Annotated in this window: 830 protein-coding genes, 14 tRNA genes, 1 other RNA gene, 3 pseudogenes and 3 riboswitches (2 of these 851 cut by a window edge); of the genes and pseudogenes, 410 read left to right on the forward strand and 438 right to left on the reverse strand. The window is 70.3% G+C overall.

The genetic code is table 11. The features are described from left to right. The 9 genes from LHA26_RS11190 to LHA26_RS11230 all read left to right on the forward strand — a co-directional run. A protein-coding gene (locus tag LHA26_RS11190) for a cysteine desulfurase family protein (RefSeq protein WP_252165698.1) crosses the window boundary here: on the forward strand, positions 1-999 show its 3' portion. Its footprint begins 117 nt before the window's first position; 999 of the gene's 1,116 nt are visible here — the last part of the coding sequence; the start codon falls outside the window, past its left edge; the stop codon is at positions 997-999. Beyond that, a complete protein-coding gene (locus tag LHA26_RS11195; protein WP_252165699.1) occupies positions 996-1,415 on the forward strand; it encodes an NUDIX hydrolase in 420 nt (139 codons plus the stop codon). The genes LHA26_RS11190 and LHA26_RS11195 overlap by 4 nt, the downstream gene beginning before the upstream one ends. After that, the gene (locus tag LHA26_RS11200; RefSeq protein ID WP_437441205.1) at positions 1,412-1,747 is read left to right on the forward strand and encodes a 2Fe-2S iron-sulfur cluster-binding protein; all 336 of its coding nucleotides are present in this window, start codon (positions 1,412-1,414) and stop codon (positions 1,745-1,747) included. Before LHA26_RS11195 ends, LHA26_RS11200 begins: the two co-directional genes overlap by 4 nt. Positions 1,748-1,778: 31 nt before the next feature. Next, positions 1,779-2,015, forward strand: a complete 237-nt coding sequence (locus LHA26_RS11205; RefSeq protein WP_252165700.1) for a ribbon-helix-helix domain-containing protein — start codon at positions 1,779-1,781, stop codon at positions 2,013-2,015. Further along, a complete protein-coding gene (locus tag LHA26_RS11210; RefSeq protein ID WP_252165701.1) occupies positions 2,005-2,295 on the forward strand; it encodes a type II toxin-antitoxin system RelE/ParE family toxin in 291 nt (96 codons plus the stop codon). The genes LHA26_RS11205 and LHA26_RS11210 overlap by 11 nt, the downstream gene beginning before the upstream one ends. Before the next feature lie 36 nt (positions 2,296-2,331). Then, positions 2,332-2,427: signal recognition particle sRNA small type (gene ffs / locus LHA26_RS11215), an RNA gene on the forward strand. Positions 2,428-2,454: 27 nt separating this feature from the next. Continuing rightward, positions 2,455-4,038: a DNA polymerase III subunit gamma/tau gene (locus tag LHA26_RS11220; RefSeq protein WP_252168358.1), complete on the forward strand. Its 1,584-nt coding sequence runs from the start codon at positions 2,455-2,457 to the stop codon at positions 4,036-4,038. After that, entirely contained in the window at positions 4,035-4,355 is a 321-nt protein-coding gene (locus LHA26_RS11225) for a YbaB/EbfC family nucleoid-associated protein (protein ID WP_252165702.1), read from the forward strand. Before LHA26_RS11220 ends, LHA26_RS11225 begins: the two co-directional genes overlap by 4 nt. Positions 4,356-4,422: 67 nt before the next feature. Next, positions 4,423-5,970 (forward strand): peptide chain release factor 3, encoded by a 1,548-nt coding sequence (locus LHA26_RS11230; protein WP_252165703.1) that lies wholly within the window; start codon positions 4,423-4,425, stop codon positions 5,968-5,970. Positions 5,971-5,976: 6 nt separating this feature from the next. Here LHA26_RS11230 and LHA26_RS11235 read toward each other — a convergent pair whose 3' ends face one another. The 5 genes from LHA26_RS11235 to LHA26_RS11255 all read right to left on the reverse strand — a co-directional run bounded on the left by LHA26_RS11235 (position 5,977) and on the right by LHA26_RS11255 (position 9,238). Next, the gene (locus LHA26_RS11235) at positions 5,977-6,558 is read right to left on the reverse strand and encodes a peptidylprolyl isomerase (RefSeq protein WP_252165704.1); all 582 of its coding nucleotides are present in this window, start codon (positions 6,556-6,558) and stop codon (positions 5,977-5,979) included. 40 nt (positions 6,559-6,598) lie between these two features. Further along, positions 6,599-6,769, reverse strand: coding sequence for a hypothetical protein (locus tag LHA26_RS11240; RefSeq protein WP_252165705.1), 171 nt, complete (start codon positions 6,767-6,769; stop codon positions 6,599-6,601). A 233-nt stretch (positions 6,770-7,002) separates the two neighbouring features. Beyond that, on the reverse strand, positions 7,003-7,536 hold the full coding sequence (rpsI, locus tag LHA26_RS11245) for a 30S ribosomal protein S9 (RefSeq protein WP_252165706.1): 534 nt from the start codon (positions 7,534-7,536) through the stop codon (positions 7,003-7,005). After that, a complete protein-coding gene (gene rplM / locus LHA26_RS11250) occupies positions 7,536-8,015 on the reverse strand; it encodes a 50S ribosomal protein L13 (protein WP_252165707.1) in 480 nt (159 codons plus the stop codon). The genes rpsI and rplM overlap by 1 nt, the downstream gene beginning before the upstream one ends. 140 nt (positions 8,016-8,155) lie before the next feature. Beyond that, a complete protein-coding gene (locus LHA26_RS11255; RefSeq protein WP_252165708.1) occupies positions 8,156-9,238 on the reverse strand; it encodes a COX15/CtaA family protein in 1,083 nt (360 codons plus the stop codon). Positions 9,239-9,327: 89 nt separating this feature from the next. Between LHA26_RS11255 and LHA26_RS11260 the strand changes: the two genes are divergently transcribed. The 8 genes from LHA26_RS11260 to proC all read left to right on the forward strand — a co-directional run bounded on the left by LHA26_RS11260 (position 9,328) and on the right by proC (position 15,692). Next, positions 9,328-9,747, forward strand: coding sequence for a MerC domain-containing protein (locus LHA26_RS11260; protein WP_252165709.1), 420 nt, complete (start codon positions 9,328-9,330; stop codon positions 9,745-9,747). Between the two features lie 9 nt (positions 9,748-9,756). Continuing rightward, positions 9,757-10,266 carry a Fur family transcriptional regulator gene (locus LHA26_RS11265; RefSeq protein WP_252165710.1) on the forward strand — a complete coding sequence of 170 codons (510 nt, stop codon included), beginning with the start codon at positions 9,757-9,759 and terminating at the stop codon, positions 10,264-10,266. 82 nt (positions 10,267-10,348) lie between these two features. Beyond that, a complete protein-coding gene (gene dxs / locus LHA26_RS11270) occupies positions 10,349-12,274 on the forward strand; it encodes a 1-deoxy-D-xylulose-5-phosphate synthase (protein ID WP_252165711.1) in 1,926 nt (641 codons plus the stop codon). 351 nt (positions 12,275-12,625) lie between these two features. Then, on the forward strand, positions 12,626-13,390 hold the full coding sequence (locus tag LHA26_RS11275) for a TlyA family RNA methyltransferase (RefSeq protein WP_252165712.1): 765 nt from the start codon (positions 12,626-12,628) through the stop codon (positions 13,388-13,390). Positions 13,391-13,439: 49 nt separating this feature from the next. Next, on the forward strand, positions 13,440-13,994 hold the full coding sequence (locus LHA26_RS11280; RefSeq protein ID WP_252165713.1) for a TspO/MBR family protein: 555 nt from the start codon (positions 13,440-13,442) through the stop codon (positions 13,992-13,994). 18 nt (positions 13,995-14,012) lie between these two features. After that, positions 14,013-14,294, forward strand: a complete 282-nt coding sequence (locus LHA26_RS11285) for an accessory factor UbiK family protein (RefSeq protein ID WP_252165714.1) — start codon at positions 14,013-14,015, stop codon at positions 14,292-14,294. 85 nt (positions 14,295-14,379) lie between these two features. After that, complete coding sequence (locus LHA26_RS11290; protein WP_252165715.1) at positions 14,380-14,880, forward strand: type III secretion system chaperone family protein; 501 nt, start codon at positions 14,380-14,382, stop codon at positions 14,878-14,880. Next, complete coding sequence (proC, locus tag LHA26_RS11295; protein ID WP_252165716.1) at positions 14,877-15,692, forward strand: pyrroline-5-carboxylate reductase; 816 nt, start codon at positions 14,877-14,879, stop codon at positions 15,690-15,692. Before LHA26_RS11290 ends, proC begins: the two co-directional genes overlap by 4 nt. Positions 15,693-15,714: 22 nt before the next feature. Here proC and LHA26_RS11300 read toward each other — a convergent pair whose 3' ends face one another. From LHA26_RS11300 to LHA26_RS11310, 3 genes are all read right to left on the reverse strand, one after another. Beyond that, positions 15,715-16,071 (reverse strand): hypothetical protein, encoded by a 357-nt coding sequence (locus LHA26_RS11300; RefSeq protein ID WP_252165717.1) that lies wholly within the window; start codon positions 16,069-16,071, stop codon positions 15,715-15,717. Beyond that, positions 16,064-17,092, reverse strand: a complete 1,029-nt coding sequence (locus tag LHA26_RS11305) for an endonuclease/exonuclease/phosphatase family protein (protein WP_252165718.1) — start codon at positions 17,090-17,092, stop codon at positions 16,064-16,066. Before LHA26_RS11305 ends, LHA26_RS11300 begins: the two co-directional genes overlap by 8 nt. A 646-nt stretch (positions 17,093-17,738) precedes the next feature. Next, a complete protein-coding gene (locus LHA26_RS11310; protein ID WP_252165719.1) occupies positions 17,739-19,322 on the reverse strand; it encodes a methyl-accepting chemotaxis protein in 1,584 nt (527 codons plus the stop codon). 630 nt (positions 19,323-19,952) lie between these two features. On the opposite strand from LHA26_RS11310, the gene araD1 reads away from it, so the two are divergent. From araD1 to LHA26_RS11325, 3 genes are all read left to right on the forward strand, one after another. Then, on the forward strand, positions 19,953-20,933 hold the full coding sequence (gene araD1 / locus LHA26_RS11315) for an AraD1 family protein (RefSeq protein WP_302897981.1): 981 nt from the start codon (positions 19,953-19,955) through the stop codon (positions 20,931-20,933). Beyond that, entirely contained in the window at positions 20,933-21,853 is a 921-nt protein-coding gene (locus LHA26_RS11320; RefSeq protein WP_437441206.1) for a Gfo/Idh/MocA family protein, read from the forward strand. The genes araD1 and LHA26_RS11320 overlap by 1 nt, the downstream gene beginning before the upstream one ends. Before the next feature lie 88 nt (positions 21,854-21,941). Then, a complete protein-coding gene (locus LHA26_RS11325) occupies positions 21,942-22,688 on the forward strand; it encodes a FadR/GntR family transcriptional regulator (RefSeq protein ID WP_252165720.1) in 747 nt (248 codons plus the stop codon). 39 nt (positions 22,689-22,727) lie between these two features. Here LHA26_RS11325 and LHA26_RS11330 read toward each other — a convergent pair whose 3' ends face one another. Both LHA26_RS11330 and LHA26_RS11335 read right to left on the reverse strand, forming a co-directional pair. Beyond that, positions 22,728-23,867 (reverse strand): aldose epimerase family protein, encoded by a 1,140-nt coding sequence (locus LHA26_RS11330; RefSeq protein WP_437441207.1) that lies wholly within the window; start codon positions 23,865-23,867, stop codon positions 22,728-22,730. A gap of 110 nt (positions 23,868-23,977) precedes the next feature. Continuing rightward, positions 23,978-24,052 (reverse strand) — tRNA-Gln (locus LHA26_RS11335). Between the two features lie 86 nt (positions 24,053-24,138). On the opposite strand from LHA26_RS11335, the gene LHA26_RS11340 reads away from it, so the two are divergent. After that, entirely contained in the window at positions 24,139-24,630 is a 492-nt protein-coding gene (locus tag LHA26_RS11340; protein WP_252165721.1) for a MarR family winged helix-turn-helix transcriptional regulator, read from the forward strand. A 4-nt stretch (positions 24,631-24,634) separates the two neighbouring features. Here the strand turns inward: LHA26_RS11340 and LHA26_RS11345 are convergent, their stop codons facing one another. Further along, complete coding sequence (locus LHA26_RS11345; protein WP_252165722.1) at positions 24,635-27,460, reverse strand: TonB-dependent receptor; 2,826 nt, start codon at positions 27,458-27,460, stop codon at positions 24,635-24,637. Between the two features lie 98 nt (positions 27,461-27,558). Next, positions 27,559-29,052 (reverse strand): chemotaxis protein CheW, encoded by a 1,494-nt coding sequence (locus LHA26_RS11350; RefSeq protein WP_252165723.1) that lies wholly within the window; start codon positions 29,050-29,052, stop codon positions 27,559-27,561. 105 nt (positions 29,053-29,157) lie between these two features. Between LHA26_RS11350 and LHA26_RS11355 the strand changes: the two genes are divergently transcribed. Then, complete coding sequence (locus LHA26_RS11355; RefSeq protein WP_252165724.1) at positions 29,158-29,817, forward strand: HAD family hydrolase; 660 nt, start codon at positions 29,158-29,160, stop codon at positions 29,815-29,817. Between the two features lie 475 nt (positions 29,818-30,292). On the opposite strand, the gene LHA26_RS11360 is transcribed toward LHA26_RS11355, so the two are convergent. Further along, positions 30,293-31,021: a FadR/GntR family transcriptional regulator gene (locus tag LHA26_RS11360; RefSeq protein WP_252165725.1), complete on the reverse strand. Its 729-nt coding sequence runs from the start codon at positions 31,019-31,021 to the stop codon at positions 30,293-30,295. Between the two features lie 526 nt (positions 31,022-31,547). On the opposite strand from LHA26_RS11360, the gene LHA26_RS11365 reads away from it, so the two are divergent. The 3 genes from LHA26_RS11365 to LHA26_RS11375 all read left to right on the forward strand — a co-directional run bounded on the left by LHA26_RS11365 (position 31,548) and on the right by LHA26_RS11375 (position 37,976). Further along, complete coding sequence (locus tag LHA26_RS11365; RefSeq protein ID WP_252165726.1) at positions 31,548-32,759, forward strand: glycoside hydrolase family 27 protein; 1,212 nt, start codon at positions 31,548-31,550, stop codon at positions 32,757-32,759. A gap of 70 nt (positions 32,760-32,829) precedes the next feature. Next, positions 32,830-35,703: a TonB-dependent receptor gene (locus tag LHA26_RS11370; protein ID WP_252165727.1), complete on the forward strand. Its 2,874-nt coding sequence runs from the start codon at positions 32,830-32,832 to the stop codon at positions 35,701-35,703. 56 nt (positions 35,704-35,759) lie between these two features. Further along, positions 35,760-37,976 (forward strand): alpha-galactosidase, encoded by a 2,217-nt coding sequence (locus LHA26_RS11375; protein WP_252165728.1) that lies wholly within the window; start codon positions 35,760-35,762, stop codon positions 37,974-37,976. A 54-nt stretch (positions 37,977-38,030) separates the two neighbouring features. On the opposite strand, the gene LHA26_RS11380 is transcribed toward LHA26_RS11375, so the two are convergent. Beyond that, positions 38,031-41,036, reverse strand: a complete 3,006-nt coding sequence (locus LHA26_RS11380) for a TonB-dependent receptor domain-containing protein (protein ID WP_252165729.1) — start codon at positions 41,034-41,036, stop codon at positions 38,031-38,033. 287 nt (positions 41,037-41,323) lie between these two features. Here LHA26_RS11380 and LHA26_RS11385 point away from each other — a divergent pair, with 287 nt between their 5' ends. Further along, complete coding sequence (locus tag LHA26_RS11385) at positions 41,324-42,631, forward strand: Gfo/Idh/MocA family protein (RefSeq protein WP_252165730.1); 1,308 nt, start codon at positions 41,324-41,326, stop codon at positions 42,629-42,631. 12 nt (positions 42,632-42,643) lie between these two features. Here LHA26_RS11385 and kduD read toward each other — a convergent pair whose 3' ends face one another. Genes kduD through LHA26_RS11405 form a run of 4 tightly spaced genes read right to left on the reverse strand, consistent with a single transcriptional unit; the run spans position 42,644 to position 48,846 of the window. After that, on the reverse strand, positions 42,644-43,399 hold the full coding sequence (gene kduD, locus LHA26_RS11390; RefSeq protein WP_252165731.1) for a 2-dehydro-3-deoxy-D-gluconate 5-dehydrogenase KduD: 756 nt from the start codon (positions 43,397-43,399) through the stop codon (positions 42,644-42,646). 11 nt (positions 43,400-43,410) lie between these two features. Beyond that, entirely contained in the window at positions 43,411-44,691 is a 1,281-nt protein-coding gene (locus tag LHA26_RS11395) for a DUF2264 domain-containing protein (protein ID WP_252165732.1), read from the reverse strand. A gap of 1 nt (position 44,692) precedes the next feature. Continuing rightward, positions 44,693-45,631, reverse strand: coding sequence for a DUF4861 family protein (locus LHA26_RS11400; RefSeq protein ID WP_252165733.1), 939 nt, complete (start codon positions 45,629-45,631; stop codon positions 44,693-44,695). Then, a complete protein-coding gene (locus LHA26_RS11405) occupies positions 45,628-48,846 on the reverse strand; it encodes a glycoside hydrolase family 2 TIM barrel-domain containing protein (RefSeq protein ID WP_252168362.1) in 3,219 nt (1,072 codons plus the stop codon). The genes LHA26_RS11400 and LHA26_RS11405 overlap by 4 nt, the downstream gene beginning before the upstream one ends. A 186-nt stretch (positions 48,847-49,032) precedes the next feature. On the opposite strand from LHA26_RS11405, the gene LHA26_RS11410 reads away from it, so the two are divergent. The 5 genes from LHA26_RS11410 to LHA26_RS11430 all read left to right on the forward strand — a co-directional run bounded on the left by LHA26_RS11410 (position 49,033) and on the right by LHA26_RS11430 (position 55,712). Then, on the forward strand, positions 49,033-49,800 hold the full coding sequence (locus LHA26_RS11410; protein ID WP_252165734.1) for a FadR/GntR family transcriptional regulator: 768 nt from the start codon (positions 49,033-49,035) through the stop codon (positions 49,798-49,800). Between the two features lie 110 nt (positions 49,801-49,910). After that, positions 49,911-51,161 (forward strand): MFS transporter, encoded by a 1,251-nt coding sequence (locus LHA26_RS11415; RefSeq protein WP_252165735.1) that lies wholly within the window; start codon positions 49,911-49,913, stop codon positions 51,159-51,161. Further along, positions 51,158-52,327: a glycoside hydrolase family 88/105 protein gene (locus LHA26_RS11420; RefSeq protein ID WP_252165736.1), complete on the forward strand. Its 1,170-nt coding sequence runs from the start codon at positions 51,158-51,160 to the stop codon at positions 52,325-52,327. Before LHA26_RS11415 ends, LHA26_RS11420 begins: the two co-directional genes overlap by 4 nt. Before the next feature lie 17 nt (positions 52,328-52,344). Then, a complete protein-coding gene (gene kduI / locus LHA26_RS11425; RefSeq protein WP_252165737.1) occupies positions 52,345-53,181 on the forward strand; it encodes a 5-dehydro-4-deoxy-D-glucuronate isomerase in 837 nt (278 codons plus the stop codon). Positions 53,182-53,414: 233 nt separating this feature from the next. After that, entirely contained in the window at positions 53,415-55,712 is a 2,298-nt protein-coding gene (locus tag LHA26_RS11430) for a TonB-dependent receptor (protein WP_252165738.1), read from the forward strand. Positions 55,713-55,763: 51 nt separating this feature from the next. On the opposite strand, the gene mgrA is transcribed toward LHA26_RS11430, so the two are convergent. Beyond that, positions 55,764-56,840, reverse strand: a complete 1,077-nt coding sequence (mgrA, locus tag LHA26_RS11435; protein WP_252165739.1) for an L-glyceraldehyde 3-phosphate reductase — start codon at positions 56,838-56,840, stop codon at positions 55,764-55,766. A 248-nt stretch (positions 56,841-57,088) separates the two neighbouring features. Here mgrA and LHA26_RS11440 point away from each other — a divergent pair, with 248 nt between their 5' ends. Then, positions 57,089-57,940, forward strand: coding sequence for an MBL fold metallo-hydrolase (locus LHA26_RS11440; RefSeq protein WP_252165740.1), 852 nt, complete (start codon positions 57,089-57,091; stop codon positions 57,938-57,940). 21 nt (positions 57,941-57,961) lie between these two features. On the opposite strand, the gene LHA26_RS11445 is transcribed toward LHA26_RS11440, so the two are convergent. From LHA26_RS11445 to LHA26_RS11485, 10 genes are all read right to left on the reverse strand, one after another. Continuing rightward, a complete protein-coding gene (locus LHA26_RS11445) occupies positions 57,962-59,098 on the reverse strand; it encodes an aminotransferase class I/II-fold pyridoxal phosphate-dependent enzyme (RefSeq protein WP_252165741.1) in 1,137 nt (378 codons plus the stop codon). Positions 59,099-59,144: 46 nt separating this feature from the next. Beyond that, positions 59,145-59,396 (reverse strand): hypothetical protein, encoded by a 252-nt coding sequence (locus LHA26_RS11450; RefSeq protein ID WP_252165742.1) that lies wholly within the window; start codon positions 59,394-59,396, stop codon positions 59,145-59,147. 85 nt (positions 59,397-59,481) lie between these two features. Continuing rightward, a complete protein-coding gene (locus LHA26_RS20055; RefSeq protein ID WP_302897984.1) occupies positions 59,482-59,607 on the reverse strand; it encodes a hypothetical protein in 126 nt (41 codons plus the stop codon). Positions 59,608-59,699: 92 nt separating this feature from the next. After that, the gene (locus LHA26_RS11455) at positions 59,700-60,695 is read right to left on the reverse strand and encodes a type II secretion system F family protein (protein ID WP_252165743.1); all 996 of its coding nucleotides are present in this window, start codon (positions 60,693-60,695) and stop codon (positions 59,700-59,702) included. A 13-nt stretch (positions 60,696-60,708) separates the two neighbouring features. Further along, entirely contained in the window at positions 60,709-61,671 is a 963-nt protein-coding gene (locus tag LHA26_RS11460) for a type II secretion system F family protein (protein ID WP_252165744.1), read from the reverse strand. A gap of 5 nt (positions 61,672-61,676) precedes the next feature. Then, complete coding sequence (locus LHA26_RS11465; protein WP_252165745.1) at positions 61,677-62,933, reverse strand: pilus assembly protein CpaE; 1,257 nt, start codon at positions 62,931-62,933, stop codon at positions 61,677-61,679. Continuing rightward, a complete protein-coding gene (locus LHA26_RS11470) occupies positions 62,930-63,595 on the reverse strand; it encodes a CpaD family pilus assembly lipoprotein (RefSeq protein WP_252165746.1) in 666 nt (221 codons plus the stop codon). The genes LHA26_RS11465 and LHA26_RS11470 overlap by 4 nt, the downstream gene beginning before the upstream one ends. A gap of 11 nt (positions 63,596-63,606) precedes the next feature. Further along, complete coding sequence (locus tag LHA26_RS11475; RefSeq protein ID WP_252165747.1) at positions 63,607-65,133, reverse strand: type II and III secretion system protein family protein; 1,527 nt, start codon at positions 65,131-65,133, stop codon at positions 63,607-63,609. Positions 65,134-65,135: 2 nt separating this feature from the next. After that, positions 65,136-66,161, reverse strand: a complete 1,026-nt coding sequence (gene cpaB / locus LHA26_RS11480) for a Flp pilus assembly protein CpaB (protein ID WP_252165748.1) — start codon at positions 66,159-66,161, stop codon at positions 65,136-65,138. 45 nt (positions 66,162-66,206) lie between these two features. Then, a complete protein-coding gene (locus tag LHA26_RS11485) occupies positions 66,207-66,677 on the reverse strand; it encodes an A24 family peptidase (protein ID WP_252165749.1) in 471 nt (156 codons plus the stop codon). 50 nt (positions 66,678-66,727) lie between these two features. Between LHA26_RS11485 and LHA26_RS11490 the strand changes: the two genes are divergently transcribed. Together LHA26_RS11490 and LHA26_RS11495 are read left to right on the forward strand one after the other, a co-directional pair. Continuing rightward, positions 66,728-67,675 (forward strand): alpha/beta fold hydrolase, encoded by a 948-nt coding sequence (locus tag LHA26_RS11490; protein WP_252165750.1) that lies wholly within the window; start codon positions 66,728-66,730, stop codon positions 67,673-67,675. Next, positions 67,672-68,796 carry an NAD(P)/FAD-dependent oxidoreductase gene (locus LHA26_RS11495; RefSeq protein ID WP_252165751.1) on the forward strand — a complete coding sequence of 375 codons (1,125 nt, stop codon included), beginning with the start codon at positions 67,672-67,674 and terminating at the stop codon, positions 68,794-68,796. The genes LHA26_RS11490 and LHA26_RS11495 overlap by 4 nt, the downstream gene beginning before the upstream one ends. 6 nt (positions 68,797-68,802) lie before the next feature. Here LHA26_RS11495 and LHA26_RS11500 read toward each other — a convergent pair whose 3' ends face one another. Further along, the gene (locus tag LHA26_RS11500; RefSeq protein ID WP_252165752.1) at positions 68,803-70,266 is read right to left on the reverse strand and encodes a globin-coupled sensor protein; all 1,464 of its coding nucleotides are present in this window, start codon (positions 70,264-70,266) and stop codon (positions 68,803-68,805) included. A 607-nt stretch (positions 70,267-70,873) separates the two neighbouring features. On the opposite strand from LHA26_RS11500, the gene LHA26_RS11505 reads away from it, so the two are divergent. The 6 genes from LHA26_RS11505 to LHA26_RS11530 all read left to right on the forward strand — a co-directional run bounded on the left by LHA26_RS11505 (position 70,874) and on the right by LHA26_RS11530 (position 79,512). Then, positions 70,874-71,482 carry an NADPH-dependent FMN reductase gene (locus tag LHA26_RS11505; protein WP_252165753.1) on the forward strand — a complete coding sequence of 203 codons (609 nt, stop codon included), beginning with the start codon at positions 70,874-70,876 and terminating at the stop codon, positions 71,480-71,482. Between the two features lie 61 nt (positions 71,483-71,543). Continuing rightward, positions 71,544-72,452 carry a retropepsin-like aspartic protease family protein gene (locus tag LHA26_RS11510; protein WP_252165754.1) on the forward strand — a complete coding sequence of 303 codons (909 nt, stop codon included), beginning with the start codon at positions 71,544-71,546 and terminating at the stop codon, positions 72,450-72,452. 101 nt (positions 72,453-72,553) lie between these two features. Then, positions 72,554-73,315: an SDR family NAD(P)-dependent oxidoreductase gene (locus LHA26_RS11515; RefSeq protein ID WP_252165755.1), complete on the forward strand. Its 762-nt coding sequence runs from the start codon at positions 72,554-72,556 to the stop codon at positions 73,313-73,315. 292 nt (positions 73,316-73,607) lie between these two features. Continuing rightward, positions 73,608-74,870 carry an efflux RND transporter periplasmic adaptor subunit gene (locus LHA26_RS11520; RefSeq protein WP_252165756.1) on the forward strand — a complete coding sequence of 421 codons (1,263 nt, stop codon included), beginning with the start codon at positions 73,608-73,610 and terminating at the stop codon, positions 74,868-74,870. 5 nt (positions 74,871-74,875) lie between these two features. Beyond that, the gene (locus LHA26_RS11525) at positions 74,876-78,076 is read left to right on the forward strand and encodes an efflux RND transporter permease subunit (RefSeq protein ID WP_252165757.1); all 3,201 of its coding nucleotides are present in this window, start codon (positions 74,876-74,878) and stop codon (positions 78,074-78,076) included. Continuing rightward, on the forward strand, positions 78,076-79,512 hold the full coding sequence (locus tag LHA26_RS11530; protein WP_252165758.1) for an efflux transporter outer membrane subunit: 1,437 nt from the start codon (positions 78,076-78,078) through the stop codon (positions 79,510-79,512). Before LHA26_RS11525 ends, LHA26_RS11530 begins: the two co-directional genes overlap by 1 nt. A 180-nt stretch (positions 79,513-79,692) precedes the next feature. Here the strand turns inward: LHA26_RS11530 and LHA26_RS11535 are convergent, their stop codons facing one another. Beyond that, entirely contained in the window at positions 79,693-81,489 is a 1,797-nt protein-coding gene (locus LHA26_RS11535) for an IlvD/Edd family dehydratase (protein ID WP_252165759.1), read from the reverse strand. A 231-nt stretch (positions 81,490-81,720) separates the two neighbouring features. On the opposite strand from LHA26_RS11535, the gene LHA26_RS11540 reads away from it, so the two are divergent. Further along, positions 81,721-83,028 (forward strand): sugar MFS transporter, encoded by a 1,308-nt coding sequence (locus LHA26_RS11540; RefSeq protein WP_437441208.1) that lies wholly within the window; start codon positions 81,721-81,723, stop codon positions 83,026-83,028. A gap of 40 nt (positions 83,029-83,068) precedes the next feature. Here LHA26_RS11540 and LHA26_RS11545 read toward each other — a convergent pair whose 3' ends face one another. Next, positions 83,069-83,815: a FadR/GntR family transcriptional regulator gene (locus LHA26_RS11545; protein WP_252165760.1), complete on the reverse strand. Its 747-nt coding sequence runs from the start codon at positions 83,813-83,815 to the stop codon at positions 83,069-83,071. Between the two features lie 74 nt (positions 83,816-83,889). Between LHA26_RS11545 and LHA26_RS11550 the strand changes: the two genes are divergently transcribed. Next, complete coding sequence (locus LHA26_RS11550; RefSeq protein WP_252165761.1) at positions 83,890-85,440, forward strand: aldehyde dehydrogenase (NADP(+)); 1,551 nt, start codon at positions 83,890-83,892, stop codon at positions 85,438-85,440. 81 nt (positions 85,441-85,521) lie between these two features. Here LHA26_RS11550 and LHA26_RS11555 read toward each other — a convergent pair whose 3' ends face one another. Then, positions 85,522-87,990: a glycoside hydrolase family 3 protein gene (locus LHA26_RS11555; protein ID WP_252165762.1), complete on the reverse strand. Its 2,469-nt coding sequence runs from the start codon at positions 87,988-87,990 to the stop codon at positions 85,522-85,524. 178 nt (positions 87,991-88,168) lie between these two features. On the opposite strand from LHA26_RS11555, the gene LHA26_RS11560 reads away from it, so the two are divergent. After that, positions 88,169-89,248 carry a LacI family DNA-binding transcriptional regulator gene (locus LHA26_RS11560; RefSeq protein ID WP_252165763.1) on the forward strand — a complete coding sequence of 360 codons (1,080 nt, stop codon included), beginning with the start codon at positions 88,169-88,171 and terminating at the stop codon, positions 89,246-89,248. 60 nt (positions 89,249-89,308) lie between these two features. On the opposite strand, the gene LHA26_RS11565 is transcribed toward LHA26_RS11560, so the two are convergent. The 7 genes from LHA26_RS11565 to cysD all read right to left on the reverse strand — a co-directional run bounded on the left by LHA26_RS11565 (position 89,309) and on the right by cysD (position 98,687). After that, positions 89,309-90,727 carry a sugar porter family MFS transporter gene (locus LHA26_RS11565; protein ID WP_252165764.1) on the reverse strand — a complete coding sequence of 473 codons (1,419 nt, stop codon included), beginning with the start codon at positions 90,725-90,727 and terminating at the stop codon, positions 89,309-89,311. A gap of 45 nt (positions 90,728-90,772) precedes the next feature. After that, positions 90,773-91,561, reverse strand: coding sequence for a D-xylose 1-dehydrogenase (xylB, locus tag LHA26_RS11570; protein ID WP_252165765.1), 789 nt, complete (start codon positions 91,559-91,561; stop codon positions 90,773-90,775). 21 nt (positions 91,562-91,582) lie between these two features. Continuing rightward, positions 91,583-92,722 (reverse strand): fumarylacetoacetate hydrolase family protein, encoded by a 1,140-nt coding sequence (locus tag LHA26_RS11575; protein WP_252165766.1) that lies wholly within the window; start codon positions 92,720-92,722, stop codon positions 91,583-91,585. 84 nt (positions 92,723-92,806) lie between these two features. Continuing rightward, positions 92,807-94,078 carry a cation:proton antiporter gene (locus tag LHA26_RS11580; protein ID WP_367890715.1) on the reverse strand — a complete coding sequence of 424 codons (1,272 nt, stop codon included), beginning with the start codon at positions 94,076-94,078 and terminating at the stop codon, positions 92,807-92,809. Positions 94,079-94,256: 178 nt separating this feature from the next. Further along, positions 94,257-95,720, reverse strand: coding sequence for a methyl-accepting chemotaxis protein (locus tag LHA26_RS20060; RefSeq protein ID WP_302897986.1), 1,464 nt, complete (start codon positions 95,718-95,720; stop codon positions 94,257-94,259). 130 nt (positions 95,721-95,850) lie between these two features. Beyond that, complete coding sequence (gene cysN / locus LHA26_RS11590; protein ID WP_252165767.1) at positions 95,851-97,761, reverse strand: sulfate adenylyltransferase subunit CysN; 1,911 nt, start codon at positions 97,759-97,761, stop codon at positions 95,851-95,853. Continuing rightward, positions 97,761-98,687 (reverse strand): sulfate adenylyltransferase subunit CysD, encoded by a 927-nt coding sequence (gene cysD / locus LHA26_RS11595; protein WP_252165768.1) that lies wholly within the window; start codon positions 98,685-98,687, stop codon positions 97,761-97,763. The genes cysN and cysD overlap by 1 nt, the downstream gene beginning before the upstream one ends. Before the next feature lie 181 nt (positions 98,688-98,868). Here cysD and cysQ point away from each other — a divergent pair, with 181 nt between their 5' ends. Further along, complete coding sequence (cysQ, locus tag LHA26_RS11600) at positions 98,869-99,708, forward strand: 3'(2'),5'-bisphosphate nucleotidase CysQ (protein WP_252165769.1); 840 nt, start codon at positions 98,869-98,871, stop codon at positions 99,706-99,708. Here cysQ and LHA26_RS11605 read toward each other — a convergent pair. Next, a complete protein-coding gene (locus tag LHA26_RS11605; protein WP_252165770.1) occupies positions 99,695-100,342 on the reverse strand; it encodes a TerC family protein in 648 nt (215 codons plus the stop codon). The two genes, cysQ and LHA26_RS11605, sit on opposite strands and share 14 nt — an antisense overlap. Before the next feature lie 103 nt (positions 100,343-100,445). After that, on the reverse strand, positions 100,446-100,634 hold the full coding sequence (locus LHA26_RS11610) for a hypothetical protein (protein ID WP_252165771.1): 189 nt from the start codon (positions 100,632-100,634) through the stop codon (positions 100,446-100,448). A gap of 127 nt (positions 100,635-100,761) precedes the next feature. Here LHA26_RS11610 and LHA26_RS11615 point away from each other — a divergent pair, with 127 nt between their 5' ends. After that, the gene (locus tag LHA26_RS11615; protein ID WP_252165772.1) at positions 100,762-102,162 is read left to right on the forward strand and encodes a helix-turn-helix domain-containing protein; all 1,401 of its coding nucleotides are present in this window, start codon (positions 100,762-100,764) and stop codon (positions 102,160-102,162) included. A 27-nt stretch (positions 102,163-102,189) separates the two neighbouring features. Here LHA26_RS11615 and mdoH read toward each other — a convergent pair whose 3' ends face one another. From mdoH to LHA26_RS11640, 5 genes are all read right to left on the reverse strand, one after another. Further along, positions 102,190-104,082, reverse strand: a complete 1,893-nt coding sequence (mdoH, locus tag LHA26_RS11620) for a glucans biosynthesis glucosyltransferase MdoH (protein ID WP_252165773.1) — start codon at positions 104,080-104,082, stop codon at positions 102,190-102,192. Between the two features lie 134 nt (positions 104,083-104,216). Further along, the gene (locus LHA26_RS11625) at positions 104,217-105,743 is read right to left on the reverse strand and encodes an OpgD/OpgG family glucan biosynthesis protein (protein ID WP_252165774.1); all 1,527 of its coding nucleotides are present in this window, start codon (positions 105,741-105,743) and stop codon (positions 104,217-104,219) included. Positions 105,744-105,891: 148 nt separating this feature from the next. After that, positions 105,892-106,479: a murein L,D-transpeptidase catalytic domain family protein gene (locus LHA26_RS11630; RefSeq protein WP_252165775.1), complete on the reverse strand. Its 588-nt coding sequence runs from the start codon at positions 106,477-106,479 to the stop codon at positions 105,892-105,894. A gap of 252 nt (positions 106,480-106,731) precedes the next feature. Further along, complete coding sequence (locus LHA26_RS11635) at positions 106,732-107,997, reverse strand: L,D-transpeptidase family protein (RefSeq protein WP_252165776.1); 1,266 nt, start codon at positions 107,995-107,997, stop codon at positions 106,732-106,734. A 98-nt stretch (positions 107,998-108,095) separates the two neighbouring features. Continuing rightward, a complete protein-coding gene (locus tag LHA26_RS11640) occupies positions 108,096-109,337 on the reverse strand; it encodes a D-alanyl-D-alanine carboxypeptidase family protein (protein WP_252165777.1) in 1,242 nt (413 codons plus the stop codon). A gap of 196 nt (positions 109,338-109,533) precedes the next feature. On the opposite strand from LHA26_RS11640, the gene pstS reads away from it, so the two are divergent. The 4 genes from pstS (at position 109,534) to LHA26_RS11660 (ending at position 113,332) form a co-directional block, all read left to right on the forward strand. After that, a complete protein-coding gene (gene pstS / locus LHA26_RS11645) occupies positions 109,534-110,574 on the forward strand; it encodes a phosphate ABC transporter substrate-binding protein PstS (protein WP_252165778.1) in 1,041 nt (346 codons plus the stop codon). A gap of 69 nt (positions 110,575-110,643) precedes the next feature. After that, positions 110,644-111,603 carry a phosphate ABC transporter permease subunit PstC gene (gene pstC / locus LHA26_RS11650; RefSeq protein ID WP_252165779.1) on the forward strand — a complete coding sequence of 320 codons (960 nt, stop codon included), beginning with the start codon at positions 110,644-110,646 and terminating at the stop codon, positions 111,601-111,603. Positions 111,604-111,611: 8 nt separating this feature from the next. Further along, positions 111,612-112,451 (forward strand): phosphate ABC transporter permease PstA, encoded by an 840-nt coding sequence (gene pstA / locus LHA26_RS11655; RefSeq protein ID WP_252165780.1) that lies wholly within the window; start codon positions 111,612-111,614, stop codon positions 112,449-112,451. A 17-nt stretch (positions 112,452-112,468) separates the two neighbouring features. Beyond that, positions 112,469-113,332 (forward strand): phosphate ABC transporter ATP-binding protein, encoded by an 864-nt coding sequence (locus LHA26_RS11660; RefSeq protein WP_252168366.1) that lies wholly within the window; start codon positions 112,469-112,471, stop codon positions 113,330-113,332. A 51-nt stretch (positions 113,333-113,383) separates the two neighbouring features. Here LHA26_RS11660 and LHA26_RS11665 read toward each other — a convergent pair whose 3' ends face one another. Next, positions 113,384-113,629 carry a helix-turn-helix domain-containing protein gene (locus LHA26_RS11665; protein WP_252168367.1) on the reverse strand — a complete coding sequence of 82 codons (246 nt, stop codon included), beginning with the start codon at positions 113,627-113,629 and terminating at the stop codon, positions 113,384-113,386. 331 nt (positions 113,630-113,960) lie between these two features. On the opposite strand from LHA26_RS11665, the gene LHA26_RS11670 reads away from it, so the two are divergent. Then, the gene (locus tag LHA26_RS11670; protein WP_252165781.1) at positions 113,961-114,635 is read left to right on the forward strand and encodes a FadR/GntR family transcriptional regulator; all 675 of its coding nucleotides are present in this window, start codon (positions 113,961-113,963) and stop codon (positions 114,633-114,635) included. A gap of 107 nt (positions 114,636-114,742) precedes the next feature. Beyond that, complete coding sequence (locus tag LHA26_RS11675; RefSeq protein ID WP_437441258.1) at positions 114,743-117,781, forward strand: glycosyl hydrolase family 28-related protein; 3,039 nt, start codon at positions 114,743-114,745, stop codon at positions 117,779-117,781. A 9-nt stretch (positions 117,782-117,790) separates the two neighbouring features. Here LHA26_RS11675 and LHA26_RS11680 read toward each other — a convergent pair whose 3' ends face one another. After that, the gene (locus LHA26_RS11680; RefSeq protein ID WP_252165782.1) at positions 117,791-118,669 is read right to left on the reverse strand and encodes an alpha/beta hydrolase; all 879 of its coding nucleotides are present in this window, start codon (positions 118,667-118,669) and stop codon (positions 117,791-117,793) included. After that, positions 118,669-119,214: a gluconokinase gene (locus tag LHA26_RS11685; RefSeq protein ID WP_437441209.1), complete on the reverse strand. Its 546-nt coding sequence runs from the start codon at positions 119,212-119,214 to the stop codon at positions 118,669-118,671. The genes LHA26_RS11680 and LHA26_RS11685 overlap by 1 nt, the downstream gene beginning before the upstream one ends. Before the next feature lie 170 nt (positions 119,215-119,384). On the opposite strand from LHA26_RS11685, the gene LHA26_RS11690 reads away from it, so the two are divergent. Then, positions 119,385-122,414 carry a glycosyl hydrolase family 28-related protein gene (locus LHA26_RS11690; protein WP_252165783.1) on the forward strand — a complete coding sequence of 1,010 codons (3,030 nt, stop codon included), beginning with the start codon at positions 119,385-119,387 and terminating at the stop codon, positions 122,412-122,414. Between the two features lie 35 nt (positions 122,415-122,449). Continuing rightward, on the forward strand, positions 122,450-125,509 hold the full coding sequence (locus LHA26_RS11695) for a TonB-dependent receptor plug domain-containing protein (RefSeq protein WP_252165784.1): 3,060 nt from the start codon (positions 122,450-122,452) through the stop codon (positions 125,507-125,509). A gap of 24 nt (positions 125,510-125,533) precedes the next feature. Here LHA26_RS11695 and LHA26_RS11700 read toward each other — a convergent pair whose 3' ends face one another. Next, positions 125,534-126,841, reverse strand: a complete 1,308-nt coding sequence (locus LHA26_RS11700; protein WP_252165785.1) for a L,D-transpeptidase scaffold domain-containing protein — start codon at positions 126,839-126,841, stop codon at positions 125,534-125,536. Positions 126,842-126,846: 5 nt separating this feature from the next. Then, positions 126,847-127,101 carry a hypothetical protein gene (locus LHA26_RS11705; protein ID WP_252165786.1) on the reverse strand — a complete coding sequence of 85 codons (255 nt, stop codon included), beginning with the start codon at positions 127,099-127,101 and terminating at the stop codon, positions 126,847-126,849. 401 nt (positions 127,102-127,502) lie between these two features. Between LHA26_RS11705 and LHA26_RS11710 the strand changes: the two genes are divergently transcribed. Next, complete coding sequence (locus tag LHA26_RS11710) at positions 127,503-128,126, forward strand: response regulator transcription factor (protein WP_252165787.1); 624 nt, start codon at positions 127,503-127,505, stop codon at positions 128,124-128,126. 649 nt (positions 128,127-128,775) lie between these two features. On the opposite strand, the gene flgH is transcribed toward LHA26_RS11710, so the two are convergent. The 4 genes from flgH to LHA26_RS11730 form a co-directional block, all read right to left on the reverse strand. Beyond that, positions 128,776-129,537, reverse strand: a complete 762-nt coding sequence (flgH, locus tag LHA26_RS11715) for a flagellar basal body L-ring protein FlgH (protein WP_252165788.1) — start codon at positions 129,535-129,537, stop codon at positions 128,776-128,778. An 86-nt stretch (positions 129,538-129,623) separates the two neighbouring features. Further along, positions 129,624-130,076 (reverse strand): flagellar basal body P-ring formation chaperone FlgA, encoded by a 453-nt coding sequence (gene flgA / locus LHA26_RS11720; protein ID WP_252165789.1) that lies wholly within the window; start codon positions 130,074-130,076, stop codon positions 129,624-129,626. After that, a complete protein-coding gene (flgG, locus tag LHA26_RS11725; protein ID WP_252165790.1) occupies positions 130,073-130,858 on the reverse strand; it encodes a flagellar basal-body rod protein FlgG in 786 nt (261 codons plus the stop codon). The genes flgA and flgG overlap by 4 nt, the downstream gene beginning before the upstream one ends. Before the next feature lie 54 nt (positions 130,859-130,912). Beyond that, positions 130,913-131,695, reverse strand: coding sequence for a flagellar hook-basal body complex protein (locus LHA26_RS11730; protein WP_252165791.1), 783 nt, complete (start codon positions 131,693-131,695; stop codon positions 130,913-130,915). Positions 131,696-131,890: 195 nt separating this feature from the next. Here LHA26_RS11730 and LHA26_RS11735 point away from each other — a divergent pair, with 195 nt between their 5' ends. From LHA26_RS11735 to LHA26_RS11750, 4 genes are read left to right on the forward strand one after another with little or no spacing between them, the layout of a single operon-like run. Next, on the forward strand, positions 131,891-132,433 hold the full coding sequence (locus LHA26_RS11735; protein ID WP_252165792.1) for a flagellar basal body-associated FliL family protein: 543 nt from the start codon (positions 131,891-131,893) through the stop codon (positions 132,431-132,433). Beyond that, positions 132,430-133,428 carry a flagellar motor switch protein FliM gene (fliM, locus tag LHA26_RS11740; protein WP_252165793.1) on the forward strand — a complete coding sequence of 333 codons (999 nt, stop codon included), beginning with the start codon at positions 132,430-132,432 and terminating at the stop codon, positions 133,426-133,428. Before LHA26_RS11735 ends, fliM begins: the two co-directional genes overlap by 4 nt. Then, positions 133,425-134,069: a hypothetical protein gene (locus tag LHA26_RS11745; protein WP_252165794.1), complete on the forward strand. Its 645-nt coding sequence runs from the start codon at positions 133,425-133,427 to the stop codon at positions 134,067-134,069. Before fliM ends, LHA26_RS11745 begins: the two co-directional genes overlap by 4 nt. Next, on the forward strand, positions 134,066-134,824 hold the full coding sequence (locus tag LHA26_RS11750) for a MotE family protein (RefSeq protein WP_252165795.1): 759 nt from the start codon (positions 134,066-134,068) through the stop codon (positions 134,822-134,824). Before LHA26_RS11745 ends, LHA26_RS11750 begins: the two co-directional genes overlap by 4 nt. A gap of 573 nt (positions 134,825-135,397) precedes the next feature. Here LHA26_RS11750 and LHA26_RS11755 read toward each other — a convergent pair. Then, complete coding sequence (locus tag LHA26_RS11755) at positions 135,398-135,805, reverse strand: hypothetical protein (RefSeq protein WP_252165796.1); 408 nt, start codon at positions 135,803-135,805, stop codon at positions 135,398-135,400. A 105-nt stretch (positions 135,806-135,910) separates the two neighbouring features. Between LHA26_RS11755 and LHA26_RS11760 the strand changes: the two genes are divergently transcribed. The 3 genes from LHA26_RS11760 to LHA26_RS11770 are packed head-to-tail and all read left to right on the forward strand — an operon-like array spanning position 135,911 to position 138,053. After that, positions 135,911-136,102: a hypothetical protein gene (locus tag LHA26_RS11760; protein WP_252165797.1), complete on the forward strand. Its 192-nt coding sequence runs from the start codon at positions 135,911-135,913 to the stop codon at positions 136,100-136,102. A gap of 2 nt (positions 136,103-136,104) precedes the next feature. Then, positions 136,105-137,862 carry a hypothetical protein gene (locus LHA26_RS11765; RefSeq protein ID WP_252165798.1) on the forward strand — a complete coding sequence of 586 codons (1,758 nt, stop codon included), beginning with the start codon at positions 136,105-136,107 and terminating at the stop codon, positions 137,860-137,862. Beyond that, a complete protein-coding gene (locus tag LHA26_RS11770) occupies positions 137,862-138,053 on the forward strand; it encodes a hypothetical protein (RefSeq protein ID WP_252165799.1) in 192 nt (63 codons plus the stop codon). The genes LHA26_RS11765 and LHA26_RS11770 overlap by 1 nt, the downstream gene beginning before the upstream one ends. Here the strand turns inward: LHA26_RS11770 and LHA26_RS11775 are convergent. The 9 genes from LHA26_RS11775 to motA all read right to left on the reverse strand — a co-directional run bounded on the left by LHA26_RS11775 (position 138,050) and on the right by motA (position 148,900). Then, entirely contained in the window at positions 138,050-139,537 is a 1,488-nt protein-coding gene (locus tag LHA26_RS11775; protein WP_367890716.1) for an efflux transporter outer membrane subunit, read from the reverse strand. The two genes, LHA26_RS11770 and LHA26_RS11775, sit on opposite strands and share 4 nt — an antisense overlap. Further along, complete coding sequence (locus tag LHA26_RS11780; protein WP_252165800.1) at positions 139,527-140,696, reverse strand: efflux RND transporter periplasmic adaptor subunit; 1,170 nt, start codon at positions 140,694-140,696, stop codon at positions 139,527-139,529. Before LHA26_RS11780 ends, LHA26_RS11775 begins: the two co-directional genes overlap by 11 nt. Then, positions 140,686-143,907 carry an efflux RND transporter permease subunit gene (locus LHA26_RS11785; RefSeq protein WP_252165801.1) on the reverse strand — a complete coding sequence of 1,074 codons (3,222 nt, stop codon included), beginning with the start codon at positions 143,905-143,907 and terminating at the stop codon, positions 140,686-140,688. The genes LHA26_RS11780 and LHA26_RS11785 overlap by 11 nt, the downstream gene beginning before the upstream one ends. Positions 143,908-144,015: 108 nt before the next feature. Next, positions 144,016-145,389, reverse strand: coding sequence for a sensor histidine kinase (locus tag LHA26_RS11790; RefSeq protein WP_252165802.1), 1,374 nt, complete (start codon positions 145,387-145,389; stop codon positions 144,016-144,018). After that, entirely contained in the window at positions 145,376-146,050 is a 675-nt protein-coding gene (locus LHA26_RS11795; protein WP_252165803.1) for a response regulator transcription factor, read from the reverse strand. The genes LHA26_RS11790 and LHA26_RS11795 overlap by 14 nt, the downstream gene beginning before the upstream one ends. A gap of 161 nt (positions 146,051-146,211) precedes the next feature. Next, the gene (locus tag LHA26_RS11800) at positions 146,212-146,643 is read right to left on the reverse strand and encodes a hypothetical protein (RefSeq protein WP_252165804.1); all 432 of its coding nucleotides are present in this window, start codon (positions 146,641-146,643) and stop codon (positions 146,212-146,214) included. A 12-nt stretch (positions 146,644-146,655) separates the two neighbouring features. Then, the gene (locus LHA26_RS11805; protein ID WP_252165805.1) at positions 146,656-147,528 is read right to left on the reverse strand and encodes a flagellar motor protein MotB; all 873 of its coding nucleotides are present in this window, start codon (positions 147,526-147,528) and stop codon (positions 146,656-146,658) included. Positions 147,529-147,559: 31 nt separating this feature from the next. Further along, entirely contained in the window at positions 147,560-147,949 is a 390-nt protein-coding gene (locus LHA26_RS11810; RefSeq protein ID WP_252165806.1) for a response regulator, read from the reverse strand. 63 nt (positions 147,950-148,012) lie between these two features. Next, complete coding sequence (gene motA / locus LHA26_RS11815) at positions 148,013-148,900, reverse strand: flagellar motor stator protein MotA (RefSeq protein WP_252165807.1); 888 nt, start codon at positions 148,898-148,900, stop codon at positions 148,013-148,015. Positions 148,901-149,073: 173 nt separating this feature from the next. Here motA and flaF point away from each other — a divergent pair, with 173 nt between their 5' ends. Continuing rightward, positions 149,074-149,460: a flagellar biosynthesis regulator FlaF gene (flaF, locus tag LHA26_RS11820; RefSeq protein ID WP_252165808.1), complete on the forward strand. Its 387-nt coding sequence runs from the start codon at positions 149,074-149,076 to the stop codon at positions 149,458-149,460. Between the two features lie 43 nt (positions 149,461-149,503). Here flaF and fliP read toward each other — a convergent pair whose 3' ends face one another. The 3 genes from fliP to LHA26_RS11835 are packed head-to-tail and all read right to left on the reverse strand — an operon-like array spanning position 149,504 to position 150,827. After that, complete coding sequence (fliP, locus tag LHA26_RS11825) at positions 149,504-150,301, reverse strand: flagellar type III secretion system pore protein FliP (RefSeq protein WP_437441210.1); 798 nt, start codon at positions 150,299-150,301, stop codon at positions 149,504-149,506. A gap of 10 nt (positions 150,302-150,311) precedes the next feature. Then, on the reverse strand, positions 150,312-150,590 hold the full coding sequence (locus tag LHA26_RS11830) for a flagellar biosynthetic protein FliO (protein WP_252165809.1): 279 nt from the start codon (positions 150,588-150,590) through the stop codon (positions 150,312-150,314). 3 nt (positions 150,591-150,593) lie between these two features. Then, a complete protein-coding gene (locus tag LHA26_RS11835) occupies positions 150,594-150,827 on the reverse strand; it encodes a FliM/FliN family flagellar motor switch protein (RefSeq protein ID WP_252165810.1) in 234 nt (77 codons plus the stop codon). A gap of 124 nt (positions 150,828-150,951) precedes the next feature. Here LHA26_RS11835 and flgC point away from each other — a divergent pair, with 124 nt between their 5' ends. The 8 genes from flgC (at position 150,952) to LHA26_RS11875 (ending at position 155,704) form a co-directional block, all read left to right on the forward strand. Then, the gene (gene flgC, locus LHA26_RS11840; RefSeq protein WP_252165811.1) at positions 150,952-151,359 is read left to right on the forward strand and encodes a flagellar basal body rod protein FlgC; all 408 of its coding nucleotides are present in this window, start codon (positions 150,952-150,954) and stop codon (positions 151,357-151,359) included. Positions 151,360-151,384: 25 nt separating this feature from the next. Then, positions 151,385-151,711, forward strand: coding sequence for a flagellar hook-basal body complex protein FliE (gene fliE, locus LHA26_RS11845; RefSeq protein ID WP_252165812.1), 327 nt, complete (start codon positions 151,385-151,387; stop codon positions 151,709-151,711). Positions 151,712-151,714: 3 nt separating this feature from the next. Beyond that, on the forward strand, positions 151,715-151,978 hold the full coding sequence (locus tag LHA26_RS11850) for a flagellar biosynthetic protein FliQ (protein ID WP_252165813.1): 264 nt from the start codon (positions 151,715-151,717) through the stop codon (positions 151,976-151,978). A gap of 1 nt (position 151,979) precedes the next feature. After that, on the forward strand, positions 151,980-152,732 hold the full coding sequence (fliR, locus tag LHA26_RS11855) for a flagellar biosynthetic protein FliR (protein ID WP_252165814.1): 753 nt from the start codon (positions 151,980-151,982) through the stop codon (positions 152,730-152,732). A gap of 1 nt (position 152,733) precedes the next feature. Next, the gene (locus tag LHA26_RS11860) at positions 152,734-153,795 is read left to right on the forward strand and encodes an EscU/YscU/HrcU family type III secretion system export apparatus switch protein (protein WP_252165815.1); all 1,062 of its coding nucleotides are present in this window, start codon (positions 152,734-152,736) and stop codon (positions 153,793-153,795) included. A 64-nt stretch (positions 153,796-153,859) separates the two neighbouring features. Beyond that, positions 153,860-154,990 carry a flagellar basal body P-ring protein FlgI gene (locus LHA26_RS11865; RefSeq protein ID WP_252165816.1) on the forward strand — a complete coding sequence of 377 codons (1,131 nt, stop codon included), beginning with the start codon at positions 153,860-153,862 and terminating at the stop codon, positions 154,988-154,990. Beyond that, on the forward strand, positions 154,987-155,292 hold the full coding sequence (locus LHA26_RS11870) for a rod-binding protein (protein ID WP_252165817.1): 306 nt from the start codon (positions 154,987-154,989) through the stop codon (positions 155,290-155,292). Before LHA26_RS11865 ends, LHA26_RS11870 begins: the two co-directional genes overlap by 4 nt. Next, positions 155,282-155,704 carry a flagellar biosynthesis protein FlgN gene (locus LHA26_RS11875; protein WP_252165818.1) on the forward strand — a complete coding sequence of 141 codons (423 nt, stop codon included), beginning with the start codon at positions 155,282-155,284 and terminating at the stop codon, positions 155,702-155,704. Before LHA26_RS11870 ends, LHA26_RS11875 begins: the two co-directional genes overlap by 11 nt. Before the next feature lie 30 nt (positions 155,705-155,734). Here LHA26_RS11875 and LHA26_RS11880 read toward each other — a convergent pair whose 3' ends face one another. From LHA26_RS11880 to LHA26_RS11905, 6 genes are all read right to left on the reverse strand, one after another. After that, entirely contained in the window at positions 155,735-156,835 is a 1,101-nt protein-coding gene (locus LHA26_RS11880; RefSeq protein ID WP_252165819.1) for an XRE family transcriptional regulator, read from the reverse strand. 112 nt (positions 156,836-156,947) lie between these two features. Next, positions 156,948-157,940, reverse strand: a complete 993-nt coding sequence (locus tag LHA26_RS11885) for a sigma factor (protein ID WP_252165820.1) — start codon at positions 157,938-157,940, stop codon at positions 156,948-156,950. Positions 157,941-158,107: 167 nt separating this feature from the next. Then, positions 158,108-159,025: a peptidoglycan-binding protein gene (locus tag LHA26_RS11890; protein ID WP_252165821.1), complete on the reverse strand. Its 918-nt coding sequence runs from the start codon at positions 159,023-159,025 to the stop codon at positions 158,108-158,110. Further along, positions 159,022-159,444, reverse strand: coding sequence for a hypothetical protein (locus LHA26_RS11895; RefSeq protein ID WP_252165822.1), 423 nt, complete (start codon positions 159,442-159,444; stop codon positions 159,022-159,024). The genes LHA26_RS11890 and LHA26_RS11895 overlap by 4 nt, the downstream gene beginning before the upstream one ends. Before the next feature lie 11 nt (positions 159,445-159,455). After that, the gene (fliI, locus tag LHA26_RS11900; RefSeq protein ID WP_252168372.1) at positions 159,456-160,775 is read right to left on the reverse strand and encodes a flagellar protein export ATPase FliI; all 1,320 of its coding nucleotides are present in this window, start codon (positions 160,773-160,775) and stop codon (positions 159,456-159,458) included. An 8-nt stretch (positions 160,776-160,783) separates the two neighbouring features. Continuing rightward, entirely contained in the window at positions 160,784-161,179 is a 396-nt protein-coding gene (locus tag LHA26_RS11905) for a flagellar biosynthesis repressor FlbT (RefSeq protein WP_252165823.1), read from the reverse strand. Between the two features lie 169 nt (positions 161,180-161,348). Here LHA26_RS11905 and LHA26_RS11910 point away from each other — a divergent pair, with 169 nt between their 5' ends. The 5 genes from LHA26_RS11910 to LHA26_RS11930 all read left to right on the forward strand — a co-directional run bounded on the left by LHA26_RS11910 (position 161,349) and on the right by LHA26_RS11930 (position 168,040). After that, the gene (locus tag LHA26_RS11910) at positions 161,349-162,644 is read left to right on the forward strand and encodes a flagellar hook protein FlgE (protein WP_252165824.1); all 1,296 of its coding nucleotides are present in this window, start codon (positions 161,349-161,351) and stop codon (positions 162,642-162,644) included. A gap of 31 nt (positions 162,645-162,675) precedes the next feature. Next, a complete protein-coding gene (locus tag LHA26_RS11915) occupies positions 162,676-164,751 on the forward strand; it encodes a FlgK family flagellar hook-associated protein (RefSeq protein ID WP_252165825.1) in 2,076 nt (691 codons plus the stop codon). Positions 164,752-164,760: 9 nt separating this feature from the next. After that, positions 164,761-165,672: a flagellin gene (locus LHA26_RS11920; RefSeq protein WP_252165826.1), complete on the forward strand. Its 912-nt coding sequence runs from the start codon at positions 164,761-164,763 to the stop codon at positions 165,670-165,672. A gap of 244 nt (positions 165,673-165,916) precedes the next feature. After that, positions 165,917-166,804 carry a flagellin gene (locus tag LHA26_RS11925; RefSeq protein ID WP_252165827.1) on the forward strand — a complete coding sequence of 296 codons (888 nt, stop codon included), beginning with the start codon at positions 165,917-165,919 and terminating at the stop codon, positions 166,802-166,804. An 894-nt stretch (positions 166,805-167,698) separates the two neighbouring features. After that, positions 167,699-168,040, forward strand: coding sequence for a hypothetical protein (locus tag LHA26_RS11930; protein ID WP_252165828.1), 342 nt, complete (start codon positions 167,699-167,701; stop codon positions 168,038-168,040). A 960-nt stretch (positions 168,041-169,000) separates the two neighbouring features. Here the strand turns inward: LHA26_RS11930 and LHA26_RS11935 are convergent. Together LHA26_RS11935 and LHA26_RS11940 are read right to left on the reverse strand one after the other, a co-directional pair. Next, on the reverse strand, positions 169,001-169,402 hold the full coding sequence (locus LHA26_RS11935; RefSeq protein ID WP_252165829.1) for a response regulator: 402 nt from the start codon (positions 169,400-169,402) through the stop codon (positions 169,001-169,003). Between the two features lie 245 nt (positions 169,403-169,647). After that, positions 169,648-169,794, reverse strand: a complete 147-nt coding sequence (locus tag LHA26_RS11940) for a hypothetical protein (RefSeq protein WP_252165830.1) — start codon at positions 169,792-169,794, stop codon at positions 169,648-169,650. A 199-nt stretch (positions 169,795-169,993) separates the two neighbouring features. Here LHA26_RS11940 and LHA26_RS11945 point away from each other — a divergent pair, with 199 nt between their 5' ends. Both LHA26_RS11945 and LHA26_RS11950 read left to right on the forward strand, forming a co-directional pair. Continuing rightward, complete coding sequence (locus tag LHA26_RS11945; RefSeq protein ID WP_252165831.1) at positions 169,994-171,481, forward strand: ATPase domain-containing protein; 1,488 nt, start codon at positions 169,994-169,996, stop codon at positions 171,479-171,481. Continuing rightward, entirely contained in the window at positions 171,478-173,547 is a 2,070-nt protein-coding gene (locus tag LHA26_RS11950) for an ATP-binding protein (RefSeq protein WP_367890717.1), read from the forward strand. The genes LHA26_RS11945 and LHA26_RS11950 overlap by 4 nt, the downstream gene beginning before the upstream one ends. A gap of 121 nt (positions 173,548-173,668) precedes the next feature. Here the strand turns inward: LHA26_RS11950 and LHA26_RS11955 are convergent, their stop codons facing one another. Both LHA26_RS11955 and LHA26_RS11960 read right to left on the reverse strand, forming a co-directional pair. Beyond that, positions 173,669-173,902: a hypothetical protein gene (locus LHA26_RS11955; RefSeq protein ID WP_252165832.1), complete on the reverse strand. Its 234-nt coding sequence runs from the start codon at positions 173,900-173,902 to the stop codon at positions 173,669-173,671. Between the two features lie 123 nt (positions 173,903-174,025). Then, positions 174,026-174,895, reverse strand: a complete 870-nt coding sequence (locus tag LHA26_RS11960) for an MlaA family lipoprotein (RefSeq protein ID WP_252165833.1) — start codon at positions 174,893-174,895, stop codon at positions 174,026-174,028. A gap of 123 nt (positions 174,896-175,018) precedes the next feature. Between LHA26_RS11960 and LHA26_RS11965 the strand changes: the two genes are divergently transcribed. From LHA26_RS11965 to LHA26_RS11995, 7 genes are all read left to right on the forward strand, one after another. After that, complete coding sequence (locus LHA26_RS11965) at positions 175,019-175,978, forward strand: ArsR/SmtB family transcription factor (RefSeq protein ID WP_252165834.1); 960 nt, start codon at positions 175,019-175,021, stop codon at positions 175,976-175,978. 5 nt (positions 175,979-175,983) lie between these two features. After that, positions 175,984-176,922 (forward strand): methylenetetrahydrofolate reductase [NAD(P)H], encoded by a 939-nt coding sequence (metF, locus tag LHA26_RS11970; RefSeq protein WP_252168374.1) that lies wholly within the window; start codon positions 175,984-175,986, stop codon positions 176,920-176,922. Between the two features lie 13 nt (positions 176,923-176,935). Beyond that, on the forward strand, positions 176,936-177,982 hold the full coding sequence (locus tag LHA26_RS11975) for a homocysteine S-methyltransferase family protein (RefSeq protein WP_252165835.1): 1,047 nt from the start codon (positions 176,936-176,938) through the stop codon (positions 177,980-177,982). Positions 177,983-178,038: 56 nt separating this feature from the next. Continuing rightward, a complete protein-coding gene (gene metH, locus LHA26_RS11980) occupies positions 178,039-180,663 on the forward strand; it encodes a methionine synthase (RefSeq protein WP_252165836.1) in 2,625 nt (874 codons plus the stop codon). A 61-nt stretch (positions 180,664-180,724) separates the two neighbouring features. Next, on the forward strand, positions 180,725-181,660 hold the full coding sequence (locus LHA26_RS11985) for a right-handed parallel beta-helix repeat-containing protein (RefSeq protein WP_252165837.1): 936 nt from the start codon (positions 180,725-180,727) through the stop codon (positions 181,658-181,660). Positions 181,661-181,666: 6 nt separating this feature from the next. Beyond that, positions 181,667-183,730, forward strand: a complete 2,064-nt coding sequence (locus LHA26_RS11990; protein WP_252165838.1) for a protein-disulfide reductase DsbD family protein — start codon at positions 181,667-181,669, stop codon at positions 183,728-183,730. Further along, complete coding sequence (locus LHA26_RS11995) at positions 183,730-184,035, forward strand: DUF167 domain-containing protein (protein WP_252165839.1); 306 nt, start codon at positions 183,730-183,732, stop codon at positions 184,033-184,035. The genes LHA26_RS11990 and LHA26_RS11995 overlap by 1 nt, the downstream gene beginning before the upstream one ends. 9 nt (positions 184,036-184,044) lie before the next feature. On the opposite strand, the gene LHA26_RS12000 is transcribed toward LHA26_RS11995, so the two are convergent. Both LHA26_RS12000 and LHA26_RS12005 read right to left on the reverse strand, forming a co-directional pair. Beyond that, a complete protein-coding gene (locus LHA26_RS12000) occupies positions 184,045-185,745 on the reverse strand; it encodes an amidohydrolase (protein ID WP_437441211.1) in 1,701 nt (566 codons plus the stop codon). Further along, positions 185,742-186,623: an NAD(P)-dependent oxidoreductase gene (locus LHA26_RS12005; RefSeq protein ID WP_252165840.1), complete on the reverse strand. Its 882-nt coding sequence runs from the start codon at positions 186,621-186,623 to the stop codon at positions 185,742-185,744. The genes LHA26_RS12000 and LHA26_RS12005 overlap by 4 nt, the downstream gene beginning before the upstream one ends. Positions 186,624-186,678: 55 nt before the next feature. Here LHA26_RS12005 and LHA26_RS12010 point away from each other — a divergent pair, with 55 nt between their 5' ends. The 8 genes from LHA26_RS12010 (at position 186,679) to LHA26_RS12045 (ending at position 194,602) form a co-directional block, all read left to right on the forward strand. Beyond that, positions 186,679-187,956 (forward strand): threonine ammonia-lyase, encoded by a 1,278-nt coding sequence (locus LHA26_RS12010; RefSeq protein ID WP_437441212.1) that lies wholly within the window; start codon positions 186,679-186,681, stop codon positions 187,954-187,956. A gap of 121 nt (positions 187,957-188,077) precedes the next feature. Beyond that, positions 188,078-188,878 (forward strand): arginyltransferase, encoded by an 801-nt coding sequence (locus LHA26_RS12015; protein WP_252165841.1) that lies wholly within the window; start codon positions 188,078-188,080, stop codon positions 188,876-188,878. A gap of 81 nt (positions 188,879-188,959) precedes the next feature. Beyond that, complete coding sequence (locus tag LHA26_RS12020) at positions 188,960-190,435, forward strand: circularly permuted type 2 ATP-grasp protein (protein WP_252165842.1); 1,476 nt, start codon at positions 188,960-188,962, stop codon at positions 190,433-190,435. Then, positions 190,435-191,373 (forward strand): alpha-E domain-containing protein, encoded by a 939-nt coding sequence (locus tag LHA26_RS12025; RefSeq protein ID WP_252165843.1) that lies wholly within the window; start codon positions 190,435-190,437, stop codon positions 191,371-191,373. Before LHA26_RS12020 ends, LHA26_RS12025 begins: the two co-directional genes overlap by 1 nt. Next, positions 191,373-192,197 carry a transglutaminase family protein gene (locus tag LHA26_RS12030; RefSeq protein WP_252165844.1) on the forward strand — a complete coding sequence of 275 codons (825 nt, stop codon included), beginning with the start codon at positions 191,373-191,375 and terminating at the stop codon, positions 192,195-192,197. The genes LHA26_RS12025 and LHA26_RS12030 overlap by 1 nt, the downstream gene beginning before the upstream one ends. Before the next feature lie 7 nt (positions 192,198-192,204). Next, a complete protein-coding gene (locus LHA26_RS12035) occupies positions 192,205-192,969 on the forward strand; it encodes a proteasome-type protease (protein WP_252165845.1) in 765 nt (254 codons plus the stop codon). A gap of 53 nt (positions 192,970-193,022) precedes the next feature. Beyond that, positions 193,023-193,637, forward strand: a complete 615-nt coding sequence (locus tag LHA26_RS12040) for an extensin family protein (protein ID WP_252165846.1) — start codon at positions 193,023-193,025, stop codon at positions 193,635-193,637. A gap of 56 nt (positions 193,638-193,693) precedes the next feature. Then, positions 193,694-194,602, forward strand: a complete 909-nt coding sequence (locus LHA26_RS12045) for an LOG family protein (protein ID WP_252165847.1) — start codon at positions 193,694-193,696, stop codon at positions 194,600-194,602. Positions 194,603-194,647: 45 nt separating this feature from the next. On the opposite strand, the gene LHA26_RS12050 is transcribed toward LHA26_RS12045, so the two are convergent. After that, positions 194,648-195,445 carry a c-type cytochrome gene (locus LHA26_RS12050; protein ID WP_252165848.1) on the reverse strand — a complete coding sequence of 266 codons (798 nt, stop codon included), beginning with the start codon at positions 195,443-195,445 and terminating at the stop codon, positions 194,648-194,650. Positions 195,446-195,586: 141 nt separating this feature from the next. Here LHA26_RS12050 and LHA26_RS12055 point away from each other — a divergent pair, with 141 nt between their 5' ends. Beyond that, the gene (locus LHA26_RS12055; protein ID WP_252165849.1) at positions 195,587-196,480 is read left to right on the forward strand and encodes a prephenate dehydratase; all 894 of its coding nucleotides are present in this window, start codon (positions 195,587-195,589) and stop codon (positions 196,478-196,480) included. 28 nt (positions 196,481-196,508) lie between these two features. Here LHA26_RS12055 and nudC read toward each other — a convergent pair whose 3' ends face one another. Together nudC and LHA26_RS12065 are read right to left on the reverse strand one after the other, a co-directional pair. Then, a complete protein-coding gene (gene nudC, locus LHA26_RS12060; RefSeq protein WP_252165850.1) occupies positions 196,509-197,372 on the reverse strand; it encodes an NAD(+) diphosphatase in 864 nt (287 codons plus the stop codon). After that, on the reverse strand, positions 197,372-198,421 hold the full coding sequence (locus LHA26_RS12065; RefSeq protein WP_252165851.1) for an A/G-specific adenine glycosylase: 1,050 nt from the start codon (positions 198,419-198,421) through the stop codon (positions 197,372-197,374). The genes nudC and LHA26_RS12065 overlap by 1 nt, the downstream gene beginning before the upstream one ends. A 26-nt stretch (positions 198,422-198,447) precedes the next feature. On the opposite strand from LHA26_RS12065, the gene LHA26_RS12070 reads away from it, so the two are divergent. The 6 genes from LHA26_RS12070 to LHA26_RS12095 are packed head-to-tail and all read left to right on the forward strand — an operon-like array spanning position 198,448 to position 205,571. Next, the gene (locus LHA26_RS12070; RefSeq protein ID WP_252165852.1) at positions 198,448-199,011 is read left to right on the forward strand and encodes a DUF721 domain-containing protein; all 564 of its coding nucleotides are present in this window, start codon (positions 198,448-198,450) and stop codon (positions 199,009-199,011) included. Then, entirely contained in the window at positions 199,011-199,727 is a 717-nt protein-coding gene (locus tag LHA26_RS12075) for a thioredoxin domain-containing protein (RefSeq protein WP_252165853.1), read from the forward strand. Before LHA26_RS12070 ends, LHA26_RS12075 begins: the two co-directional genes overlap by 1 nt. Before the next feature lie 21 nt (positions 199,728-199,748). Further along, a complete protein-coding gene (locus tag LHA26_RS12080; protein ID WP_252165854.1) occupies positions 199,749-200,507 on the forward strand; it encodes a DsbA family protein in 759 nt (252 codons plus the stop codon). Continuing rightward, positions 200,504-201,256 carry a thioredoxin domain-containing protein gene (locus LHA26_RS12085; protein WP_252165855.1) on the forward strand — a complete coding sequence of 251 codons (753 nt, stop codon included), beginning with the start codon at positions 200,504-200,506 and terminating at the stop codon, positions 201,254-201,256. Before LHA26_RS12080 ends, LHA26_RS12085 begins: the two co-directional genes overlap by 4 nt. A 9-nt stretch (positions 201,257-201,265) precedes the next feature. Continuing rightward, positions 201,266-204,694 (forward strand): chromosome segregation protein SMC, encoded by a 3,429-nt coding sequence (gene smc / locus LHA26_RS12090; protein WP_252165856.1) that lies wholly within the window; start codon positions 201,266-201,268, stop codon positions 204,692-204,694. Between the two features lie 34 nt (positions 204,695-204,728). Beyond that, a complete protein-coding gene (locus LHA26_RS12095; protein WP_252165857.1) occupies positions 204,729-205,571 on the forward strand; it encodes an aldo/keto reductase in 843 nt (280 codons plus the stop codon). A gap of 29 nt (positions 205,572-205,600) precedes the next feature. Here LHA26_RS12095 and LHA26_RS12100 read toward each other — a convergent pair whose 3' ends face one another. The 12 genes from LHA26_RS12100 to LHA26_RS12155 form a co-directional block, all read right to left on the reverse strand. Beyond that, positions 205,601-207,004 (reverse strand): UdgX family uracil-DNA binding protein, encoded by a 1,404-nt coding sequence (locus LHA26_RS12100; protein WP_252165858.1) that lies wholly within the window; start codon positions 207,002-207,004, stop codon positions 205,601-205,603. Continuing rightward, a complete protein-coding gene (locus LHA26_RS12105; RefSeq protein WP_252165859.1) occupies positions 207,004-208,248 on the reverse strand; it encodes a putative DNA modification/repair radical SAM protein in 1,245 nt (414 codons plus the stop codon). Before LHA26_RS12105 ends, LHA26_RS12100 begins: the two co-directional genes overlap by 1 nt. A gap of 36 nt (positions 208,249-208,284) precedes the next feature. After that, positions 208,285-208,746, reverse strand: a complete 462-nt coding sequence (locus LHA26_RS12110) for a hypothetical protein (protein ID WP_252165860.1) — start codon at positions 208,744-208,746, stop codon at positions 208,285-208,287. An 85-nt stretch (positions 208,747-208,831) separates the two neighbouring features. Beyond that, positions 208,832-209,236, reverse strand: a complete 405-nt coding sequence (locus tag LHA26_RS12115) for a hypothetical protein (RefSeq protein WP_252165861.1) — start codon at positions 209,234-209,236, stop codon at positions 208,832-208,834. Positions 209,237-209,307: 71 nt separating this feature from the next. After that, on the reverse strand, positions 209,308-209,799 hold the full coding sequence (locus LHA26_RS12120) for a demethoxyubiquinone hydroxylase family protein (protein ID WP_252168377.1): 492 nt from the start codon (positions 209,797-209,799) through the stop codon (positions 209,308-209,310). Between the two features lie 20 nt (positions 209,800-209,819). After that, on the reverse strand, positions 209,820-210,296 hold the full coding sequence (locus tag LHA26_RS12125; RefSeq protein WP_252165862.1) for a disulfide bond formation protein B: 477 nt from the start codon (positions 210,294-210,296) through the stop codon (positions 209,820-209,822). Positions 210,297-210,393: 97 nt separating this feature from the next. Continuing rightward, entirely contained in the window at positions 210,394-211,755 is a 1,362-nt protein-coding gene (locus LHA26_RS12130; RefSeq protein ID WP_252165863.1) for a S41 family peptidase, read from the reverse strand. 113 nt (positions 211,756-211,868) lie between these two features. Then, positions 211,869-213,833 carry a transglycosylase domain-containing protein gene (locus tag LHA26_RS12135; RefSeq protein ID WP_252165864.1) on the reverse strand — a complete coding sequence of 655 codons (1,965 nt, stop codon included), beginning with the start codon at positions 213,831-213,833 and terminating at the stop codon, positions 211,869-211,871. A 127-nt stretch (positions 213,834-213,960) separates the two neighbouring features. Beyond that, positions 213,961-214,404, reverse strand: coding sequence for a hypothetical protein (locus tag LHA26_RS12140; protein WP_252165865.1), 444 nt, complete (start codon positions 214,402-214,404; stop codon positions 213,961-213,963). A gap of 740 nt (positions 214,405-215,144) precedes the next feature. Next, positions 215,145-216,062 carry an FkbM family methyltransferase gene (locus LHA26_RS12145; RefSeq protein WP_252165866.1) on the reverse strand — a complete coding sequence of 306 codons (918 nt, stop codon included), beginning with the start codon at positions 216,060-216,062 and terminating at the stop codon, positions 215,145-215,147. 430 nt (positions 216,063-216,492) lie between these two features. Beyond that, the gene (locus tag LHA26_RS12150; RefSeq protein WP_252165867.1) at positions 216,493-217,641 is read right to left on the reverse strand and encodes a glycosyltransferase; all 1,149 of its coding nucleotides are present in this window, start codon (positions 217,639-217,641) and stop codon (positions 216,493-216,495) included. Further along, a complete protein-coding gene (locus LHA26_RS12155) occupies positions 217,638-218,432 on the reverse strand; it encodes a polysaccharide deacetylase family protein (protein WP_252165868.1) in 795 nt (264 codons plus the stop codon). The genes LHA26_RS12150 and LHA26_RS12155 overlap by 4 nt, the downstream gene beginning before the upstream one ends. A 343-nt stretch (positions 218,433-218,775) precedes the next feature. On the opposite strand from LHA26_RS12155, the gene LHA26_RS12160 reads away from it, so the two are divergent. Next, entirely contained in the window at positions 218,776-219,711 is a 936-nt protein-coding gene (locus LHA26_RS12160) for a hypothetical protein (RefSeq protein WP_252165869.1), read from the forward strand. Then, complete coding sequence (locus tag LHA26_RS12165) at positions 219,708-220,202, forward strand: DUF2141 domain-containing protein (RefSeq protein WP_252165870.1); 495 nt, start codon at positions 219,708-219,710, stop codon at positions 220,200-220,202. The genes LHA26_RS12160 and LHA26_RS12165 overlap by 4 nt, the downstream gene beginning before the upstream one ends. Here the strand turns inward: LHA26_RS12165 and LHA26_RS12170 are convergent. Next, positions 220,160-220,795 carry an arylesterase gene (locus LHA26_RS12170; protein WP_252168378.1) on the reverse strand — a complete coding sequence of 212 codons (636 nt, stop codon included), beginning with the start codon at positions 220,793-220,795 and terminating at the stop codon, positions 220,160-220,162. The two genes, LHA26_RS12165 and LHA26_RS12170, sit on opposite strands and share 43 nt — an antisense overlap. A 56-nt stretch (positions 220,796-220,851) precedes the next feature. Between LHA26_RS12170 and LHA26_RS12175 the strand changes: the two genes are divergently transcribed. Both LHA26_RS12175 and LHA26_RS12180 read left to right on the forward strand, forming a co-directional pair. Continuing rightward, the gene (locus LHA26_RS12175; RefSeq protein ID WP_252165871.1) at positions 220,852-221,580 is read left to right on the forward strand and encodes an ABC transporter ATP-binding protein; all 729 of its coding nucleotides are present in this window, start codon (positions 220,852-220,854) and stop codon (positions 221,578-221,580) included. Next, positions 221,577-224,057, forward strand: coding sequence for an ABC transporter permease (locus LHA26_RS12180; RefSeq protein WP_252165872.1), 2,481 nt, complete (start codon positions 221,577-221,579; stop codon positions 224,055-224,057). Before LHA26_RS12175 ends, LHA26_RS12180 begins: the two co-directional genes overlap by 4 nt. A 2-nt stretch (positions 224,058-224,059) precedes the next feature. On the opposite strand, the gene LHA26_RS12185 is transcribed toward LHA26_RS12180, so the two are convergent. The 3 genes from LHA26_RS12185 to LHA26_RS12195 are packed head-to-tail and all read right to left on the reverse strand — an operon-like array spanning position 224,060 to position 226,183. Then, positions 224,060-224,347 (reverse strand): DUF3325 family protein, encoded by a 288-nt coding sequence (locus LHA26_RS12185; protein WP_252165873.1) that lies wholly within the window; start codon positions 224,345-224,347, stop codon positions 224,060-224,062. After that, on the reverse strand, positions 224,337-225,890 hold the full coding sequence (locus LHA26_RS12190; protein WP_252165874.1) for a PepSY-associated TM helix domain-containing protein: 1,554 nt from the start codon (positions 225,888-225,890) through the stop codon (positions 224,337-224,339). The genes LHA26_RS12185 and LHA26_RS12190 overlap by 11 nt, the downstream gene beginning before the upstream one ends. Beyond that, entirely contained in the window at positions 225,887-226,183 is a 297-nt protein-coding gene (locus LHA26_RS12195) for an iron transporter (RefSeq protein ID WP_252165875.1), read from the reverse strand. The genes LHA26_RS12190 and LHA26_RS12195 overlap by 4 nt, the downstream gene beginning before the upstream one ends. Before the next feature lie 171 nt (positions 226,184-226,354). Between LHA26_RS12195 and LHA26_RS12200 the strand changes: the two genes are divergently transcribed. Then, complete coding sequence (locus LHA26_RS12200; RefSeq protein ID WP_252165876.1) at positions 226,355-227,329, forward strand: methyltransferase; 975 nt, start codon at positions 226,355-226,357, stop codon at positions 227,327-227,329. 10 nt (positions 227,330-227,339) lie between these two features. On the opposite strand, the gene LHA26_RS12205 is transcribed toward LHA26_RS12200, so the two are convergent. Continuing rightward, complete coding sequence (locus tag LHA26_RS12205; RefSeq protein WP_252165877.1) at positions 227,340-229,289, reverse strand: hybrid sensor histidine kinase/response regulator; 1,950 nt, start codon at positions 229,287-229,289, stop codon at positions 227,340-227,342. Positions 229,290-229,481: 192 nt separating this feature from the next. On the opposite strand from LHA26_RS12205, the gene LHA26_RS12210 reads away from it, so the two are divergent. Then, positions 229,482-231,086: an inorganic phosphate transporter gene (locus LHA26_RS12210; protein ID WP_252165878.1), complete on the forward strand. Its 1,605-nt coding sequence runs from the start codon at positions 229,482-229,484 to the stop codon at positions 231,084-231,086. Positions 231,087-231,093: 7 nt separating this feature from the next. Next, positions 231,094-232,095, forward strand: coding sequence for a CorA family divalent cation transporter (locus LHA26_RS12215; protein ID WP_252165879.1), 1,002 nt, complete (start codon positions 231,094-231,096; stop codon positions 232,093-232,095). Between the two features lie 63 nt (positions 232,096-232,158). Here the strand turns inward: LHA26_RS12215 and LHA26_RS12220 are convergent, their stop codons facing one another. Further along, the gene (locus LHA26_RS12220) at positions 232,159-233,865 is read right to left on the reverse strand and encodes a hypothetical protein (RefSeq protein ID WP_252165880.1); all 1,707 of its coding nucleotides are present in this window, start codon (positions 233,863-233,865) and stop codon (positions 232,159-232,161) included. Positions 233,866-234,304: 439 nt separating this feature from the next. Between LHA26_RS12220 and guaD the strand changes: the two genes are divergently transcribed. Together guaD and LHA26_RS12230 are read left to right on the forward strand one after the other, a co-directional pair. Then, a complete protein-coding gene (guaD, locus tag LHA26_RS12225) occupies positions 234,305-235,603 on the forward strand; it encodes a guanine deaminase (RefSeq protein WP_252165881.1) in 1,299 nt (432 codons plus the stop codon). Positions 235,604-235,699: 96 nt separating this feature from the next. Beyond that, positions 235,700-236,020 (forward strand): hypothetical protein, encoded by a 321-nt coding sequence (locus LHA26_RS12230; RefSeq protein ID WP_252165882.1) that lies wholly within the window; start codon positions 235,700-235,702, stop codon positions 236,018-236,020. 142 nt (positions 236,021-236,162) lie between these two features. On the opposite strand, the gene LHA26_RS12235 is transcribed toward LHA26_RS12230, so the two are convergent. Further along, positions 236,163-236,255 (reverse strand) — tRNA-Ser (locus LHA26_RS12235). A gap of 168 nt (positions 236,256-236,423) precedes the next feature. Here LHA26_RS12235 and LHA26_RS12240 point away from each other — a divergent pair. Continuing rightward, positions 236,424-237,149 (forward strand): DUF1134 domain-containing protein, encoded by a 726-nt coding sequence (locus LHA26_RS12240; protein WP_437441213.1) that lies wholly within the window; start codon positions 236,424-236,426, stop codon positions 237,147-237,149. 68 nt (positions 237,150-237,217) lie between these two features. Further along, entirely contained in the window at positions 237,218-237,625 is a 408-nt protein-coding gene (locus LHA26_RS12245; protein WP_252165883.1) for a BLUF domain-containing protein, read from the forward strand. Positions 237,626-237,656: 31 nt separating this feature from the next. On the opposite strand, the gene LHA26_RS12250 is transcribed toward LHA26_RS12245, so the two are convergent. The 6 genes from LHA26_RS12250 to miaA form a co-directional block, all read right to left on the reverse strand. Further along, positions 237,657-238,265, reverse strand: a complete 609-nt coding sequence (locus LHA26_RS12250) for a YceI family protein (RefSeq protein WP_252165884.1) — start codon at positions 238,263-238,265, stop codon at positions 237,657-237,659. Positions 238,266-238,366: 101 nt separating this feature from the next. Then, on the reverse strand, positions 238,367-239,386 hold the full coding sequence (gene ilvC, locus LHA26_RS12255; RefSeq protein ID WP_252165885.1) for a ketol-acid reductoisomerase: 1,020 nt from the start codon (positions 239,384-239,386) through the stop codon (positions 238,367-238,369). Between the two features lie 92 nt (positions 239,387-239,478). Then, complete coding sequence (ilvN, locus tag LHA26_RS12260) at positions 239,479-239,994, reverse strand: acetolactate synthase small subunit (protein WP_252165886.1); 516 nt, start codon at positions 239,992-239,994, stop codon at positions 239,479-239,481. A gap of 2 nt (positions 239,995-239,996) precedes the next feature. Continuing rightward, positions 239,997-240,332, reverse strand: a complete 336-nt coding sequence (locus tag LHA26_RS12265; RefSeq protein ID WP_252165887.1) for a hypothetical protein — start codon at positions 240,330-240,332, stop codon at positions 239,997-239,999. Then, positions 240,332-242,089, reverse strand: coding sequence for a biosynthetic-type acetolactate synthase large subunit (gene ilvB, locus LHA26_RS12270; RefSeq protein ID WP_252165888.1), 1,758 nt, complete (start codon positions 242,087-242,089; stop codon positions 240,332-240,334). The genes LHA26_RS12265 and ilvB overlap by 1 nt, the downstream gene beginning before the upstream one ends. 72 nt (positions 242,090-242,161) lie before the next feature. Then, entirely contained in the window at positions 242,162-243,097 is a 936-nt protein-coding gene (gene miaA, locus LHA26_RS12275; RefSeq protein ID WP_252165889.1) for a tRNA (adenosine(37)-N6)-dimethylallyltransferase MiaA, read from the reverse strand. Between miaA and serB the strand changes: the two genes are divergently transcribed. Then, on the forward strand, positions 243,096-243,977 hold the full coding sequence (gene serB / locus LHA26_RS12280) for a phosphoserine phosphatase SerB (RefSeq protein WP_252165890.1): 882 nt from the start codon (positions 243,096-243,098) through the stop codon (positions 243,975-243,977). The two genes, miaA and serB, sit on opposite strands and share 2 nt — an antisense overlap. An 84-nt stretch (positions 243,978-244,061) precedes the next feature. Here the strand turns inward: serB and LHA26_RS12285 are convergent, their stop codons facing one another. The 6 genes from LHA26_RS12285 to LHA26_RS12310 all read right to left on the reverse strand — a co-directional run bounded on the left by LHA26_RS12285 (position 244,062) and on the right by LHA26_RS12310 (position 250,506). Next, complete coding sequence (locus LHA26_RS12285) at positions 244,062-245,234, reverse strand: acetyl-CoA C-acetyltransferase (protein ID WP_252165891.1); 1,173 nt, start codon at positions 245,232-245,234, stop codon at positions 244,062-244,064. Positions 245,235-245,296: 62 nt separating this feature from the next. Then, positions 245,297-247,381: a TonB-dependent receptor gene (locus LHA26_RS12290; RefSeq protein WP_252165892.1), complete on the reverse strand. Its 2,085-nt coding sequence runs from the start codon at positions 247,379-247,381 to the stop codon at positions 245,297-245,299. Between the two features lie 44 nt (positions 247,382-247,425). Beyond that, positions 247,426-248,202, reverse strand: a complete 777-nt coding sequence (locus LHA26_RS12295) for an SDR family NAD(P)-dependent oxidoreductase (RefSeq protein ID WP_252165893.1) — start codon at positions 248,200-248,202, stop codon at positions 247,426-247,428. Positions 248,203-248,211: 9 nt separating this feature from the next. Continuing rightward, positions 248,212-249,393, reverse strand: a complete 1,182-nt coding sequence (locus LHA26_RS12300) for a zinc-dependent alcohol dehydrogenase (protein WP_252165894.1) — start codon at positions 249,391-249,393, stop codon at positions 248,212-248,214. Next, positions 249,393-249,983: an SRPBCC family protein gene (locus LHA26_RS12305; protein ID WP_252165895.1), complete on the reverse strand. Its 591-nt coding sequence runs from the start codon at positions 249,981-249,983 to the stop codon at positions 249,393-249,395. Before LHA26_RS12305 ends, LHA26_RS12300 begins: the two co-directional genes overlap by 1 nt. A 124-nt stretch (positions 249,984-250,107) precedes the next feature. Continuing rightward, on the reverse strand, positions 250,108-250,506 hold the full coding sequence (locus LHA26_RS12310; RefSeq protein WP_252165896.1) for a response regulator: 399 nt from the start codon (positions 250,504-250,506) through the stop codon (positions 250,108-250,110). A 107-nt stretch (positions 250,507-250,613) separates the two neighbouring features. On the opposite strand from LHA26_RS12310, the gene LHA26_RS12315 reads away from it, so the two are divergent. The 3 genes from LHA26_RS12315 to LHA26_RS12325 all read left to right on the forward strand — a co-directional run bounded on the left by LHA26_RS12315 (position 250,614) and on the right by LHA26_RS12325 (position 252,706). After that, positions 250,614-251,378: a Crp/Fnr family transcriptional regulator gene (locus tag LHA26_RS12315; RefSeq protein WP_252165897.1), complete on the forward strand. Its 765-nt coding sequence runs from the start codon at positions 250,614-250,616 to the stop codon at positions 251,376-251,378. Next, positions 251,375-252,058, forward strand: coding sequence for a sensor histidine kinase (locus LHA26_RS12320; protein ID WP_252165898.1), 684 nt, complete (start codon positions 251,375-251,377; stop codon positions 252,056-252,058). Before LHA26_RS12315 ends, LHA26_RS12320 begins: the two co-directional genes overlap by 4 nt. 69 nt (positions 252,059-252,127) lie before the next feature. After that, entirely contained in the window at positions 252,128-252,706 is a 579-nt protein-coding gene (locus LHA26_RS12325; RefSeq protein ID WP_252165899.1) for a cysteine hydrolase family protein, read from the forward strand. Here LHA26_RS12325 and LHA26_RS12330 read toward each other — a convergent pair. After that, positions 252,696-253,055: a Rieske (2Fe-2S) protein gene (locus LHA26_RS12330; protein WP_252165900.1), complete on the reverse strand. Its 360-nt coding sequence runs from the start codon at positions 253,053-253,055 to the stop codon at positions 252,696-252,698. The two genes, LHA26_RS12325 and LHA26_RS12330, sit on opposite strands and share 11 nt — an antisense overlap. A gap of 28 nt (positions 253,056-253,083) precedes the next feature. Continuing rightward, the gene (locus LHA26_RS12335; RefSeq protein WP_252165901.1) at positions 253,084-254,157 is read right to left on the reverse strand and encodes a PA0069 family radical SAM protein; all 1,074 of its coding nucleotides are present in this window, start codon (positions 254,155-254,157) and stop codon (positions 253,084-253,086) included. 123 nt (positions 254,158-254,280) lie between these two features. On the opposite strand from LHA26_RS12335, the gene LHA26_RS12340 reads away from it, so the two are divergent. Together LHA26_RS12340 and LHA26_RS12345 are read left to right on the forward strand one after the other, a co-directional pair. Continuing rightward, complete coding sequence (locus tag LHA26_RS12340; RefSeq protein ID WP_252165902.1) at positions 254,281-254,607, forward strand: VOC family protein; 327 nt, start codon at positions 254,281-254,283, stop codon at positions 254,605-254,607. Then, a complete protein-coding gene (locus LHA26_RS12345; protein ID WP_252165903.1) occupies positions 254,604-255,008 on the forward strand; it encodes a DUF3224 domain-containing protein in 405 nt (134 codons plus the stop codon). The genes LHA26_RS12340 and LHA26_RS12345 overlap by 4 nt, the downstream gene beginning before the upstream one ends. On the opposite strand, the gene LHA26_RS12350 is transcribed toward LHA26_RS12345, so the two are convergent. Together LHA26_RS12350 and pncB are read right to left on the reverse strand one after the other, a co-directional pair. Next, positions 254,990-255,466, reverse strand: a complete 477-nt coding sequence (locus tag LHA26_RS12350) for a GNAT family acetyltransferase (RefSeq protein ID WP_252165904.1) — start codon at positions 255,464-255,466, stop codon at positions 254,990-254,992. The genes LHA26_RS12345 and LHA26_RS12350 overlap by 19 nt on opposite strands. A 1-nt stretch (position 255,467) precedes the next feature. Further along, complete coding sequence (pncB, locus tag LHA26_RS12355; RefSeq protein WP_252165905.1) at positions 255,468-256,772, reverse strand: nicotinate phosphoribosyltransferase; 1,305 nt, start codon at positions 256,770-256,772, stop codon at positions 255,468-255,470. Between the two features lie 49 nt (positions 256,773-256,821). Here pncB and LHA26_RS12360 point away from each other — a divergent pair, with 49 nt between their 5' ends. Continuing rightward, on the forward strand, positions 256,822-257,406 hold the full coding sequence (locus tag LHA26_RS12360; RefSeq protein WP_252165906.1) for a cysteine hydrolase family protein: 585 nt from the start codon (positions 256,822-256,824) through the stop codon (positions 257,404-257,406). Between the two features lie 7 nt (positions 257,407-257,413). On the opposite strand, the gene argC is transcribed toward LHA26_RS12360, so the two are convergent. From argC to serS, 8 genes are all read right to left on the reverse strand, one after another. Further along, positions 257,414-258,361 carry an N-acetyl-gamma-glutamyl-phosphate reductase gene (gene argC, locus LHA26_RS12365; protein WP_252165907.1) on the reverse strand — a complete coding sequence of 316 codons (948 nt, stop codon included), beginning with the start codon at positions 258,359-258,361 and terminating at the stop codon, positions 257,414-257,416. Beyond that, on the reverse strand, positions 258,355-259,158 hold the full coding sequence (locus LHA26_RS12370; RefSeq protein ID WP_252165908.1) for a C40 family peptidase: 804 nt from the start codon (positions 259,156-259,158) through the stop codon (positions 258,355-258,357). The genes argC and LHA26_RS12370 overlap by 7 nt, the downstream gene beginning before the upstream one ends. A 52-nt stretch (positions 259,159-259,210) precedes the next feature. Continuing rightward, positions 259,211-259,540, reverse strand: a complete 330-nt coding sequence (locus LHA26_RS12375; protein WP_252165909.1) for a MarR family transcriptional regulator — start codon at positions 259,538-259,540, stop codon at positions 259,211-259,213. Between the two features lie 190 nt (positions 259,541-259,730). Further along, positions 259,731-261,128, reverse strand: a complete 1,398-nt coding sequence (locus LHA26_RS12380; protein ID WP_252165910.1) for a leucyl aminopeptidase family protein — start codon at positions 261,126-261,128, stop codon at positions 259,731-259,733. 42 nt (positions 261,129-261,170) lie between these two features. Continuing rightward, positions 261,171-262,502, reverse strand: coding sequence for a 30S ribosomal protein S12 methylthiotransferase RimO (gene rimO / locus LHA26_RS12385; protein ID WP_252165911.1), 1,332 nt, complete (start codon positions 262,500-262,502; stop codon positions 261,171-261,173). A 51-nt stretch (positions 262,503-262,553) separates the two neighbouring features. Then, positions 262,554-263,717, reverse strand: coding sequence for a GGDEF domain-containing protein (locus LHA26_RS12390; protein WP_252165912.1), 1,164 nt, complete (start codon positions 263,715-263,717; stop codon positions 262,554-262,556). A gap of 6 nt (positions 263,718-263,723) precedes the next feature. Further along, a complete protein-coding gene (locus LHA26_RS12395; RefSeq protein WP_252165913.1) occupies positions 263,724-264,809 on the reverse strand; it encodes a LysM peptidoglycan-binding domain-containing M23 family metallopeptidase in 1,086 nt (361 codons plus the stop codon). 66 nt (positions 264,810-264,875) lie between these two features. After that, the gene (gene serS / locus LHA26_RS12400) at positions 264,876-266,156 is read right to left on the reverse strand and encodes a serine--tRNA ligase (RefSeq protein ID WP_252165914.1); all 1,281 of its coding nucleotides are present in this window, start codon (positions 266,154-266,156) and stop codon (positions 264,876-264,878) included. Between the two features lie 322 nt (positions 266,157-266,478). Between serS and LHA26_RS12405 the strand changes: the two genes are divergently transcribed. From LHA26_RS12405 to LHA26_RS12420, 4 genes are all read left to right on the forward strand, one after another. Beyond that, positions 266,479-267,096: a preprotein translocase subunit YajC gene (locus tag LHA26_RS12405; RefSeq protein ID WP_252165915.1), complete on the forward strand. Its 618-nt coding sequence runs from the start codon at positions 266,479-266,481 to the stop codon at positions 267,094-267,096. A gap of 88 nt (positions 267,097-267,184) precedes the next feature. Further along, positions 267,185-267,814: a hypothetical protein gene (locus tag LHA26_RS12410; RefSeq protein WP_252165916.1), complete on the forward strand. Its 630-nt coding sequence runs from the start codon at positions 267,185-267,187 to the stop codon at positions 267,812-267,814. Positions 267,815-268,237: 423 nt separating this feature from the next. Next, positions 268,238-268,696, forward strand: coding sequence for an RNA polymerase-binding protein DksA (gene dksA / locus LHA26_RS12415; protein ID WP_252165917.1), 459 nt, complete (start codon positions 268,238-268,240; stop codon positions 268,694-268,696). A gap of 154 nt (positions 268,697-268,850) precedes the next feature. Further along, complete coding sequence (locus LHA26_RS12420) at positions 268,851-269,252, forward strand: PilZ domain-containing protein (RefSeq protein WP_252165918.1); 402 nt, start codon at positions 268,851-268,853, stop codon at positions 269,250-269,252. A 57-nt stretch (positions 269,253-269,309) separates the two neighbouring features. Here the strand turns inward: LHA26_RS12420 and LHA26_RS12425 are convergent, their stop codons facing one another. Beyond that, the gene (locus LHA26_RS12425; RefSeq protein ID WP_252165919.1) at positions 269,310-269,465 is read right to left on the reverse strand and encodes a YdcH family protein; all 156 of its coding nucleotides are present in this window, start codon (positions 269,463-269,465) and stop codon (positions 269,310-269,312) included. Between the two features lie 202 nt (positions 269,466-269,667). Here LHA26_RS12425 and LHA26_RS12430 point away from each other — a divergent pair, with 202 nt between their 5' ends. From LHA26_RS12430 to trxB, 3 genes are all read left to right on the forward strand, one after another. Then, positions 269,668-269,865 carry a YdcH family protein gene (locus LHA26_RS12430; RefSeq protein WP_252165920.1) on the forward strand — a complete coding sequence of 66 codons (198 nt, stop codon included), beginning with the start codon at positions 269,668-269,670 and terminating at the stop codon, positions 269,863-269,865. A gap of 105 nt (positions 269,866-269,970) precedes the next feature. Then, on the forward strand, positions 269,971-272,058 hold the full coding sequence (locus LHA26_RS12435) for a TonB-dependent receptor (RefSeq protein ID WP_252165921.1): 2,088 nt from the start codon (positions 269,971-269,973) through the stop codon (positions 272,056-272,058). 64 nt (positions 272,059-272,122) lie between these two features. After that, positions 272,123-273,100, forward strand: a complete 978-nt coding sequence (gene trxB, locus LHA26_RS12440) for a thioredoxin-disulfide reductase (RefSeq protein WP_252168380.1) — start codon at positions 272,123-272,125, stop codon at positions 273,098-273,100. Here trxB and LHA26_RS12445 read toward each other — a convergent pair. Genes LHA26_RS12445 through LHA26_RS12460 form a run of 4 tightly spaced genes read right to left on the reverse strand, consistent with a single transcriptional unit; the run spans position 273,084 to position 275,750 of the window. Then, positions 273,084-273,851 carry an alpha/beta hydrolase family protein gene (locus LHA26_RS12445; RefSeq protein WP_252165922.1) on the reverse strand — a complete coding sequence of 256 codons (768 nt, stop codon included), beginning with the start codon at positions 273,849-273,851 and terminating at the stop codon, positions 273,084-273,086. The two genes, trxB and LHA26_RS12445, sit on opposite strands and share 17 nt — an antisense overlap. Beyond that, complete coding sequence (locus LHA26_RS12450; protein ID WP_252165923.1) at positions 273,848-274,489, reverse strand: hypothetical protein; 642 nt, start codon at positions 274,487-274,489, stop codon at positions 273,848-273,850. Before LHA26_RS12450 ends, LHA26_RS12445 begins: the two co-directional genes overlap by 4 nt. Then, on the reverse strand, positions 274,486-274,755 hold the full coding sequence (locus LHA26_RS12455) for a phosphopantetheine-binding protein (RefSeq protein WP_252165924.1): 270 nt from the start codon (positions 274,753-274,755) through the stop codon (positions 274,486-274,488). Before LHA26_RS12455 ends, LHA26_RS12450 begins: the two co-directional genes overlap by 4 nt. Positions 274,756-274,775: 20 nt before the next feature. Next, positions 274,776-275,750, reverse strand: coding sequence for a GNAT family N-acetyltransferase (locus LHA26_RS12460; RefSeq protein WP_252165925.1), 975 nt, complete (start codon positions 275,748-275,750; stop codon positions 274,776-274,778). Between the two features lie 15 nt (positions 275,751-275,765). Between LHA26_RS12460 and LHA26_RS12465 the strand changes: the two genes are divergently transcribed. The 12 genes from LHA26_RS12465 to LHA26_RS12520 all read left to right on the forward strand — a co-directional run bounded on the left by LHA26_RS12465 (position 275,766) and on the right by LHA26_RS12520 (position 290,866). After that, positions 275,766-277,310: an AMP-binding protein gene (locus tag LHA26_RS12465; protein ID WP_437441214.1), complete on the forward strand. Its 1,545-nt coding sequence runs from the start codon at positions 275,766-275,768 to the stop codon at positions 277,308-277,310. Further along, on the forward strand, positions 277,307-278,539 hold the full coding sequence (locus LHA26_RS12470; protein ID WP_252165927.1) for a pyridoxal-dependent decarboxylase, exosortase A system-associated: 1,233 nt from the start codon (positions 277,307-277,309) through the stop codon (positions 278,537-278,539). The genes LHA26_RS12465 and LHA26_RS12470 overlap by 4 nt, the downstream gene beginning before the upstream one ends. A gap of 85 nt (positions 278,540-278,624) precedes the next feature. Next, the gene (locus tag LHA26_RS12475) at positions 278,625-279,260 is read left to right on the forward strand and encodes an XrtA/PEP-CTERM system exopolysaccharide export protein (protein WP_252165928.1); all 636 of its coding nucleotides are present in this window, start codon (positions 278,625-278,627) and stop codon (positions 279,258-279,260) included. A gap of 22 nt (positions 279,261-279,282) precedes the next feature. Then, positions 279,283-280,818: an XrtA system polysaccharide chain length determinant gene (locus tag LHA26_RS12480; protein ID WP_252165929.1), complete on the forward strand. Its 1,536-nt coding sequence runs from the start codon at positions 279,283-279,285 to the stop codon at positions 280,816-280,818. Positions 280,819-280,825: 7 nt separating this feature from the next. Further along, positions 280,826-281,737 (forward strand): P-loop NTPase family protein, encoded by a 912-nt coding sequence (locus tag LHA26_RS12485; RefSeq protein ID WP_252165930.1) that lies wholly within the window; start codon positions 280,826-280,828, stop codon positions 281,735-281,737. Continuing rightward, on the forward strand, positions 281,734-283,329 hold the full coding sequence (locus LHA26_RS12490) for a porin family protein (RefSeq protein WP_252165931.1): 1,596 nt from the start codon (positions 281,734-281,736) through the stop codon (positions 283,327-283,329). Before LHA26_RS12485 ends, LHA26_RS12490 begins: the two co-directional genes overlap by 4 nt. Positions 283,330-283,366: 37 nt before the next feature. Further along, positions 283,367-284,413, forward strand: coding sequence for an XrtA/PEP-CTERM system-associated ATPase (locus tag LHA26_RS12495; protein ID WP_252165932.1), 1,047 nt, complete (start codon positions 283,367-283,369; stop codon positions 284,411-284,413). A gap of 1 nt (position 284,414) precedes the next feature. Continuing rightward, positions 284,415-285,251, forward strand: coding sequence for an XrtA system polysaccharide deacetylase (locus tag LHA26_RS12500; RefSeq protein WP_252165933.1), 837 nt, complete (start codon positions 284,415-284,417; stop codon positions 285,249-285,251). Further along, positions 285,248-286,291: a FemAB family XrtA/PEP-CTERM system-associated protein gene (locus LHA26_RS12505; protein WP_252165934.1), complete on the forward strand. Its 1,044-nt coding sequence runs from the start codon at positions 285,248-285,250 to the stop codon at positions 286,289-286,291. The genes LHA26_RS12500 and LHA26_RS12505 overlap by 4 nt, the downstream gene beginning before the upstream one ends. Then, the gene (locus LHA26_RS12510; RefSeq protein ID WP_252165935.1) at positions 286,291-287,463 is read left to right on the forward strand and encodes a TIGR03087 family PEP-CTERM/XrtA system glycosyltransferase; all 1,173 of its coding nucleotides are present in this window, start codon (positions 286,291-286,293) and stop codon (positions 287,461-287,463) included. The genes LHA26_RS12505 and LHA26_RS12510 overlap by 1 nt, the downstream gene beginning before the upstream one ends. Beyond that, on the forward strand, positions 287,460-288,968 hold the full coding sequence (xrtA, locus tag LHA26_RS12515; RefSeq protein ID WP_252165936.1) for an exosortase A: 1,509 nt from the start codon (positions 287,460-287,462) through the stop codon (positions 288,966-288,968). The genes LHA26_RS12510 and xrtA overlap by 4 nt, the downstream gene beginning before the upstream one ends. A gap of 2 nt (positions 288,969-288,970) precedes the next feature. Beyond that, positions 288,971-290,866 carry an XrtA/PEP-CTERM system amidotransferase gene (locus LHA26_RS12520; protein ID WP_252165937.1) on the forward strand — a complete coding sequence of 632 codons (1,896 nt, stop codon included), beginning with the start codon at positions 288,971-288,973 and terminating at the stop codon, positions 290,864-290,866. Here the strand turns inward: LHA26_RS12520 and truA are convergent. Both truA and fmt read right to left on the reverse strand, forming a co-directional pair. Continuing rightward, positions 290,863-291,651, reverse strand: coding sequence for a tRNA pseudouridine(38-40) synthase TruA (gene truA, locus LHA26_RS12525; protein ID WP_252165938.1), 789 nt, complete (start codon positions 291,649-291,651; stop codon positions 290,863-290,865). The genes LHA26_RS12520 and truA overlap by 4 nt on opposite strands. After that, complete coding sequence (gene fmt / locus LHA26_RS12530; protein ID WP_252165939.1) at positions 291,648-292,553, reverse strand: methionyl-tRNA formyltransferase; 906 nt, start codon at positions 292,551-292,553, stop codon at positions 291,648-291,650. Before fmt ends, truA begins: the two co-directional genes overlap by 4 nt. Positions 292,554-292,608: 55 nt before the next feature. Here fmt and recR point away from each other — a divergent pair, with 55 nt between their 5' ends. Then, entirely contained in the window at positions 292,609-293,208 is a 600-nt protein-coding gene (recR, locus tag LHA26_RS12535; protein WP_252168381.1) for a recombination mediator RecR, read from the forward strand. Positions 293,209-293,252: 44 nt separating this feature from the next. Then, a complete protein-coding gene (def, locus tag LHA26_RS12540) occupies positions 293,253-293,774 on the forward strand; it encodes a peptide deformylase (protein WP_252165940.1) in 522 nt (173 codons plus the stop codon). Here the strand turns inward: def and LHA26_RS12545 are convergent. Together LHA26_RS12545 and LHA26_RS12550 are read right to left on the reverse strand one after the other, a co-directional pair. After that, positions 293,771-294,238 (reverse strand): cytidine deaminase, encoded by a 468-nt coding sequence (locus LHA26_RS12545; RefSeq protein ID WP_252168382.1) that lies wholly within the window; start codon positions 294,236-294,238, stop codon positions 293,771-293,773. The genes def and LHA26_RS12545 overlap by 4 nt on opposite strands. Before the next feature lie 2 nt (positions 294,239-294,240). Continuing rightward, complete coding sequence (locus LHA26_RS12550; protein WP_252165941.1) at positions 294,241-294,723, reverse strand: UPF0262 family protein; 483 nt, start codon at positions 294,721-294,723, stop codon at positions 294,241-294,243. Between the two features lie 128 nt (positions 294,724-294,851). Between LHA26_RS12550 and LHA26_RS12555 the strand changes: the two genes are divergently transcribed. Then, on the forward strand, positions 294,852-296,378 hold the full coding sequence (locus LHA26_RS12555; protein ID WP_252165942.1) for a replicative DNA helicase: 1,527 nt from the start codon (positions 294,852-294,854) through the stop codon (positions 296,376-296,378). An 18-nt stretch (positions 296,379-296,396) separates the two neighbouring features. Here the strand turns inward: LHA26_RS12555 and msrB are convergent, their stop codons facing one another. Next, positions 296,397-296,903 (reverse strand): peptide-methionine (R)-S-oxide reductase MsrB, encoded by a 507-nt coding sequence (gene msrB, locus LHA26_RS12560; protein WP_252165943.1) that lies wholly within the window; start codon positions 296,901-296,903, stop codon positions 296,397-296,399. Between the two features lie 70 nt (positions 296,904-296,973). On the opposite strand from msrB, the gene LHA26_RS12565 reads away from it, so the two are divergent. Together LHA26_RS12565 and LHA26_RS12570 are read left to right on the forward strand one after the other, a co-directional pair. Beyond that, positions 296,974-297,819, forward strand: coding sequence for a formate/nitrite transporter family protein (locus LHA26_RS12565; RefSeq protein ID WP_252165944.1), 846 nt, complete (start codon positions 296,974-296,976; stop codon positions 297,817-297,819). Between the two features lie 67 nt (positions 297,820-297,886). Next, a complete protein-coding gene (locus LHA26_RS12570) occupies positions 297,887-299,458 on the forward strand; it encodes an MFS transporter (RefSeq protein WP_252165945.1) in 1,572 nt (523 codons plus the stop codon). A gap of 7 nt (positions 299,459-299,465) precedes the next feature. On the opposite strand, the gene LHA26_RS12575 is transcribed toward LHA26_RS12570, so the two are convergent. Beyond that, positions 299,466-299,939: an Lrp/AsnC family transcriptional regulator gene (locus LHA26_RS12575; RefSeq protein WP_252165946.1), complete on the reverse strand. Its 474-nt coding sequence runs from the start codon at positions 299,937-299,939 to the stop codon at positions 299,466-299,468. Positions 299,940-300,058: 119 nt separating this feature from the next. Here LHA26_RS12575 and putA point away from each other — a divergent pair, with 119 nt between their 5' ends. Continuing rightward, positions 300,059-303,667 (forward strand): trifunctional transcriptional regulator/proline dehydrogenase/L-glutamate gamma-semialdehyde dehydrogenase, encoded by a 3,609-nt coding sequence (gene putA, locus LHA26_RS12580; protein WP_252165947.1) that lies wholly within the window; start codon positions 300,059-300,061, stop codon positions 303,665-303,667. Positions 303,668-303,766: 99 nt separating this feature from the next. Here the strand turns inward: putA and LHA26_RS12585 are convergent, their stop codons facing one another. Continuing rightward, complete coding sequence (locus tag LHA26_RS12585; RefSeq protein WP_252165948.1) at positions 303,767-305,116, reverse strand: UDP-glucose dehydrogenase family protein; 1,350 nt, start codon at positions 305,114-305,116, stop codon at positions 303,767-303,769. Between the two features lie 111 nt (positions 305,117-305,227). After that, positions 305,228-307,096, reverse strand: a complete 1,869-nt coding sequence (locus LHA26_RS12590) for an ATP-binding protein (RefSeq protein ID WP_252168383.1) — start codon at positions 307,094-307,096, stop codon at positions 305,228-305,230. Between the two features lie 170 nt (positions 307,097-307,266). Here LHA26_RS12590 and LHA26_RS12595 point away from each other — a divergent pair, with 170 nt between their 5' ends. After that, on the forward strand, positions 307,267-308,016 hold the full coding sequence (locus LHA26_RS12595; protein ID WP_302897995.1) for a response regulator: 750 nt from the start codon (positions 307,267-307,269) through the stop codon (positions 308,014-308,016). A 21-nt stretch (positions 308,017-308,037) separates the two neighbouring features. Here LHA26_RS12595 and LHA26_RS12600 read toward each other — a convergent pair whose 3' ends face one another. Next, positions 308,038-309,867 carry a DUF885 domain-containing protein gene (locus LHA26_RS12600; protein WP_252165949.1) on the reverse strand — a complete coding sequence of 610 codons (1,830 nt, stop codon included), beginning with the start codon at positions 309,865-309,867 and terminating at the stop codon, positions 308,038-308,040. Positions 309,868-310,010: 143 nt separating this feature from the next. Here LHA26_RS12600 and LHA26_RS12605 point away from each other — a divergent pair, with 143 nt between their 5' ends. Both LHA26_RS12605 and LHA26_RS12610 read left to right on the forward strand, forming a co-directional pair. Continuing rightward, on the forward strand, positions 310,011-311,801 hold the full coding sequence (locus LHA26_RS12605) for a peptide MFS transporter (RefSeq protein ID WP_252165950.1): 1,791 nt from the start codon (positions 310,011-310,013) through the stop codon (positions 311,799-311,801). Next, a complete protein-coding gene (locus tag LHA26_RS12610; protein WP_252165951.1) occupies positions 311,788-312,774 on the forward strand; it encodes a M48 family metalloprotease in 987 nt (328 codons plus the stop codon). Before LHA26_RS12605 ends, LHA26_RS12610 begins: the two co-directional genes overlap by 14 nt. A 9-nt stretch (positions 312,775-312,783) precedes the next feature. On the opposite strand, the gene LHA26_RS12615 is transcribed toward LHA26_RS12610, so the two are convergent. Further along, a complete protein-coding gene (locus tag LHA26_RS12615; protein ID WP_252165952.1) occupies positions 312,784-313,728 on the reverse strand; it encodes an L-threonylcarbamoyladenylate synthase in 945 nt (314 codons plus the stop codon). A gap of 134 nt (positions 313,729-313,862) precedes the next feature. Between LHA26_RS12615 and LHA26_RS12620 the strand changes: the two genes are divergently transcribed. Beyond that, positions 313,863-314,528: a hypothetical protein gene (locus LHA26_RS12620; protein ID WP_252165953.1), complete on the forward strand. Its 666-nt coding sequence runs from the start codon at positions 313,863-313,865 to the stop codon at positions 314,526-314,528. A gap of 16 nt (positions 314,529-314,544) precedes the next feature. Here LHA26_RS12620 and LHA26_RS12625 read toward each other — a convergent pair whose 3' ends face one another. Next, a complete protein-coding gene (locus LHA26_RS12625; protein ID WP_252165954.1) occupies positions 314,545-315,246 on the reverse strand; it encodes a fatty acid desaturase CarF family protein in 702 nt (233 codons plus the stop codon). An 84-nt stretch (positions 315,247-315,330) separates the two neighbouring features. Between LHA26_RS12625 and LHA26_RS12630 the strand changes: the two genes are divergently transcribed. Genes LHA26_RS12630 through LHA26_RS12645 form a run of 4 tightly spaced genes read left to right on the forward strand, consistent with a single transcriptional unit; the run spans position 315,331 to position 319,056 of the window. After that, a complete protein-coding gene (locus LHA26_RS12630; protein WP_252165955.1) occupies positions 315,331-316,494 on the forward strand; it encodes an aminotransferase class I/II-fold pyridoxal phosphate-dependent enzyme in 1,164 nt (387 codons plus the stop codon). Then, positions 316,491-317,222 (forward strand): methyltransferase, encoded by a 732-nt coding sequence (locus tag LHA26_RS12635; RefSeq protein ID WP_252165956.1) that lies wholly within the window; start codon positions 316,491-316,493, stop codon positions 317,220-317,222. The genes LHA26_RS12630 and LHA26_RS12635 overlap by 4 nt, the downstream gene beginning before the upstream one ends. After that, the gene (gene bioD, locus LHA26_RS12640; protein WP_252165957.1) at positions 317,213-317,824 is read left to right on the forward strand and encodes a dethiobiotin synthase; all 612 of its coding nucleotides are present in this window, start codon (positions 317,213-317,215) and stop codon (positions 317,822-317,824) included. The genes LHA26_RS12635 and bioD overlap by 10 nt, the downstream gene beginning before the upstream one ends. Beyond that, positions 317,821-319,056 (forward strand): adenosylmethionine--8-amino-7-oxononanoate transaminase, encoded by a 1,236-nt coding sequence (locus LHA26_RS12645; RefSeq protein ID WP_252165958.1) that lies wholly within the window; start codon positions 317,821-317,823, stop codon positions 319,054-319,056. Before bioD ends, LHA26_RS12645 begins: the two co-directional genes overlap by 4 nt. 12 nt (positions 319,057-319,068) lie before the next feature. Here LHA26_RS12645 and LHA26_RS12650 read toward each other — a convergent pair whose 3' ends face one another. The 5 genes from LHA26_RS12650 to purM form a co-directional block, all read right to left on the reverse strand. Next, positions 319,069-320,610 carry an MFS transporter gene (locus LHA26_RS12650; RefSeq protein WP_252165959.1) on the reverse strand — a complete coding sequence of 514 codons (1,542 nt, stop codon included), beginning with the start codon at positions 320,608-320,610 and terminating at the stop codon, positions 319,069-319,071. A 103-nt stretch (positions 320,611-320,713) separates the two neighbouring features. After that, on the reverse strand, positions 320,714-321,391 hold the full coding sequence (gene mtgA / locus LHA26_RS12655) for a monofunctional biosynthetic peptidoglycan transglycosylase (protein WP_252165960.1): 678 nt from the start codon (positions 321,389-321,391) through the stop codon (positions 320,714-320,716). A gap of 9 nt (positions 321,392-321,400) precedes the next feature. Further along, the gene (locus LHA26_RS12660; RefSeq protein ID WP_252165961.1) at positions 321,401-322,018 is read right to left on the reverse strand and encodes a hypothetical protein; all 618 of its coding nucleotides are present in this window, start codon (positions 322,016-322,018) and stop codon (positions 321,401-321,403) included. Positions 322,019-322,059: 41 nt separating this feature from the next. Next, entirely contained in the window at positions 322,060-322,626 is a 567-nt protein-coding gene (gene purN / locus LHA26_RS12665; RefSeq protein ID WP_252168385.1) for a phosphoribosylglycinamide formyltransferase, read from the reverse strand. 7 nt (positions 322,627-322,633) lie between these two features. Then, positions 322,634-323,728, reverse strand: coding sequence for a phosphoribosylformylglycinamidine cyclo-ligase (gene purM / locus LHA26_RS12670; RefSeq protein WP_252165962.1), 1,095 nt, complete (start codon positions 323,726-323,728; stop codon positions 322,634-322,636). Between the two features lie 59 nt (positions 323,729-323,787). Between purM and LHA26_RS12675 the strand changes: the two genes are divergently transcribed. From LHA26_RS12675 to LHA26_RS12685, 3 genes are read left to right on the forward strand one after another with little or no spacing between them, the layout of a single operon-like run. Next, complete coding sequence (locus LHA26_RS12675; RefSeq protein WP_252165963.1) at positions 323,788-325,059, forward strand: heavy-metal-associated domain-containing protein; 1,272 nt, start codon at positions 323,788-323,790, stop codon at positions 325,057-325,059. After that, the gene (locus tag LHA26_RS12680) at positions 325,056-325,673 is read left to right on the forward strand and encodes an HdaA/DnaA family protein (protein WP_252165964.1); all 618 of its coding nucleotides are present in this window, start codon (positions 325,056-325,058) and stop codon (positions 325,671-325,673) included. Before LHA26_RS12675 ends, LHA26_RS12680 begins: the two co-directional genes overlap by 4 nt. Positions 325,674-325,683: 10 nt before the next feature. Beyond that, positions 325,684-327,960 (forward strand): RNA degradosome polyphosphate kinase, encoded by a 2,277-nt coding sequence (locus LHA26_RS12685; protein WP_252165965.1) that lies wholly within the window; start codon positions 325,684-325,686, stop codon positions 327,958-327,960. Between the two features lie 17 nt (positions 327,961-327,977). Here LHA26_RS12685 and LHA26_RS12690 read toward each other — a convergent pair whose 3' ends face one another. The 7 genes from LHA26_RS12690 to LHA26_RS12720 all read right to left on the reverse strand — a co-directional run bounded on the left by LHA26_RS12690 (position 327,978) and on the right by LHA26_RS12720 (position 334,468). Further along, entirely contained in the window at positions 327,978-328,286 is a 309-nt protein-coding gene (locus tag LHA26_RS12690; RefSeq protein WP_252165966.1) for a PilZ domain-containing protein, read from the reverse strand. Positions 328,287-328,443: 157 nt separating this feature from the next. Further along, positions 328,444-329,697: an N-succinylarginine dihydrolase gene (locus LHA26_RS12695; RefSeq protein WP_252165967.1), complete on the reverse strand. Its 1,254-nt coding sequence runs from the start codon at positions 329,695-329,697 to the stop codon at positions 328,444-328,446. Further along, complete coding sequence (locus LHA26_RS12700) at positions 329,684-330,697, reverse strand: arginine N-succinyltransferase (RefSeq protein ID WP_252165968.1); 1,014 nt, start codon at positions 330,695-330,697, stop codon at positions 329,684-329,686. The genes LHA26_RS12695 and LHA26_RS12700 overlap by 14 nt, the downstream gene beginning before the upstream one ends. Continuing rightward, the gene (locus LHA26_RS12705; RefSeq protein ID WP_252165969.1) at positions 330,694-331,908 is read right to left on the reverse strand and encodes a hydrolase; all 1,215 of its coding nucleotides are present in this window, start codon (positions 331,906-331,908) and stop codon (positions 330,694-330,696) included. Before LHA26_RS12705 ends, LHA26_RS12700 begins: the two co-directional genes overlap by 4 nt. A 54-nt stretch (positions 331,909-331,962) precedes the next feature. Next, entirely contained in the window at positions 331,963-333,036 is a 1,074-nt protein-coding gene (locus LHA26_RS12710) for a DUF481 domain-containing protein (RefSeq protein ID WP_252165970.1), read from the reverse strand. A gap of 8 nt (positions 333,037-333,044) precedes the next feature. After that, positions 333,045-333,524, reverse strand: coding sequence for an RNA pyrophosphohydrolase (locus LHA26_RS12715; RefSeq protein WP_252165971.1), 480 nt, complete (start codon positions 333,522-333,524; stop codon positions 333,045-333,047). Beyond that, positions 333,521-334,468: an alpha/beta hydrolase gene (locus tag LHA26_RS12720; RefSeq protein WP_252165972.1), complete on the reverse strand. Its 948-nt coding sequence runs from the start codon at positions 334,466-334,468 to the stop codon at positions 333,521-333,523. The genes LHA26_RS12715 and LHA26_RS12720 overlap by 4 nt, the downstream gene beginning before the upstream one ends. Positions 334,469-334,567: 99 nt before the next feature. On the opposite strand from LHA26_RS12720, the gene LHA26_RS12725 reads away from it, so the two are divergent. Both LHA26_RS12725 and LHA26_RS12730 read left to right on the forward strand, forming a co-directional pair. Beyond that, positions 334,568-335,494, forward strand: coding sequence for a histone deacetylase family protein (locus LHA26_RS12725; protein ID WP_252165973.1), 927 nt, complete (start codon positions 334,568-334,570; stop codon positions 335,492-335,494). Positions 335,495-335,501: 7 nt separating this feature from the next. Beyond that, complete coding sequence (locus tag LHA26_RS12730) at positions 335,502-336,863, forward strand: cryptochrome/photolyase family protein (protein ID WP_252165974.1); 1,362 nt, start codon at positions 335,502-335,504, stop codon at positions 336,861-336,863. Here LHA26_RS12730 and LHA26_RS12735 read toward each other — a convergent pair. Genes LHA26_RS12735 through purF form a run of 3 tightly spaced genes read right to left on the reverse strand, consistent with a single transcriptional unit; the run spans position 336,853 to position 339,469 of the window. After that, positions 336,853-337,272: a GNAT family N-acetyltransferase gene (locus tag LHA26_RS12735; protein WP_252165975.1), complete on the reverse strand. Its 420-nt coding sequence runs from the start codon at positions 337,270-337,272 to the stop codon at positions 336,853-336,855. The genes LHA26_RS12730 and LHA26_RS12735 overlap by 11 nt on opposite strands. 17 nt (positions 337,273-337,289) lie before the next feature. Further along, entirely contained in the window at positions 337,290-338,003 is a 714-nt protein-coding gene (locus LHA26_RS12740) for an SDR family NAD(P)-dependent oxidoreductase (protein WP_252165976.1), read from the reverse strand. An 8-nt stretch (positions 338,004-338,011) separates the two neighbouring features. Further along, positions 338,012-339,469: an amidophosphoribosyltransferase gene (purF, locus tag LHA26_RS12745; RefSeq protein ID WP_252165977.1), complete on the reverse strand. Its 1,458-nt coding sequence runs from the start codon at positions 339,467-339,469 to the stop codon at positions 338,012-338,014. A gap of 96 nt (positions 339,470-339,565) precedes the next feature. Between purF and hisI the strand changes: the two genes are divergently transcribed. Beyond that, positions 339,566-339,958, forward strand: a complete 393-nt coding sequence (hisI, locus tag LHA26_RS12750) for a phosphoribosyl-AMP cyclohydrolase (RefSeq protein ID WP_252165978.1) — start codon at positions 339,566-339,568, stop codon at positions 339,956-339,958. A gap of 10 nt (positions 339,959-339,968) precedes the next feature. Further along, complete coding sequence (locus LHA26_RS12755) at positions 339,969-340,385, forward strand: MerR family transcriptional regulator (RefSeq protein ID WP_252165979.1); 417 nt, start codon at positions 339,969-339,971, stop codon at positions 340,383-340,385. 30 nt (positions 340,386-340,415) lie between these two features. On the opposite strand, the gene LHA26_RS12760 is transcribed toward LHA26_RS12755, so the two are convergent. From LHA26_RS12760 to LHA26_RS12780, 5 genes are all read right to left on the reverse strand, one after another. Further along, a complete protein-coding gene (locus tag LHA26_RS12760) occupies positions 340,416-340,742 on the reverse strand; it encodes a hypothetical protein (protein WP_252165980.1) in 327 nt (108 codons plus the stop codon). 98 nt (positions 340,743-340,840) lie between these two features. Continuing rightward, the gene (cysK, locus tag LHA26_RS12765) at positions 340,841-341,761 is read right to left on the reverse strand and encodes a cysteine synthase A (protein ID WP_252165981.1); all 921 of its coding nucleotides are present in this window, start codon (positions 341,759-341,761) and stop codon (positions 340,841-340,843) included. Next, positions 341,758-343,035: an MFS transporter gene (locus LHA26_RS12770; RefSeq protein WP_252165982.1), complete on the reverse strand. Its 1,278-nt coding sequence runs from the start codon at positions 343,033-343,035 to the stop codon at positions 341,758-341,760. Before LHA26_RS12770 ends, cysK begins: the two co-directional genes overlap by 4 nt. A 70-nt stretch (positions 343,036-343,105) precedes the next feature. Next, complete coding sequence (locus LHA26_RS12775; RefSeq protein WP_252165983.1) at positions 343,106-343,924, reverse strand: alpha/beta fold hydrolase; 819 nt, start codon at positions 343,922-343,924, stop codon at positions 343,106-343,108. 63 nt (positions 343,925-343,987) lie between these two features. Further along, positions 343,988-346,279: an ATP-dependent helicase gene (locus tag LHA26_RS12780; RefSeq protein WP_252165984.1), complete on the reverse strand. Its 2,292-nt coding sequence runs from the start codon at positions 346,277-346,279 to the stop codon at positions 343,988-343,990. Between the two features lie 141 nt (positions 346,280-346,420). Here LHA26_RS12780 and LHA26_RS12785 point away from each other — a divergent pair, with 141 nt between their 5' ends. Next, on the forward strand, positions 346,421-346,786 hold the full coding sequence (locus LHA26_RS12785) for a UrcA family protein (protein ID WP_252165985.1): 366 nt from the start codon (positions 346,421-346,423) through the stop codon (positions 346,784-346,786). A 6-nt stretch (positions 346,787-346,792) separates the two neighbouring features. On the opposite strand, the gene rsmD is transcribed toward LHA26_RS12785, so the two are convergent. Then, positions 346,793-347,341 (reverse strand): 16S rRNA (guanine(966)-N(2))-methyltransferase RsmD, encoded by a 549-nt coding sequence (gene rsmD / locus LHA26_RS12790; protein ID WP_252165986.1) that lies wholly within the window; start codon positions 347,339-347,341, stop codon positions 346,793-346,795. Further along, the gene (locus tag LHA26_RS12795; protein WP_252165987.1) at positions 347,338-348,858 is read right to left on the reverse strand and encodes a pseudouridine synthase; all 1,521 of its coding nucleotides are present in this window, start codon (positions 348,856-348,858) and stop codon (positions 347,338-347,340) included. Before LHA26_RS12795 ends, rsmD begins: the two co-directional genes overlap by 4 nt. A 109-nt stretch (positions 348,859-348,967) precedes the next feature. Here LHA26_RS12795 and LHA26_RS12800 point away from each other — a divergent pair, with 109 nt between their 5' ends. Both LHA26_RS12800 and LHA26_RS12805 read left to right on the forward strand, forming a co-directional pair. Further along, positions 348,968-349,396 carry a response regulator gene (locus LHA26_RS12800; RefSeq protein WP_252165988.1) on the forward strand — a complete coding sequence of 143 codons (429 nt, stop codon included), beginning with the start codon at positions 348,968-348,970 and terminating at the stop codon, positions 349,394-349,396. 41 nt (positions 349,397-349,437) lie between these two features. Then, a complete protein-coding gene (locus LHA26_RS12805) occupies positions 349,438-350,775 on the forward strand; it encodes an MFS transporter (protein WP_252165989.1) in 1,338 nt (445 codons plus the stop codon). On the opposite strand, the gene LHA26_RS12810 is transcribed toward LHA26_RS12805, so the two are convergent. The 8 genes from LHA26_RS12810 to LHA26_RS12845 form a co-directional block, all read right to left on the reverse strand. Next, positions 350,760-352,088, reverse strand: a complete 1,329-nt coding sequence (locus LHA26_RS12810) for a bifunctional folylpolyglutamate synthase/dihydrofolate synthase (protein WP_252165990.1) — start codon at positions 352,086-352,088, stop codon at positions 350,760-350,762. The genes LHA26_RS12805 and LHA26_RS12810 overlap by 16 nt on opposite strands. Positions 352,089-352,095: 7 nt before the next feature. Then, entirely contained in the window at positions 352,096-352,959 is an 864-nt protein-coding gene (gene accD, locus LHA26_RS12815; protein WP_252165991.1) for an acetyl-CoA carboxylase, carboxyltransferase subunit beta, read from the reverse strand. Continuing rightward, complete coding sequence (gene trpA, locus LHA26_RS12820) at positions 352,956-353,768, reverse strand: tryptophan synthase subunit alpha (RefSeq protein ID WP_252165992.1); 813 nt, start codon at positions 353,766-353,768, stop codon at positions 352,956-352,958. The genes accD and trpA overlap by 4 nt, the downstream gene beginning before the upstream one ends. Beyond that, entirely contained in the window at positions 353,765-354,997 is a 1,233-nt protein-coding gene (trpB, locus tag LHA26_RS12825; protein ID WP_252165993.1) for a tryptophan synthase subunit beta, read from the reverse strand. The genes trpA and trpB overlap by 4 nt, the downstream gene beginning before the upstream one ends. Continuing rightward, positions 354,994-355,629, reverse strand: coding sequence for a phosphoribosylanthranilate isomerase (locus tag LHA26_RS12830; RefSeq protein WP_252165994.1), 636 nt, complete (start codon positions 355,627-355,629; stop codon positions 354,994-354,996). Before LHA26_RS12830 ends, trpB begins: the two co-directional genes overlap by 4 nt. Positions 355,630-355,691: 62 nt before the next feature. Beyond that, on the reverse strand, positions 355,692-356,372 hold the full coding sequence (pyrF, locus tag LHA26_RS12835; protein ID WP_252165995.1) for an orotidine-5'-phosphate decarboxylase: 681 nt from the start codon (positions 356,370-356,372) through the stop codon (positions 355,692-355,694). 18 nt (positions 356,373-356,390) lie between these two features. Then, the gene (locus LHA26_RS12840; protein ID WP_252165996.1) at positions 356,391-356,774 is read right to left on the reverse strand and encodes a hypothetical protein; all 384 of its coding nucleotides are present in this window, start codon (positions 356,772-356,774) and stop codon (positions 356,391-356,393) included. Positions 356,775-356,817: 43 nt separating this feature from the next. Continuing rightward, a complete protein-coding gene (locus LHA26_RS12845; protein ID WP_252165997.1) occupies positions 356,818-359,070 on the reverse strand; it encodes a patatin-like protein in 2,253 nt (750 codons plus the stop codon). 146 nt (positions 359,071-359,216) lie between these two features. Between LHA26_RS12845 and LHA26_RS12850 the strand changes: the two genes are divergently transcribed. The 8 genes and pseudogenes from LHA26_RS12850 (at position 359,217) to LHA26_RS12885 (ending at position 365,139) form a co-directional block, all read left to right on the forward strand. Further along, positions 359,217-359,714, forward strand: coding sequence for a DUF4142 domain-containing protein (locus LHA26_RS12850; RefSeq protein ID WP_252165998.1), 498 nt, complete (start codon positions 359,217-359,219; stop codon positions 359,712-359,714). 81 nt (positions 359,715-359,795) lie between these two features. Next, positions 359,796-361,169 (forward strand): DNA repair protein RadA, encoded by a 1,374-nt coding sequence (radA, locus tag LHA26_RS12855; RefSeq protein WP_252165999.1) that lies wholly within the window; start codon positions 359,796-359,798, stop codon positions 361,167-361,169. Between the two features lie 105 nt (positions 361,170-361,274). Next, the gene (locus LHA26_RS12860) at positions 361,275-361,526 is read left to right on the forward strand and encodes a DUF6894 family protein (RefSeq protein WP_252166000.1); all 252 of its coding nucleotides are present in this window, start codon (positions 361,275-361,277) and stop codon (positions 361,524-361,526) included. 63 nt (positions 361,527-361,589) lie between these two features. Continuing rightward, the gene (locus tag LHA26_RS12865) at positions 361,590-362,141 is read left to right on the forward strand and encodes a CvpA family protein (protein WP_437441215.1); all 552 of its coding nucleotides are present in this window, start codon (positions 361,590-361,592) and stop codon (positions 362,139-362,141) included. Positions 362,142-362,158: 17 nt separating this feature from the next. Further along, positions 362,159-362,602 (forward strand): iron-sulfur cluster assembly scaffold protein, encoded by a 444-nt coding sequence (locus LHA26_RS12870; RefSeq protein ID WP_252166001.1) that lies wholly within the window; start codon positions 362,159-362,161, stop codon positions 362,600-362,602. 44 nt (positions 362,603-362,646) lie between these two features. After that, entirely contained in the window at positions 362,647-364,380 is a 1,734-nt protein-coding gene (locus tag LHA26_RS12875) for a cation:proton antiporter domain-containing protein (protein ID WP_252168387.1), read from the forward strand. Between the two features lies 1 nt (position 364,381). Continuing rightward, positions 364,382-364,708: pseudogene (locus tag LHA26_RS12880) on the forward strand (DUF423 domain-containing protein); the annotation flags it as partial. A gap of 65 nt (positions 364,709-364,773) precedes the next feature. After that, complete coding sequence (locus LHA26_RS12885; protein ID WP_252166002.1) at positions 364,774-365,139, forward strand: lysozyme inhibitor LprI family protein; 366 nt, start codon at positions 364,774-364,776, stop codon at positions 365,137-365,139. A gap of 27 nt (positions 365,140-365,166) precedes the next feature. Here the strand turns inward: LHA26_RS12885 and aroB are convergent, their stop codons facing one another. Both aroB and LHA26_RS12895 read right to left on the reverse strand, forming a co-directional pair. Next, complete coding sequence (aroB, locus tag LHA26_RS12890) at positions 365,167-366,273, reverse strand: 3-dehydroquinate synthase (RefSeq protein WP_252166003.1); 1,107 nt, start codon at positions 366,271-366,273, stop codon at positions 365,167-365,169. Continuing rightward, complete coding sequence (locus LHA26_RS12895) at positions 366,270-366,818, reverse strand: shikimate kinase (RefSeq protein WP_252166004.1); 549 nt, start codon at positions 366,816-366,818, stop codon at positions 366,270-366,272. Before LHA26_RS12895 ends, aroB begins: the two co-directional genes overlap by 4 nt. 82 nt (positions 366,819-366,900) lie before the next feature. Here LHA26_RS12895 and LHA26_RS12900 point away from each other — a divergent pair, with 82 nt between their 5' ends. Genes LHA26_RS12900 through LHA26_RS12915 form a run of 4 tightly spaced genes read left to right on the forward strand, consistent with a single transcriptional unit; the run spans position 366,901 to position 370,760 of the window. Next, on the forward strand, positions 366,901-367,044 hold the full coding sequence (locus tag LHA26_RS12900; RefSeq protein ID WP_252166005.1) for a hypothetical protein: 144 nt from the start codon (positions 366,901-366,903) through the stop codon (positions 367,042-367,044). Beyond that, entirely contained in the window at positions 367,028-368,878 is a 1,851-nt protein-coding gene (locus LHA26_RS12905) for a hypothetical protein (RefSeq protein WP_252166006.1), read from the forward strand. The genes LHA26_RS12900 and LHA26_RS12905 overlap by 17 nt, the downstream gene beginning before the upstream one ends. Beyond that, complete coding sequence (locus LHA26_RS12910; protein WP_252166007.1) at positions 368,875-369,810, forward strand: tyrosine-type recombinase/integrase; 936 nt, start codon at positions 368,875-368,877, stop codon at positions 369,808-369,810. The genes LHA26_RS12905 and LHA26_RS12910 overlap by 4 nt, the downstream gene beginning before the upstream one ends. Before the next feature lie 11 nt (positions 369,811-369,821). Continuing rightward, on the forward strand, positions 369,822-370,760 hold the full coding sequence (locus LHA26_RS12915; RefSeq protein WP_252166008.1) for an acetyl-CoA carboxylase carboxyltransferase subunit alpha: 939 nt from the start codon (positions 369,822-369,824) through the stop codon (positions 370,758-370,760). 91 nt (positions 370,761-370,851) lie between these two features. Here LHA26_RS12915 and LHA26_RS12920 read toward each other — a convergent pair whose 3' ends face one another. Beyond that, positions 370,852-371,004: a Flp family type IVb pilin gene (locus tag LHA26_RS12920; protein ID WP_437441216.1), complete on the reverse strand. Its 153-nt coding sequence runs from the start codon at positions 371,002-371,004 to the stop codon at positions 370,852-370,854. 102 nt (positions 371,005-371,106) lie between these two features. After that, a complete protein-coding gene (locus LHA26_RS12925; RefSeq protein WP_252166009.1) occupies positions 371,107-371,277 on the reverse strand; it encodes a Flp family type IVb pilin in 171 nt (56 codons plus the stop codon). A 98-nt stretch (positions 371,278-371,375) separates the two neighbouring features. Between LHA26_RS12925 and LHA26_RS12930 the strand changes: the two genes are divergently transcribed. Continuing rightward, positions 371,376-371,765: a (deoxy)nucleoside triphosphate pyrophosphohydrolase gene (locus LHA26_RS12930; protein ID WP_252166010.1), complete on the forward strand. Its 390-nt coding sequence runs from the start codon at positions 371,376-371,378 to the stop codon at positions 371,763-371,765. A gap of 46 nt (positions 371,766-371,811) precedes the next feature. Here the strand turns inward: LHA26_RS12930 and LHA26_RS12935 are convergent, their stop codons facing one another. The 3 genes from LHA26_RS12935 to LHA26_RS12945 all read right to left on the reverse strand — a co-directional run bounded on the left by LHA26_RS12935 (position 371,812) and on the right by LHA26_RS12945 (position 374,038). After that, positions 371,812-372,336, reverse strand: coding sequence for an energy transducer TonB (locus LHA26_RS12935; protein WP_252166011.1), 525 nt, complete (start codon positions 372,334-372,336; stop codon positions 371,812-371,814). 311 nt (positions 372,337-372,647) lie between these two features. Continuing rightward, positions 372,648-373,175 (reverse strand): GNAT family N-acetyltransferase, encoded by a 528-nt coding sequence (locus LHA26_RS12940; RefSeq protein ID WP_252166012.1) that lies wholly within the window; start codon positions 373,173-373,175, stop codon positions 372,648-372,650. A gap of 5 nt (positions 373,176-373,180) precedes the next feature. Further along, positions 373,181-374,038, reverse strand: a complete 858-nt coding sequence (locus LHA26_RS12945) for a methyltransferase domain-containing protein (RefSeq protein ID WP_252166013.1) — start codon at positions 374,036-374,038, stop codon at positions 373,181-373,183. Positions 374,039-374,110: 72 nt separating this feature from the next. Here LHA26_RS12945 and LHA26_RS12950 point away from each other — a divergent pair, with 72 nt between their 5' ends. The 4 genes from LHA26_RS12950 to LHA26_RS12965 all read left to right on the forward strand — a co-directional run bounded on the left by LHA26_RS12950 (position 374,111) and on the right by LHA26_RS12965 (position 376,487). Beyond that, positions 374,111-374,845, forward strand: a complete 735-nt coding sequence (locus LHA26_RS12950; protein ID WP_252166014.1) for a ComF family protein — start codon at positions 374,111-374,113, stop codon at positions 374,843-374,845. 102 nt (positions 374,846-374,947) lie between these two features. Beyond that, positions 374,948-375,205, forward strand: coding sequence for a glutaredoxin 3 (gene grxC, locus LHA26_RS12955; protein WP_252166015.1), 258 nt, complete (start codon positions 374,948-374,950; stop codon positions 375,203-375,205). A gap of 8 nt (positions 375,206-375,213) precedes the next feature. Next, positions 375,214-376,047 (forward strand): carbon-nitrogen hydrolase family protein, encoded by an 834-nt coding sequence (locus LHA26_RS12960; RefSeq protein ID WP_252166016.1) that lies wholly within the window; start codon positions 375,214-375,216, stop codon positions 376,045-376,047. Then, the gene (locus tag LHA26_RS12965) at positions 376,044-376,487 is read left to right on the forward strand and encodes a DUF1178 family protein (RefSeq protein ID WP_252166017.1); all 444 of its coding nucleotides are present in this window, start codon (positions 376,044-376,046) and stop codon (positions 376,485-376,487) included. Before LHA26_RS12960 ends, LHA26_RS12965 begins: the two co-directional genes overlap by 4 nt. Before the next feature lie 21 nt (positions 376,488-376,508). On the opposite strand, the gene LHA26_RS20065 is transcribed toward LHA26_RS12965, so the two are convergent. Then, on the reverse strand, positions 376,509-376,634 hold the full coding sequence (locus LHA26_RS20065) for a hypothetical protein (RefSeq protein ID WP_302897999.1): 126 nt from the start codon (positions 376,632-376,634) through the stop codon (positions 376,509-376,511). 170 nt (positions 376,635-376,804) lie between these two features. Between LHA26_RS20065 and LHA26_RS12970 the strand changes: the two genes are divergently transcribed. Further along, positions 376,805-377,140 carry a hypothetical protein gene (locus LHA26_RS12970; RefSeq protein ID WP_252166018.1) on the forward strand — a complete coding sequence of 112 codons (336 nt, stop codon included), beginning with the start codon at positions 376,805-376,807 and terminating at the stop codon, positions 377,138-377,140. Positions 377,141-377,208: 68 nt separating this feature from the next. Continuing rightward, positions 377,209-377,285: transfer RNA gene (locus tag LHA26_RS12975), tRNA-Arg, on the forward strand. A 69-nt stretch (positions 377,286-377,354) separates the two neighbouring features. Here the strand turns inward: LHA26_RS12975 and LHA26_RS12980 are convergent. The 3 genes from LHA26_RS12980 to LHA26_RS12990 are packed head-to-tail and all read right to left on the reverse strand — an operon-like array spanning position 377,355 to position 379,813. After that, the gene (locus tag LHA26_RS12980; RefSeq protein ID WP_252166019.1) at positions 377,355-378,665 is read right to left on the reverse strand and encodes a TadE/TadG family type IV pilus assembly protein; all 1,311 of its coding nucleotides are present in this window, start codon (positions 378,663-378,665) and stop codon (positions 377,355-377,357) included. A gap of 12 nt (positions 378,666-378,677) precedes the next feature. Next, complete coding sequence (locus LHA26_RS12985) at positions 378,678-379,220, reverse strand: TadE/TadG family type IV pilus assembly protein (RefSeq protein ID WP_252166020.1); 543 nt, start codon at positions 379,218-379,220, stop codon at positions 378,678-378,680. Next, on the reverse strand, positions 379,217-379,813 hold the full coding sequence (locus tag LHA26_RS12990; RefSeq protein WP_252166021.1) for a TadE/TadG family type IV pilus assembly protein: 597 nt from the start codon (positions 379,811-379,813) through the stop codon (positions 379,217-379,219). The genes LHA26_RS12985 and LHA26_RS12990 overlap by 4 nt, the downstream gene beginning before the upstream one ends. Before the next feature lie 216 nt (positions 379,814-380,029). Between LHA26_RS12990 and wrbA the strand changes: the two genes are divergently transcribed. The 5 genes from wrbA (at position 380,030) to LHA26_RS13015 (ending at position 383,750) form a co-directional block, all read left to right on the forward strand. Next, a complete protein-coding gene (gene wrbA, locus LHA26_RS12995; protein WP_252166022.1) occupies positions 380,030-380,629 on the forward strand; it encodes an NAD(P)H:quinone oxidoreductase in 600 nt (199 codons plus the stop codon). A 48-nt stretch (positions 380,630-380,677) separates the two neighbouring features. Beyond that, a complete protein-coding gene (folE, locus tag LHA26_RS13000) occupies positions 380,678-381,289 on the forward strand; it encodes a GTP cyclohydrolase I FolE (protein WP_252166023.1) in 612 nt (203 codons plus the stop codon). A 105-nt stretch (positions 381,290-381,394) separates the two neighbouring features. Further along, positions 381,395-382,003 carry a peptidase gene (locus tag LHA26_RS20070; RefSeq protein WP_302898001.1) on the forward strand — a complete coding sequence of 203 codons (609 nt, stop codon included), beginning with the start codon at positions 381,395-381,397 and terminating at the stop codon, positions 382,001-382,003. A gap of 68 nt (positions 382,004-382,071) precedes the next feature. Further along, positions 382,072-382,162 (forward strand) — tRNA-Ser (locus tag LHA26_RS13010). A gap of 274 nt (positions 382,163-382,436) precedes the next feature. After that, positions 382,437-383,750 carry a hypothetical protein gene (locus tag LHA26_RS13015; RefSeq protein WP_252166024.1) on the forward strand — a complete coding sequence of 438 codons (1,314 nt, stop codon included), beginning with the start codon at positions 382,437-382,439 and terminating at the stop codon, positions 383,748-383,750. Here LHA26_RS13015 and LHA26_RS13020 read toward each other — a convergent pair. Continuing rightward, positions 383,660-385,369: an ABC transporter ATP-binding protein gene (locus LHA26_RS13020; protein WP_252166025.1), complete on the reverse strand. Its 1,710-nt coding sequence runs from the start codon at positions 385,367-385,369 to the stop codon at positions 383,660-383,662. The genes LHA26_RS13015 and LHA26_RS13020 overlap by 91 nt on opposite strands. 329 nt (positions 385,370-385,698) lie before the next feature. Between LHA26_RS13020 and LHA26_RS13025 the strand changes: the two genes are divergently transcribed. Further along, positions 385,699-385,893, forward strand: a complete 195-nt coding sequence (locus LHA26_RS13025; RefSeq protein WP_252166026.1) for a hypothetical protein — start codon at positions 385,699-385,701, stop codon at positions 385,891-385,893. A 61-nt stretch (positions 385,894-385,954) separates the two neighbouring features. Here LHA26_RS13025 and LHA26_RS13030 read toward each other — a convergent pair whose 3' ends face one another. The 3 genes from LHA26_RS13030 to LHA26_RS13040 are packed head-to-tail and all read right to left on the reverse strand — an operon-like array spanning position 385,955 to position 390,989. Then, positions 385,955-386,536 (reverse strand): dihydrofolate reductase family protein, encoded by a 582-nt coding sequence (locus LHA26_RS13030; RefSeq protein WP_252166027.1) that lies wholly within the window; start codon positions 386,534-386,536, stop codon positions 385,955-385,957. A gap of 26 nt (positions 386,537-386,562) precedes the next feature. Continuing rightward, positions 386,563-389,400, reverse strand: a complete 2,838-nt coding sequence (locus LHA26_RS13035) for a beta-galactosidase (RefSeq protein ID WP_252166028.1) — start codon at positions 389,398-389,400, stop codon at positions 386,563-386,565. Between the two features lie 38 nt (positions 389,401-389,438). Further along, positions 389,439-390,989, reverse strand: a complete 1,551-nt coding sequence (locus LHA26_RS13040; RefSeq protein WP_252166029.1) for an alpha-N-arabinofuranosidase — start codon at positions 390,987-390,989, stop codon at positions 389,439-389,441. Between the two features lie 260 nt (positions 390,990-391,249). On the opposite strand from LHA26_RS13040, the gene LHA26_RS13045 reads away from it, so the two are divergent. The 5 genes from LHA26_RS13045 (at position 391,250) to LHA26_RS13065 (ending at position 398,004) form a co-directional block, all read left to right on the forward strand. Further along, complete coding sequence (locus LHA26_RS13045; protein ID WP_252166030.1) at positions 391,250-393,337, forward strand: catalase; 2,088 nt, start codon at positions 391,250-391,252, stop codon at positions 393,335-393,337. Positions 393,338-393,459: 122 nt separating this feature from the next. Continuing rightward, positions 393,460-394,503 (forward strand): AI-2E family transporter, encoded by a 1,044-nt coding sequence (locus tag LHA26_RS13050; protein ID WP_252166031.1) that lies wholly within the window; start codon positions 393,460-393,462, stop codon positions 394,501-394,503. Between the two features lie 116 nt (positions 394,504-394,619). Next, positions 394,620-395,543, forward strand: a complete 924-nt coding sequence (locus LHA26_RS13055; RefSeq protein ID WP_252166032.1) for a dihydrodipicolinate synthase family protein — start codon at positions 394,620-394,622, stop codon at positions 395,541-395,543. Between the two features lie 5 nt (positions 395,544-395,548). After that, positions 395,549-396,547 carry a 4-hydroxyproline epimerase gene (locus tag LHA26_RS13060; RefSeq protein ID WP_252166033.1) on the forward strand — a complete coding sequence of 333 codons (999 nt, stop codon included), beginning with the start codon at positions 395,549-395,551 and terminating at the stop codon, positions 396,545-396,547. A 29-nt stretch (positions 396,548-396,576) separates the two neighbouring features. Then, positions 396,577-398,004, forward strand: coding sequence for an amino acid permease (locus LHA26_RS13065; protein WP_252166034.1), 1,428 nt, complete (start codon positions 396,577-396,579; stop codon positions 398,002-398,004). Here the strand turns inward: LHA26_RS13065 and LHA26_RS13070 are convergent. Next, positions 397,950-398,654, reverse strand: coding sequence for a GntR family transcriptional regulator (locus LHA26_RS13070; RefSeq protein ID WP_252166035.1), 705 nt, complete (start codon positions 398,652-398,654; stop codon positions 397,950-397,952). The genes LHA26_RS13065 and LHA26_RS13070 overlap by 55 nt on opposite strands. 156 nt (positions 398,655-398,810) lie before the next feature. Here LHA26_RS13070 and LHA26_RS13075 point away from each other — a divergent pair, with 156 nt between their 5' ends. Both LHA26_RS13075 and LHA26_RS13080 read left to right on the forward strand, forming a co-directional pair. Continuing rightward, on the forward strand, positions 398,811-400,061 hold the full coding sequence (locus tag LHA26_RS13075; RefSeq protein WP_252166036.1) for an NAD(P)/FAD-dependent oxidoreductase: 1,251 nt from the start codon (positions 398,811-398,813) through the stop codon (positions 400,059-400,061). Continuing rightward, positions 400,058-401,251 (forward strand): M24 family metallopeptidase, encoded by a 1,194-nt coding sequence (locus tag LHA26_RS13080; protein WP_252166037.1) that lies wholly within the window; start codon positions 400,058-400,060, stop codon positions 401,249-401,251. Before LHA26_RS13075 ends, LHA26_RS13080 begins: the two co-directional genes overlap by 4 nt. A gap of 22 nt (positions 401,252-401,273) precedes the next feature. Here LHA26_RS13080 and LHA26_RS13085 read toward each other — a convergent pair whose 3' ends face one another. Continuing rightward, a complete protein-coding gene (locus tag LHA26_RS13085) occupies positions 401,274-403,031 on the reverse strand; it encodes a DUF885 domain-containing protein (RefSeq protein WP_252166038.1) in 1,758 nt (585 codons plus the stop codon). Between the two features lie 74 nt (positions 403,032-403,105). On the opposite strand from LHA26_RS13085, the gene LHA26_RS13090 reads away from it, so the two are divergent. Next, positions 403,106-405,511 (forward strand): beta-L-arabinofuranosidase domain-containing protein, encoded by a 2,406-nt coding sequence (locus LHA26_RS13090; RefSeq protein ID WP_367890718.1) that lies wholly within the window; start codon positions 403,106-403,108, stop codon positions 405,509-405,511. A gap of 7 nt (positions 405,512-405,518) precedes the next feature. Here the strand turns inward: LHA26_RS13090 and galA are convergent, their stop codons facing one another. The 4 genes from galA to LHA26_RS13110 all read right to left on the reverse strand — a co-directional run bounded on the left by galA (position 405,519) and on the right by LHA26_RS13110 (position 415,502). Further along, the gene (gene galA / locus LHA26_RS13095; RefSeq protein ID WP_252166039.1) at positions 405,519-407,963 is read right to left on the reverse strand and encodes a beta-galactosidase GalA; all 2,445 of its coding nucleotides are present in this window, start codon (positions 407,961-407,963) and stop codon (positions 405,519-405,521) included. Positions 407,964-407,976: 13 nt separating this feature from the next. Next, positions 407,977-410,895, reverse strand: a complete 2,919-nt coding sequence (locus LHA26_RS13100) for a TonB-dependent receptor (RefSeq protein WP_252166040.1) — start codon at positions 410,893-410,895, stop codon at positions 407,977-407,979. 225 nt (positions 410,896-411,120) lie between these two features. Then, positions 411,121-413,841 (reverse strand): DUF5695 domain-containing protein, encoded by a 2,721-nt coding sequence (locus LHA26_RS13105; RefSeq protein ID WP_252166041.1) that lies wholly within the window; start codon positions 413,839-413,841, stop codon positions 411,121-411,123. A gap of 53 nt (positions 413,842-413,894) precedes the next feature. Then, a complete protein-coding gene (locus tag LHA26_RS13110; RefSeq protein WP_252166042.1) occupies positions 413,895-415,502 on the reverse strand; it encodes a PAS domain-containing hybrid sensor histidine kinase/response regulator family protein in 1,608 nt (535 codons plus the stop codon). Between the two features lie 291 nt (positions 415,503-415,793). On the opposite strand from LHA26_RS13110, the gene LHA26_RS13115 reads away from it, so the two are divergent. Beyond that, positions 415,794-416,099 (forward strand): PspC domain-containing protein, encoded by a 306-nt coding sequence (locus tag LHA26_RS13115; RefSeq protein WP_252166043.1) that lies wholly within the window; start codon positions 415,794-415,796, stop codon positions 416,097-416,099. A gap of 84 nt (positions 416,100-416,183) precedes the next feature. Here the strand turns inward: LHA26_RS13115 and LHA26_RS13120 are convergent. Both LHA26_RS13120 and LHA26_RS13125 read right to left on the reverse strand, forming a co-directional pair. Next, positions 416,184-416,270: transfer RNA gene (locus tag LHA26_RS13120), tRNA-Leu, on the reverse strand. Positions 416,271-416,399: 129 nt separating this feature from the next. Next, complete coding sequence (locus LHA26_RS13125) at positions 416,400-417,188, reverse strand: zinc-ribbon domain-containing protein (protein WP_252166044.1); 789 nt, start codon at positions 417,186-417,188, stop codon at positions 416,400-416,402. Between the two features lie 171 nt (positions 417,189-417,359). Between LHA26_RS13125 and ftsE the strand changes: the two genes are divergently transcribed. From ftsE to LHA26_RS13145, 4 genes are read left to right on the forward strand one after another with little or no spacing between them, the layout of a single operon-like run. After that, positions 417,360-418,085 carry a cell division ATP-binding protein FtsE gene (gene ftsE, locus LHA26_RS13130; RefSeq protein WP_252168390.1) on the forward strand — a complete coding sequence of 242 codons (726 nt, stop codon included), beginning with the start codon at positions 417,360-417,362 and terminating at the stop codon, positions 418,083-418,085. 56 nt (positions 418,086-418,141) lie between these two features. Continuing rightward, complete coding sequence (locus LHA26_RS13135; RefSeq protein ID WP_252168391.1) at positions 418,142-418,963, forward strand: cell division FtsX domain-containing protein; 822 nt, start codon at positions 418,142-418,144, stop codon at positions 418,961-418,963. After that, positions 418,960-419,493: a YdcF family protein gene (locus tag LHA26_RS13140; protein WP_252166045.1), complete on the forward strand. Its 534-nt coding sequence runs from the start codon at positions 418,960-418,962 to the stop codon at positions 419,491-419,493. Before LHA26_RS13135 ends, LHA26_RS13140 begins: the two co-directional genes overlap by 4 nt. Before the next feature lie 15 nt (positions 419,494-419,508). Next, entirely contained in the window at positions 419,509-420,192 is a 684-nt protein-coding gene (locus LHA26_RS13145) for a lysophospholipid acyltransferase family protein (protein WP_252166046.1), read from the forward strand. Positions 420,193-420,205: 13 nt separating this feature from the next. Here LHA26_RS13145 and LHA26_RS13150 read toward each other — a convergent pair whose 3' ends face one another. The 4 genes from LHA26_RS13150 to LHA26_RS13165 form a co-directional block, all read right to left on the reverse strand. After that, positions 420,206-421,111 (reverse strand): prephenate/arogenate dehydrogenase family protein, encoded by a 906-nt coding sequence (locus tag LHA26_RS13150; protein WP_252166047.1) that lies wholly within the window; start codon positions 421,109-421,111, stop codon positions 420,206-420,208. Continuing rightward, positions 421,111-422,211 carry a histidinol-phosphate transaminase gene (gene hisC / locus LHA26_RS13155; protein WP_252166048.1) on the reverse strand — a complete coding sequence of 367 codons (1,101 nt, stop codon included), beginning with the start codon at positions 422,209-422,211 and terminating at the stop codon, positions 421,111-421,113. The genes LHA26_RS13150 and hisC overlap by 1 nt, the downstream gene beginning before the upstream one ends. Positions 422,212-422,266: 55 nt before the next feature. Continuing rightward, positions 422,267-424,246 carry a DNA topoisomerase IV subunit B gene (parE, locus tag LHA26_RS13160; protein ID WP_252166049.1) on the reverse strand — a complete coding sequence of 660 codons (1,980 nt, stop codon included), beginning with the start codon at positions 424,244-424,246 and terminating at the stop codon, positions 422,267-422,269. A 90-nt stretch (positions 424,247-424,336) separates the two neighbouring features. Then, positions 424,337-425,101, reverse strand: a complete 765-nt coding sequence (locus tag LHA26_RS13165) for a GcrA family cell cycle regulator (RefSeq protein WP_252166050.1) — start codon at positions 425,099-425,101, stop codon at positions 424,337-424,339. A 62-nt stretch (positions 425,102-425,163) separates the two neighbouring features. Here LHA26_RS13165 and LHA26_RS13170 point away from each other — a divergent pair, with 62 nt between their 5' ends. From LHA26_RS13170 to queE, 7 genes are all read left to right on the forward strand, one after another. Further along, positions 425,164-426,012, forward strand: coding sequence for an ABC transporter permease (locus tag LHA26_RS13170; RefSeq protein ID WP_252166051.1), 849 nt, complete (start codon positions 425,164-425,166; stop codon positions 426,010-426,012). Positions 426,013-426,048: 36 nt separating this feature from the next. Continuing rightward, on the forward strand, positions 426,049-426,519 hold the full coding sequence (locus tag LHA26_RS13175) for a hypothetical protein (protein ID WP_252166052.1): 471 nt from the start codon (positions 426,049-426,051) through the stop codon (positions 426,517-426,519). Positions 426,520-426,628: 109 nt separating this feature from the next. After that, positions 426,629-427,819, forward strand: coding sequence for an aspartate aminotransferase family protein (locus tag LHA26_RS13180; RefSeq protein WP_252166053.1), 1,191 nt, complete (start codon positions 426,629-426,631; stop codon positions 427,817-427,819). A gap of 55 nt (positions 427,820-427,874) precedes the next feature. Next, on the forward strand, positions 427,875-428,807 hold the full coding sequence (argF, locus tag LHA26_RS13185; protein WP_252166054.1) for an ornithine carbamoyltransferase: 933 nt from the start codon (positions 427,875-427,877) through the stop codon (positions 428,805-428,807). A gap of 132 nt (positions 428,808-428,939) precedes the next feature. Then, positions 428,940-429,845 carry an Hsp33 family molecular chaperone HslO gene (gene hslO / locus LHA26_RS13190; protein WP_437441259.1) on the forward strand — a complete coding sequence of 302 codons (906 nt, stop codon included), beginning with the start codon at positions 428,940-428,942 and terminating at the stop codon, positions 429,843-429,845. Between the two features lie 190 nt (positions 429,846-430,035). After that, a complete protein-coding gene (gene queC / locus LHA26_RS13195; RefSeq protein WP_252166055.1) occupies positions 430,036-430,725 on the forward strand; it encodes a 7-cyano-7-deazaguanine synthase QueC in 690 nt (229 codons plus the stop codon). Continuing rightward, on the forward strand, positions 430,722-431,366 hold the full coding sequence (gene queE / locus LHA26_RS13200; protein ID WP_252166056.1) for a 7-carboxy-7-deazaguanine synthase: 645 nt from the start codon (positions 430,722-430,724) through the stop codon (positions 431,364-431,366). Before queC ends, queE begins: the two co-directional genes overlap by 4 nt. A 40-nt stretch (positions 431,367-431,406) precedes the next feature. On the opposite strand, the gene LHA26_RS13205 is transcribed toward queE, so the two are convergent. The 3 genes from LHA26_RS13205 to lipB form a co-directional block, all read right to left on the reverse strand. Further along, positions 431,407-432,084 (reverse strand): hypothetical protein, encoded by a 678-nt coding sequence (locus LHA26_RS13205; RefSeq protein WP_252166057.1) that lies wholly within the window; start codon positions 432,082-432,084, stop codon positions 431,407-431,409. 172 nt (positions 432,085-432,256) lie between these two features. Next, complete coding sequence (locus LHA26_RS13210; RefSeq protein ID WP_252166058.1) at positions 432,257-432,526, reverse strand: hypothetical protein; 270 nt, start codon at positions 432,524-432,526, stop codon at positions 432,257-432,259. Between the two features lie 54 nt (positions 432,527-432,580). After that, complete coding sequence (lipB, locus tag LHA26_RS13215) at positions 432,581-433,264, reverse strand: lipoyl(octanoyl) transferase LipB (RefSeq protein WP_252166059.1); 684 nt, start codon at positions 433,262-433,264, stop codon at positions 432,581-432,583. A gap of 77 nt (positions 433,265-433,341) precedes the next feature. On the opposite strand from lipB, the gene LHA26_RS13220 reads away from it, so the two are divergent. After that, complete coding sequence (locus LHA26_RS13220) at positions 433,342-434,130, forward strand: hypothetical protein (RefSeq protein WP_252166060.1); 789 nt, start codon at positions 433,342-433,344, stop codon at positions 434,128-434,130. On the opposite strand, the gene LHA26_RS13225 is transcribed toward LHA26_RS13220, so the two are convergent. From LHA26_RS13225 to LHA26_RS13235, 3 genes are read right to left on the reverse strand one after another with little or no spacing between them, the layout of a single operon-like run. Continuing rightward, positions 434,100-434,693 (reverse strand): GNAT family N-acetyltransferase, encoded by a 594-nt coding sequence (locus LHA26_RS13225; protein WP_252166061.1) that lies wholly within the window; start codon positions 434,691-434,693, stop codon positions 434,100-434,102. The genes LHA26_RS13220 and LHA26_RS13225 overlap by 31 nt on opposite strands. Next, the gene (hemF, locus tag LHA26_RS13230) at positions 434,690-435,544 is read right to left on the reverse strand and encodes an oxygen-dependent coproporphyrinogen oxidase (RefSeq protein WP_252166062.1); all 855 of its coding nucleotides are present in this window, start codon (positions 435,542-435,544) and stop codon (positions 434,690-434,692) included. Before hemF ends, LHA26_RS13225 begins: the two co-directional genes overlap by 4 nt. Next, positions 435,541-435,990: a tRNA (cytidine(34)-2'-O)-methyltransferase gene (locus LHA26_RS13235; protein WP_252166063.1), complete on the reverse strand. Its 450-nt coding sequence runs from the start codon at positions 435,988-435,990 to the stop codon at positions 435,541-435,543. Before LHA26_RS13235 ends, hemF begins: the two co-directional genes overlap by 4 nt. Positions 435,991-436,198: 208 nt before the next feature. Here LHA26_RS13235 and petA point away from each other — a divergent pair, with 208 nt between their 5' ends. The 4 genes from petA to LHA26_RS13255 are packed head-to-tail and all read left to right on the forward strand — an operon-like array spanning position 436,199 to position 439,584. Next, complete coding sequence (petA, locus tag LHA26_RS13240; protein ID WP_252166064.1) at positions 436,199-436,792, forward strand: ubiquinol-cytochrome c reductase iron-sulfur subunit; 594 nt, start codon at positions 436,199-436,201, stop codon at positions 436,790-436,792. A 14-nt stretch (positions 436,793-436,806) separates the two neighbouring features. Then, a complete protein-coding gene (locus tag LHA26_RS13245) occupies positions 436,807-438,096 on the forward strand; it encodes a cytochrome b (protein ID WP_252166065.1) in 1,290 nt (429 codons plus the stop codon). 15 nt (positions 438,097-438,111) lie between these two features. Continuing rightward, positions 438,112-438,966, forward strand: a complete 855-nt coding sequence (locus LHA26_RS13250) for a cytochrome c1 (protein WP_252166066.1) — start codon at positions 438,112-438,114, stop codon at positions 438,964-438,966. Between the two features lie 51 nt (positions 438,967-439,017). Then, on the forward strand, positions 439,018-439,584 hold the full coding sequence (locus LHA26_RS13255; protein WP_252166067.1) for an adenine phosphoribosyltransferase: 567 nt from the start codon (positions 439,018-439,020) through the stop codon (positions 439,582-439,584). A 12-nt stretch (positions 439,585-439,596) separates the two neighbouring features. Here the strand turns inward: LHA26_RS13255 and LHA26_RS13260 are convergent, their stop codons facing one another. Then, positions 439,597-440,046, reverse strand: a complete 450-nt coding sequence (locus LHA26_RS13260) for a MaoC family dehydratase (protein WP_252166068.1) — start codon at positions 440,044-440,046, stop codon at positions 439,597-439,599. 114 nt (positions 440,047-440,160) lie between these two features. Here LHA26_RS13260 and LHA26_RS13265 point away from each other — a divergent pair, with 114 nt between their 5' ends. After that, positions 440,161-440,406, forward strand: a complete 246-nt coding sequence (locus tag LHA26_RS13265; protein WP_252166069.1) for a hypothetical protein — start codon at positions 440,161-440,163, stop codon at positions 440,404-440,406. A gap of 66 nt (positions 440,407-440,472) precedes the next feature. Here the strand turns inward: LHA26_RS13265 and ychF are convergent, their stop codons facing one another. The 4 genes from ychF to LHA26_RS13285 all read right to left on the reverse strand — a co-directional run bounded on the left by ychF (position 440,473) and on the right by LHA26_RS13285 (position 443,960). Further along, positions 440,473-441,573 carry a redox-regulated ATPase YchF gene (gene ychF, locus LHA26_RS13270; protein WP_252166070.1) on the reverse strand — a complete coding sequence of 367 codons (1,101 nt, stop codon included), beginning with the start codon at positions 441,571-441,573 and terminating at the stop codon, positions 440,473-440,475. 78 nt (positions 441,574-441,651) lie between these two features. Continuing rightward, positions 441,652-442,221 carry an aminoacyl-tRNA hydrolase gene (gene pth, locus LHA26_RS13275; RefSeq protein WP_252166071.1) on the reverse strand — a complete coding sequence of 190 codons (570 nt, stop codon included), beginning with the start codon at positions 442,219-442,221 and terminating at the stop codon, positions 441,652-441,654. 86 nt (positions 442,222-442,307) lie between these two features. Continuing rightward, on the reverse strand, positions 442,308-442,928 hold the full coding sequence (locus LHA26_RS13280; protein WP_252166072.1) for a 50S ribosomal protein L25/general stress protein Ctc: 621 nt from the start codon (positions 442,926-442,928) through the stop codon (positions 442,308-442,310). Positions 442,929-443,048: 120 nt separating this feature from the next. Next, positions 443,049-443,960 carry a TraB/GumN family protein gene (locus LHA26_RS13285; RefSeq protein WP_252166073.1) on the reverse strand — a complete coding sequence of 304 codons (912 nt, stop codon included), beginning with the start codon at positions 443,958-443,960 and terminating at the stop codon, positions 443,049-443,051. A 95-nt stretch (positions 443,961-444,055) separates the two neighbouring features. Between LHA26_RS13285 and LHA26_RS13290 the strand changes: the two genes are divergently transcribed. Genes LHA26_RS13290 through LHA26_RS13305 form a run of 4 tightly spaced genes read left to right on the forward strand, consistent with a single transcriptional unit; the run spans position 444,056 to position 449,926 of the window. Continuing rightward, entirely contained in the window at positions 444,056-444,952 is an 897-nt protein-coding gene (locus tag LHA26_RS13290) for a glycine--tRNA ligase subunit alpha (RefSeq protein WP_252168393.1), read from the forward strand. Further along, positions 444,949-447,027 carry a glycine--tRNA ligase subunit beta gene (gene glyS / locus LHA26_RS13295; protein ID WP_252166074.1) on the forward strand — a complete coding sequence of 693 codons (2,079 nt, stop codon included), beginning with the start codon at positions 444,949-444,951 and terminating at the stop codon, positions 447,025-447,027. Before LHA26_RS13290 ends, glyS begins: the two co-directional genes overlap by 4 nt. A gap of 2 nt (positions 447,028-447,029) precedes the next feature. Then, the gene (ppdK, locus tag LHA26_RS13300) at positions 447,030-449,726 is read left to right on the forward strand and encodes a pyruvate, phosphate dikinase (protein WP_252166075.1); all 2,697 of its coding nucleotides are present in this window, start codon (positions 447,030-447,032) and stop codon (positions 449,724-449,726) included. Continuing rightward, positions 449,723-449,926, forward strand: a complete 204-nt coding sequence (locus LHA26_RS13305; protein ID WP_252166076.1) for a hypothetical protein — start codon at positions 449,723-449,725, stop codon at positions 449,924-449,926. The genes ppdK and LHA26_RS13305 overlap by 4 nt, the downstream gene beginning before the upstream one ends. 12 nt (positions 449,927-449,938) lie before the next feature. Here LHA26_RS13305 and LHA26_RS13310 read toward each other — a convergent pair whose 3' ends face one another. Next, on the reverse strand, positions 449,939-450,436 hold the full coding sequence (locus tag LHA26_RS13310) for a helix-hairpin-helix domain-containing protein (RefSeq protein WP_252166077.1): 498 nt from the start codon (positions 450,434-450,436) through the stop codon (positions 449,939-449,941). Positions 450,437-450,635: 199 nt separating this feature from the next. Here LHA26_RS13310 and LHA26_RS13315 point away from each other — a divergent pair, with 199 nt between their 5' ends. Beyond that, positions 450,636-451,073, forward strand: coding sequence for a pseudoazurin (locus LHA26_RS13315; protein ID WP_252166078.1), 438 nt, complete (start codon positions 450,636-450,638; stop codon positions 451,071-451,073). Positions 451,074-451,106: 33 nt separating this feature from the next. On the opposite strand, the gene LHA26_RS13320 is transcribed toward LHA26_RS13315, so the two are convergent. Further along, complete coding sequence (locus tag LHA26_RS13320; RefSeq protein ID WP_252166079.1) at positions 451,107-452,102, reverse strand: inorganic phosphate transporter; 996 nt, start codon at positions 452,100-452,102, stop codon at positions 451,107-451,109. Between the two features lie 3 nt (positions 452,103-452,105). Beyond that, on the reverse strand, positions 452,106-453,218 hold the full coding sequence (locus LHA26_RS13325) for a DUF47 family protein (RefSeq protein WP_252168394.1): 1,113 nt from the start codon (positions 453,216-453,218) through the stop codon (positions 452,106-452,108). A 383-nt stretch (positions 453,219-453,601) separates the two neighbouring features. Between LHA26_RS13325 and LHA26_RS13330 the strand changes: the two genes are divergently transcribed. Genes LHA26_RS13330 through LHA26_RS13340 form a run of 3 tightly spaced genes read left to right on the forward strand, consistent with a single transcriptional unit; the run spans position 453,602 to position 455,361 of the window. Next, entirely contained in the window at positions 453,602-454,306 is a 705-nt protein-coding gene (locus LHA26_RS13330) for a M23 family metallopeptidase (RefSeq protein ID WP_252166080.1), read from the forward strand. A gap of 39 nt (positions 454,307-454,345) precedes the next feature. Beyond that, positions 454,346-454,684, forward strand: a complete 339-nt coding sequence (erpA, locus tag LHA26_RS13335) for an iron-sulfur cluster insertion protein ErpA (protein WP_252166081.1) — start codon at positions 454,346-454,348, stop codon at positions 454,682-454,684. Positions 454,685-454,737: 53 nt separating this feature from the next. After that, entirely contained in the window at positions 454,738-455,361 is a 624-nt protein-coding gene (locus tag LHA26_RS13340; protein ID WP_252166082.1) for a flavin reductase family protein, read from the forward strand. Between the two features lie 46 nt (positions 455,362-455,407). On the opposite strand, the gene LHA26_RS13345 is transcribed toward LHA26_RS13340, so the two are convergent. The 8 genes from LHA26_RS13345 to LHA26_RS13380 form a co-directional block, all read right to left on the reverse strand. Continuing rightward, positions 455,408-455,683 carry a GNAT family N-acetyltransferase gene (locus LHA26_RS13345; RefSeq protein WP_252166083.1) on the reverse strand — a complete coding sequence of 92 codons (276 nt, stop codon included), beginning with the start codon at positions 455,681-455,683 and terminating at the stop codon, positions 455,408-455,410. 7 nt (positions 455,684-455,690) lie between these two features. Continuing rightward, positions 455,691-457,655: an ATP-dependent zinc metalloprotease FtsH gene (ftsH, locus tag LHA26_RS13350; protein WP_252166084.1), complete on the reverse strand. Its 1,965-nt coding sequence runs from the start codon at positions 457,653-457,655 to the stop codon at positions 455,691-455,693. A 67-nt stretch (positions 457,656-457,722) separates the two neighbouring features. Further along, complete coding sequence (gene tilS, locus LHA26_RS13355; protein ID WP_252166085.1) at positions 457,723-458,679, reverse strand: tRNA lysidine(34) synthetase TilS; 957 nt, start codon at positions 458,677-458,679, stop codon at positions 457,723-457,725. After that, entirely contained in the window at positions 458,660-459,667 is a 1,008-nt protein-coding gene (locus LHA26_RS13360) for a tetratricopeptide repeat protein (protein ID WP_252166086.1), read from the reverse strand. Before LHA26_RS13360 ends, tilS begins: the two co-directional genes overlap by 20 nt. A 77-nt stretch (positions 459,668-459,744) precedes the next feature. Beyond that, on the reverse strand, positions 459,745-460,701 hold the full coding sequence (locus tag LHA26_RS13365; RefSeq protein WP_252166087.1) for a helix-turn-helix domain-containing protein: 957 nt from the start codon (positions 460,699-460,701) through the stop codon (positions 459,745-459,747). 87 nt (positions 460,702-460,788) lie between these two features. Next, positions 460,789-463,071, reverse strand: coding sequence for a phosphoenolpyruvate--protein phosphotransferase (gene ptsP, locus LHA26_RS13370; protein ID WP_252166088.1), 2,283 nt, complete (start codon positions 463,069-463,071; stop codon positions 460,789-460,791). A gap of 74 nt (positions 463,072-463,145) precedes the next feature. Beyond that, a complete protein-coding gene (locus tag LHA26_RS13375; protein ID WP_252166089.1) occupies positions 463,146-463,574 on the reverse strand; it encodes a CoA-binding protein in 429 nt (142 codons plus the stop codon). Positions 463,575-463,601: 27 nt separating this feature from the next. Then, positions 463,602-464,576 carry an Mrp/NBP35 family ATP-binding protein gene (locus LHA26_RS13380; protein WP_252166090.1) on the reverse strand — a complete coding sequence of 325 codons (975 nt, stop codon included), beginning with the start codon at positions 464,574-464,576 and terminating at the stop codon, positions 463,602-463,604. A gap of 70 nt (positions 464,577-464,646) precedes the next feature. Between LHA26_RS13380 and hflK the strand changes: the two genes are divergently transcribed. The 3 genes from hflK to LHA26_RS13395 all read left to right on the forward strand — a co-directional run bounded on the left by hflK (position 464,647) and on the right by LHA26_RS13395 (position 468,313). After that, positions 464,647-465,768 carry an FtsH protease activity modulator HflK gene (gene hflK, locus LHA26_RS13385; RefSeq protein ID WP_252166091.1) on the forward strand — a complete coding sequence of 374 codons (1,122 nt, stop codon included), beginning with the start codon at positions 464,647-464,649 and terminating at the stop codon, positions 465,766-465,768. 5 nt (positions 465,769-465,773) lie between these two features. Continuing rightward, the gene (gene hflC, locus LHA26_RS13390) at positions 465,774-466,634 is read left to right on the forward strand and encodes a protease modulator HflC (RefSeq protein WP_252168395.1); all 861 of its coding nucleotides are present in this window, start codon (positions 465,774-465,776) and stop codon (positions 466,632-466,634) included. Positions 466,635-466,747: 113 nt separating this feature from the next. Next, complete coding sequence (locus LHA26_RS13395; protein ID WP_252166092.1) at positions 466,748-468,313, forward strand: Do family serine endopeptidase; 1,566 nt, start codon at positions 466,748-466,750, stop codon at positions 468,311-468,313. A 91-nt stretch (positions 468,314-468,404) separates the two neighbouring features. Here LHA26_RS13395 and rnhA read toward each other — a convergent pair whose 3' ends face one another. The 3 genes from rnhA to ispH are packed head-to-tail and all read right to left on the reverse strand — an operon-like array spanning position 468,405 to position 470,774. Continuing rightward, positions 468,405-468,842 (reverse strand): ribonuclease HI, encoded by a 438-nt coding sequence (gene rnhA / locus LHA26_RS13400; RefSeq protein WP_252166093.1) that lies wholly within the window; start codon positions 468,840-468,842, stop codon positions 468,405-468,407. Continuing rightward, positions 468,839-469,795, reverse strand: coding sequence for a homoserine kinase (gene thrB, locus LHA26_RS13405; RefSeq protein WP_252166094.1), 957 nt, complete (start codon positions 469,793-469,795; stop codon positions 468,839-468,841). The genes rnhA and thrB overlap by 4 nt, the downstream gene beginning before the upstream one ends. Before the next feature lie 4 nt (positions 469,796-469,799). After that, on the reverse strand, positions 469,800-470,774 hold the full coding sequence (gene ispH, locus LHA26_RS13410; RefSeq protein WP_252166095.1) for a 4-hydroxy-3-methylbut-2-enyl diphosphate reductase: 975 nt from the start codon (positions 470,772-470,774) through the stop codon (positions 469,800-469,802). A gap of 91 nt (positions 470,775-470,865) precedes the next feature. On the opposite strand from ispH, the gene LHA26_RS13415 reads away from it, so the two are divergent. From LHA26_RS13415 to gcvPB, 6 genes are all read left to right on the forward strand, one after another. After that, entirely contained in the window at positions 470,866-471,528 is a 663-nt protein-coding gene (locus tag LHA26_RS13415) for a hypothetical protein (RefSeq protein ID WP_252166096.1), read from the forward strand. Between the two features lie 71 nt (positions 471,529-471,599). Then, a riboswitch (glycine riboswitch) is annotated at positions 471,600-471,716 on the forward strand. Continuing rightward, a riboswitch (glycine riboswitch) is annotated at positions 471,717-471,831 on the forward strand. Between the two features lie 57 nt (positions 471,832-471,888). Continuing rightward, positions 471,889-473,004, forward strand: coding sequence for a glycine cleavage system aminomethyltransferase GcvT (gcvT, locus tag LHA26_RS13420; RefSeq protein ID WP_252166097.1), 1,116 nt, complete (start codon positions 471,889-471,891; stop codon positions 473,002-473,004). Between the two features lie 5 nt (positions 473,005-473,009). Continuing rightward, the gene (gene gcvH / locus LHA26_RS13425) at positions 473,010-473,384 is read left to right on the forward strand and encodes a glycine cleavage system protein GcvH (RefSeq protein WP_252166098.1); all 375 of its coding nucleotides are present in this window, start codon (positions 473,010-473,012) and stop codon (positions 473,382-473,384) included. Positions 473,385-473,398: 14 nt separating this feature from the next. Beyond that, on the forward strand, positions 473,399-474,163 hold the full coding sequence (locus LHA26_RS13430; RefSeq protein WP_252166099.1) for a class I SAM-dependent methyltransferase: 765 nt from the start codon (positions 473,399-473,401) through the stop codon (positions 474,161-474,163). After that, complete coding sequence (gcvPA, locus tag LHA26_RS13435; protein ID WP_252166100.1) at positions 474,163-475,530, forward strand: aminomethyl-transferring glycine dehydrogenase subunit GcvPA; 1,368 nt, start codon at positions 474,163-474,165, stop codon at positions 475,528-475,530. The genes LHA26_RS13430 and gcvPA overlap by 1 nt, the downstream gene beginning before the upstream one ends. After that, positions 475,527-477,098 (forward strand): aminomethyl-transferring glycine dehydrogenase subunit GcvPB, encoded by a 1,572-nt coding sequence (gcvPB, locus tag LHA26_RS13440; RefSeq protein WP_252166101.1) that lies wholly within the window; start codon positions 475,527-475,529, stop codon positions 477,096-477,098. Before gcvPA ends, gcvPB begins: the two co-directional genes overlap by 4 nt. 96 nt (positions 477,099-477,194) lie before the next feature. Here the strand turns inward: gcvPB and LHA26_RS13445 are convergent, their stop codons facing one another. From LHA26_RS13445 to folK, 4 genes are all read right to left on the reverse strand, one after another. Continuing rightward, positions 477,195-477,587, reverse strand: a complete 393-nt coding sequence (locus LHA26_RS13445) for a hypothetical protein (RefSeq protein WP_252166102.1) — start codon at positions 477,585-477,587, stop codon at positions 477,195-477,197. Positions 477,588-477,725: 138 nt separating this feature from the next. Beyond that, entirely contained in the window at positions 477,726-479,042 is a 1,317-nt protein-coding gene (locus LHA26_RS13450) for an NRAMP family divalent metal transporter (RefSeq protein WP_252166103.1), read from the reverse strand. 94 nt (positions 479,043-479,136) lie between these two features. After that, positions 479,137-479,212 (reverse strand) — tRNA-Lys (locus tag LHA26_RS13455). A gap of 19 nt (positions 479,213-479,231) precedes the next feature. Next, entirely contained in the window at positions 479,232-479,759 is a 528-nt protein-coding gene (gene folK, locus LHA26_RS13460; RefSeq protein ID WP_252166104.1) for a 2-amino-4-hydroxy-6-hydroxymethyldihydropteridine diphosphokinase, read from the reverse strand. A gap of 24 nt (positions 479,760-479,783) precedes the next feature. On the opposite strand from folK, the gene LHA26_RS13465 reads away from it, so the two are divergent. Beyond that, the gene (locus tag LHA26_RS13465; protein ID WP_252166105.1) at positions 479,784-480,434 is read left to right on the forward strand and encodes a uracil-DNA glycosylase; all 651 of its coding nucleotides are present in this window, start codon (positions 479,784-479,786) and stop codon (positions 480,432-480,434) included. Between the two features lie 18 nt (positions 480,435-480,452). Further along, positions 480,453-480,608 carry a hypothetical protein gene (locus LHA26_RS13470; protein ID WP_252166106.1) on the forward strand — a complete coding sequence of 52 codons (156 nt, stop codon included), beginning with the start codon at positions 480,453-480,455 and terminating at the stop codon, positions 480,606-480,608. 6 nt (positions 480,609-480,614) lie between these two features. Here the strand turns inward: LHA26_RS13470 and aguB are convergent, their stop codons facing one another. The 3 genes from aguB to rpsD all read right to left on the reverse strand — a co-directional run bounded on the left by aguB (position 480,615) and on the right by rpsD (position 483,167). After that, a complete protein-coding gene (gene aguB / locus LHA26_RS13475; protein WP_252166107.1) occupies positions 480,615-481,466 on the reverse strand; it encodes an N-carbamoylputrescine amidase in 852 nt (283 codons plus the stop codon). 32 nt (positions 481,467-481,498) lie between these two features. Further along, positions 481,499-482,473 (reverse strand): agmatine deiminase family protein, encoded by a 975-nt coding sequence (locus LHA26_RS13480; protein WP_252166108.1) that lies wholly within the window; start codon positions 482,471-482,473, stop codon positions 481,499-481,501. A gap of 82 nt (positions 482,474-482,555) precedes the next feature. Next, positions 482,556-483,167 (reverse strand): 30S ribosomal protein S4, encoded by a 612-nt coding sequence (gene rpsD, locus LHA26_RS13485; RefSeq protein ID WP_252166109.1) that lies wholly within the window; start codon positions 483,165-483,167, stop codon positions 482,556-482,558. A 175-nt stretch (positions 483,168-483,342) separates the two neighbouring features. On the opposite strand from rpsD, the gene LHA26_RS13490 reads away from it, so the two are divergent. Next, on the forward strand, positions 483,343-483,645 hold the full coding sequence (locus LHA26_RS13490; RefSeq protein ID WP_252166110.1) for a chorismate mutase: 303 nt from the start codon (positions 483,343-483,345) through the stop codon (positions 483,643-483,645). Positions 483,646-483,654: 9 nt separating this feature from the next. On the opposite strand, the gene LHA26_RS13495 is transcribed toward LHA26_RS13490, so the two are convergent. The 4 genes from LHA26_RS13495 to rpiB are packed head-to-tail and all read right to left on the reverse strand — an operon-like array spanning position 483,655 to position 486,670. Continuing rightward, a complete protein-coding gene (locus tag LHA26_RS13495; protein WP_252166111.1) occupies positions 483,655-484,416 on the reverse strand; it encodes an RNA methyltransferase in 762 nt (253 codons plus the stop codon). 31 nt (positions 484,417-484,447) lie between these two features. After that, a complete protein-coding gene (gene nrdR, locus LHA26_RS13500; protein ID WP_252166112.1) occupies positions 484,448-484,909 on the reverse strand; it encodes a transcriptional regulator NrdR in 462 nt (153 codons plus the stop codon). A 1-nt stretch (position 484,910) separates the two neighbouring features. Then, positions 484,911-486,215 (reverse strand): serine hydroxymethyltransferase, encoded by a 1,305-nt coding sequence (gene glyA, locus LHA26_RS13505; RefSeq protein WP_252166113.1) that lies wholly within the window; start codon positions 486,213-486,215, stop codon positions 484,911-484,913. Continuing rightward, positions 486,212-486,670, reverse strand: a complete 459-nt coding sequence (gene rpiB, locus LHA26_RS13510) for a ribose 5-phosphate isomerase B (protein ID WP_252166114.1) — start codon at positions 486,668-486,670, stop codon at positions 486,212-486,214. The genes glyA and rpiB overlap by 4 nt, the downstream gene beginning before the upstream one ends. Before the next feature lie 128 nt (positions 486,671-486,798). On the opposite strand from rpiB, the gene LHA26_RS13515 reads away from it, so the two are divergent. Next, on the forward strand, positions 486,799-488,010 hold the full coding sequence (locus LHA26_RS13515) for a phospholipase A (protein ID WP_252166115.1): 1,212 nt from the start codon (positions 486,799-486,801) through the stop codon (positions 488,008-488,010). Further along, the gene (locus LHA26_RS13520; RefSeq protein WP_252166116.1) at positions 488,007-488,492 is read left to right on the forward strand and encodes a DUF3429 domain-containing protein; all 486 of its coding nucleotides are present in this window, start codon (positions 488,007-488,009) and stop codon (positions 488,490-488,492) included. The genes LHA26_RS13515 and LHA26_RS13520 overlap by 4 nt, the downstream gene beginning before the upstream one ends. A 3-nt stretch (positions 488,493-488,495) precedes the next feature. Here the strand turns inward: LHA26_RS13520 and hemA are convergent, their stop codons facing one another. Further along, positions 488,496-489,731: a 5-aminolevulinate synthase gene (gene hemA, locus LHA26_RS13525; RefSeq protein ID WP_302898007.1), complete on the reverse strand. Its 1,236-nt coding sequence runs from the start codon at positions 489,729-489,731 to the stop codon at positions 488,496-488,498. An 87-nt stretch (positions 489,732-489,818) separates the two neighbouring features. Next, entirely contained in the window at positions 489,819-490,613 is a 795-nt protein-coding gene (gene murI / locus LHA26_RS13530) for a glutamate racemase (protein WP_252166118.1), read from the reverse strand. Positions 490,614-490,755: 142 nt separating this feature from the next. On the opposite strand from murI, the gene plsY reads away from it, so the two are divergent. The 3 genes from plsY to queG are packed head-to-tail and all read left to right on the forward strand — an operon-like array spanning position 490,756 to position 493,494. After that, a complete protein-coding gene (plsY, locus tag LHA26_RS13535) occupies positions 490,756-491,352 on the forward strand; it encodes a glycerol-3-phosphate 1-O-acyltransferase PlsY (protein WP_252166119.1) in 597 nt (198 codons plus the stop codon). A gap of 7 nt (positions 491,353-491,359) precedes the next feature. Continuing rightward, positions 491,360-492,445 carry a DNA-processing protein DprA gene (gene dprA, locus LHA26_RS13540; RefSeq protein WP_252166120.1) on the forward strand — a complete coding sequence of 362 codons (1,086 nt, stop codon included), beginning with the start codon at positions 491,360-491,362 and terminating at the stop codon, positions 492,443-492,445. Beyond that, entirely contained in the window at positions 492,445-493,494 is a 1,050-nt protein-coding gene (queG, locus tag LHA26_RS13545; RefSeq protein WP_252166121.1) for a tRNA epoxyqueuosine(34) reductase QueG, read from the forward strand. The genes dprA and queG overlap by 1 nt, the downstream gene beginning before the upstream one ends. On the opposite strand, the gene LHA26_RS13550 is transcribed toward queG, so the two are convergent. Then, complete coding sequence (locus LHA26_RS13550; protein WP_252166122.1) at positions 493,469-493,840, reverse strand: hypothetical protein; 372 nt, start codon at positions 493,838-493,840, stop codon at positions 493,469-493,471. The two genes, queG and LHA26_RS13550, sit on opposite strands and share 26 nt — an antisense overlap. 88 nt (positions 493,841-493,928) lie before the next feature. Between LHA26_RS13550 and LHA26_RS13555 the strand changes: the two genes are divergently transcribed. Then, positions 493,929-494,924 (forward strand): adenosine kinase, encoded by a 996-nt coding sequence (locus tag LHA26_RS13555; RefSeq protein ID WP_252166123.1) that lies wholly within the window; start codon positions 493,929-493,931, stop codon positions 494,922-494,924. 105 nt (positions 494,925-495,029) lie between these two features. Here the strand turns inward: LHA26_RS13555 and LHA26_RS13560 are convergent, their stop codons facing one another. The 7 genes and pseudogenes from LHA26_RS13560 to hisB all read right to left on the reverse strand — a co-directional run bounded on the left by LHA26_RS13560 (position 495,030) and on the right by hisB (position 500,260). Continuing rightward, positions 495,030-496,553, reverse strand: a complete 1,524-nt coding sequence (locus tag LHA26_RS13560; protein ID WP_252166124.1) for an amino acid permease — start codon at positions 496,551-496,553, stop codon at positions 495,030-495,032. Positions 496,554-496,644: 91 nt separating this feature from the next. Then, complete coding sequence (locus LHA26_RS13565; protein ID WP_252166125.1) at positions 496,645-497,025, reverse strand: HIT domain-containing protein; 381 nt, start codon at positions 497,023-497,025, stop codon at positions 496,645-496,647. 113 nt (positions 497,026-497,138) lie between these two features. Continuing rightward, positions 497,139-497,447: pseudogene (locus LHA26_RS13570) on the reverse strand (phosphoribosyl-ATP diphosphatase); the annotation flags it as partial. A gap of 32 nt (positions 497,448-497,479) precedes the next feature. Continuing rightward, positions 497,480-498,241 carry an imidazole glycerol phosphate synthase subunit HisF gene (gene hisF / locus LHA26_RS13575; RefSeq protein WP_252166126.1) on the reverse strand — a complete coding sequence of 254 codons (762 nt, stop codon included), beginning with the start codon at positions 498,239-498,241 and terminating at the stop codon, positions 497,480-497,482. Then, a complete protein-coding gene (hisA, locus tag LHA26_RS13580) occupies positions 498,238-498,975 on the reverse strand; it encodes a 1-(5-phosphoribosyl)-5-[(5-phosphoribosylamino)methylideneamino]imidazole-4-carboxamide isomerase (RefSeq protein ID WP_252166127.1) in 738 nt (245 codons plus the stop codon). The genes hisF and hisA overlap by 4 nt, the downstream gene beginning before the upstream one ends. After that, a complete protein-coding gene (hisH, locus tag LHA26_RS13585; protein ID WP_252166128.1) occupies positions 498,972-499,583 on the reverse strand; it encodes an imidazole glycerol phosphate synthase subunit HisH in 612 nt (203 codons plus the stop codon). Before hisH ends, hisA begins: the two co-directional genes overlap by 4 nt. A gap of 83 nt (positions 499,584-499,666) precedes the next feature. Further along, entirely contained in the window at positions 499,667-500,260 is a 594-nt protein-coding gene (gene hisB, locus LHA26_RS13590) for an imidazoleglycerol-phosphate dehydratase HisB (protein ID WP_252166129.1), read from the reverse strand. A 94-nt stretch (positions 500,261-500,354) separates the two neighbouring features. Here hisB and LHA26_RS13595 point away from each other — a divergent pair, with 94 nt between their 5' ends. Continuing rightward, the gene (locus LHA26_RS13595) at positions 500,355-500,837 is read left to right on the forward strand and encodes an SspB family protein (protein WP_252166130.1); all 483 of its coding nucleotides are present in this window, start codon (positions 500,355-500,357) and stop codon (positions 500,835-500,837) included. 110 nt (positions 500,838-500,947) lie between these two features. Continuing rightward, positions 500,948-503,536, forward strand: coding sequence for a type I DNA topoisomerase (gene topA, locus LHA26_RS13600; protein WP_252166131.1), 2,589 nt, complete (start codon positions 500,948-500,950; stop codon positions 503,534-503,536). Between the two features lie 31 nt (positions 503,537-503,567). Here topA and LHA26_RS13605 read toward each other — a convergent pair whose 3' ends face one another. Genes LHA26_RS13605 through coaBC form a run of 4 tightly spaced genes read right to left on the reverse strand, consistent with a single transcriptional unit; the run spans position 503,568 to position 506,378 of the window. Further along, complete coding sequence (locus tag LHA26_RS13605) at positions 503,568-503,924, reverse strand: DsrE family protein (RefSeq protein WP_252166132.1); 357 nt, start codon at positions 503,922-503,924, stop codon at positions 503,568-503,570. Continuing rightward, entirely contained in the window at positions 503,912-504,661 is a 750-nt protein-coding gene (locus LHA26_RS13610; RefSeq protein ID WP_252166133.1) for a HesA/MoeB/ThiF family protein, read from the reverse strand. The genes LHA26_RS13605 and LHA26_RS13610 overlap by 13 nt, the downstream gene beginning before the upstream one ends. Then, on the reverse strand, positions 504,658-505,107 hold the full coding sequence (dut, locus tag LHA26_RS13615; protein WP_252166134.1) for a dUTP diphosphatase: 450 nt from the start codon (positions 505,105-505,107) through the stop codon (positions 504,658-504,660). Before dut ends, LHA26_RS13610 begins: the two co-directional genes overlap by 4 nt. Then, entirely contained in the window at positions 505,104-506,378 is a 1,275-nt protein-coding gene (gene coaBC, locus LHA26_RS13620) for a bifunctional phosphopantothenoylcysteine decarboxylase/phosphopantothenate--cysteine ligase CoaBC (protein WP_437441217.1), read from the reverse strand. Before coaBC ends, dut begins: the two co-directional genes overlap by 4 nt. A 34-nt stretch (positions 506,379-506,412) precedes the next feature. Between coaBC and dnaE the strand changes: the two genes are divergently transcribed. Then, complete coding sequence (gene dnaE, locus LHA26_RS13625) at positions 506,413-509,943, forward strand: DNA polymerase III subunit alpha (RefSeq protein WP_252166135.1); 3,531 nt, start codon at positions 506,413-506,415, stop codon at positions 509,941-509,943. Positions 509,944-509,971: 28 nt separating this feature from the next. On the opposite strand, the gene LHA26_RS13630 is transcribed toward dnaE, so the two are convergent. After that, entirely contained in the window at positions 509,972-510,592 is a 621-nt protein-coding gene (locus LHA26_RS13630) for a (d)CMP kinase (RefSeq protein WP_252166136.1), read from the reverse strand. After that, on the reverse strand, positions 510,589-511,941 hold the full coding sequence (aroA, locus tag LHA26_RS13635; RefSeq protein WP_252166137.1) for a 3-phosphoshikimate 1-carboxyvinyltransferase: 1,353 nt from the start codon (positions 511,939-511,941) through the stop codon (positions 510,589-510,591). The genes LHA26_RS13630 and aroA overlap by 4 nt, the downstream gene beginning before the upstream one ends. A gap of 109 nt (positions 511,942-512,050) precedes the next feature. Here aroA and LHA26_RS13640 point away from each other — a divergent pair, with 109 nt between their 5' ends. The 4 genes from LHA26_RS13640 (at position 512,051) to LHA26_RS13655 (ending at position 513,719) form a co-directional block, all read left to right on the forward strand. Next, complete coding sequence (locus tag LHA26_RS13640) at positions 512,051-512,371, forward strand: TIGR02300 family protein (protein WP_252166138.1); 321 nt, start codon at positions 512,051-512,053, stop codon at positions 512,369-512,371. A gap of 123 nt (positions 512,372-512,494) precedes the next feature. Next, positions 512,495-512,570: transfer RNA gene (locus tag LHA26_RS13645), tRNA-Ala, on the forward strand. Between the two features lie 124 nt (positions 512,571-512,694). Then, a complete protein-coding gene (locus LHA26_RS13650; RefSeq protein WP_252166139.1) occupies positions 512,695-513,348 on the forward strand; it encodes a sulfite oxidase-like oxidoreductase in 654 nt (217 codons plus the stop codon). A gap of 59 nt (positions 513,349-513,407) precedes the next feature. Further along, positions 513,408-513,719 carry a DUF6496 domain-containing protein gene (locus tag LHA26_RS13655; RefSeq protein ID WP_252166140.1) on the forward strand — a complete coding sequence of 104 codons (312 nt, stop codon included), beginning with the start codon at positions 513,408-513,410 and terminating at the stop codon, positions 513,717-513,719. Between the two features lie 36 nt (positions 513,720-513,755). On the opposite strand, the gene LHA26_RS13660 is transcribed toward LHA26_RS13655, so the two are convergent. Continuing rightward, positions 513,756-516,761, reverse strand: coding sequence for a TonB-dependent receptor plug domain-containing protein (locus LHA26_RS13660; protein WP_252166141.1), 3,006 nt, complete (start codon positions 516,759-516,761; stop codon positions 513,756-513,758). Between the two features lie 369 nt (positions 516,762-517,130). Between LHA26_RS13660 and LHA26_RS13665 the strand changes: the two genes are divergently transcribed. Beyond that, entirely contained in the window at positions 517,131-517,289 is a 159-nt protein-coding gene (locus LHA26_RS13665) for a hypothetical protein (protein WP_252166142.1), read from the forward strand. Between the two features lie 80 nt (positions 517,290-517,369). Here LHA26_RS13665 and LHA26_RS13670 read toward each other — a convergent pair whose 3' ends face one another. Further along, complete coding sequence (locus LHA26_RS13670; protein ID WP_252166143.1) at positions 517,370-518,227, reverse strand: glucose 1-dehydrogenase; 858 nt, start codon at positions 518,225-518,227, stop codon at positions 517,370-517,372. Positions 518,228-518,469: 242 nt separating this feature from the next. On the opposite strand from LHA26_RS13670, the gene LHA26_RS13675 reads away from it, so the two are divergent. From LHA26_RS13675 to LHA26_RS13705, 7 genes are all read left to right on the forward strand, one after another. Further along, a complete protein-coding gene (locus LHA26_RS13675; protein ID WP_252166144.1) occupies positions 518,470-518,904 on the forward strand; it encodes a cytochrome c family protein in 435 nt (144 codons plus the stop codon). Next, entirely contained in the window at positions 518,901-519,887 is a 987-nt protein-coding gene (locus LHA26_RS13680) for a cytochrome c oxidase subunit II (RefSeq protein WP_252166145.1), read from the forward strand. Before LHA26_RS13675 ends, LHA26_RS13680 begins: the two co-directional genes overlap by 4 nt. Next, positions 519,884-521,758, forward strand: a complete 1,875-nt coding sequence (locus tag LHA26_RS13685; protein ID WP_252166146.1) for a cbb3-type cytochrome c oxidase subunit I — start codon at positions 519,884-519,886, stop codon at positions 521,756-521,758. The genes LHA26_RS13680 and LHA26_RS13685 overlap by 4 nt, the downstream gene beginning before the upstream one ends. Then, complete coding sequence (locus tag LHA26_RS13690; protein ID WP_252166147.1) at positions 521,755-522,372, forward strand: cytochrome c oxidase subunit 3; 618 nt, start codon at positions 521,755-521,757, stop codon at positions 522,370-522,372. Before LHA26_RS13685 ends, LHA26_RS13690 begins: the two co-directional genes overlap by 4 nt. Then, positions 522,369-522,680, forward strand: a complete 312-nt coding sequence (locus LHA26_RS13695) for a hypothetical protein (protein WP_252166148.1) — start codon at positions 522,369-522,371, stop codon at positions 522,678-522,680. The genes LHA26_RS13690 and LHA26_RS13695 overlap by 4 nt, the downstream gene beginning before the upstream one ends. Further along, entirely contained in the window at positions 522,668-523,579 is a 912-nt protein-coding gene (locus tag LHA26_RS13700; RefSeq protein WP_252166149.1) for a cytochrome c oxidase assembly protein, read from the forward strand. Before LHA26_RS13695 ends, LHA26_RS13700 begins: the two co-directional genes overlap by 13 nt. Positions 523,580-523,641: 62 nt before the next feature. Next, complete coding sequence (locus LHA26_RS13705; RefSeq protein ID WP_252166150.1) at positions 523,642-523,980, forward strand: c-type cytochrome; 339 nt, start codon at positions 523,642-523,644, stop codon at positions 523,978-523,980. Between the two features lie 12 nt (positions 523,981-523,992). On the opposite strand, the gene LHA26_RS13710 is transcribed toward LHA26_RS13705, so the two are convergent. Continuing rightward, on the reverse strand, positions 523,993-524,223 hold the full coding sequence (locus LHA26_RS13710) for a hypothetical protein (protein ID WP_252166151.1): 231 nt from the start codon (positions 524,221-524,223) through the stop codon (positions 523,993-523,995). A gap of 227 nt (positions 524,224-524,450) precedes the next feature. Between LHA26_RS13710 and LHA26_RS13715 the strand changes: the two genes are divergently transcribed. Then, positions 524,451-525,344 (forward strand): SMP-30/gluconolactonase/LRE family protein, encoded by an 894-nt coding sequence (locus LHA26_RS13715; RefSeq protein ID WP_437441218.1) that lies wholly within the window; start codon positions 524,451-524,453, stop codon positions 525,342-525,344. Positions 525,345-525,392: 48 nt separating this feature from the next. Here LHA26_RS13715 and epsC read toward each other — a convergent pair whose 3' ends face one another. The 5 genes from epsC to LHA26_RS13740 form a co-directional block, all read right to left on the reverse strand. After that, the gene (gene epsC / locus LHA26_RS13720) at positions 525,393-526,286 is read right to left on the reverse strand and encodes a serine O-acetyltransferase EpsC (protein ID WP_252166153.1); all 894 of its coding nucleotides are present in this window, start codon (positions 526,284-526,286) and stop codon (positions 525,393-525,395) included. Continuing rightward, positions 526,283-526,906 (reverse strand): RBBP9/YdeN family alpha/beta hydrolase, encoded by a 624-nt coding sequence (locus LHA26_RS13725; protein WP_252166154.1) that lies wholly within the window; start codon positions 526,904-526,906, stop codon positions 526,283-526,285. The genes epsC and LHA26_RS13725 overlap by 4 nt, the downstream gene beginning before the upstream one ends. A gap of 92 nt (positions 526,907-526,998) precedes the next feature. Continuing rightward, a complete protein-coding gene (gene rfbB, locus LHA26_RS13730) occupies positions 526,999-528,057 on the reverse strand; it encodes a dTDP-glucose 4,6-dehydratase (protein ID WP_252166155.1) in 1,059 nt (352 codons plus the stop codon). Beyond that, complete coding sequence (gene rfbA / locus LHA26_RS13735; protein ID WP_252166156.1) at positions 528,050-528,973, reverse strand: glucose-1-phosphate thymidylyltransferase RfbA; 924 nt, start codon at positions 528,971-528,973, stop codon at positions 528,050-528,052. Before rfbA ends, rfbB begins: the two co-directional genes overlap by 8 nt. Positions 528,974-528,981: 8 nt before the next feature. Beyond that, positions 528,982-530,307: a nucleotide sugar dehydrogenase gene (locus tag LHA26_RS13740; RefSeq protein ID WP_252166157.1), complete on the reverse strand. Its 1,326-nt coding sequence runs from the start codon at positions 530,305-530,307 to the stop codon at positions 528,982-528,984. A 117-nt stretch (positions 530,308-530,424) separates the two neighbouring features. Between LHA26_RS13740 and msrA the strand changes: the two genes are divergently transcribed. Together msrA and LHA26_RS13750 are read left to right on the forward strand one after the other, a co-directional pair. Continuing rightward, positions 530,425-530,970: a peptide-methionine (S)-S-oxide reductase MsrA gene (msrA, locus tag LHA26_RS13745; protein WP_252166158.1), complete on the forward strand. Its 546-nt coding sequence runs from the start codon at positions 530,425-530,427 to the stop codon at positions 530,968-530,970. Between the two features lie 55 nt (positions 530,971-531,025). Further along, positions 531,026-531,814: an aspartyl/asparaginyl beta-hydroxylase domain-containing protein gene (locus LHA26_RS13750; RefSeq protein ID WP_252166159.1), complete on the forward strand. Its 789-nt coding sequence runs from the start codon at positions 531,026-531,028 to the stop codon at positions 531,812-531,814. Between the two features lie 7 nt (positions 531,815-531,821). On the opposite strand, the gene LHA26_RS13755 is transcribed toward LHA26_RS13750, so the two are convergent. The 13 genes from LHA26_RS13755 to LHA26_RS13815 form a co-directional block, all read right to left on the reverse strand. Then, positions 531,822-532,943 carry a tetratricopeptide repeat protein gene (locus tag LHA26_RS13755; RefSeq protein WP_252166160.1) on the reverse strand — a complete coding sequence of 374 codons (1,122 nt, stop codon included), beginning with the start codon at positions 532,941-532,943 and terminating at the stop codon, positions 531,822-531,824. Positions 532,944-533,066: 123 nt separating this feature from the next. Beyond that, positions 533,067-534,173, reverse strand: coding sequence for a hypothetical protein (locus tag LHA26_RS13760; protein WP_252166161.1), 1,107 nt, complete (start codon positions 534,171-534,173; stop codon positions 533,067-533,069). Continuing rightward, positions 534,173-536,044, reverse strand: coding sequence for a glycosyltransferase (locus LHA26_RS13765; RefSeq protein ID WP_252166162.1), 1,872 nt, complete (start codon positions 536,042-536,044; stop codon positions 534,173-534,175). Before LHA26_RS13765 ends, LHA26_RS13760 begins: the two co-directional genes overlap by 1 nt. Then, the gene (locus LHA26_RS13770) at positions 536,044-537,069 is read right to left on the reverse strand and encodes a glycosyltransferase family 4 protein (protein ID WP_252166163.1); all 1,026 of its coding nucleotides are present in this window, start codon (positions 537,067-537,069) and stop codon (positions 536,044-536,046) included. Before LHA26_RS13770 ends, LHA26_RS13765 begins: the two co-directional genes overlap by 1 nt. A gap of 124 nt (positions 537,070-537,193) precedes the next feature. Next, positions 537,194-538,879 carry a hypothetical protein gene (locus LHA26_RS13775; protein ID WP_252166164.1) on the reverse strand — a complete coding sequence of 562 codons (1,686 nt, stop codon included), beginning with the start codon at positions 538,877-538,879 and terminating at the stop codon, positions 537,194-537,196. A 380-nt stretch (positions 538,880-539,259) separates the two neighbouring features. Then, positions 539,260-539,862 (reverse strand): class I SAM-dependent methyltransferase, encoded by a 603-nt coding sequence (locus LHA26_RS13780; protein WP_252166165.1) that lies wholly within the window; start codon positions 539,860-539,862, stop codon positions 539,260-539,262. Further along, entirely contained in the window at positions 539,859-540,722 is an 864-nt protein-coding gene (locus LHA26_RS13785; protein ID WP_252166166.1) for a WcbI family polysaccharide biosynthesis putative acetyltransferase, read from the reverse strand. Before LHA26_RS13785 ends, LHA26_RS13780 begins: the two co-directional genes overlap by 4 nt. Positions 540,723-540,736: 14 nt before the next feature. Beyond that, positions 540,737-542,266, reverse strand: a complete 1,530-nt coding sequence (locus LHA26_RS13790; RefSeq protein ID WP_252166167.1) for a polysaccharide pyruvyl transferase family protein — start codon at positions 542,264-542,266, stop codon at positions 540,737-540,739. Next, positions 542,263-543,132 carry a glycosyltransferase family protein gene (locus LHA26_RS13795; protein WP_252166168.1) on the reverse strand — a complete coding sequence of 290 codons (870 nt, stop codon included), beginning with the start codon at positions 543,130-543,132 and terminating at the stop codon, positions 542,263-542,265. The genes LHA26_RS13790 and LHA26_RS13795 overlap by 4 nt, the downstream gene beginning before the upstream one ends. 4 nt (positions 543,133-543,136) lie before the next feature. Continuing rightward, on the reverse strand, positions 543,137-546,874 hold the full coding sequence (locus LHA26_RS13800; RefSeq protein WP_252166169.1) for a glycosyltransferase: 3,738 nt from the start codon (positions 546,872-546,874) through the stop codon (positions 543,137-543,139). 8 nt (positions 546,875-546,882) lie between these two features. Next, on the reverse strand, positions 546,883-547,380 hold the full coding sequence (locus LHA26_RS13805) for a tetratricopeptide repeat protein (RefSeq protein ID WP_252166170.1): 498 nt from the start codon (positions 547,378-547,380) through the stop codon (positions 546,883-546,885). 27 nt (positions 547,381-547,407) lie between these two features. Continuing rightward, positions 547,408-548,622, reverse strand: a complete 1,215-nt coding sequence (locus LHA26_RS13810) for a polysaccharide biosynthesis/export family protein (protein ID WP_252166171.1) — start codon at positions 548,620-548,622, stop codon at positions 547,408-547,410. A 21-nt stretch (positions 548,623-548,643) separates the two neighbouring features. Continuing rightward, positions 548,644-549,309 carry an ABC transporter ATP-binding protein gene (locus LHA26_RS13815; RefSeq protein WP_252166172.1) on the reverse strand — a complete coding sequence of 222 codons (666 nt, stop codon included), beginning with the start codon at positions 549,307-549,309 and terminating at the stop codon, positions 548,644-548,646. 209 nt (positions 549,310-549,518) lie between these two features. Between LHA26_RS13815 and LHA26_RS13820 the strand changes: the two genes are divergently transcribed. Then, positions 549,519-550,874, forward strand: coding sequence for a glycosyltransferase family 4 protein (locus LHA26_RS13820; RefSeq protein ID WP_252166173.1), 1,356 nt, complete (start codon positions 549,519-549,521; stop codon positions 550,872-550,874). A gap of 24 nt (positions 550,875-550,898) precedes the next feature. After that, positions 550,899-552,242, forward strand: a complete 1,344-nt coding sequence (locus LHA26_RS13825; RefSeq protein WP_252166174.1) for a class I SAM-dependent methyltransferase — start codon at positions 550,899-550,901, stop codon at positions 552,240-552,242. A gap of 68 nt (positions 552,243-552,310) precedes the next feature. On the opposite strand, the gene LHA26_RS13830 is transcribed toward LHA26_RS13825, so the two are convergent. From LHA26_RS13830 to LHA26_RS13875, 10 genes are all read right to left on the reverse strand, one after another. Continuing rightward, positions 552,311-553,474 (reverse strand): KpsE/RkpR family capsule polysaccharide export protein, encoded by a 1,164-nt coding sequence (locus tag LHA26_RS13830; protein WP_252166175.1) that lies wholly within the window; start codon positions 553,472-553,474, stop codon positions 552,311-552,313. Positions 553,475-553,511: 37 nt separating this feature from the next. After that, the gene (locus LHA26_RS13835) at positions 553,512-554,321 is read right to left on the reverse strand and encodes an ABC transporter permease (RefSeq protein WP_252166176.1); all 810 of its coding nucleotides are present in this window, start codon (positions 554,319-554,321) and stop codon (positions 553,512-553,514) included. Continuing rightward, positions 554,318-555,532: a glycosyltransferase family 4 protein gene (locus LHA26_RS13840; RefSeq protein ID WP_252166177.1), complete on the reverse strand. Its 1,215-nt coding sequence runs from the start codon at positions 555,530-555,532 to the stop codon at positions 554,318-554,320. Before LHA26_RS13840 ends, LHA26_RS13835 begins: the two co-directional genes overlap by 4 nt. Then, entirely contained in the window at positions 555,529-556,785 is a 1,257-nt protein-coding gene (locus LHA26_RS13845; RefSeq protein ID WP_252166178.1) for a capsule polysaccharide biogenesis protein, read from the reverse strand. Before LHA26_RS13845 ends, LHA26_RS13840 begins: the two co-directional genes overlap by 4 nt. A gap of 32 nt (positions 556,786-556,817) precedes the next feature. Beyond that, a complete protein-coding gene (locus tag LHA26_RS13850) occupies positions 556,818-557,402 on the reverse strand; it encodes a hypothetical protein (protein WP_252166179.1) in 585 nt (194 codons plus the stop codon). A gap of 90 nt (positions 557,403-557,492) precedes the next feature. Beyond that, positions 557,493-558,998 (reverse strand): capsular polysaccharide export protein, LipB/KpsS family, encoded by a 1,506-nt coding sequence (locus tag LHA26_RS13855; protein ID WP_252166180.1) that lies wholly within the window; start codon positions 558,996-558,998, stop codon positions 557,493-557,495. A gap of 3 nt (positions 558,999-559,001) precedes the next feature. Beyond that, positions 559,002-560,033 (reverse strand): phytanoyl-CoA dioxygenase family protein, encoded by a 1,032-nt coding sequence (locus tag LHA26_RS13860; RefSeq protein WP_252166181.1) that lies wholly within the window; start codon positions 560,031-560,033, stop codon positions 559,002-559,004. Positions 560,034-560,073: 40 nt separating this feature from the next. Further along, positions 560,074-560,664: a histidine phosphatase family protein gene (locus LHA26_RS13865; RefSeq protein ID WP_252166182.1), complete on the reverse strand. Its 591-nt coding sequence runs from the start codon at positions 560,662-560,664 to the stop codon at positions 560,074-560,076. Then, positions 560,661-561,473 (reverse strand): 3-deoxy-manno-octulosonate cytidylyltransferase, encoded by an 813-nt coding sequence (locus LHA26_RS13870; RefSeq protein ID WP_252166183.1) that lies wholly within the window; start codon positions 561,471-561,473, stop codon positions 560,661-560,663. Before LHA26_RS13870 ends, LHA26_RS13865 begins: the two co-directional genes overlap by 4 nt. A 15-nt stretch (positions 561,474-561,488) precedes the next feature. Further along, a complete protein-coding gene (locus LHA26_RS13875) occupies positions 561,489-562,472 on the reverse strand; it encodes a KpsF/GutQ family sugar-phosphate isomerase (protein ID WP_252166184.1) in 984 nt (327 codons plus the stop codon). 171 nt (positions 562,473-562,643) lie between these two features. Between LHA26_RS13875 and kdsA the strand changes: the two genes are divergently transcribed. From kdsA to LHA26_RS13915, 8 genes are all read left to right on the forward strand, one after another. Next, the gene (gene kdsA, locus LHA26_RS13880) at positions 562,644-563,474 is read left to right on the forward strand and encodes a 3-deoxy-8-phosphooctulonate synthase (protein ID WP_252166185.1); all 831 of its coding nucleotides are present in this window, start codon (positions 562,644-562,646) and stop codon (positions 563,472-563,474) included. Between the two features lie 67 nt (positions 563,475-563,541). Then, positions 563,542-564,879 (forward strand): phosphoglucosamine mutase, encoded by a 1,338-nt coding sequence (gene glmM, locus LHA26_RS13885; RefSeq protein WP_252166186.1) that lies wholly within the window; start codon positions 563,542-563,544, stop codon positions 564,877-564,879. Next, positions 564,876-565,676 (forward strand): bifunctional hydroxymethylpyrimidine kinase/phosphomethylpyrimidine kinase, encoded by an 801-nt coding sequence (thiD, locus tag LHA26_RS13890; RefSeq protein WP_252166187.1) that lies wholly within the window; start codon positions 564,876-564,878, stop codon positions 565,674-565,676. Before glmM ends, thiD begins: the two co-directional genes overlap by 4 nt. 151 nt (positions 565,677-565,827) lie before the next feature. Beyond that, complete coding sequence (locus tag LHA26_RS13895; RefSeq protein WP_252166188.1) at positions 565,828-566,871, forward strand: SAM-dependent methyltransferase; 1,044 nt, start codon at positions 565,828-565,830, stop codon at positions 566,869-566,871. A 741-nt stretch (positions 566,872-567,612) separates the two neighbouring features. After that, positions 567,613-568,209, forward strand: a complete 597-nt coding sequence (gene rnhB / locus LHA26_RS13900) for a ribonuclease HII (protein WP_252166189.1) — start codon at positions 567,613-567,615, stop codon at positions 568,207-568,209. Between the two features lie 150 nt (positions 568,210-568,359). Beyond that, complete coding sequence (locus tag LHA26_RS13905; RefSeq protein WP_437441219.1) at positions 568,360-569,475, forward strand: site-specific DNA-methyltransferase; 1,116 nt, start codon at positions 568,360-568,362, stop codon at positions 569,473-569,475. Beyond that, positions 569,472-570,599 carry a dihydropteroate synthase gene (gene folP / locus LHA26_RS13910; protein ID WP_252166191.1) on the forward strand — a complete coding sequence of 376 codons (1,128 nt, stop codon included), beginning with the start codon at positions 569,472-569,474 and terminating at the stop codon, positions 570,597-570,599. Before LHA26_RS13905 ends, folP begins: the two co-directional genes overlap by 4 nt. Next, a complete protein-coding gene (locus LHA26_RS13915; protein ID WP_252166192.1) occupies positions 570,596-571,720 on the forward strand; it encodes a glycosyltransferase family 4 protein in 1,125 nt (374 codons plus the stop codon). The genes folP and LHA26_RS13915 overlap by 4 nt, the downstream gene beginning before the upstream one ends. 13 nt (positions 571,721-571,733) lie before the next feature. On the opposite strand, the gene LHA26_RS13920 is transcribed toward LHA26_RS13915, so the two are convergent. Beyond that, positions 571,734-573,173 carry a sigma-54-dependent transcriptional regulator gene (locus LHA26_RS13920; protein WP_252166193.1) on the reverse strand — a complete coding sequence of 480 codons (1,440 nt, stop codon included), beginning with the start codon at positions 573,171-573,173 and terminating at the stop codon, positions 571,734-571,736. 151 nt (positions 573,174-573,324) lie between these two features. Between LHA26_RS13920 and LHA26_RS13925 the strand changes: the two genes are divergently transcribed. Together LHA26_RS13925 and LHA26_RS13930 are read left to right on the forward strand one after the other, a co-directional pair. Then, positions 573,325-573,453: an aa3-type cytochrome c oxidase subunit IV gene (locus LHA26_RS13925; RefSeq protein ID WP_252166194.1), complete on the forward strand. Its 129-nt coding sequence runs from the start codon at positions 573,325-573,327 to the stop codon at positions 573,451-573,453. A 205-nt stretch (positions 573,454-573,658) separates the two neighbouring features. Further along, positions 573,659-574,075, forward strand: coding sequence for a hypothetical protein (locus LHA26_RS13930; protein ID WP_252166195.1), 417 nt, complete (start codon positions 573,659-573,661; stop codon positions 574,073-574,075). 33 nt (positions 574,076-574,108) lie between these two features. Here LHA26_RS13930 and LHA26_RS13935 read toward each other — a convergent pair whose 3' ends face one another. Next, positions 574,109-575,548: a protein adenylyltransferase SelO gene (locus LHA26_RS13935; protein WP_252166196.1), complete on the reverse strand. Its 1,440-nt coding sequence runs from the start codon at positions 575,546-575,548 to the stop codon at positions 574,109-574,111. 137 nt (positions 575,549-575,685) lie between these two features. Between LHA26_RS13935 and gmk the strand changes: the two genes are divergently transcribed. Together gmk and LHA26_RS13945 are read left to right on the forward strand one after the other, a co-directional pair. Beyond that, positions 575,686-576,309: a guanylate kinase gene (gene gmk / locus LHA26_RS13940; RefSeq protein ID WP_252168397.1), complete on the forward strand. Its 624-nt coding sequence runs from the start codon at positions 575,686-575,688 to the stop codon at positions 576,307-576,309. Between the two features lie 53 nt (positions 576,310-576,362). Continuing rightward, positions 576,363-576,935 (forward strand): hypothetical protein, encoded by a 573-nt coding sequence (locus LHA26_RS13945; RefSeq protein ID WP_252166197.1) that lies wholly within the window; start codon positions 576,363-576,365, stop codon positions 576,933-576,935. A 21-nt stretch (positions 576,936-576,956) separates the two neighbouring features. On the opposite strand, the gene LHA26_RS13950 is transcribed toward LHA26_RS13945, so the two are convergent. From LHA26_RS13950 to LHA26_RS13980, 7 genes are all read right to left on the reverse strand, one after another. Further along, positions 576,957-577,637 carry an ATP12 family chaperone protein gene (locus tag LHA26_RS13950; RefSeq protein ID WP_252168398.1) on the reverse strand — a complete coding sequence of 227 codons (681 nt, stop codon included), beginning with the start codon at positions 577,635-577,637 and terminating at the stop codon, positions 576,957-576,959. 5 nt (positions 577,638-577,642) lie between these two features. Further along, positions 577,643-578,305: an HAD-IA family hydrolase gene (locus LHA26_RS13955; RefSeq protein WP_252166198.1), complete on the reverse strand. Its 663-nt coding sequence runs from the start codon at positions 578,303-578,305 to the stop codon at positions 577,643-577,645. Positions 578,306-578,345: 40 nt separating this feature from the next. Further along, positions 578,346-579,437 (reverse strand): RluA family pseudouridine synthase, encoded by a 1,092-nt coding sequence (locus tag LHA26_RS13960; RefSeq protein WP_252166199.1) that lies wholly within the window; start codon positions 579,435-579,437, stop codon positions 578,346-578,348. Next, entirely contained in the window at positions 579,434-579,820 is a 387-nt protein-coding gene (locus LHA26_RS13965; protein WP_252166200.1) for a CrcB family protein, read from the reverse strand. Before LHA26_RS13965 ends, LHA26_RS13960 begins: the two co-directional genes overlap by 4 nt. A 57-nt stretch (positions 579,821-579,877) precedes the next feature. Next, entirely contained in the window at positions 579,878-580,447 is a 570-nt protein-coding gene (locus tag LHA26_RS13970; RefSeq protein WP_252166201.1) for a hypothetical protein, read from the reverse strand. After that, entirely contained in the window at positions 580,444-580,980 is a 537-nt protein-coding gene (locus LHA26_RS13975) for a hypothetical protein (protein ID WP_252166202.1), read from the reverse strand. The genes LHA26_RS13970 and LHA26_RS13975 overlap by 4 nt, the downstream gene beginning before the upstream one ends. 324 nt (positions 580,981-581,304) lie before the next feature. Next, positions 581,305-582,354 (reverse strand): ribonucleotide-diphosphate reductase subunit beta, encoded by a 1,050-nt coding sequence (locus LHA26_RS13980; RefSeq protein ID WP_252166203.1) that lies wholly within the window; start codon positions 582,352-582,354, stop codon positions 581,305-581,307. Between the two features lie 87 nt (positions 582,355-582,441). On the opposite strand from LHA26_RS13980, the gene LHA26_RS13985 reads away from it, so the two are divergent. Continuing rightward, on the forward strand, positions 582,442-582,696 hold the full coding sequence (locus LHA26_RS13985) for a DUF2171 domain-containing protein (RefSeq protein WP_252166204.1): 255 nt from the start codon (positions 582,442-582,444) through the stop codon (positions 582,694-582,696). 83 nt (positions 582,697-582,779) lie between these two features. On the opposite strand, the gene LHA26_RS13990 is transcribed toward LHA26_RS13985, so the two are convergent. Then, on the reverse strand, positions 582,780-584,999 hold the full coding sequence (locus LHA26_RS13990; protein WP_252166205.1) for a transferrin receptor-like dimerization domain-containing protein: 2,220 nt from the start codon (positions 584,997-584,999) through the stop codon (positions 582,780-582,782). Positions 585,000-585,084: 85 nt separating this feature from the next. Next, positions 585,085-586,968, reverse strand: coding sequence for a ribonucleoside-diphosphate reductase subunit alpha (locus tag LHA26_RS13995; RefSeq protein WP_252166206.1), 1,884 nt, complete (start codon positions 586,966-586,968; stop codon positions 585,085-585,087). 343 nt (positions 586,969-587,311) lie between these two features. Here LHA26_RS13995 and LHA26_RS14000 point away from each other — a divergent pair, with 343 nt between their 5' ends. Genes LHA26_RS14000 through LHA26_RS20170 form a run of 3 tightly spaced genes read left to right on the forward strand, consistent with a single transcriptional unit; the run spans position 587,312 to position 591,424 of the window. Continuing rightward, positions 587,312-588,832: a fumarate hydratase gene (locus LHA26_RS14000; RefSeq protein ID WP_252166207.1), complete on the forward strand. Its 1,521-nt coding sequence runs from the start codon at positions 587,312-587,314 to the stop codon at positions 588,830-588,832. Positions 588,833-588,845: 13 nt separating this feature from the next. Next, positions 588,846-590,702 carry an ABC-F family ATP-binding cassette domain-containing protein gene (locus LHA26_RS14005; protein WP_252166208.1) on the forward strand — a complete coding sequence of 619 codons (1,857 nt, stop codon included), beginning with the start codon at positions 588,846-588,848 and terminating at the stop codon, positions 590,700-590,702. Beyond that, on the forward strand, positions 590,663-591,424 hold the full coding sequence (locus tag LHA26_RS20170) for a cell wall hydrolase (protein WP_367890719.1): 762 nt from the start codon (positions 590,663-590,665) through the stop codon (positions 591,422-591,424). The genes LHA26_RS14005 and LHA26_RS20170 overlap by 40 nt, the downstream gene beginning before the upstream one ends. On the opposite strand, the gene LHA26_RS14015 is transcribed toward LHA26_RS20170, so the two are convergent. The 6 genes from LHA26_RS14015 to LHA26_RS14040 form a co-directional block, all read right to left on the reverse strand. Then, complete coding sequence (locus tag LHA26_RS14015; RefSeq protein ID WP_252166209.1) at positions 591,406-591,885, reverse strand: NUDIX hydrolase; 480 nt, start codon at positions 591,883-591,885, stop codon at positions 591,406-591,408. The genes LHA26_RS20170 and LHA26_RS14015 overlap by 19 nt on opposite strands. Then, entirely contained in the window at positions 591,885-592,373 is a 489-nt protein-coding gene (locus LHA26_RS14020) for a metallophosphoesterase family protein (RefSeq protein ID WP_252166210.1), read from the reverse strand. Before LHA26_RS14020 ends, LHA26_RS14015 begins: the two co-directional genes overlap by 1 nt. Beyond that, positions 592,370-592,993 carry a YbhB/YbcL family Raf kinase inhibitor-like protein gene (locus LHA26_RS14025; protein ID WP_252166211.1) on the reverse strand — a complete coding sequence of 208 codons (624 nt, stop codon included), beginning with the start codon at positions 592,991-592,993 and terminating at the stop codon, positions 592,370-592,372. The genes LHA26_RS14020 and LHA26_RS14025 overlap by 4 nt, the downstream gene beginning before the upstream one ends. A 57-nt stretch (positions 592,994-593,050) precedes the next feature. Beyond that, positions 593,051-594,235 (reverse strand): BaiN/RdsA family NAD(P)/FAD-dependent oxidoreductase, encoded by a 1,185-nt coding sequence (locus LHA26_RS14030; RefSeq protein WP_252166212.1) that lies wholly within the window; start codon positions 594,233-594,235, stop codon positions 593,051-593,053. Then, entirely contained in the window at positions 594,232-595,899 is a 1,668-nt protein-coding gene (locus LHA26_RS14035) for a DEAD/DEAH box helicase (protein ID WP_252166213.1), read from the reverse strand. The genes LHA26_RS14030 and LHA26_RS14035 overlap by 4 nt, the downstream gene beginning before the upstream one ends. A gap of 105 nt (positions 595,900-596,004) precedes the next feature. Beyond that, complete coding sequence (locus LHA26_RS14040; RefSeq protein ID WP_252166214.1) at positions 596,005-596,478, reverse strand: Hsp20 family protein; 474 nt, start codon at positions 596,476-596,478, stop codon at positions 596,005-596,007. Between the two features lie 206 nt (positions 596,479-596,684). Between LHA26_RS14040 and LHA26_RS14045 the strand changes: the two genes are divergently transcribed. Beyond that, positions 596,685-597,161: a DUF1465 family protein gene (locus tag LHA26_RS14045; RefSeq protein ID WP_252166215.1), complete on the forward strand. Its 477-nt coding sequence runs from the start codon at positions 596,685-596,687 to the stop codon at positions 597,159-597,161. 10 nt (positions 597,162-597,171) lie between these two features. Here the strand turns inward: LHA26_RS14045 and LHA26_RS14050 are convergent, their stop codons facing one another. Continuing rightward, complete coding sequence (locus tag LHA26_RS14050) at positions 597,172-597,537, reverse strand: 4a-hydroxytetrahydrobiopterin dehydratase (protein WP_302898013.1); 366 nt, start codon at positions 597,535-597,537, stop codon at positions 597,172-597,174. A gap of 130 nt (positions 597,538-597,667) precedes the next feature. On the opposite strand from LHA26_RS14050, the gene LHA26_RS14055 reads away from it, so the two are divergent. The 6 genes from LHA26_RS14055 to LHA26_RS14080 all read left to right on the forward strand — a co-directional run bounded on the left by LHA26_RS14055 (position 597,668) and on the right by LHA26_RS14080 (position 607,389). Then, a complete protein-coding gene (locus LHA26_RS14055) occupies positions 597,668-598,867 on the forward strand; it encodes an efflux RND transporter periplasmic adaptor subunit (RefSeq protein ID WP_252166216.1) in 1,200 nt (399 codons plus the stop codon). A 7-nt stretch (positions 598,868-598,874) separates the two neighbouring features. Beyond that, the gene (locus LHA26_RS14060; RefSeq protein ID WP_252166217.1) at positions 598,875-602,063 is read left to right on the forward strand and encodes an efflux RND transporter permease subunit; all 3,189 of its coding nucleotides are present in this window, start codon (positions 598,875-598,877) and stop codon (positions 602,061-602,063) included. Next, a complete protein-coding gene (locus LHA26_RS14065; protein WP_252166218.1) occupies positions 602,060-603,694 on the forward strand; it encodes an efflux transporter outer membrane subunit in 1,635 nt (544 codons plus the stop codon). Before LHA26_RS14060 ends, LHA26_RS14065 begins: the two co-directional genes overlap by 4 nt. A 101-nt stretch (positions 603,695-603,795) precedes the next feature. After that, positions 603,796-605,067, forward strand: coding sequence for a 3-methyl-2-oxobutanoate dehydrogenase (2-methylpropanoyl-transferring) subunit alpha (locus LHA26_RS14070; protein WP_252166219.1), 1,272 nt, complete (start codon positions 603,796-603,798; stop codon positions 605,065-605,067). A 5-nt stretch (positions 605,068-605,072) separates the two neighbouring features. Continuing rightward, on the forward strand, positions 605,073-606,077 hold the full coding sequence (locus LHA26_RS14075) for an alpha-ketoacid dehydrogenase subunit beta (RefSeq protein WP_302898074.1): 1,005 nt from the start codon (positions 605,073-605,075) through the stop codon (positions 606,075-606,077). A gap of 1 nt (position 606,078) precedes the next feature. After that, positions 606,079-607,389: a dihydrolipoamide acetyltransferase family protein gene (locus tag LHA26_RS14080; protein WP_252166221.1), complete on the forward strand. Its 1,311-nt coding sequence runs from the start codon at positions 606,079-606,081 to the stop codon at positions 607,387-607,389. 3 nt (positions 607,390-607,392) lie between these two features. Here LHA26_RS14080 and LHA26_RS14085 read toward each other — a convergent pair whose 3' ends face one another. Together LHA26_RS14085 and glk are read right to left on the reverse strand one after the other, a co-directional pair. Then, positions 607,393-608,652, reverse strand: a complete 1,260-nt coding sequence (locus tag LHA26_RS14085) for a multidrug effflux MFS transporter (protein WP_252166222.1) — start codon at positions 608,650-608,652, stop codon at positions 607,393-607,395. A gap of 50 nt (positions 608,653-608,702) precedes the next feature. Next, positions 608,703-609,680, reverse strand: a complete 978-nt coding sequence (glk, locus tag LHA26_RS14090) for a glucokinase (protein ID WP_252166223.1) — start codon at positions 609,678-609,680, stop codon at positions 608,703-608,705. 79 nt (positions 609,681-609,759) lie between these two features. Here glk and LHA26_RS14095 point away from each other — a divergent pair, with 79 nt between their 5' ends. Further along, a complete protein-coding gene (locus LHA26_RS14095; protein ID WP_252166224.1) occupies positions 609,760-609,981 on the forward strand; it encodes a hypothetical protein in 222 nt (73 codons plus the stop codon). Between the two features lie 3 nt (positions 609,982-609,984). Here the strand turns inward: LHA26_RS14095 and LHA26_RS14100 are convergent, their stop codons facing one another. The 8 genes from LHA26_RS14100 to LHA26_RS14135 form a co-directional block, all read right to left on the reverse strand. Further along, the gene (locus tag LHA26_RS14100; RefSeq protein ID WP_252166225.1) at positions 609,985-610,782 is read right to left on the reverse strand and encodes an HAD family hydrolase; all 798 of its coding nucleotides are present in this window, start codon (positions 610,780-610,782) and stop codon (positions 609,985-609,987) included. Continuing rightward, positions 610,779-612,260, reverse strand: a complete 1,482-nt coding sequence (gene zwf, locus LHA26_RS14105; RefSeq protein WP_252166226.1) for a glucose-6-phosphate dehydrogenase — start codon at positions 612,258-612,260, stop codon at positions 610,779-610,781. Before zwf ends, LHA26_RS14100 begins: the two co-directional genes overlap by 4 nt. Next, the gene (gene gnd / locus LHA26_RS14110; protein WP_252166227.1) at positions 612,260-613,237 is read right to left on the reverse strand and encodes a phosphogluconate dehydrogenase (NAD(+)-dependent, decarboxylating); all 978 of its coding nucleotides are present in this window, start codon (positions 613,235-613,237) and stop codon (positions 612,260-612,262) included. The genes zwf and gnd overlap by 1 nt, the downstream gene beginning before the upstream one ends. Positions 613,238-613,269: 32 nt before the next feature. Then, positions 613,270-616,074, reverse strand: coding sequence for a bifunctional transaldolase/phosoglucose isomerase (locus LHA26_RS14115; RefSeq protein ID WP_252166228.1), 2,805 nt, complete (start codon positions 616,072-616,074; stop codon positions 613,270-613,272). Continuing rightward, complete coding sequence (tkt, locus tag LHA26_RS14120) at positions 616,071-618,161, reverse strand: transketolase (RefSeq protein ID WP_252166229.1); 2,091 nt, start codon at positions 618,159-618,161, stop codon at positions 616,071-616,073. Before tkt ends, LHA26_RS14115 begins: the two co-directional genes overlap by 4 nt. Before the next feature lie 81 nt (positions 618,162-618,242). Continuing rightward, positions 618,243-618,926 carry a ribose-5-phosphate isomerase RpiA gene (gene rpiA, locus LHA26_RS14125; RefSeq protein WP_252166230.1) on the reverse strand — a complete coding sequence of 228 codons (684 nt, stop codon included), beginning with the start codon at positions 618,924-618,926 and terminating at the stop codon, positions 618,243-618,245. Between the two features lie 14 nt (positions 618,927-618,940). Then, entirely contained in the window at positions 618,941-619,459 is a 519-nt protein-coding gene (locus LHA26_RS14130; RefSeq protein ID WP_252166231.1) for a Ros/MucR family transcriptional regulator, read from the reverse strand. Positions 619,460-619,639: 180 nt separating this feature from the next. Continuing rightward, entirely contained in the window at positions 619,640-620,593 is a 954-nt protein-coding gene (locus LHA26_RS14135; protein WP_252166232.1) for a LysR family transcriptional regulator, read from the reverse strand. Between the two features lie 86 nt (positions 620,594-620,679). On the opposite strand from LHA26_RS14135, the gene LHA26_RS14140 reads away from it, so the two are divergent. Further along, positions 620,680-620,994 (forward strand): hypothetical protein, encoded by a 315-nt coding sequence (locus LHA26_RS14140; protein ID WP_252166233.1) that lies wholly within the window; start codon positions 620,680-620,682, stop codon positions 620,992-620,994. Here the strand turns inward: LHA26_RS14140 and LHA26_RS14145 are convergent, their stop codons facing one another. The 3 genes from LHA26_RS14145 to LHA26_RS14155 all read right to left on the reverse strand — a co-directional run bounded on the left by LHA26_RS14145 (position 620,995) and on the right by LHA26_RS14155 (position 628,162). Continuing rightward, a complete protein-coding gene (locus LHA26_RS14145) occupies positions 620,995-623,331 on the reverse strand; it encodes a hybrid sensor histidine kinase/response regulator (protein WP_252166234.1) in 2,337 nt (778 codons plus the stop codon). A 103-nt stretch (positions 623,332-623,434) separates the two neighbouring features. Continuing rightward, positions 623,435-624,952, reverse strand: a complete 1,518-nt coding sequence (locus LHA26_RS14150) for a tryptophan halogenase family protein (RefSeq protein WP_252166235.1) — start codon at positions 624,950-624,952, stop codon at positions 623,435-623,437. 84 nt (positions 624,953-625,036) lie between these two features. Continuing rightward, positions 625,037-628,162: a TonB-dependent receptor gene (locus LHA26_RS14155; protein WP_252166236.1), complete on the reverse strand. Its 3,126-nt coding sequence runs from the start codon at positions 628,160-628,162 to the stop codon at positions 625,037-625,039. Between the two features lie 275 nt (positions 628,163-628,437). Between LHA26_RS14155 and LHA26_RS14160 the strand changes: the two genes are divergently transcribed. Continuing rightward, complete coding sequence (locus tag LHA26_RS14160; protein ID WP_252166237.1) at positions 628,438-629,652, forward strand: ROK family transcriptional regulator; 1,215 nt, start codon at positions 628,438-628,440, stop codon at positions 629,650-629,652. 83 nt (positions 629,653-629,735) lie between these two features. Continuing rightward, positions 629,736-630,689, forward strand: a complete 954-nt coding sequence (locus tag LHA26_RS14165) for an ROK family protein (RefSeq protein ID WP_252166238.1) — start codon at positions 629,736-629,738, stop codon at positions 630,687-630,689. A gap of 43 nt (positions 630,690-630,732) precedes the next feature. On the opposite strand, the gene LHA26_RS14170 is transcribed toward LHA26_RS14165, so the two are convergent. The 3 genes from LHA26_RS14170 to LHA26_RS14180 form a co-directional block, all read right to left on the reverse strand. Further along, positions 630,733-634,125, reverse strand: coding sequence for a glycosyl hydrolase 2 galactose-binding domain-containing protein (locus LHA26_RS14170; RefSeq protein WP_252166239.1), 3,393 nt, complete (start codon positions 634,123-634,125; stop codon positions 630,733-630,735). Positions 634,126-634,215: 90 nt separating this feature from the next. Then, entirely contained in the window at positions 634,216-634,695 is a 480-nt protein-coding gene (locus LHA26_RS14175) for a glutathione peroxidase (RefSeq protein WP_252166240.1), read from the reverse strand. Positions 634,696-634,750: 55 nt separating this feature from the next. Continuing rightward, entirely contained in the window at positions 634,751-637,162 is a 2,412-nt protein-coding gene (locus tag LHA26_RS14180; RefSeq protein WP_252166241.1) for a TonB-dependent receptor, read from the reverse strand. A 299-nt stretch (positions 637,163-637,461) separates the two neighbouring features. Here LHA26_RS14180 and LHA26_RS14185 point away from each other — a divergent pair, with 299 nt between their 5' ends. The 4 genes from LHA26_RS14185 to LHA26_RS14200 are packed head-to-tail and all read left to right on the forward strand — an operon-like array spanning position 637,462 to position 640,860. Next, positions 637,462-637,680, forward strand: a complete 219-nt coding sequence (locus LHA26_RS14185; protein WP_252166242.1) for a hypothetical protein — start codon at positions 637,462-637,464, stop codon at positions 637,678-637,680. Between the two features lie 33 nt (positions 637,681-637,713). Beyond that, positions 637,714-638,604: a bestrophin family protein gene (locus tag LHA26_RS14190; protein WP_252166243.1), complete on the forward strand. Its 891-nt coding sequence runs from the start codon at positions 637,714-637,716 to the stop codon at positions 638,602-638,604. A gap of 58 nt (positions 638,605-638,662) precedes the next feature. Continuing rightward, the gene (locus tag LHA26_RS14195; protein ID WP_252168400.1) at positions 638,663-639,859 is read left to right on the forward strand and encodes an MFS transporter; all 1,197 of its coding nucleotides are present in this window, start codon (positions 638,663-638,665) and stop codon (positions 639,857-639,859) included. Then, positions 639,847-640,860, forward strand: coding sequence for a LacI family DNA-binding transcriptional regulator (locus LHA26_RS14200; protein WP_252166244.1), 1,014 nt, complete (start codon positions 639,847-639,849; stop codon positions 640,858-640,860). The genes LHA26_RS14195 and LHA26_RS14200 overlap by 13 nt, the downstream gene beginning before the upstream one ends. On the opposite strand, the gene LHA26_RS14205 is transcribed toward LHA26_RS14200, so the two are convergent. The 7 genes from LHA26_RS14205 to manD form a co-directional block, all read right to left on the reverse strand. Then, entirely contained in the window at positions 640,857-642,065 is a 1,209-nt protein-coding gene (locus LHA26_RS14205) for an SGNH/GDSL hydrolase family protein (protein ID WP_252166245.1), read from the reverse strand. The genes LHA26_RS14200 and LHA26_RS14205 overlap by 4 nt on opposite strands. A gap of 56 nt (positions 642,066-642,121) precedes the next feature. Beyond that, positions 642,122-645,157 (reverse strand): TonB-dependent receptor, encoded by a 3,036-nt coding sequence (locus LHA26_RS14210; RefSeq protein ID WP_252166246.1) that lies wholly within the window; start codon positions 645,155-645,157, stop codon positions 642,122-642,124. 145 nt (positions 645,158-645,302) lie between these two features. Continuing rightward, positions 645,303-646,946 carry a GH35 family beta-galactosidase gene (locus LHA26_RS14215; RefSeq protein ID WP_252166247.1) on the reverse strand — a complete coding sequence of 548 codons (1,644 nt, stop codon included), beginning with the start codon at positions 646,944-646,946 and terminating at the stop codon, positions 645,303-645,305. Continuing rightward, positions 646,943-648,373, reverse strand: a complete 1,431-nt coding sequence (locus LHA26_RS14220; RefSeq protein WP_252166248.1) for a mannitol dehydrogenase family protein — start codon at positions 648,371-648,373, stop codon at positions 646,943-646,945. Before LHA26_RS14220 ends, LHA26_RS14215 begins: the two co-directional genes overlap by 4 nt. After that, positions 648,370-649,785 (reverse strand): glucuronate isomerase, encoded by a 1,416-nt coding sequence (gene uxaC, locus LHA26_RS14225; RefSeq protein ID WP_252166249.1) that lies wholly within the window; start codon positions 649,783-649,785, stop codon positions 648,370-648,372. The genes LHA26_RS14220 and uxaC overlap by 4 nt, the downstream gene beginning before the upstream one ends. Continuing rightward, entirely contained in the window at positions 649,782-651,065 is a 1,284-nt protein-coding gene (locus LHA26_RS14230) for an MFS transporter (protein ID WP_252168401.1), read from the reverse strand. The genes uxaC and LHA26_RS14230 overlap by 4 nt, the downstream gene beginning before the upstream one ends. Further along, complete coding sequence (gene manD, locus LHA26_RS14235) at positions 651,059-652,270, reverse strand: D-mannonate dehydratase ManD (protein ID WP_252166250.1); 1,212 nt, start codon at positions 652,268-652,270, stop codon at positions 651,059-651,061. The genes LHA26_RS14230 and manD overlap by 7 nt, the downstream gene beginning before the upstream one ends. Positions 652,271-652,488: 218 nt before the next feature. Between manD and LHA26_RS14240 the strand changes: the two genes are divergently transcribed. Both LHA26_RS14240 and LHA26_RS14245 read left to right on the forward strand, forming a co-directional pair. Then, positions 652,489-654,642 carry an alpha-glucuronidase family glycosyl hydrolase gene (locus tag LHA26_RS14240; protein WP_252166251.1) on the forward strand — a complete coding sequence of 718 codons (2,154 nt, stop codon included), beginning with the start codon at positions 652,489-652,491 and terminating at the stop codon, positions 654,640-654,642. Positions 654,643-654,647: 5 nt separating this feature from the next. After that, positions 654,648-655,715: a LacI family DNA-binding transcriptional regulator gene (locus tag LHA26_RS14245; protein WP_252166252.1), complete on the forward strand. Its 1,068-nt coding sequence runs from the start codon at positions 654,648-654,650 to the stop codon at positions 655,713-655,715. Between the two features lie 8 nt (positions 655,716-655,723). On the opposite strand, the gene LHA26_RS14250 is transcribed toward LHA26_RS14245, so the two are convergent. The 3 genes from LHA26_RS14250 to alr are packed head-to-tail and all read right to left on the reverse strand — an operon-like array spanning position 655,724 to position 658,472. Then, entirely contained in the window at positions 655,724-656,071 is a 348-nt protein-coding gene (locus LHA26_RS14250) for a RidA family protein (protein ID WP_252166253.1), read from the reverse strand. Next, entirely contained in the window at positions 656,068-657,333 is a 1,266-nt protein-coding gene (locus tag LHA26_RS14255) for a D-amino acid dehydrogenase (protein ID WP_252166254.1), read from the reverse strand. Before LHA26_RS14255 ends, LHA26_RS14250 begins: the two co-directional genes overlap by 4 nt. Further along, positions 657,330-658,472, reverse strand: coding sequence for an alanine racemase (gene alr / locus LHA26_RS14260; RefSeq protein WP_252166255.1), 1,143 nt, complete (start codon positions 658,470-658,472; stop codon positions 657,330-657,332). The genes LHA26_RS14255 and alr overlap by 4 nt, the downstream gene beginning before the upstream one ends. A gap of 40 nt (positions 658,473-658,512) precedes the next feature. Here alr and LHA26_RS14265 point away from each other — a divergent pair, with 40 nt between their 5' ends. Further along, a complete protein-coding gene (locus LHA26_RS14265; RefSeq protein ID WP_367890720.1) occupies positions 658,513-659,049 on the forward strand; it encodes an Lrp/AsnC family transcriptional regulator in 537 nt (178 codons plus the stop codon). 6 nt (positions 659,050-659,055) lie between these two features. On the opposite strand, the gene LHA26_RS14270 is transcribed toward LHA26_RS14265, so the two are convergent. Beyond that, on the reverse strand, positions 659,056-660,177 hold the full coding sequence (locus LHA26_RS14270) for a glycoside hydrolase family 68 protein (protein ID WP_252166256.1): 1,122 nt from the start codon (positions 660,175-660,177) through the stop codon (positions 659,056-659,058). Between the two features lie 65 nt (positions 660,178-660,242). Next, positions 660,243-662,708 carry a TonB-dependent siderophore receptor gene (locus LHA26_RS14275; RefSeq protein ID WP_252166257.1) on the reverse strand — a complete coding sequence of 822 codons (2,466 nt, stop codon included), beginning with the start codon at positions 662,706-662,708 and terminating at the stop codon, positions 660,243-660,245. A 157-nt stretch (positions 662,709-662,865) separates the two neighbouring features. Between LHA26_RS14275 and LHA26_RS14280 the strand changes: the two genes are divergently transcribed. Next, positions 662,866-664,179, forward strand: a complete 1,314-nt coding sequence (locus tag LHA26_RS14280) for an MFS transporter (RefSeq protein WP_252166258.1) — start codon at positions 662,866-662,868, stop codon at positions 664,177-664,179. 52 nt (positions 664,180-664,231) lie between these two features. Further along, positions 664,232-665,581: an MATE family efflux transporter gene (locus tag LHA26_RS14285; RefSeq protein ID WP_252166259.1), complete on the forward strand. Its 1,350-nt coding sequence runs from the start codon at positions 664,232-664,234 to the stop codon at positions 665,579-665,581. Here the strand turns inward: LHA26_RS14285 and LHA26_RS14290 are convergent. Beyond that, positions 665,566-665,934 (reverse strand): hypothetical protein, encoded by a 369-nt coding sequence (locus LHA26_RS14290; RefSeq protein WP_252166260.1) that lies wholly within the window; start codon positions 665,932-665,934, stop codon positions 665,566-665,568. The genes LHA26_RS14285 and LHA26_RS14290 overlap by 16 nt on opposite strands. 203 nt (positions 665,935-666,137) lie before the next feature. Here LHA26_RS14290 and LHA26_RS14295 point away from each other — a divergent pair, with 203 nt between their 5' ends. Then, the gene (locus LHA26_RS14295) at positions 666,138-666,698 is read left to right on the forward strand and encodes a hypothetical protein (protein WP_252166261.1); all 561 of its coding nucleotides are present in this window, start codon (positions 666,138-666,140) and stop codon (positions 666,696-666,698) included. A 159-nt stretch (positions 666,699-666,857) separates the two neighbouring features. Further along, positions 666,858-668,234: a TolC family outer membrane protein gene (locus LHA26_RS14300; RefSeq protein ID WP_252166262.1), complete on the forward strand. Its 1,377-nt coding sequence runs from the start codon at positions 666,858-666,860 to the stop codon at positions 668,232-668,234. A 60-nt stretch (positions 668,235-668,294) separates the two neighbouring features. Here LHA26_RS14300 and LHA26_RS14305 read toward each other — a convergent pair whose 3' ends face one another. The 4 genes from LHA26_RS14305 to LHA26_RS14320 form a co-directional block, all read right to left on the reverse strand. Beyond that, on the reverse strand, positions 668,295-669,674 hold the full coding sequence (locus LHA26_RS14305; RefSeq protein ID WP_252166263.1) for an HlyD family type I secretion periplasmic adaptor subunit: 1,380 nt from the start codon (positions 669,672-669,674) through the stop codon (positions 668,295-668,297). Further along, positions 669,674-671,392, reverse strand: coding sequence for a type I secretion system permease/ATPase (locus LHA26_RS14310; protein WP_252166264.1), 1,719 nt, complete (start codon positions 671,390-671,392; stop codon positions 669,674-669,676). The genes LHA26_RS14305 and LHA26_RS14310 overlap by 1 nt, the downstream gene beginning before the upstream one ends. A gap of 189 nt (positions 671,393-671,581) precedes the next feature. Further along, the gene (locus LHA26_RS14315) at positions 671,582-675,142 is read right to left on the reverse strand and encodes a heparin lyase I family protein (protein ID WP_252166265.1); all 3,561 of its coding nucleotides are present in this window, start codon (positions 675,140-675,142) and stop codon (positions 671,582-671,584) included. Between the two features lie 192 nt (positions 675,143-675,334). Further along, positions 675,335-676,666: an O-antigen ligase family protein gene (locus LHA26_RS14320; RefSeq protein ID WP_252166266.1), complete on the reverse strand. Its 1,332-nt coding sequence runs from the start codon at positions 676,664-676,666 to the stop codon at positions 675,335-675,337. Between the two features lie 132 nt (positions 676,667-676,798). Between LHA26_RS14320 and LHA26_RS14325 the strand changes: the two genes are divergently transcribed. Next, entirely contained in the window at positions 676,799-677,788 is a 990-nt protein-coding gene (locus LHA26_RS14325) for a glycosyltransferase family protein (RefSeq protein WP_252166267.1), read from the forward strand. A 143-nt stretch (positions 677,789-677,931) separates the two neighbouring features. Beyond that, on the forward strand, positions 677,932-682,353 hold the full coding sequence (locus LHA26_RS14330) for a heparin lyase I family protein (protein ID WP_252166268.1): 4,422 nt from the start codon (positions 677,932-677,934) through the stop codon (positions 682,351-682,353). 148 nt (positions 682,354-682,501) lie between these two features. On the opposite strand, the gene LHA26_RS14335 is transcribed toward LHA26_RS14330, so the two are convergent. The 10 genes from LHA26_RS14335 to LHA26_RS14380 all read right to left on the reverse strand — a co-directional run bounded on the left by LHA26_RS14335 (position 682,502) and on the right by LHA26_RS14380 (position 692,626). After that, the gene (locus LHA26_RS14335; RefSeq protein ID WP_252166269.1) at positions 682,502-683,221 is read right to left on the reverse strand and encodes an SDR family oxidoreductase; all 720 of its coding nucleotides are present in this window, start codon (positions 683,219-683,221) and stop codon (positions 682,502-682,504) included. Between the two features lie 2 nt (positions 683,222-683,223). Then, complete coding sequence (locus LHA26_RS14340; protein ID WP_252166270.1) at positions 683,224-684,531, reverse strand: AMP-binding protein; 1,308 nt, start codon at positions 684,529-684,531, stop codon at positions 683,224-683,226. Beyond that, complete coding sequence (locus tag LHA26_RS14345) at positions 684,515-684,778, reverse strand: acyl carrier protein (protein WP_252166271.1); 264 nt, start codon at positions 684,776-684,778, stop codon at positions 684,515-684,517. Before LHA26_RS14345 ends, LHA26_RS14340 begins: the two co-directional genes overlap by 17 nt. Continuing rightward, positions 684,775-685,269 (reverse strand): acyltransferase, encoded by a 495-nt coding sequence (locus tag LHA26_RS20075; protein ID WP_302898014.1) that lies wholly within the window; start codon positions 685,267-685,269, stop codon positions 684,775-684,777. Before LHA26_RS20075 ends, LHA26_RS14345 begins: the two co-directional genes overlap by 4 nt. Before the next feature lie 146 nt (positions 685,270-685,415). Then, complete coding sequence (locus LHA26_RS14355; protein ID WP_252166272.1) at positions 685,416-686,771, reverse strand: O-antigen ligase family protein; 1,356 nt, start codon at positions 686,769-686,771, stop codon at positions 685,416-685,418. Positions 686,772-686,799: 28 nt separating this feature from the next. Continuing rightward, positions 686,800-688,119 (reverse strand): O-antigen ligase family protein, encoded by a 1,320-nt coding sequence (locus tag LHA26_RS14360; protein ID WP_252166273.1) that lies wholly within the window; start codon positions 688,117-688,119, stop codon positions 686,800-686,802. Positions 688,120-688,168: 49 nt separating this feature from the next. Next, positions 688,169-689,245 carry an acyltransferase family protein gene (locus LHA26_RS14365; RefSeq protein ID WP_252166274.1) on the reverse strand — a complete coding sequence of 359 codons (1,077 nt, stop codon included), beginning with the start codon at positions 689,243-689,245 and terminating at the stop codon, positions 688,169-688,171. Between the two features lie 14 nt (positions 689,246-689,259). Continuing rightward, complete coding sequence (locus LHA26_RS14370) at positions 689,260-690,390, reverse strand: glycosyltransferase (RefSeq protein WP_252166275.1); 1,131 nt, start codon at positions 690,388-690,390, stop codon at positions 689,260-689,262. After that, positions 690,387-691,835, reverse strand: coding sequence for an oligosaccharide flippase family protein (locus tag LHA26_RS14375; protein WP_252166276.1), 1,449 nt, complete (start codon positions 691,833-691,835; stop codon positions 690,387-690,389). Before LHA26_RS14375 ends, LHA26_RS14370 begins: the two co-directional genes overlap by 4 nt. Then, positions 691,832-692,626 carry a polysaccharide deacetylase family protein gene (locus LHA26_RS14380; protein WP_252166277.1) on the reverse strand — a complete coding sequence of 265 codons (795 nt, stop codon included), beginning with the start codon at positions 692,624-692,626 and terminating at the stop codon, positions 691,832-691,834. Before LHA26_RS14380 ends, LHA26_RS14375 begins: the two co-directional genes overlap by 4 nt. A gap of 195 nt (positions 692,627-692,821) precedes the next feature. Between LHA26_RS14380 and LHA26_RS14385 the strand changes: the two genes are divergently transcribed. Genes LHA26_RS14385 through LHA26_RS14395 form a run of 3 tightly spaced genes read left to right on the forward strand, consistent with a single transcriptional unit; the run spans position 692,822 to position 696,817 of the window. Beyond that, the gene (locus LHA26_RS14385) at positions 692,822-693,937 is read left to right on the forward strand and encodes an endo-1,4-beta-xylanase (protein WP_252166278.1); all 1,116 of its coding nucleotides are present in this window, start codon (positions 692,822-692,824) and stop codon (positions 693,935-693,937) included. Next, positions 693,934-695,001: a glycosyltransferase family 4 protein gene (locus LHA26_RS14390; RefSeq protein ID WP_252166279.1), complete on the forward strand. Its 1,068-nt coding sequence runs from the start codon at positions 693,934-693,936 to the stop codon at positions 694,999-695,001. The genes LHA26_RS14385 and LHA26_RS14390 overlap by 4 nt, the downstream gene beginning before the upstream one ends. A 22-nt stretch (positions 695,002-695,023) precedes the next feature. Next, a complete protein-coding gene (locus LHA26_RS14395; RefSeq protein ID WP_252166280.1) occupies positions 695,024-696,817 on the forward strand; it encodes an SGNH/GDSL hydrolase family protein in 1,794 nt (597 codons plus the stop codon). A 49-nt stretch (positions 696,818-696,866) separates the two neighbouring features. Here LHA26_RS14395 and LHA26_RS14400 read toward each other — a convergent pair whose 3' ends face one another. The 6 genes from LHA26_RS14400 to LHA26_RS14425 form a co-directional block, all read right to left on the reverse strand. Beyond that, positions 696,867-697,151: a hypothetical protein gene (locus tag LHA26_RS14400; RefSeq protein WP_252166281.1), complete on the reverse strand. Its 285-nt coding sequence runs from the start codon at positions 697,149-697,151 to the stop codon at positions 696,867-696,869. A gap of 756 nt (positions 697,152-697,907) precedes the next feature. Continuing rightward, a complete protein-coding gene (locus tag LHA26_RS14405) occupies positions 697,908-698,546 on the reverse strand; it encodes a hypothetical protein (RefSeq protein WP_252166282.1) in 639 nt (212 codons plus the stop codon). Positions 698,547-698,574: 28 nt separating this feature from the next. Beyond that, positions 698,575-700,713 (reverse strand): GumC family protein, encoded by a 2,139-nt coding sequence (locus LHA26_RS14410; RefSeq protein ID WP_252166283.1) that lies wholly within the window; start codon positions 700,711-700,713, stop codon positions 698,575-698,577. Positions 700,714-700,762: 49 nt separating this feature from the next. After that, positions 700,763-702,061 (reverse strand): outer membrane beta-barrel protein, encoded by a 1,299-nt coding sequence (locus LHA26_RS14415; protein WP_252166284.1) that lies wholly within the window; start codon positions 702,059-702,061, stop codon positions 700,763-700,765. 47 nt (positions 702,062-702,108) lie between these two features. After that, the gene (locus LHA26_RS14420; protein ID WP_252166285.1) at positions 702,109-702,597 is read right to left on the reverse strand and encodes a hypothetical protein; all 489 of its coding nucleotides are present in this window, start codon (positions 702,595-702,597) and stop codon (positions 702,109-702,111) included. 90 nt (positions 702,598-702,687) lie between these two features. Then, positions 702,688-703,290: a polysaccharide biosynthesis/export family protein gene (locus LHA26_RS14425; protein WP_252166286.1), complete on the reverse strand. Its 603-nt coding sequence runs from the start codon at positions 703,288-703,290 to the stop codon at positions 702,688-702,690. 250 nt (positions 703,291-703,540) lie between these two features. Between LHA26_RS14425 and LHA26_RS14430 the strand changes: the two genes are divergently transcribed. Next, positions 703,541-704,206, forward strand: coding sequence for a transglutaminase-like cysteine peptidase (locus tag LHA26_RS14430; RefSeq protein ID WP_252166287.1), 666 nt, complete (start codon positions 703,541-703,543; stop codon positions 704,204-704,206). Positions 704,207-704,288: 82 nt separating this feature from the next. On the opposite strand, the gene LHA26_RS14435 is transcribed toward LHA26_RS14430, so the two are convergent. Beyond that, positions 704,289-705,566 (reverse strand): glycosyltransferase family 4 protein, encoded by a 1,278-nt coding sequence (locus tag LHA26_RS14435; RefSeq protein WP_252166288.1) that lies wholly within the window; start codon positions 705,564-705,566, stop codon positions 704,289-704,291. A gap of 102 nt (positions 705,567-705,668) precedes the next feature. Continuing rightward, positions 705,669-706,430 (reverse strand): metallophosphoesterase, encoded by a 762-nt coding sequence (locus LHA26_RS14440; protein ID WP_252166289.1) that lies wholly within the window; start codon positions 706,428-706,430, stop codon positions 705,669-705,671. Positions 706,431-706,885: 455 nt separating this feature from the next. Here LHA26_RS14440 and LHA26_RS14445 point away from each other — a divergent pair. From LHA26_RS14445 to LHA26_RS14480, 9 genes are all read left to right on the forward strand, one after another. Then, a tRNA-His gene (locus tag LHA26_RS14445) sits at positions 706,886-706,962 on the forward strand. 92 nt (positions 706,963-707,054) lie between these two features. Then, on the forward strand, positions 707,055-708,101 hold the full coding sequence (locus LHA26_RS14450) for a Glu/Leu/Phe/Val family dehydrogenase (RefSeq protein ID WP_252166290.1): 1,047 nt from the start codon (positions 707,055-707,057) through the stop codon (positions 708,099-708,101). A gap of 86 nt (positions 708,102-708,187) precedes the next feature. Next, on the forward strand, positions 708,188-708,901 hold the full coding sequence (gene ccmC / locus LHA26_RS14455) for a heme ABC transporter permease CcmC (RefSeq protein WP_252166291.1): 714 nt from the start codon (positions 708,188-708,190) through the stop codon (positions 708,899-708,901). Further along, positions 708,898-709,026 (forward strand): hypothetical protein, encoded by a 129-nt coding sequence (locus LHA26_RS20080; protein WP_302898015.1) that lies wholly within the window; start codon positions 708,898-708,900, stop codon positions 709,024-709,026. Before ccmC ends, LHA26_RS20080 begins: the two co-directional genes overlap by 4 nt. Next, complete coding sequence (ccmE, locus tag LHA26_RS14460) at positions 709,023-709,454, forward strand: cytochrome c maturation protein CcmE (protein ID WP_252166292.1); 432 nt, start codon at positions 709,023-709,025, stop codon at positions 709,452-709,454. Before LHA26_RS20080 ends, ccmE begins: the two co-directional genes overlap by 4 nt. After that, positions 709,451-711,385 (forward strand): heme lyase CcmF/NrfE family subunit, encoded by a 1,935-nt coding sequence (locus LHA26_RS14465; RefSeq protein ID WP_252166293.1) that lies wholly within the window; start codon positions 709,451-709,453, stop codon positions 711,383-711,385. The genes ccmE and LHA26_RS14465 overlap by 4 nt, the downstream gene beginning before the upstream one ends. Then, positions 711,376-711,912 (forward strand): redoxin family protein, encoded by a 537-nt coding sequence (locus LHA26_RS14470; protein ID WP_252166294.1) that lies wholly within the window; start codon positions 711,376-711,378, stop codon positions 711,910-711,912. The genes LHA26_RS14465 and LHA26_RS14470 overlap by 10 nt, the downstream gene beginning before the upstream one ends. Continuing rightward, positions 711,909-712,349 (forward strand): cytochrome c-type biogenesis protein, encoded by a 441-nt coding sequence (locus tag LHA26_RS14475; protein ID WP_437441220.1) that lies wholly within the window; start codon positions 711,909-711,911, stop codon positions 712,347-712,349. The genes LHA26_RS14470 and LHA26_RS14475 overlap by 4 nt, the downstream gene beginning before the upstream one ends. Further along, entirely contained in the window at positions 712,349-713,023 is a 675-nt protein-coding gene (locus LHA26_RS14480) for a tetratricopeptide repeat protein (RefSeq protein WP_252166295.1), read from the forward strand. The genes LHA26_RS14475 and LHA26_RS14480 overlap by 1 nt, the downstream gene beginning before the upstream one ends. A gap of 139 nt (positions 713,024-713,162) precedes the next feature. Here LHA26_RS14480 and LHA26_RS14485 read toward each other — a convergent pair whose 3' ends face one another. Both LHA26_RS14485 and LHA26_RS14490 read right to left on the reverse strand, forming a co-directional pair. Further along, positions 713,163-713,819: an SdpI family protein gene (locus tag LHA26_RS14485; protein ID WP_252166296.1), complete on the reverse strand. Its 657-nt coding sequence runs from the start codon at positions 713,817-713,819 to the stop codon at positions 713,163-713,165. Between the two features lie 2 nt (positions 713,820-713,821). Then, positions 713,822-714,094, reverse strand: coding sequence for a metalloregulator ArsR/SmtB family transcription factor (locus LHA26_RS14490; protein ID WP_252166297.1), 273 nt, complete (start codon positions 714,092-714,094; stop codon positions 713,822-713,824). A 409-nt stretch (positions 714,095-714,503) separates the two neighbouring features. On the opposite strand from LHA26_RS14490, the gene LHA26_RS14495 reads away from it, so the two are divergent. From LHA26_RS14495 to alaS, 4 genes are all read left to right on the forward strand, one after another. Next, complete coding sequence (locus LHA26_RS14495; RefSeq protein WP_252166298.1) at positions 714,504-714,680, forward strand: hypothetical protein; 177 nt, start codon at positions 714,504-714,506, stop codon at positions 714,678-714,680. Positions 714,681-714,689: 9 nt separating this feature from the next. Further along, positions 714,690-715,196, forward strand: coding sequence for a TRM11 family methyltransferase (locus LHA26_RS14500; protein ID WP_252166299.1), 507 nt, complete (start codon positions 714,690-714,692; stop codon positions 715,194-715,196). After that, positions 715,189-715,467 (forward strand): hypothetical protein, encoded by a 279-nt coding sequence (locus tag LHA26_RS14505; protein WP_252166300.1) that lies wholly within the window; start codon positions 715,189-715,191, stop codon positions 715,465-715,467. Before LHA26_RS14500 ends, LHA26_RS14505 begins: the two co-directional genes overlap by 8 nt. A gap of 94 nt (positions 715,468-715,561) precedes the next feature. Continuing rightward, positions 715,562-718,228 carry an alanine--tRNA ligase gene (alaS, locus tag LHA26_RS14510; RefSeq protein WP_252166301.1) on the forward strand — a complete coding sequence of 889 codons (2,667 nt, stop codon included), beginning with the start codon at positions 715,562-715,564 and terminating at the stop codon, positions 718,226-718,228. Positions 718,229-718,904: 676 nt separating this feature from the next. Here the strand turns inward: alaS and LHA26_RS14515 are convergent. Together LHA26_RS14515 and LHA26_RS14520 are read right to left on the reverse strand one after the other, a co-directional pair. Further along, entirely contained in the window at positions 718,905-720,665 is a 1,761-nt protein-coding gene (locus tag LHA26_RS14515) for a cation:proton antiporter domain-containing protein (protein WP_252166302.1), read from the reverse strand. Positions 720,666-720,783: 118 nt separating this feature from the next. Continuing rightward, positions 720,784-722,004, reverse strand: coding sequence for an NADP-dependent isocitrate dehydrogenase (locus LHA26_RS14520; protein WP_252166303.1), 1,221 nt, complete (start codon positions 722,002-722,004; stop codon positions 720,784-720,786). Positions 722,005-722,129: 125 nt separating this feature from the next. Between LHA26_RS14520 and LHA26_RS14525 the strand changes: the two genes are divergently transcribed. From LHA26_RS14525 to fabZ, 13 genes are all read left to right on the forward strand, one after another. After that, positions 722,130-722,864 carry a phosphatidylserine decarboxylase gene (locus LHA26_RS14525; RefSeq protein WP_252166304.1) on the forward strand — a complete coding sequence of 245 codons (735 nt, stop codon included), beginning with the start codon at positions 722,130-722,132 and terminating at the stop codon, positions 722,862-722,864. 16 nt (positions 722,865-722,880) lie between these two features. Continuing rightward, the gene (locus tag LHA26_RS14530) at positions 722,881-723,693 is read left to right on the forward strand and encodes a CDP-alcohol phosphatidyltransferase family protein (protein ID WP_302898016.1); all 813 of its coding nucleotides are present in this window, start codon (positions 722,881-722,883) and stop codon (positions 723,691-723,693) included. A 396-nt stretch (positions 723,694-724,089) separates the two neighbouring features. Further along, a complete protein-coding gene (rpsB, locus tag LHA26_RS14535) occupies positions 724,090-724,842 on the forward strand; it encodes a 30S ribosomal protein S2 (RefSeq protein ID WP_252166305.1) in 753 nt (250 codons plus the stop codon). Positions 724,843-724,941: 99 nt separating this feature from the next. Then, the gene (gene tsf, locus LHA26_RS14540) at positions 724,942-725,871 is read left to right on the forward strand and encodes a translation elongation factor Ts (protein ID WP_252166306.1); all 930 of its coding nucleotides are present in this window, start codon (positions 724,942-724,944) and stop codon (positions 725,869-725,871) included. Positions 725,872-725,991: 120 nt separating this feature from the next. Next, positions 725,992-726,714 (forward strand): UMP kinase, encoded by a 723-nt coding sequence (gene pyrH, locus LHA26_RS14545; protein ID WP_252166307.1) that lies wholly within the window; start codon positions 725,992-725,994, stop codon positions 726,712-726,714. Between the two features lies 1 nt (position 726,715). Beyond that, positions 726,716-727,279 carry a ribosome recycling factor gene (frr, locus tag LHA26_RS14550; RefSeq protein WP_252166308.1) on the forward strand — a complete coding sequence of 188 codons (564 nt, stop codon included), beginning with the start codon at positions 726,716-726,718 and terminating at the stop codon, positions 727,277-727,279. Between the two features lie 5 nt (positions 727,280-727,284). Continuing rightward, entirely contained in the window at positions 727,285-728,025 is a 741-nt protein-coding gene (locus LHA26_RS14555) for an isoprenyl transferase (protein ID WP_437441260.1), read from the forward strand. Further along, positions 728,022-728,810 carry a phosphatidate cytidylyltransferase gene (locus tag LHA26_RS14560; RefSeq protein WP_252166309.1) on the forward strand — a complete coding sequence of 263 codons (789 nt, stop codon included), beginning with the start codon at positions 728,022-728,024 and terminating at the stop codon, positions 728,808-728,810. Before LHA26_RS14555 ends, LHA26_RS14560 begins: the two co-directional genes overlap by 4 nt. Continuing rightward, complete coding sequence (locus LHA26_RS14565; protein ID WP_252166310.1) at positions 728,811-729,965, forward strand: 1-deoxy-D-xylulose-5-phosphate reductoisomerase; 1,155 nt, start codon at positions 728,811-728,813, stop codon at positions 729,963-729,965. A gap of 11 nt (positions 729,966-729,976) precedes the next feature. Next, positions 729,977-731,095, forward strand: a complete 1,119-nt coding sequence (gene rseP / locus LHA26_RS14570; protein ID WP_252168406.1) for an RIP metalloprotease RseP — start codon at positions 729,977-729,979, stop codon at positions 731,093-731,095. Positions 731,096-731,166: 71 nt separating this feature from the next. Continuing rightward, complete coding sequence (bamA, locus tag LHA26_RS14575; protein WP_437441261.1) at positions 731,167-733,878, forward strand: outer membrane protein assembly factor BamA; 2,712 nt, start codon at positions 731,167-731,169, stop codon at positions 733,876-733,878. Further along, entirely contained in the window at positions 733,878-734,477 is a 600-nt protein-coding gene (locus LHA26_RS14580; protein ID WP_252166311.1) for an OmpH family outer membrane protein, read from the forward strand. The genes bamA and LHA26_RS14580 overlap by 1 nt, the downstream gene beginning before the upstream one ends. Beyond that, a complete protein-coding gene (fabZ, locus tag LHA26_RS14585; RefSeq protein ID WP_302898018.1) occupies positions 734,474-734,947 on the forward strand; it encodes a 3-hydroxyacyl-ACP dehydratase FabZ in 474 nt (157 codons plus the stop codon). The genes LHA26_RS14580 and fabZ overlap by 4 nt, the downstream gene beginning before the upstream one ends. Before the next feature lie 10 nt (positions 734,948-734,957). Here the strand turns inward: fabZ and LHA26_RS14590 are convergent, their stop codons facing one another. After that, positions 734,958-735,488, reverse strand: coding sequence for an NTP transferase domain-containing protein (locus tag LHA26_RS14590; RefSeq protein WP_252166312.1), 531 nt, complete (start codon positions 735,486-735,488; stop codon positions 734,958-734,960). An 83-nt stretch (positions 735,489-735,571) separates the two neighbouring features. Between LHA26_RS14590 and rpmE the strand changes: the two genes are divergently transcribed. Beyond that, entirely contained in the window at positions 735,572-735,802 is a 231-nt protein-coding gene (gene rpmE / locus LHA26_RS14595; protein ID WP_252166313.1) for a 50S ribosomal protein L31, read from the forward strand. A gap of 86 nt (positions 735,803-735,888) precedes the next feature. On the opposite strand, the gene LHA26_RS14600 is transcribed toward rpmE, so the two are convergent. Continuing rightward, positions 735,889-736,392, reverse strand: coding sequence for a hypothetical protein (locus LHA26_RS14600; protein WP_252166314.1), 504 nt, complete (start codon positions 736,390-736,392; stop codon positions 735,889-735,891). A gap of 82 nt (positions 736,393-736,474) precedes the next feature. Between LHA26_RS14600 and LHA26_RS14605 the strand changes: the two genes are divergently transcribed. Beyond that, positions 736,475-736,551 (forward strand) — tRNA-Arg (locus LHA26_RS14605). Between the two features lies 1 nt (position 736,552). Here the strand turns inward: LHA26_RS14605 and LHA26_RS14610 are convergent. Next, a complete protein-coding gene (locus tag LHA26_RS14610; RefSeq protein WP_252166315.1) occupies positions 736,553-736,840 on the reverse strand; it encodes a hypothetical protein in 288 nt (95 codons plus the stop codon). Between the two features lie 224 nt (positions 736,841-737,064). On the opposite strand from LHA26_RS14610, the gene LHA26_RS14615 reads away from it, so the two are divergent. From LHA26_RS14615 to LHA26_RS14645, 6 genes are all read left to right on the forward strand, one after another. Further along, positions 737,065-738,075 carry a sugar kinase gene (locus tag LHA26_RS14615; protein WP_252166316.1) on the forward strand — a complete coding sequence of 337 codons (1,011 nt, stop codon included), beginning with the start codon at positions 737,065-737,067 and terminating at the stop codon, positions 738,073-738,075. Between the two features lie 81 nt (positions 738,076-738,156). Continuing rightward, the gene (locus LHA26_RS14620) at positions 738,157-738,627 is read left to right on the forward strand and encodes a carboxymuconolactone decarboxylase family protein (protein WP_252166317.1); all 471 of its coding nucleotides are present in this window, start codon (positions 738,157-738,159) and stop codon (positions 738,625-738,627) included. Beyond that, positions 738,624-739,493, forward strand: coding sequence for a sigma-70 family RNA polymerase sigma factor (locus LHA26_RS14625; protein WP_252166318.1), 870 nt, complete (start codon positions 738,624-738,626; stop codon positions 739,491-739,493). The genes LHA26_RS14620 and LHA26_RS14625 overlap by 4 nt, the downstream gene beginning before the upstream one ends. A gap of 62 nt (positions 739,494-739,555) precedes the next feature. Continuing rightward, positions 739,556-740,347, forward strand: coding sequence for an FCD domain-containing protein (locus tag LHA26_RS20085; protein WP_302898019.1), 792 nt, complete (start codon positions 739,556-739,558; stop codon positions 740,345-740,347). After that, a complete protein-coding gene (uxuA, locus tag LHA26_RS14640; RefSeq protein WP_252166319.1) occupies positions 740,347-741,546 on the forward strand; it encodes a mannonate dehydratase in 1,200 nt (399 codons plus the stop codon). The genes LHA26_RS20085 and uxuA overlap by 1 nt, the downstream gene beginning before the upstream one ends. Further along, the gene (locus LHA26_RS14645; protein ID WP_252166320.1) at positions 741,543-742,643 is read left to right on the forward strand and encodes a lactonase family protein; all 1,101 of its coding nucleotides are present in this window, start codon (positions 741,543-741,545) and stop codon (positions 742,641-742,643) included. The genes uxuA and LHA26_RS14645 overlap by 4 nt, the downstream gene beginning before the upstream one ends. On the opposite strand, the gene LHA26_RS14650 is transcribed toward LHA26_RS14645, so the two are convergent. Then, entirely contained in the window at positions 742,640-743,209 is a 570-nt protein-coding gene (locus tag LHA26_RS14650) for an alpha-ketoglutarate-dependent dioxygenase AlkB (RefSeq protein ID WP_252166321.1), read from the reverse strand. The genes LHA26_RS14645 and LHA26_RS14650 overlap by 4 nt on opposite strands. Then, positions 743,206-744,456, reverse strand: coding sequence for a DUF763 domain-containing protein (locus tag LHA26_RS14655; protein ID WP_252166322.1), 1,251 nt, complete (start codon positions 744,454-744,456; stop codon positions 743,206-743,208). Before LHA26_RS14655 ends, LHA26_RS14650 begins: the two co-directional genes overlap by 4 nt. Positions 744,457-744,557: 101 nt before the next feature. On the opposite strand from LHA26_RS14655, the gene LHA26_RS14660 reads away from it, so the two are divergent. The 8 genes and pseudogenes from LHA26_RS14660 to LHA26_RS14695 form a co-directional block, all read left to right on the forward strand. Beyond that, positions 744,558-744,935 (forward strand): DUF4174 domain-containing protein, encoded by a 378-nt coding sequence (locus tag LHA26_RS14660; RefSeq protein WP_252166323.1) that lies wholly within the window; start codon positions 744,558-744,560, stop codon positions 744,933-744,935. Positions 744,936-745,042: 107 nt separating this feature from the next. Next, a complete protein-coding gene (locus tag LHA26_RS14665; RefSeq protein WP_252166324.1) occupies positions 745,043-745,525 on the forward strand; it encodes a MarR family winged helix-turn-helix transcriptional regulator in 483 nt (160 codons plus the stop codon). Further along, positions 745,522-746,952: an efflux transporter outer membrane subunit gene (locus LHA26_RS14670; protein WP_252166325.1), complete on the forward strand. Its 1,431-nt coding sequence runs from the start codon at positions 745,522-745,524 to the stop codon at positions 746,950-746,952. The genes LHA26_RS14665 and LHA26_RS14670 overlap by 4 nt, the downstream gene beginning before the upstream one ends. Further along, positions 746,949-748,196 carry an HlyD family secretion protein gene (locus LHA26_RS14675; protein ID WP_252166326.1) on the forward strand — a complete coding sequence of 416 codons (1,248 nt, stop codon included), beginning with the start codon at positions 746,949-746,951 and terminating at the stop codon, positions 748,194-748,196. The genes LHA26_RS14670 and LHA26_RS14675 overlap by 4 nt, the downstream gene beginning before the upstream one ends. Beyond that, a complete protein-coding gene (locus LHA26_RS14680) occupies positions 748,193-749,737 on the forward strand; it encodes a DHA2 family efflux MFS transporter permease subunit (RefSeq protein WP_252166327.1) in 1,545 nt (514 codons plus the stop codon). The genes LHA26_RS14675 and LHA26_RS14680 overlap by 4 nt, the downstream gene beginning before the upstream one ends. 51 nt (positions 749,738-749,788) lie before the next feature. Then, complete coding sequence (locus LHA26_RS14685) at positions 749,789-750,292, forward strand: hypothetical protein (RefSeq protein WP_252166328.1); 504 nt, start codon at positions 749,789-749,791, stop codon at positions 750,290-750,292. A gap of 385 nt (positions 750,293-750,677) precedes the next feature. Next, positions 750,678-750,875 carry a hypothetical protein gene (locus LHA26_RS20260; protein ID WP_437441221.1) on the forward strand — a complete coding sequence of 66 codons (198 nt, stop codon included), beginning with the start codon at positions 750,678-750,680 and terminating at the stop codon, positions 750,873-750,875. A gap of 106 nt (positions 750,876-750,981) precedes the next feature. Then, positions 750,982-751,218 (forward strand): annotated as a pseudogene (locus LHA26_RS14695) (hypothetical protein); the annotation flags it as partial. Here the strand turns inward: LHA26_RS14695 and LHA26_RS14700 are convergent. The 8 genes from LHA26_RS14700 to LHA26_RS14735 all read right to left on the reverse strand — a co-directional run bounded on the left by LHA26_RS14700 (position 751,215) and on the right by LHA26_RS14735 (position 763,356). Then, a complete protein-coding gene (locus LHA26_RS14700) occupies positions 751,215-753,704 on the reverse strand; it encodes a TonB-dependent receptor (protein WP_252166330.1) in 2,490 nt (829 codons plus the stop codon). The pseudogene LHA26_RS14695 and the gene LHA26_RS14700 overlap by 4 nt on opposite strands. A gap of 240 nt (positions 753,705-753,944) precedes the next feature. After that, entirely contained in the window at positions 753,945-754,934 is a 990-nt protein-coding gene (locus LHA26_RS14705; RefSeq protein WP_252166331.1) for a YncE family protein, read from the reverse strand. Positions 754,935-754,963: 29 nt separating this feature from the next. Then, positions 754,964-757,996 (reverse strand): efflux RND transporter permease subunit, encoded by a 3,033-nt coding sequence (locus LHA26_RS14710; protein ID WP_252166332.1) that lies wholly within the window; start codon positions 757,994-757,996, stop codon positions 754,964-754,966. Between the two features lies 1 nt (position 757,997). Beyond that, on the reverse strand, positions 757,998-759,002 hold the full coding sequence (locus tag LHA26_RS14715; RefSeq protein WP_367890721.1) for an efflux RND transporter periplasmic adaptor subunit: 1,005 nt from the start codon (positions 759,000-759,002) through the stop codon (positions 757,998-758,000). Positions 759,003-759,016: 14 nt separating this feature from the next. Next, a complete protein-coding gene (locus tag LHA26_RS14720) occupies positions 759,017-760,321 on the reverse strand; it encodes a TolC family protein (RefSeq protein ID WP_252166334.1) in 1,305 nt (434 codons plus the stop codon). Then, positions 760,318-761,640: a sensor histidine kinase gene (locus LHA26_RS14725; protein WP_252166335.1), complete on the reverse strand. Its 1,323-nt coding sequence runs from the start codon at positions 761,638-761,640 to the stop codon at positions 760,318-760,320. Before LHA26_RS14725 ends, LHA26_RS14720 begins: the two co-directional genes overlap by 4 nt. Further along, on the reverse strand, positions 761,637-762,320 hold the full coding sequence (locus LHA26_RS14730; protein ID WP_252166336.1) for a response regulator transcription factor: 684 nt from the start codon (positions 762,318-762,320) through the stop codon (positions 761,637-761,639). Before LHA26_RS14730 ends, LHA26_RS14725 begins: the two co-directional genes overlap by 4 nt. Positions 762,321-762,699: 379 nt before the next feature. Beyond that, complete coding sequence (locus LHA26_RS14735; protein WP_252168439.1) at positions 762,700-763,356, reverse strand: hypothetical protein; 657 nt, start codon at positions 763,354-763,356, stop codon at positions 762,700-762,702. Between LHA26_RS14735 and LHA26_RS14740 the strand changes: the two genes are divergently transcribed. Beyond that, positions 763,238-763,642 (forward strand): transposase, encoded by a 405-nt coding sequence (locus LHA26_RS14740; protein WP_252168410.1) that lies wholly within the window; start codon positions 763,238-763,240, stop codon positions 763,640-763,642. The two genes, LHA26_RS14735 and LHA26_RS14740, sit on opposite strands and share 119 nt — an antisense overlap. A 548-nt stretch (positions 763,643-764,190) precedes the next feature. On the opposite strand, the gene LHA26_RS14745 is transcribed toward LHA26_RS14740, so the two are convergent. Continuing rightward, positions 764,191-764,559, reverse strand: a complete 369-nt coding sequence (locus LHA26_RS14745) for a winged helix-turn-helix transcriptional regulator (protein ID WP_252166337.1) — start codon at positions 764,557-764,559, stop codon at positions 764,191-764,193. Between the two features lie 83 nt (positions 764,560-764,642). Between LHA26_RS14745 and LHA26_RS14750 the strand changes: the two genes are divergently transcribed. Then, entirely contained in the window at positions 764,643-765,506 is an 864-nt protein-coding gene (locus tag LHA26_RS14750; RefSeq protein ID WP_252166338.1) for an NAD(P)H-binding protein, read from the forward strand. Next, entirely contained in the window at positions 765,503-765,724 is a 222-nt protein-coding gene (locus tag LHA26_RS20090) for a thioredoxin domain-containing protein (RefSeq protein WP_302898076.1), read from the forward strand. The genes LHA26_RS14750 and LHA26_RS20090 overlap by 4 nt, the downstream gene beginning before the upstream one ends. A gap of 431 nt (positions 765,725-766,155) precedes the next feature. Here LHA26_RS20090 and LHA26_RS14760 read toward each other — a convergent pair whose 3' ends face one another. Both LHA26_RS14760 and LHA26_RS14765 read right to left on the reverse strand, forming a co-directional pair. Next, a complete protein-coding gene (locus LHA26_RS14760; protein ID WP_252166340.1) occupies positions 766,156-766,659 on the reverse strand; it encodes a Fur family transcriptional regulator in 504 nt (167 codons plus the stop codon). 70 nt (positions 766,660-766,729) lie between these two features. Continuing rightward, positions 766,730-768,703 carry a TonB-dependent receptor plug domain-containing protein gene (locus tag LHA26_RS14765; RefSeq protein ID WP_367890722.1) on the reverse strand — a complete coding sequence of 658 codons (1,974 nt, stop codon included), beginning with the start codon at positions 768,701-768,703 and terminating at the stop codon, positions 766,730-766,732. A 639-nt stretch (positions 768,704-769,342) separates the two neighbouring features. On the opposite strand from LHA26_RS14765, the gene LHA26_RS14770 reads away from it, so the two are divergent. Further along, complete coding sequence (locus LHA26_RS14770) at positions 769,343-769,753, forward strand: DUF2946 family protein (RefSeq protein WP_252166342.1); 411 nt, start codon at positions 769,343-769,345, stop codon at positions 769,751-769,753. Between the two features lie 120 nt (positions 769,754-769,873). Next, positions 769,874-771,883 (forward strand): TonB-dependent receptor, encoded by a 2,010-nt coding sequence (locus LHA26_RS14775; protein ID WP_252166343.1) that lies wholly within the window; start codon positions 769,874-769,876, stop codon positions 771,881-771,883. Positions 771,884-772,675: 792 nt separating this feature from the next. Here LHA26_RS14775 and LHA26_RS14780 read toward each other — a convergent pair. After that, a tRNA-Cys gene (locus tag LHA26_RS14780) sits at positions 772,676-772,749 on the reverse strand. A 118-nt stretch (positions 772,750-772,867) separates the two neighbouring features. After that, complete coding sequence (locus LHA26_RS14785) at positions 772,868-773,176, reverse strand: hypothetical protein (protein WP_252166344.1); 309 nt, start codon at positions 773,174-773,176, stop codon at positions 772,868-772,870. Between the two features lie 175 nt (positions 773,177-773,351). Between LHA26_RS14785 and LHA26_RS14790 the strand changes: the two genes are divergently transcribed. Beyond that, entirely contained in the window at positions 773,352-776,549 is a 3,198-nt protein-coding gene (locus LHA26_RS14790; protein WP_367890723.1) for a TRCF domain-containing protein, read from the forward strand. A 3-nt stretch (positions 776,550-776,552) separates the two neighbouring features. On the opposite strand, the gene LHA26_RS14795 is transcribed toward LHA26_RS14790, so the two are convergent. Together LHA26_RS14795 and LHA26_RS14800 are read right to left on the reverse strand one after the other, a co-directional pair. Further along, complete coding sequence (locus tag LHA26_RS14795; protein ID WP_252166345.1) at positions 776,553-777,986, reverse strand: MFS transporter; 1,434 nt, start codon at positions 777,984-777,986, stop codon at positions 776,553-776,555. Next, positions 777,983-778,981: an SDR family oxidoreductase gene (locus LHA26_RS14800; protein WP_252166346.1), complete on the reverse strand. Its 999-nt coding sequence runs from the start codon at positions 778,979-778,981 to the stop codon at positions 777,983-777,985. Before LHA26_RS14800 ends, LHA26_RS14795 begins: the two co-directional genes overlap by 4 nt. A gap of 151 nt (positions 778,982-779,132) precedes the next feature. On the opposite strand from LHA26_RS14800, the gene LHA26_RS14805 reads away from it, so the two are divergent. The 8 genes from LHA26_RS14805 (at position 779,133) to cobJ (ending at position 788,521) form a co-directional block, all read left to right on the forward strand. Then, entirely contained in the window at positions 779,133-779,489 is a 357-nt protein-coding gene (locus LHA26_RS14805) for a CZB domain-containing protein (protein ID WP_252166347.1), read from the forward strand. A 94-nt stretch (positions 779,490-779,583) separates the two neighbouring features. Continuing rightward, positions 779,584-780,558, forward strand: coding sequence for an aldo/keto reductase (locus LHA26_RS14810; RefSeq protein WP_252166348.1), 975 nt, complete (start codon positions 779,584-779,586; stop codon positions 780,556-780,558). 53 nt (positions 780,559-780,611) lie between these two features. Then, positions 780,612-780,842, forward strand: a riboswitch (cobalamin riboswitch). Between the two features lie 167 nt (positions 780,843-781,009). Next, a complete protein-coding gene (cobW, locus tag LHA26_RS14815; protein WP_252166349.1) occupies positions 781,010-782,047 on the forward strand; it encodes a cobalamin biosynthesis protein CobW in 1,038 nt (345 codons plus the stop codon). After that, entirely contained in the window at positions 782,047-785,331 is a 3,285-nt protein-coding gene (cobN, locus tag LHA26_RS14820) for a cobaltochelatase subunit CobN (protein ID WP_252166350.1), read from the forward strand. Before cobW ends, cobN begins: the two co-directional genes overlap by 1 nt. Beyond that, positions 785,328-786,440, forward strand: a complete 1,113-nt coding sequence (locus LHA26_RS14825) for a ferredoxin-like domain-containing protein (protein ID WP_252166351.1) — start codon at positions 785,328-785,330, stop codon at positions 786,438-786,440. Before cobN ends, LHA26_RS14825 begins: the two co-directional genes overlap by 4 nt. Next, on the forward strand, positions 786,424-787,053 hold the full coding sequence (locus LHA26_RS14830; RefSeq protein ID WP_252166352.1) for a precorrin-8X methylmutase: 630 nt from the start codon (positions 786,424-786,426) through the stop codon (positions 787,051-787,053). Before LHA26_RS14825 ends, LHA26_RS14830 begins: the two co-directional genes overlap by 17 nt. Next, positions 787,050-787,775 (forward strand): precorrin-2 C(20)-methyltransferase, encoded by a 726-nt coding sequence (gene cobI / locus LHA26_RS14835; protein WP_252166353.1) that lies wholly within the window; start codon positions 787,050-787,052, stop codon positions 787,773-787,775. Before LHA26_RS14830 ends, cobI begins: the two co-directional genes overlap by 4 nt. Further along, entirely contained in the window at positions 787,772-788,521 is a 750-nt protein-coding gene (gene cobJ / locus LHA26_RS14840) for a precorrin-3B C(17)-methyltransferase (RefSeq protein WP_252166354.1), read from the forward strand. The genes cobI and cobJ overlap by 4 nt, the downstream gene beginning before the upstream one ends. Here cobJ and LHA26_RS14845 read toward each other — a convergent pair. Beyond that, positions 788,497-789,246: a cobalt-precorrin-6A reductase gene (locus LHA26_RS14845; protein ID WP_252166355.1), complete on the reverse strand. Its 750-nt coding sequence runs from the start codon at positions 789,244-789,246 to the stop codon at positions 788,497-788,499. The genes cobJ and LHA26_RS14845 overlap by 25 nt on opposite strands. Here LHA26_RS14845 and cbiE point away from each other — a divergent pair. The 7 genes from cbiE to LHA26_RS14880 are packed head-to-tail and all read left to right on the forward strand — an operon-like array spanning position 789,245 to position 794,749. Beyond that, a complete protein-coding gene (gene cbiE, locus LHA26_RS14850) occupies positions 789,245-790,456 on the forward strand; it encodes a precorrin-6y C5,15-methyltransferase (decarboxylating) subunit CbiE (protein ID WP_252166356.1) in 1,212 nt (403 codons plus the stop codon). The genes LHA26_RS14845 and cbiE overlap by 2 nt on opposite strands. Next, positions 790,453-790,824: a cobalamin biosynthesis protein gene (locus LHA26_RS14855; RefSeq protein ID WP_252166357.1), complete on the forward strand. Its 372-nt coding sequence runs from the start codon at positions 790,453-790,455 to the stop codon at positions 790,822-790,824. The genes cbiE and LHA26_RS14855 overlap by 4 nt, the downstream gene beginning before the upstream one ends. Beyond that, on the forward strand, positions 790,821-791,591 hold the full coding sequence (cobM, locus tag LHA26_RS14860; RefSeq protein WP_252166358.1) for a precorrin-4 C(11)-methyltransferase: 771 nt from the start codon (positions 790,821-790,823) through the stop codon (positions 791,589-791,591). Before LHA26_RS14855 ends, cobM begins: the two co-directional genes overlap by 4 nt. Beyond that, positions 791,588-792,907, forward strand: a complete 1,320-nt coding sequence (locus tag LHA26_RS14865; protein WP_252166359.1) for a cobyrinic acid a,c-diamide synthase CobB — start codon at positions 791,588-791,590, stop codon at positions 792,905-792,907. The genes cobM and LHA26_RS14865 overlap by 4 nt, the downstream gene beginning before the upstream one ends. Next, a complete protein-coding gene (gene cobF / locus LHA26_RS14870; protein ID WP_252166360.1) occupies positions 792,904-793,668 on the forward strand; it encodes a precorrin-6A synthase (deacetylating) in 765 nt (254 codons plus the stop codon). The genes LHA26_RS14865 and cobF overlap by 4 nt, the downstream gene beginning before the upstream one ends. After that, on the forward strand, positions 793,665-794,315 hold the full coding sequence (gene bluB / locus LHA26_RS14875; protein WP_252166361.1) for a 5,6-dimethylbenzimidazole synthase: 651 nt from the start codon (positions 793,665-793,667) through the stop codon (positions 794,313-794,315). The genes cobF and bluB overlap by 4 nt, the downstream gene beginning before the upstream one ends. Positions 794,316-794,338: 23 nt before the next feature. Beyond that, positions 794,339-794,749 (forward strand): DUF1636 domain-containing protein, encoded by a 411-nt coding sequence (locus LHA26_RS14880; RefSeq protein ID WP_252166362.1) that lies wholly within the window; start codon positions 794,339-794,341, stop codon positions 794,747-794,749. On the opposite strand, the gene LHA26_RS14885 is transcribed toward LHA26_RS14880, so the two are convergent. Next, positions 794,740-795,615 (reverse strand): oxidoreductase, encoded by an 876-nt coding sequence (locus LHA26_RS14885; protein WP_252166363.1) that lies wholly within the window; start codon positions 795,613-795,615, stop codon positions 794,740-794,742. The genes LHA26_RS14880 and LHA26_RS14885 overlap by 10 nt on opposite strands. 95 nt (positions 795,616-795,710) lie before the next feature. Between LHA26_RS14885 and LHA26_RS14890 the strand changes: the two genes are divergently transcribed. The 3 genes from LHA26_RS14890 to LHA26_RS14900 all read left to right on the forward strand — a co-directional run bounded on the left by LHA26_RS14890 (position 795,711) and on the right by LHA26_RS14900 (position 797,771). Next, positions 795,711-796,604, forward strand: a complete 894-nt coding sequence (locus LHA26_RS14890) for a LysR substrate-binding domain-containing protein (protein ID WP_252166364.1) — start codon at positions 795,711-795,713, stop codon at positions 796,602-796,604. Positions 796,605-796,619: 15 nt separating this feature from the next. Further along, complete coding sequence (locus LHA26_RS14895; protein WP_252166365.1) at positions 796,620-797,270, forward strand: hypothetical protein; 651 nt, start codon at positions 796,620-796,622, stop codon at positions 797,268-797,270. Positions 797,271-797,348: 78 nt separating this feature from the next. Further along, the gene (locus tag LHA26_RS14900) at positions 797,349-797,771 is read left to right on the forward strand and encodes a YbaN family protein (RefSeq protein WP_252166366.1); all 423 of its coding nucleotides are present in this window, start codon (positions 797,349-797,351) and stop codon (positions 797,769-797,771) included. Between the two features lie 5 nt (positions 797,772-797,776). On the opposite strand, the gene LHA26_RS14905 is transcribed toward LHA26_RS14900, so the two are convergent. Both LHA26_RS14905 and LHA26_RS14910 read right to left on the reverse strand, forming a co-directional pair. Next, a complete protein-coding gene (locus LHA26_RS14905) occupies positions 797,777-800,473 on the reverse strand; it encodes a DUF5695 domain-containing protein (RefSeq protein ID WP_252166367.1) in 2,697 nt (898 codons plus the stop codon). Positions 800,474-800,553: 80 nt separating this feature from the next. Next, positions 800,554-801,615, reverse strand: a complete 1,062-nt coding sequence (locus LHA26_RS14910; RefSeq protein ID WP_252166368.1) for an SDR family oxidoreductase — start codon at positions 801,613-801,615, stop codon at positions 800,554-800,556. Between the two features lie 95 nt (positions 801,616-801,710). Between LHA26_RS14910 and LHA26_RS14915 the strand changes: the two genes are divergently transcribed. Beyond that, positions 801,711-802,091 (forward strand): winged helix-turn-helix transcriptional regulator, encoded by a 381-nt coding sequence (locus LHA26_RS14915; RefSeq protein WP_252166369.1) that lies wholly within the window; start codon positions 801,711-801,713, stop codon positions 802,089-802,091. A gap of 39 nt (positions 802,092-802,130) precedes the next feature. On the opposite strand, the gene galE is transcribed toward LHA26_RS14915, so the two are convergent. The 6 genes from galE to LHA26_RS14945 all read right to left on the reverse strand — a co-directional run bounded on the left by galE (position 802,131) and on the right by LHA26_RS14945 (position 807,999). Continuing rightward, the gene (gene galE / locus LHA26_RS14920; protein ID WP_252166370.1) at positions 802,131-803,126 is read right to left on the reverse strand and encodes a UDP-glucose 4-epimerase GalE; all 996 of its coding nucleotides are present in this window, start codon (positions 803,124-803,126) and stop codon (positions 802,131-802,133) included. A 36-nt stretch (positions 803,127-803,162) separates the two neighbouring features. Continuing rightward, positions 803,163-803,738: a response regulator transcription factor gene (locus tag LHA26_RS14925; protein ID WP_252166371.1), complete on the reverse strand. Its 576-nt coding sequence runs from the start codon at positions 803,736-803,738 to the stop codon at positions 803,163-803,165. Further along, positions 803,735-805,303, reverse strand: coding sequence for an ATP-binding protein (locus LHA26_RS14930; protein ID WP_252166372.1), 1,569 nt, complete (start codon positions 805,301-805,303; stop codon positions 803,735-803,737). The genes LHA26_RS14925 and LHA26_RS14930 overlap by 4 nt, the downstream gene beginning before the upstream one ends. A 163-nt stretch (positions 805,304-805,466) precedes the next feature. Further along, a complete protein-coding gene (locus tag LHA26_RS14935; protein WP_252166373.1) occupies positions 805,467-806,357 on the reverse strand; it encodes a LysR substrate-binding domain-containing protein in 891 nt (296 codons plus the stop codon). Next, a complete protein-coding gene (locus tag LHA26_RS14940; RefSeq protein WP_252166374.1) occupies positions 806,354-806,926 on the reverse strand; it encodes a cytochrome b in 573 nt (190 codons plus the stop codon). The genes LHA26_RS14935 and LHA26_RS14940 overlap by 4 nt, the downstream gene beginning before the upstream one ends. Continuing rightward, complete coding sequence (locus LHA26_RS14945) at positions 806,923-807,999, reverse strand: catalase family peroxidase (RefSeq protein WP_252166375.1); 1,077 nt, start codon at positions 807,997-807,999, stop codon at positions 806,923-806,925. Before LHA26_RS14945 ends, LHA26_RS14940 begins: the two co-directional genes overlap by 4 nt. Before the next feature lie 115 nt (positions 808,000-808,114). On the opposite strand from LHA26_RS14945, the gene LHA26_RS14950 reads away from it, so the two are divergent. Then, complete coding sequence (locus tag LHA26_RS14950; protein WP_252166376.1) at positions 808,115-808,651, forward strand: sigma-70 family RNA polymerase sigma factor; 537 nt, start codon at positions 808,115-808,117, stop codon at positions 808,649-808,651. Continuing rightward, entirely contained in the window at positions 808,648-809,424 is a 777-nt protein-coding gene (locus LHA26_RS14955) for an anti-sigma factor family protein (protein WP_252166377.1), read from the forward strand. Before LHA26_RS14950 ends, LHA26_RS14955 begins: the two co-directional genes overlap by 4 nt. Here the strand turns inward: LHA26_RS14955 and LHA26_RS14960 are convergent, their stop codons facing one another. Genes LHA26_RS14960 through modA form a run of 3 tightly spaced genes read right to left on the reverse strand, consistent with a single transcriptional unit; the run spans position 809,425 to position 811,481 of the window. Beyond that, the gene (locus tag LHA26_RS14960) at positions 809,425-810,048 is read right to left on the reverse strand and encodes an ATP-binding cassette domain-containing protein (RefSeq protein WP_252166378.1); all 624 of its coding nucleotides are present in this window, start codon (positions 810,046-810,048) and stop codon (positions 809,425-809,427) included. It abuts the gene before it with no gap. Further along, on the reverse strand, positions 810,038-810,721 hold the full coding sequence (gene modB / locus LHA26_RS14965) for a molybdate ABC transporter permease subunit (protein WP_252166379.1): 684 nt from the start codon (positions 810,719-810,721) through the stop codon (positions 810,038-810,040). Before modB ends, LHA26_RS14960 begins: the two co-directional genes overlap by 11 nt. A 1-nt stretch (position 810,722) precedes the next feature. Then, positions 810,723-811,481 carry a molybdate ABC transporter substrate-binding protein gene (gene modA, locus LHA26_RS14970; protein ID WP_252166380.1) on the reverse strand — a complete coding sequence of 253 codons (759 nt, stop codon included), beginning with the start codon at positions 811,479-811,481 and terminating at the stop codon, positions 810,723-810,725. 130 nt (positions 811,482-811,611) lie between these two features. Here modA and LHA26_RS14975 point away from each other — a divergent pair, with 130 nt between their 5' ends. Further along, positions 811,612-812,307: an aspartate/glutamate racemase family protein gene (locus tag LHA26_RS14975; RefSeq protein WP_252166381.1), complete on the forward strand. Its 696-nt coding sequence runs from the start codon at positions 811,612-811,614 to the stop codon at positions 812,305-812,307. A gap of 52 nt (positions 812,308-812,359) precedes the next feature. Continuing rightward, a complete protein-coding gene (locus tag LHA26_RS14980; protein ID WP_252166382.1) occupies positions 812,360-813,268 on the forward strand; it encodes a LysR family transcriptional regulator in 909 nt (302 codons plus the stop codon). Positions 813,269-813,381: 113 nt separating this feature from the next. On the opposite strand, the gene LHA26_RS14985 is transcribed toward LHA26_RS14980, so the two are convergent. After that, entirely contained in the window at positions 813,382-813,600 is a 219-nt protein-coding gene (locus LHA26_RS14985; RefSeq protein WP_252166383.1) for a hypothetical protein, read from the reverse strand. Positions 813,601-813,780: 180 nt separating this feature from the next. On the opposite strand from LHA26_RS14985, the gene LHA26_RS14990 reads away from it, so the two are divergent. The 5 genes from LHA26_RS14990 to LHA26_RS15010 all read left to right on the forward strand — a co-directional run bounded on the left by LHA26_RS14990 (position 813,781) and on the right by LHA26_RS15010 (position 817,545). Further along, complete coding sequence (locus tag LHA26_RS14990; protein ID WP_252166384.1) at positions 813,781-813,990, forward strand: hypothetical protein; 210 nt, start codon at positions 813,781-813,783, stop codon at positions 813,988-813,990. A gap of 177 nt (positions 813,991-814,167) precedes the next feature. Next, positions 814,168-814,536: a CsbD family protein gene (locus LHA26_RS14995; RefSeq protein WP_252166385.1), complete on the forward strand. Its 369-nt coding sequence runs from the start codon at positions 814,168-814,170 to the stop codon at positions 814,534-814,536. Further along, the gene (locus LHA26_RS15000) at positions 814,520-816,058 is read left to right on the forward strand and encodes a helix-turn-helix transcriptional regulator (RefSeq protein ID WP_252166386.1); all 1,539 of its coding nucleotides are present in this window, start codon (positions 814,520-814,522) and stop codon (positions 816,056-816,058) included. Before LHA26_RS14995 ends, LHA26_RS15000 begins: the two co-directional genes overlap by 17 nt. Before the next feature lie 130 nt (positions 816,059-816,188). After that, entirely contained in the window at positions 816,189-817,070 is an 882-nt protein-coding gene (locus LHA26_RS15005; protein WP_252166387.1) for a hypothetical protein, read from the forward strand. A 100-nt stretch (positions 817,071-817,170) separates the two neighbouring features. Continuing rightward, the gene (locus LHA26_RS15010) at positions 817,171-817,545 is read left to right on the forward strand and encodes a hypothetical protein (RefSeq protein WP_252166388.1); all 375 of its coding nucleotides are present in this window, start codon (positions 817,171-817,173) and stop codon (positions 817,543-817,545) included. Here the strand turns inward: LHA26_RS15010 and LHA26_RS15015 are convergent, their stop codons facing one another. Continuing rightward, the gene (locus tag LHA26_RS15015) at positions 817,546-820,731 is read right to left on the reverse strand and encodes an efflux RND transporter permease subunit (RefSeq protein WP_252166389.1); all 3,186 of its coding nucleotides are present in this window, start codon (positions 820,729-820,731) and stop codon (positions 817,546-817,548) included. It abuts the gene before it with no gap. Further along, complete coding sequence (locus LHA26_RS15020; RefSeq protein WP_367890749.1) at positions 820,731-822,047, reverse strand: TolC family protein; 1,317 nt, start codon at positions 822,045-822,047, stop codon at positions 820,731-820,733. Before LHA26_RS15020 ends, LHA26_RS15015 begins: the two co-directional genes overlap by 1 nt. A gap of 132 nt (positions 822,048-822,179) precedes the next feature. Here LHA26_RS15020 and LHA26_RS15025 point away from each other — a divergent pair, with 132 nt between their 5' ends. Both LHA26_RS15025 and LHA26_RS15030 read left to right on the forward strand, forming a co-directional pair. Next, a complete protein-coding gene (locus tag LHA26_RS15025; RefSeq protein ID WP_252166390.1) occupies positions 822,180-822,857 on the forward strand; it encodes a response regulator transcription factor in 678 nt (225 codons plus the stop codon). Continuing rightward, a complete protein-coding gene (locus tag LHA26_RS15030) occupies positions 822,835-824,193 on the forward strand; it encodes a sensor histidine kinase (RefSeq protein ID WP_252166391.1) in 1,359 nt (452 codons plus the stop codon). Before LHA26_RS15025 ends, LHA26_RS15030 begins: the two co-directional genes overlap by 23 nt. 254 nt (positions 824,194-824,447) lie before the next feature. On the opposite strand, the gene LHA26_RS15035 is transcribed toward LHA26_RS15030, so the two are convergent. Continuing rightward, complete coding sequence (locus tag LHA26_RS15035) at positions 824,448-825,353, reverse strand: LysR family transcriptional regulator (protein WP_252166392.1); 906 nt, start codon at positions 825,351-825,353, stop codon at positions 824,448-824,450. 86 nt (positions 825,354-825,439) lie between these two features. Between LHA26_RS15035 and LHA26_RS15040 the strand changes: the two genes are divergently transcribed. Next, positions 825,440-826,648 (forward strand): MFS transporter, encoded by a 1,209-nt coding sequence (locus LHA26_RS15040; RefSeq protein WP_252166393.1) that lies wholly within the window; start codon positions 825,440-825,442, stop codon positions 826,646-826,648. Positions 826,649-826,773: 125 nt separating this feature from the next. Here the strand turns inward: LHA26_RS15040 and LHA26_RS15045 are convergent, their stop codons facing one another. Together LHA26_RS15045 and LHA26_RS15050 are read right to left on the reverse strand one after the other, a co-directional pair. Then, a complete protein-coding gene (locus tag LHA26_RS15045) occupies positions 826,774-827,196 on the reverse strand; it encodes a hypothetical protein (protein WP_252166394.1) in 423 nt (140 codons plus the stop codon). A 140-nt stretch (positions 827,197-827,336) separates the two neighbouring features. Continuing rightward, the gene (locus tag LHA26_RS15050) at positions 827,337-828,476 is read right to left on the reverse strand and encodes an acyltransferase family protein (protein ID WP_252166395.1); all 1,140 of its coding nucleotides are present in this window, start codon (positions 828,474-828,476) and stop codon (positions 827,337-827,339) included. A 430-nt stretch (positions 828,477-828,906) separates the two neighbouring features. Between LHA26_RS15050 and phbB the strand changes: the two genes are divergently transcribed. Further along, positions 828,907-829,629, forward strand: a complete 723-nt coding sequence (phbB, locus tag LHA26_RS15055) for an acetoacetyl-CoA reductase (RefSeq protein ID WP_252166396.1) — start codon at positions 828,907-828,909, stop codon at positions 829,627-829,629. Positions 829,630-829,648: 19 nt separating this feature from the next. Here phbB and LHA26_RS15060 read toward each other — a convergent pair whose 3' ends face one another. The 3 genes from LHA26_RS15060 to LHA26_RS15070 all read right to left on the reverse strand — a co-directional run bounded on the left by LHA26_RS15060 (position 829,649) and on the right by LHA26_RS15070 (position 831,636). Further along, the gene (locus LHA26_RS15060) at positions 829,649-830,047 is read right to left on the reverse strand and encodes a hypothetical protein (protein ID WP_252166397.1); all 399 of its coding nucleotides are present in this window, start codon (positions 830,045-830,047) and stop codon (positions 829,649-829,651) included. 86 nt (positions 830,048-830,133) lie between these two features. Further along, complete coding sequence (locus LHA26_RS15065; RefSeq protein ID WP_252166398.1) at positions 830,134-830,328, reverse strand: hypothetical protein; 195 nt, start codon at positions 830,326-830,328, stop codon at positions 830,134-830,136. A 126-nt stretch (positions 830,329-830,454) separates the two neighbouring features. Next, positions 830,455-831,636 (reverse strand): GGDEF domain-containing protein, encoded by a 1,182-nt coding sequence (locus LHA26_RS15070; protein ID WP_252166399.1) that lies wholly within the window; start codon positions 831,634-831,636, stop codon positions 830,455-830,457. 183 nt (positions 831,637-831,819) lie between these two features. Between LHA26_RS15070 and LHA26_RS15075 the strand changes: the two genes are divergently transcribed. After that, positions 831,820-832,359, forward strand: coding sequence for a DUF4142 domain-containing protein (locus tag LHA26_RS15075; protein WP_252166400.1), 540 nt, complete (start codon positions 831,820-831,822; stop codon positions 832,357-832,359). Positions 832,360-832,485: 126 nt separating this feature from the next. Here the strand turns inward: LHA26_RS15075 and LHA26_RS15080 are convergent, their stop codons facing one another. The 10 genes from LHA26_RS15080 to LHA26_RS15125 all read right to left on the reverse strand — a co-directional run bounded on the left by LHA26_RS15080 (position 832,486) and on the right by LHA26_RS15125 (position 844,658). Continuing rightward, positions 832,486-833,400, reverse strand: a complete 915-nt coding sequence (locus LHA26_RS15080) for a flagellin N-terminal helical domain-containing protein (RefSeq protein WP_252166401.1) — start codon at positions 833,398-833,400, stop codon at positions 832,486-832,488. A gap of 442 nt (positions 833,401-833,842) precedes the next feature. Beyond that, on the reverse strand, positions 833,843-835,381 hold the full coding sequence (locus LHA26_RS15085) for a 2-isopropylmalate synthase (protein ID WP_252166402.1): 1,539 nt from the start codon (positions 835,379-835,381) through the stop codon (positions 833,843-833,845). A gap of 210 nt (positions 835,382-835,591) precedes the next feature. Further along, positions 835,592-836,593 (reverse strand): NAD-dependent epimerase/dehydratase family protein, encoded by a 1,002-nt coding sequence (locus tag LHA26_RS15090; protein WP_252166403.1) that lies wholly within the window; start codon positions 836,591-836,593, stop codon positions 835,592-835,594. A gap of 88 nt (positions 836,594-836,681) precedes the next feature. After that, positions 836,682-837,986: a dicarboxylate/amino acid:cation symporter gene (locus LHA26_RS15095; RefSeq protein WP_496560048.1), complete on the reverse strand. Its 1,305-nt coding sequence runs from the start codon at positions 837,984-837,986 to the stop codon at positions 836,682-836,684. Positions 837,987-838,706: 720 nt separating this feature from the next. Then, a tRNA-Lys gene (locus tag LHA26_RS15100) sits at positions 838,707-838,782 on the reverse strand. Between the two features lie 134 nt (positions 838,783-838,916). Then, positions 838,917-840,032: a rod shape-determining protein RodA gene (rodA, locus tag LHA26_RS15105; protein WP_252166405.1), complete on the reverse strand. Its 1,116-nt coding sequence runs from the start codon at positions 840,030-840,032 to the stop codon at positions 838,917-838,919. Beyond that, positions 840,029-842,098: a penicillin-binding protein 2 gene (mrdA, locus tag LHA26_RS15110; protein ID WP_252166406.1), complete on the reverse strand. Its 2,070-nt coding sequence runs from the start codon at positions 842,096-842,098 to the stop codon at positions 840,029-840,031. The genes rodA and mrdA overlap by 4 nt, the downstream gene beginning before the upstream one ends. A 4-nt stretch (positions 842,099-842,102) precedes the next feature. Next, complete coding sequence (locus tag LHA26_RS15115) at positions 842,103-842,636, reverse strand: rod shape-determining protein MreD (RefSeq protein WP_252166407.1); 534 nt, start codon at positions 842,634-842,636, stop codon at positions 842,103-842,105. Further along, positions 842,636-843,517 carry a rod shape-determining protein MreC gene (gene mreC, locus LHA26_RS15120; RefSeq protein WP_252166408.1) on the reverse strand — a complete coding sequence of 294 codons (882 nt, stop codon included), beginning with the start codon at positions 843,515-843,517 and terminating at the stop codon, positions 842,636-842,638. Before mreC ends, LHA26_RS15115 begins: the two co-directional genes overlap by 1 nt. Before the next feature lie 97 nt (positions 843,518-843,614). Beyond that, on the reverse strand, positions 843,615-844,658 hold the full coding sequence (locus LHA26_RS15125; protein WP_252166409.1) for a rod shape-determining protein: 1,044 nt from the start codon (positions 844,656-844,658) through the stop codon (positions 843,615-843,617). Positions 844,659-844,819: 161 nt separating this feature from the next. Here LHA26_RS15125 and mutL point away from each other — a divergent pair, with 161 nt between their 5' ends. After that, a complete protein-coding gene (mutL, locus tag LHA26_RS15130; protein ID WP_252166410.1) occupies positions 844,820-846,595 on the forward strand; it encodes a DNA mismatch repair endonuclease MutL in 1,776 nt (591 codons plus the stop codon). Positions 846,596-846,601: 6 nt separating this feature from the next. Here mutL and LHA26_RS15135 read toward each other — a convergent pair whose 3' ends face one another. From LHA26_RS15135 to LHA26_RS15145, 3 genes are all read right to left on the reverse strand, one after another. Beyond that, positions 846,602-848,089: a M56 family metallopeptidase gene (locus LHA26_RS15135; protein WP_252166411.1), complete on the reverse strand. Its 1,488-nt coding sequence runs from the start codon at positions 848,087-848,089 to the stop codon at positions 846,602-846,604. Then, complete coding sequence (locus LHA26_RS15140; protein ID WP_252166412.1) at positions 848,086-848,454, reverse strand: BlaI/MecI/CopY family transcriptional regulator; 369 nt, start codon at positions 848,452-848,454, stop codon at positions 848,086-848,088. The genes LHA26_RS15135 and LHA26_RS15140 overlap by 4 nt, the downstream gene beginning before the upstream one ends. Positions 848,455-848,581: 127 nt before the next feature. Further along, positions 848,582-848,657 (reverse strand) — tRNA-Ala (locus LHA26_RS15145). 227 nt (positions 848,658-848,884) lie between these two features. Between LHA26_RS15145 and LHA26_RS15150 the strand changes: the two genes are divergently transcribed. After that, entirely contained in the window at positions 848,885-850,006 is a 1,122-nt protein-coding gene (locus tag LHA26_RS15150; RefSeq protein WP_252166413.1) for a DUF2171 domain-containing protein, read from the forward strand. 70 nt (positions 850,007-850,076) lie between these two features. On the opposite strand, the gene miaB is transcribed toward LHA26_RS15150, so the two are convergent. From miaB to LHA26_RS15190, 8 genes are all read right to left on the reverse strand, one after another. Beyond that, complete coding sequence (miaB, locus tag LHA26_RS15155) at positions 850,077-851,423, reverse strand: tRNA (N6-isopentenyl adenosine(37)-C2)-methylthiotransferase MiaB (RefSeq protein ID WP_252166414.1); 1,347 nt, start codon at positions 851,421-851,423, stop codon at positions 850,077-850,079. Positions 851,424-851,432: 9 nt separating this feature from the next. Then, positions 851,433-852,140 (reverse strand): lysophospholipid acyltransferase family protein, encoded by a 708-nt coding sequence (locus tag LHA26_RS15160; RefSeq protein WP_252166415.1) that lies wholly within the window; start codon positions 852,138-852,140, stop codon positions 851,433-851,435. 58 nt (positions 852,141-852,198) lie between these two features. After that, entirely contained in the window at positions 852,199-852,618 is a 420-nt protein-coding gene (locus LHA26_RS15165; protein WP_252166416.1) for a Fur family transcriptional regulator, read from the reverse strand. Positions 852,619-852,668: 50 nt separating this feature from the next. Next, positions 852,669-853,082, reverse strand: a complete 414-nt coding sequence (locus LHA26_RS15170) for a Ros/MucR family transcriptional regulator (RefSeq protein ID WP_252166417.1) — start codon at positions 853,080-853,082, stop codon at positions 852,669-852,671. Positions 853,083-853,159: 77 nt separating this feature from the next. After that, on the reverse strand, positions 853,160-853,666 hold the full coding sequence (locus tag LHA26_RS15175; RefSeq protein WP_252166418.1) for a GNAT family N-acetyltransferase: 507 nt from the start codon (positions 853,664-853,666) through the stop codon (positions 853,160-853,162). Beyond that, positions 853,663-854,283, reverse strand: a complete 621-nt coding sequence (gene tsaB, locus LHA26_RS15180; protein ID WP_252166419.1) for a tRNA (adenosine(37)-N6)-threonylcarbamoyltransferase complex dimerization subunit type 1 TsaB — start codon at positions 854,281-854,283, stop codon at positions 853,663-853,665. Before tsaB ends, LHA26_RS15175 begins: the two co-directional genes overlap by 4 nt. A 3-nt stretch (positions 854,284-854,286) precedes the next feature. Further along, positions 854,287-854,877: a malonic semialdehyde reductase gene (locus LHA26_RS15185; protein ID WP_252166420.1), complete on the reverse strand. Its 591-nt coding sequence runs from the start codon at positions 854,875-854,877 to the stop codon at positions 854,287-854,289. A 20-nt stretch (positions 854,878-854,897) separates the two neighbouring features. Continuing rightward, positions 854,898-855,467, reverse strand: a complete 570-nt coding sequence (locus LHA26_RS15190) for a NifU family protein (protein WP_252166421.1) — start codon at positions 855,465-855,467, stop codon at positions 854,898-854,900. Between the two features lie 276 nt (positions 855,468-855,743). Between LHA26_RS15190 and LHA26_RS15195 the strand changes: the two genes are divergently transcribed. Continuing rightward, complete coding sequence (locus LHA26_RS15195; RefSeq protein ID WP_252166422.1) at positions 855,744-857,207, forward strand: DEAD/DEAH box helicase; 1,464 nt, start codon at positions 855,744-855,746, stop codon at positions 857,205-857,207. A gap of 27 nt (positions 857,208-857,234) precedes the next feature. Here the strand turns inward: LHA26_RS15195 and LHA26_RS15200 are convergent, their stop codons facing one another. After that, the gene (locus LHA26_RS15200) at positions 857,235-857,864 is read right to left on the reverse strand and encodes a DedA family protein (protein ID WP_252166423.1); all 630 of its coding nucleotides are present in this window, start codon (positions 857,862-857,864) and stop codon (positions 857,235-857,237) included. Between the two features lie 128 nt (positions 857,865-857,992). Between LHA26_RS15200 and LHA26_RS15205 the strand changes: the two genes are divergently transcribed. Next, a complete protein-coding gene (locus LHA26_RS15205; RefSeq protein ID WP_252166424.1) occupies positions 857,993-858,487 on the forward strand; it encodes a GNAT family N-acetyltransferase in 495 nt (164 codons plus the stop codon). 7 nt (positions 858,488-858,494) lie between these two features. Here LHA26_RS15205 and LHA26_RS15210 read toward each other — a convergent pair whose 3' ends face one another. From LHA26_RS15210 to LHA26_RS15230, 5 genes are all read right to left on the reverse strand, one after another. After that, positions 858,495-859,382: a DMT family transporter gene (locus LHA26_RS15210; protein WP_252166425.1), complete on the reverse strand. Its 888-nt coding sequence runs from the start codon at positions 859,380-859,382 to the stop codon at positions 858,495-858,497. A 52-nt stretch (positions 859,383-859,434) separates the two neighbouring features. Beyond that, positions 859,435-860,739 carry an ATP-dependent protease ATPase subunit HslU gene (gene hslU, locus LHA26_RS15215; RefSeq protein ID WP_252168413.1) on the reverse strand — a complete coding sequence of 435 codons (1,305 nt, stop codon included), beginning with the start codon at positions 860,737-860,739 and terminating at the stop codon, positions 859,435-859,437. Between the two features lie 46 nt (positions 860,740-860,785). Further along, entirely contained in the window at positions 860,786-861,340 is a 555-nt protein-coding gene (gene hslV / locus LHA26_RS15220) for an ATP-dependent protease subunit HslV (RefSeq protein WP_252166426.1), read from the reverse strand. 108 nt (positions 861,341-861,448) lie between these two features. After that, a complete protein-coding gene (locus LHA26_RS15225; protein WP_252166427.1) occupies positions 861,449-862,123 on the reverse strand; it encodes an RlmE family RNA methyltransferase in 675 nt (224 codons plus the stop codon). Beyond that, a complete protein-coding gene (locus LHA26_RS15230; RefSeq protein WP_252166428.1) occupies positions 862,120-863,187 on the reverse strand; it encodes a Ppx/GppA phosphatase family protein in 1,068 nt (355 codons plus the stop codon). The genes LHA26_RS15225 and LHA26_RS15230 overlap by 4 nt, the downstream gene beginning before the upstream one ends. Before the next feature lie 170 nt (positions 863,188-863,357). On the opposite strand from LHA26_RS15230, the gene LHA26_RS15235 reads away from it, so the two are divergent. The 3 genes from LHA26_RS15235 to LHA26_RS15245 all read left to right on the forward strand — a co-directional run bounded on the left by LHA26_RS15235 (position 863,358) and on the right by LHA26_RS15245 (position 864,298). Then, positions 863,358-863,431: transfer RNA gene (locus LHA26_RS15235), tRNA-Gln, on the forward strand. 166 nt (positions 863,432-863,597) lie between these two features. Next, positions 863,598-864,029 carry a GAF domain-containing protein gene (locus tag LHA26_RS15240; RefSeq protein WP_302898077.1) on the forward strand — a complete coding sequence of 144 codons (432 nt, stop codon included), beginning with the start codon at positions 863,598-863,600 and terminating at the stop codon, positions 864,027-864,029. A 128-nt stretch (positions 864,030-864,157) separates the two neighbouring features. Next, positions 864,158-864,298 carry a hypothetical protein gene (locus LHA26_RS15245; protein ID WP_252166430.1) on the forward strand — a complete coding sequence of 47 codons (141 nt, stop codon included), beginning with the start codon at positions 864,158-864,160 and terminating at the stop codon, positions 864,296-864,298. A gap of 8 nt (positions 864,299-864,306) precedes the next feature. Here the strand turns inward: LHA26_RS15245 and LHA26_RS15250 are convergent, their stop codons facing one another. Both LHA26_RS15250 and LHA26_RS15255 read right to left on the reverse strand, forming a co-directional pair. After that, positions 864,307-864,642, reverse strand: coding sequence for a hypothetical protein (locus LHA26_RS15250; protein WP_252166431.1), 336 nt, complete (start codon positions 864,640-864,642; stop codon positions 864,307-864,309). Positions 864,643-864,772: 130 nt separating this feature from the next. Continuing rightward, positions 864,773-865,105, reverse strand: a complete 333-nt coding sequence (locus LHA26_RS15255) for a PilZ domain-containing protein (protein WP_252166432.1) — start codon at positions 865,103-865,105, stop codon at positions 864,773-864,775. A 331-nt stretch (positions 865,106-865,436) separates the two neighbouring features. Here LHA26_RS15255 and parC point away from each other — a divergent pair, with 331 nt between their 5' ends. The 3 genes from parC to LHA26_RS15270 all read left to right on the forward strand — a co-directional run bounded on the left by parC (position 865,437) and on the right by LHA26_RS15270 (position 870,136). Then, positions 865,437-867,728, forward strand: coding sequence for a DNA topoisomerase IV subunit A (parC, locus tag LHA26_RS15260; RefSeq protein ID WP_252166433.1), 2,292 nt, complete (start codon positions 865,437-865,439; stop codon positions 867,726-867,728). Positions 867,729-867,857: 129 nt separating this feature from the next. Continuing rightward, positions 867,858-869,480 carry a putative bifunctional diguanylate cyclase/phosphodiesterase gene (locus LHA26_RS15265; protein ID WP_252166434.1) on the forward strand — a complete coding sequence of 541 codons (1,623 nt, stop codon included), beginning with the start codon at positions 867,858-867,860 and terminating at the stop codon, positions 869,478-869,480. Positions 869,481-869,596: 116 nt separating this feature from the next. After that, positions 869,597-870,136 carry a GNAT family N-acetyltransferase gene (locus LHA26_RS15270; protein WP_252166435.1) on the forward strand — a complete coding sequence of 180 codons (540 nt, stop codon included), beginning with the start codon at positions 869,597-869,599 and terminating at the stop codon, positions 870,134-870,136. A 12-nt stretch (positions 870,137-870,148) separates the two neighbouring features. Here the strand turns inward: LHA26_RS15270 and LHA26_RS15275 are convergent, their stop codons facing one another. The 4 genes from LHA26_RS15275 to LHA26_RS15290 all read right to left on the reverse strand — a co-directional run bounded on the left by LHA26_RS15275 (position 870,149) and on the right by LHA26_RS15290 (position 873,125). After that, positions 870,149-871,345: a CCA tRNA nucleotidyltransferase gene (locus LHA26_RS15275; RefSeq protein ID WP_252166436.1), complete on the reverse strand. Its 1,197-nt coding sequence runs from the start codon at positions 871,343-871,345 to the stop codon at positions 870,149-870,151. After that, positions 871,338-871,949 carry a CoA pyrophosphatase gene (locus LHA26_RS15280; RefSeq protein WP_252166437.1) on the reverse strand — a complete coding sequence of 204 codons (612 nt, stop codon included), beginning with the start codon at positions 871,947-871,949 and terminating at the stop codon, positions 871,338-871,340. The genes LHA26_RS15275 and LHA26_RS15280 overlap by 8 nt, the downstream gene beginning before the upstream one ends. Beyond that, positions 871,939-872,511, reverse strand: a complete 573-nt coding sequence (locus LHA26_RS15285) for a DUF1285 domain-containing protein (RefSeq protein WP_252166438.1) — start codon at positions 872,509-872,511, stop codon at positions 871,939-871,941. Before LHA26_RS15285 ends, LHA26_RS15280 begins: the two co-directional genes overlap by 11 nt. An 83-nt stretch (positions 872,512-872,594) precedes the next feature. Beyond that, positions 872,595-873,125, reverse strand: coding sequence for a GNAT family N-acetyltransferase (locus tag LHA26_RS15290; protein WP_252168414.1), 531 nt, complete (start codon positions 873,123-873,125; stop codon positions 872,595-872,597). 108 nt (positions 873,126-873,233) lie between these two features. Between LHA26_RS15290 and LHA26_RS15295 the strand changes: the two genes are divergently transcribed. Continuing rightward, a complete protein-coding gene (locus LHA26_RS15295; RefSeq protein WP_252166439.1) occupies positions 873,234-873,611 on the forward strand; it encodes a dihydroneopterin aldolase in 378 nt (125 codons plus the stop codon). Beyond that, positions 873,608-874,402: an SDR family oxidoreductase gene (locus LHA26_RS15300; RefSeq protein ID WP_252166440.1), complete on the forward strand. Its 795-nt coding sequence runs from the start codon at positions 873,608-873,610 to the stop codon at positions 874,400-874,402. Before LHA26_RS15295 ends, LHA26_RS15300 begins: the two co-directional genes overlap by 4 nt. Here the strand turns inward: LHA26_RS15300 and LHA26_RS15305 are convergent. Continuing rightward, entirely contained in the window at positions 874,389-875,162 is a 774-nt protein-coding gene (locus LHA26_RS15305) for a hypothetical protein (RefSeq protein WP_252166441.1), read from the reverse strand. The genes LHA26_RS15300 and LHA26_RS15305 overlap by 14 nt on opposite strands. 306 nt (positions 875,163-875,468) lie before the next feature. Here LHA26_RS15305 and LHA26_RS15310 point away from each other — a divergent pair, with 306 nt between their 5' ends. The 6 genes from LHA26_RS15310 (at position 875,469) to LHA26_RS15335 (ending at position 880,349) form a co-directional block, all read left to right on the forward strand. Further along, positions 875,469-876,146 (forward strand): energy transducer TonB, encoded by a 678-nt coding sequence (locus tag LHA26_RS15310; protein WP_252166442.1) that lies wholly within the window; start codon positions 875,469-875,471, stop codon positions 876,144-876,146. 66 nt (positions 876,147-876,212) lie between these two features. Continuing rightward, positions 876,213-876,974: a MotA/TolQ/ExbB proton channel family protein gene (locus LHA26_RS15315; protein ID WP_252166443.1), complete on the forward strand. Its 762-nt coding sequence runs from the start codon at positions 876,213-876,215 to the stop codon at positions 876,972-876,974. 90 nt (positions 876,975-877,064) lie between these two features. After that, on the forward strand, positions 877,065-877,547 hold the full coding sequence (locus LHA26_RS15320; protein WP_252166444.1) for an ExbD/TolR family protein: 483 nt from the start codon (positions 877,065-877,067) through the stop codon (positions 877,545-877,547). A gap of 22 nt (positions 877,548-877,569) precedes the next feature. Next, positions 877,570-877,998, forward strand: coding sequence for an ExbD/TolR family protein (locus LHA26_RS15325; RefSeq protein ID WP_252166445.1), 429 nt, complete (start codon positions 877,570-877,572; stop codon positions 877,996-877,998). 640 nt (positions 877,999-878,638) lie between these two features. Continuing rightward, positions 878,639-878,950 carry a hypothetical protein gene (locus LHA26_RS15330; protein ID WP_252166446.1) on the forward strand — a complete coding sequence of 104 codons (312 nt, stop codon included), beginning with the start codon at positions 878,639-878,641 and terminating at the stop codon, positions 878,948-878,950. Positions 878,951-879,014: 64 nt separating this feature from the next. Beyond that, positions 879,015-880,349, forward strand: coding sequence for a M28 family peptidase (locus LHA26_RS15335; RefSeq protein WP_252166447.1), 1,335 nt, complete (start codon positions 879,015-879,017; stop codon positions 880,347-880,349). A gap of 448 nt (positions 880,350-880,797) precedes the next feature. Here LHA26_RS15335 and LHA26_RS15340 read toward each other — a convergent pair whose 3' ends face one another. The 4 genes from LHA26_RS15340 to LHA26_RS15350 form a co-directional block, all read right to left on the reverse strand. Beyond that, a complete protein-coding gene (locus tag LHA26_RS15340) occupies positions 880,798-881,127 on the reverse strand; it encodes a helix-turn-helix domain-containing protein (RefSeq protein ID WP_252166448.1) in 330 nt (109 codons plus the stop codon). Between the two features lie 306 nt (positions 881,128-881,433). Next, positions 881,434-881,961 carry a DUF5946 family protein gene (locus LHA26_RS20175; protein WP_367890724.1) on the reverse strand — a complete coding sequence of 176 codons (528 nt, stop codon included), beginning with the start codon at positions 881,959-881,961 and terminating at the stop codon, positions 881,434-881,436. Positions 881,962-882,330: 369 nt separating this feature from the next. Then, positions 882,331-884,199: a methyl-accepting chemotaxis protein gene (locus tag LHA26_RS15345; protein WP_302898020.1), complete on the reverse strand. Its 1,869-nt coding sequence runs from the start codon at positions 884,197-884,199 to the stop codon at positions 882,331-882,333. 178 nt (positions 884,200-884,377) lie between these two features. Further along, positions 884,378-884,467 (reverse strand) — tRNA-Ser (locus LHA26_RS15350). Between the two features lie 187 nt (positions 884,468-884,654). On the opposite strand from LHA26_RS15350, the gene LHA26_RS15355 reads away from it, so the two are divergent. The 10 genes from LHA26_RS15355 to mazG all read left to right on the forward strand — a co-directional run bounded on the left by LHA26_RS15355 (position 884,655) and on the right by mazG (position 893,605). Continuing rightward, entirely contained in the window at positions 884,655-885,707 is a 1,053-nt protein-coding gene (locus LHA26_RS15355; RefSeq protein ID WP_252166450.1) for a lytic murein transglycosylase, read from the forward strand. Then, a complete protein-coding gene (locus LHA26_RS20180; RefSeq protein ID WP_367890725.1) occupies positions 885,691-886,551 on the forward strand; it encodes a septal ring lytic transglycosylase RlpA family protein in 861 nt (286 codons plus the stop codon). Before LHA26_RS15355 ends, LHA26_RS20180 begins: the two co-directional genes overlap by 17 nt. Beyond that, on the forward strand, positions 886,548-887,753 hold the full coding sequence (locus LHA26_RS15370) for a D-alanyl-D-alanine carboxypeptidase family protein (RefSeq protein WP_252166451.1): 1,206 nt from the start codon (positions 886,548-886,550) through the stop codon (positions 887,751-887,753). The genes LHA26_RS20180 and LHA26_RS15370 overlap by 4 nt, the downstream gene beginning before the upstream one ends. Next, on the forward strand, positions 887,750-888,370 hold the full coding sequence (gene tmk, locus LHA26_RS15375; RefSeq protein ID WP_252166452.1) for a dTMP kinase: 621 nt from the start codon (positions 887,750-887,752) through the stop codon (positions 888,368-888,370). Before LHA26_RS15370 ends, tmk begins: the two co-directional genes overlap by 4 nt. A gap of 4 nt (positions 888,371-888,374) precedes the next feature. Further along, on the forward strand, positions 888,375-889,364 hold the full coding sequence (locus LHA26_RS15380; protein ID WP_437441222.1) for a DNA polymerase III subunit delta': 990 nt from the start codon (positions 888,375-888,377) through the stop codon (positions 889,362-889,364). After that, the gene (gene metG / locus LHA26_RS15385) at positions 889,361-890,878 is read left to right on the forward strand and encodes a methionine--tRNA ligase (RefSeq protein ID WP_252166453.1); all 1,518 of its coding nucleotides are present in this window, start codon (positions 889,361-889,363) and stop codon (positions 890,876-890,878) included. The genes LHA26_RS15380 and metG overlap by 4 nt, the downstream gene beginning before the upstream one ends. A gap of 50 nt (positions 890,879-890,928) precedes the next feature. Next, positions 890,929-891,705, forward strand: coding sequence for a TatD family hydrolase (locus LHA26_RS15390; protein ID WP_252168417.1), 777 nt, complete (start codon positions 890,929-890,931; stop codon positions 891,703-891,705). Next, positions 891,702-892,469 (forward strand): MBL fold metallo-hydrolase, encoded by a 768-nt coding sequence (locus LHA26_RS15395; protein ID WP_252166454.1) that lies wholly within the window; start codon positions 891,702-891,704, stop codon positions 892,467-892,469. Before LHA26_RS15390 ends, LHA26_RS15395 begins: the two co-directional genes overlap by 4 nt. Continuing rightward, entirely contained in the window at positions 892,466-892,633 is a 168-nt protein-coding gene (locus LHA26_RS15400) for a hypothetical protein (protein ID WP_252166455.1), read from the forward strand. Before LHA26_RS15395 ends, LHA26_RS15400 begins: the two co-directional genes overlap by 4 nt. A 171-nt stretch (positions 892,634-892,804) precedes the next feature. Continuing rightward, complete coding sequence (gene mazG, locus LHA26_RS15405; protein ID WP_252166456.1) at positions 892,805-893,605, forward strand: nucleoside triphosphate pyrophosphohydrolase; 801 nt, start codon at positions 892,805-892,807, stop codon at positions 893,603-893,605. A gap of 74 nt (positions 893,606-893,679) precedes the next feature. On the opposite strand, the gene LHA26_RS15410 is transcribed toward mazG, so the two are convergent. Both LHA26_RS15410 and hflX read right to left on the reverse strand, forming a co-directional pair. Beyond that, positions 893,680-893,826, reverse strand: a complete 147-nt coding sequence (locus LHA26_RS15410) for a hypothetical protein (RefSeq protein ID WP_252166457.1) — start codon at positions 893,824-893,826, stop codon at positions 893,680-893,682. 85 nt (positions 893,827-893,911) lie between these two features. After that, a protein-coding gene (gene hflX / locus LHA26_RS15415) for a GTPase HflX (protein WP_252166458.1) crosses the window boundary here: on the reverse strand, positions 893,912-894,304 show its final stretch. Its footprint extends 927 nt past the window's final position; only the last 393 of its 1,320 coding nucleotides appear in the window; its start codon lies off the right edge, out of view — the gene reads right to left on this strand; its stop codon occupies positions 893,912-893,914.

Below are 894,304 nucleotides of genomic sequence, written 5' to 3' on the forward strand. Positions count from 1 at the left end.
CGCGCCCGCGCGGTGGTGGAGCAGGCGCGCGACCGGGTGGCGGCGCTGCTCGGCCCAGGCGGCCGGCTCGCCTTCACCAGCGGCGCGACCGAGTCGCTCAACTGGGCGATCAAGGGCGTGGCCCGCGCCCGGCCGGAGCGGCCGCGACTCGTCACGCTCGCCACCGAACATGCCGCGACGCTCGATACGATGCGCTGGCTGGCGGGGCACGGCCATGAGCTGGTGGTGCTCCCCGTGGATCGCGCGGGGCTGGTCGATCTCGACGCCGCCGCCCGCGCCATTGACGGCCAAACAGCGCTGGTCGCGGCGATGCTCGTCAACAACGAGATCGGCGTGATCCAGCCGATCGAGGCGCTCGGCGCGCTCGCCCGCGCCGCCGGCGCGGTGATGCTGTGCGATGCGGTGCAGGGCTATGGCCGCATTCCGGTGCCGGTCGCGGCGTGCGATCTCATCGCGCTCTCCGCGCACAAGATCCACGGACCCAAGGGCATCGGCGCGCTGTGGCTGCGTGAGGGAATCGCGCTTGCGCCGCTGCTGCACGGCGGCGGCCAGGAGGCGGGCGGGCGTTCGGGCACGCTGGCGCCGATGCTGTGCGCGGGCTTCGGCGCGGCGGCGCGGCTGGCGGGCGCGCGCATGGCGGAGGATGCCGCCCATGTCGCGCGGCTCTGGACCCGCGCCCGCGATACGCTGGGGCCGGGCTGGCTGCTGAACGGCGCCGCCGATCCGCGCTGGCACGGCAATCTCAACCTCCGCCTCCCCGGGCTCGACGTGGCGCGGCTGATGGCGGAGACGCGCGACGTCGCCTTTTCCGCCGGCTCGGCCTGCGCCAGCGGTTCGGGCCGGCCGAGCCATGTGCTCCGCGCGCTCGGCCTGTCCGATGCCGAGGCGCGCGCCAGCCTCCGCCTGGGCTTTGGCCGCTATACCGAGGCGGCGGCCTTGGACGAGGCGCTGGCGCTGCTGATGGCGGGCGCGGCGCGCCAGGGGCTGGCGGCGGCATGACCGAAGAGTTTCACGGCGCCAAGCTGGCGCTGCTGCACGGCGACACGCTGCTCGCCTATCAGCGCGACGACCGGCCCGGGCTGCGCCATGCCGGCCGCTGGGATCTGCCCGGCGGCGGCCGTGAAGGCGCCGAGACGCCCGAGCAGACGGTGCTGCGCGAATTGGAGGAGGAATTCGGCCTCCGCCTCGCGCCGGATCGGCTGATCTGGCGGCGGCGCTATCCGAGCATGGACCATCCCGGCGCGTTCGGCTGGTTCTTCGCCGGCGCGATCGAAGCCGGAGAGATCGCCGCGATCCGCTTCGGCGAGGAAGGCCAACGCTGGGCGATGCTGGCCGTGTCCGATTTTCTGCGCCGGGCCGATGCGGTGCCGGCGCTGCAGGCGCGCGTCGCCGATTATCTGGGGGAGAGGCCGTGATCCGCGTGCGATTTCTGGATGCCGGCGGCCGCCCGGCGGGCGAGCGCGAGGCCGCGCCCGGCGCGCGGCTGCTCGATGTGGCGCAGGCCGATGGTCAGCCGCTGGAGGGAACGTGCGAGGGGCAGATGGCCTGCTCCACCTGCCATGTGCTGGTCGCGCCGGAGGATTTCGCCAAGCTTCCGCCCGCCTCGGAGGCCGAGGAGGATCTGCTCGATCTCGCCGCCCATGTCGGCCGCACCTCGCGTCTGGCCTGCCAGATCTGGCTCGATCCCAGCTGGGAGAGCCTGACCGTGCGGCTGCCCGGCGCCGCGCACGACATGACCGGGCGTTGACCGGCCGGCCGCGCCGCGCCATGGCCGCGCCATGGGAGCGATCACCGTCCGCATGAGCGAGGCCATGCAGGCCTATGTCGAGGCACAGGCGGCCGAGCAGGGCTATGCCGATGGCGAGGCCTTTCTCCAGGCGCTGATCATGGATCACCACGCCCGGCACGTGGAGGCGCTGCATGCCGCGCTCGCCGAAGGGCTGGCGAGCGGGCCCGCCAGCGCCAGCGCCGAGGCGATCCTCGCGGCGGCGGCGCGGGGCGGCGATGCGGCTTAGCCGAAGCGCCGAGGCCGATCTCCGCGCGCTCGCCGGGCTGATCGCGGCGCGCCAGGGCGCGGCCCCGCTCGCCCGCTTCGGCGCGGCGCTGCTCGCCCGGCTGGCGGCGCTGGACGCAGGCGAGCAGGCAGGCACGCCGCTGCGGCTCGCCGACGGCGCGGCGCTGCGCGCGGTGCCGCTCGGCGCGCAGATCCTCTATGTGCGGCAGGACGCGGCGGACGGGCCCGAGCTGGTGCGCATCCTCCACCGCCGCATGGCCGCGCCCGATGCGCTTGGCTAAGCTTGCGTCCGCCGCCGGGATCGACCATATGCCCGGCCGGGAGTCGGGCGGACGCTGCCGTCGCCAACTCGGTCAGGTCCGGAAGGAAGCAGCCGTAACGATTTCGCATCGGGTCGTCCCGGCTCCCACCCGCCGCACTTTGCGGCTACCCTCCCCATGATGACCGACTCCGCCACACCCTATCGCGTGCTCGCGCGCAAATACCGGCCGCAGCGCTTTGCCGAGCTGATCGGCCAGGATGCGATGGTGCAGACGCTGGGCAATGCGATTCGGCGCGGGCGGCTGGCCCATGCCTTTCTGCTCACCGGCGTGCGTGGCGTCGGCAAGACCTCGACTGCCCGCCTCATCGCCAAGGCGCTCAACTGCATCGGCCCGGACGGGCAGGGCGGGCCGACGATCGATCCCTGCGGCCAGTGCGAGCCGTGCCGCGCCATCGCCGAGGGCCGCCATATCGACGTGGTCGAGATGGACGCCGCCAGCCATACCGGGGTCGACGATGTACGCGAGATCATCGAGGCGGTGCGCTATGCCGCCGTGTCCGCGCGCTACAAGATCTACATCATCGACGAAGTCCATATGCTCTCCCGCAACGCCTTCAATGCGTTGCTGAAAACCCTGGAAGAGCCGCCCGCGCACGTGAAGTTCCTGTTCGCCACCACCGAGGTGAACAAGGTGCCGGTGACGGTGCTGTCGCGCTGCCAGCGCTTCGATCTGCGGCGCATCCCGGCCGATCTGCTGGCGCGCCACTTCGCCGCCGTCTGCGCCGCCGAGGCGGTGGCGGCCGAGCCCGAGGCGCTGGCGCTGATCGCGCGCGCGGCCGAGGGATCGGCGCGCGATGGCCTCTCCATCCTCGATCAGGCGATCGCCCATGCCGGGATCGAGGAAAGCGGCGTCACCGCCGCGCAGGTGCGGGCGATGCTGGGCCTGTCCGATCGCGGCGCGGTGCGGCGGCTGTTCGCGCATCTGCTCGCGGGCGACGCGCCGGCGGTGCTGGCCGCGCTGGCCGATCAGCATGCGCTCGGCGTCGATCCCGCCGGCTTGATCCGCGGGCTGCTCGAAACGGTGCACGGCGTCACCCGCCTCAAGGCCGGCGGCGCACCCGATCCGGCCTTTGCCGAGGAGGAACGCGCGGCGGTGGAGCAATGGGCGGAGCGGCTCAGCCATGCGCTGCTGCACCGCCTCTGGCAGCTGCTGCTCAAGGGCCTGGCCGAGGTGGAGAGCAGCGCCATCCCCCTGGAAGCGGCGGAAATGGCGCTGCTGCGCGTCGTCCATGCCGGCGAGCTGCCCGATCCCGCCGAGCTGATCCGGCGCCTCACCGCCGGCGAGATCGGCGGCGCGGCCGCGTCGCTGCCGGTCGCCGCCTCCGCCGCGCCCGTCGCGCCGCCGCCGCCGCGCGCGCCCGAAAGCTTCGCGGCGCTGATCGAGGCGCTCGACCGCAGCCACGCGCATCTCGCGCAGCAGCTGCATGATTATGCCAGCCTCGTGCGCTATGCGCCGCCCGAGCTGGTGCTGCACCCGCGGCGTCCGCTCGACGGCAATCTCGCCGCCGCGCTCAAGACGGTGTGCGACATTGGCTGGCAGGTCACCATCGCCGAGGCGGCCGGCGAGCCGACGCTGCGCGAGCGCGAACGCGAACGCGCCGACGAGGCCGCCCGCGCCGAACGCGAAAGCCCCGTCGTCGCGGCGGTGCTGCAAGCCTTTCCCGACGCCCGCATCGTCGCCGATCAAAGGAGTGGGTTATGAACATCGAAGAGCTGATGAAGGCCGCGCAGAATGTGCAGGAGCAGCTGAGCACCGCCCAGGCGTCGCTCGATCAGATCGAGGTGGAAGGCGCCGCCGGCGGCGGGCTCGTCACCGTGCGCGCCACCGCCAAGGGCCGCATCCTCGGCGTCTCGATCGACGACAGCCTGTTGCAGCCCTCGGAGAAGGCGATGCTCGAGGATCTGGTGGCCGCCGCCTTCAACGATGCGCGGACCAAGGCCGATGCCGCCTCCAGCCAGGAGATGGGCAAGCTCACCGCCGGCCTGCCGTTGCCGCCGGGCTTTAAGCTGCCCTTCTGATCGGGAGGGGGCGTTTTCGCGCGGCGCGGGGCTTTATCCGTCCGCCCGATCCGCTACAGCGCGGCGCATGAGTTCCGATCGCCGCACCTTCGCCATCATCTCGCATCCCGACGCCGGCAAGACCACGCTGACCGAGAAGCTGCTGCTTGCCGGCGGCGCCATCCATCTGGCCGGCGAGGTGCGCGCGCGCGGCGCCAATCGGCGCGCGCGCTCGGACTGGATGAAGATCGAGCAGCAGCGCGGCATCTCGGTCACCTCCTCGGTGATGACCTTCGTGCGCGACGGGCTGACCTTCAACCTGCTCGATACGCCCGGCCACGAGGATTTCTCGGAAGACACCTACCGCACGCTCACCGCGGTCGATTCGGCGGTGATGGTGATCGATGCCGCGCGCGGCATCGAGGCGCAGACGCGCAAGCTGTTCGAGGTCTGCCGGCTCCGCTCGGTGCCGATCATCACCTTCATCAACAAGGTGGATCGCGAGGGCCTGTCGCCCTTCGCGCTGCTCGACGAGATCGCCGACAAGCTGGCGCTCGACGTGACGCCGATGAACTGGCCGGTCGGCATGGGCGGCACCTATGAAGGCCTGTTCGATTTCGGCCGCTCGGCGCTGTTCCGCCCCGAACAGCCGCCGGAGCAGGTGGACGGGCTCGGCGATGCCCGGCTGGACGGGCTGGTCGAGGGCGCGCAACTGCTGCGCGACGAGGCCGAGCTGGCGCTGGGCGGCTATGGCGGGTTTGACGAGCAGGCCTATCGCGCCGGCGATCAGACGCCTGTCTTCTTCGGCTCGGCGCTGCGCGAATATGGCGTCGAGGCGCTGATCGATGCGATCGCCGCCTATGCGCCGCCGCCGCGCAGCCAGCCGGCCGCGCCGCGCCCGGTGCTGCCGGAGGATCCCAAGGTATCCGGCTTCATCTTCAAGGTGCAGGCCAATATGAACCCCGCGCACCGCGATCGCATCGCCTTTCTCCGCGTCTGCTCGGGCCGGTTCAAGCGTGGCATGAAGCTGCGCCAGGTCCAGACGGGCAAGACGATCGCGATCAACTCGCCCATCTTCTTCTTCGCGCAGGATCGCGAACTCGCCGAAACGGCGCTGCCGGGCGATATCATCGGCATCCCCAATCATGGCGTGCTGCGCGTCGGCGATACGCTCACCGAGGGCGAGACGCTCACCTTCACCGGCATCCCCAATTTCGCGCCCGAAATCCTGCGCCGCGTCCGCCTGCTCGATCCCACCAAGACCAAGCAGCTCCGCACCGCGCTCACCGACATGGCCGAGGAGGGCGTGACCCAGCTGTTCAAGCCGCTGATCGGCTCGCAATGGATCGTCGGCGTGGTCGGTCAGCTCCAGCTCGAGGTGCTGATCTCGCGGCTCTCGGCGGAATATGGCGTCCCGGCCGAGTTCGAGCCCGCGCCGTTCGATACGGCGCGCTGGATCTCGGCGGAGGATCCGGCGGATCTCAAGGCGTTCATGGCCGGACGCGGCAGCGCGATGGCGGAGGATCGCGATGGCGCCCCCGTCTTCCTCGCGCGCGACCAGTGGGAGGTGAACTATGTCGCCGAGCGCGCGCCCGAAATCCGCTTCTCGGCGACGCGCGAGCGCGCGGCGGCCTGAGCCGCGCTAGCGCACGCGCACCGCGCGCAGGATCTTCACCGGGCGGACCAGCGACTGGCCGATCGTCTGCTGGTCCCAGCCGCCGGGATAGGTTTTGGCGGCCAGCATCGCGCGCACCACGTCCATGCCGCGCACGACATGGCCGAAGGCGGCATAGCCCGGATAATTGGGCGCCTCGTCCAGATAGGCGCCCGGCCCGACGACGATGAAGAAATCGCCCATGGCGGTGCCCGGCGCGTTGCGCGCCATGGACAGCGTGCCGTCGATATGGCGCAGCCCGGTCTTGCCGGTCGGCTCATGCGCGATCGGGGGCAGCGATTTGGGCATGAAATGGTTGATCCCGCCCTGCACCAGCCCGGTCTTGGGATCGCGCTTGCCGCGCGCGGCGCGGTAGAAGCTGGTGCCGTCGAACCGGTGCTCGTCGACATAGCGCAGGAAGTTGCGCCCGGTGATCGGGGCATGGCGCACATCGATGGCGAGGGTGATCGGCCCCGCGCTGGTCTCCAGCCGGACTTCGGGCTCGGCGGCGGGGCGGGCGGCGGCAAGCGGGGCGGACAGGGCGGCGAGCAGCAGGGCGAGGCGAATCATCCGCGCCTTGTGCGGCGCGGCCGCCGCGCCAGGCAAGCCGTCACCGCGCGAGATAGCGCCAGAGATCGATCAGCGCGCCCGCCGAGATCGGCATCAGCATGAGCAACACCGCCAGCACGAAGGCGCTGTAGAGCAGCACCGTCTCGCCGCCGCGCGCCGGCTTTTCCGGGGGCCTGGGCTCGGGGTTCCAGCTTCTGCTGTCGAACGGCATGGGCGCCTCCACTCTCCACGGGGGAAAACGCCGCGGCGGCGGGAACGCTCCCCCCGGGCCCTGCCCGCGCAGGCCCTAAGCCTCTCCTGATCGTCCGCCGGCCTCGCTCTGGCGAGATGGCCTTTGGTCGAAACCCTGATGCCGCCGCCGCTTACGCCAAAACGCCCGCGCGGATCGCTCCACGCGGGCGTTGGCACGCATCGGCGGCGCGGCGGGGCGCCGCGCCGGATCGCTTAGCGCTTCGAGAACTGGAAGCTGCGGCGGGCCTTGGCCTTGCCGTACTTCTTACGCTCGACCGCGCGCGCGTCGCGGGTGAGGAAGCCGGCCTGCTTCACGGGCGTGCGCAGGATCGGCTCGAAGCGGGTCAGCGCCTGGGCGATGCCGTGCTTCACCGCGCCGGCCTGGCCCGAAAGGCCGCCGCCGGTGACGGTGCAGATCACGTCATACTGGCCCTCGCGGCCGGCCACGCCGAACGGCTGGTTGATCACCAGGCGCAGCGTGGGGCGCGCGAAATAGACTTCCTGATCGCGGCCATTGACCGTGATCTTGCCGCTGCCCGGCTTCAGCCACACGCGGGCGACGGCATCCTTGCGGCGGCCGGTCGCATAGGCGCGGCCGAGCGCGTCGACCTGACGCTCGCGCAGCGGCGCGGCGCTGGGGACATCGCCGAACGACGCCGAGGCGGCGGCAGCGGGTGCGCCCGCGTCCGCCGGCGCCTGGCCGGTGAGCGCCGCGAGATCGGAAAGGGACTGGCGATTGTCGGACATCAGGCGCCCACCTTGTTCTTGCGGTTCATGGCCGCGACGTCGAGGACATGCGGGTTCTGCGCGGCATGGTCATGCTCGGCGCCGGCGAAGATGCGCAGGTTGCGCATCTGCTGGCGGCCCAGCGGCCCGCGCGGGATCATGCGCTCCACCGCCTTTTCCAGCACGCGCTCGGGGAAGCGACCCTCGAGCACCTTCTGCGCGGTGATTTCCTTGATGCCGCCGGCATAGCCGGTGTGCTTGTAGTAGATCTTGTTGGCGAGCTTGCGGCCGGTGAAGCGCACCTTGGACGCATTGACGATGATGACGTTGTCGCCACAATCGATATGCGGGGTGAAGCTCGGCTTATGCTTGCCGCGCAGGATGTTGGCGACGATCGAGGCGAGCCGGCCGACAACCAGGCCCTCGGCATCGATCACGTGCCACTTCTTTTCCACCGTGGCCGGCGTCGCCGACTTGGTGGTCTTCATGAGCGCCTTCATGGCCCCAAATCTCCGATTCGCGAGAAACGCAGCGCGCCGCCCCTTGCGGGAGCGGCGCCACGGCCGGCTCAATGACGAAGATGGGCCGGCAAGTCAAGCAAAACGGGGCTTCTCGAAGAAGGTACTATGATACCACGGCGCTAGACGGCGGAAAGCCGCCGATTTCGGCCGGTGCTGTGCACCCCCCAGACCAGCGCGCCGAGCAGCAGCGTCGCCACCGCCTGATGGCCGACCGCGATCGGCAGCGCGACGCCGCTCATCAGCGTGGAAATGCCCAGCAGGATCTGCACCGTCACCAGCGCGATCAGCGCGGTGGCGATGCGCGGATGGCCGGCGCGGCGCGCGGCGGCGGCGATCATCATCATCGCCACCGCCACCACGAATGCCCACCAGCGATGCACGAACTGCACCGCGATCGGATTGTTGACGAGATTGGCGGCGGTGGAGCGCGCGCGATCCCAGCCGCCCTGCGGGAAGAGCCGGTCGCCCATCAGCGGCCAGGAGGCGAAGGCATAGCCGGCGCGCAGCCCGGCGGTGAAGGCGCCCAGCGTGATCTGGAGGAAGAGCAGCAGCAGCGCCACCAGGCCCAGCCCGCTCAGCCGCGCCCGCCCGGCGGCCCGGTCGCGCGCCAGTTCGCGCAGGTCCAGCGCCACCCAGATCAGCACCGCATAGATGAAGAGCGCGTTGACGAGATGCACCGCGAGGCGGACATGGCTCACCTCGGTGCGCGCCTGCAGGCCGGACTTCACCATCCACCAGCCGATCGCGCCCTGCAGCCCGCCCAGCGCGAGGATCGCCACCATGCGCCAGCCGAAGCCGCGCGGAATCGCGCGCCGCCACCAGGCCGTCAGCAGCACCGCCGCCATCACCAGCCCGATCAGCCGGCCGAGCAGGCGATGCACATATTCCCAGAAGAAGATCTGCTGGAACGCCGCCAGGCTCATGCCGCGATTGATCTGCTGATATTGCGGCGTCGCCTTGTAGGCGTCGAAGGCGGCCTCCCAGGCCTGGTGCGTCAGCGGCGGGAGCGTGCCCGACACGGGCTTCCATTCGACGATCGACAGGCCCGATTCGGTGAGCCGCGTGATTCCGCCCACCACCACCATGGCGAAGACGAGGCCGGCGACGAGGAACAGCCAGCGCGCCAGCGCCCGCGGGGCGGGGCGGGGCGCGGCCGGGCGCAGCGGCAGGCGCGAGGCGGAGCGGGGAAGCGCGGAAGCCATGGCGCGGCTATGCGCCGCGGGCCGCGCGCGTTCAAGAAAATGCGCTGAGGAGATATTGTATCATCGCGCCGTGCCGCTATATGCCGGCCATGGGAGTTTCCGCAGAAAGATCCGCCGCATCGGCCCGCGTCGCGGGGGCCAGCCGGCTGGATCGGCTGGCGATCGGCCTGTCGGGCCTGTGCCTGGTCCATTGCGTGGCGACGGTGCTGCTCGCCGCCAGCCTCGCCTCGCTCGGCGCGGCGCTCGCCAATCCCGCCTATCATGAAGTCGGCTTCGCGCTCGCGGTGCTGTTCGGCGCGATCGCGCTCGGCCGGGGCTTCCGCGCGCATCGCGATCGCCGCCCGCTGCTGCTCGGCGGCGCCGGGCTGGTGCTGATGGCGGCGGGGCTGGTGGTGCCGCACGGCCTCGCCGAACTCGCCTGCACCATGGCCGGCGTGACGCTGCTCGCCATCGCCCACCGGCTCAACGCCCGCCCGCGCGGCCTTGTGGAAGCGCGCCCGGCGGCCTAATTTCCCTCAATGACCGCCAGCATCCGCGCCGCCGCTCCGGTTTCCGGCCCGCCGCACGCCCATCGCCTGCCCGAAGGCGCCGCGCTGGCCGAGGCCGCCCGGGCCGCGCTGGAGAGCCGGGGCGAGCAATGGACGCAGCTGCGCGCGGCGGTGTTCGAGAGCCTGGGAGGGTTCGACCGCCCGGCTTCGGCCTATGATATCGCGGAGGATCTGTCGCGCCGTCAGGAACGGCGCGTCGCCGCTAACAGCATCTACCGCATCCTCGATCTGTTCGTGGCGAGCAATGTCGCGCAGCGCATCGAGAGCGCCAACGCCTATGTCGCCAATCCGCATCCGGGCTGCCGTCACGATTGCATCTTCCTCGTCTGTGCCCGTTGCGGCGTGACCCTGCACCTTGACGACGACGCGATCGCGGGGCAGGTGCGCGCCGCCGCGGCCGCGGCTGGTTTTCGCGCGGAGCGGCCGGTCATCGAGGTGCGCGGCTTGTGTCCGGCCTGCACCGCCGGCGGCGGAGATTGATCGCATCGGGCGTGGGCGATCTTTCTCCCTTCGACAGTGTGGGCGCCTTGTCGTAGACAGGGCGGCTTGAGGAGAATGGTTCGTGTCGCAACGCCCCGAAACGCCGCTGCTCGATCAGGTTGCTACGCCTGAGGAATTGCGCCGGCTAAAGCCCAGCCAGCTGCGCCAGCTCGCCGATGAGCTGCGCGCGGAGATGATCGCCGCCGTGGGCGTGACGGGCGGCCATCTCGGGTCCGGGCTCGGCGTGGTCGAGCTGACGGCGGCCATCCATTATGTGTTCGATACGCCGCGCGACACGCTGATCTGGGATGTCGGCCACCAGGCCTATCCGCACAAGATCCTCACCGGTCGCCGCGATCGCATCCGCACGCTGCGCCAGGGGGGCGGCCTGTCCGGCTTCACCCAGCGCGCCGAGAGCGAATATGATCCGTTCGGCGCCGCGCACAGCTCCACCTCCATCTCGGCGGCGCTCGGCTTCGCCATCGCCAACAAGCTGTCGGGCCGCCCCGGCAAGGCCATAGCGGTGATCGGTGACGGCGCGATGTCGGCCGGCATGGCCTATGAGGCGATGAACAACGCCGCCGCGGCGGGCAACCGGCTGGTCGTGATCCTCAACGATAACGATATGTCGATCGCGCCGCCGGTCGGCGGTCTCTCCGCCTATCTGGCGCAAATCGTGTCGAGCCGGCCCTTTCTCAGCCTGCGCGACGTCGCCAAGAAGATCGCGCAGCGGCTGCCGCGCCCGCTCGCCGATGCCGCGCGCAAGACCGATGAATATGCCCGTGGCATGGCGATCGGCGGCACGCTGTTCGAGGAACTCGGCTTCTATTATGTCGGCCCGATCGACGGCCATAATCTCGATCACCTGATCCCGGTGCTCGAGAATGTGCGCGATGCGGCGCAGGGGCCCATCCTGGTGCATGTCGTCACCAAGAAGGGCCATGGCTATGCGCCGGCCGAGAACGCGCCCGACAAATATCACGGCGTCCAGAAGTTCGACGTGCTGACCGGCAAGCAGGACAAGGGCCCCGCCGGGCCGCCCAGCTATACCGGCGTGTTCGCCGAGGCGCTCGTGGCCGAGGCGCGGCGCGATCCTACCATCTGCGCGATCACCGCCGCCATGCCCTCGGGCACCGGCCTGGACTCCTTCCAGAAGGCCTTTCCCGACCGGGTGTTCGACGTGGGCATCGCCGAGCAGCACGCGGTCACCTTCGCGGCCGGGCTCGCGGCGCAGGGGATGCGGCCGTTCGCCGCCATCTACTCCACCTTCCTGCAGCGCGCCTATGATCAGGTCGTGCACGATGTCGCGATTCAGAATCTGCCCGTGCGCTTCGCGATCGATCGCGCCGGTCTGGTCGGCGCCGACGGCGCGACCCATGCCGGCTCGTTCGATGTCACCTATCTCGCCAGCCTGCCGAATATGGTGGTGATGGCCGCCGCCGACGAGGCCGAGCTGGTGCACATGGTCCACACCGCCGCGATGCACGATAGCGGGCCGATCGCGCTGCGCTATCCGCGCGGCAACGGCACCGGTGTCGCGCTGCCGGCGGTGCCCGAGCGGCTCGCCATCGGCAAGGGGCGGCTGGTGCGCGAGGGCAAGAAGGTGGCGATCCTCTCGCTCGGCACGCGGCTGACCGAGGCGCTGAAGGCCGCCGATCGGCTGGACGCGCAGGGCCTGTCGACCAGCGTCGCCGATCTGCGCTTCGCCAAGCCGCTCGACGAGGCGCTCATCCGCCGGCTGATGACGACGCACGATGTGGTCGTCACCATCGAGGAGAATGCGATCGGCGGGCTCGGCGCCCATGTGCTGACCCTCGCCTCCGACGAGGGGCTGCTCGATGCCGGTCTCAAGATCCGCACGCTGCGCCTGCCCGATATGTTCCAGGCGCATGACAAGCCCGAGCGGCAATATGCCGAGGCCGGGCTCGACGCGGAGGGGATCGTCGCCACGGTGTTGACGGCGCTGCGCCGCAATTCGGTCGGCCTCGCCGAGGGCGCGCGCGCCTGATCCTTGGAGGCGCTCGGGCGGGCGGGGCCGGTCGCGGCGGCCGGAACCCGCCCTCCGGCGGAGGGTGAAGGGCGGCGGATACAACAAAGCCGCCGGCAACGGGGTTGCGGCGGCTTGATTGTCGTGGCGGCCATCGCCGCCGGGCAAGGCTTAGTGGATGAACAAGGTCCCCACGGCGAGCGCCTCGAACCCGATGAAGGCGGCGGCCATCGCCACATTCTCGAAAATACGCATACAGTGTCCCTCTGATAGGCAGCCGGCGGGTACGGATACGCATTTCCCGCCGGCGCAATGCCAGATATGCGCGGCGAAACAATATTACAAATGCTGGTAATTGAAGGGCGATTGCACATGGCGCAATCCGATGAGCGGAGGGATTTCGGCGGCAAGCTGCGCGCGGACCAGCTTCTGGCCGATCGCGGCCTTGCCGAAAGCCGCAGCCGCGCCCAGGCGCTGATCCTCGCCGGCCTCGTCTATTCCGGCGATCGCAAGATCGAGAAGGCGGGCCAGCCGCTGGCGCCCGATACGCCGCTCATGGTGAAGGGCCGCGATCATCCCTGGGTGTCGCGCGGCGGCCTCAAGCTCGATCACGCGCTCGCGCATTTCGGCTGGGACGTGGCCGGACAGGTGGCGATCGATGTCGGCGCGTCGACCGGCGGCTTCACCCATGTGCTGCTCAGCCGCGGCGCCGCGCGCGTCTATGCGGTGGATGTCGGCCATGGCCAGCTCGCCTGGTCGCTGCGCGACGATCCGCGCGTGATCGTGCTGGAACGCACCAATGCCCGCCATCTCGATCGCCAGCAGGTGCCCGAGCCCGTCGATCTGGTCGTGTGCGACGCCAGCTTCATCGCGCTCGCCAAGGTGCTGCCGGCGGCGCTGGCGCTGGCGCGGCCCGGCGCGCGTCTGGCGGCGCTGATCAAGCCGCAGTTCGAGGCGGGGCGGAGCGAGGTCGGCAAGGGCGGGGTGGTGCGCGATCCCGAGGTCCATGCGCGGGTGTGCGCCGAAGTGCGCGCCTGGCTGGAGGCGAGCGGCTGGCGCGTGGCCGGCCTCACCACCAGCCCGATCACCGGGCCCGAGGGCAATGTCGAATTCCTGGTCGGTGCCGAGAAAGATTGACGGACCGCGCAAAGCCCTTAGGCCTGAGCCGCCTGAGCAAGGAGTGGGCATGAGCGAGATCGCATCCATCGGCCAGCTGCGCATGTCCTTCCTGCGGGTGGCGCTGTTCGTGGTGCCGGCCGTGCTCTTCCTCGGCATCGCCTCGGGCGTGGTCGCCAATAGCGGCTATGCCAATGGCTGGTTCGCCGCGCTCGCCAAGCCCCGGCTGATGCCGCCGGCCTGGGTCTTCCCCGTCGCCTGGACCAGCCTCTACATTCTGATCGGCCTCGCGCTCGCCATGATCGTCGCCGCGCGCCGCGCGGTCGGCCGCGGCGTGGCGATCGGCCTGTTCTGCGCGCAGTTCGCGCTCAATCTCGCCTGGTCGCCGCTCTTCTTCGCCGCGCACCAGATCGCCGCCGCCTTCTTCGTGATCCTGCTGATGATCGCGCTGACGATCGCGACGCTGCTCGCCTTCGCCCGCATCCGACGTCGCGCGGCCTTGCTGATGCTGCCCTATCTGGGCTGGCTCTGCTTCGCCGCCTGGCTTAATCACGCGATCGATATCCTCAATCCGGACGCGAACGCCATTGCCAGGCCCATGGCCAGCACCCAGATCGCGCTCTGACAGACCAGGAGTGACGCGATGCAGACCGAGAACCGCCTTTTCGACGATTTCGCCAAGCTGATGAACGGCGTCGCCGGCACGCTGGCGGGCGCCGGTCGCGAGGCCGAGGCGCAGATGCGCGAGCGGATGCGCAGCTTCCTGGGCGGCGCCGATTTCGTGAGCCGCGACGAGTTCGAGGCGGTCAAGGCGATGGCCGCCGCCGCGCGCGACGAGGCGGATGCGCTGAAGGCGCGCGTCGCGGCGCTCGAGGCCGGCGCGGCCTCGGCCCCCGTTCCGCCGCGGCCGGCGACCGAACTCTGAAGGGTTCTCCACAGGTTTCCGCAGCCTATGGCTTGCCGCGCCGGTCCGTGCGCGGCACAGCTTCACCATGCGGGGGCGACGAAGCATGAGCCTGGATGATGATGGCACGCGCGACGGCGCGGCGCCGATCGACACGCTCGAAAGCTATTTCGAGGCCCATGGCTGGGCGGTGGAGCGGCTCGGCGAGGACGAGATCATCGCCACCGTCCAGGGCAGCTGGACCCAATATGAGCTGCGCGGCGTCTGGCGCCCCGAGGATCGCGTGCTGCAATTCCTCGCGCTTCCCGACATCCGCGTCGCCACCGACAAGCGCGCCGCCGTCTACGAGACGCTGGGCCTGATCAACGAGCAGCTCTGGCTCGGCCATTTCGAGCTGTGGGCCTCGTCGGGGCTGGTGCTCTACCGCAATGCCGCGCTGGCCGAAGGCGATGGCGGGCTCGGCCTCGACCAGGCCGAGACGCTGGTCGAGACCGCGATCGACGAGTGCGAACGCTTCTATCCCGTGTTCCAGTTCGTGCTGTGGGGCAATAAATCGCCGGGCGACGCCATCGCCGCCGCCATGATCGAGACGCGGGGCGAGGCATGAGCGCGGCCGGCCGCCTGTGGCTCGCCGGCTGCGGCACCATGGCGGGCGCCATGCTGCGCCGCTGGCTCTCGTCCGGGCTCGATCCCGCTGCGGTCACGGTCGTGCGCCCCTCGGGCCGGCCGGTCGCGCCCGGCGTGGCGGTCCATGCCGCGCCGCCCGCCGGCACCCCCGATCTGCTGCTGCTCGGCTTCAAGCCGCAGAAGCTGGCCGAGGCGGCGCCGCGCTTCGCGCCGCATGTCGGGCCGGACACGATCCTCGTCTCGATCCTCGCCGGCGTCGAACTGGCGACGCTGCGCCGCGCCTTTCCCGCCGCCGGCGCGATCGTCCGCGCCATGCCCAACACGCCGGTGGCGATCGGCGAAGGCGTGGTCGGCCTGTTCGGCGAGGGCGGGCCGGAGGCGCCCGCCAATGCCACGGTCGCCGCGCTGATGGCGCCCTTGGGTCTGGTCGAATGGATCGCCGACGAGGCGCTATTCGATGTCGTGACCGCGCTCGCCGGGTCCGGCCCCGCCTTCCTGTTCCGCTTCATCGATGCGCTCGGCGCGGGCGGCGCGGCGCTGGGACTCGCGCCCGATCAGGCGGCGCGCTTTGCGCTGGCGACGGTGCAGGGCGCCGCCCAGCTCGCCGCCCGCGCCGAAGCGCCGCCGGCGGCGCTGGCGGAGCAGGTCGCCAGCCCCGGCGGATCGACCCGCGCCGGGCTCGCCGTGCTGGACGAGGCGGGCGCGCTCGCCCGGCTGGTGGAAGCGACGCTCGCCGCCGCCACCCGCCGCAACGCCGAAATGGCGCAGGCCGCGCGCGACGCCACCGCCTGACCGGCGCGTCGCCGCCGCGCCGCTAGTGGAAGAGGCGGCGGAAGGAGAGGCCGAGCACGGGGCCGCGCCGCTGCGTGCCCATCAGCATCGCGGTCGAAGGGCCGGGCAGGCGCGGATCGGCGCGCGCGACGCGGCTCTTGCTCTTGAGCATCGGCGCCAGCCGCGTGTCGCCCGAAGGCGTCGCCCAGTCCGGCGCCCAGCGCGCGGCGGCCGGCGGCAGCCGATAGGCGATGGCGAGCGCCGGCGTCGCGGCGGCGGGCGCCAGCGGCGGGCCATAGGGGTCCGCCCGCGCGGGCGCGGCGGCGAAAGCGAGGAGCGCGCAGCCGGTCGCAATCGCGGCGGCGGCGGCGCGGCGCGCGCGGGGCAGGCGCTCAGCCACGGGCCAGGAACCGGCGCTCGATGCCGACATGATCGGACAGCATCTGCCCGCCGGCGCCGCCGAAATGGCCGAGCAGCCCGGCCGGCGCGAAATGCGATCCGAGGCCCGCGCGATAGGCGATGAGGCTCTTGGCGCCCGCCAGCGCGCCCGCCGCGTCGGGGCCGGGCAGGGTCGGGCGGCGACAGGTGGCGCCGCATGCCGCTTCCACCGCCGCCGCGCGCAGGCCGAGCGGCGCGAACAGCGCGACGCGCATCACCGCCTCGCGCGCGGGATCGCCGCCGATGTTGAAATCGCCCGCGAGCAGCAGATCGGCATCGCCGGGCACCGCCGCCAGCGCGGCGCGCAGCGCATCGACCTGGCGGCGATAGGCATAGCCGGAGCGGCTGCCGCTCGCGCCGGAGGCGCCACGCGCGTTGAGATGCGTGTCCGCGACGATCAGCGGCCGCGCCTCGCCGGGCCGCTGCAGCGCCACCAGCAGCACGCCCTTATTGGCCAGACAGTCCCAGCCGGCACAGGCATAATCCGGAAAGGCGACCGCGCGCGTCCAGAGAATGGGATAGTCGGAGAAGAGCGCGAGCCCGCTATTCTCGGCCTTGCCGAGCGCCTCGCCGCGCCACACCCGCGCCTGGTTGGCGAAGGCGAGGTCGGCGGCGCTGCGCGGCGCCGCGCCGGGCATCTCCGGGGCGGGGCCGAGCGCGCGATAGGCATAGCCGGCGCGCGCGCCGATCGCCTGGGCTTCGCCGCTAAAGGCTTCCTGGACGGCGACGATATGCGGCTGGCGGCCCTCGGCGCGGAGACCGGCGAGGCTCGCGGCGATGCGGTCGGCGGCGGCGGCGCGGCCGAAGCGCACCGGCCAGGGCAGGCCTTCGACATTATAGGAGAGCAGGGTCGCCCCGCCCTCGGGCGCGAGCGCCACGTCGGGCGCCTGGGGCGCCGCCGGCGCCGTCGCCGCGATGTCGCGCGGGTGCGCCACCGCCACCGCCGCCGCAAGCGCGGCAAGCGTCATCCATCGAGCACGCATCTGCCAGTCCCCCGGGCATGTGATGCTCCGCTTTTAGGAGAAGGTCCTTACCCGCTTGCCGAACGGCCGGATTAAACCGCCGTCATCCGACCAATGTCGGATCGCCCGCCCGCACGGCGCAGGGGCCAGGCCGGGGAGAAGCGCCGCTACCCCCGCCTCCCGCGCCCTGCCCAGAGTCTAGCGCCACCACCTACCGCCTACCGCCTACCGCCCACCGCCCACCACGCCGCGCTCGCCCCGGGCGCCCGGCGCGCCGGCTCGGGCGAGACGGCCCGGCCGCCCGTCAGAGATCGGGATGGCCGCCGTCCGGCTCGGCCAGGAGCGAGGGCGGGCGCTGCGGGTCGGCGGCGGTGCGCGTGTCGGCCGAGGATGGGGGCGCGCGACGGCCGGTCAGGCGCGCGGCGCGGCTCGCGGCGGGCGCGGGGAGCGAGCGCGGGCGTCTTTCTTGGTCCCGCGCGTCACGCGCCGAGTAGCGCGCCGCTACCCCCGCCTCCCGCGCCCCGCCCTGCGTTGAGCGCCACCGCTCCCGCCCACCGCCACCGCCACCGCCATCGCCTGCTGCCTACCGTCCGCCAACCACCACGCCACGCCGCGCTCGCCCCGGGCGCCCGGCGCTCCGGCGGGAGCGAGACCGCCCGGCCGCCCGTCAGAGATCGGGATGGCCGCCGTCCGGCTCGGCCAGGAGCGAGGGCGGGCGCTGCGGGTCGGCGGCGGTGCGCGTGTCGGCCGAGGATGGGGGCGCGCGACGGCCGGTCAGGCGCGCGGCGCGGCTCGCGGCGGGCGCGGGGAGCGAGCGCGGGCGCGGCTCGAAAGGCGCGGCCCGGCGCGCGACGGGCGGCCGCCGGTCCGGCGCCGTGAGGCTGAAGCGCGAGACCTCGGTCGCGAGGCCGTCCGCCTGGCCCGCCAGGCTGCGCGCCGAGGCGGTCGCCTGCTCCGCCATGGCGGCATTTTGCTGCGTGCCCGCGTCCATCGCCGCCACCGCATTGTTGACCTGGGAGACACCCTCCGCCTGAAGCTCCGCCGCCGTCGCGATCTGCGCCACCAGCGCGTTGATCTCGCCGACGCGGCCGACAATCCGGTCCAGCGCCGCCCCGGTCTCGGTGACGAGGCCGACACCCGCGCTCACCTGCTCGCCCGAGGCGGTGATGCGGCCCTTGATGTCCTTGGCGGCCACCGCCGAGCGCTGGGCGAGGGCGCGCACCTCGGAGGCGACCACCGCGAAGCCGCGCCCGGCATCGCCGGCGCGCGCCGCCTCCACCCCGGCGTTGAGCGCGAGCAAATTGGTCTGGAAGGCGATATTGTCGATGACGCCGATCATCTCGGTGATCTCGCGCGCCAGCCGATCGATCCCCACCATCGCCTCCACCGCGCGGCGCACCACCTCGCCCGATTGCTGCGCCTCGTCGCGCGTGGCCTGCACCGCGCCCCGCGCGCGCACCGCGTCGGCGGCCGAATCGCGGATCCGCGCCGTCACCTCGGCGAGCGCGGCGGCCGTGTCGGCCAGCGTCATCGCCTGCTGCTCGGTGCGCCGCGAGAGATCCTCCGAGGCCTGGCGGATCTGGGCGGAGCCGCTGGTGATGGCGATCGCCATCTCGGCAAAGCCGCCCAGGCTCTCGGAGAGCGTCTCCAGCGCCTGGTTGAAGTCCATGCGTAGCGGCGCGAAGCGCTGCGGCAGCCAGGTGGTGATGCGGTAGGAGAGATCGAAATTCGCCAGCGCGGCCAGGCCCTGGCCGATCGTGTCGACGATCAGGCTGGCCTGTTCCTCCTTCTCGCGATCGGCGGCGGCGAGCTGGTCGCGCAGGCCGCGCATCGCCTCGACGAGCGCGCCGGCCTCGTCCGCGCGCGGCGCGAGCGCCACGTCGGCGTCGCGTTCGCCGCGCGCCAGCGCCGCCAGCGCCTCGGTGACGCGCGTCATCGGGCGGGCGATGCCGCGCACCAGCGCGACCAGCATGGTCAGGCACAGGATCGCGACGACGAGGCTGGCGACGGCGAGGAGAATGCGCCCCGACCAGAGGATCCTCTCGCCCTGCGCCAGCGCGGTGGCGATCAGGCGCTGCTGGTCGGCGATGCGCGCGCCGGTCGCGGCGAGCAGCGCGTCGAAGGCGGGGCGGCTGGCGTGGAAGGCGCGCGCGGCCGCCGCCGCGTCCAGATCGCCCCCCGCCCCCCCCGGCCTCGCGCGACAGGTCCAGATAGCGGCTCCAGGCGTCGCGCAGCCGGGTGGCGGCGGCATGATCGGCCGGCGTCGTCAGGCGCAGGTCGAGCGTGTCCAGCGTGCTGTCGAACCGGGCGCGGGCGGTGTCCAGCGCGCGCGCCGCCTCGGCTCGCGCGTCGGGGCCGTCGGCGCCGATCAGCGCGCCCTGGCCGGCGCGATATTGCAGCACCGCCTCGCGCAGCGCCACCGCCGTTCCCAGCTCTTCGACCCGCTCGGCGCCGATCTGCCGCGCCAGCGACCAGACCCCGCGCAGCTTCATATCGGCCATGGCGCCCACGGCCAGGTAGCAGATCAGCAGGCTCCCCAGGCACAGCATCAGCTTGCGAGCGATCGACAGATCGGTGAAACGCATCGGCGACCTTTCCAACGTTCGTGGGCCAGGCGGGCGCTGGAGAAGACAGTGGGTGAGCGGCGCGCGGAGGATCGTGCGGAGGGAGGACGCCTCCGGCACGAGCCCGGTCTCTCTGTACGTTCGCGCGTCCAACAGGACCATTCCGGGTTTGCCGTTGGGCTGGCTACGCAGTTTCCACGGGCGTGCCGCCGCCCCGCTTGCGCCGCGCGGCGGGGATTGCTAGCCATTTGTCCGAGTATTTGACCAGAGCGCGCGCCGCGTGGCGGCTATCGCTCGGATCGGGAGAGGAAAAGGCGATGGTCTTGTCGCTCGTGCAATTCAGGGACGCGACGGGGGCGCGCGGCGTCGCCGCGCTGCGCGATGGCGCGGCGCGGATCGTGCCCGGCGTCGAATCGGTTCGCGCGCTGGCGCTGGACGCGATCGCGCGCGGCATCGGCCTGGCGGACGCGGTCGCCGCGGCGGGCGAGGGCGATGCGATCGATCTCGCCGGCGTCACCCTGCTCGCGCCGATCGATCATCCCGATGCCGCGCATCTGCTGCTCACCGGCACCGGCCTCACCCATCTCGGCTCGGCCGAGGGGCGCGACAAGATGCACCGCGCCGCCGTCGACAATCCCGCGCCCACCGATTCCATGAAGATGTTCCTGATGGGCGTGGAAGGCGGCAAGCCCGCGCCGGGCGAGGCCGGGGTCCAGCCCGAATGGTTCTACAAGGGCGACGGCCAGAGCCTGGTCGGCCCCGAGGCGCCGCTGCGGTCCCCCGCCTTCGCGCTCGATGCCGGCGAGGAGCCGGAGATTGCGGGCATCTATCTGATCGACGATGCCGGCCGGCCGGTGCGGCTGGGCTTCGCGCTCGCCAATGAATTTTCCGATCACGTCACCGAGCGCGGCAATTATCTGTGGCTGGCGCACAGCAAGCTGCGCGTCGCCGCGCTCGGCCCGGAGCTGCTGGTCGGCGCGCTGCCGCAGGACGTGCGCGGCACCAGCCGCATCCTGCGCGATGGCGCGGTGATCTGGGAGGCGCCCTTCCTGTCGGGCGAGGCCAATATGTCGCACAGCATCGCCAATCTCGAACATCATCATTTCAAATATGATCTGTTCCGGCGCCCCGGCGATGTGCACGTCCATTTCTTCGGCACCGCCACTTTGTCCTTCGCGGCGGGCGTGACGACGCGGCCGGGCGACGTGTTCGAGATCAGCGCGGCGCCCTTCCATCTGCCGGTGCGCAACCCGATCGCCGTGGCCGAGCCGGCCCCGGTCAGCGTGGCGGTGCTCTGATGGCGGTGCGGATCGGCCTGGTCGGCCTTGGCAAGATCGCCCGCGATCAGCACGTGCCCGTGCTGAACGCCTCGCCGGATTTCACGCTCACCGCCATCGCCAGCCGCAACGCCGCGCTCGAGGGCACCGCCCATTTCGCGACGCTCGAGGCGATGCTGGAGGGCCAGCCCGATCTCGAGGCGGTGGCGCTGTGCCAGCCCCCCCAGGTCCGCTTCGAGGCGGCCAAGGCGGCGCTGCGCGCGGGCAAGCATGTGTTCCTCGAAAAGCCGCCGGGCGCGACGCTGAGCGAGGTGAAGCTGCTCGCCGATATCGCGCGCGCCGCGGGGGTGACCTTGTTCGCCAGTTGGCACAGCCGCTACGCGCCCGGTGTCGAGCCCGCGCGCGTGTGGCTGGCCGGGCGCCGGCTGCGCGGCGTGACGATCCACTGGAAGGAGGATGTGCGCCACTGGCATCCCGGCCAGGATTGGATCTGGGAGCCCGGCGGCATGGGCGTGTTCGATCCGGGCATCAACGCCTTGTCGATCGCCACCCATATCCTGCCGCCCTTCTTCCTGCGCGATGCGGTGCTCGAGGTGCCGAGCAACCGCGCCGCGCCGATCGCCGCGACGCTGGACGCGGTGACGGAGGAGGGCGTGCCCGTCCGCGCCGAGTTCGACTGGCGCCAGACCGGCCCGCAAAGCTGGACCATCCTGATCGAGACCGAGGACGGCCCCGTGCGGCTCGAGAAGGGCGGCGCCGAACTCTATATCGGCGATGTCGCCCAGCCGCTCCCGCCCGAGGCGGAATATCGCGGCCTCTACGATCGCTTCGCGGCGCTGATCGCGGCCGGCGAGAGCGATGTGGATGTCGCCCCGCTGCGCCAGGTGGCGGATGCCTATCTGTCGGGCCGGCGCGTCAGCGTCGATCCGTTCGAGGCGTGATGCCGGCCCGCGCGACCGGGACCTCGCCCCGGCTCGACAAGCCGCATCGCCGCTCCCATAGTCCGGCGGGTAGCGAGGGGATGCGGGTGTGACACGGGCGGGGGAGGGCGAGACGTTCAACCTGCCCTTCGCCGCCCAGGGCGCGCAGCGCATCCATGGCTCGATCGCGCGCGATCTCGGCGTCGCCATCCTGATCGGCCGCTACGCGCCGGGCGACACGCTGCCGGGCGAGGTGGAGTTCGCCGAGCAGCTCAAGGTCTCGCGCGGCGCCTATCGCGAGGCGGTGCGCATCCTCGCCGCCAAGGGCATGGTGGAGAGCCGGCCCAAGACGGGCACCCGCGTCAGCCCGCGCGCGCGCTGGAATGTGCTGGATCCCGAAGTGCTGGCCTGGACCTTCGAGGCCCAGCCGAGCGAGGCGTTCATCCGCGAGCTGTTCGAGCTGCGCATGATCGTCGAGCCCGCGGCGGCGGAGCTTGCCGCGCGGCGGCGCAGCGGCGAGCAGCTCGCCCGCATGGGCCATGCCTTGCAGGAAATGGCCCAGCATGGCCTGGGCGTGAAGGAGGGCCGCAAGGCCGACCAGCTTTTCCACAACATCATCCTCGAGGCGGCGGCCAACGCGCCGCTGCTCGCGCTGTCGAGTTCGATCGCGGCGGCGGTCAGCTGGACGACCATCTTCAAGCAGCGCAAGCGCCAGCTGCCGCGCGATCCGCTGCCGGATCACCTCGCCCTGTTCGCGGCGATCGCCGACGGGGATAGCGACGCCGCGCGCACGACCATGACCGAGCTGATCCGGCTCGCGCTCGAGGATACGGAATTGTCGCTGCGCGAGTCCTGAGCCGGGGCGCGCGACCCGCCCCGGCCGGCCCGCCGGCGTTCAGCGCAGCGTCGAGAAGCGGTAGACGATGATGTTCCGGTAGACCTGGCCCGGGTTGAGCCGCGCCGAGCCGAAGCCCGGCTGGTTGGGCGTATCGGGGAAAACCTGCGGCTCGAGCGCGAGCGCGTCCGATTGGCGATACGCATGGCCGGACTTGCCCACCGCCGTCGCATCCAGGAAATTGCCGGTGTAGAGCTGCACCCCGGGCTGGTTGGACGAAACCTCCATCACGCGCCCGGTCTGCGGATCCTCGACGCGCGCGACCAGGTGCGGCGTGGGCGTGACCTGCCGGGTGATGACATAATTCTCGTCATAGCCCTGGCCGAACACGATCTGGTCGTCGCGCCCGTCTCTGATGCGATCGCCGATCACGTGCGGCGTCCGGAAATCCAGCGGCGTCCCCGCCACCGGACGGAAGGCGCCGGTGGGGATGAGCGACTGGTCGACCGGCGTGGTCGTTTCGGCCGGGATCATCAGCCGGTGATCCAGGATGCTGCGCTGCGATGCTTCGCCGCCCAGATTCCAGAAGCTGTGATTGGTGATGTTGACGATGGTCGGCTTGTCGGTGCGCGCCTCGTAGGTGAGGGTGAGCGCGCCGGCCTCGTCCAGCGCATAGGTGGCGGTCACGGTGAGCGTGCCGGGATAGCCTTCCTCGCCATCCTGGCTGGTATAGCCGAGCGTCACCGAGGCGGTCGGCCCCTGCTGCACCGAGAGCACGCGCCACATCCGCTTGTCGAAGCCCTTGAGCCCGCCGTGCAGCGCATTGGCGCCATTGTTGGTGGCCAGCGTGTAGCGGGTGCCGTCGATCTCGAAATGGCCGCCCCGGATGCGGTTGGCGTAGCGCCCCACGGTCGCGCCGAAATAATTGGGCGCCTTGAGATAGCCCGCCATGCTCGCATAGCCGAGCGTGATGTCCGCGCTGCGGCCGGCGCGGTCGGGCGTGTCGACGCCCTGGAGGATGGCGCCATAGCTCAGCACCCGCGCCTTGACGCCATGGCTGTTGGCGAGCGTGATCACCTCCACCGCCTCGCCGCCGCCGGCCGTGCCGAACGGGCTCCTCTGCACCGATGTCGCCAAAGCCTGGGTTCCCGCCATAAGGGCAAGCATGGCGGCCGTGCCCAGCATGAAGTTGCGCATCATCCTCTCCGCATCCTGTGGCCCGGCCTTCCCGGCCGGGCGATGCGGGTATAGTCAGACAATTCCGTGAGGGGCAAGCGATGCCGGCGCGCACGCCGCCGCGCGCGGCGGTCTGGCTGGGGCGGCAGGGATCGAACCTGCGAATGGCGGTACCAAAAACCGCTGCCTTACCGCTTGGCTACGCCCCAAGGCCGGCGCGCCCCTTAGCGCGGCTGGCGCGCGCAGGGAAGCCCTGCTTGCGAGCATGGCGCGAGAGGCGTAGCGCATCCCGGCCATGCCCATCGCGTCCGGTTCCGCCTCGCCCCTCTTCCTGCGCGAAGCCGAGGTGCGGCGCGGGCTGGAGCTGCTCTTCTTCGGCTATGGCGGGCTGATGCGCCGGCTCGACGCGCGGCTCGCGGAGGATCGGCTCGGCCGCGCGCACCAGCGCGCGCTCTACTTCATCGCGCGCCAGCCCGATGCGAGCGTGGGCACGCTGCTCGGCCTGCTCGGCGTCACCAAACAGTCGCTCGGGCGCACGCTCGGCGAGCTGGAGACGCGCGGCCTGATCGCGCTGCGGCCCGGGCGCGACGATCGCCGCCAGCGGCTGGTGCGGCTGACGCCCGAAGGCGCGGCGATCGAGGCGGAGCTGTTCGAGCTGCTGCGCGCCGCGCTCGCCGAGGCCTATGTCAATGCCGGGGCGAGCGCGGTGGGCGGCTTCTGGCAGGTGCTGGAAGGCCTGGTGCCGGCGGAAGCGCGCACCCGCGTCGCCACCCTGCTCCGCTCGTGATCGCCTAGAACAGCAGCTTGCGCAGCGTGATCCGCACGGTGCGGCCGAGCGGATCGAGATAGGCGGGCTGGTAGGCGAGCGGCGTGGCGCCGGTCGCGTCGCGCACCCGCAGCCGACTGTTGGCGATATTGGCGACGGCGAGCGTGATGCGCGCCCCCCGCGCCCAGGCGTGGCGCACCAGCCGCGGCTGCTGCCCCAGATCGAAGAAGAGCCGGAAGTTCACCGTGGCGAGGCTGCCGAAGCGCAGCGTATCGCCCGCCGCGCCATCCACCCTGGTCGCGCTCTGCCAGTCGCCGGTCAGCCGCGCGCCGATGCCGTTGTTGCTGTAGCCGAGCTGGAATTCCACCTGATGCTGAGGCTGGCCGCCGCCGCTGCCGGTGGCGCCGCCATGCAGCAGATCGATCAGCGGGCCGCCGGGCCGGACGAGGATGTCGTCGCGGAAATAGACGGTGTGGTAGACGGCGAGCTGGAGCCGGCCGCCGCTGTTGCCGCGCCCGCCAAAGCCGCCGCGCCCGCCAAAGCCGCTGCCTCCGCCGCCGCCGCCACCACCATATCCGCCGCCGCCACCGCCGCCGCCGGGCGCACCGCCACCGCCACCGCCACCGCCACCGCCGCCGGGCGCGCCGCCGCCGGCACCGCCGCCCGCCTGCGGCCGGCCATCGCGGCCGCCGCCGCCGAACGGCGCCCGCCCCTCGGCCTGGCGCTGGCGGAACAGCGCGCGATAGGCATCCACCAGCGCCTGCGAGGATTTGAGCCGTCGGCTATAGTTGAAGCCCCAGCGCAGCTGGCGGCTATCCTCCTCGGCGAAGTTGATCGGGCGCACGTCGATGCTCTCGAGCGTACCGTCCGCGTCGCGCACGAAGCGGTCCGGAAAGGCCTGCTCGATCGCCAGCGTGGGTGTCGGAAAGCTGGCGATGGCGTTGCGGATGCGGCTGCGCACATAATCGGCCGAGAGCGTCAGGTCGGTGTCGTGCAGCGGCTTCAGGGTGAGGCCGAATTTGGTGACGCGGCGGCTGTCGCGGGTGAGCGCCGGATTGCCGCCGCCGGTCTGGGTGACATCAACCGTGGTGCCCGTCACATAGTCGAACACGCGCGCCTGGGGGGTGAGGATGATCGGGCCGGCGAGCTGCTGCACCGTCGGCACGCCCTCGTCATGGGTGGTGGAGGCGATCAGCGTCAGGCCGGTACGCGGCGTCCAATTGGCGCCATAGCCGATCGTGTGGGTGGTGCCGAAATCCGAGTAGCGATCCGCCGCGAGGTTGAGATTGGCGGAAAGGTCGCCGAGCGCGGCGAGAACATGATGGCTCCGGCTGGTGAGCGGCAGGTCTAGGCTCAGCTCGCCGTTGAGATCGCGCCGGGCGAGGCTGGTCTGCTGCAGGGTGCCGAAGCGGGTGGACCGGGTGTCGAAGCCGGCGGTCGTCCAGCCCGCCTTGACGGTGGTGGCGAGCGGCCCGGCCGGCGCCTCCACCAGCGGCCCGTTGGCGACGAGCTGGACATCGCCGCTGTCCGAGATGGCGCGCGCGCGGGCGCGCTGCCAATCGCCGATCAGCGTGGCCGGGAGCGGGCCGAAGGGATTGATGCCCGGCGTCGCGGCGCCGATCGCCGCCTGGAGCGCGCTGGTGTCGCGGCCGTTCAGCGTATCGGTGCGGCTGTCGCCATGATCCCAATTGCCGGTCAGCGAGAGCCGCCACTTGGCGAGATCGGCATTGACGCTGACCCCGACATGGCTGGTGAGCGTATCCACCGACTGGCTGAGCGGATCGGTGCCGATATAGCGATTGATCGCCACGGGCACGCTGAAGGGCGAATAGGGCGAGCCGGGCGGCAGGATCAGGCTGGCGCCGGGCAGGCCGCGCAGGCTGTCGCTGGTGGTGTAATCGAGCGAGCCGTTAAAGGTGGCGCTGATCCGCCGCCCGAGCGGCCGGGCATAGACGGTGTTGAGCGTCACGTCGCGCGTCGCCGGGCTGAGCGAGCGATAGGCGCCGATGTCGCTGATGTTCGCGGGCTGGGCGGCGAAGGCGGCGAGGCTCGCCGGGCCGGTGGCGGCGGCGGCCGGCACGCCCGCCACCGTCAGCGGCTGGCCGGCGGCGGCGCTCAGCAGCGGATCGATCGCGCTCCGCCCGTCGGGCGCGGTGATGTTGCCCACCGGATCATAGGGGCGGCTGGTACGCGCGTTGGAGACGAGGTCGCGATCCGCCTCGCTCAGCGACGCCGCCTGCTTGTACTTCAGATCGATGTTGAGCCGGTTGTCGCCGCGGATGCGGGCGAGATCGAGGCTGCCGGTGCCGTTGGTGCCGCCGCCATCGGTGCTGGTGGCGGCGTCCGCCTGGCCCGTGAGCGCCCGGAATCGCCGGCGCAGCACGATGTTCACCACGCGCTGATCGGCCGAATAGCCGTATTTCAGCGCCACCTCCTCGGGCAGAATGTCCACCCGGAGGATGGCCTCGGTGGGCAGGTCGCGGATCTCGGCGAAGCTGGCGATGCGCCGGCCGTTGAGGAGGATGACCGGGCCGCCGCCACCGCCACGGCCGCGCAGGCTGCGGGTCTGCGGCGCCAGCTCGTCGAGCAGATCGCTGATCGAGTTGACGCCGAAGGCGCGGATATCGGCCGGGCTATATTGCAGCTCGGGCGGTATGTCGCCGACCACGGCGCCGGGCAGGGGCGCCGCCTTGCGACCGGTCACGACGATGTCGTCCGCCTCGCCCTCGCCCTCTTCGGCGGCGGGCGCGGGCGGCGGCGCGGCGCGCGGGGCGGATTGGGCGCGCAGCCCCGCCGCCGGGATCAACGCCAATCCGCATACCGCCGCCACAAGCCCCCGCCGTCCCGCCATTCACTGCCCCTTTCGCGCCATGCGCATCGCCGGCCGCTGTATCGCGCCGCCCGTTGCGCTGCATTGCAGCCTTGACCAAAGCGCGAGATGAACGCGATTTAATCGGCGCCCTCGCGGAGCAGCGCGGGCAGATCGACGACCAGCGCCACGCGATTGCCGCGCACGATCGCGGCCCCCGCCACGCCCGGCAGCCGGTTGAGCCCGCCGGCGATCGGCTTGACCGTGATCTGGCGTTGTTCGTCGATCGCGTCCACCAGCAGCGCGCGCCGCCCCTGTTCGCCTTCCACCACCACCAGCACCGCCGCGCCCGGATCCGCCTCCCAGCGCGGCGCGCCCAGCCGCGCGCCCAGCGCCACCACCGGGATATAGGCCTGGCCGAAGCGCAGCATCAGCCCATCCCGCCCGATCCGGTGCAGCGCGTCGGGCGCCGGGCGCAGTGCCTCGACCATCAGCGCCACGGGCAGGGCGTAGCGATCCTCGCCCAGCCGCACGATCAGCGCATCCACGAGCGACAGCGAGCGCGGCAGGCGCAGCGCGAGCGCCGGCGCCTCGCTCTCGATGCGCCCACCCACCGCCTTGACCGCGCGGGCCAGCGCCTCGTTCACGGCGGGCGCGGGGGCGAGTTCCAGCCGCACCCCGCCATCCTCGAACCGGGCCGAGGCGCTGCCGCCGGGCCGTGCCGCCAGCGCGGGCGCGAGTGCTTCGGCGATGCCCGTCATCACCACCGCCTCCAGCTCCAGCCTCGGCCCGTCCCAGCGCCACCCCGCCGCATCGAGCCCGAGCAGCCGGTCCATCGGCGCCGCGCCCAGCTCGGCGATGGCATGCTGGAGCATGCGCTGGATCCGCTCGGCATCGCCGATCTCGGCCGCGAGCGCGCCGCGATCGGGGCCGAGCGCGTCGATCAGCACCGACTGGGCGATCGCCAGCTCGTCGACCAGCGCGATCAGCCGCGCGAGCTTGGTTTCCGGCGCGTCGCCGCCGCCGGATGGGGCGGCCGGGGCGGGCAGGGCGGACGGCGCGGTCGGCGCAGACAAGGGGCCGGCCGGTGCGTCCGCCGCGGCGGCCGGCGCGGCCCATTGGATGGCGCAATGCGGCTCGAACTCGGCGAACAGATCCGCCAGCGCGGCCGCGTCCGCGTCCTCGGGCACGAGCGCGGTGAAGACGAAGCTGATCGCGTCGATCGGCGCGTCCGCCCGCTCGGGCAGCGGCTCCGCAATCAGGCGCGCGCCGGTGGCGGCGAGCGCGGCCAGACCGTCGAGCGGTTCGCGGCCGAAATTGAGCGCGCCATCGTCGAAGCGGATCGTCATCCGCCGCGCGCCCGCCGGCGGTGGCGGCGGCGATAGGCCGAGCAGCGGCGCGGCCAGCCCGGCGGCGTGCGCGGCTGCGATGCAGGCGGCGGAGGGGCGGAGCAGAAGGGGATCGGGCCGGCGGGCCAGCCATTGCAGCGCGGCGATGCCGATCGTCTCCACCCCGGCCGCGTCCGCCGCCGCCGCGCCCAGCAGCGCCGGCAGCCGGAGCGCCGCCAGCGTGTGGAGATGGGCCGGCAGGGCGATCTCCATGCTCGCCGGCGGTGCCGGATCTATCTCAGCCATTCCGGTACTTTGGCGCGCATCGGCGCGGCGTCAACACGGCAAAGGTGGCACTTTGCCCGGGCCCGTCGCGTTGCCTCCCATCCACTCCCCACCAAAGGCATGATGATGGCGATCCGCGCTCTGCTCTTCGATATCGACGGTACCTTGATCGACAGCAACGAACGGCATGTCGATGCCTGGGGGCTCGCCTTCCGCGAGGCCGGGCGGCCGCAGGAGCTGGACGCGATCCGCGCCCAGATCGGCAAGGGCGGCGATCAGCTCATGCCCGCGCTGCTGCCCGACGAGCCCGCGCTGCACACGCCGATCGCCGAGCGCCAGGGGGCGATCTTCGCCGATCTCTACCTGCCGCATGTCCGCCCCTTTCCCGGCGCCGCCGAGCTGGTGCGCGCGGTGGCGGCGCGGGGGCGGGCGGTGGTGCTCGCCTCCTCGGCCAAGCGCGCCGAGCTCGACGTCTATCTCGATCGATTGGCGCTGCGCGACGTGGTGACGGCGACGACGAGCAGCGACGAGGTCGAGGCCTCCAAACCCGCCCCCGATATCTTCGCGGCGGCGCTGGCGGCGGTGGGCGTCGCGCCCGAGGAGGCGCTGGCGATCGGCGACACGCCCTATGATGTCGAGGCGGCGGCGCGCAGCGGGGTGGCGACGGTGGCGCTGCTCTCCGGACCCTTCGACGAAGAGGCGCTGCGCGCGGCGGGGGCGATCGCCCTCTATGCCGATGCCGCCGCCCTGCTCGCCGGGCTCGAGGAGTCGCCGCTGCTCCGCTGAGCCGCCCCTAGGCACTTTCCCCGCCTCACGCTTCGCATCGCGCAGCTTGACCGGAGACGGCGCGCACGGGAGGCTGGGTCCGTTCCTGAACGGCCGGCCTCCGGCGCGCCGGCGGGGCGGGGGCGCCGGTGCGGCCAGAGGGGAGGCGGCACCGGCCATCCCGGTTCCGACGGGGGCTTGATGGTCGGGCGCCTGGCGGTTGGGCGCCTAATGCGCGGCGGCGCCGCCGAGCCGATCGGTGATTATGCGAAGACCGCGGATAGCGCGGGCGGCCATGTGCGGTGCCTATACATTTGATGATGCCAAGATCTTGAGCCAAGCGCGCAAGCATCGGACTCGCACCGCGCAATCAACAAAGCGCGCGATCAAAGAGCCCAGGGTTTTGCGAGAGTGAAAGCCGCAAGGCCTATCGGCCCACCCGCCTCGGCGCCGCAGCGCCCGTCTCGCCGCGCGCGCGCGGCGGCGGGGCGCGCGCTCATTCCTGGCCGGTGCGCTCCGCATCGGTGATGAGCAGCATGACCTCGCGGATGATGAGCGTCATGGCGGCATGGGCGCCGGCGCTGTCGCGGGCTTCGATCGCATCCTTCACCGCCTTGTGCGCCGGCAGGCTGGCGGTGCGCCCCTTGAAACGGTTGGTGAAGCGGATGGAGGTGCGCAGCGCGGTTTCCACCACATCGCGGAACTGCGCGTAAAAGGGATTGCCCGAGGCTTCGAGCACCGCGACATGGAAGGAGATGTCCGCGTCGAGCGTATCGTCCTCGCCCGCCTCGGCGGCGACCATGCGCGCATAGCCCGTGGCGATCAGCGCGAGCCCGGCCGGGGTGGCGGTGCGCGCGGCGAGCTCGGCGGCGGCGGGTTCGATCGAGACGCGCAATTCGCTGAACTGGCGCAGCAGCGTAATCGAGAATTTGCGTTCGAGCAGCCAGCGCAGAATATCCGCATCGAACAGGTTCCACGATGCCTCGGGCTGGACAATCGTGCCCAGGCGTGGCCGCGCCACCAACAGGCCCTTGGCCGTCAGCATCTTGACCGCTTCCCGCGTGACCGAGCGGCTGACATCGAAATGCCGCGCCAGATCCGCTTCGGTGGGGAAGGCCTTGCCGGCATATTCGCCGGTGACGATGCTGCGGCCAAGCGCATCAAGCATGCCCTGGGTGAGATTGCGCCCCGGCGAGAGACGCGCGGCGAGGGTGGACGTGTCCATACCGGCATCTCGTCGGCCAAGTTTTGTCTTACCGCAAGCCCGCAAGAATCGCCGTCCCGCGTCGGAGCGGCGCCGAGCCCATGTGCGCCGCCCGCGCATTGGGGGCGTGGACGATGCGCGAAAGTGCCGCATTTCAGGCTATTTCATCAGAGCCGGATGGCCCGCGCTCCGCACATAGGCGCCGTGTCCCGAGGGGATCGATCTTCGTCGAATAAATAAGATCAAAGCCGGCGCGATGTTGCGATCGGGCAGTGCCGCGCCCGCGATCAGGCCGGCGTCGGCGCGAATCGGCGGTCGGCTGCAACGGGCGAGAGGGTGGCGCGCAAAGGCGGAACGGCAGCCCGGAGCGAAGGCCCGCCGCGCGGGGGCGAAACGCCGCGGACGCCGGCCTCTCCCCACCCGCGCGACAATGCGCAATATTTATCATATCATTGTTGACGCGCATCGATCGCGGAAATATTGTGAAAAAAACGGCGCTGAGCGGGTCCGAAAAGGATCGCGGGACGCCGGCACAGGGAGAGACGCAGTGACACGATCCGTGTTTCTGAAGCAGATGGCGCGCATCCTGGCCATGGCCGGCCTCGGCATGACGGCGCTGCCCGTCCAGGCGATCGATCCCATGTCCCCGCCCGAAGCGCGCGCCTCCGCGCCGACCCCGCCCATGGGCTGGAACAGCTGGAATAAATTCGCCTGCTCGGTCAGCGAGCAGACCATCCGCGCGGCGGCGGATGCGCTGGTGCGCACCGGCATGCGCGATGCCGGCTATCGCTATGTGGTGATCGACGATTGCTGGCAGGGCCCGCGCGACGAGAATGGTGTGATCACCGCCGATGCCCGGAGCTTTCCTTCGGGGATCAAGGCGCTGGCCGATTATGTCCATGGCCGTGGGCTGAAGTTCGGCATCTATTCTGATGCCGGCGCGCTCACCTGCGCCGGCCGCCCGGGCAGCCAGGGCCATGAGTTTCAGGACGCGCAGACCTATGCCCGCTGGGGCGTGGATTATCTGAAATATGACTGGTGCTCCACCGGCACGCGCAACGGCGAGGAAGCCTATCAGCTGATGGCGCGCGCGCTGCGCGCCTCCGGGCGCCCGATCCTCTTCTCCATGTGCGAATGGGGCACCAACAAGCCCTGGCTCTGGACGCCCTTCGCCGGGCAGATGTGGCGCACGACGGGCGATATCAGCGATGTGTGGGAAGCGCACGACAAGGGCCGGCTCGGCGTCATCAACATCGCCGATCGCAACGAGGGGCTGTGGCGCTATGCCGGCCCCGGCCATTGGAACGATCCGGACATGCTGGAGGTCGGCAATGGCGGGCTCAGCGACGATGAGGCGCGGGCGCACATGGCGCTCTGGGCGATCATGGCCGCGCCGCTCATCGCCGGCAACGATCTCGATGCGATGACGCCGGCGGTCCACGCGATCCTGACCAACAAGGCGGTGATCGCGGTGGACCAGGATGCGCTTGGCGTGCAGGGCCATCGCATCGCGCAGGATGGCGATCTGGAGATCTGGGCCAAGCCGCTCACCGGCGGTCGCCAGGCGGTGCTGCTGCTCAATCGCGGCGCGGCGCCGGCGACGATGACGCTGCATTGGGATGTGCTCGGCTGGGAGCCGGGCCGCCGCGCCGCCGTGCGCGATCTCTGGGCGGATCGCGCGTTGCCCGGGGCGAGCCGGGGCGTCACGCTCAGCGTGCCCGCCCATGGCGCGCAGATGCTGGCGATCAGCCCCGCCTGATCCGCCCGAGCGCCGCCCGCCGCCGCGGCCACACAGCGAAATACAAACGTTTCCAATCATGGAGGGGAAGATGGTTCGATCCGTTACGAGGCTGTTGCTGGCCTCCACCTTGCTCGCCGGCGTGCCGCTCACGGCGGCGCTGGCGCAGGACAATCCCGCCAGCCCGGCGGCGGGGGATCCGGACCAGGCGCAGGGCGCGCCGACCCCGGCCGCCGGCCAGGTGGATCAGGGCGCGGCGACGCAGGCCGCGGGCAATGGCGCCGATGCCATCATCGTCACCGGCATCCGCAACAGCCTCGCCTCGGCGGCCAAGATCAAGCGCGACGCCAATCAGATCGTCGATTCGATCACCGCCACCGACGTCGGCAAATTCCCCGATACCAACATCGCGGAATCGCTCCAGCGCATCACCGGCGTGGCGATCGACCGGTCCGGCGGCGAGGGCCAGTTCATCACGGTGCGCGGGCTCGGGCCGGAGTTCAACACCGTGCTCGTCAATGGCCGGGTCATGGCGACGGACAATCCCGGCCGCGAATTCTCGTTCGACGTGCTCTCCTCGAACATGATCCAGCGCACCGACGTGTATAAATCGCCCGTCCCCGAGCTGCAGGAAGGCGGCATCGGCGCGACGGTGAACATCATCACCGCGCGCCCGCTCGATGGCCAGTCCGGCTTTCATGTCGCCGCCTCGGCGGGCGGCATCTATGACCGGCTGCGCAAGAAGGCGAGCCCGGACATGTCGGCCGTCACCTCCTGGACCAATCAGGACAAGACGATCGGCCTCGTGCTCTCCGGCTCCTATACCGATCGCAAGAGCCAGCTCGATTTCGTGCAGACCGAAGGCTGGATCTACGGCCCCGAGCGCGTGATCAACGGCACGCCCAGTTCGACCGGCCTCACCCCCGCCTCGATCACCACCACCGGCACCATCAACGTGCCGCAAAATCTCCAGGTCGTGCGCGAAATGGATCGGAGGAAGCGGATCAACTTCGCCGGCGCCTTCCAGGCCAAGCCCACCGACCGGCTGCTGGTGACGGTGGACGGCGTCTATTCCAAGTTCAACGTTTACAGCAATCTCAACCGCTTCGCCAACTTCTACTCGGCGCCCTATATTGGGCTGGATGTGGACGGCACCGGCAGCGCCACCGGCTTCAACCGGCCGGGCACCGAGTTCCTGGCCAATAATCCTGGGCTCGCCGGCGTCGCCAGCCTTTCGCAGAACGACAATATCGTCAGCTACAGCAACCGCCTGACGCAGAGCTACCAGATCGGCGCCAACATCAAGTGGAACCCCATCGACGATCTCGAGATCCGCTTCGATGCCTCGCGCACCAAGGCGACGCAGCGTAACCCCAACGCCTTTGTGGTAGTGGGCTCGCTCGCTCAGTCCAGCCCGCGTTTCGATCTCACGCCCGGCCAGGATCTTCCCGTCGCCTCGAATTTCGGCGACATCACCGATCCCTCGCTGATGCGCGCCCATTTCACGCAGCAGGCGGTCGGCCGGGTGCGCGATATCGGCAAGGAATATCATATCGACACCGTCTATACGGTGCATGACAGCATCCTCACCGGCATCCATGCCGGCCTCGAATATTCCGAACGCCACAAGGTGCAGCGGAACTTCGCCAATGATGACGGCAATTGCGCCTATTGCGGCTATGAGGTGCCGATCCCGAGCAATCTCCTCACGCCCTATGCGCTCAATAATTTCCTGAGCGACGCCTCGGGCAGCAGCCAGTTGCCGAAGAATTTCTTCGCCTATGATCCCAACGCGATCATCGCCTACCTCTCGGATCCGGCGACGCTCGCCATACCGCGCCAGGGCCGCACCGTCGCGCAGCAACAGGCCGAGGCGGCCCGGCTGCTCGCGCTGCCGGGCGGCCCCTTCGGCACCCGCGAAAATCTGGGCAGCCGGCTCGACGTGCTGGAGCGCGTGGCGTCGGGCTATTTCTCGGCGCAATTCGGCGGCGAGCGGTGGAGCGGCAATGCCGGCGTGCGGGTGGTGAACACCTCCACCCTGTCGCGCGGCTTCGATCTGCCGGTGGTCAACGTCACCACCACGACGGGCGACGATACGCTGCAATATACCTATGGCACCGCCACGCCGATCGCGGTGCGCAACAGCTACACCAACGTGCTGCCCTCCGCGAACGTCAAGTATAACCTCACGCGCACCGTGATCGCCCGCGCCGCCTTCTCGGTGATGGTCACGCGGCCGACGCTTACCGATCTCGGCGTCAACAACAGCTATGGCGGCCGTGTCGCCGTGCCGCTGTCGAACGGCGGCAATCCCAATCTCAAGCCGTTCAAGTCCAAGAATTACGACATTTCGCTCGAATGGTATCCGTCGCGGGTGAATTATGTGAGCGCGGGCGCCTTCTACAAGGATCTGTCGAGCTTCCTCGAACTGCAGACGCTGCCGGTGGAGCGGTTCGGCCGCATCTATCAGGATACGCGCACGCGCAACGGCCAATCGGGCTATATCCGCGGCGTCGAGGTGGGCGGCCAGTTCGCCTTCGATTTCCTCAAAGGCTGGCTCGGCGGCTTCGGCGTGCAGGGCAACTACACCTATGTCGACAGCAAGGCCAAGCGCGAGATCGGCCTGGCCGATTATCAGTGCGGCTATAACGGGCTCTCGCCGCATTCGGCCAATGGCAGCGTCTTCTACGAGAAGTTCGGCATCGAGGCGCGCGCTTCGTACAATTGGCGCTCGGATTATCTGCGCGCCTGCCGGTCCGATCAGTCGCGGCCGCGCAACCGCTCCGCCTATGGCCAGTTCGACTTCAATCTCGCCTACAACATCAATTCCCACTTCCAGGTCTATGTGCAGGGCGTGAACGTGCTCAACGAGCATGTGAAGGAATGGTCGGCGATCGAGGAGCGCTTCCTCCTGTTCCAGGATTCCGGCTCGCGCTACAATTTCGGCGCGCGGGTGAAGTTCTGAGCGGATAGACGGGCACCGCGCGCGGCGATCGCCGCGCGCGACAGGGAGAGTTGCATATGCGGAACCACAAGGCGGCCCGTCTGGCCGCGATGGCGCTGGCCGGCGCGGCGGCGGCGGCGATCGGCGGCGGCGCCGAGGCGGCGATCACGGTGGATGCCGCGCACACCATGTTCCGCCTCGATGGCGGCGGCGTCACCTATGCCTTTGGCGTGAACGCGGGCGGCATGGTGCAATCGGCCTATTGGGGCCCGCGCGTGCCGGACAGCGACAGCTTCCAGACGCTGATGCCCTATAAGATGGCGGATGTGGATCCGGCGGTATCGCTGGTGGCGCAGGAATATCCGGGCTGGGGGGGAATTTTGTACAGCGAGCCCGCGCTCAAGCTGCGCTATGCGGACGGCGTGCGCGATCTGGTGCTGCGCTATGCCGGCTATCGCCGCGATGGCGATGCGCTGCTGATCGAGCTGAAGGATATCAGCCGCCCGGTGAAGGTGACGCTGCGCTACACGATCGACGAGGCGACCGGCATTGTCGGCCGCTCGGCGCGGATCGTGAATGCGGGCAAAACCCCGATCCGCATCGACCAGGCCGCCGCCGCCGCCTTCACCCTGCCGATCGGCAACGACTATCGCCTCCATTATCTCACCGGCCGCTGGGCGGCCGAATGGACGCAGCAGGTGCGCCCGATCACCACCGGCAGCACCGTGCTGGAGAGCCGGCGCGGATCCACCAGCCACGCGGAGAATCCCTGGTTCGCGATCGATCGCGCGGGCCAGTCGAGCGAGGCGGCGGGGCCGGTCTGGTTCGGTGCGCTCGCCTGGAGCGGATCGTGGCGGATCAGCGTCGACCAGGACGTGCGCGGCGATGTGCGCGTGGTCGGCGGCTTCAACCCCTTTGATTTCGCCTATCCGCTCAAGGGCGGCGAGGCGCTGGACACGCCTGTCTTCTACGCCGGCTATAGCGATGCCGGCATGGGCGGCGCCTCGCGCCTGCTGCACCGCTTCGAAAAAGCGCAAATCCTGCCCGGCGCCCCGGCGATCAAGCCGCGCCCCGTGCTCTATAACAGCTGGGAGGCGACCGAGTTCGCGGTTGACGAAGCGGGCCAGATGGCGCTGGCCGAAAAGGCGGCGCGGATCGGCGTCGAGCGCTTCGTGATGGACGATGGCTGGTTCGGCGCGCGCAACGACGATCATGCCGGGCTCGGCGACTGGACCGTCAATCCCAAGAAATTCCCGAACGGGCTGAAGCCGCTGATCGACAAGGTCCATGGCCTGGGCATGGAGTTCGGGCTCTGGGTCGAGCCCGAGATGGTCAATCCCGACAGCGATCTCTATCGCAAGCATCCGGATTGGGTGATTTCCATGCCCGGCCGCCCGCGCAGCGAGGCGCGCAACCAATTGGTGCTCGATCTCGCCCGGCCGGTGGTGCGAGACTATGTGCTGAAGGTGATCGACGATCTCGTCACCCACAACGACATCCAGTTCCTCAAATGGGACCATAATCGCAGCTGGTCCGAACCCGGGCAGAACGGCGTCAGCGCTGACGAGCAACAGAAAATCTATGTGGATTATGTCCGCAACTTCTATTCCATCCTGGCCGAGTTGCGGCGCCGGCACCCGCGGCTGGAAATCGAAAGCTGCGCCAGCGGCGGCGGCCGCGTCGATCTCGGCGTGATGGCGCTCACCGATCAGGTCTGGACCTCGGACAATACCGATCCCTTCGATCGGCTGCGCATCCAGAGCGGCTTCACCCAGGCCTATACGCCGGCGGTGATGATGGCCTGGGTTACGGACGCCGCCAATTGGGCGAACAAGCGCGTCACCTCGCTCGACTATCGCTTCCTCGTCGCGATGCAGGGCGGCCTGGGCGTGGGCGCCAATCTCAACCATTGGTCCGATGCGGACTTCGCGACGGCGACGCGGATGATCGCGGCCTATAAGACGGTGCGGCAGACGGTCCAGCAGGGCGATCTCTACCGGCTGGAGCCGGTCGACAATCCCGCGGGGCGCACCGCCAGCGTCACCGTTTCCGCGGACAAGCGCCAGGCCGTGCTCTTCGCCTATCTCCATTCGAGCACCGAACTCAACATCCTGCCCGCGCTGCATCTCGCCGGGCTCGATCCGGCACGCCATTATCGGATGCGCACGCTTGCCGGGCCGGAGGGCGAGGCCGGCGAGGTGCATAGCGGCGCCTATTGGATGGGGATGGGCGTAAGCCTGCCGATGTTCGGCGATTTCCAGGCCACCGCCCGGGTCTTCGACGCGGTCGATTGAGCCGGGTTCGCGCGTCGCCGGGCGGGGAGGCCCTCCGGCGACGCGCGATCCTTGTTACAGGCCGAAGCGGACGCCGGCCTTGAAGTAGCGGCCGTAAATGCCCTCGCCACCCTGCACCGGATTATAGCCGTTGGCGCCATAGGTGATGGTGTCGATCGGCGGCAGGCGATCGGCGATGTTCTGCACCGTCGCGTAGAAGGTCGTCTTATCGGTGACCTTCACCTGCACGTTGAGATCGAAGGTGACATAGCTCTTCACCCGGCACGGCAGCGAGCCATCGTCCAGCCCGCAATCCTTGTAGCCCGTGCCCTGATCCATGGCGGACAGGTCATAGCCGTCGAAATAGTTCATCGTGCCGTTGATATCGAGCTTCTGCCAGAGCCGGACGCCGGCGGTGGCGGTGGCCTTCCACTTGGGCGTGCCCGAGCCCGCCGTCAGGTTGAAATTGCCGAGCGTGCCGTCGTACCGCTCCACCGAGCCATCCGGGAAGACCGTCTCCAGCTTCAGGATATAGCTCGCCTGGCCACTGAAATAGACGCCGACATTGGGCGAGAGGGTGCGGTTGGCGTCGAGCTGGAGGTCGATGCCCGAGGTCTTCAGCGTATTCGCGTTGATGAAGCCCGACTGGACGAAGGCGATGCGCGGGGTGGCGTTCGGGTGGTTCACGTCCGGCGCGTCGGCGATGACGGTGTATCCGGCCGGAATGGCTTCGCCGCTATAATAGGCCAGGATCGCCGGTGCGTTGTTGGCGGTGGTGATGACGTTGGTCTTGCGGATATTGTAATAGTCCGCCGAGACGGTGATCCCCCGCATCGGCGAATAGGACACGCCGCCCGTAAAGTTGCGCGACTTTTCCGGCTTGAGATTGGGGTTCGACAGCGAGGTCGCGCCATAGGTGGCGCCGGTCACGTATGTCGGGCAGCTGGTATAGGTCGCCAGCGAGCAGCCATATTGCGACAGGAAGCTGTCGGTGTAGATGTTCTTGGTGGCGCCGACATAGCCGGTGGTCGGGAAGGTGGCGCTGGATTCCCCGAAGGAGGGAATGCGGAAGCCGCGCGAGAACGTGCCCTTCAGCGCCAGATTCTTGATCGGCGTGACGATCACGCCCGCCTTGGGCGAGAAATTGTCGATGCCGTGCGGATATTTGTCGTAGCGGCCCGACAGGTTGGCGGTGAGGAACTTCAGCAGCGGCGCGTTCAGCTCGGCATAGGCCGAGTAGACGGTGCGATGGCCCTTGGTGGCGAAGCCGTTGAGCGTGAAGTAGCGCTGCGTGCCGCCATTGATGTCGGAATTGAGCGAGGGCGAATCCACCGCCTCGTACCGCACCGCGCCGCCGACCGCGAGCTGCAGCGGGCCGCCCGGCAGATCGATGATCTTGCCGGCGATGTTCGCATCGACCTGATCCAGATCCGAGGTCGAGACGGCGATCGCGTCCGGCGCGAGATAGTTGAGGACGGATTGCGGCGTCGCCGAGGGGTTGAGGAAATTGTAGCTGCCGTCCTTGATGACGTCGAGCAGGTGCTGGATGTAGACATAGCCCGTGCTGCGCCGGCGCAGATCCTCGTGCATCGCCGTCGCGTTGACGTTGTACGTCCAGTCGCCGATCAGCGTGCCGTGCGCGCCGATCGCGCCGCGATAGGCGCGGGTGCGCGTGTAATCGCGGTTGGTGACGTTGGGGAGCCGGCCGTCGATCAGAGCGGTCTGACCCTGGGCGGCGAAGGGGTTGTTCGGGTTGAGCGTGCCATTGGCCGCGGTGCAGGCGCCGACCGTGTTCGCCGGGCACACATAGACGGGCAGCTGCAGAACCGTGTTGTTGCCGTAGAAGGGGATGTTGGCGCGCGTGCTGTAGCGCGGGAAGTAGAAGCCCGCCGGCGCGTTGGCGTAGATGGTCGCCGGGTAGCCGGTCACCTCGGTGTTGGTCTGGAGGAAATTGAACTCGGCGAAGACTTCGCCCGTGTCGCCATAGCGGGCGGTGCCGCGCGCGGTGGCGCCATAGCGCCGGATCTTCGGCGCGATCAGCCCATATTCATTGGTATAATCCTGCGGGCAGACGGTGGTAGGCGCGCTCGGATTGGCCGCGAGTTCGTCCGCGGTCAGGCTATAGCCCGGGACGCCCTGGCATCCCGCGAGCTGCTGGTAGCGGGCGCCATCCACACGGGCTCCCGTCGCCGCATCGGCCGGCGCGACGATGAAGGGCGTCGATGGCGTGGTCAGGTTGAAGCCGGTATAGGCGCCGTTCCGGTCAAGGCCGTTGGCCACGCTCGATCCGGGCGTGCCGCAGGTGCCGTTATAGCAGACATTGCTGAAGTTGTTGCTGCTATAGGGGTAGGGGCGATCCTTGTTGTAGAGCGGGTTCTGCTGATAGTAGAAGCCGCTGAAATAGGCATTATAGCCCTTGTCATCGAGATCGCCGATGCCGACGGTGCCGGACAGACGATATTGCGAGGCATCGCCCCGGCTCGACACGCCGCCTTCGGCGCGCCCCGAAAAGCCCTTGAAATTCTTCTTGGTGATGATGTTGACCACGCCGGCGATCGCATCGGCGCCATAGGTGGCGGAGGCGCCGTCCTGCAGCACGTCGATCCGCTCCACCACATCGTCGGGAATGGTGTTGAGATCGACGAAGTTGCGCGTGCCGTCGTCGGCCAGCGGGTAATAGGCGGCGCGCATGCCATCGATCAGTACGAGCGTCGAATTGGTGGTGAGGCCGCGCAGCGACACCGCCGACGCGCCCGACGCGAACGCGCCATTGGCGGTGAAGCTGTTGGTCAGCGCGGGGCCGTTATTGGCGGCGATCCGCTGAATGCCTTCCTGAATCGTGCTGATGCCGCGCGCGTCGAGATTTTCGGCGGTCACCTGCACTACGGGCGAAGGGTTGCTGAGCTGGGGATTACGGAAAAGCGTGCCGGTGACGATGATCGCACCGGAATCGGATGCACCCTGAGGTGTCGGCGCTTCCGCATTCGGAGTGATTGTCGGTTGGTTCTGCGCGAGTGCGGGCGCCGATGCGGCGACGAGAATGGCGGAGGCAAGCAGATGCGATCGCTTTGACAGCGGCATAAAGTCAGTCCCCTGATTATCTCAATTTTTTCGAATGCGCGTCGGCGAACACTCGCTCGGATCCGACGGCCCTCTAGAAGTCGAGGCTATGCGCCTCCGTTGCAGACGCAATCTGGAAACGTTCGGCCTCCTTAATTTGGCACAAACTGTTGCAGAAGGGCGACAGGTTGGAAGATCGGGCCCCCGGCCTCGGTCCGGCCGGGACATACAAGTGGATGGTATTGCTGCCGATTTTAGTCCCCGCGCGTTGTGCGGCGACCTTGAGATTGGCGTGGAGCAAGCCTGTCGTGAGCAACGGACCGGATCCGATCAATCGCCGTGGCCTGTTCCAGGTCGCAGGGATGGGCGCGGCGGGGCTGCTCGTCGCGGGGCGCGCGGCGGTGGCGGGGCCCGGCCGCTATGCGCCGCCCGATCCGGTGGATACGGGCCATGTCGAAAATGGGCGGGTGCGGTTTCCGGCCTGGCGCGCGCCGGCCGACACGCCGTCCGATCCGCCGCCCGCGCCCTTGCCGCCCGAGCAGCGTGTCGGCTTCGCCATCGTCGGTCTGGGCCGGCTGGCGCTGGAGGAGATCCTGCCGGCTTTCGCCGAAAGCCTGAAGGCGAAGCCGGTCGCGCTGGTTTCGGGATCGCCGGAAAAGCTGCGCGCCGTCGCCGCTCAATATGGCATAGCGGCGGATCATTGCCTCGATTATGCGGGCTTCGATCGGATCAGGGACCTGCCCGAGGTCAAGGTCGTCTATATCGTCCTGCCCAACGCCATGCATCGCGAATATTGCGAACGCGCGGCGCGAGCCGGCAAGCATGTCCTCACCGAAAAGCCGATGACGGTCAGCGCCGCCGACGGCGAGGCGATGGTGGCCGCCTGCAAGGCCGCCAATGTCCATCTGATGGTGGCCTATCGCATCCAATATGAGCGCTACAACAACCGCGCCCATGCGCTTGTGCGCGGCGGCACGCTCGGCCGGCTGGTCGGCTTCCACGGCGTCAACACGCAGACGACCGCCGCCGATGGCGCGCACCAGTGGCGCCATAAAAAGGCCATGGCGGGCGGCGGATCGCTGTTCGATATCGGCCTTTACTGCCTCAACACGGCGCGCTTCCTGACCGGCGAGGAGCCGATCGAGATTTTCGCCACCACCTATGCGCCGCCGGGCGATCCGCGCTACGCCGAGGTGGAGGAGACCGTCTCCTTCACGCTGCGCTTCCCCTCCAACACAATCGCGACGGGCTTTTGCAGCTATGGCGCGCGCGACGACAAATATCAGCGTTTGTCGCTGGAGCAGGCCGCGATCGACATGCCCAACGCCTATCAATATCAGGGCCAGCGCCTCACCCTGATCGGCCGCGAGGACGACGCCACCGCCGAGACGGCGCTGCGGCTCACGCCCAAGAACCAGTTCGCCGCCGAGATCGACCATATGGCGGAGTGCGTGCTCACCAATCGCCGGCCCTATACGCCCGGCGAGGAAGGCGTGCAGGATCACCGGCTGATGGAGGCGATCTACGAAAGCGCGCGCACGGGCCGCCCGGTGCATCGGCCGCCGGTGCCCGGCCGCGATGCCTTTCGCGGGCCGCCGCCCGATCCGCAGGGCTGAACGGCCAGCGCTTCAGCGCGCCAGCCAGCCGCCGTCCACCGCCAGTACATGCCCCTGCACATAGGCGGCGGCGGGTGAGGCGAGGAAGACGGCGGCGGCGCCGATATCCTCGGGCGCGCCCCAGCGGCCCGCCGGGATCCGCTCCAGGATCTGGCGATTGCGCGTGGCATCCGCCTGCAATTGGGCGGTGTTGTTGGTGGCGATGTAACCGGGTGCGATGGCGTTCACCGTCAGCCCCTTGCCCGCCCATTCATTGGCCAGCAGCCGGGTGAGGCCGGCGACGCCGGACTTTGCGGCGGTGTAGCTCGGCACCCGGATGCCGCCCTGGAAGGACAGCATCGAGGCGATGTTGATGATCCGGCCGCTGCCCTGCGCGATCATGTGGCGCCCGGCCGCCTGGCAGAGGAAGAAGAGCGACTTCAGATTGGTGTCGATCACCGCGTCCCAATCCGCCTCGGTGAAATCCACCGCGTCGGCGCGCCGGATGATGCCGGCGTTGTTCACCAGAATGTCCAGCCGCCCGAGCGCGGCGAGCGTCTCGGAGACGATGCGGGGCACCGGCTCGATCGATCCGAGATCGGCGGGGATCAGCGCGATCCGGCGGCCCAGCGCGCGCACCTTGTCGGCGGTCGCCTCGGCCGGGGTGCGCCCCACTGCCGCGATATCCGCGCCGGCCTCGGCGAGAGCTACCGCGATGGCCTGGCCGATGCCGGTGTTGGCGCCCGTCACCACCGCCACTTGTCCGCTCAGATCAAATGCATGGCGCACGGCCGGCCTCCTCAATAATCGACATAATAGTCCTTGGCGAAGGGCTGGCCGGCAAAGGCGCGCTTCATCGTCCAGGGCTGCGCGGGGCTCGTCCAGTAGCTGTCGTCCGCCGGCCGGCCGAGCGCGAGAAAGCTGAGCGCCGCCAGATACATGCTGCCTGCGTTGGAATACCAGTCGCCCAGGCTTGGCTGGTGGCCGGCAAAGCCGATGGTGAGGAAGCCGTCCGGCCCGAAATTGCTCGGATGCGAGAAGATGGCGCGCTGCGCCGCGAGCGTCGCGGCGCGCGCCTGGCCTTCGGGCAGGGCGGGCGGCAGCGCCTTGCGCCAGGCGAGCAGCCCGATCGGCTGGAACACCGCCGTGCGATAGGTGAGCGAGCGTCCGATCGGCGGATAGCTGCCCTCGGGCCCGATCAGCCGCTCCAGCGACGTGGCATAACGCTGCATCCGCTTCATCGCCTGGGGCAGCAGCGCCGGCGCATCGAGGCTGTTGAACGCCGCCTTGGTGGCGACGAGCACCTCGAGGATCTCGACCATCATCGGGTGCATCACATAGGCGCCGTAATAGTCGAAATGGAAATGCGGCCCATCGGCATACCAGCCATCGCCCACATACCATTCATTGACCTTGCGGATGGCGAGGTCGATCCGCATCGGATCCCACTCCTCGCCGATCGAGAGCAGGAAGGCCTCGTTCATCGCGGCGAACAGCAGCCAATTCTGATAGGGCGGGGAGATGGCGCGCAGCCCCTTGATCTCCTTCACGATGCGCGCCTTGGTGCGGGTGTCGAGCGGCTCCCACAAGGCCTTGGGCGCGCGGATCAGCGCATTGGTGAAATAGGCGGAATCGACCAGCGCCTGGCCGGCGCCGGTCCAGCGGAGATAGTCCGGGCTCGCCGGGTCGACGGCATGGGCATAGCTGGCGAGCGCCTGTTCGGCGAAGCGCGCCCGCAGCCGGCCCTCGGCGTCGTCGCTCGCCGGCAGCGCCAGCCAGGGCGCCATCCCGGCGATCAGCCGCCCGAAACATTCGAGATAGGCGACATCGACCGGGCGGCCATCCCAGGTCGGGCTTAGCTCGGGCTCGAACCGCGCCTTGAGCTGGCCCTCGGCCATGGCGCCCAGCACCGGGCCGGCCATGCGCGCGAGCAGATCGACCATGTAGCGCCGGTCCGCCCCCGGGGCTGTGGCCGGTGCCGCAGAGCGCGCGGCGGCGGGATCGGCAGCCAGCGCGGCGCCGGCGGCGGCGCCCGCCCCCAGAAAGGCGCGGCGATCGAGCGGCGGGACGGGGGACGCCATGTCAGTTCGCCTCCTTGGGCGGGGTGAAATCCAGCCGGGCGTCGGCGACGTAGCGATCCCAATCGGCGCGGGTGCGGATGCCGCCCTCGCCCAGGCTCCACGCCGATCCCGAATAATAGACAAAGGGCCGGCCGGGCGTGACGCGCAGCAGCACCAGATGATTATCGGCATCGTCGCGGATATCGGCGATCATCGCCGGATCGACCCGCAGCGCGATCGCCATGCGGCCATGATCGCCCGTTTCCGGGCCCCACCAGCTGAGCACGCCGCGCGCGCGATCCACCGTCAGCGCGCCGTCCGTATCGGCGAGCGTGGTGCGCTTGCCGATGCCGATACCGATCAGCAGCGGCCCCGGCGTATCGGCGGTGATGGTGGAGACCATGCGGGTGAAGGCGGTGCCGAGCGGCAGGGTGAAGCGCCGCGTCTCCGATACGGCATGGCCGACACCAACCGGCCAGGGCGCGTAGCGCACCTCGAAATCGGCGACATCGGGTCCGTTCTTGAAGATGCGGAACTGCGCATAGTTGCGCGAGGTCCACAGCTTATTGTCCTGCCACACGCCCAGCCCGCCGGCGCCGCGCGCCGTGCCGACATTGTAGAAATCGAGCCCCTCGCCATGATAGGCGTGCTGGTCGCCGGTGCGGAGCTGGCGATCGGCAAACGCCCAGGGCACATTCTTGCCCCAGCTGTCCACGCCCGAGCCGGAGGGCGGCTCGGCCGCTTCGAGCGCACGGCCATAGATACGGTGCGCGGTGCGATCATTCTCCCAGAGCAGATCGTCGTAGCGATAGGGGGCGAGCACCACCGTCGCGCGCGGGCGGCGATCGGTGGGCGCCGGCAGCGGCTTGGCGATGGGCGGCAGCACCGGCGCGGGAGCCGGCGCGGCCCCCGTCAGCAGCAGCGCGGCAAACGCGGCGGCGCGCGATCCGAACCGGCTCATTGCACGATCACCGAAGCGGTGGCGGTGGCGGGGCGCGCCTTCTCCACCATCGTGCCGGCATCGGCGAAGGGGCGCAGCGTGAAGCCCCAGCTGCGCGGCTGGAGCGGGATGCGATAGCGCGGCAGGGGCCGCCCGGTCTCGTCCCATTGCGTGTCGCCGCCCACGCCGGCCTGTACCGCATCGATCATCAGCGAAACCTCCTGATGGGGAAAAATGTCGGAGCTGCGCCGCGTGCCGGGCGCGCGGCGCGAGAGATCGTCATAGGGAAAGGCCAGCGCGTTGACGGAGAGGGGCGCATCGCCCTCGACGCGCACGCCGCCGGCCGCGCCCTGGCGCGAAAGCTCGAGCCAGCGCACATCCACCTTGTTGCCCGTCTCCTGCGGCCGCATGTAATCATGGTTCTGATCCGCGATGCGGCCGCGCCACAGCGCGATCGGCGCGCCCGTCTTGCGGTCCGCATAGCTTTCATGCGGTCCGCGCCCATACCATTCGAGCGTGTCGAAGCTGTCCGGCGCGGTGAAGGCGAGGCCGATGCGCAGCGGATCGGGCAGATCGGACCGGAGCGGCGTGAACTGCCCCGTCACCGCCACGCTGCCATCGGCCGCCATGGCGTAGCGGCTGACGAAATCGGCCACGCCGTCACCCAGCGTGTAATGGATGGTCACCTGCGCGCCACCGGGGGTGCGCAGCGTGTCGATGCCCGTCACGCGCCGCACGCTGCTCGCCTCGCGCCATGGCTTGTGGCTGCGCTCCACATCGGTGCCGACATCATTGTCGGTGAGCGCGCGGTAGAAATTAGGCGCGCCGCCGCGCAGCAGCAGCCGGCCCCCGGCGGCATAGCGCACCACCAGACCGGTCGTGCGGTCGATCACCAGCTCGGCATCGCCCGCCGCGAGCCGGATCGCGGTGCGATCCGCGCCCAGCGCCACCGTGCCGCCCGGGGCGGATCGGGGGGCGGGGGTGGCCGCCGCGAGCGGGAATTGCTCCCAGCCGATCACCTGGCCGGCCGCCACCGCCGGGATCGTGCCCGCCTTGGCGGTGGCGACAATCGTGACGAAATATTCGGCGCCGGCCCGGCGCGGCACGCCCGCGAGCGGCAGTGTCACCGCCACGCGCCCGCGCGCCGGTGCGACCGCGGGCGGCAGCGCGCCCGAGGCGATCTCCACGCCATTCTCGGCCACCGACCAGCGGAAGGCATAGCCGGAAAGATCGAGGAAATCCTGGCGGTTGAGAATGGTGACCCGGCCGCTTGCGGGATCGAAGCCCTCGAACTGCACCGGCGCATAGACTTTGCGCAGCTCGAACAGCTGCGGATTGGGGGTGCGATCGGACTGGAGCAGGCCGTCGCCGAATTCGAGATCTCCGCCGGGATTGGCGCCATATTCGCCCCCCATGCCCCAATAGCGGCGTCCGTCCTTGGTGGTGCGGTACATGGACTGGTCCACCCAATCCCAAACAAAGCCGCCTTGCAGCTTCTCGGGATGCGCATAGATGACATCCCAATAGTCCTTCAGATCGCCGCCGGAATTGCCCATCATATGGGCGTATTCGCATTCGATCAGCGGCTGCTTGTAATCCCAGTTCTCGGCATAGTCCTTCAGCTTGGCGGCGCTGTCGTACATCGGCGCATAGATGTCCGCGAAGTCGTTGGGGCGATGGACATGCTGATCGGCCCAGGTGCTCCAGCCGAGATAGCTGATGAGCCGGTCGGGATCGCGGCCGCGCGCGGCGTCGGCGGCGGCGCGGAAGTTCGGCCCGATCCCCGCCTCGTTGCCCAGCGACCAGAACAGGATGGACGGATGATTCTTGTCGCGCTCCACCATGTTGCGCACGCGGCTCACATGCGCCTCGCGCCAGGCGGGATCGAAGCCGAGCTGGTAGCGCGCCCGTTCGTCCGGGTGGCGATTGCCCGCCTCGGCATAGGCGTGATCCTCGATATCGGCCTCGTCCATCACATAGAGGCCATAGCGATCGGCCAGTTCGTACAGGCGCGGATCATTGGGATAGTGGGAGGTGCGGATCGCGTTGATGTTGTTCTGCTTCATCAGCTGGATGTCGCGCTCCATCGACTCCAGCGAGAGGACGTGGAAGGTCTCCGGATCATGTTCGTGGCGATTGACGCCGCGGATCGTGATCGGCCGGCCATTGACGGTCACCTGGCCGTTGCGCAGCGCCACCGTGCGGAAGCCGATGCGGCTATAGGTGGATTGCACGATCCGCCCCTTGGCGTCGTACAGTTCCACCAGCAGCATGTAGAGATTAGGCGTCTCGGCCGTCCAGGGGCGGATGTTCGGAATGGTGCCGCGCAGCGTCACCTGGCGCTCGGCCTCGCCGGGCGGGACGGGGGCGGACAGGCTGAGCATCGGGCGGTCCCCATCGAGCAGCACCAGCCTGGCGGTGGTGGCGCGGGACGCGGGCGTGATGGCATATTCCACCGCGAGCGTGCCGTCGCGAAACTGCGGATCGAGCCCGGCATGGACGAAGAAATCGCGGATCCGCGTCTTGGGCGCCGCCATCAGGAAGACTTCGCGCTCGATCCCGGAGACGCGCCAGAAATCCTGATCCTCCAGATAGCTGCCGTCCGACCAGCGATAGACCTGGATGGCGATGACGTTGCGTCCCGGATGGACGAAGCGCGTCACGTCGAATTCGGAGGGGAGCTTGCTATCCTCGGAATAGCCGACCTTCTCGCCATTCACCCACACATAATAGGCCGATCCCGCCGCGCCGATGTGGAGGATCACGTCCGAACCCGTCCAGCCCGCCGGCACGTCGACATCGCGGCGATAGGAGCCCACCGGGTCGGTGGCATGGGGAATGAGCGGGCGATTGGCGGGAAAGGGATAGGTGATGTTGTTGTAGCGGGCCTGGTCATAGCCCTGGGCCTGCCAGTCCGCCGGCACGGGAATGTCCTTCCAACCCGACACGTCATAGTCCGGGCGCTCGAAGCCGGTCGGCAGATGATCCGCGTCCGGCGAAAAGGAAAAGCGCCACGGCCCGTTGAGCAGCAGGAAGCGGTCGCTGTGGGTGCGATGCCCGGCGATTGCCTTGGCCTGGCTCTCGAAAGGGAAGCCGGTGGCGCGGGCCGGCGCCTTGCCGCGCGCGAAGATGGCGGGATTTTCCCAGTCCGGCCGATCGGCCGCGCTTTGCGGCTGGATCGGCGGCACGGGCGCGTTCTGCGCCTGCACGGCGCCTGCGCTTAGGATCAGCGACATCGCGACCAGCTGCTTGACAGACCCCACGGACAAGCCCTCCCTCCTGTCGTATAAATTTTTGGCCATTCTACGCGCGGCCAGTTTCCATCCGCTAGCCCGCACGGCTTTTGATCGACTTGCGGGGGCGCGGCTGGTAGGAAAGGGATAGAGCCAGGGTATTGGTAATACAAGCTCTGTGAGACGACCATGAACAAGGATCGCATCGCGGTGTCGGGAAGCTCGGTTTCGCTGTCGGACACGCTGTTCAGGAAGCTCGAGCAGCGGATCATATCGGGCGATATGCCGCCCGGCTCGCGCTTCCCCACCCAGCGCGAAATCTGCGCCGACGAACAGGTCAGCCGCACCGTGGTGCGCGAGGCGGTGGCGCGGCTGGCGGCGCAGGGGCTCGTCACCTCGCGCCAGGGCTCGGGCGTGTTCGTCGCCGAAACCGCGCGCTACCGTGCCTTCCAGGTGACGCGGGACGAACTCCATGCGCTCGCCGACGTGATAAAGCTGCTCGAGATGCGGCTCGCGATCGAGGCGGAAATGGCCGCGCTCGCGGCGGCGCGCCGCACCACCGCGGATATCGGCGCCATTCGCGAGGCCTTGCGGCGCATGGCGGAAGTGGAGGGCGATCCCGAAGCGGCCGCCCGCGCCGACGCCGCCTTCCACCTCGCGATCGCGCGCGCCACGCAGAATGATTATTATGTCCGCATCGTCGATTTCCTCGGCGTGCGCCTGGTGCCGCCGCGCAATCTCTATCTGCGCGACGGCTCCGGGCCGGATCATGTGGCCTATGTCGCCAAGGTGCGCGCCGAGCATGAGGCGGTGCTCGATGCGATCGTGCGCATGGACCCGCCCCGCGCCCGCGATGCGGCGCGCCACCATATGCAGGAAAGCCTCAGCCGCCATACCCAGTTGAGCGAGACGGTGAGCCTGCTCGGCGACTCCGCCACCGTTGACCGCGCCGCCTGAGTTATAATACAACCTCCTTCAAGCGGGATCACGCCGCGGGGAGGAGAGGCGATGCGAACGGGGATTCGGCCAGGCTGCGCATCCTGTTTGCGGCCGCTTCGGGGCCGGCGATGAGCGCGGACGCGGCCAGGGCCGGGCTCGGGCGCTATCGCTGGACGATCTGCGCGCTGCTCTTCGCCGCGACGGCGATCAACTATATCGACCGCCAGATGATCGGCGTGCTCAAGCCGGTGCTGCAGGTCGAGTTCGGCTGGCGCGAAGGCGATTACGCCGACATCGTCTTCTGGTTTCAGGCGGCCTATGCGCTCGGCTTTCTGGCGGTGGGGCGCTTCATGGACGCGGTGGGCGCGCGCTTCGGCTATGCCATCGCCTTCGGCTTCTGGACGGCGGCGCACATCGCCCATGGCCTGGTGCGCAGCCTGTTCGGCTTCGGCGTCGCGCGGTTCGCGCTCGGCATCGGCGAAAGCGGCAATTTTCCGGCGGGCCTCAAGGCGGTGGCGGAGTGGTTTCCGCAGCGCGAGCGTGCGCTTGCGGTGGGCATCTTCAACGCCGGCGCGAATGTCGGGGCGATCGCCACGCCGCTGCTCGTGCCCGCCATCACCGCCGCCTTTGGCTGGCGCCTGGCCTTCATCCTCACCGGCGTGATCGGGCTGGTCTGGGTGGCGGCGTGGCTGCTCCTCTACCGCTCGCCCGCCGCGCCCATGGGCGGTGCCGAGCCGGCGGCGCCCGCCTTGCCCTGGCTGCGCCTGTTCCGCGTGCGGCAGAGCTGGGCCTATGCCGTGCCCAAATTCATGACCGATCCGATCTGGTGGATGTTCCTCTTCTGGCTGCCGGACTTTCTCTCGAAACGCTATGGGCTCGATCTGCGCGGCTTCGGTCCGCCGCTGGTGGTCATCTATATCCTGTCCGATCTCGGCAGCATCGCGGGCGGCGCCGGCTCGTCCTGGCTGGTGCGGCGCGGCTACAGCGTCAATCGCGCGCGCAAGCTCACCATGTTGGCCTGCGCGGTGGCGGTGATGCCGATCGCGATCGTGCAGCATATCGATTCCCTCTGGGGCGCGGTGCTGCTGATCGGCCTCGCCACCGCCGGCCACCAGGCTTTCTCCGCCAATCTGCTGACCGTGCCGTCCGATCTCTTCCCCCGCCACGCGCTGGGATCGGTGGTGGGCATTGGCGGCACGGCCGGTGCGATCGGTGGCATGCTGATCGCCAAGTTCGTTGGCTATGTGCTTGACATGACAGGCAGTTACACGCCGATCTTCGCGGTGGCGGCGTCGGCCTATCTGCTCGCGCTGGCCGCGTTGCATCTGCTCAGCCCCCGGCTCGCGCCGGCCGATCTTCCTTCCGGCGAGGCCCTATGATGATCCGTTCGCTGCTCCTGTCCTGGCTGGTGGCCACGCCCGCGCTCGCCGCGCCCGCGCCGCCCCCGCCGCCGGCGGCCGCCGCGCCCGCCGAAACGGCGATCGCCACCGCCGTCACGCTCGCGCGCTGGCAGCTCGCGCGCCTTTCCGACCAGGGCCATGTCGCGCGGGTGACGAGCGAGACCCGCAATCCGCGCAGCTGGGAACAGGCGGTGTTCTGGATCGGCATGACGGCGCTCGCCGATGCCGGCGCGCCGCCCGACATCCGCCAGGCCATCCTCGCCATGGGCCGGGCGCAGGGCTTCACCCCGGGCGGCCGGCTCTACCATGCCGATGATCTCGCCATCACCCAGGCCTATCTCTGGGCCGCGCGCCACGGGGCAGGAGCGGCGGCGCTGGCGCCGACCCGCGCGCGTCTGGATGCCATTCTCGCCCGGCCGCCCCGGGTCGGCCTTGCCTTCTACCAGCCGCCCCAGGGCTATGACGCGACCGAATGCCTGACGCGCTGGTGCTGGTGCGACGCGCTGTTCATGGCGCCCCCCGCCTTCCTCGCGCTCAGCCGCGAGACCGGCGATCCGCGCTACGCCGCCTATGCGCTGCGCGAATTCTGGGCGACCACCGATTTTCTCTACGATCCCGCCGAGCATCTCTTCTACCGCGACAGCCGCTTTTTCGAGCGGCGCGACGCGAACGGCCGCAAGCTCTTCTGGAGCCGCGGCAATGGCTGGGTGTTCGCGGGGCTGGCGCGGATCATTACGCTGCTGCCCGCCGGCAGCGCCGATCGCCGGCGCATGGAAGGGCTGTTCGTCGAGATGGCCGCGCGGTTGAAGACGCTGCAGAAGCCGGACGGCTATTGGGCGCCCTCGCTACTGGCGCCGGAGGGCGCGCCGCCCGAGACCAGCGGCACCGCCTTCTTCACCTATGGCCTGGCCTGGGGCGTGCACGCCGGGCTGCTCGACGCGGCCGACTATGCCCCCGTCGCGCGGCGCGGCTGGGCGGCGCTGGTGCGCAGCCTGCGGCCCGACGGCCGGCTCGGCTGGGTGCAGCAGGTCAGCGACCGGCCCGAGCAGGTCGCGCCGGACGATACCCAATATTATGGCGTCGGGGGTTTCCTGCTCGCCGCCACCGCCATCGCCGCGCTCGATCGATCCGCGCCCCGTCCCTGATCCCGGAGACCCGCCCCGTGTACGAGAAAACCTTCTACGCCACCCATCCCGACATGATGGAAGGCGCGTCCAACGCGGATCTGCGCGCGCGCTATCTCGTCGAGGGGCTGTTCCGCCCCGGCGAGATCGTGCTCACCTATTCGCACGGCGAGCGTTTCGTGATCGGCGGCGCGGTGCCCGGCGCCGATCCGCTCGCGCTGCCGCGCCAGCAGGAGCCGGCGAGCGCGGCGGGCCATGCGCTGCTCGAGCGGCGGGAGCTGGGTGTCGTCAATATCGGCGCCGGCACGGGAAGCGTCACCGTCGATGGCGAGGCGATCAGCCTTGCCAAATATGAAGCGCTCTACGTGCCGATGGGCAGCGAGGAGGTGGTGTTCGCGGGCGAGGGGGCGCGCTTCTACCTGCTCAGCGTGCCCGCGCATCGCCGCCATGGGCTGCGCAAGCTCACTCTGGCCGATGCCAATCCGATGGAGCGCGGCAGCCTGGAGACCTCGAACGAGCGGACCATCTACCAGCTGGTGCTGCCGCACACCTGCGCCAGCGCCTCGCTATGCCTCGGCATGACCCTGCTCAAGCCCGGCAGCGTGTGGAACACCATGCCGCCGCACGTCCATGAGCGCCGATCGGAAATCTATCTCTATTTCGATCTGCCCGAGGAGGATCGCGTCTTCCACTATATGGGCCAGCCCGATGGGTTGCGGCACATCGTGATGCGCAACGAGGAGGCGGTGATCTCGCCGCCCTGGTCGGTCCATATGGGCAGCGGCACGCGCGCCTATGCCTTTATCTGGGCGATGGCCGGCGAGAACCTCGATTACAACGACATGGACGTGAAGGATATCTGCCAGCTCTGCTGAGCAGGCCGCCACCTGCCGGCATCGCGGCCGGGCGGCGCCCGCGGGCCGTCCGGCGGGCGTCGTGGGGGGCGCCCTGATATGTCATTCAAATCGACCGCATACGCAATCTGATCTCCACCAGCGTCAATAATTTGATGCAAAACTTGTACTACAAGCTCTTGCGCATCGAACCGACTCCTTCTATGCAGAATGCAAGCCGGCAGCAGTTCGGCTCCTGCATGGGGAGGATTATCATGCGCGTGAAACCCGTCGCCGCGCTGACCAAGGGTCTGGCGCTGAGCAGCCTGTCCGCCATCGCCACCGCCGCGCTGGCCCAGCCCGCCCCCGTCGCCACAGACGCGCCGCCCGCGCCGATGACGACCCCGCAGGCCGCCGAGCAGGGCACGCCGCCCGGCGCCGCCATCGCGGACATCGTCGTCACCGCGCAGAAGCGATCGCAGCGTGTGCAGGATGTGCCGCTCGCGGTGCAGGTGGTGACCGAAAGCACGCTCCAGTCGCAGGGCGTGCGCCAGTTCGCCGATCTCACCAAGGCCACGCCCTCGCTGCTGATCCGGCCTTCGGAGCAGCCGGTCAACAATTCGCTGTCGGTGCGCGGCATCGGCACCTTCGCCTTCTCGCCCGGCGTGGAGCAGAGCGTCGCGGTGCAGATCGACGATGTGCCCGTGCAATTCGTCGCGCGCGCCTTCGCCGATCTCAGCGATATCGAGCGCATCGAGGTGCTGCGCGGGCCGCAAAGCACGCTCTATGGCCGCTCCGCCTCGGCGGGCCTGATCAACATCGTCACCCAGGCGCCGACCAAGACGCTCACCGGCCGGGTGAGCGGCCTCGTCACCGCCGATGACGAGCAGCAGATCATGGGCGCGCTGTCCGGCCCGCTCACCGATAGGCTCGGCTTTCGGGTGAGCGGCAATTATGATCGCTGGTCCGGCAACGTCCACAATCTGGCGACGGACGATACCGTCAACGGCTTCCGCACCCTCTCGCTCAAGGGCAAGCTGGTCTGGGATCCGACTTCGGCGCTCAGCATCACCGCGCAGGGCGGCTATATCGACGGGCGCACGACGATCGGCCGGCCCTTCATCCGGGTGTCGCCCAATGCCCGGCTGCGCGGCGTACCCGCCTATGGCCCCTCCGTCTTCGCGCCCGGCGTGACCTTTTCCGACGACAATCAGGATGTCGTCAACAACATCAACTCCGGCACCAAATATCGCGACTATTCGGCGTCGCTCCGGGCGTCGCTGGATCTCGGCTTCGCCACATTCATGTCGATCACCGGCTATGACCGCTTCCGCCAGTTCGACATTCTCGATCAGGACGAATCCGCCATTGCCGCGCTGGACAATCGCCAGTTCGGCACCTTCCGCACCACGAGCTGGAGCCAGGAGCTGCGGCTCGTCTCGCCGAGCCGGCATCGGCTGCGCTACACGCTCGGTCTTTTCTATGCGAGCCTGGACCTGACCCGACCCTTTGTGCGCGGCCCCTTCTTCTCGCTCGCCAATTGGTACGCCACCACCGGCACCAAGCAATATGCCGCCTTCGGCCAGGTGGAATATGATATCTTGCGCAACACCACGCTGATCGGCGGCGTGCGCGCCGGCCGCAGCGCGATCCGCTACACCTTCCTCGATCATGTCGCCAATGATGCGCGCTTCGCCGGGCACGACGCCGACAATTACGAGACGTACAAGCTCGGATTGCAGCAGAAATTCACCCCCGATCTGATGGCCTTCGCCACCTTCGCCACGGGCTATAAGAGCCTCGCCTACGATATCGGCACGGGCTTCAACCAGCTTCGCCAGGATTCCGGGCCGGTGCGGCCCGAAACCTCCAAGGATTGGCAGGCGGGCATCAAGTCGCAGCTGTTCGATCGCCGCGTCACCCTCAACCTCACGCTGTTCAACACCCGCTTCAAGAATTTCCAGGCGCAGGGCATCGAGACGCTGGCGGACGGCACGAGCAATTTCCGGCTCGCCAATGTCGGCCGGCTGCGCACGCGCGGCGTCGAGCTGGAGGGCAGCGTGCGCGTGGCGGACGATCTGTCGGTGTCGGGCGGCGTCACCTATGCCGATGCGCGCATCCTCTCCTTCCCCTTCGCCCAATGCTATCCCGGGCAGACGGCGGCGCAGGGCTGCACCGGCACGCCGGCGCGGCAGGATCTGGCCGGCTTCCGCCCGGCGCAGGCGCCGCTCTGGAAGCTCGCCGCCAATGCCGAATATACGCCGCACCTCACCAGCCGCCTCGATGGCCTGGTGCAGCTGGCCTATAGCTACCAGAGCGCGATCAATTTCGGGATCAACCAGGATCCGCAGACGCGCCAGCCCGGCTACGGCATCGCCAATATCTCGCTCGGTATCCGGCCGCCCGATCGCCGGTGGGAGCTGGTCGGCTTCGTCAACAACCTGTTCGACAAGCACTATTTCTCGAACATGACCAATTCGTTCGGCAATCAGGGCAACCAGCTGGCGACGCAGAGCTATCTCGCGCGCGATTTCAACCGCTATGGCGGCGTCCGCGCGAGCTTCAAATTCTGAATTCGGCGGCGTGGCCCCGACGGCGCCGCCGCCGCCGGGGCCCGCCTTCCGTCAGCCCGCGCGCGGGCCCTCGGGCAGGCTGGTGATCGACGAGGATTCGTCCCACAGGTCGATCTTGCCGTCGGCGGCATGCTGCTCGATCGCCGCCAATTCCTCCGCCGAGAAATCCAGCCGCTTCACCGCGTCAAGCGAATCGTCGAGCTGCGCCACGGTGCGCGCGCCGATCAGCGCCGAGGTGACGCGCGGATCGCGCAGCACCCAGGCGATCGCCATCTGCGCCAGCGTCTGGCCGCGTTGGTCGGCGATCGCCGCGAGCGCCCGGATGCGGGCGAGATTCTCCTCGTTGAGCATCTCGGCCGACATCGAGCTGTCCGCCCGTCCGACCCGCGCATCCTCCGGCACGGCCTTCAGATATTTGTTGGTCAGCAGCCCCTGGGCGAGCGGCGAGAAGGCGATGCAGCCGGTGCCGAGGCGCTCCAGCGTGTCCAGCAGGCCGCGCTCGATCCAGCGGTTGAGCATCGAATAGCTGGGCTGGTGGATCAGCAGCGGCACCCGCTCCTCGGCGAGCAGCGCGGCGGCGCGGCGCGTGAGTTCGGGGGAATAGGAAGAGATGCCGATATAGAGCGCCTTGCCCTGGCGATGCAGCTGCGCCAGCGCGCCGACCGTCTCCTCCAGCGGTGTGCGGGGATCGACCCGGTGCGAATAGAAGATGTCGACATAGTCGATCCCCATCCGCTTGAGGCTCTGCTCGCAGCTCGCGATCAGATATTTGCGGCTGCCGCCGATGCCCCCATAGGGCCCCGGCCACATATCCCAGCCGGCCTTGCTCGAAATCACCAGCTCGTCGCGGCGGCCGGCGAAGTCGGTGGCGAGCACGCGGCCGAAATTCTCTTCGGCCGAGCCATAGGGCGGCCCGTAATTGTTTGCGAGATCGAAATGGGTCACGCCGCGATCAAAGGCCCGGCGCAGGATCGCGCGGCCCGTCTCGAACACGTCCGCGCCGCCGAAATTCTGCCACAGGCCGAGCGAGATGGCCGGCAGATCAAGGCCGGAGCGGCCGCACCGGCGATAGGGCATGCGGCCGTCATAACGGTTGGGGTCGGCGATATAGGGCTCGGGAAAGGCCATGGACGTCTCTCTCTCCAGACAGGCGCGGGATGTGTGCGGCCGAACACGCGATATCGCAAGCGGTTGCCTGCGCCGCGCGGGCACGCGGCCAAAGGCTCCGCCGGTCGGGCCGGCGGACCGGCCCGTCGCCCCGGCCTGATCCATGTGGCGGCGGGGCCGGCCCGGCCACCCGCATCGCGCGTCCTTGTGCCCGCGCGGTCCGCCGCCGCGCGCCGGACCGGCCCCACGCCTGGAAGCGGAGATTAAGCATGCGCGTGCACCATCTCAATTGCGGCACCGATTGCCCGCTGGGCGGCGCGCTGTTCGATGGCCGCAGCGTCGCGCCGCTCGGCCGGCTGGTGTGCCATTGCCTGCTGATCGAGACACCCCGCGACGGGCTCGTGCTGGTCGATACCGGCTATGGCCTGCGCGATGTCGAGCATCCGCACCGCGGGCCGCATCCGCGCATCACCCGCTTCATGCGCGGCCTGCTCAACATCCGCCTGCGCGCGGAGGAGACGGCGCGCCGCCAGATCGAGGCGCTCGGCTTCGATGCCGGGGATGTCCGCCACATCGTGCTCACCCATCTCGATTTCGACCATGCCGGCGGGCTCGAGGATTTTCCGCAGGCGCGGGTGCATCTGCTCGATGCGGAATGGCAGGCCGCCAGCGGACCCCGGCGCGGCTTCGTGACGCGCAACCGCTACCGGCCCCGCCAGTTCGATTCGGTGCGGCAATGGCGCCGCTATGGCGCGCAGGGCGCATCCTGGTTCGGCTTCGATGCGGTGCGGGATCTCGAGGGCTTGCCGCCCGAGATCCTGATGGTGCCGCTGCCGGGCCATAGCTGGGGCCATGCGGGGGTGGCGATCGAGCGGCCCGAGGGCTGGCTCCTCCACGCCGGCGACGCCTATTTCTACCGGGGCGAGATGCGCGAGGCGGTGCGCCGCTGCACGCCGGGCCTCGCGGCCTATCAGCGCATGATGGAGGTGGATCGCACCGCGCGCCTCGGCAACCAGGCCCGCCTCCGCACCCTGTCGCGCGCGCATGCCGCCGAAGTCCGCCTGGTCTGCGCGCACGACGCCACCGAATTCGAGCACGCCGCCGCCGGCCGCCTGCTCTGACCTTCGGGTCGGGCGGCAGGGCTAGCGGCGCGGCTGGGCGGCGAACCAGGGAATGAGACGCGCCAGCGCCGTCTCGACGCGATCGGTGGAGACGGCGAAGCTGAAGCGCAGGAAGCGATGGCCTTCGACCGGATCGAAATCGATCCCCGGCGCGGTGGCGACGCCGGTATCGTGCAGCAGCCGCTCGCAAAAGTTGAGGCTGTCCGCGGTGAGATGGCCGATATCGGCATAGATGTAGAAGGCGCCGTCCGGCGGCGCGATGCGGGCCAGACCGAGGCGGGGCAGGGCGGCGAGCAGCAGATCGCGGTTGCGCGCATAGGTGGCGACATGGCCGTCCAGCTCGTCGCGGCCCTCGAAGGCGGCGAGGCCGGCATGCTGGCTGAGCGATGGGGGCGTGAGGAAGAAATTGCCGATCCGCGCGCGTGCCGCGTCGAGCAGAGCCGGCGGCACCACCAGCCAGCCGAGCCGCCAGCCCGCCATGCTGAAATATTTGGAGAAGCTGTTGATGACCAGCGCCTCGGGCGCGCTCCGCAGCAGCGAGCGGGTCGGGGCGCCATAGCTCAGCCCATGATAAATCTCGTCCGAGATCAGGCCGATGCCCCGCGCGCGGCACAGCGCCGCGATGGCGGCAAGCTCGGCCTCGGGGATGATCGTGCCGGTCGGGTTGGCGGGGCTGGCCAGGATCAGCCCGTCGGGCGCGGGATCGAGCGCGGCGATGGCGGCGGCGCTGATCTGGAAGCCCTGTTCGGCGCCGCAGGCCAGTTCCACCGGCACCATGTGCAGCGCCTTCAGCGTGTTGCGATACGCCACATAGCCCGGCCGGGCGAGCGCGACGCGCGCGCCGGGGGCAAAGCGCGTGGTGAGCGCCAGCACGAGCGCCGGAGACGCGCCGCAGGTGAGCAGAATCTGCTCGGAATCGATCGAAACCTGCTGGGTTTCGGCATAATGGCGCGCGATTCTGGCCTTGAGCGCGGGGCTTTCCCAATAGCCCATGGCGTCGCTGTCCAGCACACGGTGCGCGGCGGCGATCGCCGCCGCCGGCGCGCCGGTGGAAGGCTGGCCGAACTCCATATGGATCACCGAGCGGCCCTCGCTGGCGAGGCGATGGGCCTGGCGGCTGATCGAGATGGCGTGGAAGGGATCGATGGCGGCGGTCATGCCGGCTCTTTACGCCCCGCGCCGGCCCGCGCAACGCCCCTGCGGCTCAGCTCGGATGCGCCTCGCCCGTGCGCGCGCCCAGGCCCTCGCGCTCGGCGATGGCGCGGATCCCCTCCGCCCCGTAATTTTCCTGAGTGACGGTGATGATGCGCGCATGGGCGAAGCGGGCGCTGTCCCAGCCCATCGCCAGCGTCACCAGCTCGCGCAGCGTGCCGCGCGCGAGATGCACCGCTTCGTCGCCGGGGCGTTCGTCCTGGCTCTCGTAGAGCGCCGCCTGTTCCTCGAGATTGTAGATCATGCCGGGCCTCCTCGCTGCTGCCGTCGACGCGAGGAGCGCGGGAAGGCGGCTGCGGTTCCCGGTCGCGGGGACGCGCGCGAGCGGCTCAGCCCCGCCGCGCCAGCCGCACCGGCGCGCGCGGCCGGCCGAAACCGGGCTCGTCGTCATTGGCGGCGCGGCGCGCCCGCTCGTCCCGCGCGGCCGCGACCGCGTCCCAATCCACCAGATCCATGATCCTGCTCCCGCCAATCCCGTGGGCCGGTTATGCGCCCGCCCGCGCGGCGGAGCACACGAAGAGTCTCGATCGCGTCGATCGATCCCGCCTCAGAAATGCTTCGCCATGGCATCCGAGATGCTGCACGCCGCCGGGCCGAGGATGACGATGAACAGCACGGGCAGGATGAAGCAGATCAGCGGCACGGTCATGATCGCCGGCAGCCGCGCCGCCTTCTCCTCGGCGCGCATCATGCGCTCGTTGCGGAATTCGGCCGACAGCACGCGCAGCGCGGAGGCCAGCGGCGTGCCGTAGCGTTCGGTCTGGATCATGGTGGTGACGACGCCGCGGATCGCATCCAGCTCGGTGCGCGCGGCGAGATTCTCGAACGCCTGGCGGCGCTCGGTGAGGAAGCCCAGCTCGATCGCGGTGAGGATGAACTCGTCGCCAAGCTCGGGATAGGCGCGGCCCAGCTCGCGGCCGACGCGGCCGAAGGCGGCATCCACCGTCAACCCCGCCTCGGCGCAGATCACCAGCAGGTCGAGCGCGTCGGGCAGGCCCTTGCGGATCTCGCCGGTGCGCTTGATGATGGTGTTGCGCAGCCAGATGTCGGGCGCCTTGTAGCTCAGCAGCAGCGTCCCCGCGACGAGCATGTAGCGCTTCACGCCGCCCCAATGGCCGAACCAGCCGAGCGCATAGACGCCGAAGGCGATCGTGCCGCCGAACAGCAGCGGCAGCGCGAGGCGCGCGAAGATCACCATCACCGCCGCATCGCGCGAGCGGATGCCCGCGCGCATCAGCTTCATCTGCGCCTGCTTGACCTGCTCGTCCTGCAGCACCCGCAGGCTCGACAGGGCCGAGCGCATCATGTCGGTCGTCTCGGTCCGCGCGGTCAGCTTGGCGCGCCGCTTGGAGGTCGAGGCGGTGATGCCGAGCTTGAGCTGCTCGCGCCGCTCGTTCAGCGCCTTGACCCGCTTGGCCATGGGATCGCGCACGGTGGTGGCGGCGTAGATGGAGACGAGCACCGACAGCGCGGCGATGCCCGAGCACAGCGTCGCCAGCACCTGGACCGGCACACCGAGCAAAGTCACGGGAACAGGGCTCATCGCGGGCCGATCCTCAAATCTCGAAATTGACCATCTTGGACATGATGAAGGCGCCGAGCCCCATCCACACCAAGCCCACGGTGCCCGCGATCATCAGGCGCGGATCGTGGAAGAAATTCTGGATATATTTGCCGTTCATCCACCACACGAGCATGAAGACGATGAAGGGCAGCGCGCCGACGATATAGGCGGACGCCTTGCTTTCCGACGCCATGGCGCGGATCTTGAGCTTCATCTGCGCGCGTTTGCGCAGCACTTCGGCCAGGTTGGACAGGGTTTCGGCCAGATTGCCGCCGGTTTCGCGCTGGATGGCGAGGGTGATGACGAAGAACTGGAACTCGGCGGTGCCGATGCGTTCGGCGGTTTCCTGCAGGGCCGCTTCCATGGTGCGGCCGATGCGGATGCGATCGCAGATCAGCCGGAACTCGACGCCAACCGGGCCGGGGATCTCGGCGCCGACCACTGCCAGCGTCTCGGAGATCGGCAGGCCCGAGCGCAGGCCGCGCACCAACAGCTCGATTGCTTCGGGGAATTTCGCGGTGAAGGCGTTGACGCGCCGCTTGATCAGGAAGCCGACCGCCTTGTGCGGCAGGCCGAGCCCCGTCGTCACCGCCGAGAGCAGGGCGAGGATCATCGGCGCGCCGCGCAGCAGCGGGAGCATGGCCGCGATCAGCCCGAGGCCGCCGCAGACCATGAGATACTGGCCGAGCGACCAGTCCCGCCCCGTCATCGCCAGCCGCTGCTGGAGCCGCTCCGGATTGGGCAGCAGCCGCGTGGCGACGCTGTCCAGCCGGGTCTCGCGCTGGGTCTGCACGCGGCGCAGCTGCGCCTGGGCGGCGCTGTCGCCGCTCTCGCCGTGACGGGCGCGGATCGCCTCCATCCGCCGGCCGCGGGTCTTGCTCGTCGATGGCGTCATCAGCGCCATGGCGACGAGCAGGAAGGCGCAGCTGGCCCCGAGCGGGAGGAGGAAGATCATCGCGCTCAATCCTTCTTGCGCGGCCGCTTGGGCTTGAGCGCGACCAGCCGGTCGAGCAGCGACTTGCCCGCCTTCTCCAGCTCCTCCTCGCCGTCATGGCTGACGATGGCGCGCGCGAGCGCGATCATCGGCGCGCTGGTGCGGCCGCTCTTGCCGACCTCGGCGACCGGCTTGCCGAGCTTGGCGGCCTGGGCCATCAGCTTGGGATCGAAGGGGATGGCGAAATCGATCTTGCGCTCGATCGATTCCTCGAACTCCTTGCGCGAAATCTCGGTGGCGGCGCTGCCCATCACCCGATTGGCCACCACCAGCACCTGCGCCGCCGGCATATTGGCCTTGAGCCAGGAGAGCAGCCGGATCGTATCACGCGCCGCCGCCAGCGTGAGATCCACCACCACCACCACCGTGTTGCACTCGTGCAGCAGGTGGGGATGGTGGATCAGCATCTGGCGCGGCAGATCCAGCACCGTCACCTCGAAGGCGCCGCGCAGCTCTTCCTGCAGCTGATAGAAGGCCGAGCCGTCGCTGTGCATCGGCGCGTTGAGCGGCGCCTCGGCCGAGAGGAGCGAGAGCTTGGCGCTGGCCTTGACCATCGCGCGCTCGATGAACAGCCCGTCGATCCGGCCCGGATTTTCGATCGCGTCGGTGAGGCCGCGGCCGGGCTCCACGTCATAGGCGAGCGCGGCCGTGCCGAAATGCACGTCGAGATCGAGCAGCGCGGTCGAGCGGCCCTCGGCCTCGCCGAACAGCCAGCCGAGCGAGGAGGCGATCATCGAGGTGCCGATGCCCCCGCGCACGCCGATCACCGCGGACATGATGTGCGGCCGGTTCGCCTGCGGCTCGCTGGCGCGCGGCGCCGACAGGCTGAACTGCGCATGGGCCAGCGCCTCGCGCAGCTGATCGCCGTTGAAGGGCTTCAGCAGATAATCCTGGATGCCCGAGGCGACGAGATCGCGATAGAGGCGGACATCGTTCACCTTGCCGGCCGCGATCACGATCGTGCCGGGCTCGCAGACTTCGGCGAGCGCGTTGATATCGGTGAGCGGATCGCCGGATTCGGAGAGATCGACGAAGAGGATCGTCGGGCTCGCCGACACCGCGAGCGACTGCACCGCATTGCGCAGGCCGCCCCGCGCGACGCGCTCCGGCGCCCAGCCCATCTCGATCGCGATCGGGCGCAGAAGCTCGGCCGTGTCCTCGTCGCAGACATAGGCGGCAAAGGGTTCGCGTGTGCCGGCGCGCGGCTGGAAGGGGGCGTTCACTTGCCGCCTCCCGAGCTGAGCGTGGCGCGGGTGTTGGTTTCCTCAAGGCCCTTCTTGCCGGTCACATCGGCCTCGCGCCAGGCGGCCACCGCCTTGACGCTGAGCGAGGCGTCGCTCGCCGGCCCGGCTTCGCGACCCTGCACCAGATCCTGCGGATCGGCGACCATGGCGGCGAGGTTGGTGGCGGTGGCGCAGCCGAAATTGCTGGTATTGGCGTTGTCATATTCCGCCCAGTTGCCGCGCGCCCAATCCGGACAGCCTTCGACGCGGGCGATCGCGCGGCTCACCACCACGCGTGCGGTGCCCGGCGCGGGATGCCCGGCGGTGACGGGCGCGGGGCTGTGCGCGAGCAGCATGCCGTAGCGCGACAGCACCGCGCCGACCCCGTCCGCCGCGGCGGCATCGCCGCCCACGCCGCTGGCGTCCACGCGCACCGTGTCGCCATAGGAGAGGGCGAGGCTATCGAACCAATCGGCCAGGCGCTGTGGCTCGCCGGGGGCGAGCGCGCCGCCGGCCATGGCGACATCGAACATCAGATCGGTGCGGCTCACGATCGGCGCGTGCATCGAATCGGCGGAGCGATTGTAGCTCGGCCGATCCCGCGCCACGGCGGGCGCGGCGAGACCGAGGGCGAGCAGGGCGAGCAGGCGGAGGCGGGGCATGCGGGCGCTCCTCAATTGAACGAAAAGCCGGGGGCGGGCGTGCCGGCGGGGGCCGGCGGCGCGGGCCGGGGCGCGGCGGCCGGACGCTGCGTCACCGGCGGTTCGGCGCGCGGCGCGACGGGGGTCGCGCGGTTGGATCCGGCCGCCATCTGATCGAGGAAGACCCGGCCGAGCGTGGTCGGCGTGCGATAGCCATCGGTCGGCAGTGCGACGCGGGCATCGGACACCGGGCGGACGAGATAGGGGGTGATCACGATCACCAGCTCGGTCTCGCTCTTCTTGAAGCTGTTCGAGCGGAACAGCGCGCCCAGGATCGGCAGATCGCCGAGGAAGGGCGCCTTGTTGACGCTGTTGTTGCCGGTGTTGTTGAGCAGGCCGCCGATCGCGAAGCTCTGGCCCGAGCCCAGCTCGACCGTCGTCTCGGCGCGCCGCGTGGTGATGCCGGGGATCTTGTAGCCGTTGATGTTGACGGTCGAGTCGGTCAGCTGCGAGACTTCGGGCCGAACGCGCAGCGAGATGCGCCCGTCGCCCAGCACCGTCGGGGTGAAGGCGAGGCTGACGCCATATTGCTTGTATTCGATCGTCGTCACGCCCTGGAACTGGGGCACGGGAATGGGGATCTCGCCGCCCGCCAGGAAGCTGGCCGTCTCGCCCGAAAGCGCGGTGAGGCTGGGCTGGGCGAGCGTGGTGGCGAGCCCGTTGGTCTCGGCGAGATCGATCGCCGAGAGGATGTCGAGCCCGAGGAAATGGCCCGCGAGGCCGAAGCGCGTGCCGGTGCCGGTGAGCTTGTTGAAGGCGTAGGTGGTGAGCGCCTGGCCGGTGCTGGCGTTGGTGGTCGTGGTGATGGTGCCGGGATCGCCCTGATTGCCGAAGCCGAGCGTCGAGCCGCTGCTGCCATGATCCTGGGCGAGGAAGTTGACGCCGATCTGCTGCGAGATGTCGCGGCTGACCTCGGCGATGCGGACGCGCAGCATCACCTGCAGCGGCGTCGCCGTCTTGAGCCGGGGGACGACCATCACCTCCTTGCCGACAAAGGCCTGAACGAGGCGCGTCGCCTCGGCCACGTCGTCGGGCGACTTCACGGTGCCGGTCAGCACGACCATGCCGTTCATGGGCGTCGCGGTAATCTGCGAATCGGCCATGGTCATCTTCAGCATCTGGCCGATGCCCGCCATGTTGGTGCCGACGCGCACCGTCGCCTGGAAGACCACGGCGCCGCTCTTGTCGGTGGCGGACAGGCTGGTCTCGCCCGCGGCCTTGCCGAACACATAGAGCCGCGTCGGCGTGCGCGGCTGGACATCGGCGACCTTGTCGTCGGCGATGAACACGTCGCTCACCGCGCGCGGCAAGGTGATGAGCTGGCCGGTCGAGACCGACAGGGTGATCGTCTGCGCCGGCGCGGCGTCGGCGGCGCTGGGCACCGCGCGCAGCGTGGCGGCGGCGGCCGGGCGCAGCGGCGCGGCGGCGAGGCCGAGCGCGAGCGCGGCGGCGAGGCTCGCGCCCAGCGGCGCGCGGAGATGGACGAAGCGACGCGACATGATCACTTACCCCCTACGGGCATGGCACTGACGGCGTTGCCGCGGGCGACGCGGATCACCGGGCCGGCGGGGGCCGGCGTGGCGGCGGTGGCGGGCTGGGCGGGCGCCCCGCCCGGAGCGGCCGGGGCCGCGGGTGCGGCGGCGGGCATGGTGTTGCGCTGGAACCGCGACACCTCGCCGCCGGTGGTGAAGCTGGCGCGGCTGTCCTGCGGCTGGTTGGCGAGCTGGAGCAGCATGCTCCGCTCGGCCTTGGGGTCGCTGCCGTCGGGCACGGTCACGTCGCCGGCGGCGATCGCGGCCTCAAGCTCGCGGGTATCGTCGCTGAGCGGACGCAGCGACAGCGAGAGCGTGCCGATCTTCTGCGCCACCGCCACTTTCTCGGCGAGCTTGGGCGTCGCCTCCAGCGTCACCATGCTGTAGGCGATGATCTGGGTCTTGCCCTGGGCGTCGGGCTGGTTGTCGGTGCGCTGGTCGGTGGCGAGCACGCGCATGTTGCGGGCGATGGTTTCCGACGCCTTGAGCGACTGGCCGCCATCGCCGCCGGTCACTTCCTGGCTGAGCAGCACGTCGACCCGATCGCCGGGGAAGATGAAGCCCGCCACCGCCGTCGCCGCCGAGACCGAGACGGTCACCGCGCGCATGCCGGGGGTGAGCGCGGCGGCGAGGAAGCCGCGATCGCCGGGCTTCACCAGCGCGCCCTGGGTGAGCGGCTGGCCGGCGGTGATGGCGGTGCGCACCACCATGCCCTGCATCTTGGCGGGATCGGTGCCGGCCGCGCCGCGCACGAAATAGGCGCCGTCCACCATGTCCTTCGGCCAGGGCTGGTAGCGCAGCACGTCCGGCCCGATGATCGTGCCGACGGGCAGCGGCTTGGTGGCGACGAGCACCTGCGGCCCGCTGGGCGCGGGCGAATAGGCGGCGACGACCTGAGGCGCGACGCCCGCATTGGCCATGTGCTTCGCCATCACGGCGGTGATCGCGGCGACGACGAGTGCGCCTACCAGCAAGGCCAGCTTTTTTGCGTCCATGATGTCCGACGGGCTCCCAAGCGCGCAACTTCTTGCGCAAGCTATTCAGCCAAAATGGTAAATATATCGTTCGGCGAATATCGGCAGGGCCGCGGCGACAATCGCCAGCCCATAGGGGATTTCGGGCCGGCCGGGCGCGCGGCGCAGCTGGTGCAGCACCAGCATCGCCACGGTGAGCAGCCCGCCCGCCAGCGCCATCCAGATCAGCATGCGCATGAAATCGAGCGGCGCGAGCCACAGGCCGAGCGCGGCGATCAGCTTCACGTCGCCGCCGCCCATGGCGCCGAGCGCGAAGGCGGCGAGGAACAGCAGCAGCGCGGCGGCGGCGATGCCGATCTGGAAGGCGGCATCGGGCCACAAGGCGAGGCCGCTCGCCCACCACCAGAGCGGCGCGGCGAGCGCGATCGCGGCGGTGAGCGGGTTGGGGATGATGCGCGCGCGCGCATCCGTCCAGCAGGCATAGCCAAGGCCGGCGACGAGCAGCAGGGCGAGCGACGCGGAAGCGACAGAGTGCATGATCAGGCACCCTAGACGGAGCGGCTTGCCAAACCGTAACCGGGCGCACGATGTCCGCGACCGCCACGCTCACCGACTCGCGCCTCGATCGCCGCCGCTATCCCGAGGGCTTTGTCTTCGCGACCTGGCGCGCGCCCGATGGCTGGGCGCATCGCCGCTTCGCTTGGCCCGCGCCGGCGCCGCGCGGCCAGCTGCTGGTGCAGACCGGGCGCGCCGATTTCATCGAGAAATATCTGGAGACCTGCGGCCATTTCCAGGCGCGGGGCTGGTCGATCGAGGGCTTCGACTGGCGCGGCCAGGGCGGATCGGGGCGGATTGCGCCCGGCGCCGGCGCCGATGTGCGGACCAGCCTGGTGCCGCTGATCGACGATCTCGAAGCCTATGTGGCGGCCTGGCGCGCGCGCACGCCGGGCCCGCACGTGCTGTTGGCGCACAGCATGGGCGGCCATGTCGCGCTGCGGCTCGTCGCCGAGCGCGGCGTGCGGCTGGACGGGCTGATCCTGGTGGCGCCGATGCTGGGGCTCAATCTGGGGCGGCTGCCGCTCTGGACGGCGCGGCTGATCGTCGCCGGCGCGCGCGGGGCGGGGCTGGGCGCGCGCGTCGCCCGGCACGATCGCGAGGCGGAGCCGGCGCGCCAGCTGCGCTTCACCGCCGATCGCGCGCGCTACGAGGATTCGGGCTGGTGGAAGCAGCAGCGGCCGGATCTCGCGCTCGGGCCGCCGAGCTGGTCTTGGCTGGGGGCGGCGCTGGCGGGCTGCGCCACGCTGCGGCGGCTGCCGCTGGAGCGGGTGGAGGTGCCGGTGCTGATGCTGGTGCCGGGGCGCGACCGGCTGGTCGATCCGCAGGCGAGCGTGCGGATCGCGGCGCGGCTGCCCGATGCGAGCCTGCATCTCTTCCCCGGCGCGCGCCACGAATTGCTGCGCGAGGCCGATGCCGATCGGCTGGCCGCGCTGATCGCCGCCGAGGCCTTTCTCGATCTGCGCGTGGCGGGGCGATGACGCGCTTCGATGTCGTGATCGTGGGCGCCGGCATGGCGGGGGCCAGCCTCGCCGCCGAGCTGGCGGGACAGGGCCGGGTGCTGCTGCTCGAGGCCGAGCCGCAGCCCGGCTACCACGCCACCGGCCGCTCCGCCGCCTTCTGGACCGAGACCTATGGCGGCCCCGCCGTGCAGCCGCTCACCAGCGCCTCGCACGCGCTGCTCGCCGCGCCGCCGCCGGGCTTCGCCGAGACGGGCTTTCTCCGCCCGCGCGGCGCGCTGCACCTGGCCGGGCCGGCCGAGGCGGCGGCGCTGGCGGACTTCGCCACGCGCTTCGCCGACAGCGGCGTGACGCTGCACGCGCTCGACGAGGCGGCCGTCCGCGCGCGCGTGCCGCGTCTGCGCGCCGGGCCGTGGCAGGCGCTGTGGGAGCCGAGCACCGCCGATATCGACGTGGCGGCGCTGCACGCCGCCTATCTGCGCGCGGCGCGGCGCGGCGGCGTGGTGCTGCGCACCGGCGCCCCGCTGGCCGAGGCGCGTCGCGTGGCGGGGGGCTGGCGGCTGGTGGCGGGCGGCAGCGCGATCGCCGCCGGCCTGCTCGTCAACGCCGCCGGCGCCTGGGCCGATGCGGTGGCGGCGATCGCGGGCGCGGCGCCGCTGGGCATCCGGCCCTATCGCCGCACCATGGCGCAGCTGCGGGTGGAGCCGCCCGCGCCGGCGGCGCTGCCGCTGGTGCTGGACATTGCCGGGCGCTTCTACTTCAAGCCCGAGGCGGGGGGACGGCTGTGGCTGACGCCGCATGACGAGACCGCCTGTCCGCCCGGCGATGCCGCGCCCGAGGAGATCGACATCGCCCGCGCGCTGGATCGGTTCGAGCGCGTGGCGGACTGGCCGGTGGCGGCGGTGGAGCGGCGCTGGGCGGGGCTGCGCAGCTTCGCGCCCGATCGTCTGCCCGTCTATGGCGCGGATCCGGCCTGTCCCGGCTTCTTCTGGTTCGCGGGGCAGGGCGGCTTCGGCATCCAGACCGCGCCGGCGGCGGCGCGGCTGGCGGCGGCGCTCATCCACGGCGCCGCCGCCCATCCGAGTGTCGCCGCGATCGATCCCGTCCGCTACGCGCCCGGCCGCGCTTCGCTGGCGGGCTGAGCGCGCTCAGCCATGGGCGACGCGGCGCGGGCGGGGGCTGGCCGCCGGTGCCCGCCGCGCCGCGGCGGCGGGCGCCGCGCCCGGCTCGTTGAGCGTGAAGGCGGTGAGCAGCCCGTCCAGCCGGCTCGCCTGACCGGCGAGGCTGCGCGCGGCGGCGGTGGTTTCCTCCACCATCGCGGCGCTCTGCTGGGTCATCTGATCCATCTCGCCGATCGCGCTGTTGACGTTGGCGAGGCTGGTCGATTGCACCTCGGTCGCCTCGGAGATGCGGCTGGCGAGGGTGGAGACTTCGGAGACGTGGCTGGCGATGCGATCCAGCGTCTCGCCCGAATTGCGCACCAGCCCCACGCCCTTCATCACCTCGGTCTGGCTGGCGTCGATCAGCGTGCGAATATGTTTGGAGGCATCGGCCGAGCGCTGGGCGAGCGCGCGCACCTCCTCCGCCACCACCGCGAAGCCCTTGCCTGCCTCGCCGGCGCGCGCCGCCTCGACCCCGGCATTAAGCGCGAGCAGGCTGGTCTGGAAGGCGATGCCGTCGATCACGTCGGTGATCTGCGCGATCTCGGCGGCGGAGCGCTTGATCGCGTCCATCGCCGACACGGCATCCCGGATCACCACGCAGCCCGCCTGCGCGTCGCCATGCGCCTGCGACACGGCGCGATCCACATTCTGCGCATCGCCCGCGCTGGTGCGGACCGCGCCGGTGATCTGGCCCATCGCGCCCGCCGTCTCTTCGAGCGCGGCGGCCTGATGCTCGGTGCGGCGCGCCAGATCGTCCGAGGCCTGGCTGATCTCGTCGGCGCCGAGCTTCACGCTCGAGGCCGCGTCGGCCACGTCGAGCAGCGTCTGGCGGATCTTGGCGCGCATCTGCTCGAAATCGCCCGCGAGCGCGGCATAGGCCTCCGGCAGATCATCGAGCGGGCGGCTGAAATCGCCCGAGGCGAGCGCCGCCAAGGCGCTGCTGAGCCGATCGAGCACCGCCACGCGGGCGGCCTCCTCCGCCGCGAAATAGGCCGACAGCGCGACATCCATGTCGAGCAGCGCGACCTTGACCAGCGTCGCGACGGTCCGCGCACGACGGCGCCCGAACAGGCCGCCGAGATGCGACCGGATCAGATGCTCGAGCGTGATGGCGTAGCCGCCGATATACCAGGTGGGCGCGAGCCCGATCCGCGCATGGACATTGCCGATCTGCTCGCCCCGCGCGATCGCGGCGGCATCGATCCGGTTGCCAAACAGATGCTGCCAATGGCTGAACTGCTTGGCCGAGGCGCGATCCATCGCCGACTGATCGGGAAAATAGCGGTTGATGCCGGGCATCGTCGACATATGCTTGTAGAAGGCGACCAGCGCCGACTTAGCCGATTTGGTGACGAGCCGCGCGATGGCGGGGAACTGCTTGTAGTTGTCTTCGGTCAGATGAAAAAGACTGAGCCGGTTGATTGACGGATTGGAAGAATTCGTCTCCATGGCACTACTCCGCATCTCTGCGAACCTTATCGGATCTCACGGTTAATCAACTCTTGTATTCATTTTTTGTCCGACGAAGGTATGACGGGAAAAAGCCCGTAAATGCTGGGCTTTGCCGGAGTCGGCCCGGCTGGAGAATGGCGCCGCCGGCATCGCCGCGCCGCCCCGGGCCGTCGCGTCCAAAGCGCTAAATAGTTGCCGATACTTGTGAAAACTCTCGAGCGCGGCGGCCGGGCGCGGCTGGCTCGAAGGGGCGTGGCGGCGGCAGGCGGTACGGCGATCGTCGGAGCGATGGCCGTCTTGCGGCCGGTCCGCGTCGCAACGCCGAGTTTAAAATCAATCCTGAGGAATATACGGTAGTTATGCCCGTCCCGGTCGAAGAATGCGGCGCGGCGCGGGACAATGGCGAGGCGCCTCAATCGAAGCGCCTCGCTTCGGCCCATCCTGTTCTTTTTGCGACCGAAACGAGACGGGCGCCGAATGCCCGTCGGCGCGGGCGGTGGCGTGCGCGGATCGGCCCGCGGGCGATTGCCTTGGGCTGGGCCGCGTGCCAAGCGCTGCGCTCCAGACGGATGGCGCCGGAATGGCGCCGCAAGGAAGGGACAGCATGGCCAATCCGTACATCGTCGGCATCGGCGGCACGACCGGTTCCGGCTCCACCACCGAATGCGCGCTGGCGGCCGCGCTGGCGGCGGCGGAGGCCGATGGCGCGCGGGTGCGGCTGTTCGGCGGCGGCGATCTCGTGGCGCTGCCGCATTATCGGCCGGGCGCGGTGGCCGAGTCTCCGGTGGCGCAGGCGATGATCGAGGCGGTGCGTGCCGCCGATGGTCTGGTGATCGCCAGCCCCGGCTATCACGGCTCGATCTCGGGCCTGGTGAAGAACGCCATCGACTATCTGGAGGAGACGGCGCGCGACGCCCGCGTCTATCTCGATGGCCTGCCGGTGGGGCTGATCGTCACCGCCTATGGCTGGCAGGCGACGGGCTCGACGCTGGGCACGCTGCGTGCGATCGTCCATGCGCTGCGGGGCTGGCCGACGCCGATGGGCGCCGCGATCAAGGCGCGCAGCGGCCTGTTCGTGGAGGGCGCCTGCACCGATCCGGCGGCGGCGGCGCAGCTCGATCTGGTGGGGCGCCAGGTGGTGGAGTTCGCACGGCTGCGGCTGCGGGCGCCGCTCGTCACCTCGACCGGCCCGCAGACCGACAATCTCGGCTGAAACGGATGCAATTGCCGCGCCCGTTTACCAGCTTTTAAAGCCTTGCCGCCAGGGTGAGGCCATGGCCTCGCCCCGTCGCCTTGCTCCCGCCCTGATCGGCGCCGCGCTGCTGGCGGCGGCCGTCCCCGCGCCGGCGCAGATCCGCGTGCTGGTGGCGGGCGGGATCGAGGATGTGCCCGCCGGCGTGGTGCGCGTCATCACCGAGGATGCGCAGGGCCGCCGCAGCGTGGCCGACGAGCCCTTTGCCGGCGTCGCCACGCCGGGCGCGGCGACCATCACCACCACCGAGGAAAGCGAGGAGGATGGGCGCGGCCGGCTCGTCTCCCGCCGGATCGTGACGCGGATCATGCCGATCGCGCTGGCGGCGGCGGCGATGCCGGTGCGCGAGGCGCGCTTCGCGCCGCCCCGCGATGGCGCCGCCTTCTACACGCCGCCGCCCCGGCTCGCGCTCGACGAGCAGGCGCTGGCCGAGGCACCGGCGGCCGAGGCGGTGCTCGACAGCCAGGGCCAGGACGATCCCGCGCCGGCGCGCCTCGCCGAGGCCGATCGCGCGGGCGCGGGCGGCGTGCTGCGCATCGCGCGCGACAGCGAGACCGGACATTTCATCGCGCCCGTGCGCATCAACGGCGTGATCGTGCGCGCGATCGTGGATACGGGCGCGCAGGAGACGATCCTTTCCGTCGCCGATGCCCAGGCGACGGGCGCCGACCGCGCCACCATCGGCAGCGAGCCGATGGCCGGCATCGGCGGCATGACCCAGCTCGCCGTGGCGCGGCTGCGCTCGCTGGAGGTGGGCGGGCAGCGGCTCGGCGCCTGTCGCGTGGCGATCGGCGCGCCCGGCATTCCCTATACGCTGCTCGGCCAGACCGAGATCGGCCGGCTCGGCCGGATCGTGATCGAAGGCGGGGTGATGACGATCACCGCGCCGGCGCCGGCCGGCCAGACGCCGCTGCGCGTCGCGGCGCGCTGATCCCGCCGCCGCCTCCACCCGACGCGCCCCCCTCTTCCCCGCCGCCGCCACCCCGCTACAGACGGAGCGCACCGCGCCGGCGCGCGGGCGAAGGAGGCGATATGACCAGAACCGTTCTCATCACCGGCGCCACGGCGGGCATTGGCGAGGCCGCGGCCGAGCGCTTCGTGGCGGCGGGCTGGCATGTCGTCGTCACCGGCCGGCGCGAGTCGCGGCTGCGCGCGCTGGTGGAGCGGCTCGGGCCGGACCGCGCGCATGGCGCCGCCTTCGACGTGCGCGACGCCGCCGCGCGGGACGCCGCGCTGGATGCGCTGCCGGCCCCGTTCGCGGCGATCGATCTGCTCGTCAACAATGCCGGCCTCGCGCTCGGTACGCGGCCCGCTCAGGAGAGCGATCTCGGCCAGTGGCAGACGATGGTGGAGACGAACATCGGCGCCGTGATCGCGCTCACCCACAAGCTGCTGCCGGGGCTGATCGCGCGGCGCGGCGGGATCATCAACCTGTCCTCGGTGGCGGCGACCTATCCCTATAGCGGCGGCAACGTCTATGGCGCGACCAAGGCTTTTGTGACGCAATTCTCGCTCGGCCTGCGCGCCGATCTGCACGGCACCGGCGTGCGCGTGACCTCGATCGAGCCGGGCATGGTCGAGACCGAGTTCACGCTCGTCCGCACCGGCGGCGATCAGGCCGCGTCCGACGCGCTGTACCAGGGCGCGGTGCCGATGACCGCCGACGACATCGCCGCCACGCTCCTGTGGGTCGCCGAACTGCCGCCGCACCTCAACATCAACCGGCTGGAGCTGATGCCCGTCAACCAGAGTTTCGCGGGCTTCCAGGTCGCGCGGCCGTCCGCGACGGGCTGAACCGCGCGCCGCGCCGGGTTTCGGCGCCTCCGGCCGGCGCATGTCGGGCATGCGCACCCCGCTGGCGCGGGACGTGACGCATATTTAACCTGCTTCACGCGGAGCGGTCATGATCCCGCGCCTATGGACAGGGGTGCGGGAGGGTTGATGCGTCCAGTCTTGTCAAGCGTATCGCAACGAAGTTGCGGCATAAGGCCCCGCACCATGGCGGCTTTCGCCTAGCATCGTCGCCCGTCCCGTCATGCGCCCGGCGCCGGCTCCGAGCTGGCGATCAGTGTAGAGGTCCGTTTTCATGTCCTATCTCGAAGCCGTCGAGCCGCTGCCCGCCGTGCGTCACTATTCCCGCGCGCGCCAGGGCCGCATTCTGCTGATCGCGGTGGCGGTGGTGATCGTGCTGGCGTTGGCGATCAGCGGCGTGCGCCGCCTCACCCGGCCGGCGCCGCCGGCCGAAGCACCCGCGATCAAGGACGGCTTCCGCCCCACCCCCGATCAGCGCGCGGGGCTCAAGATCGAGACGGTGGGCGAGGGGCAGGATCCCGCCGCGCTGGTGGTGACCGGCACCATCTCGGTCGACGAGGAGCATAGCACGCCGATCGTGCTGCCTTTCTCCGGCCAGGTGGGCGATGTGTACGTGCAGGCGGGCCAGCGCGTGGTGCGCGGCCAGCCGCTGCTGCGCGTCGCCTCCTCGGATTTCGTCGAGGCGCGCGACGCGCTGTTCGCGGCCGATGCGCAGCGCGCCACCGCCGCCGCCCAGCTGCGGACCGCGCAGGAAAATGCGCGCCGGCAGGAAGCGCTGTTCCGCACCGCCGGCGGCGCCGAGAAGGACTATATCCAGGCCAAGAGCGATCTCGTCGCCGCCCAGTCGGCGGCGCGCAGCGCCGATGCCGCGCTCGGCGCGGCGCGCGACAAGCTCGCCCTGTTCGGCAAGACGCCCGACGAGGTGCGCCATCTCGAGGGGGTGAGCGAGGTGGCCGGCATCTATTCCGCCACCAATTTCCGCGCGCCGGTGAGCGGCACCGTCGCCAGCCGCGATGTCGCGCCCGGCCAGTTCGTCAGCAGCGGCGGTGACAAGCCGCTGATGACCATCACCGATCTCTCGCGCGTGTGGCTGATCGCGCAGGTGCCCGAGACCGAGGCGGCGCATGTGCGGCTGGGCGATATCGTGCGCGTGACCACGCCCGCCTTTCCCGGCCGCGTGTTCAACGCGCGGATCGACAATATCGGCGCCGAGCTTGATCCCGCCACCCACCGCCTGCCCGTGCGCGCCACCGTCGCCAATCCCGACGAGGCGCTCAAGCCGCAGATGTTCGCCAGCTTCTCGATCGCGGCGACGCGCGAGCCGACGGCGATCCTGGTGCCCGCCAGCGCGGTGATCCGCGAGGGCGACCAGGCGCGCGTGTGGATCGCGGGCCGCGACGGCATTCTCCGGCCCCGTTCGGTGACGATCGGCGACAGCGGCAACGGCATGGTGCGCATCACCTCCGGCCTGAAGCTCGGCGAGCAGATCGTCACCGCCGGCGCGATCTTCGTCAACGAAGCCGGCCTGGACGGGTAAGCGCCATGGACAAGATGGTCTCCTTCGCGCTGCGCCAGCGCGTGCTCATCGTCGTGCTGCTCGCCGGTCTCATCATCGCCGGGGGCATCGCCTTCTCCAAGCTGAACATCGAGGCCTATCCCGATCCCGTGCCGCCGATGGTGGAGGTGGTGACGCAGAGCGCCGGCACCTCCGCCGAGGAGATCGAGCGCAACGTCACCATTCCGCTCGAGATCGGCATCGCCGGCATTCCGCACATCACCGCGGTGCGCAGCATCTCGCTGTTCGGCCTGTCCGACATCCGCATCCAGTTCAGCTATGACGTCGGCTATATGGAGGCGCAGCAGCAGGTGCTGGCGCGGCTTTCGCAGGTCGGCCTGCCGACCGGCGTGCAGCCCACCATCTCGCCCACCAGCCCGGTCGGCGAAATCTATCGCTACCGCATCTCGGCGCCCGCGGGCTATTCGGTGATGGACCTGAAGACGCTGCAGGACTGGGTGCTGCAGCGCCGCTTCAAGCGGCTGCCCGGCGTGATCGACGTGACCGGCTGGGGCGGCAAGCTGCGCACCTATGAGGTGGTGGTCGATCAGAACAAGCTCGCCGCCCATGGCCTCACCATCGGCGAGGTGATCGGCGCGCTCGGCAAGAGCGACGGCAATGTCGGCGGCCAGACGATCAATTTCGGGCCGCAGGCGGCGATCGTGCGCGGCATCGGCCTGATCCAGTCCACCGAGCAGATCCAGAATGTGCTGGTCGGCACCGATGGCGGCGCGCCCGTGCTGCTGAAGGATGTGGCGACGCTCCGCATCGGCAACGAGCCGCGGCTCGGCATCGCCGGCGAAGGCCATGACAGCGACATCGTGATGGGCATCGTGCTGATGCAGCGCGGCGCCGAATCCGCGCCCACCATCGCGGCGGTGAAGCAGGAGATCGCCACGATCAACGCCGGCGGCATCCTGCCGCCCGGGGTGACGCTGACGCCGATCTACGACCGCTCGACGCTGATCGGCCTCACCACCCACACGGTGCTGCACAATCTGATCGAGGGCGTGCTGCTGATCTTCGTGCTGCAATGGCTGTTTCTGGGCAATCTGCGCAGCGCGATCATCGTCGCCACCACCATTCCCTTCGCGCTCGCCTTCGCGGTGCTGATCCTCACCATCCAGGGCGAATCCGCCAATCTTCTGTCGGTCGGCGCGCTCGATTTCGGGCTGGTGGTGGATGCCAGCGTCATCATGGTGGAGAATATCTTCCGCCACATGGTCGAGCGATCCGAACATATCGGCTCGGGCCATGCCCATCCGACGCTGGCGAGCCGCTTCTCGGCGATCCTCCATGCCTCCAACGAGGTGAGCCGCGGCATCTTCTTCGCCGCCGCGATCATCATCGCCAGCTTCATCCCGCTGTTCACGCTCACCGGCGTGGAAGGCCATATCTTCGGCCCGATGGCCAAGACCTATGCCTATGCCATCGCCGGCGGCCTGATCGCCACCTTCACCGTCTCGCCCGTGCTCGCCGCCTTCCTCCTGCCCGACCGGCTGGAAGAGGTGGAGACGCGGATCGTGCGCGGGCTGCGGCGCGTCTATGAGCCGGCGGCGGCGTTCGCGCTCGGCAACCGGCTGCTCACCATCGGCGCGGCGGTGCTGCTGATGCTCGGCGCGGTGCTGGGGGTGCGCGCGCTCGGCATCGAGTTCCTGCCGCATCTCGAGGAGGGCAATCTCTATATCCGCGCGACGCTGCCGGCCTCGATCTCGCTCGAGGCGGGCCAGCCGACGGTGAACGCCATCCGCAACATCATCGCCGACTATCCCGAGATCGAGCATGTCGCCTCGACCCATGGCCGCCCCGATGACGGCACCGATCCGACCGGCTTCTTCAACGCCGAATTCTACGCCCCGCTCAAGCCGTTCGACGAATGGCCCAAGGGCGTGGACAAGGACAAGCTGACCGCCGAGCTGCAGCACAAGCTCAACGCGCGCTTTCCGGGGGTGGATTTCGAGTTCAGCCAATATCTGGAGGATGGCGTCGAGGAGGCGTCGTCCGGCGTGAAGGGCGCCAATTCGGTCAAGCTGTTCGGGCCGGACATGCAGGTGCTCGCCAAGCTCGCGGACCAGATCCGCGACCAGATGAGCCAGGTGCAGGGCATCGCCGATCTCGGCGTGTCGAGCCCGCTCGGCCAGCCGACCGTGCAGATCGACGTGGATCGCGTCGCCGCCGCGCGCTACGGCCTGACGCCCGACGACATCAACACCACCGTCGCCGCCGCGATCGGCGGCCAGTCGACCGCCGATCTCTACGAGAAGGGCACCGACCGCCATTATCCGATCGTGGTGCGGCTGGATCCGGCGCAGCGCGACAGCCTGGAGGCGCTGCGGCGCATCACCGTCGGCGCCCCCGCGCCGGGTGGCACGGGGCAGATCCAGGTGCCGCTCTCCGAGGTGGCGCATATCCAGCTCACCTCGGGTGCGTCCTTCATCTATCGCGAGCATCAGGAACGCTATGTCCCGATCAAGTTCAGCGTGCGCGACCGCGATCTTGGCGGCGCGATCGGCGAGGCGCAGGCGCGCATCGCCCGCTCGGTGAAGCTGCCCACCGGCTATCATCTGGAATGGGCGGGCGAGCTGGCCAATCTGGCGAGCGCCACCGCGCGGCTCGAAATGGTGGTGCCGATCAGCCTCGCGCTGATCCTGGTGCTGCTCTACGCCAATTTCGGCTCGATGACCGACACGCTGCTCGCCTTCAGCGTCATCCCCATGGCGCTGGTGGGCGGCGTGCTGGCGCTGGCGCTGACGGGCACGGCCTTCTCGATCTCGGCGGCGATCGGCTTCGTGGCCCTGTTCGGCATCGCGGTGATGGACGGCATCCTGATGGTCTCGAGCTTCAACCAAGGCATCGACGAAGGGCTGGACCGCGCCGCCGCGCTCGCCTCCATGGTCCGCAAGGGTCTGCGGCCGGTGGTGATGACCTGCCTCGCCGCCGCCATCGGCCTGCTGCCCGCCGCGCTCTCCAACGGCATCGGCAGCCAGGTGCAGAAGCCGCTGGCGCTGGTGGTGGTGGGCGGCATGACGCTGGCGCCGGTGCTGATCCTGCTGGTGCTGCCGCTGCTGATCGCGCGCTTCTCGCGCCATGTCGGCCCGCATGATCGCGGCGCCCATGGCCGCGATGTCGGGCATCACGCCCCGCCGCCGCCCCCGCACCCTCCGCTGCCCGCCGGGGAGCCCGCCTGATGCGTCGTTTCGCTTCGATCCTCGCGCTGCTCGGCGCCTCGGCCTGCTCGCTCGCGCCCACGCCCAAGCCCGATCTGCCGCCGCTGCCGCCCGCGCCGGCCGCGCAGACGCTGGTGCCGGCGAGCGGCCCCGCCCAGGCGATCGTGCCCGGCGGCGCGCTGGCCGCCGACTGGTGGCGCGCCTTCGCCTCGCCCGCGCTGGATGCGCTGGTGACGCGGGCGCTGGCCGCCAACACCGATCTCGCCCAGGCCGAGGCGACGCTCGGCCAGGCGCGCGAGCAGGCCTTGGGCACGGCCGGCGCCAGCCTGCCGCAGGTGGACGCCAGCCTGACCAGCCAGCGCACGCGCGTCTCGCGGATCTTCTCCAATCCGGTGCAGGATCCCAACCAATATCTCTACTCGCTGCACACCGCGCAGATCTCGGTGAGCTATCCGCTCGATCTGTTCGGCGGCCAGCGCTCGCGCGTGCGCTCGGCCCGGGCGCAGGCCGAGGTCGCGCGGCAGCGGCTCGCGGCGGCGCGGACGACCGTGGTGGCCAATCTGGTGGTGGCGGTCGTCCAGCAGGCGGCGCTCGACCAGCAGATCGCGGCGGCCGAGCAGAATGTGCAGATCAACCAGGGCATCCTGGCGATGATGCGCCGGCGCCAGGCGCTTGGCGATATCGGCGCGGCGGATGTCGCGGCGCAGGAGACGGCGCTGGCGACGGCGCAGAGCGCGCTGCCGCCGCTGATCCGCCAGCGCGATCACCAGCGCGCTCTCATCTCGCAGGCGATCGGCATCGCGCCCGGCGCGCCGCTGCCGGCGCTGCCCACGCTCGACGAACTGACGCTGCCGGGCACGGTGCCGGTGGCGCTGCCGGGCGCGATCGTCGCCAACCGGCCCGATGTCCGCGCCGCCGAGGCGCAGATGGTGGGCGCGGCGGCCGATGTCGGCACGGCGATCGCGGCGCGGCTGCCGGCGATCCAGCTCAGCGCCAATGCCGGCGGCGAGGCGCTCCACTTCGCCGACATGTTCGCCAGCGGCAATCCGTTCTGGGCGCTGATCGGCAGCGTGGCGCAGCCGCTCTTCCATGGCGGCCAGCTGCGTCACCAGCAGCGCGCGGCCGAGGCGGCGCTGCGCGGCGCCGAGGCGCAGTATCGCGGCGCGGTGCTCAACGCCTTTGGCGATGTCGCCGATGCGCTGACCGGCCTCACCACCGATGCGGCGCTGCTCGACGCGGCGGCGCGGGCCAGCGACGCGGCGGCGCGCAACCTGCTCTTCGCGCGCCGCCAGCTCGCGCTCGGCAGCGTCGGCACGCTGGCGCTGCTCAACGCCACCATCGCCGATGCCCAGGCGCGCAGCCAGCTGATCCAGGCGCGCGCGGCGCGGCTTTCGGATACGGTGGCGCTGTACCAGGCGGTGGGCGGCGGCGTGGCGGCGGACGCGCCGCCGCGCTGAGCGCGGCGCGCCCGCCCGGGCTCACGCGCGCCAGAAAAGGGGGGCCTGGCGCCCCCCTTTTGATGTCCGCCGCGTGGGGATCGGCCTGGGTGCGAGCCGCGGCCACAGGCCGCCGGGTCACGACGCCCGGCGCATCCTTCCGCGTGCCGGGCGCCGGCGCTCTCCGACGCCCCGCCACGCTCAGTGATTGTCGCGCGGCAGCCCCTTGGTCTGCGCGATGCGCTGATATTTCTCCGATCCTTCCAGGATCATGCCGGTGCTCATCTGGCCGACCACCGATCGCTGGATCTCCTGCCACGGCGTCTGCGAGGCGGGATAGGGATAGCCGCCCTTGGCCTCCAGCGCGCGCCGGCGCTCGGCCAGCTCGGCCTCGGGGATCAGCACGTCGACGCGGCCGGCGCGAAGATCGATGCGGACGCGATCGCCCGTCTCGAGCAGCGCGAGGCCACCCATCGCCGCCGCCTCGGGGCTGGCATTGAGGATCGAAGGCGATCCCGACGTGCCCGATTGGCGGCCATCGCCGATGCAGGGGAGCGAATGCACGCCCTCGGTGATGAGATAGGCCGGCGGCCGCATATTCACCACCTCGGCCGCGCCGGGATAGCCGACAGGGCCCGCGCCGCGCATGAACAACATGGTTTCGGGCGTGATGCCCGTGGCGGGATCGTCGATCCGGTGATGATAATCCTCCGGCCCGTCGAACACCACGGCCGGGCCCTCGAAGGCATCCGGGCTGTTCGGGTTGGAGAGGTAGCGCGCGCGGAATTCCTCCGAGATCACGCTGGTCTTCATGATCGCGGCATCGAAGAGATTGCCCTTGAGCACGAGGAAGCCCGCCTCTTCCTTGAGCGGCTGCTCGAAGGGGCGGATCACCTTCTCGTCCTCGATCCGCGCGTCGCGGCAATTGTCGCCGATGCTGCGGCCATTGGCGGTGATCGCGTCTTCCGCGATCAGCCCGTGCCGGATCAGCTCGGAGACCACCGCCGGCACGCCCCCGGCGCGGTAATAATCCTCGCCCAGATATTCGCCGGCCGGCTGGAGATTGACGAGCAGCGGCACCTTGTGGCCGAATTCCTGCCACTCCTCGATCGGCAGCTCCACGCCGATATGGCGCGCGATGGCGGCGAGGTGGATCGGCGCGTTGGTCGAGCCGCCGATCGCGGAATTGACCACGATCGCATTCTTGAATGCGTCATGCGTCAGGATGTCCGAGGGCTTGAGATCCTCGTGCACCATTTCGACGATGCGCTTGCCGGTGAGATAGGAAATCTCCTGGCGATCGCGATAGGGCGCGGGGATGGCGGCCGAGCCGGGCAGCTGCATGCCCAGCGCCTCGGCCAGCGAGTTCATCGTCGTCGCCGTGCCCATGGTGTTGCAATAGCCGGTCGACGGGGCGGAGGAGGCGACCAGCCGGATGAACTCGGCATCGTCGATCTCGCCGGCGGCGAGCATCTGGCGCGCCTTCCACACGATCGTGCCCGAGCCGGTGCGCTCGCCCTTGTGCCAGCCATTGAGCATCGGGCCCACCGACAGCGCGATCGCCGGAATGTTGACCGTCGCCGCCGCCATCAGACAGGCCGGCGTCGTCTTGTCGCAGCCGATCGTCAGCACCACGCCATCCAGCGGATAGCCGTACAGCGCCTCGACCAGGCCGAGATAGGCGAGGTTGCGGTCCAGCCCGGCGGTCGGCCGCTTGCCGGTTTCCTGGATCGGGTGGACGGGGAATTCGATGGCGATGCCGCCGGCCTCGCGAATGCCCTCGCGCACGCGCTCGGCGAGCACCAGATGGTGCCGGTTGCACGGCGAGAGATCGCTGCCCGTCTGCGCGATGCCGATGATCGGCTTGCCCGAGCGCAGCTCGTCCAGGCTGAGGCCGTAATTGAGATAGCGCTCCAGATAGAGCGCCGTCATGTCGATATTGGCGGGATTGTCGAACCAGGCGCGGGAGCGGAGCTTGGGGGTCGGGCTGTCGGTCATGCTGCTATCCGATCAACAAGTCGGGAGGGAAGGGCGTGGGACACCGAACGGACGCCGCCGCCGAAGCGCAGCACGGGGCCTTGCGCCGAATCGGCGCCGCCTCCGCACCATTGCCCCCTCCAGCTGTCATTGACGCCTCGTTCGCCGCTATATAGTCAGACAAAAAGAAAGAGGGCAAGCGTCGGGCGGCGCCGCGATGCCGGCCCGACGATGCAAAGGAGAAGGTTCGCCATGGCCATGCCGGTTTCCACTGCGGCCCGCGCGACGGGGGAGCCGGTGGACGCAGCCCGCTATCGCCCCGCGCTGACGCTGCTCGCCAGCCTGTTCTTCATGTGGGGCTTCATCACCGTCATCAACAACACGCTGCTGCCGCACCTGCGCAGCGTGTTCGATCTGAGCTACACCCAGACGACGCTGATCGAGAGCGTGTGGTTCATCGCCTATTTCTTCGCCTCGATCCCGGCCGCCAAGCTGATCGAGCGGATCGGCTATCAGCGCTCGATGGTGACGGGGCTCGTCATCATGGCGGTGGGCGCGCTGCTGATGGTGCCCGCCGCGCGCATCCCTTCCTATGGCGTGACGCTGGTGGCGCTGTTCATCGTCGCCAGCGGCATCACCCTGCTCCAGGTGGCGGCCAACCCCTATGTGGCGGTGGTCGGGCCGCCGGAAACGGCCTCGTCGCGGCTCAACCTGGTGCAGGCGTTCAACTCGCTCGGCACGACGCTGGCGCCGCTGTTCGGCGGCTATCTGATCCTCGGCCGCTCCACCTCGGGCACCGCCGGCGCGCACGCCGCCGCGCTCACCCCGGCGCAGCGCCTGGCCGACGCGCAATCGGTGCAGCTGCCCTATATCATCGTGGCGGTGGTGCTGGTGGTGCTCGCGATCGTTATCGCGCGCTTCAATTTGCCGGCGATGGGATCGGCCACGCAGCGCGCCGCCAAGGCGGATCGGCGCGGCCAGTCGCTCTGGGCGCATCGCAACCTCGTCTTCGGCGTGCCGGCGATCTTCATCTACCTCATCGCCGAGATCGGGGTTTCAAACCTCTTCATCAACTTCGTCTCGCAGCCGCAGATCGGCAACCTCACCCATGAGCAGGCGTCGCACTATCTCTTCCTGCTCTGGGGCGGGATGATGGTGGGCCGCTTCATCGGCAGCTTCGCGATGCGCAACGTCGCCGCCGAGCATGTGCTCGCGGTGGCGGCGGTGGGCGCCTGCGCGGTGATGCTGATCGCCGCCTTCGCGACGGGGCCGGTGGCGATGTGGGCGCTGATCTCGGTGGGCCTGTTCCACTCGATCATGTTCCCCACCATCTTCACCCTCGGCATTCGCGGGCTCGGGCCGCTGACCGAGGAGGGATCGGGCCTGCTCATCATGGCCATCGCCGGCGGATCGCTGGTGGTGGTGCAGGGCTGGCTGGCGGACAGCTATGGCCTGCAGACCAGCTTCCTGCTCACCGCCGCGTGCGAGGTCTATACGCTCTTCTATGCCCTGTGGGGCGCGCGTCCCACCCACGCGCTGCCGGATCGCGCCGCCCGCTAGCGCGGGGCGGCACCGGCCATTGGCACGGCGATGGCGCGGATCAGCGCGCCATCGCCGTTCGCGTATCGGCGAGCGCGAGATCGACGAGCAGCCGCATCGCCTCGGCGGCGGCCTCGGGCCGCCCGGCGGCGATCGCTTCATAGACGCGGGCATGATCGGGCACGGGGTTGCGCGGCAGCGCCAGCGCGCGCTGCTTATACTGGGTCGTCCAATTCACCGCCGCGCCGATGCTGGCGCTGAGCACGACCAGCGCATCATTGTGCGTGGCGCGCAGAATGGCATCGTGGAAATCCCGATCGGCGGCGCGCCCCGCCTCGGTGGTGAGGCTGTGGCGGCGCATCGCCGCCAGCGCATCCTTGATCGCCTTAAGCTCGGTGCGATCGCGCCGCTCCGCCGCCAGCCGCGCGGCGGCGGGCTCGACGATCGCGCGCAGCTCGAACAGGCTGCGGACGAAGCCGGGATCGGGTTCGTCGGCAAAGGCCCAGGCGAGCACGTCGGGATCGAGCAGGTTCCAGCGGGTGCGCGGCAGCACCCGGGTGCCGGCCTTGGGCCGGCTCTCCACCAGCCCCTTGGCGGCAAGCACCTGGACCGCCTCGCGATAGGCGCTGCGCGACACGTCGAGCGCTTCCGAGAAGGCGATCTCGCCCGAAAGCCGCTCGCCCGGCGGATAGGCGCCGCTGACGATCGCCACGCCCAGCTTGTGCGCGATCGCGCCGTGCAGCCGCCGGCCGGTGCCGCGCGCGCGCCGGCCCGGCTCCTCCTCGCACTCGCTGACTGGTCCCACCATAAGCCGATCCCCTGCCGGGCAGGGTTGAAGCCATGCGCCCGGCACCCTAATGTCCGACTATTAGGGAGTAACCCATGACCACCCAAGCCCCAATCACCGCCGCCTCCGACTTTCGCTCCATCGACGCTCAGACGGGCGAGCCCTTTGGCGAGCCCTTCGCGGTGCACGGGCCGGCCGATGTCGCCGCCGCCTGCGCCGCCGCCGAAGCCGCGTTCGATCCCTATCGCAGCCTCCCGCGCGAGCGCCGCGCCGCCTTTCTCGACCGCATCGCGGAGGAGATCCTGGCGCTGGGCGACGCGCTGATCGAGGCGGCGATGCGCGAGAGCGGCCTGCCGCGCGCGCGGCTCGAGGGTGAGCGCGGGCGCACCATGGGCCAGCTCAAGCTGTTCGCCGAGGTGGTGCGGCGCGGCGCCTATCTCGGCGTGCGCGTCGATCCGGCGCTGCCCGAGCGCCAGCCGCTGCCGCGCCAGGATATTCGGCTGCGCCGCATTCCGCTGGGCCCGGTGGCGGTGTTCGGCGCCTCCAACTTCCCGCTCGCCTTCTCCACCGCCGGCGGCGACACCGCCTCGGCGCTGGCGGCGGGGTGCCCGGTGGTGGTGAAGGGTCATCCCGCCCATCCGCTCACCGGCGCGCTGGTGGCTTCGGCGATCGCCAAGGCGGCCGCCGCGACGGACATGCCCGACGGCGTCTTCGCTCATCTCGTCGGCCCCGGCACCGCGCTCGGCACCGCGCTGGTCGAGGATCCGCGCATCGCGGCGGTGGGCTTCACCGGCTCGCGCGGGGGCGGCCTGGCGCTGCTCCGCCTCGCCCAGGCGCGGCCCGAGCCGATCCCGGTCTATGCCGAGATGTCCAGCATCAATCCGGTGGTGCTGCTGCCGGAGGCGCTCAAGGCGCGCGGCACCGCGCTCGGCCAGGCCTTTGTCCAGTCGCTGACGATGGGCGCGGGCCAGTTCTGCACCAATCCCGGCCTGGTGCTGGCGATCGAGGGCGAGGGGCTCGACGCATTCATCGAGGCCGCCAAGGGCGCAATCCTCGAGTCCCGCGCCACCACCATGCTGACGGGCGGCATCCACGCCGCCTATGAGCAGGGCGTCGAGGCGCTGGCGAGCCATGGCGATGTCGAGACGGTGGCCCGCGGCCAGCTGGGCGAGGGCGTCACCTGCGGCGTCGCGGCGCTCTTCGCCACCAGCGTCGAGGCCTTTCTGAAGGACGAGCGGCTCGGCCACGAGGTGTTCGGCGCCTCCTCGCTGCTGGTGCGCTGCCGCGACGAGGAGGATCTGCACCGCGTGCTGCGCGCGGCCGAGGGCCAGCTCACCGCGACGCTGCAGATGGACGCGGGCGATACCGAGATCGCCGCCCGGCTGGTGCCGATCCTGGAGCGCAAGGCCGGCCGCATCCTCGCCAATGGCTGGCCGACGGGCGTCGAGGTGACGCATGCCATGGTGCATGGCGGGCCCTATCCGGCGACCTCGGACGGGCGCACCACCTCGGTGGGCACGCTGGCGATCGACCGCTTCCTGCGGCCGGTCTCCTATCAGAATCTCGCCGAGCCGCTGCTGCCCGAGGAGCTGCGCGACGGCGCCGCAGGCAGTGTGCCGCGGCTTGTGGACGGCCAGCCCGGCTGAGCCGGCCCGCCTTCGGGCGGCAGCAAAAGGCCGCGCGGATCATCCTCCGCGCGGCCTTTTTCGTGCGCCCGGCGCCCGCGCTCAGCGCGGCGCGGGGCAGGCGGCGTTGGTCGGATCGGCGTCGAGCTTGATGCCCACGATCGACACCGTGAAGCCCTTGTCGGCGGCGAGCGCGAAGGGCGTCGTCACCTTGGCCATATCCGCGCCCGCCTTGCGGAAGCAGGCGAGCGGCAGCTTGGCGCTGGTCCATGTGCCGGGCTGGGCCCGGGCGAACAGCGCGGTGGCGTCGATCGCGGGGCCGCCGGTGGAGAGCGTCACCCGGCCGGTGGGCGCGGCATCGACACGATAGTCGATCCGCAGCGTCACCTGCGCATTGGTCTGCCGCGCCAGATCGAGCGAGGGCCCTTCGATCCGCACCTCGCCCGGACCGGTGAAGGCGAGCTGGCGCGCGCCCTCCTGCCGGCCGCCGCCATCGACATTGGTGATGCGCACCGCGCCCTTGCTCACCAGCTTCCACGGCGCCACCGCGCGCCCGGGGATGAAATAGAGCGAGGGATTGGCGAGCGAGGGATCGATGCCCGCCACCTCGGGCAGAGTGGGCACGCTGGTCCGGCTGGCATAGGTGAGGCCATAGCCATAGGCGAACAGCGGATCATAGCCGGGCTGGCCGACATTGTTGGCGAATTGGGCGGCGGTGCGCGGCCAGGAGAAGCTCAGCTTGCCGCGGAAATCGGCCTTGGGCGCGCCGCTGCGCGTGGCCACCAGCACATCGGCGATGCCCGCGCCTTCCGAACCGGGCAGGAAGGCCGCGACAAAGGCGTCGGACTGGTTGAGTTCGGGATTGACCCAGAGCGGACGCCCCGAGAGGAACACGGACACGACGGGGATGCCCTGCGCCTTGAGCGCCTTGAGCTGGGCGAGCGCGACCTTGTCGCCGGGCTGGAACTCGAGCGTGCCGACATCGCCGACCATCTCGGCATAGGGCTGTTCGCCGAACACCACCACCGCCACATCGGGCTTGGCGCCGGCCACCCGGCCATCGGCGCTGAGCGTGGCGGTGCCGCCGGCGGCCTCGATCGCCTGCTTCAGCCCGGCCCAGATGCTGGTGCCTTGCGGGAAATCGGCATTGGTGTTGCCGGTGCCCTGCCAGGACAGCGTCCAGCCGCCTGATTGCAGGCCGATATCATCGGCGTGGCTGCCGGTGACGAGCACCTTCTGGCCCGGCCGGATCGGCAGCAGCCCACCATTATTCTTGAGCAGCACGAGCGATTCCGCCACCGCCTGACGGGCGACCGCGCGGTGATCGGGCAATGCCAGCTCGGCCTTGCGCTCGAACGGGCGGGCGGGATCGAACAGCCCCAGCTTCACCTTCACGCGCAGGATGCGGCGCACCGCATCGTCGACCCGGGCGCGCGGGATGGTGCCATTCTCCACCTCGCGCAGCGTATTGTCGTACAGCGCCTTCCAGTCGGACGGCACCATCGCCATGTCGAGCCCGGCGTTGAAGGTGAGCGGGCAATCGCCCTCGGTGCAGCCCGGCAGCTGGCCATGGGCGTTCCAATCGCCGACGACAAAGCCCTCAAAGCCCATGCGGCCCTTGAGCACATCGGTCAGCAGGCTGCGATTGCCGTGGTTCTTGACCCCGTTCCACGAGGAGAAGCTGGCCATCACCGTCATCGCGCCGGCATCGATGCCCGAGACATAGCCGGCCGAATGCAGGGCGATCAGCTCGCGCTCGGAAATCTGCGCATCGCCCTGGTCGACCCCGTTCTTGGTCGCGCCGTCGCCGAGGAAATGCTTGATCGACGCGGCGACCTTGCCCTGCTGGATGCGGCCGGTGCCGGGCGGCCCCTGGAGCCCGCGCACCATGGCGGCGGCATAGTCGCGCGTGATCTCGGGGCGCTCCGAATAGCCCTCATAGCTGCGGCCCCAGCGATCATCCTGCGGCACGGTGACGGTGGGGCCGAACGCCCAATCGAAGCCGGCGGCGGCGCTCTCGGCGGCGGTCACCGCGCCGATCCGCTCCATCAGCGCCGGATCGCGCATCGCGCCGAGGCCGATATTGTGCGGGAAGATCACCGCGCCCTTGACGTTGGAATTGCCGTGCACCGAATCCATGCCGAAGATCACCGGCACGGGCACATGGCCGGGCCGCGCCTCGATCGAGACGGCGCGGAACCGATCGGCGGTGGCGATCCAGGCCGAGACGGGGGCGCGATCATCCGCGTCGAGCGGCGGCGAATTGCCGCCGCCGAGCACCGAGCCCACCGGATATTGGCGCAGATCCTCGGGCTTGATCGAGGCGATGTCGGCCTGGATCATCTGGCCCACCTTCTCGCGCAGGCTCATCTTGGCCATCAGCGCGGTGACCCGGGCCTCGGTCTGCGCGTCGACCAGCCCGGTGCTGTGCGCGGCCGGCCAGAGATCGGGATGCGCGGTGGCGGCGGCCGGGAGCGCGCTGCCGTCCACGGGCGCGGCGGCGAGCGGCGACACCGCTGTCATCACGAAAATAGCCGCACCGCCCTTCAGCGCGCCCCTGAACCCCTTCATCGTCACTCTCCCGTCGACCCATGATCTTGCGCCTCCCCGCCGGAGAGGTTCGTCCCGAATAGGCGGAAAGGCGCGGCGATGGTAGCGCTTCTATGAAGCGGCGCGGCCGCCTTGGCGCATCCCCGGGGGCTCGCCGGACGGTGAAGGTTGCGCTAACCAGAGGGCGGAGGGGGCGTGCATGGCGAAAAAGGTTACGCGGCGACAGGGCGGGGCGCCCACGATCAGCGATGTCGCGGCGCGCGCGGGCGTGTCCGCGATGACGGTGTCGCGCGTGATCAACGGCGAGGCGCGGGTGCGGAGCGAGACGCGCGAGGCCGTGCACGCGGCGATCGCGGAGCTGCGCTACGCCCCCAATCCCGCCGCCCAGGCGCTCGCGGGCGCCAGCCAGATCCGCATCGGCCTGCTCTACAGCAATCCGAGCGCCGCCTATCTCAGCGCCTTTCTCGTCGGCAGCCTCGATTCCGCCAGCCGCAGCAACATCCAGCTGATCGTCGAGAAGTGCGAGCGCGACGACGATCATGAGGCGGAGATCGCGCGCCGCCTGATCGAGGGTGGCATGGACGGGCTGATCCTGCCGCCGCCGCTGTGCGATTCCCCGGCGATCCTCAGCGTGCTCGCCGAAAATCCGGTGCCGGCGGTGGCGGTGGCGACGGCGCGCGAGGAGGGGCCGGTGTCGAGCGTCGGCATCGATGATTTCCACGCCGCCGAGGCGATGACGCGCCATCTCGTCGACCTCGGCCATCGCCGTATCGGCATCATCCTCGGCTCGCCCGATCTCAGCGCGAGCGCGCGGCGGCTCGAAGGCTATCGCGCCGCACTGGCGGCGGCGGGGCTGGAGACGTCCGACGCGCTGATCGCGCCCGGCCTCTTCACCTATCGGTCCGGCCTGGAGGCGGCCGAGCGGCTGCTCGATCTCGCCGAGCCGCCCACCGCCATCTTCGCCAGCAACGACGATATGGCGGCGGCGGCGGTGGCGGTGGCGCATCGGCGCGGCCTCGACGTGCCGGGCGATCTCACCGTCTGCGGCTTCGACGATACTACCATCGCCACCACCGTCTGGCCCGAGCTTACCACCGTGCACCAGCCGATCGGCGACATGTCGCGCGCGGCGGTGGAGCTGCTGCTCGAGGCGGTGCGCGCCCGCCGCGCGGGCACCGCCTTCCCGGCGCGCCGCCTGCTGCTGGATTATGCGCTGGTCCGCCGCAAGAGCGATGCCGCACCGCGCCGCCCCGGCCGCCGCCGCCGCCCGCGCGCCTAACAAAAACCCCCGCCCTTGCGGGCGGGGGCTTAGGATTTGGTTCGGGTCCGCCGCGCCGGCTCAGCCGGGCATGTCCTCCAGCTCGCGGCCCCGCGTCTCGCGCACCATGCGGCGCACGAAGAAGAAGGAGAAGAGCGCGCTGACGGCGTAGAAGCCATAGGTGCCGCCCAACCCGACCCCGGCGGCGAGCGCGGGGAAGCTGACCGAGATGAAGAAGTTGGCCGCCCATTGCGCGGCCCCCGCCACGGCCAGCGCCGAGCCGCGGATCTGGTTGGGGAACATCTCGCCCAGCATCACCCACATCACCGGGCCCCAGCTGCCGTTGAAGAAGATGACGTAGAGATTGGCCGCGATCAGCGCGACCAGGCCGACAGTGTCGGACATGTGGAGCCCGCCATCGGCGGCGACGTGCGCGGTGGAGAAGCAGGCGGCGACCACCGCCAGCGTCACCGTCATGCCGGCCGAGCCGATCAGCAGCAGCGGCTTGCGGCCGATGCGATCGACGGTGAAGACGGTGATGAAGCAGGCGAGGATCGAGAGCGCGCCCGACAGGATGTTGATCTTGAGCGAGTCCGCCTCGCTGAAGCCAACCGACTGCCAGAGCACCGCGCCATAATAGAAGACGATGTTGATGCCGACGAGCTGCTGCAGGATGGCGATGCCGATACCCGCCCAGACCAGCGTGCGCAGCCGGCCGGTCGCGGGATCGCGCAGATCGGAGAAGCGCGGCCGGTGGTGATCGGAGGCGAGCGAGCCACGGATCTCGGCCACCTTCTGCGCGGCCTCGGTCGGGCCGAGCAGGCGGACGAGCACGCGGCGCGCCTCGTCCTCGCGGCCGCGCGCCACCAGGAAGCGCGGGCTTTCGGGAATGACCATCAGCGCCAGGAAGTAGATGGCGGCCGGGATGGTCTGCATCCAGAACATCCAGCGCCACGCCGCCATGCCCAGCCAGAAGGGCGCGGTGGAGCCCCCGGCGGCGTTGGCGAGCACATAATTGGCCACGAACGCCCCGGTAAGGCCGGAGATGATCATGATCTGCTGGACGCTGGTCAGGCTGCCGCGGATGCGCGCCGGCGTCACCTCGCTGATATAGACGGGGGAGAGCACGCTCGCCGCGCCCACGCCCAGGCCGCCGAGCAGCCGCGCCATGACGAACACGGTGGAGCTGCCGGCCGCGCCGGCGATCAGCGCGCTGACGATGAAGAGCAGGGCCGCGACCATCATCACGCTGCGGCGGCCGAACAGATCGGCGAGCCGCCCGGCGAGGAAGGCGCCGGCGGCGCAGCCGATCAGAATGGCGCCGACATTGAAGCCGGTGCCCAGCCGCGACAGGTCGAAGGCCTTTTCCAGCCCCTCCTGCGTGCCGTTGATCACGCCGCTGTCATAGCCGAACATGAAGCCGCCGATGGTGGCGACGGCGACGATCGCGAGCACGAAGCGGCTATTCGCTTCCCCCGCCACGCTGGCCGTATCCTGCATTCCCCTCACTCTCCTGATTTTGGCAGCTTGATTAGAGATTTGCGCTCAGCGCCAGCCGGCGTCGACAAAATAATGATGGCCGGTGCACATGCGGGCGTCGTCGGACGCGAGAAACAGGGCGAGCGCGGCGACATCGGCCGGCAGCACGCGCTGCTTGAGGCATTGCGTGCCGAGGATCCGCGCCTCCTCCTCGGCATCATGCCACAGCGCATCCTGGCGCGGGGTCTTGATGCCGCCGGGTACGATGGTGTTGACGCGGATATTGTCGGTGCCGAGATCGCGCGCCAGCGCGCGCGTCATGCCCTCAATGCCGGCCTTGGCCGTCTGGTAGAGGACGATATCGGGCAGGGCGAGGTGCCAGCTGATCGAGCCGAGATTGAGGATCACGCCGCCGCCGGCCGCGCGCATCCCCGGCGCCACCGCCTGGGCGGCGAAGAAAAGGTGGCGCAGATTGACGGCGAGCCGATCGTCCCAATAGGCCGGGGTGACGGCGCCGACCTCGTGCCGATCATCATTGGCGGCGTTGTTGACGAGGATCTCCATCGGGCCGCCCAGCGCCGCTTCCAGCTCGGCGATCGCGGCGGTCAGCGCATCGATGTCGCGCAGGTCGCACGGCCGGAAGGCGGGGGCGAAGGCGGCACCGGGGGCGAGCCGCGCGGCCAGCGCCTGCGAGGCGTCCTGCGCGATGTCGATGAAGCCGACGCGCGCGCCCTGCGCCACAAAGCCCTCGACAAAGGCCTCGCCGATGCCGCTGCCGCCGCCGGTGATGAGCACGCGCTTCCCGGCAAGGCTGGGATACACCGCCCGGCCGGGCGCTTCAGAAATGTCCGACATGCAAGTTCCTGGATGAGAGGGTCAGGCCAGCGGGGCGGCGCGCGCGGGCGCCAGCAGGCCCCGCTCGGCGAGATTGCGCATGAGCGCGCCCACGCCGAAGGTCCAGGCGGGCGCCGCCTTGGAGGTGGTGACGCGGTTGACAAGCCGGCCGAGCCGGGCGCTGGCGATGGTGACGCGATCGCCTTCCTTGTGGGTGAAGCCGCGGCCCGGCTCGTCGCGATCGTCGGTGGGCGCGAAGAGCGTGCCGAGGAACAGCACGAAGCCGTCCGGATAATGATGCTCGCTGAGCGCCTGCCGCACCAGCTCGAGCGGATCGCGGCTGATCTGGTTCATCGAGCTGTGGCCGTCGAGCCGGTAGCCGTCCTCGCCCTCGATCAGCATGTCCACCTCGGCCTGGCGGACATCGTCGATGGTGAAGCCCTGGTCGAACAGCCGGACCAGCGGGCCGACGGCGCAGGAGGCGTTATTGTCCTTGGCCTTGCTCAGCAGCAGCGCCGAGCGCCCTTCGAAATCGCGCAGATTGACGTCGTTGCCCAGCGTCGCGCCGACCGCCTCGCCCCGCGAATCGACCAGCAGCACCACTTCCGGCTCGGGATTGTTCCAGCCCGAATCCGAGCGCACGCCGATCGCCGCGCCGCCGCCCACCGTCGCCAGCACCGGCGCCTTGGTGAAGATCTCGGCATCGGGGCCGATCGCGACCTCGAGATATTGCGACCACATGCCATCGTCGATCAGCGCCGCCTTGAGCGCGGCCGCCTCGGCGCTGCCGGGCACCACGCTGCGGATCGAGCCGCCGATCCGCTCCTCCAGCCGCGCGCGGAGCGAGGCGGCAGCGCCGGAATCGCCGCGCGCGCGCTCCTCGATCACACGCTCGAGCGCCGACACGGCGAAGGTGACGCCCGCCGCCTTCACCACCTGGAGATCGATGGGGCTGAGCCAGCGCAGCGTTTCCACCGGGCCGAGCGGCCGGCCCTTCTCGGCCGTGAAGAGCCGCGCCTCGACCAGCGCCGAGACGGTGGGGGCGAGGGCGGCCATGTCATAGGCCTGGCCCTGCTCGATCAGCACGGGGCTCGGGCCTTCCGGAGTCGCGACGCGGCCGAGAAAGCGGCCCTCCCGCCAGTCTTCGGGCAACAGGCTGATATCGATGATCTGGCCGTCCATGGGCGCTCTCCCCCGCTTATTTCTGGCTAGGACGCGCCGCGCGCGTGATAGCGCTATCATATTCGCCGGGGAGCGGGCCCACTGTCAAGGGAGCGCGATCGGTCGCGTGTCCCAATTGCGCCGGATCGCGAGGCGTCGCGACCATTCGAACAGGGGCGAGGCGATGAAGGTGGTCAGCACCGCCATCAGCACCAGAATGGAGAAGAGGCGCGGCCCGATAATGCCGCGATCCAGCCCGATATTGAGGATGATAAGCTCCATCAGGCCGCGCGCGTTCATCAGCGCGCCGATGCCGGCGGCGGTGGCATTGTCCTTGCCGGCGAGTCGCGCCGCCGCCCAGCAGGCGCCGCCCTTGGCGATCACCGACACCGCCAGCACCGCCAGCGCGATCAGCAGCAGCGCGGGATCGGCGAGCAGCGACAGCCGCGTGTTGAGGCCGGAATAGACGAAGAAGAAGGGCAGCAGCAGCACCACGGTGAGCGGCTCCACCTGGGCGCGCACCAGCGCGGTCAAGCGGCCGCGCGGCATCACCGTGCCGAGCAGGAAGCCGCCGAACACGGCGTGCATGCCCACCGCATCCATGGCGAAGGCCGCGAGCAGGAACAGGCCCAGCACCAGCGCCAAAGCGCCGTGATCGACGTCCTCCCCGGCCTCGACGCGGCGGCCGAGCGGGCGCAGCAGGCGCGGCCCCAGGCCCAGCACCAGCGCCGCGAACAGCAGCGCGCCGCCCAGCGTCTTGGCGATCAGCAGCGCGCCGCCGCCAAAGGTGGCCAGCACCACCGCCAGCACCGTCCAGGCGCCGGCATCGTCGACCGCGCCCGCCGCCAGCGCGAGCGTGCCAAGCGGCGTGCCGGACAGGCCGCGCTCATGGATGATCCGCGCGAGCATGGGAAAGGCGGTGATCGCGATGCAGGCGCCGAGGAACAGGGTGGCGCGGCCCGCGCCGAGGCCCGGCGCGAACAGGCCGGGCAGCGGCAGCAGCATGGGCACCAGCAGCGCCGCGCCGACAAAGGGCAGCGCCATGCCCGCCATCGACACCAGCGAGGCCGCGCGCGCATCCTCCGCAAAGCCTTCGCGGCTGAAGCCGAGCCCGACGATGAACATGTAGAGCCCGACGCCGAGCTGCGCGATCACGTAGAGGATCGGCTTGGTTTCGGGCGGGAAGAGCAGGGCCTGCGCGGCGGGCGCGATCAGCCCGAGCAGCGACGGGCCGAGCAGCACGCCCGCGATCATCTCGCCCACCACGCGCGGCTGGCCGAGCCAGCGCTGCGCGACAAAGCCCATGGCGCGCGCGGTCGCGAGAATGGCCGCGCCTTCCAGAAAAAAGGCAACGCTCAGCTGCGCCGGTGCCATCATCCGCCTTCCCCCCCATGCCGCGCCTCCGATGCCGGGGCGCGCTTGTCGGTGTGCGCCGCGGCCAGGCCGCCGCGCAGGCCGGTGTCATAGCAAGTCCGTACTATTCGCCAAGGGGTGGCAAGAAGAGGCCGCCGGCATCGCTGCCGACGGCCCAGCGCGCGGACAAAGCATTAGCGCGTCAGAATTCGGTCCAGTCGTCGCCGCCCCCCGACGGCGCGGCGGCGGCCAGCGCGGACGCGCTGGTGGCGAGCACGGGCCGCCGGAGCGTGGCGGCGGCCGCCGCGGCGACCGGCGGCGCGCGGCGCGCGGCGCGCGCGGTGGTCAGCGAGGTGACGGCACCGCCGGCGGTGGCGGTGCGGACGCTGTCGGTCCGGAAGCGGCTGACGAGCGTGGCAAGCTCATCCGCCTCGGCGGCGAGGCTGCGCGCGGCGGCGGTGCTCTCCTCGACCATGGCGGCGTTCTGCTGCGTCATCTTGTCCATCTCGCCGACCGCGCGGTTCACCTCGCCCAGGTTCGTCGCCTGCGTCTCGGCCGAGTCGGAGATGGAGGCGACGAGGCTGCGCACCGCGCCAACGCGCGACACGATCTTCTGCAACACGGTACCGGTCTGGCCGACCAGCTGCACGCCGGAGCCGACCTGCTCGGCGCTCTTGGTGATGAGATCCTTGATGTCCTTGGCGGCGCTGGTGGAGCGCTGGGCGAGCGCGCGCACCTCGGAGGCGACCACGGCGAACCCTCTGCCGGCATCGCCCGCACGCGCCGCCTCGACCCCGGCGTTGAGCGCGAGCAGGTTGGTCTGGAAGGCGATGCCGTCGATCAGATCGATGATCTGCTTGATCTCCTGCGCCGATTTCTCGATCGCGCCCATCGCCGCGATCGCTTCGGACACGACCGCGCCGCCATCGGTCGCCTCGCGATGCGTCTCGCCGATCGCGGTCCGCACCTCGCTGGCGCTGCGCGCGGTCTCCTGCACCATGGACGTCACCTGGCTGGTGGCGCCGGCGGTGCGCTCCAGCGAGGCGGCCTGTTCCTCGGTGCGCTGCGCGAGATCGTCGGACGCGGCGCGGATCTCGCTCGATCCCGTGTGGATGGCGCTGGCCGAGTGCGAGACCGCCGCGATCGTCGCGGAGAGCGAGCTGAGCGCCTGGTTGAAATCGTGGCGAAGCTGTTCGTGCGACGCCGGGAACGGCTCCTCGATGCGATAGGACAGATCGTTGGCGGAGATATGCTCCAGCCCGCCGCGCAGCGCGGCGACGATGCGATCCTGCGCCGCCGAGCTTTCGGCGATCTTGCGGGCATTCTCGCCAAACACCTGCATCGCCTTGGTCATGCGGCCGACACAATCCCGATATTCGGTATATTGGATAGGGCTGGCCGTATCGCCCGCCGCGAGCGCCTCCATCCGCACCACGGTGTTGACATAGGGCGTGCAGATCAGATGCCCCGACACCAGCACCACCGTAACGACGATCGCCGCGAGGACCAGCGCGGCGACGCTGAGCAGGGTGGCCGATGCCGCGCCGGGCGCCCAGAGCGCGACGAGCGTCACCCCGGCGGCAAGAAGGGCGAGGGCCGTATGCACGATCAGCAATATCTTGAACTTGGTGCGGATCGGCGCCTGTGTCTCGAACCAGTGCAGCATAAACCTATCCTCTCTCCCGCGCCCCGCGCAGGGACGCCCAGATGAGGTGCTCTTACGAGTATCGGACTAATCATCGCCAAAGTGACGACTAAGGGTTTTTGCCGTGGTAGATGCCCGATGCGCGGCCCGGCTAGAGATCCAGCAGATGACGCACAATCGCGTCCGCCGCCGCTTCCGGGGTCATGTTGCTGGTGTCGATGTGCAGCTCGGGTGCCTCGGGTGCCTCATAGGGGCTGTCGATCCCGGTGAAATTCTTAAGCTTGCCGGCACGGGCCTTGGCGTAGAGCCCCTTGACGTCGCGCCGTTCGGCCTCGGCCAGCGGTGTGTCGATGAAGATTTCCACGAACTCTCCCGGCTTCATCATCGCGCGCACCATCGCCCGCTCGGATCGGAAGGGAGAGATGAAGGCGGTGATGACGATCAGCCCGGCATCGGTCATCAGCCGCGCCACCTCGCCGACGCGGCGGATATTCTCGATCCGGTCGGCATCGGTGAAGCCGAGATCGCGGTTGAGGCCGTGGCGCACATTGTCGCCATCGAGCAGGAAGGTGTGGCGGTTCATCCGCGCCAGCTTCTTCTCGACAAGATTGGCGATGGTGGATTTGCCGGCGCCCGACAGGCCGGTGAGCCAGAGCACGGCGGGGCTCTGATTCTTCATAGCGGCATGATGGGTGCGATCGAGATCGGTCGCCTGCCAATGCACATTCTGCGCGCGACGGAGCGCGAAGTGCAGCAGGCCCGCCGCCACCGTGGCATGGCTCATCTTGTCGATCAGGATGAAGCCGCCGAGCGCGGGATCCTCCGCATAGGGGGCGAACACCAGCGGCTGATCGCATAGCAGCGTGACGACGCCGATCGCGTTCAGCTCCAGCGTCTTCGCGGCGAGATGCTCGAAGGTGTTGACGTTGACCTGATATTTGGGCGGCTGCACCGTGACGCTGACGGTGCGAGTGCCGAGCTTGAGCCAATAGGCGCGGCCCGGCAGCAGCGGCTCGTCCGCCATCCAGATCAGCGTCGCCTCGAACTGGTCCGCCACCTCGGGCGGGGCGTCGGCGGCGGCGAGCACATCGCCGCGCGAACAGTCGATCTCGTCAGCGAGCGTCAGCGTCACGGCCTGGCCGGCCACCGCCTCGGCGAGATCGCCATCCTGGATGACGATCCGCGCGATGCGGCTGGTGCGGCCCGAGGGCAGCACCCGCACGCCATCCCCCGGCCGCACCGTGCCGCTGCCGATCAGCCCGGCGAAACCCCGGAAATCCAGATTGGGCCGGTTCACCCACTGCACCGCCATGCGGAAGGGCCGGGCGCGGGCGGCATCCTGATCGAGCGGCACGGTATCGAGATGCTCGATCAGGCTCGGCCCCGCATACCAGGGCATGGCGGCCGAGCGCCGCGTGACATTGTCGCCCTTGAAGCCCGAGATCGGCATGGGCACGAAGCCGGCGATGCCGATCCGCTCGGCGAAGCCGCGATAGGCCTCGACGATCGCATCGTAGCGCGCCTGATCATAGCCGATCAGGTCCATCTTGTTCACCGCCAGCACGATGTGCCGGATGCCGAGCAGATGGGCGAGATAGCTGTGCCGCCGGGTCTGGGTGAGTATGCCCTTGCGCGCATCGACGAGGATCACCGCGAGATCGGCGGTGGATGCGCCCGTCACCATGTTGCGCGTATATTGTTCGTGGCCGGGCGTGTCGGCGACGATATATTTGCGCGCCTCGGTGGCGAAAAAGCGATAGGCGACATCGATCGTGATGCCCTGCTCGCGCTCGGCGGCGAGGCCGTCCACCAGCAGCGCGAAATCGATCTGATCGCCCTGGGTGCCGACGCGGCGGCTGTCCGCCTCCAGCGCCGCCAGCTGATCCTCGAAGATCATCTTGGAGTCGAAGAGCAGCCGGCCGATCAGCGTGGACTTGCCATCATCCACCGAGCCGCAGGTAAGGAAGCGCAGCAGCGTCTTGTGCTGGTGGCGCGTGAGATAGGCGTCGATATCCTCGGCGATCAGCCGCTCGGCGACATAGGCGGGGTCCGCGTCGGACATCAGAAATAGCCCTCCTGCTTCTTCTTCTCCATGCTCGCGGCGCCGCCATCGCGATCGATGGCGCGGCCCTGGCGCTCGCTGGTGGTGGTCAGCAGCATCTCCTGGATCACCGCCGGCAGCGTCGCCGCCTCGCTCTCCACCGCGCCGGTCAGCGGGTAGCAGCCGAGCGTGCGGAAGCGGATCGAGCGGAGCACGGGCGTTTCGCCCGGGCGCAGCGGGAAGCGGTCATCGTCCACCATCAGCAGCAGCCCGTCGCGCTCGACCGTGGGGCGCGGCGCGGCGAAATAGAGCGGCACGATCGGGATCGCCTCGGCCTGGATATATTGCCAGATGTCGAGTTCGGTCCAGTTGGACAGGGGAAAGACGCGGATGCTCTCGCCGCGCGCCTTGCGCGCATTGTAGAGCGACCAGAGTTCCGGCCGCTGGTTCTTCGGATCCCAGCGATGATTGGCCGAGCGGAAGGAGAAGACGCGCTCCTTGGCGCGGCTCTTCTCCTCGTCGCGCCGCGCGCCGCCAAAGGCCGCGTCGAAGCCGTGCAGGTCGAGCGCCTGCTTGAGCCCCTCGGTCTTCCACATATCGGTGTGCAGCGCGCCATGATCGAAGGGGTTGATGCCCTGTGCCTTGGCCTCGGGATTCTGGTGGACCAGCAACTCCATGCCGCTCGCCGCCGCCATGCGATCGCGCATCTCGTACATGGCGCGGAACTTCCATGTCGTGTCCACATGCAGCAGCGGGAAGGGCGGCGGCGCGGGGTAGAAGGCCTTGCGGGCGAGATGCAGCATCACCGCCGAATCCTTGCCCACCGAATAGAGCATCACCGGCCGCTCGCACTCGGCCACCACCTCGCGCAGAATGTGGATCGCCTCCGCCTCGAGGCGCTGGAGATGGGTGAGCGGCAGATCGGCACGGGCGGCTTCAGCGGTCATGATCGGGTCCAAGGCGGCGGGGCGCGGCGGGGCCGGGGCAGGCGCCGGACATGGGCCGCGGCGCGAGACTGCGTCAAGCCGGCCACAGTCACGATGATCTTGGCCACGGCCAAGAACGACTTGGGGCGGACGGCGCGGAAAAGGTGTAATGCAGCGGCGGATACCCATATCGAGCCCTGTCATGCACGCCGGTTCCGCCTTGCCTCCCCTTGATCGCGTCGCCCTTGGCGAGGGGCTGCTCCTGTCGGTGCTTGCCGCCGGCGCGGCGATCCTGGAGATTTACGCGCAGGATTTCGCGGTGGAGTGGAAGGCCGATCATTCGCCCGTCACGGCGGCCGACGCGGCGGGCGAGGCGATCATCCTCGCCGATCTCGCGCGGCTCGCCCCGGGCGTGCCGGTGGTGGCCGAGGAGGAAGCCGCCGCGGGCCGAGTGCCTTTGTGCGGCCGCCGCTTCTTCCTCGTCGATCCGCTCGACGGCACCAAGGAGTTCGTCCAGCGGCGGGGCGATTTCACGGTCAACATCGCGCTGATCGAAGAGGGCGTGCCGACGCTGGGCCTGGTCTATGCGCCGGCGCGCGGCGATGTCTTCTTCGGCGATGGCGCGCGGGGCGAGGCCTGGGCCGCGCGGCTCGGCCCGGACGGCTTGGGCGCGCGCCGGCCGCTCTGCGTGCGCGCCGCCAGCCCCGAGGCGCTGGCCGTGGTCGCCTCCAAGTCGCACTGCAACGCCGCCACCGACGCCTATCTCGCCGCCCTGCCCGTGGGCGAGCGGGTGTCGTGCGGTTCCTCGCTCAAATTCTGCCTGGTCGCGGACGGCGAGGCCGATGTGTATCCGCGCCTCAGCCCGACGATGGAGTGGGACACCGCCGCCGGCGACGCGGTGCTGCGCGCGGCGGGCGGCGGCGTGTTCGGGCCCGACGGGGCGCCGCTGCGCTACAACAAGGCGCGCTTCTTCAATCCGGGCTTCGTCGCCTGTGGCGGGGTCAGCGCCCCGCCGGTGGGGCCCTTCCTCAAAACAGAGTGAGAAGGCCGGTCTGCGGGCTGGTGACGCCCTCGTAGATCATCTTGCCGGCCACCCAGAGGATCACGGCCAGGCCGATATAGACGATCCAGCGATAGCGCTCGATCACCCGGGCCAGCAGATTGGCGGCGAAGCCCATCAGCCCCACCGACAGCAGCAGGCCGATGATGAGCACGCCGGGATGCGCGCGGGCGGCGCCGGCCACCGCCAGCACATTGTCGAGGCTCATGCTGACATCGGCGATCGCCACCGCCCAGGCGGCGCGGGCGAAGCTGCGCGGCGCGGCTTCGGCTTGGTCCGCCCCGGCGGCGGGGGTGGCCTCGCGCAGCTCGCGCCACATCTTCCAGGCCACCCACAGCAGCAGCAGGCCGCCCGCGAAGACGAGCCCGGTCAGCCGCAGCAGCAGCGTGACGCCGAGCGCGAAGACGATGCGCAGCGCCAGCGCCGCCATGATCCCGATCAGGATCACCTTGCGCCGCTGCGTCGCCGGCAGGCCGGAGGCGAGCGCGCCCACGACGATGGCATTGTCCGCCGCCAGCATCACGTCGATCAGCACCACCTGGGCGAAGGCGGCGAGCGCCGCCGGTGATCCCAAATGGGCGAAATCGGCGAGCATGCGCTGCCAAATGTCCATCATCGCGTCGCTCCTCCGGCCAAGCCGCTCGCCCTGCCGCGAAATCGCGGCGCGGGCAATGCGGCTTGGTGCACCAGCAATGTTATGCGACGCAGGGTCCGCGGGATCAGCCGCCGATACGGCCTAGCCGATGGTAGAGATTGCCGAACTTGGGAAGATCGGGGGCATCCTGCACGGCCCAGAGATAATGAGCGACGGCGGTGCGCAGCAGGCTGAAATCCTCGGTGGAGAAGACGGCGCGCGCGCGGGCGGGCTCGGGCGGCAAAGGCGGGGTGGCAAGCGGCTGGGGGGCCATGATCGATACTCCTGCAACATCTGTCTGCCGACCCTGGCGCGCCACGGCGCGGCGGGCGAGGGCGAGGAGCGACACCCGGTCATGATCCGACTTGTTCAAGATGTCATGCCATGACAAACCTACCGTCATGACCGCGCCCGCCGATCGCAAACTCTATCTCGGCCCCAGGCTGCGCGTGCTGCGGCGCGAGCTTGGCCTCAACCAGACGCGCATGGCCGAGGAGCTGGGCGTCTCGCCCTCCTATCTCAACCATCTCGAGCGCAATCAGCGGCCGCTCACCGCGCAGATGCTGCTTCGCCTCGCGCATACCTACGATATCGACGTGCGCGATTTCGTCGCCGGGGCGCAGGAAGCGGCGGCGAGCGATCTCCACCATGTCTTCTCCGACGCGCTGGTCCGCGACATCGGCATTCCCCGGCAGGAGATATTGGAGGTCGCGGAAAACTATCCGAGCGTCGCCGAGGCGGTGAGCCGGCTGTACCGGGCGCTGTGCGATCTGCGCCAGATGCCCGACCGGATCGAGCGGCTGGGCGTCGCCGCCCCCGTCACCGCCTCGCCGCTGGAATGGCTGCGCCAGGCGATGGAGGCGCGGCACGCTTATCTGGCCGAGCTGGATCAGGCGGCCGAGACGCTCGCCGCCGCGCTGGGCGAGACCAGCGAGGCGCTCGCTGCCGGCTTGGTCCGCCGGCTCGGCGAGGCGCATGGCATCGGCGTGCGGGTGGTGGCCGAGGATGTGCTGGCGGGCACGCTGCGCCATTATGATCCGCACCGCCGGCGCTTGCTGCTCTCGGAACGGCTGCCGCTGGCGAGCCGCAATTTCGCCATCGCCTATCAGCTCGCGCAGCAGGCGCTCGCCGCGCCGCTGTCGGCAACGCTGGAGCGGCTCGCCCCGCCCGATGCCGAGGCGGCGCAGCTGGCGCGGGTGGCGCTGGGCAATTATGCGGCGGCGGCGCTGCTCCTGCCCTATGGCCGCTTCCACCGCGCCGCCGAGGCGCTGGGCTATGATCCCGATCGGCTCGCGCGGCGCTTCGGTGCCTCCTACGAGCAGATCGGCCATCGCCTCGCCACGCTCGCGCGGCCCAATGCGCGCGGCCTGCCGATCCTTTTCCTCAAGGTCGATGCGGCCGGCACGATCGTCAAGCGCGTGGCGGGCGAGGCGGGCGGCCTCGCGCGCTTTGGCGGCGGGTGCGCGCGCTGGCACATCCATCGCGCCTTCCGCCTGCCGGGCGAGCCTGTGGCGCAGCGCGTGGAGATGCCCGACGGCCAGACCTATGTCACGCTCGCGCGCGCGGTGCCGCGCGCCGGGGGCGAAGGGCTGGTGGCGATCGTGCTGGCGTGCGAGGCGCGCCATGCCGATCGGCTCGCCTGGGCGGCGGGCCTGTCCGGCGCGCCGACGCCGATCGGGCCCGCCTGCGCGGTGTGCGAGCGCCCGGCCTGTCCCGAGCGGGCGCTGCCGCCGGTGATGCGCGCGCTCGATCTTAGCCCGGTGCAGCGGCCGATCGCGCCCTATCCCTTCCGCGCGACCTGAGCCGGACGCGCCGGCGGGAGCGCGGCGTCAGCTCAGCGCGGCGCGCGGCAGCGCGGGCCAGCCGCCGCCCTGGCCGGCGGGCGGGTCGATCGCCTCGGCCGGGCCGGGGCGCGCCTCGAGGATCAGCGGGTTGGGGCGCCGCTCCTCGGGAATGAGGAAGAGCCGGTGGCGCCGCGCCGCGAGGCCGAGCGACTGGCGCGATGTCCAGGCCGCCATGAAGGGCGCCGCCAGCAGCCCGGCCGAAATGGGCGACATCCAGATCGCCGCCTGCCAGCCGAGCAAGGCGGCCGCCGCCACCAGCCCGCCCAGCGCGATGTGCCAGCGATAATGGCGGATCGCATCGGACACGGCGATGCCGTCGGACACGCGCGTCTGCGCCTCCCAGCCGCTCTTGCGGCCGCGCAGAATATCCACCACGGCGAGGGTTTGTGTCATCATGATCATCGGCGCGGCGAGCACCGAGAGCGGGATCTCGGCGAGCACGCTCAGCACCATCGCCCGGCCGCCGCCAAAGGCGGCGCGGCGCGTGACATCGGGCAGGAACCAGCCCAGCGCCATCGCCTTGGGCCCGAACAGCAGGATCATGGTGGCGCCGAACAGCCACCAGGACGGCGCCATCACCTGGATCTGCCCGCCCGACTGGGCGGCGAGCACGGCGCTGGCGCAGAGCAGCATCAGCCACAGCGGCGAGGTGAGATAGGCCGAGGCGCCCATCAGCAGCTGCAAGCGGTTCACCCAGTGGAAACCAGCCGTGTCGAGCAGCCGCAGATGCTGGAGATTGCCCTGGCACCAGCGCCGGTCGCGCGCGGCATGCTCCACGAAGGTGGGCGGAAATTCCTCGTAGCTGCCGTCCTGCATCGTCACCATGTGGCAGGCCCAGCCGCGGCGGCGGAGCAGCGCCGCCTCGAGCATGTCATGGCTCATCACATGGCCGCCGAACGGCTCGGGCCCGGCCAGCTTGGGCAGGCCGCAGCTTTCGGCGAAGGCGGCGGTGCGGATGATCGCGTTATGGCCCCAGAAGCTCGCCTCCGCGCCCGACCACCAGAGCAGCCCGGCCGAGAAGATCGGCCCGTAGAGCCGCGCGGCGAATTGCTGCCAGCGCGCGAACAGGGTCTCCCCGCCGATCACGGTGGGCACCGTCTGGAGCAGGCCGACGCCGGGATGGCGATCCATGGCGGCGGCGAGGCGTAGGATCGCGGCGCCGCTCATCAGCGAGTCGGCGTCGAGGATCATCATATAGTCGTAGGCGCCGCCATGGCGGCGGATCCAATCGGCGATGTTGCCGGGCTTGCGGCCCTCATTCCTGGCGCGGCGGCGATACCAGATCGGCAGCGGCGCGATGGCGCGCAGCCGCTGGAAGGCGCGCTGCTCGTCGGCCTCGCGATCCGGGCGCGAGTCGCTCAGCACGAAGAATTCGAACAGATTCGCGCCGCCGGCTGTGCTGATCGAACGGGCCATGGCGCGCAGCCGCGCGAATACGGGCTCCACCTCCTCATTGTGGATCGGCATGAGGATGGCGGTGCGGCCGACCGGCGCGGCCAATGGCGAGGCCGCCGGGCTCGGGACGGAGCGGCCCGAAAGCAGCAGCAGAAATCCCGCCAGCGCATTCAGAAAGCCGAAGGCGATCCAGGCGAACAGCGCGAAGAACAGGGCCATGAAGCCAAGATCCAGCCCGGCGATGCCGTCGCTCGCCAGGCTGCGCGTCACCTCGCCCGCGCCGAAGGTGCCGATCACCATGGTGCCGAGGATCAGCAGCAGGCGCCGTTCCTGCATGCCGTCGGGCGAGGTGCGCGGCTCGGGATGCGCGCCCGGATCCTGATCGAACCCCTGGATCGGCATGAGCAACGGGGTCTCGCCCGGCATGTCGCCGCGCGCCGCCGCCGGTGTGGCGCTGGGGATCACCACCTGATCCTCGCTCACTCGTCCGTCCTCGCTTTCACTCGATCGTCGCCAGCCCCCGCGGACCGGCGTCGCGCCCCTTTGCTACGGCAAGGCTGGGCCGGCTGCTCAACCCGGAGGCGACAAGCCGGTTCCGTATCGGGACCGGCGGCGGCTCAACCCGGGATCATCTGGATCAGGCAAACCTCGGTCAGCGGCTTGCCCTGGCGACGCAGCACCACGCGCACGTCTATGGGGTCGCTGCCGCCGGCGGGCGTGATGTCCGCCATGAAGCGCCAGCGGTCGCGCGTGCCGACCACCGGATAGGCGACCGCGCCGGCGGCGCTGGCATGGCCGATCTGGAGATCGGGCGCGACGCCGCTGTCGCGGCCGAGTCCGGCGAGGCTCGCGCCGGCGAAATCCACCACCAGCTTGGTCACGCCCTTGATCTGCGCATGGCCGGGCCGCCCGCCTGCGCCGCGCCAGCTGTCCACCACGCGCGCGAGGCCGCCCGGAATGGGCTCGCCCGCGATCCACCGCAGCCGGTAGCGCAGATCATAGCGCTTGCCCGCGCGCGCGGCTTCGGCCGGCGTCCAGAAGGCGACGATATTGTCGTTGGTCTCGCTGTCGGTCGGCAGCTCGACCAACGTCACCGCGCCGGCGCCCCAATCGCCCACAGGCTCCACCCAGGCGGTCGGGCGCTTCTCGTAGAAGACGCCGTCGTCCTGATAATGATCGAACTGGCGGTCGCGCTGGACCAGGCCGAAGCCCTTCGGCCCCTTATCGGCGAAGCTGTTGGTGATCGGATGCGGCGGATTGTTGAGCGCGCGGAAGATCTGCTCGCCCGCGCCGTTCCACATCAGCAGGCCATCGGAATCGTGGATCTCGGGCCGCCAGTCGCTCGCCTTGGCGCGCTCGGACTGATCGTACCAGAACATGCTGGTGAGCGGCGCGAGGCCGAGCCGCTTGATGTCCTTGCGCACGAACAGCGCCGCCTCGACCTCCTGCACCACGCCGCCGGCGCCGTGCCGGTTGACGAAGCGATAGGCGCCGGTGACGCTCGGCCCTTCCAGCAGCGCATCCACCAGCAGCGCGCCATCCTCGCCGCGGCCGATCCAGAAGCGGGTGAAATCCGGGAATTCCTCCGCCTCCGGGCCGCCGGTGCCGATGGCGATGCCGCGCGCCGAGAGCCCGTATTGGTCGAGCGCGCCGGCCGAGCGGAAATAGGAGGCGCCGGCAAAGGCGAGCCAGTCGCTCTGGCCATTGGGGTTCATCGCGCGGAAGCCGGAAAAGCCGGCGCGATCGCCCAGCTTGGCGAGCGGGCTCGAGGCCGGCATGTCGAATAGCGCGGGGCGATAGTCGAACGGATGGGCGATATTGTTCTCGACCAGGAAGATGGCCACGGGCTTGGGCTGCATCTTGTTGATCGGGAAGAAGCGCACCCCGCCAAAGCCGGCGCCCGCCAGCTGGGTGGCGCCCGCCTTGTAGCTGATGGCGTTGAGCGCGTCGTAATCGACCGCCGCGATCGCGGCGGGCGCATCGGGGCGCGCGGTGAAGGGACGCGCCGCGAGCCGGGCGGCCTCCGCCTTCAGCCAGTCCCAGGAGAAAGGCTGGCCGGGGGCGGTGGCTGCGGCAAGGCGGCCGGCGGGCAGGGCGGCGATCGCGCTCATGGCGGCGATCAGGGCGCGTCTCGTCGTCGTCATCGCCCCAGATACGGGGCGGCTGGCGGATTTTGCAAGGGGCGGCGCCATTTCACCGGGGTGTCGCCGGGCGGCGAAGGATCTCCTTCACCGCCCGGCGGGCACGCCTCCCCCGGGCGACCAGCTTGCGCGCTGGCTTATGCGATCCGCGTCACACCTTGTCGGCGTAGATCATCCGGCCGGTGCCGAGCGCCTGGAGCGTGTAGTCCAGCTCCGCGACGGACACCGCGAAACAGCCTTCGGAACGGCCGAGCTTGCCATGCTGCGCGACCATATCGGGGCTGACATACCAGGCCGAATGGACGACGATGGCGCGCGGCTCGGCATTGTTGTTGGTGCTGTCGAGCCCGATCAGGCGACGCGAGCGACCATGCTGGCCGACATAGATATCGCCGGTGAGGAAGGCGCCCGAAGAGGAGGCTTCCGAGCCCGGCTCGTTCGAGAAACGGTTGAGCCAGCCGCTATGCGCGGGATCGGACCCGCGGCCATGGCTCACCAGCAGGCTGCGGCTCTGCCCCGAGGCGAGATCGACGATGTGAAAGCGCGGCTGCGACGAGGGCAGATCGAAATCGACCAGCGCGATGCGATCGCGCGCGCGCACCTGGTTCTGATGCCGGCCGAGCGCGGCCAGCGCGCGGCGGAAAAGATCGGGCCGGATCGTCATCGGCGTGGCCGGCAGCGCCGGCGAGCTCGCCTTGGCGGCGGCGGCGATGCCGCCATCCAGCGGCCCCGTCGCCAAAGCGGGCCCTGCAACCGCGCCGGCCGCGATGATAGTGCCGGTGCGAAGCAATTCGCGGCGCGACAGGGCGCCAGCCCCCCGGTGTGCAATCACTCGTGAATTCCTCGCTCGTTCTGCCCACATGCTCAAGGCGGACAGATAGCAGGAAAACAGTTAATAGTCCCGCAACCGAGTGGGGTAGTTCCATCGCCGGATCGCAGTTGGGCCCAGCCGGCTCACGCTTCGTCGCTCCGTTGCCGGTTCGGCACCGACTCAAGGCGCAGCAGAAGCGAGGTGCATCGTCTCCGTTTCACTGCCGTCCAGCGCCTCGATCAGCGCCGAGTCCTGCGCATAGGGATCGCCAAAGGTATGAAACTGGCCCTCTGCATCCGTTCCGGCGGTGAAATAGGCGATGTAGACGGGCACGCTCTTCTCCAGCTGGAGCGTCTGCGTCGCCTCATCGTCGAGCGCCATGTCCACCCGTCCATCCTCGGCCAGCGCCTCGGCCAGCTGCGCGATCCCCTTGACCCGGATACAGCCGTGCGAGAGCGCGCGGTCGCTGCGGGCGAAGGCCGCCTTGGCGGGCGTATCGTGGAGGTAGATGGCATAGGGGTTGGGCATGTCGATCTTCACCCGGCCCAGCGCATTGTTGGGGCCGGGCTTCTGGCGGATCATCGCGCGGCCGCCGACGACGCGCGTGACAAAGCCGCGCTCGGGCGAGTAGCGCTTGCCCTCGGCCAGCACGGTGGGCGGCAGCGTCCACCAGGGATTGACGACCACCGCATTGGCATAGCTGGCGATCATCGGCGTCGGCGTCTTGGGTGCGCCGACCACCACGACATGATCCGCCGTCACCGCGCCATCTTCGACCAGGTCGAGCCGATAGGCGGGCACGTTGACGAGGATGTAGCGATCGCCGAGCGTGCGCGGCATCCAGCGCCACCGCTCCATCGACGCGCGGATCGCCCGCACGCGGTCGAGATCGCTGGGATCGGAGTCGCGGAGCGCGTCGCGCAGCGCCTGGTAGCGCGCGTCGCGCGGCAGCAGCGACTGGAAATAGTCCGCCACGCGATCCGCGCGCACCGCCGGATCGAGCCCGGATTCGAGCGCCGCAAGCTCGGCCGGATCGCGCTCGATATGCCAGTTGAAGCGGGCATGGTCGCGGACGCGACCTTCCGCATAATCATGCGCCAGCGCCCGGGCGGCGCGCTCGGCCAGCGCGTCGCGCGCGGGCGACTCGTCGTGACGGGCGATCAGGTCGGCGATCATGTCGCGCTGATAATCCTGCGGGCGCAGCCCTTCGTCGCGCGCCCCCTCGACAGCGGCGAGCAACTGGTGCAGAGCGTCATCACTCCAGCGCGGGGTGGCCGCCGGTGCATCGCCCGGCAGCATCATCGCGGCGCTGGCGTCGGTGCCGGGCGTGCCCATCATGGTGGGGGCGGCCGCAGGAGCCCGGCTCGGCAGAGGTGCCGCCGAGGCGCAGATAGTCATGCCCGCAAGCGCCAGCGCGAGCCGGCGGGCTTTCTCCCGAAAATCCATCGCTCTATCCCTGATGTCTGGGCGTGCGGCCTTAACGAGCGACGCGCCGTTCGGTGCCGCGCCGCGCCGGGGCGATCAGCGATGGGGCCGCAGGCTGCTCAGCGATGGTGCTTGGCGTGGGTCGTGTGGGCGGCTGTGCCCTTGCCCTTGATGCCACCCTTGGCCTTGGCGCCGCTCTTGGCCTTGGTGCCCGTCTTGCCCCGGCTCGCGGGCTTGGCCTTGCCGTGCGCGCCGCTCCTGGCCGAGGCCTTGCCGGCGCCGTGCCGGAGATGCGTGGCCGAGCGCGCGTGGCCGGGGCGGGCGGCGGCGTGGTGGACCGGACCGGCGCGCGTGGCGCGGCGCGGACGCGGCGGGTTCGGCTCGTCCGACGATCCCTGCTCGATCACCGGCTCGATCCGCAGCGCGGGGTGGGAAAGCGTCGGCAGCACCGAGGCGACCGTCACCGACTGGCCGAGCGCGCGCCGATCGAGCACCGAGAAGCCCGCCTCGATCAGCGCGGTCACGTCGCGGTTGCGCGCGGCGAGGCTGGGCTCGCCGAGCACGATGGCGATCAGCCGGCGATCGCCGCGCACCGCCGAGGCGGCCAGCGTGAAGCCCGAATCGACGGTATAGCCCGTCTTGATCCCGTCCATGCCGACCATGTGCCCGAGCAGATGATTGTGGTTGATCAGCATGGCGCGCTGCCACTGGAAATCGCGCTGGCCGAAATAGCGATAGTAGCGGGGATGGCGCTGGATCAGCGCGAGGCCGAGAATGGCGAGATCGCGCGCGGTAGTGATGTTGGTGCTGTCGGTGAGCCCCGAGGGGTTGGCATAATGCGTGTTGCGCATGCCAAGCTCGCGCGCCTTGGCGTTCATCATCGCCACGAAGCGCGGCACCGAGCCGCCGATCCGCTCGGCCAGCGCCACGGCGATGTCGTTGGCGCTCTTCACCGCCACCACCGAAATGGCGTTGTCGACGCTCAAGCTCTGGCCGACGGCGAGGCCGAGGCGCGACGGCTGCTGCGCGGCCGCGAGGCGCGACACCGGCACCGCATCGGTCAACCGCAGCCGCCCCGCCTCGAGCGCGTCGAAGGTGAGGTAGAGCGTCATCATCTTGGTCAGCGAGGCGGGGTGGCGGGGCTCGTCGGCGGCGTTGCTGTACAGCACCTCGCGCGAATTGGCGTCGATCATGAAGGCGGCGTAGCGCGGCGCGGCGCGGGCGGCGCCGGTGCCGAGCAGCAGCGCCGCCAGGGCGAGCAGCGGCATCAGCAGGGCCGCGCGCGCGGCGGAGGAAAAACGATTGCTTCGCGGGAGACCCACCCGCCCCGCATGGCCCACGCCCGTCACCGCCCGCATCATGCCCCGCGCGTGGGGCGCCCTTCGCCCCTTCTGCCCTCGGTATACAGGATCCGGCGAACTGTGCCATGCCGGGATCGACTCGCATGGTCGCAGGCGCTCAACGCCTTGGCGCGAAAGCTCTGTCACATAGCCGTAACAGGAGCTTTCTAGGGCCGAGCGGCCGGGAAGGGGACACCCGGCGTTCGGAGACATGCTCATGTTCAAGACCTTCGTCGCGCTGGCCGGCGTGGCCGCCATGGCTGGCACCACCGCTTTCGCCGCCGACATCTCGGGCGCCGGCGCCACTTTTCCGGCGCCGATCTACGCGAAGTGGGCCGAGGCCTATAAGGCGCAGACCGGCGTGGGCCTGAACTATCAGGCGATCGGATCGGGCGGCGGCATCAAGCAGATCAAGGCGAAGACCGTTGATTTCGGCGCCTCCGACAAGCCGCTGAAGCCGGAGGATCTGTCGGCCTCGGGTCTCTATCAGTTTCCGACCGTGATGGGCGGCGTGGTGCCGGTGGTGAACCTGCCGGGGATCGCGCCGGGCCAGCTGAAGCTCACCGGCCCGCTGCTCGCCGCCATCTTCTATGGCCAGATCAAGAGCTGGAACGACGCCAACATCGCCCGCATCAACCCGGGCCTCAAGCTGCCGGCGCTGCCGATCACCGTGGTCCACCGTTCGGACGGTTCGGGCACCAGCTTCCTTTTCACCTCCTATCTGGCGATGAAGAGCAAGGCGTGGGGCGAGAAGGTCGGCGCGAGCGACACCGTGTCGTGGCCGGTCGGTCTGGGCGGCAAGGGCAATGACGGCGTGTCCGCCTTCGTGAAGCAGACCCAGGGCGCGATCGGCTATGTCGAATACGCCTATGCCAAGCAGAACAAGGCCACCTACGCGCTGGTGCAGAACAAGGTCGGCCGCTTCCCGCAGCCCGACGCGCCGGCCTTCGCGGCGGCGGCGGCGGGCGCCAAATGGGCGGCGGCGCCGGGCAATTATCTGCTGCTGCTCGACCAGCCGGGCGCCAATGCCTGGCCGATCACCGGCGCCACCTTCATCCTGGTCTACAAGGATCAGTCCAACCCGGCGCAGGGCGCGCAGGTGCTGAAATTCTTCGACTGGGCCTATAAGAGCGGCGACCAGGCCGCCGCCTCGCTGGACTATGTGCCGCTGCCGGCGCCGGTGAAGGCGCTGATGCGCAAGCAGTGGCTGACCAACGTCACCGCCGGCGGCAAGCCGGTCTACACGCCGGGCAAGTAAGCGCCCGCGCCGCGTGAACGATGGACGGGGGCGCCGGCGGCGCTCCCGTCTCCTATAAGTGGAAGGGCGATGGCGAGCGTGACCATGGAAGCGGCGGCCGAACGACAGGCGCAGGATCGGCAGCCCGGCGGAGAGGCGCTGTTCCGCGCGCTCTGCTTCAGCGCCGCGACGCTGCTGCTGGCCTCGCTGGCCGGTGTCGTCGCCAGTCTCGCGATCGGCGGCTGGCCGGCCTTCCGCGCCTTCGGGCTGGGCTTCCTCACCTCGACCGAGTGGAACCCCGTCACCGAAGTCTATGGGGCGGCCGGGCCGATCGTCGGCACCGTCGTCACCTCGCTGCTCAGCCTCGCGCTCGCGCTGCCGCTGGCGCTGGGCGTCTCGATCTTCCTCGTCGAATTCTGCCCGCGCACCGTGGCGCGGCCGGTCGCGATCGCGGTCGAGCTGCTCGCCGGCATCCCGTCGATCGTCTACGGCATGTGGGGCCTGTTCGTGCTGGCGCCCTGGTTCGCCACCCATGTCCAGCTGCCGCTGATGATGCATCTCGATCCGGACAGCTGGATCGGCCATCTGCTCTACGGCGTGCCCAACGGCGCCAACATCTTCACCGCCTCGCTGATCCTGGCGATCATGATCCTGCCCTATATGTCGGCGGTGTTCCGGGAGCTTCTGCTCACCATCCCCGCCCAGGTGCGCGAGGCCGCCTATGGCCTCGGCGCGACGCCGTTCGAAGCGGTGACCCAGGTGCTGCTGCCCTATGTGCGGCGCGGCGGCGTCGGCGTCATCATGCTCGGCCTCGGCCGCGCGCTGGGCGAGACCATGGCCGTCACCTTCATCATCGGCAATTCGCACGGCTTTCCGCATTCGCTGTTCGACAGCGGATCGACGATCGCCTCGACCATCGCCAATGAATTCGCCGAGGCCACCAGCGACATGCACACCTCGGCGCTGATCGCGCTCGGGCTGGTGCTGTTCGTGCTCACCTTCGCGGTGCTGGCGATCGCCCGCCTGCTGCTCGCCACCCAGAAGCATTGAGGCCCGGAATGGACCGCGCTCTCCGCCGCCGTATCGCCAATGGCCTCTTCGTCGGCCTGTGCATCGCCGCCACGCTGGTCGCGCTCGGCGCGCTGGTGCTGATCCTCTGGTCGCTGCTTACCCAGGGGGTGGGCGGCATCGATCTCAAGATCTTCACCATGACGCAGCCGGCCCCCGGATCGCCCGGCGGCCTCGCCAACGCGATCGTCGGCTCGCTGATGATGTGCGCGCTCGCCATGGTGCTGGCGGTGGTCGTCGGCGTGCTGGCCGGCACCTGGCTCGCGGAATATGGCGGCCGCACCACCTACGGGCAGATCGTGCGCTTCCTCAACGACGTGCTGCTCTCGGCGCCGTCGATCCTGGTCGGCCTGTTCGTGTACCAGCTGCTGGTGCGGCCCTTTCACGGCTTTTCCGCCTATGCCGGCGCGGTGGCGCTGGCGCTGCTGGCGGCGCCCATCGTCACCCGCACCACCGAGGACATGCTCACCCTCCAGCCCAACACGCTGCGCGAGGCCGGCATGGCGCTCGGCGCGGGGCGCGGGCTGGTGATCCGCTCGATCATCTGGAAGGCGGCGGGTGCCGGTCTGCTCACCGGCGGCCTGCTCGGTTTCGCGCGCATTTCCGGCGAGACCGCGCCCTTGCTCTTCACCTCGCTCGGCAACCAGTTCTTCTCGACGAACATGAGCCAGCCCATGGCCAGCCTGCCGACCACCATCTTCCAATTCGCCCTTTCGGCCTATGACGATTGGCGCCGCCTCGCCTGGGTGGGCGCGCTGCTGATCGCCGTCGCCGTTCTTGCCGTCAACACGATCGGGCGCCTGCTCGCCCGGGAGACCCACCGCCCATGACCGACCTGACCACCGCCATGCCGGCCGCGGCCGGGACCGAGGCGCCGATCATGGCCCGCCCGCCGGAAGACCGGCTGGTGCTGGAGGCCCGGCAGCTCGATTTCTTCTACGGCAAGACGCAGGCGCTGTTCGGCGTCGACCTGCCGATCGAGCGCAACCGCATCACCGCGCTGATCGGGCCTTCGGGCTGCGGCAAGTCGACGCTGCTGCGCGCGCTCAACCGTATCTACGATCTCTATCCGGGCCAGCATGCCACCGGCCGGATCCTGCTCGAGAACAAGGACATCCTCGCCGATCGCGCGAGCCAGGCGCGGCTGCGCGCGCGGGATGGCGAGGTCGCGCTCGAGCCCGCCGGGCTCAACGTCTCGGCGCTGCGCGCGCGCGTCGGCATGGTGTTCCAGAAGCCCACGCCCTTTCCGATGTCGATCTACGACAATGTCGCCTATGGCGTGCGCCTCTACCACCGCAAGTCGCGCGCCGAGATGGACCAGATCGTGGAACGCTCGCTGCGCCGCGCGGCGCTGTGGGACGAGGTGAAGGACAAGCTCACCGCCTCGGGCCTCGGCCTGTCGGGCGGCCAGCAGCAGCGGCTATGCGTCGCGCGCGGAATCGCGGTGGAGCCCGAAGTGCTGCTGCTCGACGAGCCCGCCTCCGCGCTCGATCCCGTCTCCACCGCCAAGCTGGAAGAGACGCTGATGGAGCTGCGTCAGGACTTCTCGATCGTCATCGTCACGCACAATCTGCAGCAGGCGGCCCGCATCTCCGATTGGACGGGCTTCATGTTCCTCGGCAAGATGATCGAGTTCCGGCCGACGGCGGAGCTGTTCGAGCGGCCGCAGAGCCCGCGCACCCGCGATTACGTGACCGGCCGCTTCGGCTGAACCGGGCCGGCCGGGCGCGCGATGGCGGCGCCCCGGCCAGTCCGCGCCGCGTCAGGCGATCAGGCTTTGCGGGGCCAGCATGGTCTGCGCGGCCACCGCCACCTGGGTGCGGTTGCGCACGTTCAGCTTGCGCATCAGCGCCGTCATATGCGCCTTCACCGTCTTTTCCGCGATGCCGAGATCGAAGGCGATCTGCTTGTTGAGCAGGCCCGAGGACACGCCGCGCATCACCTTGATCTGCGTGGGGGTAAGCCTGGCCAGATCGACCGGCTGCGGGGCCATGCCATAGTCCGCCATAGCGGCGGCGGCGCTCAGGTTACGCTGTTCCAAACCGTCTCTCCCTTGGCTGGGCCGCGTGCCCGCTCTGCGGCGGGCTTCACGGCGGTGGCCGGCGGGCCGGCCCGAATCTCGCCGCCGCATCCAGCTTGGAGGCAAAGCGGTTGGACAGGTTTAGGCTATGGCTTTCCGATGTTAGCGTCAACCAGCAATTGAATTGCTGTTTTACGGCGGTAGCTGTCATACAGGTTGACGAACCGCGCGTCGTGCGCGGCGGCGGTGGAACGCCGCGCGCCGGCTCTCGTCAGCGCGCGCGGCGCCGGCTATCTCCGGGACGCGGGGAGGGGAAGAGATGGAAGGGCGGCTGGCGGACCGGGCCTATACCGGCATCGTCGAGATCATCAACGCGGAGCATCTGGAGATAGGCGATCGCCTGCCCTCCGAGGCACGGCTGGCGGACCGCTTCGGCATGTCGCGCACCATCGTGCGCGAGGCGCTGGTGCGGCTCGCCGCCGACGGCATCACCGAGGCGCGGCGCGGCGCGGGCTCCTTCGTCAAGCGCCGGCCGTCCGACCGGCTCGGCTCGCACATGCCGCTGGCCGATCTCTCGGCCACGCTGGGCAGCTACGAGGTGCGCTTCGTGCTCGAGGCCGAGGCGGCCCGTCTGGCGGCGATGCGCCGCTCGGTGGAGCAGATGGAGGCGATCGAGCAGGCCATGGCCGCGCTGCGCTGCGCGTTGGTGGCGAGCGGGCCCGCCCATGTCGAGGACATGGCCCTGCATCGCGAGATCGTGCTGGCCACCGCCAATCCCGTCTTTCTCTCCAGCTTCGATCATATGCATGAGGAAATCGATCGCATCATGCGCGCCGGCGTGGATATTTCACGCTCGCGGCCGCCGGACGCGATCGGGGCGATGCTGGAAGAGCATGAGATGATCGTGGAGGCGATCCGCGTGCGCGATTCCGACGCCGCCGCGCTCGCCATGCGTTGGCACCTCGCCCAGGGGCGCAAGCGGCTCATGCCCTGATCTAGGACCATGGTCGCGCCTGAGAGGGGCGGTCGGCTGGGCTAGGGAGGGCGGACATGCGCCGGGGGCTGCGGGAGGAGAGTGGAGTGAGACGAGCGCGCGCCTTGATGGGAACCTGCCTCGCGGCGCTGCCGGTGCTGGCGATTCCCGCCGCCGCCATGGCCGCGGCCCGCCCGGCGCCCAGCGTCTCCATGCTCGAGAAGGCGCCCGAGGATCCACGCGCCGTCACCGTGCGCGCGCCGGCCGATGGGCGCGGCGATGCGAGCGCGGCGCTCCAGCAGGCGCTGGACCAGGCGGCCGCGCGTCTCGGTGGCGGCATCGTCTTCCTGCCCTCGGGCCGCTACCGCTTGAGCCGCACCATCTTCATCTGGCCGGGCATCCGCCTGTTCGGCACCGGCGCGACGCGGCCGGTGCTGCTGCTGGGTGATGCCACGCCGGGCTTCCAAAAGGGCCTGGCGACGATGGTGATGGTGGTGGGGCGTGGCCCGGAGGCGAAGATGGGGCCGGTGCCGATGCCCCCGCCCGACAGCGTGCCCGCCAATCCCGCCATCGCTGACGCCAATTCGGGCACCTTCTACACGGCGATCGCCAATATCGATCTGGATCTCGGCCAGGGCAATCCGGCGGCGATCGGCGTGCGCTTCCATGCCGCGCAACATGCCTATCTGCGCCATATGCGCTTCGCTGTCGGCTCCGGTCTGGCCGGTGTCTATCAGGTCGGCAATTTCGGTCAGGATCTTGAATTTCTCGGCGGCCGCTACGGCATTCTCACCGAGAAGACCTCGCCCGCCTGGCAGTTCACCCTGCTCGATTCCAGCTTTTCGGGCCAACGGGGCGCCGCGATCCGCGAGCATGAGGCGGGGCTCACGCTGGTCAATGTGCGCATGGCGGACGCCCCGATCGGCATCGAGATCGACAAGGGCTATGGCGACTGGCTGTGGGGCAAGGATGTCCGCTTCGAGCGGATCGCCCAGGCCGGCGTGGTGATCAGCAACGAAGCCAATGCCTATACGCAGATCGGCTTCCAGAATGCGGTGGCGGAGGCGACGCCGGTCTTCGCCCGCTTCCGCGAGAGCGGCAAGACGGTGGCCGGGCCGGGCCGCCGCTATCGCGTCGCCGATTACAGCTATGGGCTCACCGTGCCCGCGCTCGGCGAGATGGGCCGCTATGAAAGCCGGATCAGCGCCGCGCCGCTCGCCCGCCTGCCGGCGCGCCCGGCACCGGCGATCCGCGCGCTGCCGCCGGTGGCGCAATGGGCCAATGCCCGCGCGCTTGGCGCCGCCGGCGATGGCACCACCGACGATACCGCCGCGCTCCAGCGCGCGATCGACACGCACCGGACCGTCTATCTGCCCAGCGGCCATTACCGGGTGACGGACACGCTGCGGCTGCGCCCGGACAGCGTGCTGATCGCGCTCCATCCCGATCTCACCCAGATCGTGCTGCCCGACGATACGCCCGGCTTCCAGGGTGTCGGCACGCCCAAGCCGCTGCTGTTCGCGCCCAAGGGCGGCGATACCATTGTTTCGGGCGTGGGCCTGTTCACCGGCGGCGTGGCGATGCGCGCGACCGGGCTCTTGTGGAAGGCGGGCGCGGGCTCGCTGGTGGAGGATGTGCGCTTCCATGGCGGCCACGGCACCAGCCGTGCCGATGGCAGCCGGCTGGATCCCTATAACGACACGCACAGCGGCGATCCCGATCCGCGCCGCCGCTGGGGCGCGCAATATCCCAGCCTTTGGGTAACCGATGGCGGCGGAGGCACCTTCAATGGCGTGTGGACGCCGGATACCTATGCGCAGACCGGCTTCTATGTGTCGGACACGGATACGCCCGGCCATGTCTACGAAGTTTCGGCCGAGCATCACATGCGCACCGAATTCGGCCTCAACCGCGTCCGGCATTGGGAGTTTCTCGCGCCGCAGACCGAGGAGGAGGCGGGCGAGAGCCAGGATGCGGTGTCGTTCGACATTCGCGACAGCCACGACATCCTGCTCGCCAATCTCCACGCCTATCGCGTCACCCGCTCGGTCAAGCCGGCGGCGACCGCGATCCGTCTCCAGGGCGGCGGCGATATTCATCTGCGCAACGTGCATGTGAATGCCGAGAGCGGCTTCGCCACCTGCGACGCCAATGGCTGCGCCACCTATCTGCGCGCCAGCAAATTCCCGTTCGAGAACGCGCTCACCGACATCACCAGCGGCATCGCGGTGCGCGAGCGCGAATTCGCGCGGCTGGACATCCCCGCCCTGCGCCCCGCCGCCCCCGCGCCGGACGAGCGCGTGTCGCGGCTGGCGACGGGCTTTTTCTCGGCCTCGGGCGGCGCGGTGGACGCGCGCGGCAAGCTCTATTTCGTCGATCACGGACAGCAGCGCATCCATGGCTGGAGCGAGGCCGAGGGGCTCACGACCGAACGCGACGCGCCGCTCGATGCGGTCAATCTGGCGGTGACGCGATCGGGCGCGCTGATGGTGCTCTCCTCCTACGGGCCGGACGCCACCGTCTACAGCTTCATGCCCGGCAGCCCCGAGGACCAGCTGACGCTGATCCCGCCCACGCCTATCGCCACGGCCGCCGGCCTGCCCGTGCTGCTGCCGGTGAATTGGTGGAATAATGGCGAATTCCGCGATCAATATGATCCCGCCACCGACCATTTCACGACGCTCTCCGAGATGTTCGCGCGTGATGCGGCGGCGCCCAAGGCGCGCGCCTATGTCGCGCCCGATGCCAGCCTGGCGCTGCCGGCCTTTCGCGTCTTCCAGCAGGGGCCTGCCGATCATCGCGGCTGGCGCTTCTCGGATACGCTGGACGCGCACGGTCTGGTCGCCGCCGCGCCCGGCGCGCGGGTGCTGATCAGCAACGAGTCGGAGGATCGCAGCTATTCCGCGCTGGTGGGTGCCGGCGGCAGCCTGACCGATCTCAAGCCCGTGGCCGATCGGGGCGGGGAGAGCGTGGTGGCGGGGCCGGACGGCCGCGTCTATGTCGCGAACGGCGAGATCTTCGTCTATGACGCGACCGGGCGGCAGGTGGATCGCATCGACGTGCCGGAACGGCCGCTGCAGCTCCTGTTCGGCGGGGCGGACGGGCGACGGCTCTACATCCTCACCCATCACAGCCTGTACGCGGCGCGGATCGGCGGGGCCGGCTGAGCGCGGGGCTCAGCCCGCCGGCGGCCGCCGTTCGTGGGCGCCGGCGGTCAGCCAGCCGCCATCGCTCAGCCAGTCGATCAGCCGGTCCGGCCAATGCTGGATCGAGATCCGCTCCGAATGCATGGCGACGTTGAAGCCATGGTCGGTATCGGCGAACAGATGCAGCTCGGCCGAGACGCCGGCGGCGCGCAGCTGCTGGTAGAGCGTGATGGTCGGCGTCGCGCAGCATTGATCGAGCGAGCCTGCGGCGAGAAAGGCGGGCGGCGCGCCGGCGGCCGCCCTGGCCGGTATGCCGAGCGGGCCGGGATAGATCAGCACCTGGAAATCGGGCCGCGCGCTGACGCGATCGATCGCATCCGCGCCGGCGGGAAGCGAGGGCGCCGGATTGTCGGCGGCGAGCGAAACCAGCTCGCCGCCCGCCGAAAAGCCCATCAGCCCGATGCGCGCCGGATCCACGCCATAATCGGCCGCATGGGCGCGGACGAAGCGCACCGCCCGCCGCGCATCGGCGGCGGCATCGCCCTCGATGCTGTAGGGCGAGCCCGGTTCGCGCGCGAGCCGGTATTTGAGCACGAAGACGGTGATGCCCGCGCGGTTGAGCGTGCGCGCGGGCCACACGCCCTCGTTCATCCACACCAGCATGCGATGGCCGCCCCCGGGCACGACGATGATGCCCACGCCGTTGGCGTGGCGCGGATCGGCGCGGAACAGCGTCAGCGAGGGGCGGTGCACATTGTGGACATAGCTGTCCACGATGCGCTCGGGCGTCGCCGCGGCGGAATCGCCCGGCGGCGGTCCTGGCCAGAGCGGCAGCACCGGCTCGGCCGGCGGCGCCGGCGCCGCGCCGATACAGGCGAGCGCCGCGAGCCAGGCGAGGCGCCGCCGCATCAGCGCACCGCCGCGCCGGCCAGCCATTCGACCGCGCGGGCGGCGAGCGCCTCGGGCGGCCGCGTGCTGTCCAGCACCAGCGCCGGCTCGTCCGCGTCGGGGCGCTCAAGCGTCGCCAACTGGCTGTCGAGCAGGCTTTTGGGCATATAATGATCGGTGCGCCGCTCCAGCCGCGCGGCGAGTTCGTCGCGCGCCACGTCGAGCAGCAGAAAGGCGACCGGCGCGGCGATCGCCGCCTCCAGCCGCGTGCGATAGGCGCGCTTGAGCGCCGAACAGGCGGCGATCGCCAGCCCCTCGGCGCGCACCGCCTGATCGAGCGCCGCGCCGAGCCGATCGAGCCAGGGCCAGCGATCCTCGTCGGTCAGCGGCTCGCCGCCGCGCATCTTGGCGACGGCTTCGGGCGCGTGGAAGGAATCGCCTTCCAGAAAGGGGCAGGCGAGCCGCGCCGCGAGCGCGGCGCCGAGCGTGGATTTGCCGCTTCCGCTCACGCCCATCAGGACGATCGCGCGGGGCGCGAGCTGCTCGCGATCGATATGGGGTGGCACGGCTCCTCCTTCGCGTCCCGAGCCTGATCGGGCGCCTGGCTAGTATCGATCGGCCCGCTCCGGCGGCCATTAGGACCATGGTCCCGGCTGCCGCCTCCTGGCCGCAGGTCTAATCGCCGCTGAACGAAGACGCAGGCCGTCAGGCGCCGACGCGGAACAGAGGAGGAGAGATGCGGAGCGCCTTGCTCGCCACGACCTTGGCCCTGGGCGCGAGCGCGGCCTGGGCGGCGCCCGAGGCGCGTTCGAGCCTGGCGACCATGCCCGTGGATGCCCGCGCGGTGACGGTGCGGGGCGCCGGCGACGGCCGCGCCGACGATAGCGAGGCGATTCAGTCCGCCATCGCCGCCGCGCGCGGACCGACGGGCGAGGGCATCGTCTTCCTGCCTTCGGGCCGCTACCGCATCACCCGCTCGATCCTGATCCCGCAGGGCGTTCGCCTGTTCGGCACGGGGCGGACGCGCCCGGTGCTGGTGCTGGCGCCGCGCACCCCCGGCTTCGATACCGGGGTCAAGACGATGGTCGTCTTCACCGGCGGCGATCAATATGAGGTCGGCAAGGTGCCGGTGCCGGTGCCGACGCTGGTGCCGGCGAGCGACACGGTGCGCGACGCCAATTCCGCCACCTTCTACTCGGCGATGAGCAATATCGACATCGAGATCGGCGAGGGCAATCCCGCCGCCGCCGGGGTGCGCTTCCGCGTCGCGCAGCATGCCTATCTGTCCCACATGGACTTCCGCCTCGGCTCCGCCTTCGCGGGCATCTACCAGGCGGGCAATGTCGCCCAGGATCTGCATTTCCATGGCGGCCGCTACGGCATCGTCTCGGAAAAGACCTCGCCCGCCTGGCAGTTCACGCTGCTCGATTCGAGCTTCGACGGACAGCGCGACGCCGCGATCCGCGAGCATGAGGTGGATCTCACCCTCGTCAATGTCCGCATGGCGGATGCCCCGGTCGGGATCGAGATCGATCAGGGCTATAGCGACTCCCTGTGGGGCAAGGATGTGCGCTTCGCGCGCATCGCCAAGGCCGGCATCATCATCAGCAACGAGAACAACGCCTTCACGCAGATCGGCTTCGACAATGCCATGGCCGAGGCGACGCCCGTCTTCGCGCGGTTTCGCGAGAGCGGCAAGACGCTCGACGCGCCGGGCCAGGCCTATCGCGTGGCGGACTTCAGCTATGGCCTGACGCTGCCCGGCACGGGCGCGATGGGGCGGTTCGAGACGCGGTTCAGCCCAACCCCGATCGCGCGCATGCCCGCGCCCGCGGCGCCCGCGATCAAGCCGCTGCCGCCGGTGTCGCAATGGGTCGATGTCCGCACGCTGGGCGTCAAGGGCGATGGGCATAGCGACGACACCGCGGCGCTGCAGCGCGCGATCGACGCGCATCGTATCCTCTATTTCCCGGTCGGCTTCTACATGATCAGCGATACGCTGCGGCTGCGGCCGGACAGCGTGCTGATCGGCCTGCACCCCAGCCTCACCCAGATCCAGCTGCCCGATCGCAGCCCGGCCTATGCGGGCTTCGGCGGCCCCAAGCCGATGCTGGAGACGGCCAAGGGCGGCTCCACCATGGTGTCCGGCCTGGGCCTGTTCGGCGGCCGCATCAATCCGCGCGTCACGCCGCTGCTGTGGAAGGCGGGCGCCGCGTCGCAGATCGACGACGTCAAGATCCAGGGCGGCGGCGGCACCTTCATCGCCGATGGCAAGCCGCTGGGCCTCTATGCGCGGCCGGGCGGCGATTTCGTCGCCAACACCTATATGGACGCGCAATATCCGGGCCTGTGGGTGACGGATGGCGGCGGCGGCACCTTCGTCGATATCTGGGCGCCCAACACCCAGGCGCAGAACGGCCTCTATGTCTCCAACACCAAGACGCCGGGGCATGTCTACGAATTCTCGAACGAGCATCATGTCCGCAACGAGATCGTGCTGGACGGGGTGGAGAATTGGGAGTTCCTCGCGCCGCAGACCGAGCAGGAGGTGGGCGAGGGCGGCGATGCCGTGTCGCTCGAGGTGCGCAATTCGCGCAATATCCTGTTCGCCAACTATCACGCCTATCGCGTCACGCGGAACTACAAGCCCGCGCTCACCGCGGCCAAGCTCTACAATGTCTCGGACATCCGCTTCCGCAACGTGCATGTGAACGCCGAGAGCGGCTATGCCACCTGCGACGCCAATGGCTGCGGCACCTATCTGCGCGCCAGCAAATTCCCGTTCGAGAACGCCATTCTCGACGTCACGCACAAGCAGGAGGTGCGCGAGCGCGAATTCGCGCGGCTGGACGTGGCCGCGAGCCCGCCGCCGCCGCTCGCCGGCGCCGCCGCCGATCCGGCCGGCGCCGGGGTGGAGCGGCTGGAGGATGGCTTCTGGTCCATCTCGGGCGCGGCGGTGGACAAGGAGGGCCGGCTCTATTTCGTCGACCATCGCTTCCAGCGCATCTATCGCTGGAGCGAGGCGGGGCGGCTGGAGGTGGTGGCCGATCATCCGATCGATCCCGTCAATCTCGCGGTGGACGGCCAGGGCAATCTCCTGATCCTCTCCTCGCTCGGCGCGGAAGGCAGCGTCTACAGCCTCAAGCCCGGCACCACCGACGGCACGATCACGCCGATCGCGGCGACCCCGGCCCGCCCCCATGCCGGCGCACGCACGCTGCTGCCGGTCAATTGGTGGAACAATGGCGAGTTTCGCGATCAATATGATCCCGCCACGGATCATTTCACAACGCTGGCCGAGATGTTCGCGCGCGATGTCGCGGCGCCCAAGGCGCGCGAATATGTATCGCCCGATGGCAGCCTGGTGCTGCCCGCCTTCCGCGTCTTCCAGCAGGGGCCGGCCGATCATGTCGGCTGGCGCTTCTCGGATACGCTGCAATCCTATGGCTTCACCGCCGCCCGCCCGGGCGACCGCGTGTTCGTCAGCAATGAATCCGAGGATCGCACCTATTCGGCGCGTCTCGGCGCGGGCGGCAGCCTGACGGACCTCAAGGTCTTCGCCAATCGCGGCGGCGAGAGCGTGGCGGTGGGACCGGATGGCAAGGTCTATGTCGCGAACGGCCAGATCTTCGTCTACGCGCCCGACGGCGCCGAAATCGGGCGGATCGACGTGCCCGAGCGGCCCTTGCAGCTGATCTTCGGCGGCGCCGACAAGCACACGCTCTTCATTCTCGCGCATCACGCGCTGTTCGCGACGCGCCGCTGAACCTTCGACAAGATGAAAAAACCGGGGAGAGACTGATGGATCCGATTACCACCCGACTGGCCCGCCGCAGCCGCTATTGCGCCGGCGCGGCGCTCGCAACCCTCGCGCTCGCCATGCCGGCCTTCGGCCAGGCGCCGGTGCAGGGGCCGCCGGCCTCGGCCGCCAGCGCCGCGCCCCAGGGCGGCGCGCAGCAGAGCACGCCCGCCGCCTTGCCCGATCCCGCCGCGACGCTGCCGACGCCGCAGAGCCAGGCCGCCGAGGCGCCGGCGCAGACGCCCGCCGACATCGTCGTGACGGGCACGCGCATCACCACCAGCGGCTTCAGCGCGCCCACCCCCACCCAGGTGCTGAGCGCCGCCGCCATCGCCAAGAATGCGCAGCCCAACGTCTTCACCACCATCGCCCAGCTGCCCTCGCTCCAGGGCAGCAGCGGCGCCACGGTCGGCACCAACTCCACCTCGAGCGGCACGCAGGGGCTAAGCTCGTTCAGCCTGCGCGGCCTCGGCACGATCCGCACGCTGACGCTGCTCGACGGCCAGCGCGTGGTCGGCGCGAACGTGACGGGCGTGCCCGATGTCAGCCTCTTCCCCCAGCTGCTGATCCAGCGCGTGGACGTGGTGACGGGCGGCGCCTCCGCCTCCTACGGCTCGGACGCGGTCGGCGGCGTGGTCAATTTCGTCACCAACAAGCGCTTCGAGGGCTTCAAGGCCAATGCGCTGGGCGGCGTCACCAAATATGGCGACGATGGCAATTACACCTTCCAGGCGGCGGCGGGAAAATCCTTCCTCAACGATCGCCTGCACGTGGTGGTCAGCGGCGAATACAGCCATGAGGACGGCGTGCCCGCCTATGGGTTCGGCGAAGGGCCGGGGCCGAACGGGCGCAGCTGGTACGACACGGAAACGCTCGTCAACCGGGGCGTGCTGAACGATGGAAGCCCGCAATATCTGTATCGCGAGCATGTCCAGGCCAACCAATACACCAAATATGGCCTGATCGCCGCCGGCCCGCTCCAGGGCATCGCCTTCGACAAGAATGGCCGGCCGTTCAACTTCAACTATGGCTCCAACGGCGTGCCGCTGAAGGACGCCAAGGGCAATGTCTCCAACTGCTATAACGGCTTCTGCGTGGGCGGCGATCTGTCGGGCAATGTCGGCAACGGCACCAGCCTCCAGTCCGAGCTGACGCGCTGGGACGGCTATGGCCGGGTCGGCTTCGATCTCGATCCCGACAACGAGATCTACGCCACCGTGAACATCGCCCGCGTGCGCAGCAGCAACACTCCCAATCCGGGTGCCGCCAAGCAGGGCAATCTCACGATTCAATGCTCCAACCCGTTCGTGCCGGCGGAAATCCAGGCGGCGTGCGCGGCCAATGGCATCACCAGCTTCGCCTATGGCGTGAGCAATGCCGTGCTGCCCAATTTCACCAGCGTCCAACCCACCCGCACCCAATATCGCTTCGTCGGCGGCGCGGACGGCAAGTTCAACCTGTTCGGCAGCGACTGGCGCTACGACGCCTATTACGAGCATGGCGAGAACATCACCAACATCCATGTCCGCGACATCACGCTGACCCCGCACTACAACGCCGCCATCCAGGCGGTGCTGGGGCCGAACGGGCAGATCATCTGCGCCAATCCGGCGGCGGTGGCGAGCGGCTGCCAGCCGCTCAACATCATCGGCGGCGATACGCCGAGCGCCGCGACGCTCGCCTATGTCACGCCGATCAACGGGCCGTATCAGCACACGCGCCAGACCCAGGATGCCGCCAGCCTCAGCTTCAACGGCGCGCCCGTCTCGCTCTGGGCGGGGCCGCTTTCGGTGGCGATCGGCGCCGAGTTCCGCCGCGAATATTACCGCGTCAACGCCGATCCCTATGGCAATGGCGTCACCGCGAGCAATCCGTACACCGCCGCCTATCCGGCCGATCCCCTGGTCAACAGCGCGGGCAACAACTGGTATGCCGGCAATTATCACGACGGTCACGGCTCCTACAAAGTCTATGAAGGCTTTCTGGAGCTGAACCTGCCGCTGCTCGACTCGCATTCGCTGGGCAAGGCCAATCTCAACCTCGCCGGCCGCGCGACGCATTACAGCACCTCGGGCACCGTCTATACCTGGAAGATCGGCGGCGGCTGGCAGACCCCGATCGATGGCGTGAAGCTGCGCGCCGTCACCTCGCGCGACGTGCGCGCGCCCAATCTGAGCGAGCTGTTCGCCGCGCCGATCGCCGTGACGGTGCCGAACATCAACGATCCCTTCAACAACCGCTCGATCAGCATCATCCAGAATTCGATCGGCAATACCGCGCTGAAGCCCGAAATCGCGCGCAACACCGAGGCCGGCATCGTGCTGTCGCGCCCCGCCTGGGCGCCGGGGCTGAGCCTGTCCTTCGATTATTACCGCATCAAGCTGAAGGGCGTCATCTCGGCGCTGGGCGCGCAGCAGGAGATCAACCTCTGCTCGCAGGGCGTCACGCAGACGTGCAGCGCCTTCGATCTCAGCGGCAGCGGCCCCTATATCGTCAACGTCCAGTCCTTCAACCTCGCGTCGATCTACACCGACGGCTTCGATATCGAGGCGAGCTACCAGTTCCCGCTCGAGAAGATGGGCCTGCCGGGCAATTTCACCGTCCGCGCGCTGGCCACCAATGTCCGCCACTTCATCACCGACACCGGCATCCCCGGCACGGTGCCGATCGACAGCGCCGGCGCGAACAGCGGCGCCACGCCCAAGTGGAAGCTGCTCGGCGTGGAAAGCTGGGATACGGACAAGTTCAGCATCACCTTCACGCAGCGCTGGTTCAGCGACGGCACCTTCGGCAACCAATATATCGTCTGCCAGACGAACTGCCCCGCCTCGACCGAGAGCCGGCCGACGATCGACTATAACAAGATGCCGGGCGCCTTCTATTTCGACATCGGCGGCTCGTACAACCTGACCAAGAAGCTCACCGCCTATTTCAAGATCGACAATCTGTTCGATCACGATCCTGCGGGCTCGCCGCAGACCAATACCGGCATCGACGTCAACCCGCAGCTCTACGACGTGCTCGGCCGCATGTACCGCGCCGGCATCCGCTATAATTTCTGATCTGCCCCGCGATCCCGGCGGCGCCTAGCCGGCGCCGGGATCGCGCCCATAGGGATCGGCGAGCAGCGCCACGCCATGGGGCGTGGGCGTGGCGGTGGCGTAGGTGAGATAGACCGGCACCGCCGGCGCGAGCGCCACCGGCCGCTCGGCCGCGCCCGGCTTGGCCGGCAAGGCCGTGCCCATCAGCCAGCGGGCGAGCCGCGGCGCATCCTCCAGCCGCACGCAGCCATTGCTCAGATGGCGATCGGCCTTCGCCATCAGCGCCTTTTGCGGCGTATCGTGCAGATAGATGCCCTGATCGTTGGGGAAGATGAATTTCACCCGCCCCATGGCGTTGGCGCCGCCTGGCAGCTGGCGCAGCCGCACCTCGGCCCGCCCCGCCGCCACCGCCCGCCAATCGATGCCGCGCGGATCGAGCCGCGCCGGGCTGGCGCTCCAGTCCGACAGCGCCTCGAAGCGCAGCGCGGCGAGCGAGGCGCCCGCCACCATCTTGGGCGCGATCCGGCGCTGCACCAGATCGGGCGGCACGTTCCAATAGGGATTGAGGATGGCGTAGCGCACCATGCCCGCGAGCATCGGCGTGGGCGTTTCGGGCGTGCCGACCACCACCCGCATCATGCCCTGCTGGCGCCCCTTGTCGTAATAGAAGAGCCGCGCCGAGGCGGCGTCGACGGTGATGTGGCGCACCCAGGGGCCGGGGAGCAGGCGCAGCCGATCCAGCGTGGCGGCGAGCCGGCGGCGGCCGGCGCCATCGAGCGCGCGGGGATCGGCGGTGCGGAGCCGGGTGTAGAGCGGGTCCATCCACTCCATCCGCGCGATATAGGGCAGCAGCGCCGGCGCCAGCGCGGCCTGGCGCAGAATGGCCTCCGGCGCCGGGCGGCCGGGCTTGAGTTCGGCGTCCAGATAGGTGATCCGCGCCTTGGGCGCGCGCCGCATATCGCGGACATAGCGTGCGAACAGGGCGGAGAGGGCCAGTTCGGCCTCGGCGCGCGCGGCGGCATCGCCCGTGCGCGCCGATGCGAGCAGTGCCGCCATTCTGCCGAGCCGGTACTGATCGGGATCCAGCCCGTCGCGATCCGCCTGCGCCACCAGCGCGAGCAGCGCCTCGCCGGCGGGGGCGCGGCCATGGTCCTCGATCCAGAGCGGCCAATAGCCGCGCGCGGCATAGAAGCGGGCGAGCGCGCCGTGCGCGCGCGCCTGGAGCGCGGCCGCGACCGGCCGAAGCGCGGCGCGATCCGCGCCGCCGGTGCGTTCGACCGGCGCCGCCAGCACCGCCGGCGCGGCGAGCGCCCCGGCCAGGGCGAGCGCGGCGCGCCATCGCTCGCCCCGCATGGCGATCAGCCGCGCTCGCCGCGACGGGTGGGAAGCGGCGGCGGCGGCGGCGGGCAGGGGGGCGCGACAAAGGCGTGGTACACGCCATCGGCCGAATACCAGCCATCGGCGATGCCATCGCCGTTGCGATCGGCCGCGACCGTGCCCGCGATCGCGCCCGGCGCGGCGGGCGGCGCGCCCGCCACCGGCGCCTTGCCGCTATGCGCGCAGCCCGCCAGCGCGGCGACGCCGGCGGCTATGGCGAGACGTGAAACCCTCATCCTGTCCTCCCATCCTTCTCGTTAACCAACGCGATCGGTTCGAGGCGGCGCGGCCTGTCTGCACCATGAACGGCCCGGGGGCGGACCCGGGGCGCGGCGGACGAACAGTGGCTGTCGCGCGGCTGGTGGAACAAGCGCCGCCCCGAAGCCTTTCCCCGACAGGCGACGCGCGCGTTCGCGTCGGACGCGCGGCACGGCTCCCGACACGATCGTCCCCGCGCGTCATGCCGCGCCGGCCGACCAGCCCGGAAAGCGCGACGCCGACCGCTTGATCACCCTGGTTTATCCCAAGTTGCTTTTCGGTCCATTATGGACCAATTGCGGCTGGTCCGGATCGATCCGGGGCCCGGGCGCCACGCGCCCAACGGCGATGCCATGGTGGGGAAGGCGGCGAGCGACGGATGGAGCGTGGAACCGAGTGCCTCGTCGAGCCGCTGCGCGTCCATATTCTGGATGATGATCGCCACGACGCCGATCAGGTGGCGGCCCTGGTGGCGCCGCTGGGCGGGATGCCCGTGCTGCATCACGGCATCGACGCCTTTGTCGAGGCGGCGATGCGCGACACCATGGCCTGTCTGATCGTGGAGCAGGTGCTCGCGACCGGAACCGGGCTTGCCGCGCAGCGCGAGCTGGCGCGCCGCGCGTGCCGGCTGCCGCTGATCCTGCTCTCGCGTCGACCGACGCTGGGCTCTGCGCTCGCCGCGATGCGCGCCGGCGCGCTCGACTATCTCGAACGGCCGATCGATCCCGCACTGCTTGCCGCCGCGTTCGCCGCCGCGCGGCTGCACGTGCGCTCGGTGGCCGGCCAGAGCCGCTCGGCGGCGCGTCTGGCGCTGCTCACGCCCCGCGAGCATGACATCTTCCTGCGTCTCGCCATCGGCACATCCACCAAGATGATTGCGCACGAGCTTGGCCTGGCCAGCCGCACCGTCGAACATGGCCGCGCCCGCATCCTGCGCAAGCTCGACGTGACCAGCCTCGCCGCGGCGACGCGGCTGGCGCTCGAAGCGGGCGTGATCGACTAGCCGCGCGCCGCCCGGTGCCGCCGCGCGATGCTTGGGCGCGAGAAGGCGGGGCGGCCGCGCCGTAGCCGGGTTGCGGTGGCGCGGCGCAAGGTGGGCGCGCGACGCGGCGGTGGCAGACCGGCACCAACGGGCTGCGCGCGCCGTCGTCCTTCGGCGCCGGCGTGCTTCTCCGCGAGGTCGGAGACGGCCGCATTCGTGGGAAAGGCGGAGCGCGCTCTCGCCCCGTCGCTCGCCGTTTACGGGCCGCCCATCGCCGCGCCGCGTCTTTAAACCGGCCGCGTCCCGCCGGCCCGGTCAGGGCGAGGCGCGAACCGCCGGCGCTGGCTCCGGGGCCTTCAGATGGACGAGTCGGCGCATGCGGCTGGCATGCGTCGCGTGCGGGCGCGCGATCGCCCGGCCCCGCTGGCGGCGCGTCACCCGATCGATGCAGAGGCCGGCACATCGGGCGCGCGGGCGGCACTTTCCCGCGCCTCCCGACGCGCGCGCAGGGCTGATCGAGGCGGCCCGCGCCCCGGCGGCCCGGTCGCGGCGCGGGGGATCAGGCGCGGGTGCGGAAATCCCAAGGCCGCATCCTGAGACGGGCGGCTAACCTGCGTCCCCCGCGATGGTCCGTGCGCGCCCGAAGCGCCATGCGCACGCCGCGCCGCGATCAGAAGGGCGAGACGGCTTCGTAGAGCTGCTGGCCCCAGCGCGGTTGCTGCATGTCCGTCAGCTGGCCACGGCCGCCATAGCTGATCCGCGCCTCGGCGATCTGGTCGCTGCGGATGCTGTTGTCGCGGGCAATGTCCTGCGGGCGGACGATGCCGGTGATCAGCAGCTCGCGCAGCTCGAAATTGACGCGGATCTCCTGCCGCCCCTCGATCACCAGATTGCCATTGGGCAGCACCGCCTTGACGATCGCCGCCACGCTCGTCTTGATTTCCTCGGTGCGCGAGGTGTTGCCCGTGCCGGTGGAGGTGGAGCTGGTCTTGCCGGCGACCAGCGCGGCCGGATCGGGGCTGCCGGGCAGGATCTGCTGCAGCTTGGTCTGAAGCCCGAAAAAGCCGCTCAGCCCGGCATTCTCGGCGCCCGTGCGGCCGCGCGAGGAGCTGTTGCCGAGCGTGGCGCTGTCGGCGATCTGGATGCGGACGGTGAGGATGTCGCCGCGCGCCGAGGCCCGCTGATCGTGGAAAAAGGCCCCCGCGCCGGTGCGGAACAGCGAGGCGCCGCCCGGCGCGGCGGGATTGCCGCCGGTATAGCGCTCGCCCAGCGGCTGCGCGCCGAGCGAGGGTTCCACCGCCGGCGTCTGCGGCGTGACCGATGGGCTGACGGCGGGGGCGCGGCCGATCGCCTTGACGCGGCCGACCACGCCGCAGCCGGAAAGGCCGAGACCGAGCAGCGCCAGCAGGAGGGGCAGGGCGAACCCCGGCATGCCCCGGCGTCGATCCTCCGCGCACCCCCTGGTGCATGGCGCGGCGTGGCTGGTCTCGGACGCGCGATCCCGCATCGCCACTCTCCTCAGCGGGTGCCGACGCGGACGCGGCCGGGCCCGTCCACCACGGTATCCAGCGTCTGCCGCGTCGCCGCGCTGAGGACGCGCACCGGATCGCCCAGCGCGCCGCCGTTCAGCGCGCGGCCCTGGGCGGTGATGGAGAGCGGACCGGCGCGATAGGCGATGGCGACGGTGTCGCCCCGGCGCACCTGCTGCACCGGACGGATGTCGCCGGCGCGCACCGGCATGCCCTCGGCGAGGCGATAGCTCGCCTCATGGCCGGCGAGCGCGGCGGGGGCGAGGCCGCCGCGCGCGCGGGCGATCTCATCGCCCTCGGCCGGGCGCAGATCGCCCGGCACCAGCGGCGTGCCGGCGTCCACCGCATGGGCGAGCACATGGCCGGCCGAGGCGCCGGCGAGCACATGGCCGGCCGGGGCGCCGGCGAGCAACAGCGCGAGCAGCGGCGCCACCGCGCTCACCGCAGCTGGCTGGTGGTGGCGAGCATCTCGTCCGCCGCCTTCACGGTTCGGCTGTTCATCTCATAGGCGCGCTGCGCGCTGATCAGCGCGGTGATCTCCGCGACGGGATTGACGTTGGAGGTTTCCAGGAAATGCTGGTTGAGCTTGCCGAAGCCGGGCTGGCCGGGATTGGCGACATTGGGCTGGCCCGACGCTTCGGTCTCGAGATAGAGATTGCCGCCCAGCGCCTGGAGCCCGGCCTCGTTGACGAACAGAGCGAGGTCCAGCTGGCCGACATCCTGCATCTGGGTCTGGCCGGCGAGCTTGACCTGGACCAGCCCCGTCTTGGAGATCTGCACGTCCAGCACGTCGCGCGGGATGGTGATGTCGGGCTGGACGCGATAGCCGTCCGTCGTCACCAGCTCGCCCTGATCGGACAGGCGGAAGGAGCCGGCGCGGGTATAGGCGGTCTCGCCATTGGGCATGGCGATGCGGAAATAGCCGGGCCCGTCGATCGCGAGATCGTAGCGGTTGCCGGTGGCGGTGAGGGGGCCCTGCTCCTCGATCCGGTAGATATCCGCCGTGCGGACGCCGCTGCCGATCTGGATCCCGGCTGGCACGCGCGTGCCGTCGGCGCTGCTGGTGGCGCCGGGCCGGGCCTGGGTCTGGTACAGAAGATCCTGGAATTCCGCCCGCTGCCGGCGGAATGCGGTGGTGTTCATATTGGCGATGTTGTTGGCGATGACGTCCACGTTGGTCTGCTGCGCGAGCATTCCGGTCGCGGCGATCGAGAGGGAACGCATGGATCCTGGCCTTTTGCTGCGGGCGTGTGCGCGATGCGTCTCTTTTATAGGAGGCTATTCGGCCTTCCCGAGCCGCCCGATCGCTTGTTTGCGCAAGGCATCGAGATTGGCGGACATTTCCATGCTCGTCTGGTAGGCGCGCAGGATCTCGATCATGTGGGTGGATTCGAGGATCGGCTGGACGTTGGAGGCCTCGGCGCCGCCGGTTCGGAGATGGGTCTCGGCGGGCGCGAGCAGCCTACCGCCGGCGCCCGACAGCAGGCCATCGCCGCGTTCGGACACGCGCAGCTCGTCGAACACGGTCACCCCTAGCCGCGCGATCGGCGCGCCGGCGACGGGGCTGCCCGTGTCCGATCCGGCGCCGCTCGCGGCGGTGATGGTGCCGTCGGCGGCGATCGCCAGCCCCGCCCGGCGTTCGGGCGGGATGGTGATGGGCCGGCCGCCCTCGTCCAGCACCGGCTGGCCGCCCGCCGCCGCGAGCAGGCCATCGGGCCGCACATGCAGCATGCCGTCGCGCGTATAGGCGGTGGCGCCGGCGGCGTCGCGCACGGCCAGATAGCCGGGCCCCTCGATCATCACGTCCAGCGGATTGCCGGTGGCCTGGAAGGCGCCCGCCCGCGCATCGTGCACCGCGCCGAAATCGAGCACGAAGCTGGTGCTGCGCGCATCGGGGATCGGCGCCTCGCGCGTGCGCTCGACAAAGCTGTGGAACAGCGCCTGGCCGCGCTTGTAGCCGGGCGTGTTGACATTGGCCATGTTGCTGGCGGCGATGTCCATCTGGCGGCGCAGCGCCTGGGCATGGCTCAACAGCACATAGGTCGAGACATCGGAGGACATCGCCGCTCCCGCGTGCCGGCATGATCGCGAAATCGGCATCGGCCGACCGGCTGGCCGACGCCCTCTCTATAATAGAGGCGTGATGGCCGTTCGCGGCGGATCGGCGGCATTTCGGCTGGCGAACGTGATGCCGGCGGACGTGATGCGGGCGGAAAGCAGGGCTGGCTGAAGAAGCGGCCGGCGGAGGGAGTGGCTGTGTCGAACGAAGCACGGATCGCGTCGGGCGGGCGGTCCTATGACGATGACGAGATCAGCGCGGCGGCGGCGGTGCCGGCATCGGCGCCGGCGCCGCTCGCGCCCGCGCGCCGCACGCGCGTGCTGCCGATGCTCTTCGGCGGGGCGCTGGCGCTGGCGGCCATGGCGGGGGCCGGCGTCTATCTGCTGCGGCCGGCCGCCCCGCCGACCGAGGTCGCCCCCGCGAGCGGCGCCGCGGCCGATCTCTATGTCGATGCGCCGCCCATCATCGTCAGCGTCCACGGCGCCGATGGCCGCGCGCACTTCATCAAGCTGCGCTTCGTCGTGGTGGCGCGGAGCAAGGGCAAGGCCGAGCTGCTGAAGGAAAGGATGCCGATGCTGCTCGACGCGCTGCAATCCTTCCTGCGCGAACTCCGCGCCGAGGATCTGGACGGATCGGCGGCGGTGTACCGCGTCAAGGAGGAGATGATGCTGCGCATCCGCGCCGCGATCGGCGACGACAGCGTGAGCGACGTCCTCATCCAGGATCTGGTGGAGCAATGAGCGTGGAGGAGGCCGAGCGTCCGCGCGAGCCCGCGATCGATCGCTTCGACCAGGCCGGGATCGACGCGATCTTCGGTTTCGATACGCCGCCGCCGCGCGCCGCCAAAAAGGGCCTGCGCGCGCTGCTCGATGCCGATATCGCCAATCGCGAGCGGCTGCCCATGCTCGAAGTGGTGTGCGAGCGCATGGTGCGCACCTTCGCCACCAGCATGCGCAACCTCACCTCCGATGCGCTCGACGTGCATCTCGAGCGGGTCAGCACCACGCGCTTCGGCGATTTCATGAACCGGCTGCCGCTGCCTGCGATGATCGGCGTCTTCCACGCCGCGCCCTGGGACAATTTCGGCGCGATCACGGTCGATTCCGGCCTGATCTACGCGGTTGTGGACTCGCTGCTGGGCGGCCGGCGCGGCGGCGCCGTGATGCGCATCGAGGGGCGCGCCTTCACCTCGATCGAAACGGTGCTGGTCGGCAAGATGATCCAGCAGACCCTGGCCGATTTCGCCGCCTCCTTCAGCGCGATCGAGCCGGTGCAGATGACGCTGGAACGGGTCGAGACGACCCCCCGCTTCGCCGCGATCGCCGGGCCGAGCAACCTCACCGCCGTCGCCACCTTCCGGGTCGAGATGGAGGAGCGGGGCGGCAGTTTCTCGATTGTGCTGCCCTATGCCACGATCGAGCCGGTGCGCGACAAGCTGGTGCAGCGCTTCGCCGGCGAGAAACTCGGCCATGACGCGGTGTGGGGCGCCCATATCGCGCGCGAACTGCTCGCCACCGAAGTTACGCTCGAGGCGGTGCTGGGCGAGCGCACCATGCGCGTGCAGGACTATATGGCGCTGCGCGTCGGACAGACGATCGGGCTCAACCGCGAGCCCGACGATCCGATCACGATCGCCAGCGGCGGCGTGCCGCTGGGCCAGGCGCAGATCGGCAAGCGCGCGGCCTCGGTGGCGGTGCAGATGCTCAACGACATCGCCGATGGATTCTCCGCATGACCCTCTCGGCCTTGAGCGACGGGCTGGTGGCGATGCTCTGCCTTGCCCTGCTGGTGCAGACCTCGCGGCTGTCGCTGCTCGTCCGGCGCCTCCGCAGGGAGGAACTCGGCGCCATGGTGCGCACCATCGATGCCGCGCTCGCGGCCACCCAGTCGGCCATGGCCGAGTTGCGCGGCGCGCTCGCCACCGAGGCGTCCGCCCAGGCGGAGGCGATCGCCCGCGCCGCGCCGCTGCGCGACGAACTGACGATGCTGCGCGACGAGCTTTCGGTGATGGTGGGCGTCGGCAATGGCATAGCCGAGCGGTTGGTGGCGGCGGCGGAGGCGGCGCGCACGGCGCGGCCCGCCAGCCCCGAGGCGGTGGCTCCGGACGACGACGCCGATGCGCGGCCGCCGGCGCGCACCGCGCGATCGCGCCGGCGTCGATCCAAGCCCGCGGCGGCGGTGCCGGATGCGGGTGCGGCCGAAGGCCGGGCGGCGGTGCCGCGCGTATCCGAGACGCCGCAGCCCTATCGCCCCCCCGTGAAGATCCGGCCCGCGGAGACGATCCGGACGGCGGCGATCGACGCCGCGCCGCCCCACGCGGCCGAGCCCGAACGCCACGACGCCACCATAATTCCCTTTCTGGGTGCTTCGGCATGAGCCGCGCCTCCCGTCCGGCGCGGCGCCGCCCGCCGCGCCTGCCGCCGCTGCTGCTATTGACGGGCGCGGCAGCGGGTTTCGCCGCCATCACCCATGCGGTGGAGGCGGGAACGCAGCCGCCGCCGCCCCGCGTGACGCCGGCGGCCAGCGCGCTGGGCGCCGCCGTGTTCGAAGGCCTGTCCGATCGCGATCGCGCGCTCGCTCGTCAGATGCGCGCGCTCGATCTGCGCGAGCGCAGCGCGCGCGCCGCCGAGCAGCGCTTGCAGCAGGCGCTCGATCCCGGGCAGGGCGGATCGGCGCCCGCCGGCGGCTTCGCGTCGCCGGGGCCCGCACAGCCGGCGCGTCCGGCCGGCTCCGCACCCGCCTCGACCGATGTGCTGGATGATCTGGCGCGCATCTACCAGACGATGAAGCCGGCACGCGCCGCGCCGATCTTCTCGGCGCTGGAGCCCGAGGTGCAGGCGCAGCTCGCCCGGCACATGCGCGATCGCGCCGTGGCCGCGCTGATGGCGGAAATGGATCCGCTCGCCGCCGCCCGGCTCAGCACCATGCTCGCCGGCCGCCGGGTGCCCGATCGGCTGCTGCCCCCGGCGCCACGCCTCGGCGACCGGACGCCGCCCGTGCGCGTCGCAAGCCTCGCGCCGCCGGCCGCGGCGCGCGACGCGCGCCCCGGCGCGTCCGCGCTGCGCCCCGCGCCGGAACCGCTCGCCGCATCCCCCGCCGCCCCGCCGGCGGCCGGGCCGCGCGGACGATAGGCGGGAGGCTGCGGCCCGAAGGGGCGCGCGGGTGGGCGGGGCGGTCGCGCGACACGATGCGTCCGGCGTCTTCGAGCGCGCCGCTTCGCTCGGCCGCTATCGGCATGCCTGTCCGGTCGGCGCCTCCCGGCGCTCCCCGCCTCGGCTGTGTCAGCGAGCGGATTCCGCCGAGGCGCCGATCGGAGACACGCCTGCGTCCGGCTGCGATGGCGCCATCTGCCCCACCAGCCGAGCGGGCGACCGGCGCGCGCCCGCCGCGGCCTCTCCCGGCTCCGCGTTGCGCGGGTGGCAAGCACAGAGCCGCCGGCGCGGGGCCGGTCGCGCGACGGTGCGACCAGCAGGTGCGGGAGCACGTCCGCGACCGGGACCATAGGGAATGCCCGTCCGTAAGAGGCCCCGTCGAGCCTCTTTCGGGCGTCTTCGAGCGCCTTTCCCGATCGAACTCGCGCCTCGGTCCGACCGCTAGGCTGGAGCGTCGCGGCTCGGGCGCGCGGGAGCGCCGCTGGAGGCGGAATGCGCGCAAGGAGAGCTGGCCTCCGCAGCGCCTGCGATCATGTGCGCCGCCGGCGCGGTTCAGCTGGGCGAGCAGGTGAGATCGAGGATCAGCACGCGCCGCACCTCGTCCTGCGGCGTGAAATCGCGGCTGTTGAGCATCAGGCTCAGCCGCTGCGCGTCGGGCGCGGTGAGCGAGGAGCCGTGCAACCGCCCGAATTCGAGCAGCGCGGCGAGGAGCTGGGCGCGCAGCACCGGCAGCGTCCGGTTCAGGCGGACGAGCGCGGCGCTGTCCTGCGCCTCGGCGGCGAGCCGCGCGGTGAGGTGACCGCTGATATTGCCGTTGACGATCATGGGCAGCTCGAACGGCTCGAGCCGCAGGATGCGCGGCGCCTCCGTGCGGACGGCATGCGGCGCCGCGTCGCGCGGGAGGCCGTGGGGCGCGGTGGCGAGGGCGGGCAGCGCCGCCAGCACGATGCGGTAGGACATAAGGTCTCGCTTTCCCGGGAGGGACCGTCGGTCCGCGCCCTTCCGCTCTATAATAGGAGCGTTGCGGCTCGGGGGATGCGAATGGCGGGTGATCGAATGGAACGGATGCGGCTGCTCGCGGCCTCCCAGCAGCGTGTCTGGCGCCGCCACGATGATCCGTCGTTCGGCGAACCGGATTCGCCCTCGCGGCCGCTGCCGTCGCTGGCGCTGCCGCTGATCCTTCTTTTCCTGTTCGGGAGCAGCGTGGGCGGGCTGCTGATCGCCGCCTTCGGCCTGTTCGCGCCGGCAGCGCCCTGAGGATGCGCGGCGCGTTCACGGCCCGGGCGGCGGCGCTGCTGCCGCTGCTCACCGCCGCCCTCGCGCAGCCGGGCGGCGCGCAGGCCCTCGCCGCCTTTTCGGCGCGCCTCGTCGCCGCGCCCCCGCTGACCGGTCCGGCGGTGTGGCAGCCCCAGGCGATGGAGACGATCTGGGCGCGGCTGGCGCGCAGCCCGGGCGACCGCCAGCCGGTGCGATGGGACTATGCCCGCAACCTGATCGGGCGCGGCTTCGGTGCGGAGGCGGCCGGGGTGCTGACGGTGATGCGCCAGGCCGATCCCGATCTGGCGCTGGTGCCGCACTATCGGCTCGCTTATGGCGCCGCGCTGGTCGAGATCGGCCATGCCGACCAGGCGCTCTCGTGGCTCGCTCCGCGCGGCGACGAGCCCGCGCCCGGCGCCGAACGCTGCGCCTGGCTGGCGCGTGCGCTGGCGGAGGCCGGGCGGGGCGGCGAGGCGCTGCGGCACATGGCCTGTGCGGCGCCCGCGCTCAACCAGCGCGTGCCGGCGGCGCGCACCGCCTTCGTCGCGCCGCTGGCGGCGGCGGCGGTGGACGCGGGCGATCCGGCGCGCGCGCTGCGCTGGCTGGCGGCGCTGCCCGATGCCGATCCCGCCGCCAATGTGCAACGCGGACGCGCGCTGGCGGCGCTGGGCCGGAGCGGCGAGGCGCGGCTGCGCCTCGGCCGGGTCGAGACGGCGGGTCCGCTGCCGCTGCGCATGGCGGCGCGCCTCGCCCGGATCGAGGCGGGCGTGGCCGATCACAGCATGACGGTGGCGGCGGCGCGCGCGGCGCTGGATCGGCTGCGCTTCGCCTGGCGCGGCGGCCCGATCGAGGCGCGCGCCCTGCTGCTCGCCTATCGCCTGGCCGATCAGGCGAAGGACGTGCCGGGCGCGCTCGCCGCCGGCGCCACGTTGATGCGCTATTTCCCGGCGCGCGCCCAGCCGCCCGGCTTCGGCGCGGCGTTGCAGGATCGGTTCGCCCATCTGCTCGAGGATGGGCGCACGCTGCCGCTCATCCCCGCCGCCGATCTGTTCTGGAGCTATCGCGATCTCGTGCCGAGCGGCCCGGCCGGGGATCGGCTCGTCGCCGCCATGGCGAACCGGCTGCAATTGGCGGGCCTGTACCGGCGCGCCGCGAGCCTGCTCGAATTCCAGCTGTTCAACCGCACGATCGATCTCGCGCGCGGGCCGCTCTCGGTGCGGGTGGCGAGCCTCTATATCCTCGCGGGCGATCCGGCGCGCGCGGTGCGGACGCTGCGGCAGAGCGACGCGCCCGGCTTTGACGCGACCATGCTGAACGATCGGCGCCGGATCGAGGCGATCGCGCTGCACCAGCTCGGCCGGGTCGACCAGGCGCTGGCGCTGCTCGCCGACGTGCCCGACGGCACCACGCTGCGCGCCGAAATCCTCTGGAAGCAGCGGCGCTGGCAGCAGCTGGCGGAGACCATGCCCGCCTTGCTGCCCGCGCCGGGCCGGCTGGATGCGGTGGGGCAGACGCTGGTGCTGCGCCAGGCGATCGCGCTCGCCATGCTGGGCCGGAGCGACGCGCTCGCCGCGCTCCACGCGCGCTATGCGGCAGGGCTGGCGGGGGCGCCGAGCGCGGCCGTGGTCGCGCTGCTCGGCGCGCCCGGCGCCGGCGCGGGGGGCGCGTCCATCGCCCGGGCCATGGCGGCGCTGCCGAGCGCGAGCCCCGCCGCCGGCTATTCCGAACTGTTCGATGCGCCGGCCGGCGGGCCGGGCTGATGCGCCGTCCCGCCGCCCTGTGCTTCGCCTTCGCGCCGCGCGCGACCGTGGCGCGCGCGCGGCGCCCGGCGCGTGCGGATCGGAAGACGGGTGAGGGCCGGCGCGCGGAGGCGCCCGTCGGCGCGGCGTCCACGCCCGCGCGGCCGCGCGGCGGCGCCAAGATACTCGCCTTTGCCCCCGCGCGGGGCTAGCGGCGGGCGTCGCCCGCTGCCGCTGCCGGTGCTGATGCCGGTGCCGGAGCCGGGCCCGCCGCGTCGGGCGCGCCGGCGTCGGCCGTCCAGCCGCCGCCGATCGCGCGGACCAGCCGGATACTGGCGTCGAGCCGGCGGGTCTGCAGGTCGAGCGCCTTGCGCCGCGCCTGCAACGCCACCGCCTGCGCGGTCGACACGTCGAGATAGGTGACGACGCCCTTCTGATAGCGGTTGAGCGCCAACTGCTCCGCCGCGCCTGCGAGGCGGACCGCATCGGCCTCGGCCTGCGCCTCCTCGCCGAAATGGTGGAGCTGGGCGAGATCGTCCTCCACATCCTGAAAGGCCTGGAGCACGCGCGCGCGATAGTCGGCGGTCGCCTGCGTCCAGCGCGCGCGGGCGACGGCAAGCTGCGCGCGGCGCCGGCCGCCATCGAAGATCGACAAGGCGATGTTCGGCCCGATCGACCAGAACAGAGTGGGCGCCGAGATCAGCCCCGCCAGCGCCGTATTCTGGAAGCCGCCCGAGCCGCCGAGGCCGATCGCGGGAAAGAAGGCGGCCTTGGCGACGCCGATATCCGCATTGGCGGCGGCCATGCGGCGCTCGGCGGCGGCGATGTCGGGACGCCGCTGCAACAGCGTGGAGGGCAGGCCTGTGGGAAAGGCGGGGATGGCGGGCTGGCCTTCCGCCGGCGCGATCGAGAAAAGGCTGGCGGGCTGGCCGATCAGGCTGGCGATTGCATGGTCCACCAGCGCGCGGGCGGCGGCGAGATCGGCGCGCTGGCCGCGCGCATCCGCCAGCAAGGCGCCCGCGCGCGCGGTATCGATGCCGGAGGCGATGCCGCCCGCGAAGCGCCGCCGGGTCAGCGCATCGGCCTGGCGATAGGCCTCGATTGTGTCCGTCAGCAGCGCGATCTGCGCATCCAGGCCGCGCAGCTCGACATAGCGGGTCGCCAGCTGCGCCTCGAGCGCGAGCCGGATCGCGGCGAGATCGTCCGCGCTCGCCTGGACCTCGGCGCGGCCGGCGGCGGCGCGGTTGCGCAGCCCGCCCCAGAGATCGAGATCCCAGGCGAGCGACCCGCCGAGCGTATCGGCCGCGTAGAGATCGGGCTGGTTGCTGCCGCGCAGCGGGCGATTGTCGGACTGGCGGTTCTGCGTGATATCGGCGCTGACGCCGAGCCGGGGCAGAAGATCGGAGCGGATCTCGCGCAGATCGGCCTGGGCCTGCTGATAGCGGCCGAGCGCGCCGGCGAGCGTGGGATTGGCGGCCGCCACCTGGCTTTCCAGCCGGTCGAGCGTCGGATCGCCGAACACCGTCCACCAGCGGCCATCGGCCGGGAGCGCCGGGGCGGCGGGGATCCACGGCCCCGCCTCGCGGAAGACGGGCGCCGTCGCGACCACCGGCGGGCGATAGGGCGGCGCCATCGAACAGCCGCCGAGCAGCGCGCCGATCGCCGCCAGCATTCCGGCCGCGGCGCTACGCATCATGGCCCTGCTCGACGCGCACCAACTGGCCCTCAGCGATCGAATCCGGCGGATTGTCGATCACGCGGTCGCCGGCGGCGAGGCCGGCGCGCACTTCCACCGTCTGGCCGAGATCGCGCCCGATGGTGATGCGCCGCAGCCGCACATGATCGTCCGGCCCCAGCATCGCCACCGCGCTGCCCTGCGCGCGGAAGAGGAGCGCGCTCGCCGGGATCTGCACCGCGCCGCCCGTGCCGGTGCGCGGGAAGGAGACTTGCGCATAGCCGCCGGGTTTGAGCATCGCGCCGGGATTGTCGGTGATCAGCTGGACCTGGAAGGCGCCGCTCGCCTGGTTGATCGCGCCCGATGTGCCGATCACCCGCGCCGCGAAGCGGCGGCCGGGATAGTCCGGCACCGTCAGGCTGGCCTCCAGCCCGGTCTTGATCCCGGCCGAATAGGATTGCGGCACGCTGACATAGATGCGGATGCGGTGGAGATCGGCGATCGCGAAGAGCGGCTGCTGGCTGCCGCTGCTCGGCCCCACGAGATCGCCGATCTCGGCGTTGCGCGCGGTCACCACGCCGGCGAAGGGCGCGCGTACCGTGGCGAAGCCTTTGAGCGCCAGCAACCGGCCGAGATTGGCCCGCGCGCCGCTCACCGCGGCGGCGCGCACCGCCAGCTCGCCATTCTTCTCGTCGGCCTCCTGCTGCGAGACCGAATGGGTGGTGAGCAGGTCGTTCCAGCGCGCGGCGGTGCTGCGGGCGAGCCGGGCGGCCGCCTCGGCGCTGTTGAGATCGGCGCGCGCCTGGCCGATCTGCTGGTCGAGTTCGGGCGTGTCGATCTCGGCCAGCGGCGTGCCCGCCGCCACCGTGGCACCGAGATCGCGGTTCCAGGCGCGCACATAGCCGGCGACCCGGGGATAGAGCCGGGCCGCGTTCCACGCCGCCAGCGTGCCGGGCAGATCGAGCGTGCCGCCAGACGCCGCCGCGCGCACCGGCACCAGCTGCACCACCGGGATGGCGCGGGCCGCGCTCCAGCTCTGGGCCTCGCCGGTCTCGCGGCTGCGAATCAGGGCGCCGGCGGCGACGGTGGCGAGCGCGACGAGCACGGCCACGCCGCCCGCCATCTTGAGCCCCTTGGGCGCGCGGGGGGAGGCGCCGGGCGGCAGGCTGTCACTCTGCATAAGCGGGCTCTTCATTCTCGAGTTCGGGTGCAAGCGGGGCCGTCGCGCGGCGGTGCGCGAGGCTGAAGACGACGGGCACGAAGATCAGCGTCGCCAGCGTGGCGCAGATCAGGCCGCCGATCACCGCGCGGCCGAGCGGCGCATTCTGCTCGCCGCCCTCGCCCAGGCCGAGCGCCATGGGCAGCATGCCGATGATCATCGCCAGCGCCGTCATCAGCACGGGGCGGAAGCGGGTGGCGCCGGCCTCCATGGCGGCGCGCGCCGCATCGCCGGTGGCGGCGAGCCGTTCGCGCGCGAAGCTGACGACGAGCACCGAATTGGCGGTGGCCACGCCCATGCACATGATCGCGCCGGTCAGCGCCGGCACCGACAGCGGCGTGTGCGTCGCGAATAGCATCCAGACAATGCCGGCCAGCGCCGCCGGCAGCGCCGAGACGATCACCGCCGGATCGACCCAGGACTGGAAGTTGACGACGACGAGCAGGTAGATGAGCACGATCGCCCCGGCGAGGCCGAAGAGCAGGCCGGAAAAGGCGGTGTTCATCGTCTCCACCTGGCCGCGCAGGGTCACCGTCGCGCCCTTGGGCGCCTGCGCCGCGCTCTGCCGGATCACCCGCGTGATCGCCGCCGCCACCGCGCCGAGATCGCGGCCCTGGGTGGTGGCGTAGATGTCGAACACCGGCTGCACCGCATAATGCGAGACCACCGCCGCGCTCGGCGCCCGGTGCAGCGTTCCCAGCGCGCCCAGCATCTGCGCGGCGCCGGGCTGGCTGCCCGTGACGGGCAGCGCCTGGAGCTGGGCGAGGCTGTCGGTGCGATATTGCGGCGCCTGGACGACGATCGGATAGGACACGCCGTTCCTGGGATTGAGCCAGAAGGTCGGCGCGATCTGGAAGCTGCCGGCGAGATTGACCGAGAGGCTGCGCGTCACGTCATTCTCGGTGATGCCGAGCCGGCTCGCCTGGGCGCGATCGACATCGAAATCCAGCTCGGGATAGTCATCCGCCTGCTGCACGCGCACATCGGCGATGCCGGCGATGGGGGCGAGCCGCGCCGCCAGCCGGTGCGCGAAGGCCGCGCCCGCCGCGCGGTCCGGGCCCGAGATCTGCACGTCGATCGGCGCGGGGGCGCCGAAATTAAGGATCTGGCTGATGATGTCCGACGGCAGGAAGGAGAAGGTCGAGCCGGGGAAGTGATCCGGCAGCACCGCCCGCAGCGTCTTCACATAGGCCTCGGTCGGCCGATGCCGCTTGGCGAGCGTGATGAGCATGTCGCCATCCTGCGGGCCGACGCCGCCGGTGTTGGAATAGGCGCGATTGATGCCGCTGACGGGCAGGCCGATATTGTCCACGATCGAGACCAGCTCGTCGGGCGGGATCACCGCGCGGATGCGATCCTCGATACGGTCGAACAGGGCGGCGGTCTCCTCGATCCGCGTCCCCACCGGCGCGCGGACATGGAGGTTGATCTGCCCGGCGTCCACGGTCGGGAAGAAGATGCGGCCGAGCAGCGGGATCAGCGCGAAGGACAGCAGCACCACCGCCGCGAAGCCGGGGAGGAAGCGCCGCCGCCGCGCCAGCGCGAAGCCGAGCAGCGCGACATAATAGGCGCGCACCGCCTCGAAGCCGCGCTCGAACCCGCTCTGGATGCGGCGCAGGGGATTGCGGCTGGCGGGCGTGCCGGCCATCGCGTCATGCTGCGCCATATGCGCTTCGGTGTGCGGCCCGGCATGGGCGCGCAGCAGGAAATTGCCCATGGTCGGCACCAGCGTGCGGCTGAGCACGAAGCTGGCGATCATCGCGAACACCACCGCTTCGGCCATGGGTGCGAAGAGAAAGCCCGCGACGCCCGGCAGGAAGAACATGGGCAGAAAGGCGATGCAGATGCACAGCAGCGAGACGAAGGCGGGCTGGACGATCTGGCGCGCGCCATCCAGGATCGCGTCGCGGACCGTCTTGCCCTGTTCCAGATGCCAGTTGATATTCTCGATGGTGACGGTGGCATCATCCACCAAAATGCCCACCGCCAGCGCGAGCCCGCCCAAGGTCATGATGTTGAGCGTCTGGCCCGCCGCGGCGAGCGCGGCGATCGCCGCCAGCACCGCGAGCGGGATCGAGGCGGCGATGATGAGGGTGGAGCGCCACGAGCCGAGGAAGAGCAGGATCATCAGGCTGGTGAGCGCCGCCGCGATGGCGCCCTCGCGCACCACGCCGGATACCGCCGCCTTGACGAAGAGCGACTGGTCCGAAAGCGGCTGCACCCTAAGATCGGGCGGCAGCGTCTCCGCCAATCTGGGCAGCAGCGTCTTGACGCCATCGACGATCGCGATGGTGGAGGCGGCGCCGCTCTTCAGGATCGTCATCAGCACCGCGCGGCGGCCGTCCACGCGCACCACGTTGCGCTGGGGCGGCGATCCGTCGCGGACATGGGCGACATCGCGCATCAGCACGGTCGCGCCGTCCACCGTCTTGATCGGCAGCGCGTTGAGCTGGTCCACCACCGAGGGGCTGTTGTTCAGCCGCACATTATATTCGTAGGTGCCGATCTTGGTGGTGCCCGCGGGTACGATCTGGTTCTGCTGCGCCAGCGCGGTGCCGACATCGGTGGCCGAGAGGTGGCGCGCCTGGAGCGCGGCTGGATCGAGATCGATCTGGATCTGCCGCTCCTTGCCGCCATAGGGCGAAGGCACGGCGGCGCCCTGGACCGACGCCAGCGCCGGCCGGATCTGATTCTGCCCGAGATCGAAGATCTTCTGCTCGGACAGGCTTTTGGACGACAAGGCCAGCTGCAGGATCGGCACCGTCGAGGCATTATAGTTGAGGATGAGCGGCGGCGTGATGCCGGGCGGCATCTGCTTGAGCACCGTCTGCGAGGCGGCGGTGACCTGCGCGGTGGCGGTGCGGATATCCACGCCGGGCCGGAAGAAGATCTTCACCACCCCGATGCCGGCGAGGCTCTGGCTCTCGATATGATCGATATCGTTGACCGTGGTCGAGAGCTGGCGCTCGTAATAATAGACGACGCGGCCCGACATCTCCTCGGGCGGGAGGCCGCGATAGGTCCACACCGCCGCGATCACCGGGATCTTGATGTCCGGGAAGATATCGGTCGGCGTGGTGCGCGCGGCGATGCCGCCGCCCAGCACGATCAGGATCGCGAGCACCACGAAGCTGAGCGGCTTGCTGAGGGCGATCCTGACGAGCTGGAGCATGTTCCATCCGAAGCCTGACGCGCCGGCCCAGAGCGCCGCCCTCTGCGACACCGGTCCGCTCCGCGCGCCTCTGCCTCCTCGGCGGCCGCGTGACGACTGAAATGAATGTCAGGTCGCGGCGGGCTCCGGCGCGGATGCGGGCGCAGCGCGGATGCGCGCCACCAGCCCCGGCGCCGCGTCCGCCAGCTCCAGCGTGAAGCCATGGATATGGACGATCGCCCCGACCACGGCGAGGCCGAGCCCGCTGCCCTCGACACCCGCGGCGCCGCGCGCGCGGTGAAACCGCCGCAGCACCGCCTCGCGCTCGTCGGGCGGGATGCCGGGGCCGTCATCGATCACCTCGATCAGCACCATGGCCGCACAGGCGCGCGTGCGGAGCGTCACGGCCCCTCGCGCGAACTTGCTGGCATTGTCGACCAGATTGGCGATCGCCTCGAACAGCAGCGCGGGATCGGCCTCGATCGGCGGCACCGGCGCGACGCGGCTGTGCAGCACCACGCCGCGATCCTCGGCCAGCGGCGCGTAAAGCTCGGCCAGCTGGGCGAGCAACGGCGCAAGATCGATCGGCCGCAGCCCCGATCGCCGGCCCGCGGCTTCCAGCTCGGACAGGCGCAGCAGCGCGGCGAAGCGCGCGATGACATGATCGAGATCGGCGATGGCGGGATCGAGCAGCGCGCCCTGACCCGGCGGGGCCGCCGCCGCGCGGGCGCGGTGCAGCGCCGCGCGCACCCGGGTGAGCGGCGTGCGCAGATCGTGCGCGATCGCGTCCGTCGCCGTCTTCACCTGCGCGACCACGCGGCCGACCTCCTCCACCATGTGGTTCACCGTCGCCGCGAACTGGTCCAGCTCGTCGTGCCGCCCGGCGATCGGCATGCGCTGATCGAAGGCGCCCGCCGCGATCAGCCGGCTCGCCCGTGCGAGATCGCGCACCCGTCGCAGGGTCGGCAGGCTGAGCGCGATCGCGGCCGAGAGGATCACCAGCGTCCCGCACAGCCCGCTCACCACGAGGATGAAGAGCAGCCGGCGGCGCAGATCGCGGATCTGGGTGATGTCGCGGCCGAGAATGATCGTCTCGCCGGTGGCGGCGCGCACCGCCAGCACGCGCACCGGCCCGTGATCGCCCGGCCGCGCCTCCAGGTTGAACGGGCGCCCCGGCGGCTGCGGCGAGATCAGCCGGATATTGCCCGCGATCAGCGTGCCATCGCGGCTCTGCAGCGCGAAATAGCTGAAGCCCGGCGTGGCGCGCGCGATCTCGGCATCGATGCGGCGCGGCAGGGCGGCGGCGGGCACCGCCAGCAGGATGCGCGCGCGGGCGTGGAGGATGCGATCGCTGCGCAGCGTCAGCTCGTGCGCGGTGAGCCCGTAGCTGAAGCCGAGCGTTGCCCAGAGCCCGGCCAGAAAGAGCGCGCCCAGCAACAGGGTGAGCCGGAAGGGCGTGGTGGCGCGCACATCGCGCCAGCGCAGCCGCTCATCCCGGATCAAGGCGATATCCTTCGCCCTTGACGGTGACGATCGCCGAGGGCGCGCCGGGGGCATCGATCTTGCGCCGCAGCCGCGCGATATGGACCTGGATGAGATTGGGGCCGGGATCGAAATGATACTGCCAGACCTGCTCGAACAACATGCGCCGGCTGACCACCGACCCGGCGTGACGGAGCAGGAATTCGAGCAGCTTGAACTCCATCTGGAGCAGCTTCACCGGCCGGCCGGCGATCGTCACCACGCGCAGGATCAGGTCCATCTCGATCGCGCCGGCGCGCAGCCGCGTCTCGGTGGCGCCCTGGCCGCGGCGCAGCAGCACCTCGATCCGCACCGCCATCTCGGTCGGCACGAAGGGCTTGGTGAGATAATCGTCGCCGCCCGCGCGCAGCCCGGCGATGCGTTCGTCGACATCGCCCAGCGCGCTGAGCATCAGCACCGGCGCGCGCACGCCCGCGCGGCGCAGCGCGGCGATCACCGACAGGCCATCGGTATCGGGCAGTAGCCGATCCAGCGTGATTGCATCGAAGCGCCGATCCAAGGCGGAGGCGAGGGCGGCCGCGCCGCTCTCGACCCAGTGCGGCGCATGGCCGTGCGCGCGCAGCGCCGTCACGATCTCATCGGCCGTCGCCGGATCGTCCTCCACCACGAGTATCGCTGCCATGGCAAGACCATAGGAGCCGGACGCGGCCGCGCCAAGCAGCGGCGGAGGGCGGGCGGGGCTGGCGCCGGATCAGCGGCAAGTCCGGAGCATGGCGCGAGCCGGCCGGCGAGCGGTCTGCCCTCGACACGCACCGCCGCCCGCCGCTTCGATCCAGCGACGCGCTACAGCATCGAGGCCTGGGTGATGACCACGCGCGAGACGAGGCTGGGGCCGTAGACCTGGCGGCTGGCGTCGCGCACCACCGCGCGGAACACCGCCAGATCGGGCAGCAGCCCGTCGCGGCCGCCGGCGATGGGCGCCTTGAAGGTGCGCAGATTGACCGCGTCGAGCAGGAGCGGGAGATTGGCGCGGACGCGCTTCTCCTCGATGCCGGGTATCTCGAGCTGCGCGTCGAACGCCACATAGCCGAGCAGCTGGCCGTCGCGGCTGACCAGGGGCGCGTTGATCGTGCCCGTCGCCACGAAGACATTGGGGCTGTCCAGGCGCAGCACCGGCCGGCCCTGCAGCAGCGCGGCGAGCGTATAGGCCGATCCGCCGCCCAGCAGCATGCCGGCGATCAGCATCGCCGGGATCAGCATCAGCAATTTCACCATGGCGGGCCCCGATCAGAAGCGGAAATTGAGATCATGCGGCACCGCCGAGCCTTCGCCGATAAGGACGAGCGTGACGCGGCGGTTCTCGGGCCGATCGGGCCGGTCGGCGTAGATGGGTTCGGTGCCGGCCTTCCCGGTGATCTCGGAAATCCGGTCGGGCGCGAGGCCGGCGGCGGTGAGCGCGGCGCGGGCGGCGAGCGCGCGCGCGGTGGAGAGCTGCCAGTTGGCGGCGCTCTGCGGCCCGCCACGCGCATCGGTATGGCCCTCGATCGCGATCTGGACGGGCGCGGAGAGAAGCTTGGCGGCGACCTTGGCGAGCAGCGCGCGGCCATAGCCGTTGAGCTCGGCCGTGGTGCCGACGAACAGGGTCTGCCGCGCATTGTCCATCAGCTGGATGCGCACGCCGTTCTGCGCCGGCTCGACCTTGACCGAGGCATTGGCGCCGGGCGCGTCCGCGGGCGGTTCCAGCGCGATCCGCATCTCTTCCGCGAGGATGCGCTGCGAGGCTTCGGGGATGTTGGCGGTGCCGCCGCGCGAGGCGCCCGATCGCCCGGCCTCGTCGCTGGGCGTGCCGAGCGCATGCTCGACATCGCCCTGCGCGCGCCGCCGGCGGCCACCCACGCCGGCGTCGGACCCGGGCTGGTCCGTCTGCGTGGTGATGGGCGAGGAGACGCTGGTGGTGGAGAAATATTCCGCCAGCCCCTTGTGCCGCCCCTTGTTGGGCGAGGAGAGCAGCCAGAGCAGCATGAAGAAGGCCATCATCGCCGTGACGAAATCGGCATAGGCGACCTTCCACGCACCCGTATGGGCGGCGCCATGAGCCTTGGCGCGCCGGCGCCGAACGATGATGTTCGGCGCCGCCTCCGCGTCCGGACGGCGGCTCATCGGTCGGGACCGGTCGGCGCCGTCGCGCCGCTCATACCAATTCCCCGAACACGCGCTCGATCTTCTCCTTCAGCGCCGCCGGGGCGAAGGGCTTGACGACATAATTGTTGACGCCAAGCGCGGCGGCCTTCTCGACGATGTTCCGCTCGGCCGATCCGGTGAGCATGATGAAGACGGTGCGCGCCAGCTGCGGATCGCCCCGCACCGCCTCGAGAAACTGGAGGCCGTTCATGCCGGGCATATTATAATCCGAGATGATGAGGTGGACGCGATCCTCCTTGATCGACGCGAGGGCCTCCTCGGCGCCCGGTTTGTCCCGCACGTCGCGAAAGCCGAGATCCTGCAGCGCGCGCCGGATCATCGCGCGCATGCTGGCCTGATCGTCAACCACCATCACCCGTATCGCAGAGGTTTGAACCATGTCTGGGCCTCGAAAACGGTCAGGGGCCCCGCCGCCGGGCGGGGCGCGGCGCGGAAGGGCTGGTCAGGCGGCCTTGGCGAGCTGGAGCTGGTTCTGCTTCTCCTGCATCGCCGCCTCCAGCTCGGTGAAGGACGGCGCGAAGTCCGAGGGTGTCATCCGGCGCCCGAGTTCGATCGCCAACTGGGTCGGCGCGCCCTGGGCATGGGCGACGATCGCGGTCTTCACGATGATATAGGGTTTGCAATCGGAATCGATGATGTGTTGCAGCTTGGACGCGATCGGCCCGACGAAGCAGTAGGAGAGCAGCACGCCGAGAAAGGTGCCGACCAGCGCGCCGCCGATCATGGCGCCGAGAATGTCGGTCGGCTGGTCGATCGAGTTCATCGTCTTGATCACGCCGAGCACGGCGGCGACGATGCCGAGCGCGGGCAGGCCGTCCGCCATCACCTGCATCGCCTGGGCCGGCAGCAATTCCTCCGCGTGATGCCGCTCGGCATCGCCCTCCATCGCCTCGGCGAGCTGGTGGGGATCCTCCAGGTTCACCGTCATCATGCGGAGATAGTCGCAGATATAGTCGATCAGCTGGGTATCGGCGAGCAGCCGGGGATAGGCCGAGAAGATCGAGCTGGCCTTGGGATCGTCGAGATGGTTCTCGATCTGGGCGGCGCCCCCCTTGCGGAACAGCAGCAGCAGCGAGAAGAGCATCGAGAGAAGATCGCGATAATCGCTTTCGCGCCAGTGCGGGCCGCGGAACACCATCAGCGTGCCAGCCCAGGCCTTCTTGATCGTGCTGGTGGAGTTGCTGAGCATGAAGGCGCCCGTGGCGGCGCCGGCGATGGCGAGCATCTCGTGCGGGAGGGCGCGCGCGATGACGGCGATATTGCCGCCCGACATCATGAAGCTGCCGAAGACGCAGATCAGGATCACCGCGACGCCGATACCGTTGAACATGAGCCCATCCGCTGTTTCGATGTGGCCGAGGCCATGCTCCCCTTATAGGATGATCGCCCGCCTTCGCGTGTGTGGGCGCCCGCTTTCCTTCGCGGCTGCGCGTCTGTCGCCGCCTCGCCGCCGGCCGCGCCGCGATCCGCCTATAATGACGCATGGCCAGAGAGAGGAAGGCAATGTCCCTGGATGCATATCGCCAAGCCCGCGTCTTCTCGGAGACGCCGCGCGCGGTGGAGTATCGGCTTGTCAGCGAAATCACGCGCGATCTGGTGCAGGCGCGCGACACGGCGCTGCGCGGCGGGGCGCTGATGGCGCTGCTGGCGCGCAACCGGGAGATGTGGCTCGTCTTCTCGGCCGCCTGCGAGGATGACGCCAACGGCCTGCCGGTGGCGCTGCGCGCCGGCATCATCTCGCTGGCGCTGTGGGTGGATCGCCACACCAGCGCGGTGATGCGCGGCCACGAGACGGTGGAGCCGCTGATCGACGTGAACCGCGCCGTCATGGCGGGGCTGGCGGGCGAGGGCGCGGCGCCGTCCCCGTCCGAGGCCCGCACCGCGGCCTGACGGGGCGCGCGCGGCGCGCGGCCTTCACGCCCGCCGCCGGCGATCAGCCGAAGCTCTTGATGAGCGAGCCCGCCACCAGCGCCCAGCCATCCACCAGCACGAAGAAGATGATCTTCATCGGCATGGAGATGGTAATCGGCGGCAGCATCATCATGCCCATCGCCATCAGCACCGCCGAGACGGCGAGATCGATCACCAGAAAGGGCAGCAACAGCAGAAAGCCGATCTCGAAGGCGCGGCGCAGCTCCGAGATCATGAAGGCCGGCGTCACCGTCGCGAGCGGCAGCCGCGCCGCCGGCTGGGGCGGCTGTTTGGACAGGCGCGTGAAGAGCGCCAGATCCTGCGATCGGACATGCTTGAGCATGAAGGTCTTGAACGGCGCGGTGGTCGCCTCGATCGCCTGCGCCTCGCTGATCTTGCCCGCCGAATAGGGCGCCACGCCCTGGTTCCACGCGGCATCGAAGGTGGGCGCCATGACGAAGAAGGAGAGGAAGAGCGCGAGGCTGATCAGCACCGGATTGGGCGGCACGCCCGGCGCGCCGATGCCGGTGCGCAGGAGCGACAGCGCCACGACGATGCGCGTGAAGCAGGTGACCGTCATCAGGATGCCGGGCGCGAGGCTGAGCACGGTGAGCGCCAGCACCATCTGCATCGCCCGCGCCGAGACCGAGCCGCCGCCGCCGGCGGCCGCCGCATCGGCCATGGTGCCCGCGGCATGGGCGGCGGCGGCGAGCGGGCCGGGCTCCGCCAGCGTGGCCGATCCGCCCGCCAGCAGGGCGAGCGCCAAGGCGGAGCGGAGCAGGGCGCGCCGCCGCGCGGCGGCCGGCCAGGAGGGGCGCATCGCGAAGCTCCTAGCGAGAGGCGTCGGCGGCGGGCCGGCTATCGACCAGCAGCGGCTGGCCGGGGCCGAGCAGCAGGAGATGCTCGGCCGCGTCGCGGCGGAGCAGCACCAGCGTGTGGCGATTGTCGAGCGCCAGTCGCTCGACCAGCGCGAGCCGCGCCCCCGCCCGGCCGCCGACGCCGCCCGGCAGGCGCAGATCGAAGCGCCGGACCGCCCAGAGCGCGCCGGCCAGCAGCCCCAGCACCAGCGCCAGCGCGCCGAGCGCGCGCATCAGATCGGCGGCTTCCACCGCTCAATCCTTGCGGCCGACGAGGCGCAGCACCTCCACCACCATGCGATCCTCCTCGGCCACGATCCGCGCCTCGCCGATCAGATCCTCGCCCACATAGAGCAGGCTGGGATCGTTCTGATGGCACGAAAGCGGGATGGTGGCGCCGCGCCCGAGGCGCAGCACCTGCCGGATCGGCAGCTCCCTCGCACCAAGCTCGACCGTCACCTCGATCGGCACGCCGTCGCTTACGTCCATGACATCTCCTTCTTTCCGGCCTTATAGGAGAAATCGCGGCGGCGGCGGCGCGCGTGCGGCTTTTCTGCCTATAATGGCGGCATCGAGCCTCTGCGGAACCGTCTCGCCATGTCCCTTGGTCGCCATGTCCTTTGAAAGCGCCATCGCCGCCTCGGCCTCCGGGCTGCATGCCCAGTCGCTGCGGATGCGCGTCATCGCGGAGAATCTGGCCAATGCCGATTCCGTCGCGCGCACGCCCGGCGGGGCGCCCTATCGCCGGCGCGTCGCCACCTTCGCGCCCAAGCTCGATCGGGCGACCGGCGCCATGACAGTGGCGGTGCGCTCGATCATCGGCGATCCCGGCGCGTTCGAGCGCAGCTATGATCCGGGCAATCCCGCCGCCGACGCGGCCGGCTATGTGCTGCGGCCGAATGTGAACAGCCTGATCGAATCCGCCGACATGAAGGCGGCGCAGCGCTCCTACGAGGCCAATCTCAACGCCATCGAGGCGGCGCGCGGGATGACGATGCGCACCATCGACCTGATCCGCTGAGCGGACGATCCGGAGGAGATTGAGCATGGCCTTGAAGGTGCAACAGGGCGTGGCCGCCTATGGGCGCGCGGCGGCGGTGAGCGGTGCCGCGCCGGGCGGGGCGGGCGATGGCGCAGAGCCGGCCGCCGCCGCCGGGCCCGATTTCGCGAGCCTGGTGTCCGGCCTCGTCACCGATGCCGGCGCGACGCTGCGCGAGGCAGAGAAAGCCAGCGCGCGCCAGGTGGCCGGCAAGGGCGATCTGATCGACGTGGTGACCGCGATCGGCGCCGCCGAGACGGCGCTCAACACCGTGGTCGCGGTGCGCGATCGCGTGGTGGGTGCCTATAATGAAATCATGCGCATGCAGATCTGACCCATGGAGGCCGCCGAGGCGATGGAGCTGGCGCGGGCGGCGCTGCTGCTCACGGGCACGGTCGCCGGGCCGCTGCTGCTCACCTCGCTGATCGTCGGCGTGGGCGTGGGCCTGGTGCAGGCGCTCACCCAGATCCAGGAAGCGACGCTCACCTTCGTGCCCAAATGCCTCGCCATGGCGGCGATGCTGCTGCTGCTGCTGCCGATGATCAGCCACGCGCTGGCCGGCTTCATGGCGCGCGTCGCCGATATGATCATCGCCGGCTGACATGGCCCGGCTGCCGGCGGAGCTGCTCGTCCTGCTGCTGCTCTTCGCGCGCATCGGCACGGTGACGATGCTGCTCCCGGCCTTTTCGGAAGAGGCCATTCCGGGCCGCATCCGCCTGCTGCTGGGGCTGGGCGTCACCCTGGGCCTGTACGGGCTGGTGCGGCCGCGCCTCGTCCCGCTCGCCGAGGCGGGCGGGCTGATCGCGCCGCTCTCGTGCGAGCTGCTGGTGGGGCTGGCGCTCGGCCTGGTCGTGCGGCTGGTGTTCCAGGCGTCGGCGATGGCGGGCGCGGTGATCAGCATGCAGATCGGCCTCACCTCGGCGCTGGTGTCGGATCCCGCTCTGGGCGGCCAGGCGCCGCTGCTCGCCCGCTTCGCCAGCCTCGCCGCCGCCATGCTGTGCCTCGCTCTCGATCAGCATCATCACTGGATCGCCGCGCTGCTGCGCTCCTATGCGGCCTTTCCGCCGGGCGCGATGCCGCCGGCGGCGGATTTCGCGCGGCTGGCGGTGACGGGCTGCGGCGAGGCGACCGCGCTGGCGCTGAGCATGGCCGCGCCGATGCTGCTCTACGCCATGGTGTTCAATATCATGCTGGGCTTCGCGGCGCGCATGGCGCCGGCCATCCAGATCTTCTTCATCGCCCAGCCGCTGGCCATTATGCTCGGGCTCGGCCTGCTCGGCACGGTGATCGGCGCGATGCTCACCACCTTCGCCAACGGCATGGCGGCGATCCTCGCCGGCCTGGGGATCGCGTGACATGGCCGAGACCGGCGAGAAGACCGAAAGCCCCACCCAGCGCCGGCTCGACCAGGCCTATAGGCGCGGCGAGGGGCCGGTCTCGGGCGAGGTGCGCCACGCCGCCCTGTTCGCCGCGCTCCTGCTGATGATGGGCTGGATCGGCGCGCGCGCCTGTCGCGCCTTCGGCGCCGCCGCGACCCGGATCTGGAGCGGCGCGGCCGACTATCCGCTCGACGAGCAGGGGCTGCGCGCGCTCGCCGCCGGCCTGGCAGCCGGGCTGGGCCGCGGCCTGCTGCCGCTCGGCGCGCTGGTGCTGGCGATGCCGGTGGTGGCGGGGCTGGTGCAGGGGCGGCCGGGCCTGCACTGGAACCGGCTCGCGCCGCGCTGGTCCCGGCTTTCGCCCGCTTCGGGACTGAAGCGGGTGTTCGGCCCCGCCGCGCTGATCGAATTCGCCAAGACGCTCGCCAAGTTCGCGCTGATCGCCGGGGCCGCTTTGTGGGTGGCGTGGCCGCGCGCGATCGGCTTTGGCGATCTGATCGGATCCGGCCCAGGCCGGATCGTGGCGGCGCTGGTGACGCTGGTGCGCGCCATGGTCAAGACGGTGCTGCTGGTGACGCTGGCGCTGGCGGCGGCCGATCTCCTCTACCAGCGGCGCGCCTTTCTGCGCCGCATGCGGATGACGCTGCGGGAGGTGCGCGACGAGTTCAAGAACAACGAGGGCGATCCCAAGATCAAGGCGCGCATCCGCGCCATCGCCCAGTCCCGCAGCCGCCAGCGGATCAGGGCGGCGGTGCCGCGCGCCGCCGTGATCGTCACCAACCCCACCCATTATGCGGTCGCGCTCGATTATCGCCATGGCGAGACGCCCGCGCCGCTGGTGCTGGCCAAGGGCGTGGACGCGGTGGCGCTGCGCATCCGCGCGATCGCGACCGAGGCCAAGGTGCCGATCGTCGAAAGCCCGGCGCTGGCGCGTGCGCTTTATGCCTCGGCCGAAGTGGATCGGCCGATCCCGGCCGAACATTATGCGGCGGTCGCCGAGATCATCGGCTATGTGCTGCGGCTGGCGCGCCGCGCGGGATGAGCGGCGGTGAAAATCTGGCGTCCGCGTCGCCGCGCCGGGGGCGCGCCTTCCTATAGGAAAGGCGATGCTGCTCCGCCTCTCCTCCGTGCTGCGCCAGATCGCCCACGGCCTCGCCTTGGCCTGCGCGCTGCTCGTCGCCACGCCGGCCTGCGCCACCGCCCTGTCGCGGATCAAGGACATTGTCGATGTCGAGAATGTGCGGCCCAACCAGCTGGTCGGCTATGGCCTGGTGGTGGGGCTGGCGGGCACGGGCGATCGCATCCGCAACGTGCCCTTCACCGAGGAATCGCTCCAGGCCATGCTGGAACGGCTGGGCGTGAACATTCGTGGCGCGCAGATGCGCACGCAGAATGTCGCCGCCGTCTCCGTCACGGCGACCTTGCCGCCCTTCGCGCGCATCGGTTCGCGCGTCGACGTGCAGATCGGCTCGCTCGGCGATGCCACCAGCCTGCAGGGCGGGGTGCTCATCGCCACCTCGCTGCACGCGCTGGACGGCGAGATCTACGCCGTGGCGCAGGGGCCGGTCGCGGTGTCCGGCTTCAAGGCGCAGGGCCAGGCGGCGAGCGTGACGCGTGGCGTCGCCACCTCGGCGCGGATCGCGGGGGGCGCGCTGGTGGAGCGCGAGGTGCCCTATGCGCTGCTTTCGGCGGGCGCGCTCAAGCTCGCGCTGCGCAACCCCGATTTCACGACCGCCTATCGCGTGGCGCGCGCGATCAACGGGGCGGTGCCCGGCGTCGCCGAGGTGCTGGACCCGAGCACGGTCCAGATCGTGCCGCGCGGCGCGGGCGACAGCGCGATGGCGATCGTGGCGCGCACCGAAAACCTGCCGGTGGAGGTGGATCAGCTGGCGCGGGTGGTGATCAACGAGGCCGCCGGCACGGTGGTGATGGGCGCCGATGTGCGGATCAGCCCGGTGGCGATCGCGCAGGGCGGCCTCACCATCTCGGTCAGCGAGAGTCCCGTCGCCTCGCAGCCCGGGCCCTTTTCCGCCGGCGGCACGGTGGTGCTGCCGCGCACCGCCATCTCCGTGGACGATGGCGGCGGCCGATCGCTCGCCACCCTGGGCGGCGGCGCCTCGCTGCGCGATCTCGTCACCGGGCTCAACGCGCTCGGCGTGAGCCCGCGCGATCTCATCACCATCTTGCAGGCGCTGCGCACGGCCGGCGCGCTCCAGGCCGAGATCGAGGTGCAATGATCGACGGTTCTTCCGCGCCGCCGCCCGGCCCGCCCGCCGCCTCCACCGCCGCGCCGCCGGACCGGGTGCGGCAGACCGCGCGGGAGTTCGAGGCGGTGCTGCTCGGCCAGATGTTCAAGCCGATGATGGAGACGGTGGCGACCAATACCGGCTTCGATGGCGGCCAGGCCGAGGAGATGATGCGCGGGCTGCTGGCGGAGGAGCTGGGACGCGCCGTGGCGGTACGCGGCGGCATCGGCCTCGCGCCCGCCGTCGCCGATCAGATCATGAAGCTGCAGGAGGGGCGCGGCGATGGTCGCTGAATTGATCGAGCTGATGCACTCGTTGACCCTGGTGATCCGCGAGGAGACCGAGGTGATCGAGGCGCATGGCCGATCGGCCGAGCTGCGCGAGCTGGTGCGGGTGAAGCATCGCCTGATCGGCATCGTGGAGAGCGAACTCGCCCGGCGCGACCGCGAGGCGCCGGGCTGGGCGCAGGCGCTGGACGAGGCGGACCGGGCGCGCTTCCTGCCCGCGGTGGAGGCGCTGTGCGAGGCCTCCGATGCCAATGCGACGCTGTTGCGCCGCCGGCTCGAGCTGACCGGCGAACTGATCCAGGCGATGACCAACGAGGCGCGCCGGCTCAGCAACCGCAACCGGTTCATCTACGGCGCCGATGGCGACATGGCGCCGCCCACCGAGATGCCCCCCATCTCCTTCAACAACCGCTTCTAGCGCCCGGTTCGCCGTGCCGGCGGCGGGGGATCAGAAGCGCGCGGCGATCACGGTGGCGAGATCGGCGGGATCGCAGGCGTCGATCGCGATATCGCGCGGCGGGTTTACGCTATGGCCCCGCATCTGGCCTTCGCGATCCAGCCCGATGGCGAGCAGCCGCATTCCCTCCGCCTCGCGCAGCACGGCGAGCGTGCCCGGTGCGGGAAAGCGATCCGGATCGACGATCAGGATCGCGCCCGCCGGCAGGCCCAGGCCGAGGCTTTGCCGATCCGAGCGCAAGCCATAGGCGCGCGGCCCCGCCACGCTCGGCGCCTCGACCCACTGGCCCAGCGGGGTGCGCCCGATCAGCCCGTCCGCGCGCGGCGTTCCGAACACGGGCAGAAGCGGCACCGCCCGCATCTCGCGATCGGCGGGGGCTGGATCCACCGCGCGCGCGGGGGGCGGCGATGGCGGGTCGCGGCGCGGTGGCGGCGGCCGGCGCGCCGGCGCGGACGCGGCGCCGGTCAGCGCCAGGCGCAGGGCGGCCACGCGCGCGTGCGTCTTGGCGATCCGGATCTCGGGCGCGGCGATCGCGGCGATGAAGGGCGCGAGCGCGTCCGTCTCCGCCAGCGCCTCCACATGCGCGCGCAGCGCGGCTTCGTCCGCCACCCCCAGAAGATCGCACAAAGCCGCGCGCAGCCCCGGATGCCAGCGGCCGAACGGCTTCATCGCCGCCTCGACGCGCGACAGCATCACCGGCGGAATATGGTGGCGCGCCTCGATCGCGGCGATGGTGAGGCCCGGCGCGCGCGCGCGGAGCGCCCGCACCGCCGCGCCGAGCAGGATGGCGAAGCGATCCTCGTCCGGCGGTGCCGGATGCCAATCGCGCAACTCGGCCGCCCAGGCGGCGATATCGAAATCGGGCGCGTCGATGTCGATCAGCAGACGCTCGGGCGGGAGCGCAAGCACCGCCGCGATCGCGCGGACTTCCTCGGGCTTGGCGAAAATCTCGCCGCGTTCGATCTTGGAGAGGCGGATATAGGCGAGGTCGGGCAGGTGCGCCGCCAGCGCGAGCAGCGTGGCGAAGCCCGCCGCCCGCCGCGCGCGGCGGATCGCATTGGGGAAGACCAAGGATCGATAGGGATCACCCAAAGCCTCGCCGGACAGTGTCTTACCCTTCCCACGCGCGGGATCGCGCCGCCTTTCTCCTGATGTGATCGATCCGCCCGTATAAGCCAAGCGCTTCGCTAAGCGCGCGTCGGCTTTAATGCAGCGCCCGGCTCGTCCGCTCGCCCGCGTCGCCCTCGCAGAGGCGCACGGCATGGTCTTCGGGCGCGGGGTCGCGGCCGCGCGGCGCGCCCGGCCGCTGGGGCGGAGCGGCCGGGGCGGGGCTTTGATGCTGATCGGGCGCGGGCGGCGTGGCGCTGTCCACCATGATGGCGAAACGGGGATCCTGCTGGGCGATGGTGGCGATGGTGCGCGCCGCCCGCTTGGCGATCTGGCGCATCCGCTCCTTGGTAATCGCGCCATCCTCCTCGCTCTTCTCGATCGGGCTGAGCTCGAAGATACGCTGCTCGACCAGCGCGCGGTTGCGGTGCAGCCGCTCCTCGAGTTGGCGCAATTCTTCCGGATCGATGCTGTTCACCTTCAGCCTTGGCCGTTTCTCCGTGGGCGGGGTGGTGCCCGGGCGGCGCGGGCGGCGGCTGAGCTGGGCGATGCCGATCGCGCGGAGATGGGCGACATAGCTGTCGATCATGGCCCGCATGGCGTTGTCCGCCAGATAGGCGGAAGCGTCCGCCTCGGTCTGGGCGAGCGCCTCCTCATCCTCGATCAGCAACTCACCCGGGCCGGCATCGTCGCTGGTCTGCGTCAGCGCATGCAGCGAGACGGTGGTGGCCGCCACCTTGCGCGCCGAGGGGCGCTGGTCCGTCATCAGCCGGAAGCGCAGGCCCTGCAGCTCGCCCCGGATCAGCCAGTTGACGAAGGTGGTGAAGCGCGCGCGTTCCGGATCATAGGTCTCGATCGCGCGATGCACGGCGATGGCGCAGACCTGTTCGGCATCCTCCCAATGGCCGCCCAGCCCATATTGCCGGATGAAGTGCCGGATACGCGGCGCGAGCAGCGTCAGGATCCGCGCGAACAGCCGATCTTCCGCAAGCCTTTGACGGGGGCTGGGCGCGGGACCGTGCGCCTCCTTGGCCGCGCGCAGGCTGGTCACCGCATCTTCGATCGCCACCGTGGTTTTCGACATGATCATGCCCCCGATCACTGATCGGCACGCCGGCCCTGGCGCGCCGTTGCTGGGCAGATTTGGCCGTCAAAGACTAACCAATGGTTAATTCCTATAAAGCGTTTCTGCAATATATTCCTATAAGCCGGAAGGATCTGCCGACTTGGGCGGCGTACCGCGATCGGGCGGTCGGATCAGGCGCGGGTGACCGGCGGCAGATGTGCGTCGCAGAAGCCGAGAAGCCAGGCGCGATGCGCGGCGGCGGCGCCGCCGGCGGCGGCGATCGCGCGTGCGGCGGCGGCGGGGCCGATCTGCGCGGCAAGCAGGCGGCCGGGATCGGGCGCGGCCCCGCCTTCAAGGAAGCGGATGGCGCCGCGCGCGCCGAGCTGATGCGCGAGATAGGCGGCCCGGGTGCGCGCCGCGACGGCGACGCCGGCCAGATTGGCGGAGTCGAGCGCGGCAAGATTTGCCACCGCATGATCGGCGACCGTCTCGATCGCCGCGCGAGGATCGTAGCGCAGCGCGAGCAATGCGCCGCGCGCCTCCGCGCGCACATGGCCGTCCGTCGTCAGCCAGCCTTCGGCGGCGGCGCGGCGGTGCAGCCAGCTGCCGGGATCCGCCGCCACGCGCAACCAGGTGCCGGCGAGGAACTGGCCCAGCCCGGCGGCCGAGGAGCGCGGGTTGCGCGCCAGCGGCCGCCACCCGCCCGCGCCATCGCCCGCCTCGGCGCCGATGATGGCGGCGAGGGTGGCGGCGGGCAGGCCGGTGCGCTGCGCCGCCTCGCGCACCATCGCCGCATAGGCTTCGGGAATGGCCGGGCGGTCCTCGCGGGAAAGCGGCCCCGGCGCGGCGCTGGCGACGCGCGCCGGCGCCGGCGCGGGCGCGGGCGGCGGCAGGCCCGGCGCCGCCGTGGCGAGATCGAGCAGCGCTTCCAGCCCGGTTTTGGCGAGCGCCGGCGCCGCGCCGATGGCCGAGGCCGGCGCATCCGGCGCGGCCTCGCCCAGCGCCGCCTGCCACAGCGGCCTCGCCAACGGCGCCCGCGCCGCCTCCAGCAGCAGCGCGGCGCGGGCCTGGGGCGCGAGCGCGCGCAGCTGGGCGGCGGCGATCGTCATGCGCGGCCGATCAGGCTCCGCGCGTGGCGCGCGCCGCTCAGATCGTCGATCACCCGATGCTCGCGCCGCGCCGCCTCGGCGTGACGCGCGGCGCGGAAATCGGCGGCGGCGCTGCGCGTGGCGGCGAGCTGGCCGAGCGCATCGCGCGCGCCGTCGCGCAAGGCGGACAAACGCGCGTCGATACCGTCCCGCGCGGCCGCCAAATCGGCCTTTTCCGCACGCATTCGGGCCAAATAGAGGTGGGAATCGATCAAAACGGCGTCGGTCGCGCAGGCTTCCGCCTCGCGCATATGGCCTTCCAGCTGCGCGCGCCGCCGCTCCAGCGTCGCCCGCTCGGCCACCTCGGCCAGGATGGCGCGGCGCATCTCGTCCAGGCCGCGCTCGCCGAGCCGGATCAGCGTGTCGTAAGGGGTGCGCATGATGGATCCTCTCAGGTCGCGAGAATGTCCGCGAGTTGGGCGAAGCCCCGGGCGGCGCTGGCGCGCGCGTCCTTGGTCTGGCAGAGCAGCGCCTCGATCCGGGGGGTGAGGGCGGCGGCGCGGTCCACCGCGGGGTTGGCGCCCTGCTTATAGGCGCCGAGCCGGATCATATCCTCCATATCGCCATAGATGGAGAGTTCGCGCCGGGCGGAGAGGCGCAGCTCATTCTCCTCGATCCGCAGCGCCTGGGGCAGGCTGCGCGAGAGCGAGCGGAGCACGTCCACGGCGGGGTAGCGGCCCTGTTCGGCGATGCGCCGGCTGAGGACGATATGCCCGTCCAATATGCCGCGCACGGCATCGGCGACGGGCTCGTTATGATCGTCGCCATCGACCAGCACGGTGAAGACGCCGGTGATCGCGCCCGATCCTTCGGCGCCCGGGCCGGCGCGCTCGAGCAGCCGCGGCAGCTCGGCGAAGACGGTGGGCGTATAGCCCTTGGTGGCGGGCGGCTCGCCGCTGGCGAGGCCGATCTCGCGCTGCGCCATGGCGAAGCGGGTGACGCTGTCGATCAGGCACAGCACGCGCAGCCCCTGATCGCGGAAATGCTCCGCTACCGCCAGCGTGGTCCACGCCGCCTGGCGCCGCATCAGCGCGGGCTCGTCGGACGTGGCGACCACCACCACGCTCCGCGCCAGCCCGTCGGCGCCGAGATCGTCCTGCACGAATTCCTGCACCTCGCGCCCGCGCTCGCCGATCAGGCCGATCACCGCCACATCGCATTCGGCCCAGCGCGCCAGCATCGCCAGCAGCGTCGACTTGCCGACGCCGGAGCCCGCGAACAGGCCCAGCCGCTGGCCGATGCAGAGCGGCGCGAACAGATCCAGCGCCGCCACCCCCGTCTCGATCCGCGCGCCGATGCGCGCGCGCCGCGACGCGGGCGGGGGCGCGGCGCGGATCGCGCGCGTCTGCGCGCCGAGCAGCAGCGGGCCGCGCTGGTCCGCCGGACGGCCGAGCCCGTCGATGATGCGGCCGAGCCAGGCGGAGGAGGGCCGCAGCGCGAGCTGTTCCGCCGCGAGATCGGCGCGCGCGCCCGCCGCCACCCCCTGCGGATCGCGAAAGGGCAGGCAGTGCGCGATGCCCCGGTCCAGCCCCGTCACCTCGGCCTCGATCGGTCCGGCCGCGGTGGCCACCGTCACGCGCGCGCCGATCTGCGCGGCGCCGCTGAGCCCCTCCACCTCGATCAGGCTGCCGCGCACCGCCACCACGCGCCCGTAGCGCTGATCCAGCGGCCGGGCGCGCAGCCCCGCGACGGCGGTGGACAGGGGCAGCATCAGCGGCATCAGGCGGCATCGCCCGGCGCCAGAAGCTCGCCCTCATACTGGACGAGGCGCCGGCATTCGGCGAGCGCGGCGTAGAAATCGCCGGCGCCGCCATGCCCGATCACCGCCAGACAGGCGGCGCGCATCTCGGGATGGGCGAGCGCGGCGAAGAGTTCGCCCGCGCGCGCGGCGATGGCCTGGCGGTGCCGATCCGCCGCCTCGGGTTCGATATAGGCCATCATGCAGGCGAAATAGAGCCGCCGCGCCGGCGTGTTGGCCTCCTCGGCGCGCATCACGTCGCGGCCGCGCAGCACCGCGCTCGCCGTCTCCACCGCCAGCGTCACGCGGCCCTGCGCGCGCAGCACCGCGCCGTTGATGATCACGCGCTCGCCGTCGCGCAACCCGATCCGCAGCATCGCCGCCTCCTTCCTGCCCGTTTATAGACGGTCCGGCGCCGGTCTGTACGAAAGCAGGCTAGGAAAATAATGCCTATATTGGGCCGGCGCATCGCTCGCTCTACAATAAAGCAGGCGCCGCCCGGCGCTGCCGACGCTGCGCTGCGCAGATGATTAGTTGGAGACAAGTATGAGCCTCTATTCCGCTCTTAATGCTGGTGTTTCCGGGCTCGGCGCGCAATCCGGCGCGATGGCGACGGTGGCGGACAACATCGTCAACGTGAACACGGTCGGCTTCAAGGGCAGCAAGGCCGATTTCGCGACGATGGTGACCGGGGGCAACAGCCGCTCCAGCTATTCGGCGGGCGGCGTCAGCCTCGTTACCAAGGCCGCGATCTCGCGCGCCGGCACGCTCAACGCCGGCAGCCGCACCACCGATCTCGGCATTGAGGGGAAGGGCTTCTTCATCGTCCGCCCGCAGCCGGACAGCAAGGACGTGGCCTATACGCGGGCGGGCAATTTCTTCGCCGACCAGCTTGGCAATCTCGTCAACGCGGCGGGCTATTATCTGCAGGGCTGGCCGCTCGACGCGGACGGCAATGCCGCAGGCAGCGGCCTGGAGAGCCTGCGCACCGTCAATCTCAACGGCCTGCTCGGTTCGGCCGATCCGACGCGCAGGCTGACGATGCAGCTGAACCTCGATTCCCGGCTGGATCCCTATGCCGGCACGCCCGCCTACAGCGCCGGCGCCATGGCCCAGGGCACGGTGAAGCCCCAATATTCCCAGTCCAAGCTCGTCTATGACGCGCAGGGCAATCCGCACGACGTGACCTTCGGCTTCATCAAGACGGGGCCGAACACGTGGCAGGCGGAAATCTATGGCAAGGCGGGCGAAGTCGATGCCAGCCAGGCCAATGGCCTGCTCGCCTCGGGCAAGCTGGTCTTCGATGGCGACGGCAAGCTGGACCCGACCGCCAGCGACAGGGCCGTGCTGGACGGCTTCACCCCGAAATGGGCCAATGGCGCGGGTTCGGTCAAGATCACCATGCCTTTCGGCGGCACCGACAATGTCTGGAAGCAGATCGCCGACGTATCGAAGATCGGCGCCTATTCGGTGGACGGCGGCAAGCTCTCGGAGATCACCAAGGTCCAGGTCTCGCAGAAAGGCATCGTCACGGTCTTTTTCGAGGGCGGCAGCGCGCGCGACATTTTCAAGGTGCCGCTGGCGGCTTTCCAGAATGCCGATGGGCTGACGCGGCTCAACGGCAATGCCTATCAGGACGCGATCGAATCGGGCTCGCCCTCGATCGAGCCCGCGGGCGAGGGCGCCGGCAAGATCTGGGGCGGCCAGCTCGAGGCCTCGACCACGGACTTGGCGGAAGAATTCAGCAACATGATCCGCTTCCAACGCGCCTATAGCGCCTCGTCCAAGATCATCACGACGGTGGACGAGATGCTGCAGGAGCTGAGCGCGCTCAAGCGCTGATCCGGGCGCGCGCGGCCAGGAGGGCTCCACCGTGTCGATCTACCAGATCCTCTCGTCCGCGATCAGCGGCCTCAACGCGACCCAGGCGGCGATCCGGACGACCGCCAACAACATCTCCAACGTGGTGACGCCGGGTTATGCCCGGCGTCGCACCACGATGACGAGCGCGGTCACCGCCGGCGAGGTGACGGGCGTCGACGTCGCCGATATCCAGCGCATCGCGGACCGCTATCTGGAAGGCGCCGTCTATGCGCGCGGCGGCGATGCCGGCCGCAACAAATCGCTCGCCGATTACTATGATCGGCTGCAAAGCCTGTTCGGCAAGCCCGGCGCGTCGGGCGGCCTGCCCAGCCGGCTGACGGGAATCGTCAAGGCCGCCACCAAGATGGGCGGGCTGAGCGATCCCACCGAGGCGGTCAGCGCCTTTCTCGGCGAGGTCAGCAGCACGATCGACGCGATCCGCGGCGCGCGCGACGATCTTCGCGCGATGCGCGACGAGACCAGCGCGTCGGCGGCGGAAAGCGCGGCGCGCGTCAACGCGCTGCTCACGCAGATCGACGGCCTCAACACGGATATCGCGCGGCTCGGCCCGGCCAATCGCGAGTCCGGCCTGATCGATCAGCGCATGGCGGCGCTCCAGGAGCTGAGCGGCCTGATCTCGGTCCGCGCCACCGATCAGGCCGATGGCCGGGTGAGCATCGACACGATCAGCGGCATCACTTTGCTGGACCAGCGGCGCCGGCAGATCGATCCGCCCGAGCCCGGTACGGGCGAGATGGCGATCCGTGTCGTGGGGGTCGACGGCAAGCCCGGCGCTGCGACCGGCGAGACCATCGCCTCCACCACCATCGGCGGCAAGCTCGGCGCGCAGATCGAGATGCGCGACCGCATCCTGCCCAAGGCCGAGGATGATCTGGAAGGGCTGTTCGCCAGCCTTACCGAAACGCTCAACACCGTTTCCAACGCCGGCACGGCGGTGCCGCCGCCGCCCAGCCTCACCGGCCGCCGGACCGGGCTGGTCGCCACCGACACGCTCGGCTTTTCGGGCGGCGCCGCCATCGCCATCCTCAAGGCCGATGGCACGGTGACGGCGTCCGCGCGCCTCGATTTCGACGCGCTCGGCCGCAACGCCAGCGTTCAGGACATGCTCGACGCCATCAACAGAGGCCTGGGCGGCGCGGGCACCGCCTCGCTCGACACGGGCGTGCTGACGATCACATCGACCGACGCCGCCAACGGCGTTTCGATCGCGCAGAACGGACAAAGGGGCGCCAGCCGCGCCGGGCTCGGCTTCTCCGCCTTTTTCGGCCTCAACGATCTCATCCGCAGCCCGACCGCGCCGGGCGCCCCGATCGGCCTCGCCGGTACGGACAAACATGGGTTCGGGCGCGGCGAAAGCGTCGGCCTGACGCTGCGCGACCCGACCGGCCGGAGCGTCGGCCGCTATACGCTGACCGGGAGCCGGGGCGATACGGTCGCGGATCTCGTCGCCGAACTCAATGCGAGCCCGCTCGGCCAGGCGGGCCAGTTCGGCCTGGATGATCGCGGCCGGATCCGGTTCGCGCCCAGGGATGCCAATTCCGGCCTCAGCCTGTCGATAAGCGCGGATACGACCGATCGACTGGGCACCGGCATCAGCTTCTCGCAATGGTCGGGGCTGGGCAATCAGGGGAGCGGCCTCGACGATGCCGCCGTTTCGCCGAGCCTGATCGAGAATCCCAGGCGCCTGCCCATGGCGCGCGCCAATGCCGATGCCGGGGTCGGCGAAAAGGCCGTGGCGCCGGGCGATGTGACGGGTGCCAAGGCCTTTGCTCAGGGCCTGGGCGCGGCCATCGATCTCGGCCGCCGCGGCAAGGCGAACATCAGCGCCTATCTGAGCCAGATGGTGGCGGATATCGCGAGCGGTGCCGCCGCCGCCAGCGCCGCCGAAAAGGCTTCCACCGCCCGCCTGACCGACGCGATGAGCCGCCGGGACAATTTTTCGGGCGTGAACAAGGACGAAGAATTGGCGCTGCTGGTGGAACTCCAGAAGAGCTACGCCGCTTCGGCGCGGATCGTGACGGTGGCCGCCGAAATGTACGAGACCCTCGTCAACATGGTGAAGTGAGAAGAGATCATGATCAGGATCGCGACACTCCCGATGCAGGCGGCGATGCGTGACCTGCTGGTCGATCAGGGCAACGCGCTTCAGGATGCGACGATGCGCAAGGCTTCGGGCAAGCGCCTCTCCAGCTTCGCCGAACTCGGGGCGGACACGGGGCGCAATCTCGCCACGCGCACGCTGCTCGCGCAATATGAGGGGCAGAAGGTGGTGCTGGATCGCGTCGACACCGCGCTGGCGCTGTACAAGACGCGACTGGGCGAGATCGACACGGCGGCGAGCAGCTTGCGCACCGTCTTGCTCAAGGGGATCGGAACGGGCGACATCCAGAGCATCATGAGCGAGGCCGAGGCGGCCTTTGGTCGGTTCCGGGAGTCGATCAACGCGGCCGATGACGGCACGCTCATCTTCGCGGGCGGCCGTACCGATACGCCGCCGCTCGGCCCCAATAGGCTGTCCGACATGGCGACGATCGATCCCGCCACCCTCTTCGCCAACGATGATTTCCGCCGCAGCGCGCGGCTGTCGGACGGCTATGAGATGCGCTATGGCATCGTCGCCAGCGATTTCGGCCAGCCTTTCGCCACCGCGTTCAAGATTCTCGCGACATTGGGTCCGGTCGGACCCGACGGCAAGGCCACCAGGGAACAGCTCGACAAGATGGGCCAGGCCAGGGTCGCGATCGACGACGGGCTGAAGCTGCTCCGCACCGCCGACGCCAATAACGGCAACAGCCAGGCGCGGGTGGACGACATCGTGTCGCATCTGGCGGAGCGCTCCGACCTGCTCACCAAGGCGCTGAGCGACATGGAAGATGCGGACGATGGCGCGCTCTCCATGGAGATCACCACGCGGGATGCTATGTATAAATCCTCGCTCGCCGCGTTCAGAATGGTAAACAGTGTTTCTCTGGCAGACTATCTCTAGTCGACCAAGCCGTCGTGCGGGTCGGAGCGAGGCGCAGGACGGCGCCATGCTCCGGCCCTTTTCTTTTAAAGCGCGGCCGACGCGTGCTAAAGAAATCCCCGACGCCGGAAAAAATAGTCCCTCACTCGACGCTGATCCTCTCTCGCGTCCCATAATAGGGTGTGGCGTCTATTCCGCGCCATCGGGGATCAGCGCTTCTGGTCCAGGCCGAAGAAACGGCTTCGTTTCCGAGAAGGATATTTCCATGGGCATGACGATCAACACCAATGTCGGCGCGATGGCCGCGCTGCAGACGCTGAACGCGACCAGCAAGCAGCTTCAGACCACCCAGGCCCGCATCAACACCGGCCTCAATGTCGCTTCCACCAAGGACGATTCCTCGACCTATGTCATCGCGCAGAAGCTGCGCGGCGACGTGAGCGACATGAAGGCCGTCACCAACTCGCTCAACAATGGCAAGAGCGTGCTGGACGTCGCCGTGTCCGGCGCCGAGCAGATCAACGAGATCCTGAGCACCATGGCCACCAAGGCCAAGGAGGCCGCCGATCCGAGCAAGTCCAAGGACGACCGCGACATTCTGGACAAGGACTTCCAGAAGTACAAGGAAACGATCAAGACGATCATCGACTCGGCCGAATTCAACGGCACCAACCTGCTCAAGAAGGCGGGCGGTGACGTGTCGGCGCTGACCTCGATCCGCTCGTCGGATGCCACCGCCTTCGTTCCGCAGACGATCAAGGTCACCAACCAGGGCCTCGAAGTCGCGGCGACAACGGCCACCGCCACGGGCGCGATCAAGTTCAGCGACGAGACCAAGCTGGTCGACTCGAGCACGGTCGGCGCGACGAACAGCAACGCTACCGAAGCGGTGAAGCTGGTCGCCGATACGCAGCAGGCCTTCAAGGCGGTGCTGGGCGATCTCGGCGCCGCCGCGCGCCAGATCGAGACGCAGCTGACCTTCGTCAGCAAGCTGTCCGACACGGTCACCTCGGGCATCGGCAACCTGGTCGATGCGGATATGGCGAAGGAATCCGCCAACATCCAGGCGCTGCAGGTCAAGCAGCAGCTGGGCGTCCAGGCGCTCGGCATCGCCAACCAGACCCCGCAGACCATTCTCTCGCTGTTCAAGTAAAAATGAGGGGCGGCCATCCTGCCCCGGATGGCCGTTATGGCCGGGATGCCCGCGCATCCCGGCCCCTTTCGCAAGCGTCGACGAACGCCTGTGGAGATTACCAGGGGCGTTCTGCGCTTATCCCTAGCTCTGCAATCCAGATCCGACCGTTTAGGACCAAAAGTGCATCAGGATCGGCGGTTCACGGGGCGGCTCGACCTCGGTCGATCGCGTGAGCGGATCGATGAGTGAGCCGCCTGTCGAGTAAGGCGGCCCGATTGAGTGGGCCGCCCGATTGCGTGGACGGCTCGTTGCGTGGACGGCTCGTTGCGTGGACGGCTCGTTGCGTGGACGGCTCGTTGCGTGGACGGCCCGTTGAGTGGATGACCCGTTGCGTGTGCGATCGTCGACTGGGCGACCGTCGAACGAGGCGGCCTCTCGAATGGGGCGGCGTCTCGAACGGGGCGGCGTCTCGCGTGGGGCGCGTTTCGAGTGGGGCGGCGTTTCCAGTGGTGCGGGTGTCGAGTGGACGTTCCGATCCGGCGTGCGATCCGGTGCGTGGTAGATCCGGCGAGTAGGCGGCCTGACAGGTCGATGGCCGCTGATTTGATCGATCATAATCCTGGCAATCCGCCGGTTCGCGTCGCGGGGTTTGAACGGCGCCACGGGGCATGTTCGGCGTCATGGAGCATGTTCGGCGTCGCGGCGCATGCGGCGTCACGGAGCATGTTCGGCGTCGCGGGATCCGATAGGCGTCACGGGATATGTTCGGCGTCGCGGCATGTCATGGGCGTCGCGGCAGGGGGTGCGAAGGCGGGCGGAGCATCGGAGCAGGCCGGGGCAGGGCGATGATCGGGCATGATGCCTATGCGCGACGCTTCGGCAGCACGCGCCCCTCCTGCGCCTCGGAGAGAGATGATGGGCATATTTCCTGATCCGGGGAACTTCAGAAACCCGTTCAGCCATGAATCGGGCGATGTCCATGCCGATGTCCTGCTGCACATCGCGGTGCGCGATCGCGCCGCCCTGTGGCGCGCGGCCTATCAGCGCTTGCTGGCGGCGGGCCTGACTCCCGAGGAGATCACCGCCTGTATCGGCCCCGTCGAAGATGCTGCGGTGGATGATTGCCTCTATGCGATGCTGCTGCCCCTGGAACTGCCCGGCTGCATCCCGACCGATGTCACCGTCCGCAATCTCGGCGCCATGCCGCCACCCGCCCCGCTGCCGCACGGCCGCGCACCGGAACGCCCGCGCTGATCGCCCGAGCGGAGCGGCCGCCTCGGCCTCGATCGCGCGGATCGCCCCCCACCGGACGGACGCGCGCCGCGCCACCCGCCGATCGCCCCGCCAGCGCCGCCGCCCGCACGGCTTTCGCTCCGGATCGGCCGCTCCGCCCCGGCGCGCCGTCCGCGCGCGGGCGCCCCAAGGCCAGGCGCTGGTTCGGCGTCGAGGCGCGCGCCCCTCGCGCGGGCGACTCCAGGCTTTCCGCCGGTCCGCCGTCCGCGCGCAGCGTCCCGTGGCGCGGGGCGGCTCGAACCTCCGCGCCGTTCCGCCGTTTCGCGAGGCGCTGCGTCGCACCGGTGGCGCGGCGCCCGATCGCCGACGCGGCGGCACGGCCCGCGCGGCGCTCAGCCGGTGAGGGGTGCGCGCGCTTCGCCTGGATGACCGTGTCCGGCTCTCCCGCCATGGCTTCGATCCGATAGCAATGGCGCTGGAAGCGGCTAGTGTCGGGCCGTGTTCCGAGCGAGACGCGCGTCGCCCGAGGTGCTCGAAATGCCCGCGCTGATCCCCCAAGCGGAGCGGCCGCCTCGAGCCTCGATCGCGCGGATCGGCCCGCCGCCAGAAGGCCGCGCGCCGCGCCACCCGCCGATCGCCGCGCCAGCGCCGCCGCCCGCCCGGCCTTCGCTCCGGATCGGCCGCTCCGCCCCGGTTCGCCGTCCGCGCGCGGGCGCCCCGAGGCCAGGCGCCGGTCCGGCGTCGAGGCGCGCGCCCGTCGGGCGGGCGGCTCCAGGCTTTCCGCCGGTCCGTCGTCCGCGCGGCGTTCCTTAGCCCGGTGCGTCCGGAGGCTCAGCGCCGTTGCGCCGTCTAGGCACGCCGTCCTTAGCCGGCGGAAGTTCGAGCCTCCGCCCCGGTCCGCCATCCCTTCGCCCGCGGCAGCTCAAGCTTCCCTCCGGTCCGCCGTCCGCGCCACCCGCGCGGCGGCACGGCGCGCGGCGCTCAGCCCGGGCCCTTGCCGTGCGCGCGCTTGGCCTGGATCACCTTGTCCAGCTCGGCCAGCATGGCTTCGATCCGATAGGGTTTGGGCACGAAGCGGCTATCGTCGGGGAGCGCCTCGGGCGAGACGGGCGTGTCGCCCGAGGTGAGCAAGATGCCGATGCGCGGCCAGGTGGAGTTGATGAAATGGGCGAGATCCATCCCGTCCATGCTGCCGGGCATGCGAATATCGGAGAAGACGAAGCGCACATCGGGGCAGGTCTTGAGCAGTTGGATCGCTTCGTCGGCCGTGGCCGCTTCGATCACGGTGAACCCATGTTCCTCCAAGGCATCGGCACTGATCATGCGGACGAGGGGTTCGTCCTCCACCACCAATACGGTCATGCCGCTGTGCATATCGGGCATCTCGGCGTCCTTGCTTGAGGGAGCGGGAGAACGCGAGAGCGGGGGGCGCCGTTCCGTTCGCCGGCGGGGCGGCGGGCGCCGGCGCGGGCCCCGGCGGGCGGGGGCGTAACGGCCATACGCGCGAGCAGGCCCGCGCGGGGCGGTGCGGGGCGGAGGCCGGTCGCCGCGCGCACTCGGCTCGCGGAGCCTCCGGCCGCGCCGGCCCGGGCATCGCCGAGGCCGTGTTTAGAAAATCTTAATCAGGATTAGATAAGTATCTCCACCGAGCCGCCCCGCCGCTGACATTCGTTCAGCAGAAGCAGCAGATAATCGGTGTCCGATGCGTCCAGCGCCTCGTCGATCTGCGCCTGAAGTTCGCGCGGTGTGAGCGCCATAAGTTCGGCCAGAGACACGGAACCACTCCTCGTCGCCCCCGACATGGATACGCCCATCGTAGGATGGATTGGTTTACAAACGGTTAATACAGGCACGGCGCCTCTCATCGAGGAGCGCCAGAGGCCGCTTCGGGCGCCATCCCCTCTGGCGCGGGCTTGCGGCCATGCTAGGACGGGCCGCGCCTCCCGCTCCCGCGGGCGGGCAGGAGAAGCGTGCGTGCCAGAACCAGCCCTTAGTGATGCGCAAACCGGGATCGAAGGCCTGGACGATGTGCTGCGTGGCGGGCTCGAGCGGGGGCGCACCTTCCTGGCGGAGGGCAGCCCCGGCACCGGCAAGACGACGGTGGCGCTGCAATTTCTCTTGACCGGCGCGGCGGCGGGCGAGCGCTGCCTCTATGTGACCCTGTCCGAGACCGAGGATGAACTCCGCGCCAGTGCGCGCGGCCATGGCTGGGCGCTCGATGGCGTTCAGGTCTATGAGTTGATCCCGCCCGAAAATCTGCTCGACGAGGAGCAGCAGCAGAGCCTTCTCTATTCCTCCGATCTCGAACTGGGCGAGACGACGCGCCGCATCTTCGAGGCGCTGGAGCGGGCGAAGCCGCACCGGGTGGTGCTGGACAGCCTCTCCGAGATCCGCCTGCTCGCGCAGAGTTCGCTGCGCTACCGGCGACAGGTGCTGGCACTGAAGCATTATTTCGCCAAGACCGGGGCGACGGTGCTGATGCTCGACGATCTCACCACCGACATCAACGACAAGACGGTGCATTCGGTCGCCCACGGCGTGCTGCGGCTCGAGGAGCTGGCGCCCGATTATGGCGCGGAGCGGCGGCGGTTGCGCATCATCAAATATCGCGGCCGGCGCTTTCGTGGCGGCTATCATGATTTCACCATCGAGACCGGCGGGGTGCGCGTCTTCCCGCGTCTCGTCTCCGCCGAGTTCAAACGGGATTTCGCGCGCGACCTGCTCACCACCGAGCAGCCGGAACTCGACGCGCTGCTCGGCGGCGGTATCGAGCGCGGCTCCAGCGTGCTGGTGCTCGGGCCGGCGGGCACGGGCAAAAGCCTCTTGTCACTCACTTTCGTGCAGACGGCCGTGGCGCGCGGCGAGCGCGCGGCGATGTTCGTCTTCGACGAGGAGCTGGGGCTGCTGGTGCAGCGCGCGCTCGGTCTCGGCATCGATCTCGCCGCCATGGTCGAGAGCGGCGCGCTGGTGCTCGAGCAGATCGACGCGGCGGAGCTGACTCCGGGCGAATTCTCCGCGCGCGTGCGCACATGCGTGGAGCAGCATGGCGCGCGCACCGTGGTGGTGGACAGCCTCAATGGCTATCAGGCCGCCATGCCGGGCGAGCAAGCGCTGGTGCTGCACCTGCACGAATTGCTGCAATATCTGAACCGGCGGGGCGCCACCACCTTCCTCACCGTGGCCCAGCACGGGCTGGTGGGCGATATGAAGAGCCCGGTGGATGTCACCTACCTCGCCGACACGGTGGTGCTGCTCCGCTATTTCGAGGCGGTGGGCCGGGTCCGGCGGGCGATCTCCATCGTTAAAAAGCGGATGGGCCCGCACGAAAACAGCATCCGCGAATATCAGATCGGCGCCAAGGGGGTGACGCTGGGGCTTCCGCTCACCGCCTTTCAGGGCATTTTGCGCGGCGTGCCCGAGCTGATGGGCGATGCGGACCTGCTCCGCAGCGACGAGGCGTGACCGCGGGCGCGCTGTCCGAGCGAGCGCTGGTGCTCGCCCCGCGCGGCCGCGATGCGGGTGTGGCGGTGGCGATGCTCGCCGAGGCGGGGCTGGCGGCGGAACCCTGCGCCACCCTGCCGGCGCTGCTCGCCGCGCTGGCGGCCGGGGCGGGTTTCGTGGTGGTGACGGAGGAGGCGATCGCCACCGCCGATCTGCGGCCACTCTCCTCCTGGGTGCGCGCGCAGGAGGAATGGTCGGACCTGCCCTTCATCCTGCTCACGCGCCGGGGCGGCGGTCTGGAGCGCAACCCCGCCGCCGCGCGGCACCTCGATCTGCTCGGCAACGTCACCTTTCTGGAGCGGCCCTTCCACCCCACCACGCTGATCAGCCTCGCCCGCGCCGCCATCCGCGCGCGGCGCCGCCAATATGACGCGCGCGCGCGGCTGATCGCGCTGCGCGAGAGCGAGGCGCGGTTCCGCACCCTGTTCGACACGATGGACGAGGGCTTTTGCGTGATCGAGTTTCTCGACGGTCCGCACGGGCCGATGAGCGACTATATCCATGTCCAGGCCAATCCCGCCTATACCCGCCATGCCGGCATCCCCAATGTGGTGGGGCAGAAGGTGCGGGAGATGGTGCCCGACGAGGCCGAGGGCTGGATCGCCCTGTATCGCGACGTGCTGGTGCGCGGCGAACCGATCCGCTTCGAGCGGGAGCTTGTGGCGACGCGCCGCCATCTCGAGCTGGCCGCGTTCCGCGTCGAGCCGACCAGCCGCCGCGAAGTGGCGGTGATCTTCCAGGACGTGACGGAGCGCAAGCGCGCGGAGATCGCGCTGCGCGAGCTGAACGATACGCTGGAGCGGCGGATCGCCGACGCGCTGGGCGCGCGCGAGGCGGCGCTGGCGCAGCTGCACGAGGCGCAGAAGCTGGAGACGATCGGCCAGCTCACCGGCGGCGTCGCCCATGATTTCAACAATCTCCTCACGCCCATCACGGGGGCGCTCGATCTTCTCGAGCGCCGCTATGGCGGCGATGCGCGCGCCGCCCGGCTGATCGATGGCGCGCTGCAATCGGCCGGCCGCGCCAAGACGCTGGTGCAGCGGCTGCTGCAATTCGCCCGTCGCCAGGCGCTGGAAACGCGCGCCGTGCCGGTGGGCGCGCTGGTGAGCGGGATGCACGATCTCATCGCCAGCTCGATCGGCGGCCTGATTGAGCTTCGGCTGGAGGTGCCGGCCGATCTGCCGCCGGCGCTGGCCGATGCCAACCAGCTCGAGCTGGCCATCCTCAATCTCTGCGTCAATGCGCGCGACGCGATGCCGGAGGGGGGGCTGCTCACCGTCGCGGTCGAGCCGGTCCAAATCGCGGCGGGAGGCACCCCGGCCGCGCCCGGCGCCTATGTGCGCATCGCCGTGATCGATACCGGCGCCGGCATGGACGAGGCGACGCTCGCGCGCGCGATCGAGCCTTTCTATTCCACCAAGGAGCGCGGCAAGGGCACCGGGCTCGGCCTGTCGATGGTGCATGGCCTCGCCGCGCAGCTGGGCGGCGCCTTCGTGCTGACCAGCCGCCCTGGCGCGGGCACGCGCGCGGATCTGTATCTGCCCGTCGCCGCCGCCACCACCATCGCCGCGCCGGAGCGCCGCGCCGCGGCCGGGGGTGCGGCCGGGCGGCCGCTCTCGATCCTGCTGGTGGACGACGAGGATCTGGTGCGCACGGGCACGGCGGAGATGCTGCGCGATCTCGGCCATCGCGTGGTGGAGGCGGGCAGCGGCGCCGAGGCGCTGGCGCTGCTTGAGCGGCCCGGCGGCTTCGACGTGATCGTCAGCGATTATATGATGCCGCGCATGAACGGCGCGCAACTGGCCGAGGCGGCGCGGCGGCGGCGGCCGGACTGCCCGGTGCTGGTCATCACCGGCTATGCGGGCGGCGATCTCTCGCTCGGCCTGCCGCAGCTCGCCAAGCCCTTCCGCCAGGCCGATCTGGCGGCGGCGCTGGTGGCGGTGCACGAGGGCCGGGGCGGGGCGGCGGCGGATGCCGCGCCCGCGACCACGCCCGTCCTGCCCGATGCCGATCGAGCGCTGCCCTGAAGGCCGGTTGACCGGTGCCGGACGCGAGGGGCGCGCGGCACAAAAAAAGCCGCGGCGCCCGGGCGGGCGGCCGCGGCCTGTTCGGCAAGCCTGTCCGGGCGGCGACCCGCCCGGATGAGGATTACATCGCGTTGGCGCTGTTCTCACCGGCGACGGCGTTGTCCGCCTCGACCGCCAGATTCTCGGCCGCATTCTCGGTGGCGGCGTTGACATCGGCGATGGCGTCGGTGGCGGCGGCGTTCATGTCGGCCGAAGCCTCGGTGTTCGCGGCGCTGTTGTCCTCGGCCTTCTTGCTGCAGGCGGCGGCGCCCATGGCGAGCGCGGCGATCAGCGGGAGCGCGATGGTCTTCTTCATGAGTATGTCTTCCCTGATGACGGACATAGGTCGGCTTGCCGGATGCGTACCACGCAAGTCGCCCCCAAGCCGGCTGGTTGCCTAGCGATTCCCAAGGGTACTTGCAATGCCGGTATTGCCCGGTCAGCGGGGCTCGTTCGGTTTCGGAGCCGATCCGGTCTGGCTGGCGGTGGGCTGGTCGGGGGCGAGCGTCGGCGCCGGCGGCGTGGCCGAAGGATCGGGCGCGGCGGCGTTGGCGTCGCCGCCCGTATCCGGGCCGAGATCGTCGAGCGCGGCGTTGAGCGCCGCATCGTCGCCGCCGGCGGATTCAGCGTCCTGGTCGGCGATCAGCGCGGCGCGGCGCTGGAGATAAGCCGAGCGCATCACGGCATAGCTGTCCGCGCTGCTTTCGAGCAGGCTGTCGGCGCCGCTGTCGATCAGATTGGCGCGCGCGTCCACCAGCTCGAACGCATTGACCGCGAAGGACGGCCAGAAGCTCAGCTCCTTGCGGATGACGATGCGGTACGGATCCACCCATTGCGCGGCGACCGAGCCGAGCCCGTCGCGGATCGTCGAGGGGCCGAGGAAAGGCAGGACGAGGAAGGTGCTTTTCTTGGCGCCCCACACGGCGAAGGTCTGGCCGAGATCCTCGGGCGTCTCCTTATAGCCATTGTCCGAGGCGACATCGCGGAAGCCGCCGAAGCCGACCGTGGTGTTGATCACGAAGCGGCCGAGCGAATTGAGCGCGCGCTTCGGCTTGGCCTGGAGCAGCGCGTTGATCGCCGAGAAGGGCTCGGACACATTGTTGATCATGTTGGACAGGCCGTGGCGCAGAAAGCCCGGCATCACCGCGCGATAGCCCGAGGCGACGGGCTTCATCACATGGCGGTCGAGCGTCTGGTCGAAGCCCCACATCTTGCGGTTGATCTTCTCATAGGGATCGCCGGGCGTCCCGCCCGTGGTGGCGCAGCCGGCGAGCAGCGCCGCCAACGGGAGACACAGAAGAGCGCGCATTATCCGGAGATCCCCTAATTACGCATCCAGTACGCCCGAAGGGCGCGTCGGTTGCGCTTGCCATGCGCGATGCGGGCCGACAAGCGTTGACCGGATATAAAGATATCCTTATATCCTTATCCGATGCCCGACAGTCTCGCCATCTTCCGCGCGCTCGCCGATCCTACCCGATTGCGGATCCTGGCGCTGCTGCGCGCCATGGAATTGTCGGTGGGCGAGCTGGCGCAGGTGCTGGGGCAGAGCCAGCCGCGCGTGTCGCGCCATGTCAAGATCCTCGCCGATGCCGGCTTGGCGGAGCGCCGGCGCGAGGGCAGCTGGGTGTTCCTGGCGCTGGGGCCGGAGGCGGTGGTGGCGCCGCTCTTCGCCGCGATCGATGCCTGGGAGGCGAACGGTCCGGGCGAGGCGGAGGCCGACAAGGCGCGGCTGGATGCGGTCCGTGCCGAGCGCGGCGCCGCCGCCGAGCGCTATTTCGAGAGCCATGCCGCCGAGTGGGATGCGATCCGCTCGCTCCATGTTGCCGAGGCGGAGGTGGAGGCGGCGATCCGCGGCGTGGTGGCGGGGGAGCCGATCGGCCGGCTGGTGGATATCGGCACCGGCACCGGCCGCATGCTCGAGCTGCTCGGCCCCGGCGCCTCGGCCGCCACCGGCATTGATCGCAGCCCCGAGATGCTGCGCTTCGCGCGCGCCAAGCTCGCCCGGCACGAGGCCGCCGTGCTGGCCCGCGCCGAGCTGCGGCAGGGCGATATGTATGCGCTGCCGCTCGCCGATCGTTCGGCCGATCTCGTGATCCTGCACCAGGTGCTGCATTATGCCCAGCAGCCCGGCGCCGCGCTGGCCGAGGCGGCGCGGCTGCTCGGCCCCGGCGGCCGACTGCTGGTGGTGGATTTCGCGCCGCACGAACGCGAGGATCTGCGCACCAACGGCGCGCATGCGCGGCTCGGTTTCGGCGATGCGCAGATGGCCGGCTGGCTCGACGCGGCGGGGCTGGCGCTCGCCGAGACGCGCAGCCTCGCGGGTGGCGAATTGACGGTGAAGATCTGGCTGGGCGAGCGCCCGGCCGAACCGCTACGGAGGGTTGCGTGAAGGCGATGCCGACTTTTTCGGAGCTTGAGGAGGCGCGCCGCGCGCTGGACGCGCCGCTCTTCGCCGATCTCGCGGGGGATTGCGCGGTTTCCTTCGAGTTCTTCCCGCCCAAGACGGAGAAGATGGAGGCGCAGCTGTGGGAGGCGGTGTCGACGCTGGCGCCGCTCGCGCCGCAGTTCGTCTCGGTCACCTATGGCGCCGGCGGCTCGACGCGCGAACGCACCCACGCCACCGTCGCGCGGATCGCCGCCGAAACCTCGATTCCCGCCGCCGCGCACCTGACCTGCGTCGCCGCGAGCCGGGACGAGGTGGATCAGATCGCGCGGGACTATTGGGCGGCGGGCGTGCGCCACATCGTCGCGCTGCGCGGCGATCCGCCCGAGACGGGGGGCCGGTTCGAGGCGCATCCCCAGGGCTATCGCAACGCGGCCGATCTCGTCGCCGGGCTGCGCCGGGTCGCGCCTTTCGAGATCTCGGTGGCGGCCTATCCCGAATGCCATCCCGATTCGGCCGATCCGACCGCCGACATCGATAATCTCAAGGCCAAGATCGATGCGGGCGCGACCCGCGCGATCACCCAATTCTTCTTCTCGCCCGAGGCCTTTTTCCGCTTTCGCGATCGCGCGGCGGCGGCCGGCATCGATACCGAGATCGTGCCCGGCATCCTGCCCGTCTCCAATGTCGCGCAGACGCGCAAATTCGCCGGGCTCTGCGGCGCCGCCATCCCCAGCTGGATGGACCGGCTGTTCGAGGGGCTGGATACGCATCCCGCCGCGCGCCAGCTCGTCGCCGCCACCGTCGCGGCCGAGCTGTGCCGGCGGCTCTATGCCGGCGGCGTGCGCCACTTCCATTTCTACACGCTCAACCGGGCCGAGCTGGCCTATGCGATCTGCCACCTGCTCGGCCTGCGCCCCGCCGCCGGCGCGCTTGAGCAAGCGGCCTGACGGAGTTTCGATCATGACCGACGCCGCCGCCCGTTTCCGCGCCGAGGCCGCCCAGCGCATCCTGCTGACCGACGGCGCCTTCGGCACCATGATCCAGGGCTATGGCCTGGACGAAGCGGCCTATCGCGGCGGCTATGATCTGGGCTTCGACCAGAAGGGCAATAATGATCTGCTGGTGCTGACCCGGCCGGACGTGATCGCGGCCATCACCCGCGCCTATCTCGACGCCGGCTCGGACATCGTCTCCACCAACACCTTCAACGCCAACCGCATCAGCCAGGCCGATTATGGCGCCGAGGCGCTGGTGCGCGAGATGAACATCGCCGCGGCGCGGATCGCGCGCACCGCCGCCGACGCGGCCGAGGCGGCGGACGGCCGGCCGCGCTTCGTCGCCGGCGCGGTGGGGCCGACCAACAAGACGCTCTCGCTGTCGCCCGACGTGAACGATCCGGGCTATCGCGCGATCGAGTTCGACGAGCTCAAGGCCGTGTATCGCGAGCAGATCGAGGCGCTGCTCGAGGGCGGGTGCGATTTCATCCTGATCGAGACCATCTTCGACACGCTCAACGCCAAGGCCGGCATCATGGCGGTGCTGGAGGCGGGCGATGCGCGGGGCGCGCCGGTGCCGCTGATGATCTCCATGACCATCACCGACATGTCGGGCCGCAACCTGTCGGGCCACTCGGTCGAGGCCTTTTGGGCGGCGATCCGCCATGCGCGGCCGCTGACGGTGGGGCTCAACTGCTCCTTCGGCGCGCCCCAGCTGCGGCCGCACGTGGTGTCGCTGTCCGGCCTCGCCGACACGCTGCTGATGGTCTATCCCAATGCCGGGCTGCCCAACGAACTCGGCGCCTATGACGAGCAGCCGGCGACGACCGGCGGCTTCATCGCCGAATGGGCGGCGACGGGGCTGATCAACGTCGTCGGCGGCTGCTGCGGCACCACGCCCGATCATATCGCCGCCATGGCCGCCGCCGTCGCGGGCCACAAGCCGCGCGCCCTGCCGCGGCCGCCGGTGCGGATGATGCTGGCCGGCCTCGAGCCCTTCGCCGTCGCCTGAGCCGACGCCCAACCCGTCCTTCCGGCTTGCCGCCCGATTCCGTACGAAAGATGAGCATGGCCACCGCACCCGATCTCGCCGCCGACGACCTTCCCGCCAGCCGCGCCGGCTTCGTCAATATCGGCGAGCGTACCAATGTCACCGGCTCGGCGGCGTTCAAGAAGCTCATCATGGCCGGCGATTACGCCAAGGCCGTGGAGGTGGCCCGCGCCCAGGTGGAGAATGGCGCGCAGATCATCGATGTGAACATGGACGAAGGGCTGCTCGATGCCGAGCAGGCCATGACGACCTTCCTCAAGCTGATCGCCGCCGAGCCCGATATCGCGCGCGTGCCGATCATGGTCGACAGCTCCAAATGGGAGGTGATCGAGGCCGGGCTGAAATGCGTCTCGGGCAAGCCCATCGTCAATTCCATCAGCATGAAGGAAGGCGAGGCCGCGTTCCTGGCGGCGGCGCGCAAGGTCATGGCCTATGGCGCGGCCGTGGTGGTGATGGCGTTCGACGAGGTGGGCCAGGCCGATACGCGCGACCGCAAGATCGAAATTTGCGAGCGCGCCTATCGGCTGCTCACCGGCATCGGCTTCCCGCCCGAAGACATCATCTTCGATCCGAACATCTTCGCGGTGGCGACCGGGATCGATGAGCATCGCCGCTACGCGATCGACTTTATCGAGGCGACGCGCGAGATCCGGCGCCGCTGCCCCCACGCCCATATCTCGGGCGGCGTGTCCAACCTCTCCTTCAGCTTCCGCGGCAACGAGCCGGTCCGCCGCGCGATGCACAGCGTGTTCCTCTACCACGCGATCGCCGCCGGCATGGACATGGGCATCGTCAATGCCGGGCAGCTCGACGTGTACGACGCGATCGACCCGACGCTGCGCGAGGCGTGCGAGGATGTCATCTGGGATCGCCGCGAGGATGCGACCGAGCGGCTGATCGCGCTCGCCGAGGGCTTTCGCGGCACCGACGCGGCGGCCGAGAAGCTGGCCGAGGAGTGGCGCGGCTGGCCCGTCGCCAAGCGGCTGGAACATGCGCTGGTCAAGGGGCTCGACGCGCACATCGTCGCCGATACCGAGGAGGCGCGCCACGGCTATGCGCGTCCGATCGAGGTGATCGAGGGGCCGCTGATGGACGGCATGAACGTCGTCGGCGATCTGTTCGGCGCCGGCAAGATGTTCCTGCCGCAGGTGGTCAAGTCGGCGCGGGTGATGAAGAAGGCGGTGGCGCATCTGCTGCCCTTCATCGAGGCGGAGAAAAGCGCCGGGCAGAAGGCCAAGGGCCGCATCGTGATGGCGACCGTCAAGGGCGATGTGCACGATATCGGCAAGAACATCGTCGGCGTCGTGCTGGCGTGCAACGGCTATGAGATCATCGATCTGGGCGTGATGGTGCCCTGGTCCAAGATCCTCGAGGCGGCCAACGAGAACCAGGCCGACATGATCGGCCTGTCCGGCCTCATCACCCCCTCGCTGGACGAGATGGTGACGGTAGCCGCCGAAATGGCGCGCGCGAAGATGACCATGCCGCTGCTGATCGGCGGCGCGACCACCTCCAAGGTCCATACCGCCTTGCGGATCGCGCCGGTCTATGAAGGGCCGGTGGTGCATGTGCTGGATGCCAGCCGCGCGGTGGGCGTCGCCTCGACGCTGATGAGCGACACGCAGCGCGACGAGTTCGTGCGCCGCACCGCCGCCGATTACGAGGCGGTGCGCGTCGCGCGCGCGGGCAAGGGGCAGAATGATCTGGCGCCGCTCGCCGAGGCGCGCGCCAACGCCTTTGTCGCGGCGCCGGATGGCCGCGCGCCGGCGCCGGCGCGGCCGGGCCTGCATGTCTTCGACGATTGGGATCTCGCCGATCTGCGCGACTTTATCGACTGGACGCCCTTTTTTCGCGCCTGGGAACTGGCGGGCACCTTCCCCGCCATTCTGGACGATGCGGTGGTGGGCGAGAGCGCGCGGGCGCTCTGGGCGGACGCACAGGCGATGCTGGACCGGATCATCGCCGAGAAATGGCTGACCGCGCGCGGCGTGGCCGGCCTGTGGCGCTGCCGCCGCGACGGCGACGATATCCTGCTCACCGAGCAGGGCGTGCGCCTGCCGATGCTGCGCCAGCAGATCCGCAAGCGCGAAGGCCGCGCCAATATGTGCCTCGCCGATTTCATCGCCGAGGACGAGGACTGGATCGGCGGCTTCGCGGTGACGGCGGGCCACGGCATCGATGCCCATTCGGCGCGCTTCCGCGCCGCGCACGACGATTATTCCGACATCCTGCTCAAGGCGCTGGCCGATCGTCTCGCCGAAGCCTTTGCCGAGCGGCTGCACGCGCATGTGCGGAGCGATCTGTGGGGCTATGCGCCGGGCGAGCAGCTGACCAACGAGGCGATGATCCGCGAGCGCTATCGCGGCATCCGGCCCGCGCCCGGCTATCCGGCCTGCCCCGATCACAGCCTCAAGCCGATGCTGTTCGATCTGCTCCAGGCCGAAGCCGCGACGGGCATCAGCCTCACCGACAGCTTCGCCATGCTGCCCACGGCGGCCGTGTCCGGCTTCTATTTCGGCCATGCCGACAGCCAGTATTTCGGCGTCGCGCGGATCGGCCGCGACCAGCTGGAGGAGTATGCGGCGCGGCGCTGCGTCGATCTGGAGCAGGCGGAGCGCTGGTTGCGGCCCAATCTCGATTGAGCCGGCTCGACCTTTGCCGCGCGTCGTGGCAGCACTCCCGCGAGTTCGACGGAGTGTGCCGATGACGCGCCTGCTTGCCTGTGCCGCCCTGATCGCCGCGAGCGCCGCCGGCGCCGCCCAGGCGCAATCCGCGCCCTTCTTCGTGCAGGAGAGCAATCGCGGCTTCGCGCATCTCGCCGATGCCGTCGCCTCGGCCAATGGCGGCGACGCCACCATTTTGGTGGCGCCCGGCCGCTATGCCGAATGCGCGGTGGTGAGCCAGGGCCGGGTGGCGCTGCGCGCGCGCACCAGCGGCACCGCGATCTTCGACGGGGCGATCTGCGAGGGCAAGGCCGCGCTGGTGCTGCGCGGCGCCGATGCTCTGGTGGACGGCATCGTCTTCCAGAATCTGCGCGTGCCCGACGGCAATGGCGCGGGGATCCGGCTCGAGCATGGCGGCCTCACCGTCACCAACGCCACCTTCCGCGACAGCGAGGAGGGCATTCTCACCGCCGATGATCCCGCCGCCACCATCCGCGTCGATCGCACCAGCTTCGCGCGGCTGGGCCGGTGCGATCGCGGCCTGTCCTGCGCGCATTCGCTCTATGTCGGCCATTATGGCCGGCTCATCGTCACCCACAGCCGCTTCGAGAAGGGGCAGGGCGGCCATTATCTGAAGAGCCGCGCGCGCATCGCCGAGATCACCGACAACAGCTTCGACGATTCCCGCGGCCACACCACCAACTATCTGATCGATCTGCCCTCCGGCGCGACCGGCACGATCGCGCGCAACATCATGCTGCAGGGCCCGGACAAGGAAAATCACTCGGCGATCATCGCGGTCGCCGCCGAGGAACAGGCCAATCCCTCGGCCGGCCTCGCGATCGTCAACAATATCGCCACGCTCGCGCCCGGTGTAAGCTACCGCACCGTGTTCGTCGCCGATTACAGCCACCAGCCGCTCCGGATCGCCAATAATCATCTCGGCCCCGGCATCACCGCCTTCGAGACGCGCTGACGCGCCATGACGCTGCTGCGCCTCCTGCTCGCGCTGCTCGCCGCGCTGGCGACCGCGCCGCTCGTCGCGCAGGCGCCGGGCGGCGGCCCGCATATCCTCACCGGGCTGGTGCCGGAAACCGACAGCCCCGCCGCCGGCACCATGGTGACGCTGGCGGTGACGATGGTGCCGCAGCCGGGCTGGCACGGCTATTGGCGGCAGCCGGGCGATGCCGGGCTCGCCCCGCGCTTCACCTGGACCGTGCCGCCCGGCGTGCGCGCGGATGCGCCGCTCTATCCCGTGCCGGGCACGCTGCGCGTCGCCGGGCTGATGAACCATGTCTACGAAAAGCCGTTCGCGCTGCTCGTGCCGCTGCACCTGCCGGCGGGGCTGGCGCGCGGCACCCGCCTGCCGATCCGGCTGGCGCTCGATTATCTGGTGTGCACCACCAGCCTCTGCGTGCCCGAAAGCGCGACGCTCGCCACGCAGCTGCGGATCGGGGACGGCGCGATCGATCCCGCCGTGCGCGCGCGCTTCGATGGCTGGCGCCGCGCCTTGCCCCGGCCGCTGGGCGCGGAGGCGCGGGTGCAGCGCGTGGGCGCCACGGTGCGCCTGGCGCTGCCGCTGCCGGCCGCCGTGGCGCTGCCGGCGCCGCATCTGTTCGTCGCGAGCGAGGGCGTGGTCGCGCCGGGCGCGGCGCAGCGTTTCAGCCGCGCCGGCGACCGGCTGACGATCGAAACCGGCGCGGCGCCCGGCACGGGCGCGCCATGGCCGGCGACGATCGAGGCGGTGCTCGCGCCCGGCGACGGCAGCGGCCTCGCCTTCACCGCGCGCCCGGGCGTGGTGGCCGCCCCGCCGCCGCCGGCGCCCGCACCGGCCGGACCCTCTTTCGGGCTGATCCTCGCCGCTCTCGGCGGCGCCGTACTGGGCGGGCTGCTGCTCAACATCATGCCCTGCGTCTTTCCGATACTCAGCCTCAAGGCGCTCAAGCTGGCGCGCGCCGGCGGATCGGAGCGGCAGGTGCGGCGCGAGGCGCTGGCCTATGCGGCGGGGGTGATCCTGGTCTGCACCGGGCTCGGCGCGGTGCTGCTGGCGCTGCGGGCCACTGGCGGCGCGGTCGGCTGGGCCTTTCAGCTCCAGGATCCGGGGGTGATCGCCGGCCTTGCCCTGCTCACCGCCGCGATCGGGCTCAATCTCGCCGGCCTTTTCGAGTTCGGCGCGGTGAGCGCGGGCGAGGGGCTGGCGGCGTCGGGCGGGGCGGCCGGCGCCTTCTGGACGGGCGCGCTCGCCGCCTTCGTCGCCACGCCCTGCACGGGCCCGTTCATGGCGGCCGCGCTGGGCGCCGCGCTGGTGCTGCCGGCGGCGGCCGCGCTCGCCATTTTCGCCGGCCTCGGGCTGGGCCTTGCTCTGCCCTTTCTCGCGCTCGGCTTCGTGCCGGCGCTGCGGCGCGCGCTGCCGCGCCCGGGGGCCTGGATGGAGCGGTTCCGCCACGTCCTGGCGGTGCCGATGCTGCTGACCGCGCTAGGCCTGTGCTGGGTGCTGGGACGCGAGGCGGGGGCGGACGCGATCATCGTCGCGCTCGGCGCGGTGCTGCTGCTGGCGCTCGGGCTGTGGATCACCGGCCAGCGCCAGCGCCGGCTCGCGCGCGCGGCCTGGCTGCCGGCGGGCATCGGCGTGGCGCTGGCGGCGGCGCTGCTGACGGCGGCGCCGCGCGCGCCGGCGGGCGCCCCCGCCGTCGGCGCGGCGCCCGCCGACGGCGCCACGCGCTTCGATGCCGATCGGCTGGCCGCGCTGACCGCCGAAAACCGCCCCGTCTTCCTCTATTTCACGGCGGACTGGTGCCTGTCGTGCAAGGTGAACGAAGCCGCCGCGATCGATCGCGCCGAGACCAGGGCGGCCTTCCGCCGGGCCGGCGTGGTGACGATGGTGGGTGACTGGACGCGCGGCGACCCGGCGATCGGCCGCTTTCTCGAGGCGCATGGCCGCTCGGGCGTGCCGCTCTATCTCTGGTATGCGCCCGGCAAGCCGCCGCGCGTCCTGCCGCAGCTGCTCAGCCCGGCGCTGCTGACGGGGCTGGTCGGCGGCGGCTGATGCCGATGATCGTCGCGCCCGATGCGGTGACGCTGGCGGTGCGCGCCGCGCCGCGCGCCGGCCGCACCGGCTTCGCCGGGCTCGTCACCGGCGCGGACGGACGGCGGATGGCGGCGCTCCGCGTCGCGGCGCCGCCGACCGATGGCGCGGCCAACGCGGCGATCCGCGCCTATCTCGCCGCGGTGCTGGACGTGCCGCGCGGCCGCGTCGCGCTGGTCTCGGGCGAGACGGCGCGGATCAAGCGGGTGCGCGTCAGCGGCGACGGGCCGGCGCTCGCCGCCCGGCTCGCCGCGCTGATCGGGTGACCATCCCCGCTATTTGCGCTGCCACACCCGGACACCGCCAACCCAGCTTTCCAGCACGTGGGTGGCGCGGAGCTGGGCGGGATCGGGCCGGGCGAGCGGATCGCCATCGAGCAGGATGAAGTCCGCCGGGCGGCCCGGCGCCAGCGTGCCGAGCTTGTCCTCGGCGAAGGCGGCATAGGCCGCGCCGGTGGTGAAGGCGGCGAGCGCCTGATCCAGCGTGATCGCCTCGCGCGGCTGCCACCCGCCCGGCGGCTGGCCCTGCGCGTCGACCCGGCTGATCGCGGCGGCGAGGCCGGGGAAGGGATTGGGGCTTTCCACCGGATAATCCGAGCCGAAGGCGAGCGGTACATGGTTGGCGAGCATGGTCGCCCAGGCATAGCTGCCCTTGATCCGGTCGGGCCCGAGGCGCGCCTCGGCCATCTTCCAGTCGCTCGTCTCGTGCGTCGGCTGCATCGAGGCGATGGTGCCGTGGCCGGCGAAGCGCGGCAGATCGGCGGGATCGACGATCTGCGCATGCTCGATCCGCCAGCGCCGATCGCCCTTGTAGGTTTCCGAAAGCTCGGCGATGGCGTCCAGCACCTCGGCATTGGCGGCATCCCCGATCGCGTGCACCGCCACCTGGAAATTGTCCATCGCCGCCCGGCTCATGAGATTCTTGAGCTTGGTATCGTCGAGCAGCGAGAGGCCGCGCGTGTCGGGCTTGTCGGCATAGGGCTGCTTCAGCCAGGCCCCGCGCGAGCCGAGCGCGCCATCGGCATAGAGCTTGACGCCCACCATCCGCAGATGATCGCGGTAGAGCCATTGGGTGGGCCCGGTGCCGGCGATGGAGAGGGTGGCGTCCATGCCATGGCCATAGGCGATGATGCGGACGCGCAGCGCGCCGCGATCGCCGGCGCGCCGCATCACGTTCCAATCGTCGACGCTGGTGCCCATGTCCGCCGTGGCGGTCACGCCGAAGCCGAGTAGCGCCTCCTGCGCGCGGGCGAGCGCCTCGTCGCGCTCCAGCGGGGTCATGGCGGGAACCACGCGGCGGATCAGATCCTGCGCGGCATCGACGAAGACGCCGGTCGGCCGGCCGCGCGCGTCGCGCTCGATATGGCCGCCGGCGGGATCCTTGGTCTGGGCGCTGATGCCGGCGGCGGTGAGCGCGGCGCTGTTGGCGAGCAGCGCATGGCCATCGACGCGCTCCAGCACCACCGGCCGATCGCGCACCGCGGGATCGATGTCGGCGGCGGTCGGGAAGCGGCCCAGCCCCCAGCGTTCCTGGTTCCAGCCAAAGCCCTGCACCCAGGCCGGCTTAGGGTGATCGCCGGCATAGGCGGCAAGCGCGGTGAGCGCGCCGGCGAGGCTGGTGGTGGCGGTGAGATCCAGCGTCAGCAGCGACTGGCCATATTCCATGACATGGCCATGGGCATCGAACAGCCCCGGCAGCAGCGCGTGGCCCTTGCCGTCCAGCCGGAAATCCAGCCATTGCGGCCGGGCATCGCCGGGCTGCAGCAGCGCCTTGACCTTGCCATCCGTACCGATGAGCAGGCCGTTGAAATGCTTCACCTGCCCATCCGGGCCGATGGTGTAGCCGGCGACATTGTCGATCAGGCCGCCCTCGTTGGCCGGCGCGGGGCCGTAGATGGGGCGCTTCTTGGCCGCGGCGGGCGCGGCGGGCAGCAGGGCGAGGGCAAGCGCGGCAAGCGCGAGGGGCGCGCGCCTCACTGGCCCGCCTTGCCGCCGGGCAGCCTGCGCACCAGCGCCGATGTATCCTGCCGTCCGCCACCCATGCGCTGCACCTCCGCGAAAAATTGATCCACCAGCGCCGCCACCGGCAGCGCCGCACCATTGCCCCGCGCCTCGTCGATCGCGAGGCCGAGATCCTTGCGCATCCAGTCGACCGCGAGCCCGTGATCGAACGCGCCCTCGGCCATGGTCCGCCAATAGTGACGCATCTGCCAGCTCGATCCGGCGCCGTCCTCGATCGCCTCATAGACGCGCGCCAGATCCAGCCCCGCCGCCTCGGCGAAGCGCACCGCCTCGGCCAGGCTCTGGACGATGCCCGCGATCGCGATCTGGTTGGCCATCTTGGCCGTCTGCCCGGCGCCGGCGGCGCCGATATGGACGATCCGGCGCGCATAATGCGCGATCAGCGGCTGCGCGGCGGCGAAGGCGCGCGCGGTGCCGCCGCACATCACCGACAGGGCGCCGGCGCGCGCGCCGCTCTCGCCGCCGGTCACCGGCGCGTCCAGCACGAGCAGGCCGAGATCGCGCCCCTCCACCGCCAGCTGGCGGGCGATGCGCGCGGACACGGTGGTATGATCGACGAACAGCGCGCCGGCGCGCAGCGTGCGGAACACGCCGGCGCGGCCGAGCGTGACCTCGGCGAGATCATCGTCCGTGCCGACGCAGGTAAAGACGGCATCGCGATCATGGGCGGCGTCGGCCGGGCTGTCGGCGATCGCGCCGCCATAAGCGGCGATCCAGGCCTCGGCCTTGGCGCGGGTGCGCGTATAGAGGCGGAGATCATGGCCGGCGGCGGCGAGATGTCGTGCGATCGGGGCGCCGAGCGCGCCCAATCCGATGAATGCCAGCTTCGCCATGGAGGGCGGGATAACCCTTCTTCCGCCCGCCCGCCAGATGGTCTAGGGCCGCCGCATGGCTAGGCTTTCCGCATCCGCCGGCGACGCGGCGTCCGATCCCGCGCCGGCGGCCGCGATGCCCGATCCGGTGACGCTGGCGGATGTGCGCGCCGCCCATGCGCGGATCGCGGGCGCGGTGGTGCGCACGCCCACCCTCTATTCGCGCACCCTCTCGCAGCTGACCGGCGCCGACATCTGGCTCAAGTTCGAGAACCACCAGTTCACCGCCGCCTATAAGGAGCGCGGCGCGCTCAACAAGCTCAGCCTGCTCAGCGCGGCGGAGCGGGCGCGCGGCGTGATCGCCGCCTCGGCCGGCAATCATGCGCAGGGCCTCGCCTATAATGGCGCGCGGCTGGGCGTGCCGGTCACCATCGTCATGCCGCGGCCGACGCCGATCGTGAAGATCCAGCTCACCGAGAGCCATGGCGCCGAGGTGATCCTGCACGGCGAGCGCTTCGACGATGCCCAGGACCATGCCTATGCGCTGGCCGAGGCACGTGGCCTCACCTTCGTCCATCCGTTCGACGATCCCGCGATCATCGCCGGTCAGGGCACGGTGGCGCTGGAGATGCTGGAGGATGCGCCCGCGATCGACACGCTGTGCATCCCGATCGGCGGCGGCGGGCTGATCGCCGGCTGCGCCACCGCGGCGCGCGCGCTCAACCCCGCGATCGATATCGTCGGCGTGCAGGCGGAGCTCTACCCCTCCATGTATGCGCGGCTTCACGGCGTGAGCCTGCCCTGCGAGGGCGATACGCTCGCGGAGGGCATCGCCGTGCGCGAGCCGGGCCGCATCACCGCGCGGGTCGTGGAGCGGCTGGTGCGCGACATTCTGCTCGTCGCCGAACGCGATCTGGAGCGCGCGGTGGCGCTGCTGCTGCAGATCGAAAAGACGGTGGTCGAAGGCGCGGGGGCGGCGGGGCTGGCCGCGCTGCTGGCGCATCCCGAGCGTTTCGCCGGGCGCACCGTGGGGCTGGTGCTGTGCGGCGGCAATATCGATACGAGGCTGCTCGCCAATGTGCTGCTGCGCGATCTCGCGCGGTCGGGGCGGCTCGCGCGGCTGCGCATCCGGCTGCAGGATCGCCCCGGCGCGCTCTATAATGTAGCCAGGGTGTTCGAGCAGCAGCAGGTCAACATCGTGGAGGTTTCGCATCAGCGGATCTTCACGACCCTGCCGGCCAAAGGGTTGATTACCGAGATCGAATGCGAGACACGCGACGCCGCGCACCTGGATCGGCTGGTGGAGGCGCTGCTCACCCAGGGCTACGAGGTGACGCGCGCGGAACTCGCCTGATTTCGCCTTTTGTCGCGTCGCGGGCCGTTAACGATCTTTTAAGGTTCCGTTCTTGGTCTTGGCATGCAACTCTCTGCATCGCCGCGTGTTGGCATGGCATGGGATGGGATTGGACCCTGAGGTGAGCGCCCCCTTTCGCTTTCCCCGTTTCTTCGTGACGACGCCCGGGCCGTGCCCGTATCTGCCGGGCCGGGTGGAGCGCAAGGTCTTCACGGAACTGAGCGGCGCCCATGCGGGCGAGCTGAACGACGCGCTGGGCCGCATCGGCTTCCGGCGCTCGCAGTCGGTCGCCTATCGCCCCAGCTGCCAGGGCTGTTCGGCCTGCGTGTCGGTGCGCGTCCAGGCCGACGCCTATGTGCCGACGACGAGCCAGAAGCGGCTGCTCAAGAAACATGCCGATCTGCATGTCGCGCTGTGCAAGCCCTGGACGACCGAGGAGCAGTTCCGGCTGCTCCGCCGCTATCTGGCGGCGCGCCATCCCGGCGGCGGCATGGCCGATATGGACGAGTTCGACTTCGCCGACATGGTCGAGCAGACGCCGGTCAAGACCTTCATGATCGAGTATCGCGAGCGCGATGCCCATGGCGCCCCCGGCGCGCTGATCGGCGCCTGCCTCACCGACCAGCAGGCCGATGGCCTGTCGATGATCTACAGCTTCTTCGATCCCGCCCACCCGACCCGCTCGGGCCTCGGCACCTTCATCATCGCCGATCATATCCGCCGCGCCGCCGATGCCGGCCTGCCCTATGTCTATCTCGGCTACTGGGTCGAGGGATCGGAGCGCATGGCCTACAAGACGCGCTTCCGCCCGATCGAGCGGCTTACCGCGGCCGGCTGGCAGGCCTTCGATCCGCCGCCGGTGCCCGATTCCGGATCGGGTGGACGCACGCCGCTGCCCGCCAAGGAGCGGACCATCGCCTGATCGGCGGCCGCATAAACTAGCGCTTGTCGGATGCGGGGAAAATCCGCACTCTACGAGTCGGGTGCGAGCGGCGGAGGGCTGATGGAGACGCGGGCGGCGTTCGACGAGGTTTGGGGGCATAGCAGCGGCACGGCCGCGCGCGCGGAGTTCGAAACCCTCGCGCGGTGGATCGCCGAGACGCCCGCCGCCGAATTGCACCGGCGCCAGCACGCCGCCGAGGCGGCCTTCCGCCAGCTGGGCATCACCTTCGCGGTCTATGGGGAAGATGAGGCCGCCGAGCGCATCATCCCGTTCGATATCGTGCCGCGCATCTTCTCGGCGTCGGAATGGCGCAAGCTGGAGCGCGGGCTGGAACAGCGCGTCACCGCGATCAATGCGTTCCTGGCGGATATGTACGGGCCGCGCCACATTCTGCGCGATGGCGTGATCCCCGCCGATCTGCTGCTCGCCAATCCGCAACTGCGCCCGCAGGTGGCGGGCGTGCGGCCGCCGCACGGCGTCTACGCGCATATCTGCGGGATCGACATGGTGCGCGTCGGCGCGGACGAATTCTACGTGCTGGAGGATAACGCCCGCACGCCCTCCGGCGTCTCCTACATGCTCGAGAACCGCGAGGCGATGATCCGGCTCTGCCCGGAATTGTTCGAGCTGTTCGCGGTCGAGCCGGTGGATCATTATACCGATCTGCTGCTCTCCACGCTGCAATCGGTCACGCCGCGCGCGGGGACCGAGCCGGTGTGCGTGCTGCTGACGCCGGGCCACTTCAACTCGGCCTTCTACGAGCACAGCTTCCTCGCCGATGCGATGGGGATCGAGCTGGTCGAGGCGGCCGATCTCGAGGTGGACGACGATATCGTCTGGATGCGCACCATCCAGGGCCGGGTGCGCGTGGACGTGATCTACCGCCGGATCGACGACGAGTTCATCGATCCGCTGCTGTTCCGGCCCGATTCCATGCTCGGCGTGCCGGGGCTGATGGCGGCCTATCTGGCGGGCAATGTCACGCTCGCCAACGCGCCCGGCACGGGCATTGCCGATGACAAGGCGATCTACAGCTACATGCCGGAGATCGTGAAATATTACACCGGCAGCGACGCCATGCTGCCCAATGTGCAGACCTTCCGCTGCCGCGAGCCCGAGGCGCTGCGCTACACGCTCGACCGGCTCGAGACGCTGGTCGTCAAGCTGGTCGATGGCTCGGGCGGCTATGGCATGCTGGTGGGGCCGACCGCGTCTGCCGCCGAGATCGAGCGCTTCCGCGCCGCGCTGGTCGCCGAGCCGCATCGCTATATCGCCCAGCCGACGCTGGCGCTCTCCACCGTTCCGACGCTGACCGAGGCCGGCATCGCGCCGCGGCATGTCGATTTCCGGCCCTTCTGCCTCACCGGCGCGCAGGGCGTGAAGATCGTGCCGGGCGGGCTGACGCGGGTCGCGCTGCGCGAAGGCTCGCTGGTGGTGAATTCCAGCCAGGGCGGCGGCACCAAGGACAGCCTGATCCTCTCCGACAGCCCGCGCCGCCGCCAGGCGCCGGTCGGCGCGCTGCGGTACGCCGGCTGATGCTGGCCCGCACCGCCGCCTCGCTCTACTGGCTCGGCCGCTATGTCGAGCGCGCCGAATTCACCGCGCGGCTGATCGAGGCGACGATGCGGCTCGATCTCCTCTCGGCGCGGCCGGCCGGCACCGGCGCCTGGGAGAGCGCGCTCGCGGTCGCCGCCGCCGAGGATGGCTTCTGGCTGACCGGCAGCACGATCGAGCCCGAGGCGGTGACCGCCTATCTCGCGCTCGATGGTGCCAACCCCAATTCGATCCGCTCCTGCCTCGATGCCGCGCGGAGCAACGCCAAGTCGGTGCGCACCGCGCTGACGCGCGAGGCCTGGGAGGCGATCAACCGCGCCTGGCTGGGGCTGCGCGATCGCCGCGCGGCGGGCGGCGCGGCGGCGACGCTGGCGCTGGCGGAGCGGCTGCGCGCCGAGGCGCGCGGCTTCGAGGGCGCGCTCCACCGGATGCTGCGCAACGAGGCGAGCGCCTTTGTCCGGCTCGGCGCGGCGGTGGAGCGGGCGGACAATACCGCGCGGCTGATCGACGTGAAATATCACCTGCTGCTGCCCGAGAGCGAGCAGGTGGGCGGACCGATCGATCGCGATCAATGGACCACCATCCTCCACACCGTCTCCGCCGTCACCGCCTATCGCTGGCTCTATCGCGACGGGCTGAAGCCGGGGCTGGTGGTGGATCTGCTGGTGCTGCGCGCCGAGATGCCGCGCTCCATCGCCGCCTCGTCCGAAGAGATCGTCGCGCTGCTCGGCGCGCTCGGCCGCCGGCTGGGCCGCCAGGGCGAGGCCGATCGCATGGCGCGGCTGCGCCACGCCACCATCGGCCGCGCCACCGTGAACGGCATCATCGCCGGCGGGCTGCACGAATTTCTCCAGGCCTTCATCGCGGAGAACAGCCGGCTCGATGCCGCCATCGCCCACCAGTTCCGGTTTCTCGCCTGATGCGCCTGCTGATCGAACATCGCACCGCCTATCGCTTCAGCCAGCCGCAGCGCCGGCTGATCCAGCTGCTGCGCCTCACCCCCGCCAGCTTTGTCGGCCAGGCGGTGGTGGCGTGGCGGCTCGATGTCGATCGCGACGCGCGGCTGCGCGCCGGGCGCGACGGCTATGGCAACGAGACGACCATGCTCTATGTCGACGGGCCGCTTGAGGCGATCACCCTCACCGTCACCGGCGAGGTGCTGACCGAGGATCGCGCCGGCATGGTGGAAGGCACCAATGAGCCGCTGCCGCCGGGCCTGTTCCTGCGCGCCACGCCGCAGACCCAGGCCGATGCCGCGATCGCCGATTTCGCCGCGACGCTCGCCGCCGCCGAGCCCCGGCCGCTCGGCCGGCTGCATGCGCTGTGCGCCGCCGTCCAGGCCCGCATCGCCTTCGATCCGGGCGACGGCAATCCGCATCGCGACGCGGCCACCGCCTTTGCCGATGGTCATGGCGTGTGCCAGGATCATGCCCATATCTTCATCGCCGCCGCGCGGCTGATGGGCCACCCCGCGCGCTATGTCTCGGGCCATTTGTGGCGCAGCGACGGCGCCCTGGTCCAGCCGGCCGCCCATGCCTGGGCGGAGGCCTGGCTCGACGAGTTCGGCTGGGTCGGGTTCGATCCCGCCAATGGCCATTGCCCCACCGATGCCTATGTCCGCGTCGCCGCCGCGCTCGATTATCGCGACGCGGCGCCCATCTCCGGCGCGCGCATCGGCGGCGGCGACGAGGCGCTGCATGTCGATGTGGCGGTTGCGCAGGCCGAGGATCAGCGGCAAAGCTGACGCCATCATGACCTATTGCGTTGGCATGTTGGTGGAAGCCGGTCTGGTGATGATCGCGGACACGCGCACCAATGCCGGAGTCGACGATATTTCCGTCTACCGGAAGCTGCATATCCTGGCCGATGCGCCGGATCGGCTGGTGGTGGCCGCCTCGGCGGGCAATCTCTCGATCACGCAATCGGTGCTGGCGAGCCTCGCGGAGGGGCTGGCGCCGCACGAGGGCGAATCGGCGCCGCGTACCGTCGCCACCATGCCGAGCATGTTCCGCGTCGCGCAGCTGGTGGGCGAGGCGGTCCATGCCTGCCGCGCCGATATCGCCCGCCAGCTCGAGACCGCGCAGCTTTCGCCGAGCTGCGCGATGCTGGTGGGCGGCCGGGTGGGGCCGGGGCCGCTCGCCCTCTACCGCATCTATGCCGAGGGCAATTTCATCGCCTGCATGCGCGAACAACCCTTTCTCCAGATCGGCGAGACCAAATATGGCAAGCCCATCCTCGATCGCGCGCTGCACTATGACACGCCGCTCGAGGAGGTGGTGAAAGTGGGGCTCATCTCCTTCGATTCCACGCTGCGCTCGAATCTCGCGGTCGGCCGCCCGCTGGATCTCATCTCCATCCCGGCCGAGCGCGCCCGCCCGGTGGTGAGCCGCCGGATCGAAAGCGACGATGCCTATTTCAACGATCTCTCGACACGCTGGTCGCTGATGCTGAACGAGGCGCGCGCCACCATTCCGGACCCGCCCTTCATGAGCGCGCCGCCATCCGCGCTCCGCTGATCGCGGCGCGGCGCCGGGCCGCGCTGGCGGCGGCGCTGGTCGTCGCCGGGTGCGTGCCGCAGGCCGCGCCGCCGCCCCGGCGCGGCCCCGCATCGATCGCGCAACCCGCGCCGGCGCGGCCGGCCTATGATGCGGCGGCGCACCGCCAATGCCTCGCCAGCCTCGCCGCCGATGGCGCGCGCTTCGAGAGCCTGCCCGATCGCGTCTATACCAGCCAATGCTCGGCGCTCGGCGCGGTGCGGCTGCTCGATATCGGCATGCCGGTGACGAATCTGGGGCAGATGACCTGCCCGCTCGCCGACGCGCTGACGCGCTGGACACGTGACGCCACCCAGAAGGCGGCGCTGGCCTGGCTGAGCGCGCCGGTCGTGCGGATCGAGAGTTTCGGCACCTATTCCTGCCGCCCGATCAACAATGTCGCCGGCGCCCGCCTGTCGGAGCACGGCCTTTCCAACGCGGTCGACATCGCCGGCTTCGTGCTGGCCAATGGCCGCCGCATCACCGTGCTCGACGATTGGAACGGGCCCGACGCCTATGCCCGCAATTTTTTGCGTGCGGTGCATGATGCCGGCTGTCGGCGCTTCCAGGTGGTGCTCGGCCCCGATGCCAACGCGCTCCACCGCAACCATTTTCATTTCGACATGGGGCCGGGCCGCGCCTGCCGCTGAGATGCGCGCGGCGCCGGTGCTTCCCCGCGCGCGGATCAGCCTCTATGGGCCGCGGGATGACCCAGGACAGCAAGACCAGCTCCGCCGCCGCGCACGGCCTTCCCAAGCGCGTGTTCGCCGCCGCCGATGCCGATGCCCGCACCGCGCGCGCCGCCGCGCCGACGCCGCAGACAGCCAACCCCGCCTATCGCCTCGCCTATCAGGACGAGGATCTGCTGCTCCGCGACGATCTTCGCCCGGTCCGCTTCCAGCTCGAGCTGCTCAAGACCCAGCTGCTGCTGGACGAGGCCAATATCGGCTCCACCTTCGTCTTCTACGGCTCGGCCCGGATCCCCGAGCCGGCCCGCGCGGAAACGCTGCGCGCCGCCGCCAAGACCCCGGAACAGGCCCGCATCGCCGGCAATCTCGCCGCCAATTCCCGCTATTACGAGGTCGCGCGCGAGCTTGCCCGGCTCGCCGCGCAGGTGCCGGCGGATGCGGAGGGCAAGCGCCAGTTCGTCGTCTGCTCCGGCGGCGGCCCCTCGATCATGGAGGCCGCCAATCGCGGCGCCGCCGATGTCGGCGCCGAATCGATCGGCCTCAACATCGTGCTGCCGCACGAGCAGGCGCCCAACCCCTATGTCACGCCCGGCCTCTCGCTGCGCTTCCACTATTTCGCGCTGCGCAAGATGCATTTCACCATGCATGCGCGCGCGGTCGCGGTCTTCCCCGGTGGCTTCGGCACGTTCGACGAGTTTTTCGAGCTGCTCACCCTGATCCAGACGGGCAAGATGCGGCCGCTGCCGATCCTGCTCTACGGGAAGGACTTCTGGAACCAGGTGGTCAATTTCCAGGCACTCGCCGATCAGGGCGTGATCGCGCCGCAGGATCTGGACCTGTTCCGCTTCGTGGAGACGGCGGACGAGGGCTGGCGCATCGTGCGCGACTATTATGATCTCGATGCCAATGGCGGCGCGGCCGGCTGAGCCGCGAGGCGCCGCCGCCGGACCGCATCCCGGCGGCGGCCACCCCTATTTCTTGGTCTGGGCGGCGTTGCCGGTCACGCTCGGCGCGCCTTCGCCGCCGACACTGCCCTCGGGATGGCCGCCCGCCGCCGCCTGGCCTTCGGTGACGACCGGCTGGGTCTTGGCGCCTTCGCCGGCGGTGTTGGCGCCCGGCTTGGCGCCCGCCTCGGTGCCGGCGGCGGCGGCGGGCGCGGCCGCCGGGGCGGCGGGCAGCGGCTGCGGCGAATCGCCCTGCTTGTTCAGATAGGCGATCACATCCGCGCGGTCCTCCGGCTTGGAGAGGCCGGCGAAGGTCATCTTGGTGCCGGGCGCATAGGCCTTGGGGCTCTTCAGCCAGGCGAACAGCTCGTCGAAGGTCCAGGGCCCCGATTTGCCCTTGAGCGCGTCCGAATAGCTGAAGCCCGGCTCGCTCGCCACCGGCCGGCCCACCACGCCCCAGAGTTGCGGCCCGATCTGGTTGGGGCCGCCCTTCTGGTCCGAATGGCAGGCGGTGCATTTCTTGAACACGTCCGCGCCCTTGGCCGGATCGGCCTTGGCGAGGTAGAAGGCGGCGGGCTGTTCGGCGGCGGCGCCGCTGTCGGCGCCGGCCTCGGCCTCCACGCCTTCCACCTGATAGCCCATCTTCTCGGGCCGCTCGGAGTGGAAATATTCGCCCGTCACCAGCGACAGGCCCAGCGCGCAGCCGGCGGCGAACAACACCCAGCCCGCGATGGTATTGCCACGATCGCTGACCGGCTGGCCCACATAGTCCTCGGCCAGGGGGGGATCCTCTTCGGTCCCGGTGCCGTCGTTCCGCTCGGTCATCCTCCAGACACCTCCCGCAGGCCCTCAGGGGCTCCTTATCGGCGGACGTGCGGCCGCCTTTGGTAGCAGGAATAGATTCGCGGGCTTCGCATCGCAAGCATGCTTGCGGCCGAGGCGGCGAGGCGCGTAACCAGCCGCGCCATGCAGACCTATCCCGCTCCCGCCGCCCGCCTTGTCGAGGCCATGCGCGCCGCCGTCGCCGCCGCGCCGGAACGCGCCGTCGCCTTTCAGGGCGCGCCGGGCGCCAATTCGCACATCGCGGTGCGCGAGGCCTTTCCCGATGCGCTGCCGCTGCCCTGTTTCAGCTTCGAGGACGCGATCGATGCGGTGCGCGAGGGCCAGGCGGATTGCGCGCTGATCCCGATCGAGAATTCGCTGCACGGCCGGGTGGCGGACATGCATTTCCTGCTGCCCGAAAGCGGGCTCACCATCACCGGCGAGCATTTTCTCGGCATCCGCCACTGCCTGATCGGCGGCGGCAGCCTCGCGGCGGTGCGCGAGGCGATGAGCCATCCCCAGGCGCTGGGCCAGACGCGCCACTGGCTGCGCGCGCGCGGCATCCGCCCCATCCCCTATCCGGACACCGCCGCCGCCGCCGCGCTGGTGGCGGAGATGGGCGCGCCGGAGGGGGTGGCGGCGATCGCCCCCGCGCTCGCCGCCGCCACCTATGGCCTGCCGATCCTGGCCGAGAACATCGCCGACGAGGCGGACAATACCACCCGCTTCCTCACCCTGGCGCGGCAGGCGCCCGCCTTCGCCCGCGCCGGTCCCTTCATGACGACGCTGATGTTCGCGGTGAAGAACGTGCCGGCCGCGCTCTACAAGGCCATGGGCGGCTTCGCCACCAACGGCATCAACATGACCAAGCTGGAAAGCTATCAGCGCGGCCCGCTGATCACCGCGACCGAATTCTATTGCGACATTGTCGGCCATCCCGAGGAGGGGCCGGTCGCCCGCGCGATCGAGGAGCTGAAATTCCACACCCGCTGGATGCGCGTGCTGGGCACCTATCCGCAGGCGCGCGCGCGGGGCTGAAGCCGCGCGCCGGCCGCCGGGCGCGGGCTCAGCCCGCCCAGCGCCGCACCAGCAGATGCGCGATGGCATAAGCGGGCGGCGGCTGGAACCGCGCATCGGGCGCGCCCGCCAGCGCCGCGCGCACCTCGTCCCGGCTCGCCCAGAAGGCGTCTTCCAGCTCGTGCGTGTCGATCCGCAGCGCATCGTCGCGCGCGGTCGCGGTGCAGGCGATCATCAGCTGCGCCGGGAATGGCCAGGGCTGCGAGGCGACATAGCGGATCGCCTCCACGGTGATGCCGGCCTCCTCGTTGAGTTCGCGCGCCACCGCCTCCTCGATCGATTCGCCCGGCTCGACAAAGCCCGCCAGCGCCGAATAGCGGCCGGGCGGAAAGCCGGGCTGGCGCCCCAGCAGCGCGCGGCCGTCATGCTCGGCGATCATGATCACCACCGGGTCGACGCGCGGAAAATGCTGCGCGCCGCAGGCGGGGCAGGCCCGCGCCCAGCCGGCGCGCAGCACCTCCGTGGCATGGCCGCACTGGGCGCAGAAGCCGTGCCGCGCATGCCAGTCGATTAGGCTGCGCGCCACGCCATAGAGGGCGGCGTCGCCGGCGGGCAGCTCGTCGAGCAGCAGCGCCATCAGCTCGGGCGAGCGCTTATAGGCGGAGACGCCGGGCGTCAGCGCGGCGAAGCGCGGCCGCCCCTCCGATCGCCCGAGCAGGGCGAGCGCGACGCCGTCCTCCTGCGGCACCGGCAGCCAGCCCAGCCGCCCGTCCTCGACCAGCGGCTCGAGCCCGTCGAGCGCGAGCAGCCGCGCCTCGGGATCGGCGCGCATCGCCGCCACCAGCGCGGGATCGTGGCGGGCGGCGTCGCAGCGATCGAGCGGCGCGCCGGTAAAGCCGGGAGCATCGAACATCAGGCACTCTCGCTATGGGTTCGGGTTTGGGCCAGCGCCAGATCGGCGGCGCGGGCGAACAGGGTGGGCAGGCCGGCCTCGCCGATGCGCGCGATCGGCCACCACGCGCCCGCGATCGGCCGCGTGGGCAGACGCGCGGCCTCTATCCGGAGCGTCAGCGCGAAATGGGTGAAGACATGCTCGACAGCGCCGATCGCGCGCCAGTCCGCAGGCGCGGGCGGCGCGGGCTCGGCCTCGGCGCCCCAGCCGCCACCCGGCAGGCCGAGCATGCCGCCGAGCAGCCCCTTGGCGGGGCGCCGCACCAGCAGCACATGATCCTCGGCCTCCAGCCAATAGCCGATGCCGAGGCGACGCGGCTTGGCGCGGCGCGGCGGCTTCACCGGAAAATCCTCCGGCCGCCCCTGTTTCTGGGCGGCGCAGTCCGGCCGGAGCGGGCAGGTGAGGCAGAGCGGCGCGCGCACGGTGCAGACGCGGCTGCCCAGATCCATCATCGCCTGCGCGAAATCGCCCGCGCGCGCGGCGGGGGTGAGGAGATCGGTATGGCGGTAGAGCGTCGGGCGCGCCGCCGGCAGCGGCGTTTCGATCGCGAACAGCCGCGCCACCACGCGTTCGACATTGGCATCCGCCACCACCGCGCGTCGGCCGAAGGCGATCGCGGCGATCGCGGCGGCGGTGTAGCGGCCGATCCCGGGCAGGGCGCGCAGCGCCTCCTCCTCCTGCGGGAAGCCGCCCGCCGCCGCGACCGCGCGGGCGCAGGCGATCAGGTTGCGCGCCCGCGCATAATAGCCGAGCCCCGCCCAGGCCGCCATGATCTCGCCCTCCTCGGCGGCGGCGAGCGCAGCGACATCGGGCCAGCGCGTGGTGAAACGCTCGAAATAGGGGATCACCGCCGCCACCGTGGTCTGCTGGAGCATGATCTCCGAAAGCCAGACGCGGTACGGATCGGCGGCCGTCGCCGCGCCGGGCGGCGCGCGCCAGGGCAGGGCGCGGGCATGGCGATCATACCAGGCGAGCAGGGCGGCGGACGCACGAGCGGCATCGACGGACATGGGGCGCCTATGGCATGGGAGGCGGAATGAGCGAAGCCCCCAGCCCGAAGCGCCGATCCCGTCCCCGGCCGGCCAGCCGTCCGGCGGCGGAGCCGGCGCGCGCCCAGCGCCCGCGCGCCGTCGCGGAGATCGTGCCCGATATCGGCCGGCTCGCCTTTCGCCGCTTCGGTTTCGTGCAATCGGCGGTGGTGAGCCGCTGGCCCGAGATCGTGGGCCCCAAATATGCCGGCGTCTCCACCCCCGAATCGATCCGCTTCCCGCCCGGCGAGCGCGCCGAGGGCGTGCTGACGCTGGCGGTGGAGGGCGCGCATGCCGCGATGCTCCAGCATGTCGCGCCGACGCTGATCGAGCGGGTGAACCGCTTCTTCGGCTATGCCGCCGTCGCGCGCATCCAGATCCGCCAGGGCGCCGCCCGGCCGCGCCCGGCCCCGCGCCGCGCCGCCGCCGCCGCGCCGCCGCCCGCGCTCAAGCCCGCCGCGCTGGGCGACAGCTTGCGCGCGATCGGCGATCCCGAGCTGCGCGCCGTGCTCGAATCGCTGGCGGAGGGCCTCGCCTTCACCGCCGATCCTCCCCGTCTTTCGGATAGCTGATGATGGTGCGATTGCCCCTGGGCCTGCGTCTGATCGCTGCGCTTCTGCTCGTCACCCCCTGGGCGGCGCCGGCCGCCGCGCCGCGCCGCGCGCATCACGCGATCGACTGGACGAAGATGGCGGTGATGACGCCCGAGGGCGGCATCCGCATCGGCAATCCCGCCGCCAAGGCGCGGCTGGTGGAATATGGCAGCTTCACCTGCCCGCATTGCGCCGCCTTCGCGCAGGAAGCCTTTCCGCTGATCCGCGATCGCTATGTCCGCACCGGCGCGCTCAGCTTCGAGTTCCGCGCGGCGCTGCGCGACGGCGCCGATCTGCTCGCCGCCACCACCGTCTGGTGCGGCGGCCCGGCCGGCTTTGTCGATACGGCGGTCGCGGTGTTCAAGGCGCAGCAGAATTGGGTGGATGCCGCCGCCGCCTGGGCCGGCGCGCACCAGGGCGCGCTGCAGGATCCCAAGGGCGATACGCTGCCGCAGCTCGCCGCCGCCTCGGGCCTGTCCGCGATCGCGGCGGCGCACGGCATTCCCGCCGCGCGGCTCGACCAGTGCCTCGCCGACACCAAGCTGCGCGACCGGCTAGCCGCCGCCGCCGGCGAGGCGTGGAACACCCGCCGCATCGCCGGCACGCCGGCCTTCTTCCTCAACGACGAACAGCTCGACAATGTGTTCGGCTGGGCGGCGCTGGAGCCGCAGATCCGCGCCCGCGTGCGCGGCTGATTTTCAGGAGACTTACCGATCATGTCCAAGCCTCGTCTCGTGCTGCTCGCGCTGGCGGCCGCGCCCGCGCTCCTGCTGGGCGCGTGCAAGAAGGGCGCCGATGGCGGGGGCGGCGGTACGGCGGTGGCGGGCGCGGCGGGGCCGGTCGCCCCGGCTCCGGCCGGCGGCTGGGCCGCGCAGGTGGCGCGCACCCCCGAGGGCGGCTATCGCATGGGCAATCCGGATGCGCCGGTAAAGCTCATCGAATATGGCTCGCGCACCTGCCCGCACTGCGCCGCCTTCGGCACCGAAGGCCTGCCCAAGCTGCGCGACACCTATGTGTCCACCGGCAAGGTCAGCTACGAATTCCGCGATTACGCCATCCACGCGCCGGATCTCGCGGCCATCCTGCTCGGCCAGTGCGTCGCCCCCGAGGCCTTTTTCGGGCTGCTCGAGCAGATGTTCGCGGATCAGCCCGCCGTGGTCGAGAAGCTCCAGGCGCTGCCGCCCGGCTTCGAGGCGCAGCTGCAGGGCAAGAGCGCCAATGCCCAGGCCGCGCTCTGGGCGCAGCAGCTCGGCTATATCGGCTTTGTCGGCCAGCGCGGCGTGCCGGCGGCCAAGGCGCAGGCCTGCCTGGCCGACACCAAGGCGGTCGATGCCTTCGCCAAGGCCCAGGCCGATGGCACGCAGAAGTACAACATCACCGGCACGCCCAGCTTCGTCCTGAACGGGGAGCCGCAGGCGTCCGTCTATGACTGGGCCTCGCTGGAGCCGCGCCTCAAGGCGGCGCTCGGCCAGTGAGGACCGGTCTGGCGCTTGCCGCCGCCTGTCTCGCGCTCGCCGCGTGCGATCGGGCGTCCCCGCCGCCGGCGGGCAACGAGGCCGGCGCCGCGCCGGCCGCGACCGCCTCGGCCGCGTCGCCGCCCGCCACGGCGGCCGCGTCCGGCTGGGTCGATCATGTCGAGATGACGCCGGATGGCGGCTGGCGCATGGGCGATCCCAAGGCCAAGGCGCGGCTGGTGGAATATGGCAGCTTCACCTGCCCGCATTGCGCCGCCTTCGCCGCCGAGGCGATGCCGGAGATCAAGCAGCTCGTCGCCAGCGGCCGGCTCAGCTTCGAGTTCCGGCCCTATGCGCGCGACGTGTTCGATCTCACCGCCGCTCTGGTGGCGCGCTGCGCGGGGGCGAGCGGCGCCTTCCCGGTCAGCGAGGAGATCTTCTCCACCCAGCAGACCTGGATCGGCAATGCGCAGAGCATGACGCCCGCCGATCAGAAGAAGATCGACGCGCTGCCCCCGAGCGAGCAGCTGCGCGCGGTGGCACGGGGCACCGGGCTCAACGCCTATGTCGGCAAGGCCGGGGTGGCGCCCGCCACGCTCGATCGCTGCCTGACCGATCCGGCCGCCGTGCAGGCGATCGTCGCGGTGCACGAAACCGCCAACAAGCGCTATAATCTCCAGGGCACGCCGCTTTTCCTGCTCAACGACGCGGTGATCGGCTCGGCCGATTGGGCCGCGCTCAAGCCGCGCGTCGAGGCCGCGGCGCGCTGAGCTTGGGCGATGCGGATCCGACGGCTGAAGCTTGCCGGCTTCAAGAGTTTCGTTGATCCGGCGGAACTCGTGATCGAGCCGGGGCTGACGGGCATCGTCGGCCCCAATGGCTGCGGCAAGTCCAATCTGCTCGAGGCGATCCGCTGGGTGATGGGGGAGGCCAGCCCCAAATCGCTGCGCGGCGGCGGCATGGACGATGTCATCTTCGCCGGCACCGCCCAGCGCCCCGCGCGCGCCTTTGCCGAGGTGGCGCTCGCGCTCGAGCGGACCCATGGCGATGGCGCCACCACCGAGGCCGAGGTCGTCCGCCGGATCGAGCGCGGCGCCGGCTCCGCCTATCGGCTCGACGGCCGCGATGTCCGCCAGAAGGATGTCGCGCTGCTGTTCGCCGATGCGGCCACCGGCGCGCACAGCCCGGCGCTGGTGAGCCAGGGACGGATCGGCGCGATCATCGCGGCGCGTCCGGCGGAGCGCCGGGCGATGCTGGAAGAAGCGGCGGGCATCGCCGGCCTGCATGTGCGCCGCCGCGATGCCGAGCAGAAGCTGCGCGCCACCGAGGCCAATCTCGAACGGCTGGACCAGCTGCTCGGCGAGATGGACGGGCGCGTCGCGACGCTCCGGCGCCAGGCGCGCGCGGCGGAGCGGTACCGGCTGCTCTCGGCCGAGATCCGTCTTGCCGAGGCGCGGCTCATCTATGCGCGCTGGCGCGATGCCGCCGCCGCCGCCGCCGCCGCCAGGCGCGAGGCCGAGGCGGCCGAAGCCGCCGTCGCGCGCGCCGGCGAGGCGCATCGCGCCGCCACCGAGGGCGTAGCGGGTGCGGCCGATGCGCTCGCCCGCGCGCGGCTGGCGGCGCAGGCGACGCGCGACGCGGCCGGCGAGGCGCGGCACGCGCGCGATGCGCTGCGCGGCGAGGCCGAGGCGCTGGAGCGCCGGCTCGCCGAACTCCACAGGCTGCGCGCCACCATCGAGCATGATCGGGCCCGCGAGGGCGCGCTCGCCGAGGATGCGGCGGCGGCGATCGCCCGGCTCGGGGCGGAAGGCGATGCGCTGGCGGTCCGCATCCTCCAGGCCGAGGCGAGCCGCCCGGAAACCGCCGCGCGGCTCGCCGAAACCGAAAGCGCGCTGCGCGACCGCGAGGTGGCGCTCGCCCAGGCGGTGGCGGCCGAGGCGGCGGAGCAGGCGGAAACGCGGATCGCGCGCGCGGCGCTCGCGGCGGCGCGCCAGCGGCTCGACCGCGCCGAGGCCGAGCGCCAGCGCATCGCGCGCGATCAGGCGGCGCTGGAGCGGCCCGATACGCTGGAGGCGGCGCGCGATGCCGCTCAGGCCACGAAGCGCGCGGCCGAAGCCGCGCTGGCGAACGCGCTGGCGGCGATCGAGACGGCCGAGGCGGCGCGCGCGGCGGCGGTGGCCGCGCGCGATTCGGCCCAGGCCGAGGCGGCGACGGCGCGCGCCGCGCTCGCCTCGCTCGAGGGCGAGGCCAAGGCGCTGGCGCGCTCGCTGCCGCCGGCGGGCCAGGATCGCGCGCTCGATCGGCTGCGGGTGGCGCCCGGCTTTGAACGCGCGCTGGCGGCGGCGCTGGGCGACGATCTCGCCGCGCCGATCGCCGCGACGGGGCGGCTCCGCTGGGATCCGGCGGCGGCGGCGCGGGCGGCGGCCGATACGCCGCTCGCCCCCGGCTGCACCCGGCTGCTCGATCATGTCGAGGCGCCGGTGGCGCTACACGCGCGGCTGGCGCAGATCGGCGTGGTGACCGGGGAGGAGGGCGGCGCCATCCCGCTGGCGCCCGGCCAGCGGCTGGTGACGCGCGACGGGCGGCTGCGGCGCTGGGACGGCTTTGTCGCGGACGATCAGGGCGCCGCCACCGCCGAGGGATTGATCCGCCGCAACCGCCTGGCCGCGCTGGAGCGCGACATTCCCGAAGCGCGCGCCGCGCTCGCCGCCGCCGAGGCGGAGGTGCGCGCGGCGGCGGCCGCGCTGGGCGAGGCGGAGCGGGCCGGGGCCTCCGCCCGGGCGGCCCGCGGCGCGGCCGAGGCGGAGGCGCGCGGCGCGCTGCTCGCGCAGGATCGCGCCGAGTCCGCGCTGGAGCGGCTTGCGGCGCGGCGGCTGGAGCTGGAAGGCCGCGCCGCGCGCGCGGCGGAGGAAGGCCAGGCGGCGCAGGGCGAGGCCGATCTCGCCGCCGCGCGTGTGGCGGCGCTGCCCGATGGCGCGGCCACCGCCGCCGCCATGGCCGCCGCGCGCGCCGCCGCCGAAGCGGCGCGGAGCCGCGTCGCTGAGCTGCGCGCCGATCTCGCGGCGCTGGATCGCGGCCTCGCCGCCGATCGCGAGCGCCGCGCCGCCGCCGCCGCGGAGAGCAAGAGCTGGCGCGGCCGGGCCGGCGATGCCGCGCGCCGCATCGCCGATCTCGCCGAGCGCGCCGCGCGCGCCGAGGCCGAGGCGTCCGCGCTCGCCCCCCGCCCGGCGGCGCTCGTCGCGCTGCTCGCGGACGCCGAGGCCGCCATGGCCGCCAGCGCGGCGCGCGCCGAGGCCGCCGCCGTCGAGGAGCGCGCCGCCGATCAGGCGCATCGCGCCGCCGAACGCGCCGCCGCCACCGCCGCCGAGGCCGTCGCCGCCGCGCGCGAGGCCCGCGCCACCGCCGCCGCGCGCATGGAAAATCATGATCTCCGCCGGGTGGAGATGGGCCGGATCGCGGGCGAGCGGTTCCAATGCCCCGCGCCGGTGCTCCCCGAGCGGCTCGGCTTCGCCCCCGACAGCGTCATGGCGGTGGAGGCGGAGTCGCAGCGCTTCGAGGCGCTCGGGCGCGATCGCGAGCGGCTTGGCCCGGTCAATCTCGTCGCCGAGCAGGAATTGGCCGAGATCGAGGCCGAACGCGGCAGCCAGGCGGCGCAGCGCGACGAGCTGACCGAGGCGGTGGCGCGGCTGCGCGGCTCGATCGCCAGCCTCAACCGCGAGGGGCGCACCCGGCTGCGCGCCGCCTTCGAGGCGGTGGATGGCCATTTCCGCCGCCTCTTCACGCGCCTGTTCGCGGGCGGCGAGGCGCATCTGGCGCTGGTCGACAGCGACGATCCGCTCGAGGCGGGGCTGGAGATCATGGCCCAGCCGCCGGGCAAGCGGCTCACCTCGCTCACCCTGCTGTCGGGCGGCGAGCAGGCCCTGACGGCGTGCGCGCTGATCTTCGCGCTGTTCCTCACCAATCCCGCGCCGCTCTGCGTGCTCGACGAGGTGGATGCGCCGCTCGACGACGCCAATATCGAGCGGTTCTGCGATCTGCTCGATCAGATGGTGCGCGAAACCGACACGCGCTATCTCGTCGTCACCCACAATGCGGTGACGATGGCGCGCATGCACCGGCTGTTCGGGGTCACGATGGTGGAGCGCGGCGTCTCGCGGTTGGTCTCGGTCGATCTCGGCGGCGCGGAGTCGCTGCTCGCGGCCGAATGAGGCACCCTTTCGACGCCTGGAGGGTTTTTTCGCCATGGACACGACCTTCGCCCCCATCGAGCAATCGCTCGTCCGCCTGAATGATGGCCGCATGATGCCGCAGCTCGGCTTCGGCGTTTTCAAGGTGCCCGCCGAGGAGGCGGCCGCGCTGGTCGGCGATGCGATCGTCGCCGGCTATCGCGCGATCGACACCGCCATGATCTACCAGAATGAGGAGGGCGTCGGCGCCGGCATCCGCGACAGCGGCGTCCCGCGCGACCAGATCTTCCTCACCACCAAATTGTGGAACGCCGATCAGGGCTATGACGCCACGCTGCGCGCCTTCGACGCCAGCGCCGAGCGGCTCGGCATGGCGCCCGACCTTTATCTCATCCACTGGCCCTGCCCCGCCAAGACGTTGTTCCTCGAGACGTGGAAAGCCTTTGTCCGGCTGCAGGAAGAGGGTCGGGTCCGCTCGATCGGCGTCTCCAACTTCCGCGAGAAGGATATCGAGCGGATCGTCCACCAGACGGGCGTCAAGCCGGTGCTCAACCAGATCGAGCTGCACCCGCGCTTCCAGCAGGTGGAGTTGCGCGCCTATCTGGACGAGAATGACATCGCGGTGGAAAGCTGGAGTCCGCTCGGCCAGGCGCAGATCCTGCAGGATCCGGTGATCACGCGCATCGCCGAGAAGCATGGCCGCAGCGCCGCGCAGGTGGTGATCCGCTGGCACCTCGATCAGGGCATCATCACCATCCCCAAGGCCGCCGATCGCAAGCACATGGTGGACAATCTCTCGGTCGGCGGCTTCAAGCTGGACGACGAGGATATGGACGCCATCGCCGCGCTCGACGATGCCGAGGGTCGGATCGGCCCGGATCCCTCCAGCTTCTCCTGATCGCGCCGGGGCGGGCCCGGGCGCCGGCCTCAGCCGGTCAGCTCGGCCAGCCGCGCGCCGATGCGGCGGAGATCGTCCACGAAGCGCGCATATTCCTCGGCCTTGCGGTCCGCCTCGGGGATGCGCAGCAAAAAGCTCGGATGCACGGTGATCCAGCATTCGCCGCCATCCGCCAGCCGCACCGGCGCCCCCCGCGCCCGCGAAATGGTGATCGAGCGCCCGGTGAGCGACTGGGCGGCGGTGACCCCGAGCGCGACCGTGAGCGCGGGGCGGACGATGTCGCGCTCCTGCTCGATCCACCAGCGGCAGGCCTCGATCTCGCCGCTGTCGGGTTTGGCGTGGATGCGCCGCTTGCCGCGCGGCTCGAACTTGAAGTGCTTGACCGCATTGGTGACATAGGCGCGGCTGCGGTCCACCCCGGCGTCGCCGAGCGCGCGATCGAACAGCTGGCCGGCCGGCCCGACAAAGGGGTGGCCCGCCAGATCCTCCTGATCGCCGGGCTGCTCGCCCACGAACATCAGCGGCGCGCCGGCCGGTCCCTCGCCGAACACGGTCTGCGTGGCCGGCTTCCACAAGGGGCAGCGCCGGCACTGGGCCGCCTCCTCGCGCAGCGCCTCGAGCGCGAGCGTGGCGTTGCCCGCCGGGCTGGTCTGGGCGGTCATGATCATCTCCCGTTCGCGGCGCTGGGCGTCGGCCACCAGCGCCGGGACCAACGCCGCCTCGGGCATGTTTTTCCAGTACTTCTTCGGCATTTCCCGCAGCATGGCGGCAGTCTTCAGCCGCGCCGGGTTGAAGATGGAGGCGTAATAGGTCTTCCAGGCGGCCTCGGCGGGATCGGCATCGGGCGCGTCGCCACGCTGCCCCGGCGGCCCCTCGGCGAGGCTGATGCCATCCCAGTGCAGGCTGAGCTGCGGCGTCAGGATCGACCAGCGCAGCGTGCTGAAGCGACGGACGAAGAAGCCGGCATTGGCGCGCACGATGTGATGCTCGGGCTCGTACCAGGCCACGAACCGCTCGCCCTCCGCTTCCTCCACCGCGCGGAAGCGGAGAAAGGCGTGCATCTTGTGCATGTCGCGCCGCACCGCCTTGGCCATGTCCTCGATCGTGCGGATCAGCGGATCGGCGCGGTCCTCGATGGCGCGCGGCTGGTCGCGCAGCCGCAGCAGCAGCGCGTAAAGCCGGGCGAAGCGTTCCGGATCGGCATGGAGCAGCGCCGTCTCCGCCAGCTCGACGAAGCGCCGCGGCACCGAAAAGGCCTCGGCGCCGGGCGCGGGGGGCGGCACGCCCGGCTCGGCGTCCGCGAACAGATCGGCCGGGCCATCGCCCACCTGCCAGTGCACCGCGTCCGCCGGCACGCCCGCGAGCGCGAGCCCGCGCGCCGCCGCCCGCCAGCCCTCGACATCGTCGTCGGCGGCCAGCCGAACCAGCGCCATCAGGCGGCGAACAGCTCGAGCTGCTGGCGGGGCGGCGGCGGCGCCACCTCGAGCCGGTCGCCCAGCCGCACCGGCCGCCAATCCTCCGCGATCAGAAAGGGCCGCAATTTGACGACCGAGCGGGTGAGCCGGGCGATATCCTCCAGCCGCAGCCGGCGCCAGCGCCGCGCGGCGAGGATGCCGTTGACCGCCTTGACCCCGAGGCCCGGCACGCGGAGCAGCGCCTCGCGCGGGGCGCGGTTCACGTCCACCGGGAAATGCTCGCGGAAGCGCAGCGCCCAGGCGAGCTTGGGGTCCATGTCCAGCGGCAGCATGCCCGAGGCCGGATCGGCCGCCGCCGAAATATCGGCCAGCGAATAGCCGTAGAAGCGCAGCATCCAGTCGCTCTGGTAGAGCCGATGCTCGCGGATCAGCGGCGGCCGCTTGAGCGGCAGCACCGCGCTCGCATCGGGGATCGGGCTGAAGGCCGAATAATAGACGCGGCGCAGCGCGTGGCGGTCATATAGGCCGTGCGCCTTGGTCATGATGTCGCGATCGGTGGCCGCATCGGCGCCGATGATCATCTGCGTGGACTGGCCGGCCGGCGCGAAGCCGGGCGCGGAGCGGTAGCGCCGCCGCGCATCCTGGCGATCCTCGATCTTGTGGCGCACGCCCGCCATCGCGCCCTCGATACGCGGCGCCGATTTCTCGGGCGCCAGCCGCGCCAGCCCGCTCTCGGTGGGCAGCTCGACATTGATCGAGAGCCGGTCGGCATGGCGCCCGGCCGCCTCGATCAGCAGCGGGTCGGCGTCCGGAATGGTCTTGAGGTGGATATAGCCGCGAAAATGATGATCCTCGCGCAGGCTGCGCGCCACCTCCACCAGCTGCTCCATCGTATAGTCGGAGGAGCGGATGATGCCCGAGGAGAGGAACAGGCCCTCGATATAGTTGCGGCGGTAGAAGGAGAGGGTGAGTTCCACCACTTCCGCCGGCGTGAAGCGCGCGCGCCGCACATTCGAGCTTTTGCGGTTGATGCAATAGTGGCAGTCGAAGATGCAGCTGTTCGTCAGCAGGATCTTGAGCAGCGAGATGCAGCGCCCGTCGGGCGCATAGGCGTGGCAGATCCCCATGCCCTCGGTCGAGCCGATGCCCTTGGCCTGGCCCTCGGACGAGCGTTTGCGCGTGCCCGACGATGCGCAGGACGCATCATATTTCGCCGCGTCCGCGAGAATGCCAAGCTTGGCGCGGAGATCGAGCTGGGCCATGAGTTCTTTATATGTTCCCGGAGCTTGCGATGCAAGTCAAGGCTGGTCGGGATCCGCGTCCTTGGTCTGCCGCTTGATCGCCGCCTGCTGCTGCATGAACTGCATGAAGCAGCCGCTCTGGCCGCCGCTGCCCACCGCCGAACAGGTATTGGGCAGGCCGGCGGCGGCGCGCGCATTGCCCTCGGTCGCCACCGCCTTGTTGGTCCAGCTGTTGCCGGCCGGCGAGGCGGCCGCCTTCTGGCCCCGGAAGCGCTTGGGGATGCGGTAGCGCTCGCTCTCCGGCTGGCGCGCGCAGACGACGATTTCGTCGCCCGAGGAGGCGGGGCAGGGATCGTCGCCATAGACGACGACCGAGCGGGTCTTGGACGGGGCGGGCTCGGCGGGGCCGGCGACCTGCGCGTTGGCGACGGCGGGCAGCGCGATCATCGCGAGCACAAGCCCCAGGAGAAAGCCGAGCAGCACGATCATCATCGAACGGGCGGCGGCGATCGCGGTCATCGGCGGCTCCGGGAGGGGCGGGGACGAGGCAGACACATGCGGGTTCAGAAGCACTCGGCCGCCTTGCGTAATTCTGAACAAAACTTCACGGAATGGATTGTTCCTGCGCCTTCTGCGCGCGCTGCTCGGCCTTCCACGCATCGAGCTGCTTCTTGGTGCAGCCGGCATTGGTGTTGGCGCCGATGGCGTTGCAGCCCTGCACCTGGATGCCGGTCGCGCCGGTCGATTGCACCGCGAAGGCGGCGTTGCCGCCGAGCGCCTGGGGCGCCGCCTCGCTCTCGCGCAGCTCCTTGGGAATGCGGTATTTGTCGCCGGCGGGATGGCGCCGGCAGACGACGATCTCCTGGCCGTTGTTGGACGGGCAGGATTCGTCGCCATACACGTCGATGATCCGGTCCTGTACCTGCGCCGGCGCCGGCATCGGCAGGGCCGTGAGCGTGCCCGCCAAAGCGAGGCCGAAGAGCGAAAGCCGAGCCTGTGCGGTATTCATCGGGACATCCTTGCCGAGGGTGCGGTCAACGCTTGAACGAACGGGATCTCTCCCGCAAGCCATGCCAAAGTTTAGACGCGCTTGCTGAGCGCGATCGCGGCGCGGCAGCCGATCCGGATCGCGGCCGAGAGCAGGGGATAGCCGAGCGCGCGTTCCGCGCCCGCGGCGATCGCCTCCTCGCGATGCTCCACCTCCTCGGCCTGGAATTCGGCGATGGTCGCGGCGAGCGCGGGCTCGGCATCGCCCAGCTCGGCGCGCTGATCGGCATAATGTTTGTCGATCTCGGTCTCGACGGCGGCGGTGCACGCCATCGCCGCCTCGGGCGAGATCAGCGCCGTCACGGCCCCCAGCGCGAAGCCGGCGCGGTCCCAGAAGGGCGCGAGCAGCGTGGGGCGCACGCCGCGCTCGGCGATCATGCGGTCGAACACGGCGCGGTGGCGATCCTCCTGCGCCGCCATGCGCGCGATCGCCCGCGAGACGGGATGGCGATCGCCGAGCACCGCGAGCTGGCCGGCATAGATGCGGGTCGCCCCGAATTCGCCCGCCTGATCGACGCGGATCATCGCCTCGATCGCGGCGCGGCTTACCGGCTTTTGCTGATCAGCCACAGAATGACGCTCCCCGACAGGATGGACAGAAGGGCGTTCCACGCCGCCAGCGACAGGCCGAGCAGGCTCCACTGGATCTGGTCGCACCGAACGATCGGCGCGGCCATGATCTGCGCCAGCACATCCTGCGGCGATCCCGATACGGGCGGCGCCGCGCAGGTGGTGACGCCATGCCACCAGCCCTGCTCGACGCCGGCATGGAAGAGGCCGATCGCGCCCGACGCGAGGATCGCCAGCGCCGCCAGCGCGGTCAAGGCGCGCGACGGACCGGGCGTGCGGCGCAGCAGGATCGCGCCGAGCGCGAGGAGGATCGCCGCGAGATGCGGCCAGCGCTGCCACAGGCACATCTCGCAGGGATGGAGATGGCCGAGATATTGGCTGGCGATCGCGCCCCAGAGCAGCGCGTTGGGAACGAGGATGGCGATCAGGCGGGCGCGGGAGAGATTGGTCATCGCCGCGCCGATATAGGGGCTTGGCCGGCGCTGCGCATCAACAATGTAGCAGCGGCCGGCGGAGCCCCCGTGCGGGGGCTGCGCGCCGGCCGCCCGATCAGCGCGCGGCGGTGCGCGTCGCCGGCGCCGGCGGCGTACCGGCGATGCGGGTCAGCGTCTTGATCGCGTAATCGAGCTGATAGTCGGTGATGCCCTGCTTCTTCAGCTGATCGGCGGAGGCGGCGAAGCGCGGATCGGGCTTGGGATCCGCCTCAATCACGCTGTCGTCCACCTTGGCCTCGTTGATCAGGTGGCGGCGCAGATCATCCTCGCGGAAGCGCGGCCGGTCCTTGTAATCGGGATCGGAGAGCTGCGGCACGCGGATGTCGGGCTGGATGCCGCCCTCCTGCACCGAGCGGCCCGAGGGCGTGTAATAGCGCGCGGTGGTGAGGCGCAGCGCGGTGTCGTCGGTGAGCGGCAGGAGCGTCTGCACCGATCCCTTGCCGAAGCTGCGCTCGCCCATCACGATCGCGCGGCGATCATCCTGCAACGCGCCCGCCACGATTTCCGCCGCCGAGGCCGAGCCGGCATCGACCAGCACGATCAGCGGGGCGCCCTTGGTGTCGTCGCCCGGCCGCGCATAATAGCGCTCGATATCGTCCTTGGCGCGCCCGCGCTGCGAGACGATCTCGCCATGGTCGAGAAAGGCGTCGGACACTTCGATCGCCTGGTCGAGCAGCCCGCCCGGGTTGGAGCGGAGATCGATCACATAGCCGGCGACGCGGCCGCCGGTCTGCTTCTGGATGGCGGCGATGGCGGCGCGCGTGTCCGCCCCGGTCGCCTTGGAGAAGCTGTTGATGTTGATGATGCCGACGCCGTTCCTCACCTCCCATTTCACCGGCTTGAGCACGATATTCTCGCGGGTGAGGGTGACGTCGAACGGCTTTTCGCGGCCGGGCCGCACAATGGTGAGCGTGATCTTGGTGCCCGGCGCGCCGCGCATGTCGGTCACGGCATCGTCGAGCGTGCCGCCGTACAGCAGCTTGCCGTTGATCCGCGTGATATAGTCGCCCGCCTTGATCCCCGCGCGATAGGCCGGCGTATCCTCGGTGGGCGTCACCACCTTCACCGCGCCGTCGTCCATCTGCACCGTCAGGCCGAGGCCGCCATAATTGCCCTCGGTGGTGAGCTTCATCTGCTGGAAATCGCGCGCGTCCAGATAGGAGCTGTGCGGATCCAGGCTTTCGAGCATGCCGTTGATGGCGCCCTTGATCAGCGCCTTGTCGTCGACCTTGTCGACATAGTCCGCGCGGACCTTCTGAAAGACGTTCATGAACTGGTCGAGCTGCCGATAGGTGTCGGCGCTCCCCGTGGTGCCCGAATCGGCGGCGACGGCGTTGGTCGCGACCGGCAGCAGCACGGTGGGGATCGCGGCGCCGGCCGCGATGAGCGCGAGAGATCGCAACAGGGACTTGGGCATCGGCTCCGGTCTTTCTCGGTCGCAAGGCGCGACCCATTCCTTCTACAGATGTAGGCGGCCGCGCAAAAGCGCTCAATCGCGCGGTCGGCGCGGCCGGTCGCAGGCGGGGGCGCCTAGTCGCGCGGCTCGGGCGGGGGCGGCGGGTCAGGCCGCACCGGCCGGATCTCGATCCCGTCGCCGCCGATATGCAGCCCGACATCGCCGATGCGCAGATCGGACAGGCCGGCCTGCTCGAGAATATGATCGAGCCCGCTATCGGGATCGACATCGCGCGGCACCGGCGCGCCCGCCGGACGGGCGCCCAGCGCATCGATCATGAAGTCGCGCCAGATCCGGGCGGGCAGGCCGCCGCCGGCGATGCCGCGCATCGGCTGGTTGTCGTCCCGTCCCACCCACACGCCCAGCACCAGCCCATCGGCGAAGCCGACGAACAGCGCGTCGCGATTGTCCTGGGTGGTCCCCGTCTTGCCGAACACCGGCCGATCCAGCGCCGCGCCGCGCGCGGTGCCGCGATTGACCGTGGCGGAGAGGAGATCGCGCAGCATCGCCGTCTCCCGGCCGGAAAAGCCGTGCTGGCGGGTGCGCAGCCGCTCGAGCCAGCTCTGCGGCGGCGGCGGCACGCCATAGGGCCGCACCGGATAGGCCTTGGCGGCGACCGAGGCATAGGCGGCGGTAAGCTCCAGCAGGGTCACGCCCGAGGTGCCGAGCGCCAGGCTGGCATCGGCGGCGAGCGGGCTCGCCACGCCGAGATCGCGCGCCGCCTGCGCCACCGCCTGCGGCCCCACCTGCTGGGTGAGCCGCACCGCCGCCACATTGCTGGACCGGGCAAAGGCCTCGCGCAGCGTGATCGATCCCCGGTAGCGCCCATCGGCATTGACGGGCGACCAGCCGTTGAGCGTGAGCCTTGTGTCCTCGACATGATCGTCCGGCGTCATCCCCGCCCGCAGCGCCGCGAGATAGACGAACAGCTTGAAGGTGGAGCCGGGTTGCCGACGCGCCTGGACAGCGCGGTTGAAGGGGCTGTCGGCATAGCGCCGGCCGCCGACCATCGCCACCACCCGGCCATCGGGCCGCATCGCCACCATCGCCACCTGCAGCCCCGCCGGCGCCTGGCGCGCCGCCCGCTCGGCCGCGCGCTGCAGGCGGCGATCGAGCGTGGTGGCGATGGTGCGGGGCGCATAGGGATCCTCGTCCTCGGCGCGGGCGGCGGGCAGCACCCAATCGGCGAACCAGCCGCCATCGGGGGCGGGGCCGCCGCCGCGCAGCCGCAGCCGCACCGGCGGCACCGCCGCCGCCCGCGCCGCGCTGAGAAAGCCCGCCTCCACCATCGCGCCCAGCACCAGCCGCGCCCGCGCGCGCGCGCCGGCGAGGTTGCCGCTCGGCGCCAGCCGCGAGGGCGCCTTCATCAGCCCGGCCAGCAACGCCGCCTGGCCGAGGCTGAGCCGTTCCGGCGGCACATCGAAATAATGCCGCGCGGCGGCGCGCAGGCCATAGACATTGTCGCCGAAATAGGCGTCCGAGAGATAGCGCGAGAGGATCTCGTCCTTGCTCAGCCACGCTTCCAGCCAGAAGGCGATCAGGCTCTCGCGCGCCTTGCGGCCCATCGTGCGATCGGCCTTGAGAAAGACCAGCTTGGCGAGCTGCTGGGTGATGGTGCTGCCCCCCTCGCGCACCCCGCCGGCGCGCAGATTGTGCCAGGCGGCGCGCGCGATGCCCTGCGGATCCACGCCCCAGTGCCGGTAGAAGCGGCGATCCTCGATCGCGACGAAGGCCTGGCCGACATAGGGCGGCAGCCGCCGCACATTGACCGGCTGATCGGTGATGGCGCCGCGCCGCGCGATCATCCGGCCATCGGCGGCGAGCAGCGTCACTGCGGGCGGCGCGATCGGCCGCAGGGAGCGCGAGAGCGGCGCCGTGATCGCCAGCCAGCCCACCAGCAGCACCAGCAGCGCGCCGGCCAGCGCCACCACGCGGCGCGGCCGCAGCCAGCGCCGCCACAGGGGCGGCGGCGGGGGCGGCGCGGCCGGCGGCGCGGCCGGAGGCGAGGCGAGCGCCTCGTCACGGGGATCGAACAGCATCGACCTGTATTACCCCGATATCACACCCGGGGCCAGAGGGGATGGCGCCGCCATAGGTGCTCACTTCGATCGTGAACGCAGAAACGGCCGCTCGTCGCGAAGCGGCGGAACGGCGTGTTTTGGGGGATTAGGCGACGGTCCGCTTTTGGATCGCCGCTGCGCGTGTCAGCGCCAGCCAGAGCATCACAGTCAGAGTGTAAGGTAGCCAGATCAGCCCATACCAGCCGCGTGGCGCAGTAATCTCGCTCTCAATTGCGCACAAGGCTATTGCGAATGGCACCGCCGTTGCAACTGTCAAAGCGATGCTCAAGATTGGCCGGTCCCGCCGCCAAGCAGTAAGCTCAATTGGATTGGCTGCGCTTCGTGTGCACGCCCGTGTGACCGCCGCAACGAATGGCGCGAGCAGCGCGGCGAAGACGGCGCTCTCGAACATAGGGATGACTATTGTGTCACCATCGGGTGGAAGAACTCCAGCCTCGAGGATCAGCGGACACCAAATCCACATGGTTAACGGCAAGCCAAGCACGACAATCGCGCTTAGCCCCCAGATCGCCTTCGGCGAGAGCTTCAAGGTCGTCCTCATGCCGCATGATGGCATTTCGATGAATGTCCGCAAGTGGGGCGGTAGCGGTCAGTCCGCTTTCGGGATGGCGACGCCGCCCGCGAGCGTCCGAGATTGATGGGAAGCGGACGTTGCCTTCAGCGATGAAGGCCTTGACTACACCGGAGCACTGCAGGTTGGCGGCGCAGCCACAGGTTTCGCGCCGCCGAAGGCTATCGGCATGGGGAACCAAGTGTCTCGCAGCTTTTCGCCAGTTTTTGCTACTGGCCAATGTAGCTGGCGGGCCCACGCAACCATGTCCCTATCCGCGTTCGCATCGCCCGTACTGGTTAGAAGGTACGCCCCGCGCACATCTCCGGCCATCGACACGCTGATGCATACTGCGCCGGAAGCATTCAGCAGTGTTGCTGGTAGGGGCGGCAGCTCTTGCGCCTGAGCGCGGCCCGCAAAGGAGATCGAGAAGGCGATTGCCAAACCGAAAGACTTTAGGCGCATATCCATATTCGAGATCGTGCCACGAGGTGCTGAATGACCGCAACTGGGGCGGTAGCGGTCCGTCCGCTTTATGCGTCTACGGCCCAGCGCTTATGGGATGGAGCCGCCCGCACGGGCGGCGCAGGGCGGTCGGGGCGGATGCGTGCGGGCCTTGCGGGCAGGCGGAGCGTGTCGAGCGGCTAGGCAGGGCTGTGTCGGGCAGGCGGCACCCGTCGAGACTTCGGACGCTTACGCCAGTTTCGCGTTCGCACCGACTACGCCCTCGATAGCAATAGTCCGGCGCGGTACGGGAGGTTCCGTAATTCATCCTCCGACAATCGTCTCGGGTGAGGCGCGATCAGTCTGCGAGCGAGCCCGCCAATTTTCTCGATGTCGTAAAATCTAAATCCGTAAGATCCTAGCTCCCCGATAAAATCCCCGATGTCGAAGCCGGCGGCCTGTATCTGTCCCGGGGACCATTCGATGATGATCCTGATCCCCGGGTTCGAGGACAGCATGGCGTGCGCGCCCCGGAAAACCAGAGGTTCGGCGCCTTCCACGTCCACCTTCGAAAAGTCCAGCCTTCCGCGTAGCTGGTCCTGAAGATCGTCGATCCGCAGCGCGCGGACGGTGAAGCCTTGAACCGGATCCTCGCCGAAATGTTCGGTGAAATCCCGGCCTACGGGTGAAATGCTCGTGTTCCCGGACCGGCTCCAGCGCCTGTACAATCTCAGCTCGCCTGCCTGATCCGATATGGCGGCGTGTATCCACTGCGCGTGATGGAGGCCATTTATCTTCAGATTGTCACGCACCATGTCACAGAGATGTTTGATCGGCTCGACACCGATGACGATGCCGTCTTTGGCGAATTGCGCCATCAGGCAGGTAAAATAGCCGAAATTTGCTCCTATGTCCAAGCAGTGGCTGTCTCGTGCTATCGCGCGGCTCAGAAACCGTGTCGAAGCCTTTTCGTAGCATCCCGTAACGACGAACTGGGGGGTGATGAGCTTGTCGTCCGCCTCAACGAAGAGGCCGAGAGCGCGATTACCAACCAGACACTTAACCAGAACTCGATTGTCGCCCACATAGGTTGCCGAACTGCCGCGGCGGTGGAGATCTCTGTTCAGGAACCTCGCGACATGACCGTTCCTGACATTTGCGAACAGCCTGTGGGGCTGAAAGCCGTCGAGCAAAAATGCCTCCATTTCACCGGGGAGGAAGAAGTGCCGAGATCAACTGGAGAAATTCCGGTCTGAAAAGCATAGCCCGCTGAAAGCGATTACAATATTCTCATGCCTCACCCCATGGATAGGGCAGATAGCAGCCGTAATCCTACATTGGAATAGAAAATGGCGACTTTCGCCGCGGCGATGCGTAAAGCTCTGATGCGAAAGACCGAAAAATAAAGTGGCGCGGCGCTGCTCGGCATGGCCCGCTGGGTCGCCCCCGGCGGCCATCTATGCTTGCGATACGTGTATCGGCTTGGCAGGGCGGCGTTTCTGATCTCACGCCGGAGCACGCCGCGATCGTCCGCGCTTGGAGCCGGCATCGTGCGGGCAGGGCGGCCGGAGGCGCCGCATCGGCGGGCCGGCGATCTGTCCCGCCGGCCCCGACCCCCTGGGCTCAGGCGGCGAGCGCCGTCGCCTCGCCCGCGTACAGCGCGAACAGCATGTCGAAATGATCGTCCATCGTCCGCAGCGGCGGCGGGGTCGGGGTGATGGGCGCGCGGGCGAAGCGCTCGATCGCGGCGGCGGCGGCGGCGGCCTGGCCGGCGGCGAAGGTGAGGCCGCCCGCCGCGCGCGCCTGATCGGCCGCGCCGCCGAGATCGGGCGTGATCAGCGGCAGGCCCGAGGCGGTCGCCTCGGCGGCGGCGAAGCAATAGGTTTCCGCCTCGCAGCCATGGATCAGCGCGTCGGCGCTCGCCATCAGCGTGGCGAGCGCGGAGCGGTCGCTGATCGGCGCGAGCAGGCGGATATGCGGATTGCCGGCCACCGCCTTGCGCAGCCGCGGCCCGCCCCGGCCGCCGCCCACCAGCACCAGCCCCACGGGCACGCGCGTGCCCGCCATGGTCGCGGCCCGCGCGATCATCTCCCAGCGTTTCTCGGGCGCATGACGGCCGACGCCGAGCAGCAGCGTCGCCTCCGGGCCGAGCCCGCAGCGCGCCAGCAGCCGCGCCCGCAGCGCGGCATCGCGCCGCGCCGGCGAGAAGAGATTGGCCTCGACCCCCATCGGATTGGTGACGACCTTGCGCAGGCCGCCCGCGCGCAGCCGCTGCGACAGGCTGTCGCTGGCGCTGATCACCAGGTCGAAGCGCGCGTCGAGCCGCCGGAGGTGCCGCCAATACCAGTCGAACTGGCGGTCGATGGTGGCGCGATCGGCGACCCCGCCGAACCAGCGATAGGCATAGGCGGAGAGCGGATCGGCATGGGCGATCAGCGCGATCGGCGCGCGGCCGCGCCACTCGGCCACCATCGAGGCGCTGCGCCAGGGCGAGGAGACCTCGACCATGTCGGGCCGCTCGGCATCGAGCAGCGCGTGCAGCGCGGCGCGGTCGTTGAAATAGCGATAGGCGGTGTCGAGCGGGAAGAGCGGCGCCTTCACCCAGCGGATCGCCGCGCCGGGGCCGCGCGGCTCGAGCCGGTCCTCCGCGCCGGGTGCGATCACCACCACCTCGTGCCCGCGCGCCGGCGCGGCGACGAGCTTGCGCTCGACATAGGTGCGCACGCCGCCGCCGCGCGGCGCGAAGAAGGCGCAGACATCGACGATCTTCATGCCGCCCGCGCCTCCGCCGCCAGCTCGGCGTAGCGCGCCACGCGCCGGCCGCGCGTCATGGCGCGCACGGTGGCGGCGATGCTGTCGATCAGCACCGGCTTGGTGACGTCGCCCGGATGGACGGCGATGCGCGCGGTGCGCAGCGGCCGGTGCGCGTGCCGCGCCACGGTGGCGACGGCGAGCGAGCTGGCGGTGCGCCAGCGGCTGCGGCTGGCCCAGGTGATCACCGGCCCGCGCGCATGGACGCGCCCGTCGCGCGGATCCCAGACGCGCATATGATCCTCCGCCAGCCCGAGCCCCAGCGCCGCCATCGCGCCATGCGCGCCGGGGCCGTAGAGCCAGGCCGGGGCGATGAAGCCCGTCACCGGCCGGCCGATGCAATCCTCCACCAGCGCGCGGCCGGCGGCGATGCGGCGCCGCGCCTCCGCCTCGCTCAGCCCCAGAAACTCGCCTTCCGACGCGGTCATGTGCCGCGCCTTGAAGCGGGCGACGCGGCCGGCATGGCTGCTGTCGTCGCGGTGCAGCCAGCCGTGCAGGAACATCTCCACCCCGGCGTCGGACCAGGCGCGCAGCCGGCGCTGGAAGGCGGGCGCGGCGGCCAGCGGCTCACCCGCCCAATGGTGCGGCACCACCAGCATGGCGAGCTTGGGGCCGCCGATCAGCGGCGCGATCAGATCGCACAGCTGGTCCACCGCCGCCTCGAACGGCGGCGCGACATCGTGGATGGCGACAAGCAGGCGCCGCCCGTCGCGTCCCGGTCCGTCCATCGCCGTGCGCCCCCGATCTGTCATAGCGCGGCTCGCTCTACACCTGCCCCATCACATGGCGCATATTATGTTTCGTTCATGCGACACGCTTCGCCACCCCGGCCCGGCGCCGCGCTGGCCCGCACGCTTCGGGGAAAGTGGCGCTTTCCGGCGGATTACGCGCCGGAAAGGTGATGCCGCGGTGCGGCCTTGGTCGACTTTTCCGTGCGGATCGGACACAGTAGCGGCGTCTGCCAGGCGAGTATGGACAGGTGGAGCAGGCCATGAGCGGGAAAGAGGCAAGCGCCGCAATCCGCATTAGTACGAGGGTGTGCGGGGGCCGCCCTTGTGCCACCCGTCGCGCGATCGTTTCGGGGGGGCGTGCCGCGTGAAGCTCGAGACCGTGTCCGCCCCGCTCGGCTCCGCCGCCGTCCCGGCGCCGATCGGCGTGCCGCTGGTGGAGCAGGCGCCCACCAGCTGGCGCCGCTGGCTGGCGCCGGCCCTGTCCACCGCCATCCTGATCGCGGCGCTGGCGCAGCTGCGCACGCTCGATTGGCGGGCGCTGATCGCGATGGTGCCCGCCTCGCCGCTCTTCTGGATCGTCTTCCTCGTCTCCTATCTGATCCCGCCCGCGTCGGAATGGGTGATCTTCCGCGCGCTCTGGGCGCTGCCCGGGCGCGGCTTCCTGGCGCTGCTGCGCAAGCGGCTGAGCAACGAGATCCTGCTCGGCTATTCGGGCGAGGTGTATTTCTACGGCTGGGCGCGGCGCAACGCGGCGCTGGTGGCGGCGCCGTTCGGCGCGGTGAAGGACGTCGCCATCCTCTCGGCCGCCACGGGCAATATCGTCACGCTGGTGCTGGTGGCGGCGAGCTGGCCGCTGCTGCGCGATCTCAATCTCGGGCTGAGCGCGCGGCTGATCGGCTATTCGGCGGCGGTGGTCACGGCCGGATCGCTGCTCACCATGGTGTTCCGCAAGAGCCTGCTGAGCCTGCCGCGGCGCGATCTGGTGATGATCGCGATCGTCCATCTCGCGCGGATCATCGCCACCACCGTGCTCACCGCCATCCTCTGGGCGCTGATCCTGCCGGCGGCGCCGCTGAGCTGGTGGCTGATGCTGGCGACGCTGCGCATGGTGGTGTCGCGGCTGCCGCTGCTGCCCAACAAGGATCTCGTCTTCGCCGGGCTCGCCGCCTTCCTGGTCGGGCACCGCGCGCAGGTGACCGAGCTGGTGTCGCTGCTCGCCGGGCTCACGCTCGCCACCCATGTGCTGCTCGGCGTCGGGCTCGGCGTAAGCGAGCTGGCGGGCGTGGAGAATCGCAGATGATCCCGGCGCTGCTGCTGGCCGCCGCCGCCGCCATGCCGCTGGGCGTGGCCGAGGGACGGTGCCGCGCGGACGAGCCCGGGCCGGCGCTGCTCATCACCGTCGAAGGGCTGAAGGACCGGCGCGGCGCGCTGCGCGCCGAACTCTATCCGGCGCGCGACGGCGATTTCCTCGCCGATGATTCGGTGCTGCTGCGCCAGGGCAAGAGCTTCCGCCGCGCGGTGGAGCCGGTGCCCGCGAGCGGCACGGTGCGGATCTGCCTGCGTGCGCCCGCGCCCGGCACCTATGCGCTGGCGGTGATCCATGATCGCCAGGATGGCGGCGCCTTCAGCCTGTTGCACGATGGCATCGGCTTTGCCGGCAACCCCCGGCTCGGCATGGCCAAGCCCAAGGCCGCCGAGGCGGCGATCACCGTGGGCGAGGGGCTGACGCCCACCGCCGTGGTGATGAACTATCGGCGCGGCCTGTTCAGCTTCGGCCCGATCGGCCGCTGATCGGCCAGCGCGGCGCGCACCGCCGGCAGCATCGCGCGGATATTGGCGGCCACGCCGGCGCGGTTGGGATGCAGCCCGTCCGCCTGGGTCAACGCCGGATGACCCGCCGAGGCGCGGATGAAAAAGGGATAGAAGGCCACGCCGTAGCGCCGCGCCAGCCGCGGGTAGAGCGCCTCGAAGCGCTGGCCATAGGCCGCGCCGAGATTGGGCGCCGCGCGCATGCCCGCCAGCAGCACGCGCAGATGCCGCCGCCGCAGTTCGGCGAGAATGGCATCGAGCTGCGCCTCGGTGGCGGTGGTCGGCAGGCCGCGCAGCATGTCGTTGGCGCCGAGCGCGACGATCACCAGATCGGGCGCCGCGCCGAGGCCGCGCAGGCCCCAGGCGAGGCGGGCGCGGCCCTGCGCCATGGTATCGCCCGATATGCCGCCATTGCGCACCGTGGCCGCCACGCCCTGCGCGCGCAGCGCCGCCTCGAGCTGGGCGGTGAAGCCCTCGGACGGCGGCAGGCCATAGCCCGCCGTCAGGCTGTCGCCAAAGGCCCAGATCAGCGGCGCGCCGGGGTTGGCCGACGCGGCCGTGGCGAGGCCGAGCATGGCGAGGTGGAGGAGGCCGCGATGGACAAGCCGCCGCCCAAGCCCATATGCCCTTGATGGTGCCACTGCCTTCCTCCGCCATCGCCCCGGCCGCCGCCGCCGATAGCATCGTCATCGATGCGCGCAACGTCACGCTCGCGCTGGGCCAGCCGCCCGCGCGCGTGGAGATCCTCCGGGGCGTGGACCTGCAGGTCCGCGCGGGCGAGACGGTGGCGCTGCTCGGCCCCTCGGGATCGGGCAAATCCTCGCTGATGGCGGTGCTCGCCGGGCTCGAGCGGCCGAGCGGCGGCACCGTCGCGGTCGCCGGCGAGGCGTTCGAGCGGCTCGACGAGGATCGGCTCGCGCGGGCGCGGCGCGGGCGGATCGGGCTGGTGCTCCAGGCCTTCCACCTGCTGCCGACGATGACGGCGCTGGAGAATGTCGCGGTGCCGCTGGAGCTGGCGGGCGTTCGCGACGCCTTCGCCCGCGCCGAGGCGGAGCTTGGCGCGGTCGGGCTGGGGCATCGCCTCGGCCATTATCCGGCGCAGCTGTCGGGCGGCGAGCAGCAGCGCGTGGCGATCGCGCGAGCGCTGGCGCCGCGCCCGATCCTGCTCTTCGCCGACGAGCCGACCGGCAATCTGGATGGCCGCACCGGCGCCGCGATCATGGACCTGCTGTTCAATCGGCATCGCGCCACCGGCGCCACCCTGTTCATCATCACCCATGATCCCGGCCTGGCGGCGCGCTGCGGCCGCATCATCGAATTCGCCGATGGCGCCATCATAAGCGATCGGGCGGCGGCGTGAGCCTCGCCTGGCGGCTGGCCCGGCGCGATCTGCGCGCCGCCGGGCGCGGGCTGTGGCTGCTCGCTTTGTGCCTCTTCCTCGGCACCGCCGCGCTGGCCGGCATCGGCAGCCTTTCCGCGAGCATCGAGGCCGCGCTCACCGCCGAGAGCCGGGCCATGCTGGGCGGCGACCTCGAGCTGCGCGTCTCGCAACGGCGCGCGACGGTGGAGGAGGGCGCGGCCTTCGCCGCGCGTGGCCGGGTTTCGGAAAGCATCGGCCTGCGCGCCATGCTGGGCCGGCCGGGCGGCGACTCCGTGCTGGCCAGCCTGCGCGCGGTGGATGGCGGCTGGCCGCTGGTGGGCGAGGCGCGGTTCGCGGGGCGGCGGCCGGGGCCGGACGAGGTGGCGGTGGCGCCCGCGCTGGCCGATCGGCTGGGGCTGCGGCTGGGCGATACGGTGGCGCTGGGCGCGGCGCGGCTGCGGCTGGTGGGGCTGATCCTTGACGCGCCCGATCGGCTGGGCGAGTTCGCCGGCTTCGGCCTGCCCGCGATGATCGATCTGCGCACCCTGGATCGCACCGCGCTGATCCAGCCCGGCAGCCTCTATGAAAGCCGCTACCGGCTGCTGCTGCCGCCCGGCGCCGATGCGGCGGCGATCGGCAAGGCGCTGGTGGCGCGGGCGCCGAGCGGCGGCTGGACGGCGCGCACCCCCGCCGACGCCGCCGCCACGCTCCGCCGCACCATCGCCGAGCTGGGCCAGTTCCTGCTGCTGATCGGGCTCGCCGCGCTGGCGATCGGCGGGGTTGGCGTGGGCAGCGGCGTTTCCGCCTATCTCGCCGAGAAGACGCGCATGGTGGCGATGCTCAAGGTGCTGGGCGCGCGCGCATCGACGATCGCGCAGCTGTTCCTGATCGAGCTTGGCCTGGTCGCGCTGGGCGGGATCGGCGCCGGGCTGGCGGCGGGCGCGGCGCTGCCACTGCTGGTGGCGCGGTTGGCGGGCGCGGCGTTGCCGATTGCGCCCCGGCTCGGCCTCTATCCCGCGCCGCTGGCGGTGGCGGCGGGGCTGAGCCTGCTCGCCGCGCTGCTGTTCGCGCTGCCGGCGCTGGCGCGCGCGCGGGCGGTGCCGGCGGCGGCGCTGCTGCGCGATCAGCTGGCGCCGGCGCGGCGGCCCGGCCTGCGGCTCGCGCTGGCGATGGCCGCGACGCTGATCGCCATCCTCGCTCTGGCGGTGGCGAGCGCCAGCGATCGCGTGCTGGCGGCCGAGTTTCTGGGGGCGACGGCGGCGCTGCTGCTGCTGCTCTGGCTGCTCGGCCTGGGGCTGCGCACGCTGCTCCGGCGGCTGCCGCGCGCGCGCCATCCGCTGGTGCGGCTGGCGCTGACCAATCTTCACCGGCCCGGCGCGCAGACCGATCGGCTGGTGGTGGCGCTGGGGCTTGGCTATGCGCTGTTCGTGGCGCTGGCGGGGATCGACACCAGCCTGTCGGCGGAGCTGGCCGGCGTCGCGCCGGCGCGCGCGCCGCGCTTCTTCGCGATCGATCTCCAGCCCGAGGATCGCGGCACGTTCCTGCGCGCGGTGCGCGGCGTGGCGCCGGGCGCGCGGATCGAGGCGGTGCCGTCGCTGCGCGGCGCGATCGTGGCGCTGAACGGCCGGCGCGTCGCGGCGATGCGGACGCTGCCCGAAGGCGCCTGGATCCTGCGCGGCGACCGCACGCTCACCTGGTCCGCCACGGTGCCGCCGCGCAATCGGGTGGTGGCGGGGCAATGGTGGCCGGCCGGCTATCGCGGGCCGCCGCTCGTCTCGATGGAGGATAAGGCGGCGCGGCTGCTCGGCCTCAAGGTGGGCGACACGCTCACCGTGGCGGTGCTGGGCGTCGAGGTGCCGGCGCGGATCGCCGCGTTGCGCGCGATCGACTGGAGCGGCATGGGGCTCAATTTCGCGCTCGTCTTCTCGCCCGGCTATATCGAGGAGGCGCCGCACGCCCTGCTCGCCAGCGTCTATGCGCCGGCCGATCGCGACGGCGCGATCGGGCGGGCGGTGGCGCGCGTCCTGCCTTCGGTCACGCTGGTGCGCACCGGCGACATTCTCGGCACGATCGGCGATCTCACCCGGCGCATGGCGCTGGCGGTGCGGCTGGCGGCGGCGGTGACGGTGGCGGCCGGGCTGGCGGTGCTGACCGGCGCGATCGCCGCCTCGGCGCGCGCGCGCCGCCGCGATGCGGTGGTGCTCAAGCTGCTCGGCGGCCGCGTGCGGCAGGTGCTGGCGGTGCAGGCGCTGGAATATGGGCTGCTCGCGCTGCTGCTGGCGGCGGTGGCGCTGGCGGTGGGGCTGGGCGCGGGATGGCTGGTCGTCACCCGCGTGCTCGCGATCGGCTGGGCGCCCGACGCGCTGGTGATCGCGCGCACGCTCGCGGCGGCGATGCTCGTCACGCTGGGCGTCGGCGTGCTCGGCACCTGGCCGGTGCTGCGGGCCCGGGCCGCCGAGGGGTTGCGCAGCGGCTGAGTTCAGCCCGCGCGGCGGGTGAAGAGGCGGGCGGGCGCGAGTGCCCAGCGCGGCCGGGCGGACAGCAGCAGCGTGCAGGCGAGCGCGGCGAGGCTGAGCGCGATCGCCCAAGCGATCACCCCTTCCGCCCAGCCCCGCCGCGCCACCGCATCGGCGAGCGCGAGCGTGATCCACAGCCAGCCCCAGCGCCGCGCCGCGCCGGGCGCGCGGCGATGGCCGCGATGGCGGTGCGAATCGGCGGCGAGACAGGCGAAGCCGAGATAGGCCAGCGGCAGCAGCTCAGTCGGCATGGACAAGGCTTTTCGCGGCGGCGGCGGCGGTCGTGCGCGGGCGGGGCGGACGGCGCGCGGCGGATCGGGCGACCTTGCGGCTGGCCAGCGCGAACAGCGCGGCGAAGCCGATCATCAGCCCGTCCACGCTCACGAACAGCCAGTCCCCCGCGCGCAGCGCCGGCACCAGGCCGCGGGTCGTGCAGAGCGCGCTCGCCACCGGCACCGCGCCCGCGATCACCGCCCCCGCCGCCAGCACCTCGCGCCAGGCGCGGCGCGCCGGGCGGAGACAGGCATAGGCCGCCAGCACCGCCCAGCTGCCGAGCCAGACACGCACCTCGAGATCGGCGCGGCCGGCGAGCGCGGCGGGCAGCAGCCGGTTGGCGAGCAGATAGGCCGCCATGCTGGCCGGAAGCGCGGCCACGGTGGCGATGTTGAGCCGCTCCACCAGCGCGCGGCCCGGCCCCGGCGCCACGCGCTTGGCGGTCCAGAGCAGCAGCCCGGTGCCGACCATGGTGGTGCCCGCAAGCCCCAGCGCGAACAGCGCCCAGCGCAGCGCCGGGCCCGCGAAGCCGGCGATATGGAGGCCGAGCAGCGTGCCCGCCGTGCGCGCGGCGGGGCCGGGCGCGGGCGTCGCCGCGATCAGCCGGCCCGTGGTGCCTGAAAAGACGATCGCGCCGCCCTGCGCGTCGAACCGACCCGCCGTGGCGGCGCGCAGCGTGATGGTGGCGCCGGCGTCGCCGGGGTTGCGCACCGCCACCTGCCCGATCTCGCCACCCTGCCAAAGCGCCTCGGCGCGCGCGATCAGCGGGCCGACCGGCACCAACGGCGCCTGCGCCCCGCTGCGCGGCGCCGTCGCCTCCGGTCCGTAGAGAAGGGCGGCGAAGGCGGCGGGATCGCGGTAGTTGGCGGCGATCGGCCAGGGCATGTAGAGCGTCGCCAGCGTGATCAGCCCGGTATAGGTGATGAGCGCGTGGTAGGGCAGAGCCAGCACCGCCGAGACATTGTGCGCGTCCAGCCAGCTGCGCTGCCCCTTGCGCCAGCGCAGCGTGAAGAAATCGGCGAAGATGCGCTTGTGCGTGATGACGCCGGACAGGATCGCCGCAAACATCGCCATCGCGCACAGGCCGGCCAGCCAGCGTCCCCAGGGATAGGGCAGCTGCAGCTCGAAATGGAAACGGTAGAAAGTCTCGCCGCCATAGGTGGCGCGCGCGCGAAGCGGGGCGCCGCTGGCGGGATCGAGCATTTCGGGCGGCCGGAAGCGGGCGGGTTGTCCGGCGCGGGGCGGCACATAGCTGTAGGCCATGGTCACCGGGCTGCGCGCGTCGGGCAGCATCAGCGTCCATTGCTCGTCATCGGGCGCGACCGCCCGCATATGATCGATCGCAGCCTGCGCGGCGCGCGCGGCGGCGACCGGACGCGCCGCGAGTTCGGGCTGCATCCAGCGCGTGATCTCGGGACGGAAATAGCTGGCCGTGCCGGTGAGGAACATGGCGAAGAGCAGCCAGCCGGCGATCAGCCCCAGCCAGCCATGCGCCCAGGCCATGGCGCGCCGCACGCTCACGGCCGCACGCCCAGCAGCCAGGCGCCGCCGCCCGCCACCAGCGCCAGCGTCCAGATCGCCGCCATCGCGCGTCGCGGCTTGGCGCTCCCCAGGACCCAGAGCAGCAGCCCGGCATAAAGCGGGAAGGCGAGCAGCATCGCCCAGATCACGGCCTCGGCGCGTGGCAGCGGTGCCACACGCGCGGCGAGCGCGGCGAGCCCCGAAGCGGCCGCATAGCCGCCCGCCACCGCCGTGAACCAGCGCAGCGCCATCTCCGCCTTTGCCGTGGTGCCGCCCGCGATCCTGCCCGTCATGTCCCTGTCGTGCCGTGGTTCTGATTGCGAGCGGGCATACTGCGAGTCACTCGCACTCGCAATCGCTACCTCGCCATGGCGGATGGCGAGAGGGCGGGCGCGTCGGCGCGCCGATCGCCAACTTCGCCTTCAAGACGCTGAACAACAACGGATTTCAGAGGTTCTGCCGGGATGGACCTCGCCCTCGCTTCCGCGCCTCGCGACTCGCTCACCCCGGAGGACGCGGCGCTGGTCGCGCTGCTCCGTCATCTCGAGGCGACGGGCTATGCCTTCGTCACCCCGACCCCGGCCACGCACCAGCGCGTCGTGGCGCGGGCGGATCGGGCGCAGGCGCGCGATCTCGCGGACGCGCTCGGCTGGTCGCTGCCCTTTGCGCGCGGCACGCTCGATGCCACGGTGGAGGCGCTGCTCGCCCGCGCCGCCATGCTCGCGCCCGAGCCCGACGGGCGGGTGCGCGCGCGCGTCCGCGTGTCGCGGCTCGGACACGATCTCTTCCTCCACTCGGCCTATCCGACTTTGGCCGAGGATGCGGTCTTCTTCGGGCCCGATAGCTACCGCTTCGCCGATCTGATCCGCGACGAGCTGCGCCACTGCCCGCGCACCCAGGGCGGGGTGGCGGTGGATATCGGCGCCGGCTCCGGCGTGGGCGGGCTGGTGGCGGCGCGCGCCTGCCCGGGGCTGCGGCTGCATCTGCTCGATATCAACCCCGAAGCGCTCCGCTTCGCGCGCATCAACGCCGCCGCCGCCGGCGTCGCGGCGGCGCTGCATTGCGGCGGCGACCTGGCCGGGATCGACGGCCCGATCGACATCGCGCTCGCCAACCCGCCCTACATCATGGACACGCATGCGCGCGCCTATCGCGACGGCGGCGGCATGCATGGCGGCGAGGTGGCGCTCGCCATGGCGCGCGATGCGCTCGGCCGGCTCGCGCCCGAGGGCCGGCTGATCCTCTATACGGGCAGCGCCATCGTGCGCGGCGCCGACGCGCTGCGCGAGGCGCTGGCGGATGCGGCGGCGGCGGCCGGGGCGAGGCTGCGCTACCGCGAGATCGATCCCGATATTTTCGGCGAGGAGCTGGAAACGCCGGCCTATGCCGATGTCGATCGGATCGCGCTGGTCGCCGCCATTTTCGAGCGCGCGGGCTGATTCGCGCGGCTCAGCGCCGCACCCGCGCCAGCGCGTCCATCAGCTCATGGCCGCGAAAGGGCTTGGCGATGTGGATCACATCCTCGGGCAGCTCGTCCAGCGCCGAGACATAGCCCGTCACCAGCAGCACCGGCAGATCGGGATGCAAGCCGCGCGCGGCCTGGATGAGATCGGCGCCGGAGCGTCCGGGCATGACGAAATCGGTGATCACGGCATCGAAGCGCGCGCCCCCGGCCAGCGCCGCCATCGCCTCGTCCACCGAGGCGACCTCCACCACCTGCTGGTTGTGCTCGCTCAGTATCTCGGCGGTGGCGCGGCGCACGCGCGGATCGTCGTCGACCAGCAGGATGCGGCCGGGGGGCAGTCGCGGCGGCTCCGCCGGCGCGCCCGCGCGCGGCGTGGTGGCGACGGCGGCGGCGGCGGAGCGGGGCAGCACGATGCTGGCGGCGGTGCCCTGACCGGGCGCGCTGACCAGCCGCAAGGCGCCGCCGGACTGGGCGGCGAAGCCATGGACCATCGACAGGCCGAGCCCGGTGCCCTTCTCCACCGGCTTGGTGGTGAAGAAGGGATCGATCGCCTGCTTGAGCGTCGCCTCGTCCATGCCGGTGCCGGTGTCGCTCACCGTCACCCGCAGATAATCGCCCGGCGGCAGGCCGGCGATATCCTCCTCCCCCGCCGGCTCGGCGGTGATGCGGATCGCGCCGCCCGCGGGCATGGCATCGCGTGCGTTGATGGCGAGGTTGACGATGGCAAGCTCGAGCTGGGCGGGATCGACCAGCACCGGCGGCAGCCAGTCGCGCACCTGGATATCGAGCGCGATGCTGGGCGTGAGCGAGCGCGCGATGAGATCGGACAGGCCCCGGATCAGCGCGGCGAGATCCACCGGCTCGGGCGAGAGCGTCTGGCGCCGCGAGAAGGCGAGCAGCCGGCCGAGCAGCGTCTTGGCGCGCTCGGCGCTGGCGAGCGCCGAGTCGACATAATGGAGCGCCTTGGGATCATCGATCACGCGCCGCCGCAGCAGATCGAGACCGCCCATGATGGGCGTGAGGAGATTGTTGAAATCATGCGCCACGCCGCCGGTGAGCCGGCCCAGCGCCTCCATCCGCTGGCTTTGCAGCGCGGCCGCTTCCTGATGCTGGTAGAGCCGCATCTCGCCCACCAGCAGGCGCGCCAGCACCACGAAGAGCAGTGCGCAGGCGAGCGTGGCGAGCACCAGCAGCAGCACCGCGTTGCGGATCGGGCGCGACAGGAGCTGCGCCGGCGTGGAGATGCGGACCGACCAGCCGCTGCTCGGCACGCGCACCCAGGTCTCGATCGGGCGCGGGCCGCGATCGGCGGCGGGCGGGCTGCCGGCGCTGGCGACCTCATGCCCCGCCTGGTCGATCAGCGCCGCGCGCCAGCCATCGGGAAGCGGCTGAAAGCGCAGCAGCCGCGCCATCTCGCCGCTGGCGATGACCGCCGACACGACATAGCGGATCCGGCCCTCGCGAATCACCGGCGCGCGCACCGCGAAGGCCGGGCCTTGCACGCGCAGCGCGGCGATGCCGATCGTCGGCCGCCCCGTCGCCACCGCGCGGCGCAGGCTTTCCGGCTCCTCCACCGGGCCGCCCTGCCGCCCGCCCAGCGGCAGCGGCATGTCCACCAGCCGCATGCCCTCGGGCGTCGCGATCGAGATGGTGCGCCAGGTGGGCTGATGCGCGACGATGCGGCCCGCGACGACGCGGAAGCGCGCCGCGTCGAGCGCGCCGTCCAGCGCCGGGCTCTGCGCGATCATCTGCACCGCGTGCATCGTGTCGTCGAGCCGGGATTCGACCAGCGCCGCCGCGAAGCGCGCATCGGTCTGGGCGCGTTCCTCTACCGCCACGCGCTGGTCGCGCAGCGTGATGACGCCGAAAATCGCGCCGAGAGCGACGATCGGAAGCAAGCCGGAGGTAGCGAGCAGCGTAAGCGATCGGCGCACCGGCAATTTCGATCCCTTTTTCTTTGAGATTACTCTGAAACGCTTGGATCCGCCAGCGGCCCGGCGGGGCGAAAGGGTTCAAAACGGACCGGCCCCGCCGTCGGTGCCGCCTCTGCGCCGCTTCCGGCGGAGATCGTCTCCATCCTGTCACTCGGCCGGGTTAACCTGTTTGAAACATGAGGAGTTGATCGGATGGCAAGCATAGCGGAAGGGGTGAGGCGAAGCGCCGCGCCCGATCTCGACAAAGGGCTCGGGCGGCCGGGCGTGTGGGGGTTCGGCCTTGCGGTGGCGGGGGCGATCGCCTTCGTGGCGTGGAGCATCTATCACGATGCCGCGCAGGCCGGCGTCCATGCCACGGCCATCCTGCCGTTCGCGATGCTCTTCCTGGCGCTGCTCATCGCGCTCGCCTTCGAGTTCGTGAACGGGTTTCACGACACCGCCAATGCCGTGGCGACGGTGATCTACACCCATTCGCTGCCCGCGCACCTCGCCGTCGTCTGGTCGGGCTTCTTCAACTTCCTCGGCGTGCTGCTGTCGAGCGGGGCGGTGGCCTTCAGCGTGGTGTCGCTGCTGCCGGTGGAACTGATCCTCAAGGTCGGCTCCGATGCCGGCTTCGCCATGGTGTTCGCGCTGCTCTTCGCCGCGATCATCTGGAACCTCGCCACCTGGTATTGGGGCATCCCCAATTCCAGCTCGCACACGCTGGTCGGCTCGATCATCGGCGTCGGGCTGTGCAACGCGCTGCTCCACGGCCGCGCCGGCACCACGGGGGTGGATTGGACCCAGGCACGCAGCATCGGTTATGCGCTGCTGCTCTCGCCCGCGCTGGGCTTCATCCTGTCCGCGCTGCTGTTCCTGGCGCTGCGGCTGGTGGTGCGCAACGAGGCCCTGTTCCGCGAGCCCGATCAGGCCGGCCCGCCGCCCTGGTGGATCCGCGGCCTGCTGATCTTCACCTGCACCGGCGTCAGCTTCGCGCATGGCTCCAACGACGGCCAGAAGGGCATGGGGCTGATCATGCTGATCCTGATCGGCACGGTGCCGACCGCCTATGCGCTCAACCGCGCCGTCCCCGCGCAATATGAGCAGCAATTCCACGCCGGCTCGCGCAGCGCCGTGGCGGCGCTGCACCAGGTGGATGGCGGCGCGGCGGCGCCGGCCGATGCGCGCGGCGTGGTCGTCGCCTATCTCGCCGACCGCAAGGCGACGCCCGCGACCGTTCCCGCGCTGGGCGTGCTGGTGCAGGAAATCGATCATCAGGTTGCGGAATACGGTTCCTTGCGGCAGGTACCGGCGGCTGCCTCTAAGAATATGCGCAACGACATGTATCTGGCCTCGGAAGCGATCAAGCACCTGACCGGCGGGGATCATCCCCGCATCACGGGCGCCCCGGCGGGGCCGCTCGGCGCCTATAAGGGCCTGCTCGACAAGGCGACCCGCTTCATCCCGACCTGGGTCAAGATGGCGGTGGCGCTGGCGCTCGGGCTGGGCACCATGGTCGGCTGGAAGCGGATCGTCGTCACCGTGGGCGAGCGCATCGGCAAGTCGCACCTCACCTATGCGCAGGGCGCCTCGGCCGAGCTGGTGGCTATGGCGACGATCGGCCTGGCGGATGGCTTCGGCATGCCGGTGTCCACCACCCATGTCCTCTCCTCGGGCGTCGCCGGCACGATGGCGGCGAGTCGGGCGGGATTGCAGATGGCGACGGTGCGCAACCTCGTCGCCGCCTGGCTGGTGACGCTGCCGGTGGCGATGCTGCTGGCCGGCACGCTCTTCTTCCTCTTCTCGCGGCTGATCTGAGGGCGCTTTGGACGAAGGGCGGACCGCCACGCCGCGGGAGACGGTCCGCCAGCCCGGCCTGATCTGGTGCTATGAGAAGCCGGCGGCCGGGCCCGCCCGGCTGGGCGAGACGCTGGCGCCCGAAGGCTGCGCCTTCCGCTGGCTTCACCTCAACCTCTCAGACCAGCGCAGCCTGCGCTGGCTGGAGGAGGGGGCCGGTCTGCCGCTGGGGGTGCGCGCGCTGCTGCTCTCGCGCGAGCCGCACCAGCGGTTCGTCGTCGATGGCGACGCGGTCGGGCTGATCCTGCAGGATTATGAGCGCGATTTCGATCCGACCATGATCGGCCGGATCGGCAGCCTCCATGTCGCGCTGCGACCCGGGCTGGTGATCACCGGCCGCTACCGGCCGCTCCACAGCGCCGATCTGTTCCGCAACCGGCTGGAGGCGGGGCAGCCTGTCGAGGAGACCGCGGCGGCGCTGACGCTGCTGCTGGCGACGCTGATTGACAGCCTCGCCGCGCTGGTGCTCGATCTCTCTACCGATATGCTCGAGGTCGAGGAGGCGCTGCTCACGCATGACGAGGCGCCCGACATTGGCGAGCTGGTCGGCGCGCGGCGGCGGAGCGCGCAGCTCCACCGGATGATCGGCGGCATGCGCGTGATGCTGCAGCGGCTCGAGCGCCATCCGCGCCTGCCCCCCGCGCTCGCCGAAGCGGCGGTGGCGGTGCTGCCGCGGCTCGGCGCGCTGGATGGCGATATCGTCTCGGTGCAGAACCAGTTGAAGCTGCTGCGCGACGAGCTGGATCTGCAGGCGGCGCAGCGCACCAACGCCAATATCTACCTGCTCTCCATGCTCACCGCGCTGATGATGCCGGCGACGCTGGTCACGGGCTTTTTCGGCATGAACACCGGCGCCTTGCCCTTCGCCCATGGCGAGCATGGCACGGTAATGGCGGCGCTGGTGATGCTCATCTCGGCCGGGGCCACCTATCTGCTGCTGCGCATGATGGGCCTGGCGCGCCGCCAATAGGGCACAAAAAACCCCGGCATCCGATGGATGCCGGGGCCTTTCGCGCCCGTTCGGCCGCGAGGCTCAGAACGGATAGTAGCGGAAGGAGAGGAAGCCGATATTCTGGGTGGCGCGCGGCGCGAAGCCGAGCCCGTTGGCGCCGAGCCCGTCGAAGGATTCGCGCCGGGTGAGGCTGTACTGCGCGCCGACCTGCGCGCGGCCGAACGAGCCCTGATACAGCTTCTGCCAGAAACCGAAGGTGATCTGCTTGATCGCCCGGGTGTTGCCGTTGCAGACGCCCGAACCCTCGGTGTAGCAGCCATAGTTGGTGTAGAGCGGGTTGCCATAGCCATAGAGCTGGCCCGCCGCCGTGGTGAAGTAGCGGCCCTTCGAGATTTCCTCGCCCGCGAAGCCGTAGATGTCGAGCATCTTGGTGGCGTGCAGCGTGGCGCCGGCGAGCAGCATATATTCGCGGATCGCCGAGATGCGGCCATCGGGGCCGAAGGTCACGTCCGGGAGCTGCGAGGTGCCGTAGCGGCCCACGCCCTTGCCGTAGAGGCCCGAGAATTGGGCATCGAGCACGCCCGGCACGAGCTGCGCGACGATGCCGCCGCCGACGCCCCAGCCGGTCACATCCTGGTTGGAGCCGCTCACGCGATCGTAGAAGTCGCGATAGATGCCGAAGCCCTCGAGATGGACGCCATGGCCGCCGAGCGAGGCCTCATAGGCGATCTTGCCGATCACGTCGGGGACATGGTTCAGCGAGAAATTGTTGTTCGGGTCGAAGCCCGAGCCGCCGGCGATATTGTTGGTCAGGCTGGCCGGTAGCGGCGCGGCGGTGCCGTTGCTGCCCACCATGGCGCCCTGGCCGGTGCCGTTGGTGAAGAAGGTGGTCTGCGGGTTCTCGACCGCGACGGCGAGCCACAGATGCTTGTCGAGCAGATCGGCGGTCAGGCGCACGCCGGGCTGGCGGGTCCAGACGAAGCCCGGAACATATTGGGCGTCGATCTGCGGCGGCGTCAGCTCGTTGCGCGGCGTGATGCCCTTGCTGTTCATCGTCGCCAGCGACCAGTTCTGGCCGGCGAGGAAGTGCAGGCCATTGCCGTTGGCGAGGCGCCAGTCGACCGTGCCGTACAGGTTGCGGATGCGCGGGTTGAACGAGTTCGATTCGTTCGAGTTGGCGGTGCGCGCCGCGCCCTGGAAATCGAACTCGCCATACATGGCGAGATGGACGCGCTTGTTGGCGTCGCCCTCGGCGAGCAGCGAGACGCGGCTCTGGCGGGCGGTGAAGCGCGCCTCCTGCGTATAGCCCGTCCGCGTGTTCGGATAGGGAATCGAATTGAAGCCCGTGGCGATGTCGTTCGCCATCTGGTGCTGGCGGTAGATGCCCGCGAGTTCGAGGAAGCCGCCGGGCGTGATGGTGATGCCCTTGAAGGCGAACTTGTCGGGATGCTCGACCTTGTCGACCCGCTTGGAGATTTCCGCCTGCTGCTGCGCCACCTGGGTGACGCTGGTCTGGACCTGCGCCTGCTGCGCCTGGATGGCGCTCTGCACCTGGGCCTGCTGCGCCTCGACCTGCGACTGGGTCGCGGCCTGCTGCGTGGCCTGGCCGTCGAGCCGCGTCTGCAGCGCTTCGACCTGCGCGCGCAGCGCGCGGACCTGATCCATCAGCTCGCGCGTGGTGGCCGACGAGCCGCCGCTGGCGCGGTGCTTGGGCGCCGCGACGGCGGCGTTGGCGGACATGAGCGCCATGGTGGCGGCACCCGCAAGTACCCAGCTTCGCACAGACATGTGTAGACCCCTTATCCCCGACTTGTGGTTTATCCTGCGTCGTGCTCGCTAGATATGCGCCGTGACGGTTCGGTTACAGGCGAGACACACGGAGTGCGAACTCTGACGCGCCGTTCATGCGGGCGGGCTGGTGTGGAGGGGCCGGCGGGTTTAGCGATGGCCGCGAAACCCCGGTTGCCGGCATATTTCGCCGCAGACTGGCTTTGATCAAACATGACAAAGAGTTAATCAAGCCGATGACGAAGATCCCGCGTTCCGTGCCGCGCCGCTCGGCGCATTTGCCGCGCGCAGCAGCCCGCTTGGGTGCGGCGGACTTGATCCGTCGCCTCCTGGCGCCGCCCAGACACGGGCTCCGGTGGCCCGCGCGGACCATGTGCGGACCGATCATGCAGCTTCGCACCGCCAGGGGCCGGACCGCAGTCCGCCGGGCCGCGCGCGCATGAGCCGCCACGGCTTTCGCGGCGAGATCCTGTCGGTCCCGCGCGATCCCCTGCGCCATGACGATGCGATCCGCCATCTCGCCGATGGCCTGCTGGTGGTGGAGGGGGGCCGCGTCTGCGCGATCGGCCCCTATGCGACGCTCGCCCCGCGCTTCGCCGGGCTGACGATCGAGCCGCTGGCCGGGCTGATCGTGCCGGGCTTTGTCGACACCCATGTCCATTATCCGCAACTCGGCGCCATCGCCGCGCATGGCGGCCAGCTGCTCGAATGGCTGGAGCGCCATATCTTTCCGGCCGAAGCGGCGTTCGCCGATCCCGACCATGCCGCCCGCATGGCGCGGCTTTTCTGCGATGCGCTCTTGCGTCATGGCACCACCAGCGCGCTCGTCTTCGCCACCGTGCATCCGGGCTCGGTGGAGGCGCTGTTCCGCGAGGCGCTCGCCCGCGACATGCGGCTCATCGCCGGCAAGGTGCTGATGGACCTCGGCCCGGATGGCCTGCGCGACGGGGCGGAGAGCGGCCTTGCCGAGAGCGCGGCGCTGATCGCGCGCTGGCGCGGGCGCGGCCGGCTTGGCTATGCGGTGACGCCGCGCTTCGCGCTCACCTCCAGCCCGGATCAGCTCACAGGCGCCGGCGCGCTGCTCGCGCGGCACCCGGACATTCTGCTCCACACCCATATCGCCGAGAACAGGGCCGAGATCGACGCGGTCGCCGCCGCCTTTCCCCAGGATCGGGATTATCTCGCCGTTTATGAGCGGTTCGGGCTGGTCGGCCCGCGTTCGGTGTTCGCGCATGGCGTCCACCTGGCGCCGGACGCCATGGCTCGGCTCGCCGCCGCCGGCAGCGGCATCGCCTTCTGCCCCTCGTCCAACCTGTTCCTGGGATCGGGCCTGTTCGACCTGGCGGCGGCCGATGCGGCGGGCGTGCGGGTGGGGCTGGGCAGCGACATCGGAGCGGGGACGAGCCTGTCGATGCTCGCCACCTGCGGCGAGGCCTATAAGATCGGCCAGCTGCGCGGCGACACGCTCGATCCATTCCGGGCCCTGTACCTCGCCACGGCGGGCGGCGCCGCGCTGCTCGGCCTGGAGGATCGGATCGGTGGCCTGCGGCCCGGCCAGGACGCCGATTTCGTCCAGCTCGATCCCGCCGCGACGCCGCTGCTGGCGCTGCGCACCGCCGGCCGGCCGCTGGCCGAGCGACTCTTCGCGCTGCACGTGCTCGGCGATGATCGCGCCGTCGCCGCCACCTTCCTCGCCGGCCGCCGCGCCGCGACGCGCGAGACCGGCGCGTTCCGCTAGACGCGGGCCGCAGGCTGTGTGCGGAGACGGGCGCATCGATCACTCGACAGGATGCGGTCTCTGCGGTCATGCTGCCGGCAGCAGGGAGGAAGGCGCATGGGTGACATGGTGATCGTGGCCTATCGGCCGAAGCCGGGCAAGGAGGAGGCGCTACTGGCGCTCACCCGCGCGCATGTGCCCGAGCTACGCCGGCTCGGCCTCGCCACCGACCGGGCGGCCCTCGCGAAGCGGTCCAAGGAGGGGATCATCCTCGAGGTGTTCGAGTGGCGGGAGGGCGCCATCGACGCGGCCCACAGCAATCCGGACGTGCTGGCCATGTGGGAACGCTATGCGGCCGTCTGCGACTATGTGCCGCTCCAGACGCTGCCCGAGGCGCGCGACATGTTCGCCCAGTTCGAGCCGCTCGAGCTGGGCTAAGCCGCCGGCGCGGGATCCCAATGGCGATCCTCGGCGGCACGGCGGCTGCCGCCGCCTTCGTCCGCGATCGGCGCGGGCGCGGCGCCGCTTGGCATAGGCCGACCGATGCGGGCTGGAGATCAGAAGCTTGGGGGACGCGGCCTGGCGGAGACGGAGGGATTCGAACCCTCGGTAGGAGTAATCCCCCTACGGCGGTTTAGCAAACCGCTGGTTTCAGCCACTCACCCACGTCTCCGGGCCGGCGTTGGGCGGCTATAGCGATGGCGGGTGCGGGTGACAATGGCCGATCGCATGGCTCGTTCGATCGGATCGGCCGGGGGTGTTCATTGCGTCGCAAGGCCATTCCCGCTTAAACCGGAGCGAGGCCGGCGAGGCCGGACGTGGGCGAGGGAAGAGCGTGGCGGTGCAGCGGATCGGGATCGGTATCGGGTTGGCGGCGCTGGTGGCGGCGCCGGGCATGGCGCAGGTGCGCACCGTCGATCCCTCGTCGCCGCAGGTCCGCTCCGATCTCGCGCCGCCGGGATCGGGCCAGCCGGAGACATCGGGCGAGACGCCGCCGCCGCCGCCCGCTCCGGCGGCCGCCGCGCCCCCGGGCAGCGACATGGCGGCGCCGCCCGCCACCGCCGCCTCGCGCGCGCCCGACACGCAGACCTATCAGGAAGGCGATGTGCTGGATGCCGCCGAGGGCGTGTTCGGCAAGGGCGCCGAGGGGCTCGCCAAGATGATCGAGCGGGTGCTGCGCGATCAGGGCCGGCCCACCGCCTATATCGCCGGGCGGGAGGCGAGCGCGGCCTTCGCGGTGGGGCTGCGCTATGGATCGGGCGTGCTGCACCACAAGATCGAGGGCGATCGCCCGGTCTATTGGACGGGGCCGTCGCTCGGCTTCGATATCGGCGGCAATGCCTCCAAGACCTTCGTGCTGGTGTATAATCTCTATGACAGCCAGGATCTCTACCACCGCTTCCCGGCGGCGGAGGGCACGGCCTATCTGATCGGCGGCTTCACCGCGAGCTATCTGCGGCGTGGCGACGTGGTGCTGATCCCGATCCGGCTCGGGGTCGGCTGGCGGCTCGGCGCCAATGTCGGCTATATGAAATTCACCGACAAATCGCGCTGGCTGCCCTTTTGAGGGCGTGCGTTAAACAGTGCTAAAGCATTGAATGGGAGAGGATACGCACCTGTACGGAGTGTGCGTGGATGATCCGGCTTACCTATATCAGCACCGCTCGGCGCGGGATCGAACCGGCCGAGATCGAAGCCATTCTGGCGGCCTCGCGGCGCAACAATCGCCGCGACGGCATCACCGGCATGTTGTTGTTCGACGGCCTGCGCTTCCTCCAGGCGCTGGAGGGGCCGCCGGGAGCGGTGGTGGAGGCCTATGCGCGGATCCGCGCCGATGCGCGCCATCGCGCGTGCGTCCAGCTGCATAGCGACACCATCGCCAGCCGCGCCTTCGGCGCATGGGACATGGCGTGGCAGGCGATCGGCTCGGTGATCCCGCGCGAACAATTGGCCGAACAGGTGGACGCCATGGTCGCCGCGGTCGAGGATAAGACGGTGCGCGCGCTGTTCACCAGCTTCGCACGGGTCGAGCGCGCCGCCTGAGCGACGGCGCGCCCGCGCCCCGGGCCGTGGCTCAGCCCGCCTTCTCGAAGGCGCCGGCGATGGTCAGCTCGACATGGTCGGAGACGACCGGCACATATTTCGCCACGCCGAAGTCGCTGCGGTTGAACCCCAGCCGGCCGTCAAAGCCGATCGTCTGCGCCTTGGACATGGGGTTGGTGCCGGCGCCGTGGAAATGCACCATCATCGTCGCCGGCTTGGTGACGCCATGCAGCGTCAGCGTGCCCTCGACGCGCGCGGTGTTGTTGGGGCCGGGATTGATCTTGGTCGAGACGAAGCTCGCCTGCGGATAACGCTGCGCGTCGAGCCAATCCGACGAGACCAGCTCCTCGTCGAGCTTGGCGGAGGTCGTCTTCACCGAGGCGGTCGGCACCGTCACCGAAAGCGCGGTCTTGGCGATGTCGGCGGGGTCGAGCGTCAGCGAGCCCGACGCGCCCGAAAAGACGCCCCGGAAGATCGAGAAGCCCATATGATCGACCGCGAAGACGATCTGGGTGTGGCCGGGCTCGACCTTGTAGGTGCCGGCCGTCACCGCCTTGGTATCGGGCGACCCCGGGATCGGGGCCTGGGCGGTGGCGGCGCCGGCGATCAGCAGCGCGGCGAACAGGGGCAGGGGGCGCATCATCATCTCCTTGGGCGAAGATGAGCATCGTGCCGATGCGCCCGCCAACCGCAAGCCGCGAATGTTCGGACGCGGCTTTTCAACCGCGTCGAACAGTGGCCTCAGTTCTTCTCCTTATCGACCAGCTTGCCCGCGCCGATCCACGGCATCATCGCACGCAGCCGCGCGCCGACCTGCTCGATCGGATGCTCGGCGGCGAGCTTGCGGCTAGCTTTCAGCTCCGGCTGGCCGGCGCGGTTGTCGAGCACGAAATTCTTCACGAAGCGGCCCTGTTGAATATCGGCCAGCACGCGCTTCATCTCGGCCTTGGTATCCGCGGTGATGATCCGCGGGCCGGTGGTGATGTCGCCATATTCGGCGGTGTTGGAGATGGAGTAGCGCATATTGGCGATGCCGCCCTCATACATGAGGTCGACGATCAGCTTCACCTCGTGCAGGCACTCGAAATAGGCCATTTCGGGCGCGTAGCCGGCTTCCACCAGCGTCTCGAACCCGGCCTGGATGAGGTGGCTGAGGCCGCCGCACAGCACCGCCTGCTCGCCGAACAGATCGGTCTCGCATTCCTCCTTGAAGCTCGTCTCGATCACGCCGGAGCGGCCGCCGCCGATCGCCGAGGCGTAGGACAGAGCGACATCATGCGCATTGCCCGACGCATCCTGATGGATGGCGATGAGGCACGGCACGCCGCCGCCGCGCACATATTCGCTGCGCACCGTATGGCCGGGGCCCTTGGGCGCGATCATGAACACGTCCAGCCCGGCACGCGGCTCGATCAGCCCGAAATGCACGTTGAGGCCATGGGCGAAGGCGATCGCGGCGCCGTCGCGGATGTGCGGCGCGATATCGTCGGCATAGATCTGCGCCTGATGCTCGTCGGGCGCGAGGATCATCACGATATCCGCCCAGGCGGCGGCCTCGGCGGTGGTCATCACGCGGAAGCCGGCGCCTTCGGCCTTGCGCGCGGTGGCCGATCCCGCCCGCAGCGCGATGACCACCTCGCCCACGCCCGAATCGCGCAGATTCTGCGCATGCGCGTGGCCTTGGCTGCCATAGCCGACGATCGCGACCTTCTTGGTCTTGATCAGGCCGGTATCGGCATCGGAATCATAATAGACGCGCATCTCGGTCCCCTTGTGGCGCGGCCGGCCGCCAACCGGCGGCCGGGTGGAAAAAGGCCCGCGGCGCGGGCTTTGGGTGGAAAGTTCAGACGGCCTCAGACCGCCTCGCGACCGCGCGCGATCGCGGCGACGCCGGTGCGGGCGACCTCGACCAGCCCGACCTCGCGCATCAGCTCGCAGAATTTGTCGACCTTCTCGGGCGTGCCCGTGACTTCGAAGACAAAGCTCGCGATCGTCGCATCGACCACGCGCGCGCGATAGACCTCGGCCAGGCGCAGCGCCTCGATCCGGTGCTCGCCCGTGCCCTGCACCTTGACCAGCGCCAGCTCGCGCTCGACATGCGGGCCAAGCTCGGTGAGATCGGTGACGCGATGCACCGGCACCAGCCGATCGAGCTGGGCGATGATCTGGTCGATCACCGCCGGCGGCCCGTTGGTGACGATGGTGATGCGGCTGACGGCATGGTCCTCGGTGATGTCGGCCACCGTCAGGCTGGCGATGTTGTAGCCGCGCGCGGTGAACATGCCGGCGATGCGGGCGAGGATGCCGGCCTCGTTGTCGACGACGATGGAAAGCGTGTGCCGCTCGGCGGCCTGCGGGGTGATATACATGGTCAGCCGTCCATCGGTTCGAGCAGGACATTGCCGACCATGGCGAAATGCCAATAGGCGCGGCCATCCTCGTCGATGCGGGGATGCGAGATGTTGACGGCGGTGAAGCCGAAACCGTCGAACACCTTCACGAGCGTCTCGCCGACATAGCGCGCCGACAGGCGCACTTTTTCGAAACTCTCCTCGCCCAGCCGCGCCGGGCGATCGAGATGAAGCACCCAATAGGGAAAGGCCGGCGTCGCCTGCGCTGTCCAGCCGCGTATGTCGCTCTCGCCGCCATTATAGCGGGCGAAATCGAAGGGCTCGGCCACGTGCACGATCAATCGCGTATGCGCCATCACACCAGCGCCTTCGCCTCGTCGCTCGCCTCGCCGATCACTTCCTCGGCGTGGAGGATCATCTCGGTATGGGCGGCGCCGCTCGGGATCATGGGGAAGCAATTGGCGAGCTGCGCGACGCGGCAATCCACCATCACCGGGCCGGGCGTGTTCAGCATCGTGTCGATGCCCGCATCCAGCGCGTCCAGCGCTTCGATGCGGAGCCCCGTCCAGCCAAAGGCATCGGCCAGGCGCACGAAATCGGGCAGCGATTCCGAATAGCTTTCGGAATAGCGGCTGGCATAGATCAGCTCCTGCCACTGCCGCACCATCCCCATATATTGATTGTTGAGGATGAAGATCTTGATGGGCAGCCGATATTGCGTGGCGGTCGTCATCTCCTGGATGTTCATCAGCACCGAGGCATCGCCCGAGACGCCGATCACCAGCCGATCGGGATTGCCGACCTGCGCGCCGACCGCGGCGGGCAGGCCGTAGCCCATGGTGCCGAGCCCGCCGCTGGTGAGCCAGCGGTTCGGCCCCTCGAAGCCGAAATGCTGCGCGGCCCACATCTGGTGCTGGCCGACCTCGGTGGTGACGATGGGATCGAGATGGCGCGTTGCCGCATAGAGGCGGCGGATCGCCTCCTGCGGCATGATCTCATGCTCGGCGGCGGGAAAGCCGAGCGAGTTGCGCGCCCGCCAGCCATCGATCCGCGCCCACCATTCGCCCAGATCCGCCATGCGGTGGCCGCGCGCGTCCCATTCGGCGATCATCGCTTCGATCGCCACGCCCGCATCGCCGATCACCGGCAGATCGACCCGGACATTCTTGTTGATCGAGGAGCGGTCGATATCGACATGGATCTTGCGCGCGCCCGGGGCGAAGGCGTCCAGCCGTCCGGTCACCCGGTCGTCGAAACGCGCGCCCAGGCAGAGGATGAGATCGGCCTGGTTCATCGCCATATTGGCCTCGAACGTGCCGTGCATGCCCAGCATGCCGAGCCAGGCCGGCCCGCTCGACGGATAGGCGCCCAGCCCCATCAGCGTGGAGGTGACGGGCGCGCCCAGCCGCTGCTGCAGCGCGCGGAGCGCGGCCGAGGCCTGCGGCCCCGCATTGATGATCCCGCCACCCGTGTAGAGCACCGGGCGCCTGGCCTCCGCCAGCATCGCCACCGCCGCTGCGATCGCCTGGGGATCGGGCTCGCTTTGGGGACGATAGGTCTTGTGGCGCAGCGGCCCGGTCGGGCGGGTGTAGCGGCCGGCGGCGATCTGCACATCCTTGGGCAGATCGATCACGACGGGCCCGGGCCGGCCCGAGGTGGCGATGTGAAAGGCCTCATGCACCACCGCCCCGACCTCGGCCGGATCCTTCACCAGATAATTATGCTTGGTGCAGTGGCGCGTGATGCCCACCGTGTCCGCCTCCTGAAAGGCGTCGGTGCCGATCAGATGGGTCGGCACCTGGCCGGTGATGCAGACCAGCGGGATCGAATCCATCAGCGCGTCGGCGAGGCCGGTGACGACGTTGGTCGCCCCGGGCCCGGAGGTGACGAGCACCACGCCCGGCTTGCCGGTGGAGCGGGCATAGCCTTCGGCGGCATGGGCGGCCCCGCCTTCCTGCCGAACCAGCACGTGGCGGATGCGCTTCTGCTTGAACAGCGCATCATAGATGGGAAGCACGGCGCCGCCGGGATAGCCGAACACGACCTCCACCCCGAGATCGCACAGGGCCTCGACCAGAATCTCCGCGCCGCTCTTCTCGATCACCGTCGTCATGGGTCCGTCCGTAGCATATCAGCCGCCATGCCGGGCAGGGGGCGGCGGAGCAGGGCAGCTACTGGCAACAAACTAGCGTGTCAACCCATCAACAAGTAATCTTGTTGCGAATTCCTTAGCCTGGGAATCACTTAGTTGCTCGGTGCGCGGCCATTCGGCCGGGCTTTGGTGGCGGAACCAGGTGCGTTGCCGCTTGGCGTAGCGCCGGCTCGCCGCCTGGGCGGACGCCACCGCCGTCGCCCGATAGATCCGGCCGGCGCGCCAGGCGGCGATCTCCGCCACGCCGATCGCGCGCATCGCGGGCAGCGCCGGATCGAGCCCGCGCGCCACCAGCGCCTCCACCTCGGCGACCGCGCCCTCGGCGAGCATGGCCTCGAACCGCCGGTCGATGCGCGCCGCCAGCGCCTTCGCCTCGGGCAGCAGCAGCAGCGGCACCAGCCGCACCGCCCCGCCGATCCCGCCGACGCGATGCGCCTGCCAATCGGCCAAGGAGCGGCCGCTGCTCCGCACCACCTCCAGCGCACGGGCGAGGCGGCTCGTGTCGCTCGGGCGCAGCCGCGCGGCGACGCCCGGATCCTCGCTGAGCAGCGCGGCGTGCAGCGCGGGGGCGTCGAGCGCGCGCACCGCCGCGCGGATCGCCGGGTCGATCTCCGGCACCGGGGCGATGCCGTCGATCAGGGTGCGCAGATAGAGGCCGGTGCCGCCGACCAGCAGCGGTACGCCGCCTTGCGCGTGGACGGCGGCGATGGCGGCGCGCGCTTCCTCCGCCCAGGCGGCGACATTGTGCGCGACCGCGGCATCGATATGGCCGAACAGGCGGTGCGGCACGGCCGCTTCCTCGGCGGCGCTGGGGCGGGCGGTGAGGATGCGCAGATCGCGATACACCTGGCTCGCATCGGCGTTGATGATGGTGGCGCCGGTCCGCTCCGCCACGCGAAGCGCAAGACCGGTCTTGCCGCTCGCCGTCGGCCCTGCGATGAGGCCCAGCGGCGGGAGATCAGGGTTCATGTTCACGGCCACGCTGATAGCAGCCGGCGCGCTGGGGCGCGGCGAAATTTCCACGGCGTCGGACGCGCTGGCTGCGGCCGGCTGCGTACCGGAGGCGCCGCACTGGCTGGATGCGGGCGATGCCTGCGATCTCGGCTTCACGGGCGATGCCGGCGCCGCGCGCGCCGCGCTGGAGGCGGCGCTGCCGGCGGTGGACAGCGTGGTGCAGCCGCGCGTGGGCCGGGCCAAGGCGCTGCTCGTGGCCGATATGGATTCGACGATGATCACCGTCGAGTGCATCGACGAGCTTGCCGATTTCGCGGGGATCAAGGCGCAGGTCGCCGCCGTCACCGAGGCCGCCATGCGGGGCGAGCTGGATTTCGGCGCGGCGCTGGATGCGCGCGTGGCGCTGCTGCGCGGGCTGCCCGCCACCGCGATCGATCGCTGTCGCGCGGAGCGGGTGCGGCTGATGCCGGGCGCGCGCACGCTGGTGCGCACCATGCGCGCGCGGGGCGCACGGAGCGTGCTGGTGTCGGGCGGCTTCACCGTCTTTGCCGAGCCCGTCGCCGCCGAGATCGGCTTCGATCATGTCATCGCCAACCGGCTCGGCATAGAGGATGGCGTGCTGGACGGGCGCGTCGCCCGGCCGATCGTCGATGCCGCGACCAAGCTCGAGACGATCGTGGCCGAGCGCACGGCGCTGGGCCTGCCCGCCGGCGCCACGCTGGCGGTGGGGGACGGCGCCAACGATATTCCGATGATCCAGGCCGCCGGGCTGGGCGTCGCCTATCACGCCAAGCCGCGCACCGCCGCCGCCGCTCAGGCGCGCATCGCTTATGGCGATCTCACCGCCTTGCTCTGGGCGCAGGGCTTGGCGCGGCGGGAGTGGGTGCAGGCGTGATCCGCGCCCGGCGCATGCCGATCGAATAGCTGCGGCCTCGCGCCGCGAGGGACCGGCCGCGCGCGACCGGTCCCGCTCAGCGGGTCAGCGCTCGACGCAGAGCGCGATGCCCATGCCGCCGCCGATGCAGAGCGTGGCGAGGCCCTTCTTGGCGTCGCGCCGGCCCATTTCGTGGAGCAGCGTGGTGAGCACCCGAGCGCCCGAGGCGCCGATCGGATGGCCGATGGCGATGGCGCCGCCATTGACGTTGGTCTTCTCCGGATCGAAGCCCAGTTCCTGGCAGACCGCGATCGCCTGGGCCGCGAAGGCCTCGTTGGCCTCGATCAAATCGAGTTCGCCCACGGTCCAGCCGGCCTTTTCCAGCGCGCGGCGGCTGGCCGGCACCGGGCCGATTCCCATCAGCGCGGGATCGACCCCGGCCGAGGCCCAGCTCGCCACCCGCGCCAGCACCGGCGCGTTGCGGCGGGCGGCCTCCTCGGCGGTCATCAGCACCAGCGCGGCGGCGCCGTCATTGAGGCCGGAGGCGTTGGCGGCCGTGACCGATCCGTCCTTCTTGAAGGCCGGGCGCAGGCCCGCCATCGCCTCGATCGTGGCGCCGGTGCGGATATATTCGTCCGCATCGACGGTCGTGTCGCCCTTGCGGCCCTTGATGGTGACGGGCGCGATCTCGTCCACGAAGCGGCCGGCGGCGCGCGCCTGCTCGGCCCGGTTCTGGCTGGTCACGGCGAAGCCGTCCTGCGCCTCGCGGCCGATCTGGTATTTCTCGGCCAGATTCTCGGCGGTGATGCCCATGTGATAGGCGTTGAAGGCATCGGTGAGGCCGTCGACGATCATGGTGTCGACGAGGCTCAGCGTGCCCATCTTGGTGCCGGCGCGCATCGCCTGGGCGTGCGGCGCGAGCGACATGCTCTCCTGTCCGCCGGCGACCATGATCGCGGCATCGCCATTGGCGATCGACTGCGCCGCCAGCGCCACCGCGCGCAGGCCCGAGCCGCACACCTGGTTCACGCTCCACGCGGGCACTTCCTTGGGCACGCCCGCCGCCATCGCCGCCTGCCGCGCCGGGTTCTGGCCCTGCGCCGCCGTCAGCACCTGGCCGAGGATGACTTCGGACACCTCCTCGCCCGCGACACCGCTCGCCGCCAGCGCGGCCTCGATCGCGACACGGCCCAGTTCATGGGCCGGCGTGGTCGCGAAGCTGCCGAGAAAGCTGCCGACCGGCGTGCGCTTGGCAGCGGTAATGACGATATCGGGCATAGGGGCTCCGTTTTGAGTCGGATCAGAAGAAGCCTGCCCGATAGCATGGGCCGCCGCCAATCTCACCCGCCACGCGGGTTTCCGTAGCGGAAACTGATCCATATCGTGCGGGGCGTCGCCCGCTCCACCGTGCCGTCGGACGAGAGCGCCGCCATTACCAGCGTGTTGGTGAGATTTTCGGCGCGCAGCTCCACCGCCGCCGCGCGGCTCAGCGGCAGGCGCAGGCTGCCGTCCAGCGTGACCGCGCCGCGCAGCACCAGGCTGTTCTGATCGTCCTCGAACTGCGGCCCGACATAGCGCAGCGTGGCGCTCGCGGCGACGCCCTGGCGCCGCTGCCAGCCGAGCGTGGCGGAGGCGGCGTGACGCGCCGTCTGCGCGGGCCGCAGCCCGTCCAGCGGGCGGGCGGCGCCGCTGGCATGGACGCGCGCATCGGTGAAGGCATAGGAAGCGGACAGCGCCCAGGCGCCGAGCGCGAGCCGCGCATCCAGCTCCGCCCCGCGCGAGACGATCGCGTCGAGATTTTCCCGCATCTGGTAGCGGCCGGCGGCGGAGACGCTGCCGACCTGCGGGAAAATGCCCGGGCCCGGCGCCAGCGTGACATTGGCGATCGCGTCGCCCAGCCGGTTGGCGAAGAGCGTGGCGGCGAGGTGCAGCGTCGGCAGCGGATCATAATCGATCCCGCCATCCACGCCCTTCAGCCGCTCGGGCGCGAGCGCCGGGTTGGCGGCGATGGCGTCGGCACCGACGCGGTAGAGGCGGTACAGCTCGTTGAGCGTCGGCAGCCGCCAGCCGAGATAGGCCGCGGCGCGCAGCGTCACCGGGCCATCGGCGGGCTTCCAGGCCACGCCGCCGCGTCCGGTCGGCCGCCAGCCGGCGCGATCGGCGAAGCGGTTTGCATCGAGCGTGGCGCCTGTGGCGAGCTGCTGCTGGTTGAGGAAGCCGTGCGACAATTGCCAGTGATCGATGCGGCCGCCGGCGGTGAGGCTGAGCCCCTCCGCCGCGTCCCAGCTCGCCTCGGCGAAGCCGCCCAGCGTGGCGGCGCGGCCGCCCGCCTCGCGGCGGCGGGTGGGGACGGTCGCGACATAGGAATAGAGTTCGTCGGTCTCGCCGGAGACGAAGCGCCCGTCCGCGCCCAGCCGGAGCGTCAGCCGCTCGGCGATCGGCGGGCGGATCTCCAGCCGGCCGCCGCTGCCCATCGAGGGCACGCCATATTGATCCAGCGTCGCGGTGGCGCGGGTGCGGCCATCATCGAGCGAGGCGAACCCGGCCGCGAAGGTGCGCGCCTGGAGATAGGCGAGCGCCTCAAAGCCCCACCGGCCACGGCCGACGAGCCGGAGGCTGGCATCCTCGCCCTCGGTGCGGTTGGGGGTGAAGGCGGTGCCGCGCGTGCGCCGGTCGGTGAAGACCAGCCCCGAGGCCTGAAGCTCGACCTCGGCGGCGATCGGCAGCACCGCGCGGCCCGCCACGCTGATCTGGCGATAGGGCGCCGCCATGTCCGCCGGCCCGCGCGTGGCCTGGCTGATCGGGACGAAGCCGTCGCCGGCGGCATAGCTGGCGGTGAGGAAGGCGAAGCCGCCCGCCATCGCGCCGGACAGGCCGGCCTCCGCCTCGCGCGAGGCGCGGCTGCCATAGCCGGCGCGCAGCCAGGCCGGCGCCAGCTGTTGCGGCGTGGCGCTGCTCAGTTCGATGGTGCCGGCGAGCGCGCCCGGCCCGGCGGCGCCGGCGCCGCCGCCGCGCGTCACCCGCACCAGGCCCAATCGCTCGGGATCGATCGCCGCGAAGCTGATCCAGCCGCCAAAGGGATCGCTAAGCGGTACGCCGTCGAGCAGGACCAGCGCGCGGCTGGCGGCGTTGCCGCCCAGCCCCCGCAGCGTGGCGCCCTGGCTCGTCGGTTGCGCCGAGCGCGAATCCGAGCGGCGATATTGGGCGAAGCCGGCGACGTCGCGGAGGATATTCTCCAGCCGCCCGCTCGCCTCGTCGGTCAGTCGGTCGCGATCGATCACGGCCACGTCATAGGCCGCTTCGCCCGGCGGCCGGGCGAGGCTGGCGCCGGTGACGATGATGGGCGGCGGATCGCCGCCCGATTGGGCAAGGGCGGGCGCGCCGACGAGCATCGGCGCGGCCCGGAGCAGACGAGCAGGGCGCATGGCGCGCGACCCTAGCCGCGCGCGCACCGCGCCGGAAGCGCCGCTCAGCGGTCCGAGCCGGGCTCGGCCATGCCGCGATGCTCGTGCGCGAGCAGCGAGGCGGGCAGGACATGGGCGGCGGCGACCTGGAGCTTGTTCTTCCAGCCGGACACGATGTGCGGCTTGCCCGCCATCAGCGCATCCCACCCATCCCGCGCGACCTTGGCGGGATCATCCTTGCGCGCCGTGCCCACCGAGGTGTCGTCCATCTCGGCGCGGTCGAAGAATTCGGTGTCCGTCGGTCCCGGCATCAGGTTGGTGAGGGTGACGCCGTCGCTATCCTTGATCTCGTCGCGCAGCGCGTCGGTGAAGCTGTCGATAAAGGCCTTGGTGCCGTTGTACACAGCCTGGAAGCTGCCGGGGATGAAGCCCGCGATCGAGCCGGTGACGAGCACCCGCCCGGCATTGCGCGCCGTCATCTCCTTGAGCACGCGCTGCAGCAGATACAGGGTGCCGACGATGTTGGTATCGACGACGCGGCGCCACTCGGCCACGGGCTGCTCGAGAAAGCCATGGCCGAGGCCGCGCCCGGCATTGGCGCAGAGCAGGTCCACCGGCCGTCCGTTGGTGGCGGCGAGAAGCCGGTCCACCCCGTCGATGGTCGACAGATCGGCCTCGACCGACGTGACGCTGACGCCCTTGGCGCGGATATCGGCCGCCGCGCTCTCGATCAGCGGCTCGTCGGCGGCGATCACCAGATCAAAGCCGGCATCCGCCGCGAGATGGGCGAGTTCGAAACCGATGCCGGTGGAGGCGCCGGTGATGATGGCGAGCTGGGCCATAAATGCTCCTCAGGCGGCCATGCCGGGCTTGAGCACGATCTTGGTGACCGTGTTCTGCTCGTCATGGAACATGCGATAGCCTTCGGCCGCCTGTTCGAGCGGCATCCGGTGCGAGATCAGGAAGGTGGTGTCGATCTTCTCCTCGAGGATCGCGGTGAGCAGCCCCGGCATATAGTGCTGCACATGGGTCTGGCCGGTGCGCAGCGTGAGGCCCTTCTCCATGAAGGCGCCCAGCGGGAACTTGTCGACGAAGCCGCCATAGACGGCGGGCATGGACACGCGGCCGCCCTTGCGGCAGGCGAGGATCGCCTGGCGGATCGAGTGCGGGCGATCGGTGGCGAGGAAGGTCGAGGCCTTGATCTGGTCCACCACATTGTCGACGAACAGGCCGTGCGCCTCGAGCCCGACCGCGTCGATGCAGACATCGGGGCCGATCCCGCCCGTCATCTCCATCAGCGCCTCATAGACCGCGCTCTCCTCGAAATTGATCGTTTCGGCGCCGAACTTGGCGGCGAGTTCGAGGCGGCGCGGGAAATGATCGATCGCGATCACCCGCTCGGCGCCCATGAGAAAGGCCGATTGCACCGCGAACAGGCCGACCGGGCCGCAGCCCCAAACCGCCACCGTGTCGCCGGGCTCGATATCGGCCTGGTCCGCCGCCTGCCATCCGGTGGGAAGGATATCGGAGAGGAACAACACCTTGTCGTCGTCGATCCCGTCGGGGATGACGATAGGGCCGACATCGGAGAAGGGCACGCGCACATATTCGGCCTGGCCGCCGGCATAGCCGCCGGTCATGTGGCTATAGCCGAACAGGCCCGACATCTCCTGGCCGTAGAGCGTCTGCGCGATATCCTGATTGTCCGCCGGAAGCCCGTTGGGGCAGGCGGAGAATTGGTGCTTGCCGCAATGGTAGCAGCTGCCGCAGGCGATGGTGAAGGGCACCACCACGCGCTGGCCCTTCTTGAGCGTGGATTGCGCGCCGGTCTCGACCACCTCGCCCATGAATTCGTGGCCGAGAATATCGCCCGCCTGCATGGTGGGGATATAGCCATCGTAGAGGTGAAGATCGGAGCCGCAGATCGCTGTCGAGGTGATCTTGATGATGGCATCGCGCGGATTGACGATTTCGGGATCGTCCACGGTATCGACGCGGACATCATGTTTGCCGTGCCAGGTCAGCGCGCGCATCAGCGTCCCTCCTCTTCAAGCTGGGTCTTGTTCATGGCGTTGGTGGCGATCTCGCCGGTTTCCATCAGCTGCTTGAAGCGGCGGAGATCGCGGCGCGCCTGAATGGCGGGCTCGCGCTGGAAGATCTTGGCGATCAGCTTGCCGACCATCCCGGCCGGCGGATCGTAGAGGATCTCGGCGGTCACCACCGTGCCGCGCTTGCCGGCATCGGCGAAGGTGATGCGGCCGCTGTTCGGCACGTCCGCGCCGGGTTCGCTCGTCCAGGCGATCAGCCGGTCCGGCACATCCTCGGTGATGCGCGCGTCCCATTCGACCGACCCGCCGCCGGGCGCCTTGACCACCCAGTGCGAACGGGTGTCGTCCAGCACGTCGATGCGCTCGACATTCTCGAGGAAATCGGCGAGCCGCGCGAAATCGCGCCAGGCGGCGTAAAGTTCGGCGGCGGGGCGCGCGATCGTTACCGAGCGGCCGACGAGATGGTCGCCCTTGGCTTCGATCAGCGCCTCGGTGGCGGCGTCGCGGCCGGCGCTCGATTTCGCGGCCGCGGCCGGCGCGTCGTCGCCGCGCGGCGTGGCGATGGTATCGCTCATGAGTGGCGCTCCTTTCCTGCGTGGAACAAGAAACGCCCGGCACCGCCGTCCGATCAGCGGAGTTTTTTTCCTTTCATCGCGAAGTCGGCACGGCTCGCGCGACAGTCATAACGCAGATCATCTTTCAGTCCCCGGAGCGGTCTCGCGGACCTCGATCGGCGTGAAGATCGAGAAGCGCCTGCACCATCGATTTGGAATCGACCGGCTTCTGGTAAAGCGGCACATCGGCGAAGTCGTCGGCGATGATCGTGTTGTCATAGCCCGTGGCGAAGACAAAGGGGATGCCCGCATCCCTGAGATAATGGGCGAGCCGGAAATCCGGACCGTCCATCAAATTAATGTCCACTACCGCGCAATCCACCATCTTCTCGGCCACCAGCGCGCGCGCCTGCTCCATGGTGCCAACCGGTCCCACGACGATCGCGCCGCAATCGTCGATCATCGAGGCCAAATCGGCAGCCAGAAAATACTCGTTTTCTACAACAAGAACCCGCGTTCCCGACGCAGTTCCCTCCGAAACCATCACGCGACCCCTCACAAAGACCCTTGCCGCCCTCGTAATGCCTCAAATTTTGCTCCAAACAACATAAGTAAGTTTAGTTTTGACGGGGACGCGCCTATCATCATGCGATGCAGCCCGGAGGCGATATCCTGGCGCGTCGCCTCGCGGCGCTCGCGCCGCTCAGCGAAGCCGAACGGCGGATGCTGGCGGTCGATCCGTCGCAGCGCGTGCGGCGCACGCCGGCCCGCGCCGATATCGTGCGCGAGGGCGATGCGCCTGGTGATCTGCGCCTGCTGCTCTCGGGGTGGGCGGCGCGCTACAAGATGCTGGACGATGGCCGGCGCCAGATCGTCGGCCTGTTGCTGCCGGGCGATCTCTTCGATCTCCACATGACGGTGCTCCACGAGCTGGACCATTCGATCGCGGCGCTCACCGATCTGCGTCTGGTCGAGATTCCGCACGAACGGCTGGATCAGGTGCTTCGCGGCAGCGGGGCGATCGCGCGGGCGCTGCGCCGCTACACGCTGATGGGGGCCGCGATCCAGCGCGAATGGCTGCTCAGCCTCGGCCAGCGCACCGCCTTCGAGCGGCTGGGCCATCTGCTGTGCGAGATCCATATCCGGCTGTCGATGGTCGGCCTCACCAATGGCAATGCCTGCGACATGCCGATGACGCAGACCGAAATGGCCGATGCGACCGGGATCACGCCGGTGCATGTCAACCGCACCCTCCAGGAGATGCGCGCCCGCGGGCTGATCGTGCTCAAGGGCCGCATTCTCGAGATCCCGGACCTCGATCAGCTCAAGCAGGTCTCGCTCTTCTCGGATGCCTATCTCCAGTCGCTGGGCGCGCGCCGTCCGCCAGGGCAGGTGGTGGCGCTGGGCGCGGCATGATCGACGAGGAGAGCGAACTCCACGCGCTGCGCGTCGCGCTGGCGGCGGCCCGCCGTCGCGAGGCGGTGCTGGCGGCGGATCTGCTCGCCGCGCGGCAGGAATTGCAGCACCGCGTGCGCAACACGCTCGCCATCGTCCGCTCGATCGCGCGCCGCTCGGCCGAGAGCGTCGAGACGGTGGAGGATTATCAGCAGCATCTCGATGGGCGGCTGGCCGCGCTGGGGCGGGTGCAGGCGGCGCTGGTGCGCGCGCCGGGGCTGGGCGTGGATCTGGGCTCGCTCATCACCGACGAACTGTCGACCGTGGGCAGCCTGCCGATCGGCACCATCGAGCTTTCCGGGCCCGAGATCCGGCTCAAGGCCAAGCCGGCCGAGCTGATCGGGCTCGCGGTGCACGAGCTTGCCACCAACGCCGTCAAGTTCGGGGCGCTGGCGGCGGCTGCCGGGCGGATCGCGATCGGCTGGTCGCTGGATCGCCAGGGCGGCGCGCCGGGCATCCTGATCGCGTGGCGCGAGCAATGCGACGTGCCGCTGGTCGCCGCCGGGCGGCGCGGCTTCGGCACCGAGCTGCTCGAAAACGCGATCGCCTACGAGCTTTCGGGCACCACCTCGCTCGATTACCGCCGCGAGGGGCTGGCCTGCCAGATCCGGCTGCCCCTCGATTGCCGCATGTCGGCCTGAGCCGCTAGCCTGGATCAGCGGCGGCGCCGCGCGCGTCCGCTATGCCCGTGCGACAATAGGGAGCATGGCATGGGCGAGGAGGAACGGACATCGGCGACGGCGCTGCTGATCATCGACATGATCAACGATCTCGCCTTCGAGGGCGGCGCGGCGCTGGCGGAGACGGTCGCGGCGATACTGGCGCCGCTCGAGACGCTCGTCGAGGCGGCGCGCGCGGCGGACGTGCCGATCGTCTATGTGAACGACAATTTCGACCAGTGGCATTCCGATCGCGAGCGGATCGTCGAGCATTGCCTGCGCGACGACAGCCGGGGCCGCGCCATGGTGGCGCGGCTGCGGCCACGCTCGGAGGATTATTTTGTCATCAAGCCGCAATTTTCGGGCTTCTACGCGACCAACCTGCCGGTGCTGCTGCCGAGGCTCAATGTCTCGCGCCTGATCCTCACGGGGATCGCCGCCGATATCTGCGTGCTGTTCACCGCCGCCGATGCGCATATGCGGCACTATGATCTCTGGGTGCCGCGCGACGTGGTGGCGAGCGAGGAGGCGCCGCATCGCGACTGGGCGCTCGGCGTCATGGAGAAGACGATGGGCGCGGACACCCGCCCCAGCAGCGCCGAGACGCTGGCGGCGTGGCTCAGGCGGTAAGGACCGCGTCGCCCGCGATCCGCACCGGCCAGGGGGTGAGGCGCTGCCCCGTGCAGGGCCCGCCGACGCACAGCCCGTCCTCGATGCGGAACAGCGCGGCGTGCCAGGCGCATTGGATCAGCGTGCCATCCGGGGTGAGATAGGCATCCAGCGTGCGCACCAGCGGAAGCCCGGCATGGGGGCAGCGATCGACATAGCCCTGCACGCCCTGCGCGGTGCGGACGACAAAGCCGTGGAAGCGGCCCGCGCGCATCTGCAGCACGAAGCCGCGCGCCGCGCCGGCCGGGAGCGCGGCGAGATCGATCAGGCGGACGCCGGGCGGCGTTTCGAACAGGCGCGTGTCGGACATGGCCGCCGCGCTAGCGCCGCCGCGCCGCTCAGAACAGCGACATTTGCGTGCCGGGCAGCAGCGGCGGCCGGAAGCGATCGGTGCGGAGCATGATCCGCTCGCGGCCGAGGCCGTGCCGCCGCGCCGCCACCGTCACGCGCTGCGCGATCAGCGCCGCCCACGGCCCCTGGCCGCGCATCCGGCTGTGGAAGCCGGGATCATTGTCGCGCCCGCCGCGCATCGCCTGGATCACCGCCATCACCTTGGCGGCGCGATCGGGATAATGCGCATCGAGCCAGGCGCGGAACAGCGGCGCGACCTCGTGCGGCAGGCGGACGGGGATGAAGCCGATGCCGCGCGCGCCCGCCGCCGCCGCCGCCGCGACCAGCGCCTCGATCTCGTGATCGGTGATCTGGGGCACGATCGGCGCGATCGACACCTGCACCGGCACGCCGGCCTCGGCCAGCCGCCGCACCGCCGCGAGCCGCCGCGCCGGATGCGGCGCGCGCGGCTCGAGCGTGCGCGCGGTGCGGGGATCGAGCGAGGTGATCGACAGGCAGACCGACACCAGCTCCTGCCGCGCCATGGCGTGGAGCAGATCGAGATCGCGCAGCACCCGATCGGACTTGGTGGTGATGGTGACGGGATGCCCCGTCTCGGCGAGCAGTTCGAGACAGGCGCGGGTCAGCCGATGGTCGCGCTCGATCGGCTGATAGGGATCGGTGTTGGTCCCGAAGGCGATCGGCTTGCAGACATAGCCGGGCGCCGCCAGCTCGCGCCGCAGCAGCGTCGCGGCCTCGGGCTTGGCGAAGAGGCGCGTCTCGAAATCGAGGCCGGGCGAGAGATCGTGAAAGGCGTGGGTCGGGCGCGCGAAGCAATAGATGCAGCCATGCTCGCAGCCGCGATAGGGATTGATCGAGCGATCGAAGCCGATGTCGGGCGACTGGTTGCGGCTGATGATGGTGCGCGCCCGCTCCGGCGTGACGCTGGTGCGCAGCGGCGGCGCCGCGCCGTCCAGCGAGTCGCGCGCGTCCAGCCAATCGCCATCCGCCTCGCGCGCGGGGAGGGCGAAGCGGGCGCTGCCCTGGTTGACGGTGGCCCCTCGGCCCGAAATCGCGGACATGGCTTGCTCCTTCTCCCGCCCGGTAAGCGCGAACATAGCAGGAACACGGACGTCACGCACGGCCTTGACAAACGCGCCCCGATATGAGAACAAACTGGCAACAGGGCCGAGGGGGGAATCAGCGTGGCGCGGATCAACTATGTCGAGCTGGGGGCGGGCGATGTCGCCGCCGCGCGGGCCTTTTACGAAGCCGTGTTTGGGTGGCGGATGCAGGCGTTCGGGCCGGACTATGCCGCCACCGTCAGCGGCGATGTCGATCTCGGGCTGGATGGCGCGGGCGGCGCGGCGCCGCTGCCGGTGATCGCGGTGGCCGATCTCGCCGCGGCCGAAGCGGCGGTGGTGGCGGCGGGCGGGGCGATCGTGCGCCCGGCCTTCTCCTTCCCCGGCGGCCGGCGCTTCCACTTCCGCGATCCCGCCGGCAACGTCCTGGCCGCCTGGGTGGAAGAATGAAGGCCGAGGGCGCCGCCCCGGCGCGGGCGGAAGGCGCGTTCGACGTGCAGCGCACGCCGCTCGCCGAGGCCGTGGGCGGGCTGGAGCGGGCGGCGATCAGCAAGATCTACACGGGCGATCTGGCGGGCGGGAGCCAGGGCGAGATGCTGAGCGTGATCGACGCGGCGGCCGGCAGCGGCGGCTATGTCGCGCTCGAACGTGTCACCGCGACGCTGGGCGGGCGGCGCGGCGGCTTCGTGCTCCAGCACAGCGGCACGCGGTCGCACGGGGCGCAGAGCCTGGCCGTTCAGGTGGTGCCGGGTTCGGCGACGGGCGCGCTGGCGGGCCTTGCCGGCACGATGACCATCCGCCTCGAGGCGGGCGTGCATCGTTACCGGTTCGACTATGGGTTCGAGGCGTGAGGGGCGGCCTCGTCCGAGCCCTGGGGCTCGCCAGCCGGGGCGAGCCAGCGCGCCATGATCCGGCGCGGCGTGTCCTCATAGCCGAGCGCGGCGTAGAAGCCGGCGACCGCCGCATTGTTTGGCCGGATCATCAGCTGCACCTTGGGAACGCCCTGGGCCGCCAGCCATGCCTCGCCCGCGGCGATGAGCGCGCGGCCCAGGCCCCGGCGGCGCCAGGCCGGCGCGGTCGCGACATAATAGAGCCAGCCGCGATGCCCGTCATGGCCGACCATCACGGTGCCGATCGGCGCCGCGTCCGCCGCCACCAGCACGCAGGAGGCCGGCCCCGCCATGGCGAAGCGCAGGTCGCGCAGCGGATCATTATAGGCGGTGGTGAGCCCGCAGGCCTGCCACAGCGCCACGATCGCGGCCTCGTCCTCGGGACGGGCGGGCCGGATCGGCGGGAGCGGCGCCGTCATGTCAGACCTCCACCGCGGCGCGCTGGTGGCCGCGCGCGCCGAACACCCGCAAATAGCGGGCGATGGCCTCGGGATCGCCGGTCGCCTTTTCCGGATTGTCGGAGAGCTTCACCGCCGGCCGTCCGTCCACCTCGGTGACCTTGCAGACCAGCGAGATCGGATCCAGCGCATGGCCGCCTTCGGGATCGCAGCCGCGGAAATCATTGGTGAGGTTGGTGCCCCAGCCGAAGCTCAGCCGCACCCGCCCGGCGAAGTGGCGATAGCAGGCCTCGATCGAATCGACGTCCATGCCATCGGAGAAGATCAGCAGCTTGGTGCGCGGATCGCGGCCCCGCGCCTGCCACCAGGCGATGATCTGCTCGCCCGCCGCGATCGGCGGCAGGCTGTCGGGGCGGAACCCCGTCCAATCGGCCACCCAATCCGGCGCATGCTCCAGAAAGGCGGTGGTGCCGAAGGCATCGGGCAGCGCGATCAGCAGATTGCCGCCATAATGGGCCTGCCACTGGCGCAAGACGCGATAGGGCGCCCCGGCCAGCGCGGCATCATCCTCGGCGAGCGCCGCCTCGACCATCGGCAGCTCATGCGCATTGGTGCCGATCGCCTCCAGATCCGCGTCCATCGCGAGCAGCACGTTGGAGGTGCCGATGAAGCGCTCGCCCAGCCCTTCCTTGCACGCCTCCACGCACCAGCGCTGCCAGAGAAAGCCGTGGCGCCTGCGCGTGCCGAAATCGGTGAGGCGGAGATCGGGCAGCTGGCGCAGCCGCTCCACCTTCTCCCACAGCTTGGCCTTGGCGCGGGCATAGAGCACGTCGAGCGCGAAGCGGCCGCGATCGCGCGTCGCGGCGCGCGCGCGCAGCTCGTTGATGATCGAGAGCGCCGGGATCTCCCACATGCTGCTATGGGTCCAGGGGCCGTGGAAATGCAGCTCATACTGGCCGTCGACGCGACGCAGATCATAATCGGGCAGACGGAATTCGGCGAGCCAGGCGAGGAAATCGGGCGCGAACATCCGCGCCTGCCCATAGAAGCTGTTGCCGGCCAGCCAGATCAACTCCTTCTTGGTGAAGCGCAGGCTGCGCGCGTGATCGAGCTGGGCGCGAAGCTCGGCTTCGTCGATGCAATCGGCCAGCCGCACGGCGCGGCTGCGGTTCATCAGCGAGAAGGTGACGGGCAGATCGGGATGCTGGTGGCGGATCATCTGCAGCATCAGCAGCTTGTAGAAATCGGTATCGAGCAGGCTGCGGACGATCGGGTCCAGCCGCCAGCTATGATCGTAGGTGCGCGTCGCGATATCGGTCACGGCCATGCTGGTGCAGCACAGCAGCCGCGCCTATGTGTCAAGCAAGGAGAAGCGGATGCGGTCCTTTATCGTGGTCGTCGATACCCAGCGCGACTTCATGGCGGCCGATGGCGCGCTGGCCGTGCCGGGCGCGGAGGCGCTGGTGGCGCCGATGCGCGACTGGCTCGCCGCGCGCACGCCCGCCGATACCGCCGGCATCCTCTTCACCTTCGATACGCATGACCCAGAGGCCTATGCCGCCTCGCCCGAGGCCGCCGAATTCCCGCCGCATTGCCTGAAGGACACGCCGGGCTGGGCGAACATGCTGGCGGTGGACGGGATCGATCCCGCCATCCCCGTCTGGCGGCTGGAGAAGTCGGTGTTCGCGATGTGGGCCGAGCCCCTTGTGCGGATCGAGGATGCGCGCGATGCGGCGGCGCCTGCGATCGAACGCGAAGCCTTTTTCGCGGCGCTCCGCGCGCAGGGCATCGACACGGTGACGGTGATCGGCGTCGCCGCCGATTATTGCGTCCGCTGGGCGATTGAAGGGCTGATCGCGCGCGGCTTCCGTGTCGTGGTGCCGCGCGCGCTCACGCGCGGCATCGCGCGGCCGATCGAGGCGGTGGCGGCGACGCTGGGACCGGCGGTGGCGCTCGTCTGATCCGGGATCAGAGGCGCAGCCCGGCGGTCTCGGGCAGGCCGGCCATGAGATTGAGATTCTGCACGGCGGCCCCGCCGGCGCCCTTGCCGAGATTGTCGAGCGCGGCGACCAGCCGGACATGGCCCGCCGCCGGATTGGAAAAGACGAACAGCGCCAGCCGATCGGTGCCGGCGACATGCTCGATCCGCAGCGCGGCGCGATCGAGCGCCTGATCGCGCGCCACCTCCACCACCGGCGAGCCGGCATAGGCGGCCTCCAGCGCGGCCTGGATGCGCGCGGGCGTGGCATCGGCGCTGCACAAGGCGAGGTGGAGCGGCACCTCCACGATCATGCCGCGATAGGTGCGCGCCACCGCCGGCGCGAAGATCGGCGCGAGCGTGAGGCCGGCATGGCGCTGCATCTCGGGCACATGCTTGTGGCTGAGCGACAGGCCGTAGGTGTGGAAGGCGGTATCGGTCGCATCGGCGACGCCGGCCTCCTCGAAGGCCGCGATCATCGCCTTGCCGCCGCCCGAATAGCCCGAGGTGGCGTGGACGGTGAGCGGCGCGCCGGCGGGCAGCAGCCCCTCGCGTACCAGCGGCGCGACCAGCGCGAGGAAGCCGGTGGGGTAGCAGCCGGGATTGGAGACGCGCCGCGCCCCCGCGATCCGCGCCGCATGGCCGGGCGCGAGTTCCGGAAAGCCGTAGGTCCAGTCCGGATCGACGCGATGCGCGGTGGAGGCGTCGATGAAGCGCACCGGCAGCGTCTCGGCCAGCGCCACCGCCTCGCGCGCCGCCTCGTCGGGCAGGCAGAGAATGGCGATGTCGGCTTCGGCCAGCGCATCGGCGCGCGCGGCGGCATCCTTGCGCCGCGCCTCGTCGAGCAGGTGCAGCGTTATGTCCGGGCGGCCGGAGAGGCGCTCGACGATCTCGAGACCGGTGGTGCCGACGCTGCCGTCGACAAAGACCTTCACCATGTCGGGCGTCTCCTGGCGATGATGGACGCGCCGGCGGGGAGCCGTGCGCAGATATCGGCGAGCGGTTCGCACAGCGTCGCCATCCAATGGGCGTTGGCGTGGACCATATGATCCGGGTCCGCCATCAGGCCGACATGGCCGGGGAAGAAGATCAGATCGCCCCGCGCCGCCGGCTCGTCCGCCTCCAGCGCGCGGCCGATCGCGGCGCGCTGCTGATCGCTGTCGCGCGGCACCGCCTGGCCGCAGGCGGCGAAGGCGAGCTGGACCAGGCCCGAACAGTCGATCCCGTCGCCAGAGCGCCCGCCCCAGCGATAGGGCGTGCCGACCAGCCGCAGCGCCACCGCGACCGGATCGGTCTCGACCCGATCGATCGGCGCGACATGGCGGCGGTGGACGAAGCCCTGATCGACGCGGAGGAAATCGCCTTCCTCGACCCCCGCGAGCTGGGCGCCGATCGGCAGGCGGGCGCGCACCGGGCTCTTGATGTCCGCCGCCGCGAACAGCAAGGCGGCGAGCGCGGTGACGCGATGCGTCGGCTCGATCACCGCGCCGAGCGCGGCGGCCGGCACATAGCCGACATAATGATCGTGGCGGCTGAAGCCCCACATCCAATCGCCGCCCGCATCCACCACGGCGAACCGCTCGCCCAGCAAAAGCTCGGACACCGCCGCGGCGTCGCTGCCGGGCGCGGCGCGCATCGTCACGCGCGGCTCGCGGCAGCCATGGTCGAGCGGCAGCGCATAATGGGGGGCAAAGACATGATCGGCCAGCGCCACATCCGCGACATCGCGGCGCACGGCGTGGATGCGGGGATCGAGCGGCCGGGAGGGCCCGGCCAGCCGAATGCGGTCAGGCCTGTTCCGAGCGGACGAGCTGGGGGCGCCGCCTCTCCTTGCCGGCAATGCACCGCCTGAAGCCTTCAAGGAACTCCGCTCCCAAATTGGTGCGCGTCACGAAGATGTTGCGCCGGTCACGCTCGTCGCGTTCGCGGCGCAGATAGCCGAGACGGCCGAGCGTGTTCAAGGCGCGCGTGATAACCGGTTTCGAGACGCTCAGCGTGCCGGCGAGGCCGCGCACGGTATGCGGTCCGTCGGTGCGATACACCAACAGGAGCAGCGCCATCTGGCGATTGGTAAGGTCTGGCTGGCCGGAGCGGACATAGGCGACCAACGCCTCCATCCAGCTCCCGAGAGAATCTGTCCGCACGCCGCATCCATCCTCTTGCCGCACTTATTGTCCGGTCTTGAGCAGAACACGCGGGCGGCGCGATCGTTTCATCATCGACCAAAAGACTTGGCCCGAAGCCGCAGATTTACGCGGGAAACACTGGCGGGCCGCGCGGCTTCTACTAGCGGCGGCCCGCCCTGTCTCAACCCGCCGCCGCCGGCGCGAAGCGCGCCCGCAGCAGCGCCCAGGCGGCGCGCAGCCCCAGCGCCTCGCCGCCCTTGGGCCGGCCCGGCCGCGCCGTGGGCATCCAGGCGAAGGTGTCCAGATGCGCCCAGGGCGTGCCGGCGGGCACGAAGCGCTCGAGGAACAAGGCGGCGGTGATGCTGCCCGCGAAGCCGCCCTCGGGGGCGTTGTTCAGATCGGCGACATCGGATTTGAGCATGTCGCGATAGCCGGGCCAGAGCGGCAGCCGCCAGAGCGGATCGGCCGCCGCGGTGCCGGCGGCGAGCAGCGCCTCGGCGAGGCCATCGTCATTGGCGAAGAGCGCGGGCAGATCGGGGCCGAGCGCGACGCGCGCGGCGCCGGTCAGCGTCGCGAAGTCGAGCATCAGCGCGGGCGCGGCCTCGGCGGCGCGCGCCAGCGCATCGGCGAGGATCAGCCGGCCCTCGGCATCGGTATTGGCGATCTCCACCGACAGGCCCTTGCGCGAGCGGAAAATGTCGCCGGGCCGCATGGCATCGCCGGCGATCGCATTCTCCACCGCCGGGATGAGCAGGTGCAGCCGCACCGGAAGGCGCGTGCGCATCACCAGCTCGGCCAGCGCGAGCGCATGGGCCGCGCCGCCCATATCCTTTTTCATCAGCCGCATGCCGCTGGCGGGCTTGATGTCCAGCCCGCCGCTGTCGAAGCAGACGCCCTTGCCGATCAGCGCCACGCGCGGGTGCGCGGCATCGCCCCATTCCAGCTCGATCAGGCGCGGACCGCGCGCGGCGCCGGCGGCGCGGCCCACCGCCGCGATCAGGGGAAAGTCGCTTTCCAGCGCGTCGCCCCGCGTCACCCGGGTGCTGGCGCCGCAGGCATTGGCGACGCTTTCCACCGCCGCCTGCAATTCGGCCGGTCCGAGATCATTGGCCGGCATGTTGACGAGATCGCGGACGCGCGCCACCGCGCCGGCGAGCGCCAGCGCCTCGTCGATATGGGCGGCGTCCTGGGTCAGCAGGGCGCGCGGGGCGGCGGGCTCGGCCTCGCTGCGATAGCGATCGAAGCGATGCTGGGCGAGCAGCCAGCCCAGCGCGGCGCCGGCCGGCAGCGGCTCGGAGAGGCGATAGCTGCCCTCCGGCAGCCGCGCGGCGGCGGCGGCGAGATCGAAGGGATCCGGCGCCTCGCCCACGCCGAGCACGGCGGACCATTCCTCGGCCTTGAGCCCCGGCAGGATCGCGAACTCGCCCGGCTTGGCCTTGAAGCCGGCGGCGCCGGTGGCGGCGCGCACGCGCTCGGGCTGGGTGCCGAGCCATTCCTCCAGCTGGGCGGCGCGAACGAGTTGGATGACATGGGCGGCCTGCCCGCGATCGGGCAGGAGGAGCGCGGAAAAATCGGTCATAGGCCAGTGGTAACGCGCGAAATCGCCGGCGTCATCCATGGCTCAGGCGCGCGGCACTCCATAAAGATCGTGCTCGTCCGCATCCTCGATGCGGACCGGCACGATGGCGCCCGGCGCGAGATGCCCCGCATCGCGCAGATGGACCTCGCCGTCGATCTCCGGCGCATCGGCCTTGGAGCGGCCGCTCGCCCCGTCGCCATCGACGCGATCGATGATGACGTCGAGCGTGCGCCCCACCTTGGCCCGGAGCTTGGCGGCGGAAATGGCGGCGGTCTTCGCCATCAGCCGCGCATAGCGCTCCTCCTTGACCGGCTCGGGCACCGGATCGGGCAGGGCGTTGGCGGCGGCGCCGGCGACGGGCTCGAAGCGGAAGGCGCCCACACGATCCAGCTGCGCCTCGTCCAGCCACTCGAGAAGATATTCGAAATCGGCCTCGGTCTCCCCCGGAAAGCCGACCACGAAGGTGGAGCGCAGCGCGATATCGGGGCAGATCGCGCGCCACGCGCGGATCCGATCCAGCACCTTGGCATCATTGGCCGGGCGCTTCATCCGCCGCAGCACCGCCGGGGCGGCGTGCTGGAAGGGGATATCCAGATAGGGCAGCACCAGCCCCTCGGCCATCAGCGGGATCAGCTGATCGACATGGGGATAGGGATAGACATAATGGAGCCGCACCCAGGCGCCGAGCCCGCCCAGCGCGCGGGCGAGATCGGTGAGATGCGCGCGCACCGCGCCGCCGCCCTTCAGCGGATAGTCGGCATGGCGCAGATCGAGGCCATAGGCGGACGTATCCTGGCTGATCACCAGCAGCTCGCGCGTGCCGGCGGCGACCAGCTTCTCCGCCTCGCGCAGGATCGCGTCCGGCCGGCGGCTGGCGAGATCGCCGCGCAGCGCCGGAATGATGCAGAAGCTGCAGCGATGGTTGCAGCCCTCCGAGATCTTCAGATAGCTGTAATGCCGGGGCGTGAGCTTGAGATCGCGCTCGGGCACGAGATCGACAAAGGGGGAGGGTGGCACCGGCGCCGCCTCATGCACCGCGCCCACCACCTGCTCATATTGATGCGCGCCGGTGACGGCGAGCACCTGCGGGAAGCGGCTGCGGATCACCTCGGCCTCGGCGCCCATGCAGCCGGTGACGATCACCCGCCCATTCTCCGCGATCGCCTCGCCGATCGCCTCGAGGCTTTCCTCCTTGGCGCTGTCGAGAAAGCCGCAGGTGTTGACCAGCACCACGTCCGCGCCGGCATAATCCGGGGACAGGGCATAGCCATCGGCGCGGAGCTTGGTGAGGATGCGCTCGGAATCGACGAGATTCTTCGGGCAGCCGAGCGAGACCATGCCGACTTTGGGCGGGAGGGGAAGTTCACGTGCCATGGGAGCGCGCGCACATAGGCGCATGAACGCGATTTTGCGAGTCTTGCCGCGTCAGGCGATGCTGACCCGGTTGCGGCCTTCCGTCTTGGAGCGGTACAGGGCGGTATCGGCCTGATCCTCGGCCTGGGCGAGCAGCGCGCCGCAGGGTTCGTCCCGGTCTAGCCGGATCTCGGCCACCCCGAAGCTGGTCGTCACGGTCAACGGCAGGTCGAGCGCGGGATGGCCGTTCATGATCTCGGCGCGGATCGCCTCCACCGTCGCCTCGGCCGTCTCGGCGGAGCGGCCGAGCAGCAGCAGCGCGAATTCCTCGCCGCCGACGCGCGCCACGATATCGCCCTGGCGCAACCCGACGCTGAGCCGGTCCGCGACATAGCGCAGCGTGCGATCACCGGCGCGGTGGCCGTGGCGATCGTTGATCGCCTTGAAATGATCGATATCCGCCACCGTCAGCACGGCACGGCCGCGCGCCCGCGCGGCGGCGCCGAGCGCGCGCGCCGCGGCCGCCTCGAACCCGCGCCGGTTCAGCAATCCCGTCAGCGGATCGCGCGCCGCCTGGTGGCGCAGCTCGCGCGCGAGATCGGAGGCGAGCAGCAGCACCGTCGCGACGCCCACGCAGATCACGCCCGGCGGCAGCGCCATGGCGAGCAGCCCGACATAGAGCATCGCGATCCCCGCCGAGGCGGGCCAGCTCACCGCGAGGAAGGTGAGCAGGCTGGTGGCCAGTTCCAGCGCCGCGAGCAGCCCCATCGCCGCCATGGTCGCGCGCTCGGCGGCATCGGCGGCGCGCGCCTGCGGCCGGATCGCCCACAAGGCCGTGAGCAGGCAGAAGGCCGAGAAGCTGGTGGCGCTGGCGAGGCCGATCGCCTTGAGCCCGGGCACCGGCACGGTCGCGGCGATGAACAGCGATTCGATCAGCGCGGCGGCGGCGAGGCGCCACGGCCGGACCGGGCGGCAGGCCCGCTGCCGCGCCCCGGCCACCACCAGAGGCCCGGGCAGGACGACGAGCACGAAGCTCAGGATCACCAGCGGCACGGGCCGGCCGATCGCGATATCGATCAGATTGACCACGCTCTGCACCGCGCTCAGCCCATAAGCGAGGCCCCAGCTCGCCGCATGGCGCGGGCGGCCGAAACTGATCCAGCCGAGCAGCATCGCCGCGCACATGACGAGGCTGGCGAAGAACAGCGCGCCCAGCGTGAGCAGCGGCGTCGCCACCGGCGATCAGCCGCGCGCAGGGAGATAGCGCAGCGGATCCACCGGGGTGCGCTTGGCGCGCATCTCGAAGTGGAGCTGCGGGCGATTGACCGAGCCGGTGGCGCCGGCATGGCCGATCACCTCGCCGCGTTTCACCGCCTGGCCGCGCGTGACGAGGATATCCTCGGCATGGCCATAGGCGGTGATCCAGCCATCGCCATGCTTGAGCAGGATGAGGCCGCCATAGACGGCGATCGCCGACCCCGCATAGGCGACCACGCCATCGGCGGCGGCGCGGATCGGCGTGCCGCGCTCGGCGGCGATGTTGATGCCGTCGTTGCGGCGGCCATCGCCGGCGGGGCCGAAGCGGCCGATGATGGCGCCGGTCAGCGGCCAGTCGAAGCGGCCGGCGAAGCGGCTCGGCTCGGCCACGGCCTTGCTGGTCGGCACCGGGCGCGCGGGCGAGGCGCTGGGCCGCGCGGGCGCCTCGCTGGGCGCGATCGCCGGCTCGGACCCGGTGGCGAGATCGTCGATGTCGAGCTGGAAGGCGCGGGCGCGATCCTCGAGCGACATCGCCGCCACCTCGCGCGCGCTCGGCAGCTGCAGCCGCTGGCCGGTGCGTAGAATGTAGGGCGGCTGCAGATCGTTGATCGTCGCCACGTCGGACCAGGACACGCCATAGGCGCGCGCGATCGCGACGCCGCTCTCGCCGGCGCGGACGAGATGGTAGCGGCCGCCGGGGATGGTCAGCCGCTGGCCGGTGCGGACCAGGAAGGGCGGGGCGAGATGATTGGCGCGCGCGATCGCCTCCGAGCCGGCGCCGGTGCGGTTGCCGATGCTGCGCAGCGTATCGCCGGCGCGCACGACATAGACGGAGTCGGGAATGGTCGCGGCGTCGGGCGTCACCGGCCGCGTCGCCCAGGCGGGGGCGGGCTGGCGGACGGTGCGCGGCGACGCCCGATGGGGCGGCGGGCTGGGCGGAGGCGCGGAGGGCGGCGGCGCGGGCGGGGGCGGCACCGGCCGATAGGGACGATCCCCGCCCATCTGGGGGATGCAGCCGCTCACCAGCATGGCGGCGGCGAGCGCGGCCACTCCGCGCGAGACTGACGCCATGCTACGACCCCCCACCCACAGGTGCGGCGTGTGTAGCGATCGCGGCAAGGGCTGCCAACCGCCCGCTCAGGCCGGGATCAGCGCCTCGACCCCGCCCATATAGGGGCGGAGCATCTCGGGCACGCGCACCGCGCCATCGGCCTCCTGGTAATTTTCGAGCACCGCGACGAGCGCGCGCCCCACCGCCAGCCCCGAGCCGTTGAGGCTGTGGAGGAAGCGCGTGCCCTTGGTCTCGCCGGCGGGGCGGAAGCGCGCATCCATGCGCCGCGCCTGGAAATCGCGGCAGGTGGAGCAGGAGGAAATCTCCCGATAGCGGCGCTGGCCGGGGAGCCACACTTCGAGATCATAGGTGCGCGCGGCGGAGAAGCCCATGTCGCCGGTGCAGAGCAGCATGCGGCGATAGGGCAGGCCGAGGGCTTCGAGCACGCTCTCGGCGGCGGCGGTCATCCGCTCATGCTCGGCATCGGAGGCATCGGGGGTGGTGAGCGAGACCAGCTCCACCTTGTCGAACTGGTGCTGGCGCACCATGCCGCGCGTATCCCGGCCCGCAGCGCCCGCCTCGGCGCGGAAACAGGGGGTGAGCGCCACGAAGCGGAGCGGCAGCTCGGCCTCGCTCAGCAGCTTGCCCGCGACATAATTGGTGAGGCTCACCTCGGCGGTGGGGATCAGCCAGCGATCGTCGGTGGTGTGGAACAGATCCTCGGCGAATTTCGGCAGCTGCGCGGTGCCGTAGAGCGCGTTGGCGCGGACCAGCAGCGGCGGCGCCACCTCGGTATAGCCGTGCCGCTCGACCTGCCAGTCCAGCATGAACTGGCCGAGCGCGCGCGCCAGCCGCGCCACCTGGCCCTTGAGATAGACGAAGCGCGCCCCGGCGATGGCGGCGGCGCTGTCGAAATCCATGCCGAGCCGCAGGCCGAGCGCATCATGCTCGCGCGCGGGAAAATCGGGCTCGGCGGGCGTGCCCCAGCGTTTCTGCTCGACATTCCCCGCCTCGTCGGCGCCCTCGGGAACGCCCTCGGCGGCGCTGTTGGGCAGCGTTTCCAGCAGCGTCTTCAGGGACTCGGCGGCGGTGGCCTCGTCGGCTTCGGCGGCGGCGATGGCATCCTTGAGCCGCGCCACCTCGCCTTGCAGCGCCTCGCCCGCCGCGCGATCGCCGCCGGCAAAGGCCTTGCCGATCTCCTTGGACAGGCGATTGCGCTCCGCCTGCGCGGTCTCGGCGGCCTGGGCGGCGCGGCGGCGGCCGCTGTCGAGCGCGACGAATTGCTCGACATCGAAGGCGGCGCCGCGCCGGGCCATGGCGGCGGCGAAGGCGGCGGGATCGTCGCGGATCGTGCGGATATCGTGCATGGGATGGCTATGGCGGCGGCGGAAGAGCCGCGCAAGCCTGACGGCCCGGCCCCGAGGGGCGGCGTTTCGCACGGCCGCAGCGCGCGCCGCGGCGGTTGTTCGCGGGGCGGGCGCAGGCGGCGGAGCGGCTTCGGGGCGGGGGCGAGAAAAACCGGGCGTTCCGATGGCGTCCGGCAGGATGAACAGGCACAAAACCATGTCTGCGTCCGCACAAGCGGCGCAACTCATCCCCTTTCCCGCACAATTCGTCCACAAAGCGCGTGCACATACTGATTTGAATGCGTTTTTAGATCCTCGGATTATTCGCAAGTGGGAGCGACACATGACCAAGACGACCATTCTGGCGGCTGCCAGCGCCTTTGGCTTGATCGCCGCGACGCCGTTGTTCGCGCAGACCGCGCCCGCCGCGGCGCCGGCCGATGGCGCGGCGACCAGCGCCCCCGCCGTGGCGCAGGGCGCGACCGTCTATGATCCGCAGGGCGGCACGGTGGGCACGGTGGAAAGCGTGGACGGCGATTTCGTCGTGCTGGCGACCGCCGCCAACAAGGTGCGGCTGCCCAAGTCCAGCTTCGGCACCGGCCCCAAGGGGCCGATGATCGCGATGACGGCGGCGCAGCTGGATCAGGCGGCGGCGCAGGCCATGCCGCAGGGCGCGGCGGCCGCGGGCGCGGCGGCCGGAGCGACGGCCTCGGCGAACACCCAGCCCAACGTCGCCAAGGGCGCGCAGGTGACGGATACGCAGGGCGGCGCGGTCGGCACCGTCGCCGAGGTGGACAGCCAGTTCGCCACGGTCGAGCTTGCCACCGGCGGCAAGGTGCGGCTGCCGGTTTCGGCGTTCGGCGCGGGCCTGAATGGCGGGCTGCGCGTGGCGATGACGGCGCAGCAGCTCAGCGCGGCGGCCTCGGCGGCCGGTGGCGCGGGCAAGCCCGGCGCCAGCTGAGGCGAGGCGATCGGCGGCGCGGCGCGGCGCCGCCGGCGCTCAGGAGGATTTGCGCGCGCGGCGCCCGGCCCAGATCCCGCGCGCCAGAATGGCGGCCGCGCCGCCGCCGAACAGCAGCAGCATGGGCGGGGCGGGCACGTCGGTGGGCGGCCCGTTGGGCGGCGGCGGCCCGCTCGATCCCGACGAGGTCGAGCCGGTCGAGCCGGTGCTGGAGCCGGTCGAGGTGGAGCCGGTGGAGCCGGTGCTTGAGCCCGACGAGGTCGAGCCGGTGCTCGATCCCGACGAGGTCGAGGTGGAGGAGCCGGTGCTGGAGCCGGTCGAGGTGGAGCCGGTCGAGCCGGTGCTGGAGCCCGACGAGGTCGAGGTCGAGCTGGACGAACTCGTGCTCGACCCCGAGGATGTCGAGGTTGACGAACTCGTGCTTCCGCCGTTCGAGGTCGAGGAGCCGGTCGAGCTGGAGCCGCCGGACGTGGTGACGATCACGCCGCTCGACGTGCCGCCGCCCCAGAAGCCGCCGCCGCCGAAGAAGGAGCCGAAGGCGCCGCCGATCGGTGCCGCCGCCGCGAGCGGCGTTCCCGTCGCGACCGGGGCGACCGGCGCCACCGCGCCGCCCGCGATCGGCGCGGCGACCGGATCGGTCAGCGCCACGGTGGTGGGCAGGCAGGTGGTGGTGGTCGTGACGGTGCGTCGCACATGCGGCGCGGGATGGCCGGCATAATAGGCCGCGTGCGGCCTGGGCGCGACCTTCTTGTACGAGACGCGGGCGACGGGCGGGCGCTCGGCATAATGAACCGCGCCGCCGCCGACCAACGCGCCACCGGCGGCGCAGGCCGTCAGTTTCGCGAGCGCCATACGTACCGACATCGTTTCTTGCCCCTTGCCATCGCCCGATCGCCCCGGTTCCACCGGCTGTGCCCCCGGGACTATCTCCACCAATGCGAATTATCTCTTAATCGCAAGCGGCTGCACTCAAGTCGCGAGTGAGTGCCGTCCCGATTTGGGGCCAAGCGCGGCGGCGGCGCGGCGTTCCTGGCCAGCTTGTGCGCGCTGCAACCGGCCGGTATAGGCGCCGCGGGGCAACGGGGCGTCCCAATGGCGGCGTGTAGCGCCGTCGGTCGGGCGTGAGTGGCGCGGAGGCGACATGGCGACGGCAGTGGAAACGATGGATGACGGGGCGAAAGGCGACAGCGTCTTTCTTCCCGACGATTACCGACCGAGTGACGACGAGCCTTTCATGGGTCCGCGCCAGCAGGCCTATTTCCGGCGCAAGCTTTTGATCTGGAAAGACTCGATTCTTGAGGAGGCGCGCGGCACCCTGGCCCAGCTGCAGACGGATTCGCTGCGCGAGCCGGACATCACCGACCGCGCCTCGAGCGAGACGGACTGGTCGATCGAGCTGCGCACGCGCGACCGGCAGCGCAAGCTGATCTCCAAGATCGATGCGGCGCTGCGCCGGATCGAGGAAGGCGAATATGGCTATTGCGAGGTGAGCGGCGAACCCATCTCGCTCGCCCGCCTCGAGGCGCGGCCGATCGCGACGATGACGGTGGAAGCGCAGCAACGGCACGAGCGAAACGAGAAAATCACGCGCGACGACTGATTTCGGGACGGGTGGCGCGCGGCGCGGTGGTGAGGCCCCGGCCTGCGTGTTAGGGCCGGGAAGAGCCTGGAGAGGGTGCGCGGCGCACGCGGCCCGCACCGGCCAGGCGGCGACAGGCGAAGAGGCGGCGCCCGTGACGGGAAGCGCGAGGATTATGATCGTTGATGACACCGCCGGCAGCGGCCGCGCGTCGGACAGCAGCGATTCGCAGCGGCGGGACGAGCGCGACAGCCTGCTCATCCTGGCGCGGCTCCAGCCGGACCAGGGCGGCGCGGTCGCCACGGTGCGGGTCCGCAACGTCTCGTCGGGCGGGCTGATGGCGGAAGCGCCGGACGGCTACCACCCGGGTACGCGCGTGCTGGTGGAGCTGGACGGGATCGGCGTGGTGGCGGGCGCGGTCGCCTGGGCCGAGGCGGGGCGGATCGGCATCGCCTTCGACCACCCGATCGACAAGGCCCGCGCGCGCAAGCCGGTGGCCGGCGCCACTGCGCCGACGGAGTCCGGCCTTTTCCGTCCGGTCACCGATTTCCGGCGGCCGGCGGTCAAGCCGCGCTGAACGGGGGTTGCGCACGGCCGGTGGTCCCGGCCGCGCGTCGTCACCGCGAGCGGAGGATCAAAGCCGCGCGAGCGCTTCCTTGATCTTGAGCTTCTGCTTCTTCAGCTCGGCGATGATGCCCTGATCCGGACTGGGTCGGCGCGTCTCCTCGGCGATTCGCGCATCAAGCCCGGCATGACGGGCCTGCAGGCTGGTGGAATACGAATTCTGCATTCGATCCTCCTCGCTTTTTGATCGAGGCGGACGAGTAGATCACGCTTTGGCGAGTCTGTCGCCATGACTCGTGGTCGAATGCGTCGGGCCGTGGCGGGGGCCGCGATGATCCGCCGCCGGCGCCCGGGCGCGTGGTAAGGGCTTGCGTGCCCCCGCGCGGCAAGGCAAGCGGGGGCTCTCGGTTTCGCTGGGGGCGACGGCGATGGATGGTGATGAGGGCGAACGCCGGCTGGCCATGCTGCGCGCGGAGCATCGGGATCTCGACGATGCCATCCAGGCGCTGGGCGCGCTCGGCCAGCCCGACCAGATCCAGATCGCGCGGTTGAAGAAGCGCAAGCTCCGCCTCAAGGACGAAATCGCGGCGCTCCAGGATTCGATCATACCCGACATCATCGCCTGACCGTCAGAGGCGGCCACCATGAGTGCAACTGCGAACGCACCGCATTGACATGATATAAAGTCACATGCCAAAGCGGCGGGGCATTTGCGGTGGAGACGAGCGAGCATGCGGCATTTTCTTACGGCGGCGGCGACGATGACGCTGCTGCTGCCCGGCGCGGCATGGGCGGCCGACAGCGAGGCCAAGGCGGCCGCGGCGCCCGCCGACGGCCGGCACGAGACCGTCCCGACCGATATCGTGGTGACGGCCAATGCCCGCAGCCGGAAGGATATTCTCTCCAGCGTCACGGTGCTGAGCGGGGAGACGCTGCAGGAGATCAAGCGCGCCTCGATCGGCGAGACGCTCGCCAGCCAGCCGGGCGTCTCGGCGACCAGCTTCGGCCCGACCGCCTCGCGCCCGATCCTGCGCGGCCTGGGCGGGGATCGTATCCGCGTGCTCACCGACGGCATCGGCTCGTTCGACGCCTCGGCCACCAGCGCCGATCACGCGGTGGCGATCAATCCGCTCACCGCCGATCGCATCGAGGTGATTCGCGGCCCGGCGGCGCTGCTCTACGGCTCCTCGGCGATCGGCGGCGTCGTCAATGTCATCGATTCGCGCATCCCGCGCCGCGTGCCGCAAGAGCCCATCCATGCCGCGCTCGACGCCGGCTATGGCAGCGCCGCGCAGGACCGCAATGTCGCCGGCGCGGCGGATCTGCCGATCGGCGGCCATTGGGTGGCGCATGTCGATGGCAGCTTCGACAAGAGCGGCGATCTCGAGACCGGCGGCTTCGTGCTCAGCGCGCCGCTGCGCGCCCAGGCGGCCGCCTCCGACGATCCCGCCATCCGTGCGCTCGGCGGGCTGCGCGGCAAGATCCCCAACACTCAGGCGCGCAGCTGGTCGGTCGCGGGCGGGCTCGCTTATATCAACGATGGCGGTTCGATCGGGCTGGCGGTGACGCGCACCGCCAGCCTCTATGGCGTGCCGATCCGCTACAGCCTGGATCCCGCGATCGAGGATGAACAGCCCCGCATCGATCTGCGGCAGACCCGCGTCGATTTCCGCGCGGAGCTGACCCCGCACGGCCCCTGGCTGGATACGCTGCGGCTGCGCGCGGGCTATGCCGATTATCGCCATGACGAGCTGGAGCCCGATGGCGCGATCGCCACCACCTTCCTCAACAAGGGGATGGAGGCGCGGCTCGATTTCGTTCAGGCCAAGCGCGGCGCCTGGAGCGGCGAGAGCGGCGGCCAGATCCTCACGCGCGATTTCAGCGCCATTGGCGACGAGAAATTCCTGCCGCCGAGCCATGCCGAGCAATATGGCCTGTTCACGCTGCAGCGGCTCGGGCTGGGCGCGCTGAAGCTGGAGGCGGGCGGCCGGATCGAGCATCAGGACGCCAACGCCGCCGCCGACGCCACGCTCGGCAACCCCCGGCTGGAGCGGCGACTCACCACCTATTCCGGATCGGTCGGCGCCGGTTACACGGTGGCGCCGGGCTATCGGCTGGGCCTCAACCTCACGCATAGCGAGCGGGCGCCTTCGGTGGAGGAGCTGTTCTCCAATGGGCCGCATGGCGGCACCCAGGCCTTCGAGGTGGGCGATACCGGGCTCGGCAAGGAGAAGAGCAACGGCGCCGAGCTGACGGCGCATGGCGGCGGCACCGGCTATTCGATCGATCTCTCCGCCTATTACAACCACTTCTCGAACTTCATCTACCAGACGCCGACGGGCGAGGTGCGAGACGATCTGCCCGTCTACGCCTATCGCAGCGGCGCCGCGAACCAATGGGGATTCGAGGCGGCGGGCGAGGCGACGCTGGCGCGACTCGCCGGCTTCACGATCAAGGCCGACGGGCAGGCGGATTATGTCCGCATCACCATCCGCCAGGTCGGGCCGGCGCCGCTGATCCCGCCCTTGCGGCTGCGCGGCGGCCTTTCGGCCGGATCCGACCATTGGGACCTGCGGGGCGAGGCGGAACATGCCTTCCGCCACGATCGCATCGCCGAGAACGAGACGGAAACGCCCGGCTATACGCTGGTGAACGCCGCCATCGCCTATCGCCCGCGCGGCACCGAGTCGCCGATCACGCTGCGGCTCCAGGCCAATAATCTGTTCGACGTGGTGGCGCGCCGCTCCACCTCGCTGCTCAAGGATTATGCGCCGCTCGCGGGGCGCGATATCCGGCTTGGCGTGTCCGTGCGGATCTGACCAAGGTTGAGCGTGGCGCCCGCTCTGCCTATCTGCGGCGCAACTTGCAGATAAGGGCCAGATGATGAGCGCCACCCATTCCACCCGCATGTTGATTCTCGGTTCCGGCCCGGCGGGGCTGTCGGCGGCCATTTACGGCGCCCGCGCCGGGCTCGCGCCGATCGTGGTGCAGGGCATCCAGCCCGGCGGCCAGCTCACCACCACCACCGATGTCGAGAATTATCCCGGCTTCAAGGAGGTGATCCAGGGCCCCTGGCTGATGGAGCAGATGCAGGCCCAGGCCGAGCATGTCGGCGCCACGATGATGTGGGACACGATCGTCGAGGTAGATCTCAGCCAGCGGCCGTTCCGGCTGATCGGCGATGGCGGCCATGTCTATCTTGGCGACACGCTGGTGATCGCCACCGGCGCCCAGGCCAAGTGGCTGGGGCTGGAGAGCGAGACCAAGCTGCGCGGCCAGGGCGTGTCCGCCTGCGCCACCTGCGACGGGTTTTTCTTCCGGGGCAAGAAGGTGGCGGTGATCGGCGGCGGCAACACCGCCGTCGAGGAGGCGCTCTACCTCACCAACCACAGCCATGACGTGACGCTGATCCACCGCCGCGATTCGCTGCGCGCCGAGAAGATCCTCCAGGAGCGGCTGTTCAAGCATCACGGCGTGACGGTGCTGTGGAACAAGGAGGTGGAGGAGTTTGTCGGCGGCGAGGGGACGGCGGGCCTCGTCGCGCTGCGGCTGCGCGACACGCAGACCGGCGAAACGAGCCGGCTCGATGTCGAAGGCGGCTTCGTCGCGATCGGCCATCATCCCGCGACCGAGCTGTTCCGCGGCCATGTCGCGCTGGACGAGGATGGCTATATCGCCGTCACGCCGGGCACCACCCACACCTCGGTGCCGGGCGTCTTCGCCTGTGGCGACGTGATGGACAAGGTCTATCGCCAGGCGATCACCGCCGCCGGCACCGGCTGCATGGCCGCGCTCGATTGCGAGCGCTTCCTCGCCGAGGCCGATTACGAGGATGAGCGCGCCGTCATCGCTGCCGAATGAGCGCGCTGAGCGCGGCATAGCCCGCCGCATCGGCGAAGCTGTGCGAGGCGGTGGCGATCCGCAGCAGCGGCACCGCCGGCGGCGCGGGCCGCAGCGCCGCCCAGGCCGAAGCGAAGGCCTGGGCGGTGCCGTCGTCCTCAGCCAGCACCAGCCGGCTGCCGGCGGTCAGGCCGGCGGCGATGCGCGCGGCGAGCGGGCTCGTCTCGCGCGCGGCGCCGCGCACCAGACCGCGCGCGAGCCGTCGCAGATCGACGCCGCCGCCCACCAGCCGCGCCCAGGCGGCGGGATCGGCGAGCCGCCGGGCATAATGGCCGCGGATCGCGGCGGCGGGCGGAAGATCGTCGCGCGGCGGCACCGCCCAGGGATTGGCGAGCAGCAGCGGCCCGATGCCGGCGGCGCGGCCGTGCAGCGCGAGCGCCGTGGCGCCATCGCACAGGCCGAAGCCGCGCACCTCCTCCAGGCCCGGCGCGAAGCCGCGCAGGGCGGCGCCCGCGGCCGCGATCTCCGGCGCGCTTTCGGCGAAGCCGGGATCATCGCCGGGGCTGTCCCCCACGCCGCGCCGATCGAAGCGGATCACGGCCTCGCCCTGCGCGCCGAGTTCCGCCGCCAACCGCGCATAGAGGCGATGCGGGCCGGCGCGGATCTGCGTGCCGCCGGTTACGAACACCCAGCCGCGCCGCGCCGTGGCGGGGCCATCGAGGCTGGCCATGATCCAGCCCGTGCCGCAGGGTATGGGTTGCAGCCGCCTCATGCCCGCGCCCAGGCGCGGATATCCTCGGCCATGGCGGCGAGGAGATCGGCATCGGCCGCCGGCTCGGCGCGGCGCCAGAGCGGCGCGCCGGCGAGGCGGACATCGGCGGGCGCGGGATCGTCGCGCAGCCGCGCGGTGCGCGCCGCGCCCTGCGGCGTGGCGGCGGCGAGCGGCGCGGCGAGCGTGGGCGCGAGGGGATGATCCTCGCCCGCGCCGTCGCCGAGCCGGGCGGCGCGCGCGCGATCGCGCAGCAGCGCGGCGCCGTCGGCGGGGCTGAGCCGCCAGCGCGCCACGCCGATGCCATCGAGCAGCGCGCCGCCGCGCAGCGCCACGGTGCGCGGCGGCCGGCCGCTGGACGCGGCGACATGGGCGGCGAGCGCCGCGCACAGGGCCTGCCAGTCCGCCCAGCCGATCCTGTCCAGCGCGGCGGGGCTCTCGCCCGTTCCCGGCAGATCGGGCAGCCACAGGCCGAAGCCGTCCTGCGCCAGCGCGCGCGCCAGCCCGGCCAGCAGCGCGCGGCAGCGATTGGCCTCCTCGAACAGGGGCTGGAGCAGGATCAGCGGCGGCGCGGCGGGATCGCCATAGTGGAGCACGAAGGCCGCGCCCAGTTCGAGGACGCGCGGCGCCGCCGGGATCATGCGTCCAGCTTGGCGCGCACGAAGCGGGCGAGGCTGCCGAAGCTCTCCAGCAGCGCGCCGTCTACCTCGTCATCCTCGATCAGGATGCCGAGACGATCCTCGATCTCGGTCAGCAGCCCCGCGACCGCCATGGAATCGAGTTCCGGAAGCACGCCGAACAGCGGCGTGTCGGCGGTGAGCGCGGCGGCGCGGGCGGGGGCGAGACCCAGCGTATCGGCAAGGATGGCGCGCAGCTGATCATCGACGGTAGGGGCGTCAATCGACATGGCAATCTCCTTGCGCGCGCCTATCGCAGGCCGGCGCGGCGGGCAAGGCGGCCGGTCAGCGCGCGCACCAGCCCGGCGGCGCCGCGGGGGCGGAGCGGGCGATAGGCGTCCAGCCGCCACACGGGTTCGGCGCGATCCAGCCAATCGCCCTTATAGGGCTCGTCGCCGAGGCCGAAATCGATCCGCCGGACGCGATCCACGTCGATGACATGGCGGAACAGGGCATGGCTGAGCAGGGTGCCCGGCGAGCCGGCGCGCTGGTCCTCGCGATGGGCGAGCTTGTGGATCACCGCCTCGCCGCCCTCGACCAGCCAGAATTGCGCGGCGACGGGCTGATCGCCGCGCCACGCCAGCCCCAGCCGGAGCGTGCCGGCCGCGCCCTCGCGCGCCGCCAGCGTGCGGAGCAGCGCCGGCGCCCCTTCCTCGGGCTTCCAGCTCGCCCGGTAGACGGCCTCATAGGCCTGCCAGGCGGGCGCGGCGAAGCGGTCGAGTATCTCGATCCGCACCGGATGGCTGCGCGCGCGCCGCGCCACCAGCGTGCGCAGGCGGCCGGGGCGCGCCGCCCAATAGGCGTCGAACGGCACGCCCTCGAGCGTGCTCAGCCAGCGCGTCGACTGGCGGTGGAGAAGCACGCGCCAGCCGGCGGCGCGCAGCCCGGCGATCAGCGCGGCGCGGCGATCGGCGCGCACCGGCAGCAGCGTGAGCCGATCGAAGCGCGTCGCGGCGGCGGCGAAGAGCGCGGGCAGCAGCCGGTCCGGGCCGATCGGCGCGAAGGCGAGGCTGTACCAGCAGGCGAGCGGCGCGGCGCGGCGGCGCCCCTGATCGGCGAGGAAGAGGAACGCCTCCTCGCCGCCATCCGTCACCCGCAGCACGCGCGGCGCCAGCGCGGGATCATGCGCGGCGACGAGGCGGAACCAGTCGAGCCGCTCGAACAGCGGCCGGGGGCGCGCCAGCGCGGGCGCCGCCATGGTCTCCAGATCCAGCCATTCCCCCAAGACCAACCTCGCGTTATGGGCGGGCCCGCTGTGCCGCCGAAGGACTGGATTTTGCAAGAGCGCTCGCCCGATGCCACCCCCTGCCGGCTGGACTGGCTGGCGCGGCGGGGCGCGCGCGCGGCGCCCGCGCTCGCCGATCGCGCGGGCACGCTGGACCATGCGGGGCTGGACGCGGCGGTGGGCGCGCTCGCCGCGCATCTGGCGGAACGCAGCGCGCCGGGCGATCGCATCGCCAGCTGGCTTCCCAAGACGCGGCTCGCCTGCCTTTTGCCGCTCGCCTGCGCGCGCGCCGGGCGGGTGCATGTGCCGATCAACCCGCTGCTCAAGCCGGGCCAGGTCGGCCATATCCTCGCCGATGCCGAGGCGGCGCTGCTGATCAGCCAGCCCGCGCGGCTGGCGCTGTTGCCGCCGGGCGGGGCGATGCTGCCCGAGGCGGCGCTCGCCGCCGGGCATGACGCCGCGCTGCCGCCCTCCACCGGCGATGCCGGCGCGCTGGCCGCGCTGCTCTACACCTCGGGCTCGACGGGGCGGCCCAAGGGGGTAATGCTGAGCCACGCCAATCTCTGGCTCGGCGCGCTCTCGGTCGCCCACTATCTCGCGCTCGCGCCCGATGATCGCACCCTGGCCGTGCTGCCGCTCAGCTTCGATGCCGGGCTCAACCAGATGCTCGCCAGCTGGGCGGCGGGCGCGATGATCGCCCCGCTCGATTATCTGGTGCCGGCCGATGTGGTGAAGGCGGTGGAGCGCCACGCCATCACCGTGCTGACGGGCGTGCCGCCGCTCTGGATCCAATTGGCCGAGGCGCGCTGGCCCGAGGCGACGGCGGCGCGGCTGCGCACCATCGCCACCACCGGCGGCCGCCTGCCGGTGGCCGTGGTGCGGCGGCTGCGCGCGCTCTTTCCGGCGGCGCGGCTGCACCTGATGTATGGCCTGACCGAGGCGTTTCGCGCCACCAGCCTCGATCCGGCGCTGGTCGACGCGCATCCCGATGCGATCGGCACCGCCATCCCCTTCGCCGAGGTGCTGGTGCTGCGTCCCGATGGCCGCGAGGCCGCGCCCGACGAGCCGGGCGAGCTGGTGCAGGCGGGCCCGCTGGTGGCGCAGGGCTATTGGCGCGATCCGGCGCGCACCGCGCTGCGCTTCCGCCCGGCGCCGGCGGCGGCGCGGGCCGGGGGCGTTGCGGTTTGGTCGGGCGATACGGTCGTGCGCGGGGCGGATGGGCTGCTCCGGTTCGTCGGCCGCGACGACGAGATGATCAAGGTCTCGGGCAACCGCATCAGCCCCACCGAGATCGAGGAGGCGGCGATCGCCAGCGGCGCCGCGCGCGAGGCGGTGGCGCTGGGGGTGGCCGATGCCCGGCTCGGCCAGGCCATCCTGCTGCTGGTGCGCGGCGCGCCCGATCAGGATCCGGACGCGGCCGACGCCGTGCTCCGCGCCTTTCTCAAGGCCGAGCTGGCCGGCTTCCAGCAACCCGGCACGATCCGCTGGGTGGCGGACTTTCCCCGCAATCCCAATGGCAAGCTCGATCGCGCCGCGATCCGGGCGGAGGCGCTGCGATGAAGCCCAAAGGCCCGATCCCGCCCTATTTCGAGGCCGGCGCCGCCGGCCGTCTGGCGATCGGCGGACAGGATGCCGAGGCGATCGCGGCCGAGGCGGACACGCCCTGTTTCGTCTATGATGCCGGCATCATCGCGACCCGCCTCGCCGCGCTGCGGGCCGCGATGCCCGCCGGGCTCGGCATCCATTATGCGATCAAGGCCAACCCCTTTCCGCCGCTGCTCGCGTGGATGGCGGGGCGGGTGGACGGGTTCGACATCGCGTCCGGCGGCGAATTGCGGCGCGCGCGCGCGGCCGGCATGGCGGCGGCGCGGATCAGCTTCGCCGGGCCCGGCAAGCGCGCGCGCGATCTCGAAGCGGCGATCGCGGCGGGGGTGACGCTCAACCTCGAATCCGAGGGCGAGGCGCGCCGCGCGCTGGCGATCGGAGAACGGCTGGGCGTGGCGCCGCGCTGCGCGGTGCGGATCAACCCCGCCTTCGAGCTGCGCGGCTCGGGCATGCGGATGGGCGGCGGCGCCAAGCCCTTCGGCGTGGACGAGGCGCGGGTGCCGGCGCTGCTCCGCCACCTGATCGCGGCGGGCGCGGACTATCGCGGGCTGCACATCTACGCGGGCTCGCAGGCGCTCGACGCGCAGGCGATCATCGACGCGCAGCGCCAGGCGGTGGCGCTGGCGCGGCGCCTGGACGAGGCGCTGGGCGCGGCCGCGCCGCTGGTGAATCTGGGCGGCGGCTTCGGCGTGCCCTATTTCGCGGGCGATGCCGCGCTCGACATCGGCGCGATCGGCGCGGCGCTGGCCGAGACGGTGGCGGGCGAGGCGGCGCGCTTCGCGATCGAGCTTGGCCGCTGGATCGTGGCCGAGGCGGGCGTCTATCTCACCCGCGTCGTCGATCGCAAGCTGAGCCACGACCGGCTCTTCCTCGTCACCGATGGCGGGCTCCACCACCAGCTGGCGGCATCGGGCAATTTCGGCACGGTGGTGCGGCGCAACTATCCCATCGCCAATGCCAGCCGCTTCGAGGCGCCGGAGGCGGCGGTGGCGACGGTCGTCGGATGCCTCTGCACGCCGCTGGACCGGCTCGCCGACGAGGTGCTGCTGCCCGAGACGGCGGAGGGCGATCTGATCGCGGTCTTCCTGGCCGGAGCCTATGGCGCGAGCGCCAGCCCGGCGGCCTTTCTCGGCCATGAGCCCGCCGCCGAACGCCTGCTCGGCGCCGCGCCGGAGCGTCCCTAACCCAATCTTCACCTGTGCTTGGCTAGGGCTTGCTGGAGATGACCCCATTCCGGCCGGAATGGTGCGCGCAGTAAGGGGTTTTGCAATGCGGACTTTGGCTCGGAGTGCGGCATCGGCGCTGGCGCTGCCGCTGGCGCTGATCGGATGCGCGACCGCCAAGGGCCCGCCGCTGCCGCCCGCCACCTTCGTCTCCACGCAGGAGGCGCCAGGCGAGGAATATGCGATCGGTCCGCTCGATCAGCTCTCGATCTTCGTGTGGCGCAATCCCGAGCTTGGCGCCAAGGTGCAGGTCCGCCCCGATGGCCGCATCACCACGCCGCTGATCGCCGACCTGCCCGCGCTGGGCAAGACGCCGAGCCAGCTCGCGGCCGATATCAAGGCGCGCCTCTCCAAATATGTGAACGACCCGCTGGTATCGGTGATCGTCGAGAATTTCTCGGGCACCTATGCCCAGCAGGTGCGCATCGTCGGCGCCACCGAAAAGCCGGCGAGCCTACCCTATCGCGCCAACATGACGCTGCTCGACGCGATGATCGCGGTTGGCGGCCTGTCCCAATATGCGGCGGGGGACCGGGCCAAGCTGGTGCGATTCAACAAGGTGACGGGTAAGCAGCAGGAATATCCTCTGCAAATCTCCAAGCTGCTGAAGCGTGGCGATGTTGCCGCGAACGTCAAGCTGGAGCCGGGCGACGTGATCATCATCCCCGAAAGCGCGTTCTGAGCGCGGCGCAGGCATAGCTCCGATGCAGGCTCTTCTCGAAGAAGCGCGGATCGCGCTCCATCTCGTCTGGCGCGGGCGCTGGCTCGCGCTCGGCATCGCCTGGACGATCGCGCTCGCCGGATGGCTGGTGGTGGCGCTGATCCCCAATGCCTATCAGTCCACCGCGCGGCTCTATGTGCAGCCCGGCTCGATCCTGCCGCAGGCGGTGGGGATCAGCAGCAACGACCAGCAGGCCGGGATCGACGATGTGCGCCAGTCGCTGCTCTCGGACGAGACGCTGGGGCAGGTGGTGCGCGCCACCGATCTCGCCCGCGAGGCCGGCTCGCCGCGCGATCTCGCCGCGCAGGTCGCGCGGCTGCGCAAGGCGGTCGACATCAAGACCACGCAGGACAATCTCTACGCGCTGTCGGTCACCCTGTCGGGCGGCGGCTTCTCGGACCGGCAGAACGCCCGGCTCGCCCAGCAGGTGGCGCAGGCACTGACCGATCGCTTCGTGTCGCGCAGCAGCCAGGGCGATATCGCCGACGCGCAGCGCTCACTCAAATTCATGGACCAGCAGCTGGCCGAGCGCGGCGCGCAGCTTCAGGAGGCGGATGCCAAGCGGGCGGCGTTCGAGCAGCGCTATTTCGGCGCGCTGCCCGGCAGCGGCTCGATCCAGGACCGGATCGGCCTGGCGCGGTCGCAGCTCGCCGATCTCGACGCGCAGCTCGGCGCGGCGCGCGGCGCGGCGGCGGCGATCGGGGGCCAGATCGCGGCGACGCCCGCCACCATCGCCGGCCCCGCGGCCGCCGCGGGTGGCGGCAGCGCGCGCGATCGGCTGGCGACGCTGCAGGCGCAGCTTGCCGCCGATCAGGCGCAGGGCTGGACGGATCAGCATCCCGATGTGGTGGCGCTGCGCGCGCAGATCGCGCGGCTGCGGGTCACGGCGGCGGCCGAGCCGCAGGGCGGCGTCAGCGGCCAGCCCAACCCCGCTTATGGATCGCTGCGCGCGATGGCCGCCGAGAAGAGCGCCGCCGCCGCCGCGCTCGCCGCGCGCCGGGCGCAGATCCAGGGCGATCTCGACAATTTCAGCCGGCTCCAGACCGAGCAGCCGCAATTCGCGGCGCAGCAGGCCGAGCTGAGCCGCAATTATGACGTGCTCAAGGCGCAATATGACAAGCTGCTCTCGGATCGCGAGCAGGTGAAGCTGCGGGTGGACGCGCAGGCCCAGGCGGGCACGGTGCAGGTCCGCGTGATCGATGCGCCGGCGCTGCCGCGCGTGCCGGCCAAGCCCAAGCGGCTGCTGCTGCTCAGCCTGGTGCTGATCGTGGCGGCGGGGGCCGGCGCGGGCGGGGCGTGGCTGCGCGCCCGGCTGCGCACCAGCTACGCCACGCCGGGCGCGCTCGCCGCCGCGAGCGGCCTGCCCGTGCTGGGCGCCGTCGGCTTTGTCACCGGCCCGCGCCAGCGCGCCGCCGCCGCCCGCCAGCTGCGCTGGTTCCTCGGCACCGGAGGCGCTCTGCTGGGCGCCTATCTCCTCCTCGTCGCGGCCGAATTCGTGCAGCGCGGGCTGATGGCGTGAGGCGTTCATGAGCAAGCACGATCCCATTCATCCCGATCCCGCGAACGGCCGGCGCCGCGCCGGCTCGCTGGTCGAGCGCGCGGCGCGCGCCTATGGCTTCGAGGCGGCGGGCCGGGTGCCGCCGCTGCGCGACGCCGAGCCGCTGGCGGCCGCGCCGGCGGCGCCGCTGCCCAATGAGCGGGCGCTGGCGCCGCTGTTCCGGGGCCGCGCCGGCACGGTGCAGCGCGCGCGGCTGGCCGAGGCCGGCTTCATCCTGCCCGGCCAGGCGCCGAGCGCGCTGTCCGAGGAATTCCGGGTCATCAAGCGGCCGCTGCTGACGGCGGCGGCCGATGGCGGCGCGCTGCGCACCATTCTGGTCGCCTCGGCGCGGCCGGACGAGGGCAAGACCTTCTGCGCGATCAATCTCGCGCTCAGCCTCGCGGCGGAAACCGAGATCGAGGTGGTGCTGGTGGACGGCGACGTGGCCAAGCCCGACATCGTCGCGACCTTGGGGCTGGAGGATGGGCCGGGGCTGCTCGATGCGCTGGCCGATCCCGGCTGCGCGGTCGAGACCTGCCTGATCCGCACCGATATTCCGCACCTCTCGGTGCTGCCCGCCGGCGCCGCGCGGCACGAGGCGACCGAGCTGCTCGCCTCGGCGCGCACCCGCGCCTTGTTCGAGACGCTGCGCGCGCAGGATCCGCGCCGCATCCTGGTGATCGATTCGCCGCCTGCGCTGGCGGCCTCGCCGGCGGGGGTGCTGGCGGCGCTGGCCGGCCAGGCGGTGGTGGTGGTGCGCGCCGACCGCACCGGCGAGGCCGATCTGCGCCACGCGCTGGAGCTGCTCTCCGCCTGTCCGCGCCCGCAGCTGCTGCTCAACGGGGTGGAGTTCCGCCCCGGCGCGCGCCGCTTCGCCGGCTATTACGGGATCGAGGCGTGATCGCGCGGCGGGCAGGTCTGGCGGGCGGCCTCGTGCTGGCGCTGGCCGCGCCCGCCGCCGCGCGCGTGACGGTCCAGCCCTATATCGAGGCGCAGCAGGTCTTCTCGGCCGATCTGTCGGGCAATGGCGATGCCGTGACCTATACCGGCGTCGGCGCCGGCATCGACGTCGCCGCCGAGAGCGCGCGCTTTCGCGGCCAGCTCAGCTATCGCTATGATCATTATTTCTCCTGGTCGCGCCGCTATCCCGATGGCGACATCCATAACGGCCTGGCGAGCGGCAGCTATCGGCTGGGCGACGGGTTCAGCCTGGATGGCGCGGCGATCGCCACCCGCTCGCGCGGGACGCTGGCGGCGAGCAGCCCGGGCCTGCTGCTGGGCTCGTTCAGCAACACGCAGCAAATCTATGGCGGGCAGATCGGGCCGAGCTTCCGCCGCAGCTTCGGCGATCTCAACGCCGCGGCCGATTACCGCTTCGGCTACACCCATGTCGATCAGGGCAGCGGCGCCTTCAGCCTCGGCCCGGGGCAGACGCTGCTCGATCCCAGCTTCGATACGCTGAGCCACAGCGCGCAGGCGAGCCTGGGCGCGCGGCCCGGCCATGGCCTGCCCTTTGGCTGGCAGCTGGGCGGCGGGCTGATCCACGACGAGATCCATCTTCTCGATCAGCGCTATGACGGCCGCTATGTGCGGCTCGACCTGACCCAGCCGATCGCCCCCACGGTCGCGCTGGTGGGGGGCGTGGGCTATGAGACCAACCGCGCCAGCCAGCGCCCCGTGCAGCTGGACAGCGCGGGCGCGCCGGTGATCGCGCATGGCCGGCTCGTGCCGGACCGCGCCGCGCCGCGCCTGCTCGTCTATGATCAGGACGGGCTCCTGTGGGATGTGGGGGTGCTGTGGCGGCCCAGCACGCGCTTCGAGCTGGAGGCGCGCGGCGGCCGCCGCTATGGCGACTGGGCGGCGACCGGCCATCTGCTCTGGCGCCCCAGCGCGACCGCGACGGTGCAGGTGGTGGCCTATAACGACATCCAGAGCTTCGGCCGCCAGCTGACCGGCGGCATCGGCGCGCTGGGCGACAGCTTCACCGCCTCCAACATGCTGATCCCGGTGAGCCTGGGCGGCTGCGTGTTCGGCGCCAATGGCGGGCAGGGCGGCTGCCTGCCGGCGCTGTCGTCGATCGCGGCCAATTTCTACCGCTCGCGCGGGATCTGGGCGCTGGTCTCGGCGACGCATGGCCGATGGACCTATGGCCTGGGCGTCAACTACGATCATCGCCGCTATCTCGGCGTGGCGACGCCCGGCGTGGCGTCGCTCGCCGGGGTGGCCGACGAGACGGTGACGGTGAACGGGCTCGTCGCGCGCCAGCTCAGCGCCCGCTCCACCCTGTCGGGCACGCTCTATATCGGCTGGTACGACAGCGGGCTGGCGGGCGCGGTGCGCTATACCAGCTATGGCGCGACGGGCACCTATAGCCACGCCTTCGGCCGGCGGCTGCTCGGCCAGGCGGCGATCAGCGTCTATTCCGGGGCGGGCGGCGCAATCGATCAGGATGTGATCGGATCGGCGCTGCTCGGCCTGCGCTACCAGCTTTAACCCATCGACCCGCGGCCACGGCCCCTCGGAGACGATCATGTACGACGAGTTTTACGGCTTGAGCGATCGGCCCTTCCAGCTCACGCCCGATCCGCGCTTCTGGTTCGAGAGCCGCACCCACCGCGCGGCCATGGCCTATCTCGGCTACGGCCTGGCGCAGGGCGAGGGCTTCATCGTCATCACCGGCGAGGTGGGTTCGGGCAAGACGACGCTGGTCGGCCATCTGATGGCGGGGATCGACCGCGAACGGCTGGTCGCGATCAAGCTCGTCTCCACCCAGGTGGAGGGCGAGGATATGCTGCGGCTCACCGCCCAGGCGCTCGGCCTCGGCACCGAGGGGCTCGCCAAGGCGCAGCTGCTGGAGCGGATCGAACGCGCGCTGCGGCAGCAGGCGCTGGAAGGCCGGCGCACGCTGCTGATCGTCGACGAGGCGCAGAACCTTCCGCTGTCGGCGCTGGAGGAGCTGCGCATGCTCTCCAACTTCCAGAGCGGCGGCCAGGCGCTGCTGCAGATCTTCCTGCTCGGCCAGCCTGAATTCCGCGACCGCTTCCAGCGGTCGGAGCGTCTGGAGCAGCTGCGCCAGCGCGTGATCGCCACCCATCATCTCACCGCCATGGAGCCCGAGGAGATCGAGCCCTATGTCCGCCACCGGCTGGCGCTGGTGGATTGGCAGGGCCGGCCCGGCTTCGATCCGGGCTGTTGGGAGGCGCTGTACCGCCATTCGGGCGGGTTGCCGCGCCGCCTCAACCTGCTCGCCGGGCGAGTGCTGCTCCATGGATCGATCGACGGGCTGGAGCGGATCGACGCGGCCACGGTGGAGATGATCGCCGAGGACATGGCCGCCGACGCCGCGCCGGAGGCCCGGCCCGAGCCGCCGCAGCCGCGCCGTCGCGCGTCCGACGCCGCCCCGCCCGGCGAGGCCGGCGCGCCGCTGCCGGCGCGCGCGCCCGATCCGGCGCTGGCCGATCGCATCGCCCGGCTGGAAGAGCGGATCGACGAGCAGGAGGCGGCGATCCGCCGCGTGCTCGGCCTGCTGATCGATTGGGTGGAGGGCGAGCCGGCGGCCGCCCCCTCGACGCACTGACATGGCCGGACCGGTCAACGCCCTGTCGGTGGACGTGGAGGATTGGTTCCAGGTCGGCGCGTTCGAGCGGGTGATCGCGCGCGACAGCTGGAGCCATCTCGAGCCGCGCGTCCAGCGCAACACCGATGCGGTGCTCGATCTCTTCGCGCGGGCCGGGGTGAAGGCCACCTTCTTCACGCTGGGCTGGGTGGCCGAGCGCAGCCCCGCGCAGATGCGGCGGATCGTCGCCGAAGGCCATGAGATCGCCAGCCATGGCTGGGATCATCAGCGCGTCTTCACGCTCACCCCCGCGCAGTTCCGCGCCGATCTGCGGCGCGCGCGCCACGCCATCGAGCAGGCGAGCGGCGTGGCGGTGACGGGCTATCGCGCCCCCAGCTTCTCGATCGACGCGCGCACGCCCTGGGCGCACCAGGTGCTCGCCGAGGAAGGCTATGGCTATTCCTCCTCGGTCGCGCCGGTGAAGCACGATCATTATGGCTGGCCCGAAGCGCCGCGCTTCGCCTTCGTGCCCGTGCCGGGGCTGATCGAGCTGCCGGTGACGACCGCGCGCTTCGCCGGCCGCACGCTGGCGGCGGGCGGCGGCGGCTTCTTCCGGCTGCTGCCCTATCGCTTCTCCACCTGGGCGATCCGCCAGGTGAATGCGGGCGATGCGCCCGCCGTCTTCTATTTCCATCCCTGGGAGATCGATCCCGGCCAGCCGCGCGTCGATCATGCGCCGCTGCGGTCGCGGCTGCGCCATTACAGCCGGCTGGGCGCGATGGCGGGCAAGCTGGAGCGGCTGATCGCCGCCTTCGCCTGGGATCGGGTCGACCGCGTCGTCGCCTGCCTGCCGCGATGAGCGTGGCGGTCGAGATCGCGCGCGCCGATGAGGGCGCGGCGGTGGATGGCTATGTGCGCGCGCATGCCGAGGGCAGCGTCTTCCATCGGCCCGCCTGGATCGAGGCGGTGGCGCGCGGCACCGGCCAGCGCGGCCTGATGCTGACGGCGCGGCGCGGGGGCGCGATCGTCGGCGTGCTGCCGCTCACCGAGGTCCGCTCGCGCCTGTTCGGCCGGGCGCTGGTGTCCTCGGGCTTCGGCGTGGGCGGGGGCGTGCTGGCCGATGATGCGGCGGCGGCCGCCGCGCTCTCTGCCGAGGGCTGGCGGCATGCCGGGGCGCGGGGCTTTCCCAGCCTCGAGCTGCGCGGCGGCTCGGCGCCCGACGATCCCGCCTGGCACGCGCAGAGCGGCCATCATGCGGGCTTCGCGCGGCCGCTCGCCGCCAGCGACGAGGCCGAGCTGGCCGCCGTGCCGCGCAAGCAGCGCGCCGAGATCCGCAAGGCGCTCGCGGCGCCGCTGACGGTGGAGATCGGCCGGGACGAGGCGGCGGCGCGCGCCCATTACCGCGTCTATGCCGAAAGCGTGCACAATCTCGGCACGCCCGTCTTTCCGCGCCGTCTGTTCGACGCGATGCGCGCGCAATTCGGCGAGGATGCGGACATTCTCACCGTGCGGCACGAGGGCAAGCCGGTTGCCAGCGTGCTCAGCCTGTACCACAACGGCACCGTGCTGCCCTATTGGGGCGGCGGGACCTGGGGAGCACGGGCCTTGCGCGCGAACGAACGCCTGTATTTCGCGCTGATGCGCCACGCCCGGGCGCGCGGCTGCGCGCGGTTCGATTTCGGTCGCTCCAAGCTCGGCACCGGCGCCTTCGCCTACAAGAAGAATTGGGGGTTCGAGCCGGAACCGCTCACCTATTGGATGCGCACCGCCGAAGGCCACGCGCCGCGCGCGATCAACCCGCTCGATCCCAAATATCGGCTGCAGATCGCGCTGTGGAAGAAGCTGCCGCTCTGGCTGGCGACGCGCGCCGGGCCGCTGCTGGCGCGGGGGCTGGGCTGATGGCGGATCTGCTCTTCCTCGCCCATCGCATACCCTTTCCGCCCGATCGCGGCGACAAGATCCGCTCCTATCACATTCTCCGCCACCTCGCCGCGCGGCATCGCGTGCATCTCGGCGCCTTCGCCGACGACGAGGCCGATCTCGCCCATGCCGAGGCGCTGCGGCCGCTGGTGCATCGGCTCCATGTCGAGATCCATCGGCGCGGCAAGGGCGCCTCGCTGCTGCGCAGCCTGATCACGCGCACCCCCGCCTCGGTGGCGGCGCTGGCGAGCCGCACCATGGGCCAGTTCGTCGACGATGTGCTGGCCACCGAGCCGGTCGGCCGCATCTATGTCTTTTCCGGGCAGATGGCGCAGTTCGCGCCCGAGGACCGGCCGTTCATCATGGACTTTGTCGATATCGATTCGGAGAAGTTCGCCGATTACGCCCGCACCGCGACGGGGCCCGTGGCGGGGCTGTGGGCGCGCGAGGCGCGGCGCCTCGCCGCCTTCGAGCGCGAGATGGCGGGGCGGGCCGTGGTCTCGCTCTTTGTCAGCGAGGCCGAGGCGGCGCTGTTCCGCAGCCGCACCCGGCTGCCGGCGGAGAGCGTGCAGGTGCTGGAGAACGGCATCGATCTCGAGCGCTACGCGCCCGCGCCCTATCCCGAACCGGGACCGCCGCTGATCCTCTTCACGGGCCAGATGGATTATCCGCCCAATATCGAGGCGGCGACGGGCTTTGCGAGGAACGCGCTGCCGCTGATCCGGGCGCGGCACCCCGAGGCGCGCTTCGCCATTGTCGGCCGCCGCCCCGATCCCGGCCTGTACCGCCTGGGCGAAGGCGTAGAGGTGACGGGCGAAGTGCCGGATACGCGCCCCTGGCTGGCACGCGCGCATGTCGTCGTCGCGCCCCTGCGGCTGGCCCGGGGCGTGCAGAACAAGGTGCTGGAGGGCATGGCGATGGCGCGCCCGGTGGTGGCGAGCCCGCAGGCGCATCAGGGCATCGACGCCGCGCCGGGGCGCGATCTGCTCGTCGCCGAGGGCTGGTCGGCGGAGGCGCAGGCGGTGAGCGGGCTGCTGGACGATCCGGCGCGCGCGGCGGCGATCGGCCTGGCGGCGCGGCGCCAGATCGAGGCGCGCTATGGCTGGGATGCGCGGCTGGCGCCGTTGGACGAGATGCTGACCCATATATGAGCGCGGCGGCGACGTTCGGCGCGGCGGCACCGGCGCGGCCGCGCGCAGCGGCGGCGCCGTGGCGCGGCACCGGGCTGGCGCTCGCCGCGCTGGCGCTGCTGCTGCTCGCGCTGTTCGCGCGCGACGCGGGCGCGATGGCGGCGATCTGGTGGACGAGCTCGACCTACGAACATTGCCTGGTGCTGCCGCCGCTGATCGCCTGGCTGGTCTGGGAGAGGCGCGCGGCGCTGGCGGCGGTGCGGCCGACGGCGTGGCTCTGGCCGCTCCCCTGGGTGGCGCTGGGCGCGCTCGCCTGGCTGGCCGGGGCGGTGGCCGAGGTGGCGGTGGCGCGCCATTGCGGGCTGGTGATGATCGCGCAGGGTGCGATCGCCGCGCTGATCGGCCCGGCGGCGACGCGGATCCTGCTCTTCCCGCTCTTCTACGCCTTCTTCCTGGTGCCGGCCGGGGATGCGCTGGTGCCGCCGCTGCAAAGCCTCACCGCGCGGCTCTGCCTGCTGCTGCTGCACGCGACGGGCGTGCCGGCGCGGCTCGACGGCGTCTTCCTCACCACGCCGGGCGGCTGGTTCAAGGTGGCCGAAGCCTGTTCGGGCGCCAAATTCCTGATCGCGATGCTGGCGCTGGGCGCGCTGGTGGCGGCGCGCGGCTTTCGGGGATGGCGGCGGCGGCTGCTCTTCCTCGCCGCCTGCGCGCTGGTGCCGGTGCTCGCCAATGCGGTGCGCGCCTTCGCCACCATCTGGATCGCGCAGCGGACCGGGGCGGCGGTGGCGGGGGGCGTCGATCATCTCGTCTATGGCTGGATTTTCTTCGCGCTGGTGATCGCGCTGGTGCTGGCCGGCGCCTGGCCGCTGTTCGATCGGCCGGCGGGCGGGCCGGCGGTGGCGCCGGAGGCGGTGGCGCGCGCGGGCCGGCTGGGCGGACGTCTCTCGCTGGGCCAGGCCTGGGCGGGCGCGGCGCTGCTGGCGGCGGCCGCGCCGCTGTTCGCCGCCGCGCTCACCGGCGCGACGCGGCCGCTGCCGCCGGCGGCGCGGCTGCCCGATCTCGGCCCCGCCGCGCCGGCGGGCCCCGGCCCCGCCTGGCATGCGCATTTCGCCGGAGCGGACCGGATGCTGACGGCGCGGATCGGCACGGTGGACGTGGCGGTGGCGCTGTTCCGCGGCCAGGGACAGGGGCACGAGCTGGTCGGCTATGGCCAGGGCGCGATCGATCCCGAGGGCGTCTGGTCGTGGACGGCGGACCAGCCGGCGCCCGCGCCGTGGCGCGCGGCGCGGATCACCGCGCCCGGCCCGGCGACGCGCACCGTCTGGACGGTCTATCGCGTCGGCGCGCTGGTCGGCGGCGATCCCCGCGCGGCCAAGGCGGCGACGCTCGCGACGCGGCTGGCGGGGGGCGATCCCCGCGCGGCGGCGCTGCTGCTCGCGGGGCCGGATCCGGCGGCGGTGGCGGCGCTCGCGGCGCGCCTCGGGCCGCCCGAACGGCTGCTCGATCCCCTGCTGGGGCGGCGCTGACCATGTGCGGCATCGCCGGCATCTTCCATCTGAGCACGCCCAAGCCGGTCGATCCCGCGCGAGTGCGGCTGATGATCGACGCGATCGCGCATCGCGGCCCGGATGGCGAGGGCGTGTGGACCGGGCCGGGCGTGGGGCTGGGCCATCGCCGCCTGTCGATCATCGATCTTGCCGGGGGCGACCAGCCGATGGCGAGCGCCGATGGCCGGCTCGTCACCGTCTTCAACGGCGAGATCTACAATTATCGCACGCTGCGCGCCGAGCTGGAGGCGCTCGGCCATGTCTTCCGCACGCACAGCGACACCGAGTGCATCCTGCATGGCTGGCGCGCCTGGGGCGCCGCCTGCCTGGACCGGTTCACCGGCATGTTCGCCTTCGCGCTCTACGATGCCGAGCGGCAGAGCCTGGTGCTCGCGCGCGACCGGCTCGGCGTGAAGCCGCTCTTCTACGCCGAACTCGCCGATGGCACGCTGCTGTTCGGCTCGGAACTGAAGGCGCTGCTCGCCCATCCCCGGCTGCGGCGCGCGCCCGATTTCACCGCCGTCGAGGATTATCTCGCCTTCGGCTATGTGCCGGACGATGCCTGTCTGGTCGCCGGGGTGAAGAAGCTGGCGGCGGCGCATCTGCTGGTCGCGGATCGCGGCCGTCCGCTCGGCCGCCCGCAGCGCTGGTGGGACATCGCGTTCAGCGCCGGCGCGCGCGGCACCACCGCCGCGCTCGAGGAGGAGCTGGTCGATCATATGCGCGAGGCGGTGCGCTCGCGCATGATCGCGGACGTGCCGCTCGGCGCCTTTCTGTCCGGCGGGGTGGACAGCAGCAGCGTCGTCGCGCTGATGGCGGAGGCGAGCCGCCAGGCGGTGGAAACCTGCTCGATCGGGTTCGACGTCGCGGCGCTCGACGAGACGGACTATGCGCGCCAGATCGCCGCGCGCTTCGCCACCGCGCATCGCGAGCGGCTGGTCTCGCCCGACAGCTACGGCCTGGTCGACGCGCTCGCCGCCGCGTTCGACGAGCCCTTCGCCGATGCCTCGGCGCTGCCCGGCTACAGCCTCTGCGCGCTCGCCCGCGAGCGGGTGACGGTGGCGCTCTCGGGCGATGGCGCCGACGAGGCGATGGCGGGCTATCGCCGCCACCGTTTCTTCGCCGCCGAGAACCGCGCCCGCGCGCTCCTGCCCGAAGGCCTGCGCGCCGGCGTGTTCGGCACGCTCGCCCGCCATTATCCCAAGGCCGATTGGGCGCCGCGCCCGCTCCGCGCCCGCGCCACCTTCGAGGCGCTGGCGCGCGATCCGGCCGAAGCCTATGCGCGCGCGGTGGGCGTCACGCCGCCCGAGATGCGCGCGCGGCTCTATACGCCGGGCGCGCTCGCCGCGCTCGCCGGCCATCGCGCCGAGGATCGCTGGGTGAAGACGATGCGCCACGCGCCCGCCGAGGATTGGCTGGGCCGGGCGCAATATGCCGATCTCATGGTGTGGCTGCCGGGCGACATCCTCACCAAGGTGGATCGCACCAGCATGGCGCACGGCCTCGAGGTGCGCGAGCCGCTGCTCGATCACCGGCTGCTCGCCTTCGAGGCGAGCCTGCCGGCCGCGCTGCGGCTTCGCGGCGGACAGGGCAAATGGCTGATGAAGCGGGCGATGCGCCGCTATCTGCCCGATCCCATCCTGTATCGGCCGAAAATGGGCTTCGTCACGCCGATCGCCCAATGGTTTCGCGGCGCGCTGGCGGGCGAGGCGGAGCGGATCGCCCAGGGCGCGCGCCTCGGCGCCACCGGCTGGTTCGCGCCCGACGCGCTCGCCGCCATCGCCGCCGAACACCGCGCCGGCCGCCGCGACCATGGCCGGCTGCTCTGGCAGCTGCTGATGCTGGAAAAGGCGCTGGGGCGCCTGTTCGGCGTCTAGCCGGCCGGCGGTCGATCCTCGGCGCCGGCGCCGCTCGGCGCGGCCTCCGGATAGCGGGCCTCGACGAAATAGAGGCCGTCGGGCGGCGCGTTGAGGCCGAGCGCGGCGCGATCGGCGGCGGCGAGGGCGGCGACGAGATCGGCCTCGCGCCACTGGCCGCGCCCGACCAGCGCGAGGCATCCCACCATCGAGCGGACCTGATGGTGGAGGAAGGAGCGCGCCGCCGCCTCCACCGCGATGCCGCCCTCCACCCGGCGCACCGCCAGCCGGTCCAACGTCTTGACCGGGCTTTCCGCCTGGCAGTGCGCGGATCGGAAGGTGGTGAAATCGTGCTGGCCGACCAGCCGCTGCGCCGCCGCATGCATCGCCTCCGCATCGAGCGGCGGCGGCACGCGCCAGGCGCGGCCACGCTCCAGCGTCAGCGGCGCGCGGCGATCGACGATGCGATAGACATAGCGGCGGCCGAGGCAGGAGAAGCGCGCATGCCAATCGTCCGCCACCTCGGCGCAGGCCAGGATCGCCACCGGCGCCGGACGCAGGCGCGCGTTGAGCGCCTCCATCAGCCGGAAGGGGGTGATCGGCCGCGCGACATCGACATGGGCGACCATCGCGGTGGCATGCACGCCGGCATCGGTGCGGCCGGCGGCATGGACGACCGCCGCTTCGCCCGTCACCGCCGTCACCGCTGTTTCGATCGCCTGCTGCACGCTCGGCCCGTGCGCCTGGCGCTGCCAGCCCATGAAGGGCCGGCCGTCAAACTCCACCGTCAGCCGGAACCGCGTCATGCCAGCATCGTGCCCGGAGGAATGGCGAAGCCGCGCAACAATTCCTCGGGCGTCATCGCGGCGCGGCCGGCGCGGCGGACGCGCAGCGGGCGGATCGCGCCGGTGGCGCAGGCGATCGCCAGCCCGGCGTCCAGCACCGTGCCCGGCACGCCGCCCTCCGCCAGCACCGTCGCCGCGAGGATCTGCACGCGCTCGCCCCGCCATTCGAAATAGGCGCCGGGCGCGGGATTGAAGGCGCGCACCTGCGCCTCCACCAGCGCCGCCGGCCGGCCGAAATCCAGCCGCGCCTCGGCCTTCTCGATCTTGGCGGCATAGGTGACGCCGTCTTCCGGCTGGGCGCGGGGCGGATAGGCGGGAAGATCGGCGAGCACGCGCACCATCAGCGCCGCGCCCTCGGCCGCCAGCTCGGCGCTGAGATCGCCCGCCGTCTTGCCGGCGATCGGCACCCTGATCTCGGCGCGCATCGGCCCGGTATCGAGGCCGCGCTCCATCTGCATGATGGTGACGCCCGTCTCGGCATCGCCCGCCAGGATGGCGCGCTGGATCGGCGCCGCGCCGCGCCAGCGCGGCAGCAGCGAGGCATGGACGTTGAGGCAGCCGAGCCGGGGCGCGGCGAGGATGGGGGCCGGCAGGATCAGCCCATAGGCCGCCACCACGCCGACATCCGCCGCGAGCGCGGCGAACAGCGCCTGATCGGCGGGATCGCGCAGCCGTTCCGGATGGCGCACCATCAGCCCCAGCGCTTCGGCGCGCGCCTGGACGGGCGAGGGGGTCAGCGCCTTGCCGCGTCCCGCCGGGCGCGGCGGCTGGGTATAGACACAGGCGATGTCATGCCCCGCCCGGTGCAGCGCCTCCAGGCTGGGCACGGCGAATTCGGGCGTTCCGAGAAAGACGATGCGCATCGCGCCTCCCAAGCCGCTGGCGTCGCGCCACGCAAGCCCCTATCTCACAGGCGACATGGCATCTTCCGAGATCGAGGCGCTGACCCAGGCGCTTGCCCGACTGCCCGGCCTGGGCCCGCGCTCCGCCCGGCGCGCCGTGCTCCACCTGCTCAAGCGCCGCGAATCGGCGCTGACGCCGCTGCTGCGCGCGCTGGAGACGGTGAATGCGCGGCTGCGCGAGTGCAGCCAGTGCGGCAATGTCGATACCGCCGATCCCTGCGCCATCTGCACCGATCCCCGTCGCGATACGCGCGCGCTGTGCGTGGTGGAGGAGGTGGCCGATCTCTGGGCGCTGGAGCGGACGCGGCTCTTTCCCGGCCGCTTCCATGTGCTGGGCGGGCGGCTTTCGGCGCTGGACGGGGTGCGTCCGGAGGATCTCACCATCGATCGGCTGGTCGCCCGCGTCCAGGGGGGCGGCATCGACGAGATCGTGCTCGCCACCAACGCCACGCTCGAGGGACAGACCACCGCCCATTATATCGCGGAGCGGCTCGACGGCCTGCCGCTGCGGCTGACGCGGCTCGCCCATGGCCTGCCGGTGGGCGGCGAACTCGACTATCTGGACGAGGGCACGCTCGCCCAGGCGCTGCGCGCGCGCCGGCCGCTCGACGGATGACGGACCTTGACGGAACGGGGCGCGAACCATAGCTCTGCCGGGCTATGGCCATTCTCCCCATTCTCGAGGTGCCCGATCCGCGGTTGCGCCAGATCTCGACGCCGGTCGAGACGATCGACGGCGATGTGCAGCGCCTGATCGATGACATGTTCGAGACCATGTACGACGCGCCCGGCATCGGCCTCGCCGCGATCCAGGTCGGCGTGGCCAAGCGGCTGCTGGTGATCGATCTCCAGGAAGAGGGCGAGGGCGTGAAGAACCCGCGCGTCTTCATCAATCCCGAATTCTCCGAGCCGTCCGAGGAGATGGGGCTCTACAATGAGGGCTGCCTCTCCATCCCCGAGCAATTCGCCGAGGTGGCCCGGCCCGCCTCGATCCGCGCCACCTGGCTGGATCGCGAGGGCATCCGGCACGACGAGCGGATCGACGGGCTGCTCGCCACCTGCCTCCAGCATGAGGTGGATCATCTCAACGGCATCGTCTTCACCGATCACCTGTCCCGCATGAAGCGCGAGATGGTGCTGAAGAAGCTGGAGAAACTGCGCCGCCAGCGGCGCGCCGCCTAATTCCGCGGCGCCGGGCCGAAGCCGAGATCGGCGGGGCCGAAGGCGTCGGGCAGCAGCGAAGAGATGGTGTGGCGGCGGATGTGCGCGCCATCGGGCGAGGCGCAGAAGATCACCAGATCGCGCCCCGCCATTTGCGCCGCCTCGTTGATCACCTGCCGGCAGCGGCCGCAGGGATTGACGATCGCCGCGCCCTCCGGCCCGTCCGCGCCCATGGCGCCGCCCGTCACCGCAAGCGCCACCACCGCGCCGAGCCGGCCCTGCGCGTTCACGCTCGCCAGCGCGACCGTCTCCGCGCAGAGCGAGAGGCCGTAGCTCGCATTCTCGAAATTGGCGCCGGTGACGATCGTGCCATCCTCGAGCAGCACCGCCGCCCCCACCGCGAAGCGCGAATAGGGGGCATGGGCATGGCGCGCCGCCGCGCGCGCCGCGCCGACCAGAGCGGCCGCGCCGATATCCTCGATCATCGTCATCCCCGGATGTGCAGCACGCAGATCAGCGTGAAAAGCCGCCGCGCCGTATCGAAATCGACCGCGATCTTGCCGTCCAGCCGCTCCATCAGCAGCGTCGCCGCCTGGTTGTGGAGCCCGCGCCGGGCCATGTCGATCGTCTCGATCTGCTGCGGCGTCTGCCGCCGCACGGCCTGGTAATAGCTGTCGCAGATCGCGAAATAATCTTTGATGGCGCGGCGGAAGCGCATCATGCCGAGCAGGATCGTCTCGAGCAGCCGATCGTCCTCGCGCGCGATGTCGATCGCCAGCCGGCCCTCCTGCACGCGCAGCGCCACCTTGTACGGGCCGGCATAGCCGTCGGGCGCGGCGCGCAGCGGCTGGAAGAAATTGCCGTCGAGCAGATCGAGCATGGCGATGCGGCGTTCCTGCTCGATATCGGCGTTGCGCGCCAGGATCGTCCGCTCGTCGAGCGCGATCGCGATGATGCGGGGATCGGCCATGTCTCCACCCGCCGCTTACCGGCTCGCGCCGCGCTTGGCGAGCGGCACTTATCCACAGATGTCGATCTTGGTGGATAAAAGCGATCGGCAAACTTGTCGGCACCGCGCAAAGGCGCGACAATGGCGGGATGGCCCAACCCATTCCCTTGAAGCCCGCCACCGGCGGCGCGGCGGATACGCCGCAGCTGCCGCACAACATCGAAGCCGAGGCGGCCCTGCTCGGCGCCATGCTGATCGACAACCGCATCTGCGAGGATGTGCAGATCAAGCTCAAGCCGGAGCATTTCTTCGAGCCGCTGCACGGCCGCATCTACGAGCAGATCCTGCGCACCGTCGATCGCAACATGATCGCCAATCCGGTGACGCTGCGCCCGCTGTTCGAGCAGGACGAGGCGATGAAGGCGATGGGCGGCCCCGCCTATCTCGCCCAGCTGACGGGCGCCGGCGCGGCGCTGATCGGCGCGCGCGATTTCGCCACCCAGATCTACGATCTCGCGCTGCTGCGCGCGCTGATCGGCGTCGGCCGCGAGATGGTCGAGGGGGCGATGGACACGTCGGTCGAGGTCGATCCCAAGAGCCAGATCGAGCAGGCCGAGGTGGCGCTCTACAAGGTCGCCGAGGAGGGCGGCGAGCAGGGCTCGATGAAGAGCTTCACCCAGGCCGCGACGGCGGCGGTGAAGATCGCCGAGCGGGCGCTCAATTCCGGCGGCCATGTCTCGGGCATCACCACCGGTCTGGACAGTCTCAACGCCAAGATGGGCGGCCTGCACCGGTCGGATCTCATCATCCTGGCGGGCCGCCCCGGCATGGGCAAGACCTCGCTCGTCACCAACATCGCCTTCAACGCCGCCCAGCGGCGCGTGCGCGACGAGGCGGACGGCATTCCGCGCGAGAAGTCGATCGGCGCCGGCGTGGCCTTTTTCAGCCTCGAAATGTCGGCGGATCAGCTCGCCACCCGCATCCTCGCCGAGCAATCGGGGATCAGCGGCGAAAATCTGCGCATGGGCAAGATCAGCCAGCAGGATTTCCGCCATCTGGCGCGCGCCGCCCAGGCGCTGGAGACGCTGCCGCTCTATATCGACGATACGCCCGGCCTCACCATCGCCGCGCTGCGCACGCGCGCGCGGCGGCTCAAGCGGCAGAAGGGGATCGATCTCATCATCGTCGATTATCTCCAGCTCCTGTCCGGCTCGGGCCGGAGCGGCGAGAGCAATCGCGTCCAGGAAATCTCGGAAATCAGCCGCGGCCTGAAGCAGCTCGCCAAGGAGCTGGATTGCCCGGTGATCGCGCTCTCGCAGCTGAGCCGCCAGGTGGAGGCCCGCGAGAATAAGCGCCCGATCCTTTCCGACCTGCGCGAATCCGGCTCCATCGAGCAGGATGCGGACATCGTGCTGTTCGTCTATCGCGAGGAATATTACGTCAATTTCCAGAAACCGACCGAGCCCGCGCCCGATGCGGGCGAGCTTGACCCGCAGGTGATCGCCTTCCAGGACTGGATGCGCGCGATGGACAAGGTCCATGGCATCGCCGAAGTGGTGGTGGCCAAGCAGCGCCACGGCTCCACCGGCACGGTGCCGCTGAAGTTCGACGCCAAGATCACGCGCTTCTCGGATCTGGCGGACGCCTCGGGCTATCGCTTCGACGACGGCGAATAGCCGCGCGGCGCCGCCCCGTCAGGCCGGGCGGAAGCGCAGCGCGACGCCGTTCATGCAATAGCGCAGCCCGGTCGGGCGTGGGCCATCGTCGAAGACATGGCCGAGATGGCCGGCGCAGCGGGCGCAATGTACCTCGGTACGGTCCATACCCAGGCTGGTATCGTCGCGCGTCGCCACCGCGCCGGGCAGCGGCTGGTAGAAGCTCGGCCAGCCCGTGCCGCTCTCGAACTTGGTGGCGGAGGCGAAGAGCGGCCGGTCGCACCCGGCGCAGGCGAACAGGCCGCGGCGATGCTCGGCATTGAGCGGCGAGGAGAAGGGCCGCTCGGTCGCGCCCTGGCGCAGCACGGCATAGGCCGGCGCGGAGAGGCGGCGGCGCCATTCGGCATCGCTCAGGGTGAAGGGGGCGGGGGTGGCGGCGATGGCATCGGCGCCGTCGCCTTCGGCGGCGAACCGCCACAGCACCGCCACCACGACCCCCGAAAGGCCCAGACCCAGCACCTCGCGGCGCGCCAATGTCTTTGTCATGCGCGGAAGATGGGCGCGGCGGCGGCGGCTGGCAAGGGAACCTTGCGCGCCGGCCGGCGCTGAGCGCGCCATGGCCGAGGATCAGGACGAATTCACCGCGGGCGACAATCCCTCCAACGAGCTGTCCGAGGAGGAACAGCGCGATGTCGGCCGCCGCAAGACCGGCTCGGCGCGCGTGGTGCATGAGGTGATCCGGCTCCAGGGCGAGGACGAACTCAGCCGCCCCTGGCTCTCGCTGCTGCTGTCCGGCCTTGCCGCCGGCGTCGCCATCACCGCCTCGGTGCTGGGCGAGGCGCTGCTCGCCATGGATCTGCCCGCCACCAAATCGGGCACGCTGCTCGCCAGCTTCGGCTACGCGCTCGGCTTCCTCATCGTCATCATGGGCAAGCTCCAGCTCTTCACCGAGAATACGGTGACGGCGGTGCTGCCGCTCGTCACCCATTTCACCCGCCGCAACATCGCCAGGCTGGCGCGGCTCTGGGCGGTGGTGCTGCTGGGCAATCTGGCCGGCACGCTGCTGGTGGCGGTGCTGATCGCGCAGCAGATCATCGTTTCGGCCGCGCAGTTCGAGGCGGTGATGACTCTCGCGCAGCGCCTCGCCAGCCATGATGCGGTGACCGTGCTGTGGCTGGGCATGCCGGCGGGCTTTCTGGTCGCCTCGATCGCCTGGATCATGCCCAATGCGCGCTCGAGCGAGTTCTGGATCATCCTGTCGCTCACCTTCCTGATCGCGCTGGGCGGGTTCAGCCATGTCGTCGCCGGCTCGTGCGAAGCCTGGCTGCTGTGGCTGACCGGCGCGAAGACGCTGGGCTGGACGCTGGGCGGCTTCATCGCGCCGGCGCTGATCGGCAACATCATCGGCGGCACCGGCCTGTTCGCGCTGCTCGCTCATGGCCAGGTGCGCGGCGAGATCTGAAGCCGCGCCCCGCCGCCGGCCGGCGCGCGATCTGGCGCGGGCGGCGGCGCGCGGCTAGGTTGCGGGCATGGCGACGCTCTTCTCCTCCCGCACGGGCACGCTGAGCGAGCGCCGCGCGCTCTGGGCCTTCGCGCTCGGCTGCGCGGCGGTGACCGCCGGCGTGATCGCGCATCTGCCGATGTTCGTGATGGCGCGCCACATGCAGTATCGGCTCGCCGGCATGCCGATGGGCGGCGGCATGATCCTCGGCATGGCGCTGATCGTCGGCGGGGTGCTGGTGGCGGGCTATGGGCTGCTGCCGCGCGATCTCGGCCGCCAGCGCGCCGCGGCGGCGGGCATCACCGTCGTCGCGCCCGAGGACGCCGCGCTGGGCTGGGCGCATTGGCGGCTGATGATCGTGCTCGTGATCGCGCTGGTGATCGACGTGATGAAGCCCGCCGCGCTCGGCTTCACCGTGCCGGGCATGGTCAGCGAATATGGCGTGCCCAAGGCCACCGTCAGCCTCGTCCCCTTCTTCGCGCTGCTCGGCACCGTCGCGGGCTCCATCCTCTGGGGCTGGATCGCCGATCTCTATGGCCGCAAGGCCTCGATCCTGCTCTCGGCGGTGCTGTTCGTCGGCACCTCGATCTGCGGCGCCATGCCCAGCCTGGCCTGGAACATCGGCATGTGCTTCATGATGGGGCTGGCGGCGGGCGGCATGTTGCCCGTCACCTATGCGCTGCTCGCCGAGATGATGCCGAGCCGACATCGCGGCTGGGCGCTGGTGCTGGTCGGCGGGCTGGGCGCGGTGGGCGGCTATTTCGCGGCGAGCGGCGCCTCGGCGCTGCTCCAGCCGCTGTTCGGCTGGCGCATCCTGTGGCTGCTCAACCTGCCGACCGGCCTTACCCTGGTGCTGCTGGGCGGCCTAATTCCGGAATCGGCCAAATTCCTGCTCGCGCGCGGCCGCACCGAGGAGGCGGAGGCGGTGATGCGGCGGTTCGGCGCGCGGGCGCGGCGCGCCACGCCGGCGCAGCGCGCCCGCGCCGCCGCGGGCTATGCCGCGCTCACCGGCACGCGGCTGATCGCCAAGATCGCCGCGCTCAGCATCTGCGCGCTGGCCTGGGGGCTGGTGAATTTCGGCCTGCTGCTCTGGCTGCCCGCCGATCTCGTCGCGCGCGGCTATTCGCTGGGGCTGTCGAGCCGCCTGCTTGCGGAATCGGCGCTGATCGCCGGGCCGACCGTGTTCGTGGCGGCGCTGCTCTACAGCCGCTGGAGCAGCAAGGGCGCGCTGGTGGCGGCGATCGCGGTGACGATCGCGGGGCTGGTGCTGGTGCTCCGGCTCGAGACATCGGGCACCGGAAGCCCGGTCTGGCCGGTGGCGCTGCTGATCGTGGGATCGAACGCGATCATCGCCATCCTTCTTCCCTATGCGGCGGAGAGCGTGCCGCTCGGCGTGCGCGGCCGCGCCACCGGCTGGATCGCCGCCTGCACCAAGGGCGGCGGGCTGCTGGCGCAGGCGCTGGGCATTTCCGGCCTGGTGCCGCCGCTCGCCACGGTGGCGGCGATCATCCTGGTGCCGGCGGCGCTGGCGCTGCTCCTCGTCGCCCTGTTCGGCCGCGAGACGCGAGGACTGGATCTGCGCGATCTCGAGGCGGGCTGAGCGGAGGTCAAACCTCGCCCGCCTCGCGCACCGTCTGCATCGCCACATAGGTGGAGGTGCTGGCGACATAAGGGAGGCTCGATATCTTCTCGCCCAGCACCAGCCGGTAGCGGCGGATATCGGTGGTGCGGATCTTGATGAGATAATCGAAGCTGCCCGCGATCATGTGGCATTCCTCCACCTCGGGGATGCGGCGCACCGCCCGGTTGAATTCCTCCAGCGCCTTCTCGCGTGTGTCGGACAGCTTCACCTCGGCGAAGGCGACCTGTTCGAGGCCCAGGCGCGCGGCATCCACCACGGCGCGGAAGCCCAGGATCACGCCCTGCTCGAGCAGCCGCTTGAGCCGGATCTGGCAGGGCGTCTTGGAGAGGCCGACGCGCCGGGCGAGTTCGGTGACGGTCATCCGTCCATCTTCCTGCAGGGCGGTGATGATGGCGCGGTCGAACATGTCGATCCGGGTGGTGCTTTGATTGGCGTCCATATGGTCTGGCTAGAGATCGGTCGTCCGAAAGGCAATCCGCCTAGGATCCGGGAAAGATCAGGTCGGATCGCCCGGCGCCGATCGGCTATGATCCGGGCCTTGTCCGGAGCCGTGCCGCCATGTCCCAGCCTTTCGCCGCCTTCGCCCCGCCGATCCGCCCCGCCACGCCGCTGCGTGCGGCGATCACCGCCGCCTATCGCCGTCCCGAGCCGGACTGTATCGCCGCGCTGCTGCCCGCCGCGCGGGTGACGCCCGAGGCGCGCGCCGCGATCGCCGCCACCGGGCGGCGGCTGGTGGAGGCGCTGCGCGCCAAGGGCGGCGGATCGGGCGTCGAGGGGCTGGTGCGCGAATATGCGCTGTCCAGCCAGGAAGGCGTGGCGCTGATGTGCCTCGCCGAGGCGCTGCTCCGCATCCCCGATGCCGCCACGCGCGATGCACTGATCCGCGACAAGGTCGCCACGGGCGACTGGCGCGCGCATCTGGGGGAGGGGCGATCGCTCTTCGTCAACGCCGCCACCTGGGGGCTGGTGGTCACGGGCCGGCTGACCGCCTCGGTCAATGATCGCGGCCTGGCGGCGGCGCTCACCCGGCTGATCGCGCGGTGCGGCGAGCCGGTGATCCGACGCGGCGTCGACATGGCGATGCGGATGATGGGCGAACAGTTCGTCACCGGCGAGACGATCGGCGAGGCGCTGCGCCGCGCGCGGCCGCTCGAGGCGCGCGGCTTCGCCTATAGCTACGACATGCTCGGCGAGGCGGCGACCACCGCCGCCGATGCCGATCGCTATTATGCCGATTACGAGGCCGCGATCCACGCCATCGGCGCCGCCGCTGCCGGGCGGGGCGTCTATGCCGGGCCGGGCATATCGATCAAATTGTCCGCGCTCCATCCGCGCTATGCCCGCGCCCAGGCGGAGCGCGTGATGGAGGAGCTGCTGCCGCGCGTGGCCGCGCTGTGCGCGCTGGCGCGGCGCTACGATATCGGGCTCAACATCGATGCCGAAGAGGCGGACCGGCTCGAGCTGTCGCTGGACCTGCTGGAGACGCTCAGCCTCGATCCCGCGCTCCAGGGCTGGAACGGGCTCGGCTTCGTGGTGCAGGGCTATGGCAAGCGCTGCCCCTTCGTGATCGACTTCATCATCGATCTCGCGCGCCGATCGGGGCGGCGGATCATGGTGCGGCTGGTCAAGGGCGCCTATTGGGATGCCGAGATCAAGCGCGCGCAGGTCGATGGGCTGGCGGATTTCCCCGTCTATACCCGCAAGATCCATACCGATGTCGCCTATCTCGCCTGTGCCCGCAAATTGCTGGCGGCGCGCGATGCGGTCTTCCCGCAATTCGCCACGCACAATGCCCAGACGCTGGCGAGCATCTACCATCTCGCCGGCCCCGATTTCACGCTCGGCGATTACGAGTTCCAGTGCCTGCACGGCATGGGCGAGCCGCTCTACGACGAGGTGGTGGGGAAGGACAGGCTGGACCGGCCCTGCCGCATCTATGCGCCGGTCGGCACGCACGAGACGCTGCTCGCCTATCTGGTGCGCCGCCTGCTCGAAAACGGCGCCAATTCCTCCTTCGTCAACCGCATCGCCGATCCGACGATCGCGGTGGACGCGCTCCTCGCCGATCCCGCCGAGACGGTCGCCGCCATGCCGGTGCCGGGGGCGCCGCACGAGGCGATCGCGCTGCCGCGCGATCTCTATCCGGATCGCCGCAACTCGGCGGGCCTCGATCTCAGCGACGAGACGGTGCTGGCCGCGCTCGGCACCCGGCTCCATGCCCCGCAGGATTGGATCGCCCGGCCGACGATCGGCGGCGGCGTGGCGCGGCCGGTGCGCAACCCCGGCGATCATCGCGACGAGGTCGGCCGCGTATGGGAAGCGGATGCGGCGGACGCGGACAAGGCGGCGCGCGCCGCCGCCGAGGCCGCGGCATCCTGGGCCGCGACGCCGCCGGCGGAGCGCGCCGCCTGTCTGGACCGCGCCGCCGACGCGATGCAGGCGGCCATGCCGGAGCTGCTCGGGCTGATCGCGCGCGAAGCGGGCAAATCCATCCCGAACGCGATCGCCGAGGTGCGCGAGGCGATCGATTTCCTGCGCTATTACGCGCTCCAGGCGCGCCGCACGCTGGGCCCCGGCCATCGGCCGCTGGGTGTGGTCACCTGCATCAGCCCATGGAATTTCCCGCTGGCCATCTTCACCGGCCAGGTCGCGGCGGCGCTGGTGGCCGGCAATGCGGTGCTCGCCAAGCCGGCGGAGGAGACGCCGCTCACCGCCGCCGCCGGGGTGCGCCTGCTGCACGCGGCGGGGGTGCCCGAGGCCGCGTTGCAGCTGGTGCCGGGCGATGGCGCGGTGGGCGCCGCGCTCGTCGCCGCGCCCGCCACCGCCGGGGTGATGTTCACCGGCTCGACCGAGGTGGCGCGCCTCATCCAGGCGCAACTGGCCGCGCGCCTGGACGAGGATGGCCGGCCGCTCCCGCTGATCGCGGAGACAGGCGGGCAGAACGCCATGATCGTCGATTCCTCGGCGCTGGCCGAACAGGTGGTGGCCGATGTGCTGGCCTCGGCCTTCGACAGCGCCGGCCAGCGCTGCTCGGCGCTGCGCCTGCTCTGCCTGCAGGAGGATGTCGCCGATCGCATTCTCGCCATGCTGCGCGGCGCGCTCGCCGAGATGCGGGTGGTGCCCACCGATCGCCTCGCCGCCGATATCGGCCCGGTGATCACCGCCGAGGCGCGGGGCGGGATCGAGGCGCATGTCGAAGCGATGCGCCAGCGCGGCGCCTCGGTCACCAGGCTGCCGCTGAGCCCGGCGACCGGCTTCGGCACCTTCGTGGCGCCCACCATCATCGAGATCGGCAGCGTCGCCATGCTCGAGCGCGAGGTGTTCGGCCCGGTGCTGCACGTGCTGCGCTATCGCCGCGACGGGCTGGACGCGCTGATCGATGCGATCAACGCCACCGGCTATGGTCTCACCTTCGGCCTGCACACGCGGCTGGATGCGACGGTGGCGCATGTCAGCCGCCGCGTGCGGGCGGGCAATCTCTACATCAACCGCAACATGATCGGCGCGGTGGTGGGGGTGCAGCCCTTTGGCGGACGCGGCCTTTCCGGCACCGGCCCGAAGGCCGGCGGCCCGCTCTATCTCGGGCGGCTGGTGCGCGCGCCGTTCGTGCCGCCGCAGCACCGGCCGGGTGGCGACGCGGCGGCGCTGACCGCCTTCGCACAATGGCTGGATCGCGCCGCGCTCGGCGTCACCGGGGCGGAGGCGCGGCGGCTGGCCGAGGGCTCGGCGCTGGGTCACGAGATCGAGCTGCCGGGGCCGGTGGGCGAGCGCAACCTCTATGCGCTGCACCCGCGCGGGCGCGTGGCGGCGCTGGGCGGAACGGCCGCCGGTCTCGCGCGGCAGATCGCCGCCATCCTCGCCACGGGCAATGTCGCGATCGTGCCCGAGGCGCAGCGCGCCGCCTTCGCCGATCTGCCCGCCAGCCTGGCCGAAGCGGTGCAGTTCGTGGCGGACTGGCGCGCGGCGGGGCCCTATGACGCGGCGCTGGTGGAGGGGCCGGCCGATGCGGTGCAGCCGCTGCTCGCCGCCATCGCCGCCCTGCCGGGGCCGATCCCGCTGGTGCAGTCCGGACCGGACTATCAGCTCGACTGGCTGCTGGAGGAGGTCGTCACCTCGATCAACACCACTGCCGCCGGCGGCAATGCCAGCCTGATGACGATCGGCTGACGCCGGCCCGGCGCCGCCTGACCCACAGCAAAAGGGGCGCGCGACCTAAAGGTCGCGCGCCCCTTTTCGTATCCGCCCGCACCGGGCGGCGGCCGCCGCTTAGGAGGCGGCGCGCGCCGTCTGCGGCAGGCCGACGGGCCGGCTCGCCTTGCCGATGCCGACATAGGCGAGGCCCGCCTTGGCGGCTTCCTCGTGCGAATAGACGTTGCGCAAATCGACCAGCAGCGGATTGCGCGCGAGGCTGGCGATGCGCTTCAGATCGAGCGCGCGATAGGCGTCCCACTCGGTGACGATGACGACCGCGTCGGCATCCTTCGCCGTCTCATAGGCACCCTCGCAGAACTCGACGCCGGTGAGCATCTTGCTCGCCTGCTCCACGCCCTCGGGATCGCAGGCGCGGACCGTGGCGCCCTCGTCCTGAAGCGCCTGGACGATCGCGATCGCGGGCGAGTCGCGCATATCGTCGGTGTTGGGCTTGAAGGTGAGGCCGAGCAGCGCCACCGTCTTGCCGGCGGCCTCGCCACCCATGGCCTTGATGATCTTGCGGCCCATGGCGCGCTTGCGGCCGTCATTCACCGACACCACCGCCTCGACGATGCGCAGCGGCACGTCGCACTGCTCGGCGCTCTGAAGCAGCGCGAGCGTGTCCTTGGGGAAGCAGGAGCCGCCATAGCCGGGGCCGGCATGGAGGAACTTGCGGCCGATGCGGTTATCGAGCCCGATGCCGCGCGCCACCTCCTGCACATCCGCGCCCGCCGCCTCGCAGAGATCGGCGATCTCGTTGATGAAGGTGATCTTGGTCGCGAGGAAGGCGTTGGCGGCGTATTTGATGATCTCGGCGGTGCGGCGGCTGGTGAACACCACGGGCGCCGACTGGTTGAGCGAGAGCGGGCGATAGACCTGGGCCAGCACCTCGCGCGCGCCCTCGTCCTCGACGCCGCAGACCACGCGGTCCGGGCGCTTGAAATCCTCGATCGCCGCGCCTTCGCGCAGGAATTCGGGGTTGGAGGCGACGCGGATCGTCAGGTTCGGGGCGGTATCGCGCACGATCCGCTCCACCTTGTCGCCGGTGCCGACCGGCACGGTCGACTTGGTGACGAGCACCGCGTCACGATCGAGATGCCGCGCCACTTCCTCGGCGGCGGCGAAGACATAGGAGAGATCGGCATGGCCGTCGCCCCGGCGCGAGGGCGTGCCGACCGCGATGAACACCGCATCCGCGCCCTTCACCGCCTCGGCCACGTCGGTGGTGAAGGACAGGCGGCCGGCCTTGACGTTGCTGGCGACGAGCTGGTCCAGCCCCGGCTCGTAGATGGGCATGATGTTCTGGTGCAGACGCTCGATCTTGCCGGCATCCTTGTCGACGCAGACCACCTCGTGGCCGAAATCGGAGAAGCACGCCCCCGAGACCAGCCCCACATAGCCCGTACCGATCATAGCGATTCGCATGTCACGTCCCTCAGCAGACCTCGGCGGCTTTGTAGCGATAATGCTGCAAGAGCGAAATAATTTTCGCCCGGGACGGGCACGGACTGTCCCATTTGGGGGTGGTCCGCGGCCTCAGCCCGGACGTGGCGCGAAGGCGAGCGGCAGCCGGAGCTGGGCGGCGAAACCGCGCGCCGAGCGTACCAGCCGGACATCGCCGCCATGCGCGCGCGCGATCGAGCGGCACACGGCCAGGCCGAGCCCGCTGCCCGTCTTGCCCGATTCGTCGGCATTGGCGGCGCGGTAGAAGGGCTCGAACACGCGCTCCATCTCCTCGTCGGGCAGGCCGGGGCCGTCGTCGCCGATCTCGGCCACCGCGCTGCCTTCCTCGACATGCAGGCGGATGCGCGCGCGCTGCCCGTATTTGACCGCATTCTCGACGAGATTGGCGAGCAGCCGGCGCATGCCGAGCACATCCACCTCGACCGGCGCGGCGCTCGCCTCCTCGATCCGCACATCGCCCCCGATCAGCGCCGCGTCCTGCGCGACATCCTCCACCAACACCGCCAGATCCAGCCGCTCGCGCAGATTGGGGGTGGAGGCATCGCGCACAAAGGCGAGCACCGAGGCGATCATCGCCTCCATTTCCGCAATCTCCTGGCTCATGCCCTCGCGCGCGGCCTCGTCCTCGATATCCTCGATGCGGAAGCGCAGCCGGGTGAGCGGGGTGCGCAGATCGTGGCTGATCGCGCCGACCATCGCGGTCCGATCGTCGACGAAGCTGCGCAGGCGCGTGTGCATCAGCGTGAAGGCGCGGGCGGCGCGGCCCAGCTCGGCGGGGCCGTCCAGCGTCAAGGTGGTCGCCGCCGAAGGGTCGCGGCCCAGCTGCTCGGCGGCGCTGGTGAAGCGCGCGAGCGGCCGCACGATCCGCCGCGCGAACAGCCAGCCCAGCGGCGCCACCAGCGCGAAGGCGATCAGGAACCACAGGATCACGCGCCGCTGCCAGGCATTGGGAAAGCCCTGGGGCTCGGGCTGCACCACCGCCCAGCGGCCATCGCGGAGCCGCGCCGCCGCGATGAAATCGCCCCCGACAAAGGGCGCCGGCGCGAGGCCGAACAGCGCGGGCGCGGGCGGCGCCGCGGGCGAGGGGCCGGCCGGCGCGGGCGACGCGACAAAGGGCATCGGCAGCGGCGTGGCGTCGAGCGGCGCCGGCGACGGCGTGCGGTGCGGCGGCGGCGCGGCATTGGCCGTCGCGGCGGGCGCGGGCGCGGGATCGCTCCGGTTCGCCGCTGCCGGGGCAGGGGCAGGCGCGGCGGGGGGTGCGGGCGCGGCGGCGTTGGCCTGGCCGCCATCGGGGTTGACCGGCTGGCGATCCAGATCGGCGGGCGAGGGCGCGGCGGCGGGCGCGGGGCGTTCGCTCCGCGCCGGGTCGGCGGCGCGCGCGGGCAGGCCCGGATCGAGCGGCCCGAATCCGCCCCGGCGCCAGCCGTCGCCGCCCGGCCAGCCCCAGCCGCCAAAGCCCGGCCCCGGCCCGCGCCGGCCGCCGCCCGGCCCGGCATCGGCCAGCAGCGCGATCCGCTGCAGCGGCGTATCGGGCGCGGGCAGCGGTTCGGGCGCGGTCATCCAGCGGATCGGCCGCATCTCGGGCATGGGCTCGGGCAGGGGCGTGATGCCGTTGAGCGGCAGCGGCGCATAGAAGGCGAGGCGCACCTCGTCCGGCCGCAGCCCCAGCGCGGCGGCGAGCTGGCGCCGCGCGGGATCGGAGACGAACCAGCCCGGGCCGCCGATCTTGGGCGGCGCCGCCTCGAGCCGCCGCCGCAGCCGCGCATGGCGCGCGTCGCGGCCGGCGAGCGCCGCGACGATATCCTGGAAGCGATGCTCGGCCGGCGGCGCCGGCGGCAGCACCAGCGTGAGCAGCAGCGTGACCAGCTGCGCCACGATCAGCCCGCCGAGCAGCAGTGCCAGGATCTGGAAGACGATTGGCGGCTCGCGCCAGCCCCGCATTGTCCGCAAGCCCGCTCCACCCCTGCGCCGATCCGCCCGCGATCACGGCCGCGCGAGCCGGCGCTATCGCCCGCGCGCCCGCCGGCCATATGTCGGCGCATGACGGGCTGTAGCAGAAAAACGTCGCCAAACGCGATCTTTGCGCAAGCTTGGGCTGGCAAGCCGCCGCAATGACCGCCATTTCTGCCGCCATGGACCTCGCCACCCACATCCTCATCGTCGATGACGATGCCGGCATCCGGACGCTGATCTCCTCCTTTCTCGAGAAGCATGGCTATCGCACCGATACCGCCGCCGACCCGATCGAGATGCGCGACCGGCTGGCCGCCGGACGCTATGATCTGATCGTGCTGGACGTGATGATGCCGCGCGAGGACGGGCTGAGCGCGTTGCGCGGCCTCCAGCGCGAGGCCGACGCGCCGCCCGTCATCATCCTCTCGGCGGTAGGCACCGATATCGACCGGATCGTCGGGCTCGAAATGGGCGCCGAGGATTATCTGGCCAAGCCGTGCAACCCCCGCGAGCTGCTCGCCCGCATCCGCACCGTGCTGCGCCGGCGCGAGACCCGCGCCGAGCCCGCCGAGCCCCAGGCCCCGCGCGAGGGCGTGGCGCGCTTCGCGGGCTGGGCGATCGATCTAATCGGCCGCACGCTCACCAACCGGGCCGGCGCGATCGTCCAGCTGTCCGATGCCGAGTTCCGGTTGATGAAGGCCTTTGTCGAGCATCCCCGCCGCGTGCTCAGCCGCGACCAGCTGCTCGACTATTCCGCCGGCCAGGAGACGGAGATCTACGACCGCGCGATCGATGTGCAGGTCAGCCGGCTGCGGCGCCGCCTCGCCGGACATGACGGGGGCGGCGCGCTGATCCGCACCGTTCGCAACGAGGGCTATATGTTCGTGCCCACCGTGCTGCGCGGCTGAGCCGGGCCGCCCCGGCCCGCGTCAGGCGCGGGCCTGGGCGGCCAGCCAGCGCTCGCCGGTCTGCTGGAGAATGTCCAGCGGCACTCGGCCCGGCGCCAGCACGGCATCGTGGAACGCCTTGATATCGAAGCGTGGCCCCAGCTGCGCCTGGGCCTGGCTTCGCAAGCCGGTAAACACCGAATGGCCGAGCTTATACGCACAGGCCTGGCCCGGCGTCGCGCAATAGCGCTCCACCTCGCGCGCCGCGAAGCCGGGCGCCTCGCCCTCCTGCTCGACGAAATAGGCGATCGCCTGCTCGCGGCCCCAGCGATAGCGGTGGATGCCCGTATCCACGACGCAGCGATTGGCGCGGAAGAGCTGGAATTTGAGATAGCCGAGCCGGCCGAGCGGGTCCGCATCGTAGAGGCCCATCTCGTCGGCGAGCTGTTCGGCGTACAAGGCCCAGCCCTCGCCATAGCCGGAAAAGCCGCCCGTCTTGCGGATCAGCGGCAGATCGCGGTTGGACAGAGCGAGCCCGCCTTCGAACTGATGCCCCGGCAGCCCTTCATGGAAGACGGTGGTGGCGAGGCAGAATTTCGGCCATTCGGCGGTGTCGTGGAGGTTGAAATAGACGAGGCCGGGGCGCGATCCGTCCAGCGCGGGCGGCTGGGAGAAGGCGGAGGCGGCGCCCAGCTCGGTCTGCGGCGGCACGCGCCGCACCTCGAAGCCATAGTCCGGCACGCGCGAAAAGACGCTGGGCAGGCGCGTGCGGATCGCCGCCAGCCGATCGTTGCAATAGGCGATCGCGGCGGCCTTGCCGGCATCGGTGTTGGGGTAGAGCTGGCTCGGGTCCTTGTAGAGCGCCGCCATCCGCGCGCCGATCGTGCCCTTGCTGAAGCCCTGGGCGCGCAACAGCTGATCCAGCCGCGCGCGGATCGCCTGCGCCTGATCCAGGCCGAAGCGATGCACCTCCTCGGCCGAGCGGCTGGACGTGGTGGTGGTGCGAAGCGCCACCGCGTAGAATTCGGCGCCCTGCGGCAGGCGCCACACCCCGGCCTCGTGCGTCGCCCCGGCGCGGAGCGCGCGCGCCTCGGCGATCTGGCGGTCGAGCGCGGGGAGGATGGTCGCCGTATACAGCCGCGCGGCCTGATCGGCATAGCGCGGCGACAGGCCCTTGGCGGCGGCGCGGCGCGCGATCGACTGGACCAGCAGCGCCTGGCTGGCGGGCACGCGCAGCGCGGTCAGCTGCTTGAGCGTGAGGTCCAGCAGAAAGTCCGGCGGCGCGACGCCCGCGCCGGCATCGTGCCGCATCCGTCCGGTCTCGGCGTCGAGCTGCGCCGCGAAGCCGGCGAGCCGGCTCAGATAGGCCTCGGCATCGGCGGCGGTGGCGATCGGATGCTTGGTATCGAGGAAATCCGGCACCGATTGATAGGCGCCGGTGATCTGGCTCACCACATAGGGCGAAGGGCCATAGCCCGCGCCGCCGAAATCAAAGGCCTGCACCGCCTCGGTGGCGCGACGGGTGTAGAGCACCACGTCATAGTCGAGCCGGTCGGCGGCGCCGAGCCGGGCGGGATCGATCGCGGCCAGCCGCGCCAGCTGGGCGCGGTTGAGCGCGCGCGCGGCGGCGCGGCCGGCATCGGACACGTCGCTCAGCCGGGCGCGCAGATCGGCATCGGCGCCGGTATCGAGGCCGAGCTGGGTGGCGCCCTCGGGCCGCTGGCGCAGGCCCTCGCGGAAGAATTGATCGAGAAGCTGCGCGAATTCGGGATCGCGTCCGGCGGCGGGCGCCGGTGCGGCGTGCAGGCCCGCCGTGGCGACGGCCGCGCCCCCGGCGGCGGAGGCGAGCAAAAAGGTACGACGGCTCAACATCTTGGCGTTCCCCGCGCAGGCTGCCCCCCGGCCTCGTGACTATCGGCCAGGGCGGGAAGGCTTGGCAAGCGGCGCCGTGCCTGTATCGTCGCGGCCTTTCCGGGCCGCCACCTTGGCAGGCCCGTCCTGAATGCGGAGTCTTCATGGTTCTTCCCGATGCGGATGCCACCACCGAGGCGCTGAGCGGCCATGTCAGCCGCAGCGACGGCGACACCTGGTTCGGCCATCCCCGGCAGCTGGCGCGGCTGTTCACGATCGAGGCGTGGGAGCGTTTCGGCTATTACGGCATGCGCGCGCTGCTGGTGCTGTATCTCACCAACCATTTCCTCTTCTCCGATCGCGCGGCGAGCGGAATCTATGGCGGATACACCGCGCTGGTCTATCTCACCCCGCTGATCGGCGGCTGGCTGGCGGACAATTATCTCGGCTCCAAACGCTCGGTGAAGTTCGGCGCGGTGCTGATGGCGGCGGGCTATTTCACCCTCTGCTTCGGCGGCCAGCCGGCCGCGCCCTTTGCCGTGATCGACGGCCAGCGCTACGCGGTGCAGGTGGATCAAACGGCCGGGAAGAAGCAGCAATATCTGGTCGACCAGGGCCAGAAGCTGGCGATCCGCGGACGCGAGGATGGCGCGGTCGAGCTGGTCGGCGCGGACGGGCAGGTCGCCCGCACCGTCGCCAAGGGCCATTTCACCGCCGATGGCGCGCGCTCGCCGCTGTTCACCGCGCTGATGCTGCTCGGCCTGTCCGCCATCACCATCGGCAACGGCTTCTTCAAGCCCAACATCTCCACCATCGTCGGCGCGCTCTATGCGCAGGGCGATCGCCGCCGCGATGCCGGCTTCACCATCTTCTACATGGGCATCAATCTCGGCTCGCTGTTCAGCCAATTCCTCTGCCCACTGCTCGCCACGCTCTATGGCTGGTGGGCGGGCTTCCTGCTGGCCGCCGTGGGGATGAGCGCGTCCTGGGCGCTGATGCAGTTCGATGGCGGGCGGCTGGCGGGCTATGGCGAGCCGCCGGCGCGGGGCAGGGATCGCAGCCTGCTGATCTACGCGCTCGCGCTGCTGTGCGTGCCCTTCGCCTGGCTGCTCTACAGCAACCTCGTCAACACGCCGGAGCAGGCGCCGGGCAGCGGGCTGCTCGGCTATGTGCTGGCGCTGCCGATCATGGGCAAGGTGCTGTTCTTCACCTTCCTCGTCTCGATGGTCGCGATCCCGATCTGGTCGTGGCGATCGGGCACGCGGCAGGAGGCGCAGATGATGCTGGCGGCCATCCTGATGCTGGTGTTCAACGTCTTCTTCATGACGCTGTTCGAGCAGGCGGGCTCGTCGCTCACCCTGTTCGCGGACCGCAACACCAATCTTTCGGTGTTCGGGCTCTTCTCCATGTCCGCCGGCCAGACCCAGGTGTTCAACCCGCTTTCCATCGTGGTGCTGGCGCCGCTCGTGTCGGCGCTGTGGGCGGGGCTGGCCAAGCGCGGGCTCGAGCCCTCGATCCCGGTCAAGTTCGCCTTCGCCCTGTTCGGCGCGGGGCTCGGCTTCTTCGTGCTGGTCTTTGCCGGCCATTACAGCGTCGGCGCCGATTTCCGGGTGTCGATCGGCTGGCTGGCGCTGCTCTACGTCTTCCATTCGGCGGCCGAGCTGTGCATCCAGCCGGTGGGCCTGTCGATGATCACCAAGCTCGCCATGGCGCGGATCGTCGGCATGATGATGGGCATGTGGTTCCTCTCCATCTCGGTCGCCCAATATGTGGCGGGCGCGGTGGCGCAGATCGCCTCGGTGGAGACGGTCGGCGGCGAGATCACCAATCCCAAGCTCAGCCTCGATACCTATCTCTCCGTGTTCCAGACGATCGGGCTGATCGCGATCGCCGCCGGCGCGGTGCTGCTGCTGCTCGCGCCGGTGATCAAGCGCCTGATGCATGGGGTGCGCTAGACGCATCGCGGCGGCGGCGGCGCTGGCCGGCCTCGCCGGAGCGGCGCCCGCCGCGCGCGTTCCGGGCGAGTTGACGGCCGCGCTCGCCGCGCTCGCCGCCAAGGATCTGCGCGTGGCGAGCGTCGCCTATCGGCTCCAGACGGCGGGGCTGCCGCTGTGCCGCGCGCGCACCGCGCTGCCGGGGCTGATCGTGCAGGACGCGGCCCAATATCGCGCCGATCTCCGCCCGGCGATGGCGGCGCTCTACCATGTCGGGCCCTATCCGGCGGTGACGGGGGTGGTGGCGGGCGGCCCCGCCGATCGCGCCGGGCTGAGCCCGGGCGACGAGATCCTCGCGCTCGGCGGCACGCGGCTGGCGCCGGCCACGCCGCGCGCCGGCGGCGCCGACGGCCGCCGCTTCACCGCGATCATGGATCGGCTGGGCCAGGCCTTTGCGCGCGGCCCGGTGACGCTGACGATCCGCCGTGCCGGCGTGGTGACGACGCGGCGCATCACCGGCCGCCCCGCCTGCGCCTCCACCGTCCAGCTCGATCTCGCCGCCACGCGCAACGCCGGCGCGGACGGCCGCACCGTCACCGTCACCCAGGGGCTGCTCGACAGCGTGGAGAGCGACGACGAGCTGGCCTTCGTGATCGGCCACGAACTGGCGCACAACATCCTCGGCCATCGCCATCTGCGCGAGCAGGGCTGGCGCTGGACGCGTGTCGCGGCGAATCGCGAAACCGAGCGCGAGGCCGATTATTACGGCGTCTTCCTCGCCGATTGGGCGGGCTATGATGCGGGCGCGGCGCTGCGCTTCTGGCAGCGCATCGGCCATGGCTCGTGGCTGGCGGAGGTGTTTGGCGACGGCACGCATCCGGGCGATCGCAGCCGTATGGCGGCGCTCAGCCGCGAGGTCGCGCAGATCCGCGCCGCGCGCCGCGCGCACCGTCGCCCGATGCCGGACTATGCCGCCTTCCGGCGCGGCGGCTGAGAGGGGGCGTCAGCGCGGCGCGGCGGCGCGGCGCAGGCGATCGTTGATCGCGGCGCCGAGCCCGGTGTCGGGCACCGGCGCCACGGCGATGCGCGCGCGGCCCGAGACATCGGCGCGGTGCAGGGCGGCGAACAGCCGCGCCGCCGCCTCCACCAGATCGCCCCGGGGCGAAAGGCTGTCGTCGCCGGCCACGGCCCCGAAGCCGATCAGCCATTCGTCCGCTGCCGCCGCGGTCGCGTCGAGCCGCAGCGGCGCGGCGGGCGCATAGTGGCTGGCGAGCTGGCCGGGCGCCTCGATCGCGCCGCCGGCCGCCTCCGCCACGACCGCGAGGCCGCTCGCGGCCTGAAGCGCGTCCGCCGTGACGGGGCCCGGCCGCAACAGGCGGATCCGCGCCGCCATGGGCGCGGCGATGGTGGATTCCAGGCCATGGCCGGTTTCGCCATCGTCGAGCACCAGCGGGATGCGGCCATCGAGCGTGGCGAGGACATGCGCGGCGCTGGTGGGGCTGATCCGCCCGCTGGCATTGGCGGAGGGCGCGGCGAGCGGACGGCCCGCGGCGGCGAGCAGCGCCTGCATCACCGGATGCGCGGGCAGGCGAAGCGCCACCGTATCCAGCCCGGCGGTGGCGAGCGCGGCGATCGGCGCCTGCGGACGGCGCGGCAGCACCAGCGTGAGCGGGCCGGGCCAAAACGCCTCAGCCAGCCGCCGCGCGACCGGATCGAGGATCGCGATCGTCTCGGCGGTGGCGAGATCGGGCACATGCACGATCAGCGGGTTGAAGCTCGGCCTGCCCTTGGCGGCATAGATGCGCGCCACCGCCTCGCCATTGCCGGCATCGGCGGCAAGGCCATAGACGGTCTCGGTCGGCACGGCGACGGCCGCGCCCGCGCGAATCAGCGCGGCGGCGCTTTGGATCGCCTCCGGGGTGGCGGGCAGGCGGAGCGTGCTGGTCATGCCGGGCGGGCTAGCCGCTGATCGCCGCCGGCAAAAGCCCCCGCCGCCCCCAAGCCCCACGCGGACCGCCCATAAGCTGACGCTTCGTTAACCATCTTGTGCGATCTAAGCCATTGTCCGGTTTGGGAGTTTCTATGTTGCGTCTTGCGTACCCCGCGCTTTTGCTGAGCCTCGCCGCCGCGCCCGCCTGCGCCCTGCCTTTCGCGCCGCCGATCACCGTCGGCGTGACGGGCGGGACTTTGGGCGTCGGGCCGGAGATCAGCTATCGTCCGCTGCCGCTGATCGCGCTGCGCGCCTCGGCGACCTTTCTGGGGGTCAACGGCCATGGCCATGTCTCCAGCTATCGCTATGACGGTCATGCCCGGCTGCGCAATTTCGGTGGTTCGATCGATCTTCATCCCTTCGCCAACGGCTTCCGCCTGTCCGCCGGGCTGCGTTCCACCAGCGGCAACCGCATCCGCTTCGCCGGCATGGCGCGCACCCCGCAGACCTATGGCGGCATGACCTTCTCGCCCGAGGAGGCGGGCACGCTGAGCGGCACCATCCGCACCCGCTCGGTATCGCCGCTGGCGACGATCGGCTATAGCCACAGCACGCTTTCGGGCCTCACCTTCGGCATCGATGGCGGCGTGATGTTCCACGGCCGTCCGCGCGTCGAGGATCTGGTGGCGACCGGCGAACTCGGCAGCAACCCCTATGCGCAGACCGAATTGGCGCGCCAGGAGCAGCGGCTGCGCGACCGCGTGGACAATTACCCCTATTATCCGGTCGTCCAGCTGAGCCTGGGCTACCGATTCTGACGCGCAGGACGGGGCCTTATTGGGGGATAAGGCCCTCGTCCGGCAGATAGCCGCGCCGCCGGAGCGCGACAAAGGCGCGATTGAGCACGGGATTGGACCATCCGTTGATCGTGGAGAAATCCTGCGCCAGCGTCGCGTGATGGGCGACATGATCGGCCGGCTGCATCAGCAGCCCCAGCCGCCGCATCACCCGCACCGTCAGCGGCACGTCGGCCCGGTGCAGCGTGCCGTGGAAATATTGCGCGAAGCTCGCCCCGATGGTGAAGGCGATCATCGCCGCCAGCAGCCAGCGCGGCAGCGGCAGCAGCAGAAAGGCCGCGTTGGCGAGGAGCGCGAAGGGCAGGGTGGTGAAGAGGATGGTCGAGCCGATCTGATGCAGCATCGTCCGCCGTCCCAGCGCATCGGGGCGGGGATGGTGGTTCTTGAAATCGTAGATCAGCCGCTCCAGCGGATTGAGCTGGCCGAAGACGCGATCGCGCAGCGCCAGATACTCGGCCGATTCCCGCGAGCCGGTGTAGAAGAAGAGCTGATCCAGCCCGATCCCGGCGCGTGATGGCTTATAGTCCATATACATATGGACGACGCCCGACATCATGTCGGCAAGATACCAGCCCAGCAGCGCGGCCGGCAGCATCCAGAGGCTGAGCGCGCTCAGCATCCACGCGCAATCGACGGCGAGGAGTGCGGCAAGCGCGGCGAGGGCGAGGCGGATCGTCATCGTCGCCGCTCATAGCCTTGATCGCGCCGGCTTTCCATCCGGCGCTTCCGCTTTGCGCGATCAGCCTCTAGAGCGCTCGCCACCATGGCTGCCCTGACCCATGCCCTTGGCGCCGCGCTGGCGCGGATCGACGATCGACAGGAACGGCGCCGCCTGATCGCCACCGCGCCGGCGGGGCCGGCCCGGCTGCGGCGCGACGCGGCGACGCTGATCGACTTTTCCTCCAACGATTATCTTGGGCTGTCCGCGCATCCGCGGCTGGCCGAGCGCGCCGCCGAATTCGCCGCCCGCCACGGCGCGGGAGCGGGCGCGTCGCGGCTGGTGACGGGCACCTTGCCCGCGCATCTGGCGCTCGAGGCGCGGATTGCGGCGTTCAAGGGCTGCGAGGCGGCGCTGCTCTTTCCCTCGGGCTGGCAGTGCAACGCGGCGGTGCTCGCCGCGCTGCTGCGCGCCGCGCCCGATACGCTGCTGTTCACCGATCGGCTGATCCATGCCAGCCTCCATGCCGGCGCCGCGGGCCACCGCCAGATCCGCTTCCGCCACAATGATTTCGATCATCTCGCCGAACTGCTGGCCACGCATGCCGACGCGCCCGGGCCGCGCCTGATCGTCACCGAGAGCGTGTTCAGCATGGATGGCGATCGGGCCGATCTCGGCGCGCTCGCCGCGCTCGCCCGCGCGCACGACGCCTTTCTCTTCGTCGACGAGGCGCATGCCACGGGGGTGCTGGGGCCGGGCGGCGCGGGGCTTTCGGCCGCACATCCGGGCGCGGTGGATCTGGTGATGGGCACGTTCAGCAAGGCCTTTGGCGCGTTCGGTGCCTATGTGGCCGGCGCGCGCCCGGTGATCGACTATCTGGTCAACGCCTGTGGCGGCTTCCTCTTCTCCACCGCGCCGCCGCCGGCGGTGCTGGGCGCGATCGACGCGGCGCTCGATCTGGTGCCGCAAATGGAAGCCGAGCGCGCGCGGCTGGCGGCGCATGGCGCGCGGCTGCGCGCGGGCCTCGCCGCCGCCGGAATCGATACCGGCGCGAGCAGCACGCAGATCGTGCCCGCGATGATCGGCGATGCCGCCGCCGCGCTCGCCCGCGCCGAGGCGCTCGCGGCGGACGGGCTGCTCGCGGTGGCGATCCGCCCGCCCACCGTGCCGCCGGGGACGAGCCGGCTGCGCATCGCGCTCCGCGCCACCCACGAGCCGGACGATATCGATCGGCTGGTCGATCGGCTGGCGGCCTGGCATCGGCCATGAGCATCGCCGCCGCCTTCGATCGCGCCGCGGGCTATGACGCCGCGGCCGAGGTGCAGGCGCGCGTCGCCGGCGCGCTCGCCACGGAGATCGCCGGGCTGGCGCTGCCGCCGCGCCCACGCGTGCTCGAGATCGGCTGCGGCACCGGCCTGCTCGGCGCGGCGCTGATCGATCGGCTGCCGGGCGCAAGCTGGCGGATGACGGACATCGCGCCCGCGATGGTGGCGCGCGCGCAGGCGCGGTTCGGCCGCCGCCCCGATATCGCCTATGCGGTGATGGACGGCGAGGCGCCTGATCCGGACGGCCGCTATGATCTGATCTGCTCCAGCCTGGCGCTGCAATGGTTCCGCGATCTGCCCGCGGGCGTGGCGCGGCTGCGGGCGCGGCTGGCGCCCGGCGGACGGCTGGTCTTCACCACGCTGGCCGAGGGGAGCTTCGCCGAGTGGCGGGCGGCGCATCACGAGGCTTCGCCCGGCACGCCCGACTATCCCGCGCCGGCCGCGCTCGCCGCCATGGGGCTGCGCGTGACCCTGACCGAGCATCGCGTGCATCATCCCGATGGCCGTGCCTTTGTCCGCGCGCTCAAGGCGATCGGCGCGGGCACGCCGCGTCCCGGGCATCGCCCGCTCGCGCCCGCCGCCTTCCGCGCCACGCTCGCCCGCTTCGAGGCGGCGGGCGCGGTCGCCCGCTATGTCGTCGCCACCTGCATGGGAGAGCCGTCTTGCGCCTGATCGTCAGCGGAACCGATACCGGCATCGGCAAGACGGTGTTCGCCGCCGGCCTCGCCGCCGCGCTCGGCGCGGGCTATTGGAAGCCGATCCAGTCCGGGCTGGAGGAGGGGGCGGATACCGATGCGGTGCGCCGCCTCGGCGTCACCACCACCTTCCCGGAAGCCTATCGGCTGACGGCGCCGCTCTCCCCCCATCGCGCGGCGGAGCTGGACGGGGTGACGATCGATCCCGCGCGGCTGACGCCGCCTGCGGGCGCGGATCCGCTCGTGATCGAGGGCGCGGGCGGGCTGCTGGTGCCGGTGACGCGCGATCTCCTCTTCGCCGATCTCTTCGCCCGCTGGCGGCTGCCGCTGGTGCTGGTCGCGCGCACCGCGCTCGGCACGATCAACCACAGCCTGCTTTCGATCGAGGCGGCGCGATCGCGGGGCATAACGCTGCTCGGCATCGCCTTTGTCGGCGAGGCCAATCCCGACAATGAAGCGACCATCGCCGCGATCGGCCGGGTCCGCCGCCTGGGGAGGCTGCCCTGGCTTGATCCGCTCGACGGACCGAGCCTCGCCGCCGCCTTCGCCGCCGGCATCGATTGCGAGGCCTTCCGGTGAGCGCGGTCTGGCATCCCTTCACCCAGCATGGCCTGGAGGAGCCGATCCCGCTGATCGCGCGCGCCGAGGGCGCCGCCCTGTACACGCGCGAAGGGCGGCGCATCATCGATGCCATCTCGTCCTGGTGGGTGACGACGCATGGCCATGGCCATCCCCATATCGTCGCCGCCATTCGCGACCAGGCCGAGCGGCTCGACCAGATCATCTTCGCGGGCTGGACGCACGAGCCCGCCGAGGCGGTGGCGGCGATGCTGGTGGAGCACATGCCCGCGCCGCTCGCCCATGTCTTCTTCTCGGATTCGGGCTCGACCGCGGTGGAGGTGGCGCTCAAGATGGCGCTCGGCTTCTGGCTGCACCGGGGCGAGCCGCGCCACCGCATCCTGACGCTGGAGCATGGCTATCATGGCGATACCATCGGCGGCATGTCGGTGGGCGCGCGCGGCGTCTACAACCAGGCCTATACGCCGCTGCTGTTCGACGTAGAGACGCTGCCCTTCCCGGCGGGCGACGGCGCGGCGACGTTGTCGTCGCTGGAGCGCGCCTGCGCGGGGCGGCCGGCGGCGCTGATCCTCGAGCCGCTGGTGCTGGGCGCGGGCGGGATGCTCTTCTACCCGCCGGCGGTGCTGGCCGAGATGCGGGCGATCTGCGCGCGTCACGGCGTGCTCTTCATCGCCGACGAAGTGATGACGGGCTGGGGCCGCACGGGCACGCTGCTGGCCTGCGAACAGGCCGGGATCGTGCCGGATATTCTCTGCCTGTCCAAGGGGCTGACCGGTGGCAGCCTGCCCCTGGCGGTGACCATGGCGACACCCGCTCTGTTCGAGGCGCACTGGTCCACGGACAAGGCGCGGATGTTCTTCCACTCGTCGAGCTACACCGCCAACCCGATCGCCTGCGCGGCGGCGCGCGCCAATCTCGAGATATGGCGCGATGAGCCGGTGCTCGAGCGGGTGGCGCTGCTCGCCGAGCGGCAGGCGGCGCGGCTCGCCGGGCTCGGGGGCGTGCGCGCGGCGCGGCGCTGCGGCACCATCATCGCCTGCGAGCTGGGCGGCGCGGGCCGGGATTATCTGGCGGCGATCGGGCCGGCGCTGCTCGCCTTCTTCCGCGAGCGCGACCTCCTGATCCGGCCGATGGGCAACACCGTATATCTGATGCCACCCTATTGCATCGACGAGGCCGATCTCGACACGCTCCACGCCGCCATCGCCGAGGCGGCGGCGCGCTTCGGCTGAGCCGGGCTCGCGTCAGCTCTCATGGCCGCTGATCTCGGCGCCGGCCTCGGGATCGAAGCGGCGGTTGACCAGCACGGCGGTGAGGCTGATCGCCGTCACTGTCCAGAAGGCGACCGTGAAATCGGCGAAGCGCGGGCGGGCGTCGCCATGCAGCGTCATCGCCACGCGCAACGCGATCGCGCCGATACAGATGCCGAGCGAGAGCATCAGCTGCTGGAAGGTGGAATAGAAGGCGGTCGCCTGGCTCATCCGCTGCTTTTCGATCTCGTCATAGGCGATCGTGTTGTAGGCGGTGAACTGGAAGGACATGAGGAAGCCGCAGGCGACCAGCACGGCGAACATCAGCGGCACCGGCCAGCCCGGGCGGAACAGCCCGACCAGCGCATAGCCGAGCGTCGCCAGCACGCCGAGCACCAGCAGCGCGCGCCGGAAGCCGAAGCGCCGCAGCACGCGCTGCGCCGCGCCCTTCATGCCGAGCGAGCCGATCGCGGTGGCGACGGTGATCGATCCGCTCTGCGCGGCGGTGAAGCCGAAGCCCAGCTGCATCATCAGCGGCAGCAGAAAGGGGTGCGCGCCCTGGGTGATGCGCGTGAGCGAGCCGCCGATCACGGAGAGGCGGAACGTCTCGATCCGCATCAGCGACAGATCGAGGATGGGCGCGACATGGCGCCGGGCATGGCGGATGTAGAGCGCGCCGAAGACGAGGCCGATCGCCACCAGCAGCGCGGCGACGCGGCCCTCGCCGGGGCGGCTGGACATTTCGAAGCCGAACAGCAGGCAGCCCAGCGACACGCCGCTGAGGAGAAAGCCGATTCCATCGAAGCGCCGCCCGACATCCTCGCGCACATCGGGGATGAACAGGCTGACCAGCACCACGCCGAGCACGCCGATCGGCAGATTGATCCAGAAGATCCACCGCCAATCGAGATAGGTGACGATGAAGCCGCCGAGCGGCGGACCGATGATGGGGCCGATCAGCGCCGGCACCAGCAGCCACGACATGGCCGACACCATGTCGCGCTTGGCGACCGACCGCAGCAGCACCAGCCGGCCGACCGGGATCATCATCGCGCCGCCCATGCCCTGCACGAAGCGCGCCGCCACGATCGCCTCCAGGCTCGGCGCGAGCCCGCAGGCGATCGATCCGCCGACGAACAGGAGGATCGCGGCCCGGAACACCAGCCGCGCGCCGAAGCGGTCCGCCGCCGTGCCCGAGGCGGGGATGAAGATGGCGAGCGCGAGCAGATAGGCGGTAAGCGCGACGCTCATCGAGGGCGCGCTCACGCCGAAATCGCGCGCCATGGTGGGCAGCGCGGTGGCGAGCACGGTCGCGTCGAGGAATTCCATGAAGAGCGCGCAGGCGACGATCAGCGCGATGGTGCGGTAATTGCCGCTGCTGCGCTCGCCCGCGCCGAGATCGGGCGTGGTGGCGAGATTATCCGCCGCCGGCACGATGCCGTCGCGCGCCTCGGCGTTGATCGAGGCGAGGCCGCGCCGTCTAGGGCGGAGAAAGGATCTAGCTGACAAGAGAGCCAGCCGCTGATGAACCGACATGGGCAAATTCCGTGGGCATCTTGGCCTCTCCGGTTCGGACGCGCGAAACCGACGTGCGTTCCTTTCTGATACCCATATAGGAGCCCGGCGGCGCTTGGCCAGCTTAGCGGCGCAGACAGCCATCCAGATCGTCGCGCCGCACCACCCCGATGCGCGCCGCGATGCGGTTGCCGTAGCGCCGCACATAGCCCGCTGGCGCCACCGCGCCGCGCCTTTTGGGCAGCGGGAAAACGGCCGCCATGCGGGCCGCCTCGCTCGCGCTCATATGGCTGGCATCATGATGGAAATAGCGCTGCGCCCCGGCATTGACGCCATAGGTGCCGATGCCCGTCTCGATCACGTTCAGATAGACTTCCATGATCCGCCGCTTGCCCCAGAGAAGCTCGATCAGCGCGGTGAACCAGGCCTCGAAGATTTTCCGCACATAGGAGCGGCCCTGCCAGAGAAACACATTCTTGGCGGTCTGCTGGCTGATCGTCGAGCCGCCGCGCAGCTTGCGGCCCTGGGCGTTGGCGGCGAAGGCCTTCTGCATCGCCGCCACGTCGAAGCCGTGGTGCAGGCAGAAGCGGCCATCCTCGGCGGCGATCGCCGCGCGCGCCATGGTGGGATCGATGCGCGACAGCGGCATCCAATCCTTGCTGATGCCGCGCCCATCGGCGGCATTGGCCAGCATGGTGAGGGTGACGGGCGGCGGCACCAGCCGGTAGACGAGCACCAGCCCCACCGAGACGAGCACGAAGCCCAGCCCCAGGCGCAGCGACCAGCGGATCAGGCGCAGCATCGCCCGCGCTCAGGGCTTGGGCGCGCCGGCGCGCGCCGTCCACAGCGTGTCGAGCCGGCGATCGGCGGCGGCGCTGCCGGCCGGCGGCGTGCCGATCAGCGACAGGCCGCGCATCCGCACCGCCGCGCCGCGCAGGAAGCGGCCTTCGAGCGCATAGCCGAGATCGTACAGCGCGCGCGCGTGGCGGGGCTGGCCGTCCTCCAGATAGTCGGTCTCGATCAGCACCGGCAGCCGCTCGTCGCCGCGGCTCTCGTCGGGCAGCGCGCGGCGCTTGCGATCGGCCTTGAGCGCATCGGCGAACCAGCCCGCCTCGATCCGCGCATCGCCCGTGGTGGTGGCCGCCGGCAGCTTGAAGGCGGGCGGGAAACGGATCGTCTGGCCCTGCACCACCTGATCGCCGCCAACCGCGGTGAGCGTCAGCGTCGAGCCATCTTCATTGGGGCTGGCGCGCAGCGCGAAGGCGCGCGGCGAATGCGCGCGGGCCGCCTCGATCGCCTTTTCCTGATGCTGCTCACGGCGATCCTGCCAGCTGTTCCACAGGCCCAGGCCCGAGATCAGCACCGCCGCGATCGCCACCGCTTCGCCCACCGTCACCCAGCGCAACCGTGATCTGCGCGTCCCGCTCATGCTCCGCACCTCCTCGCGCCGCGCCGCGGCGCCTTGCAGCCTTAAAGCCCGCGCGCCAGTTCGGCGAGGGCGCGCGGATACAGGCGATGCTCCTCCACCAACACCCGCGCCGCCAGCGTTTCGGGCGTGTCGCCGGCATGGATCGGCACGCGCGCCTGCGCCAGCACCGGCCCGTCGTCGAGCGCGGCGGTGACGAGATGGACCGAACAGCCGCCCTCGGCATCGCCCGCCGCGATCGCGCGGGCATGGGTATCGAGCCCCTTATAGAGCGGCAGCAGCGAGGGATGGATATTCACCATCCGCCCCTCCCAGCCGGCGACGAAGGCCGGCGAGAGGATGCGCATATAGCCCGCGAGCGCGACCAGCTCGACACCGGCCGCCCGCAGCGCGGCGTCGGCCTCGGCTTCCCAGGCGGCACGGCCGCGGCCATCGGGCGCGGGCGCGTGCACCGGCACGCCCGCCGCGCGCGCGATGGCGAGGCCGGGTGCATCGGGCCTGTTGGAGACGACCAGCGCGATGGCATAGGCGTCCTGCTCCGCCTCGAGAAGCGCGCGCAGATTGGAGCCGCGCCCCGAGATCAGCACGCCGACGCGCCTGCGCCCCATGATGCGCGCCTCAGGCGCTGTGGCTGGCGGACCAGGCGTCGCGCGTCGCCCAGCTTTCCGCCGGCCCGGCGACGGTGCAGCCGCGCGGGCCGGCGGCGATATGGCCGATGCGGTGCACCGTCTCCCCCGCCGCCGCCAGCGCGGCCGCCACCGGGGCCGCGCGATCGGGCGCGACCGCCAGCACCATGCCGATCCCGCAATTGAAGGTGCGTGCCATTTCGCCCGGCGCGATCCGGCCCTGCGCCTGGAGATAGCCCATCAGCGGGCTTTGCGGCCAGGCGCCGGCATCGACCTGCGCGTGCAGCCCCTCGGGCAGTACGCGGGGGATGTTCTCCAGCAGGCCGCCTCCGGTGATATGGGCGAGCGCGTGGATTTCGCCCGCGCGGATCAGCGGCAGGAGCGGCTTCACATAGATGCGCGTCGGCGCCATCAGCGCGTCGATCAGCAGCGTCTCGATGTCGAAGGGCGCGGGCCGGTCCAGCTTCCAGCCGCGATCGGCGGCGAGCCGGCGGACCAGCGAGAAGCCGTTGGAATGCACCCCCGAAGAGGCGAGGCCGAGCAGGATGTCGCCCGCCGCCACGCGATCGCCGGTCAGCTGCTCGCCGCGCTCGACCGCGCCGACACAGAAGCCGGCCAGATCATAATCGCCATCGGCGTACATGCCGGGCATCTCGGCCGTCTCGCCGCCGATCAGCGCGCAGCCGGCCTGCAGGCAACCCTCCGCGATCGACGCGACGACGCGCTCGGCGATCGCGCCATCCAGCCGGCCCGTGGCGAAATAATCGAGGAAGAAGAGCGGTTCGGCGCCTTGGACCACGAGATCATTGGCGCACATGGCGACGAGATCGACGCCGACGCCGTCATGCCGGCCGCTGTCGATCGCGAGCTTGAGCTTGGTGCCCACGCCGTCATTGGCGGCGACGAGCAGCGGATCCTTGAAGCCCGCCGCGCGCGGATCGAAAAAGCCGCCAAAGCCGCCCAGCTCGGCATCCGCGCCGGGGCGCCGCGTGGCGCGCGCCAGCGGCCCGATCGCCTTCACCAGCGCATTGCCGGCGGCGATGGAGACGCCGGCCTTCTCGTAGGTATAGCTCTGCTCTTCGTCCATGGCCGGGCGATAGCGACATCGCTCTTGGATTTCCACGGCCAAGTCGCCAGAAGGGCGGGGTGAGCATCGCCGCCCGACTTCCGCTTCCGCCGCTGCGCGCCGCCGCGATCGCCGCCGGCCTCGGCACGCTCGCGCTGGCCGGCTGGTTCGCCACCGCCCAGCTCGCGCCGGGCGAGCGCGGCGTGCCGCCGATCGACAGCTCCTCCAATTTCGAGGTGACGGGCGTCCGGGTGGATATCGCCGGCCGCACCGCCGACGAGGCGCGCGCCGCCGGCTGGCGCGAGGCGCAACGGCGCGGCTGGCGCGTGCTGTGGGCGCGCACCCATGGCGCCGCCCCCGATGCCGCGCCGCGCCTGCCCGATGGCACGCTCGATTCGATCGTGGCCGGGATCGAGGTGGAGCAGGAGCAGATCGGCCCGCACCGTTATATCGCCAGCCTGGCCATCTTGTTCGATCGCGGCCGCACGGGCGGCTATCTGGGCGCGGGCGGCGCGACCCCGCACAGCGCGCCGATGCTCGTGATCCCGATCGAATATAGCGGCGGCGGCCCGCAGAGCTTCGAGGTCCGCACCGCCTGGCAAAAGGCGTGGGCGCGCTTCCGCGCGGGCGGCAGCGCGATCGATTATGTGCGGCCGGTGGGCACGGGCGCCGATCCGCTGCTGCTCCAGCTCGGCCAGACGCGGCGCCCGGGGCGGATCTGGTGGCGGACGCTGCTCGATCAATATGGCGCGGCCGATGTGGTGGTGCCCGAGGTGTGGCTGCGTCGCCGCTATCCGGGCGGCCCGATCTGGGCGCGCTTCGCCGCGCGCCACGGCCCCGATGCGACGCTGCTGGGCAGCTTCGTGCTCACCGCGCCCAACAGCGAGGCGCTGCCCGCCATGCTGGATCAGGGCGTACACCAGCTCGACGTGCTCTATACCGAGGCGCTCGCCGATCATCGCCTCGCGCCCGATCCGTCGCTGACGATCGAGGAGGCGGCGCCGGCGCCCGAGGAGGATCTGATCGCCGACGATGGCGAGGATCCGCTGGCCACGGTGGTGGATCAGTCCGCCACGCCACCACCGGCGACCACCGCCTTCACCCTGCAGGTGGACAGCGCCGATGCCGCCGCGCTGGACCAGGCGCTGGCGGCGCTGCGCAGCGTGCCGGGCGGAAGCGCGCCGACGGTGACGAGCCTCGCGCTCGGCGGCACCTCGATCGTCAGCTTCAGCGCGCCGGGCGATGCGGCGGCGCTGCGGCTGGCGCTGGCGGCGCGCGGCTGGCGGCTGGAAGGCGAGGGCGCGACGCTGCGGATGCGACGCGGCGGCGGCGCGGGCGACGGCCGGCCGTGAACCAGTTCGCGCTGCCGCTCGACTGGCCGGAGGACGAGGGCGACGCGGATTTCATTGTCTCGGACGCCAATGCCGCGGCGATCCGCCATCTCGAACATTGGGCGCTCTGGCCGGTGCCGATCACGCTGTTGACCGGTCCGCGCAAGTCGGGCCGGAGCCTGCTCGGCCGGCTCTTCGCCGCCAAGACGGGCGGCCGGCTGATCGACAATGGCTGGGCGGCGCCCGAGGAAAGCCTGTTCCACGCCTGGAACGCCGCCATGGCGAGCCGCCGGCCGCTGCTGATCGTCGCCGACGCGCCGCCGCCGGCCTGGGCGATCGCGCTGCCGGATCTCGCCTCGCGGCTGGCGGCGAGCCCGCGCGTCGCGATCGCCGAGCCCGACGACGCGCTGCTGCGCGCCTTGTTGGAGCGCGGGCTGGCGCGCCGCGGCCTCGCCGCGCCGCCCGCCGTCACCGACTGGCTCGCCCGGCGGATCGAGCGCAGCTATGTCGCCATCGGCGCGGCGATCGACGCGCTGGATCGGGCGGCGCTGGCCAGCCGGCGCGGCGTCACGCTGGCCTTGGCGCGCGCCGCGCTCGGCGGCGGCGTCATCGAGCCTTCATCGGGGATGGTTTAGGACGAACGCCATGTCTGAAGCAGAACAGCCCCAAACCCAAAGCCTTGCCGAAGCCGAGGCGCGTCTTGTCGCGGCCGAGGCGCTGGTCCCCGCCACGGCGGAGAGCATCGCATCGGCCGCCGCCGACACCCAGGCGCGCCAGAAGTCGGAGGCCGCGGTCGAGCCGGTGGCGCCGCGCCAGCGCTATTTCAACCGCGAGCTTTCGTGGCTGGCCTTCAACGGCCGGGTGCTGGACGAAGCCTGCAACCCCGCCCATCCGCTGCTCGAGCGGCTGCGCTTCCTCTCCATCTCCGGCAACAATCTCGACGAATTCTTCATGGTCCGAGTCGCCGGCCTGCGCGGCCAGCAGATCAACGGCGTCGAGCAGCTCTCCGCCGACGGGCTGACGCCGGGCCAGCAGCTTGCCGCCATCGTCGAAAGCGCGGACCAGCTGATGCTGCGCCAGCAGGACGTGCTCAATGCGCTGCGCGAGGAACTCGCCGCGCATGATTTCCATATCCTCGGCCAGAACGACGTGCCGGACGAGCAGGCCGAGTGGCTGGAGCAGCATTTCCGCGATCAGGTCCTGCCCGTGCTCACGCCCCAGGCGCTGGATCCCGCCCATCCCTTTCCCTTCATCCCCAATAAGGGGTTCAGCCTCGTTTTCGATCTGAAGCGGCTGGCCGATGGCGAGCCGATCCGCGAGCTGCTGATGATCCCGCCGACGCTGCCGCGCTTCATTCGCCTGCCGGGCGAGCGCGCCCGCTATATCGCGGTGGAGGCGGTGATCCGGCGCTTTTCGGGGCTGCTCTTCCCGGGCTATGCGCTGCTCGGCGAGGGCGCCTTCCGCGTCATCCGCGACAGCGATATCGAGATCGAGGAAGAGGCGGAGGATCTGGTCCGCTTCTTCCATACGGCGATCAAGCGGCGCCGGCGCGGCCGCGTGATCCGCCTGCGCATGGAAACGGGCATGCCGGCCGAGCTGGCCGAGCTGGTGACCGAGCAGATCGACACGGGCACCGCGCTCACCTCGTCCCAGGCCACCGGCTTTCTCGGCGTCTGCGATCTGGAGCAGCTGGTCGACGAGAACCGGCCCGATCTGAAATGGCCGCCCTTTACGGCGCGCTTTCCGGAGCGGATCCGCGAACATGGCGGCGATTGCTTCGCCGCGATCCGCGACAAGGATATCGTCGTCCACCATCCCTATGAAAGTTTCGAGGTGGTGATCGCCTTTCTGCGCCAGGCGGCGCAGGATCCGGACGTGGTGGCGATCAAGCAGACGCTGTACCGCGCCGGCAAGCAATCGGCGATCATCCGCGCGCTGATCGACGCCGCCGAGGCGGGCAAGTCGGTCACCGCCGTGGTCGAGCTCAAGGCGCGGTTCGACGAGGAACAGAATATCATGTGGGCCGCCCAGCTGGAGCGGGCCGGCGTGCAGGTGGTGTACGGCTTCATCGACTGGAAAACGCACGCCAAGATTTCGATGGTCGTGCGCCGCGAGAATGGCCAGTTCCGCACCTACTGCCACTTCGGCACGGGCAATTACCACCCGATCACGGCGCGCATCTATACCGATCTGAGCTTCTTCACCGCCGATCCCGTGATCGGGCGCGATGCGGCGCAGGTGTTCAACTATATCACCGGCTATGTCGAGCCGCAGCATCTCGGCGCGGTCACCATCTCGCCGCACGGCCTGCGCGAGACGCTGGCCAATATGATCGATGCCGAGATCGACCATGTCCGCGCCGGCCGCCCCGGCACCATCTGGGCGAAGATGAATTCGCTCGTCGATCCCGCGATCATCGAGAAACTGTATCGCGCCTCGGCGGCGGGGGTGCAGATCGATCTGATCGTGCGCGGCATCTGCTGCCTGCGGCCGGGGGTGCCGGGGCTGAGCGACAATATCCGCGTCAAATCGGTGATCGGTCGCTTCCTCGAGCATAGCCGCATCCTCTGCTTCGGCGACGGCCACGCCCTGCCGAGCAACGAGGCCAAGGTGTTCATCTCCTCGGCCGACTGGATGCCGCGCAATTTCGATCGGCGGGTGGAATATATGCTGCCGATCACCAACGAGACGGTGCACGAGCAGATTCTCGGCCAGGTGATGGTCGCCAATCTGATCGATACCGAGCAGAGCTGGACGCTCAACGCCGATGGCAGCTACACCCGCGTCACCAACGCGGGCGGCAAGCCGTTCAACCTGCATCGCTATTTCATGACGAACCCGTCGCTGTCCGGGCGCGGCGCGGCCTTGCGCAAGTCCGAGGGCGTGCCCCGGCTCAAATTGCGGCGCGGCGGCGTATCCTGACGCCGCCGCGCGGCGGGTCAGCTGGCGAGATGCTGCTGGCCCCGCATGGCGATCTCGCCCGAATCGATCGGCTTGTCGAAGGCGACGCCGAAGCGGTTGCCATCCACCCAGGCGGCGCGGCCGGGGACGGCGAGCGTGCCGCAGCGCAGCGTCACCGGCTCGCCGGGCACCGGCACCTGATCGCAATCCAGCTTGGCGCCGGTCTGCGAGATGTTGAGCAGATGGACGCGGCGGCGGCCATCCAGAAAATCCATCTCGGCCGACAGTAGCAGCAGCTGACGACGCCGCTCGCGCTTGTCGGTCGGCAGCTCAAAACTCTTGGACATCTCAGGTCCCCACCCGATGCTATGCATGATCCCCTCGCACCACCGGCTTAATGGCTCGTAAAGAGCCGAGGCAGAGCGGCGGTGATCGAAACGGGACAAGGTGTCCCAAGTGTAAGCAGCTGATTTGAATTTACTTAAGCGCGCGCTGTGGCAGCCCCTAAAGGAGAGATCCGAGGTCGAGCGCCTCGAGCAGCGCGGCGCGCGCGGCGATCGCCTCGGGCCAGGCGCCGCGCGCGGGCAGCGTCTCGGGATCGAGTCGCTCGGGCCAGTGCGCCGCGATCACGGCGGCGATCGCGTCGAGCCGCGCCTCGTCCATCAGAAAGCGCGGATCCACCGTCGAAGGATCGCACACGACGCGCAGCCGCAGACAGGCCGGGCCGCCGCCATTGGCCATGGATTCGCGCACGTCCACCGGCACCAGGCGGCGGATCGGGCCATTGCCGGCCACCAGCGCCTCCAGCCATTGCCAGACGCGCGGCAGGTGCTGCGCTTCCTCGGGCAGGATCAGCGCCATGCCGCCATCCGCCAGGGTGACGAGCTGGGCGTTGAACAAGTAGCTCGCCACCGCGTCGGCAAGGCTGATCGCCCCGGCCGGCACCTCGATGATCTCGACGCCGGGCACGCGCGCGCGCAAGGCCGCGTAGAAGCTCTCCTTGTCGTCGAACGCCTGTTCGTGCGTGAAGAGCACCGGCCCGTTGGCGACGGCGACCACGTCATTGTGGAAGGCGCCGGCGGCGATCGCCGCCTCCGACTGGCGCACGAAGAGCGGCGCGGTGACGCCATGGCGGCGGGCGACGGCGAGGCTCGCCTCGCGATGCTGACGCGCGGGGAACGGGCCACCCGCCTCGCCATACACGAACACCTCCACCCCCGGCGCATCATGGGCGGGGCAGAGCCGCATATGATTGGCGGCGCCTTCGTCGCCAAAGGGCGGGGGCACCGGACCGTGGACGGCGAAATGGCGTTCGTCGGCGAAGGCGAGCCGCAGCTGCGCCAGCGTCTCGGGCCATTCATGGCTGCGATGCGCCATGGTGACGAGATTGGCGACGCTCAGATGGCAGCGCCCGTCGGCGGTATCGGGCGCGGGCGAGACGGTGGCGGCGTTGGCCGCCCACATGGCGGAGGCCGAGCTCGCCACCGGGCAGAGCGGGCCGGCGTGCGCCGCGTCGGTGCCGAGCGCGGCGAGCCAATCCGGGTTGGGGCGGCGGTGCGGCAGCAAAATGCCCTGACGCAGGCCGAGCCGGAGATTGGCGCGCATCTTGGCGATGCCCTGCAGCGCGGCGGCGCGCGGGCGCGACGCCGCGCCGGCATGTCGGGTCGCCGCGAGATTGCCGAGGCTGAGCCCGGCATAATTGTGCGTCGGCCCGACAATGCCGTCGAAATTGATCTCGACCATCTCAGCGCGCGACATGCAGCACCTCCTCGCCCGGCGCCGCGCCGAGCAGCGCCGCCCCCTGCGGATCGAGCGCGATGCCGTCCTCGCGGGCGCTGACGAGCGCCTGCACCACGCGGAATGTCTCGAGCCGGCCGGCGGCGACCAGCGCATGGCTGCCGCCCTCGCCATCGCCCGCCACCAGCCGCGCCGTCTCAGCGTTGCGCACGGTGCGGATCGAGTCGGTCGCGGCCGCCATGGTCGGGCCGCCGTCGAAAATGTCGATATAGCCCTCGTGCGAGAAGCCCTCCACCTCGAGCATCCGCATCGCCGCGCGGCCGGTGGGATGGGGCAGGCCCATCACGTGGCGCGCGCTTTCGGGGAGCATGGCGGTGTAGATCGGGTGCTTTGGCATGAGATCGGCGATGAACTGGTTGCCGTGAACGGCATTGAACTGATCGGCTTCCTGAAAGCTCATGCCGAAGAATTTGCCGGCGAGCCCGTCCCAGAAGGGCGAGCCGCCCGCCTCGTCGATCACGCCGCGCAGCTCGGCGATGACGCGGGCGGTGAAGCGCGCACGGTGGCGGCGGATGAAGAGATAGCGCGCGCGCGCCAGCAGCTGGCCGAGCCCGCCGGCCCGTTCGCGTGGGTGGAGGAACAGGCCGCCCACTTCGGACGCGCCCTCCAGATCGGTGGTGAGCGACAGCATCTCGGCGCGGAAGGTGCGGCCCAGCTCGCGGCTGGACTGGGTGAGCGTGCCGAGCCGGTAGCTGTAGAAGGGCCAATGCTGGCCGATCTGCGAGAAGACCTGCGCCGTGCCGCGCACCTGGCCCGTCTCGCACTCCTCGAGCATGAGCACGTAGAGATCGTCGCCCGGCCCATCCTCGCTCTTGGCATAGGCGGCGGCGGAGCGGCCGAGCCGTCCCGCGAGCGCGTCGCGGTCGGGCGGCAGGTTGGTGAAGCCGCCGCCGGTCAGCTTGGCGAGCTCGTACAGCGCATCCAGATCGTCCGGGCGGGCGGCGCGCACGCGGAAGCTCATGCCAGGCCTCGCTCTGCCAGGCTCAGCAGGATCAGGCCGGTAAGCCGGGCCCGTTCGGAAAGCGACGCGGGGATCAGATATTCCTCCTCCGAATGGATGGCGCCGCCGCGCACGCCCAGCGTATCCACCACCGGAACGCCGCAGGCGGCGATGATATTGCCGTCGCACACCCCGCCCGAGGGGGCCCAGCCAATCTCCTGGCCCAGCGCGGCGCCACAGGCGCGCACCAGCGCCAGCAGCCGCTCGGCGCCGGCGTCCAGCGGCTTGGGCGGACGGGCGAAGCCGCCATGGCAGGTGATCGACACCTGATGCGCCGCCGCGACATCGGCGATGGTGGCGGCGAGCAGCGCTTCCGCCTCGGCCTGGCGCGCCGGCGTGGCGGGGCGCAGATTGACGCGTAGCACCGCGCGATCGGGCACGACATTGGTGGGGCCGCCGCCATCGATGCGCGCCGGATTGATGCTGAGCCCGGGCGCCGCCGCGCGGGCGAGGCGCAGCGCGCAATCGGCGGCGGCGACGAGCGCGTTGCGGCCGTCTTCCGGATTGCGGCCGGCATGGGCGCTGCGCCCCCGCACCACCAGCGCGAGATTGCCGCTGCCCGGCCGCGCGCCCGCCAGCGTGCCGTCCGGCCGCGTCGCGGGCTCGAAGGTGAGCGAGGCGCATTTGCCGCGCGCGGCGGAGCGCAGCAGCGCGGCCGAGCCCTGCGAGCCGGTTTCCTCATCCGAATTGATCACCAGCTCATAGCCGATCCGGGCGGCGAGCGGGCTGGTCTCCAGCCCCGTCAGCGCGGCCAGCATCACCGAGAGGCCGCCCTTCATATCGGCCACCCCCGGACCGTTGACCAGCCCGTCCGCGCGAATCCGGCAGGTCTGGAAGGGGCTGTCGGCGGGGTAGACCGTGTCCATATGGCCGGTGAGCAGCACCTGCACCGGCGCGTCCGGCCGGACGCGGAGATGCAGATGCGCACCGCGCGCCACCGTCACGATCTCGCCCGTCGCGGACACGCTCTCCACCGGATCGGCGGGCACCAGCGCCAGCGTGCCCGGCAGACCGGAAAAGGCATCGGCGAGGCGGGCGGCCTGGGTGGCGAGGCCGGGCAGATTATCCGTGCCGCTGTTGATCGCCGCCCAGGCGAGCGTGCGCTCGAGCAACGGCTCGGCCGCCATCCTCTCCAATGCCGCGCGCGTGGCGCGTCCCATCCCCTCGACCATGAACCCGTCTAGCGCGCCGCATCCCGCCGGGCAAATCGACCCGCCGGGCCCTTGTCAGAAGTCGTACACCAGCGAGACACGGCTCAGCGTGTTGGCGTTCTTGGACACGTCGGGCGTGTCCTGCTCATAGGTGAGCGTGTAGGAGAGGCGCGCCTTGAGCGGCCCGATCAGCCGGCTGTCGAGCGAGGTGGTGGACGAGATATTGCTGTTGCGACGCTCCAGATACAGCGCGCTGTCGCTGTTGAGCGTGAGCCAGCTGCTCGGCTTCCACACCAGGCTGACCGAGCCGCGCGCCGCCGCCGACCAGCGCGGATCGGCATCGATATAGACGGTCCGCCGCGCCGCCGGGCCGCCCTCGATGTCCAGCTTGAACCGCGGACCGGGGAAGAGCGTGTAGCCAAGGCCGGGGCCCGTTGTGTAGCGCTGGTCATAGCCCAGGAAGCGATCATGCTCGAACTGGGCGATCCCGTAGAAATAGAGCCGCTCGGTCACCTTGTAGCGCGGCTGGTACGAGGCGACGATGCGCTCGGTGGTGGCGATGCCGTCCGTTTCGGCATAGTCGGCGCGGGCGGTGAGCGCGTGCCGCCAGCGCAGCCCTTCCTTATTGGCCTTGAACGCGCCGTACAGGCCCACGGCGCGGCTGTTGCCCGTGGCGAGCGAGGCGCCAAGCTCGGCCTCGCCCTTCCAATTGTCGAGGAAGGTGGCGGCGGCGAGCGCATCGGCCTTTTCGCGCGCGTCGGCGGCCTTCTTCTCGGCGATCTTGGCCTCATTCTCGGCGCTGAGCGCATCGATCTGGCCGCCGCCGGAAGGATACATGTCGCGCGCCAGCTTGGCGACGGCGGCGAAGCTTTCGGGCGATCCGTCCGCCATCGCGCGTTCCAGCAGCGCGCGGGCGGCCGGCGGCAGCGCCATGGCGTTGGGGCTGGGCGGGGGCGGGATCAGCAGCGTGAGCAGCGGCAGCCGGCGCTCCTCGGGCGCGGGCTCGGCGGCGGGCGGCGGCGCCAGCCACAGGATCGGCACCTCGGGCTCGGGCCGGGCGAGCGCGCTCTCCTCCTGCGCGTGCGCGGCCGCGCCGGCGCACGTCGCCGCCAGCGCCGCGAACGCGCGGCCGGTGCGGATTCGCTGCATCGGCCGGATCAGGCCGCGCGCGGGATCAGCGGCGCGAGCGCGGCCACCACATCCAGATAGAGCTGGCGCTTGAACGGCACGATCATATCGGCAAGCTCGGCCGGATCGGCCCATTTCCAGGCGCGGAACTCGGGATGGGGCATGTCGAGCGTGATGTCCGTGTCGGCGCCGAGGAAGCGCATCAGATACCAGATCTGGCGCTGGCCGCGATAGCGGCCCTTCCACACGCGGCCGATCAGATCGGGCGGCAGATCGTATAGAAATTCCTGCGGCGCCCGCGTGATGATCTCCACCAGCCGGGCGGGGATGCCGGTTTCCTCCTCCAGCTCGCGCAGCGCGCCCGCCTGCGCATCCTCGCCGGGATCGAGGCCGCCCTGCGGCATCTGCCACGCCTCGATCGTGGTATCGATCCGCTGGCCGACAAAGACCTTGCCGGCGCGGTTGACCAGCATGATGCCGGCGGCGGGGCGATAGGGCAGGTCGGTCATGGCCGCAGCTCCGCGATCAGCGCCCCGAAGGTCGCGAGATGGGCGTGGAAATCCTGCTGGGCCGAGGGGATCGCCTTGCGCAGGTTGATGAAGCCATGAATCGTGCCGGCCGCCTCGCGATAGCTGACCGCGACGCCCGCCTGCGCCAGCCCGGCGGCATAGGCGCGGCCCTGGTCGCGCAGCGGATCGAGCCCGGCGGTGGTGATCAGCGCCGGCGACAGCCCGGCCAGATCGCCCGCCAGCGGCGAGGCGCGCCAATGGCCGGGATCCGGGGCATAGCTGTCCGCGAACCACTGGATCCCCTCGTGCGTGAGGAAATAGTCGCGCGCGAAGGCGGCGTGCGACGGGTAGCGGCGGCCGAGATCGGTGGCGGGGTAGATCGCCCAATGCGCGCGCACCGGCAGCGCCGCCGGCTCATCGCGCAGCGCCATGGCGGTGACGATGGCGAGATTGCCGCCCGCGCTGTCGCCGGCGAGCAGCAGATCCGTCGGCCGCAGCCCCAGCGCCTCGGGCGCGGTCGCCACCCAGCGCGCGGCGGCCTCGCAATCGTCGGGTCCGGCGGGCCAGGGATGTTCGGGCGCGAGCCGATAGTCGACCGAGATCACGGGCAGATCGAGGCGGCGCGCCATCTCGGCGCAGGGCGGATCATAGCCGTCGAGATCGCCCAGCACCCAGCCGCCGCCATGATAGAAGAGGATCACCGGTCCGGGCGCGCGCTCGATTCGCGCATCATAGAGGCGCAGCCGGATCGGGCCGGCGATGCCCGGCATCTCCAGATCGCGCATCACGGCCAGCGGCCCGGTCTCGAGATCGGCGACGCCGCGCATCGCCAGCGTCATGGCGCGCGCTTCCGGGGCGGAGACCTCCCAGATGCGTGGGCCGGGCAGGGCATTGAGATAGCCGAGAAAGGTTGCGACATCGGGACGTAGTTCGGCGCCGGGCATGGAGACTCCTCGGGAACGCGCACAGCCAAGCGGACTTAGAGGGGCGCAGGGGGTGGTGTCGAGGCGGAAGGCGGCAGAGCGCCCGCGAAAGGAGAGTTGGTGCTGCACATCGTCCATCATCCCGATTATGTCGCGCCCGCGCCGCCGGGCAGCGGCTTCCGCTTCGATAAGTATAGTCGGCTGATGGCCGCGCTGGACGAGGCCGGCACCGGCTATGAGGTGCATGTGCCGGCGCCGATGCCGCGCGTTTGGCTCGAGGCGGTGCACGATCCCGACTATGTCGCCCAGGTGCTGGCGGCGGCGGTGCCGCCGGACAAGGCGCGCCGGATCGGTTTCCCCATCACCCCGCATATCGCGCGGCGCGCCACGCTGGCGCCGGGCGGCACCTGGCTCGCCGCGCTTCTGGCGCTGCGCCACGGCTATGCCGCCAACGGCGCGGGCGGCAGCCATCACGCCCTTTACGATACCGGCGCGGGCTATTGCGTGTTCAACGATCTCGCGCTCGCCGCCCACCGGCTGATCGCGGAGGGCCGCGTGCGGCGGGTGCTGATCGTCGATCTCGACGTCCACCAGGGCGACGGCACCGCCGCGCTCACCGCCGGGCGCGAGGACATCATCACCTTCTCCATGCACGCCGAGAAGAATTTCCCCGCGCGCAAGGCGCAGTCCGATCTCGATATCGGCCTGCCCGACGGGCTCGACGACGACGGCTATCTGGCGCGGCTGGAAGCGGCCTTGCCGCCTCTGCTCGACGCGGCCGTGCCCGATCTCATCCTGTACCAGGCCGGCGTCGATCCGCACGCGGCGGACCGGCTGGGGCGGCTGGCGCTCACCGATGCCGGGCTCGCGGCGCGCGATCGCCTGGTGGTGCGGACGGCGCGCGAACGCGGCGTGCCCGTCGCGAGCGCGCTGGGCGGCGGCTATGGCCAGGATGGCTGGGCGGTGGCGCGCCGCCACGCCGCCTCGATCCGCGCCTGCGCCGCCGCCAACGAGGCCTTCGGGAACGCGCGGCCGGGCGGCGCGTAGGAGGGCCATGGCCGAACCCCAAATCGTCTGGCTGCGCCAGGATCTCCGCCTCGAAGACCAGGCCGCGCTTGCCGCCGCCGCCGAGGCGGGGCCGGTCGTCCCGGTCTATGTGCTGGATGACGACGCGCCAGGCGCCTGGGCGATGGGCGGCGCCTCGCGCTGGTGGCTGCACCACAGCCTCGCCGCGCTCGACGCCGCGCTGCACGCGCGCGGCGCGCGGCTGATCCTGCGGCGCGGCGCGTGCGTGGACGTGCTTGCCGGCCTCGCCGAGGAACTGGGCACGCGCGCGATCCACGCGATCCGCCATTACGAACCCTGGTGGCAGGCGGCGGAGCAGGCGCTCGCCGAGCGGCTGGATCTTTGCCTGCACGATGGCAACCAGCTGGCGCCGCCGGCCACCATCACCACCGGCGCGGGCAAGCCCTTCCGCATCTACACGCCCTTCTGGCGCGCGCTGCAGCAGCATATGCCGCCGCCCGCGCCGCTGCCGGCGCCCAGGACGCTCGCCGCCCCCGCGCGCTGGCCCAAGAGCGATCGCCTCGCCGCCTGGGCGCTTCTGCCGACCAAGCCGAACTGGGCCAAGGGGTTCGACTGGACGCCGGGCGAGGCGGCGGCGCACGAGGCGCTCGAGGCGTTCGTCGAGGCGGCGGGCGACTATGGCGAGCACCGCAATCTGCCCGCCGAGCAGGGCACGTCGCGCCTTTCGCCGCACCTGCACTTTGGCGAGATCTCGCCCGCGCGCGTGTGGCACCAAGTGGCGAAGGCGCAGCGCGACGCCGGCACCTTTCTGGGCGAGCTGGGCTGGCGCGATTTCACCCAGGGCATCATCCGTCAATTTCCCGACTATGCGGACAAGAATGGCCGCCCCGCCTTTGATGCGCTGCCGTGGCGCAAGGCGCCCGCCGAGCTGCGCGCCTGGCAGCAGGGGCGAACCGGCTATCCCATCGTCGATGCCGGCATGCGCCAGCTCTGGACCCTGGGCTGGATGCACAACCGGGTGCGGATGATCACCGCCAGCTTCCTGGTGAAGCATCTGCTGATCGACTGGCGCGCCGGCGAGCGCTGGTTCTGGGATTGTCTGGTCGATGCCGACTACGGCAATAATTCCGTCAATTGGCAGTGGATCGCCGGCAGCGGCGTCGACGCCAACATGTTCAGCCGCATCATGGCGCCGCTCGGCCAGAGCGAGAAGTTCGCGGCCGGAGACTATATCCGCCGCTGGGTGCCCGAGCTGAAGGATCTGCCCGATGCGGCGATCCACGATCCCGATGCCCAAGGCTGCCGGCCCGCCGACTATCCCGCCAAGATCGTCGACCATCGCGAGGCCCGCGCGCGCGCGCTCGCCGCCTATCGTCGCGTCAAGGCGTGAGCGCGAGCCGGTAGCGGCACATCAGCCGATCGCCGCGTGCATGAAGGTCGCTGCCGGGCGGCGGCGTCACCATCGCCTCCAGCGCCGCGCCGGCGCGCTCGAGCGTGCGGCGCGAGGCGATATTGTCGGGGCGGCAGGTGATCCACAGGCTCTCCAGGCCCGCCGCGCGCGCGATCGGGACGAGCGCCTGCAGCGCGGCGCAGGCATGGCCCTGGCCGCGATGCGCTTCCGCCACCTCATAGCCGACCTGCCCGCCATAGCGGAGCAGAGGCTCCAGCGGCGCCAGCCGCAGCTGGATGGTGCCGACCGCCACGCCTTCGGCATCCAGAATATCGTAGATGCGCGCCGGCACGCGGCCGCGGCCGGGATCGGCGTCCGTGACGCGGGCGAGGCGCAGCGTCACGGGCATCGCGCGCAGAAGTCCGGTCAGGCCTCGACGCGGATGCGGTGGCCGGTCTCGAAATCGGTGTCGAGCAGCCGCACGATCGCCGCCGCCACGGCGGCCGGCGGCTTGATCGTCTTGGGATCCTCGCCCGGGAAGGCGGCGGCGCGCATCCGCGTCGCGGTGGCGCCGGGATCGACGATCGCGACGCGGATCGGCGCGATATTGGCGACCTCGTCCGCGTAGCTCAGCACCAGCGTCTCGAGCGCCGCCTTGGAGGCGCCATAGGCGCCCCAATAGGCGCGCGGCCGCGCGCCGACGCTCGAGGTGAGCGCGATCACCCGCGCCGCCGGCGACGCCTTGAGCAGCCGGTCGAAATTGGCCAGCAGCGCTTGGTTGGCGAGCAGGTTGAGCGTGAGCAGCCGGTTGAATTCCTGGCCGTCGATCGCCGTGACCGGGGTGAGCGTGCCGAGCGTGCCGGCGTTGAGCACGAGAATGTCCAGCGCCGGCCAGCGCTGGCCGATCGCCTCGGCGAGGCGCGCGATCGAGTCGCCTTCCACCAGGTCGAGCGGGGCGATGGTCGCGGTGCCGCCCGCCTCGTGGATGCGCGCCTCGACTTCCTCCAGCCCGCCGGCGGTGCGGCCGGTGAGCACGACATGGGCGCCGGCGGCGGCCAGCGCCTCGGCGGTGGCGGCACCGATGCCCCGGCTCGCGCCCGTGACGAGCGCGAGCCGGCCGGCGAACAGCGGATCGGCCATGGCGGGGCTCAGGCGGCGCGCTCGCCGAGCAGCGAAAGCTGATCGGCCGGGGCGACTTCCTCCTGATCGGTCAGGTGGGTCGGATAGTCGCCGGTGAAGCAGGCGTCGCAATGCTGCGGCCGCTCGGCATCGCGGCTTTCCTCGCCCAGCGCGCGGTACAACCCGTCGATCGACAGGAAGGCCAGGCTATCGACCTTGATGTAATCGGCCATTTCCGCGACCGACATCTGCGCCGCCAGCAGCTTGGCGCGCTCGGGCGTGTCCACCCCGTAGAAGCAGCTGTGCCGCGTCGGCGGCGAGGCGATGCGCATATGCACCTCGCGCGCGCCGGCATCGCGCAGCATCTGCACGATCTTGAGGCTGGTCGTCCCGCGGACGATCGAATCGTCGATCAGCACCAGCCGCTTGCCGTCGATCAGCGCGCGATTGGCATTGTGCTTCAGCTTCACGCCGAGATGGCGGATGCCGTCGCCGGGCTGGATGAAGGTGCGGCCCACATAATGCGAGCGAATGATCCCCAGCTCGAACGGCAGGCCGCTCTGCTGCGCATAGCCGATCGCCGCCGGCGTGCCCGAATCGGGGACGGGGATGACATAATCGGCATCCACGGGGTTCTCGGCCGCAAGCTCGGCGCCGATCCGCTTGCGCACGGAATAGACGCTGGTCCCGTCGACGATCGAATCGGGGCGCGAGAAATAGACATGCTCGAAGATGCAGGGGCGCGGCGGCACCGGTGCGAAGGGGCGGTGCGAGCGCAGCCCCTTTTCCGAGACGATCACGATCTCGCCGGGCTCGACCGAGCGGATGAAGCTGGCGCCCACCATATCGAGCGCGACCGTTTCCGACGCGAAGATATAGGCATCGCCCACCCGGCCCATGACGAGCGGGCGGATGCCGAGCGGATCGCGGCAGGCGATCATGCCCTCGGGCGTCAGGCAGACCAGGCTGTAGGCGCCCTCGATCTGCTTGAGCGCATCGATGAAGCGATCGAGCAGCGTGCGATAGGCGGAGGTGGCGACGAGGTGGATGATGACCTCGGTGTCGCTGGTCGACTGGAAGATGGCGCCCCGCCGCACGAGCTGGCGCCGCAGGTGCATGGCGTTGGAGATGTTGCCGTTATGCGCCACGGCAAAGCCGCCCGAGACAAGCTCGGCGAAGAGCGGCTGGACGTTGCGCAGCGCGGTGTCGCCGGTGGTGGCGTAGCGGACATGGCCGCAGGCGACGCGGCCCGGCAGGCGGCGGATCACATCGTCGCGATCGAAATTGCCGGCGACATGGCCCATCGCGCGCTGCGTGTGGAACTGGTGCCCGTCCCAGCTGGAGATGCCCGCCGCTTCCTGCCCGCGATGCTGGAGCGCATGCAGGCCGAGCGCCACCACGGCCGCCGCCGTATCGCCGCCCCAGATGCCGAACACGCCGCACTCCTCGCGCAGCTTGTCATCGTCGAAAGGATGGGTTGTCAGCATGGCGGCTCCGGTGGGCGATGGGCAGCGGGAACGGCCGGGCATATAGGGCGCGACCGCGCGCTTGTCGCCCCCTCTCTATGACGATAGCGAGACACTATGGACGCCACCGCCGAGACCAGCACCCGCCTGACCCCGCGCTACGATGCGCACGGGCTCGTCACCGCCGTCGCCACCGACGCGCGCACCGGCGAGGTGTTGATGCTCGCCCATATGAACGAAACGGCGCTGGCGGCGACGCTGGCGAGCGGCGAGGCGCATTTCTGGTCCCGTTCGCGCGCGCGGCTGTGGAAGAAGGGCGAGACATCGGGCCATGTGCTGCGGGTGCGCGAGGCGCGGGTGGATTGCGACCAGGACGCGATCTGGCTCATCGTCGAGCCCGCTGGTCCGGCGTGCCACACCGGCGCGCGCAGCTGCTTCTACCGGCGCATCGCGGAGGACGGCACGCTCGTCGCCGGCGATCCGATTGCGGTTGACGTAAGCGGAAGGTAGAAGCCGGAGCATGTCCAACGGCGCCATGCTCGACACTCCCGATGCGCGGAATCGCGACCATTATTCGATCGGCGATCTCGCCGAGGAATTCGGCGTCACCCCGCGCGCCCTGCGCTTCTACGAGGATGAGGCGCTGCTCACCCCGCAGCGCGTGGGGCAGATGCGCATCTATTCGCGCCGGGATCGTGCGCGCTTGGCCTGGATCCTGCGCGCCAAGCGCGTCGGCTTCAGCCTCGCCGATGTGCGCGAGATGATCGACCTTTATGACGTCGGCGACGGGCGGCGGGCGCAGCGGCGCGTCACGATCGACAAATGCACCGCGCGCATCGCCCAGCTGCGCCAGCAACGCGACGATCTCGACGCGGCGATCGCCGAGCTGACCGAGTTCGTCGCGCGGGTCCAGGCGGCGGACGCCGAGGCGGGCTGAAAAGCCCCGCGCCGGCGCCGCCTTCAGGCGTCAGCGACGGTGGCGATCATGCGCCTGCGCCGCCACCGCGGCGGACAGCGCATCATAGCGGCGATCCAGATCGGCGCGCTCGCGCGGGGAAAGGCCGCCCGAGCGGCGATAATCGCGCTCCAGCCGCGTCAGCCGCACGAAGCGCGCCCGCAACTGGCCCGCTTCCGCGCGGGTCAGTGCGCCGGTGCGCACGCCCTGGTCGATCCGCCGGTCGATCTGCGCCTGGCGCGCGGCGAGCGGACGCCACGGCGCGGCCTCGACGGCGGCGACGGGCAAGGTGGTGGCGACGCTGGCCGCCATGGCGAAGGCGAGGATCGAACGCATCATGCTAACTCCCTTGAAGCGAGCCGCGATGATGGCGCCTTTCGGCTGAGCCGGGGCTGAGCGGCGCGTTGTCCGCCGTTCAGCCCCGCTCCGGCTTGGGTTCAGGCCTCGGGAAGGAAGTCCGGCACCGAGAGATACCGCTCGCCCGTGTCGTAATTGAAGCCGAGAATGCGCGCGCCGGCGCCGAGTTCGGCCGCTTTCTGGCTGATTGCGGCCAGAGTCGCGCCCGAGGAGATGCCAACCAGCACGCCTTCCTCGCGCGCCGAGCGCAGCGCGAACGCCTTGGCATCGGCGGGCTCGACCTGGATCACGCCATCCAGCAGCTGGGTGTGGAGATTGGCGGGGACGAAGCCGGCGCCGATCCCCTGGATCGGGTGCGGCCCGGGCTGGCCGCCCGAGATCACCGGCGAGAGGGTGGGCTCCACGGCGAACACCTTGAGGCCCGGCCATTCGCGCTTCAGCACCTCGGCGGCGCCGGTGATATGGCCGCCGGTGCCCACGCCGGTGATCAGCGCATCGATCGGCGTGTCGGCGAAATCGGCGAGGATCTCGCGCGCGGTGGTGCGGACATGCACGTCGACATTGGCGGGATTCTCGAATTGCTGGGGGATCCACGCGCCGGGCGTGCCGGCGGCGAGTTCCTGCGCCCGCTCGATCGCGCCCTTCATGCCCTTCTCGCGCGGGGTGAGATCGAAGGTGGCGCCATAGGCGAGCATCAGCCGGCGCCGTTCCAGCGACATGCTCTCGGGCATCACCAGGATCAGCTTATAGCCCTTGACCGCCGCGACCATGGCGAGGCCGATGCCGGTATTGCCGCTGGTCGGCTCGATGATGGTCCCGCCCGGGGCGAGCTGGCCGTCGCGCTCGGCGGCCTCGATCATCGCCAGCGCGATGCGATCCTTGATCGACCCGCCGGGATTGCCGCGCTCGGACTTGATCCACACGTCGTGGTCGGGGAAGAGGCGCTGGAAGCGGATGTGCGGCGTGGCGCCGATCGTCTCCAAGATGCTGGCGGCTTTCATGCGGCTTTCTCCTTGAGATCATATTCATCGAGGCGGGGTGGCGGCGTGAAATCGCGGGCCTTGCGGATCTCGGGGAACCAGCGGCTCCACAGCAGCGCCACCAGAATGGCGCCGATGCCCCCCGCCACCACCGCCGGCACCGGGCCGATCAGCGCGGCGAGAAAGCCCGATTCGGCCTCGCCCAGCTCATTGGAGCCGGAGATGAAGAGCGACGAGACCGCGCCGACCCGGCCGCGCATCGCGTCCGGCGTCCAGAGCTGGATCAGCGATTGGCGGACATAGACCGACACCATGTCGGCCGCGCCGAGCAAGGCGAGGCAGGCGAGCGAGAGCGGCATCGACCGCGACAGGCCGAAACCGACCGTCGCCATTCCGAACACGGCGACCGCGCCGAGCAGCTTCACGCCGACATCGCGGCGCAGCGGCCGCAGCGTGAAGAGCAGCGCGGTGAGCGCCGAGCCGAGCGCGGGGGCGGCGCGCAGATCGCCGAGGCCGGCGGCGTTCACATGCAGCACGTCGCGCGCATAGACGGGCAGCATCGCCGTCGCCCCGCCCAGCAGCACGGCGAAGAGATCCAGCGAGATGGCGCCGAGCACCAGCCGGTTGCGGCGCACATAGTGCAGCCCCTCCACCATCTGCGCCCAAGGGTTGACGCCGGCGGCGCGGGCGCGCGGCGGCAGCGGCCGCAGCCCCAACAGGCACAGCAGCGTGCCGCTGAACAGCGCGGTCGACACGGCATAGGGCACCCAATCCGCCAGCGCATAGAGATAGCCGCCGAGCGCCGGGCCCACCACCGATCCGCCCTGCCACGCGATCGAACCCAGCGCGATCGCGGTCGGCAGCGTGGCGGCGGGCACCAGATTGGGCGCGAGCGCGCCGAGCGCGGGCCCGGCGAAGGCGCGCGCCACGCCGAGCAGCGCCGCGATGGCGAAGAGCGCCGGCAGGGTGGTGCTGTGGTGCCACGCCATGAGCCCGAGCGTCGCGGCGCAGCCGATCTCGAGCAGCGCGGTGGCGCGCGCGATCCAGCGCCGGTCGACGCGATCGGCCGTCCAGCCGGTGACGAGGGTGAGCAGCAGCAGCGGCAGGAACTGGGCCACGCCGATCCAGCCCAGCTGGAAGGCGGCGCGCTCCACGCCCATCGTCCGCCGGGCGATGTCATAGGCCTGCCAGCCGATGACGATCACCATGCAGAGCGAGGCGATCGTCGACATCAGCCGGCCCGCCCAATAGAGCCTGTAATCGCGGTAGAAGAAGGGGTGGCGCGCCGTTTCCATGCTGTGATCCTTAAGCGTGCCACGCCCTTGCGGGCAACCGCATCCGTCTATCGGGCGGCCTAGCCGCGCTTCAGGCGAGGAAGGCGATCAGATCCTGCGCGATCGCCTCCTTGTGCGTGGCGGGCAGGCCGTGCGGGCCGCCTTCCACCTCCACCAGCTGGGCATGGGGCAGGATGCGCGCGACGCGGCGGGCGGTGATGTCGATCGGCACGGTCTCGTCGGCGGTGCCATGCACGATCAGCGTCGGCACCGTCACCGCCGCCAGATCGGGCGCGAAATCGGTGCGGCCCCAGGCATCGACGCAGGCGAGCGTCGGGCGCAGCCCGGCCTGCATCGCCATCGCCACCGACCAGGCGATCACCTCCTTGCTCACCGGGCTGGACAAGAGGCCGGCGCCGTAGAAGCCGGGGAAGAAGTCCGCCAGGAATTTGGGCCGGTCCTTCAGCAGCCCCGCCTTGATGCCCTCGAACAGCGCGGCGTCGGCGCCATCGGGGTTTGAGGCGGATTTGAGCAGGCCCGGTACCACCGAGGCGATCAGCGCCACCCGGCTCACCCGGGCGCCGCCGTGGCGACTCATATAGCGCACCACCTCGCCGCCGCCCATCGAGAAGCCGACGAGCGCGGCGTCCTCGACCCCGGTCGCCTCGATCACGGCGGCGAGATCGTCGGCGAGGCGATCATAGTCATAGCCGTCCCAGGGCTGATCGGAACGGCCGAAGCCGCGGCGATCATAGGCGATGACGCGGTGCCCCGCCTCGACCAGCGCATGACCGATATCGTCCCAGCTGTCCGCCTGAAGCGGCCAGCCATGGATGAGGATGACGGGCCGGCCCGTGCCCCAATCCTTATAGTAGAGCGAGACGCCGTCCTCGACAGTGATGCGCGGCATGATGATCTCCTGGCGATTGCGGGCGCTGAACGCGCCGGCGGCGCGGAGGTTCGGCGGCCGGCGTCAGGCGGGCGTCACGAAGCTGTCGAGCACATGCTTGGTGCCGGCCTGCTCGAACTCGATCTCCAGCTTATTGCCTTCGATCGCGCGGATCGCGCCATAGCCGAACTTGGAATGGAAGACGCGCTGGCCCAGCGCCATGTCCGCGCGCGGCTTGGCGGCGAAGCTGGCGGCGGAGGCGCGGACCTCGACCACGCGCGCGCCATTGCCCGCGCGCGCGGCGGGCTCGCCCAGCGCCGCCGCGCGCTGCCAGCCGGGGCCGCGCCCGGTGCCGCGCCCGACATCGGCAAAGGGGTCGGTCTGCTCGCTCCACTGCGCCCGCCACAGGGACTCGCCGCCCGTCATCGTCGTCTCGGCGTCGATATGGTCGTCGGGCAGCTCGCCGATGAAGCGCGAGGGGATGGACGAGGTCCATTGGCCGTAGATGCGGCGATTGGCGGCGTGCAGGATGACGCAGCGCCGCCGCGCGCGGGTGATGGCGACATAGGCCAGCCGCCGCTCCTCCTCCAGGCTCTTGGTGCCGCCCTCATCGAGCGCGCGTTGCGAGGGGAATAGGCCCTCCTCCCAGCCGGCGAGGAAGACGGTATCGAATTCCAGGCCCTTGGCGGCATGGATCGTCATGATCGTGACCTTGGCGCCGGACTCGGCGGCGTCATTGTCCATCACCAGGCTGACATGCTCGAGAAAGCCGCCCAGCGTCTCATATTCCTCCATGGCGCGCGCCAGTTCGGTGAGATTCTCGAGCCGGCCCCCGCTCTCGGCGGAGCGATCGGCCTGGAGCATGGCGGTGTAGCCGCTCTCATCGAGGATCTGGCGGCACAATTCGGCATGGGGCAGGCTGGACGAGAGATCGCGCCAGCGCGCCACATCGCCCACGAGCCGGCCGAGCGACTTGCGCGCCGCGCCACTCAGCTCGTCGGTATCGCACAGTCGCGCCGCCGCCAGCAGCAGCGGCAGGCGCTCGGCGCGGGCGAGCTGGTGGATGCGCGCCACCGCCTTGTCGCCCAGGCCGCGCTTGGGCGTGTTGACGATGCGTTCGAAGGCGAGATCGTCCGCCGGCTGGTGGACGATGCGGAGATAGGCCAGCGCGTCGCGGATCTCGGCCCGCTCGTAGAAGCGGAAGCCGCCCACGATGCGATAGGGCAGGCCGATCGCGATGAAGCGATCCTCGAACTCGCGCGTCTGGTGCTGGGCGCGCACGAGGATCGCGGCCTGATCGTAGCTGCCGCCGCCGCGGCGCAGCGCCTCGATCTCGTCGCCGACGCGGCGCGCCTCTTCCGGCCCGTCCCACACGCCGATCACGCCGATCCGTTCGCCCGCTTCCAGCGCGGTCCACAATTCCTTGCCAAGCCGCGAATCATTGTGCGCGATCACCGCCGAGGCGGCGGCAAGGATGTGCGGCGTGGAGCGGTAATTCTGTTCCAGGCGGACCGTCTTGGCGCCCGGGAAATCATGCTCGAACCGCAGAATGTTGGCGACTTCGGCGCCGCGCCATGAATAGATGGACTGGTCGTCGTCGCCGACGCAGCAGATGTTGCGGTGGCTCTGCGCGAGCAGGCGCAGCCAGAGATATTGGGCGGCGTTGGTGTCCTGATACTCGTCCACCATGATGTAGCGGAAGCGCTGCTGGTACAGCTCCAGCACGTCGCGGTGGCGCTTCAGGATCACCAGCATGTGGAGCAGCAGATCGCCGAAATCGCAGGCGTTCACCGCCGCCAGCCGGGCCTGGTAGGCGGCATAGAGTTCGGCGCCGCGGCCATTGGCGAAGGCCTCGCTCTCGGCGGCGTCGATCTCGTGCGGCGTCCAGCCGCGATTCTTCCAGCGATCGATCAGCCCGGCCAGCGCGCGCGCCGTCCAGCGCTTCTCGTCGAGCCCGGCGGCGACGATCAGCTGCTTGAGCAGGCGCAGCTGATCGTCCGTGTCGAGGATGGTGTAGTTCGCCTGAAGCCCCACCAGTTCGGCATGGCGACGCAGCATCTTGGCGGCGATGGCGTGGAAGGTGCCGAGCCAGGGCAGCGCCTCCGCGCCCTCGCCCAAAATGCGGCCGACCCGCTCGCGCATCTCGCGCGCCGCCTTGTTGGTGAAGGTGACCGCGAGGATTTCCGACGGCCAGGCGCGGCGCGTCGCGATGAGATGCGCTAGCCGCGCGGTGAGCGCCGCCGTCTTGCCCGTGCCGGCGCCGGCCAGCACCAGCACGGGGCCGTCGCTGGTCAGCACCGCATCGCGCTGCGCCGGGTTGAGGCCTTGAAGATAGCCGGGCTCGGCCGCGGGGGCGGGGGCGGGGGACGAAGACATGCTCACCGCCGAACAGGTAGGGAACGTGGATCGTCTAGGCAATGGCCGCGCGCAGCCCGGCGGCGGCGGCGTGCCGCGCGCGCGTCATGGCTTGGTCCCGCAACCGAAACGATTTGCGGCTAGCGGGAGCCGGCGAGGCGGATGTCGCCGCCCAAGCAGGCGGTGCGGCGCGCGCAGGGATCGCAGGAGATCAACATGACTTGTTCCACGTTCACGGCCGCGCTTGCGGCCGCGCTGGCGCTCGCCCCGGCGACGCCGCTTCTCGCCCAGCTGCGCGAGCCGGTGACGGCGCGCGTCGAGGTCGCCGGGCTCGACCTCGGGCGCCCCGCCGATCGGGCGCTGTTCTTCCACCGGCTCAAGCGCGCCAGCGCGCGCGCGTGCGACAATGGCTCGGCCACGCCCGCGATGCGGGCTGACAGCGCGCGGTGCCGCCGCGAGATGGAGGCCGATGCCGTCCAGCGCCTCGCCGCCTATCAGGCACCGGGCGTGGAGGTGACGCTGCGCTGACGGTGATCAGGCGGGTGGCTGGTAGCGCAGCAGGGTGAGCTGGGCGGCGCCATAGCGTCGCTCCGCTTCCACCACGAAGCCGCCGGGCCGCACCGTCTCGCCCGGCCCGCTCTCCACGCTGGCGAGCGCGCCGGGCGCCAGCCAGCCGAGCCGGGCGAGCCGTTCCAGCACGGGCACGCCCGCCCGCATCGCATAGGGCGGATCGAGCAGGACCAGATCATGCGCCCGGCCGGCGGGGCCGAGCGTGGTGACGGATTGCGCCTTCACCTCGGTGCCGGTGGCGCCGAGCCGTTCGATATTGGTGCGCAGCGCGGCGAGCGCGGCGCGATCCTGCTCCACGAACAGGCAGGTGCCCGCGCCGCGCGACAGCGCCTCGAGCCCGAGCGCGCCGGTGCCGGCGAAGAGATCCAGCACCGCCAGCCCGTCAAAGGCGCCGAGGCGGCTGGTCAGCATCGAGAACAGCCCCTCGCGCGCGCGATCGGCGGTGGGCCGGGTCTCGCTGCTGCGGGGCGCCACCAGCGGCCGCCCGCGCCATTGCCCCGCGATGATCCTCATTTCAGCGTCTGGCGGAAGGCGACGAGTTCGTGCTGGCGCACCTCGCCCACGGCGCCCGCCGGCAGATCGCCCAGCACGAAGGGCCCGTAGCCGACGCGGATCAGCCGCGAGACCTGCAGCCCGAGATGCTCGAGCACCCGGCGCACCTCGCGATTCTTGCCCTCGGCGAGCCGCAGCTCGATCCACACATTGCGGCCGGTGCGGCGCTCGAGATTGGCGTCGATCTCGCCATAGCGGATGCCGTCGATCTCGATTCCCTCGATCAGCTGTTCGAGCTGATCCTGGCTGACCTCGCCATAGGCGCGGGCGCGATAGGTGCGCGGCACGCCGGTGCGCGGCAATTCGAGCTGGCGCTTGAACTCGCCATCGGTGGTGAGCAGCAGCAGCCCCTCGGTGTTCATGTCGAGCCGCCCGACGGGCATGAGCCGGGGGAGATCGTCGGGCAGGCGATCATAGATGGTGGGGCGTCCGCGCGGATCGCGCTCGGTGGTGAGCAGCCCGGTGGGCTTGTGGAACAGGAAGAGGCGCGTCGGGCTCGCCGCCTCGACGGCCGCGCCGTCCACCGTCACGCCCTGGAGCGAGGGCAGCACCGTCGCCGGGGTTGTGAGCGGCACGCCGTCCAGCGCGATCCGGCCCTCGCCGATCATGCGTTCGATCTCGCGGCGCGAGGCGACGCCCGCGCGCGCCAGCAGCTTGGCGATGCGCTGCGGCGGCCCACGCCGGGCGGGTGCGGGGGCGGTCGCTTCGGCCGGAGGCGGGGTGCGCAGCGCGGCGCTGCCATCGGCGCGCAGACGGGGCGCCTTGCCGCGCGGCGCCGCGCCGGCGGCGCGGGGCGTGCCGGCGGCGGGCGTCGCCGCGCTCCGTGCCGCCCGTCCGGACGCGGCGCGGGCACGCGGCGCCGGATCCGCCGCATCGCGCCTTGGCGCGTGGGCCTGCGACGCGGGGCGTCCGCCGCGCGCGGGGGAGGAAGGCGTACCGGCGGCGTCGCGGGCGGTGCGGCTGGGTTCGCCACGCGGGCGCGGCGCGCGCGTCTCGGCGGCGCCGTCGCGGCAAGTGGCGGGGCCGGACTGGGCCTGGGATCGGCGCGGGCGCGGGGCGGCCTCGTCGCGCGCGGCGCGGGGGGCGCGGGCGTCCTCGCCGCGCGCGCGGACCGGCCGTGCCGCGCCGGTGGCCGCGCGCTCGGCGCGCGCCGGCCGCGTGTCCGCGCTCGGCGCGCGTTCGCCGGACGGCCGCGCGCGGGCAGGCCGCTCGCCGTCGCGCGCGGCGGGCGTCGCGTCGCGCGGGGCGCGCGTGCGGCTCGGGCGCTCGCCGTCGCGCGGGCGCACCGCGAGGCTGCCATCGGCGCGCTGACGCGGCACGCGGCCCTTGCGCGCGGGGCGCTCGCCGGACGGGGCGCGCGCGCCGCCGCGCGGGCTTTCGTCGCCGTCGCGCGGGCCGTCGTCGCCGCCCGAGGAGCGGGTGCGCTTGGGCGGGGCGTCGCGCCGGTCGCGACGGGGCGGACGGCGAGAGGCGCTCACGCTAAACTCCGAATGGTGGAACCGGGAACCGCCTTCCGCGACAAACGTCTGTCGGTCAAGCCGCGAGTCGCGTCCCGCCCGGACGCGCGCGGCGCGGAGGCGGCGGCGCATGTTTGGGTTGGGGCGGGGCAAGTGGAGCGCGGGCAAGCGCATCCTGATCGTCGAGGACGAACCGCTTGTCGCGTTCGACAATGAGCATTTCCTCGTCGATCGCGGGTTCGACGTGGTGGCGACGGTGGACAATGTGGACGAGGCGGTGGCGCGGATCGCGGTCGGCGGCATCGACTGCGTGACCGCCGACGTGCGGCTGACGGGCGGCGGATCGGGGCTCGACGTGGCGCGCGCCGCGCACGAGGCCGGGATCCCGGTGCTGCTCGTCACCGGCCAGTGCCCGACCGAGGCGCAGAGCTTCGCCTATGGCTGCCTCGCCAAGCCCTATGCGCAGCGCGAGCTGGTCGAGGCGATCGAGGCGGTGCTGGAACGCGCCGCCGGCACCGCGCCGCGCCGCCTGCCGCGCGCGCTCACCCTCTTTCGGTAAGCCGCTTTCCCGGCGCGCGGCAAGGCGATAGGCTAGCCGCGATGAGCGATACCCCGATTGCCGCCGGCTGGCGCGCCGCCTTGCCCGCCGCCGTGCGGCCCTATGCCGAACCCGCGCCGCTGGCCGCATTTTTCCTCGGTATTTCCTCGGGCTTTCCGTTCGCCATGATCGGCGCGACGCTGACCACGCGGCTGGCGCAGGATGGCATCGACAAAAAGGCCGTCACCGCCTTCAGCCTCGCCATCCTCGCCTATAATCTCAAATGGCTCTGGGCTTGGGCGGTGGACGGCATCGCGCTGCCGGGCGCGCGGCGCTTCGGCCGGCGCGTCACCTGGCTGTGGCTGGCGGGTGCGCTCACCATGGCGGCGGTGATCCATCTCGGCCTGGTCGATCCGCGCGCCGATCTCGCGCGGACGGCCTGGGCGGCGGTGCTGGTCGGCATCGCCGGCGCCACCTACGATATCGTGATCGATGCCTATCGCATCGAGCTGCTAAGCCCCGAACAGCTCGGCCCCGGCGCGGGGATGAGCCAATATGGCTGGCGGATCGGTTCGGTGCTGGCGGGTTCGATCGCGCTGCTGGTCGCCGGCAGCGGCGGCTGGGGCCTGGGCTATGGCGTGTGCGCGGCGCTGGCGCTGTCCGCCATGCTCACCGGCGCGGTGATGGGCGAGCCGCAGCGCCACCATGCGCCCTCGCGCAAGAAGGGTCTGGCGGAACTGTGGGTCTCGATCGCGGCGCCGCTCGCCGATTTCTTCCGCCGCGAAGGCGCGCTGCTCGTCCTCGCCTTCATCCTCGTCCACAAGATCGGCGATACCCTCTCGCAGCTGGCGGTGCGGCTGCTGTTCAACGATCTCGGCTATAGCAATGGCGAGATCGCGCTGTGGGACGTGGGGCTGGGCTTCTGGGCCTATCTGATCGGCATCTTCATCGGCGGCCTTCTCTATGCCCGGGTCGGGCTGACGCGCTCGGTGCTGATCAGCCTGTGGCTGATGGCGATCAGCAATCTCGGCTTCGCGGTGCTCGCGGCGGTCGGCCACAGCAATGCCGGCATGGCCGCCGCCATGGCCTTCGAGAATGGCGCCAGCGGCATCGGCGGGGTGACGGTGGTCGCCTATTTCTCCGCGCTGTGCGACCTGCGCTTCACCGCCGCGCAATATGCGCTGATCTCGGCGGCGGCGAGCCTGGTGGGGCGGCTCATCACCGGCACCAGCTCGGGCGCGCTCATCGAGGCGCTCGGCTATGTCGGCTTCTACCTGCTCACCACGGTCATTGCGCTGCCCGGCATCGCGCTCTTCTGGTACATGGTGCGCACCGGGCTGGTGGAGCGCTCGATCGGCTCGGCCGGCACCGAGCCGCCGCCGCCTCAGCCAGGCGGCTGATTATTCTGCGCCAGCACGCTGCCGGCCAGATAGAGCGATCCCAGGATCAGCACATAGGGCGCGGCGGCAGGATCGGCATGGCGCCCGATCCACGACAGCGCCTCGGCCACGTCCGGCGCGGCGCGCGCGGCGAGGCCATGCCCCTTGGCCATGGCGGCGAGTTCCGCCGGCGGGTGATAGGGATGGTCGGGCACCGGCACCGCGTGCACCATCGCCTGGCGCCCGGCAAAGGCATGCAGCACGCCCGCCGCATCCTTGTTGGCGAGCAGCCCCATTACCAGGTGCAGCGGCCGGCCGGCCGGCACCGCGCCGCGCAGATGATCGGCCACCGCGCGCGCGGCGGCGGGATTATGGCCGCCGTCGAGCCAGAGATCGGCGCCGGGCGGCAGCAGCGCGTGGAGCGGCCCGGCGGCGAGGCGCTGCATGCGCGCGGGCCAATCCGCCCAGCCCATCGCGGCCTTGAGCGCGGCCTCGGGAATGTGGATGCTGCGCTGGTGGCGGATCATCGCCACCGCCAGCCCGGCATTGAGCAGCTGATGCGCGCCCGCCAGCCGGGGGAGGGGCAGGTCCAGCCGGCCGGCCATGTCGCGGTAGCGGAGCTGACCGCGCGCGGCGGCGGCATCCCAGGCGCCGCCGCGCGGCAGCCAGGGCGCGTCCACCGCCGCCGCCACCGCCGCGATCCGTTCCGCCGAGGCGCTGGCGTAGCGCTGCGTGACGAGCGGCACGTGCGGCTTGGCGATGCCCGCCTTCTCGGCGGCGATCTGGGCCGGCGTGTCGCCCAGAAAGGCCTGATGGTCGAGCGCCAGCTGGGCGATGCCGGTCACGGCGGGCGCGGGGATGACATTGGTGGCGTCCAGCCGCCCGCCCAGCCCGACCTCGATCACGCAGGCATCGGCGGGATGCTCGGCAAAGGCGAGTAGCGCGGCCGCGGTGGTGACCTCGAAGAAGCTGGCCTTCTGCCCGTCCGCCGCGTCCAGCACGCGGCGCAGATAGGCCGCGAGCCGGGCATCGTCGATCAGCTGGCCGCCCAGCCGGATCCGCTCGTTGAAGCGGACCAGGTGCGGGCTGGTATAGACATGCACCGTCTGGCCCGATGCCTCGATCGCGGCGCGGAGAAAGGCGCAGGTCGATCCCTTGCCGTTGGTGCCCGCGACATGGAAGACGGGCGGCAGCGCCTCTTCCGGATGGCCGAGCCGGCCGAGCAGCGCGCGGATCCGATCGAGCCCGAGCGTATCGCCCGGAAAGCCGAGTGCCTCGAGGCGATCCAGCTGCTGCTGGACCGCCGCATCCTCCGAGCGGGCCCGATCGGCCATGATCGTGTCAGCCGGCCGGCGCCGGCTCGGGCGCGAGATAGGCGATCAGCCGGGCCAGCGTTTCGCGCAGCTGGTGGCGATGCACCACCATGTCGAGCATGCCATGCTCGAGCAGATATTCGGAGCGTTGAAAGCCTTCGGGCAGCTTCTCGCGGATCGTCTGCTCGATCACGCGCTGGCCGGCGAACCCGATCAGCGCATTGGGCTCGGCGATCTGGACATCGCCCAGCATGGCGTAGCTGGCGGTGACGCCGCCCGTGGTGGGATCGGTCATCACCACCAGATAGGGCAGGCCCGCCTCGCGCAGCTGCTGGATCGCGACCGTCGTCTTGGGCATCTGCATGAGGCTGAGAATGCCCTCCTGCATCCGCGCGCCGCCGGCGGCGGTGAAGACGATATAGGGCGCGCGCTCCGCGATCGCCGCATGCGCGCCGGCGACGAAGGCGGCGCCGACCGCCAGCCCCATCGATCCGCCCATGAAGCCGAAATCCTGCACGCCGACAACGGCGTGACGGCCCTCGATCTCGCCCTTGGCGACGAGAAAGGCATCGGGCTCGCCGGTGCTGGTGCGCGCCGCCTTCAGCCGATCGGCATAGCGCTTGGTGTCACGGAATTTGAGCGGATCCTCGCGCACCGTGGGCGGCGGCAGCGGCGTGTGGACGCCGCCATCGAACAGAATGTCGAAGCGCTTGGCCGCGCCGATCCGCCCGTGATGCTCGCATTTCGGGCAGACATTCTGGTTTTCCTCGAATTCCTTGAGGAAGACCATGGTGCCGCAATTGGGGCATTTGTACCAAAGATTTTCGGGCGTCTCGCGCTTGCTGACGAAGGGCAGCGAATTGCGGACGCGGTCGAGCCAGGAATCGCTCATGCGGCAAGATCCTTGCGGGCGCCGCGAATGGCGGCGGCGAGGTGGGCGACAAGCGTGGCGGCGGCCTGGGGATGGCCGCCCGCGCGCGCCAGCGCCTCGACAATGGCCGAGCCCACCACCACGCCATCGGCGATCCGGGCAATGGCGGCGGCCTGTTCGGGCGTGCGGACGCCGAAGCCGACGGCGACGGGCAGATCGGTGCCGGCCTTGAGCCGGGCGACCGCCTCCTCGATGCTGCCGGCGGCGGCCTGTTGCAGCCCGGTGACGCCCGCGACCGAGACATAATAGAGGAAGCCCGAGGCGCCCTCGAGCACGGCGGGAAGGCGGCGATCGTCGGTGGTGGGGGTGGCGAGGCGGACCATATCCACCCCCGCCGCGCGCAGCGCCGGGCCGAGCGCGGAATCCTCCTCGGGCGGCACGTCGACGCAGATCACTCCGTCCACGCCCGCCTCGGCCACGGCCTTGGCGAACCAGGCCGGCCCGCGCGCGACCATCGGATTGGCATAGCCCATCAGCACCAGCGGCACCGCCGGATGGCGCGCGCGGAAGCCGCGCACGATCTCGAGAATGTCGGCGGTGCGCGTGCCCGCGGCGAGCGCGCGGATATCGGCCTGCTGGATCGCCGGGCCATCGGCCATGGGATCGGTGAAGGGCATGCCGAGCTCGATCACGTCGGCGCCGGCGGCGACCAGCGCGTCGAGGATCGCCGGGGTGGCGGCGGGGCTGGGATCGCCGGCGGTGACGAAGGCGACCAGCGCCGCGCGATCCTCGCCGCGCAGCGAGGCGAAGGTGGTGGCGAGCCGGCTCACAGCGTCACCCCCATGGCCGAGGCGACCGTGAAGATATCCTTGTCGCCACGGCCCGACAGGTTGAGCAGCGCGATCGCGTCGCGGTCCATCGCGCCGGTGTGGCGCGACAGGCCGGCGATGGCGTGGCTGCATTCGAGCGCGGGGATGATGCCCTCGACGCGGCAGCAGAGCTGGAAGGCGTCGAGCGCCTCGGTATCGGTGACGCCCTCATAGGTGACGCGGCCGATCTCGTGCAGCCAGCTATGCTCCGGCCCGATGCCGGGATAATCGAGCCCCGCCGAGATGGAGTGGGCCTCGGCGATCTGGCCGTCCTCGTCCTGCAGCAGATAGGTGCGGTTGCCGTGCAGCACGCCCGGCCGGCCGCCGGTGAGGCTGGCGGCGTGGGCGCCGCTCTCGACGCCGTGTCCCGCCGCCTCGATGCCCAGCATCCGCACCTCGGCATCGTCGAGGAACGGATGGAAAAGGCCGATGGCGTTGGATCCGCCGCCGATCGCCGCGACCAGCAGATCGGGCAGCCGGCCCTCGGCCTCGAGGATCTGGGCGCGCGCCTCGGTGCCGATCACCGACTGGAAATCGCGCACCAGCTCCGGATAGGGATGCGGGCCGGCGGCGGTGCCGATGATGTAGAAGGTGTCGTGCACATTCGCGACCCAGTCGCGCAGCGCCTCGTTCATCGCGTCCTTGAGCGTCTGCGCGCCGGAGGTGACGGGACGCACTTCGGCGCCCAGCAGCTTCATCCGGAAGACATTGGGCTGCTGCCGCTCGACATCCTTGGCGCCCATGAAGATGGTGCAGGGCAGGCCGAAGCGGGCGGCGACGGTGGCGGTGGCCACGCCATGCTGGCCGGCGCCGGTCTCGGCGATGATCCGGGTCTTGCCCATGCGCCGCGCGAGCAGGATCTGGCCGACGCAATTGTTGATCTTGTGCGCGCCGGTATGGTTGAGTTCCTCGCGCTTCAGATAGATTTTGGGGCCGCGTCCGGGCGGCGCGGCGGCGCGGAACGCCTCGGTAAGCCCTTCCGCGTAATAAAGCGGGCTGGGCCGCCCGACATAATGGGTCATCAGGCCCGACAGTTCGGCGGCAAAGGCCGGATCCTGCTTGGCGGCGCGATATTCGCGCTCCAGATCGAGGATGAGCGGCATCAGCGTCTCGGCGACGTAGCGGCCGCCAAAGCCGCCGAAATGGCCGCTGGGATCGGGTTGGGCGCGGAGCGAGTTGGCGATGGTCATAGGCGGGCGGTCGCTTGCAGGAAGGTGGCGATCTTGTCCACATCCTTCACGCCCGGCGCGCGCTCCACGCCCGACGAGATGTCGAGCAGGCGGGCGCCGCTGATCCCCACCGCGTCGCCGACGCTGGCCGCGTCGAGCCCGCCGGAGAGAAGCCAGGGCAGGGGATGGTCGAAGCCGTCGAGCAGGCTCCAGTCGAAGCGGAGGCCGAGGCCGCCGGGCAGGTCGGCCCCGGGCGGCGGCTTGGCATCGTAGAGCAGGCGATCGGCGGCGCCGCGATAGGCGCGGCCGGCGTCGAGATCGGCGCGGGTGCGCACCGCCACCGCCTTCCACACCGGCACGCCGAGCCGCTGGCGCAGCGCCGCGACGCGCGCCGGCGTTTCGGCGCCGTGGAGCTGGACCGCGCTCAGCCGGGCGGCGCGCACCGCATAGGCGAGCAGATCCTCCTCGGGATCGACGAACACGCCCACCCGGCCGACATGCGCGGGCGATCCGAAGCCGCCGGCGCGCTCGGGCGCGATATCGCGCGGGCTCTTGGGGAAAAAGACGAAGCCGAGATAGGCGGCGCCGTGACGGATCGCGGCATCCACCGTATCGGGCGTCGAAAGGCCGCAAATCTTGGCGCTGACAGGCATGGCCCCGGCCATATAGGCGCGATTGGCTTAAACGTCAGCCGCTTTGACGCGGCGGCCGCCGATCAGAGCGTCGCGGCGATGGCGCGGGCGGCGGCGTCGGGATCCTCGGCGGCGGTGATTGGCCGGCCGACGACCAGCACCGAGGCGCCGCGATCACGCGCCTCGCGCGGGGTGACGACGCGCTTCTGATCGCCCACCGGGCCATCGGCGGGGCGAACGCCCGGCACCACCAGCAACCCCTTGGGCCAGGCGCGATGCGCCATCGCCACCTCCTCGCCCGAGCAGACGATGCCGTCCAGCCCGGCGTCGCGCGCGTTCGCCGCAAGCCGCTCCACCTGCTCGGCAAGGCTCGAGCCCACGCCCATCGCGCGCAGATCCTCCGTGTCCAGGCTGGTGAGCATGGTGACGGCGACGACCCTGGTGTGCTCGGGCGCGGCGGCCTTGGCCTCCTCCATCATCGCGCGGCCGCCGGCGGCATGGACGGTGACAATCGCCGGCTGCAGCGGCGCCAGCGCGGCCATCGCCTTGGCGACGGTGTTGGGAATGTCGTGCAGCTTGAGATCGAGGAAGATCGGCAGATCGAGATCGGCCATGGCGCGCACCCCCGCCGGTCCGTTGGCGGCGAAGAATTCCAGCCCCAGCTTGAGCCCGCCGACATGATGCCGCACCGCCTCCGCCAGCGCGCGGGCATGATCGAGGCGGTCCGTATCGAGGGCGACGAACAGGGGCGAGTGATAGGACATTCAGCGCTTCCGTGACGATCAGGATTGGGCGGGCGGTGCATCGGCCAGCGGATCGGCCGGCGCGGCGGGCACGACGAGCGGCGCGACCGCCATCGCCGTCGAGGGCGGCGCCGACGGCGCGGCCGGGACCGGCGCGGGCGGCGGGGCGGCGGCGATGCGCACCTCGGCGAGCGCGCGTTCCAGCGCATCGATGCGACGGCCCGCGCGCCAGCGGCTGGCGCCGTGCCAGGCGAGCGCGGGCAGCAGGCCGAGCAGAAAGGCGCCGTACAGCAGCACCGGCAATTTGGCCTCGACCAGCAGCCCGCCCCACAGCGAGATCAGGATGGGAGTCCAATTGTGCATCGCGAAGACCACGGCGGCGGTGGCGAGCACGACCCAGAAGAGGGTTTTCAGGAACTGCATGGCGCGAGCCTAGGCGGAAAGCCGGGCGGATGCCAGAGGGGCCTCAGCCGATCGCGGCGGCGATCCGATCGATCAGCGCGCCCGAGGCGCCGAGGCGCGGCCGCTCCTCCGCCAGGATGGCGCGAAAGGCGCGCCGCTTCAGTCCGGCGACCCGCTCCGCCGGCAGCGCGGCGCCGGCGGGAAGCGCGGAGACGGCGATGTCGATCAGCCGCTCGGCGCCGTGCAGCCGGCCCCAGAGATAATCATGCTCGCGCCAGACGCGGCTGAAAAAGGCGCCGAAGCCGTGGAAGCGCAGCCCCTTGAGCAGCGGATCCGGGCCGAAGCCGGGGATCGCCACGGCATCTTCGGGGGCCAGCCGATCCACCGCGACGGGATCATTCTCGTCCAGCCCGTCGCCCTGGAGCAGGGGCAGGGTGGCGGCATCGTGGAAGGGGAAGCCGCAATAGGCGAGCAGCAGCGCCCGGCGCGGCGCGCGCGGCAGCGGCGCCAGCGCGGCGGCGAGCAGGCGATCGGCCTCCGCATCCTGCGCGGGCAGCGCGCGCGCCGCCGCCAGCGCGGCGAGCGCCGCCATCGGCGCGGCGGGGGCGTCGGCCGCCAGCGCGGCGAGCGCGGGATCATAGCCATCGTCGCCGGCGAGCGCGAGGAAGGGCGCCAGCGCGGCGAGCAGCGCCTCGCGCGCGGGCTGCGCCTCGGCCGGGGCAAGATCCCCCGCCTCCTCCAGTCGATCCAGCCGCCGCGCGACGCCGCGCAGCCGGCGGATCCGCCCGCGCAGATCCTGCGCCTCGAAGAATCCGTGGATGCCGGCGGCGTCGAGCCCCTGGGTGGCGGCATCCAGCGCGGTGCGCAGCGCCGCCGGCGCGGCGCCGCCCAGCGCGGCGAACAGCGTCGCGATCTCGTCGAGAATGGCGGCCAGGTTCAGCGCGGCGTAGGCGGCATGGGCATAGCCGGCGTGGCGCGCGGCGCGGCGGGCGGCGCGGCGGCGCCACGCGCCCAGCCGTGCCGGGGTGAGCCGGTCCACCAGCAGCATCGGCCCCAAGGCCGCCTCGCTCGCCTGCTCGACATAGGGGGCGAGCCGCTCGGTGAGGCGCCGCATCCGGGCGATGGCGGCGGAGCGGCGCTCCAGCGCTTCCAGCGCGTCGCGGATCGGCTGCTGCCGGGGAATGTCCGACAGGGCACCGAGCAGCGTCGCGAGATAGGAAGGCGGCCCCGCCGCCGCGCCGCCGCCGCCGCGCAGCTGCACGAGGTGCGTGCCGGGATGCGGATCGACGCACAGGAAGCGCCGCACGATCTCGCGCCGCGCCGGACGGTTGCGCAACGCCGCGATCGCCGGCGCGAAGGGCGCGTTGGCCAGCACCGAGCCATCCAGCAGCACCGCCTGCTCGACCAGCCCGGCGGCGCAGTGGCGCGGCAGGGCCCGGGCGAGGAAGGCGGCGCGTCCCGGCCAGGGGCGGCCGCGCGCGGCGAGCAGCGCGTCCAGTTCGGCGACGGTGAAGGGCGGGAAGGCGCCCGGAAAGCTCGCGGTGGCGCGCGCGGCGAAGACGAGATCGATGGGATCGGCCAGCCGCCGCGCGCCCGCCCCGCGATCGCGGAAGGCGAGCGTGAGGCGATGCTCCGTCTCCACCACCTCGGCGGGCGAGTGGAGCCGCAGCCGTTCGGGATAGCCGTGGAAATCGGTGACCGTGACGAACAGGTCCAGCGGATGGCCCGGCGGCAGCAGCGGCGGCCCCGCCGTTCCGGCGTCAATCCGATCGAAGGCATCGAGCAGCAGCCCCGAAAAGCCGGCGCCCCCGAAGGGCGGCTCGAACCAGCGCGACCGGACAAAGCCGCCGAGCTTGGCGCGCACCTGTTCGCGCGCCTCGGCATCGAGATCGGCGGCGAGCCCCGCCTCGCGCGCCGCCGCCGCCCAGGCGAGCGGCGTCGCCCACATTTTCGCGAGCCGGGAGCCGGGGCGGGCGGCCGGATCCATCAGCGCCTCGATATCGGCCTTGTCCAGCCACAGCGACGTCAGCGGATCGAGCGAGCGGCCGGTGGCGATGGCATGGCCGAGAAAGATGCTGTTGAGCCCGCCCGCGCTAGCGCCGGCCAATATATCCACCAATACCGTCAGCCGCAGTCCGGCGCCCTCGAGCGCGGCGAGCAGATCGGCATAGACGCGCTCCACCGGGCCCTCAGGCGTAGCGCCTGTCCGTCCGGCGCGCGCGAGGTGCCACACCTCGCGCGTGATGCCGTGCATCCAGACCGCCAGGCTGATCCCGCCATAGCAGACCAGCGCGAGGCGCAATTCCCTCTCCCGCATAGGATCAGCCTACAGCTTCGCTCCGGGCCTGCAACACAGGAGATTAACGTATATCAATCAACATCTTATCTCAGGACATAAGCGGCTCGTGGCGCGTTGGGGCGACGTGTGGGGCGACTGCCTCGCGGATCTTTGGGAGGATTGCCATGCTCGTTCGCCATTCCCTGCTCGTCGCCGCCCTCGGCCTTGGCCTCGCCGCCGGCGCCCAGGCGCAGACCGCCACCTCGCCCAAGGATTTCGTCGCCAAGGCGGGCGCGAGCGATCAGTTCGAAATCCAGTCCTCGCGGCTCGAGCTGGCTTCGTCCAACCGCGAGATCAAGAGCTTCGCGCAGCAGATGATCACCGACCACACCAAGAGCACGGCGATGGTCACGAAGGCTGCCAGCCAGGACAAGCTGCCGCCGATGACGCCCAAGCTGACCCCCGACAAGGCGCGTAAGATCGCTCAGCTCAAGGCCGTCAAGGGCGCCGAGCGCGACCGGCTCTATGTGACGCAGCAGCAGGCCGCGCACCAGGAGGCGCTGGCGCTGATGCAGGATTATGCCAACAACGGCACCGCCACCCATCTGAAGCAGGCCGCCGGCGAGATCGCGCCGATCGTGCAGCATCACCTGGAAATGGTGCAGGGCCTCTCCGCCCAGTAAGCGGCGACGCGCGCGGCGCGGTTGTCGGCCGCGCCGCGCCTTGCTATGTTCCCGCTTCGTTCAACGGATGACGGGGCGGACATGGCGAAGGTGGCGCGGCGATATGTCTGCCAGGCGTGCGGCGGCGTGTCGCACCGCTGGCAGGGCCAGTGCGGCGATTGCGCCGAATGGAACACGCTGAGCGAGGAGGCCGCGCCCACGGCCAGCGTGTTCGCCGCCAAGCATGATCTGCGGCGCGGCGGCCGCGCCGTGACGCTGGTGGGGCTGGACGCCGAAATTCCCGTGCCGCCCCGGCTCGCCACCGGCATCGCCGAACTGGATCGCACGCTGGGCGGCGGCCTCGTCGCGGGCTCGGCGACGCTGATCGGCGGCGATCCGGGCGTCGGCAAATCCACGCTGCTGATCCAGGCCGCCGCGCGGCTGGCGCTGGCCGGGCGCGGCGTCACCTATATTTCCGGCGAGGAGGCGGCCGATCAGGTGCGGCTGCGCGCGCGCCGGCTGGGGCTGGACAAGGCGCCCGTCCAGCTCGCCTCCGCCACCTCGGTGCGCGATATCCTCGCCACGCTGGCGGGCGGGCCGACCCCGGCGCTGCTGGTGATCGATTCGATCCAGACCATGCACAGCGACGCGATCGAAGGCGCGCCCGGCACCGTCAGCCAGGTGCGCGCTTCGGCGCAGGAACTGATCCGCTACGCCAAGGAGAGCGGCGCGGCGCTGATGCTCGTCGGCCATGTCACCAAGGACGGCGCGATCGCGGGCCCGCGCGTGCTCGAGCATATGGTGGACACCGTCCTCTCCTTCGAGGGCGAGCGCAGCCACCAATATCGCGTGCTGCGCGCGATCAAGAACCGCTTCGGCGGGACGGACGAGATCGGCGTCTTCGCCATGGGGCAGGAGGGGTTGGGCGAGGTGAGCAATCCCTCCGCGCTGTTCCTCACCCAGCGCGACGAGGGGGTGGCGGGCGCGGTGGTCTTCCCCGCGATCGAGGGGACGCGCCCGCTGCTGGTGGAGATCCAGGCGCTGACGGTGCGGCTGGCCAGCGGGGCGACGCCGCGTCGCGCCGTAGTCGGCTGGGATTCCGGGCGGCTGGCGATGATCCTCGCGGTGCTGGAGGCGCGCTGCGGGCTGAGCTTCTCCACCGCCGAAGTCTATCTCAACGTCGCCGGCGGCTATCGCGTCACCGATCCCGCGGCGGACGTGGCGGTGGCGGCGGCCCTGGTCTCGGCCCTGGCGGAGCGGCCGGTGCCGGCGGATGCGGTGGCCTTCGGCGAAGTCGCGCTGTCGGGCGAGCTGCGGCCCGTCGCCCATGCCGGGCTGCGGCTGAAGGAGGCCGCCAAGCTCGGCTTCGAGCGCGCGCTGCTCCCGCACAGCGCCGCCGCCGCCGAGCCGAGCCCGCTCGCCGCCAGCCGTTTCGCCAGCCTCGGCGCGCTGGTGGACCATCTGCTGGGTCGCTGAGCCGGCGGGTGGGCCAAGGACTTGCCCCTGCCGGGCGTGCGCCCCTGCGCCCGCCGGGCGGCGCGGCGCGTTGGCGGTGGGAGGGGCGCATGAGAAAGGGCCGAAATGGCGACCTACTTCATCAGTTTCGAGGGACGGGAACAAGATCGGCGGGCGATCGAGAGCGAGAGCCTGGACGCGGCGCGGATCGAGGCGGTGCGCACGCTCGGCGCCTATCTGGCGGAACATCCGGGCTTCGCGGGGGAGGGGCATTGGCGCGTCCATGTCGAGGATGCGCTGGGTCAGACTTTGCTCCACGTGATCGTGGCGACGGTGACGAGCCGGCGCGAGGCGGCGCGCGGGGCGACGACCGAGTGACGCGCGCGGCGCGCGGCGCGTGCGCGCGTTGACGGCCCTGGGCGCGCCACCTAGAGCCGCGCCATGGCCTCGCTGACCCTGCTCGACATCGTGGTGCTGCTCTTCATCGGCGGCGGCGCCGCGCTGGGGCTGATGCGCGGCTTTGTCTGGGAGGTGCTGTCGCTCTTCGCCTGGGTGGGCGTGGTGATCGCGCTCAAGCTGTTCTACGCGCCGGCCACGCTGTTGCTCGGTCATTATCTCACCACGCGCGCCGGGGCGGGGCTGCTCGCCTTTGTGGCGGTGAGTGGGCTCGTCTTTTTCGGCGGCCGCTTCCTGGCGGAGCGGATCGGCCGACGCACGCGCACCTCGGTGCTCGGGCCGGTGGACCGGCTGCTCGGCCTGGGCTTCGGCGCGATCAAGGGGCTGATCGGCGTCACCCTGCTCTTCATGGCGGGCAATCTCGTCTATGATATCGGCTTTGGCGGCACCGCCGCGCGCCCCGACTGGGTGCGCACCGCGCGCAGCTACAAGCTGCTCCAGGCGAGCCGCCGGGCGATCGACGATCTCGTCGCGCGGCGCCGGCTGGGCACGCCGGCGGACGACGTTGCCGTCTCGAACTCGACGGATGGCGCCTGACGGCCTATCTGGAGCGCATGTCGGCAGCGCTCTACAATTCCACCATCCTGCGCCTCGCGGCGAGCATTCCGCATCACCAGCTTCTGGATCCGGCGGAGGGCCGATCCGAGCGGCGGTCGCCGATCTGCGGCAGCCGGGTGACGGTGACGGTGCGGCTCGACGCGGACGGGCGCGTGGCGGCGCTGGGGCAGGAGGTGCGCGCCTGCGCGCTCGGCCAGGCCTCGGCGGCGCTGATGGGCGATCACGCGATCGGCCGCACCCCGGGGGAGCTGGCGGCGGCGCGCGACGCGCTGGGCGCCTTTCTGGCGGGCGATCGGGACGATAGCGGCGCCTGGCCGGGGCTGGAGATTTTCGGCCCGGCGCGGGCGCACAGCGCGCGCCACGCCTCGATCCGGCTGGCGTTCGAGGCGGTGGCGGACGCCGCCGCGCAGGCGGCCGCGCGGGCGGACGTGCCGGCGTGAGCGGCGGCGCCGATCCCACCACGCTTCTCTATGATGGCGCCACCATGTTGGGCGCCGCGCTGCCGGCGGTGCTGCTGTTCCGGCGCTTCGGCCTGGGCGCGGTGCTGGGCTATCTCGTCGCCGGGGTCGCGATCGGGCCGCAGATGCTGGGGCTGGTCGGCGATGCCGAGGGCAAGATGGGCATCGCCGATTTCGGCATCACCCTGCTGCTCTTCCTCGTCGGGCTGGAATTGCGGCCGCGCCGGCTCTGGGATCTGCGCAAGGAGATTTTCGGCCTCGGCCTCGCGCAGGTGCTGATCGCGGGGCTGGCGATCAGCGCGGTGGTGTTCTTCTTCACCGGCTTCAGCCCGGCGGCGGCGCTTGCGCTGGGCCTGCCGCTGGCGCTGTCCTCCACCGCGCAGGTGCTGCCGCTGCTGCGCAGCCAGGGCCGCTTCCACACGCCCTTTGGCGAGCGGGCCTTCTCCATCCTGCTCTTCCAGGATCTCTCGATCATCCCGCTGATCACGGTGATCGCCGCCCTGTCGCGCGCGCCGGCCGATGCGCATGATCCGCCCGGCTGGGTGATGGGCCTGTCCACGCTCGGCGCCATTCTCGCGCTGGTGCTGCTCGGCCGCTTCCTGCTCAATCCGCTGTTCCGGCTGATCGGCCGGCTGGGCGAGCGCGAGATGTTCGTCGCGGCGGGCCTGTTCACCGTGCTCGTCGCGGCGGCGCTGATGGAGGTGCTGCATCTCTCGACCGCGCTCGGCGCCTTCGTCGCCGGGGTGATGCTGGCGGACAGCCCCTATCGCCACGAACTCGAGGCGGATGTGGAGCCCTTCCGCTCGATCCTGCTCGGCCTCTTCTTCCTGACCATCGGCATGATGCTGGATCTGACCGCGATCGCCACGCGGCCGCTATTCGTACTGGCGCTCGCGGCCGCGCTGATCGTGGTGAAGACGCTGGTGCTGTTCGTCATCGCCCGGCTCGTGGGGATGGAGCGCAAGGCCGCCTTCGCGCTCGGGCTGCTGCTGAGCCAGGGCGGCGAGTTCGGCTTCGTGCTGTTCGGCCAGGCGCAGGCCGCGATGCTGATCGCGCCGCAGGCGGCGAGCCTGTTCTCGGCGGTGGTGACGCTTTCGATGGCGACCACGCCCTTCCTGATGTCGCTGGCGCGGCGCTTCGGCGGCGAGGAGGCGGGGGCCAAGCTGCGCGGCCTGTCCACTCCGGACGAGGCCGAGCAGGCGAGCGCGATCGTTGTCGGCTATGGCCGGTTCGGCCAGACGGTGACCCAAATGCTGCTCGCCCACGGGCTTTCGGTGACGATCATCGATCTCGATCCCGCCGTGATCGACATTGGCGATCGCATGGAGATCAAGGTCTATTACGGCGATGGCATGCGGCTCGACCTGCTCCGCCAGGCGGGCGCGGGCGAGGCGCGGCTGCTGTGCCTGTGCATCGATGACGAGAAGCCCGACGCCGAGACGCTGCGCGCGATACGCGAGGCCTTTCCCTCGATCCGCATCCTCGTCCGCCTCTATGACCGGCGCCACGCGATCGCGCTGCACGGCATCGAGATCGCGGGCTCGGTGCGCGAGGTGTTCGAAAGCGCGGTGTGCATGGGCCGGCAGGCGCTCGTCGCGCTCGGTCTCGAGGAGGAGGAGGTCGAGCGGATCGAAAGCGACTATCGCGAGCGCGACAGCCGCCGCATGACCGCGCAGCGCAAGAAGGGCGATATGCGCGCCGCCATCGGGCTGATGTACCGGCCCGGGCTCGAGACGACCAGCCTGGACGGGGAGCGCTGAGATGCTGCTGGACGCGTGCGCGGCGCTGGCCGGCGCCATGGCGGTGGCGGCCGGCGCCTATGGCGCGCATGGCGCCACCGGCCCCGCCGCCGAATGGCTGCGCACCGGCGCCCATTATCAGCTGATCCATGCCGTGGCCGCGCTTACGGTGATGGCGCGGCCGGGCGGCCGGGCGGCGGGCTGGTGCTTCGTCGGCGGCGGCGGCCTGTTCGCCGGCACGCTCTACCTGATGGCCTTTGGTGCGCCGCGCTGGTTCGGCGCGATCACGCCGCTGGGAGGCGCCGCGCTCATCCTCGGCTGGCTGCTGCTCGCCGTCCGCGCGCTGCGGGCGGGCCGGAGCACCGCCGGCGCCGATCGCATCGCGGCGTCACCGCCGACGGCGGGCGACCGGCCATGCTGATGCTGGCGCTGGCGCTGGCGGCCGCCGCCGCGCCCAAGCCCGCCACCCCGCTCGATCAATGTCTCGGCAGCGGCGCCGCGGCGCAGGGCGTCACGCTCGCGATGGCGGCGTGTTTCGGCGCCGACTATCGGCGCGCCGACGCGACGCTCAACGCCACCTATCGCGCGGTGATGCGGCGTCTGCCGCCGGCGCGGCAGGCGATGCTGCGGGCCGCGCAGCGCGACTGGATCGGCCGGCGCGACGCGGCCTGCCCGCTTTCGACGGCGCCTGGCGCCGGCACGATCGAGCAGCTCAACCGTCCAGCCTGCCTGGCCAAGCAGACGCGGGCGCGCACCGCCTGGCTCCGCCGCTACCGTTGAGCGCGGCGCGCCCGCGCGCCCTGCCGATCAGCGCGCGGCCTCCGCATCGAGGAAGCGCGCCACCGCCGTGAGATCGACATCGCGCGCGAGAAAGGTCCGGCCGATGCCGCGCGCGAGCAGAAAGGGCAGGCGCCCCGCCTCGCGCTTCTTGTCGTGCGCCATATGCGCGACCAGCGCTTCGCCCGAAGCGGCGATGCCGGCCTCGGCCAGCGTGGCGGGAAGGCCGGCGCCGGCGATATGCGCGGCGACGCGCGCGGCATCCTCGGCCGCGCACAGACCCTGCGCGACCGAAAAGCGGAAGGCCAGCGCCATGCCGCAGGCCACGGCCTCGCCATGGAGCAGCCGGTCCGAAAAGCCCGTCTCGGCCTCCAGCGCATGGCCGAAGGTGTGGCCGAGATTGAGCAGCGCGCGCGTGCCGCCCGTCTCGCGCTCGTCGGCGGCGACGATGCGCGCCTTGGCCGCGACCGAGGTGGCGATGGCGTGGCGCCGCGCCGCCGGATCGCCGGCGAGCAGCGCCGCGCCCTCGGCCTCGCACCAGGCGAAGAAGGCCGGATCGTCGATCAGGCCGTATTTCATCACCTCGGCATAGCCGGCGCGGCGCTCGCGCGCGGGCAGGCTGTCCAGCGTGGTCGGATCGATCAGCACATGCGCCGGCTGGTAGAAGGTGCCGACCAGATTCTTGCCCGCGCGCGTGTTGATCGCGGTCTTGCCGCCGACCGAGGAATCGACCTGGGCGAGCAGCGTCGTCGGCACCTGCACGAAGCCGCAGCCGCGCTTGAGGATGGAGGCGGCGAAGCCGACGAGATCGCCGATCACGCCGCCGCCGAGCGCGAGGATATGATCGCCGCGCTCGATGCCGAGCGCGAGCAGCCCGTCGAGCAGCGCTTCCAGCTGCCCCCAGCTCTTGCTGCCCTCGCCGGGCGGCAGGGTGAGCACGGGCGCCGCGATGCCGGCGGCGGCGAGGCTGGCGGCGAGGCGCGGCAGCTGCGCCGCCGCGACATGGGCATCGGTGACGATCGGCAGCAGCCCGCGCGCGGCATAGGGGGCGAGCCGCGTTCCGGCCTCGTCGAGCCCGCCTTCGGCAATGCTGACGACATAGCTGCGCGCGCCCAGGGCTACGGGGATTTCGATCATGGCTGCAGCGCCTTCATGATGGCGTCCACCGTCGCCTCGTGCGGCAGCGGCTCGGACCGGATATGGATATGGGCGAGCGCATAGACCGGGTTGCGCACGGCGGCGAGTTCGGTGAGCACGGCGCGGGGATCGCGCCCGGCGAGCAGCGGGCGATCGCCGCGCCGTCCGACCCGCTCGGCGAGCACATCGACATCGGCGTCGAGCCAGATCGCGATCGCCTTGTCGAGGATGAGCGCGCGCGTCTCGTCGTTCATGAAGGCGCCGCCGCCGGTGGCGACCACGCGCGGCCGGCCGTCGATCAGCCGCGCGATCACGCGACGCTCGCCATCGCGGAAGCCGGCCTCGCCGTAGCGCGCGAAGATTTCCGGAATGGGCAGCCCGGCGGCCGCCTCGATCTCGCGATCCGCATCGACGAAGGGCAGGGTCAGCCGCGTCGCCAGCCGGCGCCCGACCGTGGACTTGCCGACCCCCATCAGCCCGACCAGCACCAGCGGTCGGGTGAAGCGCTGCGGCGCGCGGGATCGGTGGCGGCTGGAACGAGACATGGCGGCGGGGCTATACACGCGCCTCGCCGCACGGCAAAAGCAGCTTCCTCCGCCCTTCCCACCGGCCATTTCGGATTAGAGCATGTCGCGTGCCACCATCATCCTCCTGATCCTCCTCATCGCGATCGTCGGCGGGCTGGTGGCGCTGTCGCGTCGCTCGGCCGAAGTGCCGCCGCACCGGATCGAGAAGGTGGTGACGCTGAACGGCGATGCGGCCAAGCAGTAAGGCGGGGCTGGCGCTCGCCGTCGCGCTCGGCGCGCTCCTGCCGGGATTGCCGGCGCAAGGCCAGCAATCCCCCCAATCCATCCTACCGCCGGGCTTTGGCGATCCCACGCCGCCGGCGCCCACCGCGCCCGCGCGGCCGGCGCCCGCCGCGCCGGCGGCCGCTCCTGCCGCCGCCACCGCCCCGCCGGTGCCGCTGGCACCGCCGCCGCCCAGCGCCGAGCAGATCGACGAGGCCGAACAGGCTACGGCGCGCGATCAGGTGGCGGAGGCCCAGGCCGCCGCCGCCGCCGAGGCGCTGCGCAAGCAGGATGTGCCGGCCGGCGCCCGGCGTGACCTTGATCGAATCGGCATCGTCTCGCCCGCCGTCACCGGCTTTGCCGAGGATGGCTTCGGCGCGCGGCCGGGCCGCTATCTCGCGACGCTGATGACCCGACTCGATGCGCCGGTGGCGTCGCGCTGGGTCGCCATGCTGCTGCGCCGCGCGCTCGTCACCGAGAGCGACACGCCGCCCGGCATCGATCCGGCGGATTGGGTGGCGGCGCGGGTGGCGCTGCTCGCGCGGCTGGGCGAGGCCGATGCCGCGCGGCTGCTGGCGCAGGCGGTGGACAGCGACCGGGCCACGCCGGCGCTTCGCAGCGCGCTGCTCGACGCCGCGCTGGCGAGCGCCGATCCCGCCGCGCTCTGCCCGGTCGCCGACGAGGCCGAGGCCGCGGGCCAGGGCGGCGTCTGGACGCTGGCGCGGGCGATGTGCGCGGGGCTCGCGGGCGAGAGCGGCACCGCCTCCGCGCTGATCGACCATGCCCGCGCCGGCGCGCACGGGGTGCGCGGCATCGATCTGCTGCTCGCCGAGCGCGTCGTCGGCGCCGGCACCAATGCGCGGCGCGCGCCCGGCATCCGCTGGGATCAGGTGGATATGCTCACCCCCTGGCGGTTCGGCCTCGGCGCCGCGCTGGGCTTCGCCATTCCCGACAGCCTCTATGACCGCGCGCCGCTGGCGATGCAGGCGTGGCGGGCACGCGCGCCGATGCTGCCGATCGCGGCGCGGCTGGGGGCCGCGCGCATCGCCGCGACGCTCGGCGTGCTCTCGGCGGGCGATCTGATCGACGCCTATGCCGCCGCCGCCGAGGAGGGCGATCCGCTCGCGATGGACCAGAGCCCGGCGGGCCGGCTGCGCGCCGCCTATGCCGCGCGCGATGTGGGCGACCGGATGGCCGCGCTGCGCACGCTCTGGACCGATCCCGTCACCGAGCGGGATGCCTATGCCGGCAAGCTGCTCACCGCCTATGCCGCCGCGCGCATCGCGCCGAGCGCCGACCAGGCCGACGACGCGCCGGGGCTGATCGCCGCGATGCTCTCGGCCGGGCTCGATCTGCCGGCGGCGCGCTGGGCGCCGATCGCGGCCGGGCTGCGCGGCACGCCCGGCGAGGAGGCGCGCGCGCTGCTCGCGGTCGGCGCGCCGGGTTCTGTGCGATTCGATGCCGGCGCCGTGGCGGGCTTCGGCAGCGGTGGCCGGGGCGCGGCGCGGCTGCGCGCCCAGCTTTTCTTCGCCGGGCTCGCCGGGCTGGGGCGGCTCGATCCCGCCCGCGTCGATGGGCTGGGCGGCGAACTGGGCGTGCCGCTCGCCAGCGCCAACAGCTGGACCCGCGCGATCGACGCGGCGGCGGCGCGGCGCGAGCCCGCCACGGTGGCGCTGCTCGCCGCCACCGGCATGCAGACCAGCGACTGGACGCAGGTTTCGCCCGTCTTCCTCTACCATATCGTGGCGGCGCTGCGCGCGGTCGGGCTCGAGCCGGAGGCGCGGATGATCGCCGCCGAGGCGCTGATGCGGACATGAGCGCGGCGGCGGCGATGGCGGCGGGCGAGGATGGCCGCGCGATCGCCCGCTTCCTCGAGGCGCTCGCCGCCGAATCGGGCGCGGCGCGCAACACGCTGCTCGCCTATGCCACCGATCTGCGCGGCGCCTCGGCGGTGCTCGACGGCGGATTGGCGCAGGCGGACGGCGCCGCGCTCGCCCGGCTGGCGGAGAGCTGGCAGGGGCTCGCCCGCGCCAGCATCGCGCGCAAATCGGCGGCGTGTCGGCGCTTCTTCGGCTTTCTGGTGGATGAGGGCGCGCGGGCCGATGATCCGTCCGGAGCGCTGCCGCGCGGCCAGATCCCGCGCGGCCTGCCCAAGATTCTCGGCCATGGCGATGTCGAGCGGCTGTTCGCGGCGCTGGCGGCGCGGCTGGCGGTCGCCGCGCCGCGCCCGCTCGATCTCCGCCTCGCGGCGCTGTTCGAGCTGCTCTACGGATCGGGGCTGCGCGCCACCGAGCTGGTCTCGCTGCCGCGCGGCGCGGTGCGCGACGGCCAGCCCTATTGCATCCTCACCGGCAAGGGCGGCCGCGAGCGGCTGGTGCCGATCTCCGATCGGGCGCTTGCGGCGGTGGCCGCCTGGCGGGCGCATGTGCCCGCCGGCCAGCCCTGGCTCTTCCCCTCGGGCGCCAAGCATCTCAGCCGCATCCGCCTCTACCAGCTGGTCCGCGCGCTCGGCGCCGAGGCGGGCATCCCGCCCGAGCGGATCAGCCCGCACGTGCTGCGCCATGCCTTCGCCACCCATTTGCTGGAGGGGGGCGCGGATCTGCGCGCACTGCAGGCGATGCTGGGCCATGCCGACATCGCCACCACGCAGATCTACACCCATGTCGACAGCGCCCGGCTGGTCGCGCTGGTCAATGCCCGCCATCCGCTCGCCATGCTCTGCGTTGACGGCGCTTCCCCCACGGCTTAACCGGCTCCGCCATGCAGTTTCTCGACTTTGAAAAGCCGATCGCCGAGCTGACCGCGCGCGTCGCCGAGCTTCGTGCCACCGCCGATGCCGGCGCGCTCGATATCGAGCAGGAGGTGTCGAAGCTCGAGGCCAAGGCGGAGAAGATGCTCCGCGATACCTATGCCAAGCTCAGCCCCTGGCAGAAGACGCAGGTGGCGCGGCACCCGCAGCGGCCGCATCTGAAGGATTATCTCGCCGGCTTCGTGACGGATTTCATGCCGCTGGCGGGCGATCGCGCCTTTGCCGACGATCTCGCCATCATCGGCGGGCTGGGGCGGATCGGCGGCCGCCGCGTAATGGTGATCGGCCATGAAAAGGGCGACGATACCGCCAGCCGGCTGCGCCACAATTTCGGCATGGCCAAGCCCGAGGGCTATCGCAAGGCGATTCGGCTGATGGAGCTGGCCGATCGCTTCGGCCTGCCGGTGGTGACGCTGGTGGATACGTCCGGCGCCTTTCCGGGCGTGCAGGCCGAGGAGCGCGGCCAGGCCGAGGCCATCGCGCGCTCGACCGAAGCGTGCCTCGCGCTCGGCGTGCCGCTGGTGGCGGCGATCGTCGGCGAGGGCGGATCGGGCGGCGCGGTCGCGCTCGCCTCCGCCAACCGGCTGCTGATGTTCGAGCATGCCGTCTATTCGGTGATCTCGCCGGAAGGCTGCGCCTCGATCCTGTGGCGCACCGCCGAACGCGCTGCCGACGCCGCCGAGGCGATGAAGGTGACCGCGCAGGATCTCGCCAAGCTCGGAATCGTCGATCGCATCGTGCCCGAGCCGCTGGGCGGCGCCCATCGCGCGCGCGAGCAGGCGATCGCCACGCTCGGCCAGGCGCTGGTGGAAGAGCTGCAGCGGTTCGACGGCCTCGAGCCGCAGGCGCTGCGGGCGCGGCGGCGCGAGAAATATCTGGCGATCGCCTGACGCGCGCCGAACGCGCAACGCCCCGGGGCGGACGGGCCGACCCGGGGCGTCTTGTCGCGCATCGCGGCGCCTGGAGGCGCCGCGCCTGATCTTACTTCAGGTTGTTCGACACGTTGGTGAAGGTGCTGCTCAGCTTGGTGCCGAGCGCCGACATGCCACCGATGGCGGCGATGGCGATGAGCGAGGCGATCAGGCCGTACTCAATGGCGGTGGCGCCCTTGTTGTTCTTGATGAACTTGCGCATCGTAAAAATCTCCTACGTCCGCTGCGATGGTTTACCCGGCGAGCCCCTTTGGGTCTGCAACACGGGCTGTACCCGCTGGCGGTAACTAAAAGCTTAAGAGCCTCAGCCGACTTGATTTACCCGCGTGGCCACGGAGCCGATCAGGCCCACCGCGCCATCGCCGAGCAGCGCCAGCCCGCCGAGCAGCGCGACAATGATGAGCCCGCAGATAAGGCCATATTCGATCGCTGTGGCGCCGCCCGCATCGGACAGCAGGCGGCCGGGGCGGCGCATGGGCGAACTCCTCGGGCGGAAAGCCGTTCGGGCTTGCTATCGGACGAGGGCGTTAACAAAGCATGTGGTTTGCCGATTTTGCGCAAGGGGATTCGATCATGATCCTGGTGGCGGCGGCGGCGCTGGTCGATGCCGATGGCCGCGTGCTGGTGCAGCAGCGCGACGATGGCGCGCAGGCCGGGCTGTGGGAATTTCCGGGCGGCAAGATCGAGCCCGGCGAGACGCCGGTGGCGGCGCTGGTGCGCGAGCTGGACGAGGAACTCGGCATCCGGGTCGAGGCGGCCTGCCTGGCGCCGGCGGTGTTCGCCTGCGAGCCGGTGGGCGCGCGGCAGATCCTGCTGCTGCTCCATGTCTGCCGCAAATGGCACGGCCAGCCGCAGCCCCGCGCGGCGCGGGCGCTGCAATGGGTGCGCCCGGTGGCGCTGCACGGGCTCGCCATGCCCGCGCCCGACCGCCCGTTGATCGGCCTGCTGGAAGCGCTGCTGTGAGGCGGGGCGCGGCGGCGGGCGGAGCGCCGCCGCCGCGCCGCGCGGCTCAGTGGACCGCCGCGATGATGAGCGGGGCGGTCTCGGCGTAGCGGGGATCACTCTCGCGCAGGCGACGCGCCAGGCGCTCCGTCCGCTCGGTGAGGAGGCGGCGCTGGCGGGCGACGCCCGCCTCGTCCGAGGCGAAGACGATCCAGGCCTCCATGGCGCGATCATGGTCGATGCCGGCGGGCAGCGGGTGGAGCGTCTCGATCGAGGCGACCGCCTTCAGCGCGGCGCGATCGAGCGCGTGCGAGCCGCCGCTCTCGATCAGCCGCACCGCCTGGGGCTGGCCGGTCTCGCTGCACCGGAAAGCGATCCGCACCACGCCATCGGGCGCCGGCGCGGTGCTCAACATGGTGGGATAGACGAGATTGCGATCAAGGCTCTCGTTGATGCGCGCCTGCCATTGCGCGGGCGTTTCCGCCATCACGTTGATGCTGGGGGCGGGTTTGCGCGTCTGATGCGCGGCGACCGGCGTGCCGAGGGCGAGCGCCAGGGTGGCGCCGACCAGCGCAGGGGAAAAACGGTGCATTGCTCTCTCCGTGCGTAGAAGGCGGCCGGGATCGAACAGGTCGATAGCGGGCTAGGATGCCGCCGGGGCAAACACGCTCACGACTAGCCGGGGCGGTCTCTAATATTCGACTCAAGTAGAGTCAAGCATCTAGGCGCAGTTACTCGATGTAACTGATCTTACCATAAACAGTAACACCGAATATCTTTAATCGTATCGATCAAGAACCAGTCTGACGCTTCGTGGACGCGATTAAACATTGCTGGCGAAAACCTGTGATATCCGTCGCTTGGCAGGCGCGCCGCTTTGGCCGGCGCCCGCTCGGCCGATGGTCAGCCGGGTCGGCGGAAGATCAGCTCGTGATCGGTCCAGTCCCACACCGCGAAGGCGTAGCTGCCCACCGGCTCGAAGCCGCGCGCGCGGTACACGGCCTGGGCGCGGTGATTGCCCGACCAGACGCCGAGCCAATGCGGGCCGGGGAAGCGGCTCTCCAGCGCCGCCAGCGCCGCCGCCAGGAGAAGGCGCCCGAAGCCGCGGCCCTGGCCCGGCCGCGCGACATAGAGCTGGTACAGCTCGCCCTGCTCGGGCCGGGCCTCTTCATGCGGAAGCCGGCACGGGCCGATCTGCGCATAGCCGATCAGGCCGTCGGCCGTTTCGCTCACCAGCGTCAGCCGCGCGGGATCGTCCAGCTCGGCCGCGATCCGCGCGGGCGCATAATAGCGCCGCTCGAACGCCGCCAGATCGCGCGGCGGATAGGGGATGGCGAAATCCTCAAGAAAGGTTTCGCGAAAGGTGCGGACCTTGAGCGCGGCGAGCGCGGTGATGTCCGCCTCGGTCGCGACGCGCGGTGGCGTCTCCATCGCGGTCAGGCCGGCGGCCTGAGCGCGGCGGCGAGCGAGGCGGTGGCGCTGCCGCGCCGCGCCGGCCGGGGCTGGCTGGGATCGGGCGACCAGGCGGTGCAATAGACCAGCTCGAACCGCTCGGTGACGCGCCCGTCCGGATCGGCGCCGGCGAGAAAATGCGCATGGGCCTGCGCCGCCTGCATCCGGTCCAGCGCCGGCCCGCGCTCGGCGAGCACGCTGCCCAGGCCGGAGAAGCGGAGATCGGCGAGCAGCGCGTCCATATCGCGATAGCGCACGTCCAGCCCTTCGCCGTCCGCCACCTGCAGGGTGAAGCCCGCGCGGCCGAGCAGATCGCCCGCGCCGCGCACGTCGATCTGCGGATGGAGCCGGGGTGCGGCGCCGCGCCCGAGCAGATCGGCGGCGAGCATGGCCGCGCGCAGCCGCGGCAGCGATCCGGCGCCTGCGAAGCCGGCGAGGAACAGGCCATCGGGCCGCAGCAGCCGGCGGATCAGCAGCAAGGCGCCCGGCAGATCGTTGACACTGTCGAGCACACCGGCGGACAGGACGAGATCCATGCTGCCATCGGCGATGGGCAGGCGATCCTCATCGGCCTGGATACCGCCCGCCGCCCGCGCGAGCGCATAGCCTGCGTCCACCGTCAGCGTCGTGATCCCCTGCGCCGCCAGCGCGTCCGCCAGGCGCGGCGAGGCCCCGATCAGCAGCGCGCGCGTGAAGCGCCGGTCCACGCCATCCAGCCGGCCGAGCAGCTCGTCGGCGATATGATCGACGAGAAAACCGTGGGTGGCGATGCGGGCGGCCGCGCGGTCGCGGCGCACGCGGCGGCGCTGGCGGTCGAAAATCTCTGGCGCGGCATCGGTCATGCGGCGCTTGTGCGCGCGCCGTGCGGTCGCGGCAAGGGGCGCGGGGGAGGGGCGCCGCGCATCATCCCCAACTTGCCCGCATCGCCGCGCGCGGGCGAGACCGGCGGCGTGTCGCTCCGCCGCCTGTCCCGCACCCTGCTTGCCGCGCTGATCGGCTATGCCTTGCCGCCACGCTGCCCGGGCTGCGGCACGGTGGTGCTGGGCGATCATCTGTTCTGCGCCGCATGCTGGCGGCTGCTCGATTTTGTGCCCGAGGATTGCGCCGCCGACCTTCTGGCCAGCGCCGGGGCGCGGCTGGACAGCGCGCGGGCGCTGCTCTTCTATGCGGGCGCGGCGCGCACCGTGGTGCTGCGGCTCAAGCAGGGCCGGCCGGCGCTGGCGCGCACCATGGCGCGGCTGATGCGCGGCCTCCTGCAGGATTGCCCGCCCGACGCGCTGCTGGTGGCGGTGCCGCTGCATCGCGCGCGGCTATGGCGTCGCGGCTATAATCAGGCGCTGCTCCTCGCCCGCGCGCTGGCGCGGGGCCGGCCTCATGCCTGCCCGCCCGATCTGCTGGTGCGGCGCCGCGCCACGCCGCTGCTGCGCGGGCTCGGCCGCGCCGCACGCCGCGCGGCTGTGGCCGAGGCCTTTGTCGTGCCGCCGCATCGTCGGCCGATGCTGGCGGGCCGCGCGGTGGTGCTGATCGACGATGTCGTCACCAGCGGCGCGACGGCGGGGGCCTGCGCGGCGGCGCTGCGCGCGGCCGGCGCGCAAGCGGTGCATCTGCGCTGCTGGGCGCGGACGCCGCCGCCGGGCGCCTCCGCTTGAGCGGCCGCGGTGCGCGGCGTCGGGCGCGCGGTTGACAAGCGGCCCTCGCGTCCACAGGTCCGCACGTCCGGCAGGATCCGGGTGGTCGGCAAGGAAGACGCGGTGGCCAAGGTCGAGATCTACACCAAGATGGGATGCCCCTATTGCGTGCGGGCGCTGCGGCTGCTCGCCCAGAAGGGCGTCGAGCCGATCGAATACGACATCACCATGGGCGGCCCCAAGCGCGCCGAGATGCTGGCGCGCAAGCCGGATGCGATGACGGTGCCGCAAATCTTCATCGACGATCGCGCGATCGGCGGATCGGACGATCTCGCCGCGCTCGACCGCGCCGGCGGGCTCGATCCGCTGCTCGCCGGCTGAGCGCGGCGATGCGCGTCGCCCTTCTCCAGATGACGAGCGGCATCGATCCCGCCGCGAATCAGCGGACGCTCGTCGCGGCGATGGAGGCGGCGGCGGCCGGCGGGGCGGCGATGCTCTTCACCCCGGAGATGACCGGGCTGATCGATCGCGATCGCACGCGCGCCGGTCCGCGCATCACCGATGAAGCGCGCGATCCGGTGCTTGCCGCCGCCCGCGCGACGGCGGCGCGGCTCGGCCTGTGGCTGCATCTCGGATCGCTGGCGCTGCGCGATCCCGACGCGGCGGGTCTGTGCGTCAATCGCGGCTTCGTGATCGACGGGACGGGCGCGATCCGCGCCCGCTACGACAAGCTCCACCTGTTCGACGTGGAACTGCCGAACGGCGAAAGCTGGCGCGAATCGGCCGCCTACGCGCCGGGCGAGGCGGCGCTGGTGGTCGATACGCCGGCGGGCGCGCTCGGCCCGACCATCTGCTACGATCTCCGCTTCCCCGATCTCTATCGCGCGCTCTCCGATGCCGGTGCGACCGTGCTCGCGGTGCCGGCCGCCTTCACCGTGCCGACCGGCGCCGCGCATTGGCATGTGCTGCTCCGTGCCCGCGCGATCGAGGCTGGCGCCTTCGTGATCGCAGCGGCGCAGACCGGGCGCCATGACGATGGCCGCGAGACCTACGGCCATTCGCTGGTGGTCGATCCCTGGGGCGAGATCCTGCTCGATATGGGAGCGACGCCGGGCCTCGCCTTTGTCGAGATCGATCCCGCGCGAGTGACGGCGGCGCGGCAGCGGATACCGGTGCTCGCGCATCGCCGCGCCATTCCCACGGTGCGGCGGATCGGACCATGATCGTGTTCGATCTCGCCTGCGCCAACGGCCATGTGTTCGAGGCCTGGTTCGCCAGCCAGGACGACTATGCCGCGCAACAGGCGCGTGGCCTGGTGGTCTGTCCGATGTGCGAGGATCGGCGCGTGGAAAAGGCGCCGATGGCGCCGCGCCTGGCGCGGACGCGCGCACCCGTTCCACAGGCGCGGGAAGGCGGCGCCCCGGCGCCCGAGCGCGAGGCGGCGCTGCGCGCGCTCGCGGCGCTCCAGGCGCGGATGCTGGCGGGTTCGGAACATGTCGGCGCGCGCTTCGCCGAGGAAGCGCGGGCGATGCACGAGGGCGAGGCCGAAAGCCGCGCCATCCATGGCCAGGCGACGCTCGGCGAGGCGCGGGCGCTGGTGGCGGACGGCATCGACATCCTGCCGCTGCCGCTGCCGGTCCGCGGCTCCGGCCGCGACAATTAGGCGCGCGCGCCGGCCGCGCGCTCAGCCGCTTTTGCCGGTCTTTCCCGTCTTGCCGCCGCCGCGCCCGGTACCGGTGCTGCCGCTGGCCTGATCGCCGCCCTTCTTGGTGATCGCCCCGGCGTTTCCGCCCGCGCCCTTCTGCGCCATGCGCCTCTCTCCTCATGCTCGTGCCCGATCGGCAGGGAGGCGGAAGCGCGCTTCGGGGCGCGCGCGTTCCGGCCTTTCACATAGGTGCGTGCGATGCGGCGTCCGGCCGGCGAACCCTTTGCGGCGGCGCTACGTTCTTCCCTCTCTCGGATCGTTTTCAGGAGATTTCCATGCGCACGCTCACCGCTTTCCTGTTCGCCGGTGCCGCGCTTGCCGCCACGGCCGCCTCCGCCCAGGGGCCCGTCAATGCGCGCCAGCTCAACCAGGAGCGGCGGATCGATGCCGGGGTGCGCTCCGGCAAGCTCACGCATCGCGAGGCGGCGCGGCTCAAGGACCAGCAGGCGTCGATCAAGCGGTACGAGGACCAGCTGCGCGCCGCCCATGGCGGGCATCTGACCGAGCGCGACAAGCGGCTCGTCCATGCCCGCCAGGATGCCGCCAACGCCGCCATCCTCAAGAAGAAGAACAACCGCGTGCGCGGCCGCAACCACCTCAAGATCGGCTGACCGCCCGCCGGTCGGGCGCCGCATCCGCGTTGACCCGACCGGCCCGCGAAACTAGGGAAGGCAGCCGTGGCTCCATAGCTCAGCAGGATAGAGCGACGGTTTCCTAAACCGCAGGTCGGGGGTTCGAGTCCCTCTGGGGCCACCAGCTTTTCCGGCTTTTCCCCTCACCGACGCTTTGTTTCAGGCGTTACGCTTCACGCCCGCCCCCGGCCGGTCAGTTGGTGATGCGCGCGGTCGCCACGGCGGACTGGAAGAGATTGTCGAGCGCGGTGTAGATGTCGTCGTTGGTCGAGACCTTGGTGTAGAGGCCGGGCGAGGCGCAGGCCTGGAGCGCGGGCTCGACCTTGTAGAGATAGGGCGCGACATTGGTCTGCGACCAGCTGTCGCCCGTCATCGATTCGGGCAGATATTCGGTATAGAGGATGGCGATGCGGATGCCGCGCTGCTTCAGCGTCGCGCATTTGTTGGTGTCGAACGCCACTTCGGGGCGGCCGCCGGGCCGCTGCTCGTCGCGCATTCCGTCGGTCACGACGAACATCACCGCCTGAGGCCGGTTGCCTTTCACGCCGGTGCTGGGGGTGGGGATCAGCGCGTTCATCTGGTCGAAGGCGTCGCTGCTGCCCGTATCCTGATCGTTATAGCCGATCTCGGACGATTTGCAGGCCGAGGTCGGGCAGCTGTTCTTGTAATAGTTGAAGGGCGTGAGGCCGGTCGTCTTGGTGGCGGCGGTGTTCAGGTCCGGGGTCAGCGGCTGCAGCACCGAGAAGCCGCCGGCGCCGCGGAAGGTGGCGATCGCCATCTGGTAGGTCGCGCCGTTCTTGCTGGCGGTGCTCTGCGCGTCGGCGGTGAGCTTGGAGGTGGCGGTGCCCTCCTCGTCGATCCGCAGCGTCAGCCCATAGGATTTGGCGACGCCGTAGAGATCGGTGGTGCTGCCATCCTTGGCCGTGCCCTTGGTGTCGTTCTGCGAGTGGCAGGCGAATTCGCACTTCTTGCTGTTGCTCGCGGCGACTTGCGACAGGCCGGCGGTGGTGGTGGGCAGCGCCATCGACGCCGACACGTCGAGCAGCATGTAGAAATCGATGTCGGGGGCGAGCGCGTTGGTCGTCGTCGAGGTGCCGCGGATATGCAGCACCGGGCTGCCGAGAATGCCCGCGAAGCTGTTGGGCGAATCGGCGGTGTAGCTGACGACGGCGGTGCGCTTGCCATTATTGTCGGTGACGGCGCTGGCGTTGAGCGAGGTGATCGTCACCGTCTTGGCGGCGACGAGCGCGGACGCCTGGAGGCTGAACATCTGGAGCGCGGTGGCGCCCGCGAGATCGTCGGTGATCGCCATGGCGGGCTTGCTCACCGCGGTCAGCGCGGCGGCGTCGGCGATCGCGTTGAGCTTGGTCTGCGCCTTCATGGCGCGCGCGTAATCGATCCCCATGCCGGCCGCGAAGGTCAGCGGCAGCAGCGAGAAGCCCGTGATCATCAGCACATTGCCACGATCCGACCGGGCAGCGCGCGCGAGGAGTCGCCGAAACATGCTATGTCTCTCTCAGCAATCGGAGCAAGTGATGTTGTTGGTGTTGCGCGGGACCATGTAGATCGAGTCCGACAGCGTCTTGGATGTCATGAAGCCGAAGTCCACCGACGGCTTGTAGCTATAATTGACTTCGGCCAGCAGCAGGTAAACGCCCGGGATCTTCATGGCCGTGGGGAGGGGGTAGACGGCGTTGGCGGCCAGCGGCGCGCCGTTCATCGCCTGGCTCCACACCACGCGGCTGACGCCCTGATTGTCCGTCGTCACCTCGGACAGGCGGATGAAGGCGCTGCTCGTGGCGAAAGGGGCCATGACCTGGGTGGAGGCGGCGAGCATGCCCTGGATCTCGGCCTTGCTGGTGGTGCCGCTGGTGTTCTGCGCCATCAGATCGGCCACCGCGCGGGTGGTGATCGTCACCTTGCGGCTGCACGCGATCGCGTCCGCCACCTGCACCGAGGCGACATAGAGGATCAGCATGACCGGCACGACGATCGTGAACTCGATCAGCGCCGTGCCGCGCTCGGCACGCGCCAGGCGCGCGAGCAGGCCGCGCCTCACGAATAGGCCTCCGATTTGGCCACCGAGGTGGCGATCAACAGGCGCTTGCCATCGCCCGCATTGCTGAAGTTGAGGCCCAGCGGTCCGAGCGGCACGGGCCAGATATACATGAGCCGCAGCATCACGATCGAGCCGGCGCCGCCGGTATCGTAGCTCCAGTTGTTGGTGACCGCGCCATTGGCATCGTAGCTGATCGTCGGCGCGCCGGTGCTGATCTGCGAGAAGGAGCTGGCGCTCTGCACATCCACCATCAGATTGGCGCAGGACAGGAAGGAGGGCAGCGCCGCGCAGGCCTGCTGGCGGAACCGCTCCTGCAGCTGGGCCTTGCTCATGCCGGCCGCCGCGCCGCTGATGTCGGCCGCCTGGGCGGATCCGGTGACGAGCGTGCGCGCCGCCGCCTCCACGCCCGTTTCGAGCGCCTGCTGCGCGAAGAAGACCAGCGCGAGTTCGAGAACGGCGAGGATGAGGGCGATCAGCGCGGGTGCGACGAAGGCGAATTCGAGCAGCGCCGATCCGCCTTCGGCACGGCCGAAGCGACGCGCCCGCCGCAGCAGGCGCGCACCGAGCGGAACAGGGGGCGAAACGCGATCCATCGCCGCCTTCAACCAGAACAGATTTAAGCGAAGGTGAAGAGCGGCGCGGCTCTTCCTTTTATCTCCGCGTGTTGCACGCGCGCCTAGGGGCGCCTGTTCGAGAAAGTGGAAACTTGCCGTCGCACACTATCGTGCTGGCTGGAGTGAAGGGGGCGCGGTAGAGCCGGTGCGCGGCGGACGGCAAGGCGCCCGCCCCAGCTTTGCGGGAGACGTGCAGTGGCGAAGATTCTGGTCCTCTATCATTCGGCCTATGGGCATGTGGAGCAGCTCGCCGAGGCGGTGGCCGAGGGTGCGCGCGAAACCGGCGCCGAGGTGGCGATCCGCCGCGTTCCCGAGACCGTGCCCGAGGAGGTGGCGCGCGCCGCCCATTACAAGCTCGACCAGGCGGCCCCCGTCGCCACCGTGGACGAGCTTGAGCAGTATGATGCGATCATCATCGGCACCGGCACGCGCTATGGGCGGATCGCCAGCCAGATGGCCGCCTTTCTCGATCAGACCGGCGGACTGTGGGCGCGCGGCGCGCTGAACGGCAAGGTCGGCTCGGCCTTCGTCTCGACCGCCAGCCAGCATGGCGGGCAGGAGACGACGCTCTTCTCCGTCATCACCAATCTGCTGCATTTCGGCATGGTGGTGGTGGGCCTGCCCTACAGCTTCCAGGGCCAGATGGGGCATGACGAGGTGAAGGGCGGCTCGCCCTATGGCGCCACCACCATCGCCGGCGGCGATGGCGCGCGCCAGCCGAGCACGACCGAGCTGGAGGGTGCCCGCTTCCAGGGCCGGCTGGTCGCCGAAACCGCGCGCAAGCTGCACGGCTGACCCCGCGGGCGTCTTGCCAGGGGGGGCGGGGGCGGCCATGGCTAGGTCATGACGCGCGAACCCGAAGACGGCGATCTCGTCGCCAGCCCCCCCAAGCTGCCCGTGCCCGAGGATGTGGCCGAGGCGATCCGCACGCTCATCCGCTGGGCGGGGGATGATCCCGGCCGCGAGGGGCTGGTCGATACGCCGCAGCGTGTCGCGCGCGCCTGGCGCGAATATTGCGCCGGCTATGGCGAGGATCCGGGCCATCATCTCAGCCGCACCTTCGAGGAGGTGGGCGGCTATGATTCGCTGGTGCTGCTGAAGGATATTCCCTTCCAGTCGCATTGCGAACATCATATGGCGCCGATCATCGGCAAGGCGTCGATCGCCTATCTGCCGCGCGACCGCGTCGTCGGCATCTCCAAGCTCGCGCGCGTGCTGCACGGCTTCGCGCGGCGGCTGCAGGTGCAGGAGCGGCTTACCGCCGAGGTGGCCGATTGCATCTGGTCGCATCTCCGTCCGCTGGGCGTAGCGGTGGTGATCGAGGCGAGCCACGCCTGCATGACCGCGCGCGGCGTCCGCACTCCCGGCGTGGCGATGACGACCAGCCGCGTGATGGGCTGTTTCCGCGATGACGAGCGCAGCCGCCGCGAGGTGTTCAGCCTGATGGGCTATTGAGCCCGGCATCGGCGCGCGGAACCGGATCTGTTGCCTGATCGTTCTTCTGGTCCGATTGCGCGCCGGCCGTCCGGCCCGGCGCGCGGAGCATCTGGAGACGAGACGATGGTCACGCGCCGCAGCGGCTGGCGCCGCGCCGCGCCGTTCGCCGCCTTGGTCGGCGCGCTGCTGCTCGGCGGCTGTTACGAGGACGGCTATGCCGGCTACGGCGTATCCGGCGGCCTGTATGGCGGCGGCTATGATTATGGCTATGCCGGCATCGATGCGCCGTTCGGCTATGGCTACGGCTATGGCGGCTATCCCGGCTATGGCTGGTATGGGGACTATTATTATCCCGGCAGCGGTGTCTGGGCCTTCGATCGCGCGGGCCATCGCTATCGCTGGTCCGGCGTCGGACCCGGCCGGCCGGGCTGGGGCCATGCCGGCGCCGGCTGGCGCGGCCATGATCATGACGGCGCCGGCCGGCCGGGCGGCTGGACCGGCGGGCGGCCCGGCGGCTGGACCGGCGGCGGCCGCCCCGGCGGCTGGAACAATGGCGGACATGCCGGCGGCTGGGGCGGGCATGATCATGCCGGCGGCGTCGGCCAGCCCGGCGTCGCCGGCGTGCCCGGCGGTGGCGGCGGCCGCCCCGGCGGCGCGCCCCAGGGCCATTTCGGCGGCGCCTTCGGCCATTTCAACCGCGGCGGCGGGGGCGGACGAGGCGGCCATCGCTGACCGCCGCCGCCGCTGTCACGCGACTGACTTGCAGAGCCCGCCGCATCCCGCTAGGGCGACCCCCACGGGGAGCGGTGGCCGAGTGGTCGAAGGCGCACGCCTGGAAAGTGTGTAGGGGTCCAAAGCTCCTCGAGGGTTCGAATCCCTCCCGCTCCGCCATTTGCTACAACCAAGAGCTTGAGCTTATCCCAGGCGCGAGTTCGAACCGCGACACTCATCCTCAGCATTGATCGGCATTGCCGGTGCGGTTTGCTAGGTCGCTGCATGGAGATGCCAACGGCTTGAATCTGCTTGGCCATTGCGCCGAATTCTCGGCGTCGCACTGGCGGCCGCATAGGCTGGCAGAGCGACCGGCGCGCCGCTGCGAGCGTTTTAGTACGTGTATGCTGTAGAAGGCCTTTGGTTCCTCTTGAGACCAAATTTCGCACTCGTGTTGGTGCGCATCGCCCAGGCTGATTTTGCCTCCCTCCCACGCAGGCCGATCGGCTGCGTCAAGACCTATCCACGGCCGCTCGGCGTGATGGCGCCGCTTGGTGCCGGGTATGACAATCCTGTGCAAAGATCCCCCCGCGGTTGCTTGAGGGTCTCGGCGGGAGAGACGATTTCCTTTTCTGCCCATGGCGTTGATCTCGTAATTCTGTACAATCGGTTGGCGATCCGCTTACCCATGGAAGGCGGCGGGCGTCGAGAGATGAGCATGGAAGCGGGCCATATAATCAATCTGAACGCTCAGTACATCGTGCGTGTCTTGCCGGGCCGCAACCGCTGCCTGGTCCTCAACGATCCAAGGCGAGGCCTGCTCGTTTTCAAGCGGAATAGCGGGGGGCGCTACAGTAGCCTTATTTCGGAGGAGATGCGCCGGTGGCGAGATATCTCCAATGTTCTCGTTTCGAGGATAATATCTGAAACTTTCAACGTAAACACAATCGTCTACACATGTGCAAATCTTCTCACCGATCAGAAGGAGGTTTTGACCGGAGTTGCAAGCGCATTTGTCTCCAATCTTCGCCGCCTTCAGCCTGGCGATATCAACGCCTTCGCCACAGCCCAAACGATGCTGAGACATGCCTTGATTTTAGCGTGGATGGGTGATCTCGATCGTGTCGCAAATCCCGGTAACGAGGGCATGACCGAAACCGGCACCTACATCACGCTGGACTATGATCTCGCCTTTCACGAAGGCGTGACGTTTTGGGGCCATCCGCTCATCAGTAGGGCGGTCACCACGGCATTGACACAGGGCTTCGATGTCAGCGCGATCATTGACGAGATCGGGGCCTATAGCGCCGCAGACATTCGGCGCTTCGTCAGCCATGCCGGCAAAACCTGGATTCCAGACTGGTCCGCTACGCTGGAGGACCGGGCCACTTCGGTGCTTTGTGCCAATCAAGCCGCGATCGTGAAGTCCGCCGCGTACCGGCGGCTCGGCGCCGAGACGAATTGTCTGGTTGGTGGCACGCAGCGCTTCGTGGCGCGCTTTCACCAAGCCCTGCTCATTCCCCGTCGCCTCTCGAACTTGCTTACAAATCAGGGGGTCCGACCAACACTCCTGAAGCTTGTGCACCGTCATGGCTCGCCGGTGGACAGGTCAACGATGCTATTGCGGCGGGCCGAGGCGCTTGCGGCTGATGCGTCGCGATCGATCGCGCCACTACCTTACGCATCGCGGATGCGGTCCGTCTCGTCTACTCTGTTGGACGCATCGGCGAATAGCGCGCGATATGTTGGTGACGTCGCGAGTAGCTGATCGTGCGTCCCCACGCGCTCGACCTCGCCCTTGTTCAGCACCAGAATGCGATCCGCGACGCGCGCCATCTCTAGATCGTGCGTTATCATGATGACCGATCGCTGTGCGGAAACTGTCCGAACCGCCTCGCGAATGGCGCTCTGCGTCACAGGATCCAAAGCGCTTGTTCCCTCATCGAGTATGAGGATCGGGGAGGCCATGAGAAATGCGCGCGCCAAGGCGACTCGCTGCCGCTGACCGCCAGATAGTCGGGAGCCTCGCTCGCCGACATGAGTTCGAATTCCCTCCGGAAGCGCCTCCGCGAAATCGAGGATATGCGCATCCCGTATAGCCGCAAGGAGTTCGCTCCTGCTCGCCTCCGGCCGTCCCCAAAGAACATTTTCTTCGATCGTTCCCGCGAAAATATAGGGGTTCTGAGGCACAACGCTGAAATAGGACCGGAGGGTGGATGGCTCCAGGTCGCTTATGTCTCTTCCATTGATCCGTATGCATCCGGAGACGACCCGATCTAGGCCTAGAAGAAGCCTAACAATGGTAGACTTTCCTGACCCCGACGCACCGACGATGGCGAGGCTTTCACAGCCAATCACCTCGAATGAGACCTGCTTTAATACCAAGGCGCTGGTGCGATTGCCATAGGCATAGCTGAGAGATTGAACCGAGAGAGCCCGAAACTCTTCGATGGCCGTATTCCCGTTCCTTGCCGGCTCCGCGTCGACTATGTGGGGACAAAAGCTGCTTATACGGCGCAGCGCCGAAAGCGCGTCGCTCACGCCATTCCACAAATTGCCGATCGTGGCACCGGTCGCAGCGATCAGGAGGAGATAAAGTTCGATGGTCGAAAGATCTTTCCGGCTTAGGTGTCCGGCGCTGATCTCGTATAAGCCAACTTTGATCAAGAATAGGATATAAAGGCAGCATAATAGAGCCGTGAAAGCCAGCGTTTCGGCTCTCTTCCTTGATAAGACGAGTGCCTCCTTGTGGATCGAGTCAATCCGAGCGCTTATCATCCTGATGCAGCCGGCCTCCCGGTCCGAAAACTTAATCGTCTCGATCGCTGCCAAGCTTTCTCCTACATGTGCCGCCAATCGCCCGTTCTGCTTTAATATCTGGTTTGATAGGGCGGCTTGCTTTCTGGCCAGCAACGCGATGGCATAGGCGAGCAGAGGGGCGCTGATCATAAGAACGACGAACAATGTTAGATCATGCACAGCGATCATGATCATCGAGAAGGCTATGACGCTGCAGTTTCTGGCGAGAGGGGTGAGCGATGAACGGAACGCGCCCTCCACAAGCGCCGCGTCGTAGGAGGTCAGAGAGACGAGCTCTCCCAATTGTCTGTCCTCGAAAAAGGCGATAGGTTGAAATATTATGGAACTGAATAGATGGCGGCGCAGCCGAGCGCCAACATGCTGCCCCACGGCGCTCCCAAACCAGACCCGCGCACCAGAACTTATCGCTAGGAGCAGTGCGCAACCCAGAAAAGCCGCGTAAAGCGCGTAGTCGTATTCCTGACGACCAGAGCTTACAAGCTCCTTTGCCGCTCTCGAAAAGAGGATCACGGACAGCGACGATACGGCCACTGACGCGATTAGGATAATAGTCTTGAAGAGCGGCAACGGAACGGCTCCGGCCTGTGCCAGAAATTGCATATCTGTCCGCAGCGATCGAGCTCGCGACAAAACACTCCACGCGATCATTGGGCCTTACCTCTTTGCTCCCGCCGGTCGAGCCAACACCGGATTGGGCATGTCTTCATGGCTGTGAACAGTCTAGGGCAAGCGGGCGACCCGCTGCCGCATTTTTACGACCCTTGCCTCCATTCTCATGCGCGGCCCAGCTGTCTGGATGCGCCGCACCCTGCGTCCACTCCCCACAAGCCATTGACGTACCGCGCAACTCACGCTGCACTCGGCGCCAACTCGACTCGAAGTTGGAGAGTGTGCCCATGTTCCGCGCCGTTCTGCTCGCCGCCACCCTGTCCTTCACGGCCCTGTCCGGCGCGCAGGCGGCGCCTTGCCGCGATGCCAAGGGCAAGTTCACCAAATGCCCGCCCGCCGCCGCCGCCCCCGCCGCGCGCTGCCGCGACGCCAAGGGCCGGTTCGCCAAATGCGGGGCGCCCGGCGCCAAGCCTTCGAAGTAAGGCCACGCACGGCGCCGCCGGACCGCGCGCCGCCGCTCCGGCGTCGCCCGGCCGCGCGCCGCTACGGCGTCGCCGGGGCGTAGGTCTGCGCCACCGCGCCGCCGGGGAAGGCGCGGCTTTCCAGCAGCGTGAAGCGGCGCGGGGCGGGAAGATCGGCGAAGAGCGCGGCGCCGCGCCCGAGCGCCACCGGCACGACGAGCAGCACCAGCCGATCGACCAGTCCCTCGGTGACGAGGCTGCGCCCGAAGCGCGCGCCGCCATGCGCCAGGAGGGGCGCGCCGTCCGCCGCCTTCAGCCGCGCGACCTCGGGGGCAAGATCGCCCTCGAGGATCGCCGCCGAGGCCCAATTGCCGCTCTCCGCGCCGGGCGCGGCGGCGGCGCGCATGGCGGCGGCACGGCGCGAGAAGACCGCCTTGGGAATGGCGTTCATCGGCGCCGCGAAGGGACCGTCCGCGCCCGGCCACCAGCGCGCCATCGCCTCGAAGGTGCGGCTCCCCATCAGATGCAGCCCGGCGGTCGCGACCAGCGCCGCGCCCCAGGCCTTGGGTTCGGGATCGCTGCCGAACATCCAGCCCGTCTCGCCCCCGGCATCGGCGACGAAACCGTCAAGCGACATGGTCATCTTGAGGATCAGCGGCCGCATTCTGGTCTCCTCGCCTGTGTCGGCCGCTAGCGCGCGGGCATGGCGGCGTAATCGATCAACGACACCGCGCCGAGCCCGCCGGGGCTGGCGTCCGTTTTCCACACCGCCACGCTGATCCGGTTCGGCCCGTGCGGATCGAGGATGCCGGCGGGCACCGGGAAATCGTGCTGCGGCCCGAGATCGCTCACATAATGGCCGAACTGCCAGCCATTGACGAACAGGATCGCGCGATAATGGCGGCCCGGCGGATCGGCGATGCGCAGCCCGAGCGAGGCATCGGCGCCGCGCGGCAGGTCCAGCCGCACCGTCGTGCGATACCAGCTGACGCCGGGCTTATCGTCGTTGGAGGCGAGCCGCGTCTCGTGCCAGCCGGCATCGCCGCCCTTGCCGAGATGCCAGCCCTCGCGCTCGCCGAACAGGCCGCCCTCATTATAGGGGCCGCGCAGCGCGTCGGTCGCGCCGTCGCCGCCGCGCCGCCCCTGGATCCGCCAGCCTATCGCATCCGCCTCGGCGCCGAGCGGCACGGCGCTGACGATGCCGCGCGCGGTGCGGTTCTCGCCCTTGGAGTCATAATCCTCCTCATGGCCCATATCGACCGTGAGCACCGACAGCACATTGTCGCCCCGCCGCAGCGCGGCCTGGGGGAAACCAAAGGCGCCATCCTCGCCGCCCGTCACGCTGCCGAGAAAGCGGCCGTTGAGCCAGGCGCTGTACGCGCCGCCCTTGCCGCCGCTGATCACCTTCAGCCGGATGCCGGTGGGCGGCACATGGCCCGCATCATTGCGGAAATGGCCGCGATACCAGGTGTTGCCGGTGTGGAAGCCATAATCATCGGCGAACAGGACGGGCAGCGAGCCGGGCTTGGTGATGCTGGCGCTGCTCCGCAGCCGCGCCTCCTGCCACGTCTGGTCGGGGAAATCGGGGTCGATCTCGGGTGCCTCGGCGCGGCGCTCCCAGGGGCCGAGCGCGGGGAGGACGAGCCGGGGCCGCGCCGGAACGGTGAAGGCGAGGCCGCCGTCGGGCGCCGGCGCCGTGGTCACCGCGGCGCCGTTCCAGCGCAGCCGCGCGGCCGGCGGGGCGAACAGCTCGGCGCGCGCCTCCTGCGCCGCGCCATCGCCGGTGAGCGCCAGCGTATCGCCGGACAGCACCGCCTGGCGCAGCAGCGGCGCGCCGAGCAGGAGCACCGGGCCCGTGCCCGTCTCGGCGCGCCAGACCTGCTCGGTGCTGGGCGTGTCGGCGATCAGCAGCAGCAGCGGCGGCCGGCCGCCCCCGCTGATCGACAGGCGGATCAGCCCGTCATGGCTGTAGTTGATCCGCAGATCCCGCTTCTTCTCCCACTGGAGCGTGGCGGCGCCGGCGATCACCGTCACCTCGGGGCGGCGCGCGAAGCGCAGCACCGTTTCGCCCGGGCTGCCCGGCCGGCCATGGAGCAGCACCACGTCGCGCTCGCCGATCCTGTCGGCGGTCATCAGCTCGGACGTCGAGTAGACGAGATGCTGCCCGGCGAGATCCGTATCGGCCGCCAGCAGCTTGGCTTCGCGGCCGTCGAGCGTGATGGCGGTGCCCGGCGCCTGCGGTACGCGCGGATAGCGGCCATCCTTGAGCGCAAGCGCGATATGCACCGAGGCGGGCGTGGCGGCGGTGGTGTCGCCATGGCGGAGCAGATGATATTCGCTGCCGCTGGCGGCATCGCGGCGCACCACGTCGATCACCGCCGGATCGTCCACCCGGGCCGGCGTGGCGGCGCTGGCGGACAGAAGCGGGGCGCTGGCGGCGAGCATATAGCCGATGCGCTTCATCTCATAATATTTGGGATCGAACTGGCGCCCCTCGGTGATGGCCGCGCCATAATCGTAGCTGGTATAGTTTTGCGGTATCGCCTGCCAGCCCCAGGAAGTGCCGCCATAGACCATGTAGAAATTCTGCGCCGTCGCGCCGGCGGCGATATTCTGCTTGTAGAAGACGTTGGCGAAACGGTCGTTGATCAGCTTGGCGCAGGCGCCATAGCCGGGGCCGCCCCAGGGGTCGAAGGCGCCGCCCTGATATTCCGCCGCGAAAATGGGCTGGCCGGCGCCATGCTCGTCCGCCATATCGGGCGCGGCGTTCCATTTTTCCGGGGTCGAGCAGTCAAAGCCCTGCGGATAATGATCCCATCCGCTCACCTGCATCGCGCCGACACCGTCGACAAAGGTGCCGTTATGGTTGCCGACCAGCGGCACGCTGATCCCGTCCGCGCGCGCCTTGGCCTTGAGATGCTGCATATAGGCGCGGCCCTGGTCGCTGCCCTTATAATATTCGTTCTCGACCTGATAGGCGATCACCGTGCCGCGGCCGCCATCGATCTGGTGGCGCGCGATGATCCGGTCGATCTGGGTCAGCCACTCGTCGGCGGCGGCGAGATAGGCGGGATCGGGGCTGCGATTGGCGAGCGGCCTGGTCGTGAACCAGAGCGGGAAGCCGCCGCTGTCCACCTCGGCGTTGATATAGGGGCCGGGCCGGGCGATGATGTAGATGCCCGCATCGCGCGCCGCGTCCAGCAGCCGGTCCATGTCGCGGATGCCGGTGAAATCATAGTGGCCGGGCGCGGCGGAGTGGTAGCCCCAGGAGAAATAGATGGAGGCGGCGTTGAAGCCGGCCGCCTTCATCTTCTGGAAGATGTCCGGCCAGAGATCGGGGCTGGGCAGGCGATAGGGGTGGAACTCGCCCGACCAGATATAGAGCCGCTTGCCATCGATGGTGAAGCTGTGCGCATCGAAGCCGACCCGCGAGGCGGGGGGCGCCGCCCGCGCCGGCGCCCCGGCCCCCAGGCCCGCCACCAGAGCGGCGAGCGCCGCCGCCCCCATCAGCGCGCCCGGACTCCGCATAGCCGCTTCTCCCCCAGGTTCTTGTCGGACAATATTAATCAGCGCAGGTCGAGCATCACCACCGATTTGGGCGGCAGCGTCACCGTCAGCGTGTCGCCCTGGCGCGTCGCGCCCGTGAAGGGGGCGGGGCGCACCGCGTCGGGCGCGTCGAAACTATTGTGCGCGTCCATCGCCGCCGCCGTGAGGATGCGGCCGCTGACGGCGCTGCCCGCCACGCCCGCCAGCGTCAGCGTCACCTGGTCGCCATGCTCGGGATCGGTGTTGGTCAGCCCGATATGCACCACGCCATCCTGGCCGCGCACCGCGCTGGCGCTGATCGCCGGGAGCACCCACTCATTCTTCGCGTACCAGTGCGATTTCACCTCGACCGGCAGCACCGTGGCATCCTGATAATCCTTGTACATGTCGAAGACCCAATAAGTGGGCGTCTTCACCATGCGCGGACCGTCGGTCAGCAGCAGCGATTGCAGCACATTCACCATCTGCGCGATATTGGCGCCGCGCAGGCGGTCGGTATGGCGCGCGAAAATATCGAAGTTGAGGCTGGCGACGAGCGCGTCGCGCAGCGAGTTCTGCTGATAGAGGAAGCCGGGATTGGTGCCCGGTTCCACATCGTACCAGGTGCCCCATTCGTCGACGAGCAGCGCCGTCTTCTTGGCGGGGTCATATTTGTCCATCACCTTGGCATGGCCGGCGATGATGGTGTCGATGCGCCGCGTCTTGTAGAGCGTCCGCGCCCAGGCGTCCTCGTCGAAGCCGGTCGCCGCGCCCTTGTGCTTCCACTCGTAGGGAATGGTGTAATAATGCATGCCGATGCCATCGAAATGGCCGCCGGCCTCGCGCATCATCACCTCGGTCCAGTTATAGTCATCCTCGTTGGGCCCGCTGGCGATCTTCATCATGTGCTGGCCCTCGGGCAGCTTGAGGAAGCTGCCGTAGCGGCGGGTCAGATCGGCGGCGTATTCGGGGCGCATATTGCCGCCACAGCCCCACAATTCGTTGCCGATGCCGAACATGGCGACTTTCCAGGGCTGTTTGCGGCCATTGGCGGCGCGTTCCTTGGCGAGACTCGAGCCCGAGGGCGAGGTCATATATTCGACCCATTCCGCCATTTCGTAGGGGGGCGCGTCGCCGACATTGCCGGCGACATAGGCATCCGCTCCCACCATCTCGGAATAGTTCATGAACTCGTGCGTGCCGAAGCTGTTGTCCTCGGTGACGCCGCCCCAGTTGGTGTTGATCTTGATGCGTCGCTTGGCGACGGGCCCGATCCCCTCGCGCCAGTGATATTCATCGGCGAAGCAGCCGCCCGGCCAGCGGATGACGGGAACGCGGATCGCCTTGAGCGCCTCCAGCACATCGGTGCGATAGCCGTCGCGGTTGGCGATGCGGCTGTTCCGCCCCACCCAGATGCCGCCATAGATGCCGTGGCCGAGATGCTCGGCGAACTGGCCGAACAGGCGCCGGTCGAACCGCGGCGCCGGCGTGTCGCCATGCACCACCACGCTGTCCGGCCCGGGGTCCTGTGCGCTCGTCGCCACCGGCGCGGCGGACAGGGCAAGCAAAGCCAGGATCGGCATCAGGCGCATCGTCACTCCCCTTCACGATCGATCATCCCGGTCAGGTGATCGTGTCTGTTGTCGAACAATATAAGCTGTGGCGAATGCCGCAAGGGCCGTTGGGCGAAAAGCCGGCCGTCGCCCGTCATACCGATCCCGGCGGGCGGCGTTCGGCTGGGCCTGCGCCATGCTCCGTCCGCCGGCTTATGTCGTGCGTCGCCGGGGCCGCAGGGAACACCCGCCGCCGCCGCTCGCTTTGGCGGTAACCTATGTGAAAGCGGGATTTAGCCATGGCCGATGTCGATCTCACCCCCTTCGAGCGCGGACAGGGCGGGGAGACCCACCAGCGCCGGGCCGAAGGCGATGACGTGCTCACCACCAATCAGGGCATGCCGATCGCCGACAATCAGAACTCGCTGAAGGTCGGCCCGCGCGGGCCGGTGCTGCTGGAGGACGAGATCCTCCGCGAGAAGATCCACCATTTCGATCACGAGCGCATTCCCGAGCGGATCGTCCATGCCCGCGGCTCGGCCGCGCACGGCTTCTTCGAATGCTATGAGAGCCTGGCCGATATCACCCGCGCCGATCTCTTCCAAAAGAAGGGCCAGCGCACCGAGGTCTTCACCCGCTTCTCCACCGTGGCGGGGGGCGCCGGCTCGGTCGACACGCCGCGCGACGTGCGGGGCTTCGCCGTGAAATTCTATACGCGCGAAGGCAATTGGGATCTGGTCGGCAACAATATCCCGGTCTTCTTCATCCAGGACGCGATCAAATTTCCCGATCTCATCCACGCCGCCAAGATGGAGGCGGACCGCGGCTATCCCCAGGCGGCCACCGCGCACGATACCTTCTGGGATTTCATCAGCCTGATGCCCGAGAGCACGCACATGCTGATGTGGATCATGTCCGATAGGACGCTGCCGCGCAGCTTCGCCACCATGGAAGGCTTTGGCATCCACAGCTTCCGCTTCGTCAACAAGGAGGGGAAGAGCAGCTTCGTCAAATTCCACTGGAAGCCCAAGGCGGGGCTGGCCTCCACCATCTGGGACGAGACGGTGAAGATCGCCGGCGCCGATCCCGATTTCCAGCGGCGCGACCTGTTCGAGCGGATCGGCCGGGGCGATTATCCCGAATGGGAGCTGGGCATCCAGCTGTTCGACGAGGAATGGGCCAATCAGCAGCCCTATGACGTGCTCGATGCCACCAAGATCATTCCCGAGGAAGACATTCCGGTGCGGCCGATCGGGCGCATGGTGCTCGATCGCTATCCCGACAATTTCTTCGCCGAGACCGAGCAGGTCGCCTTCTGCCCGAGCCATATGGTGCCCGGCATCGATCATTCCAACGATCCGCTGCTCCAGGGCCGGCTCTTCTCCTATCTCGACACCCAGCTGAAGCGGCTGGGCTCCACCAATTTCCACCAGCTGCCGATCAACCAGGCCAAGGGCCGGCCGGGCGGCTGCCCCTTCCACAATTTCCAGCGCGACGGGCACATGCAGATGCAGGTGCCCAAGGGCCGCGCCAATTACGAGCCCAACAGCCTGGGCGAGGCGGGCGAGATCGCCGGCCCGCGCGAGGATCCCGAGACCGGCTTCTCCAGCTACCCGGCCGCCGAGGCGGGCGACAAGCTGCGCGTCCGCCCGGAAAGCTTCGCGGATCATTACAGCCAGGCGCGGCTCTTCTTCCGCAGCCTCGATCCGGCCGAGGCCGCGCATCTGGCCAGCGCGATCGTGTTCGAGCTGTCCAAGGTCTCGCTGCCGCACATCCGCACGCGCATCCTCGCCAATCTCGGCAATGTCGACGAGACGCTGGCGCAGCGCGTCGCCGAGGGTCTGGCGCTGCCCGTGCCGGAGGCGAGCCCGACGGCGGCGCCGATCATCGATATGAAGCCGTCCCCGGCGCTGCGCATCATCAACGGCCCGCGCGAGCGCGCCTCGCTGGAGGGATCGGTGATCGGCGTGCTGATCGCGGACGGCAGCGATGCCGTCGCGCTCGCCGCGCTGCGCGCCGAGATCGAGGGCGCGGGCGGCCATGCCCTGCTCATCGCGCCCAAGGTGGGGGCGGTGCCGCTGTCGGACGGCAGCGCCATCGCCGCCGATGCGCAATTGTTCGGCCAGCCATCGGTCACGGTGGACGCCTGCGCGCTGGTGCTCTCGGCGGAGGCCGGCGCCAAGCTGGCGCGCGAGGCGGCGGCGATCCAGTGGGTGATGGATGCGTTCGGCCATCTCAAGGCGATCGGCCACGATGCCGGCGCCGCGCCGCTGCTCGCCAAGGCCGGCGTGGAAGCCGATGAGGGGGTGACGGGGCTGGCGGGCTTCGCCGCCGCCGCCGGCCGTCGCTATTGGGCGCGCGAGGCCAAGATCCGCACGCTGGCCTGAGCGCGGCGGCGCCCGCTCCGCAGGGGCGGGCGGAACCCGGCGATCCAGTGGCCGTTCCTGCGGCGCAACTGGCGCCGGGAGGCTGGAATGGGGCGAACGGCGCGGGCGAGGGGGCGGGGGGCGTGAACAGGCTGACGCCGCCCGTCGCCGATCACGGCTTTTTGCGGCGGCTCGGGCTGGTGCTGGGCGCGCTGGCACTGATCTTCTTCGTCTATCGCGTCTCGGATCTCGTCCTGCTCGCCTTCGGCGCGGCGCTGGGCGGGCTTCTGCTGGCCACCGCCGCCGATGCCTTGGCGGCGCGCACCCCGCTGCCGCGCGGCATGGCGCTGGCGCTCGCCGTGCTGGCGCTGTTCGCGGTGCTGGGGCTGATCGGGACTTTGTTCGGCACCGAGCTGGTGGGCCAGGCCGACCAGCTCAAGGAAACGCTCCCGCGCGATTGGGCGCGGCTGCGCGGCCAGCTCGAGGCCAACGCTATGGGGCGGCTGCTCACCCAGTCGCTCAGCCAGGGCAGCGGCGGCGGCGGCATCGCCCATGCCGTGATCGGCACCGCCTGGGGCGCGGTCGAGACCTTCGCCAACTTCCTCATCATCCTGGTGGGCGCGATCTTCTTCGCGGCCCAGCCCGGCCTCTACAAACGCGGGCTGATCCTGCTCGCGCCGCCGCCCTATCGCGCGGTGGCAGGCGACGCGATCGACGATGTCGCGCGCGCGCTCCGCCGCTGGCTGCTCACCCAGTTGGTGTCGATGGTGCTGATGGGGGTGATGATCGGGCTTGGTCTTGCCTGGTCGGGCGTGTCGGCGGCGGCCGCGCTCGGGCTGCTCGGCGGCCTGTCCGAGTTCATCCCCTATGTCGGGCCGACGCTGGCGATGGTGCCGGCGCTGGTGATGGCGCTCACCGGCGGCGGATCGGTGTGGGGCGTGCTCGCCACCTATGCGGTGGTGCGGATCGTCCAGGCCAATCTGATCACACCCCTTTTGTCGCAGCGGCTGGTGTCGGTGCCGCCCGGCCTCTATCTCTTCCTCATCCTCGGCGCGGGCGCGGTGTTCGGCACCTATGGCCTGTTCTTCGCCGGCGCGCTGGCGGTGACCTTCTACACGCTGGTGGTCCGCCTCTATGTGCGCGAGACGCTGGGCGACGACGTGCCCGTGCCGGGCAGCGGCGACTGACGCTTCCCCGCTGCGCGTCTTTACAGCCGCCATGACACGGCCGAGACTGGTCGCATGCGGGTGTTGCGCAACCATAGGATACCGTATACGAAGAGCGGGACCAAGGAGGACATCGCATGACTCACGCCTCGGCGCTCTGGCAGGGCGTCTATCCCGCCGTGACCACCCAATTCGCCGAAGATCTTTCCGTCGATCTCGGCGCCACGCAGAAGGTGCAGTCCGCGCTCGTCGATGATGGCGTGGACGGGCTCATCCTGCTCGGCACCTGTGGCGAGAATAATTCGCTCGAGCCCGACGAGAAGCGCGCGCTGCTGCGCGCCGGGGTGGAAGCGGTGGGCGGGCGCGTCCCGCTGGTCGCCGGCGTGTCCGAGATGACGACCGCGCGCGCGGTGCAGTTCGCCCGCGATGCCGAGGCGATCGGCGTGGACGCGCTGATGCTGTTGCCGGCGATGGTCTATGTGCCGCGCGGCGAGGAGCTGGCCGCGCATTTCCGCACCGTCGCCGAGGCGACCGCGCTGCCGATCATGCTGTACAACAATCCGCCCGCCTATCGGGTGAGCGTCGATTTCGCCACGCTCGATGCGCTGGCCGATCTCCCCAACATCGTCGCGGTCAAGGAAAGCGCGCCCGATCCGCGCCGCTTCACCGACATCATCAACCGCTTCGGCGACCGCTATACGGTGATGGCCGGGCTCGACGATATCGCGCTCGAGGGGCTGTTGCTCGGCGCCAGCGGCTGGGTCTCCGGTCTGACCAGCGCCTTCCCGCGCGAGTCGGTGCGGCTCGTCGCCGCCGCGCGCGAGGGACGCTGGGAGGAGGCGCGCGCCATCTATCGCTGGTTCATGCCGCTGCTCCATCTCGATGCCGAGCATGATCTCGTCCAGTCGATCAAGCTGGCCGAGCAGATCATGGGCCGCGGCAGCGAGCGCGTGCGCATGCCGCGCCTGCCGCTCACGGGCGAGCGCCGGCGCGAGGTGACGCAATGGGTGGAGCAGTGCGCCGCCACCCAGCCCAGCCTCGCCCTGGCGGACGCCGCCTGATCGCGATGCGCCACACCTTCTTCTGCATCGATGGTCACACCGCCGGCAATCCGGTGCGGCTGGTGGCGGGCGGCGCGCCGCTGCTGCGCGGCGCCTCGATGATCGAGCGGCGCGAGGATTTCCTCGCCCGCTTCGATTGGATCCGCACCGGCCTCTGCTTCGAGCCGCGCGGCCACGACATGATGTCGGGCGGCTTCCTCTACCCGCCGACGCGCGAGGATGCCGATTGCGGCATCCTCTTCATCGAGACGTCGGGCTGCCTGCCCATGTGCGGCCACGGCACCATCGGCATGGTCACCTTTGGGTTGGAAAACGGGCTGATCACGCCGCGCACGCCGGGACGGCTGCGGATCGAGGTGCCGGCGGGGCTGATCGATGTCGACTATGGCGTGGAAGGCGCCCGCGTCGCCTGGGTGCGCATCCGCAACGTCCCCGCCTATCTGGCGGTGGAGGATGTGCGGATCGAGGTGCCGGGCTTCGGCCCGCTGCGCATCGATGTCGCCTATGGCGGCAATTATTACGCCATCGTCGAGCCACAGGGCCCGTATCAGGGGCTCGACGCGCTCGGCGCGGCGCGGCTGGTGGAGCTTAGCCGTACCGTGCGCGCGCTGATGCGGGCGGCGGTGGAGCCGGTGCATCCGCTCGACAATCGCATCCGCGGCGTCAGCCATGTCCTGTGGACCGATGCGCCGCGCGGCAATGGCGCCGACGGGCGCAACGCCGTCTTCTACGGCGAGCGCGCGATCGATCGCAGCCCGTGCGGCACCGGCACCTCGGCGCGCCTCGCGCATCTCCACGCCAAGGGCCGGCTGGCGGTGGGCGATCGCTTCGTCCACGAAAGCTATATCGGAAGCCGCTTCATCGGCCGGGTGGAGGCCGAAACCATGGTGGGGGACCGGCCGGGCATCATCCCTTCGATCGAAGGATCGGCGGTGGCGACGGGGTTCAACACCATCTGGATCGATCGCGAGGATCCGTTCTGGGCGGGCTTCACCGTCGTCTGACGCGAAAGCATAACGAGAAGGGCAGGGGCATGGGGATTTTCGGGCCGGTCAAGCCGATGGTGCGGAGCAAGGATCCGGACCCGGGGCACCGGCTCAAGCCGAGCCTCTCCTGGCCGCATCTGATCGCGCTCGGCGTCGGCGCGATCGTCGGCACTGGCATCTATACGCTGATCGGGGTCGGCGCCGAGCGGGCGGGGCCGGCGGTGATCCTGTCCTTCGCCATCGCCGGCGCGGTGTGCGCCTGCGCGGCGCTCGCCTATGCCGAGCTGGCGACCATGATCCCCACCGCCGGCAGCGCCTATACCTATACCTATTCGGTGATCGGCGAGACGGCCGCCTGGGTGGTGGGATGGAGCCTGATCCTCGAATATTCGCTCGCCTGTTCCACCGTGGCGGTGGGATGGTCGGGCTATCTGGTCGGCTGGCTCCATGCCGCCGGCGTGGATCTGCCGCAGCTGCTGCTCGCGGGGCCGCACGGCGGCGGCCTCGTCAATCTGCCGGCGGTGCTGGTGGCGTTGGGCATCGCCGCGATGCTGATGGCGGGCACGCGCGAGAGCGCGACGCTCAACATCGTGCTGGTGGTGATCAAGCTGGTCGCGCTCGCCGCCTTCGTCGCGCTGGCGCTGCCCGGCTTCCAGGCCGGCCATTTCCAGCCCTTCATGCCCTATGGCTTTGGCAGCCACGCCGAGGCCGGCGGCACGCGCGGCGTGATGGCGGCGGCGGCGATCGTCTTCTTCGCCTTTTACGGCTTCGATGCGGTGGCGACCTCGGCCGAGGAGGCGCGCAACCCCGGACGCGATCTCACCATCGGCATCATTGGCTCGATGGCGGTGTGCACCACCATCTATATCCTCGTCGCCCTCACCGCGATCGGCGCGCTGCCCTTCACCGCGCTCGGCCAGTCTCCCGAGCCGCTGGCGTTGGTGCTGCGCGTGCTCGATCATCCGCTCGCCGCCTGGGCGGTCGCGGCGGCGGCGCTGCTCGCGCTGCCCTCGGTCATCCTCGTGATGATGTACGGGCAGAGCCGCATCTTCTTCGTCATGGCACGCGACGGGCTGCTGCCGCGGGCGCTGGCCCGCGTCTCGCCGCGCAGCGGCGCGCCGGTGCTGGTGACGGGGATCACCGGGCTGTTCGTGGCCGCCGTCGCCGGCTTCTTCCGGCTCGACGAGATCGCCGAGCTTGCCAATGCCGGCACACTGATCGCCTTCATCGCGGTGGGCGGGTGCATGATGCTGCTGCGCCGCCGCGCGCCCGAGGCCGTGCGCGTCTTCCGCTGCCCCTGGCCCTATCTGGTCGGAACGCTCGCGATCCTCGGCTGCCTCTACCTGCTCATCAGCCTGCCCGAGGCGACGCTGCGCCGCTTCCTGATCTGGAACCTGATCGGGCTCGGCGTCTATTTCGCCTATAGCCGCCCGCGCAGCGCCTTGCTGCCCTCGGCCACGACGACCGGCGGCTGACCATCGCCGGCGCCCAGCTGACGGCGCAGATCGGCCAGCGTGCCGCCGATATGTTCGGCGGCGAGCTGCTTGGCGCGGGCTTCGTCGCGCGCCAGCCACGCCTCGAGCAGCACCGCATGTTCCAGATGCGCGCGATCCTCGCGCCCGGCGGGCTCGAGATGCTTGAAGACATAGCGCTCGGAAAGGATCTGCAGCCGCTCGACCAGTTGCGAGGTCAGCACCCGTCCGCCCGGCCGGACCAGCGCCATGTGGAAATCGCGGTTGCGGGCGGCGACGAAATCGAGATGCGCATGCGCGGCCTCGTCCAGCGCCACCAGCGCGGCGCGGGCGGCCTCCTGCGCGGTCTCGTCGGCGGCGCGGGCGGCGGCGGCGACCGCCTCGGGCTCGATCGACAGGCGCAGCGCGAAAATCTCCTCGGCCTCGCCGGCCGACATGGCGCGCACGAAGAAGCCGCGATTGGCCTGGCTGACGAGCAGCCCCTCCTGTTCGAGCCGCGCCAACGCCTCGCGCAGCGGAATCTTGCTGACGCCCAGCTCGTTGGCGAGCGCATCCTGGCGGATGGCCTGCTCCACCGGCAGCTTTCCCGTCACGATCTGCTCGCGCACGATGTTGAAAATCTGCTCGGACAATGTGCGGACGACGATACTCATTCGGTCGAGCTCCACCCCTCTGGCCCCCGCTGCCGCGCTCTATCCTCATGCGGCAGTGCAAAACTACCATAGATCAAATGCATCACGGAGAAAGTCCCGCCGAATGAAGATTGCACCAGGCAATCGTATACGATACCGCCGCTGCGGGAGGCAAGCATGGCGCGGGCGGTGATCATCGGCGGGGGCGTGGTGGGGCTGGCGAGCGCGGTGGCGCTGGCCGATCAGCGATGGTCGGTGACGGTGATCGACGCCGATCCCGCGCGTCAGGCCGCCTCCTGGGGCAATGCCGGCCATATCGCGATCGAGCAGGGCGCGCCGCTCGCCTCGCGCGCGGCGCTGCGCTCGGCGCCGCGGCGTCTGTTCAGCCGGGGCGGGGCGCTGGCGCTGCCGCCGCGCCAGATCGGCCGCTGGCTGCCCTTCGGCCTGCGCCTTGCGCGCGCCGCCGCGCCGCGCCGGTTCGAAGCCGGCCAGGCCGCGCTCGCCCCGCTGCTCGCCGGCGCGATGCCCGCCTGGCACCGGCTCGCCGCCGGCCTGGATGCGCCCGATCTTGTGCGCGAGCACGGCCATATCGTCGCCTGGGAGAGCGCCGCGAGCGCGGCGGCGGGGCGGCGGGCCTGGGCGGCGGCGCCGATCGGCACCGCGCGCTTCCGCGCCTTCGACGCGGCCGAGCGCGCGGCGCTGGCACGGCTCGCGCCCGCCGGCTGCGCCGATGCGATCCGCTTCACCAACACCGGCCAGATCCGCGATCTCGCGGCGCTCGCCGATGCGCTGACGGCGCGGCTGGCGGCGCGTGGCGGCCGGATCGTGCCGGGCCGCGCCACGCTGCGCCGCGTTTCCGGCGGGGCGGCGGAGGCGGTGCTGGAGGATGGCGCGACGCTTCGGGCGGACTTGATCCTCGTCGCCGCCGGCGTGCGCGCGCCCGCGCTGCTCGCCCCCTTCGGCCATCGGGCGCCGATCATCGCCGAGCGCGGCTACCATATCCGGGCCGACGCCGCGTCCTGGCCGGACGATCTGCCGCCGATCGTGTTCGAGGATCGCGCGATGATCGTCACGCGCTATGCCGGCTGCGTCCAGGCGGCGAGCTTTGTCGAGCTAAGCGATGCGGACGCGCCCGCCGATCCCGCCAAATGGGCGCGGCTCGAGGCGCATGTCGCCGCGCTCGGCCTGCCGCTGCGTCCGCCCTTCACCCGCTGGATGGGTTCGCGGCCGACCCTGCCCGATTATCTGCCCGCGATCGGCCGCAGCCGGCGCGCGCCCAATCTCCTCTATGCCTTCGGCCATCAGCATCTCGGCCTGACGCTGGCGCCGATCACCGGCGAGATCGTCGCCGCGCTGGCCGCCGGCACGGCGCCGCCGGTGCCGCTCGCCCCGTTCGACATCGCCCGTTTCGAGAAGGATAGCGCATGAGCATCGGAGGTTCGACCGCTGCGGCGGAGCTGGCGGCGCTCGCCCTCTGGGCCAGGCCGGCCCCGCCGATCACGCCGGCGGAGCGGGCGGAGCGCCTCGCCCGCGCCCGGGCGCTGATGGCGGAATGCGACGCCGGGGCGCTGCTCGTGCAGGCCGGCCCCTCGCTCCGCTATTTCACTGGGCTGAGCTGGGGGCCGAGCGAGCGGCCGGTGGCGATGCTGCTGCTGCCCACCGGCACGCCGATCCTGGTCTGCCCGCGGTTCGAGCAGGGCAGCGTCGCGGCCGAGCTGGCGATCGAGATGGATCTCCGCCTCTGGGAGGAGGATGAGGATCCTCACCGGCTCGTCGCTGATGCGCTGGCCGGCGCGGGCGTGACGCGGCTGGCGGTGGATCCGGCCCTGTCCTTCCAGATGGCGGGGCGGCTCGGCGCGGCGGCGCCGGGGGTGCGGCTCGGCGATGGCGCGGCGGTGATCGATGGCTGCCGGATGATCAAATCGCCCGCCGAGCTGGCCCTAATGCGTCAGGCCAAGGCGATGACGCTGGAGGTCCAGCGCCGCGCCGCGCGCATTCTGGCGCCGGGCATCACCAATATCGAGGTCGCGCGCTTCATCGATGAAGCGCACCGCGCGCTGGGCGCTTCGGGCGCGAGCTTCTGCATCGTCCAGTTCGGCCGCGCGACTGCCTTTCCGCACGGCCTGCCCGGGCCCCAGCCGCTCGCCGAGGGCGACCTGGTGCTGATCGACACGGGCTGCACGATCGAAGGCTATCACTCGGACATCACGCGCACCTATGGCTTCGGCGAACCGGGCGCCGAGGCGCGCGCCATCTGGGAGGTGGAAAAGGCCGCGCAGGCCGCCGCCTTCGCCGCCGTCCGCCCCGGCGTCCCTTGCGAGGCGGTGGACGCGGCCGCGCGCGCCGTGCTGGAGGCGGCGGGGCTCGGTCCGGCCTATCGGCTGCCGGGATTGCCCCACCGCACCGGCCACGGCATCGGGCTGGCGATCCACGAGCCCGCCTATCTGGTGCGCGGCGATCGCACCCCGCTGGCGCCCGGCATGTGCTTCTCGAACGAACCGATGATCGTGGTGCCCGAGCGGTTCGGCATCCGGCTCGAGGATCATTTCCACGTCACCGATCACGGCGCGGCCTGGTTCACCGAACCCCAGCCGGCGATCGACCGGCCCTTCGGCTGAAGCGCCGGCCGGCGTCGGATCGTCATTCCTCGTCCGGATAGGGGCCCTTGCCGCCTTCGGCGATGAAGCGATCGATCCGGGTCTGGAGCACGGGCAGCGGCACCGAGCCCAGTTCGAGCACCGCATCGTGGAAGGCGCGGATGTTGAACTTGGGCCCGAGCGCCCGCTCGGCCCGCGCGCGTCCGTCGACGATCGCCATCTCGCCCAGATAATAGCTCAGCGCCTGGCCCGGCCAGGCGATGTAGCGATCCACCTCGGTCTCGATCTCGTGATCGGCGAGCGCGGTATTCTCGTGCAGATAGGCCTGGGCCTGGGCGCGGCTCCAGCCCATGGTGTGGATGCCGGTATCCACCACCAGCCGCGCAGCGCGCCACATTTGGTACGAAAGCATGCCGAAACGGTCGTAAGGCGTGTCGTACATGCCCATTTCGTCGCCCAATTTCTCGCAATAGAGCGCCCAACCCTCGCCATAGGCCGAGATATATTCCGCGCGGAAGCCGGGCAGATCCTTATGCTCCATCGCCAGCGGCATCTGGAAGGCGTGGCCCGGCGCGCTTTCGTGCAGCGTCAGCGCCGGCAACGAGTAGAGCGGACGCGCCGGCAGATTATAGGTGTTGACGAGATAGACGCCCGGCCCGCCGCGCCCGCTGGTGTAGAAGGGGGCGATATCGTCCGGCACCGGCTTGATCGCAAAGCGGCTGCGCGGCAGATGGCCGAAATAGCGCGCCGCCTTGCCGTCGAAGGTCTTGGCGATCCAGGCGGCGCGGTTCAGCAGATCCTGCGGAGTCTTGGCGTAGAATTGCGGATCGCTGCGCAGGTGCGCGAGAAAGGCGGGCAGATCGCCCTGGAATTGCACCGCGCGCATCACCGCCAGCATCTCGCCCCGGATCCGCGCCACCTCGCGCAGGCCGGTCGCGTGGATCTCGGCCGGGGTGGCGCGCAGCGTCGTGAACTCGAAGATCTTGGACTGGTAATAGGCCTTGCCGTCGGGCAGCGCATAGGCGCCGAGCGCGGTCTGGGCGTGGGGGATATAGTCGTTCCGCAGGAACTGGAGCAGCGCCTTGTGCGCGGGCACCACCTTGTCCGCGATCACGCGCCGCGCCTCGGCGCGCAGCGCGGCCTGCTCGGCCGCCGGGATCGTCGCGGGCATCGCCTTGAACGGCGCGTAGAAACGGTTTGCCTCCGGGGTGGGCGCGTCGGTCACCGGGGTGACGGTGGTGTCGCGCCCCTGCAGCGTCACCTGCGGGGGCGTGAAGCCGCGCGCCAGCCCGGCCCGCATATTGGCGATCTGCTGGTCGAAATAGCGCGGCATCTCGCCGAGCATCGTCAGGTAGTTGCGATAATCCTGCGCGGTGCGGAAGCTGGCCTGGGCGACCCCGGCGAGATTGCCCCAGAAGCTCGTGTCAGCGTTGAGCGGGCGCTCATAATCGCGGAAGCGCTGGGCGGCGAGCAGCGCCTCGATCTGGTAGCGATAGACGGCGAGGTTGGTCTGGTTGGCGGGCGAGAGCCTGGCGGGATCGATGCCGGCCAGGGCCTGGCTGGTCGCCGTCCATCGCGCCAGCCGCGCCGCCTGCGCCGCCGGACCGACATCGGGCAGATGCGCGGAAATCGTGTCGCCATCATCCTCGTCGGCTTCGTGCTGCGCCTGGCGCCAGCTCCATTCCGCTTTGTAGATCGCCTCGAAGCGTGCATCTTCGGGGCCGGCGGCGCGCACCGGCGCGGCGGCGATGGCGATGCCGAGCGCGATCAGGCTGGCGAAGTTCGTGATCCGGCTACCCATTGCCCCATACCCCACAATATGTCACTTACCATGCATCGTATATCGTATCCTCAACTCGGCGCAAGGAGAGCCAGGTGGCGGCGAAGGCAGCGGGAACACGGCGCGCATGGCTGAAGGGCGCGGGCGTGATGGCGATGCTGGCGGGGCAGGGCGGGATGGCGCGCGCGGCCGCCGCGGCCGCCCCCGGCACCGGGGCGGCGCTGCTGCCGGCGCACCCGCGCCCGCTGCCGCTGGCGGACGTGCGGCTGCTGCCCTCGCCCTTTCTCGACGCGGTCACCGCCAATCACCGCTATCTGCTGAGCCTCGAGCCTGACCGCCTGCTTCATAATTTCCGCAAGGGGGCAGGGCTGGCGCCCAAGGGCGCCGCCTATGGCGGCTGGGAGGGCGATACGATCGCTGGGCATACGCTCGGCCATTATATCTCCGCGCTCGCGCTCCTCCACGCCCAGACCGGCGATGCCGAGGCGCGCCGCCGCGTCGCCTATATTGTCGACGAGCTTGCCGCCTGTCAGCGCGCGCGGGGCAGTGGCTATGTCGCCGGCCTGCTGCGCAAGCGCAAGGACGGCACGCAGGTGGATGGCGAGGAAATCTTCCACGAGATCGCCGCCGGCGATATCCGCTCGGGCGGATTCGATCTCAACGGCGCCTGGTCGCCGCTCTACAATATCCACAAGACCTTTGCGGGCCTGCTCGACGCACAGGCCCTGGCCGGGTGCGACGCCGCGCTGCCGGTGGCGGTGGCGCTGGGCGGCTATTTTCAGCGCGTCTTCGCGGCGCTCGACGATCAGCAGATGCAGGCGGTGCTGGCGTGCGAATATGGCGGCCTCAACGAAAGCTATGCCGAGCTTGCCGCGCGCACCGGCGATGCGCAGTGGTTGCGCGTGGCGGAGCGGATCCGCGATGCCGGCGTGCTGGTGCCGCTCGAGCAGGGCGAGGACGTGCTGCCCAACAAGCATGCCAACACCCAGATCCCCAAGCTGATCGGCTATGCCCGCATCTATGAGGTGGGTGGCCGCGAGACGGCGGGGCGGACGGCGCGCTTCTTCTGGGAGCGGGTGACCGGGCACCATAGCTATGTGATCGGCGGCAACGCCGACCGCGAATATTTCTTCGCGCCCGATGCGATCGCCCAGCATGTGACCGAGCAGACCTGCGAGCATTGCAACAGCTACAACATGCTCAAGCTGACCCGGCATCTCTATGGCTGGCAGCCCGATGGCGCGCTGTTCGACTATTATGAGCGCACCCACTTCAACCATATTCTCGCCGCGCAGGACCCAGCGACCGGCCTGTTCACCTACATGACGCCCCTGATGTCCGGCATCAAGCGCGACTGGTCCTCGCCGACCGGGGATTTCTGGTGCTGCGTCGGCACCGGCATGGAGAGCCACGCCAAGCATGGCGAGAGCATCTTCTGGGAAGGCAAGGACGCGCTGATCGTCAATCTCTACATTCCCGCCCGCGCCACCTGGCGCGCGCGCGGCGCGACGGTGGCGCTGGCGACCGGCTATCCCTTCGATGGCGCGGTGCGGCTGACGCTGGAACGCCTCGCCCGGCCGGGCGCCTTCACCATCGCCCTGCGCATCCCGGGCTGGGCCGAAGGCGCCACGCTGACGGTGAACGGTGCGCCCGTCGAGGCGGCGCGCAGCGCCGGCTATGCGGTGCTGCGCCGGCGCTGGCGTGCGGGCGATACGATCGGCCTCGCCTTGCCGCTGGCGCTGCGGCTGGAGCCGACGCCCGGCGATCCCGATCTCGTCACCGTGCTGCGCGGGCCGCTGGTGCTGGCGGGCGATCTCGGCCCGGCCGACCAGCCGGCGCCGCCGGGCGCCGCGCCGGCTTTGGTGGGGGCGGATCTGCTCGCCGGCTTCACGCCGGTGGAGCCGGGCCGCGCGCGCTTCCGCACCGCCGGGCTGGGCCGCCCCGCCGATCTCGACTTCGCCCCCTTCTATCAGGCGTATAATCGGCGAAGCGCCGTTTATTTCAAGCGCTTCACCGATGCGGCTTGGGGGCGCGAGAAGATCGCCATCGCCGCCGAGCAGGCACGGCTGGCGGATCTCGCGGCGCGATCGGTGGATGTCATGCATCTGGGCGAGATGCAGCCGGAACGCGATCACCAGCTCAGCTCCGATATCTCCTATCCCGTGGTCTATCGCGGCCGCAATGGACGCGACGCGCGGAGCGGCGGCTATTTCGCCTTCCGCATGAAGGCGGCGCCCGGGCCGCTCATCCTCACCGCCACCTATTGGGGCGAGGAGCGCAACCGCGCCTTCGACATTTTGGTGGACGGCACGCGCATCGCCACCCAGACGCTCGACGCGCAGGCGCCGGGCCGCTTCGTGGACATCGACTATGCGGTGCCCGAGGCGCTGACGCGCGGCAAGGTGAGCGTGCTGATCCGCTTTCAGCCCCATGCCGCGCACACGGCGGGGCCCGTTTTCGGCGTGCGGCTCGCCCGGCCGGCGGGGCTGCCGCGCGCCTGATGCGGTGTCAGCCGAGGCCGGCGAGCGTGAGCAGCGCCGGCTTCAGCCCCTCGGCGCGCGCTTCCAGCGCGATCGCGCCGCCGCCAGGGCCGGCCTGCACCAGCGCCATGCACAGCCCGTTGAAGGTGGAGCGGCGGGTGGCGTGATCCGCCTCGAGGCTGCGCGGATCGCCATTGCCGACGCCGAGCAGGCGGGCATCGCCGTGAAGTGCGAACGAGACCAGGCGATCCGCCTGCGGCACCTCGACGCCCGCGCGATCGACGAGCGCGACGCGCACCACCGCCACCGCATCCGCCGCGAGCCGGCGGCGATCGCTGCTGAGCGAGAGGGCGGCGGGCGCCCCGGCCGTATCGCGCCGCGCCCGCGCCACCGGCCGCCCCGCGCGATAGCCCCGCGCCTCCAGCCGTCCGGGTGCGTAGGGCACCGTCCAGGCGGCGTGGCCGAGCCGCTCGACCGCGCGTCGCCCCAGGCTGCGCCCGTTGAGCCGCAGCTCCACCTCGTCGCAATTGCTGTGCGCCCACACCTCGATCGGCGCGCCCTCGCGGCCCGGCCAGGTCCAGTGCGGGAGCAGGTGGAGCACCGTCTCCCCGCTCCACCAGGCGCGGTAATAATGGAAATTGTCCTTGGGAAAGCCGCAGCTGTCGAGCTGCCCAAAATGCGAGGCATTTTCCGGCCAGCGCTCGAACGGGGTCGGCTCGCCGCGATAATCGAAGCCGGTCCATACGAAGCCGCCGGCGAGGAAGGGGCGCGCGGCGTAGAAGCGCAGCCACTGCTCGGCGGTGCTGGCCCAGCTCGGAAACTCCCGATCATAGGCGGGCACCAGCCCGGCGGCATCGTCGCGCGCATAGACGCCCCGCGTCGTCACCGTGCTGCCGGTTTCGGTGCCGATCATCGGCATGGCCGGGTTGGCGGCATGGAAGGCATCGATCTCGTCGAGATGATAGTTGCAGCCCATCACGTCGAGAATGGCGGCGGCGCCCTGTCCGAGCTTGCCGTTCAGCGCCTCGGTGACGGGGCGACTATCGTCGAGCGCGCGGATATGCCGCTTCATCGTCGCCGCGATCCGCGCGCCGGTGGGCGTGCCGCGATGGATTTCCTCGTTGCCGATCCCCCAGAGGAACACGCACGCATGGCCGCGCGCCTGGCGCACCATCCGTTCCAGCTGGGACAGGCCCTCCGCATTGCTGCTCATCTGCCGCGTCTCGCACAGCATCAGCAGCCCCAGCCGGTCGCACGCCTCGAGCACGGCCGGCGGCGGCGGATGGTGGGTGGAGCGATAGGCGTTGCAGCCCATCGCCTTGAGCTGCTCGATTCGCCAGGCGTGCAGGCTGTCCGGCACCGCGAAGCCGACGCCGGCATGATCCTGGTGGTTGCAGCTTCCCTGGATGCGCAGCGGCTGGCCGTTGAGGAAGAAGCCGCGATCGGGATCGAAGCGCGCGAAGCGGATGCCGAAGGCGCGCTCCTGGCGATCGACCACTTGGCCGCCGATCAGCACCTCGGTGATCAGCCGATGCAGCTGCGGCGTGGCGGGCGACCACAAGGCCGGGGCGCGCAGGTCGAGCCGCTGCTCGATCGTCCGCCCGCTCCATTCCGCCAGATCGAGCGGCGCCTCGAGCCGGGCGAGCCGCCCGCCATCGGGCGCGATCAGGGTGGAGCGCAGCCGCGCGGCGCAGGCGGGGCCATGATTGTCGATCTCGGTGGCGATGCGCAGCGCGGCGCCCGCCGGCACGGGATCGGCGCGCACCCAGGCGCCCCAGCGGCGGACATGGGCGGCATGGCTCTTTACCAGCCGCACCGCGCGGTAGAGGCCCGCCCCTTCGTAGGACCAGGCCTCGCCCAGGCTGGCGTCGCACCGGACCACCAGCCAATTTTCCTCGCCCGGCCGCGCGACATCGGTGATGTCGACGGTGAAGGGCGCATAGCCGCTCTCGTTGGAGGCGACGACGAAGCCGTTGAGGATGACGAGGCAGTCGCGCCCGACGCCATCGAATTCCAGCCGCAGCCGGCGGCCGGCATCGGCCGCGGCGATGGGCAGCGCGCGCCGGTACCAGCCGATGCTCGTCTCCGGCCAGCGTCGACCGACCGGCTTGAAGCCCTGGAAGGCGCCGCTCCGGTCCGCCTCCGAGCCCGGCGGGCCGAAGGGCATAAAGGGAAGATCCACCGCCCAATCGTGCGGCAGCCGCACCGTCGCCCAATCGCGCGCGTCGAATTCGGCGCCGGCGACGGGCGTGCCAATCTCGCCCGATTTGGCGTAGCTGTCATGGCTCAGCCCGAAGCCGAAATCGCGCGCCGGATCGGCGGCGTGGCCGAGATGGAAGCGCCAGCCCGCGTCCAGCGCCACCGTCTCGCGCGGCGCCGGCGCCGTGGCGGCGAGCGGGGCGGCATGCGCCGCGCTTAGCGCCGCCGCCGCTCCGCCCGCACCGATGGCGCCGCGCCGCGTGAGACGGATCACGCCGCGCGGTCCGTCAGAAGCTCGCCGTCAGGCCGGCGAACAGCGTGCGCCCGGCGACATCGTAGATGCCGGGATAGGTATTGCCGTTGCCGAAGGCCGAAAGGATGCCGGCGGCGATGGCGGGCGGATCGCGATCGAGCAGATTGTTGGCGCCGACGCGCAGCGTAAGCCGCTTCGCCACATCCACCGTCGCCGCGAGATCGAAATAATTATAGGCCTTGATCCGCCGGTTCACCACGCTCGGCGTGCCGGCGAGGAAGCTGTTGTCGGACAGGCTGGAGAGCGTCACGCGGCCATAATAGCGCCAGTTGAGCGACAGGCTGGCATGGCTCCACGGCGTCTCCCAGGTGGTGCGCAGGCTGTGCCGCCACGCCGGCGTCGGCTGGCCGCAGCTATAGCCGAACCGGCCCTTGCAGTCATAGCTGCCCAGCCCCGGCAGCGGCGAGGCGACGCGCTCCTGCACCCAGGTGCCGACCAGATTGAGGTTCAGCTTGCCGAGCTGACCGAGCGGCGCGGTGTAATCCGCCGTCACGTCGATCCCGGCGGTGCGCAGGAAGCCGGTGTTGAGCGTGGTGGAGACGACATAGCCCGAATTGCCGAACAGCGCGCCGGAGCGGGGATCGCGGTGGAACAGGCCGCAATAGAAGGGATCGCCCGTCTGCTGGCACTGGTTGATCGTCAGGCTGGGATCGATGCTGTTGATATAGTCCGAAACCTTGATCCGGAAATAATCGACCGAGAGCGAGAAGCCGCGCATCATGCGCGGCGTCAGCACCATGCCCACCGTATAGGTATCGCCCTGCTCCGGCTTGAGCGCGCGATTGCCGCCGGCCTGGGCCGAGCAGGTATCGGCGGGGCAGGGGATGATCGAGCCATATTGCGTCGCTGACACGCCGGTGAGCGCGCAGGCCGCCTGGCTCGCCTGCGGCGTGGCGCCCGCGCAGGGATCCTGCGCCGACACATTGCCGACCGACTGGCTGGCGAACAATTCGCCGATATTGGGCGCGCGGATGGCGCGGTTGTAGCTGCCGCGCAGCCGCAGATCGTGGATCGGCGCCCAGCTCAGCTCGGCCTTGTAGGTCCAGACATTGTAGGACGAGCCGAAGCCCGTGGAGCCTTGCTTGTTCTTGTACGCCGAATAGCGGAAGCCGCCATTCACCGTCAGCGTCTCCGCGAAGGGCTTGTTCGCGAGCAGCGGCACCTCGAGCTCGCCAAAGGCCTCGTTGACGGTGATCGAGCCATCCGAATTGGTGGCACCGCCCTGCTGCGCGATCTCGTCGGCGAAGAAGTTGAGCGTCTCGCGTCGATGCTCGCCGCCGAGCACCAGGCTCGCGCCCTGTTCGGCCCACGGGCTCTTGAGGCCGAACGTGCCGAGATCGCTGGTGATCGCGCCCGTCACGGTGGTGAGCGTGTTGCGCGACCGGGTATGGCTGGGCGAATAGAGATAGGTCGCCTGGTCCGCGGTCAGGCCGTTGGCCTGGAAGACGTTGATCGGCACGCAGGCGGGATCGCTGCCGTCCAGCACCGAGCGGCAGGTGAGCGTGCCGTTATTGTTGACGATATCGAGCGCCCGCTGCGCCTTCACCGCGTCGACATTGTTCAGATAGGTCTCGTCATAGCGGACGAGCGCGCGCATCGCGTTGATGTCGTAGCTGAAGCCATGGCCGAGATCGCCGCGCGCGCCGGCGCTGTAGCGCCAGTCCTCGTGGCGCAGATCGTCGCGCCGGGGCAGGGTGCCGTTGCCGCCGAGACGATAGCCGATCAGCGTGTCGCGCGTCTCGCTGGTGCCGGCGGCGGTCCCGCACAGGGCGGAGAGCTGCTGCGCGCTCATCAGCGGCTGGTTGCAGGCGAGGGTGAAGGGCGAGCCCAGGAACAGGGCCGACGGCGCCACCTGCGAGAAGGTGCGGTCGTTCATATACATGAAGCTGCCATAGAGCTTCAGCGCGCTGCTGACGTCGAAATGGGCGAAGGCGCCGGCGGTGTAGCGATTGTCGGAGCGCTGGAAGTAGTTCAGCGGCGCATAATTATAGGTGTAGGCGCTGGTATAGGGCACCCAGGTCTTGCTGCCGTCGGCGGCGTTGGTCAGCGCCTTGCCCTGGTTCGGTCCGGCCAGCGGCGTGAAGCTGCCATAGGGCGTGTTGCTGGAGCCGCCGCAATTGAGCGCGGTGCCGGCGGCGTCGGCGGCCTGGAGCGCGCAGGCCGAAACATCGCGGTTGGACTGGATGATGGGATCGAAGTGGCGATAGCCGCCGAAGATCGAGATATTGCCGCGGCCCCCGGCGAAATTCTTGCCGGCCGAGACATTCACATCCTGCTTGGCGCCATCCACCACCGAACGCGGCGCGGTCTGATAGCCCTGCGCGGTGACGATGTCCTGCAGCCGGCCGGCGCCATTCTCGTGCTGGGCGACGCTGTTCTGCACATCGACGCGCACGCCCTCGAGATTGTTGCGCAGCACGAAATTGACGACGCCCGCGAGCGCATCCGACCCGTAGACGGCGGACGCGCCGCCGGTGAGCACGTCCACCCGATCGATCAGCGCCGCCGGCACGAAGTTGAGGTCGACCGCCTGCTGCGGCAGCATGCGCTGGCCGTTGATCAGGATGAGCGTGCGATTGGCGCCGAGATTGCGCAGATTGATGTTGGCGGTGCCGTCCGAGCCGTTCGAGACATTCTCGTTCGCGTCCGCCGTCACCTGCGGCAACCGCGCCAGCACGCCCTCGACGGTGGTGGCGCCCTGATACTGGATCTCCTGCGAGCCGACGATCGTCACCGGGCTGTTGCTCTGGAGATTGGGCCGCCGGATACGGGTTCCGGTGACGACGATCGATTGCGGTTCGCCGCTCGCCGCGGTGGTGGGATCGGCCGCCGGTTCCCCGGCGGCGGTCACCTGCGCGTAGGCGGTGGAAGAGAGCAGGCCCGCAACGGCCATGCTGATTGCGATCGGGAGTTTGCGCGAGCCAACCATCGAGTGCCCCTTTTGACTCTATTCTTGTAGGGGAATTGCAACATGAGTGGCTGAGAGTGTCAAATATTTTATACGATATGCGGAGCTCGCAATTTTCGGCCGTTTACAGCCGCTTCGGTGGCCATGCGGGGCGCAGGACGGGGCCGGGTGATGCCCGTCCCGCCAGGAAACTGATTCGAGCGCGGCCCCTCAGCCGAGGATCAGCGCCGCTTCGGTTTCGTCCGAATTCAATGGTATGAGCATGGCACCGCGGTCGCGCGCATAGGCCCTTTCGGTGCGGTAGCCGGAGCCGCCGGGCGCGGTTTCGATCCGGAGCCGCGCCACCGGCGCGTGCGGCGTGGCCGGCGCAAGCCCGATCCGCACCGCGCCGCTGGCCGGATCATGATCGAAGCGGGTAAAGCGCCCCGCCTCCAGCTCCAGCCAAAGCCGCTGCGGCGCGAGGAAGAGGCGGGTGCGGGCGGAATCGCGCGGCGCGACATGGATCGTCCCGCCGCGCATCTCCAGCGTTCCGCCAAAGGCGAGCCAGCCGAACGTCTCGTGCCGGATCACATAGGTGGCGGTGGCGAAGGCGTGGCCGAAAAAGCTCATGCCATAATCGCCGGAATAGCCGTCGAAGCGTAGCATGTCGGGATAGGCGTGGAAGGCGCAGGCGCCGAAGCCCTGCTCGTCGATATTGGTCAGCCCGCCCATCAGCCCGCCATAGGCGACCCGCAGCAGATGCACGTCCTCGGGCGCGCGCCGGAAACTGTCGAACAGCGGCAGCGCGTTGAGCGTCGATCCATAATGATGCAGCTGGCGCTCCAGCCGCGCGGTCTTGCCGGCGAAGAGAAAATCCCAGTAGCGGCGCGCGCTGCCATTATAGCCCCAGTGCGGGATCAGCGGATCATAGGCGAGGATCACCTCCCGGGTCAGCGCCGCCTTATCGGCGAAGCCGAAATGCTGCATCCAGGCATAGACTTCCTCTTGGCCGGTGGAGTCCCACGGCATCTCGCTGCCGAAAGGATAGGCCTCGGCGCGCCAATGCTCGGCGCGGGCGCGCATCGCCGCCTCCAGCGCATCGCCCTCGGCATGCCATTGCTCGCGCCGCAGATCGGCGAGCAGCGCCACGAACACATCGCCTTCCATCTGCCCGAAGCCGGCATATTCCGGCGCGAGGCGCGGCATGGCGAGCGCGGTGCGCGCCGCCCGCGCGAGATACCAGCGCCAGTCATGCGCCTTGACCAGCCCCACATGGGTGCGCGCCAGCCGGTACAGCACCCATTGCGCGGCGGTGACATGGACATAGTTGAAGGACCGCACCACCGACTGGGCGGCATCGCGCTTCCAGCTCGACCAGCTGGTCCAGTCGATCGCCGGATCATAGCGGTCCGCCTGGGCGGGATCGTAGAAGAAGAGGCTCTTGCGCACGCCATCGCGCAGCGGTCCATCCGGCACCTGCAGCCGCGTCTCGATCGTCTCGACATGGAACCGCTCAAACTGGGCGATCTGCTGCGGATCGGGTGCGATCAGCTGCTTCATGATCGCCGCCAGCCAGCTGCCGGCGCCGCCCTCGTCGCTCAGCCCCGCGATCCACACCCGCTTGTCCTGGGTGACGATGGCATCGCGCTCGCGATCATAGCTCATGATCGAGGGGCTGCGGCCGAAGCCGTCGTCCGCCCGATCGTACCACTGCCGCGTGAAGAGGAAGCGGCCCAGATCGGAGACGGTGTCGGTGGCGGCCTTGGTGCGGAAATAGTGGATCGCATGGCGCCGCCCATCGGCGTAGCGCAGCAGCAGCCGCGCGCGGCCGAAGCCGTGCCCGGTCACGCGGTAGCGAAGCCAGCCGGGCGCGGCGGGGGCGGCGAGCGGGGTCAGCGTCAGCGCATCAGCCGGGCTGATCTCCATGGCCGCCACGGCGGCGGGCGCGGCAAGGAAGAGATCGGCCGGACAGTCCGCCGGCAGCACATAGCCGGGCAGGCCCACGGCCAGCGGCCGGCCTTCGCCGCGCAGGCGGGTCTCGATCGCGCGCACGCCCGGCGCCAGCACGAAGCGCAGGCCGAAGCGGCGGCGCGCGCCGGGTTCGAGGCGGATCTGGCTGGGCGGGTTCCACTGCTCGACGCCGCGCCACTCCTGCTCGGCAAAGCCGGCGCTCGCCACCAGCCAGCGGTAAAAGCCCTCGAAGGTGAGGCTGCGCGGACGCCGATCCTCGAGCAGGCGCGGCGCCTCAGGCGGGCCGGCCGCGATCGGCGCCCAATTTTCCAGCGGCGTGCCCGCCTCCGGCAGCACCAGCAGCACCGGGCCGCCGCCGCCCAGCGGCGCCACCTGCACATGGCCGGCGTCGAGCCCCATATAGGCCTCGGTGAAGCTCGCCTCGTGATGCGCCTGGTTCAGGTCGCGCCCGGTCAGGCGATTGTCGAAGGGCAGGGCGAAGCCGAGCCCGCCCAGCTCAATCGCCGTCGCGGCGCGGTTGACGATGGTGACGCGCAGCACCAGCGCCTCGCCCTCCACCCGCCAGCGCCGCTCCACGCGCAGCGGCAGAGCGTCTGGAAGGCTCGGCGCGAGATCGGCCGCCGCCAGATCGCCGGGCCGCAAGGGCAGCGGGCGGACCGGGCGGCGATCAAAGGCGGTGGACGCATCCTGCCAGGGGGCGCCCGGCTGGCGCCAGCGCAGATCGATATCGCCGAGCGCATAGAAGCCCGGCTGCGGATCGGCGGGCCCCTTGGCGGCGAAATCGAAGCCGGGCCGGGCTTCGGCCTCGAGCCCGGTCAGCAGCTGCGAGGTGGCGCCGAGGCGCAGCCGGAACGGGCCGGCGACATGGCCCGGCAATGCTGCTGGCGCCGCCGCCGCGCCGGACGGTAGGCGCGGCATCAGCCCGACCATGGCGCTTCCGCCCAGAAACAGCCGCCGGCTCTGCCCGCGCTTACCCGCCATCACCGCCTCCCCTGATCGAATATCGTATTCTATTCGGAGCAGGCGCCGCCTGTCTAGCGTGTCGCGGGGGGCACGTCGCCGGGCGGATCGTGCAGGCCCAGCAGCGCGAGCAGGGTGGGAAGCGAATAGGGTTTGCGCAGCAGCTCGAACCCGTGGCTGCCCTCTTCGGCCAGCACATGGCTGTAGCCGCTGGTCAGCACCACGCGCAGCCGCGGCCAGCGCGCGCGGATGCGCAGCGCCAGCTCGATCCCGCTGATCCCCGGCATCACCACATCGGTGAAGACAAGATCGTAATTGCCCGCCGCCAGTTCCAGCAGCGCCAGCGCCTTGTCCCCGTTGGGCACCCAGGTGACGACCTGGCCCAATTCTTCCAGCAGGCCGCGCGCGAACTGGCCGACCGCCTCATTATCCTCGACCAGCAGCACGCTGCGGGTCGCCAGCTCCAGCCCGTTGGCGGCGAGGCTGGCACCGTCCACCAGGCCCGGCTCGTCGGTCGGATCGGCGAGCGGCAGGAACAGGGTGAAGGCGGTGCCCAGCCCCGGCTGGCTCTCGACATCGACCTCGCCGCCCGACTGCTTCGCGAAGCCATAGACCTGGCTCAGCCCCAGGCCGGTGCCCTTGTTGAGGCCCTTGGTGGTGAAGAAGGGCTCGAAGATCCGCTCGATCGTGTCGGCGGGAATGCCGATTCCGCTATCGACGATGCGGATCGCCACGAATTGGCCCGCCGCCGCCGCATGGCCGCGCACGGCGGGCACGCTCGCCACGGGGCGCGCCTCCAGCCGCAGCGTGCCGCCATTGGGCATGGCGTCGCGCGCGTTGATGACGAGGTTGAGGATCGCCGTTTCGAACTGGTTGGCATCGGCATGGACGCGAATGTCGCTCGCCGCGTCGATCGTCACGGTCACCGCCGCGCCGAGGCTGGTCTCGATGATCTGCCGCATGCCCTCGATGCGACGGGCCACGTCGAAGGTCTCCGGGCGCAGCGGCTGGCGGCGCGCGAAGGCCAGCAACTGGCTCGTCAGCGCGGCGGCGCGGTCGGCGGTTTCGGAAATCGCGTCGATATAGCGCACCCGCCGCGCCTCGGGCAGGTCCGGGCGTTGCAGCATATCCACCGAGGTCCGGATGATGGTGAGCAGATTGTTGAAATCATGCGCCACGCCGCCCGTCAGCCGGCCGACCGCCTCCATCTTCTGCGCCTGCGCCATGGCGTGGCGCGCGCGCTCAAGCTCCTCCTGCGCCTGGCGACGCTCGGTCAGGTCGCGCGTCACCTTGGCGAAGCCGATCAGCGTGCCGCGATCGTCCCGCACCGGACGGATGACGACGCTCGTCCAGAAGCGCGTGCCGTCCTTGCGCATCCGCCAGCCCTCGGCCTCGAACCGGCCCTCCTCGGCGGCGCGGGCGAGGGCGCGCTGCGGCAGGCCGGCGGCGCGATCCTCCTCGGTATAGAAGCGCGAGAAATGCAGGCCGATGATCTCGTCCGCGCCATAGCCCTTGAGCCGTTCGGCGCCGGCATTCCAGCTCGCGACATGGCCCCGCTCGTCGAGCAGGTAGATGGCATAGTCGCGCACCGCGTCGAGCAGCAGCTGAATGCGCCGGTCGGCATCCTGGGCGGCCAGCCCGTCGGGCGCCTCATCGGAAGAAGGCTCTGGAAGATCAGTCACTTGGACGCAGGCCCTCGACAGCGAAGACAGGGAAGGAGGATGAAGGCCATCCCTGCCTGCAGGCGGCGGCCTTTGTCCAGTCCAAGCCGCGCGCCTCCGGCGCGGCCGGTCGCGCGGGATGGGGCGCGAGCGACGTTGCCCCATAGCGGAATACGCCAAGATTTGGCGGCGCATGCGACGAGGCGCGGCGGCGGCATCGTGTTCCCGCCCGTTTTTCCGGCCGTCGGCGAGTTGGCACGCTTCCTGCTGTTGCTGATGAGGTGAAGCAAAGCCTTGTTCAGGAGCTAGAAAATGACCGGTCCCGTCGCCGCCAGCCCCGCCGCCACCGCCGGCAAGGACAATCTGGTCGGCATCTGCCACGGCCTCGGCCAGGATCTCGGCCTCAACCCCTTCTTCCTGCGGATCGTGCTGGCGCTGCTGCTGCTGGTCAGCGCGAAGGTGGCGCTGATCGCCTATGGCCTGTGCGGGCTGACCCTGCTGCTCAGCCGCGCGATCGGCGCACTGGTGGCGCGGCTGGCACGGCGGCGGGCGGCGACGTCCGGCGTGACGCCTCGCCGTGCCGCGCCGCGTCTCGCGCTGCGCGCGCGGCTGGCCTGATCCGTCGCGCCTGTCCGGGCGGGCCGCGGCCGGCGATCCGCCTCGCCCGGGGGGCGGCCGCCTTCCGCTCTGTTCGGATGATGATGGTGCGGTCGAGAAGACTCGAACTTCCACGGCCTTTCGGCCACAGCGACCTCAACGCTGCGCGTCTACCAATTCCGCCACGACCGCACGTCATAACTCCACCAGGGCCCGTTCCGGGCGGCCTGGCAGCCGGTAGGCGGGTGCCTCTAGCTTAAGCCTCAGAGCGACGCAACGCCTGTTTTGCGATTCGTCGCAACAGCGCCGGGGCGGTTTGATTCAGCGCGCCGGCGCGGCGGCGAAGCTGATGGTGAGTCGGCGCGCGCTGCGCGGCACGTCCACCTCGGCGCTGTCGAAATCGGCGCTGGCATGGGCGGCGAGGCTGCGCACCGGCGGGGTGATGGTCCAGCCATAGACGATGTGCTCGGCACTGTCGCGCAGCACGGCCCGGACATCGGGCACGGGCTGGGCGAGACGCGTCGGATTGAAGATCCGGCCCGAGACGGCGAGCAGTTCGTTGCCGCTGGCCATCACGCGACGTTCGGGCTTGTGCGTAAGCTGCAGCATCAGCGGGCTTTCCGGCGCCGATCCGAACAGCGCGGCAAAGCGCGCCGACACGGCCTTGGCCGCGCCGCTGCCCATGCCGAACCAGATCAGCCCGGCGGTCGCGCCGATCATGATCAGCGCGAAAAGAGCGGCGGCAATCGTCCACAACCGAAGTCTGTTGCGCCGGGGCCGTTGGGGCACGGGCGCGAAAGCGGGGCTGAGCGCGCCCGCCTCGTCGGCCGCCGTCGCTTCGGGCCGGGTGACGGGCGGCGGCGGCGGCGGGGAGGGCGGGGGAAAGGCGTCGGCCGGGCCCGCGTCTTCCGGCTCGCGCGCGGGCTCGGGCTGGTACTGGGCCGGTGCTGCGACCGGCGCCGGCGCGGGCGCCTCGAAAGCCTCCGGCACGGGCGGCGGCTGATGCCAGCTGTGGCGGCAGGCGGCGCAGCGTACCTGGCGGCCCTGCGCGCCGATGGCGGTATCGGGCACGAGATAGCGCGTGCCACAGGCCGGACAGCTCAAGATCATGCCAATGCCGCCCCAACCCCCGGTACGCCGTGCGGAAAATGTCTAAGCGCACGGCCCGGCCGCCGCAAGATGGTGCAAGGTCTTGCGCTTGCCCGCCCGGCCCGGGTCGTGCGAAAGCGCGCTGCCGGCGCGCGGTGGGTGCGCCATCGGAAGAGGATGGTCACACGCCTCATGGCGGGCATCGTGCAGTTCGAAAATGTCGGCCTGCGCTACGGCACCGGCAGCGAGACGCTGTCGGACCTGAGCTTCAGCCTGGCGGTGGGCGGCTTCTACTTCCTCACCGGGCCGTCCGGCGCGGGCAAGACCTCGCTGCTCAAGATGCTCTATCTCGCGCAGCGCCCCTCGCGCGGCGCGATCCGCCTGTTCGGCGAGGATGTGGTGCTGGCGCAGCGCGCGCGGCTGCCCGGCTTTCGCCGCCGCATCGGCGTCGTGTTCCAGGATTTCCGGCTGATCCCGCATCTGTCCGCCTTCGACAATGTCGCGCTGCCGCTGCGCGTCGCGGGGGTGGACGAGCGCGATCTGGTGACGCCGGTGCGTGAGATGCTCGCCTGGGTCGGGCTGGCCGACCGCGCCACCGCCCGTCCCGCCACCCTGTCCGGCGGCGAGCAGCAGCGCGTCGCCATCGCGCGCGCGGTGATCGGCCGTCCCGAGATCCTCGTCGCCGACGAGCCGACCGGCAATGTCGATCCCGAGATGGCGGCGCGGCTGCTGCACCTGTTCGATGCGCTCAACACGCTCGGCACCACCATCGTGGTGGCGACCCACGATATTCACCTGCTCTCGCGCGTCGCCAAGGCGGAGATGCTGCGGATCGAGAAGGGCCGGCTGGTCGATCCCACGGGCGCGCTCCGCTATCCGCCGCGCCCCGATTTCAGCCGTGACGGGGTTCGGCCTTGAGCCGCCCCAGCGCCGCCGAGCGCCGGTTGCTGCCCGAGGGCCGGCTGGCCGGGCCGATGCCCTGGGTCATCGCGATCATGATGTTCCTCACCGCCTTGGCGGCGGCGGGCGGGCTCGCGCTCGGCACCGCCGCGCAGGGGCTGCGGGGCGGCATGAACGGCACGGTGACGGTGCAGGTGATCGTCGCCGATCCGGTCGAGCGCGCGCGCCAGGCGGCGGCGGCCACGGCGGCGCTGCGGCGCACGCCGGGCGTGCGCGCCGTGCGCCCGCTGGGCGAGGCCGAGCTGGCGGCGCTGCTCAAGCCCTGGCTGGGCGAGGCGGGGCTCGACTCCGATCTGCCGCTGCCGGCGATGATCGATGCCCGGCTCGATCCCGAGACGATCGATCCGGCGCGGCTGCAGGCGGTGCTGGCGCCGCTCGCCCCGGCGGCGCGGATCGACGATCATGGCCGCTGGCTCGGCCCGCTGCTCGGGCTGGTGCGCGCGCTGGGCGTGCTGGCGGCGGGCATCGTGGCGCTGATGGCCGGGGCCACGGCGGCGGCGGTGGTGCTCGCGGCGCGGGCGGCGCTCGACACGCATCGCGCGACGATCGACGTGCTGCACATGATGGGCGCCACCGACATCCAGGTGGCGCGGCTGTTCCAGCGCCGGCTCGGCCTCGATGCCGTGTTCGGCGCGGCCCTGGGGCTGGCCGGAGCGGTGGCGGTGATCCTGCTGATCGGCCACAAGATCGATGCGATCGGCGCGGGGCTGATCGGCGCGGTGCACCTGTCGTTCGGGGATTGGCTGCTGCTGGCGCTGCTGCCGCCCGCCGCCGGTCTGCTGGCGCTGGGCGTGGCGCGGATCACCGTGCTGCGCGCGCTCGGCCGCACCTTGTGATCAGCCGCTTCCTCTCGCTGCTCGTGATCGTCTGGGCGCTCGGCTTCGCCGTGTTCGCCATCACCCTGCCGCGCCCGGCGGGCGACGCGATGACGGACGCGGTGGTGGTGCTCACGGGCGGCGCCGGCCGGCTGGAACGCGGCCTGGATCTGCTCGCCCGCCACCGCGCGCGCCGGCTCTTCCTCTCGGGTACGGACCGCACCGTGCGGAAGAAGGAATTGGCGGCGCGCACCGGCCGGCCGCAGGCGCTGTTCGATTGCTGCGTCGATCTCGGCAAGGATTCGGTCGATACCCGATCCAACGCCAAGGAGACCGCGCAATGGCTGGGGGCGCACCGCTTCCGCAGCGTGCGGCTGATCACCACCGACTGGCACATGCCGCGCGCGCACCATGATCTCGCCGCCGCCACCCGGGGGCTCGGCGTGACGATCCTGGTCGATGCGGTGCCGAGCCATCCCAGCTTCACCACCTTGTTCACCGAATATCAGAAATATCTGCTACGGCGCGCGGCGGCACCCTTTGGCTACTGATACCGCACCACACCCATGACCAGGCTCCGCTCCGCTCTCTACACGCTCGCCTTCGTGCTGCTCACCACCGTGATGGTCCTGATCGGGGTGCCGATCGCGCTCGCCAGCCGGCGGCTTTTCTCCCGCTATGCGAGGCTCTGGGCGAGGCTGGCCGGCGGCTTGGCGCGGGCGGTGCTGGGCGTGCGGCTGGTGGTGGAAGGCGCCGCGCCCACCGCGCCGGTGCTGATCGCGGCCAAGCACGAATCGGCCTATGAGACGCTGGCGATGATGCGGCTGCTGGACGATCCGGTGGTGGTGCTCAAACGGTCCATTCTGGCGGTGCCGGTCTTCGGCTGGCTGGCGCGTCGCCACGGCGTGGTGCCGGTGGATCGCAGCGCCAACGCCACCGCGCTGCGCGCCATGCTGCGCGCCGCCGATACCGCCAAGGCGAGCGGGCGCGCGGTGCTGATCTTCCCCGAAGGCACGCGGGTGGCGCCCGGCGCGCGGCCGCCGGTGCAAGCGGGCTTCGCGGGCCTTTACGGCCGGCTCGGCCTGCCGGTGGTGCCCGTCGCCACCGATGCCGGGCGGATCTGGGGCAAGGGGTTGGCGAAGCGTTCGGGCCCCGTGCGCATCCGCTTCGGCGAGGCGATCCCGCCCGGCCTGCCGCGCCGCGAGATCGAGGCGCGCGTCCACGCCGCCATCAACCAGCTCAACGGCTGATCGGGGCGGCGCCTCAGTGGCGGCGGCCGAAGTCCGGGGCGGGATCGTCCTGGCCCTGTTCCACGATCGAGCGGCGCACCGCGCGGGTGCGGCTGAACAGATCGAACAGCGTGTCGCCCTCGCCCCAGCGGATCGCGCGCTGCAGCATCGTCAGATCCTCGGTGAAGCGCTGGAGCATCTCCAGCACCGCGTCGCGATTGGCGAGGAAGACATCGCGCCACATGGTCGGGTCCGAGCTGGCGATGCGGGTGAAGTCGCGAAAGCCGCCGGCTGAATATTTGATCACCTCGCTCGCCGTCACTTCCTCCAGATCGGAGGCGGTGCCGACGATGGTATAGGCGATCAGGTGCGGCAAATGGCTGGTGACGGCGAGCACGCGATCGTGATGCGCGGCGTCCATCCGCTCCACCTGCGAGCCGAGCCGCTCCCAGAAGGCGCAGACGCGCGCCACCGCCGCCTCGTCCGCTCCGGCGGGTGGGGTGACGATGCACCAGCGCCCCCGGAACAGCGATGCGAAGCCCGCGTCGGGGCCACTATGCTCGGTGCCGGCGACGGGGTGGGCGGGCACCACCGCGCGGCCGGGCAGGGCGGCGACCAGCTCGGCGAGCACGCCCGCCTTGGCCGAGCCGACATCGGACACCACGCAGTCGGCCGGCACATCCTCCGCAATCGCACGCCCGACCGCGCCGATCGCGCCGGGCGGCACGCACAGGATCACCAGATCGGCATCGATCACCGCCGCGCCCGCGCTATCGGCGACATCGTCGGCGAGCCCGAGCGTCACGACCCGCGCGCGCACCGCCGGATCGGCGTCATGGCCGGTGAGCGCCACGGTCGGCATGGACTCGCGCACCGCGCGCAGGATCGACGAGCCGATCAGGCCCAGGCCGATCACGCTGATCCGGGCAAAGGGCAGCATCAGCCGTCGACGCCCGCCATAAGGCGCAGCGCGGCGATCACCTCGCGCATCTGCGCCTCGGTGCCGATGGTGATGCGCAGGCCATGGCGCAGCCCCTGGCCCGGGAGCCAGCGGGTGAGCAGGCCGCGCTCCATCAGGCCGTGATAGGCCTGTTCGGCGGTCAGCGCGCCTTCGAACAGCACCAGCACGAAATTGGCCTTGGACGGGATGGCGCGCAGCCCGGCATTGCCGAGCTTGGCGATCTCGTCGCCGAACCAGGTCCGCCAGCGGCGATTATGCTCGCGGCTCTGCTGGATGAAGTCGCGCGCGCCGAGCGCCGCCACCGCCGCCTGCTGGCCGCCGGTGGTGACGTTGAACGGGCCGCGGATGCGGTGCATCGCCGCGATCACCGCCGCCGGCCCATAGCCCCAGCCGATCCGTTCGGCGGCGAGGCCGAATATCTTGGAGAAGGTGCGGGTCACGAGCACATTGGCCTCGCTCCGCGCGAGATCGAGCGCGCCGTCGTCATCCTCGGGCTCGAGATATTCGGTATAGGCCTGGTCGATCACCAGCAGCACGTCGCGGGGCAGACCGGCATGGAGCCGGCGGATTTCCTCGGCGGTGGTGTAGGTGCCGGTGGGATTGTTGGGATTGGCGACGAACACCACCCGCGTCCGCGGCGTCACGGCGGCGAGCAGCGCGTCGACATCGGTGGCGTAATCCCGGTCCGGCGCCTCGACCGGCGTCGCCCCGACCCGGCGCGCGGCGATCGGATAGACGGAAAAGCCGTAGCGGACGAAGAGGATCTCGTCGCCCGGCCCGGCATAGGCGCCGGCGGCGAGGTGCAGCACCTCGTCGGATCCGGTGCCGTGGATGATCCGCTCGGGCTCGATCCCGTAATGGGCGCCGATCGCCTCGCGCAGCGCGGTGGCGCCGGCATCGGGGTAGGTCTCCAGATGCGCGGCGGCGGCGGCATAGGCCTCGCGCGCGGCCTGCGGCGTGCCGAGCGGATTCTCGTTGGAGGAGAGCTTGGCGGCGGGCTTGCCGCCGTCGGTGGTGGCGCGGCCGGGCACATAAGGCGCGATTGCCGCGATCCAGGGCTTTACCAGGGGTTCGGTCATGGCGCCGGCTGTAGCGACCGGCGCGCCCGGCAACAACCATGTCGGCGGCGCCGGCTCAGGCGTCGATCTCCTCCTCGTCGAGACGCGCGGCATTTTCCTGGATGAAGGCGAAGCGGTGCGCGGCCTCCTTGCCCATCAGCCGGTCGACCAGATCGCGCACCGCCGCGCGCTCCTCATATTCCTGCGGCAAGGTGACGCGGATCAGCGTGCGGCTGCCGGGATCCATCGTCGTCTCGCGCAGCTGCTGCGGGTTCATCTCGCCCAGGCCCTTGAAGCGGGCCACCTCCACCTTCTTGCCGCAAAAGGCGGTGCGCTCGATCTCGGCGCGCTGCGCATCGTCGCGCGCATAGAGGCTCTTCGCGCCGGCGGTGAGACGGTAGAGCGGCGGCTGGGCGAGATAGAGATGCCCCTTGCGCACCACATCGGGCATTTCCTGGAAGAAGAAGGTCATGAGCAAGGTCGCGATATGGGCGCCGTCGACATCGGCGTCGGTCATGATGACGATCCGCTCGTAGCGCAGCTGGCTGGCATCGCAGCGATCGCGCGTGCCGCAGCCAAGCGCCTGGATGAGATCGGCGATCTCCTGATTGGCCAGGATCTTGGCGGCGTTGGCCGAAGCGACGTTGAGGATCTTGCCGCGGATCGGCAGCACCGCCTGGGTTTTGCGGTCGCGCGCCTGCTTGGCCGAGCCGCCGGCCGAATCGCCCTCGACGATGAACAGCTCGGTGCCCTCGGGCGAGTCCGAGGCGCAGTCCGTCAGCTTGCCGGGCAGGCGCAGCTTGCGCGAGGAGGTGGCGGTCTTCCGCTTGACGTCGCGCTCCGCCTTGCGGCGCAGCCGCTCGTCCATGCGATCGAGCACATAGCCGAGCAGCGCCTTGCCGCGATCCATATTGTCGGCGAGGAAATGGTCGAAATGGTCGCGCACCGCCGCTTCCACCAGCCGCGCCGCGTCGGGCGAGGTCAGCCGGTCCTTGGTCTGGCTCTGGAATTGCGGATCGCGGATGAAGACCGAGAGCATCAGCTCCGCGCCCACCACCACATCCTCGGGGGCGATGTCCTTGGCGCGCTTGTTGCCGGTCAGCTCGGCGAAGGCGCGCACGCCCTTGGTCAGCGCGGCGCGCAGCCCCTGTTCGTGCGTGCCGCCGTCGGGCGTGGGAATGGTGTTGCAGTAATAGCTATAGGCGCCGTCCGAGAAGAGCGGCCAGGCCACCGCCCACTCCACCGATCCCTGGCCGCTGGGGAAATCCTGGCGGCCCGCGAAGCTTTCGGTGGTGGCGCATTCGCGGCCGCCGATCTGCTCGCGCAGATGGTCCGCCAGTCCGCCGGGAAATTGGAACACCGCCTCGGCCGGCGTATCGTCGCCGGCCAGCAGCGCGGGATCGCACCGCCAGCGTATCTCCACGCCGGCGAAGAGATAGGCTTTGGAGCGGGCGAGCCGGTACAGGCGCTGGGGCTTGAAGCGCAGCTCGCCGAAGATCGCGGGATCGGGCGTGAAGGCGACGCTGGTGCCGCGCCGGTTGGGCGCCCCGCCAAGCCGTTCGAGCGCGGTCTGCGGATGGCCCTGGGCGAAGCGCTGGCGGAACAGCTCGCGGTTGCGCGCCACCTCCACCACCGTGTCGGTGGATAGGGCGTTGACCACCGAAATCCCGACGCCATGCAGGCCGCCCGAGGTCTGATACGCCTTGTCCGAGAATTTGCCGCCGGAATGGAGTGTGGTGAGGATCACCTCCAGCGCCGATTTGCCGGGGTAGCGGGGGTGTTCGTCCACCGGAATGCCGCGGCCATTGTCGGTGATGGTCAGCCGGTTGCCGGCGCCCAGCACGACCTCGATGCGGCTGGCATGGCCCGCCACCGCCTCATCCATCGCATTGTCGAGCACCTCGGCGGCGAGATGGTGCAGCGCCCGCTCGTCGGTGCCGCCGATATACATGCCGGGGCGGCGGCGAACGGGCTCCAGCCCTTCGAGCACCTCGATCGCGGAGGCATCATAGGCACCGGCGGCGGCCGCCGGGGCGTTGAACAGATCATCGGCCATGGCCCGCTATAGGCCGGGAGAGGGCCGCTCGCCAAGAACGGAAGGGGATCGTCGCGCGATCGGCGGCGATCCCCGTGCCTGCGCGTCTGCTCAGCGGCGCGGACCGCCAAAGGGCAGCGGCGGCGGCCGGCGATCGCGCCGGGGCAGTTGCGCCTGATAGGCGAGGCCGCAATGCGCGACGCAATAGGGGAAGCCGGGGTTCACCGGATCGCCGCAGAAGTGGAAATCGGGCTCGCCGGGGTGGCCGATCGGCCATTTGCAGATGCGATCGGACAGATCGAGGAGCGACGTCTTGTCGGCGAATTCGGGCGCGGGCTTGGCGGGCACCAGCCGGCGCGGCGGCGCGGGCGGGATCGGCGCCTGCTGCTCGCCGGGCTGCTGGCGCTGGAAGCCTCCGGGGCCGATCGAGCGATAGACGGGCTGGTCGCCCGCGGGGGCGGCACCGGCGGCGGGCGCGGCCGGCGCGGCGCCCGCCGCGTTCGCGGACGGGGCGGCGGCGGGCGCCGCGCGCACGGGCTCCGGCGCGGGGGTGGGCGCCGGGCGCGGCGGCGGCGCCGCGCGCACCGGTTCGGCGGCGGCGGCCGGAGCCGGGCGCGGGGCGGGCGGCTCGGCGCGGGGTGGGGCGGGCGGCGGCGCCACCGGCGCGGCGCTGGCGGCGGCAGCGGCGGGCGCGGCCGGCGCGGCGCCATCGCCCGCCTTCACCGGCGACGGGCGGCTCTCCAGCCCGAGCCGATGGGCCTTGCCGATCACGGCGTTGCGGCTCACGCCGCCGAGCTCGTCGGCGATCTGGCTGGCGGTCAGCCCCTGGCCCCACAGGCTCTTGAGCTTATCGATCCGCTCGTCCGTCCACGACATCTCTTATCGGTCTCCGTTCCGTCGATCTTGCCGGAAGGCGGCGCGGGGGCTAGGCGGGCGTCATGCCCGAACCGCTCGCTCCCGCATCCTCCGGCTCGCACCCCACCCTCCCGGGAGACCCGGTGATCCGGCAGATAAACTGGATCGGCGTGCGCACGCTCTATGTGAAGGAGGTGCGCCGCTTCTTCAAGGTGCAGTTGCAGACGATCTGGGCCCCGGCGGTCACGACGCTGCTGTACCTCATCATCTTCACGGTCGCGCTGGGCGCGCGCTCGCCGGTGCCGGTCGGCGGCCATATCGTCGCCTTCGCCGATTTCGTCGCGCCCGGGCTGATCGTGATGGGCATGCTCACCAACGCCTTCGCCAACTCGAGCTTTTCACTGCTGGTGGGCAAGATGCAGGGCACGATCGTCGATTATCTGATGCCGCCGCTCTCCACCGGCGAGCTGCTGGCGGGGCTGGTGGGCGCGGCGGTGACGCGCGCCTTCCTGGTCGGCCTCGCCCTGTGGGTGGCGATGCTGCTGTGGCCGGGCGTCCATGTCGGGCTGGCCAATCCGCTGGCGGTGCTGTGGTTCGGGCTGATGGGCGCGCTGCTCCTGTCCTTTCTGGGCGTGCTCACCTCGCTCTGGGCCGAGAAGTTCGATCACGCCGCCGCCGTCACCAATTTCGTGGTGCAGCCGCTGGCGCTGCTGTCGGGCACCTTCTACTCGGTGGATCGGCTGGCGCCGGCCTTCCGCGCCATCAGCCACGCCAATCCCATTTTCTACATCATCTCGGGGTTCCGCTCGGGCTTTCTCGGCGTGGCCGATTCGCCCGCCGGCTTCGGCGCGGGGCTGTTGCTGGGGATCAACATCGCCATGGGCGTGGCCTGCTACCTGCTGCTGCGGCGCGGCTGGCGCATCAAGAGCTGAGCGGAACCGGCGCGTGAGGCCGGCGGTTCCTCAGCCATGACCCAAACCCCGCCCGCGCCGCTCAGCCCGCTCGCCCGCATCGGCCTCGCGCTCGGCGCCGGCCTGGCCGGAGCGGCCGTGATGCTCGTCAGCCAGAAGATCGAGATGAAGGCGAGCGGCCGCGCGCCCTCGGACACGCCCGCCAAGGCGATCGAGACGCTGGCGGGCTTCGAGCTTTATGACGAGGCCGCCGAGGCGCGGCTTTCCACCTTCGGCCATTTCGCCTTCGGCACCGGCCTGGGGCTCGGCCTCGCGGCGATCGATCGCGTGCCCGAGCCGTGGCGGACGCTCGTCTTCGCCTCGGGCTGCTGGGCGATCGGCACCGGCACGCTGGTCGGCCTCGGCGTGTCCGAGCCGCCGACCCGCTGGGGCGCGACCGCGCTCGCCACCGATCTCGGCCACCACGCCGTCTATGCCGCCGCCTCCGCGTCCGCCTATGCCGCGGGCAAGGCGCTCGCCACGCGCTGACCCGCGTCCCCACGGCGCGCATTGCCTTCTCCCGCCGCGCGCGCTAGGTGCGCGGCTTCAGGCGGCCGGTGGGCCGCCTTTTTGCGTTCGACGCTAGGAGGAGAGCCCGATGACCATGCCCGCGCTCATGCCCGTTTACCCGCGGTGCGATGTGCGACCGGTGCGAGGCGAGGGCTGCTATCTCATTTCCGAGGATGGCCGGCGCTTCCTGGATTTCGCGAGCGGCATCGCCGTCAATCTGCTCGGCCACGGCCATCCGCATCTCACCCAGGCGATCCAGCAGCAGGCGGCGACGCTGATGCACGTCTCCAACCTCTATGGCTCGCCCCAGGGCGAGGCGCTGGCGGCGCGGCTGGTGGAGGCGACCTTCGCCGATACCGTCTTCTTTACCAATTCCGGCGCGGAAGCCGTGGAATGCGCGATCAAGACCGCGCGGCGCTACCATTTCGCCAATGGTCAGCCCGAGCGGACGACGCTGATCGCCTTCAAGAACGCCTTTCACGGCCGCACGCTCGGCACCATCTCGGCGACGGATCAGGACAAGATGCGCGGCGGGTTCGAGCCGCTGCTGCCCGGCTTCCGCTACGCGCCCTTCGATGATCTCGCCGCCGCCGAGGCCCTGATCGACGAGACCACCGCGGGCTTCCTGGTGGAGCCGATCCAGGGCGAGGGCGGGATCCGCCCGGCGTCGGACGCCTTTCTCCAGGGGCTGCGCCGCCTGTGCGACGAGCATGGGCTGTTGCTGGTGCTGGACGAGGTGCAATGCGGCGTCGGCCGCACCGGCGCGCTCTACGCGCACGAGCTTTATGGCGTGACGCCCGATATCATGGCGACGGCCAAGGGCATTGGCGGCGGCTTCCCGATGGGCGCTTGCCTCGCCACCGCCGAGGCCGCCAAGGGCATGACCTTCGGCACCCATGGCTCCACCTATGGCGGCAATCCGCTGGCTATGGCGGCGGGCAGCGCGGTGCTGGACGTGGTGCTGGCGCCCGGCTTCCTCGAAACGGTGAAGGCGAGCGGCGAGCGGCTGCGCGGCGCGATCGAGCAGCTGCTGCCGAACCACGACCATCTGTTCGAGAGCGTGCGCGGCAAGGGGCTGATGCTCGGCATCAAGTGCAAGAGCGACAGCCGCGCCTTCGTCGCCCATGCGCGCGATCATCATGGCCTGCTGCTGGTCGGCGCGGGCGAGAATGTGGTGCGCGTGCTGCCGCCGCTGGTGATCGAGCAGAGCCATATCGACGAATTCGTCGAGAAGCTCAGCGAGGCGGCCCGCACCTACGCGCCGCCGAGCGACGACTGACGACCTCACGCCGCGCCGCCCCTCCGGCGGCGGCGCGGCGTCCGGAGACGATTCCATGCCCATCCGCCATTTCCTCGATCTCAGCGATGCCGGCGCGCCGGCGCTCCAGGCGATGCTCGACGATGCCCGCGCCCGCAAGGCGGCACGCGCCGCCTGGCCCAAGGGCCGCGTCGATGCCGATGCGCCGCTTGCCGGCCATGTGCTGGCGATGATCTTCGAGAAGAATTCCACCCGCACGCGCGTCTCGTTCGACATGGCGATGCGCCAGCTGGGCGGCACCACCATCGTCATGGACGCGGGCTCGATGCAGCTCGGCCGCGGCGAGAGCATCGCCGATACGGCGCGTGTCCTGTCGCGCTATGTCGACGCGATCATGATCCGCACCGACGATCACGAGAAGGTGCGGCAAATGGCCGCCCATGCCAGCGTGCCGGTGATCAACGGCCTGACCGACTGGAGCCATCCCTGCCAGATCGTCGCCGACATGCTGACCGTCGCCGAGCGGCGCGGAAGCGTGGCGGGCAGCCGCTGGGCGTGGCTGGGCGACGGCAATAATGTGCTCCACTCGATCCTTGAGGCGGCCGGGCTGATGGGCTTCGAGACGGTCGTCTCCTGCCCGCCGGGCTATGATCCCAGCGCGGACGCGCTCGGCGCCGCTGGCCAGCGCGGCGCCACGGTGCGCGTCGAGCGGGATCCCGCGCGCGCGGTGGAGGGGGCGGATATCATCGTCACCGATACCTGGATCTCGATGGGCCAGGATCATGCCGAGGCCAAGCTGGCGGCGATGGCGCCCTATCAGGTGACGCCGGCGCTGATGGCCGCCGCGGCGCCCGGCGCCACCTTCCTGCACTGCCTGCCCGCGCATCGCGGCGAGGAAGTGGTGGATGCGGTGATCGACGGCCCGCAATCGGCGATCTGGGACGAGGCGGAGAACCGCCTTCACGCGCAGAAGTCGGTGCTGCTCTGGTGCCTGGGCCGGCTCGGCTGAGGGGCTGGAAATTCGGGCGCGGCACTCTGATATGGGGTGCTCTCCCTCAAGGACCGGCAGCGCGCGGCGGCGGGGGCGGGCTTCGGCCCTGCCCAACGGGATGAACGCCGCGCCTGGCCCGCGCTGGACATGATGATGACCGAACCCGCCACGCTTGCCCTCGATTCCGTGCTCGGCTTCACGCTGCCGGGCCGCCATGCCCGCGGTCGCCTCGCGCGGCTCGGCCCGGCGCTGGACCAGATCCTCGCCGCCCATGCCTATCCGCCCGTGCTGGCGCGCCTGCTCGCCGAAGCCTTGGTGCTGGGCGCGCTGCTCGGCTCGCTCCTCAAGGACGAAAAGGGCCAGCTCACGCTCCAGGCGCAGACCGAAGGCGGCGCGGTGGATCTGCTGGTGGTGGATTATCGCGGCGGCGAGATGCGGGGCTATCTGCGCCACGATCCCGAGCGGCTGGCCGAAATGCCCGCCGATCCCTCGCTCTTCGCGCTGTTCGGCAAGGGCTATCTCGCCATCACCTTCGATCAGGCGGCAACCGGCGAGCGCTATCAGGGGATCGTTCCGCTCGAGGGCGGATCGCTGGCGGCGGCGGCGGAGCATTATTTCGCCCAGTCCGAGCAGATTCCCAGCCTGGTGCGGGTGGCGGTGAAGCAGGAGGCCGATGGCCGCACCCGCGCGGGCGGGCTGCTGATCCAGCATCTGCCCGAAGGCGAGGAGGGCCGCGAGCGGCTGCACACCCGGCTCGACCATCCCGAATGGCAGCATGTCGAGGCGCTGGCGCAGACGATCAGCCCGGCCGAGCTGACCGATCCCCGGCTCGCGCTGGACGATCTGGTGTGGCGGCTGTTCCACGAGGAGGACGAGGTACGGACGCTCGCGGACATGCCGCTCAGCCGCGGCTGCCGCTGCTCGCCCGAGCATGTGCGCGGCGTGCTCGCGCGCTTCCCGGCGGAGGAGCGCGCCGCCATGGCCGAGCCGGACGGGACGATCCGGGTGGATTGCGAGTTCTGCGCGCGCTCCTTCCCGGTCCAACTCGACGCATGATCGGGGGGCGGCGTGCCGCGTTTCGCGCGCGGTTCGACGCGGCGGCGCGGTTCGCCATCGACTCCGCCGCCCGATCGGCGTACCGGGGCGCGGCTTGGTTCTTTTGTCTTCCTAGCAGCCCCACGGGGCATAACTGGGCCGCTGCGATTCGCGTCGCGCGGCCCGCTCTTTTCACACCGAGGCACGACGCATGACCGGTACCGGCAAACCCCTCGCGGTGGTGCTGCTTTCGGGCGGGCTCGATTCGATGGTGGTGGCGGGGCTCGCCCGCGAAGCCGGGTTCGGCCTGCTCGCGCTCACCATGAACTATAACCAGCGCCACCTGCTAGAACTCGCCGCCGCCCGCCGGATCGCCGCGCATCTCGAGGCGGAGCGCCATATCGTGCTGCCGATCGATCTGCGCGCCTTTGGCGGCTCGTCGCTCACCGATGATATCGCGGTGCCCAAGGAGGGCGTGCAGCCGGGCATCCCCGTCACCTATGTGCCCGCGCGCAATACCGTCTTCCTGTCGCTGGCGCTCGGCTGGGCGGAGGCGGCGGGCGGCCGCGACCTGTTCCTGGGCATCAATGCGCTCGATTATTCGGGCTATCCCGATTGCCGCCCCGCCTTTGTCGAGGCCTTCACCACGCTCGCCAACACCGCCACCAAGGCGGGGGTGGAAGGCGATCGCTTCACCATCCACGCGCCGCTGCTGCACATGACCAAGGCCGATATCGTGCGCGAGGCGGATCGGCTCGGGCTTGATGCGGGGATGAGCTGGTCCTGCTACGATCCCCAAGAGGGCAAGCATTGCGGCCTGTGCGACAGCTGCCGGCTGCGGCATCGCGGCTTCGAGGAGGCGGGTCTGCCCGATCCGACCGTCTATGAGGTGCTGCCATGAGCTATGCGGTGAAGGAGATGTTCCTCACGCTGCAGGGCGAGGGGCTCAATGCCGGGCGGCGTGCGGTGTTCCTGCGCTTTGCCGGCTGCAATCTCTGGAGCGGCCGCGAGGAGGATCGCGCCACCGCCGAATGCACCTTCTGCGACACCGATTTCGTCGGCCTCAACGGCGAACAGGGCGGCCGCTATGCGGACGCGGCCGCGCTGGTGGACGTGGTGGCGGCGATCTGGAGCCAGGGCCTCAATGCGCCGGGCGCGCCCCGCTTCGTGGTGGTGACGGGGGGCGAGCCCATGCTCCAGCTCGATGCGCCGCTGATCGATGCGCTGCATGCCGCGGGCTTCGAGATCGCGATCGAGACCAACGGCACGCTCGCCGTGCCCGAAACGGTGGATTGGATCACGGTCAGCCCCAAGGCGGGCACGCATGTGGTGCAGCGTTCGGGCCATGAGCTGAAGCTGGTCTGGCCCCAGGCCGGCATCGATCCCGCCGCGCTGGAAGCGTGGGACTTTGCGCATTTCCTGGTGCAGCCGCTGGACGGGCCGGGCGCCCACGATCATCGCGACGCCGCGATCCGCCATGTCGTCGCCCATCCGAAATGGCGCCTGTCGGTGCAGACGCACAAGCTGATCGGGCTGAAATAGCCTTGCTGACGGGCGCCGGCACGGCCGGCGCCACGCCGGTTCAGCCCTTGAGGCACTTCTTCTTGAGCTGGCCCTTCTTGTCGTAACAATCCGGCGGGAAATCGGGCACGGCGGCGGCCTGGAGCTGCGGCTGGCCCTGCTGCAGGATCAGATCGCCGACGGGGGTGAGGCTGTTGCGGAACTCGCGCAGCCGCAGCCGGGCGACGTCCGCCAGCTTCTTCTTCGGCGTGAGAATGGCCTGCTCGCCGATGTTCGACGCCGTCTGGCAGAAGCCGAGCTGCGCGTTGAGCGTGGAGAAGCTGTTGTAGGTGCGCGTGGTATATTGATCGAAGGCGGCGCCGATCGCCGCCGCGCTCGTGCCCTTGGGCGCCATGCGCTTGAAATAGCCGCCGAGCAGCTTGTAATCCTCGGTCAGCTCCTTGGCGTGGTGCGAAAGCATTCCGTTGTAATTGTTCACCGTCATCAGCGACGGGGCGAACTGGCACTGCAGCGCCGCCACATTGAGGCCGGCGCGCAGCGTCCACACGATATTGGCGCGCTTCTCGGCATCGGTGGCGCCGGGGAGCGGGATCACGACCTGCGGCTCGTCCCCGGTGACCGGAGCGCCGCGGAAATCCGGCGAGTGCCAGAAAAGCTGCGCGGCGGCCGGCGTGGCGGCCGCCAAACCCAAGCTGGCCAGCACAAGAAGCTGCCGACCCAAAGCACCCGTCATGGTCATTCTCTCCGAATCATACACGATCGGCCGCCCGCGCGGCCTTGCCCCGGAAAGATGCTTAACCTTTCGCGCCGCCCCGTCCAAGCCGGGCGGCGCGCGGGCGGGCGGGCGCGCACGAAAAAAGGCCGCCCGGTCGCCCGGACGGCCTTTTCTCCAACGGCCCGAAGGCCGCCTGTTACATCGCGTTGCCGGCCGAGTTGCCCGCCATCATGTCGTTGCCGCCCATCATGGCGTTGTCCATCGCCATGTTGCTGTCGGCACCCATGCTGTCGGTGGCGCTCATGTCGTTGGTCATGCCGGCCGACGAGTCCATCGTGTTCATGTCGGTCATGTTGGTGTCGGCGGTGTTGGCCGCATTGTCGCTCTTGCCGCAGGCGGCGAGCGAGAGGGCGGCGCCGGCGATCATGCCGGTGGTGACGATCTTGGTGACGAGATTGCGCATCATAGACTCCCTAGCAGCACCGGCCCCGGTCTTGGTCGGGTCTCCGGTCATTGCGCCCTAACGGCGATCGATCGCCGCCTCAAGCGGTTGCCGCGATGGCGACAAGCCCGCGAGAAACGGTTGAAGACCATCCTTCAGCGCGGCGTCAAACTGTTTCATCCCGACAACCGTTCCCAGCTGGGCCAGGCTGGTCACCGGAAATTGCGGTAGGCCGCACGGCACTATACCCTGAAAATGATCGAGATCAGGGTCGATATTCACGGAAAAGCCGTGCAGCGTCACCCACCGGCGCACCCGCACGCCGATTGCGCCGATCTTGGCTTCCTGCCCGTCCGGGCGATCCACCCAGATGCCGACACGTCCCGTTTCGGAGCGGGCGCTGACCCCGAGCGCGCCCAGCGTGGCGATCAGCCAGCCCTCGAGCCGGTGCACGAAGCAGCGCACGTCGCGGCCGCGCCGATCGAGGTCGAGCAGCACATAGCCGACCCGCTGGCCCGGCCCGTGATAGGTGTAGCGGCCGCCGCGCCCGCTCGGATAGACGGGGAAGCGCCCGGGCGCGAGCAGCTCGCCCGCGCCGGCGCTGGTGCCGGCGGTGTAGAGCGGCGGATGCTCCAGCAGCCAGATCAGCTCGCGCGCCGTGCCTTCGCGAATCGCGGCGGCGCGCGCCTCCATCTCGGCGACCGCGTCGGGATAGGCGATGGGCGCCTCGGCCACGCGCCACTCGATGTCGAACTCGTCCATGATGTCGGGCAGATGGCCCCGCCGGCGCGGCGGATCAAGCGGCTTGGCGGGGGCGGGGGCCGTGCTACACGGGCGCCATGACCAACAGGATCTCCGTCGGCGCGCTGTGGGACGAAAGCATCGCCTTTGTCCGCGCCGAATATTCGCTGCTGATGCCGGTCGGCGCGTTGGGTTTCGGCCTGCCGCTGGTGATGATGCTGCTCGCCGTGCCCGTCGACCAGGCCGAGACGGGCCGGCTGGTGCCGGGCCTCTGGCTCTTGTGGTTCGTGCCCGCCGGCCTGCTCAGCCTGTTCGGCTCGCTCGCGCTCTCGGCGATGACGCTGCGGCGCGGCGCGACCGTGGCCGAGTGCATCAGGCTCGCCTTTCGCCGCCTGCCGAGCGCCTTCGGGCTGATCCTGCTGCATCTCGGCTTCCAGGCGGTGCTCGGTCTGCCGGTGGCGGCGCTGGCGCGGATCGACATGGCGACGCGTGGCCAGCCCGGCCTGCTCGCGGCGCTCGGCAATTTCGCCGTGCTCGCGGTGCTGATCTGGCTGTTCGTCCGGCTCATGCCGATCTGGGCGCTGCTCGCCGATCGCGGCGGCCACCCGATCGATACGCTGCGCCAGGCCTTTGCGGTGACGCGGGGGCGCTATCGCCACCTGCTGCTGATCCGCGTGACGGGCGCGGTGGCGGGCGTGGTGGCGCTGCTGGTGCTGCTGATCCCGCTCGGCGCGGTGTGCGCGCTGATCGGCGCGGCGACGGGCGCGAGCGCGGTCGCCGCCACCATTTCCTATGTGCTGACCGGCGCGATCTTCGCCGCGCTGCTCACCTTGTGGACCGTGTATGTGGCGCTGCTCTACCGTCGGCTCGCCAACCGGGGGATGTGAGGCGCGGCGTCCTCGGGCAGCACGCCGATCACGCGCGGATCGGGGAAACGCTCCACCGCGCGGGCGAAGGGGGTGAAGCCGAGCGCCTGGTAGAAGCCCAGCGCGCGGGGGTGATCCAGCGTGCAGGTATGCACCCACACCCGCTCCACGCCGGGCCGCCAGGCGAGCGCCAGCGTCTGCGTCATCAGCCAGCGGCCATGGCCCGCGCCGGTCATTTCCGGAACCAGGCCGAAATAGGCGATCTCGCAGGCGCCGGCGGCGCGGAAATCCAGCTCCACCATGCCCAACTCTATCCCGCGCGCGTCGGTAACGGCGAACAGCTCCACCTGCGGATGCGCGATGATGGCGACCAGCGCCGCCTCGTCCATCACCAGTCGCGAGAACCACAGCCAGGGGGTGCCGACGCGGCGGAACAGCGCCCGATAGCGATCGGGCGCGGGCGCGCGCCAGCGGTCGAGCCGCAGCGGCGAGGGCGGCAGCGGCCGCGGGCGGGGCCGCGCCGTCATCTGCAGCGAGGTCACGATCGTGCCGATCTCGGCATCGTCCAGACGCTCGAGGCTCATGGCCAGATCGCCCGGGGCGGCAGGCTCATCAGGATCGCATCGACATTGCCGCCCGTCTTGAGCCCGAACAGCGTGCCGCGATCATGGACGAGGTTGAACTCGGCGTAGCGGCCGCGCCAGGCGAGCATCTGCGTCTCCTCCTCGGCGGTGAAGCGGGTATCGCGGCGGCGGCGCACGAGCAGGGGATAGATATCGAGAAACGCCTCGCCCACCGCCTGGGTAAAGGCGAAGGCGGGCGCGAAGGCGGCGCCGTCGGCATCGAGATGATCGTAGAAAATGCCGCCGGCGCCGCGCGGCACGCCACGGTGCGGTATGAAGAAATATTCCTCCGCCCAGCGCGCGAAGCGCGGATAGTCGCCGACCGGCGCATGGGCGTCGCAGGCGGCGCGCAGCCGGGCGTGGAAATCCGCGTTGTCCTCGTCATAGGGGAGCGGCGGGTTGAGATCGGCGCCGCCGCCGAACCAGCTGCGCGTGGTGCGCAGATAGCGCGTGTTCATGTGCACCGCCGGCACATGCGGATTGGCCATGTGCGCCACCAGGCTGATGCCGGTGGCGAAGAAGCGCGGATCCTCGGCCGCGCCATGGATGCTGCGCGCGAATTCGGGCGAGAATTGGCCGCCGACGGTGGAGACATTGACCCCCACTTTCTCGAACACGCGGCCCTTCATCACGCCGCGCACGCCGCCGCCGCCCGGCGCGCCCGTGGGATCGTCGCGCGTCCAGGGCGTGAAGGCGAAGGCCGCGTCCGAACCGGCCTCGCGTTCGATCGCCTCGAAGGCGGCGCAGATCCGGTCGCGCAGGGCCTCGAACCAGGCGCGCGCGGCGGCTTGCTGGGGGTCGAGCGGCGTCATGCGGGCCATCCCTTGGTCTGGCGGAGCGCCTCGCCGGCGGCGATCGCCACCGACACGGCGAGATTGAGCGAACGTTCGCCGGCGCGCATCGGAATGCGCACCCGCGCCGCCGCCGCCTGGTGCACCGCCGCCGGCGCGCCGGCGCTCTCCGATCCGAAGATCAGCGTGTCCTCGGGCGCGAAGCGGGCTTCGGGCAGCGGGATCGCGCCGGCGGTGGTGAAGAGGATCAGCCGGCCGGGCAGGGCGGCGGCGAAGGCGTCCCAATCGGCATGGCGGACGAGCGCGGCGCGCGCGGCATAATCCATGCCGGCCCGCGCCAGCGCGCGATCGGCGAGCGCGAAGCCGCACGGCTCGATCACGTCCACCGGCAGATCGAGGCAGGCGCCGAGCCGCAAGATGGTGCCGACATTGCCGGCGATATCGGGCTGGTGAAGCGCGAGCCGCATGGGCGCGTTCGCTAGGCGAGCGCCAGAGCCCATGCAAGCCGTGGCGAACCATGGACGCAAAAGCCTGTTGGCAAAGCCGCGCCGGCAACGCTATCACAAGATCCGCACCCCCGGCGAACATGGGGGGCAACCGGACGTCCGGAGAGGAGCGGCATGATCGTGTCCTTACAACCGGCAGGTCCAGCGAGACGGGACGAGGGGCTGGTGCATGGCAACACGTGATACCGTGGACGATCCCAACCAAAGGCCGCCGGTCATCGCCGGCCCGCACGAAGACGGCGTCGGGCCGCGCCGCCGCGATTTCCTGAACATCGCCGCCGTGAGCTTCGCCGGCGTCGGCGCGGCGACCGTGCTGATCCCGCTCGTCAACCAGATGAACCCCTCGGCCGATGTGCTGGCGCTCGCCTCGACCGAGGTGGATCTCGCCAAGGTCGTGCCCGGCCAGGGCATCAAGGTCTCCTGGCGCAAGCAGCCCGTGTTCATCCGCAATCTCACGCCCAAGGAGATCGCCGAGGCGGACGCGGTGCCGCTGTCCAGCCTGCGCGATCCCCAGACGCTCGCGGAGCGCACCAAGCCCGGCCACAAGAACTGGCTGATCACGCTGGGCGTCTGCACCCATCTCGGCTGCGTGCCGCTGGGCATCTCGGAGGGCGAGAATCGCGGCCAATATGGCGGCTATTTCTGCCCCTGCCATGGCTCGCAATATGACACCGCCGCGCGCATTCGCGGCGGGCCGGCGCCGCGCAACCTGGCGGTGCCGGACTATGCCTTCAAAACGCCCACCACCGTGCAGATCGGCTGAGGAGGACGAGGACGATGAGCTTCCCCTGGGCCGAACATTATCGCCCGCACCACCCGATGATGCGCTGGCTGGACGAAAAGCTGCCGCTGCCGCGCCTCGTCTACAATGCCGTCGGCGCCGGCTATCCGGTGCCGCGCAACCTCAACTATTTCTGGAATTTCGGCGTGCTCGCCGGCGCCTCGCTGGCGATCCAGATCGTCACCGGCATCATCCTGGCGATGCATTATGCCGCCAATGGGCTGGTGGCGTTCGACAGTGTCGAGCACATCATGCGCGACGTGAATTCGGGCTGGCTGATCCGCTACGCCCATATGAACGGCGCCAGCTTCTTCTTCATCGTCGTCTATATCCACATCTTCCGCGGCCTCTATTACGGATCGTACAAGGCCCCGCGCGAGATGGTGTGGCTGCTCGGCGTGGTGATCTTCCTGCTGATGATGGCCACCGCCTTCATGGGCTATGTGCTGCCCTGGGGCCAGATGAGCTTCTGGGGCGCGCAGGTGATCACCGGCTTCTTCTCGGCCATACCGCTGGTCGGCGAGCCGGTGCGGCAATGGCTGCTGGGCGGCTACGCGCCCGACAATGATGCCCTGAACCGCTTCTTCTCGCTGCATTATCTGCTGCCGTTCGTGATCGCGGCGGTGATCATGCTGCACATCTGGGCGCTGCATATCCCGGGCTCGAACAACCCCACCGGCGTGGCGGTGCAGGGTCCGGCGGATACCGTGCCCTTTCACCCCTATTACACCGCCAAGGACGGGTTCGGGCTGGGCGTGTTCCTCGTGCTCTTCTCGATCATGCTGTTCTTCGCGCCCAATTATCTGGGCCACCCGGACAATTATATCCCGGCCAACCCGCTGGCGACGCCGGCCCATATCGTGCCCGAATGGTATTTCTGGCCCTTCTACGCGATCCTGCGCGCCTTCACCTTCGATTTCCTCTTCGTGCCCGCCAAGCTGTGGGGCGTGGTGGCGATGTTCTCGGCGATCGCGCTGCTCTTCTTCCTGCCCTGGATCGATCGCTCGCCGGTGCGCTCGGCCAATTACCGGCCGGCCTATCGCATCGCCTTCTGGATGCTGGTGGCGGACGTGGCGATCCTCGCCTGGATCGGGAAGAGCCCGGCGGAAGAGCCCTATGTGCGGATCGGCCAGTTCGCCGCCGCTTATTATTTCGCCCACTTCCTGATCATCGTGCCGCTGATCGCGCGGTTCGAGACGCCGAAGCCGCTGCCCAATTCGATCACCGAATCGGTGCTGCACGGCGAGGCGGCGGAAGCCGCGCCGCTCGGCCTCGCGGCCGAATAAGGGGGAGGGACCGTCATGCTCCGCTTGTTCGCGCCCTGGATCGCGCCCATCATCGGCCTCGGCTTCGTGCTGGCGCTGGCCTTCGCCTTCTTCACGCCCCGCGATCCGGTGACGATGCTGCCCTCGGTGTCGGTGGCGCGCGGCGGCTTCCACGAGGAGCCGCGCGACATCCACTACAGCTTCGCCGGGCCGTTCGGACGCTATGACAATCGCCAACTCCAGCGCGGCTTCCAGGTCTATAAGGAAGTCTGCTCGGCCTGCCATTCGATGCGGCTGGTGGCCTTTCGCGATCTCGAGCAGATCGGCTTCTCCAAGCCCGAGGTGAAGGCGATCGCCAAGAACTGGGCGGTGGAGACGCCGAGCATCAATCCCGATACGGGTGAGCCCGCCACGCGCAAGCCGCTGCCCTCGGACACCATCCCGCCGCCCTATCCCAACGAGACGGCGGCGCGCGCGGCCAACAACAATGCGTTGCCGCCGGACATGTCGCTGCTCGCCAAGGCGCGCGAGGGCGGCCCCGCCTATATCGCCTCGCTGGTCACCGGCTACGCCGCGGTGCCGGCGGCGATGCACCGGAAATTTCCCGATTTCCAGGTGCCTGCCGGGCTGCACTACAATCCCTATTTCGCCAATCTCACCATCGCCATGCCGCCGCCGCTCGCGGCCGATGGCCAGGTCAGCTATTCCGATGGCACCAAGGCCAGCAAGGAACAGATGGCGGAGGATGTCTCGGCCTTCCTGATGTGGGCGGCCGAACCCAAGCTCGACAATCGCAAGCGCACCGGCGTCGCGGTGGTGCTGTATCTTCTCATCGCCACCGGTCTCGCCTATGCGGCGTACCGCAATATCTGGGCGGGCAAGAAGCACTGAGCCTTGGCGGGGCGGGTGCGCGGGCCCGCCCCCCTGCTGAAAGGCCGATACATGACCGGAGCCGAGCCTGGCCACCGCCCGCCGGGCGCGCACGACGATATCGCCGCGCTGATCCGCACCATTCCCGATCATCCCAAGCCCGGCATCCTGTTCCGCGATGTCACCACGCTGCTGCTCGATCCGCGCGGCCTGGCGATGGTGACGGCGCGGCTTGCCGGGCTGGTGCCCGCCGGCATCGATCTGATCGCGGGGATCGAGGCGCGCGGCTTCATCTTCGGCGCCGCGCTGGCGCATCATCTGGGCAAGGGGCTGGTGCTGATCCGCAAGGACGGCAAGCTGCCGGGCGCCACCATCGGCATCGACTATGCGCTGGAATATGGCACGGACCGCATCGAGATGCATGAGGATGCCTGCGTGCCGGGGCAGACGGTGCTGCTGGTCGATGATCTCATCGCCACCGGCGGCACCGCCCAGGCGGCGGTGCGGCTGCTGCGCCAGGCCGGCGCGCGCGTGGCGGGGGCCGCCTTCGTGGTGGATCTGCCCGATCTCGGCGGCGCCGAGGCGCTGCGGGCGGACGGCGTGCCGGTGACGAGCCTGGTCGGCTTTCCGGGCCACTAGGCCCGGCCGGCCTCAGGCCGGGCGGCTGCGATAGAAGACGGTCGGCTCCTGTTCCAGCACGGGCTCGTCATGCTGGTTCAGCACGGTGAGCCGGCTCCGCACCGCGCCCATTTCGGGCCGCGAGCGCGAGCCGCGCACCTCCAGCACCTCGCTCTCGCAGCGCAGCACATCGCCCGGATAGACGGGCTTGAGCCAGCGCAGCCGCTCGATGCCGGGCGAGCCGAGCGAGCCGATCGCGTCCATCCGCTCATGCTCCGCCACGATCATCGCCATCGCCATCGCGCAGCTGTGCCATCCGCTCGCCGCGAGCCGGCCGAAATGCGTGCGCGCGGCGGCGTCGTCGTCAAGATGGAAGGGCTGCGGATCGAAGCGGCGGGCGAACTCGATCACCTCCTCGCGCGTCACCACGTAGCGGCCGAAGGACAGGCGCTGGCCGACGCTGAAATCCTGCCAATAGGGCATGCGCTTCCCTCTGCTCGTTTCGGGACAGGCAGGCTAGGCCGTTGTCCTGGCGAGGGGAACCGTCAATCTTCATCGCCGTTACTGGGGCGTCAACAAGAAGAGATGGAGGTCAGGATGGCAGAAGTGCATACGACTGCGGGCGAGCCCCAGCATACCACCATCATCGAGGAACGGCGCGGCGGCGGCGGCACCGCGCTGCTCGCGATCGTGCTGCTCCTCGCCGTGCTGATCGGCGGCTGGTATCTGTTCAGCACCGCGGGCTCGACCAACGCCAAGAACAACGCGGTCGCCGGCGCGGCCAAGAGCGTGGGATCGGCCGCCGACAAGGTCGGCAGCGCGGCTGACAGCGCCTCCAAATAAGCGCGTTAACCGCCGGACGCGGACGCCGCCGGCCAGGCGGCGTCCGCGTCCGCATAGGTGCGGGATTCAGACGTTGAAGCGGAACAGCATCACGTCGCCATCCTGCACGACATAGTCCTTGCCCTCGCTGCGCAGCTTGCCGGCATCGCGCGCGCCGGTTTCGCCATGGCAGGCGATATAATCCTCATAGGCGATCGTCTCGGCCCGGATGAAGCCGCGCTCGAAATCGCTATGGATCACGCCCGCCGCCTGCGGCGCGCGCGCGCCGCGCGTCAGCGTCCAGGCCCGCGTCTCCTTCGGGCCGACGGTGAAGAAGGTGATGAGGTGGAGCAGGCTGTAGCCGGCGCGGATGACGCGGGCGAGGCCGGTTTCGGTGAGCCCCAGATCCGACAGGAATTCGGCGCGGTCCTCGGCCGCCATGGTGGCGATCTCGGCCTCGATCGCGGCGGACACGACCACCGCCTCCGCGCCCTCCGCCTTGGCCTTGGCGAAGACGCGCGCGGATTGCGCATTGCCGTCGGCGGCCGAGCCTTCCTCGACATTGCAGACATAGAGGACCGGCTTGCCGGTCAGCAGCTGGGCCTGATCGAACAGCCGCGCCTCCTCGGGATCGGCAGGGCGGCCGAGCCGCGCCGGCTTGCCCGCGCGCAGCAGATCCAGCACCGGCGCCAGCACGCCTTGCTGCGCCTTGGCCTCCTTGTCGCCCTGCTGCGCCTTTTTGGCGAGATTGGGGACGCGGCGCTCGAGGCTGTCGAGATCGGCGAGCATCAGCTCGGTCTCCACCGTATCCGCGTCGGCGATCGGATCGACCTTGCCTTCGACATGGGTGACATCGTCATCCTCGAAGCAGCGCAGGACATGGACGATCGCGTCCACCTCGCGGATATTGGCGAGGAACTGATTGCCCAGTCCTTCGCCCTTGGAGGCGCCCCGCACCAGCCCGGCAATGTCGACAAAGCCGAGCTGCGTCTCGATCGTCTTGGCCGAGCCGGCGATCCCCGCCAGCGCCGACACGCGCGGATCGGGCACCGCCACCTGCCCGACATTGGGCTCGATTGTGCAGAAGGGATAGTTGGCGGCCTGCGCCGCCGCCGTTTCGGTGAGCGCGTTGAAGAGCGTCGACTTGCCGACATTCGGCAGGCCAACGATGCCGCAGCGGAAACCCATGGATGAAGCCTTTGATCAAAAAAGTGCGCGGGCGGGCGATAGACGCTCTTGCCGGCAAGCGCCAGCCGCGCCGCGCGGTCAGGGCTGGAGGCGGAGCGCCACCTCGTTCATGAAGCGCGCATCCTCGCCGGCGGCGAGGCGCGGCGCCTCGGCGGCGACCGCGCCGAGCATGTCGGCCAGCGGGTCCATCTCGGCCTTGGCGTAATTGCCGAGCACATGGCCGGTCACCCGATCCTTGTGGCCGGGATGGCCGATGCCCAGCCGCACCCGGCGATAATCCTGCCCGCAATGGCGATCGATCGAGCGGAGCCCGTTATGCCCGGCGGCGCCGCCGCCGATCTTCACCTTCACCTTGAAGGCGGGCAGATCCAGCTCGTCGTGGAATACGGTGAGGGCGCCGGGATCGAGCTTGTAGAAGCGCGCCGCCTCGCCCACGGCAAGGCCGCTCTCGTTCATGAAGGTCGCGGGCTTGAGCAGCAGCACGCGCTCCAGGCCGATCCGGCCCAGCGCCGCCCAGCCGCGGAACTGCTTCTTCCAGGGATCGAAGCGCCAGCTTTCCGCGATCGCGTCGACCGCCATGAAGCCGACATTGTGGCGGTGCAGGGCATAGTCGCCCCCGGGATTGCCGAGGCCCACCCAGAGCTGCATGGCCCGCCTTTCCTAGCTCCCGGATACACGAACGGCGCGGAGGCCGGCCGGCGGGCCGGCGGCCTCCGCGCCGCGAGATACAGCGCTTAGGCGCCGGCGGTGTCGCCGGCGTCCTCGGCCTCGCCCTCGGCCGACTTCAGCGCCGACGGCGCGGTGATCGTCGCGACGGTGAAGTCGCGATCCTCGATCGCCGGCTTGGCGCCGCGCGGCAGCGCCACCGCCGAGATGTGGATCGAGTCGCCGACCTCATAGCCGGTCACGTCGACGACGATCTCGTCGGGGATCTCGGCCGCGTCGACGATCAGCTCCACCTCGTGGCGGACGATCGAGAGCACGCCGCCGCGCTTGATGCCGGGCGAGGCGTCTTCATTGGTGAAGCGCAGCGGCACCGCGACGGTGACGGTGCTGTGCTCGCCGATGCGCAGGAAATCGACGTGGAGCGGACGATCGCTGACCGGATGGAACTGCACGTCCTTGGGCAGGGTGCGGGTGACCTGGCCATCGGCCTCGATCATCACCACCGAGTTCATGAAGTGGCCGCTGCCGAGCGCCTTGGCGAGCTCGCGCTCGTTTAGGCTGATCGAGACGGGGGTCTTCTTGTCGCCATAGATGACGGCGGGAACGCGGCCTTCGCGGCGCAGATGGCGGGAGGCTCCCTTGCCAGCCCGATCGCGCGGCTCGGCCGACAGAGTCAGCTGATCGCTCATGATATGTCTCCGAACAAAAAACGCCGCGCAGGCCTCCAGGGATGACCCTGCCCGGCAAGCGGGCGCGCATAGGGCAAGTTCGCCGCCAAGGCAAGGCGCAGCGGCCTTGCGGCGTGCCGGCTATTGCACCCGGCGCGCGCGATAGCCCAGGCGCAGCAGCATCGCCTGCACCGAATCCGGGCCCACCAGATGGCCCGCGCCCACCGCCAGCAGCCCGGTCCCGGATTGTTTGAGGCGCGCCGCGATCAGCTGCGCCCAGCGCGCGTTGCGGCGCGCGATCAGCACCTTCCGCAGCGCGCCATCGGCTTTCATGTCCTTGTCGAAGCTGGCGCGGATGGCGCGCTCGTCGCCATGCGACCAGGCGCCGAGCATGCGCCCGAAATCGGCGGCGTCATCGTCCTTGCCGTCCACCACCGAGACGAGGAAGTCGCGCTGCTCGCCCTCGTCGAGCGTGTCGAAGAAGCCGAGCTGCTGGTCCAGCGTCTCCAGCCCCTCGACCGGCTTGCCGGCCGCGCGGAAGCTCGCCTTCAGCTGCTCCTCCACGCCATTGTCGCCGCTCACGCCCAGGCCGTTCACCGTCACGCCGAACAGCACCATCGCCGCCGCCCAGGTCTTCAGCCGGTCGAGCAGGGCCACCGGCACGCCCGCCTTGCCGGCCATCGTCACCAGCCGCGGCCGCAGCCGCACCGGCACGCGCTCGGTGATCGGCGGCAGCGGATGCGCGGCGGTGCCGAGCCGCATCAGCGCCTGCGCCGAACGCGGGTCGTCGCGATCGATGACCGCCTCGAGGACGAGCCGATCCGCGCGCGCGATGATCTGGCGCAGCGCCGGCGTCTGCCACTCGAAATGCGGCGGCAAAGCGTGGATGGTGCCGAACAGCCAGAGAGTCGCGTGCGGTCCGCGCACCTGCCACACGGCCGGCCGCACCGCCGGCGCGTGGCGCGGCGCGCGCGCCTCCAGCGCGGCCGCGCCAAGGGGCTGGAGCAGCGCCAGGGCCGCGGCGATGCCGGCACGCAAACGATACGCGATCATGGCGATGATCCCTACAGCGGCGGCGCCGCGCCACAAGTCCTAAACGCCGCGCCTTGCTTGACCGCTCGCCGGTGCTGCGCCAGAGCCACGGCGCCATGGCCGATCACCCTCTCAGCTTCCAGCGGCTGATCCTGACGCTCCACGATTATTGGAGCGCGCGGGGCTGCCTGATCCTGCAACCCTATGACATGGAGATGGGAGCGGGCACGTTTCACCCGGCGACCACGCTCCGCGCGCTCGGTCCGGAGCCGTGGAAGGCGGCCTATGTCCAGCCCTCGCGCCGCCCCACCGATGGCCGCTACGGCGAAAATCCCAACCGGCTCCAGCATTATTACCAATATCAGGTGGTGCTGAAGCCCTCGCCGGCGGATCTCCAGCAGCTCTATCTCGGCTCGCTCGCCGCGATCGGCATCGATTTCCACAAGCACGACATCCGCTTCGTCGAGGATGATTGGGAAAGCCCCACGCTCGGCGCCTGGGGGCTGGGCTGGGAAGTCTGGTGCGACGGTATGGAGGTGACGCAATTCACCTATTTCCAGCAGGTCGGCGGGTTCGATTGCAAGCCGGTGACGGGCGAGCTGACCTATGGGCTGGAGCGGCTCGCCATGTACATCCAGGGTGTCGACCGGGTGTATGATCTGCGCTTCAACGACGAGGGCGTCAGCTATGGCGATGTCTTTCTCGAGAACGAGAAGCAGATGTCGGCCTATAATTTTGAGGTCGCCAACACCGACGCGCTGTTCGATGCCTTCCGCAAGGCGGCGGCCGAATGCGAGGCGTGCCTCGCCCGCGGCCTGGCGCTGCCGGCCTATGAACAGGCGATCAAGGCCAGCCACAGCTTCAACCTGCTCCAGGCGCGCGGCGTGATCTCGGTGGCGGAGCGCCAGGCCTATATCGGCCGCGTGCGCGATCTCGCCAAGGGCAGCTGCGCCAAATGGATCGAGACCAACATGCCGCGCTGGCAGCAGGCCTTTCCGGGGTGGACGGCATGAGCGATTTTCTTCTCGAACTCCTCTCGGAGGAAATCCCCGCCCGCATGCAGGACAAGGCGGTCGCCGAACTGGAGCGGCTGTTTCTTGCCGAGATCGGCAAGGCCGGGCTCGCCCCGACGGCGATCGAGCGCTTCGTCACGCCGCGCCGGCTGGCGCTGATCGCGCGCGGCCTGCCGGAGGCGACCGAGCCGGTGCGTCAGGAGCTGAAAGGCCCGCGCGCCGATGCGCCCGAGGCCGCGATCGCGGGCTTTCTCGGCAAGACCGGGCTGCGGCGCGACCAGCTGGAGGCGCGCGTCGATGCCAAGGGCAATGCCATCCTCTTCGCCACGCTCGAAACGCCCGGCCGGCCCACCGCCGCGGTGCTTGCGGAGCTGGTGCCGGCGCTGATGCGCGGCTTCGCCTGGCCCAAGGCGATGCGCTGGGGCGAGGCCTCGCGCTCGACCGAGAGCCTGCGCTGGGTGCGCCCGCTCCAGGCGATCGTGGCGCTGTTCGGACGCGAGATCGTGCCCTGCGCGGTCGCCGGGATCGAGGCGGGGCGCGTCACCGCCGGGCATCGCTTTCTCCATAGCGGCGGCGTCTCCGTCGCAAGCCCCGACGCCTATGTCGACGCGCTGCGTGCCGCCTACGTGCTGGTGGATGCCGAGGAGCGGCGCCGGCTGGTGCGCGAGGGCGCCGCGCACGCCGCGCGCGAGGCGGGGCTGACACTTGTCGAGGATGAGGGGCTGGTGGCGGAAAATGCCGGCCTCACCGAATGGCCGGTGCCGCTGCTCGGCCGGTTCGATCCCGCCTTCCTCGCCGTGCCGCGCGAGGTGATCCAGCTCACGCTGCGCACCAACCAGAAATATTTTGTCTGCACCGAGGCGGACGGCGCGCTCGCCCCGGCCTTTGTCTGCACCGCCAACATCGCCGCCAGCGATGGCGGCGCCGCGATCGTCGCCGGCAATGCCAAGGTGCTTGCCGCGCGCCTCGCGGATGCGCGCTTCTTCTGGGAGCAGGATCTCAAGGTGCCGCTGGAGAGCCAGGCGGCGCGGCTGGGCGATATCGTCTTCCACCAGGATCTCGGCACGCTCGACGCCAAGGTCGAGCGGGTGGCGCGACTGGCGCGCGCGCTGGCCGAGCAGGGGCTGGTGCCGGGCGCCGATCCGGCGCTGGCGGAACAGGCGGCGCGGCTCGCCAAGGCCGATTTGGTGACGCAGATGGTCGGCGAATTTCCCGAGCTTCAGGGCGTGATGGGCGGCTATTATGCCGCCGCCGCCGGGCTCGATCCGCAGGTCGCCGAGGCCATTCGCGATCAGTACAAGCCGCTGGGTCAGGCCGATCCGGTGCCGACGGCGCCGGTCACGGTCGCGCTCAGCCTGGCGGACAAGCTGGATACGCTGAGCCGCTTCTTCGCCGCCGGCATTCGGCCGACGGGGTCCAAGGATCCGTTCGCGCTGCGCCGCGCGGCGGTGCAGATCATCGCGCAGATCCTCGCGAGCGGAATCCGCGCGCCGCTCGGGCGCCTGCTCGCGCTCGCCGCCGAGGCCGCCGACGCGCCGGCGGAGGATATGGCGACGCTGCTCGATTTCTTCGCCGATCGGCTCAAGGTGCAGCAACGCGAGGCGGGGATCCGCCACGATCTGATCGACGCCGTGTTCGCGCTGGGCGACGAGGATGATCTGGTCCGGCTGCTCGCGCGGGTGCGGGCGCTGCAGGGCTTCGTCGCTAGCGAGGAGGGCGCCGATCTGCTCGCCGGCACGCGGCGCGCCGCCAATATCCTGCGCGCCGAGGCCAAGAAGCAGGGTGGGGCGGTGCCCGCCTTTACCGGCTTCGCCTATGCGCCCGATCCCGCCGAGGCGGCGCTGGCCGAGGCGCTGGACGTCCAATTGCCAAAAGCGGAAGCAAGGATTGCAGAAGAAGAATTCGCGAAAGCGATGACAGCTTTGTCAATGATCCGCCCGCAGATTGACCGCTTTTTCGACGATGTTACGGTCAACACCGAAGACGAGGTACGGCGAACCACCCGATTGGCCCTGCTCGCGCGGCTGGTCGAGGCGACCCGAAAACTCGCGGATTTTTCACGTATAGAGGGATGACCATGGCCAGTTCCGCCGTCGCGACCGAAACCGATGCGCCCGCGCGCTATGTCTTCAGGTTCGGCGGCGGGGTTTCCGATGGCGGAGCTGGCGATCGCAACCTGCTGGGCGGCAAGGGCGCCAATCTCGCCGAAATGGCGTCGATCGGCCTGCCCGTGCCGCCGGGCTTCACCATCTCCACCGCGATGTGCAGCCGCTATTATGCGGAGGGCGAGCAATTTCCCGCCTCGCTGCGCGCCGAGGTGGCGGACGGCATTGCCCATATCGAGGCGGTGACCGGCAAGCATTTCGGCGATCCCGCCGATCCGCTGCTCGTCTCGGTGCGCTCGGGCGCCCGCGTCTCCATGCCCGGCATGATGGACACGGTGCTCAATCTCGGGCTCAACGACGAGACGGTGCAGGGCCTTGCCCGCGCCGCCGGCGATGAGCGCTTCGCCTGGGACAGCTATCGCCGCTTCATCCAGATGTATGCCGATGTGGTGCTGGAGCTGGATCACGGCGCCTTCGAGGAGGCGCTGGAGATCGCCAAGGAGGACAAGGGCTACACGCTCGATACCGAATTGGGCGCCGAGGATTGGAAGGCGCTGGTCGGCCACTATAAGGCGCTGGTCGAGGAGCAATGGGGCCGGCCCTTCCCGCAGCAGGTGGAGGATCAGCTCTGGGGCGCGGTGGGCGCGGTGTTCGGCTCCTGGCAATCGGAGCGCGCCAAGGTCTATCGCCGGCTCAACGATATTCCCGGCGATTGGGGCACCGCCGTCAACGTCCAGGCCATGGTCTTCGGCAATATGGGGGACAGCTCGGCCACCGGCGTCGCCTTCACGCGCGATCCCGGCACCGGCGAGCGCGCTTATTATGGCGAGTTCCTCATCAACGCGCAGGGCGAGGATGTCGTCGCGGGCATCCGCACGCCGCAATATCTCACCCGCGCCGCGCGCGAGGCCGCCAATGCCCGCGCGCCCTCGATGGAAGAGGCGATGCCCGCCGTCTATGGCGAGCTGGCGCGCGTGTTCGAGACGCTCGAAACCCATTATCGCGACATGCAGGACATCGAGTTCACCGTGGAGCGCGGCGCGCTCTGGATGTTGCAGACGCGCGCGGGCAAGCGCACCGCCAAGGCCGCGCTCAAGATCGCCGTCGACATGGCGCAGGAAGGGCTGATCGATCGCGAGACGGCGGTGCTGCGCGTCGATCCGCTCGCGCTCGACCAGCTGCTCCACCCCACGCTCGATCCCGAGGCGCCGCGCGACGTGGTGGCCAAGGGGTTGCCGGCCTCGCCCGGCGCCGCTTCGGGCCGGATCGTCTTCGATGCCGAGACGGCGGAGCAGCGCGCCAATGCGGGCGACAATGTCATCCTCGTCCGCATCGAGACCAGCCCCGAGGATATTCACGGCATGCACGCCGCGCGCGGTATCCTCACCGCACGCGGCGGCATGACCAGCCACGCCGCCGTGGTCGCGCGCGGCATGGGGCGGCCCTGCGTCTCGGGCGCGGGCAGCCTCGCCATCGATGCCAAGGCGCGCACGCTGCGCGTCGCCGGGCGCAGCTTCAAGGAAGGCGATATCCTCACCATCGACGGTGCCACCGGCGAGGTGATGGCCGGCGAGGTGGCGACGGTGCAGCCCGAGCTGGCGGGCGATTTCGGCACGCTGATGGCCTGGGCGGACGAAAAGCGCCGCCTCGCGGTCCGCGCCAATGCCGAAACCCCGCTCGATTGCCGCACCGCGCGCGAATTCGGCGCGGAAGGCATCGGTTTGTGCCGCACCGAGCACATGTTCTTCGAGGCGGGGCGGATCACCGCCGTGCGGCAGATGATCCTGTCGGACAGCGAGAAGGGCCGGCGCGCCGCGCTGGACCGGCTGCTGCCCGAGCAGCGCGCCGATTTTGTCGCCATCTTCGAGATCATGGCCGGGCTGCCGGTGACGATCCGCCTGCTCGATCCGCCGCTGCACGAATTCCTGCCGCACGAGGATGCCGAGTTCGAGGAAGTCGCCGCCGCCTCCGGCGTGGCGATCGAGAAGCTCCGCCAGCGCGCCGCCGAACTGCACGAGTTCAACCCCATGCTCGGCCATCGCGGCTGCCGGCTAGGGGTCACCTATCCCGAGATCTACGAGATGCAGGCGCGCGCCGTGTTCGAGGCGGCGGTGGATGTCGCCCGCCGCACGGGCGACGCGCCGATCCCGGAGATCATGGTCCCGCTGGTCGCCACGCGGCGCGAACTGGAATTGATGAAGGCGGTGATCGACGCCGCCGCCGCCGCCGTGTTCGCCGAGACCGGCCACACCATCACCTATCTGGTCGGCACCATGATCGAGCTGCCCCGCGCCGCGCTCAAGGCCGGCGAGATCGCGGAGATCGGCGAGTTCTTCTCGTTCGGCACCAACGATCTCACCCAGACGACGCTGGGCGTGAGCCGCGACGATGCCGGCCGCTTCCTCGCCACCTATGTCGAGAAGGGCATCTACGCCAAGGATCCCTTTGTCAGCCTGGACGTCGAGGGCGTGGGCGAGCTGATCGAGATGGCGGCGACGCGCGGGCGCGCGGCGCGGCCGGGGCTCAAGCTCGGCATTTGCGGGGAACATGGCGGCGATCCCGCCTCGATCGGCTTCTGCGAGACGATCCGCCTCGATTATGTCTCCGCCTCGCCCTATCGCGTGCCGATCGCGCGGCTGGCGGCGGCGCAGGCGGCGCTGCGCGCATGAGCCGGGGGATGGGGCGCGCGGCGCTGGTCGCGTCGCTGCTGCTGCTGGCCGGCTGCGCGAGCGGGCCCGGGCGCGGCGGCGAGGCGGGGCCGCCGGTGGGGGCCGCCGCACGCGCCCGGCACGGCGCCGATCCCATGGCGCGGCCGCCCGCCAATGTCGGCGAGGCCGAGGATCCGCCCGCCGCCACGCCGCCGCGCTAGGCGCGGCTCCGCTTAGAGAAAGCCGAGCTTGCGCGGCTTGTAGGGCGTGCCGTCGCGCAGCGCGGCGGCCTGTTCGCGCCAGTGGAGCCGCGCGATCGTGCCCGGCGCGAGGCGGGTACGCTCCTCGAGCAGCGCGGCATCGCTGTCGCTGAGCGCGGCGAGATCGGCATAGCCGTGGATGCCCGCCTCGTGCAGCCGCAGCGCGCGCTCCTCGTCGATGCCCTCGATCCGCGTCAGGCTCTCCGGCACCGGTGCCAGCGTGGCCGCGGGCGCGGCGGTGGCGGCGACGGGCGCGGCCGCCACCGGCGCGACGGCGGGGCGCCGCTCCAGCTCGACGGCGCGACGCTCGGCGGCGGTCAGCCGCGATTCGGCATCCACCCGCGCCGCCCGCTCGATCTCATATTGCCGGCGCCAGCGGCCGCCGCCGGAGCGCGAGACCAGCCCCAGCAGCCAGCCCAGGACCAGCACGAGCACCAGGATCGCCCATTGATTTGCGGTGAAGCCCATCATCGCAGCCTCCTCTATCGTGCGCGCAGAACCGACGAGCCGGGGCGCCGTTCCTCCGCCGCGGGCGGCCGGGCGGCCGGCGTCGCGCGAAAGGGGCTGACGGCGCGGCCCCGCTCGTGCCAAGCAGGGGGCCGACGCAGGTCTTCGCCGGCAAGAGCGCCCGGCCGCGTCGGGAGAGGCCTGTCTCCAGCGGAGTAGCGGAATGAGCGCATGGAATTACGGAGTTGCGGCGCTGGCGGCGGTGCTGCTGGCGGCGCCGGCGGCCGCCAAGGACATCGAAGTGAAGATGAAGAACCAGGGCGCCGGCGGCATCATGGTGTTCGAGCCCGCCTATGTGGCCGCCAATGTCGGCGATCGCGTGCATTTCGTGCCCACCGATCCCGGCCATAATGCCGAGCCGATCGAGGGCATGATCCCGGCCGGGGTGACCGCGCCGGCGGGCGCCGTGAACAAGGAATATGTGCTCACCCTCGCCAAGCCCGGCCTCTACGGCATCAAGTGCAAGCCGCATTTCTCGCTGGGCATGGTCGCGCTGGTGAAGGCGGGCAAGACGGCGCCCAACGCCGCGCAGGCCGCCGCCGTCAAGCTGCCGCCGCTCGCGGCGAAGCGCATGGCGCCGATGCTCGCCGCCGCGCGCTGAGCGCAAGGCCGAAGGGCGGCGCCGCGCCGTCCTTCAGCCGAGCCGCGTCACCACGGCATAGCTCAGCGCCGCGACCAGCGCCGCCGCCGGCAGCGTGACGACCCAGGCGACGACGATGCTGGACGCAACGTTCCACCGCACCGCCGAGAGCCGGCGCGAGGCGCCGACGCCGACGATCGCGCCGGTGATCGTGTGGGTGGTGGAAACGGGCACGCCCAGCCAGGTCGCGCCGAACAGGGTCAGCGCGCCGCCCGTCTCCGCGCAGAAGCCCTGCGCCGGGGTGAGGCGCGTGATCTTCGATCCCATGGTGTGGACGATCCGCCAGCCGCCCGCCAGCGTGCCCAGCGCCATGGCGCTCTGGCAGGCCAGCACCACCCAGAGCGGGATCGGCGCCTCCGCCGCGAGCCGGCCATGCGCGATCAACAGCGCCGCGATCAGCCCCATCGTCTTCTGCGCGTCGTTGCCGCCATGGCCCAGCGAATAGAGCGCGGCGGAAACGAGCTGGAGCTTGCGGAAGCGCCGGTCCACCATCAGCGGCGTGGCGCGGAGATTGGCCCAGGCGACGATCAGCACCAGCAGCAGCGCCAGCACCAGCCCCAGCGCGGGCGAGCCCAGAATGGCGATGATGGTGCGGCTCACGCCGGTCCATTCGATCACGCCGAGGCCGCCCTTGGCGATGCCCGCGCCGAGCAGCCCGCCGATCAGCGCATGGCTCGACGAGGAGGGGATGCCGAGCAGCCAGGTGACGATGTTCCACACGATCGCGCCCATCAACGCGGCGAAGATCACCTGCGAGTCGATGATGGCGGGGCTGACGATGCCCTTGCCCACCGTGTTGGCGACATGCAGCCCGAACACCAGAAAGGCGACGAAGTTGAAGAAGGCCGCCCAGAAGACCGCGTAGTGCGGCTTGAGCACGCGGGTGGAGACGACGGTGGCGATCGAGTTGGCGGCGTCGTGCAGGCCGTTGAGAAAATCGAAGGCGAGCGCCACGAGCACCAGCGCGATCAGCAGATGGAGGCTGTGCATGGCTCAGGCGTGATCGATCACGAGACCCTGGATCTCGTTCGCGACATCCTCGAACCGGTCGACCACCTTCTCGAGATGGCCGTAGAGTTCGCGCGCGACGAGATAGGCCATGGCGTCGGTGCCGGCGGCGCGGAAGGCGGCCTTGAGCCCGGCATCGTAGATCTCGTCGGCATGGCCCTCCAGCTGGATCAGCCGCGCGGTGAGTTCGTGCAGCCGCGCGGCATTGCGGCCGAGCGCGCGCAGCAGCGGCATGGCTTCCGCCGTCACCCGCGCCGCCTCCACGATGATGCCCGTCATGTCGCGCATCGCCTGAGGGAATTCGCCCACCTCGTAGAGCGCGATCGAGGCGGCGGTGGCGTTCATCTCGTCGATCGCGTCGTCCATCACGCCGATCAGCCCGGTGATGGCGCTGCGATCGAAGGGGGTGACGAAAATGCGCCGCACATCGTTCAGCACCTCGCGGGTGATGTCGTCGGCGTCATGCTCGCGCCGCACGATTTCCGAGATATGGCCGGCCATTTCGGGGCCGCCGCGCAGCGCCAGCGCCAGCGCCTCGGCGCCCGCCACCAGCGTCGCCGCATGCGCCTCGAACTGCTCGAAGAACCGACCTTGCTTGGGGAGCAGCGCGTGAAACCATTTGAGCATCGGAACCCTTTCTCGCGCCTTCGCCTGCACCGCCGGGATCATTCGCGCGGCGAGGCCGGCGGGCGGGGGCGGCGCGCGGAAGCCCGCGATCAGCCGGGCGAGGTCCGGCTCGCCGATCGCCGCCGCCGCATCGCTCAGGCTGAACCAGCGCGTCTCGCGCTCGTCCTGCTCGGGCCACTCCTCGGCCTGCTCGACAAAGGCCAGCGGAAACACCGCGACGGACACGTCGCGCGTGGTGCCATTCTTGCGCCGCTTGGCATAGCGATATTCGCCGATCGCGGTCGGGCAGGGGATGCCGCTGATCCCGGCTTCCTCAAAGGCTTCGTGCGCCGCCGCCTCGTGCCAGGCGAGCCCCTTGATGAGGTTGCCCTTGGGCACCACCCAGCGGCGCGTCTCGCGCGAGGTGATCAGCATCACCTCGGCGCGGCCGTCGGCGGTGATGCGGTAGGGAAGTGCTGCAATCTGCCGGATGATCAGGATCCTTCTTTCGCGCCGCTCTGCCGTGGCCGACCGCTTCGCGCAATTACCCAGGTGACGAAGCCTGCGTCCTTCGGTGTCGCCGCTGCGCGCCGGAGCGGTCGGGCGAAGGCCGCGATCGGCTCGACCTAAGTCTTATCCGATGAGCGCCATTCACGGGGCGTTAAACGCTTCGACGCAGCGCACACGCACTTGGCCGCGCCGGCCGGCCAGTGGCCTTGCCCGATTAACGATTGCCCGTCATGCAACAGGCGTACCGAGAGCGGAGGGGGCTCCAGCAATCGGAAACGCAAGCGGGCGGCACGACAGGCCACCGCGACTAGGTGCGGGGTTGAGCCATCGTGACGATGTTTTCCGTTGTTCGTCAGAATGTTCCTATGAACCGATGGTTCCGTTTGGGCGGCGCGGCGCTGGCCGCGGCGCTGATCGCCGGGCCCGCCCTGGCGGGAGATCTCGCCGCCGGCACCACCGCCAGCGTCGGCGCGGTCGATGCCGTGTCCACCAGCGCGCTCGGCGCCAAGAGCGATCCGGTGTTCCGGTCGCTGTTCGACAGCTGGAAGACGATGGATGCGGTGCCGAGCGGCGGGCTCGTCTCGGTGCCCTCGCAGAAGCCGGTCAAGGAATTCCGCTACACCTCCTCCTTCGGCGTCCGCTCGGATCCGTTCCAGGGCACGGCGCGCATGCATGCCGGGCTCGACATGGCGGCGCCGCTGGGCACGCCCGTCTACGCCACCGCCGATGGCCTGGTGGCGCGCGCCGAACACACCTCGGGCGGCTACGGCAATCTCATCCAGCTCGAGCATGGCAAGGGGCTGGAGACGCGCTACGGCCACCTTTCGCAGATCCTCGTCCATTCGGGCCAGCGCGTGCATCGCGGCGATCTGATCGCGCTGATGGGCTCCACCGGCCGGTCCACCGGAAGCCATCTCCATTATGAGGTGCGGATCGATGGCCGCGCCGTCAATCCCATGCCCTTCCTGCAATCGGCCGACTATCTGATGGCGCTGCAGAACCGCCAGCCCTTCGCGCCGGCCGATGCGCGCATGGCGATGGGCGGCCCCGAGGATGGCGCGGCGGACTGATCGCTTGCGGCGCTCCCCTGGCGCGCCTATTTTCCGCTCATGGCTACGCTCGCTTCCGACATCGATCTGACCCCGGCCGCCGCCGCCCGGGTCGCCGCCATCGCCGCCCGCCAGGGCAAGGCGGCGCGGCTCCGCCTCTCGGTCGAAGGCGGCGGCTGCGCCGGCTTCCAATATGTCTTCGGCCTCGCCGACAGCGTCGAGGCGGACGATATCGCGGTCACGCGCGACGGCGTGACGCTGCTCGTCGATTCGACCAGCCTCGATCTCGTGCGCGGCGCCTCGGTCGATTATGTCGAAAGCCTGGGTGGCGCCGCCTTCCGCGTCGAAAATCCGCAGGCCGCCTCGGGCTGCGGCTGCGGCACCAGCTTCTCGATCTGAACGGACCGGCCGCGCCCGTTCCGGCGCGCGGCCTCAAGGGGGAGGGCGGCGCCATGAGCCCGGCCGATTTTCACAGCTATGAACCGCGCGCAGGCCATGGCCTCGCCCATGATCCCTTCAATTCCATCGTCGGCCCGCGCCCGATCGGCTGGGTGTCGACGCGCAGCGGCGAGGGGCATGATAATCTCGCACCCTACAGCTTCTTCAACGCCTTCAACTATGTGCCGCCGATCATCGGCTTTTCCAGCGCGGGCTGGAAGGACAGCATCGCCAATCTCCACGAGAACGGCGTGTTCGCCTGGCACCTCGCGACGCGGCCGCTGGCCGAGGCGATGAACGCGAGCGCGGCCATGGTGCCGCGCGATGTCGACGAGTTCGCGCTGGCGGGCCTGACCGCGGTGCCCTGCGATCTCATCCCCGCCTCCCGCGTCGCGGAGAGCCCGGTCTGCTTCGAATGCAAGGTGACGCAGATCATCCAGCTGCGCACCGCCGAGGGCGATCCGGTCACGAGCTGGTTGACCTTGGGCGAGGTGGTGAAGGTGCATATCGCGCGCGCGCTGCTGCGCGACGGCATCTATGATACGCTCGCCGGCCAGCCGATTTTGCGCGGCGGCGGCCCGCTCGATTATTTCGAGATCAACGCCGCCGGCAAGTTCGAGATGCGCCGGCCCGGGTAGCGCCGGCCCGGTGAGTGCGGGCCCTGTGAGCGCCCGCCCGCCCGCGTCAGAGCAGGTCCCGCGTCTCCGGATGGCGATCCATATAGGCCGCCACGAAGGCGCAGACCGGCCGCACGGTGCGGCCGTGCGCGCGGCAATCTTCCAGCGCCGCCGCCACCAGCCGCGAGCCTAGGCCCTGTCCTTCCAGCGGCGCCGGCACCACCGTGTGGGTGAAGACGCGCACCGATCCCTCGTCGCGATATTCGGCGAAGGCGAGATCGCCCTCCACCGCCAGCTCGTAGCGGTGAAGGGCGCTATTGTCGGCCACGTCGCCGGCGGTCATGGCGCGCTCAGGCGCCCTGCGGCGCCGGCGTGCCCCAGGCGCCGCCGCCGGGGCGCCGCGTCTTGGGGATGGAGGTGCCGCTCACCGGGCGCGGGCTCGGCGTCGAGGGACGATCGTCGCGGCCGATATCCTCGCCGCGGATCGCGCGCTTGGATTCCTCGCCGGTGAGCGTCTCATATTCGAGCAGGGCGGTGGCGAGCCGGTGCAGCTCGTCGAGATTGTCGGACAGCACGCGACGCGCGGTGGTCTCGCCTTCCTCGACGAGGCGCCGCACCTCGGCATCGATCAGCCGCGCCGTCTCCTCGCTCATCTGCTGGTTGCGCGCCACCGAGTGGCCGAGGAACACCTCGTCCTGATTGTCGCGGTAGCGCAGCCAGCCGAGCCGCTCGGACATGCCATATTCCATCACCATCGCGCGGGCCATGTCGGTGGCCTGCTGGATGTCGTTGGACGCGCCCGTGTTGAGGCTGTCGGCGCCGTAGATCAGCTGCTCGGCGATGCGACCGCCGAAGCAGAGCGCGAGCCGCGCCTTCATCTGCTTCATCGACATCGAGTAGCGATCGCGCTCGGGCAGGTTCCAGGTCACGCCCAGCGCGCGGCCGCGCGGGATGATGGTGACCTTGTGGAGCGGATCGCAGCCATCGACATGGAGCGAGACGAGCGCGTGGCCGGCCTCGTGATAGGCCGTTGCCTTCTTCTCCTCCTCGGTCATCACCATGGACTTGCGCTCGGCGCCCATCATCACCTTGTCCTTGGCCTCCTCGAATTCGCGCATGGCGACGAGGCGCTTGGACTTGCGGGCGGCGAGCAGCGCCGCCTCGTTGACGAGATTGGCGAGATCGGCGCCGGAGAAGCCCGGCGTGCCGCGCGCGATGGTGCGGACGTTCACGTCGGGCGCGACCGGGATCTTCTTCATGTGGACCTGAAGGATCTTCTCTCGGCCGTCGATATCGGGGCGCGGCACCACCACCTGCCGGTCGAACCGGCCGGGGCGCAGCAGCGCGGGATCGAGCACGTCGGGGCGGTTGGTCGCGGCGACGATGATGATGCCCTCATTGGCCTCGAACCCGTCCATCTCGACGAGCAGCTGGTTGAGCGTCTGCTCGCGCTCGTCATTGCCATTGCCCAGCCCGGCGCCGCGATGGCGGCCGACCGCGTCGATCTCGTCGATGAAGACGATGCACGGCGCGTTCTTCTTGGCCTGTTCGAACATGTCGCGCACGCGGCTGGCGCCGACGCCGACGAACATCTCGACGAAGTCCGAGCCCGAAATGGTGAAGAAGGGCACACCCGCCTCGCCGGCGATGGCACGGGCGAGCAGCGTCTTGCCGGTGCCGGGCGATCCGACCAGCAGCGCGCCCTTCGGGATCTTGCCGCCCAGCCGGGCGAACTTGGTGGGATCCTTCAGGAAGTCGACGATCTCCTGAAGCTCCTCGCGGGCCTCGTCGATGCCGGCGACATCATCGAAGGTGACGCGGCCATGCTTTTCGGTGAGCAGCTTGGCGCGCGACTTGCCGAAGCCCATCGCGCCCGAGCCCGCATTCTTCTGCATCTGGCGCATCACGAAGAAGGCGATGCCGAGGATCAGCAGGAAGGGCAGCGCCTGGTAGAGCAGCAGCAGCCACACGCTGGTCTGCTCCTCGGGCTTGGCGCGGAAGCGCACGCCATGCGCCTGGAGACGCTGCACGAGCTGCGCGTCGCCCGGCGAATAGGTGCGGAAGGCCTGGTCGTTGCCGATCTTGCCGGTGATCTGGTCGCCGGCGATGACGACCTCCTTCACCGAGCCGTCATCCACCTTGGCGAGGAAGTCCGAATAGGGGATCGGCTCGCCCGCGCGGCCATCGCGCATGCCGCCATCGAAGAGCGACACGAAGAGGAACAATGCGCCGACGATGGCGAACACGACCAGCATGTTCTTCATCCAGGCGTTGGTGCTGCCGCCCTGGGGCTCTTTGTCGTCCTTGTCGCTCATCACCGTTCCTACTGGAGTCCCGGCCAATGTAGGCGCGGCTCGGTTAATGGCAATGGAACAACGCCGATCAAGACGTTCGTCGCACCGGCGCTCGGCGGAACCGCCACAGGCCCGCGTCCGCGCGGCAGAGAATGTCGGCGCAGCAGAGGCTTTCGCCCCGCTCCAGCGCGAGGAGCGCGCGCTCCAGCGCGGGGCCGTCGGGCGTGGCGCCGAATTCGTCCGCCAGCAGCCGCCGCAGGTGCCGGCGCGCCAGCGCGCGAATCGGATCGGGGCGATAGGCGCAGCCGCCATCGTCCGCGCGCGTCACGGCGTATCGCTCGTCGGCCAGGCGGGCGAGCGCCGCCTCCTCCTCGGCGAGATGCGCGGCGGCGGCGGCGAGCCGGCGGGGATCGAGCCAGGGCGTGGCGGCGAGCAGCGCGCGGGCGCGGCTGCGATCGAAGCGCGGGTCGGCATTGGAGGGATCGCGCACCGGCACCAGCCCCTCCGCCGCGACGATCGCCTCCAGCTCGGCCTTGCGCCAGCCGAGCAGCGGCCGCACGAGCAGCGGCGCATCGGGGCCGGGGCCGAGCGGCCGGCGTGCGCGCACCCCGCTCAGCCCCGCCAGCCCGGCGCCGCGCGCCAGCCGCATCAGCAGCGTCTCGGCCTGGTCGTCGGCATGATGCGCGGTGACGAGCGCGCGCCCCTCCGCGCTCGCCCAGGCGCCCAGCGCCGCGTAGCGCGCCGTTCGCGCGCCCGCCTGCACGCTGCCCTCCACCCGCACGCGCGCGCTATGATGGGGAACGCCGCGCGCGGCGCAGAGCGCGGCGACCAGCGCGGCCTCCTCGGCGGCGGCGGCGCGCAGGCCATGGTCCACCGTCATCGCCGCGATCCGCCCCGGCCGCGCGGCGGCGGCGAGCAGCAGCAGCGCCAGGCTGTCCGGCCCGCCGGATACGGCCAGGCCCAGCGCCGCGTCCGGCGGCAGCAGCGCGTCGAGATCGGCGGCGAACCGGGCGATCAGCGCGGCGTCAGGCGCCGCACTTGGCATCCTGCCGCCCCTGGGCGACACGCGCCTTGAGCGTGGCGTTGAGCGTGGCGCCATAGACGTCGCGCAGCTCGTCATAGACCTGGCAGGCCTGGCTCTGCTTCTTCAGCCGGGTCAGCGTCTGGCCGAGATAATAGAGGCTGTCCGCCGCCCGCTCGCCGCGCGGAAAGCGCTTGTAGCTGGTGAGGAAGGCATCGGCCGCGCTGGTCAGCTGGCCATCGTCCAGATAGGCGCGGCCGAGCAGATTCTGGGCATAGCTCGCGCGGCGGTGATTGGGATATTTGGCCACCACCTGCTTGAGCGCATCCTCCGCCTCGCCATAGCGCTTCTGCTGCCACAGCTGATAGCCGAGCATATAGCCGTCCTCGGCCCCGTCGCCGGTCTTGGGCGGCGCCGGCGATGCCGCCGCAGCGGGGGGCGCGCCATCGCCATCGCTCGCCGCCGCGTCGCCGCCATCCGCCGCGCCGCCGCGCGCGGGCTTCACGCCGGCGGGAAGCGGCTTGCGACCCTGCGGCCCGAACGGCGCGGGGGCGGCGTCCGCCCCGGCCGCTCCGCCCGCCGCCGCCGCGCCCAAGGCCCCGCCAGCCCCGCCGGCCGCCGCGGCGGCGCCGGCGCCGCCGCCCTCCACCTGCTGCAGCCGGTAATCGGTATCGGCCTGGAGCTTGGCGAAGCCCTGTTCCAGCACGTCCAGCCGGTGGTTGTTCACTTCGGTCTGGTTGGTGAGCTGGCGCACCTGCCCCTCCAGCGCGCTGACCCGGGCGCTGAGATCGCTGATCGCGCCGTCGGCCGGCGTGCCGCTCGGGGTGACTGGCGCGGGGGCGGGGGCGATCTGCGGCTCGAAATAATCGGGATTGCCGCCGGGGAAGACCTTGCGCTGCACCGCGCGCAGCTCCTTCTCGACACGGGTGACCCGGCCTTCGAGATCGGCGGGCTGGGCGAGCAGCGGCACGGCCGTGCCGGCAAGGAGAAGGGCGACGATCGCCAGACGCATAGCTTAGATCCTGATCGGCTGGAGCGGAACCACGAAGGCGTGGGCGTGGCCGGGCGCGCCTTTCGCTAGGCTGAAGCTCATCGGCCGGTGGCGCGGAAGGCGGGCGGCGCGCTTTCGTCGGGGGTGGTGGGCGCGGGCGCGGGCGTCGGCGCAGGGGCCGTCGCGGCGGCCGCCGCGCCGCCGCCGCGCGCGAGCAGCGCCTCGGCCTTGAGGCTGACATTGGAGATGGTGTGCGCCGGGGCGCCGAGCGGCGGCACCGGCCGGCCGCCCACGGTCACCTCCAGCCCTTCGGGCCGACCGGTGCGGATCACGGGATCGACCGCGCTGGCGGGCACCGGGAAGGATTTGCCCTGGTCGAGCGTGCCGATGAACAGGGTGGCGCCGCCGCGCTCGGAGATCTTCACCCAGGTCGGCACCTTGGCGGTGAGCAGCACGGCACCGCCGGCAGCCGGGGCCGGCGCGCCCGCGGCCGGGGCGCCGGGCGCGGCCGGCGTGCCGGGCGCCGGCGCGGCGGCGGGCGTGGCCGCAGGCGCGGGCGAGACCGGCGTGCTCTCGTCGCCGCGCGCCGCCAGCTTGGCGCGCATGTCGGCGCCCTCGCCGGAGACGAGGCCGCTGCGCCAGATGGCGTAGCCGCCGATCACCAGCACCGCGAGCACCAGCGCCACCAGCGCCAGCAGGCGCGGCGGCAGCCGGCTGGGATCGGCCGGTTCATAGGGTTCGTAGGCGATGCGGTGCGTGCCCGCCTTGGCGCGATCGAACTCGGCCCGGAACTGGTTGGCGAGCGCGGTGGGATCGAGGCCCACGGCGCGGGCATAGGCCTTGACGAAACCGGCGGAGTAGGGCGCGGCGGGCAGGCCCTCCAACCGGCCTTCCTCGATCTGCACCAGGTGGCGCACGGGCACCCGGGTCTGCCGCCCGATATCGTCGAGCGACTGTCCCTGATCCTCGCGTGCCGCGCGCAGGCGGACTCCGACGCTGTCTGGAGTCTGCTTAGCCTCGTCCATCATGCCTCCCGCATCGGTTCGGCTGGTCATCCGGTTCTGCGCCGTCCCGCCCTCGCCGGCCTTGTCGCAAAGGCCGGCCCCCAAAGTCAAACGGGCATTGCCGCTTGTGGTCCGGCCTTATTCGATGGCCACGCCCTGTTCCGCCGCCCAGCCCTGCAGCTTGGCGCGCAGGCCCTTGCCCTCGGCGAGCCACACCGGCATCAGCGCGCGCAGCGGCGCCAGATCGAGCGAGCGGATCATCGCCTTGACGGGCCCGATCGCCACCGGGGTGATCGACAGGCGCGGCACGCCCAGCCCGAGCAGCGCCATCGCCTCGAGCGGCCGGCCGCCCATTTCGCCGCACACGCCCACGGTCACCTCGGCCGCGAGGCTGGCCTCCACCACGCGGCGCAGGAAGCGCAGGATCGCCGGGCTCAGCCAGTCATACCGCTCGGCGAGGCGCGGATTGGCGCGATCGGCGGCGAACAGGAACTGGGTGAGATCATTGGTGCCGATCGAGAGGAAATCGAGCTTGGGCAGCAGCTGGTCCAGCATCTCGGCCAGCGCCGGCACCTCCAGCATCGCGCCGTAGCGGATCGCCGCCGGCCCCATGCGCCCGCGCGAGGCCAGCCAGCGCCGCTGCTCCTCGAACAGGAGCAGCGCCTGGTCATATTCCCAGGGCTCCGACACCATCGGGAACATCACGTTGAGCGTGCGGCCGGCGGCGGCCTCCAGCAGCGCGCGCGCCTGCGCCTTCATCAGCGCGTCGCGCTCCAGCGCGAGCCGCAGCGCGCGCCAGCCCATCGCGGGGTTCTCCTCGCCATTGGCGTCGACATTCATGTAGGGCAGCGCCTTGTCGCCGCCGATATCGACCGTGCGGAACACCACCGGCCGCTCGCCCGCCGCGTCCATCACGTCGCGATAGAGGCGCTGCTGGCGCTCGCGCTGGGGCAGGGTGGCCGAGACGAGGAACTGGAATTCGGTGCGGAACAGGCCGATCCCGTCGGCGCCGACGACATCGAGCGCGGCGGCATCGTCGCGCAGCCCGGCATTCACCATCAGCTCGATCCGCGTGCCATCGCGGGTGACGGCGGGAAGATCGCGCAGCTGCGCGAATTCGGCGCGGCGCTTCTGCGTGGCCGTGAGGCGGGCCTCGAAGGATTCCTCCATCGAGTCGGCCGGCCGCACCACCACGCGCTGGGCCGAAGCGTCGAGCAGCAGGAGATCGCCTTCCGCCACCGACTGGCGCACGGTGCGGCAGCGGCCGATCACCGGAATGCCCATCGCCCGCGCGACGATGGTGACATGCGCGGTGAGCGAGCCTTCCTCCAGCACCACGCCCTTCAGCCGGCGCCGGTCATATTCCAGCAGCTCGGCCGGGCCGAGATTGCGCGCGATCAGGATCGAATCCTGGCGCAGCCCCAGCTGCGCGGCGGTGCCGAGCTGGCCCGAGACGATGCGCAGCAGCCGGTTCGAGAGATCCTCCAGATCGTGCATGCGGTCGCGCAGCAGCGGATCGTCAATCTCGCGCATCCGCATCCGGGTGCGCTGCTGCACCCGCTCGATCGCCGCCTCGGCGGTGAGGCCGGCGCTGATCGCATCGTTGATGCGGCGGCTCCAGCCCTCGTCATAGGCGAACATCTTGTACGTCTCGAGCACGTCCTGATGCTCGCCGCCGACGCCGAACTCGGCCTGGCTGGTCATCCGGTCGATCTGCTCGCGCATCTGGCGGAAGGCGGAATAGACGCGCTGCCGCTCGACCTCGATATCCTCGGCCACGGTCTGGGTGATGACGACGCGGGGCTGGTGGAACACGGCATGGCCGCGGCCCATGCCATCCACCAGCTTGATGCCGGTGAGCGTCGCCGGGCCCAGCGCGCGCGCGCTGTTCACGCCGCTCGTCTCGTCGATCAGCCCGGCGGCGGCGATCAGCTCGGCGAGCACCATCGCCACCGTCTGGAGCGCCTCGATCTCGACATCGTCGTAGCGGCGCGAGGCTTCGTGTTGAACGCAGAGCACGCCCACCGCCGCCTCGCGCCGCACGATCGGCACGCCGGCGAAGCTGTGGAACAGCTCCTCGCCGGTTTCGGGATTGTAGACGAAATTAGGATGCGAGGTGGCCTCGTCGAGGTTCAGCGTTTCGACATGCTGGGCGATGGTGCCGACCAGCCCCTCGCCCGGGGCGAGCTTGGTGACATGCACCGCCTCCTGGAGCAGCCCGCGCGTCGCGTACAGCTCGAGCCGGCCCTCGCGCAGCAGATAGATAGAGCAGACCTCCGAGTGCAGCGCCTCGCCGATGATCTGCACCACCTGGTTGAGCTTGGCCTGGGCATGGGCGCGCCCGGCCATAACATCGTGCAGCCGCGTGAGGATCTCGCGGGCGGCGGTGGCGGCGGCGGTCGGCGGCGGCGCGGTCGGCATGCGTACAGCGCTATCAGATGCGGAGCCGTAGCGCCAATCCCGGCGGGTCCCGGGTGATGGCTAGGGCGTGCGCCTCAGTCGAGCCGGCGAATCGCCAGGCGGCGTATCTCGATGGCGGTGCAGCGGTCCATCACCACGCGCAGCCCGGCCGCCTCGGCCCGCGCCGCCGCCGCCGCGTTGACGATGCCGAGCTGCAGCCACACCGCCTTGGCGCCGATCGCGATCGCCTCGTCCACCGCCGCGCCGGCGGCGTCGGGGCGTCGGAAGATGTTCACGAGATCGATCGGCGCGCCGATCTGGTCGAGCGCGCGCCAGACATATTCGCCATGGACATGCTCGCCGGTGATCTGCGGGTTGACCGGCAGCACGCGATAGCCGTGGCGAACCAGCGCGCCCATCACGCCATAGCTCGGCCGGTCGGGCCGGTCCGACGCGCCGACCAGCGCGATGGTGCGCGTCTCGCGCAGCAATTGGGCGATATCCTCGTCGCGGCTCAGCGGCATGCGCCTCTCCTTCGCGAGGCCAACCGTTCAGCCGCGCTTCGGCTCCATCGCGGCGAGCACGGCGGCGGCGATGCCGGCGAACAGCGCCGCCTCCGGCCCCTCGCCGGCGGCGGGCGGCGTGCCCGCATCGGAGGCGGTGCGGATGGCGAGATCCAGCGGCACCCGGCCGAGCAGCGGCAGCCCGCGCCGCGCCGCCTCCGCCTCGGCGCCGCCATGGCCGAAAGGATGGCTCAACGCGCCGCAGGCGGGGCAGAGATAGCCCGCCATATTCTCGATCAGCCCCAGCACCGGCACCTGCGCGGTGGCGAACAGGTCCATCGCGCGCACCGCGTCGATCAGCGCGACATCCTGCGGGGTGGAGACGATCACCGCCGCGGCGGGGCGATGCTTCTGGATCATGGAGAGCTGCACGTCGCCCGTGCCCGGCGGCAGATCCACCACCAGCCAGTCGATTCCCTCCCAGCGCGCATCGACCAGCTGGCCGAGCGCGCCGGACGCCATCGGCCCGCGCCAGGCCAGCGCCTTGCCCGGCGCGACGAGCTGGCCCATCGACAGCATCGGCACGCCATAGCGGGTGGGGATGGGGATCAGCTGCTTGTCCTCGGCCACCGGCCGCGCATCCTCGGCGCCCATCAGCCGCGGCTGGGAGGGCCCGTAGATATCCGCATCCACCAGCCCGACGCGCGCCCCCGCCCGGGCCATGGCGATGGCGAGATTGGCGGCGATGGTCGATTTGCCGACGCCGCCCTTGCCGCTGCCCACCGCGATCAGCCGCCGCTCGCGCCGCTCGGCGGTGAGCAGCGCGCGCACGCCGGTGACGCCGGGCACCGCCATCAGCGCGGCCTTGGCGTCGCGCTCCAGCGCCGCGCGCCCGGCCTCGTCGAGCCCGGACACGTCGAGGATCAGGCTCACCAGACCGTCGGCGGCGGCGCGCGGCGGCGCGGCGCGCGGAGCGAAGGGGGCGAGCGCGGCGGCGAGGCGATCGGGATCGGGATGGGCCATGGCCGCGTCCTTAAGCCGGGTGGCGCGCGATGCCACTATTTTTCCCCTCCGCGCCCCCTATAATGCGGGCATGATCGAAGACCTCGCGCGGCGCGGCCGCGGCGATCCCCGCGCGCCCGCCCGTCTCGGCGATCCGGCGAGTCTCAGCAACGGCCAGCGATGGGGCGATGACGATCCCGAAGGCGGCAAATCCAATCCCTGGTCGGGCAATGGCCGGGGCGGTCGGCGCGGCCGGCCCGGCCAGCCTTCGCTGGAGGAGCTGATCCGGCTGGGCCGGGGGCGGTTCGGCGGCCGGCTGCCGGGCGGCGGCGCGCGTCCGATCTGGGGCTATGCGCTGGCGGCCTTTGTGCTGCTGTGGCTGCTCACCACGAGCTTCCACCAGATCGATCCGCAGGAGCGCGGCGTCATCACCCGCTTCGGCCGCTATCAGGGCACGCTCGGGCCAGGCGTGGGGCTGACCATGCCGGCGCCGGTGGATGTCGTCACCCGCGTCAATGTCGACCAGATCGCCAGCTTCGACGTGCCGGGATCGGGCGGGCAGAATCTCGTCCTCACCGGCGATCAGAACATCATCGATCTCGCCTATTCGGTGCGCTGGTCGGTGCGCGATCCCGAACTCTATCTGTTCGAGCTGGCCCAGCCCGAGGATACGATCCGCGAGGTCGCGGAAAGCGCGATGCGCGAGGAAGTGTCGCGGGTGACGCTGGACGAGGCGATCGGCCCGATGCGCAGCCAGATCGAAAGCCGCGTCGCGGCGCGGATGCAGGCGCTGCTCGACCGTTATCGCGCGGGTGTGACGATCGAGGGCGTGGCGATCAAGCAGGCCGATCCGCCCGAGGCGGTGAACGACGCCTTCAAGGAAGTCTCGGCCGCGCAGCAGCAGGCGCAATCCTTCCTCAACAATGCCCGCGCCTATTCCGAGCAGGTCGAGGCCAGCGCCAGCGCCGCCGCCGCGGCGTTCGACAAGGTCTACGACGCCTACCGCCTTGCCCCGGAGGTGACGCGCAAGCGCATGTATTACGAGACGATGGAGGCGGTGCTGGCGCGCAACGACAAGGTCATCGTCGATACGCCGGGCAGCCCCACCGTGCTGCCGCTGCCCGGCCTCAAGCCGCGCGGCCGGGCGGTGGACGGCGAGCCGCCGACGATCACCGTCGCGCCCGCGCCGGTGACGCGGGGAGGCGGCCAGTGACGCTCCTGACGCGGCTGCTGCGCAATCCGATCGGCTGGGCCGGGCTGCTGATCGTGGTGGTGCTCGCCTGCGCCTCCACCCTCTCGATCATCCCCGAGACGAGCCAGGCGCTGGTGGTGCGCATGGGCAAGCCCGATCGCGTGGTGAACCGCTACCGGCCGGGCCAGGGCTTTGGCGGCGACGGCGCCGGCCTGCTCGCCCATATCCCGCTCGTCGAGCAGGTGGTGGTGATCGACAAGCGCGTGCGCGACATCGATATGGAGCGTCAGCCCGTGCTCTCCACCGATCAGCTGCGGCTGGAGGTGGATGCCTTCGCCCGCTACCGCATCACCGATCCGCTGCGCATGTATCTCGCGGCGCGCGGCGACGAGCGGCGCGTGGGCGAGGCGCTGAAGCCGATTCTCGGCTCGGCGCTGCGCAACGAGCTGGGGCGCCGCCCCTTCGCCGCGCTGCTGACCCCCGAGCGCGACACGGCGATGCGCAACATCCGCGACGCCCTGAACCGGATCGCCGCGCAATATGGCGCGCAGATCGTCGATGTGCGGATCAACCGCGCCGAGCTGCCCGACGGCACGCCGCTGGACAGCGCCTTCGAGCGGATGCGGTCCGCGCGCCGCCAGCAGGCGATGACGATCCGCGCCGAGGGGATGAAGCAGGCCGCGATCCTGCGCGGCCAGGCGGATGCCGATGCCTCGCGCATCTATGCCGATGCCTTCGGCAAGGATCCGGACTTCTACGATTTCTACCGCTCGATGCAGTCCTACCGCGCGGCCTTCGCGCCCGACGGCGAAAATATCGGGGGCACCACCTTGGTGCTTTCGCCCAACAGCGCCTATTTCAGAAACTTCATCAACAAGGGCAAGTAAGCGCCGGATCATGTGTCGTTCAATGCGCGTTCAGCCTGGAACCAGCACGCTTCAGCGCCTGAAGGGCGGCGTCCGCTAGCCCGCACCCAATTCTGTTCAACGGAGGCTTATCCTTGCGCTACGCCTATGCCATTACCGCCGCCCTGCTCGCGGGAGGGGCCGCCGCGACGCTAACCCTCCAGCAGCCGGTGGGCGCGCAGGTCGCGCAGAACGCGCCAGGCACGATCAGCCGTGCCGTTGCCGGCCCCGGCACCAGCTTCGCCGATCTCGCCGCCCGGCTCCAGCCGGCGGTGGTCAACATCTCCACCACCCAGAAGATCAAGGTCCAGGCGCAGCAGAGCCCGTTCGCCGGCACGCCCTTCGACGATCTGTTCCGTCAGTTCGGCGGCGGTGGTGGCGGCAATGGCCAGCCGGTGACGCGCGAGGCGACCTCGCTCGGCTCGGGCTTCATCATCTCGGCCGATGGCTATGTCGTCACCAACAACCATGTCATCACCGGCGGCGCCGGCGCGGACGATCAGCGCAGCACCACGGTCGAATCGATCACGGTGACGCTGCCCGACCGCACCGAATACAAGGCGCGCGTGATCGGGCGCGACAGCGCCGCGGATCTCGCCGTGCTGAAGATCGACGCGCCCAAGCCCTTGCCCTTCGTCCAGTTCGGCGACTCGACCCGGACGCGCGTGGGCGACTGGGTGATCGCGATCGGCAATCCCTTCGCGCTTGGTGGCACCGTCACCGCCGGCATCGTCTCGGCGATCCATCGCTCGATCAGCAATGGCGGCGCCTATGACCGCTACATCCAGACCGACGCGGCGATCAATTCGGGCAACTCCGGCGGCCCGATGTTCGACATGGCGGGCAATGTCGTCGGCATCAACACCGCCATCTATTCGCCCACCGGCGGCAATGTCGGCATCGGCTTCGCCATTCCGGCGGAACAGGCCAAGCCGGTGATCGAGGTGCTGATGAAGGGCGGCCGCGTGAAGCGCGGCTATCTCGGCATCGGCATCCAGCCCGTGGACGACGAGATCGCGGGCGCGCTCGGCCTGCCGAAGAACCATGGCGAGATCGTGGGCCGCGTCGAGCCCGGCTATCCCGGCGCGCGCGCCGGCATCCAGCAGGGCGATGTGATCTCCAAGATCAACGGCCAGGATGTCACCCCGGACAATACGCTGTCCTTCATCGTCTCCAATCTGCCGATCGGCGCGCGCGTGCCGATCGAACTCTATCGTCGCGGCCAGAAGCTCACCGTCACGGCGGTGATCGGCGAGCGTCCGCCGGAAAGCCAGATCCAGGGCGATATCGGCGAGGGCGACGACGACGATAATGGCGCGGACGATAATGGCGGCCAGTCGGCGCAGAACAAGGCGGCGGCGACCACGCTCGGCGCCTCGGTGCAGGCGCTGACCCCGCAGATCGCGCAGCAGCTCGGCGTGCCGAGTTCGGTCAAGGGCGTGGTGATCGCCTCGGTCGATCCGAGCAGCGATGTCGCGGCGAGCGGGCTGAAGCGCGGGGACATCATCCTCAGCATCAACCAGGTGTCGACGCCGACGGTGGCCGCCGCCGCCGCCGCGATCGAGGCGGCGCGCCGCGCCGGCCGCGATTCGGTGCTGCTGCTCGTGCAGCGCGGCAGCCAGGGTTCGCGCTATTACGGCGTGAAGCTTCAGAAGAAGTAAGCCGGGTCTCCGACCTGGACGCGGCGAGGGCCGGCCCGGCGACGGGTCGGCCCTTGCGTTATGGGGCGGACGGCGCCCGGCGGGACGGGGCTCAGCGCCGCGCGAACTTGGCGGCTTCGGCGCAGGCGAGCTGATCGACCCGCTCATTCTCGGCATGGCCGGCATGGCCGCGCACCCATTTCCATTCGATCTGGTGCGGCTTGGCGGCGGCGAGCAGCGCCTGCCAGAGATCGGCGTTCTTCACGGGCTTCTTGTCCGCCGTCTTCCAGCCGTTGCGCTGCCAGCCATGGATCCACTTGGTAAGCCCATCCAGAACATAGCGGCTGTCGGTGGTGAGCGTGACGGCGCAGGGCCGGGTCAGCGCCTCCAGCGCCTTGATCGCGGCCATCAGCTCCATGCGGTTGTTGGTGGTGAGCGGCTCGCCGCCCGACAGTTGCTTTTCGGTCGCGCCCATGCGGAGCAGCGCGCCCCAGCCGCCCGGGCCGGGATTGCCCTTGCAGGCGCCGTCGGTGAAGATCTCGATCGTCATGCGAAGAGCGTTTCGCCCTGCGCGGCGTATCTGTCCAGCCGGCGCAGAAAGGCGAGCGGATCCTTGCGGGTGACGAGCGCGTCGGCGGGCGTGTTCAGCCAGTCCCAGGCGCGGGTGAGGGTGAAGCGCAAGGCCGCGCCGCGCGCCAGCACGGGCAGCGCGGCGCGCTCGGCCGCGCTCAAGCCGAAGCGCGCGGCATAGCCCGCCACCAGCGCCGCGCCGATCGCGGGATCGAAATCGGTGCCGTCGCCCGAAAAGCTCCAGGCGCTGTGCGTCACCGCCAGGTCCCAGGCGCGGATCTCGGAGCAGGCGAAATAGAAATCGATCATTCCCGTCACCCGATCGCCGAGCATGAGCACATTGTCGGGAAAGAGATCGGCGTGGATGACCGCGCGCGGCAGATCGGCGGGCCAGTGCGCGGCGAGAAAATCCAGCTCGCGCGCCACCCGCGCCGCCAGCCCCGGCGCGATCGCATCCAGCCCGGCCCCGCAGCGCGCGGCGAGCGCGCGCCAGCCGTCCGGCCCGAGCGTGTTGGGCCGTTCGCGCGCGAAATCCGCCAGCGCGGCGTGCAGCGCGCCCAGCGCCTCGCCGGCGGCGCGCGCCTGGCCGGCGCTGGGGGTGGTGAGCGAGACGCCGGGCAGGAACTCGATCAGGCAGGCGGGGCGGCCGCACAGGCTCTGCACCTGCCGCCCGTCGCGATCGCGGAGCGCGCGCGGCACGGGCAGGCCGCGATCGGCGCAATGATCGAGCAGCGCGAGGAAGAAGGGCAGGTCGCCCGCATCGACGCGCTTCTCGTACAGCGTCAGGATGAAGCGGCCGGCGCTCGCCTCCACCAGATAATTGCTGTTCTCGACCCCCTCGGCGATACCCTTGGCCGAGATCAGCGTCCCGAGGCCATAGGCGTGGAGCAGCGCCGCCATCGCTTCGGCGGAAACCTGGGTATAGACCGCCATCGCGTCAGGCGGCGAGGCCGTGGGGCAGCTTGAAGACCATGCGCTCGGCGGTGGCGACGATCTCATGCTCGGTCACGGCGAAGCGGGTGGCCAGCCGGTCGATCACCTCGCGCACCAGCACCTCGGGGGCCGAGGCGCCGGCGGTGATGCCGAGCTTGGCGACCCCGGCGAGCCAGGCGAAATCGATGCACTCGGCGCGCTGCACCAGCCGCGCGCGCGTGCCCTCGCGCTCCGCCACCTCGACGAGGCGGAGCGAGTTGGACGAATTGGGCGCGCCGATCACCAGCATCGCGTCGCACGCCGCCGCGATCGCCTTCACCGCCGCCTGGCGGTTGGAGGTGGCGTAGCAGATATCCTCGCCGCGCGGCGCCTGGATGGCCGGGAAGCGGCGCCGCAGCGCGGCGACGATCGCGGCGGTATCGTCGACGGACAAGGTCGTCTGGGTGAGGAAGGCGAGCGCCTCGGGATCGGCGGGCGCCAGCCGCTCGACATCGGCCTCGGTCTCGATCAGCGTCATGGCGCCCGGCGGCACCTGGCCGAAGGTGCCGATCACCTCGGGATGGCCGGCATGGCCGATGAACAGGATGTGGCGCCCCTGATCCACCAGCCGCTCGGCCTGGCGATGGACCTTGGAGACGAGCGGGCAGGTCGCGTCGAAAAAGTCGAGCCCGCGCTCGGCCGCCTTGTGCGGCACCGCCTTGGGCACGCCATGCGCGGAGAAGACCACCGGCGCGCCATCCGGCACCGCGTCCAGCTCCTCGACGAAGACCGCGCCCTTCGCGCGCAGCGCGTCCACCACGAAGCGGTTATGGACGATCTCGTGCCGCACGAAAACGGGCGCCCCGAATCGCTCCAGCGCCAGTTCGACGATGCGGATCGCGCGGTCCACCCCGGCGCAGAAGCCTCGCGGGGCTGCGATAAGCAGATCGAGCGGCGGCCGCGGCGCGCTCGGATCGGCTTCGGGAGAGGCCTGGACCATGACGATGCTCTACGCGATTGCTTGCCTGCGGTGAAGGCGCTTCCTATGATCCATCGCAGCGCTTCTCTTGCCAGCCTGGAAAGTCCCCGCCTTGTCGATCACCCTGCGTCGCCTGCCGCTCGCCCTCGCGCTCTGCCCGCTCCTGCTGGCGGGTTGCGCCAAGGATGACGAGCTTACCGCCATTGGCGGCTCGATCGGCAAGCAGATCACCCGCACCAGCTGCCCCGCGGTGGCGGTGCCCGCCAATACCGGCGACGTCACGCTGTTCAACCCGGCCACCAGCCGCGACGCGAGCGCGATCGACGTCGTCGCCACGCTCACCGATCTGCACGGCCAGTGCGACGAGACGGCGCCCGAAACGCTCCACACCGTGGCGAGCTTCCGCGTGGTCGCGCGCCGCGCCAGCGCGGCGGGGCCGCGCGATCTGGTGCTGCCTTATTATGCGGCGGTGGTGCGCTCGGGCGACAAGATCGTCTCCAAGTCGGTGAGCCAGGTCGCCATCCATTTCGACGACGGCAAGCTGCTCGCCGAGACGAGCGGCCGCGCCGAGGCCTCGGTGCGCCGCGCCGACGCGACGTTGCCCGAGGCGGTGCGCGAGAAGATCGGCCGCAAGCGCCGCGCCGAGGATGCCGATGCCTCGATCGATCCGATGAGCGATCCGCAGGTGCGCGCGGCGATGGCGCGCGCCAGCTTCGAGCTGCTGGTCGGCTTCCAGCTCACCCAGGAGCAGCTGGCCTATAACGCCACGCGCTGAGGCGCGCTTAAGCGATTGACTCGGGCGTCGGGCTCGGCCACTCGGGTCGGGCTTCCGGCGGGCGACCGCCGGCTGCACGCGCGGGAGAGCGCGTCGTTGGGGCAGGGCCGCAGGGCCTGTGCGCCGGCGACGCCGCCGAAGGAGCAACCGCCCCGGAATCTCTCAGGCCTCGGGACCGCGCGGGCAGATGGGCACTCTGGAAAGCGGGCAGGCCGGCGCGACGCGCCGGGCCGCCCCACCGAAGGGGTAAGCGGTTGCACGGCACCCGCGAAAGCTCTCAGGTTCCGTGACAGAGGGGGCAAGCAGCACAGGCCGCGACTCCGGCCCTGCCGCTTGCCACCACGTCGAGAAGGGCCTGACATGACCGAGAGCGTCCCCGAAGAGCTGATCGAAACGCCGGACGCGCTGCCGCTCGATGCCTGGCACGAGGCGCATGGCGCGCGCATGGTGCCCTTCGCCGGCTATCGCATGCCGATCCACTATGAGGGCATCATCGCCGAGCATCTCTGGGTGCGCGCGCATGCCGGCCTGTTCGACGTGAGCCATATGGGCCAGCTGAGCTTCACCGGCGAGGGCGTGGTGGCGGCGCTGGAGGCGCTGCTGCCGGCCGATATCGCCGGGCTCGCGCCGGGCCGGATGCGCTATTCGCTGCTGCTCGACGAGGCGGGCGGCATTCTCGATGATCTCATGCTCACCCAGCGCGGCGACGACGTCTACATGGTCGTCAACGGCGCGACCAAATGGGACGATATCGCCCATCTGCGCGAATTCCTGCCCGATGAGGTGACGCTCAACCACATGGACGATCAGGCGCTGCTGGCGCTGCAGGGTCCGGAGGCGGTCGACGCGCTGGCGCGGATCGCGCCCGGCGTGGAGCAGCTCTCCTTCATGACGGGCGGCGCCTTCCTGGTCGCCGGGGTCGAGGCCTGGGTGAGCCGCTCGGGCTATACGGGCGAGGACGGGTTCGAGATCTCCATGCCCGCCGTCGCCGCCGAGCGCGTCGCCGACGCCCTGATGCGCGAGCCCGAGGTGAAGCCGATCGGCCTGGGCGCGCGCGATTCGCTGCGGCTCGAGGCGGGGCTGCCGCTCTACGGCCATGATCTCGATCCCGAGACCACGCCGGTCGCCGCCGATCTCGGCTTCGCCCTCTCCAAGCGCCGCCGCGAGGCGGGCGGCTTTCCCGGCCATGCGCGGATCATGGCGGAGCGCGAGGCCGGCCCGGCGCTGAAGCGGGTGGGCCTGTTCGTCGAGGGCCGCCAGCCGGTGCGCGAGGGCGCGCTGGTCGAGGGGGGCGGCAAGGTCACCTCCGGCGGCTTCTCGCCCAGCCTCTCGCGCCCGATCGCCATGGCCTATGTGCCGCTGGCGCAGGCGGCGCCGGGGAGCAGCGTCACGATCGAGCAGCGCGGCAAGCGTTTCGCCGCCACCGTCACGCCGCTGCCCTTCGTTCCCCATTCCTATTATCGCAAGGGAGCCTGATCGCCATGGCCACGATCTTCTACACCAAGGATCACGAATGGATCGCCGTCGAGGGGACGAGCGCGACGGTGGGGATCACCGATTACGCCCAGGCCCAGCTCGGCGACATCGTGTTCGCCGAGGCGCCGCCTGCCGGCACCCGCGTCGAGAAGGGCAAGGAGGCGGCGGTCGTCGAATCGGTCAAGGCCGCGTCCGATGTCTATGCCCCGGTGACGGGCGAGGTGATCGAGGCCAATGCCGCGCTCGAGGGCGATCCGGCGCTGGTGAACACCGCGCCCGAGGGCGAGGGCTGGTTCTTCAAGCTCACTCTGGCCGATCCGTCCGAGCTGGACGGGCTGATGGACGAAGAGGCCTACAAGGCCTTCGTGGCGAGCCTCTGACCGGGGCGCCGGCCATGGCGATCGACCTCAGCGCGCGCTGGGATGCGGCCGATTACGGCCGCAACGCCGGCTTCGTGCCGACGCTGGGCGCGCCGGTGCTGGCGTTGCTCGCGCCTCAGCCGGGCGAGCGGATCCTCGATCTCGGCTGCGGCGACGGCGTGCTGACCCAGGCGATCGCCGATGCCGGCGCGACCGTGATCGGCGTGGATGGCGCGCCCGCCATGGTCGAGGCGGCGGTGGCGCGCGGGCTGGATGCGCGCGTGCAGGATGGCCAGGCGCTGGCGTTCGACGCGGCGTTCGATGCCGTCTTCTCCAATGCCGCGCTGCACTGGATGCTCGATGCCGGGGCGGTGGCGGCCGGCGTGTTCCGCGCGCTGCGGCCGGGAGGCCGCTTCGTCGGCGAGATGGGCGGCAGCGGCAATATCGCCACGCTGCGCGCCGCGCTCCAGGCCGAACGCGTCGCGCGTGGCTATCCGGCCGGTCCCGATCCGCAATGGTATCCCGATCCGGGCGGCTTCACCGCGCTCTATGCGGCGGCGGGGTTCGTCGAGATCGAGGCGCGGCTGATCCCCCGGCCGACCGAATTGCCCGCCGGCGTGGCCGGCTGGCTCCGCACCTTTCGCGCCGGCTTCCTCGATGCCGCCGGCGTGCCCGATGCCGAGCAGGATGCGTTCGCGCGCGCCGTGGAGCGCCGGCTCGAACCCGATTTCCGCCAGCCCGACGGGCGCTGGATCGCTGATTATGTCCGCCTTCGTTTCTCGATGAGGAAACCTGCCTGATGCGCTACTTGCCTCTCCAGCCCGCCGATCGTCAGGCGATGCTGGACGTGATCGGGGCCGGCTCGGTCGACGCGCTGTTCGCCGACGTGCCCGATGCCGCGCGCCTCGATGGGCCGATCGCCGGCCTGCCGCTCCACGCCTCCGAACAGGCGGTGGAACGCCAGCTCGGCCGGCTCGCCCGGATGAACCAGGCGGCGGGCGACCAGCCCTTCTTCCTCGGCGCCGGCGCCTACCGGCACCATATTCCCGCCAGCGTGGATCATCTCATCCAGCGCGGCGAGTTCCTGACCAGCTACACGCCCTATCAGCCCGAGATCGCGCAGGGCACGCTCCAGGCGCTGTTCGAATTCCAGACCCAGGTGGCGCGGCTGTTCGGGTGCGAGGTGGCCAATGCCTCCATGTATGACGGCTCGACCGCGTGCTGGGAGGCGATCGGCATGGCGCGGCGCATCACCCGCCGCGGAACGGCGCTGCTCTCGGCCGGGCTCCATCCGCATTATGTGTCGGTCTGCCAGACCATGGCGCGCTTCACCGGCGATCGGCTCGTCACCGCGGTGCCGGCGCTGGCCGATGGCGCGCCGGGCGATGACGGCGCCGCGCTGCTCGCCGCGATCGATGGCGAGACCAGCTGCGTGGTCGTGCAATATCCCAATATCCTCGGCCATGTGACCGATCTGCGCGAACTGGCGGCGGCGGCCCATGCCAAGGGCGCGCTGCTGATCGCGGTGGTCACGGAGCCGGTCGCGCTCGGCCTGCTCACCCCGCCGGGCGAGATGGGCGCCGATATCGTGGTGGGCGAGGGCCAGTCGATCGGCGTGGGCCTCAATTTCGGCGGCCCCTATGTCGGCCTGTTCGCCTGCGCCGAAAAGCATGTCCGGCAGATGCCGGGCCGGCTCGCCGGCGAGACGGTGGATGCCGCCGGCCAGCGCGGCTTCGTGCTCACCCTCTCCACGCGCGAGCAGCATATCCGCCGCGAGAAGGCGACGTCGAACATCTGCACCAATTCGGGCCTGTGCGCGCTCGCCTTCTCGATCCATATGAGCCTGCTCGGCGAGACGGGGCTGCGGCGGCTGGCCCAGCTCAACCATGGCCTCGCCGTCGCGGCCGCCGAACGGCTCGCCCGCGTGCCCGGGGTGGAGCTGGTGAACGGCCCCTTCTTCAACGAATTCACGCTCCGCCTCGCCAAGGAGGCGCGGCCGGTGGTGCGCGCCATGGCGGATCGCGGCGTGCTGGGCGGCGTGTCGCTCGGCCGCCTCTATCCCGGCGTGGAGGCGCTGGAGCGCGGTCTGCTCGTGACGGTGACGGAGACGAGCGACGCGGACGATGTAACCGCCCTGGCGGACGCGCTTGAGGAGGCGCTGGCATGACGATCAACCAATCCGGATGGCGCCCCGAGGCGCCGCGCGACGGCGCCGACGCCACCCCCGCCACCTTCACCGGCAACAAGGCGCTGATGCTCGAGGAGCCGCTGATCTTCGAACTGGGCGGAAGCGACCGCACCGGCGTGGATCTGCCCGCGCCGCCTTCGGTGACGCCGCGGCTAGGCGGGCTGGAGCGCGCGCGGCCGATCGGCCTGCCGGGGCTGACCGAGCCCGAGGCGGTGCGCCACTATACGCGCCTCAGCCGGCAGAATTATGCGATCGATCTGGGCCTGTTTCCGCTCGGATCGTGCACGATGAAGCATAATCCGCGCCTCAACGAGCGCATGGCGCGGCTGCCTGGCTTCGCCGATCTCCACCCGCTCACCCCGGTCGATGGCGCGCAGGGCGCGCTGGCGCTGATCCATCTTGTCGGCACCTGGCTCAAGACGCTGACCGGCATGGCCGGCATCGCGATGAGCCCGAAGGCCGGCGCGCATGGCGAGCTGTGCGGCCTGCTCGCGATCCGCGCCGCGCACGAGGCGCGCGGCGATGCGCGCAAGGTGATCCTGGTGCCCGAGAGCGCGCACGGCACCAATCCCGCCACCGCCGCCTTTTGCGGCTATGCGGTGCAGGCGATCCCCGCCACGGCGGACGGCCGCGTCGATCTGGCGGCGCTGACCGCGCGGCTCGGGCCCGATGTCGCCGGGGTCATGATCACCAACCCCAACACCTGCGGATTGTTCGAGCGCGACATGATCGCGATCGCCGAGGCAGTCCATGCGGTGGGCGGCTATGTCTATTGCGACGGCGCCAATTTCAACGCGATCGTGGGCAGGGTGCGGCCGGGCGATCTCGGTGTCGACGCGATGCACATCAACCTCCACAAGACATTCTCCACCCCGCATGGCGGCGGTGGCCCAGGCTCCGGCCCGGTCGTCTTCTCGGAGGCGCTGGCGCCCTTCGCGCCACTTCCCTTCGTCGAGGAGCAGGATGGGCGCTTCGTGCTGGTGGAGGAGGAGACCGCCTCCGCCGCGCATCACGAGCAGGCCTTCGGGCGGATGGTGGCCTTTCACGGCCAGATGGGCATGTTCGTCCGCGCCGCCGCCTATATGCTGAGCCATGGCGCGGACGGGCTCCGCCAGGTCGCCGAGGATGCCGTGCTTTCGGCCAATTATATCCTGCGATCGCTGGAGGATGTGCTGGAGGCGCCGTTCGCGGCGAGCGGGCCCTGCATGCATGAGGCGCTGTTCTCCGATGCCAATCTGGCGCCGGGCTTCACCACGCTGGATATCGCCAAGGCCCTGATCGACGAGGGCTTCCACCCCATGACCATGTATTTTCCGCTGGTCGTGCACGGGGCCATGCTGATCGAGCCGACCGAGACCGAGAGCAAGGCCGCGCTCGATCAGTTCATCGGCGCGCTGCGCAGCGTCGCGGAGCGGGCGCGGGCGGGCGACGCGACGCTCAAGGCGGCGCCGATCCATGCGCCGCGCCGGCGGCTCGACGAGACGGCGGCGGCCCGCAAGCCGGTGCTGGTGTGGAAGCCGGCGCCGCTGGCCGACGCCGCCGAATAAGGCGGCAGACATGCAAGGGCCGGGCGATCGCGGGATCGCCCGGCCCTGGCGCCGGTAAGACGGGGCGGCGGCCCCTAGCGCCGCCGCCCGCGTGGCTTACTTCTTGTGGGCGCGATGCTTGGCCGAATGGTGGCTCATGCCGCCCTTGCCTTCGCCCTGCTTGCAATTGTCGGTGACGGTCTTGCTGCAGGTCGGCAGATCGGTCGGGCCCTGGGTCGGCGTCATCGACACCGGGCCGTTCGGGCCGGTGGCCGAACCGGGCGCCATGCCCTGGCCGCCGGGCGCCATGCCGCCGCCATTGGCCGGCATGGTCGAGGCGTCGGGGGTCGCCGGCGGCGTCGAGGCGTCGGGAGCCGGCGCCGCCATGCCCGCGTCGGGGGTGGCCGGCGTCATGGCATCGGTGGGCGGCGTCGCGGGCGTCGTGGTGTCCTGCGCATAAGCCGCGCCACCGAGCGCCAGAGCGGACGCCAGCAGGATCAGCTTCTTCATTATTTTTCCTCCAACCGGGTTCGGCGAGCGAACAGGTCTCGCGATAGCCCCAAACCCGGCGCGCTGCGCTCGGTTCCCTGGACCAGCCTGTTGCGTCGCCACAACGAACTCGTCATCGGAGCGTAACGAGGCGCGGCGTCAGCGCCCCGCCGTCAGCCAGCTCGCGACCAGCGCGACCGTGCAGAGCGCGGTGACCAGCGTTGTCGTCCAGCCCAGCCTGTTGGTCCACCGGCCATTGGTGCGCGCGCCGACGACATCGCGCCGGTTGGTCAGCAACATCATCAGCAGCAACAGCGGCGGCACCGAGAAGCCCTGCACGATCCCGGACCAGAGCAGCGCGCGCATGGGATTGAAGCCGAGCATGTTGAGCGCCACCGCCAACAGCGTGACGAGCGCGATGACGCCGTAGAAGAGGCGGTTCTCGCCCGGCCGCTGGTGCAGGCTTCCCTCGCGGCCGAGCCCCTGCACGATATCGTAGGCGGCGCCCGTCGTCATGATCGGCACGGCGAGGAAGCCCACGCCGATCACCCCCGCCGCGAACAGATAGGTGGCCGCCGGTCCGGCGAGCGGGGCGAGCGCCTGCGCGGCCTGGGCGGCGCTGTCGATCCGGTGCTGGCCTGCCGGGAACAGCGTCACCCCCGTCGCGAGCAGGATGAAATAGAGGATGATGTTGGAGAAGAGCATGCCGCTCAGCACGTCGCGGCTGGTGCGCTTCATCTCGCCGCGGGTGGCGCCGCGGCGCTGCCGCCACCGCACGCGCCCGATCGCGATCTGCTCCTCCACCTCCTGGTTGGACTGCCAGGTATAAACATAGGCCGAGAGCGAGGTGCCGATACAGGCCACCAGGATCGACAGAAATTCGGCGTTCCACGCGATATGGGGCATCAGGGTGTGGCGCAGCACCGCCAGCGGATCGGGCCGGGCGAGCAGCGCGGCGGCGACATAGGCGAACAGCACCAGCGCCAGCCAGCGGAACACGCGACGAATGGCGTCATAGCTGGCGAAGGCCTGGAGCGCGAAGATCAGCGCGGCCGATCCCGTGACCAGCAGCGGCACCGGCAGGGGCAGGATCAGGTTGAGCGCCGCGCCGATGCCGCCGAGATCGGCGGCGGCCTCGATCACGTTGCCGACAAAGGCGAGGATCACGATCGGCACCAGCACGGTGCGGGGGAAATGATCGCGGATGCAGGCGAACAGGCCCTTGCCATAGACCTGCCCGATCTTGGCCGCGAGATAGGTGACGACATACATCATCGGCAGCAGCAGCGGCGCGATCCACAATATGGAGAGCCCGAAGCGCGCGCCGGCGCTGGCATAGGTGCCGATCGCCGAGGGATCGTCATCCGCCGCGCCGGTGACGATGCTGGCGCCGAGCAGCCGGAACAGGCCGCCCTGCTTGGTCTCGCGGCCCGGCTGATCGCCGCCGCCTTCGCCCCGATCCTCGTGTCCGGCCATGTCCGCCTGCGTTCGCTGCGACAGGCAAACCGCTAAAGCCTTGGCAAAGTTCAGAGTTTTTTGCGAGGGCGGGAAGCCGGGCAGCACCGGGCGCTGGTGGGTCCGCCGGGGCTCGAACCCGGGACCTCTCGATTAAAAGTCGCTTGCTCTACCGACTGAGCTACGGACCCACGCGCGCGAAGCGCCGACCTAGTGGCGGAGCGGCTTGCGGTCAACCGGTCGCGGATGCCGCCGCCGGGCCTCGGCCTGGGCGAGGGTGCGCTGCGGATGGCCGATCCGCCAGCCCGGCGCGAGCGACGCCGCCGGCGCCAAAGCGAAACCGCGCGACGCAAGGCCCGGATGCGGGATCAGCAGCCGCCCCGTGCGCGCACGCGGCGGCGGCGGCCACCTGCCCCCCGACCAGGCGAGAATATCGAGATCGATCGGTCGCATCCCCCAGCGCCGCCCGCGCCTTCGGCCGAGCTGCGCCTCCAGCCGCTTGAGCCGCGCGAGGAGCGCGGGCGGCGGGTCCGCGCTCTCGATCAGCGCCGCCGCATTGACGAAGCCGCGTCCGCCCGGGCCCAGCGCGCGGCTGGTGACGAAGCGGCTCACGGCGCGCGGCGCCAGCCCCTGGCGCGCCAGCGCGGCGAGCGCGGCGGCGATCATCGCAGCCGGCCGGGCATGGCGGCCATGGCCGCGATTGGAGCCGAGCCCGATCAGATAGCTTGTTTTCTCCATCCGCGAACGCCTATCGCGCAAGCCATGCTCCAACACCATCCCGTCGAACCCCCGCGCGACTGCCCGATCTGCCCGCGCCTCGCCGCCTTTCGCGACGTTCAGCGCGCCGCGCATCCCGATTGGTTCAACGGCCCCGTGCCGATGTTCGGCGACGATCAGGCCTGGCTGGCGATCGTCGGCCTCGCGCCCGGCCTCCAGGGCGCCAACCGCACCGGCCGGCCCTTCACCGGCGATTTCGCGGGCGTGCTGCTGTACGAGACGCTGCTCGCGTTCGGCCTCGCCCAGGGGCGCTACGAGGCGCGGCCCGACGACGGGCTGACGCTGACCGGCGCCGCGATCGTCAACGCGGTGCGCTGCCTGCCGCCGCAGAACAAGCCGCTGCCCGCCGAAATCCATGCCTGCCGCGAATTTCTCGTGCCCGCGCTGGCGGCGCTTCCCAATCTCAAGGTGGTGATTGCGCTGGGCCAGATCGCGCACCAATCCACCGTCAAGGCGATGGGCGGCAAGCTGCCCAAGGCGCGCTTCGGCCATGGTGCCGAGCATGTCATGCCCTCGGGGCTGATCCTGCTCGATAGCTATCATTGTTCGCGCTACAACCAGAATACGCGGGTGCTGACGCCGGCGATGTTCGAAAGCGTTTTCGCCCGGGCGCTGGCCCTGCGCGACGGCGCCTGACGGGAGCGGCGCCGGCTTTTGGTCCATCTCACCCTCGCCATCGCCGATTTCATGGGGCTGCTGATCGGCGCCGCCCTATGGGCCGGCGCCTCGATCGGCGCGGCGGTGCTGCTTGGCGGGGTGGTGATGCTGGGCGCCGCCTGGGGCCTGGTCCGGCTGTTCAGGCGGCGCTGAGCGGCCTCAAATGTCCTGCGTCAGCCGGCCGTAAAGCTCGGGCCGGCGATCGCGGAAAAAGCCGAAGGCGGCGCGGTGCCGCTTGACGCGATCCACATCGATCGTCGCCACCAGCACGCCCGTCTCCTCGGCGCCGAACTCGGCCAGCATGTCGCCGCGCTCGTCGCAGATGAAGCTGTGGCCGTAGAAGATCTGGCCATGCTCGTTGCCGATGCGGTTGGAGGCGATCACCGGCACCACGTTGGACACGGCATGGCCGAGCATGGCGCGCCGCCACAGGCGCGACGTATCGAGCGAGGGATCGTGCGGTTCGGAGCCGATGGCGGTGGGATAGAAGAGCAGCTCGGCGCCCATCAGCATCATCGCCCGCGCGGTTTCGGGATACCATTGGTCCCAGCAGACGCCGACGCCCAGCGTCGCCGGTGCCACCTCCGGCCAGACCTTGAAGCCGGTATTGCCGGGCCGGAAGTAGAATTTCTCCTCATAGCCCGGCCCGTCGGGAATATGGCTCTTGCGATAGACGCCCTGCACCGCGCCATCCGGCCCGATCATCGCCAGGCTGTTATAATGGTGCGGCCCGTCCGCCTCGAAGAAGCTGGTCGGGATCGCGACCTTCAGCTCGGCGGCCAGCGCCTGCATGGCGGTGACGGCGGGGTGGCTGGCGACGGGGCGCGCGCGGACGAACAGGCCCTCATCCTCGACCCGGCAGAAATAGGGGCCCTCGAACAGCTCGGGCGGCAGGATCACCTGCGCGCCCCGCGCGGCGGCCTCGCGCACGAGCTCGGACACGGCGGCGATGTTGGCGGCTTCGTCCTCCGAAAAGGCAAGCTGCATGGCGGCGACGGTGATCTCGGTCATGGCGCGTCCAGATAGGAAGAAAGCGTTGCGGTTCAACGACTCGGAATTTGCTGCGAGATGCAGTGCAGGCTGCCGCCGCCGGTCAGCAGATGATCGGCGCGGATGCCGACCGCGCGCCGCCCGGGGAAGAGCGCGGCGATCGCGGCGAGGCCCGCCTCGTCCTGCGCGCTGCCGTAGAGCGGCACCACCACGGCGGCGTTGCCGATATAGAAGTTCATGTAGGAGGCGGGCACCACCGCATCGTCGCGGGTGACGCGGCCGGGCGAGGGGATGAGCACCACCTCCAGCCCCGCCGCCTCGGCGCGCGCGCGGGCATCGGCATAGACGGCGGCGTTGGGATCGTCCTCGCCCCGCGCCTCGGGCAGAGCGAGCCGGTTGGGGGCGACGAAGCGAGCCAGATTATCGACATGCCCGTCGGTATGGTCGTGCGCCAGGCCCTCGCCCAGCCACAGAATCCGGGTGGCGCCGAGATCCTCGGCCAGCCGCGCCTCGATCGCGGCGCGATCGAAATCCGGATTGCGGTTGGGATTGAGCAGGCACTGCTCGGTGGTGACGATCAGGCCGGTGCCGTCGGCATCGATCGCGCCGCCCTCAAGCACCCAGTCGCACCGCCGCGCGGCGATGCCCCGGCTGGCCGCGAGCAGCCCGCCGATCGCCTCGTCGCCCGGAAGATCATATTTCCCGCCCCAATAGTTGAAGGCGAAATCGCGGGCGGTGCCATCGTCGAGCAGGATCGGCCCGGTGTCGCGCAGCCAGACATCGCCAAAGGGGCGCACCAGCACATCGGCCGCGTCGCCGGCCAGCGCGGCCGCGGCTTCCGCGGCGGCGGCATCGGCACAGACCAAGATCGGCCGCTCGCCCGCGCCATCGGCCCAGACGGCGCGCGCGAAGGCGGCGACCTCGGCCTGGGCGGGGGCGAGATCCGCCTCCCACAAATCGGCATGGCTGGGAAAGCCGATCCAGACGGCGGCGTGCGGAGCCCATTCGGGCGGCTGGCGAGCGATCATGGGACGCCTCTACCGAAAGCATGTGACAAAAGAAAAGGGCGACCGAAACGGCCGCCCCTTCCGTTCCGACAAGGTCGGCCGATCAGCGCGAGTAGAACTCGACGACCAGGTTCGGCTCCATCTTCACCGGATAGGGCACCTCGTCCAGCTGCGGCACGCGCTGGAAGGTGACCTTGGCGCCGTCCTGCGCGAGATAATCGGGCACTTCGCGCTCCGACAGGCCCTGCGCCTCGAGCACCAGCGCCATTTCCTGCGCCTTGGGGCCCAGCTCGATCACGTCGCCGATCTTCACCAGGCGCGAGGCGATGTTGCACTTCACGCCGTTGACGCGGACATGGCCGTGGCTGACGAGCTGGCGCGAGGACCAGATGGTCGGCGCGAACTTGGAGCGATACACCACCGCGTCCAGCCGGCGCTCGAGCAGGCCGATCAGGTTCTGACCGGTATCGCCCTTCATCCGCGAGGCCTCGGTATAGGCCTTCTTGAACTGCTTCTCGGTGACGTCGCCGTAATAGCCCTTCAGCTTCTGCTTCGCCTTGAGCTGGATGCCGAAATCCGACACCTTGCCCTTGCGGCGCTGACCGTGCTGGCCGGGGCCATATTCACGCTTGTTGACCGGGCTCTTCGGGCGACCCCAGATATTCTCGCCCATGCGCCGATCGAGCTTATACTTGGCGCTGCTGCGCTTCGACATACATCGTCCTTCAATTGCGTATCATCTGCCCGGAACCGCGCCATGCGGACATGGGGCACCCGCTTCACCGGACGTGCGGGGCCAATTGCGAAGCGGCGCTCATAGCGGCTTCGTCACGAAAGGCAAGCGAAAGCGGCGGCCTTGCGGGGCCGGCGCGAAAGCGTAGGGAGCGGGGATGGACCAGCCCCTTCCGCCCGACCGCTGCACCAGCATGGCCGAGGTGCGCGCCGGCGTCGATGCGACAGACCGCGCGCTGGCCGCGCTGCTCGCCACCCGCTTCGGCTATATGCGCGCCGCCGCCCGCATCAAGCCGGATCGCGGCGCGGTGCGCGACGAGGCGCGCAAGGCGCAGGTGATCCAGGCGATGCGCGATCATGCGCGCGCGCTGGGCTGGCCGGAAGCGGTCGCGGCCGATCTGTGGGAGCGGCTGGTGGAGGCCTCGATCGCCTACGAGCTGGCGGAGTTCGACGCGCGCTGAGCGCCGGCCTCAGCGCGCGCGCGGGTTGGCGAGCGCCGACAGCACGCCGCGAAAGGTGCGCACTTCCTGCGCGGTCCAGCCCGGCTTGGTGAGCATGGTGCGCAAGGTCCGCCGGGTGGCGGGCACGCGATCGGGCGGGAAGAAATAGCCGGCCGTGTCCAGCATCGTCTCGAGCTGGCCGATCATGCCGTCGAGATCGGCCTGGCTGGCGGGCGGCTCGAGCGCCACCGCCGGCGGCTGCGCCAGCGCCACCCCGCGCGACCATTCATAGGCGACGAGGATCACCGCCTGGGCGAGGTTGAGCGAGCCGAATTCGGGGTTGATCGGCACCGTGAGGATGGCGCGGGCGATCGCGACATCGTCCGTCTCCAGCCCGGATCGTTCGGGACCGAACAGGATGGCGGCCCGGCCCGGCGCGGCGTGCATCTCCATCGCCGCCTCGGCCGGCGTCACCACCGGCTTGGTCACGCCGCGCTTGCGGACCGTGGTGGCATAGACCTGGCTGCAATCCGCCACCGCCTCGGCGACGCTCTCGAACAGCCGGGCCTGATCCAGCACCAGGTCCGCGCCCGAGGCGGCGGGGCCGGCCTCCGGATTGGGCCAGCCATCGCGCGGCGCCACGAGGCGCATCTCGGTCAGCCCGAAATTGAGCATGGCGCGCGCCGCCTTGCCGATATTCTGGCCGAGCTGCGGCCGCACCAGCACGATCACCGGCGGCGGCGCGGTCATGGCTTCGTGGGCGGGGGCACCGGCAGGATCAAGCTCGCTCATCACTGTTCCGCAACTCGGGAGGCGGGGCCGATCAGCCCTTGCCGACATCGCGCACGCTGCCGGCGAATTCCTCGAAATCCTTCGCCTCGGTGAAATCCTTATACACGCTGGCGAAGCGTATATAGGCGACGGGATCGAGCGTCTTCAGCCCTTCCATCACGGCCTCGCCGATGCGGTTGGAGGTGATTTCCGTCTCCCCCGTCGTCTCGAGCTGGCGCTGGATGCCCGAGACCAGCCGTTCGATCCGCTCGGGCGCGAGCCCGCGCTTGCGGCAGGCCAGCGCGATCGAGCGCTCCATCTTGCCGCGCTCGAACGGCTCGCGCCGCCCGCCGGACTTGATCACCATCATCTCGCGCAGCTGCACCCGCTCGAAGGTGGTGAAGCGGCCGCCACAGGCCTCGCACTGGCGCCGCCGCCGGATGGAGGTGCCGTCCTCGGAGGGACGGCTATCCTTCACCTGGCTGTCCTCATGGCCGCAAAAGGGGCACCGCATCTCAGTAGATCGGGAAACGCTCGCACAGCGCCCGCACCCGCGCCCGCACATCGGCCTCTACCGCCGGATCGCCCGCCTCGCCCTTGGCGCGCAGCCCGTCGAGCACATCGGCGATCATGTCGCCGATCTCGCGGAACTCGGCGACGCCGAAGCCGCGCGTGGTGCCCGCCGGCGAGCCCACGCGGATGCCGCTGGTCTTCATCGGCGGCAGCGGATCGAAGGGGATGCCGTTCTTGTTGCAGGTGATGCCCGAGCGCTCCAGCGCCTCGTCGGCATCCTTGCCGGTCACGCCCAGCGGCCGCAGATCCACCAGCGCCAGATGCGTGTCGGTGCCGCCCGCGACGAGATCGGCGCCGCGCTCCTGCAGCCGCGCCGCCAGCGCCTTGGCGTTGGCGATCACCGCGCGGCTATAGGCCTTGAACTCGGGCGTCAGCGCCTCGCCGAAGGCGACCGCCTTGGCGGCGATGACATGCATCAGCGGGCCGCCCTGCAGCCCCGGGAAGACCGCCGAGTTGATCTTCTTGGCGATCGCCTCGTCATCGGTCAGCACCATGCCGCCGCGCGGGCCGCGCAGCGTCTTGTGGGTGGTGGTGGTGACGACATGGGCATGGCCGAAGGGGCTGGGATGCACGCCGCCCGCCACCAGCCCGGCGAAATGCGCCATGTCCACCATGAACAGCGCGCCCACCGCATCGGCGATCGCGCGGAAGCGGGCGAAATCGATGTGGCGCGGATAGGCCGAGCCGCCGGTGATGATGAGGCGCGGCTGGGAGGCCCGGGCAAGCTGCTCCACCGCGTCATAGTCGATCAGATGATCGTCCTCGCGCACGCCATATTGCACGGCATTGTACCATTTGCCGCTCATCGCCGCCTTGGCGCCGTGGGTGAGGTGGCCGCCCGCATCGAGGCTGAGGCCCATGATCGTGTCGCCCGGCTTGGTGAGCGCGAGCATCACCGCGCCATTGGCCTGCGCCCCCGAATGCGGCTGGACATTGGCGAACTGGCAGCCGAACAGCTGCTTGGCGCGATCGATCGCGAGCTGCTCGACGATGTCGGACGGCGCGCAGCCCTGATAATAGCGCTTGCCGGGATAGCCTTCGGCATATTTGTTGGTGAAGACCGAGCCCTGCGCCTCCAGCACCGCCTGCGAGACGATATTCTCCGAGGCGATCAGCTCGATCTGGTGGCGTTCGCGATCAAGCTCCCGCTCGATTCCGGCGAAGACGGCGGGATCGGCGTCGGACAGGCTGCGCTCGAAGAAGCCGCTGGGGCGGATCGCATCGATAGAGGAGGGCTGGGTGCTCATGCGGGCTCCTTGGCGAAAGGCGGGGCGGAAAGCTTGGCGACGCGACGCGCATGGCGCTCGCCGCCGAATTCGGTGGTGAGAAAGGCGTCCAGACAGGCCTTGGCAAGCTCGATTCCGATCAGCCGCGCGCCCATGGCGAGGATATTCGCGTCATTATGCGCCCGCGCCAGCGCGGCTGAGAGCGGTTCGGACACCAAGGCGCAGCGCATCGCCGGGTGACGGTTGACGGCGATCGAGATGCCGATGCCGGAACCGCACAGCGCGATGCCGCGATCGGCGCCGCCCGCCGCCACATGGGCGGCGAGCCGATAGCCATAGTCCGGATAATCGACCGACTCGCCGGGTGCCGGGCCGAGATCCTCCACTGCATGGCCGCGTTCGCGGGCATGATCGAGCAGGGCGGCGCGCAGCGCGGTGGCGGCGTGATCGGATGCGAAAGCGAGACGGAGCGCCATGGCGCGTCCTCCGGAAAAGCGACGGTGATTCGGATCGGCGCCTCTGTAGGCGAGCAAAGCCTTTGGCGCCACTCCGCTGCGGCACGAAGCGGGCAGGGGTGCGTTCACGCCGCAAAAGGGGACGAGGTTTGCGACAGTCGAGTTATGTTCTGCTGGCGGCGATCTGGGCGGCGCCGGTACTCGCCGAGCCGGCCGCGGCCGTCGAGGCGCCGGTGATCGCCGGCGTCCACGCCGCCGCCGATGGCACGGCCGAGGCCGAGTTGCTGTTCGTCAACGCCGGCGCCAGCGCCGTGCCCGCGCCGCCGCCCCGGTTGATGGCGATGCTGCGCGGCCAAGGCGCGGCGCGGCCGGTGGAGCTGCGGCGCGAAGGCGCGGCCCCGGTGGTGGCGCCGGGCGGCTTCACCCGCGCGCGCTACCGCTTCGCGCTGCCGGCGGGCGTGGCGGGCGAGGCGGTGCTCGCGCTCGGCGACGAGGGCGGCTTCGCCTTCGCCGCGTCGCAGCCCCCGGCCGCGGCCGCGCCCGGCGCGACGGCGCTGGCGGCGGCGGACACCGCGCCCGCGCCCACCAGCTTCGCCGGCGCGGCGGGGCAGGCGGGCGATCTTCCCCGGCTGGTGACGCGCGACGGCCGCACGCCCAGCCCCTTCCTCGCCAATCTTCAGACCTACAATCCCATCAATGGCGTGTTCGGGCCGGGCACCAGCAGCGACGGCAAGCTGGAGATCAGCTTCCAATATCAGCTGTTCGGCAACGCCGCCGCGCCGAGCGGAGATTGGAAGGAAGGCTTCCGTTTCGCCTACACGCAGCGCATGTACTGGGATCTCGGCCACTATTCCGCGCCGTTCCGCGATGTGAACTATCAGCCCGAACTCTTCTACCGGCTCGCCCTGCGCCCGCGCGCCAACGGGCTGCGCCTCGCCGCGCGCGGCGGGTTGCTGCACGAATCGAACGGCCGGGGCGGCGATGCCTCGCGCGGCTATAATTACGCCTATGTGGAGGGCTCGGCGGCGCTGCCGGTCGGGCGCTGGACGCTGAGCGTCGCGCCGCGCTGGTTCCACTATATGGGCCGCGACGACAATGCCGACATCGCCGAATATCGCGGACACCAGGCGCTGGCGGTGGCGATCGAGGAGCCCGATGGCTGGAAGCTGTCCACCTGGAGCCGGATCAGCTTCGCGACCGGGCGAGGCGCGATCGACGCCGATCTCAGCCATCCGCTGCTGCGCCTCACGGGCATTCCCATTTACGCCGTGGTGCAGGGCTTTACCGGCTATGGCGAGGATCTTCTCGATTATAACAGGCGGCAGACGCGGCTGCGGCTGGGCATAGGGATTGTGCGATGAGCGAGCGGCGGCGGATTGAGCAGGCGGGATCGACGCGGGTGCCGCTGGCGGCGGCGGTGCTGGGCGGGCTGGGGCTGGCGCCGCCGGCGATCGCGCTGCTGGTGCGGCTGCTCGCCGCCGGCTCGGACGATCAGGGGCTGCCGGGCTTCGCGCTGGTCATGGGGCTCAGCTATATCGCCATCATCCTGAGCTTCCTGGGCGGCCTCTGGTGGGGCCTGGCGGCGCGCGACGGCGGCTCCGGGCGCGGCGGCTGGTATGGTCTGGCGGTGGTGCCGAGCCTCTGGGCCTTCGCCGTGCAGGGCCTGTCCGGCTGGGCGCCGCGCGGCGCCGCGCTGATGCTGGCGTTGGGGCTGGTGGCGAGCCTGCTCGTCGATCGCCGCCTGGTGCGGGACGGACTGGCGCCGCGCTGGTGGCTGCGGCTGCGCGTGCCGCTGTCGTGCGGCCTCGCCGCGCTGACGGTGGCGCTCGCCGCGCTGCTGTGAGGCTCAGGCGGCGAGCCGCAGGTCGAGCCGATCCCAGATTTCCACCAGCGCGCGGGTGAGCTCCTCCATCATCTCCACGCTGTGGCTGGGGCCGGGGGTGAAGCGGAGGCGCTCGGTGCCGCGCGGCACCGTGGGATAATTGATCGGCTGCACATAGACGCCATATTCGGCGAGCAGGATGTCGCTGATCGTCTTGGCCTTCACCGGATCGCCGACGCGCAGCGGCACGATATGGGTGGTGGACGGCATGACCGGCAATCCCGCCTCGGCGAACAGCCGCTTCAGCATCGTCGCCGCGGCCTGCTGGCCCTCCCGCTCCGCGCTGCTCTGCTTGAGGTGGCGCACGCTGGCCAGCACGCCCGCCACCAGCACCGGCGACAGCGAGGTGGTGAAGATGAAGCCGGGCGCATAGGAGCGGATCACGTCGATCACGGTCCGGTCGGCCGCGATATAGCCGCCCATCACGCCAAAGGCCTTGCCCAGCGTGCCCTCGATGATGGTGATCCGCTCGGCGACGCCGTCGCGCTCCGAAATGCCGCCGCCGTGCGCGCCGTACATGCCGACGGCGTGGACCTCGTCGAGATAGGTGAGCGCGTTGTAGCGATCGGCGAGATCGCAGATCGCCGCGATCGGCGCCACGTCGCCATCCATCGAATAGACGCTCTCGAAGGCGATCAGCTTGGGCGCTTCGGCCGGAACGCTCGCCAGCAGCTCCTCGAGATGGGCGAGATCATTGTGGCGGAAGACATGCTTCTCGCATCCGGAATTGCGGATGCCCGCGATCATCGAGGCGTGGTTAAGCTCGTCGGAGAAGATGATGCAGCCCGGCAGCACCTTGGCGAGCGTGGACAGGGTCGCCTCGTTGGAGACATAGCCCGAGGTGAAGAGCAGCGCGCCCTGCTTGCCGTGGAGATCGGCCAGCTCCGCCTCGAGATCGATATGATAATGGGTGTTGCCGCCGATATTGCGCGTGCCGCCCGAGCCGGCGCCGACATCGTGCAGCGCCTCTTCCATCGCCGCGATCACCTTGGGATGCTGGCCCATGGCGAGATAATCGTTCGAGCACCAGACGGTGATCGGCTTCGGGCCGTTATGGCCGTGGAAGCAGCGGGCATTGGGGAACATGCCCTTGTTGCGGAGAATGTCGATAAAGACGCGGTACCGGCCCTCAGCATGCAGACGATCAATGGCCTGGCTGAACACGCGCTGATAATCCAAAGCCCTGCCCTCTTGCCGCATCGGCGTCGTACCGCCCCAGATAGCGGGTCCGGCGATTTTACGCCACCCGCACCTTAGGCGTAATTCCGATCGCCCAGATCGATTTCCTCATAGCCGCTCGATCCGCGCCAGGCCGCGCGCGGCAAGCGCCGGGACGAGCGGCGCGGTGTCGATCGGCGAGGTGAAGACGGCGACATCGCCGCCCCGCAGCGGCGCGAACGGCTGGTCTTCGGTGAGCGTCGCGATGCGCCGGGCGATGCCCTCCGCACCATCGACGAAGCCGAGCGGACGCGGCGCGACCGCCGCCAGCGACCGCGCGACGAGGGGGAAATGGGTGCAGGCGAGCACGATCTGATCGATCCGATCGCCGCCCGGCTGGCCGAGCAGGCCATCGAGAATGGCGCGATACTCCGCCGGCGCGCCGGCATCGCCGCGCAGCGCCGCCTCGGCCAGTTCCACCAGCCGCGCCGATCCGTGGCGGAGCACCAGGCAATCGGAGGCGAACGTCTCCACCAGCCGATCGACATAGGGCTGGCGCACCGTCGCCTCGGTGCCGAGCACGCCGATCGCGCGCGTCACGCTGGCGAGCGCGGCGGGCTTCACCGCCGGCACGGTGCCCACCACCGGCAGGTCCAGCGCGGCGCGGACGGCCGGCAGGGCGATGGTGGAGGCGGTGTTGCAGGCGATGGCGAGCAGGCGCGGCCGATAGCGTTCCGCCAGCCGACCGAGCAGCGCCGGCACCCGCGCCGCGATCTCCGCCTCGCTCTTGGTGCCGTAGGGGAATCCTCCCGAATCCGCGACATAGACGATCGGCGCCGCGGCAAGCCGGCGCCGTACCGCGTCCAGCACCGAAAGGCCGCCGACACCGGAATCGAAGAGCAAAATGGGGCTTTGCGCATCCATGGCGATGCGCGATAGGCCGGCTGGCCGGGCGAGGCAATCGGCCCGAGGTGCCCGGCGGCCCGCGCGGATGTTGCGCTTGGCCGAGCGCAGTCTATCATGGAGGCGTGATGCGGGGGCGCAAATGGTAACGGCATCGACCGGAATGGCGCTCCTCGGCGCCGTCCTGATCGGCTATCTGCTCGGCTCGATTCCGTTCGGGCTGATCGTCACGCGGCTGGGCGGCGCCGCCGATCCGCGCACCATCGGCTCGGGCAATATCGGCGCCACCAACGTGCTGCGCACCGGCCGCAAGGGGCTGGCGCTGGTGACGCTGCTGCTCGACGCGCTGAAGGGCGTGGCGGCGGTGATCCTGTTCGGCGCGCTTTTCCCCGAGCCGCAGCCGCCCTCGCTGCCCGCCGTGGTGGCGGGCGCCGCCGCCTTTATCGGCCATGTCTATCCGGTCTGGCTCCGCTTCAAGGGCGGCAAGGGCGTGGCCACGCTGCTCGGCATCGCGCTGGCGCTGTACTGGCCCTGCGGGCTCGCCTTCGCGCTGGTCTGGCTGCTGGCCTTCGCCACGACGCGCCACAGTTCGGTGGGCGGGATGACGGCGGCGGTGGCGGTGCCCGTCACGGCGGCGGTGCTCAACCGGCCAGACCTGACGCTCGCCTTTCTCTGCCTCGCGCTGATCGTCTTGTGGAAGCACCGCGCCAATGTGGAGCGGCTGCTGGACGGCACCGAACCGCGCTTCGGTGGCCGGTGACGCGGGCATGGCAAGCGCGCGCGACGATCGCATCGCCCGGCTGCGGCTGATCCGCACCGCCCAGGTCGGGCCCGTCACCTATCGCCAGCTGCTCGCGCGCTACGGCACCGCCGAGGCCGCGCTCGCCGCCATCCCCGATCTCGCGCGGCGCGGCGGCGGGCGGCCGCCGGCGATCCCGTCGCGCGCGCAGATCGAACGCGAGGTGGCGCAGGTCGAGGCGCTGGGCGCGCGCTACCTCTTTCTCGGCCTCGCCGGCTATCCCCGCCTGCTCGCCGCCATCCCGACCGCGCCGCCCTGCCTGATCGTGCGCGGCGATCCCCGCCTGACGGACCGGCCGGTGGTGGCGCTGGTGGGCGCGCGCAACGCCTCGGCCGCCGCCTGTCGCCTCGCGCGCGGGCTCGCCGCCGATCTGGGCGCGCGAGGCATCGCGGTCGCCTCGGGGCTGGCGCGCGGGATCGATACCGCCGCGCATCTCGGCGCGCTGGATCATGGCACGATCGCGGTGATCGCCGGCGGCCCCGACAATAGCTACCCGCCCGAAAATGCGGGGCTGCAGGAAGAGATCGCGACGCGCGGGCTGCTGATTTCCGAGCAGCCCCCCGGCACCGAGCCGCGCGCGCGCCATTTTCCCTATCGCAACCGGATCATCGCCGGGCTCGCGCACGCCGTGCTGGTGGTGGAGGCGGCGCCGAAATCGGGATCGCTCATCACCGCGCGCCACGCCGCCGATTATGGGCGGGAGGTGCTGGCGATCCCCGGCTCGCCGCTCGATCCGCGCGCCCAGGGCTGCAACCTGCTGATCCGCGAGGGAGCGACTTTGGTGCAATCGGCCGACGACGTGATCGAGGCGCTGCCGCCGATCGATGGCATGGCCGAGCCCGATCACGGTTATGGCGCGCCGCCGCCGCCGGCCGAGGCCGGCGAGGGCGATCGCCGGCTCGTGCTGGCGCGGCTCGGCCCGGTGCCGGTGCCTGCGGACGAGCTGGTCCGCCAGGCCGGGCTGCCCCCGGCGGTGGTGCAGACCGTGCTGCTGGAACTCGAACTCGCCGGGCGGCTTGAGCGTCATATCGGTGGCGAGGTGAGCCTGATCTGATGCCAAGCCTGAGCGAGGCGCTGAAGGCCGAGGCGGCGCGCCTGGGCTTTGTCCAATGCGGCATCACCCGCGCCGTCGACGATCCCGTGCCGGGCGCCCGGCTCGACCAGTGGCTGGCCGATGGCGCGCATGGCGAGATGGGGTGGATGGCGAGCCGCGCCGACGTGCGCCGCGCCCCCGCCGCGCTCTGGCCCGAGGTGCGCTCCGTGGCGATGCTGGGCATGAGCTACGCGCCGGCCGAGGATCCGCGTCGGCTGGCGGCGGCGACGACGCGCGGCCGCATCTCCGTCTATGCGCAGGGGCGCGATTATCACGATGTCATCAAGAAGGCGCTGAAGGCGCTCGGCCGCTGGCTCGGCGCGGAAAGCGGGCTGCCGCTCAAGGTGTTCGTCGATACCGCGCCGGTCATGGAAAAGCCGCTGGCCGCCGCCGCCGGGCTCGGCTGGCAGGGCAAGCACACCAATCTCGTCAGCCGCACCCATGGCAGCTGGCTGCTGCTCGGCGCGCTGTTCACCGCCGCGACGCTCGATCCGGATCCCGCCAGCGCGGACCATTGCGGGCGCTGCGACGCCTGCCAGCGTGCCTGCCCGACCGATGCCTTTCCCGCGCCCTACCGCCTCGATGCGCGGCGCTGCATCTCCTACCTGACGATCGAACATGCCGGCGCCATTCCCGAGGCGCTGCGGCCGGGGATCGGCAACCGCGTCTATGGCTGCGACGATTGTTTGGCCGCCTGTCCGTGGAACAAGTTCGCCGACCATGCCCATGCCAATCTGGAGTTCGCCGCCCGCGCCGAGCTGGCGATGCCCGCGCTCGCCGATCTGCTGGCGCTGGACGATGCCGGGTTTCGCGCGGTGTTCGCCGGCTCGCCGATCAAGCGCATCGGCCGCGATCGGATGGTGCGCAACGCCGCGATCGCGGCCGGCAATAGCGGCAATGCCGGGCTGATCCCGGCACTGGCGCGGCTGGGCGGCGATGCCTCGGAGGTGGTGCGCGACGCGGCCGGCTGGGCGCTGGCGCGGCTTACTTCGCCGCCGCGCGCCGGCTGAGCGCGGCCACGCACGAGGCGCGGTCGATATCGTCGCCGTCGGGCAGACGCGCGTCGACATAGGTCACTACCGGCTCGGCGCCGGCATGAGGGCTGGCGAGATAGGCATCGAGCACGCAGGCGGGGCCGACGAACTGTAGCTTGCGCGCGCCGCCTTCGTGGAGATCGAGATCGGCCTCGCCGAACAGCTCCACCAGCTGGGCGGCGGTGCGGCCGAGCACGCGCTCGAGCCCGGCCTCGTGCTGCCGCGGCGGCCGCGCCGGGGGCGGGGCGGTGCCGCCCGGCGGCGGCGTGGTGGCGCAGCCGGCGAGAAGCAGCAGCGCGGGAACGACAAGGCGGCGAATCATAGGCATGCCCCTGTGCCACGGCGGCGGCGCGATTGCACCGGGGGACAAGCCCGGCTAGGCGCGGAGCATTCCGCCACCGGAGAAATTTGTGACCGATCCGACGCTCGACATCATCGCCATCGGCAACGCGCTTGTCGACGTGCTCTCGCCCGCCGACGACGCCTTTCTCGAGGCCGAGGGCCTCACCAAGGGCGCCATGACGCTGATCGACGCCGATCGCGCCACCCAGCTCTACGACCGCATGGGACCGGGACGCGAGATTTCGGGCGGCTCGGCCGGCAACACCGTGGCCGGCGCGGCCATGCTCGGCGCGCGCTGCGCCTTTGTCGGCCAGGTGGCGGAGGATCAGCTCGGCGAAGTGTTCGTGCACGATCTCAAGGCGCAGGGCATCGCCTTCACGGTGCCGCCGCGCAGCCCCGACATTCCCACGGGGCGTTGCCTCATCCTGGTGAGCGCCTGCGGCCAGCGCACGATGAACACCTATCTCGGCGCCGCCCAGTTCCTGCCGCCCAGCGCCATCGAGGAAGCGCAGATCGCTTCGGCCAAGGTGCTGCTGCTCGAGGGCTATCTCTGGGATCCGACCGAGCCGCGCGCGGCGATGAAGCGCGCGGTCGAGATCGCCCACCGCCATGGCCGCCAGGTCGCGCTCGGCGTCTCGGCGGTCTTCTGCATCCTCAACCATCTCGAGGATTTCCGCGCCATGATCGCGCGCGGCGACATCGACATCCTGTTCGCCAACGAGGAGGAGCTGCTCGCGCTGTCGGGCGCGGCCGATTTCGACGCGGCGGTCGAGGCGCTGGCGCCGCAGCTGCCGCTGCTGGTGGTGACGCGCGGCGCCGAGGGCGCGATCGCGGTGGCCGATGGCGTGCGCCACAGCGTCGCGGCGGAGCCGGTCGATCGCGTGGTCGATACGACCGGCGCGGGCGATCTCTTCTCGGCGGGCTATCTGGTGGGCCATGTCCGCGGCCTCGCGCCGGCCGAGTGCCTGCGCATGGGCGCGATCGCCGCCGCCGAGGTGATCTCGCATTATGGCGCGCGGCCGGAGCAGGATCTGAAGACGCTGGTCGCCGCCAAGCTCAGCTGAGCGGCCGATCCCGCCAAAAGCCAGAACGCCCGCGTGGGGAGCGACCCCGCGCGGGCGTTCTGCTATGGGGCGGCGGGGGCGCCGGGCCCTCCGCCGCCGAGCGGCTCAGACCGTGCGCGGCGGCACGCCACCCTGATCGTCGCCGTCCGAAATGCCGCGGCCGACATGGCTGCGTTGGCGGCTATAGCCGAAATAGATGACGAGGCCGATCAGCGCCCAGCCCGGCAGCACCAGGATGGCGATCAGCGGCAGCGAGAGATACAGCACCAGGCAGCCGATGATCGCCAGCGGCGCGACGATCCAGATCGCGGGCGTGCGGAAGGGGCGGTGCCGATCGGGATCGGCGCGGCGCAGCACCAGCACGGAGATCGCCACCATCATGAAGGCGAAGAGCGTGCCCGAGTTGGAATAGTCCGCCAGTTTGCCGACCGGCAGAAAGGCCGAGGCGAGCGCCACCGCCACGCCGGTAACGGCGGTGACGATGTGCGGCGTGCGCCAGCGCGGATGCACCGCCGCCAGCCGTTCCGGCAGCAGCCCGTCGCGCGCCATGGTGAAGAAGATGCGCGTCTGGCCGAACATCATCAGCAGCACCACCGAGGGCAGCGCCAGCGTGGCGGCGAGCCCGAGCAGATTGCCGATCGCGGGATGGCCGAGCACGCGCAACACATGCGCGAGCGCCTCGCGCGAGCAGGGCATGGGTTCCAGCGCGCCGCCCGCGACGATCGCCTGGCAGCGTGCCGCCAGTTCGGCGGAGCCGGGCAGCAGCGCCGTGCCGGCGGCATCGCGCACCGGCTGGCCGCCGAGCGGCGAGCCGATCGCGCCGGCGGCGACGAGAATGTAGAAGAGGGTGCAGATGATCAGCGAGGCGATCAGCCCGATCGGCACGTTGCGCTGCGGATCGCGCGTCTCCTCGGCGGCGGTCGAGACGGAATCGAAGCCGACATAGGCGAAGAAGATCGAGGCGGCCGCGCCGAAGGTGCCGACCGCGCCGAGCGGCATGAAGGGGTGGAAGTTGCGGGCCTTCATCACCGGCAACGCGAAGATCATGAAGACGGTGAGCGCGAGCACCTTGATCGCCACGAGCACCGCGTTGACGCGGGCGCTCTCGCTGGTGCCGATCATCAGCAGCCAGGTGGTGAGCAGCGCGATCACCACGGCCGGGATATTCACCACCCCGCCCGCAAACGGGCCGGCGGTGAAGGCGGCGGGCATGTCTATGTCGAGCCATCCCTTGAGCTGGCCGACGACATAGCCGGACCAGCCGACCGACACGGCGCTGGCGCCGACCGCATATTCGAGGATCAGCGCCCAGCCGACCATCCAGGCGAGGAGTTCGCCCACCACCGCATAGGTATAGGTGTAGGCGGAGCCGGCGACCGGCACCATCGAGGCCAGTTCGGAATAGCAGAGCGCCGCCACCGCGCAGACAAAGGCCGCGATCATGAACGAGATGATCATCGAAGGGCCGGCTTTCTGCGTGGCCTCCGAGGTGAGAACGAAGATACCCGTGCCGATCACGCCGCCGATACCGAGCATCGTCAATTGAAAGGCACCGAGCGATCGGTGCAGAGACTTTTTCTCCGCTGTCGCGAGGATCGCGTCCAGCGACTTCACACGGCCGAAGATCATCAAGCCTGATTCCCTGGTGACGGCTGCGTCATCGCGCCGTCCTATATGGGCGGTAAGCGTAGCCGCTTCGCGCCGGACCGCAAGCCTTCGCTCAGCCGGCGGCCAGCATCGGGCCGAGCGGGCGGCCGGCGAAGATGTGGACATGGAGGTGCGGCACCTCCTGGTGCGCGTCCCGGCCGGTATTGGCGAGAAGGCGATAGCCGCTCTCCACCAGCCCGGCCGCGCGCGCCACCGCGCCCACGGCGCGGACGAAGCCCGCGATCTCGGCATCGTTCGCGCGCGACGAGAAATCGTCCCACGAGACATAGCGGCCCTTGGGGATCACCAGCACATGATGCGGGGCCTGCGGGTTGATATCGTGGAAGGCGAGCGCGTGCGCATCCTCATAGACGGTGCGCGCCGGGATCTCGCCGCGCAGGATGCGCGCGAAGATGTTGGCGTCGTCATAGGGCTGGGTGGCGTCGATGGGCATGGCGGTCCCTCTGGTCAGCCCTTGCGGATGCGGGGGCGGCGTCCCGGCTCGGCGCCGGGCGCGAGGCGCGGCTCGGCCGCGAGGATCGGCCGGGGCGCGCCGGCGGGGGCGGAACGCGCCGCCTTTTCGGCGAGGCCGGACACGCCGTCGCGCCGATCAAGCTCGGCCAGCACGGCGGCGAGCGGCACGTCGCGCGCGCCGAGCAGCACGAGCAGATGGAAGAGCAGGTCCGCCGCCTCGCCGGTGAGCGCGGCCTGATCCTCCCCGAGCGCCGCGATCACCGTTTCCACCGCTTCCTCGCCAAGCTTCTGCGCGATCTTGGGCAGGCCCTTGGCGAACAGGGCGGCGACATAGGAACCATCGGGCGCGGCGTCGCGGCGCGCGGCGATGGTGGCTTCGAGGCGGAGGAGCGTATCGGCCATGGCGTCGGTCTTGCGGGCGGGGGCGGCGCGCGTCAACCGCGCACCGGCAGGCCGGCCGCGGCGAGCGCCCGGTGGGCCTCGGCGACGCTGTGCTGGCCGAAATGGAAGATCGAGGCGGCAAGCACCGCCGAGGCGCCACCATCGCGCACGCCTTCGACGAGATGATCCAGCGTGCCGACACCGCCGCTGGCGATCACCGGCACCGTCACCGCGTCCGCGATCGCGCGGGTCAAGGCGAGATCATAGCCGTCGCGCGTGCCGTCGCGGTCCATCGAGGTGACGAGCAGCTCGCCCGCGCCCCGGGCGGCGAGATCGCGCGCATGGGCGATGGCATCGATGCCGGTCGGCCGGCGGCCGCCATGGGTATAGACTTCCCACCGATCCGGCCCGGTCCGCCGCGCATCGATCGCGCCGACCACGCATTGCGCGCCGAACCGCTCGGCCATGTCGCCCACCAGCGCCGGCCGGGCGACGGCGGCGGAGTTCACCGCCACCTTGTCCGCCCCCGCCAGTAGCAGCGCGCGCGCATCCTCGACGGTGCGAACGCCGCCGCCGACGGTGAGCGGCATGAAGCAGACGGCGGCGGTGCGCGCCACCACATCGAGCAGCGTGCCGCGCTCCTCGTGGCTGGCGGTGATGTCGAGAAAGCACAGCTCGTCGGCGCGTGCCGCATCATAGATCCGCGCCTGCTCCACCGGGTCGCCGGCATCGGCGAGATCGAGGAAGTTGACGCCCTTCACGACGCGGCCGCCGGCCACGTCGAGACAGGGGATGACGCGGACGCGGACGCTCATGCCGCCGCCACGCGCAGCGCCTCGGCGAGATCGAGCCGGCCGTCATACAAAGCGCGGCCGGTGATCACGCCCTCGATGCCGCCGCCCGAGAGATCCGCCGTCACCGCCTTGAGCGCGTGGATATCGGCCATGCCCGCGACGCCGCCGCTGGCGATGACGGGGATGGTCGTCGCCTCCGCCAGCGCCTGGGTGGCGGTGACGTTGCAGCCCTTGAGCAGCCCGTCGCGCCCGACATCGGTGAAGAGCAGGGCGGCGACGCCGGCATCGGCGAAGCGCTCCGCCAGATCGATCACGCGCACCTCGGAAATATCCGCCCAGCCATGGGTGGCGACGAAGCCGTCGCGCGCATCCACGCCGACCACGATGCGGCCGGGCAGCGCGCGCGCCGCCTCGCGCACCAGCTGCGGATGATCGAGCGCGGCGGTGCCGATCACCACCCGGTCCACGCCGAGCGCGAGCCAGTGGTCGATCGCGGCGCGGTCGCGGATGCCGCCCCCCAATTGCACCTTGCCCGGAAAGGCCGCGACGATCGCCTCCACCGCCGCCGCGTTGACGGCGTGGCCGGCAAAGGCGCCATCGAGATCGACGACATGGAGATGGGTGGCGCCAAGCTCGGCGAAGCGGCGCGCCTGGGCGGCCGGATCATCGCCATAGATGGTGGCGCGGGCCATATCGCCCTCGGCGAGGCGCACGATCTGGCCGGCCTTGAGGTCGATTGCGGGGAAGACGATCATGGCCGCCACTCCAGAAAGCGGGAGAGAAAGGCCAGCCCATAGGCCTGGCTCTTCTCGGGATGGAATTGCACGCCGACGATGGTGTCGCGACCGACGGCGGCGGTGATGGCGCCGCCATGATCGGTGCGCGCCAGCACCTGCGCCGGATCGGCGGCATCGAAGGCGAAGCTGTGCAGGAAATAGGCCTCGCCCGGCACCAGCAGCGGGTGGGGCGTGGCGGCATGGACATCGTTCCAGCCCATATGCGGCACGCGCAGCGCCGGGCCGGGTGCGATCGGGCGCACCGTGCCGGGGATCCAGCCCAGCCCCTTGTGATCGCCAAGCTCGATGCCCCGGTCCGCGAGCAGCTGCATGCCCACGCAGACGCCGAGAAAGGGCCGGCCGCGCAGCGCCACCGCCTCCGCCATCGCCTCCACCACGCCATTCGCCGCGAGCAGGCCCGACATACAGGCGCCGAACGCGCCCACGCCGGGCAGCACGATGCGGTCGGCGCGGGCGATCCGCTCCGGATCGGCGGTGATCGCCACCGTATCGGCGCCGGCGGCGGCGAGGGCGTTGGCGACCGAGCGGAGATTGCCGGCGCCGTAATCGATCAGCGCCACCGTCATCGGCGAAGCGCCTCGACGAGGCGCGGGGTGGCGCTCCCGACCGCCCCGACCGGGGTGAAAGCGCGCGGCGACGGGATGATCATTCAGCCTCCCAGCGTGCCCTTGGTGGACGGCACCTGATCCGCCTTGCGCGGATCCACCTCAATCGCGGCGCGCAGCGCGCGCGCCAGCGCCTTGAACGCGCTTTCCGCGATATGATGGTTGTTGCGCCCGTACAGCGTCTCGACATGCAGCGTGATGCCGGCGGTCTGCGCGAAGCTCTGGAACCAGTGCTCGAACAATTCGGTGTCGAAATCGCCGAGCTTGGACTGGGTGAAGGCGGTGCGCCACACCAGATAGGGCCGCCCCGATATGTCGATGGCGACGCGCGTCAGCGCCTCGTCCATCGGCGCATAGGCGGCGCCGAAGCGCTGGATGCCCTTGCGATCGCCGAGCGCCTGCGAAAAGGCCTGGCCGATCGCGAGCGCCGAATCCTCGGTGGTGTGATGCTGGTCGATATGGAGATCGCCCTTCGCCTCGACGGTGAGATCGAGCAGCGCGTGGCGGGCCAGCTGCTCCAGCATATGGTCCAGGAAGCCGATGCCGGTACGAACGGCATAGACGCCGCTGCCATCGAGATCGAGGGTGACGGCGAGCTGGGTTTCGGTGGTTTCGCGGCGGACGGTGGCGCGGCGCATGGACGGTCCTTCGGCAGAGGCGCCGCCCTCATAGCGCCCCCGCCGTGTGGCGCAACGGCTTGACCCTGGCGGCCCCCGCGTTCAGGAACGCGCTATGAGTGAAGGTGCCGAGCTCGAGAGCCTGATTCCCTATGACGAGATCGTGCAGGAAGCCCTGCGCGCGGTCGTCGGTCGCGTCCTCGGCGAGGTCGAGCGCGGCGGCGGCCTGCCGGGGGAACATCATTTCTACATCACCTTCAAGACGCAGGCGCCGGGCGTGGATATCCCCGCCCATCTCGCGCAGCGTTTCCCCGACGAGATGACGATCGTCATCCAGAACCGCTTCTGGGATCTGCGCGTCACGCCCGAGGGCTTCGAGGTGGGGCTGTCGTTCAACCAGGTGCCGGCCAAGCTGGTCGTGCCGTTCGCGGCGGTGACGGGCTTTGTCGATCCCGCCGTCAATTTCGCGCTGCAGTTCCAGGTTCAGGCCGAGGGCATGGAGCCCGAATCCGCCGGCGAGGCGGAGAATGACGCGCCGAGCGTCAGCCAGGAAGACGGCTCCAACGTCGTCTCGGTCGATTTCACGCGGAAGAAATAGAACGCGCCCTTTCGGACACGCTTGCGCCGCGGCTGCGGGCGTCCCGGCTTGACGAGGGCCGCTCCGGCTCCCCAACTCGTAGGCGCACACGAAGGATCGCCCGGGACCCCATGAAGCTCGTCGTCGTCGAATCGCCCGCCAAGGCGAAAACCATCGAGAAATATCTCGGCCCCGGCTACCGGGTGCTGGCCTCCTATGGCCATGTCCGCGATCTGCCCGCCAAGGACGGATCGGTCGATCCGGACCAGGGTTTCGCCATGGAATGGGAGAGCTATCCGGACAAGGCGCGCCAGCTCAAGGCGATCGCGGACGAGGCCAAGGGCGCCGAGACGCTGATCCTCGCCACCGACCCCGATCGCGAGGGCGAGGCGATTTCCTGGCATGTCCAGGAGGTGCTGCGGAAGCGCCGGGCGCTGCCCAAGGCGGTGCAGCGCGTCACCTTCAACGCCATCACCAAGCCCGCCGTGACCCAGGCCATGGCCCAGCCGCGCGGGCTCGACGAGGATCTGATCGACGCCTACCGCGCCCGGCGCGCGCTGGATTATCTGGTGGGCTTCACCCTCTCGCCGGTGCTGTGGCGCAAGCTGCCCGGCGCCAAATCGGCCGGGCGCGTCCAATCGGTGGCGCTGCGGCTGGTGGTGGATCGCGAACGCGAGATCGAGCAGTTCCGCGCGCAGGAATATTGGTCCGTCATCGCCCAGCTGGAGCAGGACGGCGTGGCCTTCCCGGCGCGGCTGGTGCGCTGGCGCGGCGCGAAGCTGGATCGGCTCGCGCTCGGCACGCAGGGCGAGGCGGAAGCCGCCAAGGCCGATGTCGAGGCGGCGCGCCTCGGCGTCGCCTCGGTCGAGACCAAGCCGCTCACCCGCAACCCGCCGCCGCCCTTCACCACCTCCACGCTCCAGCAGGAGGCCGCGCGCAAGCTCGGCTTCTCGGCCAGCCATACGATGCGCGTCGCCCAGTCGCTCTACGAGGAGGGGCTGATCACCTATATGCGGACCGACGGCGTGCAGATGGACGAAAGCGCCATCAGCGCCGCCCGCCACGCCATCGCGGCACGCTATGACGGCGGCTATGTGCCGGACAAGCCCCGCCACTACACCGCCAAGGCGAAGAATGCGCAGGAAGCGCACGAGGCGATCCGCCCGACCGACTTCAATCGCGAGCGCGCCGCCTCGGGCGATCATGCCCGGCTCTACGAACTGGTCTACAAGCGCGCGCTCGCCAGCCAGATGGCTTCGGCGCGGCTGGAGCGCACGGTGGTGGAGCTGACCGACGGCACCGGCCAGCTCGCGCTCCGCGCCACCGGCCAGGTGGTGCTCTTCCCCGGCTATCTCGCCTTGTACGAGGAGGGGCGCGACGACGAGGGCGACGAGGAATCGCGCCGTCTGCCGCGGCTGGCCGAGGGGGATTCGCCGGCGCTGCGCGGAGTGGCGGCGGAACAGCATTTCACCCAGCCGCCGCCGCGCTATTCGGAGGCGTCGCTCGTCAAGAAGATGGAGGAACTCGGCATCGGCCGCCCCTCCACCTATGCTTCGATCCTCCAGACGATCAAGGACCGCGCCTATGTGCGGATCGACAAGAACCGCTTCCACGCCGAGGAGAGCGGGCGGCTGGTGACGGCGTTTCTCGAGCGCTTCTTCGAGAAATATGTGAGCTATGATTTCACCGCCGGGCTGGAGGAGGAGCTGGACGACGTGTCCGGCGGCCGCGCCCAGTGGCAGGCGGTGCTCGAGGCTTTCTGGCGCGATTTCAAGCCCAAGACGGCCGAAGTCATGGAGCAGAAGCCGTCGGAGGTGACGGCCGCGCTGGATCAGTTCCTCGCCCCCTATCTCTTCCCCGACACGGGCGACGGCAAGGATCCGCGGCTGTGCCCCGCCTGCCATCAGGGCCGGCTGGCGCTGCGCGGCGGCCGGTTCGGCGCCTTCATCGCCTGCTCCAACTATCCCGACTGCAAATATACCCGCCGCTTCGCCCAGCCGGGCGGCGAGGGCGAGGCCGCCAATGACTCCGGCCCCGAGGAGCTGGGCCAGGATCCCGAGACGGGCGAGGCGGTGACGCGGCGCGCCGGGCGCTTCGGGCCCTATATCCAGCTGGGCGAGGGCAAGGAGGCCAAGCGCGCCTCGATCCCCAAGGATGTCGGCACGCCCGATCTCGCCATGGCGCTCAAGCTGCTGTCGCTGCCGCGCACGGTGGGCGCGCATCCCGAGACGGGCAAGCCGGTGACCGCTTCGATCGGCCGCTATGGCCCCTATCTTGCGCATGACGGCAAATATGCGCGGCTCGGCTCCACGGCGGATGTGTTCGAGACGGGCATGAACGCCGCCGTCGTCAAGCTCGCCGAGGCGGCGGCCGGCGGAGGGCGACGTCAGGGCGCCAGCCGCGAGCCGCTCGCCACGCTGGGCGCCGGCGCCGATGGCGCGGAGATCAAGGTGATGGAAGGCCGCTACGGCCCCTATGTCACCGACGGCACCACCAACGCCACCTTGCCCAAGGGCAAGGAGCCGAAGACGCTGACGCTGGACGAGGCGGTGCTGCTGCTCGCCGAGCGCGCGGCCAAGGCGCCGGCCAAGGGCAAGAAGAAGGCGCCCGCCAAAAAGGCGTCGGCCAAGAAGGCGGCGAGCGGCGCCAAGCCCGCCGCCGCGAAAAAGGCGCCGGCGCGCAAGAAGAAGGCCGAGCCCGCCGACGAGGCGGCGGAATAGGGGCGGGCGTCGCGACGGCGCCCCCCGGCCGTTACAACGCGACCAGCCGATCGTCGTCGAGATCGAGCATCAGGCTCACCAGCCCGCCATAGCTTATGCGGCGATCGAGCGCGGTCGCGGCCAGGCCGGCGAGATCGAGCCCCGTCTGGCAGGCGATGACGCGGACATTCAGCGCCAGCGCCTCCTCCAGCAATTGCGCCAGCGCGGGCAGGCCGGCGGCGCGAAAGCGATCATCGTCCGCCTCGGCCACCGGAGGGCGCAGCGCACCCACGGCATCGCCCTGAAGGAAGAGCCGCACGCGCGCGCCCAGCGCCGCCTTGGCCGCCGCCAGCTCCAGCGCCGGGCGCAGCCGCCCGGGCGCGGTGACGATGACCGTCAGGCCGCGCATCGGCAGGCCGGATCGCGGGGCACCGCGATGGTGCGGAAGCGGAAGGCGAGCGCGTCCACGATCAGCAGCCGGCCCGCCGTATCCTCGCCAAAGGGCACGACCTGGCGGATCGCCTCGATCGCGGCGAGGCTGCCGGCGACGCCGGTCATCGCGCCGAGCACGCCCTCGTCCGCGCAGCTGGTGCCCGGTCGCTCGGGATCGCCGCCGACGAGGCAGCGATAGCAGGGCTTGTCGGGCTCCCAGCCGCGATAGACGGCGATCTGCGCCTCGAACTGGCCGACCGCGGCCGAAACCAGCGGCACGCGCGCTTCGTGCGCGGCATCGGCGATGGCGAGGCGGGTGGCGAAATTGTCCGATCCGTCCACCACCACATCGGCCGCCGCGAGCAGCGGCGCGGCGGTGGCGGCGGTGAGGCGCTGGTCCACCGGGGTGAATTGCACGTCCGGATTGAGCCGCTGCACCGCGTTGGCGGCGGCGACGACCTTGCGCGTGCCGACATCGCGCGTGCCGAACAGCGTCTGGCGCTGAAGGTTGGAGAGGGCGACGATATCGTCGTCCGCCACCGTCAGCCGGCCGATCCCGGCGGCGGCGAGATATTGGATAAGCGGGGAGCCGATTCCGCCCGCGCCGATCACCAGCACATGCGCGGCCAGCAGCCGAGCCTGGCCGCTGCCGCCCACCTCCTTGAGGATGATGTGGCGGGCATAGCGATCCAGCTGGGTGTCGCTGAGCGTCATGGCAGCGAATGCCGGCCCGTGGAGCCGAAGCCGCCGGTGCCGCGCACCGTATCGTCCAGCTCCTGCACCTCGATCAGCCGCGCCGCCTCGACCGCCGCCGGCACCAGCTGGGCGATGCGTTCGCCGCGCGTCACCTGAAAAGGCTCGGCGCCGAGATTGGCGAGGATCACCTTCACCTCGCCGCGATAGTCCGCATCGATCGTGCCGGGGCTGTTGAGGCAGGTGACGCCATGTTTGAGCGCCAGCCCCGAACGCGGCCGCACCTGGATCTCGAAGCCCGGCGGGATCGCCACCGCGAAGCCGGTCGCCACCGCGTGGCGCGCGCCCGGCGCGAGGCACACATCCTCGGCGGCGACGATATCCAGCCCGGCCGCGCCGGTGGTGGCATAGGCGGGGGCGGGCAGGCCTTCGCCATGGGGCAGGCGCTTGAGCGCGATCTCGATCATTGGGGCTCCGTGAGTGTCGCGGCGATGCGGGCGGCGAGCCGTTCGGCCACCGCGGTCTTGGCGAGGCGCGGCCATTCCTCGACACCGGTCTCGGTGACGAGCAGCACGCGGTTTTCCGCGCCGCCCATCACATCGCCCGACACGTCGTTGGCGACGATCCAGTCGCAACCCTTGCGGGCGCGCTTGGCGGTGGCGTGGGCGAGCAGCTGCTCGGTCTCGGCGGCGAAGCCGACCAGCAGACGCGGGCGGCGCGGATCGCGCGCCAGGCCGGCGAGAATGTCCGGATTTAGGTGCAGCGCGAGCGAAGGCGCGGCCTCGCCCTTCTTCACCTTTTGCGGCGCCGGCTCGGCATACCAGTCCGCCACGGCGGCGACGAGGATGGCGGCATCGGCCGGTAGCGCCGCATCGACGGCGGCGGCCATGGCCCGCCCGCTCTCGACATCGACGCGGGTGACGCCCGCGGGCGTGGGGAGAGAAACGGGGCCGGCGACCAGCGTGACCCGCGCGCCGAGTCGCGCCAGCGCGCCGGCAAGGGCGAAGCCCTGGCGCCCCGAGGAGCGGTTGGCGATGTAGCGGACGGGATCGATCGGTTCGTGCGTGGGCCCGGCGGTGACGAGCATGTGCCGCCCGGCCAGCGGCGCGGGTGCGGGCGCGGCGGCGGACGGCGCCAGCGCGGCGGCGATCGCGGCGAGGAGCGCGTCCGTTCCCGGCAGGCGGCCGGGGCCGAACTCGCCACACGCCATCGGCCCCTCCTCGGGCTCGATCACCGTCACGCCATCGGCCCGCAGCCGCGCCACATTGCGCTGCGTGGCGGGGTGCAGCCACATGCGCACGTTCATGGCGGGTGCGGCGAGCACGGGCTTGTCGGTGGCGAGCAGCAGCGTGGTGGCGAGATCATTGGCGAGGCCGGCCGCCATGCGCGCCAGCAGATCGGCGGTGGCCGGGCACACCACCACCAGATCGGCTTCGCGGCTGAGCTGGATATGCCCCATCTCGACCTCGTCCTTGAGATCCCAGAGGCTGGTATGCACGGGATTTTCGGATAGCGCCGCCAAGGTCAGCGCGGGCACGAACTGGGCGCCCGCCTCGGTCAGCACGCAGCGCACCGAGGCGCCCGCGCGGCGAAGCGCGCGGATCAGCTCGCACGCCTTATACGCGGCGATGCCGCCGCCGATCACGAGAAGAATGCGCTTGCCGTCCACCGCCGCTACATGGCGCCGCGACCCGGACTTGTCGAGCGACCAGGCGCGGATCGGGCGCCGCTTGGCCATGGCCAGACGCCCCGCCTTGGCGCATAGGGAGGGGATGCATTCCCCGTTCGTGCCGCTGCGAGTCTTCACCGCCTTCACCATGCTCGAGGGCGCGATCGATCCCAAGGCGCTGGCCAAGGCCGCCGCCAAGCGCGGCTTCCCGGCCGCCGCGATCTGCGACCGCAACGGCCTCTACGCCGCCATGGCCTTCTCCGCCGCCGCCAAGGCCGAGGGGGTGCAGCCGATCATCGGCGCGCTCCTGGGCGTGGCGCGCCCGGCCGCCTGCGGTGGCGCCGAGGAAGGCAAGCCGCCGGTGATCGACTGGCTGCCGCTCTTCGCGCAGGACGCGACCGGCTACGACAATCTCTGCGCGCTCGTCTCCGCGGCGCATCTCGATCGGCCGATCGAGCAGGATGCGCATGTGCCTATGGCGGCGCTGGAAGGCCGCACCGACGGGCTGATCGCGCTGACCGGCGCGGCCGATGGCGCGCTGGCGCGCCTCTACGGCGAGGGCCAGGCCGCGCATGGCGAGGCCTATGCCGATCGGCTCGCGGCGCTCTTCCCCGATCGGCTGTTCATCGAGCTGGCGCGGCGCGGCATGGCGATCGAGGAACAGGCCGAGCCGGCGCTGGTCGCGCTCGCCTATGCGCGCGGCTGGCCGCTGGTGGCGACCAATCCCGCCTGCTTCCTGGAGCCGGATTTCCACGGCGCGCACGACGCCATGCTGTGCATCGCCGATTCGGCCTATCTCGATTCGGACGAGCGGCGCCGCTCGCTCGCCGATGCCTGGCTCAAGCCCGCCGAGGCGATGGCCGACGCCTTCGCCGATCTGCCCGAGGCGATCGCCAACACCGCGCTGGTCGCCACCCGCACCGCCTTCGCCGCCCCCAAGCGCAAGCCGATCCTGCCCAGCCTGGCGGGCGATCGCGAGGGCGAGGCGGCGATGCTGCGGCGCGACGCCCGCGCCGGGCTGGAGGCGCGGCTGCGCCACTATCAGCCCGAGGGGCCGCTCGAGCCGCGCTTCGCCGCCTATTTCGAGCGGCTCGACTTCGAGACGGACATCATCGTCCGCATGGGCTTTCCGGGCTATTTCCTGATCGTCGCCGATTTCATCAAATGGGCGAAGGATCACGATATCCCGGTGGGCCCCGGGCGCGGCTCGGGGGCGGGCTCGGTGGTCGCTTGGGCGCTCACCATTACCGATCTCGATCCGCTGCGGCTGGGGCTGCTGTTCGAGCGCTTCCTCAATCCCGAGCGCGTCTCGATGCCGGACTTCGACATCGATTTCTGCGAAACCCGGCGCGGCGAAGTGATCCGCTACGTGCAGGAGAAATACGGGCGCGACCATGTCGCGCAGATCATCACCTTCGGAAAGCTGAAGGCGCGCGCAGTGCTGAAGGATACCGGCCGCGTGCTGCAGATGAGCTATGGCCAGGTGGATCGCCTCGCCAAGCTGGTGCCCAACCATCCCACCGACCCCTGGACGCTGGAGCGCGCGCTCAACGGCGTCTCGGAGCTGCATACCGAGGTGACGCGCGAGCCGCAGGTGCGGCGACTCTTCGATCTGGCGATGAAGCTCGAGGGCTTTCCCCGCCATTCCTCCACCCATGCCGCGGGCGTGGTGATCGGCGACCGGCCGCTGGACCAGCTGGTGCCGCTGTATCGCGATCCGCGCTCGGACATGCCCGTCACCCAGTTCGACATGAAGCATGTCGAGGATGCGGGCCTGGTGAAGTTCGACTTTCTCGGGCTGAAGACGCTGTCGGTCCTGCAGAAGGCGGTGCAGATGCTGGCGCGGCGCGGGATCGCGGTCGATCTCGCGGCGCTCGCCTGGGACGATCCGGCGGTGTTCGAGCTGCTGATGTCCGGCAATACGGTGGGCGTGTTCCAGCTCGAATCCGAGGGCATGCGCCGCACCCTGTCGGCGGTGCGGCCAACCTGCTTCGAGGACATCATCGCGCTGGTCTCGCTCTACCGGCCCGGCCCGATGGACAATATCCCGATGTTCGGCGCGCGGAAGAATGGCCGCGAGCCGATCGAATATCCGCATCCGCTGCTGGAGGGCATTCTCAAGGAAACCTACGGCATCTTCGTCTATCAGGAGCAGGTGATGCAGGCGGCCCAGGTGCTGGCCGGCTACAGCCTGGGCGAGGCCGACCTGCTGCGCCGTGCGATGGGCAAGAAGATCAAGGCCGAGATGGACGCGCAGCGCCAGCGCTTCATCGACGGCTGCGCCAAGAATCAGATCGGCGCGGACAAGGCCAACGAACTGTTCGACTTGATCGACAAGTTCGCGGGCTATGGCTTCAACAAGAGCCATGCCGCCGCCTATGCGCTCGTCGCCTATCAGACCGCCTGGATGAAGGCGCACCACAAGCCGGAATTCTTCGCCGCCTCGATGTGCTACGACATGGCGCAGACCGACAAGCTGGCGGTGTTCGTGGAGGATATGCGGCGCATGGACGTCGCCTGCCTGCCGCCCTCGATCAACCAGAGCGAGGCCGAGTTCAGCGTCGAGCCGCAGGGCGAGGGCGAGGGCGGCGCGGTGCGCTACGCGCTCGGCGCGCTCAAGGGCGTGGGTGAGCGCGCGATGGAGGAGCTGGTGGCGGAACGCCGCCGCGGCGGCGCCTTCGCCAGCCTCGAGGATTTCGCCGATCGCATCGATCCCCGGCTGCTCAACCGCCGCCAGCTGGAAAGCCTTGCCGCCGGCGGCGCGTTCGAGCCGCTGGGCCTTGAGCGCGCGGCGGTGCATGGCGGCGCGGAGACGATCCTCGCCCATGCCGCCGCCGCGCACGAGGCACGCACCAGCGGGCAGGGCGGCCTGTTCGGCGGCCCCGCCGATGTGCCGCCGATCCGCCTGCCGGGCGCGCACTGGACGATGGCGGAGGCGATGGCGGCCGAGAAGGAGGCCTTCGGCTTCTATTTCTCGGCGCATCCCACCGATCGCTTCCGCCACCTCGCCCAGGCGCATGGCTGCCGCTCCTTCGCGCAGGTCTGCGCCATGCCGCCGGGGCCGCCGGTGCAGGTGGACGATCGCGGGCGGCGCCAGCCCCAGCCCAGCGTCGCCATGGCGGCGTTGATCGAGGGCGCGAGCTGGCGCACCGCCGCCAAGAGCGGCCGGCGCTATCTCTTCGCGGTCTGCTCCGATGCGACCGGCCAATATATGGCCAGCTGCTTCGACGACGAGGTGGCGGTGCGGATCGAGGAGATCGCCAAGGCCGGCGGCTGCGCGCAGCTGATGGTGGAGCTGGACCGGCGCGAGGGCGACGAGACGCCGCGCGTCACCATCCGTGCGGTCCGCCCGTTCGAGGGCATGACCATGGCCACCCGGCTGCGCCTCGACCTGTGGATCGAGGCCGAGGCGGCGGCGGCCCCGGTGGCGGCGCTGCTCGCCCCGGCGCGGGGCGGCGGCAAGGGCGAGCTGCACATCTTCGCCACCGGCCCGGGCGGTACGCCGGTGCACATTCTGGCCGGCACCGACTATCTTTTCGATGCCGAACTGGTGGCGCGGGTGGAGCGGGTGCCGGGCATCGCCTCGGCGCGGCTCGCGCCGTTCGAGGCGCCAAGGCTGGCGCTGGTCGGCTGAGCGGAGGGCGCGCGCCGCGCCCGCCGGCTCAGCGCGCCGCCGCCTCCACGAGCGCGATGGCGGCGGCCACGGCGGCGGCCACGTCGAGCGCGCTGGTATCGAGCAACACGGCATCCTCGGCCTGGCGGAGCGGCGCCGCCGAGCGCGCGCTGTCGCGCTCGTCGCGGGCGCGGATGTCGCCCAGCACATGGTCATAGTCCACCGACAGGCCCAGCCCGATCAGCTCGTCATAGCGGCGGCGGGCGCGCACCTCGGGCGTGGCGGTGACGAACAGCTTGGCCCGCGCCTCGGGTGCGATCACCGTGCCGATGTCGCGGCCGTCCAGCACCGCGCCGCCGGGCTGGGCGGCGAAGGCGCGCTGCCGCTCGAGCAGGGCCGCGCGCACCGCGGGATGCGCCGAGACGATCGAGGCGGCTCGGCCGGCGGCCTCGCTCTTCAATCCGGGATCGGCGAGCAGCACCTCCTCGAACCCGCAGGCGCGCTGCGCGTCCAGCGCGTTGGCGGGATCGCCGCCATGACGCAGCACCGAGATGCCGACCGCGCGATAGAGCAACCCGGTATCGAGATGCGGCAGGCCGTAATGCCGGGCCAGCGCCTTGGCGATGGTGCCCTTGCCCGAGGCGGCGGGTCCGTCGACCGCGATGATCATGCCGCCACGTCCAGACCGCGCTCTGCGCCGAGGCTTTCCATCAGGCCGATGAATTGCGGGAAGCTGGTGGCGATCGGACGCGCATCGTCGATCGTCACCGGCGCGCGGCTGACCAGCCCGGCCACGGCGAAGCTCATCGCGATGCGGTGATCGAGATGCGCCGCCACGGTGGCGCCGCCCGCCAGCGGCGTGCCGCCGCTGCCATCGATCACCAGCCCGTCCTCCACTTCCTCCACCCGCGCGCCGATCGCGCGCAGGCCCTCGGCCATTACCGCGATGCGATCGCTCTCCTTGACGCGCAACTCCTCCAGCCCGCGCGCCACGGTGCGGCCCTGCGCCAGCGCGGCGGCGACGAACAGGATCGGGAATTCGTCGATCATGCTCGGCGCCAGGGCGGGCGGCACCTCGATGCCCGACAGGGTGGAGGCGCGCACGCGCAGATCGGCCACCGGCTCGCCGCCGGCTTCGCGCGGATTCTCGAAGGCGATGTCGCCGCCCATGGCGCGCAGCAGCGTGTAGAGGCCGGCGCGGGTCGGGTTGAGGCCGACATTCTCGATCACCACCTCGGACCCAGGCACCAGCAGCGCGGCGACGGCGGGGAAGGCGGCGGACGAGGGATCGCCCGGCACCACCACCTGTTGCGGCCGCAATTCGGCCTCGCCGGTGAGCCGGATCACGCGCGCGCCCGCATCCTCCGTCTCGACCGTGAGGTCGGCGCCGAAGCCGCGCAGCATCCGCTCGCTATGGTCGCGCGTGGGCACGGGCTCGACGATTTCGGTGATGCCCGGCGTGTTGAGCCCGGCCAGCAGCAGCGCCGATTTGACCTGCGCCGAGGCGACCGGCAGGCGGTACTGGATCGGCACCGCCGGCACCAGGCCGCGCACCATCAGCGGCAGCCGATCGCCCGGCGAGGCGGTGAAGGCCGCGCCCATCCGCGACAGCGGCTCGATCACGCGGCCCATCGGCCGCTTGGAGAGCGACGCATCGCCGATGAAGGTGGCGGTGACGGCATGGCTCGCCACCAGGCCCATCAGCAACCGCGTCGACGTGCCCGAATTGCCCATGTCGAGCGCGGTGGCGGGCTGGAGCAAGCCGCCGACGCCGACTCCGGAGACGATCCACACACCCGCCGCGTCGCGTTCGATGGTGGCGCCCATCGCGCGCATCGCGGCCGCGGTGGCGAGCACATCCTCGCCCTCCAGCAGCCCCTCGATCCGGCTCTGGCCCACCGCCAGCGCGGAGAGCATCAGCGCGCGATGCGAGATCGATTTGTCGCCGGGCACGGCCACCTGGCCGGAGAGCGGGGCGGGCGCGGCGAGGCGAAGGGGTTGGGGCGCGGCATGATCCATGGCGCCGGGCTTTTGACAGCGGCGTGGCCCTGTGGCAAGGCGCCGGCCGCGTCGCGTCGCCGCGCTTGCGCGCCGGCGGCGTCAATCCGACTCGATGGGACGAACATACATGGTGAAGCCTGAATGGGGCACCAAGCGGACCTGCCCGAAATGCGGCACCCGCTTCTACGATCTCGGCAAGGACGATCCGGCCACCTGCATCAATTGCGGCGTGTCCTGGGCGCCGGAGCCGGTTCTGAAATCCAAGCAGCCCCTGCCGTTCGACGCGCCCAAGCCGGTCGAGAAAGTGGCCGACACCGAAGCCGATGCCGATCTCGCCGAGGATCTGGACATCGAGGAAGAGGATGGCGAGCCCGTCGACGACGACACCGATCTGGGTGGCGACGATGATCTCGGCGTGGCCAAGCACGAAGAGGATGACGAGCAATAAGCCGATGGGACGGGCGGCTCGGAGGGTCCAAAAAAATCTTCACGAGCCGCTTGCCAGACGGGGCGGCCTGCAATAGAGGCAGCGCTCCCGGGGCCGGAACCCAGCCGGCCGGGACTGATATGTGGGGCCGTAGCTCAGCTGGGAGAGCGTCGCAATGGCATTGCGAAGGTCAGGGGTTCGATCCCCCTCGGCTCCACCATTTCCTCGCTTCCCGCCCCTTGATTGTGCCTTCGCCGGTGCGCGCGTGCTTCTCGCGTGCAGCCGCATGCTGTTCTTTTCGTGGCGCTCCGCCTAATCTGGGCGCGCGTCGAGAAGGGGCCGCGATGACCGACGATGAGGGCACCAGCAAACTGACCCGCACCAAACAGGCCTGGGCGCGCGAGGGCCGGTTCCTCACCGGCGACGCGCGCGCGGCCGATGACGGCGCGCGGCTGCCGCCCGGCCAGCATCTGGTGCGCGACTGGCCGGTGCTGGATCTCGGGCGTCAACCCGATATCGCCCGCGAGCGCTGGCGGCTGGAGCTGGATGGGCTGGTCGAACGCCCGCTCTCGCTCGATTGGGCCGGGTTCGCGGCGCTGCCGCAGGCGGTGGTGCGCTCCGATATCCATTGCGTCACCAGCTGGTCGCGCTTCGACAATGACTGGCAGGGCGTGCGCACGACGGACCTGCTCGAGGCGGTGCGGCCCCGCGCGGAGGCGGTGCATGTGATGCTGCACGGCTTTGACGGCTACACCACCAATGTTCCGCTCGCCGATTTTGCGGCGCCCGAGGCGATGCTCGTCCATGGCTGGCAGGGCGCGCCGCTCAGCCGCGCCCATGGCGGCCCGGTGCGCGTGGTCATCCCCCATCTCTATTTCTGGAAAAGCGCCAAGTGGATCGCGCGGATCGAGCTGCTCGGCGCCGAGCGGCTCGGCTTCTGGGAGGTGAATGGCTATCACGCGCGCGGCGATCCCTGGGCGGAGCAGCGCTACAGCTGAGGCCCCATGCAACCCCGCGCCGCGCCGCCGGTTGTTCTCGCGCATCGAGGAGGCAGGCGATGGCGAAGCAGAGCGGCCGGCAAAAGGCGGTGGTGGAGCGCGTGCTCCATGAGTTCAAGCAGGGCACGCTGGAAAGCGGCAGCGGAGCCAAGGTGAAGAGCCGCCGCCAGGCGGTGGCGATCGGCCTCAGCGAGGCGGGCGCCTCCGATCGCCAGACCCCGGCCGAGAACCGCAAGCGCCTGCGCACAACCGAGGCGCGCCAGGCCGCCGGCGGCGAGACCAAGGCGAGCCTCTATGCGCGGGCCCGCGCGCGCAACATTCCGGGCCGCTCGCGCATGAGCAAGGCGGCGCTGATCCGCGCGCTGGAGTGACGGGCGACGGCGTCGCGCCGTCGCCCGTCAGGCCGCTCAGAATTTCAGGCCGGTGCTGAACACGATGTTGCGACCGAGCGCGTCATAGCGCTGGGGAAGCGTGTTGCTGCGCGACAGGCCGACATCATAGGCGTAGGGGAGGATCGGCGGGCTCTTGTCGAACAGGTTGTTGATCGCGAGCGAAAGCGTTAGGCGCTTGGCCACGGTGACGCCGGTCCAAAGATCGAAATAGTTCTGCGGCGCGATCCGATAGAAGGTCTTGCGCTCCTTGCCCGCTTCCCAGCCCAGTTCGGGCCGGCCGGAATTGCGGCTGTTGGTGAGCGAACCAACATAGCGCCAGTTGAACGAAACGCTGAAATGCCCGTCGCGTGTGGTGAAGCCGGTGCGCAGGCCATGGGTCCAGCGCGGCATTAGCTGGCAATTCATATAGCCGACGCAGTTGCTGCGCGGTAGAGTGGAGGCTTCTTGGCCGCCGGCAAAGGTCATCAGCGTGCCGGCGAAGCTGACATCGATCTTGCCGATCTTTCCGATCCCGTGCGCCAATTGCGCCTGGAAATCTATGCCTCGCGAGATGCTTGTGTAGAAGTTCGTGGTGCCCGCGTCGACAAAGCCGCGGCTCGGCGATCCGGTGAGCGGGCTCGACAGCGTGCCGTCCGGATTGCGAACGATTTTGGAGCAGTAGAAATCAGATTTGATCTCGAGGCAGCGCTGCATGAAAAAGCTGCCATAGTTGAAGCCGATCGCGTTGTTGATCTGGATCATCCAGCGATCCACCGAGAGGCTCAGCCCGGGTAGCAAGCTGGGCGTGAGGACCACGCCGAAGCTTTTGGTGATGGCGTCTTCCGGCTCGACCGACAGGGCGCCATAGCGCAGCGTGCAGCCCTCTTCGGGGCAGAGCAGATCCTTTGATCCGTACATATTGTCTGGCACGCCTTGGGCATGGCACATTTCAAGCGATGCTTTGGGCGGCGTGTAGATCGTCTTGCTCTTGTCGGCCGGATCGAGCGCCGGCGTCGGCGCGCAGATATCGTTCATCACCTCGCGGGCGTAGCTGATCCGTTTGGCTTGGCTGATCTCGATGACGGTCGGGGCGCGCTCGGCCTTGTTGATCGAGGCGCGGAAGCTGATGTCCGAAACTGGCGCATAGATCGCCTCAAGCTTCCAGGTTTTGAAGCCTCCGCCGATGCCACTATATTTGGAGACGCGGTAGCCGGCATCGAGCCGGAGCTGCTTTACGTACAGCTTGTCCTCCACCAGCGGGGCCTGCACCTCCACATTGCCTTCCCAGACATGCTGAGAAAGGAAGCGGTCCGAGCCTCCGCTCACCATGCGAAAGCGCGCATCCGCCCAGTCCTTGAACGTATCGCGCCGGAACTCGGCGCCGAGCGCCACCGCGACGCTTTGGCGCGCAAAGGGAGAGACGATGCCGTAGCGCCCCAGGTCGCCCTGCAGCGTCGCGAGTACGTCGGTGAGGCTGGTGCTGCTATAGAAGCGGCCATCCATCCGGTTTGCCATATAGTGATAGGCGGCCACATCGCTGTTGCCGGCCTTGAAGGCGTTGAAGGGGACGCAGGCCTCGTCAATACCGTCGCGCTTGGCCCGGCAGGTCGGCGTGCCATTCACCAGCACCACATCCAGCGCGCGCCGCAGACGCGCGGGATCGGAGTAGGAGTCCGCTACATAAGTAGAGCGGTTATAGGCGTAGACGGTGCCGACATCGTAGCGCCAGCCCTGGGCAATTTCACCGCGCACACCGGCGCTCAGGCGGAAGCCGTTCCGGGTATACTGCTCCTCCTGCTGGGGCAGGGCGAGGCGATATTTCACGTCCAGCGGAATGGTCACGTCCGCCCGACCGGCATCGGCACCGCACAAGGTGGTCGCCTGACTTGCCGTCAGGAAGGGATTGTCGCAGCTGATCACATACGGCTTGTCCTTCGAGTCGTCGAAGGCGCTGTAGGAATAAGCGACGGGGGGCGAGACCCGATAAGACCGGTCCTGGTACCAGAGCAGATCGGCATAAAGTTCCAAAGCGGGCGAGAGGGTCAGCGTCGCAAAGCCGCCGGCATTTATCCTGCGGTCGCGCCGTTGAAGCTCGGTCTGCTCATAGCGATTGGCGGCGAGGCCCGGTCCGGTGCCATAGGGCACGAACGTGCCGCTTCCATCCGGATTATTGACGAAGGTCTTGCCTTTCGCGGGCCCGCCCTGGACGACGATGGTGCCATTCTTGCTGTAGGAAGAGGCGCTGCAGCCGGGATCTTTGGGATCGGCATCCGTCAGCCCGCAGGCCGCGAAGTCTCGCGCGACATTGGGCACGCGGTCGCTCCAGCGATAGTCAACGAAGCCGACAAGCTGCAGCGCGCCGTTGAAGAAGCCGTGCCCCGCCGTAAGGGAGAAATCACCCCGGCCGCCATCCGTGGTCATGCCGCGCGGGACGGGAAAGCCATAGTCGCGTGCCGCGCGGGTGGTGACCGTTTCGCGATTGTTATGATTGTAGAAGCCGTAATTGGCGTTGAGCTGGACGCCCTCGAAATCATGTTTGAGGATGAAATTGACCACGCCGGCCACCGCATCCGAGCCATAGACCGCCGATGCGCCACCCGTCAGCACGTCGACGCGCTGGACAAGGGCGACGGGAATCATGTTGGCGTCGGCACCGTTCATGGTGCCCAGCCGCTTGCCGTCGACTAGCGTCAGCGTCCGCTCAAATCCAAGATTACGGAGCTTGATCCGCTGGCGGCCATCCGAATCCTGGTAGTTCTGCTGGCTGTCCGGCGCGATCTGCGGCAGCCGGTTGAGCACTTCCTCAATATTCACCGGCGCCTGGGCGGCGATGTCTCGCGCGGAAACGGACAGAATCGGCGCCGCCGCCTTATAGTTAAGCCGTTGAATACGTGTGCCGGTCACGACGATGGCGCCCGGATCGGCGGTCCGCTGCGTGTCCGTCTCGGCCGTAGCCGCCTTGTCCTGGCCCGGCACCTCGGCCGCTTCGGCCCGCCCCGCCGCCAGCGCGACCAGCGCCGCCGTGAGGCACGATGACGTCATCCACCTTGCTCGCATGACTTCCCCCCTGCTGGAAGCGCCCTCCGGCGCCCGGCATTTGTCGAACCGGAATGATGTGGCGCGCATTCGTGCATGCGAAGCGCGCGGCCCTTCGCCTGCTCAGGATCGGACCCGAGCAAGAGTTTTGTTATATTTGGTTATACTGGCTTAACGCATGGCGCCGTAGCGATACCGGCCGGATTAACTTGCGGTATCGTTGCGGCTCACGTGCGAAAACATGACGGATCGACGACACCACTTCAATACCGGTGATTTCCCGTAGTACTGATCTGTGGTTTTCCCCAGGGGGCGGGCTTGACCCTATTTGACGCGGGTGAGGGCACGCGGCGGACCCGTGGGCGTTGGGTCCGCATGGACTTTTCTATCGACTATGGGCCGCCGGGTCTGTTCGGCGCGCTGTTCATCGGGCTCGGGGCGATCGTGGCGGTGATCGTGCTGGTCTTTTTCGTCCGCGCCGCGCGCGAGGCGCATGACAGCGTGGAAGAGGAGCGCGACGAGGAGATACGCTGAGGCGGGCGGCCGCCCCGGGGGTGAGGCGGCGCGCCATCGCGTGACGCGCCGCCATCGCCGCCGGGGCGGCCCGCTGTCGATCAGATGAAGGGTGTGCCGCCCGTCACCGGGATCGTCGCCGCCGAGATATAGCTCGCCTCGTCGCTGGCGAGCAGCACATAGGGCGCCGCGAGTTCGCTGGGCTGGGCGGGGCGGCCGAGCGGCGTCTGCTGGCCGAAGCTCTTCACCTTCTCCTCCGGCATGGTCGAGGGGATCAGCGGCGTCCAGACCGGCCCCGGCGCCACGCAATTGACCCGGATTCCCTTCTCGGCGAGCATCTGCGCCAGGCCGTTGGTGAAATTCTGGATCGCCCCCTTGGTGGTGGCATAGGCGAGCAGCTGCTCCGACGGCTTGTCGGCATTGACCGAGCTGGTGTTGATGATCGAGGCGCCGGGCTTCAGGTGCGGCACCGCCGCCTTGGTGAGGTAGAAGATGGCGTGGATGTTGGTGGCGAAGGTCACCTCCCATTCCTCGTCGCTGATCTCGCCAATGTCCTGGAAGGTCGCCTGGTGCGCGGCGTTGTTGACGAGGATGTCGAGCCGGCCGAAGGCGGCGAGCGCCTGCTCGACGATGGCGCGGCAATGCGCGGGCTGCTTGATGTCGCCGGCGACGAGCACCGCCTTGCGGCCGGCGGATTCGATCAGGCGGCGGGTCTCCTGCGCATCCTCCTCCTCGTCATAATAGCTGATGAGCACATCGGCGCCCTCACGCGCGAAGGCGAGCGCGACGGCGCGCCCGATGCCGCTGTCGCCGCCCGTGATGATCGCGGCGCGGCCCTCGAGCTTGCCCGAGCCGCGATAGCTGGTTTCGCCATAATCGGGCTGGGGATCCATCGCCGCGCTGCGGCCGGGCATGGGCTGTTGCTGGGCGGGAAGGGGCGGCGTGGGATGTTCGGCCATGCGGATGGTCCTTGGTGGCGAGGGGGGAAGGCTTGTGAGCGTCTGGCGGGAGGCGGCGTTCCGGCACTGGGCGCGGCAATCGGGCGCCCCGCCGAGCCCGGCCGGCCGGCGCGACCACAGGTGTGACGGACACTCACACAGATCAGTGGAGGCCGCCTTTTTCTGCGCCATAAGCCAGCAACATCAATGAAGAAGGGCGCGGTTTTCGGGTGACGAAAGGGGCAGGCGGACGATCCGGAGCGGTGGCCTTGCTGATGGCCGGCGCGCTGTGCGCGTGCAGCCGCGAGGCGCGCACGCTTGATGCCGATCAGCCCGAAACCGCGCCCGGCGCGCATCTGGACGCACGCGCCCAAGCCTATGCGGGCAATCTCTACCAGGCCGCGCAGGGCGGACGCTATTTCACCTGGTATGGCTGCGGCGCCTGCCATGGCGCGAACGCGCGCGGGGTGCGCGCGCTGGACGATGGCCGGTGGGTGCATGGCGGCCGGGTCGTGGACATCTACCGCTTCATCGCCGCCGGCCATGGCGAGGGCGGGCGAATTCCGGCCGCGCAGCTCTGGCAGATCGCAGGCTATCTGAAGTCGCTCGATGACACCGATCCGAAGCTGCGGCGGCGCCAGGATCTCGACCAGGCCGCCGAGCCGCAGGGACCGCGCTGGACCGGGCCGCAGCGATGACGCGCCGCGACACGATCCCCTGCCTCCTCGCCGCCGCGAGCCTTGTCGCCGGCTGCGCGGGGCCGCAGAGCGCGCTGGCGCCGGCCGGCGACCAGGCGGCCTCGGTGTTCCGTCTGTTCGGGCTGATGCTGCTGGTGTGCGGCCTCTTCTATGGCGCGGTGCTGACGCTGCTCGGCTGGAGCCTTGCCCGCGGCGGCCGGGCGGTGGCGGAGCCATGGCTGCGGCGCGGGCTCTGGAGCTGGGGCGGGCTCATCATCGCCGGGCTGCTGGTGCTGCTCACCGGCAGCGTCCTGGTGGAGCGGGATCTCGCCGGCGCCCGCGCGCGCGAGACGCTGGTGGTGAAGGTGACGGGCCATCAATGGTGGTGGCGCATCGCCTATCGCGATCCCGCGAGCGGCCGCTGGTTCGAGACGGCCAACGAGCTGCACCTGCCGGCGGGCCGCACCAGCCGGCTCGATCTCGGCACGGCCGATGTCATCCACAGCCTGTGGATCCCGACGCTGTCGGGCAAGATGGATCTCATCCCCGGCCGCGCCAATGCGCTCGATGTCACGCCGCGCGTGCCCGGCATCTATCGCGGTCAATGCGCCGAGTTCTGCGGCGCGCAACATGCGCATATGGGGCTCGCCGTGGTGGTGGAGCCGCCCGCGCGCTTCGCCGCCTGGCTCGCCGCGCAGGCCGCCCCCGCACAGGCTCCGGCCGATCCCGTCGCCCGGCGGGGCGCGCAGGTGGTGACGCAGGGCGCCTGCGCCGCCTGCCATCTGGTGCGCGGCACCGCCGCCACCGGGCGGGCGGGGCCGGACCTGACCCATGTCGCCAGCCGCCAGTCGCTCGCCGCCGGGCTGCTGCCGATGGGGCGCGGCGCCCTGCAGGGCTGGATCGGCCAGCCCCAGGCGCTCAAGCCCGGCACGATGATGCCGGCGGTGCCGCTCGACGCAGCCGATCTCAACGCCGCCGCGCATTATCTGGAGACGCTGCGATGACCGAGCGGCTCGCCGCCAGCTGGGCCGATCCACCCGGGCTGAAGGGCTTTCTGTTCACCGTGGACCATAAGCGCATCGCCGGTCGCTACATCGTCACGGCGATGGCGATGATGGCGCTGGCCGGCCTGCTGGCGCTCGACATGCGCTGGCAGCTCAGCCTGCCGGGCATGCGGCGCATGGGCCCGCAGCTGTTCAACGAAAGCTTCGCGCTGCACGGCTCGACCATGTTGTTCCTCGTCTCGGTGCCGGTGATGGAGGCGATGGCCTTGTGGCTGGTGCCGCTCATGCTGGGCCAGCGCAACATGGCCTTTCCGCGCCTGTCCGCCTTCAGCTACTGGCTCTATCTGGGCGGCGTGCTGATGCTGTGGGTGCCGCATGCGCTCGGCATCACGCCCGATCTCGGCTGGTTCGAATATCCGCCGCTGTCCGGCCCGGGCTATTCGCCCGGCCATCGCGCCGATATCTGGGCGCAGATGATCACCTTCACCGAAGTCGCCGCGCTGGCCGCCTCGGTGAATGTCAGCGTCACCATCCTCAAGCTGCGGCCGCCGGGCATGACCCTGCCGCGCATGCCGCTGTTCCTCTGGGCGATGCTGGTCGCCTCGCTGATGACGATCTTCGCGCTGCCCGCCGTGATGCTGGCGACGAGCATGCTGATCGCGGACCGGCTGGTCGGCACGCAATTCTTCGCCCCGGCGGCGGGCGGCGACGTGCTGCTGTTCCAGCACATGTTCTGGTTCTTCGGCCATCCCGAGGTCTACATCATCTTCGTGCCGGCGGTCGGCTTCGTCTCGACCATCGTCGAGACCTTCTGCCGGCGGCCCGTCTTCGGCTATCCCGCGATGGTGCTGTCGATCCTCGCCATCGGCACGCTCGCCTTCGGCCTGTGGGTGCACCACATGTTCGCGGTCGGCCTGCCGCGGCTGGGCAATGATTTCTACACCGCAGCGAGCATGACGATCGCGCTTCCGGCGGGGCTGCAGATCTTCTGCTGGATCGCCACGATCGCCGGCGGCCGGGTGCGGCTCGCCTTGCCGATGCTGTGGGTGCTCGCCTTCATCGTCACCTTCGTGATCGGCGGCCTGACGGGGGTGATGACCGCCGCCGCGCCGCTCGACCTGCAACTGACCGACACCTATTTCGTGGTCGCGCACTTCCATTATGTGCTGGTCGGCGGCGCCATCTTCCCGCTGCTCGGCGCCTTCACCTACTGGTATCCCAAGGCGACCGGACGGATGCTGGGGGAGCGGCTGGGCCGGCTCGCCTTCGCGGCGATCGTCGGCGGGTTCAATCTCGGCTTCTTCCCGATGCACATACTCGGCCTGTGGGGCATGCCGCGCCGGGTCTATACCTATGGCCCGGAAATGGGCTGGGGACCGCTCAACCTGCTCGCCACCTTCGGCTCCACGGTGGCGGTGGGCGGGGGGCTGCTGTTCGTCGCCAACGCGCTGTGGAGCCTGTGGCGCGGGCTGCCCGCGGGGGCCAATCCCTGGGGCGCGGCGACGCTGGAATGGGCGACCGCCTCGCCGCCGCCGGCGCCGAGCTTCGCCATGGTGCCGGTGGTGGACAGCCTCACCCCGCTCTGGCCGGGCGACGCGCCGCTGCGCGTGATGACCGGGCTGCGCGACGATCGGCGCGAGCTGCTCGTCACCTCGGTGGTGGAGGCTCTGCCGCTCTACCGCCAGAAGAGCCCCGGCCCCTCGGCCTGGCCGCTGGTGGCCGCCCTGGCCGTCTCGGTGCTGTTCCTCGGCAGCATCTTCACGCCCTGGGCGCTGATCTGGGGCGCGGTGCCGGTGGCGGTGGCGCTGACCTTCTGGTTCTGGCCCCACCGCCCGCGCGCGCGCCACGGCCCGCTGGCGGCGCGGCGATGAGCGCGCCGCCCGCCACCCAGATCGTCGGCGACCTGTCCGGCCTGCCGGACAGCGACAGCGGCCCGCGCCACCTCGTCTGGTGGGGCAATCTCGGCTTCATGCTGATCGAGGGTACCGGCTTCGCGCTCGCCATCGCCGCCGCGCTCTTTCTGTGGAGCCGCGCGCCCGCCTGGCCGCCGCCCGGCGATGCCCCGCCCGCGCTGCTGTGGAGCGGGCTGCTCACGCTCGGCCTCTTCGCCAGCGGCCTGCCCAATGGCTGGGTGAAGCGGCGCGCGCTGGCCAAGGATGCGGCGGGCGTGCGGCGCGGGGTGCTGGCCATGACGGTCATCGGCCTGGCGCTGCTGGCGGTGCGCGGCTTCGAGATCGCCGCGCTCACGCCCCGCTGGGACAAGGATGCCTATGGATCGGCGATCTGGATGCTCATGCTGCTCCACACCAGCCACATCCTCACCGATTGGGGCGACACGGCGGTGCAGGCGGCGTGGCTCTACACCCACAGCATCGGCGACGACCAGTTCGCGGACGTGGAGGATAACTGCAACTACTGGTCGTTCGTCATCTGGGCCTGGGTGCCGCTCTATGCCGTGGTCTATTGGCTGCCGAGGCTGGGATGAGCGCGCGCGGGCGGGCATGGCTGGCGCTGCTGACGCCGGGTCTGGTCTGGTTTCTCCAGCAGCAGGCGATCGGCGGTCCGCTCCGCATCAACTGCCGGGTCGCCGATGCGGGCGCGGCGCTCGCCTGGGGGCTGGCGACGATCCTCGCCTGTGGCGGCGCGGCCTGGCTCGGCCGGCGCACCGCGCGGAGCGCGGAAGGCAGCACCGCCTGGCTGGCGCGGCTGGCGCCGCTCGCCGCGCTCGTCTTCGGGCTCGCCGCCCTGTTCGGCACGATCGCCGCCGCCGTGGTGCCGGCATGCGCGCGCTGAGCCGCCGCCTCGCCTTTCTGTCCGCGCTGCTCGCGGCCGCGCCCGCCGCCGCGCATCCCGGCCACCACCACGGCGCGCCGGGATGGACCTGGGATCCCGCCATTCTCGTGCCGCTGGCGCTGGCCTTGGCGCTCTTCCTGATCGGCTGGCGCCGGATCGCCGCGCGCTCGGGCCGGGGCGCGGCGTGGCGGCGGCGGCTCGGCCTCTTCGTCGCGGGCTGGCTGATGCTGGCGGGCGCGCTCGTGTCGCCGCTGCACGAGGCGGGCGAGCGCAGCTTCGCGCTCCACATGACCGAGCATGAGCTGCTGATGCTCGTCGCGGCGCCGCTGCTGGTGCTGGCGGAACCGCTGGCGGTGCTGCTCTGGGCCTTCCCGGCCGGCGCGCGGCGGGGGATCGGGCGGCTGGTGGCGCGGCCCTGGCTCGCCGCCATGTGGCGCTGGCTCACCGCGCCGGTGCCCGCGACCGCGCTGCAGGCGGCGGCGCTGTGGGGCTGGCATGCCCCCGCTTTGTTCGATCGGGCGCTGCGCAGCCCCGGCTGGCACGCGGCTCAGCATGCCAGCTTCCTCGCCACCGCGCTCCTCTTCTGGACGGCGATGCTGGGGCGGCGTGGCGGGCGGGCGGCGCATGCGGCGGGGCAGGCGGTGGCGGCCTTGTGCCTGTTCGCCACCTCGGTCGTCTCGGGCGGCCTCGGGGCGCTGATGGCCGTCTCGGACAGCCCCTGGTATGCGGGCTATGCCGCGCTCGGCCTCGCGCCTTTCGGCCTGACTCCGGCCGAGGATCAGCAGCTCGCGGGGCTGATCATGTGGGTGCCGGGCGGGCTCGTTCACGCGCTCGCGGCGCTGGTGCTGGTGCGCCAGCTCTTGATCCAGGGGGAGGCGCGCCATGCCGATGCCCTCTAGCCTGCGCTTCGTGGCGCTGCTGCTCGGCCTCGGCGCGGCCTCGGCGCCGATCGCCTGGGATCGTGCAGGAGCATCAGGACGAGGCCCAGGCGCGTGTCCGCGCCGAGGCGATGACGGGCGGTTCGGCGGCGGCGGGGGCGATCGCGTTCGGCCGCTATGGCTGCGGCGCCTGCCATCGCGTGCGCGCCATCGCCGGCGCCGATGGCACGGTCGGGCCGCCGCTGGATCATTTCGCCCGCCGCACGCTGATCGCCGGCCGTTTCGCCAATGATCCGGCCAAGCTCGCCGCCTGGCTTGAGACGCCGCAGCGGCTCGTTCCGGGCAGCGGCATGCCTGATCTTGGCGTCACCCCGCGCGATGCGCGCGACATGGCCGCCTATCTCTACACGCTCCGTCCCTGATCGGCCGCGCGGTCAGCGCGGGCGCCGGCCGCCGCCATGGGGCAGCACGGGCACGAGGCTGATCGCCAGCGCCAGCATCAGCACCAGCGCCGGGGCGTTGTCGTCGAAATAGCGGGCGAGCGCGCGACCGCCGAGCAGAAGCGCGGCGAGCAGCGCCAGCGCGGCGAGGACCAGGCCGGCGCGGCCGCGCGGCGGCGCCGATCGGGCGGGCGCATGGGGTAAGGGGGCGGCGAGGCAGGGCATGGCGGACCTCCGGCGGTGCGATGCGCCACGTGTCGGCCATTTCCCCGCCCGTGCGGAGTGGGATAATATCGCGCCGGGACGTTCTACAAAGCTGACAAGCCCGGGCGGAGGCCGCTGCCAAGCATCTGGAGTACGGTGCTTTTCGCCCCGGCCCGCGCGGCGTCGCGCCGCCCCGGCCTTGACGCGCGCCGCGTGGCGAGGAAGGGCGGGCCGAGCGACAGGAGGAGATGCGGATGAGCGGTGAGGCAATCGCGGCCGAGGTGCGGCCGGTGCTCGAAGTGGGGGCGACGCTGGGCGAGGGCCCGGTCTGGGATGCGCGCGACGGGGTGCTCTGGTTCGTCGATATCAAGCAGCGGCGTGTCTACCGGCATGATCCCGCCCGTGGCGCGACCGAGCATTGGACCGCGCCCGAGCAGGTCGGCTGGGTCCTCCCGGCGGCCGAAGGCGGCATGATCGCCGGGCTGAAGACCGGCGTGCACCGCTTCGATCCCGCCAGCGGCGCCTTCACCCTGCACCATGATCCGGAACCGGCGCTGCCCGGCAATCGCCTGAACGACGCCACCACCGATGCCGCGGGACGCATCTGGTTCGGCAGCATGGACGATGGCGAGCAGGGGCTGACCGGGCGGCTCTATCGGCTCGATCCGGACGGGCTGCGCGAGTCGGGCCTGCCGCCGGTGGCGATCACCAATGGGCCCGCGATCAGCGGGGATGGCCGCACCCTCTACCACACCGATACCGCCGGCGGCGTGATCTGGCGCGTCGCGCTGGACGAGCAGGGCCTGGCCGGCGCGGCCGAGATCTTCACCACCATCCCCGCCGCCGAAGGCCATCCCGACGGGTCGGTGGTGGATGCCGAGGATTGCCTCTGGGTCGGCCTCTATGGCGGCTGGGGCGTCCGCCGCTACGATCCCAGCGGCCGGCTGATCGGCACCGTCGCCTTTCCGGTCGCCAACATCACCAAGATCGCCTTTGGCGGCCCCGATCTGCGCACCGCCTATGCGACCACCGCGCGGCAGGGGCTGGACGCGCAGGCGCTCGCCGCCCAGCCGCTGGCAGGCGCGCTGTTCGCCTTCGAGCCCGGCGTCGCCGGCCGCGCGCTGGTGCCGGCGCGGATCTGATCCGCACGGCCCGCGCCGCCCGCGCGCGGGGCGGCGCGGGCGGCCGGGTCAGCGCGGCAGCAGCTGCGGGGGTGGCGCGGCGACGCGGTGGGCCGGGGGCACGTCCTGCGCCAGCCAGATATTGCCTTCCACCACGCAGCCCGCGCCCAGCGTGATCGGCCCGACCAGCGTCGCGCCGGCGTGGATCACGACATCGTCGCCGAGCCGGGGATGGCGGCGGCCGGGTCCGCGCCCGCGGCCGCCGAGCGTGACGCCCTGGTGCAGATGGACTCGCGCGCCGATGCGGCTGGTCTCGCCGATCACCACGCCGCTGCCGTGATCGATGAACAGGCTCGGACCGATCTGCGCGCCGGGATGGATGTCGATCCCGGTTCGCTCCAGGGCGATGGCGGCGATGGTGCGCGCCACGATCGGCGCGCCCAGCGTGAACAGGCGGTGGGCGATGCGGTGGTGGATCACCGCCAATAGGCCCGGATAGCAGAGCAGCACCTCGTCGACACTGCGCGCCGCCGGATCGATCCTGTAGGCCGCCTCGACATCGCTATCGATCAGCCGGCGCAGCGCGGCCAGGCTGGCGGCGAAGTCACCGACGATGCGCTCCGCCGCGTCGGAGGCGGCCTTGTCGGTCGGGCGCTCGGGGGCGAGCATCTGCTCCAGCACGACCTGGCCATGGAGGCGATCGAGCTGCGTCTCGAGGCAGGCGGCGATGAAGCGCGCCTCGTTGCCGGCGTTGACCTCGGGCGGACCAAGACGCAGCGGGAAGAGCGCGGCACCGAGCTGCCGCAACAGGCTGGCGAGCGCCTCGCGCGAGGGAAAGGCGACACCATGCTCGGCATTGCGGGGATGGGCGGCGCGCCACGCGGCACGGGCCTCGGCGAGTTCGTGCAGCACGTCGTCCAGGCCGGCGCGGAAATTGGCGACGGGGGCGGGGGAAAGGCTCATGCCCGGCCTCCACTGTCGGCTCGGGGCGCGGGCGCTCGATCCGGCGCGACGAACGGACCGCCGCCGGGCCGGGCGGATCGGATCAGCCGATCGAGCAGCGCGCGGCCCTCGGGCCAGTCGCCGAGGCGGGAGTCGGCGTTGATGTGCCCCAAGGCTCCGGCGTCGACGAACTCCGCGTGCCAGGCGGTGGCGATCGCGCGCGAACGGGCGAGGCTGGCATAGGGATCGTCGCGGCTGGCGACGAGCAGCGCGGGGAAGGCCAGCGGCGCGGCGGGCGCGGGGGCGAAGGCGCGGATCAGCGGATGCGCATCGGCGCGATCGACATCGGGCGGCGCCACGAGCAGCGCGCCGGCCACCTTGGCGCGGCGTGCCGCGCTCGCCTCCGCCGCCCACCAGGCCACCGCCAGACAGCCCAAGCTGTGCGCGATCAGCAGCGCCGGCCGCGTCGACCGCGCCACGGCGCGATCGAGGCGCGAGACCCATAGGGCCGGGGTCGGATGATCCCATTGCCCCAGCTCCACGCGCCGGCACGACGGGCGTGCCGCGCACCAATGGCTTTGCCAATGATCCGGGCCGCTGTCGAACAGGCCGGGCAGCACGAGTTCCTGAAACTGGGACATGAGGCGCTCCATCGTGGCGCCAATTCCCTATCACTCTGCTGGGGAAAAGGGGGCGGCAGAAATGCTTGGGTGCGCCCAAGCGCGGGCGCGGGTCAGGCGGCGGCGCGGAGCGGGCGCCACCAGGCTTCGGCCTCGACATACCAGGCGATGCTCTGCGCCAGCCCGTCCGCCAGCCGGCGGCGCGGCGCGAAGCCGAGCCTGTCTCGCGCCTTGTCGGTGGCGAGCGCGTAGCGCCGGTCATGGCCCGGGCGATCGGCGACGAAGTGGAGCAGGGCGGCGGTGGCGCGCCCGCGCGCGGGCGGGGCGTCCGGAAAGCGGCGCGCCAGCTCCGGCCGATCGGCGAACAGCGCATCGAGCCCCGCGCACAGGCTCTGCGCGAGGCGAATATTGTCCTGCTCCTCGCCGCCGCCCAGCGCGTAGCTTTCGCCCGCCGCGCCATGGAGCAGCGCCGCTTCGAGCCCGCGACAATGATCCTCGACATGCAGCCAGTCGCGCACATTGCGGCCATCGCCGTAGAGCGGCAGCGGCAGGCCATGCAGCGCGTTGAGCAGGAAGAGCGGGATCAGCTTCTCGGGAAATTGATAGGGCCCGTAATTGTTCGAGCAGAAGCTCGTCACCGCATCGAGGCCGTAGGTGCGGTGATAGGCGCGGACGAGATGATCGGCCGCCGCTTTGGAGGCCGCATAGGGCGAGTTGGGCGCGAACGGGCTCGCCTCGGTGGCGGGCGGGGCCTCGGGGGCGAGCGAGCCGAACACTTCGTCGGTCGATACATTGTGGAAGCGGTGCGGCCGTCCCGTGCCGCGATCCAGCCACGCCGCGCGCGCCGCCTTCAACAGGCTGTGCGTGCCCATGATGTTCGTTTCGACAAAGGCATCGGGGCCGGCGATCGACCGATCGACATGGCTTTCGGCGGCGAAGTGGATCAGCCTGTCTATCCCGCGCTCCACCAGCAGCCGCTCCACCAGCGCCGTATCGCGAATGTCGCCCACGACCAGATCCACCCCGTCGAGATCGGCGAGATTGGTGGGGTTGCCGGCATAGGTCAGCGCATCGAGCACGACGATGGCGTCCGCCGGATGCGCCCGGCGCCAGTGACGCACGAAATTGGCGCCGATAAAGCCCGCGCCGCCGGTGACGAGCAGATCAGCCATGAACGTGCGCGGCGAGGGGGCCGGCCATGGCGGTGCGGGGCGCGCGCCCCGCCGCCAGCTGCCGCAGCAGATAGGCGCCATAGCCGCTCTTCAGGAGCGGGCGCGCCAACGCGTCCAGCGCCTCATCGTCGATAAAGCCGAGGCGCCAGGCAATCTCCTCCGGACAGCCGATCTTCAGCCCCTGCCGCTCCTCGACAATGCGGACATAATGCGCCGCGTCCAGCAGGCTGGCATGGGTGCCCGTATCGAGCCAGGCGATCCCGCGGCCGAGCGGCGCCGCCGCGAGCCGGCGATCCGCCAGATAGCCGCGCAGCAGATCGGTGATCTCCAGCTCGCCGCGCGGCGAGGGGGTGAGCGCGGCCGCGCGCGACGGCGCCTCGCCATCGCAATAATAGAGGCCCGTCACGGCATGGGTGGAGCGGGGCACCACGGGCTTCTCCTCCAGCCCGGTGACGCGACCATGCGCGTCGATCTCGGCGACGCCATAGGCGCGCGGATCGGCGACCGTGTAGGTGAAGAGGGTCGCGCCCTCGTCGCGCGCGTCCGCGGCCCGCAGCATGGCGGGGAAGCCGTTGCCGTAAAAGATGTTGTCGCCGAGGATCAGCGCCGAAGGCGCGCCCTTCAGCCACGGCTCCGCGAGCAGATAGGCCTGGGGCAGGCCGGCGGGCTCGGGCTGTACCGCATAGTCGATCGCAAGCCCCAGCCGGCTGCCATCGCCCAACAGCCGCTGGAAGGCGGCGGCATCGTGCGGCGTGGTGATGATCAGAATCTCGCGCAGACCGGCCAGCATCAGCACGGACAGCGGATAATAGATCATCGGCTTGTCGTACACGGGCATCAGCTGCTTGGAGACGGTCAGCGTGAGCGGGTAGAGCCGGGTCGCGGCGCCGCCCGCCAGGATGATTCCCCGCCGCACCGGGGCGCTCACAAGGTCCAGGTGCGGCAGGCGAGGCGGCGGTCGCGGAACACGCCCTTCACATCGGCGAACAGCCCGTCCTCGGCGACCAGCGCCTCGATCGCGGCGTCGCTCATGGCGCGATATTGATGATGGGCGACGGCGGCGATGACGAGATCGTAGCGCCGGTCGAGCACCGCGTCCGTCACCTTGACGCCATATTCGGCGGCCGCTTCGGCGGCATCGGCATGGGGATCGTGGACCGCCACGCCATGGCCGTGGAATTGCAGCCGCCGAACCATGTCCACCACCTTGGAGTTGCGCAGATCGGGCACATCCTCCTTGAAGGTGACGCCGAGCACCAGAACATGCATCAGCCGGCCGCCCATGGCGAGGTGCAGCGTGTCGGCGATCCAGCGGCCCATATCGTCGTTCACCGAGCGCGCCGCCGGGATTACCTCCGGCAGGTGGCCCAGCTCGATCGAGCGGTGCGACAGATAATAGGGATCGACGCCGATGCAGTGGCCGCCCACCAAACCGGGCTGGAAGGGCAGGAAGTTCCACTTGGTGCGCGCCGCGTCCAGCACATCCCAGATCGATACGTCGAGCCGCGCGAAGATGCGCGTCACCTCGTTCATGAAGGCGATGTTGACGTCGCGCTGCGCATTCTCGATCGCCTTGGCGCCCTCGGCGGCCTTGATCGAGGCGGCGCGGAAGGTGCCGCCGGTCGTCACCCGGTCATAGAGCGCGGCCACCCGGTCCAGCGTCTCGGGGCTGTCGCCGGCCACCACCTTGATGATCTTGTCGACGGTATGCTCCCGATCGCCGGGGTTGATCCGCTCGGGCGAATAGCCGACGCAGAAATCCTGCCGCCAGCGCAGCCCGCCGGCGCGCTCGATCGCGGGAACGCACAATTCCTCCGTAACGCCGGGATAGACGGTGCTCTCGAAGATCACCACCGGGTGGCGCGCGGGATCGATCATCCGCCCGACCATCTCGCTCGCCGCGATCAGCGCGCGCAGATCGGGGCGGTTGCGCTCGTCCACCGGCGTCGGCACGGTGACGATATAGATGTCGGCCGCGGGGCAGGCCTGCGCGTCGGCGACGCAGCGCAGGCGCGTTTCGCGCAGCCGCTCGGCGTCGATCTCGCCGGTGCGGTCATGGCCGGCGATCAGCTCGCTCACCCGGCCATCATCGATATCGAGCCCGATCGTGGGCAGGCTTTGCGCCAGCCGCACCGCGAGCGGCAGGCCGACATAGCCGAGCCCGATCACGACGACGGTTTCGGCCGAGGCCGCGAGCGGGGCGCTGGCGGCGGCGGGCGCGGCCGGCAGATCGAGCAGGGGCGTATCCATGCCCTCCGGCTAACCGATCTGTGTAAAAGCTTCGTCAATCGCTTAGCGCAGGGCGCTCCGGCTTGCATTCGCCCCCGCCCGTGCCGACATGGCGCGCATCTGAGACAAGGAGCCCTTATGGCTGAAGAAATCGCCACCCTGGCCGGAGGATGTTTCTGGTGCACCGAGGCGGTGTTCGACGATGTGATCGGCGTGCACGCGGTGGAGAGCGGCTATACCGGCGGCACGGTTGAGACGCCGAGCTATGAGCAGGTCTGCGGCGGCCAGACCGGCCATGCCGAGGCGGTGCGGATCCGCTTCGATCCGGCCGAGATCAGCTATGACGATCTGCTCGACATCTTCTTCCATACCCATGATCCGACTCAGCTCAACCGCCAGGGCAATGATGTCGGCACCCAATATCGCTCGGCGATCTTCCCGCATGACGAGGCGCAGCAGGCCGCCGCGCTGCGCGCGATCGAACGCGCCAAGGCCGAGCATGAACGGCCCGTGGTGACGACGATCGAGCCCGAGGCGCCCTGGTATCCCGCCGAGGCTTATCACCAGGAATATTTCGAGCGGATGGGCAATCAGAACCCCTATTGCATGGCGGTGGTGGCGCCCAAGCTGCAGAAGTTCCGCAAGAGTTACGCGGCGCGGCTGAAGCGCCAAAGCGCCGCCTGACACGCCCCGCACGGGCTTGAGCCCGCCGCCGGCCAGTGGCATGGCGGCGGGCGACGTGGCGGAGCGGAGACAGACAGGCGTGGCGCAGACGATCGAGAAGCAGCTTCCGCCGCAGCCGAGCAAGGCTCTGATCCCCAAGCGGCCGCTCGTCATGCGGCTCGGCCTGTGGCTGCAGCCGCGCATAAACCGGCTGAGCGCGCGCAGCTCCAAGATCGGCAACGAGGCCTTCTACGATACTGCCCATTTCCCCTGGGTCGCCCAGCTCGAGGCGCAGTGGGAGGCGATCCGCGAAGAGGCGCTGCGGGTTTCGCAGGATCTCAGCAAGGTGCCGCCGCTGGCGGAAATCTCCCCCGATCACCGGCGCATCGCCCCGGCGGGCATGTGGCGCTCCTTTTTCCTCTACGGCTATGGCTATCGGGTGGAGGCCAATTGCGAGGCCGCCCCGGTGACGGCGCGGCTGCTCAAATCGGTGCCGGGCCTCAATTCCGCGCTCTTCTCCATCCTGAAGCCGGGCACGCATATTCCGGCCCATACCGGCGTCTCCAAGGCGATCCTCACCTGCCACCTCGGCCTGCGCGTGCCCGCCGAGCGCGCCCGCTGCCGGATGCGCGTGGGCGAGGAGCAGACCCTGTGGGAAGAGGGCAAGGCCTTCGTCTTCGACGATATGTTCAACCATGAGGTGTGGAACGACACCGATGAGGTGCGGATCGTGCTGCTCGTGCAGTTCCGCCGCCCGATGCGCCCGCTCGGCCGCGCGATCGGCGAACTCTTCCTCTGGGGCGTGCGTCACAGCCGCTTCGTGCAGGATGCGCGCCGCGGCGTGGCGGAGTGGAAGGCCGGCTGAGCGGCGGTCAGACGGGAAACGGAGTTCGGCGGAGCCGATGCCAAGCGCGCTGCAGGCGTGCGATCCCGCCGGATCCGCTCTCGCGGCGTACAAAGTTATAGAATCGGGTATAAGCCTTATTGACTGGGTTGAGCTGCTTGGCGATGCGCGCGTGGCGCAGGGCCTCCGCGCGATAGCCCGTCTTCCACGAGATCACGCTCAGCCAGTGATGAAGCTGCGCATAATCCGGATGATCGGCTGTGATCTGCCGCGCCACAGCGAGCGATTCGTTGGCGCGTCCCCCCGCATAGAGCGCCTCGCTATAGGGTAGCGCATAGCCGATGAAGCCGCCGGACTGCACCACGGCTCTGGCATGAAGCTCAAGCGCCTCTTCATGCTGTTCCGCCGCCGTGAGTCGGCCAGCCAAAACATGGAGCATCAGCTCGTCACCGGGCGCGAGCTCGACCGCGCGACGTGCCAGCCTGATCGCCAAGCGGGCCCGATGCGCCGGCTGACGCTTGGCCAATTCGCTGAGGTAGAAGGGGTTCAGCTTTGTGCTGCTACGTAGCTCCGCGAGAAAAGCCTCCGCGTCCAACGATCCATCCAGAACCGCAAAAACCAGCGGACGTAATGCCCGGCTCATGCTGAGATAGGTTGATACCGGATGGCCGGCATAGCGGATCGGCAGCGAAGTGATCGGAATTTCGCGCGCGATAAGCGCGACGTGCCGCCCGTCAAGGTCGGTTGGATCATAGGCGATCACGGGGCGGAAAGAAGCGCGTAGCACACCATCGATCCCTTTGAGCCAGCGAGTCGCTTGCCCCTCTTGCCGCCAGCGCTGCTCAAAACGCGCCTTGCGTGGATCGTTGGAGAATTGCGGAGAGAGGCTTAGGCATGCGGTGGCCCCGATCGGATGAGCCAGCCGCAGCGCAGCATAGCCTCCCATACTCGAGCCGTAGGTCATGACATGCTCGGCGCCGGCGAGGTAGGCGCGAACGAGCCGTGCGGCAGTCAGAGTATCGGAATATTGATACCAGTTGTTGCCGCTGCCCATGAAGGTGACGAAGGAGACATTTTCCGATCGCAAGAAATCCTCGGCAAAGGCCTTGCGCTCGAAGCCGGCCTCCATCCCGTAGTTATCGAAGGTCACAATCCAGCGGCGGATGTCAGACCCAGGGTAGGCGCGAACGCACAGAGTATCACTTCGGTATAATTCGATCACAAGATGCTCGATAAAACGGGAGGGCGTCGAAAGACCTGGCTTGGCTCAGATTTAGCTGTGCTCGGCTATTTCAACCGACTCGATGCCAAAGGTCAGCCGGCGCGGGTCTGCCGGTGGCGTAAGCGCCTGCTGAACCTCGAACTGCACGATCGCGTGTCGATGCAAGGTCGCGCCCACTGTGATGAACCGCGTGTCCTCGGCAAGAGGAAAATCAACCCCGTTGAGCGAAAGCCGTGACGGCGAGGGCCGCGGCCCGAGTGGAGCGTACAACTTCATTCGGATCATGTAGTTGCCTGGCCAAGGAACTTCCACGAGGAAGCCAGCGGAGTGGCCGTTGCCAGCCCACGCCCATTCGCGTGAGCCTTCACGCTCCACGCTCCAGAATCCCCGCCGCGCGGGAAGCTGGCTGATTGACAGCCGCGCATGCCACGGGCGATCCGAAATCAGAGGTGTTCCTGCGAAGGCATCCCCAAGCGGGAGTAGGTCGATCATCGTGCTGTCGTCGGCGCTGGCGGTGAGATCGGGCGCCGGCCGCTCCTTGGGCCAATAGACCGCAAAACGCTCGCGTCCTGCATCGCCGCCCGCACGCCGTCCGGCTGCGAGCACCAGCCGTCTATAGCCCGAAAAATGCGCCACTTGCGCCGCGCAGGCCGCGAACAGGTCCGTCGACGGCGGCGAGCGGAGCACGATAGCTGGCCGAAAGCGCAGGATGTGCTGCTGCGCGGCGGAGAGCACATCCGGTGAGATGGCGCGACCAGCGAGGATGAGCAGGTCGCAGCGCGAGAGGCCGTCCAGCACATTTTCCAGGCTCAACAGGCGCAGCGCGCTCGGCGTCGACTCAAACTCTAGCGGATGCGGCCGGAAATCAAGCAACGCGTCGCGCGCGGCGAGCACCGACATGTTTGCCTCGAAGCCCAGCTGCGCGAGCGCCTCCCCATAGGCGCGCGACGGCAGCAGCACGGTTCCCGTGCTGTCGCGCAGCGACGACGTCAGGCGATCGCACTCGACGATTACGAGCTTCCTGCCGAGAGCCTGTACGATTGCCGACCCAATCACCGCCCAATCCGCATAGCCGTAACCGGCTCCGGCAGGCAGAGGTTCGTCGGCGCCGCAAACCTCGGAAAAGCGCGGAAGCGCGCGCCTGAAGGCGCTAATCATCAGTAGAGCTGCTCCAGAAGGGGCCGCTGCGGCGGCGCCGCCACGGCAACTCTGCGAGCCAGGACCGCCATTTGCTGTGATTCCCCACGGCTGCCGTCAAGTTGGCTCAGCTCGCTAAACGCATCAACCTTTCTGTCAACAACAAAGCCGGCGGCCACGAGCGGGGCCTTGAGCAATGCGATCCGCTCCGGTGCCTTGACGCCTGCGCGTGGATCCGCCACGGCCCAAACTGGACGGTGTCGCTCGATCACTGGTGCCAGATCATCGCCGATGATCCCGAGCACGAGATGCCCCCCCAAATTCAAAGCACGATGCGCCGTGCGTACCACAAGATCAAGATCGGCGTCGAAATCGTCGGCGGTAAGCGACACCAGCACCGCATCATACGCACTGGGCGGCGCGGTGGAGCATGCAGCGACACTCAACGCATCGACGCGGCCGTTCCAGGCGAAGCCCTGCTCCACGACGGCGATGTCGGCGCTGCGCAAGCCAATGGCCAATAATCGCCCGCCCTCGTCGCCGAGCGGCAACAGCCGCTCGCGCCACCACAGCGTCGCCTGCGCTTCGCCGGAGAGCATCGTCGCGCGCACAGTTTCCTCAATCGCCGGCTGTGCCGATTTCGGCAAGAAGCGAGCGGCGCGTGCGCGTGCCGCCAATGGCGCCGTCGAGGCCATTGTCTCCCGAATGGCCGTACTATAGTCACTGACAAATTTCTCTAAAGACAGGGCTTCACGGGCAAAGGCGGCAGCATTCTGCTCGTAGCGCTGCTGACGTGCAGGGTCCGCAAGCACGGGCGCCAACGCCGCCGCCACCCCGGGGCCATCCATGTGCGTCGGGGTGATCTTGATCAGTGTAGAGTCTCGATATTCGGCATAGACGCCTATGTCAGTGACCGCAGCGCAGCATCCGGCGCCAAGGCCGTTGGTCAGCGTTCCCGAAGTTTCCCCAAAGCTGGGGAAACGCAGGTTCATGAGAATATCGCAAGCAGCCAGATAATCGACCATATCCTCATCGGCGACATAATCGCGCAGAAGGACATTGTCGCTGAGACCGCGCGCGGCGACTTCCCGTCGCAAATCCAATTCGCTCGGCCGATGCTCCCCGGCGACAACAAAGAGCAGATCGGGATGGCGCCCCCGCAACACGGACACGGCATCAAGAGTCGCGGAGATCTGCTTGGCGCGCGTTACAAAGCCGAGCGACATAAGGATTCGCGCACGGGCAGGCAACCTCAGCTTGCGCCGCGCGGTGGCACGCGCGACGCGCCTGTCGTCACGCGACTCGGCGCAGTCCGCCCGTGACGGATGCTCGATCTTGTAGACCGGTCGCCGTTCTGGAAGCGCGGATAGCCGCAGCTTGCCGAGCAGTGAATGGGTAACTAGCGCGCGCGCATGCTGACCGACAAGCCCCAGCATACCGAATTCGGAGTGGGTTATTGGCGACTGCGTGCCGAAGAGAGAAATATCGCTTGCGACGATGGCGCCAGGATGGCCGTGCGCTTCAATCATCGCCTCGCGATACGCGGAGCCGTGAACCCCGTCCGGAAAGGCAAGCGCCATCATGTGCTGAAGCGAAAGATCGTGCACGGTGACAAGGCCGGGTGCCTGCACCATGTCGGGTAGCATGTAATGATGATCGGCATTGTTGCCGATCTGATAGATATGAAGCGAATTTTTCCAGCGCGGTCGCTGCAGGCGATATTGCATGCGACGCACGTAGCGAACATCGTCCGGCGGCGGCGGCGCGCCGTCGGCAATCACGCATAGGATCTCGAACTCGTCCGCAAGCGCTGGAAGAAAGCTGTAGCTGTAATCGGCGATCCCGTTGCGCACCGGAGGAAGCGGTGAGAAGAAGATGATCTGAGCGGTCATCAGGCGGCCTCAATTGCCCGCTGCGCGGCACGTGTCAGAATCGTGGCGAATGTACGGCTTTGCGCCTCGCTATAGCGATTGAAAACTGCGCGAGACGCATTGGCAAGCTCGGCCAGATCGCCGAACGATGTAAGCTGCGCCAATGCCTGAACCATCTCATCCGTGTCTGCGCAGCGATGCTCGGGCACGTCGGTCGCGATTCCGCCCATACCATCCGCCGTCGAGATCAGCGGCCGCCCGAAAGACAAACACTCCACGCTCTTGATCTTCAATCCGCTACCGCTGACATTCGGATTAAGGACGAGATCGACGGCGCTGTAGAAATCCTGGACTTCGTCGACGACGCCGAGCGCTTGGATCCCCGCCTGCCCATGCGAGACCCTCGCCGAAACCCGGCCGCCGACGAGCAGTTCGACTCGTCCGAGAACATCCGGCCGTCGCTTCAGCGAAGCGATCAGCGCCGCGAGCGATAGACGATTGCTTGGATTGTCGCTAGCAAGATAGCCTACCTTGATCTTGCCGCTACCGCGGCGCGATGCGAGAAAATTGGCTGGGACGAGATGACCGATCGTGATCACCGGGCGACTGGTTCGAGTGCGAAGGACCTCGGCTTCCTCGTCTTGAATGGCAATGACTGCATCTGCCCGATCAAGCCCGCGGCGCTCCTCCTCGGCACTGCAATAGAACCAGGTGGGAGCGAGACCTTGTGCCTGTAGCAGCCGCTGCCGCTCGCCGAAGACATCGTGCGTATCGATAAGCCGATAAGTCGTGCTCGGCACGGCCGTTAGGGCGCGTGAGATCCAAACATAGTTGGTGATTGCCAGGCCAAAATGCCATCGGGTGCAAAGCTGCCGGACAGCCTGTTCAAGCTCGATACCGCACCAGTCATCAATATCATACCCATCGATACCACGCAGTCGCTTTGGCTGATTGAGTGGTACGTAGTAGAAATAATCCCACCGATTAGTCATGATAGTGCGCTGTCGCTCGGTCAGTCCTTCATGACCATAATAGACAAAATGCACCTTGACTCCTCGCGCCTGCAGGAGGTCGCCAATCCTCCCAATTCGACAAGAATTGCCTTGATCCGAAGGGTCGGAAGGGATTGGCGTGACGATGAGGGCGTGCATCGGCGATGTGCGTCCGCGATCAATGCTGTGCCAGAATCGCGAGATCGCTCACCGCCGCGCTGAGCAGTCTGCGATCCTCGGACGAGGGCTGGCTAGCGTCGGCAGTCAATTCGATCAAGTGCAGCGAGGGACCCCCGGCGGAGCGGCGAGGCACGGCGATGTCCACACGCCATCCCGCACCGAATTCGGCCTCACGAGCCGTCTCGCCCTGCGAGATCAAGCGACCGCGCAGGCTCGCCTGGGCCCGCTCGTTGAGCATGAATGGCCCACTTACGCGCAGCAGATGATCCGCCGAACGATCCGCGATACGGGCGAGCAGCAGGCCGCGGCCGCTCATCCATCGAAAAGCGAGCCCTTCGCCGGTTTGCTCCCGGCCGTAGAAGCCGGCCAACGTGACATGATCGTCGAGCGTGCGCGCCCCGCCGCTGCGATGGTTGGCGCCGCTCGCGATGCGGACGGTGGCCACGGCGAGCGACGCGGTGGCGGCTTCACCGCCGAGATCGACTTGATCTTCGACCGGGCAGACCAGTTCCAGCGACAGGGAGCCGCTCGGGTTGAGCACGGCGCGCGGTATGACCGCAAATGCCCGCCACGGGGCGTGGCTTTGATCTACCCATAGCGAAATTGGGTGGCCATTAGCCAGGATTTGCAGAGCGCGCGCCGCTTCTGGCGATGCGGCCGCGCTGCCGCGGATCTCAAGAAAGGCATCCTCGGTTGCGCTGATCTCGGTCGCGATCAATGCGCGCTCGTGAAACCAGCGACCAAGCGCCCCCGTCGCACTCGCTGGAAGCCAGCCAAGACCGCTGACGCCGTCCTTCAGCGCGATCAACGTTTCCATCGGATGCGCGTGCATCGCGTCGGCACTGGGCTCGCTGCCTGTACATTCCAGCCAAAGCGCCGCCATCTGGCGTTCTAGCGCGATCCGCTGTCCCTGCACCGCCGCGTCCACGCGCGGCATCACCATGCCGTAAAAGTGCCGATGAACGTCGGTGCGGATCGCGCGGCCAAGCTCTTCCACCGTTGTGGTGAGGCTGAGAAGGCCTTGTTCGAGACGGGCGAGGCGCTGCTCGATCGTGTCGCCATGCGAAGCGCTGAAGACGATTGGACTGCCCTCGAAGTCGCGCGCATCATCGCGGAGCCGGACGTGCACGGTCGCGACCTTCCCGTCGAGCAGACCCACTGGCAGTGGGATGGAAAAGGGCAGATCGATCAGCGCTTTCCCGCCTGAGCCCCGCCCAGCCGGGCGGCGAACCTCGCAAAGAGCGAATTCTCGCCCGCCCGCGGCCGCGCTGACGGTCAGCGGCAAGGCGTCGGGGTTAACGTTGCGCAAGAAGCCGCTTATCACTCCACCCGAAAGAATGATCTCGCCGTCGGCCGGCACTAGCGAGTCCTCGACGTCCTGCGGCTCCGTCAGTACCCACTCGAATTCGTCGATCGGCTCTCCTGTGACGAGACGGGCGCGAAGAGTAACCGGCGCCTCGAGCAGCAGACCAGAGTTTACATTCACGACAAAAGACTGAGCCGTCTCCTCGGCGTCGATGGTGGCGAGCAAGAGCCCGTTCGCGTAAAGCTGGATTGCGGAGGGCGCTTTGCATTGCCCATAAAGAACGCCACGACGCAGGCTGTCGATCTTTAACTCGGCCGTTTCAATGAGCCTGTGCGAGGCAGTCGGAGCACGATCTTCGGTGTTAAAGGCCGCACTCATCGAATGTCCCTGTTTCCTGCAAGTGACTCTGGCATAGTCGCTCGCCCGCCACCGCGCAATGAGGATCACCATCGAGTCGGTTGATTTGAATCCCGTCCATCCGCTCGACGGCCCCTGTCCACGCGTACTCAACAAGACATTTCCATCTAATGGCCATCAACGCAGACCCGACTGCACAGACCGCATCTAGTCGGCGCTTGGTGCTTAGGAGGTACGCAGTTAGAACCTCGCGCTATCTTGCACGAAAATCTGGCATGACTGGTTGAAACCGACAGCCGATCAAAGGGAGTGTGGCGAGCTGCGATGCCTGAAGGCCTACCGCGGCGCTCCTTATGAGAGGGATGGTCATGGGGCGCCGCATCGGCCTCGCCCGTGAACATCTAGCCAGCGACGTCCTTGATCGCGATGCAGGCCATGCCGCCGTGCCAATGCTGGGAACGGTAGACTTCGATCTCGCGGAAGTCATTACGTTCAAAGAAATCGAGATTGAACCTGCGAACATGGCCCATGGTGAGGGCGACTTCGGCGAAGGGGCAGGCGATGACGACGTGGCGACGAGCAACCGCCTCCAGATCAGCCAGGAAGTGCTGCGGGTCGTCAACATGTTCAATGGTGTGGCTTGACAGTACGATGTCCCAGCTGCGCTCGCCTTTGAGGCTTTCGACGTCGCGCGCGATGTAGTTGATATCGGGATATTCCAGCGCCGCCAGCCGTAGCGCCTCCGCATCGAGATCGAGTGCCGTGACGCTATTGAGTTTGAGCCGGGCGAACGAATTCGGATGATGGATGGCGCGCAGCAGCGCGGTGCCGGCAGCGGTGCGGGCACCAACATCAAGCATGTCAAATGCCTGCTGGCCCTTGATGTGCCGCGATATGAAAGAAGCGATATCGCTGTAGAAGGACAGGCTCTGACTGTCGCAGCGAAGCTTGAGCTCGGCTTCGGCGTTCAGTTCGGCAGCTGCCGGCTGGAAGATCGCGGTCATGATGCTGTCTCTCGCTGTAGGTCGGGAACAGAGTCGTAGAATCGGAAGAAGGCTTCGATGATCTCTCGGTCATCGATATAGACCCTGGTCGGAGCATGCTCCAAGGGCCGCCCAAGCACGGGACGATCGATGCCGACGAAAGAGCCAGCCTGGAGATGCCTTAGTCCCCCGAATTGCGCGACTGCCGGATGAAGAGGAAGATGGATTCGCGAGAGACTGTACGTGCAATGGCGCTCCCTCAGACGCGACCCGTCAGCCTTATCGATGAGGCGCGCCGCCAACTCGAGTAGAACATCATTAATCGGATGATTGGGCGTGTAGAAAAGCTTGCGGTGCGATAAATTATTAGCGATGAAATCACTGATGATGATGTCGAGTCCGTTTTCGCGCTCCTTTAGCGCGGCAAGAGAAGCCTCGATGGCGTTGGGGTAAACGTCCAGATAAGCGTCACTCCGCCATCGAGCCGTGGTTTCAAACGCGGTCAGCCCATTGCGATAGGCGTTCAGGACGAACATGGAATGATAGTCGTCCATCGGTCCGACAAGTTTGCCTATCTCATCCAAATACACATACTCGATATCGGGAAAGTAGCCCGCGAAATAGGCATTAGGCCAGCTGATGCAGCAATGCGCCCTTTGTTTCAGCGATGAGGTTCTGACAAAGTCCAGAGGATAGGAGTCCGTAACCCGCTGCGCGAAGACGAAGTCGCTGCTGGCGGCAAGGGCCGTGACTTCAGCCCGATGAGCCTCGGTCATCTCGAAAACCGGTGGCAGGCGGGTGATTGCCCAATCCGTATGCTCGATCAGGATGGCCTCGATCAACTGCGCTTGACAATTTCCAATTACGACGGCGCTGGGCATGACAGGAGTACTCGTTATTGGTCGAGAAAATTTGAGAAAAGCAACGATGACAACGCAACTCCAAGCATTTCGTCAGTGGTTGAGCGGCCCCCACCGGGTTGAAGAACCGGGCCGAGGTGAAAGTCGATCATTAGCGGCTTGGCCGCGCGCCGGCTACGGAGTGGAAGCGCGAGAGGTACGGAGAGGTACACTGTATCCTCGGTGCCTCGATTGACGATCATCTCATCAAAGTGCAGCTCGCGATCGATTGACACGGACAAGCGACGGTGGGCGCCATCGGCACCAGGAAGATAGACAAGGAGCGCAATTGTCATCTGCTCGGCATTAGCCCAGCCCAGACTAGACGGAAGTGTGCAGCGCGCTGAGGCAGCGGTCGACCATGGAGAAACTTGAGTGTCGAGCTCCCAGCCGCTGTCCAGAAAGGCTTTGGCGACGCTGTCATTCTCGAATGTTATAAGCGGAGCTTCGGGCGAGAGGCTCGTGTTGAGCGCTGCGCTTCGGCGGCGGAGTTGATGGGTCAAGGCGGCAAGCGCCTCCGCTGCCGCGAGCGCCTCCGCTGCCGTATCTTCCGCACACGCGGAGGGTCGGCGACGATCCGCCTCAATTGCAGCGCGTCGAGCGGCAACTGTCTCATGGACGCGAAGGCGTATTTGGGTCACCTGCGCGGCACGGGCCATGATGTCGGGACCGCCGGCATCGGCCGCGGCATCATGCGCAAGCGCATCAAGCAAAACGTCAGGGCGATTTTCAAAAGGTGCGGCCGCAAGGATTGGCGCCAGATCCGGCAACATCAGCGACGCAGCCGTTTCCCGATACACCGCGAGTCCCTCCTCTACGGTATCGACAAAGATTGCCGTGCCGCCCGTAGAGGCTGCAAAATCCGCCCATTTGAAAGGAATGTCCACGCCGTCCCCGCGCCAGAAGGCATGCGGCACGCCATAGGCTCGGGCGATGATTGCGCCATGCAACGAGCCGCTCAAAATGAAGGAGGCTGAGGCGATATCGTCCAGAAGGGCGCGCAATTCCGCTTCCGTCGCGACGATGGGGGACAGCACCATATCCGCGCCCGCGCGCCCGCGCAGAGCCTCCGCCCGATCCATCTGTAGAATATGCGGTATGCACACATTCTTGCCACTCGTCCGCGCAGAGTGTGATGGTGCGTGATAGAGGGGCGCGAGCAGCCCGGGATCGCCGAACGGCGTGTCCGCGGGCAAGCCGAGGCTGTCCCGCGTCAGCGGGCCGCGCACGCTCGGCATGACTAGATGCTGCGCAACGTCCGCGCTGAGCGGGGCGCCATCGCGCGCGCCGCAGCCCCAAGCAGCGATAATAGCGTTGGCTGGAAGCTGCTGCAGGGCATCCGCCTGAAGCGCATCATCGATAATGCTGCCGATCAGGTGATAGGTGTCGATGTCGAACAAGGGACCTGCTGCCGCCCAAGCCGCGAGACAGGTTCCGAGATAGTCGCCGAAGTTCTTCCGCCCGAGATGCTGCGTCCAGAACTTAATGCGCCCGGCATGATCTCCAAGACCACCGGCCTCGTTCATGCCCACTGCCTAGCTTGGAATTCCTCGCTCGCCACCAGTTCGGCGGTGGCTCGTTCAAGACCGGACGCCAGCCCCTCTCGCTCCAACACCTCCAGAACGTGGCCGATTTCCGCCTGGCCGGGCGAGCGACCGAGGATCGCTCGATAGGTGGCCGCCGCGATCGTCGAGGCGGTGTCGACGCCAACGGTCGCATCGGGCGCCCGCCGAAGCGCGCTCTCGACTTCGGTGGCAATCCTGGCGAGCCGAACTTGAAAGCTGTCGCTATAAGATCGCAATTCCTGGCGGATGAAGGTTGCGAAGTTCGAGTTGATCAGATCGGTCGACTGCAAGTAGGTCGCCGCGGCGACCTGCGGCTGCGTCCGCAAGATGACTTGAATAAGGTCCTGATCGCTACCGGCGTGCAGCCATTCGGCAGAGTCGCGGAGGAGCTGCTCGCTGAGCCCATCGAATCCGGCCCGCCATTCGCGGACGACATGGCGCCCGATCTCATGGCCAAGGTTGATCATAACGACGCCGGCGTTGATGTCCCAATGGTGATCGGTTGCCATCGAAGGGGTAAGAACCAGGCCGAAATCGTTTCGTTCTTCAAGGTAGGAGCGGAGATCGAAGCTAGGATCATAGACGTACGCGTCGGCGTCCATGTAGATGGCCCAGCCGCCGAAGCCTCGCTGCAGCAGCTCCTCTAGCTGATAGATGCGGTTATAGGTCGCCTGCCAATTGTGGTAACCACGCTTGATGCCGGTGTAGCTCTCGTAAAGAAAGCCGTGTCGGGCGCAGTATTCCTTTACCGTCTGTGACGTGAGCTGGAGCATCTCGTCATAACGGTACGGATCAGCGGTTTGAAGAAATATGATCTGCATCTTCATGTCTCTACTTCCGGATCTTGCCAATGTGCGAGTAGCTCGTGCGCGATGTTAAGCTACCCAAGACCTGCTGCGTTGATCGCGCCCAGGTCTGGACGGAAACGAGATCGGAATCAGGCGCGCTCCCTGCGGCCGCGAGGTCTAGCCATGCCATAATTGCCGCGCTTACGTGCTGCGGTTGCTGACCGGAGAAGTAAAAGGCGTGGTCGCCGGCAACTTCGCGGAAAACTGGTATGTCGCGCGCAATCAGCGGAAGATGATGATAAGCCGCTTCAATCAGTGGCAGCCCAAAGCCCTCGCCCTCCGAAGCGGCGATCAGCGCGGTGGCGGCTTTGTACACCTCCTCAAGGAATTCGTCACTTATCCCGGTAAGCAGGAAGAGACGGCGATTGAACTCGGGATGCCGTTCGATCTCCGCAAGGAAGTCGTCCATCATCCACCCGGCCTTGCCGACGATCACTAGTCGGACGTTCAGGCCACTGCGCCATAATTGTTCAAATCCGCGCAGCACTTGGCCATGGCCTTTGCGCGGCTCGACGGTACCGACCATGAGAAAGGAGGGGCCGGCAGATAGCGCGGCGAGCACGGCTTCGCCGTCGGCAGGCATGCCAGTGGTCGGCAAGCTGGCCGTGAGGTCTGCGGCATTGTGGAAGTAGTCGACGTCAATAGAGCGATTTGGATTATCTAGCAATGCCGACCCGAACTTCACGACATCGTCCGCCACACTGCGCGAGACGCAGAGGAACTTGTCGGCGACGCGGAGCGCCGTCTCGAACCAGCGGCGGGTGACTTGAGGCATGAAGTCGGGAAAGTGCTGCGGAAGATCGAATGGAAGGAGATCGTGCACGCCGATCACGACAGTGCCGCCGCGCATCGAGAAGCGGGTCAGCCAAGTTTCAACATCAGGAAGCCGGTCCGGTACCCAGTCGATTGCCAGAAAAATGTCTCCCGGACTATATTCAACCGGTGCGTCGGGCAGCACCCATGCGGGCAGGCCGAGCGCCCTCGTCGTCCACTGGCGGGCATATCGATAGCCATGGCCATCGATGTAGATCGGCTCGATCGCGAAGTCGTGGTCTCCAGACTCGAGCAAACCCATCAGAATACTGCGCACCACCCGCTGGATGCCGGTCCGTGCATCCTTCTCGGCTAATACGGTGACGTCGTACAGGATTTGGCGTTTCGCCGCTCGCGGCCATTGCTGCGTCACAAGGCGGGACAAGGCCGCAAAATCCGCCGGGCTCGGGTGCGCCGGTGCGACGATGGCGCTCACCTGCTCCGCCACGCGATTGTGCAGCCAGCTGCGACCAGCCGCGAAACGCTCAAGCGCTGCCTTGAACAGTCCACCGATACGAGCGGGAGCGTGTTCTGCCTTCAGAAAGGCTACCGCGCGCTGGCTCTGTGCGCCCGCGGTCTCGGGATCGGCAATTACATTGTCGATCGTCGCCGCGAGCGCCTCCGTCGAGAAGCTGTCTGCCAATTTGAAGACTATGTCGTCGGGCAATTCCGCCATTGGTCCATGTGCGTTGACGATCAGTGGCACTCGATTGGCCAAGCAATCAAGTACCGTTCCCGAAGTCTCTCCCCGCGACTGCGTTCGAATTTGCACGGCGAGATCGGCTGCTGCCAGATAGTCCTGATACTGCTCGTCCGCGGCGTAACCAGTGATGGACAGGTTCGGGGTTTCTGCAACTAGGGCGTCGATGCGCTCGCCATAAGCGCCGCCGCTGTTCTCGCCGACAAAGACCAGCCGGGCATGCGTCGATCGGCCGGTGGCGGAGGCCCGCCAGGCATTAATCAAGTCAATGCTACGCTTGCGTTCTGTAAGGATGCCGAAGGAGCAGACCAGCACCTCATCGTCCGCGACGCCGAGCCGCGCACGCGCTTCGGTGCGACGATCAACACGCGGAACCGCGCGCAGATGAGGGATCAGAGCAAAATTGTCGGCCAGAGCGGCCGAATAGAGCGTCCGGGTCTGTTCAATCGCCCAATTCGAGTGAACGATGACGCCGTTCGCCGCTTCCAGCACGGCGCGGTTGCACGGGTAGCGGTTGATGGCCGCGCTCCGGCCATGTGTTTGTTCAAAGAGCAGCGCGCCCAAGCCGTGCGATAGATAGAGTGCGCGTAAGAACTCCTCCGCGGGAGCGACGCCGGTGGTCGATAGCCATTCGATAAGATCGCTGAGGAAGAAATCGTGTAGCAGCACCACACCAGGATACCGCTGCACGAGATCAAGCATGTGCCCGTGGAAATGGGAATTGCCGATTGAATAAAGGATATGATCGTAGTGAGCGGCATTGCGCTCAAAAAAAGCCAGATCCCTGATGACGTAGTTGGCTTGGATCCAGGCATCGGTGACGATCGTGTCACCGGTTATGATGCATTCGATATCAAAATGGCGGCCAAGCTCCGGAAGCAGGGCGGCCGAGTAGGTCGCGACACCGGACCGATCTGACGGCAGCGGCGATACGAAGGCAAGTGTCGGCTTGCGGCGCAGCGCGAGCGGCCGCGCCGATTGAGGCTGGCGGCTCGCGTTAAGCCGCTCCAGTGCGGCGAGCGCGGCTTCGGCCGACCGTTCCCACGTAAATTCGGCGGCCCGGGCGATGCCGGCGGCGCGTGCTGCCGCTGCCGCAGCGGGATCGTCGAGCAGGCGGCCCAGCTTGTCCGCGCACTCGGTCGGATCGGTTGGATCGATCAGATAGGCGTCGTCGCGTACGACCTCAATCAGGCTGGTGGCTCGTGCCGCCAGCACCGGGGCGCCGCACGCCATCGCCTCGAGCGCGGGCAGGCCAAAGCCTTCATAGACCGACGGGAAGAGAAAGGCGGCGCAGCTCTTGTAGAGCAGGATTAGGTCGCCATCGGATACGTGTTGGAGAAATTTCAACCGGCTCACATGAATTCCGTGCCGCGCCGCCGCGATCTTTAGCTGGCCGATCTCCTCCTCGAAGAGACGGCCGGCGAAGACCAGCAGATGGCGTTCCTGCAGAGCCGCCGGCAGACGCGCGAAAGCCTTGAAGATCAGCTCTGGGTTCTTGCGCGGATCGACCGCGCCGACGAATAAGATGAAGGCCCGGTCGAGCCCCCAGCGAGTGGTTAAGGTTGCCCGCTCGCCGGCGTCGGGCGGAATGGCGTTGAAAACGGGATCGACGCCGGCATGCATTACTGCGATCCGCTCCGGCTCGATGTGAAGCAGCGAAGACGCTTCCGCCGCCGAATAATGCGAGACGGCGAGCAGCAAATCGGCGCGCTTGAGTTGCTGCGCCCGTCGCAGCCAGTGGCGCCGCACGGTTTCGTGCAAAAAATATCGCTTCGGATCGCCCAACGGGATCAGGTCGTGCAGCGTCACTGCTGTTGCCGGTCCGCCGTCGAAACAGCCGAGCGACGTCACGGCATCGTCAACAAACCCTTCAAAGAGCGAGGCGACATGAACGATGTCTGGAGCGATGGCGGCAATGGCCGCTTCGCGCACCACCTCGGACGCTCGGGTGCGCCAGAGATTGTTCGGCTCGCGCTCGGCGACTGGGCCGCAGGTGTCGAAGAGGTGAATGTTGCCGCGCCCTACAAGCGGCTCGAACTCGTCGATGAGTTCCGAAAGCCCCGCGGTCAGCGATAGATTGAGCAGGATATGCACGTCGTGGGCGCTCGCCACGGAGACAATGGCCCGCGCCAACGAGCGGGTCTGACGGCCAATCCCGCGAAAGCGACTCTCGGTCTGAGCGCCTTGCAAATCCAAAAGTAACTTCATGGGATACCTTAACTCGGCCGGCGGGACATGAACATGGTCAAGCGGTGGAAGACGAGCGAGGCGGCGAAGGCAACGTCGGGCGCACCGTCGGCTTCGCTGATCTCCGCCTGACTCACGAGGCCGAGTTCCAGCCGCGCCCCGGCATTGCTCGGATCCAGCTCCAGCGCCTTCCTGTAGCAGCGGATCGCTTCGTTGCGTTCGCCCGTCAGCTTGGCGAGATGGCCGAGTTGCAGATGCAGATCGCTGCTCTGGGGGGCAAGCGCGAGGGCCTTCAGATAGGCGGCGCGGGCTCTCGCGAAGTCGCCAACGTCCTTGGACATGTTGCCAAGCTGCCCCCAGGCGCCAACATCCGTCGGATAAGCTCGAGCGACGCTGTCGTAGAGCGACGCCGCCTCGAGCAGGTCGCCCCGGTCACGGGCGGAGTCTGCCTGGGCCATCATGGTGGCCTGCCGGCGTCGCCGACGAGCACCGAACAGGCGCTTGATGCGATAGATGAGTGCGTGCATCCAGTCCTCCGGTGCGCCGAGCGCCGCTTATCGGCTCAGCGCCCGCGCCGTGACAAACGGCGAGAACAGCTGGTTGATGACATTGATCAGCTTGGACGGCTGATTGGCCGCAGCATTGGCGATGTAGAGCACGTCCTTGTCCCGCATGCGAAAGCGCTGCGCGAGCAGGTAGGAACTCGGCTTGAGCATATTGAGTCGATACACTTTAGGCGGTCCGGCAATGCTACCATCGGGCAGCCCGTCAAGGCGAAACAGGTAGATCGCTGAGGGGTCGGCGGCGGCGTCATTCGGACCGCCGGCGCGCGCTAGCGCTTCGGCGAGTGACACCTCGCCCGTTTCGAAATTGACTTGAGACGCTTTTTGCACCGCACCAAATACCGTATAGGTGCGCGGTCGCTTCAATAGCTCGATATGGTCGCCCGGCGCCAGCATCAGATCGTCAGCGGTACCGGCGCGGATGAAGGCGAGGCGCTCCTCCACGGTCGTCCCGTCGCGCGTAAAACGCACGATCGTGTCCTCGGCAGAGTTGACGCTGCCGCCGGAGGCCGCGATCGCATCGAGCAGATGCTCGCGGCTAGGGCTGATCTCAAAACGGCCCGGGCGACGCAGTTCGCCAGAGACATAGATGCTGTTGGCCACATTCTGTCGGATTGTCACCACAGTCTGAGGATTCTGCGATTTGCCGCGCAGCGCGCGATTGATCGCCTCCTCCACCTGCGCCGGCGTGAGACCGGCGACCTTCATCCGGCCAACGAACGGGATGGTGATCATGCCATCGCTGTCTACGGTGGCAACCGGTATCGTCTGCGCGTGCGCGCTTGGATCAAAGCCTTCCCCGGCTGCCGCCGGCAATGACCCCGAGAAAAGTGCCACGCCCACTTCGTAAACGCTGATTGAAAGAACGTCGCCCGGGCCGATCTGATCGACCCGGCTGTTCCGCGCGAGCGGGCCGAGCGCGGGGACCTTGCTCGACAGCTCCTCATCCTGACGACGGGTCGCTTCAACGAGATCGGGAGTGAGGTCCACGATTTCAAAGCGGATCCCGGCATCTGCGGCCTGAGCGCCTTTGCGGATCTGGTGCGCGGTCGGACCATTGGACGGGAGGGTCGCGCAGCCGCCGAGAAGGACGCTGGTGAGCGCACCGATACAGGCGCGCCGCTTGCTGGCCGAAGACCGCAAGATGTTCATTTTTCCTCGAAACCTCGCGTTGAAGGCGACTAACCTGAAGGTGTCCGCCGGCATGTGATCAGTAGGAAACCTGGCTCAGGACATCCCGCGAAGCTGCAAGCGATGATGAACGTCGCATGCTTCCTCGATGGAATCATAGAGTACCAACGTGCCACCGTAGAGGACCGCGCCCCGCGTTGTATAGGCACGAAGCGTGCCTGGATCGTGCGACGTCATGATCAGCGACGCGCTCTTGCGGCGCGTGTGCAGCGCTTCCTCGGAGCGGGCGCGGAAGCGCTCGTCACCGGCGCCCGTTACCTCGTCGACCAGGTAGCATTCGAACTCGATCGCAAGCGAAATTCCGAAGGCGAGGCGCGCCTGCATGCCAGCCGAATAGGTGCTAACGGGCTGATATAGATAGGCGCCGAGCTGGGCAAAATCGTCGACGAAGTCGAGCAGTTCCCGCTCGTCGCGCTTGTAGATCCGAGAGATGAAACGGGCATTGTCGGCACCGGTCAGGGACGATTGAAAGCAGCTGGACAGCCCGAGCGGCCAAGACGTCAGCATCGACCGCGTGACGCGGCCGCGGGTTGGCTTTTCCACGCCGGCGAGCAGGCGCAGCAATGTGGACTTGCCGGCCCCATTGGCGCCGCAGATACCGACCGACTCACCCTTTGACAGCGCGAAATTGAGGTCGGTAAACACCACCTTTGTGGATTTGCCGATGTGATAGTGCTTGGTAACGTTATCCGCCCGGATCATTGCTCTCACCAACAGCCGCGCCACCCGCGCAGGCGGTATGTGGCCATGGAATTGCGCGGTCGTTTAGCCGCTTTGGCTCGACCTGGGTAGTCCTTCCAATTGCGCGCCGGAGCCGCGGCAATCGGGTCACCCCCGTTTGCGGCCCCGTTCGCCCCTGCGACTGGCAGGCGCGTTGCGCTCACCGAGCCGCCGGGCTAGTTGGAGCGGCCTTGCTGCAGATTGGGCTTTCAAGTCGTATGGCATTACCGCAGATCGGACTCGATGGCTATAATCTGGCGATGCCGCATGGTACCGGAGTGGCTACCTATGGCGTCACGCTGGCCGCTACGCTGCGATCAATGGGCGCCAATGTGACCGGCCTGTTCGGCCTTCCGGTAGCTGGCGATCCTGATCTCCGCGAGGTGCTATTCTACGATCTGGTGCAGAGGCCGCCGAGCGCGCAAAAGCGCCGGCGCCGCTGGCACCATGGCTTACGGGAGGCACTCCGTCCGCTTGCCGGCTTCTCGCTCGCCGAGGTGCCGTCGAGCGGTCACGTTGAGAAGGGCGCCTTTGCGAGCCGCCTCCCGCAGTTCGACCGCCTGCTTAGTGCGGGAGGCCTGTTCGAGGCCGCGCATGCGCATTTTGCCGCATTCGGTCGCTTCACCACGCTCCGGGTCGCCAATCCACCCGAGGTGATGCATTGGACCTACCCGGTTCCGATCCGCCTAGCCGGAGCGCGCAACATCTATACGTTACACGATCTGGTGCCGCTCCGCCTTCCGTACACGACGCTCGACGACAAGAAGACCTACTATAGCCTGGTGAAACGCTGCGCGAAACAAGGCGATCATATCGTCACGGTGTCCGAGGCCAGCGCGGCGGATATCGTCTCACGATTCGGTGTTCCGCATGATCGCATCACCAATACCTACCAGGCGTCTCCGCCGCCCACGAGCATCGGTGCCAGCGCCGAGGACGCAGCCATGGTGGAAGGCATATTCGGTTTGCGACCGGGCGGCTATTTTCTGTTCTTCGGCGCGATCGAACCAAAGAAAAATATCGGTCGACTGATCGAGGCGTATCTGACGCTGCGCAGCGAAACGCCGCTGGTTTTAGTCGGCGCGCGAGCGTGGCAGAGCGAAGAGGAACTGCGGCTGCTCGGGGGCGCAGGGGCGCTCAGTGGCGGCTATGGTCAGCGGCTCGGCGATCGCGTTGTGCGGCTAGAATATCTGCCGCGGCAGCTCCTGTTCCGCCTGATTCGATGTGCCAAGGCAGTAGCGTTCCCGTCGCTTTATGAGGGTTTCGGGCTTCCGGTGCATGAGGCGATGTTGCTCGGCACGCCGGTGCTATCAAGCAATGTCAGCTCGATCCCGGAAGTTGCGGGCGATGGCGCGCTGCTCGTGGATCCCTATGACACCAACGCTATCGCAGAAGGTCTGAAGCGGCTCGATGAGGACGCTGCCCTCCGAGAATCGCTTCGCGCGGCCGGGCCGCGCCATGCCCAGCGCTTCTCGATCGATCACTATCGCGCGCGCCTCCAAAGCCTTTACGAACGTGTTGTGAGTCAGCCCAGCCGCGCGGCGTGATCCCGCGGTATCTGGAGAACGAGGATGAATGACTTAGTCGCAGGCGGTGCTGCGATCGCGCAAGGCTTGGAACTCGATCCGTTTGGCTTCGTGCCGAGCTATGCTAGCCGAATTATCGGTCTCGGAGGCCACGAAGCGTCGCAGGAGCCGGCTTATGCCTTTCATACGCCCTATATCTATTGCTCGCCGGGCGAGGTGACGTTCCGCTTTAAGTTTAGCGGCCTGCACGCCAGCCTCGGCAACCTCACTATCCGCATCAACGGCATCGCCCCCACCTCCGGCGGGGTTGCGCGGACAATCAAGCTGACCGCGAAGCCGCTGCGTGACCTAGCCCATCTCGATGGCGAGATGAGCATCTCGATCAAGGCCAAATCGGGCGTTCTCTACGCGGCGGTGGGCCTGATCCATGGTGTCACCGACGCCGCGGCCGAGCGATTGACCGTCACGATCGATCGGCCAAGCGACGGCCGCGAATTTGATGAAGAGCTTGAGCTCGCACGCAAGACGGTGTTCGGCCAGACCGCGGCTCGGGAGGTGGCACATCTCATCTCGCCCTTGCCGGCGACGATCGCTGATCCGGTTTCGCAGATGTGCACGGCTTCGCAATTCGACGAACCGACATATGACTTCTGGGTCGAGGCGATGCGCGCACCCAAGACGCGCCACCGCAAGCAATGGGAATTTGTGTACATCCTGCAGGCGCTGGAGCGCTACGGTGTTCTTCAGCCTGGCGCGCGCGGGCTCGGCTTCGGCGTCGGCGAGGAGCCGATCCCGGCCGTGTTGGCATCTCGCGGCTGCGAACTCGTCGCGACTGACCTATCCGAGGAGGACGAGCGGGCGGCTGGCTGGCGGGGCACCGGCCAGCATGCCGCCTCTCTGGAGAAGCTGCTGCGTCCGGATATTTGCCCGAACGAGTTGGTGCTCGAGCGAGTCAGCCATCGCGCCGTCGACATGAACCAGATTCCCGCTGACCTGCGAGACTTCGATTTCTGCTGGTCGTCCTGTGCGCTCGAGCATCTCGGCTCGATCGATCACGGTCTACGCTTCATTCACAATTCGCTGCAGACGCTGAAGATTGGCGGCGTCGCGGTGCATACCACCGAACTCAATCTCAGCTCCAATTCTGACACGCTAGAAGAAGGTGGTACGGTCCTGTTCCGTCGCAAGGACTTCGAGCGCTTGTGCTTGGATCTCGTGTCGCTCGGTCATGAGGTGGCGCAGATCAAGTTTGACCAGGGCGAACAGCCGCTTGACCGGCATGTCGACATGCCGCCGTATCGCCACGACGAGCACCTCAAACTTGCGCTTTCCAACTATGTCACTACCTCGTTCGGCGTGATTATCCGCCGGGGCTCTTCGGCTTTCTGAGTGCCGGTGAAGAGGGGCGTGCGCCGGGTTGCTTGGGCCGGGAGGCGCCCGCCTCCCGGCCGGACCGCTCAGATCGCATGCTCCTTCACGCCGGCGATCACTAGCCAGCCAATTCCATAGGCGACCAGCAGCGTGATAAGCATCGTCGCGACGATGCGCAGGCGGTGCGGGTAGAGCGCCTTCACCGGCATGCTCGGATCCACAATCCGCACCAGATAGAGACTTTGACGCCGCGCTTGCTCGCGCGCCTTTTCCAGCGCCGCGGCAGCCGTATCGTAGCGCTTACCGGCGAATTGCTGGCGCACGCGGAGATCCTCGTAATTGCCGAGCCGCGCCGCAATCGTTTTGCTTCCGCCGGTCAGCGTCGCTGCCTGGCGATCGACCTCCGTTGAAAGCGCACGCACGCGGGCGTCCATTGCTTTGTACTGGGGGCTGTTACGACCAACCATGCGGGCGACCACGTCGAGTTGCGCGCGCGCCGCGACGAGATTGCCCGTGATGGTCTTTACCAATGTGGTTTGCGCCTCGCCCGAGGTCATGGGATCGACATCGGCGTGGGTCTGGCGGAAATTGGTGACTTCCCGTTCGATCTGGCGCGCATTGTCCTCCGCCTCGCTCAACTGCCGTTCTGCGGAGGAAACGGCATCGGCATAGGCGCGCTCATTAAGCTGGTTTACCCGCTGCTCGCCAAGCTTCAGAAGTTCTTGGATAAGGGCAAAGGAGTCGCCCGGCCGAAAGGTGCGCACCTGCAGCGTGGAAATACCAGTGTCACGATTGTAGCGAACCGTCACCATGCCTTCGTAATAGCTGTGCAACCGCTCGGGCGTCGGATAGGCCGGCTTCAGCTTGTAAAATGGATCCGCGCCGGGACGGCGGAAAATTTCAATCAGGTTCAGCTTCTTTTGCAGCGTATCGACGGCCTCTTGTGAGGCGAGATAATCGCCCACGCCCATCGCCTGCGACTGCGAAACGGACATGGTCGAAAAGCCGATCAGATCCCCGAAGCTGCTCGGCGTGCTGCTGGTGCTGCCAGGGCTTTGGATGGTGAAATGCGCCTCGGTCTCATACTGGTCGGCCGCCACGAGATAGAGGTAGGCGGCGACGAGCAGCGTCGGTGCGACTACGATCAGCAGAAAGATGCGCTTTTCCACGATCCAGTTGCGGATCGATTGGATCAGCGTCGGCCGGGCAGGCTTAACCTGAGCGGGTGCTATGAAGCCGTGCATATTCATGAAATAAGCCTATCGTTTCCTGAACGCTGCAACCAGATCAACCAAGGTGAATGCGTGCCGGCACGGTGCGAATGGCAAACAGGCCGGCGAGCGACAAGCCGAGACACCAAGCGGTAAGGTATTCAAAGTCCACGTACTCGAGCGTCGCGCTGGCGAATTGCCCATAGCGGATCGTTTCAAACATGTGCGCCATCGGCACCCAGAGAATTGCCTTCCGCAGCGTCTCCGGTAGCCACGAAACCCGAACGAACGCACCCGAAAGCGGCATCATGAAATAGGTGAACGGATGGACCAATCGTTCAAGCAGAGGCCGCTCGTAGGTGCCGCCGGCAATCAGCATCGACAGGCCCATCGATAGCCAGAACACATAGAAGATGCCGAGCGCGAGATAGAGCGGCCGCTCCGGGAGCGACATGAAGCCTAGCAGATTCGCGAGAAAGGCGAGCACAAAGAAGGCGGCGAGGGTGCCTCCGAGCTCGAGAATGCCCCGGGCCAGCGTCACGTCAAGCACGGTCACCATCCGGTGGTAGAGCAAGGGGGTGTTGCCCTGAAGCGACCCTTCCGCGCGGTTGACGATGCCCCGGAAAATGATGAAGATCGAGTAGCCCACTACGGAAAAGGCGACGGGATCGACGTCACCCTCATGCGAGCTTTGTCCGCTGTGGAGAAGGGCGATCACGGTTCCGAGCATCAGCGGTTCGCCGATGAGCCACAGATACCCGATATTGTCGCGCCCGTAGCGGGTGTGGAGTTCGCGCATGATAAGCGCGCCAAGCACCTGCATTTGCACCTTGAATGCTTCGCGCAGCCCGCGTTGCTGCCCGACTCTGTCAGCTTCGGTGATCATGCGCAAAGCCTATGCACGAAATCGAGCACCAGCGCGAGATGATCGCGCCAGGCCATGGGCCGCCATCCTACCATACGCTGCAGTTGCGCCGCACGGCGCGGTGATGCCAGATCGGCATAGGCGAGGATGGCATCACGCCAGCCTGGCCCGTCGAGCGGATCGAGAAACTCCGGAACCTCGCCGCCGGCTTCGCGCAACGCCGGCAGATCCGAGCAGACGACCGGGGTGCCAAGCGCGAGGGCTTCCGGGACAGGCATGCCAAACCCTTCAGCGAAACTTGGGAGCAGAAGCGCACGCGCGCCGGCAATCAGGCTGCGGACCTCGGCGTCGCGCAGATGCGAGCGCTCCTCGACGCACGAGCCAAGCGCGGGGCAGCGTTCCAGCAGGTCGACAACCTGCTCATTCTCCCAGCCACGCCGCCCGATCACGACCAGCCGCGGCAGCTGCGTCGGATCCCGGCTCTCGGCGAGTTGCCGCCAGAGGTGGAGCAGGAGCAGATGGTTCTTGCGTGGCTCGATCGTACCGAGGCAAACAAAATAAGGGCGTTGGTCGTGCGCCAGCGGGGGTGGCGCGGGTACCGGCTCATGCCCGAGATGGGCTACGATCGCCGGGATGGGGCGGCCCGCGCGGTCAAGATAAGGGCGCACATCGTTCAGCGTCGCCTGTGAATTTGCGATAAGGCCGTCGGCCTGACGGGCAAGCGTTTCGATTCTTTTGAGATGCAGACGATCGCCGCCGGGGCGCGCATATTCGGGATGGGTGACCGGAATGATGTCGTGCAGAAGGCACACGAACTTCGCGCGTTCCTTTGCGATGATCGTGCGGACTAGGGCCGGCTTAGTGAGATGGTGCGGGGATGCCTGAAGCAGAACACGCGCGCCGCCGCCGGATGGCACCGGGCGTGGCCGTGTGCGCCACAATATGCTGAGCAGATGCGCCTTGTGCGCCGCCCAAGATCGCGCCTGCCGCGCATCTTCCCATTCGTGATCGACGAGGCGGATGAAGTCCGTCGCGGCGTGCTCTGGAAGCCGCCCGTAAAAGCCGCTTGGATGCACCGCCGCGAAGCGGAGGCGCTCCGGCGCGGCGGCGATTAGCCCATTGGCATAGGCGAGCTCGACCCGATCGACCCCGGTCGGCGTCTTGTGGAGGATACGCGATACGAGGCGCGACAGATCGAGGATGATCTCCGGTCCGGCTCCCGCTCCGCTCATCGGCCCCCCCGCTGCGCCGAAGCCGGCACGCCTATCTCGTCCTCCTCATCTTCCGCAAGCAAACGCCCGGTCGCCACCGCGACGAGCAGTTCTATGCCGATGTCGCTTAGAAAGGCGCCGTGGATCAGGCATCGATGAGCAAGGACCCGATAGAACGCGTCCCAGGTCGCTGGGTCCGGCCCACGCGGAGCTCGCCAGAAGCTGTCGAGCGGCTGCTGGTCTGTGATATCGGCGATATCGTACACCGCTTGTCCCAGCACCTTGGTGGGGATTCCGGCGGCAAGCGACAGAGTGCCGCTTGTGCTGTTCACAGTCACAACCCCGCGCGCCTCCTGCACGAGGCGCAGCAGATCGGCATTCTGAACGAAGTGCACGCGATCGGCAACGCCCGCGGCGACGGCGGCGTCCGCGACGATGCTGCGCCACTCGATCAGCCCCGACTCCAGCGGATGTTCCTTGACGAGAAGGTGGCACTCGGCGGGTGCGTGCGCGACAAAGCTTTGAAGCACCATCTGGAAAGCGGTGATCATCGAGCCAAAGGGCGAGTGTACCCGAATCTGGTAGTCGGAGTTCAGCTGTAGAGGCAGCAGGAAGAAGGGCGATCCGCTGAGTTGGCTAAGTGCCTCTCGGTCCAGCGCATCCCGGTCGATCCTCTGCCTGAAGCGGCGCAAATAGGCGATCCCTTCCCACACCGGGTTGCGGCTCCGATGGGAGCCGTGGAACGGAAAGCGCCAGTGCTGAAGGACAACCTCCGCGTAATAGAAGAAGGCGGCCCAGCCTCTCGCGGCACGATAGGAGGGAATGGCCGGATAAACCGGCGGCCGCGGCAGTTTGGCTGCGGCTGCGCGATACCACTCGGGCGACCGCGGCAGCGAGGAGCGGCCGTTCACACCATCGCGCTCAAGCGTCACCCAGTCGGGACGGACATAACCTTCCTCAAACACGTGAACGCGCGCGCCGGCGCGCTGAGCGGCTTCGATGGCGATAAGATGGGGCGGGCGATTGTCGCCGAACAAGACGAGATCGGTGATGCCCCATCGCCGCAGGTAGCGATCGATATAGCCCGGCCAACTGCTCGTCGTGCCCCGATAATTGTCGCCTGAGGGCCAGGTGGCGAAATCGCCGCCATTGAGGTTGATCCGGCGGACGCGGCAACCGGCCTGCTCAATTGCCTTGCCCAGCTTCGGAAAGAAGGAGCCGTGCGGGCCTTGCAGGAAAAGAAAGGCGCGAGGTGCGCGGTTGCGCTGTTTCATTGGCTCAGCGCCCGCTTTCGGCCGTGCAGGGGTCAGACACGGACATTGGTCAGCGTGTTGCGATCGGCGAGCGCGAGCAGCAGGCCGACGATGAATGGGAGAATGGCTGGCAGCAGCATTAGCGCGGCTGCCACCGGCGGCGGCGCATCAAGGCCGAGCGACGCGGCCGCGAGCAGCCAATAGGCAAGATGGCCGGCATAGGCTCTTATGCCGCACAGCGTGCGTCGGAAGCGGCTTACATGAGCGGCGAAAAGCGTCCACGGCCCGGTGGCGACGCCATAGCTCCAAAGCTCCAGCAGGAGCGGGTGATCGCCCGGGCGGAGCGCCACTTGGCGAAACACAAACCACTCATAGCTAAGAAAAACAAGCATTGGGAAACCACCACTTAGCGCCGCAAAACCATGGGCGGCTCGCCGCCGTCCGCGTTCCGACGCGCGGATCGCCTGATCGTCCAAATAGACAATCAGTCGTTCGAGCAGGACCGCCGCCCCATAACCAAGCATGGCTATGACGCACCCATCGATGAGAACCCGTAAATCGCCGAAGAACATCAGCATGGCCCCCGCGCCGATGCTAGCCAGCGTGAGCAATGCCATCGGGACAGTAACGAGGCTCATGGCTCTTCCAACAAAATCCACGGGCGACGATCCTTTCGCGGCGGCCCTAGCTGATATGGGCTGGGAAGCAAACCGGCGTGCCAGCATTGATCACCGCAACAATCTCAGCAGCCGTCCCTGCACGGCGCGCGCGCGGAGCAGCCAGGGGCGGCGCGGGCGCAGCGCGCCCGAAACCCGTGTCACCAGCTGTTCAGCGCTGCATGGCAACAGGGTCACCGGATCAAGATAGCGCGGGTAGAGCAGCAGTGTCGCGCATATGAGCTGGTCAAGCGTGAGCGGCCGTCCGCGCCGCGCGAGCGGCGGCGCGAGATCGCGGGTGAGGCCCCAGCCGGCATAGAAAGGCTGGCCGTGCGTGGTCACGTCGCGGCCGCGCAGCAACGCTTCAAAGCCGGCCAGCGAGGTCAGTACATGGACGCCGTCGACATGATCGAGCAGCGCCGCCATGCTGCCGCCGCGGATCACCCGATCGGCATGGCGGAGCGCCTCGGCATCGGCGATGGCGCCGCGCCGATGACCGGCGTCGACATCGGGATGCGGCCGGAACCACAGGTCCGCCTCGGGCTCGACGGCGCGAGCGCGGGCGAGCAGATCGAGATTCCCGGCCACCCCGGCACCGCCGCGCAGCACCGACAGATCGTCGCTTACCTGGCCGGTGACGAGCACCAGCCGGCGTCCAGGCCGCCGTGGCGGGAAGCTCGGCGGCCTGGACGCCTCGTTATATTTGCTGATCCCGCGCGCCACCACCGCCTCGCGTAGCGCACGAGCCCGAGCGAGCAGATCGGGAGAGAAGTCGGCGGTGGCGAGCAGCGTCTCGAGGTCGCTTCGGCCTGCGGGGTCATAATGGATGCCGGTGCGATCGACGATGATCGAGTAAGGCGGGTGCAGTCCGCTGCCGAGCCCGACGGAGCGGATAAAGCCGTCTTCCACACGGATCAGTGGCACCGCGGCGGCGCGGGTCGCCGCCGCAAGCCCGCGTCCGACGCGCGACGGCCAGGCTGCCACCGCGCCGCCGCGCCGCCGCGCCTGGCGCGCCGCTGCCCGATCTCCGCGCACGAAGCGCGGCAACGCCGCCGTGCCCGGCCACAGCATTGCCCGCATCTCGCGTCGCTTCCACCAAGCGATACCCGTGGCGACGACAATTCCGCGATTAGCGGCGATCCCAGCGCGCCATTGCGCCAGGAGCGCCACCGCCGCCTCGGCCGGGATCGTCGCGTCAGTAAAAGGATCGCGGTAGCGGCAGCGACGCAGCAGATGCTCGGCGAGAGCCGCGCGGTCCGGACCCCCCGCCGGATCGCCGAAGGCCCCGGCCCGCGCGATGCTCAGCGGAAGCCCACGCAATAGGCCGACGGCGACGCGCTCGTCATCACCGTCGAGCGCGACGAAGCGCTCCACCGGGAGGCGCCAAGGATCCTCGTCTTCATTCCAGAAGGCGCCGCCGATCTGCGCGTCGGCAATCAGGGCGAACAGCCGAGCGGCGCGATCGATGTCGATCCGATCGGCCTCCGTCCCCGCATCCACCACCTCGCTGATCGCGACGACGCGCGGTTCAGTGCCGGGGAAGGGCGGCGTGCGCAGGAACGGCAGGGTCCGACGCAAGTGTCAGCCCCGCGTCGCGCGGCGCACCGGCGTCGTCCGGCCGACATCCGCCCAGGGCTGGCCCATCCAGCCGCGCAGCCGGTCGCGCGCGGCCCACATCAGCGGGGCGCGGCGGTCCGCCAGGCCGGGCGCGGCCAGCGGGTCGAGCCCGGTCCAGGGGAGGAAGGGATTGCGCCGCTGATAGGCCCAGATCTCGACCCGTAGCGAGGGCCGCACCGAAGGGCCGCGCGCGTGGAAGCCCGATGTGTCGGCGACGACCAGCGTGTTGGCGGGCACGGCGAAGGCCTTGGGGGCGGGCAGGCCGAGCGCGGGCAGCTCCTCGGCGCCGATCCGCAGCGAGCCGCGCGCCGAGAGCCGGTCCAGCCCCTGGGCGGCGCGCAGGCTGCGCGCCTGCTCCCACGCCAGCCGCTCCGGCGTCATCCGGTGCGAGCCCGGCACATAGACGAAGGGACCCTCATCCTCCGCGACATCGGTGAGGAACAGCCAGGCCTTCATCGTCGCGTGGAACGTGTCGGCGTGCAGCGCCGTCTGCGGATCGGGATCAGCGTCGGCGACATGGCTGAGGATGGACTGAATATAGGTGATGGGCGCACTGTCGAAGCTGCCGACATAGCGGGTCAGGCCGCGCCAGGCCGGATCGGCGAGCAGCGCGCGCACCTGCGGCATGGCGCGCAGCGCGGCGGGATCGAGCGCGATCCGCCGGGTGATGGTATCGCCCTGGAGCATCTCGCGCGCCGGCCCCTCATAGCCCAGCGCCTGCGCGCGGAGCGCCTCGAAAGCGGCGGGCGGCAGGAAGTTGCGCTTCAGCACGAACCCGTCGCGCGCGAAGGCGGCGCGATCCTCGGCCGAGACCATCCCGGCCAGCCGGGCGCGACGGCGCGCGGCCATGCCGGCGGCGGCGCGCACCCGGCCGACATGGAGCCCCAGCCGGTTGAGCCGCTCCGATCCGATCACCGGATTGTCGCAAAAGGCCTTGGCGCCCGTGCCGAGCTGGGCGACCCACCAGGGAAGCAGCAGATAGCGCGCCGGAGTCATGCCGCCTCCCATTGTCCAGCCTCGGCCCCGGCGCAAGCCCCTAGGGCCGGTGATTCCACGCGACCAGCCGGGGCGAGGGATCGCAGACGATCTCGCCCCAGGCGCCCGTCGCCAGCGCGCGCGAGGGCAGCGCCGCCGCCGCCGCCGCCAGCGCGGGCGTGGCGTCCAGCACGAAGCGGGCGGCGCCGTTGCTCGTCACCATCAGCCATGTGCCGTGGCCGGGCGCCAGCGCCGCGCGCCAGCCCGCGCGGCGCGCCTCCGCATCGGCGATCCAGTCGGGCGGCGCCTCGCCCGCGCGGTCCCAGGCGGCGAGCGCCTCGGCGCCGATCCGCGCGCGGACCGCCTCCTCCTCGCCATTCTCGTCCGGCCCGTGATCGATTTCCGCCAGCCAGCCCCGGCTGAGGATCGGCGCGCCCGGCGCGATCAGCGCTGCCATCTCGCGCGTGCGCCGCAGCGGGCCGGCGGCGACATGATCGAAGCGCACGCCCAGGGCGTCGAAATGCGCCGCCAGCGCGCGCGCCTGGGCGCGGCCGCTCGCCACCAGCGGCAGATCGGTCCGCAGGCCGATCCGACGCGCCGGCGTGCCCGGCGCGAAGGTGTTGCCGTGGCGCACGATCCACAGGCGCGTCATGCGGCGAGCGGATCGCCATGGCGCGCGATCAGCGCTTCGGCGAGGCGCACATCCTCGATCGTGTCCACGCCCGTCGCCGCGAAGGGCGGCGGCGCCACCTCGACCGCGCGGATCGGCACGCCCATTTCGAGGAAGCGCAGCTGCTCCAGCCCCTCGAGACGCTCATAGGGGGAGGGCGGCGTCGCCTCGAACCGGGCGAGCGCCTCGGGGCGATAGGCGTAGAGCCCGACATGCTGGCAGACGGGCGAGAGGCCGCCGGCGAGCCTGAGCCGCGCCTCGTCGCGGATCGCGGGGATGATCGCCTTGGAGAACCAGAGCGCGCGGCCATCCTCGCCGCGGATGCAGGTGGTGCCGCTGAACGGCGCCGCCCGCTTGTGCGCGCGCAGCGCCGACAGCGCGTCCCAATCGAGCCGGACGATCGGCGTGGCGACGGGCTCGGCCGCGCCGCGCAACGCCGCCAGCAGCTCCGCGATCATCGCCGGCGGGGTGAAGGGCGCGTCACCCTGGAGATTGACCAGCGCGCCCCAGGCGCCGCCGCTGGCTTGGGCGGCGGCATGGGCGCGGCCCGAGCCGGTGGTGATGGCGGTGTCCGTCATCACCGCCGTGCAGCCCAGCGCCTCGGCATGGTCGGCGATGCGCCGATCGTCGGTTGCGACGAGAAGCTCGGCCGCACCCGCCAGCGCCGCTGCCCGCCGGGCGACATGCACCACCCGCGCAAGCAGCGTGTGCCCGGCGATCTCGATCAGCGGCTTGCCGGGCAGCCGGGTCGATCCGTAGCGGGCGGGAATGACGATCAGGTCGCGCGCCACCGGCGGCTCCTGCGGTCAGGCGATGCCGGCGCGCAGCATGTCGTGGAGATGGACGACGCCGACCAGGCGATCGTCCGCCTCGCACACGAACAGCACCGACACGGCATTGTCGTTCATGATCCTGAGCGCATCGGGCAGCAGCGTGGTCGGCGCCACCGAGAGCGGCTGCACGCTCATATGATCGGTGATGAAGCCGTTGAGATCGCCGCTGGCGAAGGCGCGGCGCAGATCGCCATCGGTGAAGGCGCCCACCAGCCGGCCGCCATCATCCACCACGGCGGTGCCGCCATAGCGCTTGCGGCTCATCTCCACCGTCGCGTCCATCAGCGTGGCCTGCGAATGGATCACCGGGATTTCCGGACCCGTGCCCATGATCTGCTCGACCGTGGTGAGCTGCGCGCCGAGCCGCCCGCCCGGGTGGAAGAGCAGGAAATCCGATTCCGAAAAGCCGCGCTCCTCGATCAGCGCCACCGCCAGCGCATCGCCCAGCACCGCCTGGAGCGTGGTGGAGGAGGTGGGGGCGAGCTGGTTGGGGCAGGCCTCGCGCACCAGCGGCAGCGTCAGGCAGATATCGGCGGCGCGGCCCGCCGTGCTGTCCGCGCGCGAGGTGACGACGATCAGCTTGGCGCCGAAGCGGCGGCAATAGGCGATGATGTCGCCCAATTCGGTGGTCTCGCCCGACCAGGTGACGGCCAGCACGATGTCCTCGGGCGTGATCATGCCGAGATCGCCATGGCTCGCCTCGGCCGGATGGATGAAGAGCGAGGGCGTGCCGGTGGAGGTCATGGTGGCGGCGATCTTGCGGCCGATGATGCCGCTCTTGCCCATGCCGGTCACGATCAGGCGCCCGCGCGTCGCCGCGATCGCGGCGACCGCCTCGGCGAAGGCGCGGCACAGATCGGGCTGCTGGAGCGCCAGAGCCAGGGCGGAAAGCGCGTTCTGCTCGATTCGGACGGTATTGACGGCGGACAGCAGGATGCCGTGCTGAAGCTTCGTCATTTCCACGCCTGCTCACTCCCGACGCCGTTCAGGTCCATACACCGGCCTGTTGGTAAGGCCTGTCTATTGCGCAACGCCCCTGACTTCTAGCCCATGATCGTGCAATGCGGAGAAACCGATTCGGAGCGAAAACCGCCCCGCCTGCCGCAAATCCTTGGAAGTGAGACATCTATGCACCTGCTCGGCGCGCCGATCGCCCCGGATAGCCCGCTCTTCCTGATCGCCGGCCCCTGTGTGATCGAGAGCGAGGCGCTGGCGCTGCGCACCGCCGAGCAGCTGGCCGGCATCGCCAACCGGCTGAACGTGCGGCTGATCTACAAAAGCTCGTTCGACAAGGCGAACCGCAGCTCGGGCCGCTCCTTCCGCGGGCTCGGGATGGAGGAGGGGCTGCGCATCCTCGCCAAGGTGCGCGCCGAGACCGGCCTGCCGGTGCTGACCGACGTCCATACCGAGGATCAGGTCGATGCCGTGGCGGCGGTGGTCGACATGCTGCAGACCCCGGCCTTTCTCGCGCGGCAGAGCGATTTCATCGCCAAGGTCGCGGCCTGCGGCAAGCCGGTGAACATCAAGAAGGCGCAGTTCATGGCGCCGGCGGATATGGTGCATGTCGTCGCCAAGGCGCGCGCCGCCGCCAGCGCGGCGGGGGTGGAGCCCGATAATTTCACCGTGTGCGAGCGCGGCGTCTCGTTCGGCTACAATAATCTCGTCTCCGACATGCGCAGCCTCGCCATTCTGCGCGACACCGGCTGCCCCGTGGTGTTCGACGCGACCCATTCGGTGCAGCTGCCGGGCGGCCAGGGCGAGCGCTCGGGCGGCCAGCGCGAATTCGTGCCCGTGCTGGCGCGCGCCGCGACGGCGGTGGGCATCGCCGGCCTGTTCATGGAAACGCACCCCGATCCCGATCAGGCGCTGTCCGACGGCCCCAATGCCTGGCCGCTCGATCAGCTGGAGCCGCTGCTCCAGCGCCTGCTGGCACTGGACGCGATCGCCAAACAGGGGTGAGGGTGGAGCGGCTCTAGCCTCGTGCCGGTGGTGCGCTGTATGAGGCATGCTCGCTTTGGAGACGGATATGGCCCGCAGATACTTCGGAACGGACGGCATACGGGGCCGCACCAATGAGCCGCCGATGACGGCCGAGCTGGCGATGCGGGTGGGGCAGGCGGCGGGCGCGCATTTTCTGCGGGGCGAGCATCGCCACCGCGTCGTGATCGGGAAGGATACCCGGCTCTCGGGCTATATGATGGAGTCCGCGCTGGTCGCCGGCTTCACCTCGGTCGGCATGGACGTGGTGATGGTCGGGCCGATGCCGACGCCCGCCGTGGCGATGCTGACGCGCGCGATGCGGGCGGACATCGGCGTGATGATCTCGGCCAGCCACAATCCCTATCAGGACAACGGCATCAAGCTGTTCGGCCCGGACGGCTTCAAGCTTTCGGACGAGGAGGAGGCGCAGATCGAGGCCGCGCTGGAACGGCCGGCGCGGCTCGCCGCCGCCGAGGAGATCGGCCGCGCGCGGCGCGTGGAGGATGCGCGCGGCCGCTACATCCATGCGATGAAATCCACCTTTCCCGAGGATCTGCGGCTCGACAAGCTGCGCGTGGTGATCGATTGCGCCAATGGCGCGGCCTATCAGGTCGCCCCCGCCGCGCTGTGGGAACTCGGCGCCGACGTCATCACGCTCGGCGTCTCGCCCGACGGCACCAATGTCAACGATCATGTCGGCTCGACCGCGCCCGAGGCGTTGCAGCGCAAGGTGGTGGAGACGCGCGCCGATATCGGCATCGCGCTGGATGGCGACGCCGACCGGCTGATCATCGTCGACGAGCGCGGCAAGATCGTGGATGGCGACCAGATCATGGCGCTGATCGGCACCAGCTGGCAGCAGCGCGGGCTGCTGCGCGGCGATGGCGTGGTGGCGACTGTCATGTCCAATCTCGGGCTGGAGCGCTATCTCGCCGGCGCGGGGCTGACATTGCACCGCACCGCGGTCGGCGATCGCCATGTGCTGGAAGCGATGCGGCGCGGCGGCTTCAATGTCGGCGGCGAACAGTCCGGCCACATCATCCTGTCCGATTACGCCACCACGGGCGATGGCATGGTGGCCGCGCTGCAGGTGCTGGCGGCGCTGGTGGAGCAGGGGCGGCCCGCCTCCGAGCTGCTGCGCTGTTTCGAGCCGCTGCCGCAGCGGCTTCAGAATGTTCGGTTCAAGAGCGGGGCGCCGCTGGAGAGCGAGATCGTGCGCGCCGCCATCGCCACCGCCGAGGCGCGGCTGGGGCCGGCGGGGCGGCTGCTGATCCGCAAATCGGGCACCGAACCGCTGATCCGGGTGATGGCCGAGGGCGAGGATCCCGCCCTTGTCGCGGAGATCGTGGACGAAGTGTGCGAGGCGGTGCGGCGCGCGGCATGAGCATCGCGCGCGTGCTGGTGATCGCCGGCTCGGATTCGGGCGCGGGCGCGGGCATCCAGGCCGATGTGAAGACGGTGATGGCGCTGGGCGGCTATGCCACCACCGCGATCACCGCCATCACCGCGCAGAACACGCGCGGCGTTTCCGCCGCCCTGGCGCTCGATTCCGCGCTGGTTGTGGCCCAGATCGACGCGATTCTGAGCGATATCGGCACGGATTCGATCAAGATCGGCATGCTTGGGAACGCCGCGATCGCGGCCGCCGTGGCGGCGCGGCTGGACCGCCCGGACGCGCGGCGGCCGCTCGTCTTCGATCCGGTGATGGTGGCGACGAGCGGCGCCGTGCTGGCCGACGCGGCGACGATCGCCGCGTTCGAGCGGCTGATGGCGCTGGCGACGATCATCACGCCCAATCTGCCCGAACTGCACGCGCTCGGCGGTTCGGCCGAGGCGCTGGCACGGCGCAGCGGCGCGCTGGTGCTCGTCAAGGGCGGCCATGGCGAAGGGCCGCTGCTGACCGATCGCCTGATCGGGCCGGACGGCGAGGTGGCGGCCTGGTCGGGCGCGCGGATCGAGACCCGCCACAGCCATGGCACCGGCTGCACGCTGGCGAGCGCGATCGCGACCGGGCTGGCGGCGGGCCTGCCGGTCGAGGCGGCGGTGGGCCGCGCGCGCGACTATGTCCGCGCGGCGCTGGCGGCCGCGCCCGGCCTCGGCCAGGGCCATGGCCCCCTGGGTCATCGCGCGGGGATCATGACCGGCGACTACGGTCTCGCCAATGGCGGGATCAAGAGCTAAGAGCCGGCGGGAATCTGGCCCTGGCGCCGTCATACGGACATGAACACGCCAAATACCCGTGCGACCAAGCGGGGGCCGCCGCTCCCTTGTCCCCCTGTAGCGTAGTATCTGATCCCCTATCAGCGCCGCTCGCGGCGGAGGGAAAGAAGCTATGTCCGTTCATTCCGGCATGATCAACGCGGTACTTCGCGCCAAAATGGGTGCGGTGCTTTCTCTCCTGAACAATCGGTACAAGCCCAACATCAACGCGCTCAACGATGTCGTGCGGAACATCAACATGCTGCACCTCAACGTGAAGACCTTGGGCTATGAGCTTGCGCGGCAGCTCTCGGCGGCTTTGCCGGTGCAGCAGGGTCTTACGCCGCGCCATGTCGGCCTGAGCTGCAAGGCGTCGATCCAGGCCGATCTGGAGAGCGACTGGGTGGCGCAGTGGTGCGCGGCGCTGCAGATCCCCGTGATGTTCCACCGCAAGGTCTGGGAGCTCGCCTATGTGCTCCAGGCCATCTACGAGAATGGCCATATTCGCGAAGGCGCGCGCGGCCTCGGCTTCGGCTGTGGCGTCGAGCCGCTGCCGAGCCTTCTGGCCTCTCGCGGCGTTTCGATCACCATGACCGATCTCGAGCCGGTCCAGGCGGCGGAGTCGGGCTGGATCGAGACCCACCAGCATATGTCGGACCGCGACGGCGCGTTCCGCAGCGAACTGGTCGACCGCGCGACGTTCGACGAGAAGGTGCGGCTGCGCTATGTCGACATGAACGCCATCCCCGCCGACCTGACCGATTTCGACTTCTGCTGGTCGATCTGCGCCTTGGAGCATCTCGGCACGATCGAGAAGGGGCTCGCCTTTGTCGAGAACAGCCTCGCCACGCTGAAGCCGGGCGGGCTGTCGGTGCATACGACCGAGTATAACATCAATCCGGATGGGCCAACGGTGGATGACCAAGGAACGGTTTTGTACCAGAAGCACCATGTCGAAGCACTCGCCACCCGATTGCGCGCAAAGGGCCATTTTGTGGCGCCGTTTGACTTTGCGCTGGGCGACAAGCCGTTGGACCGCTTCATCGACGTTCCGCCCTTCCACCCCGACCTCGGTATCGAGATGCAGCAATTCCTTGGCAATCCGTTGCATCTCAAGGTGGCGGTGGACGGGTTTGCGTGCACCTGTTTCGGGCTGCTGATCCGAAAGGTCGCCTAAAGGGCCGCGCAGGGCAGTTGCGATCTCGGGCGCGTCCGATCTTCTGCGTCTGTCTTTCGGTTTACCGCATCAGCCATGAAGGTCGCGCGCGTAGATCCGTGCCATTATCCCCTACCATCGGGGCCTTGATTGGCTGCTCTGGCGCGGATCTCCTGCAGACCGGCAATTGCCCGGAATAGCCCGGCGATTATCGCGGCGCCCCGCATGCCTATGCGGCGGTGCGCAGCGCGCCAAGCTTGAGCGCCGCGCGTTAAAGCGGGCCAATAAGGCCAGCGCCGGGCGGCCTGGCGAACAGCAATGGGAAATCCGGCGCGCTAAAAAACAGGCAGCTTCGATGAGGTCTAGCTTGACCAGGTCGACAGCTTCCGATTTGGTGGCGGAGGTGCTGGCGGCGGTGCGGCCCTATCTGGGCGAAGCGGCGTAGCGGAGGCGGGATGATCGGCTGCGCGCCGCAGGTCGGCGCGGCATGAGGCGGCGGATCGGGATGCCGCATCATGGCCGCGCAAGGAATCGATCAATGTACCAGTGCGAGTGCCATGCTGCCCCAGAAGATGCTGCCCGCAACCAGGCCGGCAAGCATCGTCAGAGCAAGGGAACGAGGCATTTGATCCGCGTTAACCATTTTCCTCTCCTATCGAGCGTGCTGCTCTTGTCGTTCATCCACGGTACACAGGGAAAAATGGTTAGCAAGCTAGGAAGTTCCCGTAATGGGACAATCATCGAGCGCTAAGGTCCGCAGCCGTGCCGCCTGACTTTTTTCACGAGCGACAACATGCACATCCGGTCGCCGGCGTGGACGAGGCCGGGCGCGGCCCGCTGGCCGGGCCGGTGGTCGCGGCGGCGGTGGTGCTGGATCGCAAGCGCGTGCCGCGCGGGCTGGACGATTCGAAAAAGCTGGACGAGGCGGCGCGCGAGCAGGCCTATGCGCGCATCACGCGTCATGCCGCCTGGGCGGTGGGGATCGCGGAGGTGGACGAGATCGATCGCCTCAACATCTATCATGCCACGCTGCTCGCCATGACGCGCGCGGTGGACGCGCTCGGGCTCGATCCGTCGATGGTGCTGGTGGACGGCAATGCCCTGCCCAAGTGGCGCTATGCCGCGCGCGCGATCATCGCCGGGGATGCGCTGTGCCGCTCGATCGCGGCGGCCTCGATCATCGCCAAGGTGACCCGCGACCGGCTGATGGCCGACTATGACGCCACCCATCCCGGCTATGGCTGGTGCCGCAACAAGGGCTATGGCACACCGGAGCACAAGGCGGCGCTGGCGCGGCTGGGGCCGAGCCCGCTGCATCGCCGCAGTTTCGCGCCGGTCGCGCAGCTTTGTCTCTTGTAAAACGCGCGCCTTTAGAGTCCGCCCTCCATGTCTCTATGGTGCCACACTAAGCGACTCGTGGGAATCCCCCGATTTTTTTGTTGACCGCCGAGTCGCGTCGACTCATTTTGGGCGCTCTCGGCGTAGACAGGGGTGGCGGGCATGGTGAAGATGGACAGGGGTCTGCTGATGCCGGCCTCGCGCGAGGCGCTGCCGCTGGACCGCATCCTACGCGACGATTGCGTGCGCGCCATGGCGCTGCTGCCCGACAAATCGATCGACTGCATCTTCGCCGATCCGCCCTATAATCTTCAGCTCGGCGGCGATCTTCATCGGCCGGACGGCACGATGGTCGACGCCGTCGACGATGATTGGGACAAGTTCGAAAGCTATTACACCTATGACCGCTTCACCCGCGCCTGGCTGCGCGAGGCGCGGCGGGTGCTCAAGGATGACGGCACCATCTGGGTGATCGGCAGCTATCACAACATTTTTCGCGTCGGCACCAGCCTGCAGGACGAGGGCTATTGGCTGCTCAACGACATCATCTGGCGCAAGGCCAATCCGATGCCCAATTTCAAGGGCACGCGCTTCACCAACGCGCATGAGACGCTGATCTGGGCGGCCAAGTCCGAAGAGTCGCGCTACACCTTCAACTATCAGGCGATGAAGGCGCTCAACGAGGATGTGCAGATGCGCTCGGACTGGAGCCTGCCGCTGTGCGGCGGCGCCGAGCGGCTGAAGGACGATGACGGCAACAAGGCGCATCCCACGCAAAAGCCCGAGGCCCTGATCTACCGCATCCTGCTCGCCACCACCAAGCCGGGCGATGTGGTGCTCGATCCCTTTTTCGGTACCGGCACCACCGGCGCCGTGGCCAAGCGGCTCGGCCGGCGCTGGATCGGGATCGAGCGCGAGGCCAAATATGTGCGCGTCGCGCGGGAGCGGATCGCCGCGGCGCTGCCGCTGGACGAAAGCGCGATGACGGTGATGCCCTCGCGCCGCAGCGCGCCGCGCGTCGCCTTCGGCACGCTGGTGGAGGCCGGGCTGGTGCCGCCCGGCACGATGCTGAGCGATGCGCGGCGGCGCTGGGCGGCGGTGGTGCGCGCCGACAGTTCGCTGATGCATGAGGGGCAATCGGGCTCGATCCACAAGCTCGGCGCCGCGCTGCAGGGGGCACCCTCCTGCAATGGCTGGACCTTCTGGCATATGGAGCGCGCGCCGGGCCAGCTCGAGCCGATCGACACGGTGCGCCAGGCCTGGCTGGCGCAAGCGCCCGCTTCATGATCGCCGGCGAGCTTGCCCGGCGCGGCGCGCGGGCGCGGCTGTATCTCCGCCCGACCGGCTTCGTGGACGCGCCCTTCCATTATGAAGGCCAGACGCTGCGGCTGGCGGGCGGCCTGCTCTGGTTCTCGCAGGTGGAGGCGATCGCCGCCGACGCCGAGGGCCGCTTCGCCACGGCGCTGGTGCCGGTGGAGCGGATCGAGGATTTTATCGACAGCCTGCCCGAGCCGCATCGCGCCACCGGCCGGCTGACGCTGGACCGGCTGCTCGCGCCGCGCCCGGCGCTGACGCTGGGGCCGCGCACGGTGCGGCTGGACCAGCCGCAGATCCTCGGCATCCTCAACGTCACGCCCGACAGCTTCTCGGACGGGCGCGGGCTGGGCGAGGCGCCGGCCGAGGCCGCCGCGCGCGGTGTCGCCATGGCCGAGGCCGGGGCCGCGATCATCGATCTGGGCGGGGAATCGACGCGGCCGGGCGCCAAGCCCGTCTGGGAGGGCGACGAGATCGCCCGGACCGTTCCCGTCGCCGAGCGGCTGGCGGGCGCGGGGCTGGCCTTCTCGATCGACACGCGCAAGGCGGCGGTGATGCGCGCCGCCACCGCGGCGGGCGCCGCGCTGATCAACGATGTCTCGGCGCTGCTCCACGATCCGCGCAGCATCGAGACAGTGGCGGCGCTTTCCTGTCCGGTGGTGCTGATGCACCATCAGGGCGAGCCCGAGACGATGCAGCGCGACCCGCGCTACCGGGATCCGCTGCTCGACGTCTATGACTGGCTGGCGGCGCGGATCGAGGCGGTGGTGGCGGCGGGGATCGCGCGCAGCCGGCTGATCGTCGATCCGGGCATCGGCTTCGGCAAGGCGCTGCGGCACAATCTGGCGATATTGAACGGGCTGTCGCTGTTCCACGGGCTCGGCACGCCGCTGCTGCTGGGCGCCAGCCGCAAGCGCACCATCGGCGCGCTGGCGGGGGAGGCGCCGGTCGAGCAGCGGCTGGGCGGATCGGTCGCGCTGGCGCTGATCGGCGCCGGCCAGGGCGTGCAGCTGCTGCGCGTGCACGACGTGTTCGAGACGGTGCAGGCGGTGCGGGTGTGGCGCGGCCTGCGCGACGCGGCGCTCACCCCGGCATGAGCCCGGCGCCGCTTCGTCTGGCGGTCGATGCGCGGATGGATGCGGCGGGGGGCACGGGCGTGTCCACCTATACGCGCACCGTGCTCGCCGCCGCCGCGCTGCGCGGGTTGACGGCGGAGCGGATCGCCGCCTCGGGGTCGCGCGGCACGGCGCTGCGCTGGCTGCGCGCGGGCGTGCCGCTGCCGCTGCGGCTCAGGCGGCGCGGCGAGGGGCTGGTCGCGCGGGATCTGTTCCGGCTGGCGCAGAGCCGCTTCAACCGCACCGGCGCGATGCTCGAGCTGATCGCGCCAGGGCCGCCGGGGGTGGCGCACTGGGCCTATCCGGTGCCGATCTTCGTGCGGGGCTGGCGCAATCTCTACACCGTGCACGATCTCATTCCGCTGACCCACCCCGCGCTGACCTCGATCGATCCCGCGCGGCACCGTCGCCTGCTCGCGCTGGTGGCGCGCCATGCTGCGCGGATCGTCACCATCTCGGAGGCCTCGCGCCGGCTGATGCTCGATCAGCTGGGCTGGTCGCCCGCGCGGGTGGTCAATGCCGGGCTGGCGGTGGACGTGGCGGCCGCCGCCGACGCCACGCTCCCTGCCGGCGTGACCCCGGGCGGCTATTATTTCTTCTGCGGCCGGATCGAGCCGCGCAAAAATCTGCTGCGGCTGATCGAGGCGCATGCCGCGTCGGGCGCCACACGGCCGCTGCTGCTGGCCGGGCCGCCGGCCGAGGGCGCGGCGCCGATCCTGGCGGCGGCGGCGGCGGCGCCGGGGGTGAGGCTGCTCGATTATGTCGACCGCGCCACGCTGCTCGGGCTCGTCGCCGGCGCGCGCGCCTTGCTCTTCCCCTCGCTGGCCGAGGGCTTCGGCCTGCCGCTCGCCGAGGCGATGGCGCTCGGCACGCCGGCGCTGATCTCGCGCGATCCGGCGCTGCGCGAGGTGGCGGGCGAGGCGGCGCTGGTCGTGGACGAGCAGTCCGTACCCGCGCTCGCCGACGGGATCGCGCGGCTGGAACGCGACGACGCGCTGTGCGCGACGCTGGTGGCGCGCGGCCGGGCGCGCGCCGAAGCCTTCCGGCTGGAGCGGTTCGCCGATCGGCTGGGCGCGCTGTATGAAGAGGTGGCGCGCGGCTGAGCGCGGGCGGCGCTCAGGCGGCGCTGTCGATGCCGAGATCGCCGAGCTTGCGGTAAAGGGTCGAGCGGCCGATCCCGAGGCGGCGCGCCACCTCGCTCATCCGCCCGCGATAATGGGCGATGGCGAGCCGGATGACGTCGGCCTCGATCTCGTCGAGCGGTCGGAGATGGCCTTCGGGCGTGTAGAGCGGGACGCCGCTCTGGGGCGCGCCCGGCCGGCGGGCGCCCGGCGCCGCCGCGCGGCCCGGCCGGCGGCGCGCGAAGCTTTCCTGCGCGATCTGCGGGAAATCGGCGGTGGTCAGCTCGTCGCCATCGGACAGCACGGCGGCGCGGAACAGCGCGTTCTGAAGCTGGCGGACATTGCCCGGCCAGTCATAGGCGGCGAGCAGCTCCAGCGCGTCGTCGGCGATGGCGAGTTCGCGCAGGCCCGGCTGCTGGGCGATACGGGCGAGCAGATGGTGGACCAGCGCGGGCAGATCCTCCATCCGTTCGCGCAGCGGCGGAATGGCGACGAACACGCCCGCGAGCCGATAGAGAAGATCCTCGCGGAAGCGGCCCGCGGCGACTTCCTCGGCCAGCGGTACGCGGCTGGCGGCGATCACGCGCACATCCACCTCGACCCAGCCGCGCGCGCCGAGCGGCCAGATCCGGCCGCTGTCGATGGCGGCGAGCAGCCGCGCCTGCGTATCGAGCGGAAGCGCGCTGATCTCGTCGAGAAAGAGGGTGCCGCCATCGGCCTCGTAGAAGCGGCCGAGCTTGCGCTCGAAGGCGCCGGCAAAGGCGCCGCGCTCATGGCCAAACAGATCCGAATCGATGACGTTGGAGGGCACGGCACCACAATCCAGCACCACCAGCGGGCGCTGCGCGCGCGGCGACGCGGCATGGAGCGCCTCGGCCAGCATCTCGCGTCCGGTGCCGCGCTCGCCCTCGATCAGCACCGGCACGCGCGCCTGGGCGGCGTTGGCGGCGATCTGGATGGCCGAGCGGAAGGCCGGGGTTTCGCCGACAATCTGTTCCATCGCCAGCGGCTGCCACAATTTCTCCGCCATGGGGCGCAGCTCGCCCTCGCCGGCGTTGCGGCTCGCGGCGGCATCCAGCGCCGCGAGCAGCCGATCGGGGGCGAGCGGCTTGACCAGATAATCGGTGGCGCCGACGCGCATCGCCTCGATCGCCACCGCCAGCCGATCGAGCGAGGTGAGGGTGTAGATCGGCGTTTCCGCGGCGGAGCCGCGCAGCGCGGCGACCAGCGCGACCGATTCCGAAACCTCCTGCTGATCGATCAGCACCGCCTCGATCGAGCCGCCATGCGGCGCGGCGAGATGCGCCTGCGCCTCGGCCGCATCGGCCGCCACGGTGGTCCGCCAGCCCGCGCGCGCCGCGATGGCGGTGACGAGACGACGCTGTCCGGCGTCGTGGCCGACTAGCAACAGACTTCTGATCGTCTCGCGCGGCATGTTTTCCAATCCCCAGATACGCGGCTGCTCTAGGGGCGACCTGTAAAAACCAGCTTAAACCCTTCTTCCCCCCTGCGCGTCATACGAACAGGGTTGCGATGCTCCAAGAGGGGAGTAGGCTCGGCGCGCCACAGAAAGCCGGGGAGAGCCGATGGCACGGAGCGGAACGGGGCTTGAGGCCCATGAGCGGACCTATGGGTCGTTTCTGAAAATGCTGCGCTATGGCGCCGTGGCCGTGTTCGTGGTGGTGGCCGCCGTGGTGTTGATCATCGCGCACTAGCGGCCCGTAGCGCCCGATTTTCCTGATCTCGCGCAGCGTTTCGCGCGTCTTCCGAACAGCGGCACCGGCCGGCGCGCCCGAGTCGAGGCGTCCGTCGCACCGGGCGTGACGATGGCCGCGCCGCAGGCCCGGCGGCGGGCCCCGAATCGCTCAGCGGGAGTTCAGCCTCTTTCTGCTAGCCCGGCTGCAACGGAAGAGGTCCATCATGCCTGGTATCAAGAAACTCACCGTCGCCGCCGCGATGCTCGCGCTGGCGGCGCCCGCGCTCGCCGTCGACAAGCCCGATCCCAAGGGCGAGGCCGAGCTTGCCAAGCTGCTGCAAGGCCGCGTGGCCGGCAAGCCGGTGCGCTGCATCAACGCCAGCGACACCGGCAACAGCCAGATCATCGACCATACGGCGATCGTCTACCGCGTCGGCCGCACCCTCTATGTCAATCGCCCGCGCGGCGGAGCCAATTTTCTGGACTGGAACAACATTCTGGTCACAAAAATCTGGGGTAGCGGGCTCTGCTCGATCGATCCCGTCCAGCTGGTCGACCGGACGACGCGGATGCAGAGCGGCTTCCTGACGCTCGGCGATTTCGTACCCTACACCAAGCCCGACGCGCCCAAGGCGCACTGAGCCTCGACGCTCTGGGGCGGGCAGCGCCGCGGCTCAGGTGCCGCAGAATGTCTGATGGACACGCTCCTCAAGCGCGGGCGGGGCGGCATAGGCGGCGAATTCCGGCCGATCGGCATAGGGATCCGCCGTCGCCGCCAGCATGGCTTCGAAGGGCCCGAAATCCTCCTCCTCCACGGCGGCGCGGATCAGCGCCTCGATGCGGTGGTTGCGCGGGATGATCATGGGATTGGCGGTGCGCATGCGTTCGGCGCGGCCCGCCCCGTCCTCCAGCGCCAGCCGCGCCCGCCAGCCTTCGGCCCAGCCATCAAAGGCGGTGGGATCGATGAAGAGCGCGCGCGCGCCGGCGCCGTCGCCGCTGCCCAGCGCGCGGAAAAACGCGGTGTAATCCACCTGATTGGCGGCCATGGCGGCGAACAGCGCCGAGATCAGATCGATATCCTCGGGCCGGGCGGTGGCGAGGCCGAGCTTGCGCCGCAGCCCTTCATGATAGGCCGCCTCGAACCGGGTGGGGAAGCCGGCCAGCGTCGCTTCCGCCAGCGCGATGGCGCGGGTCTGGTCCGTATCGATCAGCGGCAGCAGCGCCTCGGCCAGGCGCGTGAGGTTCCACTGCGCGATGCGCGGCTGGTTGCCGAAGGCATAGCGGCCGAACTGATCGATGGCGCTGAAATGCTTGGCGGGATCATAGGCGTCCAGAAAGGCGCAGGGGCCATAATCGATGGTTTCGCCGGCGATCGACATATTGTCGGTGTTCATCACGCCATGGATGAAGCCGACGCAGAGCCAGCGCGCCACCAGCGTCGCCTGGGCGGTGATCACCGCGTCGAGCAGCGCCAGCGCCGGCCGTTCGGCGCCGGCGGCTTCGGGATAATGGCGCTGGATGGCATGGTCCGCGAGCGCGCGCAGCGCCGCCTCGTCGCCCCGCGCGGCGAAGAATTGGAAGGTGCCGACCCGGATATGGCTGGCCGCCACCCGGGCGAGCACGGCGCCGGGCAGGATCGTCTCGCGCATCACGCCCTCGCCCGTCAGCGTCGCCGCGAGCGCGCGCGTGGTGGGGATGCCCAGCGCCGCCATCGCCTCGCTCACCACATATTCGCGCAGCACCGGGCCGAGCGCGGCGCGGCCATCGCCCATGCGCGAAAAGGGTGTGCGGCCGGCGCCCTTCAGCTGGAGATCGAAGCGCCGCCCGGTGGGGTCCACCAGCTCGCCGAGCAGCACCGCGCGGCCGTCGCCGAGCTGCGGCACGAAATTGCCGAACTGGTGCCCGGCATAGGCGAGCGCGATCGGCTCGGCGCCCGTCGGCACGCTGTTGCCCGCGAGCAGCGCCTCGGTCAGCTCCGCCGGATCGAGGCCAAGCGCCTCGGCGAGCGGGCGATTGAGCCGGATGAGCCGCGGCGCGCGCCCGGGGGTGGGCGCGACGCGGGCGAAGAAATGATCCGGCAGGCGGGCATAGCTATTATCAAAGGCGATCGGCATGCGGCCTAGATAGGGGCGGCCGGGGCGATCCGCACCGGTGCGGGGGCGATTGACCGAATCCCGTGCCGACGCCAGAAGCGGCTATGGCCGATTTCCGCGATCCGCACTTCTCCCGCCGCCGTCCGCATGAAACCGAGATGCAGCGGCGCGGCGTGCTCTTCGTCATTTCGTCGCCCTCGGGGGCGGGCAAGTCGACGATCGCGCGCAAGCTGATCGAGGCCGATGGCCATATCCAGCTTTCGGTCTCGGCCACCACGCGGCCGATGCGCCCCGGCGAGGTGGACGGGCGCGACTATCATTTCGTCGATGTCGGCCACTTCAAGCAGATGGTGGCGGACGACGAGTTTCTCGAATGGGCGCATGTCTTCGATCATCGCTACGGCACGCCGCGCGCGCCGGTGGAGTCGATGCTCGCCGATGGGCGCGACGTGCTGTTCGATATCGACTGGCAGGGCGCGCAGCAGCTCTACCAGCAGGCGGCGGGCGATGTGGTGCGCGTCTTCATCCTGCCGCCCTCGATGGCGGAGCTGGAGCGTCGCCTGCGCGGGCGCGGCACCGATGCCGACGCGGTGATCGAAAGCCGCATGGCGCGCGCCGTCGCCGAGATCGGCCATTGGGACGGCTATGACTATGTGCTCGTCAACGACGATGTCGAGCGCTGCTTCGCGCAGGTGCGGCTGATCCTGCGCGCCGAGCGCCTGCGCCGCCACCGCCAGCTCGGCCTGATCGGCTTCACCCGCAAGCTGATGCGCGGCGACTAAGGGCACCTTCCCCGCGCTCGGCGGTTGAACCGGCGGCTTGAGGGAGGTTAAGCATGATCCGCATCCTGGCCGGCAGCATCGCCGGCGGCATCGTGATGTTCGTGGTGAGCTTTCTCTTCTGGGCGACGCCGCTCGCCGGGATCGGCTATGCCCATGTCGACGACCAGCGCTCGGCGGCGGTGCAGACGGCGCTCGCGCAAAATCTTCCCGCCACCGGCCGCTATGTGGTGCCCGATACGCGCAGCGCGGCGGGCACGATCCTGTACGGGCGCGGTCCGGTCGCGACGATCGACTATAACAGCCACGGCTTCGCCACCAATGATGGCGGCGCGCTGCTGGGCGGGCTGATCCAGGACATGGTGGTGGTGCTGCTGTTCGGCCTCGCGCTGGTGCCGATCCTCTCGCGCGTCACCGACTTCGCATCGCGCGCGCGCGTGGTGATCGGGATCGCGGCGGCGGCGGCGGTGATGATCCAGCTCGCCGATCCGATCTACGCGCATGGGTCGTGGCGCTTCGCGCTCTACGCGCTGATCGCCGATATCGCGATGCTGGCCGCCGGCGCGCTGGTGCTGACGCGCTGGTTCCTCCCCTATGCCACCGATCGCGAGCGGACGATCCGGCGCTGAGCGCGGCGGCCGCCCCGGCGGTCAGGCGAGCAGCGCGAGGAAGCGCGCGGCGGCGGTGAAGGCGGCGTGACGATCGACGCGCGCGGCGGTGGCGAGGTTATCCTCCCCCCATTGCTCCGCCTGCCACAGCTGATCGAGCTCGGCCGCCTGCCAGGCCGGCTCGGCGTCGATGGCGCCCTCGGCCATGGCGAGCGCGAGCACCAGCGATCCGCTGAGCGTGGTGAGCGGCGACAGGCCGGCGAGCGCGAAGGCATCATAGTCGCCAAGCGCGGTGGCGAGGCGCGCCACCGTGGCCGGCGGCTGCGCGACATGGACGATGCCTTCGGTGACGGTGAAATCGACGCCGAAGTGGCGCCGCGCCCAGTCCAGCGGCGGATCCCAGTGTAGCGCCTGGCGCGCCACGAGCGAGGCCGGGCCATCGGCGCGGTAGCAGAGCAGGTCGGTCTCGGCATAGGCGGCGAGCTGGCCGGCAAAGGCGGCGCTGTCCGGCGCGATCCGATCGATCGCGGCATTGGCGAGGCCGGTGAGCGGCATGGCGCGCGGATCCAGCGTCTCGCCGACGCCGCGCCACTCCTCGGCGATCGCCTCCGCCAGCGCCTGGGTGGGAAGGCGCAGCGGCGCGCGCGCTGGCGTGCGCACCGGCTTGTCGTCGAGCCGGATCCCGCCCTCCGCCACCGTCACCTCGGACCAGAAGCGCCGCATCGGTGTCATAGCGTCTCTCCCGCGCAGAGCCGGACGAGTTCGGACGGATGGCGCGCCACCGCGTCCGCGCCGGCGGCGAACAGCTCGTCGGCGCGATGATAGCCCCAGGCGACGCCGATCGCGCGGACGCCGGCGCGATGCGCCATGAGGATGTCGTAGCTGGTGTCGCCGATCATGACCGTGCGCGCGGGCTCGGCCCCGGTTTCGGCCATGGCGGCGTGGAGCATCGAGGGATCGGGCTTGGAGGGATGGCGATCGGCGGTCTGCCGCGTGACGAAGCGCGACCCGAAGCCGTGACCGGCGAGCGCGAGATCGAGCCCGCGATCCGATTTGCCGGTGGCGACGCCGAGCCGCCAACCCTCGGCCTCGAGCGCGTCGAGCGCCTCGGCGATGCCCTCGAACAGCGGCTCCTCGACCTTGCCCTCGGCGCGCAGCCGCTGGAAACAGCCCTTGTAGCGCTGCGCGAGATCGGCGTGGAGCGCATCGTCGCCCGCCGGATGGAGCCGCTGCATCGCCTCGAACAGGCTGAGGCCGACGATGCGGCGCGTTGCCGCGCGGCCGGGATCGGGCAGGCCGGCCTCGGCGAAGCAGGCGGCCATGGCGGTGCCGATATTGGCCTCGCTGTCCACCAGCGTGCCGTCGCAATCGAACACGGCGAGGCGGATCATGCCGGGCGGCCGGCGCGCGGGCGGGCGGGCTTGCGCGGCATCAGGCGCGGCCGCGCCCGCGCCGTTCGCCGCGGCGCTCGCGCCGGCGATCCTTGGCGGCATGGGCGGCGGCGCGCTTGCGGCCCTCGGGCGTCTCGGAGGCCTTGATCTCGTCCAGCGGCAGCGCGTCGCCGGCGGCGGGATCGAAGCCGAGCAGCGCGAGGCTGTCGGCGAAATGGCCGGGCAGATCGGCCTGCACGTCGATGCGGCCGCCATCGGGATGATCGATCCGCAGGCGGCGCGCGTGGAGGTGCATCTTGCGGCTCACGCCCCCGGTGAGGAAGGCGTCGGGGCCGCCATATTTGCCGTCGCCGACGATTGGGTGGCCGATCGCTGCGAGATGGACGCGGAGCTGGTGGGTGCGGCCCGTCAGCGGCTGGAGTTCGACAAAGGCGGCGCGGTTGCCGGCGCGCTCGATCACGCGATAGCGGCTGCGCGACGGCAGGCCGGCCTCTTCGGATACATGCATCTTCTCGCCGCCGGTGCCGGGCTGCTTGGCGATCGGCAGATCGATCAGCCCATCCTCGGGCGAGGGCACGCCGATCACGATCGCCCAATAGACCTTGCGCGCGGTGCGGCTGGAGAAGCTCTTGGAGAAGGCGGCGGCGGCGCGCGCCGAGCGGGCCAGCAGCAGCGCGCCGGACGTATCCTTGTCGAGCCGGTGGACGAGCTTGGGGCGCGTTTCGGCCTCGAACTGGAGCGCATCGAGCAGGCCGTCGAGATGGCGGTCCGTCTTGGTGCCGCCCTGGGTGGCGAGGCCGGGCGGCTTGTTGACGACCAGCGCCGCCTTGTCCTTGTGGATCACCAGGCCCTGGGCGAAGCTCTCATCCTCGGGCGACAGCGCGGGCCGCGCGCGGGCGGGACGCGCCTCGGCCGGCGCGGCGGGCTCGAGCGGCGGCACGCGCAGCACCTGGCCGGCCTCGATGCGATCGCCGGGGGCGACGCGCTTGCCATCCACCCGCAGCTGGCCGGTGCGCGCCCAGCGCGAGACGATGTTGAAGCTCGCCTCGGGCATATGGCGCTTGAACCAACGATCCAGGCGGATGCCGTCATCGTCGAGCGCGACGGTGAAGCTGCGGATATCCTCGCTCATGCCGCCAGGCTCCGGCCGAGCGCGAGGCCCAGCATCAGCGCCAGGATCGCGCCCAGCGCCGAGGCCAGGACATAGAAGAGCGCGAGGGCGGGCTGGCCACGCTCGATCATCGTCACGGTCTCGAGCGTGAAGCTGGAGAAGGTCGTGTAGCCGCCGAGCACGCCGACGCCCAGCAGCAGGCGCATCGGCTCGGCGGCGGCGATGCCGCCGGCGGCGCGCGCGAGCAGCGCGGCGAGCAGCCCCATCAGCAGCCCGCCGCTGACATTGACGAACAGCGTGCCGGCGGGAAAGCCGGTGCCGAGCAGGCGCTGCCCGGCAACGCCGGCGAGATAGCGCAGCCCCGAGCCCAGGGCGCCGCCAAGCATGACAAGGAATATCGGCATGGCGCCCGCCTTAGTGCCAGATCGGCCCGGGTGGAAGCGCTTAGCATCGCGCGCCGGTCAGCCGCCGGCGGTCCAGACGAAATCGGCCGGGGCGCGGCCGCCCTGTTCGGGCGCGAGGATGACGGCGAAGGCGCGGCCGCCGCGATCGCCCGCCAGCACCCAATCGCCCGCGCGATCGTCGCGCCCCGCCGAATAGCCGGCGGCGGCGGCGCGCGCCTTGTACCAGGCGAGCAGCGCCGCCCGATCGCCGGGCACGGTGAAGCTCACCAGCCGCAGCGCGCAGGCGCCGTCATGGCCGGCCGCCTCGCTGATCGCGGCGCCGGGCGGGAGCGGCCATTCGGGCGGTAGCTTGCCGGCCCAGGCGGCATCATAGCCGAGCGCGTTGGCGGTGCGGCCCAGGCAATCCCCGCGCGCGGACGCACCCGGCCCCCGCGCCGCGACGGCGGAGGCGGCGCCGGTTCCACCCGCGGCGGCCGTGGCGGCGGGTGCCCCGCCGCCACGGCGGACATGGATCAGCGCGCGCAGCTCCTCGGCGGCGCGGCCGCCCTGCGGCGGGGCCGGGGGCGGGCGATGGCAGGCCGCCATCGCCAGCAGCAGCGCAAGCGCCGTCCGCGCACGCGGCATCATTGGCCGGTGACGATGAAATGGCCGGCCGAGCCGCTGCCCTGCGGGCCAAGCTGGAGCGCCAGCCGCGCCTCGCCCTTGTCGCCCGGCTTGGTCGCCGCGAATTGCTGACCGGCCGCCGGCGGCACCTCGCGCCAGCCGCTGCCGCGCGCGGCATCGCGATAATAAGCGAGCAGCGCCTCGGGGGCGGCGGGATCGGTGAACTGCATCTGCACCGTGCCGCGACTCTCGCCGCCGGTGCCGTCGCCCGCATCGCCGGCCACCTGCATGCCGGTGATCTTGGTGCCGGGATGGAAGCGCAGCCCGTCGATGCTCGATTCGTCGGTGCCGAAGGAGAGGCCCGGCACCGCCAGCTTGGCGGAGAAGCCGGGCACCGACAGCGCCAGGGTCTGGCTGTTGCCGTCGCCTTCGGGCGCGCTGAACTGCACCGAGGCGGTGCCGTTGGCGGCCCTGGTCTTGTCGTCGCCGTCGCCGCCGCCGCAGCCGGCGAGCAGAAAGGCCAGGGCGAAGGCGGAGCAGGTTGCGGCGCGGATCATGGTCTCTCCTGGGTCGACGAAGCGGCACGTGTAGCGCGCCAACGCGCCAGCGTCGCTTCGGATCACAGGATCGCGGGCGCGCGGCGGGGCACGGCCGGCGAATGTGTCAGTGCCGAAATCCCCGTGCAAGATACGGAGCCGAGAAGGATCGGGCCAGCGGCGCTGTCATCTTCCCCCCGGGAGCGTCGCTGGCTCCCCCCCCCCATCCTCGGATCGTCCCTCTTCGGACCATCGCCGCCGCCGCGCGCGACGCGTGCCTGCGCCGCGCGGGCGGGGTACCCGGCGCGGGCGCGGCGGCGCGCCGAGGCCCGCCGCCGCCCGGCCTTATTCGGCCGCGACGCCGCCGAACATGTCGCCCAGCGATCCGCTCTCCTCGTTCGCGGCGACCGCCGTCTTGGCGGCCTTGCGGCGATCGAAATTGTCCCACACCTCGGACCAGTTGCCGCGCGTCGCCGCCTTGGAATATTCGGTGGCGCGGGTTTCGAAGAAATTGGCGTGCTCGACGCCGTTGAGCAGCGGCGCCAGCCAGGGCAGGGGATGGTCCTCGATCATGTAGATCGGCTTCAGCCCGAGCTGGCCCAGGCGCCAATCGGCGATGTAGCGGACATAGCGCTTGATGTCCTTGGGCGTCATGCCGTTCACCGGGCCCATCTCGAAGACGAGATCGATGAACGCATCCTCGATCCGCACCGTCTTCTGGCACATGTCCATGATATCGTCGCGCACGGCCGGCGTCAGGCAGTCGCGCTCCTTCACGAAGGTGTGGAACAGCCGGACGATGCCCTCGCAATGCAGCGTCTCGTCGCGCACCGACCAGGAGACGATCTGCCCCATGCCCTTCATCTTGTTGAAGCGCGGGAAGTTCATCAGCATGGCGAAGGAGGCGAACAGCTGCAGCCCCTCGGTGAAGCCGCCGAACATGGCGAGCGTGCGCGCGATATCCTGATCGCTGTCCACGCCGAAGGTGGAAAGGTAATCATGCTTGTCCTTCATCTCCTTATACTGGAGGAAGGCGGAATATTCGGTTTCCGGCATGCCGATCGTATCGAGCAGATGGCTGTAGGCGGCGATGTGCACCGTCTCCATGTTGCTGAACGCCGTCAGCATCATCTTGATCTCGGTGGGCTTGAACACCCGGCCATATTTCTCGTGATAGCAATCCTGCACCTCGACATCCGCCTGGGTGAAGAAGCGGAAGATCTGGGTGAGGAGGTTGCGCTCGTGCGGGGTCAGCTTCTGCGCCCAATCGCGGCAATCCTCGCCGAGCGGCACCTCCTCGGGCAGCCAGTGGAGCTGCTGCTGGCGCTTCCAGAACTCGAACGCCCAGGGATATTCAAACGGCTTATAGGTCTTGGAGGCTTGCAGCAGGGGCATGGAAAACGTCCTTCACGAAACGATCGGTGCAGCGGTTCGGGGACTCGCGCGTTCGGGCACGGACCCTTTCAACTTAGGAGACGAACGATGGTCGACAAGAGCGCTATCCAGGAACATGCCGAAGTGATCGGCGCCGATGGCGTCCATATCGGCACCGTCGATCATGTCGATGGCGACCGCATCAAGCTCACCAAGGCGGACAGCCCCCAGTCCGAGGACGGGCAGGGCGGCAAGCATCATTATCTGCCGCTCGGCCTCGTCGCCGAGATCGAGAGCGACGGCGTCGTCCGCCTCTCCGCCACGGCGGCCAATGCCGTGGAGCTGTTCGAAGAGGCCGAGTGATCCGGCCCCGCCCGCGTCCCTGATCGGACGCGGGCCAGTGACGGCGCCCGCGCTCCTCATCGGGCGCGGGCCGGTCGCGGCGCTCATCGCCTGCTCACCGTCGCGAGACGGTCGGCATAGGCGGTGAGCGCCGCCGCCGTTTTGACGATATAGGCGCGCGCATCGTCCCAGCGCCGCTCCTCGATGGCCTCGCGCACGCCGGGCAGCGTCTTGGCGCCATAGCCGGTGAAGCGGCCGGGCGCATAAGCGAGGTTGCGATACCAGGGTCGGAAAGGCAGGCCCTGCGCATCCAGCATCAGCCGGTCGATCCGGGCGAGGCCCTCGGCCGGCGCCCCGGCGGCGATCGCCGCGTCGGCGGCGGTGGCGGCCTGGCTCAGCCGCGCGGACGCGGCCTCGAGCGGCGAGAGATCGAGCGCGGGCGTGGCGGCCTCGGCGGGCGGCTCGGCGATCGGCGCCTTGGGATCGGCGGCGAGCGCGAAGGCATGCGCCGCCACCAGCGTGGCGCGGCTCCGATCCTTGGCCTGCATGGCGGCCACCAGCTTTTTCAGCTCGCCCACATAGCGCGTCACCGCCTGGGCGAAATCGCCGTAGCGGGCGGGGATGCGCGGGCCATCGGCCGCGCGCAGCACCAGCCGCCCCGCCACCTTGGACAAAGTGGCGCCATAGGCGAGGCCGGGATCGTCGAACTTGGTCACATGGGTGAAGCTGTCATACACCGAATGGTAGGAGCCGCTGGTCGCATCCTCGCCGCCAAAGCCGAGATTGATCGAGGCGATGCCGAGATGCTGGAGAAAGGCCGAATAGTCCGATCCCGAGCCGAGCGCGTCGACCGGCATGTCGGCGCCGGCGCGCGCGGCGGCGAGCGCCTCGGCATCGGCGCCGGCGGGCTTGTCATAGGCGCTGGCGAGGGTGTGCGCCTGGGCACGCGCGATCACCGAGACGCCGCTCTCGGGATCGCGCACGTCGCGCGCCGCCTCGTTCACGAAATGCTGCAGCTCGTGCGACGCCTCGGCCTCGAGAAAGCCGCGGCTGCTCATATCGGTGTTGACGTAGAGCAGCGCCTTGCGATCGAGTTCGTCGGCATGGGTCTCGGCCCATTCGGTCGAGCCGAGCAGCCCCGGCTCCTCGCCGTCCCAGCTGGCATAGACGATGGTCCGCTCGGGCCGCCAGCCGCTCCGGGCGAGCGCGCCCAGCGCCTTGGCTTCGGAGAGCATGGCGCCATGGCCGGTCAGCGGATCGGCCGCGCCGAACACCCAGCCATCGCGATGATTGCCGCGGATCACCCATTCGTCCGGGCGGGTGCGGCCCTTCATCGTCGCGATGACATCGTAGATCGGCTTGAGCGACCAGTCCGAGCGGACGAGCAGATGCGCCTGCACCGCCGGCGTGCCGCCCCAATGATAGGCGAGCGGCAGCGCGCCGCGCGCGGATTGGGGCACCAGCGGGCCTTCCAGCCCGGCGAGCAGCTGCCGCGCATCGCCATAGGCGATCGGCAGGGCCGGGATCTTGAGCAAGGTCACCGCCTGGGCGCGATCCAGCCGGCGGGCATTGGCGGTGGCGCCGACCCCCGGGGTCAGCGGATCGCCCGGATAGGTCGTCATGTCCTGCACCGAGCCGCGCTGCACGCCGCGCTCGGGCCGGCCGCCGCCGCGCGGATAGGGATCGAAGCGGGCATAGCCATCATCGGCGGGATCGGAATAGATCAGGCAGCCCACCGCGCCATGTTCCTGCGCCAGCTTGGGCTTGAGGCCGCGCCAGCCGGCGCCGTAGCGCGCCAGCACGATCTTGCCGCGCACATCGATGCCGGCGCGGGCGAGCGCCTCATAGTCCGCCGGCATGCCGTAATTGACATAGACGACGGGCGCCGTGACATCGCCATCGCCCTGATAGGCGACATAGGGCGGCAGCGCCGCCTGGGTGGCGGCCGAGGTGGGATCGCCGGCGACCGGCGGCTCCTGGCCGCCCAGCGTGACGCGCGCGGGCGCGATCATCTCCAGCCGGGTCTCGATCGGCGTTGGGTAGAGCACCTGGAAGGTCTCGATGCGGGCGTCCCAGCCCCATTGCTTGAACAGCGCCAGCGTCGCCTCGGCATTGGCCTTGTCGTGCGGCGAACCGACCTGGTTGGGCGCGGAGGAGAAATCCTTGAGCCAGGCGAGCTGGTCGGCGGCGCTGATCGCGGCATCGAACGCCGCCTCGGTGGCCGCCGGCGTGGCGGGCGGCGGGGCGGCCGGCGCCGCCGCCAGCGGCGCGCCCGCAATCGCCAGAGCCAGCGCCGTTCCCGCCAAGATCCTGTGACGCATCATCGCTTTCCCCTCTTGCCCCCCGGGGATTTCCGTTCGCCCCGGCCGGCGCCGCCCATGCCCCGGGCGGGCGCGGCCGCCGCCCGCCTCACTGGCAGGCGAGGCACTCGTCATAATCGGTCGTCTCCACCTCGATCTTCTTCAGATCGATGGTGTTGTCCGCCTCGACCCCACCGGCGAAGCCGGCCCGCTGCACGGATTTGGAGCGGAGATAATAGAGCGACTTGATGCCCAGCTCCCAGGCGCGGAAGTGGAGCATCAGCAGATCCCATTTCTCAACATCGGCGGGGATGAACAGGTTCAGCGACTGCGCCTGATCGATATAGGGCGTGCGATCCGCCGCCAGTTCGAGCAGCCAGCGCTGATCGATCTCGAACGAGGTCTTGTAGCAGTCCTTTTCCTCCTGGCTGAGGAAATCGAGATGCTGCACCGAGCCGCCGCGCTCGAGGATGGTGTTCCAGACGGCGTCCGAATCCTTGGATTTGTCACGCAGCAGCTGCTGGAGATAGGGATTCTTGATCGAGAAGCTGCCCGACAGCGTCTTGTGCGTGTAGATATTGGCCGGGATCGGTTCGATACAGGCCGAGGTGCCGCCGCAGATGATCGAGATCGACGCGGTCGGCGCGATCGCCATCTTGCAGGAGAAACGCTCCATCACGCCCTGGTCGGCGGCATCGGGGCACGGCCCGCGCTCATGGGCGAGCAGCATCGAGGCCTCGTCCGCCTTGGCGCGGATGTGCCGGAACATCTTCAGGTTCCACGACTTCGCCATGGCGCTTTCAAAGGGCAGGCCGCGCGCCTGGAGAAAGGAGTGGAAGCCCATCACGCCGAGCCCGACCGAACGCTCGCGCGACGCCGAATATTTCGCGCGCGCCATGCCATCCTCGGCGCGATCGATATAGTCGCTCAGCACATTGTCGAGGAAGCGCATCACATCCTCGATGAAGCGGCCGTCGCCGTGCCACTGGTCCCAGGTCTCGAGGTTGAGCGAGGAGAGGCAGCACACGGCGGTGCGCGCCTCGCCATTCTGATCGATCCCGGTCGGCAGCGTGATCTCCGAGCAGAGGTTCGAGGTCGATACCTTGAGGCCGACGTCGCGCTGGAATTTCGGCATGGCGCGGTTCACCGTATCGGCGAACACGATATAGGGCTCGCCCGTCGCCAGCCGGGTTTCCACCAGCTTCTGGAACAGCGCGCGCGCGTCCACCTCGCCGCGCCGCGAGCCGTCCTTGGGGCTGCGCAGCTCGAAGCTGCCGCCGTCGCGCACGGCTTCCATGAACTCGTCGGTCAGCAGCACGCCATGGTGCAGGTTCAGCGCCTTGCGGTTGAAATCGCCCGACGGCTTACGGATCTCGAGAAACTCCTCGATCTCCGGGTGCGACACATCGAGATAGCAGGCGGCCGAGCCGCGCCGCAGCGAGCCCTGGCTGATCGCCAGCGTCAGCGAATCCATCACCCGCACGAAGGGGATGATCCCCGAAGTCTTGCCGTTGAGGCCGACCGGCTCGCCGATGCCGCGGACATTGCCCCAATAGGTGCCGATGCCGCCGCCGCGGCTGGCGAGCCAGACATTCTCGTTCCAGGTCTCGACAATGCCGTCCAGGCTGTCGGGCACCGAATTGAGATAGCAGGAGATCGGCAGGCCGCGCCCGGTGCCGCCATTGGACAGGACGGGGGTGGCGGGCATGAACCAGAGGCGGGAAATATAGTCGTACAGCCGCTGGGCGTGCGCGGCATCGTCGGCATAGGCCGAGGCGACGCGCACGAACAGATCCTGGATGCTCTCGCCCGGGAGCAGATAGCGATCCTTCAGCGTCTCCTTGCCGAAATCGGTGAGCAGCGCGTCGCGGCCATGATCCACCTCCACCGGATAGGGCGCGCGCGGCCCGTCCGCGCGGGCGGGCGCGACGCCGGACTGGGCCTCGCTGGTCGCGTCGATCATGCTCGCCTCGCTGCTGCCTGCCAGATCCATCTCTTCGCCGCTCCGTTCCTGATCCGTTCGACTCACGGCGCCGGGATTGCCCGGATGCCGCCCATCTCGCAATGCCTGTGTTCGGGGCACGGGACACACCGGACGGGACAGGGCCTCGACCCCACCGCATCCGCTATATAGTGCGTCGCCCGCGCTCCCCCTACACAATGGCTTGTGCCGTGCTTCTTTCCGCGAGGGTAGGCGGTATTTTTTCGGAGCGTGCAAATTTCCCGCTTGCAGTCTCCGGAAGCCAGCTTGGTCCACGCGTCGCGGCCGGCCGGATGGTTGGCGTGCGCCGCCACTGGCGCTAAGGCGTGCGCGACATCCGCACGAAGGCCGTTTCATGACAATCCTCATCCGCGAAGCCGACCTGATCGAGAGCGTCGCCGACGCGCTGCAATATATCTCCTACTATCACCCGATGGATTATATCCGGGCGCTGGGGGATGCCTATGAAGCCGAGCAATCGCCCGCCGCGCGCGATGCGATCGCGCAGATCCTCACCAACAGCCGGATGTGCGCCGAGGGCCATCGCCCGATCTGCCAGGATACGGGCATCGTCACCGTCTTCGTCAAATGGGGGATGAACTGCCGGCTGGACAGCGCGCATGCGCTCCAGGCGGTGATCGACGAGGGTGTCCGCCGCGCCTATCTCCACCCCGAGAATCGGCTGCGCGCCTCGATTCTCGCCGATCCCGCCTTCGGCCGCGTCAACACCCGCGACAACACGCCGTCGGTGCTCCATGTCGAGCTGGTGCCGGGCGACCGCGTCGACGTGACCGTCGCCGCCAAGGGTGGCGGATCGGAGAACAAGTCCAAGTTCAAGATGCTCAACCCATCGGACAGCATCGTCGACTGGGTGCTGGAGATGGTGCCGCAGATGGGCGCCGGCTGGTGCCCGCCCGGCATGCTGGGGATCGGCATCGGCGGCACCGCCGAAAAGGCGATGCTGCTCGCCAAGGAATCGCTCATGGGCGATATCGACATGGCGCAGCTCAAGGCGCGCGGTCCGGCGAGCCGGCTGGAGGAATTGCGGATCGAGCTGTTCGACAAGGTCAACGCGCTCGGCATCGGCGCGCAGGGGCTGGGCGGCCTGGCCACCGTGCTGGACGTGAAGATCCTCGACTGGCCGACCCATGCCGCCTCCAAGCCGATCGCGATGATCCCCAATTGCGCCGCGACGCGCCACGCGCATTTCCATCTCGACGGCAGCGGACCGGCCTATCTGCCGACGCCCAATCTCGATGCCTGGCCCAAGGTGGAATGGACGCCGTCCAAGGAATCGATCCGTGTCGATCTCGATACGCTCACGCCGGAGATCGTCGCCAGCTGGAAGCCGGGCGATCGGCTGCTGCTGAATGGCCGCATGCTCACCGGGCGCGATGCCGCGCACAAGCGCATCCAGGACATGCTCGCCCGCGGCGAGACGCTGCCGGTCGCCTTCAAGGGCCGCGTGATCTATTATGTCGGCCCGGTCGATCCGGTCGGCGATGAGGTGGTCGGCCCCGCCGGCCCCACCACCGCGACGCGGATGGACAAGTTCACCAAGATGATGCTCGATCAGGGCCTGCTCGCCATGGTCGGCAAGGCGGAGCGCGGGCCGGCCGCGATCGCGGCGATCAAGGAGGCGCGCTCCGCCTATCTGATGGCGGTCGGCGGCGCGGCCTATCTGGTGGCGCGCGCGATCAAGGCGGCGCGCGTGGTGGGCTTCGAGGATCTCGGGATGGAAGCCATTTACGAGTTCGACGTGAAGGACATGCCGGTCACCGTCGCGGTCGATGCCGAGGGCGTGAGCGTGCATCATACGGGGCCGCTCGTGTGGCGCGACAAGATCGCCAAGGCGCGCGCGGCGGAGCCGGCATGATCCGGACCGGCCGATGCTGAACCTCAACGGCATTACGGTGCGGCTCGGCGGCCGCACCATCCTGGATGGCGCCACCGCCATGCTGCCCACCCGCGCGCGCGTGGGGCTGATCGGCCGCAACGGCGCCGGCAAGTCGACACTGGTGAAGATCATCGCCGGCGCGCTCGAGCCCGATGGCGGCGCGGTGGAGATGCCGCGCGGCGCGCGCATCGGCTATGTCGCGCAGGAAGCGCCCGCCGGCCGCACCACCCCGGCCGAGGCGGTGCTCGCCGCCGATACCGAGCGCGCGGCGCTGCTCCACGAGGCGGAGGATTGCGCCGATCCCGATCGGCTGGGCGACATTCACGAGCGGCTCAACGCCATCGACGCCTATGCCGCGCCGGCGCGCGCGGCACGCATCCTCAACGGGCTCGGCTTTGACGAGGAGATGCAGGCGCGGCCGCTGGACAGCTATTCGGGCGGCTGGCGGATGCGCGTCGCGCTGGCGGCGCTGCTCTTCTCCCAGCCCGATCTGCTGCTGCTCGACGAGCCCTCCAACCATCTCGATCTCGAGGCGGTGCTGTGGCTCGAGGATTTCCTGAAGACCTATCCGGCGACGATCGTCATCGTCAGCCACGAGCGCGACTTTCTGAACAATATCGTGGACCATATCCTGCATCTGCAGGGCGGCAAGATCACCCTCTATGCCGGCGGCTACGACAGTTTCGAGCGCCAGCGCGCGGAACGGCTGGCGCAGCTCGAGGCGGCGCGCGCCAACCAGGCGGCGCAGCGGGCCAAGCTCCAGGATTATATCGCGCGCAACTCGGCGCGCGCCTCCACCGCCAAGCAGGCGCAGAGCCGCGTCAAGGCGCTGGCGCGGCTCCAGCCGATCGCCGAGGCGTTCGAGGATCCCTCGCTCACTTTCGGCTTTCCCGATCCCACCGAGCTGAAGCCGCCGCTCATCACGCTCGACATGGCCAGTGTCGGCTATGCGGAGACGCCGGTGCTCCAGCGGCTGAACCTGCGCATCGATCCGGACGACCGGCTGGCGCTGCTCGGCCGCAACGGCAATGGCAAGACGACGCTGGCGCGCCTGCTCGCCGCGCAGCTGGCGCCGATGGCGGGCGCGATGGCCGCGAGCGGCAAGCTGAAGGTCGGCTATTTCACCCAATATCAGGTCGAGGAGCTGGATAGCGGCGATACGCCCGTCGAGCATATGGCGCGGGTGATGAAGGGCGCCACGCCGGGCGCGGTGCGCGCGCAGCTGGGCCGCTTCGGCTTTTCGGGCGACAAGGCGACGACGCAGGTCGGCCGGCTCTCGGGTGGCGAGCGGGCGCGGCTGGCGCTGGCGCTGATCACGCGCGAGGCGCCGCACCTGCTGATCCTGGACGAGCCGACCAACCATCTCGACGTCGACGCGCGCGAGGCGCTGGTGCGCGCCCTGGCCGAATATCGCGGCGCGGTGGTGATCGTCAGCCATGACCGCCACATGATCGAGCTTGCGGCGGACCGGCTGGTGCTGGTGGATGGCGGCACCGCGCGCGAGTTCGACGGATCGCTCGACGATTATACGGCGCTGGTGCTGGCCCGTCCGGCGGCGGGCGACAAGAAGGCCAACCGCAAGGAGGATCGCCGCGCCGCCGCCGAGCGGCGCGAGGCCGCGCAGGCGCTGCGCAAGGCGGTGCGCGAGGCCGAGACGGAGATGGCGCGGCTGCAGACGCTGCGCTCCGCGCTGGACCGCGCCATGTTCGATCCCGCCGGCGCCGAGCCCGGCTTCGCCAAGCTGACCATGACGGAGCTGATGAAGCGCCGCGCCGATGCCGAGGCCAGGCTCGAGGCGATCGAGGCCGAATGGCTGGCGGCGAGCGAGGCGCTGGAGGCGGCGGCCTGAGCGGCGCGCGCACCCGGCCGCGCGCGGCGGGCGGGCTCGCGCTCGTCCCGCCCCGCCGCCCCGCGCCCGTCCGCGGGCGGCCGCGTGGCCGCAAGCCGGCGCGCCGGCGCGCGGCGCCGCTGCCGCCGCTCGTCACGCTCATGCTGCTGTGGAGCTTCGGCTTCACGCTGCTGTGGCTGTTCGATCATCGCCGGCCGGCGGCGCCGCCGGCGCCGGCGCGGACCGAGCGGCCCGATTTCGCCGCCGCCCGCGCCGCCAACGCCCTTCTGCCGATCGTGCGCGCGCCGCGCGCGGCGGCGCCCTTCCGCTTCCATGGCAGCGAGGCCGCGCGCGAGCAGGCGGCGCAATGCCTCGCCACCGCGGCGCTCTACGAGGCGGGCGACGACGAGGAGGGCCAGCGCGCGGTGATGCAGGTGGTGCTCAACCGCGCCCGCCGGCCGGGCTTCCCCAAGACGATCTGCGGCGTGGTCTATCAGGGTGCCGCGCTCGCCACCGGCTGCCAATTCTCCTTCGCCTGCGACGGCTCGGCGACGCGCCGCACCGAGCGCAGCGGCTGGGATGCGGCGCGGCGCCGCGCCCGCGCCGCGCTGGCGGGCGCGGTGTATCGCCCGGTCGGCAGCGCCACCCATTATCACGCGGACTATGTGCTGCCCTATTGGATGGGGACGCTCGACAAGATCGCCCGCGTCCGCACCCATATCTTCTACGAGCCGCGCGGCTGATCGGCTTCGAGCAGCGCGGCGAGCGCCTCCAGCAGCGGGCGCTGGCTCGGCAGCATCATCGCCTCCGCCTCGGCCAGCCTGAACCAGGCGGCGCGGTCCACCTCGGGAAAGGCGCGGATCCGGCCGCTGCGCGGCGGCCATTCGAGATCGAAGGCCTGGCTCCGCAGCGTCGCCGGATCGAAATCGCCGGCCAGCGCGAAGGCGCACACCTGCTTGCCGCCGGCCTGGCGGATCGGCGGCAGCGGCCGCGGCGCGCCGTGCGGGGCGCTGCCAAGCTCCTCCGCGAACTCGCGCAGCGCCGCCGCGAGCATCGTCTCGCCGGGCTCGGGCGCGCCCTTGGGGATCTGCCACGCGCCCGCGTCGCGCCGCGCCCAATAGGGGCCGCCGGGATGGACGAGCAGCACCTCCACCCCGTCGGCGCCGGGGCGGTGGAGCAGGATGCCGGCGCTCACCGCGCCCATCAGCCCGCCTCCAGCAGCGCCGCCAGCGTCACCGGCCGGAAGCCGCGCGCATCCACCCCGACATCGAACTGACGCGGCATCGGCGCGAGCCGGCCATGGCTGTGGCCGTGCAGGTTGATGGCGCCGCGATGCTTGTTGTGCCAGGTGCGGAAGGGATAGTGGCAGAGGATGCAGAGCCGATCCTCCACCACCAGCTCGGCATAGGCGCTCACCCCCGCCCAGCCCGGCGCGGCGGCGGTGTCGGCATCGTCATTATTGCCGGTGACGAGATATTTGGTGCCGTTGAGCCGGGCGAGCCACGCCGCCACCGACGCGCCCGAGCGCGCGACATCGCCGAGATGCCACACCGTGTCCGCCGGCGTCACCACCGCGTTCCAGCCGGCGATCAGCGCCGCGTCCATCTCCGCCACCGAGCCAAAGCCGCGCTTGTGGATGTTGAGCGTGCGATGATCGCCGAAATGGGTGTCGGCGGTGAAGTAGAGCGTCATTCCGGGGCGAGGGCGGGGGCGCCGGCCGGCCCGATCGCGGCGGGTTCGCCGCGCGAATAGCAGCCCACCAGCGCGCCCGCCGCCAGCACCCGGCCGGCCAGCGCCTCGACACAGGCCGAGCGGCCCGGCTCCTCGCCGAGATCGACCCGCTCCGACAGGGCGAAGAGCTGGAAGACATAATCGTGCGTGCCGTGGCCGGTGGGCGGATCGGGCGGCAGCCAGCCGCGGCGCAGCGCGCTGTTGCGGCCCACCGCGCCGCCCGCCAGCATGGCCGATCCGTCCAGCGCGCCCTCGGCGAGGGCGGCCGTTCCCGGATCCATCCCCCAGACCAGCGCATGCACCAGCGGCCGCGCGGCGGGCGCGTCGGGATCCTCGACGATCAGCGCGAGCGCGGCGGTCGCGTCCGGCACGCCATGCCAGAGCAGCGGCGGCGACACGCCCTCGCCATCGGCGGTGAAGCGCGGCGGCAGCCGGCCGTCCTGCGCGAAGGCGGGGCTGCCGAGCGTCACCGCCGGCACCGCGCCGAGCGCCAGCCGCGGATCGGCGATGACGAGCGAATCATGGCCGGCGCGCGCGCCGCGCAGCAAACTGCCCAGCCAGGCGGGAATATGTTCGAGCATAAGGACCTCCTCGCCCGGTCGAGCGCGCGAGCGGCGAAATCGTTCAACCGGACGGCGCTACACCGCCAGCCCGGCGGCGTGGCCGCTCGCCCACGCCCATTGGAAATTATAGCCGCCGAGCCAGCCCGTGACATCGACGCACTCGCCGATGCAGTAGAGCCCGGGCAGATGGCGCGCGGCCATGGTCTGCGAGGACAGGCCGGCGGTGGCGATGCCGCCCACCGTCACCTCGGCCTTGGCATAGCCCTCGCTGCCGCTCGGCTGGAAGGACCAGCGGCGCAGCCGCGCCTCGGCGGCGCGGAGGCTCGCATCCTTGCAGGCGGCCAGCGTCTCGCCCAGCGCCAGCCGTGCCGCCAGCGCGTCCGCGAGCCGCTGCGGTACCAGCCCGGCGAGCACCGCGCGCGGCGTGGCGCGCGGCCGGGCCTGCTTCTCGGCGAGCAGCCAATCCGCCGGGCGATCGCCCACGAAGTCGATCGCGATCGCCGAGCCCGGCCGCCAATAGGACGAGGCCTGGAGGATGGCGGGCCCCGACAGGCCGCGATGCGTGAACAGCGCCGCCTCGCTGAAGCGCGCCTTCCCGGCCATCGCCGTGACGGGCGCGGCGACGCCGGCCAGCTCGCGGAACAGCGCCTCGTCCGCGCCCAATGTCAGCGGCACCAGCGCCGGGCGCGGCTCGACCAGCTTGAGGCCGAACTGCTTGGCGAGCGCGAAGGCGAAGCCGGTCGCGCCGATCTTGGGGATGGAGGGGCCGCCGGTGGCGATGACCAGCGCGGGCGCGGCATAGGCGCCGTCGCCGGCGGTCACGCGGAACAGGCCGTCGCCATGCTCCACCGCACGGATCGGCGCGCCCAGCGCGAAGCGGGCATCGCCGCATTCGCGCATCAGCATCGCCACGATCTGCCGCGCCGATCCGTCGCAGAAGAGCTGGCCCAGCGTCTTCTCGTGCCAGGCGATGCCGTGGCGATCGACCAGCGCGACGAAATCCTGCGGCGTGTAGCGGCCCAAGGCCGATTTGGCGAAATGGGGGTTGGCCGAAAGGAAGCGGTCCGGCGCGGTGTGGATATTGGTGAAGTTGCACCGGCCGCCGCCGGAGATCACGATCTTGGCGCCGGGCTCGACATTATGATCGATCACCAGCACGCGCCGTCCGCGCGCCGCCGCGGTGGCGGCGCAGAACAGGCCGGCGGCACCGGCGCCGAGCACGATCGCATCGAAGCGGTCGTGCCCCGCCGCCGGGCTCATCGGCGGGGCGGACGGCCGCGAGGCGGGGCCGCGCGCCGCGGCGGCCCGGTGCGCGCCGGACGCGGCGGCGGGGCATCGGCGGGCTCGATCATCACGCCTTCCTCGTCACCGCGCGCGGTGCGCTTCACCGCCGCCACGAAGCGCGCCGCCTGGTGGCGCGGGATCTCGAACAGGCTGTCCTCGGTGTTGATGCGGATCGCGCCGACATCGGCCTTGGTGATGTGGCCGCGCCGGCACAGCAGCGGCAGCAGCCAGCGCGGATCGGCATTCTGCCGCCGGCCGATATTGATCCGGAACCACACCGAATCGACCGCCGCCGCGCGCGGCTGATCCTCGTAGCCGCGCCCCGGCGCGGGGGCGTCGACCAGCTCTTCGGGGGCGGGGAGGCGCGCGCGGTGGGCGCGCACCAGCATCGCCGCCAGCTCTTCCGCCGGGCGTTCGGCGAGCAGCCGTGCGCCCAGCGCGCGATCCTCCTCGTCCAGCTCGACCGGCTGGTTGAGCAGCGCCACCAGCCGCTCGCGATCGGCGGCCTGGATGGTGGCGGGATCGGGCGCGGGCACCCACTCATAGGGCACGCGCGCCTGGCGCAGCAGCGCGTCGACGCGGCGGCGGCGCGTATAGGGCACGACCAGCGCGGCGATCCCCTTGCGGCCGGCGCGGCCGGTGCGGCCCGAGCGGTGCTGCAGCGTCTCCGGATCGCGCGGCAGATCGACATGGATGACCAGCGAAAGCGACGGCAGATCGATGCCGCGCGCCGCCACGTCGGTGGCGACGCAGACGCGCGCGCGCCGGTCGCGCAGCGCCTGGAGCGCATGGTTGCGCTCGCTCTGGCTGTGCTCGCCCGACAGCGCCACCGCCTCGAAACCGCGCTCCATCAGCCGCGCATGGACCTGGCGCACCGCCTCGCGCGTCGCGCAGAACAGGATGGCGGTGTCGGGCTCGTGGAAGCGCAGCAGATTCACCACCGCGTTCTCGATGTCCGAGGGCGCCACCGCCACCGCCTGATAGGCGATATCGCCATGGCCGCGCTCGGTGCCGACCGTCGAGATCGGCAGGGCGTCGCGCTGGTAGCGCTTGGCCAGCAGCGCGATCGGCTTGGGCATGGTGGCGGAGAACATGAGCGTGCGGCGTTCGGGCGAGGCCGCGTCCAGCAGCTCCTCCAGCTCCTCGCGAAAGCCCATGTCGAGCATCTCGTCGGCCTCGTCGAGCACCACCGCGCGAAGCTGGGACAGATCGAGCGCGCCGCGCTCGAGATGGTCGCGCAGCCGGCCCGGCGTGCCGACCACGACATGCGCGCCGCCCTGCAGCGCGCGCCGCTCGCGCACCGGATCCATGCCGCCGACACAGGCGAGGATGCGCGCATTGGCCTCGGCATAGAGCCAGGCCAGCTCGCGATTGACCTGGAGCGCCAGCTCGCGCGTCGGCGCGATCACCAGCGCCAGCGGCGCGGCGGGCCCGGCCATGCGCTCGGCGCCGGCGAGCAGCTCGGGCGCCATGGCGAGCCCGAAGGCCACCGTCTTGCCCGAGCCGGTCTGCGCCGAGACGATCAGATCGCGGCCGGCGGCCTCGGGCGCGAGCACCGCCGCCTGGACGGGGGTGAGGCTTTCATAGCCGCGCGCGGCGATCGCCCTGGCGAGGGCGGGAGGAACGGAGTCGATAGGCATGGCGGCCCCTTCGGCCTGAAAGCCGCCGGACACAAGTCCGGCAACGAAAAAGAAAGGCCGGCCCGCAATTGGGCCGGCCCCGTTTCCGCCGAGCGGGCGTGGCGATCAGGCCGCGACGCGCACCGCGGTCGCCTCGCCTTCGATCGCTTCCGGCTGCTGGCCGTCGATCAGAATGCGGCGGGGCTTCTTGTGCTCGGGCACTTCACGCTTCAGCTCGATGTTGAGCAGGCCGTTGTCGAAGCCGGCGCCCACCACCTTGATCGTATCGGCGAGCTGGAAGCGGCGCTCGAAGGCGCGCTTCGCGATGCCGCGATGCAGGAACTGGCGGTTGGCGTCCTCGGCGCGCGGTTCGGCCTTGCCGATCACGATGAGCACATTGTCCTGCACCGTCAGCTCCAGCTCGTCACGGGCAAAGCCGGCGACGGCCATGGAGATGCGGTAATCGTCCTCGGCGACCTTCTCGATATTGTACGGCGGATAGGCATCGCCCTCGCCACGGGTGGCGAAGTCGACCAGCCGGTTCAGATTCTCGAAGCCGATCGAAGACCGGAGCAGGGGGGTGAAATCAAGAGTACGCATTGGTCCAAACCCTTTTGGCGATTGAACGATAAGCGAGCCCGCGGCACTCCGCCGGGCCGGCCGCGACACCCCTCTGGGGCGGCATCGCGACGAGGCGTGAGATGGGAAGGGGCCGGGTCTTTTCAAGAGGCCGTCGATGGTCGAACGGGTCTCGCCCCGGGACGCGGCGGGGACGGCGATGGTTTCGTTTCCGCGCGGCGCGTGCCATGGCGAGCGGGATGCCGCAGGCCTTCTCCGATCCCGTCGTCGCGCCGCTCATCGATGCGCTCTACACCGAAGCCATGCTGCTGGCGGACGAGGCGCGCGGCTATTTCGAATATGAGGGGCGGCTCGACCGGGACGCGCTCGCGCCGCGCGACCGCATCGCCTTTTCCTGTGAATCGCTGCGCGTCACCACGCGGCTGATGCATGTGATCGCCTGGCTGCTGGGGCGCCGCGCGGTGCTGGCGGGCGAGCTTGAGGCGGCCCGGGCGAGCGAGGGCGAGTGGCGGCTCGGCCTCGTCACCAACGCGCTCGAGGACCATGGCGCGCGGCTGCCGGAGGGCGCGCGGCGCATCATCGATGCCAGCATCGATCTCCATGCGCGCGCGGCGCGGCTGGACACGCAATTCGCCGAGGCCGAGGCGGGCGGCCTGTCCGGCCCCGCCAATGCGCTGCTCGATCGGCTGCGCCAGATCTACTGAGCGCCGACTCTCACCGCGCGTCGGCGGCGGCCGCGTCGATCAGCCGGGCGAGCGCGATGTCGCGCTCGGATACGCCGCCCGCGTCATGCGTCGTCAGCACGATCTCGACGCGATTATAGACGTTCGACCATTCCGGATGATGATCGGCCTTTTCCGCCGCCAGTGCGATCCGCGTCATGAAGCCGAAGGCGGCGTTGAAATCGGCGAAGCGAAAGCTGCGGCGGATGGCGTCGCGGTCAGCATCCCATTGCCATTGGGGCAGGGCGGCCAGCGCTTCGGCGCGCGCGCTTTCGGAGAGGCGGCTGATCATGCGCCGGTGCTGCCCCGGCCGGCCGCCGGCGTCAACCGCCGGCGCGACGCGGCCGCCCCGGTGCATGGCCGCTCTGGCGCGGCCCGGCCGGCGCTTGCTATACAGATGGCCATGGACCTGTAACATACCAGTCGGTAGAAAAAGGTTGCACGGGGCTGCGATCCGGCTATTGCCGCACCGCACAAAGGGAGCGTTCATGAGCCGCACTGCGTATTCCGCCGCCCTCCTCCTGTGCGTGGCGGCCTGCCACAAGCAGCAGCCCCCGGCGGCGCCGCCGGCCCCCACCGTGTCCGTCGCCCAGCCTCTGCAGCGCGACGTGGTGAATTGGGACGAGTATATCGGCCATTTCGAGGCGCCGCAGTCGGTCGATCTGCGCGCCCGCGTCACCGGCGTCGTCACCAAGATCCTGTTCCGCGACGGGCAGGATGTGCGCGCCGGCCAGCCGCTGTTCGTGATCGATCCGCGCCCCTATGAGGCGCAGCTCCGCCAGGCCGAGGCGCAGGTCGCCAGCTCGCGCGCCACGCTCATCAACGCGCAGGCGGTGGAGGCGCGCTCGGCGCAGCTCGTCCAGGCGCAGGCGGTGAGCCGCGAGGAGCTGGAGAACAACCAGGCGCAGACGCGCACCGCGCGCGCCAATCTCCAGTCGGCCGAGGCGCAGCTCTACAATGCGCGGCTCAATCTCGGCTTCACCACGGTGCGCGCGCCGGTCGCGGGGCGCGTGTCCAGCCGCCGCGTGTCGCTGGGCGATCAGGTGACGAGCGGCGATACCCTGCTCACCACCGTCGTGTCGCTCGATCCGATCTGGTTCACCTTCGACGGCGCCGAAAGCTTCTACCTGAAATATCTGCGGCAGGCGCAGGAAGGCCAGCGCAAATCCTCGCGCGTGGCGCCCAACCCGGTGGACATCCAGCTCTCCGACGAGAGCGGCTATCGCTGGCACGGCCATATGGCCTTTGTCGACAATGCGGTGGATCCGGCGGCCGGGACGATCCGCGCCCATGCCGTGGTCGCCAATCCCGATCATTTCCTCACCCCGGGCCTGTTCGGCCGCGCGCGGCTACTCGGCTCGGGCACCTATCGCGCGATGCTGGTGCCCGACGAGGTGATCAGCGCCGATCAGTCGCGCAAGGTCGTCTATGTGCTCGGCCGCGACGGCAAGGTGGTGCAGCGCCCGGTCGAGGTCGGACCCGAGGTGATGGGGCTGCGCGCGGTGCGCGACGGCCTGGCGCCCACCGATCTCGTGGTGCTCGATGGGCTGGGCGGCCTCCAGCCCGGCATGAAGGTGCAGTCGCGTCGCACCACCATCAAGCCGCGCTCCGCCGACAGCGGGCCGCAGGTGCCGCAGGTCACCGTGCCCGAACCCAGCGCGGCGACGCTCTCCGGCCAGGGGGCCTGAGGCCGCCATGCGCTTCCCGCACTTCTTCATCGAACGACCGATCTTCGCGGCGGTCGTCTCGATCCTGATCGTCATCGTCGGCGCCATCGCCTATCCGGGCCTGCCGATCGGCCAATATCCCGAGATCACGCCGCCGACCGTGACGGTGTCGACCAGCTTTCCCGGCGCCACCGCCGAGACGATGGCCGAAACCGTGGCGGTGCCGCTCGAGCAGCAGATCAACGGCGTCGAGCACATGATCTACATGTCCTCGTCCTCGCTGGGCGACGGCACGCTCACCATCACCGTCAGCTTCGCGCTCGGCACCGATGTCAACGAGGCGCAGGTGCTGGTGCAGAACCGCGTCTCCGAGGCGGAGCCGCGCCTGCCGCAGGAAAGCCGCACGATCGGCGTGACGGTCCGCAAGGCCTCGCCGGATCTGCTGCTGGTGGCGCAGTTCTTCTCGCCCGATCATTCGCTGAGCGAGCAATATGTCGCCAACTATGTGACGCTCCAGGTCACCGACCGGATCAAGCGCCTCACCGGCGTGGGCGATACCCGCACCATCGGCGGCCGCGATTATGCGATGCGGATCTGGGTCGATCCCGATCTCGCCGCCGCGCGGCAGATGACGGTGGACGAGATCATCTCGGCCGTGCAGGGCCAGAACCAGCAGGTCGCCGCCGGCACCATCGGCTCGCCGCCCTTCGGGCGCCAGGGCAATGCCTTCCAGCTCAACATCGAGACCCAGGGCCGGCTGACCACGCCCGAGGAATTCGGCAACATCATCCTCAAGCGCGGCAGCGACGGAAGCCTGGTGCGGCTGCGCGACGTGGCGCGGATCGAGCTGGGCGCGCAGGATTACACCACCAACGCCTATTATGGCGGCCGGGTGGCCAGCGCGCTGGCCGTCACCCAGCTGCCGGGCTCGAACGCGCTTGCCACCGCCGAGGCGGTGCGCGCCGAGCTGCGTGAGGCTGCCAAGAGCTTCCCGCCCGGGCTTTCCTACGACATCCCCTATGATCCGACCGAATATATCTCGGCGTCGATCGAGGCGGTGCAGCACACGCTGTTCGAGGCGCTGGTGCTGGTGGCGCTGGTGGTACTGCTCTTCCTCCAGAGCTGGCGCGCGGCGATCATCCCGATCATCGCCATCCCGATCTCGCTGATCGGCAGCTTCGCCTTCATGGCGGGCTTCGGCTTCTCGCTGAACAACCTCTCGCTGTTCGGCCTGGTGCTGGCGATCGGCATCGTCGTCGACGATGCGATCGTGGTGATCGAGAATGTCGAGCGCCTGATGGAGGAGGAGGGGCTGACCCCGCGCGAGGCCGCGCACAAGACGATGGACGAAGTGTCCGGCGCGCTCATCGCGATCATGCTGGTGCTGTGCGGCGTGTTCATCCCCACCGCCTTCATCCCCGGCATTTCTGGCGAGTTCTACAAGCAGTTCGCGCTCACCATCGTGTCCGCGACGGCGCTGTCGGCCTTCGTGTCGCTCACCCTGTCGCCGGCGCTGGCGGCGCTGCTGCTCAAGCCGCGCCACCGCGACGCGCCGGTGCCCTCGGGCCCGCGCGGCTGGGGGCGGCGCTTCGCCAACGGCTTCAACGACCGGTTCGATCGCCTGTCGGACCGCTATGGCAAGCTCACCGCGCGGCTGCTGCGCAAGCTGGCGCTGGTCGGGATCGCCTATGTCTGCCTCATCCTGCTCGCCGTGTGGCGCTTCAGCGCCACGCCGACCGGCTTCATCCCCGCGCAGGACCAGGGCTATCTGATCGGCGTGGTGCAGATGCCGCCCGGCACCTCGCTCCAGCGCACCGACGAGGTGACGCGGCAGGTCGCGGCGATCGCGGCCAAGAATGGCGGCGTGCGGACCTCGGTGGCCTTTGCCGGCTTCGACGGCGCCACCTTCACCACCGCGCCCAACGCCGCGGCCGTGTTCGTCGTGCTCAAGGAAAAGGCCGATCGCTCCGCCACGGCGGACGAGATCGCCAACCAGCTGCGCGGCGCCTTCCACAGCATCACCGCGGGCAATGTGCTCGTCATCCCGCCGCCGCCGGTGCGCGGCATCGGCACGGGCGGCGGCTGGAAGATGGAGATCGAGGACCGCAACGGCGCCGGCTATGACGCGCTGCAAAAGGCGGCCTTCGCGATGATGATGAAGGCGAACCAGACGCCGGGCATCGCCGCCACCTTCACCACCTTCAACACCGGCACGCCGCGCCTGAAGGCGGATGTCGATCGCGAACGGGCGGAGCAGATCGGCGTGCCGGTGGCGAATGTCTTCTCGACGCTCGGCACCTATCTCGGCTCGACCTATATCAACGACTTCAACTATCTCGGCCGCACCTGGCGGGTGACCGCCCAGGCCGACGCCCGCTTCCGCCAGTCCGCCTCGGACATTCAGCGGCTGTGGACGCGGACCTCGGCCGGCGCGATGGTGCCGCTCGGCTCGGTGCTGAAGGTGGACAATGGCACCGGCCCCTATCGCGTGGTGCGGTACAATCTCTATCCCTCGGCCGAGCTGCAGGGCGAGGCGGCGCCCGGCTATTCCTCGGGCCAGTCGCTCAAGATCATGGCCGATCTGGCGGCCAAGATCCTGCCCAAGGGCATGAACTATGAATGGACCGATCTCGCCTATCAGCAGCAGCAGGCGGGCAATACCGGCACGCTGGTGTTCGGCCTCGCGGTGGTGTTCGTCTTCCTGCTGCTCGCCGCGCAGTATGAGAGCGTGGTGATGCCGCTGGCGGTGATCCTGATCGTGCCCATGTGCCTGCTCGCCGCGATCGTCGGCGTGGAGCTGATGGGGATGGACAACAACATCCTCACCCAGATCGGTCTGGTGGTGCTGATCGGCCTGGCCGCGAAGAACGCGATTCTGATCGTGGAATTCGCGCGGCAGGGCGAGGAATCGGGTCTCAGCCACCGCGAGGCGGCGGAGCGGGCGGCGCACCAGCGCCTCCGCCCGATCATCATGACCTCGATCGCCTTCATCCTCGGCGTGCTGCCGCTCGTCATCTCGAACGGCCCTGGCTCCGAGATGCGCAAGGCGCTCGGCGTGGCGGTGTTCTTCGGGATGATCGGCGTCACCATCTTCGGCCTGATCTTCACCCCCAGCTTCTACGTGCTGTCGCGGATGCTCGGCGAGAAGATGAGCGACCTGTGGGGACGGCTCGGGCGCAAGTCCCAGCGGCCCGCGGCGGAAGGAGGTGCGGCATGATCCGGCGTCTGTTCGTCGCCGCGGCGCCGCTCGCGCTCGCGGCCTGCGCGGTCGGCCCCAATTACCAGCCGCCCAAGCTGGCGCCGGGCACGACCAAGGCCTTCGCCGAAAGCAACGCCAGCGCAATGCTCTCGAGCCAGCCGCTCGCCCCCAATTGGTGGCAGCTCTTCCAGGATCCGGTGCTCGACCGGCTGGTCGGCGAGGCCTTCGCCTATAATACCGATATCCGCCAGGCCGAGGCCAATCTCCGCCAGGCGCGTGGCGTGCTGCTGGAGCAGCGCGCCGGCCTCCTGCCCACCACCAGCATCTCCGGCAGCTATACGCATGGCCGGATCGGCACGGGGCAGATCAGCAGCTTCGGCGCCGGAACGGGTGCCGGCACCGGCACGGGCGTCGGCACCGGAACGGGCACCGGCACCGGAACGGGGATCGGCGTCGGCACCGGCACCGGCGGCGTTGGAACGGGCACGAGCGGGGTCGGCACGGGATCGACGCTGGGCGGGCTCACCTCGCCCGTCACCTATGATCTGTTCCGCGCCGGCTTCGATGCCAGCTACGAGGTGGATATTTTCGGCCGGGTGCGGCGCTCGATCGAGGCGGCGCGGGGCGAGGAACAGGCCGCCAAGGCGGCGCTGGACGCGGCGCGCATCTCGGTCGCGGCGCAGGTGGCGCAGAGCTATGCCGATGCCTGCGGCTATGCCGCCCAGGCCGATGTGGCGCGCGAGACGGCCCGGCTCCAGACCAACACGCTCTCGCTCACCCAGCGGCTGCTCGATGCCGGGCGCGGCACGCGGCGCGACGTGGATCAGGCGCGCGTCACGGTGGAGCAGGCGCTGGCTCAGGTGCCGCAGCTCGAAGCCGAACGGCGCGCGCAGCTTTATGCGATCGCGGCGCTTACCGGCCGCCCCGCCTCGGAAATCGATGGCGAGGCCTCGGTGTGCCGCCAGGTGCCGGTGATCCGCACCGTCATCCCCGTCGGCGACGGATCGGCGCTGCTGGCGCGGCGGCCCGATGTACGCCAGGCCGAGCGCACGCTCGCCGCCGATACGGCGCGTATCGGCATCGCCACATCGGCGCTCTTCCCGCGCGTCAGCCTGACCGGCTCGGTCAATACCAGCGGCCAGCATTTCAGCGACCTCGGCCACAGCAACGCGCTCGGCTTCTCGTTCGGCCCGCTCATCTCGTGGAGCTTCCCGAACATCGCGGTGGCCACGGCGCAGATCAAGCAGGCGCGCGCGGGCGCGGACGCCTCGCTCGCCGCCTTCCAGGGCACCGTGCTGACCGCGCTGCGCGAGACCGAACAGGCGCTGGCGCGCTACGCCGCCGCGCTGGATCGGAACGCGGCGCTGCGCCGCGCGGCCGCGGCGGCCGATGATGCGGCCAACCAGTCGCAGCTGCGCTTCCGCTCCGGGCGCGACAATTTCCTGACCGTGCTCGTCGCGGAACAGGATCGCGCCTCGGCGCGCGCCGCGCTCGCCCAGTCGGATACGACGGTGGCGGACAATGCCGTGAGCCTGTTCAAGGCGCTCGGCGGCGGCTGGGAAAATGCGCCGGACTCGGCCTATGCGGCGCCGGGCGCCCAGCCGCAGGGCCGTCACGCCGCTTTGGGTGTTGCGCCGCAGCGAAACTAAGCATCGCGTTCAGGAAACGATCTTCCATTCTCCCCCTTCCGCTTCCCGGCCGTCCCGGCTAGGGAGGCGGAAAGGGCGCAAGGCGCCAGGAGGAGGATGGAATGGCAGATACCGCCGGCCGCAACACGCGGCCGCTCGCCCTGCACGTACCCGAGCCGCGCTTCCGGCCGGGCGATGCCGTCTCCTTCGACGATCTCGATCTGCCCGCCGCGGGCGCGGTGGGCCGGCCGCCGGTGGATGCCGCGCCGGCGGCGCTGCGCGACTATCCCTATACGCTGATCCGCGTGCTGGATCCCGAAGGCCGCGCGGTCGGCGCCTGGGATCCCCGGCTCGCGCCCGATCGGCTGGTGCGGATGCTGCGCGGCATGATGCTGACGCGCGCCTATGACGATCGCATGTTCCGCGCCCAGCGCCAGGGCAAGACGAGCTTCTACATGAAGTGCACGGGCGAGGAGGCGGTGGCCGTGGCCGCCGCCCATGCCCTGCACCGCGACGATATGTGCTTTCCCTCCTATCGGCAGCAGGGGCTGCTGATCGCGCGGGATTGGCCGCTGGTCGACATGATGTGCCAGATCTATTCCAACGCCGGCGATCGCATGAAGGGGCGGCAGCTGCCCGTCATGTACTCCTCGAAGGAGGCGGGCTTCTTCTCCATCTCGGGCAATCTCGCCACCCAATATCCCCAGGCGGTGGGCTGGGCGATGGCGTCGGCGGCGCGGGGCGATACGCGGATCGCCGCCGGCTGGGTGGGCGAGGGATCGACCGCCGAGGGCGATTTCCACGCCGCCTGCATCTTCGCCGCCGTCTATCGCGCGCCGGTCATCCTCAACATCGTCAACAATCAGTGGGCGATCTCCTCCTTTTCCGGGATCGCCGGCGCCGAGGCGACGACCTTCGCGGCGCGCGCCAATGGCTATGGCGTGGCGGGGCTGCGGGTGGACGGCAATGATCCGCTGGCGGTGTTCGCCGCCACCGAATGGGCGGCGGAGCGCGCGCGCGGCAATCACGGCCCGACCATCATCGAGCATTTCACCTATCGCGTCGAGGCCCACTCCACCTCCGACGATCCCTCGGCCTATCGCCCGGCGGACGAGGCGCGCGCCTTTCCGCTCGGCGATCCGATCGAGCGGCTGAAGCAGCATCTCATCCTGATCGGCGCGTGGGACGAGGCGCGGCACGAGGCGCTGCGCGCCGAGCTGGTGGAGCAGGTGCGCGCCGCCGGCCGCGAAGCCGAGGCGCTGGGCACGCTTTCGGGCACGGCGTTCAACCATGGCTTCGAGACGATCTTCGAGGATGTGTTCGCCACCATGCCGCCGCATCTCAAGGAACAGTCCGAACAAATGGCCGAGGAGCGGCGGGTGGCCGGCGTATGACCGTGATGAACATGATCCAGGCGATCAACAGCGCGCTGGATGTCTGCATGACGCGCGACGAGGCGGTCGTGGTGCTGGGCGAGGATGTCGGCTATTTCGGCGGCGTCTTTCGGGCCACGGCGGGATTGCAGAAGAAGCACGGCAAGACCCGCGTCTTCGATACGCCGATCAACGAGTGCGGCATCATCGGCGTGGCGGTGGGCATGGCCACCTACGGCTTAAGGCCCGTGCCGGAGATCCAGTTCGCCGACTATATTTATCCTGGCATGGATCAGCTCATCTCCGAGGCGGCGCGGCTGCGCTACCGCTCGGCGGGGGAGTGGACCTGCCCGATCACGGTGCGCTCGCCCTTTGGCGGCGGCATTTTCGGCGGCCAGACGCACAGCCAGTCGCCCGAGGGGATTTTCACCCATGTCGCCGGGCTGAAGACGGTGATCCCGTCCAATCCCTATGACGCCAAGGGCCTGCTGATCGCCGCGATCGAGGATCCCGATCCCGTCCTCTTCTTCGAGCCCAAGCGCATCTATAACGGCCCGTTCGACGGCCATTATGATCGCCCCGTCCAGCCCTGGTCGAAACATGGCTCGTCCGAGGTGCCCGACGGCCATTATACCGTGCCGCTCGGCAAGGCGGCGGTGGTGCGCGCCGGCGAGGCGGTGACGGTGCTCTGCTACGGCACCATGGTCCATGTCGCGCTCGGTGTCGCCGCCGAGACCGGGATCGACGCCGAGATCATCGATCTGCGCACCCTGGTCCCGCTCGATATCGAGACGATCACCGCCTCGGTCGAGAAGACCGGGCGCTGCGTGATCGTGCACGAGGCGACGCGCACCGGCGGCTTCGGCGCCGAGCTTTCGGCGCAGGTGCAGGAGCGCTGCTTCCACCATCTCGAAGCCCCGATCGAGCGGGTGACGGGGTGGGACACGCCCTATCCGCACAGCCTGGAATGGGCCTATTTCCCAGGCCCCGTCCGGCTCACCCAGGCCCTCCACCGTGTTCTGAAGGACTGACATGGCGCGCATTCCCTTCCGCCTTCCCGATATCGGCGAGGGCATCGCCGAGGCCGAGATCGTCGCCTGGCACGTCCAGCTCGGCGATCATGTCGAGGAAGACCAGCCCTTCGCCGATCTGATGACGGATAAGGCCACGGTCGAGATGTCGGCGCCGGTCTCGGGCCGCGTGGTCGAGCTGGCCGGCGCGGTCGGCGATCTGATCGCGATCGGCTCGACGCTGGCGGTGTTCGAGACCGAGGCGGGCGCCGAGAGCGCCGCGCCCGTTGCCCCGCCCGCGACCGAGCCGGCGGCGGTGCCGGTGGCGCCGGCGCCGCCCGAGAGCCCGATCACGCCCGCGCCCGCCGCGCCGCCGGCTGCGGAAAGGCCGGCGCCGGCGCCGGTCGCGGCGCCGTCGGACGAGGCGGCGCCGGCGTCCGCGCGCGTGCTCGCCTCGCCGGCGGTGCGTGCGCGCGCCAAGGCGTTGGGCGTGGATCTTGCCGGGGTGCGCCCCGCCCAGGGCGATCGGGTGCGCCATGCCGATCTCGATGCCTATCTCCGCTATGCGTCGCCCGCGCCCGCCGGGGCGGCGGCGCCGCGCGCGCCCCGCGCCGATGCGGAGGAGGAGGCGGACTCGGACGCGGTCGAGGAGATCAAGATCACCGGTCTGCGCCGCCGCATCGCCGAGCGCATGGCCGAGACCAAGCGGCGCATTCCGCATTTCGCCTATGTCGAGGAAACCGACGTCACCGCGCTCGAGGCGCTGCGCCAGGCGATGAACGCCGAGCGGGGCGAGCGGCCCAAGCTCACCCTGCTGCCGTTCCTGGTGCGCGCGCTCTGCCTCGCGGCGGCGGAGCATCCGGTGGTGAATGCCCGCTATGATGACGAGGCCGGCCTGGTGCAGCGCTTCCGCGCGGTGCATCTGGGCATCGCCACCCAGACCGAGGCGGGGCTTTCGGTGCCGGTGGTCCGCGATGCGCAGGCGCGCAGCGTATGGGATCTGGCGGCGGAGATCGCGCGCCTGGCCGATGCCACCCGCCGCGGCAAGGCCAGCCGCGAGGAGCTGAGCGGCTCCACGCTTACGCTCACCTCGCTGGGCGCGCTGGGCGGCATCGCCTCCACCCCGGTGCTGAACCGGCCCGAGGTGGCGATCGTCGGCGTTAACCGCATGGTTGATCGGCCGGTGGTGGTGCAGGGCCGGATCGAGGTGCGGACGATGATGAACCTGTCCTCCTCCTTCGATCACCGCATCGTCGACGGCATGGATGCGGCGCGCTTCATCCAGGCGGTGAAGCGGCGGATCGAGGTGCCGGCGCTGCTCTTCGCCGAATAAGGATCAGCGCCCCATTTGCGGGCGGAACAGGCGGCCGCGCTCGGTGATCAGCACGATCGCCAGCGCGGTCAGCCCGGCGCCGGCGAAGCCGAGCGTCATCGGCACGGTGGTGCCGTTGAAATGCTGGCCGATCGCAAAGCCGACCAGCGCGCCGATTACGGTGGAGACAAAGCCCTGCACCGAGGCCGCCATGCCGGCGATGCGCGCCAGCGGCTCCATCGCCATGGCGCCGAAATTGCCCACGGTGAGGCCGAAGCAGAACATCGTCAGCCCCTGCGCGATGGCGAAGCTCAGCAGCGTCTCATGGCCGCCGAGCGCGATCGCCGCATGGACCAGCTCGATCGCGACAAATCCCAGCAGCGCGCTGTGCGAGACGCGGCGCGTGCCGAGCCGCTCGACGATGCGCGCGTTGAGCATGGAAGCGATCGCGATCATCCCCGCTATGCCCGCGAACGTGCCGGGCATCAGCCGGGGCGCGTGGAAGACATCGCTGAAGATCTGCTGGACCGAGTTGATGAAGCCGAACAAAGCGCCGGTGATCGCCGTCTGCGCCAGCATATAGCCGACCGCCTGGCGATTGCTCAACGCGGCGCGGAACGCCTCCGCCAGCTGGCCGAGCGCGAAGGGGCGGCGATATTCCGGGTGCAGCGTTTCGGGCAGGCGCAGCAGCATCCAGAGGAAGACGATCGCGCCATAGGCCGACAGCGCCCAGAACAGGCCGCGCCACGGGAAGATCAGCATGATGAGCTGGCCGATCGTCGGCGCCAGCACCGGCACCGCGATGAAGATGATGAAGGCGAGCGACATGACGCGCGCCATCTGGCGGCCGCCATAGCAGTCGCGCACCACCGAGACGGTCACCACCCGCGTCGCGGCGACGGCGATGCCCTGCAGCACGCGGAACAGGAGCAGCATCTCGAAGCTGGGCGTCATCGCCGTGCCGGCGCCGAACAGCGCGTAGCAGCCCAGCCCGATCAGCAGGATGGGTCGCCGTCCGAAGCGATCGGAGAGCGGGCCGTAGAGGATCTGCGCGCCGCCGAAGCCGAGCAGGAAGGCGGTGACGATCCACTGCCGCGCATTCTCGTCGGTCACCCCCAGCGTGCCGCCGATCGCGGGCAGCGCCGGCAGCATGGTATCGATGGCGAGCGCGTTGGTGGCCATCATCGCCGCGATCAGCGCGACGAACTCGCGAAAGCCCATGCCTGCATGCGGCCCGGGCTCGACATGCGGCTTCATCGCGGCGGCGGAGGAGGGCTGGTCCATGGCCGAGCCCCTACGCCCCGCCGCCGCGCTTGCAAACCGGTGAAATCCTCTCAGCGGCAGAACTTTTCCGCAAAGGCGGCGGCGGCGCCGAGCAGGCCGGGCTGCTCATGGGTGATGAGCTTCACGGGAATATTGTTCATCCGCGCCTCGAAGCGGCCCTTGGCGGCATAGCGGCCATGGAAGCCTGAATTGGGCAGGTGATCCGCCACGCGCGCGCCGATGCCGCCGCCGATCACCGTGGCCACCGCGCCATGGGCCAGCGCCATGTCGCCCGCGAAGGAGCCGAGCGCGAGACAGAAGCGATCCAGCGCCGCCGCCGCGAGCGCGTCATCGCCTTGCAGCGCGAGCTTCCAGAGGCTGATATCGTCGCCGACCGTGACATTGCGTCCCTCGATCGAAGCGAGCGCCTCATGGATGTTGGACAGGCCCGGGCCGGACACCAGCCGCTCGATCGAGACGCGGCGATAGCGCAGCCGCAACCGGGACAGGATACGATCCTCCAGCGGATCGAGCGGCGCGAAATCGATATGGCCGCCCTCCGTCTCGATGACATGGACATAGCCGTTGGCGCGGAGCAGCTGCGCCACGCCCAGGCCGGTGCCCGGGCCCAGGATCGAGATCAGCCCCTCGGGCGGGAGCGGCACGTCCGGCCCGCAGATATGGCGCAGATGCTGCGGCTTGAGCCGGCTGACGGCATAGCCGACCGCGCCGAAATCATTGACGACGACATAGCGGTCCAGGCCGAGCCGGCTCTGGATCAGATTCTTGCGGACGACCCAGGGGCTGTTGGTGAGCTTGAGCACCTCGCCATCGACCGGGCCGGCGAAGGAGATGGCGCCGGCGCTGGGCAGGGGACGCCCAAGCCGCTGGCCGAACGCCTCCCAGGCGGTGCGCAGGCTCGCATAATCCTTGGTGCCCAGCGTGACCACCTCGCCCAGCTCGATCGAGCCGTCGGGCTCGACTTGGGCGATTGCAAAGCGGGCGTTCGTACCGCCGATATCGACGGCGACCAGTTCTGTCGCTTCCACGTGCATCCTTCCGAGCGGCGGCCCCAATTCCGCCTCGCTGATCGCATACGACGATAACGCTGTCTTTGTGGAGAGGCTTGTGCGTTTTTGTGTCACGATCGTCACCGTCGCGGTGCTGCTTTCCGGCTGCGTGGCGAAAACGGCCTATCATGTCGCCACCCTGCCGGTGCGCGCCGGCGCCAAGGTGGTGGACTGGACGACGACCAGCCAGTCCGAGGCCGATCGCAACCGCGGGCGCAAGATGCGCAAGGAAGAGGCGCGCGAGAAGCGCGAGGCGAGGCGCCGCGCCGAGGCGGGCTGAGCCTCATCGCGGCCCGATCAGCCCCTCGATGGCGCGGGCGACGCCATCCTCGTCATTGCTCGCCGTGACCGCGCTGGCGGCGTCGCGCACCCGCTGCGGCGCCTGGCCCATGGCGATGGCGTGGCCGGCGCGGCGAAACATCGGCAGATCATTGGGCATGTCGCCGATCACCACCGTGTCGGCGAGCGCGACGCCGAGCGCCTCCGCGAGACGTGCGACCCCGGCGCCCTTGTTCGCCTCGGGATGGGTGATGTCGCAATAATAGGTCTGGCTCAGCGCCACCTCGGCGCCATCGCCCAGCGCGGCCGAAACATCGTCGGAGAGGCGCGCCATCAGGTCCGGATCGTCGCACACGGCCACGATCTTGTCGACGCGACCGTGGAGCGCCTCGAAATCCGATACCAGCACGGGCTCCGAGAAGGTGGAGCGGCGCTCGGCATCGGTATGGGGGTTGGTGTCGTCGGTGGAGAACCAGCGGCCGTCGGCGAACAGCCAGATCGTGACCCGGTGCGGCGCGATCGCTTCCACCGCGCGCCGGCTGACTTCGGCATCGAGGCGGTGCGCGTCCAGCACCGCGCCATCGGCGGCGAAGATCGTGCCGCCGTTGAACGCGCCGAACGGCCCCGGCAGTCCCATTTGGCGGGCGAGCGGCAGGATGCCCGAGGGCGGCCGCGCGCTGATCAGCGTCATCTGGCCGCCTTCCGCGATCAGCCGCTGCGCCGCCGCCACCGTGGCAGGCGCCAGGCTCTTGTCGGAGCGGACCAGCGTGCCATCGACATCGCTCACGACCAGCCGGCTCATGCGACCGGGGTCCAGCCATGGCCGTCGCGCGCGAGCAGCGCGTCCGCCGCCTCAGGGCCCTGGCTGCCGGGATCATAGGGCTCGGGCGCGCCGCCCTTGGCCCAATGATCCAGGATGGGCTGCACGATCGCCCAGCCGCGCTCGACCATGTCGGCGCGCTGGAAAAGGGCCGGATCGCCGATCAGCATGTCGTAGATCAGCGATTCATAGCCGGTGCTGGGCGGCAGGTTGAAGGCGTCGGCATAGGCGAAGCGCATCCGCACCGGCGCCGTATCCACCACCGGACCCGGCTTTTTGGCGACGAAATCGAGGCAGATGCCCTCGTCCGGCTGGATGCGGATGGTGAGCCGGTTGGGCGGCAGCCCGCCCACATCCACATCGCGGAACAGGGTGAGCGGGATCGGCTTGAAGTGGAGGACGATCTCGGTCGCCCGCGCGGCCATGGCCTTGCCGGTGCGGAGATAGAAGGGCACGCCCGCCCAGCGCCAGCTATCCACCATCAGCTTGAGCGCGACATAGGTCTCGGTGGCGCTGTCGGGCGCGACCTTGGCCGCCTGGTGGTAGGCGCCGATCTTGGTATCACCGATGCGCCCCGCGCCATATTGGCCGCGCACCGCTTCGCGCCGTGCCTCGGCCTTGGTGGGGATGCGCACGGCCTGGAGGAGCTTGGCCTTTTCGTCGCGCACCGCCTCGGCATCGAAGCTGTTGGGCGCTTCCATGCCGATCATGGCGAGCAGCTGGAAGAGATGGTTGGGCACCATGTCGCGCAGCGCGCCGGTGGCATCGTAGAAGCCGCCGCGCGTGCCGACATCCACCGTCTCGGCGGCGCTGATCTCGACATAGTCGATATAGCGCGCGTTCCACACCGCCTCGAAAAAGGCGTTGCCGAAGCGCGTGGTGAGGATGTTCTGCACCGTTTCCTTGCCGAGGAAATGATCGATGCGGAAGATCTGCCGCTCGTCCATGGCGGCAAGCAGCGTGCGGTTCAGCGCCTGGGCGGAGGCGAGATCATGGCCGAACGGCTTCTCGATCACCAGGCGGCGGAAACCGCCTTCCTCCTTGAGCAGGCCCACGGCCGCGAGATTTTCGGCGATGGGCGCGAAGAAGCTCGCCGCGCTCGCCAGATAGAAGGCGATGTTGTCGGCCCGCTTCAGCGTGTCGGCCAGCCGCTCGAAATCGGCGCGCTGATCGAAGGCGCCCTGGAAATAGCGGATCCGCGGCTCGCGCTTCTTCCACGCCGCCTTGATCCCCTTGTCCTTGAGCGCGAGATGCTCGGTCAGCTGCTTGCGGATCGCCTTGTCGCTGCCCTCGCCATGGCTGACGATGAGAATGTCGAGATCATCGCCGATCAGCCCGTCGCGGGTGAGGTTGACGATCGCCGGCATCAGCAGGCGGCGCGAGAGATCCCCCGCGCCGCCGAAGATCACCAGGCTGGCCGCCGGCGCGGGGGCGCCGGCCTTGGGCGCCCCGGTCGCCATTATTGCGGCATCTCGACATGGCCGCCAAAGCCATGCCGCATGGCCGAGAGCAGCTTCTCGCCAAAGGTGTTGCCGCTGCGCGAGCGATAGCGGGCGAAGAGCGCGGCGGTGAGGACATGGGCCGGCACGGCCTCTTCCATCGCCGCCTCGATCGTCCACTGGCCTTCGCCCGAATCCGCGACCTTGCCGCTATATTCGTCGAGCTTGGCGTTCTCGGCGAGCGCCGAGGCGGTGAGATCGAGCAGCCAGGAGGAGATGACGCTGCCGCGCCGCCATACTTCGGCGACGTCGGTGAGGTTGAGATCGTAGCGCTCATCCTCCGCCACGCGGTCCGACGTCTTGTTCTGGAGGATGTCGAAACCCTCGGCATAGGCCTGCATCAGGCCATATTCGATGCCGTTATGGACCATCTTGACGAAGTGGCCCGCGCCCGCCGGACCAGCATGGATATAGCCCTTCTCGGCGCGCCCGTCCGATCCTTCGGGCCGCTTGGTGCGCGGGATGGTGCCATAGCCCGGCGCCAGCGCGTCGAAGATCGGGTCGAGCCGGTCGACCGCTTCCTTCGGGCCGCCGATCATCATGCAATAGCCGCGCTCGAGCCCCCAGACGCCGCCGGACGTGCCGACATCGACATAATGGACGCCCTTCTCCCCGAGCGTCTTCGCGCGGCGGATATCGTCCTTGTAGAAGCTGTTGCCGCCATCGATGATGGTGTCGCCGGCGCCGATCATGCCGGCCAGCTCGGTGATGGTCTGCTCGGTCGGGCCGCCGGCGGGCAGCATCACCCAGAGCGTGCGCGGCGCCTCCAGCTTTTCCACCACCTCCTGAAGCGAACCGGCGGTGATGCCGCCGGCCTCGCCCAGCTGCGCGACGGCGTCGGCGCTGCGATCATAGACGACGACTTCATGGCCATGGGCCATCAGCCGCTTCGCGATATTGCCGCCCATGCGGCCGAGGCCGATCATTGCAATACGCATACCAACTCCTTGATGCGGGTGGACGCCGGTGCTCAGGCGCCGAGCGCGGCCAGAAGGGCGGGGAGGCCGGCGGCCTCGTCCGTGAGGTGAACGCGCAGCACGCGCTGGCCGCGTTCGGCAAGAACATCGAGATCGCCCCGCGCCTGGGCCAGCTGGACGGTGCCGAAGCTGGCCTTGTTGCCGGGAATGGCGACATCCTCGGCGGGCGTCCGGGTGATCTCGAGGAAGAGACCCGAGACGGGGCCGCCCTTATAGGCCTGGCCGGTGGAGTGGAGGAAGCGGGGGCCGAAGCCCGCCACCGTCGCCACCTTATGCGCGTCGCGCAGCTTCACGCGGATCGCCTCGATCGCCTGCTCGTGCGCGGCGTTGCGCTCGAGATAGGCGAGCACGCCGATATAGTCGCCCGGCCCGGCCTCGTCGAAAAAGGCCTTGAGGATGGCGGCGCCATCGCCCGAGCCGCTCTTGCCCGACGGCGCGTAGAAGGCGAGCGGCCCCTCCTCGAAGAAGGGGCTCTCCGGGGTGAGCGCGCCGGTCTGCTCATAGGCGTTGACCAGCTCGCGCGTCTTGACCTTGGCGTCCTCGACATCGGGCTGATCGAAGGGATTGATGCCGATCACCGCGCCGGCGATCGCGGTGGCGACCTCCCAGCGGACGAATTCCTGCCCGATCTGCTCGGGGCTGTGGAGCGTGATCGTCACCACCGGCTGGCCGGCGGCCTTGAGCGCATCGAGCGCGGCGTGATCGGCGCTGCTGTCGCCCTCCAGATGGAGATGCACGAACAGCCGGTCGTCGCCATACTGATCGGGCGTGCCGAGCGGCTCGAGATCGACCGGAACGATCCCCTTGCCCTGCTTGCCGGTGCTTTCCGCCAGCAGCTGCTCGAGCCAGGCGCCGAACGGCCGCAGCTTGGGCGAGGGGATGATCGTCAGCTTGTCGCGACCCTGCGCGGCGGCGGTGCCGATGATCGCGCCCAGCCGCACGCCGGGATTGTCCGCCGGCGGCGCGTCCGGGCCGCACGAGAAGGTCATCGGCTTGATCGTCTCGAACAGGTGCGCGATGTCGACGCCGGTCGCGGCGGCCGGCACGAGGCCGAACACCGAGAGCACCGAATAGCGGCCGCCAATCCCCGGATCGCCGGCGAAGATGGCCGAGAAGCCCTTTTCCTGCGCGGCCTTCTCCAGCTTGGAGCCGGGATCCGTCACCGCCACGAAATGGCTGCCCGTCTCCGCGCCCAGCACCGCTTCGGCGCGCGCCCAGAAATAGGCGCGGAGCAGCTCGGGCTCCATGGTGGAGCCGGACTTGGACGAGACGATATAGAGGGTCGAGGCCGGGTCGGTCGCCTCGGCGACGGTGCGCACCTGGCCCGGATCAGTGCTGTCGAGCGCGTGCAGCGTGGGCGCGCCGGGGCCGCTGCCCAGGATCAGCCCGATCACCTCCGGCCCGAGGCTGGAGCCGCCCATGCCGAGCAGCACCACATTGCGGAAGCCGCGCGCGCGTTCGGCCAGCGCCGCCAGCTGCGCGCGATCGCCCTGTTCGCCGCGCGCGGCGGCGAGCCAGGCGAGCCACTTGCCCTCGTCGGCGCCGGTCCAGAGCGAGGCATCCTTGGCCCAGAGACGGCGCGACCAGCCACCGGCGCGCGCGCGCTCGATCGTCTTCTCGACCTCGCCCTGCAGGGCGGCGCCCAAATCCTCGTGCATGCCGGCCAGCTTGTCGCCCAGGAACTGGGTGCGCTTGGCGGCGACCGCGCCATAAAGCGAGTCCGCCGCATCGGCGAAGCTGCGCACGCCATCCTCGACGAGCGCGCTGGTCACATCGTCGAGCGACAGGCCCAGCCGCTCCACCTCGGCGAGCACATGGCGCGCCTCCTCGACATCGGCGACGAGCGTGTTGGCGACGGTGCCGTGGTCGCGGAAGGCGTCCATCGTCTTGGGCGGCATGGTGTTGACCGTGTCGCGCCCGATCAGCGTGTCGACGTAGAGCGTGTCGGGATAGGCCGGGTTCTTGGTGCCCGTCGAGGCCCAGAGCAGCCGCTGCGGCATCGCGCCCTTGGCCGCCAGCGCTTGCCAGCGCTGCGACGAGGACACCTCGATATAATGCTGATAGGCGAGCTTGGCGTTGGCAATGGCGACCTTGCCCTTCAGCGCCTTGAGCGCTTCCGCCTCGGCATCGCCGGATGCGACGCGCTCATCCACCTGCTTGTCGATCACCGCATCGATGCGGCTGACGAAGAAGCTGGCGACGCTGGCGATGCGATCCACCGGCTCGCCCCGCGTCACCCGCGCCTCGAGCGCGCTGATATAGGCTTCCAGCACCGCCTTGTAGGCGTCGATCGCGAAGAGCAGGGTGACGTTGATGTTGATCCCGGCGTCGAGCGCCTCCTGGATGGCGGGAACGCCCGGCGCGGTGCCGGGGATCTTCACCATCAGATTGGGCTCGTTCACCTCGGCCCAGAGCCGGCGCGCGGCGGCGATGGTCGTGTCGGTTTCCAGCGCCAGATAGGGCGAAACCTCGATCGAGACATAACCGTCCTTGGCGCCGAGACGGTCATAAACCGGGCGCAGCGTGGCGCAGGCGGTCTTGATGTCGGCGATGGCGAGCGCCTCATAGGCGGTCTCCACCGAGACATCCTCTTCGGCGATGTCGCGCTCGAGCTGTTCGTCATAGGCGTCGGAATGGCCGATCGCCTTTTCGAAGATGGACGGGTTGGAGGTGACGCCGGTCAGGCCATCCTCCTCCACCAGCTTGGCAAGGCCGCCCTTGTTCATGAAGGTGCGGTCGACAAAGTCGAGCCACACCGCCTGGCCGGCTTCGGAGAGTTGCTTCAGCGGATTGCTCACGCGTTCTTCTCCATCACTTCGCGGGCGACCTTCACCACATTCTCGACGGTGAAGCCGAACTTTTCCTGCAATTTCGCGATCGGTGCCGAGGCGCCGAAGGTGGACATGGTGATCGTCTTGCCGTCATGGCCGACATATCGGTCCCAGCCGATCTCGCCCGCCTGCTCGATCGCCACGCGCGCCCGCACCGCCGGCGGCAGCACGCTGTCGCGATAGGCCTGGTCCTGCTTCTCGAAACGATGCCAGCTGGGCAGCGAGACGACGCGGACGGCGGTGCCGTCGGCGGACAGCTGCTCGGCGGCCTTCAGCGCCAGCCCCACTTCCGAGCCCGTGGCGATCAGGATCACCGCTGGATCCGCGACCTCGGGATTGAGGACATAGCCGCCCTTGGCGACGCCTTCGGCCGAGGCGAAGCGGCTGCGGTCGAGCGTCGGCATGGGCTGGCGCGAGAAGATCAGGCAGGTCGGCGTGTGGCGCGATTCCAGCGCCGCCTTCCAGGCATAGGCAGTCTCGTTGGCGTCGCCGGGACGGATCACGTCCATGCCCGGAATGGCGCGCAGCGCGGCCAGCTGCTCGATCGGCTGGTGGGTCGGCCCATCCTCGCCGACGCCGATCGAATCATGGGTGAAGACGAAGATGGTGGGCAGCTCCATGATCGCGGCGAGCCGGATCGGCGGCCGCATATAATCGGAGAAGACCATGAAGGTGCCGGTGTAGGCGCGGATATAGGAGAGCGCCATGCCATTGGCGGCGGCGCCCATGCCATGTTCGCGGATGCCGTAATGAAGGTTGCGGCCGCCATAATTGTCCGCCTCGAACGAGCCGGCATCCTTGATGTCGGTCTTGGTCGAGGGGGAGAGATCGGCGGCGCCGCCGACCAGCCAGGGCAGCTTCGACGCGACCGCGTTGAGCACCTTGCCGCTCGCCTCGCGCGTGGCCATGCCCTTTTCGTCGGCGTCGAAATGCGGGAGCGCCTCGGCCCAGCCTTCGGGCAGCCGGCCGGCGGTCATCAGCTCCAGCTCGCGCGCGAGCTCGGGATGCGCCTCGCGATAGCGGGCGACCATCGCCTCCCATTCCTCGCGCAGCGGCGTGGAGCGGCCCGCCAGGCTCTGCTCGAAATGGCGCTTGGCCTCTTCGGGCACCAGGAATTGGGCGTCCTCGGGCCAGCCATAGCTCTTCTTGGCGCCGCGGATCTCCTCCTCGCCCGGCGCGTCGGAATGGGCCTTGTGCGTGCCCGCGCGAGTGGGGAAGCCGATGCCGATCACCGAATGGACCACGATCAGCGTCGGCTTGTCGGTGGTCGCCTTGAAGCGCTCGATCGCCGCCGCGAAGGCGCCGACATCCTCGGCGTCGTCCACATGGATGGTGTTCCAGCCATAGGCCTGGAAGCGCTTGGCGACATCTTCGTCAAAGGCGAGGCTGGTCTCGCCCTCGATGGTGATGTGGTTGGCGTCGTACACCCAGCACAGGTTGGACAGCTTGAGATGGCCCGCGATCGAGGCCGCCTCGCTCGCCACGCCTTCCATCAGATCGCCGTCCGAGCAGAAGACGTAGACGTCGTGATCGAAGATCGGGAAGCCGTCGCGGTTGAAATGAGCGGCGAGCCAGCGCTCGGCCATGGCCATGCCGACCGAATTGCCGCAGCCCGCGCCGAGCGGACCCGTGGTCGTCTCGACCCCGGTGGTGAAGCGATATTCGGGATGGCCAGGCGTCTTCGACGAGAGCTGGCGGAACTGCTTGATATCGTCGAGCGAGACGGCCGGCGCGCCGGTCGGGCGGCCATCGGCGTCCACCTCGATCACGCCGCCCAGATGGAGCAGCGCGTAGATCAGCATCGAGGCATGGCCGCACGAGAGGACAAATCGGTCGCGGTTGGGCCAGAGCGGCGTCTTGGGATCGTAGCGGAGGAACTTGGTCCACAGCGTCTCGGCGATCGGCGCCAGCGCCATGGGGGTGCCGGGATGGCCGCTATTGGCCTTTTGCACCGCATCCATGGCAAGGGTGCGGATGGTGTCGATCGCCAGGCGATCGGGGGAACCGTCCTCTACGACATGCGTGGAGGGGCGGGCGGATTCGATTTCGCTCATGCAATGATCCCCGATTGCGGACGAACGCCGCTCTGCCCCGCGAAACGGATCGGGGCAAGACCGGTTCCGAGATCACCGCCGTCAGCGATCGCGCTCCTGGCGCAACTCACCGCCGCAGAACAAAAAGTCGATCTCGCGCAGAAACAATCCATGGCCCATCACGCCGGGCAGGGCGGCCAGCTGGTCGGCCAGCGCCGCGGGCGCGTCGATCGGGCCGAAGCGGCAGTCGATCAGGAGATTGCCCTGATCGCTCAGCACCGGCGCACCGGCGCGGACGCGGAGCACCGGTTCGCAGCCCAGCGCCGCCAGCCGATCGGTGACGAAACGGCGCGCGAAGGGCAACACCTCGACGGGCAGGGGGCCGCGACCCAGTTGGGAAACCCGCTTCGAGTCGTCGATGATGCACAGCATGCGGCCGGCGGACTCGGCGACAATCTTTTCGCGCAGCAGCGCGCCGCCCGCGCCCTTGATCGCCCGGAGTGCGGGATCGACCTCGTCCGCGCCATCGATCACCAGATCGACGGCCGCGACATCCGCGAAATCGAGCATCGCAATGCCGGCCGCCACCGCCGCCGCCTCGGTGGCGAGCGAGGTGGCGACGGCGCGCACCGCCAGCCCCCCCGCCACCCGGCGGCCGAGCGCGGCGATCGCGAAGGCGGCGGTGCTGCCGGTGCCGAGCCCGACGAGCATGCCGGGCTCGATTTCCGCGACCGCCGCCTCGGCGGCGCGGCGCTTCTGATCGATCAAGGGAGAGAGGCTGGCCATGGCGCCGGAACGCCTCAGGCCTCGGCGGGTGCCGCCTTGCGGGGGCGGCCGCGCTTGGCCGGCGCGGGCGCGGCGCCGGTCTCGGCCTTGGCGGCCGGCTTGCGGCCGCGCTTGGCGGGCGCGGGCTCGGCCTCGACCTTCTTGCGGCCCAGGCCGATCTTCTGCGCCAGACCACGCCGCTGCTCGGCATAGGCCGGGGCCACCATCGGGTAATCGCGGGGCAGACCCCATTTGGTGCGATAGTCCTCGGGGCTCATGCCGTAATTGGTGCGCAGATAGCGCTTCAGCATCTTCAGCTTTTTACCGTCCTCGAGGCAGACGATATAATCGTTCTTCACCGAGGAGCGGACGGGCACGGCCGGCTCGGGCGCGGCCTGCGGTTCCGGCGCGGGCTGGGCGAGACTGGCGAGCGCGCCGTGCACCTGGGCGATAAGCTCCGGCACGTCCGCCGTGCTGACGGAATTGTTGGCGACATGCGCAGCAACGATCTCCACGGTGAGGCCGAGCAGCTCGTTCTTGGTTTCTTCGTCCATCCTTGCGCCTCCACGATACGCCCGCCGGCAAAATACTGCCTCGGACGGTGCCAATCGCCGCTATTCCGGTAAAAACACGGAAATGCAAGTTTTGATTATTTGTATGTGGGAATTACCCTAGACCGGCGTCAGATGAGTGGAGGACCATTCCCCTAATCAGGCGGCGGCGCGACAGGCTCGTCAGGCCGAGATGGGCGGCTCGACGGTCAAGGCGCCGGCGCTGGCCGTCCGCTCGCCTTTCTCGTCCAGCACCGCGCCGAAGCGCTCCAATAGCCAGCGGGCCGCTGGTCCCGGCGCCTCGTCCGCGCGCCATATGCCTTCCAGTGGATAGCTGACCTCGGGCTGGTCGGGCATGTCGAGCCGCACCAGGGCGCCGGAAAAAAGATCCAGTTCGACCAGCGGCACCGGCATGTTGCCCCAGCCTATTCCTTGCAGAAGCAGCGCATGTTTTGCGCCAAGGTCGCTGATGCGCCAGCTTCGGTCGCTCAGCACCGAGAAATCGCGACCAGCGGTGAGCGAGGATCGGTCGGTAAGCACCAGCTGGATATGATCGCGCCCCGCGCCCGGCAGCTGCGGTCCGGCGGCGAGCGGATGCTGCGGCGCCGCGACGGGCACCAGCGGCACGCGGCCCAGCGCCACCCGCTCCAGCTCCGGGAAATCGGCCGAGAGCGGGCCGCTGATGCCGATCGTGGCGCGGCGATCGAGCACCAGCGCGGTCACCGCGCCCAGCGCCTCGACATAGAGGCGCAGCGACACGGTGGGAAAGGCGGCGCGGAAGGCGTTGAGAACGGTGGCGAGGGGGCGGGGCGGCAGCATCACGTCCACCACCAGCCGCACCTCGGCTTCGAGGCCCTGCAACAGTCCCTTGGCCTTGGCGCGCAGCCCGTCCATGCCATGGGCGATGGTGCGCGCCTCGGCGAGCAGCGCCGTGCCCGCCACCGTCAGCGTGGGCCGCTTGGTGCCCTCGCGCTCGAACAGCGCGAGGCCGAGCTGCGCCTCGAGATTGGCGATGCCGTAGCTGATCACCGAGGTGGCGCGGTTGAGCCGGCGGCCGGCGGCGGCGAAACTGCCCGTTTCCACCACCGCCAGAAAGATGCGCAGCTGGTCGAACGTGGGCGTGCCTGGCGTCTGCATATCGAAAACCTCGAATAGAATGACGAAGTTTATCGCAGTTTCGCGTCAGGGTCAGCGTCGATAATCCGCATGGCGAGGAGACGATCATGACCAGCATGCCGAGCCAGCAGCCCCAGCTTTCCCCCATCGAATGGCAGGCCGTCACCGTGGCGCTGCGCGATGCCGAGCGGTGCGGCTGCGCCGGGCCGGCGCGCGCCAGCGGCCGCATCGCGCGCGTGTGGCGCTGGCTGACGGGCCTGGAGGCGCCGCGTCCGCTGGCGGATCCGCGGCTGGATACGATCCGCCGTTTCGTGTGCGCGGCGCGCCGCCGCGGCGAGCGCGCGCGCGAGATGGTGCCGGAGCTGCTCGGCTTCGGCTTCACCGCCGATCAGGTGGAAGCGCTGCGCCGCGTCGCCGCCTGATCAACCGCCCGCGAGATCGAGCAGCCGTCGCGCGCCCGCGCGGAAGCGGGGTTCGCGGTCCGCCTCGGGCCAGTGGCGCAGGCCCTGGTCGAGCGCCTCGGCCGCCTCGCCGAGCGCGGCCTCGCCGAACAGCGCGGCGCTTCCCGCAAGCTTGTGGAGCTGCGCCGCGATCGCGTCCAGCTCCGTAGGCGCCACCCGCTCTTCCGCCAGCAGCCCGCGCAGCGCGGCGATCGTCTCGCGCCGGCGCGTCCTGTACCGCTCGGCCAGATCGCCTTCGAGTCGCGCGGCGAGCGCCGAGGCGGTGCCCGACGCGGCGACGCTGGGCGGATGCGGCAGCAGCGCCGCCCGCGTCCAGCCATGGATCGTCGCGCGCAGCATGTCGAGCGAAGCGGGCTTGGCCAGATGCGCCTGCATTCCCGCCGCGAGGCAGGCGGCGACATCGTCCGGATAGGCATTGGCGGTAAGCGCCACGATCGGCAGCGTCGCGGCGTCGATGCCGGCCTCGCGGATGCGGCGCGTCGCCTCCAGCCCGTCCATGCCGGGCATCTGCACGTCCATCAGCAGCAGATCATAAGCGTGGACGCGGGCGCGCGCCACCGCCGCCTCGCCATGCTCGACCAGCTCGTAGCGGCAGCCGAGCTGGTCGAGCATGGCGGCGATCAGCCGCTGGTTCACGTCATGATCCTCGGCGACGAGGATGCGCGGCGCGAAGCCCGCTTCGTCCCGGCCCGGTGACGGCCTTTCCCGATCCTCCTCGGGCGGCGCGGGCGCGGCGACGAGGGGCAGGCGCAGCGCGAAGGTGGTGCCGCGGCCCGGCACGCTCGCCACCGCCAGCCCGCCGCCCATCAGCGTGGCGAGCTGGGCGCTGATCGACAGGCCGAGGCCGGTGCCGCCATAGCGCTGCGCCACCTCCGCCTCGGCCTGCACATATTCCTCGAAGATCGCCGCCTGGCGATCGGCGGCGATGCCGATCCCGGTATCCTCCACCTCGATGCACAGCCACGCGCCCTCCGGCCGGGCGCGCAGCGCCACCGTGCCGCTGGCCGTGAACTTGGCGGCGTTGGCGAGCAGGTTGAGGACGATCTGCCGCAGCCGCAGCCCGTCGCCCATCGTCCAGCGCGGCAGATCGGGATGGAAGTCGCAGCGCAGCGTCAGCCCCTTCTGGCGGATGGTCGGGTCGATCAGCCGGCAGCAGCCGGTCAGCGCGCCGGGCAGGTCGAACGGCTCGTCCGCGACCCGCATCTTGCCCGCCTCTATCTTGGAAAGATCGAGAATGTCGTTGAGCAGCCGCATCATGGCGCGCCCGGATTCGGCGATCAGCTCGGCATGGCGACGCTGCTCCGGCGTCAGCGTGCCGGCCAGCAGCAGATCGGTGAAGCCGAGAATGCCGTTCATAGGCGTCCGGATTTCGTGGCTCATATTGGCCAGGAAGGAGGATTTCGCGCCGCTCGCCGCCTCGGCCGCCTTGCGCGCCGAAATATCCTCCACCACCGTCACGAAGAAATCGGGGCTGCCATCGGCACGCCGCACCAAGGACAGCGTCAGCGTGATCCAGACGATGCTGCCATCCTTGCGGATGTAGCGCTTCTCCACGGCGTAGCGCGGCAATTCGCCCTGGAGCAACCGCGCGACGAGGCTGTCGTCGCGTTCCTGATCGTCCGGATGGGTGATGCTGCGGAAGTGGCGGTTGCGCAGCTCGTTCCGATCATAGCTGGTGATCTCGCAGAAGCGGTCGTTCACCATCAGGAAGGTGCCGTCCGGGCGCAGCAGCGCCAGCCCCACCGCCGCCTGGGCGAAAGTGGCGGCGAAGCGGCGGATCACGTCCGAATGCGCCGCCTCGGCAAGGCCGGTGATGATCGGCCCGGCGAGCAGCCGCGCGAGCAGCAGGTCGCGGTTCGAGAAAAGGCGCGGACGATCCGCCAGCAGCTTGAGAACGCCCACCACCTCGCCCTGGAAGGGCAGCGGCACCAGCAGCATGGAGCGCGCGCCGACACGACGGCTGGCGGCGCGGTTGACCCGTTCGTCGCCCTCGGTATCGAGACAGAGCTGCGCCTCGCCGGTGGCGATCACCTCGCCGGACAGGCTGCGCGCCATCTCCAGCCGCAATCCCACCGCGTCGGCCAGCCGCGGGCTTGCGGCGCGATACACAAGCGCGTCGCCCTCGCGCATCTCCACCACCGCGCCAAAGGCCTGGGGCACGATCCGCACCGACCCCTCCGCCACGATCTCGAGGATGCGCTGGACATCGCCGCCGGCCTCGACGACGGCGGATTGAAGCGCGAGCAACTCCTGCGACCAGCTCCCGATCGGGATGTCGCCCCACTCGGGTTCCGCCATGCCTACCTCCCGGGGTGCGGAGGTTGGCGCCCCGGCGCGGGCCCGGCAAGCCGCGGCACGGCGGCGCCGGGCTTACTTATACGGAAGTGTGAGGAGCGCTTCCTCAGGCCGCCGGCGCGGCGCAGCGCTCCGCGATGAAACGCGCGTGCGGCACCGCCAGCGCGGCGGCGCGATCGATCGCCGCGCGCATCCGCGCCATCGCCGAGTCCAGCTCATCGGCGGTGAAATAATCGGCCATGGGATCGTGGCGCTCGGGCCAGAGATCGAAACCGGCATACATCGAGAGCCAACTCGGATCCTGGAAGGATTCCCACTCGTAGCGCGCCAGCGCGCCGCGGCTGCGGAACAGGCGGAGCTTGTGCGCCAGCTTGTCCGGCAGCGGCGCGGCGCGCACCGCATCCCAGAGCGGCTCGCCGACGCGGCCATTGGCGGCGTAGTGGAGCAGCAGGAAATCGCGGATGCGCGCATATTCGAGCGCGGCGATGCGATTATATTCGTCCGCCAGCGCGGGATCGAAATGGCGGTTGGGGAAGAGCTGGGTGAGCCGCTCGATCCCCGTCTGGATAAGGGTGATGCTGGTCGATTCCAGCGGTTCGAGAAAGCCCGCGGCGAGGCCGAGGCCGACCACATTGCCCTGCCAGAAGCGGCGGCGATGGCCGGTGCGGAAGCGGATCAGCCGCGGCTCGCCCAGCGCCTCGCCTTCCAGCCGGCCGCGCAGCACCGCCGCCGCCTCGTCGTCCGAGAGGTGGCGGCTGGCATAGACATAGCCGTTGCCGACGCGATGCTGGAGCGGAATGCGCCACTGCCAGCCGGCCGCCAGCGCGGTGGAGCGGGTGAAGGGCGAAAGCGGGCCGCCATGGGCGCAGGGCATGGCGACGGCGCGGTCGCAGGGCAGGAGATCGCCCCATTCCTCATAGTCGACGCCCATCGCCTCGCCGAGCAACAGGCTGCGGAAGCCCGAGCAGTCGATGAAGAGATCGGCCTCGAGCCGGCGCCCGTCGCGCAGGCGGACGGCGGCGACGCGATCGCCCGCCCGCTCGACGCCCTCGATCATGCCGTCGACATGCTGCACGCCGAGCGCCTGGCGCGCGCGGGCGGCAAGGAAGCGCGCGTAGAGGCCGGCATCGAAATGCACCGCCCAATCGAACACGGCGAGATCGTTCGCCGGCGCTTCGGGCGGGAGCATCACCGTGCCGGCCTCGGCCATGCGCGTGCACAGGCTATAGGCCGAAAACGGCGTGGCATCGCCTTCGGCGCGCCGCTTGAGCCAGAAATGGTGGAAGGGCACGCCGCGCGAGGCCATGCCGTACAATCCGAAAGGATGGAAGAAGCGCGTGCCCGGCTTCGCCCAATCGACGAATTCGATGCCGAGCTTCATCGTGCCCTGGGAGGCGCGCATCACCTCCTCGCCGGTCACGCCGATGTCGCGGAAGAAATCGCGGATGCCGGGCACGGTCGCTTCGCCGACGCCGACCGTGCCGATCTCCGCGCTCTCCACCAGCGTGATCGCAACCGATTGCCGGGCCAGGCGGCCGGCGAGCAGCGTCGCCGCCATCCAGCCGGCGGTGCCGCCGCCGACGATGAGGATTGATCGGATGCGATCGGGATCGGCCTCGCGCATTCTGCCTCCGCTGCGCTGTCGTTCAACAAAAACCCCGGCGAGCATGGCGCTCGCCGGGGCCTTTCCGTCAACCCTCGCGGGCGATCAGAACTTCACGCGGGCACCGGCGGTGTACCGGCGCTCGTAGATATTGTTGTAGGCGCGCTCGTCGCGCCAGGTGAGGTAATATTTCTCGTACTCGGACGTGAGGTTCGAGCCCTGGGCATAGACGGTGATGTTCTTGGTCAGATCGTAGCTGACCGAGGCATCGATATAGTTGGTCGGCTGCTGGTAGAGTTCCAGGCCACGAATGCCGCCAAAGTCGGACTGGACGGCGCGCTTGGACCGGTAATTCCACGCCACCCGCGCCTGGAACCGCTCATCCTGGTAGAAGAGCGCGACGTTGGTCTGCAGCTTGGAATTGTCCTGGAAGGGGATCTTGTTCCCCGCCAGGTCCTTCTGACCCGAATTGGAGGGCGAGAAGGTGATGTTCGAGTCGATGCCGAAGTTCGAGAGGAAGCGCGGCATGAAGGCGAAATCGCCGAACGACGCCTTGGCGCCGCCTTCCAGGCCCTGCAGCGTGCCGCCCGTGCCCTGCACCGGCGTCGAGATCGACACGGTGCGGTTGCGCACCACGCCGTCATTGTCGGGCAGATCGGTGCGGACGATATTGCCGCTCTGGATGAAGCTGTCGACGGCGATGCGGAAGGCACCGACGCTGAACAGGCTCGCGCGGCCGACATAATATTCGAGGCTGGCCTCGACATTGGTGGCGCGCCACGGATCCAGATTGGGATTGCCGTTGGAGCTGCCGCCCGTCACGCGGAACACCGGCGAGGCGCCCGACGTGTCGATCGCATAGGTCGGGTTCAGACCGCCGCCCCACTGGTTGAGATCGAGCAGCGTCATCGTCTTGGAATAGGCGAAGCGCAGCTTCAGGTTCTCGGCCAGGTTGAAGGCGATGTTGAAGGCGGGCAGATAATCGGTGAAGTCCCGCTTGGTCCGCACCGTGCCATTGGCCAGATTGGCCAGGCCGTAGGGCTGCGGGCTGCCGGTGACATATTGCAGGATGTCGAGCCGGGTGTTGATGATCTTCAGGCCGGCATTGCCGCCATATTCAAGGCCGAACAGATCGCCCTTGAAGTTCATCTGGAAATAGCCCGACGTCTGCTTCACGCCGACGTTGAACGAGGCGCCGGGGTTCTGCACCTCGACATTGCCCGGGTAGAAGCTGTTCTGGAAGGCCAGCGCGTTGCGCATGAAGTTGGGGTTCAGCACATACATGGCGGGCACGCCGGCGGCGGGCAGCGTATATTGCTTCACCATGTTGGCGAGCGTCGGGTCGGTGGCCGGACGGGTCAGGCCCGCCGTGTAGGCGACGCCGGCCGCGTTGCGCGCCGAGCAGCTGGCGTCGTTGACCGGAACGTCGAACGCCTTCCACTTGACGAGGCAGCCCGCCGGATTGCTGGCCATGCCCGCATAGAGCGGCGCCGCGCGATCGAACTCATAGTCGTTCACCGAGCGCTCGGAATAGCGCGCGCCGAACGCGAAGTTGATCGCGTCGTTCACCTCATAGGTCGCGTCGCCGCGCACCACCTTGAGATCGCCGTTGCGCCGGTAATTGCCCTCGGACGACATCGTCTTGAGCGCGTAATTGGCGGGATCGCCGAGCAGGCTGGTGAGCTGCGAGGGCAGGGTGAAGCGCGGCTGGCTGCCGGTGAAATCCACCACAGCCGGAAGCGAGTTCAGGCCGGCGATGGTGTTGACCGAATAGCCGTTCGGATTGAACACGCGATTGCCGCTGGGATAGATGCCGATGCCGCCCGGCTCCCACTGCTGCCCGTTGGACAGGCTGAACTGCAGGTAGCTCTGATCGTAATATTGGTGCGCCTTGCCGTAGATGCCGCGCAGGCTGGCCTTGAAGCGGCCGCCATTGTCGTACTTCAGCTCGAGATTGTAATTCTGCGACTGCGACTTGTAACGATCTTCCTGGGCGTAGGAGTCGAAATTGCCCAGGTCGTAATTATACACCTGCGTGGTGTTGATATGGTATCCGTCCGAAGTCACCGCGCCGGTGTCGCGCGACATGCCGGGCTGGAACTCGCCCGCCTGCCAGTTGACATTCTGCATCTGGAAGCCGGCGGTGCTGACATATTCCTTCTGCTGCGTGAAGAAGGCGTCGCCGGTCAGCGTCAGCGCATCGTTGATCTTCCACTGCGCCGAGCCGTTCAGGCCGAGGCGGCGGCGATCGTTGACGCGATCCCAGCCGGTGAAGCCCTGCGGCACGATGAAGGCATCATTGGCATCGCCATCGCCATTGATGTCGAAGCCGCCCGGAACGGCGGTGCCGCGCCGGCGATTGGCGGGCGAGAAGCCGCCGCTCGAGGTGGCGTCGGCGGTGCCCTCATTGTGCAGGGCGGCGCCATAGCCTTCCTGGATGCCATTGTGCGAGTTGGACAGTCGGACGCGCGTATAGGCGCCCGAAAAGAGCACGCCGAACCGGTCATTGTGCCAGCCGACAAGGCCGTTGAACGAAGGATCCGCCTTCTTCACCTTGTCGCCGTAATTGCCTTCGGCGGCGGCGGCGACGGTGATGCCCGACTTGAGATCGAACGGCCGGCGCGTGCGCAGATTGACGGTGCCGCTGATGCCCGCGTTGAGCAGATCGGCGGTGGTCGATTTGATCACGTCCGCGCCCGAGAAGAGCTGCGACGGGATATCGTTGAAGTTGGGCTGGATGGTGGTGATCGACTGCGCGCCGAGATAGGATTCGCCGTTGAGCAGCGTGGTTACCTGCGGCAGGCCGCGAATGTTGATGGCGGCGCCTTCGCCGGCATCGCGGCGGATCTGCACGCCCGGGATGCGCTGCAGCGAGTCCGAAATGGTCCGGTCGGGCAGCTTGCCGATATCCTCGGCCGAGATCGAATCGACCACCGAGACGGCGTTGCGCTTGATGTTGATCGCGCGCTGCTGGGCGCCGCGGATACCGGTGACGACGATCGCCTGCGCGCCCTGATCGGCCGAGCCGACATCGCCCTGCTCACCCGCCGTCTGGCTGGGCGAGGCGGCCTGATCGGCCGGCGCGTTCTGCGGTTCGGCGGTGATCGGCGGGGTCTGCGAAGCAGCGGCGGCGACCGGCGCCTGGGCGGCGGCCATGCCCGCATAGGCGAGGCACAGGCCCGAGCTGGCGGCCAGCAGGAGGCCGCGATGGAATGGATAGGCGGTGCGCAAAACTCTTCCCCTCTACTGACGCGCCGACCTCTTGGTCTCGCGCCATCGCAGGGGCGGCGCGGCACTGGTCCCTTATTGGGCTCCAGGCCAATTAATCCCCTCCGATGCGCGGCTTAGCCGTCGCTGTGCATCGATGTTGTCCAAAGCTTCAGAGCGGTCAACTTAAATAATTTGATTTTTCTCTTTCTCGGTGCGGGTTGATCGGGCACCGTAGCAGGAAGGTCACGCCCGGCGGGCAGAGCGGGTTCGGATCGGGGCAGGGAACAGAAGATCGGATGCTTGCCGAAACGGAAAAACGGCACGAGAAGCTCGCTCTCTCCCTCTCCGGCACCAATCTCGTCCGGGCGGGAGACTATAATCAGCGGACCGTGCTGCAGGCGATTCGCCTTGCCGGCGAGACGACCCGGATCGATCTCGCGCGCGTCACTGGTCTTACCGCGCCGACCATCGCCAACATCACCGGACGCTTGTCGGAGCTGGGCTTTGTGCGCCAGGCCGGACGGCGTCAGGGCGGGCGCGGCCAGCCCGCGCTGCGGCTGGTGATCGAGCCCGATGGCTGTTTCGGGCTCGGCATCAATATCGATCGCGATCATATCAGCCTGATCGCGCTGGACCTGGCGGGCGAGGTGCGCGCGCGGGTGACGCGCGAGATCGCCTTTGCCACGCCGGCTATGGTCTATGCCTGTATCGAGGAGGAACTGGACGGGCTGATCGCGGCGGGCAAGGTCCGGCGCGAGCGGATCCTCGGCGTGGGGATCGCGCTGCCCGACGATCTCGGCCGCATCGATCTGCCGCATCGCCCCGCCGAATATGCGGCGTGGAGCGATGTGGATCCGCGCGAATTGCTGGCGCCGCTGCTGCCCTGGCCGATCCATTGCGACAATGACGCCGCCGCCGCCGCGCTCGGTGAGGTGGAGGCCAGCACCGGCTTCGCCTATCCGAGCTTCTTCTACATGCTCGTCAGCTTCGGGCTGGGCGGCGGGCTGGTGATCGACCGCAGCTATTATCGCGGCGCGACGCTGCGCAGCGGCGAGATCGGGCTGCTGCCGGATCCCAGCGCCAATCATCCGGGCGCCACGGTGCAGGATACGGTGTCGCTCTCCGCGCTGCTGGCGCGGCTGGAACGCGCCGGCCGCGCGCTGCCCGCCGAGGCCGATCTCGCGGCGGCGGCGGAGGGCAGCGATCCCGTGCTGTTCGAATGGCTGCACGATGCCACGCGCTCGCTGGTCGGGCCGCTCATCGCGATCAACTGCCTCATCAATCCGGATGCCGTGCTAATCGGCGGGCGGCTGCCCATGCCGCTCATCACGAGCCTTTCGGCGCGGCTGAACGCGCGGCTGGGCGAGCTGGCGCTGCCCGCGCGCGCGCCGGTCCTGCCCGCGGCGATGGCGCAGGATGCCCCTGCCGTGGGCGCGGCGATGCTGCCGTTCCGCAAGGAACTCCTGCCCTCCGATATCAACCTGATCCAGGCCGGACGCGGCGCCGACTAAAACAAGACATTTTACTTTCTCCGCGCCCTGTGGTGTCGTGCCGCCGCACAGCGCCCGGTGTGAAGGGCGCCAGGGGAGAGGTTATGGTTGAATTGCTCGGCGAGCGGATGCGGGACAGCGCCCCGGGGGAGAGCGCCGCGCGCGATTTCCGGATCGGCATCGATTTCGGCGGCACCAAGATCGAGGCGATCGCGCTGGCGGACGATGGCGCGGTGCTGTCGCGCCGGCGCGTGCCCAATCCCGGCTCCTATGCGGCGGCGATCGCGACCGTGGCCGAGCTGGTCGCCGCGACCGAGCAGGCGGCGGCGGGGCGCGGCAGCGTCGGCCTCGGGACGCCCGGCTCGGTCTCGCCCGCCACCGGGGTGATGCGCAATTCCAACTCGCTCTATCTGAACGGCCGGCCGCTGGCGGAGGATCTCGCCGCGGCGCTCGGGCGCCCGGTGCGGCTCGCCAACGATGCCAATTGCCTCGCTTTGTCCGAGGCGAGCGACGGCGCCGCCGCCGGCGCGGCTTCGGTGTTCGCGCTGGTGATCGGCACCGGCTGCGGCGGCGGGCTGGTGATCGACGGCGCGCTGGTGGAAGGCGCGCACGGCATTGCGGGCGAGGTGGGCCATTCGCCCTTGCCGTGGCCGACGCCCGAAGAGGCCGGCGTGGACGCCTGCTGGTGCGGGCAGCGCGGCTGCCTGGAGAGCTGGATTTCCGGCACCGGTTTCGCGCGCGCCTATGCGGCGGAGCATGGCGAGGCGCTGGCCGCGCCGGCGATCGTGGCGGCCGCGCGCGCCGGCGAGCCGCGCGGGCAGGAAGCGCTTGACCGCTATATCGATCGCCTCGGCCGCGGCCTGGCGATGATCGTCAATCTCGTCGATCCCGCCGCGATCGTGCTGGGCGGCGGCATGTCCAATGTCGGCGAACTTTATGAGCACCTGCCCGAGGTGATCCGCCGCCACGCCTTCTCGGACGGCTGGTCGGGCCTGATAGCCCCCGCGCAGTGGGGCGATTCCTCGGGCGTGCGCGGCGCCGCCTGGCTCTGGCCCTGAGGCTGCGGGCGCGGCGGCGCATCGGCCGCCGCGTCCCCAAGCTCTATTGGCCGACCGCGATCGCCGCGGGCGCGATGTTGAACCCGCGCAGCGTCACCTTCGGCGCCGCGCCCGCCAGCAGCGCCGGCGCGCGCACCGTCACCATGCGGCTCTCGCCCGGCAGCAGCGAGACATAATTGTCGCTGAAATAGGCGGGCAGCACCTGCTTGCCGGCCGCATCCACCAGCGCCAGCTTGGTTTCGATCGCCGCCGTCTTGCCCGGGTTGGACAGCGTCACCGCGATCACGCGCTCGCTGCCCTCGTCATGCCCCGTCGCGCTGCTCTGGAGCGTCACCGGCGGCAGCGCCGCGAGCGCGCGATAGCCCTCGTCGCTCGCCGCCTGCCAGTAGAAATTGTCGGAGAGACGGGTGCCGCCGCCATCCTTGGCCTCCAGCCGCACCAGCACCGGTCCGGCCGCCAGGGCGGGGGCGAGATCGAGCGTGAAGGCGGGGTTCACCCCCGGCCGCGTCGCCACCTTCGCCTCGCGCGTCAGCACCACGCGGCCGTCCAGCGTTTCCACCCGCGCGCGCACCGTCGCGGTGCCGGCGGCGTCGGGGCGGCTGTTGACGAGCACCACCGCATGATCGGGCAGGTTCATCTGCACGTGCAGCGGCTCCGATCCCTTCTGGACGCCATAGAAGGCGCCGTGCGTGTCATAGTCGGACGAGAAGATCTGCCAGGCCGAGGACGGCCAGGCGGGCTGGGTCATCCACAGCATGCGGCCGCTGTTGCGCGTCCACAGGCCCGCGTTCATCCCCTCGAAGATCGCGCGGTAGCTGTCATATTCCAGCATCTGCGCCTTGCGCTCGAAATCCTCGAGGCTGGTGGCGGGCCCGAAGCGCCGCGCCATCGCATCGGTGAAGCTGGCGACCGCGCCGTTACCGGTCTGGTGCCAGTCATGATAGGCCCAGCTGTCGCTGATCGGCCAAAGCTCGCTGGCCGGAATGGTGCGCTTCCAGCTCTCCAGCGTGGGGAAGGACGGCGTCCCCACCTCGACCGCGAAGCCGTTCGAATATTCGGTGAAATACTTGTCTTCCGGCCGCCAGTTATAGGGGCCGCTATCGTGCAGGTTGATGCGGTTGGACGAGCCCATGTAGAGGCGCGTGCCATCCTCGCGGCGGATCAGCGCGTCCAGCCCCTCGTTGAGGATCGGCTGGGGCACGCCCTCGTTGCGCCCGAACCACAGCACGATCGAGGGATGGTTGCGATAGCGCCGGACCACGTCTTCCGCATTCTTGAGGAAGAGCGGCACGTCCTGGGCTTCGATGTTATAGTCCTGCGTCGACTCCCAGAAATCATTGAGCACCATCAGGCCGTATTCGTCGGCGAGATCGAAGAAGGTCTCTTCGGTGTTCTGGCCGATCCAGTTGCGCACCACGTTGAGATGCGCGTCGCGCTGCAAGCGCATGAAGGGCTCGAGGCGGCCGCGCTCGGTGCGCTTCAGGAAATCGTCCATGCCGATGTTGCCGCCGCGCGCCGCGATGCGCACGCCGTTGACCCGCAGCACGAGGAAGGGCGACAGGCCGGCATCGCCCTTGATCGGGGTCACCGCCGGCGAATGCAGGGCCTCCGGGGTCAGCGCATAGGCCCAGCCGCCCGGCACCTGCCGGATCGCCTGATGTCGCACATCGACCAGCGGCGTGCCCGTTTCGCGCGCCTTGGTGAGGTTGATCGCCACCCGGTCGAGATCGCCCTGAGGATCGACCAGTGACAATTCATAGCGCACCTCGCGCATGCCGAAGCGCACATCCTTGGCGTCGGAGGGCTGGCCGCCGCTCGTCGCGCTGAGGTGCAGCATGTGGAGCGCCGGCTCGCCATAGCCATTGGGCCACCAGAGGCGCGGGTTGCGCACGCGCAGCTGGGCGAAATCCGCGGGCAGGAAGCGCACCGTCTGGGTCGCGCCGGGCGCGAGCGTCACGCTGCGGCTGACGCGGACATCGTCGAACCGCGCCTCGACCTCGGTGGTCGCCGGCTGCGTGCCCTGATTGTGGACGGGCACGTCGATCTCGATCTCGGCGAGCTTGGTGTCGCCGTCGGGCAGCGCGGTGACGACCTGCGCGTCGCCCAGCGTCACCTCGCCCGTCGCGCGCAGCTCAACATCCTGCCACAGGCCCGTGTTGCGATCGCGCACGGTGGGGATCCAGTCCCAGCCCTCGGTGGCGCCGAAGGTCGGTCCGTCCAGCATCATCACGCCGCCATTCTCGCCGACCCCGGCGGTGAGCGACTCCTCGTGCGCCAGCCCGACATGGGGCGGCGGCGAGACCTTGACGGCGATGGCGTTGCGGCCGGGCCGGAGCGCGGCGGTAAGATCGAAGCGGCCGCGGATAAAGGCGCCCTTCATGTCGCCCAGGCGCTGGCCATTCACCCACAGCTCGGCCTGATAATTGGCGCCGCCCACCACCAATTCGAGATGGCGGCCCGCCGCGCCGGCCGGAAGATCGAACTCGGTGCGGTACCAATAATCCTGATGCGCCAGCTTTTCGGGAATGGCGAGATTGTTGAGGCCGTGCGCGGGATCGGGATAGACGCCGCGATCGATCAGCGTCGTCAGAACCGTGCCCGGCATGGTGGCGACGAGCCAGCCCTGCGCGTCGAAGCCGGCGCGCGAGAGGCGCGGGCCGTCGGCCGTCACGTCCGGCGCGGCGGCGAGCCGCCAGCCATGGACGAGCCAGCGGCCGGGGGCGGTTTCGGCGAGCGCCGGCCCGGTGGGGACGGGCTTGGCCTGGGGCGCATCGGCCGGCGTGCGGCTGGTCGGCCGGGTCGCAGGCGGCTGCGGGCTGGTCTGCCCCATCATCTGACGCACCTGCACCGGCCAGTGCGGGCTGTTGGTGGCGAACTGGATGAGATCGGCGCTGGGCGGCGTGGCGGCGGCGGCGCGCAGCGCGGCGGCATCGCGCGCGCCGGGAACCAGCGCCAGCGCGGCGATGCGACCGCTGAAGCCGGGCGCATCGGGCGATCCGCCGCCGATCCGCAGCTGCTCGGGCAGCGGCGCGGGCGCGGCCGCCACGCGGCCCGCGCGGCGGCCATCCACGAACAGGGTGAGCGCCGCCGGCTCGGCGACGAGCGCGATATGATGCCAGGCGCCCGGCGCGAGCGTGACGCCCGCGCGGAGGAAATGGCCGTCCGTCATCAGGCCCGGCGCGCCATTGCGCAGCACCAGCGCCTGATCGCCGCCGAGCGCGACGAGCGGCGCCGCGCGCGGGGCGGCGCGATCGGCGGCGATCCAGAAGTGCAGCGTCCAAGGCGCGGCGCGCAGCGCGGGCGCGATCGGCTGGGCGGCGGCATCGCCGCCCGCGATCAGCGCGACGTCATACGGCCCCGTCTGCGCGGGCTGGGCATAGGCCTGCGCGGCAGCGAGCGCAGCGAGGGCGATGGCGGCGGTGAGCTTGACGGACACATGTTCCTCCCTGGCTCCGGCTCTGCGTCCGGGCAACGCATCACAACCACGGCCGGGGAAGAAAGACAAATCATTTTAGAAAATACGGCGCTACAGCCAGGCTTCGATCGCCGGCCGCAAGGTCGCGGGCGGCGTGGAGGGCGCGAAGCGGCGCACCGTCACCCCATCGCGCGCCACCAGGAATTTGGTGAAATTCCACTTGATGCGGCGGGTGCCGAGCAGGCCCGGCGCGCGCGTCTTGAGCCAGGCGAACAGCGGCTCGGCGCCCGGGCCGTTCACCTCCACCTTGGCGAACAGCGGAAAGCCAATATCGAAGCGGGTGCGGCAGAAATCGGCGATGCTCGCCTCGTCGCCGGGCTCCTGTTTCCCGAACTGGTTGCACGGAAAGCCGAGCACGGTGAAGCCGCGCGGCGCATAGGCGCGGTGAAGCGCCTCCAGCCCTTCATAATGCGGCGTGAAGCCGCACAGGCTGGCGGTGTTGACCACCAGCACGAGCTTGCCCGCCTGCGCCGCCAGCGGCGTCGGGCTGCCGTCGATCGCGCGCACCGTAAAATCACTCAGGCTGGTCATGACATCACGCTCCCGCAGCCGGGCTATGGCGGCGGGGGCGGTGCGTCAATCGCGATCAGAAGCTCGCCCGGATGGTGCCGCCAAAGGTGCGCGGCTCGGCGGGCTGGCCGACGATCAGCCCGGTATTGCCCGATTGCGTGGCCAGTACCTCGTAATAATTCTTGTCGAGCGCGTTGCGCACCCATCCGAACACGTCCCAGCCCTCGCCGAAGCGGAAGCCGAGCCGGAGGTTGAGCAGCGCATAGCCGGCGATGTCGGTATAGCGCGAACGCGAGGGATTGGAGGAGAAGCGCGAGCGATAGCTGCCATCGACACCGAGATAGAAGCGCCCGTCGAGATCGGCGACATGGCCGGGCAGGCTATATTCGCCGCCATAGGCCGCCGACCAGCGCGAGACGCCGGGCAGCCACTGGCCCGAAATGTCGCAGGCGGCGGGCGATACGCCGCCCGGCGTGCCCGGCGGACTGGCGGTCGCGCCGCTGCTGCCGCCCGACAGTTCGGGCGGGCAGGGCGCATCGCGGAAATGCACGTAGCGTGCATCGGTGAAGCTGCCATTGGCGTAGAGGCTCAGCCGCGTGCTTGGCCGCGCCGCCGCCTCCAGCTCCACGCCGCGCGTCCGCACCAGCCCGGCATTGGCGAGATAGCCGCGCAGCACGCCCAATTGGCCGTTGGTGACGGTCGCCTGGTAATTGTGCACATCGGTCCAGAAGGCGGCGAGGTTGAGCGTCAGCCGCTTGTCGAACCATTGCGACTTGAGCCCCGCCTCGACATGGTCCTCGCGCTCGGGCTTGACGGTGGCGGCGGACAGGATCGGCTGGTTGGCGGCGTCGAGCGGCAGGCCGGACAGGTTGATGCCGCCGGATTTGAAGCCGCGCGCATAGGTGGCGTAGAGCAGCAGCGCCTGGGTGAGATCGTAGGATGCCGTGAAATCGCCTGAAAGGTTCCAGGCGCTGAACCGGGGCTGATAGCTTTGCGGCGCCAGCACGCCGCGCTGGTCGGCGGTCAGGCTGGTGCTGCCGCTGCCGGTCGTCACCGTGGCGAGATAGGCGCCGCTCTTGCGATCGTAATTGACGCGCAGGCCTGGCTGGAGGCGGAGCCGGTCGGTCACGTGCCAGCCGATCTGGCCGAAGGCGGCGAGGCTGGTGGTGCGAAGCCGGATGTCATTGTCGGATCGGAGGCCGTTCAGCACGGAGGGATCGCGCGCGGCGGCGCTGCTGGGGTTGAGCAGCCAGCGGCTGGCGGCCGGCCCCTGCGCCTGCTCGCCGGTGGTGCGCAGCGTCTGGTGGAAGGCGAACAGGCCGCCCACATAATCGATGCGGCCGCTGCTCCCGGCGTAGCGGATCTCCTGCGTCCATTGCCGCTGGCGTGACGGATTGGCCGAGACGGTGGTGATCGGCAGGCCGAGGAAATCGCGATCGTTGGACGGATCCCAGTTCCAGAAGCGCCAGGCGGAGACGGAGGTGAGCGTGCCCGGCCCGATCTGCCAGCGCGCGCGCAGCGAGGCGCCGCCAATCTCCTGCCGGGCGCGCAGCGGCACATCCAGATCGGTCAGCCGGTCGAAGGCGTCGAAGCTGGGCGGCCGATAGTTGAACGCCGCCGCCAGCGCGGCATATTGGCGGTTGAGCGGCCGCTGCGTGGCGCCGGTCCGCACATAGATCTGCGCGCAGCAGTCCGGATCCTGGCGGTTGTAATCGCCCGCCAGCGTCAGATCGAGCGTGTCGGTGGCGCGGAACAGCAACTGGCCGCGCACCGCCTTGTTGTCGATCCCGTTCACATCCTTGTCGGTGGTGACGTTGTAGATCGTCCCGCGCCGGCTGGTGAGCGCGCCGGACAGGCGGAAGGCGAGCCGGTCCGCCACCAGCGGCGCCGATACCGATGCCTTGGCCTGCACGAAATCGAGGTTGCCGAAGGAGAGTTCGCCGCGCGCCTCGGGCGAGAAGCTGGGCGCGCGCGTGGTGATGTTGATCGCGCCCGCCGTGGTGTTCTTGCCGTACAGCGTGCCCTGCGGCCCGCGCAGCACCTCGACGCGCTCGATATCGACAAAGTCGAAGGTCGAGGCCGCGACGCGGCTGTTGTAGACATCGTCGACATAGATGCCGACGCCCTGTTCGATGCCGTCATTGGTGAGGCCGAAGGGCGAGCCGAGGCCGCGGATGTTGAGCGTCGTGTTGCGCGGATTGGTCGAGTAGAATTGCAGGCTGGGCTGGATCTGGGTGAGCTTCAGCACATTGAAGGTGCCGGTGGCGTCCAGCGTCTTCCCGCCGATCACCGAGATCGCGAGCGGCACCTTCTGCACCGTTTCCTCGCGCCGGCGGGCGGTGACGAGGATGTCGCCCTCATTGGTGGCCGGGGCGTCGGCCGTCGTCACCGCCTGCGGGGTCTCGGCGCGGGCGAGGCCGGCGCAGGCAAAGGCGGGCAGCGCGCCGGCAAGCAGCATGGTTCGGCGACCCCGCGAGACGGTCGGCATGGCAATTCCCCTTTCCACGGTAGGCATAGGGAGAAAGGCGCGCCGCTGCCGAGACAGCAAATCTTGTCCGCGCACCAGCCGGCCTTTGGCGCCCGGCCAATCATGTCCGGTTCGCGTCCGCACCTTTGCCGGAGCGTGCCGTGCCTGTCTTGTCGCTTGCTCCATGTTGCTGGCTTTTGCCGCTATGTTATAAGGGTTTTTCGATGCGTCCCGGCGGCTTGACCGGGCTTTTGCCCCACCTAGGTTCTGCTGCGGCTGCGAAGCGCGGCCGCCACGGACCCGCTTGAGGAGGAGGCACAATGAAGCGCGACCTGACCGTGCGCGAGGATCGAATTGCGTGGAACGATGTTGAGGCGCTGCCGCTCTACGGCGCGGCTCTGCTGACCTTCGCGGCGCTGCTCTACCTTTTTGTCGACCGTACCTCGGCGATGGAGGATATGGCGGCCAAGCTGGCGATCCTGGTCGGCTGCCTTGGGCTGCGGCGCGCCTGGGTCGGGATGGATGCGGACGGGCGCTGAACGGCGCGCCAGTGAGGCGAGGGGGAAAGCGGCATGATCATCGGTCGGGCGCCACGGGTCCGGCAGACCTTCTACGAGGTCTGGCGCGTGCTATCGGCGCTGTTCCTCTGGGATGTCGCCGTCACCGTCTTCTACTTCACGTCGCCGTTCAAGGCGCCGTCGCTGCCGCTCACCCTGTTCGGCACCGCGCTCGCGCTGTTCATCGGCTTCCGCTCCAATTCGGCCTATCAGCGCTGGTGGGAGGGCCGCACCCTGTGGGGCGCGATGATCAACGCCTCGCGCAGCATCGCGCGCGCCTCGATCGCCTTTATCGAGGGCGAAGGCGGCGATGCGGCGCGGCTGCGCACCATCATCGTGCGGCGTCAGATCGCCTATGTGCAGGCGTTGCGCTGCCAGCTGCGCCGGCAGGATCCCGCGCCCGAAGTGCATCGGCTGCTCGACGCGGCGGAGATCGGCGACGCGCTCGATCGCACCAATGTCGCCAACGGCCTGCTCGACGGCACCGCGCGCCGCATCGCGGAGGCGCGGCGGGCGGGGCTGATCGATACCATCCAGCAGACGCGCATGGAGGCCGTGCTGGTGGATATCGCCAATGCCCAGGGCGGCATGGAGCGGCTCAAGAACACGCCGCTGCCGTCGCAATATCGCAGCTTCCCCACCTTCTTCACGCGGCTCTTCTGCGTGCTGCTGCCGATCGGCCTGGTCGAGGCGCTAGGCGTGGCGACGCCGATCGGATCGGGCGTGGCGGGGCTGATGTTCCTGGCGGCGCTGCGCATCGGCGACGATCTCACCGATCCGTTCGGCAACACCGTGCACGATGTCCCGCTCTCGGCCATGTGCCGGACGATCGAGATCGATCTGCTCCAAGCGATCGGCGAGGCCGCGCCCAAGCCGCTGGCGGCGGAGCAGGGCATACTCTGGTAGAGAGGCCGCGTGGCACGCGCTTGTGCCCGCGCCGAAGGGCTTTAAGCTGCGCTGCGTGATGGAAACTGCGCAGCCGCCCGGAAGGGCGCCGGATCGAGGCCTGTTCGCGCTGATGCTCGGCGTGTTTCTGGGTGGCGGCCTGCTCAACGCCACCGTCGCGCTGCTCGTCCCCCGGCTCAGCACCTTGGCCGGGCTGGGGCTTACCGAGGCCGCCTCGGCGCAGCTCGCTTATTATGCCAGCTATCTGCTCTTCGCCCTGCCGGCGGCGGCGCTGCTGGTGCGCTGGGGCGCGGGGCGGGCGATGGCGGGCGGCCTCGCGGTGATGGCGATCGGCTGCGCGCTGCTCGCGCTCGCGCTGCTCGAGCGCGTGTCCGCCATGCTGTTCCTCGCGCTGCTGCTGGTGTCGAGCGGGGTGACCCTGCTGCAGATCACCGGCAATGGCGTGATGGCGACGATGGGCGCCGGCGCGACGCGCCGTTTCACGCTGCTCCAGGCGTTCAACTCGCTCGGCACCGTGCTCGGCCCGCTGCTCGCCAGCCGCTTCCTGCTCGATCCGGGGGCGCCGGGCGGCGCGGCGCCGCCATTCCTGGCGGGCGCTGTGCTCTTCGCGCTGCTCGGCGCCGGCTTTGCGCTGCGCGCCCGATCCTTGCCGCCGCGCGGCGACGATCTGCACCCCAGCCTCGGCGCCGTCGCCGGGCTGATGACGCGCTCGCCCCGGCTGATGTTCGGCGCCACCGCCATCTTCGCCTATGTCGGGGCGGAGGTGAGCATCGCCGCCTTCGCGGTCGCCTATCTCACGCGGCCCGATCGGCTGGGCGTCGACGCGATCGCCGCCGGGCGGCTGGTGAGCCTCTATTGGGCGGGCGCCATGGCGGGGCGGTTCGCGGGCGTCGTGCTGCTGCGGCGCATCCCGGCGGCGCGGCTGCTCGCCGGCGCGGCCGCGCTGGCGCTCCTGCTGATCCTTGTCGCGGGCCTCGCCACGGGGCTGGCGGGGAGCGCCGCGCTGCTCGCGCTCGGGCTTGCCAACGCGATCATGTTCCCGACGATTTTCGCGCTTGCCATGCCCGAGCGAGAAGGCGAGATGCCGATCGCATCGATGCTGCTGTGCATGGCGGTGGTCGGCGGGGCGCTGGTGCCGGTGGCGGCGGGCGCGGTGGCCGATACATTGTCGGTGCCGGCGGCGCTGCTTGTGCCGGGGCTGTGCTACGCCCTTATCTTCGCCTTTGCACGCCAGGGAGCCGGATGGCGATCGTAACGATCAAGGATGTCGCCGAGCGGGTCGGGGTATCCGCCAAGACGGTGTCGCGCGTCATCAATGGCGAGCCCCATGTCCGGGCCGCGTTGCGCGAGCAGGTGGAGCGGGTGGTGGCCGAACTCGGCTATCGTCCCAATGCCCATGCCCGCAGCCTCTCGAGCGCGCGCTCCTATCTGCTCGCTATGCTGTTCGACGATCCGAGTTCGGGCTACGCCATCGCCATGCAGCAGGGTGCGATGGCGCAGTGCCGCGCGCGCAGCTACCATCTGCTGGTGGAGCGGCTGGACGCGCAGCAGCCGCGCTTCGTGGAGGAGCTGGCCGATACCGCCGCCGCGCTGCGCCTGGATGGCGTGATCCTGCCGCCGCCCCTGTGCGACATGCCCGAGCTTCTCGACGCGGTGGAGCGGCTGGGCCTGCCCTATGTGCGCGTGTCGCCGGCGGCGCCGGGCGCGCGCGCGGCGCCGTCGCTCGGGATCGACGAGGAGGCCGCCGCCGCCGAGATGGTGCGCCACCTTATCGCGCTCGGCCATCGCGCGATCGCCTTCGTCGCCGGCGATCCCGTCCACGCCAGCGCCGCGCGCCGTCGCAGCGGCTTTGTCGCGGCGATGACGGCGGCGGGGCTGTCGGCCCGCGCGATCAAGCCGGGCGACTTCACCTTCCGCGCCGGGCTGGCCGCAGGCGAGGCGCTGCTCGGCCGGCGCGCGCCGCCCAGCGCCATCTTCGCCGCCAATGACGACATGGCCCTGGGCGTGCTGGTGGCGGCCCTGCGGCGCGGCCTGGCGGTGCCGGAGCAGCTCTCCGTCGCCGGCTTCGACGATGGGCCGACCGCGCGCATCGCCTGGCCGGCGCTCACCACGATCCGCCAGCCCACCGCCGAAATGGGCGCCGCCGCCGTCGACCTGCTGATCGACCGCGCCGCCGGCGATCACCACGCGCTGCTCGACTTCGCGTTGGTCGAGCGGGACAGCACCGCCGCGCCCGGTCCGGCGCGCGCGGGCTAACGCGGCGAAGCCTCGGGCGCCACCAGCGCCAGCGGTACCGCCTCGGCCATGGCGCGATAGCCGGCGGGCGAGGGGTGGAGATGATCGCCGCTGTCGAAGCCGGGCAGGAGCCGCTCGGGATGCGCGGGGTCGCGCGTCGCGCGATCGAAATCGATCACGCCGTCGGTGTGCCCGGGCGCGCGCAGCCACTGGTTCACCGCCACGCGGTCCGCCTCGTCCTGCGGCGTGGGAGCATAATAGTCGGACCCGGTGAAGGGCATGATGGTGGCGCCGTAGAGGCGCAGCCCCTTGGCATGGGCGCGCGCCACCAGCTGCGCGTAGCCGGCGGTCAGCCGCGCCACCAGCGCGGCATGGGCGGCGGGATCGCGCACATGCGTCCGCGCGAAGGTGCCGAGATCGTTGATCCCCTCGAGCAGGATCACCGCATCGGCGCCGGTCGTGGCGAGGACATCGCGATCGAACCGGGCCAGCGCGCTCGGGCCGAGCCCGTCGTCCAGCACGCGGTTGCCGCCGATGCCCTGGTTGGCGAGGCCCCGCGCCGGCGGCAGGCGCCGCGCCAGATAGTCGGTCCAGCGCGTATCGCCATTGGTGATCGCGCCATGGCCGTCGGTGATGGAATCGCCCAGCGCCACCAGCACCGGGCCGCAGCCCGCGCTCTCGACCCCGGAGAGCCAATACCAATGGTCGAGCCCGCGCGCGCCGGTCAGCATGGCGGCGGCGCTCTGCGCGCCCGGCGCGAGCCAGCTTGTGGTGCGCGCGCCGGGATGGCCGGTGACGGGCGCCGGCGCGGCGGCGAGGTGAAGGCTCACCGCCAGCACCGTGCCGCGCCGGGCGGGCAGCGCGACCGGATCGGACAGATAATCGACCCCGGCCGGGATCTCCACCGCCGCCGCCCCCGCGAAGCGCACCGGCAGGGCGGGGCCGGCGAGCGAAGCCGCGCCCACGCCCTGCGCCAGGGCCAGCGTGACATGATCGATCCGCAGCGGCGTGGTGCCGAAGGCGTTCGAGAAACGCAGCCGCTGGCGCGGGCCACCGGCGCTGAGCGTCACCGTCTGCCGCAGCGTGGCATCGGCGAGCGCGGCGGTGGGCGGCGTGTCCTCCGGCTTGGGCACCATCTGCGCCGAAGTCCAGGCGGCATGCCAGCCATCGCCGCAGACGGGCCGCGCGACCGCGGGTGTGAGCGCAACCAGCGCCGCAAAAAACATGGCCGGCTTCGCGAGGAAGCCGGCCATCAGGGGGGAGGAGGGGGAGAGGAAGGACATCAGAACTTGGCTCGCACACCCATCAGGAACTGGCGGCCGGGATAATAGGTGCTGTAGGCCGCGTTGGAATAGCCGAAATAGGTGCGGATCGGCTGGTTGGTGAGGTTCAGCGCATCGAAGGTGAGGCGGAACGCCTTGTTGAGCCAGGGCAGCTGATAGCCGGCGGAAAGATCCAGCTGGCCCCGCGCATCGGACACGAGCGGAACATTGACGTTGTTCTGCGGCCCGTTGGCCGAGACATTCTTGTCGTTCCACACATAGTTCAGGCTGATCGAGATGCCGTGATTCTCGTAGAAGCCCTGAATATTGTAGCTCCACGGCGCGATGCCGGGGGCGAACAGCCCGTCGCTCGAGCTTTGCGTGATGCGCGTGCCATTGGCTGAGAAGCCCAGCCCCTTCACCAGGAAATCGAGCGGCTGCACCCAGGTGACCTCGACGCCGCGGACCAGCAGCTTCTGGAGGTTGACCGGCTGGTTGACGAAGATCAGCGCCGCATCCGGGCCGCCGCGCGAGTTGATCGCGTCGCGCTGCGTGGTCTGGAGCGTGTTGAAGTCGATGCCGAGGCTGTTGAACGGCACGGTGCTCTGCTGGATCGCGGTGAAGCCGTCGATGTCCTTGCGGAAATAGCTGACGCCGACATAGCCGATGCCGCCCGTGTAATATTCGCCGCCGAGATCGATATTGTTCGACGTGTAGGGCTTGAGATTGGGATTGCCGCGCGTCGCCACCTGCGCCGAGGTATCGGAGAAGGTCAGCCCCGGCAGCAGCGAGCCGGCATCGGCGCGCGTCACCGCGCGCGAGGCCGAGGCGCGCAGCTTGAGCCGCCGCGTCACGTCGTAGGTGAGGTTGAAGGAGGGCAGCCAGTCATTGTAGCTCGCCTTCTGGCTGAGCGTGGAGAAGGTGTTGCCGACCTGGATCGGCCCTTCCACGAACTGGTCGGTGTGGAAGTAGCGCACGCCCACATTGATACGCAGATCGCGATCGAGGATCTGCGTCAGCCCGTTCAGCTCGACATAGCCGCCAAAGGTCTTTTCGCGGATATTGCCGACCGCGCCGCCCGTGACCGCGCCGCTCGTCACGGGCGCGTTGTCGCGGAAGCTGGCATAGTTGGTGGCCTGTTCGAGCGCCGAGAGATCGGGCTGGATGAAGCTGGTATAGCCCACCGGCCCATTGGCGAGATGGCCAAAATCGGTGATGCTCAGCCGCTGGAGATATTGGCTCACCTGGCTGTTGGGCACCGATCCGGTGGTGCCGTCGCAGGTCGCGCCGCACACGGCGGTCTGGAAGGCGACCGAATTGTCGAAGGCCTGGATCGAGCGGAAGGCCTCGTCATAGGCGGCGCCCGCCTTGAGGTTCACATCCTTGCTGCCCCAGGTCACGTCGAAATGCGCGCCCTTGGTGTTGGTCTTGCGCTCCACATTCTGGACGTTGACGCGATACCAGCGCCAGCCGAGATTGGGATCGCCGAGATCGCGGTTGGTGGTGATCACCGGCTGCGGGTTGCCGTTGGTGTTGTCGAAGAAGACGTTGAGGCCCGATTGCGGCGGCGTCTGGAAGTCGAATTGCGGCTGTTCGCGGAAGAAGGTGCTGCGCCCATAATTCACCTGCGCGTCGATCTTCAGCGTGTCGGTGGGCTGCCACGTCATGCTGGGATTGACGTTCCAGAACTTGGTCGTCTGGTTGAACACGTCCGCCTCGAGGAAGAAGCTCGAATTGGCGAAGGTGCCGTTGGTGACGACGCCGTTGGGATCGACGGTCAGGTCGATCGGCACCATGCCGCCGGTCGAGGTGGGCGAGGTGCCCGGCGCCGAGTTGCGCACATACCAGTTCATGTTGAGCCGGGTGAAATCGCGCTTGGAATAGGCGTAGAGGCCATCGAAGGCGAAGTGCAGCCGGTCGCTCGGCCGCCATTCCAGCGCGAGCAGCGTGGAGATGCGCGAGCGCGTGCCGGTGGTCAGGCTGTTGCGGGCAAGGCGCGGGATCAGCGCGGTGCGCAGCACGTCGAGCGGCACGCCCGAGGTGGCGGCGAGATCCACCGGAGCGCCCGGCACCAGGCCGAAGCCGGTATTGGCCGGCACGGTGGGCGCATAGATGAAGCCGTTGCCGCCGGCATCGGCGCGGCCGGCGACGCCGGTGGGGATGTTGCCGTCGGTCCAGCCCACCGTCTCGAAGCCGTCGATCCGCGACTTCTGCTGCAGCCCGGCAACGCCGACGAGCACGCCGAACGTATCGCCGAAGGTGTGGCTGGCGACGATCGCGCCGCGCGGGCCGGCCTTGCCGTTGCTGTCCGAATATTGCGCCTGGCCGACCACGGTGACGTGCGTGCCGGGCGTGTCGAAGGGCCGCGCGTTGCGGAGATTGACCGTGCCCGCGATGCCGCCTTCCAGCGTGGAGGCGACCGGGCTCTTCAGCACGTCGAGGCGCGTGAACAGCTCGGACGGGAAGAGATCGAGATCGACTTCGCGATTGCCGCCGCCGAAGCCGGTGGTGCCGCCGTCCGACGCGATGGCGATCTGCGTGTTGTTGAGCAGCACCTTGGAGAAGCTGGGGCCCAGCCCCCGGATCGAGACCTGCACGCCTTCGCCATTGATGTCGCGGGCGAGCTTCACGCCGGGGATGCGGTTCAGCGTCTCGGCCAGGTTGGTGGCGGGCAGCTTGCCGATATCCTCGGCGAAGATCGAATCGGTGAAGCCCACCGCCGCGCGCTTGGCGTTGGTAGCGCTCTGCAGGCTCTTGCGGATGCCGGTGACGACGATCTCATTGCCGCCGCCGGGCGCCGCCTGGGTCGCCACCGCATTGGCAGGCGCGCTGGCCGGGGCGCCATTATCGGGGCTGAAGGGATTGCTGGAGGTGACGCCGCTCGCCGCCGGATCGACCGGATCCGAAGGACGCGCCGCCGGATCGCTGGCCGGGTTGGCGACGGGCGGGATCTGGGGCGCCTGGGCATGGGCAAGGCCGGCAAGGCTAAAGGCGGCCAGCCCGGAGGCCGCCAGCAGACAGGCGCGCACGGATTTCGGATGCGAGAAAGCGTTCATCTACCCCTCCTGGTCACGCCCGCTTGGTCGCGGGCTGTTATCGGATGATATCCGGCGCCTCATTTTGATAGCGCTAACAGGACTATGTCTACGGCGTTCGTTTCCGAAGTCAAGCGCGATGATTTAGCGGTAACGGGAAATCTGTTCAGCGGTAGCGATAGTAGCGCACCTGCTGGATCGAGACGGTATCGAGCGGCAACCGGATATGGCGGCCCTGGTGCGTCTGATCGCCATTGAGCAGCCGCCCCGGCTGCCAGCGGCCATCGGCATCGAACGTGCCTTCCCAGGCGCTTTCGATCCCCGCGAGCGGATCGCCCGGCCCGATCGGCTCGGCGGTGACGGTGATGCCCGTGCCCGCGATCAGAACACTGTCGGGCCCCGTCGCCACGATCAGCCCGCCATGCGCGGCGATGGTCTGCTCGGCGCGCGGCGTCCACGGGTCGACGAACGAGACGGTGAAGCGATAGCCGTTGATCTCCGCCTGTTGCGGCTGATCCAAAACGGTGCCGTCCTCCAGCACGCGGGGCCGGAAGCCGGCGCGCGCGCCCGGTCCCGCGGCGAGCAGCGTCGGCGCGATCTGGCTGAGCACGGCATAGCTGTCCGCGATCGCGCCGGGCTTGGCGTCGATCGATTCGATCGAAAAGGGGCTGAAGCCGATCGCGCCGAGCTGGCCGAAGGCGTAGAAGGCGTTGGCCGGCCCCTCGGGGGCGCCGGCATTGTTCGCCTCGGGGATGAACAGCGCATTGTCCGGCCGCGCGAAGCGCCCGGCAAGATCGCTGAAATTGGGAAAATAGATGTCGGGCGCCAGCATATCGAGCGTCGGCGCGCCCGCTTTCCAGATGTCGATCAGATGCGGAATGGGGCCGCCGGCGGGATAGTCGCCCGGCGCCTTGCCGGTGCGGTTGAGCGCCGCGTTGACATACAGGGGCAGGGCATATTCGGCCTTGCCCGCCGCCGCGATCGCATCGGCATAGCGCGCATAATGCCAGGCGGTGAAGATTTCCGCCGCCGCCGCGCCGTGGCCGAACAGGCTCGTCCAATCGCCGCTGGTGCGCGCGCCCTCGGCCTCCCACAAGCGCTTCAGCTCGGGCGCGAGCGTGGCGCGATGGCGGACGAGATAGGCGGTCAGCGCGGCGGGCACGGGCGCGTGCCAGGCCGCCTCCGCCGCCGGACCGTGATCGCGCGCGGTCGGCAGCATGCCGATCTCGTTTTCCACCTGCACCATCAGCACCGTGTCGCGTCCGCCATCGACCGCCTTGAGATGCGCCATCAGCGCGGCGAAGGCGCGCGCGTCGGCGGCGCGGTTGGCCGGCGCGAAGGCCGACAATATCTCGGCGCCCTGACCATCGGGCAGGGTGACGCGCGGGAATTGCGCCTGATCGCGCTTCACCCAGGCCGGCACATAGCTCGACATGCTGTTCTTCCACGCGCCGAACCAGAGCAGCACGAGGTGAAGATGCTCGGCCCGCGCCGATGCGAGCAGCGCATCCACCGATCGCCAGTCGAAACGGCCCGGCGCCGGCTCGATCAGCTCCCACGAGACCGGCGCGAGCACGGTGTTGAGGTGCATGGCGCGCAGCTTCGCCCAGTGCGGCGCCATATAGGCGGCGCTCGAGGCGGAGGAATTGCCCAGCTCGCCGCCCAGGATCAGCATCGGCTTGCCGGCCACGCGCAGCTGCCAGCCGGCGTCGCTGTGGACGAGGCGCGGCGGCTCGGCGCGGGCGGGGGCCGCCGCCGCGAGAAGCGCGGCGAGCGCGGCGCAGGCGGCGGCGCGGCGGCGGCGGATCATGCGGCGTCCTCGGTCGCCGTCTCGGCCAGCGCGGCGCGGGCGCCGCCGCGCTCCAGCCGCTCCAGCGCGGCGGCCACCGGGCCGATGAAGCGCGGGTCGCTAGCCAGCGCGGGCGGCACGATCCCCGGCAGCGCGGCGAGCGCCCGCACGCGCGCCTCGGCCGAGCCGGCGTCGCGCAGCGCGGCGGCGGTATCGGCCGCGCGCGGATCGTCGACCACGAAGGCCGCGCCCTGATCGTCGCGGCCGCCCTGCCAGCGCATCCAGGCCGCCACGGCGAGCGCCAGCGCCGGGATCGGCAGATCGCGCGCGATCCGCCAGCCGATCGATGCCAGCAGGCGTTGCGGCAGCTTCTGCGATCCGTCCATCGCGATCTGGCGCGTGCCATGGGCAAGCGCGGCGTTGGCGAAGCGCGCCATCAACGCGGCGCGATAGGCATGAAGGTCGAGCCCGGGCGGCGGCGTCAGCGTCGCGCCGGCCTCGTCCCACAGCCGCTCGACGAAGCGGCGCGCCTCGGGCAGGGCGACGACCTGGTCAACGGTGGCGATCCCCGCGAGCCCACCCAGATAGGCGATGGCGGAATGCGCGCCGTTGAGCAGCCGGAGCTTGGCGTCCTCCCAGGGGCCGACCGTCTCGGTCAGCTGCACGCCGAGCGCGGCGAGATCGGGGCGCGGGCCGCTGAAGCGATCCTCCACCACCCATTGCAGGAAGGGCTCGGTCTTGACGAGGCCGAGATCGGTGACGCCGGCGCGCGCCTCGAAGCCGGCGATGTCCGCCGCGTCGGTGGCCGGCACGATGCGGTCCACCATCGTCTGGGGGAAGGCGATCTCCGCCTCGATCCAGCGGGCGAGCGCGGGATCGTGCCGCTCGGCGACGGCCCGCACCTCGGCCGCGAGCCGCGCGCCGTTGTCGGGCAGATTGTCGCACGAGATCACCGTCAGCGGCGCCAGCCCGGCGGCGCGGCGCGCGGCGAGCCCGGCGGCGAGATAGGCGGCGGCGCTGACGGGCGCGGACAGGCTGTCCCCGGCGGCCGCATAGCCCTTCTCGGTGATGGTGAGCGTGACGATCCGCGTGTCCGCCGCCGCCAGCGCCGCCACCACCGCCTGCGGCGCCTCGGGCGCCACCAGCACCTGCCGCACCGCGCCGATCACCCGCGCCCGCGCCGTCGCGCCCTCGCGCTCGATCAGCGTGTAGAGCCCGTCCTGCGGCGCGAGCTGGTCGCGCACGCCGGCGGCGCGCAGCGATACGCCGGTGATCGCCCAGCGCGGATCGCCCCCCGCGAGCGCCGCCTCGAACACCGCCGCCTGGTGCGCGCGGTGAAAGGCGCCGATGCCGAGATGCACCACGCCCGTGCGCATGGCGGCGCGGTCATAGCCCGGCCGGGCGATCTCGGCGGGCAGCGCCGCCAGCGTCGCGTCCGCTAGTCTCACAGCTTGTACGCCTCCTTGGCCAGCCGATAGGCGAGATCATGCGCCAGCGCCGCCGCCTCGTCCTCGTCGAGCCGATGCTCGGCGACAAGGCGGGCGAGGAAGCCGCAATCCATCCGCCGCGCGACATCGTGGCGCGCCGGAATGGACAGGAAGGCGCGCGTATCGTCGTTGAAGCCGACCGTGTTGTAGAAGCCGGCCGTCTCGGTCACGCGCTCGCGGAAGCGGCGCATGCCTTCGGGGCTGTCGTGGAACCACCAGGGCGGCCCCAGCTTGAGCGCCGGATAATGGCCGGCGAGCGGCGCCAGCTCACGGCTGTACACATCCTCGTCCAGCGTGAAGAGGATCAGCGTCAGCCGCGGATCATGGCCGTGCGCGTCGAGCAGCGGTTTGAGCGCGTGGACGAATTCGCTGGCCACCGGAATGTCCGCGCCCTTGTCGCGGCCGTGGCGGGCGAAGATGGCGGGCGCATGGTTGCGGTGCACGCCGGGGTGGAGCTGCATCACCATGCCGTCCTCCAGGCTCATCCGCGCCATTTCGGTCAGCATCTGCGCGCGGAACAGCTCGGCTTCGGCCGGTGTCGCGCCGTCGCCGCGCACCCGGTGGAACAGCGCCTCGGCCTCGGCGGCGGCGAGATCGGCGGTGGCCGCGCTCGGATGGCCGTGATCGGTGGAGGTGGCGCCGGCGGCGCGGAAGCGGGCGCGGTGGAAGCGGTGCGCCGCGAGATAGCCCTGCCAGCGCGCCGGATCCTCGCCCGCGCTGGCGCAGAAGCGCTCAACATTGGCGGCGAAGCCCGATGCCTCGGGATCCACCACCGGATCGGGCCGGTAGGCGGTCACGACGCGGCCGCCCCAGCCGCTCGCCCGAATTGCGGCGTGGTGCTTCAGCGGATCGAGCGGGCTCTCGGTGGTGGCGATCACCTCGATGTTGAAGCGCGCGTAGAGCGCGCGCGGGCGGAAGGCGGGGGTGGCGAGCGCCTCGGCGATGCGATCGTAGTAGAGATCGGCGGTCGCTGCCTCCAGCCGCACCTCCAGCCCGAACACCTCGGCGAAGACATAGTCCAGCCAGAGGCGCGAGGGCGTGCCCTGGAACAGCGCATAATGGTCGGCGAAGCGCCGCCAGATCACGCGCGGATCGCGTTCATGCGGCTGGCCGTCGCGGCTCGGCACGCCCAGCGCGTCGAGCGGCACGCCCTGGCTCACCAGCATCCGCAGCACATAATGATCGGGCACGATCAGCAGCTGCGCGGGATCGGCGAAGGCGGCATCGGTGGCGAACCAGGCCGGATCGGTATGGCCATGCGGGCTGATGATGGGCAGCCCCGCCACCTCCGCATGGAGGCGACGCGCGATCGCGCGCGTGCCCGGCTCGGCGGGGAAGAGACGGTCGGGATGGAGATGGAGTCTGTGGGTCATGCCGGATCGCGTACCAGTGCCTCGGTGGCGGCGGGCACATAGCCCGGATTGATGAGGTGATAGATGGCCAGCGCCAGCAGATAGGCGATGCCGCAAAAGGCGAAGATCGGCGTGTAGCTGCTGACGGTGCCGAGCACCCAGCCCGCATATTTCGCCATCAGCATGCCGCCCGCCGCGCCGGCGAAGCCGCCCAGCCCGACGATCGAGCCCTGCGCCCAGCGCGGGAAGAGATCGGCCGGCATGGCGAAGAGGTTGGAGGAAAAGCCCTGGTGACCGGCGCAGGCGAGGCCGATCAGCGCCACCGCGACCCAGAGATTGGGCGCCTGCACCGCGAACATCACCGGCACCACCAGCAGCGCGCAGCCCAGCATGGCGCGCTTGCGGGCGCGGTTGGGGCTCACCCCGCGCGCCAGCATGCGCGAGGAGGCGAGCCCGCCCAGCACCGATCCGATGTCCGCGAGCAGATAGACCGCGATCAGCGGCGGCCCAAAGCCCTTGAGATCCACGCCATAGCGTTTGGAGAGGAAGTCCGGCAGCCAGAACAGGAACATCCACCAGACGGGATCGATCAGGAAACGCCCCAGCACATAGGCCCAGGTCTGGCGGAGGCGGAACAGGCGCAGATAGGGGATGGGGCGCTGCGTGATCGGCGGATCGCTCTCGATATAGGCGATCTCGGCGGCGCCGATCGCGGGATGCGCGCGCGGCCGGCGATAGAAGCCGAGCCACGCCACCAGCCATACGATGTTGATCGCGCCGGTGATCCAGAAGGCCGCGCGCCAGCCGAGCGCGAGCGCGATCGCCGGCACCAGCAACGGGGTGACGATCGCGCCGACATTGGCGCCGGCGTTGAAGATGCCGATGGCGAGCGCGCGCTCGCGCTGCGGAAACCATTCCGAGGCGGCGGCGAGCGCGGCGGGATAGGTGCCGCTCTCGCCAAGCGCGAGCGGCAGCCGCGCCAGCACGAAGCCGGCGGTGGAGGTGACGAAGGACTGGCAGAGATGCCCCAGCGTCCAAACCGCCATCGCCAGCGCATAGCCGGCGCGCGCGCCGATGCGGTCGATCAGCCGGCCGAACAGCAGGAAGCCGATGCCATAGGCGGCCTGGAACCAGAAGGCGACATCGCCATAGCCGCTTTCGGTCCAGCCATATTCGGCCTGCAGGCTGGGCTTGAGCACCGACAGCACCAGCCGGTCGACATAGCTCAGCACGACGGCGAGGAAGATCAGCGCGCAGATGATCCAGCGGATCCGGCCGGCGGGGCGGGGCGGGGTCACCAGCTCCACAGCGTGCCGTCCTCGAGCCGGGCGACCGGCAGATAGGCACGTTTATAGGGATAGGTGGCGGCCTGCGCCTCGTCGATATCGACGCCGAGGCCGGGCGCCTCGCCCGGGTGCATCTGCCCCGCCTCGAAGCGATAGGCGTGCGGGAAGACGCGGTCGGTCTCGTCCGTCTGCGCCATATATTCCTGGATGCCGAAATTAGGCACCGAGAGATCGAAATGCAGCGCCGCCGCCATCGCCACCGGCGAGAGATCGGTGGCGCCGTGGCAGCCGGTGCGGACCTGATAGAGATCGGCGAGCGCGGCGATGCGACGCAAATGGGTGAGGCCGCCGGCATGGGTGACCGTCGCCCGGATATAGTCGATGAGCTGGTTCTCGATCAGCGTCTTGGCATCCCAGATCGCGTTGAACACCTCGCCCACCGCCAATGGCGTGGTACTGTGCTGGCGGATCAGGCGAAAGCCGTCCTGATTTTCGGCCGGCGTCGCGTCCTCGATCCAGAAGGGCCGATAGGGTTCGAGATCCTTGGCGAGCCGCGCCGCCTCGATCGGGGTGAGGCGGTGATGGACATCGTGGAGCAGATGCACGTCCGGGCCCAGCGCCTCGCGCGCGGCGGCGAAGAGCGGCGGCACGATGCGCAGATATTTCTCGGTGGACCAGATCGTCTCGGTCGGCAGATCGCTGTCCGCCGGTTCGTAGCGGTCGCGCCGCTTGGAGACGCCATAGGTGCCCGCCATGCCCGGCACGCCGCATTGCAGCCGCACCGCCTTATAGCCTTGGTCGATATAGCCGCGCGCCGCCGCGATGGTGTCGTCGATGCCGACGCCATTGGCATGGCCATAGACCATCACCGCCTCGCGGCTGGCGCCGCCGAGCAGCTGATAGACCGGCAGGCCCGCGATCTTGCCCTTGATGTCCCACAGGGCCATGTCGACGGCGGCGATCGCGCTCATCGTCACCGGGCCGCGCCGCCAATAGGCACCCTTGTAGAGGAACTGCCAGATATCCTCGATCCGGTGCGCGTCGCGGCCGATCAGGCAGGGCACGACGTGCTCGGAGAGATAGGCCGCCACCGCCAGTTCGCGGCCGTTGAGCGTGGCGTCGCCCACGCCATGGACGCCGGCGTCGGTCTCGATCTTGAGCGTCACGAAGTTGCGGCCGGGGCAGGTGACGATCACCCGGGCATCGGTGATTCGGGGCATGGCGGCGCCGCTCAGCCGCGCGCGCGGCGCAAAAGGGCCGTGCGTCTTGAACCAAAATGCATGATCGTCTCCTCGCCTGCCTCGCCACCGGTCGACCGGTTGTATCTGATAGCGCTACCATGATAGCAGCGGGCCGGGCTTGTCAACGGCCGCCGGCAAAAGCGGGCCCGTTATCGCCGACGCCTCGGAAGGGCGCGGCAAGGGAAGAGGGGATGCACATGGGCTTGAGGCTTTGGCGCTGGGCGATGATGGTGGCGCTCGCATCCGCGCCGCTCGGCGCCGCGCGCGCCGATGATGGCTATGATCTGTGGCTGCGCTATCGCCCCGTCGCCGCGCCGGCGCGCGCGGCGCTGGCGGCGCAGGCGCGAAGCCTCGTCATCCCCGGCCGTTCCGCGACGCTGGATGCCGCCGCGGCCGAGCTGCGGCGCGGCCTGGGCGGCATGGCGGGCGTCGCGCCGCCGGCCGCCGCCACGCTCGCCCCCGGCGCGATCCTGCTCGCCCGCCCGGCCGAGGCGCGCCGGCTCGGCGTGGCGGTCGCGGATGCGCCCGAGCTTGGCCGCGAGGGCTTTCGGCTGCGTGGCATGGCGTGGCGCGGCGGCCGGATCACGCTGGTTCTCGCCAATAGCGACCTGGGCCTGCTCTATGGCGCCTTCCGCCTGCTCGAGCGGATCGAGGCGGGCGAGCGGCCGGACCGGATCGATTTCGCCACCGCCCCGCATTTGGCGCTGCGCATGCTCGACCATTGGGACAATCTGGATGGCGGGGTGGAGCGCGGCTATGCGGGCCATTCGATCTGGGACTGGTGGCACCTGCCGGATCGCGCCGATCCGCGCTACACCGATTATGCGCGCGCCAACGCCTCGATCGGCATCAACGGCACCGTGCTCAACAATGTCAATGCGAGCGCCGAGTCGCTGAGCCCGCGCTACATCGCCAAGGCGGCGGCGCTGGCGGATATTTTCCGTCCCTATGGCATCAAGGTCTATCTCTCGGCGCGCTTCTCGGCGCCGATCGAGCTGGGCGGATTGAAGACGGCGGATCCGCTCGATCCCGGCGTGCGCGCCTGGTGGCGGGCCAAGGCGGACGAGATTTACCGCGCCATTCCCGATTTCGGCGGCTTCCTCGTCAAGGCCAATTCGGAAGGCCAGCCCGGACCGCAGGATTATCACCGCAGCCATGCCGAGGGCGCCGCCGCGCTGGCGGACGCGGTCCGCCCGCATGGCGGCGTGATCCTCTACCGCGCCTTTGTCTATGCGCACGACAATCCCGAGGACCGCGCCAAACAGGCCTATGACGATTTCAAGCCGCTGGATGGCCGGTTCGCGGACAATGTCATCGTCCAGGTGAAGAACGGCCCGATCGATTTCCAGCCGCGCGAGCCCTTCCATCCGCTGTTCGGCGCCATGCTGCGCACGCCGTTGATGATGGAAGTGCAGATCACCAAGGAATATCTCGGCTTCGCCACCCATCTCGTCTATCTCGGCCCGCTCTTCGAGGAAGTGCTGAGAAGCGATACCAGCGGCGCCGGCGGCCCAAGCGTGGCGCAGGTGCTGGAGCGCGGCGCCGGCCGCCCGGGGCTTGGCGGCATGGCTGGGGTTGCCAATATCGGCGACGACCGCAACTGGTCGGGCTCGATCTTCGATCAGGCCAATTGGTTCGCCTTTGGCCGGCTCGCCTGGGATCCGGAGGCCAGTTCGGAGGCGATCGCGCGCGAATGGACCGCGATCAGCTTCACGCCCGATCCGCGCTTCGTGACGCCGGTGGTGGCGATGATGATGGGCTCGCGCGAGGCGGCGGTGAACTATATGACGCCGCTCGGCCTCGCCCATCAGATGGCGACGGGCCATCATTACGGTCCGGGCCCCTGGGTCCATGATCTCGCCCGGCCCGAATGGAACCCCACTTATTACGCCCGCGCCGATGCCGATGGGATCGGCTTTGATCGCACCGCGACGGGTAGCAACGCCATCGCCCAATATGCGCCCGATCTCGCGCGCCGCCTCGCCGATCCGCGCACCACGCCCGAGGCGCTGCTGCTCTGGTTCCACCATCTCCCCTGGAGCTATCGCCTCGCCGATGGCGAAACCTTGTGGGAGGGGCTGGTGCGCCACTATGATCGCGGGGTCGCCAGCGTGGCGGCGATGCGCCGGCAATGGGCGGCGCTCGCCCCCTATGTCGATCCCGAACGCTTCGCGCTGACCGAGACCTATCTTGCCATCCAGCAGCGCGAGGCGCAGTGGTGGCGCGATGCGAGCATCGCCTATTGGCGCTCGGTTTCGCACCGCCCGCTGCCGGCAAATGTCGCGCCGCCCGCGCATGATCTTGATTATTATGAATCGCTCCGCTTTCCTTACGCACCCGGTCACATATGAAGGCGATGCGCTCCAAACCCCCAAGACGCCCCAGCGGCGCGCCCACCCTCAGCGATGTCGCGCGCGCCGCGGGCGTGTCCGCGATGACGGTGTCGCGCGTCATCAACCGGGAGGACAATGTCCGCGCCGCCACGCGCGATGCGGTGCAGGCGGCGATCGAGGCGCTCGGCTATATGCCCAACGCCGCCGCGCGCTCGCTGGCCGGCGCCAGCCAGATCCGGCTCGGCCTTTTGTTCAGCAATCCCAGCGCCTCCTATCTCAACGCGCTGCTCGTCGGCGGCCTGGATCAGGCGAGCCGCGCCGATGTCCAGCTCGTCGTCGAGAAATGCGAGCCCGGCGTGCATGAGGGGGAGGTGGCGCGGCGGCTGCTGTCCTCGGGCATCGAAGGGCTGATCCTGCCGCCGCCGCTGTGCGACAGCCCGCGCATCCTCGACGTGCTGGCCGCGCAGGACGGGCTGGCGGTGGGCATTGGCAGCGCCGGCACCGCGCCGCATTTCTCCACCGTGGGCATCGACAGTTTCGAGGCCGCGCGCGCGATGACGGCGCATATCGTCGCGCTCGGCCATCGCCGCATCGGCTTCATCCGCGGCAATCCCGCGCAGACCGCGAGCGCGCGCGGCCTGGCCGGCTATCGGGAGGCGCTGGCGGCGGCCGGCATCGCCTTCGAGCCCGAGCTGGTGGCGCAGGGCCTGTTCACCTACCGCTCGGGGCTGGATGCGGCGGAGCAGCTGCTCGACAGCGCCAATCCGCCCTCGGCGATCTTCGCCAGCAACGACGATATGGCCGCCGCCACGGTGGCGGTCGCGCACCGGCGCGGGCTCGATGTGCCCGGCGATCTCACCGTCTGCGGCTTCGACGACACCGCGCTCGCCACCACCATCTGGCCCGAACTCACCACCATCCGGCAGCCGATCGGCGATATGTCGCGCGCGGCGGTGGATCTGCTGCTGGCGGCGGTGCGGCGGCGGCGCGCCGGCGAGGCGCCCGAAGCCCAGCATCTCGTGCTCGAGCACGAACTGATCCGCCGGCAGAGCGACGCCGCACCGCGTCGCCGCCCGCCGGCGCGCGGCTGAAGTCCGGCTCAGCCCCGGGCGGCGATGATGATGATCTCCACCTTATAGTCCGGGCTCGCGAGCCGCGCCTCGCCCGTGGCGCGCGCGGGCGGCGCGACATCGGCGATCCAGGCGTCCCACACGCCGTTCATCTCCTCGAAGTCCGCCATGTCCGCCAGCCAGATCGTGGCCATCAGCAGCTGCGCCTTGCTGCTTCCCGCCTGGGCGAGCAGCGCCTCCACCTCGGCGAGCGCGGTGCGCGTCTGCTCGGCCACGCTCTCGCCCGGCGCGCCGACCTGGCCGGCGAGATAGATGGTATCGCCATGGATCACGGCCTGGCTCATGCGCGGGCCGGGTTCGATGCGGGTGATGGTCATGCGGAGGCGCTCCGATAGCGGCTGAGGGCGAGATCGTCGGCCTCGATCGCCGGCGCGCGGCCGGAGATGAGGTCGGCGATGACATGCCCCGAACCGCAGGCCATGGTCCAGCCGAGCGTGCCATGGCCGGTGTTGAGGAACAGGTTGGAAAGCGGCGTCGCCCCGATCACGGGGGTGCTGTCGGGCGTCATCGGCCGCAGCCCGCTCCAGAAGCGCGCCTGCTCGAGATCGCCCGCGCCGGGAAAGAGCGTGCCCACCGATTTCTCCAGCGTGCGCCGCCGCGCCTCGGGCAGATCCTTGGTGAAGCCGCTGATCTCCGCCATGCCGCCGACCCGGATGCGATCGCCCAGCCGCGTGATCGCCACCTTGTAGCTCTCGTCGAGCAGCGTCGAGACGGGCGCGCGCGCGGGATCGGTGATCGGCACGGTGATCGAATAGCCCTTCACCGGATAGACCGGCAGGCGCAGCCCCAGCGGCGCCAGCAGCGCGGGCGAATAGCTGCCCGCCGCCACCAGATAGGCATCGGCCAGCACATCGCCCTGATCGGTATCGATCCGGCTGATCCGGCCGCCGCTGCGCACCAGCCGCTTCACCGTGCGGCCCATCAGGAAGGTCACGCCTCGCGCCGCCGCCATGGCCGCGAGCGCCTGGGTGAATTTGAAACAATCCCCGGTCTCGTCGTGCGGCAGGCGCAGGCCGCCGGCAAAGGCCACGTTGCTGGCGCGCAGCCCCGGCTCGGCGGCAAGGCAGCCATCATGGTCGAGCAGCTCGAACGGCACGCCGTCCGCCTTGAGCACCTCGATATCCTTGGCCACGCCGTCCATCTGCTTGGCCTCGCGGAACAGCTGCAGCGTGCCCTGGCTGCGCTCGTCATAGGCGATGCCGGTGGCGCCGCGCAGCTCCACCAGCCGGTCGCGGCTGAACTCCGCCAGCCGCACCATGCGCCGCTTGTTCACCGCATAGCGCTCGGCCGTGCAGTTGCGCAGCATCGCCGCCAGCCAGCGGAGCATCGCCAGATCGGCGCGCGGCTTGACGATCAGCGGCGCATCGTCCTGGAACATCCAGCGCAGCGCCTTGAGCGGAATGCCCGGCGCCGCCCAGGGCGAGGCATAGCCGGGCGAGATCTCGCCGGCATTGGCGAAGCTCGTCTCGAGCGCCGGCTCGGCCTGGCGATCGATGACCACCACCTCATGGCCCGCCTCGGCGAGATACCAGGCGGAGGTGACGCCGATCACCCCGCTGCCGATGATCGCCACCTTCATGCCGCAACGCATCCTTCTCTGGCGGCGCGGACCGGCTGATAGATCCGCGCGTAACGCGACCCGAGCTGGGTCAGAATTTCATAGGCGATCGTGCCCGCCTCGGCGGCGACCTGATCGATGCCCTGATGCGGGCCGAGCAGCTCCACCGGCGCGCCCGGCGCGAGCGCCGCCTCGGGTACGTCGGTGACGTCGAGCGTGATGCTGTCCATCGACACGCGGCCGGCGATCGGCGCGCGCGTGCCCGCGATGAAGGCCGCGCCGCGATTGCTGAGATGGCGGGGCCAGCCATCGGCATAGCCGACCGCGATCGTGGCGATGCGGCGCGCATGGTCCGCCACCGAGGTCAGGCCATAGCCGACGCCCGCTCCGGCGGGCACGTCACGCACCTGCACGATCCGCGCGGTGAGCGAGACCACCGGCCGCATCGGATTGGCCTCGCCAAAGGTCGGCGCGCCGCCATAGAGCGCGATCCCCGGCCGGACCAGATCGAGATGATCGCCGCGCGGGAGGAAGGCGCCGCCCGAATTGTCGAGCGAGCGCGGCACCCCCGGCCACGCCGCCGCGCGCGCCTGGAAGGCGCGCCACTGCGCCGCGTTCGCCGCCACGTCGCCCTCGTCCGCGCAGGCGAGATGGCTCATCACCAGCGTCAGCTCGATATCGGCCAGCGCCGCCGGATCGGCCGCGAGGCGCGCCGCATCCTCGGGCGCGAGGCCGAGCCGCGCCATGCCGCTGTCCAGTTGCAGCGCCGCCCTCAGCCGCGCGCCGCGCGCGCGCGCCGTCTCCGCCCAGCGCGCGATCTGGTCGGGCGCATTGAGCACGGGAATGGCGCCGATCTCCGCGCAGCAGGGCTCGGCGCCGGGCTGCAGCCCGTTGAGCACATAGAGCGCCGCATCCTGCGCCAGGCTCGGCCGCAGCACCACCGCTTCGCCGAGCTGCGCGACGAAGAAATGGCGGCAGCCGGCGTCGTAGAGCGCGCGCGAAACCGGCTCGGCGCCCAGGCCATAGCCGTTCGCCTTCACCACCGCGGCCACCCGCGCGGGGGCCGTGCGCGCCTCGATGCGGCGATAATTGTCGACCAGCGCGTCGAGATCGATGCGCAGCGTGGCGCCGGCGATCAGCGCGGGATCGAAATGCGTCATGCGGCTCTCCTTGTCCGCACGTTAGCAGCCCGGAGATTGCATGAGCGGCCTCATCGCGCAACAATGTGCGAATGCCGAACGCTCCACGCAAGCCTGTGCGTCTCTCCATGGCGATCGCACGATGACGCTCGACGATCGCGACCGCGCGCTCCTGCGCCTGTTACGGCTCGATGCGCGCCAGCCCAATGCCGCGCTCGCCGCCGCCGTGGGCCTGTCGCCCTCGGCCTGTCTGCGTCGGGTCAAGCTGCTCGAGGATCGCGGCGTGATCCGCGGCTATACCGTCGTCACGGGCGGCGCGGAGGAGGGCGAGCTTGTCCACATTCTCGTCCAGGTCACGCTCGAGCGGCAGACCGAGGAGTGTCTCGGCCGCTTCGAGGCGGCGGTGCGCGCCCATCCGGAAATCCGCGAATGTTTCCTGATGACGGGCGCGGCCGATTACTGGCTGCGCGTCTCGGTCGCAACGGCGGCGGAGTATGAGGTGCTGCACACCGAGGTGCTGTCGCGCCTTCCGGGCGTGATGCGCATCCACTCCAGCTTCGCGCTGCGCGACGCGCTGCGGCCGCGCCGCCGGCGCTGATCCGGCTCAGTCGATCAGCCGCGCGCGGTCATCGTCCAGCGCCAGCCGCAGCACCGGCGCGGCGGTGCCGGCAAAGGCGGCGCGGGCCTCTTCCACGGTCGCGGGCGGGGCGGCGAGGCCGATCAGATCGGCGAAGCCCCACACGCTGAGATCGGGCAGCACCTGCCAGCTATAGGCCTGGAAGGGCGCCGCCTCGGGATTGCCGAAGACGAGGCCGCTGCCGTTGATCGGGCGCCACGGCCCGGTGATGCTCTCGCCCACCAGCCCGTAGAGCCCGGTCGGACCGATCGGGCCGCCCTCGGCGAACACCTTGGCCTGGGTGGACCAGAAGAGATAGGTCCGGCCCTGGTGCACCAGCGCGTGCGGCCGCTCCAGCTCATTGTTGAGGCCGACCGCGCTGACGATCGGCGGATCGAGCCGCCAGCCGCCCTCCACCTGCGTGCCGAGCCCGATCACCCCGTTCCACGGCGAATCGACCCGCGCGCTGGAGCCGGCGAACAGCAGATAGTCGGTGCCCGTCGCGGGATCGCGGAAGAGATAGGGATCGCGAAAGGCCTTGATCGTGCCGACGCCGCCGCCGCCTTGCAGATCCACGACATAGTCGATCCCGTCGGGGCGCAGCGTCTCTTCGGGGCTGGTCCATCCCTCCAGCCGCGGCACGCCGTCGACCAGCGAGAGCCGCGCCTCGGTGACGAACAGCCGCTGCTCGAAGCCGAGCACGGCCTCGTCGCGCCGGCCGGCGGCGGTGAAATGAAGCGTCAGCCGCCTGTGCGTCGGGTCCACCACCGCGCAGCCCGACCATTCGCGGCTGCCCGGCGAAAAGCCCTGCGGCAGCAAGGGGCCGAGATCGCGCCACGCGCCTTCGGCGGTGCGGTGCAGCAGCTGGAGCCGGGCAAGCCCGTGGCGGCTCTCCGGATCGGGCAGGATGGAGGCGGCTAGCGTGATCACGAGCAGGCCGCCCGCGATCTCGGCGAAACCGCCATCCTCCTCCAGCACCGGCCAATGGTCCCACATGTCCAGCCCGGGCAGCGCCCGCGCCACGGCGCCCGGCGCGATCAGCGGCGCACGCGGGTGCGGCGTCGTGGCGATGCGGGCGACATGATCGGGAGTCCAGTGGAAGAGGCTCATGGCAGGCGCGTCTTTCGACAGAGGAGAGGAAAGGGCGGCCGGCCGGAGCATGGCCGCCCGTCGCATCAGAATTGCAAGCGGACCGCCGCCGCCACCGTGCGGCCGTTGATCGATCGCGCGCGGACGATGCCATTGGCCGGGATGGTGGCGTCCTCGGCCTCGGTAAAGCCCTTCACGTCGAACAGATTGTTGGCGTTGATCGAAAGCTGGACGCGCTCGAGCGGACGCACCTGCACAAAGGCGTTGACGGTGGTGTAGCCGGGCAGCTTGAGCTTGTTCGCATCCTGCGTGTAGCTGTCCGTCGTGCCGACGATGCTGGCGCCAAGGCTCACCCGCTCCCAGCTCAATTCGGGCGCCAGCTGATAGGTGAAGTCCGCCTGGCGGCGTGGCTTGTTGCCCACCACCGCCGGGGTCAGCGGATCGGCGGTGATCTTGGCGTTGGTCCAGGTGCCGCCGGCGCTGAGCTGAAAGATGCCGCGCTTCACATTGCCTTCCAGCTCCACGCCATAGGAGCGATATTTGCGATCGAGGAAGCGCTGCTGCGTGGCCTCGTAATTCTGCTCCTCGGTACGGGCGTAGAAGCCGGTGGCGTAGAGCGCGATGCCGCCCGCGCGATATTTCACGCCGCCTTCGGCCTGGGTGACGAAATCCACCGCCGCGCTGCTATCGGCCAGCCCGCCATCGCTGGTGCGGACCGCCGGGCCGAAGAGCAGCCGGTCGGCATTGGCGCGCGCGCCGCGGCTATAGCGGCCGAACACCGAGAGATCGTCGCGCAGCCGGTAGTTCACGCCGAACGAGTAGGAGAGATAATCGTAATTATAATGGACCGGCGCGGCGCTGCCGAGCGGGAGGACGGCGACGCGGGTTTCGGGCGCGCTGATCGTGCCGTCGCCATTGATGTCGAAGCTCTGCACGCCCACCCGGCCGCCGCCGAGATCGGCGCCCGCGATGCGCCCGCGGGCGTTGCCGAAATCATAGCGGAGGCTGGCGTCCAGCGTCAGCGCGTTGAGGTTCCAGCTGAACGAGGCGAAGGGCGCGTTGACATTATAGTGCAGCCGGTAGCTGCGCCGGCAGCAATCGCCGAAATAGGTGGCGCTATAGGCATAATAGCCATTCTCCGTCACCGGCGTGCCGGCGGCGTTGCGCACATCCACCAGCGCCGCGCGGCCACCGCCCTGCACCGCCAACAGGGTCGAGGTCCAGAGCCAGTCGGTATTGATCGTCTGCCGGGATTTGTAGAAGCCCAGCGTCACGTCTAGCGCGCCGCCGCCGAGCTGGAAACTGCGGTTCAGGCGAAAATCATTGGTGATGTTGTTGAGGCTGTTGAGCGAGACATCGAACACCACCACCCGGGCCAGATAGGCATCGCCGGGCACCGCCTGGCCCGCCTGCGGTCCGTTGAAGTAGCGCGCGGTCGCGCCCGCGCCGCCCAGCGCGACGGCGGTCGCGTCGGCGCGGTCCACGGCGGATGGGAAGTTGGTGATGAAGCGGCCGGATATGTCGGCGTAGCGGAAGCGCTCGGTCGCGGTCCAGCCGGCGCCGAGATCCAGCTTGCCTTCCAGCCCCACCGCCTTGACGAGCGGATGCTGGCCATCGCGCAGATCATGGGTGGCGGGGCGATTGTCGCCGTCCAGCGTCACGTTGCGCGTGTCGTAGCGCGAGTGCAGCGTGTCCTGGGTGATGCTGAAGCCGGGCAGATCGGTATAGTGGGGATCGGCGTCGGTGCCGGTCACGCGCACCGGATTGGGCATATAGGCGATCGCCCGGTCATTCAGATATTTGCCGTAGAGGCGCAGATAGCCGCCGGTGAACTCCTTGGTGATGTTCGCCTTGATCTGGCCGCCCTTGTTGCCGTCATAGCCGGCGCGGCGCGGGCCTTCGCCCTGGCGGTAGAAGCCGCCGACATGGAAGCGCACCGTCTCGCTCAGCTTGCCGCCATAGTCGCCATCGAAACGATATTCGCCATAATTGAGCCCGATCCCGGCCTGGACCGCGCCGCCCTGCGTCTCGCCCGTCTTGGACAGGAAGTTGATCACGCCGCCGGGCGAATTGGAGGCGAAGGTGGAGGCGGAGCCGCCGCGCACCGCCTCGATCCGCGCGATATTGGTGTCGGCGCGCAGGAAGATGTCGGCATTGCCGAAGGTGATGTCGCCGAATTCGAGGACGGGCAGGCCGTCCTCCTGGAGCTGGAGGAATTTGGCGCCGCCCGAGGCGACCGGCAGGCCGCGCACCGAGATGTTGGCGTTGCCTTCGCCGCCCGAGGCCTCGGCGCGGATGCCGGGAATGTTGCGGAACAGTTCGGCGGTGGAGCGCGGCGCGGACTGGGCGATCGCATCGGCCGAGAGCGAGCTTACCGACACCGCGCTCTTGAGCAGATTCTGCCCGCGCGAGACGGCGGTGACGACGATGTCCTGCGGCGCGTCCTGCGCGGGCGCCTTCGACTCGTCCGTCTTGGGTGCGGCCTGCTGGGCGGCGGCGGCGGTGCTGAGCGCGATCAGCGAGCAAGCGAGAAAACGGATCCCCCCGGTCATATCCCCTCCTTTGGGCCGGCCGCTGCGTGGCCGGCTCGCTGGCGCAGTGGCTAGCAAAACTACAAACGTTTGCAAGTCCTATTTGCAAACGATTGTGGACACGATAGAACAGGCCGATGGCGCGGGCAGGGGCCCGGCCGCCGGGGAGAGGCTGGGGATGAGCGAGCGGCCGCAATTGTCCTTCTGGAATATCGTCCAGATGAATCTGGGTTTTCTCGGGCTGCAGTTCAGCTTCGGGCTGGAACAGGGCAATATGGGCCCGATCTACAGCTATCTCGGCGCCGATCCGGAAACCATGCCGCTGCTCTGGCTTGCCGGTCCGATGACGGGGCTGATCGTGCAGCCGCTGGTCGGCGCGCTCAGCGATCGCACCGTCACCCGAATCGGGCGGCGCACCCCCTATTTCCTGATCGGCGCGGTGCTGTGCAGCCTGGCGCTCGTCGCTATGCCGTTCAGCCCCGCCCTGTGGGTGGCGGCGTCGCTGCTCTGGATCCTCGATGCCGCGAACAACATCACCATGGAGCCCTATCGCGCCTATGTGAGCGATCGGCTCGATCCCGCGCAGCGGCCGCTCGGCTTCCTCACCCAGAGCGCCTTTACGGGCCTGGCGCAGACGCTCGCCTATCTGGCGCCGTCGCTCTTCGTCTGGGCCGGCTTCAATCCCGATGCGGTGGACGGCAACGGCATTCCCCATGTCACGCGGCTCGCCTTTCTGGTGGGGGCGGGGCTGGCGCTCGGCACCGTGCTCTGGTCGGTCTGGCGCGTGCCCGAACTGCCGCCGCCGCCGCGCGCCGAGACGCGGGAGGCACGGCTCAGCGCCGCCGGCGCCTGGCGCGATTTCGTGGCCGCCATGCAGGACATGCCCCGGCCGATGCGCCAGCTGGCGCTGGCCATGCTCTGCCAATGGTATGGCATGTTCTGCTACTGGCAGTTCGTGGTCTTCTCGCTCGCGCGCGCGCTGCACGACAGCGATGCGACCGCGGCGGTGCGCGATGCGACTCTGGTGAATGGCCGGCTCGCCGCCTGCTACAATGTCGTCGCCTTCGCCTCGGCCTTTCTGCTGGTGCCGCTGATGCGCCGGATCGGCGCCGCGCGGGTGCATGCGCTGGCGATGCTGGCGGGCGGCGCGGCGATGATCGTGCTGCCCGGGCTGCACCGCGAATCGCTCTGCTATCTGCCGATGATCGGCATCGGCATCGCCTGGGCGAGCCTGATGGGCAGCCCCTATGTGCTGCTGGCGAACAGCGTCCCGCCCGAGCGGACCGGGGTATATATGGGCATTTTCAACATGTTCATCGTCGTGCCCATGATGATCGAGACGGTCACGCTGCCGCTGCTCTACCGTCCGGTGCTGGGCGGCGATCCGCGCCACGTGCTGGTGCTGGCCGGGGCGCTGCTGTTGCTGGCGGCGCTCGCCACGCTGCGCGTGCGGACCCGCGCCGAGGCGCCGCTGACGCCGCAGCCCGCCTGATCCCGCGCCGCCCCGGCTTTGTGCCGGGCCGCCGGGCGGCTAGAGCGGCGCCATGACCGAACGTCGCGCGCTCCTCGCCCAGGCCCTGCCGATCATGCTGGGCCAGGCGCTGGTGCCGCTGGTCAACATCGTCGACGCCGCGCTGATCGGGCGCAGCGGAGGTGGCGCGGCGCCGCTGGCGGGCGTCGCGCTGGGCGCCACCCTCGTCAATTTCCTGTTCTGGACCTTCGGCTTCCTCCGCATGGGCGTGACCGGCCTGACGGCGCAGGCCGAAGGCGCGGGCGATGCCGCCGAGCGCGATCGGCTGCTGCTGCGCGGGCTGATGCTGGGCGCGGCGCTGGGCCTGATGCTGATCGTGGCGGCGCCCCTGCTCGCGTGGCTCGGCCTGTGGCTGCTCGGCGCCGGCCCCGGCGTGGCCGCGCCCGCGGGGCACTTCGTGCGCGCGCGCCTGCTCGGCGCGCCGGCGGCGCTGGCGCTCTATGCGGTGAGCGGCTGGCTGCTCGGCCTCGGACGCAGCCGCGATGCCCTGCACGTCCAGCTGCTGCTCAACGGCCTCAACATCGTCTTCGATCTCGCGCTGGTGCGGCTCTTCCACGCGGGCGTGCGGGGGATCGGCCTGGGAACGAGCGCGGCGGAATGGTGCGCGCTCCTCCTCGGCCTACGCCTCGCGCTGCGCGCGCTGGGGGGCGCCGGCCGGTTGCGCGCGCGGATCGACCGCGCCGCGCTGTTCGCACCCGCCGCGCTGCGCCGGCTGTGCGCGGTCCAGGCCGAGATATTGGTGCGCACGCTGGCGCTGCTCGCGCTGTTCGGCTGGTTCGCCCATGTCGGGGCGCGGCGCGGGGCGGTCGCGCTCGCCGCCAACCATGTGCTGCTCCAGATGGTGAGCATCAGCGCCTTCATGCTTGATGGCATCGCCTTCACCGCCGAGGCGCGGGTCGGCCAGGCGATCGGCGCCGGCGCGCGGGCCACGTTGCGCCGCGCGATCAGGCTATGCGCGGAATGCTCGGCGCTGGGCGGCCTCGGCTTCGCGCTGGCGATCGCGCTGGCGGGAAGCCGCTTCGTGGCGCTCGTCACGCCCGATCCCGCGGTGCGCGCCGCCGCCGCCGCGGCGCTGCCGGGGGCGGCGCTGGTGCCGGCGCTGGGCTGGCCGAGCTGGCTGCTCGACGGCATCTTCCTCGGCGCGGCGCGCGGGCGCGCGCTGCGCAACGCCGCGCTGGTGGCGCTTGGCGCCTATCTCGTCACCGACGGGCTGGCGCGGCCCTGGGGCAATGGCGGCGCCTGGGTGGCGCTGCTCGCAAGCTACGTGTATCGCGCGCTGGCGCTGGGCGTGGCGCTGCCGGGGCTGATGGCGGCCGTGGGCGCGTCACCGCGCGATGCGGCCAAGGATCAGGTCCGCAGATAATTGTGCAGCGCACGCGTGCGGCGGCGGCGCGCGCCCACCACCGCCAGTGCCACCAGCAGGCAGCTCGCCGCGAACAGCGTGGCGAGCAGCAGCAATTGCGCCCAGGCCTGGCTGCGCAGCAAGAGCGCGCAGGAGGTGGCGATGGACAGCGCCAGGATCATCGCCGCCGCCGCCAGCAGGCGCCGCCTCCGCCCCGACGCGGCATCGGTGACGGTGTTGGGCAGCACGACCAGCGCCCCGACCATGCTCGGCACGAGCGCGATGCCATAGCCGAGCCGATCCCAGCTCGACACGGTGAAGTCGACGATCAGCGCCAGGGCGATGACGGCGGCGAGTAACCGAACCTTGTGCACCTCGGCCCTCTTTCAGCAAACAGTGCGTTGCGCTGCACAATGGCAGCCATCTTAGGCGTGGCATCCGGCCGGACGCAAGCGGCACGCAACAGCCCGTCCAGGGCGCAACAGACACGTTCCGGCACAGCCGCCCCGCGCGAGCCTTGACGCGACTCGCCCGGCGGCCGAGAGCGGGGACGTCCAGCTCGCCGGGAGGCTCGATCGTGCCACGCACCATTCCGCTCTGTCTAGCGGCAGTCTTTGCGGCGATCCTCGCCGCGCCGGCGGTGGCGGGCGATTGGCGCGTCACCAGCCGCGCCTTCGCCGAGCAGCGGGTCACCGTCGATCGCGAGAGCCTGAAATGGCAGGGCGACGTCGCCACCATGTGGGCGCGCATCCAGGCGCCCAAGGCCTTGACTCCGCCCGAGGCGAGCGGCCCGAACGCGCTGGCCGAAGGCGTCACGCCGGCCACCTCCGAGATCCGGCCCGAGGCGCTCTACCTCGTGCAGGTGGCGTGCGACGCGCGCCGCGTGCGGCTTTCCACCCAGTCGGCGGGATCGGGGCAGGTGGCCAATCCCTTCGGCCTCGGCAACACCTCGCCCTATACGTTCCAGCCGCTCAACTCGGCGGTGGCCTGGGCACTCTATGGCGGCGCCTGCTATGCCCGGCCGATCCCCGTCGCCAAGGCGGACGCGGATACCGATCCGGCGAGCGGTCCGCTCACGCCGCGCCGCACCGTGCCGCGCCGCAATCCCTGGCCGCTGATGCGCATTCCGGGCTCCTAAGCCGCCGAAAAGCTGCATTTCGCGCAAAGTTGCCGGTTCGCACTGGACGCGGGCCACGCGCGGCGGCACCGTGTTTGCGGCCGGAGCAGGGTCGGCGGGCGAAAGGGCTGAGTAATGGTGCGTAAGCTGGGGCGATGGCTGGCGGCGGCAGGCGGAGGCGTGCTCCTCCTCACACCCGCGGCGGCATCGGCGCTGACGCTGCAGGAGGCGCTCGCCGCCGCCTATGCGACCAACCCCTCGCTGGATGCGCAGCGCGCCTCGCTGCGCGCCACCGACGAGGATGCCGCGATCGCGCGCGGGCAAGGCCGGCCGCAGCTCGGCGTCAGCACCAACTATACCTATGGGCTGGACGGCCTGCGCGCGCTCGCGGGCTATAATCGTGCGCTCCTCGCCGGGGTCCAGGGCCAGCTGCCGCTCTTCCAGGGCGGCCGCGTGCGCAACGCGGTGCGCGCGGCCGACAAGCGCTCGGCGGCGGGACGCGAGGCGCTGCGCGGCATCGAGGGCGACACGCTGGTCGAGGCGGTGACGGCCTATGTCGATGTGCTGCGCGATCGCGCGATCCTCGAACTCAACCGCCAGAATGTCGCCGCGCTGAACCAGGTCTACCAGTCCAGCCAGGCGCGGCTCAAGGCGGGCGATGTCACCCGCACCGATCTCGCCCAGACCAGCGCGCGCATCCAGCAGGGCGGCGCGGGCCTGGCCGGCGCGGAGAGCGACATCATCGCCAGCGAGGAAAGCTTCCGCCGCGTGATCGGGCTCGATCCGGTGCAGCTCGCGCCGCCGCCGGCGCTGCCGCCCGTGCCCGCCACGGTGGCGGATGCGGTGGCCGGCGCGCTCGCGCACAATGGCGCGCTCGCCTCGTACAAGGCGGCGGCCGAGGCGGCGCAGCGCGACGTGTCGGCCGCGCGCGGCGCGCGGCTGCCGACGCTCTCGGTGGGCGGCGCCTCCACTTTCTATTCCTATCGGGATCGTTTCGCGGGCATCGGCAATGTCGACAGCAACGCCTCGCAGGTCAGCGCCACGCTGACGCTGCCGCTCTACCAGGGCGGCACCGTCGCCGCGCAGGTGCGCCAGGCGCAGGACCGGCTCGACGAGGCCGAGGCGCGCCGGCGCGGGGCGGAGCGGCAGGTGGACAGCGCCGCGCGCGCCGCCTTCGCCGCCTTCCAGGCCGCGCAGCGCACCATCACCGCCTATCAGCAGGCGGTGACGGACAATGAGGACGCGGCCAAGGGCGTGCGGATCGAGGCCAATGGCGGCGAGCGCCAGGTTCTGGACATCCTCAACGCCGAGCTGGAGCTGCTCAACAGCCGGATCGGCCTCGCCCGCGCCCAGCACGATGCCTATGTCGCGGCGTTCCAGCTGCTCAACGTGATGGGCCTCGCCGACGCGCATACGCTCGGCGCGGATAATGGCCATGGCTACAATCCCATGGTCAATTTCCGCCACGCCACCCATGCGGTGAGCGATTTCTCCGGCCGGCCGTCGCGGGCGCGGATGGGCTATGGCCCGCTCCAGCCCGCCGCCGATCAGCCCTGACGGAGACGGGCGAGGCGCGCCCGGCGGCGCGCCTCGCCCGTCGCGACCATCGGCTCGGGCTCAGCGCTCGGTGAGCGCGCGCGAGAAGCGGCTGGTCAGCGGGCCGATCCAATATTGCAGCGCGGTGCGCGGCTTGAGCGGCACCGACACTTCGGCCGGCGTGCCCGGGCGGATCGTGCCCGCATAGCCCGCCTCGCGGCTCACCGCGTCCAGCTCGGACCGGGGGACGCGGACCTGCGCGGTGAAGAAGGAGCGGCCGCTCTTCTCGTCGGTCAGGCTGTCCGCCGAGACGCGCGTCACCGTGCCGTGCAGCGCGGGCAGATTGCGGCCGCCCACCATGTTGATCCGCACATCGGCCTTTTGTCCGGGATGGAGATCGTTCGCGTCGGTCGGCGCGACCTGCGATTCGATCACCAGCGCGGCGTCGCTGGGCACGATGTCCATCAGCTTCTGGCCGGCCGCCACCACGCCGCCCACCGTGTGGGTGGCAAGCCCCAGCACGACGCCGCCGACGGGCGCGCGCACCTCGCTCAGATCGCGCTGGTCGCGCGCGGCGCGCCATTGCGGCAGCAGCGATTGCAGCTCGGTCTGCGCGGTGCGTTCGCGATCGGCGTTTTCCTGCTGATGCTGGCTGTCGAGCTGCATCATCTGGAGGCGCGTTTCGCCCGCCGTGCTCCGCAGCCGCGCCATTTCGGCGTTGGCGGCGCCCATATCGCCTTCGATCGAGGCGGCGTTGCGCTGCAGCGCGAGCACGCGCGACTTGGTGGCATAGCCCTGGCGGTAGAGATCCTGCACGCTGGCCAGCTCGTCCTTGTTCAGCTCGCTCTGCTTGGCGTTGGAGCTTTGGCGCTCGCGATAGCCCTCGATCTGATCGCCGACCTCGGCGACGCGCTGGCCGAGCACCGCGCGCTGTGCGCTGAGCAGCCCCTGCCGGGCATCGAGATTGGCCTGTTCATGCGCGAGCGCGGTCATCGCCGTCTCGCGATCCTCCAGGGTCAGGCTCTGCCAGGCCGCCGGCGGGGCAACGCGGCGCGCGCCCGTCCGTTCGGCCTCGATCCGCGCGATTTCCGCCTGAAGGCCGAAGACGCGGTTGGCCAGCGAGCGTTCCTGCGCCTGCTGCTCGGTGCCGACGAACTCGACCAGCAGCTGGCCCGCCTTCACCCGATCGCCCTCATGCACGAGGATGCGCGCGATCAGCCCCGGCGCGGCGGCCTGGACCGATTGCCGCTCGCCCGCGACGCGGACCACGCCGGCGCTGTGGACGGCGGCATCCAGCCGCGCCACGGCGGACCAGCCGATAAAGCCGAAGACGAACAGGCCGATCAGCGCGCCGCCGGCGATAAGCTCGCGGCGCGGATCCTGGAGGCGGGGGGCGTGCCGGCCCGCCTCGATCGGCGAGAGCGGCAGCGCGGGCGAGTCGGTGCGGATCAGGGAGCGCATTACGAAGCCTTACGGGTGACGGCGGGGGCGGGACGCTGCGGCATCGCCTCGGAGAGCGGGACGAAACGTTCGACCCGGCCCTCCCGCAGCACGAGGATCTTGTCGGCGGCGGTCAGCAATTCGCCCATATGGCTGGCGAACAGCACGGTGGTGCCGCGTTCGCGCAGCCGGGCCAGCGTGGCGAGAAAGGCCTGGGTGGCCTCGCCGTCGAGATGCGCGGTGGGCTCGTCCAGCACGACAATGCGCGGGGTGCCGAACAGCGCGCGCGCGATCGCGATCCGCTGCGCCTGGCCGGAGGAGAGGCCGAGGCCGCCCGCGCCGATCGGCGTGTCATAGCCCTGGGGCAGGCGCAGGATCATCTCGTGCGCGCCGATCGCCTGGGCGGCGGTCACGGCGGCGGCGTCCAGCGCCTCGGTGTCGCCGTCGATCACGGTGCGGAAGCGTGCGATATTCTCCTTCACCGTGCCGGGGAAGAGGATGAAGCTCTGCGGGAGATAGCCGATATGCTCCGCCAGCCGATCGGGGTTCCAGTCGGCGAGCGAGGCGGCGTCGAAGCGGACATGGCCGCGCGCCGGCGGCTCGGCATTGGCGAGCGCGCGCAGCAGCGTCGATTTGCCCGCGCCGCTGGTGCCGACCACGCCGATCACCTCGCCCGGGGCGATCGCGAAGCTGGCGTCCGCCAGCGCGACACGGTCGCTGCCCGGCGCCACCATGGTCAGCCGCTCCACCTGCACCGCGCCGCTCGGCACGGGCAGGGCGGTGTGGCTGCGCTCCTGATCCTGGCCCAGCAATTCCCGCAGGCGGGCATAGGCGGTGCGCAGCTGGATGATGGATTTCCAGCTGCCGACGATCTGCTCAATCGGCGCCAGCGCGCGGCCGAGGATCAGCGAGGAGGCGAACACCGCGCCCGCCGACATGCTGCCCTCCACCACCAGCAACGCGCCGACGGCCAGCGCGGCGGACTGGAGGGTGAGACGCAGGAACTTCATCAGCCCGGCATGATTGCCGCCCGTGAAGCTGGCCTCGGCCTGAAGCTCGCCGACAAAGGCGCGGTGCTGGAGCTGGCGCAGCGTCAGCGCATCGGCCATGCCCAGCGCGCGGATCTCGCCGGCATAGGCGACGAGCTGGTTCTGGCGCGAATAGACGCCGCTGGCGGCTTCGGCCGCGGCGCGCACCGGCACCCGGATCTTGCGCTCATTGTCCCAGGCGAGGCCGAACAGCAGCGCCGCCGAGAAGAGCGTGAGCACGCCCAGCCACGGGTGCAGCAGGAAGGCCGCGATGACATAGATGGGCGCCCAGGGCGCATCGAACAGCGCGCCCATCGCCGGGCTGGCGACGGTCTGCCGCAGCGTGTCGAGATCGCGCATCGCCTCGTTGCGCTGCACGACGTTGAGCCGCGGCGTCGACATCACCATGCGGAGCGTGCGCCCCGAGAGATCGGCATCGAGCGAGGCGCCCGCGCGCAGCAGCAGGCGGCTGCGCAACCAGTCCAGCGCCGCCAGCACCGCCAGCCCGGCCAGCGCGACGAGGCTGAGCAGCGCCAGCGTCGCGGCGCCGCCCGTCGGCACCACCCGGTCATAGACCTGGATCATGTAGATGGAGGGGACGAGCGCGAGCAGGTTGCTGAAGGCGCTGAAGCTGGCCGCGGCGACCAGATGGGTGCGGCAGCGCGACAGGGCGTCCCGCACGGGATCGAAGGGGGTCCGGGTGTCCGTCACGCAGCAACTCTCTGTTTTAAGCCAGTCCGTTTACCACGATCCGGCTATAGCTGTCGCGCGTGCACAAAGTCTTAAAAGGCCGGGACGCGGCGCTTTCTCGGCCGCTGTGGCGGCCGCGTCACCGCCGGACGCGGAAAGGGCCGGACGCATGTCGCGCCCGGCCCATCCTTGAGCCCCGACTGGGGAAGATCAGAAGAGGAAGTCGGTGGCGGCCAGGCTGTGGTGCCCGTCGAGACGGATCGAGAAATCCGCCACCTTGTCCCCGTTCAGATCGCCCTGGACGAAGCTGTTGCCGTCGATATCGACCACATGCACCGCCCCGGCGACACCGTTGAAGGCATCGGTGCCGAGGAAGGTGAAGCCGGCATGGCCGCTGATCGCATTGGCCATGGTCGAGACGTCGATCTTGTCGCCCTGGTGGAAGTCGGTGATGCGATCGGCCAGCTTCGTGTCGGCCGCGGTGTCGCCCAGGCCGAACCAGAAGACGTTGTTGCCGCCGCCGCCCGTCATAACGTCGCTGCCGCGACCGCCCATGAGCAGATCGTTGCCGGCGCCGCCGATCAGCGTGTCGTTGCCGAGGCCGCCGTCGAGCAGGCTCGCCGCGCTCCCCGCCACCAGCTTGTCGTCACCGGTGGTGCCGGTGAAGCTGTTGCCGATCTCGCTATGGGTCGAGGCCGCCACCGCCGTGACATGGGCCAGCAGATCCGCGCCGGGATCGGCCTGGCTCGTCCCCGTCAGCGCACCCTTGGCGGTGTAGCTGGAGGTGCTGACCACGCTGTGGCCGTCGCTGCCGAAGCGGGTGACGCTATAGCTGCCATCCGCGTTGGTGAGGCGATAGCCGGTGGCGGTGCCCGACGCATCATATTGATAGCTGGCGGTCAGGCCATGGACATAGTCCATCGCCGTCAGCACATGGCCCGCGGCATCGGCGCGCATGCCGTAGATCAGCGTGCCGTTGGCGCTGCGCTCCAGCGTCTGCTGCGCATAGTCGCGCCCGGTGATGCCCAGCGTCGTCTCCGCGCGCGTGCCGTCGCTCGCGTAGAAGGTGGAGCTGGTCACGGCCCCCGTGCTGGTGGAGAACACGTCGCGCGTGCTGCCATCCTGATATTTGATGGTCGTCTCGGTCACCTGGCCGTTGGCGTCGTAGCTGGTGCTGCCCACCAGCGTGCCGTCGATGGTGCGCGTCACCGTGTAGCTGCCATCGGCCTTGGTGTTGTGCGTCACCTGGATGTTGCCATGATCCAGCTCGTCCATCGTCTTGGTGGCGCCGCTGTAGCGCTCGATCTGCAGGCGGTTGCCCAGATGATCGAAGGTCTGCACCTGGTGATCGTAGCTCTGGTTGGTGATGGTCTGATCCAGCTTCAGCAGCGCGCTGGCATCGCCGCTGACCGCATCCGTCTTCAGGCTCATCTGAAGATCGGCCATGGTCGCGAACACATGCACCGCGGGCGCCTTCACGGCCACGCTGTCGGGCTGCGAGATCACCGGCGCCGCCGCCTTCACCACCACGCTGGCGGCGTTGGACACGCCGGTATGGCCGGCCGCGTCCGCCATCACGGCGGTGAAGTTATGCTGGCCCGCGCCGCTGATCTGGATGATCTCGGCGAGCTTGCCGGTGCCGTCCACCACGGTGGTGCCGACCACGGTGTTGCCGTCCATGATCGTCACCGTGGCGCCGATATGGCCGGTGCCGGTGAAGGTCACGGTGGCCACGCCATTGTCCTGCGACGTGACGGCGGCGGCGAGCGTCGGCGCCAGCGAGTCCAGCGCCGGGGTCATCGCGACCGGCTGGGTGCTGGCCTCGATCGCGGCCTCCTTGGCGAGCGCCGCCAGCACGGGCGCGGCCGCCGCCGGCGCCGGATTGCCCGTGTCGGTTCCGGTCAACACATTCTTGTTGGTGTAATATTTGGTCGAGAGCACGGTGCTGCCATCGGCGCCGAAGGTGGTGATGCTGTAGCTGCCATCGGCCTTGTTCATGCGGTAATTGTTGAGCGTGCCGCTGGCGTCATAGGTGTAGGTGGTGTTGGCGCCGGTCGCGTCGGACGCCCACACCAGATGGCCCGCCGCATCGAACCGGCCCTGGCTGAGCAGCTTGCCCGCCGCGTCGTAGACGATCGTCTGGCTGACATAGGTCTTGCCGGTGAGGCCGTAGCTGTTCTCGATGCGGCCGCCCGCCGCCGGATAGGTGATGGTCTTGTTCACCGTGCCGGTGGCGTCGAAATAGACATATTGCTTGCCGCCATCGGTGAAGTAGACCTGCCGCGAGGTCTCGATGCCGTTGGCGCCGAAATTGTCCGCCGTCACCGTCTTGCCGGCGACATTGTGGATGATCGACGAGGTGCCGTCCGCCGCATAATTGTGCGTGACGGTCTCGGTGCCGCTATAGGTCTGGTCCATCGTCAGGCGGCCGGCCGAAAAGCGCTGCATCTCCAGCAGCGTGCCCGACGCATCATAGGTGCGGACCTGCTGATCGTAGCCGCTGCCCGCCACCGTCTCGGTGAGCTTGAGCAGCACCGTGCCCTGGATCTTCGCGAGGAAGTCCGTGGCGTGCAGATAGCGGCTGAGATCGACCGAGTTGCTGACGTTGATCACCGGCGTGTCGGTGATCACCACCGCGCCCAGCCCGGTGTCCTTGGACAGCGTGTCGAACTGGCTCGCGATCGAGGCCGCCGTGCCGATCACGACATGCATCGCCTGCGAGGTCACGCCGGCGCGGCCGCTATCGTCCACCGCGGTCGAATAGATATTGTGCGTGCCCGCGCCCGAGGTCTGGACGGTCAGGCTGACATGGCCCTGCGCGTCCGCCTTGGCGGTGCCGATCAGCGTCTTGCCCTCATAGACATTCACCACGGCATTGGCCTTGGCGGTGCCGGTGAGCGTCACGCTGTAGCTGCCGGCGGCGGCGGCGGCGGGGGCCGCGCTGGTCACCAGCTTCGCCTGGGCGAGCAGCGCATTGACCGCGTTGGTCTGCGGCAGCTGCTCCACCACCGTGCTCACCGCCAGCGTCGGCGCGGCGATGAAGTCGCTCGCGCTCGGAATGCTGACGTCGCTGCCGGTGCTGATCTTCAGGTTCGAATAGTCGGCGGCGATCGTCTCGGTGGCGTTGCCGTCGCGATAAATGCCTTCCGCCCAGTAGACGCCCTTCATCGAAGGATCGCCGATCTGGCCCGAATAGTCGGCGATGGTCACGCCGTCGCGGGTCACCACGATCCGGCCCACCTTGCCCGAAGGATCGGTGATCGCCTTGATGTCGAACTGATACTGATGGCCGCGATCGATGTCGTAGGGATCGGAGAAGATCGTCTTCTCGACCTGCTTGCCATCGGCGCCGGTGTAGCGGACGATGACCGTCATCTTCTCGCCGTTGAGGCCGATCGCGAAGGGGGGCGGGCCGGGGCCAACCGAGTCCAGATCCTGGTGCAGCTGGCCGAGCACGACCCAGCTCGCCGTGTTCGGCGGACCCTTTTCCAGCGTGAAGCCGTAGCTGACATGCAGCGGCGTGCCGTTCAGCGCGACATTGTCGCGCGTCGCCAGCTCAACCCGGCCGACATTGTGACCGACCGAGGCGTCCCACCAGTTATTGTCGCCCTGGTGCAGTTCGAAACGCACCGTGTTGGCGTCCGGCGCACTCATAGCATAGCTTTGAGCAGCACCCTGATAGGAGAAAAGATAACCTGCCATGTCGATCGAATAATAGCCAGTGAGATTGGCATTCCACTGGCTAACAGTATAGACGGGTTTGGTAGCCACTGTTCCGGTTCCTTGTCGGGGAGACCGTTTCAGCTAGCGTTTCAATGCCGAACATCCGGTGTCGGGAAGTGGTTAAATTTCTGCTCTCGACGTCCGCAGGCCCCGAGAATCGGCCGGATTTCGGGCGATTCGCCCCGTCCCGCCGGGGGCTGGCGTTAGGCTTTGGACCTTTGGCGAAGCGGGGCTCGCGGGTCAGTCCCGGCCGCGCCAGCCCGGCTCCTGATCCCGCCGCGCGCTCGCCCGCAGCCCGCGTCCCCAGAGCAGGCCGAGCAGCACCGCGCCGAGCGTGACGATCGCCGGCACGTCCAGCGTGATGTCCACGGTGGAGGCGGCGCCGATGATGGCGAGCCCGACAAAGGCCGCGCGCACCACCGGATCGTCCTGCCGCTTGAGCCCGCGCAGCGCCACCACGAACATCAGCAGCACCGTGCCGCTGAGCAGCACCGCATAGGGCCAGCCACCCTCCAGCACCATTTCGATCAGCGAGTTATGGGCGGAGTTGATATACCAGAAGGAGAAGGCCTCGGCGGCGGAGTGGAGCGTGGCGCGGTTCATCTCCTCGAAGCCGATCAGGCCATAGCCGAAGGTTGGCGCGGCGCGTGCCAGAGCCGCATAGTGGCGCCAGATGGCGATGCGGTCGAAACTGTCGTCGCCGAGCGTCACGAAGCGATGGATCGCCGTCGCGCCGAGCAGGCTGCCCAAAAGGATCGCCAGCGCGGCGGTGCCGAACAGAAAGGCGAGACCGCGCCCGCGCCCGAGCGCGCGCCGCACCACCGTATCCCGCAGCACCATCACCGCCAGCGCGACCAGAGCGAGCGTGAGGCCGGCGCGCGAGCCCGAGATGGTGATGACGCCCAGCCCGAGCAGCACGCCCAGCACGCAGCCGATCCGCGCCAGCGCGGCCTTGAGGCTGCGCGCCGGGCCGTCGCGGAGCAGCGCCTGAACGCGGCCGAACGCCAGCACCGTCGTCACCGCCGCCACGCAACCGCTGGCGTTGGCGTTGATCATGGTGCCGCTGAAGCGCAGCCCCGTGATCGACTTGTCGTAGCCGAACACGCTGCTCGGATCGATCTGCCGCGCCATCAGGCCGATCAGCATTTGGAGGATGCCGAGCAGCACCAGCCAATCCACCGCGCGCCGCGCGAGGCCCCGGCGATGGCCGACAATGCCGGCGGCCATCAGCATGGCGGCGCCGCCCGCCAGCCGGACGAAGCCCGGCAAAGCGAGATCGGGCGTCGGCGTCACGTCCGGCGCCAGCACCGGCACCAGCCCCCAGAGCACCACCAGGCCGAGCGCGATCAGACCCGGCGCGGCGGCGCGCCAAAAGGTCGCGCCCGGCCAGAGCAGCAGCAGCACGAGCAGCGCGGCCGCGATCTCGGCCATGGCGGCGAGCACGGCGAGCACCGGCCCATTGGCGCCCAGCGCCAGCAGCTCGGCAAAGGTCAGGAGCGGAAGCAGCGCCACCGCCGCGCGGACCCGGGTGGAAGACCAGGGAAGCGCGCCCTGACTCATCATCTTCGTCATGCCAACTCCTGCCTCGTGTCCCGCCCCCGGCGCGATCCGGATCGGGATGGGTCGCTCGGGCCCGCCCGCTTGTCACCGCCGGGCCGACGTGTCACGCATCGCCCATCCTCAGCAATAGGGAATAGACCTGTCATGGAAATCGTCCTGCTGACCGTGCGGCCGGCGAAGAGCGACTTCCGACTGCATCTCGCGCGCGAGCTGCAGGCCCTCGGCCATGCTGTTACCTATATCTTCCTGAAGCGCCATCCGGAGATCACGGACATGGCGACGGGCGAAACGGTGCGCTGGTCGCTGCCGCGTCTGGTGCGCTGGTTCGCCGTACTGCGGCGGCGGCGCCCTGCGGCGCGGCCGATCGTGTTCAATTCCACCAACCTCGCCTTTCCCGGCCTGTCGATTCTGCTCCGCGCGATCAGCGGGACGCGCTGGTGCCTCGATCTGCACGACGATCTGCTCTACAATTTGCGCGGCGCGGCACGCACGCGCGCGGCCACCGCGCAGCGCCTGCTGGTCGCCTCCTCCGATCTCCTCGTCCATGCCGCGCCCAGCCTGAAAACGCTGTTCCCGCGCTCGCACCATCTCGGCAACGGCTCCTCGCTCCAGCCCCTGCCCAAGACCGACGCCGACGAGCGCCATGTCCTCATCCTCGCCAGCCTCGACGGCCGTTTCGATTTCGCGCTGATGCGCGCGGCGGCGGCGGCGTGCCCGGATCGCGTCTTCGAGATCTGGGGCCGCGTCTCGCAGGATGATCCGGCGATCGCGGCGGCGCTCGAGCGGCTCGTCGCCGACACCCCCAATATCCGCTATAACGGCCCCTATACCGATCCCGAACTGCCCGCGCTGCTGGCGCGCTATCTCGTCGCCTTCGCGCCCTACAAGGTGGGCGACCGGCTGACCGAGTTCATCGATCCGCTGCGCTTCTATCATTGCCTCGCATCGCGCACCGGGCTCGTCTCCACGCCGATTCCGCAGGCGCTCACAATGGCCGACCAGATCGTGCTGGTGCGCGATGCTGCCGAGGTGGATGCCGCGCTCACGCGCGCCGCCGCCGATCGCCCCGCGGGCGGCCGCAGCTGGGCCGATGTCGCCAAGAAACTCGTTCCGCTGCTCGAAACCATTAATTAAAAAAGCAATTCTTAACACTTTTCTGCGGTGCAGCGCGGAAAGCGGCTCATTCTAGCACAGCTGCAAGGCTACCGTTTGTTAACCGGATTGTCCTGAGGGCGCCCGCCCTGCCATCTGGCTCGTGAAGCGAGATGAGGTGTGGCGTGACTCTGATTACTCCTGATGATCCCAGCGGATACACCCTTGTGGGGGCGCAGCAGAGCTGGAGCTGGAGCGCCACGGACTCGAGCACCTTCCGGTTCGAGGTGCGGCCCGGCGATGAGGTCGCCTATCGCGGCGGCCTCGCCGATGAATCGCAGATTTCCGTCGCCATGCCGGCGGCCAACGGCATCCCGACGCATATCGGCTTCGATCTCACGGTCGAACCGGGCGATCCGAACGACGCCAGCTATCTCGTGCTCGGCGAGCTGGCGCAGACCGCGTCGGACGGCAGCGTGCTGCCGCCGCCCTATGAGATCGGCCTGGTTGGCGACCAGCTCGTCATCTACGCGCGCTATATCGACAGCAGCGGCACGCTGCGCGCGGCGCAGGTCTATACCGATGTGAACAATCTGGTGCGCGGCCAGTCCTATCACATCGATATCACCGCCGTGCTGGATCCGGGCGGCAATGGCCGGCTGGTGGTCACCCGCGATGGCCAGGTCGTCGCCGATTATGCCGGCGCGCTGGGCTATACCGATGTCGCCACCTCCAATTGGGAGGAGGGGATCCGCCGCGCCACCAACGCCAACACCACGATCGCGGCCGATTTCGGCCATACCAGCATCGACATGGGCGACAGCGTCCAGCTGCCCGCCACGCAGACCACCTTCATCCCCGCGCCCACGCTGCGCATCAACACGATCACCGTGGCCGATGCCGCCAACGATCTCTACACCGTCAAGCTGTACGGCGCCGGCGTGTGGCGCGCGCCCGTCAGCATCTATTCCAACGGCCAGCTGATCGGCACCACCACCGCCGACGCCACCGGCAATTACGCCCTTTCGGTGCAGGTGTCCGGCGACGGTCTGCACAATATCTTCGCCGTGTCGGACGATGGCTCGGGCCGCATTCCCTCCGCCTCCTATCCGGCGACCTTCACGATCGAGAGCGCGAGCGACCCCGACGTGAACACCGTGGGCAACCACCTCGTCGAGATCGCGGGTGAGACCTATTGGGTGCAGAATGCGCTCAAGTCCTACAGCCTGACGCAGCCCGAGCCGGGCGTGATGCGCTTCGAGGTGCATCCCCGCGACGTGTACTTGTGGGATTTCCAGAACAACCACGCCACCACGCGCAGCGAGCTGTGGGGCCAGAAGGTCTATAACGACGGCACGCCGATCCAGATCAACTACAGCCTGATGATCGAGCCGGGCGACAAGAACACCTCGGCCTTTCTGGTGCTGGGCCAGCTGCACCAGGACAATGACTCGGTCACCGCCGGCGGCGAGCCGGACTTCGCGCTCGGCATGACGGGCGAGCATATGACCGTCACGCTCAACGGCACCGACGCCAATGGCAAGGCCGTGACCAAGGTGCTGTGGACCGATCCCGATGCGATCGTGCGCGGCCAATATTACAACATCCAGATCCAGGTCGTGATGGATCCGAGCGGCAATGGCCGGCTCGTGGTCACGCGCGATGGCGTCACCCTGGTCGATTATACCGGCTATACCGGCTATGCGACCGAGAAGGGCGTCTATTGGAAGGAAGGCATCTACCGCGACTATAAGGCGCAGGAGACGATCGCCGCCAACTTCAAGGATCTCGTCGTCACCAGCGGCAGCGACGTGACCTTCCCCGACAAGGCGGACTTCATTCCCGCGCCCGTGCTCGCGGTCAGCGCGGTGCAGCTCACCGGCGACAATGTCTGGACGACCGTGGTCAACGGCACCGGCAAGGCCGGCACGCTGGTGACGCTCAAGGAGAATGGCAGCGTCATCGGTTCGGTGACGATCGGCGACGACGGCAGCTTCCAGACGGTCGTCACCATGACGGGCACCGGCACCCACGCCATCTCGGCGGTCGCCACCGATGGCACCGGCCGCAGCGGCCCCGCGTCCAACTATATGCGGATGGAGATCGGCACCGCGTCCGACATCGTCGCGCGGATGGACGCGATCGCCGATGCCGGCGGCATCGGCGCCGTCGTCCTCACCGATACGCATGCGCTGCCGGTCGCTTCGATCTCGCAGATGAACACGCTGATCAACCGCGATGCGTCGGTCCTCGCCAAGGTGCAGGGCGGCTATAATTTCGCGCTCACCACCTTGTCGACCAGCACCGCCTACGACACGCAGGTGGAAACCTACGACCCCACCGGCACGCTCGTCGATCGCAGCCGCTTCCTGCACGGCACCAAGATGTACGAGCAGACCTTCTCGGGACAGACCAGCGTCGCCACGACCTGGGCGGCCGATGGCAGCTACAATCAGGTGACCACCGTCGCCGGCAAGACGCTGCTGACCCAGAGCTTCGACTCCGGCGGCCATCTCACCTCCGAAGTCGTCACCATGCCCGATGGCGGCCGCGAGGTGGACACGTACAACGTCAAGACCGGGCTGATCAGCAAGGCCACCGTGAGCCGCGTCGACGGGCAGCGGATCGACGTGACCTATGGCGTCACCAATCAGAATTACGTCACCCAGGCCAATGTCATCATCGGCGGCAAGACGGTGATGACCGGCCGTTACGATGCGTCCAACCGGCTGGTGCTCGCGATCGATGCGGTCAGCGGCTATACCGGCGCTTCCACCTATGATCCGGTGTCGGGCATTCTCGCCACCTACAAGCTGATCGCGCCGGATGGCACCTTCAGCGTCAGCACCTATGGCGCGGACGGGCGCACCGTCACCGGCACCAATTATTACACCTCGCGCGGCGTGCTGCTGAGCAGCGACACGCGGCCGCCGGCGCTGATCGTGGACGGCATCACCAAGACGATCAACCTCGCCGCCGGCCTGGCGCCGAGCCTGGCGATCGCCTCGATCACCGCCAACGCCGCCACCAGCGACTATAGCGTCCTGCTCGGCGGCTTCGGCCAGGTCGGCAGCACCATGGCGCTGCTCGACAATGGCGCCGTGATCGCGGCCGGCAAGGTCGATGCGACCGGCCATGGCGGCTTCCTGCTCACCGGGCTCAGCGCCGGGGTGCACAGCCTTCAGGCGATCGGCACCGATGGCGCGGGCAACAGCCTTGTCGGCGCCGCCACGATCGACATCGCGGTGGGCACCACCGCCGCGATCGTCGGACAGCTGGATGCGCTCGCCGCCGACAGCGCGCTCACCACCATCATGATCAGCGATCCGCGGCCGATCGCGCTCACCAGCATGGCCGATCTCGCCCGCTATCTGAGCTACAGCGCCGTCTTCGCCAAGGCGCAGAGCCAGACGCTCTTTTCGCTCACCGAGAGCGTGACGGCCGGCAAGGGCTATGACCAGCAGGTGCGGCTGTTCGATCTCGGCGGTCAGATGGTGCTGCTGGAGCGCTACGCGGCGGGCTTCCAGACGCTGGCGCAGACCTTCCATGGCGATCTCTCGGTCACCAGCTTCATGGCGACCGACGGCTCCTATGGCTCTTCCTACACCATCGCCGGCAAGAGCGTCGGCTCGGTCAATTACGACGCCACGTCGCACATGATCGCGTTGCAGGAGCGCTTCGCCGATGGCTGGTCGCATCGCGACACGATCGATCCGCTGACCGGCAAGATGACCGGCAGCATCGTCTACCAGCCCGATAATTCGCGCCTGGAATGGACGATGGTGACGGGACGCGATTATGCGCAGCAGGTCACCAGCCGCGATGCCACGGGCAAGATCCTGTTCACCGCGCGCTACGATGCCGCCGGCCATATCGTGCAGTTCAGCGATACCAGCGTCGGCGGCGCCACCACGCTGCAATATGGCAGCTCGGGCGTGCTCGCCAGCGACAAGGTGATGGCGGCCGATGGCAGCTACAGCGTTACCAGCTTCGCCGCCGATGGCGCGACGGTGACGGGCACCAACTATTACTCCGCCAAGGGCGTCTTGCTGAGCAGCGATCTTCAGGATCCCGGCCATGCCCGGCTGGTCGCGATCAGCAGCGCGGTGGCGATGGCGTCGGGCCATGCCCATACGAGCGGCGTGCTGATCGGCACCAATGCCGATGATACGCTCACCGCCACCAGCGCGGCCACGCTGCTGGTCGGCGGCACCGGGACCGATGTGCTGATCGGCGGCGCCGGCAATGATCTCATCATCGGCGGCCCCGGCGCGGACATCATGACCGGCGGCGGCGGCAAGAATGTCTTCTGGTTCGGGCCGGGCGACATCGCCGCGACGAGCGCCACCACCGGGGCGGATCGCATCACCGATTTCGGCCAGGGCGATCGCATCGATCTCTCGACCATGGAGAATCTCGTGGCCGGCCGGGTCGGCTTCCACTTCATCGGCGCTTCGGCGTTCGACGGCGTGGCGGGTGCGGTCCACCTCTATGAGACGGGCGGCAACACCTTCATCCAGGGCGATCTCAACGGCGACAAGGTGGCGGATTTCACCATCCAGCTCGATGGCCATCATGTGCTGAAGGCGACCGACTTCTTCTTCTGATCCGAGCGGCGGGGGCCGGGCCGCAGCGCGGCCTGCGCCTCCGCCCCGCACCACGAAAAACGCCGCGCGGGCAGGGGCTCGCGCGGCGTTTTGTCCTTTGGGAGAAGGCAGGGCGCCGGGCCGGAGCCCGCCGCCGCCGGAAACGGCGTCAGGCGGTGCTGCCGCCATCCACCGTCAGCACGGTGCCGGTGATCGTCGCCGCGCCGGGAGAGAGAAGATAGGCCACCGCCGTGGCGACCTGGTCCGGCGTGGGCAGGCCGAGCGGCGCGCGCCGGCGCACCGACTCCAGCTTGTCGCCCTGCAGCGCCTTGGTCATCTCGGTTTCCATATAGCCGGGGGCGACGCAATTGACCGTCACCTTGAGCTTGCCCGCCTCGCGCGACAGCGAGCGCGTAAAGCCCTCCAGCCCCGCCTTGGTGGCGCCATAGACGGCAAGGCCATGGAAGCCCGTGCTCGCGATGATCGAGCTGATGTTGATGATCCGGCCTTCGCGGCGCATCAGCATGGGGCGCATCATATATTTGGTGAAGATGATCGGCCCGGTCAGATTGGTGGCGATCAGCGTCTCCACATCGGTGCGGTGCATGGTGGCGAGCACGCCATCCGTGCCGATGCCGGCATTGTTGACCAGGCCATAGATCGGCCCGCGCTTCTTCAGAATGTCGCGCGCGACCTCGGCCACCTGGTCCAGATCGGACATGTCCAGCGGCTCGTAGGAGAAGCGCTCGCCATATTCGGCGCTCAGCGCGTCCGCATCGTCGGGCTTGCTCCGGCTCAGGCCGTGCACCGCATAGCCCTGTTCGAGCAGCAGCTTGACGATCGACGCGCCGAGACCGCGCGACGCACCCGTGACAACCACTGTCTTCATGCTCAAATCCTCGAGATCTTGCCGGCCGCCGTCACCTCGAGCGCGTCCACGACGCGCACGGTGGCGGGCTGAGCCTCGCGTTGCAGATGGACGCGGCACCAATCCTTCACCGACTTGCGCAAAGCGTCGCGATCCGCCTCCGGGTCGCGCGGCGCGATGGTCAGGCTCAGCACGGCGCCGACAATGGGGTTGGGCTTGGCGGTGACGACGCATTCGGCGACGTCGGGATGCCGGGAGACGATCTGCTCGACATCCTCGATCTGCACCTTGGTGCCGCCGATGTTCACGGTCGAGGATTCGCGCCCGAGAAAGCGCACCCGCTCGCCGACCTGCTCCACGCGATCGCTGGTGCAGAGATAATTGTCGGCGTCGCGCTGCATGTGCGGCGCGAGATCGCGCGTGGCGGCGCCGGGCGGCCGCGCCCAGAGCAGCCCGTCGACGATCTTGAGCTGCACGCCGCCCACGCCGTCGCGCAGATAGCTGGCCGGAAAGCCCGCCTCGCCGTCGGTCACGGCGAAGCCCACGCCCACCTCGGTCGAGGCATAGACATGGGTGAGGCGCGCATCGGGAAAGCGGCGGCGCAGCTGGGTGAGCAGCGGCTGGTCGGCGATCTCGCCGCCGAGCGTGACCTGCTTGAGCGCCAGCCCGTCCGCCTGCGGCAGCATCAGGATCTTGCGCCAGAGCGAGGGCGTCGCGGAGAGATGCGTGCAGCCCTGCGCCGCGAAGCGCGTCAGCCGCTCGGGCAGCGGCTCGTCATAGGCGGCGGCGAGCAGACGGCCGCCGCCGAGCAGCGCCTGCAGCACCACCTGGAGCCCGGCGAAGCGGCTCGGCTCGTACAATAGGCCCCAGATCGGCACGGCCATGCCGGCGCGCGGCGGCCGCACGCTGCGCGTCAGCGTATCGAGATCATGCGCGACGATCTTGGGCACGCCGGTGGTGCCCGAGGTCGTCATCAGCCAGCGCGTCGCGCCATCGGCGCGCGGCGCGGCGGGCGCGGCCTCGATGGTCCGCGTCTCCGCGTCGCGGATCAGCCGCGTGCACCCGGCCGCCGCGGCGCGTTCGGCGGCGACGTCATCGGGCAAAGCGGGCGCGAGCAGGAGCAGCGCGCTCGCGCGCCCGTCCAGCGCGAAGAGGTGCCGCACGAAGAGCAAAGGATCGTGCAGCTGCAAGGCCACGGCCGAACCGGCGGCGATCGCCGGCAGGTCCGCGTGCAGCGCCTCTGCGACCGTCAGCCGGTCGATCGCGTCCTCGACGAGGACATGATCGCCGGCCAGGCCGGTCGCGGCGAGCCGATCAGAGAGGCGCGCCACTGGCGTGTTTCTCGTAGAACGCCACAAAGTCGCCGAAGGTGCGCGGATAGACCGCGTTCTCGTCGGCGGTAAAGGGATCGAAGCCCAGCTCCTCGTCGAGCGCGGTCACCAGCACGGCGAAGGCCATGCTGTCGAAGCCGGTCTCGAGCAACACCGTGTCGTCCTTCAGCTCGGGCGGCGGCGTATCGTGATCCTCGCTCCACATCTCGTTGAAGAGCTGGAGGATACGGTCCCTGATCTCGCTCATTGCTGGTCATCCGTTGCTGGAGTGGCGGCGGGCAGAGCGGCCGCGCTGGCGCCCGCGATCCGCTTGCCGAATTCGCCGGTCATGATGTCCTTCTCGATCACGCGGGCGGGATTGCCCATGACGATCGAGTGGGACGGAACGTCGCGCATCACCACCGCGCCGGTGCCGATGATGCAATGGTCGCCGATGGTGACGCCGGGCATGATGGTCGCGCGGGCGCCGATGAAGCAATAATCGCCGATCCGCGTCTCGCGGTGCACGCCGTTGACGAAGTCATGCGTGAGAATCGCGGAGCCGAAGGCGCAGGCGCTGTGCTTGCCGATGATGACGCCGGCCGGATTGGTCCGGTCGATCTTCGTGGTCAGCGAGACCCGGCTGCCTTCGCCGATCTGCGTGCCCCACAGCACATTGTAATAGTTGCGAACGAGCCCAATCAGCGTCTCGTGCGCCTTGGTGCGGATGCGAACGAGCGGATTATGTCGCGTCTTCATGTATCTGCTGGCCCCCGGCTGATGATGGCCGGCCACCCCGCGCCGAAACGGGGGTGCGCCGGGCGACGCCCTGGCGTTTCTGCATTGCGGGGGCGCATGCGTCAAGTCGAGCGAACGAGTTTATGTTGCGATGCAAGATAAGCCGCTCAGGATCGCAGCGTCGCCGCCTCCATCGTCCGCCGCGCCGCGATCGGCGCCGGCTGGCGCGGCGCCGGCCGCGTCGCGCGCCGCTCCAGTCGGCCCACGCGCAGCGCGATCGAGGCCCAGACGAGCAGGAAGACGCCCGTCGTGCCCGGCTCCTCGAACTCGACCTCCGACATGGAGCGGATGATCAGCACGACCAGAAAGGCGAATGGCAGGCTCGCCTGCGCCGCGCGCGGATCGAACAGCAGGTCGCGAAAGCCGGTCGCCAGCGAGCGCAGCAGGTCGAAGGCGATCGCGAGCAGGCCGAGCAGCCCGACCTGCAGCCACAGGTCGAGCCAGTTATTGTGGGTGTGCAGGGCCATATAGCCGACTTCGGTCCAGATGCCCTCGCGTTCGGGCGTATCCATCTGCCAGAAGGCATAGCCATAGCTGCCCAGCGGCCGCTTCTGGATCAGGTCCCACACCGCCGACCAGACTTCGGTGCGCCCCGTCAGCGTCAGATCGCGTCCGATCATGGCGGCGATCAGCTCGGGCGCCGCCTGCACCAGCATCGTCAGGCTGATCAGCGCGAAGACGATGATGCCGACCACGAGCAGCCGGATCTCGGGCCGCATGATGCGGGCGCCGCGCAGCAACAGGGTGAGGCCGAGCGCGGCGCTGACGGCGAGCACGGCCGTCATCGAGTCCGCCATTACGATCATGAAGGCGCAGGTCAGCCCGCACACGACCGCCAGCCGCCGGTCGATCAGCCGGTCCAGCCAGCCGACCGTCGCGGTCAGCAGCCCCAGCGAATAGACGAAGCCCGCCGTGTTCTTGTGCCCGAGCGCGCCGCGCCACGCGGAATCGTACATGCCGCCGAGATTGCTGTGCCCGAGACCGGGAAAGGCCGCGCCCATCACGATCGACAGCAGCGCCGAGATGGTGAAGGCGATCGCCATCAGCCGGATCATCGCGCGATAGGGATAGAGCTGCGCGTAGAGCACCGCCAGGCCGATCGGCGGCAGCAGCCGCAGCGCGCGATTGGCGGCGGCGCCCGGCTCGGGCGAATAGGCCAGGCTCAGCGCGACGGCCAAGAGATAGACATAGATCGCGATGTCGTGCCGGATCTTGGTGCGCCGCCGCAAGGCCACATAGACGACCCCGACGCTCGCGGAGATCAGCACCAGCAGCACCGGCATCAGCTTGGAGGAGCTGAACTCCTGCTCGTTAAAGGCGCCCGCGAAGAAATAGGTCTCGGGGGGATAGAAGGTGCCCATGATCGGCACCACGAGCATGGCGACCACCCAGATGGCCAGCCACAATTCGGCCCGGCCGCGCAGCTGGAGGCGGGAGGCGGTCGTTCCGGTCGAGGGGGTCAAAAGGATACTCCCGCTAATCGGCGAAATCCTAGGTGAAGTGGCGCGCCCTTGCAACGCTTGGCGCCGGCCGCGCTGCGATCCCGTCCCGCAGGCGCAGCGCGAGCGACGCCCAGATCAGCCAGAACAGGCCGTTGACGTTGGGTTCGGAAAACTGCACCTCGCTGCCGCTGCGGACCAGCAGCACCACCGATACGGCGAAGGGGATGCTGGCGGTCGCCACCGCGTCGGCCCGCGCGAGCCGGATCAGCCCGGTCGCGATCGATCGCAGCAGGTCCAGTCCCACCACGATCATGCCGAACAGCCCTACCTGCAGCCACAGGTCGAGCCAGCTATTGTGCGCGTGCGAAGCGACATAGGCGATGACCTTGAAGATATGGGCGCGCTCGGGCGTGTCGATCTGCCAGAAGGCATAGCCCCAGCCGCTCAGCGGCCGCGCCTCGATCAGCGTCCAGACTTCCGACCAGATCAGCGTCCGGCCGGTCAAAGTCAGGTCGCGTCCCACCATCGCGGCGAGCAGATCGGGCATGCTCAGCGCCAGCATCAGCGCGCTCAGCAGCAGCCCCGAAAAGGCGCCGAGCAGCAGCAGCCGCACCGTGCCCGGCAGCAGCGCCGCGCCGCGCAGCGCGAGCGTGAGGAAGAGCGCGCTCGCGCCCGCGACCAGCGCGGTGGCGGAGTCGGACTTGACCGCGATCAGCGCGCACAGCAGCCCCGTCGCCAGCGCCAGCCGGCGATCGGCCAGCCGATCGATATAGGCGAGCCCCGCGATCAGCCCGCCCAGGCCATAGACGAAGCCGGCGGTGTTCTTGTGTCCGATCGCGCCGCGCCAGCTCGTCTCGTAAGGCCCGCCCATATGGGCCAGCCCGAGCACGGGGAAGAAGGCCACCATCACCAGCGAGCAAAGGGCGGACAGCAGGAAGGCCACCAGGAACAGGCGGATCATGCGCCGCATCGGGTAGATTTGCGCGGCCAGCATGGCGAAGCCCGTCAGCGGCAGCAGCCGCAGCCAGCGGTTCAGCGCCTCGGCGAAGGCGGGCGATTGGGCGAGGCTGGTCGCCACCGTGGCGAGGTAGAGCAGCGCGAGGACGGAGAGGCGCGGCCGCCGCACGCGCGCCAGCAGCAGCCAGACCAGCGCCTGGCTCGCGCTCATCGCCAGCAGCAGCACCGGCATGATCGCGGAGGGCTCGAAGCTTTGTTCGGCGATGCTGTAGCCGGTGAAGAAGTAGCTTTCCGGCGGGTAGAAGGTGGTCAGCACCGGCATCATCAGCATCAGCACCACCCAGGCGTCGAGCCAGAGCGAGGGCGGCAGGAAGCGGACGGGGGTGGTCAGGGTTTCCGGCGCGGGGCGCATGTCGATCTCCGGCAGCGCGTGATGCGCGACGGGACATGCCAGCGGACGATCAGGCGGTGCGTCGCGGCTCCGGCACCAGCCGCCCGACCAGCGCGACGAGGCGCCGCTCGAGCAGCAGATGATAGCCCACGCCCACCGTCACGGCGATGGCGGCGAGAAGCAGCGACGCGACATCGGGCGGCAGCGCGCGGCCGCCGAGACGGACCACGGCCTGGCAGCCGAACGAGAGCAGAACCGGGTGGACCAGATAGATGGCGAAGGAGGCCGCGCCCAGCAGGCGCGCCAGCGCCGGCAGCCGGATCGGCCGGCGGCGTTCCAGCTCGGCCGTGCCCAGCACGAACAGCACCGAGGGAATGCCGAAGGCCATGCGCCCGCGCAGCGGATCGTCCTGCACGTGCAGCGCGAACAGCATGAGCGCGAGAAAGCTCGCCACGCCGATCAGCACCAGCAGTCCCGGCGCGGGGATGGGGTAGCGCGCCAGCACCAGCGCGCTCGCCACCCCCATCATGAATTCGAGATTATAGGGGCTGAGCAGGAAGCCGATCGGGAAGGGCTGCGGCGGCAGCGCGGCATAGGCGATCAGGATCGCCGCCGCCCAGATCGGCAGCGCGATCAGCGCCCGCCGGCCGGCGAAGATGATGCAGGCGAACAGCGCGTAGAAGAAGATCTCGTAGGTCAGCGTCCAGGCGACGCCCAGCACCGGCTGCACCGGATTGGGCAGGAGCAGCAGCGAGCGCAGGATGTTGGCCGGATCATGCTTGGTCGGATCGCCGCCCGCGGGGAAGGCGAGGTAGAGCAGGATCAGCGGAATGGTCACACCCCAATAGGGCGGGTAGATGCGCAGGAAGCGTTTGCGCGCGTAGTTGCCCAGCCGCTCCGGTCGGCCAAGATCGCCGCGATGCACCCAGGTGATGATGAAGCCCGACAGGACGAAGAAAAAGTCCACGCCGACATTGAAGTTGCGGAAATGGCCCGCAAAGGGCTCGGCGCCCCAGAAGCGCGGCTCGCGCATGATGCTGCCGCTGTGATGCAGCACCACGAAGATGGCGGCGAAGGCGCGGCCCAGCTCGATCGCGCCGAACTTCAGGCCCGGCCGGGTCGTGCGGGTGGCGGCCGTTCCGGCCACGGAAACGCCTTCCATCACGCCGCGATCGCCTGGCCCTGGAGGCGATCGAGCAGCGTCGCGTAATGGCGGGCGCAGGCGCGCACGGTGAAATCCTGGCCGCGCGCGCGCAGCTGGTCGGCGGGCAGCGGCGCGGCGAGCGTGCGCGCCATGGCCTCGGCCAGCGCTCCGGCATCGCCCACCGGCACCAGCGGGCCGAACCGTCCGTCTTCCAGAATCTCGTCGGGTCCGAAGGGGCAATTGGTGCTGGCCACCGGCGTGCCGCAGGCCAGCGCCTCGGCCAGCACATTGCCGAATCCCTCGAAGCGCGAGGAGAGCACGAACAGCCGCGCCGCGCGCAGCCAGGGCAGCGGATTGTCGACAAAGCCGGGCAGGGCGATCCGGTCGGCCAGCCCGGCCGCGGCGATCTGCGCCTCCAGCGCCGGCCGCAGCGGGCCTTCGCCCAGGATGATCAGCTTCGTGTCCGGCGCGCCCGGCGCGAAGCGCGCGAAGGCGTCGACGAGCGTGGCGAAATCCTTCTGCGGCACCATCCGCCCCATGGCCAGGATGACCGGCCCCGCGGCAAAAAAGGGATGATCCGCCCTGCCGGCGGCTCGTGTTTCAAAATCCTCGTCCACAACGCCATTGTAAATCACGTCCATGCCGCTCCGGGCAAGGCCGGTGCGCGCCGCGAGATCGTCCGCGACCCCGGATGAGACACAGAGGATGGCGTCGGCGGCGGCGAGCGCGCGCCGGTATAAAGGCGGCAGCACCTTCCACTGCCAGTTCGCCCGCTTCAGCTGCTCGCCAAAGGCATTGTGCTGGGTGATGATGAGCTTGGTCGGCACGCGCGCCACCGCGCGCGCCGCCGCCGCGATCACCGCCATATGTTCGGTGTTGACGATCAGCGCGCCGGGCGGATCGGCGCGGAGATGGCGGATCAGCTTGGGCAGGGCGGCGAGCGGGCGCGGCGCGGCGAGCGCGTCCACCCGGCAGCCCGGCGGCACCGCGTCCATCAGCGCGCCGCCCTGGCGGTCGAGCAGGAAGCGCGGCCGATAGCCGAAGCGCGGCAGCAGCCCGGCCAGGCGGACATGGAGCCGCTCGGCGCCGCCCCCGCTCAGATCGGGCAGATAGACGGCGACGTCGCGCGGATCGGGCGTGCGGCTCACGCGCGCGCCTCCGCGCGGCGCGGCTTGCGGATCTGCTCGAGAATGCGGCGGATGCGGCGCACCGAGGCGGGGGTGGCGAGCGCGAGGAAGGGCAGCGGAATCGTCCACCAGCCCAGCTGGCGCCAGAACAGCCCCAGCGCGGCGGCGACGAACCACAGCCCGGCCAGGCGATAGTCGGGCGAGCCGATACGCCGCGCCAGCGCCCAATGCACCAGCCCATAGGCGAGCAGCGCCAGCATTTCGCCGAAGCCATAGCCGATCATGCCGAAATGCCGCACGCCCAGCCAGGTGCCGAGCCCCAGCAGCAGGATGTGCACGACATAGCAGAGGCCGAGATCGGTGTTGCGATCGATCACCGACATCACCGCCGAATGGATGTTGAACGCCGCGATGGCGAGATAGGCGAGCGCGACATAGGGGTAGAGCTGCATCACCGGCGCCCAGCGCGCGCCGAACACGAGCGGCACCGCGATCCCGCCGAACCAGGCGAAGCCCAGCAACAGGCTGCCCACGGCGATGATCTGCAACTCCATGCCCTCGGTCACGGCGCGGCGGATCTTCTCGAAATCGCTCTGCACGCGGCCCAGCACCGAGACCGAGAGCCGCCAGGCGATCGTCTTGATGATGCTCAGCATCTCGAGGATGCCCACGGTCATGCCGACAATGCCCACGGCATGCTGCCCGGCGACCGGTCCGACGATCAGCGGATTGACCAGCATCCGCGCCTGCCACACCCAATTGGCGAAGGAGAAGGTGCCGGCATAGCGGATCACCGATTTGGCGGTGCGCCCGTCAAAGCCGAAGCGCGGGCCATGGCCGACATAATAATGGGCGAGCACGAAGAAGAGCAGCTCGCGCAGCACCAGCGAGACGGCGAGCGACATCGCGCCCGTGCCCGTCAGCGCCAGCGGCACCGCGACGAAATAATAGGCCGTGTCGCCGCCGATCTCGATCGTCGCCACGCGCTTGTAGTTGAGCGCGCGCTCCAGCGCGATCGTGGGCGGGATGGTGATGAGCTTGAAGGGCAGCGCCAGCGCCATCACCGCCATCACCGGGCCATAGCCGGGCACCCCCGTCCAGCCGGTCAACAGCCCCCGGCTCGCCTCCAGCCCCAGCATCAGGCCGATGCCGAGCAGGGCGAGCAGCGCGTAGCAGGTGCGCACCGCCAGATCGGGCACCTCGCCGGGATGGCGCAGCAGATAGACGCCGACGCCCGCCTGGCCGATCAGCGTGGAGTAGAGATAGACGTTGAAGGCCGCCACATAGGCGCCATATTCGGTGGGCCCCAGCACGCGCGTGATCAGCATCACGCCGATCAGCTTGAGGAACACGTTCAGCCCCTGGCGCACCACCAGATAGATGCCCCCGCGCATCGCGCTGGAGCGGAGCGAGCCTTCGCCTTCCTTGGCCTGCTCGGCGGGTTCGGGCGCGGTCACCGCGGTCATGGGCGCACGCCGCCGGCCAGGCGCAGCGTCACGATGTGCGCGCCTCGCTTCTGTAGCGCGTCGAGAATCATGGGGAGCAGCTCCAGCGTATGGGATTGGCCGTCATGTAGCAGGATCACGCCGCGATCGGGGAGGCGGCCGAGCAGGCGGTGCAAGCTGACCGGCGCGGGATCGTTGCGCCAGTCCTCGCCGCTGGCGTCGAGGCCCGCCAGCACCAGCCGGTCGCGCGCCAGCCCGTCCAGCCAGGCGGGCGGCGGCACATTGGGCACGCCCGCGGCGCCGGGAATGCGGAACAGCCGGCGCTCGCCCGCGGCGCGCGGCTTTTCCTGGGCGGCGCGGTCCACCGCATCCACCGAGCGCATGATCTCGTCCTCGCGGGCCGCGTCGCTCATCGTGCTGAAATTGGCGTGATCCCAGCTATGGCTGCCGACGCCGCTGCCCGCCGCGATGATCCGCCGCACCAGCTCGGGATGCTGTTCGGCATTGCGCCCCAGCAGCATGAAGGTGGCGGTGACGCAGCGCTGCTGCAGCGTGGCGAGCAGCGCCGGCGTGGTGGCGGGGTTGGGCCCGTCATCGATGGTGAGCAGATATTCGCCTTCGCGCAGCGGCAGCGGCGGCATGCCCTGCACGCTGCCGAAGCCGGGCTGGCCGGCCGGCACCGACACGCTGCGGCCGGTGAGCGGACCGGAACAGGCAGGGCCGGTAAAGGCCGGCGCCTTGGTCGCGCAGCCGCCGGCAAGGCCGATCGTCAACAGTCCGGCGAGCATCGCCAGCGATCGGTGTCCGAACATCAGTCATCCTTTGCACCGAGGCGATGGCAGGGCTCTTGTGCCACCGCACAATTTCCTCGACAAGCCCAGCCGGGAGGCGCCCCGCTTTTGGCGGGAACGCGCGACGAAGATTGAGCGAGGGAGCTATTCAAAAAAATGCTGCACCGCAATCTCGGGCCGCCGCTTTCCAGCATCTTTTCGGGACAGGCAAGGCCTTTGAGGGCGATCGCGCGCGCGGGCGCGCCTGATCGGCGGCAGGCGCTGGCGCTCGTGCTCGGCGCGCCGGCGGCGTTGATGTCGTGCGCCTCGGCGCCGGTCGCGCCGACCCCGCTGCGCGAGCATGCGCGCGCGCGCGGCATGCGCTTCGGCCTCGCGCTCCGCCCCGAGGATGGCGAGGATCCCCGCACGCTCGCGCTGGTCACGCGCGAGGCGGACAGCATCGTGTCCGATCGGCTCTTCAAATGGGCCAGCATCGAGGCCGAGCGCGATCGGCCCGATTTCACGGCCGCCGATGCGCTCGCGGAGGAGGCGGCGGCGCGCGGGCTCGGCCTGCGCGGCCATGCCGGCTTCTGGTATCGCAGCATTCCCGCCTGGCTGCGCCCCGATCTCGCCGACGGCCGCGCCAACGGCCTCATCGTCGAGCATGTGCGCGCCATGGTCGCGCGCTATCGCGGCCGCATCTTCGAATGGGACGTGCTGAACGAGGTGATCGAGCCGGACGACCGCCAGCCCCTCGGCCTGCGCGCCGCCCCCTTCGGCCGCGCGCCCGATCTCGGCCTCTATGTCGACTGCTTCGCCGCCGCGCGCGCCGCCGATCCGCATGCGCGCCTCTATCTCAACGACTATGGCGTCGAGTGCGATTCGGACAATAACGCCGCGCGGCGCACATGCCTGCTCAAGCTGGTCGAGGCGCTCAAAGCGCGCGGCGCGCCCTTGGACGCGATCGGAATCCAGAGCCATCTCGCCACCAACCGCCGCTTCTCGGCGCGGATCTTCCGCGATTTCCTCGGCGAGCTGGCCGGCCTGGGCTGCGCCATCAAGCTCACCGAATTCGATGTCTGCGATACCGGCGTGCGGGGCGACACCGCCGCGCGCGACCGCGCGGTCGCCGACTATGCGCGGCGTTTCCTCGACGCCGCCTTTGACGAGCCCCGCGTGATCGGCCTGGTCGCCTGGGGCGTGCGCGATGGCGGGTCCTGGCTTCAGCAGGAAGCCTGGGCGCGCCGTGCCGATGGCGCGCCGCTGCGCCCCTTGCCCTTTGACGATGCCGGCCGGCGCACGCCGCTCTGGACGGCGATCGCCGCCTCTTTCGATGGAGCGTCCGCCCGATGAGCCGCCCGATCAACATCATGGTTTGGAATGCCGCGCGCGGCGGCATGCGCAGCGTGGTCGAGGCCTATCGCCGCGACGGGCTGATCGACTCCGAACATATCGAACTGGTCGCCGCCTATGCCGATGGCGGCTTCGCCAAGCGCCAGATGGTGCTGGCCGCCGCGCTCGCCCGCTTCGCGCGCCTCATCGCCACCCGCAAGATCGGCTTCGTCCATATCCACGCCTCGATGCGCGGCAGCTTCTGGCGCAAGGGGCTGTTCGCCTCCATGGCCCGCGCGCGCGGCATCCCCGTCGTGCTCCACCTGCACGGCTCGGAGATGAAGCTCTTCTACAACAGCCAGCCGGCCTTCGCGCAGAAGCTGATCCGCCAGCATCTCGAGGCGGCGACGCGGGTGGTGGTGCTCTCGGAAAGCTGGCGCGTCTTTGTCGGCTCGATCGCGCCGCGGGCGCAGATCACCGTCCTGCCCAATTATGTGACGGTGCCGCCCGCGGTCGATCCGGCGTCGCGGCCGGACGAGGCGGTGCTCTTCCTCGGCCTGGTGGGCGATCGCAAGGGCGTGTTCGATCTCCTGCCCGCCTTCGCCGAGGTGGTGCGCCACCACCCCGCGGCGAAGCTGGTGATCGGCGGCAATGGCGAGGTCGAGCGCGGCGAGGCGGAGATGCGCCGGCTGGGGCTCGATGGCCCGGTGCGCTTCGCCGGCTGGGTGGATGGCGCCGCGCGCGATCGTCTGATCGCCGAGGCGGGCATCTATGTCCTGCCGTCGCACAATGAAGGGCTGCCGATGAGCGTGCTGGAAGCGATGGCGGCGGGGCTCGCCGTCGTCACCACCCGCGTCGGCGGCATTCCCGAGCTGATCACCGATGGCGTCGATGGCCTGCTCGTCGATGCCGGCGACCAGGCCGCGCTAGCGGCGGCGCTGGGCCGGCTGATCGGCGATCCGGCGCTGCGCGCGCGGATCGCGGCGGCAGGCCGTGCGCGGATCGAGGCGCAGTACAGCGACCGCGCGGTGCTCCCGCAACTGCGTGCGATATACCAGCAATGCCTGGCGGGGCGCGCCGGCTGAGCCACCAGTACGAGGAAGCGGCATGACGCGACGGATCGGAAGCAAGGCGGGCGCGACGCTCGCGCTCCTCATGGCCGCCGGCGTCATCGCCGCGCCCGCGCCGGGCGATCCGGCGGCCGGGGCGGGGCTCGCCTGGCGCGGCAATGGCCAGGGCTTCCGCGTCGCCGTGCAGGGCTTCAACAGCGCCCGCCTGCGCGCCATCACCTGGCGGATGCGCCAGTTCAACCAGCAGCCCTTCCGCCGCTGCCGCGTCGTGATCGCGCTCACCCATCCCGCCGACACGCGCTTCTCCGGCTTCATCGCGGGCGATACGCTGACGGTGACGGCGATGACGAGCGGCACGCTCAACCCCGGCGCGATCATCGCCGGGCGCGGCGTCGCCACCGGCACCGCGCTGCTCCGCCAGATCGGCGGCACGCCGGGCGGGGTCGGGCGCTACCAGGTCAATCTCGCCCAGCAGGCGGGGTCGGCGGCGGGCCCGCTCGCGCTGGCCGGGCCGATCGCGGACAGCTTCTATCCCTATGCGATGCGCTTCCAGACGGCGGTCGAGCCGCGCTGGACGGCGGCGACCAGCGGCATCCCCGGCGATCGCCCGCTCGTCACCTGGCACGGGCAGGACAGTTTCGCCTATGATCCCGCCCATTGGGATCGCCGCCAGGGCTATGCCGTGTCGGATCCGGTGGATTTCGGCCGCGTCGTGCCGGCCAACACGCCCTATGGCATCTGGCACACGGTCGAGCTGCCCGCGCCCGCGGCCAACCAGATCCCCTATACCAAGAACGCCTCCGCCTTTCTCGACCGTCAGGAGGGGGTGATCCCGTCGCCCGGCGAGGGGCAGATCGCGGCGCGGGTCGCGGCGCGCGCCACCTCGGTCCAGCCCTGGCCGCGCGCGCAGAATGGCGCCGCCGGGCCCTTCACCCCGGCCTTTCTGCTGTGCGCGGTGCCCGCCGCCGCGCCGGCGGTCGGCGTGCTCGGCGACAGCATCGGCTATATGGTGGGCGAAGGCGGCGCGGGCTCGGGCAATGCCGGCGATGCCGAGGGATCGGCGCGCGGCAATGGCGGCTTCATCGAGCGCGGCCTGGTGGAGCACGCCCATCTCAACGAGGCGGTGAACCTGTCGCGCGGCAGCGACAAGGCGGCCTTCTTCGTCACGCCGCCCGAAAATGGCCGGTATCGCCTGCAGGGGCTCAAGCTCGCCAATCCGACGGCGGTGATCGTCGAACTTGGCCATAATGATCTCGCGGGGGGCACGCTCTTCCTCCCCTGGTCCGCCGCCACCCGCTATCCGGCGGGCATCCTCGTCGCCGCCGGCTCCACCCTCTATCGGGTCGAGCAGGCCGGCCAGTCCGGCGCGCGACCGCCCGCCGGAGGGTCACCGGGGCAGGTGGTGCGCGATGCGGGCCTCGTGCTGCGCGTCGTGGCCCAGGGCGCGAGCGACACGCCGCACCGCAGCGCGCTCGCCACCTTCGCCAATCTCGCCGAAATCAACCATGCGGTCCACGCCGCGCTGGGTCCGGTGCCGATCGTGCAGACGCTCGTCACCCCGGATGCCCTGTCCGGCAGCGGCTTCGCGACGCTGGCGGCGCAACATGCGCGGCCCGGCTGGCAGGGGCCCGGCGCGGCGCGCACCCTGCTCAACCAGGCGCTCCAGGCGCTGCCCGCGAGCCTGGGCGCGCGCCATGTGCTCGATCCGCGCCCCGCGATCGAGGCGGAAGGCGCGGTGTGGCGCGCCGGCGCGAGCATGGACGGCGTCCACCCCAACAGCCAGGGTCACGCCGCCGTCGCCGCGCTCGTCACGCCGGCGCTGGCGCGCTGACCGCCGCCGGACGGGGCGGGGCGGCGACGCACCCCGTCCGGCCCCGGCCTCAGCGCCAATAGCCCCGATCATAGCGGCGGCCGCCATGATTATACCAATAGTCCCGAACCTCGCGGGGATTGTCGCGCCAGCCGCGATCCTCCTCGTAGCGGCCGCGATGGTTCCACCAATAGTCATGGCGCTCGGCGGGGCTCATCCCGTCATAACCCTGGCGCGCATAGCCGCCGTCGCCATAGCCATAGCCATAGCCATAGCCATAGGGCTGCGCCATGGCCGGCGCGGCGGCGGCAAGCGAAAGAGCGGCGAACGTCAGTCCGATGATCTTCTTCTTCATGATCAGGCCTCCTCTTCTCAAGGCATGACCTTCTTCTAGGGCCTTTGCTGTGAATGCCTGCTGAGCCCCCGGTTTCTCTGCCGTTCATCCTGCGGATGACGGGAAGGGCCGCTTTCGCCGAAAGCCACGCCTTCAAAATTGGCGCCGCACGGCGCGTTCCGCCGCCCCCGGGCCGTCGCGAGGCGGGCGAAGCCGCACCCGCCGCGGGGAGCCCGGACCATCGTCGTTCGGCGGCGATGGTCGAAACAGCCGCCCCAACCGCCCGCGAGGCGCGAATCGCGCCCAGCCGCACCGCCGCACCGCCCGCTACGCCGCAAGGCCGATTCGCTCCGCCCGGCGCCTCTGGCGCTCCCCTCAGCCCGCGCAGCCGCCCAGCGTGTGGGCATGCTGCCGAAGGTCACGCCAAGCGCGGCGCGAAATCGGATGACGGGAATTGCGCCGGGCCGGCCGGCCAGCGTCGCGCCGATCGCACGGCCCTAACGGAGGTGCCGACGCCGAGCCGCAGCGACGCGAGCAACCCGAGCCCACGCACGGTTCCATGGTGTCGCCATGGCCTCCGGGTAGCGTCGAGACGGAGGCGGAGTCCTCGAAGAGATCGCCGCGCGTCGGCCCGTCGCGTAGCCACCAGACCCGCAGGCCATGCGGATGCGCCACCCGAGCCCCGCCAGGCCGGCGGAGGGCCGGACGGTCGGACTGTCCGGGCCGCCGAGCGCCTCTAGCCCGCCGCCCCTCAACCGCGCGCCCGCTCAGCCCCGCTCAGCCGCCCGGCGTATGCGAGACATGGGTGCCGAACATGCGGTCGAGCGCGGCGCGCAGGCGGAAGACGGGGACTTCGGCGGGCTGGCCGACCAGCGCCGCCATCGTGTCGCCATAGCCTTTGGGCAGCGTCGAGAACCAGGCGGCTTCCTCGATGAGATGGCGCCGCGTCGCGCCGTCGAGCTGCGGCCAGACCTGCAGGCCATAGGGGATGCGCCATGCCGCGGCATCGTGGAGGAAGCCGGCATGGCGGTAGCTCTGCGCGAGTGCGGCGAGGGCGGCGGGGCTCGCCGGGCCCTGCGCGACGCTGAGCAGATAGGCGCGGCCGATATCGGCATTGCCCCAAAGGCCGCGCTGCGCGTCCGCGCGATCGATCAGGCGCGCGGCGGCGCGAAGTTCGGGATCGCGGAGCGCGGGATCGCGCTGGCGCGCCGCCTCGCCGGTGAGCACCGCCGACCAGAGCAGGGCGGCGCGCGCGGGCAGCTCGCCGGCGGCGGGGCGGGGCGGCGCCGCGCCCTGCTGCGCCAGCGCCAGGCCGCGCCGCGCGTCGCGGACGAGCAGCTCGTCGCGCAGCGCGCGGCCGGCGGGAAAGAGGGCGAGGAGCAGGAGCAGGGCGACGAGGCTGTTGACCAGCGTCACCCCGCCCGCGCCGCCCCGCCGGGCGGCGTCACGCCGTCTGGTAGTAGCGGGCATAGGCGCGGGAATAATAGAGCGCGCCAAAGGCTTCCGCCTTGGGGCTGACCATCGTCATCACCGCGCCGAGCACCGGGGCATTGTCCAGCCGCAGCCATTTGAGCGCCTGCGACACCGCCCCGCGCGAGGTGGCGTTCCACTTCAGCGCCAGCACCACCGCATCCGACATGGAGGCGATCGTCCGCGCGTCGGCCACGCCCAGCACCGGCGGCGTGTCGAACACGATCCGGTCGTAGCGGGTGCGCAGCGTCTTGAGCAGCGCCGCCATCGCCTCGCCGCCGAACAGATCGTCGGGAAGGAAGGAGGCCTCGGCGGCGGTCAGCACGTCGAGATTGGGCACCTCGTCGGCGATGATCGCCTCGTCGACCGGGCGGCCGTCGCGCAGCACCTCGACCAGCCCGGTCGCGGGACGCTGCGGCATCAGCGCGCCCAGCCCGGCGCGACGGAGATCGCCGTCGATCACCAGCGTGCGATCGCCCGCCATCGCCATCACCCGCGCCAGCGACAGCGCCGAGGTCGTCTTGCCCTCATTGGGCAGCGTCGAGACCAGCGCCACCACCTGGGGCGAGCGGCCGCCCGAGAGGATCAGCGAGCTGCGCAGCACGCGGAACGCCTCGGCATAGGGCGACATGGGCGCGCGCACCACCAGCGTCGAGGGCGCGTCGCTGTTCTTCATCTCGCGCGCGCCGATCAGCGGCACGGTGGAGAGGACGCGCAGGCCGAACTGCTGCTCCACCTCGCTGGTCGAGCGCACGCCGCTGTTCATCAGCTCGAGCGCGGCGACGCTGGCCAGCGCGGCGGTGGCGCCCACCACGATGCCGGCGGCGATCAGCAGCAGCGCCTTGGGGCTGCTCGGCTTGAGCGGCACCGTCGCGCGTTCGATGATCTGCGCCTGGGATTGCGAGCTGCGCGCCCCCTGGTCGAGCTGCTGGGCCAGATCGGCGAGGCGGTTATAGGCATTGTGCTTGGCGTCGGCGTCGCGCTGCAGCGTGTCGGCCGTCACCGAGGAGCGGGCGTTGGACGCCTGCTCGCCGCGCAGGCGCGAGAGATCGCCGGCCAGGCTGCCTGCCTGCGCCGCCGCCGCCGATTTGCGCGCCTGCAGCTCGCCGAGAATGCGCTTGGCTTCCTCGTTGATCTGGCGGTCGATTGCCTCGAGCTGCTGCTGCGCCTGCACCGTCTGCGGATGCTTGGGGCCATAGCGCGTGGAGAGCTGGCTGAGCGTCTGCTGCACCTGGGCGCGGTTGCTGCGCAGCGCCGAGATCGCGGGCGTGTTCAGCACGCTCGACGCGGCCGCCGCGCCGCCCTGCGACATCTGCGCCCGCGCCACCGCGAGATCCGAGGCCGCCGCCGCCGCCGCCGCCTGGGCGGTGGCGAGCTGGGTGGACAAGGGCGCGATCTGCTGGTCGGTCACCGTGCCGAGCTGGCCGCCCTCGGTGATGCCGCGCGCCGCCTTATACTGGGCGAGCGCCTCGTCGGCCGCGCGCGCCTGGTCGCGCAGCTGGGCGAGCCGCTTGTCGAGATAGGCATATTGCTGCTCGGCCGAGCCGGTGCGGCGCTGCACGGCCGCCGCCAGATAGGCGTCGGCAAAGGCGTTGGCCACCGCCGCCGCCCGCGTCGCGTCCACCGACTTGAAGCTGATGTCCACCAGATAGGTGGATTTCTCGCGCGTCACGTCGAGCTTGCGGCTGACCTTGTTGATCACCGCCTCGAGCTGCTCGTCGGGCGAGAGCTTGGCGGCGGCATCGTCCTTGGCCAGGCCGAATTCCTCGGTCCGGTCGAGATGGAGCTTCTCCACCACCGCGCGCGCCACGTCGTGCGAGCGGATCACGCTGACCTCGGTGTCGACGATCGACTGGTCGGGCATCGAGGGCTGGTCGTTGCTCATGCCCGCGATGGTCAGCGGCTTGGGATCGATCTTCACCCGCGCGGTCGCCGAATAGCGCGGCGTCATCAGCAGCAGCGCGACGATGAACAGCCCGAGCACCGCCGCGAAGACGCTGATCAGGATCAGATAGCGCCGCTTCAGGATGTCGATCACCCCTTTGACGAGATCGCCCGATTGGCTTTCGCCGATCGGCGGGGGCAGGTGATCGGGAGGGGAGACAATATCCATCAGCGTCGGCTTTCCTTGCAGCGGCGCCAGCCGCACGGTCTGAGGGTCGTCACTTCTGCACAAAGACGGTCAACAAGCCGCTCGTCTCGCCGAACACCGGCCCGACCGACACGCCGTCATTGCGGCGCCGTCCATAGGTCACCGTTCCGGCGATGCCCAGCGTGCGGCTGATAAGATAGCGCGCGCCGCCATTGACCGCAAAGACCTTCGCGGTCGCGTCGATGCCGCGGTAGGAATCCTGCTCATAATCCGCGCCGGCGGTGAGGATCAGGTTGCGCAGCAGCTCGTGGTCGACGCGGCCGCCCACGCCGGTGTTGAAGAAGCCCGAGCTGTTCACGACCTGCGAATCCTGGATCACGCGCCGCGCGGCCAGGGTGAAGGTGGTGAGCTGGGTCATGAAATATTCGAGCCGGCCCTCGAAGGAGAGGCCCTGCACCCGCTGGTAGAGCGGCGAATTATAGGTGCGGCGGCTATAGCCGATGCCGAAGCTGCCCCGCACCAGCGCCGACAGATCCATGCTGACGCCGGCGATCGCCCGCCATTGCTTGGAGGTGCGGTCGTCCGAGCTGCCGGGCACCGCGCTGATATAGAAGGTGCGCGTGAAGCCGCCCTGGACGAAGGTGGAGATGGACGGCGTCACCGCATATTCCACCTGCGCCGTGGCCGTGGTGGCGTGGCGGTCGCGGAAGGACTGGTCGCGGGTGTCGCCGGCCAGGGTGGTGATCGGCCTGAAGCCCAGCGTGGTGAAATCGCCGATGCCGACGAAGCGGAAGCGGCCCTGCACCGAGGTGGCGGTCAGCTGGCCGTTGGTCAGCTGATAGGGCACCGCCGAGGAGACGTCGGCCGGCGTCGCGCCCGAAAAGCGGGTCTCATATTGCCGCGCGGTCGAGGCCGAGGCCGAGAGGCTGCTGTCCGAGCCGATGTCGAAGCGGCTGGTGGTGCCGACATGCCAGCCATCCTGGTCGCGCACGGGCTGCGCGGTGTAGCGGCGCAGATCCCCGCCCGCGGCGAACTGCAGGCTGTTGCGCGACCAGTCGGAGACGACCTTCAGCTCGGGAACGATGGTGAAATAGGCCGAGCTGCGCTTCTTCAGATCGGTCTGGAAGGCGTTGGTCGTGAAACCGGTGCCGAGATCGAGCCGCGGATAGAGCGAGAAGCTGCCCGCCTGGATGCCGATGGCGGTGTATTCCGGCCGGTCCCGCTCGGTGACGGAGACGTTGCGACCCCGGTCATAGTTGAACGGGATCACCGGCTGGAGCACCGGCGTGGTCAGCTGCGCGAACGCGCCGCTTCCCACGCAGGCAAAGGAGAGGGCAGCCGCGCCACGCGCGACGAGACGACGGACCATAATCAAACTCCCTGCGTCTTATTTTTTGTTCGTTTCGCGGGGTCTATTTAGCCGCGCACATAATCCGAGGCCCCGCCGTCGATCGCGTAATCGGGGCCGAACGCCACGCTGATGTCCGGGCCGCCGGCGATGGCGCCGGTACCGCGGGCGAGCCGGCCGCGCGTGGCGCGGATCGCGCGGAGCGCCGCCTCGGCCGAGGCGCTGAGCGTCTGGCCGTCGACCGGCTCGAGCGCGGCGAGGACAACCGACATGGGCTGGTTGGCCTGGTCGATGGCGAAGACGAGCGCCGCCTCGATGTCCGTCTGCGAGGCATCGGCGGGCACGCCGGCAATGGCGCGGTTGATCGACTCGCGCAGCGCCGCCACGGCGGCCGGATCGGCCGGGCCCTGATCGGCGACGAAGCCCGGGCCGGGCGCGAAGGCCGGCGCCGCGCCGGTGATCTGCGCCGGGCCGCCATAGAGCGCCGGCGGGATCGCCATGGCCGTCCCCACCATGCTCGTCATCGCCACGCCTACCAGGATCTGCTTGAGCTTCATCGATAGCCTCCCTTGGATCTGTCCGAAGGCCCATCCGGGCCCGCCGTCGACGCCGACACCTACCAAAAACACGTAAGTAGCGCTAAAAACTCAGAAGTAACGCTCGACCACGCGAATTTGGTCCCCCGGCCCGACCGCGAGCGACGGAGTCAGCGGCTCCGCCTTCTCGACATCCGATCCGGCCCGCTTGATATAGACCTTCCGCTGGTTCGCGCGGTAGGTGAAGCCCTCGGCCGTGGCGACGGCCTTCTGCACCGTCAGCCCCTCGGAATAGGGATATTCGCCCGGCTTGGTGACTTCGCCCAGAATATAGAAGGGGCGGAAGCTGAGCACCTCGAGCGCGACGTGCGGATCCTTGAGATAGCCGTCGCGCAGCTTGGTCTCGATCTTGCTGGCGGCCTCGCTCGAGGTCTGGCCGAGCACCGGCACCTCGCCGATCAGCGGCAGCGACAGGACGCCGTTGGAACCCACGGTGAACTCACCCGAAAGATCGGGCTCATTATAGACGGTGACACGTACGCGATCGGCATTGCCGAGCCGGTAGCCGGCGGGGCCGGACGCCGCGTCCGGGCCGGGCGCGGAGTCGCCGGCCGGGGCGGCCGCGACAGGCGCCTGCGCCTGCGCGAGCATGGGCGTGGCCGACAGGAAAAACGCTGCCAGCGCCAGAAGATAGGCGCGCAAGGGCTTCGTCACTAGCAATCCTCCAAGTCGATGCGCATCGCGGTGGGACCATGGCACGATCGCGCGCCGAGGTGAAGTGCTGCGTTGCAACAGCGACGCTCCTTTGTCTCCCTTTGGCGCAGATGGGGTCAACCTGTGGAGAACCGAAAGTTAACCACAAACATCCACCCGAGCTAAAAGCCCCAGGCCGCAGAGAAGCTTCCGACAGGAGGCCCTTATGCGACGGAAATCATGGACGATTGGCCTGGCTTCGGGGCTCTTGATGGCGTGCGGCGCGGCCCATGCCGCCGATATTCCCTTCATGCCGGTCGGCAGCAGCAACGAGGCGCCGCGCGGCTTTCTTGAGATGTGCCAGCGGGATGCCACCTTCTGCGCGGCCGCGCCCGCGGCGCCCGCCACGGGCAGCGATCTGGTGACGGGCGGGGTGACCTCGCCCGTCCGCTACCAGGCGGCCCGCTTCCTCGCGCATGCCGGCGAGGAGGGCGGCGCCGGCGCCGATATGCACCTGCTCCGGCAGGTCAATCGCAACGTCAACCAGCATGTACGCCAGCGTACCGACGATCAGGTCTATGGCCGGGGCGAATATTGGCAGCGCAGCGGCGTCGGCCCCCAGGCGCAGGGCGATTGCGAGGATCTCGCGATCGAGAAGCGCTACGAGCTGATCGCCGCCGGCTTCGATCCCGCGCGGCTGCGCTTCGCCGTCGCCTATCTGCCCTCGGCCGGTCTGCATGCGGTGCTGCTCGCGCGGCTCGCCGATGGCGACTTCGTGCTCGACAGCCGCACCCCCTATATCAGCCGCTGGGACAAGACCCGCTACAGCTGGGTGAGCATCCAGTCCGAACGCGATCCGATGCACTGGTATCGGCTGGGCAGCGTGCGCAGCTGGCAGCCGCAGCTCGCCGGCCAGCCGGGCGCGCCCGCCGCCTGATCTTCCGCGCGGCCCGCTCCGGTTCGGCCGCCCGGCATCGCGGCGGGGCGGGATCGGCCCGCCCGCCGCGATCCGCGCGCGCTCAGCCGCGCGCCGCCGCCACCGCGCGCGGCTCGGCCGGGAGCAGCGCGTCATAGACGCCGACGAATTTGGCGGCTTCCTTGTCCCAGATGAACTTGGCGTCGGCCAGCGCCTTGGCGGCGGCGCCGGCGGCGTGGCGATGCGCCTCGTCCTGGATCAGCGGCAGGCAGGCGCGCGCCAGGCCTTCGGGGGTGGCGTCATCGGCATAGCTGGCGGTATCGCCTAGCAGCCGCCGCGTCTCGGCCAGATTATAGGCGACCGAAGGCACGCCCAGCGCCGAATATTCGAACACCTTGTTCATGCTGATCTTGTCATTGTACGGATTGACCGGATCGGGAATGATGCCGATGTCGAAGCTGGACAGCGCCGCCATCAGCGCCTCGCCGCTTAGATAGCCGGTGAAATGGATATGCGCGCCGAGATTGAGCTCGGCCGCCAGCGCGCGCACCGAGGCGAGCGCGGGGCCATCGCCCACCACCACCGCGCGCACGCCATCCGCCGCGCCCTGCGCGACCAGGGCGGCGACCATGCGGACCAGATGATCCACCCCGTCCTGATCGCCGATGATGCCGACATAGCCGAGCACGACGCGGGCATTGCCGCGCAGCACCGGATCGGGCGCGACCCGCCGGATGCGGCGCGTGTCGGGCACGCTATACACCGAGGTCACCTCGTCGGCGCGGCGCTTGCCGCGAGCGATGGCGTTTTCGCGATAGCTCTCATTGGCGGTGACGATGCGGTCGGCGACCTTGAAGGTCATCCACTCGAACAGCCGCAGCAATTTGTAGAAGGGGCCCTCGTCGCCATATTTGGCGACATAGAGCGAGGGCGCGCTGTCGTGATGATCGAACACGAAGCGCTTGCCGAACAGCTTGTAGGGCAGGGCGACGAGGAACATCAGATCCGGCGGGTTGCACGCCTGGATGACGTCGAAGCCCTTCTTGCGCGCGATGTGGAAGAGCAGCCGGCTCTCGTGCCACAGCGCGCTGCCATATTCGAGCAGGAAGGCGGCCTTGCCGCGCGCCTCCAGCGGCAGCGGGTGGCGGAAGATCTCGATCCCGTCGATGATCTCGTGGCGCTCGGGATGGCGGTCGCTCACCGGGCAGATGGCGGATACCTCCCAGCCGGCGTCGCGCAGCGCCTGGCATTCCTGCCACACGCGGCGATCGAACGGCAGGGCGAGATTCTCGACGATGATGACGACGCGGCGCGGGCGCGCGTGACGGGTAGGCGCAGTCTGGTGCGCGTGCTCCAGGGCCGGCTTGTGGATGTCGGTCATGGCTTCACCTGATCGCTTGAGTGTCGACGCGGATGCGCGTCCCATGTCGCCCTGGTGTCGCCCCCGGCTGACGAGACGAGCCTCCTTCGCCCGGCATCTTCCCTAGCCCTGCTTCGCAGCCCCGCTGCCGCTTTGCAACAGCCAGCGTTCGCTTCCCTCCAGCCCGACGGCCGAGAGCGTGTCGCTGGCATAGGCGCCGGTATCGACATTGATGCGCGCGCCGTCCAGCGCCACCGTGCTGGTCACCGAATGGCCATGCACCACGACCAGGCCGAGCGCGCGGGAGCTTTCCAGAAAATCCTTGCGGATCCAGAGAAGATCCTCGTCCTTCTGGCGCTTGAGCGGAACGCCGGGGCGGATCCCGGCATGGACGAAGACATGGCGGTCCACCACCAGCATCGAGCGCATCTTCTTGAGATACTGATATTCGCGCGCGGTGACGACATCGCGCAGCCGCTCCGCCAGATGATCCAGCGGCGCCGTCTCGGCATAGGCCGGGTCCACGCCCCAGCTCGCCAGCGCCGCCAGCCCGCCCATCCGCATCCAGGCGGGCAGCAGGCCATGCTCGCCCTCGAGAATGTCGAGCAGCACCGCCTCGTGATTGCCTTTCAGCGCCATCAGCTGGAGATCGCGCGGCGGCTCCATGGCGAAGCGCAGCACGCCGCGCGACTCCGGCCCGCGATCGATCAGATCGCCGAGCAGCACCACCCCGGCCTGGGCCGGCGGCCGCGCGGCATTGTCCTGGCGGATCGCCGCGATCAGATCCTGCAGCAGGTCCAGCCGGCCATGCACGTCGCCGATGGCGTAGAGGCGGCGGCCCGGAGCGAGGCTGGGCGCGGCGCGCGCCCGGGTCATGAGCTTCATGCGTGGGGGTGCGATCCAGAAGGGCGATGATCCAGGATCGCCAAAAAGCGCGCCCCCGGCAAGGCGGGGCACACGCAGGCCGGCGGCGCCGGACCCGTCCGCTTTCCTAGAGGCTGGCGCCGCCGCGCGCCAGCGCCCTGTCCGGGAGGCGGGCGCCTCGACGATGCGGGGCGGCGGGGCGATCCCCGCAAGGGCGCGGATAAATGCCCGATTTGGTTGGCCATCCTCCGGCCGCCGCGTGGCCGCGGCGCAAGGGTCCCGGAGGGCGCGGCGGCCGCTGGCCGCCCCCGCTGCGGCCCGTTCCGCCGATCGTGCGGGGCGGGATGGCCCGACTAAGGATTTGCCGCAGGGTGCGGCGGCGGCCGCGCGGCGCGCCTGCTCCGGCGCCGCGACGCGCAAGGCTTGACCGGGCCGGGCCGCCCCCCTATGGCGCTCTCGCCGCGCAGTCGGACGTGGCGATCGTAGCTCAATTGGTTAGAGCGCCGGTTTGTGGTACCGGAGGTTGCGGGTTCAATCCCCGTCGATCGCCCCATTTTCCGCCGATCCGCCGCCGGTGATCCGGGTTGGTATGGGCCGGGCCCGCTCAGGGTCTCTCGCAGCTCCCGGCCGGTGAGTGAACCCCCGATGGCGCCTTGGGATTATCCCGATTACGACGCGCACGAAGCCGTGCATTTCTTCCACGACGCCGCAACGGGGCTGGCGGCCATCATCGCCATCCACTCCACCGTGCTCGGCCCGGCGGCCGGCGGCTGCCGCTACTGGTCCTATGCCCGCGCCGAGGAGGCGGTGACCGACGCGCTGCGCCTGTCGCGCGGGATGAGCTTCAAGAACGCCATGGCCGGCCTGCCGATCGGCGGCGGCAAGGCAGTGATCCTGGCGGATGCCGCGCGCCCCAAGACGCCCGAACTGCTCGCCGCCTTCGGGCGCGCGGTCGAGTCGCTCGGCGGCCGCTACGTCACCGCCGAGGATGTCGGCATCTCGGATCGCGACATGGTCGAGATCGCCCGCGCGACGCGCTACGTCTCCGGCCTGCCGGTCGCGGGCCATGGCGATGCCGGCGGCGATCCCGGCCCCTTCACCGCGCTCGGCGTCTATCTCGGCGTGCGCGCCGCCGTCCGCCGCGGGCTCGGCCGCGCCGACATGGCGGGCGTCCACGTCGCCATCCAGGGGGTCGGCTCGGTCGGCGGCGGGCTCGCGCGGCTGCTCGCGCGCGACGGCGCCCGGCTGACGCTCGCCGATGTCCATGCCGATCGCGCGGCGGCGCTCGCCGCCGAACTCGGCGCGGAGACGGTGGCGGCCGATGCCATCCTGTCCGTCGCGGCGGACGTGGTGAGCCCCTGCGCGCTCGGCGCGGTGCTCGATGCCGGCAGCATCGCCGCGCTCCAGGCGCCGGTGGTGGCCGGCGGCGCCAACAACCAGCTCGCCACCCCCGAGGATGGCTGGCGCATCCACCAGCGCGGCATCGTCTACGCGCCCGATTACGTCATCAATGCCGGCGGCATCATCAATGTCGGGCTGGAATATCTCGGCCAGGGCGATCGCGCCGAGGTGGAGAGCCGGATCGCCGAGATCCCCGGCCGGCTCGACCGGATCTGGGAGGAAAGCGCCGCCACCGGCGATCCCGCCGCGATCGTGGCCGACCGTTTGGCCCAGAAGCTGATCGGGCGCTGATCGGGCACCGCGCGACGGGGCGGGCGGGGCGGGCGCGCAAGCGGCTTCCCCGCGCCGCGCCGCTCGCGTAAGAAGCGGCGGAGATCATGCATCTGCTCGCCAACCCCGCCCGTTTCCTGCGCATCGCGCGTCCGCTCACCGGCTGGCTCGGCTGGCTCGGCGCGGCGCTGGCGCTGGCGGGCATGGCCGGCGGTCTGTTCGTCACCCCGCCCGATTATCTCCAGGGCGAGACGGTGCGCATCCTCTATATCCATGTGCCGGCGGCATGGCTCGGCATGGCCGGGTGGAGCGGCATCGCCGCCGCCAGCCTGGCCGAACTGGTGTGGCGCCACCCGCTCGCCCGCGTCGCCGCGCGCGCGCTGGCCGTGCCCGGCGCGGTGTTCACCTTTCTCTGCCTCGCCACCGGATCGATCTGGGGCCGGCCGACCTGGGGCACCTGGTGGGAATGGGATGGCCGGCTCACCTCGATGCTGGTGCTGCTCTTCCTCTATATCGGCTATATCGCGCTCGCCCGCGCGCTGGACGAGGCGGGGGCCGATGGCCGCGCGGCGGCGCTGTTCGGGCTGATCGGCGCGGTCAACCTGCCGATCATCCATTTCTCGGTGCTTTGGTGGCGGACGCTGCATCAGGGCCAGAGCCTGGGGCTCAACGGATCCAGCATCGCGCCGGCGCTGCTCTGGCCGCTGCCGCTGACGGTGCTCGGCGCCTCGCTGCTGTTCGGCGCGCTGGTGCTGATGCGGATGCGCGCCGCGCTCGCCCGCGCCCGGGTCGAGGCGCGGCTGCGGCGGCTCGCGGCATGAATCCCTGGCCCTTCGTCGTCGCCGCCTATGCGCTGGTGATCGCCGGTACCGGCGCGCTGTCCCTCGCGAGCTTCGCCGCCATGCGCCGGGCCGAACGCGTCGCCGAGCGGCTGACGCGCCGGTGAAGGCCAAGAACCAGCGGCTGGCGCTGGCGCTGGCGGCGCTCGCGGCGCTCGGCGGGGCGACCTTGCTCGCCATGTCGGCGCTGCGCGACCAGGCCAGCTATTTCTACTCGCCGAGCGATGCGCTGCGCGACCATGTCGTCCCCGGCCGGGTGGTGCGGCTGGGCGGGGTGGTAAAGCCCGGCTCGCTCACCCACGCCGCCAACGGCGTCGAGATCGGCTTCCGCGTGACCGACGGCGCCGCCGAGGTGGCGGTGCGCTATGCCGGCATCGTGCCGGATCTGTTCCGCCCCGGCTCGGGCGTGATCGCCGAGGGCCGCTTCACCGCGCCGGGCCAGTTCCGCGCCGACACCATCCTCGCCAAGCATGACGAGCGCTACCGCCCGCCCGAGCCGGCGCGCGGCATGCACAAGAGCGACAGCCTGTCATGATCGCCGAGGCCGGGCTGATCGCCCTGTGGATCGCCGCCAGCTTCGCCGCGCTGCAGACCGTGCTGGGCTTTGCCGGGCTGCGCGCGCCGGCGCCGCCGCGGCTGCTCGGCGGGATCAGCCTCATCCAGGCGGTGGCGACGCTCGCGGCCTTCGCGGCGCTGCTGCTGCTGTTCGCGCGCACCGATCTGTCGGTGCGGCTGGTGGCGGCGGAGAGCGCGTCGACGCTGCCGCTCCTGTACCGGGTGGCGGGCGCCTGGGGCAATCACGAAGGATCGATGCTGCTCTGGGTGACGATCCTCGCCGTGTCCGGGGCGGCGGTGGCGCTGTTCGAGCGCCGCCTCGCGGCCGCCACGCTGGCCGCCACCATCGGTGCGCAGGGCCTGATCGCGCTCGGCTTTTTCGGCTTCCTGCTGTTCGCGTCCAATCCCTTCGCGCGGCTCGATCCGGCGGCCCCGGCGGGGCTGGGGTTCAACCCGCTGCTCCAGGACCCCGGCCTCGCCTTCCACCCGCCCACTCTCTATGTCGGCTATGTCGGGCTGTCGGTGGCCTTTTCCTTCGCGGTGGGGGCGCTGCTGGCGCGCGATGTCGGGCCCGCCTTCGCGCGCGCGATGCGGCCCTGGGTGCTGGGCGCCTGGACCTTCCTCACGCTCGGCATCACCGCCGGCAGCTATTGGGCCTATTATGAGCTGGGCTGGGGCGGCTGGTGGTTCTGGGATCCGACCGAGAACGCCTCGCTGATGCCGTGGCTGGCGGCGACCGCGCTGCTCCACTCGGTCACCGTGCTGGCGACGCGCGACGGGCTGCGCGCCTGGACGGTGATGCTCGCGGTGGTGGCCTTCTCGATGAGCATGGTCGGCACTTTCCTCGTCCGCTCGGGCATCCTCACCAGCGTCCACGCCTTCGCGCTCGATCCCCGGCGCGGCGGGGTGATCCTGCTGCTGCTCGCCTTCTATGTCGGCGGCGCGCTGGCGCTCTTCGCCACCCGCATCGCCACCGTGCAGGCGGGCGCGCAGTTCCGACCGGTGAGCCGCGAGGGCGCGCTGGTCGCCAATAATCTGCTTCTCTCGGCGCTGCTCGGCGTGGTGCTGATCGGCACGCTCTATCCGCTCGCGGCGGAAGCGCTGACGGGCGAGAAGCTGTCGGTCGGGCCGCCCTATTTCAACGCGACGGCGGGCCCGCTCGCGCTGCTGCTGGTGGCGACGATGGCGGCGGGGCCGCTGATGCGCTGGCGGCGCGAGGAGGCGCGCGCGCTGGCGCGGCGGCTCGTGGTTCCGGGGCTCGTGCTGGCGGCGGCGCTGCTCGCCTCCTTCTGGGCCGCGCCGGATCTGTCGATACTGCCGCGGCTGGGCCTGACGCTGGCCGCCGGCCTGGCGGTGGCGAGTGTCGCGCCTTTGGCCGGCCGCCGCCTGCGCCGCACCCCGCTGTTCACCTGGGGCATGGTGCTCGCCCATCTGGGCTGCGCGGTGAGCCTGGCGGGCATGGCGAGCGAGAGCGGCTTCTCCGCCGAGACGCTGGCCGCCGCACGCCCGGGCGAGACGCTGCATGTCGGCCCCTTCGCGGTCCGCTTCGACGCGGTCGATCCCGTCGCCGGGCCGAACTGGACGGCGGTGCGGGCGACGCTGGCGGCGACACGCGGCGGCGCCGGCGCGGCGCTGCGGCTCGCGCCCGAACAGCGCACCTTCGATACGCCGCCCCGCCAGACGAGCGAAAGCGCGATCGCGACGCTGTGGGACGGCCAGCTCTACACCGTCCTGGGCGAGCGCGTGCCCGATGGCCGCTGGCAGGTGCGTCTCTGGTGGAAGCCGTTCGTGACGCTGATCTGGGCCGGCGGCGCGCTGATCGCGCTGGGTGGCGTGCTGGCGCTGATCGGCCGCGCGCGCCCGCGCCGCCGGCCCGCGCCCGAGCGGGAGGGATTTGCGCCATGGCGTTGAAGACCGTGCGGCTGCTCCTGTGGCTGCCGCTGATCGCCTTTGTCGCGATCGTGGCGCTGGTGGCGGGCGGCCTGATCCACCCGCACGAAACGGTGGTGCGCTCGCGGCTGATCGGCCAACCGCTGCCCGGCTTCACGCTGCCCCGGGCGGAGGGCGGCGCGCCGCTCACCCCGGCGGCGCTGGCCGATGGGCGGCCGCATCTGCTCAATCTCTTCGCCAGCTGGTGCGTGCCCTGCGCGGCCGAGGCGCCGCAGCTCCGCCGGCTACGCGCGGCGGGCGTGCCGATCATCGGCGTCGCGATCCGCGATCGGCCGCAGGATCTCGCGGCCTTTCTGCGCGAGACCGGCAATCCCTATGCCATGGTGGCGCGCGACGACGCCGCCGCGCTGCAGGTGGCGCTCGGTTCCTCGGGCGTGCCCGAAAGCTTCGTGATCGATGGGCGCGGCGTGATCCGCTACCAGCATATCGGCGCGATCGGGCCCGATCAGATCGCGCTCATTCTCGAGCAGCTGCGGGCGGCGCGATGAGGCGGCGGCGAAGCCGGGGCGCCCTCGCGCTTGCGCTGGCGGCGGCCGCGGCGGCGCTCGCCCCGCGCGCGCCCGCGCGCGCCGATCCGGTGATGGCGCAGGATCCGCTCGCCTATACCCAGCTGCCCGATCCCGCGCAGGAGGCCAAGGCGCGCGCGCTGATGGCAAGCCTGCGCTGCGTCGTCTGCCAGGGCCAGTCGATCGCGGACAGCGATGCCGATCTTGCCGGCGACATGCGGGCGCTGGTCCGCCACCGCATCGCCGCCGGCGCCAGGCCCGCGGCGGTGCGCGCCTGGATGGTGGAGCGCTACGGCGCCTGGGTGAGCTATGACCCGCCGCTCTCCGCGCTCACCTGGCCGCTCTGGGCGGCGCCGCTGCTGCTGCTGATCGCGGGCGCCTGGCTGGCGCGCGGCGCCTTTCGGCGGACGCGGCGCTGATGGGCGGGTGGCTGGTCTTCCTCCTGCTCGGCGCGGCGGCGATGGCCGGGCTTTTCTGGGGCGCGCGGCTGCGCGGCGCGGCGCTGTTGCCGCCGCTCGCCGCCTTGTTCGTCGCGGCGGCGGGCTATGCCGTGGAGGGGCGCCCCGATCTGCCGGGCGCGCCGCACCAGGATCGCGCCTCGCGCGGGCTCGCCCCCGATACGCTGTTCATGGTGGAGCATCAGCGGCTGCTCAAAGTCTATGGCGAGCCGGCGCAATGGGCCGTGTTCGCCGATGGCCTGACCCGCGCCGGGGAAGATGGCGCGGCGGTTTCGGTGCTGGCGCGCGCGGTGGAGAAATATCCCGCCAACGCGGCGCTGCGCGTCGCCTATGCGCACAGCCTGCTGGTGCTCGCCGACGGCCATATGACGCCAGCGGTGCTGCTGGCCTTCGAGCGCGCGCGCGCCGTCGCCGGCAGCGACCCGAGCGCGGCCTATTTCGAGGGGCTGGCCTGGTTTGAATCGGGCGATCCGCTCGCGGCGGAGCAGAGCTGGCGGGCGCTTTCCGCCGCGCTGCCGCCGGCATCCCCCTGGCGGCTGGTGCTGGCCGAGCGGCTGCATGTCTTCGATCTGCTGCGCGCCGGGCGGCTCCCCGCCGCGCCGCCGGATGCGGCGGGCGGGGCGGGGCCGGGCTGAGCCGGATCGGGGCGCTGGTGTTCGGTCCCGACCTTAACGGCTAAGGGATCGACCGGGCTCGACCGGGTAGCGGCGCGAGCCAAACACGTTCAGCGCAACTTTGGCGCTGAGAACGCCGAGTCTGCCCCGCTTATGGTCACTATGCGTTCCGAATGCGCCGCCAGAAGAAGAAGGAATAGATCACGGGGTTGGCCGCGATCACAAGCAAGGTCGCGCGCACCAAAGCGGTTCGCGCGCCCGGGTCGATCGGCGCGAGCGCGAGCATGATCAAGGCCGCGCCACCCGCGATCATGATGCGCGCGGCATAGCGGTGCGTCGCGATCCAGTTGGCTTCATCGTGGAGCGTCCATGGCGTTCGGATGCCCACGAAAAAGCCGGGCCGCGACTTGGGCAGGGCGTTGCCGAGCAGGATCAGGAAGAGCCCGAGCGCGACGAGCAGCGTGCCGCCCGGCAGGGCGATGCCGAAAGCGCCCGCCGCCACCATCAGTTCGACCACGGCCATCATCGCCAGCAGGCCGCTCCAGGCGGTGCGATAGAGAGGCGCGCTCGCCTCCAGCCGGTGCTGCATCGGCTCGATGTACGGAATGGCCGCCATCGCGGCGGCGAGGAGCGCGGTCAGCACGACCGGGCCGAACAGCGCGAACACCGCGCCCGCGCTGCGGTCGGGCCGGCCATCCGCAGCCCAGTGCGTGGGAAGCCGGGCGCCCGGCGGCAGCCAGCTGAGCGCGGCGGCGGCGAGGCCGGCCAGGGCGAGCACGATGACGACCGAGGCGACGATATGAGCACGGTAGCGCATCTCTATTCCTCTTTCTCGCCGACCCCGAGCCGGCCCATGAAGCCCATGACCACTTCGTCCAGCACGGAGAGGTTGATCGTGTAGAGGATCGACGTCCCGCGCTGCTCCGCGCGGATCAGGCCCGCTTCGCGCAGCTTGGCGAAGTGATTGGACATGGTCGGCTTCGAGACGCTGAACGCATCGGCCAGCTCGCCGGCGGTCCTGGCGCCGCCTTTCAGCAGCTCGAGGATCCGGCGGCGCGTCGGGTGTGCGAGCGCATCGAAGACGCTGTCCATGGGGGCGCTATATTAGCTGACAGACTAATTAGCAAGGGCTCTAAGAAGCGATCGATGACGGGCTGCTGGCCTTGCAACCGCCGGACGAGGGGGCGAGGGCCGGGCGCCACGCCTGGCGATGCGCGCGACCGAGCGGCCGGTCCGTGTCGCCGCGCACCCTTTGGAGGGCAAGCCGGGGTCGCGGGCCTTTCGTCTCCTCGGCCTCCGCGCGCCATGGGGCGGCTATATGCGGGCTATATGCGAAAGCCGGGCTTCGCTCTCGAAAGCCTATGTCCGACGCCGTAGCTCGGGGCCGGGCGGCAGGCCCGAGCAAGCGAGGTCAAGCAAGATGGTGGCGTCGACGATATTGGAGCCGGACCCAGGGCCCGCGATTCTGTACGTAGGACAGGATGGGGCCGGGCATTGGCTGGTGCAGGACAGCCGCAAATTGCTCGAGGGATGTTTCATCTCCTTCGCGGCGGCGCTGCACTTCGCGCAGAGCGAGCGGCACCTCTATCATGCGGTCGTCGAGGTGTCCGTCGCGCCGCTGTCGCCGCGCATCGCCTATCGCCCCGTCGACGCGCATGTGCATGCGCGCGCCGCCTGAGCGCCCGGCATGACCAGGCTTTTGCGACACCGCGGCGGACCCGTCACGGTCGCCAGCACTTTTCCCACGGGGCCGATCCCGGGCCGCGCGCGCCCGGCGCACGACGAACGCTGGCCGGCGATCGCGCGCGCGCTTCAGGCGCTGCGCGCGACGGGACGGCGCGCCGTCCGCATCGTCGATGCGGAGTGCGGCGCGGGTGCGCTGCTGCTCGAGGCGCTGCACCATGCGCGGCTGCTCGGTTTCACCGCCATCGAGGGGCGCGGGATAGACGGATCGCCGGCGCTGATCGGCCGCGCGCGCGCCGCCGCGGCGCGGCGGCCCGATCCTGCGATCGGCGTGGTGTTCGAGATCGCGGACATGCGGACGGCGCTGGCGGAGGAGGCCGCGTTCCCGGCGGACATTCTGCTCTGGCACGACACCCGCGCGGCGGATCGCGCGGCGGCGCCCCTACTGCGTCGCGCCGCCGACCGGGTGATCGGCGCTGCCGGCGATGATCGGAGCGATCCGCATGCGTAGGCGGGACAGGGCATGGCGGGCCGCCGGCGCGGCGCTGCTGACCTTTTCCTGCGTCGCGGGGCGGATGGACGTGGGCGGCCCCGTGGCGGTGCTCGCCGCCTTCGCCGGGGCGGTGCTGGGCGTGATCCTGCTCGTCAACGGCCATCATGTGCAGACGGCGATGCGCGCCGAGCGGCGCGGCCATGCCCTGACCGCCGAGGTGATCCATGCCGCCCGGCTTCGCCGGCGCGCGCGGCCCGCGCCGCGGCCCGACGATGCCCGACAGCCGTAACGCGGGCCGCGTCCGCAACCCAGAAGCGAGATCGGCGAGGCGCGGACGGAAGGCCATGCTTGCCCGGCCCGGCGCGGTCGCCTAAATCCGGGGCATGACCTCGACCAACGACATCCGCCGCTCGTTCCTCGACTATTTCGGTGGCGCCGGCCATCAGCTGGTGCCGTCGGCACCGCTGGTGCCGCACAATGATCCGACGCTGATGTTCGTCAATGCCGGGATGGTGCCGTTCAAGAACGTCTTCACGGGGCTCGAGACGCGCCCCTACAAGATCGCCGCCTCCTCGCAGAAATGCGTACGCGCGGGCGGCAAGCACAATGATCTCGACAATGTGGGCTATACCGCGCGGCACCACACCTTCTTCGAGATGCTCGGCAATTTCTCCTTCGGGGATTATTTCAAGGAACAGGCGATCCACCATGCGTGGACGCTGGTGACGAAGCAATGGGGGCTCGATCCCGAGCGCCTCACCGTGACCGTCTATCACACCGACGACGAGGCCTATGCGCTGTGGCGCAAGATCGCGGGCCTGCCCGAGAGCCGGATCATCCGCATCCCGACCAGCGACAATTTCTGGGCGATGGGCGATACCGGTCCGTGCGGCCCCTGTTCCGAGATTTTCTGGGATCATGGCGATCATATCTTCGGCGGCCCGCCGGGCTCGGCGGATCAGGACGGAGACCGGTTCGTCGAGATCTGGAACCTCGTCTTCATGCAATATGAGCAGGTGGACGCGGCGACGCGGCTGGATCTGCCGCGTCCCTCGATCGACACCGGCATGGGGCTGGAGCGGATCGCCGCCGTACTCCAGGGCGTCCACGACAATTATGACACCGACACGTTCCGCGCGCTGATCGCCGCTTCGGGCGAGCTTACCCGCACCGCCACCGACGGCGCCAACACCGCCTCGCACCGGGTGATCGCGGATCATCTGCGCGCCGCCGGCTTCCTGGTGGCCGATGGCGTGCTGCCCGCCAATGAGGGGCGCGGCTATGTGCTGCGGCGGATCATGCGCCGCGCCATGCGCCACGCGCATCTGCTCGGCGCGGCCGAGCCGCTGATGCACCGGCTGGTGCCCGCGCTGGTGGCGGAGATGGGCGTGGCCTATCCCGAGCTGGTGCGCGCCCAGCCGCTGATCCAGGAGACGCTCAAGCTGGAGGAGACGCGCTTCCGCCAGACGCTCGACAAGGGGCTGCGGCTGCTCGACGAGGCGACCGCGTCGCTGGCGCCGGGCGCGACCCTGGCCGGGGCGGTCGCCTTCAAGCTCTACGACACCTATGGCTTCCCCTACGACCTGACCGAGGATGCGCTGCGCGCCCAGGGCATGAGCGTGGATCGCGCCGGCTTCGACGCGGCCATGGCCGAGCAGCGCCGGGCGGCGCGCGCGGCGTGGAAGGGCTCGGGCGAAAAGGCGTCCGACGAGCTGTGGTTCGATCTGGCCGAGGAGATTGGCGGCACCGAATTCACCGGCTACGCCGCCACCGAGAGCGATGCCGTGGTGGTCGCGCTGGTGCGCGACGGCGGCCGTGTCGAGACCGCGCAGACCGGCGACGAGGTGGTGCTGCTCACCAACCAGACGCCCTTCTATGCCGAGAGCGGCGGCCAGGTGGGCGATGTCGGCACGGTCAGCGGCGGCAACGGCTTCGCGGCCGATATCGGCGATACGCAGAAGCTGGTCGGCCGGTTGCACGCGATGCACGCCACCGTCACCGGCGGCGAGGTGCGCGTGGGCGACGCGGTGCGCCTGGTGGTGGATGGCGAACATCGCAACGCGGTGCGCGCCAACCACAGCGCCACCCATTTGCTGCACGCGGCGCTGCGCAACCATCTCGGCCCGCATGTCGCGCAGAAGGGAAGCATGGTCGCGGCGGACCGGCTGCGCTTCGATTTCTCGCACCAGAGCGCGCTCAGCCCGCTTGAGATCGCCGAGGTCGAGGCGGAGGTGAACCGCCATATCCGCGAGAACAATAGTGTCGGCACGCGGCTGATGACGCCCGACGCGGCGATCGAGGCCGGCGCCATGGCGCTGTTCGGCGAGAAATATGGCGAGGAGGTGCGCGTTCTCTCGATGGGCCGGCGCGGCGAGGCGAGCTATTCGGTCGAGCTGTGCGGCGGCACCCATGTCTCGGCGCTGGGCGACATCGCCTTGTTCAAGATCGTCTCGCAGAGCGCGGTCTCGGCCGGAGTGCGGCGCATCGAGGCGCTGACCGGCGAGGCGGCGCGGCTCTGGCTGGTGGAGCGCGAGGAGCGGCTGAAGGAGGCCGCGGCCGCGCTCAAGACCCAGCCCGAGGAGGTGCCCGGCCGTATCGTCAGCCTGATCGAGGAGCGGCGCCGGCTGGAGCGCGAGCTGGCCGAGGCCAGGAAGGCGCTGGCGCTGGGCGGCGGCGGCGCGGCGGCGGCGGCGCCGGTTGCGGTGGAGCAGGTCGGCGGCCATGGCTTTGTCGGCCAGGTGCTCGACGGGCTCGAGCCCAAGGCGCTGCGCGGGCTGGTGGACGAGGCGAAGAAGACGCTCGGCTCGGGCGTGGCGGTGCTGGTGGCGGTGCATGAGGGCCGCGCCTCGGTGGCGGTGGGCGTGACCGAGGATCTGCTCGGCACGCGCAACGCGGTCGAGCTGGTCCGCGCGGCGGTGGCGGCGCTCGGTGGCCAGGGCGGCGGCGGCCGGCCGGACATGGCGCAGGGCGGCGGCCCCGATGCGGCGGCGGCGCCGGCGGCGATCGCGGCGGTGCGCGCGGCGCTGGAGGGTGTCGCGCAGGCCGCCTGAGCGGGCGGGCGCGTGGTCGGGGGCGGACTGGACCCCGGCCTGCGCCGGGGTGACGGTTTTGGGGTGCGGGTCCGCTCGCTTTAGCCGTCGTCATCCCAGCGCAGGCTGGGATCCAGGCTTCGGCATCCTTGGCGGGAACGCGCGTGGCGGGCGGCGGACTGGACCCCGGCCTTCGCCGGGGTGACGGTTTTGGGGTGCGGGTCCGCTCGCTTTAGCCGTCGTCATCCCAGCGCAGGCTGGGATCCAGATTTCGGCATCCTTGGCGGGAACGCGCGTGGCGGGCGGCGGACTGGACCCCGGCCTTCGCCGGGGTGACGGTTTTGGGGTGCGGGTCCGCGCGTGTTGCAGTCCGTCATCCCAGCGGAGGCTGGGATCCAGATTTCGGCATCCTCGGCGGGCGGGCGCGTGGCTGGCGGCGGACTGGACCCCGGCCTGCGCCGGGGTGACGGTTTTAGGGTGCGGGTCCGCGCGTGTTGCAGTCCGTCATCCCAGCGGAGGCTGGGATCCAGATTTCGGCATTCTCGGCGGGCGGGCGCGTGGCTGGCGGCGGACTGGACCCCGGCCTCCGCCGGGGTGACGGTTTTCGAGAGGGGCCGCCTCGCGTGCTTCGCGCTCCGTCATCCCAGCGCAGGCTGGGATCCAGATTTCGGCGCGTGCGCGGCGTGGTCGAGCGTGGTCAGGCGTCGCGGAGGCGGCGGCCGCGTTCGCGGGGGGCTTCGGCGAGGCCGCCCATATCCTTGATCGAGGCGCGCTGTTCGGCGCGCTTGTCGTGGATCGAGGCGATCACCGGGCCGACGGGCACGCCGATCTCGGTGAGCACCGCCTCGGACAGCTGGAGCGAGCTTTCCAGCTGTTCGGGCACCGCATCGGTGGCGCCGGCGCGGTAGAGGGCGGCGGCGTGCGCGGCATCGCGCGCGCGCGCGATGATCGGCAGATCGGGATGATCGGCGCGGATGACGCGGGTGAGGCGGAGCTGGCCCACGGGATCGTCCATCGTCAGCACCACCGCCTCGGCGCGCTCGAGCGCGAGATGCGCGACCATGGCCGGGCGCGAGGCATCGCCGAACACCACGGGGAAGCCGTCGCGGCGGCCGCGCGAGACCGAATCGATATCGGCATCGACCGCGATGAAGGGGCGATCATGCGCGCGCAACATGGTCGCGACGGTGCGGCCGACGCGGCCAAAGCCGATCAGAACGACGCGCCGCTCGGGCCGGTCGATGCGGTCCGCCTCGCGCGCCTCGCGGCGTTCGACGCGCTTGGCGAGCGCATGGCCGAGCGCGGCGAGCAGCGGCGTGATGGTGAGGCCGATCGCGGTGACGCTCTGCCAGAAGGCCGCGACCGGGCCGCCGATCAGCCCCGCGCCCTCGGCGGCGGCGAGCACGATCAGCGTGGTTTCGGAGGGCGCCGCCATCATCGTCGCCACCTCGGCGGCGATGCCGCGGCGCAGCCCCGAGAGGCGGAGCAGCGCGCCGGTGATCAGCGTCTTGGCGATCACCACCCCGGCGATGGCCAGCGCCAGCTGCTGCCACGCGCCGGTGATCGCCGCCAGATCGAGCCGCATGCCGACGGTGATGAGGAACACGCCCAGCGCCAGCCCGCGAAACGGCGCGGTGATGATCTCGACCTCCGTGCGATATTCGGTCTCGGCGATGAGCAGGCCCGCGATCAGCGCGCCGACGATCGGCGAGAGGCCGGCGGTGGCGGTGGCGAGCGAGGCGAGGATCACGGTGAGCAGGCTGACCGAGAGGAACAGCTCCGGGCTCTTGGTGCGCGCCGCCTGGGCGAAGAGCGGGGGCAGCGCGACGCGCCCGGCCACCAGCAGCACCAGCACGGTGATGCCGCCCTTGAGCAGCGTCCAGGCCATGGCCTGCCAGCCGCCCTGGTCGGGGCCGAGCGCCGACAGGCCGAAGATGATCGGCACCAGCGCCAGATCCTCGAACAGCAGCATGGCGAAGGCGGCGCGGCCGACCGCGCTGGTGGTGCCCGCGAGCGGCAGGACCAGCGCGGTGGAGGAGAGCGCCAGCGCGAGCCCGAGGCCGACCGCGCCGGCCCGGTTCTGGCCGAGCAGCACCAGCGCGCCGGCGATCGCGGTGCCGGACAGGAGCAGCTCGGCGACGCCCAGGCCGAAGACCTGGCGGCGCATCTCCCACAGCCGGCGGAAGCTCAGTTCGAGCCCGATCGCGAAGAGCAGCAGCACGATGCCGAATTCGGCCACGGGCTCGACCCCGTGCGGATCGGAGATGGTGACATGGTAGAGCCAGGGCAGGCGCGGCTGGAGCGCGCCCAGCCCGTGCGGACCGACCAGCACGCCCACCAGGATGAAGCCGATGACCGGGCTGACGCGCAGCCGCGCGAAGGCCGGGATGACGATTCCCGCCGCGCCGAGGATGACCAGCGCATCGGACAGGACGGTGGACGAATCGAAAGAGGCCATGACGGGGACTGTGCCCGTTCGGGGCAGGCGGCGCCACCGGCGCGCCCGGCGACGCCGCGCCAGGGGGGCGGCGTCGCGCGAGGCGGGCGGGCGCGCCAAGGCGCCCGCCCGGCGGGGCTCAGGCCCAGTGCGCCATCGCGGCTTCGAGATTGGTGACGATCGCGTCGAAGAATTGCTCGGTCGTCATCCAATTCTGGTCGGGGCCGACGAGGATGGCGAGATCCTTGGTCATCTGGCCGCCCTGCACGGTATCGATGCAGACCTTCTCGAGCGTTTCGGCGAAGCGCACGACATCGGGCGTATCGTCGAACTTGCCGCGGAACTTGAGGCCGCCGGTCCAGGCGAAGATCGAGGCGATCGGATTGGTCGAGGTCTGCTTGCCCTGCTGGTGCATGCGATAATGGCGGGTGACGGTGCCGTGCGCCGCCTCGGCCTCGATCGTCTTGCCGTCGGGCGTCATCAGCACCGAAGTCATCAGGCCGAGCGAGCCGAAGCCCTGGGCGACCTGATCCGACTGCACGTCGCCATCGTAATTCTTGCAGGCCCAGACGAACTTGCCCGACCATTTCAGCGCGGAGGCGACCATGTCGTCGATCAGGCGATGCTCGTAGACGATGTGCGCCTCGGCGAACTTCTCCTTGAACTCGGCCTCGAACACCTCGGCGAACAGATCCTTGAAGCGGCCGTCATAGGCCTTGAGGATGGTGTTCTTGGTGGAGAGGTAGAGCGGCCATTTGCGATCCAGCGCATAGTTCATGCTGGCGCGCGCGAAATCGCGGATGGAATCGTCGAGATTGTACATGCCCATGGCCACGCCCGACGAGGGGAAGTTGAACACCTCCTCCTCGATCTGCTGGCCATCGGTGCCGGTCCACACCATCTTGAGCGTGCCGGGGCCGGGCACGCGGAAATCGGTGGCGCGATACTGATCGCCAAAGGCGTGGCGGCCGACGACGATGGGATCGGTCCAGCCCGGCACCAGCCGCGGCACGTTGCGCATCACGATCGGCTCGCGGAAGACGACGCCGCCCAGGATGTTGCGGATCGTGCCATTGGGCGACTTCCACATCTTCTTGAGGCCGAACTCCTCCACCCGCGCCTCGTCGGGCGTGATGGTGGCGCACTTCACGCCGACGCCGTGCCTGCGGATGGCGTTGGCGCTGTCGATGGTGATCTGGTCGTTGGTCTCGTCGCGTTTCTGGACGGAGAGATCATAATATTCGAGATCGATATCGAGATAGGGCTTGATCAGCCGCTCGCGGATCCACTCCCAGATGATCCGCGTCATCTCGTCGCCGTCGATTTCGACGACGGGCGTCTTCACCTTGATCTTGGCCATTGGGAGGCTCCGCTGTTTGGCGCGCGCGGAATGGCGCGCAGGGCTGATGATTGGCAGTGCGCCTAGACCGAGCGGCGGCGACGATCAACCGTGACAGGCCCGGCGCGACCGCCTATTCACGGCCCATGACTTCTCTCGACAAACCCGAGCTCGGCACGAGCACGGTGCGCTGGCGCTTTCCCGCCGTGCATCCCGAAGGCTATAAGTTCGCGGCGATCAGCGCCGGCCTGACCCTGCTCCTCTTCTGGCTGCTGCCCGATCTGTTCGGCTGGCTGGGGGTGGGCGTCACCCTTTGGGTGCTGGCCTTTTTCCGCGATCCGGTGCGCACCACGCCGCTGCGCGCGGGCGCGATCGTGGCGCCGGCGGACGGGCTGGTGACGATGATCGCCACCATGCCGCCGCCGCGCGAGCTGATCGGCGAGGGCGCGCTTTCGGCCGAGCCGGTGGTGCGCGTGTCGATCTTCATGTCGGTGTTCGACGTGCACATCAACCGCACCCCGATCGGCGGCACGATCGCCCGGGTCGTCTATATCTCGGGCAAGTTCCTCAACGCCGATCTCGACAAGGCGAGCGAGGAGAATGAGCGGCAGCATATTCTGGTGGAAGGGCGCGACGGGCTGCGGATCGGCTTCACCCAGATCGCCGGACTGGTGGCGCGCCGCATCGTGCCCTTCGTCAAACCGGGCGACATCGTCGCCGGCGGCCAGCGCATCGGCCTGATCCGCTTCGGCAGCCGCGTGGATGTCTATCTGCCGGCGGGCACCAGCCCGCAGGTGCTGCTCGGCCAGCGCACGCTGGCGGGCGAGACGATCCTCGCGATCGCCGGCCGCGACGAGCGGATCGAGGGCGTCGCGCAATGACAGGCGGGCGCTGAGCGTGGCGCAGTTCCGATCGCGGCTGCGGCCGCCTCCGGCGGCGCGGCGCGGCATTCCGCTGCGGGCGGTGGCGCCCAATGCGGTGACGCTGATGGCGCTGTGCGCCGGGCTTTCGGCGGTGCGCTTCGCGATCGGCGACAAATGGGAGTTGGCGGTCGGCGCGATCATCGCGGCGGGCGTGCTGGACGGGCTGGACGGGCGCGTCGCACGGCTGCTGCATGGCGAGAGCCGGTTCGGCGCGGAGCTGGATTCGCTCTCCGACGTGATCGCCTTCGGCGTCTCGCCGGCGGTGATGATCTACCTCTGGTCGCTGCAATATCTGCCGCAATTCGGCTGGACGATCGCGCTCAGCCATGCCGCCTGCTGCGCGCTGCGCCTGGCGCGCTTCAACGCCCAGATCGATGCCGCCGAACAGCCCCGCAAAAAGGCCGGCTTCTTCACCGGCATTCCCGCGCCGGCCGGCGCGGGCACGGCGATGGCGCCGATCTTCCTATGGCTGGCGACGGGCGAGGATCTGTTCCGCTCGCCCTATCTGGTAGCGCCCTGGACGGCGATGACCGCGCTGCTGATGGTGTCCAACCTGCCCACCTTCAGCTGGGCCTCGCTGCGGCTGCGGCGGGGGATGCGCTTCGGCGCGCTGGTGGGGTGCGCCCTGTTTTTCGCGGCGCTGATCAACCTGCCCTGGCCCACTTTATCGGCGGTGGCGATCGCCTATCTCGCGTCCATTCCCTTTGCGTGGCGCAGCTATGCGCGCGTCAGGCAGCGCGTCGCGCGGCTGGGGAGCGAAACGCCGCCGCCGGCCGCACCGCTTTGACGCGCACGCGGCGCGCGGCCGGGGTGACGCGGACGGCCATGGGGGCAAGGCCGAGCGCGGCGGAGATGGCCGCGCGGTTATCCGCCAGCATCGCCCAAATCACGGCTCCGGCGAAGAGCCCGGAGAACAGGAAGGCGAGAGTGGCAAGACTGTGAATCATGATCGCAATCCTCTGCTGGCGCTGAACAACCGCCAGAATGGACCGGGTTAACGGCCCGGCGACTGTTCGCGTTCCATGTTCACCATATGTTCCGGCCCGTCAAGCCTTGATCTTGGCGGAGGCCTGCGCTAAGGGCCGCCGCTCAATCCACATGCGGGGCGACATAGCCCGGTGCCAGGGGCCGCACGGCCCCCGGTTCCTGCCCCGCAGCGGCTCAACCGGAAGGAGATATCCCCATGGCGGTTCCCACCGTCTCGATGCAGCAGCTTCTCGACGCCGGCGCGCATTTCGGCCACCAGACCCACCGCTGGAACCCGAAGATGAAGCCCTACATCTTCGGCGATCGCAACGGCGTCCACATCATCGACCTGTCGCAGACCGTGCCGCTCTTCGCGCGCGCGCTCGATTTCATCTCGGCCACGGTCGGCGCCGGCGGCAAGGTGCTGTTCGTGGGCACCAAGCGCCAGGCACAGGAGCCGATCGCCGACGCGGCGCGCGCCTCGGGCCAGCATTTCGTCAACCACCGCTGGCTGGGCGGCATGCTCACCAACTGGAAGACCATCTCCGGCTCGATCAAGCGCTTCAAGGCGCTGGAAGAGCAGCTCTCGGGCGACACCCAGGGCCTGACCAAGAAGGAGGTGCTGCAGCTCACCCGCGAGCGCGACAAGTTCGAGCTCAGCCTGGGCGGCATCCGCGACATGGGCGGTATTCCGGACGTGATGTTCGTGATCGACGCCAACAAGGAAGAGCTGGCGATCAAGGAAGCCAACACGCTGGGCATCCCGGTGGTGGCGATCCTCGATTCGAACGTCAGCCCCGAGGGCATCGCCTTCCCGATCCCGGGCAATGACGATGCGAGCCGCGCGATCCGCCTCTATTGCGAGCTGGTGGCCGAGGCCGCCACGCGGGGCGGGCAGGGCGCGCGCGCCCAGGCCGGCTTCGATCTCGGCGCGATGGACGAGCCGCCCGCCGAAGCGGCTTTCGCCTGACCGTAAATTGTAACGAACCCCCGCCTAGGCGGGGGCCCAATCCCTGTGGTTGGAACCGGGCGCCCGCGCGGGCGGGCGCCGCTTAGAAAGGATTCGGAGATGGCGGAGATCACCGCTGCGATCGTGAAGGACCTGCGCGAGCGTTCGGGCGCGGGCATGATGGACTGCAAGAAGGCGCTCGCCGAGACCAATGGCGACATGGAGGCCGCGGTCGATTGGCTGCGTTCCAAGGGCCTCGCCGCCGCCGCCAAGAAGTCCAGCCGCACCGCCGCCGAGGGGCTGGTGGGCGTGGCCGTGTCCGGCACCAAGGGTGCGGCCGTGGAAGTCAATTCCGAGACCGACTTCGTCGCCAAGAACGACCAGTTCCAGGCCTTTGTGAAGAACGTCGCCGAGATCGCGCTGACCGTGGGCGGCGATGATGTCGAGGCGCTGAAGCAGGCCCAGTATCCGGGCGGCGGCACGGTCGGCGATGCGCTGACCGCCAATATCGCCACCATCGGCGAGAACCAGTCGCTGCGCCGCGTGCGCGTGCTGACCGTGGGCAAGGGCGCGGTCGTGCCCTATGTCCACAACCAGCAGGTGCCGGGCATGGGCAAGATCGGCGTGCTCGTCGCGCTCGAGTCCGATGCCGATGCGGCGGTGCTCGAGCCGCTCGGCAAGCAGCTGGCGATGCACATCGCGGCCGCCTTCCCGCAGGCGCTCGACGCCAGCGGCCTCGACGCCGAGACGATCGAGCGCGAGCGCGCGATCGCCCGCGAAAAGGCCGCCGAGAGCGGCAAGCCCGCCGAGATCATCGAGAAGATGGTCGAGGGCGCGGTCGCCAAGTTCAAGAAGGAGAGCGCGCTGCTCAGCCAGCTCTTCGTGATGGACAACAAGACCCCGGTCGCCGACGTGGTCGCCAAGGCCGGCAAGGATGCCGGCACGACGATCGTGCTGAAGGACTATGTGCGCTTCCAGCTCGGCGAGGGCATCGAGAAGCAGCAGAGCGACTTCGCCGCCGAGGTCGCGGCGGCCGCCGGCACGCGCTGAGCGGATCCGTCGCCTTTCGCGACGTACTGACCGAAGGCCCCCGTCGCCCGCTTGTGGCGGCGGGGGCATCTCTCTAAGGTCCGCGCCGACCATCCCGATCGACAGGACCCAGCCTCCGCGATGACCCGGCCGCGCTTCGACCGCATCCTCCTCAAATTGTCCGGCGAGGTGCTCATGGGCGCCCGCCAGTTCGGCATCGATCCCGAGACGGTGGATCGTGTCGCCACCGAGATCGCGGCCATTCACGGCGCGGGCTATCAGCTCTGCATCGTCGTGGGCGGCGGCAACATCTTCCGGGGGCTGGCCGGCGCCGCGCGCGGCATCGAGCGCGCCACCGGCGATTATATGGGCATGCTCGCCACGGTGATGAACGCGCTGGCGGTGCAGAGCGCGCTGGAGCGCCAGGGCGTCGTCACCCGCGTCCAGTCCGCCATTCCCATGGCCTCGGTGTGCGAGCCCTTCATCCGCCGGCGCGCCGAGCGGCATCTCGAAAAGGGCCGGGTGGTGATCTTCGCCGCCGGCGTCGGCAGCCCTTTCTTCACCACCGACAGCGGCGCCGCGCTGCGCGCCGCCGAGATGAAGTGCAACGCGCTGTTCAAGGGCACCTCGGTGGACGGCGTCTATGATGCCGATCCGAAGAAGGTGCCCGATGCCAAACGCTATGACGAAGTCAGCTTCAACACGGTGCTGGCACAGGATCTGAAGGTGATGGACGCGAGCGCCGTCGCCCTGTGCCGCGACAATGACATTCCCATCGTCGTCTTCAACATCCGCGAGCAGGGCAATCTGGCCAAGGTGCTGGCGGGCGAGGGCGTGGCGACGATCGTGCGCAACGGAGAGTAAGATGGCAGGACCCGTGTACAACAAGGCCGATCTGGAGCGGCGCATGGCCGGCGCCGTGGAGGCGCTGAAGCATGATCTGCAGGGCCTGCGCACCGGCCGCGCCTCGACCGCGCTGCTCGATCCGATCACGGTCGAGGTCTATGGCGCGCACATGCCGATCAGCCAGGTGGCGACGGTGTCCGCGCCCGAGCCGCGCATGCTATCGGTGCAGGTGTGGGACAAGTCCACGGTCGGCCCGGTCGACAAGGCGATCCGCTCCTCGGGGCTGGGGCTCAACCCCATCGTCGACGGCCAGACGCTGCGCCTGCCCATTCCCGACCTGACCGAGGAGCGCCGCCGCGAGCTTGCCAAGCTGTGCGGCCAATATGCCGAGAAGGCCAAGATCGCGGTTCGCAACGTGCGGCGCGACGGCATGGACAATCTCAAGACCGACGAGAAGAAGAACGGCCTGTCCGAGGACGAGCGCAAGCGCCACGAAGCCGAGGTGCAGAAGCTGACCGACGCCACCATTGTCGAGATCGACACGGCGACGGCGGCGAAGGAGAAGGAAATTCTCGGGAAGTGAGCCTGTTGGGGGGCTTTGCGGCGGCGGCGCCGGAGAGCGGGGGCGCCGCCGGCGTGCCGCGCCACGTGGCCATCATCATGGATGGCAATGGCCGCTGGGCGAAGGCGCGGCGCCTGCCGCGCATCGCCGGCCACCGCAAGGGGGCCGAGGCGGTGCGCGCGACCGTGCGCGCGGCGCATGAGATCGGCATCGAGGCGCTGACGCTCTACGCCTTCTCCTCGGAGAATTGGCGCCGCCCCGCCACCGAGATCGCCGACCTGATGGGGCTGCTGCGCCATTATATCCGCGCCGAGCTGGCCGAACTGGCGCGCAACGGCGTGCGGCTGCGCGTGATCGGCGACTGGCGCAAGCTCGAGCCCGATATCGTGACCATGCTCGACGAGGCGATCACGGGCACCGCCGGCAATGCCGGGCTGACGCTGACGATCGCGCTCAACTATGGCGCGCAGGACGAATTGCTGCGCGTGACGCGCGACCTGATGCGGCAGGCGCGCAGCGGCGCGATCGATCCCGAGGCGCTGACCGAGACCATGATCGAGGATCGGCTGGATACCGCCGGCCTGCCCCGGCTGGACCTGCTGATCCGCACCTCGGGCGAGCAGCGCCTGTCCAACTTCCTGCTCTGGCAGGCGGCCTATGCCGAGCTGGTGTTCACCGACCGGCTCTGGCCCGATTTCGACAAGGCCGCGCTGCTCGATGCCTGCGCCGTGTTCGCACGGCGCGAGCGCCGTTACGGCGGGCTATGACCGGGCCGGGCGCGCCACGCAAAGCTTCCGAACTGGCGCTTCGCACGGCCACGGGCCTCGTTCTCGGGGCGGTCGCGATCGCCGCGATCGTGCTGGGCGGCGATCTCTTCTGGGTGTTGCTGAGCGCGGCGGCGCTGGTGATGCTGACCGAATGGGCGGCGATGATCCGCGTCGAGCGGTGGCGGCGCTGGCTGGCGCTGATCGGCCTCGGCATCGCCCTGCTGCTGGAGCAGCCGCATCTCGAAGTGCCGGTGGTGGCGGCGCTGCCCTGGCTGATCGGCGCGTCGCTGCTGGTCGGGCTGATCACGCGGCGCGCGCGGCTGGCGCTGGGCATGCTCTATGCGGGGCTGCCGGTGCTCGCGCTCTTCTTCCTTCGCGATCAATATGATGGCGTCGCCCTGTCGATCTGGGCGCTGATCGTGGTGATCGCCACCGATATCGGCGCCTATTTCACCGGTCGCGCGATCGGCGGCCCCAAGCTGGCGCCGGCGCTGAGCCCCAACAAAACCTGGGCCGGGCTGATCGGCGGGATCGTGGCGGCCAGCCTTGTCGGCCTCGGACTTGGGCATGTCTTCCATGTCCCGCAGGCCCTTACCGCGTTCAGCGGCGTGCTGGCGATTGCCGCGCAGGCCGGCGACCTTTACGAAAGCGCGATGAAGCGGCGCGCGGGCGTCAAGGATTCGGGCCATGTCCTGCCCGGCCATGGCGGGGTGATGGACCGGCTCGACGGGATGGTGCCCGTCGTCACGATCGTCGCGCTTATCGTCCTGACGGGGATGCTCTGAATGCGAAGTGTAACGATTCTCGGCGCGACCGGCTCGATCGGCACGTCCACGCTGGACCTGATCGAGCGCGCGCCGGACCGGTTCCGGGTCGAGGCGCTGACCGCGCACAGCGATGTCGCGGGGCTGGCGGCGGCGGCGCGGCGGACCGGGGCGCGGATCGCGGTGATCGGCGATGCGGCGCGGCTGCCCGCGCTGCGCGAGGCGCTGGCCGGCAGCGATACCGAGGCGGCGGGCGGCGCCGAGGCGATCGTCGAGGCGGCGGCGCGCGGCGCGGACTGGACCATGGCGGCGATCGTCGGCCTGGCCGGGCTGCGGCCGGTGATGGCGGCGCTCGCGGCGGGCGCGACGGTGGCGCTCGCCAACAAGGAGGCGCTGGTTTCGGCGGGCGAGATCATGATCGCCGCCGCGCGCGATGCGGGCGCCCGGCTGCTCCCGGTCGACTCGGAGCATAATGCCGTCTTCCAATGCTATGAGCCGGATCCGGCGCGGATCGCGCGGATCATCCTGACCGCCAGCGGCGGCCCGTTCCGGCGCGCCTCGCTCGAGGAGATGCGCGGCGTGACGCCCGCCCAGGCGGTGAAGCATCCCAATTGGTCGATGGGCGCCAAGATCTCGGTCGATTCGGCGACGATGATGAACAAGGGGCTCGAGCTGATCGAGGCCTTCCACCTCTTTCCGGTGGGCGCCGACCGGCTCGACGTGCTGGTGCACCCGCAATCGGTGGTCCACTCCATGGTGGAATATGTCGACGGGTCGACCCTGGCCCAGCTCGGCACGCCCGACATGCGCACGCCGATCGCGCACACGCTCGCCTGGCCGCAGCGGATGGAGACGCCGAGCGCGCGGCTCGATCTCGCGGCGATCGGCCGGCTCGAGTTCGAGGCCGCCGACGAGGTGCGCTTCCCGGCGCTGCGGCTGGCGCGCGCCGCGCTGCGCGCGGGCGGGGCGCGTCCGGCGGTGCTCAACGCCGCCAACGAGTCCGCGGTCGCCGCCTTTCTCGCCGGCCGCATCGGCTTCCTCGATATTGCCGCAATCGTGGAGGAGGTTCTGGCCCACTATGAGCCAGATGCGCCGACCTGCCTCGCCGATGTCCTCGCCATCGACGCCGAAGCCCGGCTTCATGCCGAACGTCGCATGGAAAGGGTAACGGCGTGAATGGTTTGGCGATGCTGATCTGGTCGGCGGCCTGTTTTTTGCTGGTCATCGGGCCGCTCGTCTTCATCCACGAGATGGGGCATTATCTGGTCGGCCGCTGGTGCGGGGTGAAGGCGGAGACCTTCTCGATCGGCTTCGGCCGCGAGCTGATCGGCTGGACCGACCGGCTCGGCACGCGCTGGAAAGTGTCGCTGCTGCCGCTGGGCGGCTATGTGAAGTTCGCCGGCGACATGGGGCCGGCCAGCGCGCCTTCGCCCGAATGGCTGGCGCTGCCGGCGGCGGAGCGGGCCCGCACCTTCCAGGCCAAGCGGGTGTGGCAGCGCTTCCTCATCGTGCTGGCCGGGCCGGCCACCAATTTCCTGTTCGCCTATCTGGTGCTGGCCGGCATCCTGCTGGCCTTTGGCGAACCGGTGACGCCGCCCGTGATCGCCACGGTGGTGCCGCATTCGGCCGCCGCCGCCGCCGGACTGAAGCCGGGCGACCGGATCGTGGCGATCGACGGCATGGCGATCCGGCGCTTCGAGGATATTGCGACCTACACGCTGGTGCGGCCCGACACGCCGATGGCGATTCGCATCGAGCGCGATCATCGCCTGCTCAAGGTGGCGGCGCGCACCGGCGCGATGGAGCGCCACGATGAATTCGGCAACAGCGCGCGCACCGGCGTGCTCGGCATCGGCGCCGCCGCCGGCACGGTGCGGCCGGTGCCCGTGGCCGAGGTGCCCGGGCGAGCGAGCGCCTATGTGGGCGACGCGGTGCGCACGACCATCGTCACGCTCCGCCAGATCGTGACGGGCACGCGCTCGGTCAAGGAGATGTCCGGCCCCGTGGGGGTGGCGCGGATCGCGGGCGAGCAGGCGACGCTGGGCTGGTTCGCGCTGATTCTGCTGATGGCGGGGATTTCGATCAATCTGGGGTTCATCAATCTGCTGCCAGTCCCGATGCTCGATGGCGGGCATCTCTTCTTCTATCTGGTGGAGGCGGTGCGGCGGAAGCCGGTGGAGCCGGCGGTGCAGGAATGGGCGTTCCGCTCGGGCCTGGCGCTGCTGCTCGGGCTGATGCTGCTGGTGACGGTGAATGATCTCGGCAGCGCGGGCCTGTGGCAGCGCCTCGCCGGGTTGATAAGCTAGGCCCGATCGGGCAGGGCAACAGACTGTAAGAGAGCGGGACCGGCGGCCTTGCCGCCGCCAAGCGAGGGCGGATTACAAGCGTGGTCATCGAAGGAAAGCACAGCCGGCGCGTGTCCGTGCTGCTGATAGGTACGATCCTCGGCACGGGCCTGGTGATCGCCCCGGCCGAGGCACAACGCCGCAAGCCCAAGGCGGTGCCCGTGCCGACCGCGCCCGTTGAGCCAACCGCCCAGGCGGCCAACCCCGTGGTCGGCGCCGAGGTGATCCGCTCGCTCAAGGTCAGCGGCAATCAGCGGCTCGAGCCCGAGACGGTGCTCTCCTATGTCAAGCTCAAGGTCGGCGATCCCTATACCCGCGACGCCGGCGACCAGGCGCTGAAGGCGCTCTACGCGACCGAGCTGTTCGCCGATGTGCAGATCGTCGACGATGTCGCCAATCCGGGCGCCATCACCATCAAGGTGCGCGAGAACCCGGTCGTCAACCGGATCGTGCTCGAGGGCAATAAGCGCCTGAAGGCGGACAAGATCATGCCCGAGATCAAGCTCTCGGCGCGCGAGATCTTCAGCCGCGCCAAGGTCCGCGCGGACGTGGCGCGGATCATCGAGCTGTATCGGCGCCAGGGGCGCTACGCGGCCACCGTCGATCCCGAGATGGTGCTGCTCGACCAGAACCGCGTCGACGTGGTGTTCGAGATCCACGAGGGCGACAAGTCCAAGGTCCGCGCGATCAACATCATCGGCAACAGCCATTTCTCGGACGGCCAGCTCAAGGGGCAGATGGCCACCAAGGAAGCCTCGCTGCTGCACGTCTTCTCCTCGGGCACGAGCTACGATCCCGATCGCCTCGCCTATGACCAGCAGAAGCTGCGCCAATTCTATCTGACGCAGGGCTATGCCGATTTCCGCGTCGTCTCGGCCGTGGCCGAGCTGACGCCGGACAAGAAGGATTTCGTCATCACCTATGTGGTGGACGAGGGGCAGCGCTACAAGTTCGGCAAGCTCGACGTGCAGAGCGACATCCGCGATCTCAAGCCGGATACGCTGCGCACGCTCATCAAGGTGAAGCCGGGCGACTGGTACAACGCCAAGACGATCGAGGACACGGTCGACACCATGACCGACACGGCGGGCGCCTTCGGCTATGCCTTTGCCGATATCCGTCCGGAGTTCGATCGCAACGCCTCCAAGCTGACCATGGGGGTGACCTTCCATGTCAACGAGGCGCCGCGCGCCTATGTCGAGCGGATCGACATCGCCGGCAACACCCAGACCCAGGACAAGGTGATCCGCCGCGAGTTCCGCCTCGCCGAGGGCGACGCCTTCAACGGCTTCCAGGTGAAGCGCTCGCGCGATCGCATCAAGTCGCTCGGCTTCTTCCAGGAAAAGTTCGAGATCAACCAGAAGCAGGGCTCGGCGCCGGACAAGGTGGTGCTCGAGGCCAATGTCGAGGAAAAGTCGACCGGCCAGCTCCAGGTGTCGGCGGGCTATTCGAGCCTCGAAAAGTTCATCGTCTCGCTCTCGATCGAGCAGGCCAATTTCCGCGGCAAGGGGCAGACGGTGCGCGCCAGCGCGGACTGGTCGACCTATTCCAAGTCGGTGAGCGTGGGCTTCACCGAGCCCTATCTGTTCGACAAGAACCTGGCGCTCGGCTTCGATATCTTCCGCCGCGACTATCGCTCGTTCAACTATACGAGCGACAACACCCGCAACACCACCTACAATCAGGTGAGCACCGGCTTCCAGATCCGCCTCGGCATCCCGCTGACCGAATATTGGACCATGGCGACGCGCTACTCGCTGAGCTATGACCAGGTGTCGCTCGACAAGAACCAGTATTATTCGGACCTCAACGGCGACGGCAAGCTGGAGTGCGATCCCATCATCGCCGGCCAGTATCTCTGCGATTCGATCGGCAACCGCCTCAATTCGTCGGTCGGCTACAGCCTCGCCTATGACACGCTCAACAACCGCATCCTGCCCACGGCGGGCAACCGCTTCGTGTGGAACCAGGATTTCGCGGGCGTGGGCGGCAGCGTGAAATATCTGCGGAGCACCGCCCAGGCCGACAATTACCGCAATCTGGGTGCGGGCTTCGTGCTCAACACCCATCTCGAGGGCGGCTACATCCTCGGCTATGGCGGCAACCGCTACGATACGGCGGGCAATCTGGTCGACAAGATCCGCATCAACGATCGCTTCCAGCTCGGCCAGCCGCAGCTGCGCGGCTTCGACATTCGCGGCATCGGCCCGCGCGTGATCCGCTACGGCGTGAACAGCGACGGCACGATCAACTATGCCAAGAATGCCCGGGTCCAGGAGGATCCGCTGGGTGGCCGCGCTTATTATATGGGCCATCTCGAGATGCAGATCCCGCTCGGTTCGGGCGCGCGCGAGGCCGGCTTCCGGCCCTCGATGTTCGTCGATGCCGGCTCGGTGTTCGGGCTGAAGCGGCCGGTGACCTTCCCGGCCTCGCAGACCAAGAACGGCATCAACCGTCCGGCCAAGGATGCCAACGGCAACACGCTCTATTACGCGGATTCCTCGCTGAACCAAAACAATACGACGACGACGCCGACCAGCTTCGGCATCGTGCAGCAGCAAGTCTATCCGGCGTTCATCGAGCAATATTATGGCGGCACGTGGAAGCCGCGTGTATCGGTGGGTTTCGGCGTTTCGTGGAACTCACCCTTTGGTCCGCTGCGCATCGACATCGCCAAGGCGATCGTCAAGCAGGCGGGCGACGACACCAAGCTCTTCTCCTTCAACGTGGGAACACAGTTCTGATGACCAAGTCGTTCAAATCGGCGCTCTTCATCGCCGCCGCCGTGGTTGCCGCCGGTCCTGCCTTCGCGCAGGTGCTGGTCGTGGACTTCAACCGCGTCTTCCAGGAATCGGCCGCCGCGAAGAGCGGCACGCAGCAGCTGCAGACCAAGTTCAACACCCAGCTGACGCAGCGCCGCACCAGCTTCCAGTCGGCCGCGCAGGCCTATAACAGCCAGCTCGAGAGCGCTCGCAAGGCCGCCAAGCCGAACACACCGCTGCCCGCCGCCACCCAGACGGCGCTGCAGCAGGCCGGCGAGGCCGCGCAGAAGGCGCAGCAGGAGCTGCAGGAGACGCAGGAAGACGTGAACGAGGCGGCCGGCTATGTGCGCCAGCAGATCATCGAGCGCGCCACCCCGCTCGCCGAGCAGATCCGCGCCGAGCGCAAGGCGCAGGTCGTCGTTGCCAAGGAGCAGGTGCTCGCCGCCGATCCGTCGATCGACGTGACCTCGGTGCTGATCCAGCGCCTCGACGCCAGCTTCCCGACGCCGAGCGTCACGCCGCCGCAGCAGGGCGCCGCGCCCGCCGCGACCGGCAACCGCGCCGCGCCCACCGGCCGGTGAGCGCGGGCGACCAGGCCGCCATCGGCCCGCTCGATGTGACGCGGGTGATGGCGGCGCTGCCGCATCGTTATCCCATGCTGCTGGTCGACCGTGTGGAGGAGATCATCCCCCACCGGTCGATCCGCGCCGTCAAGGCGGTGACGATCAACGAGGGCTTTTTCCAGGGCCATTTCCCAGGACGCCCGATCATGCCCGGCGTGCTCATCGTCGAGGCGCTGGCCCAGGCGGCGGGCGTGCTCGCGGTGGAGAGCCTCGGTCTCGCCGGATCGGGCAAGCTCGTCTACTTCATGGCGATCGAGGAGGCCAAGTTCCGCGCGCCGGTGGAGCCGGGCGTGCTGCTGGGCCTGCAGGTGGAGGTCGTGCAGATGCGCGGCAAGATCTGCAAATTCGCGGGCCGCGCGATGATCGGCGAGACGCTCGCCGCCGAGGCGCGCTTCACCGCCATGATCGCCGATCCGCCCGCCGCCTGAGCGGGCGCGATCAGCCTTCGGGCCCGGCCGCGAGCCGGGCGAGATCCTCGGGCCGGTTGATATTGGCGAGCGGGGGCCCGGCCACCAGCCGCGCGCCCGCCGCCATCGCCCAGGCGCGCACCGCGTGGCGCGGTACCGCCTCGAGCCAGGCGGCGAGCGGCTCGGCCTGACGGCTGCGCCAATGGCCGATGGTCGGCTGGTCCGCCAGGATCGCGTCGGGCGGCCCGAGCAGATCGGGCAGCGCGGGGGGCAGGCGCGGCAGATCGCAGCCGCAGCTCAGCACCGTGTCGAAGCCATGCCGGGCCGCGTGCGCGAGCGCGCCGGCCAGGCCGCCCAGCGGCCCGAGCCCGGGGCGGGGAAGATCCTCCACCCGCGTCAGCCCCGGCCAATCGCGCCCCACCACCACCAGCGCGTCGCACCAGCCGCCCAGCGCCAGCGCGACATGATCGAGCAGCGCGCGGCCGCCGAGCCGCGCCGCCGCCTTGTCGCCGCCGAAGCGCGACGCGGCGCCCCCTGCCAGGATCGCACCCAGCCGTCTCATGGCTTGCCCCACGCGGCGGCTTGCGATAACGGCGGCGCTTCGCTTCGCCGGTCGGAAACCGGCATCATCCAGGAGCAGCGACCGTGAAGAAGAATGTCCATCCCGACTACCACATGATCAAGGTCCAGATGACCGACGGCACCGTGTACGAGACCCGCTCCACCTGGGGCAAGGAAGGCGACACGCTGCTGCTCGACATCGATCCGCTCGCCCACCCGGCCTGGACCGGCGGGCGCGGCCAGATGCTCGACGCGGGTGGTCAGGTCGCGCGCTTCAACAAGCGCTTCGGCAGCATCAATCTCGGCAAGAAGTAAGCGTCCGGGGGCGGTACGCCGTCCCGGCCATGCTTCGGCGCAAGGGGCGCTTCGGACGATGGTCCGGAGCGCCCTTTCGCATGGGCTCAGGAATTGGCGGGCGCGAGCGCGATGAGGCTGCGCGCCTCCTCGGCGTCAAGCGCCTGCACCGAAGCGAGCGCGCGCTGCGCGGCCGCGGCGAGCCCGCTATCCGCCTCCACCTCGGGCCCCTGCGCGGCGGCCTGGGTGGCGGTGAGCGCCTCCACCATGGGCCCGCGCAGCGCCTGGAGGCGGGACAGCGCCTGCTGCGCCGCCGACCAGGCATCGCTGCCGATCGCCGCGCGGCGGCCGGCGGCGAGCACGGGCGCGCTTTCCGCCACCGCCGCCTTGAACTGATCGGAGAGAGTGCGCGCCCGGGCGAGCAGCGGGGCGTAGCGCGCATCGGCCTCCCTTTGGGGCGTGGCGGGCGCGGCGGGCTTGGCGGCGGGCTCGGCCAGAGACACCGATTCGACCGCGCGCGGCGCCAGCGACGGATAGCCGGGGCCGGCCATGCAGCCGCTGGCGAGGAGGCAGACCAGGGCGAAACGGGGCGGGCGCGCGGCGTTTTCCATGGCCTCGCTCTAGGAGTGCGAGAAACTTGTCGCAATGGGGTTGCGCTCCCCGAAAGACCCCACTAGAGACCCCCTCCACAGCGCGCCCGTAGCTCAGCTGGATAGAGCATCAGACTACGAATCTGAGGGTCGGACGTTCGAATCGTTCCGGGCGCGCCAATCACTTCCAGGGCCGATCCAGGCCGGGCCGAATGGTCCATGCCGCCGCCGCTTGTCGCGCGCGCGGCGGCCGCGCCGAGGCGCTTGCCCGAAAAGCCAGATCGCGCGCGATCCTCCTTTGGATGCGGCGGTCGCGCGCATGCTGGCGGAGCGCGGCGCGGGACCAGAGCGCCGCCGGCAGCCATCCCAGCAGCGTCGCCTGCAGCATCAGACAGGCGCAGCCCGATATGGGCCGTTCGATCAGGAAGAATCGCCGCCATGGCACGATGAGGGCCAGGAACCGGCGCATGTCGACACCCTTGGGCTGCGCGTGGAGATGCGGGCGACGATGCGGGCCCCGCGTTTCGCCGGCGTAAACACGGCGCTCCGGGATTCACCGGCACCCGCCGGCCGCCGCGCGGTGGCGGACGGCTTGCGATCGGCGCGGCAAATCAGCACTGTACCCCGGCTGACCCCGCCGATAGGGCGGGGCGCGATGGCCGGCCGGCAGCGGGCCCGGAGGAAGGGACGCGGATGGGCGGATCGATTTTGTGCTTCGGCGAGATCATGCTGCGCCTGTCGCCGCCGGGTCGCGAGCTGCTGCTGCAAACCCCCAAGCTCGACGTCTGGGTCGCCGGCGCCGAGGCCAATGTCGCGACCCAGCTGGCACGGCTCGGCCATGACGTGCGCATGGCGAGCCGCGTTCCGGACAATGATCTGGGGCGGAGCGCGCTGACGGTGCTGCGCGGCCATGGCGTCGACATTTCGGGCATCGCCTGCGCGGGCGAGCGGATGGGGCTCTATTTCGTCACCGCCGGCGCCGGCCTGCGCGCCACCGAAGTCGTTTATGATCGCGCGCATTCGGCCTTTGCCGAGGCGCCGCCGGCGGCGTGGGACTGGCCGGCGCTGCTGGCGGGCGTGGACCGGCTGCACCTCTCGGGCATCACGCCGGCGCTGGGGCCGGGGCCGGCGGCGGTCGCGCTGGCGGCGGTGGAGGCGGCCGCCGCGCGCGGCGTGCCGATCTCGTTCGACGGCAATTTCCGCGCCAAGCTCTGGGCGCGCTGGGATGGCGACCCGCGCAGCATCCTGGGCCGGCTGGTGGCCGAGGCGGATCTGCTGTTCGGCAATCACCGCGATATCGCGCTGCTGCTCGACCGCCCCTTTGCGGGATCGGGCGAGGCGCGCCGCCGCGCCGCCGCCGAAGCCGCCTTCCAGGCCTTTCCCAAGCTTCAGATGATCGCGTCGACCGCGCGGCATGTCGAGCATGTCGATCTCAACCGGCTTTCGGCCCGGGTCGATACGCGCGACGCCGTGGCCGAGACGGAAGAGGTGGTGCTGGCGGGCATTGTCGACCGGATCGGCGGCGGCGACGCCTTTTGCGCGGGCGTGCTCCACGCGCTCCGCACCGGCGGCGATCCCGCCCGCGCGGCGGCGACGGGGCTGGCGCTGGCGGCGCTCAAACATTCGCTGCCGGGCGATGCCTCGCTGTTCCGCCAGGCCGATATCGACGCCTATCTCGCCGGCGGGCTCGACGTGCGGCGCTGAGCGCGGGAAAAATCCCGCGGGGCGATGTCACAGCGGCGCGCGCCGCCTCGTCTTGGTGTCGACCAACACGAGGAGACGACCATGACCGCGACGCTCGACCCCTATGCCGCCGCGCCCCAGCTGATGAAGAGCTGGACGGCGGCGGCGATCACCATCGGCGCCAGCCTCGAGCCCGAGCTGATCGAGCTGGTGAAGATCCGCGCCTCGCAGATCAATGCCTGCGCCAATTGCCTCAACATGCACACCGCCGAGGCGCGGGCCAAGGGCGAGACCGAGCAGCGCCTCTATCTGCTCTCGGCGTGGCGCGAGGCCCCCTGCTATACGGATCGCGAGCGGGCGGCGCTGGGCTGGACCGAGACGCTGACCCGGCTCGCCGATCAGCCCGAGATCGGCCCGGCGCGCGCGGCCCTGGCCTTTCTCTTCAGCGCGGAGGAGCAGGTGGCGCTCACGCTGATGATCAACATCATCAATGGCTGGAACCGGCTGGCGGTGGGCTTCGGCATGTGGATGGAGCCGCGCGTGCCGGCGGCGCCGGCGACGGTGGCGGCGTGAGCGGCGCGGGCGCGGCGGCGGCGCTGGAGCCGCTGCGCCCGGCCTTGCAGCGGCTCGCCTATCGCATGCTCGGCTCGATCGCCGATGCGGAGGATATCGTTCAGGAGGCATTTCTGCGCTGGCTGCGCGCCGCGCGCGACGAGGTGCGCGTGCCCGAGGCGTTTCTGCGTCGCACCGTGACGCGCCTGTGCCTCGATCAGCTCAAATCGGCGCGGCACCGGCGCGAGACCTATATCGGCCCCTGGCTTCCCGAGCCGCTGCTGGAGGCCGAGGCGGCGGTCGGCCTGTCCGGAGCCGGCGACGACTTGACCCTGCCGCTGATGCTGGCGCTGGAGCGGCTCTCGCCGCTGGAGCGCGCGGCCTTTCTGCTCCACGACGTGTTCGGCGCGGGCTTTGACGAGATCGCCGCCACGCTCGACCGCGATGCCGCCGCCTGCCGCCAACTCGCGGCGCGGGCGCGGGGCCATGTCCGCGCCGCGCGGCCGCGCTTCCCCGTGGCGGAGAGCGAGGCGATGGCGATCGCCCAGGCCTTCTTCGCCGCCTCGCGCAGCGGCGATCGCGCCGCCCTGGCGGCGCTGCTCGCCGCGCAGGTGGCGATGCACGCGGACGGCGGCGGCAAGCGGTCGGCGGCCGCGCGGCCGATCCTGGGCGCGCGCCAGGTGCTCCAGATCCACAAGGCGCTCGGCGTGTTCTGGCGCAAGCGGGGATCGACGCTGCTGCGCTGGTGCCGGATCGACGGCCTGCCCGGCTTCGTCACCCGCGAGGCGGACGGCGTGGTGCAGACCACCGCGCTCGCGATCGAGGCGGGGCGGATCACCGCCATCTATGTGGTGCGCAACCCCGACAAGCTGCGCCATCTCGGCTGACCAGTCGCGCCGGCGTAACGAAGAGGTTGACCATGGGGCGACTCTGTCCCTAGCCTCGGCGCATGAACGAGACGGGAGAGGGGTCGCGGTCCTACTGGCGGCTGGCGACACAGCTCGCCCGCCGAATCCGCGATGGCGAATTCGCCGCGCTCGGGCGGCTGCCTTCGGAGCGCGAGCTGGCCGATCGCCATGGCGTGAGCCGCCCGACGGTGCGCGACGCGCTGATCATGCTCGAGGTGCAGGGGCTGATCGAGGTGCGCCACGGTTCGGGCGCGCACATCCTCGGCGCCTTCCCGGCGAGCGATCCCGGCGAGACCGAGGCCGAGCCGGCCGGCCCGTTCGCGCTGCTGGAGGCGCGGCAATGGGTGGAGGCGCAGGTGGCGCGGTGCGCCGCGCTCGCCGCCACCGACGCGGATCGCGCCGCCATCGTCGAGCTTGCCCAGGCCTATCGCGCCGCCGCGCACGATTCCGGCCGGGAGGCGCTGGACGCGCGCTTCCACCAGGCGATCGCGCGCGCGACGCACAATGACGAGCTGGCGCTGCTGGTGGAGCAGCTGTGGCGCCGCAAGAGCCGCAACCCGATGTGGCGCCGCCTCAGCCGCCGCCCGCGCGACACCCGCTACCGGGCGCGCTGGGAGGAGGATCATGACGCGGTGGTGGCGGCGCTGCTGCGGCGCGACGCCGAAGGCGCCTATGTGGCGATGTGGAGCCATATCGAGCATGTCAAGGCGCTGCTGGCGGAGGAGGAGGGCGCGAATACGCCGATCGCCCGCCGTCCCGCGCCCGCGCCCGGCCCCGATGACGCCGCCGCCGGCGCCATCGCCCTCCGCCCCCCGGGGCTGAAAGGATCCTGATGTCGATCGCCTATCCGCTCGAGCAGACGATGCGCTGGTTCGGCCCGGACGACCCCGTGTCGCTCGCCGATATCCGCCAGGCGGGCGCCACCGGCGTGGTGACGGCGCTGCATCATATCCCCAATGGCGCGGTGTGGCCCGTGGCCGAGATCGCGGCGCGCCGCGCGATGATCGAGGCGGCGGGGCTGCGCTGGTCGGTGGTGGAAAGCCTGCCGGTGCATGAGGCGATCAAGCAGGGGGGCGCCGACCGCGACGCCGCGCTCGCCCGCTATCGCGAGAGCCTGGTCAACCTCGCCGCGTGCGGGCTGCGGACCATCACCTATAATTTCATGCCGCTGCTCGACTGGACGCGCACCGACCTCGCCTATGAACTGCCCGACGGGGCACGCGCGCTGCGTTTCGAGCCGGTCGCGCTCGCCGCCTATGACATCCATGTGCTGGGCCGGCCCGGGGCGGCTTCGGACTATGCGCCCGCGATCGTGGCGGCGGCGGCGGCGCGGTTCGCGGCGATGGACGAGGCCGCCCGCACCCGGCTGGAGCGCACCATCATCGCCGGCCTGCCGGGCAGCGAGGAAAGCTTCGGCTCGGCCGACTTCCTGGCCGCGATCGGCGGCTATGCCGCGATCGACGCGGACGCGCTGCGCCGCAACCTGATCCTGTTCCTCGAAGCGGTCTGCCCGACCGCCGAGGCGCAGGGGATGCGGCTGGTGATCCATCCCGACGATCCGCCCTTCGCGCTGTTCGGCCTGCCGCGCATCGTCAGCACCGCCGCCGATCTCGCTGCGCTGTTCGAGGCAGTGCCGAGCCCGGCCAATGGCCTGTGCTTCTGCGTGGGCTCGCTCGGCGTGCGCGCGGACAATGATCTGCCCGCCATGATCCGGCAGTTCGGGTCGCGCATCCACTTTCTTCATCTGCGCAACACCAAACGCGACGCGGAAGGCAATTTCCACGAGGCCGCGCATCTCGCCGGCGATGCCGACATGGTCGAGGTGATGCGCGCGATCCGCGCGGTGGCGCGGTCCGAGCGCCGCGCCATCCCGATGCGCCCCGATCATGGCCATCAGATGCTGGACGATCTCCACAAGTCGCGCAGCAATCCGGGCTATACCGCGATCGGGCGGCTGCGCGGGCTGGCGGAGCTGCGCGGGCTGGAACTGGGCATAGCGGCGCTGGAGCCGCGCGAGGAGGCGCTGGCATGATGCGGATCGATCGACGCGGGCTGATCGCGGGCGTCTGCGCGCTGCCTGCGGCGCGGCTCGCCGCCGCCGCCGGGCCGGCGCGCCCGGCGCTGATCGCCGGCACCTATGCGCGCGAGGGCGGGGCGGGGCTGGTGACGCTGCTGCCGGGCGCCGAGGGCTGGCGCGCCGGGCCGGCGGCGCCGATTCCGGATGCCTCGTTCGGCGTCTATAGCCGCCGCTTCCGCCGCTGGTACCTGCTCGACGAGCAGAGCGCGGGCACGGTGACCGCCTATGACGCGGGCTGGGCGGCGCGGGGCCGCCAGTCGACGGGGGGCGCCGATCCCTGCCACGCCACGCTCGACGCGGGCGAGACCTGCCTCGCCATCGCCAATTACAGCAGCGGCAGCGTCGCGCTGGTGCCGCTCGATCCGCGCACCGGCGCGCCGCTGCCGGCGCAGATTGTGGCGCATCATGGCCATGGCCCCGATGCCGATCGCCAGAAGGGGCCGCACGCGCATTGGGTGGGGTTCAGCCCCGATGGCGCCTGGCTCCATGCCGTCGATCTCGGCGCCGACGCGATCTTCGCCCATCGCTATGACGCGGCCGCGCGGCGGCTCGGGCCGGGGCGGATCGCCTATCAGGCGCCGCCGGGCAGCGGACCGCGCCACCTCGCCCGGCATCCGCATCAGCCGCGCGCCTATCTGGTGAGCGAGCTTGCCAATAGCGTGACCGAGCTGGCCGTGACGCCTGCGGGCGGGTTCACCGCCGTGGCGCGCCATTCGACGCTGCCGGCGGGCTTTGCCGGCCACAGCCAGGCGGCGCATATCCGGCTCGATGCCCGGGCGCGCCGCCTCTATGTGTCGAACCGGGGGCATGACAGCATCGCCGTCTTCGCGGTGGACGCGGCGGGCGGCCTGCGGCTGGTCCAGCACATCGCCAGCGGCGGCCAATGGCCGCGCTTCTTCCTGCTGCTGGAGGCGCAGCAGGCGATGCTGGTGGCGAACGAGCATTCGGGCTCCCTGGCGGTGCTGCGCGTCGCGCCGGACGGAGGGCTCGCCGATAGCGGCACGCGGATCGCGCTGCTGGGCACGGTGTTCCTCGCGCCGCTGGCGGGCTAGCGGCCGCCCGCCAGGCTGCGGAAGGTGATCGACCAGCGCGGCGCCGCGAGCGGGGCGATGCTGTGTTCCCACAGGCCGCGCGCCTCGCCCGAAAGCGCATAGCCGCCGCGCGGCGGCAGCGGCACCGTCACGCGCTCGAAGCCGCGCTCGGTGCGGCGGCGGAAGCGCATCGCCGCCGCCGCGCCCAGCGACACGCCGACGACGCGATCGAAGACCGGCCGGTCGCGATGCCAGCCGATGCCGGCGCCGGGATCGTAGCGGATCACCAAGGCCTGTTCGAGCGCGGCGGCGGGCAGGCCGGCGAGCGCGGCGGCGCGCGCCCGCACGGGCAGCAGCCATTCGGGCAGCGGCGCCGCCTCGGCCACGGTGCCGCGCGCGAAATCATAGTGCCAGCCAAGGGAGCGGGTGAGGCGCAGCCCCTCCCATTGCTGGAAGCGGAAGGGGGTGAGGCCGCTCGCGTCGATCGCGGCGATCAGCGCGGCCTCCTCGGCGGCATCGATGAGGTCCGCGCGCTCGGCGAGGCCGGGCAGGGGCGGCACGTCGAACAAGGGCAGGCCCGCGCTCATGCCGCGCCCGCGCCCGCCGGCGCGCGGGCCGGGCCGAACACGGTGCGGCCGCCATAATCGGGCGAGCGCCGGCGTTCCTCGGCGATCAGCGCGGCGACGCCGGGGCCGCGCGCGGCCGCCTCGAGGCGGCGCGCCTCGCCATCCAGCCGGCGCAGCGCGGCGAGCCGATCCTCCCGTCCCAGCCGCGCGCGCGCGACCGCCTCGCTCATCACCGTGATCGTGCGATCATAGACGCGGAGCGGAACCGGAAAGGGATGGCCGTCCTTGCCGCCATGCGCGAAGGCGAAGCGGGCGGGATCGCTGAACCGGCATGGGGCGCCGTGGATCACCTCGGCGACCAGCGCCAGCGCGCGCACCGTGCGCGCGCCGATTCCGGGCACCAGCAGAAGATCGGCGAAATCCTTCGGCCCACAGGCGGCGGCCGCCGCGAGAGCGCCGTGGAGGCGCCGCGCGACCACATGCTCCGGGCCGATCGCATGCGCGTCGGGCAGAAGGAGGTGGGGCAGCACCGGCTCGGCCTTGGGCGGGGGCGGCGGCGCGGCGGTGACGCGCGCGATCTCGCGCACCAGCCGGTCGGGCGCCATTTCCGTCACCAAAGCGAGCTGGCCCGCGCGCGCCGAGGCGGCGCGGCGATCGGCGAGATTGACGATCCGCCCCTGATCGCGCCCCGCGATCGCGGCATGCGGGGCGTCGGTGAAATCCTCCAGCCCCTCGCTCAGCCAATGATAGCGCCGCGCCTGGCGGCGGGCATCGCTCATGCCCTGCTGCACGACCACCCAACGACCGTCATCGGCGATGATGAAGCCGTGGAGATAGAGGGTGAAACCGTCCTGCACGGCGGCACTATCGACCTTGGCGACGAGCCGGCTGGCGCGCCCCAGCGCGGCGCCGTCGAGCCCGGTGCGCTCGCCGACGCGGAGCAGCTCGTCCGGCGTCGCGCGGCTGTGCCGGCCGCGCCCGCCGCAGACGGTGAGCCCCAGCTCGGCCGCGCGCGGGGCTAGGCCGCGCTTGAGCGCGCCGAGCACGCTGGTGGTGATTCCCGAGCTGTGCCAATCCATTCCCATCACCGCGCCGAAGCTCTGGAACCAGAATGGATGCGAGAGCCGGCGCAGAAACTCGTCGCGGCCATATTCGAGCAGGATCGCCTCGGTGAGGATGGTGCCGAGCCGGGTCATGCGTTCGCCCAGCCAGGCGGGAACGCGGCCGCCGTGCAGCGGCAGATCGGCGCGGCCGGCGGCGCGGCTCATGCGGGGCCGGACATCGGGTGCACAGCCGGCAGGATAGCGGAATCCGAACAGAATGGGAACGGGGTTGCGCGTGCGGCGTTGCGCCGGCGAGGAGAATGGCCATGCCGCGCCTGTCGCCATCGCTGCTGCTGCTGCCGCTGATCCTGGCCGGCCTGCTCGCCACGTCGCCCGCGCGGGCCGCCAATCTGCGCGCGCGGCCGCGCCTGCTGATCGTCTCCGTCGCCGCCGCCGACGATCCGCGCCTCGCCCGACAGCGCGCGATCATGGCGGCGTGGCGCGACGGCGCGGCGGAGCGGGATCTGCGGCTGGTGGTGCTGGTCGGCGGGCGGGGCCGCCATCCGGTGCCGCGCGGAGGCTTCGCGGTGCGGCTGCTCGGCAAGGACGGGCATGTCGCGCTACGCAGCGACGCGCCGCTCGACGCCGATCGGCTCGCGCGCGTCATCGACGCCATGCCGATGCGCCGGGCCGGGCTGCGCTGAAGCGGTTGCATCCGCGGCATCTTTTTCGTCGTTCTCCGCAACCGTTTCATCTTGCATTTAGCTTCGATCGATGTATCTGACTGTGCAGATACTGCGGAGGCTGAGACATGGCGGTGATGACGCCGGAAGATTGTGCCACAAGCCGCGCGCCCGGCCGGCTCATCCGCCGCATCAACAAGGTGATGACGGGGCTGGTGGCGATGCGGTTCGAGGATCGCGATCTCAGCTTTGAGCAGTGGATCGCGCTCAAGACGACGCATGAGGGCATGGTCGGCAACGCCGGCGAACTGGCCCGCGAGCTGGACATCACCAGCGGCGCGACCACCCGGATGATCGATGGGCTGGAAGCGCGCGGGCTGATGCGTCGCGTCCGCGATGGCGGCGATCGCCGCGTCGTGCAGCTGGTGGTGACCGAGGCCGGCGCCGAGGCGGTGCAGGCGCTCTACCCGCGCGTGGTGGGCATGTGGAACGAGGTACTGGCCGGGTTCAGCGAGGCGGAGGTCCATGATCTCTCGGCCGCTTTGGTCAAGCTGCTCGATGCCGCGCTGGGCATCGCGGCACAGGCGGAGTCGCGGGAGGCGGCGGAATGACACGGCTTACTTCGCTGGCGGCGCTGGTGCCGCTGCTGCTCGCGGGCTGCGCGTCGGTGCCGAAGGTGGCGCCCCAGCTCGCCCCCGTGCGGGCCGAGGCGCTCGGCCTTTCCGGCCGCACCGCCGCGATCGATCCGCGCTGGTGGACGGCCTTTGGCGATCCGCAGCTTGATTCGCTGATCGATCAAGCGCTTGCCGGCAATCCAAACCTGGAGGAGGCGCTCGCGCGGGTGCGCATCGCCGAGGCGCAGGTGGAAGGGCAGGGCGCGGCGCTGCGGCCGCAGATCAACGGCTCGGGCCAGATCTCGCGCGCCCATATCGCCGATCGCCTGCTGCCGCCGCCAATCGGTGGCAGCACCGCCAATCTCGGCCTCGCCTACGCCAATTTCGGTTGGGATCTTGATCTGTTCGGCCGCCAGCATGCGGCGATCCGGCAGGCGGCGGCTTCGGCCGAGGCGGCGCGGCTCGACGCGGATGCGACGCGGCTGACGCTCTCCGTCTCGATCGCGCGCACCTATGTCGGGCTCGCCCGCGCCGAGCGGCAGATCGAGGTCGCGCAGGCTTTCGTCAAGACGCGCCAGGATGCGCTGCGCTTCATCCAGTCCCGCCGCCGCAACCAGCTGGCGAGCGATTTCAACCTGCGTCAGGCCGAGACGCTGGTCGCCGAGGCGGAGCAGGCGCAGACGCGCGCGGTGGAGCAGCGCGACCTGCTGGTGCATGCGCTGGCGGCGCTGACCGGACGCGGCGCGGACGCCTATGCGCAGATCAGGCGGCCGACGCTGTCGCTGGACACGGTGCCCGGCGTGCCGGCCGATCTGCCCGCCGATCTGCTTGGCCGGCGCCCCGATCTGCTCGCCGGGCGCGCGCGCATCGCGGCGGCGGAGCAGGGGCGGGCCGAGGCCAAGGCCGCCTTCCTGCCCGATGTCAGCCTCTCGGCGCTGGCCGGCCTGACGGCGGTGGGCCTGAGCCATTTCTTCACCGCCGGCGCCGGCACCTGGAGCGGCGGCGCGGCGGTGTCCTTGCCCATCTTCCAGGGCGGCCGGCTACGCGCCAATTACAGGGGCGCCACCGCCGATCTCGACCGCGCCATCGCCAGCTATGACGATGCCGTGCTCGGCGCGGTGCGCGAGGCGGCCGATGCGCTGACGGCGGTCGGCGCCGGCGATGCCGATCTCGCCCAGCAGGCGCGCGTGGTACACGGGCTGCGCGAGACGGTGCGGCTCGACCAGGTGCGGACCCGCACCGGCCTGGGCTCGCAGCTCGATGCGATCGACTCCGGCTTCCGCCTGCTCGAGGCGGAGCAGACACTGGTCGATCTCCAGGCAGAAACCCTCACCCGCCGAATTCAGCTCATCGCCGCCCTTGGCGGCGGTTTCGACCCCCAAGGGCCGCGCGCCGCGGCCCGTGCGACGGACCCGCGCTCATGACCGACAGCAGCACCCGGATGGACCGCGACGAGGATATCGCCGCCGAAGCGCGGATCGAGGAGGATCTGGCGCGGCCGGACACACGCCCCCCGGCGGCGCCCCCGCCCGCGCGCGGCAAGCCGCGTGGCCGGCGGATCGGCTTTCTGCTGCTCGGCGCGGTCGTACTGCTCGCCGCGATCGCCTATCTCGTGCTGCGGCTCACCGCGCCGCCGGCCGAGGAGACGGACGATGCCTATGTCGGCGGCGACGCCGTCACCATCACCGCGCGCGATGGCGGCACGGTGCTCGGCCTTCATGCCGACAATACGCAGCAGGTGACGCGCGGCCAGCCGCTGATCGATTTGGATCCGGCCTCGCTCAACGCCGCGCGCGACGCGGCCGAGGCGGCGCTGGGCCGCGCCGTGCGCGCGGTGCGGTCCAACAGCGCGCAGGTCGACGAGGCCGGCGCCGAGATCGTCTCGGCGCGCGCCGATCTCGCCCGCGCCCGCGACGATTTCAACCGCCGCAAGGCCGCCGCCGCCGATGGCGCGATTTCGGGCGAGGAGCTGAGCCACGCCCGCGACGCGGTGACCACCGCCGAGGCGGCGCTCAACCTGGCCAATGCCCGCCGCGCGCAGGCGGCGAGTACGGTGCAGGGCACGAGCGTCTACGACAATCCGCAGGTGCTCGCGGCGATCGCCGAGGTGCGCCAGGCGGCGATCAACTCGAGCCATGCGCATATCGTCGCGCCCGTCTCGGGCGTGGTGGCGCAGCGCACGGTGCAGCTGGGCCAGCGGGTCGCGCCCGGCACGCCGCTGATGGCGGTGGTGCCGATGGACAGCCTGTGGGTGGACGCCAATTTCCGCGAGACCCAGCTCCAGCATCTGCGCGTCGGCCAGCCGGCCGAGATCACCGCCGATGTCTATGGCGGCGCCTATCGCTTCCATGGCCGCGTGGTCGGCCTCGGCGCGGGCAGCGGCAGCGCCTTCTCGCTGCTGCCGCCGCAAAACGCCTCGGGCAACTGGATCAAGATCGTGCAGCGCGTGCCGGTGCGGATCGCGCTCGACCCGGCCGAGCTGCGCGCGCACCCGCTGCGTATCGGTCTCTCGGTCAACGTCACCGTCAGCACCGCCGACCGCTCCGGCCCCTTCGTGGCGGGCGCGCGGCCGCCGGCGGGCGGCATGCAGCAGAGCCTGACGGGGGGCCCCGAGGTGGAGGCGCGCATCCGGCGCATCATCGCCGAGAATATGGGCCAGGGCCGGTGAGCGCCCCCGGCGGTGCGGCGACGCCGGCGCCGCTGGCCGGCCTGGCGCTGGCGGTGACGAGCCTGGCGCTTGCGCTCGGCACCTTCATGCAGGTGCTGGACGGCTCGATCGCCAACGTCTCCTTGCCGACCATCGCCGGCAATCTCGGCGTGTCGACCGACAATGGCACCTGGGTGATCACCAGCTTCGCCTGCGCCAACGGCGTCACCGTGCCGCTCACCGGCTGGCTGATGGCGCGGTTCGGCGTGGTGCGGACCTTCACCGTCTCGGTGATCGCCTTCACCATCACCTCCTTCCTGTGCGGCATCGCCTGGAGCCTGCCGTCGCTGATCCTGTTCCGGCTGCTGCAGGGCGCGGTGTCGGGGCCGATGATCCCCGGCAGCCAGGCGCTGCTGCTCGGCATCTTTCCGCCGCACAAGCGCGGCACGGCGCTGTCGATCTGGTCGATGACGACACTCGTCGCGCCGGTGATGGGGCCGGTGCTGGGCGGCTATATCTCCGACAATTACCACTGGGGCTGGATCTTCCTCATCAACGTGCCGGTCGGCCTCGCCGCCGGCTTCGTCACCTGGCGCTCGCTCAAGAATCGCGAGACGCCGACGATGCGGCTGCCGATCGACACGGTCGGCCTGATCCTGCTCGCCTTCTGGGTCTTCTGCCTCCAGACCATGCTCGACCTCGGCAAGGACCGCGACTGGTTCCATAGCGGGCTGATCGTGGTGCTCACGCTGTGCGCGGTGATCGGCTTCATCGCCTGGGTGATCTGGGAATTGACCGACGGCCAGCCGGCGGTGGATCTCACCTTGTTCGCGCAGCGCAATTTCGGGCTCGGCGTGCTCGCGCTCTGCCTCGGCTATGCGCTGCTCTTCGCCAATAATCTGCTGCTGCCTTTGTGGCTGCAGGAGCAGATGGGCTATACCGCGACCTGGGCGGGGCTGGTGGCGGCGCCCAGCGGCGCGGTGGCGGTGTTGCTCACCCCCTTTGTCGGCCGGCTGAAGATTGATGCGCGCTGGCTGGCGAGCACGGCCTTCGCGGCCTTCGCGCTCTCCTTCTTCCTGCGCTCGCGCTACACGCCCGATGCCAGCTTCTGGACGCTCGCCTTCCCGCTGGCGCTGCAGGGCGTGGCGATGAGCATGTTCTTCGTGCCGCTCATCACCATTTCCTTCGACGGCATTGCCGGGCCCAAAGTGCCCTCGGCCAGCGGCATCTCCAACTTCGCGCGGATCACCGCGGGCAGCTTCGCGGCCTCGCTGATCACCACCTATTGGGATCGCCGCGAGGCGCTCCACCAGAGCCGTCTGGTGGAGGGCAGCACCAGCTTCTCGCCCATCTATCGCGAGACGGTGGGCCGGCTGGAATCGATCGGCATGAGCCCGCTCCAGGCGGCCGGGGCGGTGATGCGCCAGGCGGTCAACCAGGCCTATCTGCTCTCCTCGCTGGAGCTGTTCTGGTTCTGCGGCTGGGCGGCGGTGTTCATGCTGCCGGTGGTGTGGATCTGCCGAAGGCCGACCCCGAGCGGCCATGTCGTCGCGGCCGACTGAGCCCGGCCCAAGTCAGGCGCGGTTCAGGCCGGCCGCGCCAGTCGTGGCGGCATGAAGGCACCGCGACCGGGATCGGCTTGGCGCGGCGGCCGCGCGACGCGGCGCGCCGCCGGCGGCCTTCCGCCCATGGGCCAGGGGCTGGTGGTGATCGCCGCGCTGGCGCTGATCGCGCTGCTCTCGGCGCTGGCGATCGGCTCCTATCTGCTCTCGCTCCATGTCGCGGCCGCGCGCGACAAGGCGCTCGCGCTGGACCAGCGCATCGCCCGCGCCGGCCGCGAGGTGGCGGTGCTGCGCCGCGATCTGGCGATCCGCGGCCGTTATGTGGAGCTGGAGCGCTGGGGCGACCGGCTCGGCCTCGCCCCCGCCGATGCCCGCCACTATGCCGCCGATCGCGGCGGCCTGCTCCACGCCGCCGCCGCGCTCGCCGCCGAGCGCGAGGCGCGCGATCCCTGCGGCGTGGGCGTGGATTGCGCGGTGGCAGGCGGCGGCCGGCGCAGCAGCTACACGCCGCGCGCGCGCCAGGCGCTGGATTCGCTGATCGACAAGATCGGCTGACGCACGCGGCGCGACTCCGCCGGGGCGATCGGGTGCTGTTGAAGAGATATCGGCCTGCGAGACCTGCGCAGCTAAAACACTCAATTATAATGGTATCTGCATATCAGTCAGTCTGGCCGCTTTAGCAAAGACCTGCGCAATTTGGCCTGTTTCCATCGAAAACTGCGCACCTGGGTTTCGCTTGTCCACGCCCCAAGGAGTCTTGCCCACTCCCGCGCACGCTCGGCGGGGGGCGAAGTCGACTAGGCGGCGTGGACAAAATCAGGATGCCTGCTGCTCAAGGGACGTGCACCGACTGGACCTCAAGTCGCGCCTCTGGCGCGTCCCGCAATCGGGCGTGGAGGGTTAGACCCGGCGGTGGAGCGAAGCCGGGGTTTGGGAGATCGTGGCGGTGACGCTGGCCGAGATCATGGCGGACACCGGCCACTACAGCATCGACAGCCCCACGGTCCGCGCCCGCGTCTCGGCAGCGGGCGGGAAAGGAGGGCTCGTCGACGCGCTCTTGGCCGCTCGTGGGGCGGGGTCACCAGTAAGCTTCATCGCCTGGCTGACGGCCCCGGACGACCGCTCGCCTTCCACCTGACCGGCGGAGAGGCGGCAGACTGCAAGGCGTATGACGCCCTGATCGTCCTGCCGGAGCGCCCGCCCGATAACTTGCTGGCGGACAAGGGCCACAATGCCGACGCCGTGCTGACCTTGCCGAGCGGAAGATCGAAGCCCGTATTCCCGGTCGATCAAGCCGCCGCGTGACGATCGAACATGACCGAACGCTCTACACGCGGCGCAACCAAATCACGCGCATCTTCGGGCACCTCAAGATCAATCGTGCCATCGCCCGCCGCTACGACCAATTGGCCAGCAGTATCCTCGGCATGGTCCATTTCGTCACCGCCAGATACTGCGTCAAATTTGTCCACGCCGCTTAAAGCATCACCTTAACCCCACCTTCGATCGTCACGTCGTAGAATTCCCGCTGGATAGGCCGGTTCGCGGATCCTTCGTAGAAGCGTAGCGGGGCGTTGGTGAGGTTCTTGACGTTCGAGTAGAGCGAGAGGCGCGGTGTCAGGCGATAGCTGCCGTTGAAATCGAGGGTGAAACGCTGATCCTGGAAGACGTCGGTCGATCGGCTGCCGCCAATTCCAAACAGCACCTTGGACTCATACTGACCTGACAGACGCACCTGCACGCGGCCCAGCTCGTAGAACAGCGCCCCGTTCCCGGTATATTTGAACGTGCCCGGCAGCGGCACCGAGCCCTCGCCCTCGCGCAACGCGACTGCGGATGCGACGTAGGAGAAGTTCGCATCGACACCGAGGCCCGACAATAGGCCAGGCAGCGCCTTGAAGCGATCGACGAACGCCGCTTCCACGCCGCGCGCGTGCGACGAGCGGACATTCTCGTAGGTGTCGATGGTCGCGATTCCCGAAATCCCCGGATAGGTCGTGCGCACCGTCCGCGCGACGATGTAGTTCCTGAACTCCTTGTCGAACACGCCGATCGAGACGATGCCGTTGTCGGGCAGGTAATATTCGAGGTCGACATCAAAATTATGCCCATAGGTGGGCTTCAGAGCGGGATTGCCGACCGACACGGAGCCGGCGCCGAGATCGACATTGGCGTTTTGAATCGTCTGGAAGAAGCCGGGGCGCGCGATGCCGGTCGAATATGTTGCGCGCGCGATCAGGTGCGGATCGATCTGGTAGCGCAGCTGCAAAGTCGGGAAAGCGTTGGTGTAGCTCCGCTGCTCCGATGCCGCGACGGACGAGCTATTGCCGTCCGCATCGGTGACGGTCGAGGTGCCGCGATAGGTCGCCTTGGTATGTTCGACGCGAACGCCGGCCAATATGCCCAGCTGCCCGATCGTGCCCTTGTACTGGACGAAGCCCGCATAGACATCCTCATTGTCGTCGAACAGCGGCGGTGCGTCGTCGCTGGCCGGGTCGGCCGCGGCGTAGAGGGAACGCAAGCCGTTCTGATCGAGCCCGGCGCCGATCTGATAATGATCATCGTAGAAGCTGTAGGGGCCGCCGCTTTGCAACCCGGTCAGGCTCTGGCCCGAACCGGCATAGGAGAAGCGGTTCACCTGCGCGAGCTTGTGGCGGAAACGCAGTTTGCCGCCGATTGCCAGTTCGCCATTGTCCAACAGGTGCAGCGGCGCCGACAGCTTGGCCGAGCCGGACCATTCACGGTCGCGATCATGCTCGGTCTGGTTGCTGATGCCGTCCAGCGCGTAATTGGCGCTGTCGAGAATGTCCGCGCCGTTCGTGACGGCGAAGCGCGGATAATTGGGATTGGTGATGTTGTCATAGGCGACCGTCAGCCCCGAGGGGCCGTTGAAGGTCGAGTTCAGGTCGTAATGCTTGTCATAGGTGGCGCGCGAATAGGCGGCAAACCAGTCGAACTTGATCGCGCTGAAGCGATGATCGCCGCCGATCTGCACCACGGTGTTGCGGTGGCTCTCGTCCTCGTCGCGGAGCGTCTTGACCGTCGATGCGTCGGTCGCGACGAAGCCTTTCGGGTTCGCCGGATCGGCGGTCAGTGGATCGCCTAGGCCGTCGATTTCGAGACGGTTGCGCGAGACATGCTCACTGTAACCGGCCACGCTGGCACGCGCATAGAAACGCTGCTCGTCGCTCGGGGTGAAATCGACCTCGCCGCTATAGCCGTAGCGCCGACGGTGATATTGGTAACGGCGCAGCTCCAGCGCATCGAAGGCCTTGTCGGGCGTGGCGGGCTGGTTGTCGAGATAGGCGGCCTCGACGTCGTCGATCCCGCGCCGGTCATTGTATAGGAATTGCGTCAACACGAAGGAGACGAGCGGATTGCCCTCCGCATTGCGGCCGATCGGCGCGCCGACCACGACCTCGTCGCGATACAGGCCGGTGCGGCGGAGCGGCTCGTACCCGCCACCGACCGTGATGTCGGCAAAGGGCTTTTTGAGGCCGATCGCCGTCCGCGGGGTTAGTTCAATCGAGCCGCCAAGCCCCTCCGCCTCGTGATCGGGCAATCCGGTCTTTGTGACGACGATCCGATCGATCGCGCCGATCGGCACGGTGTCGAACTCCACCGCGCGGCCCGAGCCGTTGAAATAGGTGCCGCCGGGCTGCGTGTTCAGCAGCACGACGCCGCCGAACGTCGCGCCGTTGAGGTTGCCGTCGAGCCCGCGAATGTTGACGAAGCGCCCTTCGCCGGTGTCGATCGACAGCGCGACGCCGGGGATCCGGCTGATTGCCTCGGCCGCATTCACGTCGGGATATTTGGCGATCGTCTCGGCGGGCTGAATATTGACGAGGTTTGGCGCGGCGGCCTGCTCGGCGCGGGCGGTGGACTCCAGCCGCCCCGTCACGACGATGTCCTGCGAAGTCGAGCCGGGCGCGTTCTCTGCCGAGGCGCCGACCGCAGGCAGCGCCACGGAGCAAAGCAATAGCGTGAACCTTGTCATCGATCTTGTCCCCGGAGACTTCTATTCTTCGGGTGGTTTCTAGAGAGACCGTGACACTCCGGTTGCAGCTGCGCGCGACGCTCGAAACATTGGGACTTTGCAATCTTCACCGTCCCAGAAGTACCGCGGACGGTGCTGCCCTAGATGGTCGGCTTGATTCTTCCAGCATCCGGGACGGGCCTGCCGACACAAGGTCGGCAGGGCCTGGGGCTATCGACCTGGAGAGAAGATCAGGAGGCCCAGCGATCCGGGCACCGGGCGCGGCCGCCCGCCGGGCGTGGGGGCGGGGGTCGTCGTCGCGGCCGCGACAAACAGGCGGCCTGTCTGCGGGTCGAGCGACATCGTGCGTCCGCTCACTTTGGTTGCGATAGGCTCGAGCGGAACATAATGATCTGCCGACGCCTGCTGGATCACGCTGATCGTCCCGTCCGCGCCGTTGGAGCTGAACACGCGCCGGCGAACCGGATCATAGGCGATCGCATCATTGCCCCGGCCGATCGGCAGCGTCGCGAGCACATGGCCGTCCGATCCGTCGAAGACGAGCATCACGCCGTTGGCGCATCCCATGAAGAGGCGATGCGCAGCTTTGTCGATCGCGAGGCCGTGCGGGCTCGTGCAGCCGGCGCCCGGATAATGCGCGACCACGCGGTTGCCGGCCGTGTCGATGCGGACGAGATCGCCTTTCTCCTCGCCCGCGACGAACAAGGATCCGGCATCGTCGCTAACCGCGAACTCGAGCTTCTCGCCCACCTTGATCGTCGCGATCCCGGCATCGGTCGCGGGATCGATCACGGTGATCGAGGCGGAGTCACCCTCTACCACGAAGATGTGCTTGCTCGATCCGTCGATCGCGATCGCGTCGGCGTCAGGCGCGGCAGGAATCCTCCGGACAATCTTGAGCGTCTTCGGATCGAATGCGACCGCCAGCCCGGCCTTGCCGTCGTCGGTGAAGCCCTGGCCGGTTTCCCTGGAGATAGCGATGCCGTGCGTGCCGCCGGGCACCCCCTCGACCTGCCCGACGACCGTACCGGCGTCAGGATCGACAAGGGTGACCCGGTCGCCGTGCGCGACATAGACGCGGTTGGCACCGGCATCGTAGGTGACGTAGTCCCAGCGATCGGGAGCGCCGAGCGGCACCGTCGCGACGAGAGTATAGGCCGGTCGAGCGAGCGCGGCCGAGGCGGACAGCGCCAGTCCCATGGCGCAGGCGTGCGTGAGTGTCTTCATCATCAAATCTCCTGAGTCGGGGCATTCCGGTCCGCCCAGCCGACGAGGATGGGCATGGCGAGCAGGACGAGCGGGTATTGCAGCAGCAGGCCCGCGACGATTGCGATGGCGAGCGGCTGCTGGATGCCGGATCCCTGACCAATCGCAAAGGCGAGCGGCAGCAGCGTGAGGATCGCGGCGAGCGTCGTCATCGTGATTGGGCGCACGCGATTCCGGCTCGCCTCGCGCGCCGCCTGCGCGGGCGGCTGCGTATGGCGAAGCTCCTCATATTCGGAGACGTAGAAGATCGCCATTTCGGTGCCGATGCCGATGATCATCGTCATACCCATCAGCGCGGTAATGTTGAGCTCGACTCCGGTCAGCCACAGCGCGGTGAACACCGCGGTGGTTGAGAGCAGCGAGCAGCCGATAATGATGAAGGGTGTGGCAAAGCGGCGATACAGGATGAGCAGCAGCACGAACTCCGCGATCAAGGCCGCGACGAACACCTTGGCGAGGCCGGCAAAGGCGATCTGCTGCTGCTGATACAGCCCACCCAGCTCGTAGCGGATCCGGGGGGCGAGCACGCCCGGCCTGTCCAGCGCGGCCTTCACATCGGCCACCGCCGCGCCCATCGAGCGCCCCTCGATGCGGCCGGTCACCGCCACCATGGGCTCCAGATTCTCGCGTGCGATCTGCGGCTGGCCGGTAACGCGCGACACCGTCGCGACACGGTCGAGGGTGACAATATGGCCGTCGGTCGCGCGCATCGGCAGGCGCGCCAGATCGGCCTCGCCGATCGACAGCGCCTGGGGCAGGCGCACCCGCACGTCCACCACCTTGTCCGCCTGCGGCAGCGAGGTGGCGACCGCGCCGGTGAGAGCGTCGCTGATCGCGGTCTCGACGTCCGCCGGCGCGATCCCTTCAAGCGCGGCGCGATCGGGATCGACCTTGACGTCGAGCGCGTCGCCGGCAAGCTGGAGCCCGCTCTTCACCTCCACGACGCCGTCGATCCGGCCGATGAGCGCCGCGATCTTCTCGGCCTGAGCGCGCAGCGGCGCGGGATCCGCCGAATAGAGCTTCACTTCGATCGGCTGCGGCACGGCTGTCAGGTCGCCGATCAGGTCCTCCATGAGCTGCGCCAGTTCGATATCGACGCCCGGCACCTTCTCGTTGATGGACGCGAGCGTGTCCGACATCACCTGCTCGGTGGACTTGGCGTGATCCGCCTTGAGCCGGACGAAATAGTCGCCGTGATAGCTCTGCCCGAGATCCCCGCCGAGGCCGGTGCCGAGGCGACGCGAGAAAGTCTCTACCTCCGGATTAGCGCGAAGGATGGCATCGACTTGCGCCATCTCGCGGCTGGTCTCGATGATCGAGGTGCCAGGCCGGGTGTAATAGTCCATGACGAAGCCGCTCTCATCGACCTTGGGCATGAAGCCGGTCGGCACGCGGGCGGACGCGAACCAGCCGAGAGCCACCAGCGGAGCCAGCATCGCCGCCAGCAGCCAGGGCCGCGCGCTTAGTCGCGCGAGCAGACCGGCATGGCGGCGGGTCAGCCACCCGTCATGCCCGGCACCGGGTTCGCGCCACGTCTCGAAATCCACCAGCCGACGCGCGAGCAGCGGCACCACGAACGCGGTCATCGCCCAACTGATCGCCAGCGCCGCCGCCATCGTCACCGACAGCGCCTTGGAGAATGCGCCGGTCACGCCGGTGAGGAACGACAGCGGCAGGAATACGATCAGCGTCGCCAGGCTGGAGCCCGTCAGCGGCTTCACGAACTCGCGCGCGGCGGGAAGCACCGCCGCGCGGCCGACACCGGCCGCGCGCCGCGCAATATGTTCAACCATCACGATGACGTCGTCGATCAGCAGGCCGACCGCAGCGGCGATGCCGCCCAGCGTCATGATGTTGAAGCCCATGCCCAGGAGCGCGAGCATCAGCACGGTGATGGCGAGTGTCGCCGGTACCACGATCAACGCGATCAGCGTGACGCGCGCGCTCCGGAGGAACAGGAACAGCACCAGTGCGGCGAGCGCGAGACCGATCAGCACGGCGTCCCGCACGCTCGCGACGGATTGGGTGACGAGCTGGCTCTGGTCGTACCAGCAGATCAGCCGGACGCCGGGCGGCAACCTGAACGCTGCCAGCTTCGCCGCGACCGCATGGGCGATCCGCACCGCGTTGCCGTCGGGCTGCTCGTAGATGTTGAGCAGCACCGCCGGCCGCCCATCTTCGACGATGCGCCGCCACACCGGCACCACCCCGCGCTGGACAGTGGCGACGTCGCGGACGCGAACGACGCCTTGCGGCGACGCCTTGACGACCACCTCCCCGACCTGGCGCCCATCGGTGAGGCTGCGATCGGCGATGACGAGCGAGAGTCGGCCGCGATCCTGGACCTGCCCGACCGCGCTCAGCACATTGCCATTGCGGACGGCCGTCGTGAGATCGTTCATGCCGAGCCCAAAGCCCGCGAGCCGCTGGGGATCGGCGAGCACCTCGATTTCGGCCGTGTCGCCGCCCTGCACATCGACCCGCGACAGCCCCGGGATGGCAGAGAGCAGGGGCGTGATCTGGTAGCGGCCAAGATCATGCAACGCGACTGGATCGGGATGATCCGCGACCAGCGCGTAGGAGATGATAGGGAAGACGGTGGGGTCCATCCGCCGGACACCATAGGCGGTGCCCGCGGGCAGGCCGGGCAGGGCGCGCGACAGCGCGGCATCGACCAGCAACGTCGCCGCAACCATGTCGCGACCCCAGCCGAAGTCGATCGACACCTGCGCCGAACCGCGGGTCGTCTCGGATCGCACGTCGGCGACCCCGGGGATCGTGCGCAAGACTTCCTCGACCGGGCGCGTGACGAGCATGGCGGTTTGATCGGCCGGACGGCTCCCGGCATCGAGATCGACCACCACGCGCGGGAAGGAGACCTGCGGAAACAGCCCGACCGGGAGCGTCAGCGCCGCCACCATGCCCGCAAGCGCCAGCGCCAGCGCGACGATCAGTACCGCGCGCGACTGGCGCTCCACCAGAGTTTCAAGCGCCATGTCAGCGCGCGGTGCGGACGGCGCCGCCGTCCTCGAGCTGAAAGGCGCCGGTGACCACGACCGGACGGCGTCCGTCGATCGCGCCGCTCACGACGTCCACGTGATCGCCGCTCCGGATCACCGTGATCGGGACCGCCTTGGCCTTGCCGTTCGAGATCTGAAACACGCGGTCGCCCTGATCGCCGGTCACCACGCTGTCGTGCGGCACCAGCCAGCCGGACGACTCGCCCGCGGCGAGATCGACTCGCACCGCCTCGCCGCTCAGCAGGGCACCGGTCGGGAAGCCGACATCGACATCGACAAGGTGAGTCGTCGGATTGAGCTGCGCGTCGATGCGACGGACCGTTCCGGGCAGCGTGCCGCCGCCGTTCAATCGCGCGACCCGCGCCGCGCTGCCGGGGTGGAGACGCGCGCGCTCGGCCGGATCGACGCCGACCGTCGCGATTAGAGCGCCGCGCTTGGCAATCGTGGCGAGCGCGACCCCGGCCTGGGTGCGATCCCCCACCGCCACCGGGATCGTCGCGACCACGCCGTCGAACGGTGCCCGCAGCGTCTGGACCGCATTAGCCGCACCCTCCCGCCGCTGCGCGGCCAAGGCCGCCTGCGCATCAACGACCGCCTTCTCGGCCTGGGTGAGCTGGTCGCGAGTGGCGAGCTGCTGGGCGAGCAGCGCGCGCGTCGTGTCGCGCTGATGGATCGCGACGGCCAGCGTGGTCGATGCCGCCTCGAAGCCGGCCAGCGCGGACGGGGCGATCGCGAAGGTCAGAATGGGCTCGCCGGCCCGCACGGCGGCGCCGGGCGTCACCAGCATCGCGGTTACTTGGCCCGGCTGGGCGACGCTCAGCGTCGCCGTGCCGTTCGAGGCGGCCACGGCGCTGCCATAGCCGCTGATCCACCGGGTCATATGGCCCTGGCGAGCGGTGGCGGTGGTGATCGCCACGCTGCCGCCGCCCGATTGTTCGGCCTCCGGGCCGCCGCACCCCGCGGCAAGGACGAGCAGGGCCAAGCCCGCGCCTCGCCTCATCGGACCGCCTGCTCGATTGGCAGCGTCTCCACGGCGGGCAGCCCCGCGCCGATCAGGGTCTGCACCGCCACCTGCCGATCCTGCAGCGCAAGTTCGAGCGCCATCACCTCCTGCTCCTTCGTGAAGCGCGTCGCGATCAGATCGACGAACGCCACCTCGTCGATCGCCGAAACGCTGCGCGCCGCCTCGGCACGCTGCGCCGCGATTCGCGCTTCGGGCAGATCGCGCCGCGCCTGGGCAAGCTGCTCACCGAGCTGGGTCATCTCGGCGAGCGCGGCGCCGACCTCGCCCGCCGTCGTGGCGAGTCGTGCGGCATATTCGGAGCGGAGCTGCGCGCGCGTGGCGCGGGTGATCGCGATATTGCCCTGGTTGCGATCGAACAGCGGCAGCCCGATCGTCGCCTCCGGGCCGACATTGACGACCTTGCTCGAGTCGCTGGTGCGCGACAGGCCGAGCACGAGGTCCGGGAATTGCGCCAGGATCGCCTGCCGCACGGCCTCTTCCTGCGCGGCATAACCGAGGCGGAGCGCGAGCAGGTCGGGCCGACGCTGGGGCAGCGTCGAGAGACCGGCGCGGACTGCGGCCGGATCGAAGGGCGGCAGCGACGCCTCCCGCACCAGCGTGATCGGCGCGTCGGGAGCAAGGCCGAGCAGCGCGCAGAGCTGGTGATGGAGTTGAAGTTCGCGCTGATCGATTGTCTGAAGATTGGTGCGCGCGCTCTGCATCGCGGCGCGCGTCGGCGCGGCGACGATCAGGGTGGTGTCGCCCGTCGCAAGCGCTCGGTCGGTCGCCGCCACGCGCTGGCGCAGGATGGCATAGGCTTCGGCGGCAACCGGCTGCTGGCGGCGGGTGCCAATCAGATCGACGGCCAGCTGACGCGCCTGGCCCGCGACCTGCCACTCCTGCCAGAGCAGGTCCGCCGCCGCCTGGCCCGCCGCATCGCGAGCCGCGCGCCTGCGGGATCGATAGGTTATGAGCGCCTTGAGGTCCTGCGACAGCCCGGCGCTCCACGCCGGCACGGCGCCCGCGCCGGAGACGAGCGGCAGGAACGCGCCCGCGAACGTTGGGTTGGGGAGGATGCCGCTCGCCAGCAGCTGTGCGTCCGCGATCCCGCGCCTCGCGCGCGCAGCGCGTAGATCGGGGTTGTTCTCGAGCGCGAGGCGGACCACATCGTCGATGGCGAGCGGCGCGACCGCTGGCGCGGCCGGCGCGAGAGCGGCGCTCTCGGGCAGCCGCGCCGCCTCGTAATGCTGGCAGGCGGCCAGCGACAGCAGCGCGGCGATGGCGGCGGGCCGCCTCATCGCGCGAACTCGATCGCGATACGGAGACCAGGTGCGTTGTCCTCGATCGAGAGCCGCGCTCGGTGGGCTCGCGCGATCGCCGCGACCAGGCTGAGCCCGAGGCCGTGGCCCGGCCGCGACCGGCTCTCCTCGAGGCGTGCGAAGCGCGTCACGATCCGCTTCCGATCGCCCGCGGGCACACCCGGCCCGTCATCCGCGACGATCAGGCGGATGCAACCCGCCCGCTCGTGCAGCGCAAGCCGGATCGCGGTGCCCGGCGGCGTGTGGGTCTGCGCGTTTTCGATCAGGTTGACGAGCGCCTGCGCGACCAGCTCGCGATCGCCGGTGATCGGCTCGATCTGCTCGATCGCGCAGTGCAGCGTGCGCCCGCGATCCTCGACAGCGGGCGCGTAGCTTTCTCCGATTTCGGCGGCCAGCGCGGACAGGTCGATCACGCGAAACGATGCCGCCAAACGCCCGGACTCGATTTCGGACAGGCGGAGGATCGCGGCGAACAGCGCCAGCGCCTCGTCGACCCGCGCGATCGCGCGTTCGATCATCGTTGCATCGGCACCATGGACGAGGCCGGTCTCGAGCTGGTTGCGCAGCTGCGTCAGCGGCGTGCGCAGATCGTGCGCGATCTCGCCCGAGACCTGACGGAGATTTTCGAGCAGCTCGGCAATCCGATCGAGCATGGCGTTGAGCACGCCTGAAAGGCGATCGAACTCGTCGCCCCGCGTGCCGATCACGATCCGCTGCGCAAGGTCGCCGGCCATGATCCCCTCCGCCGCCACACTGATCGCCGACAGCCGCCGCCGCAGATAGGCGCCGAGCAGGAGGGCGCCCGCCGCCCCGATCAGTCCCACCGCGACGCAGGCGGCCGCGAGCAGCGAAAGGATCAGGCGGTCGCTATCCTCGAGCGCATCCCAGTCGGCCGCCACCACCAGCCGCTCGCCGCCGCGCAGATCGGCGGCGAGTGCGCGCTGGGGATCCTCCTCGCCGGCCATGTCGCGCACCATCAGGGTCTGAAGACCAGTCGCCGGGCGGCGGCCGAGGAAGTTTCCGACGAGTCGCGTCCCGTCCGGCGCGAACAGCGCGTAGCGCAGATCGCTGGCCGCGGCCGCCGCCTCGCGCTGCACGATCTCTCGGCGCAGTTCGCCTTCGCCGCCGAGCCTGTATTCGTCGACGAGCGCGGCCAGTTCCGATTTGATCCGATCGTCGAACTGGCGACGCAGCCCGTTGTGCGCCGCCCAATATACGGCGATGCCGAGCGTCACCGTCGCCGCCGCATAGGCGAGCGACGACACGATCGCGATCCTATAGGCCGCGCTGCGGATCATACCGCCGATGTCGTCCGCAGCCGGTAGCCGGCACCGCGCACCGTCTCGATCACGTCCTTGGCGCCGCCGAGCGCCAATTTCGTCCGCAATCGGCTCATATGCGTTTCGACAAGGTTGGTTTGCGGATCGAAGTGGAAGCCCCAGACCCGCTCGAGCATCATCGATCGGGTGACGATCTTGCCGGGATTGCGCATCAGCTCCTCGAGCAGTCGGATCTCGCGCGGCTGAAGCGCGATCAGGCGGCCGGCATGGCGCACCTCGCGGTGCAAAAGGTCGATGGCGAGTGGTCCCGACGTCAAGGCGGTGACCGCCTGGCCGGTGCTCCGCCTGCGCGTGATCGCGGTCAGCCGCGCGGTGAGCTCGGCCATCGCGAACGGCTTGACGAGATAATCGTCCGCACCCGCCTCCAGGCCGTCGACCCGGTCGGCGATCTGTCCGAGCGCGGTCAGCACCAGGACGGGCATGGTGACGCCGCCGGCCCGTGCCGCGCGGAGGATCGTCAACCCATCCATGCCGGCGAGCATGCGATCGAGGATGGCGACATCGTGGCGGCCATCCGTCATCGCGCGCAGCGCGTCATCGCCGCCGCGCGATCGTGAACATTGATAGCCAAGGCTCTCCAGCCCGGCGCTGATGAACAACGCTGTCGCGTCATCGTCTTCTACGATCAAGGCGCGCATTGTCTCGATTTGGCTGGCCACGGAGTGAGAGCCCGTGTAGCCGAAACGCACCTCGGGCGCTCCATACAAAGCCCCAATCTAGCGGTGCATCCTGGTCGTGGCTCTCAGCCGATTTCGACCTTCCGGATGGAAACGGCCGGATGCCTGCAGGCCCGCGCAGCCATGGCACAGCGTCCGACCTTGGCCCGGGACCGCGTCGTCAACGCAATTGCCTGCTTTCACCGCGGGTCGATGCGCCTGGCTGAGTCCGGCGTCATCTCTGAATGGACTCCCCAACCTGCGTCCCATCAGGCGGTCGCGAACGACCGCGAGTGGGTCCAGACGAACAGCCGCGCATGCCTCTCAACACCAGCGCCGCTAAGGCATCGGCCTGAAGGATTTAGGATTTGCGGAAGCGCGGTCGACTTTGCCGCGGTAAAGCGCCGACTTCGGTAAGCCGCTGCTCGAAATCGATAGCTTCTATCAGAAGAAAGTCTGCCCAGCGCTTGTCGGTGAACGCGCGCCACACGTCCGCAGGGTCTCCCGGGCGCACGCCACTTTCTATTTCATCGGCGTACGTCCACCAAATCCACCAAGCGTGGGTCCGCGCCGTTGGTAGGTCTTTTTCGATCAATCTCGAGCGCAGAGCCGGATAAGGCGCACTTACGTCCGATCCGTCCTTAAGCTGAAGACCGTGGTAAGGTTGTCCGAACCGAAGCGCGTCGAAGCCGAGGTCGAACGTGAAGGGCGCGATCTCGTCGAATACGACATGGAATCCAGTGGAACGGGCTAGCGGGTCGGGCGTCTCGTTGAGCAGGCGCCATCCCGCCGGGAGACGCGGCACTCTCACCTTGCGGCATGTCACCGCAATTTTCTTGAGCACCGCACCACCCGCAGCGATGACGTCGAGCGCCGCCGACAGGCTCTCGCCCTCTACTATGTGTTTTGCGAGATCGGTGGCTGACGCCCTTGGACGATCACTCGCCTTCCACCTGACGGCCGGCGAGGCGGCAGACTGCAAGGCGTATGATACCTTGATCGTCTTGCCGGAACGCACGCCCGATGCCTTGCTGGCGGACAAGGGCCACGACGCCGACGCCATTCGTGCTGAGCTTACCGAGCGGAAGATCGAAGCCGTCATTCCCGGTCGATCCAACCGCTGCGTGAAGATCGAACATGACCGAACGCCCTACAAGCAGCGCAACCGGATCAAGCGCATATTCGGGCACCTCAAGATCAACCGTGCCATCGCCAGCCGCTACGACCAATTGGCCAGCAGCTTCCTCGGCATGGTCCACCTCGCCACCGCCAGATACTGGCTCGAATTTGTCCGCGCCGCCTAGGAACAGTCTACCACGTGACTGGCCGCGGACTGGTCATTGTTGGGTCCTGCAGCTATCAGGGCATCATCAGCACCGTTCGCCGTCCCCGGGCGGAGTCCGGCATCGATCGGATCCATGCCATAGTCGGTGGCTTCCTCCTCGTGCGACCTCAGACTAAGCAGCAGGCGCTTGAGGCGGTGGCGATGATGCAGTCGATCAACCCCGACTACGTGATCCCAGGGCATTGCTCAGGTGATCTGCTCATCGCGGCGCCGTCCCAAGCGATGCCCGACAAAGTTATTCGCTCTGTCGTGGGGAGCAGCTACCGCTTTGGGCAGAACTATAGGCGGCCGGCCAGACCCAAAGACGGTCGCTCAGGCCACCTTCCCCGCTTCCCAACTTCAGACATTCGTTAAACGAACCTGTTCGACCGACCGCGACGGCGGAGAAGGGACGAAGCCGTAGATCCCGTCGACATGCCGAGGCGGTAGCTTCCGCCGGAAACGGTCATAGCCGCGTCGCCGAATGATCCAGCGCGGAGGGAGCAACTGATTCAAACGATCGCTCCGCTACTGACGGTCGACCAGGCCCGTGATGTTCGTCTCGATCCAGTCGGTCAGTCGGGCGAGATGCTCTGCCGCCTCGTAGCCAAGGGGCGTCAAGGTATATTCGACGTGTGGAGGCACCACCGGGAAGCTGCGCCGCTCCACCAGGCGGTTCGCGGCGAGCTGGCGCAGGCTTTCCGCCAGCATCCGCTCACTGACGCCGTTCACCCGCCGCCGCAGCTCGGCAAAGCGCATCGTCCCGCCGGCGAGAGCGACCAGGATGAGCACGCTCCACTTGCCCGTGATGGCGACCAGCACGTCGCGCGATCGGCAGTCGGCGTCGAAGGTGTCGCCGCGCAGCATCTGGCGCGCGAGATGGCCGTCTGTCTGCATCTGACACTTACCTCCATGTGCGTACTTACACTTCGTCAGTTAGGCGCATAAGTGCATCGGCTCAATCTTCAAAGGAGCCATCCATGTTCGCGATCACCGGAGCCACCGGCCAGCTTGGCCGCCTGACGATCACGTCGATGATCGAGCGGCAACCGCAAAGCCGCGTCGTGGCGCTCGCCCGCGATCCGGCGCGTGCCGCCAATCTCGCCGCCTCCGGTGTCGAGGTTCGCGCGTTCGACTATGACGCTCCCGATGCCTTGGCAGATGCGCTGGCCGGCATCGATCGGCTGCTGCTGATCTCGTCCGACGATGTCGCACGCCGGACTGACCAGCATCGCGCGGTGATCAAGGCCGCAACCACGGTTGGAGTCGGCTTCATCGCCTATACCAGCGTCCTGCATGCGGACACCAACCCGCTCAGCGTCGCGCCCTCGCATCGAGCGACCGAGGCGATGCTGCGCGACAGCGGCATCCCCCACGCGATCCTGCGCAACGGCTGGTACAGCGAGAATTATCTGATCGGCGCCGATGCCGCGATCGCCCAAGGCACGCTGCTCGGCAGCACCGGGACCGGGCGTATCTCCGGCGCGGCGCGCGCCGACTATGCCGAAGCTGCGGCCGCGGTGCTCGCGGCCGGCGCGGCTGCCTCCGGGGTGTACGAGCTGGCGGGCGACGAGGCGTTCACCCTGTCCGATGTCGCCGCGGCGCTGGCGGAAGTATCCGGTCGCCCGGTCGTCTATTGCGATCTGTCGGAGGCGAACTATGCGCAGGCGCTCGAACAGGGCGGTGTTCCCGCGGCCTTTGCCGCGACGCTGGCCGGGTTCAGCGCCGGTGCGGCTGGCGGTATTCTCGCTGACGACTCGCGTGCGCTCAGCCGTCTGATCGGGCGCCCGACGATGCCCCTGCGCGAGGTCGTGCGACGCGCCTTAGCGAGCGTCGCGGCCTGACCGCCGCGCCGCCTTTCGATTTCTTCTACGATGCCGGTTCCTGCTCGCTTGCGGTCCGCATCGTGCTGGAAGAGCTTGAGTTGCCTTATGAGGCTCATCGCGTCACCGCGCGCGACGCCACCGACAAGGCGTCGCAGCCGCTGTGGCGTGCGCGCAATCCCAAGGGCGGCGTTCCGGCGCTGGCGCCGGTTGCCGGCCGCGTTCACTCTGCGCTGTAAGGCTGAGGCTGACGCTGTTGATGCTGTCGGCAACATCATGCGCCAGCACGGCGATCGACATAAACCTGCCGACCTCCTGATCGATGCCGAAGGAGACGCCGATCCCGAACCCGTCCAGTTAGCTGTGCATGGTCGGCGTTGCCGCGCCGAGACGAGACCGCCATGCGGGAGGAGCATCACCCGGCGAGGCGGTCACGCTAGTCAGAAGCATGTAGAAGCCGAATCCGGCTGCCACCCAGGCGGCCAGCGCCTGTGTCGACCATGCGCCCCGTGACAGCTCCAGTGCTTTGGGCAGAAGGTCCAGAAGGCCGATTCCAAGCACGATCCCCGCGGCCAGGCCAAGAACGACGACAAAGCGCTGCCGCATCCGAAAGGGAGTCCGCCGAGTAGGGTGACGATGCCTGCTGCGGCGCCGAACAGCAAAGGCGGGATCATGGCGTGTGATCTTTCTCGACCCCTGACGCTTCGAAGGCCGGATCACCATCGGAAAGGCCTCTACATTTGGAACAGTGGCCTGTCGCCTCCAGCGCCAGGCCCGTGACTGCAAAAGCTGAATTGTGCATGATGCGCACGAGGCTTCGGTGCTCCACCGGCACAGCAAGCGATGTTGTGCGCCCGCATACCACGCAAATCATCAGAACGGCTTCGGCCTTGTCCCTGATGCGATAGGCCGATCGCGTTTCGACCTTCTGTATGGCGCCGGCCGACACCATGCGGTCAAGCGCCCGGTAGATCGAGGGCATCGGCACACTCAGGCTGCGTACCCGCAGTCCTGCCGCCAGCGAGTAGGCGCTGAGCGGCACGTCATCATCGGCCAGAATGTCGAAGAGCGTGCGTTCCAGCAATGGCCCAGGGACAACCGCCGCCCGTTTGCGGCTGGGCCGTACCGCCTCAGGCGGTTGCGTGCCCATGCGCTCGGCATCCGGGTCTACCATGACGACCTCACGTTAAAAGATGTGGTCAAGGCTGTACGCCGCCACGCTCACGGCGTGGCGGCGGAGAGCGTCAGAAATTGGCGAACTTGAGCACGAAGCGGACGTTCCGACCCGGCAGCACCACCTCATCCTTGTTGAGCGCGGTGGCGGCGCGCTGCACGTCGTTGGTCAAGTTCTGGCCGACGACGGCAAGTTGGATCCCGGGATAAGCCTTGAACGGCCGCAGCGCGATCTGCGCGTTCAGCTGATTGTAGTGCGGGGTCGGCGTGTCGAACGCCCCGAACTTATTCTGCCGGCCGACATACAGGTACAGCAGGCTCGCATCCGCCATCTTGCTCGTGAAGGTAAAGCCGCCGCCAACCCGGTAGGGCGGGATACGCGGCACGTTGCCGCCCTGGGTCAGCGTGGCGCGGGTATAATCCCCGAGCGCGTTCAGCTCGAACTTGCCGCCTCCCGCGGTGTTGAGGAGCGCATAGGACGCCTGCCCCTCAAGGCCCCGGAAACGCGCTCCACCTTGTCGATAATTGAGCTCGCGCAGTTCCTCGCCATCACCGTCGACGCAATTGCCGTCATCGTCGCAGGTGCGCCCGGTCAGGTCGCCGTAGATGTAGTTGTGGAACCAGGTGTAGTAAGCGCTGCCCTCGAAGCGGAACTTGCCGCTATTGACCCGGATCGTACCTTCAAGCGAGTTGGCGCGCTCGACCTTGAGGTTGGGATCGCCGGTCTCGAACGTATTCGGCCCGTCATGCCCGCCCCGCGCGTAAAGCTCGGTCTGAGCGGGCGCGCGCCCCGTGCTCGAGCCGGTCAGACCCAGCTTCACCGTCGACGTCAGATCGAACAGCGCGCCAAGCGACCCGCTCACCGGCGTGAAGCGCGCCTTGTTGAACACGTCATCCGCAGGCGTACCGTTGATTTGCGTATGCTCGACGCGACCCGCGGCCTGGAGCCTCAACCGCGTGGTGAGCGGCATCTCGGCGAAGATGTAACCCGCCTCGCTCTGGGTGAGCGTCGGGAACAGATAGCTCGAGTCGACTCCAAGCGCCGAGAAGCGGCGACGCTGTACCTCGGCACCCACCGCGATGTTGCTGATCGGCCCGATCGGGTTGAGGGTCAGCTCGGTGCGGCCGTCCCATTCCTTGTTCTTGAAGGTCGTGTCGACCTCGCCATCGGGCTCGACTTCCTGGTGCTGATAGTCGGCATAGCTGCCCCAGACGTCCAGCGCCTTCAGCGCGCCCGACGAGATGTCGATATGGTCGCGCGTGATGCCTTTGGTCTGGTGCATCACGATGTGCGTGGTGTCGCTCGGGATGCCGTAATCGGCGTCATAGTGGGTGATGGCAGCACCGAGCTGGGTATCGCCGGTGAAGTAGGAAGCGCCGCCCGACAGGCCGTCGCCGTGGAAATAGCTGTTCTGCTGCGTGCCCAGCGGCGTGTCGTAGTTGTCGGTGTAGCGGTAGAAGGCATCGGCGTGCAGCGCGAAGCCGCCGCCTGCGTTCACGTCCGCCAGGCCCGAGATCTCGGCGCCGTTATTGACGGTGTTGTAGCTCGAGTTGATCTCGCCCTGCACAGGCTGTGTCGGCATGACGGTCGGCACGCGATTGTTGAGCACGTTGACGACGCCGCCGATCGCCTGGCTGCCGTAGCGCAGCGTCGCGGGCCCCCGCACCACTTCGATGGACTGCGCGGAAAGGGGGTCGATCGGCACACCATGGTCGGGCCCGATGTCCGACACGTCCGAGCTGCTGGAGCCGTCCTCGAGCAGGCGGACGCGGTTCGCGTCCATGCCGCGGATGATGGGGCGGCTCGCGCCCGAAGCGAAGTTGGTAGCTGAGATACCCGGCACGTTCTGGAGCGAATCCGCAATGTTGGACCCGCCAGTCGCGAGGATTGTGTTGCGATCGACCTTGGCAACAATGGTGGCGGTATCGGTGCCGAATGGCGAGGCAGTCACGACGATATTCGGGGTCGTGGCAGGCGCCTTGGGCGAGGATTGCTGCGCAAGCGCGGCAGCGGGCAGAAGCGCGGCGATGGCCGCGCCCATCATATATTGAGATCGCATGGTAACTCCGTGAACCTTTGGTCCAGGGCGGCGGCATCGTGCCGCGGACCCGGATGAGGAGGCGTGTCGCCTCCTGCGCCTAACGTTGTCGGTTCAGGAGAGCGGTTGGAGGGCCACGGCCAAGCCAGGCATGAGATCTGTCCTGTCGCGCCCAGAACGCACACGAGAGCAGGAACAAGCAGACGATCGTCGTATCCGGTACCGGCAGCCCGGCTACACAAGGAGAGACGAAATGGCCCGCCTGCACGAGTTCGCGACAGAGCGGGCAGTCGATCGGATCGTCCGCGGGCAAGTGGTTTCTGACGAGGCCGACACGCACGCTTACGCCGGTTCCGGACTGGCTGGTCGATCCGACCCCAGGATGGACGTGCGTCTGAACGACGACGCTCTGCCAGACCAGCATGAGGATCGCGGCAACAGCGACAAGCCAACGCACCGAGCGGCCTTGCGGCCGATCGTAGGTATTCAACGCCCCTTGCACCGTCGCCCTCACTCGCGGAGTGCCCCTTTGCCCGACTAAGTCTCCCAGGTTTCCGGGTTATGATATAATGTTATCTTCCGCAAGCGGCAGAGTGGTCGCGATATTCGGGTGACAGCGGCAAACCGGGAGGATACCCGCTAGTCGTGTTCGCGGTCCGCAACCTTCTGGCGCAACGCCATCTCGCCATGCTGATCTGCGTGGCGACGTTGCTGCTGAAGCTGCTGATCCCGACCGGCTACATGATCGATAACGATCATGGACGTATCGGCATCACCATCTGCTCCGGCGTTGCGCCCAGCGCAGCGATCATGGCCATGCCGGGGATGCAGGGCGGAATGCCCGATCACGGCAATTCGAAGGAGCATGGCAAGGCCGAGATGCCCTGCGCCTTTGCCGGCCTGTCGGCCGCCATGACCGGCGCGATCGATCCCATCCAGCTCGCCGCGCTCATCGCCTTCGTCATGGCGATGCGGCTCATCGTGGCCATGCTGCCGACGCCGGAAGAGCCGGCGCGGCTGCGCCCGCCGCTCCGAGGACCACCCGCCACCCTTTGACCCGTCCTCCGCACGCCGGTCTGCCGGCACGCGCCCATGATCTGCGGCCCTGAGCGCCTCGGTGCCGGGCCGGTCAAAGGTACACTTATGGATCGATCTTACCTGCTGGCAGGAGCCGTCATGCCCTGCCTCTCGCTTGTGTCGCCGGCAGTCGCCCAGACCGCCTCGTCTCCCACATCCGACATCGTGGTCACGGCTACACGCTCCGCTCTCCCCATTACCGACGTGCCTGCCAGCGTCAGCGTCATCACCAGCGAGCAGATCGAGGGCACCCCCGCCCGCACGATCGACGACGTGCTGCGCCGGGTGCCGTCCGTCGATCTCCCGATCGCCAGTACCAACGAGCAGCATCCCACCGATACGATCGTTTCGATGCGGGGCCTGAGCGGCATCCGCTCGCTCGTCCTGCTCGACGGCGTGCCGATCAACGATCCCTTCTTCGGCTACGTCCAGTGGAGCGAGGTGCCCGTGGAGACGGTGGACCGGATCGAGGTCGTTCGCGGCGGCGGCGCCCCCCTATGGGGCAACTACGCCATGGGCGGCGTCATCAACATCCTGACGCGGCCGATCGACAGGACCGGCCTGGTCGCCGAGGCCGCCGGCGGCAGCCGGGGCGCCTATCGCGCCGACGGTCATGCAGCGCTCGCCGGCAACGGCTTCGGCGTCGGGATCGAGGCCGGCGTCAACCACAGCGACGGCTATGTCGAACAGGTGGAAAGCGCTCGCGGCGCGATCACCGTGCCGACCGGCTTCACATCACACACCGCCGCGCTGTCCGGAAACGCCGAGCTGGCGCCCGATCTCAGGGCGCGTGCGCGGGTGAGCTACTACGACAACGATCAGAACTTCCTTACCCGCCTCAACACCAACACGCAGCGGACCTGGCGCTACACCGGCACGCTGACCTGGACACCCGCCGCCGGTGGGACGGTGGAGCTGACCGGCTTCCACAACGACGAGCACTTCGTCACCAACAACCCCGGCACGCCGGACGGGGCAGGGGTCAACGACGCAGAGTACGTCCAGAACCGGCACCGCACGCGCGCCAACGACCGGGGCGCGTCGCTGGTATGGACGCAGACCTTTGAAGGTGCGGTTCGCTCCCTGTCGGCGGGAGCCGACTATCGCGGCGTCCGCGGCAGCGATCATGCGGCGATCTTCGACGAAACCGGCACCCAGCTCCGCACCGATACCGGCTCGGGCAACCAGCGCTTCCTGGGCGGCTATGTTCAGGCGGACGTGCATCCGCTCGATCGGCTGCAACTGCTGCTCAGCGTCCGCTACCAGGATTTCTACAGCTACGATGGCCTCGACAACACGCCGGGCGGGCTCGGCCGCGTCCGGAGCCGGCACGACAACGACGTCGATCCCCGGCTGTCGATCCGCTACCAGCTCCCGGCCGGGTTCGCGCTCCGCGGCGCTGTCTACCGCGCGTTCCGGGCGCCGACGCTCGACAATCTCTACCGGGGCGCATCGGTCCCTGGCTACATCCTCTACAGCAACGCCGCGCTGAAACCGGAGACGCTGGAAGGCGCCGAAGCGGGCTTCGATTTCGATCGAGGCCCGATCCGCTTTCAGGCCACGGCCTACACCAGCCGCATCTCCGACTTCCTCACCTATCGCTATTTGGACCCGGCGACGCTGCCGGCCGGGTTCGACATCGGCGCGCGCCTCATCAACGCCGGTCGCGCGCGCAGCCGCGGGGTGGAAGCGGAGCTGACCTGGCGGCCTACGCCGAAGCTCTCGGCGACCGCGGCCTACACCTATGCGGACTCGATCGTCACCCGGAACCCCGAGGATCCGGCCAGCGTCGGTGTCCAGCAGCCGGGCATTCCGCGCCACAAGGTGAGCGCGGGCGTGGATTGGACCGGCCCCTTCGGCATTAGGGTGTCGCCGCGTGTCCGCTACCTGTCGAGCACCAACGGCGATCCCGACAACATCTACCGGACCGACGCGCACTTCATCGCGGACCTCGCAGCGAGCGCGCCGCTGGGCCACGGCCTGGAGACGTTCGTCCAGATCGAGAACCTGTTCGACCGGCGCTACATCGGCACCAACGACGGCTTCACGGCCCCGCTCTACGGCAAGCCCTTCACGGCCATGGCCGGCTTCCGGCTGAAGCTGGACTAAGCGGCCATTTGAAACGTCCGGACGGCGGGGCATGGCAGCGGTCTGGCAGGAAAGCTCAAGCGTCGGCCTATGGATACCGGCGTCGACATACCTTGCGCCGCGGCTTCAAGATGGGAGAGCAAGGCGCTGTACGTCGGCGAATGAGGGCGGCTGCCGACCGGCTGTTCAATGAAGCTCGGACGGCTGCTCCTGCCAGTACCGGACGCTCGCCCCGATGCGGGGTCGCGCGAGCAAGAACGGGACGCGGACGCGGATCTTCGTCGCTGGAACACCGCATTCGGTGTTGCGGATCGAAGTGCAATCGGGCGACGTGATCACCGTCGCAGCGGGGGCTTTCAGGTTTGAGTTGACGGCAGCAGCCGGCATCGCTTCCTGCCATCTCAACGCCGGCGCTCCGATTAACGAGCTTACGATCTAGTCAGGCAAGCGACCCGCCGCGAGATCCAGACGAGCGAAATGGCGAGGGGGATGTTGTCGCTGCCCGACGATTCCAATCCCAACTTCGTCGCCGTCGAGCCGCCCGAGGTGCGCATCCGCAATGGCGAGGCCGAACGTTCCTGTGTTTCGACGCGGTCATCACGCACCTGGTCTCGCTCCCGGCGCCCAAGCAAGACGTCGACACACTCTCGTCGACGGGCCAACCAGCGCGGGCGCTTGTACAGACGTCCACCATGCGAATGGATAGGCGGCCACCGCCGAATCGGCCTGCCCGAGGCATTCTGTAGCTGGGCGATAGGCGCCTTGCGGTTCTGCAAAGAAGCGCAGCTCTTACCGCAGAGCAGCAAAAGAGAGTGGAGGCCCGAGCCGGAATCGAACCGGCGTGCAAGGATTTGCAGTCCTCTGCGTAACCACTCCGCCATCGGGCCGAGACGGCGCAAATGCGTGGGTTTGCGCCCGCCGTCAAGCGCGACTTGGCGGAGCGGGGCGTTTCCCGTCCGCCCGCCGGCCGCGCGCGCCCCTTGGTGGAGGCGGACGCCGGCGGCGTTACCGGCTGCGCACCGCCTGCGCGCCGGCATCGCGGAAGGCGGCGAAGACCGCTTCTTCCTCATCCTCGTTCATGTCCACCGAGACGAGCAGCGCGCCGGCATAGGCGGCGCCATCGGCGGAGACCTCGGTATCGGCATGGCCCGATTCCGCGTCGGCGCCGGCCGGCGCCTCGCCCGCGCTGTTGGCGCCGCCGGCGGGTTCGATGAAGATATCGCTCCGCGCCACGCCATAATCCTGGACGAGATGCTCCACCGCCAATTCCACCGCGCGGCGATCCGGAAAGGTGCCGATGATCGTCTTGCCCATATTGTCCCCTCCGCGGACGGGCGGAAATGCCGCCCGGTCGGAGCGACAAACGGGTCGCGGATCGGCCCGTTCCGCCGATGATAAATACCGGTAGAATCAAAGCCCTGACCGAGGAGATGCGGAACAGGCCGGAGCCCCGCCCGTTCGCCCGGCCCTAGGCGTTGGAGGGTTTGACGTGGCAGAGGGCGGGGGCGGGCGTGGCGTGACGGACCGGACGGCGGAGGCGGAGGGCGCGGCGTCGCCGCCCGAGATCGCGGCGATCGCGGCGGCGCTGGCCGGGGCGCTCACCAAAAGCGACATGATCTTCCTCGCGGGCGACGAGATGCGGGCCCAGGCGCTGGCGGCGGCGCTGCCGATCGCGGCGCCGGACTCGCTGGTGCTCTTCTGCCCGGGCTCGGACGCGCTGCCCGGCGAAGCCGCGCCGGCCTCGCCCGCCAATGTCGGCCAGCGTGTCGCCGCGCTCCACCGGCTCCGCGCCACGCTTGCCACCAGGCACCGGCCGCATGTCGCGCTGATCAGCACGGGCGAGGCCTGCGCCCGCCTCTATCCGCCGCCGGACGCCTATGCCCCGGCACCGCCGCGCGTGACGCAGGCGGCCGAGATTGCGCTCGAGACGCTCGCCGAGGCGCTCGCCGAGCTTGGCTACCAAGCCGATGAGCGGGTCGACGAGCCCGGCGAGATGGCGCTGCGCGGCCAGGTGCTGGATGTCTATCCCGCCGATGCCGGCCAGCCCTATCGCATCGAGGCGGGATCGGGGCGGATCACCGCCATCCGCGCCTATGATCCGCTCAGCCAGCGCACCACCGAGCCGGTCGACCAGCTCGAACTGGGCCGCGCCTGCGATCCGCCGGTGCCGGCCGAGGGGGTGGGGCTGATCGCGCATCTGCCGGGCGCGGCGCTGATGATCGAGCCCGCGGCGGAGCGGCGGCGGCAGCGTCTGCTCGCGCTCGCCGCCGATGGCGCGCGCCGGAGCAATCGGCGCGCGCTCGCCGCCATGCTGGACGAGCCGGCCTGGCAGGCCCTGCGGGCAGACCGCGAGGTGGTGCCGCTGCCGGTGCCGGGCGATCCGCCGCCGCGCTTCGTCGAGGCCAAGGCGCCGCTGCGCGCCTTCAAGGCCATGGTGCGGGGCGCGCGCGCGGAGGGGCTGAGGCTGGCGCTGCTCGGCCATCCGCGCGACCTGCGCTTCCTGCGCCGCCGGCTGGAGGCGAGCCTGGGCGAGGCGCCGGCGGAGGCCGAGGGTTGGGCGCAGATCGCGGCGGCGCCGCCGGCGGCCTTTTGCGCGCTGCCGCTTCCCGCCGAGCGCGGCTTCCGCCTCGACGGGGTGCTCGCCATCGCCGCCGCCGATCTGCTCGGCAGCCGCGCGCGGCGCGGCGAGGCGGCGATCGGCCTCGACGCGCTCGCGCTCGCCGATCCCGGCGAGATGGCGCTGGGCGATGTGGTGGTGCACGAGGATCACGGCGTCGCGCTGCTCGACGGCGTGGTGCCGCTGCCCGACGGCGCGGGTGATGCGATCGCGCTGCGCCACGCCGGCGACAATCGGCGCCTCGTGCCCGTCGCCGAGGCGGATCGGCTGTGGCGCTATGGCGGCGATGCCGAGGCGGTGACGCTGGACACGCTGGATGGGGCGAGCTGGCGCAAGCGACGCGGCGCGATCGATCAGGCGATCGGCGAGACGGCGCGGCACCTGATCGCGCGGGCCGAGGCGCGCGCCGCCGAGACCGCGCCGGTGCTGGCGCCGGACAGCGCCGAGTATGAGCGCTTTGCCAGCGGCTTCGCCTTTAGCGAGACGCCGGACCAGAGCCGCGCTATCGAGGCGGTGCGCCATGATCTGGCCAGCGGCCGGCCGATGGATCGGCTGGTGGTGGGCGATGTCGGCTTCGGCAAGACGGAAGTGGCGCTGCGCGCGGCGGCGATGGCGGCGCTCGCCGGCTGGCAGGTGGCGGTGGCCGCGCCCACCACGGTACTGGTGCGCCAGCATCTGGAGACGTTCCGGACGCGCTTCGCGCCGCTCGGCCTGCGCGTGGAGGGGCTGTCGCGCCTGTCCAGCCCGGCCGAGCGCCGCGCGGTGCGCGCCGGGCTGCAATCGGGCGAGATCCGGATCGTCGTCGGCACGGGCGCGGTCGCGGCCAAGGGCATCGCCTATGACCGGCCGGCGCTGGTGATCGTGGATGAGGAGCAGCGCTTCGGCGCGGCCGACAAGGAGCGGCTTCGCCAGCTCGGCGCGGGCCATGTCCTGACGCTCACCGCGACGCCGATCCCGCGCACGCTGCAGGGCGCGCTGGTCGGGCTGCGCCAGCTGTCGGTAATCGCCACGCCCCCCGCGCGCCGCCAGCCGGTGCGCACCACGCTTGCCGCCTTCACCCCCGCGCTGGCGCGCGCGGCGCTGCTGCGCGAGGCGGCGCGCGGCGGCCAGAGCTTCGTCGTCGTGCCGCGCATCGCGGATCTCGCGCCGCTCGCGGCCGAACTCGCCAAGCTGGTGCCCGAGCTTTCGCTCGTGCAGGCGCATGGCAAGATGCCGGCGGCGGCGATCGACGAGGCGATGGTCGGCTTCGCGGCGGGCGAGGGCGATGTGCTGCTCGCCACCAACATCATCGAGGCCGGGCTGGACGTGCCGCGCGCCAACACCATGCTGATCTGGCGCGCCGATCGCTTCGGGCTGGCGCAGCTGCACCAGCTGCGCGGCCGGGTGGGGCGGGGCGGAAGAAGAGGCCAGGTGCTGCTGCTGACCGAGGCCGAGGGACGGGTGGCGCCCGCCACGGTCAAGCGGCTGCGCACGCTGGAGGCGCTCGACCGGCTCGGCGCCGGTTTCGCGATCAGCGCGCGCGATCTCGACATGCGGGGCGCGGGCGATCTGATCGGCGAGGAGCAGGCCGGCCATATGAAGCTGATCGGCATCGATCTCTACCAGCATCTTCTGGCCGGCGCGCTGCGCGCCGCGCGCGGCGAGCCGGTCGATCGCTGGACGCCGGAGCTGATGGTCGAGACCGAAGGCTGTTTCCCCGAGGCCTGGGTGCCCGAGGCGGATCTGCGCGTCTCGCTCTACGCCCGGCTGGCGCGGATCGAGACGGCGGCCGCGCTCGACGGGTTCGAGGCGGAGCTGGAGGACCGTTTCGGTCCGCCGCCGCCCGAGGCGGTGGCGCTGCTCGGCCTGGCGCGGCTTCGCCTCGCGGCGCGCGCGCTGGGCATTCAGCGGATCGACGCCGGCCCGGCCGCGATCGCGCTGACGCCGCGGCCCGGCGTGACGCTGGCCGCGCCCGCGCTCAGCGCCAGCAAGGGCCGGCTGCTGCTCGCCGAGGCGATCGCGGATCCCGCGGCGCGGCTGGCGCGGGTGGCGTCGCTGCTCGCCGAGCTGGAGGAGGCGGAGGGCGGCTGAGCCTCACGCCGCCGACAGCGGCGCGGCGATATCCTCCAGCGCCTTGTTCTCGGCATCGATGCCCAGCCGCCATTCGGTGAAGGCGGCGACGAGCAGCAGCAGCGCCGCGCCGCCATAGCCCAACGCCAGCGGGGTCGCCGCGCCGGTCGCGATCAGCCGGCCGAACAGCCAGGGCGCGGTGCTGCCACCGATCAGCGTGCCGAGCGCGTAGAAGACGGCGATCGCCAGCGCCCGCGTCTCGAGCGGGAAGATCTCGCTCGCGGTCAGATAGGCCGAGCTGGCCGCCGCCGAGGCGAAGAAGAAGATCGCGATCCACGCCGCCGTCTGGCTGATCGCGGACAGCGCGCCGGTGGCGAACAGCGCGGCGGTGGCGGCGAGCAGCAGCGCCGAGACGAGGAAGGTGCCCGCGATCATGCGGCGCCGGCCGATCCGATCGAAGAACGGGCCGAGCAGCAGCGGGCCGAGGAAATTGCCGAGCGCGAGCGGCAGCAGATAGAGGCCGATGCGCTGGTCCGCGATGCCGTAGAAGCGGGTCAGCACCAGCCCATAGGTGAAGAAAACCGCGTTGAACAGAAAGGCCTGCGCGATCATCAGCACCAGCGCGAGCAGGCTGCGCGCGCGGTGGGTGCCCAACATGGCGGCGAAGATCGGGCGGAAGCCGAAGCGGCGGCGCGGCCGCACCCGCAGCCGGCCCTCGGCGCGGGCGAGCGGCTGGCCGGTGGCTTGGGCGACGCGGCGTTCGATGCCGGCGACGATCGTCTCGGCCTCGTCGGCGCGGCCATGGGTGAGCAGCCAGCGCGGGCTTTCGGGCACATAGCGCCGCAGAACGAGGATCGACAGGCCGAGCGCGCCGCCAATGCCGAAGCCCAGCCGCCAGCCGAGATCGAGCGGGAGGCGCGTGGGATCGAGCAGCAGCGGCGTGGCCGCCGCGCCCAGCGCCGCGCCGAGCCAGAAGCTGCCATTGACCAGCAGATCGATCCGCCCGCGCAGCCGCGCCGGGATCAGCTCGTCGATCGCGGAATTGATCGCGGCATATTCGCCGCCGATGCCGAGCCCGGTGACGAGCCGGAACAGGCCGAAGCTCGCCGGCCCCCAGGCGCAGGCGCTGGCCAGCACCCCGGCCAGGTACAGGAGCAGCGTCGCGTAGAAGACGGGGCGGCGGCCGACGCGATCGGTCAGCCAGCCAAAGCCGAGCGCGCCGATCACCGCGCCGGCCACGTAGAGCGACGCCATCAGCCCGACCTGCGCGGTGCCGAGGCCGAGCGTTTCGGGCCGTTGCAGCAGCGGCCCGATCGCACCGACGATCGTCACCTCGAGCCCGTCCAGCACCCAGGTGACGCCGAGCGCGACGATCACCAGCAGATGGAAGCGGCTCCAGGGCAGCCGGTCGAGCCTTGCGGGGATGTCCGTCTCGATCGTCGGCAGATCGCCGCTCATGCGGCCGACCGCCGCCGCGCGAGCAGCGCCAGCCCGGCCCCGGCCAGCGCCGCCGCCGCTGTCGCCGCGACGCCGCGATGGGTGGTGAGCCAGAGCTGCGGGCTGTGCCGCCGCGCCTCGCGATCGAACCGGCCATGCGCGCCATGATCGCCCGGCACCGGCCGCCAGAGATTGTCCTGCCGATCGGGCACCACGCGCGCCTTGTCCTGCTGGCCGGCGATGCCGGTGGCGCCCAGATAGCGATCGAGCAGCGAGGAGGCGAGCCGATCGCCCCAGATCGCCATCACCGTGGGCGCCCCCACCAGGATCTGCTTGCGGCGGTGATGCGCGGCATAATGGATCGCCTCGGCGGCGATTTCCGGCTGGTAGGGCGGGCTAGCGGGGCGCGGCCGGCGCGGCATGTCCGTCTTGATCCAGTCGAATTGCGGCGTGTTGACGCCGGGCAGCTGGACCATGGCGACATGGACGCGGCTCTTGGCGTGAAACAGCTCGGCGCGCAGCGAATCCTGGAAGCCCTGGATCGCGTGCTTGGCGGCGCAATAGGCGGTCTGCAGCGGGATCCCGCGATAGGCGAGCGCCGATCCGGTGAGCACGATATGGCCGCGATCGCGCGGCAACATGTGCTTCAGCGCCGCGCGCACGCCATGGACCTGGCCCATATAGGTGACATCGGTGGCGCGAGCATAATCGGCCGGATCGATATCCGTGAAGGGCGCGAGGATGCCGGCGAAGGCGACGTTGATCCAGATGTCGATCGGGCCGAGCTCGGCCTCGGCGCGCGCCGCCGCCGCCTCCACCGCCGCGCCGTCCGCCACGTCGCAGGGCAGCACCAGCGCCACGCCGCCGGCGGCCTCGATCTCGCGCGCGGTCGCCTCAAGCCCGTCCCGGCCGCGTGCGATCAGCGCGATCCGTGCCTTGTCGCGGGCGAAGCGGCGCGCCACCGCGCGGCCCACTCCGGCCGAAGCTCCTGTGATTACAACCGTTTCGACGCGCATCCCGGTTCTCCTGCTGCACCGGGCATAACGGCCGGGGCCGGTGCGGGGTTCGCCGGCCGCCACCGGCCGTGCAGGTAATGCTCCGGATAGCGCACGTTACGCGATCGACAGGCTTTGGCGGCGATGCTGCGCCCGAAGAGCGGAGGCGCAGATGGATTTCGAAGAGGTGGCGCACAGCCATTCGCAGTGGAAGGTGCGGTTCCGCACCGCCATCTACCGCAAGGAGCGGCTCGACGCGGCGGTGATCGGCCGCGACGATTGCTGCCTGATCGGCCGATGGCTCTATGGCGAGGGCGCGCAGCGCTTCGGCGCCAGCCCCGCCTTCCGCCAGGCGCGAGACAGGCATCGCGCCTTCCATCGCGAGGCGGGCGCGGTGGCGGCGCTGATCAACGCCGGACGCTTCGCCGAGGCGGAGGCGGCGCTCGGCAACGGCACGCCCTATGCCAATGCCTCGACCGAAGTCGTCACCGCGCTCGGCGCGCTGCGGCGGCTGGTGCCGGCGGGCTGAGCGCACGCTCCGTCGCCGCGCGGGCGAGGGGCGGGAACGGGGCGGGGCGGCGCCGGGTTGTGCGGGGGATCAGCGCCGCACGAAGGACATCGCCATGGCCCATTTCGCCCCTCCCGGTCCGCTCGGTTTCGGCGGCGCGCCGCTCGGCAACATGTTCGAGCCGGTCGACGAGGCCAACGCCGCCGCCGCGATCGACGCGGCGTGGGAGAGCGGGGTCCGCTATTTCGATACCGCGCCCCATTATGGCAGCGGCCTCTCCGAACATCGCTTCGGCGCCGCGCTGCGCGATCGCCCGCGGGACGAGTTCGTGCTCTCCACCAAGGTCGGCCGGCTGCTGCGGCCCGATCCGGCGCGGCCCGACAACCCGCCCTTTGTCGATGGCCTGCCCTTCCGCGTGGAGGTGGACTATAGCTATGACGGCGTGATGCGTTCGATCGAGGACAGCCTGCAGCGGCTCGGCCTCGCCAGCATCGATATCGCCTATGTCCACGATCTCGCCGAAGACCATCTCGGCGACGCCTGGGAAGAGGCGTTCGACACGGCGGTGGAGGGCGGCTTCCGCGCGCTCGCGGCGCTGCGCGAGCAGGGCGTCATCAAGGGCTGGGGGCTGGGCGTGAACCGCGTCGAACCCTGTATCCGCGCGCTCGAACGCGCCGATCCGGACGTGTTTCTGCTCGCCGGCCGCTACAGCCTGCTCAACCAGCCCGCGCTCGATCGCCTCTTTCCCTTCTGCGCCGAACGCGGCGTGCATGTCGTGGTCGGCGGCCCCTATAATTCGGGTCTGCTCGCGGGCGGCCGCACCTATGAATATCAGGACGCGCCCGCCGAGATGATCGCCCGGCGCGACCGGATCGCCGCGCTGTGCGCGGCGCATGGCGTCGATATCCGCGCGGCGGCGCTGCAATTCTGCGCCGCCCATCCGGTGGTCGCGGCGATCATCCCCGGCGCCAAGCGCGCGGACAAGGTGCGGGACAATGCGCGGCTGATGGCGGCGCCGATCCCCGGCGCCTTGTGGGACGCGCTGCGTCACGACCGGCTCATCCCCGAGGCGGCGCCCGTCCCGGCCTGATTGCCAGCCTGCGGCCAAGCGGCTAAGAGCGGCGTCGGGGCATGGCCACGCCACGCCCCGACGATCGCGCCGGTGCCCGGAAGGGCTTGAAAGGGAATGCGGTGCGGGCGCTTGGGCGCCCAAATCCGCGGCTGTCCCTGCAACTGTAAGCGGCGAGCGAGCGGGCCTGGCCCCCGGTTGATCCAGGGGGCGGCCACTGGGCGGTGCTTCGGCACGGCCCGGGAAGGCCGGACCGCAAGCTTTGACCCGCGAGCCAGGAGACCTGCCAGCGCACCGGTCGCTCTTGCCTTGATCCAGGGGATGGTCACGGCACGGTTCTCCGTCTGAGCGACGAAGCCATGCGGCCGGGGCCGCATCGGTGCGCGGCACGGGTGCTCTATCGCGCCCGCCCGTCGTCGCGTGCCGACCTCATGCCCCCGGTCGTGCCTCGTCGGCGCGATGCGGAGCCTGCATGACCGATCTCGCCAAAATTCCCGTCACCATCGTCACCGGCTTTCTCGGGGCGGGCAAGACGACGCTGATCGCGGCGCTGCTGCGCCGCAGCTCGGGCCGCCGCCTGGCGGTGATCGTCAACGAATTCGGCAGCCTGGGCGTGGATGGCGACATTCTCCAGGGCTGCGCCGTGCCCGATTGCCCGGCCGACCGGATCGTCGAGCTGGCCAATGGCTGCATCTGCTGCACCGTCGCGGACGATTTCGTGCCGACCATGGAGGCGCTGCTCGCGCTCTCGCCGCGCCCCGACCATATCCTGATCGAGACTTCGGGCCTGGCGCTGCCCAAGCCGCTGCTCAAGGCGTTCGACTGGCCGGCGATCCGCTCGCGCGTGACGGTCGACGGCGTGCTGGCGCTGGCCGATGGCGAGGCGGTAGCGGCGGGCCGGTTCGCGCCCGATCCCGCGGCGGTGGCGGCGCAGCGCGCGGCCGATGCCGGGATCGACCATGAGACTCCGCTCGAGGAGCTGTTCGGCGATCAGCTCGCCTGCGCCGATCTGGTGCTGCTCACCAAGCCCGATCTCGCCGGTCCGGCCGGGGTGGCGGCGGCGCGCGCGGTGATCGCCGCCGAAGCGCCACGGCCGCTGCCCGTGATCGAGCTGGTCGAGGGGGCGATCGATCCGGCGCTGGTGCTCGGGCTCGGAGCGGCTGCCGAGGATGATCTCGCCCAGCGCCCGTCGCATCATGACGGCGCCGAGGATCACGAGCATGACGATTTCGAGAGCCTCGTCGTCCACCTCGATGTGGTGGACAGCGCGGACGGGCTGGCGGCGCGGATCGCGACGCTCGCCGCCGCGCACGACGTGCTGCGCGTCAAGGGCCATGCGGCGGTGCTCGGCAAGCCGATGCGGCTCCTGGTGCAGGCGGTCGGCACGCGGGTGCGCACCGGTTATGATCGGCGCTGGCGCCCCGACGAGCCGCGCGAGACGCGGCTGGTGGTGATCGCCGAGCGCGGGCGGCTCGAGCCCGAGGCGGTGCGCGCGGCGCTGGCCGGCTGATGCATCTCGTCTTCCGCGAGAGCCATGGGCTCGAGACGGGCGCGGCGCCGCGCGCGCTCGGCCATGGCCCGGCCGATCTCGCCATCCTCTCCTTTTCGGACAGCGAGCTGGCGGGTTTCGCGGCGGGCTGGCGCGCGCTCGCCGAAGCGGCGGGCGAGGCGCCGCTGCCCCGGCTCAGCCTCGCCCCGCTCGCGCTGCTCGGCCATCCGCTGTCGGTGGACACCTATGTCGAGGAGACGCTGGGCACCGCGCGCGCGATTCTGGTGCGGCTGATCGGAGGGCGGGCCTATTGGCGCTATGGCCTGGACGAAATCGTCCGGCTGGCGCGCGCGCGGGGCATCGCGCTGGCGGTGCTGGCCGGCGACGGGCGCACCGATGCCGCGCTCGAGGCCTGCTCCACCCTCTCCCCCGCGCAGGTCGCGCGGCTGCGGCGCTGCTGCGAGACGGGCGGGGCCGCATCGGCGCGCGCCGCCCTCGCGCTGCTGGCGGAGGCGGGCGGGCTCGCGCTGCCGGCCTTCGCTCCGGCAACGCACGCGGACAGGCCGATCCCGCCAGTGGGCGGATGGCGGCCCGACGGCGCCGCCGATTGCCCCGCCGCCTTCGCGCTCACTGCACCACGCCCGCGCGCGCTGCTGCTCTTCTATCGCGCCTATCTGGTGGCGGAGGATGTCGCGCCGGTGGCGGCGCTCCACGCCGCGCTGGCGGCGCGCGGTTTCGCGGTGCTGGCGCTGTTCCTGCCCTCGCTCAAGGCCGAGGCGGCGTCGGCCTGGCTTGCGCGCTGGGCGGAGGCCCTCGCGCCGGACGTGATCCTCAATCTCACCGCCTTCTCGGCGCGCGGTGACGATGGCGCGACCCCGCTCGACGGCAGCGATGCGCCGGTGCTCCAGATCGCCCTGGCGACGTCGGATCGCGCGGCCTGGGCGGCGGCGCCGCGCGGCCTGTCGCCGGCCGATCTCGCCATGCATGTGGTGCTGCCCGAACTGGACGGGCGGCTCTTCGCCGGCGTGGCGAGCTTCAAGCAGGCGGCGGCGGGCGCCGCCGGGCCGGAGCAGGCGCCGCCACGCCACGCCCCCGAGCCGGAGCGGGTGGCGGCGATCGCCGATCGCGCGGCCGCCTGGGCGCGGCTGCGCGGCGTGACGCCGGCGGCGCGGCGGGTGGCGCTGATCCTCTCCACCTATCCGGGCCGACCGGACCAGATCGCGCATGCGGTGGGGCTGGACGCGCTGGGCTCGGCGGCGGCGCTGCTCGCCGACTGGCGGGCGGAGGGCATGGCAGTTCCCGCCAGCGATGCGGCGGACATCGCGGCGCGGCTCGCCGCGGCGCGGATCGCCTGGCCGCTCCATGCCTATCGCGCGGCGCTCGCCACGTTGCCGGCGGCTTTGGTCGAGGCGGTCGCGGCGGCCTGGGGGCCGCCCGAGGCGGACGCGGCGGTGGCGGGCGGCGCCTTCCACTTCGCCGCGATCGAGGCGGGCGCCGCGCTGATCGCGCTCCAGCCCGAGCGCGCGACGCCGGAGGGACGGAGCGACTCCTATCACGATCTCGGCCGCTGCCCGCGCCACGCCTATATCGCCTTCTATCTGTGGCTGCGCACGCGCGCGCCGGACGCGCTGATCCATCTCGGCGCGCATGGCACGCTCGAATGGCTGCCGGGCAAGGCGGTGGCGCTCTCGGGCGCCTGCTGGCCGGACGCGCTCGCCGGGGCGCTGCCGATCCTCTATCCCTTCATCGTCAACGATCCCGGCGAGGCGGCCCAGGCCAAGCGGAGGCTGGGGGCGGTGACGATCGGTCACGCCCCGCCGCCGCTGGCGACGAGCGGCGGCGGGGTCGGCACCGGCCGGCTCGAAACGCTGCTGGACGAATATGGCGGGGCGGACGGGCTGGATCCGCCGCGCCGCGCCCGGCTCGCCACCGCCATTGTCGAGGAGGCGGAGGCGCTCGGTCTCGGCGCGCTGCTGCGGCTCGGCGCCTCTTCCACGCCCGACGCGGCGCTGGCGCGGATCGACGCCTTTGTCTGCGACATGAAGGACAGCCAGTTTCCGGACGGGCTGCATCTGTTCGGGCGCGGGCCGCAGGGCGAGGCCGAGCGCGCCGGGCTGGCCGCCGGCCTGTCGGGCCGGCGCGTGGCGCCCGGCCCGGCGGGATCGCCCCATCGCGGACGCGCCGATGTGCTGCCCACCGGGCGCAATCTCTACAGCCTCGATCCGCGCGCGCTGCCCTCGCGCGATGCGCATGATCAGGGCGTGGCGCTCGCGGACGAGCTGCTGCGCCGGCATCTGCAGGACGAGGGCGACTATCCGCGCGCCGTGCTGGTCGATCTCTGGGGTTCGGCGACGATGCGCACCGCGGGGGAGGATTTCGCCATGGCGCTCCACCTGCTCGGGGTAGCGCCGATCTGGGATCATGGTTCGGCGCGGGTGACCGGGATCGAGATCCTCCCGCTGGCGATGCTCGACCGGCCGCGGATCGACGTGACGTTGCGCGTCTCGGGCCTGTTCCGCGATGCCTTTCCGGGGCTCTGCGCGCTGTTCGGCCAGGCCACCCGCCTGCTCGCCGCGCGCGACGAGCCGACCGACCAGAATCCCTTCGCCGGCGCCACCGTGGAACCGCGCGTCTTCGGGCCGGCGCCCGGGCGCTACGGCGTGGATCTGGGCGCGCTCGCCACCCGCTATGACGCGGACGCGCGCGAGGCGGCGGGGAAAGCGTGGCTCGCCGCCTCGGCCACCGCGCTCGACGCGGGCGACCGCGCCGATCCCGCCGGCCTGGCGCGGCGCGTGGCGGCGACGCAGGCCTTTCTCCATGTCCATGATCTGCCCGAGAGCGACAGCCTGGCCGGCATGGATCATGCCGCGCACCAGGCCGGCTTCGCCGCCGCGCAGCGCCTGCTGGGGCGCGCGGCGCCGCTCTACCATCTCGACAGCCGCGATCCCGCCCGGCCGCGCGCGCGAAGCCTGGCCGAGGAGCTGGCGCGCATCGTCCGCACGCGCGCGGCGCATCCGGGCTGGATCGCGGGCATGATGCGCCACGGCTTTCGCGGCGCCGCCGAGCTGGCGGCCGTGCTCGATCATCTCGGCGCCTATGCGCATCTCGCCGCCTGCGTCCCGCCCGAGCTGTTCGACCTCTACTATGCGGCGACGCTCGGCACGCCCGCGGTGCGCGCGTTCATGGCCTCCGCCAATCCCGAGGCGCTGGCCGCGCTCGAGGCGCGCTTCGCCGCGCTCCATGCCGCCGGCCTGTGGCGGAGCCGGAGCAACGCCCTCGTCGCCGCGCTGGCGGATCCGGCATGACGGCGCCGATCATCCATGGCTGGTGCCCCGATGCCGCGCGGCCGATGGCGGCGGGCGACGGGCTGCTCGCCCGGGCGCGACCGCCGCTCGGCCGGCTCGATCGCGCCGCCGCGCTGGCGCTGTGCGCCGCCGCCGCGCATCATGGCAGCGGCGCGATCGACTGCACCAACCGGGCCGGGCTGCAGCTGCGCGGCATCGGCGCGTCGGGCTGGCCGTCGCTCGCGGCGACGCTCGCCGCGCTCGACTGCGCGCCCGCCGGTCCGGCGCTGATGGTCGCGCCCGATTGGCGGCGCGGCGATCGCAGCCACAGGCTGGCGCGGGCGCTGCGGCCCCGGCTCGCCGCGCTGCCGCCGCTGCCCGCCAAGTTCAGCCTCGCCATCGATGCCGGGCGCGGGCCGATCCTGGCCGACACGCCCGCCGATCTCCGCCTCGAGCGCGCGGCGGACGGCGGCTTGATGCTGCGCGCGGACGGGCGCGCGACGGGCGTGGCGATCGGCGAGGACGAGGCGCCCGATGCGGTCGCCGCCCTGATCGCGTGGTTTCTCGCCAGTGGCGGCGCGGCGGCGGGGCGGATGGCGCGTCACGCCGCGCCGCTGCCGCGCTGGGCGACCGGCACGCTCCGGCCGGCGCCCCCCCGGCCGCCGCTCACGCCCGGCGCGCACCGCCTCGGCGCGGTGCACGCGCTCGCCTTCGGGCGGATCGCGGCGCGCGATCTCGCGGCGCTGATCATCGCGCGCGGCGCGCGGGCGGTGCGGGTCACCCCCTGGCGCGCGCTGCTTCTGGAGGGCGCGACGGCCGATCCGGCGGCCGACAGCGCGGCGGCGCGGGCGGTGGATGCCTGTGTCGGCGCGCCCGCCTGTCCGCAGGCGAGCGTCGCCACCCGCGCGCTGGCCGAGGCACTGGCGCCGCTTGTGCCGGGCAGCCTCCATGTTTCGGGCTGCGCCAAGGGCTGCGCGCGGCCGGCGCCGGCGGACATCATGCTCACCGGCCGCGCCGGTGCCTTCGATCTCGCCCGCGCCGCGCGCGCCGGCGATCCCCCCGCGCGTCGCGGCCTCGATGCCGCCGCGCTGATCGCCGCCTTCGGAGCCGCACGTGCCGCACCACTATGAAATCGATGGCGCCGCCATCTACCGCCAGAGCTTCGCCATCATCCGCGCCGAGGCGGCGCTGGCCCGGTTCGACGCCGAGGAGGAGCCGGTGGCGGTGCGAATGATCCACGCCGCCGGCATGGTGGCGCTGGCGCCGCACATCCGCTTCTCGCCCGGTTTCGCGCGGGCGGCGCGCGATGCGCTGGCGGCGGGCGCGCCGATCCTGTGCGACGCGCGCATGGTGCGCGAGGGCATCACCCGCGCCCGGCTGCCGGCGGACAATGCCGCCCTCTGCCTGCTCGACGCGCCGGGCCTGGCGGCGCTGGCGGCGCGGCTCGGCACCACCCGCTCGGCGGCGGCGGTGACGCTGTGGCGGCCCCATCTCGAAGGCGCGGTGGTGGCGATCGGCAATGCGCCGACCGCGCTCTTCCAGCTGCTCGAGATGCTGGAGGCGCCGGACTGCCCGCGTCCGGCGGCGATCCTCGGGTGCCCGGTGGGGTTCGTCGGCGCGGCGGAATCCAAGGCGGCCTTGTGGGCGGCCGCGCCGGTGCCCTGCGCGATCGTGGAAGGGCGGCTGGGCGGCAGCGCGATCGCCGCCGCCGCGCTCAACGCGCTCGCGAGCCGCGCCGAATGAGCGCGGGCACGATCCATGGCGTCGGCCTCGGCCCCGGCGCGCCCGACCTGATGAGCGTGCGGGCCGATCGGCTGGTGCGCGCCACGCGCCACATCGCCTTTTTCCGAAAGCGCGGCCGCCCCGGCCATGCGCGGCGCATCGTCGAGGGGCTGCTCCGCGCGGATGCGGTGGAGCATGCGATGGACTATCCGCTCACCACCGAGCTGCCGCCCGACCATCCCGATTATCGCGCGCGCCTCGCCGCCTTCTACGCCTGCCATGCCGATCATCTCGCCGCGCTCGCGGCGGCGGGCGAGGAGGTGGTGGTGCTGTGCGAGGGCGATCCCTTTTTCTACGGCTCCTTCATGCATCTCTATACCCGGCTGGCGCCGCGCGCGGCGGTGCGGGTGGTGCCCGGCATCACCGGCATGTCGGGCGCCTGGACCGCGACCGGCACGCCGATCACCTGGGGCGACGATGTGCTGACCGTCGCGATGGCGACGCTGCCCGAGCCCGAGCTTACTCGCCGCATCCGCGATACCGACGCGCTGGTGGTGATGAAGATCGGCCGGCATCTGCCCAAGCTGCGCCGCGCGATCGCCGCCGCCGGGCGCGAACGCGCGGCCTATCTGGTGGAATATGCCGCGATGGCGGGCGAGCGCATCGTGCCGATCGCCGAGGCGGCGGCGCGCGCGCCCTATTTCTCGATCGCGCTCATCCATGGCCAGGGGCGGCGGCCATGAGCGGCTGGCTGGCGGTGGCTGGGCTCGGCCCGGGCGATGCGGCGCTGATCACGCCGGAGGTGCGGGAGACGCTTGCCGAGGCGAGCGATCTGCTCGGCTATGGCCCCTATGTCGCGCGGGTGGCGGCGCGGCCCGGGCTCGCTATCCACCCCAGCGACAATCGCGAGGAGCTGGCGCGCGCCCGCCACGGCTTGGCGCTGGCGGCGGCGGGCGCGCGCGCGGTGCTGGTCTGCTCGGGCGATCCCGGCGTGTTCGCCATGGCCGCCGCGGTGTGCGAGGCGATCGAGACCGGACCACCGGAATGGGCGGCGCTGGATCTGCGCATCCTGCCCGGAATCACCGCCATGCTCGCCGCCAGCGCGCGCGCGGGCGCGCCGCTGGGCCATGATTTCTGCGCGATCAATCTGTCCGACAATCTCAAGCCCTGGCCGCTGCTGGCGCGGCGGCTGGCGCTGGCGGCCGAGGCGGATTTCGCGATCGCGCTCTACAATCCGCGCTCGCGCGCGCGGCCGGACACGCTCGACCGGGCGTTCGATCTGCTGCGCGGCGCGGTCGGCGGCGCGCGGCCGGTGCTGTTCGCGCGCGCGCTCTACAGCGCCGAGGAGCGGCTCGAGATCGTGGCTCTGGCAGAAGCCCGGGGCGCGATGGCCGACATGCGGACGCTGGTGCTGATCGGCAGCAGCCGCACCCGGCTCGTGCCGCGCCCGCGTGGCGCGCTGCTCTACACGCCGCGGTCGGCCGCATGATCGAGCCAGCGCAGCACCGCCGCCACCGTCTCCACCTCCGCGCGCGGCGGCAGGACGGGGCGGTCGATCATCAGCACCGGCAGGCCGAGCGCGCGCGCCGCCTCGAGCTTGGCGATGGCGCCGTCGCCGCCGGCGTTCTTGGCGACGACCAGATCGATGCCGTGGGCGCGCATCAGCGCCGCCTCGCTTTCGGCGGTGAAGGGGCCGCGCGCCACCAAGAGGGTGTGATCGGGCAGCGGCGGCGGCAGCGGCGCGGGCTCGATGAAGCGCAGCAGGTAAAAATGCTGGGGCTGGGCGGCGAAGGCGGCGACATGCATGCGGCCGAGCGCCAGCATCACGCGGCGTTGCGCGCCCGCCAGCGCCGCCACCGCGGCGGCGATATCGGCGACCGCGCGCCAGCGATCCCCCGGCTGCGGCCGCCAGGCGGGGCGGGTGAGCGCGAGCAGCGGCACGCCGGCCGCCGCCGCCGCCGTGACGGCATGCGCGCTGATCTGCGCGGCGAAGGCATGGGTGGCGTCCACCACATGGCTGATGCGCTCGGCGCGGAGATAGGCCGCGAGCCCGTCCGCGCCGCCGAAGCCGCCGATCCGCACCGGCACCGGCTGGGCGCGCGGCGCGGCGGTGCGGCCGGCATAGCTCAGCACCGCCGCGATGCCGCGCGCGGCGAGCGCGGCGGCGAGCGCGCTGGCTTCGCCGGTGCCGCCCAGCACGAGGCAGCGCGGCATGGCTGAGGCGGATCCCTGGCTGACGATCATCGGTATCGGCGAGGATGGACCGGATGGCCTGTCCGCCGCAAGCCGCGCGGCGCTGGCGGCGGCCGAAACGGTGATCGGCGCGCCGCGCCATCTCGCGCTGCTCGGCCCCGTGGCGGCGGGCGAGCGCCTCGCCTGGCCGGTGCCCTTCGCCGATGGCCTGGCGCTGCTCCGCGCGCGGCGGGGCCGGCGGGTGGCGATGCTCGCCTCGGGCGATCCCTTCTGGTTCGGCGCCGGATCGCGCGTCGTCCGCATGCTCGATCCGGGCGAATGGATCGCGCATCCCGGCCCGTCCAGCTTCGCGCTGGCCGCCGCCCGGCTGGGCTGGCCGCTGGAGACGACCGAATGTCTCGGCCTCCATGCCGCGCCGCTGACCCGGCTGCGGCCGCTGCTCGCGCCCGGACGGCACCTGTTGCTGCTGCTGCGCGATGGCGCGGCGGTTCCGGCTGTGGCGGCCTATCTCGCGGCGCAGGGGTTCGGCGACAGCCTACTCCACGCGCTCGAGGCGCTGGGCGGCCCGCGCGAACGTATCCGCCATGGCCATGCCGCCGCCGCCGCGCTGGAGTGGAGCGATTGCGCCCATCCCGTCGCGCTCGGCGTGGCGGTGGCGGGGGCGGGGTCGACGCTGCCGCTGGTGACGGGCCGCGAAGATGGCTGGTTCGCGCAGGACGGCCAGCTCACCAAGGCGCCGGTCCGCGCGCTGACGCTGGCGGCGCTCGCGCCGCGCGCGGGGGAGCGGCTATGGGATATCGGCGCGGGTTCGGGATCGGTGGCGATCGAATGGCTGCTCGCCCATCCCTCGACCGAGGCGATCGGCTTCGAGGCCGATCCCGCCCGCGCGGCGCGCGCCGCCGACACCGCCGCGCGCTTAGGGGTGGACCGGCTGCAGCTCGTCACCGGCGTCGCGCCCGCCTGCCTCGCCGAGGCGCCGGTGCCCGACGCGGTGTTCGTCGGCGGCGGGCTGACCGATGCGCTGCTCGCGGCGCTGGTCGCGCGGTGCCGGCCGTGCACGCGACTCGTCGCCAATGCCGTGACGCTGGAGACGGAGGCGCTGCTGACCGCCTGGCATGCGGCGCGCGGCGGCCGGTTGCTGCGCATCGACCTCGCCGAGGCGGCGCCGCTGGGCGGCCGGCGCGGATGGAAGCCGCGCTACCCGATCGTGCAATGGAGCGGCCTGCTGTGATCGTGGCGGGCCTTGGCTGGACGGGCGCCATCGACGCGCGGGCGCTCGCGGCGGCGCTGGCGGGCGCCCGCGCGCTGGGCGGAGGCGTGCGGCCGGATCGGCTCGCCGTGCCGGCGGATCGGGCGGAGGCGCTCGCGCCCGTGGCGGCGATGCTGGGCGTGGCGGTGGTGGCGGTGCCGGCTGCCGCGCTGCGCGCGATCGCCACGCCGAGCTGGTCCGCCGCATGCCAGGCGGCGCGTGGCGTCGGCAGCGTCGCGGAGGCGGCCGCGCTGGCCGCCGCCGGGCCGGGCGCGCGGCTGATCGTGCCGCGCCTTATTTCCCCCGATCGCCGCGCCACCTGCGCGCTGGCCCAAGGAGATCGCGCATGACCGTCCACTTCATCGGCGCCGGGCCCGGCGCGCCCGATCTGCTGACGCTCCGCGCGCGCGACCGCATCGCCGCCGCCCCGGTCTGCCTCTATGCGGGCTCGCTGGTGCCGGCGGAGATCCTCGGCCATTGTCCGGCCGGCGCCCGGCTCGTCGATACCGCGCCGCTGTCGCTCGACGCCATCATCGCCGAGATGCGCGCCGCCGACGCCGCCGGGCTGGACGTGGCGCGGCTGCACTCGGGCGATCTCTCGATCTGGTCCGCCATGGGCGAGCAGCTGCGCCGGCTGCGGGCGCTCGGCATCGCCTACACCGTCACGCCCGGCGTGCCGGCCTTCGCCGCCGCCGCCGCCGCGCTCGAGGCCGAGCTGACGCTGCCCGGCCGTGCCCAGTCGCTGGTGCTCACCCGCACGCCCGGGCGCGCCAGCGCGATGGCGGACAATGAGCGGCTCGCCGCCTTCGCCGCCACCGGGGCGACGCTGGCGATCCACCTCTCCATCCATGCGCTCGAAGCCCTGGTGGCGGAGCTGGTGCCGCTGCGCGGCGCCGATTGCCCGGCCGCGATCGTGTGGCGGGCGAGCTGGCCGGATGAGCAGCTGGTGCGTGCGCCGCTCGGCGAGCTGGTCGCGGCGGCGGCCGGGCGGGACCGGCCGGAACGGACCGCGCTGATCCTTGTGGGCACGGTGCTGGCGCCCGGCGACTTCGACGAGAGCCGGCTCTACGCCGCCGACTATCCGCGCCGCTTCCGCCACGCGGCGGGGCCGCGATGACGCCGGGTCTGCTGATCGGCGCGCCCGCCTCGCGCAGCGGCAAGACGAGCGTGATGCTCGGGCTGGCGCGCGCCTTTCGCGACCAGGGGCTGCGCGTCCAGCCCTTCAAGAGCGGACCCGACTATATTGATCCCATCTTCCACCAGGCGGCGACGGGGCGGCCCGCCTTCACGCTCGACAGCTGGGCGATGCCGGGAGCGCTGCTGGATGGGCTGGCGGGCGCGGGCGAAGATGCCGATCTCGTCCTCGCCGAAGGATCGATGGGGCTGTTCGATGGGGTCGCGCGGCCGGGCGCCGCCGGCACCGGGGCGAGCGCGGATCTCGCGCGGCGGCTCGGCTGGCCAGTGCTGCTGGTGCTCGATCTGGCGGGGCAGGCGCAATCGGCCGGCGCCACCGCGCTCGGCTTCGCGGCGTTCGATCCCGGCGTGCGGGTGGCGGGGGTGATCCTCAACCGCGTCGCCAGCGAGCGGCATGGCCGGCTGGCGCGCGCCGGGCTGGAGCGCGCCGGTCTGCCCGTGTTCGGCGCGCTGCCGCGCCGCGCGGGGCTGAGCCTGCCCGAGCGGCATCTCGGTCTGGTGCAGGCGGCGGAGCATCCCGCGCTGGAGGCGTGCATCGCCGATCATGCCGCCTTTCTCGCCGCGCATGTCGATCTCGCGGCGGTGCGCCGGGCGGCCGGGGCGACCGGCCCCGCCGCGCCGCCTACGGCGCCGGCGCGCGCCTGCCCGCCACCCGGCCAGCGCATCGCGCTCGCCTGGGACCGGGCCTTCTCCTTCGCCTATCCGCATATCCTGGCCGGCTGGCGGGCGGCGGGAGCCGAGATCCTGCCCTTCTCGCCGCTTGCCGACGAGCCGCCCGACGCCGCGGCCGACATGGTCTGGCTGCCCGGCGGCTATCCCGAGCTGCACGCCGGCGCGCTGGCGGCGGCGCTGCGCTTCAAGGCTGGGCTGACGCGCCACGCCGAGCGCGGCGCGGTGCATGGCGAGTGCGGCGGCTATATGGTGCTGGGCGCGGGGCTGGTGGATGCCGAAGGCGGCCGCCACGCCATGGCCGGGCTGCTCGGGCTCGAGACGAGCTATGCGGCGCGGCGCCTGCACCTGGGCTACCGCCTCGCGCGGCTCGGCGCGCCGCTCGGCCGGCTGCCGGAGGGATCGGCGCTGCGCGGCCATGAATTCCATTATTCCTCCATCCTTGCCCAGCCCGATCCGCCCCTCGCGGCGGTGTGCGACGCCGATGGCGCGCCGGTCGCGGAAACCGGATCGCGGCGCGGCCGGGTGAGCGGCAGCTTCTTCCATCTCGTCGCGGCGGAGGCGGCATGATCGAGCTGGCGCTGATCGGAATGGGCAGCGGCCATCCCGATCACCTCACCCGCGCCGCCGAACGGGCGCTGGCCGCCGCCGATCTGGTGCTGGTGCCGCGCAAGGCCGAGGCGCCGGCGCTGGCCGCGCTGCGCCGCGCGCTGTGCGCCCGGCTTCTGCGGGCGGGGGCGCGCATTGTCGAATTCGATCTGCCCCGCCGCGATCCGGACGGCGCCTATCTCGCCGAGGTGGCGGCCTGGCATGCGGCGATCGCCGGGCTGTGGCGCACGCATCTCGCCGAAGGGCTGCCCGCGGGCGGCCGCGCGGCGCTGCTGATCTGGGGCGATCCCGCGCTGTACGACAGCAGCCTGCGCATCGCAGCGCGGACGGCCGCGGCGGGCCTGGCGCTGCGCGTGCGCGTGGTGCCGGGGATCAGCAGCCTCCAGCTTCTCACCGCCGCTCATGCCATTCCGCTCAACCCGCTGGCGGGGCCGGTGCTGATCACCACCGGCCGCCGGTTGCGCGCGGAAGGCTGGCCGGACGGCGTCGACAGTCTCGCTGTGATGCTCGACGGCGATTGCGCCTTCGAGACCGTGCGCGCGCGTCCGGTGACGATCTGGTGGGGCGCCTATCTGGGTCTGGCCGAGGAAAGCCTGCTCGCTGGGCCGCTTGACCGGCTCGGTCCCGAGATCCGCGCGCGCCGAGCCGCGCTGCGCGCCGAGCGAGGCTGGATCATGGACATCTATCTGATGCGGCGCGGCGCCGACCTCTCCCTGGCATGACGACGGAGGCGCCCCCCGCCGGCGAGGCCGATCTGATCGCGGCGCTGGACCGGCTGCTGCGCTGGCGGCGCGACGTGCGCCGCTTCCGCACGGATCCGATCGATCCGGCGGTGATGGAGGCGTTGCTCGCCACCACCGCGCACGCGCCGTCGGTGGGCAATGCGCAGCCCTGGCGGATCGTGCGCGTCCGCTCCGCCGCCGCCCGCGCCGCGCTGCGCGCGCATGTCGAGGCCGAGACCGAACGCGCCGCCGCCGCCCAGCGCGACGCCGCGCGGCGGGCCCGGCACCGGGCGCTCAAGCTGCACGGGCTGGACGCCGCGCCCGAGCTGATCGCCATGTTCAGCGACGAGGCGCCGGCCGCCGGCCATGGCCTGGGGATCGCCACCATGCGCGAGGCGCTGCGCTACTCCACCGTGCTCGCCGTCCACGGCCTTTGGCTGGCGGCGCGGGCGCGCGGCATCGGCCTGGGCTGGGTATCGATCCTGCGCCCCGAGGCGGTGGCGGCGCTGCTCGAAGTGCCGCCGGAGTGGCAACTGATCGGGTTGCTCTGCCTCGGCTATCCGGTGGAGGAACAGACCCGGCCGGAACTGGAGCGCGCGGGCTGGCAGGCCCGCGAGCCGTGGCGCGACCGGGTGTTCGAACGATGACGGCAAGCGAGGAGACACGGCCGATGTGGAAGCGGACCGGCGATGCGCCGACCCTGGTGGTATGCGGCACCTGTCGCCATGCGGCGGACATGCGCGAGGACGAGACGGGGCAGCGCGGCGGCGCGCGGCTGGCCGAGGCGCTGGAGGCGGCGCAGGCGGCGGATCCGCGCAACGACGGAATTGTCGTCGAGCGCATGAACTGCCTGTTCGCCTGCGCCGCGCATTGCGCCGTGCATCTGCGCGCGCCGGGCAAGATCGGCTATGTGCTGGGTCGGTTCACGCCCGATGCGGAGGCGGCCGAGGCGCTGCTCGCCTTCGCCCGCGCCTATGCCGCGAGCGCGGAAGGACGAGTGCCCTTCCGCGCCTGGCCCGCCGGGGTGAAGGGGCATTTCCTCGCGCGGGTGCCCCCGGCCGGGCTCGTCCTTCAGGAGTGAGCGGGCGGCGTGGCGGCGATGCCGTCCAGCGCGGCGCGCGCCGCTTCGTCGAGAATGATAGCGCCCGCCGCCATATTCTCGGCGAGATGGGCGGTCGAGCGCGTCCCCGGGATCAGCAGGATATTGGGGCTGCGCTGCAACAGCCAGGCCAGCGCCACCTGCATCGGGGTCGCCCCCAGCCGCGCGGCGACCGTTTCGAGCGCGGCGGACTGGAGCGGGGTGAAGCCGCCGAGCGGGAAGAAGGGCACATAGGCGATGCCCTCGGCCGCCAGCGCGTCGATCAGCGCGTCGTCGCCGCGATGCGCGAGGTTATACTGGTTCTGGACGCATATGATCGGTGCGACCCGGCGCGCCGCCGCGACCTGCGCGGCGGTGACGTTGCTCACGCCGATATGGCCGATCACGCCCTCCGCCTGGAGCGCCGCGAGCACCGCGATCTCGGCTTCCACCGGGCCTTCCGCCGCGCCATGTCCATCGCCCCAGAAGCGCATGTTGACGATGTCGAGCCGATCGACGCCCAGGGCGGCGCACGTGTCCGCCACCTGTCGACGCAGCGCCTCGGGCGCCTTGTCTTCAATCCACTCGCCCGCCGGACCGCGCCGCGCGCCGACCTTGCTGACGATCGTCAGCCCGGCCGGATAGGGGGCGAGCGCCTCGCGGATCAGCTCGTTGACGATGCGCGGACCGTAGAGATCGGCGGTGTCGATATGATCGACCCCGGCGGCGAGCGCGGCGCGCAGCACCGCCAGCGAGGCCGCGCGATCGGCGGGCGGCCCGAACACGCCGGGCCCGGCGAGCTGCATCGCGCCAAAGCCGATGCGCCGCACCATGCGATCGCCCAGCCGATACTCAGTGTTCGCGTCCATCGTCCAACTCCTTGCTTGCGTGGCGGCGAGTTAGGCCTTGCGCGATCGCGCGATAAGCGGGCACAGGCCGCACGGGCTGTGCAGGCAGGCGAACAATGGCGGTGGAGCTGAACGATCTGGCGCTGTTCGTCGCGGTGGCCCGCGCGCGCGGCTTCCGCGAGGCGGCGCGCGGGCTGGGCGCGAGCCCTTCGGGGTTGAGCGAGACGATCCGGCGGCTCGAGGCGGCGCTGGGGGTGCGGCTGTTCAACCGCACCACGCGCAGCGTCGCGCTCACCGAGGCGGGCGAGCGGCTGCTGGCGCGGCTCGGCCCGGCGCTGCGCGAGGTCGATTCCGCGCTCGACGTGGTCAACAGCTTCCGCAGCCGCCCGGCGGGCACGCTGCGGCTCAACGTGCCGATCAGCGTCGCGCGGCTGATCCTGCCGGATATCGTGCCGGGCTTTCTCGCCGCCTATCCCGATATCCGGCTCGAGGTGGTGGCCGAGGATGATTTTGTCGATCTGCTCGCCGCCGGCTGCGACGCCGGTATCCGCTATGACGAGCGGCTGGAGCAGGACATGATCGCGGTGCCGATCGGTCCGCGCGAGCAGCGCTTCGCCGCCGCCGCCGCGCCCGCCTATCTCGCCGCACGCGGCACGCCGGCACATCCGCGCGATCTGCTCGGCCATGCCTGTGTGCGCGGCCGCTTCCGCAGCGGCGCCATGCCGATCTGGGAGTTCGAGCGCGGCGACGAGACGCTCCGGATCGAGCCGCAGGGGCCGCTGATCGTCAGCCCGGGCGGCGCGATGGATCTCGCCATCGCCACCGCCATCGCGGGGCAGGGGATCGTCTATCTGTTCGAGGCGTGGCTGCGCCCCGCGCTCGAGAGCGGCGCCCTTACGCCGGTGCTCGAAAGCTGGTGGCCGCGCTTTCCCGGCCCCTTCCTCTATTATCCCGGTCGAAGGCTGGTGCCCGCGCCGCTGCGCGCCTTTATCGACCATATCAGAGGCTGATTGGGAGTATCCGCCATGTTCGCTGTGCCGCTGCTGCTCGCGCTCGCCGCCGCGCCCGCCTGGCCCGACACGCCGCTCGCCCGCGCCGAGGCGCTGGCGGCGGTGCAGACGCTCAACGCCGATCTGCTCAGCCATGACAGCGCGACGCTGACGCTGGAGCGCTGGTGCGACCGCCACCGCATCGCTACGCCCGCGACAGTCGTCGCCGACCGCGAGACGGGGGCGGCGCCCCCGCCGCCCGAGGACCTGCGCGCGCGGCTGGCGGTCGGGCCGGACGAGCCGATCGCCTATCGCCGCGTGGCGCTACGCTGTGGCGACATGGTCCTGTCGCGGGCGGATAATTGGTATGTGCCGGCGCGGCTCACGGCGGCGATGAACGCGGCCCTGGCCTCGAGCGACACGCCGTTCGGCAAGGTCGTGCGGCCGCTCGGCTTCCAGCGACACACGCTGTCGGCGCGGCTGCTCTGGTCGCCGCTTCCGGCGGAGTGGGACGTGCCGGGCGCGCCGCCGCCTCCCAAAGCCCCGGCCGGCGCGACGCTGCGCTGGCCCGATGCGCTGATCGAGCATCGCGCGGTGCTGGTGCGCGCGGACGGCCTGCCCTTCAGCCTGGTGGTGGAACGCTATGCCGGCGCGGTGCTCGCCTTCCCGCCGCCGGCCGCGCGCTGATCGCCTGCCGCTTTCGCTATTGCGAAGCGCTGGCAGCCGCGCCTAGGCTCGCGGCGTGGCGAAGCGGCGGGGACGGGCATGACGCCAGACGGGAAGCAAGGCCTGCCGCCGGCGGGCCGGATGATGCGCGGGGTCTGGCTCGGGCTGGGGCTGGTCTGTGTGGGGCTCGGCATCATCGGCGCGCTGCTGCCGCTGATGCCCACCACCATCTTCCTGATCCTCGCCGCCGGCTGCTTCGCGCGCTCCTCGCCCCGGCTCGAGGCCTGGCTGCTCGACCATCGGCATTTCGGGCCGAGCCTGCGCGCCTGGCGCGCCGAGGGGGCGATGAGTGGCCGCGCCAAGGCCATGGCCTGTGGCGGCATGGCGATGGGCTATGGCCTGTTCTGCTGGGGCGCCCAGCCGCGCCCGCTGCTGGCGCTCGTGGTGCTGGCGCCGCTCGCCGCCTGCGCGGCCTTCCTTCTCAGCCGGCCGCGTCCGCGTCCGCCCGGTGCGGACGGCTGAAGCCTTCAGGCGCCGAGCGGCAGGTCGATCGAGGCGCCGCCGCGCGCGTCGATCGGCACCTCGCACGCCTGCCAGGGACCGCGGCCGCAGCGACGCTCGGCGCGCAGCGACGTGCCCGGCGCGAAGCGTTCGGCGATGAAGTCCAACTGCCCGCGCGCGCTGTCGTAGCGCACCAGCCGGTCCGCCGCGAAGCGCGCGTCGAGCAGGCGGAGATCGGCGCCGCCGTCCGCCAGCCGCAGCGCCAGACGGCGCCGCACGCCATCGCTCGGCCGCCAGTCGAGGGCGGGCCCGTCGGCGGCGAGCGCGCCGCCATAGCAGAGGCGGCCGAGGATCGGATCATCGGCCAGGATGGTGCGGGCCGCCCGCAGCGCGCCGGTGAAGCCGAGATCGATCTCGCACGCATAATACCAGGCGCCGCGATGATGCGGCTGGCCGAGCCAGGTGGTGCCGAACGGCGCGGGCTCGAAGCCGCCCGCCGCCGCGCCGTCATTGCCGGCGCCCGGATACCAATAGCCATGGCCGTCTGCCGCCGCGCCGCTGTTGAGCAGCGCCCAGGCGCTGAGCTGCGAGGCATAGCCGAGCCTGAGCAGCGCGTGGGGATCCTCGGCATCGTTGAGCGCATAGTCCAGCACCGCCCAGCCGCCCATCTGCGCCATATAGGTGAGCGTATAGCTGTCGCCCGCGCCGGCGCGGTAATCGCTGCCGAGATAGTAATAGGCGGGCTCGAGCCAGCCCCGGCAGAAGAGATTGGCGGCGATCTGGCGATCGCGGAAGGCGCGCGCCGCCGCCGGGGTGACGCCCATCGCCGCCGGCCGGTCCACCGCCGCCCGCGCCAGCGCCTGCGTGCTCTCGAAACCGGTCGAATCGAACGGATATTCCGATCCGAACAGATCCGTGTCGGGGCTTGCGAAGGTCCGCACCTTGCGCGCCCAATGCGCCTCCAGCGCGGCCGCCTCGCGCGTCTGGCCGGCCGCCTCGAGCGCCGCGACCAGCTCCGGGATCACGCATTCATTGTAGAAGCCAGTGCGATAGGCGGACCAGTCGGCCAGCCGCAGCGGCACGCTGAACATGGCCATCGCCGTGCCATAGGCGCGCGCCAGATAGAGGCTGGCCGGATGGCGCGTGGCGATGCCGGGATGATCGCGCGCGATCCGGTACATGCCGAAATAGAGCACCATGATGTGCGGATAATCATAGGGGCGCCAGACATGCGACCGCCCCTTCGGGCCGGGATCGGCGCTGTCGCGCAGCTGCTTCCAGTCGGGAATGCCGTAGAGCGCGAACGGATAGGGCTCCGCCTCGGTCTGCTGCAGCCCGCCCCAGAGGAAATGATCGATATAGAGGTCGAGCGCGGCCACCTCGGCGGCGACCGGATGCTCGGCATTCTTGGTGGCGAGGAAGGCGGGCTTGGCGAGGCCGGGATCGTCGCACGTCACCTCGTAGATGCGCCAGCCGCGGATGCGATCATAGTCGTCCGGGCCGAGCAGCCGCTGGCGATCCATCGCCCATTCGCCGAGCAGGCCATAATACCAGCGCGTCGGGTCGCGGTGCTGGTGCGCGGCCAGAAAGGCGCCGCGCTTGGCGATCATCGTCTCCAGCGGCTCGGTCGCGAAAAATTCGAGATGGGTCGCGCGTCCGCCGGACTGGTGGAGCGTCAGCCGGTTCTCCCCCAGCCGCGCGAAACCGATGCGATAGCGCTGATAGCCGGCGCGCGGCGGCAGCGGGGTGATGCGGGTCGATCCGGCATGTTCGGCGGTGATGGCGGCGATCGGATCGGCCGAGCGCAGCGCCAGCTCGACCTCGAGATCGCGCGGGATCGTCATCCCCGGCGCCAGCTCGACATCGATCAGCCCGGCCTCGGCGATGGCGGCGCGCGCCGCGGCATAATCCGCTACCCATTGGAGGCGGAAGCCGTAGCGGCGGCGCGCGCCGGGGGCGAGGGTGAGGGCGCTGACCGGCAGCCGCCAGCGCGTGCCGCCCGCCCGCGCCTCGCCCTCGGCGGCGGCGGCGTGGAGATAGGCGCACCAGCTCTCCGTTTCGCCGGGCGCGGCCGGCTGGACCGACCAATATTCGAGCGCGGTGTCGCGCTCGGGGAGCAGCAGAAGATACGGGCCGGCGCTGTTCGATCGCATCCAGAAGATGTGCGAGCCATGGCCGGACACGAAGCTGTGCTTCATCACCGCCGCCAGCGGCGACGGCGCCTGGGCGAAATCGGTCGCCATCGGCATGGGCAGGAAGAGATCGCCGATCTCGACCGGGTCCGCGCCCTGATTGGCGAGCGTGATCGTCCAGCGAAGCGTCGCGCCCTCGAGGCGCCACGCGCTGGCGAGCGCGAGGCCGTCCGCCGCCGCCGTCACGCGCAGTGCGCCCGGCCGCAGCGTCACCGCGCCGCCGCGCGTGGAAAGCGGCCGCCATGCCTCGCCCGCACCCCGGCGGAAGCGCAGATGCGCATGGCCCAGCCCCGCGCCCGGCCGGACATAATCCGTCTCGTACCGGTCGCCCGCGAACCGCAGGCTCGTCAGCGCGCCGCCGTGGCAGCCGAGGCGGAAGGCATCGCCCCGGCCGCCGAGCCGCGCGCTGATCCGCCGGGCGGGTGGCGGCGGCGTGGCAGGCGCGGCGGCGAGCAGGGGAAGCGCCACGCCCGCGCGGAGCAGCGCGCGTCGACCCAGCCTGATCGCTCGGCGCCGTCCTTCCATCGCCATCCCCCTGATCCGCCCCGTCACCTACGCCATGATGCGGCCGCCCTCCCGCCAAGTCAAATACGGTATACTATCATTGAGGGTCAGGGGATCAGCCGCTCGCGGCGCAACTGCTCGAACAGGGCGAAGAAGGCGTCATCGGTCGGCTGATAGGCGGTGAAGCCCAGCCGCCGGCTCTTGGACATGTCCGTCACCACCTCGATCGGCCGGCCGAGATCGGCATCGCTGTGCCAGGGCGAGGCCAGCCGCGCGAGGTCGGGCTCGGCCAGCCCCTCACGCTCGGCGATCCGCCGCCAGAGCGGCCCATCCTCGGCCATCTGCGACGCGAGCGGAACCATGGTCCCATCAAAGGGCGCGGGCTCGAGCCCGAACCAGGCGGCGATGCGGCCCCACATCCATTGCCAGCGGAAGACATCGCCATTGACCAAGTTGAACGCCTCATTGTGCGCCGCCTCCGTCTCCGTCGCCCAGAGCAGATGGCGGGCGAGCTGGCCGGCGTCGGTCATGTCGGTCAGGCCGGACCATTGCGCCGGCGAGCCGGGGAAGCGGAACGGGCGGCCGGTCTCGCGGCACAGGCTCGCATAGACGGCGAGCGTGGTGCCCATGTTCATGGCGTTGCCCACCGCCTTACCGATCACCGTGTGCGGCCGGTGCACGCTCCAGCTAAAGCCATCCCGCGCCGCCGCGTCGAACACGACATCTTCCTGCGCATAGTAAAAATTCTCGACGTCGAACCGGCCCTGCTCCTCGCGGAAGGGGGTTTCCGGCAGGCGTCCCTGGCCATAGGCCTCGAACGGCCCGAGATAATGTTTGAGCCCGGTGACGAGCGCGACGTGCCGGGGCGCTCGCGGCTTGGCAAGGCCATCGAGCAGGTTGCGCACCATCGCCGAGTTGACGCGGATATTCTCCGCCTCGCTGTCCTGCCGCAGCCAGGTGGTGATGAACACGGCATCGGGCGCATGGTCGCCGAGCGCGGCCGCGGTGGCGGCGCGATCCTGGAGATCGACCGCGAGCGGATGCACGCCCGGCTGGCTGCCGGGCCGCCGCGCGAGCCCATGCACCGTCCATCCCTCCGCCGCGAGCAGCGCCGCCGTCGCGCCGCCGACAATGCCGCTCGCGCCTACCACCAGAGCCGTTTTCGCCATCTTCGTGCCTCCTGTCGTCGGCCACCGCAGCTAGGCAGTCGCCGCGCCGGCTTCTAGACGGCACCGATCAGGAACCTAGGCACCAAGAGGTACCCATGGATAAGGGAAGTCCCGAGGCGGCATGGCGGGAGGATTGCGCGCCGCGCCGCGTGCTGGAGCTGTTCGCCACCAAATGGACCAGCATGGTGCTCCACACGCTCCACGCCCGCCATCAGGGCGCCGCCCGCACCGGTCTGCTCCAGCGCAGCCTGCCCGGCATCTCCAAGAAGATGCTGACGCAGACGCTGCGCGACATGGAGGCGAGCGGGCTGATCAGCCGCCATGTCGATTCGGTGGTGCCGCCGGCGGTGACCTATCGTCTGACGCCGCTCGGCACGCGCTGCGTCGAGCCGGTCGAGCTGCTCTATGGCTGGGGCCGCGCCAATGCCGACGCGCTGGACGCGCTTCAGCCCCGCCCCAGCGCGCGTCGACGCTGACCGGCGGCGCGCTCGGCCGCGTATCGCCGGCGGCCCGGATCAGCGGCGTTCGGCGAGATTGCGCTCCCAGGCCAGCGCGTCGCGGATGATCGCCTCGAGATCGTCATGGCGCGGCCGCCAGCCGAGCGTCGCCAGGATCTTGCTGTTGTCCGCCACCAGGGCGGCGGGATCGCCGGCGCGGCGGCCTTCCAGCCGGCGCTCGATCGGCAGGTTGGTGACGCGATCCACCGCGTCCAGCACCTCCAGCACCGAATAGCCATGGCCATAGCCGCAGTTCATGACATGGCTTTCCTCGGGCCGGGCGACGAGCAGATCGAGCGCCTCGACATGGGCGGCCGCAAGATCGCTGACATGGATATAGTCGCGCACGCCGGTACCGTCGGCGGTGTCGAAATCGGTCCCGAACACGCCGACATGGCCGCGCTTGCCCGTCGCCGCCTCGACCGCGACCTTGATGAGGTGGGTGGCGCCGGCGGTGGACTGGCCGGTGCGGCCCTGCGGATCGGCGCCCGCCACGTTGAAATAGCGCAGCGCGCAATAGTTGAGCGGATGCGCGCGCGCGACATCGCCGAGCATGATCTCGGTCATCAGCTTGGACATGCCATAGGGGTTGATCGGCTGGGTCGGATCGGATTCCGCCACCGGCACGCGCGCGGGGGTGCCATAGGTGGCGGCGGTGGAGGAGAAGATGAAGTGGCGCACGCCCGCCGCCACCGCGCTGGCGATCAGCGCGCGGCTCGCGACCGTGTTGTTCTTGTAATATTTGAGCGGGTTCTCGACCGATTCGGGGACGATGATCGAGCCCGCGAAATGCATGATCGCGCGCACCTGATGCTCGCGCAGCACGCTCTGCACGCGCGCCTCATCCTCGATCTCGGCCTCGACGAAGCTGGCGCGCGGATCCACCGCCCAGCGGAAGCCGGTGGTGAGATTGTCGATCACCACCACGTCCCACCCGGCGTCCAGCAGCGCGAGCACCGCGTGGCTGCCGATATAGCCGGCCCCGCCGGTCACCAGAACGCTTCCCTTGCTCATCGTCATATCCCCTGTCGCATGCCCTGCGGCACGTCCTCATTGCGCCAGCGAGATGAGTTGCGCCAAGCCTTTCGAGCCGGTCTTGAGCAGAATCGAGGCGCGATGGTCCTCAACCGTGCGCGGGGAGAGGCCCAGCCGCTCCGCCACCACCTTGTTGGGGTGGCCTTGCACCAGCAGATCAAAGACCTGGCGCTCGCGCTGGCTCAGCGTCGAAAGCCGCTCCGCGGCGGCGCGCTGGCGGCGCGACCAGACGACGCCTTCCGTCACCGCCGTCAGCAGCCGCGACTCGTCGAGCGGTTTCTCGAGATAGTCGAGGCCGCCATGGCGGCGGATCGAATCGACGGCATGGGCGGTGGTGGGCCAGGCGGTCATGAACAGGATGGCGATATGCGGATCGTCCCGGCGCAGCTGCTCGGCGACGGCGAAGCCGTCATCGTCACCCAGCATCATGTCGGTGAGGAGGCAATCGGCCGCGCGGGCACGGTGCGCGGGCCGCAGCGTCGCCTGGTCGGGAAAGGCGGCCGCGACGAAGCCGTGCCGATGGAGCAGCCGCGCCACGCTGGCCCCCAGATCGGCATCGTCGTCGACGATGTAAACCACGCCCTCGGTCACTTGCTGGCTCCATAGCTTGGCATGATGATGCGGTAGGTGAAGCGGTCCTCGCCGCGCTCGCGCTCGAGCCGGCCGCCATGCGCCTCGACGATGGCGCGGGTCACGATCAGGCCGATGCCCATGCCGTCGTGCGCGCGGCCATCGGCGCCGAGATCGTTGCTGACATCGAGCCGGATCTCGCCACCCGCCGCATGGGCGGACAGGCGCACCGGCCCGGCCGAGGCCTGGAGCGCGTTGCGCACAAGGTTGATCACCGCCTGCGCCATTTCCACCTCCTGGCCGGCGATCACCAGGCCGGACCCGGCGGGTTCGACGATCAGCCGGCCGTGGCCCGTCCTCGCTTCGGCGCCCGCCAGCGTGCGCACCAGATCGAGCAGAGCGGGCACCGGCAGCGGGCCGGCGCCCTCGACGCTGCGACCGCCGAAGCGGCGCAGCCGCCGCACGAGATCGGACAGCGCGCTCGCCTTGCGATGGATCAGCCCGGTGATCTCGGCGATCTCGCCACCGATGGGCTGGGCGACCTCGTGCAGCCGCTTCGCCTCGATCGACAGGGTGGAGAGCGGCTGGCTGATCTCGTGGATCACCGCCACCGACATAGCGCGCAGCGTCTTCAGCCGATCCGCCTGGTAGAGCAGCTTGTCGCGGCGGCGCAGATCGGCGCGCGCCTCGGTCAGGGCGTCGGCGAAGCTGCCGGCGAGATAGCCCGCCACCACCACAGTGGAGAGGGCAAGGTGGATCTGGAGCCGCGCCGCCACCGGAACCCCGGCGGCCGAATAGGGCAGCACCAGCAGGATCGCGATCAATATGTAGATCCACGCCGCCGCCCGGCCGAACCGGAAGCCGATCCAGACGATCGCGAACATCACCGGCATCGGGTGCAGCCCCAGGCCGGCGGCGCGCAGCGTCAGCGTCATGGCGATCGAGATGAGGAACACCGCCCCCGTCTCGGCGCAGGCGGCGAGCCGGGGCGGCCGGCGCGGCAGGCGTGCGCGTCCGGTCAACAGATCCGCTGCCCAGAGCAGCGGCGGCGTCACCACCAGCGTGCCGAGCAGATCCCCGATCAGGAAGGAGGCGAGCGACAGCACCAGCGCGCGCCAATCGGCCACCCCCGTCAGCTCGGGGCGGGTCAGCGCCTGGGGCAGGGCCGCCAGCGTCGCGGCATTGGGCGCGAGCACACTCGCCAGCCCCAGCGCCATCGGCCGGTAGGAGATTTCGGCCCGCGAGCGGCGCGCCACATGGCGCACCCCCCACACCACCGCCGCATAGGCGAAGACCGGCCGGATCACCCCGATCAGCGTGATCGGCCAGTCCCGCGTCCAGGGATTGATCGCGCCGGTCAGCGTGTCCACCATAAGCTCGATCACCGCCAGCGCCGGCGCGAGCTTGACCCCGCCGCGCCACAGAAAGGCGAGGCGCACGCCCGCCGCCGGGAACCACAGCGAATAGAAGCCGGCGCCGCCGCCCCAGGGATCGGCGGCGGCATGGGCGATGCCGAAGGCCAGCGCATAGAGCAGCAGCACCAGCGGCGCGCGCGCGCGCGGCAACAGGCCAGCGGCGCGAGCCAAAGGAACGCTTGCTGCGCGGAGCGGTCGCGTCGCTGGGGTCATCCAGCTAAGTCATTGCAATCACGGCTTTGTGATTCGCATCAACAAAAGTGCCGACTGCGCCGGATCGGGTCGAATTGCGGTTCTGGCGCGGCAGTGCCGCCACAGGCGGACGGTCGCGGGGTCAGATCACCCAGTCGGCCGCCGCCGTATAGCCCCGGATCGTCTCCAGCAGCGCGTCTGCGGCGCGGCTTTGGTAGCGCTCCTTCTGGCGCAGCGCGAAGAAGGGGCGCACCGGCATGTCCATCGCCGCCGCCGTCACCATGCGCGCGGTGAGCGCAGGCGCCACCACCAGCTCGGACAGGGCGGCGCAGCCTGCGCCGGCGCGCACGGCGGCGAGCACCGCCTCGTTCGACGGCAGAGTGAGGCTTACGGTGAGCGCCTGCGGATCGACGCCGCGCGCGGCGAGCACCGCCTCGAAGCTGGCGCGCGTGCCGGAGCCGCGTTCGCGCATCACCCAGCACGCTTCGACCAGCCAGGCATTGGTGATGGCGGGGACGGGATCGGGCGCGATCAGCCGCAGCCGATCGGTGCCGACGGGCCATTGCGCCAGCGCGGGATCATCCACCGGCCCCTCGACAAAGCCGAGCTCCGCCTCGCCGGCCTGCACCGCGCGCGCCGCCGCTTCGGTATTGGCGATCGCCACCGCCAGCGCCACGCCCGGATAGCGCCGGCGAAAGGCGGCGAGCCGTTCGGGCAGCCAATAGGCGACGATCGTCTGGCTCGCCACCAGCCGCAGGCTGCCGCGCGTCAGGCCCGCCAGATCGGCCAGCGCCTGCTCGGCCCCGGCGGCGCGCGCCAGCACCGCGCGCGCCTCTTCCAGAAACACGCGGCCCGCCTCGGTCAGCTCGATCCGCCGACCGACGCGGTGGAAGAGCTTGACGCCGTGGCGCGCCTCGAGCGCCGCCACCGCGCCGCTCGCCGCCGACTGGGTGAGCGCCAGCGCCTCCGCCGCGCGCGTGACATGCTCGCGCTCCGCGACCGCGACGAAGATGCGCAGCTGCTCCAGCGTCATCGCCGCTCCCGCACCCCCGGCTCCCGGCGGCCGCCATGGCCGATCGTCATGCTGCGTAGCACGCCGTCGCGGCGGATCAGGCCATGCATCAGCGCGGCGGCGAGATGCACGAGGATCAGCGCGAAGAAGAGCAACGCGACGATCGTGTGCAGCGCGCGCAGCGGCGCGTAGAGGCGCAGATCATGCGGCAGGATCGGCGGCAGCACCAGCCCGAGCCCGAGCCGCACCGGATAGCCGCCCGCCGAGAGCATCGCCCAGCCGATCAGCGGCATCGCCGCCATGCTGGCATAGAGCAGCCAGTGCGACGCCTTGGCGGCGAAGCGCTGCGGCGCGGGCAGATCGGCCGGGAGCGCGGGCGCGCCGGTGGCGAGCCGGAGCGCGAGGCGCAGCACGACGAGCGCGAGAATGGCGATCCCAAGCGGCCGGTGCAGCGCCAGCAGGCGCGGATAGGCGGGGCCGGCGGTGGAGACCATCGCCACGCCGACGAACAGCATCGTCAGCACCAGCAGCGCCATCAGCCAGTGCACCAGCCGCAGCGCGGGGTGGAAATCGGGCGAGGGGCGGCTCATCGCGCGGTCTCCTTGGCAAGATCCTGGCCGATGGCGCTGGGTCCGGGCCCTTCGGCGGCGCGCCGGTTGAAGGAGGAGGAATAGGCCTTGGAGCGCGCCGCGAGCAGCGGATCGTCCGACAGGCCGATGCCGCGCGGCAGGATGGTGGGATCGAAATTGATGTCGCGGCAGGCGCCGGTCTCTTCCGGTTGGACCGCGCTGAGCGTGAGCGTGCCCGCATCGATCGTGCGGTGCGGCCCCTGCCAGGCGACCGTCGCCTTGTCGGTCACGTCGCCTGGATTGGCGACCACCAGCTCAAGCCGCCAGCGCGACGGGCCCCTGGCGGTGCGCGCCACCATCTCGCGGAAGAGATAGTCGCGCGGCAGCGCATCGAGATGCGCGAGGTCGAGCCCGGCGAGCGGCGCCTCGGGCACGAAGCGCCAGCGCACCAGCCGGGCGGCGCCGGCACTATCGGTGAAGCGGAACGCGTTGATGCTGTAGTAGGTGGCGTTGGCGAAGCTGTTCGGCAGCACCGCATGCGCCATATAGTCCTGAAACGCCTTCACCTCGGGATGGGCGGCGATGAAGGGGGCGAGGATCGCGGGATCGGGCTTGCCGGTGCGCGGATCGGGCGTGGTCGCGCGCTGCAGCGCCACGAAGCTCGGCACGTCGGCCACGGGGAAGATGGGCGTGTGGTCCATCGCCATGCGCCATTCCTCGCCATCGGGCGCGGTCAGCCGCAGGGCGATCGCGTGGAACACCGGCCGCCCATCCCCCGCGAGCGGATTGCCGCCGCCCAGCGAGAATCGGCCGAGCACCGGATAGCGGCCGCGCCGCAGCAGCACGGCCTCGCTCAGCGCGGCGCCGTTCCCGGTCGCGTCGAACGCGCCGGTGAAGCACAGCCCCTTGGCATGGGCGCGGCGATAATGGGGATGGCGTCCGCCATTGGCGTCCAAGGCGGTGACGATCGTGCCGCCATCGATCCTTTTCGGGCCGAGCCAGCCCGCAGCCCAGGCGAAGGCGGCGGCGAGCAGCAGCACGATCGCGCCGATCAGCGCGGCGGGCGCGGCGAACGCGCGGCGGGTGGGGGGCATAAGCGTCCGATCCTGGTTGAGGCTTTGTAGGAAGACGATGGCGCCCAAAGCTTTATTCCGCATAGCCGCAAAAAATCCGGACGCGGCGCGGGACGCTGCCTTATAGCTCTGGATCATGGTCCGCCCATCCTCAGACGCCGAGATGATCGCCGGGGTGCGGCCGCTGATCCCGGCGCTGCGCCGCTATGCCCGCGCGCTGCTACGCGACGGCGACGAGGCGGACGATCTGGTGCAGGACGCGCTGGAGCGGGCGCTCCGGCGCTGGGCGCAGCGCCAGCCCGGCATGAGCGCGCGCGGCTGGCTGTTCGCGATCCTCCACAATCTCGCCATCGATCGACTGCGGCGGCGCGCGCGCCAGGGCGTGGCCGAGCCGCTGGAGGCGGTGCCCGCGGCGCGGCTGGTGACGCCGGCGGGGCAGGAGGAGGCGCTCGCGCGCGCCGATATCCTGCGCCTGCTGGATCGCCTGCCCGAGGAGCAGCGCGCCGCGCTGCTGCTGATCGGCGTCGAGGAGCTCAGCTATGGCGAGGCGGCGCTGGTGCTCGGCGTGCCGGTGGGCACGGTGATGTCGCGCCTGTCGCGCGGGCGCGAGCGGCTGCGCCGGCTCGCCGAGGGCGCGGACACCGGCCGCCCCGCGCTCAGGATCGTGCGATGACCGCGCCCGAGCCGACCGAGGCCGAGCTCCAGGCGCATGTGGACGGCTGCCTGCCGCCCGCGCGCATCGCCGCCGTGACGGCCTGGCTGGGCGAACATCCGGACGAGGCGGCGCGGCTGCGCGCCTATGCGGACCAGCGCGATGCCCTTCGCGCCGCATTGGCGCCGGTGGCCGCGGAAGCGGTGCCGCCCGCGCTCGATCCCGCCCATTTCGTCGGCGCGGCGCCGGCGGCGTCGTCGGCGCGGCCACGTCGCGGCTGGGCGCGCGCCGCCGCCGTCCTGCTGCTCGGCGCCGCCGCCGGCTGGACGCTGCGCGGCTGGCAGGCGCCACCCACCGCCGGCACCGCCGCGCTCGCCCGCGAGGCGGTGGCGAGCTATGCCGTCTATGCCCGCGATCCGGCGCGGCCGGTGGAGATGCCCGCCGCCGCGCGCGGCACGCTGGACGGCTGGTTTTCCGCGCGCCTGTCGCGCCCCGTCGCCGCGCCCGATCTCGCCGCCGCCGGGCTGCGGCTGATCGGTGGCCGGCTGGTGGCGACGGATCATGGGCCCGCCGGCCTCTATCTCTACCAGGATCGGGGCGGCCGCCGCATCGCTTTGTATCTCCGTCCGATGGAGGTGGACCGGAACGATCGCATGACGGCGCGCGCCCAGTCCGGCCTCAGCGGCTGGACCTGGGCGGATGACGGGCTCGGCTTCGGGCTGTTCGGCGCGGCGCCCTCAGGCACGCTGCACGCGGCCGCCACGCTGGTCCGCGCGCAGTTCCGCCGGGTCTGATCAGTCGAGCACGATCTCGGTGGCGGCGAGGCGCGTCGCCTCCTCCCGATCGTGCGTGACATAGAGGGTCGGCAGGCCGAGCCGATCGCGGATGTCCTCGATCACTTGCAAAATACCTTCGCGCCGGGCGGGATCGAGCGCGCTCAGCGGCTCGTCCATCAGCAGCGCGCGCGCGCCCGCGAGCAGCGCCCGGCCGATCGCGACGCGCTGCGCCTCGCCGCCCGACAATTGCGCCGGCCAGCGCTCCAGAAGATCGCCGATGCCGAGAAAGCCGATCGCCTCGTCCGGGGTCATCCAGCGCGTGTCGGGCGGGGCGAGGCGATGGCCGTAGAGCAGGTTCCAGCGCACCCGCCGGTGCGGGAAGAGGCGGCCGTCCTGGAAGATATAGCCGATGCGGCGCCGCTCGGGCGGCACGAAGCGGCCGCTGCCGCTCTCGAACAGCGTCTCGCCGGCGAGGCGGACATGGCCGCGATCGGGCCGCACCAGCCCCGCGATCATATCGAGAATGCTGGTCTTGCCGGCGCCCGACACGCCGCGCAGCACGGTGATGCCTCCGGCGGTGGCGAAACGCGCGGCGATCAGCCTCGGCCCGCGCCGCAGCGCGACATCGACATCAAAGCACATGCTGCCTCGTCCGGCGCGACAGCACTTCCGAAGCGACCAGCGCGACCAGCGAGACCAGCACCGCGATCGCCGCCAGCCGCCACACCGCGCCCTCCTGGCCCGGCACCTGGAGCGCGGCATAGATGGCGAGCGGCAGGGTACGGGTTTCGCCCGGAATGTTGGAGGCGAAGGTGATGGTGGCGCCGAACTCGCCGATCGATCGCGCGAAGCCGAGCACCGCGCCCGCGACGATCCCCGGCGCCGAGAGCGGCAGGGTGACGGTGAGGAAACAGCGCCAAGGCCCCGCGCCCAGCGTCCGCGCCGCCCCCTCCAGCCGCGTGTCCACCGCCTCGATCGAGAGGCGCATGGCGCGCACCATCAGCGGCAGCGCCATGATCGCGGCGGCCAGCGCCGCCCCGGTCCAGCGGAAGATCAGCGTGATCCCGAACCAGGCGGCCAGCGGCCGGCCGAGCGGCCCCTGGCTGCCAAAGCCGATCAGCAGCAGCCAGCCGGTGACGACGGGCGGCAGCACCAGCGGCAGGTGGATCAGCGCGTCGAGCAGCGTCTTGCCGGGAAACCGGCCCCGCGCCAGCAGATAGGCGAGCGCGAAGGCGGGCGGCAGGCTGATCGCGATGGCGGCGCCGCCGACCTTGAGCGAAAGCCCGATGATCGTCCACTCCTCGGCGCTGAGCATGTCAGCGCGGGGTGAAGCCGAAGCGGGCGAACAGGGCGCGGCCCTCGGCGGAGATCAGGAAGCGGCGAAAGCCTTCGGCCTCGGCGCCGGCGCCGCCGGTGAGGCGCGCGACCGGATAGGTGATGGGCGGATGGCTGGCGCCGGGAAAAGTGGCGACCAGCCGCACGCGCGGATCGGCGCGGGCGTCGGTTCCATAGACGATGCCGAGCGGCGCCTCGCCGCGATCGACCAGCGCCAGCGCGGCGCGCACGCTATCGCCCGGCACCACGCGCGCCGCCACGGCTGGCCACACGCCCAGCCGCACCAGCGCCGCCTTGCCGTATTTGCCGGCGGGGACGGCCTCGGGATCGGCCATGGCGAGCCGGCCCGGGCCGAGCGCGCGCAGCAAGGGGAAGCCGGGCCGGATCGTAAGCCGCACCGGCGAAGCCGAGGGCGCGACCAGCACCAGCGTGTTGGCGAGGAAGCTGACGCGCGTGCCCGGCGCGACATGGCCATGGCGCTGCACCTCGTCCATCCACGCCTCGTCGGCGGACAGGAAGAGATCGGCCGGCGCCCCCGCATCGATCTGGCGGGCCAGCGCCGACGAGGCGGCGAAGGACAGGATCGGCCGGGCATGGCCTTTGGCGGCATAGGCATCGGCGGCGGCGCTGAGCGATTCCTGCAGGCTTGCCGCGGCCAGCACCAGCGGCGGCCTTTGCGCCGCGCCGGGCCGGGCCGCGAGCGCGAACAGCAGGGAGAGGAACAGTGCCGTGCGGCGCATCGCCATTCTCGCTCTCGGGCGGCCAACCATATTCCTCGCTATACAGAGGTGGTGCCGCCTGTCACGGCTGGATTTGCCGGCGGGCGTTGAATCTGGGAGGTTTCCTGCTCGGCGCGGAGGAGGCGACACGATGCGGATGATCGGGCTGATCGGCGGCATGAGCGCGGAAAGTTCGGCGGAATATTATCGGATGCTCAACCAGGGGGTACGGGCGCGGCTCGGGCCGACGGCCTCGGCGCGCTGCCTGCTCTGGTCGTTCGATTTCGCCGAAATCGAGGCGCTCCAGCATCGCGGCGACTGGGACGCGCTGGCGGCGCTGATGGTGGACGCCGCGCGCCGGCTGGAGGGCGCGGGGGCGGACCTGCTCCTGCTCTGCACCAACACCATGCATCGCGTGGCACCCGCCATCGAGGCGGCGGTGGCGCTGCCCTTCCTCCACATCGCCGATCCCGCCGCGGCGCAGATCAAGGCGGCTGGGCTCCACCGGGTCGGCCTGCTCGGCACTGCGTTCACTATGGAACAGGATTTCTACACGCGCCGCCTCGCCGAGCGTCACGGACTCGACGTGCTGGTGCCCGAGGCGGCGGATCGCGCCGGCGTGCATCGCATCATCTATGAGGAGCTGGTCGCCGGCACCGTCCGGCCGGAGTCGCGCGAGGTCTATCGCGCGGTGATCGCCCGGCTGGTGGCGCGGGGCGCGCAGGCGATCCTGCTCGCCTGCACCGAGATCATGCTGCTCGTGCGTCCCGAGGATAGCGCGGTGCCGCTGTTCGACACCGCCGCCATCCACGCCGCCGCCGCCGTTGAGGCCGCCTTGGCGCCCTGACGGGCGGCGCCAGGCGGGTGACAGCGGCGCCCCGCATGGTGCACAAGGGGCCATGGTCGTCAGTCGCGCGGATCTTGCGGATTTCACCTATTTTCTCGCGATCGCGCGGCACCGCAGCTTCCGCCGCGCGGGGCTCGAGCTTGGCGTCAGCGCCTCCGCGCTGAGCCATTCTCTCAAAGCGCTCGAGGGCCGGCTGGGGGTGCGGCTTTTCAACCGCACCAACCGTTCGGTGACGCTGACCGCGGCCGGCGACGAGCTGCTCGGCGCGATCAGCCAGCCCTTCGATGCGATCGGCGCGGCGGTGGAGGCGCTCAACCGCTTCCGCAGCTCGCCCACCGGCCGGGTGCGGCTGAACGTGGTCGCCGATGCCGGGCCGCTTCTGCTCGCGCCGGTGCTGCCCGAATTCACCGATCTCTACCCGGATATCGAGGTGGATATCGTCGCCAGCAACCGCATGGTGGATGTCGTCGAGGACGGGTTCGATGCCGGCATCCGCTATGGCGGCACCGTGCCCGAGGATATGATCGCGCAGCGTCTCTCGGCCGATGTCCGCTGGGTGGTGGCGGCCTCGCCCGCCTATCTTGCGCGGTTCGGCACGCCGCTCGTGCCCGAGGATCTGCGCGATCATCGCTGCCTCGGCATCAGACTCGGCGACGACCGCATCTATCGGTGGGAGTTCATGGGTCGGGCCGGCGAATATGCGCTGCCCGTGCCGAGCCGCATCCTGTGCGACGAGACCCGCGTGATGCTGGATCTCGCGCTGCGCGGCGCCGGGCTGATGTATGGCATCAAGAGCCTCTGCGCGCCCTATCTGCGGAGCGGCGCGCTCCAGCTGGTGCTGGAGCCCTTCGCCACCAGCGGCCCGGGCTTCCACATCTATTATCCCAGCCGCCGTCAGCTGCCGACGGCGCTGCGCCTGCTGATCGATCTCATCCGCGCGCGCCAGCCCGCGGGGCTGTAGGCCGATCCCGGCGCGCGGGGCGCCCAATGCCCGGCGGGCCGGCGTGGCGGCGATCCGGCGCGGCGCGGATCCACCCGATTTCGGGCGAGGCCGCGCCGCGCCGGTGCGTGGGCTCAGGCGCCGTGCGGGGCGGCGGCGGCCTGTCGGCGCGCCGCGACCTTGGCATGGTGATGGCCCACGGCGCAGCCGATCGCCGCGCCGGCCACGGCATGGCCCTTGCCGACGAAATGGCCGCCGACGCCGCCCACCGCCGCGCCTTTCAGGCACCCGGCGGCAAAGGCGGGGCTGGCGGCGGCGGACAGAAGCAGCGCGGCGGCAAGAACGGTCTTCATCACAATCTCTCCTCGAAGGAGAAGGAGGAAGGCGGCTCGGGCCGCTTTGTTCCGGCCGGCGGACTAGTCCTCTTGCACCATGCGAAGGGTAGCTAGTGACCATGGCGGGCGCGGGCGCGCCATCCTAGATTCCGGTTCCGCTGGCCGCGCCTGCGCGGTGTGCGCCCGGAGGGGATGATAATGGTATATGACGCTGAAGAAGAACGGAATTACTTGCTGCAGCGCAGTCAATATCATCGTCATCGCGCAGCGGAGACGAGCGATGCAGGTCAGTGCGCGCTCCATCTGCGGTTTGCCGAACTCTATCAGGCGCGGGCGGAGTCGGTTTCCGTAGTAAAAGAGGATGCGATCGTCTTGGAAGCCGAGCGGGAACCGGGAAAGCTGATATAGGTTATCGGCTCATCTTCGGCGGCCGTTCGGGCGCGGTACAGTAAAGGCCAGCAGGATGGAGCGACCGGTCGGGCTTTCGGTCCGTATCCCGCCATCATCCGCAGTGCGGCCGCTTCCGTGCTGCGACCGCTATCGCGCGCGGCCCATCCACTTCATCCCCACAGCAAAGGTAAGATCATGAATAAGAACGAGCTTCATGGAAATGCCCGCTATGTCGGCGGCAAGGTGGAGAAAGCCATTGGCGATGCCGTGGAGAGCCGCGACTGGCAGGTGGACGGCGTGGTCGATCAGGTCGCCGGCAGCGCCGAGCATCTCTATGGCCGCGCCCGCACCGTCGCCAAGGATGCGCTCGACAGCGCGCCCGCGCTGGTCGACAGCGCCAAGGAACGGCTCGAATCCGCCGCCGACGCGGTGCGCGACGGCGCGAAGCGCGGTGGCCGGCTCGCGCAGGAGCGGCTCGGCGACACGCAGGTCGCCTGGCTGATCGGTGCGGCGGCGCTCGGCGGCTATGCGCTGAGCTGGCTGGTGCATGGCCGACGCGCCTGATCGTCTCTCCATGGCATCGTCGCTCAGGACGCTGCGCGAGACCGTCGACCTGCGCCATCTGCGCCAGATCATCGGCGGTCTCGACGAGGGCGTGATCCTCATCGATCCGGATGAAAGCCTGCTCTGGGCCAATGCGGCCGCGCTGCGCATGCACGGGGTGGATCGGCTCGAGGCGCTGGGCGGCGATGTCCGTGGCTATCGCGCGCGCTTCAACCTGCGCTACCGCAACAACCACCCGCTCGGCGCGGATGCCTATCCGATCGAGCGGGTGGTCGCGGGCGACCATTTCTCGGACGTGGTGGTCGAGGTGGCGCGGGCCGATGATCCCGCGGAGCAATGGGTGCACCAGGTGCGCAGCCTCGCGCTCAACGACGGGGATGACGAGCCGCCCGCCTGCCTCGCGCTCATCATCCAGGATGTGACCGCGCGCTTCGAGGCGGAGGAGCGGTTCGAGCAGTCCTTCCACGCCAATCCCGCCCCGGCGCTGATCTGCCGGCTGGGCGATCTGCGCTTCGTCAAGGTGAATCAGGGCTTTCTCGAGATGACCGGGTTCGAGCGGGACGCCATTCTCGGCCGCAGCGTGTACGAGGTCGACGTGCTGCGCGCGGCCGAGAAGCGCAGCCTCGCCACCGAGCGGCTGGCCGAGGGACGCACCATCCCGCAGATGGAGGCGGAGCTGGCGCTGCCGGGCGGCGACACGAAATTGGTCATCGTTGCCGGCCAGCCGATCGAGCTGGACGATCAGCCCTGCATGCTCTTCACCTTCGCCGATCTAGAGCCGCGCCGCAAAGCCGAAACCGCGCTGCGGGCGAGCGAGGAGCGCTTCACCCGCACCTTCCAGATGGCGCCGGTGGCCATGGCGATCGGCACGCGCGACGGGCATCTTCTCTGCGAGGTGAACGCCAGCTTCGTGGCGCTCACCGGCTTTGCCCCGCGCGAGATCATCGGCCGCTCGCTGCTCGACGCGCATCTCTGGGCGGATGACAGCACCGGCCGCGCGATCGACATCGCGCTGGCCCAGGGGGCGTTGCGCGGCCACGAGGCGCGGATCCGCACCCGCGAAGGCGGCCATATCGATTGCCTCGTCTCCACCGAGGCCTTTCCGATCGGCGAGGCGGCATGCCTGCTCTGGGCCTTTCAGGACATCACCCAGCGCAAGGCGACCGAGATGGAGCTGGTCGGCGCGATCGAGGCGGTGATGAAGGATACGAGCTGGTTCAGCCGCTCGGTGATGGACAAGCTCGCCCGGCTGCGCGCGCCCCGGCCCGAGGCGGCGGGCCCTTCGCTCAACGATCTCACCCCGCGCGAGCGCGAGGTTCTCGGGCTCATCTGCCGGGGGCTGGACGACAAGAGCATCGCCCGCGCGCTGCGCCTTTCCACAAACACCGTGCGCAACCATGTCGCCCGCATCTACGGCAAGATCGGCGTGAACCGGCGCACGGCGGCGGCGGTGTGGGCGCGCGCGCGTGGCTTTGGCGAGGAGCAGCCGGCGCCGGGCCGGCCGCACGAGGCCTCGGCCTGACCGCGCGCCGGCGCACCATTCTGATCCCTTAGCCGATCGGCGCCCCTCCGGCGCCCGTCCGGCGGTCCGCACCCACCGGCATGGCGCCGGGCGGGGCGGATGACTTTTGCCTTTCCAAGGAGGACTAATCATGGCGACCCGTTATCCCTTGTCCGACACCGCGTCTGAGGCGGTGATGGTGCCGCGCGGCGCGGCGCGCCTGTCCTGGGGCGCGATCCTCGCGGGCGTGGTGCTCGCGGTGGCGATCGAATTGCTGCTCGGCATTCTCGGCACCGGCATCGGGCTCTCGATGGTCGATCCCGTCGCCGGCAGCACCCCGGGAGCGGCGGGCTTCGGCATCGGCGCGGGGCTGTATTGGCTCGTCACCACCATCGTCGCGCTGGGGGCCGGCGGCTATGCGGCGGCCCGGCTCTCGGGCGCGCAGGCGCGGTTCGACGCGATCGCCCATGGCCTGACGCTTTGGGGCGTGACGCTGCTGCTCACCCTCTATCTGCTCACCTCGGCGGTGGGCGGGCTGATCGGCGGCGCCTTCCGCACCGTCGGCGCGGTCGCCGGCGCGACCGGCGCGACGCTGGGCGCGGCGGCGCCGCAGGCGGCGAGCATCGCCGGGATCGATGAGGCGGATATCCGCGATGAGGCGGCGGCCTATCTCTCCGATGCGCCGGCCGATCCCGCGCAGATGACGCCGCAGCAGGCGCAGGCGGCGATCGCCCGCGCGCTGCCCGCGATGGCGCGGGGCGGGGCCGAAGGCGCGCAGGCCGAGGCGCGGATCGTCGACATCGTCGCCGCGCAGCGCAAGATCAGCCATGACGCGGCCCAGGCCCAGGTCACCCGCGCCAAGGCTGATTTCCTGAAGACCAAGGAGGAGGGAATCGCCCGCGTGAAGGCCGCGACGAACAGCGCCGCCGGGGCGGCGGCCGGCACCTCCTTCCTGCTGGTGGTGGCGCTGCTCGCGGGCGCGATCGCGGCCGGCACCGGCGCCAGCGCGGGCGTGCGCCGCACGCGCCTCTGAACTCTGGCCAATCCGGGCGGGAGCGGCACCTAAGGGTCGCTCCCGTCTTTCCCCGACTCGGCGATCCGTCTAGCTTTTGGGTACAAGAGCAGGGGAGCGGATGGTGAGCGGCTGGTACCGGATCGAGGTAGAACGCGCCCAGGACCTGGTCCGGCTGACCTTGGGCGGCTTTTTCGAGGAAGCCGAGATCCGCGCGCTCTCCGTGGAATTTCTGGCCGCGACGCGCCAGCTGGCGTGCGGGCCCAATCGCCATCTCACTTTGTGCGACATTCGCGGGCTCAATATCCAGGGCCAGGATATCGTCGCCGCCTTCGGGCAATTTGTCGGCAATCCGACGGTGCGATCCCGCCGCCTCGCGCTTGTCACCGCTCCCAGCCTGGCGCGGCTGCAGGCGAAGCGCCTCACCCAGGCGCGCGACGATGTGGCCTTTTTCGATGAGGAGAGCCGCGCGATGGCGTGGCTGCTGGGCGCCTGATCAGGCCTCTCGCCGCGCCGCGCGGCGTTCCACCCAGGCATAGAGGCTCGGCAGCAGCACCAGCGTGAGCAGCGTGGAGGTGAGGATGCCGCCGATCACCACCGTGGCGAGCGGGCGCTGGACCTCGGCTCCCGCGCCGGTGGCGATCGCCATCGGCATGAAGCCGATCGAGGCGACCAGCGCGGTCGAGAGCACGGGCCGCAGCCGATCGCGCGCGCCCTGCCGCACCGCCGTCTCCGCCGGCAGCGGCGCGCCGTCGCGGCCGTCGCGCAGTGCGTTGATATGGTCGATCAGCACCAGCCCGTTGAGCATGGCGATACCCGACAGGGCGATGAAGCCGATCGCCGCGGTGATCGAGAAGGGCATGCCGCGCACCCAGAGCGCCAGCACGCCGCCCGTCACCGCGAAGGGGATGCCGGTATAGACGATCGCCGCCTCGCGCACGCTGCCGAGCGCTGCGTAGACGAGCAGGAAGATGAGCAGCAGCGCCGCCGGCACGACGATCGCCAGCCGCCGCTGCGCCGCCTCGAGCTGGTGATATTGGCCACCGAACTCGATACGGTAGCCGGGGGGCAGCGTCACCTGGCCAGTGATCGCCGCCTGGGCGCGGCGGACATAGCCGGCGAGATCGCTGGTCGAAAGATTGACCATCAGCGCGGCGCGGCGATTGCCGTCGTCGTGCAGGATCGGCTCGACCGTGCGGGTCCAATCCAGCCGCGCGACGCGGCCGAGCGGCACCAGGCCCTGATCCCCGACGCGCAGCGGCAGCGCGAGGATGGCGCGCGGATCGTCGCGCAGCCGCTCGTCCAGCCGGATCACGATCGCATGGCGCGCCGGGCCGTGCGGGATGAAGCCCACCTCGGCGCCCGCCAGCGCCTCGCGGATCGCGTCATTGGCGGCCTGGGTGCCGATGCCGAGCCGCAGCAGCGCGTCATGATCGAGCGTGACGACGAGGCTGCGGGGGCGCCCCGAAGTCTCGAACTCAACGCTCTCGGTGCCGGGCAGCTTCGCCAGGATCGCCTTGGCACGGGCGGCGGCGCGTTCCAGCACATCATAATCGTCGCCATAGATCTTGACCGACACATCCGCGCGCACGCCTTCCAGCATCTCGTTGAAGCGCATCTCGATCGGCTGGGCGAACTCGAAAGTCTGCCCGGCATAGACGCGCTGCGCGACCTTCTCGATGCCGGCGGTCAGCGCGGCCTTGTCGCGCGGCTTGCCCGCGCCCTGCGGCCATTGCTTCTCGGGCGCGTAGAAGATGTAGAGATCATTCTGCTCGGGCGGCATCGGATCGGTCGCCACCTCGCTGGTGCCGATCCGCGAAAAGACGTGGGTGATCTGCGGATAGGCGCGGCGCAGGGCGATTTCGGTGGCCTGCTCGATCGCCAGGCTGCGCTCCAGCGACATGCCGACCGGACGATAGACCATGGCGGTGATCGCGCCCTCGTCGAGCTGGGGCGTGAATTGCGATCCCAGCGACCGGAATACGAGGCCGGTGCCCGCGAGCAGCGCCAGCGCCGCCAGGACGAGCAGCAGCGGATGCGCGAGCGCCCGCTCCAGCAGCGGCGCGTAGAGCCGGTCGGCAAAGCCGATCAGGCCCTTGCGATGCTCCGCCGGCGCCTCTCGCGCGGGCGCGTGCAAAAGCCAGGCGGACAGCGCGGGCACGATGGTGAAGGTCCAGATCAGCCCGGCGCCGATCGCCAGCATCACCGCCTGCGCCATCGGATGGAACAGCTTGCCCTCGACCCCGCCCAGGCTCAGCACGGGCACATAGACAAGGCCGATGATGGCGATGCCGAAGAAGGTGGGCCGCGCCACCATCGCCGCCGCGCGCGCCACGATGGCGCGGCGCGTCTCGATGTCCGGCTGCGCCTCGGCATCGGCATCGGTCTCGGCTTCGGTGTCGCCTTCCGCGCGGTGTTGCGCGAGCAGCCTCAGGCTGTTCTCCACCACCACGATCGCGCCATCCACGATCAGCCCGAAATCGAGCGCGCCCAGGCTCATCAGATTGCCCGAGACGCCCGCCGCATGCATGCCCGAGACGGTGACGAGGAAGGCAAGCGGGATCACCAGCGCCACGATCAGCGCCGCCCGCCAGCTTCCCATCACCACCAGCAGCACCAAGGCGACGAGCAGCGCGCCCTCGCCGAGATTGCGCTCCACCGTGTGGATGGTGCGATCGACCAGATCGGCGCGGCTATATTGGCGATCGATCCGCATCCCCTTGGGCAGCGCGGCCTCGATGCCGGGCAGCGCCTGCTCGACCCGGAGCGCGGTGGCGCGGCTATTCTCGCCCACCAGCATCATCACCGTGCCCAGCACCGTCTCGCGGCCATTCTGGGTGGCGGCGCCCTGGCGCGGCGCCGCCCCGCGCACCACGGCGGCGACATCGCGCACCTGGATCGGCAACACGCCGCCGGCGAATTTGACCGGGATGGCGGCGATCTGCGCCGTCGTCATCACCCGGCCATCGGTGCGCACGGTGAAGCGCTCGGCGCCGCGCTGGATGATCCCGCCCCCGGCATTCTCGACATTGCGGCCCACCGCCGCCGCCAGCTCGCCGGCGGTCAGGCCGTGCGCGGCGAGGCGCGCCGGATCGGGCTCGACGACATATTGCTCCTCGAAGCCGCCATTGGAATTGACATCAGCCACGCCCTCGACGCTCCGCAGCATCGGCCGCACCGTATATTCCTGCGCCTCGTACAGCTCCATCAGCTGGCGCTGCGGATCCATGCCCGGCGGCGGCCGCGCCCATTCGAGCGTGTAATAGTAGATCTCGCCCAGCCCGGTGGTGATGGGGGCGAGCTGCGGCGTGCTGCCCGGCGGCAGCTGCTCGCGCACCGCCGCCAGCCGTTCGGTGACGAGCTGGCGCGCCTTGAGCTGATCCGTGCCATCCTTGTAGAGCAACGTGACCTGGCTCAGCCCCGTCTTGGTGAGCGAGCGCGTCTGGTCGAGCCCGGGTTGGCCGCCCATCGCCCGCTCCACCGGCAGCGTCACCAGCCGCTCGATCTCCTCCGGCGCCAGCGCGGGCACCTGCGTGTTGATCTGCACCTGCACGCCGGTGATATCGGGAATGGCGTCGATCTCGAGCGTCGCGAAGGCGTAAAGGCCCAGGGCCGCGACCAGCGCCGTCACCACCGTCACCGCGAAGCGATGATGGGTGACCCAGTGGAGCCAGCGTTCCATCAGCGATCCAGCGCTTCGCCGCCGTTCAGCGCGCGCAGCTGGAGCAGCGCTTCCAGCGCCTGGCGGCGGGTATCGAACAGCGCCGTCATGGCCTGGATATAAGCTTGTTGCAGCTGGGTGTAGGTGGTCAGCGGAATGGCGCCGAGCCGGTAATGCCGATCCGCCTCCGCCGCCGCCGTGGCGAAGCGCTCGGGCGTATCGGCCGACCAGCGGGCCAGCGCGGCGCGGCTCGCCTCGTAGCGGGCGGCGGTGTCGAACACGTCGCGCGCGATCCGCCGCTCGGCCGCCACCAGGCTGGCATCCGCCTGCGCCTGGCGGCCCTGCTCGACCGCCACATCGCCCGCCTGGCGGTTCCACAGCGGCAGCGTCGTGGACAGACGGACGCCGTAATTGGTCTCGCGAATGTCGGAATGCGCCTGATCGGCATAGGGGCCGACGCCAAGAATGGGGATGCGCGCCTTGCGGGCGAGATCGACGCGCAGGCCCTGCTGCTCCAGCTGCGCGCGCAGCGACAGCAGCTCGAAATTGTGCGCGGCGGCACTATCGGCCAGCGCCGCGCCGCTGGGGAGATCGGGCAGGCGCATATCGGGGCGGATGATGCGGATGCGGGCGGAGAAGGGCGCGCCGCGCAGCTGGTTCAGCTCGTGCAGCTGCATATTGGCATCGGCATCGGCGGCGGCGGCGCTCTGTTCGGCGGCGATCGCGCCCGCCTGGAGCGCCACCGCCTCCAGCTGCGGCGCCGGCCCGGCCGGATCGCGCGAGACCACCACCCGCGCCAGCGTGCGCATCCGCTCCGCCACCTGCCGCGCCGCCGCCGCCTTCTCGTCCGCTGCGAACAGGCCATAGCCGAGCGTGCGGGCGCGCGCCGCGAGCGTCGCGTCGAACTGGGCGAGGCCGAGCCGCGCGAGCGCGACCTGGCGATCGGCGATCGCGCGGCGTAGCGCGATGCGCCCGCCAAATTCGAGCGGCTGCACCACCGACACGGCATAGCTGCGGCCCTCGCCCGTCAGCGCGCCGGTGGTGCGATCATTCGCGCGCCGCTCGCCAAATTCCACCACCAGCTCGGGATCGGCCCAGCGCCCGGCGGCCTGGCGCTCGACGCCGGCATAGTCGATCTGCTGCTGGTAGAAGCGGCGTTCGGGATTGTTGGCGATGATGTCGCGGGTGAGCGCATCAAGCGACAGCGCCGGGCCGTCGCCGGGCGGGGGCGCGGGCTGGGCGACGGGGGCATCGGCGCGCATCCCGTCCTGCGCCGCCGCGGGCGTCGACAGCGGCACGGCGAGGGCCGCGATCGCGATCCAGGCGCTCCAATGCATCACCCGCGACACTCCTTCACCTTGCCGACCCGGCGTAGCGGTGCGCGCCACCGGCCGTCGAGTAAAAGGGAGTTCATTGTTTGAACTCCTATTCAGTTGACGGCGCCCCCCGGCGGCGGCGAACACCGGCGGGTGACGCGGATCCTGCTCATCGAGGACGATGCCGGCACCGCCGACGAGATCCTGCTGGAACTCGCCGCCGCCGGCCATGGCGCCAGCCACGCCACCACGCTGGCGGACGCGGCCGCGCAGGTGCGCGGCGGCGGCTTCGATTGCCTGATCCTCGATCGCCAGCTGCCCGATGGCGAAGGGTTGGCCCTGCTCGGCGCGCTGCGCGCCGAAGGCGTGCGCCTGCCCGCGCTGGTGCTGAGCGCGCTCGGCAGCCTTGACGATCGGGTGCGGGGCCTGCGCGCGGGGGGCGACGATTATCTCGCCAAGCCCTTCGCGCTGGTCGAGCTGATCGCGCGGGTGGAGGCGCTGCTGCGCCGCCCCAACGAGACGCGCGACACCCGGCTGATCGTCGGCCCGCTCGATCTCGATCTGCTCGGAGGCACCGCCAGCCGCGCCGGCCGGCCGTTGGACCTGCTGCCGCGCGAACTGAAGCTGCTCGACTATATGGTGCGGCGGCCGGGCCGCATCGTCACCCGATCGATGCTGTTGCAGGATGTGTGGGGCTATAGCTTCGAGCCCAACAGCAATGTGGTGGACGTGCATATGGGCCGGCTCCGCCGCAAGGTGGATGGCGCGGGCGAGACGCCGCTGCTGCGCGCGGTGCGGGGCCAGGGCTATGTCTTCGATCTTGGCGGCTGATCCGCGCGCCCGTGCGGGCTGGCGCTGGGGCGCGGCGCTGGCGGCGATGCTGGCGATCCAGTCGCTGGCCTTGGCGGCGGTCTTCTGGGTGCTCGCCAATGGCGCGCATCGCCGCGCGCTGGAACATGGCCTCGTCGATGACTGCGCCTTCTTCGCGCTCACTCCGCCCGGCGAGCGGGTGGAGGAACTGCACGAGAAGCTGAGCCGCGATGTGCATCGCGAGCGCTTTCTCGGCCTGTTCGACGCGCGCGGCGCGCTGATCGCGGGCAATATCGCGCACCTGCCGGCGGTGCCGCGCGGGGCGCGCTCGATCGTTACCGAGGTCGAGCCGACCGAACTGCCGGGGACGCGCCGCGACACCGCGCGGGTGACGGTGTGCCGGCTGCCGGACGGCACAAGGCTGCTCGCCGGGCGCGATCTCGACGATACCGAGGAATCGCTGCGGCTGGTTGGCCGGTCGCTGCTGCTCGGGCTCGGCCCGGGCCTGGCGCTGGCGCTCGGCTTCGGGTTGATCGCCGGCCGCCGCGCCGCGCGCCAGGTGGATACGGTGCGCCGGCTGGCGGAGCGGATCGTCTCGGGCGATCTCGACCAGCGCCTGCCGGTGCCCGCCCGGCCCGACAGCTTCGGCCTGCTCTGCGCCCATATCAACACCATGCTCGATCGCATCCAGCTGCTCGTCGCGGATGTGCGCGGGGTGGGGGACGATATCGCGCACCAGCTGCGCACGCCGCTCACCCGCCTGCGCGCGCGGGTGGAGCGCGGAATGCGCGACGCGGCGGATCGCCAGGCCTTCGCGACGGTGGCGGAGGCGGCGCTCGCCGATGTGGACGCGCTGCTCGGCATCGTCGCCGCGCTGCTGCGCATCCGCGAGCTTGAGGATCATCAGCGCCGCAGCCGCTTCGCGCCGCTCGATCTCGCGGGGCTGGTGGAGGATGCCTGCGATCTCCACCGCCCCAGCGCGGAGGATCGGGGGATCGCGCTGCGCTGCCAGATCGCGCCCGTGCCGGCGGTGGAGGGCGATGCCAGCCTCGTCGTGGAGGCGATCTCCAACCTGCTCGACAATGCCATGAAGTTCGGACCGCCCGGCGGCACCGTCACGGTCACGCTGGCCCCGCATGGCGGCGGCGCGCGGCTCAGCGTCGCGGATCAGGGCGCGGGGGTACCCCCCGCCGAGCGCGCGCTCGTCACCCAGCGTTTCTACCGGGGGCGGCGCGATTGCGCGGGCGCCGGGCTGGGCCTGTCGCTCGTCAAGGCGATCGCCGATCTGCACGGCTTCGCGCTCAGCTTCGCCGACCGCGGAAGCGCGGTGCGCCTCGACTGCCCGGCGGCGCGCTGAGCTGGCGGCGCTCAGCCGATGCTGTTCGTGTGCGGGAAGAATTGCGCCCGCATTTCCACCTCCGGGCGGATGGTTTGTGCCGCGAGGCGCTGAAGGGTGACTCCGGCGGCACCAATCCGGCACGGGTAGTCGGCTTCAGCCGCGCTGGAAGCTTGAAGCGACGCGATCTTCGGCAAGGAAAGGGGCAGCAGAGCGCGCGGCGGCGGCGCTTTTGGGCGGCGTTCGGGCGAAAGTCGGGCGGCCCAGCCTCCCGCTCAGCCGAGATTGGCGTACAGAAAGTCGACAAAGACGCGCACCCGCGCGGGCATGTTCGCGCCGCCGACGAAAACGGCGTGGATCAGTTCGACATCGCCGGGATTGAATGTCTCCAGTAGCGGGATCAGCCGACCCGCCGCGATCGCATCCGCCACGCTGAATAGGCCGACGCGCGCGATCCCGACGCCTCCGGCGGCCAACTGCCCGAGGGTCTCCCCATTATTGGCTTCGATGCTGCCTCTTACCGACAGGCTGAAATCCTGATCTCCCCGACGGAAGGGCCAGATCGGCTCGGCGCGACGGAAACTGAAGTTCAGGCAATTATGCCGGTGCAGGTCCTCGGGGCGGTGCGGCGTGCCGTGCCGCATGAGATAGTCGGGCGCGGCGACGATCACGCGCCGCGTCTCGCCAATTTTGCGCGCCGTGAGCATGCTGTCGGGCAGCGGCCCGAAGCGCACCGCGACATCGGCCTGGCCGGCGGCGATATCGACCAGCGTGTCGGTCAGGGCGATGTCGATCAAAATGTCCGGGTAGAGCGCGCTGAACCGGCCCAGGAGGGGGACGACGCACAAACGCCCATGCGAAAGCGCCGCGCTGACGCGCAGCCGGCCGCGCGGGCTTCCCTGATCGGCGATGTGCTGCTCGGCATCATCCAGATCGGCCAGAATGCGGCGCGCGGCTTGCAGATAGCTCTGCCCCTCCGCCGTCAGCGACAGCGCGCGGGTGGACCTTAGCAGCAACCGGACGCCCAGCCGCGCCTCGATCCGATCGATGGCGCGCGCGACTGCGGACGGGCTCATGCCGAGCACGCGTCCGGCGGCCGAGAAGCTGCCCTGTTCGACGACGGCGGCGAACAGGGCCAGCGCGCGCGCCCGATCCGCCCCTCCATTCAGCTTTGCGTCCATTGCAAAGATCCTTCGCGTCTTGAGACGCTACCCCGTCAAGCACGGTCCGTCCATCTGTGCGCCGGCTGACGATGCGAGGATGGATCATGGACTATCGGCACGAGGCGCGCGCAGGATCGCGCGACCCGCTCAATCTTGGCCTGCTGGCACTCGCGATCGGCGCGTTCGGTATCGGCGTCACCGAATTCGCGCCGATGGGGCTGCTCCCCGTCATCGCCGACGATCTCCACGTCTCGATTCCCGCCGCCGGGCTGCTCATCAGCGCCTATGCGCTGGGGGTGGTGATCGGTGCGCCGCTGATGACGCTCACCACCGGGCGCGTGCCGCGGCGCGCGCTGCTGATCGGGCTGGCCGCCATCTTCACCGCGGGCAACGTGCTGGCGGCCCTGTCCGGCGGCTATGCCATGCTGCTCGTCGCGCGCCTTCTCACCTCGTTCAACCATGGCGCTTTCTTCGGCGTGGGTTCGATCGTCGCCGCCGGCCTGGTGGCGCCGGCGCGGCGCGCCCGCGCGGTCGCGGCGATGTTCATGGGGCTGACCATCGCCAATGTCGTCGGCGTGCCGCTCGCGACCTGGGCGGGCGAGCATCTCGGCTGGCGCGCCGCCTTCTGGGGCATTGCCGGCCTCGGCGTCGCGACCATGGCGGCGCTGCGGCTGACGCTGCCGCCGCTGCCCGCCCCGGAAAGCGGCAGCGCGGTCGCCGAACTGCGCGTGCTGACGCGCTGCCCGGTTCTCGGCGCCCTCGCGCTGACGGTGATAGGCTCGAGCGCGATGTTCACCGTTTTCACCTATATCGCGCCGATCCTGCGCGAGGCGACCCATGCCTCGCCGGGCTTCGTCACGGCGATGCTGGTGATCTATGGCCTCGGGCTGACGGCGGGCAATTGGCTGGGCGGCCGCTTCGCCGATCGCTCGGTCGACCGCACGCTGATCGCCACGCTGGCCGCGCTCTCGGCCATATTGATCGCCTTCGCCGCGCTGATGCCGCATGGCTATCCGAGTGCCGTGCTGATCTTCCTGTGGGGCGTGGCGAGCTTCGCACTGGTGCCGCCCTTGCAGGTGCGCGTGATGACGGCCGCCGCCGAGGCGCCCAACCTTGCCTCGGCGGTCAATATCGGCGCGTTCAACCTCGGCAATGCCTTCGGCGCGGCGCTCGGCGGCGGGGTGATCGCGGCCGGGCTGGGCTATCCGGCGGTGGCGCTCGCCGGCGCCGCGACATCGGCGATCGGGCTGGCGGCGCTGCTGTTCGGCGCCCGTCCGTCTCGCGGGGTGAACCGGACAGCCTGCTGTCGATGAGATGCCGTCAGCGGTGGCAGGCCGATCTCAGGGCCGGGCTGCCACCATCAGCATGTCACGGGTGTGCGCCCGCGCCCCGGGCTACGGCGCGGACATCTCGAAAGGGCTGGGGCCGGCCGAGCGGCTCAGCCCGCCTTATACGCGCTCCAGGCTTCGGACAATTTGGTGAGCAGACCCTGGTGATTGGGCCAGCCCCGGAGATCCTCCAGCCGCGGCAGCTCCTGGAGCCGGAGATAGGCCGTGTTGGTGCTCTCGTAGATGCGCCTGTCGCCCGCGATCTTGACCTTGATGATCCCGACCTTGGCGCTCAGCTCCGCGCGGACATCGGTGAACTGGCCTTTGAAGTGGATGTGATATTCCATTCCGGCGAGCATGAACTGGACGTTGAACCCTCCGCGCCCGTCCGACTTCTGGATGACCTCCACATAGTCCACCTGCGCGTCCGACGTGCCCGGCGTGACGATTGGATCGGCGTCGCTGGCAAGATGCCATTTATAGCCGGGCGCCATCGGCGCCGCCCGTCTCGCCGTCGCGGCCCTCGTTGCCATGTCCTGCTCCTTCCATCCCGGGCCTCCGGAACGGAAGCGCGATCCACCCTGCTACGCGCTGCCATTGCCCGCTTCAAAGAAGACACGGTTGCGTTTGCAATGGGCGCGGCGCCGGGGCGGGATTGCCGTTCTGAGCGGCATCAGGCCGGCTGAGGCGCGTCCGGGCTAAGCGTGGCGGGAACGGCATCCTGCGGCGCAGGGGCGGGGACGGGCTTGGCGCGGCCCTCGCGCAGCACCCAGCGCTTGACCAACTCGGTCAGCGGCAGTTCGACCAGCTTGTGGAAGCCATAGCCGATGGCGATCGCCACGGCGGCGACTGCGATGGCGCGCGCCTCCGGGCTGACATGTTTCCACAGGCCCCAGCCGGCCGACATCAGCGGCCCCTCGACGATCGTGTGGACAAGATAGATGGAGTAGGAGCCGGCGCCGAAGCGCATCAGCCAGCCGGGAATGCGGATCGCGCGGGTGCGTTCCCACTCGATCAGCGCGGCGATGGCGACCGAGGCGAGGCCGCCCATGGCGAGCCGCATCAGCAGCGGATCCTCGTGGAAGACCTTGCCCGGGTGCAGATAGATCAGCACCAGGAAGAGCGCGAGCGCGCCGATCGCCAGCGGCCGCGCGGCGGGCACGCGGACATTGCGCAGCACCACCGCCACGCCGATGCCCATCAGGAATTCGAGGTTGAAGGGGTTCATGAAGAAATTGGCGGGGAAGCTGGTGGGGGGCGCCCAGGCGTAGAGCGCGATGATCGCGGCCGCCCAGGCGATGATCGCCGCGAAGCCGCGCGTGCCGACCAGCAGCAGCGCGCCGAACACGAGATAGCCCCAGATCTCGTAATAGAGCGTCCAGGCCACGCCCATGAGGGTCGGCCCGTCATTGGGGATGACGAAATAGGAGGTCAGCACCGTCTTCAGCGTCAGCGGCACCTCGTGCGACGTGGAGGGCCGCAGAAAGTGGAGGCCGATGAAGAGCGTGAGCACGACCCAATAGACGGGATAGATGCGCGAGAAGCGTCGCTGGAAATAGCGGGCGACACGCGCGGGCCGCCGGAAATCATTCCAATGTACCCAGGGGATCAAAAAACCCGAAAGGACGAAGAAGAAATCGACGCACACGAAAAGCCCGCTGCCATGGCCGCCAAAGGGCGCCACGCCGCCAAACCGCGCTTCGGACTGCATGTAGCAGGCATGGCCGAGCGCGACCATGCACGTCGCCACCCCGCGCACCACGTCGATGCCGTAGAATTTCTGCCGCGTGTCGATCGGTATGGACGCGCTCATGGCCATTTGCCCCCTAAGCCACTTGAACATGGAAAGACCGGCGCCGATCAGGACGCCGCAGCAGAGGAAGGCGCCGAGCAGAAACTCGGGCGCATCCTGTGCCGCCGGCGCCAAGGCGCGCGCGAGAAGAAGAGCGACCGCCCCCGCGGCCAGCACGCTACATAGGGCTACGGCCCCGTTACGCATCGTAACCCCCCGATTACTCTACACTCGACTCCTACGAAGAATCGACCGTGTCGCTGCATCGCAATAGGTGAGTCAACTCTCTTCGAGCGACATAAAAAATTCACCCGGAGCGGTTCTATTCTGTCCCAATCCGAGAGGTGGCAAGTCGCACCGTAGTCGCCCCGGACTTGCAACTTGCCCGCCATCGGCTTTCAACCGCGAACGGGCGCCACTTAGCTGTGGTGTTTTACGGTATGGGGGTGTGATGGTGCGCGTCGCGATCGTAACGGGGGGTACGCGGGGCATTGGCGAGGCGATCAGCGTCGCGCTCCAGGCCGCGGGCATGAAAGTGGCCGCCACCTATGCAGGGGACGATAACAAGGCGCTGGCCTTTACCGATCGCACCGGTATCCCCGCCTATAAATGGGACGTCGCCGACCCCGAGGCGTGCGCCGAGGGCGTCAGCCGGGTCGAGGCCGATCTCGGCTGGGTCGATGTGCTGGTGAACAATGCCGGCATCACGCGCGATGGCAGCTTTCTCAAGCAGAGCTACGCGCAGTGGAAGGCGGTGCTCGACACCAATCTCGGCGGCTGCTTCAACATGGCCAAGGCCGTCTTCCCCGGCATGCGGGCGCGGCAATGGGGGCGGATCGTCAATATCGGCTCGATTAATGGCCAGGCGGGCCAGTTCGGGCAGGTCAATTACGCCGCCGCCAAATCGGGCATTCACGGCTTCACCAAGGCGCTGGCGCAGGAAGGCGCGCGCGCCGGCATCACCGTCAACGCGATTGCGCCGGGCTATATCGATACCGACATGGTGGCGGCGGTGCCCGAGGAGGTGCTCGACAAGATCGTCGCCAAGATCCCGGTCGGCCGGCTCGGCCAGGCGCACGAGATCGCGCGCGGCGTCGTCTTCCTCACCGCCGAGGAGGCCGGCTTCGTCACCGGCTCGACGCTGTCGATCAACGGCGGCCAGCACATGTATTGAGGGCGGCCGGCGCCCTTGGCTAGAGCGCGGGCAGATCGCGCAATGGCGGGTAGAGGATGCGCGCCTCGAGCTGGATCCGCTCCTCCATCATCGCGCGGATACGCTGCGAGGCGGCGCGATAGCCGGGCCAATCGGCCTCGATCGCGCGCGTCGTCCAGGTCGCGACATGATCGCTTGAGGCGAGACGCCGCCGCGCGAAATCCTCGGTCAGCCGGTCCAGCTGGGGGGCGATGGCGGGATCGCCCTCGGCGCGGAGGCGCGGCAGCGCCAGCTTCTCGAGAAAGCGCGACCGCTCCGCGCTGGCGCGGCTGAGCCGCAGCCGGGCGGGCGCCAGCAGCCCGAAATCGGGGCTGGCGCGATCCAGCGCCGCGGCCAGCTCGGCCATGGCGGCGCGGATCGCCTGATGATGGTTGAGCAAGATTTCGATATCGTCACCAACGCGGAAGCAAGCCCATCCTCTTACGCCGGCTTTCCTCTCCTAAGCCTTAAAAGAGAGCAGTCGCATCAGGCATGGCCGCCGTGCGGCGGACGAAAGCAGGCGAGAAATTCCTCGCACGCCAGCTCGAGCCCGACCTGGCGGAACAGCGTGGCGAGCGTAGCGTCGCCATTCGCCGCCATCTGTTCGGCGACATGGAAGGCGATGGTGGAGGAGGGGATGTTCGTGCGCGTCCCGGCCGCCGCCAACTCGTCCCAACGCATCGTCACAATCCTTCGCTACTCATGCAGACGCTATGTGCGCCGGAGGGTTAAGCGCGATGTTCGCGACGCTCCGGCAGCGCCGCCCGATCGACCTATGTCTGATCGCCGCGCGCCCGGTGGCGCGGATCAGGCGTGCAGGCGGCCGAGGCTCGCGGGGCGCAGCAGCGGGCGGGCCAGTTCGACCCGGTTGCGGCCGGCGGCCTTGGCGCGGTACAGCGCCTGATCGGCGGCGGCGAGCATCTCATCCAGCCGATCCTGTTCGTGGAGGCGGGCGGCGACGCCGATGCTGACGGTGGCGCGCACCAGCCCCGCCTCGTCATGCTCGCGGCTGGCGCCGAAGCGCTGCGCCAGCATCTCGCCCAGCGCGCGGGCATGCTCGCGATCGACGCCGGGCAGCAGCGCCGCGAACTCCTCGCCGCCCAGCCGCGCCAGCACCGCTTCGCCCGGCAGGGTGGCGCGGGCGATCCGCGCGAAGGAGCGCAGCACCCGATCGCCCGCGGCATGGCCGTGCAGATCGTTGATCGCCTTGAAATGATCGAGATCGAAGGCGAGCAGGGCGACGGGGCCGGCGGTGCCCGCGAGCAGCGCGGCGCCGCGTGCGAAGAAATCATGGCGGTTGGCGAGGCCGGTGAGATGATCGGTATGGGCGACGCGCGTCATCTCCAGCTGCGCCTCCTCCCGGATCAGCGCGAGCAGCGCCATCGGCATGCTCACCGAATAGAGCACCCCCTCATACATGGTGAGCTGCGCGAAAGCGGGCATGATGCCGTCGCCGAAGCGCAGCGCCAGCAGCGGCAGCAGGGTCGCGCGGACAAGATAGAAGAGCGCGTGCACGCCCGAGACGAGCACGATCACCGGTACGACACGATAGGGCCGCAGCGTATCGGCGCGCGCGATCTCCCAGGCGGTGGCGCCGCACACGATCGCGATCGGCACCGCGCTGCCATGGCTCCACATCGCGTCGCGATGCGCGGGGCCGAAGAGGATCCAGGCGATCCCGGTGGCGAGCAGCAGGCCCAGGCAGAGGCGCGCGTGGCGTCGCTGCTCGAGCCGCCCGACGCCGATCAGGATCAGCATATAGCCGCTGGTGATGACGAGATTGCTGGCGGCCCAGCCGATCCAACCCGGCAGCGCGGTGCGCGCGATGGCGAGCGAGCAGCCCGCCGCGAGCAGGCCATAGGCGGCGGCCCAGCAGCCGAGTTCGGGGCTGCGACAGGGATGGGCGCGGCGCTCCCACAGCGTCATGCCGAGGCTGAGCAGCAGCGTGCCGATCGCCAGCGCATAGAGAGTGAGTAGATCGAATCGCATGCGTGGCCCCCGCCTCGTATCCCCGGGACCTAATCTGGATCGGTAAATTCTTTCCACCGCCGAAGCGTTCGAAGCCGGCTTTTGCGGCCAAAGGGGTAGGCGCCGCGGCCCCGCGCCAAGGAACCCGCTCCCGCGACGGACCGTTGGGCGCGGCACCTTGGGAAGATGACAGGAGTTGAGGATATGCGTACCGCGCTGATGCTTTCCGCCGCGCTGCTGATGGCGGGTGCCGTTCCCGCCGCCGCGCAGATGGGCCCCGCCGCCAGCACCGCGCCGCTCTCGGGCCTGTCCGCGACCGACTATGTCAAGCTGGCCGCCGACGCCGACAATTTCGAGATCCAGTCGGGCCGGGTCGCGGCGATGAAGAGCAAGCGCGAGGATGTGAAGGGCTTCGCCAAGCAGATGATCGCCGATCACACCCGCACCAGCAAGGCGCTGATGGCGGCGCTGTCCAATGGCGATCGCAAGATCACGCCGCCGTCGCCGCGTCTTTCGGACGCCAACCAGGCCAAGCTCGATCTGCTGAAAAAGGCGCCCAAATCGAGCTTCGACCAGCTCTATCTCCAGCAGCAGCTGGAGGCGCACCAGAGCGCGCTGGCGCTGCACCAGGGCTATGCCGCTGATGGCACCGACGCCAGCCTGAAGCAGGTGGCGACCACGGCGGTGCCGATCGTGCAGCAGCATCTGACGATGGTGCAGGGCATGGCGCCGTCCGCCCAGTAAGCGGGACGCCGTTCCGAACGGACGAGGCGCCGCCGGCCGCATGGAGCGACCGGCGGCGCTTCGCATTCTGGACATGGCCCCCGGCGCGGGGGAGCAAGTGCGCCGGGAGCCATGCCGACCCCCAGATTACTGGAGGAGCTTGAGCACGCCCTGCGAGGACTGGTTCGCCTGGGCGAGCATGGCGGTGGAGGCCTGGCTCAGGATCTGCGCCTTGGCGAGCGCGGTCGTCTCCGAGGAGAAATCCGCGTCCTGGATGCGGCTGCGCGCGTCCGACAGGTTGGTGACGTTGTTGGTGAGGTTGTTCACCGCCGAGTTGAGCTGGCTCTGCGAGGCGCCGAGCCCGGCGCGGACGGTATTGATCGTCGTCAGCATCGAGTCGACCGTGTTCATCGTCGTCTGCGCGTTGGCGACGCCGTTGCTGCCGCTGCTGGCGCTGTTCGACACGTCGAGATTGCCGGCGGCGGCGGCCGAACCCGAAGCGGCGGCATGGGCCTTGCTCAGATCGATCTTGCCGATCGCGATGGTGATCTGATCCTGCGAGCCCGAGCCCGAGCCGGCCTGGATGGCGACGCTGGTGCCCGCCGTCGGCGCGGTGCCGTCGGTCGTGCCGCTCGGCAGAGTGCCGACCTGGAAGAGCTGGATGCCGTTGAACTTGGTGTTCGAAAGCACGCTGCCGATCTGCGTCGTCAGCTGGCCGACTTCGGTCTGCATGTTGGCGCGGTCATTGTCGGAATAGGTGCCCGAGGCCGACTGCACCGCCAGCTCGCGGACGCGCTGCAGCATGTTGGTGACTTCGTCGAGCGCGCCGTCGGCGGTCTGGACCAGCGAGACGCCGTCATTGGCGTTGCGGATCGCCTGGTTCATGCCGGTGATCTGCGAGGTCATCGAGTTGGAGATCGCCATGCCGGCGGCGTCGTCGGCGGCGGAGTTGATCCGCTTGCCCGACGAGAGGCGGCTCATCGCGGTCTGGATGGCGGAGTTCGCCATGCGGCTGCCATTCTGGGCGCGCATCGCGGCGGTGTTGGTGTTGATCACGGTCATCGCGAAATCCTCCGAGTGCCGGCCGGAGCGACAATTCCTTGCCGGCCACGATCCCGATAACGGCCGCCGCGGGCGCCGCTTTAGCCGTGCCGGCCGGAGTTTTTTCCTAAGTCTTCTTAACCTTCGCCGGCGATGATGCCGTGAAACGGGGAGGGGCCAGATGCTTTGCTCCGACGCCGCTGGCGGCCGTGTAGAGAAGAGGCCTCTCTTCGACGCGCGCGGGTCGAAGATGGTCCGTTCTGCTTTCGCCGCCGCCCGATTGTTCGCCCTGATCTTGCCCGGTCTTGCCGCCCGGGCTGGCGGCGGGCGCGATTAGTATCGCGGCGCCGATGATCGCCTGTGTACGCGACGGCATGGCGCGCTCAGCCTCGCTGGCGCCGCCGCGCAGGGCCGGAGCCGGACGCGCGCGGGCCCGCTCCGCCCGCGCGCGCCTCCGGCCCGCTTAGCCGGCGAGCGCGTCCGGTGCGGATTTGCCGCGCTTCACCATCAGCTTGTTGAGCGCGTTCACATAGGCCCGGACGCTCGCGACCAGCGTATCATGATGCGCGCCGACGCCGCGCGTGGTGCGCCCCTCCTCGGCGAGCAGCACCGAGACTTCGGCCTGCGCATCGGTGCCGCCGGTGACGGCATGGACCTCGTAGCGCTCCAGCACCGATTTGTCGTGCGGCACCAGTTCGCGCACCGCGTTGAACAGCGCGTCCACCGGCCCATTGCCGCGCGTCGCCGCGACCCGCTCCACCCCGTCGATCTCGAGGCTGAGGATCGCGCGCGCGGGCCCGGTGCCGCAATGGATCTCGACATCCTTGACCTGGATGGAGTCGTGCCCGCGCAGCACCTCGTCATCCACGAGCGCGACGATATCCTCGTCGAACACCGCCTTCTTGGCGTCGGCGAGTGCCTTGAAGCGGACAAAGGCATCCTGGAAGGCGTTGTCGCCCAGGCTATAGCCGAGCGCCTCGAGCTTGGAGCGGAACGCCGCGCGCCCGCTATGCTTGCCCATGACGAGGTTGGAGGTGGTGACGCCCACGCTCTCCGGGGTCATGATCTCGTAGGTGGAGCTGTCCTTGAGCATCCCGTCCTGGTGGATGCCGCTCTCGTGCGCGAAGGCATTGGCGCCGACGATCGCCTTGTTGGGCTGCACCTGGAAGCCGGTGATGCCCGAGACCAGGCGGCTGGCGCGGGTGATCTCGGTCGAGACGATGTTGGTGCGGAAGGGCATGACATCGTGGCGCACCTTGAGCGCCATCGCGATCTCCTCGACCGCCGCGTTGCCGGCGCGCTCGCCGATGCCATTGATCGTCGATTCCACCTGGCGCGCGCCCGCCGCCACCGCCGCCAGCGTGTTCGCCACGCCCAGCCCCAGATCATTGTGGCAATGGGTGGAGAAGATCGCGCGATCGGCATTGGGCACGCGGGCGATCATGTCGCGGAACAGCGCGCCATAGGTTTCGGGCGTGGCATAGCCCACCGTATCGGGCAGGTTGATCGTGGTGGCGCCGCAGCGGATGGCGATCTCGATGCAGCGCGCCAGAAAGTCCGGTTCGGACCGGGTCGCATCCTCCGCCGACCATTCCACATCGGGGCAGAGATTGCGCGCATGGCTGATCGTGTGCTCGATCGCCTGCAGCACCTGCTCGGGCGTCTTGTTGAGCTTGACGCGCATGTGGAGCGGCGAGGTGGCGATGAAGCTGTGGATGCGCGGCCGCCGCGCATGGCGCACCGCCTCCCAGGCGCGATCAATATCGCCGATGGCGGCGCGCGCCAGGCTGGCCACCACCGCGCGATCCGCTTGGCGGGCGACGGCGCTCACGGCCTCGAAATCGCCTTCCGAGGCGATGGCGAAGCCCGCCTCGATAATGTCCACCCCCATGGCTTCGAGCTGGGCGGCGACCTTGAGCTTTTCCTCGAGGTTCATCGAACAGCCGGGCGACTGCTCGCCATCGCGGAGCGTGGTGTCAAAGATCAATACGGTGTCGGTCATTGTCCGTCTCTCATGCGCCGCGCTGCGGCTCGGCGGGTCGTCTGGCGGTGAGAAGCCCTTAGGCGACAGGCGGCCCCCGGGGGACGCGCAACTTCGTGGCGCCTAAGGGCGCGTAAGTCGCAGAAGCGAAAGGTGCAGACCTTCGGACATGAACGAATTGTGCCGGACTTGGCCGCCGCTGTCCACCCCTAAGCGGCGGCGGCCGCGTTTTCAGAGGCCGTGATAGTCCCGGAACCAGGCGACGAAGCGCGGAATGCCTTCGCCGATCGCGATCGTCGGGCGGTAGCCGAGATCGCGCTCGATCGCGGAAATGTCGGCGTAAGTGGCTTCGACATCGCCAGGCTGCATCGGGTGCAGCTCGCGGATCGCCGGGCGCCCGCACGCCGCCTCGATCGCGGCGATGAAATCGTCGAGCGCCTCGGCGCGGCTGTTGCCGATATTGTAGAGACGATGCGGGCCGAGGCTGCCGCCCGCCTTCTCGGTGCCGTCGTCGGCGGGCGGATGATCGAGCGCCGCGATCACGCCGGCGATGATATCGTCGATATAGGTGAAGTCGCGCCGCATCCGCCCCTGGTTGAAGACGCGGATCGGCGTGCCCGCCAGCACCGCCTGGGTGAAGAGCCAGGGCGCCATGTCGGGCCGGCCCCAGGGACCGTAGACGGTGAAGAAGCGCAGGCCGGTCTGCGGCAGGCGATAGAGATGCGCGTAGGTTTCGCTCATCAGCTCGTCGGCGCGCTTGGTCGCGGCATAGAGCGAGACGGGCCGGTCCGCCCGATCCTCGACCCGGAAGGGAAGGCTCGCATTGCCGCCATAGACCGAGGAGGACGAGGCATAGACGAGATGCGCCACGCCGCGCGCGCGCGCCAGCTCGAGCAGGTTGAGATGGCCGACCAGATTGGCGCGGGCATAGGCGCGCGGATTTTCGATCGAGTAGCGCACGCCCGCCTGCGCGCCGAGATGGACGATGCGCTCGATCGCCACGCCGGCCAGCGCCGCCTCCAGCGCCTCGTCGTCGGCGAAATCCAGCTGCTGGAAGCGGAAGAGCGTGTCGGCGCCGGGGGTGGCAGCGATCGCCTCGAGCCGCGCCTGCTTGAGCGCGACCGGATAATAGTCGTTGAGGCTGTCGATCCCGAGCACCGCCTCGCCGCGCGCGATCAGCGCCCGGCACAGCGCCGCCCCGATAAAGCCCGCCGCACCCGTTACCAGGATCATCGTTCGCCTCCGCTCATGCCCCGCGCGCTTCCTCGCACCGCCGCGCCGCCGCGCCAAGCCTCATGGCGCGGGAGAGCTTTCGGAGCGGTTACCCGCGGCGCGGCGCGGTCTCGCCGGCGAGCGCCGCGGTCAGCGCGGCATGATCCAGCGCGCCCTCCCAGCGCGACACGATCACCGTGGCCACCGCATTGCCGATGAAGTTGGTGAGGCTGCGGCACTCGGACATGAAGCGATCGACGCCGAGGATCAGCGCCATGCCCGCCACCGGCACGCTCGGCACGATCGAGAGCGTCGCCGCCAGCGTGATGAAGCCCGCGCCCGTCACCCCCGCCGCGCCCTTGGACGAGAGCATCGCGACGCCGAGCAGCAGCAGCTGCTCGCCCAGGCTGAGATGCACATTGGTGGCCTGGGCGATGAACAGCGCCGCCAGCGTCATGTAGAGATTGGTGCCGTCGAGGTTGAAGGAATAGCCGGTGGGCACCACCAGCCCGACGATCGACTTGGGGCAGCCGGCGCGCTCCATCTTCTCGATCAGCGCGGGCAGGGCGCTTTCCGAGGAGGAGGTGCCGAGCACCAGCAGCAGCTCGGTCTTCAGATAGGCGATCAGCTTGAGGATCGAGAACCCCGCCAGCCGCGCCACCGCGCCCAGCACGAGCAGCACGAACAGCAAGGCCGAGAGATAGAAGCAGGCGACCAGAGCGGCGAGATTGGCGAGGGTGCCGACGCCATAGGTGCCGATGGTGAAGGCCATCGCCCCGAAGGCGCCGAGCGGCGCGGCCTTCATCACGATCGCCACCAGCTTGAAGAAAACGGCCGATGCCTGCTCGAACAGCGCCAGCAGGCCGTCCCCACGCTCGCCGATCAGCGCCAGCGAGATGCCTACCAGAATGGCGAGGAACAGGGTCTGCAGGATATTGCCCTCGGTCAGCGCCGACAGCGCCGTGTCCGGGATGATGGCGGTGAGGAAGCCGGTGATGCTCGTCTCGTGCGCCTTGGCGGCGTAGCTGGCGACGCGGCTGGCATCGAGCGTGGCGGGATCGATGTCGAGCCCCGCGCCCGGCCGCACGACATTGGCCACCAGCAGCCCCAGCAGCAGCGCCAGCGTCGAGAAGAAGAGGAAATAGGCGAAGGCCTTGCCCGCCACCCGGCCGACCGAGCCGAGATCGCGCATGCCGGCGATGCCGGTGACGATGGTGAGGAAGATGACGGGCGCGATCACCATCTTCACCAGCTTGATGAAGGCATCGCCGAGCAGCTTGAGCGCCGCGCCCGCGCCGGGATCGAGCTGGCCCAGCGCGATGCCCAGAAGGATCGCCACCAGCACCTGCGCATAGAGATGCGTATACCAGCGGCCCGATTTCGGCGCGGTCGGGGCAAGCGGCTCGGCAAGCATGGAAGGCCTTTCATCCTCGCCCCTTACCGCGCGGTCGGCGGGGCAGGGCTCCCCCTCTATCCGCGCGCGACGCCAGCCTCGCAAGCCTTGCCGCAGTGCCGGCACCGGCCCGCCATCCACGGCCAGGATCCGGCGCACCGCGAGCAGGTTGAAATCCGCACGCTCGCCTTCCAACGTCACGACATGGCCCATGAGCCGGCGCGCGCCGGCCAGCCCCGCCACGAACCAGAAGGCGCCCCCGGGCTGGTGCAGCACGATCTGCCGCGTCGCCGTGTCAAGGCCGATCCACCCCGTCTCGATGCGACGCGTGCCATGGGCCATGACTTCCCCCCTGAAGTCGGTGGCGGTACGCCCCCGCGCCGACTTCACACCTGATCCTTGGTGATCGGGGAGTTGGAAAACCGAACACAGCCGGTCCCTACGACCTTTAGGCTGGAGAGCCCTGGACATACGTCGCAGGCTCCCCGACCATAGGGTCAAGGATGCGCGGGCTACAACGGGCAGCCCAGCCGCTGTGTTTCGGGGTTTCCACGCCCCGGGCGCCGTGCGTGGCGGCGCCGCAGAGCGGTATCGACCAAGGGGCAAAGCGAGGCAAGACCATCCACGCCCGCCGCGACTACGTAGCAAGCAGGTGCTGGAAGCCAGGCCGTTCTCGCCGCACCAATAAGCCCGCCATACTCGTTGGCCGGCGTTATATGGTCGGCTAAATCGATGAGAAAATGGTGGACGCACCAGGGCTCGAACCTGGGACCCGCTGATTAAGAGTCAGCTGCTCTACCAACTGAGCTATGCGTCCGTTCCGTCCTGCGATCGGTCGATCGCGTCGGGAGCGGCCGAGTAGCAGGGGGGTGGGGGGCTGTAAAGCGATTCCGGCAAGTTTTTTGCAGGCGCTCAGTCGAAGCAAAGGCGCTCGACCCAAGGGACATACGCTCAGCCGAAGGGCGGCCGGTAGCCGCGCTGGTCGCGATCGAGCGCGAAGAGAATGCCGATGATGATCATCACCGTCATCACCGCCGAGCTGCCATAGGAGACGAGCGGCAGCGGGATCCCCACCACGGGCGCGAGGCCCATCACCATCATCAGGTTGATCGCGACATAGAAGAAGATGGTGGTGGAAAGGCCGGCGGCGGTGAGCCGGGCGAAGCGCGTCGGCGCGCGCAGCGCCACGCCCAGCCCCCACCAGATCACCGAAAGGAAGCCGATGATGAGCAGCACGCCGCCCGCCAGGCCCCATTCCTCGGCCATGGTGGCGAAGACGAAGTCGGTCTGGCCCTCGGGCAGATAGTCGAGATGGCTCTGGGTGCCGTTGAGGAAGCCCTTGCCGAGCAGCCCGCCCGAGCCGATCGCGATCTTGCTCTGGGTGATGTGATAGCCGCGGCCGAGCGGGTCCATGTCCGGATCGAGGAAGATCAGGACGCGGTTGCGCTGATATTCGTGCAGCATGCTCCACGCGCCCGCGCCCAGCGGCAGCGCCGCCAGCACCGCGCCGATGAACAGGCGCAGCGGAAGCCCGGCCAGGAACATCACCGTCACGCCGCCCATCATCACCATCGTCGCCGTGCCGAGATCGGGCTGGACGAGGATCAGCGCGAAGGGCAGGCCGATCAGCGCCAGCGCCGGCCAGATCGCGTGGAAGCCGCGGATCTCGCCCGCCGGCAGGCGATCGTAGAAGCGCGCCAGCACCAGCACGATCACCGGCTTCATCAGCTCGGAGGGCTGGAGGCGGATGATGCCGAGATCCAGCCAGCGCTGGCCGCCGCCGCGCACCGCGCCGACCAGTTCGGTCAGCAGCAGCGCCACCAGCAGCACGCCATAGGCGGGCAGCGCGATCGCCTTGAGCCGCGCCTGATCGAGCCGCGACAGCGCGATGGCGAGCGCCAGCAGCACCACGAAGCGCAGGCCCTGGCCGAGCGCCCAGGGCCGCAGGCTGCCGCCGGCGGCGGAATAGAGCACCACCAGCCCGAAGCCGGTGATCGCCGTCACCGTCAGGATCACCCGCCAGGGCAAAGCGGCGAGCGGGGCGGGAATGAGCGAATTGCCGATCATTCGTCCATCGCGCCCGCATCATTGCCGCCCTGCGCGTTGGTGGGTGCCTCCTCGGGCGGCGCGACCGCGCTGGCGGTGGCGCTGGGCGCGGGATCGGCGGCATTGTCGACGCTCGCCGCCTCGGCCGCGTCGGCGACCTTCTGCGCCACCTGCTGCGCCTGCCACGCCGCCCGCTCGCGCGCCATGCGGGTGGCGATGTCGCCGCCCCAGCTCGGCTGCAGCCTCGCCAGCGTCGCCTGCGCCTTTTCGGGATCGTAGAGATAGGTGATGGCATCGCGCGCCATCTGCGCGGCGGCCGTGCCATGGCCGGCATGTTCCAGGATGATGCCGACCGCGTAGATGGGCGTGTCGACCGGCGCGAAGGCGATGAACAGGCCATGGTCGCGCGTGCGCCACGCGCCGATATCGCCGCGCACCCGCCCGGCCGCGCGATCCGCCATGCTGATCCGCCGCACCTGCGCGCTGCCCGTCTTGCCGGCCATCGCGACATTGGCGAGCGGCAGGCGGGCGCTGTTGGCGGTGCCGCCAGGCCCGACCACCCGGCCCATCGCGGCGCGGATGATCGCCAGATGCTCGGGCGCGACGGCGAGCGGCTCGGCCGGCTGGTCCGTGGTGCGGTGGACGAGGCGAGGCACCAGCACGCGCCCGCTCGCCAGCCGCGACGCCATCACCGCCAGCTGGAGCGGGTTGACCAGCGTATAGCCCTGGCCGATCGAGCTGTTCAGCGTGTCCGACACGGTCCAGCTTTTGTGGTAGCGGCGCATCTTCCAATCGGGATCGGGCACCGTGCCGTAGCGCTGCGAGGTGACCGGCAGCGGGAAGCTCTGCCCCAGGCCCAGCGTCCGCGCGGTGGCGGCGATCCGCGGCGTGCCGACGCGGCGCGCCATCTCGTAGAAATAGACGTCGCAGCTCTGCTGGATCGCGCGGTGCATGTCGATCGCGCCATGGCCGCGATGCTGCCAGCAGTGGAAGAAGCTGTTGCCGACGCGGTAGCGCCCCGTGCACAGCACATGATCGTCGGGCGAGACCCCGGCCTCCAGCAGCGCCAGCGCGTTCATCGGCTTCACCGTCGATCCCGGCGGATACAGCCCCTGCAGCGTCTTGTTCAGCAGCGGGAGATGATCGTTGGCGGACAGCATGTTCCATTCGTCATGGCTGATCCCGCGCGAGAAGCTGTTGGGATCGAAGGCGGGCATCGCCACCATCGCGAGAATGTCGCCATTGCGCGCGTCGATCACCACCGCCGAGCCCGATTCGGTGCCCATGCGCTCGGCCAGATAGGATTGCAGCCCGGCATCGATGGTGAGGTGGAGCGTGTTACCCGGCACCTCGGCCTGGGTGGTCAGCTCGCGCACCAGCTTGCCGCGCGCCGTCACCTCCGATCGCTTAGCGCCGGGCTTGCCGCGCACATAGGCGTCGAACACCTTCTCGAGGCCCTGCTTGCCGACCTTGAAGCCGGGCGTGATCAGCAGCGGATCATGCGCCTTCTTGTAATCCTCGGCCGAGGCGGCGCCGACATAGCCGCACAGATGCGCCACCGCCGCCCCGGCGGGGTAGAAGCGCGAAAAGCCGCGCGCCGGCATCACGCCCGGCAGGTCCGGCAGGCGCAGATTGACCTGGGCGAAGCGCTCGAAATCCAGATCCTCGATCACCGCCACCGGCTGGAAGCCCGCCGCCTTGGCGAGCATCTCGTGCAACCGGTCCAGATCATCGGGGGTGAGGCGCAGGATCTGCGTGAGCAGCGCGATTTCGGCATCCTTGTCGCGCATCAGATCGGGGATGAGATCGACCCGGAAATCGGAGCGGTTGACCGCGATCGGCTTGCCCGAGCGATCGACGATCCAGCCCCGGCGCGGCGGAATCAGCGTGGAGCGGGCGCGATTGCTCTCGGCCAGCGCGGTGAAGCGATCATGCTCGGCCACCGCTAGCCAGCCCATGCGCGCCGCCAGCATCAGGCCCACCGCGCCCTGCGCCGCGCCGAGCACCAGCGTGCGGCGGGCGAAGGTGAAACTCTGCTGCGCCTCGGTGACGAGGCGACGGGGCGGGCGATGCGCGCCGATCTTCATGGCGTCAGTCCTGCGCGCGAATCTTGCCGAAGGCCAGCCGCCAGCGATCGAGCAGCACGCAGAGCCGGCTCACCATGGGGAAGCAGAGGATGCTGGCGACGATCTGCGGCGCCAGCAGCAGGATCGGCGTGGCGCCGCCGGTCCAGCGGGCGATCGCCCAGCCAAGCAGGATCGTCGCCGCGATCAGCCCGGCGGCGAGCAGCCATTCCTGCCAATAGTCGCGCCACAGCAGCCGTCCTTCCACCGCTTCGATCGCCAGCAGGCACAGGGTCCAGCCGACCATCCCGGTGCCGAGTGTCTGGCCGGTGATGAGATCATCGGCAAGGCCGAGCGGCAGCGCCACCCAGGGCGCCCAGATTTCGGGACGGAGCAGCCGCCAGGCGAGCAGCATCAGAAGCCCCAGCGGCGGCCAGGAGGGGGAGAGGGCGACGACCGGGAGCAGCGCCGTCGCCGAGCCGAGCAGCGTGGTGAGCGCCGGCACCGCGCGCGCGCGGAAATCGAGTCGACGCTCGCCCGATCGTCCCACCGGCCCCAGCATCAGGGCGTGACCGTGGGAATGGCGGCGGGCGCGGGCACGCCGATATAGGGTGGCTCGACCACGGCATAATCGAGCCGCGCGGGATCGGCGAGCGGCCAGGCGATGGCGATGTCGCCGTCGCGGCGCAGCACCACCGCCACCGGCACATCCGGCGGATAGAGGCCGCCCGTGCCCGAGGTGAGCACGATGTCGCCGCGATGGAAGGGGTTGCTGCCGGCGCCGAGCGGCCGCAGCTCGAGCGATCCGTCGCCGCGGCCGGCGGCCAGCGCGGCCAGGCCGCCGCGCGCCAGCCGCACCGGCACCACCGAGGCATTGTCCGTGATCAGCAGCACGCGCGCGGCGGTGAGGCCGGTCTCCACCACCCGGCCGACCAGCCCTTCGGGGGAGCGCACCGGCTGGCCCGGCCGCACGCCGTTGAGGCTGCCCGCGTTGAGCGTGGCGAGGCGGCGGCTGCTGGTGCCGGTGGAGCCGACGATGCGCGCCACCGCGACGGGATCGACATTGCCCTCGACCAGCCGCAGCAAGCGCCGCAGCCGCGCATTCTCCAGCGCCAGGATGCGGGCGCGGACGAGCGCCTGGCGATCATGATCCAGCTCGGCGCGCATCGCGGCATTCTGGCTGCCGGCGTTGATATAGGCGGACACGGTCTGGACGCCGCCGCCGATGCCATCCACCAGGCTTCGGCCGGCGGTGGACACGGGCGTGGTAAGATCGAGCGCGAGCCCGCGAATGGCGCCGAAGCCGACCGGATCGAAATGGGCGACGAGGATCAGGCCGAGGCCGATCACGATCCCCGCCACCGCCACCACATAGGAGAAGAACAGGCCATATTGCGCGCGCCGCGAGAAGCCGGGGCGCCGGTTGCGCGTTCTTGGCTTCATCGCGGCGCGCTCTCCGGTGCTTCAGGCGTTCGCCTCATCGCGCCTTACCCTCATGCGCCCCGCCGCCCGCGCGCGGCGGCCGCGCGCCTCCGGCCGCTCAGGCGGTCTGCAGCACGCCGCGATACACGGGTTCCTCGAGCGCGCGGCCGGTGCCCAGCGCGACGCAGGTGAGCGGATCGTCGGCGATGGTGACGGGCAGGCCGGTCTCGTCGCGCAGCACCTCGTCGATGCCCTGGAGCAGCGCGCCGCCGCCGGTCAGCACGATGCCCTGGTCGACAATGTCTGCGGCGAGCTCGGGCGCGGTATTTTCGAGCGCGATCCGCACGCCCTCAATGATGGTGCCGACGGGCTCGGACAGCGCATCGGCGATCTGGCCCTGGTTGATCGTGATTTCCTTGGGCACGCCGTTGACGAGATCGCGGCCCTTGATGTGGATCGTCTCGCCCACGCCATCGGCCGGCATTTTGGCGCAGCCCACTTCCTTCTTGATCCGCTCGGCCGTCGCCTCGCCGATCAGCAGATTATGGTTGCGGCGGACATAGGAGGCGATCGCCTCGTCCATCTTGTCGCCGCCCACGCGCACGCTCGTGGTATAGGCGAGGCCGCGCAGCGAGAGCACCGCCACCTCGGTGGTGCCGCCGCCGATATCCACCACCATCGATCCCACCGGCTCGGTCACGGGCATGTCCGCGCCGATCGCCGCCGCCATCGGCTCCTCGATCAGGAAGACCTGGCTAGCGCCCGCGTTGGAGGCCGCGTCGCGGATCGCGCGGCGTTCCACCGAGGTCGAGCCCGAAGGCACGCAGATCACGATTTCGGGGAAGCGCCAGGGCCGCGCCTTGCCGCCATGCACCTTGTGGATGAAGTGCTTGATCATCTGCTCGGCGACGTCGATGTCGGCGATGACGCCGTCGCGCAGCGGGCGGATCGCCTCGATCGAGCCCGGCGTCTTGCCCATCATCAGCTTGGCGTCCTCGCCCACGGCGCGCACCTTCTTGACGCCCTGGATCGTTTCGATCGCCACCACCGACGGCTCGTTCAGCACGATGCCGCGCCCGCGCAGATAGACGAGCGTGTTCGCCGTCCCGAGATCGATCGCCATATCGTGCGACATGAATTTGAAGAAGCGCGTGAACACCATGCTTGCCCGATCTCGCCCGTTGCTTGCGATCGGCCGCCCCACTTTCGGCCATTTCTATCCGACGCTCCGCGCCCGTTTGCCGATCGCGCCGCAGGTTGCGTGCCCTGCGGTGTCCATCGTCACGGTCGCGGAAGGCCGCCGCTTGGGCTAAGGCCGAACCCATGTCAATACGTCGCCTGCCCGAGCATCTCGTCAATCGTATCGCCGCCGGTGAAGTGGTTGAAAGGCCGGCCAGCGCGCTCAAGGAACTTGTCGAGAACGCAATCGACGCGGGCGCCACGCGGGTCGCGGTGGCGCTGTTCGAAGGCGGGCTCGCGGGGCTCGAGGTGGCGGATGACGGCTGCGGCATGAACCCGGACGAGATGGCGCTGGCGCTGGAGCGGCACGCCACCTCCAAGCTGCCGGACGAGGCGATTGAGGCCGTCGCCACGCTCGGCTTCCGGGGCGAGGCGCTGCCCTCGATCGCCAGTGTGGCGCGGCTCGCGATCGAGAGCCGGGTGCGCGGCGGCGATGGCTGGCGGCGCATCGTCGACAATGGCGCGCTCGTGGAGCAGGGGCCGGCGGCGCTCCCGCCCGGCACGCGCGTGCGCATGGAAGGGCTGTTCGCGCGCGTGCCGGCACGCCGCAAATTCCTGCGCTCGGCGCGCTCGGAATATGCCGCCTGCGTCGATGCGGTGAAGCGGCTGGCGATGGCGCGCCCCGATATCGGCTTCTCGCTGGAGCATGACGGGCGGCGCATCTTCTCGGTCGCGCCGGGCGAGAGCCAGCCGGCGCGGGTCGCCGCGCTCACCGACCGCGCGCTGCAGGACAATGCGGTGGTGATCGATCATGTGCGCGGCGGGGTGAGGCTGGAAGGCGTGGCCGGCTTGCCCACCTTCCACCGCGGGGTCGCCGATCACCAATATCTGTTCGTCAACGGCCGGCCGGTGCGCGATCGCCTGCTCGCCGGCAGCGTGCGCGCCGCCTATGCCGAGATGCTCGCGCGGGATCGCCACCCGGTCGTCGCGCTGTTCGTGTCGCTGCCCGGCGAGGAGGTGGACGTGAACGTCCACCCGGCCAAGACCGAGGTCCGCTTCCGCGAACCGGCGCTGGTGCGCGGGCTGATCGTCGGCGGGCTGCGCGCGGCGCTGGATGCCGCCGGCCATCGCGTGGTGCAGCGCCCCGCGCTCGGGCCCGAGGCGTGGCAGAGCGGCGCGCTCGGAGCGGCCGAGGCGGCTTCCGCCCCGCTGCCGATCGAGGCGCGCCAATATGCCGTGTGGGATCGCGCGCCCGGCTATGCCGCGCCGCCGCCCGCGCTCGCCGCGCCGCCGCAGGGCCGGGCCGAGCCGGCGGTGGCGGCGGTGCCGCAGGGCGCGCGCCATCCGCTCGGCGTCGCGCGCGGGCAGGTCGCCGCCACCTATATCGTCGCCGAAGCCGAGGATGGGCTGGTGCTGGTCGATCAACATGCCGCGCACGAGCGGCTGGTGCTGGAGCGGATGCGGCGGGCGATGAGCGAGGGGGGCGTCGCGGCGCAGACGCTGCTCCTGCCCGAAGTGATCGAGCTGGACGAGCCCGCCTGCGACCGGCTGGAGGCGCGGCTCGCCGAATTCGCCGAGCTGGGGCTGACGCTCGATCGCTTCGGCCCCCGCGCCATGCTGGTCCGCGCGGTGCCGGCGCTGCTCGGCCGCACCGATGTGCACGGGCTGGTGCAGGATCTGGCGGACGAGCTTGCCGCCTACGACTCCGCGCTGAGCCTGCGCGAGCGGCTGGACCATGTCGCCGCCACCATGGCGTGCCACGGCTCGGTCCGCGCCGGCCGCGCCCTGTCCGTGGCCGAGATGAACGCGCTGCTGCGCGAGATGGAGATCACCCCCCATTCGGGCCAGTGCAACCATGGCCGGCCGACCTGGGTGAAGCTCTCCAAGGCGGATGTGGAACGGCTGTTCGGCCGGAGCTGAGCCCCGTCAGCGCGCCGTCAGGCCGTGCGCGCGCAGCACCGCCTCGACATGGTCGTCGATCCGGTCGACCCCGGCGGCGGCGAGCGCGGTGCGGACATGCGCGTCGATCGCGTCGACGCCGGCCGCCGCGAGCGAGGCTTTCACCGCGCCGTCGATCGCCTCCGCGCGCGCCGTGTGGCCGGCCTCCCGCGCGAGGCCGGATGCGACGCGCGCGGCGCGCAGCTGCGCCTCCATCGCCTGCGCGTCGGGCAGCCGCGCCATCGCCTCGGTGGCGGCCGCGCGCGCCCGCAGCGCCGCGGCGCTCGCCGCGAGCCGCGCCTGCGCCGCCTCGAGCCGGGCCGCGCGCGCCTGCGCCGCCTCGACCTGGGTCGAGCGCGCCATCGCGGCCTCGATCCGGGTCGAACGACGCTGCGCGACCTCAAGCTCGGCCGAGCGCGCGTCGAGCGTCTTGGCGTCCACCGCCGCCTGGGCGGCGTCGCGCTCGGCCTGCGCCATGGCCTGGTCGAACCAGTCGGGCGGGGTGGTGGCGCCGGCCTGGGCGCCCGACGCCGTCAGCGCCAGCCCGGCCGCCGCGATCGCCAGCGCGAACAGCCCGCCCGCCGCCAGCCGCGTCGTCTCGAAGCGGCGCGCCGCCATCATCCGCACCCGCTCGGCCAGCTGCGCCTTGTTGTTGAGCGCGCAGGCGATGGCGGGGCTCGGCGCGATCGCCGATTTGAGCACCGCGCGGCCATAGCTGACGCGATCCTCGCCGCTCGCCCGGCGCAGCACCGTGGCGTCGCAGGCCAGTTCCTGATCGATGCGGAAGGCGCGGTAGGCGCGATAGGCGAGCGGGTTCCACCAATGCGCGGCGAGCACGAGCAGACCGGCGAAATTGGCGTAGAGATCGCCCCGATCATGATGCGCGCCCTCGTGGAGCAGCGCGAGCCGGCGCTCCTCGGCGGTGTAGCGTCGGCTGAAATCGGCGGGCAGCAGGATGCGCCGCCGGATCAGGCCCACCGCGACCGGGCCGCGCACCGCCGGGCTCAGCAGCACCTCCACGCCGCAGCTGACGGTGAGCCGCGCGGCTCCCGCGCAGGCGCGGCGGACAAAGCCGTGATAGCGCGCCAGCTGTACGCCGAGCAGCACCGCCGCGCCGGCCGCCCAGGCGAGCAGCAGCAGCGCCGGCAGCGATGCCCAGTCGAAGCCGGGCGCGGCGGCGACCAGCCCCGGCGCGCGCGTCAGCGGTTCCGTGCCGATATCCTGCGTGGCCATCAGGCCGATCCGCGTGCTGTCCGGCGTGATCCAGATGACGGGGAGATAGAAGGGGTGCCAGCCCGGCAGCGGCGGCAGCAGGAGCCGCAGCGCGGGAAGCAGCCAGAGCGCATAGCCGATCTGCGGGCCGAACAGCCGCGCCGCCGGGCGGCGGAGCGCGAGCACCAGCAGCATCAGCAGCGCGGAGCCGATCAGCGCCTCGGCGAAGCCGGGCGTGGCGAGGCGGGCGGCGAGCGCGATCATTTGCGCAGCGCCTGGACGAGCGCGTCCAGCTCCGCGATATCCTCCTCGCTCAGCGTCTGCGCCTCGGCGAGATGGGCGACGAGCGGCGCGGCGCGACCGCCGAACAGGCGATCGGCAAGCCGCCGCGTCTCGGTGCGGGCATAGGCGTCGCGCGCGAGCATCGGCCGGTAGCGATAGCGCCGGCCATCCTCCTCATGCGCGAGCGCACCCTTGGCGACGAGCCGGGCCAGCATCGTCTTGACCGTGCTGTCGCTCCAGTCGCGATCCGGTCCGAGCCGCGCCACCACCTCGGCCGCGCTCAGCGGCGCCGTGTCCCACAGCACCTCCATCACCGCCAGCTCGCCTTCGCCGATGCGCTCCACCACGCTGCTCCCGATTAGGGTCTACGGGCGTAGTTGATACCGGCCACAAGCGTAGTCGTCAAGCGCAGCGATCCGGTCGGCGGATCGTGCAGCGTGTATTTCGACGATATCAGGAAAGACCCGGCGGGGTTGGTGGAGCTGAGGGGAATCGAACCCCTGACCTCTGCAGTGCGATTGCAGCGCTCTCCCATCTGAGCTACAGCCCCGCACCCGCCGGGGCCGCCCCTCTAGCCGCGCGCGATCCGGCTGGCAACGCCCAAAAATCATCGCCCTGCATTTTCTTGGCGCTCAGCTCGTCCCGCTGGCTGCGCGGCCTGCCCCGCGCCGTTTGGGGCGCGGCGGAACGGCGCTGATTTACGTTGGTTTTGCTCTCCAAGCCGGGCGGTGCCGGAGCGTGCCGACACTGGCTGTCGATCGCCAAGAGGAGAAGGCAATGGCCTACGAACGCAATGATCGGCCGGATCGCGGCTATCGATCCGACCGTGACGACTATCGTCGGGACGACGCCCAGGAGCGCGGCTTCTTCGAGCGCGCGGGCGACGAGGTTCGGTCCTGGTTCGGCGACGAGGAGGCCGAGCGCCGCCGCCGCTACGATGAGCGCTATGACGAGCGCTACGATCGCGCCCGCGGCGAGAGCGATCGCTACGAGCGTGGCGGTCGCTATGCCAATTACGAGCCCGGCGGCTATCGCAGCCCCGATCGCTATCCGAACTGGACGCGCTCCAACCGCGACGAGAGCTATGGTCGCGCCGAGCGCGGCGGCATGGGCTATGACCGCAGCATGGAAGGCCGCCAGTTCGACGATGGCGGCAGCCGCACCACCGGCTATGGCTATGGCGCGGGCGATTACGGCTATGAGCGCGAGCGTGGACGCGAGTATCGCGGCGGTGGCGAGCGCAGCGGCTATGGCGCGCAGCGCTACGAAACCGGCGGCCGCTATGGCGCGGGCTATGACCGGGATCGCGGCACGCAGGAGCGTGGCGGCCTGTTCGGCGGACGCGAGCACGACCATCACGATCATCATGATTACCGCAACTGGCGCGATCGCCAGATCGATGCCTTCGATCGCGACTATGACGAGTATCGCCGCGAGAACCGCAGCCGCTTCGAGAGTGAATTCTCGACCTGGCGCCAGACCCGCCAGACCCAGCGGGACTCGCTCCAGCAGGTCAAGGAGCATCAGGAAGTGGTCGGGTCGGACGGCGCCCATGTCGGCACGGTCGATCATGTCCGCTCCGACCATATCCTGCTCACCAAGACGGACCGCGACGCGGGTGGTCATCACCATTCGATCCCGTCCTCCTGGATCGCCACGGTGGCCGACAAGGTGACGCTTTCCAAGACCGCCGAGGAAGCGAAAAAGGCCTGGCGCGAGGCCGATGAGCGTGGCGGCCTGTTCGGTGGCGGGCAAGATGCGGCGCGCGACGGCGCGAACCGCGGCACCACCGGCACCACCGGCACGGGTACCGCGTCGACGACGGGCGCCGGCACCGGCGCGGGCGGCGACGAGACGCGCGGCGCCGGCCTCGACCGGAGCTTCTCCGGCACCTACTGAGCGCGTACCCCGCGCCGTCAGCCCGCGCCCCGGTCGGCACCCGCCGGCCGGGGCGCGGCGCATCGAGGGATCAGGCGGCGATGCGCGCCCGATATTCGCCCGAAACGCTGTTGGGGCCGGCGGCGACGATCTCCACCTCGAGCAGCGATCCGATCGGCGCGTCGGTCTGGATATGGACGGATTGCAGCCAGGGGCTCTTGCCAAGCATCTGGCCCGGCAGCTTGCCGCGCCGCTCGATCAGCACGGTGCAGCGGCGGCCGAGGCTGGCGGTGTTGAAGCCATGCTGTTGGCGGTTGAGCAGCGCCTGGAGCGCCTGCAGCCGCGCGTCCATCACCGCCGGCGCGATCTGATCGTCCATGGTGGCGGCGGGCGTGCCGGGGCGCGGGCTATATTTGAAACTGAACGCTTGGGCATGGCCCACCGCCTCCACCAGCGCCAGCGTGGCCGCGAAGTCCGCATCGGTCTCGCCCGGGAAGCCGACGATGAAATCTCCCGAAATCGCGATGTCGGGCCGCGCCGCGCGCACCCGCTCGATCAGCCGGAGATAGGCATCGGTCGTGTGGCTGCGGTTCATCGCCTTGAGGATGCGATCCGATCCCGATTGCACCGGCAGGTGCAGGAAGGGCATCAGCGACGCGATCTCGCCATGCGCGGCGATCAGCGCGTCGGACATGTCGTTCGGGTGGCTGGTGGTGTAGCGGATGCGGGCGAGGCCGGGCAGCCGGTCCAGCGCACGGATCAGCCCGTCCAGGCCCTGGCGGCGGCCGGCTTCGTCCTCGCCCGTCCAGGCATTCACATTCTGGCCGAGCAGCGTGATCTCGCACGCGCCCGCGTCGACCAGCGCGCGCGCCTCGTTGAGGATGGCGGACCAGGGCCGCGAGCTTTCGGCGCCGCGCGTATAGGGCACGACGCAATAGGTGCAGAATTTGTCGCAGCCTTCCTGCACGGTGAGGAAGGCGGCGGGGCCGACCTTGCGGCGCGCGGGCAGCGCGCCGAACTTGGACTCGGCGGGCATGTCGGTGTCCAGCGCCGGCGCGCCGGCGGCGGCGCGGGCGACCAGATCGGGTAGGCGGTGATAGGCCTGCGGGCCGACCACGATATCCACCGCGCGGGCGCGCTGGACGATCTCCGCACCCTCGGCCTGGGCGACGCAGCCCGCCACCGCGATCAGCGGCTTGGCCGCGCCCGCCGCGTGGCTCGCCTTCACCAGCCGCCCGATATCGGAATAGACCTTCTCGGCCGCCTTTTCGCGGATGTGGCAGGTGTTGAGCACCACCAGCTCGGCGGCCTCGCCATCGGCGGCGGGAACCATGCCCTGGCCGGCGAGAAGCTCGGCCATGCGTTCGCCATCATAGACGTTCATCTGGCAGCCGAAGGATTTGACGGCGAAGCTGCGGGGCAGGGGGCGTGCGGACATGGCGCGCGCCTATACAGGCTCCACCCCCGTCTCGCCAAGCGCGGCCGCGATCCGCGCCTGGGCGCAGGCGGCGACCCGCTTGCGATCCCCCGTTTGCGCGGGGTCGATCGGATCGAGGAAATGGAGCGTCACCTGGCGGCGGCCGGCAAGACCGAGCAGGCGGAACAGCTCGGCGCCGAAGCCGCCGCGATGATCCGTCCAGGCCACCAGCCGGCGTTCGGCGCCATAATCGATCGCGACCGGCTGGATCATCACGCGGTCGCAGCCGAGCGCGGCGGCGAAGAGCGAGGCGCGGAACGGCTTGAGCGCCACGCCATCGCCCGTGCCGCCCTCGGGGAAGAGGGTGACGGGCGTGCCCTCCGCCAGCGCGATCCGCACCGCCTCGGCTTGGCGCGCCACCTGTCCGCGCTCGGCCCGGGCGATGAAGATGGTGCGGTTGAGCCCGGCGAGAAAGCCGATCAGCGGCCAGCGCGCGACATCGTCCTTGGAGATGAACCGCGTGCCCGTCGCCCCCGCGAGAATGGTGATGTCGAACCAGGTGAGGTGATTCGCCACGTAGAGGACATGGCGGCGCAGCGGCGTGCCGCGACAGGCGACGTCTATCCCCGCAGCATGGGCGAGCCGGCCGAGGAAGCGGGGCGGCCAGGGCGAGGGCCGGCCGAACAGCCGCCACAGCCCGTGCAGCGTGAGGTAGAGGACCAGCAACAGCGCGACCACGATGACGCGCCGCCAGGCCCGCAGGCGGGCGCCGCGCTCCACGGGGGCACGGGCGGCCTTACTGATCCTGCTTGAGCGGGACGCCATACAGCTCCATGCGGTGGCCGATCAGGCGATAGCCCAGCCGCTCGGCGATGCGCCGCTGGAGCGCTTCCAGCTCCTCGTCGACAAATTCGATGACCTTGCCGCTGCCATGCTCGATCAGATGATCGTGATGTTCCTCGCTGGTCGCCTCGTAGCGCGAACGGCCCTGGCCGAATTCGTGCCGCTCGAGAATGCCGGCTTCCTCGAACAGGCGCACGGTGCGGTAGACGGTGGCGATGGAGATGCCGGGATCGATCGCGGCGGCGCGGGCATGGACCTCCTCGACATCGGGATGATCCTCGGCTTCCGAAAGCACGCGCGCGATCACCCGCCGCTGCTCGGTGATGCGGAGCCCCTTCTCGGCGCACAGCGCCTCAAGATCGATCTTGCGCATGGCTCCGCTTTAGGCCGAGACGGGTGCGGAAGAAAGGGGCCCCGCCACGCTCATCGTGCGCGCGGTCGCTTGCCCAGCCCGATTTCCTTGGCGAGCGCGCTGCGCCGCGCCGCATAGGCCGGCGCCACCATGGGATAATCGTGCGGCAGGTTCCATTTGCGCCGATATTGATCGGGCGTGAGATCATAATGGGCGGCGAGGTGGCGCTTCAGCATCTTCAGCTTCTTGCCATCCTCGAGGCAGACGATGTGGTCCGGCTTGACCGAAGCCCGAATCGGCACCGCCGGCGTCAGCGGGGTGGCGGGCGCGGGGGCCGGCGCGCCGAGCCCGGCGAGCGCCTCGTGCACGGCGCGGATCAGCCCCGCCACCTGATCGAGCGGCACCGCATTATGGGCGACATGGGCGGCGACGATATCTGCGGTGAGCGCCACCAGGCCCTCGCCGTGATCCACGGGATCGCTCATATATTCTTCTCCAAGCACGCGACATAACAGGCCGGCGCACGCCGGCCTCCGGCTTGTGTCGCAGCCCAGGCGGGGGTTCAACCCTCTTGCGCGCGCGGCGCGTCGAGAAGGCGGATCAGGGTGAGCGCATCGCGGCGGCGGCCGTCGCGACCCTGATAGTAGCGCGGGCGGCGCCCGACCTCGCTGAAGCCTGCGGCGGCGTAGAGGCGCGCGGCGGGATTGTCGTCGCGCATCTCGAGATGCAGCTTGACCGCGCCGCGGGTGCGCGCCTGATGGCCCACCGCCTCGAGCAGGGCCCCTCCGATGCCGCGCCCGCGCGACTCCGGGAGAACCGCGAGCAGCAGCAGCTCGGCCTCGTCCATGATGACCCGGCTGAGCGCGAAGCCGAGCGGCCCGCACGCGCCATGCGCCAGCACCAGCCACACGCCCGGCAGGCCGAGAATGCCGGCGCACTGGCTGCGCGTCCACGCCTCGCCATATTGCGGGTCGAAGGCCGCCTCCATCACCGCCATCACCGCGTCGAGATCGCCCGGGCCGCCCTCGGCCAGCCGGTGCGCGCCGGCGGGGGCGAGCGCGCGACTCATGCGGGCCGCGCCGCGTCGGGGGCGCGGCCATAGACGGGAACGGGCGGACGCAGCATCGCCTCGGGCAACAGGCGCGCGGCGGCGGCATCGGGCAGCAGCGCCTGCGCCTCGCCCCAGCCGCGCGCGGCGACCAGATCGCCCGCGCCGGATCCGATCACCACCGTCTCCTCCACCTGCGCGGCGGCAGTTTCGGGCGGGAGGGAGTCGAGCGCGCCGAGCGGCCGCACGGGCGCGAGCGCGTAGCGGCGGACGAACAGCTCGCCATGGCCGCCGCTCAGCGCCACCGCCACCGCCGTCGCGTGCGGATTCGCATCGGCATAGGCGAGCGCGAGCAGATCGAGCGATTCATAGCCGAGCACCGGCACGCCCCAGCCCAGGCCGAGCCCGATCGCCGCCGCCAGCCCCACGCGCACGCCGGTGAAGCTGCCCGGCCCGCAATCGACGAGGATGCGATCGGGGCGGGCGCCGTCCAGCAGCGCCTCCACCATCGGCACCAGCCGCTCGGCATGGCCGCGCCCCACCAGCGCGCTGTCGCTCGTCACCAGCAGGCCGGCGCGGATCAGGGCCGCCGAGCAGGCGGCCGTCGCGGTATCCAGCGCGAGCGTGAGGCCGGCCAAGGGTCAGCTTACGATGTTGGCGTCGGCGAAGGCGAGCCGCGGCAGGCGCGGATGCAGCCGCGATCGATCGCCATAGCCGATCGCGCACAGCATGGTGGCGCGGTATCCGGTGCCGGCGAGAAAGGCCTGCTCCACCTTTTCGGCATCGAACCCCGCCATCGGCCCGGCATCCAGGCCGAGCGCGCGCGCCGCCAGCATCAGATAGGCCGCCTGAAGGCTGCTGTCGCGCAGCGCCGTGTGCGCGATCAGCGCCGCGTTGCCGGCAAACCAGGCGCGCGCGTCCGCCGGCGGATAGAGGGTCGGCAGGCGCTCGTAGAATTCGGGATCATAGGCGATGATCACCGTCGCCGGCGCGGTGCGCACCTTGGCGACATTGCCTTCGGACACGCAGCCGGCCAGCGTCGTGCGGGCTTCGGCCGAAACGCACCAGTGCAGCCGCGCCGGCTGGCAGTTGGCGGCGGTCGGTCCCAGGCGGAGCAGCGCCCAGATCGCCTCGGGCGTGCCCTCGGGCAGCGGCCGGTCCTGCCAATGGCTGAAACTCCGCGCCTCGCGGAACAGCAGGTCCAGTCCCTGATCGTCGAGCTTGTCCACCATCGCCCTCGCCAAAGGCCGGATCAGACGGCGCGAACTTCCGTCACCTCCGGCACATAATGCTTCAGAAGCTGCTCGATGCCCTGTTTCAGCGTCGCCGTCGAGGAGGGACAACCCGCGCAGGCGCCGTGCATGGCGAGATAGACGGTGCCGCGCTGGAAGCCGCGATAGACGATATCCCCGCCATCGCGCGCCACCGCCGGGCGCACGCGCGTGTCGATCAGATCCTTGATCTGGTCGATGATGTCGGCATCCTCCGGATCCGCTTCGATCCCCCCGGGCGCGATCTCGATCGCCGCCGCCGAGCCGGCGCGGAACAGCGGCGCGCCGCCGCTGAAATGGTCGAGCAGCGTGCCGAGCACCTGCGGCTTCAGATCCCGCCAGTCGCTGCCGGGCGCGGCCGTCACAGAGACGAAGTCGCTCCCGAAGAACACACCCTCGACATCGCCGAGCGTGAACAGCGCCTCGGCGAGCGGCGAGGCTTCCGCCTCCTCGGGCGTCGCGAAATCCCGCGTGCCCGCCTCCATCACGGTGCGGCCAGGCAGGAACTTCATCGTCTGCGGGTTCGGGGTGGCTTCGGTTTCGATCAGCATGGCGCGGACTTGGTATCAAATGCGCGCGCGTGCAAGTGGCCAGGAATTTTGTGCGCTGCGGCATTGCATTGACGCCCGAGATCGGCTACGGGGCATCCAAGCGTTCGTGGCTTTCGCCATGATGCCGGCGCTGCGTGAAGGGTGTCCCCCTGGGGTCGCCGAGCCGCCGCATCTTCTGGAAACGCCCCTTGGCTACCCTTTTCACGCGGGTTGTCGGTAACCCGCCGCCGTCGCCTGGGCCTTGCCCGGCGGCGCGCCGCGCATCGCGAGTCTCTCATGACCAAATTTTCCGAACTCGGCCTCGCCGCCCCCATCCAGGCCGCGCTCGACGCCGAAGGCTATCACACGCCGACGCCGATCCAGGCGCAGGCCATTCCGCCGCTGCTCGAAGGCCGGGATCTTCTCGGCATCGCCCAGACGGGCACCGGCAAGACGGCGGCGTTCTCGCTGCCCGCGCTGCACCATCTCGCCGGCGCGCCCAAGCATCGCCAGGCCCATGGCTGCCGGATGCTGGTGCTGGCGCCGACGCGCGAGCTGGCCAGCCAGATCGCCGAGAGCATGCGCGCCTATGGCGCCAATCTGAAGCTCAGCGTCGCCACCATCTTCGGCGGCGTGCCGATCAACCGGCAGATCCGCCAGCTCCAGCATGGCGTGGACATTCTGGTGGCGACGCCGGGCCGGCTGCTCGACCTGGTCGACCAGCGCGCGCTGACGCTTCGCCATGTCGAGATCTTCGTGCTCGACGAGGCCGACCAGATGCTCGATCTCGGCTTCATCCACGCGCTGCGCCGGATCGTGCCGCTGCTGCCGCGTCAGCGTCAGTCGCTCTTCTTCTCGGCCACCATGCCCAAGACGATCGGCGAGCTTGCCGACAAATTCCTCACCGATCCGGTCAAGGTGGCGGTGGCGCCGGTCGCCACCACCGCCGAGCGGGTGGATCAGTATCTCACCTATGTGAACCAGGCCGAGAAGCAGGCGCTGCTCACGATCAAGCTGCGCGAGGGCCAGGCGAAGCAGGAGATTGGCCGCGCGCTCGTCTTCAGCCGCACCAAGCATGGCGCGGACCGCATCGTCCGCCACCTCGCCGCCGCCGATATCGCCGCCGGCGCGATCCACGGCAATAAGAGCCAGCCGCAGCGCGAGCGCACGCTCGCGGCCTTCCGCTCCGGCGAAACGCCGATCCTCGTCGCCACCGATATCGCCGCGCGCGGCATCGATGTGGATGGCGTCACCCATGTCTTCAATTTCGACATTCCCGATGTGCCGGAGCAATATGTCCACCGGATCGGCCGCACCGCGCGGGCCGGGGCGGCGGGCGTGGCGCTGGCCTTCGTCTCGCCGGACGAGCGGGGCAATATGCGCGACATCGAGAAGCTGACCCGCGTCAAGCCGGTCGAGCTGCCGCTGCCCGAGAATTTCCTCGCCGAACAGAAGCGCCTGCCGGCGCCCAAGCTGGCGAGCCGTGACGATCGCGAACGCGATGCGCTGGGCAGCCGTGGCCGCAATGACGGGCGCGGCGCCGGCGCGCGGCGCGGGGCGCGTCCGCAGGAGGCGGCGCCCAAGCGCGCGCCGGGCACCGGCGGCCTCGCCAAGCCGGCGGGCGGGCGCGGCCATTCGGGCCGTCCTCAGCCGGGCGGGTGGAACCCGGTGGATGGCGCCGCCGGCGACGGCGCCGGCGCGCGGCGGCGTCCGCGTCGTCGTGGCGGCAGCGGCGGCGCGCGTCCGGCCAGCCAGGGCTAAGCGCTTTCGGGGCGGCGTGCGGCGTGCTCAGCCGGCGCGCCGCACGCCGCGCATCCGGTGCCAGATGTAGAAGGCGATCGCCGCGACGATCGCCGCCACCACCACCAGGTCCGCCTTGTGGAGCAGCGCGCGCAGCCGCGGATCGCTCTGCCAGGCGCGGCCCAGCCTTTCCCCCACCAGCGCCAGCGCGAAACACCAGGGCCAGGAGCCAATAAAGGTGTAGAGGTGGAAGCGCAGCTGGTTCATCCGCGCCATGCCCGCCGGAAAGGCGATGAAGGAGCGGATCACCGGCAGCAGCCGGCCGATCAGCACCGCCAGGCCGCCGAACCGGGCGAAGAAGCGCTCGGCCTGGTCCAGCTCGGACGGGCCGATCAGCACCCATTTGCCATAGCGCAGAATGACGGCGCGGCCACCCAGCTTGCCGGCATAATAGGCCGGGATCGAGCCCAGATTGCAGCCGATCGCGCCCGCGGTCGCAACCGCGAGCAGCTCCAGCCGGCCGATCGAGACAAGATAGCCCGCGAACGGCATGATGATCTCGGAGGGCAGCGGGATGCAGGCGCTCTCGATCGCCATCAGCAGCGCCACGCCGGCATAGCCGGCCGCCGAGATGGTGAGGATGATCCAGCTGGCGACGGCTTCGATGATGGCGTGCATGGGCGCCGGCTTGGCGCAGGAGCCCCGCTTTTGTCCAGCGGGCTTTCGCGGCTGCGGCATGGCCCAAGCGCGCCGCGACGGGACAGGCGGGTTGCGCGCGTCGCGGCCTCCCGTCAGAGCATGGGGCGATGACCGTGCCGCTCCGCATCCGCCCGCTCGCCGCGCAGGACGCGCCCGCGCTGCTCGCGATCACCGCTCCCGTGGTGCGCGCCGGCGAAACCTATGCGCTGCCGCCCGACATGTCCGAGGCGGCGATGTGCGCCTATTGGCGGGCGGCCGACAAGGAGAGCGTCGTCGCCGAGGCGGACGGCCGCGTTCTCGGCCTGGCCTATGTGCGGGCCAATCAGCCGGGCGGCGGCGCGCATGTCGCCAATGCCGGCTTCATGGTCGCGGCCGAGGCGCAGGGGCGGGGGATCGCCCGCGCGCTTGCGGCGCATGTGCTGGATCGTGCCCGCGCGCGCGGCTTCGCGGCGATGCAGTTCAACTTCGTCGTCGCCACCAACACGCGCGCGGTGCGGCTGTGGCAGTCGCTCGGCTTTGTCGAGATCGGGCGCGTTCCAGAGGGTTTCCGCCACCCCCGCGAGGGCCTGGTGGATGTGCTGATCCTCCACCGGCGCTTGTGACGCGGGCTCAGCCGGGCTCGGCGGCCAGCGCCTCGACGCGCCGCGCGCGGGCGAGCAGCACGCCGCCGAGCGCGAGCGCGAAGCCGAACAGCTGGAGCGGGACCAGCCGCTCGCCGAACAGCAGCCACGCCTCCACCGCCGCGAGCGGCGGGACCAGGAGGAGCAGCGCGCTCACCCGCGTCGGGCCCTGATGCCGCGTCATCCACACCAGCAGCGACAGCGCCGCCGCCGAGAGGCCGAGCACCGACCAGCCCAGCGCCACCCAAAGCTCCAGCGAATTGTCCCAGCGCGCATCCGCCATCCACAGGCTGCCGAGCAGCGCCACGGGCAGGCCGCCGATATTCTGCACCGCGCCGGCCACCCACACCGAATCGCCGGCAAGCGCGCCGCGCTGGATCATCGTGCCCGCCGCCATCGCCAGCACCGCCGCCACCGCGCCGGTCGCGACGATCGCCGGCACGCTCGCATGATGGCGCCCGATCAGCGGCGCGAGCACGCAGGTGACGCCGATCAGGCCAATCCCCAGCCCCAGCCAGGCGCGCGGGGCGAGCCGCTCGCCCAGCAGCGCGAAGCTGGCGACCGCCACGATCAGCGGCTGCAAGGCGCCGAGCAGCGACATGATTCCCGCCGGCATGCCGCGCGCCACCGCCCACCAGCTCAGGCAGAGATAGAGGCCGTTGAGCAGCAGTCCGGCGATCAGATGCAGGCCGAGCCGCCGCCCGCGCGGAAAGGCCGATCCGCGCGCCAGCGCGATCAGCCCGAGCAGCAGCGCGGTCAGCGCCAGCCGGGCGGCCAGCACGGGCTCGGGCGCGGCATGCGGCACCGTCGCGCGCGCGACGATGAAGCCGGTCGACCAGAGCAGCACGAAGAACAGGGGCGCGGCGGCGGCGAACATGGCTTCGCTGTGGCAGCGACGGGCGCGGGTGTCGACCCCGCGCCGCGCCGGATCACAAGATGTAGCGGCTGAGATCGGTGTTGCGGGCGACGCCTGCGAGCTGGCCTTCCACATAGGCCGCGTCGACGGTGAGCGTGGTGCCCTGGCGATCCTCCGCCTCGAAGCTCACCTCCTCGAGCAGCTTCTCCATCACCGTCTGAAGGCGGCGCGCGCCGATATTCTCGACCGCGCCATTCACCTCGGCGGCGATGCGGGCGATCGCGGCGATGCCATCGGCGGTGAAGTCGATGGTCACGCCCTCGGTGCCGATGAGCGCTTTATACTGTTCGGCCAGGCTCGCGCGCGTATCGGTGAGGATGGCGACGAAATCCGCCTCGGTCAGCGCCTTCAGCTCGACCCGGATGGGCAGCCGGCCCTGCAGCTCGGGCAGGAGATCGGAGGGCTTGGCGACATGGAAGGCGCCCGAGGCGATGAACAGGACATGGTCGGTCTTCATCGGCCCATATTTGGTGGCGACGGTGGTGCCTTCGATCAGCGGCAGCAGATCGCGCTGCACGCCCTCGCGGCTGACCGAGCCGCCGCGCACGTCCGACACGGCGATCTTGTCGATCTCGTCGAGGAAGACGATCCCGTTCGCCTCGGCATCGGCGAGCGCGGCGCGGTTGAGATCGTCGCTGTCGAGCCGCTTGTCGCTCTCCTCCTCGACCAGCTTGGCCCAGGCGGCGGGCACGCCGAGCCGGCGCCGCTTGAGCGGCCGCCCGCCGCCCAGCGCCTTGCCCATCATGTCGCCGAGATTGATCATGCCGACCTGGCCGCCCATGCCCGGGATCTCGAAGGGTGCGCTGGGCTGATCCTCCACCTCGATCTCGATCTCCTTGTCGTCGAGATGGCCGGCGCGGAAACGCTGGGTGAAGGCGGTGCGCGTCGCTTCCGAGGCATCCTTGCCGACCAGCGCGTCGAGCAGCCGCGCGAGCGCCGCCTCCTCGGCCTTGTCCTTGACCTTGCCGCGCCGCCGCTCGCGCTCCAGCCGGATCGCCTCCTCGACGAGATCGCGCGCGATCTGCTCCACGTCGCGGCCGACATAGCCGACCTCGGTGAATTTGGTGGCCTCCACCTTGACGAAGGGCGCGTCGGCGAGCCGGGCGAGGCGGCGGCTGATCTCGGTCTTGCCGCAGCCGGTCGGGCCGATCATCAGGATATTCTTGGGCGAGACCTCGTCGCGCAGATCGGCGCCCAGCCGCTGGCGGCGCCAGCGGTTGCGCAGCGCGACGGCGACGGCGCGCTTGGCGTCCGCCTGCCCGATGATATGCGCGTCGAGCGCGCGGACAATGGCCTTGGGAGTGAGGGCGTCGTTCATCATCTACCTTCCGGAGGCCGGCGCCGCGGGCGCCGGGCCGATCCTGTCACTGGGCGGAGTCGAGCGTCTCGAGCGTCAGCCGATCATTGGTGAACACGCAGACTTCGGCGGCGATCGCCATCGCCTTGCGCGCGATCGTCTCCGCGTCGGGTTCGTAGTCCGCGAGCGCGCGCGCGGCGGCGAGCGCATAATTGCCGCCCGAGCCGATCGCGGCGATCCCGGCCTCGGGTTCCAGCACATCGCCATTGCCGGTGAGGATCAGCGTCACATCCTTGTCGGCGACGATCATCAGCGCCTCGAGGTTGCGGAGATACTTGTCCGTGCGCCAATCCTTGGCAAGCTCGACGGCGGCGCGCATCAGCTGGCCGGCGTGCCGCTCCAGCTTGGCCTCCAGCCGTTCGAACAGCGTGAAGGCATCGGCGGTGGCGCCGGCGAAGCCGCCGATCACCGATCCGTCGCCGAGCCGGCGCACCTTGCGCGCGTTCGGCTTCATCACCGTATTGCCCATGCTGACCTGGCCGTCGCCCGCGATCACCACCTTGCCCTGGCGGCGGACCGAGAGGATCGTCGTTCCGTGCCAGCCGATCTTGTCCTCGTGCATCGCAATCCCGCTCTTGGTTACGGGCGCGGATATGTGCCGTGCCTACCCCATCCGCAACCGGGCGGCCGGACAAGGGGCGCGTGTCGGCGGGGCGGCCGGGGCGCGGGATCAGTCCGCGCGCCCCTTGAAGCCCTGCGCCACGACATACCATTCGCTTGATTCCTTGCGGCTGGCGGGCGGCTTGGCGTGCTTCACCGTGGCGAAATCGCGCTTGAGCTGCGCCACCAGCCCGTGATCCGCGCCGCCGGCGAGCACCTTGGCGACGAAGGCGCCGCCGGGGCGCAGCACCTCGGCCGCGAACAGCGCGCCGGCCTCCACCAGCGCCATGGTGCGCAGATGATCGGTCTGCTGATGGCCGACAGTGTTGGCGGCCATGTCGGACAGGACGAGATCGGCGGGGCCGCCCAGCGCCTCGGCCAGCAGGGCGGGTGCGCTATCGTCCATGAAGTCGAGCTGGAAGATGGCGACGCCTTCGATCGGGTCGACGGGGAGCAGATCGATCCCCGCCACCACCGCGTCGGGCCGGCGCTTGCGCACCACCTGCGTCCAGCCGCCGGGCGCAATGCCGAGATCCACCACCCGGCCGACGCCGCGGAGGAAGCCGAAGCGCTCGTCCAGCTCGATCAGCTTGTAGGCGGCGCGGCTGCGATAGCCCTCGGCCTTGGCGCGGCGCACATAGGGATCGTTGAGCTGGCGCTCCAGCCAGCGCGTCGAGGCGGCCGTGCGCCCGCGCGCCGTCTTGACCCGCTGCCGGCCGCCCGGCCCGCTGCGCCGCCCGGTCATGCCAGCACCCCGTCGCGCGCCATCAGCGAGCGCAAGATCCCCTCGCGGATGCCGCGATCCGCCACCCCGAGCCGATCCGCCGGCCAGAGATCGAGGATCGCCTCGAGGATCGCGCATCCCGCGACGACCAGATCGGCGCGTTCGCCGCCGATGCAGGGAAGGGTGGAGCGTTCGGCGAGCGTCATGTTGGAAAGTCTCGTGCTGATGCCGCGCATCGACGCGGCGGGCACCACCAGCCCGTCGACCGCGCGGCGATCATAGGCGGGCAGGCCGAGATGGACGCTGGCGAGCGTGGTGACGGTGCCGCTGGTGCCGAGCAGGCGCGGCGGCCGATCGGGCCGGGGCAGGGTGGCGGCGAAATCGGCGAAGGCGTCGGCGACGCGGCGGTGCATGCGCTCATAGACGGTGCGCTGCGCGCTGGCGCTGGCGAGGCCATGGCCGCCTTCCGCCTCGGTCAGCGACACCACGCCCCAGGGCGCCGAGAACCAGTCGAGGATATGGGCGCGGCCGTCGCGCGTCTCGACCAGCACCAGCTCGGTCGAACCGCCGCCAATGTCGAAGATCAGCGCCGGGCCGTCGCCCTGGGGCAGCAGCGCCTGGCAGCCGAGCACCGCGAGCCGCGCCTCCTCGCCGGCATCGATCACGTCCAGCCTGATCCCCGTCTCGTCATGCACGCGCGCCACGAAGGCCGGGCCGTTGGTGGCGCGGCGACACGCCTCGGTCGCGACCGAGCGGACCAGAGTGACGTTGCGCCGGCGCAGCTTGTCCGCGCACACGCCCAGCGCCGCGATGGCGCGCTCGATCGCCGCATCTGAAAGCCGCCCGGTCGTCGCCAGCCCTTCGCCCAGCCGCACGATGCGCGAAAAGGCATCGATGATGACAAAGCCCTCGCCGGCCGGGCGCGCGATCAGCAGCCGGCAATTATTGGTGCCGAGATCGAGCGCGGCATAAGTGGGCCGCGCCTGACCGCGCTCCTCGCCGCGCCGCTTGACCTGCGGCGCCGCTCCCCGCCCGCCGTGGCGCGCACGCCCGGCACGCGGCCGTGCATCGGCGACATTCGCCATAGCCGCACACTTCCATATTCATGTCTCGGCGAAACCATCCCGCCGTTGCTTGTCCCGAAGGTAGAACGGCGGGACGGGTGGGACAAGCCATGCCCCATGGAAGTCGCACGCGGCGAGGGGCTTGACCGGTCGAGACGCCCCCTCTAAAGGCCCCGGCACACCAGCGACGTTGCCCCGTCGTCTAAAGGTAAGACTACGGACTCTGACTCCGTCAATCGTGGTTCGAATCCACGCGGGGCATCCAGTCGATCGGCGATCACCGCCGAAGCCCGCGACGAAATGATCCATAGCTGCGGTAAGTGCCTGCTTTGGCTTGCCGATTTGCGTGCGGCGGCTATCGTGCGGGGGTGACAACAAAAACGTTCGATCGCCCGCCCATCGGCGGGGACGAGAGGAGCCGGCAGGCGGCGGTGGAGCGGAGCGGTCTGCTCCTGCCTGGTGGCGAAGGTCTGCAGGCGCTTGTCGAACAAGCCGCGAAGGCGTTCGGCACGCCGATGGCGGCCATCTCCGTCATCGATCGCCACCGCCAATGGTTCAAGGCGCGCGTCGGGCTGGCCGTGTCCGAGACCAGCCGCGACGTGTCCTTCTGCGCCCATGCCATCCACCAGCCGGGCGAGGCGCTGGTCGTGCCCGATGCGAGCGAGGACCGCCGCTTCGCCGGCAATCCGCTGGTGACCGGCGCGCCCTTCATCCGCTTCTATGCCGGCATGCCGCTGGTCGACCAGTCCGGCTATGCGCTGGGCGCGCTGTGCGTGCTCGACGCGGCGCCGCGCCCGCAGGGGATCAACATGTTCGACCTGCTCGAGCTGGCCCGGCGCGCGGAACGGCTGATCGGCGGCTGATCGCGGCAGCCCCTCTGTCCCGTGCTATGCGCGTGACAACGATTGAAAACGGCGGCTGGTTTCAGATCGGGACAAAAGCGGCCTAACTGTTCAACCGTCTTTCATGACGCGGCTTTAGGACCGGCGTCATGTTTACCAAGCCGCTCGAGCAATGGACCGCCGAAGAGCTGGAGATGGCGCTCGACCAGGCCCTGCGCGAGGAGGCGCATGACCTGATCTGGGCGATCGTCGACGAGCTGGAGCGGCGCGACGGCGAGATGCGGGTCTGAAACCGGGGTCAGCGCCGGTCGGGCGTCGCGCTGGGCAGCAGGGCGTCGCGGCGCGCCACGGCGGCGCCGGCGCCACCCAGCAGGAAGGGCGAGTCCTCCGCCTCGGGCGGCGGCGCATCCTCTTCATGCACGAGATCGAACTGGTCGGCCACGGCGGCGGCGATGCGGTGCGCGATGCGGTTGCTCTCGGCGTCGCCATAGAAGAGCGACACCCGCCAGGCGCCGTTCAGCTCCCAGATCGGGCCGAGGATCGCGAGCCAATCCTGCCGGGGGCGGCCGGTCGCCGCCTCGGCGGCACGCGCGATCCGCTCGCGCAGCTGCCGCGCCGTTTCTGCCTTACGCATACACACTCCTAAGCCGGGCGCGGTGGACCGCGCCTCTCGCGGCCATCTAGGCGCGTTCTGCGACAGATGCGAGGCAGGGACGGGAGAGTGCGCGCTCAAAATGCCCGCGCATGCGCCAAACCGAGCGGGATCAGCCGTCGATCAGCGTGGCGAGCAGCTTTTGCGGCAGCGGCGTGACGAAGCGGCAGCCGATTTCCTGTCCGAACTGCCAGATCACCTCGGCCGGCCGGCGGCGGATGGCGTCGCCCACGCGCACCTTCACGCGCGCACCGCGCGGCAGCGACAGCGCGCAGCGCGCGCAGAAGCCGGTGCGCGAAAGATTGGCGATTTCGGCGGCGAGCGCGATGCCGTCATGCGTCTCGACCACGGCGGCGATGCTGGTGGCATGGCGCTGCGCGGCCCGCCGGTCTTCCGGGGCCTGGCTGATCGGGAGGGTCTCCGAGCCGAACATTTCGATACGCATGAGTGCGCTATTACAACCAATGGGTATCGATTTGATTAACCCTGCGCCGCGGCTTTCGCGTAGCGCTTGGGCGGCTCCGCCGGGGCCGAAGCCGCGCCGGCGGAGCCGCGGGGCGGGGCATCGCGGGGAGAGCGGATGCCCCTCCTCATGCGCCGGAGAGGGGGGGAACCGGCGCATGAAGCCTTGAAGATCGCGCGGCCCCTCGGGGCCACCGCGACTAAATAGGCCTATGGTCCTGCTTTGCAACCTAATCGCTTCGATCGCGCTGATCGGCTCGGGCGATCACGCGGCGCGCTTGGCGTGGGGGCCGCGCGGCTGCTAGATGGCGGCCATGCCCCCATCCGACAGCCTCGCTCCCGTCGATACTCCGTTCGACGAGGCGCTTTCGCAACGCTATCTCGTCTACGCGCTCTCCACCATCACCGCGCGCTCGCTGCCCGATGTGCGCGACGGGCTGAAGCCGGTGCATCGCCGCCTCCTTTGGGCGATGCGGCTGCTGCGGCTCGATCCCGCCTCCGCCTACAAGAAATGCGCGCGCGTGGTGGGCGACACGATCGGCAAATATCATCCGCATGGCGATCAGTCGGTCTATGACGCGATGGTCCGGCTCGCCCAGACTTTTTCGCTGCGCTATCCGCTCGTCGACGGGCAGGGCAATTTCGGCAATGTCGATGGCGATAACGCCGCCGCCTACCGTTATACCGAGGCGCGGCTGACGCCCACGGCGGTCGAGCTGATGGCGGGGCTGGACGAAGGCACGGTCGGCTTCCGCCCCACCTATAATGGCGAAGAGGAGGAGCCCGAGGTTTTCCCCGGCCTCTTCCCCAATCTGCTCGCCAATGGCGCGAGCGGCATCGCCGTCGGCATGGCCACCGCCATTCCGCCGCACAATGCCGCCGAGCTGATCGACGCCGCCATCCACCTGATCGACAAGCCCGAGGCGGACACCGCCGCGCTGCTCGCCTTTGTCCAGGGGCCCGACTTCCCGACCGGCGGCGTGATCGTCGATTCGCCGGCGGCGATCCGCGAGGCCTATGAGACGGGGCGCGGCGCCTTCCGCACGCGCGCGCGCTTCGCCGAGCCGGAGAAGCTGGCCGGCGGCCAGTGGCAGCTGGTCATCACCGAAATCCCCTTCCAGGTGCCCAAGGCCAAGCTGATCGAGCAGATCGCCGCGCTCGTCACCGAGAAGAAGCTGCCGATCCTCGCCGATGTGCGCGACGAGAGCGACGAGGCGATCCGCATCGTGCTCGAGCCGCGCAGCCGCACGGTCGATCCGCAGACGCTGATCGACAGCCTGTACCGGCTCACCGATCTCGAGATCCGCGTGCCGCTCAACCTCAACGTGCTCGACGCCAGCCGCACGCCGCGCGTGATGAGCCTGGCGGCCGCGCTGGGCGCCTATGTGAGCCACCAGATCGCGGTGCTGATCGCGCGATCGCGCCACCGGCTCGCCAAGATCGACGACCGGATCGAGCTGCTCGACGGTTTCCTGATCGCCTATCTCAATCTCGACCGGGTGATCGAGATCATCCGCCAAGAGGACGAGCCCAAGCCGGTGATGATCGCCGAATTCGGGCTGACCGACCGCCAGGCCGAGGCGATCCTCAACATGCGGCTGCGCTCGCTCCGCCGGCTCGAGGAGATGGAGATCAGCCGCGAGCGCGAGGGGCTGGCGCGCGAGCGCGCCGGGCTGGTCGCGCTGCTCGATCCCGAGACCGGGCCCAAGCTTCAGAAGCAGCGGCTCAAGAAGGATCTGCGCGAGCTTCGCAAACGCTATGCGCCCGACACCGCGATCGGCGCCCGCCGCACCACCGTGGCCGAGGCGGCGCCGACGCGCGAGATCCCGCTCGAGGCGATGATCGATCGCGAGCCGATCACCGTCATCCTCTCGCGGCGCGGCTGGATCCGCGCGCTCTCCGGCCATCGCGATCTCGCCGCCGCCGATACGCTCAAGTTCAAGGAGGGCGACGGCCCGCTCTTCGCCTTCCACGCGCAGACCACCGATCGCCTGCTGCTCGTCTCGGCGCAGGGCCGCGTCTTCACGCTCGCCGCCGACAAGCTGCCGGGCGGGCGCGGCTTTGGCGAACCGGTGCGGCTGATGGTGGATCTGGAAGGCGAGGGCGCGCCGATCGCGCTGCTGCCGGCGGCGCGCGGGGCGGGCGGCCAGCTTCTGGTCGCCACCTCGGACGGGCGCGGCTTCCTCGCCACCATGGCCGATGTCATCGCCGAGACGCGCAAGGGGCGGCAGCTCGTCAATCTGCGGCCGGGCGCGGAACTTAAACTCGTGCGGCCGGTGCCGCCCGGCGCGGACACGCTGGCGGTGATCGGCGACAATCGCAAGCTGGTGGTCTTCCCGCTCGCCGAACTGCCGGTGATGGCGCGCGGCAGCGGCGTGCAGCTGCAACGCTATCGCGATGGCGGGCTTTCCGATGCCATCGCGATGCGGCTCGAGGATGGGCTCAGCTGGCCGATGGGCGGCGGCTCGGGCCGGATCCGCACCGAGACCGATCTCACGCCGTGGCGCACCGCGCGGGGCGCGGGCGGACGCATGGCGCCCAATGGCTTCCCGCGCGACAATCGCTTCTCCGCAAGTGTCCCAAGCGCAGAAGAAAGCAAGAATTAACCCAAAGCCGCTAGCGCTAGGGGCATGCAGGCAGCGAAAGGCCCCATCAGCGCCGAGGCGAGAGCGCCCTCGTTCGGACTTGCGCCCCGTGCCGCGGAACCGCGGCTGGTGGCGCCGGGCGGGGAGGCCATGCTCCACGCGCTTCCTATGCCGGCGGCGATCGTGCGGCGCGAGGAGGGCGCGTTAGGCGTCATCGCGCGCAACACGGCCTTCGTCGCCCTGGAGCGGAGCGGATCGATCGGCAGCGTCGTGCTGCGCCCCGGCTCGCCCATCGCCACCGCCACCGCCGCGCTGCTCGATCGCGATGGCGATCCGCTGGGCCGGCAGGATTTCCGCTGGCGGGACGGCGATGTCGTCGCCGGCCGCCACTTCCAGGTCCATCTCGCGCCCTTCGGCCTCGCCAGCGGCGATCGTGCCTGTCTCCTCTCGCTGATCGATCGCACCGCCGAGGTGGAAAGCGCGCGCTCGCTGCGCGCCGAACTCGCGCATGACAGCCTCACCGGCCTGCCCAACCGTTCGGCCTTCGCCGAGGCGGTGGAGGATGTGGTGGGCGGGGCGGGGCCGCACGCGGTGCTTCTCGTCGATCTCGCGCGCTTCAGCCGCATCAACGAGAGCCTGGGCGTGATGGCCGGCGACGAGGTGATCATCACCGTCGCGCGGCGGCTGCTGTCCACGCTGCGCACGGGCGATCTGCTCGCGCGCGTCGGCGGCGACGAGTTCGGCATGCTGCTCCAGCTCGATCGCGGCGCCGACGACGCCATGGCCGCCGCGCGCCGCATCCGCGAGGTGCTCGCCGCGCCCTTCCGCCTGTCGGGGTTCGAGATCGGCCTCGAATGCGCCATCGGCATGGCGCTGCTCACCGAGAGCGTGGAGAGCGGCGAGGAGCTGGTGCGCCACGCCCAGCTCGCGCTCAAGCGTGCCAAGCAAAGCGGGCTGGAGGAAATCCACCAGCCCGGCGAGGCCGCCTGCGCCCGCTATCGGCTCGATCTGGAAACCGAGCTGCGCCGCGCCATCGCGCAGGAGGCGCTGAGCCTCGCCTTCCAGCCGCTGATCCATCTCGGCCGCGACCAGCTGGTCGGCTTCGAGGCGCTGGCGCGCTGGCGCCATGCCGAACGCGGGCCGATCGATCCTTCCGAATTCATCCCCGTCGCCGAGGAGACGGGGCTGATCGTCCCGCTCGGGCGCTGGGCGATGAACCAGGCGGTGGCGACGCTCGCCGCCTGGGACAAGGCGGTGGGCAAGAGCCTGCCGCTGTCGGTCTCGGTCAATGTGTCGGCCATCCAGCTCGCGCGCGACGATGTGCCCGCTCTGGTCGCCTCCGCGCTCGCCGCGCACGACGTGGCGGGCGAGCGGCTGACGATCGAGCTTACCGAGAGCGCGATCGTGCAGGATCCGGAACGCGCCACCGCCGCCTTCCGCGCGCTCAAGGCGCTCGACGTGCGGATCGCCATGGACGATTTCGGCACCGGCTATTCCAGCCTCTCCTCGCTGCGCCGCCTGCCGATCGACATTCTCAAGATCGATCGCAGCTTCGTCACCGGCATGCTCGGCGATCGCGACAAGGTGGCGATCGTCCGCGCGGTGCTGAGCCTGGCCGACGCGCTGGGCAAGAAGACGACCGCCGAGGGTGTCGAGACCGCCGAACTCTCGCATATGCTCGCGGCGCTGGGATGCACCCAGGGCCAGGGCTATCTCTACGCGCCGCCGCTCCCCGAGGCCGAAGCCCTCGCCTATCTGAAGGCGCGGCTCTAGTCCGTCCAGCGCTTGACCGGCCCGTCGGGCGCGCGCAAGCGCGCCACGGCGCGCCCTCTCTTCTCCCGCCGATCCGGCGCGGCTTGAGTCCGGTCGGCCGACAGGAGGAAGGCCCCATGCTCGTCCGGCCGGCGCGCGACGCCCGTCCCGATCTCGGCACGGCGCGGCTGCGGCTGCGGCGCCCGGTCCGCGCGGATGCCTCGGCGATCGTCCGCATCGCGGGCACATGGGAGGTCGCGCGCGGCCTGGCGCGGGTACCGCATCCCTATGCCGTGGCGGACGCGCACGTCTTTCTCGAGCGGATCGTGCCGCAGGAATGGCTCTGGGCGATGACGCTGCCGCCGGACGACGCGCTGATCGGGGTGATCGGCCTCGCCCCCGCGCCGACGCCGGGCGCGGCCGAGCTGGGCTATTGGCTCGCGCCCGCGCACTGGGGCCAGGGGCTGGCGACCGAGGCGGCGCGCGCGGTGCTCGCCCATGGCCGGACGGGGTTCGGCCTGTCGCAGTTCAGCGCGCATTATTTCGAGGATAATCCGGCCTCGGGCCGCGTCCTGCACAAGCTCGGCTTTGTCGAGACCGGCCGGATCCTGCGACCCTGCCTCGCGCGCGGCGCGGCGCAGCCGTCGATCCGCATGGCGCTGCCAGCGCCCGCCTGAAGCCGCGCCCCGCTACAGCGCCGCCGCGAGCGCCGCGTCCACCAGCGCGGCGAGGCGCGGCCCGGCGGGGAAGCCCTCCGCGATCCAGCGCGCCTCGATCGCCTGCAGGGTGCGCGCCACCACCGGGCCGGGGGTGAGCCCGCGCGCGATCAGGGCGCCGCCGCTCACGGGGAAGCGCGGCCGCTGCCAGCCTTCCAGCCGAAGCGCCGCGTCGGGCCGCCCTGCGAGCAGCAGGCGATCGATCGCGATCGCCGCATCGCTGGCATAGGCGAGCGCGACGCCGTCTCTAGGATCGGCGGGATCGGCGAGCAGCGCCAGATGGCGGCGCTCGGCCCGCGACAATTTGAGCCGCGCCGCGACCTGCTCGGCGCGGGCGGGATCCGCTGGCAGCAGCGCGGCGAGGCGTCGCAGCGCGCGCGGGGGGAACGCCGCCGCGCGCTCGCTCTCGAGCAGCGCGGCCAGCCGGCCCGCCTCCCCGATCTCGGGCACCACCGCCGCGAACAGTCCGTCCGCGATCATCAGCCGCACCACCGCCAGCGGATCGGGCAAGGCGAGGATCTTGAGCAGCTCGGCGGCGATCCGCTCGCGCGAGAGGCTCATCAGATCGCGTGCGCGGGAAACGCAGGCGGCATGGCTCGGCGGGTCCGGCTCGGCGCCGCCGAACCGGGCCTGGAAGCGGTAGAAGCGGAGAATGCGCAGATGATCTTCCGCGATTCGGGTGCGCGGATCGCCGATGAAGCGCACGCGCCGCGCGGCGAGATCGGCGAGGCCGTCGAAATAATCGTGCACCAGCCCGCTCAGCGGATCGGCGCTGAGCGCGTTGATGGTGAAATCGCGGCGCGCGGCGTCCAGCCGCCAATCCTCGGTGAAGGCGACCGCCGCGTGCCGGCCGTCGGTGGCGACATCGCGGCGCAGCGTCGTCACCTCGATGGTCTGGCCGCCGACCACCACGCCGATCGTGCCATGGGCGAGGCCGGAGGCGCTGGTCCACACGGCGAGCCCCGCCTGCTCGGCGCGCAGCCTTGCCTGGTCCGGGTGAAGGCGGGTGGCGATGTCGAGATCGGCGGCGTCGAAGCCGAGCAGCCGGTCGCGCACCCAGCCGCCGATGAAGCGGGCGCCGTCGCGCGCGCCCTCCAGCGCCTCGACCAGGCGGAGCAGCCCCTCCGGATCGGCGTTCGCCGGCGGCAAGGCGAGGCGTGTCTCAGCCATGGCCGAGCCGCCGCGCGAGATTGACGATGATCCCGGCGGTGGCCCCCCAGATGCGGTATTCGGCATAGAGGAACTCATAATAGCGGCGCTGGGCGCCGCGCCACTCGATCGCGCGCTCCAGCCGGTTGAGCGGATCGAGCAGGAAGGCGAGCGGCACCTCGAAGATCTCGGCCACCTCCACCTCGCGCGGCACCAGCGGCAGATCGGGCGGGACGATCCCCACCACGGGCGTGATCGTGAAGCCGCTGCCGGTGCTGTAGGGATGGTCCTGGCCCAAAATCTCCACCGCGTCCGGCGGCAGGCCGATCTCCTCCTCCGCCTCGCGCAGCGCGGTCGCGATGGCATCTGCATCGCCGGGATCGGCGCGGCCGCCGGGAAAGGCGATCTGCCCGGGATGCCGGCGCAGGTTGGCGTCGCGGCGGGTCAGCAACAGGCTCGGCTCGGGCCGGTCGACGATCGCCGCCAGCACCGCCGCCGGCACGGTCGCGCCGGCGTGCGCGGCGACGCCGTCATCGGCGCGGAGCGCGGGCGGCAGCGCCGCGGTGGCGGCGAACCGCGCCCGCACCGCCGACCGCCGATCGATCGTGCCGGGGTCAGGCCGCATCGGGACCATCAAAGGGGAAGAAGACGCCGTCGCTCCACAGTCCGATCCGCCCGTCCGCGGCGGGGGGCTCGGCCAGGGCGAGGCTTGCGAGTTCGTAGAAGACCGGCCGCGCGATCAGGGCATCGAGCCGGCCGCGCACGCGCACATAGGGCCGCGCGCCCACCCGCAGCGGATGCGCCGCGCCCGCGACCACGACATCCCCCACATTGGTGCGGAAGCTCAGCCGGCGCGCCGGTCCCTCGCCATCGCTGCGCATCTCCACCGCCACGAACGGGGCATCGTCCACCGCGATGCGCAGCCGCTCGACCGGGGTGACGAGCACGAAGCCGCCATCGGGCTCGCCGCGCAGGATGGTGGAGAAGAGGCGCACCAGCGCGGGCCGCGTGATCGGCGCGCCTTCGTGCAGCCATTGGCCATCGGCGAGGATCCGCATCGCGCTGTCGCCACAGGCGGGGGGCGACCAAAGCTCGACCGGGGGCAGGCCCTGGCCCTCGGCCAGCGCGGCGATCGCGGCGGGATCGAGCGCGGCGAGGCTTTCGGGAAGGGGTGAAGCAGGGGCCATGGCACGGATCCGGGCGGGGGCGGCGGATGGCCGCGCCCTTCGCGCCTGATGTAGAGCCGCGCGGCGGACGCGCAACGTCGCGATCAGCGACGCGGCCCGAGCAGGCCGGTGGCGGGCAGCACCGCGCCGGGCGCGAGCCGCGCCAGCAGGCGCCGCCGCTCGACCGGGCCGGGCACCGCCCAGCCGCCGGTGGCGTCGGCGGAAAAGCCGAAGGGCCCGTAATATTCGGGATCGCCGATCAGCACGGCGGGAAAGGGAGTGCGGTCGATCGCCGCCAGCGCGTGCCGCAGCATCGCCCGGCCGATCCCCTGGTTGCGCAGCATCGGATCCACCGCGATCGGGCCGACCAGCCAGAGCGGCGTCATCGCGCCCTCGGCGCCGAACAGCCCGAGCGGCCAGCTCTGCAGCGAGCCCACCAGCCGCCCTTCGCCGTCGAGCGCGGCGCAGGAGAGAGAGGCTGCGGCGGGCACGCGCTCGCGCAGCCGATAGGCGGTGCGGCCGTGGCGATCATAGCCGAAGGTGAGATCGAGCAGCCGCTCCACCGGTTCGGCCATGGATTCCACCAGGGGCTCGAGCCGGATCGCCGCCGCGTCCGCGCTGTTGGTCGCCATCATCGTCACCCGCGGCCGCTCCTCGCGCGAAAGAGGCGGCGATGTAGCGGTTCGCGCTCGAATTGAAAGGCGCCTTGCCGCGGGATCGTCACACGGCTAGGCGGCTGCGCCATGCGTGACGATCTGCTGCAACTCACCGTCTCGGGCATCGAGGCGCAGGTGCTGACCGGCATCTATTCCGAGGAAACGCACCTGCCGCAGCCGCTGCGGGTCTCGGTTACGGTGGACCTGGCCCTGCCCGAGGGCCGGTTCGCGCCCGATACGCCGCTGGCCGCGACCAAGAATTATCTCGATCTCAAGCGCGCCGTCACCGAATCGCTGCCCGCCGGCCTGCATTTCACGCTGGTCGAGGCGGTGGCGGATCATGTCGCCATGACGCTGTTCGCCGAGGATGAGCGGGTGCGCAAAGTCGCGATCGACATCGTCAAGCTCGCCATTTCGCAGGATGGCGAGGAGATCGGCATCCGGCTGGTGCGACACCGGCCATGAGCGCCCGGCCGCTCGCCCTGGTGACGGGCGGCCTGCGCCGGATCGGCGCGGCGGTGGCGGCGCGCCTCGCCGAGGCGGGCTATGATCTCGCGCTCCACGCCCATCAGCCCGGCGCGCTCGAGGCCGAGGCGGCCGCCCGGCTGGCGGCGGCGGGGGCGGCGCACCATTGCTTCGTCGCCGATCTGGCCGATGGCGCGGCGCCGCCTGAGCTGCTGGCCGAGGTGATCGCAACCTGCGGCCGGGCGCCGCGCCTGCTCGTCAACAATGCGTCGCGCTTCGCCGAGGATCGGCCCGAATCGGTCACCGCCGAATCGCTCCATCTTCACTATGCGGTCAATTGCGTCGCGCCCGTGCTGCTCGCGCGCGATGTCGCGGCGGCGGCGGCGGGGCCGGGGGCGGTGATCGTCAACCTGCTCGACCAGCGAATCGCCGCGCCGCACGGCGATCAGTTCGCCTACACGCTCGCCAAGCTGGCGCTGGCTGGCGCGACCGAGATATTGGCGCGCGAGCTGGCGCCGGGCGCGCGCGTGTGCGGGGTCGCGCCCGGGCTCACGCTGGCGACGCCGGATTATGGCGATACCGGCCTTGCCCGGGCCGCCGCGCTGATGCCGCTCGGCCGGACGCCGTCGGCCGCCGCGATCGCCGAGGCGGTGGCCTATCTGGCGCAGGCGGAGAGCGTGACGGGCCAGATCCTCTATGTCGACGGGGGCGCGCATCTCCGCCACTACCCCCGCGATTTCGTCTATCTGGACGGAGCCGAGGCCCGCCCGGCGCCGCTCAACCCGGCGTGACGAGCCGCCCGCAGCCGCCGAGCTTCTGGCGGACCAGCTGGTAGTCCGCGCGCGCCGCGGCGGCATCGTCGGGCGATTGATCGGCCACCGAATCGTCGGGCAGCGTCTCGGGCAGGCCGCAGGCGAGGCGATACCAGAGGAAGGTGTCGCGCTGCGGCGCCTGGGCGGCGTCGTCCACCAGCTCGCCAAGCGCCACCGACCAGCGCGGCTCCTCGCCCGGGCGCCGCAGGATGCTGAGCGAGACGGGCCGGCTGTCCGCCGTCTTGAGGAAAATCTGGGTCTCGCCCTCGCCGGGAATGCTGCCCGGGACATGGAAGGCATGCCCGACGCCGGTGATCGCGGGCGGCGCCGAGCGGGCCAGCGTGTCGGTGAGGATGGCGCGACTCCGCTGATCGATCGCCGGCGACCAGGGCAGCATCGCGCCACGCGCGACGAGTTGGAGCATATTGGGACGGTTGGGCACCCGCCGTGCGAAGAGAAGAAACTCCGCCTTGCGGAGCTTGGGAACATGATTCGGCTGGGCGGGCTTCACCTCGGCCAACCAGCTGACATGGGCGGGAAGCCCGCCCCGTCCCGAAATGAGCGCGGTAACGTCGCCTTCCACATAGAGGCGCATCAGGTCGGGCGGCACGCCCGCCGCGTCGGCATCCTTCAGACGCACCGCGTCGGTGATCGTGACCTTCGCCACAACCTCTGCTGCGAGTGCGAGATCGACCAGATCGGAATAGCCGAGGCCCGCGCCCGAAACACTCGTCGCCACAGGTGCCTGGGCTACTGCTGCGGGTGCGAAGAAAAACGCGGGCGTCGCAGCGCACAGGGCGGCAGCGGTTAGAAATCTCATCTTCTGTCCCTTGTATCGCCGGGCCGATCGCGGCCCCGAGCGGTTGCCCACACGATAAGATGCATAAGCACTGTCCAACCACTTCGTTAAGGGATGGACATAATTTCCTTCGCTGCATAGCATGAACGCACGGTCAGGGGGGCCATGCCGCTCGCAATGTTGCGCGCACGCACGGCCACTCCGTCATGCCGTAGCCTTTCGACCCCCACGGAGTGGCTCTCTTTAATGGCCTACGTCGACCAAAATCAGAGCAAGGAGAAGACGATCGCGTTCGTCGTAACGCTCGTCATCATGGCGGCCGTCGGCTACGCTTTGGTCACCGGGCTCGCCTATAATGTTATCAAAAAGGCGGCCAAGGACCTGAACGTTATCGACATCCAGGATCAGCCGCCGCCCCCGCCGGAGGAGCCGCCGCCCCCGCCGCCGGAAACGCCCAAGGTGGAGACTCCTCCGCCGCCGGTGTCGCCGCCGCCGCTGGTGCAGCCGCCCGCCGCCCCCCCACCGATCGCGACGCAGACGACGCTCAACCCGCCGCCTCCCGCGCCCCCGATCGTCGCGCCGCCCGCGCCCCCGTCTCCGCCGGCGCCCCCGGCGCGGCCGAGCCAGGCCGTCGGCGCCAAGCCGAAGGGCAGCCCGAGCGGCTGGGTGACGACCGACGATTACCCGCCGGCCGCGCTGCGTAACGAGGAGCAGGGCCGTGTCGGCTTCAAGCTCGATATCGACGGCACCGGCCGCGCGACGAACTGCACGGTGACGAGCTCGAGCGGTCATCCGGATCTCGACGACACCGCGTGCAAGCTGCTCGTGCGGCGGGCCCGTTTCTCCCCGGCGAAGGACGCCGCGGGCAACGGCATTCCCTCCGCCTACAGCAGCACCGTTGTCTGGCAGATCCCGAAGGAGTGAGGTCCGCCTCCTCCCTCGCTTCCGCGAACGCACATAACGCACAGAACCTTTAAGGAACCGACGACCATGACGACCCCCACCGCGGCCGCCCCCGGCGCCAATCCTTACGGTCTTATCCCGGCGCTCAAGGAAGGCGGGCTCATCTCGCAGTCCGTGTTCACCATCCTGGTGCTGAGCCTCGCCATCTCGATCTTCATCCTCTTCTCCAAGTGGCTGGAGCAGCAGCGCATCATCAACCAGGCGAAGAAGGTGCGCGGCAGCTTCTGGAGCTCGCCCAACCTGCGCGACGCGGCCGGCAAGCTCGACAAGAACTCGGCCTATCGTCAGATCGTCGACGACGGCCTGCTCGCCGAGGAGCAGCACCACCTGCTGACCGATCCGATCGACCAGCATGAGTGGGTGCAGAGCTCGATCTCGCGCTCGACCGCCTCGATCGGCGCCAAGCTCTCGAGCGGCCTGCCCTTCCTCGCCACCGTCGGTTCGGTCGCGCCGTTCGTCGGTCTGTTCGGCACCGTGGTCGGCATCTACCGCGCGCTGATCAAGATCGGCGCCGCCGGTCAGGCGTCGATCGACGCGGTCGCCGGTCCGGTCGGTGAGGCGCTCATCATGACCGCGCTCGGCCTGATCACCGCCGTTCCGGCCGTGCTCGCCTACAACTGGCTGCTGCGTCGTAACAAGGTCATCATGGAGGGGCTGTTCGCCTTCGCCAACGACGTCCATGGCTACATGGTCTCCGAGGGCAAGGTCCGTCCCGCCTATGGCCTGACCAAGGCCGGTCAGGCGAAGGTCGCGACCACCGCCTCGGGCGTGCAGACCACCAAGGCCTGATGCGACGTGGGGGAGCGGCGTGCGCGCCGCTCCTCCCCGACGGCGCCGCTCTCCGGGAGCGGCGCGAGATACGAGTAGGAACGACATCCGATGGCCATGAGTGTGGGCTCCGAAGGCGGAGACGACGCGCCGATGTCGGACATCAACACGACGCCGCTCGTCGACGTCATGCTGGTGCTCCTCATCATCTTCCTCATCACGGTTCCGGTTGTGATCCAGACCGTGCCGCTCAAGCTGCCGAGCGTTCGCAACGAGCCGACCACCACCAAGCCCGAGAATGTCAATCTCTCGGTCAAGGGCGGGGCCGACGGTTCCTGCGAGGTGTTCTGGGGGCAGACCAAGGTCGACTCCAAGGAGCTGATCGATCGTTCGGTCGAGAAGCTCAAGGCCGAGATCGCCAAGCAGGGTGGCCCCAACGCCGCTGGGCTCGAGCTTCCCGAGGCGCATATCCGCGGCGACGTGAACACCCCGTTCAAGTGCGTCGGCGGCGTGGTGACCAATCTGCAGCGCGCGGGCTTTGCCCGGGTTGGCTTCATCTCCGAACCGCCCCCCGGCGGCGAGGGGCGGATCTGACGATCAGAACGGAGTAGATACGATGGCAATGTCCGCAGGCACCGCCGAAGGCGAGCCGATGATGGACATCAACACGACGCCGCTGATCGACGTCATGCTTGTGCTCCTCATCATGTTCATCATCACCATCCCGATCCAGACGCACGCGGTGAAGCTGGACCTTCCGGTCAATCAGCCCAACCAGGCGCCGCCGCCGATCGATCCGGTGAAGAACAGCATCACGACCAATGCGGCGGGCCAGATCTTCTGGAACGGCACGCCGACCGACATCGTGACGCTGCGCCAATATATCGACCTGACCAAGAATATCAGTCCGGAGCCCGAGCTGCACCTGCAGCCCGACCCCAACACCCGCTACGAGGTGGTCGACAATATTCTCGCGACGGTGAAGAAGGCGCAGGCCGAGAAATTCGGCTTCGTCGGCAACGAGGCCTATTCCACCGCCTTCTAAGGGCGCGTGCGAAGTGGCGACAGGGGCGGTGGCCGATCGGCCGCCGCCCTTTTTCGTGCCCGGCGTGCAGGGATCGGGCAACGCCGGCGCAGGGCTGCCGCGCCGGCCGGTACGCGCTCGGCCGGGCGCGGGTGATCCGGTCCGGCCTTCGGGCCCGGGTGATCCTGGCCGGCGTTCGGGCGCGCGGATAAGCCCGTGGCTTGGCGCGCGGGGCTCGGCCTGCGCCGCGATCCGATCAGCCGCCCGATTTGCGGCGGCATCCGGAGAGGAAGCGGTGGCCGATCCGGCGCAGGTTTCTTCTCTCGGCTCGACGTCTTCGGTGCGATGCCCACCGCGAAGCGGGCAAGCGGGATCCGGTGCGAAGCGCGGTTCGCGCGGCTGGCGTGGCCGGAACGAGCGGGCGACAGTCCATCACGCCTCATTTGCGAAGCGCACGCCGCTTCTCGCGCGGCCCTCATCCCCGCCTGTGCGGCGCCCGTGCGGGAGCGGCGCGGCGCCCCTGCATCCGGACCATCGACGGAACGGCACGCGCGTCTCGCCCTGCGGCGCCCGCCGCGCCGCCGTGCCGCCGCTTGATTGCCGGCGCCCGCGCGCTGGGCTAGCAAGGGCCATGGCGTTGCTTTTCTCCCCGGCCCGTTGCGTGGCGCTGATCCTTGGGGTGATGCTGGCGGCGGGAGCCGGTGGCGCGCAGGCGCCGGCGCCCGGAACCTTGCGCCTCACCGAGTCCGAAAAGGCCGCGCTTCTCGCCCAGAGCGACGAGCAAGGGGTCGATGCCGCGCGGGCGGGCCTCGCGCCCTCCGACGCGCCGAGGCGCGGCGTGCATGGCGAGATGGGCGCCATGATCGGCTCCAACGGCGCCCATGCGCTCTACGGCACCGCCGCCATCCCGATTGGCCAGTCCGGCGGCGCCATCATCTCGGTCGAATCGAGCCGCTTTCCGCGCCCGCGTTGAGCCGCGCGAGACGGGCGGGCGGCCGACCATGGCGTCGCTCGGCGAAACCCCCTATCACGCGGTCATGCGTAGCGTTCTTCTCCTCGCCGCCCTGGCTGCTGCCATGCCTGCACCCGCCTTCGCCGCCGATACGGATCGCCCCGATCCCGCCGCGCTGCGCGCCACCGTGGCGCGGCTCGTGGCGTTCGGCACGCGCCACACCCTCTCCACCACCGACGCGCCCGATCGCGGCATCGGCGCGGCGCGACGCTGGGGGGCGGCGCAGTTCGCGGCGATCGGCAAGAGCTGCGGCGGCTGTCTGAGGGTCGAGACGATCGGCCGAAGCTTCACCGGCCCGCGCGCGCCCGCCGGGGTGCGGGTGGAGGATGTCCTCGCGATCCAGCGCGGCACGGGCGACCCCGCGCGGGTGATCATCGTCCAGGGCCATATCGACAGCCGCGTCAACGATGTGATGGATGCGACCAGCGATGCGCCCGGCGCCAATGATGACGGCTCCGGCGTGGCGCTGGTGCTCGAGGCCGCGCGGCTGCTCTCGAAACAGCGCTTCGACGCGACGATCGTCTATGCGCTGCTGTCGGGCGAGGAACAGGGGCTGTGGGGTGGCCAGCTGCTCGCCGAAACGGCCAAGGCGCGCGGCTGGACGGTGGCGGCGGTGCTCAACAACGACATTGTCGGCAACACGCACGGCATCGGCGGCGAGCATGTCGACAATCGCGTGCGCGTCTTTTCCGAGGGTCTGGAGGAGGCGGGCGATGCCGCCGCCGCCAAGACGCAGCGCGCGATCGGCGGCGAGGATGACGGCCGCTCGCGCAGCCTCGCCAAGGCAGTGGTTCGGATCGCCCGTGCCGAGCCGGGCATCGGGCTCGAGGTGCTCGCCATCCGCCGCCCCGATCGCTTCCAGCGCGGCGGCGATCATCTGCCCTTCCTCGCCATGGGCGTGCCGGCGGTGCGCTTCACCGAGGCCACCGAGAATTACGATCGCCAGCACCAGACTGTCCGCAAGGAAGGCGGGCGCCGCTATGGCGACACGCTGGACATGGTTGATTTCCCCTATCTGACGCGGGTGACGGCGCTGAACATGGCGGTGATCCGCGATCTGGCGCGCGCGCCCGCCCAGCCCGCCTCGGCCTCGATCAGCGGCGCGCTGAGCGATGACACCGAGGTCCGCTGGGCGGCGGTGCCGGGCGCGGCCGGCTATCGCGTCCGCTGGCGCCGGGCCGACACCGCCGACTGGAGCGACGCGCGCGACTATCCCGCCGGCACCGGCGCGGCGGTCCTGCCGCGCGTCAACATCGACGATCATTTCTTCGGCGTCTCGGCGCTGGCGCGGGACGGCTCCGAAAGCCTCGTCACCTTCGCCGGCGTCCCGCCGCGCCCGGCGTCGGGCAGCAGCCGCTAGCAGGCGATTCGCCCGAAGGTCGGACGCGCGGCCGCCGCGTAAGCGGCCATGCCGGGCTGGCCTGATCGGGCTGCGGCAGCGAGCGGCCCGGTCGGAAGGCGCGGCTTGTCTTCGCGCGAGAGCGGCGAGGCGGATACGGAGCGCCTCCGCGCGGGCTCGGTAGCCTCGTCGCCGCGCCCGGCCCCCCGGCGCCCGACATGGCCGCCAGCCGCGATCCACTTCGCGCGGCCAGCGGGGCAGGGCATATCCTTGCCGGTCCGCACGCGACGCGCGGGGCTCCGCGGCGCGCACGCGTCAGGCGGTTCTTCCGCGCGCCACCCTCTGTCCGGCGCGGTCCCGACGCCGCGGCCGGCGCGCCGCGCGGGACTGGCGGGGCATGCCGCGACGCGGCGGCCTGGTGCCGGCCGGACGGTCGCGCGGCGCGTCGCGAGGGCGCGGCGTGCGTGGCTTATTTCGGCGGGCGACCGCGCCGGGCACGGCGCGCCGCGCGGCGACTTTCCATGCGCGCCCGCGCGCGCTCGGCGGCGCGCGGACGGGATCGGGACGGCGTTGGCGGATCGGACGCATGAGGCGCGGCGGGTGGCGGCGCGAGTGCGGATGGGAACGAATGCAGACCATGGCTCATGCGCGGCGCCGGGGCATCGAGTGTCAGCCCCCTGGCGCGCGCGACGAGTGCCAGCACATCCTCGAGATCGGCCGGATCGTCGCTGATGAGCGCGGCCGCAAAGAAGGCGAGCTGATCCTCGTCGGATTCGAGAAGGCTGGCCGGATCGGTCATGGTCGGCTTGCACAAGGCTTGTCCCCCCGGATAGCCATGGATCACGCCACCATAGTTAACTCCCCCGAACCGGACCAGTGACGGGTCGCGCCGGAAAGCCGCTTCGGAGCGGGAACCGCGTCCGCTCTGGCGGTGAACTCCGCCATTCCGGAGGGGCTGTGCGATCGAGCCGACGCGATTTCGGGCGAGCCGGGCGAGCACCCGCCGCGCTCGGCGGCTCAACCGGGCGCGACCGATCCCCGCGTCCCGCCGAAGTCCGGTGGGAAGATGGTCAGATCGCACGTCGCGGCGCGCGACCGTCGCGGCTCAGAGGATCGATCGCACTGTCTGGAGGCGGCGAGGCGCACGATCCGCCAGGGCCGCGACGGCCTCAGCGTGGGGCGTCCATGCCGACCCTGGTGACCGCGCCCCGCGTTTCACGGCTTTGCGATGATCTTCGATTGTGGCAGCCCGTGCGACGTCCGCAAGCGTCACGTCGCCGAGCCGGTCCGGCGGCGGAAGCCACGTGGGGCCATCCGCGTCGGCGGTCCGCGCGCCGATGACCCGCCTCGCAAGGCCGTGTGCACGCCCGCGCGCGGACCGGATATGGCGTGGCCCGATGCGCCCGGATCGACGGGATCGATCGAGGTCGGGCGTGCCGGAGGGCTGAACAGCCTCTGCATCGACCGTCAGCCGAAGCACCTCCCGCAAAGCTGGGCTCGCATAGGCACGGGCCAGTGGCGCGTCCAAGCGTGCCCAACACCCGCGCCATGCCCCGCAATAGGGGTGGCCGTTGCCGCACACGGCCGGAAGCGTCAGCTTGCAAGCGGGGCCTATTGAGGCAGGGCCGCGCATCGGTCCTCTTGCCCGGTCAGGCCGGCTCGATCGTCTCGAAAGGATCGACGATCGGCAAGGACGCGGCCGTCTCGCATCCGTCTCGGAAAGGCGGAGCGCTAGGCGGGCAGCGTCACTCTGCAGGCAAGGCCGCTGCCGTCGCACCCGCGCACCGTCGCACCATCTCGCTCACGATCGTGTGGCGTCCGAGCGGGCGCTTTGCGGATTCCCGGTTCCACCGCCGGCCGTCTCGCGCGGAGCCGCCGCCGCGCCGACCGGCGCGGCTGCGGCTCACCCCGCGTGCAGACAGGCGGGATTGGGACCAATGGCCCGGTCCTGCCCGCCATGGCGCGCCGCACCGCCGCGCGGCGGCTTGGGCGCCACGCGGGATCAGAACTCGGTCCAGGCCTCGCTGTCCTCCGCCGTGGACAGGACGGGCGCGGCGGCCGCCACGGCGCTGGCGCGATGGCCGGCGGCGCGGGCGCGGGGCAGGGTGGTGACACGCGATCGGCTTGGCGTGACGGGTTTCGGCGCCGTCAGCGGGCGCGGCGCCGCAGTCAGGCGGAAGCGCGCGACCTCCGTCGAGAGCTGGTCCGCCTGGCCGGCGAGGCTGCGCGCTGCGGCGGTCGCCTCCTCGGCCATGGCGGCGTTCTGCTGGGTCATCGAGTCCATTTCGGACACGGCGGTGTTGACCTGGGTGAGACCGGCCGACTGAGCCTCGGCGGAGCTGGCGATCTGGCCCATCAGCCCGCTGATCTCGCCGACCGAGGCGACGATCCGGCCGAGCGCCTTGCCCGTCTCGGTGACGAGATCGACGCCGCTCGCCACCTGTTCGCCCGAGGCGGTGATCTTGGCCTTGATGTCCTTGGCGGCTTCGGCGGAGCGTTCGGCGAGCGCGCGCACCTCGGAGGCGACCACGGCGAAGCCCTTGCCGGCATCGCCCGCGCGCGCCGCCTCGACACCGGCGTTGAGCGCGAGCAAATTGGTCTGGAAGGCGATGCCGTCGATCACGCTGATGATGTCGTTGATCTCGCGCGCGGTGCGCTCGATCCCCTCCATCGCCTCGACCGCGCGCTTCACCACCTGGCCCGATTGCTCGGCCTCGCCCCGCGCGGCCTCGACCACGCCATTGGCGCGCTGGGCATCGGCGGCCGCCGCGCGCACCGTGGTGGTGACCTGCGACAAGGCCGCCGCCGTTTCCTCGAGGCTCGCCGCCTGCTGCTCGGTGCGGCTGGAGAGATCCTCGGAGGCCTGGCGGATCTCCGCCGAGCCGCTGCTGATGCCAGCCGCCGCCTCGGTAAAGGCGGCGAGCGTGGCGTTGAGCGCGTCGAGCGCGCCATTATAGTCGCTCTTGAGCTGGGCGAAGACGCCTTGCAGCTCGGCGGTGACGCGATAGGTGAGATCGCCGCGCGACAGCGCGTCGAGCCCGCTGCCGATGCTCGTCACGATCAGCTGCGCCTGTTCCGCCTTGGCCTGCTCCGCCGCCGCCAGCTGATCGCGCAGCCGTTCCGACGCCTGCACCAGCTGGCCGACCTCGTCGGTCCGTTCGCTGAGCGCGAGCCGGAAATGCATGTCGCCCCGGGCCAGCGCCGCCAGCCCATCGGTCACCTGGCGCATCGGCGTGGCGATGCCGCGCACGAGCAGCACGAACATGGCGATGCACAGGCCGCCCACGGCGAGGCTCGCGATCACGATGATCGTGCGCGCCGCATCGGCCTGACCCTGCGCCTCGGCGACGAGATCGGTCATGATCTGGGCCTGCCGCGCCTGGACGGCGGCGATCGTGTCGTTGAGATTGTCATACAGCGCCCGGTCGGCGCGGAAGGCGGCCAGCGCCTCGGGGATCTGGTGGCGTCGCCACAGCGCGAGGCTCGCGTCCGACTTCGCGACATAGGCGAAATAATGCTCCTGATAGGTGCGCAGGAGCTTGCGGAGCTGGGGATCGGTGGTGCGGGACTGAAGCCAGGCCAGACGCTCGGTGATGCGGGCGCGCAATACCCTCAAGGCCGCGTCGGCCTGGGCGAGCTGGACGGGGTTGGTGAGCAGGAAGTGCGCGCCTTCTGCCACGCGCATATCGGACGTGGCGACATCGATCGCGGCCGACGCGGCGACCCGGGCGCGCTTCTCGCCCCCCAGCTCGGCGGCGGTCCCCGCCACGCTGCCAAGGCGCGAGACGGACAAGATGCTGACCGCTCCAAAGACCAGGAGCATGACGCCGAAGCAAAGCATAAGCTTCCGCGATATAGACAGATTATTCACGCGCGCCGCTCCTTTGATCGAAATCGCAAGCCGCGTTTCTAGCAATCGGCGCCTTAGAAGATGTAAGCCAAGCCCTGTGAGAGTCCCTAAGCGCGCACCTAGGAATTCTACAGGTGCGCAATCCCTTGGCCTGAATTCTGGGGGCGGGGCGGGGCGGCCGGCGGGCGGCGGGCGGCGCTGGCGGACAGGGTGGGATTCGAACCCACGGTGAGCGTGAACCCACGGCGGTTTTCAAGACCGCTGCCTTAAACCACTCGGCCACCTGTCCGGCGGCGTGGCGATAGCAGGCGCGGCGGGGGCTCGCGAGGGGAAAAGCGCGGCCGTCGCCGCCGCGTGCCGTGCCGGCGGCGCGACGAGCCGGGCTGACGCCGCAGGCCGGCTGTGCCAGAAGCGGGCTCCAGAGCGGAGGTGCGGGCTTGCCAGGGTTGAACAGCGGGAGCGTGTGGCGGGCGGGGATGAGCGCGGCCTGTCTGGCGATAGCGGCGGCGGCGACGCCGCTCGCGGCGCAGTTCGCCGAACCGGCGCCGCTCGCGGCCGACCAGAGCGGCTTCGCGGCGTATCTGCGGCAGGTACGGACGCGCGCGATCGCCGCCGGGGTGCGGGCGACCACGCTCGATCAGGTGCTGCCGACGCTCACGCTCAATCCGCGCGTCATCGCGCTCGACCAGTCGCAGCCCGGCGGCACGCCGAGCGGCGGGGCGGCGCCCGCGCCGGCGGCGCCGGCCTTCGCGCCCTATCGCGCCAAACATGTCTCGCCCGATCTGATCGCGCGCGGCCGCGCGGCCTATCAGCGCGTGCGCGGCCCGCTGGCGCGGATCAGCGCCGAAACCGGCGTGCCCCCCGGCATCATGCTGGCGATCTGGGGGCAGGAGACCAATTATGGCGGCTATACCGGCAATTTCGATCTGATCCGCTCGCTGGCGACCCTGGCCTATGAAGGGCGGCGGCGGCCGCTGTTCGAGGCGGAGCTGATCGCCACGCTGCAACTGCTCGATCGCGGCATCCCGCGCGGCCAGCTCGTCGGCAGCTGGGCCGGCGCCACGGGCTATCCGCAATTCCTGCCTTCGGTCTATCTGCGCCTCGCGCGCGACGGCGATGGCGATGGCAAGGCGGATATCTGGACCAGCCCGGCCGATGCGCTCGCCTCGATCGGCAATTATCTGGTCAATGCGGGATGGCGCGCCGGCCAGCCCTGGGCGGTGGAGGCGGAGGTGCCGGCGACGCTCGATCGCGCCGCGCTCGCCTCGCGCCTAATCAGCCCGCGCTGTCCGCGCGTCCATGCCCGTCATTCGCGCTGGCTGACGATGCGCGAATGGCGCGCGCTCGGCGTGCGCCAGATCGCGGGCGGGGCGGTGCCCGACGAGGCGCAGGCGAGCCTGATCGAGCCCGACGGGCCGGGCCAGCCCGCCTATCTGGCGCTCGGCAATTATCGCGTGATCCTCGATTATAACTGCTCCAACTTCTATGCGCTTTCGGTGGGGCTGCTCGCGGATGCGGTGGCGGGCTGAAGCGCGGCGCGGCGCCGCCCTTCTCGTCGCGCTGCTGCTCGCGGGCTGCGGCGGCGGCGTCCACCAGCTGGTGGCGGACACGCCCGTCCGGCTCGGCCGCCCCTATGCAGTGGCCGGCCGCCTCTACGTGCCCGCGGACGATCGCGGCTATGACACGATCGGCGAGGCCAGCTGGTACGGCAGTCGCGAGCAGGGCCGTCCGACCGCCAATGGCGAACGCTTCGACAAGCGTCGCGCCAGCGCCGCGCACACCACTTTGCCCTTGCCCTCCTATGTGGAGGTGACCCGGCTCGACACGGGCGAGCGCATGCTGGTGCGGATCAACGATCGCGGCCCGTTCGCGCGCGATCGCGTGCTCGATCTCAGCCGCGAGGCGGCGCGCGCGCTCGGCATCGAGCGGATGGGCCGCGCGCTGGTGCGGGTGCGCCGGGTGCAGCCGAGCGCGGACCAGCGCAAGCAGCTGCGGCGGGGCTATCCGGTGATGCTCGCGCGGGTGACGCCCACCGCCTCGCCGCTGGGCACGGGGCCGGCGCCGCGCCTGCCGTCCCCCGCGCCGATCATGCCCCTGCCCTATGCCGCGCCCGCGCCAGCGCCCTATGCCGCGCCTCCCGCGGCGCCCGCCAGCGCCACCCCCGCCGATGCCGATGCGGCGGACGCGCTCGCCTCCGCGCTGTCCGGCGAAGCGGGGCGGGTGGAGGCGACGGGCGGCGGCTATCGCGTCGTCACCGGCCCCTATCCCGATGACGCGAGCCGCGCGGCGGCGCTGGCGCGGCTGCGCGCGCGCGGCTATCAAGGCGCGGTTCTTCTCGACCAGACCTTATCAGACGGAACGACACCCCCATGAAGCTTGCCTCCGGTATCGCGTTCGCCCCGCTCCTCGCGCTGACGGCGACCGCCGTGGCCGCGCCGCCGCCGTTCGAGACGCCCGCGCCCGTGGCCTTCATGGAAGATCTGAGTTCGGGCGCCATTCTCTTCGCCAAGCAGCCCGATTACCGGATGCCGCCGGCCTCGATGGCGAAGATGATGACGGTCTATGTCGCGTTCGGCCTGATCAAGAGCGGCCAGCTCAAGCTCGACCAGAAATTCACCGTGCGGCCCGAAACCTGGCAGCGCTGGCACGGGCCGCAGGCGGGCTCGACCATGTTCCTCTCGCCCGGCGAGCAGGTTTCGGTGTCGGACCTGCTGGCCGGCATCATCACCCTCTCGGGCAATGACGCCTGTGTCGTTCTGGCGGAGGGCATCGCCGGCACCGAACCGGCCTTCGTCAACCTGATGAACCAGCAGCGCGAGGCGCTGGGCATGCGCAACAGCAATTTCGGCACCGCCAATGGCTGGCCCGACAATGGCGTCACCTATGTCACCGCGCGCGATCTCGCGACCCTCGCGGCGGCTACGATCCGGGACTATCCGGATCTCTACAAGCAGTTCTACTCCAAGCCCAATTTCACCTGGGGCAAGACGATGGGCGGCGCCGCCATCACCCAGGACAATCGCGATCCGCTGCTCGGCCGCGTGGCCGGCGCCGACGGGCTGAAGACCGGCCATACCGAGGAGGCCGGCTATGGCTTCACCGGCTCGGCGGAGCAGAATGGGCGGCGGCTGGTGATCGTGCTGGCGGGCATGCACAGTGTGAACGAGCGCATCCAGCAATCGGTCGCCTTCATGAACTGGGGCTTCTCCGCGTGGCGCGCGCGCCCGCTCTTCGCCAAGGGCAAGCGCGTGACGACCGCCGAGGTGCAGGGCGGCGGCACCAGCAGCGTCGGCCTGGTCGCGCCGCGCGATCTCGCCGTCACCGTGCCGCTCGGCGCCGCCGCGCCCGGCGGCATTCTCGGCCAGAAGGCGCAGATCCCCGCGCCGCCGATGAAGGTTGTGTATGACGGCCCGATCAAGGCGCCGATCAAGGCGGGCCAGCATATCGCCGATCTCGTCGTGCAGGGCGATACGGGCCAGCAGGTGATGCCGCTGGTGGCCGAGAATGATGTGGGCGAGGCGGGCTTCTTCGGTCGCGTCTGGGCCTCGCTCAAGGCGCTGCTCGGGCTCGCGTGAGCGGCCGCTTCATCACGCTGGAAGGCGGGGAGGGCGTCGGCAAGTCAACCCAGGCGCGGGCGCTGGCGCAGGCGCTCCGCGCGCGCGGCCATGACGTCGTGGAGACGCGCGAGCCGGGCGGCAGTGCCGGCGCCGAGGCGATCCGCGCGCTGCTGCTGGAGGGCGCGGGCGATCGCTGGACGCCCGGCGCCGAGGCGCTGCTCTTCGCCGCCGCCCGCGCCGATCATGTCGCGCGCACCATCAAGCCCGCGCTCGCGGCGGGCGCCTGGGTGGTGTGCGACCGCTTCCTCGACAGTTCGCTCGCCTATCAGGGCGCGGCGGACGGGATCGGCGCGGACCGGCTGCGCGTGCTGCACGAGGTCGGCGCCTCGGGGCTGATGCCCGATCGCACCCTGTTGCTGCTGCTGCCTGAAGCCGAGGCGCTGGCCCGGGCCACGCGGCGCGACGGCGCGGAGGGCGATCGCTTCGGCGCGCGCGATGCGGCCTATCATGCCGCGGTGACGCGCGCCTTCCGCGCGCTGGCCGAGGCCGAGCCGGCGCGGATCCGCCCGATCGCCGCCGATGGCGCGCCCGAGGCGGTGACCGCGCGGCTGCTCGCCGCGCTGGACGGGCTGTGAGGCGATGATGCGGCTGTTTGGCCAGGATGCGCAGATCGCCGCCTTCCGCGAGGCCTGGGCGAGCGGGCGGATGCACCATGGCTGGCTGCTCGCGGGCGATGCGGGGCTGGGCAAGGCCAGCTTCGCCCAGGCCGCGGCGGTGCGCCTTCTGGCCGAGGCGGCCGGGCCGCCGATCGCCGCGCCGGGGCTGGAAACGCCGGAGGATCACCGCATCGCGCGGCTGGTCGCGGCGGGCAGCCACCCCGATCTGATGCGGCTGGAGCGCCTCTATCGCGACAAGACCAAGGACCAGGCACGCTCGATCACGGTGGATCAGGTGCGCGGGCTCGGCCGGCTTTTCGCCACCGCGCCGAGCTTCTCGCCGTGGCGCGTGGTGATCGTCGACGCGGCGGACGATCTCGAGCGGCCCGGCGCCAATGCCCTGCTCAAGCTGCTCGAGGAGCCGCCGCCGCACTCGCTCTTCCTGCTCGTGTCGCATGCGCCCGCGCGGCTGCTGCCGACCATCCGATCGCGCTGCCGCGTGCTGCGCTTCACCCCCTTGCCGCCGCCCGCCATGGCGGCGGCGCTGCGCCAGGCGCTGCCCGAGGCGGAGGCCGCCGAGATCGACACTTTGGTGGCGGTGGGCGAGGGCGCGCCCGGCCGGGCGGTGCGCTATGCCGGGCTGGACGTCGCCGCGCTCGACGCCGCGATGGCGGCGATCCTCGCTGAGGGCGACCGCGACAATGGCGGCCGCGCGGCGCTGGCACGGGCGCTTTCGTCCAAGGCCGCGCAGCCGCGCTACGAGCTGTTCCTCGAGCGGGTGCCGCAGCGCATCGCGACGGCGGCGCGCACCCGGCGCGGCCCGGCGCTTGCCGCCGCGCTGGAAGCATGGGAGAAGGCGCGCGACCTGGCCGGGAGCGCGGTGCGCCTCTCGCTCGATCCCCAGGCGACGGTGTTCGAGCTTGCCGGGTTGCTCGCGTCGCTCCAGCCCAGCGAGCCCGACAGCCGGCGATGACCAAGCCCTTCTACATCACCACCGCGATCAGCTACCCCAATGGCCGCCCCCATGTCGGCCACGCCTATGAGGCGATCGCCACCGATGCGATCGCGCGCTGGCGGCGGCTGGAAGGGCGGCCCGTGCGCTTCCTCACCGGCACCGACGAGCATGGCCTCAAAATGGCCCAGGCGGCGCGTGCCCGCGGCCTCACGCCGCGCCAGCTCGCGGATGAAATGTCCGCCAGTTTCAAGGCGATGGCTGATCAGTTGACGATCAGCTATGATCGTTTCATCCGCACCACCGATGCCGATCACTATGCCGCCTCGGCGGAATTGTGGCGGCGCATGGCGGCCAATGGCGACATCTATCTGGGCCGCTACGAAGGCTGGTATTCGGTCCGCGACGAGGCCTTTTACGGCGAGGAGGAGCTGATCGCCGGCGCCGTGGGCGAGCGGCTTTCGCCGCAGGGCACGCCGGTGGAATGGACGGTGGAGGAAAGCTGGTTCTTCCGCCTGTCCGCCTATCAGGACCGGCTGCTCGCCCATTACGCCGCGCATCCCGATTTCATCCAGCCCGAGGCGCGCCGCAACGAGGTGATCCGCTTCGTCGAGGGCGGGCTGGCCGATCTCTCGATCTCGCGCACCAGCTTCGACTGGGGCGTGCCCGTGCCCGACAGCCCCGGCCATGTCATGTATGTCTGGGTGGACGCGCTCACCAATTATCTCACCGGCGCGGGCTGGCCCGCCGATCCGGCGCTCGCCGAACGCTGGTGGCCGGCCGATATCCACATCATCGGCAAGGATATCGTCCGCTTCCACGCGGTCTATTGGCCGGCCTTTCTGATGGCCGCCGGGGTGGCGCTGCCCAAGGCCGTCTTCGGCCACGGCTTTCTGCTGAACCGTGGCGAGAAGATGTCGAAATCGACGGGCAACGTCATCGATCCGGCCGCAATGGCGGAGCGCTACGGCGTCGACGGGCTGCGCTACTTCCTGCTGCGCGAGGTGAGCTTCGGCCAGGACGGCAGCTATTCGGACGACGCCATCGTCACCCGGATCAACGCCGATCTCGCCAACGGCCTCGGCAATCTCGCCCAGCGCTGCCTGTCGATCATCGCCAAGCAATGCGCGGGGCGGGTGCCCGCGCCGGGCACCGCGTCCGGGCCGGACCTTGGCGGGCTCGCCGCGCGCATCGGCCAGGCGATGGACGCGCTCCAGCTCAACCGCGCGCTGGAGATCGTGTGGGAAGGGGTAAGCGAGGCCAATCGCTGGTTCGCCGATCAGGCGCCCTGGGCGCTCCGCAAGACCGATCCCGCCGCCGCCGACGCGGTCCTCTACGCCACCGCCGAGGCGGTGCGCCAGCTCGCCATCCTTGTGCGCTGGGCGATACCGGGCGCGGCCGACGCGCTGCTGGACCAGCTGGGTCAGGCCGAGGATGCGCGGGATCTCGCCGCGCTGGCGGTGCCGCTGACGCCGGGCATCGCGCTCCCGCCACCGCAGGGCGTCTTCCCCCGGCTGGAACCCGCGCCGGCCTGATCGGCGTGCGGCGGCTTGGCTTGCGCGGCCGGGCGGCCTATCTGCCGGCCATGCTTGTCGACAGCCATTGCCATCTCGATTACCCCAAGCTGGTGGAACGCCAGGCCGAGGTGCTCGCCACCGCGCGCGCGGCCGGCGTCACCACCATGCTCAACATCGCCACGCGCCAGCACGAATGGCCGACGATCATCGCCACGGCGGAGCGCGAGCCCGATGTTTGGGCGTCGATCGGCGTCCATCCGCATGAGGCCGATGCGCATCCCGATGTCGACACGCGCACGCTGGTGGACGCCGCCGCGCATCCGCGCGTGATCGGCATCGGCGAGACGGGGCTCGACTTTTTCTACGATCACAGCGATCGCGAGCGCCAGCGCCGCAGCTTCCGCGCGCACATCGCCGCCGCCCGCGAGACCGGCCTGCCGCTCATCATCCACACCCGCGACGCGGAGGACGACACCGCCGCGATCCTGGCGGAGGAAATGGGGAAGGGCGGCTTCCCGGCGCTGATCCACTGCTTCACCGCCTCGCAGAATTTTGCCGACCGTGTGATCGCGCTCGGCTTGTCCATCTCGATCTCGGGGATCGTCACCTTCAAAAATGCGGCGGCGCTGCAGGCGACGGCGCGCACCATCCCGGCCGACCGGCTGCTGATCGAGACCGACGCGCCGTTCCTCGCCCCGGTGCCGCATCGCGGCAAGCCGTGCGAGCCCGCCATGGTGGCGGACACGGCGCGCTTCCTGGCCGGGCTGCGTGGCGTCGAGACTTCCGAGCTGATCGCGACAACGGCCGCCAACTTCTTCAACTTGTTCACGAAAGCAAAAGCATGAGGATCAGGATGCTGGGCTCGGGCACGTCCTCGGGCGTGCCGCGGATCGGCAATGACTGGGGCGCCTGCGATCCCAACGAGCCCAAGAACCGCCGCCGCCGGGCCTCGATCATCGTCGAGACCGACCAGACCCGCATCCTTGTCGACACCACGCCGGATCTGCGCGAGCAGCTGCTCGATGCGCGCGCGAGCCGCTTCGACGCGGTGATCTGGACGCACGATCACGCCGACCACACCCATGGCATCGACGATCTGCGCCAGATCGTGATCCTCAACCGCGCCGCGCTGGAAGGCTATGCGCGGCCGGCGACGCTCAAATCACTCCAGGAGCGTTTCTACTACGCCTTCGCGGGCAAGGATGGCTATCCGCCGACCGTGCGCGCGCATGAGCTGCCCGATGATTTCATGATCGGCGATATCCGCGTGCGCGCCACGGATCAGCCCCACGGCAACATCCAGAGCGCCGGGCTGCGCTTCGACTGGAATGGCTATTCGGCAGCCTATGCCACGGATTTCAACGCGCTGACGGACGAAATGGCGGCGCTCTACAAGGGCGTTCATGTCTGGATCCTCGATGCGCTGCGCCGCAAGCCGCATCCGACGCATCCCACGGTGGACCAGGCATTGGGCTGGATCGGGCGGCTAAAGCCCGATCTCGCGGTGCTGATGCACATGGACAACAGCATGGACTATCGCACCTTGTGCGCGGAGCTGCCGGATCATGTCAGGCCCGGCTATGACGGCATGGAACTGGATTTCGCGTGACCGGGGATCAGGCCGCCGGCATCGTCGCGCTGCTGGGCGCGCTGGTGCTGGTGGGCGCGCGCGTGTCCGGACGAGGGCTGCCACGCGGCCGTCTGCTACGCTACGGGCTGATCTGGGCGGGCCTGTTCAGCGCCTGCTTCATCGTTGCCCTTTACATAATGTAGCTTATCACACCTTTGTATGTGGATCGCGGGTGGCATTCCCCTACGCCCCCTGTTGATGGCGTCGGCGGTGCGCCGAGAGACTAAAGCGAGCCCATCGGCGCTTCTCGCAATGGCCCGTCGCCGTGCCGCCTGCTAGGGCCGTGCATCGCCATCATCATGGACATGCCTCTTATGACCCCGCCTTCTTCCGCCACCGCCATGCCGAGCGGCACGGCCGAGGCCATCCAGCGGCTGGTCGCCATCATGGCGCGGCTGCGCGATCCCGAGAGCGGCTGCGCCTGGGACGTGGCGCAGGATTTCGCATCGATCGCGCCCTACACGATCGAGGAAGCCTATGAGGTGGCCGACGCGATCGCGCGCGGCGACATGGAGGATCTCAAGGGCGAGCTGGGCGATCTTCAGCTGCAGGTCGTGTTCCATGCGCGGATGGCCGAGGAAGCCGGCCACTTCACTCTGGCCGATGTGATCGACACGATCGCCCGCAAGATGGAGGCGCGCCACCCGCATATCTTCGGCGCGGCGCCCGCGACCGATGCGGCGGGCGTGCGCGCGTCTTGGGAGACGATCAAGGCCGAGGAGCGCGCCGCGCGGCGGGAGACCGGCGCGCTGGACGGCGTCGCCCTGGGTCTGCCCGCGCTGCTGCGCGCCGAAAAGCTCCAGCGACGCGCCGCGCGCGTCGGCTTCGACTGGCCTGATGCGGCCGGGCCGCGCGCGAAGGTGGCCGAGGAATGGGCGGAACTGGATGCCGCCGCTTCCCCCGAGGCGCGGCTCGAGGAGTTCGGCGATCTGCTCTTCGCCATGGTCAATTATGCCCGCCATGTCGGGATCGATGCCGAGGCGGCGCTGCGCGCGGCCAACGCCAAGTTCGAGCGGCGCTTCAAAGCGATGGAACAGCGCGCGCCGGAGGATTTCGCAACCCTCCCGCTCGCGGCCCAGGAAGCCCTGTGGCAGGCCGTCAAGGACGCCGAATAAGCGCTTCACACAAATAGCATTCCGCCCGCCACATCCGGCGGCGTGCGCGGGCGGAAGCCTGGTGCTTTGGGAGATCAGCCGCGCGCGGCGGCATCCCCTTCCTTGCCGGGCGCCGGGCTCGCCTTGGGCGTCGTGGCGCCATGATCCGCTTCGCTCTTGCGCTTGACGAGCTTCAGGTCGGTCTTGTTGCAGCCGAGATCGCTATCCGCATCGCTTGTCATACACTCGCTCTCCACATGCGGGCCGGCTCTATGGCCGGCTCCGACGCGAAGGCTGGCATGGTTTGATGCGATATGACAAGCGCTTTCACTCGCCGGCCGGTTCGGCCCGCGTCTCCTCCCCGCGCGCGCCGAAGCGCGCCCAGTCGGCCTCCGAGAGGCGCACGTCCAGCTCCACCGCGGTCTCGCCGTCGCACCGCGCCAGCACCTCGCCATGCTGGTGGAGCCAGGCGATGGCGGCGCCATCGGCCGGATCGAGCGCCAGATGATGGACGCGCGCGCCCCGGTTGAGCCGATCGGCGAGCGCGCGGCCGAGCCCGTCCACCCCCTCCCCGGTCAGCGCCGAGACGGTCACGACATCGTCGCGCCGCGCCGCCTCGGCCAGCACCGCCTCGCGCGCCTCCTCGTCGAGCGCGTCGATCTTGTTCCACGCCTCAAGCACCGGCACGCCATCGGGCCCGGTGGCGCCGATCTCGGTCAG

This window comes from Sphingomonas morindae (assembly GCF_023822065.1).
GTDB lineage: Bacteria > Pseudomonadota > Alphaproteobacteria > Sphingomonadales > Sphingomonadaceae > Solisphingomonas > Solisphingomonas morindae.

Excerpts from the sequence above, each read along its gene's own strand:
- LHA26_RS11195 (WP_252165699.1), top strand. The coding sequence starts at position 996 with ATGACCGAAGAGTTTCACGGCGCCAAGCTGGCGCTGCTGCACGGCGAC.
- LHA26_RS11205 (WP_252165700.1), top strand. The coding sequence starts at position 1,779 with ATGGGAGCGATCACCGTCCGCATGAGCGAGGCCATGCAGGCCTATGTC.
- LHA26_RS11210 (WP_252165701.1), top strand. The coding sequence starts at position 2,005 with ATGCGGCTTAGCCGAAGCGCCGAGGCCGATCTCCGCGCGCTCGCCGGG.
- LHA26_RS11220 (WP_252168358.1), top strand. The coding sequence starts at position 2,455 with ATGACCGACTCCGCCACACCCTATCGCGTGCTCGCGCGCAAATACCGG.
- LHA26_RS11225 (WP_252165702.1), top strand. The coding sequence starts at position 4,035 with ATGAACATCGAAGAGCTGATGAAGGCCGCGCAGAATGTGCAGGAGCAG.
- LHA26_RS11230 (WP_252165703.1), top strand. The coding sequence starts at position 4,423 with ATGAGTTCCGATCGCCGCACCTTCGCCATCATCTCGCATCCCGACGCC.
- LHA26_RS11235 (WP_252165704.1), bottom strand. The coding sequence starts at position 6,558 with ATGATTCGCCTCGCCCTGCTGCTCGCCGCCCTGTCCGCCCCGCTTGCC.
- LHA26_RS11240 (WP_252165705.1), bottom strand. The coding sequence starts at position 6,769 with ATGCCGTTCGACAGCAGAAGCTGGAACCCCGAGCCCAGGCCCCCGGAA.
- rpsI (WP_252165706.1), bottom strand. The coding sequence starts at position 7,536 with ATGTCCGACAATCGCCAGTCCCTTTCCGATCTCGCGGCGCTCACCGGC.
- rplM (WP_252165707.1), bottom strand. The coding sequence starts at position 8,015 with ATGAAGGCGCTCATGAAGACCACCAAGTCGGCGACGCCGGCCACGGTG.
- LHA26_RS11255 (WP_252165708.1), bottom strand. The coding sequence starts at position 9,238 with ATGGCTTCCGCGCTTCCCCGCTCCGCCTCGCGCCTGCCGCTGCGCCCG.
- LHA26_RS11260 (WP_252165709.1), top strand. The coding sequence starts at position 9,328 with ATGGGAGTTTCCGCAGAAAGATCCGCCGCATCGGCCCGCGTCGCGGGG.
- LHA26_RS11265 (WP_252165710.1), top strand. The coding sequence starts at position 9,757 with ATGACCGCCAGCATCCGCGCCGCCGCTCCGGTTTCCGGCCCGCCGCAC.
- LHA26_RS11275 (WP_252165712.1), top strand. The coding sequence starts at position 12,626 with ATGGCGCAATCCGATGAGCGGAGGGATTTCGGCGGCAAGCTGCGCGCG.
- LHA26_RS11280 (WP_252165713.1), top strand. The coding sequence starts at position 13,440 with ATGAGCGAGATCGCATCCATCGGCCAGCTGCGCATGTCCTTCCTGCGG.
- LHA26_RS11285 (WP_252165714.1), top strand. The coding sequence starts at position 14,013 with ATGCAGACCGAGAACCGCCTTTTCGACGATTTCGCCAAGCTGATGAAC.
- LHA26_RS11290 (WP_252165715.1), top strand. The coding sequence starts at position 14,380 with ATGAGCCTGGATGATGATGGCACGCGCGACGGCGCGGCGCCGATCGAC.
- proC (WP_252165716.1), top strand. The coding sequence starts at position 14,877 with ATGAGCGCGGCCGGCCGCCTGTGGCTCGCCGGCTGCGGCACCATGGCG.
- LHA26_RS11305 (WP_252165718.1), bottom strand. The coding sequence starts at position 17,092 with ATGCGTGCTCGATGGATGACGCTTGCCGCGCTTGCGGCGGCGGTGGCG.
- LHA26_RS11310 (WP_252165719.1), bottom strand. The coding sequence starts at position 19,322 with ATGCCGCCGCCACCCGGCTGCGCGACGCCTGGAGCCGCTATCTGGACC.
- araD1 (WP_302897981.1), top strand. The coding sequence starts at position 19,953 with ATGGTCTTGTCGCTCGTGCAATTCAGGGACGCGACGGGGGCGCGCGGC.
- LHA26_RS11320 (WP_437441206.1), top strand. The coding sequence starts at position 20,933 with ATGGCGGTGCGGATCGGCCTGGTCGGCCTTGGCAAGATCGCCCGCGAT.
- LHA26_RS11330 (WP_437441207.1), bottom strand. The coding sequence starts at position 23,867 with ATGATGCGCAACTTCATGCTGGGCACGGCCGCCATGCTTGCCCTTATG.
- LHA26_RS11340 (WP_252165721.1), top strand. The coding sequence starts at position 24,139 with ATGCCCATCGCGTCCGGTTCCGCCTCGCCCCTCTTCCTGCGCGAAGCC.
- LHA26_RS11345 (WP_252165722.1), bottom strand. The coding sequence starts at position 27,460 with ATGGCGGGACGGCGGGGGCTTGTGGCGGCGGTATGCGGATTGGCGTTG.
- LHA26_RS11350 (WP_252165723.1), bottom strand. The coding sequence starts at position 29,052 with ATGGCTGAGATAGATCCGGCACCGCCGGCGAGCATGGAGATCGCCCTG.
- LHA26_RS11355 (WP_252165724.1), top strand. The coding sequence starts at position 29,158 with ATGGCGATCCGCGCTCTGCTCTTCGATATCGACGGTACCTTGATCGAC.
- LHA26_RS11360 (WP_252165725.1), bottom strand. The coding sequence starts at position 31,021 with ATGGACACGTCCACCCTCGCCGCGCGTCTCTCGCCGGGGCGCAATCTC.
- LHA26_RS11370 (WP_252165727.1), top strand. The coding sequence starts at position 32,830 with ATGGTTCGATCCGTTACGAGGCTGTTGCTGGCCTCCACCTTGCTCGCC.
- LHA26_RS11375 (WP_252165728.1), top strand. The coding sequence starts at position 35,760 with ATGCGGAACCACAAGGCGGCCCGTCTGGCCGCGATGGCGCTGGCCGGC.
- LHA26_RS11380 (WP_252165729.1), bottom strand. The coding sequence starts at position 41,036 with ATGCCGCTGTCAAAGCGATCGCATCTGCTTGCCTCCGCCATTCTCGTC.
- LHA26_RS11395 (WP_252165732.1), bottom strand. The coding sequence starts at position 44,691 with ATGGCGTCCCCCGTCCCGCCGCTCGATCGCCGCGCCTTTCTGGGGGCG.
- LHA26_RS11400 (WP_252165733.1), bottom strand. The coding sequence starts at position 45,631 with ATGAGCCGGTTCGGATCGCGCGCCGCCGCGTTTGCCGCGCTGCTGCTG.
- LHA26_RS11405 (WP_252168362.1), bottom strand. The coding sequence starts at position 48,846 with ATGTCGCTGATCCTAAGCGCAGGCGCCGTGCAGGCGCAGAACGCGCCC.
- LHA26_RS11410 (WP_252165734.1), top strand. The coding sequence starts at position 49,033 with ATGAACAAGGATCGCATCGCGGTGTCGGGAAGCTCGGTTTCGCTGTCG.
- LHA26_RS11415 (WP_252165735.1), top strand. The coding sequence starts at position 49,911 with ATGAGCGCGGACGCGGCCAGGGCCGGGCTCGGGCGCTATCGCTGGACG.
- LHA26_RS11420 (WP_252165736.1), top strand. The coding sequence starts at position 51,158 with ATGATGATCCGTTCGCTGCTCCTGTCCTGGCTGGTGGCCACGCCCGCG.
- LHA26_RS11430 (WP_252165738.1), top strand. The coding sequence starts at position 53,415 with ATGCGCGTGAAACCCGTCGCCGCGCTGACCAAGGGTCTGGCGCTGAGC.
- mgrA (WP_252165739.1), bottom strand. The coding sequence starts at position 56,840 with ATGGCCTTTCCCGAGCCCTATATCGCCGACCCCAACCGTTATGACGGC.
- LHA26_RS11440 (WP_252165740.1), top strand. The coding sequence starts at position 57,089 with ATGCGCGTGCACCATCTCAATTGCGGCACCGATTGCCCGCTGGGCGGC.
- LHA26_RS11445 (WP_252165741.1), bottom strand. The coding sequence starts at position 59,098 with ATGACCGCCGCCATCGATCCCTTCCACGCCATCTCGATCAGCCGCCAG.
- LHA26_RS11450 (WP_252165742.1), bottom strand. The coding sequence starts at position 59,396 with ATGATCTACAATCTCGAGGAACAGGCGGCGCTCTACGAGAGCCAGGAC.
- LHA26_RS20055 (WP_302897984.1), bottom strand. The coding sequence starts at position 59,607 with ATGGATCTGGTGGATTGGGACGCGGTCGCGGCCGCGCGGGACGAGCGG.
- LHA26_RS11455 (WP_252165743.1), bottom strand. The coding sequence starts at position 60,695 with ATGAGCCCTGTTCCCGTGACTTTGCTCGGTGTGCCGGTCCAGGTGCTG.
- LHA26_RS11460 (WP_252165744.1), bottom strand. The coding sequence starts at position 61,671 with ATGATCTTCCTCCTCCCGCTCGGGGCCAGCTGCGCCTTCCTGCTCGTC.
- LHA26_RS11470 (WP_252165746.1), bottom strand. The coding sequence starts at position 63,595 with ATGCCCCGCCTCCGCCTGCTCGCCCTGCTCGCCCTCGGTCTCGCCGCG.
- LHA26_RS11475 (WP_252165747.1), bottom strand. The coding sequence starts at position 65,133 with ATGTCGCGTCGCTTCGTCCATCTCCGCGCGCCGCTGGGCGCGAGCCTC.
- cpaB (WP_252165748.1), bottom strand. The coding sequence starts at position 66,161 with ATGGACGCAAAAAAGCTGGCCTTGCTGGTAGGCGCACTCGTCGTCGCC.
- LHA26_RS11485 (WP_252165749.1), bottom strand. The coding sequence starts at position 66,677 with ATGCACTCTGTCGCTTCCGCGTCGCTCGCCCTGCTGCTCGTCGCCGGC.
- LHA26_RS11490 (WP_252165750.1), top strand. The coding sequence starts at position 66,728 with ATGTCCGCGACCGCCACGCTCACCGACTCGCGCCTCGATCGCCGCCGC.
- LHA26_RS11495 (WP_252165751.1), top strand. The coding sequence starts at position 67,672 with ATGACGCGCTTCGATGTCGTGATCGTGGGCGCCGGCATGGCGGGGGCC.
- LHA26_RS11500 (WP_252165752.1), bottom strand. The coding sequence starts at position 70,266 with ATGGAGACGAATTCTTCCAATCCGTCAATCAACCGGCTCAGTCTTTTT.
- LHA26_RS11505 (WP_252165753.1), top strand. The coding sequence starts at position 70,874 with ATGGCCAATCCGTACATCGTCGGCATCGGCGGCACGACCGGTTCCGGC.
- LHA26_RS11510 (WP_252165754.1), top strand. The coding sequence starts at position 71,544 with ATGGCCTCGCCCCGTCGCCTTGCTCCCGCCCTGATCGGCGCCGCGCTG.
- LHA26_RS11515 (WP_252165755.1), top strand. The coding sequence starts at position 72,554 with ATGACCAGAACCGTTCTCATCACCGGCGCCACGGCGGGCATTGGCGAG.
- LHA26_RS11520 (WP_252165756.1), top strand. The coding sequence starts at position 73,608 with ATGTCCTATCTCGAAGCCGTCGAGCCGCTGCCCGCCGTGCGTCACTAT.
- LHA26_RS11525 (WP_252165757.1), top strand. The coding sequence starts at position 74,876 with ATGGACAAGATGGTCTCCTTCGCGCTGCGCCAGCGCGTGCTCATCGTC.
- LHA26_RS11530 (WP_252165758.1), top strand. The coding sequence starts at position 78,076 with ATGCGTCGTTTCGCTTCGATCCTCGCGCTGCTCGGCGCCTCGGCCTGC.
- LHA26_RS11535 (WP_252165759.1), bottom strand. The coding sequence starts at position 81,489 with ATGACCGACAGCCCGACCCCCAAGCTCCGCTCCCGCGCCTGGTTCGAC.
- LHA26_RS11540 (WP_437441208.1), top strand. The coding sequence starts at position 81,721 with ATGGCCATGCCGGTTTCCACTGCGGCCCGCGCGACGGGGGAGCCGGTG.
- LHA26_RS11545 (WP_252165760.1), bottom strand. The coding sequence starts at position 83,815 with ATGGTGGGACCAGTCAGCGAGTGCGAGGAGGAGCCGGGCCGGCGCGCG.
- LHA26_RS11550 (WP_252165761.1), top strand. The coding sequence starts at position 83,890 with ATGACCACCCAAGCCCCAATCACCGCCGCCTCCGACTTTCGCTCCATC.
- LHA26_RS11555 (WP_252165762.1), bottom strand. The coding sequence starts at position 87,990 with ATGAAGGGGTTCAGGGGCGCGCTGAAGGGCGGTGCGGCTATTTTCGTG.
- LHA26_RS11560 (WP_252165763.1), top strand. The coding sequence starts at position 88,169 with ATGGCGAAAAAGGTTACGCGGCGACAGGGCGGGGCGCCCACGATCAGC.
- LHA26_RS11565 (WP_252165764.1), bottom strand. The coding sequence starts at position 90,727 with ATGCAGGATACGGCCAGCGTGGCGGGGGAAGCGAATAGCCGCTTCGTG.
- xylB (WP_252165765.1), bottom strand. The coding sequence starts at position 91,561 with ATGTCGGACATTTCTGAAGCGCCCGGCCGGGCGGTGTATCCCAGCCTT.
- LHA26_RS11575 (WP_252165766.1), bottom strand. The coding sequence starts at position 92,722 with ATGGACGGCCAGATCATCGATATCAGCCTGTTGCCCGAAGACTGGCGG.
- LHA26_RS11580 (WP_367890715.1), bottom strand. The coding sequence starts at position 94,078 with ATGATGGCACCGGCGCAGCTGAGCGTTGCCTTTTTTCTGGAAGGCGCG.
- LHA26_RS20060 (WP_302897986.1), bottom strand. The coding sequence starts at position 95,720 with ATGCTGCACTGGTTCGAGACACAGGCGCCGATCCGCACCAAGTTCAAG.
- cysN (WP_252165767.1), bottom strand. The coding sequence starts at position 97,761 with ATGTCCGACGCGGACCCCGCCTATGTCGCCGAGCGGCTGATCGCCGAG.
- cysD (WP_252165768.1), bottom strand. The coding sequence starts at position 98,687 with ATGACCGCTGAAGCCGCCCGTGCCGATCTGCCGCTCACCCATCTCCAG.
- cysQ (WP_252165769.1), top strand. The coding sequence starts at position 98,869 with ATGCACGCCGGTTCCGCCTTGCCTCCCCTTGATCGCGTCGCCCTTGGC.
- LHA26_RS11605 (WP_252165770.1), bottom strand. The coding sequence starts at position 100,342 with ATGATGGACATTTGGCAGCGCATGCTCGCCGATTTCGCCCATTTGGGA.
- LHA26_RS11610 (WP_252165771.1), bottom strand. The coding sequence starts at position 100,634 with ATGGCCCCCCAGCCGCTTGCCACCCCGCCTTTGCCGCCCGAGCCCGCC.
- LHA26_RS11615 (WP_252165772.1), top strand. The coding sequence starts at position 100,762 with ATGACCGCGCCCGCCGATCGCAAACTCTATCTCGGCCCCAGGCTGCGC.
- LHA26_RS11625 (WP_252165774.1), bottom strand. The coding sequence starts at position 105,743 with ATGACGACGACGAGACGCGCCCTGATCGCCGCCATGAGCGCGATCGCC.
- LHA26_RS11635 (WP_252165776.1), bottom strand. The coding sequence starts at position 107,997 with ATGGATTTTCGGGAGAAAGCCCGCCGGCTCGCGCTGGCGCTTGCGGGC.
- LHA26_RS11640 (WP_252165777.1), bottom strand. The coding sequence starts at position 109,337 with ATGATGCGGGCGGTGACGGGCGTGGGCCATGCGGGGCGGGTGGGTCTC.
- pstS (WP_252165778.1), top strand. The coding sequence starts at position 109,534 with ATGTTCAAGACCTTCGTCGCGCTGGCCGGCGTGGCCGCCATGGCTGGC.
- pstC (WP_252165779.1), top strand. The coding sequence starts at position 110,644 with ATGGCGAGCGTGACCATGGAAGCGGCGGCCGAACGACAGGCGCAGGAT.
- pstA (WP_252165780.1), top strand. The coding sequence starts at position 111,612 with ATGGACCGCGCTCTCCGCCGCCGTATCGCCAATGGCCTCTTCGTCGGC.
- LHA26_RS11660 (WP_252168366.1), top strand. The coding sequence starts at position 112,469 with ATGCCGGCCGCGGCCGGGACCGAGGCGCCGATCATGGCCCGCCCGCCG.
- LHA26_RS11665 (WP_252168367.1), bottom strand. The coding sequence starts at position 113,629 with ATGGCGGACTATGGCATGGCCCCGCAGCCGGTCGATCTGGCCAGGCTT.
- LHA26_RS11670 (WP_252165781.1), top strand. The coding sequence starts at position 113,961 with ATGGAAGGGCGGCTGGCGGACCGGGCCTATACCGGCATCGTCGAGATC.
- LHA26_RS11675 (WP_437441258.1), top strand. The coding sequence starts at position 114,743 with ATGGGAACCTGCCTCGCGGCGCTGCCGGTGCTGGCGATTCCCGCCGCC.
- LHA26_RS11680 (WP_252165782.1), bottom strand. The coding sequence starts at position 118,669 with ATGCGGCGGCGCCTCGCCTGGCTCGCGGCGCTCGCCTGTATCGGCGCG.
- LHA26_RS11690 (WP_252165783.1), top strand. The coding sequence starts at position 119,385 with ATGCGGAGCGCCTTGCTCGCCACGACCTTGGCCCTGGGCGCGAGCGCG.
- LHA26_RS11695 (WP_252165784.1), top strand. The coding sequence starts at position 122,450 with ATGGATCCGATTACCACCCGACTGGCCCGCCGCAGCCGCTATTGCGCC.
- LHA26_RS11700 (WP_252165785.1), bottom strand. The coding sequence starts at position 126,841 with ATGCGGGGCGAGCGATGGCGCGCCGCGCTCGCCCTGGCCGGGGCGCTC.
- LHA26_RS11705 (WP_252165786.1), bottom strand. The coding sequence starts at position 127,101 with ATGAGGGTTTCACGTCTCGCCATAGCCGCCGGCGTCGCCGCGCTGGCG.
- LHA26_RS11710 (WP_252165787.1), top strand. The coding sequence starts at position 127,503 with ATGGAGCGTGGAACCGAGTGCCTCGTCGAGCCGCTGCGCGTCCATATT.
- flgH (WP_252165788.1), bottom strand. The coding sequence starts at position 129,537 with ATGCCGGGGTTCGCCCTGCCCCTCCTGCTGGCGCTGCTCGGTCTCGGC.
- flgG (WP_252165790.1), bottom strand. The coding sequence starts at position 130,858 with ATGCGTTCCCTCTCGATCGCCGCGACCGGAATGCTCGCGCAGCAGACC.
- LHA26_RS11730 (WP_252165791.1), bottom strand. The coding sequence starts at position 131,695 with ATGTCCTCCGATGTCTCGACCTATGTGCTGTTGAGCCATGCCCAGGCG.
- fliM (WP_252165793.1), top strand. The coding sequence starts at position 132,430 with ATGAGCGTGGAGGAGGCCGAGCGTCCGCGCGAGCCCGCGATCGATCGC.
- LHA26_RS11745 (WP_252165794.1), top strand. The coding sequence starts at position 133,425 with ATGACCCTCTCGGCCTTGAGCGACGGGCTGGTGGCGATGCTCTGCCTT.
- LHA26_RS11750 (WP_252165795.1), top strand. The coding sequence starts at position 134,066 with ATGAGCCGCGCCTCCCGTCCGGCGCGGCGCCGCCCGCCGCGCCTGCCG.
- LHA26_RS11755 (WP_252165796.1), bottom strand. The coding sequence starts at position 135,805 with ATGTCCTACCGCATCGTGCTGGCGGCGCTGCCCGCCCTCGCCACCGCG.
- LHA26_RS11760 (WP_252165797.1), top strand. The coding sequence starts at position 135,911 with ATGCGGCTGCTCGCGGCCTCCCAGCAGCGTGTCTGGCGCCGCCACGAT.
- LHA26_RS11765 (WP_252165798.1), top strand. The coding sequence starts at position 136,105 with ATGCGCGGCGCGTTCACGGCCCGGGCGGCGGCGCTGCTGCCGCTGCTC.
- LHA26_RS11770 (WP_252165799.1), top strand. The coding sequence starts at position 137,862 with ATGCGCCGTCCCGCCGCCCTGTGCTTCGCCTTCGCGCCGCGCGCGACC.
- LHA26_RS11775 (WP_367890716.1), bottom strand. The coding sequence starts at position 139,537 with ATGATGCGTAGCGCCGCGGCCGGAATGCTGGCGGCGATCGGCGCGCTG.
- LHA26_RS11780 (WP_252165800.1), bottom strand. The coding sequence starts at position 140,696 with ATGCAGAGTGACAGCCTGCCGCCCGGCGCCTCCCCCCGCGCGCCCAAG.
- LHA26_RS11785 (WP_252165801.1), bottom strand. The coding sequence starts at position 143,907 with ATGCTCCAGCTCGTCAGGATCGCCCTCAGCAAGCCGCTCAGCTTCGTG.
- LHA26_RS11795 (WP_252165803.1), bottom strand. The coding sequence starts at position 146,050 with ATGGCAGCGATACTCGTGGTGGAGGACGATCCGGCGACGGCCGATGAG.
- LHA26_RS11800 (WP_252165804.1), bottom strand. The coding sequence starts at position 146,643 with ATGGTGAAATTGCTGATGCTGATCCCGGCGATGCTGATCGCCGGCATG.
- LHA26_RS11805 (WP_252165805.1), bottom strand. The coding sequence starts at position 147,528 with ATGAGCCGCCGTCCGGACGCGGAGGCGGCGCCGAACATCATCGTTCGG.
- LHA26_RS11810 (WP_252165806.1), bottom strand. The coding sequence starts at position 147,949 with ATGGTTCAAACCTCTGCGATACGGGTGATGGTGGTTGACGATCAGGCC.
- motA (WP_252165807.1), bottom strand. The coding sequence starts at position 148,900 with ATGTTCAACGGTATCGGCGTCGCGGTGATCCTGATCTGCGTCTTCGGC.
- flaF (WP_252165808.1), top strand. The coding sequence starts at position 149,074 with ATGTCCCTGGATGCATATCGCCAAGCCCGCGTCTTCTCGGAGACGCCG.
- fliP (WP_437441210.1), bottom strand. The coding sequence starts at position 150,301 with ATGCGCCCCTCCTGGCCGGCCGCCGCGCGGCGGCGCGCCCTGCTCCGC.
- LHA26_RS11835 (WP_252165810.1), bottom strand. The coding sequence starts at position 150,827 with ATGGACGTAAGCGACGGCGTGCCGATCGAGGTGACGGTCGAGCTTGGT.
- flgC (WP_252165811.1), top strand. The coding sequence starts at position 150,952 with ATGTCCTTTGAAAGCGCCATCGCCGCCTCGGCCTCCGGGCTGCATGCC.
- fliE (WP_252165812.1), top strand. The coding sequence starts at position 151,385 with ATGGCCTTGAAGGTGCAACAGGGCGTGGCCGCCTATGGGCGCGCGGCG.
- LHA26_RS11850 (WP_252165813.1), top strand. The coding sequence starts at position 151,715 with ATGGAGGCCGCCGAGGCGATGGAGCTGGCGCGGGCGGCGCTGCTGCTC.
- fliR (WP_252165814.1), top strand. The coding sequence starts at position 151,980 with ATGGCCCGGCTGCCGGCGGAGCTGCTCGTCCTGCTGCTGCTCTTCGCG.
- LHA26_RS11860 (WP_252165815.1), top strand. The coding sequence starts at position 152,734 with ATGGCCGAGACCGGCGAGAAGACCGAAAGCCCCACCCAGCGCCGGCTC.
- LHA26_RS11865 (WP_252165816.1), top strand. The coding sequence starts at position 153,860 with ATGCTGCTCCGCCTCTCCTCCGTGCTGCGCCAGATCGCCCACGGCCTC.
- LHA26_RS11870 (WP_252165817.1), top strand. The coding sequence starts at position 154,987 with ATGATCGACGGTTCTTCCGCGCCGCCGCCCGGCCCGCCCGCCGCCTCC.
- LHA26_RS11875 (WP_252165818.1), top strand. The coding sequence starts at position 155,282 with ATGGTCGCTGAATTGATCGAGCTGATGCACTCGTTGACCCTGGTGATC.
- LHA26_RS11885 (WP_252165820.1), bottom strand. The coding sequence starts at position 157,940 with ATGATCATGTCGAAAACCACGGTGGCGATCGAAGATGCGGTGACCAGC.
- LHA26_RS11890 (WP_252165821.1), bottom strand. The coding sequence starts at position 159,025 with ATGACGATCGCCGCCGCCCAGCTGCGCGCGCTCGCGCCCCAGGCCCGC.
- LHA26_RS11895 (WP_252165822.1), bottom strand. The coding sequence starts at position 159,444 with ATGCGCACCCCTTACGACACGCTGATCCGGCTCGGCGAGCGCGGCCTG.
- fliI (WP_252168372.1), bottom strand. The coding sequence starts at position 160,775 with ATGCTGCCCCTGTCCACCGCCGTCGCGGGGCTGCGCGCCCGGCCGCTG.
- LHA26_RS11905 (WP_252165823.1), bottom strand. The coding sequence starts at position 161,179 with ATGCTGCGGATCGGGTTGCGCGACGGCGAGCGCGTGATCATCAACGGC.
- LHA26_RS11910 (WP_252165824.1), top strand. The coding sequence starts at position 161,349 with ATGAGCCTCTATTCCGCTCTTAATGCTGGTGTTTCCGGGCTCGGCGCG.
- LHA26_RS11920 (WP_252165826.1), top strand. The coding sequence starts at position 164,761 with ATGATCAGGATCGCGACACTCCCGATGCAGGCGGCGATGCGTGACCTG.
- LHA26_RS11925 (WP_252165827.1), top strand. The coding sequence starts at position 165,917 with ATGGGCATGACGATCAACACCAATGTCGGCGCGATGGCCGCGCTGCAG.
- LHA26_RS11930 (WP_252165828.1), top strand. The coding sequence starts at position 167,699 with ATGATGGGCATATTTCCTGATCCGGGGAACTTCAGAAACCCGTTCAGC.
- LHA26_RS11935 (WP_252165829.1), bottom strand. The coding sequence starts at position 169,402 with ATGCCCGATATGCACAGCGGCATGACCGTATTGGTGGTGGAGGACGAA.
- LHA26_RS11955 (WP_252165832.1), bottom strand. The coding sequence starts at position 173,902 with ATGAAGAAGACCATCGCGCTCCCGCTGATCGCCGCGCTCGCCATGGGC.
- LHA26_RS11960 (WP_252165833.1), bottom strand. The coding sequence starts at position 174,895 with ATGCGCGCTCTTCTGTGTCTCCCGTTGGCGGCGCTGCTCGCCGGCTGC.
- LHA26_RS11965 (WP_252165834.1), top strand. The coding sequence starts at position 175,019 with ATGCCCGACAGTCTCGCCATCTTCCGCGCGCTCGCCGATCCTACCCGA.
- metF (WP_252168374.1), top strand. The coding sequence starts at position 175,984 with ATGCCGACTTTTTCGGAGCTTGAGGAGGCGCGCCGCGCGCTGGACGCG.
- LHA26_RS11975 (WP_252165835.1), top strand. The coding sequence starts at position 176,936 with ATGACCGACGCCGCCGCCCGTTTCCGCGCCGAGGCCGCCCAGCGCATC.
- metH (WP_252165836.1), top strand. The coding sequence starts at position 178,039 with ATGGCCACCGCACCCGATCTCGCCGCCGACGACCTTCCCGCCAGCCGC.
- LHA26_RS11985 (WP_252165837.1), top strand. The coding sequence starts at position 180,725 with ATGACGCGCCTGCTTGCCTGTGCCGCCCTGATCGCCGCGAGCGCCGCC.
- LHA26_RS11990 (WP_252165838.1), top strand. The coding sequence starts at position 181,667 with ATGACGCTGCTGCGCCTCCTGCTCGCGCTGCTCGCCGCGCTGGCGACC.
- LHA26_RS11995 (WP_252165839.1), top strand. The coding sequence starts at position 183,730 with ATGCCGATGATCGTCGCGCCCGATGCGGTGACGCTGGCGGTGCGCGCC.
- LHA26_RS12005 (WP_252165840.1), bottom strand. The coding sequence starts at position 186,623 with ATGGCGAAGCTGGCATTCATCGGATTGGGCGCGCTCGGCGCCCCGATC.
- LHA26_RS12010 (WP_437441212.1), top strand. The coding sequence starts at position 186,679 with ATGGCTAGGCTTTCCGCATCCGCCGGCGACGCGGCGTCCGATCCCGCG.
- LHA26_RS12020 (WP_252165842.1), top strand. The coding sequence starts at position 188,960 with ATGGAGACGCGGGCGGCGTTCGACGAGGTTTGGGGGCATAGCAGCGGC.
- LHA26_RS12025 (WP_252165843.1), top strand. The coding sequence starts at position 190,435 with ATGCTGGCCCGCACCGCCGCCTCGCTCTACTGGCTCGGCCGCTATGTC.
- LHA26_RS12030 (WP_252165844.1), top strand. The coding sequence starts at position 191,373 with ATGCGCCTGCTGATCGAACATCGCACCGCCTATCGCTTCAGCCAGCCG.
- LHA26_RS12035 (WP_252165845.1), top strand. The coding sequence starts at position 192,205 with ATGACCTATTGCGTTGGCATGTTGGTGGAAGCCGGTCTGGTGATGATC.
- LHA26_RS12045 (WP_252165847.1), top strand. The coding sequence starts at position 193,694 with ATGACCCAGGACAGCAAGACCAGCTCCGCCGCCGCGCACGGCCTTCCC.
- LHA26_RS12050 (WP_252165848.1), bottom strand. The coding sequence starts at position 195,445 with ATGACCGAGCGGAACGACGGCACCGGGACCGAAGAGGATCCCCCCCTG.
- LHA26_RS12055 (WP_252165849.1), top strand. The coding sequence starts at position 195,587 with ATGCAGACCTATCCCGCTCCCGCCGCCCGCCTTGTCGAGGCCATGCGC.
- nudC (WP_252165850.1), bottom strand. The coding sequence starts at position 197,372 with ATGTTCGATGCTCCCGGCTTTACCGGCGCGCCGCTCGATCGCTGCGAC.
- LHA26_RS12065 (WP_252165851.1), bottom strand. The coding sequence starts at position 198,421 with ATGTCCGTCGATGCCGCTCGTGCGTCCGCCGCCCTGCTCGCCTGGTAT.
- LHA26_RS12070 (WP_252165852.1), top strand. The coding sequence starts at position 198,448 with ATGAGCGAAGCCCCCAGCCCGAAGCGCCGATCCCGTCCCCGGCCGGCC.
- LHA26_RS12075 (WP_252165853.1), top strand. The coding sequence starts at position 199,011 with ATGATGGTGCGATTGCCCCTGGGCCTGCGTCTGATCGCTGCGCTTCTG.
- LHA26_RS12080 (WP_252165854.1), top strand. The coding sequence starts at position 199,749 with ATGTCCAAGCCTCGTCTCGTGCTGCTCGCGCTGGCGGCCGCGCCCGCG.
- smc (WP_252165856.1), top strand. The coding sequence starts at position 201,266 with ATGCGGATCCGACGGCTGAAGCTTGCCGGCTTCAAGAGTTTCGTTGAT.
- LHA26_RS12095 (WP_252165857.1), top strand. The coding sequence starts at position 204,729 with ATGGACACGACCTTCGCCCCCATCGAGCAATCGCTCGTCCGCCTGAAT.
- LHA26_RS12100 (WP_252165858.1), bottom strand. The coding sequence starts at position 207,004 with ATGGCGCTGGTTCGGCTGGCCGCCGACGACGATGTCGAGGGCTGGCGG.
- LHA26_RS12105 (WP_252165859.1), bottom strand. The coding sequence starts at position 208,248 with ATGGCCCAGCTCGATCTCCGCGCCAAGCTTGGCATTCTCGCGGACGCG.
- LHA26_RS12110 (WP_252165860.1), bottom strand. The coding sequence starts at position 208,746 with ATGACCGCGATCGCCGCCGCCCGTTCGATGATGATCGTGCTGCTCGGC.
- LHA26_RS12115 (WP_252165861.1), bottom strand. The coding sequence starts at position 209,236 with ATGAATACCGCACAGGCTCGGCTTTCGCTCTTCGGCCTCGCTTTGGCG.
- LHA26_RS12120 (WP_252168377.1), bottom strand. The coding sequence starts at position 209,799 with ATGATCCGCGTCGATCAGGCGGGCGAATTCGGGGCGACCCGCATCTAT.
- LHA26_RS12125 (WP_252165862.1), bottom strand. The coding sequence starts at position 210,296 with ATGACCAATCTCTCCCGCGCCCGCCTGATCGCCATCCTCGTTCCCAAC.
- LHA26_RS12130 (WP_252165863.1), bottom strand. The coding sequence starts at position 211,755 with ATGCCCAAGTCCCTGTTGCGATCTCTCGCGCTCATCGCGGCCGGCGCC.
- LHA26_RS12135 (WP_252165864.1), bottom strand. The coding sequence starts at position 213,833 with ATGCTGTTCGATCCCCGTGACGAGGCGCTCGCCTCGCCTCCGGCCGCG.
- LHA26_RS12150 (WP_252165867.1), bottom strand. The coding sequence starts at position 217,641 with ATGAAGATCGTCGATGTCTGCGCCTTCTTCGCGCCGCGCGGCGGCGGC.
- LHA26_RS12155 (WP_252165868.1), bottom strand. The coding sequence starts at position 218,432 with ATGACAGATCGGGGGCGCACGGCGATGGACGGACCGGGACGCGACGGG.
- LHA26_RS12165 (WP_252165870.1), top strand. The coding sequence starts at position 219,708 with ATGATCCCGGCGCTGCTGCTGGCCGCCGCCGCCGCCATGCCGCTGGGC.
- LHA26_RS12170 (WP_252168378.1), bottom strand. The coding sequence starts at position 220,795 with ATGCTCGGCCTCGCCACGGCCGCGTCGGCCAACCCCGGCGCGCCGCTG.
- LHA26_RS12175 (WP_252165871.1), top strand. The coding sequence starts at position 220,852 with ATGGTGCCACTGCCTTCCTCCGCCATCGCCCCGGCCGCCGCCGCCGAT.
- LHA26_RS12185 (WP_252165873.1), bottom strand. The coding sequence starts at position 224,347 with ATGCCGACTGAGCTGCTGCCGCTGGCCTATCTCGGCTTCGCCTGTCTC.
- LHA26_RS12195 (WP_252165875.1), bottom strand. The coding sequence starts at position 226,183 with ATGACGGGCAGGATCGCGGGCGGCACCACGGCAAAGGCGGAGATGGCG.
- LHA26_RS12200 (WP_252165876.1), top strand. The coding sequence starts at position 226,355 with ATGGACCTCGCCCTCGCTTCCGCGCCTCGCGACTCGCTCACCCCGGAG.
- LHA26_RS12210 (WP_252165878.1), top strand. The coding sequence starts at position 229,482 with ATGGCAAGCATAGCGGAAGGGGTGAGGCGAAGCGCCGCGCCCGATCTC.
- LHA26_RS12220 (WP_252165880.1), bottom strand. The coding sequence starts at position 233,865 with ATGTCTGTGCGAAGCTGGGTACTTGCGGGTGCCGCCACCATGGCGCTC.
- guaD (WP_252165881.1), top strand. The coding sequence starts at position 234,305 with ATGAGCCGCCACGGCTTTCGCGGCGAGATCCTGTCGGTCCCGCGCGAT.
- LHA26_RS12230 (WP_252165882.1), top strand. The coding sequence starts at position 235,700 with ATGGGTGACATGGTGATCGTGGCCTATCGGCCGAAGCCGGGCAAGGAG.
- LHA26_RS12245 (WP_252165883.1), top strand. The coding sequence starts at position 237,218 with ATGATCCGGCTTACCTATATCAGCACCGCTCGGCGCGGGATCGAACCG.
- LHA26_RS12250 (WP_252165884.1), bottom strand. The coding sequence starts at position 238,265 with ATGCGCCCCCTGCCCCTGTTCGCCGCGCTGCTGATCGCCGGCGCCGCC.
- ilvC (WP_252165885.1), bottom strand. The coding sequence starts at position 239,386 with ATGCGCGTCTATTATGATTCCGATGCCGATACCGGCCTGATCAAGACC.
- ilvN (WP_252165886.1), bottom strand. The coding sequence starts at position 239,994 with ATGTATATCACCCCGCAGGCCGCCGAGCGGCACACGCTTTCCATCGTC.
- LHA26_RS12265 (WP_252165887.1), bottom strand. The coding sequence starts at position 240,332 with ATGGCGCATACGCGATTGATCGTGCACGTGGCCGAGCCCTTCGATTTC.
- ilvB (WP_252165888.1), bottom strand. The coding sequence starts at position 242,089 with ATGACGACGGTGATCGAGAAGAGCGGCGCGGAGATTCTGGTCGAGGCC.
- serB (WP_252165890.1), top strand. The coding sequence starts at position 243,096 with ATGTTCACGGCCACGCTGATAGCAGCCGGCGCGCTGGGGCGCGGCGAA.
- miaA (WP_252165889.1), bottom strand. The coding sequence starts at position 243,097 with ATGAACCCTGATCTCCCGCCGCTGGGCCTCATCGCAGGGCCGACGGCG.
- LHA26_RS12285 (WP_252165891.1), bottom strand. The coding sequence starts at position 245,234 with ATGCCCGATATCGTCATTACCGCTGCCAAGCGCACGCCGGTCGGCAGC.
- LHA26_RS12290 (WP_252165892.1), bottom strand. The coding sequence starts at position 247,381 with ATGCGCCCTGCTCGTCTGCTCCGGGCCGCGCCGATGCTCGTCGGCGCG.
- LHA26_RS12295 (WP_252165893.1), bottom strand. The coding sequence starts at position 248,202 with ATGGCCCAGCTCGCCATCATCACCGGCGCCTCCACCGGCATCGGTTTC.
- LHA26_RS12300 (WP_252165894.1), bottom strand. The coding sequence starts at position 249,393 with ATGCGCGCGCTGACCTGGCACGGCAAACATGATGTCCGCGTCGATACC.
- LHA26_RS12305 (WP_252165895.1), bottom strand. The coding sequence starts at position 249,983 with ATGAGCGATACCATCGCCACGCCGCGCGGCGACGACGCGCCGGCCGCG.
- LHA26_RS12310 (WP_252165896.1), bottom strand. The coding sequence starts at position 250,506 with ATGGTTTCGGAGGGAACTGCGTCGGGAACGCGGGTTCTTGTTGTAGAA.
- LHA26_RS12315 (WP_252165897.1), top strand. The coding sequence starts at position 250,614 with ATGCAGCCCGGAGGCGATATCCTGGCGCGTCGCCTCGCGGCGCTCGCG.
- LHA26_RS12320 (WP_252165898.1), top strand. The coding sequence starts at position 251,375 with ATGATCGACGAGGAGAGCGAACTCCACGCGCTGCGCGTCGCGCTGGCG.
- LHA26_RS12325 (WP_252165899.1), top strand. The coding sequence starts at position 252,128 with ATGGGCGAGGAGGAACGGACATCGGCGACGGCGCTGCTGATCATCGAC.
- LHA26_RS12330 (WP_252165900.1), bottom strand. The coding sequence starts at position 253,055 with ATGTCCGACACGCGCCTGTTCGAAACGCCGCCCGGCGTCCGCCTGATC.
- LHA26_RS12335 (WP_252165901.1), bottom strand. The coding sequence starts at position 254,157 with ATGTCCGCGATTTCGGGCCGAGGGGCCACCGTCAACCAGGGCAGCGCC.
- LHA26_RS12345 (WP_252165903.1), top strand. The coding sequence starts at position 254,604 with ATGAAGGCCGAGGGCGCCGCCCCGGCGCGGGCGGAAGGCGCGTTCGAC.
- LHA26_RS12350 (WP_252165904.1), bottom strand. The coding sequence starts at position 255,466 with ATGACGGCGCCGCTCCCGCCGATCCGGCCCGCCCGTCCCGAGGACGAG.
- pncB (WP_252165905.1), bottom strand. The coding sequence starts at position 256,772 with ATGGCCGTGACCGATATCGCGACGCGCACCTACGATCATAGCTGGCGG.
- LHA26_RS12360 (WP_252165906.1), top strand. The coding sequence starts at position 256,822 with ATGCGGTCCTTTATCGTGGTCGTCGATACCCAGCGCGACTTCATGGCG.
- argC (WP_252165907.1), bottom strand. The coding sequence starts at position 258,361 with ATGGTGAAGGTCTTTGTCGACGGCAGCGTCGGCACCACCGGTCTCGAG.
- LHA26_RS12375 (WP_252165909.1), bottom strand. The coding sequence starts at position 259,540 with ATGGAGGCGTTGGTCGCCTATGTCCGCTCCGGCCAGCCAGACCTTACC.
- LHA26_RS12380 (WP_252165910.1), bottom strand. The coding sequence starts at position 261,128 with ATGACCGATTTTTCCGCGCTCCTCCTGCCCGATCGCGGGCAGGCCGCC.
- rimO (WP_252165911.1), bottom strand. The coding sequence starts at position 262,502 with ATGGCACGTGAACTTCCCCTCCCGCCCAAAGTCGGCATGGTCTCGCTC.
- LHA26_RS12395 (WP_252165913.1), bottom strand. The coding sequence starts at position 264,809 with ATGGCGTCAGTCTCGCGCGGAGTGGCCGCGCTCGCCGCCGCCATGCTG.
- serS (WP_252165914.1), bottom strand. The coding sequence starts at position 266,156 with ATGCACGATATCCGCACGATCCGCGACGATCCCGCCGCCTTCGCCGCC.
- LHA26_RS12405 (WP_252165915.1), top strand. The coding sequence starts at position 266,479 with ATGACCAAGACGACCATTCTGGCGGCTGCCAGCGCCTTTGGCTTGATC.
- LHA26_RS12410 (WP_252165916.1), top strand. The coding sequence starts at position 267,185 with ATGGCGGCCGCGCCGCCGCCGAACAGCAGCAGCATGGGCGGGGCGGGC.
- dksA (WP_252165917.1), top strand. The coding sequence starts at position 268,238 with ATGGCGACGGCAGTGGAAACGATGGATGACGGGGCGAAAGGCGACAGC.
- LHA26_RS12420 (WP_252165918.1), top strand. The coding sequence starts at position 268,851 with ATGATCGTTGATGACACCGCCGGCAGCGGCCGCGCGTCGGACAGCAGC.
- LHA26_RS12425 (WP_252165919.1), bottom strand. The coding sequence starts at position 269,465 with ATGCAGAATTCGTATTCCACCAGCCTGCAGGCCCGTCATGCCGGGCTT.
- LHA26_RS12430 (WP_252165920.1), top strand. The coding sequence starts at position 269,668 with ATGGATGGTGATGAGGGCGAACGCCGGCTGGCCATGCTGCGCGCGGAG.
- LHA26_RS12435 (WP_252165921.1), top strand. The coding sequence starts at position 269,971 with ATGCGGCATTTTCTTACGGCGGCGGCGACGATGACGCTGCTGCTGCCC.
- trxB (WP_252168380.1), top strand. The coding sequence starts at position 272,123 with ATGAGCGCCACCCATTCCACCCGCATGTTGATTCTCGGTTCCGGCCCG.
- LHA26_RS12445 (WP_252165922.1), bottom strand. The coding sequence starts at position 273,851 with ATGAGGCGGCTGCAACCCATACCCTGCGGCACGGGCTGGATCATGGCC.
- LHA26_RS12450 (WP_252165923.1), bottom strand. The coding sequence starts at position 274,489 with ATGATCCCGGCGGCGCCGCGCGTCCTCGAACTGGGCGCGGCCTTCGTG.
- LHA26_RS12455 (WP_252165924.1), bottom strand. The coding sequence starts at position 274,755 with ATGTCGATTGACGCCCCTACCGTCGATGATCAGCTGCGCGCCATCCTT.
- LHA26_RS12465 (WP_437441214.1), top strand. The coding sequence starts at position 275,766 with ATGGGCGGGCCCGCTGTGCCGCCGAAGGACTGGATTTTGCAAGAGCGC.
- LHA26_RS12470 (WP_252165927.1), top strand. The coding sequence starts at position 277,307 with ATGAAGCCCAAAGGCCCGATCCCGCCCTATTTCGAGGCCGGCGCCGCC.
- LHA26_RS12475 (WP_252165928.1), top strand. The coding sequence starts at position 278,625 with ATGCGGACTTTGGCTCGGAGTGCGGCATCGGCGCTGGCGCTGCCGCTG.
- LHA26_RS12480 (WP_252165929.1), top strand. The coding sequence starts at position 279,283 with ATGCAGGCTCTTCTCGAAGAAGCGCGGATCGCGCTCCATCTCGTCTGG.
- LHA26_RS12485 (WP_252165930.1), top strand. The coding sequence starts at position 280,826 with ATGAGCAAGCACGATCCCATTCATCCCGATCCCGCGAACGGCCGGCGC.
- LHA26_RS12495 (WP_252165932.1), top strand. The coding sequence starts at position 283,367 with ATGTACGACGAGTTTTACGGCTTGAGCGATCGGCCCTTCCAGCTCACG.
- LHA26_RS12500 (WP_252165933.1), top strand. The coding sequence starts at position 284,415 with ATGGCCGGACCGGTCAACGCCCTGTCGGTGGACGTGGAGGATTGGTTC.
- LHA26_RS12505 (WP_252165934.1), top strand. The coding sequence starts at position 285,248 with ATGAGCGTGGCGGTCGAGATCGCGCGCGCCGATGAGGGCGCGGCGGTG.
- LHA26_RS12510 (WP_252165935.1), top strand. The coding sequence starts at position 286,291 with ATGGCGGATCTGCTCTTCCTCGCCCATCGCATACCCTTTCCGCCCGAT.
- xrtA (WP_252165936.1), top strand. The coding sequence starts at position 287,460 with ATGAGCGCGGCGGCGACGTTCGGCGCGGCGGCACCGGCGCGGCCGCGC.
- LHA26_RS12520 (WP_252165937.1), top strand. The coding sequence starts at position 288,971 with ATGTGCGGCATCGCCGGCATCTTCCATCTGAGCACGCCCAAGCCGGTC.
- truA (WP_252165938.1), bottom strand. The coding sequence starts at position 291,651 with ATGACGCGGTTCCGGCTGACGGTGGAGTTTGACGGCCGGCCCTTCATG.
- fmt (WP_252165939.1), bottom strand. The coding sequence starts at position 292,553 with ATGCGCATCGTCTTTCTCGGAACGCCCGAATTCGCCGTGCCCAGCCTG.
- recR (WP_252168381.1), top strand. The coding sequence starts at position 292,609 with ATGGCATCTTCCGAGATCGAGGCGCTGACCCAGGCGCTTGCCCGACTG.
- def (WP_252165940.1), top strand. The coding sequence starts at position 293,253 with ATGGCCATTCTCCCCATTCTCGAGGTGCCCGATCCGCGGTTGCGCCAG.
- LHA26_RS12545 (WP_252168382.1), bottom strand. The coding sequence starts at position 294,238 with ATGATCGAGGATATCGGCGCGGCCGCTCTGGTCGGCGCGGCGCGCGCG.
- LHA26_RS12550 (WP_252165941.1), bottom strand. The coding sequence starts at position 294,723 with ATGGCCGATCCCCGCATCATCGCGATCGCGCTCGACGAGCGGACGATC.
- LHA26_RS12555 (WP_252165942.1), top strand. The coding sequence starts at position 294,852 with ATGGCCCAACCCATTCCCTTGAAGCCCGCCACCGGCGGCGCGGCGGAT.
- msrB (WP_252165943.1), bottom strand. The coding sequence starts at position 296,903 with ATGACAAAGACATTGGCGCGCCGCGAGGTGCTGGGTCTGGGCCTTTCG.
- LHA26_RS12565 (WP_252165944.1), top strand. The coding sequence starts at position 296,974 with ATGGCCGAGGATCAGGACGAATTCACCGCGGGCGACAATCCCTCCAAC.
- LHA26_RS12570 (WP_252165945.1), top strand. The coding sequence starts at position 297,887 with ATGGCGACGCTCTTCTCCTCCCGCACGGGCACGCTGAGCGAGCGCCGC.
- LHA26_RS12575 (WP_252165946.1), bottom strand. The coding sequence starts at position 299,939 with ATGGACGCCAATCAAAGCACCACCCGGATCGACATGTTCGACCGCGCC.
- putA (WP_252165947.1), top strand. The coding sequence starts at position 300,059 with ATGTCCCAGCCTTTCGCCGCCTTCGCCCCGCCGATCCGCCCCGCCACG.
- LHA26_RS12585 (WP_252165948.1), bottom strand. The coding sequence starts at position 305,116 with ATGCGAATCGCTATGATCGGTACGGGCTATGTGGGGCTGGTCTCGGGG.
- LHA26_RS12590 (WP_252168383.1), bottom strand. The coding sequence starts at position 307,096 with ATGCGGGGCTGGCGCGAGCCGCCAATCGTCTTCCAGATCCTGGCACTG.
- LHA26_RS12595 (WP_302897995.1), top strand. The coding sequence starts at position 307,267 with ATGACCGCCATTTCTGCCGCCATGGACCTCGCCACCCACATCCTCATC.
- LHA26_RS12600 (WP_252165949.1), bottom strand. The coding sequence starts at position 309,867 with ATGTTGAGCCGTCGTACCTTTTTGCTCGCCTCCGCCGCCGGGGGCGCG.
- LHA26_RS12605 (WP_252165950.1), top strand. The coding sequence starts at position 310,011 with ATGGTTCTTCCCGATGCGGATGCCACCACCGAGGCGCTGAGCGGCCAT.
- LHA26_RS12610 (WP_252165951.1), top strand. The coding sequence starts at position 311,788 with ATGGGGTGCGCTAGACGCATCGCGGCGGCGGCGGCGCTGGCCGGCCTC.
- LHA26_RS12615 (WP_252165952.1), bottom strand. The coding sequence starts at position 313,728 with ATGACCAGCACGCTCCGCCTGCCCGCCACCCCGGAGGCGATCCAAAGC.
- LHA26_RS12620 (WP_252165953.1), top strand. The coding sequence starts at position 313,863 with ATGTTGCGTCTTGCGTACCCCGCGCTTTTGCTGAGCCTCGCCGCCGCG.
- LHA26_RS12625 (WP_252165954.1), bottom strand. The coding sequence starts at position 315,246 with ATGACGATCCGCCTCGCCCTCGCCGCGCTTGCCGCACTCCTCGCCGTC.
- LHA26_RS12630 (WP_252165955.1), top strand. The coding sequence starts at position 315,331 with ATGGCTGCCCTGACCCATGCCCTTGGCGCCGCGCTGGCGCGGATCGAC.
- LHA26_RS12635 (WP_252165956.1), top strand. The coding sequence starts at position 316,491 with ATGAGCATCGCCGCCGCCTTCGATCGCGCCGCGGGCTATGACGCCGCG.
- LHA26_RS12650 (WP_252165959.1), bottom strand. The coding sequence starts at position 320,610 with ATGTCGGTTCATCAGCGGCTGGCTCTCTTGTCAGCTAGATCCTTTCTC.
- mtgA (WP_252165960.1), bottom strand. The coding sequence starts at position 321,391 with ATGCTGCGCCTGATCCGCTGGTCGCTGCGCCTGGGGCTGGGCTTCGTG.
- LHA26_RS12660 (WP_252165961.1), bottom strand. The coding sequence starts at position 322,018 with ATGAGCGGGACGCGCAGATCACGGTTGCGCTGGGTGACGGTGGGCGAA.
- purM (WP_252165962.1), bottom strand. The coding sequence starts at position 323,728 with ATGGACGAAGAGCAGAGCTATACCTACGAGAAGGCCGGCGTCTCCATC.
- LHA26_RS12685 (WP_252165965.1), top strand. The coding sequence starts at position 325,684 with ATGTCTGAAGCAGAACAGCCCCAAACCCAAAGCCTTGCCGAAGCCGAG.
- LHA26_RS12690 (WP_252165966.1), bottom strand. The coding sequence starts at position 328,286 with ATGTCCAAGAGTTTTGAGCTGCCGACCGACAAGCGCGAGCGGCGTCGT.
- LHA26_RS12695 (WP_252165967.1), bottom strand. The coding sequence starts at position 329,697 with ATGTCGCGCGCTGAGATGGTCGAGATCAATTTCGACGGCATTGTCGGG.
- LHA26_RS12700 (WP_252165968.1), bottom strand. The coding sequence starts at position 330,697 with ATGAGCTTCCGCGTGCGCGCCGCCCGCCCGGACGATCTGGATGCGCTG.
- LHA26_RS12705 (WP_252165969.1), bottom strand. The coding sequence starts at position 331,908 with ATGGTCGAGGGGATGGGACGCGCCACGCGCGCGGCATTGGAGAGGATG.
- LHA26_RS12710 (WP_252165970.1), bottom strand. The coding sequence starts at position 333,036 with ATGCAGCGAATCCGCACCGGCCGCGCGTTCGCGGCGCTGGCGGCGACG.
- LHA26_RS12715 (WP_252165971.1), bottom strand. The coding sequence starts at position 333,524 with ATGACCGACCTGCCCTATCGCCCCGCCGCCGGCATCATGCTGGTCAAC.
- LHA26_RS12720 (WP_252165972.1), bottom strand. The coding sequence starts at position 334,468 with ATGCCCGGCGCCGAACTACGTCCCGATGTCGCAACCTTTCTCGGCTAT.
- LHA26_RS12730 (WP_252165974.1), top strand. The coding sequence starts at position 335,502 with ATGGCCGAACCCCAAATCGTCTGGCTGCGCCAGGATCTCCGCCTCGAA.
- LHA26_RS12735 (WP_252165975.1), bottom strand. The coding sequence starts at position 337,272 with ATGCCCGTGACGCTGCGCCTCGCCCGCGTCACGGACGCCGATCCCGGC.
- LHA26_RS12740 (WP_252165976.1), bottom strand. The coding sequence starts at position 338,003 with ATGGCCGATCCGCTGTTCGCCGGCCGGCTCGCGCTCGTCACGGGCGCG.
- purF (WP_252165977.1), bottom strand. The coding sequence starts at position 339,469 with ATGCTGACAACCCATCCTTTCGACGATGACAAGCTGCGCGAGGAGTGC.
- hisI (WP_252165978.1), top strand. The coding sequence starts at position 339,566 with ATGGACGCCACCGCCGAGACCAGCACCCGCCTGACCCCGCGCTACGAT.
- LHA26_RS12755 (WP_252165979.1), top strand. The coding sequence starts at position 339,969 with ATGTCCAACGGCGCCATGCTCGACACTCCCGATGCGCGGAATCGCGAC.
- LHA26_RS12760 (WP_252165980.1), bottom strand. The coding sequence starts at position 340,742 with ATGATGCGTTCGATCCTCGCCTTCGCCATGGCGGCCAGCGTCGCCACC.
- cysK (WP_252165981.1), bottom strand. The coding sequence starts at position 341,761 with ATGAAAGCCGCCAGCATCTTGGAGACGATCGGCGCCACGCCGCACATC.
- LHA26_RS12770 (WP_252165982.1), bottom strand. The coding sequence starts at position 343,035 with ATGGAAACGGCGCGCCACCCCTTCTTCTACCGCGATTACAGGCTCTAT.
- LHA26_RS12775 (WP_252165983.1), bottom strand. The coding sequence starts at position 343,924 with ATGCCGCGCATCACTGTCGAGGACGGCGTCTCGCTCTACTATAAGGAT.
- LHA26_RS12780 (WP_252165984.1), bottom strand. The coding sequence starts at position 346,279 with ATGTCTTCGTCCCCCGCCCCCGCCCCCGCGGCCGAGCCCGGCTATCTT.
- LHA26_RS12785 (WP_252165985.1), top strand. The coding sequence starts at position 346,421 with ATGTCGCCGCCCAAGCAGGCGGTGCGGCGCGCGCAGGGATCGCAGGAG.
- rsmD (WP_252165986.1), bottom strand. The coding sequence starts at position 347,341 with ATGAGGATCATCGCGGGGCAATGGCGCGGGCGGCCGCTGGTGGCGCCC.
- LHA26_RS12800 (WP_252165988.1), top strand. The coding sequence starts at position 348,968 with ATGTTTGGGTTGGGGCGGGGCAAGTGGAGCGCGGGCAAGCGCATCCTG.
- LHA26_RS12805 (WP_252165989.1), top strand. The coding sequence starts at position 349,438 with ATGAGCGATACCCCGATTGCCGCCGGCTGGCGCGCCGCCTTGCCCGCC.
- LHA26_RS12810 (WP_252165990.1), bottom strand. The coding sequence starts at position 352,088 with ATGGCCGATCGGGCCCGCTCGGAGGATGCGGCGGTCCAGCAGCAGCTG.
- accD (WP_252165991.1), bottom strand. The coding sequence starts at position 352,959 with ATGAGCGATTCCTGGCTCGACCGCGTCCGCAATTCGCTGCCCTTCGTC.
- trpB (WP_252165993.1), bottom strand. The coding sequence starts at position 354,997 with ATGACCATCGCCAACTCGCTCCGCGCCCAACCCGATCCCAGCGGCCAT.
- LHA26_RS12830 (WP_252165994.1), bottom strand. The coding sequence starts at position 355,629 with ATGCCTGTCAGCGCCAAGATTTGCGGCCTTTCGACGCCCGATACGGTG.
- pyrF (WP_252165995.1), bottom strand. The coding sequence starts at position 356,372 with ATGTCCTATCACTCGCCCCTGTTCGTCGCCCTCGATACGGACCGCCTC.
- LHA26_RS12840 (WP_252165996.1), bottom strand. The coding sequence starts at position 356,774 with ATGCAGTTCCTGAAAACCCTCTTCTGGGTCGTGCTCGCCACCGCCGCC.
- LHA26_RS12845 (WP_252165997.1), bottom strand. The coding sequence starts at position 359,070 with ATGCGGGAGAGGGAATTGCGCCTCGCGCTGGTCTGCTATGGCGGGATC.
- LHA26_RS12850 (WP_252165998.1), top strand. The coding sequence starts at position 359,217 with ATGCTCGTTCGCCATTCCCTGCTCGTCGCCGCCCTCGGCCTTGGCCTC.
- radA (WP_252165999.1), top strand. The coding sequence starts at position 359,796 with ATGGCGAAGGTGGCGCGGCGATATGTCTGCCAGGCGTGCGGCGGCGTG.
- LHA26_RS12860 (WP_252166000.1), top strand. The coding sequence starts at position 361,275 with ATGGCGACCTACTTCATCAGTTTCGAGGGACGGGAACAAGATCGGCGG.
- LHA26_RS12865 (WP_437441215.1), top strand. The coding sequence starts at position 361,590 with ATGGCCTCGCTGACCCTGCTCGACATCGTGGTGCTGCTCTTCATCGGC.
- LHA26_RS12870 (WP_252166001.1), top strand. The coding sequence starts at position 362,159 with ATGTCGGCAGCGCTCTACAATTCCACCATCCTGCGCCTCGCGGCGAGC.
- LHA26_RS12875 (WP_252168387.1), top strand. The coding sequence starts at position 362,647 with ATGTTGGGCGCCGCGCTGCCGGCGGTGCTGCTGTTCCGGCGCTTCGGC.
- LHA26_RS12885 (WP_252166002.1), top strand. The coding sequence starts at position 364,774 with ATGCTGATGCTGGCGCTGGCGCTGGCGGCCGCCGCCGCGCCCAAGCCC.
- aroB (WP_252166003.1), bottom strand. The coding sequence starts at position 366,273 with ATGATCGAAATCCCCGTAGCCCTGGGCGCGCGCAGCTATGTCGTCAGC.
- LHA26_RS12895 (WP_252166004.1), bottom strand. The coding sequence starts at position 366,818 with ATGTCTCGTTCCAGCCGCCACCGATCCCGCGCGCCGCAGCGCTTCACC.
- LHA26_RS12900 (WP_252166005.1), top strand. The coding sequence starts at position 366,901 with ATGTCGCGTGCCACCATCATCCTCCTGATCCTCCTCATCGCGATCGTC.
- LHA26_RS12905 (WP_252166006.1), top strand. The coding sequence starts at position 367,028 with ATGCGGCCAAGCAGTAAGGCGGGGCTGGCGCTCGCCGTCGCGCTCGGC.
- LHA26_RS12910 (WP_252166007.1), top strand. The coding sequence starts at position 368,875 with ATGAGCGCGGCGGCGGCGATGGCGGCGGGCGAGGATGGCCGCGCGATC.
- LHA26_RS12915 (WP_252166008.1), top strand. The coding sequence starts at position 369,822 with ATGCAGTTTCTCGACTTTGAAAAGCCGATCGCCGAGCTGACCGCGCGC.
- LHA26_RS12920 (WP_437441216.1), bottom strand. The coding sequence starts at position 371,004 with ATGCGCAAGTTCATCAAGAACAACAAGGGCGCCACCGCCATTGAGTAC.
- LHA26_RS12925 (WP_252166009.1), bottom strand. The coding sequence starts at position 371,277 with ATGCGCCGCCCCGGCCGCCTGCTGTCCGATGCGGGCGGCGCCACAGCG.
- LHA26_RS12930 (WP_252166010.1), top strand. The coding sequence starts at position 371,376 with ATGATCCTGGTGGCGGCGGCGGCGCTGGTCGATGCCGATGGCCGCGTG.
- LHA26_RS12935 (WP_252166011.1), bottom strand. The coding sequence starts at position 372,336 with ATGCACCGTTTTTCCCCTGCGCTGGTCGGCGCCACCCTGGCGCTCGCC.
- LHA26_RS12940 (WP_252166012.1), bottom strand. The coding sequence starts at position 373,175 with ATGGAGACGCCACCGCGCGTCGCGACCGAGGCGGACATCACCGCGCTC.
- LHA26_RS12945 (WP_252166013.1), bottom strand. The coding sequence starts at position 374,038 with ATGACCGATGCCGCGCCAGAGATTTTCGACCGCCAGCGCCGCCGCGTG.
- LHA26_RS12960 (WP_252166016.1), top strand. The coding sequence starts at position 375,214 with ATGCGCGTCGCCCTTCTCCAGATGACGAGCGGCATCGATCCCGCCGCG.
- LHA26_RS12965 (WP_252166017.1), top strand. The coding sequence starts at position 376,044 with ATGATCGTGTTCGATCTCGCCTGCGCCAACGGCCATGTGTTCGAGGCC.
- LHA26_RS20065 (WP_302897999.1), bottom strand. The coding sequence starts at position 376,634 with ATGGCGCAGAAGGGCGCGGGCGGAAACGCCGGGGCGATCACCAAGAAG.
- LHA26_RS12970 (WP_252166018.1), top strand. The coding sequence starts at position 376,805 with ATGCGCACGCTCACCGCTTTCCTGTTCGCCGGTGCCGCGCTTGCCGCC.
- LHA26_RS12980 (WP_252166019.1), bottom strand. The coding sequence starts at position 378,665 with ATGTTTCGGCGACTCCTCGCGCGCGCTGCCCGGTCGGATCGTGGCAAT.
- LHA26_RS12990 (WP_252166021.1), bottom strand. The coding sequence starts at position 379,813 with ATGGATCGCGTTTCGCCCCCTGTTCCGCTCGGTGCGCGCCTGCTGCGG.
- folE (WP_252166023.1), top strand. The coding sequence starts at position 380,678 with ATGACGCGCGAACCCGAAGACGGCGATCTCGTCGCCAGCCCCCCCAAG.
- LHA26_RS20070 (WP_302898001.1), top strand. The coding sequence starts at position 381,395 with ATGGTCACGCGCCGCAGCGGCTGGCGCCGCGCCGCGCCGTTCGCCGCC.
- LHA26_RS13025 (WP_252166026.1), top strand. The coding sequence starts at position 385,699 with ATGTTCCGCGCCGTTCTGCTCGCCGCCACCCTGTCCTTCACGGCCCTG.
- LHA26_RS13030 (WP_252166027.1), bottom strand. The coding sequence starts at position 386,536 with ATGCGGCCGCTGATCCTCAAGATGACCATGTCGCTTGACGGTTTCGTC.
- LHA26_RS13035 (WP_252166028.1), bottom strand. The coding sequence starts at position 389,400 with ATGCGGAGTCCGGGCGCGCTGATGGGGGCGGCGGCGCTCGCCGCTCTG.
- LHA26_RS13040 (WP_252166029.1), bottom strand. The coding sequence starts at position 390,989 with ATGCGCCTGATGCCGATCCTGGCTTTGCTTGCCCTGTCCGCCGCGCCG.
- LHA26_RS13045 (WP_252166030.1), top strand. The coding sequence starts at position 391,250 with ATGGCCGATGTCGATCTCACCCCCTTCGAGCGCGGACAGGGCGGGGAG.
- LHA26_RS13055 (WP_252166032.1), top strand. The coding sequence starts at position 394,620 with ATGACTCACGCCTCGGCGCTCTGGCAGGGCGTCTATCCCGCCGTGACC.
- LHA26_RS13060 (WP_252166033.1), top strand. The coding sequence starts at position 395,549 with ATGCGCCACACCTTCTTCTGCATCGATGGTCACACCGCCGGCAATCCG.
- LHA26_RS13065 (WP_252166034.1), top strand. The coding sequence starts at position 396,577 with ATGGGGATTTTCGGGCCGGTCAAGCCGATGGTGCGGAGCAAGGATCCG.
- LHA26_RS13070 (WP_252166035.1), bottom strand. The coding sequence starts at position 398,654 with ATGAGTATCGTCGTCCGCACATTGTCCGAGCAGATTTTCAACATCGTG.
- LHA26_RS13075 (WP_252166036.1), top strand. The coding sequence starts at position 398,811 with ATGGCGCGGGCGGTGATCATCGGCGGGGGCGTGGTGGGGCTGGCGAGC.
- LHA26_RS13080 (WP_252166037.1), top strand. The coding sequence starts at position 400,058 with ATGAGCATCGGAGGTTCGACCGCTGCGGCGGAGCTGGCGGCGCTCGCC.
- LHA26_RS13085 (WP_252166038.1), bottom strand. The coding sequence starts at position 403,031 with ATGGGTAGCCGGATCACGAACTTCGCCAGCCTGATCGCGCTCGGCATC.
- LHA26_RS13100 (WP_252166040.1), bottom strand. The coding sequence starts at position 410,895 with ATGGCCGTTGCGGGCCTGCTCTCTTCCACCGCCTACGCGCAGGTGACC.
- LHA26_RS13105 (WP_252166041.1), bottom strand. The coding sequence starts at position 413,841 with ATGGCGGGTAAGCGCGGGCAGAGCCGGCGGCTGTTTCTGGGCGGAAGC.
- LHA26_RS13115 (WP_252166043.1), top strand. The coding sequence starts at position 415,794 with ATGACCGGTCCCGTCGCCGCCAGCCCCGCCGCCACCGCCGGCAAGGAC.
- LHA26_RS13125 (WP_252166044.1), bottom strand. The coding sequence starts at position 417,188 with ATGATCTTGAGCTGTCCGGCCTGTGGCACGCGCTATCTCGTGCCCGAT.
- ftsE (WP_252168390.1), top strand. The coding sequence starts at position 417,360 with ATGGCGGGCATCGTGCAGTTCGAAAATGTCGGCCTGCGCTACGGCACC.
- LHA26_RS13135 (WP_252168391.1), top strand. The coding sequence starts at position 418,142 with ATGCCCTGGGTCATCGCGATCATGATGTTCCTCACCGCCTTGGCGGCG.
- LHA26_RS13145 (WP_252166046.1), top strand. The coding sequence starts at position 419,509 with ATGACCAGGCTCCGCTCCGCTCTCTACACGCTCGCCTTCGTGCTGCTC.
- LHA26_RS13150 (WP_252166047.1), bottom strand. The coding sequence starts at position 421,111 with ATGCTGCCCTTTGCCCGGATCAGCGTGATCGGCCTGGGCCTGATCGGC.
- hisC (WP_252166048.1), bottom strand. The coding sequence starts at position 422,211 with ATGACCGAACCCCTGGTAAAGCCCTGGATCGCGGCAATCGCGCCTTAT.
- parE (WP_252166049.1), bottom strand. The coding sequence starts at position 424,246 with ATGGCCGATGATCTGTTCAACGCCCCGGCGGCCGCCGCCGGTGCCTAT.
- LHA26_RS13165 (WP_252166050.1), bottom strand. The coding sequence starts at position 425,101 with ATGTCGTGGACGGACGAGCGGATCGATAAGCTCAAGAGCCTGTGGGGC.
- LHA26_RS13170 (WP_252166051.1), top strand. The coding sequence starts at position 425,164 with ATGCCCGAACCGCTCGCTCCCGCATCCTCCGGCTCGCACCCCACCCTC.
- LHA26_RS13175 (WP_252166052.1), top strand. The coding sequence starts at position 426,049 with ATGACCCAAACCCCGCCCGCGCCGCTCAGCCCGCTCGCCCGCATCGGC.
- LHA26_RS13180 (WP_252166053.1), top strand. The coding sequence starts at position 426,629 with ATGACCATGCCCGCGCTCATGCCCGTTTACCCGCGGTGCGATGTGCGA.
- argF (WP_252166054.1), top strand. The coding sequence starts at position 427,875 with ATGCCCATCCGCCATTTCCTCGATCTCAGCGATGCCGGCGCGCCGGCG.
- hslO (WP_437441259.1), top strand. The coding sequence starts at position 428,940 with ATGATGACCGAACCCGCCACGCTTGCCCTCGATTCCGTGCTCGGCTTC.
- queC (WP_252166055.1), top strand. The coding sequence starts at position 430,036 with ATGACCGGTACCGGCAAACCCCTCGCGGTGGTGCTGCTTTCGGGCGGG.
- queE (WP_252166056.1), top strand. The coding sequence starts at position 430,722 with ATGAGCTATGCGGTGAAGGAGATGTTCCTCACGCTGCAGGGCGAGGGG.
- LHA26_RS13205 (WP_252166057.1), bottom strand. The coding sequence starts at position 432,084 with ATGACCATGACGGGTGCTTTGGGTCGGCAGCTTCTTGTGCTGGCCAGC.
- LHA26_RS13210 (WP_252166058.1), bottom strand. The coding sequence starts at position 432,526 with ATGATGCGCAATCTCGTCACCAAGATCGTCACCACCGGCATGATCGCC.
- lipB (WP_252166059.1), bottom strand. The coding sequence starts at position 433,264 with ATGGACGAGTTCGACATCGAGTGGCGCGTGGCCGAGGCGCCCATCGCC.
- LHA26_RS13220 (WP_252166060.1), top strand. The coding sequence starts at position 433,342 with ATGACCAACAGGATCTCCGTCGGCGCGCTGTGGGACGAAAGCATCGCC.
- LHA26_RS13225 (WP_252166061.1), bottom strand. The coding sequence starts at position 434,693 with ATGAGCCTCGAGCGTCTGGACGATGCCGAGATCGGCACGATCGTGACC.
- hemF (WP_252166062.1), bottom strand. The coding sequence starts at position 435,544 with ATGACGCCGCTCGACCCCCAGCAAGCCGCCGCGCGCGCCTGGTTCGAG.
- LHA26_RS13235 (WP_252166063.1), bottom strand. The coding sequence starts at position 435,990 with ATGCGGCTCGCGCTTCACCAGCCCGATATCGCCGGCAATGTCGGCACC.
- petA (WP_252166064.1), top strand. The coding sequence starts at position 436,199 with ATGGCAACACGTGATACCGTGGACGATCCCAACCAAAGGCCGCCGGTC.
- LHA26_RS13245 (WP_252166065.1), top strand. The coding sequence starts at position 436,807 with ATGAGCTTCCCCTGGGCCGAACATTATCGCCCGCACCACCCGATGATG.
- LHA26_RS13250 (WP_252166066.1), top strand. The coding sequence starts at position 438,112 with ATGCTCCGCTTGTTCGCGCCCTGGATCGCGCCCATCATCGGCCTCGGC.
- LHA26_RS13255 (WP_252166067.1), top strand. The coding sequence starts at position 439,018 with ATGACCGGAGCCGAGCCTGGCCACCGCCCGCCGGGCGCGCACGACGAT.
- LHA26_RS13260 (WP_252166068.1), bottom strand. The coding sequence starts at position 440,046 with ATGCCCTATTGGCAGGATTTCAGCGTCGGCCAGCGCCTGTCCTTCGGC.
- LHA26_RS13265 (WP_252166069.1), top strand. The coding sequence starts at position 440,161 with ATGGCAGAAGTGCATACGACTGCGGGCGAGCCCCAGCATACCACCATC.
- ychF (WP_252166070.1), bottom strand. The coding sequence starts at position 441,573 with ATGGGTTTCCGCTGCGGCATCGTTGGCCTGCCGAATGTCGGCAAGTCG.
- pth (WP_252166071.1), bottom strand. The coding sequence starts at position 442,221 with ATGCAGCTCTGGGTGGGCCTCGGCAATCCCGGGGGCGACTATGCCCTG.
- LHA26_RS13280 (WP_252166072.1), bottom strand. The coding sequence starts at position 442,928 with ATGAGCGATCAGCTGACTCTGTCGGCCGAGCCGCGCGATCGGGCTGGC.
- LHA26_RS13285 (WP_252166073.1), bottom strand. The coding sequence starts at position 443,960 with ATGATCGCGTATCGTTTGCGTGCCGGCATCGCCGCGGCCCTGGCGCTG.
- LHA26_RS13290 (WP_252168393.1), top strand. The coding sequence starts at position 444,056 with ATGGCCGATCACCCTCTCAGCTTCCAGCGGCTGATCCTGACGCTCCAC.
- glyS (WP_252166074.1), top strand. The coding sequence starts at position 444,949 with ATGAGCGATTTTCTTCTCGAACTCCTCTCGGAGGAAATCCCCGCCCGC.
- ppdK (WP_252166075.1), top strand. The coding sequence starts at position 447,030 with ATGGCCAGTTCCGCCGTCGCGACCGAAACCGATGCGCCCGCGCGCTAT.
- LHA26_RS13305 (WP_252166076.1), top strand. The coding sequence starts at position 449,723 with ATGAGCCGGGGGATGGGGCGCGCGGCGCTGGTCGCGTCGCTGCTGCTG.
- LHA26_RS13310 (WP_252166077.1), bottom strand. The coding sequence starts at position 450,436 with ATGATGGGCTTCACCGCAAATCAATGGGCGATCCTGGTGCTCGTGCTG.
- LHA26_RS13315 (WP_252166078.1), top strand. The coding sequence starts at position 450,636 with ATGAGCGCATGGAATTACGGAGTTGCGGCGCTGGCGGCGGTGCTGCTG.
- LHA26_RS13320 (WP_252166079.1), bottom strand. The coding sequence starts at position 452,102 with ATGCACAGCCTCCATCTGCTGATCGCGCTGGTGCTCGTGGCGCTCGCC.
- LHA26_RS13330 (WP_252166080.1), top strand. The coding sequence starts at position 453,602 with ATGAACCGATGGTTCCGTTTGGGCGGCGCGGCGCTGGCCGCGGCGCTG.
- erpA (WP_252166081.1), top strand. The coding sequence starts at position 454,346 with ATGGCTACGCTCGCTTCCGACATCGATCTGACCCCGGCCGCCGCCGCC.
- LHA26_RS13340 (WP_252166082.1), top strand. The coding sequence starts at position 454,738 with ATGAGCCCGGCCGATTTTCACAGCTATGAACCGCGCGCAGGCCATGGC.
- LHA26_RS13345 (WP_252166083.1), bottom strand. The coding sequence starts at position 455,683 with ATGACCGCCGGCGACGTGGCCGACAATAGCGCCCTTCACCGCTACGAG.
- ftsH (WP_252166084.1), bottom strand. The coding sequence starts at position 457,655 with ATGAGCGACAAGGACGACAAAGAGCCCCAGGGCGGCAGCACCAACGCC.
- tilS (WP_252166085.1), bottom strand. The coding sequence starts at position 458,679 with ATGCCAAGTGCGGCGCCTGACGCCGCGCTGATCGCCCGGTTCGCCGCC.
- LHA26_RS13360 (WP_252166086.1), bottom strand. The coding sequence starts at position 459,667 with ATGCGTCTGGCGATCGTCGCCCTTCTCCTTGCCGGCACGGCCGTGCCG.
- LHA26_RS13365 (WP_252166087.1), bottom strand. The coding sequence starts at position 460,701 with ATGACCAGCCGAACCGATGCGGGAGGCATGATGGACGAGGCTAAGCAG.
- ptsP (WP_252166088.1), bottom strand. The coding sequence starts at position 463,071 with ATGCCGACCGCGCCGCCGCCGACCGCCGCCGCCACCGCCGCCCGCGAG.
- LHA26_RS13375 (WP_252166089.1), bottom strand. The coding sequence starts at position 463,574 with ATGCCGCTGAGCCGCGACGAGGATATCGCCCAATTGCTGCGCGAGACG.
- LHA26_RS13380 (WP_252166090.1), bottom strand. The coding sequence starts at position 464,576 with ATGGCCCATCCCGATCCCGATCGCCTCGCCGCCGCGCTCGCCCCCTTC.
- hflK (WP_252166091.1), top strand. The coding sequence starts at position 464,647 with ATGATCGAAGACCTCGCGCGGCGCGGCCGCGGCGATCCCCGCGCGCCC.
- rnhA (WP_252166093.1), bottom strand. The coding sequence starts at position 468,842 with ATGACGATCGAGATCTTCACCGACGGCGCCTGCAAGGGCAATCCCGGC.
- thrB (WP_252166094.1), bottom strand. The coding sequence starts at position 469,795 with ATGGCGGTCTATACCCAGGTTTCCGCCGAAGCGATGGCGGCGCTGCTC.
- ispH (WP_252166095.1), bottom strand. The coding sequence starts at position 470,774 with ATGGTCCAGGCCTCTCCCGAAGCCGATCCGAGCGCGCCGCGGCCGCCG.
- gcvT (WP_252166097.1), top strand. The coding sequence starts at position 471,889 with ATGACCGAGAGCGTCCCCGAAGAGCTGATCGAAACGCCGGACGCGCTG.
- gcvH (WP_252166098.1), top strand. The coding sequence starts at position 473,010 with ATGGCCACGATCTTCTACACCAAGGATCACGAATGGATCGCCGTCGAG.
- LHA26_RS13430 (WP_252166099.1), top strand. The coding sequence starts at position 473,399 with ATGGCGATCGACCTCAGCGCGCGCTGGGATGCGGCCGATTACGGCCGC.
- gcvPA (WP_252166100.1), top strand. The coding sequence starts at position 474,163 with ATGCGCTACTTGCCTCTCCAGCCCGCCGATCGTCAGGCGATGCTGGAC.
- gcvPB (WP_252166101.1), top strand. The coding sequence starts at position 475,527 with ATGACGATCAACCAATCCGGATGGCGCCCCGAGGCGCCGCGCGACGGC.
- LHA26_RS13445 (WP_252166102.1), bottom strand. The coding sequence starts at position 477,587 with ATGAAGAAGCTGATCCTGCTGGCGTCCGCTCTGGCGCTCGGTGGCGCG.
- LHA26_RS13450 (WP_252166103.1), bottom strand. The coding sequence starts at position 479,042 with ATGGCCGGACACGAGGATCGGGGCGAAGGCGGCGGCGATCAGCCGGGC.
- folK (WP_252166104.1), bottom strand. The coding sequence starts at position 479,759 with ATGGAGAAAACAAGCTATCTGATCGGGCTCGGCTCCAATCGCGGCCAT.
- LHA26_RS13465 (WP_252166105.1), top strand. The coding sequence starts at position 479,784 with ATGCTCCAACACCATCCCGTCGAACCCCCGCGCGACTGCCCGATCTGC.
- aguB (WP_252166107.1), bottom strand. The coding sequence starts at position 481,466 with ATGACCGAGATCACCGTCGCCGCCATGCAGCTTGCCTTTTCGGAGGAC.
- LHA26_RS13480 (WP_252166108.1), bottom strand. The coding sequence starts at position 482,473 with ATGATCGCTCGCCAGCCGCCCGAATGGGCTCCGCACGCCGCCGTCTGG.
- rpsD (WP_252166109.1), bottom strand. The coding sequence starts at position 483,167 with ATGTCGAAGCGCAGCAGCGCCAAGTATAAGCTCGATCGGCGCATGGGC.
- LHA26_RS13490 (WP_252166110.1), top strand. The coding sequence starts at position 483,343 with ATGGACCAGCCCCTTCCGCCCGACCGCTGCACCAGCATGGCCGAGGTG.
- LHA26_RS13495 (WP_252166111.1), bottom strand. The coding sequence starts at position 484,416 with ATGAGCGAGCTTGATCCTGCCGGTGCCCCCGCCCACGAAGCCATGACC.
- nrdR (WP_252166112.1), bottom strand. The coding sequence starts at position 484,909 with ATGCGGTGCCCCTTTTGCGGCCATGAGGACAGCCAGGTGAAGGATAGC.
- glyA (WP_252166113.1), bottom strand. The coding sequence starts at position 486,215 with ATGAGCACCCAGCCCTCCTCTATCGATGCGATCCGCCCCAGCGGCTTC.
- rpiB (WP_252166114.1), bottom strand. The coding sequence starts at position 486,670 with ATGGCGCTCCGTCTCGCTTTCGCATCCGATCACGCCGCCACCGCGCTG.
- LHA26_RS13520 (WP_252166116.1), top strand. The coding sequence starts at position 488,007 with ATGAGCGAGCGGCGGCGGATTGAGCAGGCGGGATCGACGCGGGTGCCG.
- hemA (WP_302898007.1), bottom strand. The coding sequence starts at position 489,731 with ATGCGGCAAGAGGGCAGGGCTTTGGATTATCAGCGCGTGTTCAGCCAG.
- murI (WP_252166118.1), bottom strand. The coding sequence starts at position 490,613 with ATGGATGCGCAAAGCCCCATTTTGCTCTTCGATTCCGGTGTCGGCGGC.
- plsY (WP_252166119.1), top strand. The coding sequence starts at position 490,756 with ATGGCGCTCCTCGGCGCCGTCCTGATCGGCTATCTGCTCGGCTCGATT.
- dprA (WP_252166120.1), top strand. The coding sequence starts at position 491,360 with ATGGCAAGCGCGCGCGACGATCGCATCGCCCGGCTGCGGCTGATCCGC.
- queG (WP_252166121.1), top strand. The coding sequence starts at position 492,445 with ATGCCAAGCCTGAGCGAGGCGCTGAAGGCCGAGGCGGCGCGCCTGGGC.
- LHA26_RS13550 (WP_252166122.1), bottom strand. The coding sequence starts at position 493,840 with ATGATTCGCCGCCTTGTCGTTCCCGCGCTGCTGCTTCTCGCCGGCTGC.
- LHA26_RS13560 (WP_252166124.1), bottom strand. The coding sequence starts at position 496,553 with ATGATCTTCGGCCGTGTGAAGTCGCTGGACGCGATCCTCGCGACAGCG.
- LHA26_RS13565 (WP_252166125.1), bottom strand. The coding sequence starts at position 497,025 with ATGCCCATCGACGCCACCCAGCCCTATGACGACGCCAACATCTTCGCG.
- hisF (WP_252166126.1), bottom strand. The coding sequence starts at position 498,241 with ATGAGCGTCCGCGTCCGCGTCATCCCCTGTCTCGACGTGGCCGGCGGC.
- hisA (WP_252166127.1), bottom strand. The coding sequence starts at position 498,975 with ATGATCGTCTTCCCCGCAATCGACCTCAAGGCCGGCCAGATCGTGCGC.
- hisH (WP_252166128.1), bottom strand. The coding sequence starts at position 499,583 with ATGACGGTGGCGCTGATCGATTACGGCGCCGGCAATCTCCGCTCGGTC.
- hisB (WP_252166129.1), bottom strand. The coding sequence starts at position 500,260 with ATGCGCCGCGCCACCGTCCGCCGCGAAACCACCGAAACCCAGCTCGCC.
- LHA26_RS13595 (WP_252166130.1), top strand. The coding sequence starts at position 500,355 with ATGAGTGAAGGTGCCGAGCTCGAGAGCCTGATTCCCTATGACGAGATC.
- topA (WP_252166131.1), top strand. The coding sequence starts at position 500,948 with ATGAAGCTCGTCGTCGTCGAATCGCCCGCCAAGGCGAAAACCATCGAG.
- LHA26_RS13605 (WP_252166132.1), bottom strand. The coding sequence starts at position 503,924 with ATGCGCGGCCTGACGGTCATCGTCACCGCGCCCGGGCGGCTGCGCCCG.
- LHA26_RS13610 (WP_252166133.1), bottom strand. The coding sequence starts at position 504,661 with ATGACGCTCAGCGACACCCAGCTGGATCGCTATGCCCGCCACATCATC.
- dut (WP_252166134.1), bottom strand. The coding sequence starts at position 505,107 with ATGATCGAGATCGCGCTCAAGCGCCTGCCCCATGGCGAAGGCCTGCCC.
- coaBC (WP_437441217.1), bottom strand. The coding sequence starts at position 506,378 with ATGGCCAAGCGGCGCCCGATCCGCGCCTGGTCGCTCGACAAGTCCGGG.
- dnaE (WP_252166135.1), top strand. The coding sequence starts at position 506,413 with ATGCATTCCCCGTTCGTGCCGCTGCGAGTCTTCACCGCCTTCACCATG.
- LHA26_RS13630 (WP_252166136.1), bottom strand. The coding sequence starts at position 510,592 with ATGATCATCGCGGTCGACGGACCCGCCGCCTCGGGCAAGGGCACCATC.
- aroA (WP_252166137.1), bottom strand. The coding sequence starts at position 511,941 with ATGGATCATGCCGCGCCCCAACCCCTTCGCCTCGCCGCGCCCGCCCCG.
- LHA26_RS13640 (WP_252166138.1), top strand. The coding sequence starts at position 512,051 with ATGGTGAAGCCTGAATGGGGCACCAAGCGGACCTGCCCGAAATGCGGC.
- LHA26_RS13650 (WP_252166139.1), top strand. The coding sequence starts at position 512,695 with ATGACCGACGATGAGGGCACCAGCAAACTGACCCGCACCAAACAGGCC.
- LHA26_RS13655 (WP_252166140.1), top strand. The coding sequence starts at position 513,408 with ATGGCGAAGCAGAGCGGCCGGCAAAAGGCGGTGGTGGAGCGCGTGCTC.
- LHA26_RS13660 (WP_252166141.1), bottom strand. The coding sequence starts at position 516,761 with ATGACGTCATCGTGCCTCACGGCGGCGCTGGTCGCGCTGGCGGCGGGG.
- LHA26_RS13665 (WP_252166142.1), top strand. The coding sequence starts at position 517,131 with ATGGACTTTTCTATCGACTATGGGCCGCCGGGTCTGTTCGGCGCGCTG.
- LHA26_RS13670 (WP_252166143.1), bottom strand. The coding sequence starts at position 518,227 with ATGGCCGAACATCCCACGCCGCCCCTTCCCGCCCAGCAACAGCCCATG.
- LHA26_RS13680 (WP_252166145.1), top strand. The coding sequence starts at position 518,901 with ATGACGCGCCGCGACACGATCCCCTGCCTCCTCGCCGCCGCGAGCCTT.
- LHA26_RS13685 (WP_252166146.1), top strand. The coding sequence starts at position 519,884 with ATGACCGAGCGGCTCGCCGCCAGCTGGGCCGATCCACCCGGGCTGAAG.
- LHA26_RS13690 (WP_252166147.1), top strand. The coding sequence starts at position 521,755 with ATGAGCGCGCCGCCCGCCACCCAGATCGTCGGCGACCTGTCCGGCCTG.
- LHA26_RS13695 (WP_252166148.1), top strand. The coding sequence starts at position 522,369 with ATGAGCGCGCGCGGGCGGGCATGGCTGGCGCTGCTGACGCCGGGTCTG.
- LHA26_RS13700 (WP_252166149.1), top strand. The coding sequence starts at position 522,668 with ATGCGCGCGCTGAGCCGCCGCCTCGCCTTTCTGTCCGCGCTGCTCGCG.
- LHA26_RS13710 (WP_252166151.1), bottom strand. The coding sequence starts at position 524,223 with ATGCCCTGCCTCGCCGCCCCCTTACCCCATGCGCCCGCCCGATCGGCG.
- LHA26_RS13715 (WP_437441218.1), top strand. The coding sequence starts at position 524,451 with ATGCGGATGAGCGGTGAGGCAATCGCGGCCGAGGTGCGGCCGGTGCTC.
- epsC (WP_252166153.1), bottom strand. The coding sequence starts at position 526,286 with ATGAGCCTTTCCCCCGCCCCCGTCGCCAATTTCCGCGCCGGCCTGGAC.
- LHA26_RS13725 (WP_252166154.1), bottom strand. The coding sequence starts at position 526,906 with ATGTCCCAGTTTCAGGAACTCGTGCTGCCCGGCCTGTTCGACAGCGGC.
- rfbB (WP_252166155.1), bottom strand. The coding sequence starts at position 528,057 with ATGGCTGATCTGCTCGTCACCGGCGGCGCGGGCTTTATCGGCGCCAAT.
- LHA26_RS13740 (WP_252166157.1), bottom strand. The coding sequence starts at position 530,307 with ATGGATACGCCCCTGCTCGATCTGCCGGCCGCGCCCGCCGCCGCCAGC.
- msrA (WP_252166158.1), top strand. The coding sequence starts at position 530,425 with ATGGCTGAAGAAATCGCCACCCTGGCCGGAGGATGTTTCTGGTGCACC.
- LHA26_RS13760 (WP_252166161.1), bottom strand. The coding sequence starts at position 534,173 with ATGATTAGCGCCTTCAGGCGCGCGCTTCCGCGCTTTTCCGAGGTTTGC.
- LHA26_RS13765 (WP_252166162.1), bottom strand. The coding sequence starts at position 536,044 with ATGACCGCTCAGATCATCTTCTTCTCACCGCTTCCTCCGGTGCGCAAC.
- LHA26_RS13775 (WP_252166164.1), bottom strand. The coding sequence starts at position 538,879 with ATGAGTGCGGCCTTTAACACCGAAGATCGTGCTCCGACTGCCTCGCAC.
- LHA26_RS13780 (WP_252166165.1), bottom strand. The coding sequence starts at position 539,862 with ATGACCGCGATCTTCCAGCCGGCAGCTGCCGAACTGAACGCCGAAGCC.
- LHA26_RS13785 (WP_252166166.1), bottom strand. The coding sequence starts at position 540,722 with ATGCCCAGCGCCGTCGTAATTGGAAATTGTCAAGCGCAGTTGATCGAG.
- LHA26_RS13790 (WP_252166167.1), bottom strand. The coding sequence starts at position 542,266 with ATGAACGAGGCCGGTGGTCTTGGAGATCATGCCGGGCGCATTAAGTTC.
- LHA26_RS13795 (WP_252166168.1), bottom strand. The coding sequence starts at position 543,132 with ATGAAGATGCAGATCATATTTCTTCAAACCGCTGATCCGTACCGTTAT.
- LHA26_RS13800 (WP_252166169.1), bottom strand. The coding sequence starts at position 546,874 with ATGAAGTTACTTTTGGATTTGCAAGGCGCTCAGACCGAGAGTCGCTTT.
- LHA26_RS13805 (WP_252166170.1), bottom strand. The coding sequence starts at position 547,380 with ATGCACGCACTCATCTATCGCATCAAGCGCCTGTTCGGTGCTCGTCGG.
- LHA26_RS13810 (WP_252166171.1), bottom strand. The coding sequence starts at position 548,622 with ATGCCGGCGGACACCTTCAGGTTAGTCGCCTTCAACGCGAGGTTTCGA.
- LHA26_RS13815 (WP_252166172.1), bottom strand. The coding sequence starts at position 549,309 with ATGATCCGGGCGGATAACGTTACCAAGCACTATCACATCGGCAAATCC.
- LHA26_RS13825 (WP_252166174.1), top strand. The coding sequence starts at position 550,899 with ATGAATGACTTAGTCGCAGGCGGTGCTGCGATCGCGCAAGGCTTGGAA.
- LHA26_RS13830 (WP_252166175.1), bottom strand. The coding sequence starts at position 553,474 with ATGAATATGCACGGCTTCATAGCACCCGCTCAGGTTAAGCCTGCCCGG.
- LHA26_RS13835 (WP_252166176.1), bottom strand. The coding sequence starts at position 554,321 with ATGATCACCGAAGCTGACAGAGTCGGGCAGCAACGCGGGCTGCGCGAA.
- LHA26_RS13840 (WP_252166177.1), bottom strand. The coding sequence starts at position 555,532 with ATGAGCGGAGCGGGAGCCGGACCGGAGATCATCCTCGATCTGTCGCGC.
- LHA26_RS13845 (WP_252166178.1), bottom strand. The coding sequence starts at position 556,785 with ATGAAACAGCGCAACCGCGCACCTCGCGCCTTTCTTTTCCTGCAAGGC.
- LHA26_RS13850 (WP_252166179.1), bottom strand. The coding sequence starts at position 557,402 with ATGAGCCTCGTTACTGTCCCGATGGCATTGCTCACGCTGGCTAGCATC.
- LHA26_RS13860 (WP_252166181.1), bottom strand. The coding sequence starts at position 560,033 with ATGACTCCGGCGCGCTATCTGCTGCTTCCCTGGTGGGTCGCCCAGCTC.
- LHA26_RS13865 (WP_252166182.1), bottom strand. The coding sequence starts at position 560,664 with ATGACGCGCCTGTGGATCGTGCGCCACGGCAACACCTTCGCGCCGGGC.
- LHA26_RS13875 (WP_252166184.1), bottom strand. The coding sequence starts at position 562,472 with ATGACGAAGCTTCAGCACGGCATCCTGCTGTCCGCCGTCAATACCGTC.
- kdsA (WP_252166185.1), top strand. The coding sequence starts at position 562,644 with ATGCACCTGCTCGGCGCGCCGATCGCCCCGGATAGCCCGCTCTTCCTG.
- glmM (WP_252166186.1), top strand. The coding sequence starts at position 563,542 with ATGGCCCGCAGATACTTCGGAACGGACGGCATACGGGGCCGCACCAAT.
- thiD (WP_252166187.1), top strand. The coding sequence starts at position 564,876 with ATGAGCATCGCGCGCGTGCTGGTGATCGCCGGCTCGGATTCGGGCGCG.
- LHA26_RS13895 (WP_252166188.1), top strand. The coding sequence starts at position 565,828 with ATGTCCGTTCATTCCGGCATGATCAACGCGGTACTTCGCGCCAAAATG.
- LHA26_RS13905 (WP_437441219.1), top strand. The coding sequence starts at position 568,360 with ATGGACAGGGGTCTGCTGATGCCGGCCTCGCGCGAGGCGCTGCCGCTG.
- folP (WP_252166191.1), top strand. The coding sequence starts at position 569,472 with ATGATCGCCGGCGAGCTTGCCCGGCGCGGCGCGCGGGCGCGGCTGTAT.
- LHA26_RS13915 (WP_252166192.1), top strand. The coding sequence starts at position 570,596 with ATGAGCCCGGCGCCGCTTCGTCTGGCGGTCGATGCGCGGATGGATGCG.
- LHA26_RS13920 (WP_252166193.1), bottom strand. The coding sequence starts at position 573,173 with ATGCCGCGCGAGACGATCAGAAGTCTGTTGCTAGTCGGCCACGACGCC.
- LHA26_RS13925 (WP_252166194.1), top strand. The coding sequence starts at position 573,325 with ATGGCACGGAGCGGAACGGGGCTTGAGGCCCATGAGCGGACCTATGGG.
- LHA26_RS13930 (WP_252166195.1), top strand. The coding sequence starts at position 573,659 with ATGCCTGGTATCAAGAAACTCACCGTCGCCGCCGCGATGCTCGCGCTG.
- LHA26_RS13935 (WP_252166196.1), bottom strand. The coding sequence starts at position 575,548 with ATGCCGATCGCCTTTGATAATAGCTATGCCCGCCTGCCGGATCATTTC.
- gmk (WP_252168397.1), top strand. The coding sequence starts at position 575,686 with ATGCAGCGGCGCGGCGTGCTCTTCGTCATTTCGTCGCCCTCGGGGGCG.
- LHA26_RS13945 (WP_252166197.1), top strand. The coding sequence starts at position 576,363 with ATGATCCGCATCCTGGCCGGCAGCATCGCCGGCGGCATCGTGATGTTC.
- LHA26_RS13950 (WP_252168398.1), bottom strand. The coding sequence starts at position 577,637 with ATGCGGCGCTTCTGGTCCGAGGTGACGGTGGCGGAGGGCGGGATCCGG.
- LHA26_RS13955 (WP_252166198.1), bottom strand. The coding sequence starts at position 578,305 with ATGATCCGCCTCGCCGTGTTCGATTGCGACGGCACGCTGGTGGACAGC.
- LHA26_RS13960 (WP_252166199.1), bottom strand. The coding sequence starts at position 579,437 with ATGAGCGAGGATATCCGCAGCTTCACCGTCGCGCTCGACGATGACGGC.
- LHA26_RS13965 (WP_252166200.1), bottom strand. The coding sequence starts at position 579,820 with ATGCCGATATTCCTTGTCATGCTTGGCGGCGCCCTGGGCTCGGGGCTG.
- LHA26_RS13970 (WP_252166201.1), bottom strand. The coding sequence starts at position 580,447 with ATGATGCCGCGTGCGCGGACGGCGCTTGCGCTGCTGCTGGCGATGGCG.
- LHA26_RS13975 (WP_252166202.1), bottom strand. The coding sequence starts at position 580,980 with ATGATCCGCGCCGCAACCTGCTCCGCCTTCGCCCTGGCCTTTCTGCTC.
- LHA26_RS13980 (WP_252166203.1), bottom strand. The coding sequence starts at position 582,354 with ATGCCCCTGCTGCAAGCCTCCAAGACCTATAAGCCGTTTGAATATCCC.
- LHA26_RS13985 (WP_252166204.1), top strand. The coding sequence starts at position 582,442 with ATGGTCGACAAGAGCGCTATCCAGGAACATGCCGAAGTGATCGGCGCC.
- LHA26_RS13990 (WP_252166205.1), bottom strand. The coding sequence starts at position 584,999 with ATGATGCGTCACAGGATCTTGGCGGGAACGGCGCTGGCTCTGGCGATT.
- LHA26_RS13995 (WP_252166206.1), bottom strand. The coding sequence starts at position 586,968 with ATGGATCTGGCAGGCAGCAGCGAGGCGAGCATGATCGACGCGACCAGC.
- LHA26_RS14000 (WP_252166207.1), top strand. The coding sequence starts at position 587,312 with ATGACAATCCTCATCCGCGAAGCCGACCTGATCGAGAGCGTCGCCGAC.
- LHA26_RS14005 (WP_252166208.1), top strand. The coding sequence starts at position 588,846 with ATGCTGAACCTCAACGGCATTACGGTGCGGCTCGGCGGCCGCACCATC.
- LHA26_RS20170 (WP_367890719.1), top strand. The coding sequence starts at position 590,663 with ATGGCTGGCGGCGAGCGAGGCGCTGGAGGCGGCGGCCTGAGCGGCGCG.
- LHA26_RS14015 (WP_252166209.1), bottom strand. The coding sequence starts at position 591,885 with ATGGGCGCGGTGAGCGCCGGCATCCTGCTCCACCGCCCCGGCGCCGAC.
- LHA26_RS14020 (WP_252166210.1), bottom strand. The coding sequence starts at position 592,373 with ATGACGCTCTACTTCACCGCCGACACCCATTTCGGCGATCATCGCACG.
- LHA26_RS14025 (WP_252166211.1), bottom strand. The coding sequence starts at position 592,993 with ATGCTCGAACATATTCCCGCCTGGCTGGGCAGTTTGCTGCGCGGCGCG.
- LHA26_RS14030 (WP_252166212.1), bottom strand. The coding sequence starts at position 594,235 with ATGAGCCCGGCGGCGGGGCACGACCGCTTCGATGCGATCGTGCTCGGC.
- LHA26_RS14035 (WP_252166213.1), bottom strand. The coding sequence starts at position 595,899 with ATGCCTATCGACTCCGTTCCTCCCGCCCTCGCCAGGGCGATCGCCGCG.
- LHA26_RS14040 (WP_252166214.1), bottom strand. The coding sequence starts at position 596,478 with ATGCGTACTCTTGATTTCACCCCCCTGCTCCGGTCTTCGATCGGCTTC.
- LHA26_RS14045 (WP_252166215.1), top strand. The coding sequence starts at position 596,685 with ATGGCGAGCGGGATGCCGCAGGCCTTCTCCGATCCCGTCGTCGCGCCG.
- LHA26_RS14050 (WP_302898013.1), bottom strand. The coding sequence starts at position 597,537 with ATGCACCGGGGCGGCCGCGTCGCGCCGGCGGTTGACGCCGGCGGCCGG.
- LHA26_RS14055 (WP_252166216.1), top strand. The coding sequence starts at position 597,668 with ATGAGCCGCACTGCGTATTCCGCCGCCCTCCTCCTGTGCGTGGCGGCC.
- LHA26_RS14060 (WP_252166217.1), top strand. The coding sequence starts at position 598,875 with ATGCGCTTCCCGCACTTCTTCATCGAACGACCGATCTTCGCGGCGGTC.
- LHA26_RS14065 (WP_252166218.1), top strand. The coding sequence starts at position 602,060 with ATGATCCGGCGTCTGTTCGTCGCCGCGGCGCCGCTCGCGCTCGCGGCC.
- LHA26_RS14070 (WP_252166219.1), top strand. The coding sequence starts at position 603,796 with ATGGCAGATACCGCCGGCCGCAACACGCGGCCGCTCGCCCTGCACGTA.
- LHA26_RS14075 (WP_302898074.1), top strand. The coding sequence starts at position 605,073 with ATGAACATGATCCAGGCGATCAACAGCGCGCTGGATGTCTGCATGACG.
- LHA26_RS14080 (WP_252166221.1), top strand. The coding sequence starts at position 606,079 with ATGGCGCGCATTCCCTTCCGCCTTCCCGATATCGGCGAGGGCATCGCC.
- LHA26_RS14085 (WP_252166222.1), bottom strand. The coding sequence starts at position 608,652 with ATGGACCAGCCCTCCTCCGCCGCCGCGATGAAGCCGCATGTCGAGCCC.
- LHA26_RS14100 (WP_252166225.1), bottom strand. The coding sequence starts at position 610,782 with ATGAGCCGGCTGGTCGTGAGCGATGTCGATGGCACGCTGGTCCGCTCC.
- zwf (WP_252166226.1), bottom strand. The coding sequence starts at position 612,260 with ATGGCGACCGGGGCGCCCAAGGCCGGCGCCCCCGCGCCGGCGGCCAGC.
- gnd (WP_252166227.1), bottom strand. The coding sequence starts at position 613,237 with ATGCGTATTGCAATGATCGGCCTCGGCCGCATGGGCGGCAATATCGCG.
- tkt (WP_252166229.1), bottom strand. The coding sequence starts at position 618,161 with ATGAGCGAAATCGAATCCGCCCGCCCCTCCACGCATGTCGTAGAGGAC.
- rpiA (WP_252166230.1), bottom strand. The coding sequence starts at position 618,926 with ATGGCCAGCCTCTCTCCCTTGATCGATCAGAAGCGCCGCGCCGCCGAG.
- LHA26_RS14130 (WP_252166231.1), bottom strand. The coding sequence starts at position 619,459 with ATGGACGAAGAAACCAAGAACGAGCTGCTCGGCCTCACCGTGGAGATC.
- LHA26_RS14135 (WP_252166232.1), bottom strand. The coding sequence starts at position 620,593 with ATGCAGACGCCAGGCACGCCCACGTTCGACCAGCTGCGCATCTTTCTG.
- LHA26_RS14140 (WP_252166233.1), top strand. The coding sequence starts at position 620,680 with ATGACCAGCATGCCGAGCCAGCAGCCCCAGCTTTCCCCCATCGAATGG.
- LHA26_RS14145 (WP_252166234.1), bottom strand. The coding sequence starts at position 623,331 with ATGGCGGAACCCGAGTGGGGCGACATCCCGATCGGGAGCTGGTCGCAG.
- LHA26_RS14150 (WP_252166235.1), bottom strand. The coding sequence starts at position 624,952 with ATGCGCGAGGCCGATCCCGATCGCATCCGATCAATCCTCATCGTCGGC.
- LHA26_RS14160 (WP_252166237.1), top strand. The coding sequence starts at position 628,438 with ATGCTTGCCGAAACGGAAAAACGGCACGAGAAGCTCGCTCTCTCCCTC.
- LHA26_RS14165 (WP_252166238.1), top strand. The coding sequence starts at position 629,736 with ATGGTTGAATTGCTCGGCGAGCGGATGCGGGACAGCGCCCCGGGGGAG.
- LHA26_RS14175 (WP_252166240.1), bottom strand. The coding sequence starts at position 634,695 with ATGACCAGCCTGAGTGATTTTACGGTGCGCGCGATCGACGGCAGCCCG.
- LHA26_RS14180 (WP_252166241.1), bottom strand. The coding sequence starts at position 637,162 with ATGCCGACCGTCTCGCGGGGTCGCCGAACCATGCTGCTTGCCGGCGCG.
- LHA26_RS14185 (WP_252166242.1), top strand. The coding sequence starts at position 637,462 with ATGAAGCGCGACCTGACCGTGCGCGAGGATCGAATTGCGTGGAACGAT.
- LHA26_RS14190 (WP_252166243.1), top strand. The coding sequence starts at position 637,714 with ATGATCATCGGTCGGGCGCCACGGGTCCGGCAGACCTTCTACGAGGTC.
- LHA26_RS14195 (WP_252168400.1), top strand. The coding sequence starts at position 638,663 with ATGGAAACTGCGCAGCCGCCCGGAAGGGCGCCGGATCGAGGCCTGTTC.
- LHA26_RS14200 (WP_252166244.1), top strand. The coding sequence starts at position 639,847 with ATGGCGATCGTAACGATCAAGGATGTCGCCGAGCGGGTCGGGGTATCC.
- LHA26_RS14205 (WP_252166245.1), bottom strand. The coding sequence starts at position 642,065 with ATGTTTTTTGCGGCGCTGGTTGCGCTCACACCCGCGGTCGCGCGGCCC.
- LHA26_RS14210 (WP_252166246.1), bottom strand. The coding sequence starts at position 645,157 with ATGAACGCTTTCTCGCATCCGAAATCCGTGCGCGCCTGTCTGCTGGCG.
- LHA26_RS14215 (WP_252166247.1), bottom strand. The coding sequence starts at position 646,946 with ATGATCCGCCGCCGCCGCGCCGCCGCCTGCGCCGCGCTCGCCGCGCTT.
- uxaC (WP_252166249.1), bottom strand. The coding sequence starts at position 649,785 with ATGACCCACAGACTCCATCTCCATCCCGACCGTCTCTTCCCCGCCGAG.
- manD (WP_252166250.1), bottom strand. The coding sequence starts at position 652,270 with ATGCCCCGAATCACCGATGCCCGGGTGATCGTCACCTGCCCCGGCCGC.
- LHA26_RS14240 (WP_252166251.1), top strand. The coding sequence starts at position 652,489 with ATGGGCTTGAGGCTTTGGCGCTGGGCGATGATGGTGGCGCTCGCATCC.
- LHA26_RS14245 (WP_252166252.1), top strand. The coding sequence starts at position 654,648 with ATGCGCTCCAAACCCCCAAGACGCCCCAGCGGCGCGCCCACCCTCAGC.
- LHA26_RS14250 (WP_252166253.1), bottom strand. The coding sequence starts at position 656,071 with ATGACCATCACCCGCATCGAACCCGGCCCGCGCATGAGCCAGGCCGTG.
- LHA26_RS14255 (WP_252166254.1), bottom strand. The coding sequence starts at position 657,333 with ATGAAGGTGGCGATCATCGGCAGCGGGGTGATCGGCGTCACCTCCGCC.
- alr (WP_252166255.1), bottom strand. The coding sequence starts at position 658,472 with ATGACGCATTTCGATCCCGCGCTGATCGCCGGCGCCACGCTGCGCATC.
- LHA26_RS14265 (WP_367890720.1), top strand. The coding sequence starts at position 658,513 with ATGAGCGGCCTCATCGCGCAACAATGTGCGAATGCCGAACGCTCCACG.
- LHA26_RS14270 (WP_252166256.1), bottom strand. The coding sequence starts at position 660,177 with ATGAGCCTCTTCCACTGGACTCCCGATCATGTCGCCCGCATCGCCACG.
- LHA26_RS14275 (WP_252166257.1), bottom strand. The coding sequence starts at position 662,708 with ATGACCGGGGGGATCCGTTTTCTCGCTTGCTCGCTGATCGCGCTCAGC.
- LHA26_RS14280 (WP_252166258.1), top strand. The coding sequence starts at position 662,866 with ATGAGCGAGCGGCCGCAATTGTCCTTCTGGAATATCGTCCAGATGAAT.
- LHA26_RS14285 (WP_252166259.1), top strand. The coding sequence starts at position 664,232 with ATGACCGAACGTCGCGCGCTCCTCGCCCAGGCCCTGCCGATCATGCTG.
- LHA26_RS14305 (WP_252166263.1), bottom strand. The coding sequence starts at position 669,674 with ATGCGCTCCCTGATCCGCACCGACTCGCCCGCGCTGCCGCTCTCGCCG.
- LHA26_RS14320 (WP_252166266.1), bottom strand. The coding sequence starts at position 676,666 with ATGACGAAGATGATGAGTCAGGGCGCGCTTCCCTGGTCTTCCACCCGG.
- LHA26_RS14325 (WP_252166267.1), top strand. The coding sequence starts at position 676,799 with ATGGAAATCGTCCTGCTGACCGTGCGGCCGGCGAAGAGCGACTTCCGA.
- LHA26_RS14335 (WP_252166269.1), bottom strand. The coding sequence starts at position 683,221 with ATGAAGACAGTGGTTGTCACGGGTGCGTCGCGCGGTCTCGGCGCGTCG.
- LHA26_RS14345 (WP_252166271.1), bottom strand. The coding sequence starts at position 684,778 with ATGAGCGAGATCAGGGACCGTATCCTCCAGCTCTTCAACGAGATGTGG.
- LHA26_RS20075 (WP_302898014.1), bottom strand. The coding sequence starts at position 685,269 with ATGAAGACGCGACATAATCCGCTCGTTCGCATCCGCACCAAGGCGCAC.
- LHA26_RS14360 (WP_252166273.1), bottom strand. The coding sequence starts at position 688,119 with ATGCGCCCCGCGCCGGAAACCCTGACCACCCCCGTCCGCTTCCTGCCG.
- LHA26_RS14375 (WP_252166276.1), bottom strand. The coding sequence starts at position 691,835 with ATGACCGCGGTGACCGCGCCCGAACCCGCCGAGCAGGCCAAGGAAGGC.
- LHA26_RS14380 (WP_252166277.1), bottom strand. The coding sequence starts at position 692,626 with ATGTTCGGACACCGATCGCTGGCGATGCTCGCCGGACTGTTGACGATC.
- LHA26_RS14390 (WP_252166279.1), top strand. The coding sequence starts at position 693,934 with ATGAGCCGCCCGATCAACATCATGGTTTGGAATGCCGCGCGCGGCGGC.
- LHA26_RS14395 (WP_252166280.1), top strand. The coding sequence starts at position 695,024 with ATGACGCGACGGATCGGAAGCAAGGCGGGCGCGACGCTCGCGCTCCTC.
- LHA26_RS14400 (WP_252166281.1), bottom strand. The coding sequence starts at position 697,151 with ATGAAGAAGAAGATCATCGGACTGACGTTCGCCGCTCTTTCGCTTGCC.
- LHA26_RS14410 (WP_252166283.1), bottom strand. The coding sequence starts at position 700,713 with ATGGATATTGTCTCCCCTCCCGATCACCTGCCCCCGCCGATCGGCGAA.
- LHA26_RS14415 (WP_252166284.1), bottom strand. The coding sequence starts at position 702,061 with ATGGTCCGTCGTCTCGTCGCGCGTGGCGCGGCTGCCCTCTCCTTTGCC.
- LHA26_RS14420 (WP_252166285.1), bottom strand. The coding sequence starts at position 702,597 with ATGAAGCTCAAGCAGATCCTGGTAGGCGTGGCGATGACGAGCATGGTG.
- LHA26_RS14430 (WP_252166287.1), top strand. The coding sequence starts at position 703,541 with ATGGCGTGCGGCGCGGCCCATGCCGCCGATATTCCCTTCATGCCGGTC.
- LHA26_RS14435 (WP_252166288.1), bottom strand. The coding sequence starts at position 705,566 with ATGACCGACATCCACAAGCCGGCCCTGGAGCACGCGCACCAGACTGCG.
- LHA26_RS14440 (WP_252166289.1), bottom strand. The coding sequence starts at position 706,430 with ATGAAGCTCATGACCCGGGCGCGCGCCGCGCCCAGCCTCGCTCCGGGC.
- LHA26_RS14450 (WP_252166290.1), top strand. The coding sequence starts at position 707,055 with ATGGCGCCTTGGGATTATCCCGATTACGACGCGCACGAAGCCGTGCAT.
- ccmC (WP_252166291.1), top strand. The coding sequence starts at position 708,188 with ATGCATCTGCTCGCCAACCCCGCCCGTTTCCTGCGCATCGCGCGTCCG.
- LHA26_RS20080 (WP_302898015.1), top strand. The coding sequence starts at position 708,898 with ATGAATCCCTGGCCCTTCGTCGTCGCCGCCTATGCGCTGGTGATCGCC.
- LHA26_RS14465 (WP_252166293.1), top strand. The coding sequence starts at position 709,451 with ATGATCGCCGAGGCCGGGCTGATCGCCCTGTGGATCGCCGCCAGCTTC.
- LHA26_RS14470 (WP_252166294.1), top strand. The coding sequence starts at position 711,376 with ATGGCGTTGAAGACCGTGCGGCTGCTCCTGTGGCTGCCGCTGATCGCC.
- LHA26_RS14475 (WP_437441220.1), top strand. The coding sequence starts at position 711,909 with ATGAGGCGGCGGCGAAGCCGGGGCGCCCTCGCGCTTGCGCTGGCGGCG.
- LHA26_RS14480 (WP_252166295.1), top strand. The coding sequence starts at position 712,349 with ATGGGCGGGTGGCTGGTCTTCCTCCTGCTCGGCGCGGCGGCGATGGCC.
- LHA26_RS14485 (WP_252166296.1), bottom strand. The coding sequence starts at position 713,819 with ATGCGCTACCGTGCTCATATCGTCGCCTCGGTCGTCATCGTGCTCGCC.
- LHA26_RS14490 (WP_252166297.1), bottom strand. The coding sequence starts at position 714,094 with ATGGACAGCGTCTTCGATGCGCTCGCACACCCGACGCGCCGCCGGATC.
- LHA26_RS14500 (WP_252166299.1), top strand. The coding sequence starts at position 714,690 with ATGACCAGGCTTTTGCGACACCGCGGCGGACCCGTCACGGTCGCCAGC.
- LHA26_RS14505 (WP_252166300.1), top strand. The coding sequence starts at position 715,189 with ATGCGTAGGCGGGACAGGGCATGGCGGGCCGCCGGCGCGGCGCTGCTG.
- alaS (WP_252166301.1), top strand. The coding sequence starts at position 715,562 with ATGACCTCGACCAACGACATCCGCCGCTCGTTCCTCGACTATTTCGGT.
- LHA26_RS14515 (WP_252166302.1), bottom strand. The coding sequence starts at position 720,665 with ATGGCCTCTTTCGATTCGTCCACCGTCCTGTCCGATGCGCTGGTCATC.
- LHA26_RS14520 (WP_252166303.1), bottom strand. The coding sequence starts at position 722,004 with ATGGCCAAGATCAAGGTGAAGACGCCCGTCGTCGAAATCGACGGCGAC.
- LHA26_RS14525 (WP_252166304.1), top strand. The coding sequence starts at position 722,130 with ATGACTTCTCTCGACAAACCCGAGCTCGGCACGAGCACGGTGCGCTGG.
- rpsB (WP_252166305.1), top strand. The coding sequence starts at position 724,090 with ATGGCGGTTCCCACCGTCTCGATGCAGCAGCTTCTCGACGCCGGCGCG.
- tsf (WP_252166306.1), top strand. The coding sequence starts at position 724,942 with ATGGCGGAGATCACCGCTGCGATCGTGAAGGACCTGCGCGAGCGTTCG.
- pyrH (WP_252166307.1), top strand. The coding sequence starts at position 725,992 with ATGACCCGGCCGCGCTTCGACCGCATCCTCCTCAAATTGTCCGGCGAG.
- frr (WP_252166308.1), top strand. The coding sequence starts at position 726,716 with ATGGCAGGACCCGTGTACAACAAGGCCGATCTGGAGCGGCGCATGGCC.
- LHA26_RS14560 (WP_252166309.1), top strand. The coding sequence starts at position 728,022 with ATGACCGGGCCGGGCGCGCCACGCAAAGCTTCCGAACTGGCGCTTCGC.
- LHA26_RS14565 (WP_252166310.1), top strand. The coding sequence starts at position 728,811 with ATGCGAAGTGTAACGATTCTCGGCGCGACCGGCTCGATCGGCACGTCC.
- rseP (WP_252168406.1), top strand. The coding sequence starts at position 729,977 with ATGCTGATCTGGTCGGCGGCCTGTTTTTTGCTGGTCATCGGGCCGCTC.
- LHA26_RS14580 (WP_252166311.1), top strand. The coding sequence starts at position 733,878 with ATGACCAAGTCGTTCAAATCGGCGCTCTTCATCGCCGCCGCCGTGGTT.
- LHA26_RS14590 (WP_252166312.1), bottom strand. The coding sequence starts at position 735,488 with ATGAGACGGCTGGGTGCGATCCTGGCAGGGGGCGCCGCGTCGCGCTTC.
- LHA26_RS14600 (WP_252166314.1), bottom strand. The coding sequence starts at position 736,392 with ATGGAAAACGCCGCGCGCCCGCCCCGTTTCGCCCTGGTCTGCCTCCTC.
- LHA26_RS14610 (WP_252166315.1), bottom strand. The coding sequence starts at position 736,840 with ATGCGCCGGTTCCTGGCCCTCATCGTGCCATGGCGGCGATTCTTCCTG.
- LHA26_RS14615 (WP_252166316.1), top strand. The coding sequence starts at position 737,065 with ATGGGCGGATCGATTTTGTGCTTCGGCGAGATCATGCTGCGCCTGTCG.
- LHA26_RS14620 (WP_252166317.1), top strand. The coding sequence starts at position 738,157 with ATGACCGCGACGCTCGACCCCTATGCCGCCGCGCCCCAGCTGATGAAG.
- LHA26_RS20085 (WP_302898019.1), top strand. The coding sequence starts at position 739,556 with ATGAACGAGACGGGAGAGGGGTCGCGGTCCTACTGGCGGCTGGCGACA.
- uxuA (WP_252166319.1), top strand. The coding sequence starts at position 740,347 with ATGTCGATCGCCTATCCGCTCGAGCAGACGATGCGCTGGTTCGGCCCG.
- LHA26_RS14645 (WP_252166320.1), top strand. The coding sequence starts at position 741,543 with ATGATGCGGATCGATCGACGCGGGCTGATCGCGGGCGTCTGCGCGCTG.
- LHA26_RS14650 (WP_252166321.1), bottom strand. The coding sequence starts at position 743,209 with ATGAGCGCGGGCCTGCCCTTGTTCGACGTGCCGCCCCTGCCCGGCCTC.
- LHA26_RS14655 (WP_252166322.1), bottom strand. The coding sequence starts at position 744,456 with ATGAGCCGCGCCGCCGGCCGCGCCGATCTGCCGCTGCACGGCGGCCGC.
- LHA26_RS14660 (WP_252166323.1), top strand. The coding sequence starts at position 744,558 with ATGCCGCGCCTGTCGCCATCGCTGCTGCTGCTGCCGCTGATCCTGGCC.
- LHA26_RS14665 (WP_252166324.1), top strand. The coding sequence starts at position 745,043 with ATGGCGGTGATGACGCCGGAAGATTGTGCCACAAGCCGCGCGCCCGGC.
- LHA26_RS14670 (WP_252166325.1), top strand. The coding sequence starts at position 745,522 with ATGACACGGCTTACTTCGCTGGCGGCGCTGGTGCCGCTGCTGCTCGCG.
- LHA26_RS14675 (WP_252166326.1), top strand. The coding sequence starts at position 746,949 with ATGACCGACAGCAGCACCCGGATGGACCGCGACGAGGATATCGCCGCC.
- LHA26_RS14685 (WP_252166328.1), top strand. The coding sequence starts at position 749,789 with ATGAAGGCACCGCGACCGGGATCGGCTTGGCGCGGCGGCCGCGCGACG.
- LHA26_RS14705 (WP_252166331.1), bottom strand. The coding sequence starts at position 754,934 with ATGGGACTGGCGCTGTCCGCCTCGGCCGCGCTCGCTCGACCGGCCTAT.
- LHA26_RS14710 (WP_252166332.1), bottom strand. The coding sequence starts at position 757,996 with ATGGCGCTTGAAACTCTGGTGGAGCGCCAGTCGCGCGCGGTACTGATC.
- LHA26_RS14720 (WP_252166334.1), bottom strand. The coding sequence starts at position 760,321 with ATGAGGCGGCCCGCCGCCATCGCCGCGCTGCTGTCGCTGGCCGCCTGC.
- LHA26_RS14725 (WP_252166335.1), bottom strand. The coding sequence starts at position 761,640 with ATGATCCGCAGCGCGGCCTATAGGATCGCGATCGTGTCGTCGCTCGCC.
- LHA26_RS14730 (WP_252166336.1), bottom strand. The coding sequence starts at position 762,320 with ATGCGCGCCTTGATCGTAGAAGACGATGACGCGACAGCGTTGTTCATC.
- LHA26_RS14740 (WP_252168410.1), top strand. The coding sequence starts at position 763,238 with ATGTGTTTTGCGAGATCGGTGGCTGACGCCCTTGGACGATCACTCGCC.
- LHA26_RS14745 (WP_252166337.1), bottom strand. The coding sequence starts at position 764,559 with ATGCAGACAGACGGCCATCTCGCGCGCCAGATGCTGCGCGGCGACACC.
- LHA26_RS14750 (WP_252166338.1), top strand. The coding sequence starts at position 764,643 with ATGTTCGCGATCACCGGAGCCACCGGCCAGCTTGGCCGCCTGACGATC.
- LHA26_RS14760 (WP_252166340.1), bottom strand. The coding sequence starts at position 766,659 with ATGGTAGACCCGGATGCCGAGCGCATGGGCACGCAACCGCCTGAGGCG.
- LHA26_RS14765 (WP_367890722.1), bottom strand. The coding sequence starts at position 768,703 with ATGATGGGCGCGGCCATCGCCGCGCTTCTGCCCGCTGCCGCGCTTGCG.
- LHA26_RS14775 (WP_252166343.1), top strand. The coding sequence starts at position 769,874 with ATGCCCTGCCTCTCGCTTGTGTCGCCGGCAGTCGCCCAGACCGCCTCG.
- LHA26_RS14785 (WP_252166344.1), bottom strand. The coding sequence starts at position 773,176 with ATGGGCAAGACGATCATCGGCACCTTTCCGGATCGCCGCGCGGTGGAA.
- LHA26_RS14795 (WP_252166345.1), bottom strand. The coding sequence starts at position 777,986 with ATGAGCGGCGATCTGCCGACGATCGAGACGGACATCCCCGCAAGGCTC.
- LHA26_RS14800 (WP_252166346.1), bottom strand. The coding sequence starts at position 778,981 with ATGCGCGTCGAAACGGTTGTAATCACAGGAGCTTCGGCCGGAGTGGGC.
- LHA26_RS14805 (WP_252166347.1), top strand. The coding sequence starts at position 779,133 with ATGGATTTCGAAGAGGTGGCGCACAGCCATTCGCAGTGGAAGGTGCGG.
- LHA26_RS14810 (WP_252166348.1), top strand. The coding sequence starts at position 779,584 with ATGGCCCATTTCGCCCCTCCCGGTCCGCTCGGTTTCGGCGGCGCGCCG.
- cobW (WP_252166349.1), top strand. The coding sequence starts at position 781,010 with ATGACCGATCTCGCCAAAATTCCCGTCACCATCGTCACCGGCTTTCTC.
- cobN (WP_252166350.1), top strand. The coding sequence starts at position 782,047 with ATGCATCTCGTCTTCCGCGAGAGCCATGGGCTCGAGACGGGCGCGGCG.
- LHA26_RS14825 (WP_252166351.1), top strand. The coding sequence starts at position 785,328 with ATGACGGCGCCGATCATCCATGGCTGGTGCCCCGATGCCGCGCGGCCG.
- cobI (WP_252166353.1), top strand. The coding sequence starts at position 787,050 with ATGAGCGCGGGCACGATCCATGGCGTCGGCCTCGGCCCCGGCGCGCCC.
- cobJ (WP_252166354.1), top strand. The coding sequence starts at position 787,772 with ATGAGCGGCTGGCTGGCGGTGGCTGGGCTCGGCCCGGGCGATGCGGCG.
- cbiE (WP_252166356.1), top strand. The coding sequence starts at position 789,245 with ATGGCTGAGGCGGATCCCTGGCTGACGATCATCGGTATCGGCGAGGAT.
- LHA26_RS14845 (WP_252166355.1), bottom strand. The coding sequence starts at position 789,246 with ATGCCGCGCTGCCTCGTGCTGGGCGGCACCGGCGAAGCCAGCGCGCTC.
- cobM (WP_252166358.1), top strand. The coding sequence starts at position 790,821 with ATGACCGTCCACTTCATCGGCGCCGGGCCCGGCGCGCCCGATCTGCTG.
- LHA26_RS14865 (WP_252166359.1), top strand. The coding sequence starts at position 791,588 with ATGACGCCGGGTCTGCTGATCGGCGCGCCCGCCTCGCGCAGCGGCAAG.
- cobF (WP_252166360.1), top strand. The coding sequence starts at position 792,904 with ATGATCGAGCTGGCGCTGATCGGAATGGGCAGCGGCCATCCCGATCAC.
- bluB (WP_252166361.1), top strand. The coding sequence starts at position 793,665 with ATGACGACGGAGGCGCCCCCCGCCGGCGAGGCCGATCTGATCGCGGCG.
- LHA26_RS14880 (WP_252166362.1), top strand. The coding sequence starts at position 794,339 with ATGTGGAAGCGGACCGGCGATGCGCCGACCCTGGTGGTATGCGGCACC.
- LHA26_RS14885 (WP_252166363.1), bottom strand. The coding sequence starts at position 795,615 with ATGGACGCGAACACTGAGTATCGGCTGGGCGATCGCATGGTGCGGCGC.
- LHA26_RS14890 (WP_252166364.1), top strand. The coding sequence starts at position 795,711 with ATGGCGGTGGAGCTGAACGATCTGGCGCTGTTCGTCGCGGTGGCCCGC.
- LHA26_RS14895 (WP_252166365.1), top strand. The coding sequence starts at position 796,620 with ATGTTCGCTGTGCCGCTGCTGCTCGCGCTCGCCGCCGCGCCCGCCTGG.
- LHA26_RS14900 (WP_252166366.1), top strand. The coding sequence starts at position 797,349 with ATGACGCCAGACGGGAAGCAAGGCCTGCCGCCGGCGGGCCGGATGATG.
- LHA26_RS14905 (WP_252166367.1), bottom strand. The coding sequence starts at position 800,473 with ATGGCGATGGAAGGACGGCGCCGAGCGATCAGGCTGGGTCGACGCGCG.
- LHA26_RS14910 (WP_252166368.1), bottom strand. The coding sequence starts at position 801,615 with ATGGCGAAAACGGCTCTGGTGGTAGGCGCGAGCGGCATTGTCGGCGGC.
- LHA26_RS14915 (WP_252166369.1), top strand. The coding sequence starts at position 801,711 with ATGGATAAGGGAAGTCCCGAGGCGGCATGGCGGGAGGATTGCGCGCCG.
- galE (WP_252166370.1), bottom strand. The coding sequence starts at position 803,126 with ATGAGCAAGGGAAGCGTTCTGGTGACCGGCGGGGCCGGCTATATCGGC.
- LHA26_RS14935 (WP_252166373.1), bottom strand. The coding sequence starts at position 806,357 with ATGACGCTGGAGCAGCTGCGCATCTTCGTCGCGGTCGCGGAGCGCGAG.
- LHA26_RS14940 (WP_252166374.1), bottom strand. The coding sequence starts at position 806,926 with ATGAGCCGCCCCTCGCCCGATTTCCACCCCGCGCTGCGGCTGGTGCAC.
- LHA26_RS14945 (WP_252166375.1), bottom strand. The coding sequence starts at position 807,999 with ATGCCCCCCACCCGCCGCGCGTTCGCCGCGCCCGCCGCGCTGATCGGC.
- LHA26_RS14950 (WP_252166376.1), top strand. The coding sequence starts at position 808,115 with ATGGTCCGCCCATCCTCAGACGCCGAGATGATCGCCGGGGTGCGGCCG.
- LHA26_RS14955 (WP_252166377.1), top strand. The coding sequence starts at position 808,648 with ATGACCGCGCCCGAGCCGACCGAGGCCGAGCTCCAGGCGCATGTGGAC.
- LHA26_RS14960 (WP_252166378.1), bottom strand. The coding sequence starts at position 810,048 with ATGTGCTTTGATGTCGATGTCGCGCTGCGGCGCGGGCCGAGGCTGATC.
- modB (WP_252166379.1), bottom strand. The coding sequence starts at position 810,721 with ATGCTCAGCGCCGAGGAGTGGACGATCATCGGGCTTTCGCTCAAGGTC.
- modA (WP_252166380.1), bottom strand. The coding sequence starts at position 811,481 with ATGCGCCGCACGGCACTGTTCCTCTCCCTGCTGTTCGCGCTCGCGGCC.
- LHA26_RS14975 (WP_252166381.1), top strand. The coding sequence starts at position 811,612 with ATGCGGATGATCGGGCTGATCGGCGGCATGAGCGCGGAAAGTTCGGCG.
- LHA26_RS14980 (WP_252166382.1), top strand. The coding sequence starts at position 812,360 with ATGGTCGTCAGTCGCGCGGATCTTGCGGATTTCACCTATTTTCTCGCG.
- LHA26_RS14985 (WP_252166383.1), bottom strand. The coding sequence starts at position 813,600 with ATGAAGACCGTTCTTGCCGCCGCGCTGCTTCTGTCCGCCGCCGCCAGC.
- LHA26_RS14990 (WP_252166384.1), top strand. The coding sequence starts at position 813,781 with ATGGTATATGACGCTGAAGAAGAACGGAATTACTTGCTGCAGCGCAGT.
- LHA26_RS14995 (WP_252166385.1), top strand. The coding sequence starts at position 814,168 with ATGAATAAGAACGAGCTTCATGGAAATGCCCGCTATGTCGGCGGCAAG.
- LHA26_RS15000 (WP_252166386.1), top strand. The coding sequence starts at position 814,520 with ATGGCCGACGCGCCTGATCGTCTCTCCATGGCATCGTCGCTCAGGACG.
- LHA26_RS15005 (WP_252166387.1), top strand. The coding sequence starts at position 816,189 with ATGGCGACCCGTTATCCCTTGTCCGACACCGCGTCTGAGGCGGTGATG.
- LHA26_RS15010 (WP_252166388.1), top strand. The coding sequence starts at position 817,171 with ATGGTGAGCGGCTGGTACCGGATCGAGGTAGAACGCGCCCAGGACCTG.
- LHA26_RS15015 (WP_252166389.1), bottom strand. The coding sequence starts at position 820,731 with ATGGAACGCTGGCTCCACTGGGTCACCCATCATCGCTTCGCGGTGACG.
- LHA26_RS15020 (WP_367890749.1), bottom strand. The coding sequence starts at position 822,047 with ATGCATTGGAGCGCCTGGATCGCGATCGCGGCCCTCGCCGTGCCGCTG.
- LHA26_RS15030 (WP_252166391.1), top strand. The coding sequence starts at position 822,835 with ATGTCTTCGATCTTGGCGGCTGATCCGCGCGCCCGTGCGGGCTGGCGC.
- LHA26_RS15035 (WP_252166392.1), bottom strand. The coding sequence starts at position 825,353 with ATGGACGCAAAGCTGAATGGAGGGGCGGATCGGGCGCGCGCGCTGGCC.
- LHA26_RS15040 (WP_252166393.1), top strand. The coding sequence starts at position 825,440 with ATGGACTATCGGCACGAGGCGCGCGCAGGATCGCGCGACCCGCTCAAT.
- LHA26_RS15045 (WP_252166394.1), bottom strand. The coding sequence starts at position 827,196 with ATGGCAACGAGGGCCGCGACGGCGAGACGGGCGGCGCCGATGGCGCCC.
- LHA26_RS15050 (WP_252166395.1), bottom strand. The coding sequence starts at position 828,476 with ATGAGCGCGTCCATACCGATCGACACGCGGCAGAAATTCTACGGCATC.
- phbB (WP_252166396.1), top strand. The coding sequence starts at position 828,907 with ATGGTGCGCGTCGCGATCGTAACGGGGGGTACGCGGGGCATTGGCGAG.
- LHA26_RS15065 (WP_252166398.1), bottom strand. The coding sequence starts at position 830,328 with ATGCGTTGGGACGAGTTGGCGGCGGCCGGGACGCGCACGAACATCCCC.
- LHA26_RS15070 (WP_252166399.1), bottom strand. The coding sequence starts at position 831,636 with ATGCGATTCGATCTACTCACTCTCTATGCGCTGGCGATCGGCACGCTG.
- LHA26_RS15075 (WP_252166400.1), top strand. The coding sequence starts at position 831,820 with ATGCGTACCGCGCTGATGCTTTCCGCCGCGCTGCTGATGGCGGGTGCC.
- LHA26_RS15080 (WP_252166401.1), bottom strand. The coding sequence starts at position 833,400 with ATGACCGTGATCAACACCAACACCGCCGCGATGCGCGCCCAGAATGGC.
- LHA26_RS15085 (WP_252166402.1), bottom strand. The coding sequence starts at position 835,381 with ATGACCGACACCGTATTGATCTTTGACACCACGCTCCGCGATGGCGAG.
- LHA26_RS15090 (WP_252166403.1), bottom strand. The coding sequence starts at position 836,593 with ATGATCCTGGTAACGGGTGCGGCGGGCTTTATCGGGGCGGCGCTGTGC.
- LHA26_RS15095 (WP_496560048.1), bottom strand. The coding sequence starts at position 837,986 with ATGCTTGCCGAGCCGCTTGCCCCGACCGCGCCGAAATCGGGCCGCTGG.
- rodA (WP_252166405.1), bottom strand. The coding sequence starts at position 840,032 with ATGATCGGCAATTCGCTCATTCCCGCCCCGCTCGCCGCTTTGCCCTGG.
- mrdA (WP_252166406.1), bottom strand. The coding sequence starts at position 842,098 with ATGAAGATCGGCGCGCATCGCCCGCCCCGTCGCCTCGTCACCGAGGCG.
- LHA26_RS15115 (WP_252166407.1), bottom strand. The coding sequence starts at position 842,636 with ATGCTGGGGCCGGTGGGACGATCGGGCGAGCGTCGACTCGATTTCCGC.
- mreC (WP_252166408.1), bottom strand. The coding sequence starts at position 843,517 with ATGAAGCCAAGAACGCGCAACCGGCGCCCCGGCTTCTCGCGGCGCGCG.
- LHA26_RS15125 (WP_252166409.1), bottom strand. The coding sequence starts at position 844,658 with ATGGTGTTCACGCGCTTCTTCAAATTCATGTCGCACGATATGGCGATC.
- mutL (WP_252166410.1), top strand. The coding sequence starts at position 844,820 with ATGTCAATACGTCGCCTGCCCGAGCATCTCGTCAATCGTATCGCCGCC.
- LHA26_RS15135 (WP_252166411.1), bottom strand. The coding sequence starts at position 848,089 with ATGATCGCGCTCGCCGCCCGCCTCGCCACGCCCGGCTTCGCCGAGGCG.
- LHA26_RS15150 (WP_252166413.1), top strand. The coding sequence starts at position 848,885 with ATGGCCTACGAACGCAATGATCGGCCGGATCGCGGCTATCGATCCGAC.
- miaB (WP_252166414.1), bottom strand. The coding sequence starts at position 851,423 with ATGTCCGCACGCCCCCTGCCCCGCAGCTTCGCCGTCAAATCCTTCGGC.
- LHA26_RS15165 (WP_252166416.1), bottom strand. The coding sequence starts at position 852,618 with ATGCGCAAGATCGATCTTGAGGCGCTGTGCGCCGAGAAGGGGCTCCGC.
- LHA26_RS15170 (WP_252166417.1), bottom strand. The coding sequence starts at position 853,082 with ATGAGCGATCCCGTGGATCACGGCGAGGGCCTGGTGGCGCTCACCGCA.
- LHA26_RS15175 (WP_252166418.1), bottom strand. The coding sequence starts at position 853,666 with ATGAGTCGCGCGCTCGCCCCCGCCGGCGCGCACCGGCTGGCCGAGGGC.
- LHA26_RS15185 (WP_252166420.1), bottom strand. The coding sequence starts at position 854,877 with ATGGTGGACAAGCTCGACGATCAGGGACTGGACCTGCTGTTCCGCGAG.
- LHA26_RS15190 (WP_252166421.1), bottom strand. The coding sequence starts at position 855,467 with ATGCTGATCGAAACCGAAGCCACCCCGAACCCGCAGACGATGAAGTTC.
- LHA26_RS15195 (WP_252166422.1), top strand. The coding sequence starts at position 855,744 with ATGACCAAATTTTCCGAACTCGGCCTCGCCGCCCCCATCCAGGCCGCG.
- LHA26_RS15200 (WP_252166423.1), bottom strand. The coding sequence starts at position 857,864 with ATGCACGCCATCATCGAAGCCGTCGCCAGCTGGATCATCCTCACCATC.
- LHA26_RS15205 (WP_252166424.1), top strand. The coding sequence starts at position 857,993 with ATGACCGTGCCGCTCCGCATCCGCCCGCTCGCCGCGCAGGACGCGCCC.
- LHA26_RS15210 (WP_252166425.1), bottom strand. The coding sequence starts at position 859,382 with ATGTTCGCCGCCGCCGCGCCCCTGTTCTTCGTGCTGCTCTGGTCGACC.
- hslU (WP_252168413.1), bottom strand. The coding sequence starts at position 860,739 with ATGAACGACGCCCTCACTCCCAAGGCCATTGTCCGCGCGCTCGACGCG.
- hslV (WP_252166426.1), bottom strand. The coding sequence starts at position 861,340 with ATGCACGAGGACAAGATCGGCTGGCACGGAACGACGATCCTCTCGGTC.
- LHA26_RS15225 (WP_252166427.1), bottom strand. The coding sequence starts at position 862,123 with ATGACCGGGCGGCGCAGCGGGCCGGGCGGCCGGCAGCGGGTCAAGACG.
- LHA26_RS15230 (WP_252166428.1), bottom strand. The coding sequence starts at position 863,187 with ATGGCGAATGTCGCCGATGCACGGCCGCGTGCCGGGCGTGCGCGCCAC.
- LHA26_RS15245 (WP_252166430.1), top strand. The coding sequence starts at position 864,158 with ATGTTTACCAAGCCGCTCGAGCAATGGACCGCCGAAGAGCTGGAGATG.
- LHA26_RS15250 (WP_252166431.1), bottom strand. The coding sequence starts at position 864,642 with ATGCGTAAGGCAGAAACGGCGCGGCAGCTGCGCGAGCGGATCGCGCGT.
- LHA26_RS15255 (WP_252166432.1), bottom strand. The coding sequence starts at position 865,105 with ATGCGTATCGAAATGTTCGGCTCGGAGACCCTCCCGATCAGCCAGGCC.
- parC (WP_252166433.1), top strand. The coding sequence starts at position 865,437 with ATGCCCCCATCCGACAGCCTCGCTCCCGTCGATACTCCGTTCGACGAG.
- LHA26_RS15265 (WP_252166434.1), top strand. The coding sequence starts at position 867,858 with ATGCTCCACGCGCTTCCTATGCCGGCGGCGATCGTGCGGCGCGAGGAG.
- LHA26_RS15270 (WP_252166435.1), top strand. The coding sequence starts at position 869,597 with ATGCTCGTCCGGCCGGCGCGCGACGCCCGTCCCGATCTCGGCACGGCG.
- LHA26_RS15275 (WP_252166436.1), bottom strand. The coding sequence starts at position 871,345 with ATGGCTGAGACACGCCTCGCCTTGCCGCCGGCGAACGCCGATCCGGAG.
- LHA26_RS15280 (WP_252166437.1), bottom strand. The coding sequence starts at position 871,949 with ATGCGGCCTGACCCCGGCACGATCGATCGGCGGTCGGCGGTGCGGGCG.
- LHA26_RS15285 (WP_252166438.1), bottom strand. The coding sequence starts at position 872,511 with ATGGCCCCTGCTTCACCCCTTCCCGAAAGCCTCGCCGCGCTCGATCCC.
- LHA26_RS15290 (WP_252168414.1), bottom strand. The coding sequence starts at position 873,125 with ATGATGGCGACCAACAGCGCGGACGCGGCGGCGATCCGGCTCGAGCCC.
- LHA26_RS15295 (WP_252166439.1), top strand. The coding sequence starts at position 873,234 with ATGCGTGACGATCTGCTGCAACTCACCGTCTCGGGCATCGAGGCGCAG.
- LHA26_RS15300 (WP_252166440.1), top strand. The coding sequence starts at position 873,608 with ATGAGCGCCCGGCCGCTCGCCCTGGTGACGGGCGGCCTGCGCCGGATC.
- LHA26_RS15310 (WP_252166442.1), top strand. The coding sequence starts at position 875,469 with ATGGCCTACGTCGACCAAAATCAGAGCAAGGAGAAGACGATCGCGTTC.
- LHA26_RS15315 (WP_252166443.1), top strand. The coding sequence starts at position 876,213 with ATGACGACCCCCACCGCGGCCGCCCCCGGCGCCAATCCTTACGGTCTT.
- LHA26_RS15320 (WP_252166444.1), top strand. The coding sequence starts at position 877,065 with ATGGCCATGAGTGTGGGCTCCGAAGGCGGAGACGACGCGCCGATGTCG.
- LHA26_RS15325 (WP_252166445.1), top strand. The coding sequence starts at position 877,570 with ATGGCAATGTCCGCAGGCACCGCCGAAGGCGAGCCGATGATGGACATC.
- LHA26_RS15335 (WP_252166447.1), top strand. The coding sequence starts at position 879,015 with ATGCGTAGCGTTCTTCTCCTCGCCGCCCTGGCTGCTGCCATGCCTGCA.
- LHA26_RS15340 (WP_252166448.1), bottom strand. The coding sequence starts at position 881,127 with ATGACCGATCCGGCCAGCCTTCTCGAATCCGACGAGGATCAGCTCGCC.
- LHA26_RS20175 (WP_367890724.1), bottom strand. The coding sequence starts at position 881,961 with ATGCGCGGCCCTGCCTCAATAGGCCCCGCTTGCAAGCTGACGCTTCCG.
- LHA26_RS15355 (WP_252166450.1), top strand. The coding sequence starts at position 884,655 with ATGAGCGCGGCCTGTCTGGCGATAGCGGCGGCGGCGACGCCGCTCGCG.
- LHA26_RS20180 (WP_367890725.1), top strand. The coding sequence starts at position 885,691 with ATGCGGTGGCGGGCTGAAGCGCGGCGCGGCGCCGCCCTTCTCGTCGCG.
- LHA26_RS15370 (WP_252166451.1), top strand. The coding sequence starts at position 886,548 with ATGAAGCTTGCCTCCGGTATCGCGTTCGCCCCGCTCCTCGCGCTGACG.
- LHA26_RS15380 (WP_437441222.1), top strand. The coding sequence starts at position 888,375 with ATGATGCGGCTGTTTGGCCAGGATGCGCAGATCGCCGCCTTCCGCGAG.
- metG (WP_252166453.1), top strand. The coding sequence starts at position 889,361 with ATGACCAAGCCCTTCTACATCACCACCGCGATCAGCTACCCCAATGGC.
- LHA26_RS15390 (WP_252168417.1), top strand. The coding sequence starts at position 890,929 with ATGCTTGTCGACAGCCATTGCCATCTCGATTACCCCAAGCTGGTGGAA.
- LHA26_RS15395 (WP_252166454.1), top strand. The coding sequence starts at position 891,702 with ATGAGGATCAGGATGCTGGGCTCGGGCACGTCCTCGGGCGTGCCGCGG.
- mazG (WP_252166456.1), top strand. The coding sequence starts at position 892,805 with ATGACCCCGCCTTCTTCCGCCACCGCCATGCCGAGCGGCACGGCCGAG.
- LHA26_RS15410 (WP_252166457.1), bottom strand. The coding sequence starts at position 893,826 with ATGACAAGCGATGCGGATAGCGATCTCGGCTGCAACAAGACCGACCTG.